The following is a 922746-nucleotide window of genomic DNA, read 5'->3' as shown; positions in this document are numbered from 1 at the left end:
TACATTACCCGCTTCGCGCCGAGCCCCAACGGACCGCTGCATCTGGGTCATGCTTTTTCCGCCATCGTGGCGCATGATCTGGCGCAGGCGAGCGGAGGGACCTTCTTGCTGCGGATCGAGGATATCGACGGTGCACGCAGCCGCGATCGGCATGCCGAAACCGCGCGCGCAGACCTGGCCTGGCTTGGCCTGACGTTCGAAGAAGTGCCCGCCCAGTCGCAGCGCATCGACAGCTATCGCAGCGCGCTCGATCGGCTGGTGGCGATGGACCTTACCTATGCCTGCACCTGCACGCGAACCGAGGTGCGGACGGCGCAAAAGGCGCAGGGTCTTTCGCCCGAAACCTACCCCGGTACCTGCCGCAATGCCCGGCGATCGCTCGACGAACCATACGCGGTGAGGCTGGATATGGCGAAGGCGGCCGCCCTGACGGGACCGCTGGATTGGACCGACCGGCTTTCGGGCAAACATCGTATTGTGACTGAAACGCTCGGCGATCCGGTGATCTGGCGCAAGGAAGAACCTGCCAGCTATCATCTGGCGGTGACGCTGGACGATGCGGCCGACGGGGTGACGTTGGTGACGCGGGGGACCGATCTTGCCGCGTCGACGCCGTATCACCGCATTTTGCAGGAATTGCTCGGCCTGTCGGTACCGATCTGGCACCATCATGCGCTGTTGCGCGATATTGACGGTACCAAGCTTGCCAAGCGCAAAGGCTCTCCTTCGCTGGCGGATCGCAGGTTGGCGGGGGAGGACGGGCGCGCGATTGCAAAACGGTTGCGGGCAGGTGAGCTGCCATCTGGTATTTCACTTCGCTGAGGCCTACATCGCACTCATGCAAACATTCCTCATCGTCGTCATCGTCATCTTGTGCATCCTGGTAGTTGTCTCGCTTGTGCGCGGGATTGTGGCGTTTATGCAATCGACCAAACTCGATCTGAACAGCCCTACGGAAGAGGCGCGGGCAACGGCGATGCAGGTCAAACAGAACAAGATGATGTTCAACCGCATCAAGTTTCAGGCGCTCGCCATTATAGCCGTGGGCATCCTGCTGGTTGTTTCGCGCTAGAGCGCGGGCGCACAGCAGATGGTCAAGCTCAACAAGATCTACACCCGCACCGGCGATGACGGTTCGACCGGCCTGGTTGATGGATCACGCATCGCGAAGGACGCAGCGCGCATCGCTGCGATCGGTGCGGTTGACGAAGCGAACAGCGCCATAGGCTTTGCCGTTGTGGTGCTGGAAGGCGATAACCGAGGCGATGCGACCCGCATTCAGAACGACCTGTTCGATCTTGGAGCCGATCTTGCGACTCCGCTAGGCGACATAGGCGGCGAGGATTTCACGCCCGGCGAAATGGTTCTGCGCATGGTACCGGACCAATCGGACTGGCTGGAACGCCGGATGGACACCCTGAACGAGGCGATGGAACCACTGTCCAGCTTCGTCTTGCCGGGCGGGTCGGAAGCTGCCGCCCGGGTGCATGTTGCCCGCGCCAGCACGCGCCGCGCCGAACGCGCAATGGTCGCGCTGTCTCATGCAGAGCCGGTCAATCCTGCCGCGCTGACTTATATCAACCGCCTGTCCGACTACCTGTTCGTCCTCGCCCGCGCACTTAACGACGATGGCCGCGCCGACGTGACCTGGGTTCCCGGCGCGAGCCGTTAGGCGAGCAACCTAACAAGACAGCGCGAGCCGTTAGGCGAGCAACCCCACGGCGCAACGCGAGCCGTTAGGCGAGCAACCCACGGCAAAGCGCGAGCCGCTAGGCAGGGTGGCATCCTTTCGCTAGTGCGGCCACAATTGCTGCACTTGCGAAGGAAATATTCGATGAAAAAGATCGCCATTATCGGTGCGGGCCAAATGGGCCGCGGCATCGCGCAAACCGTGGCTGCGCGCGGTATGGATGTGCTGCTGGCGGATATCGATCTTCCCACGGCGCAACAGGCACATGGCGACATCGAAAGCGCGCTGGGCAAGCTGGTCGGGCGCGGCAAGATCGAGATTGCGGACGCCGAAACAACCCTATCGCGCATCACGCCCGTGGGCGATTACGAGCAGATGGACAGCGCGGACCTGATTATCGAAGCCGCGACTGAGCGGGAGGAGATAAAACTCGCGATCTTCGAAAAGGCTGGCAAGAAGTTGGCCGACGATGCGATCATGGCGAGCAACACCAGCTCCATCCCGATCACCCGCATGGCCAATGCCGCCCCCGATCCGGCCCGGTTTATCGGACTGCACTTCTTCAACCCGGTGCCCGTTATGGGTCTGATCGAGGTCATTCCCGGCCTCGCGACCTCGCCTGAAACGACCCAGACCACCGTCGAATTTGCCGAAAGTCTGGGCAAGGAAGTGGTGCTGAGCCAAGACGAACCCGGCTTTGTCGTGAACCGTATCCTGCTGCCGATGATCAACGAGGCGGTGTTCGTGCTGGGCCAATCGACCGCTAGTATCGAAGATATCGACAAGGGGTGCCGGCTGGGCCTCAACCATCCGATGGGTCCGCTACAACTAGCGGATTTCGTAGGGCTGGATACGTGTTATGAGATCATCCAGGTGCTTTACAACACTACCGGCGACAGCAAATACCGGCCCGCGCCGCTGCTGGTGAAATATGTCGAAGCAGGCTGGCTGGGCCGCAAGACGGGCCGCGGTTTCTACGATTATACAGGCGAGCTGCCGGTACCGACACGGTAATGCGGGAACGAACGGCTCCAGGGAACAGCCACTTTGGGGAACGGGTGTGACCGCGCGCTCGTTATCTCGGAAAGGAGTATTTCATGACCGACCGTAAAAAAACCGAACCGCTGAGCCAGGAAGAACGCCAGGCGAACCTTGCCCCCGAAACGCATAATGACGAGCAGGACGATCACCGCGAACAGGCGCAGGAGGTGGCGCAGCAAGCGCGGAAGAATGCCGGCAAATCCGCCAGCCCGACCGAAAGCACCAAGCCCAAGGGCGGCATAAATCCAGAGGACGATTCTACGAAGGACGTCATCGATCATATGCGCGACATGGAAAGCTCTGGCCGGATCGACATGGACGCCTATCGCGGCGAACCGAACCACGATGACAATGTCGATAAATTCGGCAAGGCTGCAAAACCCGATGGCTTGCGCGGTGATGGAACCTGACCGCGCTATAACATGAGAAGAGTTAGGCGGTCCCGCTTTGCGTCGGTTCGTGCAACCACCAAAGCGCGACGACCAGAACGACCGCCGCCGCTGTTACACAATAACTGAGAATGCGCATATGGCGTGTTGCAGGGGCCCGAATGGCGTGGGTCGATAAATGCGCCAAGCTCGCACAAGCGCGCTGCTGGGCAGTAAAGGCAACAATGCCGCCCATGACGATAAATCCAGTCGCAATGGCCTGTGCCAACCATGGCGGTTCGAACTCGCCGAATACGGCACGGAAGCCAAGGCCAATCCCGATGGCAGCGAAAGCCGTTCTCAACCATCCGGCAAATGTGCGCTCGGTCGCCTGAATTGTGCGGTCTTCGGCCCAGTCGGTCCGATCTTCCGCCATATCGGTGCGCTTTTCAGCAAGATCGTTGCTGCTGTTTTTGTTATTGGTCACTCGGGCAGGATAACGAGCCCGGCTGGCCCTGCCAATGGTGATCCCTGCACTGTTGGAGCGGGATCATCCATCGGAGTAGGTTCGAAACCCGTTCCAGCGTCCATCGGTAAGCCATCGACAAACGGTTCGCTGAACTCGTCAGGGGAGATTTCGTCGCCGTCCACGGCCCATGGATTGGCGAGCTGTTCGTCGATTGCGCCGTCTTCTTCATATTCGCGCGGTTCGGGCGGCAAAGCCTCGACATCGCCCCAGTCTCCGCCGCTCGCGCGGCTGCGATTTTCCTCGACCTTTTGCGCGGTCTTTACGACCAGGCCCTCATCCTCTTCGGTGCCGACGAGTGTGGCCGCGCCATATGCACCGGTGAGCACGAAGATCAGCGCCATCCAGCGGTTCTTGAACAAATAACTGAACATGATCGCAGATTTACCAGCGCCCGGTTAATTATCGGTAGCCGCTGCTTCCCGCTTGAGTTCATACAGGATTTCCAGCGCATCGCGCGGCGACAGCGCATCGATATCCAGCGTATCGAGCCGCTCGCGCAAGATATCGCATTCTTCCTGTTCTGCTTCTGCCGCGATGGCGAACAATGGCAGATCGCCGAGCCCGGCTGCCAGGCCGCCGGTTTCCGCGCGGCCCTTCTCCAACTTGGCGAGGACCGATTTTGCGCGATTTACCACCGGATCCGGCACGCCTGCCAGCCGCGCCACGGCGAGGCCGTAGCTGCGATCCGCAGGTCCCTTCGCCAGTTCGTGCAGCAGCACGAGGTCGCCCTTCCATTCCCGGGCGCGCACATGGTGCAGCGACAGCGCTGGGCAGGTTTCCGCCAATCGCGCCAATTCATGATAGTGCGTGGCAAACAGGCAGCGGCAGCGATTGGTCTCATGCACCGCCTCGGCCACTGCCCAGGCAAGCGCCAGCCCGTCATAGGTGGATGTACCGCGCCCCACCTCGTCCAGGATGACGAAGCTTTGCTCGGTCGCCTGCGACAGGATCGCGGCGGTTTCCACCATCTCGACCATGAAGGTGGAACGTCCGCGCGCCAGATTGTCCGATGCGCCGACGCGGCTGAACAGGCGGTCGACAATTCCGATCGTGGCGGAAGCGGCTGGCACGAAACCGCCCGCCTGCGCGAGCAACACAATCAGCGCATTCTGCCGCAGAAACGTAGATTTGCCGCCCATATTCGGCCCGCCGACCAACCATAGCCGGTCATCCGGACCAAGCTGGCAGTCATTGACCACGAACCGGTCCCCGCCTTCCGCCAGTGCCGCCTCCACCACCGGATGACGACCGCCGCTAATTTCCAGGCAGGGTGCGTCGTCCAGCAGATCGGGCTTGCACCATTCGCCTTCCGCCGCGCGTTCTGCCTGCCCCGCTGCCACGTCGATGCGCGCCATGGCATCGGCGGTCGCGGCAATGGCGATCCGCGCCTCGCTCACCATGCCGCACAGCTCCTCGAAATGTGCTTCTTCGGCAGCCAGGGCGTGACTGCCCGCTTCGGCTATGCGGGCGGCTTCCTCGTGCAGGGCTACCGAGTTGAAGCGCACTGCGCCTGCCATCGTCTGGCGATGGGTGAAGCCGCTATCGGGCGCCATCAACGCATCACCATGTTTGGCGGGCACTTCGATGAAATATCCGAGCACGCCATTGTGCTTGATCTTCAACCGGTCGACGCCGGTTTCGGTGCGGTAGCGGGCTTCCATGGCGGCGATGGCGCGGCGGGAATTGCCCGACATCTCCCGCAACTCGTCGAGGGCCGCGTCATAGCCTTCCGCGATGAAACCGCCTGTATCGCGCAAGGTTGGCGGCGTAGCGATCAAAGCGCGGGATAAACGGTCAGTCAGCGCGCCATGACCGGTCATTTGCGGCATCAGGGTTTCCAGCAAAGCGGGCCGGTCCGGCTTTGTTGCCAGCACATCGCAAATGCGGCGTGCTTCCGACAGGCCATCGCGGATCTGGCCAAGATCGCGCGGACTGCCACGTGCCGCCACCACCCGGCCCAGCGCGCGCCCGATATCGGGCAGGCTGCGAAGCATGCCGCGCAAGTCGCCGCGCAGCAGCGGATCGCCACGGAGCCATGCCACCAGTGTGAGCCGCGCCTCGATTGCCGGACGGTCGCGCAACGGTGCCGACAGGTCTTCCGCCAATTGCCGGGCACCTGCGCCCGTCACGCAGCGGTCGATCGCATGGACCAGACTGCCGGCCCGCCCGCCCGATTGCGCTTCCAGAACTTCCAGGCTGGCCCGTGTCGCTGCATCCATCGCAAGATGTGCGGCGCTGGAGCGGGAGACGGGTGGCAGTAGCAGTGGCAGCTTCCCGCGCCCGGCATGGTCGAGATAAGCAATCAGTCCGGCTGCCGCGGCCAGCATCGGGCGGGTGAACTGGCCGAACCCGTCCAGCGTGTGCACACCGTGGATCGCCTTCAACCGATCCTCACCTGCATCGCTAGAGAAATCCGATTTCGGGCGAGCGATATGTTCGGGGGACGCGGCACGCATGTCGTCCGGCGCGACAATCTCGCTTGCGCCAAGCCGCGCCAGTGCTGCGTCGACTGCGCTTTCTTCGCATTCTTCCAGCTCCATCCGGCCGGTTGAGATATCGCAGGCCGCGAGGCCGAATGTGCCGCGCACTTCGCACACTGCAGCCAGCACGTTGGCGCGGCGCGATTCCAGCAGCGCGTCTTCCGTCAGCGTGCCTGCCGTCACGAACCGTACGATGTCGCGCGCCACCAATGCCTTGGACACAGGGGTCCCTTCGGCCTTGGCACGCGCTTTTGCCTCGGCAGGCGTTTCGGTCTGTTCGGCAATCGCCACCCGGCAACCGGCGCGGATCAGACGGGCGAGGTAGCCTTCCGCCGAATGCACCGGCACCCCGCACATCGGGATCGGTTCGCCATCCTTCTCCCCCCGGCTGGTAAGCGCGATATCCAGCACCGCCGCGGCCTTGCGCGCATCGTCGAAGAACAGTTCGAAAAAATCGCCCATCCGGTAGAACAGCAGGTGATCGTCGCCGTCCTTCGATGCCTCCGCCTTCAGCGCATGGTATTGCGCCATCATCGGGGTAAGCTTGGTGGGTTCGGGCCGGGCCATTCTGCAAGGCTTGCCCGCCCGTTACCGATTCGGGAAGCGACAGTGCGCGCCCTTTCCCCTATCCCTTGTCCGGCGCAGCGTTTATCGCGCCCGAAACACACCAGATACCACCGCGACGTTACGGCAAGGGGCTATGCATTGAGCGACGAAAACACCGACGGTTCGACCAGCGACTTCACCACGCGTGAGGCGCTGTTCTATCACGAGACGATCCGGCCCGGTAAGCTGGAAATCGTCGCGTCGAAGCCGATGGCGACCCAGCGCGACCTGTCGCTTGCCTATTCCCCCGGTGTCGCCGCCCCGGTCGAGGCAATTGCAGCGGATCCTGCCAATGCCGCGCGATATACCGCGCGTTCCAACCTCGTCGCGGTAATTTCAAACGGTACCGCCATTCTCGGTCTCGGCAATCTGGGCGCGCTGGCGTCCAAGCCGGTGATGGAGGGGAAAGCGGTCCTCTTCAAACGCTTCGCCGATGTCGATTCCATCGATATCGAACTTGATACCGAGGACCCTGAAAAGTTCATCGAAGCAGTCGCCCTGATGGAGCCGACTTTCGGCGGGATCAATCTGGAAGACATTGCCGCTCCCGAATGCTTCGTGATCGAGCAGGCCCTGCGCGAACGGATGAATATTCCGGTCATGCATGACGACCAGCATGGCACCGCCATCATCGCCGCCGCCGGGATCATCAACGCGTGCCATCTGACCGGGCGCGAGTTGAAGGACGTGAAGATGGTGGTGAACGGTGCCGGCGCGTCTGCGCTTGCTTGTACCGCGCTCGTCAAGGCAATGGGCATCCCGGCCGACCAGGTGATCGTATGCGACCGCAGCGGCCCAATCTATCCCGGTCGCGCCGACGTGGACCAATGGAAAAGCGCGCACGCGACCCCCACCGAAGCGCGCGATCTGGAACAGGCGCTGGACGGTGCGGATATCTTCCTCGGCCTATCGGCTGCCGGAGCGTTGAAGCCTGAATGGGTGACCAAGATGGCCGAACATCCCATCATCTTCGCCATGGCCAATCCGGTGCCCGAAATCATGCCGGACGAGGCCAAGGCGGTCCGCCCCGACGCGATTGTCGCTACCGGCCGGTCAGACTATCCCAACCAGGTCAACAATGTGCTGGGTTTCCCGTTCATCTTCCGCGGCGCGCTCGACGTGCGGGCAACTGCCATCAACGAGGAAATGAAGATCGCCGCGGCCCATGCCATCGCTGCGCTGGCGCGGCAGCGCGTACCGGAGGAAGTGGCAGTGGCTTACGGCACCAACCACCAGTTCGGGCGCGACTACATCATTCCTGCCCCCTTCGATCCGCGTCTGATGGAAGTGGTGTCCTCTGCGGTGGCGCAGGCCGCAATGGATTCCGGTGTGGCGCAGACCCGGATCGAGGATATGGAAGCATACCGGCTCGAACTGAAGGGCCGGCTCAACCCGACCACTTCGGTGCTGACGGGCGTGTACGAGCAAGCCAAGAACAATCCCAAGCGCGTGGTGTTTGCCGAGGCGGAGGAAGATGTGGTGCTGCGCGCCGCCATCCAGTTCCGCGATTTCGGTTACGGCACCCCGGTGCTCGTCGGCCGCACCAAGAAGGTGCACGCGAAGCTGGTCGAACTGGCGGTGGATGATCCCTCCAGCTTCGAAATCCAGAATTCGCGCGATAGCAAGCACGTGCCCGCGATGGTCGAATTTCTCTACGAACGGCTGCAGCGGCGCGGTTATACGGAACGCGATGTTCGCCGACTGGTAAATCAGGAACGCAACGTGTTTGCCGCTTTGCTGGTTGCGCTGGGCCATGGCGATGCGATGATTTCGGGCCTTACCCGTACCTTTGCGCAGTCCGCTCGCGAAATTAATCTCGTGCTCGATGCGAAAGAGGACGCGCTGCCGTTTGGCATTCACATGATGCTGGGCAAGAACCACACCACGTTCATGGCCGATACCACGATCAACGAGCGACCCTCCGCCACGCAACTGGCGCATATCGCCAAGGAAACTGCTGCGGTGGCCAGGCGACTGGGGCACACCCCGCGCGTCGCCTTCCTGTCATATTCCACGTTCGGCAATCCGAGCGGGAAATGGCTGGAAGCCATCCGCGAGGCGGTGTCCATCCTCGATGCAGAAGAGGTGAACTTCGAATATGAAGGCGAAATGGCACCGGACGCCGCGCTCAATCCGACCGTGATGGCGCTATACCCGTTCAGCCGCCTGTCCGGCCCGGCCAACGTGCTGGTCATGCCGGGGCTGCAATCCGCCAATTTGTCAGCCAAGATCCTCCGCGAACTGGGCGGTAACGCGACCATTGGCCCGATGCTGGTCGGAATGGAAAAACCGGTACAGATCGCCCCGATGACGGCCATCGCGCCCGATGTGCTGACGTTGGCTGTCTTGGCGAGCGCGGGGGTGGTGGGGTAGGTCCAAGGGGCCTTCCCTGACAGCGCAGCTGTCAATAGCCGAACTTGCGTAAACGGCGTAAATATTGCGCTGGATATCATGCGATTAGCTGCTTAGCGTCTTGGGCATGAGCAAGTCGCTGGTCAGCCGCTACCTCGCCTCCATCGTACAGCGGGGTACGTTGGATGTCAGTTTTGCCGATGGTACGAAGCGCGTATTCGGCAGCCCTGCCGAGGGGTTCCCCGATGTGGCGGTGATCTTCACCGATGCCAAAGTTCCGCGCGATATCATGCTCGATCCGCGGCTCGGCGCGGCGGAAGCCTTTATGGATGGACGTCTTACGCTCAAACGCGGCGGGATCATGGAACTGGTCGAATTGCTGCGTTCCAATGCGCCATGGGACAGGGGCGGTAGCATCGGCAATCCGCGGCTGGTGCGCCGCGTTACCAATCGGCTGGCTTTCGCGCGTGAGGGTATCAACGGCCGCCTCGGTGCACAGCGCAATGTCGCGCATCATTACGATATCGGCAACGATCTCTACCGCCTGATGCTCGACTGCGAGCATATGCAATATAGTTGCGCTTACTGGGCGGACGGCGTCAGCACGCTGGGAGAAGCGCAGGAGGCGAAGCTGGCACATATCGCCGCGAAGCTTGCTTTGAAGGACGGCCAGACGGTGCTGGACATCGGGTGCGGCTGGGGCGGAATGGCAATATACCTGGCCCGCCGGTTCGGCGTCACAGTCACCGGCATTACATTGTCGAAGGAACAACTGGCGCTGGCGATGGAGCGGGCCGAGGAAGCCGGTGTTGCAGAACGGGTCCAGTTCGAACTCGCCGATTACCGCGACCTTCCAGCCAGCGGCAGACGGTTCGACAGGATCGTATCGGTCGGTATGTTCGAACATGTCGGCCGGCCGCAATTCGATACGTTTTTCAAGACCTGCGCGAACTTGCTGGCGGATACCGGTGTGATGCTGCTGCACACGATTGGTCGGATTGGTTCGCCAGGAACCACCGATGCCTTCACGCGAAAATATATCTTTCCCGGCGGTTATATTCCGGCATTGTCCGAAACGGTCGCGGCGAGCGAGAAATACCGCCTGATTGCGACCGATACCGAGATGTTGCGACTGCACTACGCCAAGACGCTACGCGCTTGGTACGCCAACTGCATGGTCCATCGTGAGGCGATCGAGGCGATGTACGACGAGCGGTTTTTCAGGATGTGGACATTCTACCTGGCGGGCGCTGCGGCAAGTTTCGAATATGGCGGAATGTGCAATTGTCAGATCCAGTACACCCGGGATCGCCGCGCCCTGCCATTCACGCGCGACTATATGACGCAAGCGGAAACCGAGTTGGGAACGCCCGCCTGATCTTTGGTGCATATACCGGAGCCGTCAACTCCTACCGCCGCCGGTATCGAAAATACCACACTTCGTGCTCGAACACTTCGCGAGCCTTTTTCTCGTATCGCGTTTCGCTCCATCCGCCGGGGCGGTTCTGGAAAGCTTCGGGGCCGTCGGCCAGCCATTCGAACGGCGCATCCGGCCTGCCGGTGAAGCGTTGCATCACCATCAGCGCGTGCCGGAGATAGACGTCGTGATCGGTGCCGAAGCGGAATTCGCCGCCGGGCTTGAGCTTGTCCGCGATCATCTGGATCGGACCGTCATTGACCATGCGCCGTTTGGCATGGCGTGCCTTGGGCCAGGGGTCGGGGTGGAGCAGATAGACGAAGCTGAGCGTTCCGTCCGGCACGCGGTCCAGCACCTGCAGCGCGTCGCCGTGCTGGATGCGGATATTGGTCAGCCCGCGATCCTTCACGTGGCCGAGCGCGCCCACCACGCCGTTCAGATAGGGCTCGGCCCCGATGAAGCCGTGATCGGGCAACATATCGGCGCGGTCCGCCATGTGTTCGCCCGCGCCGAAGCCAATTTCGAAATGCAGCGGCATATCGCGTCCGAACAATCGCTCCGCCGTGACTGGGCCGTCTTCCGGGACCGCGATGCGCGGCAGCAGTTCCTCGACCATTTGTTGCTGACCCGCGCGCAGGGCTTTGCCAACCGAACGCCCGTACAACCGGTTCAGCGTGGTAGGGTCGCCGGGTTTATGCGCGCTCATTCGACCGGACGACCTTCGTCCAGCAGATCGTTCTCGTCGCTTTGCGCCGACCGTTCCCGATCGACCATGCGGGCGACCTCGTCCTGCGGCGCGACATCCTCGTCCGCTTCGGTAACTGTAACATCGGCGTGTGCGGCTTTTTCCCGAGCGGGTTCCGGATCACCCTTCTTCGGCTTCGCCTTTTCGATGGTTTCAAACGGCAGGGGCATGGTGCGTTCATCGAAACGCAGGCGGTAAATCGGTTCCGGAAGGCCGAACCCGGCGCCTTCCAGCGCGTCCTTTACGGCAGGGATCGCGCGGGTTTTCGCCTTGAAGAAGTCCGCCTGGCTCTGGTCGATCCAGGCCAGGAAGCGGATGACGATATTGGAATCGCCGACCTCGATAATGCGCGCTTCCGATGGCGGGTCGCGGAGGATAAACGGCAATGCGTCGAGCGCGGCCTTGCCGACCTTGCGTGCGGCCCGTGGATCGTCATCGGCATCCACGCCTAAGTCGAATTCGAAACGGCGCTGCGGATTGCGGGTGTAGTTGAGGATCACTGCCTTGAAGACGGTCGAATTCGGGATGCGCAAATGGTTGCCGTCCAGCGTCATCATCACCGTGGCGCGGCTGGTCAGGCGGATGATGCGGCCCTCCATGTCGTCGATCAGGACATGATCGTTTGCGCGAAATGGCTGGCGCAGGCTGAGCATCAGCGAGGCGACGTAATTCTCCACCGTATCGCGCAACGCAAACCCCAGGGCCAACCCGATAACGCCGGCCCCGCCAAGCACCGCGCCGAGCAATGCACTGGCGCCGATCATGTCCAGCGCGATCACGATGCCGCCAACGATGAACACGAACCGGATGGCGCTCGCCAGCAATTCGGCGAGGAAGGAATTGGGTGCGATCCGGCGCCACAGCCCGGTCAGCCCGGCGATAAGGTAGCCAATCAGCCCGATGGCAAACGCTACCCCTGCGGCCAGCGCAATCAGCGGCAGCATTTCGAGGAAGCTTTCCGCCATATCGCGCAGCCCGCCAAGCGAGGCGAGCCCATCATCGACCGAGACATTACGCTCAAGCTGGTTTTCGACAGTAACCACGCCTGCAACACGGCCGGCAATCTCGGCTCCGCGCTCGATATCGGTGTCGTCCGGCACTGTGCCTGCGAGCGTGACGACGCCGCCATCCACAGTGACGGTCGTATCCGCAAAGGCAGGCAGAGCGGCGAAGATATCCTCGATCCGGTTGGCAATCCGCCTGTCGGCACCCGCATCCTGCGTGTCGTCGATTTGCGCAGCAGGCTCGTTTTCGGGGGCAGGCTCCGCCACCTCGGTGTCGAGCGAGGGCAGCATTGCGGCACTCGCGGGTGCAACGAAAAGCAAGGCCGACAGGGCGATGAGCAAAGCTGCAAGCCAAGTGTGGGCAGCTGTTCCGATGTCACGCGTCATGTTATTCCCCCGCCACGGTCATGCCATCGACACGCAGCGTGGGCACATCGATCCCGCCCTTGAATTCCAGATCGTCTGCAGCGCGAAGGGCGGGGAACATGGTCAGCAAATTGCCGGCAATAGTGAACTCCGTCACTGGCCCGGCAATCTCGCCGTTTTCGATGCGAAAGCCGCTCGCGCCACGGCTGTAATCGCCGGTCACCATGTTGATCCCCTGGCCGATCAGTTCGGTCACGAACACGCCGCGTTCGATATCGGCGATCAGATCGCGGACGGATATTGTGCCGGGTTCGAGATAGACATTGCTGGCTGAAATGCCCGGTGCGCCTCCCGAACCGAGCGCCGCGTGACCTGTCAGGCCGATGCCGAGCTGTTTGGCCGCGGCGGCATTGGTAAGCCAACCGGTTACTTTCCCGCCTTCGACCAGCGCGCGCTTGCTGGTAGGCAGCCCTTCGCCATCGAGAGGGCGAGAACGATGGCCGCGCAATCGGTGCGGGTCATCCATGATGCGTATCGCCGGACCAAACAGCGGTTCGTCCATCCGGTCCAGCAGCAGCGAGGTTCCCCGCGCCGCCGCAGCACCCGACATCGCGCCGAGCAGATGCGAGACGAGCGAACTGCCGACGCGGGGATCGAATACCACCGGCATCGGTCCGCTCGGCAAGCGGCCGGGATCGCGCTTGGCGGCGGTGCGCTGCCCTGCCTCTGCGCCGATGTCGGCAGGCGAGGGCAGGTCTTCGAAATGTCGGGTCGCGCGATATTCGTAATCGCGTTGCATATCCGCGCCTTCGCCCGCGATCATGGCCGCACCCTGCGCGTGGCTCGTTGCGGCATAGGCGGCAGCTACCCCGTGGCTGGTGACGAGCGCGGCAACACTGCGGGCGAAGGTTGCGCTCGCCGAAACACTGGTGGTTACTCCATCGACATCGAGCGCGGCGGTTTCGGTGGCGATGGCCCGTTCGCGCAAGGCTTCCGGACCGGGTTCGTCATCGCTGTCTTCAAGGTCCAATTCGGGCAGGTCGCCGGTTGCCAGCAGGTCTTGCGGCGCGAGACCTGCGTAGCGATCCTCCGGCGCAGCGCGGGCCATGGCAACGGCGCGAGCGGCGATTTCTTCCAGCGCATCTCTGGCGAAATCGCTGGTATTGATGCTGGCGGAACGCTGGCCGACAAACACCCGCAGCCCGATCGCCTCGCTCTCGCTGCGCTCCACATCTTCCAGTGCGCCCAGCCGGACCGACACGCTCTCGCTCGACGAAGCGCGCGCGACGGCGTCCGCACCATCGGCGCCCTGACGCATGGCGGACTGTATCAATTGCTGGGAGCGGTCGAGCGCGGTGGCTTTGTTAATCATCGAAGCGACCTAATGCGGGGCAGGGCGCAGCACAACACACCAGTGAGTTCACCGCCCTCTAGCAGTATTGACATCCGGCGAGCGAATTACCCAGTCTGGGCTGCCCGCAAAGCGTGTTAAAGGATGGCGCGGAACAGGGCGGTCAGGATGGCCGGCAGCCCGATGGCCATCAGCCACAGTCCTGCAGCATCGCGCATGAACTCCCCCCGCAATGCCGGGTCGTGCGCCGCTTCGTCAGTCAGAAAGCGCCATCGCCGTTCGAACCAGCGGCAGGCCGGAATGATCGCGGCCACCAGTACCACCAGCACAAGATAGGGAAGAATGCCGGGCGCACCGTCCTTCAGCGCGGCAGTGGTCATGAAAATCTGCAGGCCGGTATAGACCAGCAGCGCATAGGCAACATGATCGCTCATCCGGCGTCGCCAATCGAGGGCGTGCGCATGCGCGCGCTGGCTGTCGCCAACTGCCGTGCGGGCGGTGTGCTGCGATGCAGCCTGCGGTTTGACCCACGCCATAATCGACTCTCCCCAGAGCGTATTGGAATGCCATCCTGTCAAAACATGTGCGGGTTGGCAAGTTGGGGGGATGCGGGGGGTGTTTAGCCTCAAGCGCCGGCGTTTTTTGTTTAGACCCTGCGGGCGGGGACCATCCGGGCGTTTTTGTTTAGCCCCTCAAACGCCGGGCGCTCGCATCCGCTCGCTTGGCTTCCTCGCATAAGCTCGGGCGGCCGTTCGGCCTTGCGGTCCGCTGGTCGCGGACCGAACTTGCGTTACCCTCGCAATCTTGGATCCGGTTCCAGGTTACGGCAGTCATAGGCCCAAAGGGCCGCCCGCAGCGAAGCGAGGATAGCCTAAGGGAGCGAATGCGACCGCCGGCGCTTGAGGCAAAACAAAAAACACCGCTTGAGGCTAAAACAAAACCTCGCGCCCGCAAGGCCAAAACAAAAAACTCCCAGCGGGCTTTCCACCAGCGTTCGTAATGCTAAGTCTCCGGATATGACGAACAGCGCCGATACCCTCGACCATCCCACCGCCGCGGAGCCGGATCAGGCGGTGCAGCCACTTCCGCCGCAGGGCGGGCTGGAAGTGATTTCCATCGCCAAATCTTACGATAAGCGTGCGGTCCTGTCGGATATTTCGCTTACCGTCGGGAAGGGCGAAGTGCTCGGCCTGCTAGGGCCGAACGGTGCGGGCAAGACGACGTGCTTCTATTCCATCATGGGCCTCGTGCGTCCCGATAGCGGCCGTATCCTGATGGACGGGGAGGACGTGACGAAGCTGCCGATGTATCGCCGCGCGATTCTCGGCCTTGGCTATCTGCCGCAGGAAACCAGCATATTTCGCGGCATGACCGTAGAACAGAACATCAATTGCGTGCTCGAAATGGCCGAGCCGGACAAGGGTATGCGCGCTGCTGAACTTGAACGCCTGCTGGAGGAATTCGGGCTGGCACGGCTGCGTTCCAGCCCGGCCATGGCGCTTTCGGGCGGTGAACGACGCCGCTGCGAAATTGCGCGCGCACTTGCGGCAAAACCGTCCATCATGCTGCTCGACGAACCGTTTGCCGGAATCGATCCGCTGTCGATCAGCGATATTCGCGACCTGGTGAAGGATTTGAAGACGCGCGGCATCGGTGTGCTGATAACCGACCACAATGTGCGCGAGACGCTGGAAATCGTCGATCGCGCCTGCATCATCTATGGCGGACAGGTGCTGTTCGCGGGCACGCCCGAAGCGCTGGTGGCGGACGAGAATGTGCGCCGCCTGTATTTGGGCGAAGGGTTTACGTTGTAAGCCATGGCTTTGGGGCCACGCCTCGACCTCAGGCAAAGCCAGTCACTGGTGATGACGCCGCAGCTGCAGCAGGCGATCAAGCTGCTGGCGCTGTCGAATCTGGAAATCGAAACCTTTATCGGCGAGGCGCTGGAAGCCAATCCCTTGCTGGAAGCGGGCGAGGTCCGCCGCGAACAGGGCGATGCGGCGGATACCGTTTCGGGGCCTGCAGAGGCCGAGCGTTCCGCAGATGGCGAACCCAATGCCGGCGGCGAGGCGGCGCTCGATATCGACAGTAGTGCGCTGGACCGGGACCGTGATACGGGCGACGCCGACTGGTCCAGCGCGGCTTCGGGCGGCGGTGCGCCGGGCGAGGCAATGGATTTCGGCAATGTGGGCGAAGCGGCCCCGACGCTGGCCGATCATCTCGAAGCGCAGATCGGTCCAGCCGCCCGCGACGCACGCGAAGCTTTCGTTGCGCGGCACATCATCGGCTTGCTGGACGAGGCCGGATATCTGACCACCGATTTACGATCCGTGGCAGCGGATCTGGACATCGCGCTGGCTGAAACGGAGCGCGCACTTGAGCTTGTGCAATCGCTCGACCCGACCGGCGTGGGTGCGCGCACTTTGTCGGAATGTCTCGCTCTGCAGGCGAAGGAAGCGGACCGCTACGATCCCTGCATGGCCCGGCTGATCGACAATCTGGAACTGGTCGCGAAAGGCGATGTAAACCGGCTGAAACGCCTGTGCGAAGTGGACGAGGAAGATTTCGCCGACATGCTGGGCGAACTGCGCAGCTACGACCCCAAACCGGGCCTCGCTTTCGGCAGTACGGAATCGGGCACGGTGGTGCCGGACATATTGATGAAACCGCTCAGGGCCCGCGCGAATGATGGCAGCGAGGGCGGCACCGGCTGGGACATCAAGCTCAATGAAGCAACGCTGCCCCGGCTGGTGGTCAATCGCAGTTACGAAGTGGAACTGCGCGATGGATGCCGCGACAAATCCAGTCGCGCCTGGCTGAACGAGAAGCTGGCCGACGCGCACTGGCTGCTAAAGGCGCTTGACCAGAGGCAGAAGACAATCCTGAAAACAGCAGCCGAAATCGTGAAGCGGCAAGCAGGATTTTTCCGGGGCGGCGTGTCCGAATTGCGCCCACTGACCCTGCGCGAAGTGGCAGACGCCATCGATATGCATGAAAGCACGGTCAGCCGGGTAACCAGCAACAAATATCTCCACTGCAATCGCGGCACGTTCGAACTGAAATACTTTTTCACCAGCGGTGTTGGCAGCGCAGATGGCGAGGGTGCCTCCAGCGAAGCAGTGAAATCGCGGATCAAGGCGCTGACCGATGCGGAGGAGCCGAAGAAGATATTGTCCGATGACAAGCTGGTAGCGCTGCTGAAATCCGAAGGCTTCGATATCGCCCGCCGCACCGTGGCGAAATATCGCGAGGCCATGGGGATAGGCTCGAGCGTACAGCGCCGAAGGGCCAAGAAGATGGGCATGTGAGGGGGGGTGTTTTAGACCCTGCGGGTGGAGTGTTTTGTTTTGGCCTCAGGCGCCGGCGGTCGCGTTATTTGTTTAGACCCTCAAACGCCGGGCGCTCGCATCCGCTCGCTTGGCTTCCTCGCATAAGCTCGGGCGGCCGTTCGGCCTTGCCGTTTGCTAGTCGCAAACGGAACTTACGCTTTACTATCTATCTCGTCCCCGGTTCCTGGTGACGGCAGTCGTAGGCCCAAAGGGCCGCCCGCAGCGCGAAGCGTGAGGATAGCCTAAGGGAGCGGACGCGACCGCCGGCGCTTGAGGCTAAACAAAAAACACCAAACAAAAAAACCCCCAGCGCTTGTGGCCAACCCCAACAACCAAACCCTTTATTCAAAATTAACCTTTTCTCTTCACAAACGGTGTGGTTAATCCATGGCAACACCTCTTATCGAGTTGTTACCACGCGAGTTCAGGTAAAAGGGGGCTACCCACAATGCGCGTTCTGCTGATCGAAGACGAGCCAACGACTGCAAAGGCCATTGAGCTGATGCTGACCACGGAAGGCTTTAACTGTTATTCCACCGATCTGGGCGAGGAAGGCCTCGATCTGGGCAAGCTGTATGATTACGATATCATCCTGCTCGATCTCAACCTGCCCGACATGCATGGCTACGATGTGTTGAAGAAACTGCGCGTCGCCAAGGTGCAGACGCCGGTCCTGATCCTGTCGGGCATTGCCGAAATGGACAGCAAGATTCGCAGCTTCGGCTTCGGCGCCGACGATTACGTGACCAAGCCGTTCCACCGCGACGAGCTGGTCGCCCGCATCCACGCCGTTGTGCGCCGTTCGAAGGGCCATAGCCAGTCGATCATCCGCACCGGCAAGCTGGCTGTAAACCTCGATGCGAAAACCGTCGAAGTCGACAGCGCGCGGGTACACCTGACCGGTAAGGAATACGCCATGCTGGAACTGCTTTCGCTCCGCAAAGGCACCACGCTGACTAAGGAAATGTTCCTCAACCACCTGTATGGCGGGATGGACGAACCGGAACTGAAGATCATCGACGTCTTCATCTGCAAGCTGCGGAAGAAACTGTCCCACGCATGCGGCGGTGAAAACTACATCGAAACCGTATGGGGCCGCGGATATGTCTTGCGCGATCCGCAGGAAGAAGCCGAAGCGGCGTGATTACGCCCCTTCGGGGGTAATCACTTTTTGTTTGGGGCCCTGCGGGCGGTGGGCGCTCGCATCCGCGTTATTTGTTTGGCCCCTGCGGGCGCAGGCCATCCGGCCTGCTTGCCTCCTCGCATAAGCTCGGGCGGCCGGGCAGTTGTGCTTCGCACGTCTACGCCTTCGGCTTCGACTCCGGCCTTTGGTTTGCTGGTCGCAAACGGAACTTGCGCTAAACTAGTTACGTAGCTTCCGGTTCCTGGTCACGGCAGTCCAGCGTGCGACTGCACGCCGGCCGGTAGGCCGGAAGCCTAAGGGAGCGGACGCGACCGCCGGCGCTTGAGGCCAAACAAAATACAATCACGGCAGTCATAGGCCCAAAGGGCTGCCCGCAGCGCGAAGCGCGAGGATAGCCTAAGGAAGCGAATGCGACCGCCGGCGCTTGAGGCTAAACATAAAACTTTCGCCCCAAGCTAAAACTAAAACACCCTATTCCTTCGCGCGCTCGATCGCCTCGATGATAACCTGGCGCGCTTCAGCGGCGTCGCCCCATTTGCCGATGCGGACCCACTTTTCCTTTTCCAGGTCTTTGTAGTGGGTGAAGAAATGTTCGATTTGCTGGAAGATGATGCTGGGCAGGTCCTTGGTTTCGCCGACATCCGAATAATACGGGAAGGTGGTGTCCACCGGCACGCAGATCAGTTTCTCGTCGCCGCCATGTTCGTCTTCCAGATTTAGCACGCCGATCGGGCGGGCGCGTACGACGCAGCCGGCCATGAAGGGGCTGCGCGCGATGACCAGCGCGTCCAGCGGATCGCCGTCGGGGCTGAGTGTGTGCGGCACGAAGCCGTAGTTCGCCGGATAGCGCATCGGTGTGTGCAGGATACGGTCGACGAACAACGCGCCCGATGCCTTGTCGAATTCGTACTTCACCGGCTCGCCGCCAGTGGGCACCTCGATGATGACATTGAGGTCGTGGGGCGGATTATCGCCCGTGGGGATCATATCTATACGCATGGGTGGTCCGATAGCGGCGCGATGCGGCATCGCCAACCGGCAATATGCTGCGATGCAATATTTATCGCCCTTGCGTCCCGGCTGCGTTGCGGCAAGCGAGCGGCTAGCCTAAGCGCACACACCATGTCCAACACTCCAAAAGCCATTCGCGGCACGCAGGATATCTTCGGCCCTGACGCGGAAGCCTTCGCCTTCGTGGTCGAAACCTTCGAACGCGTGCGCAAGCTATACCGGTTTCGCCGCGCCGAAATGCCGGTTTTCGAAAAAACCGAAGTATTTGCGCGGTCCATCGGCGAAACGACCGATGTGGTGTCGAAGGAAATGTATTCGTTCGAGGATCGCGGCGGGGATTCGCTGACCTTGCGCCCCGAATTTACCGCCGGGATCGCGCGCGCCTATCTGACCAATGGCTGGCAACAGCACGCGCCGCTGAAACTGGCGACGCACGGGCCACTGTTCCGCTACGAGCGCCCGCAAAAGGGCCGCTATCGCCAGTTCCACCAGCTGGACGCGGAAATTATCGGCGCGGGCGAACCGCAGGCGGATGTGGAGCTGCTGGCGATGGCGGACCAGCTGCTGCGCGAGCTGTGCATTGCGGACGGTGTGACGCTGCAGATCAACACGCTGGGCGATGGCGATACGCGCGCAGCGTGGCGCGCGGCGTTGATCGAATATTTCGGCGCGGTGCGCGGCGAATTGTCGGAGGACAGCCAGGACCGGCTCGACAAGAACCCGCTGCGCATCCTCGACAGCAAGGATCCGCGCGACAAGGCATTCGTAGCAGATGCCCCGCAAGTGGATGAGTTCCTGTCCAGCGCCGCGCAGGACTTCTTCGGCGCGGTCACGTCGGGGCTGGATGCGGCAGGCGTGGCCTGGGAGCGCGCGCCGTCGCTGGTACGGGGCCTCGACTACTACCGCCACACCGCGTTCGAATTCGTGACCGACCGGCTCGGCGCGCAAGGTACCGTGCTGGGCGGCGGACGCTATGACGGATTGATGGAAAGCCTCGGCGGCCCGGCAACGCCGGCGGTCGGCTGGGCCGCGGGTATTGAGCGGCTGGCGATGCTGGTGGGGGAGCGGGAAGAAGCGAGCGCTGACGTTTTCATCGTAGTCGAAGACGACACACTCCTCGACGATAGCATCGCTGCGTTGACGCGCTTGCGGCGGCAGGGTGTGTCGGCCGATCTGTTCGCCAGCGGCTCGCCGCGCAAACGCTTCGACAAGGCTGTAAAGGCGGGCGCGGAAACCATCATGGCGCTGGCTATGCGCGATGGGGAGAAGGCAGTGCGGTTCAAAGGTGAAGACGCCGAAGTTTCGCGGATCGAAGGCTTACTCACATGATGCATTCGGCCCTCGTCACCCCGGACGTGATCCGGGGTCCAGGTCTCCACTTGCGCTGTCCGTTCGGGAGGCGGAGTGGATGCTGAAACGAGTTCAGCATGACCACGTCTCCAAAGCTGCGGTGATGCTCCCATGACTATCCCATCCGACCGTCTGCGCCAGCTTACCGGGCGCTTTGCCGAGCTCGAGGCGCGGATGGCGTCGGGTACGCTGGAAGGTGACGCGTTCGTGCAGGCCAGCCGCGATTATGCGGAGCTAGAGCCTGTTGCCGCGACCGCGAATGAAGTGCTCGCTATGCGCGACGAGATGGACAGCCTAGCCGAAATGGCGTCCGATCCTGAAATGAAGGCCATGGCCGAAGAGGAGCTGGCCGCATTGCGCGCAAGCCTGCCCGAAAAAGAGCGTATCCTCGCCATCGCCATGTTGCCGCGCGACAGCGCCGATGCGCGGCCCGCGATGCTGGAAATCCGCGCAGGCACAGGCGGCGACGAGGCGGCGCTGTTCGCGGCCGATCTATACCGCATGTATGAACGCTTCGCCGCCGAACAGGGCTGGAAGGTCGAGCCTGTTTCGATGAGCGCGTCCGATGTGGGCGGGTTCAAGGAAGTGGTTGCCAATGTGCGCGGCAATGGCGTGTTCGGGCGGATGAAATTCGAAAGCGGCGTCCACCGGGTGCAGCGCGTGCCGGTGACTGAAAGCGGCGGGCGCATCCACACCTCCGCCGCCACCGTCGCGGTGCTACCCGAACCCGATGAGGTGGATGTCCGGATCGACGAGCAGGACCTCAAGATCGACACCTACCGTGCGAGCGGAGCGGGCGGCCAACACGTCAACACCACCGACAGCGCGGTTCGCATCACACATGAACCCAGCGGGTTGGTCGTCACCTGCCAGGACGGCCGCAGCCAACACAAGAACAAGGAAAAGGCGCTGCAGGTACTGCGCGCGCGATTGTATGAAAAACAGCGCGATGAAGTTCAAGGCGCGGAGGCCGAGGCGCGCAAGGCCATGGTCGGCAGCGGCGACCGCTCCGAACGCATCCGCACGTACAACTTTCCGCAGGGCCGGGTCACGGATCACCGCATCGGGCTGACTTTGCACAAATTGCCTGAAATCCTTGCCGGAGCCGGCCTGGCGGAATTGGTCGATGCTTTGATAGCGGAGGATGAAGCGAAACGGCTGGCGACGCTGGATGGCTGATAGTGGGCCAAGCCAACCGATTATCAGGGACGCGGTGCGTGACGCAGCCGCGCAATTGGCCGATACCTCCGACACGGCACGTCTCGACGCCGAACTGCTGATGGGTCACGCCCTGGGCATCGATCGTTCGACCCTACTGCTGGACCGAATGGCAGATAATACGCCGCCGATATTCGCAGAGCTGGTCGCCCGCCGCGCCGCGCACGAACCCGTGGCCTACATCATCGGCGAGGCGGAGTTCTATGGTCGGACGTTCGCGGTAAATTCCGATGTCCTCATCCCGCGCAGCGACACCGAAACCTTGATCGATGCCGTGGCCGGGGACGAGCGACTGCGCGAGCTGGCTAGGGCTACCGGAGCGCGAATCCTCGATTGCGGGACAGGATCGGGCGCGCTGTTGTTGACGTTGCTGGCGGAATATCCGCAAGCTACCGGGATGGGCGTGGAGCGCAGCCTTGGGGCAGTGACTCTCGCCGCACTCAACGCGGCACGGCTGGGCGTGGCGGACCGCGCACAGATCGATCATCTCGACTGGCACGATCCCAATTGGTGTGACGGGCTGGGCCGGTTCTCGCTTATCGTGGCCAATCCACCTTACGTGGAAACGGAGGCGTCGCTTGCGCCCGGCGTTGCCCGGTTCGAACCAGTCGGCGCGCTATATGCAGGCGTTGACGGGCTGGACGATTACCGGGTGCTGATACCCCGGTTCCGTGCCCTTTTGCGGGACGACGGCGCGGTGTTGCTGGAAATCGGCCGGGACCAGGCGCAGGCGGTCGCAAAACTGGCAGAGAGCGCCGGATTTCAGACCGAACTGCGCCGAGATCTGGCAGGTCGCCCGCGTGTATTGATATTGCAATCACCGACTTAAATATCGATTTGGCTACTTAGGGGCTTGGCAAAGCCGGAACCAGTGGTTACGCCTTTGATCAGGTCAAGCGGTTTGTGCAACACGGCACACCTGCTCTGGCTGTGCTCCAACATTTGTCGGCCGTCTCGCGCGATTGTTCGCGCTTGCGGTAAAGCAGATGACGGGCCGTGCCTGCCCAGAGCCGAATTTTTGGGCAGTGTTGGCCGGGGGAACACCATAGGGATCATGCGCCGCATAATACCCCGCAAAATACCATGCGTAGCGGCACCGAATGAGGACCATCTCCTTTGAACAACAATCGTAACAACAATCGCCGTCGGGGCCGTAGCAATCGGCAGCAGCCCGGCGGTGGTAACGAACTTAATCGTATCGACAGCCGCGCGCGGGGCAACGCCCCGCAGTTGCTCGATAAATACAAGAAGCTGGCGCAGGATGCGCACCATCATGGTGATCGGGTGCAGCAGGAATATTACTTGCAATTCGCCGATCATTATTTCCGCGTAATCGCCGACAACAAGGCGTTGCAGGACGAGCAGCGCGCACGGAAACAGGACGATCGCGGCGCTCAGCAGGATACAGGCAGTGGCGATAGTGACGATAGTCGCAGCGACAACCGCTCCGATAATCGCTCTGATAATCGCGGGCGTCGTGGTGGAAACACCCCTGGCGGGAATACACGCCAGGGCCGCCCCAACCGGAACGACCGCTCCAATCAAAATGACCAGAGTGAAGGTCAACGCGACGGTCAACGCGAAAGCCAGCGTGAGGGCCAGCGCGGGAACGAAGATGATGCGCCTCGCGCACCGCGTCCCCGCCGCACAAATGCCAATCGCGACGATGCGAATGACGGCAATGGTGCGGCTGATACCCGCGATGCCGGAAGCGATGCAAAGAACGATGATTCAGCGACGGCAGAAGCGCGCCCCCGCGCCCCGCGCAAGCCTTCCGTTCGCAAGGCTCCTGCACGCCGGCCTGGCGCAGAAACAGCCGACGGCGGGGCGGAAATCGATGCGGCGGTTTTGCCTCCCTCGATCAGCGCCGACAGAGGCGGCGCGGCCGACGGCGCGGATGACAAGCCCGCTGCAAAACCGGCCCCGCGCCGCCGTGTGCGCAAGCCCGTAGCTGAGGCCGACGGCCCGCTCGGGGCTTCCTGAAGGATCGCGTCGTGGCAAGGAGCGACAGTGACAATGCGGTCGCTGCACCCCCCATGGCGCGAGCCGACTATCTTCCGGCACCGCTGACCCGCTATCCCCGGCTGACTGCAATCGGTGCGGGGCTGCTGGCGGCGACCGGTTTCCCGCCCTTGGCCTTGTGGCCAATTGCCTTGCTGGCTGTCGGGATTTTCGCGGCGACCATCCACGCGGCGCCGACGGCTCGATCCGCCTTTGTCCGCGGCTGGCTGTTCGGGGTGGCGCATTTTACGCTTGCGAATAACTGGATCGCTACCGCATTCACCTATCAGGCGGAAATGCCCCAGTTCCTGGGCTGGCTCGCCGTGCCTCTGCTATCGCTCTACCTCGCCGTCTATCCCGCGCTGGCAGCGCTGGCCGCATGGTGGATCATACGGCGCGCGGGCCATGCGAACACGTCCTTCCTCCCGTTTGTTGCTGCTCTATCCGGCACCTGGATCGTAACCGAATGGCTGCGTAGCTGGGTGTTTACCGGATATGCCTGGGATCCGCTGGGGCTGATATTGCTGGGCGGATTCGAACGGCCCGGACTGGCGGCAGTGCTGCCGGTTATAGGGACGTATGCGCTTTCCGGCCTCGTGCTTTTGTTGGGCGGCGGACTGTGGGCCTTGGTGGCGGAACGGCGCTGGGTTGCGGGCGTAGTAACCGCGGCGCTGATTGTGGCGGGTATGTTCCTTCCAGCGGGGGCGATGCGCGAAGGTACTTTGCCGTTTACCTTGGTACAGCCCGATTTGCGCCAGCCCGAACTCGACGATCCGACGCGTTTCGAAGATCAGTTCCAGCGGATCACCCGGCTGACCCTGCCCATGATATCCGCCGACGACCGGGCCGGTGCAAGAAGCCGCCGGCTGGTCATGTGGCCCGAATCGGGTGTGCCGGATTATCTCCGGGACGGCTATCCTCAGCGCTATTACGACCGGGCAACGGCCGCCGGCGATCCTGCATTTGCACGCCGCCGTATCGGCCGTGTCATCGGCTCGGAAAGTTTGCTGCTGACCGGATCGGTCGATCTGGAAATCGAGGATGGCCGCGCAGTCGGTGCCCGTAATGTCGTGACCGCGCTTGACGGGGAAGGCGCGATTCGCGCCAGCTATGCCAAGGCGCATTTGGTCCCCTATGGCGAGTATCTGGCGCTTCGCTGGCTGCTCGAACCGCTGGGTGCGTCACGGCTGGTGGCAGGCTCGATCGATTTTTGGCCGGGGCCGGGTCCGCAAACGCTCGACCTCGGGGAATATGGACAGGCGGGCATCCAGATCTGTTACGAGATCGTGTTTTCCGGACAGGTAACCGATCCGGACACGCGGCCCGATTATATCTTCAACCCGTCCAACGATGGCTGGTTCGGAAGTTGGGGGCCGCCGCAACACCTGGCGCAGGCGCGAATGCGCGCCATCGAGGAAGGGTTGCCGGTCCTGCGTTCCACCACCACCGGTATCAGCGCGGTTATCGATGCGCGCGGTGTGGTGCGCGACCATATCGGGATGCACCGCGCCGCGCGGATGGACGGGATCGTGCCACCCGCCCATGCCCCTACGCTGTTCTCGCGGCTTGGTAATGTCCTGCCGCTTGCATGGGCGATCCTGCTGATTGGATTATCCATTCTTGCCAGTCGCCGCTGGCACCGCTAACACGCGCTGCAAGACATAAAGCTTTCTTTATATGATGGCCTTTGGCTGCCATTGGATTGCTATCCCGATCACGTTCAAGCACTGGCAGGCATAATATGCGCGAGCACTATCTCTTCACTTCCGAAAGCGTTTCCGAAGGTCATCCGGACAAGGTTTCCGACCAGATTTCCGACGCAATCGTCGATCTGTTCCTCTCGAAAGACCCGGAAGCGCGCGTCGCCTGCGAAACGCTGACGACGACGCAGCGCGTAGTTCTGGCCGGCGAGATTCGCTGCAAGGGCGTGTTCGAAAATGGCGAATGGGTCGCCGGGGCGCTGGACGAAATCGAACAGGTTGTGCGCCGCACCGTGAAGGAAATCGGGTACGAGCAGGACGGTTTTCATTGGAAAACCCTGACCCTGGAAAACCATCTGCACGCGCAGTCCGCCGAAATCGCACAAGGTGTAGATGCCGGCGTGGAAGGATCGAACAAGGACGAAGGCGCTGGCGATCAGGGCATCATGTTCGGCTTCGCGTGCGACGAAACGCCCGACCTGATGCCGGCCACGCTGGATTACAGCCACAAGATCCTCGAACGGTTGGCTGCCGACCGCAAGAGCGGCCACGCATCGTTCCTGGAACCCGACAGCAAGAGCCAGGTCACCCTGCGCTATCATAACGGCAAGCCGGTCGGCTGCACCGCAGTGGTCGTCAGCACGCAGCACGCCGCTGGCTATGACACCGGCGACAAGGAAGCCGAACTGAAAGCATATGTGAAGGCCGTGGTGGCGGATATCCTGCCCGATGGCTTCGTATCCGGCGGCACCGCGTGGCATATCAATCCCACCGGCGCGTTTGAAATTGGCGGTCCGGACGGCGATGCGGGGCTGACCGGCCGCAAGATCATTGTTGATACATATGGCGGCGCCGCACCCCATGGCGGCGGTGCGTTTTCCGGCAAGGATCCGACCAAGGTGGACCGGTCCGCCGCTTACATCACCCGCTATCTGGCGAAGAACGTGGTGGCTGCCGGCCTTGCCACGCGCTGCACCATCCAGCTCGCCTATGCCATCGGCGTATCGGAGCCGCTGTCGCTGTATGTCGATACGCATGGCACCGGCAACAATGACGATGCGGCGCTTGAAAAGGCGATCCAGTCCATCGGCAAGCTGGGCGGCCTGACGCCGCGCAGCATTCGCACGCATCTCGGGTTGAACAAGCCGATCTACCGCAAAAGCGCCGCCTATGGGCATTTTGGTCGCGCTGCGAACGGCGATCATTTTCCGTGGGAGCGCACCGATCTGGTGGATGATCTGAAAGCCGCACTCGGCTGATCGTTAAACTATTGCCAAACAGAAGGGGCCGCGCAGCAATGCGCGGCCCCTTTCGTTATGGCCGAAGTTGGGCTCGCTTAACTGGCAGCGTAGCCCGGCGTTTCATGCAGCCACTGTCCGACCTTGCGCCCGAATTTGGCGATCGCATTCATATTGAAGAAGTGCATGCCGCCTAGAACGAACACGGCGTCCTTAATCGTTCTCGTCATGCTCGCCTAGTTTGGGGGAGGGCTTCCCGATTGCCAGGCTGGCGTTTGAAAACGCAAACGGGCTGCGCAGCCCCGGTATGCCACCATCCAGCTTGACTTGCATACCGCGCGCGCGAACTTGCGGATCGGCAAAGACTTCGCCCAGGTCATTGATGGGACCCGCCGGGATCCCAGCGTCGGCGCAAGCGGCCAATAATGCATCGCGGCGCATAGTGCGGGTCTCGCCTGCAATGATAGCGTCGAGTTCATCACGGTGGGCGAGACGGCTTTCATTGCTGGCGAAGCGCGTATCGCCTAGCAGGTCGCCGCGTCCCAACACGCTCAGCAACTTACGGAACAGGCCGTCATTAGCAGGCGCGAGCACCACCGGGCCGTCCGCCGTCTCGAACACGCCGTATGCGCTTACTTGCGCGTGCGCGTTGCCCATACGCGGCGGGTTCTCGCCAGTGGTGAAGAATGTCATTGCCTGATTGGCCAGCAATGCGACCGAACAGTCCATCAGCGCCATGTCGATGTGCTGCCCGTTACCCGTCCGCGCCCGCATCAGCAACGCTGACTGGATCGCGATGGTGGAATATAGCCCGCAGGCGAGGTCGGAAATCGATAGCCCATGCTTCATCGGCGCCCCGTCAGGTTCGCCAGTCAGGCTCATCATCCCGCTCATCGCCTGAAGCACGAAATCGTAGCCGGGTTCGTCGCGGCGAGGGCCGGTCTGGCCAAAGCCGGTGATCGAGCAATAAACCACGCCCGGATTGGCGGCACGGATGGTCTGGTGGTCGAGGCCGTATTTCGCCAGCTTGCCCGGCAGGAAATTCTCGACCACCACATCGGCATCGCGGCAAAGCGCCTGCACACGGGCGAGGTCGTCCGCATCGGTAAAGTCCGCCACGATGCCGCGTTTGCCGCGATTGCAGGCGTGGTAATAAGCGGCCTCGCGAAGCTTCTCGCCATCGGTCCCCTCGCGCTCGATCCAGGGCGGACCCCATTGCCGCGTACCGTCGCCATCCGGACTTTCCACTTTAAGGACATCGGCCCCCAGATCGGCCAGTGTCTGTCCGACCCATGGCCCGGCCAGCACGCGCGCCAGTTCCACCACTTTCAGCCCGGCAAGCGGAGTGTCCGGATTGACCATGGCCGCTCGCTCAGTCGGTGATGTAATGGGCAGTGGTCTGCTCAGCGACCTCGTCTGCCGTCACGCCGGGCGCGAGTTCCACCAGCTTGAACGGACTGGAGTGATCGGGCCGGCGAAACACGGCGAGATTGGTGATAATCATGTCGACCACGCCGGTGCCGGTCAGCGGCAGGCTGCATTCGGGCAGGAACTTGGGATCGCCCGTCTTGCTGGTATGGTCCATCACCACAATGATCTTCTTCACACCGGCGACCAGATCCATCGCGCCGCCCATGCCCTTGATCATCTTGCCGGGGATCATCCAGTTGGCGATGTCGCCATTCTCCGCCACTTCCATCGCGCCCAGCACGGTCAGGTCGATATGGCCGCCGCGGATCATGGAAAAACTGGTGGCGCTGTCGAAATAGGCGCTGTGCGGCAATTCGCTGATGGTCTGCTTGCCCGCATTGATAAGGTCCGCATCTTCCTCGCCCGCATAGGGGAAAGGCCCGATGCCGAGCATTCCGTTCTCACTTTGCAGCGTAACCTGCATACCGTCAGGGATATGGTTGGCGACGAGCGTGGGGATGCCGATGCCGAGATTGACGTAATAGCCGTCCTGCAATTCCTGCGCCGCGCGGGCTGCCATATCGTCGCGGGTCCAGCCCGCTATATCCTGGCTCATTATATATCCTTCGGTCGGTCCGGCTGTCGGGTGAAAATGATTATGGTGCGTCGCTTGTAGCAGTATCGCCCGCGAGCGGTGTGGGGGTGAGGAACCAGCCTTGGCCAATTATCCCTTCCAGGGCGGCGGCGTCCTGTGGATTGCGCAAATAGGCATAGAGCTCGTCGAAATCTTCCCGCTCGTCGCCCGCAATGGCAATGAGGCAGCGATCCGCCCCGATCGCGCGGCGACGCGTCTGCTTGCGATCTTCGGCATAGCGCATCAGCAGCAACTGGTCCTGCCCTGCCGCGTCGAGCCCTGTTTCTTTCAGCGCGCGGCGAATGCTGCCGGCTTCTGCCGCCGACGCTCCGGAGATCCAGATGATATCGACGTCGCGCTCACGAAATTGCGCCAGCGCAGCAGCCAGCGACGGGTCTGCGACGGGCGGGGTTGCCGGATCGAAAATGTCGCCTGCCGGATCGAGGTCGAGCAGAACCGCCCGCTGGGCGAGCCCGCAGTCGAGGCGGTCGTCCCGCAGCGAACTGGGCTGGCTGAGAAGCACAGCGCGGCGCTTCGCCCCCAGCCTGCTCGGCTTGGTCCGGTCCAGTACGAAATTGGTAAAGTCCGCGTAGCCACCGGCGCTGCGGGCGGCAGTGGTGCTCGCGTTGCCAAATGTGAGGGGTGGGGGCGGCCCGTCGGTGATCGGCGCGGCGGCAATCCTGACAGGCGTATTACCCGCCACCGGCACTCCGCCGCTCATGCGTGTGGCGGTTGCGGTGTTCGAGGTGGCTATGGTGGGTGTCGCTACAGCCGTTGGCGCGTCGTCGCTGATATCGATCGCACTGCGCTCCGCTCGGGCGGCACTGTCGCTTGCGGCATTTCCGTTCTCGTCCATGATCTGCGTACCGGCTACCGTGCCTCCTGCGAGTACCGGCAGTGCAGCTACCGCTATACAGCCATGCAGCGCGGGCGCGGCGCACACAAGTGCGACGGCGGGCGCGACCTTGCGCGGTATTGCGGACCGCAGGATCATGGAAACACCTGCATATCAGGCGCTTTCCCGCTCCCGCACGGTGCGAAATTCGATTTGCTTGTCGTAGGGCGCGCCGACGATCATCCGTTGCACGAACACGCCCGGCAAGTGAATGCAGTCGGGGTCGAGCGAGCCTGCGGGCACCACCTCTTCCACTTCGACCACGCAATTGCGGCCGCAGGTGGCGGCGGGCTGGTTGAAGTTGCGCGCAGTCTTGCGGAATACCAGATTGCCTGTTTCGTCGGCTTTCCATGCCTTGATGATGGCAAGATCGGCGAACAGGCCGTGTTCCAGAATATAGTCCTCATCGCCGTCCCGGCCGGGGAAGCTCTTCACTTCCTTGCCTTCGGCCACCTGCGTGCCGACGCCGGTTTTGGTGTAGAAGCCGGGGATGCCGGCGCCGCCTGCACGCATCCGCTCCGCCAGCGTGCCTTGCGGGCAGAATTCCACTTCCAGCTCGCCCGCCAGATATTGCCGCTCGAATTCCTTGTTCTCCCCCACATAGGACGAGATCATTTTCTTCACCTGCCGCGTGCGCAGCAGCTTGCCGATGCCCTCATTGTCGATACCGGCATTGTTGCTGGCAAAAGTGAGGTTCTTGACGCCGCTGTCGCGGATTGCGTCGAGCAGGCGTTCGGGAATGCCGCATAGGCCGAAGCCGCCCGCTGCAATCAGCATATCGTCCGTGAGCAACCCATCGAGAGCGGCCGCTGCATCGGGATAGAGTTTGTTCATTCATGGCCTCCAGCTAGAACGCCGCGTTAGCATGGCTTTGCCGACTTTCGCCACCCCGCTGATGCCATCGGAAAATGCATCTGTCGTTACGGCTCGAAACCCACGATTTGCTACGAGGTATGTTGCAACAGATGCAACACCGCGTGTTTTTTTCGCACTTGCACAAAATGCCGCATCGCAACATATAGGACGGGCCTTTCAGGCATCCTCTCCCAAAGACTTTTATGGCTCGGTCAGCAATGACCGGGCCTTTTTTTTGGCTTGCTGACGTTGGGCATCGGCACCGAATGGCTTGCTGCTCATTGGCAAAGCACAGGTGGCTCCCTAGCTTGGGCTGCAACGGATATATGCGCTGACGCAAGCGCGACGACACGCAATGCCCGCGGGAGACGATACGATATGGCCGACGCCGAAGCGCAAACGACGGAACGCACAGTCCGGCTGGAAGTGGCCGCTGCGCGGCAGGAAGAAAGCGGGCAGGGCATTGCCCGGATGCCGCGATCGGCGTTCCAGGCTCTCGGCATTACCGAAGGCGATGTGGTCGAACTCGTGGGCAAGCGCACTACCGTCGCCATCGCAGCGCCCGCTTACGACGAGGACCAGACGCTGGAAGTCGTTCGGCTCGACGGTTTGCAGCGCGGCAATGCCGAAGCTGGCAGCGGCGAGCATGTGAAGATTCGCGTGGCATCGTCCCGTCCCGCCACCCGCGTGGTGTTTGCGCCGGCACAGCGCGAAATGCGGCTGCAGGGCCCGACCCAGGCATTGCAGCGCAATTTCTTCGGCAAGCCTCTGGTTGCGGGCGACCTGGTGGCGACGACCGGGCAACAGCCGGTACAGAACATGCCCGACGAGGTCCGCCGCATGTTCAACGCACCTGCCTATGCATTGACCCAGATCCGCCTGCAGGTCGCTAGCACCAGCCCCAAGGGCATCGTGCATATCGACGAGAACACCGAAGTCGAATTGCGCGCCGAGTTCGAAGAGGCACGTGGCGGGCGCGCCGTTGTAAACTACGACGATGTTGGCGGTATGGCCGACACGATCAAGCAATTGCGCGAAATGGTGGAGTTACCGCTGCGCTATCCCGAACTGTTTACCCGCCTCGGCGTCGACCCCCCCAAGGGCGTGTTGCTGCATGGCTCCCCCGGTACCGGCAAGACCCGCCTGGCGCAGGCTGTCGCCAACGAATCGGATGCCGAGTTCTTCACCATCAATGGCCCGGAAATCATGGGTTCCGGCTATGGCGAAAGCGAGAAGCGGCTGCGCGAGGTGTTCGAAGAAGCGACCAAGGCGGCACCCGCCATTATCTTCATCGACGAGATCGATTCCATCGCACCCAAGCGCAACCAGGTGCCCGGGGAAGCGGAAAAGCGCCTTGTCGCGCAGTTGCTGACGCTGATGGACGGGTTGGAAGCGCGGTCCAATCTGGTGGTAATTGCTGCCACCAATCGCCCTGACGCCATCGACGAGGCGCTCCGGCGTCCCGGCCGTTTCGACCGCGAAATTGTGATCGGTGTACCGGATGAAAGCGGCCGGCGGGAAATCCTCGCGATCCATACGCGCGGCATGCCGCTGGGCGATAAGGTCGATCTGAAGGAACTGGCGCGCACCACTCACGGCTTCGTCGGTGCGGATATTGCCGCACTGGCGCGCGAGGCAGCGATCGACGCGGTCCGCCGGATCATGCCGCGCCTCGATCTGGACGAGCGCACAATTCCGCCCGAAGTGCTGGAGGATCTGTCGGTCACACGTGAGGATTTCCTCGGCGCGCTGAAACGCGTGCAACCATCCGCCATGCGTGAGGTTATGGTGCAGGTGCCCAATGTCGGCTGGAGCGATCTGGGCGGCGTGCAGGATGCCATCGACAAGCTTCAGGAAGGCATAGAATTGCCGCTGAAAAACCCCGAAGCCTTCGGGCGGCTGGGAATTCGTCCGGCCAAGGGTTTCCTCCTCTATGGTCCGCCTGGAACCGGCAAGACGCTGCTGGCCAAGGCCGTGGCCAAGGAAGCAGAAGCGAATTTTATCTCTATGAAATCGAGCGACCTGTTGAGCAAATGGTACGGCGAAAGCGAGCAGCAGATCGCGCGCATGTTTGCCCGGGCCCGCTCGGTTGCGCCATGTGTCGTGTTCATCGACGAGATCGACAGTCTGGTACCGGCACGCGGCAGCGGTCAGGGCGAACCGGCGGTGACTGGCCGTGTGGTCAATACCATTCTGGCCGAAATGGACGGGTTGGAAGAATTGCAGTCGGTCATCGTGGTCGGGGCCACCAACCGGCCCACTCTGGTCGATCCGGCGCTGCTGCGTCCCGGTCGATTCGACGAACTGGTATATGTCGGCACACCCGACCAGCCAGGGCGCGAGCATATCCTGAAGATACACACCGCCAATACGCCGCTGGCGGACGATGTGAAGCTGGCGGATATTGCCGGTAAAACCGACCGGTTTACCGGCGCGGACCTAGAAGACGTGGTACGCCGCGCCGGCCTCAACGCCCTGCGCCGTGCGGGCGGCGAGGTTCAGCAAGTCATCGGGGAGGATTTCACGGAAGCGCTGAAGGATTCGCGCGCAACGGTCACGCCCAAGATGGAAGCGGAATACAAGAAAATGCGCGGCGAACTGAAGAAGCGCGCAGCCGAAGCGATGCCGATCGGGTTCCTGCACGACGGGATGGTGGAAAGCACTCGCGCCAAGAAGCACATGTAGAATGGGTAAACGCGGTCGAAAGAAGGTGCAATATGTCGAACGATCAAAAGAGGAGTTATTGGAATCGCTGGTCCGACAAATAGCTAACATGCGACGATCGGCTCTAGCGTTTGATAATGGTGCGATGGAGGAAGCCGAACGGCTTGCATCATCAGTTTACATTTTATGCGCCGATGGGTCACAGCAAAAGTCGTTGCTTCGAGTTCTAAACATGCGTTCGCGAGAGAGATTTCCTGATACTGGGTATCGAAGCAAAGGAATGAAAATTGCTTTTGGTCCACCATTGCTATGTTTATGGAAAGAAGATGGCAAACTATCCTATAAACCTCCATTGGAGGGCTTTCGAACTTGCGAGTTTCTGAGGTTTGGTAAATGGTGGGAGCAATCAGTTTTTACCAATGAACATGGTCGAGCTATCTCAAGACGCGAATTAACGTTTTATATTCGCTCTACAGATGGTGGGGCTCATGTTGACAAAGCTCACGCTAATACCGAATATCATGACTTTTCAAAAAATGGTGGACATGTGACTTGGAGTGAAGATAAAAAATTTTATAGTCAATTATCCGTGCCTCAGCAGAATACTCATTGGCAGACGATGCGACAAATCACGTGGGAATTAGACTACGTGATCAAAAGGCTTGGTCTTTAAAATTTCGCCCGTTCGTTGGCCGCTTCCACTTCGAGCCGGTGCCGTATCAGCGCCTCGGGCTGGTGTGTCTTGAGCCAGGCCAGCATATGTTCGCGAATGGCGCAGCGCAGCGCGAACAGGTCGCCGATTGTCGCCGCGCTTACCGATAGTCGCAGCTCGATGCTTTCGGGATGCGCTTCGGTCATAAGCAAAGCGGCGCTTCGCTTGTCCCATAGCTCCTGCGTTTCGGTAAAGCGCGTGAACTCCGCCCGGATCGGTTCGATCTCGGCAATCGGATCGAGGTGCAGGAACACCGGCCCGGTCAATTCCTCGCTGCGCCGCGACCAGTTTTCGAAACTTTCGTCCAGGAAGCGTAGCGTCGGCACGACGATCACGCGTTCGTCCCAGGTGCGCACCGTGACGAAGCTCATGCGGATTTCCTCCACCCGGCCTGTATGACCGTCCACCACCACCATATCGCCCAGCCGCAATGGCTCGGTGATGGCCATTTGCAAACCGGCGATGAGCGATTTGAGCGCTGGCTGTGCGGCGGCACCGACAGCTAGGGCAGCCAGACCGGCGGATGCCAGCAAGGTCGTGCCGACATCCCGCACGCCCGGCACGCCCAGCAGCATCAACCCGACCGTGATGATGATAATAATGATGCCGATGGTGCGCGAGAACAGGGAAATGCGCGTTTTTCGGCTGCGCGCGGCAACCGGGTCCATCGATTCGTCGGTGCGCCGGTCCAGCCCGGCGGCAACGGCTCTTACCAGGGATAGCGCCAGCCAGCCCAGAATGGCGGGAATGGCGAACGCATCCACCGCCTCCCACGCATTTGCGATGTGCCGGTCGGTCTGTGCCGCGATGCTGATTGCGATTTCGATGAACACCCACGCGATCGGGGACCGCATATGCACCAAAATCGTATCGTCGACACTGGTCCGGGTAAGCCGCGCGATGCGGGACATGAAACTGAAGACGACGCGGTGAACCAGATACGCCGCCAGCACGGCGATCGACAGGATCGCAAGCGACCGCACGATCTCGTCCCATTGAATGGTGAATTCGGGCAAGGCCAACGATGCGAGCATGGGGCGGGCTGTTAAGGGCACGCGTTACGGCTGACAAGCAGCTTCGCAATACTCAAGGATATCCGCCGCCGCGATTTACCGTGATGGCTGTCTATTCATCTATTCGATGGGGGCGGGGACGTAGTCACCTGCTTCTTCGTCCTTCATGGTAATTACCACGCGCACGCCATCGGGGGTAAACTTGCGGTCGATGGTGCCGCCCAACTGCTGCGCGGATCCTTTCATAAGCAAGCTGCCAAACCCAACCCGCTCTGGCTCGTCGGCGGATCCCGGGAAGTGTTCGTCCCAGCGGATCGTGATCTGACCATCGGCGCGTTGCCAGCGAACTTCCAGTTCACCGCCCTGCGCCCAACAACCATATTTTACCGCGTTGGTTGCAAGTTCGTGCAGTACCAGGCCCAGCGGCGTAACCTGTTTCGCCGGCAGAACGACTTCCGGCCCGTCCGTAATCGCCGCACGCTCTTTCGAAAGGTAGGGTGCGATTGTCGTGTCCACGAGCGACGATAGCAGCGCCACCGGCTTGTCCAGCGACCCCTGCGTCACTTCATGTGCGGTCAGCAATGCGCGGATACGTTCGGAGATGCTGTTGGTGACAGGTTTCGCTTCCGGCGCATCGCGCGCGCTCATCTGCACGATTGCAAGAATCACGGCGAACAGGTTTTTAACGCGGTGGTTGAGTTCCTTCGCCAACAGATCCGCCCTGTCGCGCGCCTCGGCCAGAGCGGACGCCTGCGCTGCGCGGACTTCGGCCTGCGCCGCGCGCGTGATTAAGCGATAACCGAAAGCGATGGCGATCAGTTGCAGCAAGATCAGCCCAATCAGCAGCGGCAGGACACGGCCTTCACTGCGCGCTGTGTCTCCGACCGAATCCACCAGAATGCGCGTCTCGATCGTCTCCATTTCCGAAATGGCAGCGCGCAATTGCTGCATCAGATTTTGCCCTTCGTCGGTCAGTACCTTGCGCCGTGCGTCCAGCAGTCGCCCTTGCGAAAGCAGTTCGACCGACCCATCGAGTTCATCGAGCTTGGCGGTGGCCAATGTGTCGATCCGGTCGAGCAGGATGGTCTGCCGCTCCGTTGCGACCGGTTCCACCAGTTCGCGCAAACGGCGCATACTGGCCGGCACGCGCTCCCGTCCGGCCTGATACGGCTGCAAATAGCTGCGATCCAGCGTGATGAGGTAGCCGCGCTGCCCGGTTTCGGCATTGATAACCGCGCGGCTGACATTGCGCAATTCCAGTAGTATCTCGTTGGTCTGGCTGACCTGCTCACGCTCTGCCCGTTCGGACTGGATGGTCTGGTAGACCAGCAACAGCCCCGCAATCAGCAATCCCGCGACCAGCGCCAGCAACGTAAGGTTGATGGTCCGCCGGCGGGACATTCCCGCGCGCAGCCGCACGCCGATGCCGGGTCGCCTGGGGCTTGCGGTCCCGGTCAATGCGCTGCGCCCCAGCTTTTGCCGGTGCCGATTTCGATCCCCAGCGGGACGCTGAGTTCGACGGATGGTCGCGCAGCGTCTGCCATGATGCGTTCGATGATCGGGCTGGCATCCTCGACATCGCTTTCAGGCAATTCGAAAACCAGCTCGTCATGTACCTGCAATAGCATTCGCACATCAGGCAGGCCGGCTGCGGCCAGCGCCGGGTTCATACGCGCCATCGCGCGCTTGATGATATCGGCGCTGGTACCCTGGATCGGCGCGTTGATAGCGGCGCGTTCGCTGCCCTGCCGCTCGCTCGGGTTCTTGGAATTGATACGAGGGAACCAGGTCTTGCGGCCGAACAGCGTTTCGGAATAGCCGCGCTGCTTCACGCTTTCTGTGGTTTCCAGAATGTAACGCTGGATGCCGGGGAAGCGTTTGAAATAGGTGTCGATCATCTCCTGCGCTTCGTCCGCTTCCACGCCGAGCCGCCCGGCCAGCCCCCAGCGCGAGATACCGTAAAGGATCGCGAAGTTAATGGTCTTGGCCTGCGCGCGCGTATCGCGGGTAACCTCCCCGAACATTTCACGCGCAGTGCGGGCATGGATGTCCTCCCCTTCGGCGAACGCTTCTTTCAAGGGCCCGACATCGGCCATGTGCGCCGCCAGACGCAATTCGATCTGCGAATAGTCGGCGGCGAGCAGGACGTTGCCGTCATCGGCCACGAACGCATCGCGGATCTGACGGCCGATCTCGGTACGGATCGGAATGTTCTGCAGGTTTGGATCGGTCGAGGACAACCGGCCGGTCTGCGCACCCACCAGGCTGTAACTGGTGTGCACACGCCCCGTGCGCGGGTTGATGGCGGCTTGCAAAGCGTCGGTGTAAGTCGATTTCAGCTTCGAAAGCTGGCGCCATTCCAGTACCTGGCGAGCTATCGGGGCGCCTTGCGCTTCCAGTTTTTCAAGGGTGGTCTGGTCGGTCGAATATTGCCCGCTCTTGCCTTTGCGCCCGCCCTTGTAACCCATCGTGTCGAACAGGATTTCACCCAATTGCTTGGGGCTGCCGATGGCGAATTCCTGCCCGGCGGTTTCGTGGATGGCGCTTTCCAGTCGCGCCATTTCCTTGGCGAACTCCTCGGACAGCTTGGCAAGATTGGCCCGGTCCACCTGGATGCCGTGGCGTTCCATCCCAGCGACGACCGGGATCAGCGGGCGGTCGACGCGTTCGTACACCCGAGTGCCGCCTTCGATCGGCAGGCGCGGCTTGAGATGTTTGTACAGCCGCCACGTCACATCGGCATCTTCTGCGGCGTATTTGGTAGCCACATCGAGCGCCACTTCGCCGAAGCCGATCTGCTTCTTGCCGGTCCCGCACACTTCCTTGAAGGTCATGCAGGTATGGCCGAGGTGCCGCTGCGCCAGTTCGTCCATTCCGTGCCCGCCGCCGATCCCATCGAGCGAACGGCCGGCATCCAGTGCAAAGCTGAGGATCATCGTATCTTCGATCGGCGCGACGGCGATGCCATTCCGGGCGAGGATGTTGAGGTCGTATTTGATATTCTGCCCGATTTTGACGACCGCATCCGATTCCAGCAGCGGCTTCAATGCTGCAAGGGCAGCCGCAGGATCGATCTGCTGCGGCTTTTCGGACAGCAGATCCGTGCCGCCATGGGCGAGCGGTATGTAGCAAGCCTCGTTCGGACCGAGCGCGAGACTGACACCGACCAGATCCGCGGAAATGGCGTCGAGCGCGCTGGTTTCGGTATCGACCGCCACTTCGCGCAGCGCAAAAGCACGCTCGATCCAATGGTTGAGCCGCTCCATCGTTTGCACGCATTCATAGGCATTCCGGTCGATGGCGGGCATATCGGGCAGGGGTTGGCGGTCGCCCTCTGACGCCGCGTCGGCACCCTTGCGCTCGGCCTTGGTCGGGTTGAGTTGGTTAGGCCGGTCGGGGCTACCGCGTCCCGCGTCGAGCCGACGGAGCAGGCTGGAAAACCCGTGCTTTTTCAGGAATTCCGCCAGTGGTTCGGGCGGAACGCCGTCCAGCTTCATGTCGGCAATCGGCATGGGAAGATCGGCATCTTCCTTAAGTGTCACCAGAACCCGGCTCATTTCCGCATCTTCGCGCCCTTCCAGCAGGCGCTCCTTCAGCTTGGACTTTTTCATGTCCGGTGCGGAATCCAGCGCAGCGGTCAGATCGCCATGTTCTGCGATCAGCTTGCTCGCCGTCTTCGGACCAACGCCGTAAATGCCGGGTATATTGTCCACGCTATCGCCCATCAACGCCAGCACATCGCCGACCAGGTGCGGGGGTACGCCGAACTTTTCCTCCACTTCTGCTGGCCCGATGCGCGCGTTCTTCATCGTGTCGAGCATATCGATGGTGCCGCCGCTTTTCGTATCCGTCCCGACAACCTGCATCAGATCCTTGTCGGAGGAGACGATGGTGACATTCCAGCCTTCACGCTGTGCGGCGCGGGCATAGCTGGCGATCAGGTCATCCGCTTCCAGCCCGCCTTCCTCGATGCAGGGCAGGCTGAACGCACGCGTGGCGTCGCGGATCAGCGGGAACTGGGGGCGCAAATCCTCCGGCGGTTCGGGCCGGTTGGCCTTGTATTCGGGATAGATGTCGTTGCGGAAACTGGTGGAGTCCTTGTCCAAGATTACCGCCATATGTGTCGGGCCGTCCGCCGCGTCGAGGTCGTCGGCCAGCTTCCATAGCATCGTGGTGTAACCATAGACCGCGCCAACCGGCGTTCCTTCAGGATCGGTAAGCGGTGGAAGGCGGTGATAGGCGCGGAAGATATAGGCGGAGCCATCGACGAGATAGAGGTGCTGGGTTTCGGCCATGGAGCGTTCCGTAGCAGGAGAGAATGCCCCGGTCAGCCTGATTCGACATCAGTTCGCCGCCATAAGAGCACAATGTCGCCATATTTGGCTGGACTAAAAAGACTTTGAAAACAAAGGACTATAAAAATAAAGGCGGAAATATGGCAAATATAGCTTGCTGGAACACATTCCCGCCATTATTTCAGAACCCGAAGCCAACAGGTTTCTACGGCTGCCTCTTCAACGAGGCAACCGGACCAAAGAAGTTGATCAAGGATCAAATACTATGCGTAAGATCATTCTCGCCGCAGCCGCCGCTGGCGCCGCTCTCAGCCTCTCGGCTTGCTCGGAAGCAACCGAAGAGAACGCAGAAGCCACCACCGAAGGCGCGATGGCCGACACCGAAACCAACATGGATGCGGTCGGCAACGAAATGGAAGCTGCCGGTGACGAAGTCGCCATGGAAGCTGACGAAGCCGCTACCGAAGCAGAAGCCGCCATGGAAGGCGAAACGGAAGCTGAAGCAGCTGCCGACTAAGCTTCGCTATGCGAACAAAAAAGGGCGGTACCTTCGGGTGCCGGCCTTTTTTTGTCTGCTATCAAGAAAACTGTCGGTCAGTTCGCGCCGTATGTAGCGTTGGCGTAATTGCGGCCGTTGCCCGATCGCCGTACGGAAAACCCTTCATACAAGGCGCGGCTGATATCGGCGATTCGCCGGTCACGCTTGGACCGTGCCGCGCGCTTGTTGCGGGCCTCGTCAAGCAGCGACCGGCTTTGCCCGGTCACATAAATTGCGACCGCGATAGTACGGCCATCGGTTGTATCGAAATATCCAATATCGCTGGCGGTCCGATTGAGGGTGCCGGTCTTGTGCGCCACATTGGCATAGGCAGGTAAGGCAGCGACCATCCGGTTCTTGCCGGTGGTCGTCTTCTTCATGGCATTGATCAGGACCGAGCGGCTGTTCGCGGATAGCAGGCGACCCTGATATATCCCGGCGAGCAGCTGGCCCATGGCGCGCGGAGTTGCGCTGTCACGGCGATCCACCATGCTGGCGGGATCGAATTCGCCATCGTCGCGCACCAGAGTGGCAATATCTCGTGTCAGTTCGAATTCGCTGATCCCGGCACCGCGCATCCATGCATTCACGGCTTCTGGCCCGCCGACCACGCGCAGCAACGCGTCGGTACAGCTGTTGCAGCTTTTGCTGATCATCAAATCGAGATGCTTGCGGGCGCTGATATAATTGCCGTTACGAACAGGCGCGCGGGCCGAAGAGTATTTCGCCGAACGCACCGGACGCAGCAGCGGATATTCACTCGTCAGGCTCCAGCGCCCGGCATCCACGCCCGCCAGAAATGTAGCTGCAATTGCAACCTTGCTGGTAGAAGCCATCGGGAATCGCTGGTCGCCCATGATCGACACTTCTTCGCCCGAGGCGAGGTCGATCGCATAGACCCCGATGCGGCCCGCACTGCCATCGGCCAGTTGCGCGATGCGCTGTTCGAGCGCTGTATCGTACCGCGCCACGAAGTCTTGCGGTGCGCGAACCTGCGTGCCCAGCGTGCTGTCGAACGCAGCTTCGAAACTGGTGGTGCCAGGGGTCTGCATGGACGATTGCGCCTGCGCAGGCATGGCCAGCAGGCCAAATGCGGCAGTTGCAGCAGCGATTGTGGCTTTGAATGTAAACTTCATTTTCGCAGGTTACCCGTCCCATGGTTTGCATAAGCTTAACGGGCCAAAATGCAGTTTCGGGCAAGCGCTGCTGCGACAAGAGGATTCCTGTAAGCGACCAGCCCCCGAAAGGCACCTGCCCGCTGCTGGAACAAGCCCTTCGAGTGTTGCCCTCAATGAAATCCGGGGCTGCATTGTTTTCAGGTCAGGCGGCGGAGATTGCCTTGCCGATCCTATCCAGCGATTCGCCGGTCAATGTCTTGTCGATTTCACCCACGAGACGCTTTTCCAGTTCGCCGTGATAATGGCGGCGCATTTCGCCCAATGTCTTGGGATCGGCGATAATCACCAGGTCATCGATCTCGCCCGCCACGCATTTCGCGTTTAGCCATTCGGCAACGGCGGCCCCATGCGCAAGTTCGGCAAGGTCTGTCGCGCCGGTTTGCTGGCTGACGTCATCCTGCTTGCGGACACCAGCACTGAAATTTGTGGCTTCGAGATCGGGCTTCGCTTCCTGCTTCAACTGCGGTTCGAACGGCTTGCCGTGATTGCGCAGCAGCACGAATGTTTCGCCATCGACCAGTGCGACATGAGCCTTGTGCGGTGCCTTCATATTCGATCGTCTCCTGTATTTCGGGTCTTGTCTTTATAACGGTCATGCGCGGCGATCGTTGCGTGTGTCGCCGCGAAAGTTCGCAAAGGATTGGGATGGCTGCAAAACCCATGGCGCGGGCGGCTCGCCGGGGCTAGGTAACAGCCATAAGGCCTTAATCGGCACGCCATACCACGGGTAGGGGATAATTATATGAGCGGCACATTCAGGGTATCGACGACGGCAGGCCTGTTGGCATCGGCGGTTTTCACCGCGGCAGGTTTGGGAAGTGTGGCCATACCCGCCACCGCTTATGCGCAGGACGCCAGGATCGTGCAGCCCGGTGCGCCCGGCGCCCAGCCTCGTCTCCTGACGGCGGAACAGGCAACGCAGCTGGCGGATAACCGCTTTTCCCCTGCCGATGTTACTTTCATGCAGATGATGATCGTGCACCACCAGCAGGCTGTCGAGATGGCAAAACTGGTGGAAGGCCGCACCAACAGCGAACAAATTATCGATATAGCTGGCCGTATACGGGCAAGTCAGGATGATGAAATAGCGTTCATGCGCGACTGGCTGGAAGACCGCGGTCAACCTGTCGCCATGATGGCCGGCATGACAGCGGGAGGCGATCATGCCGGGCACGCCGCACATGCCGCGCACGACCACAAGAAGATGGCCGGCATGGCCACCCCTGTCCAGATGGCCGCGCTTGCAGAAGCGCAGGGCATTGCCTTCGACCGGATGTTTCTCACGCTTATGATCGCCCATCACGATGGCGCGCTGGACATGGTGGACGACCTGCTCGATCAGCCGGGTTCCGCCTACGATCCGGTATTGTTCGAATTTGTTGGTGATGTGAAATCGGATCAGCAGGCCGAGATCGACAAGATGGACCGGCTACTCGCCGCCCTGTCCCCCGATCCGCGCGTCGGGCTTGCCGCAGGTTTGACCGATGCGGGCGAGGCGATCATGGGTCTGCGCAAGATCGCCAGCCTGCCGCGTCCTGCCGGGTTCTTCGATCCGGCCAATCCGGCAGGGCTTAAACCGCCCAAGAAAACCGACGACACAAAGCAGCAGAGCGATGCCGAACAGGTCGGCGATCCAGAGCGGGCCGATCCGGAACGCGGCGAGGAAGAGGACAAGACCGAGTTTTCCGAACGGTCCCCGCTGCTGGATTTTGCGAATACCGACATGGCGTTTTCCGGCAACACGCTGGTCACCGGAAGCTATCATGGCTTCAATATCTATGACTTGGGTACGGACGGTGTGCCGACGCTTATCAGTTCCGTCGTATGCCCCGGCGGACAGGGCGACGTATCGATCGCGGGCGATTTGCTGGTCATGTCGGTCGAACAGACTCGCGGCCGTGTCGATTGCGGGCTGCAGGGGATCGACACCGATGTAAGCGCGGAGCGGTTCCGGGGCCTGCGCATCTTCGATATTTCCGATCTTACCCAGCCGCGTCAGGTCGGGCAGGTGCAAACCTGCCGGGGCAGCCATACGCATTCCATTGTGTCGCAGGACGCGGATATGCTGGTGGTGTATAATTCGGGTACGTCCAGCGTGCGCGACGAGAAGGAACTGGCAGGCTGCATCGGCAACGTCGCCGGCGACAGCCGCACCGCCCTTTTCAGCATCGACGTGATCGAGATCCCGGTGGCGAACCCTGCGGCTGCGCAGATCGTGGACAGTCCGCGCATTTTCGCCGACGACAGCGGCAACATCGCAGGGCTGTGGCGCGGCGGCGATCATGGGGACGGCACGCAGGAAACCAACGTCACCAACCAGTGCCATGACATCACGGTCTTCCCGTCGAAGAACATCGCCGCGGGTGCCTGTTCGGGCAACGGTATCGTATTGGACATCAGCAATCCGCGCGCACCAAAGCGCGTCGATGCGGTGACCGACAAGGGATTTGCCTATTGGCATTCGGCCACATTCAACAATGATGGCACCAAGGTGCTGTTCACGGATGAATGGGGCGGTGGCGGACGTGCGCGTTGCCGGGCTTCCGACCCGATGGATTGGGGCGCAGACGCCATTTACGACATTGAGGATGGCAACAAGCTCAGCTTCCGCAGCCTGTACAAGCTGCCTGCGCCGCAGGGCGAGAAGGAAAACTGCGTGGCGCATAACGGCTCCATAGTGCCGGTGCCAGGCCGCGATATCTTCCTGCAGGCGTGGTATCAGGGCGGCATTTCCATAATGGACTTCACCGACAGCAGCACCCCGCGCGAAATCGCCTATTTCGACCGTGGTCCGATCGACGAGGAGCAGCTGGTTGTGGGTGGATACTGGTCCGCCTATTATTATCGCGGGCGTATCTACGCGACGGAGATCGTACGCGGGTTGGACGTGTTCGAACTGATGCCGACCGACAATCTCAACGTGGCGGAAATCGACGCCGCCAAGGCAGCGGACGGGGGCGACACATTCAACCCTCAGACGCAGGTTCCGGTGACGTGGCCCGCCGCAGCACTGGAAGCGGTAGAGGCCAGCCGAAAGGGCGGTTGATCATCGCGGGCGCTTCGGTTCCTTCGGACAGACTGGCGATATGAAAAGCGTCCTGGCGTCGCGTCCGCTGCTATGGCTTGTGCTGGCGCTGCCGGGCGGCTGGATGCTGTATCGCTGGGCCGCATCGCCCGACTTTTATGGCTATGGCCATGTGATCGGGGATAGCGGCCGCTGGGCGGCGTGGCTGCTGATGCTGACGCTCGCCATAACCCCGATCCGGCTGCTGTTCAGGAAGCGCGGCTGGACTGGCTGGCTGATGCGGCGAAGGCGCGATTTCGGGGTCGCCAGCTTCGCCTATGCAGCTGGGCACACGATGATTTACCTCGCCAACAAGAATGACCTTGCGCCCGTCCTGGAGGATGCCGGATTGGCGGAATACTGGACCGGTTGGCTGGCGCTGGCGCTGTTCGTGCCGCTTGCGGCGACGTCCAACGATATGGCCATGCGCGCGCTCAAACGGTCATGGAAGCGGCTGCACCGGCTGGTCTACCCGGCCGCTATCCTGACTTTCGTTCACTGGGCCTTGGCCGCCTTCGATCCGATGACGGCCTATCTCCATATCGGAGCGTTGGCCGCCATCGAATGCATCAGGGTTTGGCTGCAACGACGTTAAAGCGTGACGTATTTGCGGAACCGGGCGACTTCGTCCGCATCGACATATTTGCCGATCTCGCGGTCGAATGCAGCCATGTCGGCATAGGGGCGATATTCCAGGAATTCACCGATCATGCGGTCGGTCATGCCGGGGATAAGTGCAATTTCCTCACGCGTGGCGCTGTTGAGGTTCACCGGTACGAAAACGCGCTCCAGAATATTTCCGGCTGCATCGCCGGAGACGTTTTGGGTCACGGCCGCGTTCAGTTCGGTCACGTTGGCAAATGGCTGCGCGGCCACGATGGCGGCGGCGAGTTCGGGGGACACACCCTCGATCGCAGACAGCTGTTCGGCAGTAGCGGTGCTGGCATCCAGAACGGCATCGTCCGCCACCATAGTTTCGACCGACCCGGAATCGGCCGCGGCTTCCTCGGCGGTGGGCTCGGTTACCGGCTCGGCAGTTTCGGAGCAGGCGGAAAGAGTAAGTGCGGTACCGGCGATGGCGGCAGTCAGGAAGATGTTACGCATAATGTCCCTCTTTTGGTTGCGGCTACCTTTTATAGAGCTCGTGTGAAATTGCGAAGCATTATCGTGTGCCAGTTTTTCTCGACCCTTTCGAGACACAAAAAAGGCCCGGAGGATTGCTCCCCCGGGCCTGTATGTGTTCGGTACTTCGACCGGTAAGCAGCGGGCTTAGAAGCCCATGCCGCCGCCCATGCCGCCCATGCCGCCCATATCGGGCATGCCGCCGCCGCCGCCGGCGCTCTTGTCTTCAGGCTTTTCCGCAATCGCCGCTTCCGTGGTGATCAACAGACCGGCCACCGAGGCTGCATCCTGCAGGGCCGTGCGAACGACCTTGGTCGGATCGATCACGCCCGCATTTACGAGGTTCTCGTAAGTGTCGGTCGCAGCGTTGAAGCCAAGATGCGGATCGTTGCCTTCGATCAGCTTGCCCGAAACCACGGCACCGTCATGGCCCGCATTTTCGGCGATCTGGCGTACCGGCGACCACAATGCACGGCGGACGATGTCCACACCGCGGGTCTGGTCGTCGTTTGCGCCTTCCAGCCCTTCCAGTGCCTTGGTGGCATAGAGAAGCGCGGTACCACCGCCAGGGACGATGCCTTCTTCGACAGCTGCGCGGGTTGCGTGCAGCGCATCGTCGACACGGTCCTTACGTTCCTTCACTTCGACTTCGGTTGCGCCGCCAACCTTGATGACGGCCACGCCGCCAGCAAGCTTAGCAAGACGTTCCTGCAGCTTTTCCTTGTCGTAATCGCTGCTGGTGGTTTCGATCTGCGCGCGGATCTGTTCCACGCGGTTCTTGATCTCGTCACCCGAACCGGCACCGTCGACGATGGTCGTGTTGTCCTTGTCGATGGTGACGCGCTTCGCTTCGCCGAGCATGCCGAGCGTTACGCTTTCCAGCTTGATGCCGAGGTCTTCGGAAATCATCTCACCCTGCGTCAGGATGGAAATATCCTGCAGCATGGCCTTGCGGCGATCGCCGAAGCCCGGTGCCTTGACGGCCGCGACCTTCAGGCCGCCGCGCAGACGGTTGACGACCAGTGTTGCAAGCGCTTCGCCTTCGATGTCTTCCGCGATAATCAGCAGCGGACGGCCCGACTGCACCACGGATTCCAGGATTGGCAGCATGGCCTGCAGGTTGGAAAGCTTCTTCTCGTGGATAAGAATGTAAGGGTTTTCCAGCTCCACCGTCATCTTTTCGGGGTTAGTCACGAAGTAAGGCGACAGGTAGCCGCGATCGAACTGCATGCCTTCCACGACGTCGAGTTCGAATTCGAGGCCCTTGGCTTCCTCGACGGTGATGACGCCTTCCTTGCCGACCTTTTCCATGGCTTCGGCAATTTTCTCGCCGACTTCGGTATCGCCATTGGCGGAAATCACGCCGACCTGGCTGATTTCGCTATTGCCAGCAACATCCTTGGAGCGGCTCTTGAGATCATCGACGACCTTGCCAACGGCGAGGTCAATGCCGCGCTTCAGATCCATCGGGTTCATGCCGGCGGACACGGACTTCATGCCTTCGCGTACGATGGCCTGAGCCAGTACGGTGGCGGTGGTGGTGCCGTCACCGGCGCTGTCATTTGCTTTCGAAGCCACTTCGCGCAGCATCTGTGCGCCCATATTCTCGAACTTGTCGGTAAGCTCGATTTCCTTGGCGACGGTAACGCCGTCCTTGGTGATGCGCGGTGCGCCGAAGCTTTTGTCGATAACGACGTTGCGACCCTTGGGGCCGAGTGTGACTTTTACTGCGTTTGCGAGCGTATCAACGCCGCGAAGAATACCTTCGCGCGCGTCGCGGCCGAACTTTACGTCCTTGGCTGCCATGATGTGTTCCTTTCGAAAATTATAAAAAATCGTCATCCCCGCGGAGGCGGGGACCCAGTTAGGGCTGCCTTCCCGGTGGATTCCCGCGTTCGCGGGAATGACGAGGGAGGTGGCGGGGCGTTAGGCTATGATCAGCCGATAACGCCCATGATGTCGCTTTCCTTCATGATCAGCAGGTCTTCGCCGTCGAGCTTGACCTCGGTACCGGACCATTTGCCAAACAGGATGCGATCGCCTGCTTTCACGTCGAGCGCGGTAACTGTGCCGTCTTCGGCCTTTGAGCCGTTGCCGACGGAGACGATTTCGCCTTCGCTGGGCTTTTCCTTGGCGCTGTCGGGGATGATGATACCGCCGGCCGTTTTCTCTTCGGCTTCGATACGGCGAACCAGCACACGGTCGTGCAGGGGACGAAATGCCATCGTAGTGACCTCTTTCGGTTGAGAGTGAATATGAATTGGCACTCTATAGGACAGAGTGCCAATATAAGGCATATGTGAATGCCAGTATGGGGAGTCAACGGGTGGCGGCGTAATTTTGTTTCGTGCTGGCGCAACCGGTCAGCCGAACCGTGCCTGAGCCTAGGTCGTCTGCGCGAATGGTGCGATTTTCGGCCCCGCGCGCCGGGTCAGCTCCAGTTTCTCGCGCCGGGTCCAACGCCATGTGAGCAATATTGCAGCCGCCAGCAAACCGCTGGCGAGACCGATCCAGACCCCCACGCCACTAAGCGATGTTGCATAGCCCAGCAGGAGAGCGGTGCCGAACCCCGGCACCCAGTAGGCAAAGATCGCGATTATCATCGGCACGCGCGTATCCTGCAATCCGCGCAAGGCCCCTGCCGCTACGGCCTGCAATCCGTCCGCCAGCTGGAACGCGGCGGCGATAGCGAGGTAGGGGAGCGCGAAGGCAACGAGCGCGGCATTCCTCGCCGCGTCCGGATCCACATAGATCGATAGCAGTGCCTTGGGAAACAGGATCATGGCGGATGCGGTGATCACCATGAAGCCGGTTCCTATGCCGATACCCGCCCAGCCGGCGCGTGCCATACCTGCCCTGTCACGAGCGCCGTAGAAATACCCGACCCGGATCGTAGTCGCCTGTCCCACGCCGAAGGGAACCTGAAATGCCAAAGCCGCAATCTGCAGCGCGACCGTATGCGCAGCCAGCTGCACCGCGCCGATACTGCCCATCAGGAACGCTGCGGCGGCGAACAGGCCTGCTTCCGCTGTGATCGTGCCTGCAATCGGCGCACCGATTTTGGCAATGGTGCGCAGCCGTGCCCAGTCCGGCATCCAGAACCGCCCGAACACATGGTATCGGTGCATGCGCGCATCCAGCCTGATGGCTATGATATAGGCCGCAAGAATGAACAGGCTGGTGATTATGGTGGCAATGGCAGCCCCGCGCAGGCCAAGCTCCGGCGCGCCGAAATTCCCGAAGATGAATGCGTAATTGGCCAGCGCATTCACGCCGATACCGGCAGCGGTAATCGTGGTGGCGAAAATCGGTCGGCCGAGCGCGGATACAAAGCTTCGCAGGACATACGCCGCCAGCATCGGGATCATCGACCATATCAGCAGGCCCATATATGTAGATGCCAGCGTGACAATCCCCGGTTCCTGCCCGGTCAGCCGCGCGATCGGTCCGATAGCCAGGCAGAGCGCCATGCCCGCCGCCCCGCTGATCACCGCCAGCCACAGCCCCATGCGGGTGGACCGGCGCACCGCGCGCAAGGCAGGTCCGCGCTCGCCCAGCTCCGCCGCGATGACGGCCGAAACCGCACCGACCAGGCCGGACATCGCCCACAGCACCAACCCGAACACCGAAACTGCCAGCGCGGATGCGGCAAGCGGCATCGTTCCCAGCCGCGCAATGAATATCACATCGATGGCATAGGTGAGCATCTGCAACAGATTGGCGAGCGCCAAGGGCCAGGACAGCCGAAGCGTGGCCCCGAACTCCGACCGCCAGGGGCGCGCTGGAGCGAGCGATGCCGATGAGAAAGCTGGCGTAGGGGGCGTGGTGTTGGTCATGCAGCCGGCCGCGATAGGCGCAGCGCTGCTGTTTGCCTAGCGCGGCGATGGGTATAGGGGGCGGCAAGCCATAAGGAGCATGAAGCGGTGGGACACGAAGCAGGACATTCCTTCCTTGAAACGGGCGTTGTGCTGTTGGCCGCGGCGCTGGTGTTCGTGCTGCTGTTTCGTAGGCTGGGTTTGGGTGCAACGCTTGGCTATCTGGTGGCAGGTGCGGTTGTGGGACCGCAAGTTCTCGGGCTGGCAGGCGATGGCGAAGCGATAATCGGTATCGCAGAACTCGGCATCGTAATGCTGCTGTTCGTGGTCGGGCTGGAACTCGATCCGAAGCGGCTGTGGCGGATGAAAGGCGCAATTTTCGGACTTGGGCTGGCGTAGGTCGCGGCGTGCGGGCTGGCAGTCACCGCGATCATCTGGTTCGCCGCGAGCTATCCGCTGGTGGCAGCGCTCGCACTGGGTTTGCCGCTGGGACTGTCTTCGACCGCGCAGGTCCTGCCAATGCTGCAGAGCAGCGGACGGATGCGGACGCCGTTTGGCGAGCGCGCCTTTGCCATCCTGCTGTTCCAGGATCTGTCGATCATACCGCTCATCACGATAGTCGCCGCGCTGGGCGTGGAACAGGGCGACGGTAACGGAGCATCAGGCTGGATGCTGGCGCTGCAAACCGTGGCGGCCATCGCTGGTCTGATCCTTGCCGGCCGCTTTCTCTTGCGTCCGCTGTTCCGCCTGATCGGCGGCATGGGGGAACGCGAGATGTTTGTCGTGGCCGGTCTGTTCACTGTGCTGGCTTCGGCGGCGGTGATGGAACTACTCGGCCTATCAACTGCCTTGGGCGCATTCATCGCGGGCGTCATGCTGGCTGACACGCCTTACCGGCACGAGTTGGAAGCGGACATAGAACCCTTCCGCTCGATCCTGCTTGGCCTGTTCTTCCTCGCCGTCGGCATGATGCTGGATTTGCGCGCCATTGCGGACAATCCCGGCTTCGTCATTGCGATGGCAGCGGCCTTGGTGGCGGCCAAGACGGCGGTGATTACCGCGCTCGGCATGGTCATGAAGATGGCTTGGCGCAGCGCGCTGGCGCTCGGCCTGCTGCTCAGCCAAGGCGGCGAATTCGCGTTTGTCCTGTTCACCGTGGCGCAGCAGGGGCAGGTCATCGATGCCGAAACCGCCAGCCTGTTCGGCGCGATCGTCACGCTGTCCATGGCCACCACGCCCTTCCTGATGATGCTGACGAAGTTCCTGCGCGATCCGGATAAGGCCGGACCACGCAAAGGCCCCGCGGCCGACGGCGCCAGCGCGCTGGTGATCGGCTATGGCCGCTTCGGCCAGACGGTGGCGCAGATGCTGATCCTGGCCGGCATTCGCGTGTCCATGATCGACACCAAGGTGTCGCAGATCGACATTGCGGAAGAGTTCGGCAGCACGGTGCATTACGGGGATGGCACGCGCATGGACCTGTTGCGGCAGGCAGGCGCGCAGGATGCGGCACTGATCCTGTTCTGCATCGATGGCGACCAGCTTTCGCCGGATTTCCTGGCCATGGTGAAGGAGGCGTTTCCGAAAGCCGACATTCTGGTGCGCGCCTTCGACCGGCGCACCCTGATCAAGCTGGCCGACGCGCCGATTGCCCGGTCGGTGCGGGAGATGATGGAATCGGCCATTGCCATGGGCCGCGGCGCGCTCGATAGCGCAGGCCTTTCGCTGGGCGAGATCGAACGGGTCGAGGAAACCTACCGCGATAATGACGCGATGCGGCTCACCGACCAGATCGCGGCCGGCGATATTTATGGCGGGCGCGAACGGGCGATCGTGCAGGGCTCACAGAGTGGCGGCAAAGCGCGCGGGGAAAACTCCGGCGATCCTGCCGCCACCATCTGACCGTTCGCTTCAGCCCCGCGCAATGCAGCGCGTGCCATGCAAATTTCTCAACATCGGAGACTTGCCAATGCACCGCCTTACTGCTCGCTTCAAATTACCGTTTGCGCTTGCGATTGGCTTGGCCGCAAGTCCTGCAGCCGCGCAGGAGGCGTTCGTCGGTGTGTATGTTCATGAGGTCGGCACGCCGCTGACCTTTGCAGTGGAGGAAGAAGGCGCGGATATCGAGCTGGGGTACCGGTTTGCCAGATCGGAAGCGCTGGGCTTCATCGGCAAGCCGCAGCCTTATGTGCTCGCCTCCCTCAACACGGCCGGCGACACCAGTTTCGTCGGTGGCGGTTTGTCCTGGCGGGTCGATGCAGGCCCGGTCTATCTGCGACCCGGCCTTGGGCTGGTGGTGCATGATGGCCCCGATCGCCGGGTCAGCGCGCGCACCGGCAATCGCACCGATCTGGGCAGCCGCGTGCTGTTCGAACCGGAGATTGCCATTGGCGTCGCAGTGTCGGAACGCTTGTCCGTCGAGGCGAGCTGGGTCCACATCAGCCACGCGCAGCTGTTCAATTCCGAACAAAATCCCGGCATCGACATGATGGGCGTGCGTCTGAACCTGCAAATGTAACACCGGCAGGGCGCTTTCCTAATCCGCCAACCTGCCCTAAGGGGCTGGTCCACATCAGACCAACGGAAGACGCACCATAATGCCGCAGTTCAAACAGCCCAGTTTCGAGGAACGCACCGCAGCAGCGGCCAAAGCCAAGAAGGCGGCGTTGAAGAAGCTGGCGGCGAAACCCAAGCTGTCAGACGAGGAACTGGCTGAGCGCAAGGCTGCACGCCTGAAGCGCGAGGAAGAAGCCGCTGCCAAGCGCGAGGCGAAACGGGCTGAAAAGGCTGCCGCGCTTGAAAAGGAAAAGGCTGAGAAAGAAGCCCAGAGACGCGCCGAAGAAGAAGCCGCCGAAGTCGAACGCCTCGCCAACATGAAGCCGGTCAAGACCGAAGCGGAAAAGAAGGCCGAACGCGACCGCAAATACGCCGCCCGCAAGAAACGCGGCCGGCGGTAACGGGCGGGATTTTTCGAGTAAAGACCGAGACAGGCTCTTCGCCTGTTCCGCGATCGCGAACTATTTCAAACCTTCATCTCGCATAAAAAAACGGGGCCGAAGCCCCGTTTTTATTCGTGTCAGATCCAAAGCCTTAACGGCTTAGTACGTCATCATCATCATCATCATCCACTGTGAAATAAATGAATGCGCCCAAAATTACGGTTGCCAGAACTGCGAAGATGACCCCGTCGCTGCTTTCACCGCCAAGCTCACTGGATCCAGTTACCGGAGCCGAAGCATAATCGGCTTCTGCCGCCGAAACGGCAGGGGCTGCTGCCAAGGAAATCGCCGCTACAGCGGCGAACATGGATGGAATTTTCATATATAATATTCTCCTAAAAGGTGCACAAAAACAATACGTTTGCTACGGGCAATCTGTCAAGCGGCCTTTTTGCCTGAAGTTAACTATTTTAAAATCCTTTTAGACAAATCGTAAATCCCATGTTTTTATTAACATTACCAAGACAAATCTAAACCATGAAAATCGCGCAAGAGCTGATTGCTTCGGCCGTCTGCCGGTCCGGAGTTACGCGCTTAGCTCCTGCCGTACACGGCTTCATCAAATCATTGGCTACGTCCCCCGGTATCAAACATCCAGCGATTACTCCGCTATACCCAGCAAAGGGCGGGAGGAAGGCAGGGCGCTTCGGTGCCAAAGCAACCGCCGAAGCAAGCGCTTCACCAGCCTGAAACCGGACGAAACGAAGCGGAAAAGAAAGCCGAACGCGACCGCAAATACGCCGCCCGCAAGAAACGCGGACGGCGTAAAGATCAACTGCGCTACAGAAGCGTTATCTTACGGCGTCGTCTTCAACCGAACATTCGAAACATGATCAAACGCGCGATCGATCGGCATGACGACTGCCGTATAATTGACCGTCGCGTAGGGTCCGCCGCCACCGGCCAGGATGCCTGCCGCGGTAATTTCGCTGGGCCTGCTGGAATCCAGAGTGACAAACGCCGGGCCACCGCTATCTCCGCCTTCGGCGACCGTCGTGGTGCTGGACAGCCTGAGCCATTCCGACGATCCGGTCCGCTTCCAGTCGTAAGTCGTCGAGATGGATTTGGCACATGTCAGGCCCGTCGTCGTGCCCATCTTGCAGGTGTACATGCCCACCCATTGGTTCGCGTGACGAATGAAGTTTTTGACGGAAAGCCAACCCTGGCTGCTATATCCCGGAGTGGATTTGGTGTTCCTGTAATAGACCCGATAATCGGTCAGCAAGCCATCGGTGCGATAGATCGCGTAATCGTGGTTCTGCGCGGTAGATGACTGGTAATACGTATCGGGAAAAACGTATTTATGTGTGCCCCGGTCAACTTCCTTTGGCTCTGTGCAATGGCTGGCCGTCAGGATGCCTTGCAGGTTCGTCCCGAATGTAATCGTGAAGCCGAGCGTGCACGGAAACCCTGAACCTACGGTCCGGTTACCCCAACCGGCAACAGCCCAGTCACCGGATCGCACACCGGTCGGAACAGCATTCGGATCGCTGGTCTGTTCAGGAAGGGCACCCGTCAGCAAATCCACTTCGCCTGCCAGCGCTGAAGGTATCAATGGTTTGAGCCGACTGGTTGTTGCGGCATCTGCGGTGTCTACGAAATACCGTTCCGCATCGGCGTTGTAACCGACGGCAAAATCAGCGCCGGCAATTTTGAACGCGTTTGTGAGTGTAGCGATGGCATTGCGCCGGCCGCTCTTGTCATGTTTGGCTTTGCGAACCTTGACGAAGCGCCGCAGCTCATTCGGCACACTGGCGATGATTTCGTTGACCCGCACGTCTTTTCCGAATGTCAGGATGATCTGATAAGGCTTTGGCCGCACCACCAGGTCGAGAAAATCAGGGCGCTGCGTTACGCCGCTCGTTTCGAGATAGGATTGGATAGCGCCTTGGCGGTCGAGCAGTGCGGTCGCCTCTTCGGCTGTAAGTCCGTCTTGCGCCATCAGGAGCGGAATTGTGGGGCTGCTGGTCAAGGTCTCCGTTTCGCCGACCGGCGGCGGAGACGGTGGTACATCCTGCGCGGATATCCCAACCGGGATTGATACAAGAACCATGCATGAAGCGAACAAGTTCACTTTGCGCGACATCAGCTTTCTCCTAGGTAGTCCCCCAATATGATCTGCCTGTCCGGGCATTGGTGTGGGCGAAGGGCGCCATAAAACCCTTCGCCGCCGTTGAACTTTACCTGCTTCCCCAGCGGAATAATGACATCGCCTACTGCAACCGTTCGCTGATTGGGTGCGAGCTTCGCGTCCGGTGCCAGAATTGCCAGAAAATGACCTTGCTCCGGGACTGCAAAGAGCAGGCAACCGCCTACAATCTTCAACGTGCCGGATATGTAGGTGGCTGGAATTTCGTAGGTCGCATCATACCGTCCAACGAACACATCGTCCGGATTGGTCGTAGTTCGATCATCGGTCACTGTGGATTCGCCAGCTGGTGGGTTATCTTCGATGGGATCGATGTCGCATGAGACAAGAACCGCAATGGAGAACGCAATCGTAACTGAAGTCTTTTTCATCGAAAAGCTCCTGACGCGATACAATTAATCGATCAGGGCACCAAAAGGTTCCTGTGTCTGCCGCAAATCCTGTTTTGCGTTTATGTAGCTGGGGCAGACATCAAACTGAAAAGGGCGGCACCTTGCGGTACCGCCCTCCCATCTGCAGGCGCTTCAAGACACCTGCAAAACTGTTGGTCAAGATTACTTCAGTTCGACGGTACCGCCGGCTGCTTCGATCTTGCCTTTGATTTCTTCGGCTTCAGCCTTGTTCACGCCTTCCTTGACGGGCTTTGGCGCGCCTTCGACGAGGCCCTTGGCTTCGGTCAGGCCGAGACCCGTAATCGCACGGACTTCCTTGATGACCTGGATCTTCTTGCCGCCGTCACCGGTGAGAATGACGTCGAATTCGTCCTTCTCTTCGGCTGCGGCTTCACCACCGCCAGCGGCGGGTGCTGCGGCGACGGCTGCGGCGGCGCTGACGCCCCACTTGTCTTCAAGTGCGGTTGCAAGCTCGGCGGCTTCCAGGACGGTCAGGGCGGAAAGGTCTTCTACCAGTTTGGCGATGTCTGCCATGATGTATCACTCCAATTATAATGTTGGCGAAACGGCTGCGCCGCTTCGTAAAATCGTTTTGCGAATAACCGCTTACGCCGCATCCTTGGCCGCATAGGCCCCGAATACACGTGCAAGCTTGGCGGCTGGTGCGTTGACGACCTGGGCAATTTTCGTTGCCGGTGCGTTGACGAGACCAACCAGTTTTGCGCGCAGCTCGTCGAGGCTTGGCAAGGACGCGAGCGCCCGGATACCTGCTTCGTCGAGCATCTGCCCGCCCATGGAACCGCCGACGATTTCGAGCTTGTCGTTCGTCTTGGCGAATTCGACCGCAGCTTTCGCCGCCGCTACCGGATCTTCCGAGTAAGCGAGCGCCGTCGGGCCGGTGAGGTGTTCCTCGAGCCCTTCGTAAGCCGTGTCTTTCAGAGCGAGCTTGGCGAGCGAGTTTTTCGCGACCTTGTAGGAAGCCCCTGCTTCACGCATCTGCCCACGCAATGCGGTGGACTGGGCCACCGTAAGGCCGGAGTTGCGGGTCACGACGACCACGCCAACTTCCTTGAGAGCTGCGTTGAGCTGGGCAACCGCGTCGGACTTTTGCGAACGATCCATGCCATACTCCTTCACTATGACCGTGCATTCCCGCCGCGTTTCCACAGCAAGGCCGCACGATCGGCTGCATTGTCACCCACCCGCAAGCGGGCAGATGGACGAATCCGAACAGAAGGGAAGGAGTGCACGCCATCATCTGGAGTGCGATTGAGGGGCGGCACAGCGAACCGGCAAAGCCCATCGGTAAGTCTCGTTTCCCCGCCTAGGCTGGACATTAAGGCCGCGCGTATCGTGGCCACCAACTGTCTCGGACGGATAACCGGCAAACACAAAGAGGCCCGCCGGTTGCAGCGAGCCTCTAAAGAATGTGCGCGCCGAGTCAAGCCCGGCGAGCCGTGTCGGCGAGGCTAGATGCCGTCGGCCGTATCTTCCAGATTTTCTGCCTTCTGATCCATGGCATCGGCGCGCTCGTTCATGCGGGCTTCGCCCACGGCATCGCCCTGCTCTTCGGCAACGTCTGCCCGTTCCTCGGCCAGGTCGGCCCGTGCGGCGGCCACACCGGCCTGCGCATCAATGACTTCACCCTGAGCCTCGCGGACATCATCCATTTCTTCTGCCACTTCTTCCTTCGGTCCGTCGCACGCGGTTAGCGCCAAGGCGGCAGGCAGGGCGGCGGCAAATAGAATTTTCTTCATCATATGGTCCTTCATCCGGCGGCGTTCTGCCTTGGTCGAGGTGTGGCAGTTACAGCGTTTCAGTCGGCGTTGCCAACCCATTCCAGCAAGTCCCCCGGCTGGCAATCGAGTTCGCGGCAGATCGCGTCCATGGTGGAAAACCGCATGGCCTTGGCCTTGCCCGTCTTCAGGATCGACAGATTTGCAAGCGTCAGGCCCACCCGGTCGGCCAGTTCGGTCAGGGTCATGCGGCGTTCGTGCAGCAGATCGTCGAGCTTCACTGTAATGGGCATTATACCGTCCCTTCCAGATCGTCGCGCATACTGGTTCCCTGACGGAACACGCGGGCCAGGATGAACAGGACTACCACGAGCAGGATGCCGCTGACGTCCAGCCCGACGTCAACTGTGAGATCGTCCAGTTCGGCAGCCGCTTCGCCCATCAGTTTGGCAACATAGAGCCCCAGACCGGCCAGGGGAATGGCGAGCAGCTGCACACCCAGCATGATCCACGCCATGACAGTCAGCCGGCTGGCATTGTCCGATACGAACGGATCGCCCTGTTCGACGGTGCCGATGATATGGCGCAGCTTACCGAAGAACACAAACAAGCCCGCGACCGCGACGAACGCCAGCAACAGCGCGCCGACAATGGGGAGTGTGGGGAACACGATGTCGGTATCGGGATGTTCGGCTGCCATTTCCGCTACGATGGTGTCGCGGAAAAAATACAGGGCCGGTATTGCGATGGCTACACCGAATGCGGCGATGGCCATCAGGCCCTGCGCGATCAGAACGGCAATTCGTCCGATCAGCAACAGTGGGTCGGTATGAGTGGGGCGCATGGCGTTGGTCCTTGTTTTTGTATGGGTCGCAGCGGCAGAGGTCAGGCGAGCGTTGTCGTAACGCTTGAATGCACCTGTGTGGTTGTATCCGAAGCCGGAACGGTGAGCAGGGGCATCATGCTGGCGACGCACAGGGCGATGGCGGCGAGAGCGGCGAGCGAATGTTCAGTGAAACGGGTCATTTATCGATCTCCTTGATTGTCGATATCGATAAACAACAACATTTACGCCATATCGTCAATCAATAAATATCGAAAAACGATAAAACCTTGATTGTTTTGCGATATTTTTAAGGTCTTTAGAGTTTTGCCGACCAATCCGGGATGCTGTGTCCACGCTTGCTGCCTGCCTGAGGTCATTATGGAGCGGCATCATCCCGTGGAGCGATTCGCTGCCGGGCTTCGCACCGCAGCCGTTGACGCATGCGGTGCGCATCCCTAAATGACGCGCAACCGCACGCTTCGGGAAAGACGGGTTCTGGCGCGGGAACCTGGCTGAGAATAGAAGCGGCTTTCCATATTCGCGAATGCATGAAGCTGCAGCAGCCACCCGGGCAAGGGTGCGCTTTTCTGCGGCTTTCGTCCGTTCGCATGATGCAAGGCAGCAGGCCGCGCCGTACTTATTTTCCCACGGCCAGCCCACCGGGTGCGGCCGAGATGCAAAGGCGAATCATCTCTCATGGCGACCAAGGCTAAGGCTCCGAACGCTCCCAAAAAGGCAACCGGCACCGCGAAAAAGCGCATCCGGAAGATTTTCGGCGACATTCACGAAGTCGTTCGGATGCCGAACCTGATCGAAGTGCAGCGCGAAAGCTACGAGCAGTTCCTGCGCTCCGACCCGGCGACCGATTACGTGTCCGGCCTCGAAAAGACGCTGCGTAGCGTTTTCCCGATCCGCGACTTTGCCGGCACCGCGGAGCTCGACTTCGTGCATTACGAGCTGGAGCCGCCGAAATACGACACCACCGAATGCCGCCAGCGCGGTATCACTTATGCCGCGCCGATGAAGGTCACTTTGCGTCTGATCGTGTTCGAGGTGGATCAGGAAACCGAAACCCGCAGCGTGCTCGATATCAAGGAGCAGGACGTTTACATGGGCGACATGCCCTTGATGACGGATAACGGCACCTTCATCATCAATGGCACGGAGCGGGTTATCGTTTCGCAGATGCACCGTTCGCCCGGTGTGCTGTTCGACCACGATCGCGGCAAGACGCACAGTTCCGGCAAGCTGTTGTTCGCCGCCCGCGTGATCCCGTATCGCGGTTCGTGGCTCGACTTCGAATTCGATGCCAAGGATATCGTCAACGTCCGCATCGACCGGAAGCGCAAGCTGCCCGTGACCGGCCTGCTCTATGCGCTCGGCCTGGATAGCGAACAGATTCTCGATACCTTCTACGATACGGTCGTGTGGGAACGCTCCGGCGGTAAGAAGAAGGAAGCGGAAGGCTGGAAGATGCCATTCCTTCCCGACGCATGGCGCGGCCAGAAGCCCGCTTTCCCGTTGATCGACGCCAAGACCGGCGAGGAAGTGTTCAAGGCCAACGAAAAGATCAGCCCGCGCGGTGCCAACAAGGCTGCCAAGGATGGGCTCGACACCCTGTTGCTGCCGACCGACGAAATCTTCGGGCGTTATGCCGCGCGCGATCTGATCGACGAGAAAACCGGCCGCATCTATATCGAAGCGGGCGACGAACTCTCGGTCGAGAACCTGGAAATACTGGATGCCGCAGGCGTCGACCGGCTGGAACTGCTGGACATCGACCACATCAACACCGGCCCCTGGATCCGCAATACGCTGAAAGTCGACAAGGCCGAAAACCGCGACGAGGGCCTTGAGGCCATCTACAAGGTGATGCGTCCCGGCGAACCACCGACCAAGGAAACCGCCGAAGCCCTGTTCGAAGGCCTGTTCTTCGACGGCGAACGCTACGACCTGTCCGCCGTGGGTCGCGTGAAGCTGAACATGCGTCTCGAACTCGACGCCGAAGACACCGTGACCACACTGCGCAAGGAAGACATCCTGGCCGTGGTCAAGGAACTGGTCGACCTGAAGGACGGGAAGGGCGAAGTCGACGACATCGATAATCTCGGCAATCGCCGGGTGCGTTCGGTGGGCGAGCTGCTTGAAAACCAGTACCGCGTCGGTCTGCTTCGGATGGAGCGCGCCGTTAAGGAGCGCATGTCCAGCGTGGACGTGTCCACCGTGATGCCGAACGACCTGATCAACGCGAAGCCTGCCGTCGCCGCGGTGCGTGAATTCTTCGGTTCCAGCCAGCTTTCGCAGTTCATGGATCAGACCAACCCGTTGTCCGAAGTGACGCATAAGCGCCGCGTTTCGGCGTTGGGCCCTGGCGGTCTGACACGCGAACGCGCGGGCTTCGAGGTGCGTGACGTTCACCCGACGCATTATGGCCGGATCTGCCCGATCGAAACGCCGGAAGGCCCGAATATCGGCCTGATCAACAGCCTCGCATCGTTCAGCCGGGTCAACAAATACGGCTTCATCGAAACGCCTTATCGCAAGGTGAAGGACGGTGTGGTGTCCGGCGATGTGCAGTATCTTTCCGCGATGGAAGAACAGAAGCACGCCGTGGCGCAGGCCTCGGCCTCGCTCGACGACAAGGGCAAGTTCACCGACGCGCTGGTTTCGGCCCGCGAAAGCGGCGAATTCGTGATGACGAACCCCGAAAATGTCACACTGATGGACGTTTCGCCCAAGCAGCTGGTTTCGGTCGCCGCATCGCTCATCCCGTTCCTGGAAAACGATGACGCCAACCGCGCGCTGATGGGATCGAACATGCAGCGCCAGGCCGTACCCCTGGTCCAGGCCGAGGCGCCGTTCGTCGGCACCGGCATGGAAGAAACCGTGGCGCGCGATTCCGGCGCTGCCATCGCTGCGAAGCGTGGCGGCATCGTCGATCAGGTGGATGCCACCCGCATCGTGATCCGTGCGCAGGGCGATGTCGAAGTCGGCCAGTCGGGCGTGGATATCTATACGCTGCAGAAGTTCCAGCGTTCGAACCAGAACACCTGCATCAACCAGCGTCCGCTGGTGAAAGTGAATGATCTGATCGAGGTTGGCGACGTTATCGCCGACGGCCCTTCGACCGATCTGGGCGAGCTGGCACTGGGGCGCAACAGCCTCGTCGCCTTCATGCCCTGGAACGGCTACAATTACGAAGACAGCATCCTGATCTCCGAACGGATCGTGAAGGATGACGTGTTCACGTCCATCCACATCGACGAATTCGAAGTGATGGCGCGCGACACCAAGCTTGGTCCCGAAGACATTACCCGCGACATTCCTAATGTCGGCGAGGAAGCGCTCCGCAGCCTCGATGAGGCGGGCATTGTCTATATCGGCGCCGAAGTGCATCCGGGCGATATCCTGTGCGGCAAGATCACGCCCAAGGGCGAAAGCCCGATGACGCCGGAAGAAAAACTTCTGCGCGCCATCTTTGGCGAGAAGGCCAGCGACGTGCGCGACACCTCGCTCCGCCTGCCGCCGGGCGTTGCCGGAACGGTGGTGGAAGTTCGCGTGTTCAACCGTCACGGTATCGAGGTCGATGACCGTACCCGTGCGATCCAGCAGGAAGAAATCGAACGCCTAGGCAAGGACAGCGCCGACGAACGCGCCATCCTGAACCGTGCAACGTATAACCGCCTGCGCGATATGCTCACCGGTCAGACTGCTTCTGCGGCACCCAAGGGCACCAAGAAGGGCATCGAGATTACAGACGACGTGCTGGACAATATCGATAAGCACGAATGGTTCAAATTTGCCGTGGCCGACGACAATCGCCAGCAGCAGATCGAAGCGGTCAAGAGCCAGTACGACACCAGCGTGAAAGCGATCGACGACAAGTTCGCCGACCGTAAGGAAAAGCTGGAGCGCGGCGACGAGCTGGCCCCCGGCGTGCTGAAGATGGTCAAGGTCTTCGTCGCGGTGAAGCGCAAGCTGCAGCCAGGCGACAAGATGGCTGGCCGTCACGGTAACAAGGGTGTGATCTCGCGCATCCTGCCGGCCGAAGACATGCCGTTCCTGGAAGACGGTACGCCCGTTGACGTGGTGCTGAACCCGCTCGGCGTGCCTAGCCGTATGAATGTCGGGCAGATCTTCGAAACGCACCTCGGTATGGCGGCTCGCGGGCTGGGCCAGCAGGTCGCGGCCTCGCTGGACGAATGGCACGCTGCCAATCCGAACGCAGCCGACGATTATGCCAAGGCGAAGAAGCCTGCCGCATTGGTCGATACGCTGAAGAGCATCTACGGCGAGCAGTATCACGACGATCTCGACAACCGCTCGACCGAGCAGGTTGTGGAGCTTGCCGGCAATCTGCGCGCCGGTGTTCCGATGGGTACCCCGGTGTTCGATGGTGCACGCGAAGGCGATGTCACCACCATGCTGGAAAAGGCGAACCTGCCGGGCAGCGGGCAGGTCACCCTGTTCGACGGCCGGACAGGCGATGCCTTCGACCGCAAGGTGACGGTGGGCTACATCTACATGCTCAAGCTGCACCACTTGGTGGACGACAAGATCCACGCGCGTTCGATCGGGCCGTATTCGCTCGTCACCCAGCAGCCGCTGGGCGGTAAGGCGCAATTCGGCGGGCAGCGTTTCGGCGAGATGGAGGTCTGGGCGCTCCAGGCCTACGGCGCGGCGTATACGCTGCAGGAAATGCTCACAGTGAAGTCCGACGATGTCGTCGGCCGGACCAAGGTCTACGAGGCGATCGTCAAGGGCGACGACACGTTCGAGGCCGGCATTCCGGAAAGCTTCAACGTGCTGGTCAAGGAAATGCGGTCGCTCGGCCTGAATGTCGAACTGACATCGCTATCCGATGGCGACGAGGATGAGGACGGGATGAAGATCGCGGCGGAGTAACGCTCCGCCGCGACGCAGACCCACCGACCCAGAGATTTGACCCGATAGGGAACACGAAATGAACGAACTTTCCAAATTCACCAACCAGCTCGCAAAGCCGGAAACTTTCGACCAGATCCAGATCGGTCTGGCCTCGCCGGAGCGTATCCGCAGCTGGTCCTTCGGCGAGATCAAGAAGCCGGAAACCATCAACTACCGCACGTTCAAGCCAGAACGTGACGGCTTGTTCTGCGCGCGCATCTTCGGTCCGGTGAAGGATTACGAATGCCTGTGCGGCAAGTACAAGCGGATGAAGTACAAGGGCGTCGTTTGCGAAAAATGCGGCGTCGAAGTGACCGTAACCAAGGTCCGCCGCGAGCGGATGGGCCACATCGAACTGGCCGCGCCGGTCGCGCATATCTGGTTCCTGAAGTCGCTGCCTTCGCGCATCGGCCTGCTGCTCGACATGCAGCTGAAACAGCTCGAACGCGTGCTGTATTTCGAAAGCTATATCGTCACCGAACCCGGTCTGACGCCGATGGAAAAATTCCAGCTGCTCACCGAGGATGAACTTCTCGAAGCGCAGGACGAGTATGGCGAAGACGCCTTCACCGCCGGTATCGGCGCGGAAGCGGTCAAGATCATGCTGATGGACCTCGATCTGGAGCAGGAACGCGACGACCTGATGGAGGAACTCGCCACCACCAAGTCGAAGCTGAAGCCCGCCAAGATCATCAAGCGGCTGAAGGTCGTGGAAAGTTTCATCGGTTCGGGCAACCGCCCCGAATGGATGATCCTGGAAGTCGTGCCGGTCATCCCGCCCGAACTGCGCCCGCTGGTGCCGCTGGATGGCGGCCGTTTCGCGACGTCCGATCTCAACGATCTCTACCGCCGCGTCATCAACCGTAACAACCGCCTGAAGCGCCTGATCGAGCTGCGCGCGCCTGACATCATCGTCCGCAACGAGAAGCGCATGCTGCAGGAAGCCGTCGACGCCTTGTTCGACAATGGCCGTCGTGGCCGCGTAATCACCGGCGCCAATAAGCGTCCGCTGAAATCGCTGTCCGACATGCTCAAGGGCAAGCAGGGCCGGTTCCGCCAGAACCTGCTCGGCAAGCGTGTCGATTATTCCGGTCGTTCGGTCATCGTGACCGGTCCGGAACTGAAGCTGCACCAGTGCGGCCTGCCCAAGAAGATGGCGCTCGAGCTGTTCAAGCCGTTCATCTATGCGCGCCTCGATGCGAAGGGTCTTTCGATGACCCTGAAGCAGGCAAAGAAATGGGTCGAGAAAGAACGCAAGGAAGTCTGGGACATCCTGGATGAGGTGATCCGCGAACATCCGGTGATGCTCAACCGCGCGCCGACCCTGCACCGTCTTGGCATCCAGGCGTTTGAGCCCGTACTGATCGAAGGTAAGGCGATCCAGCTGCACCCGCTCGTCTGCTCGGCCTTCAATGCCGACTTCGATGGTGACCAGATGGCCGTCCACGTGCCGCTTTCTCTGGAAGCCCAGCTGGAAGCACGCGTGCTGATGATGTCGACCAACAACATCCTCAGCCCCGCCAACGGCAAGCCGATCATCGTGCCGTCGCAGGATATGATCCTGGGCCTGTATTACCTCTCGATGGACCGCGAAGGCGAGCCTGGCGAAGGCATGATGCTGGCCGACATGGCCGAGATTCATCAGGCGCTGCATGTCGGCGCGGTGACTTTGCACTCCAAGATCGTCACACGGGTTCCGCAGACGAACGACAAGGGCAAGATCGTGATGGAGCGTGTGGAAACCACGCCGGGCCGGATGCTGATCGGTGAATGTCTGCCGAAGAGCCACAAGGTGCCTTATGCGATCATCAACCACCTTCTGACCAAGAAGGATATCGGCGACGTGATCGACCAGGTTTATCGCCACACCGGCCAGAAGGACACGGTCCTTTTCGCCGATGCCATCATGACGCTGGGCTTCACTCACGCGTTCAAGGCCGGCATTTCGTTCGGCAAGGACGACATGATCATTCCCGACAGCAAGGACGGCATGATCGACGAGGCCAAGAAGCTGGTCGCCGATTACGAGCAGCAGTATCAGGACGGCCTGATCACGCAGCAGGAAAAGTACAACAAGGTGATCGACGCCTGGAGCCGTACCGGCGATCAGGTGGCCGACGCCATGATGGAAGAGATTAAGGCGCGACCCAAGGACAAGGATGGCCGCGAGGCGCAGATCAACTCCATCTATATGATGAGTCATTCGGGCGCGCGTGGTTCGCCCGCCCAGATGAAGCAGCTTGCCGGTATGCGCGGCCTGATGGCCAAGCCTTCGGGCGAGATCATCGAAACGCCGATCATCTCCAACTTCAAGGAAGGCCTGACAGTCCTTGAATACTTCAACTCTACTCACGGTGCGCGCAAGGGTCTGGCGGATACGGCGTTGAAGACGGCGAACTCGGGTTACCTTACGCGCCGCCTCGTCGATGTGTCTCAGGATTGCGTCATCGTGGTGGAGAACTGCAAGACCAACAACAGCCTCGACATGCGCGCTATCGTGCAGGGTGGTCAGGTGATCGCCTCGCTCGGCGAACGTATTCTTGGCCGGACTGTGGCGGAAGACATCGTCAACGCCGCGACGGACGAAGTCATCGTTAAGAAGGGCACGCTGATCGACGAGCCGATGGTTGTGGAAATCGAGGCCGCCGAAGTGCAGGTCGCGAAAATCCGTAGCCCGCTGGTTTGCGAAGCCGATCAGGGCGTTTGCGGCACCTGCTACGGCCGCGATCTCGCTCGCGGTACGCCGGTCAATATCGGTGAGGCCGTTGGCGTGATTGCCGCGCAGTCCATCGGTGAGCCGGGCACGCAGCTGACGATGCGGACGTTTCACATCGGCGGCGCGGCGCAGCTCAATGAAACGAGCCACCTCGAGGCGATTTCGGACGGCAAGGTCGAATATCGCGACATGCCGACCATCAAGGACAAGAAGGGCCGGATCCTGTCGATGGCACGCAACGGCGAGCTCGCCGTGATCGATGCCGAAGGGCGTGAGCGTGAAATCCACAAGGTGCCTTACGGTACTGTCCTGCTCAATGCGGACGGCGCCAAGATCAAGGAAGGTGACCGTTTGGCAGAGTGGGATCCGTTTTCCCTGCCGATCATCACCGAGCAGTCGGGCGTGGTCCGGTTCAAGGATCTGATCGATGGTACCACGATGGAAGAACGCGTCGACGATGCTACCGGCATCGCCCAGCGCGTGGTCACCGAACTGCGCGCTTCGGGGCGCAAGAAAGGCGAGGATCTGCGTCCGCGCATGACCCTGCTTTCCGAAGGCGATACCGACGAAACCGAGGAAACGGCCGCAGCGCGCTACATGCTCGCCCCCGGCACGACGCTTTCGGTGGAAGACGGCCAGCAGGTCGATGCAGGCGACATTCTTGCCCGTGCCAGCCGCGAGGCTGCCAAGACGCGTGACATCACGGGCGGTCTGCCGCGCGTGGCGGAGCTGTTCGAAGCGCGCATTCCGAAAGACAATGCGATCATCGCCAAGATTTCCGGCAAGATCGAATTCGTCCGCGAATACAAGGCCAAGCGCAAGATCGCGATTGTCCCGGAAGAGGGCGAACCGGTCGAGTACCTGATCCCCAAGACCAAGATCATCGACGTGCAGGAAGGCGATTTCGTCAAGAAGGGCGATACGCTCATCTCCGGCTCGCCCAATCCGCATGATATTCTGGACGTGCTCGGGATCGAGGCTTTGGCCGAATATCTCGTCACGGAAATTCAGGAAGTCTACCGTCTGCAGGGCGTGAAGATCAACGACAAGCACATCGAAACGATCGTGCGCCAGATGCTGCAGAAGGTCGAGATCACCAATGGCGGGGATACCGTCTTGCTGCCGGGCGAACAGGTTGACCGGGACGAAATGGACGAGGCGAATGCCAAGCTCACCCGTTCTAAGAAGCCTGCCGAGGGCAAGCCGGTGCTGCTCGGCATCACCAAGGCTTCGCTCCAGACGCGCAGCTTCATCTCTGCCGCCTCGTTCCAGGAAACCACGCGTGTGCTGACGCAGGCCTCGGTCGAAGGAAAGAAGGACACGCTGATCGGTCTGAAAGAAAACGTGATCGTGGGTCGTCTCATTCCCGCCGGTACAGGTGCGGGCATGAACCGGATGCGCGTCACCGCCTCCAGCCGCGATGCAGCCCTGCGGGCACAGTGGAAGAAGAATCAGGACGCGCTGCTGGCCGCTGAAACGGCCGAGGAAGAACGCAAGGCGGAATTGGCCCAGGAAGCGGCCAATGTCGCCACCGGCAACGCCACCATGGGCGATATGGTCGCAAGCGGCGACGGTAGCGACGAAGCTGCCGGCGACTACCTGCGCGAGGACCAGTCCGTGGCACCCGAACCGATCGCCAAGAACGAACAGGCGAAGGAAGAGGCCGCCGCCGACGAGGCCGCTTCAGCAGAAGCACCTCCCGCGGATGCCGCTCCGGAAGAGCCAAAGGCAGACGACGGCGAGTAACACGCGCCGACCGATGCGAACTGGCCCCGCTGGAGAAATCCGGCGGGGCTTTCTTTTACATTCCAGCGCGATAGGATGCATCCGGCTGGGAGGTAATGCCGACAAATGTTCCTAACTGCACGCGAATGGTTTCGAAAGCGATCGGAAGTGCATCCGAGGGGGCGCAAGCGACGCATTGCCAAGCTGTTTGTATTTGAATTCACCATCGTCGTGCTCGGCGTTCTGGCAGCTCAGATGCTTCAGAACCAAGTGGTGCAGAACACCGAAATACGACGCGGAAATACGGTGGCTTCGCAGATGGAGCAGGCTGCCCTTCACTTTGCTGCGATTGCTAATGTCGGCCAGCGTAACGAAAGTTGCTTTCGCGAACGCCTAACTCGCCTCAGTACCGTAAATCGTTTGAACGAGCGCATGTCGGTGAATGCATTAGGGCGACCAAACCTTTCGGGCGTTTACGAATTCGAATGGGGCAGTGCCGCCTTTCGCGAAGCTTCCAAGGCGCGGGGACATGTATTTACCAGCAAGGCACAGCAATTGGTCGGTGTGTTCGAAGACTACGATCGGCTGGCCGCGCAGATCGAAAATAATTGGCGAACGGTAGGATTGCTCGATCCTTCTAACGGACCCCTGAGTGTGCAGGACCGCGCCGAAATTCGTAATGCTTTGCTGGATATACAGGCCGACTGGACCATTGCGCAGCGGATATACCGAACCATCGATGGCATAGTGCAGGATTGGAAATTATCGGGCGAGAATTCTTATTTGGACCATCATCTGCCCGATCTGCAAACCTGCCAATTCACTCAGGTCGAGGCCGCGTCGCCTACCAATCGCTAGTAATCTTCGGGAACCTGAAACCTCGTAATACGGGTTTCCCGCTGTAATTCCTCCGGTGCCTTGTGTAGCGCTTCGCTTCATGACCGAACATGCTGCTGCCAATACCACTCGCTTTGCCCCGTCCCCCACAGGCCGCCTTCACGTCGGCAACATTCGCACCGCGCTGCACAACTGGATGCTGGCGCGCAAGTCAGGTGGACGTTTCCTGCTGCGGATCGACGACACCGATGCTGCGCGGAGCCGGGAGGAATATGTCGATGCGATCCGGGCCGATCTCGACTGGCTGGGCCTCTCGCCAGATGGCGAGGAACGGCAGTCGGAGCGGCTATCGTTATACGATGGCGCTTTCGAGGCGCTGAAGGAAGCGGGGCGTATCTATCCAGCCTATGAGACGGCGCAGGAACTGGAGGTAAAGCGCAAGATCCAGCTCGGCCGGGGCAAGCCACCAATTTACGACCGAGCGGCACTGGCGCTCAGTGATGCAGACCGGGGAGCGATAGAGGTGCCCGGGGTGCAGCCGCACTGGCGCTTCCTGCTCGATCATGACGAACCTATCACGTGGGACGACGGCATCCGCGGCCCGCAGAAGTTCGATGCTGCGCAACTATCCGATCCTGTCATCAGGCGCGCCGATGGGTCGTGGCTGTATATGCTGCCCAGTGCGGTGGACGATCTCGAAATGGGCATTACCGATGTGCTGCGGGGCGAGGACCATGTGTCCAACACTGCTGTGCAAATACAGATGTTTACCGCACTAATTGCTGCGCAGCATCAAGATAGCCAGATGCCGCGTTTTGCCCATGAAGCGTTGCTGGTCGGCAAGGAAGGCAAGCTTTCCAAACGGCTCGGCTCGCTCGGCTGCGATGCGTTTCGTGAGCGCGATATCGAGCCTGCCGCAATTATCGCTCTGCTGGCGCGGCTAGGCACTTCGCAACCGGTCGAACCGATCGCGGATCGTGATGCGTTGCTGGAAAGTTTCGACCTCGGCACGTTCAGCCGCGCACCGGCCAGGTTCGATGACACGGACCTCGCGCGGATCAACACCGCCATCGTCCACCAGTTCGACTACAGCGACGTTGTAGACCGTCTACCCGCCGGGATGGACGAAGCGGGCTGGCATGCGATCCGACCGAACCTGGAAACGGTATCGGACGCTGGTGAACTGTGGCGTGTCGTCACCGGCCCCATCGAACAGCCCAAGTTTTCAGACGAAGATCGCGCATTTCTCGCCCAGGCTACCGAGGCGCTGGAGTGGAGCGAGAACCCGTGGGCCACGCTGACGGCAACGTTGAAGGCCCAGACCGGCCGCAAGGGCAAAGCGCTGTTCCTGCCGCTGCGACAGGCGTTGACTGGGATGAATCACGGCCCGGACATGAGCGAACTGCTGCCGCTGATTGGGAAGCAGGAAGCGCGAGGTCGCTTGCAGCGCGCTGCTTCTTAGATATCTGCTATTGGATGGAGGGCAGACAGACGGCTATCAGCTCGCGCATTACCGAAAATGGATATTGGACTCACCCTTTCGACGGGTGCTCCTCAAACTGCTTTGCGCCATCACAAATTTCGTACCAAGCGGGTTTCTCTGAGACAAACTCATGGAACCGATTGCGTACGACGGGGTCATCGTCGAACGCATTCGCTGCAATGGGAAAGCTGGGCTGATCAGACACAATCTCACCTAAGGCGGTCCCACAAATGCTGCAAAAGCAACGAGTGAAACTATAAGGGGGGTCGGGTTCATAGCGCATAACTAGGTCGCGCCCTTCGACCCATCGTAGGTCTTCGGCCTTTACAAAAACGAAAGTGCTGGCGCCAACCTTGCGGCACCGCGAGCAATGGCATGTCGCCATCATCGAAGGAGGGCTTGCGAGTTCGAACCGAATAGCGCCGCAGCAACAACTTCCCCTCATGTCCTAATCTCCTGTACCTTGCAGAACATTAAAAGAACATTTGGCGGATACGACGTCAAGTATCACGGTGATTTCGCGTCAATGTAGCCGTCAGCACCTAAGTCGGAGGCCGACGTAAGTCCACTATCCCCCATGCTTATCCAGCTCATCACCAGCCACCGTCACCACGTGCAGCAGGTTGGTGCTCCCCGGCGTTCCGAACGGTACGCCTGCCAGCGCGATCAGCTTGGTGCCGCCTTCGGCAAAGCCGTGGCGTAGGGCCATGCGTTTGCCCTTGCCGATCATTTCTTCGAAGCTGCCGATATCCTTGGTCATGACCGGCGCTGCACCCCATAGCAGGGCGACGCGGCGGGCGGTGCGTTCGGACGGGGTCAGAACCAGCATCGGAACGCTCGGGCGTTCGCGGGCGACGCGCCGTGCGGTGCTGCCCGATCCGGTAAACACCGTGATGGCGGCGATCGGCACCGTGTCGGCGATCGTCATGCAGGCATGGCTCAACGCGTCGGCGGTGGTGGGATCAGGCGGCGTATCGAGGAAGCGCACGCGCGGTAGATAGGCGTCGTCGCGCTCCACCTGCCGCGCAATACGGTGCATGATTGTGACGGCTTCCACCGGCCAGTCGCCTGCTGCCGTTTCCGCACTCAACATGACCGCGTCGGCACCGTCATAGACGGCGTTGGCGACATCGCTAACCTCTGCGCGGGTCGGCGTGGGGCTTTCGATCATCGATTCCAGCATCTGCGTGGCGACGATGACCGGCTTGCCCGCCGCGCGGGTGACGTTGACGATATGCTTTTGCAGCGGCGGCACCTCTTCGGGATCGAGCTCCACGCCGAGATCGCCGCGCGCGACCATGATACCGTCCGATGCTTCCAGGATTTCGCCCAGCCGCCGCACTGCCATCGGCTTTTCGATCTTGGCACAAAGCGCGCCGTAATCGCCCATCAGGCGGCGTGCTTCGGCAAGATCTTCGGGCCGCTGCACGAAACTCAATCCGATCCAGTCCGCCTTCTGTTCGACCGCGAAAGCGAGATCCTTGCGGTCCTTCTCTGTAAGGGCGGGTATGGGGATTTCGGCATCTGGCACATTCACGCCCTTGCGGTCCGAGATGACCCCGCCGACTTCCGCCGAACACAGGATTTCATCCTCATCCGCGCGGATCACGCGCAGGCGAATCTTGCCGTCGTTGATCAGCAGGCGTTGCCCCTTTTCGAGCAGGCCGAACAATTCGGGATGCGGCAACTGGACGCGGGTTTCGTCGCCCGGTTCATCCTTCCGGTCGAGCGTAAAATGTCCGCTGTGACGGATGACCGCCTTTCCATCCTTGAACTTGCCGACGCGCAGCTTGGGGCCCTGAAGGTCGCAGAAAATGGCGATGGGCCGCCGAAATTCGCTTTCCAGCGCGCGGATATTGGCGATGGTTTCGGCGTGAATGGTGTGTTCGCCGTGGCTCATATTGACGCGGAACGCATCGACACCCGCCTTGAACAGCTGGCGCAGGACTTCGGGATCGCTGGTCGCCGGGCCGGTGGTGGCCAGGATCTTGGTCTTGCGACCTCTCGGATCGAGATGCTGGCTTCGCTGCGTATCGTTTTTCGTCATGGGTTCAGCTATGCGCGTTTGCGATCACAAAACAAGGATGCCTGCCATGACTACGAATGCGAACACCGAGGACAATACCGGGGCTGCGCAGGCGTTGACCGATCTTCCGGATGATGTGGCGGCGGCTGCCTTTCGCCGGCTGGTCCGGCATTTGCAGCATCGCCACGATGCGCAGAATATCGACCTGATGGGTCTGTCTGGCTTCTGCCGCAACTGCCTGGCCGACTGGATCGTCGAGGCGGGATATGACGGTGACAAGGCCGCTGCGCGCGAATTGATCTACGGCATGCCGCAGGACGAGTGGAAGGCTACCCGCCAAAGCCCTGCAACCGAAGAGCAGCTCGAACGGATGCAGGCGAGCGTGACGAAGAACGCGGGCTAAGCGGCGCGGGTCAAAGCGCGGCGGAATATAGCGCCAGCATCCGGCTCCACGCACGTTCCGCCGCCGGTTTGTCGTAAGCGGGCGAGTCCAGCACGGTCCAGCCATGATCGCCTGCATAGACTTCGACTTCGGCGGTGACGCCGTCCATTGCCGCTACCTGTTTCAGCGTGGCAGTGGATTCCGGGTCTTTCGCATCGTCGTTTTTGGCGATGGCAATAAGGTAGGCCGCATCGCCGCTCTGCATCAGAGTGTGCGGGCTGTCCTCGTCATCTCGCACCATGCCGCCGCCGTGGAAAGATGCGGCGGCCTTGATCCGGCCCGGCACCGCGCTGGCGCTGTAGACGGTGAAGCTGCCGCCCATGCAGTAGCCCTGCGTACCGATCCCGCTGGACGTATCGACCGCGTCCTGCCGGTCCAGCCATCGGACAAGCGATGTTGCGTCGCGCATGATTGCGCTTGATGACAATTTGTCGCGCCACGGACCGACCTTGTCGAACCCGCCACCGGACCGAAAGGCAGCAAAATCGGCGAACTGGTCCTTCGGCACGTCCCGGTAATAGGGGTTGGCGACCAGCACGGCGTAACCTTCTCCCGCCAGCCTGCGCGCCATCATGCGGAACGCGTTCCGCAGGCTGGCGATATCGGGCCAGATGATGATTGCGGGATGGTCGCCCGAAGCGGGGTAAACGAAGAAGGCATCCATCGTGCCATCCTCGGTTGCAATGCTGACCGCGCTTTCGGACAGGCCGGCTGATTTGGTTTTGTTGCTGCCCGCCATGGGGGCGCAGGCAGCCAGTGTACCGGCAGCCGCGGTTGCTCCGGCAAGGCCGAACTGGCGCCGTGACAGGGTTTTGGCCGAAGCCGCCGGGAAGCTATCTTGATCGCACATGAAATTGCTCTCCTCGTTCAATTCGATACGCAGCGCTTTGGCAACAGGTTACCGCCGCGCCAGCGCTGCCTCGCACTCGCCCATCAGGCCGGCCATGATATCGGCTACCGGCTCTTCTGCCTTGACCATCCCGACCGACTGGCCTGCCATCAGGCTGCCATTTTCCACATCGCCATCGATCACGGCTCGGCGCAAGGCGCCTGCCCAATAGTGTTCGACCTGCAATTGCGCTTCCGCCATGGCGACTTCCTCGCGGTCGAGAGAGCCTGCGATTTCGCGCTGCTTGTCGGTGAATTCCTGCGTTCCGTTGTTTTTCAGGGCGCGTACCGGGATAACCGGCAGCCGCGCATCGACCTGCACGCTGGCCACCGCATCGCGGGCATTGGCGCGGAAAAATGCCTTCTTGAAGTTTTCATGCGCGATGCTTTCTGTCGCGCAGGCAAAGCGCGTGCCCAGTTGCACGCCGACCGCACCCATTTCCAGGTAGCCCGCAATCGCCTCGCCCCGGCCGATGCCGCCCGCCACGAAGACGAGATGATCCTCGGCCAGAACGGGCAGAAACTCCTGTGCCAGCACGCTGGTGGAAACTGGGCCGATATGACCGCCCGCCTCCATCCCTTCGATCACCAACGCATCGCCGCCAGACCGCAGCAGCTTCTTGGCCAGCGCCAGCGTAGGCGCGAACACGATGACCTTGGCGCCGAAATCCTTGATGGCTTCCACGCTGCCCTTGGGCGGAATCCCGCCTGCCAGCACGACATGGGTCACCTCATGCTTCGCGCAGATAGCAATCAGGTCGTTGAGGTCGGGGTGCATGGTGATGAGGTTCACGCCGAAGGGTTTGTCCGTGCGCGCCTTCGTCTCGGTAATTTCCGTGTCGAGCAAGTCGGGTGTCATGGCCCCGCAAGCTATCACGCCGAAGCCGCCTGCGTTGCTGATGGCGGACACCAGATTGCGTTCCGACACCCAGCTCATCGCGCCGCATAAAATGGCGTGTTCGGTGCCGAGGAAGTCACGTCCGCGCTGCATCAGCGCATGGGTTTTGTCGTAGCTGTTCATGCCCCCGGCCTTAGGCGGCGGCTCAGCGGTAGGCAATGCGAACCGCGCTGGCGGCGTCGGCAGCCATGCGGCGCGCCTCGCCTGTGGAACCCGCGCTGGCGAGTGCCACGCCCATGCGCCTGTAAGGCCGCGTGGCAGGTTTGCCGAACAGCCTGATATCCGCGCCTTCCGCCATGGCCTGCGCCAACCCATCGAAAGCAAATTCTGTGCTGTCGCGGTCGGCCAGGATAACCGCGCTGGCGCTGGGCCGGGCGCGGATTGCGTCAGGCACCGGCAGGCCGAGGATGGCGCGGGCGTGCAGATCGAATTCGGACAAGTTCTGGCTGACCAGCGTGACCATCCCGGTGTCGTGCGGACGCGGGCTGAGCTCGGAGAAGATGATTTCATCGCCTTTCACGAAGAATTCCACACCGAACAATCCGTGTCCGCCCAGTTCATCCACCACGCGCCGCGCCATGTCCTGCGCGCTTGCCAAGGCAGCATCCGTCATGGCAGCCGGTTGCCAGCTTTCGCGGTAATCACCGCGTTCCTGCCGGTGGCCGATAGGCGGGCAGAAGCTGACGCCGCCCGCGTGGCGCACGGTGAGCAGCGTGATTTCATAGTCGAACTCGATAAATTGTTCGACGATAACGCGCTGCCGGTCGCCGCGCATGTTTTCGGCGGCGTACGTCCAGGCAGCGTCCAGCTCGCCATCGCCCCGCACGGTGGATTGGCCCTTCCCGCTGGAGGACATCACGGGTTTAATAACGCAGGGCAGGCCGATATAGGCCACCGCCTCGCGCACCTCATCCAGGCTTTCGGCATAGCCGTAGCGCGAGGTAACAAGGCCCAGCGTGTCCGACGCGAGATCGCGAATGCCATCGCGGTTCATGGTCAGCTGCGCGGCGCGCGCGGTCGGCACCACGGTAAAGCCTTCCGCTTCCAGTTCGGCTAGCACCTCGGTGCGGATCGCTTCCACTTCGGGCACGATGAGATCCGGCTGGTGTTTCAAAGCGGCAGCGCGCAGGGCATCGGCGTCCAGCATGGAAAACACTTCGCGCGCATCGGCCATCTGCATGGCCGGGGCGTCATCATAGGCATCGCAGGTCACGACCCGGCACCCGAGGCGCTTGGCGGAGATCACGAACTCGCGCCCCAGCTCGCCGGAACCGAGCAGCAGGATGGTGGCGGTATGACTCATTGCCCTACGCTCAGCTTTCCGCATCCAGCCCGTAAGCCGTGTGGAGTATGCGCACGGCAAGCTCCGTCTCGTCCTCGTCAATCAGCACGCTGACCTTGATCTCGCTGGTAGTGATAGCCTGGATATTGATCCCGCGATCGGCAAGTGATTTGAACATGGTGCTGGCGACGCCCGCGTGGCTTTTCATGCCGACACCCACCACGCTGATCTTGGCGATGTTACTGTCCGTAATGACGCGCCCGAAACCGATGGCTTCCCGCCGATCCTCCAGCAGCGCCTGTGCGCGGGCGAGGTCAGCTTGCGGCACTGTGAAAGTGACGTCGGTCTCCCCTTTGTCGCGGCCCACATTCTGGATGATCATGTCCACATTGATGCTGGCGCCTGCCAGCGGTTCGAAAATCTCCGCCACCGAACCTGGCCGGTCGGGCACGCGGGTGAGGATGATCTTCGCTTCGTTCTTGTCGTGCGCGATACCGGTTACAAGCTGGCGCTCCATATCGTGTTCCTTGGCTAAGGCGTCCATTTCGGTGTCCGACACGATCAGCGTGCCTGGTAGGTCGTCAGCGGAAACGGCGCTTTCGTCGGTAAAGCTGGACAACACCTGCACCCGTACGCCGGCCTTCATGGCCAGACTGACGGAGCGGGTTTGCAACACTTTCGCGCCCACGGATGCAAGTTCCAGCATTTCCTCATATGTCACCGCCTTCAGCTTGCGCGCCTTGGCAACGATACGGGGGTCGGTCGTGTAAACGCCGTCCACATCGGTATAGATATCGCACCGGTCCGCGCCGATGGCGGCGGCAACGGCAACGGCGGAAGTGTCCGACCCGCCGCGCCCCATGGTGGTGATGCGGCCATCATCCGAAAGCCCCTGAAATCCGGGAATGACGGCGACTGCACCGCTTTCCATCGAGGCGATCAGTCTATCTGCATCGATCGTGCCGACACGTGCCTTGGCGTGCGCCTCCAGCGTGCGGATCGGCATCTGCCAGCCGAGCCAGCTGCGCGCCGGGGTGCCGAGCGATTGCAGCGTCATTGCCAGAAGGCCGGCCGTAACCTGCTCTCCGCTGGCCACGACCACGTCGTATTCCGCCGGATCGTACAGCGCGTGCGCCTCTCGTGCGAAGTTCACCAGCCGGTCCGTTTCGCCGGCCATGGCGGAAACTACGACCGCCACTTCATTACCGCCTGCCTGCTGCTTGCGCACGATCTGGGCCACGCGCCGGATGCGTTCCGTGCCGGCCATGGACGTGCCGCCGAATTTCATCACGATACGGGCCACGATGCGGCGTTTCCCCCTGCTATCCCCCGCCTGCATCTGCTGGCGCGGTTCGGTGGTCGCTGTTACGGTGCAGGCATGACCGATGCAACCATTCCCGCCGCCCCCGTGCAGCCTTCCGTCCCGCCACCCGGACCCGTGACCATCCGCGCTGGTGAAGCCGCGCATTTCGGCCGGTTGGCGGCAGAATGGTGGGACCCGGAGGGGTCGTCCGCGATGCTGCACCGGCTGAATCCCGTGCGGCTCAAATTTCTTCGCGATGCGATAGATATGCATTGGGCCGGCGATATCGAGACGCGCAGGCCGCTGGCAGGCAGGACGGTACTGGATGTCGGCTGCGGCGCGGGGTTGCTGGCAGAGCCGCTGGCGCGGCTGGGCGGCAAAGTGACTGGTATCGATGCGGCGCCCGAAAACGCGAAAGTCGCGGCGCTCCACGCAGAAGGATCGGGGCTGGATATACGGTACATGGCGGGCGAGCTGGGTGCGCTCGATCTAGGCACATTCGATCTCATCACCTGTATGGAAGTGCTGGAACACGTCGCGGACAAACCCGCTTTCATCTCGCAGCTGGCGTTGCGGCTCAAGCCCGACGGCTTACTCGTCCTGTCGACACCCAACCGCACCACGCGCTCCCGCATCCTGATGGTCGAGGGGGCTGAGGCTATCGGTATGATCCCACGCGGCACACACCACTGGGAGGATTTCGTGACGCCGGACGAACTCGACGATTTGCTTTCTGATGCAGGGCTGGTGCGCGGTCAGCAGCAAGGTGTGGCATTCTCACCCACTAAGGGCCTGCATCTGTCGGACGATCTCTCGCTCGACTATATCGTTACGGCGCGAGTTCCGGCTTAAGGGGCGGCCATAACTGCACATAGCAGGTTTTCCGTGCGCGTTCTCGCCGGATCGTCGGTGAATATGCCGTCTGCTCCAGCCTTGCGCAGAGCGTCAAAAACATACTCCACACAGCCGGCAGTCGCATTCAAATTGCTCAACTTGGCAAAAGGCGGGAGGAAAGCATTCTCTTTCCGCACGGTCCAGACATGAACGAGCAATCCGGCCTCCTGCGCGGCAGCCACCAATCCGGTGGCCGCGCCGCTTTCGTCGAGCACCATCGGGATGGAAACGCCAATCCCATCGGCATATTGCGCGATTTCGGCCAGTCCACTTGGCGTGACCATCTCGGCGTAGCGCATGGCGGGTTCATCCGCAGGACCGCCTTCGGGTTCCAGCAATTGCACCAGTTTTACGTCACTCATCGCATCAAGGCGTTTGAGCGGGGCGACTTCGAAGCTTTGCACGAAGACCGGCGCGTCGGCGCTGTCCAGATCATGCTTGCGAAGCGCTGCGATCAGCAGGTCCACCCCGTCCAACTGTTCGCGCAGCAGGAATGTATAGTGCTTCAATTCCGGATACAGCCCGATGCGGCGACCGGTCTCGGCTTCCTTCGCACGAACGAGCATCACGATCTCGTCGAACGTCGGCACCTGGTACAGGCCATCATATCGCGCATTGGCCGGACGGATGCCGGGAATGCGTTCGCGGGCGCGCAGAGTGCGAATTTCGGCCAGCGTGAAATCTTCCGCAAACCACCCATTCGCCAATTGACCGTCGATCGTCTTCGACCGTCGACGATCGACGAATTCGTCTCGCGCAGCCACGTCGGTGGTGGCGGACAATTCGGTGTCGTGGCGCGCGATCAGATGCAGGTCGCTGGTGATGACCAGGTCGGGCTCGATATAATCTGCGCCCTGATCGATGGCGAGTTCATACGCGGCCAGCGTGTGTTCCGGCCGATCTCCGCTGGCCCCGCGATGCGCGATGACGAGCGGGCCATCCGCGGCGAATGCGGCGGCAGGCGCGGTGCAGATCAGCATGGCCAGCAGCAGGCAGATCCATTTCAGCACAGCCAGTTTTCCCAGTCGCTCTGATCGAAGCCAACCAGAACGCGGTCGCCATCCTCGGTTTCAGCCACCGGGCGTTTGATCATGCTGGGGTGTTCGCGCATCAGCCGCAGCGCCTTGTCGCGGTCCATATCCGCCTTGTCCGCATCGTCCAGCTTGCGATACGTCGTGCCGCGGCGGTTCAGCAGGCATTCCCAGCCCGACCGGTCGGCCCAGCGTTCCAGATTATCGGCATCCACGCCATCCTTCTTGTAATCGTGGAAGGTGTATTGCAGCCCTTCTGCATCCAGCCATTTGCGGGTTTTCTTCACCGTATCGCAATTAGGAATGCCATAGATATGCAGCGTCATCGATTGCGCTCCGACTGTTGAAAGGTTTGACTTGGCATATAGCGCATTAACGGGGGCGTCCTGCCAGATGCGCATCCGCAATCGCGACCGCCAGCGCGTCGGCCGCATCGGCGCCGGCAATCTTCGCGCCCGGCAGCAGCACGGCGAGCATGGCCTGGACCTGGGTCTTGTCGGCGGCCCCGGTGCCGACCACCGCTTTCTTCACCAAGCGCGCGGCATGTTCGTTCACGGTGAGACCGGCTGCACCGCAGGCCGCCAGCACCGCCCCGCGCGCTTGCGCCAGTTTGAGCGTGGATTGCGGGTTCTTGTTGACGAAGATTTCTTCCGCCGCCGCGCGGGCTGGGGCGTGTTCCGCGATCACGGCCGCGAGCCCCGACTGCAGCTTCGCCAACCGCTGCGCCATCGGCATTTTTGGTGGGGTCGGCAGCTGGCCATTGGCGATATGCGTGATCCGGCTCCCCTCGACGCGGATTACGCCCCAGCCGGTACAGCTGAGCGATGGGTCGAGGCCGAGCACGATCACTCCGCGTCGAGCTTTTCCATGACCTCGTCGGAAATTTCGTAATTGCCCCACACGGTCTGCACGTCGTCATCATCGTCGAGCGCGTCGATCAGGCGCAGCAGGACCCCGGCATCCTTCTCGTCCATATCGACGGTCAGGTTCGGCTTCCATGCCAGCTTGACTTCCTTCGCCTCGCCCAGCGATTTTTCCAGGTCGCTCGACACTTGGTGCAGATCTTCGGCAGCGGTCCAGATTTCATGACCGTCTTCGGTGGAGGCGATGTCTTCCGCGCCCGCTTCCATAGCGGCTTCCAGCACCTTGTCTTCGCTACCGGCGTCCGGACCGTATTCGATATAGCCCAGCCGTTCGAACCCGTGTGCCACGCTGCCTTCGGTGCCGAGGTTCCCGCCATGCTTGGAAAAGGCGGTGCGCACGGCAGTGGCAGTGCGGTTGCGGTTGTCGGTCAGCGCCTCGACGATAATCGCGCTGCCGCCTGGGCCATAGCCTTCGTAGCGCAGCTCTTCGTAATTCTCGTCATCGCCGGCGGTCGCCTTGTCGATGGCGCGCTGGATGTTGTCCTTTGGCATGGACTGCCCCTTGGCCGTGTTGACCGCGAGCCGCAGGCGCGGGTTCATGTCCACATCGGGCGTGCCCATCTTCGCCGCCACGGTTATTTCGCGGCTCAGTTTGGAAAACAGGTTTGAACGCTTCTTGTCCTGCGCACCCTTGCGATGCATGATGTTCTTGAACTTGGAATGGCCTGCCATGGGGTCGTTTCGCACCAGCTAGAATGATTGATCGGATAGGGGCGCATAGCCGGATGGACATACAGGCCACAAGCCCGGACGCGGATGCGCTGCGTGACGATACGCCCCAGAACCGGAACGCCATGGCGCAGGCACCGCAATGGCCGGCGTTCAGACGCTTCGTGGCCGAGCCTTTCCTGCCGGAACAAGCGAGCGGCATCACGCGGCCCGCCATAAACGCCACGGTGCGGCTGTTTGGCATCGATATCGCCTTCATGGCGGTGCTGATCGGGATTGCGATGCTGGCGATGGCGGCCGGTTTCGAAGCACCGGTGAACGTGATGGACGACATGAAAATCACCGCCGGCATAGTGTTCGCCATCGTGGTTTTTGCGCCGGTGGTGGAGGAGCTGGTTTTCAGAAGCTGGCTGTCGGGCCGCCGGGCGCATGTGTTCGTGCCGCTGGTGCTAGGGCTGGCCATCGGCGGGGGGGTGGGCGCGAACCTTTTGGGTGCTTCGCTATTGATCGTGATTGCCTCCGCCATCGGCGGGCTGAGCATAGCGGTATGGCTGCTAATCCAGTTTCCCAGTGGTGGACCGATGCCCTGGTTCCGCGCAGGCTTTCGCTGGATCTATTACGCCAGCGCGGCGCTGTTTGCCTGCGTGCACTTGCTAAATTACGAAGGCAGCGATCCGGTGCTGCTGCTGTTCGTGCTGCCGCAATTCGTGGCCGGCCTGATCTTCGGCTTTGCGCGGGTGCAATACGGCCTCTGGTCGAGCATTGCGCTGCACGTGGTGCATAACGCATTGTTTATCACCATCGCGTTGCTGGGCGAGGGTGCAGCATAGCTTGCGGTGGTCTAGATCGACACGGCCGTGCCGCTGACGCTGACCATCAGCATGGAGCCATTCTGGCCCAGCACTTCGTAATCGATATCCACCCCGACAACGGCATTGCCGCCCAGCGCGCGGGCCTGTTCCTCCAGCTCCTCGAACGCTTCGCGGCGCGCACGGCCGAGCACCTTTTCATATTGGCCCGAACGCCCGCCGACGATGTCGGTGATGCTGGCAAACAGATCGCGGAACAGGTTTGCGCCAACGATGACCTCACCCGTCACGATCCCGTGATAGGTCTTGGCCGGGCGGCCTTCGACAGCATTGGTGGTGGTGATGACGAAGCCGGTTTTGGCAGTGTCCCAAGGGCTTGGCATAATAGGGTTCCTCGTTCTTGTCCCGCGTGGTGGAGCTATTCCAGACCGAGCGCCGATTTGTAAGTATCCAGCACCATTTCCATTTCGCTGCGATCGTCAGGCTTCATTTTGCGCAGGCGCACGATCTGGCGCATGATCTTGGGATCGTAACCGACCGCCTTCGCCTCGGCATAGACGTCGCGGATATCGTCGGCGATACCCTTCTTCTCCTCTTCCAGCCGCTCGATACGTTCGATCAGCAGGCGCAGGCGGTCGTCGGTGGCTTCGGCCATGGTTCGGGCTCCGGTTCATTGAGAAGATACAGGTGGCGAGAGAATCGCCTGTCGAGCGCGCTGATAGCGTTTGGCGGGATGCCGGGGAAGGGCGTGCGGCGCCAGCATGGCAGCTTTGCCACAACCGGCTGGCGGCCCCGGCTATGCATCCCGGTTTTGCATCCCGGTTTTGCTTTGCGGCCCGCACCAGCTAGTCTATCCTGCAAAGATTGAATCGTAGGGGAAATAGCGTGGAATTCTTCCTGATCGGACTGCTGGCCTTGCTGGTAATCTTCCTGCTGATGGGCGTGCGGGTGGTGAAGCAGGGTTATGTCTACACTGTCGAACGGCTGGGCAAATACACGCTGGCAGCCGAACCTGGCCTGCATCTCATTATCCCGTTCATCGACCGCGTGGGTCAAAAAGTGAACGTGATGGAGCAGGTGCTCGACATTCCAGGGCAGGAAATTATCACCAAGGACAACGCCATGGTCGGCGTGGATGCGGTAGTGTTCTTCCAAGTGCTCGATGCGGGCAAGGCGGCGTATGAGGTGTCGAACCTCTACAACGCCATCATGGCGATCACGACCACCAATCTGCGCACCGTCATGGGCAGCATGGATCTCGATGAAACCCTGTCCAAGCGTGACGAGATCAACGCGCGGCTACTAGGAGTGGTGGACCATGCCACCTCGCCATGGGGCGTGAAAATCACCCGCGTGGAGATCAAGGATATCCGCCCGCCGGTCGACATTTCAGAAGCCATGGCCCGCCAGATGAAAGCCGAACGTCTGAAGCGAGCCGAAATTCTGGAAGCGGAAGGCGACCGTGCTTCCAACATCCTGCGCGCTGAAGGCGACAAGCAGTCCGCCATCCTGAAAGCGGAAGGCAAGCGCGAGGCCGCCTATCGCGACGCCGAGGCCCGCGAACGGGCGGCAGAGGCCGAGGCCAAGGCCACCCAGATGGTGTCCGATGCCATTGCGTCTTCCGGTAGCCAGGCGATCAACTATTTCATCGCGCAGGAATATACCAAGGCGGTGGGCAAGTTTGCCGACAGCCCCAATGCCAAGACCATCCTGTTCCCGATCGAGGCGACGCAGCTGGTCGGATCGCTGGGTGGCATCGGCGAATTGCTGCGCGGGGTGGTAACGGGCGAGGGCGATGTCTCCGTACCGGGTTCCGGGCCGGCCCGAAGCGGACAATCGCTCCGCACGGATCGTAGCTACACCACCGTGCCGCGGACGGATAACACTTGATGGATGGGCTGGGCGGGTTCGAGGCGCATTGGGTCTGGGCCACGCTTGGCCTGATCCTGGCTGCGCTCGAAATCATGGTGCCGGGCGTGTATCTGATCTGGCTCGCTGTCGCTGCGCTGGCAACCGGCCTGCTGACTTATCTGTTCGACCTGTCGCTCGCCATGCAGGTGATCGATTTCGTATCGCTGGCATTGATCGCGGCGTTTTCCGCCAAGCGGTTCCTGCGCGACAAGCCGATCATCGGCGCCGACCCCAAACTGAACCAGCCCGGCCTGCGGCTGGCCGGCGAGACTGCGATTGTGACACAGCCGTTCGAAAGCGATCATGGCCGGGTGAAGGTGGGTGACAGCGAATGGCTTGCGCGCCTGCCTGCGGGTAGCAAGGATATTGCGCTGGGAGAACGCGTGCGGATTACCGGCAGCGATGGATCTTCGTTGCTGGTCGAACCGATGCCGCTATTGGCAGGCGAGGAAGGCCAGACCATCGAGGGCCGTGTGTCGCCCGCGGGGTCCACATCCAGTCCGGGCGGTAGTTCCGGCGGCTGAGGTCGCACATACGCACCAACGGCTCCCAAAAAGCTCTTACCGAACAGAAGGGCGGCCGGACCTTAGCAATTACCGTCAGACGATCGTCTTTATCAGCTGGACTACACGCACACGCCGATCTTTGGAGTCAGTGACGGCCGAGATAATATCTTTTTCCTTCAGGCGTTCGAACGCCAGATAAAATCCACGGTAGGAGGATTTCGATGCGAGCATCAATTCCTTCACCCGCGTGGGACCATTTTCATGAAGGTAGAGAATAATTTTCCCATCGGTCGTGAGTAGTTCGACACCGAACTGTCCGAAAGATTCAAGAAAATTTCCGACTTCGATCGACGTACTAATCACCTGCTCCCAAGACTGATTATTGAAAATCGAAGCTACTAAACCAACCGCTACCAAGGCGCGTTACATGATGAAGTAGCTTGGCGAAAGCAAATGAAGTGTCACGGATAGCATGTATTTAATACATATATCTAATGTATTTTTCGGATTTAATTTTCAGAAAGCTAAGTTTTAGCAAAAGAAACTAATTGGCGGCATTTGTCAATATTTGTAGCTAGTAAATAGTTCCACAGAGTATATCTCATATGCGTCGATTTCGTACAGCCTCCCTTAATATAGGGGCGCGGCTAGATGCTAATTAAATTGACCGGTTTGGCGTGCATTGATCATCCTGCGAGGCACAGGCTATCCCAGTCCAGGTGGGTTCTCGCCTGATCGACAGCCTCGCCGGAGTTGTGTCGCGGTTCTGCCTGCGCAAACAGTTCTCTTACCCAAAGCTAGACGTGGGAGGTCTGGACCTAGTTCGGCAATTTATCTGCCGCTTTGCGCAAGGGCGCCAAACAACGGCGGTGCACCAGACTGACTGACAGGGCAACACCGCGACCGCGCGGTGTCTCCTGTCCGATCGCTCAGACTGGCTCGTACTGTTTTCCGGTGAACCGTCCGCGCTTCTGATAGCGTGTCATCCAGCGATCGAGGAACAGGCCCAGCGGGCGCGGCGTGATACCCAGCTTTTCGATCCCGGAGAATTCGCCGCTCACCACATTGCCCTGTCTCAACATTGTCCATTGATCGGTATCCATCGGCGTGCCGGGCAGGGCGGCGAACATGCCGCTCACCGTATCTGGCATCTCGATGAAGGCGCGCTTGCGGCCCTGCGCATCGGCGATCCGCCGGTTGATCTCAAGCATGGTCAGCTTTTCGGGGCCGCCCAACTCATAGGTCTTACCGCCGTACTTGCCAGGTGCGCCTAGCGCGTTCGCCACTGCTTCTGCCAGATCATCAACATATAACAGCTGCAACTCGGCATCCGGAGCAAATACCGGCAGCACCGGAAAATTGCGGATCAGCCCGCCGAACATATTGAGGAAATTATCGTCCTCACCAAAAATGATGGAAGGCCGAAGGATAGTGGCCGCAGGAAATTGCTGCCGGACCAGCTTTTCGCCCAGCGCCTTGGCCCGCGAATATTCCGCTTCGCTATCGGCATTGGCGGCAATCGCACTTATTTGCACGAAGGCGCTGGTACCGGTTTCGGTCGCGGCGCGTGCCATGACACCTGCCGCCTCGCCCATCAATTGCATCAGATCGCCGTCGAAGCTCCCGATGAGGTTCACCACCGTGTCGGCCCCGTCGATGGTACGGACGATACTTTGTTCGTTGGTCGCGTCGCAGCGCACGAATTGCAGCTGGCCAAGGTTGGCGAGTGGCTTCAGCTTGAAGGCCTGCTCGGGATGGCGCGCCGCAATCCGCAACCGGGCGCCGCGTTCCAGCAGCGCCTGCGCCACATGGGTTCCGACAAAGCCGCTGCCCCCCATGAGCACGACCAGCTTGCCATCCAGATTCTTGCCGCCTTGCAGCTTGTTGACCGCCATCGTTCCTGTTCCTGCCGTATATCTGCCTGCGCGCCTACCGCGCCATACCGAACGTGCCGCCCAACTGTGGGCCGTAGCGCACGCAGTATGCCATCATGCCCGCGCTATGTCCCCAATCATTACGAGCCCGCAACCGTTCCCGTTCGACAAGCGGCTTGCGTTACTAGCGGCTACCTCTCGCAAACCCGCATCGGCTCCCCAAACATGCACCCTTTTCGCGTTGACAGTCCGGGCCCCCTGCCGCTATCGGCCCGCACCTACCCGCAGCCCGGCCAAAGACGACCGCGCTGCTCCGGTGCCCAGATGGCGGAATTGGTAGACGCGCTAGCTTCAGGTGCTAGTATTCGCAAGGATGTGGAGGTTCGAGTCCTCTTCTGGGCACCATTTGTTCTCAACAGTCTGAAACCCTTAAGAAATCGTCATCTAGACGGTCGCACACCAGCGTTTGCTACGACCAACTGCTACGAGATTCTTCCCAACCATACCCTGAAACGTCGCAGAAACTCTCGGGTTCTGGGAAGCGTGATTGCTACGATCAGTTGCTACGAGATTTGCCGAAAGGTGTATCCGTTCGGGGTCGTCAATATTGCTACCGCCACATGGTTCCGCTCGACGCGCAGCCGCTGATCGGTCGGAAAGAAATCTGGCGATCATTACGAACAGACAGCGTCCAGATCGCGCTTCGACGGTTGCCAATGATCGTCGGGGCGATCGAAGCGGATATTGAGCAGGCGAGAAAAGTGGCGGGGAGGGAGGTGGATCCAAACCTTCTTCCAACCGTCCACACCCCGTCCCAAGACGATTTAATTGAAGGGTCTGCGACTGTCTCCGATGGTCTGAGGCCGATTGACCTGAACGATTGCCGACTGTTGACCCTTGGCGATGCGTATGCCCGCTATATTAATGATCCTACCAAGGCGTGGTCGCCAAGCACCCGCGAAGCATACGAAACATGCCGTCGAACGATTACCAGCATTGTCGGTAACAATGTGTTGATGTCCGACCTTGCGCGCACGCACTGTCGCGATCTTCTCGAAGTTCTGCGGTTCCTGCCAACCAACGCCACGAAACGGTTTCCGAACCTTACACACCGTCAAGCTTCGGATCGAGCGAAGAAGATCGGGGATGACGCTGTCATCAGCGCAGCAAACGCAAACAGCCTTATGTCGAATTTTTCCAGCTTTCTGAATTGGGCGGTGAATGAAGAACTTATGCAGCGTAATCCTCTGCGTGGACTTCGTCTTCCTGATCCTGTCGCAAGGCGAGATAAACGGCGTCCGTTCGATAGGATGCAGCTTCAACAAATTTTCAATGCACCCTTATTTTGCGGCTGTGTGGATGGGGAGAGGGGCTACAACAAAGTGGGCATGGAACGTCCACGGAATGCACGGTTCTGGGTGCCGCTTATCGCACTTCATTCAGGCGCGCGGCTCGGGGAGATTACCCAGCTTGATGTGTCGGACATCCGTTTTGATGATGGCATACATCATATCGCAATTACGGTAGGCTCGATGGTGGGAAGCGGTGATAAAGTATTGAAGACGAGATCGAGCGAACGCCGCATTCCGTTGCATCCAACCTTGATTGCCCTTGGACTTCCGCAGTTCGCGCAAATGAAGAAACGGACAGGGGCTATCAAACTGTTCGACGATATCGAAGCTGGATCGACTGAATCCAGAGCCACGGCATTCAGCAAGTGGTTCACACAGTTTCTTCGCGCGAGCGGAGCAAGACAGCAACGCACAAGCTTCCATAGTTTTCGTCACAACTTCCGCGATGAACTGCGTGCAGCCGACATAAATCACGACATCGCAATGCTGCTGGGAGGTTGGGCAACTGGTGGGACTGGCAGACAAGGAGTATCCGATAACTACGGTAGCGGCTTTAAGCTCGAAGCGCTGCACGAAGCAATTTCGAAGCTTGCTTTTAAAGAGATCAATCTTTCCCATCTGGCGCAGGACGCCAGATAGCAATCACGCTTCCCAGAACCCGAGAGTTTCTGCGACGTTTCAGGGTATGGTTGGGAAGAATCTCGTAGCAGTTGGTCGTAGCAAACGCTGGTTTGCGACCGTCTAGATGACGATTTCTTAAGGGTTTCAGACTGTTGAGAACAAATGGTGCCCAGAAGAGGAGCGATCAGGTGGTCGGTGTTCGAGTCCTCGTTTTTGGTGGTAATTTGTTCGGCGTTTTCAGTGTTGGCGGGTTCGAGTCCCAGAAGAGGACCTGCATCTCTCGCACCGTTCCTCAGAGCCTGCCCCAACGCTTCCTTCACGCCCCGCGAGCGTGTTTCAAGGCTGGTCAGGACGGTATTGATCCACTGCTGGTCATCGCCCGCCAAAACACTCGTTACTGCCTGTGACGGCTCTTCCATGCCTGTTTCAACGATGGGGCCACAGCGGGGCTCCAGCGATCTATCTGACGCTGCTTCCACGATTGGCGGCGATACGGTCTTCTTCATCATCGCTCGATGGTCGGCCAGTTCATCGGCGGAAGGTCAAGAGTTCGGTGGATGGTTGGGCGCTGGTGTTTCGTTGTTGATTGCTGCTCGAAGGATGCGCGCCTCTTTGGCGGGGTGCAACAGATCGAGCCATTGTGGCGATTGCTGGCCGAAGGTCTGAGCATATCGCTTGCGCAGAGCCTGGCGCGCAAGGCCCGTTCCCCATGTCGCTTTATGGGTAATCGTCTGACCATCGTCGGCGCATCGTCGGACGGTAATCGTGCCAGTGCTGTCAGGTTGGGCGAGGATGGCGGCGACTGTTTTGTCCAATGGTCGATCGTTTTTGGTTTCTATTTCAGCCTCCTGTTTGCTGGGATACGGCGACATCACCAACGAAGATTATGCTGATCGCTCGTTACGAGTAGCGGCCAAAGCCAGGTTTGAACGCCTTGGCTATCTTGCCACGCGCAGTTCGTGATTGATGGTTGCGCCGTTTTTTCTTCGTGGGCGTTGTGGGATGGGGCCAGTCGGGCCAGGTTCCGTCCGCAGCAAGTTCTTTGGTCGTGCGGTGTTGTGCCAGCTTGTCGCTGGTGAGGTTTTTGTAAGTCATGCACCAGCATACCGTAGAGGCCGATCGGATTGCATTATTCATCTGCAGGTTCTCGATCGCATGCTGGATGTAGCGGTGATCAGAAGGTTAACCGTCAACCATCAGGGATCATCGGATCGCCATCGTTCCAGACCAGCGGCGGGATGCACGGACTGCGGATCGGCACGTCATCTCGCTTCAGTATTTGGCTGATCCGTGTGGCGCTCAAGCCGAACGCGCGAGCGATGTCAGCTTGGGAATATCCGATCTCGTAAGCACGGCAGATGTTGGCATCACGATCCGTCTTTGTAGGATGGCCGCCAAGCACTTCTACGCTGCCAATGCCCGATAGACGCTCGCACGTCCGATCGATAGTTCACGGGCGATCTGTGAGGCTCCATGACCTTGCTCATGAAGCTTTTTCACCCTTGAAGGATCGATGCTGGGTGGACGGCCTTTATAGACGCCGCGCTCTTTGGCTTTGGCGATCCCTTCCATTTGACGTTCGCGGCGGATGTCGTTTTCGAAGGCGGCTACCGCACCCAGAACAGCGAGCATCAGCCTACCAGTTGACGTGTCGGTATCGACGCTAGATTGGTTGATGCACTTGAACGCAACGCCTTTGCTGTCCAGGTTCTCAATGATTTGATGAAGGTCGCCAACACTTCGCGCCAGACGGTCCAGCCTCGTCACCACCAGCGTGTCGCCATCACGGACGAAATCGATGGCGTTTTGCAGTTGCACCCGATCCTTCGCCGACCGTCCGCTCATCTTCTCTGCGAAGACCTTGTCGCATCCTGCTTCCGCCAAGGCTTCGTTCTGAATGTCGAGCGACTGCCCCGCGCTGCTCACTCGCGCATATCCAACCAGCATTCGCGTCTCCTGTCTCACATGGGTCTAGGGTCACAGTTCTGATTGTCTCAGAAAAGAACCTCCTACCCTATGTAGACGGAATCACCCGCGGTTTGAGACGCCTCGCCAGGGCTTAGCCTAGTCAGACTCACTTACAGCAAAATTCGGGGGACCTTTAGCTATCTCAATCCCGCATTTTACGCTGTCTATGATTGCTTCACACAAATATATGACGGCCTCAGATTCGCAAGTTATGGATTTGATCTGACCATCAAATAGGAGGATGGAGAATTTGAATGGACTGGCTTCGATCTCATATCCTTTATAAAAGTCAGTTGGGTCAGTCCGAATCAGAACTTGCATTAGCTTTATCAGTTCAGCTTCCCTTCTTGCGGCTGAATCATTTTCGTGGATGATATGATCCATCGGCGCGTCGGTTTCACCGGATTGAGATTGGTTTAACATTTCATACTCCATTGTTTTCTTGGTTAATTTTGGGGATTAGGTCAGTTTTTCCTTCGCCGTATCCATCATTCGTTGGACGTAAGCGCCGTCGTAGTCGTCCGCCCGCCCGGCAGCGGCGACTCGCTGAAGAACTTGATCGACAAAGACTGCTTCATCGCGAAGTAGAGTCGGTGTGGTTCGGATATACGCGTAGGCCGCGTTGCGTGCGGCGGCATGAATATGACCGTCCTCACCTATCGCAGCGATCATCGCGCTCAGGTTATTGGGTGAGCAGCCGGTGCCACTGCATGGAGGGCGGACCGGTGGCACCCATGGGTCCAGCTCCACCTCTTCAAACATGCCGATCCGCACACCTGTGCGGTGAATGGTCAGAGGATCGGCTGCGCCTTCCTTGAACACTGGCGCGGCAGTGTAATGCAATTGATTTGGAACGAACGGCGCAGGATCGATTACACCGTCAGACCAGTCGCCTTGCAATGTCCGGCGATGAAGGTCCTCGCAGGTTCTGGGCCGAGCGAGCCAAAAAAAGAGATGCCCCGAGGCGAAATCGAATTTCCCGTCCAGAAATGCCTTGCTAGACCATTGATACACGTAACTTGCATCACGAAACGGCTCAGGCAATTCGTCGGTCAGGATGTCCAAAATTTGGTCAGTATCTTCGAGAAATGGAGGGAGTGGATATTTGTCGATATCGAACATGACCCAGCGCAATCCCTCCGCTACCGGTTCGATGGTTGCGGATTCACCTGCCCGAGCGCGCAAGCGGCGAAACTGGTTGGGTCCTTCGATGATCGCTCGCCCGCGAACCAAAGCCATATCGCGCTGGCTCGATAAAAATTGAATGAGGTCAGACAACTCATCGAAGCTGCCGATATAAATATTGAGCAAATCGTATTTGGCGACATTAGGAAACGGTTTGATTTCGGTAGGCGAAATGATTTTCGTTAGCGCGGGGCGATACGTGCCATAGCGTCCTTTCACCTCGCTCGATCGAACAAGACAGGTCATGCCGCCTTCCTCCAAAGGTCGGATACATTCCATCGGACCCCAACCCCATGTCGGACCTTTTCGATGCCCCATGAGCTCTCGTGCTCGGTAATGCGGCGCAGTTCAGCCGAAAAAGTCGAAGCCGTTCGTGACTGATAATCCAGACCCTGCACCGCGCTCTCACGATAGTCGCGGAATTGCTCGAACAGTCGCTGTGTCGAATACGTCCCGCCGGCGAGCGCATGGCGGCGATTCTGCAGCCAGTCGAGCACCGGCCCTGCCACGGCTGACATAGACTGGTATTCCTGCAGTTCAGGCATCAATTGCGCGATCGGATCTACATCGCCCGGTTGGACAGCAGCCCACATTTTATTGAATTTGAAATGTTTGATAGCTGCGTGCTCGACATCGGGCCGGAAGAGCAATTCCGCAAAGCGACGGTTGCCAGTTTCATCGCGGATAATCTCGTCGAGCCGATGGTTTGACGCACCAATCAGCACGGCGCGATTCTTGATCTGCACCGTATGATTTGACCGCATGGGACGGCGATCAAGAGAGGCAGCCGTGATGACGTGTTTTATCGTTTCGATATCCGCCCGTTTGGATTTTGCCATTTCATCGAGCACGATCACTCGGTGCTTCCATAAATCGAGATTACGTCCATCGCTGATCTGTTCGAAATCTGACCAAGCGGAAAATTCTGCTAATGGCGCGAGCAGCTTCTCTAATAGATAGGTTTTACCGCAGCCCTGTGGTCCATGCAGGACGAGCATCAGATGGTTCGTCACATCTTGCCCCGCCAGCTTCCTCCGGACCTGATGAACAAATTTTTTGAGGATGGCAGCGACCATCTTGTGATCACACTTTGTCGTTTCGCTGAAATACGTCCGGGCGAAGTGATTGAAATCAAATTTCTGTCGAACCGCGAACTGCTCAGCAGCCTCCTTCACTCGTTCTGAACGTGAACTTTCAAACCATTCAGTAGCGCAGTCATCAATTCCTGAACGCTCCGACGGAGAGAACCCTGCCTCGCGCGATGCGATACGAAGCTGCCGCTGAACATTTGGAAGAACGTGCGTGTTTCCGTTGATGACGATCTCGCCCTTGAACGAAACCTGCGCCGCCAATTTGCGCAGGCGGCCATATACGAAACCGTAGGGAGTTGTTGGGTCCTCGCCATCTATGGTCTCGATGATTGACGCGAGTGCTTCTGCCTGTTCCCGATGTTTCGCCGCCGCACGCCGGGCCTTCTCTATTGCGTTGCGTGTAATCACCTTCGATTGGGTCAACCGGCTCAGATAATAGTCGGTCTCAGCAGCAAGTTCTTGGCCCCACTCGATGTCCTTCAACACATCGACGCAGTCGAGGCCTTTTGCAGCCCGGTCCGTGTAGTAATTTAGCTGCGCGCCCAACTTGGCGGCATATTCTTCTCTATTCATCGCAGTGCCTTTCAATTTGCTTCTACCGGACCGGGCAGAGGCAAATTGAAAGGAGGCGAACATGTCAGTCTCATTAAAATCTAACCAAACAGCGCCCGGTCCGGCGACGTTATGATCTGATCGTAAAGAGGCGCGAATCGAAAAGTCTATATTAAAATTCAGGCTTTCTAAATTTTAAAATAAGGTTTTATATTCAGTTATTTAGCGTGACCGGTAGCCCGCGCGAAATAGAGTTCACCGCATATCAAGGAGCGCGACGCTGCGAGCTTCCGCTGGGCAATTTTAAAGGGCGATATCCCGTCGCTGCTCTGGTGAGCGCATCGTTCGCGAAGTGCAGTAGTGTATGGGGAGTTTAGTTATTTCACCCCGAAAGAAACCGGCTGCTAAACGAGACACATCGCGCAAATGTGCCTGTTTGGGGTGCACACATACACCTCTTTGGAAGTTACGATTGCCTGTCGGCGCACATGTCGATTCCGTCTGCGGCGAAAGTTTAATGACACGGCACGGTGGATCGCTGCAGTGACGCGCGTAATCTGGTGGCCCGGGTGCTACCGCATGTTCCGATGTGGTTAGATCAGGCGAGCTATCGGTGTCGTTCGTAAGGTGTCTGGCAAAACCTTCGCACGGCATCCCACTGCGATGGGCGGCAGCGGACTGTTCTACATACGCCGTTGTGTTCAAAATACTCAAATACTCCATCTGCGAGTTTCCGCGTCACGGGCCTGTTCGATATGCCCACGATATCCCCAATGACCCACCTCCCATCTTCGCGCTCCAAATGGACCATCCCGACTGGATCATCAGGGCACATTACATAAAATGCGGAGCGGCCATCGAGAACGTCAAACATGTAGGAGGCGGAACAATTGCGCAACGCACGGGCGGCGGCACAGAGTTCCGCAACGGACGTAACCGCGACAATGGTGGTGTTTCCCGGCAGCGGATGATCTGTAAATTTTAGTCCAGACATCAAAGCCCTGAACGCTACTGAGAGTTTCTTCCTCGAGGTAATGTTCGAAATACGCGACAGAAGCTCCACCTGATCCAGACCTGCCATATTTAAAACTTTCAACGCTGCGAGAAGCTCTTCGATCTCAGCCTTGTCTTTGAACACCGACAGAAAACTGGGTTTCCGCAGTTCTGCCGGAGCAATTTGCCATCGCTCGAGAAAATCGAAATCAAAATTCCTTAGGTGCGAGAGCGCACGCCTTTCACCGGCAGACGCTTTGCGGAGGATCGCCGCCAACAGATGGTAAAATGCTTTCGGATGTGACTGCTTGGCAGACCGACCAAGAATGCCTCGGAGGCCCTTTGGCGCATGCCCAATGGCTTGACGTAGGATCTCGTCGTGAGTTCCGCGCCACAGCGTCTCAGCCGTCGCATCATTGATTACATCGACGCTTGTGTGCGCCAAATATACAGAGATAACTTGCTTTCGCTCGTGCGAGCTACGCAGAAAATGACCCGCAAGTCCCGGATGTCGTTCGTCGATTTCAGCAATCTGCTTGATTGCCCAATTTTTGTCTTCGCGTATTCCTTCCTCCTTTCAGTGATTTGACATCTAGCTATAGCATAGAATTTAATTGGCGAGACGGCGGTGCGCTAGCGATTTCGAGGTTCTCCCATCTCGAATTCCTCATCAGAAATCATTGAAGCACAATGCGGGCTTGACTAGGATCGTATCGGTAACTGGTAATAGAACCATCGCGTATGCGTTCGACAGCTTCGTCTATGGCGTTCAAAGGCACAAGAAACCATTCTCGTGGTTTGATAAGCGTCCCGAACCGATCAGAAATTTCCAGATCGAGCTGAGCCGCGCCAAATACGCGGTGGATCAGCTTCTCGAGCTTGGTCCGATTGATGTTGAATAGCTGATACTGGGCGACGATCTCGACATTCGCCATGAGGAAAGTTGGTTGAAGGTGCGCACCTGCAATCCGCTTCTCAACTTTCATATTGGTGACGCCTATTTTGTGCACCAATTCGCGATGCTCAGCGACAACCGGATGATCCGACTTGCTGCGCAGGACATAGATGATACCACTGGCCTCATCGCCCTCTTCGGCCTGACCAGAGAACAATGGGCCAGCCTCGGATTCAGTAATCCTTCGACCTGCGTCGTCCTTGTTCAACGCCCGCTGCAACGACCGCATGAGCATCGTGCTCTGGGTGGCATTGTCAAAGACTACTCGCAGACGGGCATCTGAGCGCCCCTGATCGTTGGTGAAAATCTCGTCCATTTCGGCGACGAACGCAGTTTGCCCGCCGACGATGAAGAACGCCCCCGGACGAATCTCGGCCTTAAGTTCGAACGGTCTGGTCTCCCGCGCGCCTGTCTCAAGCTCTTGTTGAACCTGCTCAAACAGCGGCTTGAATTTCGCGAAGTCCTCGCATTTCTCGCGGTTCGCGATTTCTTCGGCGGCACGGCGCTCGTCAGCGGTGGGCACATGTCGAAGCACCCGAATATCGTCCCCGCCTGCTGGTTGAATGCCAAGCTCAGCTAGCAAGGAATCATCGTCGATCTCGTCTGCTGCAACCGCGTCGTCACCTTGCGTCCCAGCGAGCAATCCATGCTTGTCCATGCCTGTTAGAAGGTCACGGCAGTCCTCAAGACTGTGCAGGCGATCAAGACGGACCGCATATAGGCGTTCGAAGATGTCGCGATCTTCGCCATGCTGCGGCGCGCGTCCATGCTCCTCATAGAACCGAACAATATCCTCGAACCCGGCAATGATCCTTTCTTCGCGCGGCGTATAGGTGCGCGCCTTCTGCTGCTCGACCTCAACCCCGAGTTCAGCGAGCAGCTCGTCGTCAGAAAGATCAGGCATTGGATGCCTGTGCACGGTAACGAGCAAAGGCTGCAACCCCTTCTGCCATCCGTTTTTCCCAAGCGTCTTGAGAGGTGATTTCGGGAAGGCGACCGCGCTCTTTCTTGAACCGCAATGCTCGCTCCGCGAGATCGCGCGCTTCCTCTGGTGAAATCTTGACCTTCTTGGCTGAAATCACTGACTGCACCTGCTTTAGAACTTTCTCGTCCATCGACTTGGCGAGCACTGAATAGGCAGCCTCGAATGGGTTGATGCTGTCGATGAGGTCGATGTCGAGATCGCGGACATCCATTGCGAACTTGCGCACCCCATCAATCAGAGCCGTGTTGACCTTCTCGTTGTCGCCAATGCCCGTATCGAGTCCGCTGGCGATTTCCTTCGCCTTTTGCGTGAGGTTCAGAGCCGCAATTGCGTGCTGACGCACTGACTCCTGATCCTCTTCATCCAACTCAGGGTATCGGTCGCGGACGATCTTACCCATCTTCAACTGGGTGATTTCTTGTGGGACGGTTTCCTCATTGAACATGCCCTGCTCGAGGTTGTTCTTATCCTGCACGAACTGCGTGATGACCTCATTGAGGTCTTCCTTACAGATGCGCTGGGCCTCGTCGCTCTTGGGCTCAACCAGTCCCTTGATCTCGAAGTGAAGCTGGCCCGTGGCCTCGCGCACACCGACATTCGTCTCGCCTTCCTTGTAGCCACCGGGACCGTAATCGAAATCTTCGATGGGGCCGGTATCCTTCGGAGTGAAAGTGAAGCGAGGCGCGAGAACCTGTTCCATCAGCAGGCTGGCTGCAATGGCTTTCAGCGTGTCGTTTATCGCGCCCACAACCGCTGCTTCTGAGGCATCGGGCTCAGCGATCAGGTTGGTGAAAGTGGCATTTTCCTTGCCGGGCGCGTCGCGGGTCGCGCGCCCGATAATCTGGATGATCTCGGTCAGGCTGGACCGATAGCCAACTGTCAGCGCGTGTTCGCACCAAATCCAGTCAAAGCCCTCCTTCGCCATACCCAGCGCGATGATTATGTCGACATGATCGCGGTCATTCTTGTGAGTAGGGTCTTTCAGGGCATTCAGCACTTTGCTGCGCTGTGATCCATCACTGTCATCAACAAGGTCGGCGATCTTGATCACGTGGCCATCGGGCAGCTTCACACGGTGGAATCCAGTCGTGGGGTCGGCACCCTGCCACTCCCCAAGGTAATCCATGATCTCGTTCACTTCCTTGATCTTGTCCTTCGTGCTTTCGCGCGAATTGACCGAAGGAATGTGGACGATGGTCTTCTTGGCCGGGTCGAGCACGGCCTCGATCGCGGTAAGGTAGCGACCAGTGTAGAAGAAATAGACGATGTTGAGCGCTTTGAGATGCTCGTAGCCGTTCAACTGCTCATAGTAGGTGTAGGTGACCATCTCGAACTTGGCCTCATCCTCAGGGATGAGGACCGGCAACGCATCGCCACGGAAGTAACTCCCCGTCATCGCCACGATATGAGCCTTATCGCGTCGGATGAAATCGGCCAGATGACTTCCGAGCCGGTTGTCCTCGCTCGCCGACACATGATGGAACTCGTCCACGGCGATCAGCCGATTGTCGAATGCCTCAACGCCAAGCTGCTCGACTGCGAAACGGAAAGTCGCGTGGGTGCAAACAAGAACTTTGTCGCCGCTGGCAAGAAACTGGCCGACCGCCTTTATCTTGGAAGGATCAACGCGCTCCTCATCTGGCCCGGGGGCATTGCATAAGTTCCACTGCGGCTTCACTTCCCAGTTCGACCAAAAACCGAACTTCCTGAGGGGCTCGTCCATAAACGAACCGCCGATGGATTTCTCAGGCACTACGATGATCGCCTGCTCAATGCCCTGATTATGCAGCTTGTCTAGCGCGATGAACATCAATGCTCGAGATTTGCCCGAGGCTGGCGGCGACTTGATCAGAAGGTATTGCTCGCCGCGCTTGGCGTATGCGCGCTCCTGCATCGGGCGCATGCCCATCTCGTTCGACTTCGTGGAAGCTCCGGTGCGGGCGGTCTGGAATGAGACGGCGGGGATGGGTTTAGATGTGGTCAATTAAGCGCTCCCCCGAACTTAGTCCCATGCAACATTCTAGTGGCCTCCGATGATCTTATTTTGGCATTTTATAGAATGGATTTTCTGCAGCTTCTTTGATTGCAAAACTCCGCTCTGAATGCCGATTAAACCGAGCCATAATTGGTTGAGTGTCCAAACTCAATTTGATTGGCGAGTATTCTTTCAGCCAAACTTTCAAGCGGTCGCGACGATCAGGCGACAGTTCCACAGCAAGCTTCGCCAATGCCGAGCAATCACCCGTTTTCATTAAGTGCTTGAGTATCCTTAACGCCGTGATTTGAGCTAACTCATCTTTCTTCGAGCCGCCCAATACACCAAGCAATTGGACGAATTCGCCTATACTCCATGAAGCCTGCAACCCCTCTCTCTCGTATCTTATCGCGAGTTTCCCTCTCGCAATTGCGATTCTTTGCGCTTCGGTTTGGACTGCCTTTTTGGCGCGGCGAAAGGATATCAGCTCGAGCATGGGTTCACCCGACGATTTCAATCCAATCGGTATAGTCGCAGCACCAACAATCGAAAGAAATATGCGTTTGTCACCTGCGCTGAATAGTCGCGATTGAGCGCCATCAATCCTGACGAATTTTTCCAGAAAGGAATCTGCTCCACCAGATACCAGAACAACAAGACTCTCTGGCTCGCCCGCTGCAATTGTCAGAAGAGTCCGGCGTCGATCTTCGCTAATTTCGGAGGCTATCACGACGCCAAATATATAGTCTCGATCTTTGCCATTGTCCGGTAAATCGGTCCGAAGGGAATTTGTTAAATTCGCTGCGGCTTTATACCCGATCTTCGCACGATCCATGCACTCATGCCGATCCCATGGTGGACCAAGTGGTGGGTCAATCCACACACTGCCCTTATTACGGCGGATGAAATACACTTCACCCCGACATTCGGGGCAGTTGGTCTTTCGGCATTCCCCCGTATAAGTTCTGCGAAGACTGTTAGTCGCATCGACAGAACCTTTGTCAGAGCAACCGCCTTTGAGGTGCAAGGGCTTCACAGTTCCATCGATGAACCGAAAGTGGATAATGTGTCCGCACTGATCGCAAATGTTCACCCCAATGCTTTTCAGGCAAGCTGCCAAAGGATCGTGATCATGCCACCTTCTTCCCGGTCATTTTGTTGTATAAGTCGATCAGTTTTTCAAGGAATTGGGCACTGACGGAAGCAGCGACCGATATAGACGCGCTCGAGCACTTCGCCCAGTTCACCATGCGCACGGTGGAAATCTCTGGGATGAGTTTGGACGTGATTATGACTTCCAGTTCTCAGCAGCTTTGATCGCTGCTTGCCAAGCACGCTTTATCGACTGTTGGTCAGCGAGAAAAAATTCACCACCGAGTGACTTTCCTTCATGATAGAGCAAGCCCTTCATCGCATTCTCCCCCGCTATGGCGTGGTTTGATGACGGGAATGGAGCACGCTTCTCGGCATAGGTTGAGTTCTCGATTTGCCATGCGAACGCGCAGGCAGGCAGTGTTTTGTTATGTGCGTCGCGTCGGGTCTGAGGGCTGACAGAAAAGCCAACCTTCACGATCGAGCGGCCCTGAGCCCCATAGCCTAGGAAGCTCTCCTCATCGCCATGCAGTCGAAGAATGTAGAGGTGTTTCGGCCCTTCGGCTTCACGGACCATATATCCCGATTGCGAAACCGGTCCCGGCCTGCTCGGCCTGAGCACCGTAGCTGCAGGCCCCGACAGTAGAGCTTCGACAGGTTCTCCGCCGTATATGTCGGTCTCAAATATCGGCAGTTTGAGGAAGCGTTGAGCTTCCTGAAAAGTGATCTGCATGCCGTATGCTCCGATCGCCGTTCCATTCTTCCCGCCGTTATGTGTTTCTGGAAAGGTGTCGCGAACGAACGGCCTTTCCTCCGCAGGAATTTTCCAAGCCCGGATCGCTTTGAGTCCGTGAATCCAACCATTCACACGATCGGGGTCGTTCCGCTCCTCGTCGTGGCGGTGAGGTGCCAGATAGTCCCACTTAGTGCCGTGGATATGAGTTTGCTGCTGCATTCCGAGCACTCGCAATCGTTCGCTTGCATCGGGCGCTTTGGATGTGCCTGCGACAATTAACAAAGCACCCGGCTTGCTTTCGCGAACAAATTTATCGCGCGCAAATGCTTCGGTGAAGCCAAGGAAGCCCCAATTTTCTGGCGTGAACCCGTGGAAACTTTTGAGAAAGATCTGTGGCGGATCGGTTCTGAAAGCTGTTTCAACATTCAGCATGGGGTTGAGCGCTCGGCCATCTGCGTGTGCCTTCACGAATGAATCGACGCTCCCATAGGTCTCCACAACCTTCGTCGGTGCGATCTGGCCGAAAGTGCGTTCTCCCTTTTCCCACCCATGCGCTTCGAACATCGCATCAAGGCCGCCATATTCATCGCGCGCGATTTGATTGATCGCTTGCTTATCCCATCCCGGATGGCGGCTTTCTTGCATCATTTAGTTCAATCTCTCATCACTCTTTGCTGAAAGGCATTCTAGCCCCTTTTTGAAGCCTTCATCCGTTCAATCCATCTTTCCAATCAAAACACGATCAAAACCAAATTTGCGTTCTTTCCCAAGGGAATTCCCTCTTTTTCCTGTTTATTCCCATTTCCAAAGCTGGCTTTCGAAGCCCAAAATCAAAACACGATCAAAACTTTCCACAGGCTAAGCCCAATGCGGAACATAGCCAGCACGCGGGTGCTCTGGGTCAGCTGGACGAATTTGCCCTTCATCTTGAGCCATACGGATAACCCCAGAAGCTTGCGAAGCATTGTGCTCTGCGATCCCAAAGCGTTCACGCAAACTAGAATTCGTCATCCGCTCACCACTAACATATTTCAGCGCCGCATGCTGATAACATGCACGCACACGCTCTTCCTGTGTCATGTCCGCAAAGCGGCGCGGGGCGAACAGTGTCGCGCGCACGGCAGTATCGACATTCTGAAAATCTGGCGGCGGAAGTTGATGCAGCTCTGCCGAAGCCAGAACCTTGTCGATCCCGGTTCCCTGCTCTTCACAAAGCCGCATCCGACGCATCAACGATGCAAGCGCCTCATTCCGCGAGCGTGGCGGTGAATCGAGAAAGCGATCTGGGCTGACCAAAGGCTCGCCCGGATTGGTAATCTCAAGGCGATCTTTGAACAATTCGATCAGCGGCCCTGCGCCCGTGATCGTCATGTCTTGGTGAATGAGCGCGTTGGCAATCAATTCGCGAATGGCGATTGATGGATAGAGAGACTCCTCCTCTCTAAACGCCTTGCCGATATGCTCATTGCTGGGCAGCAGAGCGTCGATGTAATCGGCGAGGCCAGAAAAACCGCAGGCATAGCCCTTCTGCCCGTCACGACGATGCGTCACCTTGGTTGCGCGATTGTTGCCTTCATATGCAACAAACCGAACGGCCTTTCGTGCGATCGAAGGTGAAAACTCCGACAATTGCTTTGCAAACAAGATCGCCCCGAGATTGGTGATGTTCCACTTACCACCAACATCGACCTCAATCAGCCGATCAGCCTGCAAGCGATCAAATATCCCGTCGCGATTATCAGGAAGGGGTTGCTCAGTAAGCTCGAAATAGCTGGTGTGATCCAACTTCGCCAACACCTCATCGCCGCTAAGGAACTGAGCGCCTACGCCAGTTTCCCAAGCATAAGGCTGTAGCTTTGACCACAGGAGCTTCTGCCGCTCAGGGTGATCGGAAAGACGCGGTGTGGCGCTGCCAACACGAATGTAGGCCGTTCGGTCAAACTCGACCGGGCTCGTAGCCGCTGCCGGGATTTCCAGCATAACAAGCTGATTGCCGTGGTAGTCGAGACTTTTGAAGCTGAAGGCGATCGCTGGCTGCAGGTGCTGGCTGAGCCAGAATTCCAGCGGCTGATCCTTATGCTTGGCCGATGACGGCTCGAAGCTTGTGCCGACAGGCGCATGGTCGCCATCCCGAATGCCCCATACGACATAGGCGAAATGCTGGTCGGCGAGCCGTGCGGAATTCGACAATGCCGAGATCAGCTTGCCGATCATCTCGGCACTATCATTGTTCTCCTTGAACTCGACCCATGACGTTTCGGCGGGCAGCGCACGCAGATCGCCGATCAGAGCGAGCTGTCGTGTTTCCTCGGTGGGAGTTGCGGTCGGCGGTGGCGGGGTAGCGTTGCTCATGACACCGCCTTCTTATCGATTATCTTGTATTCGGAAAGAAACTTGAAACCCCAAGCCGGTGGCTGAGGCCAATGGCGCTGCCCGTGATCCCGCCAGCGCTCACTCTCCTCGTTCAGAGCCCCGCTGGCTATGACGGTCGCCAGTAATTCATCGTGCGGGTAGAGGAAGCAATCATCGCCATGAAGGAAGGCGATATGGATGTCCTTGCCGATGTATTTCTTGTCGAGACAAAGCCGCCCCTTCAACTGCACCTTAAGGAAGGTCTGCCCATCGATATGACAAGCGATGAAGTCTGCACCCTGCCAGTCGTCTGTGAGCCGCAGACAGTGAAAGCCGTAATCAGCCAGACGCGCAGCGACCTTGTGGAAGTTGTAGTTCTCTTTCTGTCGCGAGTTGAGCTGAGTGTAGGGGACTGGCTCGAACATCAGAAACGGCTCTTCCAGAAGCAATCTCTAAGCTCGGTCCTTGATACGAGCCAAGTCACGGGCATCGTCCCGCCTGATCGCGACTTACCGAGATACTCCTCACCATGATGTTCGGCATGAGTCGACGCACATTTGCAGGCGAATTGCTCACGCAATTGAAGGGCTCGAAGTCTGGCGGAGACTCATATTCGCTCAACCCCAATTCTCTTCACACTTCCCGCTCCCACAGTTCGATTGCCTCATCAGATTGATCTGCGGATGTCGAATATTGAACGGAAATAAAGCCGGTTGCATGGCTGGCACGGTAGGTCAAACCAACGACTGGATCGGCGGCATTACCACAACTGTATATGCAATCGGCGGTGAACTGGCCCAAATTGTCCCGGTTGAGAATTTTGCCGAATGTGGTGCGGGGGCCGATGCGGGTGCCGCGAATGGTGGGTGAACAAGACGGGCCTACATCAACGGTGAAACCGGTGATGCGGCTTCCCGCAGACCAATAATACACGGTGCAACTGCCGAGTTCGAATGCCAAATGACCAGCGCTTTTTTCCCTCGGCACACCAAGTCGCTCTTCGAGATAGGCGGGTTTGACCCGATCACCTCGTCGGAGGTCGCAAAGCTCAAGCGGTCATGCGCAGAAATCGCTGGGGCTGCCTCGGGACTTGCAGAGGCGATCGGAACAGGCGGTTCTGATTGTGAAATGATCGAAGATTCAACGGGTGGCAGGGCAGAGGCAGATGCATCGACCGGATCGCCATTTGGGTTCAAGAAGAACGCGAGAATGGCTACGCCAATAACGGCTACAATCGCCGCACCGCCCAACAGGGCTTGTCGCGGAACGCGCGACGCTGTTTGCCCTGTAAGGATCGATTGCTTTTGTTGTTCGAACTCACTGTCAGACAAGACACCAGCTTCACGCAGACGGTTGAGGCGCTCCAACTCTGGTCTAGGTTATCGCTGCTCATGCCGCTGCCTTCTTGCCGGTCATCTTGGTGTAGAGTTCGAACAGTTTTTCGAGGCGTTCTGTGTCGTTGCGGAAGCGGCGACCGATGTAGATGCGTTCGAGCACCTCGTCGTTTTCCTCATGCGCGCGGCGGAGGTCTTCGGGCATGGCCTCGGGATCGTAGAGGTCTGCAATGGTCGCCGGGAAATGCGCCTCGCGTGCGAGTAGGATGTTCTCGGCGCAGCGGGTTAGGTCGGTCTTGTTCTGCTCGGTTAGCTTGGGGAGCGGGAAAGTGTTCCAGCCAAGGGTATTTGAATAGCGATAATCCATTCTCATTCGAGAGCAAACCGTCGCCACCCATTGTTGATGCATCCTACTTGCTAAGATCGAAAAAAGAGGCACTTCTGCTTCGTAGATCACCGCCGCACCATCAGAGACTATTGTCGAATCGTCCACAAACCCCACCGGAAGATAGGGTCTTCGTTCCGATGACACTCTCGGAATGATGATTGCAATCCCTGACCTATGAGGAGCAAAAACAAAGCGATGAGGTGTCGATGCATTTGCGTTCGCTTGAGAACCAACGCTGGCAGATCGCAATTTACGGACTGCATTGAAGCGACGATGAAGTTCGGGAATGTGGTCTGCTTCTTCTAGACAGTCGTCCTCCACCCATATGCAATATCGGGCAGTCGATCGGATAAATTCTTGCGATCCCATGTAACCACGGACGAACTTTGCGGCATCTGGGCACTCGGCGATCAACCTATCCTTTTCGTCTTTTCGGAGGATCAGATTTCCGCCGTCTGTTGGCTTGTTACCATAGTCCATCTTCGAAAGTGAATGGATCGCCTGTGACGACTTCCTGACAATCACATTGCTCATGGGGATAAGATATGGGCCGATATTACGGCATTCCAACAAAGCACCTTCGTCATACAGAAGAGCGGTTTCGGGCCCATCATTAGATATTCCGACGATCACGCAAGTAACCCCGGCCTTATTAGATGCCAAATTAGCCCAGTGGAATGGCCGATGAGCAAATTTTATACTGAACCCCATTTTAAATAATGGCCCCCAAAGCATCTCAACCTGCTCGCCCTGACAAATTGACTTCGTTGCAACGAAAGCCGCATCTGCTTTGGTGGCTAGCCCAAACTGAGCGGCCTTGAGAAACCATGCAGCGACATAATCCAAATCTTTGTAATTTTTGGAAATTGATCCGAATACTCGATCCATATCCTCCTGTTGCTCGGTGTTTCTGTTCAGGCTACCGAGATATGGTGGGTTGCCGCAAAGGTAGGTCTCGCCACCGGCATTCTCGAAATCGATCTCAGACTGGTCGAGCGGGGTCTCGAACAGATCATCCCCGCGCACCTTTACACCCGTCCCAGTCGGTGGGCAGATGCTCAACCAGTCGAGCCGAAGAGCATTACCCGAAGTTATCCAGTTTTCTGAATCGAGCGGTAGAAATTCGGCTAATGCTTCCTTCTGCCCACGATAGAGAACATCGCACTGATACTCGGCGATGATGAGCGCGAGCCGAGCGACTTCTGCTGGAAAGCTCCGGTATTCGATGCCGCGAAAATTCGTCAGCGGCATTTCGGTTTTGCGGTCAGGCTCACCGCGCCGTTGATTGATCTCGGCCTCAATCTCCCGCATCTCCTTGTAAGCGATGACGAGGAAGTTGCCGCTGCCGCAGGCCGGATCGAACACCCTGATCTTGGCCATGCGATTGCGCAGGTTGAGCAGCTTGCGCGCATTGTCCCCCGCCTCTTCCAGATGGCTGCGCAGATCATCAAGGAGCAGCGGATTGAGCACTTTCAGGATGTTCGGCACGCTGGTGTAGTGCATGCCGAGCGCGCCGCGCTCCTCATCGTCGGCTACAGCCTGAATCATGCTGCCGAAGATGTCCGGGTTGATCTTCGTCCAGTCGAGATTGCCGATGTGGATGAGATAGGACCGGGCTATTTTGCTGAAACGCGGAACCTCCATTTCTGCGCTACCGCTTCGCTTCTTGAGCGCGTGGTCGCCGCCGAACAGATTGCCGTTTACATAGGGGAAGCCGCCTGCCCAAGTCTTGATGCCCTGTGCCGTCCGATCCGCATGCTTGGTATTCATGGCACGGAAGAGTTCGCCGATCACCTCATGCGTGATCTCATGCGCACCCGAACTCATACGCTCAACAGTTTCGGTGAACTGGTATCCAGCGTGAAAGATGTCCGTATCCTCGGCGAAGAAGCAGAAGATCAGCCGCGCCATAAAGTGGTTCATGTCAGTGCGGCGTTCCGGGCTTGCCCATTCGGGATTGTCTTGCAGCAACGTGACATAGAGCCGGTTGAGCCGACTGGTCGCGCGGATGTCGAACGAGCTTTCGCGGATCTGCTGAACCGTAGTGATGCCCGCCAGCGGCAGGAAGAAGCCAAAGTGGTTCGGGAAATCGGCAAAGTCGCAGGCGACAGTTTCACCGCTGATCAAGTCTTCGGCCTGAAACTCCTCCCCATCGGTGGCGAGGATGAACTTCGCTTTGTTGGTGCCGGTCTTCGGACTGTCGCGTAGAGCGGTGAGCGTCTGGCCGACCGTGCCGGAATCGCAGGTGGCAATGTGGATGTTGCTGCGTTGGAGCACACCGCCCGCAATGTCGGACTGGTTGGTGTTGCCCTTCCGCAGCCTGCTGATTGTCGTCTTCTTGTTCCCGAAAGCGGCGAGGAACTGGAAAGGGAACTCGGCTCGATCAAACGGCTCTTCGGCAAGCCCAGTGACGGCTTCTTCGATCTCAACGGGGTTCATGCTTGACCGATAGGACGCATTGCGTTGTTCCGCCACAGGGTTCTTATTGTAGGGACCAAGGCACATTAAATGCCTATTGTGCGGTAAATTTAGGAGAAAATGATGCCATCGCTATTCGACAACGCGGTCGCGTCTATCCGCATGGGTGTAGAGGACTTTCGCCAGCAAGACCCTGACCGAGATATATCTGCCGTTCGCAATTTTTACGCAGGTGTTCTGCTTCTTGCGAAAGAGGCCCTTATTCGCGCGGCACCAAGGGCTGATCCAGAGCTTGTCATAGGTGCGAGGCTGAAACCTGTCCCGAATGGCTCAGGGGGCATTGAGATGGAGCGAGTCGGGCACACTACCGTAGACTTCCAACAGATTGGTAATCGCGCCAAGGATTTCGGCGTCAACATCGATCACAGAGCGCTCAAGGCCCTCAACAGAATTCGCAACGATATGGAGCACCACTACACAGACGAATCTGCAACTGCGATCAGGGCAGCGATCAGTAAGGGCTTCCCTGTGGCTGCATCCCTCTTCCGGCAGATGGACGAAAACCCAACAGACCTTCTCGGTGACGCATGGACTACCATGCTAGATACCAAGGACCTTTATGATCAGGAATTACGGGAGGCACGGGCTACACTCGAGAATGTGGCGTGGCATTCCCCCAGCCTGGCGGATGCTTCGATTCAATGTGTTGCATGTAAGTCTGAACTGGTCGAGCAAACCGATCCCGATAATGAGGCTCAAGACTGTGTTGAACTGCGATGCCGCATCTGCGGGGATCTTCCCGATTTAGCCGATGTAATTGAGCTGGTAATCGAAGACCTCTACGGAGCCGAAGCCTACATTCGCCACAAAGACGCGGGCGAGGATGGTCCGGTATACGCCTGCCCAGCGTGTGGACGGGACGCCTTAGTCGAAGGTGAAGACGTCTGCGCGAACTGCAATGAACCGTTGGATTACAGTTCCGAATGCAGCCGGTGTGGAAACGAAATAACCGTGCAGGATTTTTTGGACGGGCTAGATGGAGGGCTTTGTTCCTACTGCAATTGGCAAATGGAGAAGGTCATGAATGAGGATTAGGTTTCCATACCTCTCTCTCATTTATTTAAGCCCAGGCGGGACGTTTCAGACCGCGGCTGATTCCGTCTCCATAGGGTAGGGAATGTTTTTCTGAGACAGTTGGATGAGCGTCCTTAGACCCTAATGAGACGGAGATGCGGATGGTGGTGGGATACGGAAGGGTAAGTTCAGCAGGACAATCGCTGGAGATCCAGCATGAGGCACTGGCCCAAATCGGGTGCGAGAAGATCTTCAGCGAGAAAATGAGCGGACGGTCAGCCAGTAATCGGATCGAACTGACGAATGCCATCGACTTCGTCCGTGATGGCGACACGTTGATAGTAACACGGTTAGATCGATTGGCACGCAGTGTCGCCGATCTTCACCAGGTCATCGAGAAGCTATCGGCCAAAGGGGTTGGCTTTCGATGTTTGAACCAATCTGGCGTCGATACCGATACCAGCACGGGCAAGTTGATGTTGGCGGTGCTTGGTGCTGTTGCCCAGTTTGAAAACGACATCCGCCGCGAACGTCAAATGGAAGGGATCGCGAAGGCGAAGGCAGAGGGACGCTACAAAGGTCGGCCAGCCACTATCGATCCCGAAGAGATCAAAGCCATGCGTGAAAGGGGTCTGGGAGCCAGTCAGATTGCCCGTGAGATGAACATTGGTCGTGCCAGCGTGTATCGAGCATTGGCTGCGTAACAAGACTGAGAGAAGATGCCATGAAGACGATAAAACAGAAAGAAGAGAATGACTGCGGAGTAGCGTGTGTAGCTATGCTGGCGAATGCATCTTATGATGAAGCTCGCCATGCAGTCTATAAAATGGGGCGGTCAAAACTGACAAAAACCAAAGACCTTCACGAAGCCTTGATCAAGCTCGGACGCAAACCCTTGAGCGCGCGCCGCAAGCCCTTCGGGAAGAAGGCTTTGAGTGATCTCGATACTGATGCCTTGGTCTTCGCCGAATTAAAGGATGGCGATAACTCAAAACACTGGATGGTATGGGATACGAAGGCGAAGACGTTACGCGATCCCTACCATACGAAATATGAGCATCGCCTGAGAGGCTATGTGTCAGTCGAATAATGGTGGTCGTCGCAATCTACTGACACACGGGCGCACCCCAAAAGTTTGACCGTCAACCTTCCTACCATCGATCGAAACTAGCGCCCGATCGATCATGTGGAATTATCTTGGATGCTAAGTGAGGGTTACCTCAATCGGAATCGTTCTGTCGGCTCCCAACCAACGAACCCAAGGAACGATACAAATGATTACCAAAGCCGATGCCATTTTAAGCGACTGCGAAAACTACCGCTTCTTCCTTGAGCGCTCATGGGACGACGACCTGCCCAAGCTACCCGCCTGCATGCTTAATCCAAGCACTGGCGATGCTGATGAAGATGATCCAACCATCCGCCGCCTGACTCACTTCGCGAAACGATGGGGCTATGGCGGACTTGCTATCGTTAATCTTTATCCTCTTCGTGCGTCGGAGCCGAGTGTGATGTGGGCGAGCGACAAACGGTCGCATGACGACAATGACCAATGGCTTGATGCCATTATCGTCGTTGCCAAGAACAGTGGCAACAAGCTGCTCATCGCTTGGGGCAACGATGGTGCGTGGGAAGGCGAAGCCGACCAGTTCATCCAGAGGGTGAAAAAGTGTTCGAAAACAGTCGAACTGGTGACGCTTGGTAAAACGGGACACAGTAATCCTCGCCATCCGATGGCACGCGGTCGGGGTCGAGTTGCTGACGATCAAAATATGGAAGCGTGGTAAAAAACGCATAATATGCGATTTTTAGAGAGGAACGAGTATGACGACCAAGGCTATCCCTGATGATGCGATCATCGCTGATGTGCTGCCAACGCTGAATGATCGTGAAGAGTATGTGCGAGTTGTTCTGGGCAATCTCCACGAATGCCAAAAAGAACACGATACCTGTTCGGTTCGGATCGGCATTACGGGCGAAGGCAAAGCGCCATATTACCGCATCGATTACACCGACACGGATGGCAGCATGGGACTCTACGACAGCTATGCTGGCAAGATCGCGGGCAAAGGCATGGACACGCATGAAGATACTTGGAGCAGCCGCTCGATGAGCAAAGACGAGGTAGCCGAACTTCTTGGTCAGATCAGAAAGCGGAAGTAGGCAGACCCTCAAGGTTGACGGTCAACCTTCTGATCACCGCTACATCCAGCATGCGATCGAGAACCTGCAGATGAATAATGCAATCCGATCGGCCTCTACGGTATGCTGGTGCATGACTTACAAAAACCTCACCAGCGACAAGCTGGCACAACACCGCACGACCAAAGAACTTGCTGCGGACGGAACCTGGCCCGACTGGCCCCATCCCACAACGCCCACGAAGAAAAAACGGCGCAACCATCAATCACGAACTGCGCGTGGCAAGATAGCCAAGGCGTTCAAACCTGGCTTTGGCCGCTACTCGTAACGAGCGATCAGCATAATCTTCGTTGGTGATGTCGCCGTATCCCAGCAAACAGGAGGCTGAAATAGAAACCAAAAACGATCGACCATTGGACAAAACAGTCGCCGCCATCCTCGCCCAACCTGACAGCACTGGCACGATTACCGTCCGACGATGCGCCGACGATGGTCAGACGATTACCCATAAAGCGACATGGGGAACGGGCCTTGCGCGCCAGGCTCTGCGCAAGCGATATGCTCAGACCTTCGGCCAGCAATCGCCACAATGGCTCGATCTGTTGCACCCCGCCAAAGAGGCGCGCATCCTTCGAGCAGCAATCAACAACGAAACACCAGCGCCCAACCATCCACCGAACTCTTGACCTTCCGCCGATGAACTGGCCGACCATCGAGCGATGATGAAGAAGACCGTATCGCCGCCAATCGTGGAAGCAGCGTCAGATAGATCGCTGGAGCCCCGCTGTGGCCCCATCGTTGAAACAGGCATGGAAGAGCCGTCACAGGCAGTAACGAGTGTTTTGGCGGGCGATGACCAGCAGTGGATCAATACCGTCCTGACCAGCCTTGAAACACGCTCGCGGGGCGTGAAGGAAGCGTTGGGGCAGGCTCTGAGGAACGGTGCGAGAGATGCAGGTCCTCTTCTGGCACTATTTATCTGTTTCTGAACACATGTAAAAATATCGACAAAGCGGCGTAAGTCTGCCATTCAGTGCGCCTTCATGTCGCTCAATGTCGGTTGGCACTCTTGCGAAATCCGCAACTTTGGGGGCATGATTAGGGGCATATCGCGGGATTGTCGGCAAAGTACCGAAAGGCCATGCCCCTAAATGCCGCTCAACGACGCTGAAATTCTTGGATCTAAGCCGAAGGCCAAGCCGTTTAGATGGGCCGATGCCAAAGGACTTTTTGTCGAAATCCTTCCCAGCGGCTCCAAACTATGGCGATTTAAGTATCGCTTCACAGCTAAGGAAAAGACATTGGCGCTGGGGGCGTATCCCGAAAATTGGCAGATGCGCGCAAACGATAGCTTTGTGTGGATTGCAGAAGAATAGATTGCAAAAATGGCCAAAGAGGGTCGGGCGAACAGCACGCTGCGAAAGGCGCAGTGGTTCCTTTCGTTACTCCTTCCAGCGATAGGCAAAATGCCGATTACTGAGGCTGATCCTCAGCTATTGTTAGCGACACTGAAAAATTGGAAGCCCAGGGGAATTACGAAACCGCCAAAAAGACCCGAAGCTTCGCGAGCCGTGTGTTTCGGTTTGCGGTGGCGACGGGCCGCGCCAAGTCTGACCCGGCAACCCTACTCAAAAGGGGCGCTAATTACTCCCAACGCAAAACACTATGCTGCTATCCTGGAGCCTGCGAAACTAGCCGAGCTGCTCCGGGCCATCGATGCTTACACTGGTAGCCCAATTAACAAGCTTGCTTTGCAGATCGCTCCGCACGTTTTTGTTAGGCCAGGAATGCTCCGTCATGCTGATTGGAGCGAGATTGATCTAAGAGAAAAGATATGGCGCATTCCAGCCGGAAAAATGAAAGCACGAAAGCCACATTCGGTTCCGCTTTCTAGCCAAGTAGTGGCGTCGTTTTTGAGTTGCGCAAGCTGACCGGCCCGAAGGGCTTTGCTTTCCCTGCCCTGCATACGTCGCTGCGCCCGATGAGTAAAAACACCTTAAATGCAGCGTTCCGTCGCATGGGTTTTTCAAAAGATGAGATTACCGCTCATGGCTTACGCTTTACCGCGTCGACGTTGTTGAATGAAATTGGCCTTTGGAACCCAGATGCAATCGAAGGGGATATAGCCCAAGAAATCAGCGGCTAATGACAATCGATGTGGTGCGGCTATTATAGGACGGTTCTTCGGAACATTCGAGCAAGCCGATGCTGCTTAAGCGGGGCGGTGCGCGCGGCAGCCGCAATCGTGAGAGTTGGTAGCTTAGCGAGCATGACTGCTACGAACTGATAGGGGCAAGCGACGCTCCTTTTGCGGTTGGACTGCCATTTAATCGGTTTGCGACGATTGCATGGGGCAAAGGCGGTATCGACGCAAAGGGCAGTGTCGTGGCCACAGGTAATTTTGTGAAGCTAGCGCGTGACTTGTCAACGGCGCGCGATCAATTAATGCCTGGGGCTTGGGTGCAGGAATGCGGAAAGCGTTTTGGCCAGTATTGCCACCTGTTGCTGCACGTTCCGCCCGAGCTTGATCAACTGTTCCGGCCAATGCCCCTGCGCTGGGTGAAAGGAATTTTGCCGGGACGCTATTGGGCTGATACGTTGCAAAGCCAGAAGCTGGGAGCGGCACGTTCCGTACAGGACAATCCAGCCGCGTATGAAGTTGAGTTAAAGGGCAAGCTGCACTACATGCTTAAACGCGCCCCGGAGCGGCTAGGAAGTCCGCTAGGCTTAGGCGGATGGTGGGGGGCAGTCATGCCGCGTATGAGGCAAGGGTGCTGGCGTGTGGCAGGGGCGGCGGCGGGTGCCTTGCTGTTTAACATCGCAAAACTGTATGGCGGTCCCAATCCTCTGCGTAACAGTTAACACCGTTTTCTGCCCGCGTGCGAGGGATTACTAAAGTAGCAATAAATAGATTCAGCGATCGGCCCGTCTTGCGCCCCGCCGTTCCACCGCAATAAACTCTGCAAATGATTTTGAGAAAATGTTGGCGTGCGTGCGGCGGGTCGATAAGCCGGTTCAAGTGACCGATACCACTCTCTTCACCGCTGGCGCGCTTTTCAATCTGGATTATCTGGAAGAGGGCATAACCCGCAGCAGTCCGTGGCAGGACACTGATCCCGCCGAACTGCGCGCGGCGCTCGCTGCAATCATGGATGGCTTCCCGCACGGCACCAGCCCCAATGAGGCGACGACGGAATCCGATCTGGTCTGGCCCGTGCTGGAGGCGCTTGGCTGGGCGGATTATCTCACCCAGCAGAACCTTTCCGACAGAGGCCGGGTGGATGTGCCCGATGGCCTGCTGTTCATCGATGCCGATGCGAAGGCAAAGGCCAACACCCATGCCGAAGAATGGAAACGCTACGAATTCGGCGCGGCAGTGGTCGAAAGCAAGCGCTGGGGCCGCGCGCTGGACCGGGCAGAGGGCCGCCGGGGCGCAGACCGCGACACCCCTTCGACGCAGCTGCTGCGCTATCTGAGGCGAATTGATGACCTGACAAGCGGGGCCTTGCGCTGGGGCATTCTGACCAATGGCGCGCGCTGGCGCATTTACTATTCGGGCGCGCGTTCCACCATCGACGAATATCTGGAACTGGACCTGTCCCGCATCATGGGGCTGGACGGGGATTTGCTGGATGCAGGGATTACCGATGAGGACCGCGACCACTGGCTGCGCGTCTTCGCCACTCTATTCAGCCGTTCCGCATTTGAACGCGCGGCACCCGATGCGCCCAATTTCCTGGAACGCGCCCGCAAGGATGCCGCATTTTACGAAGAGCGCGTGGCCAAGAGCCTGTCCGACCTCGTGTTTGATCGGCTTTATCCCGATCTGGGCAAGGCGGTCGCTAGGGCCGCGCCGGATGATGCCTCGCTGGACGACATCAGGCAGGCCACGCTCATCCTGCTCTATCGCCTGCTGTTCATCCTCTATGCCGAGGATCGCGGCCTGTTGCCTGTGCGCGACCCACGCTTCGACGATTACGCCCTGCGCGTGGCGCGGCTGGATGTCGGCAGGCGCAAGGATGACGGCGACACATTTTCCAGCGTGGCGCGGCAGATCTGGGCGCGGTTCTCCAGCCTGTCGGAGATGATCGACAAGGGTGACCCGTCGGTTGGCCTGCCGCCGTATAATGGCGGGCTGTTCAGCGCGTCCCAGCCGCTGCTGAACGATATTCGTTTGGGCGATGACGTGATGGCAGAAGCGCTGGACATCCTGTCCTTCGAACAGCGAGACGGCCGGCGGCGCTATATCAACTACCGCGATCTGACCGTGCAGCAACTGGGTTCGATCTACGAACGGTTGCTGGAATTCGAGCTGGTGCGCGGCGATGACGGCGAACTGGACATCCGCCCGAACATCTTCGCCCGCAAGAACAGCGGCAGCTATTACACGCCCGACGAGCTGGTGCTGCTGATCCTAGATGAAACGCTGGAGCCGCTGGTTACCGACGCGCACCGCGCCTTTGCCGATGCACTGGGCAGGCTGAAGCCCGGCGACAGCGAAGATTACAAGCTGGCGCGCCTGCAACAGGCGGACCCGGCAAAGGCCATCACGCGGCTGCGGGTATGCGATCCGGCAATGGGATCCGGCCATTTCCTGGTCAGCCTGGTCGACAGGCTGACCAATCTGGCGCTGGATGCGGTGGCAGAGGCGGCGGCGCTGGCGATGCAGGAACTGGGGCTGGAATATGAAAGCCCGGTGTCGGAGGAAGTGCGCAGGATACGCGGCACCATCAGCGCCAATGCAGAAAGCGCGGGCTGGGCGGTAAGCGAGGAACAGCTGGACGATCCCCAGCTGGTCAAACGCATGGTGCTGAAACGCTGCGTCTATGGCGCGGACAAGAACCCGATGGCGGTGGAACTGGCCAAGGTTTCGCTATGGCTGCACACCTTCACCGTGGGCGCGCCGCTCAGCTTCATCGATCACCATTTGGCGGCCGGCGACAGCCTGTTCGGCCTGTGGGTGCGCGATGCCATCGACAAGGCCGGTAAAGGCGGCGAACTGTTCCTGCACGAACCGCTGGCCAATGCGCAGCGGCAGGCGGCGGCGATGCAGACCATCGAAGCGCTGACGGATGCGGAAATTGGCGAGGCCCATCGCAGCGCGGAAATGTGGCGCGATGTGGAAGCGCAAACTGGCGCGCTGGACGGCTTTGTCAGCTTCATCCATGCGCTCGACTGGCTGGACCTGAAGGGCGATGACAAGCCGCTGGTGGCACAGTGGCTGGACGGGCAGTTTGGCGACCCCCTGAACATCGCCCGCGGCCGGCTGTCCCCCGAAGAAGGCAAGGCGCGCGCAGAGGATGTGGAACGCTTCGCAGAAATATGGACAGAGGCCCGCGCGCTGATCGAGGAAGAGCGGTTCCTGAACTGGCAGATCACTTTTCCCGGCGTGTGGACCAACTGGGCCAGCGCCGAACTGGAGGGCGGGTTTGACGCCGTGGTGGGCAATCCCCCGTGGGACCGGATCAAGCTGCAACAGGTCGAATGGTTCGCCGCGCGTCGGCCGGAAATCGCCAGAGCGCAACGCGCATCCGACCGTAAGAAAATGATCGGCGCGCTGAAGGTCGCCGAAGACCCGCTGCATGGCGATTACCTGAAGGCTGACAGGCGCGCGGCAGACACGCTGCGGATCGCCCGGCGCAAACCCAAGGATGGCGGGCATTATCCGCTGCTGGGGCGGGGCGACATCAATCTTTACAGCCTGTTCGTGGAACGCGCGCACCGGCTGGTAAAGCCCGGCGGCATGGTGGGCCTGCTAACTCCCAGCGGGATCGCCAGCGACCTGTCCGCCAGCGTGTTCTTCCGGCAGGTGGCGACCGGCGGGCATATCAAAGCGCTGTATGATTTTGAGAACCGGCGCACTCGCCACAAGCTAGAACCGTTCTTCCCAGACGTGGACAGCCGGTTCAAATTCATCGCCATGATCGGCAGTCCCGGACGGACATTCGATGCTACGCAGTGCGGGTTCTTCCTGCAATCGGTGGAGGAGCGCGCAAACCCCGATCAGGCGTTCCCGATTACGGCGGAGGACTTCGCCCGCGTCAATCCCAACACCGGCACCGCGCCGATCTTCCGCACCCGCCGGGATATGGAACTGACGACGGCCATCTACGCCCGCGTGCCGGTATTGGTGGACAAGTCCACTGATGAGCCAGTGGCGGCTTGGCTCGTAAAATATCGTCGTATGTTCGACATGACGAACGACAGTCACCTGTTTCGGACCCGTGCGGAGCTTGAAGGCGCAGAAGGTGCATGGCCCATCGGAGGCAATTGCTGGCAATCTGAGGCTGGCGAATGGGTCCCGTTGTATGAAGGCAAGATGGTGCAGGCCTTCGATCACCGAGCGGCAAGTGTCATTACCAATTCTGAAAATGCCAACCGACCAAATCAGCCCGTCAATACGACGCTCGATGAACACCAAGATCCTGCTTGGCTAGCAACGCCAAACTCATGGGTGCTAGCAGATGAAGTGAAGCCAAGGGCGCTATGGCACATCGGAATGAAGCATGTGACTTCATCTACCAATATGCGCGCCATGATTGCGGCAATCGTGCCAGACTCGGGTGCGGGTAACTCGCTTCCGATCATGAAGATCGAAGGAGCCGCTGAGCAGTCGGCCTTATTCATCGCAAATCTCAATACGGTGTCCTTTGATTTCGTGCTGCGGCAAAAGGTACAAGGCAATAACCTCAACTGGTACATAGTCGAACAACTCCCCGTCATCCCGCCAGCTGCCTACACTCGGACCCAAGACTGCCGCCGAGATCGTGCAGGAGGCGGTGCTGGAGCTGACCTATACCGCGCACGACATGGCCCCCTTCGCCCGCGATATGGGCCATGTGGATGCAGATGGGGAAGTGCTGCCGCCCTTCGCATGGGACGAGGACCGGCGGCTGGCCCTGCGCGCCAAGCTCGATGCGCTGTATTTCATCCTCTACGGCATATTCGATCCCGACCTGCCCGATCATGATGCGGCCCAGGCCCGCGACGACATCCGCTACATCTACTCCACCTTCCCGATTGTGGAGCGCGAAGAGACCAAACGCTGGGGCACCTACCGCAGCCGCGATCTGGCCCTGTCATGGGTCAACGCCCTGCTGGCAGGCCAGCCGGATGCAGAAATCGAGGGATAGAGCTACATGAAGCGCAGCGGCGGAGATGCTGGCAGGCCCATGCGCCATTATTCAATTGGGCAGCTTGAAGAGAACGTAACGCGTTGCACAACCGACAATGATGAGTTGCAACTCGTTTTAGCCGAACTCGGTTACCGGAAAACCAATCGCGCAACGGAACTCAAAGATTTGGTCAAACGCTTAATTGACACAAACCGCCGCGCCAGAATTGCGGCGATTGGCCCCCTATTCAGGAACTTTTGATAATGGCGAACGGCTACACAAAACCCAAGCAGATATCCTTGCGAAACCATCCCCAATTTTCGGAAGAGTGGGTGCAAAACATCATTGCGGATGATCCTTCTGTTTTGGGGCTTGGAACTCTCGTCCTACGTGATCGGGAGCGGATACAGCCGAAAGCAGGGCGTCTGGATTTGCTGCTACAGGATACTGAAACCTATAAGCGTTTCGAGGTTGAGCTGCAGTTGGGTGGTACTGATGAAACGCACATCATACGGACCATCGAATATTGGGATGTCGAGCGCCGCAGGTATCCCCAATATGAACACTGCGCAGTTTTGGTGGCTGAAGACATCACAAGTCGCTTTTTGAATGTTGTATCGCTCTTTAATGGGTCGATCCCGCTCGTTGCTATCCAGATGCAGGCGTTCCAAGTTGGAGAGCATGTCACTCTAGTATTTACAAAGGTGATGGATGAGTTCGAACGAGGTTTGGTCGATGAAGATGAGGATGCTGCCAGCGCACCGACTGACCGCGCTTACTGGGAGAACGACAAGGGTACACCGGCTACAGTAGATCTAGCAGACAAAATGCTTGTCTTAGCAAAGGCGCTCGATCCAGAATTAGAATTGAAATACAACAAATTTTACATCGGCTTGTCTCGCCATGGTCAAGCTTATAACTTCATATCGTTTCGGCCGAAAAAGCAATTTTTGGTTTGGGAAGCCAAGCTTCCAAAGTCAGAAGAAGTCGATGCAATGATTGAAGAGGCCGAACTGGAGACGCTCGAATATAACCAGCGTTGGGGGTTATATCGTATTCGATTGAAAGCGGCGGATATCAAGAAGCATGAAGCAACGCTATGCCAATTGATCAAAATGGCTCACGACTACCGAGTGGGCTAGTGGGCAGTTATGGATCAGGCCGGCAGCCGTACAGCAAACCGCTGACAGACAGTGCTGGAACCGCGCTTCATTGCGTCGACCTGTGAAGCCGCTAAGCGCGATTACGTCCAGCGTGTTTCGCTAAGCTATACCGTTCCGCATTTTGGCGGGCGACGCTGGTGGATGCATTGCCCCTTAGCGGCGAACGGGTCGGCAAGCTTTGTTGTCCAGAGGGGTATGTAACTTTTGCCAGCCGCAATGCGCGCTGGATCGGATATCAGTCACAGCGCAGTGCGCCCTAAGAGAAACCCTTTGAAGCGCTTCTCAGGCGCCAAGAGCGTCTGGGATGGCGTATAGGCTGGGAGCAGCCTATACGCCGCCCTGAAGGTATGTGGTGGAGAACCTATGCGCGGCTGGAGCGGCGCTATGGGGAACTGGACCGGCAATGTGGTGCTGAGATGATAATCAGTCGCGGTGGTCCGCCAACTCCGAACCGTCGATCTCCTTGATTGAAGAGCGTCCGGTCAACGCCAGCACCCGGCGTGTTTCGGTGGTGAGGATTTCTAAGGCCTTGTCCACACCGTGCCCGCCGGCCGCGCCCAGCCCGTAGAGATAGGGCCGCCCAACAAAGCAACCCTTGGCCCCAAGCGCGAATGCTTTCACGATATCGCTACCACGGCGGATGCCGCCATCGAGAAAGACCTCGCCTTGCGAGCCGACGGCATTAGCAATCGCGGGGAGCGCTGCAATCGACGAAATCGCGCCATCCAGCTGCCGCCCGCCGTGATTGCTCACGATGACGGCGCTCGCCCCGCTGTCCAGCGCTGCACGCGCATCGTCGGGATGCAATATCCCCTTTATCGCGAACGGTCCGCCCCATTCGTCGGCTATCGAGCGAGCATCCGCCCATGTCATCGCCGGGCTGAACTGTTTGGTGATGTATCCGCTCAGGGTAGATATATCTGCATTAGCCTCGTCGATACGGTGGGCGACGTTGGCCAGCGTCATGCGCGGCGCACGCGCATAATCGAGTGCCCAGCGCCAGTGTCGCAATACGTCTAAAACGCCCATCAGGCCAAGCGCAGGCGGCAATGTCATTCCATTGCGCAGGTCGCGTTCGCGATTGCCCGCGACGGGTACGTCTACGGTCAGGATGAGCGCATCGTATTTTGCTTTGCGAGCGCGCTCGATAAACTCCGACGTCAGATCGCGGTCGCGAAAGGCATAGATTTGGAACGCCTTCGGCCCGCAGGAGCGGGCGGCAACATCTTCGATACTGGTCGATCCCATCGTGGAAAGCGAATAAAGCGTGCCCGCCTTCGCCGCGGCCGCCGCTACGGCGGATTCGGCATCGGGATGAAACATCGCCGACATGCCGGTAGGTGATATCATGAAAGGTATGGAAAGCTTGGCCCCGAAAGCCTCGGTCGAGAGATCGACCTCGGACACGTCCACGAGTTGGTGCGGCACGAGCGACACTGAAGCGAAGTCCCTGCGGTTCGCGTGCATCGTGGCTTCGTCTTCGGCGCCACCATCGATATAGTCGAACATCGCCCGCGGCAGACGCCGCTTTGCCAGGCGCCGCAGATCGTCGATATTGTACGCTTTGTCGAGCATGGACATCGACTTCAGCACGCACCATCGCAGCGCATGTTCCAGTTGCGCAGGGTGGACACGCGCAATCCTTCGCTCTCGGCTTTTACGGTCGCAAGAAGCGGAACTGGCAGGGTCGGAACTGCAGCGTAGGTGTCTTGGCCCATCGGCCGCAAATCATACCGTACAGAACCGCTACCGCCCTCCACAAGCAGTTGCCTGCCTTCGAATGAAAGTCTGGTGTTGCGGTAACAAAATGGCGAAGCTGGCAACTCCATAGCTGCATCGCCCGCAATCGGATCGAGCCGCCTGGTCTGGCCATGTTCGTGCAGCCAGACCTCCTGGCCATCACATTCGAAGGCGAGACGGCCCATGCCTGCGCTGTCGGCAGCGACTGTGGCATCGCCCTGCTTATATAGCGGCAGGCGCTGTACGTGCAGATCGAGCTCGCCTGGATTGAGCGAGAAACCCCGCCCCATTGCATCATCGTAAAATTGGCCGGTCGGCCCGCTTTCGGCAGGCAACGGCGCAGGCGGGAGAATGCCCAGCTGCTCGGCCAACCGATCGGCCAGGTCCGGAGCGGCGATCGCGCCGTTGTTGCTCGCCACGGCTATGGTGCAATCGGCATCGGGGTAAGACACCAACTGGGCAGAGCCGCCGATCACCCCGCCCGGATGGTGGACCCGCGTAACGCCGCGGAACGAAGCCTTGATCAGTCCAAGGCCGTAGGCACTCGATCCGCCACCTTTTAATGGGGTGGCAGAACTCATACGTGCATATATCTGCCTCTGATCGATATTCTGCAGCCATCGGTTCCAGCGCAGCAGATCGGAGGGCGTCGAGATGAGCCCACCTTCGCCCGTGATTTCTGCTGGAAAACGAGCGAGCGTAAAGCCGGTGGGCGATGGCAGTGCGGTGCGCGCGCAATGCGCTGGAAGGTCATCATCTCGGGCCACCAGGCTTGTAGCTCGCAATCCGGCGGGTCCGAAAAGATACTCACGCAGAATGTCATCGAAGCCCAAACCAGTCGCGCGTTCCATCGCCAGAGAGGCCAGCGCAAACCCGGTATTGTTGTAGCAGAAATGCGAACCCGCTGGGAAATTGAACGTGTCGCGCGCGAATGCCTGCGCGAATCCTTCACGCTGCGGCATGAACGAAAGGCCGTTTGCGAATAGCCACATATCGAGTTCGTCGTGCATTCCGGACGTGCAACTCAGCATATGCCTTAAACGAACTTTCGATAGCAGTTTGGGCAGTTCGGGTATTTGGTCACGGATCGATGCATCGAGGTCTAGAAGTCCATCACGCTCCAGCAGTAGCGCCGCAGCCGCCGTGAATTGCTTGCTTGTCGAGCCGATCCGAAATGGGGTTTGGTCGGTTATGGCACCGCCATGTTCGGGGTGAAGCATGCCGCCGCACGCCTTGGTGATCACCTTTCCGCCCTGTGCCAAGGCCATGGAAACACCTGGCTTTCCAGCAAGGTTAAGGCTGCCGACGAATGAGTCCACGGCACTGCGTACCAGATCTTTGTCCATCAGCTGCCGACCTTCCGCGCAAAACGCGCTTGCATCGGCAGATAGAGAAGAATTGCCACGACAAGGATCGGTAGCGCGGTAGCAGTGACGGAGTAGCTCAAAGCGCGTTCTCCGTCGAAGAACAGATCGGAAAAAAGACCTGTCACGACCGGACTAAATCCTTGAAGGATCGTTGATATCAAGGTTGCAAGGGCCAGGATCTGACCGCGCATTTCGTTCGGTGCAATTTCCTGAATGAGAACAGGGCTTAGGGCGACGATCCAAAACAGTCCGAACAGCTGGGCTGCGCCCGCAATCAACGCGATATTCGCACCGGCAAGCCATGGCAGGGCAAGGACAACGACCAGCGAAAGCGCAGCACCTGCGGGCAGGATTGACGCGACCAGTCCAGCATTGCGGGCGCGCAGCCGCTTTTCGAAAACGATCGCGATTGGCACAGCGATGCCGGCGCAAATCGCTGCGGCAAGGCCATAGCGAATTCCGGCCTGCGATGCTGGCCAGCCGAACTCGCGGATCATGATTGTGGGGTGCCAGCTGTTGATCGCATTGCCGACCGCAAGCGCGGCGGCCGAACCGAATACCAGCGGCCCGAACAGCATCTTGTTCTCGAAAAGGTACGCCACGACTTGCTTGACGCTAAGGCCCGAACCATCCCGTAACACCAGATCGTGCCGTTGGGGCTCGCGCAAAGTCAGGCCGATCAGCAGGGCAGCAACCGGCCCGGGCACGCCGACGATGATGAAGGCTGCGCGCCAATCCTCAAAATCAGCTAGGGGGGGCGGAAAGATGATCGCGCCTGATGCAAGTGCGCCGAGCGCAAGGCCGCCAAGGCTGACCGAGAGGCTCGCACAGACAACCACCGTCAGGTAGAACACCAGCATGGCGGTTGCCCGCTTCTCGCGCGGGAAGAAATCGGCCAGGAGGGAATAGATGAGCGGCATGATCGCCGCCTCTCCAATGCCGACCCCCACCCGAAAAGCGAACAACTGGTTGAAATTCTGCGCGAAGCCGCACAGCACGGTCATCGACGACCAGATGAGCATGCAGACAATCAGCATCCGCACCCGATTGGTCCGATCGACCAGCCTACCGAGCGGCAGGGCTGCCACTGCGGCAAAGAGGGAGAAGGCAAGACCCTGAAGGACGCCTATCTTCGTGTCGGAAATATCGAGAGAAGTTTGCAGCGGTTCGACCAGCAGCGAGATGATCTGCTTGTCGATGAAGGCCAGCAGGATCGTCAGGACGAACAGAGCCAGCGCATACCAAGCGTAAGCGGGCCGGACATAGACATCTTGATCCAGGTCCGACCCGCTTGTTGCCGGAGAGGCGATTGTAACGCCGCTCAGAAGTCGGCCCCGACCAACAGGCCAAAGGAACGTGGCCGCCCGACTGCGACGTCAAGCCGTCCGCCGACATTGGTTGCGCCGAGTTGCGGGATCTCGTTCGTCAGGTTCTTCGCGAACGCAGCCACTCGCAAGGCACCGAAGTTCACGCTCGCGCGCAAATCGACCGTCAGATAATCGTCCAGTGTGAATGACGGGTTCGCCAAACTGGCCGGAAAGCCTGATTCCCTATCGCCCGCGTAGCTGATCGTTGCTCCGACATTGCCGAAAACGTCGCCGGAAAGCGGAAAGGTGTAATCCGCGAAGCTCGTGGCGGTCCATTTCGGGACTAGCGGCAGACGATCGCCATCCTGTCCGCCGACCACCAGACTGGTATCATCCGTAAGCACTGCGTTGGTATATACCACATTGCCGCCAAGCGTCAGCCCATCGAGCGGCTCGAATGCGACCTCCGCCTCGACACCTTCACTGCGCGCGCTTTCACCATTTCCGCGAAACGTCGCGCCGTTGACGATCTGAATGATCTGGATATCGTCCCAGTCGATACGGAAGGCTGCGACACCGAATGTGCCCGAGCGTCCGAAATTGCCCTTAATTCCGGCCTCGTAATTCCACAGTGTGTCCGGGTCGAAGGTCAACGGCACCAGACTTTCGCCTGGATTGGCCGGGTTCGGCAAAATCGCATTTGGGCCGCCCGGACGATAGCCGGACGCTGCGCGCGCATACAGCGTGACATCCTCGGTAATCTGCCAACTAGGAGCGACGACATAGGTCGCGCTGTCGTCGTTCGATTCGTTGGTCACTGTCGACACTACGCCCGGCGGCAGGCCCACGGCGGGGCCGCTGGTGCTCTGGCTAAAGAACTGTTCGTTTTCCGCTATACGTAATCCAAGATTGAGGGACACGCGCTCGCCGAAGAAGAGCGTCGTATTGGCAAAGACGGCAAACTCCTCGTAACTCGTCGGGAGTTCTACCACAGCCGTCGGGTTCAATGGCACGAATGGCCCATCGCGAACTGTCAGGACCTGATCGTTGCGGCTGTCCTCTTCGGTATAGAATAGCCCTACCTGCCATTCCAGCGGCATGCCCTCGTCACGTGAAGCTGACGTGAGCCGAAGCTCTTGCACGAATTTCTCGGTTTCCGCTTCCCGCAGCAGAGCAACAGCGGTCGAGCCAAATGGAGCGCCGAAACTGGCGGTGGCATCGCCGATTGCAGGTGTTTCGAGTTCGGAATAGGCGGAAACCGACGTCAGCGTGGCAAAGCCGAAGTCGAAATCCGCGGTCAGCGAATATTGCTGAAAGTCCTGCGTAAGTTCTGCCGCGACAGTGCGGTCGTTCTCGAGCTCACCATAGACAGGGTTCCCCGTAGCGAAATCATACCGCACAAGCGCGCTATCGTCCTGTTCGGTCCGCTGGTACAGGGCCGCGGCGCGCAAGGAGATATTGGGGCCCGGTTCGATTAGAAGCTGCGCCCGCCCGCCATAGCGTTGGTTGCTGTTGATATTATCCCGGCCTGTAAAAACGTTGTCTACGAAGCCGCCGTCCTCCGCATAGAAGCCGGTGAACCGAAGCCCCGCGACCCCCGCTATCGGCACGTTGACCGCACCCTTCACACCATAGTTGAGATCGCCGCCGTCCACTGCGAAAATGTCGGCTTCGACGCGCCCTTCGAACGCATCAACATCGGGCGCACGGGTCACGTATTTCAGCAAGCCGCCGAGCGTGCTGGCGCCGTAGATCGTCCCTTGCGGGCCCCTCAGCACCTCGATCCTCTCGATATCGAACGGAACCAGCTCAAACCCTAAGCGACCACCTGTAGCAAGCGAGGTCGAAGAACCGACCGGCGCTTCGTCGACATACACACCGACGGTCGACGCCGGGTCGTCTCCCGCATTGACACCACGCAGAATGAGCTGCCGCTGACCGGGTCCGCCCTGGGACGAGGAACCAAGGCCTGGAATGTATTTTGCATAATCTTCGAAATTGACGGCGCCGATATTTTCGAGCGCCTCGCCATCCAGCACGGTGATCGAGCTTGGAACTTCAGTTAAATCCTGCTCCCGTTTTTGCGCCGTGACGACGATTACGCGATCTTCAGGCGCAATCTGCCCGTCCGATGCGCTTTCCCCCGGTGACACACTTTGCGCAACGACTGGCGAAGTTACCGAAAGCGCGATCAGCGACGCCGCCCCATACAGGCAGCTGTTAGCGAAACGAGTCATCATCCTCTCCCATAGCTCACTTGTATGTTTCGCATAATGGACAGTGTTGTCTATAGGAAACTTTCCAATGACCGCTTGGTTGTGGCTTTCGTGCTTGAAATGCGCCAATCACGAGCTGAAACAGGATTATGAGAATGGGGGCCGCTATCGGTACCGAGACAAACCCACTTGCAGTCGCCTTGCGCGCGCTACGCAAAACCAATGGGTGGAGCTTGGCCGATGTTGCCAGGAAAACCGGTATTTCCACATCGGCTCTGTCTAAAGCGGAGAACGGACGCCTGTCGCTTACTTACGACAAGCTTGCAGCTCTTGCTGGCGGTCTCAGCGTCGATATCGCCACGTTTTTTGAGAAAACTCCTGTCGATCGTGCATTTGCCGGCCGGCGCAGTATTGACCTAGGAGATCCGCGATCCGGTGTAATCGATACACCGAACTATACCTATCATTACCTGAATACGGAAATTTTGAACAAGAAGATGGTCCCGCTTATCGTCGAGCACAAAGCTCGCAGCAGGAAAGAGTTTGGAGATTTCGTGTATCACGAGGGTGAGGAGTTTCTTTACGTTCTAAAAGGGCGTCTTGAAGTTCAGACGGAACTGTATGAGTCTTCGGTTTTGGAAGAGGGACAGTCCGTTTATCTCGATAGCGCCATGGGTCACGCTTATATCAACGCTGGCGAAGGTGTTTGCCGCACCCTCGCTGTTGTAAGCGCACCCGCCGAAACGCTGGAGCGAGCCCTTGATCTGCCAAATCGGAAAAACTTGAGCGATTAAGGCGGCTCTGCTGCGTCCCCCCATTTAGATTGCCGCTTGTTTCGTTTAGGAAACATCGTAGGGTATTCGGCGACTGACGGAATGGATGCTGGCGAGTGGCTCTTAATTTTGACATCGTGGTAATTGGTGCTGGCATGGCAGGCGCGTCCATCGCATCTGCGCTCGCACAAACCAAACGGGTCGCCCTGATCGAGATGGAAGCTGCGCCCGGTTATCATACGACCGGACGGTCGGCGGCACTTTATACCGAACTTTATGGTAACAGCACGGTGTGCGAGATCACAAGTAGGGGCCGAGCGTTTTTCGAAAACCCGCCGCGAGGTTTCTTGCGGCCTCTCTTGCATCGCCGCGGATGCCTCTATTCGGTTCGACCGGACCAAATGTCAGCGGCTGACCACCTGGTTGCGAATGCTTGCCAGCGCGAGATAGAATTGCAAACTTTAAGTCCCGATCGCATGGCGGAGTTGATTCCTGCGCTGAGGTCGGATGTCCTGGCGTTCGGTTTGTTCGAGCCGCAATCCATGGATATTGATGTAGACGGTCTGCACCAAGGCTATCTACGCTGCGCCAAGGAACGCGGCGTAGCGTTCTTTGTGGGTAAGAGGCCTGTTATCGAGCAGACTGGTAACAGTTGGCTCGTAACAGTCGGGGATGAAGAAATTTCCTGCGCCGTGGTGGTGAACGCAGGTGGAGCGTGGGCCGACAGTCTGGCTGCTGAATGTGGGGCGGATCCGCGGAGGCTGATACCGCATCGCCGGACGGTGGCGTTGGTCGATCCGCCGGTGGGCAGGAACCCGCAAGACATCTCCGGATGGCCGGCGGTGATCGACATAGACGAGAAGTTCTACTTCAAGCCTGAAAGCGGGAAGTTGCTCTGTTCGCCCGCCGATGAGCATCCGTCCGATCCATGCGACGCCGTACCCGAAGAGATCGATATCGCCATCGCCATCGACCGTATGCAAGGTCTGCTCGACTTCCCTGTACGCCGGATCGAAAGCAGTTGGGCAGGTTTGCGAACCTTCACCGCAGATAAGACGCCGGTGGTCGGTTTCGACCCGCAGGTCGAGGGTTTCTTCTGGTTCGCGGGACAGGGCGGCTATGGAATACAAATGGCGCCAGCTCTTTCGGATTTAGGCGCGCGCATGCTGCTGGGGGACCCGCTCGACGAGGCAGACCGCAGGCTGGCGCGCGCCGTGAAACCATGCCGCCCGGCCCTTCGGGCGGCGGCATGACAAACCGCGCGGTGTTTATCGCTGGTCTGATGACGGAGACCAATACCTTCTCCCCCATCAAGACCGACCTTGGTGCGTTCGAGGAACAGGGCCTGTACTACGGTGACGGGACGCGGCGCGCGCCCGATGCGCTGCACCTGTTGGCGATGTCCCATTGGCGCGCGCTTGCGGACGATAAGGCTTGGACAACGGTAGAAAGCCTTGCCGCGTTCGCGCAGCCTGCCGGACCGACGAACAGGGATTGCTACGAAGCTTTTCGGGCCGCGATCCTCGACGATCTGCAACGGGCTGGAGAGGTCGATCTCGTCCTGCTCAACCTCCATGGCGCAATGGTGGCCGAGGGCCTGGACGATTGCGAAGGCGATTTGCTGCAGGCGATAAGAGAAATTACCGGACCGGATGTCGCCGTTGGCGCTTTGCTCGACCTGCATGCCCATTTGACACCCGCCATGGTGCGATCCGCTGATCTAATAATCTCTTATAAGCATTACCCGCATGACGATATCGTGGAGCGCGCCGCAGAACTGTTTCGCCTCACCTCCGACGTGGCGAGCCACAGGATCAGTCCGGCTGCAGCCGTTGCCGATTGCCGCCTTATCGGGCTCTGGCCCACGACCGGCCCCGCAATGGCCTCGATCGTGAACGAGCTGACCGAGCTGGAGAAGCGACCTGACATCCTAACCGCCTCACTCGTTCATGGGTTTCCATGGGGCGATGTGGAAGACGCCGGCGCGCGCGCACTAGTCTATGCCAATGGTAATCCTGGCAGCGCGAAAGCGGCGGCACTCTACATCGCCAGACGCTTCCATTCCCAGCGCGAGGCTGTGTCGAGCCGTTATCATTCTATTGAACAAGCTTTGGACGAGGCTGCGAAGGTTGCGGAAGGTCCGATCGTCCTTGCCGACATGGCGGATAATGCAGGCGGCGGGGCTCCTTCGGATTCCACCTTCCTGCTCCAAGCCATGCTCGAGCGTGGCATGTCGAATGCGATTATTGGCTGCTATTTTGATCCGCAATCGGTCGAGCGGTGTTTCGCCGCAGGCAACGGCGCCAGCGCGCGGCTGGAACTGGGCGGGAAGCACGGGATCGCGAGCGGACCCAGTCTTCCGGTCAAGGTTCGGGTCATTGCTCTGGAGCAAGACCACTGGCAGACCGGGCTAGGCGGTTCGCGCGTGCATCTGGGACGCACCGCCCTCGTTGACGCAGGCGGGATTTTTATCGCGATCTGTTCGGTTCGCGCGCAGGTTTTTGCGCCCGACGCGTTCGTGGGGCTAGGGGTGGACGTCGAAACGATGCATGTGGTCGCGGTGAAATCCACGCAGCACTTCCATTCCCGCTTCGCCCCAATTGCCCGCCGGGTCATTTACGTTGCTACGCCAGGCGCGATCTCGCCGCAATACGACCGGTTGCCATTCACAAAGCGCGATAGCGATGTCTGGCCGATTAACGCTGATCCGCCGCCCCCGCATCTGCTGGACCTGAAAGCTACCTGATGACCTTAGCCATTCTTCTCCTGGCATTCGCCAGCGCCCTGTCGCTTTTCGGCGCGCGAAGCATGGTCCGCCGCTCTCGCAAGGCTTGGCTTGTCGCTGCCGTAGTCGTCTTGGTCGCCGCCATTATGCTCGTGCTCGCCGTCGAGCCGATGCGCTGGCAGCTCTATGCGCCGCTTGGGCTGGCCGTCCTGGCGTTGCTGACTGCCGTGCTGCGGTTGTCGCGGGGCGCGCCGGATCGGCCGCGGTGGTGCTCTGCCCTGGCCGCCACCGGTGCCGCTTCACTATTTGCGCTCGCTCTCCTGCCGCCGCTCCTGTTTCCGATGTTCACCGTCCCGGAACCGGTAGGTGAAATGCCAGTCGGTACGCGGAGCATCGCACTTGTCGATCCGGACCGTCCGGACCCGGTGGGAGGCGCTCCTTCCGGCCAACGCGAACTGGCGATACGCGCTTGGTACCCGGCATCAAGGGCTGACGCCGACCGCGAAACAGCGCAACTCATGAGCAAGGGTGTCGCCGATGGTATGGTGTCCGGCGCGACGCCAACCTTTATCTTCCAGCACCTGCAATTGATCGGAACGGCGAGCGTCGTCGATGCGCCGATCTGGCAAGACATCGAGCGCGCACCCATTGTAATCTTCGTGCCAGGCTTCCGATCGTTCACCACGCAAAGCAGCGTCTTGGCCCAAGATCTTGCCAGCCAAGGCTTCGTCGTCCTTGCAATCGGCTCGCCCGGCGATGCCAGCGCGCTCGAATATCCAGACAGCCGGATCGCCGCCTTCAACAACGACAGCCTGTTGGCAGATGAGAAGGGTGTCGAGGCGCTTACCCGCGCTACGACTGCCACAAACGTGAAGGCACAGCGCGCCGCGATCGGCGAAGCTTTGGAAGAAATGCGCGGTGCCGATGCGACGCTTCGTCATCAGGTTGCCGATGTCCGGCTGCTTGCCGATGTCATCGCGCGCGAGGAGGTGGACGGCTTCGCAGGCCACCTGGATACATCGCGTGTTTTTATTGTCGGCATGTCGCTCGGCGGAGCGGTCGCCGCACAAGCCTGCGCCGAACTTTCCATATGTGCTGGCGCAGTCAATCTCGACGGGTTCCAATTTGGCGACTTCTTCGAGCGTTCCTATCCCAAGCCGCTTCTGGTGCTCATGTCCGACCGCGGCGAGGTTCCGCCGCTCAACGGATCAATGTACCGGGAACGGGGCAGCTCATTCCCAAACAACGTGCTCTATCGCGAAATCGCAGGCGCCAGTCACCTGGACTTCACCGATTTCACGCTGGCAGCCCCGTGGCTAAAACGATGGGCGCCCAACCCGTTATTGGGCGCGGTCAATGGTGAGGACATGGTGGCAGCCACTTCGTCTACCATAACCGGTTTTTTAAGGTCGGCCATAGCTGGTCGATCAGCCTCTTTCCGGATTCGGTCTACTGACAAAGTGCGCTTTCGGAGCGTTGATTCCGGCTCCAAGGCGCAGCCCTGAAATTCGGAAATTCGGGCGTCATCGCGTTACATCTGAAGGCGGGCGCTCAGCGTAAAGGAACGGTCAACCGTTTCCAAAGCGTTCTTTCGCCATCCATCGGATCGCCAAGAGCAGTCGTGTCGCGCTCGGAGAATGTGCCAAAGATCCGGTCCCACAATGTCATAGCGCAGCTGTAATTGGTCTGGCTTTCGGCGAATACCGAAGAGTGATGCTGCATATGCTGGCTGTTGGTCGTGAGTACGAGCCCGACCAGTCGCTCGTTAAGACGCAAGTTCGCATGGGCGGTCGCAGAGATAATCATCACCAGGCTTGCCGCAGCCACTGCAACGTCGGTCAGGCCAAACACGATGGAAAGAATAATCGCAGGCGCGACCAGCGGGACTGCCTCGAACGGGTGCGTCGTGTTCCAGTTCATAGCGCTCAGTTTCGTATAAGTATGATGGGTGCCATGCCCGAATATTCGCCACAACAAGCCGATTTCATGCTGCAGGCGATGCGACCAATAAGCGATTAGCTGAATGAGCGCGAAACCCAGCGCGACCTGCACGGTCATCGGCCAATCGGATGGCCAGTATATCGCGGCAAACGAACGCGTATGGTCGAACCAGTTTGCCGGGAAAAACAGCGCGCCAAATTCGACCAGTGCCAGCGATGCAGCAACGATGGCAAACATCGCGACGACCTGAAGCCACTCGCGCGCATTTTGTTTCCATTCGAGGCGCGCCGGCCAGGTCCGCTCGCAAAGCGTGAGGGTAGCGAAGCCAATGGCGAGTGACAGATAAGGCCCGATACCTGGGATAGCGCCGACCGACGCATGATAGACAAACGCGATCAAGCCCGGTCCCAAAAGCCAGTAAAGAAGCACAGGAGGTTGTGTATCCGTGCGGATCGGAATGCCATCCGCATTGCGGAATCCACCGCCTGACCGAAGAAGTTTTAATCGCTTATACGTCATACATCCTATAAACATACAATGTGTATGTTTGCAAGTCTCAGTCGACCTCCTATTCTCTCATGATGCCTTCGCAGATACAGAAACAGAAGAGCGCAGCCATGCGCGCGCGCCTCATCAAAGAGGCCCGCCATCTTTTTGGCAGGCAGGGATACAGCGCCACGTCGCAGGCCGAAATATGCGCTGCCGCCGAAGTGTCTCGGGGTGCGCTCAATTATCATTTCGACGGAAAAAAGGATTTGTTCGAGGCGGTCGTGGAAAATGTACTCAGCAGCTTTCGCGATTGGGGAGACGACAGGGATTTACGCGAGGAGCTGGAGCATTATTTTCGGACGGCACTGGATCCCGAAATTTTCAGCATCACGATTAGAGATGCGCCCGCAGTGCTGGGTATCCAAACCTGGCGCGACATCGAACTTGCACATTTTGTCGAGCCGATGGTCGCACGCGGGCTTGAACCGCTGAGTGCACGCATGGTTTATGGAGCATTGCTAGAAGCGACCATAGCGGCGTTCTCGGCCAACGATCGCGAAGACACCATCTCGCGAGCGCTCTTATTGGTGGAGCGGATTATCCACGCTTGGAACGATTAATGTACGAACCTGCCACACTAGTACCGCAACCAGACATTCCTCTTTCCATCCAAGCCCCGACATCTCACCCTCCAAACTAGGAAGATGAAAGCTGTCGACCACAGTTCACTTACCTCGCACCTCAAACAATGCCCAAAGCGGACTTTGGAGTTGAATATCTCCGAACCGGATTAGGGGGCCGCCTTTGCTGGTCGCAGGATACTCTCCGGTCGATTGTTGAATTTACCGGTCCAGAAGGACCAGCTCGCGAAGAGCCCGAGCAGCACCAGAGCCAACCCTGCGAAGGTCATAGAAATCCGCCAGAGGATGCCACCAACCTTGGCGGCGTGTATCGGGTAGAACTTCTCGACAACTGCAGAAGCGGTGTCACCCATCGCCGGATCATCTTTGGCAACGACGATTCCAGTCCTTGGCGCGACCCATGCATAGCTTCGACCGTTGGGCGTCCACTCAAAGTCCTGCCGGAAACGAATGGCAATCGGTTCTTCAGGAGTTGGAGGCAGCATCAATCGACGAGCTGCAGCCGAAGGAAAAGCCGATTGAGCGTTGGCCATCACAGCTGCCCAATCAGTGCTTCTGCCGACGGATGCGAGGTCGGTCGGAAGTTCAGGCTTGGGATCGGCAGTCGTGACCGGTGACAGCAGCGCGGAAGAGATCGCCGGGAACACCATCATCGTGCCAGTGGCAGCCGCGATGAGCAACAAAGGCGATGCGACCACACCCAAATCGCGATGGTGCCTGACGATTGCGCTAGCCGTGTAGCGCGCCGGCCAAAGGCGGAACCGGAAGGTTTGTTTGGTACGCCACCAAAGGATCGCCCCTGTGATGGTGAAGGCCAACAGGATGATACCCAGAACTCCGGTAATGGTTTTTCCAACTTCGCCCATCAGCAGGTAATGATGTAGTTCGAACAACCACAGTTCCGGCCGCTCCCAGATCCCCGACCAGCGATCAACAACGATCCCCTCTTGTGCGATGTACGCACCGCTTCCGTCTGCGTAGATTGCCTGGTGCAACCCTATCTCCTCGCCAGCAAACGTAACGCGGGAGAGTTCGGGTGCGGTCTCAACGGCAACTTCGATCGCTTTGGCCAGTTGGGCAGTGTTGCTGGTTGGTGCGTCGTTGGCACCTTCCAGCAGGATCCAGCTGTCTTCCCAGAGGAGAACGGTGCCGGACAGGCCGATTACAGCCAGCATCATACCGACCAAACCGCCTGTCCAGCGATGTAGAAGCGACAGAAGCTTCATCAGAATTTGCTGCGCAAGCTCAAGGTAAAGGTGCGCCCGCGACCAGAGAAGAAGCGGTTGTTATCGGTTACCCGGACCGTATCGCTGTTGTAGGTGACGTAGAACTCGTCGGTCAGGTTCTGGGCTGCAAAGGAGATATCCCCGAAGTCCGCACGGTATGAAATGAATGCATCGAGCAGCGTGTAGCCTTCAAAGTCCGTAGCCATAGAAACATCGTTGAACTGACGCTCCAGGTACATACGCGCTTGCGCCCGAGCGCTGAAGCGTCCCGTTGTGTAATCGGCTGCTAGGTTGACGCGGTCGGGCGACATGTTTGCGCCATCTAGATCATCGTCGACGAGGCCATCGTCGTCCGCATCCGTCTGCCCTTCAAGCGCCGCGTAGCCCCCGCTCAACAAAAGGCCGGTAATCGGCGTCTCCCATGCGAGACTTGCCTCTAAACCCTCGATCTCGATTGGCTGACGCTCGACTTCGAATACATCATTTCGCAGGACGAGAAGCGAACCGAAGTCGCTCGACGACCAGAAGTAGCTGGCCGAAGCCTTCAGAGCGCCTCGGTCCCATTCGAGGCCCAGCTCGCGATTGTTCGAGACCACCGGCTCAAGGGAAAGGAAATTGTCAACGTCGATTCCCGGCTTTGTAATCCCGCGAAGGATGCGGCCGACATCGGCGATTGTGAAACCTTCGGCATAATTTCCATAGGCCCTAAAGCCATCGATTGGCTCGATGATAATGCCGCCGTTCAAAAGCACGTCGTCGAACGATGGTGAGCCACCCGCGACATCCACGGATCCATAGCTTGCGAGCGTCGTGAAATCATCAACGTTGAGTTCGACATTCTCGTAGCGAAGACCGCCCGCCAGACGCACTACTCCATCGGCCAAGGTCAAATTGCCCTGTAGGAAGGGAGCCAGGCTCCGAAAATCGCTCTCAGGTACCCAAACGCGATCGGTTTGCACGAGAGACTGCGTGGTACGGTCGAACAACGCATCGAAACCGGCGGTCAACACAAGGTCTTCAAAGCCTGGAAGCGCGCGTTCGTAGCTGACCTTTGCACCGAGCTTACGTGACCGGTTGGCCGACTGATCGAAGAGGGTTCCGCTTGGATCGATAGCTGGATCCTGAAAGATTCTAAATGCACCGCCGCCGAAGACGTCGCTGGTGCGGCTATAGAAGCCCTGCAACACGAAGGTGCCGCCAGCGAGGTCGGGGTCGGTCAATGAGGCTGAAAGCAGTTCCGCGGTGTTCGAAGGCGGCGCGCCCGGCGTTTCGCCACGTTCGCTGGTAGATGGAATGCTGGCCGAGCGGTCGCCGGTAACGGAAACATAATTGGCATTGCCTTCGAGTTCGAACCTGTTCGCGACTACTTCAAAACGGGCACCAGTCGCGAGATCGTAGCCGAGGCGACCGAAAACCGACCAACTATCGCTGTCCTGGATTTCACCCTGAGTGCCATCGACCCCGATGCGATTGCCCGCGCCATCGAAGAATGCTCCGCGCTTCTCAAGCGTAACACCAAAGCTCGCATCGAACGATCCGGCACGATAACCAACCAATGCGCCTGTTTTCACACCAATACCCTCGCCATCGAAGCCATTGGGAAGCGTAACCTGCGAGAGGGTACGGAAAGAGACGCCGTCTTCGCGTGGCGCGCCGGCAGTTACCTGGTTCACCACGCCACCTGTGGCTCCGATACCCTGAAGTGCATTCGAGCCGTAAATGACTTCAACGCGATCGATGAAGAACGGGTCGATCGTGTAGCCGTCACGTGAACCATCGCGAACGGGCGTCGACTGGGGAATGCCGTTGATAGCATAAAGCGGAGCACGCCCACGCAAGCTTTCCCCTGCTCCCGACAGTTTCTCCCGGGTGGGAGAAAAGGACGGCAACAGCGCGGAGACTGCGTCGACCGTCGAGCCTGAAACCAGGACCTGCCTTTCGAGCGCTTCGCGATCGATAATGTCGACGGTCAGCGGTAGCGCGCTAGCGGGTAGCTGCGTTCGAGCGGCGGTGACGACAATCGTATCCTCCCCATCCGTGTCGGACGACACCACTCCTGCAGCATCGGTGGTTTGCGCGAAAACGGGCGAAAGCGGTGCCAGCGCAAGCGCGCCAACCAGATAGCGGTACATCGATAGCTCCCTTGATATTCGCCACCACCTAATCTTTCTGCGACTAATTCGCAATAGCAATATAGGGACTTGCTTTCAAGGAGCGTGTTTACCGCAATAGTCGGCTTATGGACCGCTCGTTGACCGGCCTCTCTTGGTGACAATTCGGCAAAAACTGCCGTCGAACAGCTTACTTTTAATCAGCGGATGCTAGCTTCGATCCCTAGTGCGTCCACCACGTACCCCGCAGAATTACCAAGGTTTTTTGCCGGTTTGGCGGCGCGAGCTGCAGGGCTTTCTGCGTTTTAGATGACGCGGGGGAGTAACTGATGCTCTTGCAGCCGCAGGCTTCAAATAGGGGCATATATTAAGCACGGCCCCGCGACGGCTTCCAGATAGGTTTCCGCCATCTTACTGCACCGCTTCACGCGAGCGACCCATTCAGCTGAGGAACGGCGGTAGCCTCTGTCGGCTATATCTCTCCAGCCTGGGGCTACCTTGTCGCTGTAGCCCACCATCAGGGCCTGCGTTAATGGTACCTTCTATAGTCGCATCCACCGCATTGCGGCAGCGCTTGAGGCGCTCTTTGAATTCATAGCAGCGATTGAAATACATCTCACACATGTTGCGGATGTGGTCCTCCTCACTCATTGGCAGAACAGCAAAGGGGTGGCGTCGTAGATAGAATTTGCACGGCTGCAGGGTGTAAAGGGATTGAGCCAGGCTCAGGTAAGCCAATATTGCCTTATGCTGGCGGTCAACTTCAGCTGTGAATTGGTTCGCCATCTGGTGATGCCTCTTCGCATGCTACAAAATCTATCGTTGAGATGACGAAAGTCTGAAAATTTCGGCAGGGTATCGCTTGCACAGACGTAGAGCCAGTGCACTCCGCAACTCATTGTCGATGTTGACGTAAGGTTTCGTCGAGGGAGCCAAAAAAGGCAACGAAGGTTTAAGTTTCGTAACGAGCCTGTCACAACGCTGTCGCATATCATGCTCGAGGAATTTGAGCTGATGCACACGATCAGGATACTTTCGACGCGCGACTTCATGGATGACGCCCCGACGATATTATCGGGCGGTATGGTCTATGAATTCGAACGGCTGGATATTGACGGTCTGGATTCGCTGAAAAGCCAGTCTGTATGGGTCTATATCGATTGGATCATGCCTGAAATTTCCGGCCTTGAACTCTGCCATCGTCTTCGTGCCATTCGCTCGGCGGATCAGACGCGCATTACCCTCATGCTGGAACGTGATCGGCTGGAAGATCGCCGTCGCGCCATCGATGCCGGGGCAGATAACTACCTGATCGAACCGTTGACCCTCGACGTTATCACCGCTCAGATCGCCGCCATCAGCGGGCAGGCCATGACGGATGAAGGCGACCGGTTGGCTATTGGCCACCTGTCGCTCGACGAACAGACTTCGATTGCGTTCTGGAAAGACGAGCCGCTATTTCTCAGCCCGACGCTCCTCAGACTGATGAAATATTTCATCGAGAACGCCAACCGGCTCCTGACCCGGGAGGAAATACTGGCCTCCATCAATGTGGCGGGCCAGGAACTGGATGCGCGCAGTGTCGATGTGGCCATCAGCCGCATTCGCAAGGAATTACGCAAGGTCGGGGCAGGAGCGATTTTACGCACGGTCCGTTCGCGCGGGTATGTGCTCGATCTGCGGATCGGCTGACCTAGTTGGTGTTAAAAGAAAAACGGCCGCGCGAACTGCAGCCGATCCAGCTTCAACAGCGTTCAATTATCAAAATTCGGCAGATACACTTAATGAAAATGCAGTGCCGCGTTCGTAGCTGTTGATCTCGATACGATCGGTACCGTTGGACTGAAATTCCTCAAAATCCCGGCCGAAAATGTTGCGTATTTCCGCCTTCACTTCGAACTCCCGACCGAAGAGCGTGGCCAGTTGGCGGCCGACCAGATCGACCTGCAGGCCGGGCTCCTCGACAATATCCGGCAAGGCGTTCGTCCCGCGGCTCGTCACCCGCTTGCTGCCATAGGATAGCAGCAGGGTCAGCTGCTGCAGCCGGTCCAGATCTTCGAACCCCAGCTGCAGATTGGCGAGATGGTCGGATTGCCCGGTCAATGCAGCGCCGTCGCGGAAGAAGTCTGATGCCGGCCGCGTGCCGCCAGGAAAGACATTGGTCGTGTCTTCGTCCGCAACGGAGATTTCCGACTGAGTATAAGTGTAATTCGCGGACACGACCGCCTGCTTGGTCGCGAACCAGCCGCCCAGGGTGTCCAGGTCGAAACTGGCCTGCACATCCACTTCTGCGCCATACAAATTTGCGCTTGGTGCGTTGGCGAAGCTCGTCACCTGTTCATTGTCGGAAAAGCTGGAGAACGCCTCTATCGGGCTGTCGATTTCCTTGTAAAAACCGGCAATGGACAATTTCTTGTCTCGTTCCAGATAGTATTCCAGTCGCATTTCGGCGTTGAACAATTCACTATCGGTCAGGAATGGGTTGCCGTTGAATTGCCGGTTCGTTTCCGGATCGAAATAGGTCTGGAATACCAGTTCGCGAAATTGCGGGCGGGCGATGGTTTTGGACGCAGCGACGCGCAATTGCAGCCGGTCGCTCGCCTCGAAAGTGACGGTCGCAGCGGGAAGGAAATAATCGTTCGACAGCGCGGTCAACGCGCTTGATCCCAAATCGATGTCGAACACATTGATCGGATTGACGGTTTGATCGGCAGTTTCATATCGCACCCCCAAATCGATGGTCACTGTATCGACCGGGGCGATCTGCAATTTGCCGTAACCTGCGTGAATATCCAGCGCAGCGGCGAAGGCGGGGTCGGACTGGGTTGTTTCGATAAGCCCGATATCAAAGAAATCTATGACGGCATCGCCCAGCAGGAAATCGGGCCGGAACAGCCCCACGCCGTCGGGAAAGCCGGTGTCGGCGTCGAAGAAGAACTCGCGCCGTTCGGACCGCCGGTCGGTATCGGTGTAGGCATAACCGACAGTCGCCGCCAGCCAGTCCGTCACCGGGTAACTGACATCGATCCCGCCATAATAGAGATCTTCGCGCAGCTGCGAAAAGGCAACCGATGCGAAGCCGCGCTGCCGGTCCAGTACGTTGACGAAGACTTCGCCGAAAGGATCGTTGGGCTCGTTGGTGCGGACATACTGGAATGTGTATTCGAAAGGCGCCTCGCGCTGGGTCTGCGCGTAACCGGCCCGTATATCGACGCCGAGCCGCCCGAATTCCAGCTCACCGACGAACTGCGTGTCGAGCAGTTGACGCTCGAACCAGCCGGTATTCTGGATCTGCTGCGAAAACCCTGACTGGAAATCGTCACCGAACGACAGTTGCGCCTGTTTAAGCGTGTCGCGGATGTAGAGATTGGTGAAGCGGAACTGGTGTTCACCGATCTCCAGGCCGAAACCGAGCAGGCCGTTCACCACGACGCGATTGTCGGTAGTGAAATCGCGGAAATCGGTGTCGAGATCGAGGTCCGCATTGACCGCGCTTTGCGAGGTGATGACCCGGTTGCGCCAGCTATTGCTGATCGATGCGGTGGCGATCACGCCGAACCGGCCATCGCCAAATACATCGAATGACGTGCCCCCGGTGATCGAACCGCTGAAGTTGGCGGGAACCCCGTCCAGCCTCTGCGTCAGGACTAGATTCGGATTGCCCAGTTCCCGTGCGATAGCCTGCTGATCGACGCCGATATCCGACAGGCGCGCTCCGCTGTCGAAAAATGTCTGCAGGCTGGGCGGTGTGTCGCGCGTTCCATCGTCGAAACCAAGCCAGTCGAGATCCGATCCAAAAAACGCGAAACCCTGCTGCCCGGTGGTTTGCGTGTCACCGCTGATCCCGCCGCCGATCTTCAGGAAGCCTTCTTCGGGGACGGCACGGGTGGTCAGGTTGATTACGCCACCGCCGAACTCGCCGGGAAAATTCGCGGAGTAGGTTTTTTGCACCAGGCTGGATGCGATGATGCTGGTGGGGAATATGTCGAGCGGAACCACCCGACTTAGCGGTTGGGGGCTGGGCAATGGCAAGCCGTTAAGCAGGGCCAGCGAATACCGATCGCCCAGGCCGCGCACGAAGACGAGCCCGTTGCCGCCGGTCGAAAGGCCGGTGACTCGGCTCAGCGCGCCCGCGATATCGCCTTCGCCGGTGCGCGCGATTTCGGTGGCGGACAGGACGGAAACGACCTGTGTGGAACTGCGCGTCACGTCGCGGTTGCGGCGTGCGGTAACGACGATGGTTCCACCGCCCGGCACGGATATGTCGGGATCGCCCACGTCCTGCTCATCCACGTCCTGCCCCTCCGCGTCTGGCACATTGCCATCCTGCGCATCGGGGGGAGGAATAAGGTCCTGCTGACCGTCCGCTGGTGCGACCTCGCCAAATTCCTCTTCGTCATCGCCGACCGGGACCGCGTTCACATCCTGTGCGAATGACGCTGCCGGAATAGTGAGCGCGGAGGTGAGGAACAGGACGCGTGTCATACGCTTGCCGATTGTCTGTGCCGCGGTGGACATGTCGGGATGACCCCTTCAAAAATTGCTTCAGAAGCAGGACGCAAATGTCCCGAAAATCGGTCCGGGCGCGGTAGGCATCCCCGCCACGCCCGGTCTGCGATCCGATCAATAGATCGGTAGGGAGGCGCAATTGCCGGTATTGTCGTTACCGAACGACACCGCAGAGGAATTGCAGGTCCATTGCGTGAACCAGCCATCGTTCTCGTCACGCACCGCGCCCACATAAGCGAGGTTCTCGAAGAACGAGCCGAGAGAGGTGGCATTGAACGCGCTGGCGCCGCTTTCGTTGCTGCCATTGATGAACAGCATCCCGAGGGTGTTGATGAAGTCGGCAATATTGTTCGATCCGGCATCGAAGCGCGCCTGAACCTGCGCGGCGGTTACGCCGCCGCTTCCATCCCGGAATGCCGATGCGCAGTCGAGCACGGTCGATTCGAAGCGTACGGGGCCTGCCTCATCCGCGCCTGCACCCGCAGCGCGGAGCGTTTCGGGCTGGTCCACCCGGATGCAGGGCACCCCGCTATCGGCAACGACCACGGTATTGGCGATCGTATAGTCGGCCGCCCCGCGAATGCGGATTGCCTGCGACGCGCTGGCATTGCGGTGCTGGAACACGGCATTCGATATAATCGTGTTCTGACGCGGTGTCTGTTCTTCCAGGCCGTTGGTGGAGTCGGCCTCGATAATCGTATCGCCTGCGCCCTGCCGCTGAATAGCGATAACCTGCTGCAGATTGGCTTTCACTCCGGTATCCGTATCGATGGAGTCGTCTTCCGCGCCGACCACGATCAGCCGTTTGACATTCACGCGGCCACCGAAGAATTCAACGCCGTCATCCGAGCTGTTGTAGCTCATGATATTTTCCAGCACGGTCCCGGAACCGGAGCCGCCGGTTGTAAGCGATTGCAGCTCGTTGTCTCCGGACAGGACGAAGCCGGAATATCTGATCTGGACGAACTTCATGGAACCCGAGCTGTCACCCGGTGTGGCGCCGCCGAACAGCGCCGGCTGCGCCGCACCTTCGACCTGGCGTTCACATCCAGTGGTACCAGGCGTTGCGCCCGGCGCGATACAATCGGTGACCGGCGCACGGCCGCCCAACACGACGCCGCCCCATTGGCCGGACGAGCTGTCCGAATTCAGCCCCAGCACGTTGTCACGGCTGGTGAAAATGATCGGTCGCTCGGCGGTTCCTTCTGCATCGATCTGGTTGCCGCGATTGACCATCAAAAAGGCGGCGCCGCTGGCGTAAACCATCGCACCTGGTTCGATGGAAAGAGTAACATTGGTGTCCGCCGCCGATGCGGTCGGACCACCATCGGTACCGACATCGACGCGGCCGGGCATCCGGTACAGCAGGCCTTCGATGTAAGGCAGTGTGGAAGATGTGTTGAACCGCGCCGGCATTGCACAGATGCGGTATTGGCCGGTCGGACCGCTGATCGTGCCTTCGTCGGTCAGGCCCTGCGCATCGCTGATGGTGGGACACCCGCTCGCAGCCGATACCGTCTGAGTCGGTGTAGGCGTTGGGGTTGGTGCAGGTGTTGGTGCAGGATTATTGATTATGACGTCACCGCCTGTCCCAGGTGAGGAGATTTCGTCTGGACCACACCCGGCCAACGCCAGCGCACTACAGCCCATAAACAGTACACGATAGGAAGTTTTCATGGCGAAATGCCCCTCGATTGCGTCGAAACAACGGCGATTCGTCATCGCTCGATCAGTTGACTAGGGCATTGCTGTGACAGTTTTCTTTCAGTCGAAATTATTACTTTTATTGACGCAATATTACAAATAAATCTGTTTTGTTACAGCGTTGGGTTAAAACTGTGGGAAGTATTGGTGTCATTTGATTGTCATAGAGGTTGTTCAACTCTCCGATGGTCGAGAGGGTATCACAACATGCGCTTCAGGCGTCTGGATCGCGGGGAGGGCGGTGCCAATCCGGATAATCAGTTCGTTAATCTAGAAGGCGTTGCCCAGTATCTACCTGAGCAGATCGACCGGTTCGCCGGGGACCTGGAACACGCGCTGGCGAGGTTGGCGGAGAAAGCGGCGAAGCTATAATTTAGGTAGCTGCACCGTCCCTGGTGATCCGATAATCGATCGGGCGGAAGCTGCCGCCGTTGGACGCGTAGGCGGAACAGGCAGTCAGCCCCACCACAAGATCCATCTCCGCCCGCATCGTAATGTAGTCCCCAGGCTTACTACTAGGCGGGAGGACTTCCAGCTGCCCGGTCTTGCCATTAACCGGAACGTTCATGAAAATGTTGAATGCGCACGGGATTGCATCCGCCTCGATGCCGTAAGGCGCCAGTGCTTCTGCCAGATTGCCGAAGCAGCCGCGATGGACAGGCTTGTCGGGATAAAAATGGCGGAACGTGTCTGTGCTGCAGGGGGTAAGCAGAAAATCGTGCCGACCGACGGTATCCTCGATGATGGCCAGCATCTTACGCGAACGGTTGGACCACAGCACATTGCCCTTAGTAAGCGATATCGTTTCCTCGTAATCGAAGGTGCGCCCGTTCGAGATCACCTCGCGCACGTCGTCTTTCCCGTAAGCAAGCATATCGGACACCTGCATGCCTTCCGGATCGATGACAGTCAGCAACTCACCCTTGGCAAGCGTGAAAGCCGCCCCGCTGCGCGGCGGGATGCTCGTTGTGTCGTTCATGTATCGGCGCGCTTATCGGAAAACGGGCATTGCCATTCGCCGCCGACCTTGCGGCCACTATACTGCGCCGCTTCGCTACGTTCACCGTGGCGCGCCAGCATCGGGTTCACATCGCCGGCCAGTGCCACATCGCGGTCGAGAATGGCAGAGCGGAGCCGTTCGTAGCGGCCCATAGTGCGCAGCTGTTCGAACTGGTCGTGCAGGTTGAACACAAGCACCGGACGCTGGAACCGCCGTGCAGGGCGCGAGGCGGCGGCATGCATTCCGACCACGAAATAGGCCTGCCCACCGAAACTCAGGCCGAAGTGCGGATCGTCGGGATCGGGGCTGACGGTATCGTCGTAATCCTGCTCCAGCCAAACATCCTTGTCGGCAAGCGACTGGAGCCGGGTCCACAAATGCTTCTCGAACTCGGCTTCCTGCATTGCGGGTGCATTCCGGAAAATGAAAGCGAGCGAGCGAAATTGCGGCGGGGTCATCGGGCGGCCCGATGTTTCGGCAAATTCTTCCGCATCCTTCAGTTCGTCCGCATAGTCGCTGGACCAGTTCAGCAATTCACGATGAATGCGCAGATCGTCCCACCCGCTGGTCAGATCGTGACAGACGACCGTTTGCAGGGTTCCCCGTGCCAGCGCCGATTTCGCGCCCACGCATGGGAACTCCGCATCGCGCACGTGATCCTCGAAAGCACGCGCCAACACCGCATCATCTGCCTGTTCGGCTACACTTTCGGCATTCGGCAGGCTGGTGATGGTCTGTCCCCTCATGAAGCTGCAACGCCATATTGGATGGAAGGTTGCGAACCGTAAGGGATAGCTATCAAACGTTATGCGCAAGCTACTCCGACCGCTTGGGCACTGTTTCGGTGTTGCTGCCAGAGAATGGATATTGTCAGAAGCGACATTGCTCAGCACGGTCAGCCGGTGAAGCGCGCAATCAGTTCATCGTATGACAGGTCTTCCCGCTTGCCCGTGGCGCGGCATTTCAGTTCGAACGTGCCGCGCTCGACGCCCTTGGGTCCGATGACGACCTGCCAGGGCAGGCCGATCAAATCCATCGCGGCAAATTTCGCTCCGCCGCGATCGTCGCGATCGTCATACAGCACTTCGATGCCGGCGTCGGTCAGCTGGCGGTAGAGCTTGTCCGCAACCGCCGCGCTGGCTTCGTCGTTGGCGCGAATATTGATGATGCCCACTCTGAAAGGAGCCACCGCTTCCGGCCAGACGATCCCGGCATCGTCATGCGAGGCCTCGATGATCGCTCCGACAAGGCGGGAGATGCCCACGCCGTAACTGCCCATTTGCGGCGCAACCAGCCCGCCATCTCTCGCCTGCACCTTGAGGCCCATAGATTCTGAATATTTGGTACCGAAGTTGAAGATATGGCCGACCTCGATCCCGCGCGCTGTCCGTATCTGGTCGGCCAGTTCGGCTTCGCGGCTTTCGTCGCGCATTTCGTCGGTCGCAGCGTAATGGCTGGTACGCTCCGCCACGAAGGCATCGATAGCGCTATCGTCAGTGGCATCGGGCAACTCATATTTAGCGTTCGCATCCCATTCGCGGTGATAGAATACGTCACTTTCGCCATTGCCTGCCAGAACGATGAACTCGTGGCTCATGTCCCCGCCAATCGGACCGGGATCGGCTTTTACGGGAATCGCGTGCAAACCCATCCGCGCATAGGTGCGCAGATAGGCCACATACATCCGGTTGTAGCTCTGGCGGGCCGATGCGTTGTCGAGATCGAAGGAATAGGCATCCTTCATCAGGAACTCGCGCCCGCGCATGACGCCGAACCGGGGGCGGATTTCGTCGCGGAACTTCCACTGGACATTGTACAATGTGCGCGGCAGGTCGCGGTAACTGTTCATCGAACTGCGCATCAAAGAGGTGACGACTTCCTCGGCTGTCGGTCCGAACAGCAGATCGCGGTCGTGCCGATCCTTGATCCGCAGCATTTCCGGACCATAGGCTCCGTAACGCCCGGATTCCCGCCACAATTCGGCGGGCTGGATGGTGGGCATCAGCATCTCGATGGCGCCAGCGCGGTCTTGTTCCTCGCGCACGATTCCGGCAATCTTGTCGAGCACGCGAAGCCCCAGCGGCATCCAGGCATAAATGCCTGCAGCGACCTGTCTGACGAGTCCGGCACGCAGCATCAGCTGGTGGCTGGCAATCTGCGCCTCGCTCGAGTCCTCGCGGAGCAAGGGCAACACGTATTTCGATAGTCGCATAGAAACTTTCTGGTCTTGGCCAAGCGCCGGATGGAGCGGTTCGCTGGCTATTGCAGGGCCGCAGGGTTGGCAAGGTTCGAATGCGGGGTTGGCCGACAGCGACCGCGACCGCGACCGCGCCTTAAAGCCTGAAATTTCCTGTGACAGGCGAGGGCGCGTTTCCTAGGGTCGGCGTCCCTGTTTCGGAGAGACCGCCCATGACCAGATCGATACCCGTCACCGTCGCACTAATCGCCAGCCTGTTGTCGACCACGGCCTTGGCGCAGGAACCGGCACAACAACCGGCCGTGGCTCCCGATCCAGTGGAGGAAACCGAAACGACGGAGGACGAGACCCGGCGCCCGGTCACCGCCCCCGATGCGGACCTCGCGCAGACGGTCGAGACCGATGTCGCCCCAGCGGCCCCTGCGGACGAGGCGGATGCGAAGTGGGACGTGAACGCCCCGCCGGGCTTCACCATCAAACAGGTACCGATCCGCACCGACGAAGGCACCTGGATGGATGTGGACGTTTCACCCGACGGGCGCACTATCGCTTTCACCATGTTGGGCGATATCTACACCATGCCGATCACGGGCGGCACGCCGACGCGTATTGCGGAAGGCCTTGCGTGGGAAGTGCATCCGCGCTTCTCCCCCGATGGCAGCCGCATCGCATTTACCTCCGACCGGGGCGGGGGTGACAATATCTGGATCATGAACGCCAACGGGTCGGACAAGCGGCAGCTGACGAAGGAAGATTTCCGCCTTCTCAATCAGCCCAGCTGGTCACCCGACGGGCAGTTCATCGCCGCCAAGAAGCACTTCACTACGGGCCGTTCGCTCGGCACAGGCGAGGTGTGGCTGTATCACGTGTCCGGCGGCAGCGGCGTGGCGCTGGTCGAACGGCCCAATCCGCAACATCAGAAAGAACTGGGCGAGCCGACTTATGCGCCCGATGGCAGCGCGATCTATTTCACCCGCAACGTGACCGGTGGGCCGATTTTCGAATACGCGCAGGACTCCAATACCGAGCTGTTCAACATCGAACGCTACGACCTTGCCTCCGGGGAGCGGACCACGGCGGTTGGCGGGCTGGGCGGGGCAGTGCGACCGCAGCCTTCGCCAGACGGTAAAAAGATCGCCTTCGTGCGGCGCGAAAACACCCGTTCCAAGCTGTTCGTGAAGGATCTGGCCAGCGGAGCCGAACGCAAGATCTACGACGATCTCGATCAGGATGTGCAGGAAACCTGGGCCGTGACCGGCGTCTATCCCAACATGGCGTGGACGCCCGACAGCCGGGACATCGTGTTCTGGGCGGGCGGCAAGATCAGGCGCGTTGCAGCGGCTGGCGGCGCAGCATCGGTCATACCGTTTGCCATCGACGACATGCACAATCTGGCCGATGCGCCGCATCCTGTCATCCCTGTCCATGTGGACCGGGTGGATGTGTCCATGTCCCGCTTCCCGCGCGTATCGCCGGACGGGCGTAGCGTAGTCTTCGAAAGTTTGGGCAAGCTTTACACCATGCCCGCAGGCGGCGGCACGCCGCGCCGGCTTACCCAGGATGAGAGCGGGGTAGAACTTCACCCCAGCTGGTCACGCGACGGATCGCGGCTGGTCTATGTCCGCTGGACGGATGACGGGCTGGGCGAAATTCGCACCATGGATGCGCGTGGGCGGGGCGGCCGCACAGTCACAACACAGCCGGGGCACTATGCCAACCCGCACTTCTCCCCCGATGGCCGCACCATCGTGTTCGAACAGGGCACCGGCGGATACCTGACGGCACCCGAATATAGCGATAATCCCGGTGCCTATCGCATAGCCACCTCTGGCGGCGCGCCGACCCTGCTGAGCCGCAATGCCGGCCGCCCGCATTTTGGTGCGGCGAATGACCGGGTGTTCATGACCAGCTCTGACGGCGGCGCGCAGCAGCTCATTTCCACCGATCTCAACGGACAGGACGAGCGCGTCCATGCCAAGGGCGAGCTTGTCACGTCTTACTCCGTGTCGCCATCGGGCAATTATTTCGCCTTCACCGAAAATTACGATGCGTTCGCCATGCCGCTGATGCCGGGCGGCCAGGCGGTGTCGATCTCCGCCAATGCCAAGAACGTGCCAGTGGTCGAACTGTCGGATTCCGGCGCGGATTACGTTCACTGGTCGCAAGGGGCGCGCGGCGCGGAAGAACGCGTGCACTGGGCGCTCGGCCCCACTCTCTACAGCGCGCGGCAAAGCGAACTGTTCGCAGCCTCGCCCGCCGCCGAAGGAGAGGAGCGCGCAGGCTACACGCCGCCCACAACCGGCGTTTCCATGCTCCGCACGGTCGACGCAGCGCCTGCACCGTCCGGGACGGTCGCCATCACCGGCGCGAAGATCATAACCATGCGCGGCGATGATGGCGGGGTCATCGAAAACGGAACGGTCATTGTGCAGGGCGGCAAGATTGCAGCCATCGGGGCGGCAGGCTCGGTCGAGATTCCTCGCGGTGCCCGCACCATCGATGCGGCGGGCAAGACCATCGTGCCCGGCTTCGTCGATGCGCACGCCCATGGCGCGGTGGCCGATGGAGAACTGGTGCCGCAACAGAACTGGAGCCTGCTACAAAACCTCGCGCTTGGCACCACCACCATTCACGATCCATCCAGCGGCACGGAGTTTTTCGTGGCGGAGGATATGCAGCGCACCGGCATGATCGTAGCCCCGCGCATGTTCAGCACCGGGCGCATTATCTACGGCGCGAAAAACCCCTACGCCTATGCCCGCATCGACAGTCTGGAGGATGCGCTGGACCATGTGCGCCGGCTCAAGGCCGAAGGCGCGCCGTCTGTTAAAAACTACAACCAGCCGCGCCGCGAACAGCGCCAGATGGTGGTGGAAGCCGCCCGGCGGGAAAACATGCTGGTGGTGGCCGAAGGCGGTTCGCTGTTCGGGATGGACATGAACCTGGTGGCGGACGGCAATTCCACGCTGGAACACAACATTCCGGTCAACGTGATGTATGAAGACGTGCTGCAGTTCTTCGCCCAGTCGGACACCAATTATACTCCCACGCTGGTGGTGGGATATGGCGGTCTTGCCGGTGATCCCTACTGGCGGCAGGCGACAGATGTGTTCGCGCAGCCATTGCTGATGGCGCACACGCCGCCTGCGATCCTGCGCGCTGGGAACGCCCGCCGCACTACCGCGCCCGAAGGCGATTTCATCGATGACGATGTGGCGCGCGAGGCGAAGAAGCTTGCCGATCGCGGGGTGAAGGTTTCCATCGGCGCACACGGCCAGCAGGCCGGGATCGCCACGCATTGGGAAATCTGGTCCTTCGTGCGCGGCGGGATGAGCCCGCTACAAGCGTTGAAGACGGCCACCATCGATTCCGCCCGCTCGCTCGGCATGGATACCGAAATCGGCAGTCTGGAAGTGGGGAAGCTGGCAGATCTGGTCATTCTCGACGGCGATCCGCTCGACAATATCCGCAATACCGAACGGGTGGAAACGGTGATGCTGGGCGGGCGAGCGTACGATGCGGCGACCATGAACGAGATCGTCACGGGCGACGGCAAACGCGCTCCGTATTGGTGGGAATGATGTGAAGCCGGAGAGCGCGACCTGACAGGAGCGCGCTCTTCGGCATCAAGTATAGACCGGTCAGTCTTGCGGTTTGGGCTTGTGCTTTGGCTTGCCAGCGTTCTTGCCGGGCTTCTTGTGCTTCGCCTTCTTGAAGGGCGCTTTTTGAAACTGGCCGGGTTTCTCGCCGCCAGCATCATTGCTGTCGCCGCCGCCTTTACCCTTGAACGGTGCGCCCGGCTTGCCGCCCTTGCCGAACGGTTTGCCGCCTGGCTTGGGCTTGCCGCGAACGAATGGTTTCTTGCCGCCCCCACCGTGACCGCCGCCATGCCCTCCACCGGGACCACCTCTGCGCGGACCGCCGCGATGTTGCTGCGGCGGCGGGCCTTCTGGTGCAGGAGCGATAGGAATGTCGCTACCATCTTCGGCCGCTGAATCAGCGGTGCGTTCCAGCGCGGCAGTGAACTTGTCCGCCACGGCGCGGGGAACCTGGAAATGGGTCTGTTCCTGCCCGATCCGGATCGCGCCGATCTCATTGCGGGTGATGTGACCGCGGCGGCATAGCAGCGGCAGAATCCAGCGCGCTTCCGCGTTCTGTTTACGCCCCACATCCATCTTGAACCAGACGATATCTTCGAACCCGGGGCGCTGACGGTCTTGCTTATCCGCCTGTCGTGCTTCCGGCGTGTTGGGCAACATCTCCTCAGGCTGCGGCATGGCGGCACGGTGCGCCTGTACCAGCGCGGCGGCGATATCGGCCGGTTCGCGTTCCGCCATCAGGCGCTCTGCCAGCGCGCGGTCTTCGTCATCGAACTGGCCCGGTGCCATCAAGGCCGACAGGAGGCGTTCGCGGTCCTGCGCCTTGATCGATTCAGGCGTCGGCGCTTCAATCCAGTCGGCCTCGATCTTCGCGCCGCGCAGCATGGAGGCCACGCGTTTGCGGCGGGTGTAGGGGACCACCAGCACGGCGGTGCCCTTCTTGCCCGCGCGGCCGGTGCGGCCGGATCGGTGCTGCAAGGTCTGTGCGTCGCGCGGTATTTCCACATGGATGACCAGGCTTAATGTAGGCAAATCGATGCCGCGCGATGCGACATCGGTCGCCACGCAAACCCGCGCCCGGCGGTCACGCAAGGCCTGCAGCGCTTGGTTGCGTTCCTGCTGGCTGTGCTCGCCCGACAGCGCCACCACGCCAAATCCGCGTTCCTGCAAGGCGCTGTGCAGCCGCCGCACATTGTCACGCGTGGCGCAGAACAGCATGGCCGTTTCCGCCTCGTGAAAGCGCAGCAAATTGACCACCGCGCGCTCAATTTCGGAGGGCGACACGGTCATCGCCTGATAGCTGATATCGCCATGCCCGCGATCTTCCCCGACGGTCGAAATCCGCAGGGCGTCCTTCTGGTAACGCTTGGCGAGCTTGGCGATCTGCGGCGGAATAGTGGCAGAGAACAGCAAGGTCCTGCGCTGCTCCGGCGTCGCGTCGAGGATCTCTTCCAGATCCTCGCGGAAACCCATGTCGAGCATCTCGTCCGCTTCATCCAGAACGATAGTGGTAAGCGCGGACAGGTCGAGCGCGCCGCGTTCCAGGTGATCGCGCAAGCGGCCCGGCGTGCCGACCACGATATGCGGAATGTTACGCAGGGCGCGCCGTTCCTTCGATGCGTCCATCCCGCCCACGCAAGTTGCGATGCGCGCACCAGCGGCAGCATACAGCCATGTCAGCTCGCGGCTTACTTGCAGGGCCAGTTCGCGCGTCGGGGCAATGATGAGCGCCAGCGGAGCCTGCGCGATAGCCATCTGCGCGGAATTGCCGCTCATATCGCCCAACATATCGGGCGCCATGGCGAGGCCGAACGCGACCGTCTTGCCGGAGCCGGTCTGCGCCGACACGACCAGATCGCGTCCTGCTGCATCGTCTGCCAGAACGGAGGTCTGAACAGGTGTGAGTTCGCTATAACCGCGTTCGGTCAGCGCTTCGCCGAGAACCGGCGGACAGTTTTTAAAAGGCATGGCGGGCCAGATAGGCGCTTTTGCGCGCTAAACATACACCTGCCAGCGGATTTATTTTGCAGGTGCGAACAAATGCGACTGGCTCAGGCGAATTGGGACCTGAATAGCTGCCATAGCAGCCGCAGCGCTACGAACAGGATAAGCAGCGCCGTGCCAACTTCCAGCGCCCGGCGCGGCAGGCGCACCGCCCCCAGCCAGCTGCCGATCTGGCCGCCCAGGACGACTGCCACGAACAAGGGCCAGAATTGCACCACACCCTCGGCGCGGCCATCCTTGGAAAGCTGCCCCGCCAGCCCGGCGAGCGAGTTGAACAGGATGAACGCGCTGGCTGTGCCGGCTATCGCGCGCGCGCTCTGCCAGCGGGTGAGATAGAGGATCGGCGCAAGGAACACCCCGCCGCCGATGCCCACGATGCCGGACAGGAAGCCGAGCGCGCCGCCAGTTGCAGCAGTTGCAGCCATCCCTTTTGCGGTGGGCGGCGGCACGATGGCGACCGGTTCGCCGGCGCCGCGCCGCAACAGCATCAAGGCGCTTGCGACCAGCAACGACAGTCCCAACAGGCCAAGGAAAACTTCGCGCGGAACCTCCAGCGACCCGCCGACCAGCGCCAGCGGAAGCGAGGCGGCGAATAGCGGCCAAATACGGCCCCATTCGATCGCTCCGGCTCGGTGGAAGCGCCAGGTACCACCCGCCACCACCAGCACGTTACAGATCAGCGAAACAGGCGCGATTAGCCGGTAATCGATCTCGGCCAACGCCAGCAGGGAGGTATAGGTCGATCCGCCGCCGAACCCGACCGAGGCATACAGCAACGCCGTTACAGCGAAGGCGATGACGAGGAGCAAGATCTGCATGGCGACATCTCCTTATCGGCTGGCCGCCACGCTGTCCCTACCGGCATTATCGCGGTCATAAGGGAATCCATCGTGCAATCTGCGCTCCGTTCCCTAGATAGGTTGCAACACGCAACACAAGGGAGACGGCATGATGAACAGCTACGAACAGAATTACATCGACGGCAAATGGGTGGATTCAAACGGCGGAACGGCGCATGACGTGATCAGCCCCTCGACCGAAGAACCGGTGACGAAGGTGGTTTTGGGCACCAAGGCTGATGTCGATGCCGCCGTTGACGCCGCGCGCCGCGCCTTCGCCTCGTTCAGCCAGACCAGCCGCGAAGAACGCGCCGAATTGCTCGGCCGCATTGTGGAAGAATACAAGAAACGTATTCCCGACCTTGCAAAATCGATGGCCGCCGAAATGGGCGCGCCTGTCAGTTTCGCTTCTGCCGCGCAGGCGCCTGCCGGTCTCGGCGCGTTCCTGTCCACCATTCCGGCCTTGCAGAACTTCGAATTCGAACAGCAGGAGGGCAAGACAAAAGTGGTGTACGAGCCCATTGGCGTGGTCGGCATGATCACCCCATGGAACTGGCCGCTGAACCAGATCGCGCTGAAAGTCGCGCCCGCGCTGGCCGGCGGCAACACCATCGTGCTGAAACCGTCGGAGGAATGCCCCGGCAACGCGGCCATCTTCGCCGAAATACTGGACGCTGCCGGTGTTCCCCCCGGCGTCTTCAACTTGGTGCAGGGTGACGGGCCGACCGTGGGCGAGGCGATTTCAGCCCATCCGGGCATCGACATGGTCAGCTTCACCGGCTCCACCCGCGCAGGGATCCTGGTGGCGAAGGCGGCAGCAGATACGCTGAAACGCGTGCATCAGGAACTGGGCGGCAAGGCGCCCAACATCGTGCTGCCCGGTGCGAAGCTGGAAGAGGTGCTCCCGCCAACCATCGGCGGCGTGATGGCCAATGCCGGGCAAAGCTGCATCGCCCCCACCAGAGTGCTGGTGCACAAGGATGACGAGGCGGAGGCCATCGCCGTCACCAACCGGATCGTCAATTCGCAGGAAGTGGGCGATCCGATGGTCGAAGGCGGCCATATGGGCCCGGTCGTGAACAAGACCCAGCATGACAAGATCCGCGAACTGATCACTTCGGCCATCGACGAAGGCGCGAAGCTGGAAACCGGCGGGCCGGACCTGCCAGCGGGCGTCAATCGCGGCTATTATATCAAGCCGACCGTCTTCAGCGGCGTGACACCCGACATGCGGATTGCGAAGGAAGAAACCTTTGGTCCCGTCGTCACGATCATGAAGTATGACGATCTCGATCAGGCCGTCGCCATTGCGAACGATACCGATTACGGCCTGTCCGCCGTGATTTCCGGCGATCCGCAGGCTGCGTCCGAAATCGCCCCGAGGCTGCGCGCGGGCATGGTCTCGGTCAACAGCTGGGCCCCTGCTCCGGGCGCTCCGTTTGGCGGGTACAAGCAATCCGGCAATGGCCGCGAGGGCGGCGTGCACGGCATGCGAGATTTCATGGAAGTGAAGGCAATCACCGGCACTGCCTGACGCCAAATGCACCTGATTCTGCGCCCCGGTCGCTGGTTTGTCAGCGATCGGGGCCATTCCGGGTCAGGGAAATAGATTTCAGGACATGGTTGCAGGCGCCGGGCAGTATTTCTGCACATAGTCCCTATGCGATGGCATGGCGCCGACCAGGTGGGTGATGGACCGTTCGACTTCGGACAGCTCCTCGCTCAGCGCTGGTTCCTTTAGCGTGGCGGTCATCGGGTTGTATCCGGTCGGCGCGATGCCTTGGCCCAGCATCACCGCGACCCAGCTGGTGGCGGTGAACAGTTCGTCCTCCTCGCGGAAGATCTGGCCGTTGGCGCGAAACAGGTCGATCTTTTCCTGCAAGGTTTCGGGCACGTCCATCGTGCGGCAGTAATCCCAGAACGCGCTGTCGGTGCGCTGGGTGGCCTTGTAATGCAGGATCAGGAAATCGCGGATGCGGGCATATTCCTTGCCTGTCAGCCGGTTGAACGCATCCTCTTGCGCCTGCGTCACGCCGTCTAGGGAAAACAGCGCCACCAGTTTGGAAATGCCGGTGTTGATAAGATGGATGGACGTGGATTCCAGCGGCTCCATGAAGCCTGCCGACAGCCCCAGCGCCACCACATTGCCGTTCCAGAACTTGTTGCGACGCCCGGTGGTGAAGCGCAGGAAATTAGGCTCGGCCAGCACCTCGCCATCCAGATTGTTGCGCAGGATCGCGTGCGCTTCATCGTCGGACATGTACTCGCTGCAATAGACGTGGCCGTTACCGTTGCGCTCCTGCAAGGGGACGCGCCATTGCCAGCCGGCGCTGTGCGCGGTGGCGCGGGTGTAGGGCAGGGTGCCGCCATCATTGGTGCATGGCAGGGCGACCGCGCGGTTGCAGGGCAACCACTGGCTCCAATCCTCATAGCCTGACGCTAGCGCCTGTTCGATCAGCAGACCGCGAAAGCCGGAGCAATCGATGAAGAAATCGCCTTCGATCACATCGCCGCTGTCCAGCGTCACAGATGCGACATGGCCGGTTTCGCCATACAACGCGACATCCGCCACCTTGCCTTCACGCCGGACAGCGCCGCGCGCTTCGGCATATTTCCGCAGGTATTGGGCGTAGCGGCCCGCATCCAGATGATAGGCGTAATTGATCGGCGGTAGATCGTCGCGCTGGAAGTCTTCCGTGCGGCTGAACTTGCGATGCATTGCGGCGATGGTTTCGGCGCTGAAGGCGTGGATCGGGCGATCGTTGCCTTCCATCCGTTGCTTCAGCCAGATATTGTGAAAATCGACCCCGTCGATCTGATAGCCGTAATTGCCGAACGGGTGGAAATAGCTCTCCCCGATCTGACCCCAGTTGACGAACTGGATACCCAGCTTGAACGTGCCCTGCACCTCGCTCAACATTTCGCGTTCGTCGATATCGAGGAGACGGTTGAAGTCGACGAAGTGCGGAATGGTCGCCTCCCCCACGCCAACCGTGCCGATCTGCTCGCTTTCCACCAGCGTGACGGACACGTCGTTGCCCGAAACCAGCCGCGACATGGCCGCCGCCGCCATCCAACCCGCCGTGCCGCCACCCACGATAACGATTTTTCCGATAGCCATGCGCGTCAGATATCCTGCTGTAAGCCCATTGGCCGGACTATCCTGCCCGGCCTCTTGTGGCCATATTGCAACATCGTGTCAGTGTCGATTGTGAACGTTCATTTGTTTCTTGTGAACGCTAACAATATGCGATAGCCGCAAAATGGAAGCCCGATCTATGCACCGGCAATGTGTGCGGGGCGGGCGGATTCGAAATTTTCGAACCGCGATTTTCGGGAGGATCACATGTCTACTAGCACTCAGCTCACCACCGGCCCTGACGGCCGGCTTCGCAGCCTCATGACGGTATCCAGCCTCGCGCTATGCATCGGACTAGCCAGTCCTGCGTTTGCGCAGGACCAGGATGCGGACGAACAGGAAACGCCCAGCACGATGGAACCGGACGAAGTTGTCGAGACTTCCAACGAAATCGTGGTCAGCGGCTTTCGCGCCAGTCTCGAAAACGCGCAGAATATCAAGCGCGATGCAGACACTTTCGTGGATGCGATTACCGCCGAAGATATTGGCGCTTTGCCCGACCGTTCGGTTGCCGAGGCGCTGCAGCGCGTCCCCGGCGTCAATATCAGCCGCTTCCAACAGCGCGACGATCCCGATCGCTTCTCGGTCGAAGGTTCGGGCGTTGTCATCCGCGGTCTGCCTTATGTCCGGTCCGAACTGAACGGCCGGGACATCTTCTCCGCCAATGGCGGGCGCAATCTCAGCTTCAACGATATATCGCCCGAACTGCTGGGCCGTGTGGAAGTGTTCAAGAACAACACCGCCGACATGATCGAGGGCGGCATTTCCGGCACAGTCAATCTCGTGGTCCGAAAGCCGCTGGATTTCCCCGGGCTAACGATCTCAGGAACGGTAGAGGCCAATTACGGCGATCTGGCAGAAGAGTGGTCCCCGGGTTTTTCTGTGCTGGCCAGCCAGACTTATGAAAATGATGCGGGCCGTATCGGCATCCAGTTGGGCTATGCGCAGTCCGAACTTGTGACCCGTACCGATGCCTCCCAGGTTACCGATCCTTGCTATCGTGCGGCTGATCTGTCCGGCCCATGTTTGCGCACGCAGGATGTCGGTTCGGGTGGCTTTGGCGGCCCCACCGGCTTCGACGAAACTAACTTTCCGCCCGACGGTTCGGTGCTGGTGCCCAAGGGTGCCGGTGCACGCACCACCACCTTGCAGCGTGATCGCAATGCTTTGTCCGCCATCCTCCAGTACGAATCCCCGACCGGCAATCTGTTGCTGACGGCCGAATATCTGCGCGCCAAGACCGAGGGTACGCTGGACGAATTTGCGGTGCTGGCGTTGGTCAATAACGATGCATTGTATCCCGTTCCACTCGGCGGAACCACGTTTCAGTTCGACAATGCCGGGATTTTCCAGTCGGGTACGCTGACCCGCAACGATGGGCAGCCGCTGGAAACGGAATTCCTACGTTTTCAGCGTGAGGACCAGGCCGAAACGGAAGATCTGGCGTTCCAGGCCAGCTGGAGCCCGACGGATCGTTTGCGCTTTAACGGCGAGATCCAGCGGATCACTTCGGACCGGAATGAAGACGGTTTTATCGCCGCGATGCAGAACGGCCTTATCTTCACCGAGTTCAAGGGATCGAACATCGATATCGACCTTACCGGGAATACGCCGTCGGTACAGTTCCTCGCCCCTCAAGGTGCCGGCGCCAACTACTTTCAGGACTTCGACCAGTCCTTTTACTGGTTCGCAATCGATAACCAGGTGCGGAACGAAGGTTCGCTCGACTCCTACCGTGTCGATGCGGAATACGATCTCGACATGGGTCCGCTTGAGCGTATCCGGTTCGGCGCACGCTGGGCTGATCGCAATCGCGTGACGCGCTCCTCCAACTTCTCCAACTGGGGTAATCTATCGATTCCATGGACTGGCAATCCGGCCTTGGCAGGTGAAGTGCCATACAGCCAGGTGCGCACGCCGTTCGACAACTTCCAGCGTGGCAAGGTGCCGTTGCCAATTCCCGGCGGCGCGGGCATCTTCTTCGGCGGCGACGATCTGGTCGGTGACTACCTCAACCGTGAAATCGTGGATCAGGTGGAAGATATTCGCCGGGTTGGCGACTTTGCCGATTTCGCGCCTTACGGCCCGATCTACAATCGCAGCGGGTTGGTACCCGGTACGGTTTTCCTGCCGGGCGAAATTTCCGATGTCGATGAAAGTACCGAGGCGTATTACGCTCGGATCGATTTCAACGGCGATGCGATCTTCGGCGGCGATATTACAGTGAACGGCAATTTCGGCCTGCGCTATGTCGAGACCAGTGTCGAAGCCGGCGGATTGATCGAGTTTCCAAGCCTTACCGGCTTCACTCTCGATAGTGCGGGCAATATTGACTTCGCTGCAACCTGCGCCGGTTTCGATACGAATGGCGGGAACATCAATATCCCCGGATTCTGCGAATTGTCGCCTGCACGGCAGGCCGAATTCGGCTCGATCGTCGGCGATGGTGAATTGAACGACGATGCGGACTTCAAGTTCGATGCCTGGTTGCCCAGTTTTAACATCAAGTTCGATTTCGGAGGCGGCAAAATCATTCGCGGCGCGGTGTCGAAGAACATCACGCGGCCGGACCTGGCGCTGTACCGCGCAGGCGGGACGCTGATTGATAATACCGGCGATCTGCGGCAGGCCAATATCCTGGAAACAGGACCGTTGTTCCGTATTCAAACGGGCAACCGTCAGCTGACGGCAACCGAAAGCTGGAATTACGACCTGTCTTTCGAATGGTACTTTGCCAGGGTCGGCTCGCTTACAGTCAGCGGCTTCCTGAAAGATCTGGAACAGATCGTCTCGGCCGGTTCGGAAATCCGCAGCGTTACCTCGCCGGAAGGCGATGTCACAGACGTTCGGTTCGACGTCCCGACCGGCGACCTGGGCGGTTTGCTGAAGGGAGTGGAGGTAGCCTACCAGCAGACCTATGACTTCCTGCCTGGGGTGTTTTCGGGATTGGGGTCGCAGTTGACATATACTTATGTCGACGCTTCCGACTTTGAGAATCCGGATCTGGCTGGCAACCTCGGGGGTCTTTCGGACGGTCTGCCTTTGGCGGGCGTGTCCAAACATACGGTGAACGCGGTCGTGTTCTACGAAGCTGGCCCCCTGTCGGCCCGTGCCGCCTATAATTGGCGGTCCGAATTCCTGCAGACGCCGCGTGATGTGATCTTCCCGTTCTCGCCCATTTTCGGCGAGGATACGGGCCAGCTGGACGCATCAATTTTCTACGATATTACCGATCAGTTGAAAATTGGCGTACAGGGTGTGAACCTGCTGGATGAAGTGACTGAGACATCGCAGCTGGTCGACTTTGACGGCAACCGAATTACCCGTTCTGCCTTCCGAAACGACCGCCGCTACACTTTCATCGCGCGGTTCACCTACTAAGGTCGGCTTCGCAGTTTGAACAAGCGGGCGGGCCCCTGCATGGTAAGGCCGTGCAGGGGCCTGTTTTCGTTGAACTGACAAGCGCGCCAAGGATGGCCGCACCCGGGAGGTGAACCGATGCGTTTTGCAAAAACGATATTCGCAACAGTAACGCTGGCTGCGATGACCACGGGATGCGGCGTGGGCAGGGGGGGTAACGGTGGTGAGACCGCCATCTCCGCCGCACCGCAACCCGAGTTGCCTGCCGCAATCGCCATGCCGCCGCAGGATGGCTGGACACTGGTTTGGTCGGACGAGTTCGACGGGACCGCGATCAATGCTGCCAAATGGAGTTTCGACGTGGATTGTTGGGGCGGCGGTAATGACGAACGCCAGTGCTATACCGATGATGCGCGCAACGCATTCGTGGCGGATGGTATCCTCAACATCGTGGCTCGTAAGGGCGATACGACAGGCCCGGCCTTCCCGCCATACCTGCAGGACACCGCGGCTAAGAAAATCGCAACTCGGACGCAGCCATACAGTTCTGCCCGGATGGTCACCAAGGGCAAGGCTGCCTGGAAATATGGTCGGATCGACGTGCGCGCCAAGCTGCCGCAGGGGCAGGGCACATGGCCCGCCATCTGGATGCTGCCTGAAGACAATGTCTATGGCAGTTGGGCGATGTCGGGCGAGATCGACATCATGGAAGCGGTCAATTGGGGCGTTCCTTGCGCAAAATGTCCGGGCGGAAAGGAAAATACCGTGCTGGGCACGCTGCATTTCGGCGGCGCATGGCCTGATAATCTGCTCGACAGCACCGAAGCTCCGCTGGCTGGATCCATCGACGAGTTTCACACCTACACGGTAATCTGGCGGGAGGGGCACTTTCTGTGGGCGGTGGACGGCGTATCGTTCGCCAGCAAGACCGCTGCGGATTGGTCAACCACGGCGACCGACGCGCCAAACGCGCCGTTCGACCAGGATTTTCACCTGATCCTCAACCTCGCGATCGGTGGGGGCCTGCCCGAAGAACGCGGGTTGAAAGGTGTTTCGCCAGAAGGCTTTCCCAAACGTTTCGCGATCGACTATGTGCGCGTCTGGCAATGCGCCGCCGATCCCGCAACTGGGGCCGCCTGCGCCCGGGACGAAGGCAACTGAAACCATGGCGCGGCGCAGGCAGGCGGTAACGATCAAGCACGTGGCGGCCGATGCGGGCGTGTCGATGCAGACCGTCAGCCGCGTTATCAACAAGGAACCCAACGTCCGCCCTGAAATGCAGGCGCGCGTGCAGGAATCCATCGACCGGCTGGGCTATCATCCTTCCATTGCAGCGCAGCGGATGAGCGGATCGCGTTCATACCTGATCCTGGCCCTGAACGACCGCGAGCGCACCATTGCCGAATGGCAATCCCGGCAGGGCAGCGACTGGGTCGACCAGATGCTGCTGGGCGGAATGCTAAAGTGTGCCGAACATGGCTACCGCATGATTTTCGAACTGGTCGATACGCATAACGATCATGTCGAGCGCGAACTCAAGGCTGCCATTGCCGCGCTGCAGCCGGATGGCGTGATCCTCACCCCGCCGCATTCCGACAATCCGCTGATCGTCGGCCTGCTGGACGAATACGGCATTCCATTCGCGCAGATCGGATCGTCCGGCGGAGAAGGGGGTTCGGCAGGCGGCATCCCGCTCATCATGGGGGATACGCAGGCGTCCAGTAACGCCACTCAGCATCTGATAGACCTGGGGCACGAGCGCATCGGTTTTATAAAGGGGCCGGACGATTACGTGCTGTCCCGTTGGCGCGAGAATGGCTGGCGGTCCGCAATGGACGAGGCTGAATTATCGGCTGAAGGACTTAGCGCGCAGGGTGATTTCAGCCCCGCTTCGGGCCGGATCGCGGCGTTGCAGCTGCTCGATCTGGCCGACCCGCCGACCGCTATCCTGGCCAGCAACGATCACATGGCAATCTCGGTGCTGGAAGTCGCACAGGAACGCGAGCTGGCCGTGCCAGGCGATCTGTCCGTTATCAGTTTCGATAACACGCCTATTGCAGCACTGGCCAACCCCCCCCTGACAGCGATCGATCAACCTGTGGCGGAAACCACCAGCCGTGCAGTGGAACTGATCATCGCGGCGAAGCGGGGCGCGAAGAGGCCGGACAGCCCAATCGATATTCCTTCGAAATTGGTGCTGCGCGCCTCTACCGCGCCACCGGCCAGTGCCACCACCAGGCGCAAGAGCGGGACGTGATGCAGAACGGGTGCGGTTCGACGGGCCATTATGACCGCTGAGGCTGGTCATAGGGGTCGGCAGCGCACGCGCTTCTTGCTACTTTACGCGCTGGCCGTGGCCGGCGGTTCGATTGCTTACGCGCCGCTCCTCACCCTACTTTTGCCGGGCCGGATAATGGACCTTGCAAGCGATGCGGGAGTCAGCTGGATCGCCTACCTGACCTTTGCCGGTGCGATTTGCGCCAGCATTGCCAATATCGCATTTGGCTGGGCGAGCGATCTTACAGGCGGCCGGCGCGGCTATATCTGGGCCGGGCTGGTCCTTTCTGGCGGGCTTCTGGTCGCGATGCCCTATGCGACCGGATTCATGCAGCTCCTGATATTGATTTGTTGCTGGCAGATCGCCCTTAACATGATGTTGGGGCCCCTGTTTGCATGGGCCGGCGATTGCGTTCCGGACCGGCAGAAGGGGTTGCTGGGGGGATTGCTGTCGGTGGCACCGGCACTGGGCGCGCTGTCGGGTGCCATTGTGACTTTCAGCGGATTTGCAGCAGTGCTGGACGGCTTCGGCGCCCGGCTTATCGCCGTGGCCCTGATGGTGGCGGGCTGCGTAATGCCGGTACTGCTTTTCGGGAGACCGAAACACATAGCCGCTCTCGAACCGCATGCTGTGCGCGGTGCACGGTCTGCGGTTCCTCCGCAGCGCAAGCAGATCGTGGTGCGGATGTGGCTGGCGCGGTTGCTGGTCCAGATTTGCGAAGCGGCCTTGTTTGCATACGCGTTGCTGTGGTTCGCCTCCATCGATCCATCCCTCGACGAGCGGGGCACGGCGCAGGTATTGTCGGCTGTGCTGATCGTAGCGGTACCGTTGGCGCTTTTTACAGGACGCTGGATCGACCGGCGCGATCGGCCGATCCTGCCGCTGGCTGTGTGCGCGCTTGTCGCTGCAGCCGGCCTTGCCTTAATGGCGTTGGCGCAAAGCCCGGCGCAGGCCATCGCAAGCTATGTCCTGTTCGGCGTGCCGGCGGCAGCGTTCCTGTCGCTCCATACCAGCCAGACCCTTCGGGTGTTACCCGATCCGGCCCGCCGAGGGCGCGATATGGGTGTTTTCAATCTCACGAATTCCGGCCCGTCGCTGGTGATGCCGTGGCTGGTGCTAACCCTCGTGCCGCTGTTCGGCTTCAGCGGATTGCTGGCGTTGCTGGCCATGCTGTGTGGTGCTGCGGCGCTGCTATTGGCAACCGCGCCGCGAGTTGCTCCGGCACCCTATGCACCTGTCCAGGTCGCACCAGAACAAGCGTAACCCACACCGTGCGCCAGAAGCGGGTTGCAAAGCTTCGTTGGGTGCGTCACACACGTTTGATAACGTTAACAAGCGATGGGCGGCGGATTATGAAGCGGGTATTCGGCAGAAACGTTCTGGCAGGTATGGGCACCTGCGTTTCGGCGATCGGATTGGCGGGCTGTGCCACGATGTCGAACCCGGCGATGGACGCCGCCGATGCAGCCGCAACGACGGCGCGGGCCGATGCTGTCGTTACGATGGTTACGCCTGAACGAGCCCGGGCCAATCCCGGTAACTGGCCCAATGCGGACAGTCCCGATGCGCTGACCGACACGGCGACCGAAGCGCGCATTACCGGTATCATTGCCGGCCTAACGCTGGAACAGAAGGTCGGCCAGCTGATCCAAGCCGACATCGGCTCGATCTCGCCAGCAGACCTCAAGACCTTTCCGCTCGGCTCGCTACTGGCTGGCGGCAACAGCGGACCTTATGGCGACGAACGCGGGAGCGCAGCTGATTGGGACCGGATGGTGCGCGAATTCCGCGCAGCCGGCCTGTCCTACGATGGCGGCGGAACGCCGGTTCCGCTGATCTTCGGGATCGATGCCGTGCACGGCCACAACAACATTCCGAACGCTACGATCTTCCCGCATAATATCGGCCTTGGCGCCGCGCGCGATACCGACATGATCCGCCGCATCGGCGCCGCAACGGCTGCGGAAGTGGCCGCCAGCGGCATCGAGTGGACCTTCGCGCCGACGCTGGCCGTGCCGCAGGATTTGCGCTGGGGCCGGGCGTATGAGGGGTACAGTTCCGATCCAGCCATAGTCGCGGCCTATTCCGCCGCTATGGTCGAAGGGTTGCAGGGTCAGATCGAAAGCCGCGCCATGTTGCCCGCAAACAAGGTCGCTGCCACCGCGAAGCACTTCCTCGCCGATGGCGGGACCGCTGGCGGGAAGGATCAGGGCGACGCGCAAATGGACGAGGCGGAACTCGTCCGCATCCATAATGCCGGTTATCCGCCTGCGATCGAGGCCGGGGTACTGACAGCGATGGCCAGTTTTTCCAGCTGGAACGGGGTCAAGCATCACGGCAACAAGACCCTGCTGACCGACGTTCTGAAAGATCGCATGGGCTTCGACGGGTTCTTGGTGGGTGACTGGAACGGCCACGGGCAGGTGCGCGGCTGCGAGGCGACGGATTGCGCGCAGGCCATCAATGCCGGGCTCGACATGTTCATGGCGCCCGACAGCTGGAAAGACCTGTATGCCAACACGCTGGAACAGGCGCAAAACGGCACGATCCCGGTGGCGCGGCTGGATGATGCGGTGCGACGGATCCTACGGGTGAAGGCCAAGATTGGCCTGCTCGACAACCCGATGCGCGACACGGCACCCTATGCAACCGTCGGCAAACAGGAACATCTCGACCTTGCACGCGAGGCGGTGGCGAAATCGCTCGTCCTCTTAAAGAACAACGGTTCCGTTTTGCCGATCAAGCCCGGCGCGCGCGTCATGGTGACCGGGCCGGGTGCAAACAGCATGGCCATGCAATCGGGCGGCTGGACGGTAAGCTGGCAGGGCGCGGATGTCACGTCCGAAGACTTCACCAATGGCCAGACCATCTGGCAGGCGCTGGACGCCGCCACCGGTGCCGCAGGCGGTACGGCTGTGCTGAGCGAGGACGGGTCTTTCAAGCAGAAACCCGATGTGGCCATCGTGGTGTATGGCGAAACGCCTTATGCAGAATTTCAGGGCGATGTGGCGACGCTGGATTACCAGCCCGCCAGCGCAACCGATCTTGCATCGCTTGAAGCCATCCGGGCCAAGGGTGTGCCGACCGTATCGGTGTTCCTGTCGGGCCGTCCGATGTTCACCAATCCCGAAATGAACGCATCCGATGCTTTTGTGGCCGCATGGCTGCCGGGCACGCAGGCCAACGGTATTGCCGACGTGCTGATCGCGAGGCGTGATGGGAAAACACCGCGCGGCTTTACCGGCAGGCTATCGTTCCCTTGGCCCAACAGTTGCGGCGGACGCGGTACGCCGCTGTTCCCGCTGGGCACCGGCTACACCTACGCCAATGTACCGCAAGTCGGTACTTTGCCTGATACGTGCAGCGACGCGGTCGCAGGCGCTGCCGGTGAAGTGCGTTTGTTCGACCGCGGCCTCGACCAACTCGCCACCGCGACCGTCATCGACGGCGGAGTGACCAGCGCGCTGGTCAACCTCGTCGGTAGCAGCGGGGGCGGGAATTTCGTTGCGGCAGGTTTCGACCGGACCGCGCAGGAAGATGCGCGGCGTCTTACATGGACGGGCCCTGCAACCCTGCAGCTCGATTTCGCAGGGGTCGAGGACACGGCGGATCAGGCGCTGGAGATGCTGGTCAAGCTGGATGCCCGCCCGGAAGGCGCGGTCATTCTGAAAAGCGGGCGCGAAGGGGCCACCGGGATCGACCTTGCACCGACGTTGGCACTTGCAGCGCAGAAGGGGTTCCGGACCATCTCGGTGCCGCTCCGCTGCTTCGATACAGGTACGCAAAGCGATTCCGGCCTCGACCGGATCATGCTGGAATCGTCCACCCCGTTGGTGCTGGAGCTCGCCAGCGCGCGGATCGTGAGCCAACCACCCGCGGCTGGCTGCAACGGACCGTTCTGACGCGAACTTAAAAATAAAAGAAGTTATTTGGGAGGATAATTCATGGCGCTGGCACCCGAGGTATCGTCGAGCACAGACCCGCTACCCATAGAGCAGGAAGGCAGCGGCATAAACGCGCCGGGGCTGCAGGGGTTCGTCTTCGCGCTGTTCTTCATCTTTGGCGGAATCACCTCGCTCAACGATGTCATCATTCCGAAGCTGAAGGAGCTTTTCACGCTCAACTTCACGCAGGCGATGCTGGTCCAGTTCTGCTTCTTCACCGCCTATCTGGTGATTGGCATTCCGGGCGCGAAGCTGGTGAAGAAAATCGGGTATATGCGCGGCGCGGTGACCGGCCTGCTGGTAATGATGGTCGGCTGCCTGCTGTTCATTCCGGCCAGCCAGACCGCAACCTATGCCTTGTTCCTGTTTGCCCTGTTCGTACTCGCTAGCGGTGTGGTGCTGGTGCAGGTCGTGGCGAACCCGCTAATTTCGCTGCTCGGCCCGGCGCAAACGGCCCATAGCCGGCTCACCTTCGCGCAGGCATTCAACTCGTTTGGCACCACCATTTTCCCGATTGCAGGATCAATTCTGATCCTTGGCAGCATTGCCAGTCTGAAGGCGGAAGATCTGTCTGGTGCCGAGCTGGACGCCTATCGCACGGCTGGCAGCCAGGCGATTGTGACAGGTTACATCGGCATCGCCATCATGCTTGCCATCGTGGCGACAGTGGTATGGATGTTCCGCAACAAGCTGAAGGGGGAGCGGCATGAACCCAGCACGGGACTGGGTGGTGCGGACCTCCTGAAACGTCCCCGCTTCGGCTACGGGGCGTTGTGCATCTTCCTGTATGTTGGCGCGGAAGTGTCGATCGGTTCGATCATTGTGAACTATCTAATGCAGCCCGGTGTGATGGGCCTGACCGAAGCACGTGCAGGCCCGTTGATTGGTCTGTATTGGGGTGGCGCGATGATTGGCCGCTTCATTGGTTCGGGCCTGCTGCGCGTGGTCAGCCCGGGCAAGCTGCTGGCTTTCGTTGCCATCGGGGCGATTACGCTGCTTCTGGTGTCCACCAACACGACAGGTGAGCTTTCGGGTTACAGTCTGCTGGCCATTGGTCTGATGAATTCAATCATGTTCCCGACCATCTTCAGCCTCGCCTGCGAGAAGCTGGGAAGCCGTGCGGCGGATGGATCTGGCATCATCAATGTCGCCATCTTCGGCGGCGCGGTCATCCCGCTGCTGACGGGGATGCTGGCCGATGTTTCGGGCAGCCTCTATCTGGCCATGGCGATACCGGCAATCTGTTACGCCATCATCGCCGGCTTTGGCTGGTATGCGCGGCGGCCTGCGGTCTAGCGGAGTTCCTTTGGCAGACTGCCAAACAGGGCGGCGAGGGGGACACCTTCGCCGCCCTGTCGACGCGCTCTTTCGCATCGGCGCGTTAGCTTGTCATTCAGAGGGGGTATCCTACATTGGCAGGGTGAAAGGTTCCTGCTGACATGAACGACCAGAACGATTCGAACGAACCCGGACAGGGCGGCCCAAACCCCTGGATTAAAAGCATGATGGTATGGGGCGGTATTTTCGTCGCCCTTATGCTGGCGGTTTCGCTGTTCAATGGCGGGCAGCAGCAGGCGGGCAACACCATCCGCTATTCCGATTTCCGCGACAAGGTTGCGGCTGGCCAGGTGGAAGAAGTGCAGATCGCGCCAGACCGCATCACCGGTGTGCTGAAGGACAAGGAACCCTTCGTCACCGTGCCGGTCGCCAGCGATACCGAATTGACCGGGCTGCTTGAGCAGAACAGCGTGACCTATTCCGGCGCTCCGCGAGAGGAAATGAGCCTGTTCGGCGCTATTCTCCTGCAGACCCTGCCATTCCTGCTGATCCTCGGTATTGCGTTTTTCGCATTGCGTCAGGTGCAAAAAGGCGGCGGCGCGGGCGGCGCGATGGGCTTCGGCAAGTCCAAGGCCAAGATGCTCACTGAAAAGCAAGGCAAGGTCACTTTTGCCGATGTCGCTGGCATCGACGAGGCGCGCGAAGAACTTGAGGAAATCGTCGAATTTCTGAAAGACCCGTCGCGGTTTTCCAAGCTCGGCGGACAGATTCCCAAAGGCGCATTGCTGGTCGGTTCTCCCGGTACCGGTAAGACACTGCTGGCCCGCGCAATCGCAGGCGAGGCCGGTGTGCCGTTTTTCACCATTTCCGGTTCGGACTTCGTTGAAATGTTCGTCGGCGTAGGTGCAAGCCGCGTGCGCGACATGTTCGAGCAGGCCAAGAAGAACGCGCCGTGCATCGTCTTCATCGACGAGATCGACGCGGTCGGCCGTTCGCGCGGTGGCGGTCTTGGCAATTCGAACGACGAGCGCGAGCAGACGCTGAACCAGCTGCTGGTCGAGATGGACGGGTTCGAGGCCAATGAAGGCATCATCATCATCGCGGCCACCAACCGTCCCGACGTGTTGGACCCGGCCCTGCTGCGTCCCGGCCGCTTCGACCGTCAGGTCGTTGTGCCGATCCCTGATATCGAGGGGCGCGAGAAGATCCTCGACGTGCACATGAAGAAGGTGCCGCTCGCGCCCGACGTTAACCCGCGCACCATCGCGCGTGGTACGCCCGGCTTCTCCGGCGCCGATCTCGCCAATCTGGTGAACGAGGCGGCGCTGCTTGCCGCCCGTCGTAACAAGCGGTTGGTCGCCATGCGCGAGTTCGAGGACGCCAAGGACAAGGTGATGATGGGCAGCGAACGCCGTTCGATGGTCATGACCGACGACGAGAAGAAGATGACCGCTTATCACGAGGCAGGCCATGCGCTCGTCTCGCTGAACGAAGAGGCGTCGGACCCTATCCATAAGGCTACCATCATCCCGCGCGGACGTGCGCTGGGCATGGTGATGCGCCTGCCGGAACGGGACAATTACTCCTACCACCGCGACAAGATGCACGCGAACCTTGCCGTGGCGATGGGCGGCCGCGTGGCGGAAGAAATCATCTTCGGCCATGACAAGGTGAGTTCGGGCGCATCGTCCGATATTCAGTATGCCACCAATCTGGCGCGCAACATGGTTACCAAATGGGGCATGTCGGACAAGCTTGGCCCGCTGCAATATGAAGAGCAGCAGGAAGGCTATCTCGGCATGGGTCAAACCAGCCGCACGATGGGCTCGGCAGAAACGAACAAGCTGATCGACAGCGAAATTCGCAAGTTGGTCGACGACGCGCACAAGCGGGCAACCGACGTGTTGCAAGGGCAGGAAGACAAGCTCCACGTGCTCGCGCTGGCCATGCTGGAATATGAAACGCTGACCGGCAAGGAAATCGACGAGCTGATGGAAACCGGCAAGCTGGAACGCCCCGATGAACCGAGCGGACCCGTAGCGCGTCCGGTGGGCGGGTCGTCTATTCCAAAGGCGGGCAAACGGTTCGGCGGCTCCGACGAAGGTGCGCCGGCTGGGGCCTGACGGGTTCGCATTAAAAGGTCGCAAGACGATTTTGCGGGGCGCGTTCCAGCTGGAACGCGCCCCGTTCGTTTGTCTGTGATTAGCGTGCGAAGTGTCGTCAGTGTGCGTTCATCGCCGCCGGCTAGGTGACAGGCGGTCATTTAGGGGAGGGCAATTCCGTGCGTAAACGGTTCAATTTTCTGGTTATCGCCGCAGGCACTGCGCTGCTTGCCGCTCCGCTTACCGCTGCGCCAGGCGATGCGAACGCGGACGAATTTTACCGCGACGCCAAGGAATTGAATGCAAAGGGCATGCGCGCCATGTTCGACAAACGGACCAAACCCCGCATGGCGCAGATCAAGGACGCAGCCGAGACTGTGAAGGCTGCCAACGAGGTCGCTACCAAAGCGGGCAAGCCGCTTTACTGCGTCCCGGCTGCCGCCCGGAAAAAGGGTATCGATGTCCCTTTCATCATCAGCCGCCTCGGCGCCATACCCGAAAGCCGACGCAAAACGATGACGCTGAAGAAAGCTTGGAGAGAGGTGCTGGTGACGGAGTACCCTTGCAGCTAATCAGCTGACGACCAGCACCGTCATGATCGTTATGAACAGACTGATGACGATCCAGATAAAGACGGACAGCACCAGCATCCGCCAGGTCGCGCCCCACCGGCTCAAACCGTATGTGCCCTTCAACTGGCGATACAGGTGAAACGGTGCATACAGCATGGGTAGCAGCACCAAAGGTCCCCAACCGGTCGCGCCAAGCGCGGTCATGATAATCGCCAGAAAGGTCATGAAAGCGATCGAGTAGGTCACAAACACCGTGTGATCGTACATCCGGAACTTGCGGCTGAAGGGGAACAGCAACCATATGAACGGCAGGCTGAGCGGTATCAGCAGCCAGCTCAGCTTGTATGAATTGGTCTGCAGTTTGTAGACGAGCAGATCGGGGTTTTCCTTGGCCTTCTTCCAGGCATCGTTGATCGAATCCACGATATTTCCGGGCGTGCTGTCCGCCACCACCAATTCTTCATCCTGCGGTATTTCGCCTGTTTCGTACATGCCTGCGAGCTTGGCGAAAAAGACGCGCTCCTCCTTCAGCGTTGCTATTTCCTCCCGAAGTTCGGCAGCATAGCCTTCGCTGATGTCGGGATCGGTTAAGGTTTCCTGTTTGCTCGCCACCCGTCGATCGATCTCGGCCACCGTTTCGATGACTTCGGGTTCGGTGGCGATATCAGGACCGTTGTCGAAGTTTCCAACGCCACCAAACAGGCTAATCAGCGCGAAGGTGATGAAGATGGTGAACAGGAACAGCGCGATGGGCGAGATGTACCGCGCGCGCTGTCCGTCGATGTAATTGCGCGTCAGCTTCCCCGGTTGCCAGGCCAATACTGGGAGTGTGCGCCACAACTTGCCTTCAAAATGTAGCACGCCATGGACCAGATCATGGAAGAATGCGCCAAGGGTCCGATGCAAATGCGCCTTCTGGCCGCAATGGTGGCAATGCGCGCCAGCTAGCGGTGTGCGGCAATTGAGGCAGGCCGCTTCACCGGTATGACCGACGGTTACCGTGTCACCGTCCGCGCCCTGCGCCGTTCCGCCCGCTGCGGGCTCGACCGCACGTGCGACCAACCCTCCGGTTGCCATGGCCCCGGCTGCTTCCCCAAGATCGCTCATCCGAAGAACCCGTTCATGCAATCCGCCCTTCGCGGAAGATTGTAGCGAAGGCAAAGCCGTCGGTCGAGATGGCTGACGGCAAGATCAAAATTACACATGCAGCTGGAACATTAGAAGAACAAGTGTGTTGATTGGGCAAAGGAGAATTCACATGACTGCCACGACCCCGAACGAACATCCCAAGTCCGAGCCGACCTCTAACGCGGTAAAGGATCCGGACAATTGGACCACAGGCGACGAGAAGATGACCGGCGCACAGGCAAGTTACCTCAAGACGCTGAGCGAAGAAGCGGACGAGCCGGAAGCGTTCGATACCGATCTTACCAAGGCTGAAGCGTCCAAGACTATCGACGCGCTGCAGGAAGAAACCGGCCGCAGCAAATAACGCCGACTTTGCCATAGATACGAAAAGGGCCGCTTCCGGTGAACGGAGCGGCCCTTTTTCATAGCTACCGTGAAGCTGCCTCAGCCGTCGTAATCGGCACCCACGCTGGTGGAGCGGGTCGGGGCCGACGCAGTAATCCGCAAGGCTTCTGCCGACTGGCTCAGCGAACCGATTTCATCGATATCGTCATCATCGTCGGGCAGGATCTTCTGCAGGCCAGTGACCACCGATTCCATCAGTTCCTTGGGCTTCAACGTCTGTTCCGCGATTTCACGCAGCGCCACGACGGGGTTCTTGTCCCGGTCCCGGTCCACGTTGAGTTCGGCACCACCAGAAATCTCGCGTGCCCGTTGGGCCGCAAGCAAAACGAGGTCGAAACGGTTGGGAATCTTGTCGACACAATCTTCGACGGTAACGCGCGCCATAAGGGCACTCCGTAAAATGCAGGTTTGATAAGGAGAACGTGAAGGCGGCCATTACGGCCCGTGCCGCCAAAAGTCAAGATTTTCCGCTATGTTTGCGGGCGTGTCTCCGGCCGCGTTCCCAGCGACTTGCGCAGTTCGGCCACCGCCGCCAAAAGGTCACCCCATGGGGACACTTGAAACGACCGAAGGCGAGGCCGCGGCAACAGCGAACGATTACCGCGATCCAGAACCGTTCGATTTTGAATCTCAAGGACAATCGCTGCGTTTCTATCCGGCAGGCGAGGATCGGCGCAATGCGCTGATTGAGCTGGTCCGCAATGCCCAAACCTCGCTCAAGCTATGTTTCTATATTTTTGCGGAGGATGAAGTCAGCACCGCTTTGCGCGACGAGCTGGTCGCGGCTGCTGCGCGCGGTGTCAATTGTGTGCTGATAACCGACCGGTTCGGATCGCCGGCAACCGACGAATTCTTTGCCCCCTATACCGATGCAGGCGGACGACATTTCAGCTTCAGTTCCAAATGGACCCACCGCTATCTGATCCGCAACCATCAGAAAATGGCGATCGCGGACGACAGTCGCGCCATGTTCGGTGGCTTCAATATCGAGGACGATTACTTCAACCCGCCAAACAAGAATGGCTGGAACGACATCGGCGTGCATCTGGAAGGGACGGCTGTCGAAGGTCTGGTCAAATGGTTCGCCAAATTGCACGACTGGACCGATGACGGTGAAGGTCATTTCAGCGAAATCCGCGATACGGCGGATGACTGGGTGTGGACCGGCGGAACCGATAACAAGGCCAGCTGGCTGGTTGGAGGTCCGACAAGAGGCCTGAGCACATGGGCGCAGCGCGTCCGGGACGATTTCGACCGGGCGAGCAGGCTCGACCTGTTCATGGCCTATTTCAGCCCGCCAAAAAAGTTCATGAAGCGCATCGGCGCGATTGCCCGGCGTGGCGAGGTGCGGCTGCTGATGGCCGGGAAGTCCGACAACAACGCTACGTTGGGTGCGACCCGGTCGCTTTATCACTATCTCCTGAGCGAAGGCGCGAAGATCTGGGAATTCGAACCGTGCAAACTGCATACCAAGCTCGTGGTGGTGGACAATGCGGTGTATCTCGGCAGCGCCAATTTCGACATGCGAAGCCTCTATCTCAATCTGGAAATCATGCTGCGGCTGGACGATCCCGCGCTGGCGAGGCGGATGCGCGAATTCGTTTCGGACCACATTGCCGCGTCACGCGAGATTACACCCGAACGCCACCGCCGCCGCGCCACATTGTGGAACAGGGTGCGCTGGAACCTCGGCTGGCTGCTCGTTTCAGGGTTGGATTACAACATCAGCCGGCGGCTGAACCTGGGTCTGTGATACGTCAGTCGTAAGCCTGTCGTTCGTCGTCTGCCAAGTCGCTGAACTTCGTAATTTTGGGCTCGAACCGCATCCGCACCTTGCCGGTGGAACCATGGCGCTGTTTGGCCACGATCAGTTCGGCGAGGCCATAGACCCGCTCCATTTCCGCCTGCCAGGTCGCGTGCGCCTCGTGCGTGGCCATGTCGTCGTCGCTTTGCGGGACCTTAGGTTCGCGGCTGGCAATGTAGTAATCCTCGCGGAAGACGAACCAGACCATATCCGCGTCCTGTTCGATAGAGCCGGACTCGCGCAAATCCGACAACATCGGGCGCTTGTCTTCGCGCTGCTCTACCGCACGGCTTAGCTGAGAAAGCGCGATGACCGGCAGTTCCAGCTCCTTCGCCAGCGTTTTTAGCCCGCGCGAAATCTCCGAGATTTCGTTTACGCGGTTGTCGTTCGCGCGGCCGGACCCTTGCAACAATTGTAGGTAATCGACCACAATCAGGCCGATATCATGCTTGCGCTTCAGCCGCCGGGCGCGGGTGCGCAACGCACCGATGGTAAGCGCGGGGGTATCGTCGATATATAGCGGCAATTCGGCCAGTTCCTGGCTGGCAAAGCTCAGTTTCTGGAAATCGTCGCGGCTGATCTTGCCCATCCGCAGTGCCTCACCCGAAATGCCGGCCTGTTCAGATAGGATACGCGTGGCAAGCTGGTCGGCGCTCATTTCCAGGCTGAAAAACGCCGTCCCGGCCCCCACCGATTCCGCTTCAGCGATACCGTCTCGCTTGTCGCGCAGCAGGCGGGAGGCGCAGTTATAGGCGATGTTGGTGGCAAGCGAGGTCTTCCCCATGCCCGGGCGCCCCGCCAGGATGATGAGGTCGGAATCGTGCAGGCCGCCGATCTTGTCGTTGATACTGGTGAGCCCGGTGGTTTTGCCGGCGATGTTGCCGCCGGAATTGATCGCCATTTCGATCATGCCCAGCGCCTTGGTTGTCGCCTGGCCGAAGGTTGAGGCCTCGGTGCCGGACGCCGCGCCTTCCGCGACCTGGAACAGGCTGGCTTCGGCCTGTTCGATCTGTTCCATCGGCGCCACGCTTTCGGATGTGTCGAACGCGCCTTCCACAAGGTTGCGGCCCACACTGACCAGTTCGCGCAGCAATGCGAGGTCGTAAATCTGTTCGGCCAGTTCGCGTGGCTGCAACAATCCTTGTCCATCGGCCGTCAAGCGGGCCAAATAGGTAATTCCGCCAAGCGCCTTGAGCGCATCGTCGGCCTCGAAATAGGGCTTGAGCGTAACCGGCGTAACCACCGCATTTCGGTCGAGCAGCACCAGAATGCGTTCATAAACGCGCTGATGGACGGGTTCGAAGAAATGCTCGGGGCGAATCGGGGTCGGCAATTCCTCGATCACGCGGTTGTCGATCAGCACCGCACCCAGAAACGCGGCTTCCGCCTCGATATTGGAGGGCAGGGCGCGGCCCGGTACATCCGTGTTGCCGCCCTTGCCCTGCGCGTCGGGCGTTTCGGCTACGGGCCGTTCGATGACATCGGAATCGCTCATGCCACGCTAAATGCGGGGTCGCGCCGCCCGGGGCAAGGGCCGAAGGCGACGGACGGAGCCAGCATTTATCCACGCCATGTGGAAAGACTTGCCCGCATCCCTTCGCACCTGCACAAGCGGCAGCCCATGTCCGGTTCGGAAATCCCTTTCAAAGATACGTGGCGTATTGCCCACATCGCCCTCGACGAGGAGACGATCCTGTGGCGCAACGCCGATGTCGAACAGGAACGTCGGATCGCAATCTTCGATCTGATCGAGGAGAACACGTTTAAGCCAGTGCGCGCGGCGGCTGCGGGGCATGACGGGCCTTACCGGCTGCAACTGGCAGTGCAGGACGGACGGCTGGCGATGATGATTGCCGATGGCTCTTCCGGCACTGGTGACGGGGCCGGTGAAGGTCATGGCGACATACTGGAAACGCTGATTATCGGGCTGGCCCGCTTCCGCCGTCCGATCCGCGAATATTTTGCCATTTGTGACAGCTATTACCAGGCGATACGCAAGGCAACTGCAGCAGAGATCGAAACCATCGATATGGCGCGGCGCGGCGTACACAACCGCGCGGCGGAGCTGTTGATGGAGCGGCTGGAGGGCAAGGTGGAAACGGATTTTGCCACTGCAAGGCGGCTGTTCACGCTCATCTGCGTGCTGCATATTCGCGGCTGATCGGCAGGACGCGCGCGAACATCATGGCAGCAAGAAAACCTATCCGCCACAAGCGTGTTGGAACCAGCAAAACGGCCTGCTCCGGTTGGGCGATGAAGCTGGGCGCTCTGCTCCTGCTCGCCTTGACTGCTGCGGCAGGCTGGTTCTGGTGGGACACCCAGAACTGGCGGCCCGATGAAGCCTTGTTCGCGGAGCAGGGAATGTTGGTGGGCGATAGCGACGGAGCGGTAAATTTCCGCACCGCACGCGCGCTCGGAGCGCAGTTCGTCTATCTCGAAGCGAGCGATGGTGCTGAGGGACAGAATGCGCGCTTCGCCAACCGGTTCGAAGCGGCCCGCGCTGCCAGGATGCGGGTGGGGGCAGTGCACCGGTTCGACCCGTGCGTGATGGCCGATGGCCAGTCTGCAAACTTCGTGACCATGGTGCCGCGCGATGCGGACTTGCTGCCACCCGTGCTGTCGCTCGATACGACGGGTGCGTCCTGCGAGGAACGGGTTAGTGATGCGGCGATCGAAAGCGAAGTGATGACGCTGGTCAACCAGATTGAGAACCATGCGGGGCAAAGCGTGATTCTGAAAGTGTCCCCCGCCTTCGAGGAGCAATACGGTCTTGCCGCCCGGATGGACCGGAACCTGTGGTTGACGCGTACGCGGTTCGAACCGGAATATGCGGGGCGGCCATGGCTGTTATGGACCGCCAATACCGCGCTGCGCAGCGACGCGGCGGACGAACCGCTGCGTTGGGTCGTGGTGCGGCCATGAGCAGCACGCTTGGTGTCGAACCTGCCAGCCTCCTGTCAGCGGCTCGTGCATCGGCAGCGACAGCCTACGCGCCCTATTCCGGGTTCAGGGTCGGGGCCGCGCTGCTCTTTTCCGATGGCGAGATCGTGACGGCCGCCAATGTCGAGAATGCGAGCTATGGGCTGTCGCTTTGCGCCGAAACGCTTGCGGTGGGCGCTGCGCTTGCCTCAGGAAGGCGTGGTGGGCTGGTCGCAGTCGCGGTTGCGGGCGCGGACGAGTGTCAGACTGTCCAGCCGTGTGGCAGGTGTCGTCAAGTTCTACACGAACTGGCTTCGCTAGATAGCTCCGATCCGGCCGTAATCACGGATTCGCCGGATGGGCCTCAGCGCCTACTGCTCTCGCATTTGCTCCCTCACGCGTTCGGGCCGGACAGCCTCGTCATCCGCGCTGACTGACGGGTCAGGGAGCGGCGTGTTAGCAGGCCTCTCAGCCGGCGAATCATAGCGTTCGGACACGTCCTGCGAAGGGCGGTCGGCAGCAGGTGATGGCGAAGTCGCGTCCGGTTCCGGAGCGTCCTGCTCCGCTGCGTCGGTTACACCGGTGCCCTTGCCGTCCCCTTCATCGGAGGATTTGGAGACATTGCCGCGCTCTGCTTCCGGTGAGCCGAGCGGTTCGGTTGGTGCGGAGGATGGGACGCACGCGGTCACCATAACGGGCAGGTGGTCGGCCCCGACATTGTTGAGAACGGAATAATCGCGGATAGTCACACCGTTCTTCGCGAATGCATGGTCGAGCGGCCAGCCGATGAAGGCGTAGTTCGCAGGAAAGGTCGGGAAGCTCCCCCGACCGGCACGCGGATCGCGATAACCCCCACCTTCGCGAAACTGCGATGTCGTATGGGACCATGGCACGTCGTTGAAGTCGCCCATCACCAGCACGTCCGGCAGGCGCGTGTCCATACCGGCCATCAGGATCGATTTGTCACGCGCGGCGGTATCCTGCCCCGGCAGTGGCGGGCGTGGATGCAGGCCGATAAATTCAAAACGGCCGCCATTGGAATGGGTGAGCAGGGAATAAAGAGTGGGCGTTTCAGCCTCGGTATTATCCACCGTCTGCATCCGGTCGACCGCAATGCGGCTGGCGAAGATCAGGCCGTATGTGTTTTCCAACGGTTCGGACAGCACGTGCGGGTAACCCGCCAGCGCAGGCTGCATGGCGTCCAGCCAACGCTTGTTCGTTTCCATCAGCAACAGGATGTCGGGGTCCTGCGCGGCAATCAGGTCGAGCACCGCCTGGTGATCCTTGTTGTCCTGATAGACGTTCAGCGAAAGCGCGGTGAAGCAATCCGCATCGGCATAGACCTGTTCGGGTTCGTCGGTGCCTGCCAGCCGCGTGTAAGGCCAAATAGACACGAACTGGAACAGCGCCACCGCGACGAAACCTACCGCCAGCCAGATACGTTGACCTGCCGCAGCTGTGAGAGCAACGATCGCCAGAATAAGCGACAACCACATGGTGGGTTCGCGCATCATGTCGAGCTGGCGGACATACCACAGGTCCCCGTCGATCTGTGAGGCGAGTGCCGCCACCGCGAAAAGCAGTAATACGACAACCAGGATACGGCCCCAGATCGTGCGGCCGCCCAAAGACGTTTGTGACATTCGAATTCCCCCCGTCCCGTTGCACCGGGCCTACTTGCCTAGCGCGCTTCGATCCATTCGAGCAACGCGGCAAGGCAATCTCTTGCCAGCGCGCGGCTGCGTTCGGGGCTCCATCCCTGTTCGGGATCGGGCGCGTCGTCATTATCCTTGAAAGGCATTTCCAAGGTCATGGCTACCGCATTGTAGCGTTCGGCCACCTGATTGGTGCTCATCGAAAGATTGGCCGTGCCGGGTTTGGAAACCGGATAGCCTTTCGCGGTCTGGAAGTCTGGCGTGCGCCGTTCCAGGATCGCGCGGTAGCTTGTGAAGCCGTCATATAGTTCGTCGGTCATCGACGGGATGCCTTCGAACCCTGCCAAAAACACCGCAGGAATGGCTTCGTCGCCGTGGACGTCCATCGCGAAATCGACCCCGGCTTCGTCCATCGCGTTACGAATGGCGAGCACTTCCGGGGATGCCTCGGCAGTGGGGTTCTCCCATTCGCGGTTTAGATTGCTGCCCGCCGCGTTGGTGCGAAGATGCCCGCGCTGCGAACCGTCGGGATTGCAATTGGGCACAATATGGAAACGGCATTTCTGTCGCAACACGCGCCCGACCGTATCGGCCGGGTCGGTCAGGCATTCCAGCGCGCCTTCTGCCCACCAGCTGGCCATGCTTTCCCCTGGATGCTGGCGGCAATAGAGCCAGACACAAAGCGGTCCGTCGCCCATGGAAAGACAATCGAGCGGCTGGCCATCCAGCGTGGAACCAAGGCGGCGATAGTCAACGCCTTCGCTTGCAGCAGCTTCCGCCACCAAATCATGATGCCGGTCCATCGAATAGGGTGCGAAGTAGGAGAACCATGCAATGTCGCTGGCCGGGGTGTAGCGAATGGTGAGCGTGCCGTTCTGTTCGCCCTTGTCATAAGTGGATGATGCACGGCCCCAATATTCCCGGTCTTCCGAGACACAGCTGTCGAAACCCGGCCAACCTGCGGGATAGGCGCTGTCTTCCAGTCCGGTGATCTTCAGTTCCAATTCGCGGCCAGCCGCGCCCGAAACGCGGAAGTGGTACCATTGGCGAAATTCCGACGCATGATCCTTCCGCAAGGCCAGCACTGCTGTGGCACCACTGACCGATAGAACTTCGATATTGCCGCTGTCGAAAGCGGCGTCGACGTGGATTGTGTCGCCGGTCTGCGCAGCGTCTGTCGTATTGGTCATTCGGGAAGGTCTACCTCGATCGTTTCGCCGTCGCGGCCGGGAAAGCCTTCGAACAATGCGTCGGCCAGCGCATCGGCGCTTCGCGCGGGCTGCGCAAGGTCGTTGCGCGTATCGGCGAAAAATCCGGCGCGGCCTTCCCATAGCGAGGTCCCGGCAGCCTTGTCACGGATCATCACGCCGAGGCGCGTTGTGACCACATCTTTCGGCCCGCCGCCACCCAGATTGATACCGACACCGACACCGACCCCGGAACCATAGCTGCCGGTGGACCCGCCGACGCCCACGCTGACGGGACCGCGCCTGCCGGTAAGCGGTTCGTTGACGACGCGTTCTAGACTGACCTGGGCCACCTGGTCCGCTTCGGCGCGGCTGGTTTCGCGGTAGCCCTGCGCCGCAAGTTCACGCGCTACGGCGGCCTTGTAGGCAGCCATTTCCATACCCGAATTCCCGAGCCCGGGCGCGGTTTCGATAAAGATCGTTCCCTGACCCAGCTGCGCTGTAGCGGCAGGCGCTACGAAGCGAGTGACTTCCGCTGGCCCTGCGCGCGGCACGGTAGCGCAGGCTGAAAGAGTGGCGAGCGCGGCGGCGCTGGCAAGGATGGCTTTAAGGTGGCGCTTCATCTGCATTGGTAATCTCCTTCGTCCCCTATTCAACGCATGGGCGGGCAAAGGGTGTCCGGTATCGGCTGCCGAACCGGATCGCACTGCTCGAAGCCAGATATAAACAGGCTGTTTACCATTTGGGGTGATAGCGCTTCGCATGGATACAAAATGCCCCGTGCTGGTGACTGGCGGTGCCGGCTATATTGGTAGTCACGCCGTGCTCGCCCTGCTCGATGCAGGCTGGCCGGTTGCGGTGATCGACAATCTGGCAACGGGGTTCCGCTTCGCCGTTCCTGCAGGCGTACCGTTCTACGAAGGCGACATTGCCGATGCGGAACTGGTGGCGCGCATCATCCGCGAGCTTGGCATCGGTGCGATCCTACATTTTGCAGGCAGTGTCGTGGTCCCAGATTCGGTCGCCGATCCGCTGGCCTATTACGACAACAATACAGTACGCAGCCGCCAGCTTATCGCCAGCGCCGTGGCGGGCGGGGTACGGCACATGATCTTCTCCAGCACGGCGGCGACGTATGGCGTGCCGGATGTTGCGCGAGTGACCGAAGATACGCCGACCGTGCCGATCAACCCCTATGGCTGGTCCAAGCTGATGACGGAGCAAATGCTGGCTGATACTGCATCTGTTGCCTCAATGAATTATGCAGCATTGCGCTATTTCAACGTGGCGGGCGCGGACCCCGATGCGCGCAGCGGACAATCGACCGCTGGTGCGACGCATCTCATCAAGGTCGCGGTCGAGGCAGGGCTGGGCAAGCGTTACGGCGTGGCGGTGTTCGGCACCGATTTCGATACACCCGATGGCACCGGCGTGCGCGATTACATCCATGTCAGCGATCTGGCGCAGGCTCATGTGCTGGCGCTGGAGGCACTGATCGCTCAGCCCGAACGATCCATGACTTTGAATTGCGGCTACGGGCGTGGGTTTTCGGTGAACGAGGTGCTGGACGCGGTCGACCGGCAGACCAATACCGTGGTTCAGCGTAAATACGAGGCGCGGCGCGCGGGCGATCCCGATTCGCTGGTGGCCGACAATAGCCGGATTACCCGCGAATTGGGCTGGAAACCTGCCCACGCCGATCTCGACACGATCGTATTTCATGCCCTGCAATGGGAACGGATGCTGGGCGCTTTGCGTGAGGATATGCCGGCCCTGCAGAACCGTGTTAGGCGTAGCGCACGACCGGCCGCCTGACGCGTTTTAAGACGCCCCGAACCGCCATCCGCGCTTGACTCGATGCTTGCTTCACCATAGTGGCGCGCCTTGATTTTCCGGCATCGGGCACCATCTGTCGCTGCCGTAACTATTTTACCGGAACGAGAAATCCCATGAAAGTTCGCAACAGCCTGAAGTCGCTGAAAGCTCGCCATCGCGATTGCCGCGTGATCCGTCGTCGTGGTCGCACCTATGTGATCAACAAGACGAACCGCCGCTTCAAGGCACGCCAGGGTTAAGGTGTAGCCGGGCGGCGATGTCCGGCTCCCCCACATGACGAACGGCTCCGATACTGCAGGAGCCATCGACGCGGTCGTCTTCGATGTCGGCCGCGTTCTGGTGCAATGGGACCTCCGCGTCCTGTTTGCGAAGCTAATCCCCGACACAAGCGAACTCGACTGGTTCCTTGCTAATGTCGTCACAGAGGACTGGCATTTCCAGCATGACGCCGGCCGTCCGCTCGATCCCATGATCGCGGAACGCAAGGCCCAGTTTCCTCGCTATGCCGACCAGATCGACGCCTATCGCGCCCGCTTCCTCGAAACCATTCCCGGGCCGGTGGAGGGCACGCATGAACTTGTGCGCCGCTTGCAACAACGCTGTGTGCCCCTGTTTGCCCTGACCAATTTCGGCGCGGAGTTCTGGGATGTGTTTCGCCCCACCGAACCCACGCTGGACCTTTTTGACGATATCCTTGTGTCCGGCCGGGAGAAACTGGCGAAGCCCGATCCCGCCATCTATCGTGCCGCCGAAAGCCGGTTCGGCCATGCGGGCGAGCGGATGTTCTTCATTGATGACAACGCGGACAACATCACCGCCGCCGCGCTGGCTGGATGGCAGACGCATCTGTTCAAGGATGCGGATGCGCTCGAGGCCGGTCTCGTCGCGCGCGGCCTATTGTAAACGCTTGTGAAATTTTCGTTTCGGCTTTGGATGACGTTACGGTAAGCTCGGCTCAGGAGACAAGGTATGGGTCAAGTACGCGAACCGCTGGCGGAACTGTCCGAATGCGGCCTGCCGCAAGCATTGGAAGTGATGGGGGAGCGGTGGTCCTTCATGATCCTGCGCGCCAGTTTCAACGGGCTCCATCATTTCGAGGAATTCCTGACCGAGTTGGGCATTGCACGCAATATCCTGTCGAACCGGCTGGGGCGGCTGGTTAACAACGGCATTCTCGATCGCCAGCCGTGCGAGGGCGACCGCCGCCGCATCGAATACCGTCTGACGGCGAAGGGGCTCGACCTGTTGCCCACGATGGTAGCGCTGCGGCAGTGGGGCCAGAAATACGGGATGGATTTCATTGCTGAAGATCCGGTGCTGGTTGACCGGCGCGATATGCTGCCCATCGGTCCGGTCGCGATCCTGTCGCATGACGGCCGCATCCTCGCTCCTGAAGACCTCGCCATGACGCCGCGCGCGGAACTGGGCCAGCGCAGCGACGGCACCGTGGCCCAATGCTGCGGCCCTTTCGTGGCGGGCGATTTCGTGGAACTCGACGATATGGACCGCTCGCCTGCCAGCAAGCCCGAACGTATTGCGGCCAACGGATAGCCTCGTAGGCGAGCATTCGTGATGTCCGATGCAGACGGCCCGCCGCGCACGCCTGATGGGCGCTACATCGTGGTGCGAGGCCGGTTGTGGCGCGCCGCGAACCCTAACCTGACCGAAGACGAACGCCAGCAGCACGTCAACGCCCTGATGGATGCGCGCCGCGCCGTACGCGATGCCAAGCGCAGCGGCAATGCCGAAGCCATGCGCGCCGCCCGCGCTGCCGTTCAATTATCAAAAGAGGCGCTGGGTGAGCGCGGCCCCGTCTGGTGGAACGACGGCGCGCCTGATGAAAACCGCCGCATGGCGCGCAACACCCGTTACGCCCGGTGGTATGCGGAGCTGGGCGAACCGGACACGTCGGACACGCAGCGCATGAATTGACGCTTTATTCGCCATCCTGCGAACGGTCGCCCGCGCGCACGCTTTCGCTATGCTGCGCGACGTATTGCCAGATCGCGGAAACCACCACCGACCCTTCGCCGACAGCCGATGCCACTCGCTTGACCGAGCCATGGCGGACGTCGCCCACTGCATAGATACCGGCGGTAGACGTGGCGAAGATCGACTCTGACCCCGCCGCCTCGCCCGTTTTCACAAAGCCGCGTTCGTCGAGCTCGACATGACCCTGCAGCCAGTCGGTATTGGGCGCGGCACCGACCATGATAAACAGCGCCCCGCATTCGAGGGTTTCCTTGCCATCCGGCGTATCGACCTCGATCGCATCCAGCCATTCATCGCCGTCCAGCGCACTGACTTCGCTGTTGTAATGGATCGTTATGCGCTCATCCGCGACCAGCCGTTCTTCCAGATAGGAGGACATCGAATCCGCCAGGCTGTCGCCGCGCACCAGGATATGTACGTGCTTCGCCCCGCGCGACAAGAACATCGCGGCTTGCCCTGCGGAATTGCCGCCGCCGACGATAACTGCCTCGCGATTGGCGCAATACCGGGCCTCCATTTCGGTGGCGGCGTAGAAAATGCCTTTGCCTTCGAATTCCTCAAGCCGGTCGATCGGCAGCTTGCGATATTGCACGCCGGTCGCGACCAGAATGGCGGTGGCACATAGCTGCCCGGAGCTGGAGGATTCGCACTCCGTGCTTTCCAGCCTGTCCTCGGGATCGTCATGATCCAGGGTAATGCAAAACGTGCCATCTTCGCTGCGCGACAGCCCTGTCACTCGGCGCGGCATGGCAAACCGAGTGCCGAATTTTAGCGCCTGTATCTGCCCGCGATAGACGAGGTCTGCCCCCGAAATGCCGGTTGGAAAGCCCATGTAGTTCTCGATCCGGCTGGACGTGCCCGCCTGCCCGCCGATGGCGATATCCTCCACCACCAGCGCGTTCAGCCCTTCGGACCCGGCATAGACCGCCGCCGCCGTGCCGGCGGGGCCGCCGCCGACGATCAGCAGATCGACAGGTTCGTCGTGGCAGATATCGAGGTCCAGCCCCAGCAGCCGGGCCACCTTCACCGGCGTGGGTGCATCGACCACCGTATCCTTGTCGAAGATGACAGAGGGCTCGTGGTCCGCAATCTTGCAGAGCTGGGCGCTTTCCTCATCCTTGCCGTCGAGGTCGAAGGACTGGAACGGGATGCGGTTGCGCGATAGGAAGCTGGCGACTTTGCGTACCGCCGCGTCCTTGTCAGCGCCGATCAGCTTGATGGAGCTGCGATTGGCTTCGTACTGATTGCGGCGACGGGCGGAAAAGACCGTGATGATATGGTCTGAAAGTTCGGGGACTTTGGCCATCAGGTCCAGCATCGCCTCGCGCGGGGCCTCGTATGTCCGGGTCGGTTTGGCTGCGCGCATCGGCAGGGTGAAACTGCCCGCATTGAGAAACGCCAGCTCGCCCATGAATTGCGTCGGACCCAGGCTGGACTCGATCATCCGCTCGCCAGAATAGGGGTCCACCACTTCTATCTCGCCTTCAATGACATAGACGAACCGGTCCATCGGCTGACCCACCTCGGCCACCATTTCGCCCGCGTCATAACTGCGTTCCCTGGCAATAGCGGCAATTGCATCGACATGCGCCGGATCGAGCGCGCGGCGCTGCATCGTTTCGAGGTGTTCGCCGATCTGTTCCATCGTGCGGTCTCCGGGTTCATCTTGTTCTTGAATTTGTCCGGGAAGTAAGCCGCCCGACGAGGTGCCACAAGCCTAGCCGGAATATGGGTCGGGTGAGGCAATTCGGCCGAAAAACAGAATTTCGCCTGTTTGCGTATCGCGAATGGCAAACAGGAACGGCTGGTCCACCCGGAATTCCCTGCCTGTAAAGGGTGGCGGCACGGAAACCGGCACGGCAACGGCAATGGTCGCCGCCGCTGCCTTGGTGCCGGTTTGGAAAACCTGCAATTTCGCGACCTGAAACGCCTTTTCGATGTAAAGCCGGGCCGAAGCAGGGTGAGACATGCCCGTCAGGTCGGCTGCCGCTCTGTCGAACGGCAAAGTCAGGCCCAATCGCCGTAATGGCGCAATCAGGTCTTGCTCCATATCCGCCTCGAAACGTGGCAACCACAACCGTGTGCTTGCCGGCTTCGCTTTCGTAAGCTGGCTGTCGAGTTTGGCAATCCGGGCAACCCCAAGTTCCGGCAGCTTTGCCGTACGCTCTTCCGGCAGCATAATGTCCATCACGAACCGGCGCATGCGGCCATACGGCATCCGGACGGCGCGCCAGCCATTATCGATGACGGTCGCGTAATCGGCCTCCGCCTTCATCAGGTCGAAAGTGGTTTCGCGCCCGTTGCCGAACAGGAAGGGAGCGCGTTCGACCTGCGTGAATGCGCGCGACCAGTCTCCCTCGAAATAGGTGGCATTGGCAAGATAGGCTGCCGCGTCGCGGACAATGGATTGCGGTGTGACGACTTGCGGTATCAGTCCGTTGGTTTCGCGATCCGCCCACGCGTTGATAGTGCGCGCTGCAGCGGCCGGACGTAATTTGAAGTTCACCGTATCGGTAGTGGCACCATATATTGCCTTGGCATCGGCCACGTACCGGTCTCGCAACCTGTAATTATCGGCCAGGAACAGCGCGTTCGCAATGCGCAGCTTCACGCCCACGCCGGGATCCGACAATGCGGTGCGCCGATGCCCCAACTGAGCATCACCTTTCGCGCCCGCAGGCAGCGCGAAAGTCTGCTCGATCTGGGCCGCTGTTTCTCCGCGAGCGCCAAGATGGACAAGGCCGAAGGCCTGCGCCGCGCTTGTTGGAGAATAGACGATGTTTTCATCCGCGGCCGCGGCATCGGCGAGCACCGTATAGACGGCGAGCGGTCCTGTTGGACGTGCCGCTTGAACTTCGTCAGTTTCGGATGGGGCGGGTGTGGGCTGCGCAGGGGCGTTCTGGGTACAGGCGGCAAGCGCCAGAACAGCAACACAACTTGTCAGGATCTTTCTCATCGAACATCCTTTCGGCAAGGCAATCAGGCCCTTGGTGGCTGCCGACGATAACTCAATGCCTCCGCGATGTGAATGCGGCCCACGGTATCCGCCTTGGCAAGGTCGGCTACGGTTCGGGCCACGCGCAGCATTCTGGTATAGCCCCGTGCGGACAAGCGCATGGCTTCGGCAGCCTGCATCAGCAGCTTGCGACCCGCTTCGTCCGGCCCGGCGAATTTCTCCAATGGCTCGCCGTCCAATTCTGCGTTGCTGCGCGCACCGGTTTCCCCGGATCGGGCCGTCTGAAGCGCGCGCGCTGCGGCCACGCGGGCCGCGACTTCGGCGCTACCTTCGGCAGATGGCGGCAGACCGAGATCGGCGGCACTGACCGGGTCGACATCGACATGCAGGTCGATCCGGTCGAGCATCGGCCCGGAAACTTTGCTCTGATAATCGGCGGCACATCGCGGCGCGCGACTGCAAGCCAGCGCAGGATCGCCCAGATGGCCGCAGCGGCACGGGTTCATTGCCGCGATCAACTGCACGCGGGCGGGAAAGCTGACATGGGCGTTGGCGCGCGCCACATCAACCTTGCCGGTTTCCAGTGGCTGACGCAGGGAATCGAGCACAGGCCGCTGGAATTCGGGCAGTTCGTCGAGGAACAATACGCCAAGGTGCGCCAGGCTGACTTCGCCCGGTTTTACCTTCAGCCCGCCACCGGTCAGCGCGGCCATACTGGCGGAATGGTGCGGCGCGCGGAACGGGCGGGCACGGCTGATGCGACCTTCCTGCAGGGTGCCTGCGACCGATTGCACCATTGACACTTCCAGCGCCTCGGCCGGGGAAAGTTCGGGCAAAATGCCGGGAAGGCATGATGCAAGCAGGCTTTTGCCCGCACCGGGCGGGCCGTTCATGAGCAGATTGTGCCCCCCGGCGGCAGCAATTTCCAACGCGCGCTTGGCGGTTTCCTGGCCCTTCACTTGCTTGAGATCGGGGCCGGGCGGGGCGGGCTCTACCTCGCCCGGCTCAGGGTCGGGCAGGCGTGCGGTGCCTTTGAGGTGGTTGAGCAGACTGACCAGGTCGGGCGCGGCGGCAATCGGCACGCCGCTGGCCCAGCGCGCTTCCGCCCCTTGCGCTGCCGGACAGATCAGGCCGGTTTCCGCTTCGTTGGCCTTGATCGCCGCGAGCAGCACGCCGGGCGACGCCACGATGCGCCCGTCCAGCGCCAGTTCGCCTACCACGATCCAGTCGCCAAGCTGCTCCGCATCGGTTACCCCCATCGCCGCCAACAGGGCCAACGCGATGGGCAGATCGTAATGCGAGCCTTCCTTAGGCAGGTCGGCGGGCGACAGGTTGATGGTGATGCGTTTGGGCGGAAGCGACAGGCCCATCGCGCTCAATGCGCTCTGCACGCGTTCGCGGCTTTCGCCCACAGCCTTGTCCGGCAAGCCCACAATAGCGAAGCGCGGCATGCCGGGCGCGACCTGACATTGCACTTCCACGCCGCGCGCTTCCAGCCCGAGATAGGCCACCGTCCGGACCAGAGCGACCACTGCAACACCCCCTGTTTGTTCTGCGCCTGTCTGGCGGGTTTGCCAGGCACTGTCGAGGGGTGTTGCTGCGGCGCGCACGATTATCGCAAAACATCCTTACCGGCGCGGCAACCATTCGTGTTGGCAATACCGCAAGACCCGCCAGCGCAAACGGATGCACATGCGCGGTGTTGTTGCTCTTTTCCTGGCCCTTGCCACTCTGTTCGCAGCGCCACTATCCGCGCAAACCGTACAAAGTCGTATGGTCGTAACCACTACCATCGTCGAAGAATGGGTCGAAGCTTCGCCGTCGCAAACGGCCAGCGCCAACCGCCTGGTCAGCGCGCATTCCATTGATGTGCCGGAAGGTATCGCAAGCTACGGCCCGTTTCGCGTGCTGGACGATAGCCGTGCCGCGCTCGTCGATGCGACCAATACCGGCAGCCCGGCGCATTTCGCCGCCATGCTGGCCGCGCATCCCGGTATCGAGACGCTGCAACTGGTCGAATGCCCCGGTACTGACGACGACCGCGCGAACCTTGCCTTGGGCCGGATGATCCGCTCGGCAGGGCTTGCGACCCACGTGCCGCGCGGTGGCTCGGTCCGCTCCGGTGCGGTGGAATTGTTCTGGGCAGGCGCAACGCGCCGGGTCGATGAGGGCGCCGAGTTCGCAGTACATAGCTGGCTTGACGAAGATGGGTTGCAGGCGGATGATTTCGCCGCGACAGCGCCCGAAAACAGCATGTATCTGAATTACTACATCGAAATGGGCATGGCAGCGCCGGATGCTCGCGCGTTTTACGATCTGACCAATTCCGTGCCGCACGAACAGGCGCTATGGTTGACGGCGCGTGATATTCGCGGCTGGATGAAGGATAGTGCTGGAGACGCGGTTCGCGTTGCGCAGCCATCGGATCAGCCTATGCCGCAGATCGCCTACGCGCTGCTTGACTCAGGGTCGGAGCCGCTCTAACGGATTTCATGCAACACGGTCGCCCTAGCTGGCGGCCCTTTTTTATGGTGCCGTTCCGTATGTTCGGGAGGTGCCGGTGACAGACAGTTCTCAGAGGTCGATATGAAGCGGACATTCCAGCCAAGCAATCTGGTGCGCCAGCGCCGCCACGGTTTCTTTGCCCGCAAGGCAACGGTCGGCGGCCGCAAGGTGCTACGCAACCGTCGCCGCAAGGGCCGCAAGAAACTCTGCGCTTAGTTTGTTTTTCGCACACCCATCCGGGTGTGCGGTAACCTCGCTCATGCGACCTGACGGTCGCGTCGCTGCGGGCGGCCCTTTGGGCCTATGACTGCCGTGACCAGATTCTTGATACCACTTCTATAGCTTAGCGCGATTTCGGTTTGCGACCGGCAAACCGCAAGGCCGAACGGCCGCCCAAGCTGATGCAAGGAAGCCAAGCGAGCGGATGCGAGCGCCCGGCGTTTGAGGGCCAAACAAAATACAATCACGGCAGTCATAGGCCCAAAGGGCCGCCCGCAGCGCGAAGCGCGAGGAAAGCCTAAGGGAGCGAATGCGACCGCCGGCGCCTGAGGCAAAACAAAAAAGACTCTCACCCCCAACCGCACTATCATAGCGATCGATGACTTCTCCGTCCGCCCCCACCACCATCACGAAACGCGCCGACTTCCTCGCCGCGAATCGCGGGCTTCGCAATGCGCGGCCCGGCTTCGTGTTGCTGACACGGCCGAATGACGGCGTGGCCAAGCGGTTCGGGATTACTGTCACCAAGAAGATCGGGAATGCCGTAATCCGCAACCGCATGAAACGGCGGTTCCGCGAATTGCTGCGCGATGCCCTGCCGACCGAGGGTTTGGCGGGGCACGACCATGTGTTGATCGGGCGCGAAGGCGGGCGTGAGCGGGACTTCGCCACCATGCGGGCTGAATTGTCCCGGGCGCTCGAGCGGGCGCGGCGTGGGGAGGGGGATCGCAAGCGCGCCCCTCGCCGGAAATCCGGCAAATCCCGCAATTCGACTGCCGGTTCAGCCACATGAAGACCCTGCTAATCTGGATTGCGCGCGGCTGGCAGCTTGGCCCGTCGCGCATATTGCCGCCGTCCTGCCGCTTCGCCCCGTCCTGTTCCGCCTACGCGATCGAGGCGCTGGAGAAGCATGGCGCAATCAAGGGTGGATGGATGGCGGCGAAACGTATATTGCGCTGCCACCCCTGGGGGGGACACGGTTACGACCCTGTGCCGTAACGCCGTGACATCAGATTTCACCGGGCTCCCATATTGCGGCGCCGTTCCCGCCGGCGCCATGTCGGCGGTGCATTGATCGAGGATCGTCTTCACCTTGGATAACCAGCGCAATCTCCTGCTCGCAGTGGTGCTATGCGGCCTGCTCCTGTTCGGCTGGGAAGCCGGCATGCGGTACGTCTACCCGCAGCCGGACACTCCTGTTACCGCGGCTGGCCGGGTCGACGCACCGACCCAGCGGGCCGAAGGGCGGCTGGCAGACGGCAGCACCCGCGTGAGCGACGATCTGGCCGAAACCATGGTCGATACCGATCTCGATACCGCTCTTGCCAGCTCGGGCCGCATCCGCATCGATGCGGGCGAACTGGCGGGCTCGATCAATCCTGTCGGTGCGCGGATCGACGATATCGTGTTGAAGTCGCACCGCCAGACGGTCGAGAAGGATAGCGGGCCGGTGCGGATGTTCGCCCCGCAAAGCACGCCTGTCCAGCAATTCGCGCAGTTCGGCTGGGTCGGTTCCGGCGCCACACTGCCCGACGCACGCACCGTTTGGGAAACCGATGGCGACGTGCTGACGCCTGCAACGCCGGTCACGCTCAGGTGGGACAATGGTGCGGGCCAACGGTTCCAGATCGAGCTTTCGGTGGACGACCAGTACATGATTTCCGCCCGGCAGACGGTTGTCAACACTGCCGGCGGTCCGGTGGTGGTTACGCCATTTGCATTGGTCAACCGGACCAGCCTGACAGCCAGCGCCAGCACATGGAACGTACATTCCGGCCCCATCGGGATGTTCGGGGACGCCGTCGATTTCGGCTATGATTACGATGATATCGAGGAAATGGGCACGGTCGATGGTGAAGGATCGGCCAAGTGGATCGGCTTTACCGATATTTACTGGATGTCCGCACTTATTCCCGATGCCGGAACGCGCGCGGACGGCACGTTCCGTTCGCTGGGTCAGGATCGCTATCGCGCAGACCTGATCTATGCGCCCGAAACCGTGCAGTCGGGCCGCCAGGTCAGCCGCACGACGCAGCTGTTCGTGGGCGCGAAGGAAAGCGATGTCCTCGATGGGTACGAGGAAGCCGGGGTCGCCAAGTTCGATCTCGCGATCGATTGGGGCTGGTTCCGCTGGTTCGAAAAACCGATCTTCTGGCTCCTGACTTCGCTTGATGAACTGGTTGGCAATTTCGGCCTCGCCATCATCCTGCTGACGGTGCTGATCCGTGCCGCCATGTTCCCCATCGCGCAGAAGGGCTTTGCCAGCATGGCTGCCATGCGCGCGATCCAGCCGAAGATGAAGGCGATCCAGGAACGGCACAAGGAAGACAAGCAGAAACAACAGCAGGAAGTGATGGCGCTGTACAAGAAGGAAGGCGTCAATCCGCTTGCCGGGTGCCTGCCCATGCTGCTGCAGATTCCGGTCTTCTTCGCGCTGTACAAGGTGCTGATCCTGGCGATCGAGATGCGGCACGAACCGTTCATCCTGTGGATCCGCGATCTGTCCGCGCCCGATCCGGCCACCATTCTCAACCTGTTCGGCCTGTTGCCGTTCGATCCGCCCAGCTTCCTGGCCATCGGTGTGTTGGCAGTGCTGCTTGGTGTGACAATGTGGCTCACTTTCCGGCTCAACCCGACTGCGATGGACCCTGTCCAGCAACAGCTGTTCAACATCATGCCATGGGTGCTGATGTTCGTAATGGCACCATTCGCGGCCGGGCTGCTGCTTTACTGGACAACGTCGAACCTCCTGACCTTGGCTCAGCAAAGCTACCTCTACTCGCGTCACCCGCAGCTCAAGCAACAGGCCGCGGAAGATCGCGCGAAGAAGGCAGCGGAAGCCGAAGCGGCGAAAAAGACGTGACGAAGAAAAAGGAAGCGGAGGGATACCGCGAAACCGAGGCGGCCAAACTGTTTTCAGGCCGGGTGGACTTTCTGCTATCCGCACCGCAACTGAAATTCCTGCCCGAACCGACAGTGCCGGAAATCGCGTTTTGCGGGCGCAGCAATGTCGGCAAATCCAGCCTGCTGAACGCACTTACGGGCCGCAAGTCGATCGCGCGCGCTTCGGTAACGCCGGGTCGGACGCAGGAGCTCAATTATTTCGAAGTCGGCGATCCGACCGTGCTGCGGCTGGTCGATATGCCGGGCTACGGTTACGCCAAGGCGCCGCTCGCCGTGGTCGACAAGTGGAAGAAGCTGGTAAAGACCTTCCTGCGTGGGCGGCAGGTGCTGGCCCGCAATCTGGTGCTGGTGGATGCGCGCCACGGTTTCAAGGATGTCGACCGCGACATGATGCAGATGCTCGATGGCGCAGCGGTGGGCTACCGCATCGTGTTGACCAAGGCGGACAAGCTGAAGGCGTCCGAACTCGACAGAGTGATCGCGGCAGTCGAGATTGAAGCCCGCGCGCACCCCGCCGCCTACCCCGCGCTCCATGTCACCAGCGCCGAAACCAAGCATGGCATTCCCGAATTGCGCGCAGCTATTCTGGAAGATGCGAACCTTTAACACCAACAGGCCGTGTTTTCCCGAAATCTACGGCAATAGCCGGGCAATCGCTCGTTCAGTATAGGGCGGTACTCTGATAAGAGAATTCGCGCTGGTCCCTCTTCAGTCGCGGCACGATCGATTTAGCGACGAGGCGGAGAGACAATATGGCCGATGGACCGGAACAGGCGGCCTTGCCCGCACGCAATCGCTTTACGAAGTTTTTGGACGGGGTCGAGTGGCTGGGCAATCTGCTGCCGCATCCGGTCACGCTGTTCGCGGTGTTGGCGCTCAGCATCGTCCTGATTTCGGGTCTGCTGGGCTGGTTGGGTGTGGCCGTGATCGATCCCCGGCCCGCAGGCGCACCTGGCGTGGCTGCGGACGGCATGATCCGCGCGGTAAGTTTGCTCGACGGGGACGGTATTCGCCGGATCTTTACCAATCTGGTCGGCAATTTCACCAGTTTCGCGCCGCTGGGTGTGGTGCTGGTGGCGATGCTGGGTGTTGGCGTGGCGGAAAAATCCGGATTGTTGTCGGCCGCCGTACGCTCGATGGTCCTGTCCGCGCCGCCGCACATGGTAACGGTGGCGATCGTGTTTGCCGGCATCGTTTCGAACACCGCGTCGGAAGTGGGCTATGTCGTCCTGATCCCGCTGGCTGCGGGAATTTTCTACGCGTTGGGGCGGCATCCGTTGGCGGGCATGGCCGCGGCGTTTGCGGGCGTTTCGGGCGGCTATAGCGCAAACCTGCTGATCGGCACGATCGACCCGCTGCTGGCCGGTATCACGCAGGAGGCCGCACGCCTCATCGATCCCGATTATGTCGTGCTGGCAACGGCAAACTGGTATTTCATGGTCGGTTCCACGTTCTTGATTACTGCCATAGGTTCGCTCGTCACCATCTTCATCGTGGAACCGAAGCTGGGAAAATACGACCCTTCCGGGGCAGATCCCACCATTCTCGACGACCGGATGATGGAGGCGATCGCGCCGAAAGAACGCAAGGCGCTGCGCTGGGCGGGCGTGGCGCTGCTGGGCGTGTTGGGGCTGATGGCGCTGACATTGCTTCCCGAATGGGGTGTACTGCGCAATCCCGACACGGGCGACCGGATCGATTCACCCTTCTTCAAGGGATTCGTCGTGTGGATCCTGATTTTCTTCCTCGTAACCGGATATGCATATGGCCGGGTGGCGGGCACGATGAAAACGGACCGCGATGTAATTGACGCGATGGCAGCCGCGCTAGCTTCGCTCGGCCTGTATATCGTGCTAGTGTTTTTCGCCGCGCAATTCGTGGCGTTTTTCGGCTGGACCAATCTCGGCGCGATTACAGCGGTTACCGGGTCGCAGTTCCTGCTGGACACCGGCATGACCGGGCCGCTGGTGTTCTTCTTCTTCATTCTCATCTGCGCGTTGATCAATCTGTCGCTGGGATCCGCATCCGCGCAATGGGCTGTGACTGCGCCGATCTTCGTGCCGATGCTAATGCTGATCGGCTATTCTCCCGAGGTGATCCAGGCGGCTTATCGGATCGGCGATTCCACCACCAATATCATCACCCCCATGATGAGCTATTTCGGGCTGATCCTGGCCTGGGCGACGCGGTATGACAGGAACCTAGGCGTCGGCACGCTGATCGCCATGATGCTGCCCTATACGATATTCTTCCTGCTGTTCTGGTCGCTGTTCTTCATGGGCTGGACGTTCCTGCTGGATATCCCGGTGGGCCCGGGCTCACCGACTTTCTACACGCCGTAAGCGGCTATTCGGCGAAGCCCAGGAACCGGCTGGCTTCGGCAACGTCCTTGCGTTCGGACACCACGGCGTTCGCAGGGAAATTATCGTCCGGCCAGCCAAGGGCGACGGCTTTCATGATGACCTGATCGTCCGGAATGCCGGCGTGTTCGCGCACTACCGGGCTTTGCATAATGCCCTGGCTGTTGATGACGGCACCCAGCCCGCGCGACCATGCGGCGTTTACCAGCATGGTGGTGACCGCGCCGCAATCGAAGATCGGATCGTCCCACCCCTCCAACGTGCGGTCGAAAGTGATGATGATGCATACCGGCGCGTCGAACTGGCGGAAACCGCGCATTACCCAGTCCTGCCGCCGCGCCTTGTCGTCCCGTTCGATACCCATCGCGCCGAACAACTGTTTCGCCACACCGATCTGACGTTCGCGATGTGCGCCTTCGAAACCCGTCCCGCTGCGGAATTCGCGGCTTTCGGGAACGCCGGCCAGCATCTTCTCGGTATTGCCCGCGCGTATCCGGTCCAGCGGTTCGCCGGTCAGCACGGTGAAGTTGTAGGGCTGGGTATTCATGGAGGACGGCGCGCGCATGGCCAGCGCCAGCACTTCCTCGATCAAATCGCGCGGCACCGGGTCCGGCTTGTAACCGCGAATACTGCGGCGGCCCTTGACGACATCATCGAAATGCATGGGGTCGGATTTTGGCAGGTCGGATGGCATGCTGGCTCCCAGGTTTCGTTTTGTGGGTGCGATACAGGAATTACCGTTCGGTGGAAGGCGACAATATGGTGCAATCCGCCTGGATGGCGTTCACACTCGACTTGGCTTTCCTGAACCCCTACGTCCGGTTGGACGCGCGTATGGTGGGCGCGCAATAGTCAGGAAACGCTCAAATGAAGCTGGTTATCGGAAACAAGAACTACTCCAGCTGGTCGCTTCGCGGGTGGCTTGCGGTGAAGCAGTCCGGCCTCGGTTTCGAGGAAATCCTGGTGCCGATGGTGGGCGAGGGCTGGGAACAGCGCAAGCAGGGCGATAACGGTCTGCAGGCTTCCAGTGGACGGGTGCCGATCCTGTGGGATGGCGACGTGATCGTGTGGGACAGCATGGCAATCATGGAGTATCTTTCCGACAAGGTGGGGCGCGATCGGTACTGGCCCAAGGACGACGCGGCGCGAGGCATGGCCCGTTCGATGGTGGCGGAAATGCACAGCGCCTTCGCCGCGCTGCGCCGTGAAATGCCGATGAACATGCGCAAGCGTTTTTCAGGCGTTACCATCACGCCCGATTGCGAGGCGGATATCGTGCGCGTCCTGCAATTATGGGCCGAGGCGCGGGCCCGGCACGGCGCGGGCGGGCCATTCCTGTTCGGCACGTTCGGCGCCGCCGATATCGCCTTCGCCCCGGTGGTCAGCCGCTTCCTGTCTTACGGCGTGGGCGTACCCGGCTTTGCACAAAGCTATATGGAAGCGGTGTGGGAGCATGAATGGATGACCGGCTGGCTGGAAGCTGCCGAGGACGAGCAATGGGTAATCGAACAATATGAAAACGCCGGGACTGCCTGAGGTGACGGACGCCGCTGCCGAACAGGCTGTCGTGGAAAAGGCCGTGCGATTGATGCAGGCGGCCAGTGTGACACCTGCGCGCGGCGAGGTGTTCGATGCTTTCGAAGCCATGCTGACGCCACTGGGCTTCGAATGCCACCGGTTCGTGGCGGGTGCCGAAGATCCTGAAAACGGGCCGGTCGAGAACTGCCTTGCGATCCGGCGCGGACCGGACGGGTCGAAACACTTCGCCTTTGCCGGACATCTCGATGTGGTGCCTCCAGGAGAAGGCTGGTCGAGCAATGCGTTCGAGCCAGAAATCCGCACCGCACCCGGTGGAGACCTGCTGTATGGGCGCGGCGCGGTCGACATGAAGGGTTCGATCGCCTGCATGGTGGAGGCGGTGGCGGACATTCCGCAGGACGCCGGTACCATCAGCTTCATCATTACCGGCGACGAGGAAGGGCCGGCGCTATACGGCACCCGCGCGCTGATCGACCTGATCCGCGAACGCGGCGAAGCGCCGGACCTGTGCCTGGTGGGCGAACCGACCAGTGTGAACCAGCTGGGCGACATGATGAAGATCGGCCGGCGCGGTTCGGTCAATATCTGGCTGGAAGTGGAAGGCGTGCAGGGCCACGTCGCCTACCCGCATCTGGCTGACAACCCACTTCCACGGCTGGTAGCAAAACTGGCCGAGCTGGAAGCGCTGGTGCTGGACGAGGGCACCGACTGGTTCCAGCCATCCAACCTTGAGATTACCGAACTGGAAGTCGGCAATCCGGCACATAATGTCATCCCGGCCAAGGCCACCGCGCGCATTTCGGTGCGCTTCAACGACCTGCATTCCGGGACGAGCATTTCAGAGCGGGTCATTGCCATCGCCGAAAAGCATGGCGGCACCGCGCGGCCGGTAATCTCGGGCGAAAGCTTCCTCACGCCGCCCGGCGAATTTTCGCAGTTGGTGGCGGATGCGGTGGAAGCCGAGACAGGCGTCGTGCCGGAAGCCTCCACCAGCGGCGGCACGTCGGATGCGCGCTTCTTGAAGGATATCTGCCCGGTCATCGAATTCGGGCTGGTCAACGCGACTATGCACAAGCGCGACGAGGCCGTGGCTGTCGCCGACTTGGCCGTGTTGGCGCGCATTTATCGTCGTATCGCAATGGCGGCGCTGAGTTAGCCATCCAGCAGACGCATTCGCTTGCCTCGTAGGATGGCATTGCTAGGCTCGCTCCGAGGATTTGAGGGGACAACACGTGAAAAGCTGGTTCGCCATTCCGCTATGGCAGCGGGTTATTGCCGCGCTGGTGCTGGGCATCGTGGTCGGGCTGGTCTGGGGGCCGGGCGCCGCAAGCATCAAGATCATCGGCGATGTGTTTATCGGCTTCATCAAGATGCTGGTGGTTCCGCTTATCTTCTTCAGCCTGGTGTCGGGCGTCATTGCCATCGGCGACTTGCGAAAGCTCGGCTCCGTCGGTGGGCGGGCGCTGCTGCTGTTCGTAATTACCGGGCAGATCGCGGTGTGGCTGGGGCTGCTGCTGGGTTCGGTGTTCAAGCCTGGCGTGGGCCTCGACCTGTCCGGCATCGAGCGCGGACCGATCCCCGAACCCAAGGACCAAACCTGGCAGGACATGGTGCTCAGCATCATTCCGCAGAACCCGGTCGAAGTCATGGCTGCGGGTAATATCCTACCGCTGATCGTGTTCGCCTTGCTGCTGGGTGTCGGCATCCTGATGGCGGGCAAGGACGGCGATCCTGTTGCGCGTGTGTTCGACAGCGGCAGCATGGTGATGCAGAAAGTCACTGCGGTGGTCATGGAACTGACGCCGTTCGGGGTGTTTGCGCTGATGGCATGGGTGGCCGGAACGCAAGGCGTGGATGCGCTGCTTGCATTGAGCAAGTTGGTTGCGCTGAACTATGTCGGTTGCCTGCTGATGATCGTGCTGATGTATTCCGCCATCGTCAAATTGTTGGCGAAGCTGCCGGTGGTGGATTTTTTCCGCGGGATTACCGACGCGATGGCCGTGGCCTATTCCACCGCATCGTCCAACGCGACACTGCCGGTCACGCTGCGCTGCACCCAGCGCAATCTGGGTGTGGCGCCCGGCACGTCCAGCTTCGTCGTATCATTGGGCGCGACGGTGAATATGGACGGCACCGCCATGTATCTCGGCCTCGCCACCTTGTTCGGCGCGCAGATTTTCGGCGTCGATCTCAGCTGGGCGGATTACGGCATGATCGCACTGCTCGCGACGGCAGGATCGATCGGCGCGGCGGGGATCCCCGGCACGGGCCTCGTCATGATGGCGCTGGTGTTCGGCGCGGTTGGTGTGCCACTGGAAACCATCGCCTTCGTGGCGGGAGTCGACCGGATCATGGACATGATGCGCACCACCACCAATGTCACGAGCGATTCGGCAATTACCGTGGCCGTCGCCAGCATGACCGGCGATATCGACCGCGAGGAAATGATCTCGGCGGATGATGTTTAGGGGGGGTTGTCCGGGCGTTTTTTGTTTAGACCCTCAAGCGCCGGGCGCGGGCCATCCGGCCCGCTTGGCTTTCCTCGCATAAGCTCGGGCGCGCATTCGCGCTTGCCGTTTGCTGGTCGCAAACGGGATCAGCGCCAACCTCGCAATCTTGGACCCGGTGCCAGGTCACGGCAGTCATAGGCCCAAAGGGCCGCCCGCAGCGCGCAGCGCGAGGAAAGCCTAAGGGAGCGGATGCGACCGCCGGCGCTTGAGGCAATACAAACAACCTCGCCGGCGCCTGAAGTTGAAACACCTAACGCCCCTTCGGCACCTCCAGCACTTTCTTCCGAAAACTACACAGATCCACTACCGGGCAGCGCCAGCATTCCGGCGTGCGAGCCTTGCAGACGTAGCGCCCGTGCAGGATCAGCCAATGGTGGGCGTGCAGGCGGAAGGGCTGGGGAACGCGCTTGTCCAGCTTGGCCTCGACCTGTTCGGGCGTCTTGCCCTTGGCAAGGCCAGTGCGGTTGCCAACGCGCAGGATGTGAGTATCGACCGCGAAGGTCTCCTGCCCGAACCAGCAATTGAGCACGACATTAGCCGTCTTGCGCCCTACGCCGGGAAGGCGAACCAGATCCTCGCGCGTGTCAGGTACATCGCCGCCATATTCGTCCACCAACAGCTGGCTTAGCGCGATGACGTTCTTCGCCTTGGAATTGAACAGGCCGATGGTTCGGATATGCGCCTTCAGCCCATCTTCGCCCAGATCGAGCATCTGCTGCGGCGTTTCCACGCGCGCGAACAGCGCCCGTGTGGCCTTGTTCACGCCCACATCGGTCGCCTGCGCCGAAAGCGCTACGGCCACCACCAGCTGGTAGGCATTGCCATATTCCAACTCGGTTTCCGGCGAAGGATTATCCTCCGCCAGGCGGCGGAAGAATTCGAAAATTTGGTCCTTCGTCATCAGTCGCCAGTCACAGCGCAAGCACATCGTTCATGGTGTATCGCCCGGCGTTCTTGCCGATCAGCCATTCGGCCGCGCACACTGCGCCGCGCGCGAAGATGCGCCGGTTTTCGGCCGTATGGGATAGGGTGATGCGTTCTTCCTCGCCCGCCAAAATAACCGAGTGGTCACCAGACACCGTGCCGCCGCGCAGGGCTGCAAAACCGATCGCGCCTTCGGCCCGCGCGCCGGTGTGCCCGTCGCGCCCGCTTTCGGTATGCTCTGCCAGCGACACGCCGCGCGCTTTGGCGGCCGCTTCGCCCAACAGCAACGCAGTACCCGACGGCGCGTCGACTTTCATGCGGTGATGCATTTCTACGATCTCGATATCCCAGTCCGGCCCCAGCGAACTTGCCGCCTGCCGCACCAGATGCGCAAGCAGTGTCACGCCCAGCGACGTGTTGCCGGTTTGCAGGACGGCCACCGCGCGCGTTGCATCGTCGATGGCGGCGTGATGCTTTTCCGTCAGCCCGGTCGTGCCGATGACCAGGGGGATGCCCGCACCAATGGCGGCGTGAAGGTTGGTGGCCAGCGCGCCCGGAGTGCTGAAATCGACCAGTACATCGCTGCGATCGGCGAGCGCTGCCACATCCTCGCCCGCATCCGCGCCGCCCGCCAGCTCATGCTCACCCGTTTCGATGATAGCGGCAATGGCCTGACCCATCCGGCCCTTGCTGCCGATGATGCCGATGCGCGTGGCTGCCATTGATATTCTCTCGCTGTGGTGGTTGATCCGGCATCATGCCAGACATTCGAAAGCTCGTCATCCTAACCGGCGCTGGTATCAGCGCCGAAAGCGGTATCGACACCTTCCGTGCCGAGGGCGGCCTGTGGGAACAGCACCGGGTGGAGGACGTCGCCACGCCTGAAGGCTTCGCGCGCGATCCCGATCTGGTGCTGCGGTTCTACGACATGCGCCGCGCGGCGCTCGCGGGGGTGCAGCCGAATGCGGCGCATCGCGCATTGGCCCAGCTGGAGCGGGAATGGGCCAAACGGGACGGGTGCGATCTGCTGCTCGTCACCCAGAATGTCGACGATCTGCATGAACGCGGCGGCGCAAATGACGTGCTTCATATGCACGGGCAATTGAACAGCGCGCTGTGCAACGCTTGCGAAGCCCGCTCGCCGTGGACGGGCAGCATGGCGGACCGCCCACCCTGTCCGGTCTGCGGGGCCTATGCGCTGCGCCCCGATGTCGTGTGGTTCGGCGAGATGCCCTACGATATGGACACGATCTATGCGTCCATCAGAAGCGCCGACCTGTTCGTATCCATCGGCACGTCGGGCGCGGTCTATCCGGCTGCGGGGTTTGTGCGCGATGCGGCCGAATGCGGCGCAGCGACGCTGGAACTTAATCTCGAACAAAGCGAAGGGTCGGCATGGTTCGATGAAAGCCGGCTCGGCCCGGCAGGCGAGTTGGTACCGGCCTGGGTCGAGGAAGTACTAGCCCTCTAAGCTGCCGCAGGCACGGCAGGCAGGGTCCTTAGGCAAAGTCATGGTCCGCATCGATGGGGCAAGCCCGTCCATCAAATGGAGCTGACCCCAAGGCGCGCCTTTCGCACCGCCATTGGTAGGGCCGCCAAACGCTGCGTGACCCTGCAGGAGGATGCGTATGGCCTGCATGGCGGCAAAGCTTCCCGTCCAGCCGACCATTGCACCAAGTACGCCGTCCTCTGCGCAAGTATCGCAATCCTCGGCATCAAAGGCGTCGCCGACGAAGCAGCGGTAGCAGGGCTGATCTTCGAGATGCCCCGCAAACGCCGCCACCTGTCCCTGAAAGCGTCCGATGGCGGCGGATAACAGAGGGATTCGCTGGGTCACGCAGGCGTCCGACACAGCCAATCGGGTAGCAAAATTATCCGTTCCGTCGATCACCAATTGCGCTGTGCCGATCAGGGCCTCGGCATTGACAGACGTGACACGCTCATCATGCAAGGTGACTTCCAGCGCAGCGTCGAAATTGGCAAGCCAGCGACGAGCGGACACTGCTTTCCCATGGCCAATATCGCGGGCCGCGTAGATAGTCTGGCGCTGGAGGTTGCTGGCTTCCACATCGCCATCGTCAATGAGGGTGAACTGACCTACGCCTGCGCCTGCAAGATATTGCAGCACCGGGCTGCCGATCCCGCCAAGGCCGACGATACAGACATGCGCCTGCGACAAGGCGAACTGCCCCGCACCGCCAATTTCGGGCAGTACGATATGACGCGCATAGCGGTCCAGTCGTTCAGGCGAGGCCGGGCTGTAAGTCACGCCGCGGCCTTAGGGTAAGCCGCAGGCGGGTGGGAAGGTATTGTTTAGCCTCAGGCGGCGGCGTTTTTGTTAGGACCCTTGCGGGTGGGAGTTTTTTTGACCCTGCGGGCGGAACCCATCCGGGTTCCTTGCTTCCTCACATAAGCTCGGGCGGCCGTTCGGCCCCTTCGACAGGCTCAGGACATGCTTGCCGTTTGCTGGTCGCAAACGGAATTAGCGCTATCCTCGCAATCTTGAACCCGGTTCCAGGTCACGGCAGTCATAGGCCCAAAGGGCCGCCCGCAGCGAAGCGAGGATAGCCTAAGGGAGCGAATGCGACCGCCGGCGCTTGAGGCTAAACAAGAAACTCCCACCACCACTTGAGGCAAAACTAAAACACCCCTCAGCTTTCCAGCTGGCGCAGCAGGCTCCGCACATCGCCGTCCATATCGGCATCGCGGGTGCGCAGGTCTTCGATCAGGCGCACGGCATGGATCACGGTGGAATGATCGCGGCCGCCGAACTTGCGGCCGATTTCGGGGTAGCTGCGCGGGGTTAGCTTCTTCGCGAGGTACATCGCCACCTGGCGCGGGCGGACCACAGCGCGGGCGCGGCGCTTGGAACTCATTTCGCTGCGGTCGATGCGATAGAACTGGCAGACGGTGCGCTGGATTTCATCGATCGTGATACGGCGGCGGTTGGCCGACAGAATATCGGTCAACTGGTCTTCCGCCAGCGCCAGAGACACCTCCTGCCCGGTCAGCTGGGCATAGGCGATCAGCTTGTTGAGGCCGCCGATCAGCTCACGGACATTGCGGGTCACAGTGCGGGCGAGGAAATCGATCACGTCGGCAGGCACGGCAAGCGGTGCAAACCGTGTAAGCCGCGCTTCCAGGATCGAACGGCGCAGCTCGATATCGGCTGGCTGGATATCGGCGACAAGACCCATCGAAAGACGGCTGAGCAAGCGCGGCTCCACCCCATCGAGCGCCTGCGGAGCGCGATCGGCAGCAAAGACCAGCCGTTTGCCTTCCGCCAGCAGCGCGTCGATCGTGTAAAGCAGTTCTTCCTGCGCGCTGGCCTTGCCGATGATGAATTGCAGGTCGTCCACCAGCAGCAGGTCGAAACTGCGCAGGCGGGCCTTGAATTCCATTGTCTGGCCGGATTTCAGCGCCTGCACGAATTGCACCATGAACCGTTCGGCGCTGCAGTAGAAGATCCGGGCGCGTGGATGATGCGCCAGATACGCGTGGCCGATGGCGTGCATCAAATGCGTCTTGCCCTGGCCGGTCGCGCCCTTGAGATAGAGCGGAGAGAATTGCGGCGTTTCGTTGGCGGCCATGCGCTGCGCTGCATTGCAGGCAAGTACATTTGCCTCACCCGTGACGAACGCGGCAAAGGTCAACGAAGGATCGAGCCCGACGGGGCCCGACAGTCCATGGGTGTAACCGGTATCGCCGCCCGCAGCCGCGCCGCCAGCCATTCCGCCGCCGCCATCATTGGCAGCCTGCCTGCCGCCAAGTTGCAGTTCGGGCAATTTGCGGCGGCCGGGATGCACAGCGATTCGCACATTGCGCACTTCGCTGCGGGCAATCTTCCAGGCCAGGCTCAGGCGGTCGGCAAAGCGGTCCTGCACCCAGTTGGCGCTGAAATCGGTGGGCAGGAAAAGATCGAGCGTTCCGGTATCCTTGCAAAATCCGCCGACCTGGATCGGTTTGATCCACTGGCTGTGCAACTGGTGGCCGAGATCCTTGCGCAGACCCTGGCTGATATCCGACCAGTCGGCCGCGAGATTAACCGCTTCGATATCTTCCATAGCCCCATCATCCTCAAGTTCGCGCCAGCTTGATCGCCGCGCGGTCCCGCCCTGCCGGGTGTTTGGCAAACGCCTGCCGCGAGTCCCGCATTTCGCGGTTTTAATCACAGCTTCGCCCACGCCGAAAAATGCGGTTTTAACCGCCTCTCAGCTTGCGTTCGAAACACTCGTTTATTCAATTGGAAGGGCGGTAACAGCCCTGTCCGATAAGCAACTTACTGCCTTTAGCGGCGGCCTTGATCAAGGCTCCAATCCGTAAAAAAACTGAAATAAAATTCTTGACCGAAGCAAGCCCGCAGGCTGCCGTTAAACACCCTGTTTACCTTGGGTTTGGACCAATAGCGGCTCCGAGAAACGCGGTCTTACGAGCTGCGAATCGCGGAGCATCCTAGGGTTTGCCCGGATCGCCTGCGCAGCTGCTAAAGTGGAGGCAGGCGATGGGGCATATCGCAGCCCGCCCGCGTTAAGGATGATACAAACGAAAAAGCCGGCGCGTATGCACCGGCTGGATCGATTCGCCAGCATCGCAAAGGATGCCTGGCCTGTTCCGGGGGGATTAAGCGATTCGCGCCTGGACCACCGGAAGGTAGGAAATGAAGCCGGCGCTTACAGCGCAGACACACGCTTCGAAAGGCGCGACATTTTGCGCGAAGCGGTGTTCTTGTGGAACACACCGCGAGCTACGCCCCGAGCCAGTTCTGGCTGCGCAGCGCGCAAGGCGGTCTTGGCATCGTCTGCATTACCGCTTTCGATGGCGGCTTCCACACGCTTCAAAAAGGTGCGGATGCGGCTCATGCGGGCACCGTTCACTTCGGCGCGGCGGTTGTTGCGACGGATGCGCTTCTTGGCTTGCGGCGTATTGGCCATGTATCGTCCTGCTTTGCGGCCCGGATGGTCACGCGTGCGATATTGCAGCGCAGTTCAGACGGGCGAATATGTCATTGGATCGGCGGCAAGCCACCGGAAGGCAGGCCACATAGGCAGTAGGAGCAGCCGCGTCAAGGAATTGCGGGCGGTTTATGGTGCTCTCCCGCCGGTTCAAAACACTAAGGCCTCCTTATCGCTGGCAGCGCGGACAGAACCATGTGCTGCGCCCGCCTTGCACCACGCGCCGGATCACACGGCCATCCGCCGCGCATTCGGCGCGCTGGCAGAGCTCTCCCTCGCGCCCATACACAGCAAACCGTGTAGCGAAATAACCAAGCTGGCCGTCGGGCGCGGCATAGTCTCGCAAGGACGATCCGCCGTCGACGATCGACTGTTCCAGCACTTCGCGAATCGCGGGCACCAACCTTCGCAATGCCGGGCGCGACACCTTGCCGCCTGCCTTGCGGGGATGGATGCCGGCACGGAACAGCGCCTCGCACACATAGATATTGCCAAGACCGGCCACGATCCGCTGATCAAGCAGCAGCAGCTTGATTGCCTGGCTGCGTCCTTCCAGCGCGGCATGAAGGTGCTCCGCCGTCAACGCCTCGCCCAGCGGTTCCGGCCCCATCACGGCAAATGCAGGCCAGTTCATCAGGCGCGGCGTATCGACGAGGTCGACATAACCGAAGCGGCGCGGGTCATTGAGAGCGAAGCGATGGGTGGCCGTCTCGATCACCATATGATCGTGCTTTTCGTCGTCCGCGGGGTCGATCCGCCAGCGCCCGCTCATTCCGAGATGGAAGATGAAAGTCTGGTCGCGGTCGGTGCCGATCAGTCCGTATTTCGCGCGCCGGCCCATGGTCGTTACCCGCGCGCCGGTGAGTGATTGCACCAGACCTTCGGGGAAGGGGAAGCGCAGGTCGGCGCGGTTCAGTTGCACGCGTTCCAGCCGCTCCCCTTCCAGAAAGCGCGCCAGGCCGCGCACGGTGGTCTCGACTTCGGGCAATTCGGGCATGGCGGTGCACCTAACAGCCTTTGCGAGCGGCCGAAATAGCCCTAAGGCCGGGGCCATGCCCGATACCAATTCCACGTCCGGAAGCACTGGCGCTTCACCAGCGGCAAGCATGTCCAGCTCGTTCGGTTATGAAACCGTCGATCCAGCGGACAAAACCCAACGTGTTGGCGACCTGTTTTCCAGCGTCGCTTCCAAATACGACATCATGAACGATGCGATGTCGGGCGGGATGCACCGTTTGTGGAAAGACCGTTTCGTGCGCCGCGTCAAACCGCAACCGGGCGAAGCGACCCTCGACATGGCAGGCGGCACCGGCGACGTGGCGTTCCGCATGGCCGCGCGCGGGGCCGAAGTGACGGTTGCGGATATCAACCAGGATATGCTGGATGTGGGCATCGAACGCGCGATGGCTCGCGGGATTGACGATGCGGAAGGCGGGCTTAGCTGGTCGTGCCAGAACGCGGAAAGCCTCACTTATCCTGCACGCCAATACGATGCCTATACCATCGTTTTCGGCATTCGCAACGTGACCCATATCGACCGCGCGCTGGCAGAGGCGTATCGCGTGCTGAAGCATGGCGGGCGGTTCTTCTGCATGGAGTTTTCCACCACCAGCTGGCCCGGTTTCAAGCAGGCTTACGACGCCTATTCGCACAGGATCATGCCGAAGATCGGCGGGGTTATTGCAGGCGACGAGGATTCCTATCGCTACCTCGCCGAATCGATCCGCCGGTTTCCGAAACCGCCACAGTTCGAGGCGATGATACAAGGCGCGGGCTTCTGCCAGACGAAGGTCGAGCCGATTCTGGGCGGCGCCGTGGCGATCCATTCCGGGTGGAAACTGTAATCCTGTGACGCGGCCTTCCACGCATATTTGGCGGCTTCTGAAATGGGGCCGCACCGCCGCGCGGCATGGCGCGTTGCGCGGGATCGAGCGCGACCCAAACACGCCGCCGCAGGTGAGCCGGATGGTGCGTATCGCGCGCTTCGGCACGTCGCAAAAGGCGCAGCCCGATTACGCCGCCGCATTCCGCGCCATCGGCCCAGCCGCAATCAAGCTGGGGCAATCGCTTGCCACTAGGCCCGATCTGGTCGGGGAGGAGGCGGCCCACAACCTTCTCAGTCTGCAGGACCAGCTACCGCCCGAAGACCCAGGCGCCATTCGCCGCGCCATCGAATCCAGCTTCCAGCGCCCGATCGAGGACCTGTTCAGCGCGTTCGATCCGGAGCCGGTCGGCTCCGCGTCCATCGCGCAGGTTCATCGCGCGACCACCACCGAAGGCCGCGAGGTTGCCGTGAAGGTGCAGCGCCCCGGCATCCGCGAACAGCTCGCCCGCGATATCGCCACCTATGAATGGGCCGCAGCCCATGTCGAGGCGCTGGGCGGGGAGGCATCGCGGCTGCGCCCGGCGCTGACCATTGCCAATTTCAAACGCTGGACCAACCGCGAACTCGATCTGCGGCGCGAGGCGGCATCAGCCAGCGAGCTGGGCGAGGCGATGGCGCATTTTCCCGGCTACGAAGTGCCTGCGATCGACTGGGACCGCACCAATGGCCGGGTGATGACGATCGACTGGGTGGACGGTATCAAGATATCGGACCGTGCCGCCTTGCTGGACGCGGGACACGATCTGCCCGAACTTGCCAACCGGCTGGTGCTGGCCTTCCTTACCCAAGCCATTAGCGCGGGGTTCTTCCACGCTGACATGCATCAAGGGAACCTGTTCGTGAAAGCGGACGGCACGATTGCGGCGATCGATTTCGGCATTATGGGCCGGATCGACCGGCAGGCACGGCAATGGCTGGCGGAAATCCTGTATGGCCTGACTACCGGCAATTACAAACGCGTCGCGGAAATCCATTTCGAAGCGCAATATGTGCCCAGCTATCATTCGGTAGAGGAATTCGCGACTGCCCTGCGCGCTGTCGGCGAACCGATGCGCGGCAAGCCTGTCAGCGAGCTTTCGGTGGGCCAGATGCTGGACGGGTTGTTCGCCATCACCCGCGATTTCGACATGCAGACCCAGCCGCATCTGCTGCTGCTGCAAAAAACGATGGTGATGGTCGAAGGTATCGCGACCCAGCTCGACCCCGATATCAATATGTGGGACGTCAGCGCGCCTTACGTCCGCAGTTGGATCCGGGACGAGCTGGGCCCGGAAGCAATGATTGCGGAACGCCTGCGCGAAGATGGTGAAACGCTGCTGCGCCTGCCGCAGCTGATTCGGCGGATCGAGGAGCGCTTCCCGGCCAAGGGCGGCGCGCCCGAACAGCCGCCCGTACCGGAGATCGAGCTGATTTGGGAACGCCGTACCAGAGAGGCGCGGCGCTGGCCTGCGCTGGTGCTGGCAGCCGTTCTGGGTGGCGGCGCGGTAGCCACTGCCACCGCGCTTGGCTGGCTGTTTTAACCTAGACGCCCAGCGATTGCAGTCCGCTGCGCTTCACCGGCAGCATTTTCGCGCCCAACAGGCTGAGCAGCACGAACAGCGCCTCCAGCAGCATTGGCAACCAGAACCCCTCATACGTCCCGTCGGCAAAGGCGCTGACCATGCGGCCCAGGAAAGCGATGGACAGCAACATCGCGGACACCACCAGCGCTCCGCCACTGCGCTGCCATGCTCCCCAAAGCATCGCACCGCCCGCAACCACGAAGAACGCGGTCATATCGGCACGAAGCACGGCCAGACTGCGCGTATCGCCGACTGCGGCGCCCAGGCTGTCAGCTGCGGTTTCAGGAGTGACGAGGAAGCCGATCCCCTGCATCACCATTATCATTCCGGCCACGAACAGCGCGGCACGCAGAAGCAAAATCATTGAATATTCCCCTGAAGCATGCGCGTCGCATACTATCGTTGCCGCAAGAGTTAAGGCGCATTTACCATGTTTCGCCAGTTTTAAATTTACTATCCTGTGTACCGCCGCCGTCCGGATAGCAGCGATGCATGGGGGCTGGCCTGATGGCCGATGCACGGTTACGCAATGAATGTAATGACAGACGATTTCGAGGGAGCGCATGACGCGCGCATGACGGGGCCTAAGATCCTGCTGGTGATTGGCGGCGGTATCGCCGCTTACAAGTCTTGCGAGCTGGTGCGAATGATCCGCCGCGCCGGGGGTTCGGTAACATGCGTGCTGACCGAGGGCGGGCGCGAGTTCGTCACCCCGATGTCGCTCGCCGCGCTTTCGGGCAAGCCGGTCTATACCACCCTGTGGGACCTCAAGGACGAGGCCGAGATGGGCCATATCGAATTGAGCCGGGAAGCCGACCTGATCGTGGTCTGCCCCGCCACCGCCAACATGATGGCCAAGATGGCGGCCGGCATCGCTGATGATCTCGCTTCGACGCTGGTCCTCGCGACGAACAAGCCGGTTATGGCCGTGCCCGCAATGAACGTGCGGATGTGGGAGCATAAGGCCACGCAGCGCAACGTCGAATGGCTGCGGCAGGCGGGCGTCCACGTGATGCAACCCGATGACGGCGAAATGGCGTGCGGCGAATTCGGCCCCGGCCGGTTGCCCGAACCGGACAATGTCTGGCGCGAAATTGCCGGTCTGCTGGAAATCGATGCGGGTACGGTTGGTACTCCGCAAGGCAATGCAAGCCTGATGCAAGCCATCGAGGCCGAGCCCGAGGCACATGAAGTCGAAACGGGCGAGGGCCAGGCCGAGAACGAAGAAAAGGTCGGCGGGTTCGGCGGAATGCTCTCATCGCTGATCGGACGCACCACGCCGCGCCGCTCTGCCGAAGAGATCGAGGCTGAACTCGAACAGGAAGATTTTGCCGAATCGGGCGAACCTGCCGAATGGGCGGAAGAAGCTGAGACGCTCGATAATGGCGAGACCATTGCCAACGAAGATGTCCCTGCCGAACCGGCCATTGCAAAATCCGCCGATAGTGCCACTGACACTGCCGTCTCGGCAGGACCTCTGCTGGCACAGAAGGGCGCAGGGCGTGCCGCTCCCCCTACCGATGCCGAGGCAATCAACCATACGGTGCATACAGGCGCAGGCGATGCGGCGCCCGAACCGTTTGCCGAAGAAGCGGTAGATGAAAGTCCCGAGAGCGACCCGCTATGGGGCCAGCCCGATTTCGATACCGATCCGGAGCACCGCCTGCTCTATGGCCGCCACGTGCTGGTCACGGCCGGGCCCACGCACGAGCCAATCGATCCGGTGCGCTATATCGCCAACCGCTCCAGCGGGAAGCAGGGCTTTTCCATTGCCGCCGCCGCCGCCCATGCCGGCGCGCGAGTGACGCTGGTGGCCGGGCCTGTTAATCTGACCACGCCGCGCGGAGTTGACCGGGTCGACGTGGAATCGGCGCGCGAAATGGCCGATGCCGTGCGCGGCGCGCTTCCTGCCGATATCGCGGTGATGGTGGCTGCCGTGGCGGACTGGCGCACGCGCGACTATGCGGACCAGAAGATGAAGAAACGCGGCAGCGCACCTCCTGCGCTGATGCTGGAAGAAAACCCTGATATCCTCGCTAATGTCGCATCCGGCGGCCAGCGCCCCAAGCTGCTGGTAGGCTTCGCCGCCGAAACGCAGAATGTGGTCGACAACGCCCGTACCAAGCGCAAGCGCAAGGGTGCCGACTGGATCGTGGCGAACGATGTTTCGGATGGCGTGATGGGCGGCGATGAGAACCGCGTCCATATCGTGACGGAAGCGGGCACGGATGCATTCGACACCATGCCCAAGCTGGAAGTGGCGCGCGCGCTGGTCGACAAGATGGCGCGCAAACTGGATGAGATCGATCCGCGCGGCGATGCCGATGCCTGACAAGTTTGCCGCTGCGGTTTCGGTGCAGATCAGACGCCTGCCGCATGGCGAGGGCTTGGATTTGCCGCATTACGCCAGCCATGGCGCGGCGGGTATGGATGTGGTGTCGGCAGAGGACGTCACGATTGCGCCCGGCGCGCGCCATGCGGTGGCAACAGGACTGGCCGTGGCCATTCCGCACGGTTTCGAAATTCAAGTCCGCCCGCGCAGCGGCCTTGCGCTGAAGCACGGCATCAGCGTGCCCAATGCCCCCGGTACCGTGGATTCCGATTATCGCGGCGAATTGAAGGCGATCCTGATTAATCACGGCGACACACCGTTCCCGATCAAGCGCGGCGACCGCGTGGCGCAGATCGTGCTGGCACCGGTAGTGCAGGCTTTGTGGGACGAAGTGGATACGCTGGGCGAGACTGAGCGCGGCAGCGGCGGCTTCGGTTCGACCGGCGGTCACGGCAAGCTTTAAACTGGACACTTCAAGTCGGCTAATGATCAGACTTTCATGCATTGATGCATGTTGTGGGGTTTTGGCAACATTCTACGACCGCAAATCGATAGGCATCGCGATATTTTTGTAGTCGATGCAGATGGCCGCCTTTATATTACGTATCGGGATATCCCCGCCTGCAAAAAGGTCATGCCATGCGATCAATACTGACCGTAGCTTTACTTTCCCTCGCCACGATCGCCAGCGCGCAGACACCTGAGTTGGGCTTCTGCGAACGTCTGGCGCCGCAATTGGACATGAAGCAAAAGGGTGACCGCGACAAAAGCGGCATTGCCACGTATGAAGTGAACACGCTGGGCGGGGTAAAGACGTTCTTTCTCGGCGGTTCAACTACCGTATCGTTCACAACCGAACCGGTGACGGATGACGATACCGATGTTACGCTGGACGATTATCTCCGCGTTCGCAAAACCTGTGAACAGACGGAGCGGGGCGTAGTCTGCAACGTTGCCGAACCGCTGCTGCTAACCATCCAGGTCAAGGATCAGAAGGCCGAGGTCGAAGCGAAACCTGGCGAGCGAGCCACAGTCGCCATGCACAAAATGCGGATTAGTTGCCGCAACGTTTAGGGGGACTTGACAGCAACCTGACAGCAAAAAGGCGGACCATGCGGCCCGCCTTTCGCGATTTTTCGTAGTGTTACAGCAGTCTAGCGACGGCGGCGCTGGACGACCTGTTCCTCGGGCTTGATCGATATTCGCACCGTTTCACCGGAATTGCCGGGGAAGTCAGTGAACATCGCGTCCACCAGATTGGGCACCAGATATTGCAGCCGGTTGGACGTCGATACCGCTTCCGCCTTGCCTTCGAACAGACGTTCGCCGGTAGCCTTGTCGTCGATCTTCATGTCCACGCCGCTGGTATATACGGTGTAGCTGCGAATATCGGGGCCACCGAACCATGGATCGTAGAAGCCATAGCCCCAGTTCGCGCCGTAGCCCAGCCGGCTGCGATAGCCGAACGGGCGGTGATAGCGCAGGCGGCTGCGATAGCCGAACGAACGGTAGCCGTAACCATGCCACGGATCGAAGAACGGATCGCGCAGGCCGGTTGAACGGATCCGTTCGCGCCCTGAGCTGATCCCGTAATCGAAGCGCACCAGCAATGTCGCATCATCGGGCGAAGCGGCCTGACTATAGCCGAGGCGCGCCATTTCGGCTTCCACGACGTCGGCATAGCGGGAGAATTCCAGCCCGCCAGCCAGTGCTGGATCGTCAGCCACCACAGCGAAAGTCTGACCCTGCGGCGCGGGCAACATGCTCGGGCTCTGGAAGCGCGAGACATCCGCCTTGAATGGCGTGGCGCAAGCAGCCAGTCCAGCCAGCATCAGCGGTGCCGCTGCGAGTTTGAAACCGCGCGAAAGGGCGGCTTTCCTGATTATAACTTTCGTCATGTGCGTACCCCTGGTTAGCTATCGATGCCACAGCGGCCCATCGATCGAGGAGGGCGCAAGCTGTCATCCATATCCTTTTCCTACAAGGGGAGATGTGAACTCGGTTTGAATAATCGACTAAATAAATATCAGCATTGCCGACAAATCAGTCGGTTACCACACGCACCAGACCGAGTGCTTCATAGGCCGAGGACAAAGTTGGCCGCGCCAGTTCGCGCGCATGGGCTGCACCGCGTGCCAGAATCGCGTCCAGTTCTTCGCGATCTTTCAGCAATGCAGCGAACCGTCCGGTAATCGGTGCCAGGGTTTCTACCAGCACTTCGCCCAATGCAGGCTTGAACTGGCCGAAGCCCCGTCCGGCAAATTCAGCCAGCACGTCGGCAGGCATCGTGTTCGTCATGGCCGCATAGATCGTCACCAGATTAAGCGCTTCAGCCCGACCGTCGAGCCCATCGAGTTCGGACGGAAGCGGCTCCGCATCGGTCTTTGCCTTCTTCACCTTTTTCATGATCATATCGGCATCATCATTGAGGTTGATGCGGCTCATTTCGGACGGGTCGGACTTGCTCATCTTGGCTGTTCCGTCGCGCAGCGACATGATGCGCGCAGCCTGCGGCGGGATGATCGGTTCGGGAAACGTGAAAATGGTGCCGCCTTTGCCGTCGTCGTCGCTTGCGCCCCCGAAGTCGTTGTTGAACTTCTGCGCGATGTCGCGGGCCAGTTCCAGATGCTGCTTCTGGTCTTCGCCAACCGGCACATGGGTTGCCTGGTACAGCAGTACGTCGGCCGCCTGCAGCACGGGATAGGTGAACAGCGCGATGGAGGCCCCCTCGCGGTGCTTGCCGGCCTTGTCCTTGAACTGCGTCATACGGTTGAGCCAGCCCATCCGCGCGGTGCCCGACAGCAGCCATTGCAGCTCGGCATGGGCCGGAACCTGTGCCTGGTTGAACAGGATGGAACGCGCCGGGTCGATCCCGCACGCGACCAGCGCGGCAGCCATTTCCAGCGTGCCACGCCGCAGCTCCGCAGGATCGTGCGGCAGCGACAATGCGTGAAGGTCGGCAAGGAAGAACAGACACTGATTCTGCGCTGCGCTACCGCCCTCGACTGCTTCAATGCGGTTCGCCTCAGCCATCTCGTCCTGCATTCGCACCCAGTTGCGGATCGCCCCAAGATAATTGCCAAGGTGGAGATTGCCGGTCGGCTGGATACCCGAAACGATGCGCCGTGAAGTTTGGGGCGCCGTCTTGAGTGGGGTTTCGGTTTGCGTGTCTGCGCGCATCGGGAATATGTCCTGCTGGTGGAGGGCCGGAGGGGGTGCGTTGGGTGGCGGGGTCTGTCAGCTGGAGCGGTGGGCGCCGGTCAACCCTGCCTTCGCATCAGCCGCTGGATGGTCGATTTGTCGACCACACGCAAGGCCAACGCGCAAATCGCGAACACCGCGAGACCAGCCGACACGATGGCGGCGATACCGCCCGCTTTCTGCGCCACGTTACCCGTAAACCAGGGATCGACCAGCGGCATCAGCAGCCAGAGTGCAACCCCCATGACCAGCGCGGCGATCGTTATGCGCGCCAACCGTCCAGCAATACGCGGCGGCAGGCGGAACAGGTCGCGCCGGGCGAGCAGGAAATACAGCAGCGCCACATTGCACCATGCGCCCACTGAGCCTGCGACGGCCAATCCCAGCACGCCGATCTGCGGCACCAGCACGACATTGAGCGCGATCGTCACCGCCAGCGAAGCCGCGGCGGTGTAAACCGGCGTGCGCGTATCTTTCCGCGCGAAGAAATTGGGGGTCAGCACCTTCACGAGCACATAGGCGGGCAAGCCGATAACCAGTCCGGACACCACTGTGCCGGTAATCATCGCATCCTCCACCGTGAACTCGCCCGCAGCGAAGAACACGCGGGTGAATGCGCTGCCGGTTACGAACAGGGCGACGGCAGCCGGCACCGTCAGCAACATGGCAAGCTCCACCGCGTTGGATTGCAGGCGCTGCGCCTCCTCCCCTTCGCCGCGCCCGATATAGCGGCTGAGAGCGGGCAGGATCGCGGTGCCGAGCGCTATGCCGATTATGCCGAGCGGCAACTGGTTCCAGCGGTCCGCCATGGCGAGGTAGGTGTAGCTGCCGACCGGCAGCGTAGACAGGAAGAACATGTCGATGAAGCGGCTGATCTGATAGACCCCGGCGCCGAATATGGCCGGGACGACCAATATGCCCAGCTCCTTTACTCCGCCGGTGATTCGGGGCGCGATAAGGCCGATACGGAAACCCGCTCGCCGCATCCAGATCATCAACCAGACAAGCTGCAACAGCCCCGACAGCGACAGCGCAATTGCCATCCAGAACGCGGCTTCGCGGCGGGCGTCCACTCCGCCATCGAGGGTTACGCCGTAAACCAGCGCCATAATCAGGCAGATGTTGAGAAGGATGGGTGCCGCAGCGGCGGCGGCGAAGCGCGAGAGCGAATTGAGCACCGCAGCGAACAGCGTGGCGAGGCTCATGAACAAAAGGTAGGGGAAAGTGATGCGCGCCATCATGGTCGCGATAGCCAGGCTGTCGCCGTCTTCCGCCAATCCTTCAGGCGCGAAATAGGCCACCACCCACGGCATCACGATCAACGCGATGCCGCCAAATACGATCAGGATCGGCAGCAATACCGCCAGCACGTTTTCCGCGAATTCACGCGCTTCACTGGTGTCGCCATCCTCCTTCATGCGCCGGTTGAACAGCGGCACGAAGGCGGATGCGAAGGCCCCTTCGGCAAACAGGCGGCGGAAGATATTGGGCAGCATGAAAGCCAGCTGCCAGGCATCCCCCATCGCCGTCGCGCCCAGCACGCGCGCCACCAGCATATCGCGCACGAAGCCGAACAGCCGGCTGACCATCGTCAGCCCGCCGATCGTACCGACATTTTTCAGCAGGCTCATACCATCATGCGCCCGGCGCTTTCAGGGGGTTCGGGAGTATCGGGGGTCAGGCGTTGCCGACCGGCGATCCGCCAGCTGCTTCCGCTGCGGCTTCCTGCTGCGCCTTCTGCTCCAGCTGCTGCATATACAGGCCGTTGAAGTCAATCGGGTCGAGCATCAGCGGCTGGAAGCCGGTGTCGCGCGTGGCGTCTGCCACGATGCGGCGCACGAACGGAAACAGGATGCGCGGTGCCTCGGCGAACAGGAAAGCGTGCTCGTGCTCCGGAGGCAGGTTGCGCACGCCGACCAGGCCGCAATAGGACAGTTCGACGATATAAACCTTGCCCTGTTCGGTGCTGGCAGTGACTTGCAGCTTTAATTCCACTTCCTGCAATTCTTCGTTTACCTTGCGCGCGCCGATGTTGAACTGCAGGTCGATGGCGGGCTGTTCCTGCCACTGGAAGCAATCGGGTGCGTTCGGGTTTTCGACCGACAGGTCTTTCACATACTGGTTGATGATGCCTGCGACGGGCTGGGTATCCTCGCCATTAAGGGCCGCGGCGTCGGGGCCATTATCGACCGGGTCCATGTCGAGATCGGTGAGGATGTCGGGCCCATTTTCGTTTTCATCAGCCATAGTGCAAGCGATTCCTCTGCTAATTCGGTTCTGGATCGGCCGCGCCGGTATCCCGGGCGGCATTTGGCTGCGCGCCTAGCAGTAGGGGCGCAGCGGCACAATTGGTTATGGCGGGACCTGTTATAAGCCGGCTCGTATACATCAACTGTCGTCGGTCCGCCCGATATGCCGCGCGGATCGCATCCAATTCGCACTGAAATGGCCGCTCACGACGCTTGCCGATTTGATATCCCGACCTAGATAGGTAACATACAGATTGTTAGGCAAAGCTGCAGGTTTGCGCTGCTATGCCTGGCTCCGGCGGATTTAGCAGCCGGTCATTCAAGCAGGTAGTGTTATGCCGATATTCGAAATTGTGGTTCTCGCGGTCATTGCAGCCTTTCTAGGCCTCCGGCTGTATTCGGTGCTGGGACGCCGTGCCGAGCATGAAGAGGAATCCGTGCCGCACCGGCTGGACCGCCAGAACTCCCCCCCGCCTGCCACAATGCCGCAATTGCGCCTGCGCGAAAATCGCGATCACGCGCCGGAAATGGAAGGTGCCATTCCCGCGGTCGAACGCGGTGTGCGCGATATCACTGCGGTCGACCGTAGCTTCGATCTGACGTCCTTCCTAGAAGGCGCGCAGGGCGCATACGCCATGGTGCTCGAGGCGTTCTGGAAGGGTGACCGCGAAACCTTGCGCGAATTGTGCGACGATGATGTGTATGAAAGTTTCGCCGCCGCCATCGACGCGCGTGATGCTGCCGGCGAGACGCTGGAAAATGCGCTGATCCGGATCGAGGATACCAAGATCCATAGCGCGTCGCTCGACGGGCGAATTGCGCGCGTCGCGGTTCTGTTCGTGGCCGATATTGCTGCGGTAACGCGCGACAAGAATGGTTCGGTTATCGCCGGTTCACTCGACGATGCGATCGAGAGCCGGGATGTGTGGACCTTCATGCGCAATGTCGATTCCGGCGGGCCGAACTGGCTGGTCGATGAAACAGACGAAGGCTGATTACCGGCATGACCGCTTACGGCAAGGCGGTGCGCCGCCGCTTCCGGTCGCATTTGTCCGCCATGTGCGTTGCTGCCGCAATGCTTGCCGGATGCGCCACCGTGCCGCCAGCAAATATACCGGTATCAGTGCCGGTTCCCGAGGCAGTGCCGTTTATCGACAATGCGCGACTGGCTGGAATAGCATCCGGTCCGGCCTTCAGCAGCCTCGGTGTGACGCCGGATGACGCCGCCAGCGCGCTGGTTGCATTCCGGCGAAGTTGCCCCAAACTGATAGTCCGCAATGATGCCACCGGTCTGCTAGCCGCCAGCGATTGGGAGCCTGCCTGCGCCGCGGCGACAAGCTGGCCCGACAGTAACGCACAAAACTTCTTCGAAACCTATCTGGAACCGGTACGCATCGGTGACGGCACGGCGTTCGCCACCGGCTATTTCGAACCGGAGATTGCAGGAAGCCGGGTGCGCCTGCCGGGCTACGACACGCCGGTCTACGCCATGCCCGACGATCTGGTGCGCGCCTGGCCCAACGATATTCCCGAAGCCGAGCGTGAGGGCCGCCCACCGCTGGGCCGGTACGGTGCAGATGGCACTTTCACGCGATATTATACGCGCGCCGAGATCGAACAGGGCGCGCTGGCCGGGCGCGGGCTCGAATTGGGCTGGGCGAAAGACCCGGTGGAGCTGTTTTTCCTCCAAATACAAGGCTCCGGCCGGCTGATTTCACCCGACGGTGAAGTGATGCGAATCGGATATGCGGGGCAGAACGGCCGCGCCTATACCGGCATCGGCAGTGTCATGCGTGAGCGCGGTCTGCTGGGTGACGGACCCGGACAATATGCGGGATCGATGCAGGGTATCATGGCCTATATCCGCGAAAATCCGGAAGCGGGCGCGGATCTGATGCGCCTCAACGAAAGCTGGATTTTCTTTCGCGAACTGACCGGAGAGGGCCCGATCGGCGCGATGGGCGTGGCCGTGTCTGCCGAGGATAGCGTGGCTGTCGATCCCAAATTCGTACCGCTTGGTGCGCCGGTCTGGCTCGACCTCGACCGGGCTGAGGCCGACGGTATGTGGGTCGCGCAGGACACCGGTGGCGCGATCAAAGGCGCGAACCGTTTCGACACCTTCTGGGGCGCGGGCGAGCGGGCCCGCGACGTTGCAGGCGGAATGAGCGGGCGCGGCAATGCGCTGGTGTTTATGCCCAAGGGTACGGTTGCGCGCATCCAAGCGGAAAAATGATCCAGCAGCGCCGCACGCCTCGCGGCCTGACCGACGATGAAGCGCGCGCATGGGAAGCGCTTGCCGATACGGTGGCACCTTTAGACCCGACGGATTTCACACAGATAACCCGAGCGAAACGGGGCGCCGACCCGAAAGCCAACATTGTCAAACCTGCCCCCGCTCCCACGCCTGCGCCGGCAAAACCCACAGCGTCGCAACCGCCACGCCTCGATCGGCAGGCCTTCAATGCGGCGATGGAAGCGCATCGCAGTGCTCCTGCGCCTGCACGCGAGGCTCCGGTTCGTGTTACTCGCCCGCGAGCGCCCAGCGGTGGTTCGCTGGACGGCCATTGGGACCGCCGCTTGAAAGCCGGCGATGTCGCGCCGGATTTCTCGCTCGACCTGCATGGGCACGGCCTCGACGCAGCTTACCACAGATTGATGGACGGCATGGCGCAGGCGCAAGCAATGGGGGCGCGGGTGGTGTTGGTGGTGACCGGCAAGGAGCGCCCGGTTGATGCCGCCGACAGGGGGACAAAACGCGGGGCCATTCGTGCCAAGATTTTCGACTGGCTTGCGGCGAGCGAACATGGCGGGTCGATCGCTGCCATCCGCAAGGCGCATCGCCGCCATGGCGGGGACGGCGCGCTATACCTCGTCCTGCGCCGTTGAACACATTACAATGAAAAGGGCGGCGCTTCTTGGTGGAAGCGCCGCCCTTTCGTATCTCGCTAAAGCCAGGCTCAGGCGAAGTTGGCGTTCATCACCTTGGTCCACGCCTTGACGAAGTCGGCAGCGAATTTCTGTTCGTTGCCGTTTTCGGCATAGACTTCGGCAACCGAGCGCAATTGCGAATTGGAGCCGAAGACAAGGTCCGTACGCGTCGCGTTCCATTTCGTCTCGCCAGTCGAGCGATCCTTGCCGACGAATTCCTCGTCGCCGCTCTCATCGACCACTTCCCACATCACACCCATTTCCAGCAGGTTGACGAAGAAGTCGTTGCTGAGCACACCCGGGCGATCTGTCAGCACGCCGATATCGTAACCGTGTTTGGCATGTTTGCTGACCGCACCCAACGCGCGCAGCCCGCCAACCAGCACGGTCATTTCCGGGATCGACAGGCCTAGCAGGCTTGCCCGGTCGATCAGGATATCCTCGGTCTTGATGCTGGCCTTGGTTTGCAGATAGTTGCGGAAGCCGTCGGCGAACGGTTCCAGCGGTTCGAAGCTTTCGGCATCGGTCTGCGCTTCGCTCGCATCACCGCGGCCAAGCTTGAGATCGGCTTTCACGTCGAACCCACCATCCTTCGCCGCTTTTTCGACCGCTGCGGTCCCGGCAAGCACGATAGCATCCGCCATCGAGATATCGCCGCGCAGCTCATCGATCTTACTCAGAACTTTCGACAGCTCTTCGGGATCGTTGACCTTCCAGTCCTTCTGCGGGGCAAGCCGAATACGCGCACCGTTGGACCCACCGCGGCGGTCCGACTGGCGGTACGTACTGGCGGATGCCCACGCGGCCTTCACCAGTTCGCGCACCGACAGCCCGCTATCGAGGATTTTCGAGGTGAACTCCGATACCACACTGTCCGACGGCACCGAGCCTTCGGGTACCGGATCCTGCCAGATCAGATCTTCGGCCGGCACTTCCGGGCCGAGATAGCGGGACTTGGGACCCATATCGCGGTGGCACAGCTTGAACCATGCGCGGGCGAAAGCATCGTCGAGCGCAGCCTGATCGTCGCGGAAGCGTTCGGAAATTTTCCGGTACGCCGGGTCCATCTTCAGCGCCATGTCGGCGGTGGTCATCATGGTCGGCACCTTCTTGGAAGGGTCGCGAGCGTCGGGCGCCATGTCGGCTTCCTCCGCATTTACCGGCTGCCATTGCTGCGCACCGGCGGGCGACCTGACCAGTTCGTAGTCATATTTGAACAACAGCCGGAAATAATCGCCGCCCCATTGCGTTGGGTTGGGTGTCCAGGCGCCTTCAATGCCCGAAGTGGTGATGTGACCCTTGCCGATTTCCTCAGGGTCGGACGTCCAGCCGAAGCCCATCATGTGCATGTTGCCGGCTTCGGATTCCGGGCTGCCGCTCATATTGTCGACCGGCACCGCGCCATGCGCCTTGCCGAAGGCGTGGCCACCGGCGGTCAGCGCCACGGTTTCTTCGTCGTTCATCGCCATGCGCCCGAATGTCTCGCGCATGTCGCGTGCCGATTGCAGCGGGTCGGGATTGCCGCCCGGACCTTCCGGATTGACGTAGATCAGGCCCATCTGAATTGCGGCAAGCGGGTTTTCCAGAGCGCGCCCTTCTTCCTCGACGATGCGCGTTTCGGCGCCTTCATCGATCCACTTCTCTTCCGTACCCCAATACACGTCCGTTTCGGGCGCGTAGACGTCCTTGCGCCCGCCGCCGAAGCCGAACACCGGGCCGCCCATCGATTCGATGGCGACATTGCCGGTCAGGATGAACAGGTCGGCCCAGCTGATATGCTTGCCGTATTTCTGCTTGATCGGCCAGAGCAGGCGGCGCGCCTTGTCCAGATTGCCGTTGTCGGGCCAGCTGTTGAGCGGGGCGAAACGCTGCTGCCCGCTACTGGACCCGCCGCGCCCGTCGCCGGTGCGGTATGTGCCGGCCGCGTGCCATGCCATGCGGATGAAGAAGGGGCCGTAGTGACCGTAATCTGCCGGCCACCAAGGCTGACTGTCGGTCATCAGCGCCTTCAAATCTTCCTTCAACGCGGTATAATCGAGCGCATTGAACGCCTCGGCGTAATCGAAATCTTCTCCCATCGGATCGGGCGAGGCACCGTTCTGCGTCAGGATTTCGAGCTGCAGCGCATCGGGCCACCAGTCGCGGTTGGTCCGGCCCAGCAGCGCGCGCACGCCGCCATCATTGCCGGAGAAAGGGCAGCCGCCGCCAGAAATTGAACCAGTTTCAGCATCCATGATCGAGTCTCCAAAGTTAGCGTTTATGCTCGGCCTTATGGAGTACGATCGACTGATTAGTCCAATCGATTAATCCGGTGTTCTTAATCGTTTCCGTAATTATCCAGCGGCGGCATTGCGCCGCGTCAGGCAGCCTGCGCGATTTCATCCGCCGGTTCGGTACGGATGAGGTAATCGAAGGCGGACAAGGCAGCCTTCGATCCTTCACCCATGGCCACCACGATCTGCTTGTACGGCGTAGTGGTGCAGTCGCCCGATGCAAATACGCCGGGCAAGTTGGTCGCTCCGTTGCCGTCGATCTCGATCTCGCCGAATTGCGAAAGCGCAAGCGGGCTGTTCTTGAGCCAATCGGTGTTGGGGACCAGGCCGATCTGAATGAACGCCCCGGCCACGTCCAGCCTATGCGTGTCACCGGTCTCGCGGTCTTCGTAAGCTAGCCCTGACATGCGGTTACCGTCGCCTTCGATCGCAGTGGTCTTGGCAGATGTCAGCACGGTAACGTTGGCGAAGCTGCGCAGTTTGCGCTGGAGGACCTCGTCCGCGCGAAGCTGGTCGTCATATTCGATCAGTGTCACATGGCGCACGATATTGGCAAGGTCGATGGCCGCCTCGACGCCGGAATTGCCGCCCCCGACGACCGCGATATCCTTGCCCTTGAACAGCGGCCCGTCGCAGTGCGGGCAATAGGCGACGCCTTTGTTGCGGTACTCTTCCTCGCCCGGAACGCCGAGGGAGCGCCAGCGGGCACCGGTTGCCAGAACCAGGGCGCGGGATTCCAGCGTGGCACCGTTCGTCATCTCGACACGGTGCATCCCGCCCGCTCCGGTAGCTGGAAGGAGTCGGCGTGCATCGGTCATGTCCAGCAGTTCGATCGTGTTGTCGCTGACCTGCCGGCGCAATTCGTCCGCCAGTTTCGGGCCTTCGGTATAAAGCGTACCCGGCAGGTTCTCGATCCCCAGCGTATCGTTCAACTGCCCGCCGAAACGCTGCGCCGCGATGCCGGTACGAAAGCCCTTGCGTGCAGTGTATACCGACGCCGCAACGCCCGATGGCCCGCCGCCGATAACCAGCACTTCGAACGGATCGAGCGCATCGAGCTTCGCCGCGGCCTTCTCGTCCGCACCGCTGTCCAGCTTGGCCAGAACCTCGGCAAGTGTCAGCTTGCCATTATAGAACGGCGCATCGTTGAGGAACGTGGCTGGCACCGCCATCACATCGCGGCTGTCGACTTCTTCCTGAAACGTGCCACCTTCGATCAGCGTCGCGCTGAAATCGGGGTTTTCCATCGCCAGCAGGGTCAGCGCTTGCACGACGTCGGGGCAATTGTGACAACTCAGCGAGAAATACATTTCGAACGTGTGGTCGCCCGTCAGCTCACGCGCCTGTTCGATCAATTCCACATCGACCTTCGGCGGATGGCCGCCGGCCCACAGCAGCGCCAGCACCAGCGAAGTGAATTCATGCCCCATCGGCAAACCGGCAAAGCGGACCGACCGGGTGTGGTCGGATGCCCGCGTGATGGAAAAGCTGGGCTTGCGCGCATCCTCTCCGTCGAACCGGGCCGAGACCATCTCGTGCAGTTCGGCGATTTCGGCCAGCAACTCGCGCGTCTGATCGGATTTCGGTCCGTCGCCCAGCGACGCGACCAGTTCCACAGGCTCCCGCAAATTTGCAAGATAGGTCTTGAGTTGCTGCTGCGTGGCGGAATCGAGCATGGGAAAACCTTCGAATAATTCGCTATTCTGGATGGAGTCGGGGCGGCTAAATGCAGCCGCCCCGATGTTCAGTTCAGTGACTTGCGCTTAGATCTTGCCGACGAGGTCGAGCGAAGGTGACAGGGTGTCGCTGCCTTCTTCCCAAGCCGCCGGGCACACTTCACCAGGGTTGGCGCGGACATATTGCGCGGCGCGGATCTTGCGGACCAGCTCGTTGGCATTGCGGCCAACACCTTCGCAGGTCTGTTCCATCAGCTGGATCACGCCGTCGGGATCAATTACGAAGGTGGCGCGATCGGCCAGGCCGGAATCTTCGCGTAGCACGTTGAAGTTGCGCGCCAATGTGTGAAGCTGGTCACCCAGGAACGCGAATTTCAGCTTGCCGATCCGCTCCGACGTGTCGTGCCAAGCCTTGTGGCTGAAATGCGTGTCGGTGCTGACGCCGTAAACATCCACATCCAGCTTCTGCAGCTGCTCGTAATGTTCGCCCAGATCTTCCAGTTCGGTGGGGCAGACGAAGGTGAAATCAGCGGGATAGAAGAAGAACACCGCCCATTTGCCCTTCACATCCTCGTCGGTGACCTGGAAAAAATCCTTGTCGGCTTGGAATGCGGTGGCTTCGAATGGCTTCAATGTGCTGCCGATAATACCCATGACGGTGTCGTGTCCTTGTTATGATAGGGTGAGTGTTCCAGCTCCACATAAGCAATGCTGCGCTGCAACAAAGGGCTTTGTTGCGATTGTAACCATCGGAAAACTCAATCACGAAAATTGGGAACTTTATGCACCGATCGATGGGAGTTTATCAGCCGCCGCACTGGGCCCTGTGAAGCATCTTGTGGTCCGCCAGCACCAGAGCCATCATCGCTTCCACCACCGGCGTTCCGCGAATACCGACGCATGGGTCGTGGCGGCCCTTTGTGCGTATTTCTGCCGCTGCACCGTCGCGCGTGATCGTCTCCACCGGAGTCAGGATGGAACTGGTCGGCTTGAACGCCACGCGCAAAACCACCGGCTGGCCGGTGCTGATGCCGCCCGCAATGCCGCCCGCATGGTTGGCCGCGAACTCCGGCGCATCGCTGTTATCGCCGGGGCGCATCGGATCGGCATTCTGTTCGCCAGAAAGGCGTGACGCGGCAAACCCGTCACCGATTTCCACGCCTTTTACTGCGTTGATCGACATCATGGCGGCGGCAAGATCTGCGTCGAGTTTCGCATAGATCGGCGCGCCCCATCCCGCCGGCACACCGGTCGCCCGGCATTCGACCACCGCGCCAAGCGATGATCCGGCCTTTCGTGCCTCATCCACCAGCACCTCCCACCGTTTCGCGGCGTCGGCGTCGGGGCTCCAGAACGGATTGTTGGCGATCTCACTGGCGTCGAAATTAGCCGGATCGATCCGGTCGCCGCCCAACTCGCAGACATAGGCAATTAGCGTGACCTCGGGGATAACCAGCCGCGCAATCGCGCCAGCTGCCACTCGTGCGGCCGTTTCCCGCGCGCTCGACCGGCCACCGCCGCGATAATCGCGAAAGCCGTATTTCGCGTCATAGGCATAATCGGCATGACCGGGGCGATAGGACTTGGCGACTTCAGAATAATCCTTCGATCGCTGGTCCATGTTTTCGATCATCAGGGAGATGGGTGTGCCGGTAGTGCGCGGTGTCTCACCGTCCTGTTCGGCGAAGGTGCCGGACAGGATGCGGACCTGGTCGGGTTCCTTGCGCTGGGTGGTGAACTTGTTCTGGCCGGGCTTGCGCGCATCGAGAAACGGCTGGATCGCGGCCTCGTCCAACAGCAGTCCCGGCGGGCACCCGTCCAGCACTGCGCCCAGCGCCGGCCCGTGGCTTTCGCCCCATGTCGTAAAGCGCAGCACGCGCCCGAAAGTGTTGTGGCTCATGAGCTGTGTCTTAATGGCTGAACCGTTCGTGTCGAGGCTCTGGCCATCCGCATCTGTTTGCCGCATGGAACAAACCATGATTGCAAAGCTATCGGGCAGGCTGGACGAAACTGGCGCGGACTGGGCGGTGATCGACGTCGCGGGCGTCGGCTATCTGGTGCATTGTTCCACAAAGACGCTGACCGCATTGGGCGAGGTGGGGGAGGCGTGCCAGCTCTACACCGACCTGCAAGTGAGCGAGAACGACATGCGCCTGCTCGGGTTTGCCGACGGCGCAGAGCGCGACTGGTTCCGCGTGCTCACAGGCGTGCAGGGCGTGGGCAGCAAGGTCGCGCTGGCGATCCTGTCGACCCTGTCCGCGGCCGAATTGCAGGCGGCCTGCGCGGGCGGCGACGCGGCGACCGTAGCGCGCGCAAACGGGGTCGGACCGAAACTGGCCGGGCGCATCGTCAACGAATTGAAGGACAAGGCTGGCGGGATGGCGGGCGGCACCGGCGGGCCGGGTTCGGCCGTCGCGGCACCTGCTGGCGGGGTGGGGGCGGACGCGGTGTCGGCGTTGGAGAACCTCGGCTTCAAGCCGGCGGTTGCCGCGCGCGCCGTGGCTCTGGCGCAGGAGGAACTTGGCGAAGGCGCAAGCGAAAGCGCGCTGATCGGACTGGCGTTGAAGAGGGCGGCGGGATGACGGCAGCGCCAGAATTTTGCGCTCAAGTAACAACGGATGAGTGGATGCTGAAACAAATTCGGCATGACGAATTGCGGGTAGGTTCATGACCGACGCCCCGATCCATACCCCCGACCGTCAGCCGGAAGACCCGGACGCGGCGCTGCGTCCCAAATCCCTGCGCGAATTCGTGGGTCAGGAGGCGGCGCGGGAAAATTTGCGGGTGTTTGTGGAAGCTGCCAGCAAGCGCGGCGAGGCCATGGACCATGTGCTGTTCTTCGGGCCGCCAGGGCTGGGCAAGACCACTTTGGCGCAGATCGTGGCGAAGGAACTGGGCGTCGGGTTTCGTGCCACGTCCGGGCCGGTGATCGCCAAGGCGGGTGATCTCGCCGCGCTGCTGACCAATCTTGAACCCAATGACGTGTTGTTTATCGACGAGATCCACCGGCTCAATCCGGTGGTGGAGGAAATCCTCTATCCGGCGATGGAGGACCGTGCGCTCGACATTATTATTGGGGAGGGGCCGTCGGCGCGCAGCGTGCGGATCGACCTGCCGCCGTTCACGCTGGTCGGTGCCACGACCCGGCAGGGATTGCTGACAACGCCATTGCGCGACCGGTTCGGCATTCCGGTGCGCCTTAATTTCTACACGGTCGAGGAACTGGAAAGCGTCGTTACACGCGGCGCCAATCTGCTGGGTATGGCTATCGAGCCCGGCGGTGCGCGCGAAATTGCCCGCCGGTCACGGGGCACGCCGCGCGTTGCCGGGCGCCTGATGCGCCGCGTGCGGGATTTTGCGCAGGTCGCGGGCGACGGCACGGTAACCGCCGCCATTGCGGACGAGGCGCTGACCCGGCTGGAAGTGGACCGGCTGGGCCTCGACGCGATGGATCGCCGTTATCTCACCATGATCGCGGCCATATATAAGGGCGGGCCGGTGGGCGTGGAAACACTGGCTGCTGGATTGTCGGAACCGCGCGATACGGTTGAGGAAGTGATCGAACCGTACCTGATCCAGCTTGGTCTGGTTGCCCGCACTGCGCGGGGTCGCTGTCTCAACGATGCGGCATGGAATCACCTGGAAATGACCCCGCCTCCCGCCGGAAGCGGTGTCGGCCAGACCGGCCTGTTCGACGCGAAACCTTAATTTCGCGGCAAGGTCTGCGCCGGTTTCGGTTCCATAACGGGACAACTGACCCGTGCGGTACCGGCACGCGCCCAAAAAATTGCTCCCGGCAGCCATTATGATGGTTAATCGCATTGCCGCCTTAACCGTCAATGCGCTTCAAGACATGTGAGGGAAGTGCCCGAGACCGGACCCGCCGGCCTCCAGCACCCCGAGATGGTAACGAGAGAGCATTCTCATGTCGGTAAAACTGGTCCTGGCGAAATTGTCCGCAACAGCCGCAGGCACCGCCCTGCTTGCAGGCGGCGCGGTGCATGTCGCAGAAACTCCGGTAACGGACAGCCCGTCCTACAAGACGTCCGTCAAATCGGTGAAGGCGCAGCCGGTCAAATACATCAAGGCCCAGCCCAAGCAGGCGGTCCGGCGCATCCCGAAAACCGTGAAGCGCAAGCGGCGCATCGTACGCCGCGTGGAAGAATGCGTGCCTGACTTCGGTGCAGATTACGCAAATAGCGGAGCGGCTTATGCTGGCGGCGGGTACCGTCAGGGCGCGACGAACACCACGATGACGAACGAAATCTGCGATTACGGCGCCCGCGGAGCGACCACGGTTACCGTGGCGGCCGCGCCTGCCTATCTGCCTTCTGGTGGACCCGTATTCAACGGCGGCGGTGGTGGCGGCGGTGCAACCGTAATCGGCGGCAGCGGCGGCGTGGGTGGCGGCTTTGGCGGCGGGTTCTTCGGTGGCTTCTTCGGCGGCGGTGGATCGAGCGGCGGCAGCGTGGTTGTCAGCAGCACCACCACGACTTCAGGTGGCGGCACCAGTTCGAATGGATCGACTTCCAGCTCGGGCGGATCGACCTCTACTGGCGGTTCGAGCACATCCACCAGTACCAGCAGCGGCGGTTCCAACGGCGGCAGCAATGGCGGCATCGTGATTGATATAGATATCGATGGTGGCTCGACTTCCAGTTCTACCGGCGGATTTACGTCTACCGGCGGTTCCACTTCCAGTTCCACGGGCGGCTTCACATCCACTGGAGGTTCGACTTCAACCGGTGGTTTCACATCGACATCTACCGGCGGATCAACTTCCACCGGCGGACTCACCTCGACCAGTACAAGTTCGACGGGCGGCAGTTCAACGGGCGGCAGTTCAACAGGTGGAAGCTCCTCTTCCACCGGCGGCGTTACATCGACCAGCTCAACTGGTGGCAGCTCGTCCTCGACCGGCGGTGTGTCCAGCACCACGGGCGGCCTGACTTCGACCAGCTCCAGCAGCACCGGCGGCGTCACCAGCACAACCGGCGGCGTGACCAGCACCAGCTCGACCGGTGGATCGTCGTCTTCGGGCAACGTGTCCAGCTCGTCGGGAGGTTCGTCGTCCTCGGGTAATGTGTCCAGTTCGACCGGCGGATCCTCCTCCTCTGGTAACGTGTCGTCGAGCAGCAGCGGTAATGTGTCCAGCTCCAGTTCGGGGAATGTGTCGAGTTCCACTTCGAGTTCGACTTCGGGCAATGTATCCAGCTCGTCCTCGACCTCCGGGAACGTGTCGACCAGCACCAGCACGTCGGGTAATTTGACGAGCAGCACGAGCAGTTCGACATCCAGCTCTACCTCGTCGAGCACGAGTTCCAGTTCCAGCAGCTCGACATCCAGCTCCAGCTCGAATGGCGGAACGCCGGTTCCGGCACCGCCGATGATGCTGCTGTTCGGCGCCGCTGCTGTTGCGGTCCTTGGACGGCGGAAGTGGAAAGTGAAGCACGCCGCCTGATCGGCTGATCACATATCACGCAATTAAGAGCGGCCCCGGCAACGGGGCCGCCCTTTGTTTTACGCGCGTCGGAAATCGCGGGGATGGCGCTCTTACAGAAGAAGGGCCGGAACCACATTTGCAGTCCCGGCCCCTTTCAAACCATTTCGATAGTGGCCGGTGTTACGCCGCCAGATTGCGGATCACGTATTGGAGGATGCCGCCATGGCGGTAGTAATCCAGCTCGTTCTCGGTATCGATCCGGCATTTTGCGGTGAAGCTGCTGGTCGATCCGTCGGCCTTCGTCACATCGACCTGGACGTCCTGCCCCGGTGTCAGGTCGGTCAGACCATTGATGCTGAACGTATCGTCACCCGACAGGCCCAGGGTTTCGCGCGTATCGCCGCCTGTAAACTGCAAGGGCAGCACGCCCATGCCAACCAGGTTGGACCGGTGAATGCGTTCGAAGCTTTCCACGACTACTGCGCGCACGCCGAGCAGGATAGTACCCTTCGCCGCCCAGTCGCGGCTCGATCCGGTGCCGTATTCCTTTCCGCCGATCACCACGAGCGGTGTGCCGTCGTCCTTATGGCGCATCGCGGCGTCGTAGATCGGCATTTGCTGGCCATTATACGTCGTCTCGCCGCCTTCGACACCGGGGACCATTTCGTTCTTGATGCGGATATTGGCGAAGGTGCCGCGCATCATAACGTCGTGATTGCCGCGGCGCGAGCCGTAAGAGTTGAAGTCCGCACGCGCGATCTGGTGGCTCTTCAGATACTCCCCGGCCGGGCTGTCTTCCTTGATGGAACCGGCAGGCGAAATATGGTCGGTCGTGACCGAGTCGCCCAGAATTGCTAATGGTTTCGCGTCCGTGATGTCGGTCAATGGCGGCGGGGTCATGGTCATGCCGTCGAAGAAAGGCGGGCTGGCGATATATGTGCTGCCCGGACGCCAGTTATAGGTGTCCGACGCCTCGACTTTCACGGCTTTCCAGTGCTCGTCACCTTCGTAGACATTGGCATAGCGGTCCACGAACATCGAACGATCGATATTGGCCGCGCGCAATTCGTGCACTTCCGCATTGGTCGGCCACACGTCAGCCAGCATCACATCATTGCCCTGCTGGTCGATGCCAAGCGGCGTGGTGGTGATGTCTTCCGTCACCGTGCCTTTCAGCGCGTAAGCCACCACGAGCGGCGGGCTGGCGAGGAAGTTGGCGCGCACATCGGGCGATACGCGGCCTTCGAAGTTGCGGTTGCCCGAAAGGACGCTGGCCGCAACGATATCGTTGTTGTTGATTGCGGCGCTGATCGGCGGGGCGAGCGGCCCGGAATTGCCGATGCAGGTAGTGCAACCATAGCCGACCAGATCGAAGCCCATCGCATTGAGATCGTCCTGCAGGCCGGATTTTATGAGGTAGTCGGTGACTACCTGCGATCCGGGCGCAAGCGAGGTCTTTACCCACGGCTTGGGTTTCAAACCCTTCTCACGCGCTTTTTTCGCAACCAGACCGGCGGCGATCAGCACGTCTGGGTTGGACGTATTGGTGCAGCTTGTGATGGCCGCGATGACCACGTCGCCATCACCAATATCGTGGTGGGTGTCCTCCACGTCCACACGCACGGCGGCATCCTTGCCGTAAGTGGTCTTGAGATCGCTGTTGAACAGCTCGTCCACCATCGGCAGCGCAACCTTGTCCTGCGGGCGTTTCGGCCCGGCGAGGCTGGGGACAACGCTGCTCATGTCGAGGCCGAGTGTGCTCGAGAATACCGGTTCGTGATCGGGTTCGAACCAAAGACCCTGTTCGCGGGCATAGGCTTCGACCAGTTCGATCTGGTGATCCTCGCGCCCGGTCAGGCGCAAATATTCCAGTGTCTTGTCGTCGATCCCGAAGAAGCCGCAGGTTGCGCCATATTCGGGTGCCATGTTTGCGATGGTCGCGCGGTCGGCCAGCGATAGTGTCGATACGCCGGGTCCGTAGAATTCGACGAAGCTACCCACGACGCCATGTTCGCGCAGCATTTGCACGCAGGTCAGCACGAGATCGGTGGCAGTAACGCCCTCGGTGAGCTTTCCGTCCAGCTTGAAGCCGACCACTTGCGGGATCAGCATCGAAATCGGCTGGCCGAGCATGGCGGCTTCGGCTTCGATCCCGCCGACGCCCCAACCCAATACGCCAAGCCCATTGATCATGGTGGTGTGGCTGTCAGTCCCCACGCAAGTGTCGGGATAAGCAACCAGTTCACCATCGGGACCTTCGGAAGACCAGACGCAGCGGCCGATATGTTCCAGGTTCACCTGATGGCAAATGCCGACGCCCGGGGGCACGGCGGAGAAGTTCTTGAAGCTTTTAGAACCCCATTTCAGGAAGTCATACCGTTCCGCATTACGGGCATATTCCAGCTCCATATTCGCTTCCATGGCCTTGGGATGGCCAAATTCGTCCACCATGACAGAGTGGTCGATAACAAGATTGACGGGGACCTGCGGGTTGATCTTCGCAGTATCACCGCCAAGCGCGGAGATTGCATCGCGCATCGCGGCCAGATCGACCACGCAGGGAACGCCGGTGAAATCCTGCAGGAGAACGCGGGCCGGACGGTACTGGATTTCGCTGCCCGTGACCGGATTGTTCTGCCAGGCGGCAATCGCCTTCACATCGTCTACAGATACGGTGTGGCCGCCGTCTTCGAACCGCAGCATGTTTTCCAAAAGCGATTTCATGGAGAACGGCAGCCGCGAGATATCACCGATGGTCTCGGCAGCCTTGGCGAAGGAGTAATAGGCGTATTCCTTGCCTCCCACGCTGAGAGTGGAACGGGTGCCTAACGTGTCCTTGCCGACTTGCGTCATAGGGGGCTGCATCCTTGCTGTTTGCTGGTGTGTCTGAGGGGCTGTTCCAGATTAACGGTCATCGGCCCGATATGTGCCGCGCATCTGCGCTTTTGCGCCGGTTGGGTCAAGTGCGGGGAAGATCGTTACGGCAAAGTGCCGTGGACTAACGCTACGGTATTGGCGGGCTGCTGCCGGGTCCTGCCGCGCTGTCTGCCACGGGCCGTGTGGCAAGCCAGCAGCCGATCACGATCAGCACGGTTCCCGCGCTGGTGGCGGGTGTCACTCGTTCGGCAAAAAACAGCCAGCCGAACAGGGCCGCCCACAGAAAGCCGGTATATTCGAGCGGTACCAGCGTTTGGGCCTCGGCCCGGGCAAAGGTCCATGCGAGCAGGATTGCGCCTGCAACCGTCAGCGCACCTGCACAGGCAATGTCGACCAGCACATCAGGTGCAGGCAGGACAAGAAACCAGGGGGCCGCCAGCAACAGCACTGCCCCACCGACGCCCGAATGAAACGTCGCGACTTCCAGCGGCAGGGCCACTTGCGATTGCTTGCGCATGATAACGAAATTCGCCGCGTAGAGCATGGTGGAGAAGGAAATGGCGGCTAGGCCCAGCAACAGGTCGCGGTCCACTTGCTGGCTGCCGATCTTGCCGCCTACGATGACGATGGTGCCGATCAGGCCCAGCACCGATCCCGCAATGGCGGCGCGGCGGATCACCTCGCCCAGGAACAGATGCGCCAGATACAGGGCCAGCAACGGTGCCATGAAGGAAATCGCGATGGCTTCCGCAATCGGCAACTTGGTAAGCGAATAGAAGAAACTGAGCGCCATGATGGCGGACACTCCGCCGCGCAGCAGGTGCAGCCGCAGCACGTCCGGACCGGGCCAGGTCGCCCCGCGTGCCAGCCAGATCGGCAGCGCTATGGAAGCGCCCACGAGGGACCGGAATACCGCGGCGCTATAAGCCCCGGTGGCCAGTGCCGCACCTTTCATGAACGCATCCATCAGTGCCAGCACAGCCACGCCCGCGATTGCGGCGAGCATCGGAGCGGCAGCGGCGGAAAGCGAGAGGCGGCGGCGCGTCATCATCCATGCCCTAGGCCGCGTGCGGCGCGGCGTCATCATCGCTATGCGAATTCAGCCCAGCTTCAGCCGCCAAGCTTGAAGATTGCCGTTAAGTTGGGCATTTCGCCCTAAAGCCGTAACATTTCCAGACGCGGCGGAAAAGATGAGGACATGATGGTTAAACGGTGGGGCAAGGATACGATTGCGGTTCTGATGACGGGAACGGCCATACTGGCAATTCCGTCGGCTGCCTTCTCGCAGGCTGGAACGCAAAGCGCGGGCCAGCCGCAAAACCTGCTTCCGGCGGAACGTCCTGCTGCCCAGCCGCGACCGGCCCGGCCACAGCCTGCCCCGATATCTTCTGAACCGGTACAAACAGATACGGCGCAGCCCGCCGCCGACCAGTCCGAGCCTATGACAGTGGACACCCGCATCGAAACCGATGCTCAGCGCCTGCTCACCGAACAGGACGATGCCACGACCCAATTCGCATGGACCCTGGCGCAGGCGGGCGAGCTTGTGGACGTGATCCGCAATATTGGTGCTGAAGGCCTCGATCCGGGTGATTATCGCCTGCCCGATCTCAACGCCGCGATCGATGCGGGTGAGGGCGCGCAGCTCAACCGTACTGCCAGCGAGATATTCGCGTGGCTGGTTGAGGACGTGCGCGACGGGCGCACACCGATGGATGGGCGCAAGCAGTGGTTCGTCGTCGATCCCGATGCGGACCGCTATCCTACGCAGGAAGTGATGCGCGCCGCGCTGACTTCCGGCGATATTAGTGGCACATTGATGAAACTGGCGCCGGTCCACCCCGACTATGCGCGGTTGCGCGATGAGCTGGCGGCGACCCCACTGGCGAAGGACAAAAGGCGCAAGTTAATTGTCGCTAACATGGATCGCTGGCGCTGGCTGGCGCGCGATCTGGGCTCGCAATATCTGATGACCAATGTGCCGGAATACCAGTTGCGGCTGACGGTAAACGACCAGATCATCTCCACCTACCGCACGATCGTTGGCAAACCGGGCCGCACGGCCACGCCGCAAATCGCGGAGCTGGTGGAAGGCGTGGTGTTCAACCCGACTTGGACTGTGCCGCAGTCCATCGTGAAGGGCGAAGGGCTGGGCAACAAGGTGCTCAACAACCCCTCATGGGCGCGGACCAAGGGCTATAAGGCCACACGCGGCGCAAACGGCTGGACGTCGGTGGTGCAGCAGCCGGGACCGGGCAATGCGTTGGGCCTGATGAAGCTGCACATGCCGAACAAACACGCGATCTTCCTGCATGACACGCCCAGCCGCGGTCTGTTTAAGCAGGCGGAACGCGCCTTGTCCCATGGCTGCATCCGGACCGAACGTGCGCAGGAACTGGCAATTACGCTGGCGATCCTCGGCAATGCTTCGAACACCGAAGAAGGCCGTCAGGAAGCCGCCGCTCAAGCTGTCGAAATATCCGCCGCCGGCAAATACAAGATCGTCCCGATCGAAAAGGAGATGCCGGTCTACATCACCTATTTCACCATGGCGCAGGATATCGACGGCAAGCTGCGCAGCTTCCCTGACATTTATGGCCGGGACAAAGCAGTGCTCGACAGTTTCGAAGCCCCGCGCAAGGCCAACCGCAGTCGCGTTACGGGCGAACAGGTCATCCCCATCGTTTTCGACGGGGCGTAACGCACAGGGATTGGGGTAACGGCAAACAAAGAGGGCGCGGCAAGAAGCTGCGCCCTTTTTTGTTCAATCGCGCGAATGTGAAACCGGCCTCAGAACGACCCGGGGTTCAAGCGCTGCGCTGCGGTCGGCGTTTCCGGCTGGAGCAATTCCAGTTCCGGCTGCGCAGGAAGGATCGGTGCGGGCTTCGTCACGGTGGTGCCATCTGCGGCCAGCCCCAAAGAGTCCGCGTAAAGCAGCCGTCCGCCCGACAAATTGGTTAGCGCCATGCGGAACTGTTCCTCACCCATGGCGAAGCATCCGTTGGACCGACCCAATCGGCCCCATTTCGCCAGGTGCTCGTTCTCGGCATATTTCGCGCGGTGCATGACGATGTAGCGTTTCAGTGCGTTGGAATTGCTGTCGTCCAGCCCGCCAAGCCGCACCGACGTGCCATAGCGGCCAGTATACCACTCCCACGTCACATAAGCCCCGCGACTGGTTGCGTTGGAGCCGTGGACGTTAGAAAAATCGTTCAGCCAGCCATCATGTTCCGGATCGGAGCCGGTACCATGGCTGACGCGGAAGGATTGCACCTCGCTGCGGTCGAGATTGACGAAGTGGAAGCGCGGCTCGCTCGACCGGAGGCCGAAATCGGCGATCCCCACGATGTCGCTACGCCAGATGGCTTTGCCCGCCTTGGCGAGTTCGCGCTGGGCGATGGCAAAAAGCTGCCGATCGCGCGGTGTGCCCGCAGCGGGCGTGGCAAAAACGGTCGCAGGCAATGCAGCGCTCGTAGCTAGAATTGCCCCCGCCTTCACCCCTGTTCCAAGAAAATCGCGTCTGTTCATGCCGTGTGCTACCATAATGACGATAACTGAACCGTGAATAGGCAATCGCGGCCAGAGAAGGGCGTTCCCGATGAGAAGTGCACAGCGAACGGCAGCCGGACGTGGCGGATACATTGGGCCAACCGCCTTGCGTTGCATTTTGCCCGGAATCTCCGCTTTTCTGCTATCGGTCCTGTTAGCGGGATGCGCGGCGCAGGGGCTGGAGGATTACGAACCTTCGGTAAACCCGCCGGGTTCGGCGGTGCCGCAAACGCCCTTGCCTCAGCCGTTACCTACGGCTTCGCCTTCCACAACATCCGGCGCGCAGGATCCGGCGATCGCTCCCACGACTATCCGCGACCGCACCGCCGCGCGCCGGCTTCGCGAAAATAGCGGAGTGACCTTGCAATGGATCGGCTGGGATCAGCGCGGCTTTGCGCGGGTGACGGTGGGCGATGACGGAGTGTACCGGTTGAACGCGGCGCAACCCAGCTTCGACGGGGTGGGCGGCATGTCGCTGTCCGGCGTGGTGACAGAGATCGGCAGCGACTATTTCCTGTTCGACGGGCGGATCGTGATCGTCGGCACACCCGATGCGGAACGCTATTGCGCCGATAATCGGCTGTGGCGTTTCGGCGTGACGCAGAACCGGAAATACTGGCGGCTGCGTGAATTCGAATGGTGTGACGAACTGACGGATTACATCGACATATACTTCTAGGCGCGCGCGTCAGGCCTCGTTCCGGGCGCGCTGTTCCAGGCTGAGCTTCTGCAGGTTCGGCACCGCCGCCATGGTCGCCTCACGGATTTGCATGGCCGCGGCCTTGGTCGCGTCGTCCGCGCCCGCCATCGCCGCCATAATCCGCGTGCCGGGATCGAGCCGTGCCTTGGCGAGGAAATCCTGGATCGGCTTCTGCTGCGACCACAACATCCGGTTCATCGCGTTGCCCATCATCGCGGCGGGATAATCGCCCGGCGTCGCCGTTATGGTGCAAGGCACCGCGACCGCGTTTTTCTCTGCATCGGTGCCATACTGCGCCTCGATAAAGCCGATGATCGTGGCGCTCAGGGAGACGAGCGGTACTTGCAGCAATTGCGGCACGATGCGGCCTTCCTGCCAGATCGGTTCGGGCGGGCGCGGACTGGCGGCAGAAGCGGTGCAATCGACGAACAGCGTGTCCTGCGGGCATTCTGCCTCGCCATCCTGGCCGATCATCTTACCCGGCTCGATGCGGGACAGGCGGCCGATACGGATCACATCCTCGATCCGGCGCAGCTGTTCGACCTCGCCTTCCGAAATGGTCGGGAACACGAACTTGGTCGGCAATATGTCCCTGTCGAAGCGCAGCATATGGCCGCGTTCTTCCAGCGCCAGAAAGATTTCATCGGCAGAGGTTGCATCCTTCGCGGCGCGCATCTGGGCCAGCTGCCAATCGACCGTATGCGCCACGTGTTTGGTGCCGGGCTGGGTGGACAGGCGGTTGATCATCCACGTCTCGCGCGGGCGGACCCAGCCGATCTTGTCCGGCGAAACGCCCATCTGCATCAGCCAGACGCCGACATCCATGGCAGTCTTGCCTGCGCCCAATATGACATAGCGTGAGGGGGGCGCGTAATCCTCGCCCTCTTGCCCGACCCAGACCTGCGGTAGCTTACCTGGCGTGGTGATGCGGACACCGTCCGCCACTTCGAACTTGCGCGTGTGAGTGGCCGGAACGCTTGCGGTAAAAGCGCGCCCGTCGACCACTTTGCGGCGCACCGTCACCGTCGTTTCGGTGCCGTCGAGGATGGAGGCGAAGCCGTGGGCCTCGCCATCCTTTGCAGCGCCATTGCCGCAATAATCCGACATCGGGTGATAGGACACACGCCCGGTCGGCAGAAACTTCTCACGCATGGCCCGATCGAAATAATCGCGCACCTGCGTGCCTGTGGCGAGTTCGTACATGCCCGCATTCGGGCCGCTCGCATCGATCCGGTCATCGCCGAGATCCACCGAATTAAGACCGTAAGTCGCGCTTGGCTGATGCAGAGTGACGAAGGGATAGCTGACATTCCAGTGCCCGCCGGGCTTTGCATGCCGGTCGATGATGGTGACATGTGCGTCGCTGTGTTCGAGGATGCTTTCGACGAAACCCATGGCCAATGCGCCAGCACCAATGACGAGGTAGTCGGTTTCAAGTCTGGTCATGGGCGCATCCTGATAACGGTATGATCTGCTCGCTAGCATTGATATTGGCGCGCTGGAAAGGTGCAGGTTTAGCTGCCGGGTCGCGGGTGCCGGACGTTCTCTTCGGCCATGGCCAGCATCGATGCGGCGTGGCGGGTGGCGACTTCGCGCTGATCGGTCCCGTAACCGCCGCCCAATGCGCTTGCGACCGGCACGCCGCGCCGCCGGGCTTCCCGAACCACGAACCGGTCACGCGCGGCGAGGCCGTCATCGGTCAGCGACAACCGTCCCAAGCGGTCGTCATGATGCGGATCGACGCCTGCCTGGTAAAGCACGATATCTGGCGAGAACCGGTCGAACAGAGGCGGCAGGTGTTCTGCAAGTTTCGCCAGGTAGGCGGCGTCGCTCAGCCCATCCGCCAACGGCACGTCCAGCGTCGAGCGGGCCTTGCGCACCGGGAAGTTCTTTTCCGCGTGCATGGAGAAGGTAAAGACATCGTCGCGCCCTGCCATGAGGCTGGCGGTCCCGTCTCCCTGATGTACGTCGAGATCGACGATTAGTACGCGCCTTATGTCCCGGGCCGCATCGCTATCGGCACCCTCGGCAATCAGGCGGTTGGCGGTCACGGCGAGATCGTTGAAGACGCAATAACCTGCACCGGTATCGTGCAGCGCATGATGGCTGCCTGCCGCGCTGTTGGCGGCATAGCCGTGGTGCAGGGCAAGCTGCGCGGCGAGCCAGGTTCCGCCATTGGTGTGGCGCACGCGGCTGGCGATGTGGGGCGTGACCGGGAAGCCGATGCGGCGCTCCTTCTCGCGCGGGACCTGCGCCGCGAAAACCTGCGCCACGTATTCGGGATCGTGTACCGCTTCCAGCCATTCGCGCGGCATGGGTTCGGGCGCATGCTCGGTCAGCGGCCCACCGCTGTCCCGCAAAACCTGCATGACCAGCTGGTACTTGTCGAATTTGAACGTGCCACGTTCCGGCGGCGGGGCCATGTAATCAACGTGATGGACGACGTGGAGCAGGGACTAACTTTCCGCGTTCGTATCTACAGCAGGCTCGATGTCGGCGAGCGCCAACAACTCGCGCAGTATGGCGTCCTCGCTGCGGCTGGCGGAGTTGCGCCAGCTGGTTGCAGTGTTGGGATTGACCGGCACACCATCGGGCGTGACCACGATGACGGTGGGCGTACCTGCCAGCTTTGCGATCCCGTAACGTTGCGCGATGGCAAGATTGTGCGTGTCGCCCGTTTGCGGCATTCCGATATTCACGAACACCACGTGGTATTTATCCGCCAGCGCATCGCGGAAACGGTCGGTCATGAGCCAGCCGGCAAAGGCCCGGCTGTCATGACACCAGTTCGCGCCCATCACTAGCATCACCCGCTTGCCACTTTCCTGCGCTCGTTCGAAAGCTGCCTCGACCTTGGCTTCCGCGCTGGTATCCACCGTAGTCCCGAAGACGCGTGCTTCCGGATGATTCGGTTTCGCCAGAACGACACCGGTGCGGGCATCGGCCTCTGGATCGGTCGCAGAGCAGCCCGCCAGAGCAAGGGCGGCCATGATTGCGAATGGATAGCGAATGGTCATGCGGTCTGCTCCCTCGATAAGGGCAAGGTAGGGAGCACTTTGCTGTAGCCATGATATGCAGCCGAACCGACCATCGTGGCCATCAACCCGACCACCGCCGCATCGAACACCATGAGCGCCCATACCAGCCACGAGGCCGCACCCAACGCCCAATCATGCAACGCCATGTGCAAAAGCTGGAGCGGCGCGAATACCACAGCCATAAAAACCGCGATCCGCAATGCCGGCAACCAGCCGGCAGTCCAGATCCGCGCGAAAGTCATCTCCCGGTCGCCGATGATGGCCGACACCAACCATGTCAGCAAGGGCAGGGTAGCGATCGTAAGTACGATGTCGACGAGTTGACGCGGCAGGGTGCCGAAGCTTTCGCCCATTACCATGCCCGGAACGCCCGCAAGACCCAACAAGACGAGCGAAACCAGCAAGCGACCCCACAGCACTCCGTGCAGGTTCCACCATGGCAGCCCCTGTTCGCGTGCGCCGAAAAACCGCAGCGCGGCAAGGATGGCGAGCAGCAGCCCGATCAGCTTCAGCGACCCGAACATCAACCGCGTCGGGTCCTGTGCGAGTTCGGAAAAAGCCGCAGCGCTGGCGAACATGCCCAGCTCGATCTCGGCAATATGCTGCACGAACTCCGGTATCACGACGATCAGGGGAACCAGCGGAGCCAGCCACCACAGCGCGAAACCGTCACGCAGGGCGGCGAGGAAGCGTATGATCACGAATTTCATCGGCCAACCCTAATCATCCAGCGTCTCTCACTCGGCAGCTTCCAGCGTATCGGCACTGTCCGCCTCGGCTTCCAGCGCCGCTGCCTTCGCCTCGACCAACTCCACGATATGGTCGAGCATGTCGGCGCTTTCCACCGTGTGGTCAGTCACGCCGCTGAGATAGACCATATGCTTGCCTGCACCGCCGCCGGTCAGGCCGATATCGGTTTCGCGCGCTTCGCCCGGACCATTCACCACGCAGCCGAGAACGGACAGCGACAGCGGGGTCTTGATGTGTTGCAACCGGTCTTCCAGCGCCTCGACCGTGCGGATCACGTCGAAGCCCTGCCGTGCGCAGGACGGGCAGGACACGACACGGACGCCGCGAGTGCGCAGGCCGAGCGCTTTGAGCATTTCAAAGCCCACGCGCACTTCTTCTTCCGGTTCGGCGGAAAGCGAGACGCGGATCGTGTCGCCGATGCCCGCCCACAGCAGATTGCCCATCCCGATGGAGGATTTCACCGTGCCGCCGATCAGCCCGCCGGCTTCCGTAATGCCCAGATGCAGCGGACAGTCCACCGCGTCTGCCAGTTGCTGGTAAGCAGCCACGGCGAGGAACACGTCCGATGCCTTTACCGCCACCTTGAATTCGTGGAAATCATGGTCCTGCAGCAGTTTGATGTGATCAAGCGCGCTTTCCACCAGCGCTTCGGGGCAGGGCTCGCCGTATTTTTCCAGCAAGTCTTTTTCCAGGCTACCGGCATTTACGCCGATGCGGATGGCACAACCATTCGCCTTGGCTGCACGGACTACTTCCGCGACGCGTTCGCTCGATCCGATATTGCCGGGATTGATCCGTAGGCAGGCGGCACCGGCATCGGCAGCCTCAAGCGCGCGCTTGTAATGAAAATGAATATCCGCGACGAGCGGCACGCGTGCGGCCTTCGCGATCTTGTGGAAGGCCGCGGTGCTGGCCTTGTCCGGGCAGGATACGCGGATGATGTCCGCGCCCGCATCTTCGCACCGACGGATCTGGTCGAGCGTGGCGACCGCATCTTCCGTCGGCGTATTGGTCATGGTCTGCACGGTAATTGGCGCATCGCCGCCAACCGGCGTATCGCCCAGCATGATCTGCCGGGATGGGCGGCGCTCGATAGTGCGCCAGGGGCGAATTGAAGACATGCTGGATGTTATAGGCGCTTGTTCGTCCGAGCGGAAGCGGGGTGTTGCTTGGGTCTTTTACGAGCGTGGCTCAAGGCTCTCAGGCGGTGCGCGCCATGGGCATCTGGTTGGCAGAAACCTGGACGGGACTATCGGCTTCCTCCTCCTGTGGCAGGCCCAGCATGTGCCGCTGCGCCCGGACAACCGGCATCGGGCGGGCATAATAATAACCCTGTCCGTAATCGATACCCATCGCGGCAAGCGCGGCGGCTTCTTCGGCGCACTCGATACCCTCTGCAACCAGATTGGCACCGATTTCGGCGGCGAACCGCACCATTGCGGACGACAGCGCATGGCGCGCCTTGTCGAGATGCACATCGCGCGTCAAACTCATGTCGAGCTTCAATATGTCGGGCGACAAATCGACGATATGCCGCAATCCGGCATAGCCAGCGCCAACATCGTCGATAGCCACGCGGGCGTTTTTCGACAGGCCGCGCAATGCCTCTGCCAGTCCGTCATAGTCGGTCACATGCGCGTGTTCCGTGACTTCCACCACCAGCTTTCCGGAAGGAACCTTGTGCAACAAATTGTGCAATTCGCCTGACAGGATGGTATCAGGCGAAGCATTGATGGAGGCGTATCGGCCTTCCGGCAATGCGCCCAATGTTTCCAATGCGGCGCGGATGGCGAACATTTCCAGTTCCAGACCAAGCCCGACTTGCGCCGCCTCGTCGAACCATAGGTCAGGCCCGCGGGTGCCGGCATCGGGGAACCGCGCGAGGCATTCCACACCCACCGGCAGACCCGTTACCAGGGAATGGATTGGCTGGTGAACGATAGTAAGCTGTCTTTTTTCCATTACCGCTGCGATGCTGTCGGCCAGGTGTTGCTGGACAACCCCCTCGCTTAGCTCGCTTTCGATGGACTCTACCGCCAGTTCGGCAAAGGCGTTCAGCACGCCCATGTCACGTTCGGTAATCTCGTGATTGGCGACGCGGCTCAGCGCGCAGAAACTACCATATACGGAACCGTCCGCCAGCCGCAGCGGCACATTCAAATGGCAGCCGACCGGCAATATGTCGGTGATGGGCAAACTGCGCGCAAAGGGTATGGCCTGTGCATCGGGGATCAGCTGCGGCAGGCGACCTTCCAGGATGTGGAAACAGAAACTGTCTTCCTTGGGCTCGCGGTGCCCGGCACCGTGTGGTAGCGGCAGGTCGCTGGACATATGGGTGAATTCACGTTCATCCCCTTCGACGTAGCGTGAGACGAAGGCGATCTCCATGCCCAGATGACTGCGTACCGTATCGAGAATACGGTCGATCCGGTCTCCGCGCAATTCGCCCGGTATCGGCCCTGTCGCAGCCATGAAGGCGGCGAGGTCGCTGGCGTTTTCCTGTTCCATTCCGCAATGTTATGCGCGAAATCAATAAGTTCGGATTAATGAAAACATAGGGTAGTAATGGTCGCTGCCAGGTCTTCTTAAAACACCAAGGAAAGCGAACGTTGAACCAGAGCCCGATCTTGACCGAAAGCGATGCGCAGTCCGGAAAAAGTCCATTGCTGTTCGGCCGTGTGCTGGATGGAAAGGGCAGCGGCAGAGCCATCGATTGGACCGAAGCGATGGCCTGGCGTCCGCAGGCGGCGGGCGAGGTGTTGTGGGTGCATTTGTGCCGCAACGAACCCGGTGTGCAGCAGTGGCTGGAAGAGGATTTGAACGTTCCCGAACCCACTGCGGAACTGCTGGTGAGCGACGCCACTCGCCCGCGCGCCTTTCGCGAAAACCGCACATTGGTGGCCACGCTGCGCGGTATCAATTTCAATCCCGGGGCCGAGCCCGAGGACATGGTGTCCATGCAATTATGGGCGGATGGGGAGCGGCTGGTCACGCTGCGCCGCGACCCGTTGCAGACCCCGCGCGATGTATTGGCGGAAATTGACCGCGGGCACGGGCCGGGCGATGTCGGTGCGCTGATTACGAACCTGACCGAACGAATGGTGGCGCGGATGAACCAGTCGATCGTCGACATGAACGACCATATCGACCGGGTTGAGGATGGGGCGATGGCCGACCAGCCCGAAGCCATGCTGGAAACCATCGCCACCATCCGCCGCAATTGCCTCGCCCTGCAGCGCCATATGGGACCGCAGCATGTCGCCTTCGAAGCGATCTCCCGCGACGCGCCGTCATGGTTCGAGGATCACGATCGCCGTGAGATCGCCGAGGTAATCGATCGTCTGCGTCGCTATCTGGAAGATATCGACATCAGCAAGGAAAGCGCGGTGGTGTTGCAGGACGAATTGCGCGCCCGTGCCTTGTCCCGTTCGGAACGCACGAATTACATCCTCACGATCGTGGCGGCGGTATTCCTGCCGCTGGGTTTCCTGACGGGTTTGCTCGGCATCAATGTGGGCGGAATGCCCGGTATGGAGGATCCCGATGCGTTCTGGATCGTGGTCGGCCTGTGCTGCGCGGTGTTTGCCATGCAACTGGCGTTGTTCTGGCGGTGGCGCTGGCTCTGACGGTTTGCGCCCGGGCGCCTACCAGCGCAGCAGCCGGGGCACCGCCAATCGACCGAGCAGTCCGGTGACCATCACCGGGGCGACATGATAGATGGCCAGGTGACCGAACCCATCCAACGGGCAGGACAGGCCATAAGCGACCGAACCCAGCGCGCCCGCGGCGACTCCCAGATGCAGGCCAGCTGCAGGCAAGGACACCGGCGCGCCGCGCTTCAGGAACGCGAACAATGCGGCCGCGCTGATGGTGGACGCGGCTATGGCCGCTGCAGCGCAGCCCAAACCATAAGGGAACTGCACGACCACACTGATGCCGCCATCGCCTACTGCCAGCGTCAGGATCGCGACCAATGGCAGGATCGCCACCATTGCCATTGCCCATAGCGGCCCGTCATGACGGTTGCCGACACGCGGGAATGCAAGCCGCAGGGCGGTGCTAGCGCTGGCCAGACCGAGCACCAACAGCAATCCGTTGACGATGTAGAAGAAGGGGGAGGCGGCACCGGTCAAGCCGCCGTTCCACAGACCGGAAATCAGCGACACGCCCAGTACCGTGGCGACAGCGGCCAGCACAAGCATGGCAGCGCCTTCCACCATACGCATGGGACGCACAGGTGTGAGAGATTCCGCCAAACTGTCGATCAGCACGCCGGATGTTCCGGATTCTTCGGTCCGGGGAGTGCCGCGGCGGGGAGTAGTGTCGTTCATCGTCAGTCTGCCTTTTCGACGATTTTGGCCAGTTTCTTGAGGCCGCGATGGATGTTTACCTTGATCAGGCTTTCGCCTTGTCCGCTGCGCTGTGAGGCCTCGCGGATGGACAGTCCCTCCACCTTGACCATTTCGATTGCTTCGGCCTGGGCGATGGGAAGGTTTTCGAACAATCGGTCGAGGCTGAGGCGGGCGATTACGCTGTCCTCGTCACTTTCCGTTTCCGGTTCGTTGCCGTCCAGACTGCGCGTTTCGACGCGGTAAACCTTGCGTAGATGATCGATCCAGCGATAGCGCGCGATGGCCGCCAGCCACGGCAGGAAGGCGCGGCTGCTATCCCAAGTGGCGCGTTTCTGATGCACTGCGATCAGAACGTCCTGCACCAGATCGTCGACCTGCTGCGGCGGCAGTTTGCGTCGGAAATAGCGGGTGAGCCAGCGCTGCGCCTCTTCCAGCAGGACAGTATACGCATTGCGATCGCCCTGTTGCGAAGCGGCCATGAGGCGGGCCAGCGTGGCTTCGTCTGCAATCACGGCCTGGTCCTCCAACTGTTCGCTGCACACATGCAGGCGGCGTTATGCGCGGTCTTGCTTTGGCTTTCGCCGTTGCTGGACGATTGGTTACACCGCGCTTTGCGGTTTCTCCTTACAAGCGCAATTCGTACAGGAATTCCGCGTCGCAAGTATTACCGACCCAGAACTCGATGTCCTTGATCTTGGCGAAACCATAACGCTGGTAGAACTTCTGGGCGCGCGTGTTCTCGCTCCAGACTGATAGCTGGATGGCATCGTGGCCGCGACTGCGGGCGAGATCGAGCGCCCAGTCCATCAGCCCGGCCCCGATGCCCTGTCCGGTGGCAGCGGGATCGGTGTAAAGCTGGCCTAGCGCGATGGGGTTGGCGGCGTTGCTGTCATCGGCATACCAGCTGGGATCGCGCATCTTGCAGAAACCAAGCAGCTTTGCGTCGGGTTTGTCGGATACGGCAGCGAGCTGGTGGATGCAAAAATCGTCGGCGATCTCTTTTGCCACCACCTCCGGCGCGTAAACCTGTTTCAGAAATGTATCGAGATCGGCAGGATCGTACAGATGCGCGAAGGCGGCGCAAAAACTGTCGCGGCCAAGCGTGGCCAACGGCTGGGCGTCGGACAAAAAAGCGGGGCGCAGGATGGTCATCCCGCGCCCCTAACTTTTTGTGCGCCATCAGGGAAGATGGCGGCGGCTTAGCGCCCTGATCGGGCGGCTGGCCTATGCGCCCGGCGGCAGCGGCTTGTCGCTCTTGGGAGCGACAGGCTTCGCAGCAGGCTTGGCAGTCGTGCTGCCCAGGTTGCCGGAACCGGACGACGAAACCTTTTCCTTGGCCTTATCGTCGATCTGTTCCAGCTTGCGACCAGCCCATTCGCGGCCACCGAGGCCGAAGGCGAGCGCGGCTGCAACCGCCCCGCCGATAACCAGCGCGGCAAAGGCCATCTGCACGATTTCATCGCCGACACCCATGAAGCTAAGGCCCATGAACGTGAACAGCACGATGGTGGCATATTTGACGATGATCCCGCCAAGGCCGGGTTCGCCGGTGTCGCTAATCATCCGTGCGAGCAGATTTGCCAGCATGAAACCAACGCCAATCACGACGGCACCGAAGATGACCTGACCGCCCAGTTCGAGAATTTCCCCGAGCAGCAGCGTCAGTTCCGGAAAGCCCAAAGCCCGCGTGGCCGCGATCGCCGCGACCAGCATGATGGCAATCTGCGCGATGCGCGCCAGGACGTTCGAAGCCGATGTGGTTTCCGGAACGAACCCGGCCGAAGCCATAGCGCGGTCGACGCCGAGGCCCGGCAGCACTTCCTTCAGGATCTGCACCACGAAACGGCTGATCACATAACCGATACCAAGCAGGACTGCCGCAGCGATGATGTTCGGAATGGCCGACAGGATCATGTTGAGCATATTGCTCGCCGGGCCGGAAATGCTGGCGATATCCAATGCTTCCAGCGCCGCGATGGCGACCGGGATCACGATCAGGACATAGACGATCGTGCCGATGGTCTTGGAAATCGTGGTGTTGCCGGTGGCTTCATCCACACCGCCGCGATTGGCCCAGCGATCGACGTCGAGCGTCTGCATCGTGGTGACCACCAGGTCACGCGCAATACGCGCCACCATCAAACCGATGAAGAAGATCAGGCCCGCACCGATAAGGTTGGGAATGAAATCGACAATGTTCTCAAGCAGGCTGTTGATTGGTCCGCCCACGACGCCGAGTCCGAGAACGTTCAGGATCGCGATTAGGCCGAACAGCCAGATCAGGAGCGAAACGATCTTGCCGAGCGAGGTGCCGATGCTGGCCCCGCTGGCCGTACCGCGCTGGAAAAAGGCAACATTATCGACCAGTTTGGCAAAAGCCCATTTGGCGATTTTCGCCAGAACCCATGTAACAATGAGTATGCCGATGGCGTAAAGCGCCTTCTCGGCGATATTCATCGCGACATCTTGATCGAAACGATATCTGTCGAGCATAGTGACTCCCCTATTCAAGTGTCTGGCCTATTCAAGTATCTGACCTGTTTATGTGCTAAGGCCTGTGCACGCGTTCGGCGGCAAGTTAACACAACCCCACACAATTCATAGGGGATTAAGCGCATTTCGCCGCATAATGCGCAAGGGAGAGTTCCATGATACGCTCGATTTTTGCAAGCGCCGCCGTTTTGGCAGTTTTCTGCGCGCCCGCCGCTTACGCCGCCACTCATGAAGTCGCGGCCGGCGAAGGCGCGGCTGAGCGGTTGCAGGAGGCGCTGATCCTGGCCGAGCCGGGCGACGAGGTGGTGCTGGGTGCGGGGCGCTTCGTGCTGATGGACGGCCTCAGTCTGGATGTCGACAACGTCACCGTGCGCGGCGCGGGAATGGATGAAACCGTGCTCGATTTCACTTCCCAGGCAGGCGCGGGGGAGGGAATGCTGGTCACGTCCGACAACGTGACCCTGCGCGACTTCGGTATGGAAAACCCCAAGGGTGACGGTATCAAGTCCAAGGGGGCCGACAATATCATTTACCACCGCGTCCGGGTCGAATGGACGAACGGCCCGGATAGCGGCAACGGCGCCTATGCGATCTATCCCGTTGAAAGCACCGGAGTATTGATCGACGGCGTAAAGGTATCGGGCGCGTCTGATGCCGGCATCTATGTGGGCCAGTCCACCCGCATCACTGTGCGCAACTCCATTGCCGAAGCTAATGTGGCCGGGATCGAGATTGAGAACAGCCGCGATGCCATTGTGGAAAACAACCTCGCCACCCGCAACACGGGCGGTATCCTGGTGTTCGACCTGCCTAACCTGCCCGTTATGGGCGGCGGCAATGTGATCGTGCGGCGCAATCTGGTGGTGGCGAACGACGAACCGAACTTTGCGCCGCCGGGCAATATCGTGGGCAGCGTGCGGCGCGGCACGGGTATCCTGATCATGGCGAACGACGATGTGTTCGTCGAAGGCAATATCGTTACCGACAACCCGACCAGCGCGGTGATGGTAATCGCCTATCCGCTTACTTATGACGATGACAGCTACAATCCGTATCCCCGCAATGTCGTGGTCGGCACCAATGTGTTTGCCCGCAATGGCACCGATCCGCAGATCGATGGCAAGGAACAGCTGCTGGCAGCATTCGGCGGCGCGTTGCCCCCGGTGATGTGGGACGGAAACAGCAGCGATGTGGACGCGCTGCGTGTGGCGCCGCGAACGCAGGGCTGGACGATGGGACTGACGAAGCCGGGGCAGGACCTGGCGACGGCTCAGCCCGCACCGCTAAAAGTAAGCGCACCCGATGGCGCGGCGCGTGACGACAGCATTGGCGCGCCATCCGAACTGGAAGCGCGGTTGGCGCTCTGATGCGTTGGGGCGGGCCTTTATTGCTGGCAGCCGGGCTCGCGCTTGGCGGTAGTATCGCGGCCGGCACTATGGCGCGCGGGGCGGAACCTGCCGCAGTTTCCGACGCGGCCGTAATGGACGGCATACCGCGCACCCTTTCCGAATACGGGTTCTTCGCGGACCTGACGGCGCACATCCCGAAAGCGGGTGTTACACCCTACCGCCTCAACACCCCGCTCTATTCCGATGGCGCGGCCAAGCTGCGCTTTGCCTACATCCCCGATGGCAAGCAGGCGGTCGCAGATGGCGAGGGGCTGCTGAAGCTACCGGTCGGCACCGCGCTCATCAAGACATTCGCGTTCGGCGAAGGGGCGGATCGCCGCCTGATCGAGACCCGCGTGTTGCTGCACCGTGAGGATGGCTGGCTGGCGCTGCCCTACAAATGGAACGACGCGCAGACCGAGGCGCGTCTCGCGCTGGCGGGCGGGCGCGTGCCTGTCACCACGCCGGAAGGCCGCCAGATTAGTTACCGCATTCCCAACAAGAACCAGTGCAAGGAATGCCACGGACTGGCGGGCGAAGTCGTGCCGATCGGCCCCAAGGCGCGCAATTTGTCCGCCGTATGGCTTGAGGACTTCGTCGCTGCGGGACGGTTGAATGAAATACCGGAGGGGCATGATCAATTGCCCTTGTGGGAAAACTGGGCCGCCGCCGATGCCGGCAAGGCGGCGCGCGCCTATCTCGACGTGAACTGCGCACATTGCCACCGCCCGAAGGCTACCGCTTCCAATAGCGGGCTGGACCTGCGCTGGGAGCAATCGGCGGAGGAGCTGTTCGGCGTGAACAAGCGCCCCGTCGCCGCCGGACGCGGATCGGGCGGGCTGGAATTCGATATCGTGCCGGGTTCGCCCGACCAGTCGATCTTGGTTCACCGAATGCGTAGCGAGGAGGCGGGTGTTGCCATGCCGGAACTGGGCAAGGCAACGATTGACAATGACGGTGTGCTGGCCGTGGAACGGTGGATCGCGGAAATGACTGCCGGGAGTTAGGTCGGCCCGCGCGGTTCTCTGTAAGTTTTCGCGCGTTTGAAGGGGTAGCGAACCGATGATGAAATGGGCTCTTCGCATCACGGTCTTGCTGGCGATATTGCTGGTTTCGGCTTTCCTGTTTTTCCGGACGCCGGATACCGATCCTGCTGAAATGCGCGCCAAATATGGGCGTGCGCCATCGCAATTCATCCCGATTGGCGATGGCCTGACAGTGCATCTGCGCGATGAAGCGACACCGGATGCCAAGCGAGTGGTTGGAACGATCGTCCTGCTTCATGGATCGAATTCCGACCTGCACACGTGGCAAGCATGGGTCGCCCGGCTGAAGGACGATTATCGTGTCATCCGCTTCGACCAGATCGGCCACGGCCTGACCGGTCCAGCGCCCGATGGCGATTATTCCAACGACGCGTTTGTGGCGCAGTTGGACCGGGTGGTCGGCCATTTAGGTTTGGACCGTTTCGTGCTGGCAGGCAATTCAATGGGCGGCTCGATTGCAATGGGCTATGCGATGAAGCACCCTGAAAAACTTGCCGGCCTAGTGCTGGTCGATGCAGGCGGTGCGCCTATAAGGCGCGAGGAAGACGAGGGCGGGAACATTGGCTTTACCGTTGCGGCCACGCCGGTCATTCGCAACCTCATTACCCAGATTACCCCGCGGTCGATGATTGCGGCAAGCCTGTCCCAATCTGTGTCCAACCAGGACATCGTCACGCCGGAAGCGGTGGACCGGTACTGGGAACTGCTCCGTTATCCTGGCAATCGTCAGGCCACGTTGGAAAGGTTCTCGAACGGTTGGCACGTTTTCAAGCCGCGCGATGTGGCGATGACCAGTGTTCCCACCTTGGTTATGTGGGGCGAGGAGGACGCTTTGATCCCTTTCGCTGCCGGGCAGTGGTACGCCCGGACACTGCCGAATGCGACGCTGGTATCCTATCCGGGCATTGGTCATCTGCCAATGGAGGAGGCGCCGAAGCGCAGCGTGCGGGATTTGCGCGCGTGGCTGGAAAGCACAGTCTATCGGCCGCGTTCCGCCGCGCCTGAACCCCGGCCGGAAAACGAAATCGGAACCGGCTGACGCGCGCGTCGTTCACCTTTCGTGAAGTTGTTGGGATCAATGTCCCGAATAGGCGACGTAACCTGATATTTACCGAATTTGGGGGCTTATCTTGCGCAAGCTTGGAATGATTGGCGGGATGAGCTGGATTGCCACCCGCACCTATTACGAAAACATCAACCGGCTGGTGCAGCAACGCGGTCCGCAGACGGCCAGCGCGCCGCTGCTGATCGAAAGCCTGTCGTTCGAAGACCTCTACAATCTCAGCGATGCGGACGATTGGGACCGCGCCGCGTCGACCATCTCCGCCTCGGCCAAACGTCTGGAACAGGCGGGTGCCGGCGCAATCATTATCTGCGCCAACTCCATGCACCGCGTCTATGACGCAGTGCAGGAACAGGTTTCCGTGCCCGTCATCAACATTGCCGATTGCGTGGGCGAGGCAATGGAAGAGAAGGGTGTGAAGAGCGCCGCATTAATTGGCACGCGCACTGTGATGACCGAAAGCTTCTACCGCCGCCGACTGGTGGCGCATGGTGTGGACCTGCTGCCGCCCGACATGGATGTGGTCGAGATGGTGGATTCCATCATCTACAAAGAACTGGTGCTGGGCCGGGTCACGCGCGATGCGGAACGCGCCTTGCGCACCATCATCACGCGCAAGGAACAGGACGGGGCCGATGCGATTGTGCTGGCCTGTACGGAACTGGAAATGGTGGTCGATGTGAAAGCCAACGTGCTGCCGATCTTCGATTCCACGCGCATCCATTGCGAAAAGGCGACTGACTGGCTGCTCGGCAGCGACTGAAGCCTCCGGCCGAAACTTGCTTTCGCCGCGACCGGACCGTTTTTCGTGACCGGCGGCCCATGTTGCCAACCTGTTCCTGTTGCCCGCATTCCATGCCCAGCCTAATCGTGTGGGCACATGGAAAGAGCACCCTTCGCCGCCGATCCCGCCGCCAGCAAAGGGCGTGAATTCTCTACGAGTACGAGTGTTTCGGGCGGGTTGGAAACGCGCGGGCCGCGCAGCGAATTCCAGCGCGATCGCGATCGCATCATCCATTCGATCGCCTTCCGCCGGCTGCGATCCAAAACGCAGGTATTCGTCAGCCCCGATGGCGATCATTACCGCACTCGCCTGACGCACAGTCTGGAAGTCGCGCAGATCGGCCGCGTCATCGCCCGCGCGCTGAAGCTGGACGAGGATCTGACCGAGGCGCTATGTTTGGCCCACGATATCGGCCATCCCCCCTTCGGCCATGCCGGGGAGGAAGCACTGGGAGCCGCCATGCAAAGCGCAGGAGGCTTCGATCACAACGCGCAGACCCTGCGCACCTTGATGCGGCTGGAAAGCCCCTATCCCGGCCACGACGGGCTGAACCTGACATGGGAGTTGTTGGAAGGGCTGGCAAAACATAACGGCCCGGTCCTTCAGCCGGGCTGGGCGCTGGCGGAACTGGACGCTGCTTACCCGATGGAATTGGCGCAGCATCCTTCGCTCGAAGCGCAAGTCGCTTCGCTGGCCGACGACATCGCGTATGACAATCACGACATCGATGACGGGCTGCGCGCTGGTTTTCTGCAACTGAACGATTTGCTCGGTCTTGATTTCGTGGCCGAGCAATGGCGGACCGTCGAACGGCGGTTCCCCGACGCACCGCATGACCGCAAACTGCGCGAACTGGTGCGCGGCCAGATCGGGCTGATGGTGAACGATCTGCTTGCCCACACGGGACAGGCGGTGAAGGGCGCCGGTTCGATTGGCGATATCCGCGGTGCAGGCACGATGCTGGCGGGATTTTCGCCTGCCATGGCTGCGAACGAACGGGCGTTGAAGGCGTTCTTGTACGACAAGCTTTATTACCATCCCGAACAGACCGGCACGGCAGCACGCGCCACACAGATTATTGCGCGGTTGTTCGATGCCTACGCTGCCGATCCGGCCCTGATGGGTGATGAATGGACTGCCCACTTGCCGCAGGACGAGCCGCAGCGAAGCCGCCATATTGCGGACTTCATCGCCGGCATGACCGACCGGTTCGCCATCGATCGCTACGAGGTGCTGTTCGGCGCGGCTCCCGAAGGATTGCGAAATGTCTAAACCTTCTTCCGCAGGCGGCCCTGCTGCTGAAAAGATCCTGCTGGTCGGCGCGACGGGCCTGGTCGGCTCGCGGATCATGGAAGCCTGCACCGGCCGAGCCGATTTCCAGCTGGTAGCGCTGGCTCGGCGGGAGGCGGAATTGCCAGCCGGTGCACGAATGGAAATGGTGGTGGCCGATCCTGCGAACTGGAGCGAAGTGTTGGAATCGGTCCGCCCGGACGTGGTGGTCAACGCGCTGGGCACCACCTGGAACAAGGCGGGCAAGGATGAAGCGGCATTTCGCGCTGTGGATCACGATCTCGTGCTGGCAGTGGCCGCAGCCGCGCATCAGTTCGGCGTCGAACGGTTCATTTCAATCAGCTCGACCATGGCCAACGCGGCATCGAACAATTTCTATCTAAAAGTGAAGGGTGAGGCCGAACAAGCTTTGATGAAGACCGGCTTCAAGCGGCTCGACATCGTGCGCCCGGGCTTGTTGAAAGGGCCGCGTTCGGATGACCGGCGTCCGGCGGAACGGCTGGGCATGATGCTTGCCCCCATTACCGACCTGTTCCTGCACGGCAAATATCGCGCAGTGCGGTCAATTGATGCGCGGATGGTGGCGGATGCGGTTCTGGCACTGGCCAAACGTCATGCAGCAGGCCGGTTCAAGCATGACAATGACGCGATCCGCCGGGCGGCAAACAGCCTTCCCGCAATCGCCGCCGACATTGCGGACACAGGAGGCTGACGCGATGTGGGACGCTCTGTTCGGATTTGCCAACATGCTGGCGCTGGCCTGCTGGATCATCCTGATCCTGTTGCCGCGAAAGCCATTTCCGCTCGCCTTCGTCCTTTATGCAGGCGTCGGGCTTTTGTGCCTGGCATACACTTTGGGACTGGCGGGAATCGTTAGCGGCGCGTTAGACCCTGGAGCCGCTGGCCAAGGCGGCAACTTCTCCAGCATCGAAGGCGTGCGCGCAATTTTCGCCAGCGATGGCGGTGTCGTTGTCGGCTGGATGCACTACCTCGCCTTTGACCTCTTTGTCGGCTTGTGGATTGCGCGGGACGCCGATGCGAAGGGGTTTTCGCGTTGGCTGCAGGCCCCGGTGCTTGCGGCCACCCTGCTGGCAGGCCCGCTGGGGCTGTTTGTCTGGCTGCTGCTGCGAGAACGGCGCGCGCGTGCGCTCCATCCGCGCAAGCAATCGAAACCGCGACTTTAGGATGAAACGCCATGCGCCCGCCGCAGCCCGTAACGGGGCAGCCATTACAGCGGTGCTCGCCGAAGAACTGCCGCAAACCGGCACGGTGCTGGAAGTCGCGAGCGGCACGGGCGAACACGCGGTCCGGTTTGCGCGCGCCTTCCCCCACCTTACCTGGCAGCCCAGCGATATGGACCAGTCCGCCATGGCGGGAATTGCGGAATGGGCCGAGGAGAGCGGGCTGGCCAATCTGCGAGAACCGATCACGCTCGATACTGCTGGCGCCATGACTGACTGGCCTGGCGGTCCGTTTGCCGCTGTGCTGTGCATCAACATGGTGCATATCAGCCCATGGGCCGCGACGGAGGGATTGTTCGGCGGCGCGGCACGGCTACTGGCAGGCGACGGCCCGCTGGTCCTGTATGGTCCGTATATCGAAGCGGACCTGGACACAGTCGCATCGAATCTTGCGTTCGACGCCAGCCTGCGTGCGCGCGATCCCCGCTGGGGTTTGCGTGATACGGCAACGGTGGATGCTTTGGCATTAGACCAGCGGATGCTGCGGACGGCGCGTCATACGATGCCCGCGAACAACATTATGCTCACATATCGCAAGGCAGCAAGGTGATCCGAACGCAAAACGCCCGCCGTTTGACGGGCGGGCGTTTCGTTGCGGCTCTGTCAAGAACCGAAAATTAGCTGAAATCAGATTGCTTCATCGACTTCGTCAGCAACGGAATCGACGTCGGCAGCGGCACCGCGGACAGTGTTGCAGGCGGTTGCGGTCAGGGCCATCGCGCCAATGCTCGCGGCGAGGAGGAATTTCTTGATCATATTAGTACTCCTTGAGGGTAAACCACCGATTGGAAGCGAAAACGTATCACACACCATTCCGTTCCCGACTTTTGCCGGATCGCTCGCTTTACACTGAAAGTGCTGTCGCAGCTCTTCCGGCACGCTCCCTCGCCAGCCGGTGTTCGCGCCATGCAATTATAAGCCCTGCGCTAATGATAAGCGGCGCGCCGGCCCATATCGCGGCCACCGGCAGTCGGTCGAACACGGCCCAGCCGAACAAGGTCGCCCATAACAGCGCGGAATAATCCATCACGATCACACTCGACACCGCGCCGAACCGTAATGCAGCTGTCAGCAGCAATTGCCCGGCAAGTCCGCTTGCCGCCAATCCGCCCAGCAGTGCCCACTGGTAGGCGGTTGCGGCCTGCGCCGTGAGCATCATCGGGACCAGCAGGATCGGCAGCGAGAACGCGCTGAACCAGAACACGATGGAAACTGGATGCTCGGTCGCGGCGAGATCGCGGATCAGGATGGAAATCAGTGCAATCATGAATGCCGCCCCCAGCGAAACCAGCGCACCGAACAGGGGTATCGCATCTGCCCCTCCAAGTCCTGGCTGGGCGATGACGATCACGCCGGTAAAGCCCAGAGCGACCGCGCTCCACCGCCAACGCCCTACCGCCTCATGCAGGATGAGTGCGGACAGAACCACCGCCCAGATGGCGCTCGTGAACCCGAAGGTAGTGGCCTCTGCAAGCGGAAGCAGCGTAACCGCACCGAAATTCAATCCCATGCCGATCAGCCCGATCACCGCGCGCAGGGCGTGCTTGCCCATTCGCCGGCTGCGCAGCAGGCCAAGCGACCGGCGCGCGCCGAGCCAGAGCAGCAGCATCGGTATGGTAGGCAATTGCCGCCAGAACAATATCTCCGCCAAGTGCAGGCCCGCCTCGCTCGCCAGCTTGACCAGCACCAGCATGACCGACAGCACGAAGATCGCCGCCAGCCTGATGCCAAGCGCCAGCATCGGCCGCTGCACCGGAGGGTGCGCGCTAGTTTGCGTTGGTGGCAGGATGTCCATCCGGCCCGCATAGCCGCGCGTTGCATCCGCGCAACCCGCGCCCCATATCGCGGCCCGTCATGGGTTTCGGAAATTATCTCATCTTCACCAGCGAAGCAGAGCGCGTCGGCCTTGTCGGGCTGGTGTGCATAGGTCTGGCCATTCTCGCCATGCTGGCCGAGCGCCGGCGCATGAAAGTCGCCCGCCTGGACCGCATCGGCTGGATGCCGTGGACCGGCCTGTTCCTGGTACTGGTCGTGATCGGCGCGACCATGGTGATCTTCGGGGTGCAGGGATTGCTGACGCCGGAGTGAGGTGTTTTGTTTGTTTAGGTGTTTTTATTAGCCTTAAGCGCCGCAGTTTTTGTTTTGACCCTGCGGGCGGTGGTATCCGGGCGTTATTTGTTTGGACTCTACGGGCGCAGGCCATCCGGGTGTTTTTTGTTTGGGTCCCTCAAACGCCGGGCGTTCGCGTCCGCTCGCTTGGCTTCCTCTCATAAGCTCGGGCGGCCGTTCGGCCCCTTCGACAGGCTCAGGACAGGCTTGCCGTTTGCTGATCGCAAACGGGATTTGCGCCACACTATCTATCTCGGACCTGATCCCTGGTCACGGCAGTCATAGGCCCAAAGGGCCGCCCGCAGCGCGAAGCGCGAGGATAGCCTAAGGGAGCGGACGCGACCGCCGGCGCTTGAGGCTACTACAAACAAGCCTCGAGAAACGCCTGGTCGAACCCGAACTGGCGGGCTTTTTCCAGGGTGTAGGGACGCAGGCCGCTGCTGCGGAATTCGCCGATGATCTTGCCGTCATCGTCCTCGTCCAGATATTCGAACTTGAACAGGTTCTGCGTTACGATCACGTCGCCTTCCATCCCGATCACCTCGGTAATATCGGTGGTGCGGCGCGAACCGTCGCGCAGGCGCTTTACCTGTACAATCAGGTCGACGGACTCCGCGATCTGACGGCTGATGGCTTCCTTGGGGATCTTGATATCGCCCATCAGGATCATGTTCTCCATACGCCCGAGGCATTCGCGCGGGCTGTTGGCGTGAAGCGTACACATCGAACCATCGTGGCCCGTGTTCATCGCGGCAAGCAGGTCGAAACATTCTGCGCCGCGAATTTCGCCCAGGATGATGCGGTCAGGGCGCATACGCAGGGCGTTCTTGACCAGATCGCCAATAGTGATGGCACCTTGCCCTTCGAGGTTGGGCGGGCGAGTTTCCAGCGGCAGCCAGTGCGGCTGCTGCAGACGAAGCTCGGCCGCATCCTCGATCGTCAGCACGCGCTCGCCCGGGTCGATCATCTTCGACAGGGCGTTGAGCATCGTCGTCTTACCGGAACCCGTACCGCCTGAAATCACCACGTTCATGCGGCAGGCCCCGGCGATTTTGAGGCAGGTCGCCATCTTGTCGCTCATGGAACCGAATTCCTTGAGCATATCGATGGTGATCGGCTTTTCGGAAAACTTACGAATGGAAAGCGCGGTGCCCTTCAGCGAGAGCGGCGGCACGATGACGTTCACACGGCTGCCGTCCTTCAGACGGGCATCGGCCAGCGGCGTGGTCTGGTCAACACGGCGGCCGACCTGGTTCACGATGCGCTGAGCGATCTGGAATAGATGCTGCTCGTCACGGAAGCGGATGCCCGCCATCTGCAGCTTGCCGTTCTTCTCGATATAAGTCTGGTCGGGACCATTGACCATAATGTCCGACACGTCGGGATCGTTGAGTAGTTCTTCCAGCGGACCGAAACCCAGCAGTTCGTCGATCAGCACCTTTTCCAGCGCAAACTGCTCGCGGCGGTTCAGGGTGACCTTCAGTTCCGCCAGCACTTCCATGATGATCGGACGGAATTCTTCCGACAGTTCATCCTTGGTCAGCGTAGCTGCGGCTTCCGGATCGACACGTTCCAGCAGGCGGGGAAGCACCTGTTCCTTGATCTTGTGAACGCTCTGCTCAAAACCGCCCTGTTCGTTGGTCTCGTGCACATGATTGGCGCGGTCGGCCAGCCGCGACATTGCGTCGCCTTTTTCTTGTCCTCCACCACTTTCGGGCGCCGCGCCGGGAACGTCCGCATCGCCGGGAAGCGGGGGAAATTGCTCGCCGCCTGAAGGAGGGGGCGTAGCGTTGCCGCCACCCATTCCGCCGCCAGCATTTCCGCCGCCGCCGCTCATGGGTTTGGCAACACCGAAGGATGGGCGTCCACCGGATTTCATTCCGCCGGCTCCGTTCTTACGGCCAAAAGCACTCATCTGTGTGTATCCCCAAAACGAAGCGTCTCGTCGTCATCCGCGCTGTTTGGCGAAGATGGCGTTTGCGGGAATGGTGAATAAGTTGGAAACCTTATTTATTTCTAAACACGCGGCGCTGCCGGGTAATAGCCTTGAGAACCCACATTCAGGATGCATCCGCGGTACTTGGGGAAGTTATGTCCCGCCCGAACCTTACCGGGGATAGCGAAATCCAACCTTGGCGAAGCGGGCAATCCTAGGGTTTGATTAACTATCCTCTGCCACAAGCGGCGACAAGTTAACGCGCATCTACCACGTCGGTGCGCTGGGGGTCTCGAACCGGTTGTGCGAGCCGGAGTTCTAGGGGAGGGGAGCAGGACGTGCTGAAAATCGGTGCTCCCGAACGCACAATGCCGAAATTCGAATTGCTGCGCGCGTTGCCGCTGCGCTGGACGCTGATCTGGCTGATCCTGCCCAACCTCGTCATCATCGCCATGTGGCCGATCGGCGGGCCGTCGATGGCAGCACCGCTGTTCCTTGGCGGGTTGTATGCCATAGCCGTGTCGCAGCTGCCCTCCGCCCGGTTGCGGCGGCTTGGCATCGCGGTGTTGTTCGCATTGGTGCTTGGCAAATATGTGACGAAATCGTTCAATGTGGACGATCTCAACATCCTCCACATGACCGCCTATTTCGGCCAGCTGCAGGTGTTCAAGGCACCGGAATACCTGTTGGCAGCGGCGGTGCTGGGCGTAGCGTTGCTGGTGGCGCTTAAATACGAGGCGCGCGCGGAGCGGTTCACCTCCATGCAGCAATTGCTGATGGCAGGAGCAACCGTGGCGTTGCTGGTCATGGCCGACACTTACGCGACGGCAGGCGTGCGCGGTACTTACAAGGCCAGCGCACCGGAAGGGTTTCCGGTCGATTCCGCCATGCTGCAGAACACGATTGCGCCGGATACCGTTGCAGCAAAGAACCTTGTCGTCATAATCGTTGAAAGCTGGGGCGTACCGAACAATCCGGTCGACAAGACGATCGACGATGCCATCTGGAACCCGGCGCAATGGTCCGCGAAATACGAGGTCGACAGCGGCATCTCCACCTATTTCGGATCGACCACCAATGCCGAATTGCGCGAGCTTTGCGGCGTTTGGGCGGATCATCTGTCATTCGATTTCGGGAGCGCCAATTGCCTGCCCGGCCAGTTCCGTGAGGCCGGTTTCCAGACCACCGCGATGCACAGTTTCAATCCCGATTTCTTCGGCCGCGACGAATGGTACCCGCAGCTTGGTTTCGACACGATTCGCTTCGACCAAGCCTTGCAGGATCGCGGCGCACGTTTCTGCGACGGCGTTTTTGCTGGTGCCTGCGACCATGACGTACCACGCCAGATCGGCGACACGTTGCGGGAACGGAGCGGAAGCCGCAACTTCATCTACTGGCTAACGCTGAACGCGCATCTGCCGATTAGCGCCAACCGCGAAATGGGCACCGACACTTGCGACCTCGGTCTGCCTGCGTGGCGCAAAGATTACCCGATCCTGTGCCGCAGCTATACTGCGCAACGAACGCTGGCGAACTCGATAACTGCTGAAATCATGCGGGACGATTTTCCGCAAAGCGACATCCTGATCGTTGGCGATCATATGCCGCCATTCTTCCCGCGGGCCCTTCGCACCCGGTTCGACACCACTTCGGTTCCCTGGATCCATCTGACTGCGCGCAGGGATGGAAAAGGTAGCGCACCGGCATCATTGGCATCCGCTCGCTGAACATCGGATCGCGGGACTGGCGCGGGGGCTGCGGTGGCCGTAAGGGCGCTCACATGTCCGCCGCCTCTATCCACCAGAACGACCGCCTCGGCCTGCTTTACGCCGCCGCCGGTTTCGCCTTGCTGTCGTTCGGGGATGCAGTGGTCAAAACTATGGTCGACGAATGGCCGCCCACGGCCATCGCCGCCTTGCGCTACAGCCTTGGCGCGGCGGGGCTTTCCGCATTGTTGTTGGCGAGCGAAGGACGCGGGGCTTTTGCCGGGTTCCTGCAACCGATCCAGTGGCTGCGCGGTGCCAGCGTGGCGATCGCCACCATCTGTTTCTTCGGTTCGCTGCTGGTCATGCCGCTGGACGAGGCGACCACCATCGTGTTCGTCGCACCGATGCTGGTGGCTTTGTTCGCGCCTGTGTTCCTGGGCGAGAAATCCCGGCGGGAAAGCTGGATCGCGTCGGGCGCGGCGTTTGTCGGCGTGTTGATCGTGCTGCGGCCCAATCTGGCGGAGATCGGCTGGGCGGCCTTCCTGCCGCTTGTCGCTGCCACCGGCATGTCGATCCTGATGATTGCCAATCGCGCGGTGGCGGGGCGTAGCAGCGCGCTTTCCATGCAGGCCTTTGTCGCGCTGGCCGCCGCCCCGGTCATTGTGACGGTCGCCATTGTCGCGCATTTCACGGTCGATGTGTTGCGGGTGGGCACGCCGGACTGGACGGTGATCGCTCGCTGTGCATTTGTGGCAGTCAGCGCCAGTAGCGCGCACTGGCTGGTCTATCTTGGTACCACGCGGGCAGGCGCGGCCACGATTGCGCCGATGACCTACATCCAGCTGGTCGTTGCAGTACTGCTGGGCTGGTGGTGGTTCGGCGATGTGCCGGACCTTGCCACGCTGGCAGGCGCCACAATCATCATCGGCGCGGGCCTCTACCTCTGGCATCGTGGGCGCGCTGCGCCTATTCCCGCCGGAAGGCAGGCGGTGGTGGAACGCACGCAGGACTGAACCCTTTTGCAAGGGACCGATGCTAGCAAGACTTGGCTGGCAGCAAGAACGAAATGGGGACCTGACCAATATGTGCGGCATTATCGGCATTGTGAGCGAAACAGGCGTAGCCGACCGGCTGGTCGACGGACTGAAACGCATGGAATATCGCGGCTATGATAGCGCCGGGGTCTGCACGCTCGACACGGACAATAATGGCGGCCACGAACTCGTCCGACGCCGGGCGAAGGGCAAGCTGGAAAACCTCGTCGCGGAACTGGCCGGCAATCCTGCGCCGGGCACCATCGGTATCGCGCATACGCGCTGGGCAACCCACGGCGCACCGACTGCCGCCAACGCGCATCCCCACGCAACGGACCGCGTGGCTCTGGTCCACAACGGCATCATCGAGAACTACAAGCCCTTGCGCGACGAGCTGGTAGCTGCAGGGCGCACATTGGAAAGCGAAACCGACAGCGAAGTGGTGGCCCATCTCGTAAGCCAGCAGATCGAAGTTGGCGCGAGCCCGGAAGACGCTGTGCAGACGGTACTGCCGCGCCTTCGCGGTGCGTTCGCGCTGGCGATCCTGTTCCGCGACCATCCGGGCATGATGATCGGCGCGCGGCGCGGTTCGCCGCTGGTAGTCGGGTATGCGGAAGGCGAGATGTTCCTAGGGTCGGACGCGCTGGCGCTGGCCACCCTGACCCAGCGCATCGCTTATCTGGAGGAGGGCGACTGGGTTGTCCTAACCAGAGACGGCGCGGAAATCCGCGATACCGACAACGCGCCGGTGCAGCGCGAGATCACGACTTCGGGTGCATCTGCGGCCGCAGTGGAGAAGGGCAATTACCGCCACTTCATGCAGAAGGAGATATTCGAACAGCCTACAGTCGTCGGCCAGACATTGGGATCCTATCTGCGCCAGTCGGATGGCACCGTGGCCCTACCGCAATTCGATTTCGACCTGTCGAGCGTGAAGCGCATCACCATCGTGGCGTGCGGCACCAGCTTCTATGCCGGAATGGTAGCCAAGTACTGGTTCGAACAGTTTGCCCGCGTGCCGGTCGATATCGATGTAGCAAGCGAGTTCCGCTATCGCGACCCGGTGCTGGAGGATGGCGGCCTGGCGCTGTTTATTTCGCAAAGCGGCGAAACGGCGGATACGCTGGCGGCGCTGCGCCATTGCAAAGAAGCCGGGCAGACCATCGCAGTGGTGGTGAATGTCCCGACCAGTTCGATGGCGCGCGAGGCCGACCTGCTGCTGCCCACCCATGCCGGCCCGGAAATCGGGGTGGCAAGCACCAAGGCATTTACCTGCCAACTTGCCGTACTCGCCGCGCTCGCTGCCAACATGGCGGTGAAGAAAGGGCACATGGACCGGGCGGAGGAACAGGAGGTGGTGCGTCACCTGTTCGAAGCGCCCGCCTGCCTCAATGCGGCGCTGGGTCATGACGAGGATATCGAGGCTATGGCTCCGCTGATCGCCCCGGCACGGGACGTGCTGTATCTGGGGCGCGGCCCGGATTATCCGCTGGCGTTGGAAGGGGCGCTGAAATTGAAGGAGATCAGCTACATCCATGCCGAAGGCTATGCCAGCGGCGAGATGAAGCATGGGCCCATCGCACTGATCGACGAAGATGTGCCGGTCATCGTGCTCGCGCCGTCGGGCCCGTTATTTGAAAAAACGGTCTCCAACATGGAGGAAGTGCGTGCACGTGGCGGGCAAATCGTCCTGATCTCCGATGCAGAAGGGCTGGCGGCCGCTGGCGAAGGGTGCCTGGCCACCATCGAAATGCCGAGTGTCCATCCGCTGATTGCACCGCTCGTCTATGCGGTACCGGTGCAATTGCTGGCTTACCACGTGGCTTGCGTGAAGGGTACAGACGTGGATCAGCCGCGCAATCTGGCCAAATCGGTGACTGTGGAATAGCTTGATATTTGCGAAGGAATAGAAAGCCGAAGCGGCTTATTTCCTGCAATTCAGAAGTGGTTTACTGGAAGCTAACACTTCTACCGTAGCGCTCCGGGGGTGAAACATACGCCCCCTCCTATTCCGGGTAAATCCGGTCCGCTTACGCTTCGCGTCCTGCTTGGCTTGTCGGATAGCGACGAAGATAATTGGGGGCGGCTGCGCGGGATCCAGTTCAAGCGCATTGCCGAGCTGACGACCAGCCGCATCATCGTCACATTGATTGCCGCCGCACATATTGTGGCGCTGTTTTTCGGGAAAGCTCCGTCCGCTATATTGGGGATCTGGGCCATCGCGGTGTGCGGGTTGCTCTATTACAACATCAAATTCGAGCACAGCCTGTGCAATCTGGGCAAATGCGTGCTGAGTCGGGCGCAGTATCGCAAACATGGCATCAACGCTGTAATCACGGGGCTAGTCTGGAGCGCGCCGCTCGCCATTTTCGCTCCCTACGCCGGAGCGCCGGAATTAGGGATGTTGGTCGCAATTTTGGGACTGCTGGCAGTGGGTACCGCCCTCGGGCGGAACGCCGCGCCGGTAGGAGCGCTCATTTTCATCGGGATCGTGAGCATATCGGCCTTGATTGCGTTGGTGTTGATGCAGCAATGGATGTTTGCGCTGGTCGTTGCGTTATATGCGATCCAGTGCATCGGAGGCACGCTGACCGGTGCGCGTACGTTCCTGACGGGGCGTCTTGCGGAAGCGGGCCTTTCCGAAAAGTCCGAAGTCGTGTCGCTGCTGCTGCGCGAGTTCGAGGAAAACCAGGCGGACTGGTTATGGCAGATCGACACGGCGCGCCGGGTTCGTTCGGTATCCCCGCGGTTTGCGTTCGCCACAAAAAGCCCACCCGAAGAGATCGAAGGAATGCCGTTCCTCGAACTGATTTCGGGCGATGCATGGCGCACCGGACAGTTTCCGCCCAGCCTGCATGAACTGGCCGACAAACTGAAACGGCGCGAAAGTTTCTCGGCATTGCTGGTCAAGGTGACGATCGGCCGTGAAACCCGCTGGTGGGAGCTTTCCGGCACGCCGATGCTGAACCATGATGGCAAGCATATCGGTTTCCGCGGTGTCGGTTCGGACGTGACCGAGCAGCGCGAATCGTCGGAAAAAATTGCCTATCTTGCCCGTTACGACACGCTCACCAGCTTGCCGAACAGGTTGATGCTGACAGAATCGCTCAACGATGCGCTGCGTTATGCCGAACAATGGCGCACGCGCTGCGCGTTCCTGATGATCGACCTTGATCGGTTCAAGGCCGTGAACGATTCGCTGGGGCACCATGTCGGCGACCAGCTGCTCGCACAGGTTGCCGAGCGGCTGCGTGGTGTGATGGGCAAGAACGAACTTGTCGGGCGGCTTGGCGGTGACGAATTTGGTATCGTGATCCGCGACGCTAGCGAACAAGGCACTATTACAGGGGTTGCCGGGCGCGTAATTGAACAATTGTCGCAGCCTTACACTCTCGACCATCAAACGTTGTATGTGGGTGCCAGTGTCGGTTCGGCTATCGGGCCGCGCGACGGTATCAATGTCGAAGACCTGATGCGCAACGCCGACCTTGCGTTGTACCGCGCCAAGGACGAAGGCGGCGGCGAGCACTGGGCTTACGAACCCGGCCTGCACGCCACGGCTGAAGAGCGTCGGAAACTGGAATTCGCGCTTCGCAACGCACTGGAACGCGGCGAGCTGTCACTCAACTTCCAGCCGGTGGTGGATGCGAATTCGGAACAGGTTCTCAGTTTCGAGGCGCTGGTACGCTGGAACAATTCCGAACAGGGCTTCGTCAGCCCCGGCAAGTTCATTCCACTGGCGGAAGACACCCGCCTGATCGTACCGATCGGCGCATGGGTGCTGGAACAGTCATGCAAGGCGGCGATGTCCTGGCCGTCGAATATTCGCGTTGCCGTAAACGTTTCGCCCGAGCAGCTGGCAGAACCCGACTTTGCCGACACGGTGGTGCGCGCGCTGGCAAATAGCGGTTTGGATGCGCATCGTCTTGAAATCGAAGTGACCGAAAGCATTTTCCTGCGCGATGCGAACCTGGCCAGCAAGTCGCTGGAACAGGTCATGGCGCTGGGATGCACCGTGGCGCTCGACGATTTCGGTACCGGCTATTCCTCGCTCGGCTATTTGCGCAAATTACGCTTCACCACGATCAAGGTGGACCGCAGTTTCGTGCAGGGCGCAGCGACGGACAACCCTGAAAGCCTGGCGATCATCCGGGCAGTGGTGGCCATGGCGGACAGTCTGGGCATGAAGACCACCGCAGAGGGCGTCGAAACTGCTGAAGAAGCCAAGATGATCCGCGAGATGGGCTGTACCAAGATCCAGGGATATTATTACGGTCGGCCCATGCAGTTGTCCGATACCGCGAAAATCTTTCAGCGCAGGGCGGCGCAGCCGCGGCTGTCGGCTTAAACCTCCTCAGGCGTCCGCCAGGCTTTTCACCGCGCTTTCGAACAGGATCGCGCCGTCCGTACCGCCCGTGGCCGTATCCACGGCACGTTCGGGATGGGGCATCATGCCGAGCACATTGCCCGCCGCGTTAAGTACCCCGGCAATATCGCGCTGCGATCCGTTGGTGGCATCGAGATAGCGGAACGCCACACGTCCATCACCCTCGATCCGGTCGAGCGTTTCTTCGTTGGCAAAATAGTTACCGTCGTGATGCGCCACGGGAATCGTAATCGCGGCATCTTTGTCATAGCCGGCGGTGAACAGGGACTGCGTGTTTTCAACCTTCAACTGGACATCGCGGCACACGAAATTCTGCTTCGCATTGCGCAACAAGGCGCCGGGCAGCAGGCCGGCTTCGGTCAACACTTGGAATCCGTTGCATACGCCCAGCACCGGCACACCGCGCTCGGCCTGTTTGGCGACTGCGCGCATGACCGGACTGTTCGCTGCCATCGCGCCCGAACGAAGGTAATCGCCATAGGAAAACCCGCCCGGCAGTGCGATGAAGTCCAGCCGGTCGGGCAGGGCGGCATCGGCGTGCCATACGCGCAAGGGCGGCGTTCCCGCCGCCCGTTCCAGCGCGACCGCCATGTCGCGGTCGCAATTGGAGCCGGGAAAGGTGATGACGGCAGCGCGGAAGGACATCAGGCGGCCTCCGCCTTCCGGTCCAGCTTCTCGATGCGGTAATTTTCGATCACCATATTGGCGAGCAGCTTGCGGCACATCTGGTCGATTGTTTCGTCGCTGGTACCGTCAGCCAGGTCCAGTTCGATCAGGCGGCCCACGCGAACGTCTTCCACGCCATCGAAGCCCAGCCCCTCCAGCGAATGGTGGACGGCGCGTCCCTGCGGATCGAGCACGCCGGGCTTCAGGGTGACATGGATGCGCACTAGCATGAGGCGGGTCCCTTTCACAGGATGCAGTCTGGGTTGCGGGTTGCGGCCCCGTATAGAATGCCCGGCGCATCATGCAATTGTGGCGGGACGCTTTTCGACAAGCATCCCGCCACGATAGGCCGCCGGAAACGGCGCGGTTCGCCTGTGCCTATTCCGGTTTCAGGCTTTCATGCACCACGGTCACTTTCTTGGCGCCGCCCGGGGTCAAGTACTTCAGCGCTGCAGCCTGGAGGTCGGCCGTTGTGACGGAAGCATACCGTTCCTTGCGATTGCGCACGCGGTCCAGCCTGTCGGCTTCGGATTGTGCGGTGGACGCCACTGCGGTCCAGTAGCTGTTTTCACGCTGGTCCTTTTCGAACCGTTCCATCAGCGGCTTGCGCGCCCGTTCGAGCAGATCGTCGGACACTGTTTCGTCGCGCAATTTCCGTGCGATTTCAGCCACTGCGTCGTAAACGACATCGGCTTGGTCGGGCGCGATGATGACGCTGGTGGTGAGCACGCCGTAATCGTCATAGATGCTCGACATACTGGAACTGGCCGATGGCGAGTAGCTCGCCCCCAGTTTCTCACGCACGACTTCCAGCAACTCCAGCCGCATGACGCTGCCCAGCATGGACATCACCGCCTCTTCGCGCGCATCGTCGTCATCTGTTGTCGGCCAGGTCGCCGTGGCGAGGGCCTGATCGGGTGTACCCGAATGATAGAGCGTAACCGGCGAACGGTCCGCCGGGAACGATGTGGTCCGCGCTTCGGTAAATTCAGGATCGGTCAACCGACGTTCGGGCAGCGCGCCAAACGTCTTGGCTACTGCTGCGATCACCTCATCGGCGTCGAATTCGCCCACCACGGCGATCTCGATCGGCGCGTTGGCGAACTGTTCCGTAAGCGCAGCCTTCAGCTTGGTAGCATCGAGGCCGAGCAGGACGTCCTGCGATGGAATACCGAACCGCATATCCCCGTTGTTGAGAATGCGATTGAGGTCGCGCCCGGCTACCTGTTGCGGCGAACTGTCGAGCTGCGCCACGAGCAATGGCACGATCGCTTCCCAACGTTGCTGCATTGCAGGGCGATAGCCTGGATCGGTCAGGAATGCGGCGCTGACTTGCATCTGGCGTTCCAGATCGGCCATTTTGGTGCTACCCGAAGTACCGAAGTAATCGGTGCTGACGCTCAGCCCCGGTGCAACATCGCGGCCAGCCAGAATGGCCGACAATTCGTCGCTCGAATGCTTGCCCAGGCCGCCATTTGCAAACGCCACGCTCATATAGATGGGTAGGCCGTACTGATCCTGCGGCAGCGCCAGCGCGCCGGAGCCGACCTCGATCGAATAGCGCAGCTTGCCCTGTTCGAAGTCGGTCGGTTTCAGGTTGAGCATTACATTGTTGGCAAAGCGGATCGTGCGAATGCCCAGATCTTCGATCATGGTGTCGCTGACGACCGTGCCTGGCGTGCCGAAATCGTCATAGGCAAACTCTGCCGCAGCTTCGTTTGCGGGGGCCATGACCGCCACTTTCGACGATGCGTCGTAAGCAGCCAGAACCGCATCCGTGCCGCCGGGAATGTCTTCCTTCACGCTGACATGGATCAGCGGTTCGGAACCCTGGATTCGGTTGGCGAAGACGGTGTTTATGTTTTCGACGGTCATGACCGGCTTAAGACGCTGGAACAGTTCCAGCTGTGTTTGCGGCTTCAGGAAGATATCCTCTTCCGCCAACGTGCCGATAATTTGCGCCGCCAGTTGCGCATTGCGGCGTGTCCCGGCTTGTTCCGCCTGGCTGGTCACCGCCTGTTCGTAATTGGCCAGCTGTTCGGTCAGTTCGGCCTGTGTGAACCCGTATTGCTGCGCCCGGCGGGTTTCCTGTTCCGCGATCTGCAGGGCTGCCTGCCATTCGCCATCCTTGCCAACTGCAGTGACCGACGCCTGATCGGCAGCCATCAGGAAACTGCTGAAATCGACCACCCCCTGGATCAGTGGCGAACCATCCTGGTTCGAGATTTTCTCGAACCGGCGGTTCATCATCCGCGATGCCAGGTTCAGCATCAATCCTTCGGTATAATTGCGCAGCGTGGTGGGCCGCTTGGTATATTCGGCAAACCTGTCGATCGTGACGATGTTGGGCACTGCCGGGTCGACGAAAATTCCCGCTTCCGGCTCACGCAGGGTGTCGATCCGGCCGCGCTCCATCGGTGCGCCCGCCTCGCCAACGCCCCGCCAATCGGCAAACCGGCTTTTGATCTGCGCTTCGATCATCGCAGGATCGAAATCGCCGACCATTACCAGCGTGGCGTTTTCCGGACGGTAGTACCGGTTGTAAAGGCTGCGGATGGTGTCGGCAGAGGCGTTGTTAAGCACCTCCGCCGTACCGATGGGCAGACGCTGGTAGAAAGGTGTTTCCGGCCCGGCGAACTGGAAATAGTCCTTGATCCGGCGCAGGTTGAAATTGTCGCGCGTGCGCATTTCAGACAACAATACGCCGCGTTCCCGGTCCACTGCATCGGGGTCGATCGTCAGGTTGGACGCGGTTTCCCGCATGATCATCAGCGCCGTTCCGACCAACTCCGGGCTCGTATTGGGCAGGTCGAGCTTGTATTCGGTCTTGTCGAACCCAGTCGAGGCGTTTGTGTCCGCACCGAAGGCCAGGCCTTCGCGCTCCAGGATTTTGATCATTTCGCCTTCGGGAATGTTCGCCGAACCGTTGAAGGCCATATGTTCGAGGAAATGGGCCAGGCCAAGCTCATCCTCGCCCTCGCCGATGGAACCGAAATCGAATGCCAACCGCACGGACGCTGCGTTTTGCGGCGTCTCGTTGCGCAGGACGGCGTATTTCATACCGTTGTCGAGCATTCCGTAAATAACGCTTTCATCGGGCTCGATATCGTAGATCGGGAAGTTCCATCCCGTGCGCCCTGTCGGCTGCTGAGCGGTTTGCTGCGCTGCGACGGCGTCTTGGGCCGGAGCGGCTTGTTGTGCGTGCGCGATACCCGTCATGCCGGCGGTACCAAGCGCGAGCGAAGCGGCAATCAATGGCAAAGTGCGGATGTGGCGGGCGAAGCGCCGTGCTGAATTGGATGCGGTCATGTGATCAAGTCCCCCTCGATTGTGCAAATGTTTCGGCGCCAACAGGGAAAGCATACGATATGGCGCGCGACGAAAGCGGTTTGCGATTGGGCATCATATCCCTAATTCAGCAAATATGTGCCAGCTTTTCCGACATTCTGTTCTGCTAACGACATTCCGCAATCGACGAAGCGCAGGCGCAATTTGAAGCTGGAGCTCGTCTACAACCGTCATGCGGGCAGTTTTCGCGAGGATCGGCTGGCGGCCTTGCAGGCGGCGCTGACCGAACGCGGCTTTGCCGTACGCACGCATCGTACGCGGCTGGAGGGTATGGAGCTTCCGGCGGACAGCGAACTGGTCTGCGTCCATGGCGGGGATGGGACGCTGCGTGATACGGTGGCCGCCATGGGCCCGCTGGTGGAACGCGCCGCGCTGGCCATCGCGCCGTCCGGAACGATCAATCTGGTTGCGCGCGAGCTTGGCTATCACCGCAAACCCCAACTTCTGGCGGCGCAATTGGCGCAAGGTTGGGAGCGTGGGCGCAGTAGCTGGCTCGCCTCGCCACTGTTCCATTGGGGTAAGGTGCCAATGGTGTCCTGCCTCAGCATGGGGCCCGATAGCCATGCGGTGGCGGGCGTGTCCGCCAAATTGAAAGGCAGCATCGGCCGCTACGCCTATCTGGTCGCGCTGGCGCGGCAAATGGCGAGATGGCCGCGCCATGCCACGCGCGTTTCCGGGGAGCTGGCCGATGGCACTCCGTTCGAGACCGAGGCCGAGGCAGTGATCGTATCGCGCGGAAGTCTTTACGCAGGCTCGTTCCGGCTCAGCGCGAAAGCGCATCTGGCGACCGAGACGTTCGAGCTGATTACGCTGGCCCGTTCCACCCGGCGCAGCACCGCCGCGCTGATCGGTGCGACCGTCGCCCGCCTGCCGATCGAGAAGCTGGGCCTTGCCGAAATCCGCACGGTGCACAGCGCGCGCATCGGCGAATGCGAAGCGCCGGTGCAAGTCGACGGCGACACGGTATTTACACCCGGCGGTGATGCCTGCGACACCACGATCGCCGCCAGCGGCCTGACGCTACGCTACTGCATCTAGGCGGCATCACTGCAGCGAAACCACGCTATTACATTATAGGCCTTACTTTTTGGGCTTGGGCGCGGCCCCCTTGGTTCCCCCGCGCAGGCGCCCGCGGTGCGCGCTCATGTCGAGCACTTCGCCCGGTCCGCCATCGTCGTTCTGCAAGATGCCGAGCCGCCGCGCGACTTCCTGGTAGGCTTCTTCCTCGCCGCCCAGATCCTGCCGGAAGCGATCCTTGTCCATCTTGTCGTTCGTTTTCATGTCCCAGAGGCGGCAACCGTCGGGGCTGATTTCGTCGGCCAGGATTACGCGGCTGAAATCGCCTTCGTAAATGCGCCCGAATTCGAGCTTGAAATCGACCAGCCGGATATCGACGGCGGCAAACATGCCGCACAAAAAATCGTTGATGCGGATCGCCATGCTGGCGATGTCCTGCATTTCTTCCTGGCTGGCCCAGTTGAAGCAGGCAATGTGCTCTTCGCTGATCAGCGGATCGCCCAGCGCATCGTCCTTGTAATAATATTCGATCAGCGTGTGCGGCAGCGGATCGCCTTCGGTAAGGCCCAGCCGTTTGCAGATGGAGCCTGCGGCCACATTCCGCAGCACCACTTCGATCGGCACAATCTCAACCTGGCGCACCAGTTGTTCGCGCATGTTCAGCCGCCGCACGAAATGCGTCGGGATGCCGATATGCGCGAGGCGGGTGAACACATATTCGCTGATGCGGTTGTTGATCACGCCCTTGCCGTTGATCGTTCCCTTCTTGTCCGCATTGAACGCGGTGGCGTCGTCCTTGAAATACTGGATCAGGGTGCCGGGTTCGGGGCCTTCATACAGGATCTTGGCCTTGCCTTCGTAGATCTGGCGGCGACGGGACATGGGCAGGGTTCCTGTGTGGAATGGATTTGGTCGTCTGGCCTGCGCCATAGTGGGCGGGGCGGCCATACGCAATCGGGGGCGGTTAAGGCTTCACGGTCAGCTTCATGGCTCGGGGCAGCATTTCGAACATACCCAGTACCGGATGGGGCACATAGGGTTCTTCCAACGCGGCGCATTCGTCTGTGGTCAGCGTCAGGTCCAGCGAACCGATCGCGTCGGACAGATGTTGCGCCTTGGTCGCGCCGACGATGGGGCTGGTGATGCCCGGCTGCTGGCGCAGCCATGCCAGCGCGATTTGCGCCATCGGCACCCCGCGCGCTTTTGCGACCTGTTCCACCGCGTCGATCACCTTGCGGTCGGCTTCCTCGGTCCGGTCATATAGGAGGCCTTGCAACCGATCGGTTTCGGCGCGGTTGGTGCCGCCCGTTCCGGCGGGACGCGCAAGCCGTCCGCGAGCGAGCGGGCTCCACGGCATGACCGCGATGCCCCGGTCGCGGCACAGCGGCAGCATCTCGCGCTCTTCTTCGCGGTAGAGAAGGTTCACGTAGTTCTGCATCGACACGAAGGCGTGCAGCCCGGCGCTGTCCGCAAGATGGAGGAGCTTGGCAAATTGCCAGGCATACATCGACGATGCGCCGAGATAGCGGACCTTGCCCGCCCGCACGACACTATCCAGCGCCTCGACGATTTCCTCCATCGGAGTGAGCGGGTCGAGCCGGTGGATCTGATACAGGTCGATGTAATCCGTGCCGAGCCGCCGCAGACTGTCGTCGACTGCCTGGATGATCGCCTTGCGTGACGAACCGCCGGTATTAGGTGCGTTGCGCCATCGGAAATACCCCTTCGTCGCGATGACGATCTCGTCCCGGGTGGCCATTTCCTTCAGCAACTTGCCGGTAATTTCCTCGCTGGTGCCGCCGGAATAGTTGTTCGCGGTGTCGAAGAAATTGATGCCCGCTTCCAGCGCCTGCCGGATCATCGGCCGCGCTTCGGGTTCCAGCATCGCCCAATCGTGGCCGTCGGCTTGCGGATCGCCGAAGCTCATGCAGCCAAGGCAGAGCGGGCTTACATCGAGGCCCGTCCTGGCGAATTTCACATAGTCCATTCGCAGGTTTTCCTTACGCTGGCGGGGGGACGGGCGGATTGTCGGCCAGTGGTCCATCGCTTTCGACAGCGGGCACATGCTTGCGCTTGAGGCTATCGATGAGCGTACCCAGGGTGGCGCGCTGCACCAGCACGCTGAACAGGACGGCGGCAAATGTCGCGGCGAGCAGCAGGTTGCGCGTTTCGCCCGGCGGTAGCGACAGCGCCAGCGCGATGGATATACCGCCGCGCAAGCCCCCCCACCACAGCACACGGCCCGCGCCCTTGGTATCAAGCCGGGCGGCGGGCACGATCTTGGTCATCGCACCAACCGCCACACCGCGCCCGACCAGCGTAATGACGATGGCCGCGACCCCCAGCACGATGTGCGGAATACCCGGCACCAACGCGATCAATTCCAGTCCGATCAACAGGAACAGAACGGAGTTCAGAAGCTCGTCCACAAGCTCCCAGAACTTGACCACGTAATCGCGCGTCACGTCGCTCATGGCATAGGTGACGCCATGATTGCCGATCAGCAATCCCGCCACCGCCATCGCCAGCGGGCCGGAAATATGCAGCTGCGTGCAGAGCGCATAACCGCCCATTACGATGGCCAGCGTAATCAGCACTTCCAGCGTATATTCGTCCATGCTGGCAAGCGCGCGGTAGCCGACATAGCCGAATACGAGACCCACCAAAACACCGCCGCCGGCCTCTATCGCGAACAGCCGCACGCCTTCCGACAGGCTGAAATCCGCGCCCGTTACCGCTGCGCCGAGCAGGATGGTGAAGATCACGATGCCGACGCCGTCATTGAACAGGCTCTCGCCCGCCACTGCGCTTTGCAGCGATGCGGGGACGTTTTCCTCCTTAAGCACACCCAGCACTGAAACCGGGTCGGTTGGAGAAATCAGCGCGCCGAAAACGAAGTACCAGATCGGCGCGAAGGTCAGGCCGAGCAGGATGCCCACACCCCATGTCAGCGCGCCTACGATCAGCGTGGAAATCACCACGCCCACGGTGCTGAGCAGCAACACCGGCAACCAATCCGCCCGTAATCGCTCCAGATCGACATGCAGCGCGCCTGCAAACAGCAGGAAGCTGAGCATTCCCTGCAGCAGCGTGTCGGTGAAGTTCATCTGTTCCAGCAGCCGCGCGACCGTATCGTCCAGCGTGATTCCCGGAATGAACGCGTCGGCCACCATCAGCGCGATGGAAGCAAGCGCCCCCATCACGGTCAGGCCGATGACATGCGGCAGCTTGATAAAATGGTGATTGGCCCAGCCGAGGATGGCGGCCATAACCACTAGCAGCGCCGCGATGTCGAATGCGCCCAAAGCGCCGCCTGTTTCATGCATCGCACCGGCCTAGCGCCCTTAGCCGATTGCCGCCAACCGGAAATAGCGCGTGGAAACCGCCTTGCACATATAACGATATCTTTATATGACTACCTGAATGCGGATCGAACCCACCATGCGCGCTCTGGCGGACCCGACGCGGCTGCGTGTGATGCGGCTGCTTTCGGCCATGGAGCTGGCTGTGGGCGAACTGGCGCATGTGCTGGGGCAGAGCCAGCCGCGCGTGTCGCGCCATGTGGCGATCCTGTGCGATGCGGGCCTTGCCGAACGGCACAAGGAGGGAAGCTGGGTGTTCTTGCGCTCCGCCCTGGCGGCGCCCGATGATGGCAAGCTGGCGCGCGCTGTATCCTCGTTGCTCGCCGCAGCTGAGGCCGAGGATAGCGAATTTGCCGACCAATGCGCGGCCGACCGCCGGTTGCTTGCCCAGATCCGCGACACACGCGAACGCCATGCCGCGGATTACTTCGCGCGCCACGCGGCAGAATGGGACAAGCTGCGCGATTTGCTGACACCGGCGGACCAGGTGGAAGATGCGCTGGTCGAGGTATTGTCCAGCGAACCGCTCGGTCAGGTGCTCGATATCGGGACCGGAACGGGCCGGATCGCCGAATTGCTTGCCGACAACAAGGGTCTCGGTGCGGATCACATCGTCGCGCTCGACAAGAGCCCGGAAATGCTACGCCTCGCCCGCGCCAAGCTGCAATCGCTGCCAACTGGCGAAGTCGAGCTGGTGCAGGGCGATTTCGGGGCGCTTCCGTTCGCCGATGCTGTGTTCGATACCGTCGTGTTTCACCAGGTGCTGCATTATGCATCCGAGCCTGCCTACGCTCTCGCCGAGGCCAGCCGCGTTACTCGCCCGGGCGGCCGCATCGCGATCGTCGATCTTGCGGCGCACACGCAGGAGGATTTGCGGCGTACGCATGCGCATGCCCGTCTTGGTTTCGAGGATGCGCAGATGGTGCGGATGCTGGAAAGCCATGGCTTCGACCCCGCGCCCGTTCAGCGGTTGGATGGCGGCGAGCTCGCCGTATCCATCTGGACCGGACGGCGGATGGGCAGCTCCGTAACCCGGATCGATAGCGGCGTTGCCTCGGCCGTGCCTTCCATATCACGGCAGAATACCAGAAAGACACAGCGCCGATGACCCAAGCTACTCCATCCGCAGGACGCACCGTCGCGCCGCGCTTTTCCGAAGAGCAGCCACTGTTCGCCGGTCTTCCGGGCGATATCGCGATGTCGTTCGAATTCTTCCCGCCAAAGAGCGAGAAAATGGCGGAAAAACTGTGGGACGCGGTGCAGGAACTGCGCCCGCTCGCGCCCGAGTTTGTCTCGGTAACCTATGGCGCGGGCGGCTCGACCCGCGAACGCACGCACAACACCGTGGCGCGGATCATCGCAGAAGCCGGCATTCCTGCCGCCGCGCATCTGACCTGCGTCGATGCCAGCAAAGCGGAAACGCAAGCCGTGGCAGAGCAATATTGGGAAGCGGGCGTGCGCCACATCGTTGCCCTGCGCGGCGATGCGGGCGAACCCGGCGCACCCTTCAAGCCGCATCCCGAAGGCTATGATAGCGCTGCCGATCTGGTGCGCGGGCTGAAAGAAGTGGCGGATTTCGAGATTTCCGTTGCCGCCTATCCCGAAACGCATCCCGACGCCGATTGCCCGCAATCCGATCTCGACAATCTGAAGCGCAAGATCGACGCTGGTGCGACGCGCGGCATCACGCAGTTCTTCTTCTCCGCCGACACGTTCTTCGATTTCCAGAACCGGGTGAAGGATGCCGGGATCGAGGCGCCCATGGTGCCGGGCATCCTTCCGGTCACAAACGTGGCGCAGGCGCGCAAGTTTGCCGGGCAATGCGGCGCGGTGATCCCGGAATGGATGGACGGATTGTTCGAAGGGCTGGACGAACGCCCCGCCGCGCGCCAGCTGGTCGCCGCCACGCTGGCGGCGGAATTATGCCGCAGGCTGTATGCAGGCGGCGTGCGCGACTTCCACTTCTACACCCTTAACCGCGCCGATCTGGCTTATGCGATTTGCCACATGCTCGGCCGCCGACCTGTTGGAGAATTGTCGTGACTCCGCGCAAGAAACTGAACGCCGAAGCCGCAAAGCGCGTGCTCATTTTCGACGGCGCGTTCGGCACGCAGATCCAGAATCGCAAGCTGGGCGAAAGCGATTATGCGGGCGATCTGGGGCTGAAGGCCGATCAGAAGGGCAATAACGACATTCTGGCGCTGACGCGGCCTGATGTGATCCGCGACATTACCCGCGCCTATCTCGATGCGGGATCGGATATTATCAGCACCAACACGTTCTCAGCCAACACCATCAGCCAGGCCGATTACGCCGCCGAGGCCATCGTGGACGATATCAACATCGCGTCTGCCAGGATCGCGCGCGAACTGGCGGATGAATACGAGGCCAGGGACGCTAAAAACGGAATAGGCCGCCCCCGGTTTGTTGCTGGCGCGATCGGTCCGACCAACAAGACGCTGTCGCTCAGTCCCGATGTGGAAGATCCCGGCTTCCGTGAGATCACCTTCGATCACTTGGTGGATGTCTACCACCAACAGGCGGCGGGCCTCGTGAAGGGCGGGGCGGACTTCATCCTGATCGAGACGATTTTCGACACACTTAACGCCAAAGCCGGCATTTTTGCGGTAAAGAAGCTGGCGCGCGAACTGGATCGCGATGTGCCGGTCATGTTGTCGATGACGCTGACCGATCTGTCGGGCCGCAACCTGTCGGGCCACACCGTGGAAGCGTTCTGGTACGCCGTGCGCCATGCCAACCCGATCACCATCGGACTCAATTGCAGCTTTGGTGCAGAGCAGCTCCGCCCGCATGTCCAGCTCCTTTCCCAAATCGCGCCGACATTGGTGATGGCCTATCCCAATGCGGGCCTGCCCAACGAGCTTGGCGAATATGACGAAGCGCCGGAAACCACGGCGGAATTGGTCCAGCAATGGGCGCAAAATGGGCGCGTCAACATACTTGGCGGCTGCTGTGGATCGACACCAGAACACATCGCGGCGATGGCGCAGGCAGTCCAAGGTCTACCTCCACGTATTGTGCCTGCGGAAGACGCGAAAATGCGCCTTGCCGGGCTGGAGCCGTTCGAGATCGCTGCATAAATTAAAGCAAATATCGTCATCCCCGCGAAGGCGGGGACCCAGTGCCACTGGCACCACAGCCAAGACTGGATCCCCGCCTTCGCGGGGATGACGAAATAGAAAGTATTTAAAGTGTCCAACCCCGCCCCCCAGAACAGCACCGCCCGGTTCGTCAATATCGGCGAACGCACCAATGTCACCGGCTCCGCCCGCTTCAAGAAGCTGGTGATGGCGGACGATTATGCCGCGGCGGTCGAAGTCGCGCGCAGTCAGGTGGAAAACGGCGCGCAGGTTATCGACGTCAACATGGACGAAGGGCTGCTCGACGCGCACCACGCCATGACGACGTTCCTCAAACTAATCGCTGCCGAACCCGATATCGCCCGCGTGCCGGTGATGGTCGACAGCTCAAAATGGAGCGTTATCGAAGCCGGGCTGAAATGCGTATCCGGCAAGCCGATCGTCAATTCCATCTCCATGAAGGAAGGCGAGGCGCAGTTCCTCGAACAAGCGCGGCTCTGCATGGATTACGGCGCTGCCGTGGTGGTGATGGCGTTCGACGAAACGGGTCAGGCCGACACCAAGGCGCGCAAGATCGAAATCTGCAAGCGCGCCTATGATCTGCTGGTGAACGAAGGCTTTCCGCCCGAGGATATCATCTTCGATCCCAACATCTTCGCCGTAGCGACAGGGATCGAGGAGCATGACCGCTACGGGCTCGATTTCCTGGAAGCCGTTGCCGAAATCAAGAAACAGTGCCCGCACGCCAAGACGAGCGGCGGCCTGTCCAATTTGAGCTTCAGTTTCCGCGGCAACGAAACCGTACGCCGCGCGATGCACTCGATCTTTCTCTATCACGCCATCCCCGCCGGGCTGGACATGGCGATCGTCAACGCGGGCCAGCTCGATGTGTATGACCAGATCGACCCGGTTCTGCGCGAGGCGTGCGAGGATGTGATCCTGATGCGGACTCCCGCGGCAGGCGGCTGGGTGTCCGCAACCGAGCGGCTGATCGACCTTGCCGAAAGCTACAAGGGTGTGTCGGTCGAGGACGAGAAAAAGGCCGCAGAATGGCGCGGCTGGCAGGTCGAGAAACGTCTGGAACATGCGCTGGTGAAGGGCATCGACGCTGATATCGTCTCCGACACAGAGGAAATGCGCACCCGCATCGAAGCCGAGGGCGGCAGGCCGATCCAGGTGATCGAAGGCCCACTGATGGACGGTATGAATGTGGTCGGCGACCTGTTCGGCAGCGGTAAGATGTTCCTGCCGCAGGTGGTAAAATCCGCGCGCGTTATGAAGAAGGCGGTCGCCCATCTCATCCCCTATATCGAGGCGGAGAAGGAGGAAGGCGCCAAGGCCAAGGGCCGTATCATCATGGCTACTGTAAAAGGCGACGTGCACGATATCGGCAAGAATATCGTCGGCGTCGTGCTGCAATGCAACGGCTACGAAGTGCTCGACCTGGGCGTCATGGTCCCATGGTCCACCATTCTCGACACGGCGAAGAAGGAACAGGTCGATATCATCGGACTGTCCGGCCTTATCACGCCTTCGCTCGATGAGATGGTGACGGTTGCGGAAGAAATGCAACGGCTGGACTTCGATATCCCGCTGCTGATCGGCGGGGCGACTACCAGCAAGGTCCACACTGCGCTGAGGATCGACGGAGCCTATGACGGCCCGGTCATCCATGTACTCGATGCGAGCCGCGCGGTCGGGGTCGCAAGCAAGCTGTTGTCAGACACGCAGAAAGATGAATTCGTCGGCTCCACTGCGGCCGATTACGAAGATGTGCGGGTGAAACGCGCCAATAAAGGCCAATCGAAGCTGCTTTCCCTGCAAGAGGCACGCGCCAACCGGTACGAAGCGGATATCTCTGGCAAACCTCCCGCGCCTGCGAAGCCCGGCCTGCATGTGTTCGACGACTGGTCGCTGGCCGATCTGCGCGAAGTGATAGACTGGACGCCGTTTTTCCGTGCCTGGGAACTGCACGGCAACTATCCCGCGATTCTGCAAGACGCGGTCGTTGGGGAGGCAGCCCGCAACCTGCACGAAGATGCGCTCGCCATGCTTGATCGCATCGTCGAGGAAAAATGGCTTACCGCGCGTGGTGTGGCAGGCTTGTGGCCTTCCCGGCGCGAGGGTGACGATGTGGTGCTGACCGACAGCGATACGCGCCTGCCCTTCCTACGCCAGCAGGTTTCCAAGACGCGGGACCGCGCGAATTACTGCCTGGCCGACTTTGTGGCCGAGCAAGACGACTGGCTGGGCGGGTTCGCGGTCGGCATCCATGGGATCGACGAACATTCCGCGCGCTTCCAGGCGGACAAGGACGACTATTCCGACATCTTGCTGAAAGCTTTGGCAGATAGGTTTGCGGAAGCCTTTGCCGAACGCCTGCACCAGCATGTCCGTAGCGATCTGTGGGGTTATGCACCCGGCGAACAGCTGACCAATGCGGCATTGATTAAGGAAGAATATCGCGGCATTCGTCCTGCACCCGGCTATCCCGCTTGCCCGGATCACAGTTTGAAACCGATATTGTTCGACCTGCTGAATGCGCCGGCAAACACCGGACTGGAACTGACCGAAAGCTTCGCCATGTTCCCCACCGCCGCTGTCAGTGGGTTCTATTTCGGCCATGCCGATGCGTCCTATTTCGGTGTCGCGCGTGTCGGACGGGACCAGTTGGAGGAATATTCGGACCGGCGCGGGGTGGACCTTTCCACGGCAGAACGCTGGCTGCGTCCTAATCTCGATTGACCGAAGGACTGGATTGCAGCACTGATTATCCGTCGTCCGGGCAAGTGATTCCCGGACCCGTACGTGGGAGAGATCGCGCGGTTCCGTGACAGGAAACGCGCGGCGCCGAAGGAGCAACCGCCCCGGAAACTCTCAGGCAGCAGGACCGCGCACGGGCAGACACTCTGGAAAGCGTATCGGATGAAACCGGTACCACCGAAGGGGGAAGCGCGGCGATGTATCCGTTCGCGTCAAGCTCTCAGGTTTCCCGACAGAGGGGGCGTGCGACGCGGCAATCCTGCTGCCTCGCGCCGCCTTGCCTTACGGGATTTGACCATGACCGATACAGCCCCTGATCAGACCGATATCGACCCGGGTGATATTACCGGCGACGAACCGGAGGTCGAGACATTGCCGCTGGATGCCTGGCACCGCCGCATGGGCGGGCGCATGGTGTCGTTTGCAGGCTATGACATGCCGATCCAGTATTCCGGCGAAGCGGTCGGCCATGGCGGCGGGATCGTGGCCGAGCATGAATGGACGCGCAATTCCGCCAGCCTGTTCGATGTCAGCCATATGGGCCAGCTCGGTCTGGTGGGTCCAGACGGCGATGTGGCCGCTGCTGCCGTGGCGCTGGAAGCGCTTGTCCCGGGCAATGTGACCGCATTGAAGCCGGGCCGGATGCGCTATTCGCTGCTGCTGAACGAGGACGGCGGAATCCTCGACGATCTGATCATCACCAACACCGGCAAGAGCATCGGCATCGTCGTCAACGGCGCGGTGAAATGGGATGACATCGCGCATTTACGCGAACATCTGCCCGATGAAATCACGCTGACGCATTATGCCGAAAACGCGCTGATCGCACTTCAAGGCCCGAAGGCTGGCGAGGCTCTGGCCACGCTGGTGCCGGATGCTGCCGAGCTGACCTTCATGACTGCCGGGCAGTTCGAGTGGGCCGGCATTCCGTTATGGATCAGCCGCGCGGGCTATACCGGCGAAGACGGTTTCGAGATCGCCATTCCTGGCGAGCACACCGAAAAGCTGGCCGACGCGCTGGTGGCCGATGAACGCGTGGAACCTGCCGGGCTGGGCGCACGCGACAGCCTGCGGCTGGAAGCCGGCCTTCCGCTTTACGGCCATGACCTTACCACCGAAATCGACCCCGTTTCCGCCGATCTGACCTTCGCGTTGACCAAATCGCGGCGCGAAAGCGGTGGCTGGATGGGCCATGCCCCAAACGCCTCGCGGCTGGCAGACGGCACGCCGACGCGCCGTGTCGGGCTGGTACTGGAAGGCCGGATGTCCGCGCGCGAGGGCGCCGAAGTATTTGCCGATATAAACGGCACGGACACCCAGGTCGGTGAAGTGACCAGCGGCGGGTTTTCCCCCACGCTCGGCCATCCGATCGCGATGGCCTATGTCGCGGCGGACCACGCCGAACTCGGCACAGAATTGCAGATCGCGGTGCGAAACAAACGCCTGCCCGCCCGGATTGCCCCCATGCCCTTCGTTGCACATCGCTATTATCGCGGAAAGGATGCCAAATGAGCCGTTATTTTACCGAAGAACACGAATGGATCGACGTGGAAGGCGACAGCGCCACTGTCGGTATTACCGATTATGCGCAGGAACAGCTGGGCGATATCGTGTTCGTCGAAGTGCCCGATAGCGGCACCATGCTGGACAAGGGCGGCGATGCTGCTGTGGTGGAATCGGTGAAAGCCGCCAGCGACGTGTATTCTCCCGTCTCCGGCGAAGTGACCGAGGGTAATGACGCTCTGGAAGAAGACCCCGCGCTCGTAAACACCTCGCCCGAAGAAGAAGGTTGGTTCTTCAAGCTGACGCTGTCCGACAAGGATGAGCTGCAAGGCCTGATGAACGGCAAGGCATACGCCGCCTATGTTGACGGGCTGGACTAACCTTCCGGGTGCGATCCTCCCCTGCAAAGGCCGGGGTTTTCACTTGATATGCGACCCGACTGAACAAGGCTCCTGCTTATGCGCAGGTGCATAGAAAGCCAATACAATGCGCTACCTACCGCTGACCGATACCGATCGCGCCGCCATGCTGGAAACCATCGGCGCACCCGATATAAACGCGCTGTTTTCCGATGTTCCGCAAGAGGCGCGGCTGGATGGTCCGATCCACGACTTGCCGATGCATGCGAGCGAAATGGCGGTCGAACGCCATATGCGCACGCTGTCGAAGAAGAACCTGGCTGCTGCCGACGCGCCGTTCTTTCTGGGCGCGGGCGCCTATCGCCATCACGTCCCGGCGTCGGTCGATCACATCATCCAGCGCGGCGAGTTCCTGACGGCCTATACGCCCTACCAGCCCGAAATCGCTCAGGGCACGTTGCAAATGCTGTTCGAATTCCAGAGCCAGGTCGCCCGGCTGTATGGCTGCGCGGTGGCGAATGCATCGATGTATGATGGCTCCACCGCCTGCTGGGAAGCGATCACGATGGCGGGGCGCGTCACGAAGAAAGCGCGCGCGGTGCTGAGCTGCGGGCTGCACCCGCATTACGTCGAGGTGGCGCGGACCATGGCCAAATTCACCGGGGACGCAATCGTGTCCGCCGCACCAGACCTCGATGCAGGCTGCGCCGAAGATGCACTGATTGCGGAGATCGACGACGAGACCAGCTGCGTCGTGGTGCAATATCCCGACATTCTTGGCCGCATTCCCGACATTCGGAAAATCGCCGCCGCGCTGGAGGGTTCGAAGGCGTTGCTGATCGTGGTCAACACCGAACCTGTCGCGCTTGGCGCGCTGGAGGCTCCGGGCAATCTCGGCGCGGATATCGTCGTCGGCGAGGGACAGGCGATCGGCGTCGGCCTGCAATTCGGCGGGCCGTATCTCGGCCTGTTTGCCGTGACCAACCAGAAACTGGTCCGCCAGATGCCGGGCCGGCTATGCGGGGAAACCGTGGATGCGGACGGCAAACGCGGCTTCGTATTGACGCTGTCCACCCGCGAACAGCATATCCGGCGCGAGAAGGCGACCAGCAACATCTGCACCAATTCCGGCCTCTGTGCGCTGGCGTTCTCGGTTCACATGACCCTGCTCGGCGGGGAAGGGCTGGAACGCCTTGCGATGGAAAACCACCGCCTCGCTTGCATCGCAGCCGACCGGCTGGTTGAAATTTCTGGCGTGAGCGTGCTGAACGATGTGTTCTTCAACGAATTCACCGTGGTGCTGGACCGAGACGCGCGCGAAGTGGTCCGCGTTCTGGCTGAGAAGGGCGTGCTGGCGGGCGTGTCGCTTGGCCGGCTGTTCCCGGCGGAGGATGCGCTGGCAAACGGCCTGCTCGTGGCCGTCACCGAAACCACCAGCGAGGAGGACATCGAAACGATGGCGACCGCGCTTGAGGAGATACTGGCATGAACGCCCCCAACACATCCGGCTGGAAGCCCGAAGCGCCGGTGGACCACGCCAAGCTGGCCGATGGTCCCGCAACCGTGACCGGCAACCGCGCGCTGATGCTGGAAGAAGCGCTGATCTTCGAAATCGGCAGCAACGATACGACCGGCGTCGATCTTCCGCCAGTGGACCGTAAACGCAGCACGCGTCTGGGTGCGTTTGCCCGCGCTGAAAAGCCGGAGCTGCCCGGCCTGTCCGAGCCGCAGACGGTGCGCCATTACACCCGATTGAGCCGCCAGAATTACGCCATCGATCTTGGCCTGTTCCCGCTCGGCAGCTGCACCATGAAGCACAATCCGCGACTCAACGAGAAAGTCGCGCGGATGCCCGGCTTTGCCGATGTGCATCCCTTGCAGCCGGTTTCCACCGTGCCCGGCGCGCTCGAAGTCATCAACGAATTGTCCATGTGGCTGATCAAGCTGACCGGCATGCACGCCGTCGCCATGAGCCCGAAGGCAGGCGCGCATGGCGAACTGTGCGGCATGCTGTGCATTCGCGCCGCCCTGGAAGCGCGCGGCGATGCGCGCGAAGTGGTGCTGGTGCCCGAAAGCGCACACGGCACCAATCCCGCCACCGCTGCCTTTGCCGGGTATCGCGTGGAAAATATTCCTGCCACCGAAGATGGGCGCGTGGATCTGGAAGCGATGAAAGCACGCCTCGGCCCGGATGTGGCCGCGGTGATGATTACCAACCCTAACACCTGCGGCCTGTTCGAACGCGATATGAAGGCGATTTCCGATGCGGTCCACGCGGCGGGCGGGTTCGTCTATTGCGATGGCGCGAATTTTAACGCCATCGTTGGCCGCGTACGTCCCGGCGACCTTGGCGTAGATGCGATGCACATCAATCTGCACAAGACCTTCTCCACCCCGCATGGCGGCGGCGGACCGGGTAGCGGACCGGTTGTTCTGTCGGAGGCACTCGGCCCGTTCATGCCGCTACCCTACGCTTCGCGCACGAAGGATGGCGTGGTGCATCTGGTGGAGGAAGAAAGCGCCGACGCGTTTTCGCAGGAGCATTTCGGCGGCATCATGCAGAGCTTCGGCCGGATGACCGCATTTCACGGTCAGATGGGCATGTTCACCCGCGCGCTCACCTACATGCTCAGCCACGGTGCGGATGGCCTGCGGCAGGTGGCAGAAGATGCGGTACTGAATGCGAACTATGTGCTGCGTTCGATGGAAGACCTGCTTCACGCGCCCTATGCGGCGAGTGGGCCCTGCATGCACGAGGCGCTGTTCGGAGATCGCGATTTCGCCAAGGGCTTCTCTACGCTGGACCTCGCCAAGGCGCTGATCGACGAGGGGTATCACCCGATGACGGTGTATTTCCCGCTCGTGGTACACGGTGCGATGCTGGTCGAACCGACCGAGACGGAAAGCAAGGCGGCGCTCGACCAGTTCATCGCCGCCTTCCGCAATGTGGCCAGCCGCGCCAATGCGGGCGAGGAAGCGATGAAATCCGCGCCCTATTACGCTCCGCGCCGCAGGCTCGACGAGACGCAGGCTGCGCGCAATCCTGTGCTGGCTTATACCGGTGAGGTGGCTCCGGCAGGCAAGCCGACGATGAGCGAGCGGGGCGGACGATAATCGCAAACGGCACCCTTCGGCGGTGAAGATCGTCTTCAGCCGCAAGGGTTTCGACAGCGCATCGGGCGGCGGACCATCGCCAATCGTGGATGGCGCGCCGGTTTCGCTGCCAATCCCGGCGATGCTGCGCGATGGCGCGCCGGTTTCGCGCACGACCTATGGCGACCTTGGTTTGGGCGAAGCCGTCACAAAGGCAAGCCGGGGTAAGCTGGGTGCGAGCGACTTCGCGCATCACGATCCGATGTTTACAGGCGGCGAGTGTCTGTTCGGTCAGGTCGGCACGGCGCAGTCGCATCTTGCTAATCGCGGTGTCGGGGTGGGAGATGTGTTCCTCTTCTTCGGCTTGTTTCAGAAGGCAGGCTGCACCCCGCATCACCGGATATTCGGCTTTCTCAAGGTAGAGCAGAAAATTAGCCTGGCCGACTGCCCACCTGAAATCCTGGCCGAATTGAAGGCGCATCGCCATCCTCATGCTCTGGCGATGCACGGGACGAATGACTGCATCTATCGTGGGCCGGGCCGAATCGCGGTGAATGCCTGCGACGTGTTGCGGTTGAGCGTGCCGGACGGGCAAGGTTCACCCAGCCTCTGGAACCGCCCGGAATGGCTTAAACCGGACGGGTTAAGCTATCACGACCGCGCCGATCGCTGGTTGCATGGCAGACGCCTGCAAAGCGTGGCGCGCGGGCAGGAATTCGTGGCGGATGTCGGCCAGCGCGAAGCTCCACGCCGCTGGCTGGACGACGTGATCGCAGCGATCAACAATCCCTAAATCCAGCGCGACCTAGAACGTTTTCAGGATCGCGCTGAAATCCAGCTGCCCGTTACCTGCTCCGGCAAAATCCTCGTAGAGCGAAGCCGCCCGTGCGCCCATCGGCACCGGAGCATTCGCCGTCTCCGCTGCCTCCATCGCCAGTCGCAAATCCTTCAGCATCAGCGCGGTGGCGAAACCGCCCTTGTAGTCATTGTCCGCCGGGGATTGCGGGCCGACACCGGGCACCGGGCAATAGCTGGTCATGGACCAGTTCTGTCCGGAACTGACTGACGCGATATTGTAGAAGGTCTGCGGGTCCAGCCCGAGCTTTTCCGCCATGGCAAAGGTTTCGCACGTTCCGGTCATATGAATGGCGAGCAGCATGTTGTTGCAGATCTTCGCCGCCTGTCCATTGCCCGCGTCGCCTGCATGAATGACCGCCTTGCCCATGGCGTTCAGTACCGTTTCGGCGCGCCCGAACGCGTCGTCCGTGCCGCCCACCATAAAGGTGAGCGTTCCGCCAGCCGCGGCTGCGATGCCGCCCGAAACAGGCGCATCGACCATGGCGTATCCGGCCTTGGCTGCCTGGCTTGAAACCTCGCGCGCGGTCGCAACATCGATGGTGGAGCAATCGATCAGGATCGCGTCCTTGGGCGCATTTCCGATCACGTCCGCAGTATATGCCGACAGCACGATCTGGCCATTGGGCAACATCGATACGACAGCCTCTACCCCATCAACCGCTTCGGCAACTGAGGTGCAGGGGGTGCAACCATTTTCACGCGCCGTATCGAGTGCGTCTGCGCTGAGGTCGAAGGCGCGCACTTCGTGCCCTGCCTTCACCAGATTGGCAGCCATCCCGCCGCCCATATTGCCGAGGCCGATGAATGCAATTTTCATGGATTGGGATCTCCGGGATATTCAGGGCCGAGCAGGACGATAGCCATATCGCCGTTGTTCTTGTAAATTAGATACGGAAGATAGACGAGCAGAAAGCCGGCTCCACCAAACATGGCGAAAAAGGTAAGCACCCAGCGCGCCGTGCCCCCATTTCGATTGCGCCACGCGGTCCAGCCGGCCGACAGAATCAACATTAAGAAGAAATCGAAATTGAATTGGCCGGGCCAACCCATTTCCGCGATATCGCCAAAGAATATAGGGAGCAGGCCCAACCCGTGATTAGCGATTGTAATAGAGGTGTAGGCGGCGAGCATCGCCCATAAAACAAGGCAGAAAAATGCGAAACCGCGCATAATTACCGCCCCTTCCATACCCCGTCGCGCTTTTCGATAAACGCGGCCATGCCCTCGGCCTTGTCTTCGGTCGCGGTCAATATCTGGAACAGGCGGCGTTCGTGCAGGACGCCTTGGCTGAGTGTAGTCTCATACGCCGCATCAACCATTTCCTTGTTCACCATCGCGGCAAGCGGCGGCATTCCGGCAACGGTCTTCGCGGTCTTCAGTGCGGAGTTCATCAGCTCGTCATGCGGCACCACGCGCGCGACGAGGCCGCTGCGCTCGGCTTCGCCCGCATCCATCATGCGGCCTGTCAGGCACATTTCCATCGCTTTCGCCTTGCCGATGGCGCGGGTCAGCCGCTGGCTGCCGCCCATTCCCGGTGCCACGCCGAGCTTGATTTCCGGCTGGCCGAATCTGGCGTTTTCCGATGCCACGATAAAGTCCGCCATCATCGCTAGTTCGCATCCACCCCCAAGCGCGAAGCCGTTCACGGCCGCGATCCAGGGTTTGCGGGTCGCTTCGACAAGATGGCTCGTCCATTTGGAGAAGAAGTCCGCAGCGTAGAACTCAGCCGCCGATTTCTCGGCCATTTCCTTGATATCCGCGCCCGCTGCGAAGGCCTTGTCGCCGGAGCCGGTGAGAACCGCGCATCGCTGGCTGTCGTCAGCCTGATAGGCGGCAAACGCCTCGATCAGTTCGTCGAGGACTGCGCTGGAAAGCGCGTTCAAGGCCTTGGGCCGGTTCAGCGTGATGATGGTCACGGCGCCATCGGTCGCAGTCTGGATGGTTTCGTATGTCATAGCGGCTTCCATTCCTCATCGGCTGGCAAGGGGGCAAAAATGCTGTCGATCAGCGCATCGTCCACTTCCTGCGGCACGGGCGGGTTCCATTTGGGATCGTTCGATTTGTCCACGATCACCGCGCGCACCCCTTCGGCAAAATCGGGTCGGTTGATAACGCGGCTGGCGATGCGGTATTCCATCCGCATATTGTCGGCAAAGTCGGTCATTTTCGCGCCTTCGGCCAGCTGGCGAAGCGCGACCTTGCAGGTTTGCGGGCTTTTGGTGCCAAGTGTGTCGCGTTCCTTGTGCGACCAGTCGCTGTCCTCGGCCTCAAGGCTGGCGAGGATGGTTTCGAAGTCGTCCGAGGCGAAGTGCTTGGCGATCTTGTCCGCGTTTTCCTCGATCCGGGCCTTGGGCGGGCTGCCGACCATTTCCGACAATACGCCCGCAATCCGATCCGGCTTTTCAATGATGCGCGCCTTGGCATCGGCTGCCATTTGCGATGGCAGATAATGCGTGGCGAGTCCGGCCCAGAGGCATTCCGCACCATCCAGCCGCGCTCCGGTCAGTGCAAGGAATTGTCCGAGCCGGCCGCCGAGCCGCGACAAATGCCATCCGCCGCCAACATCGGGAAACAGGCCGATCCCGGTTTCGGGCATGGCAAGCCGGGTGTTCTCGGTCGCCACGCGGAATTTTGCTGGCAGCGCAATGCCCACTCCGCCGCCCATCGTGATGCCATCCATGAAGCAAACCACCGGTTTTTTATAAGTGAAAAGCTGGTGGTTGAGCTGGTATTCATCATGGAAGAACTTGCGGCCCGACACACCATTGTCGTTCAGCGCGGAATTGCGAAGAAAGGCGATATCGCCGCCCGCGCAAAACCCGCGCCCTTCGGCATGGTCGATAATGACAGCCTCGACGCTGTCGTCATCCGCCCAGTCAGCCAGCGCCGCGCTCATCGCGTGGCACATGTCGAGCGTGAGCGCATGGAGCGCCTTGGGCCGGTTCAGCGAGATATGTCCCACGCGGCCGTGGGTGTGAATTTTTACGTCTTGGGTCATGGGGTAGCCTTTACTGCCGCAACAAATCGCGGCCGACGATCATGCGCATCACCTGGTTGGTGCCTTCTAGGATCGAGTGCACCCGCAAGTCGCGCCAGAAGCGTTCGATGGGATAGTCCTTCAGATAGCCATAGCCGCCGAACAACTGCAGTGCGTCATTCACCACCTTCGATCCGTTGTCGGTCGCCAGCCGCTTGGCCATGGCGGAAAAGCGGGATTTGTCGGGCGCGTTGTCGGTGACTTTCGCGGCGGCGAGGTACAGCAGCGCGCGAGCGCTTTCCAGATCGGTGGCCATGTCGGCGAGCATGAACTGGGTGTTCTGGAAATCCGCCACGGGCTGGCCGAATTGCTGGCGTTCCTTGGTGTAGGAAACCGCCTCATCCAGACAGCGTTGCGCGCCGCCCAGCGAACAGGCGCCAATATTCAGCCGCCCGCCATCCAGCCCCATCATGGCGAAGCGGAACCCTTCGCCCTCGGCCCCGACGCGGTTGGCCACCGGCACGCGTGCATCTTCGAAAATGACCTGCGCGGTGGGGCTGGCGTTCCAGCCCAATTTCTTCTCCGGCGCGCCGAAGCTGACGCCGGGTGTGTCCTTGTCGATGACGAGGCAGGTGATGCCTTTCGTCTTATGATCCCCGGTGCGGACCATCGTGACATAAACATCGTTCACGCCGCCGCCCGAGATGAACTGCTTGGTGCCGTTGAGGACGTAATGGTCACCATCGAGCACCGCACTGGTGGCAAGGCCCGACGCGTCCGACCCGCTGCCCGGTTCGGTCAGGCAATAGGAGGCGATCTTGTCCATAGAAACGAGGTCAGGGAGGTAGCGGTCCTTTACGTTCTGCCCACCGAAACTGTCGATCATCCAGGCGGCCATGTTGTGGATCGAGATGAACGCGCTGGTGGTGGGGCAACCATAGGACATCGCCTCCATTATCAGCGCCGCTTCCAGCCGGCCAAGCCCGATGCCGCCCGATTCCTCCGACACATAGATTGCGCCGAAGCCCAGCTCTGCGGTGGATTTGATCACGTCGCGCGGGAAGTGCTTCTGTTCGTCCCAATCGCCCGCGAACGGGGTGATGTTGTCGGCCGTGAATTTCGCGGCCATCTCCTGAATGGCGAGCTGTTCTTCGGTAAGCTGGAATTGTCCGGTCATTGCGGGCTTTCTATGGGCGCTTGGGCCTTGATCACTTGGCGTTCAAAAATACGGCTCGCCATATCAGTGCTCATCCAGATTGGCGAGAAGGGCGGCTGGATGTCCTGTTCCCATGCCATCGACCCGATTAGCGTCCCGTAACTGTAGGGAACGTCGGGCATGGCAGTGTTGATCGGATCGGCAAAGGCCTCGTCCGCAGTAATGATTGTCCAGCCTTCGCGGCGTAGTTCCGTCACCAGATCGCCAATGAACATGGCGGCCAGATCGGTTTCATGGAGCAGCATAACATGGGCCGGCGAACGGCCCAGTGTGCGCTTTGCCAGCACGTCGTGGTAATCAATTCCGCTTAGCTGGGTTTGCAGATACAGCTTCCGCAGCGCCTTCATGTCCATGGGCTTGCCAGCTTCCGCAGCCTTGATCGTCAAAGCCTCCAGGTGCCAATCAGAGCCGTCAGCCGTGACGTAGCCATTACGCAGACCGCGCTCTGCAAGACCGGCCCGTATCGCATCGCGCTTCGCCTTGTCCCGTCCGCCTTCGTCGAGATAGGGGTGGCGAAACCAGGGTCGGTATCCGGGGCGACCTTTCAGCCATGCCTCCGCCGTGTCGATATCGGCGAGGTAAGCGGCCGCCGGGGTCTGGCGGAGATGCGAATGGCTGGCGCTGTGATTAGCGATAACGTGTCCGGCGGCAACATAAGCGGCAATCCGCTCTTCGCCGCGCAGCCCGTCGGGCTCGCTTAAATTGCCGGTCGTCACGAAGAATGCTGCCTGTTCGACGCCCGCCTGTTCCAGTGCCGAAATCAGTTTCGCCGTGCGCTCTTCAGGAGTGAAGAACGCGCCCGCCATGCGCGGCACGTCATCGAAAGTAAGCGCAATGCGCTTGGTTTCGATGATTTTGTCTGAGGCGGTGGTTATGGTGTTTGCTGACGGCGATGCGCATGCGGCCAGCGCAAACACCACAAACGCGGTGAAGATCTGCTGGGGGCGGCTCAAATTCATTACCCCATCGTTGGAATGACAAATGCGTTTTCGCCGGTGCCGTCTGCGGTGCCGTCGGGCCAGCGTTGGGTCACGGTCTTGGTCTTGGTCCAGAACCGCAAACCCTCCATGCCGTACTGGTTGTGATCGCCGAAGCCCGACCGTTTCCACCCGCCGAAGCTGTGATAGCTGACCGGCACGGGGATCGGCACGTTGATGCCGACCATGCCAACTTGCACCCGCGCGGCGAATTCGCGTGCGGCGTGGCCGTTGCGGGTGAAGATGGCGACGCCGTTGCCGTATTGGTGCTCGCTCGGCAGGCGCAGCGCGTCCTCAAATGTGTCTGCACGCACGATCTGGAGGACGGGTCCGAAGATTTCTTCCTTGTAGCTTTCCATATCGGTGGTGACGTGATCGAACAGGCTGGGGCCGATGAAGAAGCCCTTTTCATGGCCCTGCAATTCGAAGCCGCGCCCGTCCACCACCAGTTCGGCGCCTTCGTCCACGCCCTTCTGGATCCAGCCTTCCACGCGCTCTTTATGGGCGGCGTTGATCACCGGGCCGTATTGCGCGTCGGGATCGGAAGAAACGCCCAGCCGCAGCTTGTCTATCGCCGGCAGCAGCTTCTCGCGCAGCTTGTCTGCCGTGTCCTGCCCAACGGGCACCACTACCGGCAGCGCCATGCAGCGTTCGCCTGCCGAGCCATATGCCGCGCCGATAAGGTCGTTCACCGCCTGGTCCATATCGGCGTCGGGCATGATGATCCCGTGGTTCTTCGCGCCGCCCATGGCCTGCACGCGCTTGCCCGCATCGACACCGCGTTTGTAGACGTAATGCGCGATATCGGACGATCCGACGAAGCTGATGGCGGAAATGGCCGGATGGTCGAGGATGGCGTCCACCATCTCCTTGTCGCCATGCACCACCTGCAGCAGCCCCTCAGGCGCGCCTGCTTCGAGAAACAGTTCCGCCAGCCGCACCGGCACGGACGGATCGCGTTCGGATGGCTTGAGGATAAAGGCATTGCCGCACGCTGTCGCCATGGCGAACATCCACATCGGGATCATGGCAGGGAAGTTGAACGGGGTGATGCCGGCACCGATGCCAAGTGGCTGGCGCATCGAATAGACATCGATCCCCGGACCCGCGCCGTGGGTGTATTCACCTTTCAGCGCCTGCGGAATACCGGCGGCGAATTCGACCACTTCCAGCCCGCGCTGCACGTCACCACGCGCATCGTCGATCACCTTGCCATGCTCGCTCGACAGCAGCCGCGCCAGCTCGTCCATATTCTGTTCGAGCAGGTCCTTGAACTTGAACATCACGCGCGCCCTGCGCTGCGGATTGGTGGCGGCCCATTCGGGTTGTACGGCCTGCGCATTGGCAACCGCCTGATCGAGCAAAGCCTTGCCCGCCAGCTTGACCGTCGCCTGCACGTCGCCGGTGTTCGGATCGAAGATATCGCCGGTGCGCGAGCCTGCATTGCCGCCGGCACCGCCCTTGATGAAATGATCGACCGTTCGCATCGTTTTCTCTCCTGTTGCCGGGTCAATGGATGGCGGCCTGCGCGCGTTCCATGATGCCGGATCTGCTCTTTGACAGCGGTTTCGTTTGCAACCTGTATTGGAAAAGGCCCTTGCGCGGAACAGAGCGGATTGCAACCGGCGGCATGTTCGGTCACCACCGGGCGACTTACCCGGGGGAGGGCAGGCGGTGCTGGACAGAACAGGCGAAACCGGGCCACCGGACAACATTCCATCGAGCGGGACGCCGCGTCAGAGCCACGTAAAAGTCATCGCCGCCAGTTCGCTCGGCACGGTGTTCGAATGGTACGATTTCTATCTCTACGGCTTGCTGGCGGGCGTGATCTCGGTGCAATTCTTTGCCGGGGTGGACGAGACCACGGGGTTCATCTTCGCGCTGGCCGCCTTTGCGGCCGGGTTCGCCGTGCGGCCGTTCGGTGCGCTGGTGTTCGGGCGGCTGGGCGATCTGGTGGGGCGCAAATACACCTTCCTCGTTACGATGGCGATTATGGGTCTGAGCACTTTTGCCGTTGGCCTGCTGCCGTCCTACGCCAGTATCGGAGTGGCCGCGCCCGTCATTCTTGTGACGCTGCGACTATTGCAAGGGCTGGCGCTGGGCGGCGAATATGGCGGCGCGGCGACCTATGTAGCGGAACATGCGCCGCCGGGTAAGCGCGGGTTCTACACCAGCTTTATCCAGACAACAGCGACCTTCGGCCTGTTTGCAGCGCTGCTGGTGGTGATCGGTCTGAGGACTTGGTTGGGCGAGGAAGCGTTTGCGGAATGGGGCTGGCGGCTGCCGTTCCTAGGTTCGATCCTGCTGCTGGGTATATCGCTGTGGATCCGGATGCAGCTGGAGGAGAGCCCCGTCTTCGCCGAGATGAAGGCGCAAGGGACCACTTCCAAAACACCCTTGCGCGAGGCATTCGGCAAGCGCGCCAATCTAAAGATCGTGATGGTGGCGCTGCTGGGCGCGGTCGCGGGGCAGGCTGTGGTCTGGTATACGGGGCAGTTCTACGCGCTGTTTTTCCTCGAACGGGTGCTGAAGGTGGACGGGGCGACGGCAAATATCCTGATCGCCATCGCGCTGGTGATCGGGACGCCGTTTTTCGTGTTTTTCGGCTGGCTTTCCGACAGGATCGGACGCAAGAAGATCATTCTCACTGGCTGCGCGCTGGCGGCGGTGCTGTATTTCCCGCTGTTTGCCGCGCTGACACAGGCTGCCAATCCTGCGCTGGCAGAGGCGCAGGCGCGCGCGCCGGTCACGCTGGTGGCGGACCCTGCGGAATGTTCGGTGCAGTTCGATCCGATCGGCCGCAACAGCTTCGATACGACGAGCTGCGATATTGCCGGCGCGTTCATGGCGCGCACCGGCCTCGGTTACAATCGGGTGGACGGCGAAGCGGGACTGCTCGCCGCCATCCGCGTGGGTGCGGGCGAGGACGCGCGCGAGATCGTTGCGCCCGATCCGGCAGATGCACGCGATGCCGATAGCCGCGCCGTCGCCATCAACGCCTTCCGCAGCAATGCGGCGGAGGCTCTGGCGCAGGCAGGCTATCCCGAACGCGCCGATCCTGCCCGCATCGACCGGGTGGCGGTGGTGGCAATTCTGACCGTCCTCGTGCTGCTGGTGACCATGGCCTACGGACCGATCGCGGCGCTGCTGGTGGAGTTGTTCCCGGCCCGCATCCGCTATTCCGCGATGAGCCTGCCTTATCATATCGGTAATGGCTGGTTCGGCGGGTTCCTCCCCACCGTCAGCTTCGCCATCGTCGCATGGACCGGGAACATTTACTACGGATTGTGGTATCCCATCGCTATCGCCGCGCTGACGGTGGTGGTGGGCGGGTTGTTCCTGCCCGAAACGCTCGGCAGGGACGTGGATGTCAAACGCGGGGATGCCGGTTGAGGTTGTCGATTGACCGCCAACAGGCCTTCCGGCAAAGGCGCGGACCTGCCGGTTCGCGGGTGTAGCTCAATGGTAGAGCAGCAGCTTCCCAAGCTGACGACGAGGGTTCGATTCCCTTCACCCGCTCCAGCGCCGCCTTCCGCTAGCCAGGCTTCCTCGCTCTTATCAGCGATGCCGGTTCGCTGAGGGAGGGTATTTCAGTGGCCAAGGTCATTCGGAGCATTATCGACCGGGCGTCGTCAAATTTCTATGCCAGCCCCTGCAGATATGTGGTCCGTAACCGGCCCAGCCGGTACCGCTTCACTGCGCGCAGTTCCATGTTGCGATAGGGCACCCGGTAGCTGACGTGGATCCATCCGCTCTCGCCGAATTCATATATTAGCTGGTCGTAATTAAGGTTCGCCTCCATCCATTGGCAAACTTCCAGATTGCCGACGCCCGGGACGGTGAAATCGGCCGCCTCGCCTCTGGCGTGCTGGCTGGTCGGGCTACCGCCGATCGCGGTGTTTAGGCGCGGGGAGCGATAGCCGCTGGTGATCACCACCGGCCGGTCATAATGCCGCCGCACCGGTTCCAGGACCCTGCGGCACAATCTGCGAAGTGCGGCGATCTCGGCCATGCCGGGCGTGTTGTCGATACCGCGCCGCGCGGCGGCAGGGGATGCGGTCATCTCGCGCAGTGTGAAGTGCGGGGACAGGCGCATGTTTGCATGGGTCATCGGCGTACTTCCCTCGATCCGCATTTTTCGTACAGGCCAACCGGCAGGTCTCGTCAGATCGCCACCCGTCTTTAACCTGTCATGCAAATCGTCTAGCCTGCGGGGAAGCCTGTAGGACATGCCGAAATGCTTTATCAGAACCGCCGCAACTTTCTCGCCGCCACGGGCAGCGCCTTTGCCGCACTCGCCACATCGAGCTGTATCCGACCCGGCGCGGTGGCGAAATCGGGGGCCGCAGCGGGAACTGTCCGCGGGCAGCTTACCGAAGGATACGGGCCGCTGGTGAAAGACCCGGCGGGCTTGCTCGATCTGCCGGAGGGGTTTTCCTATCGCCTTTTGTCGAAGCTCGGCCAGCCCATGTCCGATGGCGGCACCGTGCCCGACCGGGCCGACGGCATGGGCTGCCTCGACCTTGGGAAAGGACGGATCGCGCTGGTTCGCAATCACGAACTGATGCCCGATCATGATGGCGGCGGACCGATTGCGTCAGGCTACGGCTCGCTGGGCGGGCAGGTAATGCCCGGCGGAACCACGACGATGGTGCTGGATGCCCGAACACTGGCGCTGGAAAGTGAATTTCGCAGTCTTGCCGGCACGATCCGCAACTGTTCCGGCGGCGTTACGCCCTGGGGTAGCTGGCTCAGCTGCGAGGAAGCGGTCATAAAACCCGGCGATGCTCGCGACCCCGGCGACCTTGCCACGACCCACGGTTGGGTGTTCGAAGTGCCCGGCGCAGCCACCGGACTGGTCGACGCGAAACCTTTGAAACATCTCGGCCGATTCAATCACGAGGCCGCCAGCGTCGATCCGGCGACCGGTATCGTGTACCTATCCGAAGATCGCGAAGACAGCCTGTTCTACCGCTTCGTACCAAGCGTTCCCGGCGACTTGACGGCACCCGGCAAACTGCAGGCGATGGCGGTCGAAGGCGTCGCAGACAGCCGCAACTGGACCGAACTTACCATGCGCGCGGGCGAACCGCGACCCGTTCGCTGGATCGATATGGACGAGGTGCACGCGCCCGACGATGATCTGCGCACGCGCGGCGCCGCGCAGGGCGCAACATTGATCGCGCGCGGCGAGGGGCTGCATATGGGCGTGGCCCGGGATCGCGGCGAAGTGTATCTATGTTCGACCAGCGGCGGTGCGAAACGGTTGGGACAAATATTCCGCCTCGCCATCGGTGGCGGACGCGGCAAGCCAGATACGTTCGAACTCTTTTTCGAATCTTCATCCCCCGATCAAATGAACTACGGCGACAATCTGACGGTTGCACCCAACGGCCATGTGATCGTGTGCGAGGATCAGTATACCGATACCGTCACCAACCATCTGATCGGCGTTACCCCTGACGGCGCGCCCTACCGCTTCGGCCTGCTTACGCAGCAAACCGAACTGGCGGGCGGATGTTTCTCGCCCGATGGCAAATGGTTCTTCGTCAACGCCTATAGCCCGACGGCAACGGTGGCGATCACCGGGCCCTGGATGGCATGACCGGCACGCAGCCCGGCCGAATTTAGTCATGGCCTCGCTGCTGTTCGCTTTCGTCGCCGTGTTGCTGTTCAGCACCGGCGCGCGCGATCAGATCATCGTTGCGCGTTTGAGCGAGACCCTGGGCAGCAAGGCGCGCCCCGCCGTTCCGCTATTGCTGATCGCCTGCATCGTATCGGCCGGGACCGCCGCGATCATGACCGCAGCCGGAGCAAGCATCGCAGCCATACTGCCATCCGCTGCCAAGACCATGCTGGTAGCGCTGGCGCTGCTGTTGGCGGCAGGTGAGCTGCTATGGCCGAACCGTATGGCAACGCCAGAAGAGCCCACGCGCTCCGTCGCCGCAATCGGCGCAGTGCTGTTTCTGCGGCAGCTGACCGATGCTGCGCGGTTCGCCATATTCGCGTTGGCAGCCGCGACTGGTGTACCATGGCTTGCCGGGTTCGGCGGTGCATTGGGAGCGATGTTGGCGCTTACTGCGGCATGGTGGATGGCGGGCGAGTGGGAAGCACTGTTACCGCTGCGCCTGATCCGCGTGGCGCTCGGCGTCGTTACGGGAGTGTTGGCTATTGTCATCGGCTTGTCCGCGCGCGGGTTGATCGGCGCGTAATTGCCTTCGATCGTGCGCGGCGATCACACAATTCGCGCAAAACTGCGAAACCCAGGGCGTTGCGGCACGTTTCCTTGTCGACACTTCCGAATTTTAAACGAGAGAGACATCATGGCCGAACGCGACACCAAAAGCGGCGACAATTCCAAAAGCGCACTGGTAGCCGAACTGAACGGGCTGCTCGCCGATCATTTCGCGCTTTATATCAAAACCAAGAACTTCCACTGGCACGTCACCGGGCCGCGCTTCCGCGACCTGCATTTGCTGTTCGACGAACAGGCGATCGAAGTCCGCGATCAGATCGACGACATCGGTGAACGCGTGCGCAAGAACGGCCGCATGACGCTGACTTCGGTCGCGTCGGTCGCACAGCACACGCAGATTGCGGACCAGGACGACACGTCCCTGAAACCCGATGCGATGGTCAAGGAATTGCGCGACGACAATGCCGCGCTGGTAAAACGTCTGAAGGGTCTGAAAGACCTGGCTGAGAAAGCCGGCGACAACGCCACCGACGGCATGCTCGACGAATGGACGGACATGGCGGAACAACGCGTGTGGTTCCTCGATTCCACGCTGAAATAGCGCAGACGAATGCACGGCGAAGGGCCGCCGCCGGGACTATCCGGCGGCGGCCCTTATGCGTTAGGGTGATGTATGACCAACATCGAAATCATCGACCACGCCGAACCCGCTGCCATTGCCGGCTGGATGGCGCAGAGCATCGGAACGGCGTTGGTTCAGGGTGGACCGGTGGCGATTACCGTGCCCGGCGGCTCCACCCCGTTCCCGATCTTCGAAGAATTGGTAATACGCGATCTGGACTTTGCCCGGCTGACCGTATGGCCGGGGGATGACCGCGTCGTGCCCGAAACTCACGCTGCGTCTAATACCGGCAAGCTGCGCGCATTGTTCGAACCGGCGGGCGCGGATGTGGCCACGTTGACCATTATGGAACAGGTGCCGCCCTTCGCCCTGACCTGGCTCGGCATGGGCACGGATGGCCATATCGCCTCGCTGTTCCCCAACACCGATCCGCGCGCCGACGACCCTGCACAAATCAAGCGCCTGACGCCCGACCCGTTGCCGCCCGAGGCACCGTTCGACCGTGTCACGTTGACCATCCCAAGCTTGCTGGCGACCGATGCACTGGTGTTCACGCTCGGTGGCTCGGCAAAGAAGCGCGCGGTGTTCGATGCTGCTGCAAAAGGCGACAACGACCTGCCCGTGGCGCGCGTGCTGGGCGCAGCGCGCAAGGCCGGATTGCCGGTCACATGCTTCGCCTGATCGAGCAGCTGGCGGAGCGGATCCTGCCCGCGCCGCTCCACCGATTCGCGCTGAATTTCGCTCACCGCACTCGCCATACCTACCGGCGCATCGCCAAACCGCAGCTGGAAGGGGTTTCGGTAATCCTGCGCGATGCGGCGGGCCACGTGCTACTGGTGCGGCACAGTTACGGCCCGCCGACATGGGCGCTGCCAGGTGGGGGGATCGAAAGCGGAGAGGCGCCCGCACATGCTGCGCGGCGGGAGCTGCGCGAGGAGCTGGGCGTGGATGTGCCGAACCTCGCAAAACTGGCCGAGCTTGCCGAAACACTGTCCGGCACGTCCCACACCGCGCACGTGTTCACCGGGCTGGCCGAGGGTGGCGTGACGCCGGATGGGCGCGAGATCGTGGAGGCGCGCTGGTTCGCGCGCGATGCGCTGCCGGATGCTCTCAGCCAGGTCGCGGCAACTCGGCTGAGACTGCTGGATTAGAGCGGCACTGTAGCGCTGCGCCGGGTCCAGATTGCAAACTAAAGCAGATCCAGCTGCGCCGCCCGTGCTGCTTTCTCCTTGCGCGTTGCCTTGACCACCCCTTCCAGCGAACTGAGCGTCAGACCCATCAAGCGGATCGGGCGGGCGAGCGGCATTTCCTCTTCCAAAAGGTCCCGCGCGATGGCTGCAAACTGGTCCTTGTCAGCCACGAGATAAGGCACCGATTTGGACCGGGTATGCAGCGTGAAGTCATTATATTTCAGCTTTAACACGACTGTGCGCCCCTTTGCGCCGTTGCGCTCGATCCGTTCCCACACGATGTCGATGATGCGCTCGCATGTTTCGCGCAATTCGTCAGGCGCGTGCTGGTCCTCATGGAAAGTCCGCTCGCCGCCGACCGATTTGCGCTGCCGCGTGGAGCGAACGGGGCGCAGGTCGATGCCGCGAGCAGCGCGGAACAGATATTCCCCGAAACTGCCGAAATTCGCGGTTAGCCAGGTGATTTCCTTGGCCGCGATATCGGCGCCTGTTGCCAGCCCCAGCCGCTTGCATTTCTCCTCCGCCTTTGGACCGATGCCGTGAAACCGCCGGACCGGTAGCGATTGCACAAAGGCCGCGCCCTGGCCGGGGCGGATCACGCATATTCCGTTGGGCTTGTTCTGGTCGCTGGCCAGCTTGGCGAGGAACTTGTTGTAGCTGACGCCGGCGCTGGAAGTGAGCTGCGTCTGTTCGAATATCTGCTTGCGGACGGCTTGCGCAATGCGCGTCGCGCTCCCGAGGGCATGAATATCATCGGTCACATCCAGGAACGCTTCGTCGAGGCTGAGCGGTTCTACCAGCGGCGTGAAATGGTTGAAAATTTCGCGGATGATACCGCTTGCCTCGCGGTAGGCTTCGAAGCGCGATTTGCAGAAGATCAGGTCCGGACACAGGCGTTTGGCCGTGACCGACGGCATCGCCGATCGCACGCCGAACTTGCGCGCCTCGTAACTGGCGGCTGCCACCACGCCGCGCCCGCTCGACCCGCCTACCGCCACCGGCTTTCCGCGCAATTCCGGATTGTCGCGCTGTTCGACGCTGGCGAAGAAGGCATCCATATCGACATGGATGATCTTGCGCAGGGCGTCTGTTTCGGGGGCAGCATCGGGGTCGGGGGATTCGCTCACGGTGGGGATATAGGGCGAAACTACGCGCGATTCGACTGCGCCGCTTTTCTTTGCTGCACAACAGGCGCAAAGGCGGCGCATGGCCACCACCGCAACCCTCGAACGCGCTCCGCTTGGCGAGCGCGAACTGATCGTATTGATGGCCATGCTGATGAGCCTGCAAGCGTTCGGGATCGACTCCATGCTGCCGGCATTGGGCGCGATTGCAGACGATCTGGGGGCGGGCGGCAACAATCGGCAGCTGGTGATCGGGGCCTATTTTCTGGGTGCTGGATTGGGCGCGGTGTTCCCTGGCGCTTTTGCCGACCGGTTCGGCCGTCGCCCGGTGCTAGCCTTCGCGCTGGTCTGCTACATCGTGCTGTCCGCGGCCTGCGCGATGGCGACGAATTTCACCATGCTCGTGGCGTTCCGGCTATTGCAGGGCTTGTGTTGTGCCAGCCTGGCAGTGGTGCCGGCGGCGATCGTGCGCGATTATGTGGGCGGGGACCGGATGGCGCGCATGATGAGCCTCATCATGATGGTGTTCCTCGTGGTGCCGATCCTGGCCCCGTTTGTGGGGCAGGTGATCCTCAATCTGGCGGGCTGGCGCGCGATATTCTGGGTGATGGCGCTGGTCGGCGGCGGTGTGGCGTTCTGGGTCTGGCTGCGTTTGCCGGAAAGTCTGACGCCGGAAAACCGGCAGGAAATCCGCGCCGCCACGATTTTGAAAAACATGGGCGCTGCCCTGAGCGTGCGCGGCGCAATCGGCTATGTCATCGGCAGCGCGCTGGTGTTCGGCAGCCTGTTCGGCTTTCTCAATTCCGCGCAGCAGCTGATCGGCGAGAGCTTCGGCGCGGGCGACAATTTTGCCTTCATCTTCGGCGGCGCGGTGCTGGGCATGGTGCTGGCGAATTTCACCAATTCGCGGATCGTCGAACGGTTCGGTGCGCGGCGGGTGAGCCATGCGGCGCTGTTCGTGTTCATCGTCGTCGCTATCGTGCAGCTGATTTCCGCCAGCCAGCCAGACCAGAGCCTGTGGCAATTCGTGCCGTTGTTAAGTGCATCAATGGCCTGTCTTGGCTTCATCGGCGCCAATTTCAGCTCCATCGCGATGCAACCGTTCCAGCATATCGCAGGCGCGGCATCTTCGGCGCAGACCAGCCTGCGGATGATAACGGGCGCGGTTCTGGGCAGCGCGATCGGCTACGCCTATGACGGCACCGCCCGTCCGCTCGCCATCGCGATGCTGAGCTGCGCGCTGCTGGCGCTGGCCGTGGTGCTGTTCAGCGAGCGGGGCAAGCTGTTCGGGCGGCGGCAGGCTGGGTGAGCGTCACAAATCCTCCTCGGCACGGGGAGGGGACCGCCGAAGGTGGTGAAGGGGCACCATCAGTGTTTAAAGTCTATTTGGTGGCAACTTGCCCCTCCACCATGCTTCGCTTGGTCCCCCTCCCCATTCTGAGGAGGATCAGTCGGCTTCCGCAGCCTCCACCACCGCCAACACCGCCTCGACCTGCACCTGCCCGCCTTCGCTGGCATTGAATTCGGTTACGACCCCTTCGAACGGAGCGGTCAGCGCATGTTCCATCTTCATCGCCTCGAGTACCATCAGCCGCTGGCCCGCCGTGACCGCATCACCCTCGGCCACATCGACCGCAATGACCTTGCCGGGCATCGGCGCAAGGATCGCGCCGTCGGCGGCGGAGGCTTGACCGGTGCCGCGTTCGTCGATCGAAACCAATTCAAACCGATGGGCTGCGCCGCCGACTAATCGACTCCAACTCGCGCCGTATCGACTGTAGTCAATTTCGTCAGCGCCAAGCAACGGTTCCGACAAAGTGACTTCGGCGGGGCCTCCATCGGCTCGGAGCCTGATGTGCCTGTTTGGATTGCTGTTGAGGCGGAACCCGAAAAGGGGACTCAGCTTGGCGCTGTCGCTAATGCGATGGTCGCGCACACCATTCGCATCAAGCAAGGGAAAACCCATTTGATCTCGAGTTTGCACCATCAGCAGATTGAGCGCGCCAACGACCAGCTCGCTCTCGGTTGGCTTAATTGGAACGGTCAGATCGTCGGATTTCCGGCCAATGAGGCCTGTATCGAGGTCGGCGTCGCGGAACTCTTCGTCGTTGATACAACGCAGCAAAAAATGAACGTTCGTCTTTACCGGCCAGATTTCGGCTCGACTTAGCATTGCGCTCAGTTGTGAAATCGCGTGATCGCGATCTCGGCCCTTAGCAACGAGTTTGGCTATCATAGGATCGTAGTGCAGTGTGATTTCGTCGCCAAGATCGACGCCGCTTTCGATCCTACCTCGGAACCCTAAATCGAATTCTGAAAGTCGACCTATACTCGGCAAAAACCCCTTCGCCGGGTCCTCCGCGTAGAGCCGCGCTTCGATGGCCCAACCGTTGATGCTCAGCTCGTCCTGCTTAAGCGGGATTGGCTCCCCGCTCGCCACGCGCAGCTGCCATTCCACCAGATCGACCCCGGTGATTTCCTCGGTTACCGGGTGTTCGACCTGCAAACGCGTGTTCATTTCCATAAAGAAGATACGGTCGGCGCATAGGCCTTCGCTGGCATCGGCGATAAATTCGATGGTGCCCGCGCCTTCGTAATCGACCGCCTTGGCGGCGCGCACGGCGGCGGCGCAGATGTCCTCGCGCGTGGCCTCGTCCATGCCGGGGGCGGGGGCTTCCTCGATCACTTTCTGGTGGCGTCGCTGGAGCGAGCAGTCGCGTTCGAACAGGTGGACGACATTGCCGTGGCTGTCGCCGAACACCTGCACCTCGATATGGCGGGGGGAGGTGATCCACTTTTCCAGCAGCACTTCGTCATTGCCGAAACTGGCCTTGGCCTCGCGTTTGCAGCTTTCCAGATCGGCTTCGAAGTCGGCGGCCTGTTCGACCTTGCGCATCCCCTTGCCGCCGCCGCCTGCGACTGCCTTGATCAGCACGGGGTAGCCGATGGCGTCCGCTTCGGCCTTAAGGCGCGCGACCGACTGGTCCTTCCCCAGATAGCCGGGAGTGACGGGCACGCCTGCTTCCATCATCAGCGTCTTGGCGGCGTCCTTCAGGCCCATGGCGCGGATGCTGGCAGGCTTGGGGCCAACCCAGATCTGCCCGGCATCGATGACGGCTTGCGCGAAGTCTGCGTTTTCGGACAGGAAACCATATCCGGGGTGGATCGCCTCCGCCCCGGTTTCCTTGGCCGCAGCGATAATCTTCGCGCCTACGAGGTAGCTTTCGTTCGCGGGCGAGGGGCCGATATGCACGGCCTCGTCCGCTTGCCGGACGTGCAGCGCCTTGGCATCGGCATCGGAATAGACCGCCACGGTGGCGATGCCCATTTCGCGGGCGGTGCGGATAATACGGCAGGCGATTTCGCCGCGATTGGCGATCAGGAGTTTGGCAATCATGCGGGCGGTTTAGCCGGGGGCGCAATGAAATGCGAGCGCCGAACCGACCCCCTCACCACCCCTTGGGCGGTTGCAGCTCGGTCCGGGTCCAGCGGGGCGGGTTTTCGGGTATCGCGGGATTGTTGGCCAGCGCCTCGCCAAATGCCGCAGTGACGTGCGCCGCCTTTTCCAGCGGGCCGATGACGGTGCGGCTGTTCCAAGCCAATTGTCCGCGATCCAGCACCCTACGCCCGATCGCGCCGTAGATGCGCGCGGCGGACAGCACCGCCCAGCGTTGCCGGAAACCCAGCTGTTTGATTCCAACGCGCGCCCAGGCCTCGTGATGTTCCATCAGCGCGATCATGCGTGGCATCAGGCTTGCGAGCACGAAGCGATTGGCGGGGATGGCGTGCTGACCGGGTTCGAAATCCTTTTCCACCAGCCAGTTCGCCGGCAGGTAACAGCGCCCCACCGCGTCATCCTCCACCACGTCGCGGCTGATATTGGCAAGCTGGAAGGCCAGGCCGAGATCGCATGCCCGGTCGAGCGTTTCAGAATCGCCTGCTGAAACACCCATCACGCGTGCCATCATTACGCCAACCGCGCCCGCGACGTGATAGCAATAGCGCATCATGTCGCCTTCGGTCTTGGGTCGCCAGTCGCCCGCGTCCAGTCGGAAGCCGGCGATCACGTCATTGGCCATTTCCATCGTGATACCGCATTCGCGCGCCACCACACCGAAGCCATCGAAGGCCGGGTCTGCGGTGGGCAGGCCGTCCATCGCCCGCTGGGTCAGCACGCGGATGGCCTGCACCTTGTCCTGCTTGTTGGCCTGTTCCCCAAGCTTGTGCCCGTGATCCTGCTCGTCCGCGATATCGTCGCATTTACGCGCCCATGCATAAAGCAGCCAGGCCCGTTCGCGCGTGTCCTTGTCGAACAGGCGCGATGCGACGTCGAAACTGACGGAGCCCTTCGCAATGCTTTCACGCGCCTTTTGCACCAGCACGGCACGGTGCCGGCCACCGCCGGACAGTTGGGGGGTTTCGCGCATCATGCGTGATGGGGAAAGCGGGCGCTGCGTACTCAAACCTCGTCCCCCGTTTCTGGCCATACCCGCTTAAAGATCGCTCGCCTCCATCGCCAGGATCGGCGTGTGCGGAACATAGGCTTCCATACGCGTAAGCAGCGCGGCAATGTCCGCATCGGCCAGCAGGATAGCCCGATGTTGCTCCCGAACGAAACCCGCTTGTGTCATTTGTTCCACGAATGCGAGCAGGTAATCGTAAAAGCCGAAAGCATTGAGCAATCCGACAGGGCTCGAATGATAGCCGAGTTGTGCCCAGCTCATCGCTTCCCATAATTCGTCCATCGTGCCCACACCGCCGGGCAGGGTGATGAAGCCGTCGGACATGTCGGTGAAGGCGCGCTTGCGTTCGTGCATACCGGCCACCACGCGTAATTCGCTGCAATCGCCATTGGCCACTTCCGCTGTCGCGAGTGCTTCGGGAATGATGCCAATCACTTCCCCTCCCGCATCCAGCGCGCCGCCTGCGACCGCACCCATCAATCCGAGTCTGCCGCCGCCGTACACTACGCCGATACCGCGCTCCGCCAGCGTGCGGCCGATATTACGCGCAAGCTGCATGTAGCGGATGTCCGCCGGCGTGGCCGAACCGCAATAGATGGCGATGCGTTTCATGAGTGTCGCGTCACCCGGCGAGATCGTCCAGCATCAGTCCAGCGGTCGCTTTCGCGCTGCCAACCACGCCCGGAATACCAGCGCCAGGATGCGTGCCCGCGCCGACAAGGTAGAAATTCCCGATCACATCGTCGCGATTGTGGCCGCGGAACCACGCGCTCTGCGTTAGCACCGGTTCCAGGCTGAAGGCGCTGCCGAGGTGGGCGTTGAGGTCCGAAGCGAAGTCCTTGGGCGCATAGCTGAACTTGGTCACAATGCGGTCGTGGATGTCGGGGATCAGGCGGCGGCCGATCTCGTCCAGAATGCGCTTTTCCAGGATCGGGCCGATTTCGTCCCAGTCCACTGCCAGCTTGCCCATGTGAGCGACTGGCACGAGGGCGTAGAACGTGCTCTTGCCCGGCGGTGCCATGCTGGGATCGGTTACTGTCGGATGGTGAAGATAGATGCTGAAATCTTCCGGCAACACGCCGTGATCGTAGATGTCTTCCAGCAGCCCCTTATAGCGCGGGCCGAACAGGATCATGTGATGCGCGATGCCTGGCCAGGTTCCTTCCAGCCCGAAATGCACCACGAACAAGCCAGGCGAAAAGGTCTTTTTCGCCAGTGTCTTGGTATAACTTTTTCCGCGCTTGGAGTTTTTCAAAAGGTCGCGGTAGGAATGCATGATATCGGCATTGGTCGCCACGGCGTCGAAGTCCTGCTTCCAGCCGCTGGCGCATTCCACGCCGGTTGCCCGTTCCTGACCTTTGGCACCCGTGGTGTGCACCTCGACCGCCGCATCGCCGACGCGCATCGTACCGCCGAGCCGTTCGAAATGCCGGATCATGCCTGCAATCAGCCGGTTGGTGCCGCCGCGCGTCCACCAGACGCCGCCATCCTTTTCTAGCTTGTGGATGAGCGTATAGATCGCGCTGGTCTTGAACGGGTTGCCGCCCACCAGCAACGTGTGAAAACTCAGCGCCTCACGCAGTTTCTCGCTTTTGACGAAGCTCGAAACCATCGAATAGACGCTGCGATAGGCTTGCTTCTTGGCGAGCGCCGGTGCGGCTTTCAACATGGATTTGAAGTCAAGGAAAGGCACGGTGCCCAGCTTCACATAGCCTTCTTCGTATACGCCAGCGCTGTATTCCAAAAAGCGTTCGTATCCTGCAACATCTTCAGGATCGAGTTTGCTGATCTCCTCGTCGAGAACCGCTTTCACATTGGTGTAATCGAAATTCGTGCCGTCGGGCCAGTTGAGGCGGTAGAATGGCTGGACTTCGACCAGTTCCACGTCCTCTGCCATATCGTGACCGGAAATCTCCCACAATTCCTGTAAGCAGGGCGGGTCGGTGACGACTGTTGGCCCGCCATCGAAAGTGAACCCGTCCTTCTCCCAGAAATAGGCGCGGCCACCGGGCTTGTCGCGGCCCTCGATCACGGTCGTCTGAACACCTGCGGATTGCAGCCGGATGGCGAGTGCCATCCCGCCGAAGCCCGATCCGATGATGGCGGCTGTCTTGCCTTCTACGCTCACGATGTAATCTTTCTAATCAGATTGGGGCGGGCGCCCACAAGCGCGCCGATGGCCCGCGAAACCGGAACGGGCGGGCGGCCCGAAAGTATCCGGGCCTTATCGGCAAAAGTGGAATTCGCGGCATAGAACCGCTCGATCAGCGGCTGTCGCAGGCGGTAGAACCGTTCGAACACGCGGTAGCGTTCGTCAGGCTCGGCCGCGCCGAACAGCATATTGCCGAGTAGACGGTAGAAACCGGTGCGCTGCCAGTGCCGCTTCGCCTCGACCGCCAGCAGCGCGGCAAGCTGGTCGCCGGGAAGTAACGCGTTATTCGCCACCAGCAACGCGATGCGGGTCGCCATCGCCAGGGTGTAGCTGGTGAGCGGGTGGACAAATCCGCCGCGCGCGCCGGCCAATGCCACGCCGGGGGTCGCGCGCGCCTGCTGGAACGCGCCGAAATCGCCGCCGGTAATCACCGGAAGTACGCCGGTTTCGTTGCCGATGATCTCTCCGTCCCAGCCATTGGCCTTGGCATAGGCTTCGATCCGGGCACCCAGCGCACGGCGGTCGAGCGCCGGCTCATCGGCATAGTAGGTGTCTTCGATAAAAACCTCGTTCGCACCCAGGGGCAGTACGTAGACGAACCGGTAGGCACCGTGCTGCGCAACCGTTGCATCCATAATTATGGGGCGATCGAGTCCATGCGGCGCGGCAGTACGCATATGGCGGCCCATGAACACTTGCCACCCGCCGGTGAGTTCGGGTGCATCGCTGATGCCGCGGCAGTCAATGACGGTTCGTGCATCTATAGTGCTGCCATCGGCCAGTGTCAGGCCGCTTGCATCGAAGCGCGTGACAGCCTGCCCGGTGACGATGCTACCCTGGTTGAGTTCGCGCTGCAGCGCCGCATCGAAATCCTCGCTGGCAAGACTGCGATAACGCGCATCCAGCGTGCGGGCGTAAGCCGGGAACCGCACATCGTAGCCCGTATCCCACTCGGTCTTGCGAAACGGCGCTAGCAGGGCGGTGGCAGCAGGATCGAGATCGCTTTCGAACCAGCTCCAGCGGTGGTTGCCGCCCAGCGTTTCGCCAGCCTCGATAAGTGCGATGTCGAGCTTCGGGTGCGCCCGTATTGCGGCCAGTGCAATCAGCCCCCCCGAAAGCCCTCCGCCGATGATGGCCATATCGCATTTGCGGAATTTCTTCACGCCGCGTTCCTAGCTCGCGCGGGCGAAGGGCGCCAGACAAGAACACACCTTCGACAAGGCCCGTGCGAACGGCTAAGGGGCAGGGGAAACTCGCAGGACAGCATTCTTATGACCAAAACCTTCATCGCCGCGCGGCTCACCGGAACTGCCATCGCCACATCTTTCGCCATCGCCGCTCCGCTGGCGGCGCAAACCCAGGGCGAACCGGGGCTGGACGGCGCGGCCATCGATAACGAAGCGATCGAGGAAGAAGGCGTACCCGGCGATCCGTTTGCCGACAGCGTGTTTGCCGGCGACTTCCTAACTATTGGTGCCGGCGCGGCATTCGGGCCGAGCTATTCCGGGTCGGACGATTACGTCGTTTTCCCGCTGCCGCTGGTGCAAGGTTCCTACAAGGGCGTTGATTTCAATCCGCGCCCCGGCGGTCTGGCATTCGACTTCATGCCAGACTTCGAGAATGGTCCCAACATCTCGCTGGGCGTAGCGGGCCGTATCAACGGCGATCGAGCCAACAATATCGAAGACCCCGTGGTCGAAGCGCTGGGCGAACTAGACACGGCTATCGAAGTCGGCCCGACGGCGGGCATCGGATTTTCCGGCGTGCTCAACCCGTTCGACAGCATGACGTTTACCGTTGATGCACTGTTCGACGTGGCGGGCGCGCATAATGGCGCCCGGATCAGCCCTTCGCTCACCTACTTCACGCCGCTGAGCCGGGGGATCGCAACCTCGCTGTCGCTCAGCACCAGCTATGTCAGTGACGATTTTGCGGATTATTACTACACAGTCACGCCGCGCCAGACGTTGCTGCCGGAAGTTGGGCTGCCCGCATACCAGGCCGATGGCGGCTTCAACAGCGCCGGGGTGAATGCGCTGGTGGTGTTCGACCTGGGCGGCGATCTGACCGACGGCGGCCTGTCCATTGCCACCATCGCCGGGTATTCGCGGCTGTTGGGCGATGCCAAGCGCACGCCGCTGACCAGCATTCGCGGCAGTGCGGACCAGTTCCTGTTGGGCGCAGGGCTGGGTTATACGTTCTGAGGGACAGCATCCTGCGCCGCTTCGACCAGCGCGTGTAGCGCGGTCATGTGGCTGGCAAATGCCTTCCTGCCTGCGCGGGTGATGAGGGCCCAGGTTCGCTGGCGGCCGTCGACGGCCGCCTTTCGTGTTTCGGCGTAACCTGCCTCCACCAATGCGGACAAATGCTTGGACAGCACGGAATCGCTGACATCCACAATGTCGCGCAGGACCGCGAATTCCACCTCGTCCACTTTCGCCAGCACGGCTGCAATCTGCAATCTTGCGGGGGGATGCAGCACGGTATCAATATCCGCCACGCTCATGCCGAACGCGCCTCCAGTTCGTCATTATAAACGCCCTGCCATGCGTAACTTCCCAGCGTGCAACCCAGGAAGCAGATCGCTGTCGCGAGCACGGGAATTAGAGCGGGGAAGGGGTCTCCGCGGGACATCCACGACAGGATTGCACAGCAGACGACGAGCGCGGTCGTGCCAAGCAATACAATCGTGGTGCGCCCGCCTTTGAAGCCAGATACGAACATGCCATGCGTTCGCTTGTCGCTGCGGATCACCAGCAGAACCGTGATCATCGCCAGAACGGCAAACAGCGCCAGATATGACGTGGGCAAAGACAGCCCGAAAACAAGCAGGCTTTCGGCCAAGCCGAATGCTGCATGGCGACCCAATGGCCAGCGGGTTCTCTCTGCGAGCCGATGGTTAGCCTGCCTTACTCCGGCCAGAGCGGCACTCGCTTGATCATGGTTCATCTTCGTGCTCCTTCATTTTCCAATACGGAAAGTGATAGGCGGCACTTTCCATATTGGCAAGCGATAAGTTTCCAATGTGGAAAGTTGGGTGGTGATGGTTGCGTTAAGTTTTTTGTTTAGCCTCAAGCGCCGGCGGGGGTTTTTGTTTGGACCCTGCGGGCAGGGACCATCCGGTCCCCTTGCTTCCTCGCATAAGCTCGGGCGGCCGTTCGGCCTTGCGGTCCGCTGGTCGCGGACCGAACTTGCGCTACGCTATCGAAATAGCATCCGGAACCTGGCCACGGTAGTCATAGGCCCAGCGGGCCGCCCGCAGCGCGAAGCGCGAGGATAGCCTTAGGGAGCGCATGCGACCGCCGGCGCTTGAGGCCAAACAAAAAAGACGGACACTTCGCAGCGCCCGCCTTTCTTTACTATTTACGTTTGCCCGTCAGCTCTCGTCGTCGTCCTTGGACTTCGCGCCGGTGACCCCTTCGGCTAGCATGGGTCGGGCGTCGGGCAGCTCTGCATCGCGGTTGCCCGGTTTGAGATAGGTGTCGAACCAGCGCATCATCCGTAGATTGTAATCGTAACGCGATGCGGCGCGGGCGTTGCCGTGGCCTTCACCCGGATATAGCACCAGCCTGACCGGCGTTTCGGGCTTGCGCACCTTGATGTTGCGATACAGCTCGTAGGACTGGCTGGGCGCAACGCGCGTGTCTTCCGCGCCGTGCATGATCAGCAGCGGCGTTTCGGCCTTCTCGACGTGATAGATCGGGCTGACTTCCAGCATTCCCTGCCAGTCTTCCCATGGCCATTTGCGGCTGTGGACGTTGAACATTTCCTTCGGGATATCGGTCGTGCCGAACTTGCTGATCTGGTTGGAAATACCAACGAACATAACGCCGGCGGCAAATTCCTCGCTCAGCGCGGTAGACGCCCATGCGGTAGCATAGCCGCCATAGGAACCGCCGGTGATACCGGTACGGTCGGCATCGGCGATCCCGGCGGACACCAGTGCGCGCTTGCCGTCGACGAGGTCGTTGAACTCCTTGCCGGCATAGTCGTTCTGGTGCTGCTTGGAAAACGGCGTGCCGTAAGCGGTCGAGCCGCGATAGTTGGGCTGGAACACAGCATAGCCTTGCCCTGCCGCCACCTGTCCGGGACCGGAATAGTTGGTCGTCCAGCCGTTGGAGTCATGCGCTTCCGGGCCGCCATGCACGTCCAGGATCAGCGGCGCGCCGCCTGCCGGGATGCCCCCGACGGGTTCCACCAGCACGCCTTCGACCTGCTGCCCGTCGCGCGCGGTGTAGGTGAAGGTGCGCTGCTTGCCCATGTCGATATCGGCCAGCCATGAATTATGCTGCGTCCAGCGGACGAAACGATTGCCGTCCAGCGCGTAGAGTTCGCGCGGATGGGTCGGGCTGTCCGCCGTCACCAGCACTTTGTCACCGCCCACGGTGACACTTCGCAGGATCAATGCGCCGGGATCGACCTCGCGCACCAGCGAACCGTCGGGATTGTGGATCCGTAGCACGCTTTGCGCGCCGATATGGACGACCGCCAAGATGCGCCCGTCGGCCATGTATTCGGTGTCGATGACCGCTTCGGGCGCGTTGGCGTTGTGGACCGTGAACTTCCCGGTCGACGTATCGACGAAGTGCAGCGTGGTTGCCGCCGGATCGTTGACGTCGATCCCTGCAATCATCGCGAGCTGGCGGCCGTCGGGCGAAATTTCGACATCGCCCAGCTTGCCCGGCGTAGCGACCACTGCGCGAACATCTCCGCTGGTGAGATCGACGATGTTGACCCGCTTGGCGGTGTAGCTGTCGTCGACGTTGGGCGTCGGCGCGGTCTGAATGATCGCGGTGCGCGCGTCGGGCGCGATCTCGAATGCGCTGACGTAGCCGGGAAGGGTCAGCGCCTGCGGCTCCGCATCCACTTCCATGCCGATATTTGCGCGGAACAGGCGGTTCAGCCGCGCCTCTTCCTCATACACGATCGCATTGAAGCCCGCATCGCTCTCATCCTCGCGCGCAGTGTCCTTCTCCGCCCCGACCAGCAGGTGCATATGCGATCCGTCAGGCGCCCAGACGTAGGAACGAACGCCCGCATCCTTGACCGCGGCCAGCTTGCGCTGCGCCCCGCCATCGACCGGAATGCCCCAGACCGCGCGGTCTTCGTCATCCTTCGCCCACAAGAAACTGACCATGCGGCCGTCGGGGGAAAATTCGATGCCAGACACGTTCATATCGTCAGGCAGGAAGTCGCGCAGGTTTTGCGGACCGTAAGCCATCTTCAACTGCTGCGTGGTGAAGCCGTTGTCTTCGCCGTCGGTGATGTCGGGCAGGCTGGCAGTGGTAAGTGCAACACCGCTGCCATCGGGCGATACGGCGACCTGACCCACGCTTTCCAGCTTGGCGACATCTTCCGGTGTCATCGGACGGGCCAGCGCGCTGGCGGGCACCAGCACGGTGGCTGCAATCAGGGCGCCCTTCAGGGCAGAAGCGTGACGAAGCATATTATTCCTCTCGACTGAAATATTGTGAGCGCACCTTAACCATAAAGCTGCGCGCGGGGCAAACCCGTGCCGTATCCGGCAAATGGACCGGCAAGAGGTGGTGATTTGAGCGCCCGTGCGCGCGTCAGTTCGGGTTAGTCTCTGCAGCGAACTCGCGCCATCCTGCCGGGATATCGCGGCCATCCGCTTCCAGTTTTGCAATGGCAGCACGCATGGTTTCAGCGGTATCGGGCAGACCCTGTTCGCGCCCTAGGATCGCCAGATTGGCCAGGTTTTGGGCATCGGCCATGCCGGCTTGGCGTAAACTTACAAGCCGTTCCAGCGCCAGGCCCTTGTCTCCCGAACGAAGCGCGGAAGCCACCAGACTGCGGCGGGCCGATACCTCGTCCGCCCAATCCATTGATCCGCTGTCTATCAACCCTTCAAGCACAGCCTCGGCGGTTTCCTTGGCACCCGATTGACGGGCGAGCCGGTAACGCCATTCCATCGCGGCACGCCGTTCATCGATCCCGAGTTCGGGCATATCGGCTATTGCCGCATAGAGGTGGTCCGCCTCGGCCATGTCACCAGCTGCATAAGCCGCCTGCGCCTCGCCCATCAGGCATGCGGCACGCTTGCTCATGGCCGGATCGCTGCTAATGCATGTTTTGGTCCGTCGGGTGCGGGTGTAGCCTCCCGCCGGGTCCATTCCGCTGCCCGGAGTAAGCCCGCCAAGGCTGGTATTGGTCGCGATCGGTGTGTCGACGATTAGGGGCTGACGCGCAATTCTGGAACCCGCAAACACGGTTTTCGCCGCTTCGCGCTCGTTCTGTCGATCATCAGCATCACCGGGCCCGGCAACGACGATCTCCTCACTTGGATCGGACGGTTCGTTCGACGGAGGCGTATCGCCCTTCTGCGCCAATACAGGGACCGCAACCAATGATGTTGCCAAAACTATCGCCAATGTAATTCGCATTATCGCGTGCCTCCTCTTGCTGGTACGAGCCTCGCATTGCATGAACTGGGCTCAAGGGAGATAGCATGATGACCTTCATTGGTAAAATGGCAGTACTAGGTGCTTTTACAATAACCACCACGCTGGCCTGTCCTGCAACTGCGCAAGATGCGGCTGCTTCCCCGGAACTGCTGTTCATACATGCGGGCAGCGTGCTGGCCGATGCCGATACCCGGCCGACCGGACCCGCTACCATCGTGGTGCAGGATGGCAGGATCCTGCGGATCGACAACGGACATACCGCGCCAACCGGCGGCGCGCGCGTCGTTGATCTTGCGACCAAGACCGTTTTGCCCGGCCTGATCGACCTGCATGTCCACCTGACCGGCGATCCCGGCGGGGACTTCTGGCGCGAGGCGGTGGAGCCGGATGAATGGGGCGTGGTTGTCGGCGTGAAGAACGCGGCGAAGACCTTACGCGCAGGCTTCACCACCGTGCGCGAAGCGGGCGCGGCGCAGCACAGTGCCTTTGCCCTGCGGCGTGGTGTGGCAGAAGGCCTGATCGAAGGGCCGCGCATTATTGCTGCCGGACCGGCGCTTGCCATTGTCGGCGGGCATGGCGACGTGTCGGGCTTCCGCCCCGAAATTAACGAGATCCTATCGTCCGGCTATAGCTGCACCGGCCCTGTCGAATGCGCAGGGAAAGTCCGCCGCGCCGCGCAGAACGGGGCCGACACGATCAAGATCACCGCAACCGGCGGCGTGCTCAGCCAGCAGGGCCGCGGGCTGGAAGCGCATTTCACCGATGCGGAAATGACCAGCATCGCGGACACAGCCCATTCGCTCGGCCTGAAAGTGATGGCCCATGCCCATGGCGCGCGCGGGATCGAGGCTGCCAGCCGCGCCGGTATCGACAGCATCGAACACGGCACGTATCTGGACGAGGCCGCCGCCAAGGTGATGCGCGAAAACGGCACCTATCTGGTGCCCACGCTGATGGCGTTTCAGGGCGTGACCGAGCGGCTGGGCAAGGGCATCTACACGCCGGTTGTGGAGGACAAGATCCGCGCCGTATCCGAAACCGCCAAAGTGTTCATGGGCAAGGCGTATCGCTGGAACGTGCCGATCGCGTTCGGCACCGATGCCGGCGTGTTCGAGCATGGCCGCAATGCCGAGGAATTCGCGCTGATGGTGCGGCAGGGCATGAGCAATCGCGACGCGCTGGCGAGCGCCACTACCGTGGCGGCAAAAGTGCTGGCAATGGAAAACGAAATCGGACGCCTCGCGCCCGGCTATTCAGCCGACATGATCGCAGTCGAAGGCAATCCGCTCGACGATGTGACCGTGCTGGAAGATGTCGACTGGGTCATGCTGCGCGGGCGCGTGGCTGAGTGAATAGACGCCCCCGGCCCAGTTAGTCCCTGATGCCCGGCGCGTCAGGTAGAGGCTCGGCGGTTACGCCGACCTGATAGCCGGGCCGCGCGCGCCTTCGGTGTCGTCAGCGGTATCGGGTTTGGTACTGGCAAGCTTCAGGATCGCAAGGTTTGCCGGTTCGCCATCCGATGCAGCGTCCAGCCCGGTGCCGCGCAAGTCGGTGAACTGGTCGGGCCGTTCGGGACGGGAGAACAGGAAGCCTTGCGCTTCGGTGCAGCCTTGCACTTTCAACTCTTCCAGCTGGCTTTCCAGTTCGACCCCTTCGGCAGTGGTGGTCATTCCAAGGCTGCCCGCCAGTTCGGTGACGGCACGCACGATGGCCTTGCAGTCTTCGCTGTCGGCCAGATCGGTTACGAAACAGCGATCGATCTTGATCTTGTCGAACGGAAAACTGCGCAGGTAGTTCAGCGAGCTGTAGCCGGTACCGAAATCATCGAGAGCGATGCGAACACCGAATTCATGCAACTGGTGCAGGATGGCGATATTGGCCTCACTGTCGTGCAGCAGGACGTTTTCAGTAATCTCCAGTTCCAGACGGGATGGATCGAGCCCCGCATTCGCGATCGCGCTGAAGATTGTGGCCACAAGCCCCGTGCTTCGCATTTGTACAGGCGACAAATTGACCGACACCCGCATATGCGATGGCCAGTTGGACGCCAAGTGGCAGGCGTGGCGGATGATCCACTCGCCCAGTTCGGTGATTAAACCTGTATCTTCGGCGATACCGATAAAATCGTCTGGCATCACGATGCCGCGTTCGGGGTGGTTCCAGCGGACCAGTGCCTCGAACGAGGTCGTCTGCCCTGTTTCGATATTGATCAGCGGCTGGAAATGCAGCTCGAATTCGCCATTTTGCAAGGCGTTCCGTAAATCCATTTCGAGGTCGCGACGCTCGCGGGCCGCGATGTCCATTTGGCGTTCGAACCGGGCAAAACGGTTTCGGCCGCCTTCCTTCGCTGCATAAAGAGCCAGGTCGGCCTGCTTCATCATGGTGGCCGCATTGACAGGGCCGTGGAGCTTTTCGGCGCCATGCGCCGGATTCCACGATGCAATGCCGATACTGACCGAGGTGGCAACCTGTGCCCCGTCCAAATCGAACGGTTGGCTTACCGTTTCGAGGATGCGGCCTGCGATGTATTCGGCCCGTTCTGCAGCCTTGTTACCAAGAATTAATACGGCAAATTCATCACCGCCGAGGCGCGCGACCATATCCTGGTTTCGGACAGAACCCAGGATACGCTGGGCCACTACGGCCAGCAACCGGTCGCCTGTCGGGTGGCCGAGCGTGTCGTTGACAGACTTGAATCCATCGAGATCAAGGCACAGCACAGCCAACTGGTTGTCGGGCGCATGGTTTGCTGCCTCGCCAGCCGGGTATTCCGCCATCTTGCTGAGATGTCGCTGCAGTGTTTCGTTAAACAGGAACCTGTTGGCCAATTCAGTCAGCTCGTCATAATGGGCCATATAGCGCACCCGTTCTTCGGCCCGCTTCTGTGCCGTGACATCCGCCGCAACGCCGCGCATCCCGCCCTGGTCATCGCGCTGCGCACTGAGAGTCCACCAGTGCGGCTCGTCCCTGATCGTCAGGCGCAGGGTCAGGTCGCGGAACGGATGCTGCCCGTGAATGTGATCCTTCAAAATATCGCGTCCGCGGCTCTCATCGAAAAGATCGAGAAAGCTCATATGGCCGGGCATGTCCTCGTCGATGCCTGACACCTCCCGAAATCGTTCCGACGGGTTGAGGATGATGCCGGCAGAATCGACCTGCCACAGCCAGTCCGAAGATTGCGATTCGTAATCGTTAAGCAGCAGTTTTACCGTCGCGCTGCTGCGCGCCAGATGGTCCCGCGCCCAGATCCGTTCGAGGAAGCGCGATTGCCTGCGTTTCGCGCCGCTGGCGAGCAGGATCATGTAACACCCAAGAAGTGCGATGCCCGGAACAGTCGGCGCGATGGGATGGATCATCAGCGCCATCAATCCGCCGATACCGACGGGGATCACGAACAGCATCGCCGCCCGCGCCATCGATGTGTAAGTCGTGACCGACGCACCCATCATGCCGCTGCACAGGATGACGACGACGACATATTGCGCCGGGCTTGCCAATGCGGCGCCTGCCGCCACGCCAGCTCCCCAGACGATCCCGTTGTAAAGCGCGATTCCTTCGATCCAGCGCTTCTTTTCCCGGGTCTTGTCGTCACCAAGCCGGATTACCAGCAGGCGTATACCCGAACCGATCAGGACCAGAACGCCCCATAGTACAAGCGGCAATGCGAGCGCCGCAGACCAGAATACCACGAGCGCAATTAGGGCGTTGAATACGCCTGCAAACGATGCGGCTGCGGCATAGCGCAGGTTCTCGTCGACCTGTTCCTGCAATTGTATGGCAGAAAGTCCACCTGCCTCACTGCAGGTGGCCGCCCCATTATCCATGGCCATGAAAGTCTCGCCCCTTCAACCCGATTGCCGGTTTGGTAGAAAACGAGAGTTAACAGTCATTTGACGATAAAACATATTTTGCGGGCGCTTTGTATATGGACCAATCAGGCCTGCGAAAATGCCGGGTCAGTGGCATCGTCATCCATATCGACAGGACGGGCCCGACCCTGTAAGGACAAGACATCCCCGGGGAGCCTGCTGATACAAGGCTGAGAGGGATGGGTAGCGCCATCCGACCCGTCGAACCTGAACCGATTAACATCGGCGGAGGGAGTGGGCGGGCTTCGCGCGTTGCAGCGTACCGGCGGCCACAGCTCCCCTCCCGCCAACGGAGAGCGAAACCATGGCCGACATCAACTCGAAATTCGACATAGGCGTCACCACCGGGCCCATCCGCGGTTCGTCGAAAGTGCATGTGGGCCGCCTTAACGTGGCAATGCGCGAAATCTCGCTGGAGGGCGGCGAGACCCCTGTGCGGGTGTACGATACGTCCGGCCCCTATACCGACGAGACTGCCACCATCGACATTCGCGCAGGCCTGCCGCAGCTGCGCCGTCCATGGCAGCTGGAACGCGGCGACGTGGAAGAATACTCAGCACGCGAGGTAAAGCCGGAAGACAACGGCCAGCTCGGGCCGGACCGTTCAGGCGGCGTGCCCGCGTTTCCCAATGTGGCGAAGACCGTGCTGCGCGCGAAGTCGGGCAAGAACCTCAGCCAGATGCACTATGCCCGCCAAGGCGTCATTACGCCTGAAATGGAATATGTGGCGGAGCGCGAAAACCTTGGCCGCGAACAGGTGCGCAAGGAACTGGACGGTAATTCGTGGGGTGCGGAAATCCCCGAATACGTCACGCCGGAATTCGTCCGCGACGAAGTGGCGCGGGGCCGTGCCATCATCCCCAGCAACGTCAACCACCCCGAGGCCGAACCGATGGCCATCGGGCGCAACTTCCTAGTCAAGATCAACGCCAATATCGGCAACAGCGCGGTTGCGTCAGACGTTGCGGCGGAAGTCGACAAGATGGTCTGGTCAACCCGCTGGGGCGCGGATACTGTCATGGATCTGAGCACAGGCCGCAACATCCACGACACGCGCGAATGGATCATCCGCAACAGCCCCGTGCCCATCGGCACCGTGCCGATCTATCAGGCGCTGGAAAAGGTCGGCGGCGTGGCCGAAGACCTGACATGGGAGGTGTTCCGCGACACTCTGATCGAGCAGGCGGAGCAGGGCGTGGATTACTTCACCATCCATGCCGGCGTGCGCCTGCCCTACGTGCCGATGGCGGCGAAACGAGTGACCGGCATCGTCAGCCGCGGCGGCAGCATCATGGCGAAATGGTGCCTGGCGCATCACAAGGAGAGCTTCCTCTACGAACATTTCGACGACATCACGGAAATCATGCAGGCTTACGACGTGGCTTACAGTTTGGGTGACGGCCTGCGCCCCGGCAGCATCGCGGATGCGAATGACGAGGCGCAGTTTGCCGAACTCTACACGCTGGGCGAGCTGACCCACCGCGCTTGGAAATCCGATGTGCAGGTGATGATCGAGGGGCCGGGCCACGTGCCGATGCACAAGATCAAGGAGAACATGACCAAGCAGCTGGAAGTGTGCGGCGAAGCGCCCTTCTACACGCTCGGCCCGCTCGTCACCGACATCGCGCCGGGATACGACCATATCACCAGCGGCATCGGCGCGGCGCAGATCGGCTGGTATGGTTGCGCGATGCTCTGCTACGTCACGCCGAAAGAACACCTCGGCCTGCCCGACCGCGACGACGTAAAAGTGGGCGTGGTAACCTACAAGCTCGCCGCCCACGCCGCCGATCTGGCCAAAGGCCATCCAGCCGCACAAGTCCGCGACGATGCGTTGAGCAAGGCCCGCTTCGAATTCCGCTGGCGCGACCAGTTCAACCTGTCGCTCGACCCCGAAACCGCCGAGGACTTCCACGACCAGACCCTGCCGGCAGAAGGCGCCAAAACCGCGCACTTCTGCTCCATGTGCGGCCCAAAATTCTGCAGCATGAAGATCAGCCAGGAAGTCCGCGACTTCGCCAGCAAACAGAACCAAAGCGCCGAGGGGTTTTTGGAGAGCGAGAAGTGGGGCGCGGAAACCGCGGCAGCGAGCAAGGCTGCTGCGGAGGAGGGAATGCGCGAGATGAGTGAGAAGTACGCCGAGAAGGGCAGCGAGCTGTATTTGCCGGAGGATGAGCTTGCGGACGAGTGATGACACGCGGACGCTCGTTCGCGGCGCTTAACGTTGAATTCACCGTTTTATAAAGCGTCGCGCTTCACCACATCAGTGGGGAGCTTATCTCTAGGCGTCACGGTGTATGAAAAGCTGCATTCCGATTGTCATTCAGGTTCTCTATTCTAATTGCCATGGCCGATTGACTAACTTTAAATTCTTTGGCGAGCCTAGCTATCGCTAGATCGTCTAAGACATCAATGTTTCCGAATACTTTTAAGGCACTTCTTGGCATCAACAATTCAGCTGCAAATGCGTTGGCTTCGACCTCTTTCTCGTCTTCACCGGTCCGCGAACGCGCATTTCTGTGAAATACAGCAGTATCCACATGCACGTCGTCGGAAATGTGGTTGAGGACATGATGTCCCAATTCGTGAGCTGCGGTAAATCGCCGTCGATGTATATGGTGCGTCGAATTGACAATAATCACGCGCTTTTCGCCTTCACGAAAAGCCATTCCTGACAGTTCGTCGTCAAGGGGAAGCGCATGAAGCTCTACGCCAAGTCGTTTGGCGATCTCGGTGGTGTCGACTGGGATCACCGGTGGTCCGAGCCTTTTCAGGATTAGGCGCGCTTTTTCTTCGGCGGCCATTCGGAGGCGTAAATAGCTCACTCTTCGTCAGTACCCTTAATCGTCGTCCCAACGGCAGTTCTGACCTGATCTCTTAAGTCCCGACTCAGACGGCCGTCAGCGCTGATTCTAAATTTCAGATGAGTCGATGGCGCGTCAAGAACGCGTTGCGTTGCCAACAACTCATGCACCGAACTCAGTTCTAAAGCCTCCGTTATCCCATAAACGTGATGTAGGAAAACCTTTTGTGTGCCTTTTTCAATATGGGCGATCGAGCCTCGCGAGAGCCCTACTCGCTTCGCCAAATCAAGCTGAGTTAATTGAAGTTGCTTGCGACGGTTCGCCACGGCGCGGCCAAAGGCACGATAGATCGATTCTAGGTTATCCATCGCGTTCTGCTTGGGCTGCCATATCCAAACTTTGGCGGAATCTAGCCTCTTCGTCAAATTTGTCGAATTGCAAATTATTCTCGTGCGTCTGACAGGCGCACTAAAAGCGTCCAATGGACGCACGTACTTGACCGGGTCTACGAAACGGGTTAAGCCCACTTTGATGGACAAGAAACTGCCCCCGCATGTTCGACAGAATCTAATCTACGTGGGTGAAGAGCTGGACATCGACAAGCAACTCGCGGTCGGTTTCGGCGGCGTGGTTTCAATCAACGACGAAGATGAAAGGTCTGAAGATGCCGAACGAGAATGCGAAAGGTCCACCGAAGGGCAAAGGTCACAACGATGGGCCGGGCAAAGCGAAGGGACACGACAAGCCCGATCCCTTGCCGAAGCACGGCTCCGGAGCGAAAGCCTTACGGATCATTATCTAAGCGGTGAGCGTGAAGTTCTTGATCGTTATGACGCGAATTTCACGGTTACCAATTTCGGGCTGTGGGTCGTCGCACCTAGCTATCCGCTAGGAGTGGATGGCCCACAGTTTCATCTCGTAATATTTCTACCGCAAAATCCGTCAGCAAGGCCCGCAAGCTGGGGTTGGGGTGTCCGCAAGCTCGGCAAGTTTCCGAAATTTGTGGGTCCGCGTCACACCAATTTTCCATATCACGATATTTGCGCGCAAGGTCCGCTCGGAGAGGCATGGCAACCACAGGATGGTGTCAGGCAACTTTTAAATCTATATTCGAGTTGGCTCTTTCGACACTGCTATCTTGAAGAGATTGGGAAATGGCCAGGCCGACAGTGGGGCGCAACTGCGCTATACCGGCGCACAGAATTTCACGCTGACGAATGGTGCGGCTGTGGCAAATTCGCACGATATCGCGATTGTCATATGGATGCGGACTTAGCTCTTTCCCAAAGGGACGCGGAGGCTGAGCATATCGCCAATTTCAACACTCTGCACTTTAAGCGTAATCCACCGAAAGCCCTGAAATCGTTTATTCGAAGCGAATGGAGCAAGGTTCCTGCCCATCCATTAATCTAAGTGCAGAGTAACGCCTCGCGCTCAAGTACGGACTAAGCTCATATTTCATCTTGCGTCATTCCCACTCCAAAAACTTTCCTACACCGCCAAAATCTGCCTTATCCTGCCGGATGAGCAAGCATGACACATCCCTCTGGCCCGCCGCGCCCTCAAAGCCCGCAAAACGCCACGACGGCTGGACTCTCGCCAAGCAGGCGGCGTTTCTTCGCCAGCTATCCGCCACGCACTCCGTTACCGAGGCGGCGAAGTCGGTCTCTATGTCGCGGCAATCGGCTTATCGGCTGCGCTCGCGGCTGAAGGGGCAGGCGTTCGATCTTGCTTGGGAGGTGGCGTTTCATCATTCCTATGATGTGCTGGCCCATGCCGCGCTGGACCGCGCGCTGAATGGGGTGGAGGTGCCGGTGTATTTTCAGGGCGAGCAGGTCGGTAGCTATCGCAAGTATGACGAGCGGTTGACGGTGGCTCTGCTGGGCAAGACCACGCTGGGCGGGAACCCTGCGATGGGGCGACTTGGCCCCACGGCGGAGCGCCATGCTCGCGATTTCGAAGGGCTGCTCGGCCAGCTGGAAAGCGGCGAGGCGGTGGAAACGGGCGCGCCCGGCCTGGATGATCCCGGCGAGTTGGAAGCCCTGCGCGCGGCGACAACCGCGCGGACGACCAATCTGGGCGCAGAAAAGGGTGCGTTCCCCTGTCCGTCCGCCCTCTCCGACGAGGAACTTATGGCCGCTTTACAGGAGGTTGAGGCGCAGAACGAAAAGTGACACGGTGTCACTTTCGTCACCTATTACACGCGCACCTCCGCTCTATGCCGGACGGCCACGCGCTTTTACCGGGCAGCCATCGGCCTAGATTGGGATGGTAAGGGGGTCCGTCGCTTGGCCAGTCGAAGGCGCGGGTGTGGGGGAGGGAGCGCTCAGGGGGTGAACTCGCCCTGCTCGCGGCCGTCCCAAAAGGCGATGCGTTTGGGGCTGACTTCGATCAGGATCAGACCGTCGGTGTCGAGGCCGTTCTCGAACCATTTTTCGAGGTCTTTCACCCAGTGCTTTTCTTGCACGGTGCGGTTGCGGTGGATTTTGCCGGTGCCTTGGACCGCGCAGTAGAATTCGCCGTCGGAATAGGTCGCGCCGCATTGATCGGAGCGTTTCAGGTCGTCATCGATCCGGCCATCATCGGTCGTGAAGTGATAGCTTGTGCCGTCCTGCTCGCTGACATCTTTGTTGTTCGACATCGGGCGAGCCGCGATCGCGCCTTCCTCGCCCGTCTTCGTCACCAGCATGGCGATGTCGATGGATTTGAGCTTGGATACGATGTCGGAAAGCGAACGGTCTGCCATGGGGGGAGTCTCCTGGAAAAGGCGAGTGTGGCGCATCAACGAACAAGCGGCCGATTGGTTCGCGGCCTCGCTACGGTACCGGCCGGGATCTTTCAAAAGGCTCGACCGCCCATTCACGCCGCCGAATTTACTGGCAATCTCGTGCGCAATTGCGGGGCGGGCGACAAGCGCGGTCCTACGCGCGCTTCCCTGCCACAGGAAGGTTCGTATTTTGGCGGCCTTCCACCAGGCAGCAAGTCCTGCCGCCAACGCAATGCCGCGATTGAGGTCCACGAGGCTGCAAAAGGCTCAGGGAACTCCCGCCCATGACCACAAGCGCGGCAATCGCAAAAAAGCATCGCCAAGCCTCCCTTTCGGTCGCGCAATCGAGTCGACACATCAGGCTTTTCCGTTGCATGACAGGCCGTTAACGGTGCCGCGTATTAGAAGGCCAGAGCGAAAGAACAATAAGTGGCTGTCTTGCATAGCGTTATCGAACCAGCAGGATGTATATTTTCCAATGACCTCTTTCATCCACCCGGTCATCCTATGTGGCGGAAATGGTAAGCGCCTTTGGCCGCGCTCGCTGGCGGCAAGGCCAAAGCCGTTCCTGCCCTTGGTCGGGGATTGCACGTTGTTTGAACAGGCTCTGGACCGCTGCGACAACCGCGATATCTACGGTGCGCCGGTTATAGTGACCGGTGCCGACCATCGACCGCATGTCGAGGACCAGGCGGGGCATGTCGCGGATCTCCGTATCATTGTCGAGCCGGACGGGCGCAACACGGCACGCGCAATCGCTCTGGCAGCGGCAATGCTGCCAGACGATGCGATCATGCTCTTCTGTCCAAGCGATCATCATGTCGCAGATGCCGCGGCATTCACCAAGGCGGCGCAAACCGCCGCCGCACTGGCGGCGCGGGGTCACATGGTCGCTTTCGGCATCAACGCCGAAACGCCCAATACCGGTTTCGGTTATATCCGACGGGGCGATCCCATCGAGAATGTCGGTCCAGGCGGGGCTACAGGATATCGGGTGACTCAGTTTGTCGAAAAACCCGATCTGGCGACGGCCCAGCAGTTTCTGGAAGATGGCAGTTATAGCTGGAATTGGGGAATTTTCGCCTTTCAGGCAGGCGCGCTCCTACACGAGTTGGAAACGCATCTCCCCGAAATGGCCCGTTTAGTAAAGGAAGCCGTTGCACAAGGTGAACAGGACCGGTCATGCTTTTACCCCGCTGCCGAGCATTTCAGGCAAATCGAAGGGGAATCACTAGATTACGCCGTTATGGAAAATGCGAAGACCGCAGCGATGGTGCCGGTCGATATGGGTTGGTCGGACATTGGCAATTGGTCCGCTTTGCACAATGCACGCGGCAAGGATGAGTCGAGCAACAGTACGCTTGGAAAAGTCGAACTAGTGGAATGCCAAAACGTCGCGGTGGAAACCGATGGCCCGCGTGTGTCGGTGGTCGGTTTGCAGAATGTTGTGATCGTCGTAGATGGTGACGAAGTGCTCGTCACAAGCGCCGCTGGCGCGCAATTTGTCGGCAGGCTGGAGGGGGCAATCAATCAATGACGGCGCCGTATCTTTTGCAGACCCGCATGGTGGAAAAAGTATGGGGCGTCGCCGCTCTTCCCCCGCCATTTGCGGATAAAAGTACGAGCAAGTCCGACTCGAAAATCGGTGAGATTTGGTTCGAACCGACCGCTGATAATTCCGATCTGCTGGTCAAATACCTGTTCACGAGCGACAAATTGTCGGTGCAGGTGCACCCTTCGGACGCGCATGCCGGCGAAGGGGAAAGCGGGAAGGAGGAATGCTGGTATGTGCTGACCGCCGAACCAGATGCGGCGCTCGGCATAGGCTTAACCAGCGAATGCAGCAAGGAAGAACTGCGTGCCGCCGCGCTCGACGGGTCGATCGAGAACCTGCTCGACTGGCGTCCGGTATGCGCCGGCGATTTCTTCTACCTGCCCGCTGGCACCATCCATGCCATCGGTCCGGGTTTGACCCTTCTGGAAGTGCAACAGAACAGCGAAACTACATACCGCCTTTACGATTATGGTCGGCCGCGCGAACTGCATCTGGCCGATGGCATTTCCGTTGCCAATAGGGGTCCATACGATGCGGCGAACACACGCAAGGTCCCCGCAACCGGCGACGTAACTTTAGTGGACGGGCCGCATTTCCGCATGACCCGCAGTGTAGAACAGGCGCCGGATGATTACCGCAATGGCGCATTGGTCGTGCCCTTGGACGGGCTGGCGCAAATCGGCCATCTGAGGGTCGAGGCGGGGCAGTGTGGGTGGGCGCCCGATGTGACTGCTATCGATCTTTCGAGCTGTCCATCAGCGATGATTGTGGCGCGCTGATACGCTGTCGGTCGCCAGGGCGCTTTTGGCCGGCGTCGGCCCATAGTCGTCCCACCCATCGTACGACAAGATCGCGCGTCCGCCATAGTCCGGCAATGCGCTTGCCGGCCAGCGAACCAATGCTCGACATAACGCCGCCTTTACAGCTTCACAACGCTTGGTGCGTCGGGACGGAACGAAGAAGAAATCAACTTCGAAGGCACAGGGATAACCCTAGCGCAGGCGATGGGTCGTGTTGGCGGTTTGCAGGATGGGCGGGCGGATCCGAAGGGAGTATTTATCTTCCGGTGGGAACAGACAACACCTGCTATTATGGATGTGTCCACTACCAACATGCAAACCCTACCTAGCACGCCTTACCCCCAGGGTTTGCCGGTAATCTATCAAGTTAATTTGCGGGACCCGTCCGTTTTTTTCGCCATGCAGAATTTCCAGATGGAAGATGGCGACGTGATGTTCGTCGCCAATTCGTCTCTTTCTGAAATCCAACGGTTTGCTGGGATTATTTCTTCGACCCTGCTGCCAGCGGTCGCGATCGAAAACTCGGTCAGCAACTGAGCCGTTTTTGGATTAAATAAAACTGAACGTTCTGCCCGACAGATATGCCGGGCAGAACGTTCAGCATCTATTTTTGCGGGATGTCGAAATCCGCTTCCTCGTCATCGTCCCAATAGGCCGCGCGGGTGGCGTGGACGTGCAGCATGACCATACCATCGGTATCGATCCCGTCCTCGAACCAGCGGTCGAGTTCGTCCACCCAATGCTTTTTAAATTCGGCCTTGTCGCGAACAATTTCTGCCTTTCCCTCGACCGAAATGAAAGTGCCCGGCGCTCCTTTGGGGGACGGCGCGCCCTGGAATGACAGGCCAATCTTGGGATCGCGTTTGATGTCGTCCACCATTAGGCAGTCTTCCCAAGTGAAGTAATAGCTGTCCCCATCGTAATCGACCTGGCGATTGTTGCTCATGGGGCGGGCGCCGATCTGCCCGTCCTTGGTGAGGGTGTTGAGCATCACGAAGTCGATGTCCTTCATCGCCTGCGCGATGTGTTCAAGGTGCTGCTGAGGAGTTTTGTCGCTGGCCATGAGTGGGTCCTTCGTATCAAGCTTCTGAGGAAACAGCGCACCATGGATGGAGTGGTTCCTGCGGTGGAGCCGGACATAATGGCCAAGCGAGCTGGTGCCGAATGCACGGCCCGACCGTTGGGAAAGGGAAGGCGGCGCAATTCGCGCTGCCGACCCATCAGGAGATTGCACATATGTCCGTTGCAAAAGTCACAGAAATTATCTCTTCCAGCCCCAAGAGCGTGGAAGACGCCGTTCGTGAAGGCGTGGCGCGCGCGTCGAAAACCATCAACGGAATCACCGGCGTATGGGTGAAGGACACTAAGGCCACGGTCGACAATGGTAACATTACCGAATGGCGCTGCACGCTGAAAATCACCTTTGTGCTGAACGACTAACGCTTATCGGATGCCGCGCGCTGGTGCAGCCGGGATTACCGCCCGAGCCGCACCAGCGCCGCATCCAGTGCTTGCAGAAACGCGGAACGGTCACGCTTAGAAAAGGGTGGCGGCCCCCCGGTCAAACCGTCGACTCCGGCGCGTAGGTCGGCCATCAGCGCCCGTGTAGCCACCGCCCCGCCAATACTGGCCGCAGTAAATGGTTTGCCGGTTGGGGCGAGCACGGTGGCACCCACTTTCACACAACGTTCGGCGAGCAGAATATCAGCGGTCACGACCACACTTCGGTTAGTCGTTTGCTCGGCAATCCAGTCATCCGCTGCGTCGAAACCATCATCAACCACGACGCGCCGAATGAGAGCGTCACGCGGAATACCGAACGGCGCATTGCTGACGACCACAACCTCCACACGGTGGCGGAGGGCAACGCGGTAAATCTCATCCTTCACCGGACAGGCATCGGCATCCACAAGAACACGGAGGGCAGTTGGTTCAATGGTACTGTCTGACATGGTGTCTCATCTGAATCGGCCCTGGGTGCAATCTCAATACCAACATTTTCCAGCAAGGCACTGAAACTGGCGGAATGCCGCAGGATTAGGCGAATCCGTGCGCATGTGCTAGATAGACCCCACTAACGTCGAAATTTGCGACGGACTTCGACGATTGACTACCGCCAACGGCCCTCGGGCCTGCGCGCGATACTGACGACGACTTCCCTTCGATTGACGACCTTGGTCCCTCGGCCTGCAATCCTGCCGGCCGGGACAACGATACCCGTGGCACCATTTTGCTGCGGTAATACAGGTTTCTCGAAAGGAAACGCATATGCCTACTGGCACAGTAAAATTCTTCAATGCAGACAAGGGCTATGGTTTTATCCAGCCCGACGACGGCAGCGCCGACAGCTTCGTGCACATCACGGCCGTTCAGGCCGCTGGCATGCAGTCGCTGGATAAGGAACAGCGCCTCAACTACGAAGTCGAAACCGGCCGCAATGGCAAGGCTTCGGCTGTCAATCTGAGCAACGCCGACTAACGGCAGCGAAGATTTGGAGTACCGGCAACCGGGCATCGCTTTTTGCGGTGTCCGGTTGTCACTTGATTACCGGAACGCTGGTCGTTCCGCCCATTTGACCCGATCGAGGAGTATTGCGTGAGCCAGACATTCGAATTCTATGACGCCCGGGCCAAAGAAGCACAAAAAGAGGCTGAGGGCGCACAGCTTGTCATGGTCAAGGAACGCGCATTGCGCGCGGAAGCCGTCTGGCGCGGTCTGGCCGAACAGGCCCGCAACGTCAGCCGTGAACGGGAAAAGGCAGAAGCCGTACGCGCCGCCCGCCGTGAGGCGGAACAGGCGCTGCAAGCCGAAAAGGCCTGAGGCGTATCATGTTGCCGAGGCGCTCTCCTGCTTCCGGCGGGTTGGCGCAATCATATTTTCCGCGTCGGATAATTACCTGCTTATCCATTGGCCTGTGCGCAGCCTTGTCTGCCTGCCAGATGTCGTCCGAGAATGGCGAAAGCGAGGTTACTACCGATCGCACGCCATACGCGGATGTCGGTGAGCAGGATGTCATCCAGTTTACCGGAACGGAGCCGTTCTGGGGCGGATCAGCACAGGGCGCCAGTCTTACGTATGCTACGCCGGAGCGACCAGATGGCGAGACAATCGCGGTCCGACGCTTTGCCGGGAATAACGGGCTGGGACTGAGTGGAACCCTGTCCGGGCAAGCGTTCGACCTGGTTATCACCCCGGCCGAATGCAGCGACGGTATGAGCGACCGGACGTATCCCTTTGTCGTCACACTGAAAATTGGCGACCAGATACGCAATGGTTGCGCCTGGACAGACGCCAAACCTTTCGAGGGTTCGCAATCGCCATGACGCCGAACCAAGGCGGGACCCGCGCGGTGGGTATTGCCGACATTCCGATGGTCCCGCGTATGCTTGGCTTTGCAGGACTGCTGCCTCAGCTCGCATGCGTCGTTGCGGTATGGCTGGGGCCGGAGGAGTGGTTATGGACCGCCAAGGCCATCGGCTTCGGTTACGCGGCAATCATCTTTAGCTTTTTAGGCGGAATGTGGTGGGGTCTGGCTGCAGCTACGTCGCTTCATACTCCAGGGTCGCAGTCGAAATTTGAAAGAGGGCAAACGCGGACCTTGTCCGTGCCAAGCTGGATATGGTTCGCGGCTATAGCACCGAGCCTGATCGCGTTGGCCGCATATTTGCCATGGATCTTCGGTGGACCGTGGCCTGGACCGTCTATGATCGTTCTGGGCGGCGCGATAGCAGGGTCGCTGTGGGTCGACAGAGCACTCGGTAAATATACGCCGGACTGGTGGATGGCCTTACGCATTCCGTTATCTCTTACGCTTGGCGCAGCGACGGTGTTGCTGGCCTGAAATAGCGCAATGATCGTAGATGATTGAGGCTTATTTCTGCCATATTTCGGAACCAATTGCGGCCGCAATCCATTGAGTTGGGTAAGAGCGCGGCCCGAACGGCGCTCGCAAAACATACCGACCGAACAGGAATTATCATGAAACGTTTTACACTCCCGCTCCTCGCAGCATCCGCCCTCGCAATTTCGGCATGCGCTGAAACGAATGACGAAGTCGTGGTGGATGACACCGCAGATACCATGGCCAATGAGACAGTCACGGATGCTGGTACGCTGGTGGAAGTCGCCCAGGGCGATGAGAACTTCAGCACGCTAGTCTCTGCTGTTACGGCAGCAGGTCTTGGCGAAACGTTGAGCGGCGAAGGTCCGTATACGATCTTCGCGCCAACCAACGCAGCGTTCGACAAGCTGCCTGCAGGCACGCTGGACACGCTGACAATGGATGAAAACAAGGAGCAGCTTTCGGGCATCCTTACCTACCACGTAGTCAGCGGTGAAACGATGGCCGAAGCACTCACCACCGCGATCACCGACGCCGGTGATGCAGGGTACGACATCACCACGGTGAACGGTGGTACGCTGAATGCGAAGCTGGTCGACGGCAATGTAGTTCTGACTGACGCGATGGGCGGAACAGCCACGGTAACCGCTACCGATGTTGATGCATCCAATGGCGTAATTCACGTGATCGACACCGTGTTGATGCCGAGCTAACACGAGCAACAGCATTTACGACGCAAGGGCGCGCTCTCCGTAAAGGATGGCGCGCCTTTTGCTATTTTGGGACAAGGATTTCGATCGCCATGCCAGACCTCCTCGACAAGTTCGCTCTTCTAAAGCAAGTCCGGTCGCATCGTAGTAGCTGGGATGCATCGTTTCGCCCGGCTAACGTAGAACCGGCCGGGCCAGGGGAGGAATCCGTGTGGAACTATCCTCGCCCGCCAATAGTCACCCTGGCAGATGACGAATTGCGCGTCCTGGCAGGGGATGTAGCGGTCGCGCAAAGTACCGGCGTATTGTGGCTTAAAGAAACCGCCAGCGCGCCAACGGCGTATTTCCCGCCCTCGGATGTCAAAACCGAATTGCTGCGCGCAAATGGGGGCGTGTCGGTTTGCGAATGGAAGGGGGCAGCAACTGCATTCGACGCGATCCTACCCGACGGGCATACAATTCAGGACGCTGCATGGTGTTATCCCGACCCATTCGACGATTTGCCGGAAGGCTACGCACAGATTGCAGGCTGGTATGCGTTTTATCCGGCCAAGCTCGATTGCTTCGTAGGCAAAGAGCGCGTTCGTCCCCAAGGCGGCGGATTTTATGGTGGCTGGGTTACAGACCGTATCAAGGGGCCCATCAAGGGCGAAGCAGGCAGCTCCGGCTGGTGATGATTATGCCGGCGTGTTGCGGTCGGCGGTATCTACGCCTGCCATGTCCAGTTCGCGGTCGATCCGCCCCGTGAGCCAGCACCACCACATCTTGAAGTCGGCAGCCAGGCTCCATAGTGGATAGGTAAAGGTAGCGGGACGGTTCATCTCGACCCGGAAATGCGCGATCCATGCAAAGAAATATCCGGCAACCGGCATCGCGGCAAGCCACCAGAACCGGCCGGTTACAATCGCAAAGACAGCAATGGCTACCACCAGTGTGGTGCCGATATAATGCAGCGTGCGGGTGCGCGGTTTGGAATGTTCGCGCAGGTAGAACGGCCAGAATTCAGCGAAGGTGGTGTATGTCTTTGCCATCTGTTCAGAGTGCGCTCACGCGCAAAATCCGTCAACCGTGCGCTGCGCCCCGGCTTCAGCCATGTGTACCGGAACCACCTGCATCGGATGGGCGGGTATAGCCGGTATCGTCTTCGCCGCCGCTGGCATCCTTGTTCCACGCGACACGGTAAAGGTCGAAGCGCCGGTCCTTCAGGTTCTGCACCGCCCCATGCTGACGCGCGGTCAAAAGGTTCGACATCGACAGATCGGCAATCGCGATGGTTTCCGTATTGGGAGCGGTATCAGCCGCCACGCCATCACGCGCAAAAGGAAAATCGGACGGGGTCAGGATCGCGCTTTCGGCATAGTGCACGTCCATATTCTCGACATTGGGAATGTTGCCGACCACGCCGGAAGTTACAACATAGCACTGATTCTCGACCGCGCGGGCCTGGCTGCAATAGCGCACCCGCAGATACCCGCGGCGTTCATCGGTGCAGAACGGCACGAACAACAATAGCGCGCCCTGGTTCACCAGGTGGCGGGCAAGTTCGGGAAACTCGCTGTCGTAGCAGATCATCACCCCGATCGGGCCGCAATCGGTGGGTATGGCGTCCGCGCCATAGCCACCCTTAATATTCCACCAGCGCCGTTCGGACGGGGTGGGATGCAGTTTTTCCTGCGCATAGACTGCGCCCGAGCGAAGGAAAACGTAGGCGATGTTGCGAATTTCGCCGTTGGCCATTCGCGTGGGATGGGATCCGCCGATGATGTTGATGTTGTAGCTGACCGCCAGCTTTTCCATGAACGCCTTGAAGCGCTCTGTATAATTGGCGACTTCCTCGATCGCTTCGGCTGGCGGTATCGGCGTGTCGGGGATGCTCAGCAGTTCCAGGGTGAACAATTCGGGGAAGACTACGAAATCCGCTTCGTAATCCGATGCCACGTCGGTCCAGTATTCCACCTGCTGTTCGAATTCGTCGATCGCACCGATACGCCGCATCATGAATTGCACGGTAGCGACGCGCACGCTTTCCGGCAGGTTCTTGCCGATGCCGCTGGGGCCTTCCGTGCGAGTTTCCGGCGCAAGCGGGTTGGGCCAATACATCAGCACCGCGTTGCCCCCACTTTCCTTGTCCTCAGCCAGGTACTGGCGAAGCACGCGTTGGGGCTGGAACCCCAGATTTATCTGGAAATTGATGACCTGGTCCGGGATCTTCTTTTCCAGCACCGCAGCCAGATAATTCTGCGGGTCGGGAAACTTGCGGCGCCGGCGCTGATATCCCGGCATCCGGCCGCCGAAAACTATGCCGTCAAGTTCCAGATACTGGCACAATTCCTGCCGCTTGCGATAAAAGCGCTGGCCGATGCGGAGCCGCCGGAAATCGGGGTTCACGCATACTTCGATACCGTACAACACGTCGCCGGCGCTATCGTGGCGGGTGGCAAAGCCCTGTCCGGTAATCTCGTCCCATCCGTGATCGGCGAATGCGATGTCGCGTGGCACAATCTGCGTGGCGCAATAGCCTGCCAGCTTGCCTTCGAATTCGGCGACGAACTGGCCTTCGGGGAAGTTGTTGATCTGGCCGCGAATTTGCGCGGCGGAATATCCTTCGCCCTTGCCGTAGACGCGCCCGGTCAGGCGCGCGATGCGCAGGGCATCGGCAGGTTCGGCGGGGCGGATGACGAGTTTTGCTTTGGTGGCGTCCATGGCCGAGGCGCTTACTGTGCGAGCAGTCCCGCGTCTATCGCTGGTCTAACGCAAATCGCCCCACCCGCCAGTCGGCGAGCGGGGCGATTTCATTTTCGGTGGTCAGGTTCGCGTCTGCCTAGAACAGACCAGGCACTTCCCGCTGGGCGGCAGTCGGCTGTCTGGGCTGCAACAACTCGCGCCTGTCCTGCACGGTACGCGCTGTAGTCGTGCCGCCGCGTGTAGAGGCGATGGGGGTGCAGGCGCGGCCAGCCAGGAAATCGAGCGAGCGGGCAATCGATGCCTCACCCGGCTCACCCAGCTGAGTGAAGATATCATCATCGGCCTGGCAGGTGCGCGGAACGACCGAAGCCAGTCCGGTGAAATATTCGCCCTGGTTGTTCGCGTTGGTGGTCTTCAATGCCACGATCCGCAACCGGTCGTCACAGCTTTCCTTGTCGCGCGCGATCTGCCCGACCGGTTTGCCGAAGGTGTTGGTACCCACCAGCGCCATGTTGTTGCCCAGATACGGGATGAAGGAATTGGTCACCAGTTCAGAAGCCGAAGCCGTGCCGCCGCGCCCGATGAAGGCAATCTTGGTGGCGGCAATCGCCTGCGGCAGGCTTTCGAACCGTTCGGTCGAATTGTTGCTGGCGAGGCTGGGGCGGAACACCGTGTTGCTGAACACCTGCCCCACCTTGTCCCGGCCCATGAGGTCGCCCATCAGATCGGCAATGAAGATGAAGCCGCCGCCATTATAGCGAAAATCCACGATCATTTCGGTCACGCCCTGCGCCCGGAAATCGTTGAATGCCGCCAGCAGATCATCCTCTGCCGGACCGATGAAGGTCCGCAGGTTGAGATAACCCACCTTCTTGCCGCCATCATTGATGATCTTTGCGCCATAGCGGTTGGAAACGGGATCCAGCTCGAATTCCGTCTTGGTCACGTTCATGGTAGTGACCGTGCCGGCCGCATTGCGATATTGCAGAGTGCGGGTGACGCCTGCATCCGATGCGCCGAGCGCGTTGACAACAGCCTGCGGGCCACCCGAAGCCATCAGGTCCGCAACTGATTGGCCGTTGATTGCCAGCAGCTCGGTACCGCGATCGATCCCTGCAGCCAACGCAGGCGCGCCCTCGTAGGCTTCCAGCACGAAAACACGATTGGCCGCTGTGTCATAACCCAGGCGGACGCCGAAACCGGCGCTCGACCCGCTGTTGAAGAACGCTTCTTCTTCCTCGATCGAAGTGATGTAGGTGAAGAACCGATCTTTCGATTGCGCGCGCGCCGGGGCCACCAGCGCGTCGATATAGCCTTGCACGGTGCCAAAGGCAGCCGGGTTGGCATTAGTGTCCAGCAAATCCGGGAAGAGGTAGAACTGATTGATTTCCTGGAATGCAAAATCCTGGCGTTCGGACAGCGAACAGCCCGCCGTGGGTGTCGGCGCCGGAGCGGGCGCCGGGGTGGGCGTGCCGGATGTAGGCGGCGCATCGCTACCCCCTCCGCCATCGGAAATACTGCCATTTCCACCGCAGGCGACAAGCGCCGTTGCCAGAGTAAGACTTATTGCTGTGCGAACGATTTTCATGTGCGACCCTTCCCATCGGGTACGGATGCACCCAACCCCTTGACGTAGAATGCGAATTATCAAGCGCAAACTCATGTCGAACATCAGTCTATGTCAGCGCGCGGCGGATGTGAAGGGGGCAGGGTGCGTCGGCGCTATCGCTGGGCCGAGAACGCCGGTTCTTCTCGGACCAATATCAGGATTTCCGCGCATGAAAAACGCTGCGCTATGCGTAAAACCGGGCAAAATGATGTGTCGGCTCTGTTCTGCGGCGTCGCACGCGGCTAAGTCCATGGCCGTATCCACCTGCGGAGATTAGACGACAATGCCCGAAACCGTGCCTGACTGGTTGCAGTCTGCCTTGCATTCCCCCCATTCGGGCCATGCTTCGCTGACCATTGCAAAGCTGGCGGACCAGAAGAGTTTCGGGCGCGGCAATCTAGCGCTGAGCAGTCCTGCCTTTCGCGATGGGGAGGAACTGGACCCGTGCTTCACCGCGCAGGAGGAGGACGCGGTCGCTCCGCCGCTGGAATGGACTGCGCCACCACCCGGCACGCAGGAACTGGTTATCGTGGTGGAGGATGCGGGATCTGCTGCCGTTCCCACCGCATCCTCCGATCTGCCGTGCCATTGGCTCGTCTGGGGACTAGCCCCCAATTCGCGTAAGTTGCTGGAAGGCGAAACGCCGCCGCGCGTGGGTAAGAATTCGCAGAAGAATTCCGAATGGCTGTTGCCCGATCCGGCGGCAGGCGACGGTGCGCATCACTATGTGTTCCAGCTGTTCGCGCTCGACCTGCCACTGGTGCTGATGCCGGGCGCAAGCCGCGCGCAATTGCACAAGGCGATCGAAGGGCACGTGATCTCCGCGACTGTGCTGACAGGCACATACGAACATCAACCCGATCTGCTGGATGATTGGGACGGCGACGCCGACGGTGCTTGAAGGCGCCTGATCGGGCCGACCCCGGCCGCACGAATTTACACGACCGCGGGCATTTTGCCCGCAACCTGAAAGGAAGTCATAATGGCTGGTAAGAACAACGCATTGCAGAAACCCGTCACCCTGTCCCCGGAACTGGAAAACGTGATCGGCAAGGGTCCGATGACCCGCGCGCAGGTCACATCCAAGGTTTGGGAGTACATCAAGAAGCACGATCTGCAGGATTCCAAGGATCGCCGGCAGATCAATGCGGATGACGATCTGGGTGCCGTAATCGGCAAGGAACAGATCTCGATGTTCAAAATGACGGCGGCGGTGTCCAAGCACCTGAGCTAAAGGCGATTATACGCTGCCGCCCATGCCGGCGGCAGCGCGGGTTTTGCGGCGAAGCGGCCAGTCGGTCGCTTCGCCCACCCATAACGCGAGCCAGATAATCAGCGGCTGAGCCACCATACGCGGGCCGTGATAGGCCATGGACGGGCCATCGATGGTGCCATCAAGATACATCATCATATGGTTCACATTGGCCGGCCATACGCATAGCGCATAGAGCGCCAGCCCTATGCCGGCCGCCCGCCGCAATCGCTTCGACCAAGGCTGCAACAGTCCTGCCGCGCCCGCAAGTTCCGCCCAACCAGTGAACGCGACCACGAAGGCTTTTGCTGGCACCCAGTCGGGCGTGATCGACAGAAACGGCGCTGGGTCCACCAGGTGCCTGTAACCGGCGAACCCGTAAAATAGCGCCAGCAGGACGCGGAAGATATTGCGGGTCAATGAAATGTCCTTCGCACAGGCGGCTGTTTGATACCTATGTTACCCGTCAGCCGCGGACGCAATACGATAGGGTCCTTTAGGCGCGGATTTGGGACTGCCTTTCCAACTGAGCCGGATTGCCCCGCGCTTCAACATATGTGCGACCGCCCGATGGACGGACGCCATTTGCGCGCGCCAGTCCCCGCCCGGGCCTGCAACCACGCGAGCGGCCTCGCTGGGACAGATCGTCTTGCCGGCGCGTCGTTCCAGCAGGACGGTAATGGCATGTTCGGGCGTTACTGAATCAAAGCCATGGTCGGACGGCATTGATGTAGCTCCTGTGTTTACGGTAGGACCGTGACGCACCCCAAGGGGAGGAAAAGAGATGCTTAGGATACCCGCGATCGTCGCTTCGGCAACCGCCATCGCATTAGCATTGGTGACCGCCACGGCTCCTGCCAAAGCTCAGACAGCGGAAGAAACCGCGGCTGCCGCCCTGGAAGCCGCGCCGGTGTGGGACGGGCACAACGACGTGCCGATCCAGCTTCGCGCGCGCTTCGATAACGAGATTGGCGATTTTGACTTTGCCGATACGACCGGGACCGGCGCGGACCATGCCGAAGGGCGCGTGATGCACACCGATCTCGCCCGGCTGGGCGAGGGGCAGGTGGGCGCGCAGTTCTGGTCGGTCTATGTCAGCGCCGCGCTGACCGAACCGCAGGCGGTTCTTGCCACGCTGGAACAGATCGACGTCACTCGGCGCCTGATTGATCGTAATTCGGGCAGGCTTGCTCTGGCATTGACTGCAAATGATGTGGAAACCGCGTTGGCGGAAGGAAAAATCGCCTCGCTGCTGGGCATGGAAGGGGGCCATTCCATCGGCAGTAGCCTCGCGGTGCTGCGCCAGATGTACGACCTTGGCGCGCGGTACATGACGTTAACGCATTCGAAAAACACACCGTGGGCCGACAGCGCCACCGATACGCCGGAGCATGGCGGCCTGACCGATCTGGGCCGCGACATGGTGCGCGAAATGAACCGCATCGGGATGCTGGTGGATTTGAGCCATGTCAGCGAAAAGACGATGCTGGACGTGTTCGATGTGGTACAGGCTCCGGTCATTTACAGCCATTCCGGCGCAAGGGCGATCAACGGCCACGCGCGCAACGTGCCCGACAACGCGCTTCGCCGCCTGAAGGACAATGGCGGCATCGTGATGGTGGTCGCGCTGCCAGGCTTCCTGAGCGAGGACGCGCGCCAGTGGTATGCCAATCGCACGGCGGAAAAGGCACGGCTCGATGCGTTGTTCCAGGGGCAGCCGCGCGAGGTTGAGAAACGCATTGCGGTGTGGGAGCAGGACAATCCCGAACCGCAAGCGACCATCGCCGACATGGCCAACCATATCGATCACATCCGCACCGTGTCCGGTATCGATCATATCGGCATCGGCGGTGATTACGACGGGATGCGGACAGGGCCGGTCGGGATGGAGGATGTAACCGGCTATCCGGCCCTGTTCACGGAACTGGCCCGGCGAGGTTATTCGCAAGCCGACCTTGAGAAGATATCGATGCGCAACATGATGCGAGTGATGCGGAAGGCAGAAGCGGTGGCGGCCGCGCAATCCGCTCTGCCTCCATACGAAAATCCCGCTGCCGAATTCTGATCCGGCAGCGGGATTGTCCGCTTTTCATATCTAAATGCCTGCCTAGTCGTCCCTGACCGGATCGTGGCCCCAATTCTTCAGACTGTAACGCCAGTCGCTGTTCTCGATGTTGCCGTCCGGCAGCTGGGAGAGGTGGCGCGCAATATAGCCGTTGACCTTGTTCATGTGATCATACTGGTCATCGGTCAGATCATCTTTTGCGGTGCGCTTGATCTCGACAATACGCCGACCGGATTTGTGGCCCGTGCTTTCACCGCTGTCGCTGTCCCCAACCGACTTGGAGTCATCGGTTTCGAGCCACTCCTCCAGTTCTTTGGGCTGCATGTTCACGCGGTCGTAGAACGTGTCGTAAATATCGTCTCGATCCTTGTCGGACATCAGTCCTTGTCCCACGCGCTCAGTTCACTGCCGCGCTTCAGCACCTTGTCGCCATCTTCTTGCTTGATCAGATAAGCAGGGTTGTCGTCATCGCCATCCTTGGTGACTTCGGTGCCCTGCAACGTGCGGGTTACCTCTTTCTCGAAACGGTCTTCGATCTGGCCTTTGCCTTCGCCATTACCCCAGTTCCATTTTACGTACTGGTTGGTCTGAAAGCTGTTGGAATTGCTCATCGGGTATTCTTTCGTTGCTGTCCCCGTCCGATAAATTCAAAACGCGCAGCGCGCCGATCAGTTCTCGATAACTTCCACGCCATCGTCCATCACCGTGTCATCATCGGACATCTCGTCTTCCATGATTATGCCGTCGGTGTTGCTGGATCCGGTTTCCATTTCTTCCACGGCATCGATCTTGCCGGTCATGTCGGCCTGTCCACCGATCGTGTCGGAAGTTGCTGCCCCGAAGATCCATATTGCCGAGAGCCCGAGAATGGCGAGCAGCGTGCCGATACCCAGCACCCAGCGCATCACGCCGGTCTTTTCGCCGCCGCTGGCTTCTTCCGCATCGACGTGAACTTCGTTGCCTTCAGTATGCATGGTGGTTCGCTTTCCGTCCTGTGATCCAAAATTCGAGTAATAGCGCAATGTCCGCTCAATAGCGAGGTTCCGCGCCGTTGCCGATTCAATCGCGCAGCAATTCGTTGATGGCGGTCTTGGCCCGCGTTTGCGCGTCCACCGTCTTCACGATGACTGCGCATGCCAGCGATGGTCCGCCGGCAGGGTCGGGCAGGGTGCCTGGAACCACGACCGAGTAAGGCGGGATCTGCCCGCGCATGATCTCTCCGCTGGCCCGGTCGACGATCTTGGTCGACTGGGTGATGAAGACCCCCATGGCCACCACGCTGCCCTCGCCGACGATTACGCCTTCCACGATTTCGGAACGCGCGCCGATGAAGCAGTTGTCGCCAATGATGGTGGGATTCGCCTGTAACGGCTCCAATACGCCGCCGATCCCCGTTCCGGCGGAGATATGGCAGTTTTCACCCACTTGCGCGCAGCTACCGACAGAGGCCCACGTGTCGATCATCGTGCCATCGCCGACATAGGCACCGATATTGACGAAGCTGGGCATCAGAACCACGCCCTTGCCGATATACGATCCACGCCGGGCGACCGCACCCGGCACCACCCGAAAGCCTGCATCGGCGAAGCGAGCCGCATCCCACCCTTCGAACTTGGACGGCACCTTGTCGTAAGCAGGGACACTGTTCGCGCCGTCCACCACCATGTTGTCGCGCAAACGAAAGGACAACAACACAGCCTTCTTGAGCCATTGGTTGACCTTCCACCCGCCATTCCCGTTGGGCTGAGCGACGCGCGCCTCGCCGCTATCGATCATGGCGATCGCGCGTTCGACCTGCTTCGTGATTTCGGTGTCGCCCTGGCCGATATTGGCCCGGTCGTCCCAGGCAGCTTCGATCGCAGTGGCAAGTGTGTCGGTCATAAAGGGTATCCCGGGAGTAAATAGTGACGCGGGAGTGCTGCTAACGAGGCCGCGAAGCGCGCACAAGGCGGGAGAGGCACTGGCGTTCGGCAAAAGCGTCACGCCGTGATATGAGAGCGTAACTAGCGAAGGGGCGAGTTACAGCCATACCTGTTCATAATTGCTTTAAACTCAAACTGCTAGGCACTCTACAAATTGGATCGAAGGAACGGACGGGCATGGCTGCGACGCGGATCAAATCGACACGTCACCGGATTGGCTGCGCGCTGGGTGCGCTGGTGCTGGTGTCTGCCTGCGGCGGCGGCAAGAGTTCCGGTGGTGGCGGGCCGATCAGTACGCCGCCAGCCCAACCGGCACCTACTCCGGCACCGGTTCCAACACCAACACCAACACCAACACCGGCCCCGGCTCCCACGCCGACACCGACACCTAGTCCGACACCGACACCCACACCCACACCCACACCTACTCCGACACCGACCCCCACACCTACTCCGACCCCGACTCCCACACCAACCCCCATTCCGGTGACCAGCTTCGACACGGCCGAATTCCGCCGCTCCGACGGGCCGCAATTTCACGGTGCCGTTTCCGCATGGTCACGCGGTATTGCCGGTGCGGGTGAGATCGTGGCGGTGATCGACACGGGCATCGATCCGGACAGTCCGGAATTTATCGGCCGGGTGCATCCTGATTCCACCGACCTATTCGGCAGTCGCGGGCTGGAAGGGGTGGATGATCACGGCAGCAATGTGTCCATCGTTGCAGTTGGCGCGCGCGATAACGCAGGGGTGCTGGGCATCGCTTACGAGGCGCAGGTCCTCGCACTGAGGGGCGATACGCCCGGAAGCTGCGATGTGGCCGACCCTGACGACGATGCGGCTGGCTGTTCGTTTTCCGACAGCACAATCACGCGCGGTATCGACATCGCGGTTGCGGCCGGAGCGACTGTTATCAATCTCAGCCTCGGCGGCGGCGGAGTGAACAGCACGTTGCGCGCCGCAATTGCCAGGGCCGCCGCAGCAGGCGTTGTTATCGTGGTTTCAGCCGGTAATGATGGCGACAGCACCGATGCAGGTATCGACCCGACCCAACCGGACCCGTTCGGTACCGCTATCCGTGAAGCTGGAGGCGACAATGTCATCATCGTCGGCTCGGTCGACCAGAACGGTATGATTTCCGACTTCAGCAACAAGGCGGGCACACAAGGCGCGTTTTATCTTACTGCGCGCGGCGAGCGCATCTGCTGCATCTACAAGGATGGCGAACTGGAGATTACCGAGGAGAATGGCAGTCGTTTCGTGACGCTGTTCTCCGGTACAAGCTTCTCCGCACCGCAAGTGTCTGGTGCGGTCGCGCTGCTGGCGCAGGCTTTTCCGAATTTGACCGGCAAGGAGATCGTCGAAATCCTGCTGGTTAGTGCACGGGATGCCGGCGCGGCCGGGATCGACGAGATTTACGGGCGCGGCATTCTGGATATTGCGCGCGCGTTCGAACCTGTCGGAACCACGTCAATTGCGGGAACCGGATCGGTACTCGCGGCGAGCGATACGACTGCGACCGCCTCGACCGCCATGGGTGACGCGTTTGTAGATGTCGCGCTTGAAACTATCGTGACCGACCGGTTCGACCGCGCCTTCGGCTATCAGCTTGGTCAGAACCTGCGCGGGGCTCTGCCGCAGCAACGGCTGCGCGGCGCGGTCGAGAATAATGGCCGCCATGTGGCAATCGGCGGGGGCGGGGTGGCGATGGCGTTCTCGATTGATGAATCGGGTTCGCAGGATGAGCTGACGGTAGCCAATGCGCTGCGTCTTTCGACTGAAGATGCACAGCAGGCGCGCGTTCTGGCAGCGCGTGTCGCCATGCAGATTGCGCCAAAAACGCAGCTTGGCGTTGCCTATCGCGAAACCGAGAGCGGCATCGTGGCGCAACTGCAGGGGCAGGACCGCCCCGCCTTCATGATCGCGACCGGTGCGGCGGGTGATACCGGCTTTTCCCGGTCGGGCGATGCGTCGCTGGCGGTGCGGCAGACTGTAGGGCCGTGGGGTCTGACCGCCAGTATGCAGAGCGGCAGCGCGGTACTCGGCAATTTTCGAGGGCCGGGCCTGTCGCTATCGAGGGAGCGAGAACGGTTTGCCACGCGCAGTTTCGCTTTGGCCGCGGACCGGCGCTTCGGCAATCTCGCGGCTACGCTTGGGATGAACTGGCTGGACGAAGACGACACGGTACTGGGCGCCTATTTCCACGAAGCTTTGGGCGGCAACGGTGCCAGCACCATGTTCGTGGATGCCGGTGCGGCATGGCATTTTGCGCCCGGCTGGCGATTGGGCGGCGATGTTCGTCAAGGGTTCAGCCGCGCGCGGTCTGGCGGACTGGTGGCTGCCGGTTCGGACTTCACAAGCCGCGCGTGGTCGTTCGATCTGTCGCGCAGCGGCGCGCTGAAGCTGGGGGACAGTCTGGGCTTTCGCGTCTCGCAGCCGCTTCGGGTGTCGCATGGCGGACTGCAACTGTCTCTGCCAGTTGACTACGATTACACCACCGAAAGCGCAATCTATGGCAACCGGGCGCTATCCCTCAGCCCCGATGGCCGCGAAATGATGGGCGAGATTGCCTGGCGCGGTCCGCTATGGAACGGAAATGGGGCGCTAAGCGTGTTCTATCGCAGCCAGCCGGGCCATTTTGCGGGCGCGCAGGATGATACCGGCATGGCGCTGCGATGGAACAAGAGTTTCTAACCGGGCGCTTACGAAAGCGTTAACCGCTACGCCCCGGCCTTTTTGGCGAAACCCCATGCAGCCTCGGCCAAAGGGGCAACCCGTTCGCTCATCGCCTTGGCATGGGCGGAGGATGCGGTGCCGTCGATCACGCGTTTCTTGATGCCCTGCATGATGCCTGCCAGCCGGAAGAAATTATAGGCGAAGTACCAGTTCATATCCGGCACGCTGTCGCGTCCCGTCGCGGCGGAATACCGTTCGACGACTTCCTCCAGCTCCGGAATGCCCAGCGCCTTGCGGTCGACATCTTCGACGCCTGAACGGCCACCGTTTTCCGTTACATAAGCCATGCAGAAATAGGTGAAATCCGCCAGCGGATCGCCCAGTGTGGATAGCTCCCAGTCGAGCACTGCCAGCACCTTGATGGCATCAGGCGTGCCTTCCGCGCCGAAGATCATATTGTCGATGCGGTAGTCGCCGTGGACGATGCTGGTGCGCGTCTGTTCGGGCAGGGTGGCGGCAAGATATTCGATCAGCCGTTCCATCGGCTCCAGCCGCTCGGTTTCTGCCAGCTTGTATTGCTTGGTCCAGCGTCCGACCTGGCGGCCGAAATAATTGCCTGGCTTTCCATATTCGGTCAGGCCTGCGCGTTCCAGGTCGACGGAATGCAGCTGCGCCAGAACGTCGGTCATCTCGAAATAGACTGCGCGGCGCTCGGCCGGGTCCGCGCCGGGCATAGCGCCGTTCCAGATCGTGCGCCCGTCGACCATGCCCATCACGTAAAACATCGAACCCGCGACATCGTCATCCTCGCACAACCCGTATTGCGGGGCGACCGGGAAGCCGACAGATTCCAGGCCCGACTGCACGCGAAACTCGCGGTCGACGGCGTGGGCGGACGGCAGCAATTTGCCATAAGGCTTGCGCCGCAACACATAGTTCCCGGATGGGGAAGACAGCTTGTAAGTCGGATTCGACTGGCCGCCCTTGAATTTTGCCTGCTCCAGCGGGCCGGTGAAGCCCGGCACATTGGCCTCCATCCAAGGGGTCAGCTTCACAAGATCGAGCCGGTCGTCGCCTTCCGGCGCCACGGTGCCGACGAATGCCTTTTCGGCATCGATCGCGGGAAGGATGCTGGTCATCGGTCGAACACGATCACGCTGCGCGCGCTGCTGCCGCTGCGCATGGTGTCGAAGCCATCGTTAATCTGGTCCAATGAAATGGTCTCGCTGATAATGGTGTCGAGATCGAGCAGGCCGCGCATGTAAAAATCGACGAGGCGCGGCAGGTCCACAGGAAAATGGTTCATACCCATGATCGCGCCTTGCAGCTTCTTGCCGCCGAGCAGGTCCAGCGCGCCCAGACCGACCTTGCAGTCCAACGGCATCATGCCGAGAATGGTCGCGGTGCCGCCGCGTTTGAGCACCTTCACAGCCAAATCCGCGCTGGCCTGACGGCCGACCGCCTCGATCGCGTGATCCACGCCGCCATTCGTCAGCGCGACGATCTGCGCCGCGGCATCGTCCGCCATCGCGTCCACCGTGTCGGTCGCGCCGAGCGTTTCGGCCATTGCGCGTTTTTCGGGCAAGGGATCGGCGGCGATGATCCGTCCGGCACCTGCAATCTTCGCAGCATTTATGGCGGCAAGGCCCACTCCGCCGCAGCCGATCACGGCAACTGTTTCGCCGGGCACCAGCTTGGCCGCATTGAAGATCGCGCCTGCGCCAGTGGTCACCGCGCAGCCGATCACGGCGGCCCGGTCCAAGGGCATGTCCTTGTCGATGGCGACGCAGGCGTGTTCGTGAATCAGCATCTGTTCGGCAAAGGCGGACAGGTTGAGCAACTGGTTCACTGGCTCGCCGTCTCCGCGCGTCAGCCGCGAAGGCGCGTCCTTGCCGCGTCGTGTTCCGGCGCCCAAGCACAGCGCCATGCGCCCCGTCACGCAGAATTCGCATTGGCCGCAAAAGGCGCTGAGGCAGGTGACGACATGATCGCCCGGCTTCACCGTCGTCACTTCGCTGCCGACCGCCTCGACCACGCCGGCAGCCTCGTGGCCCGGCACCAGCGGCAGCGCGTGGGGGTACGCGCCATCGATGAAATGCAGGTCCGAATGGCACAACCCGCAAGCCTTGGTGTTAATCAAGACCTCATGCGCCATGGGTTTGGCAGTCTGCACATCGGCAATGACAAGCGGCTGGCCGGGTTGTTCGAGTAAGGCGGCTTTCATGGCAGTGATCCCAAATCTTCAAGAAGCGCGCCCCGGCGTTGGCCGGGGCGCGCGAACAGTAAGCTCTATGCGCTGGCAGCAGCGCCGCCAGCACCGGAGCCTGCAGCCATGCCGCTACCCATACCCTTATGGGCAGGCTCGTTCGGATCGGGCGCGTGGCGGGCGAATTCCATCCGGGCGATGGAGCGTTCGTGCACCTCGTCCGGACCATCCGCTAGCCGCAGCGTGCGCTGATGCGCCCATGCCTGCGCCAGGCCGTAATCCTCCGACACGCCGCCGCCGCCATGCGCCTGGATGGCATCGTCGATGATGCTCAGTGCCATGTTGGGCGCCTGCACCTTGATCATGGCGATTTCCTGCTTGGCGTTCTTGTTGCCGGCCTTGTCCATCATATCGGCGGCCTTGAGGCAGAGCAGCCGCGTCATTTCGATATCGATGCGGGCCTTGGAAACCCGGTGTTCCCAGATCGAATGCTTATAGATCGGCTTGCCGAATGCCTCGCGCTGCTGCAGCCGCCGCGCCATTTTCGCCAGCGCTTCTTCCGCCACGCCAATGGTCCGCATGCAGTGGTGGATGCGACCCGGCCCTAGGCGGCCCTGCGCGATTTCGAAGCCGCGTCCTTCGCCCAGCAGCATGGCTGATTTCGGGATGCGGACATCCTTCAGTTCGATTTCCATATGGCCGTGCGGCGCGTCGTCATAGCCGAACACGGGCAGGTGCCGCAGGATGGTCACGCCGTCTGCATCCAACGGCATCAGCACCATGCTCTGCTGCGAATGACGGTCGGCGCTCTTGTCGGTCTTACCCATGACGATGGCGACCTTGCAGCGCGGATCGCCTGCGCCCGAGCTCCACCATTTACGGCCGTTGAGCACGTAACCGTCGCCATCGGGCGCGATGGTGCATTCGATGTTGGTCGCGTCGGACGATGCGACGTCCGGTTCCGTCATCAGGAATGCGCTGCGGATTTCACCATTCATCAGGGGTGCAAGATACTGGTCCTTCTGTCCGCGCGTACCGTAGCGCAGCAGCACTTCCATATTGCCGGTATCGGGCGCGGAGCAGTTGAACACCTCGCTTGCCCAGCCGATGCGGCCCATCTCTTCGGCACAGAGCGCATATTCCAGATTGGTCAGGCCCGGACCTTCAAATTCGAAGCTATCGTCCACATGGGCGCGGCCCGAACGTGGCGGCATGAACAGGTTCCAGATACCCTGCGCCTTGGCGCGCTCCTTCTCCTCCTCGACCACGGGCAGCACCTTCCAGCGTTCGCCCTCGGCAGCTTGCTGGACATATTCATGGTGGCGCGGGCGCACGTTCTTTTCGATGAAATCGCGCACGCGGTCGCGCCAGTGTTGCTGCCGGTCGGTCAGGTCGAATTCCATGGTGGAGGTCCTCTCTCGAATATAATTCGCGCTATCGTTGCTGTGTAAGTGGCAGAGCGCAACTGGTCCGCCAAGCCTATTATATCACGTGGTGTTCAGCCCATCGGGCGTCTCGGCACTGCCGGATCATCGGCATGCGCCACTACTGGCGGCGCTGCCGCCATCTTGGCCACGCGCGCTTCATGCTGTTCGCGGCTGATCGGGAACCGGCCAAGCCAATAGGCCGCCAGTAATGCCAGCACGAAGGAAGCGGCGGCGTATAACACGATCATGCTGTCGAGCACCGGTTGCGCCACCGTGCCGGGGCGGGCGTCGGTCATGAGTTGCGATATCGCCACGATCTGACCGGTCAGGAATATGCCGATGCCGGTGGCGCATTTCTGGACCAGCCAGTTGCCCGAATAGAACGCGCCTTCCGCCCGCAGGCCGGTGCGTTCCTGATAGGACTCCACGATTTCCGCCACCATCGATGTGGCGGAAATCATCACCACGATCCCCAGCGTATTGGCGATGCCCAGGAAGAGGAAATAGAGTGCGGTCGACAATCCACTGCCGGGGTCCGGCCATACTCCTGCGAGCAGTAGCCCATAGGGCGTGAAGCCCACAAAGAACGCGCCGATCGCGCAGAATGTCGCGCTGGCCGGTTTACCGAACCGGCGGTGCAGCGGTCCGACGATGAAGAACATTACGATTACGCTAGCCGCCAGTACCAGCGGGTAAAGCTTGAAGGCATCTTCCGACAATTGCCAGATGAACAGGTTCACATACTGGCTGATCGAGAACGTCATGCCCTGGCTGATGTAGGCCGCCAGTCCGCCAGCAGCGAAAATGAGAAACGCCTTCTCGCTGAATGCCTCGACGATTTCGGAAAAAGCGCCTTTCAGGCTGAACGGTGGAGGTTTGACGGCAGGCAATTTGGCAACGAGGCTGTGCTGCCCCCATGCCGACCCCATCACCGCGACTGCCATCAGCACTGCGCCGAATATGCCATATTGCCGATAGCCTTCTTGCCGCAGCAGGCCGTCCGCACCCGGCATGAAAACCGTGTAAGCGAGGATCATCATCAGCAGGCCGCCAATCCAGCCGAACAGGAAGCGGAACCGGAACAGCGTGGTGCGCTCGTCGTAATCCGATGTCAGCTCCGGCACCAGGCTGATGGAGGGAACCTCGCAGGCAGACAGCAGGATGCGCACCGTCGCGGCAATTCCGAGCAGGCCAAGCGCGGTCGGCGCTTCTCCGCCCGGCGGCGACCACAGCAGCACCCACACAAACGCCAACGGAATCGGCGCGGCATACAGCCACGGCAGGCGGCGGCCCCATTTTGTGTATGTGCGGTCGGAAAGATTGCCGAGAATGGGGTCGATAACTGCGTCGATCAGCAGCGCCGCCAGCAATACATAGCCGACAGTGCCCGCATTCATGCCGAGGACCTGATTGTAATAAATCAGCAGAAAAAACGAAAAGCCGCTATCCTTCACCCCGAACGCAACCGCACCGAAGCCGTGGATCAGCTTCAGCTTCAGCGGCAACGCGGCGGACGGCGGAACGGCAGGTGCAACGGCACCGGACGCGGACGCCGAGGCAATTGGTTTCGAATCAGAACTGGACGCCAAGCTGCTCTCCCAAGCTATGGCCTAGCGTAGGGCGTCGGCGTGCTGCGTCAACGCGCGTCATGCTGACGTTACGGCAAGGGGAGGGGCGCGTTCACGGCTTGCCGGATGCCATTGTTCTGGCCTAGCCTGCTTTGGTATCACCTACCCGAGAGGACGCAGCACATGGCCGATCTGGAAACCTTCCGCAGCGAAACGCGCGACTGGCTGGAGGCGAATTGCCCGCCTGAGATGCGCGCCCCCGTGCGCGACGAACGCGATGTCTATTGGGGCGGTCGCAACGCCAGTTTCAAGAACGATGCGCAAAAGGCGTGGTTCGAGGCGTGCCGGGACAAAGGCTACACTGTGCCCGCTTGGCCGAAGGAATACGGCGGTGCCGGCCTGTCGCCCGCAGAAGCCAAGGTGCTGCGCGAGGAAATGGGCGCAATCGGTGCGCGCCCGCCGCTTTCCAGCTTCGGCATCTGGATGCTCGGCCCGGCGCTGTTGAAATTCGGGACCGAGGAACAGAAGGTCCATTACCTTGGCCAGATCGCGCGCGGCGAAATCCGCTGGTGCCAGGGATATAGCGAGCCGGGCAGCGGCAGCGACCTCGTCTCCTTGCAGACATTCGGCGAAGATGCGGGCGATCACTGGGTGGTCAATGGCCAGAAGGTCTGGACCAGTTACGCCGATCAGGCGGACTGGATTTTCTGCCTGGTGCGGACCGACAAGTCGGACAAGTATCAGGGCATTACGTTCATGCTATTCGACATGGAATCGGACGGCATCTCGACCAAGCCGATCCTGCTGATCAGCGGCAACAGTCCGTTCTGCGAGACGTTTTTCGACGATGTCAAAGTGCCCAAGGGCCAGTTTGTCGGCGAAGTGAACCGCGGTTGGGACGTGGCGAAATATTTGCTCGGCCACGAACGCGAGATGATCTCAGGCGCCGATGGCGGCGACCGGACCAGCGCAATCGGTGCGGCGATGGCACGGCATTCGAACGAACATGCAGGCGAACTCGATCCGCTGCTGCGCGCCGAGCTGGCGATGTTCGATGTGGATGCGCTTGCTTATGCTTGCATGGGCGAGAAATTCCTCGACGAGATCAAGGTCGGTAAGGCGCATCCAGCGCAACCCAACACCATGAAATACGCGGGCACCGAACTGAACAAGCGCCGTCACGAACTGATGATGGCGACCGGCGGATCGCGCAGCCTGGAATGGGACAGCAAGGATACCGACGGCGGCACACCCGCGCGCAGCTGGCTGCGGACCAAGGCCAACTCCATTGAAGGCGGCACCAGCGAAATCATGCTCAACGTGATTTCGAAGCGTATTCTGGAATTGCCGGGGGCGTAAAACAGGGGCGCGAAAAGCCACAACCGTCATTCCCGCGAAGGCGGGAACCCAGTGTACCGGTTTCGACATTCCGCCCTGGGTCCCCGCCTTCGCGGGGACGACGAAGTTAAACAGATTTGGGGGAGTAACCCGAAAATGCCACTCTATCACGATGATGACCAAGCCATGCTGGCCGATACCGCGCGGCAGTTCATGGCCGAGGAAGGCAGCATCGCCAAACAGCTGCGCCATTGGCGCGACCGCGATTGCAAGGACGGTTTCGGCCATGGTCTTTGGGAACAGTTTGCCGAAATGGGCTTCACTGGAATGCTGGTTGGCGAGGATGATGGCGGGCTGGGCATGGGCCATGTCGAAGCCGGCATCGTGCTGGAGGAAATCGGACGAAACCTGACGCCGTCGCCGTTTCTCTCTTCTTCCGTGCTGGCCGCCACTGCTCTGGCGGGCGGCGACAAGGCGGCGCGTGAGAAGTGGCTTCCGGGGCTGATCTCTGGCGAGCATGTCTACACCGTCGCGATTGACGAAGGCGCCAAGCACCGCCCCCAGCGTATCGCCGCCCGCGCGGAGAAATCCGGCAATGGTTTTAAGCTTTCTGGGAAGAAGGATTTCGTCATCCATGGCGCCAGCGCCGACATGATGATCGTCGCCGCGCGCACTTCCGGCGACGACGATGATGAAGACGGCATCACGCTGTTTGCCGTACCGAAAGACGCTGCGAATATGAGCCATGACAGCGTCCGGCTGGTGGATAGCTCCATGGCGACGCACACCATTTTTGATGGGGTGGAGCTCGATGGCGACGCCGTAATCGGCGACGTCGATGGCGGGCGTGCATTGCTTGACCGGATGCTGGATGCAGGGCGGCTCGGCGCTGCAGCCGAAGGCGTCGGCGTGGCTGGCGGCGCGATGGATATGACCGTGGACTATCTCAAGCAGCGCAAGCAGTTCGGCAAGGTCATCGGCGAGTTCCAGGCGTTGCAGCACCGCGCCGCGCATCTCTATTCCGAAGTCGAAATTGCTCGCGCCGCCGTCATCAAGGCGCAGCAATTGATGGATGCCGGCAGCGAAAAGGCCAGCCTGATGGCATCCGTCGCCAAGGCCAAAGTATCGAAAACCGCAGGTCTCGCTGTGCGCGAAGGCGTGCAGATGCATGGCGGTATCGGCATGACCGACGAATACGATATCGGGCTGTACATGAAGCGCGACCGGGCGCTTGCCGAATTTCTGGGCGATGCGAACTATCACGCCGACCGCGTGGCCAGCCTGAGCGGATATTGATTGCTGCATAACCACACCTCGTCGTTCCCGCGAAAGCGGGAATCCATCTGGCCGGGTTTGCCCGATAGCCCTGGGTCCCCGCTTTCGCGGGGATGACGGATCAGGAGAAACAACATGATGACGCTGAACGAACTTTTCGGCCTCGAAGGCCGCATCGCACTTGTCACCGGCGGCAGCCGCGGGATCGGCAAGATGATCGTGGAAGGTCTGCTGGAAGCAGGCTGCGCGCGGGTTTACATCGTTGCCCGCAAGAAGGAGCAGGTCGACGAAACCAGCGCCGAACTGGGCGACAAGGTTGTTGGGCTGGTCGGCGATCTCAGCCAGATGGACGGCATCCAGACGCTGGCCGACGAGCTGGCCTCCCGCGAGGACAAGCTCGACCTGCTGGTCAACAACGCTGGCGCTGCCTGGGGCGAACCGTTCGAGAAGTTCACCGAGGCGGGTTGGGATCGCACGATGGACCTCAATGTGAAGACGCCTTTCTTCCTGACGCAGAAACTGCTGCCGCTGCTAAAAGCCGCCGGCACGCAGGAGCGCCCGGCCAAGGTGCTGATGATCGCCAGCATTGACGGCATGAAATCAAACCCCTGGCCGACCTATCCCTATCAGGCATCGAAGGCCGGTCTGATCCACCTGACCCGGCGCATGGCGGCCGAGCTGGTTGGGCACAATATCATCGTCAACGGCATTGGCCCCGGCGCCTTCCCCAGCGCCATGAACCGCGCCGCGCGCGATAATGAGGACATGGTCAAGAAAGGCATTCCCAGCCGCCGTGTCGGCGTAACCGAGGACATGGCAGCAGGTGCGATCTATCTACTAAGTCGGGCCGGCGATTATGTGGTCGGTACGACAATTCCAATCGATGGCGGCGTGGTGAACGCCAATATCGGTGCGGGTAATTTCGTCGATCCTGCGGGGGACTGATCCGACCGCCATTGCCGGAGACCTAACGCATCAGATCGCGCACGAAATCCACCAGCCCGGTCTGCCGGGCGCGGCGTTTGCGTTCCGATTTCAGGATCCCGTGGACCCGTTCGAAACAGCTTTCCACATCGTCGTTGACGGTCACGTAGTCATATCCGTCCCAGTGGCTGATTTCGCTGCGGGCGCGGTTCATACGGTCGGCCACCACCTCGGGCGTGTCCGTGCCGCGCCCTGCAAGTCGTCGCTCCAATTCTTCGATGCTGGGAGGTAGCAGGAAGACTCGTACCACGTCGGTTTCCATGCGCTGGTGCAGCTGTTGCGTGCCCTGCCAGTCGATATCGAACAGAAAGTCCTGCCCGTCTTTCAACCCGGCCTTTATCTGGGCACGCGGCGTACCGTAGAAATGATCGAACACGATCGCCCATTCCAGGAACTCGTCATTGTCCACCATGCGCTGGAAGGTTTCACGGTCGGTGAAGTGATAATCCTTCCCGTCTACCTCGCCTGGCCGCATCGGCCGGGTGGTGACGGACACCGACATCGCGATCTGGTTATCCGCGCCCAGTAGCTTACGCGCTATGGTAGTCTTGCCCGCGCCCGAAGGGGAGGACAGGACGAACATCAGTCCGCGGCGATGCAATGTATCGAAACCGGCCATGCGCGCTGTTGCCGCAGGCCGGGTTAAGAAATCAACCCTCTACCTGGTTCGGCGAGCCGCGACTGACAACAGGGTTATTCTTCGGCCTGCTTATCCAACTGCTTCAGTCCCGCACGTTTTGCAGAGCGCCGCGATTGGCTGCGGTCGAACAGGGTTTTGGCAACCATTCCTGTGCTGACAAGAACTGCGCCGGGTATCGAGCGAGTGGCGATCTTTGTGACCCCATAGGATGCAAGCGTGCTCAGCATGGAACGGTTTTCCACGATATCTTTCGCTAGTTTCGCGTCGAAACTGCGGCGAAGCAAGCCCTTCTGCAGGGTATGACGTGTCAGGCGGCCGATCCCACGCAGCGCAATATCGTACAAAATGAGATTGGTGGCAGGGTTCGGACTGGGGCCCGCAATCTCACGAGTTTCCGAACTTGGCGCACGGCTGGAATTGCCATCGATCGCGGCGGCCATCTTGTCGGTAATATGTTCTTTTTCCGGCTTGGACTTCTTTGCCATATCCGCTTCCCCAATCTATACCGCGCGCCCGGTATCGAGGGCGAGCCAACCTATTTCTTGCGGCCGAAATCGACCGTGACGACATTGCTGCCATCTTCGCTTTTACCAACGGGCTGCGAGCCGCCCTGTTCCGTTTGCGCGTCGTCCGCGCCGGGTTCGTCGTTCTGGGGGTCGTCATGCAACTCCGGCGCCATGTCGGCCACGGTTGCCTGAAATTGCAGACCGAAATCCACCGCCGGATCGACGAATGCAGTGATTGCGGCGAAAGGAATGTCGAGTTTGGCCGGCATCTGGTTGAAACTGAGGCCGACCGTGAAGCCTTGTTCATCCACACCCAGATCCCAGAACTTGTTCTGCAACACGATGGTCATTTCGTCGGGGAAACGCTCCATCAGATGCTGCGGAATCGATACGCCTTCGGCATGGGTTTTAAACGTGATGTAGAAATGATGGTCGCCCGGTAGTTCGCTGCCGCCGTCGATGATCTGGTTCAGCACACGGCCGACCACGGCGCGCAGCGCCTCCTGAACGATCTCGTCATAGGGGATCAGGCTATCGGGCATGTTTTCGTCCATATCGGGCGACAGGTGGCGGTGGGGACGGTCGCGGTCAACCCTGAAATGCGCGTATCGGTGCCCGCCACGGTGCTTGCGAATCCGGCTGTATGGCCCTAGCGCGCTACCCATGCGCACAGGCCGGATAGAGCGAAACACCACCGAAACGAAGATCGCCGTCGAGGTGAATCTCGACGGGACAGGCAGCTATGACGTATCGACCGGGATAGGTTTCCTCGATCATATGGTCGAACAGTTTAGCCGCCATTCGCTGATCGACGTCACTATGAACGTGGATGGCGATTTGCATATCGACCAGCACCACACCACCGAAGACAGCGCAATTGCGCTTGGTCAGGCCCTGTCGGATGCCTTGGGCGACAAGGCCGGGATCGGTCGGTACGGGCTTGCCTATTCGCCGATGGACGAGACACTGGCACGGGTTTCGCTCGATATTTCGGGCCGGCCCTATCTCGTCTGGCGGGCTGGCTTCAGCCAGGAAAAGCTGGGTGAGTGGGACACCGAACTGATCGAACACTGGTTCCACTCGGTGGGTCAGGCAGCAGGCATCACGCTGCATATGGAACTGCTTTACGGCAGCAACAACCACCATATTTGCGAGGCACTGTACAAAGGCTTCGCCCGGGCCATGCGGCAGGCGGTGGAGATCGACGCGCGCAAGGACGGTGCCGTACCCAGCACGAAGGGCCAACTTGGTGGCTGACACGGGCATGACCGCGCTTGTCGATTACGGCGCGGGCAATCTGCATTCGGTGCACAACGCCTTGCGGGTCGCAGGGCGCGAAGCAGGGGCCGAAAATGTTGTCGTGACCGACGATCCGGATACTGTGCGCCGCGCGGACCGCATCGTGTTGCCGGGTGTCGGCAGTTTCGGCGCGTGTATCGGCGGCTTGCGAGCGCTAGACGGCATGGTGGAAGCGCTGGACGAGCGGGTCCGACGCGACGGCGTGCCCTTCCTGGGCATATGCGTCGGAATGCAATTGCTCGCCACAAGGGGGCTGGAGCATGGCGGAACGCCCGGCCTCGGCTGGATCGCGGGCGAAGTGCGGCTGATCGAACCGACCGACCGGGGCGTAAAGGTGCCGCATATGGGCTGGAACGATGTTGCGGTAACCGGGCACCCCTGCATTGCGGGTCTGGTCGAGGATGGGGAGGCGTATTACCTCCATTCTTACGCTTTCCATCCGGCTCATGGCCATGACGTCGCGGCAATGACCGATCATGGCGGCGGCATCTGTGCGGCGGTGGCGCATGAGAACATTCTGGGTGTGCAATTTCACCCGGAGAAGAGCCAGGCCTACGGGTTGGCGCTGTTGCAACGCTTTCTGGAGTGGCGAACATGAAGGATTTGGCATGATCGTCTTCCCCGCCATCGATTTGAAGGACGGCCAGGTCGTCCGCCTTGCGGAAGGCGATATGGACCGCGCCACCGTTTACGGCGACGACCCCGCTGCACAGGCGATACTGTTCGCAGAAGCCGGCGCAGAACATCTGCATGTCGTCGACCTCGACGGGGCCTTTGCGGGCGAAAGCCGCAACCGCGAGGCTGCGGAGCGCATCGTCGAGGCGTTTCCCGGCCATGTGCAACTGGGCGGCGGCATTCGCACGCCGGAAGCGGTGGCAGGCTGGTTCGACCTTGGCGTCAGCCGCATCGTCATCGGAACCGCAGCGCTGACCGATCCGGCCTTCGTGCGAGCGATGGCCCATAATTACGAAAACGGCGTCGTAGTTGCGGTCGACGCAAAGGATGGAATGGTTGCGACGCAGGGTTGGGCAGAGGTGTCCGACGTGCCGGTTGCCGACATGGCCCGCCGGTTCGAGGATGCGGGTGTGGCGTCCGTGCTATTCACCGATGTCGGCCGCGACGGCTTGCTGAAGGGCTGCAACATCGACGCCACGCTGGAACTGGCGCGCAGCACCGATCTGCCGGTCATCGCCAGCGGCGGGGTGAAGGGGCTGGACGATATTCATCTGCTTTCGATCCACGCGCATGAGGGGATCGAAGGCGTTATCACTGGCCGCGCTTTGTATGACGGGCGGCTGGATCTGGGTGCGGCGCTAGCGATGGCGCAAAAGGCGGACGAGCGCGAATGACCGTCCGCATCCGCGTGATCCCTTGCCTCGATGTCGCCGATGGGCGCGTGGTGAAAGGGGTGAACTTCGTCGATCTGAAGGATGCCGGCGATCCGGTTGAACAGGCGCAGGCCTATGACGCTGCCGGCGCGGACGAACTGTGCTTCCTGGATATTTCCGCAACGCATGAAGGGCGTGGAACGCTGCTCGACATCGTCCGGCGCACGGCGGAAGTGTGCTTCATGCCGCTGACTGTAGGGGGCGGAGTGCGCGAAGTTGCGGATGCGCGGGCACTACTGCTGGCAGGAGCTGACAAGGTTGCGGTCAACAGCGCCGCGGTCGCGCGGCCCGAACTGGTAGGCGATATCGCGCAGAAGATGGGCACGCAATGCGTCGTCGCTTCGGTCGATGCGCGGCGGCGGCCGGATGGTGACGGTTGGGAGATTTTCACCCATGGCGGGCGCAAGCCGACCGGTATCGATGCAGTCAGCCATGCTATAAAGCTTGCCGAACTGGGCGCAGGGGAATTGTTGGTCACGTCCATGGATGGCGACGGAACGCAGGCTGGCTATGATCTGGAACTGACCCGCACCATCGCCGACGCAGTATCGGTGCCGGTGGTGGCGAGCGGGGGTGTCGGTACGCTCGATCATCTGGTCGAGGGGGTGACGAAGGGTCACGCCAGCGCCGTTCTGGCAGCATCGATCTTCCACTTCGGAAAACACACGGTCGGTGATGCGCATGCCGCGTTGCGCGCTGCCGGATTGCCAGCGCGGGCCGCTTAACTTTTGCAGGCGTCGCATCCCGAAACGGGACGGTTGTACCTGCGCGCTTGTTGCGGCGCACAATTCTGCGATGAAACCGTCATGCGCTACCTTGCCCTCATTGCCCTGTTCCCCGCCGCACCTGCCGCGGCGCAGGTTGCCACGGTGCCGGAGCCATCGAATTTGGCGCTGTTCGGACTTGGCGTCGCGGGCCTGATCATCGGGCGGTATGCAGCAAAACGATCAGGCGACTGAAAAGCGCGGCGTGAGTGGCCTGGAAGCTCCTTGACTACCCTTGACCCTGCAGCAGGCCTTTCGCATGGCGACGTGATGGACATTCTCTCCCGCCTCGAAACCACGCTGGCGTCCCGCAAGACAGCCGATCCAGAAACCAGTTACGTGGCGCAGCTGCATGCACGCGGCCTGCCCGTGATCGCACGTAAGTTGGGCGAAGAGTCGATCGAGGCGGTGGTGGCTGCATTATCGGGCGATCGCAATGAGTTGGTTGGCGAGGCGGCAGACGTAATTTTTCACCTGCTCGTCCTGCTTGCCGCCAGGGACATCACGTTGGACGAGGTGCTTGCGGAACTTGCGCGCCGCGAGGGACTTTCTGGTCTTGACGAAAAAGCCAGCCGAACTGCCAAGGATACCTGACCCGATGCCCATCAATCCCGCCGCCCCGTATGACGACCAGAACGTATTCGCCAAAATCCTGCGCGGCGAAATCCCCTCGCAGGAAGTGTATCAGGACGAATTCGCCTACGCCTTCCACGATGTGAACCCTCAGGCACCGGTGCATATATTGGTGATTCCGCGCGGATCGTATGTGAGCTGGGACGATTTCAGCGCGCAAGCCTCAGCCGAGGAAATTGCGGGCTTTGTCCGCGCGGTAGGCCATGTTGCCCGGGAACAGGGACTGGTGGTGCGTGGCTATCGGATGATGGCCAATATCGGCCGCAATGGCGGGCAGGAGGTCGCGCATCTGCATGTGCACTTGTTCGGCGGTCGGCCGCTGGGTCCGATGATCGGGGAATAACACCTCGCCGCCCCCTGCCATCGTTCCGCCGCGCGGTTGCACAATGCGCTTGCCGCCGGACTCGGGCCTTCGCTATTGCACGTCACGCACCATGGATAATCCCCTCCAGCCCCATACAGGCCGTTTCGACGGATCGCTGCACCAGTTCGCAGTGCGGGTCTATTACGAGGATACGGACCTGTCGGGCATCGTCTATCACGCCAATTACCTGCGTTTTTTCGAACGCGCACGGTCGGATATGCTCCGCCTGCTGAAGATCGACCAACGCGCGGCGATCGAAGCGGGGGAAGGCGCCTATGCCTTGGCCGACCTTAATATCCGCTATGTCCGCCCGGCAAAGCTGGACGATGCCATCCGGATCGATACGCGATGCGAGGATATGCGCGCCGCCAGTGTCCGGATGCATCAGTGCGCGTTTCGGGCCACAGATAATGAGCTGCTGGCAGAAGCGCGAATGCGTGTCGGCTTCGTCGCGCCCGATGGCCGCCCCCGCCGCCAGCCGCAGGATTGGCGCGATGCCTTTCAACCTGTTGTAACACCGGAAAAGTCATAAATGACCGTGATGAACCTCCTCGCCGTGGGCGCCAATGGGGCACCGACCCGGCTCGATCCTGTACAGCTGTTTCTCGAGGCCGACATCGTGGTGCAGGCAGTCATGGTCGGGTTGCTGCTGGCCAGCATCTGGACCTGGATGATCATCCTGTCGTTTTCGCTGCGGATGAACCGGCTGAATGCAAAGGGCCGCCATTACGAAACCGATTTCTGGGGCGCGAGCGATGTCGAGAAACACTTGCGAAGCGAGGACCGCAAGGCAGTGCCCGCCGCGCGGGTTGCGGCATCTGGCTATGGCGAATGGCGGCGCTCCACGGCAAAGGGCGTCAGCGACAAGGACGGCGCGCGCCAGCGGATCGCCGGCGCAATGGACGGGCAAGTCGCAGTCGAGGCGGACGAGCTGGCGGACCGGCTGAATTTTCTTGCTACCACCGGCTCGGTCGCCCCGTTCGTTGGCCTGTTCGGCACCGTTTGGGGCATCATGAACAGCTTCTTCCAGATCGGGCAGCAGAACAGTTCTTCGCTCGCAGTGGTAGCGCCCGGCATCTCGGAAGCGCTGTTTGCCACGGCTATCGGCCTGTTTGCGGCGATTCCGGCAGTGATCGCTTACAACCGGTTCAGCCATGCGGTGAATTCACATGAGGCGCGGTTGCAACGCTTTGCCGACCGCTTCCACGCCAGCCTCAGCCGCGAGCTGGATACGCTGTAATGGCGATGGGCGTCGCAAAAGTTGGAGGCAGGGCGCGCAAATCCCGCCGCACGCCGATGGCGGAAATCAACGTCACTCCGCTGGTCGACGTGATGCTGGTGCTGCTTATTATCTTCATGGTCACCGCGCCGTTATTGACGGCGGGCGTGCCGGTTGATTTGCCGGACAGCCGGGCCAACCCGTTGGACCAAACACCCGATCAGGTTACGATTTCGATCGACGATGGGGGGTTCATCTTTCTGGATGACGATGCGGTGCCGGTCGGCGGGCTGCCTGCCGCGCTGGACTCAGTGCGCGCGGCCAATAGTGGCGGGGAACTACCGATGGTGACGCTGCGCGCCGATCGCGGGCTCGATTACGGGCGGGTGATGGCAGTGATGGGCGAACTCAACCGGTCGGGCTTCACCGCCATATCGCTGGTCACAAACGGTTCAGGAGACGCGCCATAGCGCTGTGATCCTTATGGCAGCACGCACTCTTCGCAGCGAGGAAGCCATCGCACTCGGCATCGCTTTCGCGTTGCATCTGGGGCTGGCTGCCGTGCTGCTGACGCGGCCCGAAGCATTGCCGAAACAGCCAGAGCCGGAACGCATCGTGGTATCGCTGGCGACCGAAGTGGGGCTGGCAAGCACCGCGCCCGAACCAGTGCCCGAAAGCCGCGCGCCAGCAGCCCCCGACATGTCGCCGCAGCCCATCCCTGCACCGGTGACCCAATCCATGGAAGCACCTCCACAGCCAGTCATCGAACGCCCGGTACCGCAGCCGAAACCACGTACCCGGAATGCGCCGACGAAACGGGCCGAACCGCCCAAACCGAAACCGGCGGCAAAACCGAAACCGCAGCGGCGTGCGGCAGCCAAGCCTGCCGCGAAACCCCCGACTGCGTCACGCAAGTTCGACGATGCTTTTGCGGGCGCGGGCCAAAGCGCAACCAGTACGGAAACACGCGCGCCCGCCGCGACTTTCGGTGCGGCAGAACAAGCCCAGCTTTCCAGTGCCATCAACCGGGCGTTGAAACCGCACTGGCGCGCGCCGCAGGGGGTCGATGCCGACCGGCTCGTAACGGTCCTTTCGTGGCGCATGAACCCGGACGGATCGCTCGCGGGCACGCCGCGCGTCGTCAGCCAGTCCGGCATCAACGATTCCAACCGCCCGCAGGCGGCGCTCCATGCGGAACAGGCGATCCGCGCCGTGCAGCTGGCCGCGCCGTTCAATCTGCCGGACGAATTCTACGATAAATGGAAACGCATAAACGACTGGCGTTTCGACAGGAGACTTTGATTTCATGACCCTGCGCCACCTTATTATCGCCCTGTTTGCCGCACCGCTGATGTTCGCGGGCACTGTCCATGCGCAAGATCTCGGCCAGCCCGCGCCCGAAGGCGGCGAAGTGGAAACGGTCGAGGAGGAGCAGGGCGGACTGTCGGGTTCGGTCACCGATGAAAGCGAATGGCAGGACCTTGGTATTGCTATCCCTGGTTTCGCAACCGACCGCGACGTCTCCACGACCGCGCGCGGGCAAAGCACTGCGGCGCTGGGGATCGAGCTGGCGCGGGTGATTACCGCCGACCTCAAGAATAACGGGCTGTTCAAACCTACCGGCCCCGACGCATTACCGCGGCCGGATTACCCGCAGATCACCGATCCCGTCTGGACCACCTGGTCCAATCGCGGTGCGGAAATGTTGGTACAGGGGTATGTCCGCGGCCGCAGCGACGGCAAGCTGATCGTGGGCTGCTATCTCTATGATATGGCGCTTCGCGGCGAACTGGCGCGAGGCGGCTGGATCGTCCAGCCGGCCGACTGGCGGCGCGCCGCCCACAAATGCGCCGATCTTGTTTACTCACGTCTGTCCGGCGAAGATCCTTTCTTGGACAGCCGGATCGCCTACATCGCCGAAACCGGGTCAAAGGATAACCGTACCAAGCGCCTCGCTATCATGGACAGCGATGGGGCCAACCACCGCTTCATCACGCTGGGCGGTTCGACCGCGCTGACGCCGCGATACTCGCCCGATTACAAGCGGCTGATGTATTTGAGTTATGTCGATGGCAACCCGCGCATCTATATCTACGATATCGGCAGCGGGCGGCAGACGCTGGTGACGGAGAATACCAATCCAACTTTCGCCCCGCGCTGGAGCCCGGACGGCCAGTGGATCCTGTATTCGATGGCCGTGAACGGCAACACCGACATCTACCGCATTTCGGCAGCAGGCGGACCAAGCGTGCGGCTCACCGATACGCCGGGCATCGATATCGGCGGGTCCTACTCTCCCGATGGCAGTAAGATCGTGTTCGAAAGCGACCGGTCCGGCAGTCAGCAGATTTACGTCATGAACGCCGACGGGTCCGGTCAACGCCGCTTGTCCTTCTTCGGCGGACGCAGCGCGACCCCTGAATGGAGCCCGCGCGGCGATGCCATCGCCTTCACCCACATGGGCGGCAATTTCCGCATCGCGGTGATGAATACCAGCGGCAAGAACATGCGCTTCCTGACCGATAGCTGGCAGGACGAGGCCCCTACATGGGCCCCCAATGGCCGCATCGTGCAGTTCTTCCGTACGATACGAAACACGGGCGACACCGCGCTTTACCAGGTCGACCTGACAGGCGATAACGAACGCCGACTGCCAACGCCGGTAAATGCATCCGATCCGGCATGGGGGCCGATCCTTCCATGATCCGGAACGGAATACTTTAAGATTTCCAAGAACGTGCGAGGAGACTGCACATGAATAGCCGCACCCTGATTTTGACCGCAGCCATCGGCAGCCTTGCGCTGGCCGGTTGCAAATCCAGCGCACCGGACGATCTGCCCCCCGTGGGCGGTGATACGCCGGTGATGGATGCAGGTCCGGCAACGACGAACACCGGCGCTGGCCCTCAAGTGGGAACGCAGGATCACTTCGTGGCGGCCGTAAACGGTCAGAACGTGATCTATTTCGACACGGATCGCTACAACATCGACAGTCAGGACGCTGCTGCATTGCAGACGCAGGCGCAGTACATGATGCAGTACACCAACCTGAATGCCACGATTGAAGGTCATACCGACGAGCGCGGGACCCGCGAATACAATCTGGCTTTGGGGGAGCGGCGCGCGAATTCCGCGAAGAACTACCTGGTAAGCCTTGGCGTGCCGGCCGGACGCCTGCGGACCGTCAGCTATGGCAAGGAAGCGCCTGTCGCGCTCGGGTCCAACGCTCAGGCATGGGCGCAGAACCGCCGCGCCGTTACCGTCATACTGAACTGACCTAGACAATCGCTCGCATGGTCTATCGTGCGAGCCAAACATAAGGCGCCGGTACTTTCACAATCGTGAGGTGACCGGCGCCATTTTCGTATGCGCTTGCCGGCGTTGGCAACGCCTGCGGCGCAGGCAACTTCGCCGTCAGTGCGCACACCGTCATCAGCGATGCCGACAGAGCGGCGCAGAGGCGAAGCTGTTTGCTCATGGTGAAGGGAACGCGCTCGATCTGATGGCATGAAGAAATCTGACGCGCGTGTTGCGCCAGAGGTGTTAACATGCGCTCAATCCCGTGACTGAAACTGGGGGCCGGACCGGGCCGAGCAGCTCGCGAAAGACTGGCCACCACCGTCATGCTGGCCTATGGCGCACCACCTATGCTTGAACTGATTTCCTGATGGTGGGCGCACGCCGTTCCAACGACTGGGGCTTCCCCCGCTGGCGCAGCTACGACGCGACCGAGCGCGAGGCGGTGAAGGTGCGCTTGTGCGACCGGCACAATTGCAGCGAGCCGGGCGATTGCCCCGCACCCAAATCCCCCAACAATCCGGATCGCTGGTATTTTTGCCAGAAGCACGCAGCGGAATACAACAAGGGATGGGATTACTTCGAAGGTCTGGACAAGGAAGAAAAGGCCGCGCGCACGGCGTCCGAACAATCCGAAAATGCAGGCTACCAGGAATCGCAACATTACGGCTGGGCCACCAGTGGCGACGGCACCCGCAGCGCGGATGAAATGCGCGCGCTGGACATTCTGGAACTGGAAGCGGACGCGGAATTTGCTGCCGTGAAGAAAGCCTTCCGCGCCCGCGCCAAGGAAGTGCACCCCGACGTAAAACCGGATGACGCGGAAGCGGCGCTGGAATTCCAGAAGGTCAGCCTGGCCTACGACATTCTGAAGTCCGCAGAAGAACGGCGGGAGTGGAAGGGGTAGGGCTTACAGTTTGACTGTCAGCCCCGGAAAACAGCAGGCGGGCACGTTGGCCCGCCCCCGTTGCTTACACGCCATCCACGCTTTTGCTCACCAGCACATTTACCGAAACGCGGCGGTTCTGCGCCTTGCCTTCCGGCGTATCGTTGCTCGCCGCGGGATCGGCTTCGGCCATGCCCGTGGGAGTCAGCATTCGCCACGGCTCCCATTTGCAGGCCTGCTGGAGGTAATTGACCACTCTTCCGGCACGCTTCTCGCTCAGCACCTGATTGTAATCCTGACTACCCACGGAATCGGTATAGCCCACCACCAGCAATAGCGCGTTTTCCGTGGCATTGGCTTCGCGCGCAGCGTTGCACAGCGCAGCTTCGTCGGCGGGGCCCAGGTTCCACTTCCCCGTGTCGAAATAGACGTTGGTCACGCCCTTGATGTTGTATTTGTCGATGTCCGCCATGCGTCCGCGAAGCGCCTCGGCAAGGGCGGTGTTCTCATCGATAGCGGCACCTTGTTCGGCAAACTGCTGGGAAGTGCCGTTGCGGATCATGGAGGCGGTTTCGTAATCGCCGTTGTTGAAGCGGACATTGCTTGCCACCAATCCGCCATCCCATTGCACGGTTTCGACAGTCACGGGCAAGCCGTTGAGCAAGGCGCCCGAATCTAATGTCGTGCGCTCCAGACCCAGGAAGCCGCCCTTGCGCCTGACTTTGGTGGCATTGCTGAGATAGACTGTGACAACTGCTCCGTCTTCACCCGCGACCCGCATCGTATTGGCTCCGCGCGCGGCGATGATGCCTTCGATCTTTGGTCCGTCTTCATATCCCGACAGGTCTGCCGGCACCGCGCTGGTGACGGTGGTCACCATGTTGCGATCTTCGGGCATGGCCTGCTGCGCCGATACGGTGCCCGATATCGGCAACACCAGAATGGCAAGGGTGAGAAACGGTGCTGTCTTCCGGGAAATGGCACGCATGGCTGAATTCCTTCGATTGTCATCGGATTTGCTTGGGGGAAGCCCTCGGATGTTCCGGGCGACCTTTCATGCCGATGAACGTTTCCCGCGACTATGGGGCCGATATGGTTAACCGGAGCGCACGATGCGGCGAAGCGTTCGCGGGATCGCAAGCCGTTGGAGCTTTTTCGATGGCGACCGGCAGCCCCCTCGCCGCATCGGTTTGATGCGGCGGTTTGACGCGGCGAGGGGGGTATCGGTCAGACCTTGGCGAGCGCCTGATCGAAATCGGCAATCAGGTCATCCGCATCTTCGATGCCAATGGAAATGCGTACCAGGTTGTCGCCGATGCCAAGCTCCTGGCGGCGGCCATGGGCGACCGACAGGTGCGTCATGCTGGCAGGGTGGCTGGCAAGCGTTTCCGTGCCGCCCAGGCTGACAGCCAGTTTGGCGATGGTGAGGTTGTCGAGGAAGCGGAAGCATTCTTCCTCACCGCCCTTGATGAAGACGGAGAAAGTGCTCCCTGCGCCCAGGCAATGCCGGTCGTAGATGTCCTGCTGGCGCTCGTCGGAAATCATCCCGAGATAGCCGAGCCGCTCGACCTTTTCGTGACCGGCCAGAAACGCGCAGACCTTCTCTGCATTTTCACCGGCGCGCTGCATCCGCAGTTCGACCGTTTCGAGCGACCGGAGCAGCATCCACGCGGTGTTGGGATCGCAGATACCGCCCATGGTATTTCTGAGTGCGCGCACCGGGTCCATCCATTTCTTGTCGCCGGCGATACTGCCCGCCACGAGATCGGAATGACCCCCAACATATTTGGTAAGGCTGTAGGCAACGATGTCCGCCCCGTGATCGAGCGGGCGCTGCCACAGGGGTCCCAAGAACGTGTTGTCGATCGCGATCGGGCAGGATGTTCTTTCCGTGCTACCGCCTTCGGCTGCTTGAGCACCGCCAAGCGCCGCGTCGCGTGCCGCCTTCACGGCTTCCACATCGACCAGCGCGTTTGTCGGGTTGCCGGGGCTTTCGAGGTAGATCATCGCGACCTTGCCGCCATTTTCAGCAGCCATGGTTTTGGCCTTGTTCAGTACTGCATCCAGTTCCTCGCGCGTCGCGCCGGCTGGGAAGTCGACGTATTTCACGCCGAATTTGGACATTACCTTGGCGACGAAACCTTCGGATGCAGCGTAAAGCGGGCCAGAGTGGACGATGACATCGCCGGCGCTGCAATAGGCCAGCAGCATCACACAAATCGCGGTCATGCCGCTGGAGAAACTTAGCGCATCTTCCGCGCCGTCCCAGATGGCGAGCCGGTCTTCCAGGATTTCCTGGTTGGGGCCGTTGAACCGTGAATAGACCAACCCGTCCGCGCCGCCGGGCCGCTGGCCGGTGATGCCTTCGAAATGGCGTTTGCCCGCCGCCGCATTTTCGAATGCGAAGGTGCTGGTGAGGAAGATCGGCGCTTTCAGCGACCCTTCCGACAGGGCCGGATCGTATCCGTGGCCCATCATCAGCGTGCTGGGCTTCAGCGGGCGACCGGCGATTTCGGTAATTTCCTGCTTCGGTTTGCGGCGAGGCGTGGGGGTGTCGATCGGATCTGGAGCGTCGGTCATGGCGTTGGTGCTTTCCTGGGTTCACGAATGCTCCCAGGAAGGCAGGAGCCATTTTGTATGCGCGTGCCGCCCGCTCCTAACCTCCGCAGGAACGCATCTGCCCGGCATACCGGTTGCAATGGAAACCGAATTATCGCGGCTAATGGCGCAAGGCAAGGGGGGCGAAGGCGGGCCGCGCTAACTTATCCCGTGTCGGGCCCGTCCTCAGCTCGCGATAAAGGCAATGCCCCAAACGACGCCTACGATCAGCCCCACTCCGATGAGGTCGAGTACGAAACCAGCGCCGACCATCCGCTCGATCCGAATACGGCCGGTTGCCCATGCAATTGCGTTCGGGCCGGTTCCCGCAGGCAGCATGAAACCCCAGCTGGCGGCCAGCGCCGCTGGCATGGCGAGCAGCACGGGGTCTGCGCCCAGCACCGCCACAAGGCTGGCGACGACCGGAATGATGGCGCTGGCGGTGGCGACGTTGCTGGCAAATTCGGTAATCAGGATGACCATCGCGACCAGTGCCAGCGCCACCACCCACAGCGGCACGGCGGCAAGCGGCAATAGCGCGTTGCCGAGCCATGCGGCCAGCCCGCTTGCGCCCATACCCGCGGCCAGCGCCAGACCGCCGCCAAACATCATGATAACGCCCCATGGTGCGCGGTCCGCCTCCGCCCAATTGAGCAGCGGACGCGATTTGCCGCCGGGCCGGGTTCCATCAGGCAGGATGAACAACGCAAGGCTGGCGGCAATGGCAATAGTGCCATCGGTTAGCGATCCTGCGGGAAGGTGCGGTGCCAGTACGGGCTTTGCCATCCATAGCGCGAAGGTCAGGAAGACAATCGGCACCAGCCGCCGCTCCGCCGAACTCCATCGGTCCGGCACCTCAATTGCATGGCGGGCGCGGCCGAGGTCGAACGGGTGATCCGCCACCTTCTGCACTTTCGCTACAATCACCGCGGCGACCGGAACGCCAAGCACCACGATAGGCAGGCCGTACAGCGCCCACTGGGCAAAGCTTATCTCCATCCCGATGGTTTCGGCCAGTAGGCCCACGGCGATGGCGTTGGTCGGTGATCCGACCAGCGTGCCGAGCCCGCCGATACTTGCCGCGAAGGCAATGCCCATCGGCAGCGCGCCTGAAAGCCCATTCTTCACTGGCGTTTTACCTGGCATGGCAGCTGAACCGGTAGTTTCGCCGCCTGCCAGCACGGCGAGTGCCATCGGCATCATGATGAGTGTGGTGGAGGTGTTGGAAATCAGCATCGAGAGCACCGCGGCGCTCACCATGAAGGCCAGCAGAATGCGCGTTGCCCCAGTGCCGGTACCCGAACCGCCAGCCGTATCGCCCCCAACCGCGCGCAGGATTGCAAGGCTCAACCGTCGATGGAGGCCGGTTCGCTCGATCGCCAGCGCGATGAAGGCGCCGCCAAGGATCAGAAACAGGATGGGCGAATAGTATGCGCTCGCGGTTTCCCGGGCGTCCATCACCCCGGCAAAGGGCAGGACGAGGAACGGCATCAGCGCGGTAACGGTCAGCGGCAGCGCCTCGGTCATCCACCACGCCGCCATCAGCGCAACGAGACCGGCCACGATGAAGGCCTGCTTCGGCATGCCGGCAGGGGCGGGCAACACGACGGTGAGCAAAAACAATGCCAGGCCCACAATAAAGCCGATGCGGCAAGCCGATATCAAGATGCATCCCCAACTGCGCCGCCGTCGGCGGAGATGGGCGCTAGCATCAGGCTATTGCGCGAACAAGCTGGCGAACACGGCTTACGATGTCGTCGATGCAGAAATAGCATTTACCAAGTGGAATTTGGCTGCCATACTTCGTTTGTTTTCAACGACAAGGGCGCTTGGCAGGTAGTTTTATCGTTTTTTCAAAAGCCTCTTTCACTAGCAATCCTCAGGCCAACAAAAATGCGCAGTTTCCCGACCGACATCAGTGCTGACAAAGGGGGCAAGAACGGCGGACGACGAAAGCATGCCGGCGCATTGAAGCAGGCTTTCGAAACCTTGGGCACTGTGCGCAAGGTGGCTAAGGGCGAATATTTGCATCGCGCGGGTGACCCGCCACAATCAGTGTTCCTGATGCGTAACGGCTGGGTTTGCCGCGAACGGCTCGCCAACCAGCATACATACGCGATCACAGCGGTGTTATTGCGTGGCGATTTCGTGGGGCTGGACGGGATTTATGGCCAGCAAGTTACAGACGATATCCGGGCGTTGACGTCCTGTGTGGTTCAGGAGCTTCCACTGAGCGTTCTGGAAGCAGAAAGCCGCGCTGATCCGGCTGTGGCGCAGAGCATCATTTGCCATCTTACGCTCGACGGCGTGTTTCTGCGCGAAGCGCTGGTCGCGATCGGCAGGCAACTGGCCCCGGCGCGCATTTGCACTTTTATCGCCCAGACTTACGACCGATTGGTCGATGCCAGCCTGATCACGTCCGACGCCGCACGGTTCGACCTTCCACTCAAACAGACGGACATGGCTGCGGTGTTGGGGCTTACGCCTATCCATGCGCATCGTATCATCAAGGAACACAGGGAGCGCGGATCGTTCGATTTTCGCGCAGAGCGGGTCACGATCGGCGATATGCCGTTGGTTCGGAAACTGGCCCAATCGTGAAACGCCTGCTCCACCGGCACCCGATCGGTGTCGGGTCCGGGACGGAAGCAGGTGCTTGTTACGAGACGGGAATATTCGCTGGACCGGCCCCGCGGTTCCAAAATTCTATTTGGGCGAGATCACCATCAGCATCTGACGGCCTTCAAGCCGTGGAAACGCCTCGACCTTAGCCACTTCGCCAGTATCGTCCTGGACCCGCTTCAGCAGGTCCATACCCAGATGCTGGTGCGCCATTTCACGGCCACGGAACCGCAGCGTCACCTTCACCTTGTCACCCTGGTCGATGAACTTGAACACATTGCGCATCTTCACGTCATAATCATGCGTGTCGATATTGGGGCGCATCTTGACCTCTTTAATGTCCTGGGTCTTTTGCGTCTTGCGTGCGGCGCTTGCCTTTTTCTGAGCTTCGTACCGGAATTTGCCCACATCGAGGAACTTGCAAACCGGCGGTTTCGCCGATGGCGATACCTCTACCAGATTGAGTCCGACGGCAGCTGCCTGTTCGATGGCGTCGGCCGTGCCGAGCACGCCAAGGTTCTCACCATTTTCGTCGATCACGCGGACGGTGTCCGTGGAAATCATGTTATCGTAGCGCGGGCCGCTTTTCACAGGCGGTGATAATGAGCGCCGAGGGGGACGAGCTATGGGGCATTCTCCTGATAATTGCCGTTAGTCTGCCCGCCCATGTAGGGTTTTCGTGCGGGATTCGGAAGTGGGTAAGTTGGCGCGGCGTGTTTTTTGTTTTGAAGTGTTTTTTTGGTGTTTTTGTTTTTGGCCCTGCGGGCGGGAGTTTTTTGTTTGGACCCTGCGGGCGGAACCCATCCGGGTTCCTTGCCTCCTCGCATAAGCTCGGGCGGCCGTTCGGCCTTGCGGTCCGCTGGTCGCGGACCGGACTTGCGCTACGCTACCGATATAGCACCCGGTTCCTGGTCACGGCAGTCAAAGGCCCAAAGGGCCGCCCGCAGCGAAGCGAGGAAAGCCTAAGGGAGCGGACGCGACCGCCGGCGCTTGAGGCTAGACCAAAAACAAAAACCTCCCGCCGGCGCTTGAGGCAAAACAAACTAAGCCGCCTTCGCCCACAGCCGGAATTCCGCCAGTTTCTCGCCTGCGTGCAGTACGGCGCTAATCTCGTCGGCAGGCTGGAGGGCTTTCAGGATCGCAGGGTCGCCCGCATCCATTCCGCCGGTGAGCGAACCGAAGGCAGGCAGGATCAGCCGGTCGGCACCCGCTGTGTCGCGGCTGCGTACGGCACATGGTCGGGCGATGCGGCGGCCACGCAGTCTGAGGCGCAGTTTGGGGTGGAAATGGCCGGAGAGTTCAGGGCGCAGCTCGCCGCGCTTGGCAATATGGCGCAGGATCATGCCGCCGATTTCCAGCTCGTCCGCCAGCGTACCGCCCGCCGCTGCTTCCATCGCGCTATCGTGATTGCCGGTGATCCACACCCAGTCCACCGCGCGGGTGAGGGCAGCCAGCATCCCGGTGGCGTGCGGCTCCATCCGTTCCGCTGCGTGACTGTCATGAAAATTGTCGCCCAGCGTGAACACCCGCCGCGCGCCGGTTTCCCGAATGGCGTGTGCCAGCCGCTCCAAAGTCTCGCGGCTGTCATAGGGTGGCAGGAACTGACCATGTTTGGCGTACCAGCTGGCCTTTTCCAGATGCAGGTCCGCCACCAGCAGCGCGCGTTCCGCCGGCCAGTACAGCGCATGGTTGCGCGTGAGGATCAATTCCTCGCCAGCGAACGAAAGGGGAACCATAGTCCAGCTATTGCCCGGACTCTCGCGCTTTGGCAAGGTATCCGTGATGACCGATTGGGCCCCCTATACCATCCGCGCCAAGGATTGGTTCGAAGCTTTGCGTGACAGAATCTGCGATGCCTTCGTCCAGATCGAGCGCGAGGCAGGTAGCAATGCCGCGTTCGAATTTATCGAATGGGACCGGGAGGAAGAGGGCAACCCCGATCCTGGCGGCGGCGTGCGCGGCGTGATGAAGGGCAAGGTGTTCGAAAAGGTCGGCGTCAATGTCAGCACGGTGCGCGGCGCCTTCGCACCTGAATTCGCGCGCACCATGCATGGCGCGGCGGACAGTCCCGAATTCAACGCGACCGGTATCTCGTTGGTGGCGCATATGGCCAATCCTCACGTGCCCGCCGTCCATATGAACACCCGTTTCCTGGTGACCGGGAAGGCGTGGTTCGGGGGCGGGGCGGACCTCAATCCGCCGATCCCCTATGAAGAAGATACGGCCGAATTTCACGCAGCCCTGCGCGCCGCCTGTATGGCGCACAACCCCACCTATTACGATCGGTTTTCGAAATGGGCGGATGAGTATTTCTACATCCCGCATCGCGGCGTTCATCGCGGAGTTGGAGGTATCTTTTACGATCACCTGGAATGCAGCGCGCCGGATGACGATGCTGCCGAACAGGAGAGTTTCGATGAGAACGCTGCGTTCGAGCGCAATTTCGCTTTCACCCGCGATGTAGGAGAAGCATTCCTCAGCGTGTATCCACGCATCGTGCGGCGTCATGTGGCCGATGAATACACCGCCGCCGACAAGGCAACCCAGCTGGAATGGCGCGGACGCTATGCCGAATTCAACCTGGTGCATGATCGCGGCACCCTGTTCGGCCTGAAGACCGGCGGCAATATCGACGCCATCCTGATGAGCCTGCCGCCTGAAGCGACGTGGAGCTGACGACCCGCAAAAACCCCTAATCGCATTTGCACAACGCTTTTACTGTGCTTGCCTAGGCATAGTCCCTCCTGTGATGCATCGCGCAGCACCTTATCGAGCGGATTATCATGCGTGTATTTGCCTGCCTTGCTCACGATCACAATCTGATGCTCGTCCTGCTGGCAGCGGTAATGTGCGTGTTCGGGGCGTTCGTATCGGTCAAGCTGTTCGCGCGGATGCTGTCGGAACGCGGGTTGCCGCGGTTCTACTGGCTGTTCCTTTCGGCGGTCACGTCGGGTTCTGCGATCTGGACGACCCATTTCATCGCCATGCTTGGATATAATCCCGGCGTCCCGATCACATTCGACGCGACGCTGACGATCGTATCCGCGCTCATCGCAGTGATTGGCAGTGGTATCGGCCTCTCGCTGGCCAACTTGCGCAGCAATACCCTGGCAGCAATCTGCGGCGGCGGTACGATCGGTCTGGCAATCGCGGCGATGCATTATGTCGGAATGTTTGCCTACCGGGTCGATGGCGTGGTGCGCTGGCTGCCGGAATATGTGGTGCCGTCGATCATCGGATCGGTCGTGCTGTCAGTGGCAGCAATAGACCAGTTGCGGCGGCGACCGTCGGACAGACATCAGTGGAAGGCGACGGCGCTGTTCGTGGCGGCCATCGTCACCCTTCATTTTGTCGGCATGGCAGCATTCGTTGTCACGCCGATCGCCGGCTTTTCCAGCGGAGCGGACAGCGAAGCCTTTACCGCCATGGCGGCAGCGGTGGCGATGGTGGCACTGCTGATCGTGGGTACCGGCATCACTACCAATCTGGTGGAAACGCGCACCCGTACGGATTCGCGTGACAAACTGCGACATCAGGCGCTGCACGACGCGCTGACCCAGCTTGCGAACCGCCGGTCGTTTACGGAGCAGTTGACCAGGGAATGCGCCGCCTTGCGAACCGGCCATGCCAAACCGTTTGTGCTACTCATGATCGACCTCGACCGGTTCAAGCACGTTAACGATACGCTTGGTCATCCCGTCGGCGATGAGGTGCTGCGGCGGGTAGCGGTACGGCTCGGCCGCGCAGTGCGAAGCGGCGATTTGGTGGCCCGTCTGGGCGGGGATGAATTCGCCGTGATCGCGCGCGATATAACCAGTCCAGGAACCGCAGAATCGCTTGCACAGCGCATAGTCGAAGTGCTTTCCAGACCCTTTGTGATCAATTCCAGCATCGCCGAGATCGGCGGTAGCGTCGGACTGGCGCTTGCGCCGGAACACGCCGGCGACACTGACACGCTGATCCAGCACGCAGATGTCGCTTTGTACACAGCGAAGCGTGGCGGCCGGAACCGCCACTTTACCTTCGACCCTGCTCTGATCGAGCAATTGGAGGACCGGCGGGCGATGGAATCCGATCTGCGGCGCGCCGTTATGCGCGAGGATTTCGCAGTGGTTTATCAACCAGTCATGGACACCGCATCCGGCGAATGCACAGGGGCTGAGGCGCTGGTACGCTGGAACTGTTCGGATCGCGGCGATGTCCCGCCATCGAAATTCATTCCCATGGCGGAAGAACTGGGCCTGATAACCCGCATCGGTTCGCAAGTGCTGCGCCGCGCCTGCATTGATGCGGCTTCATGGCCTGACAAGGTTGCGGTTTCCGTCAATGTCTCACCAGTACAGCTGATGGACCCCCGTCTTCCGCAGACGGTCACCCAGGCGCTTGAGGAATCCGGCATTACGCCAGCGCGCCTTGAGCTGGAAATCACTGAAACCGCGTTGTTGGGCAATGACGAAGAGGCGCTGCAGATGCTCAAGCAGATCAGCGGCATGGGTGTGAGGATTTCGCTGGACGATTTCGGGACCGGCTATTCCTCGCTCAGCTATTTGCATCGGTTTCCCATCGACCGGATCAAGATCGATCGTAGTTTCGTGGCGCAACTGCCGGACGATCCCGGCAGCGCGTCGATTGTGCGGGCCATCGCGCAGCTTGGCGTGAGCTTGGACATGCGGATTACTGCAGAGGGCATTGAGACGGCGGCGCAGCACGACTTCATCACCAAACACGGATGCAGCAACATGCAGGGTTACCTGTTCAGCCATCCGGTACCGCACACACAGATCTGCGCCCTGTTCGACAGCAAGGCGCCGCGCAATGCGGCAGCCTGAGCCGAGGAAAATGTCCATGCTCCAACGTTTGTTATACACCAGCCACGCCGCGCTGGGGGTACCCGAATACGAGCAGGAGAGTTCGGTTCGAAGGCTTGCCCAGGCGTCAGCCGCACGTAATTCGGCCAAGGGCCTGACAGGGGTAATGTTGTTCGTCCAAGGGCAGTTCATTCAGGTGCTGGAGGGTCCCGGAGAAGCGCTGGAAGAGATATTCGAGCGTATCTGCGGCGATTTCCGGCATCGGCAGGTAAACCTGATCGATCTGGGAGCCGTACCTACCCGCATCTTTTCCGAATGGGGCATGGTTTCGATGACCGATGGATCGGAAACCCCGGAAGCGATCAGAGCGTCGCTTAGCGAAATTCCGTATCTGGCAGAGCTTAATGCGCGAGAAGCGATCCTGCAGATACGCGGTGCACTCGATAAATATCAGGAGACGCAGCAAGCCGGGAGCAAGGCTGCTTAGTTAGGGGCCAGGCGCGCCCTGCCAATCGAACCCGCGCGCTTTTCCCTTGCCGTCTCCCGATCCCTGCGCACATGATGCGCGGCGATGCTGAGGCAATATGAACTGGTGGAGCGGGTCAAGGCGTACGACCCGGACGCGGATGAGGCGATGCTCAACCGGGCGTATGTCTATACCGTGCAGAAACACGGTAGTCAGAAACGTGCCAGCGGCGATCCCTATTTCAGCCATCCGGTCGAAGTCGCAGGGCTGATGACCGACCTGAAGCTGGATCAGGAAACCATCGCTACCGCGCTGTTGCACGATACGGTGGAAGATACGCTCGCCACGATCGACGATATCGAGGAGAATTTCGGCCCCGAGGTGGCCCGGCTGGTCGATGGCGTTACCAAGCTCAGTAAGATCGACGCCATGCCCGAGGATGACCGGGCAGCTGAAAACCTACGCAAGTTCCTGCTCGCGATGAGCGAGGACATTCGTGTCCTGCTGGTGAAGCTGGCCGACCGGCTGCACAATATGCGCACGCTTCACTTCATCAAATCGCCGGAAAAACGCCAGCGCATCGCGCGCGAGACGATGGATATTTACGCCCCGCTGGCAGAGCGCGTGGGGATGTACGAATATATGCGCGAGATGCAGATGCTCGCCTTCGAACAGCTGGAGCCCGAAGCGTTCAATCTCATTACCGACCGCCTGGCCGATATCCGCAAACAGGATGGCGGGCAGGTGGATGCCATTGCATTTGCCATGAAGCAGGCGCTGGCAGGCGCCGGACTGGCCGTGGAAGTGTCGGGGCGCGAGAAACACCCGTTTTCCATCTGGCGAAAGATGGCCGAACGCCACGTCAGCTTCGAACAGATCACCGACATCATGGCGTTTCGCGTAATCTGCGAAGACGAGGCCGATTGCTATCGCGCGATGGGTATCCTGCATACCACATGGCAATTCATTCCCGGCAAGTTCAAGGACTACCTCTCCACGCCCAAGAACAATGGCTACAAGTCGCTCCACACCTCATTGATCTACGAAAACTCCATGCGGGTCGAAGTGCAGATCCGCACCCGGGACATGCACCGCACCAACGAATTCGGGCTGGCGGCGCACTGGGCTTACAAGCAGGGCGACAGGCCCGATGGGCAGGTGGGCTGGCTGCGCGATCTCATCGAAATCGTGGATGCCAGCCACGATTCCGAAGAACTGCTCGAACATACGCGTATGGCGATTTACCAGGACCGGATATTCGCGTTCACGCCCAAAGGTGCGCTGTTCCAGTTGCCCAAGGGGTCCAGCCCGGTCGACTTCGCCTTCGCCGTGCATACCGATCTGGGTGCGCAGACGGTGGGCGCGAAGATCAACGGCCGGCACATGCCGCTGCGCACGCCGCTCAGCAATGGCGACGTGGTGGAGATCATCAAGGCGAAGAAAGCGGAACCGCAGCTCGCCTGGCTGGGCTTCGTGGTAACAGGCAAGGCGCGGGCGGCTATCCGGCGCAGTGTGCGGCTGAAGGAACGCGCCGAAGTGGCCGAACTGGGGCGCAAGCTGTTCGATGATATCGCAGTCCGCTTGCCAGCGCGCATCGGCAAGAAAGCCACGAAGGACGCCGTGAAGCGGCTGGAAATGGCCGATGAAGAGGCGCTCATGTATGCCATTGGTGCGGCCAAGATAGACGACCGCGAGGTGATGGAAGCGCTGGTCCCCGGGTGCACGGCGGCTTTCGATACTCAGGAAGACTGGCCTACGCAGGAGAAGACGATCTCAATTCGCGGGCTGACGGCGGGTGTGGGGTTCGCGCTGGCCAAATGCTGCCATCCGGTACCGGGGGATCGAATCGTGGGTCTCAGGAAATCGGGCGAGGGGGTGGAAGTCCACACTATCGACTGCATCGAACTGGCCACCGGCATCGATACCGACTGGCTGGACCTGTCATGGGGCAAACGATCCCATGGCGCGACCGGGCGGATGCGCGTGACCTTGTACGACCGCCCCGGCACGCTGGCCGAGATGGCGGTGCTGTTTGCGCAGAACCACGCCAATGTGATGACATTGGAACAGGTGCAGCACGACAAGCCGTTCCAGATGTACGAAGTGGGGCTGGACGTGAAAGACCTCGCCCACCTCACCCGCATCCTCAGCGCATTGCGGGCGAGCGATGCGGTGGCGCAGGCGGAGCGAATTTAGTTCCGTTATTGCGTCGCGGTTCGCCGCACCGGCACCGGGATATTGCAGATATCCGCGCCGCCTGCGGGCACGATGAAGAAAGGATCGCGCCGGTTCGCGCGTGCCTCGGCATATTGTGCGAAGGTCTCGCTTTCAGTTGAGAGGAACTCGAATTGCGGCTGTTCGGCCTGAGGCAGGTCGCTGGCCACGCGCACGGTCTGGATGGCGGTTCGTCTGGATGGGTCGGTATAGAACCCGAGATCGCCCTTGCCGCGCGGCAGGCTGGAAAGATGCTCCATCCCCTCGATCACCCGGCCCACCAGCGCAATGTTGCGATCGAGATGGCGCGGCGCATGGCCGATGACGGTGTAAAGCTCCGCACCGGAGCCAGTATCAGGGGAGTAGCCGCGGCCTACGCCGACCATGCCGTAGCAGTGGATGGGCCACCACGGAGCGTCTCCGGTCTCTCCTTCTGAACTGACCGGCCAGCTTTGAAAGAATTCAACCCACTGGGAGTAGCTGTCACGTTGATGCCATCCAGCGAATGTGTGGGTGGTTTGCGTTGTTCGTACATCAGGGCTCACGTTATGAAAGTCTGGATCCTCTGTTTGGGACCAATCCATTGCCGCAAACTGGACCCGATTGTCCTCGGTAAGCTCCATTCCATTATGAATGAGCGTCACATCGACAGTCGTCGTCGTATAGTCCGCTTCCTCCATCACCCGCAGCCCCTCGGGCAGCGGCTTCGCCTTACCCTCCGTCTCGGGGTTGTCGTAATTCGGATCGCCCCACTGGACGACGTAATTGTCCTGCACCCTGTTGACGCTGATATTGTCGTACCACCCGCTCCGGGCGAACAGGCGGATGTTTTCCACCCAGCCTTGCGAAAATGGCGCAGGCATCAGCTGCAGCACCACCTCGCGCGGGTTGCCATCCCGATCCGGCGCTAGCATCATCACCAGCAGGTCTTCCGCCGAAATGGTGATCCATTCATCGGCAGACGCGCTGGCGACGATCTGGTTGGGGGAGGGAGCGGCACCCGGTTCCTGCGCTTGTGCTGATGCGGTAAGAGTGAGGGCGGCGGCGACCATTGGGATAAATTTCATCATGGCCGCGGGTTTGGCACGGGATTGCACCTTGCGAAAGCCCCCCGCCGCCGCTAGACGCGCGGCTTCGCTCGAAGACTTCGGTTTTAAGGCGATGCGGAGACGTGGCAGAGTGGTCGATCGCGCTCGCTTGGAAAGCGTGTATAGGGCAACCTATCGAGGGTTCGAATCCCTCCGTCTCCGCCATTATTGCCACTAAGTGCACCACGCGCGTGGATTTGCTCCCGAAGTTGAGACAACACGCGCCCGGCCCACCTTCCGCCTGGGTTACCGTCATCACTTCGCCAAAGCGCGCTCGTCCGCCCCTAAGTCGAGCGCATGGCCAACTTCCAGACCGCCTTCACCGTACAAATAGGCGGGATCGAAACTGGCGATTTTTTTCAGCTTTTCACCATCGTGTATGATTACCCGACCGCGGCGAAACTCCATCATACCAGCTTCGCGCAGATCCTTCATCGTGCGGCTGACATGGATGGTCGACATACCGCACATATTGGCCAGATGGATTTGGGAAAACGGCGTCTGAAACCCTGCTTCCTTGCCCAGCTCGACCATCCGCAGGCGGTACCAGATTTCACAGATAAAATGCGCGACTTTCCCCATCGCCCGCAGCTGCCCGACCTTGCGAATCCATTCGCGATGAATGGAAGCGTCCAGCAAGGTCGAGAACCAGAACAAACGCGCCAGATGCGGCTCCTCCAGCATGACCTGTTGCAGGCGCTCGTGCGGAACATAACCTACCGTCACGCGCCCAACAGCTTTTAAATCATGGTCCAGCCGCTTCAGAGCGAAGGCGTGTAAATCGACAAAATCGCCCGGCACCTGCAGCCCTACGATCGCTTCTTTCCCGTCGGCCTCGATCGTGCGGAGCATGAACCCTTCGATCAGCAACATCGAATGGTTCATGTATTCGCCGCGTTTTACGACAACCGTTTCGCCGGCAAAAGTAACCGTCCGGTCTATAAGACCTTCCAGAACACTCTTTTCATGGTCGGTCATTGCATGTCGCAGACGGCTTTGTAGAAAACGGCCTGTCAGTGGATAGTCAGCGTCGGGCATGAGAAACATTCACTCCTACCGAGAGGTACGTTCCGCACGCTCCCGTATTGCGAACAGCTTCACCACAAACCGGTTCCACGTCAAGCGGTTAACATTCGTTACAATAGGAACGTGCAACATTGTCTTCCGTTGATTTACGGTTGGTTCGACCGACGCAAAGCGGATCGAGGTCGGTTCGCCTGATCGCTGCCAATTCCCAGCATCTTTCTTCGGAAGTTTTGTTACATGAAAATTGCCGTTCTGGCGCATATTCGCCACGCGATCGCGGAACCGTTCATGGGCGGGATGGAGGCTCATTGTCATCAACTGGTTACCGCGCTGCGTCGCAGGGGTCACGCCGTGACACTGTTTGCTGCGGGTGGTTCCGACCTTCCAGATACGGTTCACACCTGCCCGCACCCCTGTGAGAACGTGCTTCCCTACGATACATGGCAAGGTAGCGATGAACTGCGTGCCTACCAGCAGCAAGCTTTTGCTAAAGCTTGGCGGGCTATCGATGGGGGTCGATATGATGTCGTGCACAACAACTCGCTGTTTACGCCAGTGTTGGACTGGGCGCGCAAGTCGGGGCGGGCGATGGTTACGTCCCAGCATGTGCCGCCGTTCAGCATGATGCGCGACGCGGTTGGCCGCAGTCATGGCGACCTGTCACAGCAATTCACAGTCACCTCCCGGCAGCAGCTCGCGATGTGGGATGCAGTTCGCGGATCGAATATGAAAGTGGTGCATAACGGGATCGATCTGAACGACTGGCCGGTGGCCGATCAACGCGGCGAGCGACTGGTCTGGTTTGGCCGGATCACCCCTACCAAGGGCTTACGCGAAACCGTGGCGGCCGCCCGGATCGCGCAAGCCTCGCTAGACATTGTCGGCACCGTCGAAGACGAGCTATATTTCAACGAATTCGTTACGCCATATCTGAACGACCGGATCCGCTATTGTGGCCACATGTCGGGAACCGCTTTACGACACAAGGTCGCCCACGCGCTGGCAGCTGTGGTTACACCCATGTGGGACGAGCCTTTCGGGCTCGTAGCCGCCGAAGCGATGGTGGCAGGTGTGCCGGTTATCGCATTCGACCGGGGCGCGATGCGCGAAGTGCTTGGCTCATGCGGCCAGCTGGTGCCTGCTGGCGACGTTTCAGCACTGGCGCGAGCCATGTCGAAAGCCCAGTTTCTGGATGGCGCATCGTGCCGCGACCGGATCGCGAAACACTTTTCGGTCGATCAGATGCTTGACGGGTATGAAGCTCGCTACGAGGCAGCGATCTCCGGTGCAGCGCGCATCGCCCGGCCTGCAGCTGTTGTCCCTGTCGCTCCAACAGCTTCGGCTTCCAGCACTTCTAGCACCGTCGCACTGCTCGCATAGGGCTGGTGCGACTGCTGCCTGGTCAAAGCGAGGTCCGCCTCATTGGGGTCGCGCAGTTTTCGCCAGCCCGCTTCGCTTCGTTCGGCCAGTCCCATCAGTGAGAACGCCTTCAGCCAGTGATCCATCGTTTCCTCGCCCCACTTCTCGACGAAGCGATGAACATTGGCGAGAACGCTATCGATGTGGTGCACCGGCGGCATGTGATGCGGATGGTATTGGTGATAGGCCTTTGCCCCGCGGACCCACCAGATCGGCAATCCTGATGTAGCCACCACCCGGCCGAAATCGGTGTCTTCGCCGCCATAGCCGACATAGTTCTCATCGAACCCGCCAGTAGCTGCGAAATCCTCGGCGCTGATCGCGAAGTTCAACGACCAGAAACAGCGGTAGTCGGAACAGCGATCGATCTGTCCCTCGGGTGGTCCGCGCCGTTCGGAATGGCGCACTCCTACCCGGTCGAAGGCGGCGTAGTCGAACCCATTATCTGCAGCGCTGACACTTGCGGTCGCGCCGGATGGCAAGTAGGCTACCTCGCCCATAAACACACCGTCGCCGGTCTTGGCTGCGTCGATGTAATCACCGACCAAATCGGGGTTGGGAATGCAGTCTACATCCAGATATATCAGCAAGTCGCCGATGGCTTCAGCAGCGGCAACATTGCGTGCTTCAGCCAATGGTATGCCCGACGAGCCCATCATGATCTGTCGTACGGGAAAATCGCAATCGGGCAGATCGTACCGGTTCTCCTGCATTACGGCGATTACCAACTCGTCCGGATGCACTGTAGACTGGGCAAGCCCACGCACGAGATTGGTCAAATGTTCATCGCGCCCGAAAGCGAGTGTGCAAACCGATGTCGTCATGCTGAAACTCCTGATGTCAGTACGCTGTCGTTGGCCGTTGGCGACCACAGGCGATTGACAAGCGTATCAACGGCCTTGGCCGCGCGCGGTGCAGCGTTCGGATCGACCAACACCTTCTGCTCGGCCGGATCGAGCGCTGCGGCGGCGTGCCAGAGCTTGCGCCACGCCGCTGCGCTGCCCGGCCATTGCCGAGCCATCGCAGCGACGCCGGCAGTATCCAGCGCTTCGGCTTTTGCTGATTGTTCTGCAAAATAACGCCATTCCGGTACCACCACCCACGGCTTCCCGGCAGCAGCCGCCATATGAACCGTCGTGTTGCCGCAACTCGATACCAACCTGTCAGCCGCAGCAATCCAGTCCTGCGGGTTGTCGACCCAGCCGAGATGACGCAGATTACCTGGCGGCGTTTCGTGCCATTCGGTTTGCATCTTGCCCAATGTGACCCATTGGCTGTCGGGCTCGTCCCGTGCGCCAAGCGTTAATGGAGCAGATGGCAAACCCGTACCGCCACCACCGCCGATAACGATGACAAGGTCGATGTCCGCGGGAATGCCGAGCTTCGCACGGGCAACGTCGCGCTCGGGAAGCGACGCGCAATCCACCCCGATGCCGGGCGCATAAATGGTCTTGCGCGTCATCCAGCCCGGCCGATCCGCTTGCTCCAGCGAACGGGCATAAGGTGCAAACAACGCCATCGCACCGCGATAGGCTGCGATATGTCCGGGATCGTCACGCTCGCCATGTTGCAGCACCGCCATGTGCGGGACCGATGCGATTCGGGCGAGTTGAGCCAGTTCGGCGGACACATCTGTAATGAACAGTGCCGGAGACGCTTCGACAAACCATTGCATGATCGCACCGGTGGCATGAGTGATGCTGAGCCAACCTACTGGCGCACAGTGCAGGGTATCGGGCGTCTCGGCATTTGCGAGAGCGGGGGGAACGGGCGACGCATTATCGTCCGCTTCGAACAAGGACGGGATGACAGACAACCCGATGCGATCGTCCAGGTCCGGAAAAATGTCATCGCGCGCGCAGAACAGCTGCACTTTGCGTGTATCCGCCAGCGCGTTCGCGATAGCTGCTGCGCGTTCGGCATGGCCGCGGCCCTGATGATGGACGAAATAGCCGATCGGTCCATTCGCGCGCGCGTTACCGGTATCGTTCATGCTGCTTCTGCCATGGTTTTCTGGATCTTTCGGCGATAAGCGATGAGGCCTTCCAGGACCCCTGCGGCATAGCTTCGACGGGCCATGTAAGGACCGTCTTGCCCAGCGAGTTCGCGCAGCTCGGCTTCGCAATTTGCGACCACGATCGCATTGGGACAAGCGGTCAGCATATCGGTGTCGTTCCCGCTATCACCTGCGACGATAACCCGGTCGAGCGGTATGGAAAGCCGCCGTGCGACGTGCCGCATCGCAGCGCCCTTACCGGCTTTGGCAGGTAGTATGTCGAGCAGCCGATCATGGCTGAACACAACGCGGGCCGCTACGCCGCCATCCCGCAAGGCTTCCCGAATGCGGCCGACAAGAGCGGCTTCATGAAGAAAGTAACTGCGCTTGAACTGTCGCTGTTCGACACCTGCCTGCGGTATGGCCTGCGGGAACGCTTCCATGACCTGCTCTACTCCCGCTACATCCCAGCCGGACGCAATGGACTGGCTAAAGCTGTCGTCACGCTTCAGCCCCGCAGTTCCGGCGTGACGAATTTCAGTTCCGACAGAGGTGACCAGCACCTGCGGTTCGGGCAGGTTCCAATCGGCCAAAATGCGCCGCGCCTCGATCAGGGACCGGCCGGTAGCAATTCCAAACACCATATCGCGCTGGACATTCAGGAAGCGCGTCAGGCGATCAGCCGAAGGCCGACACCCGGTCAGCGTGTTGTCGATATCGCATAGCACCAAGGTGCGCGGAGCAGTTGCCGCAGGCACTTTGCGGATCGGCGATACCGATGCGGTCTTGCGCGAAACTAGCGAGGCGGCAATGCGCCTGAATTGTGCGGCATAACTGTCCCAGCGGATATTCTTAATATTCCTGCGGCCGTTTTGCGACGCTAATGTCCATTTCGCCCGGTCATCCAGCAAGTTGACGATGGCAGCGGCAATAGAGGACGGGTCCGTAGGTTCGACCAGCACCCCGTGCTGCAGTTCATCCACGATATCGACTGGGCCGCCATGACAGGTCGCCACGACCGGAACCCCGTGCACGGCGGCTTCCAGGATCGTCAGGCCGAACGGTTCGGTCAGCGCGGGATTGACGAACACTCCCCCGCTTTCCTGCGCCAGCCCATACAACCCACGGACGGACGACTGGTCGTGGCTGCGTGGGTACGCGACGTGTCCGTGCAGATCGTATTTATCGATAGCGTCCGTCAGTTGGCGGATGACACGAACCTGTTCGTCCTCGCCGGTATCGATCGAGCTTCGCTTCCCCGCTAGCAGGACGAGGTTTGCCCGGTCGCGCAACGTTGGGTGCTTGCCGAATGCATCGACCAGGGAAATGAGGTTCTTCTTCGCCACCGGCCGCGCGATAGCGAGAATTGTCGGCCGCTCCGGATGGCGCAGGAAAGGGGCCACCAATGCCCGCGCCGCAGCAATATCGCTTTCGCTAGCGGCTGTCTGGTCGATCCCGGGACATACGCGCCTGATCGTTTCTTCGCGCGCCGATGGATAGGCGGCAAGCTGTCGTTCGCATTCGTCGCGCGATGATCCAATGACCGCGTCAGCGCGCCCAATGGCATTGTCCTCTTCGGTGATCCGCGCTGCAAGCTCTTGGCTATCTCCGCCGATGGCGCTCAACTTGTCCCGGCCGAGCGAATGCGGTGTGTAAATAAACGGTATCCCCAATGCATCGCGAACCGCGAGAGCCACATCGGCAGCGTCGGCAAAGTGCGCGTGAATAACATCCGGCAGTTTCTCGCGGGACCGAAGTTCCGCCAGCAAGGCCGAGATGAAGGCGGGGCGATCGGCAGACAGCGCTTCTTTCCCGAGATACTGGCGATTGCCGCTATCGATCCGGGTTATCCGCAGTTTGTCGGTAACAATTTCGATTGGCATCGCATGTGCTGCGCCCAAATCCGGTGCATCGAAGAGCCGGGTAACAATTTCAGCTGACTGAATATCCGCACGGGACGCCAGCGCTTGCATCACGCCCAGCAAGTAGGTGATGTGACCCCCCGTATCTTCGGTAATTCCATATCGCGGACAGCTTGCTACACACCCACCAAGGGCGATACCCATAACTTGCATCGATTAACGCCTACAGCCGCGAGCTGGATCGCCCGCGTCACAATATCTACGCAACTGTGATGTTTGCCGTTCCTGTTTTAGCTTTTGTTTAAGCGGTGTAGCCAAACCAGCAACAAAGACATTGGCGCTGGCGTCGCGGCGGGGTATCGGGAGGCAATGCTGCTTTGCCACCACGATCGAGCCTGTCATGGCTGAAGGCGGGCCTACGCTGTCCTCCCCGCTGCAGACGGGGTTCCGTTCGGCCATGCGGCGGTTATCTTCCGCTGTCGGAGTGGTGACCGCGCATTCGCCGCAGGGGGCAGTCGGAATGGCGGCCACATCGATCACCTCGCTGACGATGGATCCGCCCACGCTGCTATTGTGCGTGAACCGGTCCAACTCGTTCCACGCAAGGATGGCACAGGACGAGCTGTTTGCAGTGAACCTTCTGTCCGACCACCAGCGGGACATCTCGATCGCGTTCGGCGGCGCGATGCGGCATGAGGACCGCTTTACTGTCGGCAGGTGGGGTGAAGACGATCATGGCCTGCCATGGTTGGAAGAAGCGCAGGCGAACCTTACCTGCCGGGTGGCAAAGCTGGTGCCATATGGCACGCACACGGTCGTGATTGCAGGGATAGAAGCGGTGCGGGTGGCGGAAACCATAAGTCCGCTGATCTATCAGGATGGCAGCTACCTCTGATCATTTGTTACGGACACAAATGCAGGGTGTGTGCCGCGCATCTGGCATGATACGTTTGAACGATAGCCCTGAAAGCGGGCCAGGAAAGGGCGACAGCCATCTTCTATCCCGACAATACGATAATCGACGCCATCTTGCGCGGACTGATCCTGGGAAGCATCGCCATGCTTTGGGTGGTGGGTTTGGTGCGCATAAACGGCCTTCGCTCGCTGTCGAAAATGACCAATTTCGATTTCATCATGACGGTGGCGATGGGTTCGCTCGTCGCGGGTGCGGCGCAGGCCACGAAATGGTCCACGGTGGCGCAGGTTGCCGCTGCTATGGCGGGCCTATTTCTGTTTCAGCATGTCGTCGCCCGGCTCCGCAAGAATTCGGACGCATTCGAGACCGCAATTCAGAACGAGCCAATCCTGCTGATGAAAAACGGAGAAATTTGCGAAAAGGCGCTGGAAATTACGCGGGTTGCACGGTCCGACCTGATTGCAAAACTGCGCGAGGCAAATGTGCTCGATTTCGCGAAGGTACAGGCGGTTGTATTGGAAACGACCGGCGACGTCAGTGTGCTGCATGGCGACGATCTCGACCCGGTTCTGATTCAGAACATTCGCGACAAGACTGGTGACTAATGCTGCTGCTGACAAGGCGATGACTGGCGCCGACATCCGGATCGCTACGGTTTCGCTGGAGCGGCCACTTGCGGAACTGGCGGCCACGCTGGGGCAGGGTTTCGCCGAAACCGGTTTCGCAGTGGTCGAGGATCACGCCATAGATGCAGGCCTGATCGCACGGGCGGAACAGCTGGCTCAAGATTTGTTCGCCTTGTCCGAAAGCGAAAAGATGTCCGGCCATCGCCCCGGAACGGGCGGGGCCCGGGGCTATACCCCGTTCGGTACCGAAAAGGCGAAGGACGCGCGGGTCCATGACTTGAAAGAATTCTGGCATATCGGACGAGAGTTGGGCGCAAACCATCCGCTCGCGTGGGGAATGCCGGAAAACGTCTGGCCTGAACAACTGCCCGAATTCGCCGCAACATTCCGCGCCCTTTACACCGCATTCGAGGCGGCAGGGGCGCGCATACTGGCTGCCATCGCGATCCATCTGGGTTTGCCGCAAAGCTGGTTCGAAGATCCGGTACGCGATGGCAATTCCGTGCTACGCGTGTTGCATTATCCTCCTTTGCCCGATGACCTGCCTGCCGGTGCTGTGCGCGCGGCGGCGCATGGGGATATCAACACCATCACTTTGCTGCTGGGGGCGCAGGAGGCCGGGTTGGAACTTCAGACAAAGGACGGCGAATGGCTCGCTGTGAACCCGCCAGCCGGGGCGCTGGTTGTGAATATCGGTGATATGCTGGAACGGCTCACCAATGGTCGCCTGCGCTCGACCCGGCACCGCGTAGTCAATCCCGGAGGAGCAGCGGCGCGGCGGTCACGCTATTCCATGCCGTTTTTCTTGCATTTCCGCCCCGACTTTCTGATCGAAGCCCTGCCGCAATGCGTTGCGCCGGGGGACCGGCTCGCCAAGCCGATCACCGCGCATGACTTTCTGGCCAAGCGCCTGCGCGAAATTGGGCTAGTCTGACTGATGGGGCTTGACTGACGGGGCTTGGCTGACAGGGGCAGACATACTGGCCGTAGATGGTGTCAGGCGGCTTGCAGCAGTTCTTCGGCCAATTGCCGGCGAACCTGCCCCGATACCTGCGCGCGCAGGGCACGCTCCAGCGCAGCCGCTTTCTCTCCCAGCTCGGTTTCGCCGAACATTCCTGCGGTCCCTGCCAACTTGTGAATGGTCGATGCGAGCGCATCGAGATCGACGCCTTCCAATGTTCCTGTGCGGATGGCGTCGGCCACCGCGTCCAGGGCTTCGGCGCGCCGCTGGTGCCACTTTTCCTGCAAAGCATCATGCGCAGCCGGTCCAGCTGGCGAGTGCCCGCCAGATTTTGGCTTGGTGGAGAGCGGCGGGTTACCGCTGTTCGGCTGCGACAGGTTGCCTGGCCCGTGCTTTACGGCAGGGATCGGTAAGTCGTCGTAGCGCCTTCGCGGCAACTCGGCCTCTTCGATGATGCGGGTCGGCAACCAGCGCTGGAGGGTGGTGACAAGATCTTGAAAGACCAGCGGCTTTGCCAGATGAGCCTGCATTCCGACAGCCTTGGTCGCAGCCACATCTTCCGGAAAGGCGTTGGCGGTGAGGGCGATGATCGGCAATTCCTGCGGTGAGATGCCAGCCGCGCGAATGGCGCGTGTGGCATCGTAACCATCGCATTCGGGCATCTGGATATCCATCAGCACCAGATCGAATGGCTCGCCTGCGCCGCGCGCATCGGCAATCGCGGCAATGGCCTGATTGCCGTTCTCCGCGATGGTCACATACTGCCCGCACCGTTCCAGCATGGCGCAGACCAGCATCCGGTTGATGTCATGATCTTCGGCCAGCAGAATGTTGGCACGCGGCATGGTATTCTCGTCCATATACGGCTCGTCTCCGGGGGTCGGGATCACGTCGCCACGCACGGTGTCGGCCTGATGCGTTGGTGCGTCGGCCCCGAGCATTGCAGCGCCTGTATCGGCCTCGACCAAGGGCAGGGTGAGGGCGAAAACCGAACCCCTGCCATTGCGGCTTTCAGCATCCAGCGTTCCGCCGAGCAGACCGGCCAGCTGACGGCTGATGGTGAGGCCAAGACCGGTCCCGCCATACCGGCGCGAGGTGGCCCCGTCGGCCTGTTCGAACGGGCGGAAGATATCGTCCAGCCTGTCTTCGGGAATTCCGATACCGCTATCGGTCACTTTGATCGTCAGCAGCTGATCCTGCGGTCGCGCAGACAGCACGACCCGGCCCTTCTCCGTAAACTTGATCGCGTTGCCAAGCAGGTTGAGGACGATCTGGCGCAGGCGCAGCGGATCGGTTGTGATGCGAGGGGGCAGCGAACTGTCCCAATCCAGTATCAGCTCCAGCCCCTTGCTGCGCGCATTTGCCGTATGAAGCTTGAGACAGCCGTCGAGCAGATGTTCCAGATCGACAGCCGCATCGGTAATCACGATCTGACCGGCTTCGATTTTCGATACATCGAGGATATCGTTGAGCAGCGCCATCATGGTGTTACCGCTTTCAAAGATCAGGTCCGCATATTCCTGTTCCTTGGTGCCGAGATCGCTTTTCAGCAACAGATCGGCAAACCCTAGTACGCCGTTCATAGGCGTGCGGATTTCGTGGCTCATATTGGCCAGGAACTGTGATTTGGATTGCGCTGCGTTTTCGGCATGGCGGCGTGCGCGGATCAATTGCGCTTCCAGTTCCACGCGGTGCGTCACGTTGCGGGCTGATACGACCAGACCGGAAACCTTGCCCGTGTCGGCATCGAGTGTGGTGGCGCAGTCGGCCTCCAGCCATTGCGGCTTTCCATCCGCACCATCCATGAGCCGGCGAAAGGTAAAGCGTTCTGTTTCTACTTCACCCGAGTACAGCCGTTCCAGCACATCCGAGATCGCCCCGTGGGAATCCTCGTGCACATCGCCATTGGCGGTCTTGTCGAGAAGGTCTTCGGGATCGCGCCCGAGAACGTCGCGGGCAGACGGGGAAGCATAGGTGGCGATGCGATTGCTATCGTACCTGATTACGGCATCGGTGATATTGTCGGTCAGCATGGACAGCAATGCTTCGCGGTCGCGCAAATCCTTCAAAATCGCGCGGCGGCGATGCAGGACCGCGGCAACCGGCAGGCCGACAAGGAAGCTCGACGCAACAAACCCCTGCAAGGTCAGCAATTGCGATCCAAGGGAGTCCTCGACCAGAGTAATCGGCCCATAGCCGTACACTGTCGCCAGACTGGCGATGACGGCCACGTTGATAATCGCGAACGCCGTACCCAGAACTCCGAGCCGGAAAGCATGGGCCAGCATGACCGGACCGATCAGGAACAACAATGGATAGGTAGATTGGAAGAAAACCGCGCAGGTAACCAAAATTCCAGCCAGCGTTATGACGGCCCATTCGATCATCCGTCCCGGCGAAGGTATTCGAGGATGGCGGAGCGCGTCACCTATTACGAGAATTGTGGGGGCGATGACGATCATCCCTAACCCGTCAGCCAGCGCCCATCGTGCCCAATTGCCAAGATTCACGCCCGCACCGGAGGCGAGCACCATCGTCGCCAGGGTTGCCGAAATCATCGGTGCCACGATACCGGCTGCCAAGGAGAACCAGGCCAGGTCGCCAATCTGCCGCATATCCGGTCGTGCAGAAATAACGCGCCGGGTCAGGGCCAGGGCGACGATAATTTCCACCGAATTGCAACTGGCCAGTCCGGCCGCCCGGTATATACTGTCGCCCACAACAAGGTTTGCCGAGACATTACCCAGCCATAGCGCGGCCAGAAATATGTTCTCTCCCTTCAGGCGCACACGCAACAGGAACGCCACGGCAATCGCATTGGGTAGCCATACGGCTGCGAACCGGCCCTCGCCGCGAGTGAGATCGATCCCAAGATAGGCCAGCAGACCGAACACGGCACCGCCCGCCAGCGCCGCCGCTGCCAGCTTAGGGGCAGACAGCGCGATCGGCGCGGATATCCCGCGTCCAGCCTTGCTGCCCATTTCCTTGCCCGCCTGCATCGCATATCCCTTCTGTGAAGGTTATAGAGAGCCGGCGCGCGATCCGGGCGCAGGTAGTATCAGGACCTATGGTCCGGTTAAGGGTTTGTTACAGCCATGGCGCGTGAAGGCAGTTATTCCACCATCCGGCAAAAGCCGCGCCCGCTCACCATAACGGCGATCATATTGCTGCATATTCTGGCGATGTACGGACTGGCGAAAGCCTTTGCGCCGGAAATGACTGGCTCCGTCGAGCGCTCCGTGGTCTCCGCCTTCACAGTCAATATCACTGCCCCCGAGGAAGAAGTGCCACCACCACCCGAAGTGGAGCCGGAACCGGACGAGGGTGCGCAAGGTGATCCCGGCCGCGAGGCTGTGGCCAAGCCCGTCGCCGCTCCCGAACCAAAGGTAGTGATCAAGCCGTCCAAGCCCATGCCCAAGGCGACTTCCACCGGCACCGCAGATACGTCGGGTGCGGCCGATCAGGGTAGCGGAACCGGCGCGGCTGGGACGGGCCTTGGTACCGGCGGCGGGCAGGGCGGTGACGGGGCCGGCAATGCCCGCCCGCCGGTTGCAGTCACCAAGCCCCAACATATCTCGGGCGGGATCGACAACGTGCGCGATTATCCCATTCCGGAAGGCGGAAGGCAGGCCCGGCGCGGCAACAAGGTTACCGTGAAAGTGACGGTGGGCGTGGATGGGCGAGCGTCCAATTGCAGCATCTTTCGCGCAAGTCCCGATCCCGAGGCAGATCGGCTAACCTGCCAGCTGGTGGTGGATCGCCTGCGCTTCAAACCGGCAAGCGACAGCAATGGCAATCCGATCGCCGCGCCGTTTTATTGGCAACAGCGCTGGTTCTGATCGTGCTGCCGGTTATGGCGTCCATGTGGTCGCCGGTGGAAATTGCATTGGCCCGGTAACTTGTCGGCAACAGCCGCGTGGTATTTACTGCGCACAATGACCTCTATTCATCCCGTCATCCTGTGCGGCGGCCATGGTACGCGCTTGTGGCCGCGGAGCCGCAAGAACCGGCCCAAGCCCTTCCTGCCGTTGCTTGGAAGCCGTAGCCTCTTCCAGCGCACGCTTGACCGCTGTACCGCGCCTGGACCGTTTGCGCCGCCGATAATTGTGGCGGGTGCCGACCATGTCGCGCTGATCGAGGGGCAATGGGGTGACCATGGCGAAGAAGCGCGGATCGTGGTGGAGCCCGAAGGGCGCAACACCGCGCCCGCTATCGCTTTGGCCGCCGCATTGTTGCCGCCCGAAGCCATCATGCTGGTCTGTCCCAGCGACCATCACATCGCCGATGCAAACGCCTTTCGCGATGCCGCCGCCACCGCTGCCCAGTTGGCGGGTGAGGACTATCTGGTTGCGTTCGGGATCGAACCGACCGCGCCCGAAACAGGTTATGGCTATATCCAACAGGGCGAAGCGGTGCCGGGCGGCTATACCGTGAAGCGGTTCGTGGAGAAACCAGACGCTGCATTGGCCGAGGCGTTCATTGTGGATGGCGGGTTCAGCTGGAACGGCGGTATTTTCGCTTTCCGCGCAGGACATCTGCTCGACGAATTGCGCGATTTGCGCCCCGGCATGGCATCACTCGCCCAGCAGGCTGCCGCTGGTGCGCGCCGCGAAGATCATCTAATATTACCGGATGCCGATGCCTTCAAGGCCATCACCGGCGAGAGTATCGATTACGCAGTGATGGAAAATACTCAGCGCGCCGCAATGGTGCCCGTTTCCATGGGATGGTCGGATATTGGAAACTGGCGAGCGCTTCACGAGGCGCGCCCTCACGACGATGCGGGCAATTCCGTTTCGGGTCCGGCGAAGCTGGTGGATTGTCATAATGTAGCCATCGACAGCGACGGGACGGATGTAACGGTGCAGGGCTGCGAAAATATCGTGGTCGTGGTCGATAATGGCCGTGTCCTGATCACTGCGATGGATCGCGCGCAGGATGTCGGCAAGTTGGCTGGTAGCGATACGGACTTGCCCAGCCGTTGAACGATACCAAGTTTGTTTCCGGAAAAACTACTGTGCGGGCCTGTCCCACACGAGACACTGCGTAAATCGGCCAGACTCAGCCTGCGCCGTAAATTTCCAGAACGCGCGCAAGATCGTCCTTGCCGTAAGGTTTGGTCAGCACACCCAGCGCGCCCTTTTCGCCCAGAATGCCTTCGCCATCACCATAGCCTGTGGCGAAGTAGAACGGGATCGAACGTTCGCGCAGTTCATCCGCGATGGCTTCGCTTGTTTCGCTGCCAAGGTTGAAGTCCAGCAACGCGAAATCCGGAGCAGACTCCTCGATCACAGCCATGGCGGACTGAACACTGGCGGCGGTGGATACTTGTTTCACGCCTAGCGACCCGAACATATCTTCCGCATCCATGGCGATAATCATACTGTCTTCGACCAGCAGCACATGGTTTGGCAAGGAGGGCGCGGCAATTTCGGAAGGCATTGCAATTTCCTTCTCGTCGGCAGCATCGCGCTCTTCATCGGTCATGTCGGTAAGGAACCGGGCTGGGATTACGAATGTCGCTTCCACACCGGTTTCAGGGTAGCTGATTTCAGCCTCACCCTTTAGCTCAAACGGTATGGACCGTTCGATAATGGTGCTGCCAAAGCCGCGCCGGGTCGGTGCCCTGACCGATGGCCCGCCGATTTCCTGCCAGCCGATCGACAAATCGCTGTCCGCTGTACGAGATAGTGCAATCTGCAGTTTGCCGCTGGAATCACACAACGAGCCATATTTGGCCGAATTGGTCATCATTTCATGCACGACCAGCGCCAGCACAGTGTAGGCTTCCGGCGCGATCAGCATGTCTTCGCCGGTAACGCGGACGCGGTCGTCCTCAACCTTCAGATAGGCATCGGCTTCGTTATCGATCAATTCCTTGATGGAAGCCGGTGACCAATTCTTGCGGGTGATGTTGTCATGCGCAGATGCCAGCGCGCCGATCCTGCCGCCGACGATATCGATGAAACTGCCGATATCTGTCGCTTCGTCGCGGGATTGCCCCAGCAGGCTACGGATCAGGTTCAGGATGTTTCGCACGCGGTGGTTGAGTTCCGCGATCAGGAGATCCTGCTGCTGTTGCGCGCGATCCTTGAACTGCGATGCCTCGTCCTGCAGGCGCAGCACCACCTCGACCAGCGTCTGGCGCAGGCTTTCGGCGATCTGCAAGTCGGCTTCGCTCCAGCTTTCACTATGCCCTTCGCGCGACTGTTTCCATTCTGCGAAGCTCGACCGCGGCGTCAGCTGTCCGCCATCAGCGGCTGCAGTTACGGCCTTGTCGGGATTGCCCGCCCAGGTAACCGTCTGCACCAGCTCGCGGCGCCACAGAATAAGGTAGTCCCGTGAGGCGCGGGACGTGGGAATGATCAACGCGCCTGCCGCGACCTGAGCAATCGGAGCGGCTTCGGGGAATTCGTTTGCGATATGATCTGTAGCAACAACCTGGGAGGATGTCAGCTTCTCGAGCGCTGGAAGCAGGGCCGCAAATTGCTGTTCGTCAGGTGCATGACCCCGGGCGGTATATCTGCCGTCCAGATAGATGCTGGAGCCATCATGCGGGATGACTTCGCTAATCAGCGCGTCGATCCGCGGAAGCTCCTCCGTCAGCGGTTTGCCTTCTGCAAGTTCCCCCATCAGGTCGTTGTGCAGCACGCGACCGCGTTCGGTTGTCCGGGCCTTTTCATCTGTGATGGTACGATCCAGGAACATCGAAAATAGCTGCGAAAAAAGTTCGGCAGCTGACCGGCTGGCATAAGGCAGTACGCGGCGTTCGTAGTGGTGGCAGGCGAACAGACCCCACAATTCGCCCCGCACGACGATCGATATCGAAAGCGAGGCCTGCACGCCCATATTACGCAGATACAGAAGGTGCACTGGCGAAACTGCGCGCAGCGTGCTCATCGAAAGATCCAGCGGCGTGCCGGACGGTGTCAGCGGTGGCACGATGGGAATGCGTTGCCCGTCGATATCGGAAATGATGCGGAACAGGTTGCGCAGATACAGCGCGCGGGCCTGCACCGGAATATCGCTTTTCGGGTAGCGCAGCCCGGTATAGGTTTCCAACCCGGGCTCAAGTGCCTCGGCGATGACCTCGCCGCTATGGTCGTCACGGAACTGATACACCATTACCCGGTCGAAACCGAGCAAATCCTTCAATTGCTCGGCCGCAGCCTGGCAGATTTTCTCGACCGTGCTTTCTTCCTCGACCACCAGCATCATGCGCCGCAAACCGCCCATGTCGGAGGCGTAGGATTGCGCTTCGTGAGCTTCGTATTCGATCAGGACGAGATCGCCGCTGGCATGGATCGCGCAATCGAACAACTTGCCCGAACCGACCAGATCGATCCCGAACACGCGCTGCACCTCATCCGCCTTGCCGAGCGCTGCCACAGCTTTCCGGATCGCCGTTGCAGCGTCCGGCGAGAGAACTTCTGTCAACGACGTGCCAGCGCCAAGATCCGCATCCGTCCCTGCAATCGCGGACGCGTTCTGCGAATGCTGAACGATTTCCCAATCGCTGTTGATGGCAAGCAAGGCGCCGAAATCCTGCACGTAACCCAGTTCGTGGATGGGTTCCCGGTCGCAATCGGTAAGGTCGAGCTGGTCGAGCGGATCGGTCATGCCGCCAGCCTTTCATCCGCTAGTGCAACTTGCACGAAATGTTCGAACATCGCCGTGGCCGACCTGATGGCGGGGGCAGGATCGCGCACATCCTCCTCCAGCAACGGCCGCAACCGGGCGAAGAATTGCGGCATTGCAGGATCGGACAGGAACGCGACAGGCATTTGCGGCGCGGCATCGCACACTTGGCGCAGCATCATCCGGTTACCCAGAGATGATCCCGCGAGCACCCAGGCCGCACCCAATGCCGCCGATTGTGACGAGGTATCAATGCCAGCCAGTATCGCGGTATGTTCCGCCTCCGGCATTGAACGGCCAAGCTGGGTAAGATCGGCGCTGATAAGACTGGCCAAGGGCGGCGGGCACAGCGCGTGCGGTAGCATCTGTCCGGCCCAGTCTTCGGCCCCCTTGCGGGCGGCATACTGAATTTTCAGGAAGCGCGCATATCCTGCCACCGTGGTTCGATCGAACCGCGATATTGCCCGGTCCAGCCGGTCATGTAACGCGATCGTTTCGCGCCTAAGTATGGTACGCAATTGCTTGCGGCCCGTATCACGGCTCAATTGGAATTTCCTTCTCGCACCCGTCCAACAGAATGCCCACCAGGATCGTGGTCTAGCAGCTTGCCTGCGAAGAGCAAAGGCCGTTCGAGGGCAGCGCCTAGTATTCGCTGGCAAGTTAAACTAAATTAATTCGCGCCAATAGTCGTGGTTAAGGGAACTTCACCTATGTGGGGCCGAGCAGTTTCTGACCACGATCGCGTATTCCGCGTTCGATCAATGGTTTGAAGAAACTGAGCGCGGGCGGCACGTCCATGTCGACGATCAACTGGCCTTCCGCCACCTCGATGGTACCGCCCACCTGCTGGCCCATGGCCTGCACCGACAGGTTCATCGTGTCTTCGTCCTTCCAGCTATGGTGAACGTTCGCCACTCCGCCGGGAAGGTGGTTCTGAAGTTCCGGAATTCGTTCCGACATGCGCCGGCGCACTTCCTCTTTCGGCAAATTATGCGGGACTGCTACGCGCATCAGCTGGTACCTTTTGCAGGGGACGAAAGCGACGTCGTATCCCCGTTGCTGTGGCCGCCGACATGATCGTCCACCGGCGTCGCGCCATATTTGTAATCGAGATAGCGGGTGCGGATCGACAGATCGTCGATCGAGCCTTGCGCCAGTTGGCGGTTTACGCTGTTGATTTCGTCCCGGATCAACTCCATTCCCTTTACCAGCTTGTGCGTCGGGCTTAGCGTATCGCTGCTGCCGCCCTGTTGTTCATATCGCATGGTTTCAGGGATGCTGCGGTAGCCGTCAATCATTTCCGGCAGATCCTCGCCCACCAGCTTGCGGACTTTGTGCGCGGCAGGGTGGTTTTGATCGACCTTTTCCAGCTGCAGGCCCAGCGTGTCGAGCTGCACGCCCATGTCGGTCACCAGATCGGCGGCCGGTGCCGGGAGGGCGGGGCGCTGCGCTTCCAGCCATAATTCCGTGCGGCCGACCATTTGCTGCACATTGCCCTTGTTGAGTTCTGCGCGCTTGGGGATCTTAACCTTGCCCAGCATTCCGACGGCAAGCCAGGCTGCCAGTAGCACCAGAGCGGTCGTCACGATGCCGCCGAAACCCAAGCCGTTGATGACCATGCCGACAACTATCGCGCCAACCAGGACCATCAGGGTCACGATGGACAGGTTGCGGATCGTTTTCAGGAATGCCTTGCGTTTGAGGGCTGCCGATCCCGCGCCGATGCTGGCGCCTATATTCCGCCGGTGACGTCCGCCTGCACGATTGTCGTCGCGGACGATGCGCGCTTCCTGAATCAACCGATCGGAATTGCTGGTGAGGTCGCCCATCAGTCCGCGTTCCTCAATTCTCGATGCTCAACAGGTCGCTTTCGGGTGCGGCCAGCTTGGCCGCCTGCGCCTGCCCCTCGGCCCGCGCGATGTAGCCCTTGGACTTCTCCACCTCGCTGGAAAGCGTGGTGACCGTCTGCTTCATGCTGTCGAGCGCCTTCAGCTTGAACTGGTCCACCTCGTCCATCGTGTCATAGACGTTCTGGAACGCCTTTTGCAGCGTTTCCAGCGGGATCGTGCTGCTGGCGGCCTGTTCGTGGATCTTGCCAGTCTGTTCGCGCAGCAGGGTGCCGGTGGAATCGATGATACCGGCCGTCGTCTCGTTCAGCGACGTGATCTGTTGCAGCACCAGCCGCTGATTCGTCATTGCCTGCGCCACGGTGACTGCGGTGCGGAGTGCTCCCACGGTGGTGGTGCTGGCACGATCCACGCCCTTCACCAGTTCGACGTTGTTCTTCTTGACCATGTCGAGCGCGAGGTAGCCCTGCACGCTCACTGCCATCTGGGTAAGCAGGTCCTGGGTGCGTTGCCGCACGTAGAACAGCGCGCTTTCCCGCAGGGCCTTGGCCTTGGCGGGGTCTGTTGCGTCGAGTTCGACCGCTTTTTCCTCCAGCCGCTCGTCCAGCGTCTTGGAGATGTAGATCATCTGTTCCAGCTCGCCCATCGCGTCCCACAGCTTGCGCCGTTCTTCATCAATGGTGGCGTTGTCGAAAACCAGTTCGTCCTTGCCGCCTTCCAACCGTTGGAGGATGGCTTGGATGTGGCCCTGCGCACTGGTGTAGCCGTCGAAATACTTCTTCACCCGGTTGCCGAACGGAATGATTCCGAACAGCTTGCGCGGCGTTAGCTTGCCCTTCCGACCGGGATCGAGATCCTCCACCGTGCGCCGCAATTCCGCCAGATCGGCACCCACACCGCTGTCCTGGTCCATCGCCCGGATCGGCCGGTCGAGGAAGCGGTTGGACATCTGTGCCGCGGCCGCCAGCTGCTTGCGGCCCATATTCGTCAGCTGATCGACCTTCTTGCCAAACTCGGGTGAATTGGCATCCTGCGCCACCAGATCATCGATGAAGCCGTCGACCTTCGTGTCGAGCTTGGACTTCACCTCCTCGCCCACCGGCACCAGGCCGGCGGCCTTTTCGGGTGCCACTACCGGCACCGGATCGGGCGGCGTCAGGTCGAAATCGCTGACGGGCGCGGTGGTCGCTACGGGTTTGGCAGCGGCCCCTGTTGGGCTGGCGGCTTGGGGTTCGGGATCCATGGCGCGTCGATACTCCGTAAAAGCAGTTCCAACTGTATTAGGATGCTAAGACACGGTCTGCAAGAGACGCGCGCGACGTAAAGTCAGGCGGCCAGATCGAGCGGTTGTATCTCGCCGGAAAGATAGAGGCGTTTGGCCTTGGCACGGCTCAGCTTGCCCGAACTGGTACGGGGCAGGCTGCGCGGGGGGACCAGTTCCACCACGCAATTCATGCCGGTGATGGAGCGTACCTTGTCGCGGATCTGATCGCGCAATTCGCGCCGTTCGCTGTCGCCGCTGACCCGGCAGTGGACCAGCACAGCCGGCGCTTCCTCGCCTTCGGTTTCGACCGAGAAGGCAGCGATGTCGCCGTGGTTGAAGCCGGGAAGCTGCTCCACCGCCCATTCGATATCCTGCGGCCAGTGGTTCTTGCCGTTGATGATGATCATGTCCTTGGCACGGCCGACGATGAACAGATATCCGTCCACCATGTAACCCATGTCGCCAGTGTCCAGCCAGCCGCCTACCAGGCATTCGGCAGTCGCGTCGGGATCGCGGAAATAGGAGTGCATCACGCTTTTTCCGCGGCACCAGACCTTGCCGATTTGATGGTCGGCCCGGATGGTATCGCCTTCGCCGCGGATCTGCACTTCCATGCCTTCCACCGCCTTCCCGCAATTCACGATCGCGCGGTAGCGGGCAGGCCGGCTGAGGTCGCGTTCGGCCCCTGACAGGCGTTCTTCCTCGACCAGCTCGACCCGGATACCTTCGCGCGGAGGCATCACGGTGACGGCCAGCGTCGCTTCTGCCAGACCATAGCTGGGAGTGAAGGCATTCGCCTGGAAGCCTGCCTCGGCAAAGGCATTGACGAAATTCTGCATCACGTCGGGGCGGATCATGTCCGCACCGTTGCCTGCCGTGCGCCAGCGGGAAAGGTCGAACTTGTCCGCTACATGCGTCTGGCTGGATACGCGCCGCGCGCAGATATCGTAACCGAATGTGGGCGAATAACTGAGCGTGGTGCCTTCGTTGCGGCTGATTAGGCTGAGCCACGCCAGTGGGCGGCGGGCGAAGTGTTCGGTCTTGAGATAGTCGCCCGAAACCTGGTTGGAAATGAGCGACAGGAAACAGCCGACCAGCCCCATATCGTGATACCAGGGCAGCCAGCTCACGACGCGGTCGTTCATCCCGACATCCATCGCCACGGCATGCCCGCGCAGATTGTCGAGGAGCGCCTCGTGCGTAACCGCGACGCCCGTGGGAAACCGGGTCGAGCCGCTGGAATATTGGAGGTAGCAGATATCCTCCGGCAGCGCTTCGGGCAAGTCGGCTTCCGGAGCGTCGGTCGCGGAAAAACTGTCCCAATCGGCCCCGTCGCAGCCCTGACGATCGGCGGCGGTCTTCGCCATGTCGGCGATGTCGGGCGGATAGATCAGCATCTGCGGGTCGGAACTCGCCAGCTGCACGGCAATCTGGTCGACATAGCTGTCCTTGCCGCCGAAGGTCGTGGGCAAAGGGAGGGGCACCGGCCAGATACCGGCATAGACCGCGCCGCAGAACAGGGCCGCGAATTCCGGGCTGGTTTCTGCCACCAGCGCCAGCCGGTCACCCTTATTCAGGCCCGCCGCCAGCAATCTGTGTGCCTGCGCCAACGCATCGCTGCGCAGTTCGGCGTAAGGATAGGCCCGCTCCAGCTTGCCGCGCATATCGTGGAAATTGAGGCCCTTCTGACTGGTCGCGGCGTAATTCATCGCATCTGTAAAAGTCGCGAAATCGCTGCGACGCCGGGGCAGGGGGCAATTGTTTGGGGTGGGCTGGAAAGCCGCTGCATCTTTGGTTTTTAGGGAAATATCGTTCATGTCGTCATTGCAGACCTGTAGCGGTGAACGGCGCGTTTACCGCATGTCAGTCGGTCTGCATCTGGCTCCCTGTACTATTGGAGAATAGCTTGAGATACTGCACAGGCTGTCCAATCGGGTGAGTTTGTGGCACGAATAAGGCCAATGACCTTTGGAAAGCCATCCGGCAAGCCTTCGAAGAAATATGGCGAGCGGCGCGAAAAACGCCCGCCCAAGCCACTCGACCCCACATCCCTGCGCGATCTGGCCTTGTCCTACGTCGCCCGGTTTTCCACCAGTTCGCACAAGCTCGAGCAGTATTTGCAGCGCAAGTTGCGCGAGCGCGGGTGGAGCGAGGATGCCGAGGAGCAGCCCGATACTGCCGCGCTCGCGCAGAAATACGTCGAGCTGGGCTATATCGACGACGAGGCTTATGCACGCGCCAAGTCCGGCGGGCTGCTGCGGCGCGGGTATGGCGCACGGCGGGTATCACAGGCTCTCCATCAAGCAGGCATCGACGAGGCTATCCGCGAAGAAGTCAGCCCGGGTGAAGCGGCCAGGCGCGAGGCGGCGTTGGTTCTGGCACGCAAACGCCGCTTCGGACCGTTCGGCCCAACTGTCGACCGTCCGATGCGGGAAAAGCACCTCGCCCGCATGATCCGGGCCGGACACGGCTTCGACACCGCGCGCGCTGTGCTCGATGCGCCTACCGAAGCTGCTGCGGAAGAATGGGCGGCGCAGGCCTATCTGGACGAATGACCCTCATAGCGCGATAATGGTGTTATGATCAAAGCTGTATCCATCCCCGGCAAGACCCTGGCAGCTATCGCAGCCTGCCTGGCGCTTGCGGCGTGTTCCACCCAACCTTCGCCTGCTGCCACTCCGGTAGAGGATGTTGCGGTTTCCGATACCGCCCATCCGGTTTCCGGCCTGAAAGTCATTCCGCTCACCGTGACGAACCGGAACACGGTCCATCAATTCAGGGTGGAGTTGGCAGATACTGCGGAAGAACAGGCAAAGGGCCTGATGTTCCGCACCGAACTTGGCCCGAACGAAGGAATGCTGTTCCCATCCGAAACGCCGACTGTGCGCAGTTTTTGGATGAAGAACACACCTCTGCCGCTGGATATCATTTTCGTAGGGACCGATGGGCGGATCAACAACATCGCGGCCAACACCGTGCCCTATTCCACCGAGTCGGTTACATCTGTCGGTTTGGCCAGCGCCGTTCTGGAACTTGCCGGCGGCCGCGCCGCCGAACTGGGCATAGAACCCGGCGACAAGGTGGAATGGTAGGTACGCAGCAGTGCGGCGGGTCGCGTGACCAACCAAACTCTTGGCGCACCGGGTGCAATCCGCTAACCGCGCAGCCATGAGCTTTCTCGGCAAGATATTCACCTGGTGGGATGGTGCCACTTTCGGCACCATGCTCGACACATCACGCAATGGCGAGAAGGTCGGTACGGACGCGCAGGGCAACGCCTATTTCCGCGCAAGCAAGCGGCACGGGGACGGCCGCGAACGGCGCTGGGTCATCTATGAAGGCGCCAACGATTCCAGCCGCGTGCCGCCCGAATGGCATGGCTGGCTGCACGGCAGTTTCGACGATGTGCCCGAAAGCCATCTTCCGCCAGCCAGGATCTGGGAAACCGAACACACGCCGAACGCCACTGGCACGGATGCCGCCTATCGCCCGCAAGGTGCGCTGGAGCGGGGCGGGAAACGCGCCCGCGCGGTCGGTGATTACGAAGCGTGGACCCCGGACAGCTGACGATGCGTACCGGTGGCTTTTCAATTCTGGCGTTGGTTTGCGGTCTGGCTTTGGCCGGGTGCAACAGCGACGCGCCCGACCCGCAGCCCCGCGCGACCGAAGTGCCAGAGGATATCGCCCGTCAGAACGGCGCGCCCGCCACTGCGGTGGAACAGGTGGAAGGCGCCACCCCGATGGCGGAGCGCGTTGCCACCATCGGGCTGATCAACAAGCGCAACAACATTACCCAGGACTTCGAAATGTCGCCGGGCGATTCGGTCCGGTCGGGCGATGTCATCATTCGCCTCTCCGCCTGCGAACGCCACGCGCCGTGGGAACGTCCGCAGCAAACAGGCGCATTCGTACAGGTGCTTGTCAACCGCTCGGCCGATTCCGACGACGAATGGCAGCGCGTCTTTTCCGGCTGGCTGTTCAAGGAAAGCCCCAGCGTCAACGTGGTGGAGCACCCGATTTACGACGTGTGGGTCAAGGACTGCGCGATGAGCTTCCCTGGCGAAGCGAGGCCTGCATCGCCTTCGGACGAGGCTGACGACGATGAGGACGCTTCTGCCAATAGCGAGGCGTAAGCTTCGGGTAGGCTGGCCGAGGGCGGTCCGCCCGCCTGCCGCACTTGGTTCACGTAATGCGCCTGAGGCATTTCCGCCGCGCCCAACGACGCCAGATGATCGGTCATGAACTGGCAGTCCAGCAGCCCGAAACCTGCCCGGCGCATCAGGGCGACAAGCCATGCCAGCGCAACCTTGCTGGCATTGTCGGCGCGGGTGAACATGCTTTCGCCGCAGAACACCCGGTCGAACGACACGCCATACAGCCCGCCCACCAGCTCGCCATCCTGCCAGCATTCCAGCGAATGGGCGTGTCCCGCGCGATGGAGGTCCTGATAGCTGTCCATGATCCGCTGACTGATCCAGCTTTCGGAATGGTCGGGGCGGGGGGCTGCGCAATGCGCCATGACCTGCGCAAATGCGGTATCGATCCTGACGTCGAACCGGTCCTGCCGTAATGCCTTGCGAAGGCTGGATGACAGGCGGAACCCGCCAAGCGGCAAAACCGCCCGCTCGCGCGGCTCCACCCAGAACACCTCAGGATCGTCGCGTCCGTCGGACATCGGAAATACCCCGCTGCGATAGGCGAGCAGCAGCGTTTCGACGGGAATCGGCGGCGGCGTTACGACCGCGTGCATACAGGGCCAATCCCGCGCGCCAGCGATGTTGCAAAAGTGAAAGTCATGTCGTCGAAGGTCATGCCGGTTTTGTGGCGTGTGACAAGACCGGCCGCAACGTTCTTGCCAAGCTTTCAGCCTGCCTGTAGATGCCGCGTCCATAGCGGGATGCCGCTGCAGGAGTGTAGCTCAGTTGGTAGAGCATCGGTCTCCAAAACCGAGGGCCCACGGTTCGAGTCCGTGCACTCCTGCCATCTTTCCCGACCGCCCCCGCCGCTATCGTTCCCCCGGTCTTCCCGAAAGCCAAGGCTTCTGACCGAACGGATTTTTCGGAAGCCTGCGTCTTGTCTTAACCAATTGACGCAGTGCAGGTTCGAGTATCACCTGCCCCCCGATTAACCATTTGCAAACATTTTGTCGGGAACCGGTTCGGTGAAGCGTGCGTTTATGTCGTTCAACCGTGGCCAGATAATGGGAGTTTGTATATGTCGTCCGTATCCTTCCGTAGCAGCCGGCCCGATGGATGGGTCCAGCCGCGCCCGTATAGCGATGCGTCCTATCGCATGATGAAATACGGCAAGATCCAGCCGATGGAAAAGCCGGGCCTTATGGCGCGCTTCTTCGGCCGGAGATCGGCGTAAATAGAGCAGGCGTTGCTGGTTGGCGCAACGTGGCCAACTAACCGACCTGATTGCTAAAGTTACAGAACCACCCGGTCGCCGAGATGGCGACCGGGTGTTTTTCGTTGCAGCGCCTTAATATTCTTCGGGCTCTTCCGGCGTATCGGCATGGTGATCGGCGCCTGCGGTACGGTCCCCGCGAGACAGGGCGAACACCACTCCCGACAGCAATGCGAGCGCGAGGAGGTTCGGCAATGCCATTGCAGCATTGGCGATGTCTCCCAGCCGCCAGACCAGCGTCAGGTCGAGTGTGGAACCCAGATAGATCACCACGCACCACAGCACGCGCCAGATCATGTGCAGCACCTTCTCGCCGCCGCGGGTGGAGCCCGGCACGCGGTCGTAGATGAAGGTAATCGCCCGCTCCCCATAATAGCTCCAGGTGAGCAGGGTGGTGAAGACGAACAGGATCAGCGCGATCGACGCGATCAATGTGCCGATGGGCACACCGATGACCTCGAATGGAAACGCTGCGGCAAACGCGCCGCTGGTCATGGCGAAGCCTTCCAGATCGGAATTCCACGCATGAGCCACAGCCTCGCCGCCGGCGGTGAAGTCGCCTTGCACGGTCAGCATCACCAGCGCGGTCATGGTGCAGATCACGATGGTATCGATGAACGTTCCCAGCATGGCCATGCGGCCCTGCGATTCCGGATCGTTCGTCTGCGCCACGGCGTGGGCGATCGGGGTCGAACCCTGGCCCGCCTCGTTCGAGAACAGCCCGCGCGCAACGCCGGCACGGATCGCCAGCATGATGGCCGCCCCGGCAAAGCCGCCGGTCGCCGCCTGCGGATTGAACGCGCCGTCGAAAATCAGGCCGAAAGTGGCGGGCAGATCGCTAAAGTTCAGGATCAGCGCCAGCACCGCCATCACGATATAGGCAGCGGCCATGAACGGGATGATCTTTTCCGCCACGCTACCGATGGACTTGATCCCGCCGATGATGACGATGAAGACGAGGATCGCGGTGACCAGCCCGCCGATCCATTCCTCGATCCCGAACAGTTCGTTCATGCCGTCCGCAATCGCGTTGGCCTGGATCGAATTGCCGGTAACTAGTGCGGAGAACAGCGTGCCGAGGCAGAACAGGATGGCGAGCCAGGTCCATTTCTTGCCAAGGCCCATCATGATGTAGGTCATCGGGCCGCCGCGATAGACGCCGTCGGACGTTTTCTCGCGGTAGCGGATGGCCAGCGACCCTTCGGCAAAAGCAAGCGCCATGCCCACCAGAGCGGTGATCCACATCCAGAAGATCGCACCCGGCCCGCCCAGCGCGATAGCCGTAGCCACACCTGCCAGATTACCGGTGCCTACTTGACCCGACAACGCGGTGGACAGTGCTGCGAATGGAGAAATTTCGCCTTGCCCCGCGCTCTTGCGGCCGGCGAACAAGCCTTTGAAAGCACTGAACAGGTTGCGGATGGGGTAGAACCGCAGCCCGATCATGATCCACATGCCGATCCCTAACAGGATAAGGGTCATGGGCGGGATCGGTTGCCCGCCGATGGAGAGCCAGCCCAGTGCCTCGCCATTCCAGGTTCCGCCCCAGATGAAGTCGGAAACGTTGGTGACGCGGTCGATCAGACTGACCTGTGCAGCGGTATCGGTGGCCATGATGTGTCGGTTCCCCCTCAGGAATGCGCGTTTGCCGCGCCCGTTATGCTATTGTGTGGTCGTTGGCGCGCGACGCTAGGCAATCATTGCACGAAGCGCCAGCGCGAATTGCAGGCTCGCAGCATAGCGCGCATCGCAGCCAGCGAAGGGGCTGCGCCGCCTCTGCACGCCTTCCGTTCCGCCAAGCGCATACTTGCTTTTGCCGCACCGCGCGCCTAGATGCATCGCCGTCTTTCCGACATATGGAAAATCTCCCAGCCCCTCCCGGACTTGCACCGGGGCGGCGATGGGCCCATCCTGGAAGGCACGCGAAATTGTAAGTTTAAGGATACGGCACATGGCCGACGACAGAAACGCAGCCAAACCGCCTGCTTCCGCAGCGCCTGCAAAGACGCGCACCTCGCCCGGCGAATTTATCCGGCAGGTTCGGACAGAAGCATCCAAGGTGGTCTGGCCCACGCGGCAGGAAACCATCACGACCGCGATTTTCGTCGGCATTCTGACCGTTATCCTGTCACTGTTCTTCCTCGGCATCGATTCGGTCTTCGGCAATGTGGTCGAATGGCTGCTGACGCTCGCGTAACGAAACCCGCCCGACTTCCCGATTATTTCAAGGACTGACGCACACCCCATGGCACGCTGGTACATCATCCACGCCTATTCCGGTTTCGAGAACAAGGTGCGCGACACGATCATATCCGAGGCGGAACGCCTGGGCCTGTCCGACGGTGTGGAAGAGGTCGAAGTGCCGACCGAAACTATCACCGAAGTGAAGCGCGGCAAGAAGGTGCAGGTCGAACGCAAGTTCATGCCCGGCTACGTGCTGGCCAAGCTGCGACTGACCGACGACGTCTATCACCTCGTCAAGAACACCCCGAAGGTCAGCGGTTTTCTCGGCTCCGGCAACAAGCCACAGGCCATTTCCGACGCGGAGGCTGCGCGTTACTTCGGCGGCGTCGAAGAAGCCAAATCCGCGCCCAAGAAACAGATCAGCGTCGACTATGAAATTGGCGATCAGGTCAAGGTACTGGACGGTCCGTTCGCCAGCTTCAACGGCCTCGTCGAGGAACTCGATTTCGACAAGCAGAAGGTCAAGGTTTCAGTCAGCATCTTCGGCCGCGCCACCCCGGTGGAACTGGACTTCGAACAGGTCGAATTGATGAAGTGACGGGGCGGGGCAGTGCGGCAATCAGCCGTGTGCCCTATTCCTTCTCAGCAGAGTCGCGGCGTTCTTTTTGCAAACGTTGCACCCGGGCGGCTAGTCCAGCATCGATAGCGGCACGGTCATGCCAGTTTCCCGCTACCATCGCGCCAAGCGGCTCGCGCAGGACCGCAAGATCGACATGAGGATCAGCCCGAAGCAGAACGAGGTCCGCCTGCGCGTTCTCGCTTATCACACCCATACGGCCTTCTTGTCCCATGAAGCGCGCTGCATCGACCGTTGCGATCCGCAAGATCTCTGTGTTGGTAAACCCGGCTTTGGCAAAACCTTCCAGTTCATCATGAATGGCGAAGCCGGGTGTGACGAAGGGGTTGGGGCCATCCGTACCGATTAGCACGCCTGCGCCCGCCTCATAGAGCGCTCGCACGAATGCGCCTTTTTTGCGTAGCTGCGCCTCGTAATATGGCTGATTTCCGGCAAAGCTGGCTGCCATATTCGCCCAATAATCCGCCCACATCGGCAGATAGACGGCTTCGGCCCGCGCAAAATACGCGTCCGGATCGGCCGAATTGATCCGCCCGTAAGTGATGGCGAAAGTCGGCACATTCCAAGTCCCCGCGTTTACGGTTTCCGCGATAAGCGCGGCAAACTTTTCCCGGTCCGAATTGGCCCACATGATCGGCGCCGGTCGTTCAGCATCGGTAGTAAAACCGTCTTGCAGCAGGGCGCGGGCATAACCATCGAGATGTTCTATTGAGTCGACTTTCAGCGCGAGCACATCTTGCACGGTCATGGCACGGGGTACGTGGGAGAATACACGCATGCCCTGCGTTCTGGCCTCCGCCACGGCAGCTCGAAAGGTTTCGGATGGCAGTCCTTCATATAGTTTCACGGCATCGAAACCGGCGCGACCCTGCGCCCGCACCGCTCCGACTGCCTGATCGGTACTTTCGACGCGAATGAAAAAGTCCCGTAGACTTGGCTTTCCCCAATCGATTATCGGCGCGCTGGTGAATACCCGTGGAGCTAGCAGCGCTCCGTTTCGCGCCGCCTCGTCGCGGCGGATCGTGGCAACGCTGCCAGTCAGATTACGTACGAAGGTTGTGCTGTTGGCTAGGTAGAGGGGCCCCATATCATCGGCGTAATAATGGACATGCATATCAGCGAGACCAGGCATCAGGAACGCGCCGGCACCATCGATCCGTCGGCCTGCAAAATCGTCCGGCAGCTGACCTTCTGCGACCGCCGTAATTCTGCCGCCGGATGTGATGACATGACCGCTGTCGATAATGTCGCGATCATTCATTGTAATGATGGAGACATTGTCGAATGCGATGGGTTCGGCTTTCAGGGACGACGCGAAAGCCAACATTAGGAAAAATACGATAATTTGAATGAGGCGCATGATTGTCTCCAGCAGGAATCGTGGCGGCAGTCTGCTGCAAGCGAAACCGGAGCCGTTCAATTTTCCGCGAACGAACATTCAGCGGCGCTCAACGTACATTATGGCATGGGTCAGATCGCGCTTTCCCGCAGCAGGCGCGTGCCGGATCGCGATGTGATGACCGCGTTGCCATTCATCAGATGGAGCGTGGTGCGGCCGTTCCCTGCCGGTTCGCTGCGGACGATCGCACCGAACCGCACGATGTGTGACCGGTGCGCGCGGAAGAACAAGTTTTCGGGCAGACGCGCTTCGATCTGCGCAAGCGACGAAGTGGTGAGGATGGACCGCTCGGCTAGAACGACTTCGATGTACTCGTCAGCGCCAGAAACTCTTATAATTTCATCGAAGCCGACGGAACTGTGTTCGCTGCCCTCCTTCACAATCAGGTTGGTGGCCGTGACTCGTTCGCTTTTGCCAAACAACGCTTCCTGCACACGCACTCGCGTAGCCAGTTCCGCTGCCAGACTGGCCATGGCAACCACGGTGTATAGGAGCAATCCCTGAAAAAGCTGCCAGATCAATGCGATCGGTACAAATGGACGAACTATGAAACCGTTCTGGACCCATCCGCTGGGTAGATCGCGCATGACAATGATTCCCAGATACCACCCGAACGAAAAGGCGAGCGCGAGCGGGACTTGCACTGCACTCACAACAACGAGCGAACGGTGCCAAACCTGCGTACGCAACAAAGCATGTGCGCCAAAGATAAGCGGTATTGCCGGAAAGACGTTGTACGCCGCCCGCCACAAGGTAGTGTGAAACGGTTCACCGCGAGTGAGCGCGAAAACCAGGAGGTAGCTTGAAAACAGGGCCCCGAGACCAAGAAGGGTGAGCAACCGCGCAGCCGGTAGCGGCGCTGGCGAAGCGCTAGTTTGCACAACCTTGTCCTGCCTCATCGCCCTCTCCGCTTTGGGTGTGTGTCCGCGTCGTTTGGCAGAATGGTTCGGCGGCGGCATCGTGGCAAGGATTGCGTTACCGTTTTTCCGAACGAGCAGATAAGTGCGGCAGCGAACCTCCTATTTCCGCGAACAGCCGTACGTACGGGCAGCGCGCGTTGCGCCGGCTATTGCTTGCCTTTTCCGGAAAGACGGGTATGTGCCCGCTTCCCCGAGCCTTGGTTCGGATAACCTGCGCGGGAGGCTGGCTTCGGCTCGCTGCTTGACCGCTTAACATGAGGTGCGCCCGTTGCGGCGTGCCGACAGTGAGAAAAGGAGGCCTTTCATGGCCAAGAAGATTGACGGCTATATCAAGCTGCAGGTGCCTGCGGGCACTGCCAACCCGTCCCCGCCCATTGGTCCTGCATTGGGCCAGCGCGGCGTAAATATCATGGAATTCTGCAAGGCCTTCAACGCCGCCACGCAGGACCTGGAAAAGAACGCGCCGATCCCCACCGTCATCACGGTGTTCGCCGACCGGTCCTTCACCTTCGTAACCAAGACGCCGCCGGCATCCTATTACATCAAGAAAGCCGCGAAGCTGAAGTCGGGTTCGAAAGAGCCGGGCAAGGTTGTCGCAGGCTCCATTACGCAGGCACAGGTGAAGGAAATCGCCGAAGCCAAGATGGTGGACTTGAACGCAAACGATATCGACCAGGCCATGAAGATCATCGAAGGCTCCGTGCGTTCGATGGGCCTCGAAGTGGTGGGGGGCTGAACCGATGGCTAACGTAACGAAAAAGCGCAAGGCGATCACCGAGAAGGTCGACGCCGACAAGCTGTACTCCTTCGACGAGGCGCTGGCCCTGCTGCGGGAATTCAAGGCTGCGAAGATGGATGAAACCCTCGAAGTCGCCATGAACCTCGGCATCGATCCGCGTCACGCCGATCAGCAGGTGCGCGGCATGCTGTCGCTGCCCTCCGGTTCGGGCAAGGATGTGAAGGTTGCGGTCTTCGCTCGCGGCGACAATGCCGACAAGGCGACTGCTGCGGGTGCCGACAAGGTTGGCGCTGAAGACCTGATGGAAGACATGCAGGCCGGTAATCTCGATTACGACCGCGTGATCGCCACGCCCGACATGATGGGCGTCGTCGGACGTTTGGGCAAGGTGCTCGGTCCCAAGGGCCTGATGCCGAACCCCAAGCTGGGTACGGTCACGCCGAATGTGGAGCAGGCCGTCAAGGACGCCAAGGGCGGCCAGATCGAATACCGCGCCGAGAAAATGGGCATTATCCATAGCGGTATCGGCAAGATGAGCTTTACTGACCAGGCGCTGAAGGACAATTTCGAAGCGCTGACCGGCGCGGTCATCAAGGCCAAGCCAAGCGGTTCCAAAGGTAAGTACGTCAAGAAGGTCTCCCTCACCTCGACTATGGGTCCGGGCCTGAAGATCGACATGTCGGAAGCCGAAGGGGCGTAATTAGTTTGGACCCTCAAACGCCGGGCGCTCGCATCCGCTCGCTTGGCTTCCTCGCATAAGCTCGGGCGGCCGTTCGGCCTTTGGTTTGCTGGTCGCAAACGGGACTAGTGAAGCGCTAGACGTGGAGCACACGGTTCCTGGTGACGGCAGTCCAGCGTGCGACTGCACGCCGGCCGGCAGGCCGGAAGCCTAAAGGAGCGAATGCGAGCGCCGGCGTTTGAGGCCAAAAAAACAAGGGCCGGGGGAAACCTCGGCCCTTCTTGCGTCAACCGCGGCCGTAGAGAATATTGCCTGCCAGCTGCTCTGCCACCCGCAAGCCGGTGCGAACCTCGCTATGGGGAAGGACCGGCCGGGGACCGCCTGCGCGGGCAACTTGCGGCGGATCATCGGCATAGGTGCCGGTGGTGACCCCCTGCATCCGGGCGATGCCTGCACAGAATCGTTCGAAGCGGCGCTTCACGATGCGGTTGATGGTGCTGCGATCGCGGCTCAGCAGTTCGAAACTGTGTGATACCACGGTGAAGCTTGCCGCCCCTCCATCGCGTGCCGTCCGGATGGCAGCAAGCAGCTCCCACGCCGAGAGAGCGGTGACCTGCGCATGGCGGAGTGACCTACCGAAGCTCCTGATGCAGCCGACCGGAACTTCGATCGCACCGGCATGATTGACCGTGCGTTGGTCGTCCGCGCCCAGTGAGATTGAGCAATCGCCATCCGGAATGGCGGGGCTATGGCTGGTGTCGTATCGAAGGCCGGCCCAGCGCAACGCCCGCAAGGTATCGTCATTTGCGCCGTAATTCCCAGCCCGGAACGCAACCGGGGTAGGCGCGCCAGCCTCAAGCAGAATGCGCCGTCCATAGCGCAGGATTTCCAGCTGATCGTCATAGCTGAAATCGGCCATATTGCGGCCCGTCCGATCGTCGAGAAACGACAGATTACCGGCAATTTCCAACCATTCGGTGTGGATGTGAAGCTGCACGTCATGGCCGCGGCCGACGATCGGTTGCACGATGTCGGCAATCGCCTTTGTGCCCCACAGCAGAGCGGGCAGAGGATCGACGAAGAACACGCCTTTCAACCCATGCGCGTCCATCACATCCATCTGGTATTCGATACCGACCGCCCCGCCGGGCGTTTCACAGGCGATGGAACGCGCGTAATTGTCCGCCTGTCCGCCGCCTGCCGCAGCAATAGCCAAAGCGGCTGAGTATTCGGTGTCGATGGTGATGTAGACTTTGGTCATGGCGCAAACGCCGTGCGGCTCCGTTGACGGGAACCTGCGATATAGGCCGTGCGGGTTAAAGGACCGTCAAATACCGCCCGGCGTGAAGTCGTACCCGGCCGCGCTCAGCCCGTCGCACAGCGTATGCATGCAGCTGTCCAAATCCCCCGCATCGGTTGATCGGATTACGAAATTCGCGCCGACCCGGCCTTCGCGAAAGAATGGGTAGCTGCCGATCTGGCAAGCCTCGTGCGCCCGCTCCACCGTACGCAGCAGGTCGGCAACTTCGCTTTCGGCGACCCAGCAACCGACCGTTTCGGCCAGCAAGGGCGCACCGCCTTCCAGCTCGCCAGTCAGCGCGTCGAGCATTCCTGCGGTGATATGCGGGACGCCTGCCATCAAGAAGATATTACCAAGCCGGATGCCGGGCGCGCCGGACATGCGATTGGGGATCAACTCTGCCCCGGCAGGCACACGCGCCATGCGCAGACGCCCTTCGTTCAGCCCGCCCTTGTCGGCATAATACCGTTCGAGGATGGTGCGCGCCTCCGGGTGAATCACTACGTCCACGCCCAGCGCTGTCGCCACCGCATCCACAGTAATATCGTCATGGGTAGGCCCGATGCCGCCGGTCGTGAACAGGTAGTCGTTTGCGGGCCTAAGGGCGTTTACCGCGCCAACGATCTGCTCCTCAATATCGGCAACCACGCGCACTTCGACGAGGCGGATACCCTGCACCTGCAGCCAACTGGCAATCTGTGCGATGTTCTTGTCGTGGGTGCGGCCGGATAGGATCTCGTCCCCGATCACGATTAAGGCGGCGGTGTAGATACGGGCGGGGTCGGTCATCGGTCGATGGGTAGGCGAAGCGGACCCGATAGGAAAGCGGGAACGCAGCGCGCGGGCCTACTCTGCAGGCTCCAGCGTTTCGTCCGCGCTCACACGCCTGAATTCGAGCAAACCATCGTCGATGGGGCTTTCCTTCATCTGGCGCTTGTCCTTGCGATATTCCTGATTGAGCCGCCACGGGAAGCCAACTGCGTTCTTAGGCATGATGTGCTTGGATCGCTGGATATATCCTGATGAGAAGTCGAAGATATCGTCCTCTTCCAGCGCTGCCTCGTTCTGCGGAGTGAGCACCGGCACGGCAATCTGGCTGCCGGTTTCTTCCATCCGGTTGAGCACGCGGCACACGTAATCGGAATTGATGTCCGCCCGCAACGTCCAGCTGGCGTTCAAATATCCGAACACCACTGCCAGATTAGGAAGGTTGGAGAACATGCAGCCCTTGTAATAGAACCGGTCTTCGAATTTTACGGGTTCCCCGTCCTGCCGTACGTCGATCTTGCCCGCCATGGCCAGCGTCAGCCCGGTGGCGGTAACGACAATATCGGCCTTCAGCTCCTTGCCGGAACGCAGTTGTACGCCAGTGGGTGTGAAGCGATCGATCTGGTCGGTCACGATGCTGGCCTTGCCCGCGTTCATCGCCTCGAAAAGATCGTCGTCCGGCACCAAGCAAAGCCGCTGGTCCCACGGATCGTAAGGCGGCGTGAAGGCCTTTTCGTCGTAATTCTTGCCGAGTGACTTAGTGATCCGCTTGGTCAGCGCGTCCTTCACCTTTTGCGGCTTGTTGCGCGCCATCTTGAAGCTGAAATCCTGCATCGCCACGTTTTTCCAACGCGTGATGCGGTAGGCCAGTTCTTCAGGCAGCACCTTGCGCAGAAAATTGGCCACGCCATCTTTCGCCGGGCGGCTGAACATCCAAGTCGGGGTGCGTTGCAGCATGGTCACGTGAGCGGCGGATTTGTCGCCCAGTGCCATGGACGGCACGATGGTGACGGCGGTCGCGCCCGAACCCACAACGACGATCCGCTTGCCCGAATAATCGAGATGTTCCGGCCAGAATTGCGGGTGCAAGACCTCGCCCTCGAAGCTTTCGATACCGGGCAGCTGCGCGTCATAGGGTTCGTCGTAATCATAATAGCCGCTGGCGAGGTAGAACCAACGTGCGGTCAGCGTGCTGCGTTCGCCATCGTCGGTTTGGGTGGTGACGGTCCATAGCGCGGTATCGCTGTCGAAGTCGGCGGTCAGGACTTTCTGGCCGAACCGGATGTGCCGGCGGATGTCGCGTTCGTCTACGATGCGGTCGAGATATTCCAGGATGGCGGGACCATCCGCGATGGTCTTTTCATGTTTCCAGGGTTCGAACTCGAAGCCGAGCGTGTGCATGTCGCTATCCGAACGCACGCCGGGATAGCGGAACAGATCCCATGTCCCGCCAATGCTTTCGCGCCGTTCGAGCAGGGCGAAGCTGCGGCCCGGGCACTTCATCCGCATATGCGCCGCCATGCCGATGCCGGACAGGCCCGCGCCCACGATCGCGACATCTATGTCCGGCCGCGGGGTGTCTGCTGATGCTGTTGCGGTGGCCATAATGCTATCCCTTGCTGACACCAATGTAAGTAATTGGCGCTTGAATTTCCACCCGTCAGATTGCGCGGCTGATGACTTCCTTCATGATCTCGCTGGTGCCGCCGTAGATCCGGCTGACCCGCGCATCGCGCCATAGCCGGGCAATGGCATATTCGTTCATGTACCCCGCGCCGCCATGCAGCTGGAGCGAGGTGTCCATGGCATCCCAGCCCTTCTCGGTGTGCCACAGCTTCGATACGCTGGCTTCCGCCGTGGTCAGCTCGCCCTTCAAATGGCGCAGGATGCACCAGTCGAGATGCGCCCAGCCAACCTGCAATTCCGCCGCCATATCCGCCAGCGTGAATTTGGTGTTCTGAAATTCGAACACGGTCTTCCCAAACGCCTTGCGGTCCTTGGTAAACGTCACCGCTTCATCGAAAGCACGCTGCATGCCGGCCTGGCAGCCGATGGCGATCGAGAGGCGTTCCTGCGGCAATTCCTCCATCAGATGCACGAACCCGCGCCCTTCGCCGCCGAGCAGGTTTTCCGCCGGCACGCGCACGTCGTCGAAGAACAGCTCACTGGTATCGGCGGCGTGCTGGCCGATCTTGTCGAGATTGCGGCCTTTCTGGAAACCCGGCGTGTCGGCATCCACCAGCAGCAGGCTGGTGCCTTTCGCGCCCGCTTCGGGATCGGTCTTCGCCACCACGATCACGCAATCGGCGTTCTGGCCGTTGGTGATGTAGGTCTTGGACCCGTTGATGATAAAATCGCTGCCATCGCGCTTCGCCGTGGTGCGGATGCCTTGCAGGTCGCTGCCTGCCCCCGGTTCGGTCATGGCGATGGCGGTAATCACGTCGCCGGTGATCATGCCGGGCAGATATTTCGCGCGCTGATCCTCGGTGCCGAGCCGTTCGAAGTAATTACAAGTGATGTCGTTCTGGAGTGTGAAGCCCGCGCTCGATCCGAGATAAGCGAGTTCTTCATTGATAACGGCGTTGAACCCGAAATCGAGGCCGAGGCCACCATTTTCTTCGCTGATCGTGGGGCATAACATGCCTGCCTCGCCCAATGCGTGCCATGCCTCGCGCCCGACAATGCCTTCCGCTTCATGCTTGTCGAGATGCGGAGCCATGTGTTCATCGAACACTTTGCGCACGGTATCGCGGAAAGCCTCGTGGTCGTCGGTGTAACAGATGCGTTTGCTGGTATCGAGCATGGTGCGTCCTTCAGGAAATGGTGCCAGCGTCTCTGAGCGCGGCGATGTCGGCATCGCCCATGTCGAGCGAGGCCAGAATTTCATCCGTATCGTCGCCCGGCAGTGGGGCGGGGCGCGGAGTGGCGGTGGGCGTAACGGAGAAGCGCGGGGCAGGTGCGGGCTGCGGATCGCCTGCCACTTGGACAAAGCTTTCGCGCGCCACATTATGCGGATGCGCCGCTGCCTCGGTCATGGTCAGGACCGGTGCGAAGCAGACATCGGTATGCTCCATGATGCTGCACCATTCATCGCGGGTCTTGCGTTTGAAAACCTCGGTCAGTCGGTCCTTCAGTTCGGGCCATTTCGCGCGGTCGTGCTGTGCCTTGAAGTCGGGATCGTCCGACAGTCCCGTCAGTTCCAGCAGTTGCGCATAGAATTGCGGTTCGATGCTGCCGATGGAGACGAATTTGCCATCGGCAGTTTCATAAGTGTCGTAGAAATGCGCGCCGGTATCGAGCATGTTGGTACCCACATCCTCGCTCCACACGCCCATGTTCTTCATGCCGTGGATCATGCCCATCAGGAGGCCGGTGCCTTCCGTCATGGCGGCGTCGATCACCTGGCCCTTCGCACCGTTTTTCACGGCCAGCAGCGCCGCGACCATCCCGAAAGCGAGCATCATCCCGCCCCCGCCGAAATCGCCGACCATGTTGATCGGCGGCGTGGGTTTCTCACCAGCGCGACCGAAATGCGCCAGTGCACCGCCCAGCGCGATATAGTTGATGTCGTGCCCGGCGGCCTGGGCATATGGGCCGGTCTGCCCCCAGCCGGTCATCCGGCCGTAGACGAGATCGGGATTGTCGCCGAGCAGCTCATCGGGGCCAAGGCCGAGCCGCTCCATGACGCCGGGGCGGAAGCCTTCGATAATCCCGTCCGAGCTGGCGCAGATTTTGCGCGCGAGTGCCACGCCTTCAGCCGACTTCAGGTTCAGCGCGATGGATTTGCGGCCCCGCGCCAGAACGTCTTTGGTCGAAAGCGGGGTCGATCCGCCGCGCCCGCCGCTCGCGCGATCGATGCGGATGACTTCGGCGCCGTGATCGGCCAACATCATGCCGCAGAACGGCCCCGGCCCGATGCCGGCGAATTCCACGATGCGAATGCCGTCGAGCGCGCCGTTCATCTGCGTTACTTCCCGGTCCAGTTCGGCTTCCGCTTCTCGGCGAAGGCCTTGCTGCCTTCCTGCGCGTCGGGCGACATGAACACTTCCGGCAGCAGCTTGGCCTGGCGCGTGTAACGCTCGTCGCGCGGCCAGGACCGCGATTCGTCCATGATCTGTTTCGACACGCGCACCGCGATTGGGCCATTCGCCGTGATCGAGCGGGCGAGTTCCATGGCTGCATCCATCACCGAACCATCGGTAACGCGGTTGACCAGTCCCAGATCATAGGCGCGCTGGGCGTCAATGAAATCGCCGGTCAGCGCCAGCTCCATCGCCACCTTGTGCGGGATGAGGTCGGGCAACACCATCAGACCGCCCGCTGCCGCCGCGAGCCCGCGCTTCGCTTCCGGAATACCGAATTTCGCGCCCGAATGCGCCACCACCAGATCGCAGGCGATCATCAGTTCCAGACCGCCTGCCAGCGCATATCCTTCGACGGCAGCGATCAGCGGCTTGACCGGCTTCTTCTCGGTCAGACCGCCAAAACCGCGCCCTTCGACGCTGGGGCTTTCGCCGCGCAGGAAGCCTTTCAGATCCATGCCGGAACAGAAGGTGCCGCCGGCGCCGGTTAAGATGGCGACGCGCAGATCGTCTTCGCTGTCGAGCCGGTCGAGCGCCGCCGCGATGCCCTCTGCCGCCGCCTTGTTCATCGCGTTTCTGGCGTCGGGTCGGTTGATGGTGATGATCAGAACGCCGTCATCCACACGGGTGGTCAGTTCTTCGGTGGTGCTGTTTTCAGCCATACGGGCAACTCCCATTGCGATTCGAAACCTGTTTTCTGCAATCAGTGCTGGCGACTGCCGATGAACGGGTCAAGGGCGGGCGGGTTTGCGCGATGGTCAAACGGTCTCCAGCTTCTCGCTCAGCGTCATCCATTCCGCCTCCGCCTCTTCCAGTTTCGCGGCGTGTTTGGCTCGTTCAGCGAGCAAGTCGCTCATCGAGAATTTGGTGAGAGCGGGTGGAGCCTTGTCGGGTTCATACATAGCCGTGTCGATCAGGGTGCAATGCGCCTGCGCGTCCGCCATCGATTTTTCCACGCGGGTGAGATCGGCCTTGATCTGCCGCGCCGCGGCGCGCGCCTTGCCTGACTTCTTGCCGCCGGTCTTGCCTTTGCCTTTGCCCGCCTTGCCCTTCGCCCCGTCGGCAGTGCCGCCCTGGTTCCGGCCCAGCACGAAGTCGATATAGTCTTCCATGCTGCCTTGATAGGGCTGCGCCAGTCCATCATCGACCAGCACCAGCCGATCCGCCGTCAGCTCAACCATATGCCGGTCATGGCTGATGAGGATAACCGCGCCGGTATAATCGTTGAGTGCCTGCACCAGCGCCTCGCGCGCATCCACGTCGAGGTGGTTGGTCGGCTCGTCCAGAATCAGCAGATGCGGCGCATCGCGCGTTACCAGCGCCAGCGCCAACCGTGCACGTTCCCCGCCGGACAATTTGCCGACCGGTTGCAATGCACGATCGCCGGAAAAGCCGAAGCGGCCGAGCTGCGCGCGTACCGCGCCGGGCTTGGTGCCTTCCATCGCGCGGGTCATGTGTTCCAGCGGAGTGGCGTCGCCTTCCAGCTCCTCCACCTGATACTGCGTGAAATACCCGACCTTCATTTTCGGCGAGGCGTTCATTGCACCGTCCATAGTGGGAAGCTGGGCCGCCAGCAGCCGCGCCAGCGTCGTCTTGCCGTTCCCGTTGCGCCCGAGCAGCGCGATACGGTCATCCGGGTCGATCCTCAGGTTGAGCCGTTTCAGCACCGGCGTATCTTCCAGATAGCCGACCGCCGCCATGTCGAGTGTAATCATCGGCGGCTTGAGTTCCGCCGGATCGGGAAAGTTGAAGCTTAGCGTCGGGTCGTCGATCAGAGCCGCGATCGGCTGCATCTTGGCCAGCATTTTGGCGCGCGACTGTGCTTGCTTGGCAGTGGAGGCGCGGGCGCTGTTCTTCGCCACATAATCCTGCAATCGCTTTCGCTGCGCATCCTGCGATGCCTGAGCCGATGCGATCTGCGCGGCTCGCTCGGCGCGTTGCCGTTCAAAACTGTCGTAGCCGCCGGGATACAGCGTCATCTTGCCGCCCTGCAGATGCAGGATGTGGTCCACCACCTTGTTCAGCAGATCGCGCTCGTGGCTGATAACCACCAGCGTGGCGGGGTAGGATTTGAGGAAATTTTCCAGCCAAAGCGTGGCTTCCAGATCGAGGTGGTTCGACGGTTCATCCAGCAACAGGATGTCCGGCTGCGAAAACAGCACCGCCGCCAGCGCCACGCGCATCCGCCAGCCACCAGAAAAGCTTTCGATGGACTGCGCCTGCATCGCCTCGTCAAAGCCGAGCCCATCGAGGATGATCGCCGCGCGGGCAGGCGCGCTGTAGGCGTCAATGGCGAGCAGGCGTTCGTGTACATCGCCCAGCCTCTGCGGTTCGGTGCAGGTTTCGGATTCCTCCATCAGTGCGGCGCGTTCGGTGTCGGCGGCCAGCACAAGTTCGGCAGGCGTTGCATTGCCCGCCGGTGCCTCCTGCGCGATGTAGCCAATGCGCGCACGCTTTGGTTTACTGACGCTGCCTTCGTCGGGCTCGATCTCGCCGATCATGGCCTTCATCAGCGTAGATTTGCCCGCACCATTGCGCCCAATCAGCCCCACGCGCCCGCCCTGCGGGATGGAGGCCTGCGCACGGTCAAGAATAACGCGGCCGCCAAGCCGCACGGTAACACCATCGATTGTAAGCATGGATGGGTGCTTAGCATTGCGCTTGTGGTGCGGGTAGGGGGTGATTGGTGGGTGGTGCGGATTTGGGGAGGTGGCGCGTTTCAGTCGCTTTTTTGTTTGGGGCCCTGTGGGCGGAAACCATCCGGGCGTTTTTGTTTAGACCCTCAAACGCCGGGCGCTCGCATTCGCTCGCTTGGCTTCCTCGCATAAGCTCGGGCGCGCGTTCGCGCTTGCGGTCCGCTGGTCGCGGACCGAACTTGCGCTACGCTATTGAAGTAGCACCCGGTTCCAGGTCACGGCAGTCATAGGCCCAAAGGGCCGCCCGCAGCGCGAAGCGCGAGGATAGCCTAAGGGAGCGCATGCGACCGCCGGCGCTTGAGGCTGAACAAATGAACCATTTTGCGAGAGCAAAATGGTGCCGGCTAGAGGATTCGAACCCCTGGCCCCCTGATTACAAATCAGGTGCTCTACCAACTGAGCTAAGCCGGCACGTTGTGTCCGCCGCGCCCTTTGCGTCAAACTACGCCGAAGGTCCAGCCCTCGGTTCGGGCAATTTGCGGAGTAAGGCCTTCTGGTTGCCATCTTGTCGGATCCTGCGCGACGTGGCGCAGCCATGCGGCGGTGAGAAGAGCATCGGAACTGTGATCGTCCACCGCGCCATGTCCCGCGGCGGGCGGCGAGCCGAATGCAGCCAGCGCATGTGCCAGCGCTGCGTGGTCGCGCATCTTGCTGCGGCCGACCGAACGCCCAGCTTCTCTCGCCGCAAGCGCAGTGTAAATCTCGACGATGACGGAGCCGGTCGCAGGCAGCGGATCGATTGGCCAGACCGGCACCGCGCCGCTCAATGCGTGCAACACCCGCATGCCAGTCAGGCTGGATTTGCCCACCTGCGCCGCGCCCACGAGATTGAAATTGCTGTAGGGTTTGCACCCCTGCGCTGCTTGCGCGTGTTCGGTGACGCGGAAGCGTCCTTTGCCATGTTCGGCCCCGTCACAGCGGAATTTCGCGCCTTCGCGCCCGCCATGACGGCGGAAGAATGGACTCAGATCGGGGTGATCGACCAGGCTGGCGGCGCCGTGATGGGGATCGCCGGCGCAGATTTGATCGATTATCGCCCACAATGCTTTGGCGTCAGCGGGACCGTCCGCCCAGCCGGGAAAATACGCGCCGCAATCGGCGAAGGGCAGGGCGATGCCGAGGTCCATGCCTACCAGAGTATCCGCCGGCAAATCGCGCAGGATTGCCAGCACTTCGGCGCGCGACCACTTGCGCCCGCGCTCCACCAGCACGGGCGGTCCGCCCCTTTCATCGCAGACCGCAAGCGCAATCCCCGCATGGCGTTCCCCGGCCGCGCCCGACCAGTCGATGGCCAGGAATTGCCGAAAGCGCCGCGTTCTCATCACAGGCGTCACTCGCGCGTTCCGCGCAGCTTGTTCCAATAGGCAATCCGTTCGGCGATCTTGCGTTCGAAGCCGCGTTCCACGGGCGTGTAATAGGTCTGCGGCGTCATTTCTTCCGGCCAGTAATCGTCGCCCGAAAACCCGCCTTCCGCATCGTGATCGTAAGTGTATCCCTTGCCGTATCCGACATCCTTCATCAGCTTGGTCGGCGCGTTGACGATGTTCATAGGCGGCATCAGGCTGCCGGTGTCCTTGGCGCTGCGAAAGGCGGCCTTTTGCGCCTTATAGACCGCGTTCGATTTCGGCGCGGTGGCAAGATAGAGGCAGGCCTGCACTAGTGCCAACTCGCCTTCGGGACTGCCGAGAAATTCATAGGCATCCTTCGCCGCCATGCACTGCGTCAAGGCAGCCGGATCGGCCAGCCCGATATCCTCCACCGCCATCCGCACCAGCCGCCGGGCGAGGAACAATGGCTCTTCACCCGCCACCAGCATCCGCGCCATGTAATACAGCGCCGCCTGCGGATCGGACCCGCGCACCGCCTTGTGCAGCGCGGAAATCAGATTGTAATGCCCCTCGCGGTCCTTGTCGTACACCGCCACGCGGCGCTGTAGAAACGCGCCGAGCGCTGCCGGGTCGAGCGTGTCCGTCAGCTTCGCATTATAGAGCGTTTCCGCCTGGTTGAGCAGGAAGCGGCCATCGCCATCGGCACTGGCGACCAGCGCGTCGCGTGCCTCGTCCGTTAGGGGCAAGGGACCTTGCAACGCTTCCGCCCGCGCCAGCAATTTCTCCAGCGCAGCGGCATCCAGCCGGTGCAGGATCAGCACTTGCGCGCGGCTGAGAAGCGCGGCGTTCAGTTCGAAGCTGGGATTCTCGGTCGTCGCGCCCACCAGCGTGACTGTGCCGCGTTCGACGAACGGCAGGAAACCGTCCTGCTGGGCGCGGTTGAAGCGGTGGATCTCATCCACGAACAACAATGTACGCCCGCCGTTCCCAGAAACAGCCTGGGCAGCGCGGTCAGCCTCTGCAAAGGCTTTCTTCAAATCCGCCACGCCCGAAAATACCGCGCTGACTGCATGGTACCGCATCCCCACTTCGGCGGCGAGCAGGCGGGCGATGCTGGTCTTGCCGGTGCCCGGCGGCCCCCACAGGACCATGGAGGACAACCGGCCTGCCGCCACCATGCGTCCGATTGCGCCCTCCGGCCCGGTCAGGTGCTCTTGGCCGATAATCTCGGCAAGATTTTCCGGTCGCAGCCGGTCGGCCAGCGGTGCATCCGGACCAGCGGACCGGGGCATGATATTGTCGGGAACGTCGTCGGCAAACAGATCGACCATGTGCGCCAGATAGGGGCGCTGGACAGTTTTTTCCATGCACGCCGTCTGCAAAAATGATAGATCTTGTCTGCGTTCGAAACTTTGGGAGAGGTAGCGAAATGAAACATAGCGAACAAAGGCGGCTTGGTACGAAAAGGACGCCGTGGCACCTGTGGGTAATCGGTCTGGTTTCCCTGCTGTTCAACGCCTTCGGTGCGAACGATTATCTCCAGTCTCAATTGCGCAACCGCGACTACATCGCATCGATGACTGGCAATTACGACATTTCGGTCGACCAGATGCTGGCCTATCTTGGTGGCTTCCCGGTATGGGCGGAAGCCGGCTGGGCGTTTGGCGTGTGGGGCGCGGTGCTGGGATCCTTGCTGTTGCTGTTGCGCAGCCGGTTCGCGTTTTATGCGTTCATCGTCGCTCTGGCCGGTCTGCTGGTGACGACCATTTACCAGTTTTCGGGGGCAATGCCCGATGCGCTTGGCGGGCCGGGACAAATGATCTTTGCAGCGATTATCTGGGCAGTGACGCTGGGCCTAGCCTGGTATGCGCGCCGAATGACGACAGCGGGCGTACTACGATAGGATAAGCCGATCCGGATACGACTATTTTATCATCGGCTGGGCTAAGCGTTTGCTGCCAATCGTAGATAGCTATCCGCCACAGTCTGGTTGATCGCGTCCCAATCATAGTCTTGCGCGCGCTTTTCTCCGGCCCGACCATGCGACCGGCGTAGCTGCGGATCGGTGCAATAGGGGGCTAGCGCATCGGCAAAGGCGGCGGTGTCGCCCGGCTGCACCAGTCGGCCCGAAACGCCGTCGTCGACCAGACTGGCGCTACCCGTGGCGGCTGCAGCGACGCAGGGCAGTTCGCATGCCATCGCCTCCAGCGTAACGTTGCCAAAGGTTTCGGTAATCGACGGATTGAAGAACACATCGCCGCTGGCCAGCGCGCGCCCCAAATAGCCGCCTGTCTGAAACCCAGCGAAGACTGCACCCGGCAGCGCCTTGGCGAAGCTGGCGCGTTCCGGACCATCGCCGATCACCAGAACCTTGTGCGGTACGCCTGCGCTGCGCAGTCTGTCGATCGAACCGGCGAACACGTCCAGCGCCTTTTCCGCCACCAGCCGGCCGAGAAACACGATGGCGACATCCTCATCAGACAGCCCCAGTTCGCGCCGCCAGGTCATGTCGCGTTTGTCCGGATGGAAAACCGCGCGATCCACCCCGCGTGTCCATAGGCTGATATCGTCGTTCATGCCCTGCTGCCGCAAGGTATCGATCATGCTGGGGGAAGGTGCGACCAGCGCGTCGCAGCGGCTGTAGAACCGGCGCAGCATGGCCACGATAGCAGGTTCGATAAAGCCCAGCCGGTAATAGCGGGGATAGGTTTCGAAGCGCGTGTGCACCGATGCCAGTACTGGAATATTGCGAGCCTGTGCATAGCGCAGCGCTGCATGGCCGCTCATATCGGGCGAGGCGATATGCACCACATTGGGTGCAAAAATATCGATATCGGTCTTGTTTTCCGCCGATAGCGGCAATGGAAAGCGATATTCGCCGCGGCCCTTCATGGGAAAGCGTACGGATGGTACCGATACTAGATCGCCCGTCGGTTCGAAGTCCGGTTCCGCCACGGTGGGGGCATAAACGCGGACCTGCGCGCCGGACCGCAGCAGGTAGCCGACCAGCCGGTTCAGCGCCTGATTCGCCCCGTCGCGGGTATAGTTGTAATTGCCGCTGAACAGGGCGATGCGCAGGTCGGTGATGTCCATCCGGCCCAGCCATAGTGCCTGCGCACGACATTGGCGAGAGGGAGGCGCGCGAACACTTATAATGCATTTTCTACCGCAGGTGCGAAGGGAATGATTGACTCGGTCCGGCATAAGTCTAGTGGCGGCGACGGGCCACGCGGTCCCAACGCCGCGCGAGCTCTCTGTGAGGAGAGAATACATGACCGATATGCCGACGCTCAAACCCGAGCGCCCTTTCTTTTCGTCCGGACCCACTGCCAAATTTCCCGGCTGGTCCGCATCCAATCTCAAAACCGAAGCTCTGGGCCGGTCGCACCGTTCCGCCGTCGGCAAGGCGCGGCTGAAATACGCCATCGACCTGTCGCGCGAATTGCTGGGCGTGCCCGACGATTATCTTGTCGGCATTATGCCGGGTTCGGATACTGGCGCGCTGGAATGCGCGATGTGGACAATGCTGGGTGCGCGTCCGGCCACAGTCGCCGCATGGGAAAGCTTCGGCAATGTCTGGATCCAGGACGCGGTCAAGCAGCTGAAACTGCCCGATCTGCAAGTGCTCGACGCCGATTACGGGGAAATTCCCGATCTTACGCAGATCCCGCAGGGCAACGATGTTGTCTTTACCTGGAACGGCACGACTTCGGGTGCGAAAATCGCCAATACCGATTGGCTGGAACAGGGCCGCGAGGGCCTTGCCGTCAACGATGCGACCAGCGCTGTCTTCGCGCAGGAAATGGACTGGGCGAAGCTCGATGCCACAACCTATAGCTGGCAGAAGGTCATGGGCTCCGAAGCGCAGCATGGGATGCTTGTGCTCAGCCCCAAGGCGGTGAAGCGGATCGAGAGCTACGATCCTGCATGGCCGCTCCCTAAGCTGTTCCGCCTGAAAAAGGGCGACAAGCTGAACCGCGCGATCTTCGAAGGTGCGACCATCAACACGCCCAGCCTGCTGGCGACGGAGGATTACATCCTCGCGCTGGAATGGGCGAAGTCGATCGGTGGGCGCAAGGCGATGTTTGAACGCGCCGATGCCAATGCGAAGATCGTGACGGACTGGATCGAAGCCACGCCCTGGATGCGCAATATGGTCGCCGATCCGGCGCAGCGCACCAATACCGGCGTTTGCATGGTGTTCCAGGGCGACTGGTACGAAAGCCTGTCCGCTGAAGACCAGGTCGGTGTGCCCAAGAAGATCGCGGCGATGCTGGACGAACACGACGTCGGCTACGATTTCAATGGCTACCGCGATGCGCCGCCCTCCTTGCGCATCTGGTGCGGCGGAACCGTGGAGCAGGAGGATCTGAAACGCCTGCTGCCGTGGATCGAATGGGCTTACGAAAGCCTTCGCAACCAGTAATATTTTGCGTCTTCCCCGCGAAAGCGGGGACCCAGAACCAAACGCGGTACTTTCGCCGCACTGGGTTCTCGCCTTCGCGGGAACGACGATATCCGGAGCAATCTCATGACCGATATCCAAAAAACCACGCAGAAACCCCGCGTCCTAATTTCCGACAAGATGGACCCCAACGCCGCTCGCATTTTCGAAGAACGCGGTTGCGACGTCGATGTGATTACCGGCGAAAGTCCCGAGGAACTGGTTGCCCGCATCGGCGACTATCACGGCCTCGCAATCCGTTCCTCGACCACCGTAACGCCTGAAATACTGGATGCCGCCACTAATCTGAAGGTTATCGGGCGCGCCGGCATCGGGGTGGATAATGTCGATATCCCCTATGCCAGCGGCAAGGGCGTGGTGGTGATGAACACCCCGTTCGGCAACTCCATCACCACTGCGGAACATGCTATCGCGTTAATTATGGCGCTGGCCCGGCAAATTCCGCAGGCGAACACCCGTACGCAGGCTGGCGAATGGCCGAAATCCGCCTTCATGGGAGTGGAAGTAACCGGCAAGACACTGGGCCTGATCGGCGCAGGCAATATCGGCTCGATCGTCGCCAGCCGTGCGCTCGGCCTAAAGATGAAGGTGATCGCCTTCGATCCCTTCCTGACCAAGGACCGCGCCGTGGAAGTCGGCATCGAGAAAGTCACACTGGACGATCTGCTCGCGCGTGCCGACTTCATCACACTTCACACTCCACTGACCGACGAAACGCGCAATATTCTCAGCCGGGAAGCGCTCGCCAAGACAAAACCCGGCGTCCGCATCGTGAACTGCGCGCGCGGCGGACTGATTGACGAAGCTGCACTTAAGGACGCGCTGGAAAGCGGCCATGTGGCGGGCGCGGCGCTGGACGTGTTCGCGCAGGAACCGGCCAAGGACAATCCGCTGTTCGGCGCGCCGAACTTTATCTGCACACCGCATCTTGGCGCTTCCACCAACGAGGCGCAGGTGAATGTGGCGCTGCAGGTGGCCGAACAGATGGCGGACTATCTCGTCAATGGCGGTGTGACCAACGCGCTCAATATGCCAAGCCTGTCGGCGGAAGAGGCGCCGAAGCTAAAGCCGTATATGGCGCTTGCGGAAAGCCTGGGTTCGCTCGTCGGCCAGTTGGCGCATGGAAACCTGCCCAAGATCAGCATCGAGATGGAAGGCGGCGCTGCAGAGCTGAACGCCAAGCCAATTACCGCCGCCGTGCTGGCTGGCGTGATGCGGCGCTATTCAGAAACCGTGAACATGGTCAACGCGCCCTATCTCGCCAAGGAACGCGGCATCGAAGTGCGCGAAATCCGTAACAGCCGCGAGGGTACCTATCATACGCTGCTGCGTGTCACCGTGGAAACCGAACAGGGCAATCGCAGCGTGGCAGGCACATTGTTCGGATCGGGCGCACCCCGGCTGGTCGAAATCTTCGGCGTCGGGATCGAGGCTGAATTGGACGGTCACATGCTGTATATCGTCAATGACGATGCGCCGGGCTTCATCGGCCGGATCGGTACGCTGATGGGTGAAAACGGCATCAATATCGGCACGTTCAATCTGGGCCGGCGCGAGGCTGGCGGCGAGGCTGTGCTGTTGCTCAGCGTGGACGATGCGATCACACCCGAAGTAGTGGACAAGGCCTGCGGCCTGGAAGGCGTGCGGATGGTAAAGGCGTTGTCGTTTTAGCCTCAAGCGCCGGCCGGAGTTTTTGTTTGGCCTCAGGCGTCGGCGGGAGTTTTTTTGTTTGGCCTCAAGCGCCGGCGGGGCCATCCGGCCCCTTAGGCTTTCCTCGCTTCGCTGCGGGCGGCCCTTTGGGCCTATGACTGCCGTGACCAAGAACCGGCTTCAAAGTTACGAGGGAAGCGCAAGTTCGGTCCGCGACCAGCGGACCGCAAGGCCGAACGGCCGCCCGAGCTTATGCGAGGAAGCAAGCAGGCCGGATGGCCTGCGCCCGCAGGGTCCAAACAAAAAAAGCGCGAATGCGACCGCCGGCGCTTGAGGCTAGACAAATAAAACCCGGTCCTTCTTTAGGGAACCAAGCTAGAAGAAATAAACAACCCTCAGGCAGCGCAGGGTGAGCGGAGTAAGTTTACGAACATGAAAACCCAACCCGACGATCTTCTGCCCATCGGCCTGCGTGACCGGTTGCCCGCCGCCGCCGCCAATGCCAGCGCGGTGGAACAGGCGGCGCTCGGCGTGATGCATTCGCATGGGTATGACCGTGTGCGTCCGCCACTGATGGAGTTCGAAACTTCGCTTGCCGGGCGGATGGACGGGGTCAGCACGCGCCGGATGGTGCGGTTCACCGATCCGGCGTCTCTGCGCACGATCGCCTTGAGGTCCGACATGACGCCGCAAGTAGGGCGCATTGCCGCTACCGCCATGGCCGAAGCGCCGCGACCGTTGCGGGTTTGTTATGCCGGGGATGTGGCGCGGCTTGCGGCGGATCAGTTGAGTCCGGAACGTCAGAGCCTGCAGATCGGCGCGGAACTGGTCGGTAGCGACGGCGCGGCTGCGGCCGGCGAGATCGTCGCTGTGGCCATAGCTGCGCTGGAAGCAGGTGGAGCGCAGGGCATTTCGGTCGATTTCACCCTGCCGGATCTGGTCGATATTCTGTCTGCGAAGGCGCTGCCGCTGGAAGCAGGCCAAGTAGACGCCGTTCGCCGCGAGCTCGACACCAAGGATGCAGGCGGCCTGCGCGATGCGGGCGGGGCAGATTACCTGCCGCTGCTTTATTCGTCCGGTCCGTTCGAGGAAGCCATCGACAAACTGGCAGCAATCGACGCGGGCGGGGCGCTCGCCAGCCGGATCGAGGGTTTGCGCCAGATCGCAGCGCGGGTAGAGGGCCATGCCCGCGTCACGCTCGACCCGACCGAGCGGCATGGCTTCGAATATCAAACCTGGTTCGGATTTACGCTCTATGCAGAGGGTGTTCGCGGAGCGCTGGGGCGGGGCGGAACTTACCGGATCGGCGGCACGGACGAGGCCGCCAGCGGCGTATCGCTCTATGTCGACGGGCTGATCGACAGCCTGCCTGAAGCTGTGAACGGCAAAGTGCTGTTCCTCCCCTTAAGCCACGACGCTATGCGCGCCGAAGCACTGCGCGGCGAAGGCTGGCGCACGGTTGCGGCCGTTTCGGACCAGGACGATGCCACATCCCTTGGCGCAAGCCACGTGTTGCAAGGTGGAGCGCCAGTCGCGCTGTAATAAGGCCTATTCGGGTTTCGCCATGATACGCGCGAAAAGGCCGGAATCCAGCCAGTCCGTAAGCCATCCCTGCAAGGCGCGCAGGGGTTGGTCGAAAAACCAGTCCCGGTCCGCATGGGCGAACTGGCGCACGAACGGAAAGATTGCCGGATCGCATAGTCCCGGCTGCTTCCCCCCAGAAAGGGGTGCGCGGCCAACCGTTCGTCCAGCCCGCGCAGGATCGCCATACCTTCGCTGCGGTGCTCCATCGGGTCCGCATCGTAACGGGTGGCATATTTGTACCGGTCGAGGTGATGTTTGAACGTGCCGTCATTGGTGGCGATCAAATCCGCTCCCTCGCGTTGCAGCCAGCCTTGCGGATCGTTCTGACCCAGCGCCCAGCGCATAATGTCGAGGCTCTCCTCCAGCACCGTTCCGTCCACCAGCACCAGCACCGGAACGGTCCCTTTGGGCGAAGCTTCCAGCAATTCGGGCGGTTTGTCACGCAAGGCGACTTCGCGCCGCTCATGTGCCACGCCGCTCACGGCCAGCGCCATGCGCGCACGCATCGCATAGGGACAACGGCGAAAGCTGTAGAGCACCGGTTCAGTCATTGCGTTTTTCCTTGGCCGCCAGTTTCGCGCCGACATGTTCCGCTCCGCGCGCCTCGGCCAAAGCGACCTGCCGGTGCCGTTCGGCATAGCGGGCACGCTGTTCGTCGGTGCGCTCGCCGATACACGAAGGGCAGGCTTCGCCCTCGGCATATGCGGGCGAGGTCTTGTCCGCATCATTTACCGGACGACGGCAGGCGCGGCACAAATCGTAGCTGCCTGTCTCGAGCCCGTGCACAACCGAAACCCGCTCGTCGAAGACAAAGCATTCGCCTTCCCAGCGGCTTTTTTCGGCAGGCACGGTTTCGAGATATTTCAGAATGCCGCCTTCCAAGTGAAAGACATCTTCTACCCCTTCGTTTTTCAGGAATGCGGTGGATTTTTCGCAGCGAATGCCGCCTGTACAGAACATCGCCACGCGCGGCATCCGACCGTCCTGTTCCAGCTCCTGCCGCCGTTCGCGGAACCAGGCGGGGAAGTCTCGGAAGCTGGGTGTTTCGGGATCGATCGCGCCTGCGAAACTGCCGATGGCGACCTCGTAATCGTTGCGCGTATCGATGATGATGGTGTCCGGGTCCGCGATCAGGGCGTTCCAGTCCTCCGGCGCGACGTATGTACCTGTGCCGCCCATGGGGTCTAGGTCGGGCTGGCCCATCGTCACGATCTCGCGCTTCAGCCGGACTTTCATGCGGTGAAACGGCATGGTGTCCGCGCGCGAATCCTTTGCCTCAATATCTCCGCAGCCCGGCAAGGTGCGGACATGGGCAAGCGCGGCCTCGATGCCGCCATCCGTGCCAGCGATCGTCCCGTTGATCCCTTCGCCTGCCAACAGCAAAGTGCCACGCACGGCATTATCGTCGCAAACGCTCTGCAACGGCATGCGCAAGGCTTCTGGGTCGGGAAACCGCGTAAACCGATAAAGCGCTGCAACGCGGAAAGGCGGAACGGTGTGAGGCATCAGGCGGGCGCGGATAGCACGGTAGCGCGCCATCCGCATCCCTTCCGGCAATCAGTTGAATTCGGCGGGGTCCGGTCCGATCCGGCCGTCCTTCTGGTCGAGGTCGTCGATCGCGTTCATCTGTTCGTCCGACAGCTCGAAGTCGAGCGCGCGGAAGTTGGCCTCGATATGCTCCTGGCTGCTAGCCTTGGGAATGGGGGCGAGGCCGCACTGCATATGCCAGCGCAGCACCACGGCGGATGCGGGCTGGCCCAGCTCTTCGGCAATCCGTTTAATGGCATCATGTTTCAGTCCGGCACCCTGGCCGAGCGGGGACCAGCTTTGCGTGATGATGCCCATATCGTCATGCACCTTGCGCATATCGCGCTGCTGGAAAGACGGGTGAATTTCGATCTGGTTGACCGCCGGAACGATGCCCGTTTCGCTCGCCAGCATCTGCAAGTCTTCTTCGCGAAAATTCGATACGCCGATGGATTTGGCCAACCCTTCCTCGCGCAATTCGATGAATGCTTTCCATGTTTCCACGGCCAGACCCTGCTCGGGGCAGGGCCAGTGGATCAGCAACAGATCGACATAGTCGCGGCCCAGCCGTTCCAGGCATTTGGCAAACGCCTTTTTCGTACGATCGTAACCCTGGCTTTCATTCCAGATCTTGGTGGTGAGAAAGATGTCGGCCCAATCGCCGATGCCTTCCCCCACACCGCGTTCGTTCTTGTAAATGGCCGCAGTGTCGATCAGCCAGTATCCGGTGTCGAGCGCGGTTTGGACGGTTTCGGCGGCGTCGCTATCGTCGATCTGGTAAGTGCCGAAGCCCAGCTGCGGGATCTGGCGGTCGTCGTTCATCATCAATGTGGGGTAGTCGGTCATGAATGCTCCTTGGTTCGCCTTACCAACGCATCGCACTACGCTTCCGGTTCCCGCGCGGTTATTCAGGTCATGATCCGCCTCTCACCATTGCCCCTGAGGCGTCCGTCCACTACGGCGCGGCGGGTTTTCTTTTCTTACCAGCAGCAGGAATTATCGCTTTGGCCAATGTGACCGTGATCGGTGCCCAGTGGGGCGATGAGGGCAAGGGCAAGATCGTAGACTGGCTCGCCAGCCGCGCAGATGCCGTCGTGCGCTTTCAGGGTGGGCACAATGCGGGGCACACGCTGGTAGTCGACGGCAATGTCTACAAACTGTCGCTGCTGCCATCGGGTATCGTATCGGGCACACTGTCGATCATCGGCAATGGCGTGGTGCTGGATCCATGGGCACTGAAAGCCGAAATCGAGAAGCTGGAAGGGCAGGGCGTGTCCATCACGGCGGATAATTTCGCGATTGCCGACAACTGCCCGCTGATCCTGCCGATCCATGGCGAGCTTGATAATCTGCGTGAGGCGGCAGCCGGCAAGGGCAAGATCGGCACCACCGGGCGGGGCATCGGCCCGGCTTATGAAGACAAGGTGGGCAGACGCGCGATACGCGTGTGCGACCTCGCTCATCTGGACGATCTCAATCCGATCCTCGACCGGCTGTGCGCGCATCACAATGCCCTGCGCGCAGGGTTCGACCAGCCGCCGGTGAACCGCGCGGAACTGCTGAACCGGCTTGCGGAAGTGGCTCCGTTCGTTCTGAAATTTGCGGAGCCTGTGTGGAAACGCCTGCAGGGCGTGCGCAAGCGCGGCGAGCGTATCCTGTTCGAAGGCGCGCAGGGCGTGTTGCTCGACGTCGATCACGGTACCTATCCGTTCGTCACCAGTTCCAACACGGTCAGCGGTACCGCGGCCAGCGGTTCGGGCCTCGGCCCGTCCAGCACCGGCTTCGTGCTCGGCATCGTGAAAGCCTACACAACCCGCGTCGGCAGCGGTCCGTTTCCAACCGAGCTTGGCCCGAATTCCGGAGAGGAGCATGTCGGCCAGCGCTTGGGCGAACGCGGCCATGAATTCGGCACCGTAACCGGCCGTCAGCGGCGTTGCGGCTGGTTCGATGCGGTGCTGGTGCGGCAAAGCTGCGCCATCAGCGGCGTTACCGGTATCGCACTGACCAAGCTGGATGTGCTGGACGGGTTCGATACGGTGAAGATCTGCACCGGCTACCGGCTGAACGGCGAGGAACTGGACTACTTCCCCGCCCACGCCGCCGACCAGGACCAAGTGGAGCCGATCTACGAGGAACTGGAAGGCTGGCAGACAAGCACCGAAGGCGCGCGCCGCTGGGCCGATTTGCCCGCGAATGCGATCAAATACGTGACGCGCGTGCAGGAATTGATCGAAACGCCGGTATCGCTGGTATCCACCAGTCCGGAGCGCGACGACACCATCCTGGTGCGCGATCCGTTCGTGGATTGAAGGGGTGTAAACGCTGAAAAACCCACCCAGCTTCGCTAAACTCGCTACGCTCGCCAAGCTGCGCTCCCCTCCCGCAAGCGGGAGGGGTCGGCGAGACTTTGTAAGCAAAGCGAACCTAGTCGCAGCGGGGTGGGCTGCGGCCTTCGCTGCATTCCTCGCTGCATGTCAGTCCGCACCCGATGTGCGTGCCCCACTTCCGCAGGAAGTCCATGCGACCTACCTGCTGGTAGACAAGTCCGACCGGACATTGACCGCATTTTCGGGCGACACCCCGATCCGCACTTATACCGGCATCGCATTCGGCGACGCGCCGCAGGGGCACAAGCAGTTCGAAGGCGACGAACGCACGCCGGAAGGCCGCTACACGATCGACACGCGCAATCCTGAAAGCGCATTCCACCTCAGCCTGCGCATATCCTATCCCAACTCCGCCGACATAGCTTTTGCGCAAGGTCTGGGCCGCGATCCGGGAGGTGATATCTTCATCCATGGGCAGCCCAATGGCTCGAGCATGGCGCGCATTCCCGGTGACTGGACCGATGGCTGCATCGCGCTGAGCAATGCCGAGATCGAAGAATTATGGCGGCTGGTTCCTGACGGAACAATCATCGATATCCAGCCGTAACACGCAGTTCTGCTTGACTAGCCAGTGCCTCGTTCGCAATCTGTTCCGGCGACTGGCCACGCGGCGAATCGCGCTTGGGGGTAAGCAATGCAAGCCGATTTTACCTATGGGAGCGCGCCTGAACGGGAGGGTGGCCTGCTATCGCTGACCGTTTTCGCTGACGATGCCGCCAGCCGGTCCGCCATCGTTTCCGACCTTGCAAATAGCGGATTGCGGGTCGAGCACGAAGCCGCTTTGGAACCGCTGGCTGGGGACGGTGCGCCGGTCACGCCGTGCGGCGATGTCGTGGTGGCGGAATGCCTCACAACGAGCGCGGTAGCGATGGCGGCGCTTGCCGTGCTGGATGATTCGGCGGCCAAGGCGCGAACACCCGTAGTCATGCTCACCACGCTGGACGCGCTGGATGATGTGTTCGCTTGTATGGACAGCTCGGACCCGCAGATACTGGTCGATCCGGGGCAGGCGGAAAAATCCGTGGCGATGGGGCGCGCCTTGGCAAACCTTTCGGGTGTGCGCGTGCGCGAATTGTCGCAGGAAGACCGCGTCGCGATGCTTCGCCTGACCGAAGAAGTCGGCAATATTGCGCGCCGACTGGATGATCTCACGGCCGGCTCCGGGCAGAGCGCGGTCGGCGGGGCATTCCGGTTTCACTCGCCTGCCGACCGGTTTCGCGGCGAAGGCGGGGATGCTACCGATGGAACAAGGACCGATGACACTGCGGACGGAAACGAACGCTCGCTGTTGCGCAAACCCCGCCCGCCGCTGCCCGATCCGCGACTGGTGCGGGAAATCATCCGCCAGCGCGAGGCGCGCGGCAAGTTCTTCGACGCGGCGCTGTTTGCCGATCCTGCATGGGACATGATGCTGGACCTGACTGCCGCCCGCGCCGAACACGCCCGCGTATCGATTACGTCGCTGTGCATCGCCAGCGGCGTCCCGCCGACCACCGCATTGCGTTGGATTGCGACCCTCACCGAAGCCGGGCTGCTGGAGCGGGTGGAGGATCCCGGCGACAAGCGCCGTGCCTTCATGCAGTTGAGCGACAAGGCGGTGGACGCGATGGCGCGCTATTTTGTCGAAACCGGCGTTACCGCCGACCGCTAAGAGCAGGCAGGCTGCCGGGCGGCTTACTCCACCAGCCTGATTATCAGCGTCAGCCCATCGGGCAGCGGTCCGTCATGCGGCAGGGGACGGCGCAGCGCATCGGCGCGGGCCCGGTCCAGGATTGCAGGCGGAACCAGCGGTTCGAACAGGATCGTATCCGCTGTGCCCAGCAGCCGCGCCTGGCGCAGGGTCAAATCTTCGGGATCGTCGCTGGCAAGAGTGAGCACGACCTGCCCCGCTTCCATGATCGGCGCGGTTCCGGCCAGCCAGCCTTCGAACGCATTTGCTGCGCCATCGTCCAGCGGATCGAGCACTCCGCCTTCGCCCAGCGCATCGTCCAGCGCGCGGCGGCGGCCATCGGCAGGGGGGAAACGCGCGCGTATGTCGTCCCGCCGGTCGGAAAGCATCTGGGCCAGCCGGCCGAGCGAGGCTGGCAACAGCTTCTCCAGCCTCAGCCGCAATTGCTTGGCAAGGCCCGCCGATGCGCCCGACGTACCGATGGCAATCAGCACCGGGTCACGGTCGAGCAGGCTGGGCGTTGTGAAATCGCAAAGGTCCGGCCGGTCGGCGACGTTCACCAGCAGCCCCTTGGCGCGCAGGCGGATGGCGGCGCTTTCCGCGCTGCGTTCATCCTCCAGCGCGATAAAGGCGAGCGCGGCATGATGCGCCTCGGGTTCGCCGCAGGGGATGCCGCCTGCGCGTTCGACAAGCCGGGTCTTCGCCTCGCCCATGATCCCGTCGCCGATTACGACCACGCGTTTGCCGGCAATCCTGTGAAACAGCGGCAGCGACCGCAAGGGGGCAGGCTTCGGATCCATCAGGCGAGCCAGTCCGGCACGCGTTCGGCATCCATGATCGCAGCCGCCGCGATACGGTCCGCGACGATGGCAAAATCATCCTCGCTGACCAGCACCTCGGCCACGAAGCCGCGCGAATTGTAAGACGACGCCATGGTCGCGCCATAGGCACCGGCAGTACGGAACACGCCGAGATCGCCCGCCACGAAAGCGTCGGTATCGCGGCCCATCGCAAACGTATCGCCGGTTTCACAAATCGGCCCGACGATATTGGCCGTCATGGTTCGGCCATCGGGTGCGACCGCATCGAAATCGTGCCACGCACCGTACAGCGCCGGTCGTGCGAGATCATTCATGGCAGCATCCACGATCAGGAACGGGTCGTTCACGCCTTCCTTCACACGCACCACCCGCGTCAGCAGCACGCCCGCATTGCCCGCGATCACGCGGCCTGGCTCGAACGTCAGCGCCACGTCCAAATCAGCAGTCATGCGTTTTACCATCGCGCCATATTCCGCTGGCGAGGGGAGCACTTCGCCCTTGCGATACGGCACGCCCAGTCCGCCGCCCAGATCGACATGGGTGATCCGGTGGCCGTTTGCGCGCAAGGTTTCCACCAGCCCGCCGATCTTGGCGAAGGCGGTTTCCAGCGGGGCGAGGTCGGCCAGCTGGCTGCCGATATGGATCGCAACACCGCGCAGGCTCAGCCCGTCGAGAGCGGCCAGCTCGGTAAATACGTCTGCTGCGCGCGACAGGGGCACACCGAACTTGTTGTCTGCCTTGCCGGTGGAAATCTTGTCATGCGTCCCGGCATCGACATCGGGATTGATGCGCAGGGCGGCTTGCGCGACCAATCCGCGGTCTGCGGCGAGCTGCGCCAGCTCGCGGCCTTCTTCGCGCGATTCGATGTTGAATTGCCCGATGTCCTGTTCGAGCGCGTATTCGATTTCGGCGCGGGTCTTGCCCACGCCTGAAAACACTATTTTGTCGGGCGAAATATCGGCGGCAAGCGCGCGTGCCAGCTCGCCGCCGGAAACGACGTCGGCGCCGAAGCCCTGTCGCTGCAGAACCTTCAGCACGGCGAGATTGGGGTTCGACTTCACGGCAAAGGCGATGAGCGGCGGCGCGTTCCCCGCGCCTTCCAGTGCGGCAGCGAATACCTGCGCGTGGCGTTCCAGCGTGGCACGGGAATAGACGTAAACCGGGGTTCCAACCTTGTCCGCGATGCGCGGCAGGGGAACGTCTTCGGCGTGAAGGATGCCGCCGCGATACTGGAAATGGTCCATGGAAAGCTTACTCTGGCGGCAGGTCGAAAGGATCGTCTTCGCGTTCTTCGGACCGTTTTCGCAATTCCACGCTGCGATCAGGCGCGGCGAGCGGATCGAGCTCCAACAGCTTCTCCGCTTCCGGTTTAACCACCTTGCCATGCGGAGCAGGGGGCAAGGCTTCGCCCGGCTCCGGCGTAAGTTCGCCAGTCTGCGCGCACGCCGCTAGCGACAGCGCGATAATAACCGTGGTAGTATTTCGGAAAAGGCGCATGGCTGGATCCGTCATAGAGTAATACCCAGCCGGTCGGCGGCGTGGGCGGTTTGCAGCCTTACCTGCTGCGGCGCGGTCCCGCCATAGGAACTGCGCGCCGCGACCGAGGCATCGACCGACAGCGAATCGAATACACGGTCGTCGATGCGCTTGTCGATGGCCTGCAGATCCGCCAGCGGCAGCGCGTCCAATGCAACGCCGCGCTCCTCCGCCAGCCTGACCGCTGCGCCGGTGATGTGGTGCGCCTCGCGGAAGGGGATATCCGCCTGGGTCACCAGCCAGTCCGCCAGATCGGTTGCGGTGGCATAGCCCAGTTCCGCCGCCTGCCGCATCCGATCCGTTCGGAACGTGCTGTCCGCCACCATGCCGGTCATCGCGGCGATGGACAGTTCCAGCAGGCCATGCGCCTCGAACACCGGCGGCTTGTCGTCCTGCATGTCCTTGGAATAGGCGAGCGGGAGGCCCTTCATGGTCACCATCAGCGCGGTGGCGCAGCCGACGATCCGCCCGGCATGGCCGCGCACCAGTTCGGCCGCGTCGGGGTTCTTCTTCTGCGGCATGATCGAACTGCCGGTGGACAGCGTGTCGGGCATGCGGACAAAACCGAAGGGCTGGCTGGCCCAGATCACGAATTCCTCCGCCAGCCGCGACAAATGCAGCGAACACTGCGCTGCCGCCATTAGGTAATCCAGTGCGAAATCGCGGTCCGATACCGCATCCAGGCTGTTATGTGTCGGCCCGTCGAAACCCAGCGCCTGCGCTGTCGCATTGCGGTCTATGGGGAAGCCGGTGCCCGCCAGTGCCGCGCTGCCCAATGGCGAGCGGTTGAGCCGCACGCGCGCATCGGCGAAGCGGCTGCGGTCGCGCTCCAGCATTTCGTAATAGGCCAGCAAATGATGCCCCAGCGTGACCGGCTGGGCGGTTTGCAGATGGGTGAAACCAGGCATGATGCTGGCGGCGTGTTCATGCGCGCGCTGCACCAGCGCAGACTGCAGTGCGGCCAGCGCGCCATCCATCTGCTCGATCGCTTCGCGCACCCACAGCTTGAAATCCGTTGCCACCTGATCGTTGCGGCTGCGCCCTGTATGCAGGCGGCCCGCGACCGGCCCGATCAATTCGGCCAGCCGGCTTTCGGTAGTCATGTGGATGTCTTCCAGCGCCCAGTCTTCGGGCACGCCGTCCGCCTCGTATTCCGCCGCGACCTTGTCGAGCCCGTCTGCGATTGTCGCCGCATCCCCGGAAGATACGATGCCTTGCGCGCCCAGCATCGCCATATGCGCCTTGCTCGCCGCGATATCCTGCCGCCACAGTGCCTTGTCGAAGCCGATGGACGCGTTTATTTCGGCCATGACCGCGCTCGGCCCTTCGGCAAAGCGCCCGCCCCACATCGCATTGGAACCGCCCTTGCCCACCGTCCTGTCGCCGCTTGCATCTCTATCGCGTTCGTCATTCACGGCGGTGCTGTTCCTCTTGGCTCTATCCGGCTGCGATAGGGATGCAGGGGAGGCTGGGCAAGAACAGGCCGGATTGGACGGGGCCAAGGGGGACTTGTCAGGCGAGATCGCGACCGGAACCATCGACCGCGCGCAGGCAGGTGACCTGATGCCGGCGGTGGAAGTGACCGATCCCGATGGCGCGACGTTGAACACCGGCGCGTTGCAAGGCGGTCCGGTGCTTCTCAACCTGTGGGCGACATGGTGTGCGCCGTGCATCAAGGAACTGCCGCTGCTGGACGAACTGGCGAGCGATTACGAAGGGGGATTGCGTGTGCTGACGGTCAGCCAGGACTTGCAGGCGGAGCGTGTTGCGCCATTTTTGGCGGAGCGGCAGCTGGCGAACCTGCCGGCGTGGATCGATTCGAAAAACGCGCTGATGGACGCGATCCCGGCCAATACACTGCCGGTAACGATCCTGTACGATGCTTCCGGGCAGGAGGTTTGGCGTGTGGTCGGCGATTACGACTGGTCGAGTGCCGCCGCGCGTGGGGCGTTGGACGAAGCGCTTGGCGGGGCGTCTGGCGATTGAAACATTTACGACAGACTTAATCCGCCGTTATCCAATGCCGCATATTACGGCCGGATGAGCTTCCAATATGCAAAGGCCATCTCGGGTGGCACTCCGATTGACGATGACGAGATGGAACGTCTCGCCCAAACCCATTTGCAGGCATTGCGGGAAAGTTTCCGGCCGCAAATCGTGGTCGAGAAATCGCAGGACGTCATGGAACACCGCCTTGCGGAGGAATTGCGGCTGGTGGCCCGTATGCTCGATCTGGTGGAGCAGGAACTGCGCGACAAGGGCAATACGCGCGGTGCGGATGAAATCCAGCGGTCGGAAGACGCAATCGAGGATCTGGCCGAGATGGTGGAAGCGGACGACCGGTGCGATGCGCTGGAAAATATCGATTCGGATCGTGCCCGGCGCCTGACGCGGCGGTCCTTCGACGGGACCGGCGGCCCATGCGACAACCGGCGGCCATCGATTCTGAAAGCTAATAGCGGCCAGGCCTGAACGGCAGGATTTCGAGGGAAAATGGTGGGCGGTGACGGGTTCGAACCGCCGACCCTCTCGGTGTAAACGAGATGCTCTACCAGCTGAGCTAACCGCCCTGGTCTGCGCACCAAATTGGCCGCGCCGCATTCCTTTAGCGGTCACCAGGTTAAAATCAATTGCGATTACCGATTGGCTGCAAATCGGTCTATGCCCGGCCGCATGATCAGTCCCTATATCCATGTTTGCGCCACCGGCGGCACCATTGCCGGCCGGGCCGGTTCGCCAACCCGCCGCGATTATCGACCCGGACAGATCGGGATCGAACATTTTTTGACACGAATTTCCGCGCTCGGCATCGATACGGTTCTTACCGGCGAACAAATCGCCAATGTCGGGTCGGAGGATATCGGACTGCCGGTTTGGGCGGCCCTGCATTCCGCAGTTCAATCCGCGCTGGCAGACGATGATTGCGCTGGCGTAATCGTGACCCACGGCACCGACACGGCGGAGGAAACCGCGTTCCTGCTCGACCAGACCCTGCCGACTGACAAGCCGGTGGTGCTGGTCGGCGCGATGCGGCCGGACGATGCGGTGGGTAGCGACGGACTGCGCAATTTCGCCAACGCCGTGCGCGTGGCGAGCAATCCTGATGCTTCCGGACGCGGGGTGCTGGTGGTGATGGGCGATCTGGTTCATTCCGCGCGCGACGTGCGCAAGGCCGTAACCACCGGAACCTCCGCCTTCCGCAGCTTCCCGCGAAGCCCGATCGCAGCCGCGACACCCGGCAGTCTGGAATGGTTCACCGATCCATGGCGAACGGGGGAGGGTGCGCGCCACCCGTTACCCAAAACGATGCCCGACGTGGCGGTGCTGTATGCTGTGGCCGGGATGTCTGCCAGCGCGGTAACCTCTGCGATTGCAGGCGGGGCACAGGGGGTGGTGCTGGCCGGGTTTGGCGAGGGCAACGCGCCTGCCGCAGTGCGCGAAGCGCTGGGCGATGCGGCCAAGGCGGGCGTGCCGGTGGTGCGCAGTTCGCGCGTGGATGAAGCGCTGGTGGACAGAGAGCCCGATGACGACCGACTGGGTCTTGTAGCTGCGCGCGCGCTCGGTCCGGCGAAATCGCGCATTTTGCTGCAATTGCTGCTGGCGCAGGGAATTACGAATTTTGACGCGATACAGGCGGAATTCGGGCGGCGTTGATAGCGGCGTATGAGCCCCCGCACTGGCAGGGACTCACATCCATCCAATCATCCGTGCGGTGATACCAGATATTTTTCACCCGTTTTCATGGCGCGGTAATCCAGCGCAGCATCCTTGGTCAGCATTTCCTTCAGCCCGACCTTCTGCTTGTAATTGCTGGCGAATGTCGTCGTCAGGCCATCGAGGACGCGCTGACGCATCCGGCCAACCACTTCCATTCCGGCATTGGCGAGGAACGGGGTGAGCAACCAGCCGGTCAGCGTCCAGCCAAAGCCGTAAGCGGGCGTCAAGATCGTCGGGCCGAGATCCAGCCGGCCATAAATGTGCATCTTCTTTGGCTGGTTCGAACCATAGCGGCTGAATTCGGTCATCTTGGCGCTGGCGACCTGCTCCATCGCCTTGAAACATGCATCCACCGTGGTCCCGCCGCCGATCGGATCGAAGCCATAATAGGCATCCGTCGCGTCGATCGCACTGCGCAGCTGCTTCATGAAATCGTCGTCCGATGAATTGACAACGTGCTTAGCGCCAAGATCTTTCAGCAGTTCCACCTGCGATTGTTTACGCACGATATTTACCAGCGCGATATCGTCTTCCTGGCAGATACGGTTCAGCATCTGACCCAGATTGGATGCGGCAGCGCAATGGATGATTGCCTTTTGCCCGTCCATCTTGGCATTCTCGACGAAGCCCAACGCGGTCATCGGATTGACGAAAGCGGACGCGCCTTGCTCAGCCGAAATATCGCCCAGCGGCAGACACATGGCGGCTTCGGCAATGGCATATTCGCTGAAGGCGTTGCCCGGAACGCAGGCGACCCGCTGACCCATCAAGGACTGCGCAGCGTCGCTGTCACCGGCGGCGATCACGGTACCTGCGCCTTCATTGCCGACCGGCAGACGCTGGCCGTGACGGCCCTTGGCCGCACTGGCGAAAGGTTCCGGCATCTTGGCAACCACCTTGCCGTCCGAATATTCCGCGTTTTCAAGATCGGCGGGGCCGAACAATAGCGCGAGGTCGGACGGGTTGATCGGGGCGGCTTCCATCCGGACGAGTACTTGCGACGGTTTGGGATCGGGAAAGGTCTGCTCGCCCACTTCCACGGTCAAGGTGCCGTCGGCGGCAAGGGTGGTGAAAATCTGCTGTCCGGTGGTGGTCATGTCGTACTCCCAATCAGTATGCGTTTTAAAACTCGTATCAGCTTTCGGGATAGATGGCTTCCACGAAATACAGACCTTGTGGCGGGGCATTCAGGCCCAACTCGTTGCGGTCTGCCGCGGCCAGCGCGTCGCCGATGCGCCGTTCCCGCCACCGCCCCATCCCGACCAGTGCAAGGCACCCGACTATCGAGCGGACTTGATGATGCAGGAAACTGCGGGCGGCGGTGCGGATGACGACGGACTGCCCCTCGCGGCTTACGTCCAGACTATCCAGCGTCTTTAGCGGACTTGCTGCTTGGCAATGGGCGGATCGGAAGGTCGTAAAATCATGCTGGCCTACGAGCGCCTGCGCTGCGCGGTGCATCGCTTCCGCGTCCAGCTCCTGCGGCACCAGCCACGCCCGGTCCGCTTCCAGCGTCAACGGAGCGCGTCGGTTGCATATGCGGTATTCATAGGCGCGCCCGGTGCAGGAAAACCGCGCATGCCAATCGTCCGGCACGGTTTCGCAATGCGTGACCGCCACCGGCGCGGTTCGCATGTGGTAATTGAGCGCCTCCATCAGCCGGAACGGCGTGAGGTCTTTTTGCAGATCGATATGCGCCCGCATCGCCAGCGCATGGACGCCCGAATCGGTGCGACCTGCGGCAAACATCACGGCGTCCTCGGCTGTTACGGCCCGCGCCGCATCCTCCACCGTTTGCTGCACGCTAGGGCCATGCGGCTGGCGTTGCAGGCCCATGAAGGGCGTGCCGTCATATTCCAGCGTGAGGGCGAAGCGTCGCGTCATAATTGCGTGCCGGACGCCACTGGCTTGCCGCGAAGGAAGTCTTCCGCGTTCATCGTCGGCTTGCCCGCACGTTGCAGCCGCGTTGGGCGCAGCGCCGCGTAGCCGCAGGCGATCGTAAACGCGTCGTCGAGCACGGTGCCGGGCTTGCCCTCGCGCGCGACCACTTGCGCGGCAAGCACCTTCACCCGGTCCCCATCGAGCGCGAACCATGCGCCGGGGAACGGTGCGAATGCGCGAACCTGCCGCTCGATCTGCCCGGCGGGCTTGGCCCAGTCGATTGCCGCTTCGGCCTTGTCGATCTTGGGCGCATGGGTGGCGGCGGCATCGTTTTGCGGCCGCGCGTCGTGGGAGGGCAGGTCGGCAAGCGTTTCGACCATGGCTGCCGCGCCTAGTTCCGCCAGTTCTGCGGTCAGCTCGCCCGCTGTCTTGCCATCGACATCGGTGCGCACCACGCGCAGCATGGGTCCTGTGTCCAGGCCCGCCTCCATCTGCATGATCGTCACACCCGTGGCGCTATCGCCTGCCAATATCGACCGCTGGATCGGCGCAGCGCCGCGCCATTTCGGCAGCAGCGACGCATGCACGTTGAGGCAGCCGTGCTTTGGCGCATCCAGCACCGCGCGCGGCAATATAAGACCATACGCCGCGACGACCGCCACATCCGCATCCAGCGCCGCAAAATCGGCCTGCGCGCCCACATCCTTCAGCGATGCGGGCGAGCGAACCTCGATCCCCTGCTCCTCCGCAGCGATCTGCACGGCCGAAGGTTGCAACTTCTTACCCCGGCCTGCGCGGCGTGGCGGCTGGGTATAAGCGGCCACCAAATCGTGCCCCGCTTCGACCAGCGCACCAAGTGTCGGCACCGCGAAATCCGGTGTTCCCATGAAGACGATGCGCATTATATCATGTTCTCACTTACAAATTCTCGCTCGTTCTGAGCCTGTCGAAGGGATGCTGTTGTCCTTCGTAGCCCGCGCTAGAAGAAAGAGCGGTCATTCGACAAGCTTGGGGCGAGCAGGGTAGGGTATACCAGGGGCGGATCACATGGCATCGCAGGAAATCGAAACACTCGCCGCCGCCCTTTCGCGGCTTCCCGGGCTCGGCCCCCGATCCGCCCGGCGCGCGGTGCTGTGGCTGGTGAAGCGACGGGAAAACGCACTGGGGCAAATTATCGAAGCCTTGCAGGCGGTGCAGGACCGGCTGGTCGAATGCGACGTTTGCGGCAATGTCGACACGCAAAACCCTTGCGGCATCTGCGCTGACCCGCGCCGCGATGTGAAGTCCCTTTGCGTGGTGGAGGATGTGTCGGATCTGTGGGCGCTCGACCGGGCGAAGCTGTTTACCGGTCGCTATCACGTGCTCGGCGGAAGGCTGTCGGCATTGGATGGGGTGCGGCCCGACGACCTGTCGATCGGCGCTCTGCTCGACCGTGTGGCGGACCGTTCGCCTGCCGAAGGCGCGGGCGCGGTGGAGGAGGTGGTGCTCGCCATGAACGCCACGCTGGAGGGTCAGACGACGGCGCATTATCTGGCCGAACGGCTGGAGGAGTTTCCGGTACGTATAACACAGCTGGCTCACGGGTTGCCGGTCGGCGGCGAACTCGATTACCTCGACGAAGGCACACTGGCGCAGGCGCTGCGGGCAAGGCGGCCGGTAGGATGATCCTCCCCTTTGGGGGAGGGGGACCACGAAGTGGTGGAGGGGCACCCTCAACGTAGCACGACACCGGACGTGCCCCTCCACCATGCTGCGGATGGTCCCCCTCCCCAGTGCGGGGAGGATTGCATAGCGCTTCGGGCGGCACTAAATAGCGCCCATGGCCATACGCGAAATTCTGGAAGTGCCGGACCCCCGGTTGAAAACGATCTCGACCCCTGTCGAAATTTTCGACGAGGAGCTGAAAACGCTTGTCGCCGATATGCTCGAAACGATGTACGACGCCCCCGGCATCGGCCTCGCCGCAATCCAGGTGGGCGTGCCCAAGCGGGTGCTGGTCATCGACTTGCAGCCCGAGGATCCGGATGCAGAGCCGGAAGCCTGCGACCATGATGGTCACGAACACACCCACCAGCCTTTGAAGAAAGAGCCGCGCGTGTTCGTGAACCCTGAAATTCTCGATCCGTCCGAGGATATCGGAACGTATCAGGAAGGCTGCCTGTCGGTCCCGGAAATTTATGCCGATGTGGACCGTCCGGCGACCTGCCGCGTGCGGTATCAGGATGTCGAGGGCAAAACCCACGAGGAAGATCTGGACGGGCTGATGGCGACTTGCCTGCAGCACGAGATGGACCATCTCGAGGGCATTCTGTTCATTGACCATTTGAGCCGGTTGAAACGGCAAATGGCGCTGAAGAAACTGAACAAGCTACGCAAGGCGGCCTGACGTCCTTCTCGCTCAACCCACGAGCCACGACCATCCAAGCATTGCGATGGCGAGCCAGGTACTGACAACGAACACCGCTCCGATTGCGGATCGCGAAGGCTTCGCCTGATCCGCTTTTAAGCGCAGGTCTGTCATCAAATTATGCGGAACTAGACGTCTTGCCAGCCAGATACCCGCCGGTATCAATAGCGCGTCATCCAGCAAGCCGATAATCGGGATGAAATCCGGTATCAGGTCGATCGGTGACAGGGCGTAAGCTGCTACAAAGCCGGCGATAATCTTTGCCAGCAAGGGCGTGCGAGGGTCACGGGCGGCCAGCCAAAGCACCGCCACTTCACATAGCAACGCCCGGGCCCAGTCGCGCAACCGGACCCGTTCGCACCATCCGTTTCGTGCGATCAGTCGTGCTTGCCAAGCCCGTGAATCGCCTTGGTCACATCTTCGATTACTTCGCGGCACATCGTGGCGCAGCGCGTGCAATGCGGATCGTCGTGCTTGCTGCAATGTTCGAGGCACTGTTCGCACGCGATTATCGTGGCCGCGCCGATCGCTTTGATCGCGGCGACATTGCCGCCCGTCCGGCGGCTGCCCATGCGGTAGAATGCGGTGCAGGCATCGGAGGCGTCGAGGCAGCGGCGGATACATTCGGCGCGCTCCTTGGCGTTGTCTTCTGCCAGACACGCATCTGCGCAGCTATTCATAATCGCTGCGCCATACATCGCGTGCTTCACGGCCTCGCCCAGCTGTTCGTTGTAACCGTCACCCACGGCGGGGTGATCCTGGATCATTTCCTTGATCGACATCGAATTCTCCTTCGGTCAGGCAGCGAACGGGGCGGGGGATTGGTTCCGCTTTCGGGTTGGCGCACACCTGCGTTCCAGCTATGTTCCGTTGATGGATACACTCGTAATCGTCTTCGTTTTCGCCGCATTGTTGCTCGGCGGGCTGATTGGCTGGTTTTTCGGCGGCAGGCCCGTAAAGGACTTACAGGCGCGCTATCAGGAACGCGATACGGAGGCTAAGGAGCTGGCGGACAGGCTGTCGCGCATGGCGCCGGAGCTTGCCACCATGAGCGACCGCGCCGCGCGCGCCGACGCATTGGCGGAGAAGCTTGACCGGGCGAACGAGGACCTGACCGGGCTGAAAGCGCAGGCCGCTGGTTTTGCGGAACAGAAGCGGCTGCTTGAGGAAAGCCGGGAAAAGCTGCTTAAGGAATTCGAAAACACCGGTGCGGCGGTGCTAGGCAAGGCGCAGGAGGCGTTTCTGGCGCGCGCCAATGAACGCTTCGGGCAGTCGGAAGAAAAGTCCGAAGCGCGGTTGAAATCGCTGCTCGAACCGGTCGGTAAACGATTGAAGGATTATGAGGATCAGGTGTCCGCGCTGGAAGCGAAACGCGTGGACAGTTTCGGCCAGCTTACGGGCCTGATCGAGACCATGCGGCGCGGGCAGGAGGAAGTCCGGCGCGAGGCGCAGAGGCTCGGCAATTCGCTCACGAACGCGCCCAAGGCGCGCGGGCGGTGGGGCGAGCGGGCTTTGCAGAACGTGCTCGAACAATGTGGTCTTTCGCAGCATACGGACTTCATTCTGGAACATTCGGTCGACACCGCCGACGGCCGCCTGCGGCCCGACGCAATCGTCAATGTGCCGGGTCAGAAGAAGTTGGTGATCGACGCTAAGGTATCCCTGAACGCCTATCAGGAAGCGTTCGAGGCGGATGACGACGATGTCCGCAAGACCGCGTTGGCCGCGCACGCGAAATCCATGCGCAACCATGTTCAGACACTGGGCGCGAAATCCTATCAAAGCCAGTTCGACGATGCGCCGGACTATGTCGTGATGTTCGTGCCGGGCGAACATTTCGTCGCCGCCGCGCTGGAAGCCGACCCGGAACTGTGGGACTTCGCATTCCAGAACGGTGTGCTGCTGGCCAGCCCGACCAACCTCGTCGCCATTGCGCGCACGGTGGCGCAGGTCTGGCGGCAGGACACCATCGCACAGGAAGCAGTGGAGATCGGCAAGGCGGGCGCGGAACTGTACGAACGCCTCGCCGTCGCCGCAGGTCATCTAAAACGCATGGGTTCGGGGCTGGAAACAGCGGTCGGAAACTACAACAAATTCGTCGGCAGCTTTGAACGTAACGTGTTGTCATCCGGCAAGCGTCTGGCTGAAAAAGGCATCGAGATCGGTAAGCGCGAGATCGAGGAAGTGCCGCTCGTCGAAGGCGCGCCGCGCTATACGGCGAGCGACGTCAAAGCGCTTGAAGATGGTGGCGAGAAAAGCGACGGCGATAACGAGACCAAGCTTGCTAGCTAATCTTTGCCTGACCTTTTGACACGTGTTGCGGACCTGCAGGGATAGACCAACTTAAGGCTACAGAGCGCCGAAGAATCAGTATTTACCCTACGGTTACTGAACCGGAGAGAACCTGAAAGACCCGGACAGCCAGAACACCTCCGTCTCGCCTTCATAGTTCGAATCGGTGCCCATAAATACCCAAAGTCGCCCTTGCGCATCCGAAGTGACGACCGGAGCGTTATCGCTGGCAATCGAAAGTTCCTTGGAGACGAACGGTCCATCTAACGCGCATGTGCCGGTCACCCGATCCGAAGAAATAATTCCGATATTGAATGGGCTACCACTGTCGGCGTTCTGGTCACCGTGTTCGAAATTCGGTCGTAGGCTATTCTCGGACCCCGGCTCTTCGCTCAGCAAAAGTTCGGGTTCGACTGGCGATGCGCCAGCCTGGATGACAACTCCGCTAGGCGAGCCGCCTACACCGACACAGTTGGGTGGCACATTGGTGGCGAAGCGAACAGTTGCGTCGATGCGATATTGTTGGTTGGGGGTCAGGCCGGAAATCGGTTTCCACAGGAACATGAAAACATCGTCGGAACGGTTGATCGAAAACATCCGGTAACCAGGCCTGCCTAAACCGGGCACCATTTCGACCGACGCTTCGAAGCCGAAGATCGTTAAATCCTGATCGCGACCATATTCCGAAAATTCTGGCGTAAACCCGTCATCGCCTTGGACAAAATCGAAATCCAGCGATCCAGTGACAGGCGCCGGCGTGGGCGTAGGAGCTGGCGTAGGTGTCGGAGTTGGCTGATTGATCGGCGGGGGCGGCGCACTGTCATCGCCGCCGCAGCTTGCAAGTGTGAAACCAATTGCGATTACCGAAACGACATAGCGGTTCATCGAAATCTCCAACCGAAGCTGACAGGAAATTTGCTTTGGTAAACATTGCTGTACGATGAATTGGGGCGGTCGACCCCACGTTGCTTGAACAGCCTTTCCTGTACGCGCAATCTGTGCCCTGTGTTTACGGATGTCGAAGTAGCCCGCGTACTGCATTCGCTCAGCTGCCTCGGTGAAGGGCCCCCGTTCTTCCATTCTGTGCAGGTGCGCGCATCAGGTACGGCGCCGGAAAGGACCGCCGCGCATGATTTGCGTAATTTAGCAAAATCCCCCGATCGACCTCACTTGCGCGAGTCGAATGTGGCCAGCACCTCATACCCCAGAACCGCTGCCGCCACCGCCGCATTTAGGCTGTCGGCGCGCCCGCGCATTGGCATCGTCACACGCAGGTCGCACGCCGCTTCGTACGCTTCCGGCAGACCTTGAGATTCGTTGCCGACCATCACGAAGCAGGGCGCGGTGTAAGGGGCTCCGCGATAAGGAACGGCATCGCGCAGGCTGGCCGCGACCAATTGCCCTCTTTCGCCGCGTAGCCATGGCTGGAATTCGTCCCATTGTGCTTGCACCAGCCTCTGAGTGAATACCGCGCCCATGCTGGCGCGTACGGCCTCGACCGAAAACGGGTCGGCGCAATCGTCCAGCAGGATCAGCCCCCCAGCGCCGAGCGCATCGCCGGTGCGAAGCATCGTTCCCAGATTGCCGGGATCGCGCAGAGCCTGCGCTACCAGCCAGATCGGCGCGGCTTCGCGGTCGAACGCCGCGAGCGAAGTATCGAACTGGTCGAACACCCCGGCTACCGCTTGCGGATTGGATTTTCCGATGATCTTGGCGAGAATGTCCGCGCTGGTTTCGATCACTTCGCCGCCTGCTGCCGCAACCGCGCTTTCCAGCGCAGCCAGCAGCGGATGCGCCTCGCGCCGTTCCGCCATAATCAGCGTTTCGGGGACGCGGCCGCTTTCCAGCGCATCGGTCAACAGCCGCAACCCTTCGGCCAGGAATTTGCCCTCGCGCTTACGGTGTTTCTTGTCCCGCAGGCTGCGGATGAACTTTACTGTAGGGTTGGAAAAGCCGGTGATCTGTCGACGCTTGATACTGTGCGGCGCAGTTGCACCGGGAGCGGCAGGCGTGATCACTCCTCGCCGAACCCGGTTTCCACCAGAGCGGCAAGGTCGGCCAACACCGTGTCCCGATCAGCGCCCGCGACCCGCAAGGTCACCGTGTCACCCTTGGCCGCACCCAGCATCATGAGGCCGAGGATCGAACCGCCTGCCGCCTCGGTCCCGTCCTTGACAACCGATACGCTGTGGCCATCCGGCAGTTCGGCAACGGCGTTCACGAATTTTGCACTGGCGCGCGCGTGCAGGCCGCGCGTGTTCACGATCGTGAGGCTGCGTTCGACCTGCGGCCCGCTCATGTTGCAGGCTCTTTCTTTGCGCCTGTTCCTGACTTGCCTACATCCTTGCCGAGAAATTCGCTGGCAACCGTTATGTAATTACGACCAGCATCGCGCGCAGCGGCCACCGCGTCGGTTACCGTCATGGATGTGCGCGCACCCGCCAACCGGATCAGCATTGGCAGGTTTATGCCCGCAATCACCTCGATCGTACCCGGCCGCATCAGTGAAATGGCAAGATTGGAAGGCGTCCCGCCAAACAGGTCGGTCAGCAGGATTGCGCCTTCCCCCGCATCCACTTCGGCGATGGCGTCGGCAATCTCCTGCCGTTTCTGTTCCATATCGTCCGCCGGACCGATGCAGACGGTTTCCAGCGCGTCCTGCGCACCGACGACGTGTTCCATCGCATGGACGAATTCGGCGGCCAACCGGCCATGGGTCACAAGCACGATGCCGATCACATTTGCGGCCCTTCTATCTCGTCAGCAGCGCGCGAAGCCAGGTTGCGGTGCACGAGTGTGGGCGAAAAGCCCGCATCTCGCAAGACCTCGGCCATGGTCTCTGCCGTGTAAACCGAACGGTGCCGCCCGCCGGTGCATCCAAAGGCGATATTGACGTAGCTTTTGCCCTGCGCGCGGTGTGCGGGCAGCACGGTCAGCAGCAAATCGCGTATGATGGTGAAGGCGTTGTCGAACGTCGGATCGCGCCGGATATGTTCACCTACCGGCGCGTCGATCCCGGTCAGCTCACGCAAATCTTCCACCCAATGCGGATTATCGAGAAAGCGCATATCGAACACGTAATCGGCCAGCGGCGGCATTCCGCGCGCGAAGCCGAAGCTGCTGACAATGACTGCCATTTCATCGGGCGCGCCGGTGGCAAAACGTTCGCGGATGTCCTGTTTCAGCTGGTTACTGGAAAAGTCCGATGTATCGACCACCGCGTCGGCCCAGCGGCGCAGCGGTGCAACCAGTTCGCGCTCGGCCCTGATGCCTTCGCGCACTGGCCGTCCGTCGGCCATTGGATGCCGCCTGCGCGTTTCGTTGTACCGCCGCTCCAGTTCGTCGCCCGCGCAATCGATAAACAGTGTGGCGACGGTAATATCGCCGCGCTGCGACAGGTCCTTCACCAGCGCGATAGTGTCAGGCGGGCTGAAGCCCCGCGTGCGCGAATCGAACCCGATGGCGAGCGGCGGGCGATCTTCGCCAGCGGCAGTGTGCGATGCCGTACGCTCGATCAGACCGTCGAGCAGGCGGATGGGGAAGTTATCGACTGCTTCCCAGCCTAAATCTTCGAGCACTCGCAGCGCAGTAGTCTTGCCCGCGCCGGACAGGCCGGTCACGAGCAGGATGCGCTGCGGTGCATTCTGGGAGGGCGAGTCGCTCATTGCGCCCGGGGAATGGCCCGCTTCCGCACTCAAGGGAAGGGCTGGCGTACGGGATACGGCAATCCGTGCATCGCCAGCGCGTGTTCTGCACGAATGGCGATGGCGGGTCCGCGGGGGTCGAAATCGAGCGCCGGGATCGCACAGTCATGGCGCAGGACCGTGCCAGCATGTTCGATGAAGCGAGGTGCATCGGCGCTAAGCGTGAGACACAAGGCAACCGGTGCGCTGGCAGTTTCGAATGTTGCGATGCCGACATTGCGGATCTCGACCAGTCCCCTGGTGGTTTCGGCAGGCGCTGCCCACAGAACGTCATCTTGCCGGAGCAGGCGCACACCGTCATCGCCGATCAATGTGGCGCCGCGGTCCAGCAGCATGAGGAGGAGGGTAGTTTTGCCTACCCCGGGCGGACCTTCGATCAGGATCGCCCGGCCCGCCACACTGACGCAGCTGGCCTGATGGAGGACGCCGGTATCGGCAATATTGTCGAACCCACTGCTGCCGGTCATACGGGTAAGATGTTCATCAGGCTGCAGTGCTCATGGCGTCAGGCAGATGCAGCTCGAAACAGGCTCCGCTGCGCTGGTCGGCACGCGAATGCACGGTGAGCGAGCCATCATGCGCTTCTGCAATGGTGCGCGCGATTGCCAGGCCGAGGCCGGAATGATTGCCGAAATCCTCGCTTTCCGGGCGGTCGGAATGGAACCGCTGGAAGACTTTTTCCCGTGCATCCTGCGCGACGCCCGGTCCCTCGTCACAAACTGTCAGCCTTACGCATTCGTCCGGATGGTCGATCGTGACCGTCACCACTCCATCGGGGGGCGAGAAGGAGACGGCATTGTCGAGCAGATTTTCGATCACCCGCTCCAGCCGTACCGGCACTCCAGCGACCACGGCGCGCAGCATCGGCCGTTCGAAGGCTATCGTGCGCCCTTCGTTTTCGGCGCGGCTTTCACGCGTTCCGATAATGTTGATGAGGAGGTCGGCCAGATCGACTTCCTCGAAAGCGGTACGGGTCATTTCCGCGTCGATCCGGCTGGCGTCGGAAATCTCGGTTACCAGCCGGTCGATCCGGCGCACGTCGTGCGCGGCGATATCGGTCAGCTTCCCGCGTAGTTCGGGGTCTTCGACGCGCACCAGCGATTCGATCGCGCTGCGCAGGCTGGCAAGCGGATTCTTGATTTCATGCGCCACATCGGCAGCGAAATGTTCGGTGGAATCGATCCGCTGTCGTAGCGTATGCGTCATGTCGGAGATGGCGCGGGCAAGCAGGCCGATCTCATCGTTTCGGTCCGGCAAACGGGGCACCTCCACCTCGCGCTCGCGGCCCGCCCTGACGCGGAACGCCGCGCGCGCAAGCAATTGCAGCGGCGTCACGATGGTGCGGGCAAGATAGAGCGAAAGAAAGATCGAGATCATCAGCGCCAGCACCACGCCGATCAGCAGCGTTTGCCGGGCGCTTCGCACCGATTCCGTAATATCGATGGCGTTGCGTGTCGTCAGCAGCGTCGAACCCTGCAAGCCGACCGGGGCCGCCGCTGTGATGACCGGCGTCCTATCCGGCGCCTGCGCCAGTTCGATCTGCGTCACGCCTTCCTCGCGCGCACGAGCAAGCACGGGAAAGGCGTCGGCACGCTCCGATTCCGGTTCGAGATAGGGCGGGATGGGCTCCGCGTTGACTACCGCATCGACAATGCTGTCGAGCAGCCGGGCGAAATTGTCGCCCCAACCGTCCGCATCAGGATCGCCGAACACGAAAGCCGGTCCGTCCAGTTCGAAACTGTCCGCCCATTCGTTGCCTTCTGCATCATACATTCTGAGGCGCATCTTCTGCTCCTTGCCGATCTGGATCAGCAAGGCTTCCTGCCGTTCACGGCTGGCACCGGCCAGCGCCTCCGCCGTGATCTGCGCCTCGATACGGGCCAGCTTGTATCGTTCCGACAGAAGCTGTTTTCGGTAATTGTCGATGTAGAAAATGCCGCCGCCCAGCAGCAGCAGCGGCAGAATGTTTACCGCCAGGATACGGCTGGTAAGCGCGAAGCGGCGGGTAAGGCCGAATTCAGACAACCGATCGCGCAGTATTCCGCCGCGGTAATCAGCCATCGGTGAAGCTGTAGCCTGCACCGTAAAGCGTTTCGATAGAGCTGAACTGGTTGTCGACCATGCGGAACTTGCGGCGCAACCGTTTGATGTGGCTGTCCACGGTACGGTCATCCACGAACACGTCGTCGGGATAAGCTGCATCCATCAACTGGTTGCGGCTTTTGATGACGCCGGGACGCACGGCAAGCGCTTCCAGTATCAGGAATTCGGTCACGGTGAGCGAGACGTTCTTGCCATCCCAGCTTACCATATGGCGGGTCGGGTCCATCACCAGCCTTCCACGCTGGATGGACGCACCGGTTTCAATCGCCGCCGCCGGATCGCCATTGGCACCGCTATCGCCATTGCGGCGCAGGATCGCGCGTATGCGCGCCACCAGCAGTCGCAGGCTGAACGGTTTGGCGATGTAATCGTCCGCCCCCATTTCCAGGCCGGCTTCCTCGTCCTGCTCGTCATCCTTGCTGGTAAGGAAAATCACCGGCAGATCGATGTGCTGGCGCACGCGGCGCAGCAATTCGGTGCCATCCATGCGCGGCATCTTGATGTCGAACACGGCGAGGTCGGGCGGATTGTCGAGCAATGCGCCCAGCGCCGCCTCGCCATCGGAATAAAGCCGCGTGACAAAACCCTCTGCCTGCAAGGCGATGCTGACCGAGGTCAGGATGTTCTTGTCGTCATCGACCAGCGCGATGGTACGGCCGACACCGTCGCGCGGCTCGCCGCTAGTGGCGGGGGTCTGAACATCGGTGTGGGTAGGTGCGCTATCCATGGCCCGCAGCTTAGCGAAGCGCAGGTTGGCCTGCAATCGCGATACCTATACAGGTGCGCTTCTGGCGAAAACGTCGTCCGCGCCATTTGACTGGCATCGGCGGCATCTTTATTGGCAGCGGCAACCGCGCGTGCATTCGTATGCACCCAATATGCACCGGACTGCGGCAACCGCCACAGTCGGGCCAACCGAATCGCCGCGCCGCACCAGGAGAATACCGTGATCGCGCTATCCACCCCCCTGACTGCCCAGGGCATTTCCACCAACGCCAAAATCCACCCGAATCTCGGTACCCATGAATTGGTCGAGCATGCGGTCGCCAACAGCGAAGGACGGCTGAGCAAGCACGGTGCGCTGGTAGTGGAAACCGGACAACACACCGGCCGCAGCGCGAAGGACAAGTTCATCGTGCGTGATGGCGAGACGGAGGAAAGCGTATGGTGGGGCCGCGTCAACGCCGCCATGACGCCGGAACATTTCGCCAATCTGAAAGAAGACTTCATGGCTGCCGTGGCTGCGAAGGACACGCTTTACGTGGCCGACCTGTTCGGCGGTTCGCAGCCCGAACACCGTGTGAATGTGCGCGTCATCAACGAACTGGCGTGGCATAATTTGTTCATCCGCACGTTGCTGGTTAGGCCCACGGCGGACGAGCTTGATGGTTTCACGCCGGAATACACGATCATCGATCTGCCCAGCTTCCGCGCCGACCGGGAACGGCATGGTACGCGCAGCGAGACCGTGGTGGCGGTGAACTTTGCCGAAAAGCTGATCCTAATCGGCGGCACCAAATATGCCGGCGAAATGAAGAAAAGCGTGTTCGGCGTGCTTAATTACCTGCTGCCGGAACAGGGCGTCATGCCGATGCACTGTAGTTCCAACATTGGACCCGATGGCAAGACGGCAGTGTTCTTCGGCCTTTCCGGCACCGGCAAGACTACGCTTTCCGCCGATGCCAGCCGTACGCTGATTGGCGATGATGAACATGGCTGGTCGGACACGGCGGTCTTCAATTTCGAAGGTGGATGTTACGCCAAGATGATCCGCCTCGATCCCGAAGCGGAGCCGGAAATCTACGCCACCACCAAGATGCATGGCACCGTGCTCGAAAACGTGGTGATGGACGAAGACGGCAACATCGACCTCGACGATAACGCGCTGGCTGAAAACACGCGCGGTGCCTATCCGCTGGAATCGATCCCCAACACATCCGAAAAAAACATGGGACCGGTTCCCAGCAACGTCATCATGCTGACCGCAGACGCATTCGGTGTTCTGCCCCCGATTGCGCGGCTTACGCCGGATCAGGCGATGTACCACTTCCTGTCGGGCTATACCGCCAAGGTCGCCGGAACCGAGATCGGCGTGACCGAACCCGAAGCCACCTTCTCCACCTGCTTCGGCGCGCCTTTCATGCCCCGCCATCCCAGCGTCTATGGCAATCTTTTGAAGAAGCGCATTGCCGAAGGCGACGTGCAATGCTGGCTGCTCAACACCGGCTGGACCGGCGGCAAATATGGCGACGGCGAACGGATGCCGATCAAGGCCACCCGCGCGCTGCTGAATGCCGCGCTCGACGGCGATCTCGACGATGTGGAGTTCCGCAAGGACCCCAATTTCGGGTTCGATGTACCAGTATCGGTGCCGGTACTGGAAACAAAGGGTGTCGACCAGACCATCCTCGACCCGCGTTCGACCTGGAGCGATGCGGAAGAATATGATCGCACGGCACAGAAGCTGGTAAAGCTCTTCGTGGACAATTTCTCCGAATTCGAAAGCCATGTCGATGAAGGCGTGCGGCAAGCTGCGCCGGTAAAAGTGGCCTGACCAAACGGTTCTGTCAGTGCCGCCCTAAAACGGCGCATTGGCACCGCCATGGACCGAAGAGCCCCCGTACGGAACGCCGTGCGGGGGCTTTTTCGTCTGCTCATGCGTTGAACCGGTGATGCCGGAGTATATTGCCCTGCGCAGCATTTAAAAGGAGAGCTGATTTGAGCCTGTTCGACAGTATTCTGGGCCAGGTGTCCGACAACCCGACCATCAAGAACATGGCCGCGAAATTCGGCCTCGATCCTGCCGATGCCGCGAAGGCGGTGGCGGCCCTTGGTGAGGCTCATCAGGACCCAGGCGATACGATCGAAATTGCCGCGCAGAAAACCGGAATGGACGCCGATACCCTGAGCAAAATCCGCGAATCCATCGGCGGCGAAGGATCGCTTGGTTCATTTGCGAGCATGATCGACAAGGATGGGGACGGCAATCCGCTGAACGATATCGCGAACATGGCCAAGGGCCTGTTCGGCGAAAAATAATCAAAGCGAATTAGAAGGAAATACAAATATGAGCTTAGCCCAAATGCTGCAGCAAAGCGGCGCAATCAACTCGATGGCCGGCGAACTCGGCATTGACGAACGAACGGCGCAGACTGCGGCCGGCGCGCTGTTGCCCGCGATCGTTGCCGGGATGGGGCGTAGCTCCGCTGGCTCGACCGGCATTGGCGGCCTCGGCAGCCTGATCGGCGGCATGGGTGGCGGCGGCCTGCTGGAATCGGTCCTCGGCGGCGGAGCGACGCCGGCCGACAAGGGCAACGATATTCTCGGCACGATCTTCGGCAACAAGGATGTTAGCCGCAGTGTGGCCGGCGAAGTGTCCTCGATGACCGGGATCGACGAGGGTATCCTGAAGAAAATGCTGCCGATCCTGGCGATGGCGGTGGCCGGTTACATGGCCAAGCAGGCTGGCGGCGGTGCAGGTGGCACAGCGGCAGGCGGCGGTTTGGGCGGTATCCTCGGCTCGATCGTGGGCGGTCTGGCGCGCCGATAAGCACCGTTATTTGCATAAATCGGATCGGGGCGCGAAGCTTGCACGGCTTCGCGCCCCGTCTTGCGTGCGTTACCCGCGCACTTCGGCGATGTACCGCCCCACATTCTGCGTCATGACATCCATCGGGGCGTTGCCTCCCAGGACCACCGCATCGTTGAACGCCTTGAAGTCATAGGCACTACCCAGCTCGCTTTGTGCACGGGCGCGCTGGCGAACGATCTCGCTATGCCCAAGCTTGTAACCGCAGGCCTGCCCCGGCCAACTGCAATAACGGTCGACTTCGCTTTCCACCTCGGCCCGTTTCGACCCGTTGCGTTCGACGAAGAAATTGACGGCGCGCTCGCGGCTCCAGCCCTTGGCGTGCAGGCCGGTATCGACCACCATCCGGCATGCACGGAAGGCGAGGCTTTGCAGATAGCCCAGCCGTCCGACCTTGAATTCGTCATACGCGCCCAGTTCGTCGGCCAGCTGTTCACCATATAGGGCCCAGCCTTCGCTGAAAGCGTTGAACGCCAGGATCGAGCGGATCAGCGGCAGGCGGTTGGAATATTCGCCTTCCCAGACATGGCCGGGAATGGTTTCGTGAAAGGTGAGGTCGGCAAGGTCGTATTTGCGGTGAAGGTCGGTTGTGCCAAGATTGATCCACATCCGGCCTGGGATAGTTCCGTCCTTGCTGCCGGCACCGCCATAAGCACCCGGTGCGCCCGGTTCTTCCGCCAGCGGCAATCGGCGCACTTCGAGGTTGGGATCGACCAGCGTGTTGAAAGCGCGCGGCATTTCCCCGCGGATCCACGCGATGCGATCATTGATGAACGCCATGATCTCCGCTCGGCCCGGATCGCCTTCCGCAAATTTGTAACGCGGGTCGGCCGAAAGGCCCTGCATCCGCTGCCCGACGGAACCCTTGGTGTAGCCGATCTCCCGCAGGATCGGGTCCATCCGCGCATGCAGCGATTCCAGTTCCCTCAGCCCTTGGTTGTGAACTTCGTCGGGAGTCAGGCGAGTGGTGGTGCTGGCGCGCAGGCCCCAATCGTACCACTCGTCCCCCTTGGGGCGCGCGGACATGCCCGGCGCGGGAGTGGCGACTGCGCGCTGGGCCTGCAGTTCCGCAAGCTGCCGTTGCAGCGCGGGAAGCACACCGGTCTTGGTTGCATCCTCCACTCTTCCGGCCCAGCCGCCAGGCAAACCAGCTTCGGTAAGGCTGGATGTCAGCGAGGATGTATATGGTTCCCCCTTGGCGGCGTCGGTGATGGTCCGCTCCATCTGGGCGATGGCCTTGTCGAGCAGGAAGTCAGGCGGGACCACGCCCATGGCGCGCGCCTGGCCGATCCGTTCAAGCTCCCCATCGATCGCGGCGGGCATAGCCTCAATCCGGTTGACGAAAGCCTCGGCATCGGCCTCGTCCGCGATCGGATGGGAGGAATCCATGAAGCGCGGCATATCCAGATAGGTGCCGACATTCTGGATCACGACATAAGGCGCGTTGCGCCAGCTGCCGACGGCGACATCGCCATAGGGCAGAGCAAACCCGTCCAGCGCAGTACTATACGCGCTTTTGACCACTTCGACGCTGGTGCGCGTGGCGTCGTCCGCGCCTGATACATCGATCGCGCTGACTACCGCGAGATCCTTCGCCAGCGTTGCGGCATAGGCGCGCTGCCCGCCGATGCTCTGATCCTCAAGTTTCGATCGAAGCCCGGCATAAGCGCCGGTATCGACGCCCAGACTGGTGGCGCGTTCGGGCTCGTGGGTGAGGAGATTGTAAGCCACCTTCTCCAGTACCGCATCCAGGCTCATCGCGCCGCCGGGCAGGCTAGCGGCGGGTGCCATGGTCCGGCACCCCGCCGTGGCAAGTGCGGTCGTAGCGCCGAGGCCGATCAAAGCCTGGCGGCGGGTGAATGCGAAGTGTGTAGATGTCATGCCCGCACGATGGCGCGGTGCATGGCGCGTGTCAAAAGGGGCTGCACACAAAACGGGCGGACCCGAAGGCCCGCCCGCTGTTTTTTCGTGGTTTCGGGTGCTACCTCAATCGAGGAATTCGGCCGGAACCTGGCCGCCATTGCGCGACAGTTCCTGCATCGTCTTGCGGTGCAGCCAGACATTGTCTTCTGCGCTGCCTGAATAATCGGTACGCCCAAGTTCGCCGGCCAGCGCCTTGCGGTTTTCGTAACTGGGATCGACCCCGATCAGCTTGAGCAGGTCGACAATGGATGTGCGCCAGTTCAACCGGTCCGCACCAGGCATGGAATCCAGCTGGTTTTCGACATTGATGACTGACCTCTGATTTGTTGTCGCTGCCGTGCCGCCGACACCTGCACCGCCGATTGTGGTGCCTGTTTTCGTTTTGGTTTCGGCCTGATCGTCATCTTTGCCGAAGATGGCAGTCTTGATTGCGCTGAAAATTCCCATGGAGCTTATTCCCTTATAGTGTCTGTGTCGCGTGGCGATTTCCGCCTCGAGGATATAGCGGCTAGCGGGGCGTGAAGTTCCGAAGTATCGCCGCGAGGCACTACCCTTTGGAGAGATCGCCGCCATGAATATCATCCTTTCGGTCGTGATTCTGGCGGTCCTGGTTCTGCTTTACGGCGCATGGCGGCTGTGGGCACGCGGTGTGCGTAAACAGGCGGTGCTGATGGTGATCCTGGCGCTGGTGGGCCTTGCCAATGTGGCAATCTGGACGTTGCCCGACGATACCGGCAACGCCCCGATTTCTAAACTACCCGATTGAGGCTGCCTATTCCGGCAGTACCCAGCGGATCGAGCCGCTATAACTGCCTGTCGTCACCTTCCCGTCGGTCCCACGTGCCGCGGTGAAGCGCGCGCGCTTGGTTATCAACTGGCAGGTGCTGTCATCCATGGAACTGTGGCCGGTACCGCTGGTGATGGTGCAGCTTTCGACGCGTCCTTTCGCCGAAACCGCCAGGCGGAACGAAGCGGAGCCGACCATTTCGCGCCGTATCCAGCTGGACCGATAATCGTTTGTAGTAATCCACGTGCCGGGATCGTTGGCAGGCTTCGCCGCTACCGGATCGAAAGTGGGGGCTAGCGGCGTGGGAGTTGGTTTTGGAATTACTCTGGGTGTCGTGCCGGTGCCGGATGTCGCGGGCCCGGAGTTTATGATCGGGTCGCTGGCCGGCGGGAAGAAGTCGTTCGTGCTGTCGATCGGCGGGGTGGGAGCTGGCAGATCGATCGGTGGAACAGGCGTGAAGATGGGCGGTAAGGTGGTCTCATCGCGCTGCGCTTCGGGCGGAGTTTCGGGCGGGGGTGGCGGCTTGGGCGTCTCTTCGGGCACCGGTATGAAAGTGCCTTCGAGCGTGTCGTCGATGAACGGCTGAATGCTTTCGGCCAATCCGAAAACCAGCAAAGCGCCGATCCCGGCATGGACGGCTATCACCCCGCCGATGGCAGTCTTACGGTTCTCGAGTGTCGGTGCGTCTGTAAATGCCATGACGGCCTCTCCTAAAAGAGCGCGGCCTGTCGTAGATGCAAGCCTGTCGCTTACATACTGTGTGATATAGTATCATATCATAAGCAAGTTAATTCGCGTAGCAGTTTGCTACCTAGTCGTTTGAAAAGCTCGCTGAAGCGCCCGTCAGACGCGGCAAATCACCGGATCGGGCACGCCGGATCGAGCCGGAAATCGAGGTAATTATCGACCGAACCCATCAGTTCCTCGATTTCGTTTTCGAAGAAGTGGTTGGCACGGGGAATTTCCTCGTGATGGATGGTGATGTGCTTTTGCGTACGAAGCTTTTCCACCAGCTTGGTCACGGCGGGCGGCTGCACCACCGTATCGGCGCTGCCCTGGATGAAAATACCGCTGGCCGGGCAGGGCGCGAGGAAGCTGAAATCGTACATGTTGGCAGGCGGCGCGACCGAGATGAAGCCACGGATTTCGGGCCGCCGCATCAGCAATTGCATACCAATCAGCGCGCCGAAGCTGACGCCCGCGACCCAGGTTACCTGCGCCTCCTGATGCATGGACTGGACCCAGTCGAGCGCAGCTGCCGCATCGCTCAATTCGCCCACGCCATTGTCAAAGCTGCCTTGGCTGCGGCCGACGCCCCGGAAGTTGAAGCGCAAGGTGGCAAAGCCGCGATCCACGAAGGTCTTGTACAATTGCTGCGTAATTCGTTCGTTCATGGTGCCGCCACCCTGCGGATGCGGGTGCAGGATCATGGCGACCGGCGCGCGCGGACGCGGGGGAGGGCTGAAACGACCTTCGAGGCGGCCTTCGGGACCGGGGAAAATAACGGATGGCATGGATACGGGTCCTGTCGGATTAAGAGCCGGTCGCTGTGGCCTTGACGGGCGGCGCGGCGGCGTGAAAGCTTGCGCGCGCTATATAGGCATCCGGGCAAAAATCGCAATCACGTATCCCGCCCGCGATCCTGCCATCTCGCTTGCAATCAAGGACAAACGGTATCGACCGCATCTATCTCGACCATGCCGCCACTACCCCGCTGCGACCCGAAGCGCGTGCAGCGATGCTGGCGGGCGGCGAGCTGTGGGCCAATCCGTCCAGCCCCCATGGCGAAGGCCGTGCTGCGCGGGCGGCGTTGGAGGACGCGCGTGCGCGGCTGAAACAGGCGCTGGACTGGGATGGCGAGGTTATTTTCGTATCCGGTGCGAGCGAAGCGGCGACTCTGGCGCTTGGCCGGGCAAAAGGCGGTGCGCGGCTGGTGAGCGCTGCCGAGCACGACGCCATCCTGAAAGCCGCGCCGCAAGCCGAGCGCTTGCCGGTGCTGCCCGACGGTTCGCTCGATCTCGACATATTGTCGGAAGCGGTCACCGGGCGCGAGCAGCCGGTGGTCGCAGTGCAGCAGATCAATTCGGAAACGGGCAACCGGATGGACCTTCCGGGTATCGGCCGAATGGTGCGCGAGGCTGGGGGACTGTTGCTGGCAGATTGCGCGCAAGGGGCGGGCAAGTTCGCTCTACCGGACGCCGATATGTGTATACTATCCGCACATAAGTTCGGTGGCCCCGTGGGAATCGGCGCGTTGCTCGTGCGCAATTTTGCCCTGCTGGAGCCTGGTGGAGGGCAGGAGCGCGGCTATCGCCGGGGCACCGAGAACTTTCCCGGCGTGCTAGCCATGGTGGCCGCGCTGGAAGCTTGCAGCGATCCCTATGTGGACGCCGCCGTGCTCGAACCGATGCAGCGCGTCGCCGAACGATGCCGGGCTGGCGTTGGTGAGGGCGAGAGCGGCGGCGTGTGGCTTGCGGACCGATTGGCCGATCCGACCCCTTACATCGCCGCAATTGCAATGCCGAAAATGTCCGGCAGTGCGCAATTGATGCGGCTGGACATGTCGGGCATTGCCGTCAGCCAAGGCTCTGCCTGCTCCTCCGGCAGCCTGAAGCAAAGCCATGTGATGACCGCGATGGGCATGGACGAAGATGTGGCCGCCCGGATGATCCGCGTCAGTTTCGGATGGTCGACAACGCGCAGCGAAGTGGAACGCTTTGCCGACGCGTGGCTGCAGCTTGCCACCGGATGACGGGCCATCATCGCGCCTTTCCTACAACACCGGGAACGCGCTATCCCGGCAATCGCTATGCTGATGGACGCTCGGATGAAAACGAGGCCTCTAAACCCTGTCCGTCCGCTCCGTGGAAAAACTGTTTTGGAACGCGATATCAAGATCTTGGATGCCAATATGAATAGTGACGCGGTGTCACCTTCGTCACTTTCGGTAGCGCCGAACCGAACGGGTTGGTGCGCATGATCTATCTCGATTACCAGGCGACCACGCCGCTCGCACCCGAGGCGCGCGATGCCATGCTGCGATGGCTCGACGGGCCGGGCGGCACCGGCTTTGGCAATCCGCATAGCCCGCATCGTATGGGCAGGCAGGCCGATGCGGCGGTGGAACTGGCGCGGGACCGGGTGGCGGCACTGTTTCCGCCAGGCGGGCGCGTGATCTTCACCAGCGGCGCGACCGAAGCGATCAATCTGGCCATGCGCGGGACCGGCGAAAGCGGGCCTGTAGCGATCTCGGCCATCGAACATTCCGCTGTGCGCGATACCGCTGCCGCATTGGGCGATCCGCATATCCTGCCGGTGGCAGAGGATGGTGTGGTCGATCCCAAGGCCGACATTCCGCGCGGTACCCGGTTGGTCGCCTGCATGCAGGTCAATAACGAGATCGGGACGATCCAGCCTACACTGGAATTGCACCGGAAAGCGAAGGGTATGGGCGCGCTGTTTCTGTGCGATGCGGTCCAGGCATTCGGAAAGATGGAGTTGACGTTGGCCGACATGATCGCCGTCAGCGCGCACAAGTTGCATGGCCCCAAGGGTATCGGAGCGTTGTGGGTGCGCGACGGGGTGGAATTGAGCGCGCTAACAACCGGCGGCGGGCAGGAGGACGGGCTCCGCGCCGGCACGCTCAGTCCCGCATTATGCGCTGGCTTTGGCGCGGCGGCCAAGCTGGCGAAAGAGCGTATGGGGGCTGATGCGGACCACGTCGAAACGCTATGGAACGCCTTGCGTAACCGGTTTTCGGACTGGACATTGAATGGCAGCGACAAGGCGCGCTACAAAGGCAATCTGAACCTGCGGCGGGGCGGACTTGATGTGGCCCGCCTGATGAACGACGCGCGCGATGTGATGTTCTCTGCCGGGTCCGCTTGTGCCAGCCAGACGGGCAAGCCCAGCCATGTGCTGCAGGCCATCGGGCTTGACGCGAAACAGGCGAAGAACTCAATACGTCTGGGCTTCGGACGGTACACGACGATGGATGAGATCGAGGAAGGGGTCGACGCCATCCTCAAAGCCGCGAAGATGCAGGATTGATAGGGCGAAACTGATGGTCGATGTCGTGTTCACGAACAAGGACGGCAGTGCCATCGCCGCCAGCGGCGATGAGGGCGACAGCCTGTTGCGTGTAGCGCAGGCGGCCGGACTGCCATTGGAAGGAACGTGCGAGGGGCAGATGGCCTGCTCCACCTGTCATGTGGTGGTCGCCGCCGAATGGTTCGAACGACTGCCCCCCGCCTGCGAAGAGGAAGAGGATATGCTCGACTTCGCAGCCGGCGTGCAGCCCACCAGCCGCCTCGCCTGCCAGATTGTGTTGGACGCGAAGCTGGCCGGGCTGGCTGTGGCTGTTCCCGATGACAGCCACGACATGCGCCGGATTTAGTGGTTATTTTCAGTCTCGAGTTCACGAATACGCGTTAGAATTTGATCCGCATGCGAATAAATGTCGGTAGGATTTTCTACGGATAACCGCGTCTCCTGCTTTCCTTCAAACACGCCGAGATGACGCGCTGTAGGGCTGTTAAAATGGAGTCGTGCAATTGTCCGACGATTATTGTCATCCAGAAGGATCGCGCAATATGATTTCGCATCACGCAATATGACACGGTCGACAGCTACAGCTTGCGAAGCAATTGCGCGAACGATGTTGAACCCGTCCAGTTCAGACTGCGTGGTTTCGATATCAGAAAAATCGACGGGTTCATCGGTATCGCTCGGTGACCCGTTGGATTGTGAGATGGCGCTCTCGAGCCGTTCATTTACTCCATCCCGTATCAAACCGACTATCGACTGGGTTATTACCTGCTTGAAGCGAGACCGTATGGTTTGAGTCAGCCGACCTTCATGGAGACGGTTTGCGATCATTCTCACAAATTCATCTGACGGCTCATCGAATTCTTTGCGGAGCTCAGCACTTACCTCGCTCTGCAGTTTCAATGTTCCTGCTTGAGCCGATATTTGTTCAAGATTAAAATCAGCTTTCCGGAAAGCTCTAAGAGTCTTGAGATCACTCTTCCGGTGATCTTCAAGATTAAAGGTGAAAAATGGCTTGTCATCCATCCGATTCGTTCGGTCGCCATCGGTATAAAAATTGTAGAGCAAGCCATTTGTCAGCAGTGCTACTTTTGCGTCAGTTGTCGCAAAGTATCGAAACAGCTGACTGGCATGCTTACTGGAAAGTACGCTATTAGCGGGCTTGCACTCTACCAAGATAGACAACTCGCCATTCACATGGATTGCGTAGTCTACTTTCTCCCCCTTTTTGGTTCCGACGTCGCATGTAAATTCAGGTTCGACCTCTGATGGATCGAAAATATCATATCCAAGCGCCCGAAGAAAAGGAAGGACCAAGGTCGTTTTTGCGGCCTCTTCACTTTTCAATATGTCGCGATGTTCCCGCAACTTGCTTTGCAGATCGCCAATCTCGCTCTCGAATTCCATATAACCCCCCTAAAGAAGAAAAGCGCTACTTTCGCGAGAACATAGAAGAGATCAATAAAAAAGGTCCGCCGAATGGAAGCGGCGGACCTTTTAAGAGTTTGGTCGAAAGGGCGTTAGGCAGCCTTGGCGGCGCTCCCTTCGACCATATCAATCAATGCCTGCGAAAAGGCGGGAATGTCGTCCGGGTTGCGGCTGGTGATAAGATTGCCATCCCGCGCCACTTCTTGGTCGACGAAGTTTGCCCCGGCATTCTTCATGTCGGTGCTTATCGAATGATAGCTGGTCAGTGTCTTGCCTTCGACCAGCCCGGCTTCGATCAAAAGCCATGGGGCATGGCAGATCGCGGCGATCGGCTTGTCCGCTTTTGCGAAATCGCGCACGATCTGGACCGCATCGTCATTCACGCGCAGGAGGTCAGGATTGATCTGGCCACCGGGTAGAAGCAAGGCGTCATAATCGTCTACTTTCACATCGCCGACCGTGATATCGACTGCGACGCTCTTGCCCCAATCGCCGCCATCCCAACCCTTGATCTCGCCATCTTCCAGGCTTGCTACGGTCGTCTTGATACCCGCATTTTCCAGATTGGCTTTCGGGTCCATCAGTTCGGACTGTTCGAAGCCATTGGTGGAGAGAATGAGTACATGTTTCATCGGTTTATTTCCTTCATTTGCTGTTGTCCGTTCAATGCGTGGGGAAAGGCCATGGTTCCCTTCTGTTAGGCAGCGCGTCCCGGTGATAGAGCGGGCGGTATGGCCAAAGATACTATCGACCTGGAACAGCCCGACGATTTCGATGCGATCGTCGATGCACCCTTCGATTCCGCGCTTTCGGAGCGCTATCTGGTCTATGCGCTGTCCACGATCACAGCCCGTTCGCTGCCCGATCTGCGCGACGGCCTGAAGCCCGTCCATCGCCGTCTTCTGTGGACCATGCGGCAATTGAAGCTGGACCCCGGCAACACGTTCAAAAAATCCGCCCGCGTGGTGGGCGAGGTGATCGGCAAGTATCACCCGCATGGCGACACCGCCGCTTATGACGCGATGGTTCGGCTCGCACAGAATTTCTCCCTTCGCTATCCTCTGGTGGAAGGGCAGGGCAACTTCGGTAATATCGACGGCGATAACGCCGCCGCCTACCGCTATACCGAAGCCCGCCTGACCAAGACCGCTATGCAGCTGATGGAAGGGCTGGATGCGGGCACGGTCGATTTCATCCCGACCTATAATGGCGAGGAAGAAGAGCCGGAGCTGATGCCCGGCCTGTTCCCCAATCTGCTGGCCAACGGTACCAGCGGCATCGCGGTTGGCATGGCGACCAACGTGCCGAGCCACAATGTCGCGGAAATCATCGATGCGACGCTGGAGCTGATCGACAATCCTTCAGTCGAACATGACCGTTTGATGGAGCTGTTCCACGGGCCCGACCTGCCGACCGGTGGGCTAATCGTCGACAGTGCCGACAGCATATCCAAGGCCTATGAAACCGGGCGCGGCAGCTTTCGCGTGCGCGGGCGGTTTCATGCGTCCGAAGCGGAGAAGGCTGACGATCGCGACGCCGGGATCGAACGGCTGGGCGGCGGGCAGTACCAGCTCGTAATCAGCGAAATTCCGTATCAGGTGCAGAAGGGCAAACTGATCGAACAGATCGCCCAGCTGATCGCCGACAGGAAACTGCCGATCCTGGAAGACGTGCGCGATGAGAGCGACGAGGATATCCGGCTGGTGCTGGTGCCGCGCAACCGCAATGTCGATCCCGAATTGCTGAAGGAATCGCTCTACAAGCTGACCGATCTGGAAATGCGGTTCGGCCTTAACCTCAACGTGCTGGACGCCACCCGTACGCCGATGGTCATGGGGCTGAAGGAGCTGCTGACGAACTGGACGGCATCTCAGATCGACATCCTGCAGCGCCGTACGCGGCACCGGTTGGAGCAGATCGCGCGGCGGCTGGAACTGGTCGACGGCTACATCGCCGCCTTCCTCAATCTCGACCGGGTGATCGAGATCATCCGCACCGAGGACGAGCCGAAACAGATAATGATGGCCGAGTTCGAGCTGACCGACCGGCAAGCCGAAGCCATCCTGAACATGCGTCTGCGATCCTTGCGCAAGCTGGAGGAAATGCAGCTGCGCGGCGAGAAGGATGCTTTGTTGAAGGAGCAGGACGGGCTGGACAAATTGCTCGCCTCGCCTGCCCGGCAGCGTACGCGGTTGAAGCGCGACCTGACCGAACTGCGCAAGGACTATGCCGAAGACACTACCCTTGGCCGCCGCCGCACCACCATTGCCGAAGCCGCACCGGCCGTGGAATTCAGTATGGATGCCATGATCGAGAAGGAGCCGGTGACCGTCATCCTTTCCGAGCGTGGCTGGATCCGCGCCGCGAAGGGGCACGTCGATCTGGGTGCCGACGGCAATGGTGCGGAGTTCAAGTACAAGGATGGCGACGGCCCGGCTTTTGCGCTCCACGCCCAGACCACTGACAAGCTGCTGCTGGCAGCCGGTAATGGCCGGTTTTACACCCTCGGCGCCGACAAGCTGCCGGGCGCACGCGGCTTTGGTGAGCCGGTACGCGGAATGGTCGATATCGACGCGGATGCCCCAATCGTCGCGTTACGGCTGCACCGGAAGGGTGGCCAGCTATTGATTGCGGCGAGCAATGGGAAGGGGTTTGCAGCGCAGACCGACGAATTGCTGGCTGAGACGCGCAAGGGGCGGCAGGTCGTCAATGTGAAGGCTGGCACCGATCTGACCGTAGTGAAGGAAATAAATCCCAGCCACGATCATGTCGCGGTAGTGGGCGAAAACCGTAAGCTAGTGGTATTTAACCTTGAAGAACTGCCGGTTCTGGCGCGCGGGCAGGGCGTCATGCTGCAACGCTACCGAGATGGCGGCTTGGCGGACGCGACCACTTTTACGCTGGAAGAAGGGCTGAGCTGGCAAATGGGCGGCAAGGGCGATCGTACTCGCACCGAAAACGAAATCTGGCAGTGGAAGGTAGCACGCGGAGCTGCGGGCCGGATGCCGCCACAGGGTTTCCCGAAGGACAATTTGTTCTGAAAAACGGGCGTTTATAAGGAATAGGGCGGCGAATATTATTGCCTCACCGCCCTACATTTCCAACCCCGATCAGCTGCGCTCGGCCTTGCAGACTTTCAGCGGCGACTGTTCGCTTCCATCGATCCCGGCCTGCAAGAACAAGGCGAAGACGTTCACGAAATTTTCCGGCGGCAACGGAGCCAGTTCGCGGGTTAGGCGGTCGACCACATCGCATGTTTCGGTACTGAATTCCTTGGTAATGCCGTCCGCAATCGCGGCGCGGCCAAATTCGATCAGTGCAGGATTATTTGGAAGCGGATTCCCCCCGATCCGCTCTATCGCGCTCACGGTTGCGGGCAGGTTGCGGTCCGCAATCGGTGTCAGGCGGTCCGCCAGCCGGTCGGCATTGGTCGCCAGATAGCTGCCATTACCCAGCTTCGGCGTGCAACGCTTGGCTGTGCTTTTCAAAAGCGGCGGCAGCAGATTGGCGGTAACCGCGCGGCTTTCGGCGCGGCTGACACAATCGGCCTGCTGCGCGATTGCGGATGCGGGCATGGCAAACGTCGCCAAGGCGGCGGCTGATAGGGCGAAATAGTTCTTCATCTGGCTATGATCCCTTGTCCGGTAACAATAAAAATAAATTCAGAACAGCGCGGTGAAGCGTGCCGGGAAGTTTCCGTAAACGACGGATATTTGCTTTTCGTTCATACAGAGTGACTATTTTATGAACGACACAAGCTCGGCCAATTTGTTTTCACTTAATCGGATTTGTTTATTTCACGTTCCAACAGCGTTAATACCCGCGTGCGGGGTGGGAAATCTTCCTCGATCCAACGGTCCTGCACGGTCCGCATGACCCGTCCTACCTCCGGCCCGGGCCTTACGCCACGTGCGAGTACATCGCTGCCGGATAGCGGAAACGCTGGCGGTGCCCAGCCGAGAAGATCAGCCAGATCGCTGCCAGCCAGCAGCAAGCGACCGATTGCACATTCGAGTCCATGTTCGAACGCCAGACGGCGCGGTTGCGCGGTGTCATCGACATCGCGCCCGGCAAGGCAGCGCAGCGCCTGCGATTGCGCACTGGAGAGCCGCAGCGCCTTCGCAAGTTTCGCAGCAGCTGTGGATGTGGCCGGTATCAAGGCGGCAAGGCGCCGGACGGGATCGGGATGCACGTCGTTCGCCTGTTCGGCGTCGACCAGCGCCGCCAAGTGTTTCGTTGCCTCATTCGCCAGCCCCGGAACAACGCGGTGTAGCACGTCCAATCGCATCAACATATCCGTTGCTCCGGTCGGGTCGGGCAAAGCCATAATACGCGTCAATTCCCAGCCGATCCGTTCACGCGACAGGTCCTCGACCGTGTGCGCCAGCGCATGACAGGCATTCTCAGCTTCACCGTCCGTCCGCTTCATATCGCCGAAGCGCGCGCGGAAGCGGACATAGCGCAGGATGCGCAAGTGGTCTTCTCGAATGCGAGTTGCGGCGTCGCCGATGAAGCGTACGTGCCGGGCCGCCAGATCGCTCAGGCCGCCGAAATAGTCGTCGATCGTCAGTGTTTCGGGATGGGCGTAGAGCGCGTTGATTGTAAAATCGCGCCGCGCTGCATCGTCGCGCCAATCGGTGGCGAAGGCGATTGTCGCGCGCCGTCCATCGGTCGCCACGTCGCGCCTCAAGGTGGTTACTTCGACCGGTCCGCCGGGCAGTATCGCGGTTACGGTGCCGTGCTCGATACCCGTGGGTATGGTGCGAATGCCGGCTGCCGTGCACAAATTGATTACCGTTTGCGGATGGTGCAGAGTGGCCACGTCCACATCGCTGACCGGCAGGTCCAATAGCGTGTCGCGCACGGCCCCGCCGACCCACCGCATCTGGTCCGCCCCGAGCGCGGCGACCAGAGCGTCCATGCCCTCGCGCTGCATCCAGCTGGCGGCAGGTAGCCTGTCGGGAAATGCCTTACCCATCGATGAGCTCCGTCAGCCGCATTCGCCGGGTGAGGTTGATGATGATCGCTGCCGTCACCCCCCAAATGCGGTAACTGTCGTAGTGCAGTTCGAAATACTGCCGGTTGGCACCGCGCCAAAATGTCTCGCGGCGTTCGTAGTTTTGCTCGTCGAGGAGCAGGGCAAGCGGCACCTCGAACCAGCTTTCCACCTCGCCCGGATTGGGCACCAGCGGCAGGTCCGGCGGGACAACGCCTAATACCGGCGTAATCTCGAAGCCGGTGCCGGTCACATATCTGTCGGTCGCGCCGATTATGTCCACGTGATGGGTTTCCATGGCGAGTTCTTCGCGAGCTTCGCGCAGGGCGGCGGTCACGGCATCCTCGCCGGTGTCGATCTTGCCTCCGGGGAAAGCGACCTGTCCCGGATGATCGCGCATGTCTTTGGGTCGCCGGGTCAGGATTACGCCGGGCTGCGGGCGGTTCGTCACGGCAATCAGGACGGCGGCAGGCTGCGGCGTACCGCTGGCAAATCGCGCATCTGTCAGCAGGTCGGGAGACGCCACCCGGGGTTGCCCGATATCGCCATGCCCATCGTCGAAGATGCGCTGCAACCGGCTGAACAGGTCGGTCATTCGGGAATAAGCGAGAAGGATGCACCCTGGCTGGTTATGCGCCAGTCCTCGCTTCCGTCAGTTGCGGCGTCCAGCGCAATTTGCGCCACCTGCTGGTAGGTGGAACGATTGAGCCGCGCCTCGCACCCGCGCCGGACTGCCAGATACAGGGCAGGCGTCTCGCTATTCCCGCGCGCCGTTAACGGATTATCGGGTCCGGCGAGTACAAGATCGTCAGTATTCAGCCGAAACGCGAGAGCCCCGTCGTTCTGTGCGGCGTCGGTGGCAATAAAGGCGGCATCCTCCACTGCGATCGTCAGCTTCTGTACCGGGGTCACAAGATAATGCTGTCCGTCATCCTCGCGCAGCAGGAGCGAGGCAAAGGCGCGTACCATTGCTGGCCGGGATATGTGGGAACCGTCATGCGACCAGCTGCCATCCGCCGCGATCCGCATTCCGCTATCGCCGTGATGCTGAGGCGACCATTGTTCAACGGGCGGCAGGCGCCGATCAGCGACCGCTTGCGCGAGCTGTGTCAGTGACATTCCAGCGATTTCTGGGGGTGGTTCGTATGGCATCGCAGCAGGGAATGCCAGAATGGTGGGCCAGCGCCAAGGGCCGTGATGCGTAGCGCGAAGCAGGTGCTCAGTTCTATCGGCTCGTTTGCTTCGCTCGCGCTGTTTCGGCAGTCCAGGGGCCGAGCATCCCGTGGTTTGGCAGAACTGCCGGGTTGTCGGTGCGCAGCAGCAGGCGCTCATGCTCAAACGGCCCGGGGCAATGCCAGTCGCCGGTATAGTCGGCGGTAAAGCCAAAAAACCGTCCGTAATAGTCGGGATCGCCGATCATGATTTGCGGCAGTGCGGCCGGCTCGCCCAGAGCTTCCAGCGCCGCCAGCATCAACGCCTTGCCAATGCCTTCACCTTGCAAGGCCGGAAGGACCGCAACCGGTCCCACCATGACCAAGGGGTGCGGCCGGCCCTTCTTGTCTGTCAGCGCAACCGGCCAAAGCTGGATGGTACCGGCAAGATAGTCATCATCATCCAGAGCGGCAAAGCTAAGTCCTGGGAGCCAATCGGTTTGCTCGCGGATGCGGTAGGCGGTTTTCGCGTGGCGCTCCTGTCCAAAAGCGGCATCCAGCAGCTTTTCGATCAGGGCGGGTTCGACCGCGTCCAGTGGCACCAATGTCGGCATGGCAGCGCCGTTGGCGCAAAGCCCTGCTGCTGTCGAGCCTGTTATGCGGCGGGCATCAGCTTAAGGAGTTTGGCGTTATCGCCATCCTCCAGTACCCACAAAGCACCGTCGGGTCCCTCCAGCACATCGCGTAGCCGCTCACCCATTGGATATCGGGCGACTTCGCGCGCCGAGGTTCCGTCCATTTCGACCCGGATCAGGGCGTTGGTCTTCAAACCAGCGATAATCGCGTCGCCGCGCCATGCTGGAAACGCGTTGCCGGAATAGAACGTAAAATCACCTGGTGCGATGACTGGCGTCCAGTTTATTACGTAACTTTCGAACTCCGGGCGGGTCGAATGATCGGGAATGTTGCCCCCGTCATATTCGTCCCCGTCGGAGACTACCGGCCAACCATAATTCTTACCGCGCTCGATGAAATTCAGTTCATCGCCGCCGGCAGGACCGTGCTCCAGTCCCCATAGTCGTCCACTGGCATCGAATTGCATGCCGAGGATGTTGCGATGGCCGTAGGACCAGATCTGGTTGGTCGGTCCGTTCCGATCGGCGAAGGGATTGCCCGCGGCGGGTGTGCCGTCCAACGTCAGGCGGACAATGCTTCCAAGCGTGTTGCCGGTATCTTGCGCGGGGGTTTTCTTCTGCCGGTCGCCGCTAGCAATATACAGGTGTGCCTCGTCCGGGGAAAACGCGATCCGGTGTGAATAGTGTCCGCGCCCTGTCACTTTGGGCGCCTGACGCCAGATAATATCAAGGCTATCGACGCGGCACTCGTCCGCCTGGTCGCAGATCAGCATACCCTTGCCGACGACTGCACCGCGCGTATCCCCACTACCGGCTTCAGCCCAGCTCAGGAAGATCGTACGCCGATTCAGCGTGGCGGCGCTTTCGGATGGCAGGAACGCGATGTCGCCCAGACCGCCCTGGCCGCCATAATCGACCTCGGGCAAGCCGCTCACAGTGCCCATCTTGCCGGTGACGGTATCGACGAACTTCATGCTCCCCGGCTTTTCGGTAACGAACAGGACCGGGGTGCCGGGCGCAAAGGCCGCTGCCCATGGTTCGTTGAAACTGCCATATTCGGTTTGCATGAACTGACCATCTGCGGACATGGTCGGCGCAGGCGTACTCACCGCTTCGGCTGAACTATCCCCGGTCGTCGCTCCGCCGCAGCTTGCGATGGCCATCAAGGCGGGTGACAGGGTAAGGAGCGAGAGGGCGCGCTTGGCCGGGAGAGAGTTCTGCATGTTGTCTGGAACGCCGCAAACGCCGTTCGGGTCCGGTAAAATCGTGATCGGTGTGGACGAGGCAGGGCGAGGGCCGCTAGCTGGGCCGGTCGTGGCCGGCGCGGTGGTTCTGGGAGAGCAATATCCCGCCGGACTGGACGATTCCAAGAAATTGACCGCCAAGCGCCGTGCGCTGCTGGATAAGGAGATCCGCTTCCGGTGCACGTGGGGCGTCGGTATTGGCGATGTGGACGATATCGACCGGCTCAACATTCTGGGCGCCACGATGCTCGCCATGACCCGTGCGGTGGGTGCTTTGTGCGACGCAATGGGCAGGCAGCCCGACCAGGTGCTGGTTGATGGCAACATGACACCTTCCGGCCGCTCGGATGGCTGGCGCTGGGACGCCCGCGCGATTGTGGGTGGGGACGGGATCGAACCATGTATTTCGGCAGCCAGCATCGTGGCGAAGGAATGGCGCGACCGGCTGATGATTGCGGCTGCGCTCGACCATCCGCAGTATGGCTGGGACCGGAACAAGGGCTATGGCACGCGCGAACACACGGAAGCCTTGCGTTTACACGGACCGACACCGCTCCACCGCCGAAGTTTCGCACCCGTGGCTCAGGCGGCATTGCTGTAAGGGCGTCAGTTTATAGAAATGGAGGGGCATTTGTGTTGCTGGCAAACCGATTGTAAGGGGTTTGCAGCGCAGATCGCGCAACTAGTATTCTGTCCAACAGTCCTGATGAGCATAGCGAGATATCGATGCCCCGTCCGCTGACATCAACCGCTCGCGCCTTGCAGGATTTTCTGCGTCACGAAAGCGCTGGCGGCGTGGTTTTGATGGTAACTGCCGTACTGGCGCTCGTCATCGCGAACTCGCCATTTTCGGCGTTGTATTTTGGAATGCTCGATACGCAAATCACGCTGATGGTCGGCGGTAGCGGGATCGACAAGCCAGCCTTGCTGTGGATCAATGACGGCCTGATGGCGTTGTTTTTCTTTCTGGTCGGGCTGGAAGTCAAACGCGAGATATTGACCGGACAATTATCCAGTTGGAAGCAGGCTGCGTTACCCCTCGCGGCCGCTGTCGGCGGGATGGTGATGCCAGCCTTGGTATTTGTCGCAATCAACTGGAATACGCCCGCGAACCTTGCCGGCTGGGCTATCCCGGCGGCCACTGATATCGCGTTCGCGCTGGGCATTCTGGCCCTACTGGGCAGCCGGGTACCCGCCGCGCTGAAGGCCTTGCTGCTGGCGATCGCGGTTATCGACGATATCGGTGCCATCCTTGTCATTGCGCTGTTCTACACGCCCGGGGTGGAGATCACGATGCTGGTGGGTGCTGCGTTCGTATTCGCAATCTTGATGTTGGTCGGGAAGGCGCGGGTGGGATCATCGTTACCGTATGTCATCCTCGGCATAGTTCTATGGGTGTTCGTGCTGAAATCAGGTGTTCATGCAACACTCGCCGGTGTCGCTCTGGCGATTACCATTCCGGTGACCAGTCGCGGCGGTGACAAAGTGTTGGAGCGCATGGAGCACGCGCTGCATCCGTGGGTGGCGTTCCTGGTGGTGCCGATCTTCGCCTTTGCCAATGCGGGTGTGACCCTGGCTGGGCTGGATCTGTCTATCTTGCTGGCACCGCTGCCGCTGGGCATCGCACTCGGATTGATAATCGGCAAGCAGCTGGGCGTGTTCGGCTTCGCATGGCTGGCAGCAAAAAGCGGGCTGGCAAGCCTGCCTCCCGGAATTGGCTGGCGGCAGGTCTACGGCCTGTCCCTCATCGCGGGTATCGGTTTCACGATGAGCCTGTTCATCGGCAATCTCGCTTTTGATTCGCCCGAACAGATCGATGCGGTCAAGATCGGCGTGCTGGGCGGATCCCTGATCGCAGCGCTTGCCGGAATACTTATATTGCGCGCATCGCCTGTCGGCGAAATATCACCCTCGCGACCTCTTGCGGAAGATAGCCAGATATCATGATAACAGCCGTCCTGTTGGCGCTGGCGGGGCTGGTTGGCCTTGCACTGGGCGGTGAGTTGCTGGTTCGCGGTGCCGTTGGAATTGCGCGGCTGGCCGGTATGTCGCCGCTGCTGACAGGCCTCGTGGTAGTCGGCTCCGCCACCTCCATGCCGGAAATGGTTACCAGTGTGGAAGCGGCGCTGGCCGGGTCGCCGGGTATTGCGTGGGGCAACATTGTTGGATCGAACATCGCCAACTCACTCCTCATCCTTGGGATCGCGGCCATCGTCGCGCCCATCGCCCTGACCGGAGCGGGCAGGCGCGATGCTGTGTCTGGCCTGCTGGCCGCCGTGCTAATCTTCGGCATCGCGCTTTCCGGCATCGGTTCGGTATGGATCGGGATCGCCCTGCTGGTGGCGATCTGCGGCTATGTGTACTGGCGCTACAACCATCCGCGCCCGGCGATCGACGAGGTCGAGCAATCCGGACCGGAGCCGACCTGGGCGAAGAGCGGCATATTGTTCCTGCTCGGTCTGGCGGCGTTGGTGGCGGGTGGTCAGGCCTTGGTCACAGGCGCAATCGAGCTTGCGACAATCGCCGGTATCAGCGAAACTGCGATCGGACTTACTGTGGTGGCAATCGGGACTTCGCTGCCGGAACTCGCCGCGACGCTTGCTGCTGCATGGCGCGGGCAAAGCGGGCTGGCGCTGGGCAATGTGCTGGGGTCGAACATCTACAATTTGCTGCTGATCGGCGGGGTGACAATGACCATTGCCCCGATTTCCATTCCATTCGAGCTGGTCGATCTGGAAATGCCGGTGATGGTGGCCGCTTCGGCCCTGCTGGTATTGCTGTGTATGTTCGCAAGCCGCATCGGGCGCTGGCTGGGTGTGTTGATGGTGGCCGCAGCCATCGCAAATTCGGTTGTCGTGCTTAGCTGAGCGGACATGCGCGCACCGCTTCGCCGCAAAATTACCGGCGCGCCAAGCTTTGAGTCTTTCCCGTCACACCACTGGATTTCGAGTCTGGGGTTGCCTTGGAATCCCTATATCTTGTGCCGGTCACCCTTCGTTCTGCGGCTGACCATCTGTGGCGGTCGCAGCGATTTCCCGAACACGGGTTGACGCGGAGTCCCGATGGACTCACCCTGTGGATAAGTTGACGGGGGAAGTACTGTGGGTGTGATCGAAACAACGCGGATGCGCGCGCGCGAAAGCCGTGTTACCGCTACGCGGAAGCAGACCGATCTGCCGCTTGGTCAAATCCTGCCGGGTGACTGCATCGCCGCCATGCGCGGTCTGCCCGATGCCAGCATCGACCTGGTGTTCGCCGATCCGCCTTATAATTTGCAACTGGGCGGCGATCTCAACCGGCCCGATGGCAGCCAGGTCGATGCGGTGGACGATCACTGGGACCAGTTCGACAGCTTCGCCGCCTATGACGAATTCACCCGCGCATGGCTGGCAGAAGCGCGCCGGGTGCTGAAGCCGGATGGTGCGCTGTGGGTGATCGGCAGCTACCACAACATCTACCGCGTCGGCGCAATTCTGCAGGATCTGGGGTTCTGGATCCTCAACGATATCGTGTGGCGCAAGACCAATCCGATGCCCAATTTTCGCGGTACCCGTTTCACCAACGCGCATGAAACCTTGTTGTGGGCGAGCCAGGGCGAGAAGGCGAAATACCACTTCAACTACCGCGCGATGAAGACTTTGAATGACGAACTGCAGATGCGGTCCGACTGGACCTTTCCCGTTTGCGGTGGGCAGGAACGGCTGAAGGGAGATGACGGACACAAGGCGCATCCCACGCAGAAGCCGGAAGCGTTGCTCTACCGCCTGATCCTCGCTGCGACAGAGAAGGGCGACATCGTGCTGGACCCGTTCTTCGGCACCGGCACCACCGGCGCGGTTGCGACACGGCTGGGCCGCCAATGGATCGGCTGCGAGCAGGAAGAACAATATCGCAAGGTGGCACAGGCGCGGATCGCGAAAGAACTTCCGCTGGATGAAAGCGCGCTGACCACGATGCAATCCAGGCGCAGTGCGCCCAAGGTCGCCTTCGGAACACTGGTGGAAAATGGCTATATCGCGCCGGGTACGCAGGTGTTCGATACAAAGCGCCGCTGGACTGCCACGGTGCGCGCCGACGGGTCCCTCGCACATGGCAAGCAAACCGGTTCGATCCACGGGCTCGGCAAGGAATTGCAAGGCGCGCCCAGCTGCAATGGCTGGACATTCTGGTACCGGGAGAAAGACGGCAAGGCACAGCAGATCGACGCCGCGCGGCAGATGTATCTGCTGGCGACCGAGGATTGACCGGGCAGATATGACCGACAGCATTTATGTCCAGCCTATCGGCCTGACCGGGGGGCCGCAATCGGAAGAAGGCGATGCGATCCGGCTTGGCGGCACGATGGTTCATGCCCACCGCTTTGCCGTGATTCTGCGGCAGGATGGACGGGTAACCCGGCGCTGGCGGTGTACGCCTGCCGGTATCGGCGCAGTCCTGGGCGAATTGCCGGACAGCGTTGCGGTGGAAGCGGAAGCGCAATGGTCGAACCTGACGCTGGCGCACCCACCGCTTAGTTTGGGCGAACGGACCATTCGCCTCGACCAGCCACAGATCATGGGCATCCTGAACGTCACGCCGGACAGTTTCTCCGACGGCGGCAAGTTCATGGACGATCCGGAAGTTGCCCGCGCGCAAGCCGCCACCATGCTGGAAGGCGGCGCGGCGCTGATCGACATTGGCGGCGAAAGCACGCGGCCGGGCGCACAAACGGTGTGGGAAGGGGACGAAATCGAACGCATCGCCCCCGCCGTGCAGCGCTGTGCCGCAATGGGTGCGGCCGTCAGTGTGGACACACGCAAGGCTGCGGTGATGGAGGCTGCGCTGGATGCGGGTGCGCATCTGGTGAACGACGTTTCCGCCCTGCGCCACGACCCGCGCAGCACCGAGATTATCGCCGCGCACGGTGTGGCCGTCATACTCATGCACGCACCGGGGTCCGGTGATGATCTGCATGGCGATGCCGATTATACCAATGTGGTGCTCGACGTGTTCGACTGGCTGAAGGAACGCCGCGACGCCGCCATTGCTGCGGGCATCGCGCGTGACCGGATCATTCTCGATCCAGGCATCGGGTTCGGCAAGGCCTTGAGTGAAAACCTCGCGCTGCTGAACGCATTGCCGCTGTTCCATGCGCTCGGCCAGCCCCTGATGCTGGGGGCCAGCCGCAAGCGCATGATCGGCGCGCTATCGAACGAAGAATCCGCACAGGACCGGCTAGGCGGCAGTCTCGCGCTGGCGCAGGTCGGCATGGACGCAGGTATACACATGCTCCGCGTGCATGACGTCGCAGCCACGGTGCAGGCGAGGAATGTGTGGCGCGGCCTGCGCGATGCAGCGTTAACGGATTTCGCGATGCTTCCGGGCTAGCGGAGCGGTATTGGTTGGGGTGGGTGTTTTTTGTTTAGCCTCAAGCGCCGGCGGTCGCATTCGCTTCCTTAAGGCTATCCTCGCGCTTCGCGCTGCGGGCGGCCCTTTGGGCCTATGACTACCGTGACCAAGGACCGCGTTCAAGATAGCAAGCGAAGTGTAAGTTCGGTCCGCGACCAGCGGATCGCAAGGCCGAACGGCCGCCCGAGCTTATGCGAGGAAGCCAAGCGCGCGGATGCGAGCGCCCGGCGTTTGAGGGCCCCAAACAAAAACACCCGGATGGTCCGCGCCCGCAGGGTCCAAACAAATCAAGCAGCGTCGCCGATGCCCAGGTCACCCAACTTGCGGTAAAGCGTGGAACGTCCGATCCCGAGGCGCCGTGCGACCTCGGTCATGCGTCCGCGATAATGGCCGATGGCGAGGCGAATCACATCGGCTTCGATTTCGTCCAGCGCGCGAAGGTTTCCGTCTTCTGTATAAAGCATCACACCCACGCCTTCCTGCTGCGGGTTGAGCGCATCGTCCTGTTCGCCCAGCATTTCCGACAATTGTGGAAAGGCCTCGGCGCTTAACGACTGCCCTTCGCAAAACACGGCGGCGCGGAACAGCACGGCCTGCAACTGGCGGACATTGCCAGGCCAGTCATACGCGCCAAGCAATGCCAACGCGCTATCGGCGATGGACAGATGCGTCAGCCCGGGCTGGTCGCCGATCCGGCTGAGGAAATGGCGAGTTAGAGCTGATATATCTCCGGGTCGTTCGCGCAGGGGAGGCAGTTCGACCTTGCTCGCGGAAATAGCCTTGAGAAGCCGCTCCTCGAACGCGCCAGTCGCCACCGCATCGGCAAGGGGGATATTGCTGGCCGTCAGCAGGCGGATGTCCACCCGGAAGCCATGGGTCGCGCCCACCGGCCGCACGATGTTGGTTTCCAGCATCTCTGCCAACCGTTCGCGTAGTTCAGGAGAAAGCCGGTCGATCTCGTCCAGCACCAGCGTGCCGCCATCGCAATGTTGCAACGCACCGATCTGGCGGTCGAAAGCGCCGGGGAATGCGCCCGGTTCGTGCCCGAACAAAACCGATTCGATGGAATTGGCAGGCACGCTGCCGATATTGATAAGCCGCAGCGCGCTTTTGGAGCGGGGACTGGCGGCGTGCATGGCGCGCAGCAGCATTTCCTTGCCTGTACCGCTTTCGCCTTCGATCAGGACATGGCCGTGGCCGCGCGCAGTTTTTGCCGCTTTGGCCAGCGCCGCACGGAAGGCGGGTGCGGTGCCGATCATGGCATCAAAGTCCAGCTTGGCCGGCATTTTCTCCGTCAGCGGCTGCAATTCGTCTTTGGGCGCTTCCAGCTTGGTCGCGCTGGAGAGAGCCTGCATGAGGCGATCGGGCGCGACGGGTTTGATCAGATAATCGGTCGCTCCGGCGCGCATGGCCTCTACCGCCAGCAGCGGGCTGGCGCTGGTCGTCAACATCAGGATCGGCAGCGCAGGCCGGCGCTCCTTCAGTTCCGCGATCAGCGTGCTGGCTTCATCGCCGGGCACCCACTGGTCGAGAATGATGGCCGACAATTGCATACCTTCGCGCGTGCCGAGCGTGGCGATGGCGGTTTCCGCATCGCTGACAACCATCGTGCGCCACCCCTCACGCGCGGCGAGCGCCGTGATAAGCCTGCTTTGCGCCGGCTCGTCATCGATCAACATCAAAAGGCGTGTAACGTCTTCGCTCATTGGTTTCGAACTGTTCCCAAACCGTCCCATTCCGGTGCAGGGGCAGGCTTTAAGTTGCAGGAGTAAAGTTCGGATTAAGGGTATCTGCCAGCACACAAACCGTCCCGGACTTGAGGCTTTGCATCAGGCGCGATAAAGCTTGCGTCATGATCGGTTAACAAGGGAACTTTGGATATGAGCGCTAACGACATGAAAGCCGCTGGCAAAACTTACGAAGGCTTTATCGGAATGCTGAAATGGTCGGTTCCGCTGATCGCGGTAATCACGGCTGTCGTCGTCATTCTGATTGCCAGCTGAGCACGGTATGGGCGACCAGGACCGTTCCGCAACCCGCATAGCGGTCCTGAAGGAAAGCGCGCCGGGGGAAACCCGCGTCGCGCTGACCCCGGAAACTGCGAAGAAGTTTTTCGCGCTTGGCGCGGTCGTCGCAATCGAGGAAGGCGCCGGTGACAGCGCCTCTATCCCGGATGCCGCCTACGCCGATGCCGGTGCGCACGTCGTGAGCGGCGCACAGGCGGTGAATGGCGCGGATATCGTGCTCGGCGTACAGGCACCCGACCCGGCGGCGCTGGCAGGTGCGAACCCAGGCGCGAAGGTTGCCGCGACATTCGATCCCTTCGGGACGCGGGACAGCGTGAATGCCTACGCAAAGGCCGGGCTGGAGGCGCTGGCGATGGAATTCATGCCGCGCATTACCCGCGCGCAGAGCATGGACGTGCTGTCCAGCCAGTCCAACCTGTCGGGCTATAAAGCGGTGATTGCTGCCGCCAACCAATACGGCCGGGCGTTCCCGATGATGATGACTGCAGCCGGCACCATCCAGGCAGCGCGGGTATTCGTCATGGGTGTGGGCGTGGCCGGTTTGCAGGCCATCGCCACAGCCAAAAGGCTTGGTGCGCAGGTATCGGCAACGGATGTTCGTTCGGCCACGCGCGAACAGATCGAAAGCCTTGGGGCCAAGCCCGTATTCGTCGAAGCGGTCGAGGGCATCGAGGGAGAAGGCTCTGGCGGATACGCCACCGAAATGAGCGAGGAGTATCAGGCGGCGCAAGCGGAACTCGTATCCAGCCACATCGCCAAACAGGACATCGTCATTACCACCGCGCTAATCCCCGGACGTGCCGCGCCTCGTCTAGTATCGGACGCGCAAATCGCAACCATGCGGCCGGGCAGCGTGCTGTTCGACCTCGCAGTTTCGCAGGGCGATGCAACGGGCGGCAATGTCGAAGGATCGAAGGCCGACGAACTGGTGGAGAAGCACGGCATAACCATCATGGGTTTTTCGAACACACCCGCCGCACTTGCCCCCGATGCCAGCGCGTTGTTCGCCCGCAACCTTTATAATTTCCTCAGCGCATTTTGGGACGAGGGGACCGGGGCACCCGTGCTCGATGGAGAAATCGGGGACGCGGTGCGTCTGACCAGGGGCGGAGCGGTCGTAAACGACAGGTTGATCAAATCCTGATCGGTTGCAATTCGGAACGATTCACCCGGCGGCCCCGTTGGTGGTTCATAAGAACATAAACCCAAGGGACTTAATATCTATGCGCCGTACACTCACACTTGCACTTTCCGCCGCCACACTTTCGCTTACCGGCGCCTGCACCACGATGAACGGCGATATGGACGACGGCATGACTGTGTCCTCGAATGATATCGCCTATGTCGAAGGCGCGGCGATGTATGCCAACAAGAACATTATCGAAAATGCTATCGCGTCACCTGTGCACAAGACTTTGGTCGCTGCAGTTAAACAGGCCGATCTGATTGATACGTTGAGCGGGCCGGGACCATTCACGGTATTCGCGCCGACCGACGATGCGTTTTCGCGTGTAGCACCCGCTACTGTGCAGATGCTGATGCAGCCCGCAAACAAGGCGGCGTTGCAGAAGGTATTGACCTATCACGTGGTGCCCGGCCGGGTGACTGCGGCCGATCTCGCGACGAAGATCAGGGCCGGTAATGGCACAGCGATGGTCCGGACTGTCGCCGGTGAAGACCTGACTTTCATGATGAAGGATGGTTACGTCATGATTATGGGTAAGGGCGGAAGCTCCGCATATGTCGGTCAGGCCGACGTGATGCAGTCGAACGGCGTCATCCACGTCGTGAACGGGGTGCTTACTCCATCGATGTAAAGGTTCCGGTTCGACCCGGTTGAATACAAAAGATTAAACGCCCGCCTACCGATCTCCGGTTGGCGGGCGTTTCGTGTTCGATGTGATGCGGTGGTTATACATGCGCGCCTCGACAAGACAGTGATCCGTTGCGATACTGGCGGACGCCGGCATGAAACTGCATCCGTGGGGGATAGTCTTGGACTTCATCAGCATTCTTTCGATTTTCGTAATGGCCTGTTTCGTTGGCTATTACGTGGTCTGGTCGGTCACACCTGCGCTCCACACGCCGCTGATGGCGGTTACCAACGCGATCTCTTCCGTCATCATCGTCGGCGCGCTGGTCGCGGCGGCGGAGGCGGGTAGTCCCGCGGCGAAGTGGTTGGGCCTGGCCGGCGTGGTGCTGGCCAGCATCAACATCTTCGGCGGCTTCGCGGTGACCGAGCGAATGCTGGCGATGTACAAGAAGAAGGAGAAGTAGCAGATGTGTGAACCTTCTTTCGAGAATCCCGATGCCTGCGCCGGTTATGATGCGTTAGTTTTGGCCAACAATACGGCAGCTCATTCCTCTGGAACCCCTGCTTGGTCGATGTTGGCCTACCTTGTAGCGGGCGTGTTCTTCATCCTTGCCTTGCGCGGGCTTTCCAGCCCAGCCACCAGCCGCCGGGGCAACCGGTTCGGTATGGCGGGCATGCTGATCGCAGTGGTGACGACGCTGGTTACGCACGCAGGCAGCGCTTACGAATCCGCTTACGTAGCTGCCTGTGGGCCACGAACGCCCGGGAAAATCGTGTTTTGCGAGCCAGAATTTAATTCTTGGATATCTCTTGGGGAAATCGCGATTGCCATTGCAATCGGCGCTATCATCGGCCTGACCCTTGCGCGGCGTATTGCCATGACCGCTATGCCTGAATTGGTCGCGGGTTTTCACTCGCTCGTTGGCCTAGCCGCCGTGCTTGTGGGCTGGGCGGCGTATCTCAATCCGGGTGCGTTCGGACTGCTGGTAGGGGATAGCATTGGCGCGGTCAGCAAGATCGAAATGGGCCTTGGCATCGCCATCGGGGCGATTACGTTTTCGGGCTCCGTCATTGCTTTCCTGAAACTGTCCGGGCGGATGAGCGGTTCGCCGATCCTGCTGCCTGCGCGCCATGTCATCAATCTCGGCACGTTGGCGGCGATCATCGTGCTGACAGGGTTGTTCGCCTTGGCAAGCGGCCCGGCGGCGACCCTGCCCTTTGTCGTCGGTTTGACCGTGCTGGCGTTTGTCATTGGCTTTCTGCTGATCATCCCAATCGGCGGGGCGGACATGCCGGTGGTCGTGTCCATGCTGAACAGCTATTCCGGCTGGGCGGCGGCGGCGCTGGGCTTCACGCTCGGCAATACGGCACTCATCATCACCGGCGCGCTGGTCGGATCTTCCGGCGCGATCCTCAGCTACATCATGTGCCGCGCGATGAATCGTAGTTTCATAAGCGTGATTGCCGGCGGGTTCGGTACCGACAGCTCGGCTGGCGGAACCGGCAGTGAACCGCGCGAGCAGCGGCCTTACAAACAAGGCAGCGCGGAAGATGCCGCCTTCATGCTTAAGCAGGCGGAAAAGGTCATCATCATCCCCGGCTACGGCATGGCGGTGGCGCAGGCCCAGCACGCGCTGCGCGAAATGGGCGACATGTTGAAGGAAGAAGGCGTGGACGTAAAATACGCCATCCATCCCGTGGCGGGCCGGATGCCGGGGCACATGAACGTACTGCTGGCCGAAGCGAACGTACCTTATGACGAGGTGTTCGAGCTGGAGGATATTAACAGCGAGTTTGCACAGGCGGACGTCGCCTTCATCATCGGCGCGAACGATGTCGTGAATCCGGCGGCCAAGACCGACAAGACCAGCCCTATCTACGGAATGCCGGTGTTCGATGTGGACAAGGCCAAGCAAGTGTTCTTCATTAAGCGCAGCATGGGCGGCGTTGGCTATTCCGGCGTCGATAACGATGTGTTTTACATGGACCAGACCATGATGCTGCTGTCGGATGCCAAGAAGATGGTCGAAAGCATTGTAAAGGCGATGGACTGATGAAACGCGTGAAAACCCTGACCATGTTGCTGGCCGTACCGCTGATGCTGGTCGGCTGCGTCGATGCTATCGCCGAAAGCCGGGTGAAGTCTGCCCTGGTGGATGCCGGGCTGGACGATGCGAATGCGGATTGCATGGCCGAACGGATGGTCGATCGCCTGACCATCGACCAGCTGAAGAAGCTAGAGCGGGTAAAGGCCGAAGCCGGCGAACGGGAAACCGGATTGTCGCTATCCGATTATGTAAAGCGTGTGCGCCGCGTGGGCGATGGCGAGGTCGTTGCCGTCACCGCAAGCTCGGCGGCGTTGTGCGCAACAGGTTTTGCGCCGCAGAAGCGATAATCTGTCGGCCCGCATTGTAGCGGCATTTCAGCAGCCGAGCATTTCTTGGGAGGAACTATCATGTCCATCAATCCACTCCGTACGCTGGTTTGGGGCCTGGCTCTCCCGATCGCAGGAATCGGCGCCGCGTCAGCTATAGCGCATCCTCACGGATCGCAGGCGAGCAGGGCGGAAGCGGAAAGCCCCGATTGGGCGCTCGCGATCCATGGCGGGGCGGGCACGATCGAGCGCGCCAACATGACTGCGGAGCAGGACGCCGCCTATCGTGCCGCCCTGCAGGCTGCGCTGGACGCCGGTGTGGCCGTGTTGGCATCGGGCGGCAGCGCTATGGACGCTATCGAGGCCGTAATCGTGCCGATGGAGGATGATCCCAAATTCAATGCCGGGCGCGGCGCGGTTTTCACTTGGGACGGAACGAACGAGCTGGACGCGGCAGTGATGGATGGAAAAACCCGCGCGGCCGGTGCGGTCACAGGGGTCAAACGCATCCGTAATCCGATCCAGCTGGCGCGCGCCGTCATGGCCGATGGACGGCATGTGTTTTTGTCGGGCCAGGGCGCGGAAACCTTTGCCCTCGAAGCAGGCTTCGCGCCAACGGATGCGTCGTGGTTCGCCACAAAGCGCCGCCGCGAGGCACTGGAGCGGATGAAGGCCGACAGGCTGAGCGCATTAGACGTCGATCACAAATTCGGAACGGTCGGCGCGGTGGCGCGCGATGTCGCCGGCAATCTTGCCGCAGGAACATCGACTGGAGGGCTGACCGGCAAACGCTGGGGCCGCATCGGCGACGCGCCGATTATCGGAGCGGGCACCTACGCCGACAACCGCTCCTGCGCTGTTTCCGCTACCGGAGCGGGCGAATATTTCATTCGTATCGGTGTAGCGCGCGAAATATGCAGCAGGATGCGGCTGGCTGGCGAAGATGCGCAGACGGCGGCCGATACGGTCATCACCGAAGTGGGCGAATTGGGCGGCGATGGCGGCGTGATTGTGCTGGCGCCCGAAGGCAAAGGCGTATTCTCGATCAACACTGCAGGGATGTATCGCGGACGCGCCGCATCGGACGGCACTAGCGACGTGGCTATCTACGGCGACGAATAGCGTTCGCTAGCCTCGCTTGCGGCCCTGTGCGTACGTCCCAAGGATCCGCAATTCCTTGCAGTGGAACGCCAGCTCCTCCAGCGCCCGGTCTACTGCCGGGTCGCCCGGCGCTCCGATGATGTCGGCATAGAACATGGATGCGGAGAAGCTGGCCCCCTTCTGGTAGGATTCCAGCTTGGTCATGTTGACGCCGTTGGTGGCAAACCCGCCCAATGCCTTGTACAGGGCTGCCGGTATATTCTTCACTTCGAAAATGAAGGTGGTCATCGCCGCTTCGCCAGATGAAAGCGTTGCGCTGCCCCGCGGCTCGCGCGCCAACAGCACAAATCGGGTCATGTTGTCGGCCGCATCCTGCACATTGTCTTCGATAATTTTCAGATCGTACAGATCGGCTGCCATTGGCGGGGCGATCGCGCACAGGCTGTCGTCCCCGCGCTCCTTGACGAAAGCAGCCGCTCCGGCAGTGTCTGCATGGCTGAGCGGAACGATCCCGCGCTCGCGCAGGAAATGGCGGCTCTGGCCGAGCGCTTGCGGATGGCTGTACGCGGCGGTGAACGGCCCGTTGCCGGTCGCCATCAGCGCGTGTCTGATCGGCATGAAATACTCGCCGACGATGAACAGCCCGCTTTCCGGCAGCAGAAAGTGGATGTCGGCCACCCGCCCATGCTGCGAATTCTCGATCGGAATGATGCAGCTGGCAGCGTCGCCGCGCTTCACAGCATCGATGGCATCTTCAAAGCTGAAGCACGGTAGCGGGAGATTCTCAGGCGCGGCCGCCATTGCGGCGCTGTGCGAATTGGCACCGGGCGAACCTTGAAATGAAATGGCGCGCGCCGGGTCTGCGGCGGCGGCGACTTGCATGGTTTCCACCATGGCAAGAGCGGGTGCGGGGAAGCTCATCATGTCGGTTTCGGGCGCTACCCACCACTTTGATACACCGCAAGCGCCGCGCGCAAACTTGTCCGGCGACAACCCTTGCGCAAGGTCCCGCCGCTGCTTAAAGCGGGCGCATCTAGACGGGTGCCTGTTCGCGCCCGGAAACAGCAGGTCAGACAGGGTTTCCATGGGCGATCGCACTAACACCATTTTCGGCTGGGTTCTTTTTGCCGGGATCATCATGCTGGGCCTTTCCGCCATCAGCAGCCGGTGGTTTCACGGCGGCAGCCCGGAACGGCCCGAACAGATGGGTTACGCCATCGAAGGCGTTGCGGAAGAGGGCGGCGATAGCGGCCCCGATATCGGCACCTTGCTGGCTGCTGCGACCCCGGAAGCCGGCGAAAAGATCTTCGCCAAATGCATCGCCTGCCATTCGATAGAATCTGGCGGCCCGACGGGTATCGGTCCCAATCTTTATGGTGTACTGGGCACACCTATCGGCAAGCATGCCGCCGGTTTCGCCTACAGCTCGGCGCTGGTCGACGTCGGCGGCAGCTGGGATTATGAAGCGATGGACGCATGGCTGAAAAGCCCGCGCGGCTTCGCCAATGGTACCAAGATGAGCTTCGCTGGCTTGGGCAGCGCAGAGGACCGCGCAAACGTCATCGCGTATTTGCATGCCAATGGCGGCGGACCGGCCTTTCCCGAACCCGCTGCTCCCGAAGTAACCGAAGAAGGCGACACTGCGGCCGACGCGCCCGGTGCAGGCCCCGGTCCGGTCGAAGGCGCAGAAGCCGGTGCAGCCGAATCCGCAGGCGGAGCCTCGATGGACCAGCCAGTTGCCGGTGGCGGTGCTACCGCTAATAGCGGCGGCGCAAAAATCGGCGGTCGTTAAGGTTTAGCGAGTTGGTGCCTGAAGGTACCGACCGACTTTCGCCTGTCAGGACTGCTCTGCATCTTCGCCGGTTTCTCGGCGACCTTTAAAGCCCTGCGCCACCACATACCATTCCGACGAACCCTTGCGGCTGGCCGGCGGCTTGGCGTGCTTCACAGTTCGGAAATGCTGCTTCAACAAAGTGAGCAATTCCTTGTCGGTCCCGCCTGCCAAGACCTTGGCGACAAACGTGCCGCCTTGTTCCAATGTTTCGACCGCAAACCAGGCGGCAGCCTCCACGAGCGCCATGGTCCTGAGATGATCGGTCTGCTTATGGCCGACGGTGTTGGCCGCCATATCCGACAGCACCAGATCGGGTGAGCCGTCCAGCGTATCGGTCAGCGCGGCTGGTGCCTTGTCGTCCATGAAATCCATCTCGAAGATGGTCACGCCCTCGATTGCATCGGTAGGCAGGATATCGATCCCGACCACTGCTGCACGCGGATTGGCGCGCCGCACGACCTGGCTCCAACCGCCGGGCGTGATACCCAGATCAACCACGCGCTTCGTCCCGCGCAGAAACGTGAACCGTTCGTCCAATCCCAACAGTTTGTAAGCGGCGCGGCTGCGATAGCCGTCCTGCTTAGCGCGTTTGACGTAAGGATCGTTCAATTGCCGCTGTAGCCACGCGGCGGACGATGCGGTCCGCTTTTTGGCTGTCTTAACACGGCGGTCTGGGTTGCTGCCGGAACGGGCCATCAGATACGCGCTGCCTGAATAGCGCGGCGGCTTGCTTCACCAGCCACGTCGGCCGCCATCAGGCTGCGCAGGATGCCTTCGCGAATGCCGCGGTCGGCAACTCCCAGCCGGGGTGCGGGCCAGATGTCCAAAATGGATTCGAGGATGGCACACCCGGCCACCACCAGATCCGCGCGGTCGGGGCCGATGCATGGTAATTCGCCGCGCTCTGCCGGTGACAGGCCTGACAGGCGGTCGCTGATATCGCGCATGGATTGCGACGGAACAATCAAGCCATCGACCGCACGCCGATCATATTGCGGCAATTCGAGATGCAGGCTGGCGAGGGTTGTCACGGTGCCGCTGGTACCAAGCAGCCTGATATGCTCGGCTGTTCTACCGGTCGGCGCAATGCGCTTCGCGAAATCCGTAAAGCTGTCATCAACCAATTGTCGCATGTCGCGATATCTGGAAAGGCGTGCGTCGCGGCTGTCCTGTTCCTGGCCCACCGTATCGCTCAACGACACGACGCCCCAAGGTACGCTTAGCCAATCGAGAATGCGGGGTACCGGGCCGCCCGGTTCGATCAGAACCAGTTCGGTAGAGCCGCCGCCAATGTCGAAGATGATGGCAGGACCAGGCCCTTCTTCCAGCAGGATATGGCAGCCGAGAACGGCCAGGCGCGCTTCTTCCTGGGCAGAAATGATATCCAGTTTGATGCCGGTTTCCTGTTCCACGCGCTCGATAAATGCTTCGCCGTTGCTTGCGCGGCGGCAGGCCTCTGTCGCGACGGACCGGGCGAGGTGAACATTTCGTTTGCGTAGTTTGTCCGCGCAGACATTGAGCGCACCCAAAGTGCGCTCCATCGCCTCGTCGCTTAACTGGCCGCTATGCGCGAGCCCCTCGCCAAGCCGCACCACCCGGCTGAAAGCGTCGATCACCGTGAAGTTTTCACCCGAGGGTCGCGCGATCAGCAGACGGCAGTTATTCGTACCCAGGTCGAGCGCGGCATAAGCCTGCCGGCGGCGCGGTTGGGCCTGCGGAAAGGCTTGCTGCGAGTGCGCGGCGGGCGGAATGTCGCTGGCATCGATCGTATCGCCGCCGACCGTTTGTACCGCATCGAAACCATTCGGTTGCGTGCCTTCGACGGACACGGTTTCGCTAAGCTGCTGGCCGGGATTTTCGGCGGATTCGGGCTCGGCGGGGCTCTTGTAGCGAAAGTCGGCTACGCTGCCGGACGGTTCGCCCCTTTGTTTGCCAGCCCTGTTGGTGGCGTCCGGCGGAGTGAAATCCGCCATGTAAGTGTCTTTCCATGTTCCTCCCGTCACGGTTGCCGCGCGGGGACCTGACAGCAACGCTAGCGTGGCGGTGCATTTTTCGCAAGAGTTGCAGGCAGGCGCAGGCATTGCGGCTCTTGACCTCGCCCGCGCACAAACCTAGATGCGCCACCTTGCCCGGCCCGCGATGCGCGCATGTTTGCGTCCACGCGATCCGCGCCGATGCCCCGTCCTCTAACGGTAAGAGAGCGGACTCTGACTCCGTCAATCAAGGTTCGAATCCTTGCGGGGCATCCAGCTTTTCAACAGCTTGGCCGGCAGGCTTGCCGCGCATCGTGCAGCCGGATAGGGCCGCCGGCATGAGCGATAAAAGATCAACGCCCGACCTGTCTGACCGGAAATTCTATCCAGCGGAGGAAGAGGCGGCATTCTCCAAGTCCGCTCCGCCGGTCACCCCCCAAACGCAGCATCCAGCTTACAAGCTGGCATTTCAGGACCGCGACTTTCTATTGCGCGATGAATTGCGCCCCGTCCGGTTCCAGCTGGAATTGCTCAAGCCGGAAATGCTGCTGGACGAAGCGGGTGTGGGATCGACGCTGGTGATGTACGGATCGGCCCGCATTCCCTCACCCGAGGCGGCGAAGGTTGCGCTTTCCACGCTCGACAAGCTGGAGGGACGGGACCGGGTGATTGCGGAGAACCTGGCCAAGAAAGCAAAATATTATCACGAGGCGTACCGGCTGGCCAAGCTGGTTAGCGAAAAGTCCATTATCGAGGATGGCAAACGGCAATTCGTAGTAACGTCTGGTGGTGGTCCATCGATTATGGAAGCTGCCAATAAGGGCGCTAGCGAGGCTGGGGCGGAGAGTATTGGGCTGAACATCGTCCTGCCGCACGAACAGGCACCCAATCCTTATGTGACGCCCTATCTCAGCTTCCAGTTCCATTATTTCGCGTTGCGCAAGATGCATTTCCTGCTGCGCGCGCGGGCCGTGGCGGTGTTCCCGGGAGGGTTCGGCACGTTCGACGAGTTTTTCGAATTGCTTACGCTGATCCAGACCGGAAAGATGAAGCCAATCCCGATTTTGTTATTCGGTAAGGAGTTCTGGAACCGGGTAGTGGATTTCGAAGCGATCGCGGACGAAGGCACGATAAGCCATGATGATCTCGATCTGATCGAATGGTGCGAGACCGCCGAAGAGGGGTGGGACGCGATCGAAAGGTTTTACGGTCTGGACAAGAGCCGGGACTAACCGCCGCCGTTCCGTACGGCCTGGTGCCCCATCGGGCCGCTGCCAGCGCCAAAACCCGGCGCATTCTGGATTGCCGCAAACACGAATTGCCGGGCCAGCCTGACGGCGTGCTCCATCGGCATCGTATAGCCGAGGAACGTCGCGATCGCGGATGATAGCGTGCAGCCGCTGCCATGGGTGTGGCGGGTTTCGAGCCGGGCGTGGTTGTAGCTGTTCCAGCGCCCCTCCGGATCGATCAACAGATCGAACACCCGGTCCCCGTCAGCTTCGCTACCCTCCGCGTGACCGCCTTTGGCAAGCACATGGGCGCCGTGCTTGCGAGCGATCGCTCCCGCCGTTTTGGCGATGGTATCGAGCGCAAGCGGCCCATGGGCATCATCCGGCGCCGTATCGTCGGACAAGGCGCGTAATTCGGGAAGGTTGGGCGTAATGATCGTTGCGAGCGGAAACAGGCGTTGAACCATGGCCGCTACCGCGTCGTCTTCGATCAATCGAGCGCCTGAGGTTGCGACCATGACCGGATCGAGCACGATCGGCAGGACCGCATTATCGGCGCGCAGCGCGGCCAGCGCGTCAGCTACCGCATGAATGACATCCGGAGTGGCAAGCATCCCGATCTTGACCGCATCGATCCCGATGTCGCCTGCGCATGAAGTTATCTGCTGCGACACGAAATCGGGCGACACCGGCTCGATTGCTTGCACACCGACCGAATTCTGCGCGGTCAGCGCGGTGATAGCCGTCATGGCATAGCCGCCCAGCATTGTGACGGTCTTGATATCCGCCTGAATACCCGCGCCGCCCGAACTATCGGATCCCGCGATCGAGAGGATGCGTGGCGGCGTACGTGGTTGCCCGGCGTCGGTCACCTGGTGAACTTCCGGGTGGTGGATGCGGGATAATTCTCCAGCGCGTCGCCGGTTCTCGTGGGCCGGTCCATCAGCTCACCGCCACAATTCGGGCATCTGTCGTCGAGCTTTTCCGCGCAGGACGCGCAGAATGTACATTCGAAGCTGCATATGAAGGCGCCGGATACCGCGGCGGACAAGTCCGCGCCGCAGCGTTCGCAATCGGGATGCATCGCCAGCATCAAGCGGCGGCTGCTTTCACGGCGTCGCAAATGCGGTCCACCACGGTTTCGACCTGGGCGCTATCATCGCCTTCCGCCATTACCCGGATCAGCGGTTCGGTGCCTGATTTGCGGATGACGAGACGCCCCTTGCCCGCAAGTTCCGCTTCGGCATCCGCAATGACTGCCTTCACCTTGGCATCGCCAAGCGGATCGCCGCCATCATAGCGCACATTCTTAAGCAATTGCGGCACCGGTTCGAACATATGCAGCATTTCGCTGGCACGCTTGCCGCTGCGCACGAGGCTGGCGAGCACTCGCAAAGCTGCCACGGTGCCATCCCCCGTGGTGCCATGATCTAGCATGATCATATGCCCCGATTGCTCCCCACCGATGTTGAAGCCGCCTGCCTTCATCTTTTCCAGCACATAGCGGTCGCCCACCTTGGCGCGTTCCAGCGTCAGGTTCTGTGTTTCCAGGTATCGTTCAAGGCCCAGATTGCTCATCACTGTGGCCACGACGCCGCCACCGCGCAGTTCACCCTTCTCGGCAGCCCGCGTGGCGATGAGCGCCATGATCTGGTCGCCGTCGACCGTCTGACCTTTCTCGTCGATGACAATCAGCCGGTCGGCATCGCCATCCAGGGCGATCCCGATATCCGCCCCTTCCGCGATCACGCGCGCCTTGACAGCATCCAGCGAAGTCGAGCCGACGCCGTCATTGATGTTGGTGCCATTGGGTTCCACGCCAAGTGCGATCACTTCCGCGCCCAGTTCCCAGATTGCGCTGGGGGCCACCTGGTAGGCCGCGCCATTGGCACAATCGACTACCACTTTCAGGTCATCGAAGCGGATGTCATCGCTGACCGACTGTTTTACCCCGTGGATATAGCGTCCCGGCGCGTCATCCACCCGGCGGGCGCGGCCGATGTCCTGCGCGGCCACGAGTTCCGGCTGCAGTTCGACCAGCGCCTCGATTTCGGCTTCGGTTTCGTCCGACAATTTGAACCCGTCGGGCCCGAACAGCTTCAAGCCGTTGTCGCGATAGGGGTTGTGGCTGGCGGAGATCATCACGCCGAGATCGGCGCGCATTTCGCGGGTTAGCAATGCGACCGCAGGGGTGGGGAGGGGGCCGGTCATGATTACGTCCACGCCCACGCTGGTGAAGCCTGCTACCAGCGCGCTTTCCATCATGTAGCCCGACAACCGCGTATCCTTGCCGATCACCACACGGTGGCGGTGGTGCCCGCGGCGGAAATGATTGCCTGCGGCCTGCGCCACCCGCATCGCCATGGTGGCGGTCATCACGCCTTCGTTCGTGGTACCGCGGATACCGTCCGTACCGAAAAGCTTGCGTGTCATGGAATGCCCTGTCTTACATGAATAAATACGGCGCCCAGGCACCGCCGGTGTGCGCGCCGGGAGTTGCCTCGCGCTTCTGACGGGTTAAGGCACGCTTGAAAAGGGGACAGGGCGTTGACCGAGATTGAGCGAGACGGGAAAGCAACCGAAACTGGCGGTGGTCTGAATGACAATGCCGGTAAATTGGTGCAGATCCGGCTGCCGCTCTGGTGGACATTCGGCGGGCTGGTAGCAGGATTACTGGCAGGGTGGCTGCTCGTCGGGATGGCTGAGGAAAGCCCGCTCCTGATGGGGGCGAAGCTGATTGGCGAGTTGTGGCTACGCGCGCTTCAGATGACGATCATACCGTTGGTGGCTGCATTGCTGATCGTCGGCATAGCGAAATTGATCGAGGCAGCGCGCGCAGGTGCGATAGCCCGAAGGATGCTTGCGCTGGTGTTCGGCATGCTCCTGTTCAGCGGTATCGCAAGTGCGATATTGATGCCGTTGCTGCTGGATATGTTTCCGCCGCCAGATGCCGCGTCCGCCATTCTCGATACAGATGCTGTAGAGCCGCAGGCCGTACCCGGTCTGGTCGAGTTTTTGCGGTCCTTGATCGCGCCGAACATTATCGGCGCCGCGGCGGACACCGCCATGCTTCCGCTGACAATCTTCTTCGCCATCTTCGCGGTGGCGCTGACCCGACTTCCCGGTTCGCAGAAGACGGTGCTGCTGCGGTTCTTCCACGCGCTCGCCAACACCATGCTGATCATCATCGGCTGGGTGCTGTGGCTGGCCCCGCTTGGTGTGTTTGCACTCGCCATCGGCGTATCCGTCAAGGCGGGCGGGGGCGCGTTCGTGGCGTTGGCGCATTATATCCTGACCGTGTCGGCTATGGGGCTGGTGGTGCTGGTCGCAGCCTATCTCCTCGGTATTTTGGGCGGACGAACCAGCCCGGTCCGTTTTGTTCGCGCCATGTTACCAGCGCAGGCGGTGGCTATTTCTACGCAAAGCTCGCTCGCAAGTCTGCCCGCAATGCTATCGAGTGCACGAACGTTGAAACTGCACGAGGAGACGGCGGATTTCGTGCTGCCGCTATCGGTCGCGATTTTCCGAGCGACCAGTCCTGCAATGAACCTGGCTGTCGCGATCTACATCGCGACTTTGGCCGGGATCGAACTAGGTCCGGTAGTCCTGATGGCCGGCGTTGCAGTTGCTTTCATCATCTCCATCGGATCGGTCAGCCTGCCGGGCTCCATCAGCTTCGTCATTTCGATCGGCCCGATTGCGATCGCCATGGGTATTCCAGTGGAGCCGCTTGCTTTATTGGTCGCGGTCGAGATGATCCCTGACATCATGCGGACTTTCGCCAATGTAACCGCCGATGTTGCGGTAACGGCGTCGTCGGACCGGAAACGCTCCGCCACAGTGCATCCCGCCCCACAACTAAACTAGCGCCGGTTATGCAACAATCCTGCGCGCCATGCGTTGCAAAACCAGAACCCTAAATATTCAATGCAATCTGACCAAGGACGTCCCATGGCTTTCAACGTAACCCCGCTGCCCTATTCCGACGACGCGCTTTCGCCCGCCGTTTCTGCCGAGACGCTGTCGTACCACCACGGCAAGCATCACCAGGCCTATATCGACAAGACCAACAAGGCGATCGAAGGAACCGACCATTCCGACAAGTCGTTGGAAGACATCATCGGGGCCGCACGTGGCAGCGACCAAGGTCTGTTCAACAACGCGGCGCAAAGCTGGAACCATGGTTTCTACTGGCACTCCATGACCGGCGACAGCAAAAGCCCGTCGGACGAGCTGAAGAGCATGATCGATGACAGCTTCGGTTCGGTCGATGATCTTACTTCCAAACTGCAGGACCGCGGTGCCGGCCATTTCGCCAGCGGTTGGGTTTGGTTGGTGGAAAAGGGCGGCAAGCTCTCGATCGAGGAAACCCATGATGGTGATACCCTCGCTGATAAGAACGGCATAAACCCGCTTCTCGTAATCGATCTATGGGAACATGCGTATTACCTTGATCACCAGAACAAACGCCCCGCCTATCTGAAGGCGGTCACCGAGAATAAGCTGAACTGGGGCTTCGCCAGCGACAATCTGGCGCGCGGCACCACGTGGAGCTACGCTTCGTAAGCTTCGCAGAGCATTAAATTAGAAAGGCCCGTTCCGGATTGTCCGGTGCGGGCCTTTTTATGTCCGGATTTGCGAAAGTTGATGTGCGGTTAAGTGCTCGCAGGTTCCTCCGGCGTCCCACCGACTGCGAGGATGTTGTTGGCGAATAACGGCTCGCCGAAGATGAAACCTACAAGGTTCGGGCGTCCGACATGATCGAAAAAAGCCGTCAGCATCAGCAAGATCGGGACCGATAGAAGCGCGCCGAAAACTCCCCATATCCATGAAAAATAGGAAAAGGCGATAAGGATCATAACCGGATTCATGGTAAATCGCGCGCCCAGGATCGACGGTGTGATGACGTTGGCTTCTACCGTATGCAGGCCTAGATACAGTGCAGCCGGAACGAAGCCCCAGATTAGTGTCTCACTGGTACCGATCCCGAACAGCCCGAGCAGGGCGACCATCGCGAGCGGTCCGATATAGGGCACGAAGTTCAGCATCATGGCCAGGCCGCCCCACATGACCGGCGCCTCCAGCCCGATGGCCCACGCTCCCAGACCTGTCACAACTCCCACCCCTGCATTGATGAACGCCACTGTGAGAATATACGCTGCGACCCGATCTTGTACTTCGCGCAGCACACGTGCCGCCTTGATCGAACTACCGAAACTGGCGCGGTCGAACAACAGATGCCGGCGCATCCGTACACGCGCTTCGATCATGAAAAACGCCATCAGGAACGTGATCAGGACGCCCAAAATCACACTGGGCGTTTCAAGGGCGAGCGTCTGGAGGACGGATGGTCCCGCCAGCACCACCTTGGTACCGGATCCGCCCATTACCTCTGCCAGTTCCTCATTCATCTTGGCAAGCCAGCCAAATTGATCGCGCAGTTCGGCAAAGCGTGATCCCACGAGCTTGACCATATCCGGCAGTCTGTCGAACAACGCCGCAGCCGGTTGCAGGATAAGCGTTAGCGACAGCATCAAGAGCGCAAAGAACAGCAAGATAGCCGACAGCGACGAAAGCACGTTGGGCAGGCCAAGTCCCGCTAGCCTGTCAGCCAACGGGGACAAAACAATGGTGAGAATAACCGCGACCGTGACCGGCAGGAACACGACCGACCCGATCGACAGCACGAAGGGCAGGGCGAGGAACAGTCCCAATCCCAGCAGAAGCACCAGCGCTGAAATAAGGCGCAGTTCCTGTTGGGCGAAGGCCAGCCGGCGGCTGGCACGTGGTGACGGACCCTCAAAGCCTGCGAGGCTGGCTTCGTCCGCGCCGATACCGCCGCCAGTGGCAGATGGATCGGTTTGCGTTGGAGTTGCAGGCGCATCGGTCATAGTCGCCGCGATAGCTGCCAGAAAGCCGTTCGCGCCGCAATGATGCAGCAACGGGCGTTACTATCAAACCAGACGTCACGCTCGCCATACAATAGCGGGCGAGGCAATAACACGCTCAGCGGGTAGGTTCGCTTTCACCATTGCCGGCCGCAACCTCGTCCAGCTCTTCCAGGATCGCACGATGGGCAGCGTCGTCACCGATCGCGCGCCTTGGGATATCACCATCGCTCAACATGGAACTGATCGCGGCACGCGCCCGGCCAACACGGCTCTTGATCGTGCCGACGGCGCAACCGCAAATATTTGCCGCCTCTTCATAGGAGAACCCGCCAGCGCCAACCAGCAGGAGGGCCTCGCGCCGCTCAGGCGGCAAGGTGAGCAGGGCGCGATGCATGTCGGACAGGTGGATTGGTTCTTCCTGCCCGGCAGGCGCAGTCAGAATGCGTTCCGCAACATTCTCGTCATATTCGCCGCGAAAGCGGTTCCGGCGCATATCGGTGAGATAGGCATTGCGGAGGATGACAAAGGTCCACGCGCGCATGGATGTGCCCGGTTCGAACCGTTCCTGCGCCGCCCACGCTTTCAGCATGGTTTCCTGAACAAGATCGTCGGCCATATCCGGCCGACCGCAAAGGCCGCGCGCAAACGCACGGAGGTGCGGCGCCACTTCGGTAAGCTCGCGCTTGAAATCGACCTTCTGCGCAGCCGTTCGCTTAGATTCAGCCATATCTACTTCTGGTCCAGCTTCGCCAACAAGTCCTTGAAGCTGTCCGGAAGCGGTTCGTCGACCACGGAATCGTACAGCTGCCGCAGTCCGGATGCCCAGTTCGGATTTTCGGCCTTCACATCCCTATCAGCATCATTCGGCGAACATCCAGATCCGCGATTTTCCGAGTGAGCAGTCATAAAGTGCAGGTACCATCCGTGTTGAAAGGCGTCATGTGCGCAGCGCTGTACTAGCGTAGTGTCTGCGCAATGGGAACGATGCCTCGGTATTTTTGTTCCGGCCAAGGAAGCTTATTGAATTTACCTGCAAAGGCGCAGGACAATACCTTGAGGTGAACCGTTGAATTCCGCAGCCGATGACATCAGACAGTCGCGTCGTTGGCTGGTGCTGTATCCGCGTTTCGTCCCATTGGCTATTTTTCTGGCGATAGCTGCAATTACGGCGGTTAGTATTTTCGCAATTGAGCGCGGTGAGCGGGAGCGCGAGCAAGCTGAATTGCGGGAACTTGCCCGTGGTGTGGTTGGCGCGCTGGAACGGCGCGGCAACGCCAGTTCCGCCTATCTTCGCGCGGGTGCAGCACTGTTCGGTACCGCCGGAGAAGTGAATGCCACGGTGTTCCGCCGCTTTATCAGCGAATTGCGGTTCGATAGCGACTATCGCAGTGCCGAAGGTTTCGGCTGGGCTGTTGCGATAAGGCCCGAGGAAGTGGCCGAATTCGAAGCATCTGTACAAGAGGAGACGCCCGGTCGAATGCGAGTGGAGCCGGTCCCCTCGTCATCCGCAGAACTCGTGGTGCCAGTTACCTTCTTGCAGCCTGATACGGAAAGGAACAGGCGGGCGCTGGGGTTCGACATGTATTCCGAACCCATCCGGCGGGCCGCTATGGACGAGGCTGTCAAAAACGCCCGGCCCACTGCCAGCGGCAGGATTATCCTGGTGCAGGAAGGAACCGGCACAGACGCCGGTTTTCTAATTTATATGCCGGTGTTCGATTCCCTCAGCGCGGAACGGCGGCTGAAAGGTTTTATCTACAGTCCGTTCAACACCCAGGACTTTCTCGAATCTGCATTGGAAATGCAGTCGCTGACCAGCCGGGTGGTGCGATTGTACAATGGTCCGGTAGCTGAATCCAATTTGGTCGCGCAGACCATCCCGGAGACTAGGGTTGATGCGAATACGGCCGGTAATAATAACGACGTATCCTCGGTGACGGAGGATGTGCTGATTGCCAATCATGCGATGACCTTGAAAGTGACGTCATCGCGAAACTCTTTCCTTTCTAACTTGTCGATGCTGACCCTGTTGTTCGGCCTGTTGATCGCCAGCCTGTTGATGGTAGTGGCCCGCTTGCTGACCCAGCAGGCACTCGAAGATCGGGCTTCGCTCGACTGGCTCGAAGAACAGAATTCCATTCGCAATTCGCTGACCCGTGAACTCAATCATCGTGTGAAGAACACCTTGGCGAACGTGTTGTCGATCGTCTCGCTGACCCGCCGCAGGGCTACCAATCTGGATGATTTTGCGACTGGTATCGATGGCCGCATCCGGGCGCTGTCAGCCACCCATGACCTGTTGACCCAGTCCGAATGGGGCACGACCCCCATCCGTAGCGTGGTCGAAGCAGAAATCGCGCCTTATGCGAGGAGCGCGGATAACGAGGTCGTGCTCGACGGACCAGCTGTGGAACTGGCGCCGAACGATGCGCTGTCCCTTGGCCTGGCATTACACGAACTGGCAACGAACGCGGCGAAGTTCGGCGCGCTCAGTCAGCCTGGCGCGAAAGTGTCTGTCAAATGGTCGCTCGAACATGACCGGCTGGCCCGTGTAGAATGGATCGAGGAGGGCGGCCCGGCGGTACCGCAGGATCGCAAGCGAGGTTTCGGAACCGATCTGATCGAGAAAATCGTGGCCCACGAATTGAAGCACCCCGTCACGCTCGATTTCGATGCCAGCGGTGTACGGTGTGTGCTGCTCGTACCCGTCCGCAAGCCAAGCGATTTCGCCATGCGAGCAGTCAAGTAAGAGTGGCACAAGCTTAAGCCTGCTACGGCCTGACGCCGGTGGGGTAGAAGATTCTTGACCGAGAACGAAAAAGGGCGGCCGTCGCAGGCCGCCCTTTAGTTTTCTATCGCATGATATTTTTACCCGAGCGGACGGCTCGATCCAAAGAACAGCGCTTGACTGATGGCAGTGCGAACGGTCGATTCCTGGAACGGCTTGGTGACCAGATAGGTCGGTTCGGGACGATCGCCTGTCAGCAGCCGTTCGGGATAAGCGGTAATGAAGATTACCGGAACACTGTCGATGGCCAGGATGTCATCGACCGCATCAAGTCCGGACGAGCCGTCAGCAAGCTGGATGTCGGCAAGCACCAGACCCGGCGTGTTTTCGGCCACAACCTCCTGAGCTTGTGTTCGCGTTGCCGCGGTGCCGCAAATTTCGTGACCAAGCGAACGTACGAGGTCTTCCAGCTGCATCGAGATCAGCGGCTCATCCTCGATAATGAGAACGCTGGTGGAGGATTCCCGATCGATATCGGCAACCGCTTCCTGCACCATTTGCTCTATCGAACCCTCATCCAGATCCATGATCTGCGCGGTCTCGGCAATCGAGAAGTCTTCCAGCGTAGTGAGCAACAAGGCCTGCCGGTTCAGCGGAGTTATCGATTTCAGCCGGTCGTTGGCCGCACCTTCGTGGACGCCGGTAACGGTATCTTCCGGCTCCGAAACTTCCAGATAGGCGCTCGACCAGACCTTGTTGAATGCCCGGTATAACGGCACGCGGCCTTCGCCCAGTTCCGATTTAAGGTCTTCATCGGCCAATGCCGCTTCCAAAGTCGTGCGGACAAACGCATCGCCGGTCGCCTGCGAGCCGGTCAAAGCGCGGGCATAGCGGCGCAGATAGGGCAAATTGGTGGCAACCTGATCACTTAAAGACATATATTCCCTTCCCTGAGGTGCGCGCAAAAAACGTCCGCCGAACAGGTTTGTTCCTATGATATGGCCTAGTTTGCTTGCGACGGAAACCAGCAAGTTCGAAGCAACCTTTTCCAAGGTCCGAATTGGCGGATTGCAGCGGTCCACCGGTGTGGCAATCGTTCGATCGGATGACGCCTTAAACTTTTTTCGTGTCGAACCGGAACCGCTTTTTCAGCCGTGCATTATCCTATTGTCACCGCCGAGACCCCCCCTCCCGTCCAAGCGGCAGTGACACGATCCCGAAGGGCCTTCGCACACAGCTAGTGCGGAGGCCCTTCTTCGTTGGTGGTTTTGTCAACTGTGCAACGTTTTACCAAAATGCATAACTGGTTTGGCATGAGATGAGCCGCTGGCTGAGGTGTTAACGCAGGCGTCCCTTGAGCCGCGCAAGCAGGCCCTTCTTTGCAGGCTGCGAGAGCGCTTCGATCAGATCCGCCGAATCGTAGGGTTTGGTCAGCACTGGTCCCAGTTCGGCGATGTCGGGCGGTATATCATCGGGTGCGCCGGTAGAGAATACCACACGAGGACGACGCGGTCCCAGGTTCTGCACCAGCTCGGCAATGGCCCAGCCATCATCGCGGTCCGCAAGATGGACATCCAGTACTAAGGCTTCGGGTCTATGGGAGCGCAGTACCTTGATCGCATCGTCGGTCGTGCTGCTGACGATCACTTGCTCGACTCCGGCATCTGTCAGTGCCTGTTCCAGCGACATTGCCAGAATGGCGTCATCCTCAACCACAACGACACATTTCATCGATAGGGCACTGGTTTGCGTTTCGGCAGATCGGCTCGACATCGATGAACATCCGTGAGGCGCCAACCAGGAAGGTTGCGCTGTAGCGATTACGTGGCAGCGCTTCATATTGTTCCCGCGCCAGCCTCACGTAAAACGGAATTTGCGCAGCCGTTGCACCAGCGCAACAATGTTGCGGCGCTGGTGCTAAAGGGCTTTTTCGAAAATCCAATAATCGCGATTGAGCTTGGTTTCCAACATATCGGCGATCGCAATCATCCCCTTGTTATCATCGAGAATCCAACCGATTTCCCCGCGGGTCGAGCCGAACTCCTCCACGGCGCTGGTGCGAATATCGTCGATCATCATGAAAGCAACCTGGCTGGCGAGACGCGAGGCATGATGTTCGCGCAGCACGCCCATGAGGGGCACGCGAACGCCGCAATCGCGCGGTTTTCGTAACCAGCGCAGCAGCCGTATCCAACCGAACGGAAACAACCGCCCGCCGATCTTGGCCAGCATGTCGTTGATATCTGGCAGCACCATCATGAAGGCGATGGGCTCCCCATCCAGTTCGACGATGCGGTTGAGCTCGGAAAAGATGATCGGTTTCATCTTCTTGGCCGCATAATCGATTTCGGCATCGGTAAACGGAACGAAGCCCCAATTTCCCGACCATGCATCGTTGAGGATATTAAGCACGATCCGTACTTCGTTGGGCCAGTCGGATTTCGATACGCGCCGCATCACGATGCGGTCGTTGCGATGGCCGGACTTCACGATCCGCTGCACGACCGGTGCCCAAGGTTTGGTGATATTAAGATTATACGTGCGCAGGCTTTTGATTTTGACGAGCCCGGCTTTCTCCACCCAGTCGCGATAATGGGCAGGATGGTGACCCATCATTAGCATTGGCGCATGTTCCTGTCCCTGGACCAGCAACCCCGGTTCCTCCCAAATGGAAAGCGAGATCGGACCGAGCATCCGTTCCATCTCTTGCGCACGCAGCCAGTCGGCTGCAGTTTCCAGCAGTAAGTCTGCAACATCCTGCGTTTCAGCATCGAAATAGCCGAACATGCCGGTGCCCGGTCCGAAGCCCTGTTCGCGCGGCACCTGTAAGGCCAGCTCGTCGATATGCGCAGTAATGCGGCCCACATCGCGTCCTTCGCAAACAGCAACAAACAACTGGACGCGGGCATGTGCGAAGAACGGATTGCGCGACGGGTCCAGCAGTTCCAGCTGCTCGCCGCGCAACTGGGGTACATAGTTCGGTATCGTGGCGGCGAACCGGCGGCCCAGATCGACGAAGCGCGCACGGTCTTTCCTGTCGGCTGCATCCAGTGCGGCGATGGTTATGGATTCGCTGGACGGGGAGGTGGGGCCAACCATTAAAGTTCTCCGGGACGGTCGGGCGCAAAATTGCTTGCTGGGGACGGGGAGCGCTCTGTGTCTTTCATGACACGCATGTCAAGCAGCGCGCCGGGCTGGCGCTTGTTCACGCTCTTTTGCAGCCCATGTTAATGCGCTATGCCGCAATGCACAGTGAAGCCGAGAATGACCTATCAAGACGCCTTTGTGCCCCCTTACAGTGACGGGCCCGACCTCGGTCATACAGAACCACAAGACACCGGTCCCAGTGCTTTTTCGCCCGCGCTAGATAGCAAGGGCCGTATCGCAGACGACAAGGCGATGTTGCGCGCCGCTCGCGACCTTACCAAAGATCTGGGGACAGCCCGCCCGGCAGTGTTCTGGGGTGATATGCTGATATCGGCGCTATTGGGCTATGCCGCTCTTGCCGGCGCGATCCTCTCGTCCAATATCTGGGCAGCGTTGGGCTTTGGTGTCGTGGCGAGCCTGTCGCTCTATCGTGCGCTGCTGTTCATTCACGAATTGTCGCATATCCACCGCGATGCGCTGCCTGGCTTCCGGTTTGGCTGGAACCTGCTGGTCGGCATACCGATGCTGACGCCGTCCTTCATGTACGAAGGCGTGCACACGTTGCACCATCAGCGCACGCGCTATGGAACTCCGGAAGATCCCGAATATCTGCCGTTAGCCTTGATGAAGTGGTGGAGCCTGCCGCTGTTTGTTGGCATCGCGTTGCTTGCCCCGGTCGCTTTGATAATCCGGTTTGCAGTGCTGGTACCGCTCGGCGCACTGATCCCTGCCGTCCGCAATCTGGTCTGGACCCGGTTTTCGGCGCTGTCGATCAACCCGGATTTCCGGCGCCGTCCGGCAGACACCGATCTCAAGACGCGCGTGATCTGGCAGGAAGCGTTTGGTTCGCTCTGGGCAATTGCGCTGGCTCTCAGTCCGCTGGCAATCGGCTGGCGACCGCTGCTGGTGGCGTTGGCGGTGTTCTCCGTCACGGCAGTGCTTAATCAGTTGCGCACGCTGGTGGCGCATCTTTGGGAGAATGAGGGCGAGGCGATGACTGTGACTGCGCAGTTCCTAGATTCCGTAAACGTACCGCCGCCGGGCCCGATTGCCGAGATCTGGGCGCCTGTGGGGCTGCGCTATCATGCGCTGCATCATCTGATGCCTTCCATGCCATATCACGCGCTGCCCGAAGCGCATCGGCGACTTGCGGCGGAATTCGGTGACATGTCGACCTATGCCGGTTCGAACCACCCCGGCATGGTGACGTTATTGCGGCGTATTGCTGCCAGCACAATGCGGGCGCGCTAAGCCTCCTTCTATCCCAGGAAACGGATCATCGCGCAGCGATTTTCGCGTGGTAATCTCGCGGCAACTGCCTTTTCCAGCGCGTGTGCAAGTCGGGGGTGTGCCTCGATGTCACCGATAATCTCGAAGCCTTGTCGTGCATAGAACGGCGCGTTCCATGGAATATCGCGGAACGTATTCAGGGTGAGCGCAGCGAAGCCTGCATTATGGGCATCGATAGCAAGCGCGCCAAGCAGCGTCGCGCCTATGCCGCGCCGCTGGAAGCTGCGCCTCACGCTCAGTTCGTGAATGTGCAGTTCGCGGCCAAACGGCCGGGTCGCTACAAAGCCGATAACGGCATCTTCCGATACGGCAGCCAGCGAGTGCCCCTTGTCGATCATGGCCGCGTATTCCTGGCTGGAACGCGGGGAGGGGAGAGTAATCTGCGCCAATGACGGGTGTTGTTCCAGCAATCCGCCCGCATCCGCCTCTACGTCATGAAACGCCTGCGCATCGTCAGGCCGGGCGAGCCGGATACGCCAGTCCGCGCTCATTCTTCGGTGCGGATCAACACCGTCTCACCGATCAATGCGAACAGGAAGAAGGGTGCCCATGCGGCCAGAAAAGGCGGATAGCCGCCAAAACTTCCCATAGCGAGAGCCGCGTTGTCGACTACGAAATAGGCAAATCCAAGCGCCATGCCGATGACCGCTCGCACGAACAACTGACCCGATCTGGCAAGTCCGAAAGCGGCAATCGCACCCAATAACGGCATAAGGAAAGCGGCGAGGGGACCGGACAGCTTGTGCCACCACTTGGCCTCCAGTTCCGCAGTGCGCCGCCCGACGCGGTCATACCGGTCGATATCGTCGCGCAACTGCCAGAAGGATTGGGTGTCAGGATCGATCCGGCCGAGCTCTACCTGCTCCAGCGTCAGCGCATCGCCAACCACGATCTCGTCCATCCGGTCGGCCTTTGTCGTTTCCACATTGAACCGCACCGGGTCGAGCAGCCGCCAACCGGGTCCCGCGTAAGTGGCGCTCGGCGCGCGCAGCTGGTCCACGATCCGGCCTGCACTGTCCCGGGCGTACCAGGTGACTCCGGTCATCGAGATAGCTTCACCCCGACCGCTGACGGTCGCGGCCGACAGAATATTTGTACCATCGGTGAAGTAGGCATTCGCTCGCACGCCGGAATCGGTAGGGATGGCGCCGTATTCGTTCGCCTCCCAAGCTTTCAGCGTTGCGGTAGAGCGTGTCACTACGACCTCGTTGAATGCAAAGCTCAATCCGCTAGTTACGAGCGCGGTCAGCAATAGCGGCGCGAGGACCTGGTGCGCCGAAAGCCCAGCGGCCTTCATCGCGATAACCTCGCTGTTCTGGTTAAGCGTCACTAGCGTAATCAGTGTCGCGAGCAGCACTGAATAGGGCAGAAACCGGGCGACAAGCTGCGGCACACGCAGGCCGGCATAGGTCAGCAATTCGCCCTGACCGTTGCCCGGCGTGGCGAGGATGGTGCCGCTGGTGCTGAGCAGATCGAGCGCCATCAGCACCAGCACCAGCATGACCAGCACGGCGAAGATGCGCACAACGAACAGCTTGGCCAGATAGATGGTCAGCCTGCGCGAAGGAAAGAAGTCGAGCTGCATGGCTGGCTAGTCTTTCCCGTCCGGATGCAATGGTGGTGGCTCGTGTGGGTCGACGGCCAATGGATTGCCGTCCACATCGGTCGCGACAGCATCGATGCTGTCGTCGTGCAGCGGTGCAATATCGCGGCTGCGCCATTTGAACAGTTTGCGTATCCCGCGCATGATCTTGGCAAAGGCGGATTCGAGGCCCCCGATAGCCTGGCCGCCGGGGACATGGGCGACCTGCCAGTACATCCACCCGATGATGGCAGCGAAGACCACGAACGGCCCCCATAGCGCCAGGATCGGGTCCACCCGGCCAAGCGAGGCGACATCCTCACCGTACTGGTTCACCTTGTGGTAGGCGACCACCATCACGATGGACACGAACACGCCCAGCGCGCTGCTCGATCGTTTGGGCGGGATCGCCAGTGCCAGCGCCAGCAGCGGCATCAGCAGCATCATGACCACTTCCACCATGCGGAAGTTGAAACTGGCCTGGCTGGCATCGCGCTCCAGCCCGGTGGCATCCTCGCTCCACCCGATGCGCAGCAATTCGGGCAGGATATACTCCCGCTCCGCATCGCCGCGTGCGCGGAACTGTTCGATCCGTGGCAGGTCGATCGGCAAATCGTGGCGGGAAAAACTCAGTACCCGCGGGGTCTTGTTCGTATCGGGATCGCCGCCGCCCATGTCCTGCACGATCGCACCGTCCGTCAGGCGCAGGATGATGGTATCGGGGCTGTCGGTCGTGGCAAGGAAAGACCCCTCGCGTGCGGAAATGCTAAGTACGTCGCCCTTGGTGTTGGAAACGCGCGCGAAGATACCCTTTAACGTGCGCCCGTCATTTTCGCTTTCTTCGATGCGGAGAGCCATGCGGTCGGCCAGCGTGGTAAACTCGCCTACCTTGATGCTTGCGCCCAGAGCGCCCGACCGTAATTCATACTGCAATTGTTCGTAATAATAACGGCTTACGGGCTGGACATAGAACACCAGAGCGACGTTTACCGCCAGCAATACGGCCGTGAGCATGTACGGTACGCGCAACAGGCGGCCGTAACTCAGACCGACGCCGCGCATCACGTCCAGCTCGCTGGATGTCGCCAGCTTGCGGAAGGCCAGCAGGATGCCGAGCAACAGGCCGAGCGGGATTGCGAGGCTGGTATATTCGGGGATCAGCGCCGCGAGCATCTTGAACACGACACCCACAGGTCCGCCTTCGGTGGAAACGAATTCGAATAGGCGCAGCATCTTGTCGAGCAGCAGCAGCGATGCCGCAATCGCGAACACGCTTACCATCGGCACGATGACGAGCCGGAGGATATAACGGTCGAGGGCGGGGAACAGTTTGGCCAAGGAAGGGTGCTGCGCTTTGTCCGGACGGGCGATTGCTGCAGCCCTAGCGGCTTATTGCCGTGCGGTCATGCCCCATGATGCATTGCGGCAGACGCAGACCAGCCAGCGGCAGAGTGTGACAGGGCGTCAGGCCTTTTCAAGCGTGCATTGCAGCGGATGCTCGTTCTCGCGTGCGAAGTTTACCACTTCGGAAACCTTGGTCTCAGCCACTTCATAGGGAAATACGCCGCACACCCCGACGCCGCGTTGATGGACATGCAACATGACGCGGGTGGCCTGTTCCAGATCCATTTTGAAATAGCGTTTCAGCACCATCACGACGAATTCCATCGGCGTGTAATCGTCGTTCAGCAGCAGCACCTTGTACATGCTCGGTTTTTTTGGCCGCGCTTTGGTTTTGGTGGCAACACCTATCTCGCTATCGCCATCGGCATCATCCACATCGTCCTTCCCCGCAGCGCGAGCGGGGGGCGTTGCGGGTGGGCGGCTCTGATCGTGGTTGGGCCGTCGAGGTGTTGTTGGAATCATGCTCATTACCGTGGCAATATCGTGACGCGGTGGCGAAGCGCAAGGTCGCAGCGAGCGTGTGCGACAATGCGAGCTTTGCGGAGCGGCAGATCGCCGCCAGGCGCTGGTGTTTCCGATGTTGCCATATCCCGAATCAGAGGTCGTGAAAGCTGGGCCCCAAAACACAAACGGCCCGGATGGCTCAATACCATCCGGCCCGCTGTGTTTCCTGGCCGCCATCCTTCTGCGATGGAAGGGCAACCGGACAATCGTTTTCCAATAAAGATTAGGCAGCCTTCGAGAAACGCTCGCTCAGTTCGCTGTAGCGGCTGCTGATCGGTGCGAAGGCTTCGTTGGTAACCTTGGTAACGGTTTCGGTGTTCTTCGAACCGAAGGCGACCATCGCGTCGAAGTTACGGCGCAGGATTTCGCTCTGCAGCTGCATCAGTTCGGTTGGCGATTTAACGGCGGCGACCTTCTTCATGTCTTCGACCACGACCTTGGAGGCATCCTTGGCGGCAGCGAAGTTGGTGCGGGTCATGTCCTGCACGCCGGAAGCGAGGATCTTGCCTGCTTCGACGACGGCTTCGACATTACCCTTGGTGATAGTGCCCATTTCGGAAGCGACTTCGGTACCCTTGTCATAGGCAGCGCGAGCGCGGCCCTGCAGGTCGGCGGTCATTTCGTTGGTCTTGTTAGCGGTCTTGGTAGCCATTTTCTTGTCCTTGATCTTAATCTTGAGGGGTTTGTTCAGCTGCTCGCCCAATTTCTTGGTCACGGGCTTGCGCTTGGCAGTCTTGGAGGTGGATGCCTTCCGCGCAGCTTTCTTAGCGGCAGTCTTTTTAACAGGCTTCTTCGCCGCTGCCTTCTCAGGCGCGGCTTTCGCTTCAACCTTTGCTGCCGGGGCAACCGTACCGGACGCCTTGCTAGGCACGTCCGCAACAGGTGCTGCGGTTTTCGTAGTGTCGCTGTTCATTGCGGCGGTATCAGCCATTGTCATTTCCTTGCGGTCTTTGCTGCACTGCACAATAAGCATTGCAAGTGCGAACACAAGGAGATTTTTGTGCACTGCACAATAAACGCGATGAACTGAGTGTCACCGCGGGCAGAGCGCGTCGGTCCCTACCGGCTTTTGACGTATCGTCCCGGCGCATCCTCGATACATTGGTCTGACTTCAACATCCCGGGCGCGCGCTTGCCCTTCGCCGGCACCGTCTGGGTACCGTGGCTATGCAACCATTCGATCCAGTCCGGCCACCAGCTACCGGGATGTTCCACCGCGCCTTCCCGGAATTGGTCGAGCGATGTGACCTCGGGTTCTTCGTTGATCCAGTACTGGTACTTTCCGGCAGCGGGTGGATTAACCACGCCGGCAATATGTCCTGAACCGGCAAGCACGAAGCGCATCGGCCCTTGGAAATGGTCCATGATCCGCCAAACGCTGGTGGCTGGCGCAATGTGATCTTCCTTGCCCGCCTGGATGTACGACGGCGTTTCTACCTGCGTAAGATCGATCGGCGTACCGTCGGCCTGTAGCGCGTCTGGCGTGACGAGCTTGTTGTCCTTGTATAGGTCGCGCAGATATTGGCTGTGCCATTTTGCCGGCAGGTTGGTGACATCGCCATTCCAGTGCAGCAGGTCGAAAGCCGGATAGTCCTCGCCCAACAGGTAATTGTTGACGACATAGTTCCAGATAAGGTCCGTACCGCGCAGCATGTTGAACGTGGCCGCCATCACCCGCCCGTCGATATAGCCATCCTTGGCCATCCCCTCGATCAGCTGGATCTGGTTGTCGTCGACGAAGTGCAACAATTCGCCTGCATCCTCGAAGTCCACCTGGGCGGTAAAGAAGGTGGCGCTGGCGACTTTTTCAGCCTCGCCGCGCCGTGCCAGGATCGCAAGCGCGGCGGCCAGCGTGGTACCTGCAACGCAATAGCCGATGGTATGCACGCTGGGCACTTTAAGCCGTGAGCGAATATGGTCGATGGCCCCTATTTCGGCGCGGATATAGTCATCCCACACCACATCCTTCATCGATGTATCGGCTGATTTCCAGCTGACGACGAACACGGTCAGTCCTTGCTCCACAGCCCAGCGGATGAAGCTCTTTTGGGGATTGAGATCGAGGATGTAGAAACGGTTGATCCATGGCGGGAAGATTACCAGCGGCGTTGCCAGCACGTCGGGCGTGACGGGGCTATACTGGATGAGCTGGTATAGCGGCGTTTCATGCACCACCTTGCCCGGCGTCACGGCAATGTTTTCGCCTACGGTGAAAGCGTCGCGGTCGACATGGGTCAGCTTGCCTTCCTTTAGGTCGGCCATCATGTGCTCCATGCCCTTGACCAAATTGGCACCCCGGGTTTCAACCGTGCGTTCAAGCACGACGGGATTGGTCGCGGCGAAGTTCGCGGGGCTCAGCGCTTCCAGCATGGTATTGGTGGCAAAGCGGACCTGTTCGCGTTTTTCCGGCGGCAAATGGTCGAGGTCGCCTGCCATCTGTGTCAGACGTTCGTTCATCAGCAAATAGGTCTGGTGGATCAGGGCGAATATCGGGTTGCTGCTCCAGCGCGGGTCGGCAAACCGCCGGTCTTTGCGCGGGAGCTTGCTCGACGCGCCTTGCTCGTTGCCGCCGAGGACCGACTGCCATAGCTGCGCTGCATCGCTCCAAATGGATTGCTGCACCGCAGGGTCGGCGAAGGGTACGGATTTCGTCCAGCCTTCCATCATGGCAAGCCATTTGGATGGATCGGCCAACGCGGCTGCGGCTGCTGCCGAATGCGCAGGATCGGCAGCAGCCGCGTCGCTTAGGTCTTCGCCCGAACTGTCGCTCGCCCCGGTACCACCGGGCGTCCACATGGCTTGCAGCCTGGCTGCGTTCGCGGCAAATTCCTGCATCGCGTCCACGCCGGGGAGGGTGCCGGCAGCGCCCGGCATCATGGCACCGAACATTCCGCCGTTCATCAACTGCCTCATCCATTGCGCCTGCGTTTCCATCATGGCGGCAATCTGCGCGCTCTGATCGAACTGATTTTCCTGCTGCCCGTCCTGGTCGCGGCTGTCGGTCATGGATGCTCCGGATAAAAGGTTCGCAATACTTCGCAACGGTATCGCGTATGCACCGCGCAATATAGCATTCATTTTGCCGTCGATGCATCCGCCATGATTGCGCGGCGGGACAGTTTGCGTCAAACCGGCACTAACACGGCCCGAACCTGACGCAGCGGATGATACCATGGACACAGAATTCTACCGCATGAAGCGCCTGCCACCTTACGTGATTGCGGAGGTTAACGGAATGCGGCAGGCGGCGCGCGCTGCAGGTGAGGACATCATCGATCTCGGCATGGGCAATCCCGATCAGCCGCCGCCGCAACATGTGATCGACAAGCTGGTTGAAGTGGCATTGAAACCATCGGCGCACGGTTATTCGCAATCCAAGGGCATACCCGGCTTACGCAAGGCCCAGGCGGATTATTACGGTCGCCGGTTCGGTGTCGAACTCGATCCCGAAACCGAGGTGGTGGTGACGATGGGGTCCAAGGAAGGGCTCGCCAGCCTCGCCAACGCGATCACAGCGCCGGGCGATGTGGTGCTGGCGCCCAACCCGTCCTACCCGATCCACACTTTCGGTTTTATCATTGCCGGCGCCACCATCCGCGCCGTACCCACCACGCCGGATGAGGATTATTGGCGGGCGCTCGACAATGCGATGGCCTTCACCGTGCCGCGACCCAGCGTGTTGGTGGTGAACTATCCCGGAAATCCGACCGCCGAAGTGGTCGATCTGGCCTTTTACGAACGGTTGGTGGTGTGGGCCAAGGAGAACAAGGTTATGATCCTGTCCGACCTTGCGTATTCCGAACTTTATTTCGACGGCAATCCGACCCCCTCGATCATGCAGGTGCTGGGCGCAAAGGATGTGGCGGTGGAGTTTACCTCCATGTCCAAAACCTATTCCATGGCCGGATGGCGGATGGGCTTCGCCGTAGGCAACAAGCGCATGATCGCAGCCATGACACGGGTGAAATCCTACCTCGATTACGGGGCGTTCACTCCCATCCAGGCCGCCGCTTGCGCCGCGCTGAATGGTCCGCAGGATATCGTCGAGAGCAACCGCGCGCTTTATCAGAAACGCCGTGACGTGATGGTAGAGGCATTCGGCCGTGCGGGCTGGCGCATCCCTTCGCCCAAGGCCTCCATGTTCGCCTGGGCACCTCTGCCGCCGGCCTTGGCCGATATGGGAAGCCTGGAATTCTCCAAACGCCTGCTGACGGAAGCCAAGGTCGCCGTCGCGCCGGGCGTTGGTTACGGGGAAGAAGGGGAAGGTTTCGTCCGCATCGCCATGGTGGAAAACGAACAACGCCTGCGGCAGGCTGCCCGCAATGTGAAGCGCTGGTTCGCTACGCTGGGCATCGACACGAAAGCAGCCTGACCCGCGTCACCCGGCGCGGCGTATCCGAAGGGGCTATCAAGCGCCCCGGTAATTCGAGACCGCCGTCACCGGACCGAATATGGCATCAACACGTATGGACCTTGCTGATGCGCGCAATAAAGACGCTATGGCTTGGGCAATGCGAATCAACCCTTGGGACTGCTTTGACGATAATGCAGAAGAAGGGTGATGGGCATCCGGCGGCGCTTGGTCGTGCGGAAGACGAAAGCGAGCGGGCGCGCTTACCCGCGATGCTGCCGCGGCGTTACCTCGCCGGGCCGCTGCTACTGGACCTGTTCCACCGCGACGCGCGTTCTGCCGAACGATGGTTGGGACTGCATCCCCGTGAATTTGCAGTGCTGTGGCGGCTGGCGGAGACGCCGTTCTGCTTCGTAACGCGGGGTAATTTGTTGCGCGACGTATGGCGTTTACGCCACGATCCCGAAACAAACCGGGTGGCGGTGCACATCGCCAGATTGCGGAGAAAACTGAACGTCTCCGGCCTCGACTGGCTTATCGAAACGGGGCGCGAAGGTGGTTACCGGCTGGCGGCGCAAAGCGCACCCTGGTTCGGCGGTTACAGCGGATGGCTGGACAGCGAAGGTCGCGCAGGTCAGGACGGGCACCATAGCAAATCCGGCAGCACCGGTCCCGGGCAGGGTGTTGCCCAGCACAACGAAAGAGTTTGCGAATGACCTTCCCTCAGAATGACCGTGTATCAATTATCTTGTCTGATGAAGGCGTGGCCGATGTGCGGCTTACGCGGCCCGACAAGATGAATGCACTGGATCCGGCCATGTTCGACGCGATAATCGGCGCTGCGGCAGCATTGCATCAGGCGAAGAATGTCCGCGCGGTGGTGCTGTCGGGAGAAGGGCGGTCCTTTTGCGCCGGGCTCGATACCTCGAACTTCGGCGCACCTGCCGATCCGGATCGCGCGCCGCTGACGGAACGGACTTATGGCGATTCCAACCTGTTCCAGCAGGTCGCTACTGCGTGGCGCAAGCTGCCGGCGCCGGTGATCGCCGTGCTTCACGGCGTATGTTTTGGAGGCGGCATGCAAATCGCGAGTGGGGCCGACATCCGCATCGCCGCGCCGGATGCCCGGATGGCAATCATGGAAATGAAATGGGGATTGGTGCCCGATATGGGCGGCTATCAGTTATGGCGCGGAATGGTGCGCGACGATGTCTTGCGCGAACTGGTCTATACCAACCGCGAATTTTCCGGGGAGGAGGCACAAACGCTCGGCCTCGCGACCTACGTCGATCCCGATCCCCTTGAACGTGCCCGTGCCATTGCCGCCACCATCGCGCAGCGGAACCCGAACGCAATTCAGGCCGCCAAGCGCCTTTCCAACGCTATGTATGACAAGACCGGCACCGAGATGCTGATGGCTGAAAGCGTGGAACAACAGGCGATCATGCGCACACCCAACCAGATGGAAGCAGTGATGAGCCAGATGCAGAAACGGCCTGCGAATTTCGTCGATCCGGAATAAGCTGCCGAGTGGTTCGCGCCGGACCGACCGTACCTACCCGAATACGGCCACGCTCTGCAGTCCAGCCAGCACTTGCGTGCCTTTTGCATCGAACAACCTTTGCCGCTCGCTGGAATACCCCTTGTCTGCATGGTCGGTCGCGTTCTCCGCCAGCCACCAGCCGCCTGGGTCGCGCGGCCCGTTATTCAGCACGTTCAGCGCCCAGTTGATCGAACTGACCGGCCCCATGCGTTGCATCACGCGAAAGGCTGCCGGCGGCAGGACATCCCCCATCAGCAGCAGTTCGGACATCGCATCCAGACCTTCTGTATCTTTTAGGCGGCACCAGCGGCGGACCGTCGGCGTGCCGCTCCCGTTCATGGGGCCACGTTCTTCCTGCGCGCGGCGGACTTCGAAATTATGCTGGATGAAGGCCGGCGCCTTGTCGTGCTGCAAGGGTTTGAACTTGTCCGGCCCGTCGGGCCACCATTCCGGCCGGGGCGGTGTATGCAAGGCGTTGGCCTCCCGCTCTCCGCCAAAAAGGAAAGTGGCAATCAGTGCAGGACCCTTCTCGCCGATGATTTGCGTCTGGAGTTGGGTGACGTTGCGCCCTTCGCGCAGCATTTCTGTATGCACTTCCACCGTATCGCCAACCGGCGCCACGAACCCGATTTGTGCCGCCTGCATCGGTGGCAAGTCCGGGAAAGCGCGCATGGTCGCGGTGTAAGCAATCAGCGCCGATGCGCCGCCATACATGGTGCGCCCCTGCATCCATTCCGCCGCTTTGGGGAGAGTGAAGGACCCGGCCGTGCGGCCGACAGGTTCGAGTAATTCTGCAATAGCCATGGCTCCGCTCCTTACCCGCGAAGCTGCAGCTTGCCAGCCCGATTTCCAGCTCGGGCAAAATATCGCTCCTCGCCGATAGCCGATTGCATGCCGGGACAGGAGCCGCTAGAGGGCCGCTTCGCGCCGATTGCCGCCATGCGGTTACAGGTGCGAGTGGCCCGATGGCGGAGTGGTTACGCAGAGGACTGCAAATCCTTGCACGCCGGTTCGATTCCGGCTCGGGCCTCCATTTTCCGCGGTCGCGCAACCATACGCGATCGCCGCATCTGCCGCCGGCCGGAGAGGTGCCTGTGCCGCTTTAGCTCAGTTGGTAGAGCACATCATTCGTAATGATGGGGTCAGAGGTTCGAATCCTCTAAGCGGCACCATTGCCTTGTCAGCGCGGTCGTATGGGAGCCAAGTTCCGTCCAGCGACGGGGTATAGCTGGAATGCCCAGCCTTAGGCATGCCCGACTGCGAATCATCTGTAAGTTTTGCGCACGTCAAACCTTGCCGAGATCATTGGATTACGGATCGCTTCAGTAACTATTGCCGGAAAATAAATTCAGGGTGCAGGATTTCGTCGATCTTGGTCTTTACTGATAATTAATGACCTGGAAAACGCTATCGACCCATTGTCGGCAGAGCGGGGCGTTTCGGAACCGCTCCGTAACGATTCACAATTTGTTTAAAAATTAACTAGGCTCCTGAACCGAACTTACGTGCCGCTTCGAGTAGCAGGGCTGGCGATCGGTGTTCCCGATACGCAAGCCCTTTGGACCCGAGCCATGAAGTCACTCCTGATCAATGCAGCCACGGCCGCAATCGCCCTCTCGCTCGCGAGCATCGCGCAGGCGAGTGAAGTGGACGGGTCCCTCATAGTGGACTCTGACAACAGCGAGAAACCGGCAATAGGGCAATTGCTGCCGCTCCCGCTGGCGCCCAAAGCTATCTCGGCTTTGCCCATGCCGGTTATCTTGCCTGCTGTTACTGCTGCCCGCGCGCAGGTTTCTGATGTAAACGCACATGATGCGGTTCCGACCTTCTATCTCGACACGCAGGCGCTGGACGCGGCCGTCATTCAGAGCCCCCGTGTTGAACAGACCGAAATCGGCGGTGTAGTAGAAGCGCGAAGCCTGGTTCCATATTACGGCGACATCAATCCGTTCTACGGAGACATCGGCGCGTTCTGGGGCGACATCAATCCATTCTGGGGTGATATCAGTCCGTTCTACGGCGATATCGGAGCATTCTGGGGCGACATCGATGCGTTCTGGGGAGATATCATCGCCTTCGATACTGCCGATCTCAGTGCGCTCGGCGATTTCTGGAAGAATACCAGTGCTGTCATCGAAACCACCGACACGCTTTGGGGCGGCCTGCAATATACAACGATAGCGGGCAATTATGTCTTCGCTCCAACCGGCACATCCCCCGATGCTGTGAAAGACAGCCTGCTTCGGTTGGTAGCCGATTCCGAAGCGAAATTTGGCACAGCCTATACGGCAGAAGCCGGGCTGTCCTTCAGCGATGGCTTTGCAGCTGAGCTGTTTGCGCGCCACGGCATAGATCTGGATAACCTTCAGACACTCGCCAATAAATCGAAGGGGGACCGCGCTGCGTTCTTCCTCGATTGGCACGACAGCCTGATGCAGTATTCCGGTATCGACCAGGTCGATCACTGGATGGCGGCGACCAATTGGACACCATCCGTTACGCATATCCAGGGATCCGGCGCGGATTCCGTTATCGGCATTATCGACGGCAGTTTCGGCCGCGACGTTGGCGACGTCACATGGCTCGGCGGGTCCACAAATACGCTCGGCGGCCACGGCGCGGGCGTGGCAAGCCTGATCGTCGGCAAGCACGACGGGAAGGGCGTGATGGGCATCGCGCCCAACGCATCTATCACCGCCTATAATCCATTCAGCCTGGACGGAACCGCATCGTGGGACACCGTTGCAACTGGTATCGCGACCTTGAAATCGGCCTCTTTCACCGATGCAGCGTCGGCCAGTGTCATCAACATGTCACTCGGGGAAGCCGGATGGGTTGCTTCGCAGGGGTTGGCGGATGTGCTCGCACGGCCCGACATTACCGTGCATAACGGGTCGACCGTCTATGTCATCGCGGCGGGTAATGACGGGGTGACACAAAGCACCGATATCGAATGGAATTTCGCACAGGATACCGCTGCGATTTTCGTCGGCTCGGTGTCACCGAACCTTTCGATATCCGGTTTTTCGAACCAGGCCGGCACCACGTGCTTGCTCGATAATGGCGTTTGCCACGCGGGCAACGAACTCTACAACCGTTTCATCGTCGCGCCGGGCGAGATGCTGCTGATGTCCGATGGGCAGGGCGGCGTAGTGCGCCGCTCGGGCACGTCTTTCGCAGCGCCTCTGGTATCGGGGGCCATCACATTGCTTCATGATCGCTGGCAGTGGCTGGCCGGGCATTCGGACGAGACTGCGGAGATCATCTTCAGGTCGGCGCGCGATCTGGGCGCTCCTGGTGTCGATCCGATATATGGCTGGGGCATGCTGGACGTCACGGCGTCGCAATCGCCGCTGGATTTCTCCAGTATGAGCTTCGTCCTCTATGAAAAACGAGGCGACAGTTATCAGTCCAATTCTGTTCCCGTGTCCGACCTCGTAAATGCGGGCATCCCAGGCCAATGGGAAACAGACGATGTGTTCTTCACCATGTTCGAAGACATCGGCGACACGTATCGTGATTTCGTCGTCCCTATGTCTTCGTTTACCCAAGGTAAGCGAACCAACGTCCTGGGCGGCGGTTACGAGCGGATGCAGGACTTCATCAGCGACCGTTTTGCACGCTGGATCGTGAGCGACGGCACCGACAGCAACGGTGACGGTGTTGCCGGGATTACACAAGTCAGGTCGAACGATACGCTGGCTTCGGGTGACTGGACGCTGCGCTTCGACGCGATGGTTCCGCGCATGTCGGATCAGGGTTCGGCAATTTCCACGCACAGCGCCGCCACGTTGACCGGGCCGGATGGGAAGCTGTCCTTTACATTGGGCCATGGTCAGGGTTCGATGGCGTTGGCGGGTGACCGTTTCGGCATTCTGAGCGACCACAACATCGTATCAGGTGGGGTCAACCCGGTGCTCGGCATGGCGTCCGGGGAAATGTTCGCGTCGGCCAGCTACGCTATCGCGCCGACTACAGTGATGCGGGTGGGCTATAGCGACAACCGCGAAGAATGGCATGAATTGCGCGGACTGAACCCGCTCGACGCGATGGTCCGCCGCTCGTTGGGGGCGCGTGACGCCAATGCAATGACTGTCGATCTGGAACAGCGTGTTGCCCAAGGTGTGTCGTTCAACGCGCAATGGACCCGCTTGCGTGAAGACAACGCCTTGCTGGGCGAACAAACTGCGGTTGATGCGTTTCTCGGGAATGGGTCCGCGACTGACGCGGTGACTTTGTCGGCAACAATTGACATCGGCTCCGGTCTTTCATTCGATATGTCGGCGACCGGCGGTTCTACCAAGCTGGCAGGCGGGCAGGCGTTCCGCAATGGTGCCGATGTGTGGAGCACGGCCGGACAAATCACCGCAACCAAGCGCGGTGTTACCGGAGCCTCCGATACCCTGCGCCTGTCGGTCGCCCAACCGCTCAACATCGAAGCCGGTGAAATCGAATTCACGAGCCGCCAGATTACCGATCGTTCGACCGGAGAATTCGGTGTCGTGACGCAAACGATTGGCATCGAGGGCAAGCGCCGCTTGGTAGGCGAAGCTGTCTATGCGGCGCCACTGGGTTCCAATGGCGAGTTCGGCTTTTTCGGACGTTTTGAAACAGCAACCACCGATGACGAAACGAAAAATTATATCTTCGGGGGCAATGTTCGCCTGAAATTCTAGAAAAATCGGCCAACGGTTGCCGCAATCTTATCAGGCGAATGAAAGATAGGGCGGCGCTTTACCTAGCGGCATTGCGCGAGAACGGGAGGGGGGAGACATGACGAAGACAACAGTGTTTCGCCGGGCCATTGGCGCTGCTGCGGGGATTGTTCTGACGCTGTGCGCTGTTCCCGCGCTTGCCGATAATAGGCAGGGCGACCGATCTTCTTCTTCCGCCCAAGCGAATTCGGCTTTCGATGCAAAGATTGGCGAAGCGCAAGCCAGCATGATGGCCGATCCTTCCGCCGCCCTCAAGCTCGCCCGGGATGCGGCGAAGGCCGCGCAGGGCAGCAAACGCGACATGGCCGAGCAAATCCTGACTTCGCAATGGCTCGAAGGCGAGGCCCTGATGCGGCTCAACCGTGCAGACGAAGCGCAGGAGATTATTGCCAAGGCTTTGGCGAAGATCGAGCATCTCGCACCCAGCTCCAAGCTGCATGCCGATCTGCTGCGCTCTCAAGCCTCGCTCAAGGCTGGCAAAGGCGAATATGGCGAGGCGCTGGCCTTCTTTCAGGATGCGCATGACAGCTACAAGGCTTTAGGAGAGGCCAGAAGTCAGGCCATCGTCCTCCAGAATATCGGTTCGCTCTATTCCGATGCCCGCGATTACGAAAGAGTGCTGGATTATTACCGGCAAGCAAACGTTACATATAAGGAAGACAATGCCCTATCTGTTTCCGCGCATAACAATCGTGGCAACGCGCTCAAAGCATTAGACCGCTTTGGCAAGGCGGAGCAGGAATTCCGCCTGGCGCTCGCATCGGCCAGGAAAATGTCCAGTCCGATGCTGGAAGCACGGATTTTCACCAACATCGCGTCCGCCCAATTGAAGAACGGGCAAGTAGGGGCTGCCGAACAAAGCCTTGCGCAGGGTATTCGCCTTGCTTCGCGCGGGGCAGCGGACTGGCTACCGTTTTTATACGGGGTAAAAGCGCAGATCGCTTTTGGTCGCGGGAATACCGAGGAAGCCTGGCGCTTTATCTCGCGAACTTTCGCATCGCAGGATGTGAAAACGACCGCGCCGCTATTCCGCGATTTTCATGAAACAGCCTACCAGATCAGTTTGAAGCGAGAGGATTACCAGTCTGCGGTCGAACATCTCGCCGCATTCAACCGCTTGGACAGCCAGGCCAGCAGCCTGTCGGCCCAGGCCAACAACGCGCTGCTCGGCGCACGCTTCGACGCCACCAATCGCGAATTGCGTATTTCTAGATTATCGGCCGCAAAAGTTGCCAACGAGGTGCGGCTGACAAAGGCCGAGCAGCAGGTATGGCGCCTGACCGGCGGAATTACGCTGGCATTGATCGCTATTCTCACAGCTTTATTCACCCTGCGCGCGCTGTCCAGAAGTCGGGCCACAATCAAGAACAACAATGACAAACTTACCTACCTTACCCAGCATGACGGACTGACGGGTCTGCTGTCGCGCGGGTACTTCCGCAATTTGTTCGACGCGGAATTCGATGCCTGTATGGATGCCAACGATCAGGGTGTGTTGATGCTGATCGATCTCGACCGCTTCAAGCAGATCAACGACGTGCATGGCCACGCGGCAGGGGACTATGTGCTCGTCGAAGTGGCCACGCGGTTCCGCGAGGTAGCGGGCGACAATGCGGTCATCGGTCGGCTCGGGGGGGACGAGTTCGGCCTGTTCCTGCCCCATTCCACTTCGATCGAAGACGCGCGGAATATTGCGGCGAACCTGACCAGGCGGCTGGGCGAGGTTTATTATATGTCGGGAACCGAAATGACCATCGGCGCATCGATCGGGCTAACGGTATTCGGCGATCAGAACAGCTCCACCAGCGTTTTGATGACAAACGCCGATCTCGCATTGTACGAGGCCAAGGATCGAGGCCGCGGTATCTACGTCGAGTATTCACCCAAAATGCGTATCGAGCTGGAGGAGCGTGTCAGCCTCGAGCGCGATCTGGAAGCCGCCCTTGCGAATGATGAGATTTCGATCTCCTATCAGCCGATCGTCGGTGGCGGCGACCGCAAGATCAAGAGCTATGAAGCGCTCATGCGGTGGAATCATCCAACCCGTGGCAACGTACCGCCAAGCGTATTCATTCCGGTGGCCGAAGACGCGCTGCTGATCGAAAGGCTGGGTGCATGGATGCTACGCAAGGCCTGCGCAGAAGCGAAAACGTGGGACGATGCCATCAAGCTGTCGGTCAATATTTCCGCCCTGCAATTGTCGACCGGCGAATTTCTTACGACAGTGATAGAGGCGCTGGCATCGAGCGGGCTTGCGCCGAACAGGTTGCTTCTCGAACTAACCGAATCCATCGTCCTGGAAATGGACGACGAAACCGAAAGGCTGGTCAACAATCTGGCCGATATCGGCGTATCGTTCGTGTTGGATGATTTCGGGCATGGCTACTCGTCGCTGAACTATATCGAGAAAATGAACTTCTCGATGATCAAGATCGACCGGGATTCCGTGCAAACCGCGACGGCCGGTTCGTCCAAGAGCCAGGCTATCGTTACGGCGATCGTTTCGCTGGCACGTTCCCTGGATATCGACGTAACTGCCGAAGGTATTGAGGCCGACGACCAGCTCGAGACGATGACGCGGCTGGGCTGTTCCAGCTTCCAGGGCTATCTGTTCGGCGCGCCGAAGCAATCGGAAGCGCAGTCCGCGACCTCATCTGACTCGCAAGAAGCAGCCTAATACAAACACCTGTGCCGCCAAACGCTGAAGGACTATCGGTATTCCGCGCGCGGTCCCCCTTATCGTGAGAAGCAACGGACTAGCTAACTGGTGCATTACCGGTCGGCAGCACGGTAAGAACGGGTTGCCGAGCCATACCTTCCCTGCCAGTTTCGCGCGATGACACAGCGGGTTGTCCTGTGGGGCACATATGATCTCGGCAAACCGCGGACGCGTATCCTGCGCGACTCGTTGCGAGCGTCCGGTTTCGATGTTGTGGAAATCCATACGCCTGTCTGGGAAGGGGTGGCGGACAAGAGCCAGCTTTCGCGGGTTGGCTGGTTGGCGCATGGGCTGCGTTGGTTGCTGGCGTATCCCGGCTTGATGTGGCGCTATCTGCGGGCACCACGGCATGATGTGGTGGTCGTGCCTTATATGGGCCATCTCGATGTGCTGATCTTGTGGCCACTGGCACGGATGCGCGGCGTGCCGATCGTATGGGATGTCTTTCTCTCGCTTTACGATACCGTAGTGCGCGACCGGCGTATGGTCGGCCCCCGCAACCCGCTGGCTTGGGTTTTGCGCGGCTGGGAAAAGCTGGCCTGTCGTGCAGCCGACAAGGTGGTGCTCGACACAAGGGCGCACGCTGCCATGCTCGCAGAACTGTATAATTTAAACGAGCGAAAGACCGTCGCCGTATTTGTCGGGGCGGAGACTGCGAATTTCCAGCTGGAGCCGACTGGCGAGTCAATTGGCGGTGAAGAGTTACAAATCCTGTTCTACGGACAATTCATTCCGCTGCATGGCATCGAAACCATCATTGAGGCTGCGCGTCTGGCCCGTGACGCGCCTATCGCATGGCATATTATCGGCGACGGTCAGGAAGCACCGCGTATCCGCCAAATGCTCGTTACCGATCCCTTGCCGCAAGTTCGATGGACGAACTGGATGGCGTATGACGAGCTAAAGGCGGAAATCGGGCAGGCTGACATATGCCTCGGCATATTCGGAACCAGCGAAAAGTCGGCCCGCGTCATTCCCAACAAGGTGTTCCAGGTCATCTCGGCAGGAAAGCCGCTCGTCACGCGCGACAGCCCGGCGATGCGGGAACTGGTGGGCGATGACGAACCGGGTGTGGAACTCATCCCCGCGGGCGATCCACAGGCTTTGCTGGACGCAGTCAAGCGCGCAGCCGACGGTCCGGATCGGTTGGATCCAGCCATCGCCGAACGGTTCGCTCCGGATGCGCTGGCACGGCAATGGGGCGCTATCGTCGGTTCGGTCCTCGCTACGAAAGGCTAGATAACCAGCCAGTAAAACGCTGTGCGCATGATGTAGGACGGCACGAACCGTTCCTTCAACATGAATGCCTTGCGCGCGAGGAACGGCTGTATGCCGAGCGCCCCGTATCGGGCCGTGAAGCTGGCGATATCAGGGTCCAGGCTGCGGCCATATCGTTTGGCAAATGCCCCAGCCTGGGTTTGCGTCCGCTGCACGATCCGGCTTGTCCTGCGGATGGAATCGGTCGGTTTTGCTGCAAAGCGTCTGGCCATGGCGGGCACGCTCCAATCACTTGCACCGATGACATTCGCGCCGTGCTGCCGGTAAAGGATGGTCTTTTCCGGACATGCGACCAAGCTGCCAAACCATGTCGCGACCAGCGCCACCCACCAATCGTGCATGATCGCCCCGTCCGGGATCGGTGTCGCCCGCTCACGCAGAGCTGCGTTGCCCATCGTGGCACAGCCGGTCACGAAGTTTTCGAGGAAGGCCGATCGGCGGTCGGACTGGTGCGCTGGATCGTAACGCAGCAGCTGCCAGTAGGACGGTGAAACGGGTTGCAGCGACGCATCCACGACCGCCAGATCGCTATGTACCAGAACCGGGTGATCAATGCCGTGGCGTGCCTCGCAGGTTCGCACCGCTGATAACATCGTGGCGAGCTTTTCCGGAAGCCACACATCGTCTTGATCGCAAAACGCGAAATAGGGCGCATCGGATGATTCGAGCAGGACATTGAAATTGGCGCATGCGCCGCCAGCTGTGGGCCGGTTTTCGATCAGCATCACGTCGCGCGCGGTCCGAGATGCCCATTGGCCCAGCACTTCGAGAGTGTTGTCGCTCGAACCGTCGTCGCGAACGATCAATCGCCAGTCGGAAAAGCTCTGCGCCTCCAGCGATCGCAGCAATTCGTCGAGATGCGCGCCGCCATTATATGTGCCGAGAAGAATGTCGATCATGCCTGCACCCCGCTTGTTTCGTGGGAATAGACATCCAGCCGCGCGCGGGCGGCCCAGAATGTGATGGAAGTCAGCACGACCAAGCTGGCAGCCATGGCGATGGCAGCGCCCGTCGCGCCTACGCGCGGCACCAGCCACAGCGCCAGTATCAAATTGGCAAACACACCGCAGAGCTGGCTGAGAAACGCTTCGCGCCCCTTGCCGCACATCGTCAGAAGATGCCCCATCGGGCCGAAGAACGTGCTTACCACCACGCCGCCGGCGACGATCCACAGCAACGGAGCGCTGGCTACGAAATCGCGGCCGAAAGCCAACATCAACCAGGGTCCGGCAATGCAAATGACGAGCGCCAGCGCCAAAGTCAGGAAGCCGGTGGTCAGCGTAAAAATCCGTGTGATCGAGCGGATGCGCTCGAACTCGCCCTGTTCGCGCAATTCCGCCATGCGCGGTGCGTAGGCAAACGTCGCAGCCTGTACAGGCAATGTCAGGATCGGCAACAGTCGCGCGACTGGCTGGAACAGGCCGGTTTCCTCCGGTCCGGCGAGCGCTGCCAGCAGCAGCGTGTTGATCTCGCCCTGCAGGATGGCCGCCAGTCCGATGCCCAGGAATGGCATGGCGTTTGCGAGGGAGCGCCGCGCGTGCGGCGTGCCTGCCGGTTTCGGCAACTCACGCAACTTGTCCCGCCACAGGGCGATGGCAGCAATAAACAAGGCCACCAATGCCGATGCGAGCGCCCAGATAAAATAGTCTTCCGGCGCGAAGCGCACCCCGGTAAATGCCGCGAAACCCAGCACTATGACCAGCAGGGCGGGGCGGACGACGTCTGCCGGCAACAGTGATAGCGCGATCCTTCCAAAACCCTGCGCCCAGCCCTTCAGCAAGGCGAGCATCGCAAGCGGCACGATGAGCAGCCCGCCGAGTATGGCTGCAAAGCCGGTCAGCATGTTTCCGCCAAGCACCGGGATGGCCAGCGTTGCGGCAACAAGCGCAATCAGTACAGAGCAACCCAGCACCAGCAGGAACGAGAACCGCACAAAAGCTGCCAGTTCCTTCGGCTGGCGCGCTGTCAGGCGTACCGGGATTTCGCGCACAGCCAGCGAACCCATGCCGAGGATCGCGAACATCACAAGAATGTGGACCACCGCCAGGACGCTCGCGACCGTTCCGTAGCCCGCCGGACCCAGCAGTCGGGCAGTCAGGACGGCTTGCGCGAATAGCAGCGCCAAACTGGCGAGCCGGATTGCAAGGCTCGTCCCGCTCGCTCGGGCGATGGGGCCGGATGCCAGACTACGTCCGCTTGCAAGCCAGCGGTCGAAGCGGGCGCGCCGTTTCGTCGGCATGTCGCTCGTGCTGCGTCCCGGCGATCCAGGTGCGGTCTTGCCGGGCGAGGTCGGGGGCACAGCCATTACAGATCGTAATAGATTGGACCGGACGGCGCGGGCCGGTCTGGTCTGTACAAATGATCGCCCCAGCGAAGCGTCGCCTCTCCACCGGTCCATTCATGGTTTCCGCGACCCAACCGGAAGGTTGCGCCGCAGTTTCGATTGCGTCCGTCGATCATGCGCATCCCGTTGCATTCCAGAGTGTATATGCCGGGGATAACGACGTCGAATTGACCGGAGGCGGCCTGAAGGGTCTTCCCCGCAACCCACAGATCGCCCCAATGCTGAATGTAATTGTCCCGCAAAATCGCTGCGTCTTGCGGCAGGAGCTGGGGCATATCGGTGGTCAGGGACGGGTCCAGCGCCATGGCCAGCGCCGGGGCACTTGCCAATAACAAGGGCGGGCCATCCTTTGCGACCGAAGCCGCAAGGGAATCGACACCTTGGCGATGCCGTTGCATGCCAAGCGTGCTCATGAAGAACCCACTTTTCTGAAACGACGGCAGCATCGTGCTGCGTTCGATATAGGGAGCGGGTTCGGGGAATATCCGGTGCGCCAGCGCGGTGTACTGACGCTGCGTAGCCTGGTCTCGCGGCCAATAAGTCGCGAACTGGACTGCCAGACTTACCGCTAGAATAAGTACCACCAAGCCAAACCGGGTCTGCCAGTCTGTGAGAAGGCGCTGGGCTGCGGGCAGGGCAGCTATCATCGTGGGCAGCATGATGAAGGGGAAGAAATAGGGAAAAGCATTGCGGTAGAAAACCAGCGAGAAGAGCGGCAGGGCGCATAGCAGGACCGTCATGCCCAGAACAGGCGCTCGTCTGGCGATCACGTTTCGTGCAGCAAGGATCGAACCGGTAGCCAGCGCAAGGGCCGTCGCGATGCCTCCTGCGAACCAGGCAAGGATATAGGACCCTCGTGCGAACCATTCCTGCTGGTTCATAACAGTGCTCGCGGCATTGCCACCCACGTTTGCCGCCTGACCGAGCGACGGGTCCGCTACGCTGGCTTCGCTCCCTGCCAGCAAGGCACCGTGCCACAACCACAGGACCGCACCCAGGGCCGCGGTAACGATGCCTGCGATTGCAAAGCGGCGAAGCGTATCGGCGCGCCCGTCCCTCCGCCAGACATAGACCAGGATCCCGACAAATACCGGCAGGTAAAACGCACCTTTGACGGTGATGAGCAGCGATACAGCAGCAAGGCAGCCAGCCAGCAAACTCCGCCACCAAGCCCCGCCAGCCACCAGCAACGCCAGCGCGCCCATCAGCAGCGTGGCTGCGACCGGATCGGTCCGGAAACTAGCGCCGTGCGCAATCGTGTAAGTGCTGCAGAGCCACAACGCTACCACAAGCAGCGCGCTCGCTTTATCGGCCAGCGTGCGGCAGATAAAATAGAGGCACCACAGCGCGGCCAGCTCGCATCCGAACATAACCAGCCGCCCAGCCACGATTTGATCGATCTCATTAAGGGGAACGCCCGGTAGCCAGCTGAACAGATGGACGTGGAAGTTCTGAAAAGGATCTGCCAGTTCGCCTGCGTGTGCAAGATAGATGCGGCCTAGAAACCAGTACTCGTCCCAGTTCACGTTCATGCGGAACACCAGCACTGCCTGCATCAGTAGCGCGGCTGCGATAACGACCAGGACGAGCCGCGCGTGCAGTGGTGATAGCGCAGCCTGCACAGCTTCAGCCGAATTTCGAGCGGCGAAGGCGTTCAACGGGATGTTCGGGCGGCAGTTTCAGCCGCTCGTCATCGGATTGCGGGTCCGGGGGTGTCTGCCGGCCAATCCGGTCGATGCGTTCTTCCAATTGCCGTACGTGGCGCAGGTTCGCTTCCAGCAATTTGCGGTTGGCGGCCATTAGATCGCCGAGAATACCGAAAATGGCCACCATCGCGCCCATCACCATCAGCGAACCGCCAATCACCAGCGACTGGACATGACCATCACCATTGCCTGCAAGATAGAACGCCAGAAAGCGCAGAATCGGCAAAATTCCGATCAGCGATAATACCAACCCGATGCCGACGAACACGCGGAGCGGGTTGTAGGTAATGTAAGCGCGGGCAATCGTGACACCGGTCTGCATGATGAAGCTGGGGATCGACCGAAACAGGCGCGAGGGACGGATTGCCGCATTGGTGCGAATGGGTACGCTGACGATCCGCATCCGTTTGCGTCCTGCCTGGATCAGCATATCGGTGGTGTAGGAAAAGTCGGTAGTGATAAATATCTGCTGCGCTGCTTCCCGGCTGATAGCACGAAAGCCGCTTACGGCATCGGTAATATCGGTGCGCGACAGACGTCTCACCAGCGCGCTGCCAAGACCTTGCAGCCGCCGTTTGACCGGTCCGAAATACTCGTTATCCAGCACACCCCGGTCGCCCACCACGATGTCGGCCTCGCTGCGGACCACAGGCCCCACCAGTTTCGCAACGTCCTCGCCGACATACTGCCCGTCGGCATCGGTATTGACGATGATGTCCGCCCCTTCGCGCAATGCACAGTCAACTCCGCTCTGGAAAGCTGCAGCCAACCCGCGATTGCGCCGGTGGCGGACGATGTGATGCACGCAAGCATTACGCGCGGCTTCTTCCGTGCCGTCGCTGGAACCGTCGTCGATCACCAGTATCTCGATGCAATCCACGCCATCGATCCGCTCCGGCAATGCCCGCACGGTATCGGCGATATGGTCTGCTTCATTATAGCATGGTATCTGGATAATCAGCTTGGTCACGTACCGCCTCCCACGGGCCGCTCCAAGCTATGGAACAGCCACACCCTGCCGGTACTGATGGAAATTGGTTACCGAAGCGTTTACCATAGGGCGCAGTCGGGCAGCCGGGCGATGGACGCAGGAACAATCAACCCTGTCACGGCGGCGCAACAATCGCGCTGTAACAAACCGCTTTTGGAGTAGTCCTGCACGCCATGCCCGCTGCCGATAACGAGTCACCTGTCACCGGGCGCACCTCAGCTGATCCCGAACCACGCATCGCATCCGCCTCGGCGGCGGATCGGTACCACAACCGCGAATTAAGCTGGCTGGCATTTAACACGAGAGTTCTGGAAGAGGCGGCCAATCGCGAACACCCTTTGCTCGAGCGGTTGCGGTTCCTGTCGATCTCCGGAAGCAATCTCGATGAATTCGTCATGGTGCGGGTGGCAGGCCTTGTCGGGCAGGAGCGGCGCGGGATCGAGGAATTGTCCATCGACGGCCGTACGCCCACCCAACAGTTGTCGGCAATCCATGCCGAGTTATCCGTCCTGCTCGAACGGCAATCGCATGAATGGTCGAGGCTTCACGGCGAGCTGACTGAGGCGGGAGTGGAAGTCCTGGGCGACGAACGGCAGGATCCCGAAACCGCGCGCTGGCTGAAACGCTATTTCAGGGAAACCCTGCAGCCCGTCATCACACCGCAGGCAATCGACCCGGCGCATCCGTTTCCCTTTGTCCATAATCGCGGGATGGGTATTCTATTCGCGCTGCAGCGGGATGACGACAGCGAACAAGTGCTGCAGATGGTGCTGGTCCCGCAATCGCTGCCGCGCTTCATCCGGCTGCCGGACATACCAGGAAGTGGTACTGAGGGCACCGACGGGGCACCGGATGCCCAGCCCGTCACCGCACGCTATATCAGCATCGAACGCCTGCTTCGCCGCCATGGGGATGTCCTGTTTGCCGGCTTCTCCGTCCAGTCGAGCTGCGTGTTCCGCGTGCTTCGGGACAGCGATATCGAAATCGAGGAGGAGGCGGAGGACTTAGTCCGTTTTTATCGCACGGCGATCCAGCGCAGGCGGCGCGGGACCATAATCCTGCTGGAAGTGTCGGGCGATTTGAGTCCGTCGGCCGAGAGTGTCCTGCGCGAGCATTTGGGGCTGGACGATATGCGGGTCCATGCGGCGGACGGTCTGATCGGGTTCGAGGCGTTGGCGGAGCTGGTCGAAACCGACCGTCCGGACCTTAAATTCGAACCCTACACGCCGCGTTATCCCGAACGCATCGCGCAGCACGACGGCGATTGCTTCGCCGCGATCCGCGAAAAGGAGTTCATCGTCCACCACCCTTATGAAAGCTTCGAAGTGGTGGTCGATTTCCTCAAGCAAGCGGCACGCGATCCCGATGTGGTGGCGATCAAGCAGACGCTGTACCGTGCCGGCACGCAGTCCAGCGTTGTGTCAGCCCTCATCGCGGCAGCCGAAGCCGGCAAGGCTGTGACCGCTGTGGTGGAACTGAAGGCACGCTTCGACGAGGAGCAGAACCTGCTCTGGGCAAGCCAGCTGGAAAGCGCAGGCGTGCAGGTCATCTACGGTTTCGTGGATTGGAAGACCCATGCCAAGGTTTCGATGGTGGTGCGGCGCGAACGCAGCGGCGATGGCGATGGCGATGGGGATGCGGGCGCCTCTGGCTACCGCACATACTGCCATTTCGGCACTGGAAATTATCACCCCGTAAACGCCCGCATCTATACCGATCTCAGCTTCTTCACAGACGATCCGAAAGCGGCGCGCGATGCTGGCAAGCTGTTCAACTTCATTACCGGCTACGTGAAGCCCGAACGCACCGAGCTTTTAAGTATATCGCCAGCCAATCTTCGCGAGCAACTGACCGCCTGTATCGACCGCGAAATAGAGAACGCCAAAGGCGGGCGGCCAAGCGGAATCTGGGCGAAAATGAATTCGCTCACCGATCAGGCAATAATCGACAAACTTTACGAAGCGAGTGCGGCAGGCGTGCGGGCCGAACTGGTGATACGCGGGATATGTTGCCTGCGCGCAGGGGTGGAAGGACTGTCGGAAAACATCGAGGTCCGCTCCATTATCGGACGCTTTCTCGAACACAGCCGCATCTATGTCTTTGCCAACGGGGCCACGTTGCCCAGTGCGAAAGCGCGGGTGTACATCTCGTCCGCCGATCTGATGGGCCGCAATCTCGACCGCCGGGTGGAGGTACTGGTGCCCTTGCGTAATCGCACCATCCACGATCAGGTGCTGGAACAGGTCATGCAGGCGAACCTGCTGGATACCGCCCGCAGCTGGCGGGCGCAGCCCGATGGTAGTTACGGGCGGGTGGAAAGCGGCGAAAAACTTTTCGACGTGCATCGCTATTTCATGACCAATCCGTCACTGTCCGGCCGGGGCAGCGCGCTGGTAAGCGGCGAAGATGTCCCGCGACTATCGCTAAGCCAGGGATCATGAACGCCGATGAGCCAAACCTCCGGACTACGCCCCGCCATGCAAAGGTCCGGCAGAAAGACCAACGGCCATAACCGCGGGGATCGGCGCGCCATTATCGATATCGGTTCGAACACAGTGCGGCTGGTGGTGTTCGGTGGCGCGTTGCGGGCTCCGCGTGTGATCCATAACGAGAAAGTGACGGCAAGGCTGGGAAGCGAGCTGGAAGAAACCGGGCGCATCGGCGCGGAATCGTGGGACATGGCGCTGGCGGGCCTGCGTCGGTTCGTGATGCTGCTGGAAGAACTTGAAACGAGCGACGTGGAAACCGTTGCCACCGCCGCCGTGCGCGACGCGGCGAATGGTCCCGAGTTTGCTGCTGCCGTCCGTGAGCTTGGGCTGGATTTGCGTGTTCTGACGGGAGAGCAGGAGGCGCAGGCCAGTGCCGTCGGCGTCTCAGGCGCATTTCCGGGTGCCGAAGGCGTAGCTCTCGACCTTGGCGGGGGCAGCCTGGAAATCGTCGAGATCAATGCGGATGGCATTAAACATGGTGTCAGCCTGCCGCTCGGTACCCTGCGCCTGCCGGCCATCCGGGCATCCGGGGAAAAGGCGCTGGCTAAGCGGCTGCGTCAACTGCTCGCGGCTTCGGGATACAAACTGCCCGAAGGCCGCCCGCTCTACCTTGTAGGCGGGGCTTTGCGGGCGTTCGGGCGCTATGTGATGCTGCAAACCGATACCCCGCTGGACGATGCGCACGGGTTCGAATTCTCTGCCAAAGCCGGGTTGAAACATGCGCGCACTCTGTCGGGCACAAGTGTGTCCGATCTGTCGGAGATATCCGCCATCACCTCCTCCCGCCTTGCGATGCTGCCCGATGCAGCCGCGCTACTCGAGGTGTTGTTCAAGGATCTGGACCCCGCCCGGATTGTCATTTCGGCCTGGGGACTGCGCGAAGGGCTTTTGTTCGGCCGGTTGGAAGACACGCGCCAGGCGCAGGATCCGCTGATCGCGGGCGTGAGCGATTTTACCCAGGACCTGGCCGGATCGTTGCGCATGGCTACGATGGTGGCAGGCTGGTCCTCGCAACTGCGTGGGCGGTTCCATCCGGGCGACGAGCGAGTGCGGGTGTCGGCAATCCTGCTCAGCTTCGCCAGCCAGACGCTGGAACCGAACCTGCGCCGCAAACAGGTGCTCGACTGGGCTTTGCACAAACGCTGGATTGCTCTCTCGGCGGAGCAGCGAGGGATGCTGGGCGCCGCATTGCTGGCGCAGACGGGCAAGCTGTCGCTGCCGTCGGCATTGACCCTGATCGCGAGCGATGAAGCTCTGAAGGAGGCGCAGGTCTGGGGTCTTGCCACCAGGCTATGCCGCCGGTTCGCAGGTTGCTCGATTGGATCGATCGTGCATTCCAAACTGCTGATCGAGGATGATATGTTGACCCTGCGGATCGATGAAGAACTGTCGCCGCTCCGCAACGCCGGGACCGATAAGGATCTGGCCAATCTCGCTGCCGCGCTGGGCGTCAACAGCCGTATAGAGATGGTAGAAGACAACGAAGCCTGACGACCTAAGACAGTTGCAATATGCAATCGGTCGGGCGATACCGTTGCCAAGCTTACACTTTGCGAAAGGTCGCCCGATGTCCGCACTCAACATTCCCGAACCCGCATTCATGGCCGACGAAGAGATTTCGGTGTTCGACGATGCGGTGGACAAATTCTTCCAGCGCAACCTTTCGGACAAACGCAAGAAAAGCTGGGAAGAGGCGGGCCAGTGCGAGCGTGAATTCTGGCATGAGGCTGGCGAGGCGGGCTTGCTTGGCGTGTCAGTGCCCGAGGAATATGGCGGCCATGGCGGCGATTTCCGGCACGATATGGTGGTGGTGAACCAGACGGCCAAGCACGGTGCGGGCGGCTTTAACGCGTCGCTCCATAACGTCATCTGCGTACCCTACATCGTGCGGCACGGGACGGAGGAACAGAAGAAACGCTGGCTGCCCAAGATGGTATCGGGCGAGCTGGTGACGGCCATCGCGATGAGCGAACCGGGCGTCGGGTCGGACCTGCAATCGATTAGTACTACCGCTCTAAAGGACGGCAATGGCTACCGATTGAACGGGTCCAAGACCTTCATCTCCAACGGCCAGGTCGCAGATTTCATCATTGTGGTGGCGAAGACCGATCCGGATGCACGCGGCAAGGGCATTTCGCTAATGTGCCTCGAAACAGAAGGCGCGGACGGCTTCGCACGCGGCAAGAAGCTGGACAAGATCGGAATGGACGCGTCCGACACGTCGGAACTGTTCTTCGATGATGTGTTCGTACCAGCGGAAAATGTGCTGGGCGGTGAGGAAGGGCGCGGCTTTGCGCAGCTGATGGGCGAACTGGGGCAGGAACGGCTGCTCATCGCTCAGGGCGCGGTGCTCACAATCGAAAAGGCTCTGGAAACCACGCTGGATTACGTCAAGAACCGCAAGGCGTTCGGCCAGACCATCTGGGATTTCCAGAACACGCAATTCGTGCTCGCCGAACTGAAGGCGAAGGGGATGGCAGCCAAAGTGTTCGTCAATGACTGCATCGCACGCCATCTGGAAGGCGAGCTATCGCCCGACGCGGCAGCAGCGGCGAAATACTGGTGCACCGAATTGCAGGGCGAAGTAGTGGACAAATGCCTGCAACTGCATGGCGGCTGGGGCTACATCAACGATTACCCCATCGCCAGAATGTACCGCGACAGCCGCATCAGCCGCATCTTCGGCGGCAGCAACGAAATCATGAAAATGCTGATTGCGCGCAGTATGTGATTGTAAATATGATGCGTTTATGGGCTGTCGGATGGAACGCCGATCTATCTTGAAGGCCGTATTGGCCACTGCCCTGCTGCCCGCGACAATCGCGTGCGCTGACAACACCGCGCCGGATTATCGGTACCGTCTGACGGTGGAAGTGGACACGCCTGACGGCCTGCGTACCGGCTCGAGTGTGATCGAAGTGCGGCAGAAGTTGGTGCGATCCGGCGCTAACCCAAGCAGCGTCATAGTCAGTCGTAGGGCGTATGGCGAAGCTGTGACGGTTGATCTGCCAAACGGCGGCACTCTGTTTGCGCTGTTAAGCTCAGAAGATCAGATCGATTGGGCGGCCAGCGTGATGCAGCAGGCAGCCCCTAAAGTGTCGGGCGAAATTCATCAGGAGACGTTCGACAATATGCTATTGATCGATGGTGAAGTAAAATTGCCACGCTACTGGTCAATTAACGATTTCGATCTAAAGCTATCCGGCTATCCATTTTTGGTAACCTTCACCGACCCCAACGATCCCTCCAGCGTACAGATCGTAGATCCCGATAATTTAGATGAAAAATTCGGTCATAGGGTGAACCTTCAGCGCATCACAGTCCAGATCACTGACGATCCGGTGACCAATAGCATTAGCAAAAAGTTAAGGTGGCTTTACAAACCCTTCGATCGTCAATTGACGAAGGATGACTTCCCAAGTGGATTGCCAGTTGGTGATTTAGACGGAATGTTTTTGAAGGAATAAGCCTGTGCAATGGAAAAATCTTATTTATAAAAGAATTATGCTGAAATTTTAATCACTACTCGCGGTCAAAGCATCTTTTCCAAAGTCCGCCGCCTGTCGCGCCCCATCTCCCGCAACGCTGGCAGCATCGCGGCGAAGCCCTTCGCCGTGTCAGCCATCGCGTCCATCGCGCGCGGCAGTTCCTCCGCCAGTTCACCAGGCATATTGTCGGCATCGGGTCCGGCGAGACCCCGCAGGGTCGTGTCACGATCGAGCCCCTTGACCGGCTCGTCGCCGAACTCCTCCAATGCTTCTCCCAAACGAAATCATGAAAATGCTGATTGCGCGCAGTATGTAATTGTAAATACGATGCGTTTATGGGCTGTCGGATGGAACGCCGATCTATCTTGAAGGCCGTATTGGCCGCCGCCCTGCTGCCCGCGACGATTGCATGTGCTGACAACACCGCGCTCGATTATAGATATCGCCTCACGGTTGAAGTCGATACGCCTGAAGGTTTGCGTACCGGATCAAGTGTGATCGAAGTGCAGCAAAAACTGGTGCGACCGGGCTCAAGTCCTGGCAGCCAAGCTATCAATCGCAGTATTTACGGTGAAGCAGTAACAGTCGATCTGCCAAATGGCGGCACGCTGTTCGCGCTGTTGCGTTCGGAAGATCAGATTGGTTGGGCTGGGATCGTAATGCAGGATGCGGCACCTAAGGTGGCTGGCGAAAGCTACACCGACAGGTTTGATAATATGCTGCTGATTGACGGTGAGGTGACCCTGCCGCGTCGGTGGCCTCTTATCGAACCGGACATACGGCTGTCCGGCTATCCAATGATGGTGACTTTCGCCAACTCGTCCATTCCAACTACCGTAAAACTTGTCGATCCTGACGACCTGGCGGGTACATTTGGTAATGGCGTGCACTTACGGCGTGTCACTGTGCAGATTACTGAAGATCCGGTTACTCACAACATTGTTGAAAATTACCTACCATGGCTTCCAGATTACTATTCCACCATGCTTGATGGAAATAGAATAAATACGATAAGCGCAGATAATAGACTCGCGAACGATTTATCACAGGGTGATTTTATAATGGGCAATTCAAGATAAATAAAACATTGTCTGAAAATCATATTAACCATTTTGCTGATTTCCGGAAAGTAATTCTTTAAAAAGTATCGATCGCCTGCAGAATGCTAAACCGCGCCAGACATTAAAAGCGGCTATCGTTCAGAAGACTTTCTTTCGTGGTTTTCGCCATCTCCCGCAACGCAGGCAGCATTGCGGCCAAACCTTTGGTCATGCCTGCCATCGCGTCCATCGCGCGCGGCAGTTCCTCTGCCACATCGGCAGGAATATCTTCCGCATCGGGTCCGGCGAGATCCCGCAGGGTCGCATCGCGGTCAATCCCTTCAACCGGCTCGTCGCCGAACTCCTCCAGCGTTTCTGCCAGCGGTCCGACTTTTACATCGAGCATCGCGTCCATCAGGTCCGCTAGCACGCCGACCATGCGGTCCTGTACTGCGGGATCGCGCATTCTTTCAGCCATCACCACGGCGGCGGCTTCTGCCGTGTCCGTATCTTCGATGCCCTGCGCGGCTGCCGGGCTGGCAAGGGCTATTCCCGCGAGTGCCGCAACCGATGTAACAATGCGTTTCGTCATGTTTTCCTCGAACCGTTGATATCGCTCGAAATTAGTGGAGGATCCCGTCTGAGCCTGCGCTGAATATCACCGCTGCGGGTTGGCGGCACGAATGCGGAGCAGTATGGCCTGCTCCATGAAAACCAGAGCAGCCGTAGCCTTCGCCCCCAACCAGCCCCTCGAGATCGTGGACGTCGATCTGGAAGGTCCGAAAGACGGCGAGGTGCTGGTCGAACTGATGGCCACCGGCATCTGCCACACCGACAGTTACACGCTGGACGGCAAGGATTCCGAAGGCATCTTCCCGTCGATCCTGGGGCATGAGGGCGCGGGGATCGTGCGCGAGATCGGTGCGGGCGTGACCAGCGTGGCCGTGGGCGATCACGTCATACCGCTGTACACGCCTGAATGCCGCGAATGTAAGATGTGCCTGTCGGGCAAGACCAATCTGTGCAGCGCCATTCGCGAAACGCAGGGGCGCGGTGTGATGCCGGATGGCACCAGCCGGTTCAGCTACAAGGGGGAGACGATCTTCCACTATATGGGCTGCTCCACCTTTTCGAACTTCACCGTGCTCCCTGAAATCGCAGTAGCCAAGATTCGCACCGACGCGCCATTCGACACGACTTGCTATATCGGTTGCGGCGTGACGACGGGCGTCGGCGCGGTTACCAAGACGGCGAAGGTCCAGCCGGGCGACAATGTGGTGGTGTTTGGCCTTGGCGGGATCGGCCTGAACGTGCTTCAGGGCGCGAAGCTGGCGGGCGCGGCGCGCATCGTGGGCGTCGACATCAACCCCGACCGGGAAGACTGGGGCCGTAAGTTCGGGATGACCGATTTCGTCAATCCAAACGATGTCGGGAACACGGTCGAACATCTGGTCAACATGCTCGATGGCGGTGCAGATTACAGCTTCGATTGCACCGGCAACACCGCCGTGATGCGCGATGCGCTGGAATGCTGTCACAAGGGTTGGGGCACCAGCATCATCATCGGCGTGGCAGAGGCGGGCGCGGAAATCTCGACCCGGCCGTTCCAGCTTGTCACGGGCCGCAACTGGCGCGGCACGGCGTTTGGCGGGGCCAAAGGACGGACGGATGTGCCGGATATTGTCGACATGTATATGGACGGCAAGATCGCCATCGATCCCATGATCACTCACCGCCTGACGTTGGACGAGATTAACAAGGGTTTCGACCTGATGCATGCAGGCGAATCCATTCGCGCAGTGGTGGTCTATTGATGGAAACTGTAAGCGAAGCCCGCAGCCATGGCGGCGTTCAAGGCGTCTATCGTCACGCATCCGAAGCGACGGGCACTGAAATGCGCTTTTCGGTGTTCGTCCCGCCGCACGAGGACGGTGCGAAGCTGCCGGTGCTCTGGTATCTCTCCGGCCTGACCTGCACGCATGAGAACGTGACCGACAAGGGCGAGTATCGCGCTGCCTGCGCGAAACATGGCATCATCTTTGTCGCGCCAGATACCTCTCCGCGCGGCGACGATGTGCCAGACGCGGAAGATGAATACGATTTCGGTACCGGCGCGGGTTTCTATCTCGATGCGACCGAGGAACCCTGGGCCGAACATTACAATATGCGCGATTATGTGACGTCCGAATTGTGCGAGCTGGTGGGGGAGGAGTTCCCGGTGGACCTGGACCGGCAGGGTATCACCGGGCATTCGATGGGCGGTCATGGCGCGTTGACTATCGGGTTACGCAATCCGGGTCGCTACCGGTCAATCAGCGCCTTCGCTCCGATCTGCGCCCCGTCCCGCGTGCCGTGGGGCCAGAAAGCGTTCTCCCGTTATTTGGGGGAAGACCGCGCCGCCTGGGAAGAATACGATGCCGTGGCTCTGATAGAAAGCGGTGCACGTCCGGCGCAATTGCTGATCGATCAGGGGACGGCCGACCAGTTCCTTGAAGAACAGCTTTCAACCGCTCTGCTGCGCGACGTGTGCGAGGATGCAGGTATCAACGCTGCGATCAGAATGCAGGAGGGGTACGACCATTCCTATCATTTCATTTCCACCTTCATGGCGGACCATATCGGCTGGCACGCCAAGCGGCTGAAGGGCTGACTGCTCGACATGGTCTGCATTTAGGCCCACAGCGGCCCGTATGCAGGAACACCCGGAAAAACCGATCTTTGGCCCCGAAACGGCCGCGCTGGATGCGCCCCATCCCCCACGCATACAGACCCGGCGCTCGGTAGCGAAGGCGGTGTCCTGGCGTATCGTCGGTACGCTCGATACGCTGCTGCTATCCTACCTGCTGATTACCTATCTCGGCCCGTATTTCGGGCTTGAGCAAAGCGGCGGGGAAGCTCTGGAGACGGCCAGCTACATCGCTATTACGGAAGTGGTCACCAAGATGGTGTTCTATTTCCTGCACGAGAGGTTCTGGGTCTGGCTCCGCTGGGGGACATCGGTGGTGAACGGCAAGCGCCGCGAAACGCTGGCGCGTTCCTCAACCAAGACGGCGACATGGCGCACGATCGCCTCGCTCGATACGATGGTGCTGGCGTGGTTCTTTACCGGCAGCATCGCCACCGCGGTGTCCATCGGCGGGCTGGAAGTCTTTACAAAGCTTATCCTGTATTTTTTCCACGAACGCATCTGGTCGAAGATCGGGTTTGGTATCGTCCACGGTGCGCCGGTAGCCAGCGCTGCAGTAAGTCCAACCTGACCTTCAGGCGGAGCAGCTTGCCCCGCCAAGCACACAGAACCGCGCGCAATGCGGGTGGTTGAGCGCCACGGGTTGGCTTGCCTCGTCCAAGGTTGCGCCTAAGTCGAACCCGGGATCGTAGGGGATCAGCGTGCAGGCTGCGACGCGCGGCGCGGCTTCTCCCTTGCGGTGGACGACCATGCGGCTGGTGGCGCACATGATATCGGCCGGGTGCTTGTCCAGAATGCTCCAGCAGGCGGTGGTGATCTCGGCAATATCAGCAGTTTCGTCCATTTCGGGAAACAGTGTGAGCGCGGTCGGGTCTTGCGCGTCGATTGCAATGCCTTCCCCCTCGAACAGCAATGCGTAGCCGGCGCGGGCGAGCGCGTCGGTTTCTCCCGGCGGCAGGCGCCCCGCCACTGCAATTTGAAAACCATTATCGGACAGCCAGCGGAGCCCGCTCATGGCCGGTTCCCAGCTGCGCGGCCCGCGCTCGCCCTCGTGGATTGTCTGTGTGTAATGGTCGAGGCTGATCCGCATGGTCAACCTGTCGCCGTGCTTCTCGCGCATTGTCAGAAGCGCTGCCTCGTGCCGCCGCAACGGCTTCATCGCGTTGGACAGCACAAGCGCCTCGTATCCACGATCAAGCACATCGCTTAGCATCGCAGGAAAGTCCGGGTTCATGAACGGTTCGCCGCCGGTGAAGCCGATTTCGCGCGTTGCCAATCCGCCGCTCTCGATTTCGTCCAGATATTGCGCCACATGGGCTGCCGAAATGTAGACAAGTGCGTCGTTGGTCGGGCTGCTCTCGATATAGCAGGTGGCGCAGGCAAGGTTGCACAGTGTGCCGGTGTTGAACCACAGCGTCTCGAGCTCCACGAGCGGCACCGACGCGCGCGCTTCGCCTTTCGCAGTGACTTCAGGATCGCTGAACTTGGCAGCCGGCAGCGGGGCCGCTTCCACTGCGAAGGGGGAGGGTCCGACAGGGGTGTTGCGGCTCTTACGAACGCGTTCGCTTGTGCGTGCCAAAGCCATCAGAAACGCCTCCGCATACCGGCGAGCAGGCCTGCCCATGCCTTGGGAATTTTGCCGAATACGGTTGGCTCCCACGCGGCGAAGGCTGCAGCCTTGGTAATTTCGCTGCGGGTTGGATAGGCGATGACCGCGCTGCCAAGGGCAAAGGTGGAGCTCTTGCCGGTAATGGTCTGCGAAAGCGGTAACAGCAGATCGCCGGCATTCTTGCCCACGATGCTGGCGCCGATCACTTTTTTGCCTTTGAAAATTACCTTCATGCGGCCCTTCGTTTGCCCTTCTGCAATCGCACGCTCATTATGGTCGAATCCTTCGGTGATGATTTTGATCGCATCGCCATGTGTCTTGCGCGCATCTGCTTCCGTCAGGCCGATCTGCGCGACTTCGGGGGAGGTGTATGTGCACCAGGGTAGCGCCGACCAGTCCACTTTCGTGGGCACGCCCAGCGTAATTTCGAGCGCGACGTTGCTGCCTTCATAGCCAGACACATGAGTCAGGCGCGGTCCGTCGCGGCAATCGCCGATAGCATAGATGTGCTTGATCGAAGTACGGCGGCGGTCGTCGACCACGATGCCGTTCTTGCCGGTCTCGACGCCGACTGCATCCAGCCCCAAGCCATCGATGTTGGCCTTGCGGCCGACGGCAACCAGTAGGTGCGACCCTTCGACACTCTGCGCGCCGTCGATCTCGACAAGGATGGCCCCGGCAGTGCCCGACACGGCCTTCGCCTTGCCCTGAACGAAGCGGACGCCTTCCGCCTTCATCGTATCAACGACCACGGCGACATTACCTTCGTCATCGCGGCCCATCGGGCGGTCCGGTTCGATTATGGTCACCCGGCTACCCAACCTGCGGAAGCTTTGCGCCATTTCCATACCGATTACCCCGCCGCCGATGACAACAAGGTGGTCCGGCAGGATATCAAGATCGAACAGGTTCTCGTTAGTCAGATAGGGTACGGTTTCGATACCGTCGATCGGCGGCACGAACGGCCGGGAGCCTGTCGCCAGCACGATGCGCGGTGCGGTCAGCGTGCGGCCTCCCACTTGGGCCGAGTTCGGCCCTGTCAGCACCGCGCGTTCGCGCAGTACCTCGCAGCCCATTTCCTCGAACCGTTCCTGCGAATCGTGCGGCGCGATTTCGGCGATGGCGTCATGGATATGCCGGTGCACACCAGCCCATTCCACCTGCGGAGCCGCCAGTGTCACACCGAACCGGCGTTCCTCGCGCGCTTCCCCGGCTCGCTTGGCTGCGGTTATCAGCGCCTTGGACGGCACGCAGCCATTGTTGAGGCACTCGCCGCCCATTTCGTGCGCTTCGATCAAGGCAACTTTCAGGCCGAACAATGCACAGCCACCGGCTGCGGTCAGGCCGGCAGCACCGCCGCCGATAACGATAACGTCGTGAGAATATTCCATGGCCGCCCGTAACCTATTTGACTGGATAAGCGAATGCGTGTTGCAGGACATAAAGCTGCCCGATTGCTTGTCGGGTTCGCAGCCAAGGATGGACGGGTTACATGAATCTCGAAAACAGCCAGAACTATTACGGCAAGGTGCTGGCAAACAGTTCCGATCTCAAAACCGACGCCTGCTGCACTACCGAGCCCCCGCCGCCAGCGGTGCTGGGCGCGCTTGCCAATGTCCATCCGGACGTAAAGGCGCGGTATTACGGCTGCGGCCTGGTCGCGCCTGCCGCCATCGAAGGCGCACATATCCTCGATCTGGGGTCCGGCAGCGGTCAGGATGCCTACCTGCTGGCACAGATGGTGGGCGAGCACGGCAGCGTGACAGGTGTGGACGCGACGGCAGAGCAGCTGGCCGTGGCGAACGAGCATCTGGAATGGCACCGCGACCGCTTTGGCTATGCCAAATCGAACGTGCGTTTCGTGGAAGGCGACATCGAGAAGCTGGATGTGCTGGAATTACCCGCCGCCTCCTTCGATGTGATCGTGTCCAACTGCGTCATCAATCTGGTGGCGGACAAGCAGGCCGTGTTTGCCGCTGCACTCAAGCTGCTGAAACCGGGCGGAGAGCTGTATTTCTCCGACGTTTATTCCGACCGCCGCGTGCCGGAAGCGTTGCAATCCGATCCGGTACTGCATGGCGAGTGCCTTGGCGGGGCGCTGTATTGGGGTGACTTCCTCGATCAGGCGAAACAGGCAGGCTTTTCCGACCCGCGGCTCGTTACCAGTCGCCCGCTGGCCATTGGCGACAAGGCGGTAGGAGCAAAGCTGGATGGGATCGGCTTCCACTCGGCAACATGGCGGCTGTTCCGCATCGACGGGCTGGAACCACAATGCGAAGATTACGGTCAGGCGGTGGTCTACAAGGGTGGTGTCGCCGGACAGGAACGCATCTTCGAACTCGACAGCCATCACCAGATCGAACGCGGGCGCGTGTTTTCCGTCTGCGGCAATAGCTGGAAAATGCTGGCGGACAGTCGTTTCACACAGCATTTCGACTTCATCGGGGACTTCTCCAACCATTACGGCGTGTTCGCCGGCTGCGGGACCGAAATGCCCTTTGCCGGTCCCGCATCGCCCGCCGATGAAGGCGCGGCGTGTTGCTGAATATCCTGCTCACCGGCGCGGCCGGGCTGATCGGCGGGGAACTCGCTGAGCGACTGACGCAAGCCGGCCACCGCGTAACGGCGCTGGTGCGCAACAATCGCGACATCCTCGCCAACGATGGAACGCCGGTCGAAGTGGCGGAAATCGTCACGGCGGATCTTACGCAGGACCGGCTGGCGCTTGATGCCGCCACATACGAACGGTTAGCGAATACGCACGACCTGCTAATGCATTGTGCGGCGCTTACCCGGTTCGATGCGAGCGAGGAGGAATACCGCGCGACCAACATCGAAGGAACCGCGCGCGCGATTGCGCTTGCACAGGCTGGCGATATGGACCTGTTGCAGGTCAGCACAGCTTACGTGTGTGGTGCGCGGTCCGGTGAAATCCTCGAAACCGATGCTTTGCCCACCAACAGTTTCACCAATGGTTACGAGGCCAGCAAGGCGCAGGCGGAAGCGCTCGTCAGAGCCAGCGGCCTGCGCTACGCAATTGCTCGCCCCAGCATCGTGGTGGGTGACAGCAGAACCGGCGCAATCCGCCAGTTCGATACGATCTACGCTGCGTTCAAGCTGATTGCGGAAGGCCGGGTGCGGCACATGCCTGTAGCACGCGGGGCCACACTGGACTTCGTGACTATCGACCATGTCGCCGCCGGTATTACGATGCTGGCGCAGCGTATGGGGGAGGCCAATGGCGGCGCATACCATCTGGTATCAGGCGGCGCAGTGCCGGTTGAAACCTTTGCCGCAGCCATCGGCAGCTTCCCCGCGTTCGATGCACCGATGCTGGTCGAGGCGGACGGGTTTGATCCCGATAGCCTGCCGCCGCTGGAGCGCCGCCTGTTCAAGCGTGTGGCGGGTTTGTACGCGGCCTATTTTCAACGCGACCCGCGTTTCGATGACAGCCGCTTCAGCGCCGTGACCGGCATGGCGGGTCCGCCGGTGGACCCTGCGCTGCTGCAAAGGCTGATACTGTACTGCATCGATATCGGTTTTTTGAAGGATAGCCGCGCTGCATGAGGAATATCAGGCTTGCCGAGTATCGGGATTAACGAATATCCGGATAGTCCCGCGCCAGCCTTTTGCGCGCACCGAAGGCCCACATGATGCCGATCTTGAAGTAGATCCAGTTCGCCTTCAGCGCCCCCCATTCGGCGATCCGCCGGTCGCTGGTGCGTACGATCCGCGGGACCAGCTTGATCCGCCCAAGCCGCGCGAACTTGATGCACAGATCCGCTTCTTCCATCACCGGCGTGCCCGGATCGCAGCCGCCGATGGCAAGGTACTGGTTGCGGCGAAAGAACATGGCATGATCGCCGAACAACAGCCGCACGCCTCGGAAAAACAGATGCGGCCGGGTGATGAGCGGCGCGTACCAGGTCTTCAGCCAGTTATGCAGGGATGTGCCCCACCGCGTTTTCGCGCCCGTAATCAGTGGGGTAAAAGCAGCCAGCGCGATGCTTTCGTCGCGCAGGGTGTCCTCGATCACCTGCACCATATCGGCAGGTGGGATGGTATCGGCATGAAGGACGCAGACATACACGGTCCGCGCCGCTGCAACTCCGGCATTGATCTGCACCGCGCGGCCCCTGGCCGATGGCAGCAATGTCCAGCCAGCACCGCGCACCATGGCGCAAGTATCATCCGTGCTGCCACCATCCACCGCGACGATGGCAGCAGGTTTCGGTTCCAAACGGTCCAGCGCTTCGATCAGGGTGGGAAGGGTAGCAGCCTCGTCCAGCACGGGGACCACCAGCGTCACACGGCTCACGGGAGGAATTCCGGCCAGGCTGCGAGGTCCTCGGCCAGATCGACATCGGAAAGCTCGGGTAATATGGCCACTGAAGCACGTGCCGTGCGCAGCCGCTGTATTGTCTGGTCAAACACCGTGTCGGTGCTCCATTCCATTCCTGTAAAAACCCACGGCATCGGGCGCATCAGTCCAAGCGCCCAATAGCCGCCATCACTGGCCGGGCCGACACATGCATTGTGGTCTGCCAGTGCCCCTGCCGCTTCGCCGAGGTGATCCACAGTCAGGCCGGGGCAATCGCTGCCCAACGCGATGCCAGGCGCGGGCATTCGTGCAAGTTTGTCCGAAAGGTTGCCGTCGCCCTGATCGACTACTTCCGCATCATGACCCAGCCACTCGCGGAACCGTGCAGGCTCCGCGCCGGTCACACGAACCACGAACGGCAGTCCGCTGGCACGAGCGGTTTCCACGGTATGCGCCAATAGCTTGCGGTAAATTGCTGCTGCACCATCTTTACCGAAGTGCGGGATCAGCCGAGTCTTCGCCTGTCCGGGTTCCGGCCAACGCGCGAATATATGCAGGGTGGGGCGCGCGTCATCAGACATGGAACGCGCGATAGCGCCTTGGAGCGCCGCGGGCCATGGGGCATTACGATTGGCATGAACCGGAACTCGATGATCTTTGCCGTCTGTGCCGCCGCGTTCGTAGGGGCAATCGCGGTGCTCGAACGTCGCAGACCACTGCGTGAACAGGAACATGACGAGAAACGGCGCACCGTACGCAATCTCGCCTTGGGGGCGGGGTGCGCGGCTGTGGTCGCGATGGCGGAGGTTCCGCTGGCGAACCGGGTGGCGGCCGGAAATCTTGTGAACCGGCGCGGGTTTGCACAATGGTTTCCGCGTTCGCTGCGTCTGTTGGCCGGGGCAGCGGCGATGGATTATGGATTCTACCTCTGGCACGTGGCCACGCACCGGGTGCCGTTCCTGTACCGTTTTCACCGCGTCCACCACATCGATCCCGACATGGACGCGAGCACTGCTGTCCGCTTTCATCCCGCCGATATGTTGGTGTCGCTCCCATGGCGGCTGGTGCAGGTGCGGCTTAGTGGGGCAAGCCCGAAGACGCTGCGTTACTGGCGTAATTTTTTCAACGCATCGATCCTGTTCCACCATAGCAATCTGCGGCTTCCCCAGGAATGGGACCGCCGCCTGTCGCTCGTCCTGACCACACCCCGGATGCACGGCATACACCATTCCAAAGTAGCGGAGGAGCAGAACGCGAATTTCACCAGCGGGCTGAGCTTCTGGGACCGTTTACACGGCACATTCCGTACTAAATCCGACCCGCGCGTCATCGACATTGGGGTGGAGGATGAGGATGCGCTGGAAGATCTCGCGCTAGCGACGAGCCTTACGGCACCGTTCCTGCCGCAACCTGAAGGCGTGAAGCCTTATTCGAGCTAATGCGATTGTTTGAGAATGGGTGGGAAAGTGGTGCCCGAGGGCGGATTTGAACCACCGACACGACGATTTTCAGTCGTCTGCTCTACCCCTGAGCTACTCAGGCATCACTTTTCACCAAACCGCCCGGGCCGCGATGCAGCCAGCGGGTGGGAAGCGCGCCTATGGCTGGCGGGCGCGGCTTTGGCAAGGGGAAATCAGGGGGTGTCGTCATCCGGCGAGGGCGTTATTTCCGCGGCGATTTCATCGGGCAGCGCAGGGCGGCCAGGGACCGCGTAACCATCGCCGAACCACCGCGCCAAATCACGGTCACGGCAGCGCTGGGAACAGAAGGGATGGAACTCAGCCGCGCGCGGTTTCTTGCAGATAGGGCAGGGTTTGGACCGGGCGGTTGAAGTTGTCATCGCGTCACAATCTGGGCGTGCCCCGCCTCCAGCGCAAGGGTTGGTTCGAAGACCAACTCGACCGCGTCCGCCGAACGGCCGGTGCGCCGCGCCAGTTCCGCCAGCCATTCGGGACGCAGCTTCGCCTTCAGCGCCGGGTGGCAGGTCAGCAGCAAAGTGCCCGGCCCCTCCGTCCGTTCCGCCCGGCGCAACAGGATACGGGCCGCCGCGCCGGTGCGGGAGCGAGTGACACGCTGGAAAATGGACGGACCTTCCAGCCGCGCGACCAACTGCACGAAACCGAACCCGTTCATGGCGGTTCGTTCGTGCGACCATCCGGCCAGCGCGCTTTCCAACGATGCGTCGAGCGCCTTGCGGACAGCTTTCTCGGTCATGGTGGGGAAGTCGATCCCGATGGAACCGCCAATATCCAGCAGGCGCAACGCTTTCGCCACTTCCACCACCGCGGCCCGTGCGGTGCCATCGACATCGATCAATGTCATGGCCGGGGTGTCCGCCAATAGCAGCGCACCGCCGGCGTAATCGATCTGACCCGACCAGGCGGCCGCAAACACGTCCTCCCAATCCACTACGTCAGGGAAGCGCCGCACGATACGGGCGTCATTACCCAACCGTTCGGTAAGCGTAGGGGCGGGGCGGATAGCGGCTTCGCTGGGCCGTGCCTGCGCGCGTTTCAGTCGCCCGCGTTCGCCCAAAGCCGCGCGGGTGACTTCCAGCCTGAGCGCCGCACCTTCGCTTATCGAGGAAGGCAGCCGATCGACCAAAGCCTCTTCGCCGCTGGCAAAGCGTGCTGTGCCGCGCGCGCTGCTCGAGGTCCGACTGAGAAGAATGGCATCTGCGATCTCGCCCGCCACCAGCCTGCCGGGCCATTCCAGCCTCGCTGCGACCATGTGTCCGTTCTCGAGCCGGACGGCGCGATGTTCGGCAATGCCTTCTTCGACCAGCCAGCCATCGGACATTTCGTCAGCCAAGCTTGAAACCCGCCGCCTTAAGCAGCAGCCTTGTTTCGTAAAGCGGCATTCCCACTACACCGGAATGGCTACCCTGGATCCAACCGATCAGCCCCTCGGCTGCACCTTGGATAGCGTAGCCACCCGCCTTGCCGTGCCATTCGCCGGATGCGAGATAATCGCGCATTTCCTGGTCCGAAAGGCGCTTGAACTTGACCGCAGTCTCGCTCATCTTTTCGCGCAAGCTTCCATCAGGCGCGCGCAATGCGATGGCGCTGAATACGGTATGCCGCCGGCCCGAAAGCAGGTCCAGGCAGCGGCGCGCAGTAGCCTCATCTTCTGCCTTGGGTAGAATGCGGCGACCGACGGCCACCACGGTATCACCCGCAAGGATGTGCGCGCTGGCCGCGTCGTTACTTGCCGCAGCGGCCACAGCCTTCTCCGCCGCCATACGCCGCGCATAGTCGCGTGGCAGCTCGCTTGGCTTGGGGGTCTCGTCGATATCGGCTGGGGCAATGCTGCCAGGTTCGATTCCCAACCGGCCAAGCAGATCACGGCGGCGCGGACTGGCCGAAGCCAGCACCAGTTCGGGAATTACCGCAGGCGCAGTCACGCCCTTTTATGCAGGGCCCGGACCCTGTCCCGGCCCACCGCGACCCGGCATGAAGCGGTAGGTAATGCGCGCCTTGGTCAGGTCATAAGGTGTCAGTTCGCACAGCACCTCGTCACCCACCAGCACGCGGATACGGTTTTTGCGCATCTTGCCAGCGGTATGGCCGAGCACTTCATGGCCATTTTCAAGCTCTACCCGGAACATCGCATTGGGCAGCAATTCCACCACCTTGCCGCGCATTTCGAGGAGTTCTTCTTTTGCCATAAGCTCTTGTCTATTCCATATTCTACTGGGACCCGGATACGGGGCCGTGGCGCGCCGCATACCCCCGCATCGTGCAAAAGGGAAGGAAATAGCCGCTGGTCGATCAATTTGCTGCAATCATCGGCCATTCATCGCCCCAAGTGCTTATTTCTGCGACCGAACGTTACCAATGCATTGTTGTCCACCGTCCAGCCATGCGGCAGGAGGGTTTCGGGGCGGTTGAAGCAAGGATAAGCTAACTGTGCGCCTCGAATATCGGCCGACCGTCTTCACATCAGCTTTCGGAATAGTTTCCAGCTTTGCGCTCTGCGCGGCTTCGGTCGTTGCGGCTGCTCCTGCTCATGCGCAGACCGATGGCGCACCCGATGTGCCCGCAGAAGCGCCTGCCGATCCCGGCCCTCCGGCAGACGATAACGAGATTGTCGTCACGGCAGAGCGTTTCTTCGGCTCGGTCGAGACAGAACAGGCCCCCATCATCGAGCTGGATGAGGCGGAAATCGCTTCCTACGGGGCGAATTCCATTGCCGATCTGGTGGGTCAGCTTTCTGCGCAAACAGGCTCGGGGCGCGGGCGCGGGGGCGGCAGGCCGATCTTCCTGATCAACGGCCAACGCATATCCAGTTTTCGCGAATTCCGCCGCTATCCGCCTGAAGCCATCAAGACGGTACAGGTCCTGCCCGAGGAAGTGGCGCTGGAATACGGTTTTTCGCCCGACCAACGCGTATTGAATTTCATCCTGAAGGATAATTTCGCCAGTCGTGAACTGGAACTCGGCCTGTCCACCCCCACCGCCGGGGGGCGGCTGTCTTCCGAAGTAGAAGCGTCGCTGCTGACGATCGACGGACCGCGCCGCATGAATATTGCCGCAGAATATAATGGCAGCAGCCTGCTGACCGAAAACGAGCGCGACATTATCCAGACCGCAGGCAGCGTGTCCGACGTCGCCACCGATCCCGATCCCGCCCCGTTTCGCAGCCTTGCCTCCCGCAGCGACAATGGCGAACTCGACGCGACCTATTCGATCGGTCTGGGCGGCGGTGCAGGTGGACAGCTGACACTGTCTGCCGGGCTCGACCGGACGGAAACGACCAGCCTTTCGGGCCTCGATACAGTGATCCTGCGGGATGCAGCGGGAAATGGGACTATCCGCGTGCTGGACGACAACCCGCTGGAGCGGCGCAGCGAAAGTACGACCTATACGCTGGGCAGCGCGCTGAACAAACGGCTGGGTTTCTGGGATATGGCCGCCACCTTCAATGCCAGCCGCACCGATGGGCAGACCGAGATCGACCGCAGGCGGCCGGGCAACACGCTGCAGGACGCAGTCGACGCAGGAGCACTCGCGCCAGACGGCGTCCTGCCAACCGTACCGGATGCAGGGTTCGACACGGCGCGTAGTCAGGCCGACGCAATTTCCACCAAGCTGACCGCGCGCGGCCGTCCGTTGTTCCTGCCCGCAGGAGAGCTCCGTACGAATTTCGATGCGGGATATTCCTATACCAGCATCGAAAGCGTGGATACGCGCTTTGGCGGTCCGCCAACGGACCTTTCACGTGGCGATCTGTCGGGCGGTGTCTCGCTCGTCGCTCCTCTCACCAGCCGGCGCGAGGACGTACTGGCGGGGTTGGGTGACCTGACCCTTTCATTGGGTGCCGGGATCAACGAGCTCAGTGATTTCGGCACGCTGACGGACTACAATATCGGCCTGACTTGGCAGCCGGTCGACAAGTTGACGTTGAGCGCGACGCGCATTGTGGCCGAAGCAGCGCCGGGGCTTTCCGTACTGGGCAGTCCGGTCGTCGAAACGTTCAATGTCCCGGTTTTCGATTTCGCCACCGGAGCGAACACTCTCGCTACCATAATCACCGGCGGCAACCCCGATCTTCGCGCGGAAACACAGAAAGACTGGAAGCTGGGCGCGACGTTGCAACTGGACTGGTTCGACCGGACATCGCTGAGCGTGGAATATTTTGCCAACAGTTCGCGTGACACGGTGGAAGGGTTCCCGCTGCTGACGCCGACTATCGAGGCGGCCTTTCCCGACCGGGTAACGCGCGACGACCTGACCGGCCGCCTGCTGGCCGTGGATCGCCGCTCGGTCACTTTCGCCCGCCGGGATAGCGAGCGGCTGCGTTTCGGGGTGAACCTGTTCGGCCGGATAGACGACAGCGGTAGCGGAGGGGGCCGACCGCCCGGTGGAGGGCGACCAGGTGGTGCACGAGGTGGGCAAGCCGATACGGATGGCCAGACTACCGGCAGCGAAAGCAATTCATCGCAAAGCGCACCGACGACCGCCCGTCCGACAGCTTCCCCCCGCGATGATGGGGCCGATGGCGCGCGCGCCGGCAATCGTAGGGGGGGTATGCCTTTCGATCCGGATCGTTTTGCCGCCTTACGCCAGCAGGTTTGCGCGATGGAGCCAGCCGCTCTCGCTGCGAAATTAAACCGGGACAATACCGAAGCGGGTTCGGGCGGGAATGGCGCAAGTGATGGCGAGGCCGTGTTGCGGCTGCCTCCGCAAATGCTCGAGCGCCTGCGCGGCGATAACGGGCAGGTCGATCCGGAACGGGTCGGACGGCTGCAGGCGAGGCTATGCAGCGACGAAGCCAGCGCGCGTATGGCGAGACGGATGGAAGGCCGTTCGCCACAGCCTCCTGCGACAGGCAGCGACGCGGCAAAACCGGCCGATGGTCACGCGAAAACCGAACAGCAGAGCAGCGAACAAAAAGGCCAGCAAGTCGGTCAATCACGCAGCCAACGTCGCGGCGGTGGGGGCGGCATGCGGCGCGGTGGGCCGGGGCGCTGGAATGCCTCCGTCTATTACTCGCTCGAATTGCGAAACGATGCGCTTGTCGCGGATGCCGGGCCCAGGCTCGATCTGTTGGACGGGGACGCTCTGGGTGGTGGCGGAGTGGCGAAGCACACGGTGCAGTTCAATGGTGGGTTTTTTACCGACGGCATCGGCGTGAGATTGAACGCAAATTACGACAGCGGGTACGAGGTTGACGAGCTTACCTTCGACGGATTGGCAAGTGTATCTGCCCGTGCATTTATCGACCTGTCCCAGCAGACTTGGTTGACCGGCCCGGAGCCGGGTATCTTCAAGGGGACGCGTGTTTCGTTCAGTGTTTCCAATATCTTCGACAGTCGCCGCAAGGTTACCGATGGTGACGGCCTTGTGCCGCTAGCCTACCAGCCCGACCTGATCGATCCGGTCGGCCGCGTAGTATCGTTCGATCTGCGCAAGATGTTCTAAAAACCGCGCAAATCACCGAGCCGTTAGTCGATATTTTAATGCAAGCGAGAGCGCGGATAAAACATCCGTGCCAACCCGGAAGGCCTGAATTCGCTCCATTCGCCTTCCACCTGCGAGAGGCGATCTGCGATTGCGTACATCACCGACGGGTTCACGCCCAGGCCGATATGGCTGGCGATTACCTCGATATTTTCGGTGTTATCGGTCGGTTTCTGCACCGATCCGCGCCAGTGGACCACGCCGTCACCCTTGGTCAGGATCGAGGTGGTGGGAACCGGCGGGGCCTCAGCCAATTGCTGGAAGTTTCCCTGCTGCATCGGTTCGGGCTTTTCGCCATTCAACCATTCGAACAGCCGCGCGGCGTTGGTGTGACCGCGATCGTCGCTGATCGGGCTGCCGAGCGAAATGACCTGACGCACCTTTTCGGGCATGATTTTGGCCAGTTCGCGGGCAAAGACACCGCCCAGGCTCCAACCGACAATCGATACTTTCTGTCCGGTGCGCTTGTGCAGCTCGGTCACGCATTTGCCCATCGCCTCCACTCGCGCGTTGTCCACACGGACATTGCGGCCAAGTTTCCAGCCTTCCACATCGTAGCCGAGCCGTGTGAGTAATCTGCGCATGGGACGGGTCGAACCGTCACCCGCCATGAACCCGGGAAGGACCAGCACGCCGTGCCCGTCACCCCGGGGCAAAAGGTTCAGCGCAGGGCGCAGCGCCAGAAACGATGCATATTCCGCCATCGCCCGGTGCGGTTCGGTCAGCGCCAGCAAGCGGCTGGGTGGACGCGCCCCGACATTCGGCGGATATTTGGCCGTAGTTTGCGTGGACGGCTGCCCGGTCCCAGGCGCGGTAGTCGCATTGGTCATGTCGTGGCTTTCTTTGCTGCTGCGCCGGATTTCCTGGCAGCTTTCGGCTTTGCAGTCTTCGGCTTGGCAATTTTCAGGGCGGACTTGCCGGCTGCAGCCTTCGTTGCCGTCTTTACCGGGTTTGTCTTGCGTGGTGATTTCTTCGCAGGAGCCGTACGCACCGCAGCCTTCTTCGCTGTTTTCGATGCCGGTTTCTTTGGTTTAACCGCGCTTGGTTTATTTGTTTTAGCGGACGAGGTCTTTGCCGAACCTGAACGGGGTTGGGCGGTCTTGCCGTTTGCCTGACGAGACGCGTCACGCAGTTCTTCGAAACTGTCTTGAATGCACTGCGAATAGAATTCCGGATCAGGCATCAAATCGCGGCACGCGGTGAAGCTGATGGTGGCTTCGTCGCAATAGCTTTGCACGACATGACCCAGGCCCATGCCGTCGGTAAGGCAGACCAGCCCGAAATGGCTCTCCAGCTTCGCCCCGGTGGAATAGACCGGCACGGGCGGGCCGGGCACGTTTGTAACGATGGTGGAAAATGGCGGATTGACGCGATTTGCGAGCCCAAGGCGGGTATATAGCTGCGCCCCCAGCGCCATGTAGAGCGCGGGGCTGACCTTGCTGATCTCGGTCATGTTCCGCGCGCCGATCGCGTTTGTCATCGCCTTGGAATTCGTGGTTTTCGATGTAACATAGGCCAGCCGTTCTGCCGGATCATCGATATGCGTACCTAGCTGCGCGACCATGGCGGCGACCTGATTGCCCATATCGCCTTTCTCGTTCTTCTCGCGCACTGAAATAGGCGCCATCGCGGTCAGGGATCTATCGGGCAGATCGTCCTTCGCCAGCAGGTATTTGCGTAACGCCCCACCGACGATGGCGAGAAACACGTCATTGACCTTGCTGTCTTGCGCCAGAATACGGATCGCCTTGATATCGGCCAGCGGCACGCTGCGGCCCTCGACCACGCGGGCGCTCGATAGCGTCTTGTTGAAGCGTGTGCGCGGCGCGATCATGTCGCGGCTGACCTTGAAGTCCTTGGTCGCCAGCCCCTTGATCGCTTTGGCCAGTCCCGGCGCTGCTTTGGCAGCTACTTCCAACTGTTTGAAAGGGTTTGTAAGCGCGCTCATATAGGATTTTCCGAGCAATTCGGGCGCGCCGGGAATGCGTTCCGGCTGCCACGTATCCGGCGTATCTGGTGGCGGCGCGTCGGGTTCCAGCGTATTCAACGCTTCTAGCAGATCGACCCCGCTCATCCCGTCGATCGCAGCATGGTGGACCTTGGTCACCATGGCGAAACTGCCTTCGGGAACGCCTTCGATATTCTCCAGCCCCTCGACAATGGTGAATTCCCACGGTGGGCGCGTCAGGTCGAGCGGGCGAGCGAAGATGCGGGCGGCCTGAATACACAGTTGCCGCCAGTCGCCGGGTTTGGGCAGGGCGATATGGCGAACGTGGTATTCCAGGTCGAAATCCGGATCCTCCACCCAATACGGATAATCGAGGTCGAACGGCACCTTTACGAGCCGCTGGCGCATGGTGCGCGACAGCTGCATCCGGCTCTCGAAAAAGGCGAGAATGTCCTTGAAGCGCACGAACCCACCCGGTGCGGTGGCTGGGTTGTAGATCAGCAACGACCCGATATGCATCGGCGAATTGCGCGTTTCCAGCGCAACGAAAGATGCATCCATGCCTTGTAGCTGCCGCAAGTCCGCTGCTCCCCGGAAATTCGATCCCCAAAACCGATTGGTGCGGCCTTTTGACCTGCCTGCCGGACCTAACACAGAGATAGCGTTGCGCAAAATTCGCTCCCTGCGATTGAGATAGGCGACCGCACGGCCTATCTTGCCGATCATGGATCGCACACCCGCCGGAACACCGCATAACCCGCGTGGCAGCGAACGCTTTCTGGAAGAGCGCGCGACTTACACAGTGTCCAGCGCCACGCCGGACTTGGATGCGGGCGTGGCGGCCATCCGCGAAGTCGCTGCTACGCTTAAGCACAAGCCGGGCGTGTACCGGATGCTCGATACGCGCGGTGACGTGCTGTATGTGGGCAAGGCGCGGGCGTTGAAGGCGCGGGTCGCGAATTATACGCAGGTCAAAAACCTGACCACGCGGTTAAAACGCATGGTCAGCCAGTGCCGTGCGATGGAGATCGTCACCACCAATTCGGAAGCCGAGGCGCTGCTGCTGGAGGCGCAGCTGATCAAGCGGTTCCGTCCGCCGTTCAACGTGCTGTTACGGGACGACAAGAGCTTCCCCTTCATCCTGCTGCGCGCCGACCATGCGTTTCCGCGTATTTCCAAACATCGCGGCGCACGGCGGGCGAAGGGTGATTATTACGGGCCGTTTGCCGGGGCGGGCAAAGTCACCGCCACTATCAATGCACTTCAAAAACTGTTCCTGCTCAGATCCTGCACCGACAGTTTCTTCCGCAACCGCGACCGCCCGTGTCTGTTGTATCAAATCAAGCGATGCAGTGCGCCTTGTGTGGGCCGCATCGACGAAGACGGTTACGACGCGCTGGTCAAACAGGCGAAGGACTTCCTTGGCGGAAAGTCCGGTGCGGTGCAGGCCGATCTGGAAAAGCAGATGGCCAAGGCGGCGCAGGACATGGAGTTCGAAACGGCTGCTATCCTGCGCGACCGGCTGCGCGCGGCGACCTTCATCCAGGGTTCGCAGGCGATCAACGCCAGCGGCGTGGGCGATGCCGATGTGTTCGCGCTTGCCGCCAAGGGCGGCCAGATGGTGGTGCAGGCTTTTTTCATTCGCAGCGGGCAGAACTGGGGCCACCGCGCATTTTTCCCGCGCAACACCGGCGAGGTGGACGAAGCCCAGGTGCTCGCCGATGTGCTGACCCAGTTCTATGAGGAAGTGCCGCCGCCGCGCACAATTCTGGTGGACCGTAAACTGCCCGATCAGGACGTCATCGAGGATGCGTTTGCGGCGCTGGCCGAAGTGAAAGTCGATATCTCCATTCCGCAGCGCGGCGACCGTCGCAACCTGATGAAACAGGCGCAGCGCAATGCGACGGAAGCGCTCGACCGGCGGCTGGCGGAAAGCGGAACCAAGGCCCGCACCATGCGCGAGCTGGCGGAGTTTCTCGAGCTGCCCGAAATTCCGCAACGTGTGGAAGTGTATGACAACAGCCATATTCAGGGGGCGAAAGCGGTCGGCGGCATGATCGTTGCCGGGCCAGAAGGTTTCATCAAAAACCAGTATCGCAAGTTCAACATCAAGACCGCGCAGACGAATGACGATTTCGGCATGATGCGCGAAGTCATGGAGCGCAGGTTCGCCCGCGCCATCAAGGATGACCCAGATCGCGAGACTACCGGCGAACATGCAGTATGGCCGGATCTCGTACTGATCGACGGCGGCAAGGGGCAGATGTCCAGCGTGCGCGATACTCTGGAAGAGCTGGGGATCGAGGACGTTCCGCTAATCGCGATTGCGAAAGGGCCAGGCCACGGGCGCGAGGGCAAAGAGGTGTTCCACTTCCCCGACGGCCGCGAAAAAACGCTACCGACGAATTCGCCTGTACTGTTCCAATTGCAGGTCTGGCGTGACGAAGTTCACCGTTTCGCGATCGGCGCCCACCGGGCGAAACGAAGCCGGGCTATCACAGCCAGTCCGCTCGATGAAATACCGGGAGTAGGTCCCGCCCGCAAACGCGCGTTGCTGTTGCATTTCGGAACTGCCGGGAAGGTTCGCGCTGCCAGTCTGGAGGACCTCCAGCGCGCGCCCGGCGTAAGCGAGGCGGTCGCACAAACGATCTACGATTATTACCACACCAGCGGATAACCGCAGGCCAGGTTCGCATTACGACAAACCGGAGTGGTACCTACTTCTTTTCCAGATCCGGAAACGCCTTGCGCAAGGTCGACAACAGGCGTTCGCTCGTGATGGGTTTCTTCAACACCTGATCATCCGACATCAGAAAACTGATTTCGTTGCGATCATAAGCAGTTACAAAGACAAACGGTATCTTTCGCTCACGCAATATGTCGGCCACCGGCTTGGAGGTTTTATCTTCGCCAAGGTTCACATCGAGGAAAGCCGCATCAATTTTCGCAGTTCTCGCCTTCTCCATTGCATCTGCAAGATGAACTGAAGGACCAACGACGTTGAAGCCGAGATCTTCCAGCAGGTCGGCCATTTCAAATGCGACCAAAAACTCGTCTTCGACAATAAAGATACATTGCGGTCCTACGGTTTCGTCGCCGCGTAACATTTTTTCGGTATCGCTGGTCACGTTAGGTGTCGCTCTCCTGTGGTTTGGGCATCGAAAGACGCCATTCCAGGCCTTCAGGATAAAAGAACGTTTCGGCTGTCCCTTTGGTTTCGGCCATAATTGCGCGTTCGGTAACAAACGTGCCAAAGCCCTTCGCATCTGGTTTGGAAACTGGCGGGCCGCCCCGTTCCGTCCACAGTATGGTTACTGTCGGTTGATCCGTATCGCCGTCATCGATTGTCCACGTGAACGATACGCTGCCGTCTTCGTCGGAAAGAGCCCCATATTTTACCGCATTGGTAGCAAGTTCGTACAATGCCATTGAAAACGCGATGGCGGTGCGCGACGGCATCTCCAAGTCAGGCCCCTCGATCGACACCCGCTGATCGGCGATCGGTTCGAGGATTTCACGCGCAACTTCATCCAGCTTGGCGAAGCCCCAGGTGTTTCCGATCAGGCTGGCATGCGCTTTCGCATAGGCATTGAGCCGCCGGTCGATGCGCTGGTCGAGATCGGGTGCGACGTTTTCATTTCGAAGTGAGCGAGACACGATCGACTGGGTAACGCTGAAGGCATTTTTAACGCGATGGTTCAGTTCGGCAATCAGCACTTCCTGGGCGTGCTGCAAATTTCGTTCGCGATCGATATCAAGAAGTACGACTGTTGCGCCATTCAGTTCGCCATTCGAGCCCCGCACCGGTTCGCCGATTATCCGCATCCAGAATTTGGTTCCGTCGGGGCGCTGGTAATGCACATCCAGTTCTGCATGATCGGCCTTTTCGACGATTACCTTGGCCAATGGATATTCGTGAGATTCCACCCGGCGGCCATCGGCGTGGAAGGAAACCCATTCCCCGTATGAATCGGTATCGGCCGAATGCAGCACCGCATGTCCCACCATGCGTTCCGTTGCACTGTTGCCGTGAATGATACGGCCCTGCGCATCGGCGAAGACAACGCCGATCGGTACAACCTCGATCATCGCCTCCAGCAGGCTTTCGCGCTCTTCGGCAGCAAGGCGATCAGCCTCGCGGTCGCTGCGCACCTGATCCAGCAACGTCGTGAGCCGGGCGATTTCCGACTTGGCATCGGACGCACCAATGGTGGGTTTGGAGTTCTGGCTGTCCGGATCTTGCATGGCAGGTCGCTTCAGGGGTTGCTTGTCGACATCGGCGTTAGGAGAACATGTGACACTTGCATAGGTTCGCGCGGCTATCCTCCCCGGAGTACGGGATATACGTCTAAGGATTTGCGCCTTCCGGAACCTGTTTCAGTCCGTTTTCGCCTTGCGTTTACGCATCATGCCTTCCTGCGCAACGCTTGCCACCAGATGACCCTCGCGGTCGAAGATGCTGCCTCGGTTGAAGCCGCGCCCACTGCCGCTCCAAGGGCTTTCTGTGACGTAGAGCAACCATTCGTCCGCGCGTGCGGGACGGTGGAACCAGATTGCGTGGTCGAGGCTGGCCCCGACCAGCTCGCCGCGCATCCAGCTGAGGCCGTGGGGCAGGGCAGCGGTACCAAGTAGCGTGTAATCGCTGGCATAGGCGATGACGGCACGGTGCAGCGCGGCGTTGGCAGGATTGGCGCTGATATCGGGGAGCGGGGCTACTGTGCGGAACCAGCTATGGGCGACGGGTGCCTTGGGTTCGCTGTTCATCCAGTGCAGCTTGTCCATCGTGCGCATTTCGATGGGGCGAGGGCGCAGGACGAGCCGCCGTTGCGCCTCGGACATCTTGCCGCCGAACTGATCGACCAGCTTCGCGCGTTGCTCCATGTCAGGCTGCAGGTCTTCGGGCGGGACCGCATCGGACATGGCGGCCGCCTGATGCGTCATGCCGTCTTCCGGACGCTGGAAACTGGCGGTCAGGTTGAGGATCGGCGCGTCGCCCTGGGTAGCGACCACGCGGCGGTTGGCGAAGCTGCGTCCGTCGAGATCGCGAGCGGTCTGGTAGTGTATGGCTGGACCCTCTTCCCCGCCGCGCAGGAAATATGCGTGAAGCGAATGGGCCGCGCGGTCCTCGCCAACAGTGGCCTGCGCCGCCTGCAATGCCTGCGCTATTACTTGCCCGCCGAACACGCGCCCCATGCCGCCGGGCTGCGGCTTACCGGTAAAACTGTTCTCGGCGTCGCGCGTTACGGTAAGTAAAGCGGTCAAACCCGCGACAAGCTGTTCGTTTGAAGGGTTTTCGTCTGTTGGAACCGTGTTCATCGCGCCGCCATGCTGCGCGCAGATCGCCTCGTCAATCGGTGAGGCCAAGCTTTCGCAACGCCCGATATGCAAGCGCCTTGGGGCGATTGCTCTGTGGGAACCGGCCTGGCGCGGCGGGGGCAAAGCCAAGGCGGCGCAGTATCCGGTTCATTCCGCGCGAGTCTGCCTCGTTAAAGCTCCAGTCGCTGCGCCAGGTGATCGACAGCGAAACCGAGCTGTCTGCCCCGTTACGCACAAAGTGGGGCGCCATGACTGGCACATACAGAGCTTCGCCCGGGCGAAGCGCGAAAGGCCGACCATGTTCGGCAAAGCTGTCGTTCCAGGTCAGCTCCCGCGGACCGCCCGAATGATATTGCTCATGAAATTCATCCGCGACGAACCGGGTGTCGCCGGCCGGAAACTGGGTCATCACCTTGCTGCCGCGCAATTGCAGCAGGATGTTGTGTTCCGGATCGAAATGGAACGGGGTGACCGCATCCGGGCTGGAGATGAACACGAAACCCTGCGGACGTAACATGGCCCCGGTGGCCCGCTCGATCTCGGTCTGCAATTCGGTCAACAGACCATGCAGCAACCCGCCATATTGCGGCACCTGTTCGATATTCTTAAGCACCGCCCAGCTATTGCTGGCCGCGATGTGCCGAATGGTATCCTCGATCGAAAGCCCGGTCGCTTCCGGCTTGTCATCGACACCGATCGGCAGGTCTCCACGGTTATACTCGATCGACATCGGGGGAAGCTGCCCGGCAAGTTCGGCCAGCGCGTCCAGCGTCAGCAGATCGTGCCTCGCCAGCGCGTGCGGCAGGATATGTGGCTGTTCAGGATAATTTTCGGCGAAAGTGGCGCGTGCTGCGGGGCTGAAAACCGGGCGGCCGGTTCGGGCTTCGGCGATAATGGGCGAAACGGCGTTCATCGGGCACGCTCCACAGTCAGCGTCTGGGGCTTTTCCAGCAACACATCCAGCGCCCCAACCACCGGCCGACCGGTTTCCTGCCTAATGATACCGCGCGCGATAGCCTGCCGCATGGAACCGCCAACAGGAATGCTGACCCGCACCATGGGCCGCCTTTCGCGCCAGAAGTGATCGATCATCGGATGGTCCGGCGCCGCGCAGCTATCGGTCCAGTCGAGCACCGGATCGGCCAGCGTTTCCAGATAGTGCCGCTGCAACATGACACCGGGCGAAGCCTTGGCATGAGCCTCGTCGTAAGCGGTCTTGTAGGAAAACGCGCCCGATCCTGCCGTAACGGTCAGCAAGCCGGCCACCATTTTACCGTCGAGCCGCAAGGTTACGCGGTCCAATCGGCCAAGGTTTGCCGCTGCCATCATGGTCTGACGAAATAGCGCGGTAGTCTTGTCGCAGCAGGCGAGAGCGGACGCTTCGTCGCCCTTCCAGCCCGCTTGCTCCAAGGCGAGGAACTCCTTGAGCCAATCGCTGATACCCTCGTCGCCACGCGTTTGCTCCAGCGAAACTTCGCCACCTTCGGCAAAGCGCTTGGCCCGTCGGCGGAATTCCTTACGCCGCTTGCCGTTGACGCTGGCTGCGAAGTAGCTTTCCGCGTCATCGTCCGATTTCAGCAATGCACGCTCATAGCTTTGGACGATGGCGGCGGGGCGGGAATGGCGGATGGCGACATCGCGCAAGGCGGCGAAGATAGGACCGTCGGCAGGTATATCCGGGCAGTGCAGGAACAGTGCCAACGCCGCGTTCCGGTCTGCCCAATCCAGTAGCGCGCCCCAGAAAGCATGTTCGAAACCGGCGGCGACCAACGGCGTGCCGAGGAAGATATTGGCGTGCGACCAGGTGAAGAGGTGCGGCAGACGGTAACCGTAATAGTCGAAATTGCTTCCGACAGGGAACAGGCCGACCAGCCGTTCGCTTCCGCCGTCATTATTGTACAGGGCCAGGATGCGGGTTTTGCGGAGTACGTCGAACAAATCGAGCGATGGCAGCAAATACCAACTTTCGAAAAATGGGTTCGGTTCGCTGGCATTGGCGGCGAGCGCGTCCCACTCCGCGCGGAACGCATTGCTCCGCAATAGGTCCGGATCGACCACCCGCATGACACCGCCATCGCCTGTAGCGGCGATCCAGTCTGCGGTCTGTTCCATGCGCGGAAGTTCCTTTGTCATGCCCGAAAGCCGTGAGGCAGGGACTGTGACGCAGGAGGGTTGCAATGCCGTTAACCAGCGTTCTGCTGGCAGTTGCGGCGCGAAAAGGGGCGCTGCCATTTCCGGCAGCGCCCCCACATCTTGTCGTCTTATCAGGCCTGACGGGTCAGGCCCGCAGCACCGTGCAGTGTATCCAGTTCAGTCGAACTTGATAAGCGCAGGCGCTTGGTCGCCATCGGAAGGAATGTAGGCCGGGTTGTATTTCTCCAGCCAGGCCAGCGATTCCTCGATCCACTGAATGTGCACATCATCATAGGGCAGGTTATGCGTGCCCTGTTCCTGCACGATGTAGCGGAAGTCCTTACCTTCCACCTTGCCCGATTTCTTCAGGTTGGAAACGAGCACTTCTGCCTGTTCCATGGGAATACGCGCATCACGCTTTGCCGCGACAATCAGGATTGGAGCCCAGGGGCCATCGGTATTCTTGGCGGCAGAAATGCCGTCCGGATCATCCGATGTTGCCTGGAAACCGCTGCTGAAACGGCCAAGGTTTTCCGCATCCCATTTGTTCATCAGCGCCATGTCGTGCACGCCGGCGCCGGCAATGGCGCAGTCCCATACTTCCGGATCGCGCTGGGCGCCGCGCGATGCGGCATAGCCGCCATAGGACCAACCCATGATGCAGGCGCGGTCAGGGTCGATGACGCCCTTCTCACCGAAATAGGTAAGAACGTCGTTCAGATCGTCCTGCATCCGCTTGCCGTAACCGCCGGGTTGGCGGCCCAATTCCTCGAACTCGCGCCCGTAACCGCCCGAACCCCGGTAGTTCGGCTGGATCACGACGTAACCCTGCTCAGCCAGCGGCTGACCCCATGGCTCGGCGGCATTGGTGGCGCTCAGCACCCCGAACGGACCGCCATGCGGCATGACCACCACCGGCAGGTTCTTTTGACCCATGCGGTGGCGCGGATAAGTCACGATTGCCTGTATCTTCACGCCGTCGCTGGCAGTGTACCATTCAGCCTTTACAGGGTTCTTCGGTGCATCCTTCAGCGCCGTACGGGCCCAGTTCAGGAGCTGCATCTTGCCTGATGGCGCGTCGAACAAATAATATCCGCCATTGCGCTTGTTGACGCCGGCATAAACCAGAAACCTGGTTTTATCCTCGTTCCAGTCGATGACAGATGCCTCGCCCTTGCCGAAGAAGTCTTCCATGAAGCCATCCACAGTCTTCAGCGTTTCATCCAGCAACACGGTATCGCGCGTACCGTCGAAGGTGCGATAGCCGAGCAATTTGCCTTCATTGCCATCCACGGCCAGCCCGCCAACATCGAACCCTTCCGTCTCGAACACGGGTTCGGACAGTTTCATCGTCTTCATGTCCACCTTGTAGACCTTTTCGTACCCTTCATGGCGCGAGGTGGTGTAGGCGGTATCGGTTCCTGGAATGAACAGGTCCGGCGTTGGCAGCGAGCCAGTAAAGGTGTCGTCAGCTTCGTTGTAGACGGTCTTGAAGTTGCGCTCGTTCTCACCGCGATACAGCATACGGAACTTCCCGTTATCGCGATCGCTGCTGTAACCGGCGCGAATGTTGCCGTTGGAATCGGCAGACCAGCCGCGCACGACCGGATTGGTCCGCTGGACCATCTTGAACTTGCCGGTATCGACATCGACTTCGACGACTTCCGGGAACCCCCAGCGTTCGGTGCTGTTGGCTACGGAATCGCGTTGCAACAGATATTTACCGGTATCGTGATCGGCATAGAGAATAACGCCCGCATCGCCGCCGGCATCGCGCCAGGCCTGCTGTACCGATTTGCCCGATTTCGTATCGAAGGCCACCAGCCGCCGGAAGTCGGACAGACCGCCACCCAGATTTTCGCGGCTGATAATGGTCATGACGACATGATCGTTCCCGATCCAGCGAAACCCGGTCATGGTACGGTCACCGGCCTCGCGGGCTTCTTCAGCGGCGAGAATCGGCGTTTCCTTCATCGTTGTCAGGTCGAGTACGACGAGTACATCGCGCCCGTCCTTACCGGTCAGGTACGCGATCTTGTCACCCTTGGGCGACATGGACACGTTCTTCATGTTTGGTGCCTTGACGAATTCGGCAACCGGAATACGGCCATCGATCGTGGCAGCTACCTGCGGCGGCGCGTCCTGCGCGATGGCGGACGTCGCGGCGACGCCGGGTAGCATGCCGACAGCCGCCAGTGAGAGCGCGGCTGTACTGACGCCGCGAAGTGCGAATTTCTTGATAGACATATGGACCCCTATTCCATCCTGTTGGATGCCCCGCAAACCCCGGCGCTGCGGCCAAGCTGTTCAGAAGAACGCGGCACGCATGACGGGAGCTAATCGTCTGCAAAGCTCGATAAGCTCATGAATATTGGATTTTTCCTGAACTGCAACTGAAAACCCCGCTCGAATGGTTTCGGGCGGGGTTTTCCGATCAAGAGCGAGCCGTCATTGACGGACCGCACGCGGCTTGTGCGTCTGCCGTCAGGCCCCTCCGCCTGCCAGCGCGGCGAGCAACAGCAGCGCCACGATATTGGTAATCTTGATCATCGGGTTCACGGCCGGACCCGCGGTGTCCTTGTAAGGATCGCCCACGGTATCGCCAGTGACGGCTGCGTGATGGGCTTCTGAACCCTTGCCGCCGTGATTGCCGTCTTCGATGTACTTCTTGGCATTGTCCCAAGCGCCGCCACCTGCGGTCATGGACAGTGCCACGAATAGGCCGCCGACAATCACGCCCAGCAGCAAAGCACCCAGCGCAGCGAAAGCGTTTGCTTGGCCTGCAACGAGGTTGATCGCGAAATAGACCACGATCGGTGCAAGCACTGGAAGCAGCGATGGAACGATCATCTCCTTGATCGCCGCCTTGGTGACGAGGTCAACCGTGCGAGCGTAATCGGGACGACTGGTGCCTTCCATGATGCCCTTGTCGTTAGCGAACTGGTTACGCACGTCCTTCACTACATCGCCCGCCGCGCGGCCCACGGCCGTCATGCCCATGGCCGCGAACAGGTAGGGCAAGAGCCCGCCCAGCAGCAGCCCGACGATGACGTACGGGTTTTCAAGGCTGAAATCGACATCGAGCAAGGGGAAGAACTCCGCCAGATCGGCCGTGTAGGCGGCAAACAGCACCAGCGCGGCAAGGCCGGCGGAACCGATCGCGTAACCCTTGGTCACGGCCTTAGTGGTGTTGCCCACTGCATCCAGCGCGTCGGTCTTTTCCCGCACGCTTTCATCAAGGCCCGCCATTTCGGCAATGCCCCCGGCATTGTCGGTCACGGGACCGTAAGCATCCAGCGCCACGACCATGCCGGCCAGCGCCAGCATCGAAGTCGCGGCATAGGCAATGCCCATGAGGCCGGCGAACTGGTAGCTCACGATGATGCCGATCACGATCATCAGCGTTGGCAATGCTGTCGACTCCAGACTGATAGCCAGACCCTGGATCACATTGGTGCCGTGGCCCGTTTCCGAAGCCTTGGCGATGGAGCGGACCGGGCGGTAATTGGTGCCCGTGTAATATTCGGTAATCCAGATGATCAGACCCGTCAGCGCAAGGCCGACCATGGAGCTGGCGAACAGCGACCAGCCGGTGAACCCGGCGATGGACGAGGTGCCTTCTTCAGCCAGCGGAGCGCCCGGATCAACATTGGCGAGGTTCTCGCCGCCGATGACCATGTTCATGTCGCCAAGGGCCAGCCACATGGCGAAGAAGATGGCCGGGATGGACAGGACTGCGGTCAGCAGGAAGCCCTTGTACATGGCCCCCATAATGTTGGTCGCCCCTTTGCCACTCTTGCCCAGCTTTACGGCGTAAGTGCCGATGATGCTGGTAACGATGCAAACGCCGCCGATCAGCAGCGGCAACGCCATCATCGGGATGAGCAGATCGCCAAGGCCCGTCAGCAACAGCGCCGTCAGCACCATCGTTGCGCCAACCGTGACCACGTAGGTTTCGAAAAGATCGGCGGCCATACCGGCGCAGTCGCCGACATTGTCGCCAACGTTGTCGGCGATCACGGCGGGGTTGCGGGGATCATCCTCGGGAATGCCCGCCTCGACCTTGCCCACCAGATCGGCGCCAACATCGGCCGCTTTGGTAAAGATACCGCCGCCTAGCCGCGCGAAAATGGAAATGAGCGAAGCACCGAAGGCAAGCGCCACCAATGCGTCAATTACTTCGCGGTCGTTTGCGGGAAGACCCATGACCGCCGTCAGCACATAGAAAAACCCGGCAATCGACAGCAGCGCGAGGCCAGCCACCAGCATACCGGTGATCGCACCGGCGCGGAACGCCAGCGTGAGGCCTTGCTGCAGCCCGCTTTGCGCGGCCGCAGCCGTACGGACGTTGGACTGAACCGAAATGTTCATTCCGATAAAGCCTGCCACGCCAGACAGGATCGAGCCGATCAGAAAACCGATTGCAGAAATAGGCGCGCCGCCGCGCGGCATATCGAGGAAGAGGTAGACGAGGATAGCAACCACCACGCCGACGATGGCGATGGTGGTGTATTGGCGTTTGAGATAGGCCTGCGCACCTTCGCGGATCGCGCCCGCAATTTCCTGCATACGTTCATTGCCGGCACCCGAATTGAGCACTTGGCGGCTGGTTACGAAGCCATACACGATGGCGAGTAAACCGAGCCCGATTGAGATAAGTACGAGATTCACAGATCCCCCCTCCCTTTGATAGATTATCCTCGATGCCCGCTATTGCAGGTCATGCAAGTGCCGGTGGCTATGGCAGGCAGGCTTGCGATGCAAGCGCTTTGCTGATGGTGAGCAATGTCGGCGCGCTATGTCCCATGCTCGTAGCCGAGCGACGTTCCAAGGGCAGGGGGCTGGCCATCAAGCAAGAGCGGCACATCGGATGCGGCGACGACCGTGCCGATGGCGTGCATCGGTATGGGAGGCTCGACGCCTCGGGGAATTGTCACAAGCAGTTGGTAATCATCGCCCCAGCGCAAGGCATCGTCCCGCCGAGCCTCGGGCGCGCTTAGGGGCACCGCCATCCGGTCGAGCGAGAGGGTTACGCCGCTCGCTTCCGCCAGCCGTGTGGCGTCCAGCAGCAGCCCGTCAGAAACGTCCATCATGGCGGTGACATGGGGGGCAAGCGCACGGCCTTCGTCAAGCAGCGGAACGGGCCGGCGGAAAGCGCCGCTCGGTTCGCCCGTCGCGTCACGGACTGCTTCGAAACCCATCATCGCCGCACCCACCGGGCCGGACAGCCAGATGATGTCGCCTATCTGCGCGCCGCTGCGCGAGGGGGCAGGTGTATGGGTTGCGCGTCCGATAGCGGTCAGCCCGTGCGCGCGCGGGGTGTTTTCGTTTCCGGACCCGACCGTATCGCCGCCAAGGAGTGCAACACCGAACACCGTGAGCGCTTGCCGCAATCCCTCGATGAACGCCGCATCGTCCCGCCCCAGCATATGGCCGAGCAACACGCCCATGGGTTGCGCGCCCATCGCAGCGAGATCGGACAGGTTGGTCGCCACCAGCTTCCACGCGACATCGGCCATGTCCTGCGAAGCGAGATAGTGCACCCCTTCCACCATCACGTCATGCGTCAGGATCAGCGTCTCGCCGCCAAACTCCAGCGCAGCGGCATCATCACCCAGCCCGCGCGCGGCCGGATGGTTCGCAATGCCGCGCAGCGCAGCGATAAATGTACGTTCGTCGAAGGACGGCATGCGCCGCCATCTACCCGACGCGGCAAGGGCCGCCAATACTGTTCACGCGGGTTTGACCGTTTAGAGCGAAGCCAGCACTTTCGCGGCATCAAGGCGGGTCTTGCGGTCATCGCCGTCGATAGCGCGTTGCAACCAGAACCGCGCGAGCTGCTCATCCTGTTCGACCACAATACCGCGGGCGAATGCGGTGCCGACAACTGCAGCAGCCTGTTCGTCACCGTTGATAGCGGCCTGATGGAACCAGTACAGCGCCTTGTCCGGATGGTTGGCCAAGCCAAAGCGTCCGGCATAAAACGCGCCAGCCTCGCGCATGGCCCAGACGCGGCCATCCTTCGCCTTTTCCACCAGGAACTGCGCGATGGCTGTAGCGTCGCGGCTTCGCTGCAGGGCTTTGTAGTTTGTCCACTCGCGATCAAATTCGGCGCCTGCCTTGCTGCCCCATGTCCCGCCATAAGCAAGTGCGTCCGCCGGACGGCTGGCAAACGCACTGGCCGGGCCGGAGCGGAAGGCATCACCGGGGGTATCGACACCCTGCGCGGAAACCGTTGCGGCAGGAACAATCATTATTCCAACTGTTGCAAAAGCGATCAAAGAAGTCCGGCGCATGTCAATTCTCCCATGTTTTCAAGATTAAGACATGTCGGTAGATGAACCGCGCATTAATCTGGTTTGCGTGCTTCCTTTGCTACCGCATCGAGGATGCCGTTGACAAACTTCGCTTCGCGGTCGTCGAAAAAGGCTTTGGCGACATCCACGTACTCGCTGATGGCGGTGCCCAAAGGTACGTCTGCGCGGGCCATCAGTTCGTAGGCTCCGGCGCGCAGGACCTGCAGCATGGTCTTGTCCATCCGGGCGAGGGTCCAGCCGCCCGCCAGCTTCGCGGTCAGGGCAGCGTCGATTTCTTCGCGCCGCGCTGCAACGCCCGTCACCAGATCGTCGAAAAACTCCACTTCGGCATCGGCGTAATGTTCGCCATCCTCGATCTCGCGGCCCAGGCGGTGCTGATGAAATTCATCGAGCAACCGCGTCATGGCGGTGCCTTCCATATGTAATTGGTACAGCGCCTGTACGGCAGCAAGGCGCGCGGCAGAGCGGGCCTGGGAACGTTTTGGGGAATTCATTTCAGCCGCAACTCCACGGATTTGGCATGGGCAGGAAGCCCTTCGGCGCGAGCGAGGGTGACGGCGGCGGGTCCGATGGCGGCAAGCCCTTCGTCGCTCACCGAGATGAAGCTGGTGCGTTTCATGAAGTCCAGTACCGACAGTCCGCTGGCGAAACGGGCGCGCCGTCCGGTTGGTAATACATGGTTCGGTCCGGCAACGTAATCGCCGATAGCTTCGGGCGTGTTCCGGCCCAGAAAGACGCTGCCCGCATGACGGATATGCGCGAACATCGCTTCCGGTCCATCGATTGCCAGTTCCACGTGTTCCGCCGCCAGCCGGTTGGCGAGCGCAGGCGCCTCGGCCATATCGCGCACCACGATGATGACGCCGTTCGCGTTCCAGCTTTCGCGCGCAATTTTTGCGGTCGACAGCGTGCTGGTCTGCAAGTCCACGCAATCTTCCACCTGGTCGGCGAATTTCGCATCGTCGGTAATCAGAATGGACTGGCTGGTGGGATCGTGTTCGGCCTGGCTCAGCAGGTCGGCAGCGATCCAGTCCGGATCGTTCGCACCGTCGGCGACCACAAGGATTTCGCTTGGACCGGCAACCATGTCGATGCCGACCACGCCGTAAAGCTGGCGCTTGGCCTCTGCGACCCATGCATTGCCGGGGCCGGTTACCACATCGACACGGGCAATCCGGTCCGTTCCATAGGCAACCGCGCCCACCGCTTGCGCCCCGCCGATGCGCCACAATTCGTCCACACCCGCAATATGCGCGGCGGCCAGTACCAATGGATTGATCTTGCCATGGGGCGTCGGCGTCACGACCACCAACCGCTCTACCCCGGCGACGCGCGCGGGGATTGCGTTCATCAGCAGGGATGACGGGTACGCCGCCCGGCCGCCCGGCACATACAGACCGGCCGCATCGACAGCGGTCCATTTCGCGCCCAGCCTGACACCGGCATCGTCTGTATAGTCGCGGTCTTCGGGAAGCTGCGCCGTGTGATAGTCGCGGATGCGGGCAGCGGCCAAGTCCAGGGCGTCGCGCAATTCCGCATCGAGTTCGGCATAGGCCTGTTCGCAGGCCCCGGCCTCAATTCGCCAATCGTCCGGCGTCGCCAAATCGTGATGATCGAAACGGGCGGTATATTCGGCCAGCGCCGCATCACCGCGCATCCGCACCGTGCCGAGTATGCCGCGCACATCCTGTGCTACATCGTCGGCGGTTTCCCGCCGCTGGTCGACGACGCGGGCGAACGCCTTTTCGAAGCCGTCATCGGCGGTATTGAGACGGCGCATCAGGCGGCACCTTCCGCGATGGCACCGCGAAATGCCTCCACCAGCTCAGCCACACGCCGATCGGTTTTGAGGGCGGCACGGTTGACGATCAACCGGGCTGATATGTCGATGATGCGATCGGTTTCCACCAACCCGTTATCCTTCAGCGTCTGCCCGCTCGATACGAGATCGACGATCTGGCCTGCCAGCCCGAGGCTGGGGGCGATCTCCATCGCTCCGTTCAGCTTGACGCATTCGGCCTGCACGCCGAGCTTCTCGAAATGGCGACGCGTGAGATTGGGGTATTTGGTTGCAACCCTTGCATGGGTGTTGCCCACCACGGGCACAGAGCCGCCGGCAGGGCTGGCGAGGGACAAGCGGCAATGCCCGATATCGAGATCGACGGGGGCATAAAGGTCCGAATAATCGAACTCCTCGATCACGTCCGATCCCACAATGCCAGCCTGCGCTGCGCCATGCGCCACAAATGTCGCCACGTCGAAGGCGCGCACCCGGATCAGATTCATGTCCGGCCGCGTGGTGCCGAAGGTCAGGCTGCGGTTGGCCTTGTCGTGGAAGGCATCTTCCGGCACGATTCCGGCACGCGCCATAACAGGCAACGCCTCGTCCAGAATGCGGCCCTTGGGTATGGCGAAAGTCAGCGCGGTATCCATGTCCGGCGCGACTTAGGGACTGGCCAGCAAAAGGGCAACGCGAGATGGCAGCACGCAGCGACACAAACGACGCACCGGTGATGCATATGGCGAGCGTTCCCGAGGCTATCGAGTGGCAGGCGCGACATGCCGAGAACGGCGGCGCGCCCGGCACCGCCCGTGTGATCCGCGCCTTGCTACCGGTGCTGGACAGCGAAACCGCGGTCGGCCGCAGAATGACGAACTGGCAGGGGCTGACCCTGGAAGACGCGATGCCGCTGCGTATCCACGGCGGCCTGCACAATTTGCTGGTAACGGGAGAGGACCGGCGGTTGGAGGAAGTCTATGCCGGGCGGCTGACACGGCAGGCTGCGGTGGACGAGCTGGTCTGCGAACTGGTCCAGACTTACGACACGCGCCTTCTGCCGTGGCTCGACGGACCTCCGCAGACGAACGAGGCCGGGCGATCCGCCAGTATAATGGCGGGCCTGTTATGGCTGGCCGAGAGGGTGCCGGCACGTTTCGAAATGCTGGAACTGGGTGCCAGCGCGGGCGTGAATACGATGATGGACCGCTACCGCTACGATCTTGGCGGCGTGACCGTGGGGCCGGCAAAATCGCCCGTGCTGATTGCGCCGGAATGGCGCGGTAACCCGCCGCCCGCCGTCGATGTAGAGATCGCCTCGATCAGGGGGTGCGATGTTGCGCCCGTAGACTTGACGGATCCGGAAGCGGCCATGCGGTTGAAGAGTTACGTCTGGCCCGAAATGACCGCGCGAATGGGCCGGATCGACGCGGCGATCGCGATGGCTACCGAACGCGCGCCGAATGTGGAGCGGATGTCGGGCGAGGATTGGGTCGAGCGCGAACTCGCGCGGCCGTCCCAAACGGGCGTCACCCGGGTGCTGTTCCATTCCATCGTTTGGCAATACCTTCCGCCAGAGGGCCGCGAACGGATCACCCGTGCCGTCGCCCAGGCAGCCACCCGCGCAACCGCCGGTGGCCCGCTCGCCTGGCTGACGCTGGAAACCAACCGCCGGACCTTCGCCCATGAACTGCGCGTTCGCTACTGGCCGGGCGGGGCGGAAGATGTGCTGCTGGCCCAATCCAACCCGCATGGGGTATGGGTGGACTGGTTCGGCGAGTAGGGAACGTCTGGATAGGTCAGATCGACAGTGTCTGACAAACGACACCAGTGCACCAGACCCGCTCATCCTGAACTTGTCGAAGGATCGTATTTCTCTTTTGCTGACGCAAGTGCCGAAAGCTAAGGACAATCCTTCGACAATCTCAGGATGAGCGGAAAAAGGGGGGGAGAGCCGAATCCAGCTTGCAAAGCCGAATTTAGATCCCTGCCAGAAATGTATCCATCGCTGCATTGACTGCATCGGGCGCCTCCCACGGGACGAAATGCCCGCAATCGGGTACTTTCACGATAGTCAGGTCGTCGATTATGTCTTCCATACCGTCCAGATTTTCCGGCGGTAGAGCCAGGTCGTCCAGTGCCCAGATGACCAATGTGGGAATGGATAGCTTGGGCAAAACAGGTGCGGCATAGGTTGCGGGCAGTTCGAACGGTTCGTCCATCGCCGGTACTTCGATAGGGCTTGCCCTGTACCAGTTCAGCATCGCAATGGCGGTATCCGGATTGCGCCATTCTTCTAGCAGAGTATCGCGTTCCTCTGGCTCCATCTCGCCGGGGCGATCCCACTTCACCACTTTTTGCAGTATCCACTTCAGACCGTGCTCACGCGTTTGGGGGTCATTCGCTGGATCGCGGAAGGCGCGAATATACTGGCTCGCTTCGCGCTGGCCAGGATGGGTGTGGAGCAGCTTGCCGAAAATGGCCGGATGGGGGGCATTGGCGATGATCGCGCGTTCGACCCGGATGCCTTGCCCGAGCAACGCCACACCCCACGCAATCGCGCCGCCCCAGTCGTGCCCGACAATGGTGAACTTCCCCACACCCAGCGCGTCCGCGAGCAGAAAGACATCGCCGATCAGCTTGTCCGGCGTGTAAGCGTCCGGTTCCTGCGGGTTGGACGATCCGCGATAGCCGCGCTGATCGGGCGCGATGCAGCGGTAGCGATCCCGAAAATGGGCGATCTGGTGCCGCCATGTCCGATGGCTTTCGGGAAAGCCGTGGAGGAAGATCAGCGTTTCGCCCGCGCCGTCCATACCAGTCGGCGTGCCGGTATCCAGCACATCGAGCTCGATGCCGTTGGACAGTTTGACGCGGGTCTGCTGGCCAAGGTCGAGCGCGCTCACGAGCCGGCCTCCATCTTGTCCATGTAACCTTCGGCCACCATCCCGGCCATCTGGTCGAACAGTGCATCGGGTGTCCGGCGCATTTCACCCAGCTTTGCTTCTGCGCCCTGCGCGACGATAATCTCGCGCGTACCGGCAGCGATACCGTCAACGATGGTACGTGCCGCGTCGGCCGGTGGAATGCCGTTATCGATCACATGATCGCTGACGCCGCGCCGCGATCCGTCTGCGGCAAGGGCATTGCGCGCCACGTCGGTGGCGACCGATCCCGGGGCGACGACATGCACGCCGATATGGCTTTGCGAAAGTTCTGCACGCAACGCATCGGCATATCCGATTAGCCCGAACTTCGCGGCTGAATACGCTGTACGCAGCGGCACGCCGACCTTGCCGGCGATGGAGGATATGAACACCAGTGCGGCAGGTGTGATGGCGGAAGCGCTGCTGGTCATATGCGGCAGCAGTGCCTGCACATTGGCAATCTGCGCCAACAGATCGATCTCTATAATTTCGCGATAGACCTTCATTGCAGTGTCCTGCGCCCGGCTGCGTTGGGAAATCCCGGCATTGGCTACGAAGACATCCACCCGGCCATGCCAACCGACCGCATGGGCGACCGCCTGCTGCATCGCAGCATCGTCCCGCACGTCGAACGGGACCACCAGCGTTTCGGTGTCGAGCGAGGCGGCAACCTCCGCCAACCGGTCCTCGTTCCGTCCGGAAAGCACCAGCCGTGCGCCCCTGTCCGCCCATTCGGTAGCCAGTGCCTTGCCAATCCCGCTCGATGCGCCGGTGATCCAGATCGTTTTATCGGTGAAGTTCATGCGGGTTTTCCTCGATGCCTCAGGGATAGCTGACGGTTTTGGGCGTGCCGGGTATCGGAATATGCTCTTCGCTATCGCCGGGCACTTGCGGGAAACGACCCGCTTTCCAGTCGTCTTTCGCCTGCTCGATCCGATCCCGGTCGCTGCTGACGAAATTCCACCAGACGTGGCGCTTGGTGGCAAAGGCTTCCCCGCCCAACAACATGACTCGCGCACCTTTGGCCGAGCGCAAAGTCATTTCCGCGCCGGGCTTCAACACGGTCAGTTCGAATTCGGTCAGCGGTTGCCCGTCGATGGCAGCTTGTCCGCCAACCAGCATGAGCGCACGTTCGTCCGCACCGGCATCGATTGGTATGGCTCCATCGGGGCCGAGCACGATTTCGGCGTAGATCGTTTCGGCATGGCAGGTGGTGTCCGCGCGGCGGCCCCACAGATCGCCCATGATAACAGTGGCCTTCGCGCCATTGTCCTCAATCACCGGCAGCTTAGCCACGGCCTCGAACGCAGGATCTATCTCCTCTTGCCCATCGGGCAGTGCGAGCCACGTCTGCATCCCGTAGAGCTGCGGCCCTTCGGTGCGCAGGTTCTGCGGGCTGCGTTCGGAATGCACGATGCCCCGGCCAGCCGTCATCAAATTCACAGTACCGGGACGGATAGTGGAGAAGGTGCCCAAGCTGTCGCGATGCTCGATCGCGCCCTGAAACAGCCAAGTCACCGTAGCGAGGTTGATATGCGGATGCGGGCGCACGTCCATTCCTTCGCCGGGGTCCATCTTGGCCGGCCCGAACTCGTCCACGAAGACGAACGGGCCCACCATGGTGCGTGTTTTTGCAGGGAGGGCGCGGCGTACGGTGAAGGCGCCGAGATGGTGGGTGACCGGCGTAATTGTGGCTTCGACCAAGCCGGTCATGTAGCGTCCGCTCCGGGCGCGCTGGCCTTGATCGCGAGGGCATGTACCCGGTCACCCGGAATGTCACCCAGCGCGGCGATCACAGCGCGCTGCCGGGCGAGCCGGTTCATGGCTGCGAACCGGGCAGCTTCGATGATGACTGTAAAATGCGACTCGCCCGAACCATCGTCGCCTGAGTGACCGGAGTGCTGGGCGCTGTCATTCACCACTTCCAGATGCGAAGGGGCGAAGGCGGCGGTCAGCAGCGCCTCCATTTCCTCCTGCACCGAACTATACCGGGGCTGATCGACCATCTTCGGAATTCCTCTTTGCAAATTGGGCGTGTGCACCCCATCCTAATGGCCATGCGCACGAGCCGGTTCCATGGTCGCCACGAAAGCGAAGGGCGTCAATGCGAACATCCCCGATGTGCCGATGAAGGTGAATTCCGCGCACCGGGCAACCGCGTTGCAGGATTTGACGGACCGGGCGACTGGCGCTGGTTCTGCCTCGATCACGTGCGCGAATTCAATGCAGGGTACGACTGGTTCGAGGGAATGAACGCGGACGAAATTTACGCCGCGCAGGCCCCTGGTGCGGGTTGGGCAACCGAAACGCGGGCGTTCAATAAGACCGCCGGCGTCGATGGAATGCCGCGCTGGTCGGACTTCGACGATCCGCTGGACGCTATCGGGGCACGTATGCGCAGCATCAAGACCCGTGCCGCGCGTGAAGTGGATATGGGCGCGGATCCAACCGGCCGCCCGCGCTTCTCCCGCGCGGAGATGGCTGCGCTGGAAACCATGAACTTGGGTTCCGACACCGATCGCCGCAAACTGCGCCGCCGCTATTCCGAACTCGTTCGCCGGTTCCATCCGGACCGCAATGGCGGCGATCGGGCGCATGAGGACCGATTGGGTGAAGTGGTCGCCGCGTACCAGATGCTCAAGGCAAGTGGCGCGCTGAGGTGAGGGGGCATGGTCCGTCGGAGTGGTGTGCTGATGGGAAAGGTCAGGACGACGATGAGAAAGGAAGGCGAGGGCATGAAGAAGGAGCGTCGGACGCCGATCAACCTTTATTTCCCCGCCGCGCAGCTTCGATAGCGGCCACGTCGATCTTCACCATTTCCGCCATGGCGAGGAATACGCGTTCGCGTTCCCGCGCATCGTTCGACCGCAGCCCTTCCATCAGGGTGCGCGGAACGACCTGCCAGCGCACTCCGAACCGGTCTTTGCACCAGCTACAGGCCATCTCCTCGCCGCCATCCGCAATCAGCGCGTTCCAGTAGCGATCCGTTTCCGCCTGGTCGCCCGTATGCACCTGAAGCGAGATCGCATCGTTGAATTCGGTGCCGCTGCCGCCATTGAGCGCGAGGTAGGGCGCACCCTTGAGTGTTGCCTCCACAGTCAGCACGTCACCCGCCTTTCCTCCGGGCCAGTCCGCGGGCGAAGTGTTGATGTGATCGATGGAGGAATCGGGCAATATGCCGACATAGAACCGCATCGCCTCCTCGGCGTTGCCGTCGAACCAGAGGCATGGGACGATGGGATTGGTCATGATGATTGTCCTTCGCGCCTAAACCAGCGTTTCGGCGCTGTCGAAAATTGGTTGGAAACCGGAAAAAATCATGCGCTTGCCGTCCATCGGCATTTCGCCCAGCGATTCGAAGCGGGGATCGTTCTGCATCTTTTCATACGCAGCGTCGCGGGTCTTCTTGTCGGGATACTCCATCCAAGAAAACACCACTGTTTCGCCTTCTTTGGCATCTACGGCGCGGTAGAAGTCGGTGTGCTCGCCCTTCATCAGGTCGTCGCCCCAGCATTCGACCATGCGCGCCACTCCGATATCCTTGAACAAAGGCGCAGCCCGGCGGGTAAAGTCGAGGTACCGGTCCTTGTTATCGGTAGGAACGGGAGCGAGAAATCCTTCGATATAGGGCATGGTAATCATTCCTTTCATTGTTTCGGTGCGGCATCTGCCGGACCTTTCGACAGGACGGCGAATCTGTTTGGTTGGACATGTTTGAACGCACGGGTTACTAAAAGCAACTATGAAGTTACTAAAAGAAACCAAAGCCGACGGTTCGCCTGCGGAACCCAGAGCGCACGGCCGCTGGTACGACGATGCCTGCGGCACCGCTTTCGGATTGGAAGTGATTGGTGAACGATGGTCTCTGCTCGTCGTCAGGGAACTGATGTTCGGCGGCAGGCGGTTTTCCGATCTTCGCGCCAGCCTGCCGCGCATCAGTGCCAAGGTTCTGACCGAGCGGTTGGAAAGGCTAACGCAAATGGGCGTCGTTCGGCGCACGGCGCAAGCGGTGCCGATACCCACATTGTATGAATTGACCCAGTGGGGCCGCCGCGCGGAGCCGCTACTGCAGGAAATCGGGCGTTGGGCCGCCATGTCGCCTGCGCACGATCCGACGCTGCCCTTGTCGCCGGTGTCGCTGATGCTGTCGCTCCGCACGATGTTGGACCGTACGGAGCTGGCGCGAATATCTGCTGCGCCCGGTGGCAGGATCGGCTTCGCGATTGGCGGGGCGGAATTCGTGGCGGTTCTGCATGGGGATCTGCCTATCGCGCGTGAACTGGTCGCCGGGTGCGACGCGGTAATCCGGGCGCCGGATGCGCCAGTGCTGGCAGGGTTCTTCTATGGCGGCACGTCGCTTGCCGATCTCGAGCGCGGTGAAGGGGTGGTGGTGGAAGGATCGCGGCCCCTGGTCGAAGAATTCGCCCGGTGCTTCTCCTTGCCCGAACCGGTCACGGCCTAATCCGGTTTCCAACGTCGGCTGGACCGGACAAACGTGTGCAATGTCTTTTTCTGCTTGGCTCTTTTGCGCAAGCCATCGCCGGTGCCCTCTTGTCGAGTGGACAAACCCTGTATTTTGGACGCGAAAGGTCATACCGATCGGTCGGATACGCGCAAAAGGGGCAGCTTACGAAAAAGCCGATGCTCCAAAGGCGTAACTTTCCAACACGGCTCAACCCTGTTTGAAAGCCCAGCGCAATGTCCGCCCGATACCGCGCACGGCCAGCTTGGCGGGGATCGCGCCCAATGTGCTGCCGTTCAGGCGCAGCATCTGGGTGGCGAACGGCGGCAGCATATCGACAGCAGCGGTACCCAGCATCTTTTGCACTGCGACCGGCGCGCCTTCGGGCCGCTGGTTCAGGACCAGATCGGCGATCTGGCGCGCTTCCCGCGTGGCGCGAAGTTCGCTACGCATCTCGCGAAACAGCGCATCAGCCTCGCTGACTGTTTTGGGCACGGGATCCGCGCCGAGCGCGCGGGCGATAATAGCAAACTGGTGGTAATATTCGTCCTGCTCGACACGCGGCATCGCAGGGCGGACATAGTATTTCCAGGCTGCGAGGAAACTCGTCGCTTCGGCCACATGCACCCAGGCCAGTGTGCGCGGGTTGGTGGCACTATAAGGCGTTCCGTCGGGCAGAATGCCATGCACGTGGGTGTGGATACGGTTCACCCGCTCGATTGCCGCCATCGCCGCGTCGCGGTCTCCGAACGTCGTTACCGCGATGAAGCGCGCTGTGTTGCGCAGCCGCCCATGCATGTCTTCGCGAAAATTGGAATGATCGAGCACCCCCTGCAGCGCATGGGGATGAAGCATCTGCAACAGCAGCGAACGGATGCCCCCCACCATCATGGAAGTCGCATCGGCGTGAACCATGCGGATCGGGCTGTCCTTTGGGAACAGCGCGTTTTCCGACGGCGGCACTGGCTGTTGCCCGTCCGCTTCGTCGTTGAATACCGCGCGGACCCGTTTGACGAGCTGTTGGCGCAGGATTTCGGACGGGTCGGGTCGGGCCATGAAGAGATGATATAGGGTTGGCGCTGGCGGGTAAAAACCCTACGCCGCATACGCAATGAACGATACGACCGAAAAAAGCTTCGATTCCCACTCCTCAACTATCAAGGCCGCGCCCGACATCACCGTCGACGTCCGCGAAGTGTTCGGTATCGATACCGACTGGAAGGTGCCTGCCTTTAGCGAGGCGGACGAACGGGTGCCCGATCTGGACGAAAGCTACGTCTTTGATCCGGACACGACATTGGCGATCCTGGCAGGGTTTGCGCATGACCGCCGGGTGATGGTGCAGGGCTATCACGGAACGGGCAAATCGACCCATATCGAACAGGTCGCCGCACGCCTCAACTGGCCTTGCATCCGCATCAATCTGGACGCGCATATCAGCCGGATCGATCTGATCGGGCGCGATGCCATCGTGCTGCGCGACGGGTTGCAGGTCACGGAGTTCCGCGAAGGGCTGCTACCCTGGGCGCTGCAGCACCCGGTTGCATTGGTGTTCGACGAATATGACGCCGGCCGGCCCGATGTGATGTTCGTAATCCAGCGCGTACTGGAACAGCAGGGCAAGTTGACGTTGCTTGACCAGAACCGCGTGATTCGTCCCGATCCGCATTTTCGGATGTTCGCAACGTCGAACACCGTGGGGCTGGGCGATACCAGCGGGCTTTATCATGGTACGCAGGCGATCAACCAGGGGCAGATGGACCGCTGGAACATCGTGGTCGGCCTGAATTACCTGCCTGCCGATGTGGAGCAGGAGATTATCCTGTCGAAGAACCCGAAGGCCGATACCAAACAGGTTGCCGACATGATCAAGGTCGCCGACATGACTCGGCAGGGCTTCATCAATGGCGACATTTCCACGGTGATGAGCCCGCGCACGGTCATCACCTGGGCGCAGAATACCGATATCTTCGGTGACGTGGGCTTCGCGTTCCGGCTCAGTTTCCTGAACAAATGCGACGAGGCGGAGCGGATGCTGGTAGCGGAATACTATCAGCGCGTGTTTGGAACGGAGCTGCCTGAAAGCGTGGTTTCCCAAGCTTAGACGCTAACGGTCAGCCGGACTTGCGTTTTGGCGGCGTGCGTTTCGCGGGCGCGTTTGTCGCGGCTTTCCGGGCGCGTTTCTTTGATGCGATTTGCGTCACGGGTTTTGCCTCCACGGCGAGCTCAGCTTCTTTGGCAGGTGCGCCCGGCACAGCTAGCTTATGCGCCAATTCGCTTGCGGGACGGGCCTTGCTGAACAGGAACCCCTGCAAATGGGTGCATCCGTTCTGGCGCAATTGCGCGAGCTGATGCGCTGTCTCCACGCCTTCCGCCGTGGTTCGCATGTCCAGCTCTTCGGCAAGTCCGATCACCGCCCGAACAATCGCGTCGCTATCCTTCTTTTCGGCGATGTCTTCCACGAAACAGCGGTCGATCTTGATCTTGTCGAAAGGAAAACTGCGAAGGTAGTTGAGCGAGGAATAGCCGGTGCCGAAATCGTCGAGCGCGATCTTCACGCCCATGTCGCGTAGTTTGTGCAGAACGGCGATGGTTTCGGGATTGTCCTGCATCAGCAGCGTCTCGGTAATCTCCAACTCCAGTCGGCTTGCCGGCACACCGGTCTGTGCCAACGCACCGACGACGGTAGTCAGAATGCTGTCATCCGCCATTTGCGCGGGCGAAAGATTGACGGAGACCGACAGTTCCTCCGGCCATGTGGCTGCTTCGCGCAGCGCCTCGCGCAGGACCCAGGTACCGATCTGGACGATTTGGCCGGTTTCCTCGGCAATCGGGATGAATACCGCCGGGCTGACCTGGCCCCTTGTCGGATGGTTCCAGCGAAGCAGGGCTTCGTAACCTACGGTCACGCTGTCGATAGCACTCACCAACGGCTGGTAGAACAGCTCCAGTTCGCCGCGGCCAAGCGCTGCGCGCAGGTCCAGTTCGAGCGTGCGGCGGTCCTGCATTTCTTCCTGCATATCCGGATCGAACAGGCTTACTCCGCGCCGACCCTTGGCCTTGGCGTCGTATAATGCAAGGTCGGCGGCGCGCAGTACGGTATCGCCGTCGAGCCCGTTTTCAGGCGCAAAAGCCACGCCGATGCTGGCCCCGATAGGCAGGCTCTGGCCTTCGGCCTCGACCGGGTCGTCCATGGCCGAAACGATGTTGTGGGCAATGCGGACGATCGCAGAGCGGTCGGTCTGGCTAGCCAGGACAACCGCGAATTCGTCACCGCCAAGCCGTGCGACCATCGCTGTATCGGGCACCGCGTTTTCGATGCGCCGGGCAGCCTCGGCAAGCACCATGTCGCCCAGCGCATGACCATGCGTGTCGTTGACGGCCTTGAAATGGTCGAGGTCGACATAGAGCACGCCGATAACGTCGTCAGGATCCCGCCGCACGAATGCACGTTGCAGCGTAATGTTGAACAGGCTGCGATTGGCGAGGTTCGTCAGCACATCGTAATGCGCCATGTACGTGACTTTCGCTTCCGCCTGCCGGGTGCGTGTTACATCGGAGATAAATCCGCGCCAGCTGCGCAAAATGCCTTCATCGTCGTAGATCGGCCGCGCACTGATCGACCACCAGCGCTTCTCGCCATCCAGCGTCAGCGGAATTACGTGATTACGAAAATTGTCTTCCCGTTTGCCGATGGCGCGCAATTCTTCGCGTTCCGGGCAATCGTCGAAAATCAGCGACAACAGCATACCGTTCATTTCGTGCGCGGGAAGCTGCGCTGCCTGGCAAAAACGGTCGTTGGGACGCAGGATAGCCCCCTTCTCGTCGCATTCGAACAGCCAGTCGCTACCATCTTCATCGTACTGGTTCATCAGCAGCTGGATGGTTTCGTTGGCGTGCGTAAGTTCGCGGGTCCGCAGGCGGCGCGTTGCGAAAAGGTAATTGAGGTTGAACAACGCCCAATGCAGGAACAGGAAACTGAAACCGGCAACAACCGCACTGATCAGCGTAATTGCAGTGGGGTTCAGAACGGCCGGCGTAGCGATGCCGATGGCTTGCAGGCCGACAGCCACCAAAGCGCGCCGGGGCATGGCGATCATGCACAGTCCGTCGACGAACATGATCATCACCGCAGCAGGCAGCAACACGGAAAGTATCGCAGGCGGAGCCATCGCCAGCGCGATCATGTAAATTCCGGCCCACATTACACCGCGCACCAGCATCAGGTCCCGCAAACGGCGATAGCTCTGGCGATAGGTTTGCCGGCCACTTCTGGCGCATCGTTCGATATGGGCGTGATAGGCGATAGCCGCGATCCCGACACCGGCAATCAGCGCGAGCAGCAATGCTGGCATGAAGAACGAATAAATTGCCACAGCAGAAAAAACGCGCACGGTGTCGTACGTCTTATAGGGGAAGGCACCGGTGTGTTGCAGTTTGCAGCGGGCAAACCATTCCCGATCCCGCGCGGGAACCCGGTGGTCTACCAAATCCAACAGCGCAAGTTTGCGCCAAAAGTCACTAGCTTTTTTAACCCGCATCCCAACGACCCCGATGGTAATCCTTTGTCTACCTGGGCAGCTATAGAATCATCAGGTTAAAGTCTGGTTGAGGATATAAGGGGACTGTGATGGTGGCGGTCTTACCAAGACTACCTTTTTTTTCTCGCCATCGGTGTATGGCTTGGATAATACAGCAGGCCGATGAAGGGCAATTCTCCGATAACGCGCTGGTGGCGCTCCCGGTTGCGAGACAGCGATACCGGGCCATCCGCCTGGGACAGTAGCGGCTACTTCGGGGATACCGCAGACGGAATGGCGGACCGTGCCGCTGCTGGTTACGACCGGCCGGCCCAGCCGGATGAAGCATGGCGTTCTGACTATTCCTACGATCCCGCGTACGAATATCAACAGGATCCATACGCGCCCGCCTCGTACCGCACGGGCTGGCGGCGGTTCGTGCCTGTTCTCGGCAAGCGCAGCCGGTGGTGGTGGCTGCGCAAGGGACTGGTGGCAGGGTTCGTACTGTTTCTCGCGTTGGTAGCATGGCTGGCCTTTACGGCACCGCTGTCGAAATCGCTGGAGCCACTGGTTCCGCCGCAGATCACCCTTCTGGCAGCCGATGGCACGCCGATTGCGCGTAAGGGATCGGTAGTGGACCAGCCGGTGCAGGCAGCCGCTCTGCCCGACCACGTGATCGAGCCATTCCTTGCGATTGAGGACAGGCGGTTCTATTCGCATTGGGGTATCGATCCGCGCGGGCTGGGCCGGGCGGTCTGGGCGAATGTCAGCGGCGGGCGGGTGGAAGGCGGCAGCACGATTACCCAGCAGCTGGCGAAATTCACGTTCCTGACTCCGGAGCGCAGCATGACCCGCAAGGCACGCGAAATGCTGATCGCATTCTGGCTGGAAACATGGCTGACCAAGGACGAGATTCTCGAACGCTATCTCTCCAACGCCTATTTCGGAGATAATGTGTACGGCCTTCGCGCGGCGAGCCTGCATTACTTCTACCGCCAGCCGGAAAAGCTGAAGCCGGCGCAAGCTGCCATGCTGGCCGGATTGGTTCAGGCCCCTTCGCGGCTGAACCCCGTCAAACATTATGCACGTGCGGAAAAGCGGATGCGGCTCGTCATCGGGTCGATGGTGGCGGCGGGGTATATCACGCAGGGCGAGGCGGATGCGATGGCAGCCCCCAGGCTCGACGTCCGTACCGAAAGCAATTTGCCGACCGGGACATATTTCGCAGACTGGGCGTTGCCGCAGGCGCGCAAGCTGGCGGGCGGCGGCTACGCGCGCCAGACCATGTCCACCACTCTGGACGCCCGGCTGCAGTCCTTCGCCCGCAAGGCGGTCGGACGGGCAAAGCTGGGTGAGGCACAGGTAGCGCTGGTGGCTATGCGGACCAATGGCGAAATCGTCGCCATGGTCGGCGGTAAGGATTACAAGGCTTCCGCCTTCAACCGCGTGACCCAGGCCAAGCGACAGCCGGGTAGCACGTTCAAGCTGTTCGTCTATCTCGCGGCGCTGCGCGAAGGGTGGGAACCCGAAGATACGATCGACAATAGTGAAATCGTCAAAGGTAGCTACCGACCGAAAAATGCGCGCGGACGCTATTCCCCTACGATCACTCTGGAGGACGGGCTCGCGCAATCGAGCAATGTTGCAGCCGTGCGCCTGCTTCGCGAAGTTGGCGACGAGGCTGTGATCGAAACCGCCCGCGATCTGGGAGTAACCGCCCCCCTGGCGAAAGGTGATCCCAGCTTGGCGCTCGGCACCAGCAATATGACCCTGCTGGAACTGACGGCCGCTTATGCCGGGGTGGCCGCCAACCGCTTCCCGGTAGAACCGACCGCCTTCCCGGCCGAAGAACCGGGCTGGCTCGACTGGTTGACCGATGGGAAGGACAGCATATCGGGCAGCGATCAAGCCAGCATGGAGCGGATGCTGCGCAGCGCGATCAATCGCGGCACTGGAAGGGCAGCGATGCTGCCGGGGCCGAACTACGGCAAGACCGGTACGACGCAGGATAATCGCGACGCGCTGTTCGTCGGTTACGCGGGCGAGCTGGTGGTGGGGGTTTGGATCGGCAATGATGATAACAGTTCGCTCGGCGCGATCAGCGGGGGTACGACGCCGGCACGGATATGGCGCGATTTCATGCGGCAGGCGCAGGGACTGGGCGCACCCAAGGCGCCGGCGCCTGCACCTCGGCCAAGCGATCCGGGCGGTCCGGTAGAGCCGATGGACGTACCCGACCTCGATGATATTCCGGACGGCGACATCCCGCTCGGCAATGGTGATGCGCGCATGCGGGTGGAGGATGACGCGGTCACAGTCTCGACCGAAATTGACGGTCTGCCGATTGAATTGCGCGTGGATCAGGACGGCTTCCGTGTATCGCCAGCCCCCGGCCAGCCGCCAACACCGCGACCGCCGCCCGATCGAAGGGAACCCGCCGACCCACGTGACCGTCGGTAGCGTTTAACGCCGTGTGTAACGGCGGCTGGAATGTTTAGTCCTGCGGCACCATTAGCACATTCATCAGCGCGGTCGCTCTGGGCTTATCCCGGTCGTCCTGCCAGCACGCAATTTCGACATGGGCGCTGCGCCGGCCAAGCTTGCTGATACGGGCCTGCGCCAGTAATAATCCGGCTTTGGCAGGCGCGAGGAACTGCACGGTGATGTTGATCGGTTTTAGCGCCGGAAGCTCGTCCCCACGCTGGATTAAGGCATGGCGAAGTCCCGCATAGCCGGTCGTTTCCAGCAGGCCGCTGATTGCGCCGCCGTGATAAAACCCGGGCCGCCCACTGATCGGGTCGCCCCCATCCAATCGCATGATAGGCTGACCTTCCTCGCTTCCACCCGGCCCTTGCAGGTCACGCGCATGTTCGATGCCAAGCGCGGTTGCGTAGGCGGAGCGGGCGAGGAACTGCGCGGTATCGCTCATAGCTTGCCCTTTCGGTCGTCCGCGCCCTGCAGCGCCATGAAGACGCCGGCCACATGGGCAACCGGGTCCGCCGGATCGCCATCATGCGCGATGCCACGGACGAAAGCAGCAGACCGCGTGTTGCGATAGCATTCGACGCGGCCCGTTACTGCAGCACCGTCCCGCGCTGGACGCTGGTAATCGACGCGCAGATCGAGCGTGGCAATCGCCTCGAACCGGCCGAGTTTCGTCCAGATGGCGAGCCCTGATGCCATATCCATCAGACTGATGATCGGGCCGGATGCAAGCACTTCGCCGCCAGTTTCAGCCAGCAAATCCTTCCGCCAAGGCAGCTCCAGTTCCACCCAATCTGCGCCATGGTCACGAAATTCCAAACCGAGCCAGCCGCAATGGCCGCTGCCCAGCAGGAATGGTGCGGCCTGTACCGGGTCGAAAGCGGTTTGCGGTTTACTCATCTTACGCAGCCCTGCTTGGGGCGCCGGGCAATTTCAATCTTTTAATGGCGGCTCGTGGCCATCGGCAAGGCAGTTCGGGTCCGGCCCGTGGCAATTGCGCCCGGGTTCAATCCATAAAGGGATCGTAATCCATGGACCTACCAAAGCTCGACCTGCCCGATCTGCCCGACCTGGACACAGCCACCGGGCTGTTCGGAAGCGTGTCCGATCTGACCTTCGCATACTCCGATGACCGGGTTATCTATCTCATGGTCTATCTTTACGAAATGTTTCCGCCCGAAGCGTTGCTATAGGCTGAGGCGGACAAGCGATGCGTATCGACGCTGAGCTGGCTGCGCTGCGGGGTGACGACGCCTCGCAGCGCAATGCCGAACGGGCGATGGCAAACGCCAAACGGCGCTGGTTGTCCACACCTGCGGTTGCGCGCCTGCGGCAGGAGTTCGCAGTTTTCGATGGGGGAAGCGATCTCGCCGAGTGCGAAGAACTGGCTGCGACGATGGGTCAGCTGGCGAGGGCATGCGCGTTATATTCGGGTTTGCTCGACGAAACATTGCCTGCGTTGCGCCGATACCCCTGGGCGCATCTGCCATTTCGTCACCAGCGATCCGGTCCGGTATCGGTAATCCAGTTGCTGGCTGGCGAGCGGGCGGAACTGTCCGTGGTGTTGCGCGACGCCGCAGCGAAGGGCGGAAGTAAACAGGCAGCCTGCACCACTGCCGGTTTTATTGACGTGATGCGGCACGAGATCGTGCTTCGCGGGCAAGCGAGCGGCCGTATGGTGGAGCGCGGGACGGTTGGAGGCGCGATGCGCGAAAGCCCATGCGAACTGGCACCCGGTGCCATTCTGGCAATCGAGGGGCGGGACCACAGCCGTATCATCGACCAGATTTCGCAACCGCTCGTTTCGCTGCGGCTGGTACGAAAATATGCGAACCCGCTCCCCACGTGCGAATACCGGTTGGCAGACGGGGCGAAGGTCCATCAGGCCAGCGGCGATGCAAGCGAAAGCGGGCGCGAGATGGCCATGGCTGTGCTGCGCGCGATGGGCCGCAGCGACGCCGCCCCGTATTTCGTGCAGCACATTCGAAGCGGACATGACCATGCGCGGTGGCAGGCGCTACGCGAATGCCTCGCGCTCGACACGGCGACCGGGTTTGCCGAATTGCAGCGCCTCGTCGCCGATCCGTCGGACACGCTCACCGCTCATGCCGGTGCCATGCGTGCCCAGTTGCTCGAAGTGCATCCGCAATTGGCGGAACTTCCCAGCCGGGCCGAAGTGAGAGAACCCGAACCATGCCCCGCCTGATCAAAGACCACTCCACCGATGTTTGCAGCCTTGCCGAGTGCAGCAATGCGATCGCAAGCGCGGGTTTCCACCCGGCAGACGAAGATAGCTTGCTCGGCGCGGCATCATGGTTGCGGCGACTGGGCAACAACCGCGATTTCTTGGGTGACATGTTGGTCGAAGAGCTATCCGGCCGCCACCGAGATGGGGGCGATCGAAGTGCCTATGGCGCACAGGCGATCATCCTCGCTGTGCCGGGCGACGGTCTGTTCCTGCGCGCCAACATCTGGCCCGCCGTTACAGACCGTGCCTTTAAGGCCAGCAGCGCATCGAGCTTTGTCTACGGAATGCCGCACGATCACAATTTCGATTTTCTGACTGTGGGCTATTTCGGGCCCGGCTATGGCAGCGACTATTACGAATATGATTATGAGAGCGTGGCAGGCGTTGTGGGGGAGGATGCGGGCTTGCGTTTTATCGAGCGAAGCAACCTGACCCCGGGTAAACTGATGCATTACCGCGCGCATCTGGACGTCCACAGTCAGTTGCCGCCCGAGAGCCTGTCCATCTCGCTGAATGTGATGACGTCGCGCAGAGACCAGCGATGGTTCGACCAATATGGTTTCGACCTCGATACCGGCCATATCAGCGCGGTGCTCAGCAATGGATCGACCGAGACGTTCCTGCGCTGCGCCGTGGGAATGGGCCACGACGGCGCGCGCGATCTGGCCGAACATTTCGGCAAATGCCATCCCAGCGACCGGTTGAGGCTGGCGGCTGTCGAGGCGCAGGCGATGGTAACGCAAGATCGCACAAGCGAAGACACGATCTGGCGGCGGGCCGAGCGTTCGGGGAACCGTTTGCTGGCAGCAGAAGCGAGTCGGCGAAGACAGGTATTGGCGGCTTAAAAGACGCTTCCCGAGAGCCTGTCCATTGCCGCCTGCAGGATAATCGCGGCGGCGTGGCTGTCGATCTTCTCGGCCCGTTTGCGGCGGCTGAAATCCTGTCCGATCAGATCGCGTTCGGCACTTTGGGTGGACCAGCGTTCATCCCAGAGCAGCACCGGCAGGCCCAATGCGGAGGCAAGGTTCCTGGCATAGGCGCGGCTCGACTGCGCACGCGGGCCTTCGCTACCGTCCATGTTTCTTGGCAGGCCGATCACGATGCCGGCTACCCCTCGCGCTGTGGTGAGAGTAGCCAGCGCCTCTCGGTCGCGCCCGAACTTGCCGCGTGGCAGCGTTTTGCCTGCGGTCGCGAATTGCCAGCCGGCGTCGCACAGGGCGGTGCCGATGGTCTTGGTGCCAAGATCAAGCCCGAGCAATACCCCGCCATCGGGCAACGCGGCGGCGAAGGCAGGGGCCTCGTCGGTCACCAACGCCGTTGGCGAGTCGCTCATCGGGGTGCCGCGCCCCAGCTTTCGACCCTGCGGACCACATCTGCCTGCAAATTCGCCCAGAATAGCGGGATGTCATAAACGTGGTAATTATTGCCGGGCAGCACGGCCGGGCCCAGTTCCGGTGGATCGCCGATCAGCAGGACGCCGCGCTCGTCGCAGCGGGCAGGAACGGCGCCGCGCACCAGTTCACCGGTGGAGAAATCCGCTTCCGGTACCAGCGTGCCCTTGTTTTCCGAAGCCGGAGCTGCGGCGTTGATCGTGCCAGTCAGCGGGTTGGTACACAGGATCGGGCCATTGCCGCGCGGCTGTCCGTCCAGTCCCGCCGACACTGCGTATTTGTCCAGCATGTATTGCGGGTCCGCCGGTTCGGCATAGCTCGACCAGCTGAGCAGGCAGCCGCTTTGTGCAGGTGTGGCACAGGCGGGAAGGCCGAGCGCTGGCAGGTCGCCGCTCACGGAAATCGGCCAGCCGACCGCATAGACCGCCGCGATCCGATCCATCACCGGCGTATCAGCAAGGTCTTGCGCCAACAGCCGAACCAGATGCGCGCTTCCCTGGCTGTGACCGACCAGCACGATCGGCGTATCTTCATCCACGGCGGCAAGAAAAGTCTCGAAGGCGGCCTGCACATCCTGAAACGCAGCGTCGAGCGCCGCCGTTGCTTCCGGCGATTCGGCGAGGAATGCGCCCACCGTGGCCTGCCTGTATTTGGGTGCCCAGATTTCGCTTGCCGGGTTGAAGGCGCTGGCCAGTCCGCGGATCTGGATTTTAGCAATCCGCTCCGCCTCGGCATCGCCCTCTGGCGCGTTCCAGGCGGCGCGGTTCACGTAGCTTGTGGGATGGACGAAGAAAACCGCGAATGGCGGCGCATCTTCGCGGACGGAGCGTTCGGCCGGTTCGCCGCCGGCATAGGCCGGCTGCCAGCGCGCCGCGCTTTTCGCGCCCATGCCCGGACGCGCATACCACATGGCCGGATCGCGATAGGCGTCGTTGGCGAGCGCATCCTGCGGCGTGAACTCGACCGTCGGGGTTAGGGCAATCTCCGTCAGCTCCGACGACCATGTGCGCAGCACGAACAGTCCCGCGATGACGAGCACGATCAGGAAGGCGACGACATACAGGAACTTACGGGCCATGGGGTGTTCCTGCCAACTGCGCCGGACCAGGTGCAGCACCGGGCGCTGCATCGCTCAATTCGGACCGGCGTTCCAGAAATACCTTGATCATGGCGAGCAGCGGATCGGCGAGAAACAGGCCGAGTATTCCGAACAGGATGCCCATGATTAGCTGCGCCCCCAGCACCATTGCCGGTGCCAAATCGACCGTCTTCTTGGCGATCAATGGTATCAGCACATAACCATCAAACGTCTGGACGAAGAAATACACGCCGAACGCGTACAACGCCTCCTCCGGTCCTTCGGAAAATCCGACCAGAACCATCAGCACGCCGGATATGAACGCACCCACATTGGGAATAAATGCGAGCAGACCTGTCAGGATACCGAGCAATACGGGCAGCGGCACACCCAGCATGGACAGCAGCGCCCAGGTCAATACGCCCTCAACCACCATGCCGAGCAATCGCCCGGCCATCAGGCGGCGCATGGTGTAAGCCATCTTGTCCAGCGTAACGATCAGATCGGGACGACTTGCGCGCGGCGTCAGCCATTCCACGCCGCGTTCGTACAGGCGCGGTTCCAGCGCGATGTACATTCCGATCACGACGACAAGGAAGAGCGTTACCAAACCACCCGCGAGACCGGTCAGGGCGCGCGTGACCGAACCCACCCCGCTCATCAGCTGGCTGCCATAGGATCGAAGATCAGCCTGCTCGACATTCAGGCCGTTGGCACGGGCCAGTTCGATCAGCTGGATCGCCTGGCGTTCGATGACATCGGGCAGTTCGGCCGCTTGCGCGAGAATTTGCGTACCGGCAAAAAGGGCCAGCCACACCGTAAAGGCCGCTGCCGCCAGCAGGACCAGCACCACGCGAAATGTGCGGCCGATCGGTAAAACGCGGCCAAGCAATCGGGCACCGCCGTCGATAATCGCGGCCAGCACCATGGCTCCGAAAATAACCAGTAGCGATTGCGAGATATAGACCGCGAGCGCCACCAACCCGATCACCGTGACCCAAACCAGCGCGGTGCGGGCTTCGCGCCGGAGACGAGGATCCACAATAGCGGTCGGGCTGGCCGTCGTTACAGGGCCGTCGTCCGCGCTGCCGGGCACGGGATCGCTATCTGCATCGAGCGACATGTCGGCGCCGCTCCGCCCACTCTGCTGCCCGCCTGTTGTCATTCGGTTGCCCCCTGCTCCTCCGCCGCGCGCTTGTCGGCAATTGCGGGACGCAAGGTGCTCCATGCGCGCCCACCGCGCAAGGAAGTGAACCAGGTAACCGGGTTGAGGCTAGTCGTCCCGTCGAGCGAGAAGGTAATGAACTCGGCGCGGCCACCGACATTCTTCAAGGGGATCGGTCCACCAAGACCGCCGCCTTGGGGCGTTGCCGAGGCCCGGCTGTCTGCGCTGTTGTCGCGATTATCGCCCATGGCGAACACATGACCCTCCGGCACCGACACCTCGTCCATATTGTCGAGCGGCGCATCGCGCTGGGTATCGAGTACCAGATAGGTCGCGCCGTTGGGCAACGTTTCGCGCAATGTCGGGATTGCGCATACCAGCGCGCCCGATGGCTTGCGCATGCGCATCTGTGGATAGTCGAAACTGTTACAGGGCGCATTCGCATCGACCGGAATCTCGACCGGCGGCTCCACAGTTTGCGGAACGGGCACGCCGTTCAGCACGATCTGGCCATTGCGGACAGCGATGCGGTCACCGGGCAAGGCCACCACGCGCTTGATATAATCTTCGTCACGCACCGGATGCACGGGGATGATGATATCGCCATATTCGGGCGTATCGGCCCAGACACGCCAGTCACCGCGTGGCAGCACATGGAAGGAGGCCGACGACCAGCTCCAGCCATAGGGGTATTTGCTCACCACCAGCCGGTCGCCAACCAAAAGGTTGGGCATCATGCTTTCGCTGGGGATGTAGAACGGCTTGGCCACCAGGCTGTGGAAGGCCAGCACGGCAAGCAGCATCAGCGCCAGCCCACGCAGTTCGCCCAGCCAGTCGACCCTGTCATCGGTATCGTTGTCGGCAGCGGATTTGGGGGACTTGTCCGTCATGGTGTCGGTAAGAATGCTCATGGGTCGGGGCGACTCGGAATGATGGCGCTCGAAGTTACGCCTGCGTTGGGATGCCTTCGATGATAACAAAGGCCTGTGCCCATGGGTGATCGTCGGTGAGGGTAAGGTGAATGACCGCCTCATGGCCGGACGGGACCATTTCGGCAAGTCGTGCCGCAGCCCCGCCCGCAAGCGCCAGCGTGGGCTTGCCCGAGGGGGCGTTGACCACGCCGATATCCTTCATGAACACGCCGCGTTTGAACCCTGTGCCGACGGCCTTGGAAAACGCTTCCTTAGCGGCAAAGCGTTTGGCGTAAGTTCCCGCGATCGTGAACGGTCGCCGCCGGGCCTTGGCCCGCTCCACATCGGTGAACACGCGGTTTTCGAATCGTTCGCCGAACCGGTCGAGCGAATTCTCGATACGCTCGATATTACAAAGGTCGGAGCCGAGACCGATGATCATGTCAGCGGTCCCGTCAACGGGCCTCGTCCATCAATTCGCGCATGGTGCGCACCGCGGTTTCCAGGCCGACGAACACCGCCTCGCCGACGAGGTAGTGGCCGATATTGAGCTCGGCCAATTGCGGAATTGCTGCCACCGGCTGGACATTTTCATAGGTAAGCCCGTGTCCAGCGTGCGGTTCGATCCCGTTCTTGGCGGCCAGGGCGGACATATCGGCTATCTGCTTCAGCGCGGTGGCGCACGCCTCGGTATCGCCGTCCGCATGGGCGTGAGCATATTCGCCAGTGTGAAACTCGACCACCGGCACGCGCAGGCGCAGCGCCGCATCGAGCTGGCGTTCTTCGGGCGCGATGAACAGGCTGACGCGGATCCCGGCGTCGGCCAGCTTCCAAACGATCGGGGCCAGGCGGTTGTGCTGGCCGGCGGCATCCAGTCCGCCTTCGGTGGTGCGCTCCTCGCGTCGTTCCGGTACGATACAGGCGGCGTGCGGATTATGCCGCAGCGCAATTGCCACCATCTCATCGGTCGCGGCCATTTCCAGGTTGAGCGGCAGGTCCGTCGCGTCCTGGATGCGCTTCAGATCGTCGTCCCGGATATGTCGGCGATCTTCGCGCAAATGCGCGGTGATGCCATCTCCGCCCACGTCCGCCACGATCTGCGCGGCGCGGACCGGATCGGGATGATCGCCGCCGCGCGCATTGCGGATGGTGGCGACATGATCGATGTTTACACCGAGGCGCAGGGCAGGCAGTCGCAGGGCGGGGCGGGCGCGCTGCGTGTCGCCAATTGCAGGACCGGCCATCGCGATCAGGCCGCCCTACTTCCAGGTTTGGTTACCGGTTTGGCTGCGAGTTCCTTTGGCAGCTCGCCTTCCTCGTAAGACGGAAAGTTGAGCTCGATGAGCGGGTAGAACGGCACGCCCAGATCAGCCTGGCCGCCGGAGCGATCGACCAGCGAAACTTCCGCCACGATGTTGCCTCCCTCGCGCCTTACGGCAGCGATGGCTTCGCGGCTGGACAGACCGGTGGTCACCACATCTTCCACCATCAGCACTTTCGCGCCCGGTTCGAGGCGGAAGCCGCGTCGCAGCTGGAATTCGCCATCCGGGCGTTCAAGGAACAACGCGTCCAGTTCCAGCGCGCGGCCCATTTCGTGGCCGATGATCAGTCCGCCCATGGCCGGTGATACCACCACATCGATCTCCTGCCGCACTTCGCGCGGAATTTTCTGAACCAGCGCGCGCGCCAGCCTTCCGGCACGTTCCGCGTTCATGAGTACCCGCGCGCATTGCAGATAGTGCCCGCTATGCAGGCCGGAAGAAAGCTTAAAATGTCCCTCGAGCAGCGCCTCGCTACCGCGGAATTCGGCCAAGATGTCGTCGTCGGTCATGTAATTCCTGCAATCGAAAGGGCCGCATCGATGCGCGGTTTGCAACAGGGCCCACTGAATGGCCCCGAAAGGGCTGTTGGGCTTGCAAAATGTCCCTAGATGCGCTTGAGGCATCGGGCAAGCGGGCCTATAGGGTCGCGTGCCGTTCCGGGTGCAGGGACAACGATTGCAGCTTTGCAATCATGGCCGCACCTGAATGGAAAGTCGCCAGAATAGAAAGATGTGCGCTGATGATGTCGGAACGGGCCAATAGCCGGATAGCTGACCGGATGACCAGGTTTCTCGCCCTGATCTGGGTTGCCGCAATGCTCGCATTCGCGCCGCAATCCGCGCTGGCGCAGGAAGGTCTGACGCAGTCGGATCTCGTCGCGCCGCCGCCCGCGATCGTCCCGCCCGCCGCGATGGAGCAGGTGCCAGACGACGCCGCTGCCGACGCCACGAGCGGCGATCCCGTGATCGAGGATGCTGGCGGTTATGTCCCGATGGGCCCTGAAATGATCAAGGGTCAGCCTACCAACGGCTCGATTACCTTCCAGGACCAGTACTCGCCCAATGGAGATTACGCGCTGTGGATGCATGACGCGATCCTGCTGCCGATGGTGTTCGGCATCAGCCTGCTGGTCCTCGGCCTGCTATTGTTCGTAATTGCGAAATTCAATCGCCGTGCCAACAAGGTGCCGTCTCGCACCACGCACAACACTCTGGTCGAGGTTCTGTGGACGATCATTCCGGTAATCATCCTGCTGGCTATCGCGGTCCCGTCGATCACGCTGCTGGCGAAACAGTTCAAGACCCCGCCAGCCGATGCGCTGACGATCAAGGCGACCGGTTACCAGTGGTATTGGGGCTACACCTATCCCGACAATGGCGGGTTCGAAATCATCTCCAACATGATGCCTGAAGAAGAGGCGCGTGCGAAGGGTTTTCCCGGCCAGCTGGAAGTGGACAACCGTCTGGTTTTGCCGGTGGGTGAGCCTATCCGGATACAGACAACCGCCGCGGACGTAATTCACAGCTTCGCCGTTCCGTCGCTCTGGTTCAAGCATGATGCGGTTCCGGGCCGGATCAACGAAAAGACGATGATCATCAAGGAGCCGGGCATCTATTACGGCCAGTGCAGCGAGCTTTGCGGCGCGCGGCACGGTTATATGCCGATCGCGATCGAGGCGCTGCCCCGTCCGCAATTCGAAGCCTGGGTCCGTGCGCAAGGTGGCACTGTGGGCAATGAAGCGGCGGATACCGACGGAGTGCTTGGCGCGGAACTGCCGGGCCTTCAGCAGCCCGAGAGTGCGGTTCCGGACGCAGCCGGTGCGGGGGCTCCGCCCACGCGCACGACCGCTCCCGGAACGCCGGTAACCGAATAAAGATCTGGCGTCCTGCGCCCGAACATGACGACCTGACACGACGATAGAGCAGAAAGTTCGATACGATGGCCACCACAGCCGATACCTTCCAGGGTCATACCGAAAGTCACGGCGGATCGCACGGGGCGGAGCATCATGATGCCGACCACAAGCCCGGCTTTTTCGCGCGCTGGTTCATGTCCACCAATCATAAGGACATCGGCACGCTCTATCTGATCTTCGCGATCTGCGCGGGCATCATCGGTGGTGCGATCTCTGGTATCATGCGCGCCGAACTGCATGAGCCAGGCATTCAGGTACTTGGTTACTGGGTCAACTTCATGGGCGGCGAGGCCAGCTTCGACGCCAATCTGCATATGTGGAACGTGCTCATTACGGCGCACGGTCTTATCATGGTATTCTTCATGGTCATGCCGGCCATGATCGGCGGCTTCGGCAACTGGTTCGTGCCGCTGATGATCGGTGCGCCGGATATGGCGTTCCCGCGCATGAACAATATTTCGTTCTGGCTGACGGTTGCCGGCTTCGCTTCGCTGATGTTCTCCATGTTCGTACCGGGCGGTATCGGTAACGGGGCGGGGACCGGGTGGACGGTCTATGCGCCGCTATCGACCAGCGGTTCCACGGGGCCGGCGGTCGATTTCGCGATCTTCTCGCTCCACCTTGCGGGCGCTGGTTCGATCCTGGGTGCGACCAACTTCATCACCACCATCTTCAACATGCGCGCGCCGGGGATGACCTTGCACAAGATGCCGCTATTCGTGTGGTCGGTGCTGGTTACCGCATTCCTGTTGCTGCTGGCGCTGCCGGTGCTGGCTGCAGCCATTACCATGCTGCTGACGGATCGGAACTTCCAGACGACATTCTTCGATCCTGCCGGTGGCGGCGATCCGGTGCTTTACCAGCATCTGTTCTGGTTCTTCGGTCACCCTGAAGTCTACATCATGATCCTGCCGGGCTTCGGCATGATCAGCCAGATTGTAGCGACGTTCTCCAGGAAGCCGGTCTTTGGCTATCTCGGCATGGCCTATGCGATGGTCGCGATCGGCGTGGTAGGCTTCGTCGTGTGGGCGCACCATATGTATACGGTCGGCCTCGACGTAAATACGAAGATGTATTTCACCGCCGCGACGATGGTTATCGCCGTGCCGACGGGCGTGAAGATCTTCAGTTGGATCGCCACGATGTGGGGCGGCAGCATGGAGTTCAAATCGCCGATGGTCTGGGCAATGGGCTTCATCTTCCTGTTCACTGTGGGCGGCGTGACCGGCGTGGTGCTGGCCAATGGCGGCATCGACGACAATCTGCACGACACCTATTACGTAGTGGCGCATTTCCACTACGTGCTGTCGATGGGCGCCGTGTTCAGCCTGTTCGCAGCGTTCTACTACTGGTTCCCTAAGATGAGCGGGCGCTGGCATAGCGAACTGCTCGCCCATATCCACTTCTGGGGTTTCTTCATCGGTGTGAACGTGATCTTCTTCCCGCAGCACTTCCTGGGAATGAACGGGATGCCGCGCCGAATTCCGGATTATGCAGAAGCCTACAGCTACTGGAACGAGGTTTCGTCCTTCGGCTATTATATCATGTTCGCATCGATGGGCGTGTTCTTCGTGAACCTCATCTACGCTTTCACGATGGGCAAGAAAGCCAGCGCGAATTACTGGGGCGAAGGCGCAACAACGCTGGAATGGACGCTGTCCAGCCCGCCGCCATACCACCAGTTCGAAACGCTGCCGGTGATCGAAGAGCATCATGATTACCACAACCACCTGCCAGCCGAAGAAAAGGCTTGAGGCGAATACGCCAGCCCGCCTGTAGGCACAGGACATACTGAAGGGGGGCGCATCGGTAACGGTGTGCCCCCTTTTGCAAACACCAGACAGGATCGTATCCGCCCACACATGACCGCCACTGCCGCCACGAATGCCCCGACGCTACCAGCTGATTGGCGCGATTTCTTCGCGCTGACCAAGCCGCGCGTGATGAGCCTGGTGATCTTCACCGGCCTGTGCGGGCTGCTGGCCGCGCCCGGCAGTATCAACCCGGTGATCGGTTTCACTGCCATCCTCTGTATCGCGCTGGGCGCGGGCGGTGCGGCGGCGCTGAACCAATGGTGGGAAAGCGACATAGATGCCGGGATGAAACGAACCGCTGCGCGTCCGATACCCGGCGGCCGAATGGTGCGCGGGGATGCGCGCGATTTCGGATTGCTGCTGTCGGGCATGTCGGTCGGAACGATGGGTCTGGCCGTGGGCTGGCTGGCGGCGGCGATCCTTGCCTTCTCGATCGTCTATTACGCCGTCATCTATACTATGTGGCTGAAGCCGCGCACGCCGCAGAACATCGTGATCGGCGGCGGGGCGGGGGCGTTCCCTCCGCTGATCGGTTGGGTTGCGGTCACGGGCGAGATCACTGCCATGCCGGTGCTGCTGTTTGCCATCATCTTCATGTGGACCCCGCCGCATTTCTGGGCGCTCGCGCTGTTCGTGCAGTCCGATTACGCCAAGGTCGGCATACCAATGATGCCCGTTGCCAAGGGGGAGCGTTCGACCCGCCGCCAGATCTTCATCTACGCCGCCCTGCTGGTACCGGTCGCTGCTGCGCCCTGGTTCATTGGCGGTACCGGCGCGATCTACGGAATTTCCGCGATTGTGCTATCGACCGCTTTTCTAGCCTTATCGGTCCCGGTCGCGCTTCGCACCTCGACCGAGCAGGACACGATGAAGCCGGAGAAACGCCTGTTCGCCTTCAGCATAATCTATCTGTTTGCGCTGTTCGCGGTGCTGGTTGCCGATCGCCTGATCCTCGCCGTTCCATCCGCCGGAGCCTGACCATGACCAATGTGCCGAACCTGCCCGACGATACCGGCCGCGAAGCGCTGGACAAGCGCCGCCGCCAGCGCAATCTGGTCGTGGGGGGCGTGCTGCTGTTTTTCGTCGTCCTGTTTTACGCCATCACCATCGTGCGGATGGGGGACTGACGCGTGGCAAGCGCACCGACTAACACAGCCCGTAATACTGGCGCGCCGCTCGACCGGCGTAACCTGCGCACCGGCGCTCTCGCGCTGTTGGGTGCGCTGACGATGCTCGGTCTGGGCTATGCCGCCGTGCCACTTTACGACCTGTTCTGCCGTGTCACTGGCTTCGGCGGCACTACCCAGCGGGCGAGCGAAACCGAAGCCAGTGCGGCGGAACGCATTGCGCAAAGCGCGGGCGGTAAGACGATGTCGATCCGGTTCGATGCGAGTACGGCGCGCGACGTGCCGTGGCGCTTCACGGCGGATCAGCCGACCGACACCGTCCAGATCGGCGTGCGCGACATGGCATTCTACACCGCCCGCAACAATAGCAGCATTCCCATCACCGGCACCGCGACCTTCAATGTCGAGCCGGAGCGGGCGGGCAAGTATTTCAACAAGATCCAGTGTTTCTGCTTTACGGAACAGACGCTCCAGCCGGGTCAGGAAATGCGGATGCCGGTCTTGTACTACGTCGATCCCGCCGCACTCGATGACGAGGCCATGGCGGATGTCGAACAGATTACACTCAGCTATACCTTCCACCGAGCCAAATCAGACGGCGCGCAGGTGAAAGAGGACAGCTGACCCCTAGACCCTGGCAGGCCGTCGCAGTAAGGCCTGTTCAAACTTCGAAGCAGGACGATCACATGGCCGGTGCCGTAAATCACGAATATCACATTCTTCCGCCTGATATCTGGCCGTTGCTCGGCTCGATTTCGGCGCTGACTTTTACCACCGGCATGGTGATGTTCATGCATTCCGATTTCTTCGGCGGTGCATGGTATGCCGTGCTCGGCCTCGGTATCGCGGGACTTATCGCCACCTTCTACAGTTGGTTTGCCAACATCGTGAACGAAGCGGAAAGCGGCTATCACACTCCCGTGGTGCAGCTACACATGCGCTATGGCATGATCCTGTTTATCGCTTCCGAAGTGATGTTCTTCGTCGGCTGGTTCTGGAGCTGGTTCGATTTCTCGCTGTTCCCGTCCGAACTGACCGAGGTCATCGGTGGTCAGTGGCCGCCCAAGGCGATCGAAGCCGTGATGGATCCATTCGACCTGCCACTGCTGAATACGCTGATCCTGCTGTGTTCGGGTACCACCGTAACATGGGCGCATCACAGCCTAATCCATGGCGACCGGGAAGGCCTGAAGAAGGGCCTGTGGCTGACGGTCATCCTGGGCGCGGTTTTCACGGCAGTGCAGATTTACGAGTATGGTCATGCGCCGTTCGACTTCGGCGGTAACACCTATTCCAGCGCATTCTACATGGCGACCGGATTTCATGGGTTCCACGTGCTGGTTGGCACGATCTTCCTGATCGTCTGCCTCGCGCGCACCTACAAGGGGCACTTTACCCCGCGCCAGCATTTCGGTTTCGAGGCGGCTGCCTGGTATTGGCATTTCGTCGATGTAGTATGGCTGTTCCTCTTTATCGTCGTCTATGTCTGGGGCGGATGGGGTGCTGAAATCCACTGATGAATCCTGACACGACTGAGCTTTCAGAAGGGCAGCCGGGCACGACAGTTTCGTTGGGCCGGGCTGCCCTTTCCGGTTCGTGCCCTCGATGCGGCGCGCGAACGATGTTCGATGGCATCGTGCAATTCGCGGATAAGTGCCGTGCCTGCGGGTTGGACTACACCCGCTTCAACGTAGGCGACGGACCGGCGGCGTTCCTCACGCTGATCATCGGGGCGGTTCTGGTTGGCCTGGCGTTGTGGCTGGAAGTTGCCATGGCCCCGCCGTTCTGGGTGCACATGTTGCTTTGGATTCCGCTCACTGTGCTCGCGGTGCTGGCCGGATTGCGGATTGCGAAAGCCGCGCTGCTGATCGCGGAATATCGCAACAAGGCGGGCGAGGCTGGGACTGTGCCGGCCGCGCCGGACGAAGCACCATGAACCGGCTTCCGATAATACCCACCATCGTAGTTGCAGCGGCAGTCGCGACGATGATTGCGCTCGGTTTCTGGCAGCTTGGCCGCGCGGATGAGAAAGAAGCGATGATTGCCCGGTACGAAGCGGCACTGGTCAGTGGCGCGCAGGTGCCGTTTCCTGCCGCTGGCGGCGGCGTAGCCCGGGAAGAAGACCTGTTCCACCCGACCACCTTCGACTGCATGCGAGTAATGGGCCGCGAAGCAATCGCCGGGCGCAGTGCTCGTGGACAATCTGGCTTGGCGCATATCGCTCGGTGCGAAACCGGCCGCGGCGCGGCGGATGTGAAACTGGGATGGTCGCGCAATCCAGTGTTCGAGGGATGGGACGGCGGTACCGTGACCGGACTTGTAACGGCGGGTGGCCGCGATGGCGCGCGTGTGCAATTGGCAGAGCCTGCGCCCGGGCTCGAACCGCTTGCCGTGCCCGACCCCGCTGACGTTCCGAACAACCATCTTGCCTACGCCGTCCAGTGGTTCCTGTTCGCCCTGACCGCGCTGGTCATCTACTGGCTGGCGATCCGGCGGCGACACAGGGCTTCACGAGAGCAGCAATAGAGCGCGGCACAGGCTGCTTGCGAGCGCGCCCTGCCACGGCTACGCCGCAGCATAATATGCAATACGTATCGACCCGCGGCACCGCGCCAGTTCTCGACTTCGAAGGTGTCACTCTAGCCGGCCTTGCCAGCGATGGCGGACTGTATCTGCCGCAGGAATGGCCGCGCTTTTCCGAAAGCGAAATCGCCGCGATGGCAGGGCTGCCTTATGCGGAGCTTGCCGCGCGGATCATGACACCATTCGTGGCGGGCAGTTTGTCACCAGACGAGCTGCAGGATCTGTGCGACCGCGCTTACGGACGCTTCAGCCATGATGCGGTGACGCCGCTGGTTCAGCTCGACCAGCAGCACTGGTTGCTCGAACTGTTTCATGGGCCGACGCTGGCGTTCAAGGATGTGGCACTGCAGCTGCTTGGTCGGCTGTTTGAAACCTTCCTCAAACGCTCGGACGATCATCTCACCATCGTCGGCGCGACCAGCGGCGATACCGGGAGCGCGGCGATCGATGCGGTGGCCGGGCGGGAGCGGATCGATATCTTCATGCTCCACCCGAAGGGCCGGGTGAGCGACGTTCAGCGCCGCCAGATGACCACCATGCGCGCGCCAAACGTGCACAACATCGCGGTCGAAGATGCCAGTTTCGACGATGCCCAGGCCATGGTGAAGCGAATGTTCCGCGATCCAGCGATGAATACACGCTTCCATATCGGGGCGGTCAATTCGATCAACTGGGCGCGGTTGATGGCGCAGGTGGTGTATTACTTCGCCGCCGCCATGCAATTGGGTGCGCCGCAGCGAAAGGTGGCGTTTTCCGTACCGACCGGTAATTTCGGTGACGTGTTTGCAGGCTATGTCGCGGCGAAGATGGGCCTGCCGGTGGAGCGGCTGATCGTGGCCACCAACGTCAACGATATCCTCCACCGCGCGCTGGCGAATGGTGATTACAGCGCGGGCGATGTTACGCCCACCGCCTCGCCCAGCATGGATATCCAGGTGAGTTCCAATTTCGAACGGCTGCTGTTCGATTGCGGCGGGCGCGATGGGACAGCGCTGGCCCGGCAGATGGACGGGTTCGAACTGGAGCGCGCCATGCGACTTACGGACGCGCAGCGTACCGGCGCGTCGGGCCTGCTGACCAGCGCACGCGCAGATGCGGATGCCATGTCCGGGGCCATGCGCTGGGCGCACGACCGCGCTGGACAGGTGATCGACCCGCATACTGCTATCGGCCTCCATGCCGCCCGCGCGGCAGAGGGAATCGCGCCCGACATACCGGTAGTCACGCTGGCGACCGCGCATCCAGCCAAGTTCCGCGATGCGGTGGAGCGCGCCCTTGGCACCAGACCAAGCCTGCCCGCGCGCATGGGCGATCTGTTCGGGCGCGAGGAGTTTTGCACCGACCTTCCCGGCGAATATGATGCGGTGGCGGCATTCGTGGCGGACCGCGCCACTGCCGCCTCGCCTGCGACCTGATGGTCCGCCTTGCCAGCCAGCCATTGCTGATGACCGGCACCGGGTGGGCGGATTATGGCCTTGTCGATAGCGGGCATGGGCGAAAACTTGAACGCTACGGCCGATACCGCTTCATCCGACCCGAACCCCAGGCGATGTGGGCCCCGCGCCTGCCAGCCGAGGCGTGGGAGGCGCATGGGGAGTTCGTGCCCGGTTCGGACGAGGATGGCGGCGGGCGCTGGCAACATGCGCAAGGCGTGCCGGACGATGGCTGGTCGCTGCACTGGAAGGACGGTGTGCGCTTCACCGCGCAATGCACGCCCTTCCGCCACCTCGACTTCTTCCCCGATATGGCGCCTGTGTGGGACTGGATGGGCGAACAGCTCGAAGGTCGTGACGATGCATCGACACTCAATCTGTTCGGTTACACCGGCGTGGGATCGCTTGCTCTGTCGCGTTATGGCCCGGTCACGCATGTCGATGCGTCGAAGAAATCCGTGGCGCAGGCCCGCGAAAATGCAGCGATGTCGGATTTGGAAGACAAGCCAATCCGCTGGCTCGTCGATGATGCGACGAAATTTGCAGCGCGCGAAGTGCGGCGCGAAAAACGCTATGATGGGATCATTCTAGACCCGCCGAAATTCGGACGCGGCCCCAATGGCGAAATCTGGCGGCTGGAAGAAGGGCTGCCCGGCCTGATTGCCGATTGCCGCGCGCTGCTGGACGAAGATAGCCGGTTTCTGTTCCTTACGGTGTATGCCGTGCGAATATCCAGCCTGGCGCTGGCGGGATTGCTGGCGGAACATTTTGCCGACCTTCCCGGTACCATCGAACATGGCGATCTGGCGGTGGCGGAGGATGCGGACGGCGCGGACGCTGCTTCGCGTCTGCTTCCCACAGCAATCTTCGCACGGTGGCGGGCGCGCTAGATCCGGACGCGCGGCTAGACCTTGTATATCGCACTGCACGCTGCCATTTCCCTGGCTCTATGGCCGATACCCTAATCCTCGAAGTCGCCGACCTGGAAACCGATATCCTGACGGGTATCTATTCGGAGGAGACCGGCAAGGCGCAGCCTCTGCGTATTTCGATTGTTGCCGAACTGAAGCCCGACGCACAATACACACCCGATACGCCGCTCGATCGCAGCAAGAATTACATGGACCTGAAATTCGCCGCGACCGAAGCCTTGCCGGAAGGCGTGCATTTCAAGCTGATCGAGGCGGTGGCCGACCATATCTGCGACACGCTGTTTGCGCAGGACGTGCGCGTGCTCGCTGTCACAGTGCGGATCGTGAAGCTGGCTATTGCTGAAGCGAATGAAAAAATCGGCATCACCCTACGGCGCGAGCGGCGCTGATATGGCATCCGCCGGGATCCAGCGGATAGATGTGGGCGCGCTGCCCGCCGCCCCGCTGGACGCGGCAGCGATGTTCCAGAACGATTGGCTGGCCGCAATCCGGCAGGCAACGGAAAGAGCCGACTGCATCATCGTGCTAGGCGTGGCGGATCATACGCACCGCAATTGGCGGGTCGCAATGGTACGCGGCCTGGCCCGCGAGGCAGCACCCCGGCGGGTCAATATTGTCGCCGGTAACGAACAGGATGCGGTGGACGCCGCGCTTGCATATCTTGCCTCCGCGCCGGGGATCACTGGACAGCTGCTGGACGTGGATGGCGACGGCAAGACGGCTGCGGGAATACAGGCAGCATGACCGCGCTCGCTTCCTCCCTTGCCCCCCTGGTTGATGGCTTCGCGCGCGAAATCACCTATCTCAGGATGTCGGTGACGGATCGCTGCGACCTTCGCTGCACCTATTGCATGCCCGAACGAATGCAGTTCCTGCCGCGTGCCGAAGTGCTGACGCTGGAAGAGCTGTACCAACTGGCGCTGGGCTTCATGGCGCGCGGCGTCCGTACCATCCGATTGACCGGTGGCGAGCCCCTCGTGCGGCGCGATGTGATGGATATGGTTCGCGCGCTGGGCCGCCGACTTGGTAACGGCCTCGACGAGTTGACGCTGACTACCAACGGCACGCAATTGGGAACCCACGCAGAGGCTCTGGCGGCGGCCGGTGTGCGGCGCGTGAACGTCTCGCTCGATACCCGCGATCCGGCGCTGTTCCGGAAGCTTACGCGGCGAGACGCTTTGTCCCAGGTGCTGAACGGTATCGCCGCGGCAAAGGCTGCAGGGTTGCGGGTCAAACTGAACACGGTCGCGCTGAAAGGTCTGAACGAGGTGGAGTTGCCCGACCTTATCGCCTGGGCGCATGGCGAAGGGCACGATTGCACCCTGATCGAGGTCATGCCGCTGGGCGAAGTCGATGGCGACCGGATTGATCATTATCTGCCGCTCGATGCGGTCAAGGAAAGGCTGGACCAGCGCTGGACCCTGACCCCGTCGGGCCATCGCAGCGCCGGGCCGGCGCGTTACTGGAATGTGGCGGAAACGGGCGGCAGGCTGGGGCTAATTACACCGCTGACCGACAATTTCTGCGCCGGTTGCAACCGCATTCGCGTGACTGCGACTGGCCAGCTTTACCCCTGTCTCGGCGGGGGGGAGCGAGTCGATCTGCGCGCCGCAATGCGCTCTGCCGACCCCGAAACCGAACTGGCAGACGGACTGGAAACGGCCATGCGGATCAAACCCGCGCGGCACAATTTTGCCATTCGCGCGCCTGGCGAAGCGCCGGCGCAGCCGCGCCACATGTCGGTCACCGGCGGTTAGTAATGGCGATAACGATCCTGTTCCTGGGCCCCTTGCGCGATCTGGCAACGTCTGATTCTATTGCCGTAGATGCGCCGCTGGACTGGGCAGGGCTGATCGCCGCTGTCCCCGATGCAGTTGCAAGCGAATTGCGTGGCGAGCGTGTGAACATTGCCTGCGCCGGGCGGGTGCTGGCCGACAAAACCACTCTGGCAGCCGTGGACGGTGATGAAATTGCGCTGCTCCCCCCCGTAAGCGGTGGCTGACAGGGTGAAAATTGCCCGTCCGGCCGATGTCCGTTTGCTCGGCTCCGGCTTTTCCGTGGGCGAGGCGCTGGCCGCCTTCAACGCGGCACATCCCGGCGCGGGCGGTATCGCCAGTTTTTGCGGTAAGGTGCGATCCGATGCGGGCACGAAAGCGCTTGAGCTCACGCATTATGACCCCCTGACATTGCCTGTCATGCAAGAGCTGGCGCATGCGGCGCTGTCCCGCTGGACGTTGGCTGGACTGTTGTGCTGGCACCGGGTCGGCGTGATGCAGCCGGGCGCGCCGATCGTGCTGGTAGCTGCCGCTGCCGCGCATCGCCGGGCCGCATTCGAAGCGACCGATTACCTGATGGACCATTTGAAAAGCGCCGCCTGGTTCTGGAAGCGCGAACGCCGCAGCGATGGCTGGCACTGGATCCAACCGCGCGATCAAGACCACTCCGATCTCGCGCGGTGGGCGGCGGACCCTACCTGATACGGGCGGCCAATCTGGCAATCGTACGATCCTGCGCGGACACCAGTGCAATCGCTTCTGCGCGTACTTCGCTGATGGCGGCCAGTTCGCGCGAGGCGGAATAGCCTTCCACTTCGGCATCTACGAACAGCGCATCGAGCGTGCCGAGCGGAACCGCGGTGCGGCTGCGAATCGCAATCAGATCGGCTAGCGCAACCTGTGCTTCGGCCCATGCATCGCTACCGGTGGACGCACGCCCCCCGGCAGCCACGCTACGTTCGGCGCGGGGGCGGGCAGCAGCAAAGGTGCGCTGGGCCGACGCCGCTTCCGCCCGCAGGCTTGCAAGCTGGTCCAGCAAGGAAGCTGCAGGAGCGGTTGGCGCAGGAAGCGGTTCGGGATCGGCCGGGGCTGGCATTTCGCCGCTCACCCGCTCGACATCGCGGATTGCTAGCGAGGGATAGTCGCCGGCGGTAGACGCACAGCCTGCCAGCGTGATTGCGCCGGCGAAAAGAATGGCGGCAGACCGCAGGCTTGTGATACTTGTCATACCGGCATCTTTAGCATGACAATCGGGCGGCGCTATACCGGATGGCAAGCCGAGTTTGCACCGGTAATTGCCGCATTCTAAGTTGACTTGGCCGGCACCGGTGGGTAACGGGACCCTTCTTTCGGCCGCCATGCAATTGGCGGGTGGCTGCTGCGTCGCCAACAAGGGCGACCATACAATATAATGGAAGTGATACGACCATGTTCGCAATCGTGCGTACGGGCGGCAAACAATATCGGGTTGCTGCCGGAGACAAATTGGCTGTCGAGAAGATGGCTGGCGAAGCCGGTGACACCGTGACGCTGGGCGATGTCCTGCTGGCCGGTGAAGGCGATACGATGGAGGACGCGGCCAAGGTCAGCGTTTCCGCCGAGATCATCGCTCAGGCGAAAAGCGAAAAGGTGATCGTCTTCAAGAAGAAGCGTCGTCACAACTATCGCCGGAAGCAGGGCCATCGCCAGCAGCTGACGTTGTTGCGGATACTTTCGGTCGGTGACGACAAGAAGGCTGCACCGAAAAAGGCCGCGACCAAGACGGCGGATGATACCAAGGCCGATGCGCCCAAGAAGGATGTTGGCACGAAGGCCCCGGCCAAGAGTGCTGCGACCGACGCTGCGACCAAGAAGGCTGACAAGCCGGTCGCGAAGCAAGCTGCGCCGAAAAAGACTGCTGGCGAAAACGCTTCGGGTACCAGCGATTCGGCGCCTAAGAAAAAGGCTCCTGCCAAGAAGGCAGAGCCCAAGAAGACCGACAAGAAGTAAGGACCAAGCGCAATGGCACATAAAAAAGCAGGCGGTTCATCGCGTAACGGTCGCGATTCGGCAGGCCGGCGCCTTGGCGTCAAAAAATTCGGCAGCGAGAACGTGATCGCGGGCAACATTATCGTGCGCCAGCGCGGTACCAAGTTCTATCCGGGCAGCAATGTCGGGATGGGCAAGGACCACACGCTGTTCGCCCTGAATGACGGCGTGGTACGATTCCACAAGGGCCGCCAGGACCGCAAATACGTCTCGGTCGACATGCTGGCGGAAGCCGCAGAATAATCGGATGATCCAACACCGGGATTATCCAGCAGGATAGTCCCCGGCCGGGCATGAACCGGCCGATTTTCCAAAAGAGGGAGATAGGGCTTTCCTGGTTCAGGGAGCCCGTCTCTCTCTTTTCGTATCTCCCTCGCAAATCGCACGGTCTGTCCCGAACGGGTCGCCGTGAAACCTCGCTGTCATCATACGTTGGTAAGTGACGATGACGCAGCGGGGCGATGGAGAAGGACGATGTTTCACCGTACCCGGCGCATGTTGATGCGCCCGCCCTGGCCCGAAGACTCGCGCGCGCTCCATGCCGGCATTGCCGACGAAGCAATCGTGCGCAATCTGGCGACCGCGCCGTGGCCCTATCTTCACGAGCACGCGCGGGAATTTCTGCAATTGCCGGTCGAGCCAGGTCTTCCACGCTTTTTGCTGTTCGAACCGAACGCGTCCGGCACACGGCTGGTAGGTAGCGTCGGGTTGGGCGAACATGAAGGCGATGTGGAGCTGGGCTACTGGATTGCCCGCGCGCATTGGGGGCACGGGTTTGCCACCGAAGCGGTGCTGGCATTGTTGCAAATCGCCCGGACGCTCGGTCACACGCGCCTGATCGCGAGCCATTTCGGGGACAATCCGGCATCGGGCGCGGTTTTGCGCAAGGCCGGGTTCAAACCGACCGGCACATCTTCGATGCGTTATAGCAAGGCACGTGGAGCGGAGGCGGACGGCCGCGACTTCACCATCGACCTGACCCGCACCGACATCTTTTGCTGCGAATCGGAGCGCCGGGCGGCTTAAAAACTGTTCGGCGCTTTTGGTTCGGTCGGATCAGTCAGCCAGGACTGCGCCGGAAAACTCGCTTTCGTAAAGGCCAATGAGTTCGCGGTCATCCTCGTTCCAAGGGTGGAAGCCGGGAAGGAAATACGCTGCCCATCCGCCCGCGATCTTGCGGAAAAAGCCGGGATTTCCGAACAAATATTTCAATGCGCGCCATTTCCATTTCGCACTGGTCAGGCCGTCCTGCGCAAGCAGGTCGAGCATGTCCTGATAACGATGCTTCACGAAGCGCGTGGTGACGATCAGCATCATGAGCGATTTGACCTTCCAGCGGCGAAAGCGGCTCCAGTTGCGAGTATGGTGCAGCCAAGTATCGTAGGCGACGCCCTTGTGCTCGATCTCTTCTGCAGCATGCCAGCGCCACAGATCACCGAACTCCGGCTCCGCGCCATGAAGATGTACCGGATCGGCCAGCAGTTGATGGCCCAGCATTGCGGTGAAGTGTTCCAGAGCCATGGTGGCCGCCAGGTTGATGGCGGCGGGGCGTTCCTTGATCTGCGCGAGAAGATCTTCGACGCGCCTGTCGATGGCTGCAATGTCGTATCCACTATCGCTGGCCATGCGGTTCATGGCGACGTGTTCGCGGGTATGGTTGATTTCCTGCCGCACGAAAGCACGAATTTCGTCGCGCAACTGCGGTGCAGCGCCATTCCGGCAAGCCTTTACCGATTCGATGAAGAACGCTTCGCCACGGGGGAAGGTGGCGGACAGGGCGTTGAACCACGCGGTCGCAACCGGATCGTCATTCACCCACCAGCGGCGTGGGGCGGTATCGCGCCCGAACCGGCGGTCGCGCACAGTGATCGTCAGGTCTGAAGGGGCCGGGCTGACAAAGGCAGGATCTCGGACGGTTTCGGTTTCGAACTTGGCAGGGGCGTTCATGGCGGCTCCAACTGTAACTTACACCAATGTCAGTAAGCCCTACTGACATTGGTGTCAATAAGGCATCGCTTGCCGATCCGCTCCACCCGGCCTAATCCTGCGCCATGGCCACTATCCGCAGACGTCTGACCCCGGAGGCATCACGCCTTGCCGCGCTGGAAGCGGCGCGTGCGCTATTGATCGAGGCGGGTCCACAAGCAGTAACTCTCAAGGCTGTGTCGGCGCGTATCGGGCGCACCCACGCCAATTTGCTGCACCATTTCGGGTCTGCCGCCGGTCTGCAAAAGGCGCTGGCCGAACATCTCGCCGCAACCGTGTGCGAATCGATTGCCGAAACCGTGCGTGGTGCGCAGGCTGGCATTGCCCAGCCGCGCGAGATCGTGGATCTGGCGTTCGACGCGCTGGACAAGGAAGGCGGCGGCGCGCTGGTCGCATGGATGCTGGCCACCGGGCATGAGGACGCCATCGAGCCTTTTGTGGAAACCATTCACCAGATGGTGGATGAATTGCATCCCGAGGAGGGTGATCATGGTGTCGACGTGGAAGCGCACCGTGCCACGCTGGCGGTCGTACTAATGTCGCTCGGAAATTCGTTGATCGGGGATGCGCTGACGAAATCGCTCCGCCTGCCAGATTCGACCGCGCGCGACATGGCCGAACGGTTTGTGTCGGATTCCATCGTGCAGGATGTCGCCCAGGCCGTTCCGACAGCCTGACAATCAGTCCTGCGGAATCTCCGGCTGGCCCATCCAGCCCGGTTGCAGGTCGGCGGGAATATCTGTCACCCGCAAATGATCGACTGCCAGACCGAGCTGCGGATATTGCGCCCGCTGTCGTTTTGGCTCCGACCGGTCGAGCGGGACCACCACCAGCCGCCGGTTGACCTTTTGCCGCCAGTTCATGCGCGCGGTGTTCTCCTGGCCGATGTAGCAGCCCTTTGTAAAACTGACGCCGTTCAATTCTGCGGCGTTTGTTTCCAGCCACAGGATATCACCCAGCTCGCCGCGCCCTTCCGGAACACCTGTTGCTAGGCGGTGCGCGCGCCATTCGGCATCGGCGGAAACGGTGTTGTCCTGCGCTGGTGCGAGCCAGCGATAGCCAAGTTCGGAGAGCCGCGGGTCGGGCGCGGCACCTTCCCGGCGCTCGATCGACCAGTGAACTGCCAAGGTGGGATCGCGGGCGATCGTAATCGGACGGCGCAACCGATATAGCGACAGGCGCTTGACCAGCTCGTCCGCCAGCTCTGCCTCGCAATCGATCAGCAAATTCTTGCCATCCGGCCAGACGATAAAATCGAACATCGCCTTGCCCTGCGCGCTCAGCAACGCGGCGTAGACAGGACCGCCAGCTGAATCCGCGGTCCCGACATCGTTCGTCACCAAACCCTGCAAAAACGTCGCCACGTCCTCCTCAGCATCTTGTGGGGATAGCCGGATAACGGCGCGGTCGGACAGAAGGGATGCTTGCATGGTTAAGGAGATGGGGCAGGGGACAGGTGCTATCAAGCAATTGCTCCGAAGTGGGCGGGCGCAAGCGGCGAAAATACCTCGCAATGGGAAGTGCATCCCGTGTAACCCGCAAAGTGCTGCCCACCATCATCCATGAAATTACCACCGGAACCCCGTAATGACCGCCCTCACGATCCGCCGCCCCGACGACTGGCACTTGCACCTGCGCGATGGCGAGATGCTGCGCGGCGTGCTTCCGTATACCGCACGCCAATTTGCCCGCGCAATCGTAATGCCCAACCTCTCGCCGCCGGTGACAACCGCGAATGCGGCGCTGGAGTATCGGACGCGAATTATGGACGCCTTGCCAGAGAGTGCGGACTTCACGCCGCTGATGACGTGCTACCTTACAGACCAGACCGATGCGGACGATCTTGCGGCCGGTTTCGCGGACGGCGTATTCACTGCGGCAAAGCTGTACCCGGCCGGTGCGACGACAAATTCGGCGCATGGCGTAACCGACATTGCCAATATTCGCGGCGTGCTGGAGCGGATGGCGCAGATCGGCATGGTTTTGTGCGTGCATGGCGAAGTGACCGACGCGGATGTGGATGTGTTCGACCGCGAGGCGGAATTTATAGACCGCATTCTGGCGCCCCTGGTGCGCGACCTGCCCGACCTGAAAGTGGTGTTCGAACATATCACCACCAGCCAGGCGGTCGAATTCGTGAAAGGCACGAGTGCCAATGTCGCAGCCACGATTACGCCGCACCATTTGCATATCAATCGTAACGCGATGCTGGTGGGCGGTATCCAACCGCACGCGTACTGCCTGCCGGTGGCGAAGCGTGAGTTGCATCGCCTCGCTCTGCGCGCTGCTGCGGTGTCGGGCTCACCCAAATTCTTCCTCGGCACCGACAGCGCGCCGCATGAGCGTGCAGCCAAGGAAAGCGCCTGCGGCTGCGCCGGCATATTCAACGCGCCCTATGCGCTGGAATCCTATGCCGAAGTATTTGCGCAGGAAAACGCGCTGGATCGGCTGGAAGGCTTTGCCTCGCTCCACGGCCCCGCATTTTACGGCCTGCCTGTGAACGAAGCGCGCATCACATTGCGGCAGGTGGATTGCGCGGTACCCGATATGGTGCGGGCTGGCGATGCGGAACTGGTGCCGTTCCATGCCGGGAAAACACTGGGCTGGACGCTGGACGCGGCGGCAGATTAGCCTTTGGCAGGTTCGCTTGGCACCAGCGGAGGACGCTGTTGCCGGGCCCAGATATCCCACACGAAGATCGCCGCTGCGCTCCAGATCAAAATGAAACAGGCGAGCTGCACTGTTTTCAGCTCCTGACCGAATACCGTCAGGCCGAGGATGAAGACGATGGTTGGGGCAAGGAACTGGATGAAGCCCAGAGTGGAATAGGCCATTCGACGCGCCGCAATCGCGAACAATAGCAGCGGGACGGCAGTCAACACGCCGCCGAGCATGATAAGCAGCGACAAGGACAAATCATTGCCGAATGACGATCCTGCAGGAAGGCCAGCGAAATACACTACCGCGGCCATGGCAGGGAGGATCAGGATTGCCGATTCGATGGTCAGGCCGGGCACCGCGCCGACGTCGACCCGCTTGCGCAACAGGCCATAAGTTCCGAAGCTGGCTGCCAATGTCAGGCTGATCCACAGTGTGGTGAGCGCGCCGCCCAACAACAACGCCACGCCGCACGCGGCCAAGGCAACCGCCGCCCACTGCCGCCGGGTCAGTTTTTCGCCGAGGAACACGGTGCCAAGCACCACATTGAGCAGTGGGTTTATATAATAGCCCAGACTGGCGGCGTAGACCTCTCCATTCTGGATCGCCCAGATATAGACGAGCCAGTTGATCGCGATCAGCACAGCGGTCAGGAGCAGGGTAAGCATCACCGCCCCGCTTCGCACAGCAGTCATCAGGGCGTGCCGCTGGCCGCGTAGCATTACGATCAGCAAGCAGAGCGGTAGCGTCCAGATAATACGCCATGCCACGAACTCGGTCGGCGGCACGATCTTCACGAGAATCAGATAGAGCGGCAGGAAACCCCAAATAACATAAGCCCCAAGCGCCGCGAACAATCCGCTCTTCGTGGCTGATGGATCGCTGGCATCGCTGGTAGCGCTGCGAGAGGTTGTGGAGACAGAAGTTTGAGGGCCGGACATCGCATCCGCGCCTAGGCTTAACCACGCAAGGCGGCAAGCGAAGCGTTTCGTCGATAAAAAACCACTACTGGACTACAAAATTCAGAAAAGTCCCATTCTGTATGAACCGTTTTAGTGGCGTTCATAAAAACGGGCCTATCCATGAACACGTCGAAGGGGCGACACGCCGGGCCACCGGGTTTCCGGGTCGGTCACAACCGTTGAGGAAGGATTTGTCATGCAGAAGAACACATTGAAATTCGCCGCCATCGCTATCGCAGCGCCGGGTCTTGCATTTGCAATGCCAGCTGTTGCTGCAGTCGCTCCGGCATCTGCGCCGGCGGTTACCGCGCCGATGACGCAGACCGCGCCAGCTTATCAGAGCGCCGTGTTCATGGACGTGACGAATGACCATCACCGCCGCTGGCACAAGAAGGGGCGCGGTCACAAAGATCGGTATTACGACGACCGCCGGAGCTATCGCGGCGACCGCTATCAGGACAACCGTTATTATGGCGATCCTATCCGCAACAATACCCGCATCTGGCAGGGCCGCGACGGACGGTATTACTGCAAGAAGGATAACGGCACGACCGGCCTTCTGATCGGCGGCGCTGTTGGCGCACTGGCCGGCCGGGAACTGGCAGGTCGTGGAGACCGGACGCTGGGCACCATTCTGGGCGCAGCAGGCGGAGCCATCCTTGGCCGTGCCATCGACAAGAGCAATTCGCGCTGCCGCTAAGCGGGCAACGCTGACAAACTTTTCGGTTCGCCCACCCGGACCGGAAGCGCGGCACACCACCGAGCCGTGAGAGGCATCTCGTCATCCTTTGCGAAAAAGGGTGGCGGGGTGTCTCTACTTTTTTGCCGGCGCGGCGTATGGTCGCACGGATGCAAGTACGGATTTTCATTTTGCCAGCCGCTGCAGCCCTGATGATGGCGGCCTGTAATGCTGAGCCTGAAACCGCCTCGCCGCCTCCTGACCCCGATCCGGCAACGCAGGCGGCACTGAACGACCAGCTGATGGTCGACCCCGACCTTGTGAACCAGAACGAGGGTAATGCCGCGCTGACCGGCGGCGCGAGTCAGGCGCTGCCCGCCATAACCTTCGCCGCCGATGCGCAAGCCCGCGCGCGGCGCAAGGCGAGCGAGCTTGCCAAGTCGTCTGCCACGCTGGAGCTTCCTGACGATCGTTTCGTAAAAATCAACATGCGGCCGCTGGGTGCGATGCCGGTCGCCGGACAGAGGCTGGCTTCGGTAATGGGGGACGGAAGTTGCGATGCGCCGCTATCCTATGCGCATCAATGGAGCGTGGAATTGCCGGATACCCTGCCGATTTATCCGATGGCGGCGGTGATAGAAGCGGCTGGCGGGAACGGAGAACGCTGCAAGGCACGCATCGTACGGGCGGTCGCACCGGTTCCTCGCGAGGATGTGTTGGCTTTCTATTCGATGCTGCTGGGGAATGCAGGATATGCGCGGAAGTTCGGCAATACGGACGGAGAGTATCGCATCGTTGCGACCAAAGAGGGCCGAACGTTAATCGTCGCCGCTACGGACGCGAGCGATGGAACCAGTCAATTGGATTACCTTGTCATCGACAGGTGATGCGCGGTCGATGATTGCGACAAAAAGCTACTGACAGCTGGCGAGATTATCCGTCGGAGAAGCCTACCCCGACACTGGCGCGCGGCTGCTCCACCTCTGTGCTGGCAACGGGATAGGCGCAATAATCGGCGGCGTAGTAGGCGGCTGCGCGGTGGTTGCCCGACAGGCCAAGCCCGCCAAATGGTGCCTTGGACGATGCGCCGTTGGTGGGTCGGTTCCAGTTGACGATGCCCGCCCGGATGTTGGCCCAGAACCGATTGTAATCCTGCGGCGACCCTCCGATCAGGGAAGCGGCGAGGCCGAAGCGGGTGTTGTTCGCCTCGGCAATAGCGGCGTCGAGGTCGGCCACGCGGATGACTTGCAGTAACGGCCCGAACAGTTCGACATCGGGCCGGTCGGTCATATCTGTGGTGTCGATAATCGCAGGGCTGAGGAATGGCAGCGAATCCTGCGGCCGCGTCATGTGCTTGATCGCGCGTCCACCGTTGGAAAGCAGATAGAGGAAGCTTTCGGTCAGCTGGTCGGCGGCGGCGTTGTCGATCACCGGCCCCATGAACGGGGCAGGATCGGAAAACGGCTCGCCGAAGATAATGCGCCCGGCCAGCTTTTTTACTTCCGCAATCAGCGCATCATACATGGAATCGACCACGATCAGGCGCCGCCCGGCAGTGCAGCGTTGGCCCGCAGTGGTAAAGGCGCTTTGCACGATCAACACGGCGGCATCCTCGATCTTGGGTGTGTCGGTCACCACGATCGGATTGTTACCGCCCATCTCCAGCGCGACGATCTTGCCCGGGTTGGTCGCCAGCCTCTTATTGATAGCAATGCCAGCCTGTGCGCTGCCGGTGAACAGCACACCATCGATACCCGGATGTGCGACCAGATCCTTGCCCTCTTGCGGACCGCCGATCAGGCATTGCACGATGGCCGCTGGCACGCCTGCCCGTTTGAAACAACCCATCAGGAACTCGCCCACCGCCGGGGTCTTTTCCGAAGGCTTGAGGATTACCGCATTGCCAGCAATCAGGGCGGGGACGATGTGGCCGTTGGGCAGGTGCGCGGGAAAGTTGTACGGGCCGAGCACGGCCATCACACCATGCGGTTTGTGGCGCAGTGCCGCAGTACCGGCAAGCGCGCTGTCCAGCTTCTTCTGGCCGGTACGTTCGGCATAGGCGGTGACCGAGATATCCACCTTGTTGATGACCGCCTCGACTTCGGTCCGTGCTTCCCACAAGGGCTTGCCGGTTTCACGCGCGATCAGTTCGGCAAACACGTCGTTCTGCTTGCGTACCTCGTTGGCGAAGCGGCGGCACAGTTCGATGCGCTTTGCCAGCGGCTGCGCTGCCCATTCGGGCCAGGCACGCCGCGCGGCCTCTACCGCGGCATCGACATCGCCCGGCATACCACGCCATAATTCCGCGCCGGTTGCAGGCTCGAAGGATACCAGTTCGGTGTCGGTCAATCCTAAGCCTTTCAGGTTCTTATCTAGCGAATAATCTTGCGCTGCCAGCCGCATTAAGCTTAACAAATTATTACCAAAGCACTCTGAGGGAGTGCCGATGCGAACGCAACGCTTTGTTCGGCCCCTCACATACGCATTGGACACCGGTAACGGAAGCAATTCGTGTTCCAATCCGGTGTTGGGAAAACAGGGGTTTTTCCAAATCAGACTGGCGCGGCGGGATTTGCCCGTTTCGCCGTAACAATGGGCGGCATCACTCGTGAAACAGCAGCTCGCCAATGGCACCTTCCCAAACCTCGTTTTTGGGCAATGTCGTTGGAAAAACCGGATGTCGGCGTCTTCTGATATCCAAACAATAAGGTATATATATTTATGAGTAAACTGTCCTCCAATATTGCTGCAGGATTGACGCTTGCAGCGTCAGTATCCGCCATCGCGCTTGTTATTGCCACGCCAACGACCGTGGCTGCCGAAGAATGCCTACTCGATACCAATGACGACGGAACGGCAACCGACGGCGTCGATACCGATGGCGGCGCAGATGCCACCGGCGATAATGCTCTGGCTTGCGGTGAAAACGCGACGGCTACTGGCGCGAACACGACGGCTACGGGCGAGGACAGCAACGCGGCGGGCTTCAACGCTACGGCCAATGGTGCAAACTCCAATGCCAGCAACTCGAATGCTACGGCCGTTGGTGCGTCGTCCACTGCATCCAACCAGAACTCGACCGCAGTCGGTGCCGCAGCGCGTGCGCAGGGCGTAAATAGTTCTGCGTTCGGGCAAGATGCCGTGGCAACCGGCTTCGGCGCCACCGGCATCGGTTCGCAAACCGATGCAACCGGCCTAACAGCAACAGCGGTCGGGTTTCAGGCGCAGGCCACCAACACGGACGCGGTTGCGGTCGGTCAGGCAGCAAATGCGTCGGGCGTGAACAGCACGGCCGTAGGTTCGGAAAGCTCGGCGACGGGTCTGGCCGGTCAGGCATTCGGCTGGCGCGCAAGCGCATCGGGCGAACGTTCGACCGCATTGGGCCATCTCGCGACGGCACAGGGCACGCGCTCTGTCGCCATCGGGGAAAATGCCGACGCACAGTCGGACAACGCTACCGCGATCGGCAATGAAGCGATTGCCAACGGTATCGATGCACTCGCTCTGGGCGACACGTCGCGCGCTACCGGCAATTCGACCACCGCTCTGGGCGGCGAGTCGGTTGCTCAAGGCGCTGGGACGACGGCTGTCGGCTGGCGCGCCAACGCGACCGGCACACGGGCACAGGCATTCGGCCACCTTGCAGATGCAACCGGCGAGTTCTCGCTGGCTGTCGGTGAAGACGCAGACGCCACGTCTGACAATGCCATTGCAGTCGGTAACGGCGCACGTGCCACCGGCCTCGATGCAGTGGCGATCGGCGGCAACCGCGATGCGGCGACCGGCGGCCTTGCGACCACCGCCAGCGGCACGTCCTCGACTGCGGTCGGCGGTCAGGCGCAAGCCACCAACACGGCCGCAACTGCATTCGGCTGGCGGGCAACGGCAACCGGTGTGCGGGCAACTGCATTGGGCCACATCGCGCAAGCCACGGGTGAGCGTTCGACCGCAGTCGGTGAAGGCGCGGTCGCATCCGCACTGACCTCGACCGCAGTCGGCAACCTCGCAGTAGCCAGCGACGAAGACGCGGTTGCAGTCGGCGATGCCGCGCAGGCAACCGGCTTCCACTCCACTGCCATTGGCGGCGAAGCGGTTTCCAGCGGCCGGGGTGCACAGGCATTCGGTTGGCAGGCTTCTGCTACTGGCGGCCAGTCCACGGCCTTGGGTCGTCAGGCAAACGCGGCGGGCTTCCAGTCCACCGCGCTCGGCCAGTCCGCAAATGCAGGCTTCGACGGATCGACGGCTGTTGGTTACCAGGCAACAGCAACCCGTGACGGGCAGGTTGTACTCGGCGGGGCGGGAAGCTCCGTCACGATCGGTAATCTGGCAGCCAGCACGGCAGCGCAGAACGGCAATCTGTTCTTCGCGACAGTCGACAGTACCGGTACGCTTGGCCAGGGTGTAAACCTGACCTCCATGGCGACCAATGCGCAGCTGGCGACGACGAATGCAAACGTTGCGACAAACACCGGCAACATCGCATCGCTGCAGGCGTTGACCAGCCAGCAGACTGCCAACATCAATACGCTGTTCGGCGAAACCTCGGCCAACCGCCGCGGGATCGACAAGGCAAACGAAGGTGTTGCGATGGCACTCGCGATGGAAAGCCCGATGCTTCCCGCAGGCACGACTTTCGGCCTGTCCGGCGGTGTCGGCTACTTTGAAGACCAGGGTGCGGGTACTGTGGCCGTTTCGGCGCGAGTAAGCGAGAACGCTTCGGTTTCTGCCGGTGTCGGTGTCGGGTTCGACAGCGGTGAAGTGGGTGCACGCGGCGGGTTCCAGGTTGCCTGGTAAGCCGCTAAGACCGGGGTCATGAACTTGACCTCACACGAAAAAGAAATGCCGGGGCCATGCGCCCCGGCATTTTTCGTTTCCGGCGCACGGCGTATCAGCATCGGCCTTTCACTCGCAATGGTTGCTGCAATGCTGCCGGTTTCGGGCCATGCGCAACAGACCGCGCCGCAAATTCAGGCTCAGCCTGTTCCCGTGCCGAGCGTGCAGCCGCCGCCCTCGATCCGCCCGGTGCCGGGCGCGCTGGAGCTTTCCAAGCTTGTCTGGTCGACCATGGCCGCAGTTGACCATGCCAATATCTCAGGCAATTACTCGGTCTTGCGCGATATGTCGGCGCAGGGGTTCCAGATCAACAACAACGCCGCGCGTCTGGGGGAGGTGTTTGCCTCCATCCGCCAATCGCGCATCGACTTGTCGAACACGCTGCTGGTACCGCCAACCTACATCGAGGCACCGCGGTTGGTGCAGGCCGATGTGTTCGAAGTGAAGGGCCTGTTCCAGATCCGGCCGACCTCGATCCAGTTCCAGATATTCTACCAGTGGGAACAGGGCCGCTGGAAACTGTACGGCATCGACGTGCAGCCGCTGACCATGGTGGAAGCGATGCCGGCGGGCGTACCGACCAACCGTTAATCGGTTACGCTATGCCCTGCAGCGACGGGTGCTTCACCGTGGGCGGCGCCCATGCGCCGGATTGTGGCGATGGCGGTCTCCAACACCTGCCAGTTGTCCTGTTCCGCGATAGGAGCCCATAACGCCTCCATCTCGTCGATCGTCATGGTAACGGGCGCCGGATCGCTCCAATATTCGTGCGACGCGTCGGTGGCAGTGTATCCTTCCAATGCCTCGGCCAGCGCGCTGTCCGCATCACGGCCCCCACGGTGGCGGTGGAACAGCGTGTCGGGTGTGCAGCCTTCTTCTATCATCAGGCGTTCCATCACACCGATGACAGTGCGATCCTTCTCCCGGCCCTTGGGTTCCACACCCAGCCGCCATAGCCACCGACGCTCCATTGCTGCCTCGTATAGCGGCCCGAACCGCTCCATTGCGGCAATCAGCGGTGGCGCATCGGCCAGCGTGCGCAAGGCGATGGCCATCTGCCCGCAATTCCAGTGCATCGTTTCCGGCTGGCGGCCAAACGCGTAAAGACCCTGATGGTCGAAATAGGCGGCCGTGTGCGCCGTGTCCCAGCGTGGCAGGAAGCGCCACGGGCCGTAGTCGAAACTCTCCCCCGTAACGTTCATATTGTCGGTATTCAGCACACCATGGACGAAGCCTGCGACCATGTAACTGGCTGCCATGTCGGCCATCCGCTCCACCACGTGATGCATCAGCTGTACTGCCGGTTCAGTCCGTCCTGGCGCGTCTTCAGGAGGCATCGGGCCGGGGAAGTTTGCCAGACAATAGTCGACCAGCTGCGTCATATGATCACGCTCTTCCAGCGCGGCGAGGCGCTGGAACGTACCGATGCGGATATGACCATGGTTGAGGCGGACCATCACGGCGGAACGGGTGGGCGAAGGTTCGTCGCCTCGCTGCAACTGCTCGCCGGTCTCGATAACGGAAAAGGTCTTGGACGTGTTTGCGCCCAGCGCTTCCAGCATTTCGGTGGCGAGGATTTCGCGCACCGCACCTTTCAGCGTCAGCCGTCCGTCGCCGGCACGGCTCCACGGGGTCTGCCCGCTACCCTTCGTCCCAAGATCGAGAAGGCGGCCCGCACCATCGCGCAATTGTGCGAACAGAAATCCGCGCCCGTCGCCGATCTCCGGATTGTACACGCGGAACTGGTGGCCATGATAGCGTAGCGCCAGCGGCTGCGAGAGGTTATCCGGCAGTGGTACGAACCGCCCGAAGTGCTGCGTCCATCGCGTATCGTCCAGGTCATTCAGGCCTACAGCCGCCGCCCAGCGGTCGTTGCGGAAGCGTAGCGTGGTTTTTGGGAAATCGGCCGCCGCCACCTCGTCGCCAAGCCATAGGGCCAGCGAGCGGATAACGGGATCGGGACGATAGGGTGACGCTTGCGGTTCGCGTGGCATCGGGCGATAGTGGGGCGGGCGCGGCTTGCAGGCAAGCCCGATACTGCCGAAGAATGCTGCCGTCCGACTTTGCATGAGGAATAACCCACCATCCCTACCGCCAGAACCGACCCTGCCAAGCGTGGCTGGACAGATAGCAGCTGGACCTCTCCCGATGGTCTCGCTTTGCATTACCGCGACTATCCCGCGGGCGAGGTCGCAGACAGCGATGCCGCAGCCCCCCCGATCCTGTGCCTGCACGGGCTGACGCGCAATGGGCGGGATTTTGCCGCTCTGGCGCAAGCGCTGCCGCATAGCCACCGCGTGTTGATACCCGATATGCGCGGGCGCGGGCGCAGCGATCATTCCAAGGATACGGCTGATTACACCCTGCCGACCTATGTGCGTGATGTGGAAGCTCTGTTGCAGCAGCTGGGCATCGATCGCTTCATTGCAATCGGCACGTCGATGGGCGGGTTGATGACAATGGTACTGGCCCTGAAGGGGGCGAAGCTGGCGGGCGCGGTGCTGAACGATATTGGACCGGACATCGACCCTGCGGGCATCGACCATATCCGCACTTATGTCGGCCAGAACCGTAGCTTCCCCACCTGGATGCACGCTGCGCGAGCCTTGAAGGAAAGCGGCAAGGACGCTTTTCCTGATTTCACCATCGAAGATTGGCTGGCGATGGCGAAGCGCGGCCTGGCCATGGGTCAGAACGGCCGCATCGCGTTCGATTACGACATGGGCATCGCCGAACCGTTCAACCAGCCCGATGCAGGCGGCGCGCAGGATCTGTGGCCAGCGTTCAAGGCACTGTCCGGCGTACCTACCCTGCTGCTGCGCGGGGCGCTGTCGAACCTGCTGACCGCCGAGACCGCAGCCCGGATGCAGTCCGCACATGATGATCTGGAGATCGTAACGGTTCCACGCGTGGGCCATGCGCCAACGTTGGACGAGCCTGCCGCTCGTCAGGCCATCGCAAAGTTTCTGGAGCGTCTGGTGTGACCGACACAAAATCCGGGCGTTCCAACAGCTTGCCGCGCATTCTGCATTGCCACTCGACCTTCGCGGCGGGCGGCAAGGAATTGCGCAGCGTGGATCTTATCAACGCGATGGGACCCAAGTTGCAGCATGTCATCGTGGCGGAGGATGGCGACTTTGCCGCAGGGCACCGCGTCGCGCCGGGCATGAAAGTGTCCTATCTCAAGCAATTCCCGTCGTTGAAGGGGACGCCGACGCCGGGAAGACTGCTCAAACTGGCGAAGGCTGCCGCTGGTTACGACCTTGTGCTGACCTACAATTGGGGGGCCGTGGACATGGTAATGGCGCACACGCTATACCGCGATGCCGTATCTTTACCGCCACTCATTCACCATGAAGACGGTTTCAACGAAGACGAGCGCAACCGACTGAAAACCCGCCGGAACTGGTACCGGCGCATCGCGCTCGGGCGCAGCAACGGGCTGGTGGTGCCATCCGAAACGCTGGAACAGATCTCATTGGAAACTTGGCAGCAGCCGATGGGCCGGGTGAAGCTGATCCCGAATGGTATCGACACCGGCGCTTTCACCAAAAAGCCGAAGAAGGATGCCCTGCGCGGCACCGTCAAACGTCCGGGCGAAAAATGGGTCGGCACGCTGGCCGGATTGCGCCCGATCAAGAACCTGCCCCGGCTGGTTCGCGCCTTTGCAGGCCTGCCCGAAGAATGGCAGCTGGTAATCGTAGGCGAAGGTCCTGAGATGGAAGCAATCCGCGAAGAGGCGGACCGGCTGGATATCGGCCACCGCCTGCTGATGCCGGGCTTCGTGCCCGATCCGGCGCGCTATATCGGGTTGTTCGATATCTTCGCGCTATCATCCGACAGCGAACAGTTTCCAATTTCCGTGGTGGAGGCGATGGCAACCGGATTGCCGGTTGCCGCGCCTGCCATGGGCGATATCCCGCATATGGTCGCGCCCGAAAACGCCTCTGCTATAGTACAGCCCGGTAGTGATGCGGAACTGTCCCGCGCGCTTCGGATGCTGGCTGACGATGAGGCGTTGCGAAATAGTATCGGCGTGGCTAATCGCAACAAGGCGCAAGCAAAATACACGCGCAAACAGATGGTCGACACCTATCGCCGGCTGTATTCCAGCGCGATGGGGCTGGGGCCAATTGCCTGAGCTGGACCACGCGCCCAGTGTCTCAGGCCCGACCAGTCACGTGCTTAAGCAGACATTCACCGCGCAGACCACACCTGCTGCGGCCGATGTATTACGGTAATTCACAGGCCCGAGGCGCCGTCACGATTGAATTGGCCACCCTATCGGCTAAAGACCGCCATTGCCTGTTACCCATAACGAAAAAGAGGCCCTAGTGGCGCTGACACCGACCAACATTCCCGATCAACGCAAGACCGCTGGGCCGAAGGAAGACTTCAAAGCCAAACAGGCCAAGGCGCAGGACGAGGCACTTCTGCGCGAGGTCGACGATGCCTATCGCAAGGATCGCTATGGCGATTTCGCTAAGAATTACGGCAAGATCGTTATCGCGGTCCTCGTGCTCGGACTGGCAGCGTTTGCTGGATATATCTGGTGGAGCGGACAACAGGAAGCCGCCAGGGAAGCGGAGTCCGAACAGATTGTCGCCGCGCTCGACCAGGTCGAAGCTGGCAATCTCGATACCGCTGAACAATCGCTTGCCAAATTGGGCGAAGAGGGCGGCGAAGGATCGCGCACCGTGGCCCGCATGATCCAGGCCGGTATCGCGCTGGAAAATGGCAAATCGGCGGAAGCCGCGCAGATCTTTCAGGCAGTTGCAACCGATGCCAACGCCCCGCAGGCTTATCGCGATCTCGCCTTGCTGCGCGATGTGGCCGCCCGGTTCGAGAATATGAAACCGGCCGATGTGGTTGCGCAGCTTGCCCCGATCACGAAACCTGGAAACGCATATTTCGGCAGCGCAGGCGAGCTCACCGCGACGGCCTATCTGGAAATGGGCAAGCCGGATGAGGCGGGCGCTTTGTTGGCAACTATCGCCAAGGACCAAACCGTGCCCGATACGCTCCGCAGCCGTGCTCGCCAATTGGCAGGCGTTTTGGGTGTGGACGCAATCGAGGATGTGGACGCGCTGCTGGAAGAACAGGGCGTGTCGGCCGACGGGCCTTCAGCACCGGCACCGGCATCGGCATCGGCACCTGCAGGGCAGGCTAATTAGGATATGACCAACATGACCGCAGGCAAATTTATCACCGGCCTTAAGGGCGGTGCCAAGGCAGGATTAGGCGCCGCGCTGGTTTTCGGATTGGCCGCTTGTAACGGCGGCATTTTCGGCGGGAGTGCCGATAAGAACAAGACGCCGACAGTCGGCAACCGGGTTCCGATCCTGTCGCGTGTTTCGACCGATGCTGCAGTCGATCCCTCGCTGGCCGGTGTGGCCGTGGTGCTGCCCCCGGCGCGCCTCAACGCCGAATGGGCGCAATCCGGGGGGACGGCAGGTAAGGCGCCTGGCCATGTCGCTCTGGCCGCCCAGCCGGTAAAGGCCTGGTCCAATTCCATCGCCGGATCGACCAACCGTCGCCGTCTGGGCGCATCGCCGGTTATTGGCGGTGGCAAGCTGTTCGCGGTCGATACCGATGGCATGCTGCACGCATTCGATGCGGCGACCGGTGCGAAAAGCTGGACCCGCGCCGTTCGCACGACGGACGATCTGCGCCCGTCCGCTTTCGGCGGCGGCGCAAGCTACGACAATGGCCGGGTCTTCGTGACCAGCGGTACGGGCGAAGTGGTTGCTTTGAACGCCGATACAGGCGCGGAGGTCTGGACCAGCAAGCCCGCAGGCCCGCTGCGCGGCTCGCCCACAGTCGCTTTCAACAGCGTGTATGTGATGACGCAGGACAACCAGATTTACGCGCTGGATGCCGCAACCGGGACGCCGCAATGGAGCGAAAACGGCTCGCCTTCGCAAGCCGGCGTGTTCGGTGTCGCTGCGCCTGCCGCTGGGCAGGGTACGGTAATTGCCGGGTATAGCTCGGGTGAACTGTCTGCCTATCGCTACGAGAACGGCCGTTCGCTATGGACCGATGCGCTGGCGCGGACATCCATGGCAACATCCGTGGGCTCGCTGACCGATATCGACGCCGATCCCATCATCGATCAGGGTCGCGTTTACGCGCTGGGTCAGGGTGGCCGAATGGCAGCCTACGAGCTGGTTACCGGGCAGCGTATCTGGGAACTGAACCTTGCGGGTATTTCGACGCCTGCCATCGCCGGCGAATGGATTTTCACGCTTACCGACGATGCGCGGATGCTGGCGATTGCGCGCTCCACGGGAAAGGTGCGCTGGATTACCCAGCTTCCCCGCTGGCGCGACGAGAAGGACAAGAAAGGTCCGATTTTCTGGACGGGACCGGTTCTCGCCGGTGGGCAATTGTGGGTAGCAAGCAGCGAAGGCGCGATCTACCGCGTCAGCGTGGCGGAAGGTTCGGCCTCGCTTTATTCCGATATCAAGAGCGCGGTGACGCTGGCACCGGTTGCGGCAAACAATACGCTGTACGTGCTCGACGATGACGGGGTAATCCACGCGTTTCGTTGAGGTTGGAGAGGGCGAGCTTGTGAACCGGAGCGTTTTTGCGGGCCATTAACCCTTTGTCCCTAAGGCATGCGCCGTATGACCGCGCCTGCACCACACGATCAATTTACCCCCCGGGGCGGCCGCGCGCGGGTCGATAAGACTAATGGCGCTGTCCTTCCCAAAAGCGATGTGTCGGCAGCTGTCGGTTTTGCCGGGCTGCTCGGACTGTTCGCGTGGATCATGGTGTGCCGTAACTGGCCAGAGATTACCGCGACCCTTGGCCTCGGCGGCCCGCAGCAACGGCTCGACGGACCCTATGCCGCCTTGCTCGGCATCATCGCCAGCGCATTGCCGATGGTGCTATGGTCTGTGCTTGTCGACAAGGTGCACCGTAATCCCAGCACCGGCATAGACTGGGCCCACCCCAAACCGCTGAGCGCTGTCATCGATGTTTCGGTGGTCAAGATTGCCGGTCTATGGGCCACATTTGCTATCCTTGCCGGCATGTTCATGCTGGCCCGCTGGTACTGGCAGGGCCAATATCTTTTCGCGATGGAAGTGTTCGGCGCGCTGGCGATACCGCTGGTGCTGCTGTCTGTGCCCTACATTCTTTGGCTGGACCGGGTGATGGTGCAGCCGAAGGACGCGTCATGGCATTTTGGTGCCATGCTGCTGCGGCGCGACGCGTTTGCGCCGGACATGGTGACAAAACATTGGCGCGCCTGGATCATCAAGGCGTTCTTCGGCGCGTTCATGGTGTCCATCCTGCCAGGCGGTTTCCAGGCGGTGATAAACGCCGATCCGATGCAGGTTCTGGGTGAGCCGGTGGTGTTTGCCGCCATGCTGCTGGGCCTGATGTTCGTCATCGATGTGCAGATCGGCACGGTCGGATATCTGCTGACGCTGCGCCCGCTCGACGCACATATTCGTAGCGGCAATCCCCTGCTGGCAGGCTGGGTCGCGGCACTGATGTGCTATCCCCCTTTCGTGTTTGCTTTCATGGGCGGCGAGGGATCGCTGGCCGGCGGGCTGGGCGTCATTGCCTATGAAGTGAACACGCCGGGCTGGGGATACTGGCTTGGCGGGAGCGCCACGCTGCTGTGGATATGGTGCGCCTGGCTGGCGATCCTCACCGCGATTTACGCCTGGGCGACGCTGGCGTTCGGCATCCGCTTTTCCAATCTGACCTATCGCGGCGTGCTGACCAATGGGCCCTACCGCTTCACCCGACACCCGGCCTATCTGTCGAAGAACGCCTTCTGGTGGTTCGGCACCATGCCATTCCTCGTTTCTTCTGGCAGCATGACCGACATGGTGCGCAACACCGTGTTTCTGGGGCTGGTCAGCGGCATCTATTACTGGCGCGCCCGCACAGAAGAAGCGCATCTGCTCGCCGAAGATACGAAATACGCAGACTATCACGCATGGATGGAGGAGCACGGCATCATCACAGGCCGGTTGAGAAAGCTGACGCGATTGATCTCCGCGCGCCTCGGCTCGGCCAACGGAGCTCCGGCTGGATAAGCAGCGCGGCGGGGCGCTGTTCAATCAGCTTGCCTGTTCAGCTGCTTCGTTCAGCAGTGCAAGCGTCGAAATTGGTCATCTGGTAGGACAGCGCGATATAGGCGCGTTTCTGAGTGACCGCATTCAGGGTCAGCTGAATGGCATCCACGCCATCCGGCAGATTGTTTTGCGGACCGGCCAACCAGATCGTCTCCAGCTTGCCGTCATCATTCAACAGCGCCCGGACCCATTTTTCAGGCCGACTGCCATCGGCATCGAGCAAATCGGGTTCATCGAGCCGTGCCGCTCCATAAAGCGCGGTGAGTTCGGCTTGAATGTCTGCATAATTCTGCCGGACGACCTGCCCTGCCATATCCTTCATTGGCGTTCCCACCGCTGTGAATTTGCACAGACCTGCCTGCGGCGTGGCGAGTGCGACATAGGTGCCGAAGCGCGTATCGGGCGTTGGCGGAGCAATTTCCAGCAACTGCCCATCGCCTGCTTCGACGATATCCATGGCTTGCGCTGGCATGCCGCTGGCAACGCCGAACATACCTGCGATGGGATCGTCGCTGGCTGGCCCGTGCGCCATCAGCAACATGGCAAAGAACGGGGCAGCGAGGGCGCGCTGCGATTGGTTCATGAACTTTCCCATCGGGTCACTGGCGTTCAAAACGCATATTTGTAAACGCGGGTGACATCGCCATCCCATTCACCGTGATATTTGTCGAGCAGACGTTGGGCCGGAACCTTGCCGCTGGCAACGATTTCATCCAGTGTTTCGAGGAAGCCGGTTTCATTGTCGCCACTGGTGTTGAGCCGCGCCCGTTTGGTCAAGCCATCACGCGCAATCGCCAGCACTTCACGAGCCAGATCGTGCAGCTTTCGCTCGCCCGGGATCGGCGCGTCCAGCCCCAGTTTCGGCACTGCATTGCGGAGCGCCTCGCGTTCCTCCACGCTCCAGTGCTTGACCAGATCCCACGCCGCATCCAGCGCGCTGTCTTCGTATAGAATGCCAACCCAGAATGCGGGCAAAGCGCAAATTCGGCTCCATGGCCCGCCGTCGGCCCCGCGCATTTCGAGGAAGCTTTTCAATCGCACTTCGGGGAAGGCGGTGGACAGATGGTCCCACCAGTCGCCCTGCCGCGGCTTTTCGCCCGGTAGTACGGCCAGTTCGCCCTTCAGAAAGTCGCGGAAACTGTGGCCCGCCGCGTCTATGTATTTCCCGTCGCGGAAGACGAAATACATCGGCACGTCGAGCATGTAATCGGTCCAGCGTTCATATCCGAAATCCTCGTCGAACACGAAGGGCAGCATTCCGGTGCGCTGGGGATCGGTATCGCTCCAGATGTGACTGCGATAGGACAGGTAGCCATTGGGCTTGCCTTCGGTGAATGGCGAATTGGCGAACAATGCAGTGGCGAGCGGTTGCAAGGCAAGCCCGGTGCGGAATTTCTTCGCCATGTCCGCCTCGCTTGAATAGTCGAGATTTACCTGGATCGTGCAGGTCCGCAGCATCATGTCGAGGCCGAGCGAACCGACGCGCGGCATATGCCGCATCATGATCTCGTAGCGGCCCTTGGGCATGATCGGCAGCTCTTCGCGTGTCTTGTCGGGCCACATGCCGAGCCCGAGGAAACCAACGCCCAATTCAGCACCGATTTCCTTGACCTGGGTCAGATGTCGCCCGGTTTCGGCGCAAGTATCGTGCAAATTTTCCAGCGGCGCGCCCGACAGTTCGAGCTGTCCGGCCGGTTCCAGGCTGACCGCACCATCTTGGCCCTTCAGCGCTATGACCTTGCTGGTTCCGTCAGGGCCGTTTTCCTCCACCGGCTCCCACCCGAAACGCCGCATCGCCATCAGTATATCGCGGATACCGCCGGGCTGATCGTAAGCGGGCGCGGTGAAGTCCTTCACGTCGAACACCAGCTTCTCGTGTTCGGTGCCGATCCGCCAATCCGATTTGGGCTTTTCGCCCTGTTGCATCGGGGCGACCAGCTGGTCGCGGCTTTCGATAACGGGATCGTCGTTCCCTGATGCCTCGCGCGTGCTCATGCCAGCGCGTTAGGCAAGGGGGCGCGGCGTGGGAAGGCCAATCTTGCTATCTAATGGGCAAGCACCAATCGCCGACCGTACCCATCCACAGCGATATGGCCGCGATGGCAGCTGTTTCGCCGCGCAGGATACGGGGACCGAGCGAGATTGCGCACGCTTGTGGATGAGCGCGAATGGCAGTCCGTTCCGCATCGTCGAAGCCGCCTTCAGGTCCGATCAGGATGGCGGCGGGGCCGGAATATGCAGCGTAGGCTTCGGCAGCGGTAGACCCACCGGTTTCGTCGGCGAAGAACAACGCGCGGTTCGCCGGCCATTCGCGCAGCATCGCGTCCAGCTTTACCGGCGTAGTAACTTCGGGAAGCGCGGTGCGGGCGCATTGCTCCGCCGCTTCGGTCACCTGCGTTCTTGCACGGTCCAAGTTGAGCTTGTCCGCCACACAGCGGCGGGTCAGCACCGGCTTGATTGCCCTGACGCCCAGTTCGGTGGCCTTTTCCAGCACCATGTCGAAGCGGTCTTTCTTGAGGAGGGCAGGGCATAGCCATAGATCGGGCACGGGCTCGCGCGGTCGCAAGCGCTCTACCGGCTCGACAATCACGCTCCGCCGCTCTGCGCCCAACACGCGGCAGGCCCATTCTCCGGTGATGTTGTCGCACATGATTACGGCGTCACCCGCGGTCACTCGCATTACGCGGGCGAGGTAATTCGCGGCATTGCCGTCCAGCATCACCGGTTCGCCCAGATGTATTTCGCCGGAAACGAACAGGCGGGGAGCGCTTCGGGGCGGCCAGGCGGGGGTTGCGGGCATGCCTTGCGCGTTAGACGAGGCTCATCGATGCCGCTAGGCTGGCGTCGATGAGCACCCCCCCGACGAGCACCCCCGACGCATCAACCGGCGAGCCGGATATCGTCCCCGACAGCGAGCATCGCGGGCTGGTCGCACGTCTACCACAGGGACCACGCGATCTGGCCATGCTGACACGCTTCGACCGGCCGATCGGCTGGTGGCTGCTGTTATGGCCCTGCCTGTGGGGATTGTGGCTTGCCGGAGGCGGCGCGCAATGGGGTCTGGCCCTGTGGTTTCTGCTGGGTGCAATCGCCATGCGCGGGGCGGGCTGCGTTTATAATGACATCATGGATGCGGGGCTGGACCGCAAGGTGGCGCGTACGGCCAACCGCCCCGTTGCGAGTGGACGCGTATCGCGCAAGGCGGCTTGGATATGGCTGTTCGTCCTGTGCGGCGTCGGCCTGATTGTATTGCTGCAACTGCCGCGTCCGGCGCAGTTTGCAGCGCTTGGCAGCCTAGCGCTGGTTGCGGCCTATCCCTTCATGAAGCGCATTACCTGGTGGCCGCAGGCATGGCTCGGCATGGTGTTTTCGTTCGGTGCGCTGGTCGGCTGGCTGACCGTGCGAACGGACCAACTGGAAGTTGTGGCGCTGCTTTATGCCGGCACAATATTCTGGGTGATCGGCTACGACACGATCTACGCCCTCCAAGACCGCGAAGATGACGCGCTGGTAGGTATTAAGTCCAGCGCGCTGCGACTGGGCGGCCATGTGACGGGCGGCGTGGCGCTGTTCTATGCGCTGGCGCTGGCGCTGTGGGGCGCGGCGTTCTGGACGTATCGGGAAGACTGGGTGGCGCTGGTCGCTTTGGTGCCCGCCGCGCTGCATCTGGCCGGGCAAGTGATGACGCTGGATGCGGACGATCCTGACAATCCGCTCGCCCGGTTTCGCTCGAACCGTTGGACTGGCGCTCTGGTCGCGGCGGCCTGCTTCGTAGTGGGCAACGCCTGAACGGTTGCGCGGATAATGGTAATAAGACGCGGAGCGCCGGGCTAAATCAGCCCTCCGGACCCAGCGAGGGATCGAGATCGCGCGGGCGGGCAAAATGGACGAGTTCGGCCGTCTCGTTTTCCAGCTGTGTCCAATCGTCGATCGGCAATTCCAGCACGGCGAAGGTTGCGGTGGGGTATTTGCGGGCCGCCTCGTCGAACAGTGCGTTTTCCTTTGCCGGGGCGACCAGCTTCAAAAGGATGTCCTGCAAGCCGGGGTTGTGCGCGGCCACCAGCACGGCTGCCGCCTCGCCTGCCTGTTCGCGCAGCAGGTCAAGAATGGTCTCCGCGCTGGCGAGGTACAGCGCACGGTCGAATGCCGGATCGAGGTCCAGTCCGGAAGCTTCCAACGTCTGCAACACGCGCGCGGCGGGGCTGGCGAACAATTTGTCCCAGTGCAGATCGTGTTCCGCAATATGCCGCCCCATCAACGCCGCGCCGCGCCGCCCGCGATCGTTCAGGCCGCGGTCGAAATCGCGCACACCCAGATCATCATGATCGCTTTTCGCATGCCGGATAAGACCAAGATATTTCACGGATTGTCCTCTGCGGCAGGTTGGGCGCCGTTGCTTATGTCCGCCCCTATATCTGCCATAGCGTCACCACCGGACTTTCCCATCCCCAAAGCAATGCGGGTGAGGGCTTCGTCCAGCGAAAGGCGCAAAACGGGCGTGCCTTCGGGAAAGGCGCTGAGGAAGCGGCTGGGGAAAGCGGAGGACAGCACCACGAAATGTCCGGCGTCGTCGCGGCTGCGAATCAGCCGCCCGAATGCCTGCGCCAGCCGCGCGCGGATGATACGGTCGTCATGCGCCTTTCCGCCGCCGGGCCGGCCCGTAGCGTCCGCATCGACAGCCAGGCGTCGGGCGCGGTGGAGGATCGTGGGGCGGGGCCACGGCACCTGTTCCATCACCACGCAGCGCAGCGATTCGCCCGGCACGTCCACCCCGTCCCGCAGCGCATCGGTGCCGAGCAGGCTGGCCTTGGGATCGTCGCGGAAAATATCTACCAACGTGCCGGTGTCGATCGGATCGACGTGCTGCGCGTAAAGCGGCAGGCCGGATCGTGCGAGCCGGTCCGCGATGCGGCCATGCACCACGCGCAACCGGCGGATGGCGGTAAACAGGCCCAGCACGCCGCCTTCTGCCGCTTCAATAATACGCGCATAGGCACCGGCAAGCGCGGGCAGGTCGCCGCGCTTGATGTCGGTCACGATCAGCACTTCGGCACGGGCGGCATAATCGAACGGGCTTTGCGCCGACATGATGAGCGGCGGTGTAGGCAAATGCGCCGCTCCGCTGCGAGAAATGGCGCTTGTCCAGTCCTGCGCGTTGCCGTGGTCGTCGGCCGTTTCGGCGCGCTCGGCCAGGGTGGCGCTGGTGAGCATTACGCCATGCGCAGGTTCCAGCACCGTGCGGGCGAACGGCTTCATCGGATCGAGCCAACGGCGGTGTAACCCGATGTCGTATTCGCGCGCGTCTGATCGGTCGACTGCCAGCCAGTCCACGAATTCGGGGTCTGCCGGTCCGCTCAGCCGTGACAGCAACGCTTCCCATGCGGCGAGCAGATCCACCCGCCAGGCAAGCGATTGGCGCGCGCCCTCGATCCGTGCGCGGCCCTGCGCATCCAGCCAGTCGGGCGCATCTTCCATGATCGCCTCCAGCCTGCCGCCCAGTTTGACGAGCGGCGTGCGCAGCGCTGCCAGCGCGATTTCCGCCTGCTGGGCGACTTCCACGAAATCGCCGGGTAGCTGCGCAATTTCGGTCTCGATCCCGTATCCCGCATCAGTGCCGCTTTCATCGCGCGCATAGGTCAGCGCGCGCACGGCAGCGAACAGCGACTCGATCGGTCCGTATGGTTCGCCGTCATTGATCCGGCCAAGCCAACCCTCGCTGGGCAAAAGTTCGGCAGCGGTCACGGCGTCCTCGACCGCTTGCCCGCCCGCATCATCGTAGGAGGCGACATCCGCCAGGCGCGCTGCCAAACCGCGGCGGCGATTTCCTTTTTTGCGTTCCGGCCCGGTCACCCATCGCTTCAACTCGATCGCCTCACGTCCGGTCAGTTCGGCGGCGAAGGTGCTGTCGGCCGCCTCGAACACATGGTGTCCCTCGTCGAAAATGATGCGGGTCGGGCGTTGCGCATGGTCACGGCCCGCCGCGCCCCCTCTCGCCGCGTTGACCATGACGAGCGCATGGTTGGCGATGACGAGATCGGCCTGTGCGCTCGCCCGCGCGGCGCGTTCGATGAAACACTTCTTGTAATGCGGACAGCCGGCGTAAACGCATTCGCCGCGCTGGTCGGTCAGCGATTTGATCGCGCGGTGGCGGAACAATGTACCGAGCCAGCCGGGCATGTCTCCGCCGATCATGTCCCCGTCGCGGGTGAAGGCGGCCCACCGGGCCACCAGAACCGCCAGAATTGCCGCCCGTCCGCCGAAACCGCCCTGCAACGCGTCTTCCAGGTTGAGCAGGCAAAGATAGTTTTCGCGGCCCTTGCGAACCACCACCGGGCGGCTGCCATCGGGCCGGGTGTCGGGCCATGCGCGCGCGCTTTCGCTGCGAAGCTGGCGTTGCAGGTTCTTGGTAAAAGTGCTGACCCAGACTGTGCCTTGTGCAGCTTTCGACCATAGCGAAGCAGGCGCGAGATAGCCCAGCGTCTTGCCGATACCGGTGCCTGCCTGCGCCAGCATCATGTGCGGTTCGCCGCGTTTGGCCCGGGGCGCGAATATCCGGCTTGTCTCGCGCGCATAATGCCGCTGGCCCTCACGCTTTTCAGCGCCTGAACCGGTCAACCGTGCCAGTTCCGCCTCGGTCTCCGCCTGTCCTATGGCAACCTGCGCAGGTTGCGGGCGTTCGGGCGCCTCTTCCCATTCCGGCAATGTAGCGAACAGCCAGCGTTCCGCCTTGTCCGGTCGGCGAATATGCGGGGCGAGCACCTGCCCCCAGGGCCAGCGCATCCGGATAAGCGACTGGAGCGCGGACCAGCCGCCTTCGCGCTCCGCCCAGTCATCGCGCTGGCACCGCGCCAGCAACACACCTGCAGCCTGTTGCAGCAATAGCGGCACCGCATCGTCGCCCACCGGTTCGGCCAGGTCCAGCGCCGATGCCAGCCCTTTGGGCGTAGGCACGCAGAATTGCGCCGGATGCACGAACGCGAACAGTTCCAGCAGATCGAGGCCCGACAAGTCGGGATAGCCCAGCCGTGTTGCCACAAGCGGCGCGTTCAGCATCAGCATCGGAGTATCCGCCGCTGCCGTCACCGCGTCGCCCTTCGAAACGCCGCGTGTCGTGGACCCTTCGCCACCTGTTCGCATCCACGTTCCGGCATGGCTGGCGTGAATTGCGGGCAGCGCCAGCGGGAATGCATTGTTGTCGGGAAGGTGCGCGGTGCTCACGCGCGGAGCGATGCGGCAGGAGGAACGAAAAGTAAACACACAGCTCCTCGCTCAAGGCGGCATGCTGCACGTTCGATGGGTTCGGAGGGGCTGGCGGTAGAGCGCGAATTAGGGGGTTATGCGGAGACTCATGATTGCCGCCTATTGAGGCCCGCAGCCCTATTGTTGCCCGATGCGCGATCCTCACCCGTCCCGGCAAGCAGCCCCCACCACCGCAAGCCATATTGCCGGCCGCGCTGCTGTGCAGGCGCCGGGAGCGATCGACCGCCTGATCGGAATGTTCTCCAGCCCCGCCGTCGTGGAGGAACCGCCGCAAGGGCATGACGAACAACTGCTCGCAGATATCGGCCAGTTTCTTTCGAGCCACCGTCTCGGCGTAACACCTGCAACCCTGCGCGCCGCACATGATTTCGTGGTCGGCAGCGATTTAACGCTGGTCCGCAAGGTGCGCGAACGCGAAGATGCGGGGCAGCGTATCACGCAGCCTTGGATCGAGGGACTGACCGCACAGGGCCGGCGCACGAACGAGCGCCAGCAGAACGAAGAACTGCTGCACGATCTCGAACAGCAGGCCGTCGCCCTGGAACACGCCGCGAAAAGCGCCAGCACTGCCACCTCGGATTACGGCGATACGCTGGAGCAGGGCGGTAACAGGATCGGCGAAGGCAAGGGGAGCGACCTGGATAGCCTGGTCGATCTGGTGCAGGGCATGGTTCGCCACACGCGCACGTTGCACGGCAAACTGATCGAAACCGAAGAACGCGCCGGCACCATGCGCCGCGATCTCGACAAGGCCCGCAGGCAGGCGGCGCAGGATCACTTGACGGGCCTGCCCAACCGCCGGGCCTTCGCCACGCGGCTGGAACTGGCGATCCGCGAGAATGACGGACCGGCAGATGATGGCGATACGGCGCATGCGAAACACAACGCACCGCCCATCTGCGTAGGGTTCTGCGACATCGATCACTTCAAGCAGTTCAACGATACTTATGGTCACGATACGGGCGACCGCGTGCTGCGCGAGGTGGCCCAGCATCTTTCCCGCACAACCGGCGCCGATTGTTATGTCGCGCGGCACGGCGGGGAGGAGTTCGCCTTGCTGTTCGAAGGTTTGGCGCTGGATGATGCGCACAGGCACCTCGATCAATCCCGCGCATCCATGGGCGAGCGCCGGTTAAAAGATCGCCGCACCGGCAAGGAACTCGGGATGATTACCTTTTCGGCCGGACTGACGCAGCGGGAACCCGGCGTTCCGGCAAGCGACGTCCTGAGGCTGGCGGACGAGGCTCTGTATGCAGCCAAGCAACAGGGCCGCAATCGCATCGTTGCACGGCAGCCATAAGCCCGTTCGCAAAACACGCCGCCTGCCTTCGCGCTTGCAACATAATCCCGCCTCGGCGAAAGCGCTTGGCATGACCGATCTCATGCAAGCAGCGCGCAGTTCCAAGGCCTGGCCGTTCATCGAGGCGCAGCGCATTGCTAAGCGCTACCCCGATGGCAAGAAGGGCGCGGACGGTAATCTTGAGCCCGTGCTGTTTGAAACGGGGTACGGGCCGTCGGGCCTGCCGCATATCGGTACATTTCAGGAAGTCCTGCGCACCACTTTCGTACGCCGCGCATACGAGGCTATCATCGGCGCGAAGCCTGAAGACGGCAGGACTCGGCTGGTTGCCTTCAGCGACGATATGGACGGCCTGCGCAAGGTACCGGACAATTTGCCGAACCAGCAGATGCTTCACGCGCATCTGGGCCAGCCGCTGTGCCGGATTCCCAATCCGTTCGACACCGATCACGAAAGTTTCGCCGCGCATAACAACGCCCAACTGCGCGCATTCCTCGACCAGTTCGGCTTCGACTATGAATTTGTGTCAGGCGCGCAGCGTTACACTTCGGGCGGGTTCGACGATGCGCTGCGGGGCGTGCTTCGCCGCAACGACGCCATCCTCGATATTATGCTTCCGACACTGCGGGAGGAACGCCGCAAGACCTATTCCCCGATCCTGCCGGTCAGCCCTGAAACGGGCGTGGTGTTGCAGGTGCCGGTGGAAGTGGTCGATGCGGAAGCCGGAACTATCCGCTTTCAGGACGAGAACGACAACACGGTGGAGCAGTCCGCGCTGGGCGGTCAGGCGAAGCTGCAATGGAAAGTCGACTGGGCGATGCGCTGGGTGGCGCTGGGCGTCGATTATGAAATGTATGGCAAGGACCTGACCGACAGCGGCGTCCAGTCCGGGCGGATCGCGAAAGTGCTGGGCGGCCGCAAGCCGGAAGGCCTGATCTACGAATTGTTCTTGGACGAGAAGGGCGAAAAAATCTCCAAGTCAAAGGGCAACGGGCTGACCATCGAACAATGGCTAACTTATGGCAGCGACGAATCGCTGGGCTTCTACATCTTTCCCAATCCCAAGAGCGCCAAGCAGCTTCACGGCGGCGTGATACCGCGTGCGGTCGACGATTACTGGCAGTTTCGTGAACGGCTGGATGAACAATCGCTCGACAAGCAGCTCGGCAATCCGGTCTGGCATCTGGACCGCGTAACGTCGGAAGGGTCGCTGGTGGTCACGGCGGACAGTCTGGCGGTCACCTACAGCCTGTTGCTCAATCTGGTGGGTGTGCTTGGGGCGGAAGCCACGCGCGAGCAGGTATGGTCCTATCTGGCGAATTACGTGCCGGATGCCAATCCTGCGAAGCACCCCCAGCTCGATGAGCTGGTCGGAAACGCTCTCGCATATAATCGCGACTTCGTGGCCCCGACGCTGCAGCGACGCGCACCGGTCGGTGCCGAGGCCGACGCATTGCGCGCGCTCGATGCACGGCTGGCGGAAATGCCTGCGGACACGCCTGCGGAAGACTTGCAGACCATCGTCTACGAGATCGGCAAGGACGAGGCCTATGGCTTCGAAACGCTGCGCGACTGGTTCCGTGCGCTGTACGAAATCCTGCTCGGATCGCAGCAGGGTCCGCGCATGGGCAGCTTCATCGCGCTGTACGGGATCGACAATGCGCGCAGACTGATCGGGGACGCGCTTACGTCGGCGGACTGACCACCCTCAATTCCATTTGCGCGTGCGATACCATTTGGTGATGACGTATTTGACGCCTGCTTCCACCGGGGTGCCGGCGTGCATCGTATCTTCGTTGGGCATCCCGTCGGGCAGGGCGTTGTTCCAGACCAGCAGCACGCCGGGCTTGGGTTCGATGGAGATACCGACTTCGGTGAAATCGGTGGTGCCGCCGGCTTCCACTTCGTTGAGGAAAGCCATCGCCGTCCAGCTGCGCTGCCCGCCGCGCTTGCGTTCGATCTCCCAATAATCCTGGTCGGTATAGAACCAGTCATTGTGCGGTTTGAACTGCTGGCCCGGCAGATAACGCTGCCCCTGAATCGCCTCGCCCATATTGTCGTCCACGCCCAGCAGATCGTCGATCCGGCGGGAGATGCCGCGAATGAACGGCGCATGGGGGTCGAAATTGCCCGAGTATGACGTCCGAAACCCCTCCACATAAGCCTGCTCATGCAGCTGGCTGGGAGTGGCGATATCGTCGATCAGGCCGGTCAGTCGGCGGCATTCCGACGCGGTAAGAAAGTCCCCGAAGGCAAAGATTTCCGCCTTGTCCGTCGGTACCTGGTAGGCGCGTGGATCGGCCTGCAACCGTTTGCGCACGGCGCGACCCTGGCGGGCGAGGGCAGCCTTGTCCGGCGCGGGTAATGTGGTGTGCGTGATCGTCATCGTGCCAGTGTAACAAGCTCGCGCTTATCTACAATCGAAGCTTATGCAGATACGCGTAGTTTTGCCATACTCGTACCAGCGTATTATTCTGCCGGTCATCAACCATAGGAGCGCGCGATGACTGAGACTGCCAAACACCGTTATTCGCTGGCCGCGATGCTGTTTCACTGGGTAATTGCCGTGGCGGTCATCTGGAACTGGCGGCTGGCCGAAAATGCCGAACATGCCGCCACTCGCAGCGAAGCGATCGCCATCTTCGCAGATCACAAGGCGCTGGGCATTACCATCCTGGTGCTGACGCTGGGCCGCATCGCATGGCGCCTCACGCACAAAATTCCGCCATTGCCCGCCAACTACAAAACGTGGGAGCGGGTGCTTGCCCGGACCACGCATCTCGTTTTCTACATTCTTTTGATCGGGCTGCCGATCGGCGGCTGGCTGGCAAACTCGCTGGCCGGGCGGAGCATAGACATGTTCGGCCTGTTTACGATGCCGCCGCTCCCGGTGGGCGAGAACAGCGCATTGGCGGAGACGATTTTCGGCATTCATGGGACCGGTGGCGAGATCATGGTGTATCTCGTCGCGCTGCATATTCTGGGTGCGCTGAAACATACGTTCTTCGACAGAGACGGCGGTATCTTCCGAATGTTGCCTTTCGGCAAGGTCGGCGGTGCGCCCGCCAGGACGATAGAGCCGTAAACGTGACGAAGCCCCCGCAGCGATCCAGCTGCGAGGGCTTCGTCTGTCACCTCTATCCTACACTGATGTCTTACCAGAAGAAGTCGTAGATCACGTCCACCACTTCGCCGGTGTAGGTATCGACCAGCAGCACATCGTCGTAATACCGGACCCAGCGATAACCTTCATAGGCGGCCGGAAGGCGATAATTCCATGGATCGTTGATCCAGTAACGGCTGCTGTAGAACCCACTCCCCAGGAAGAACCCGACGTTCAGGCGGCTATAGCGGTAATTCCGATACGGCGAATAGTACCGGCCCAGACGGAAGACGTTACGGTGATTGTTCCGGTAATTGTACCAGTTGTACCGGTTGTTGTTGCGCCAGGCTTGGCGGTTCCAACGGCGCGCATCGCGGCGTGCCTCGCGGCGCTGGTCACGACGCCAGTCCTGGCGCGCATCCTGACGCTGGTCGCGGCGCCAGTCGCGGCGGGCGTCCTGCCTGCGATCACGGCGAGCGTCCCGACGCGCGTCCTGACGGCGATCGCGCCGTGCGTCGCGCCTTGCATCCTGCCGCGCATCACGGCGGGCATCGCGCCTGGCGTCCTGGCGAGCATCGCGCCTAGCATCCCGTCGTGCATCACGCCTAGCATCCCTGCGGTAGTCACCGCGATTGTTGCGAATTGCATCGCGGCGCGCCTGCTCGATCCGGCGGGTCTGGTCCGTCACACCGCCGCGGCGATCACCCCGGCGGAACCGGTCGGCGCGATCACTACGCTGTGATCTGTCGCGGCGAGCGTTATCGCGGCGCTGCGCGGCCTGTTGGCGTACTGCCGCCTGACGGCGCGCATCGACACGATCGACATTGCGGGCGCGATTAGGCGCAACTGCTGCACGGCGAGCCTGACGTTGCTGCTGTGTAGCTCTCGCTGGGGCACGGCGGGGTGCGGCCTGTTGTTTGCGAGCGCGTGGACGCTCACTGCGGGCTTCCTTCCGCTGCTGTCGCGCAGCCCGACGCTCACCGCGCGTCTGCTTGTCGCGAGTATAACCACGCTCCCGGTCCGGCCGTTCGGCAGCCGCTTCGGTCGCGGCAACCGCGGCCATCGCCGCCGGTGTTGCCCCAAAGGCCAACACGGCAGCAATTGCTGCCATGCCGGAACCTTTCAAAAGTGTATCGATAGTCATTGCCGCCCTCCGTTAGCGTGCCGCCCCCACCTTGCGCGGCGATTTGATAAGCTGTTGTAGGCAATGCACACTGACCCATATCTGAACAAAGTGTTACGGTTGTTGTTCATATTGGGGGCGTTTATCCTGAACAGCATGCTGTGGTGCGCAACGCTAGTCGGTGGCCACCGCTTGACAAAGGCGCACCTCATGCGCGTGTGCCAGCCATGATTGAAACTCTGGATGATATTCGCGCCGACATTGCCAGCCGCCTTGCGGATGCTGCTGCCAACCGGCGTAATCCGCTGCATACGCCGATTGTGGCCACGAGCGATACCGATGCGCGGGTGATGGTGGTGCGCGCGTTCGACGCGGGGAGCTGGACGCTGCGTTTCCACACGGATGTCCGCTCACCAAAAGTTGTGGTGATAGAAAGCAACCCGGCAGTCGGCATAGTAGGCTACGACCGGGGCGAGAAACTGCAGCTGCGCCTGCGCGGCACGGCCAGCATCGAACGCAGCACGCCACTTGTCGATTCGGCCTGGGCGAACAGCGACAATTTTGCGCGCCGCTGCTATCTTGGCGAAGGGCCCGGCGCGGTGTCCGATGTGCCGACAAGTGGCCTGCCGAAACGCTTCGAGGGTGTCGAACCAACCGATGAGGAGCTGCTACCGGCGCGCACGAATTTCGCCATCCTGCTCGTTCGGATCGAACGGGCGGACTGGTTCAGCCTCGCGCATACCGGTCACCGGCGCGCTGTTTTCGATCTGGCCGATGGTGGGGGTGGGCGCTGGGTTTCACCCTAAAGTACACTTGCACGTCAACGGGGCGGACCATCGCCGCCCCGCGCCGAAAATTACCGTGTCAGCTTCTTATAAGCCAACCGCGTCGGCCGATCCGCTGCATCGCCTAGGCGGCGGCGTTTGTCTTCTTCGTAAGCTTCGAAGTTGCCTTCGAACCATTCGACATGGCTGTCGCCTTCGAAGGCGAGGATGTGCGTCGCCAGCCGATCCAGGAAGAAGCGGTCGTGCGAAATCACCACTGCGCAGCCGGCGAAGTTTTCGATAGCGTCTTCCAGCGCGCGCAGGGTTTCCACGTCGAGGTCGTTGGTGGGCTCGTCGAGCAGCAGGACGTTGCCGCCCTCTTTCAGCATCTTGGCCATGTGCACGCGGTTGCGCTCACCGCCTGACAGCTTGCCGACGATCTTCTGCTGATCCGCGCCCTTGAAGTTGAACGCGCCCACATAAGCACGCGTGCTCATGTCGTGGCCGTTGACCTTCATGTAATCGAGCTCGTCCGAAACTTCCTGCCAGACGTTGTTCTTGGGATCCAGATCGTCGCGGCTTTGGTCAACATAGCCGAGATGCACGGTTTCCCCGATGCTGATGGAGCCGCTGTCGGGTTCTTCCTGCCCGGTGATGATGCGGAACAGGGTGGATTTGCCTGCGCCGTTCGGGCCGATGATCCCGACGATGCCGCCCGGTGGCAGCATGAAGTCGAGATTTTCAAACAACAGCTTGTCGCCATAGGCCTTGGTCAGGCCCTTCGCCTCGATCACTTTGGAACCAAGCCGTTCGGGCACCTGGATCACGATCTGCGCCTTGCCCGGTTTGCGGCTGTCCTGCGCGTCCTGCAACTGTTCGAATTTCTTGAGGCGCGCCTTGGACTTGGTCTGCCGGCCCTTGGGCGTCTGCCGGATCCATTCCAACTCTTCCGACAAGGCTTTCTGGCGGCCGGAATCTTCGCGGTCTTCCTGCGCCAGCCGCTTGGCTTTCTTGTCGAGATAGGTCGAATAATTACCCTCGTACGGATAATAGGTGCCGCGATCGAGCTCCAGGATCCAGCCGACGACATTGTCGAGGAAGTAGCGGTCATGGGTGATCATCAGCACCGCGCCGGCATATTCCTTCAGATGGTTTTCCAGCCAGGTCACGCTTTCGGCGTCGAGGTGGTTGGTCGGTTCGTCGAGCAGCAGGATGCCGGGTTTCTGGATCAGCAACCGGGTAAGCGCAACGCGGCGTTTTTCGCCGCCTGACAGGTTTGCAACGCTGGCGTCCGATGGCGGGCAGCGCAGCGCCTCCATCGCGATCTCGAGCTGGTTGTCGAGCGTCCAGCCGTCCACCGCGTCGATCTTTTCCTGCAACACGCCCATTTCTTCCATCAGGGTGTCGAAATCGGTGTCGTCTTTGGGGTCGCCCATTTCGGCGGAGATCGCGTTGAAACGGTCCACCATGTCGGCCGCCTCGCGTGCGCCATCCTTGACGTTTTCTAGCACGGTCTTGCTTTCGTCCAGCTCCGGCTCCTGCGCCAGATAGCCGACGGTGATGTTCTCGCCTGCCCATGCCTCGCCCTGATAATCGGTGTCGATGCCGGCCATGATCTTGATCAGCGTGGACTTGCCCGCGCCATTGGGGCCGACAATACCGATTTTCGCGCCTTGGTAGAATTGCAGATTGATGTCGGACAGCACCGGCTTCTTCGCACCGGGGAAAGTCTTGGTCATGTTCTTCATGACGTATGCGTATTGGGCGGCCATCGGGCGTCCTCTTCAATTCGATCTGGCAAAAATGGGATTGCCGCGGAGATAGAGGTTCGCGTGCGTGCGGGCAAGCTGGACTTGGGGCGCGGGCGTCGATAGCAACGCGGCCATGAAAACCAGCCTTTACGCGCTTGCCGCTCTCACCGCCATATCCATCCCGCACATCGCCCTTGCAGACGATCACCTGGACGCCGCCGCTACGGCTCTGACATCGGACACGATCGCATATGATTTCGTGGAAGGTATTACGACCGAAGTAGGCCCGCGGCAGGCCGGGACCGAGGCGGAAAAACGCGGGCGTGACTGGGCGGTGGCGTGGCTGAAAGCGAACGGCTTTGCCAATGTGGCGGACGAGCCTTTCGAAATGCCGACCTGGGTGCCGGGCAAGAACCCCAGCGCCGAAATCGTCAGCCCGTTTCCGCAGCCCTTCGTGATCGCTCCGCTCGGCAACAGCGTGTCGACCGAGCCGGAAGGGATTACTGCGGAAGTAGTGGAATTCGGAAACGTGGCAGAACTGCGCGCCGCGCCCGATGGCAGCCTTGCCGGCAAGATCGCCTATATCTCGCACAGCATGACGCCCACGCAGGACGGTTCGCAATATGGCTTTGCCGGGCCGGCGCGCTGGGTCGGGGCGGGTATCGCCGCCGGAAAGGGCGCTGTCGCCACGGTCATCAAGTCGGTGGGCACGGATTACCACCGCAACCCGCATACAGGCGGCACCAGCTTTCGCGGTGTCGAGGCGACCCCGGCCGGCGCGCTGAGCCTACCGGATGCAGCCAATCTGGAACGCATGTTCGATCGGGCGAATGGCCAGCCCATAACCATGAAGCTGGTGCTGACACCGCGCGATCTGGGCGTGACGACCAGCGGCAATGTGGTGGGCGAAATCGTTGGCCGGGATCCAGCGCTGCCGCCGGTACTGCTTGCGTGTCATCTGGATAGCTGGTGGAACGGCACCGGCGCGTTCGACGATGGGGCCGGTTGCGGCATCGTAGCGGCAGCAGCCAAACACGCCAGCCGTGACGGCCAGCCATTGCGTACTATCCGGGTGTTGTTTGCGGGCGCTGAGGAAGTCGGCCTGTTCGGCTCCATCGAATATTCAAAGGCGCATCTCGATGAACCCATCGCGGTGGCGCTGGAGAGCGATTTTGGCGCAGACCGCATCTGGCGCTTCGAAAGCAATTTCCGCGATACGAACCCCGATCTCCACGCGAAGATCGCCGCCTCCATCGCGCGCTTCGGCGTGGCGGACAGTAGCATCGTGGCGACCGGCGGCGCAGACATCAACATCGCCCGCGACCAGAAAACCGCGATTATCGATTTGCAGCAGGACGGCACCCGTTATTTCGACCTGCACCACACGCCAGACGATACGCTAGATAAGATCGATCCCGTGCAATTGCGGCAGAATGTGGCCGTCTGGACCGAAGTCGCGCGCATTCTCGCCAACGAGCCGGGAGCGATAAAGCCCTGATATTTCCTGGGTGCGGGATACAATCAGGGGGCGGTAAGTTACCTGATCATGCGTATCATTACAGCCAGCCTCGCCGCCGTTTCGCTCACCGCCATCGCTCTGACCGCATCGCCGGCCGTGCAGGCGCAGTCCTCATCGTCGTCCAGCGCAAGCCGGGTCACCGACAATTATGGACCGCTGACGGTGAAACTGCCGAAGGGGTTGAAGAAATCCGACCTTGGCAAGCGTGATGTCCGCAATATCGCCATCCAGGTGATGCTGGATCGCAGCCGCCATTCGCCCGGTGTCATCGATGGCCGGGGCGGTGGCAACACCGAACGTGCCATTGCAGCCTACCGCAAGGCAAACGGGCTGAAGGACGGCACACACATCGATACTAAGCTGATCCGCAGCCTGCTCGACAGCCAGACCGGCGATATCTTCCGCACTTACACGGTGACGGACAAAGATATGAATTATGAATTCGTCGAGATTCCCAACGATTTCGAAGCGAAGTCGAAGTTGAAGCGTTTGAGCTACACCACCGCGCTCGAACGGTTTGCGGAAAACTTCCATATGGATCAGGATTTCCTGAAGGCCATGAACCCGAAAGTCGATTTTGGGAAATTAAAGGCTGGCGACAAGCTGAACGTGGTCAGCCGCCGCACCGCACCCCTCGATATCGACATCGCCGTGATTGAAATTCGTAAGGGTGATGGCGAGCTGGTCGCGCTCGACAAGGATGGCAAGCTGCTGGCTAGTTTTCCCGCCACTATCGGCAGCAGCGACTTTCCGAGCCCTAGCGGTGACATGGAAGTCAACGCGATTGCGCCTGCCGCAAGTTATACATTCGATCCCGACGATCAGAAATGGGGTCCGGACAAGAAGTTCATGATTGCTGCTGGCCCGAACAATCCCGTGGGCGGTGTGTGGATCGATTTGAGCAAGGATGGTTATGGCATTCACGGCTCGCCCGACCCTCAGCTGATCGGCAAGACCAACAGCCATGGCTGCGTCCGCCTGACCAACTGGGATGCGCGGGAACTGATGAAAGCCGTAAAGCGCGGCACGCCCGTAAAATTCGTCTAGGCGCCGAAACTTTGCCGAAGCAGGCGCGGCATGATCGTCGCCTGGAGAATGGCGCGCAGGCCAAGGAACAGCGTGAAGCTGAACCAGAGCCCGTCATTTCCCCAGTTCCATGTCAGCCATAGCGACAGCGCGTAAACCGCCGCCGCACCGGCCATTGTACCGAACAACGCGCGGGTCCAGCTGGCCCCGACAAAAACCCCGTCGAATACGAAGCTGGCTACGCCTGCGAAGGGTATGACGACTAGCCATATCGCATGGTTGCGCGCGGTCGCCTCAACCGCATCCGTTGCCGCGAAACTTGCAAGGATTGGCCCACCGAACAGCGCGAACACACCCGCGACGATCACCGCTGCGCTTAGTCCCCGCAACAAGATGGCCCGCGTGTAAGCGCTGAAGCCCTTGCGGTCTTTCGCTCCCAGTCTTTCGCCGTTCAACACCTGTGCGGCATTTTCGAACCCGTCGAGCAGCAGCGCGCTGAACACGAACAATTGGTAGATGATACCGTTGGCGGCCAGGGTTACCGCCCCGCGATCCGCCGAAATCCGCGTCAGCGCCGCGAGCGATACAGCCAGTACGAGAGTACGGAAGAACAGGTCGCGATTGACCGACAGGAAAGGGGCAAGCTTCTCCCACCGCAGCACCGACCGGCGACGCAGCGCAGCCAGCACCGGCGCACCGCGCGTTCCGCCAACAACAAACAGCAGCACGGCGAAAAGCTTGGCATATTCGGCAATGAAGCTGGACCAGCCGATCCCTGCAATGCCGAAGTCGAGCGCCAGCACGAACCACAGCCCCAACACTACGTTGACGAAGTTGTAGGCAACTTCGAACAGCAGCACCGCTTTCATCTGGCGCCGTCCCACCAAAAAGCCGATCAGCGCCAGGTTGAGCATGACACCCGGCGCGCTCCAGTACCGGATATCGGCATAGGCGCGCGCCGCGCCCAGCACCGCGCCGTCCGCGCCCAACACGTCCAGCATGGCTGGCAGCAACACCGGTTTCAGGAGGAGCAACGCTGTCGCTATCGCAGCGCCGATAGCCAGCCCGCGCACCAGCGTGGCCGCCTGCGCCTCGGCACTGGACATACACGCGCCATTGGTGGCGGCCCGGGTGCCGTCCTGCGCCACCAGTCCCGTCGTTCCGGTTTTCAAGAAGTTCATCACAGTGAACAGCACTGCAAACAATCGCGCGCCCACATCGACCGCGCCTTGTGCGGCGGCATCTTCCAGACGTCCGACGATCCAGATGTCCCCGATCCCTATCAGTGCGGTCGCCACGTTTGTGACCATGGCAGGCAGTGCGATCGCCCAGATTGCGCGCGTATCGATCGCTCCGGCCTGGGGCCGGCTGAACTTTCGGGGGGTGGGAGTGGCCATTGCCGGAACCGCTTCGCCGTCCCGCAGCTTGATTGCAAGAATGCGCCGACAATTGCGCGCTGTAAAAACGAAGGACCCGCACCATGCCCACACTTTATACGATGCCCGGAACCTGCGCTCTTGCGCCCAATATTGCGATTGCGTGGCTCGACGCGCCGGTCGATGTGAAAGTGATGGAGCACGGCGAGCAGAAAAAGGACGAGTATCTGGCGATCAATCCCAAGGGGAAGGTGCCAGCCGTCACGTTCGAGGATGGCGACGTCCTGACCGAAGCGTCCGCCATTCTGTCCTGGCTGGGTGCCGAGTACGGAAAGGAAAGCTATGCCCGCGACACCAAACTGGGTCGCCGCGAAGCGGAGGCTTTGTCCTACATGACGTCGGAAGTGCACGCCGATTACGGCCCGCATTTCGCGGCACAGTCCTTCGCCGATGATAAAGCGGCGCAGGAAGCGGTGAAGCAGAAGACCTACGGAAAGCTGGCCAAGCATTACGAGCGGCTGGAAGGCAATCTGGAGGAAAATGGCGGCGACCATTATCTCGGCAAACGCAGCTTCGCAGACGCCTATCTTTACGTGCTCACCCGATGGATCGAACTGACCCCGCTAAAGATCGACGACTATCCGGCACTCGCGAAGTTTCGCGAACGGATGCAGGCCGATGATGGTGTGAAGAAGGCGCTCGCCCGTCAGAACATGGAAGCTGTCTGACGAGGGATGTAAGAAAAATGGTCGGGGAGACAGGATTCGAACCTGCGACCCTCTGTTCCCAAAACAGATGCGCTACCAGGCTGCGCCACTCCCCGACTATTTTTCGCCCTTTACGGCCCGTAACGCCCTTGCAAGCGTGGTGGGCCCGGCAGGACTCGAACCCGCGACCTAGCCGTTATGAGCGGCCAGCTCTAACCAACTGAGCTACGGGCCCCCGCAGCCGCCGATCTGGTCCGCCGACTGCGAAGTTGGCGCGTTACAACCGGCGGCGAGCCTGCGCAAGCGTTGTCGTCAAATGCTTGCGCATTTCGTTTATTGTTGTTCGACCGTTCGCATCAGTTCCGCAATCGAAACGGGGCGAACTCCGCGTGCGTCCATCTGGTCGTAGATGCTGCGAAACCAGTCATACAGCCGGTCGAGATCGGCCTCGGTTCGAACATAGGGGGTGAAGCCCGGTGCCAGGGATGGGCTGTGGAAACTGAACACGAGCAGCGGCAATCCGTCGTCGATCGCAATATCAACGCCCTGCGCCGCTTCCTGTGTGGTCACTCCTTCCGGCGTCAAAGCAATACGCTCCAGCATCCCCAGCCGCGAGGCAATCGCGAGTCCCTTAGGCAGCCGCGCTAGTAGCGGAAACAGGTGGCGGCCCTGCTTGCGCAACATTCCACCGAAGACAGTGGTCACCGGCAATTCGAGCAGGCTGCCGGGTCCGTCCACCCAATAGGGATCGAGCGGGTGCCGGGAATAATCCGGCCCATCGCCAGTGCGATAATCGAAATTGGCACGGACAGAGGTATCGATCGCAATCCCGGTGTCGCGCAGCAACGCCGCCGTTTTTGGACCCAATCCGTAGCGACCGGCACGGTAGATCATCGGCGGCTGCCCGAACCGTTGTTCGATACTATCGCGCAAGGCGCAGAACTTCGCCTTTTCCAGCGCTGGGGGAAGATTACCAGCAAAGCTGTTGGCGACCGACATATCCTCGTCAAAAGGCGGGCTTACCCAGGGGTGCAACTGGATGCCGATCTCCGCCTTGCCTGCCTTTACCGCTGTGCCGATAATATCCACGGCCAGATCTGATTGAACGATTGGCCATGTGACAAGGTAGACAGGCGATACCCCGATCCCTTCGCAAAATTGCTGGAAGCGTGCGATGCGAGGTACATGATCGAGGCTGTGAGCGGTTCGGGAGAAGGGCGCGTTCCAGTCGAACTCCTCCTCCGTATCGACCGTCAACAGCGAGCGTGTGCCGAAGTTGGCGGGAAAGCGCGCCGCACTGCCGGCGGCGGGTGGGTCGATGATGCTGCGGTCCATACGTCCCCCTTGCTTCGCAAAACAGGCAGGCTCCAAGGCCCGGATATGAGCCGGAGACTACCCCGCCTGTTCGCCTGCTTCATCCTGCTTGCTGACCGAATCGCCATTTGCCATACCGGTGTAAGCGGGCAGCGTTAACTCAAGCCGGTTACCATCGCGTTGCAAGGTTCCGCCAGCTGCCTTTGCTTCGGCTCGGGCCAACCGCAGGGCGAAGCCCGAACCGAACATTCCGGCACTCAGCGCAGGCTTGGCGGCAGGCGCAGTGCTGGCAAAAATATCGTCCTGCTTCGCCAGAGAGGCAGGCAGGTTGAAGACGAGGGTAACATTGCGGTCACCATCCGATGTGAACTGCAGAGCGAGCGTTTCGCGCGCCGCCAGCTTCCCCGCCACGGTCGCCAGCAGCCGCCATGCCAATCGCTCGGTTTCTGCAGGTGCAATTCCCACGACGGTAGAGCTGATACCACCGGACTGGACTGCAATTCCGGCGTCGCGCTGTGCCAGCACTGGTCGAAGCTGCGCGGCGATAGCAGTGATGCTGTTGCCGAGGTCGCTCTGCCCTTGCTCGATATCCAGCGCGCTGGTTTCCAGCCGGGCGAGCCGGTCCATTTCCTCGAAGCCTGACAGGATGCGCGCCGCGTCGCCGGCAATCGCGGCAGCATGGGCGCGGTATTCATGCGGAGTAGGGCCGAACAATTGCTGCTGGATGACTTCGGCAAAGCCCTGGATGGCGTTGACCGGCGTACGCAGTTCATGGAGCAGTTGCCGCACGCGGTCCGCTTCGGCACGAGCCTCACCTGCCTCGTCAGGCGCGGACGGACGGCGGAACATCCCCGCATGACCGAGGAATGCACCGCGATCAGAGAAGCGCGGGGCTGCATCGACCACCCAGGCCCCGTGCACCGCATCTGCTCCGCTGATATGCGTGGTCGCAGCTTGTACGGGCCTGCCGCGCAGGACGTTGGGCGCAAGTTCTGGCGGGCGCGTGCCCACCACCATCGGCGCGACATCATCATCAGCCCAGTCGATGCGCCCGTTCGGATCGGCGGTAAATGCAAAGCGCTGCACCTGTTCGGCCGCGTTGCTCGCCAAGGTGTCCGGATCGCCCAACGGCAGGCGGGGGTGGTCGTTCGCGGGGGCCTCGCGTTGTTGGCGAAAGGCCTCGATCCGCTGCACGATCGCACCGATCTCGCTGATTTCGCGTGGCGGCGGTGGGATAGAGACTGTCTGTTTCGTTGGCTGCGGGGTAAGTTTGGGGGAGTGTTGGGGGCGGGACTTCGATGGCGGACGAACCTGGTCGGCAGCGGCGGCGCGGGACGCAGCTTCGGCTACGGGTTCCGGAAGGCCGCGATCCTGTACTCCCAGTCGCTCCAGCAGATCGTTGGTTGCCGGATGCAGATCGCGGCGCAGGCGCAAGAAACCGCGTGCGCGGATGGGCAAGCGTGGCACCAGCGGTTCCCACTCATCCTCCGCCAGCCGGGCCGCCTCGATTACGGCTGCGGCCAGCTCCGGCTCCCCATCGGCAAGATGCAGCACCAGTTCGGGGCGGCGGATACGAAGGCCCGGTTCGCGCAGGATTGCTGCCCGTTCCTTTACCGGAATGATCTCGCCAAGCGCTGAAAGCCGCAGCCACGCCGCTTCCAGCAGGCTATCGTCCCGGATGGCACTGCGACTGCCGAGTAGATCCAGCAACTGCCGGTACTGCGTTCGAGCCGCACGATCACCCGAGGCGCGCTGGCGCAATACGGTGGTAAGGCGGTCGTCGAACAGCATGAACGGGGTATCGGGCTCCGTAGATAGAGGTCACAGGGCAAAGTGGACGTCGTGTCGCCCGGGCAAACTGATGGGGCAACATGACTGGGAAAGGCCATTGGGCAAGCACCTGCTTAGGGGTTTTAGACAGCCATGGGACGGGCCGTTGCTGACGCGTTGCAAAGCGGGACAATTGCTGGCAGGAATAATAATATTAGCCGTAGGAGCCGTCGTAGGACGCTTTCATTGCCGTCCCGCGTTTATCCATAACGACAATGCGCAAGAAGCAGGTGTGTCATGGCCAATCTGGACGATATAGATCGAAATTTGCTGGCAGAATTACAGGCCGAGGGGCGGGTAACCAATGTCGAACTGGCGCGCCGCGTCGATCTGACCGCGCCGCCTTGCTTGCGCCGCGTTCGCACGCTGGAGGAAGACGGCGTCATTCGCGGCTATCACGCCGATCTGGACCCATCAAAGCTTGGCTTTGCGATAACGGTGTTCGCCATGGTCAGTCTTAAAAGCCAGGCGGAAGACGCCCTGCGCGAATTTGAAGATCACATGCACGCCTTGCCGGAAGTGCGCGAAGTTCACATGCTGAACGGCGAGATCGATTTTATCATCAAAATCGTCAGCCGCGACTTGCAAAGCTTCCAGGAATTCCTGACCAGCAAACTGACGCCCGCGCCCAATGTCGCAAGCGTGAAAACCTCGCTGACCATCCGCACATCGAAGCATGAACCCGGCGTTCCGCTGGGCTAGTTTCGCTGGCTGCTACTTAAGCGGCTTTGTCCCTGTCGCCATACAGCCGGTATCCCAGCACTGCGATCGCTGTCAGCGCGACGCAAGATGCGAGAACTGTCGAAGCTACGCCGGTCCAGCCAAACACGTCGTAGATGGCGGTACCGGCGATGCTGCCGATAGCGCCGCCGATGAACATCAATACGATATAGATTGTTGTCAGGCGGGTGCGCAGTTCCGGCTCCAGCGAAAGGAACGTCATACGGCTGGTAACGTCGATGGCCGGGCCGACGATGTTGCCAATCAGGATCGGGATCATCAATAGCCACAGATTGTAACCGAACGGCAGGAGCAGCGCGATCCCTGCAGTCTGCACGACGCAAAAACCGACGCGCGCTTTGCGCGGTCCGATACGGTCCGCCAGCCTGCCCCAATAGGGCGTCGTCGCGACGCTGACTGCGGCAAATCCAGCAAGATAGCCGACGACGTCGGTGCCGTAACCCATATCCGGTCCGGTCAAATGCAACGCCAACCCTAGCCACAGCGCAATGAATTGACCGAAACCGATCCCCTGGATTGCGCCCGACAACAGGATCTCCCGGTGCGAACGGACAAGCGACAATAGCGAAGCCAGCAATGCACCGTAAGCGAGTTTGCTGACGCTCTTGTCCCGTGAACCCTTCTCCATGATACGCGGAAGGGTGAGTGTAATCGCGATCATCGCTGCGCTCGCCGCCCAGTACACCGACCGCCAGCCGAAATATTCCGCCATCACGCCTGCCCCGACCCGCGCGACCAAGATGCCGAAGATTACACCGGCCGTCAGGATCGCGGTAACGTGCCCCAGCCGTTCCGGCGCGACCCGCTTCGATGCATACGCGGGCAAGAGGTAGGGCGCGATGGTGAAGAACCCCAGCAATGTGGATCCGGCGGCAAATACCGTGAAGCTCTGCGCCAGCGTCATGGCAAGCAGACCTGCGCACTGGCCGATGGTAAAGACAATCGTCAGCGAACGGTTGGAATAGCGATCCCCCAATGGAAGCAGCAGCAGGATCCCGACCGCCAGAGCGAGCTGGTTCAGCGCGGGGACCAGTCCGATGCCGGCGGTACTTACGCCGAAATGGTCGGCCACATCGCCAATGATAGGGTGGATATAATACGCATTGGCCGTCACCACGGCAGCGGCCACGGCAAGCGAGTATTCCTGCGCTTTGGAAAGGCGGGCGGGGCTCGTCAAGCTGGCCGGTTCACTGTCCGCCAACAACACCGCACCGTGTGATGAACGCCATTATGCGTCGCGCGTTTCAAGCCAGTCTTCGAGCCATTTGATGGTGTAGTTCCCACTCAACACATCATCTTGCTGGAGCAGGGCCTGATGCAGCGGGATCGAGGATTTCACACCGCCAACCACCATCTCGTCCAACGCACGGCGCAGGCGCATGATGCACCGTTCACGCGTCTTGCCGTAAACTATCAGCTTGGCGATCATGGAATCGTAATATGGGGGTATGCGATACCCCGCATAAAGGCCGCTATCGACGCGGACATGCATGCCGCCGGCCGGATGATAGGCGGTGACTTCACCGGGGCTTGGGGCGAAGGTGAAGGGGTCTTCTGCGTTGATCCGGCATTCGATGGCGTGGCCTTCGAAGCGGACTTCCTCCTGCGTCACCGACAAGTCCTTGCCATCGGCGATCCGGATTTGTTCGCGCACCAGATCCATCCCGGTGATCATTTCGGTGACCGGATGTTCGACCTGCAGGCGAGTGTTCATTTCGATGAAGTAGAATTCACCGTCTTCCCACAGGAATTCGATCGTACCCGCGCCGCGATAGCCCATATCGGCCATTGCGCTAGCCACGATGCCGCCCATGCGGTCGCGTTCCTCGGGGGTGATGACGGGGGAGGGGGCCTCTTCCAGAACCTTCTGGTGGCGGCGCTGCAACGAACAATCGCGCTCGCCCAGATGGATCGCCTTGCCGCGTCCATCGCCGAACACCTGGAATTCGATATGGCGCGGGTTGCCGAGATATTTTTCGATATAGACGGTATCGTCGCCAAACGCAGACTTCGCCTCGTTCTTGCATTGGCTCAGCGCGCTTTCGAGATCGTTTTCGGTCGGCACCACTTTCATGCCGCGCCCGCCGCCGCCGCTCGCCGCTTTGACCAGGACTGGGTAGCCGATTTGGTTGGACAGCTCCCGCGCTTCGTTCAGATTGGTTATCGCCCCGTCGGAGCCCGGGACCAGCGGCAGGCCTAGCTTGCCCGCCGTGCGCTTGGCTTCCACTTTGTCGCCCATGGTGCGGATATGTTCGGGCTTTGGCCCGATCCACTTGATATCGTGCGCTTCGACGATGTCGGCAAACGCCGCATTTTCGGACAGGAAGCCATAGCCCGGATGGATTGCGTCGCAGCCAGCAACTTCGGCAGCGGAAATGATGTTGGCAACGTTGAGGTAGCTGTCGGTCGCCGGCGGCGGACCGATGCAGACGGCATGATCCGCCAGCCGCACATGCATCGCCTCGGCGTCGGCGGTGGAATGCACCGCCACCGTCTCGATACCCATTTCATGCGCCGCGCGGTGGATGCGAAGCGCGATTTCGCCGCGATTGGCGATCAGGATGCGTTTAATGCCCATGTGTTTGGTATCCGGCGGTAGCGGTTCAGGCGATCACGACGAGCGGCTGGTCGAATTCGACCGGCTGTGCGTTTTCGACCAGCACGGCCTTGACCGTACCGGCCTTGTCCGCCGCAATCGGGTTCATCACCTTCATCGCCTCGATAATGACCAGCGTGTCGCCTTCGGCCACGGTGTCGCCAATATTGACGTAGTTCTTCGCGCCGGGTTCCGGGGCGAGATAGACCGTTCCGACCATCGGGCTTGGGATTGCACCGGCGGTATCTTGTGCCGCATCGCCTGCATCCTGCGCCGCGTCGGACCGATCGGATGCAGCGGGAGCGGGCGGCGCGGCGGACGCCATCGCTGGCGCGGCCATCATTTGTTGCGGTGCGGCCATGGTCATGCCCCCGCGCGAGACGCGAACCTTACGGTCGCCATCCTCCACTTCGATTTCGGTAAGACCGGTCTCGCCAAGCATCTCGGCCAGCTCGCGAACGAGTTTCGTATCGACATTCATGCCTGACTTACGCCCGGCGGCACGCTTTGTTTCGGCCATGGAAGCCCCTGCGGTTGCTTTGACCCCGGCCTATGCGCGGCCAGCGCCCGCCTTGCAAGGGTCTGCGGACCTGACGGAAGCGATCGGCGGTTCCGACCCGTCGCGCCCACGCGGCGCGCAAATATTACAGCGAGAGGGACAGTTCCAGAGCCTCGACATAGCCCGCTGCCCCCTTGCCTTGAACGGTTCCCGCCGCGGCCATGCCGACATAGGACAAATGGCGAAACTCTTCGCGCGTCGTGGGATCGGACAGGTGCACTTCCACAACCGGCGTCCTGATAGCCCGGATAGCGTCGAGCAAAGCGATTGAAGTGTGGGTGTAGGCCCCTGCATTGAGCAACACGGCGGCGGCATTTTCGGCCTGCGCCTCGTGCAACCAGTCGACCAGCATTCCTTCATGATTGGTCTGCCGCATCTCGATTTCCGCGCCCAGTTCGCGGGCTCGATCCTCCAGCATTCCGGCAATGTCATCTAGCGTTTCGGAGCCGTATATGTCCGGCTCGCGCAGCCCCAGCAGATTGAGATTGGGACCATTGAGGACGTAGATGACGGGTTTGCACATCGGCCCGGTGTAGCGGCGGGCGGCCTATCGCTCCACCCCCTTGACCTTGCCCCACTGGCGCGCGGCCGTGTAACCGAGATACCCGGTGCCGAACAATGCATAGAGTGGTTCGGGCAATCCGTTCAGATAAGCGTTCATGCCGATCGCGATATCCTTCGCCGTGGCGGGATTGAAAGCGGCAAGCACACCCATCGGTAGCGACCAGAGCAACATGATATAGATAACGTAGAGGAAGCTGGGACGCGCCCGGCTGGTCCAGGGGTCGCGTGAATTTGCTTCCGCCACGATCGCTGCCAGCCTGGCCTCGATATGGCGAAGTTCCTGCGTCCCTTCCAGCTTCAGTAGTTCCAGCTTTGCCTTGGCCCGCGCGTCCTTGTCGGGGATGATCTTGTCGATGAGGGAGGCGACGGGTCCGATAAGCGATTCTAGAAATGGCATGGCTTTGCTCCGCTGGCGATTCGCCGGCAGTGCTAACCAAAACGGTTCGTGTAGGAAAATGTTTTACACCAAACAGGTGCTCTGCCAGCGCGTTGATCGCGCTCATTTCTGCAAAATCACGGTAAGTTCCACTGGTCGGGAAGACAGGATTCGAACCTGCGACCCCCACACCCCCAGTGTGATGCGCTACCAGGCTGCGCTACTTCCCGACACCAGTGGAACGGCGCCCTATACGGTCGGTATCAGGGCGTGGCAACTATAGTGTTGGGACGTGACAGGGGTGCGTTGCCCTGCCGCGCGCATACTGCTAGGCGCGCACGGTTTCGTGAAGGCGGCAGTCCCGCCTCCGATCTGCACATACCGGTTTAATGACGTAAGGTATCCATCAAAATGTTCGCTTTAATCGCTGCCGCGGCGCCTGCAGCCGCTCCTCCGGGCTGGGTTCAGTGGCTTCCCATCGTCGGCATGATCGCCATTTTCTGGTTCCTTATCATCCGCCCACAGATGAAGCGGGCGAAGGAACACGCCGCCAAGATTGAAGGCCTGAAGAAGGGCGATCAGGTGGTTACCGCAGGCGGGCTGGTCGGCAAGGTCGTGAAGATCGACGAACATTATGCCGAACTGGAACTGGCCAAGGGTATGCGGGTGAAGGCTGTCAAAAGCACAATCGGCGATATCGTGCCACCGACATCCGCCACACCGGCGAACGATTGAGCGCGCGCCTGATACGGTCCGGGGAACGACACCGAAATGCTTGAATTTCCGACCTGGAAGAAGATCTGGCTGTGGGGCCTGACCTTGCTGCTGGCGGCGTGCGCGCTGCCTTCGCTGATGTCGATGACCAGTGCGAACTGGCCTTCGGCGCTGCCCGAACCGACAGTCAATCTCGGGCTCGACCTTGCCGGCGGCAGCCACATCCTGCTCGAGGCAGAACGCAGCGAAGTCGCGGCGCAGCGGCTCGAGAATATCGAGGATTCGGTCCGTACCATCATGCGCAGCGCGGAACCGCGCATCCGCATCGGCGATATTTCGACGCAGGGTGGCAATCTCAGCTTCATGGTGGAGCGCGCCGCCGACGTGGACCGCGCCCGCGAATTGCTGCTTCCGATCATCAACGGGCAGGGGTTGACCCGCGAATGGAACCTGACGGTCCGAGACGAAACCCGTTTCGTGCTGACGCCCACGCCTGAGGGTACCGACAACGCGGTTACGCAGGCGATGGACAGCGCCACCGAAGTCGTTCGCAAGCGGATCGACGAGTTAGGTACGCGCGAGCCGACGATCATCCGTCAGGGCGACACCCGTATCGTGGTGCAGGTCCCCGGCCTGCAGGACCCCGAACAGCTGAAGGAATTGCTCGGTCAGACTGCGAAACTGGAATTTAAGCTGGTCGACCAGACCGCTTTGCCGAGCGATGTGCAGCAGGGCATCGCACCCCCCGGAAGTCAGATCTTCCCCTATTCCGACGATTCCGATTTTGCCGGGAGTTCGATCGCCGTGCGGCGGCTTGGCGGCATTCAGGGCGATAGTCTGGTGAACGCCACGCAGGGCTTCGATCCCGATACCAACGAAGCGGTCGTGAATATCCAGTTCGACCAGCAGGGTGCGACCAAGTTCAGCCGCCTGACCACACAGAATGTCGGTAAACCGTTTGCCATCATCCTCGACGGCGCGGTGTTGTCCGCACCCAATATCAACGAACCGATCCGTGGCGGCGGCGCGCAGATTTCCGGCAGTTTCAGTGTTGAAAGTGCCGCCGCGCTGGCGATCTCGCTGCGTTCGGGCGCGCTGCCTGTCGACCTCGCCATCATCGAGGAGCGCACGGTCGGGCCGGATCTTGGCGAACGGTCGATCCGCCAGGGCCTGCTCGCCATGATGATCGGTTCGGTCGCGGTGGTGGTGCTGATGATCGCCACCTACGGCAGATTCGGCGTCTATGCCACCGCAGCTTTGGTACTCAACGTGTTGATGCTGCTGGGAATTATGGCGGTGCTCAATACCACTCTGACGCTCCCAGGTATCGCCGGGTTCGTGCTGACCATCGGCGCGGCCGTCGATGCGAATGTGCTGATCAACGAACGCATACGGGAAGAACGCAAGCGCGGACGACGCGTGATTGCGGCGGTCGAAAACGGCTACAAGGAGGCGACCCGCGCAATTTATGACGCAAATATTACGAACTTCATCGCCGGTGTCCTGTTGTTCCTGTTCGGCTCTGGCCCGATCCGCGGATTTGCCGTGGTGCTGGTTATCGGACTTTTCACCAGCGTCTTTACCGCCGTTGTCCTGACCCGGCTGTGGGTTTCGGGCTGGCTGCGCAAAACGCGCCCTGCCGACATCGCGATTTGAGGGAGACGGAACCATGAAACTTCTCAAGCTCGTCCCCGACGACACCAACATCAAGTTCCTCAAATTACGGGTGCCGTTCTACATCGTCAGCGTGTTGCTGATTATTGCGAGTTGGGCGCTCGTCTTTACCCAGGGGCTTAATTACGGCGTCGATTTTGCCGGCGGACTGGAAGTGCGCGCGACTTTCGAACAGACGCAAGAGGCTCCCATACCCGACGTCCGCAACAAGGTCGGCGCGCTGGGTTACGGCGATGCGACCGTGCAGCGTTTCGGTGAGGACAACCAGGTTTCGATCCGCGTGCGCCTTCCCGAAGAAGCTGCTGATAACAAAGAAACCGCGCAGGCGATCGCGAATGAAATCGTCGGCACGCTGAAGGCGGATTATCCCGACTTCCGACTGGACGGAAACGACAACGTATCGGGTAAGGTTTCGGGCGAATTCCGCGAGGATGCGGTGCTTGCGCTGGTCGCCGCGATGCTGGCCGTGGCGCTGTATATCTGGATCCGGTTCGAATGGCAGTTCGGTGTAGGTGCGCTGTTCGCGCTGTTTCACGATGTCTCGCTGACGTTGGGAATGTTTGCGCTGTTCCAGCTGGAATTCAGCCTGCAGATCATCGCCGCGATCCTGGCCATCATCGGGTATTCGTTGAATGATACGATCGTGGTCTATGACCGCATCCGCGAAAACCTTAAGAAATTCCGCAAGATGCCATTGCCTGAATTGCTCGACCTGTCGGTGAACGAAACGTTGGCGCGGACCGTGATGACCTCGTTGACGCTGCTGGTCGCGCTTGTCCCACTGCTCGCATTCGGTCCGGAAAGCCTGTTCGGATTGGTGGCGGCGATCACGCTGGGTATCTTCGTCGGTACGTACAGTTCGGTCTATATGGCGGCGCCGCTGCTGATCTGGCTGGGCGTGGATTCCAACAGCTTCGTGCCGAAGGAAACCGAGGCGGACAAACAGGAAGCGGCGGCGCGCAAACTGACCGAGGGGTAAGACGCGTGAGCTGGCCTGCGGGACGAATTCCCTAACCCGCGTGCCGGTCGATCAGCCGTTCGTAATATTGCGCCAGTGCTCCGGCATTTGCCTCCCAGCTGAACCGCTTCGCCATCGCTGCGACGATGCGAGGCGAGGGAAGATTGGCAAGCATATGGCGAATGCCCTGCGTGACGGAGGACAGGTCGCGCTCCACGATAGTCCCCGCCTCCGGACCCATGACGAGTTCGCGCGCGCCGCCAGCATCTGTAATGACCAGCGGCGTGCCGCAGGCCAGCGACTCTACCCACGCATTGGCGAGCCCTTCGCTGGCAGATGGTAACACCATCAGGTCGGCGGCCGAAAGTATCACCGGCAGTAGATTGTGGTCTACCGAGCCCAGAAAATGCACCCGCCCTGCTGCGCCCATATCGGCAGCCAGCCGGCGCAGATGATGCTCGTCCTCCCCCTTGCCGACCAGCAGCAAATGCGCATCCGTCAGATCGGCCAGTGCACCGATGACCAGCTCCTGACCCTTGCGCGGTATCAGCGCGCCGACGGTAGCAAGCAGTGGCGCGGTGGAGGGTAACGACAGCCCGAGTTCCTGTCCCAGTTTGCGGCGTAGGCCAACATGGTCCAGCGGCCGGAACCGGTCCCGATCAAGACCGGTGTAATGCACCGTAATCGCCTCACGCCGCATCCCCATACCAGCCATGTCATCCGCCAGAGCCTGCGACACGGCGAGTAGCCCTGCGGCGCCGCTTGCTGCATCGAGCATTTGCTCAGCGCCGTAATCCTGTTTGCCCCAATAGGAGATATCCGCCCCGCGCGCCTTGATGGAGTAGGGCAGGCCCAGTTCCTTCGCGATTGAAGCAATGGCGGGTCCATCGGGATAGAAGAATTGCGCATCGAGTATGTCGAACGGAGTTTGCGCGTGCAGTTCCTGAGCAAGAGGTAGCACTTTGCGGGCGATGATTGCCGGATTGATGCGTCCGCCGAAGCGGGGGATAAGCGGGAAGGTCGGTCGACGCACATCGACACCGTTTTCGACACCATCGACCGCTGCGTCCTTCAGTGCCCGATATTTGCCGAACGCGATGGGCGGGATACCGAGCGGGTTGATGCAGGTTACTTCCCAGCCGTTACGTGCCGCCAATGCCTCCAGCGAACGCGCGACGAAAGTGCCGAAGCGCGGATTTGTGCTGTTCGGATAGAGCGTGGACAGTGACAGCACGCGCCGCGCCGGTCTGCCATTTCGGTTCGCAGGGTTTGGCATATCAGAGTTTGCGAACCAGCATTTCGGCCACCGCGATCCAGGCCGGATCCTCTACCACCTGCTGTTTTTGGCCGGTGCCGCTGGGCAGGATGGCGAGGCGGTTGCCCTGCCGGTCGATCAGCCGTCCGAAAGCGAAGCGGCCACCCTTGCGCGGCACCAGCACATCGCGGTTGATGGCGCGCGCGGCGTCTTCGAGGGTGATTTGACGCAACCATAGCTGATCGCCGGGAAGGTAAGGGCCGTTCGCCTCTTCTACTGCGAGCACAGTCAGCGAACCTGCGCCGCCGAGTTCCGTCGCGAGGATGGCGTCGCGCGCTTCGTCCAGCCCGTCCGCTCCGTCTGCCAGCAGCCGCGCCACGACCTGTGCCGGGGGCGACTTTTCCGACCGGACCAGCATTTCGGGTTCGACATCGAGCGCGGCGGAAATCCGCTCCATCCATTTCAGCGACAGGTTGCGCATACCGGTTTCAAGCCGGCCGATAGTCTGCGCGGTGGTCGGAGGATCGCAGGCCAAAGCAAGGTCAGCGAGCGTCATGTTCTTGCCTTTGCGGATATCGCGGATGCGGTTGATCATCGGAAGGCTCCATCACCAATCGGGTGAAAGTTCTTTCCTACAGATAACCACAGAAGGCAAGCGGGCTTGACCAAATGGGTTATTCAAAGGGAAATCGCATGGACAGGCATCTGGTAGAGCGTGAACTTACCCCGGAAGGACCGCGTAAAAGCGGAACTGCAACGCGCAGACGCCGCACGGTGACAGTCAACACTGCCGAGTCGCCGCTAAGCTGGCTGCATTCGCGCGGAATGATCGACGATCGGTTATTCGATGCGGGCGAGCGTCTGCGCGCCGACTACGAACGCGCGCAGATGAGCCCCAGCGTGACCATGCGGTGGGACCCGGTGCGCATCGCAGGGACCGGCGATCGCGGGCTGTCACCGACCGAGCGGCAGATCGCTGCGAAGGACCGTTTCGACGGCGCGCTGGCTGCGGCCGGTTCGGGCTTGTCCGACGTGCTATGGCGCGTCGTCTGCGCAGGCGAAGGGTTGCCCACGGCCGAAAAGGCGCTCGCCTGGCCGGCGCGCAGCGGCAAGCTGGTGCTGAAGCTGGCCCTCGACCGGGTGGCGAATTTTTACCGGATCAACTAACGCCGTCTTCGCTGCCATACATGAAGCGTTCTTCGGCGATTTTCCCGTCCTTCACAGTGTACAGGCCGACTTCGCTCATCTGGTTGCGCTCGCCGTCGATGGTGACGTCCATGTCGTATTGCACAGCGAATTGGTCACCATAGACGAACGGGCCCTTGGTGTTCACCGAATGCACTTCGGCATTCTGGTTCCACCAGGCGTGCTTCTGTTCGAGCGCTTCGCGACCTTCGCAGCGGGACATTTCGCCCTCCTGCGGTTCCAGGCTGACGATGTCGTCGGCCCAATAGGCCTTGTAATCAGCCTCCCGGTCCTCCGCGACGGCTTTCGTGAAATTCTGCGCCAATGTCTGAATGTCCATTATGTGCTCCTTACGCTTGGTCCCGTCCGGCCAGAAGATTGTCTCACATTATTATGACAGAAACGCGTCGGCGCAGCTCCGGTAGGATGTCTTCGGCAAACCACGGATTTTGCTTCATCCAGATGGCGCTGCGCCAGGCGGGGTGGGGCAGGGGGATTGCGCCAGGCAGGCATTCGCGCCAGAGCCTTACCCGCTCGGTCATGGGCAGTTTGCGCATCGCGGGAAGATAATGGGCCTGCGCGTAAGTCCCGACCAGCAATGTGAGGCGTTCGCGCGGAAGCGTGGCGAGGACGCGGTCATGCCAGTGCGGCGCACATTCGCGGCGTGGCGGACGATCCCCGCCGCTCGCCTTGCCGGGATAGCAGAACCCCATGGGTACCAGTGCGACGCGGTTTTCGTCATACATCGCGGCCTTGTCGAGCCCGGTCCATTCGCGCAGGCGATCGCCGCTGGCGTCGTCCCACGGAATGCCGCTTTCATGGACTTTCGCGCCGGGAGCCTGCCCGATAATAAGAAGGCGTGCGGTGTCGCTGAACTGGACGATGGGGCGGGTACCGGCAGGCAGATGCTCCGCGCACAGACGGCAACTGGCAATTTCCCGGCGCAGCGGCGTCACGCCAGCCTCACCGCGCCGCTTCCTCGGCCCGTTCGGCCAGTTCCAGCCAGCGTTCTTCCGCCGCGTCCTTCTCGGTCCGGGCGTTCTCGATACCTTTCGAGATATTGGCGAATTTCTGCGGATCGGCGGTGTATAGCTGCGGATCGGAAAGGATTTGCTCGCCGCGCGCGATGGCGGTTTCCAGCTCCTCAATTCGGGCCGGAAGCAGGTCGAAATCGCGCTGCTCCCCGAAGCTGAACTTGGTGGGTGCTTTTTCCGTATCACGGCTGCGTTCCACCCGAAGGGCTGCCGGTGCTTTCGATTTGCCGACTTCGCGACGATCACGCTTCGCTTCCCAATCGGCGTAGCCACCGGCGACGATGTCCACCGTCCCGCTGCCGTCCAGCCCCAGCGTGAGCGTGACGGTGCGGTCGAGGAAATCGCGATCATGGCTGACGATCAGCACCGTGCCTTCGTAATCGGCGATCACTTCCTGCAACAGATCGAGCGTTTCCAGATCGAGGTCGTTGGTCGGTTCATCCAGCACCAGCAGGTTGGATTTCCGCGCAAATTCGCGGGCGAGTAGCAGGCGGGATCGTTCGCCGCCCGAGAGGATCCCGACTTTCGTTTCGACGATCTCCGGCTCGAACAGGAATTCCTTCAAATACCCCTGAACGTGCTTGCGCACCCCGCGCACGTCGATCCAGTCGCCGCCCTCGGCGAGCACTTCGCGAACGGTCTTGTCCGGCTGCATCAGGCTGCGCTGCTGGTCGATCATCACCCCGGTAAGCGTCCTGGCGATTGTGATCGTACCCTCATCCGGCTCGATCTCACCCGTCAACAGCTTGAGCAGCGTGGTCTTGCCAGCGCCGTTCGAACCGACCACGCCGATGCGGTCGCCGCGCTGGATGCGCAGGGAAAAGTCGCGAATGATCGGGCGGCCGTCGTAGGATTTCCCGACCTTGTCCGCCACGATAACGGATTTGGATTTGTTGTCTTCGTCCACCGCTAGCCCCAGCTTGGCCGCACCCTGCGGGCCGATCATGGCGGCGCGGGCGGCGCGCATCTGGTAAAGCTTTTCCAGCCGGCCCTGGTTGCGCTTGCGCCGCGCGGTGACGCCGCGTTCCAGCCAGTGCGCTTCGAGCTTCAGCTTGGCATCGAGCTTATGGGCGGCTCGCTCTTCCTCTGCCATGACCTGTGCTTCCCAGGCCTCGTACCCGCCGAAGCCGACATCCTTGCGCCGGATCACGCCGCGGTCCAGCCACAGCGTAGTATTCGTAAGACGTTTCAGGAACGTACGGTCGTGGCTGATCACCATGAACGCGCCTTTGTACCGGTCGAGCCAGCTTTCCAGCCATTCGATCGCGGCCAGGTCGAGGTGGTTGGTCGGCTCGTCCATCAGCAACAGGTCGGGATCCTGCGCCAGCGCCCGGGCAATCGCCGCGCGGCGTTTTTCTCCGCCGCTGGCACCGTCAACCGAAGTGGCCATATCGATGCCGAGCTGGCCTGCGATCGCGTCCACTTCGTGTTCTGGGGGCGCATCGTTGCCATGCAAGGCAAAGTCCATCAACGTGGTGTAAGCGGAGAAATCGGGCTCCTGCTCCAGCACCACGATGCGCGTGCCTTTCTGCACAGTCCGCTGGCCGCGATCGGCCTCCAGCTGATCGTCGATCAGGCGAAATAGGGTGGTCTTGCCCGCCCCGTTGCGCCCGATCAGAGCCATGTGGTCGCGCGGTCCGATATGCAGATCCAGCCCGTCCGTACCCGGCCCGCCGAACAGCCACCGACCGCCCTGTTGCAGGCCGAGGGATTCCCAGGAAAGGACAGGTGGTTGCGCCATGGGGCGTTCAGCTAGGCGCTCATACGCATTCTCACAAGGATAGTCGGGATTGCGGGGTTGATCCGGGTAATGAAGGAGACCGGATTGTCTCTTCCGGAACCTGCCTCGAGTATAAGCCGTTCTTCTGCCAACCATCATGTATTGCGAGGATTTGCCATGACCCGTCTTCTGTCACTCACCGCCGCATTGCCGCTTACGTTACTGGCAGCACCGCTTTCTGCGGCGGAAGTCACGCTGGAATCGAATGGTCCCGTCGTTGAACTGACAGTGATGGAAGAGGTGAAGGCGCGGCCCGATATCGTGGAAATCGGTGCGGGCGTATCGACCGAAGCGCGCACGGCGGTGGCCGCGATGCAGTCCAACGCCCAGCAGATGTCCGCAGTTATCGCGCGGATCAAGGCGCTCGGCATTGACGAAGATGATATCCAGACCAGCGGCATTCGCCTCAATCCGCAATATGATTACAACCAGAACACGCGCAAACAGGTCTTTCGCGGCTACGAGGTTGTGAACCAGGTCAGCGTAACCTTGCGCGAAGTGGACCGGACCGGCCCGGTACTGGATGCGCTGGTAGCTTCCGGTGCCACCAATCTGTCAGGTCCAGGTTTTCGAATCGAGGATGAAACCGCAGCAAAGGACGCGGCACGGCGCGCGGCGATGGAAACTGCGCTGCAACGCGCGCGCGATTATGCCGGAATGGCCGGCTATTCGAATGTGCGACTGCTGTCTGTGAACGAAACTGTGCGGAATGAAATGCGACCGATGGGCCGGGTAACGATGGACGCCATGACCGAGGAAGCGGCATCTACGCCTGTTCAACCCGGTATGGTCAGCACCGGCGTTTCGGTCACGATTACTTATGAGATGACCCGTTAAGCAAATTGAGCTGGTTCCTGAATGTGTGCCATTTGGCATATTCACAACCGGTTCAATGCAGCGCAGGTAATCCTTTGGCCGATATGAAAAAGCTGTTCACCCGAAGTCTCGCTGCGACGATGGCCGCTACATTGGCCTTTGGCGGCATTGTTGCGCCCGCGTCGGCCCAGCCTCGCACCGATCAGGGCGAGGCGCGCAAGCAGATGCGCGCAGGTAAGCTTATTTCCTTGCGGACGATCGAAAACCGGGTGCGCCCGATGTATCCCGATCACAAATATCTCGGCCCGTCCTATGACAGCACGGCTATGGCTTACCGCCTGAAATTCATGAAGGATGGCAAGGTTACCTATGTCGATGTCGATGCGCGGACCGGACGTATCTTGCGCCGCTGGAGCTGATGGCAGGTTTTCGTTTGGCGGCTTACGTAGCCGCCGCTCCGGAAATCGTCAGCTTCTCGTATTGAAACCTCCCAGCCCATTGACGCGTTGATGCGCATGGCGCACCAGTTCGCGCCAGTAATTGGCGCATAGGCGCCGCATTTTCGGGGGACCGACCAGACCATGCGCATTCTCATCGTCGAAGATGAACCGACACTCGGCCAGCAGCTGAAATCGACGCTCGAACAGACAGGCTATGCGGTGGACCTTTCCACCGACGGCGAAGACGGGCACTTCATGGGCTCGACCGAGGAATATGACGCCGTGATCCTCGATCTCGGCCTGCCAGAAATCGACGGGCTGACGGTGCTCGGCATGTGGCGTAAGGAGGGCCGCACCTTCCCGGTGCTGGTGCTGACCGCGCGTGACAGCTGGAGCGACAAGGTTGCCGGGCTGGATGCGGGCGCCGACGACTATCTTGCCAAACCGTTCCAGACCGAAGAACTGATCGCCCGCCTGCGCGCGTTGATCCGCCGCGCGTCGGGTAACACCAGCAGCGAATTGATGGCCGGCGACGTGCGGCTGGATACGCGCAGCGGCCGGGTCACGCTGAAAGGCGAACCGGTCAAGTTGACCGCGCAGGAATACAAGCTGCTGAGCTATCTGATGCACCACAAGGGCAAAGTGGTAAGCCGGACGGAATTGATCGAACATATCTACGATCAGGATTTCGACCGCGATTCAAACACGATCGAGGTGTTCGTGACCCGCATTCGCAAGAAACTGGGTGCGGAAGTCATCACCACCATTCGCGGGCTTGGCTACAGTCTGGATGATCCAGACGACCAGCCGCGCGCGGTCTGACGGCAAAATCTTACGGCAGATACGGCACCTCACAGCACAGGATACAGGACATGGATATGGTAGCGGGGGAGAAGAACGGGGCCGGCCGTACCGCCGATCCCTCGCCCGATCACCCGCTGGCCGCCGGGGTCGATCATGTGCCGGTGCCCCGCGCTATCGAGGCGGGCAAGGCGCCGCCCCATACCGGCAGTCTCGCTCGGCGAATGATGGTTATCGCAGCTGGCTGGATCACCATCCTGCTGCTGGCGGGCGGGTTCGCGCTGGAGCGCACGCTGACCGATCTGGTCGAGGATAATTTCGACGATCAACTCGAATACAACATGACCGGCATGATTACCTCGGCCGAGATCATCGACGGGGAAGTCTGGTTCAGCCGCAGCCTCGGCAGTCAGAAATTCATGGAGGTCGATAGCGGCCTGTATTACCAGATCAGCGCCGACGGTTACGACCCCTATCCCAGCCGCTCCCTGTGGGATCGCACGCTGGACCTGCGCGCCGACCATTCGGTCACCACTTCGCAGTTTTACGACAGCAACCAATTTGCCAATGAGCCGCTGCGCGTTCTGGAGCGATCTGTGCAATTGCCCGGCAGCGACACCCGCTGGACCTTTGCGGTGGCCGCCAGCCGGGACGAACTGGTCGAACAGATCGGCCGTGTCCGGTCCATTCTGGTCTGGAGTTTCGCGGTGCTCGGCCTTGGGCTGTTCATCATGGCGGCGCTGCAATCCATCTACGGTCTGCGCCCGTTGCGACGGGTGCGCGCGGCGATCCAGCGCATCCGCACCACCGGCACCAATCGCGTAACCGATCCGCTGCCGCTGGAAGTGCAGCCGCTGGTGGAAGAACTGAATGCGTTGCTCGCGCATTCGGAAAAACAGGCGGAGGAGGCGCGCACCCACGCCGGCAATCTTGCCCATGCGCTGAAGACCCCGCTCACGGTGGTGAACAACGCCGCCACCGCGAAGGCGCCGGACCTGCCCGACACAGTGATCCGCGAAGCGACCACCATGCGCCGCCATGTCGACCACCATCTTGCGCGCGCTCGCGCTGTTGGCAGGCGAGCGGTTGGCCTTGCCTCGACGCCGGTTTGCGAAAGCGCAGAAGCGGTGCGCCGCGCAGTCGAACGGCTTTACCCGAACGTGCGCTTCGATCTTGATGGGAAGCGCGATGCGCGAGTCGCAATCGAACGGCAGGACCTGGACGAAATTCTCGGCAATCTGATCGAGAACGCCGCGAAATATGGTGGCGGAAGCGTGTTCGTAACCGTGGACGCCGAAAGCATCGGCAATGAACGGACCGGGCAATGCGTCATCTGGGTGGAAGATGACGGAATCGGCATTCCCGAAGAGGAGCGTATTCGCATCTTCGACCGCGGCGCGCGGCTGGATACCGGCAAGCCTGGAACAGGCCTGGGCCTGGCTATCGTGCGCGACGTGGCGGAAATCTACGGCGGCGGGGTGGAGCTTGGCGAAAGCGAGGATCTGGGCGGTCTGCTGGTCAAGCTCAGCCTGCCGCGCGGTCCGGCACAGACGGACGTACCGGCGTAAGCCAGCAGTCGTTCGTTTGGTCAATTACGTCAGCGCGCCGCCTTGATAGCCGCCAGTTTTGCCGCATCGCGTTTCTTGAACGCCATCGCGGCTGTCAGAATCCGGCCCTTCGGGTCCACTTCCTCACCCGCGCCAAGCCGCTCCAGCTGTTCGTAATACCAGGCCTGCGTCGCCGAGGCGTTCAGCGCCTTGATCGCGGCGAACCGGCTTTGCGGGGATAGCGGGCCGGGACCGACGCGCAGCTCGTTCTCTATGCGCTGCGTTTCTTCATATCCGCCAAGCAGATGTTTCGAGATATCGGGATCCACGATCAGGGGGCGGGCGATCCCGATGAGATCGATGCCGTCTTCCGCTAGCGCGTGCTCCATCCCGTCTCGCGACCGGAATCCGCCCGTCACCATAAGCTTCGCCCGGTCGAGTGCAGCCCGGATACGCGGCGCAAACTCTTGGAAATAGGCTTCCCGCGCGGCTGTGCGCGCCTGCGCCCCGGCACGCGAACCATCATCATCGTCGCCCTTATTACCCATCATCGCGGTCTGCTCGTAAGTACCGCCGCTGATCTCCAGCAGATCCATACCGGCCTCGTCGAGCCAGCCGGCAACTCGCTCGCTATCTTCGATGGCAAAGCCGCCGCGCTGGAAGTCGGCGGAATTTAGCTTCACGGATATGGCGAACGGGGCCGGACATTCGGCGCGAACCTTGCGCACGATGTCGAGCAGCAGCTTCGCCCGGTTTTCCAGGCTGCCACCCCATTCGTCGTCACGCCGGTTGAGAAGCGGAGACAGAAAACTGGATAGCAGATAGCCATGCGCCGCGTGGACCTGCACCCCGTCGAACCCGGCGGCATGGCAAACCTTCGCCGCGTCCACGAACTTACGCTCGATAATTGCGATATCGTCTGCGGTCATCGCCTGCGGTTGTCCGAACGCGATGAATGGCATCGCACCGAGCGGTACCGCGCTGGGCGCTTTGGGTGCGGGATTGATCGGAGCGGGTGTTTGCCGCCCGCCATGGCTGAGCTGGGCGATGACTGCGCTGCCGCCGGACTTGGCCGCCTTGGCAAAACTTGCCAGCGCAGCCGCGCGCGAAGCATCGGGCACCCCGTCGATCACAACGTTGCCCGCACGTTCCAGATGATCGGCATCGATCTGAATATTGCCGGTAATCAGCAGCCCCGTCCCGCCATCCGACCATCTGCGGTAAAGCGTTTCAAGCTTTGTCGTGGGCAATCCTGCGGCATCGGCCAGCCCTTCCGTCATGGCCGCTTTTGCCAACCGGTTGGGTAGCACCAGGCCGCAGGGCAGGGGGAGTGGCCGGGCGAGACTTGGGTTGTCGTCCATGGTTCAGCCTTCCTGCGCGCGTTCGTGGTGGCGGATCACCTCGTCGATGATGAAGCGCAGGAATTTCTCGCTGAATTCCGGGTCCAGTTCCGCCTCGCTCGCTAGCTGTCGCAGCCGTGCGACCTGTTCCTGTTCGCGGTTCGGATCGGCCGGGGGGAGGGAGGATTTCGCTTTGTAGGCCCCCACCGCCTGCGTGATGCGGAACCGTTCGGCCAGCATATGCACCAGAGCGGCATCGATATTGTCGATGCTCTTTCGGTAACCGGCCAGCACCTGGTCGGGCGTGGAGGCATCGGGGCGCTGATCGTCGCTTCGTGTCTGCATAACCTGCCGCCTAGCACGCACGGACCGGCGGTTCCACGCCATACAATGCTTGCCAAGCTGCGCCGCAACGCACACAAGCACGCCCGCGATGAGTGCAGAGATTATCCCCCTGAAAACGCGGGCCCGCTCCGCCGCTCCCACGCTCGATCCTATGCTGACGCTGACGGCGCAGGGCATGAACAGCGTGAACACCGTAATTCTCGACCGGATGCAGAGCGAGATACCGCTGATCCCGGCGCTGGCAGGGCATTTGATCTCGGGCGGCGGCAAGCGGTTGCGGCCCATGCTGACGCTGGCAGGCGCGGAACTGGTTGGGTACACCGGCACGCGCCACCACCGGCTGGCCGCCGCGGTGGAGTTCATTCACACCGCTACATTGCTGCATGACGATGTGGTGGATGGGAGCGATCTGCGCCGGGGCAAGGCGGCGGCCAACATTATCTTCGGTAATCCCGCCACCGTGCTGGTTGGCGATTTCCTGTTCAGCCGCGCGTTCGAGCTGATGACCGAGGACGGCAGTCTGAAAGTCCTGAAAATCCTTTCCGGCGCCAGCGCCATCATTGCGGAAGGCGAGGTCGATCAGCTGACGGCCCAGCGACAGATCGAAACCAGCGAGGAACGCTATCTCAACATCATCGGCGCAAAGACCGCCGCCCTGTTTGCCGCTGCCAGCCGCATCTCCGCCGTGGTGGCCGAATGCGATGAGCGGCAGGAACATGCGCTGGATGATTACGGCCGCAATCTGGGCATCGCATTCCAGCTGGTGGACGATGCGATCGATTACGATTCCGATGCGGCCGAAATGGGCAAGGACCGGGGCGACGATTTCCGTGAGGGCAAGATGACACTGCCGGTCATCCTTGCATATGCTCGCGGTGACGAGGGCGAGCGCAAATTCTGGCGCGAGGCGATCTCCGGCCACCGTACCTCCGATGCCGACTTGGGCGAAGCCATTGCCCTGATTGGCCGTCACGACGCGGTGGAGGCAACCCGCGAACGCGCGCGCCACTTTGCCCAGCGTGCGGTGGACGCAATTTCGATCTTTCCCGACGGCAAGGCCCGCGCCGCCATGGCCGAAGCCGCCATGTTCGCGGTGGCGAGAGGTTACTAAGCGCCTTCCGCGCCGCGGCCGCCATTGCTAGGCAACACCGTGGCTTCGAACCTTCCCATTCACGCCGTTTTGCCGGATTTGCTGCGCGCCTTGGACAACCACGGTGCGGCCGTACTCGTGGCACCGCCTGGCGCGGGCAAGACCACCGCCGTCGCGCCCGCATTGCTGGACCAGCCGTGGTGCGACGGCGAGATCATCCTCCTCAGTCCGCGCCGGGTCGCGGCGCGCGCGGCGGCGGAGCGGATGGCGCAGATGTTGGGCGAAAAGCCGGGCGAAACGGTGGGTTACCTCACGCGGATGGACACAAGGCGCGGGCCGACCACGCGCATTCTGGTTATGACCGAAGCCATTTTCGTGAACCGCATCGTGGCCGATCCCGAACTACCCGGCGTCAGCGCCGTGTTGTTCGACGAAGCGCATGAGCGGCATCTGGACAGCGACCTTGGCCTTGCTCTGGCGCTGGAAAGCCGGTCCGTGCTGCGCGAGGATCTGCGTATCTGCGTCATGTCCGCCACGATCGATGGGGCGCGTTTTGCCGATTTGCTGGGTCCGGATGCGGTCACGATCGAAAGCGAGGGCAAGGCATGGCCGCTCAGGATCGAATGGCTTGGGTCGTCCCCGCAGGCGCGCACGGAAGATGCAATGACAGATGCGATCCTGACCGCATGGCGGGGCGAAGAGGGCGATATTCTCGCTTTCCTTCCCGGCGTGCGCGAGATTGACCGAACGGCCGAACGGCTGGAGGTGCGGTTGCCGAACGTGCCGGTCCTGCCGCTGCATGGACAGGTCGATCCCGCCAGCCAGCGCGCCGCAATCGCGCGCGATCGCCAGGGCCGCCGCCGGATCGTACTGGCGACCGCGATTGCGGAAACCTCCCTGACGCTGGATGGCGTTTCGGTGGTGGTCGATAGCGGGCTGTCGCGCCGTGCAGAGCATGACGTCGCGGCCGGCACCACGCATCTCGTCACAACCCGTTCCAGCCAGGCTGCGGCAGGCCAGCGAGCAGGGCGCGCCGCGCGGCTCGGGCCGGGTGTCGCCTATCGTCTTTGGGAGAAAGCCGCGCATCCCGGCAGGCCGCCATATGATCCGCCCGAGATGCTGACCGCCGATCTCGCTCCGCTGGCGCTGACGCTGGCGCAGTGGGGTGCGCGCGATATAGATGGTTTGCCATGGCTGGATACGCCGCCGGCAGCCGCAATGGCTGCGGCGAACCGGCGGCTGGTTGGATTGGGGGCGGTGGACGAAACCGGCCGGATTACGGACACAGGGCGCAAACTTGCTAAACTGCCAATGGACCCGGCCTCCGCCGCAATGCTGCTGTTCGGAGCGGAGAATGGTGCCGCGTGGGAGGCGGCGAAGCTGGCGCTCCTGTTACAGGAACGCGGGCTAGGCGGCCGGGGAGAAGACCTTGCCGCGCGGATGCAACGCTGGGACGGCGAGCGTGGGAAGCGGGCAGACGCTTCGCGCAGACTGGCGGCGCGGTGGGCAACATCGGCAGAAACGTTGTCAGCGCCTGTTACGGAAAAGCAGAAGCCGCCCCTCGCTATTCTGCTTGCTACTGGCCGGCCTGACATGGTGGCCCGCCGCCGCGATGCGTCCGGCGAGCAATGGCTGACAGCGGGAGGACGCGGCTTCGTTCTCGACCCGGCATCGCCGCTCGCGACAGCGGAATGGCTGGTTATCGGCGACGCGCAAGGCAAGGCCAAGGCTGCACGCATTACCGCTGCAATCCGGCTGGAGCCTGAAGACGTCATTACTCACCTCGCAGCGCGGATCGAATCGCGGCAGGTGTTGAACTGGAACAATGACGTCGCTCGTGTGGAGGCGCGGCTGGAACGGCGGCTGGGTGCGATCACGCTCGCCAGCGGGCCGGACCCCGATCCCGATTCGACAGTCCTTGTGGATATGCTTGTGGAAAAGGCTGTTGAGCGGTTGGGGACATTGCTTCCGCCGACGCTTCTGGCCCGCGCTCGCCATGCCGGAATTGCGGAACTGTCGGTCGAGGTGTTGGCGGCGAGAACCGACCAATGGCTCGCACCCTTGCTGGAGGGCCGCCGCGATCTTGGCATTGGTCCTGCGAAATTGGCAGATGCTGCGTTGGCGACGCTCGATTGGGATAGCCGCCAACGGCTCGACCGGCTGGCTCCGATGCGCTTCACCTCGCCCGATGGGAGCACGCTGAAGATCGATTACGCGGCCGAAGCGGGACCGACGGTTTCGGTGCGTCCGCAGGCGCTGTTCGGGCTGGATACGCATCCTGCCATCGGACAGCCGCCTATACCTCTCATGCTGGAACTGCTTTCGCCCGGTGGCAAGCCGATCCAGCTTACCGCCGACCTGCCCGCTTTCTGGCGCGGAAGCTGGCGTGATGTGTGCCGCGATATGAAAGGCCGCTATCCCAAACACCGCTGGCCTGAAGAACCGTGGAACGAGCGCCCCAGCTTGAAAACCAAGAACGCCTTTGCACGAAGCGCGCGCGTCAATTAAAGGACCCGGCATGACAGCCCGCATCTATCAACGTCCCAAGAGCGCCATGCAGTCCGGCAAAGCGAAAACCGCGCAATGGGTACTGGAATTCGAACCCTCCGAAGCCCGCCGCGCCGATCCGCTGATGGGCTGGACCGGCAGCGGCGACACGCAAAGCCAGGTCATCCTGACTTTCCCCGGCAAGGAGGAGGCGAAAGCCTACGCCGAACGCTACGGCATTATCGCACGCGTGCATCAGACCCCGCCGAAGACGCTGAAATTGCAGGCCTATTCGGATAATTTTCGTTAGGGGGAGTTTCTGTTCAGCCTCAGGCGCCGGTGTTTTTTGTTTGCCTCAAGCGCCGGCGGTCGCATTCGCTCCCTTAGGCTATCCTCGCGCTGCGCGCTGCGGGCGGCCCTTTGGACCTATGACTGCCGTGACCAGGGACCGGGTGCTACCTCACCAGCTTGGCGCAAGTTCGGTCCGCGACCAGCGGACCGCAAGGCCGAACGGCCGCCCGAGCTTATGCGAGGAAGCAAGCAGGCCGGATGGCCTGCGCCCGCAGGGCCACAAACAAAAAACTCCCGCGCCTGTAATTCCGCGCTCCAGCCGCATCAAATACCAACCTTGCGATTCGCCCAGAGCAACGCCATATGCACGGCGGGAGTCGGGTGGACGTTTGCGTTCGCTAACCTGGTCAGGTCCGGAAGGAAGCAGCCATCCCGATTTGCGGCGGGTCGCTCGGCTCCTAGATACCCCGGTTCGTCACACCATGATCTCGGATACCGGCCTCCTTTTCCACCTCTCAATCATCGCCCGCGCCATCCGCCGATGACAAGCGCGGGGCCATTGCCTAACTAGGTGGCATGGGCGAATCCGAAACACCGGAACTGGACGAGAACACACCGAGCGCGGCGGAGCTGGAGGCAGCAGGCCAGGCGGCGATGTTCGGCGCGCCGCCGAAAGAAAGCTCCGAGCCAGGAAAACCCGCTGCTGATGCTCCCGTGCCGGAGCCCGCCTCCGCCGCGAAGGCCGAACCGCCAGTGAAGAGCGCAACCGCGCCTGCCACCGATCCATCGCAGCCATACCGCGTTCTTGCTCGCAAATACCGGCCGCAGACGTTCAGCGAACTGATCGGGCAGGAACCGATGGTCCGCACGCTGGGGAACGCGATTGCGCGCGACCGGCTGGCCCACGCCTTCCTGATGACCGGCGTGCGCGGGGTTGGGAAGACATCCACCGCGCGGCTGATTGCCAAGGCGCTGAACTGCATCGGACCTGACGGACAGGGCGGTCCGACGATTCAGTCCTGCGGGGTGTGCGAACCGTGCGTGGCGATTGCGGAAGGCCGCCATATCGATGTGATCGAGATGGACGCTGCCAGCCATACCGGCGTCGACGATGTGCGCGAGATTATCGAGGCGGTGCGCTATGCCGCCGTATCGGCGCGCTACAAGATCTACATCATCGATGAAGTCCACATGCTCAGCCGCAACGCCTTCAACGCGTTGCTTAAAACGCTCGAGGAACCGCCGGCTCACGTCAAATTCCTGTTCGCCACGACCGAGGTGGAGAAGCTGCCGGTCACCGTGCTCAGCCGGACGCAGCGGTTCGACCTGCGGCGCATTCCGGCCGATATGCTGGCCGATCATTTCGGCAGCATCTGCCGCCAGGAAGGCGTCGAGGCTGGCGACGAGGCGCTGCGCATGATCGCGGCCGCCGCCGAAGGGTCGGTGCGCGACGGGCTGTCGATTCTCGACCAGGCCATCGCGCATGCCGATCTTGAAAACGAGGCGAAGGTTACGGCCGACCGGGTGCGCGATATGCTGGGTCTGGCCGACAAGGGGGCACAGCGCCGGTTGCTCGCCGCCTTGCTGGAAGGCGATGCCACCGCGCTGCTGGATGCGATTGCCGATCAGTATGCGCTGGGGGTCGAGCCGCTGGCACTGATGCGCGGGTTGATGGATCTGTGCCACCGAATCACCGTGACCAAGCTGGGCGGCGAGGGCGCTGCGGCAGCGCTGGGCGCAGCGAGCGAGGACGAACGGCAGGCACTGGAAAGCTGGGCGAACGCGCTACTTCCGGGGCAGTTGCACCGGCTGTGGCAATTGCTGCTGAAGGGGCATGGCGAGGTGCGTCAGGCGCCCGACCCGCTGGTCGCCGCGCAGATGGCGCTGCTCCGCGCGCTTCACGCGGCCGATATGCCAGACCCCGGCTCGCTGGTGAAAACGCTGGAGGAAATGGCGGCGAGCGCAGCGGCCAATCCCGCTGCGGGGGCCTCGTCTACTGACGCCGGGACCTCGGCCGCTCAATCAGCTGCCGCCGGACCTGATTTCCCCGAACTCGTGTCGCGTATCGAACGCTCCGGCAAAACCGGCGCATTGCTGCTGGCAACCAAGATGAAGATGCAGGTCGAGGTAATCTCGCTTGAACCGGGCCATCTGGTCTACCGGCTGGCGGATGGCTTTACGGACGATCTCGGTCCCGATCTGCGGCAAGCGCTGCTCGATGTAACCGGGACCCGCTGGCAGGTGGAACTGGGCTCGGGCGACGCCGAAGCCGCCCCGACGATGGTTGCCGCCGACCGCGCTGCTCACGACGCCCGGCGCGCGGAAACGCGCCGCCATCCGCTGGTCGAGGCCACATTCGCAGCGTTTCCGGATGCGGAAATCGTTGAAACGGACGAGAACGCGCCCACATCCTATACAAGATCAGCCTGAGGAACCCGACCGATGAAATCGATGGAAGAAATGCTGCAGGCGGCCCAGAAGGCTGCCGAAACGATCCAGACCCAGATGAACGACGTGCAGGTCAAGCTTGACGCGATTGAGGTCGAGGGCCTGGCTGGCGGCGGCTTGGTGAAGGTCCGCTGCACCGCCAAGGGCCGCGTACTCGGCGTCGATATCGACGAGAGCCTGATGAAACCGGATGAAAAGGCGATGGTCGAAGACCTCGTCACTGCGGCATTCAACGATGCGCGCGGCAAGGCGGATCAGGTTTCCAACGCCGAAATGCAAAAGGTGCAGGGAGGCATGGGCCTGCCGCCCGGCCTCGACATACCCGGTTTCAGCTGACGCGGATCAGGCGGCCCGCGTCGTCGCCCGCGTGGTTGCCCGCGGGTGTTCGCAGCGGGCTTCGTTGCCATCGGAGCCAGGGTCGAACGCGCGCCACCCTTCGCTCGACCGCAATAGTTCGGTATGGCAACGGCGGCAGGTCGTGCGGAAGTCCAGCCGGTCATGCCATACGCGCCCGCGGTCGATCCGATGTCCTGCGATCCTGCAAATTGCCTGCATCATGGTCTGCGCTCCTGATGGGATGGACCGGATTGTTCCGGCCCGTTGTTACCGGGTTGCACATGGCCGCAGATCGTTACCGCATGATGACAGGCCGATGCGCATTCGCCCGCAACCTCGTCCACAACGATGCCGGTTCCGCCTGTTGATAGGCAGGCCGGCGCCCCCCATATCGTGAACTATAGCAGCGGCACCCACGCCGCATGAACCGGACCATATTTATGACGACGCTCCCCCTTCTTCCCCTGCGCGATATCGTGGTGTTCCCCGGCATGGTGGTACCGCTGTTCGTGGGCCGCCCGCATTCCGTGGCGGCGCTGGAACAGGCGATGGCCAACAAGTCGGACGATGGCGGCAAGGAAATTTTCCTGCTCGCCCAGCTCGATCCCACTTGCGACGCGCCGGAGCGCGACGATCTGTACGACATCGGCGTCACCGCGCATGTGCTGCAGATGCTGAAGCTCCCCGACGGTACCGTCCGCGTTATGGTCGAAGGCAAGGCAAGGGCCAGCCTAAAGGACCTGCGCGCCGATGGCGATGTCGTGCTCGCCGACATTGCCGTGCAGGACGAGGTGACCGCGTCCGGCACGGAAGTCACGGCCACGATGCGGCAGGTAGTCGAGGAATTTGCCGAATACGCCAAGCTGCAGAAGAAGCTGGGCGATGATGCGGGGCCCGACCTGTCGGACATCGACGATGCGAGTCAGCTGGCGGACGCGGTGGCCTCGGCCATTTCCGCGAAGGTCTCCGACAAGCAGGCCTTGTTGACCGAGGCCCATCCGTTGAAGCGGCTGGAAATGGTCATGTCTTTCATGGAAGGCGAATTGTCCGTCCTGCAGGTGGAGCGCAAGATCCGCGGCCGCGTGAAGCGGCAGATGGAAAAAACGCAGCGCGAATATTATCTCAACGAACAGATGAAGGCGATCCAGAACGAGCTTGGCGGCGAGGGCGAGGATGGCGACGAACTGGGCGAACTGCAGAAGAAGATAGAAGCGACCAAGCTATCGAAAGAGGCGCGGGAAAAGGCCAATTCGGAACTGAAAAAGCTGCGCGCGATGCAGCCGATGAGCGCCGAAGCTACCGTCATTCGGAACTACCTCGACGTGTTGCTGGGCTTGCCATGGGGCAAGAAGAGCCGCGTGAAGAAAGACATCGCAAAAGCGCAGGAAGTGCTGGATGCAGATCATTACGCGCTGGAGAAGGTCAAGGATCGGATCATCGAATATCTTGCCGTGCAGGCGCGTACCAACAAGTTGAAGGGGCCGATCCTGTGCCTCGTTGGCCCTCCGGGTGTCGGCAAGACCTCGCTCGGCAAGAGCATTGCCCGCGCTACGGGCCGCGAATTCGTTCGGCAGTCGCTTGGCGGTGTGCGCGACGAGGCCGAGATACGCGGCCACCGTCGTACTTATATAGGGTCGCTGCCAGGCAAGATCGTCACCAATCTGAAAAAGGCCGGGACCAGCAACCCGCTGTTCTTACTCGACGAGATCGACAAGCTGGGCCAGGATTTCCGCGGCGATCCGGCATCGGCACTGTTGGAAGTGTTGGATCCTGAACAGAACAGCCATTTCCAGGACCATTACCTCGAGCTCGATCTCGACCTAAGCGACATCATGTTCGTGACCACGGCCAACAGTCTCGATTTGCCGCAGCCGCTGCTGGACCGGATGGAAATCATCCGGCTGGAAGGCTATACCGAGGACGAGAAGGTTGAAATCGCCAAACGGCATTTGCTTGAGAAAACGATCAGCGATCACGGTTTGAAGGCGGAGGAATTCGAACTGACCGAGCTGGCTCTGCGCGACCTTATCCGGTATTACACGCGCGAGGCGGGGGTGCGGACGCTGGAACGCGAAATTGCCCGGCTTGCTCGCAAATCCTTGCGCAAAATCCTCGAAGGGGAAGCGACCAGCATCACCATCACGCCCGATAATCTGGGCGACTTTGCCGGAGTGCGTAAGTTCAAGCATGGCATGGGCGAGGAAGACGCGCAGGTCGGCGCGGTCACCGGCCTTGCCTGGACCGAGGTCGGCGGCGAGTTGTTGACCATCGAAAGTGTCACCACTCCCGGCGGTCCCGGCGGGAAGGGCGAGGTGAAGACGACCGGCAAGCTGGGTGACGTTATGAACGAGTCCATCGCCGCCGCCTTCAGCTTCGTGAAAGCTCGTGCGCCGGCCTATGGCATTAAGCCGAGCATCTTTCAGCGCAAGAACATCCATATCCACTTGCCCGAAGGCGCGGTGCCGAAAGACGGACCAAGCGCGGGTATCGGCATGGTCACTTCGATCGTGTCGACCCTGACAGGTATTCCAGTTCGGCCCGACGTGGCCATGACCGGCGAAGTTACGCTGCGCGGCCGCGTCCTGCCGATTGGCGGACTGAAGGAAAAGCTGCTGGCAGCATTGCGCGGCGGGATCGGCACGGTCCTTATCCCGGAAGACAATGTGAAGGATTTGGCCGAGATCCCGGTCAACATCAAAGACGCGCTGGACATCGTGCCGGTCGCTCATGTTGACGAAGTGCTGGCTCGCGCCTTGTGCGAACAGCCTGAGGCGATTGAGTGGAGCGAGGCGGACGATCTGGCCAGCCAGCCGGGATCGGCGGGGGTCAGCCCGGCAGCGGTGCATACCGCTCACTGATTCGGCCTACCACGCGCTTTACCGTTACGGCGGGCTCGAATGGAGCATTGTGCGGTGCAGCAATAGTCCGTCTGGATGTCTGGATAGCGACCAATTGATGGTTAATTGCCATCAGATGGCGCAATCCAGCCGTTTTTGCGACGAAATGCCTTTGACATTGTTGTAGAAACTTGTTCAACATTGCCTCCGCCGGACCTCTTCTTGTCCGAACCTGTAAAATATCTATTCCAATTGGGGGAATCCTGAATGAACAAGAATGAACTGATTAGCGCCGTCGCCGATTCCAGCGGCCTTTCCAAAAGCGATTCCGCCAGCGCGGTCGAAGGCGTATTCGATTCCATCCAGAAGTCGCTGTCGAAGGGTGAAGAAGTTCGCCTCGTCGGCTTCGGCACTTTCTCCGTGGCCAAACGCAAGGCCAGCACCGGCCGCAACCCACGTACGGGTGAGCCGATGACGATCAAGGCATCCAACCAGCCCAAGTTCAAGGCCGGCAAGGGTCTGAAAGACGCCGTCAACTAAGACGCCGTTTTTGGCAGCCCGGGTTTCCGGGTCGCCGATATGACATAAAAAGCCGCGCTACCCTTCGGGGTGGCGCGGCTTTTTTATGTTGGGCAATCAAACGGACGGCTGTGCCTGAGTTAGGTGCAATATGCGCACAATTGCCCCGGACCCGGTTGGGCGCACCCGCCTTACCGTGTGGCTACCGCATACAGCGTCACCGCGGCAGCGTTGCTGACATTCAGGCTTTCCATCGCTTCGCCGATCGGGAGCCGGGCAAGTGCGTCGCAGTGGTTGGCGATGTTTTGCCGCATACCCGGCCCCTCGGCGCCGAATACCAGCGCCACCTTGCCAGTGGGCAATGCCTCGGCCAGCGTGGTTTCCGCATCACCGGCGAGCCCGATCCGCCAATATCCGTGTTCCGCGATCTGCTCCATCGCGCGCGCCAGATTGACTACCCGCACCCATGGAACCGATTCCAGCGCACCCGAAGCCGATTTGCCGACCACTCCGCTTTCGGGCGGGGCGTGCCGATCCTGTGTGACGATGGCGGCCACATCGAATGCGGCGGCAGAGCGCAGAATCGCGCCGACATTGTGCGGATCGGTGACCTGGTCGAGAATGACCAGCGGGCGGTCGTCTGCCTGTGCCAGTACGTCATCGAGGAAGACATCCTCCAGTGCTGCGCATTCCAGCACCAGCCCCTGATGCGGCGCGCCCTGCGCCACCAGGCGGGCAAGATCGTGCGGATCGGCGTATTCCACAGCAAAGTCCTGCGGTAAATCGCCGTCGAGCGATGCAACCCCTTCGCGTGTTGCCCATAATTTTCGATGCTGACGCTCGGGATTTTTCAGCGCCGCTTCCACCGCGTGATGACCCCACAGGCGCACCTGCCCCGCGCCGGCCTTGCCGCTGCCGCGCCCGCCCTGCATACGTCCGGCCCGCCCGCGCAGCACCCGTTTGTTATCCCGCTTGGCCATCGCCGAATTCCCGTTCGTGTATAACTGCGGACCCCGTGATCCGCATTGTGCCCGAAGCCCTGCCAGCCGCCCCATTGACAGGCAAGCGCGCCTTCGCCAAAGCGGCGCCTCTCGGCCGATGGCCCCGCTTGCCTGCGGGGTCGATTGCACGCTCAAGACAGCAGCGCAACGGGACTGTGGACAGGTGGCCGAGTGGTTAAAGGCAGCAGACTGTAAATCTGCCCGCGCAAGCGTACATAGGTTCGAATCCTATCCTGTCCACCACCCCCGCCTCGCTGAAACAAGCGGAAAGCGGGACCCTGATCTAACGATATAATGATGCAAACGCGTCACAGTGTGCGCAAAACTGGGTGCGTTACGCACCTTACGCACTTGTCGTCGCGCATTCGTATGCGCAAAGACCTTCGACGAGAGCCCGCAAAGGGCCCGATAATGCGTATCGTGCGATACGTTTGATGGAGAGGATGCCATGAAATTTTCACTCTACGCTACCACTGCGCTCACCGCGGGAATGCTGGCGCTGCCTTCGGCAGTCTATGCACAGACCACGCAGGAAGAGGCTCAGGAAGTAGAGCAGGAACGTGATGCTGGTGTCATAATCGTAACCGCGAACCGCCGCGCGCAGGATGTGCAGGACGTTCAGATCGCGGTGACGGCGGTGGACGCGGTTACACTGGAACGACAGGGCGTAGATAATATCCAGGACGTTACCCAGGTCGCAACCAGCTTTTCCAGCAGTCAGGCGCAGACATCGTCGGGTTCGGTCGTGCTGCGTATTCGCGGAATCGGCACCACGTCGAACAATATCGGGTTCGAAAGCGCAGTCGGCATCTTCGTGGACGGCGCCTATCAGTCCCGCCCCGGTGTCGCCTTAACCGAGTTCGTGGATATCGAACGGGTAGAGGTGTTGCGTGGTCCGCAGGGAACCCTGTTCGGACGCAACACGTCGGCCGGTGCGCTTAACATCGTGACCAATCGCCCGGATCTCGACACGTTCGGCGGTTTCGCCAACGCCACATACGGCAATTTCGATGAGATCGGCGTGCAGGGCGCGGTGAACGTACCGCTGGTGGAGGACAAGCTGGCGCTGCGAGTTACCGGCGCCTACCGTCAGAGGGACGGGTATGTCACACTTGTAGACGGGAATGGCACTCCGTTCGCCGAATCCAACACCGCCGACCAGTATCTCGTTCGCGCCCAACTGGGGTTCGAGGCCGATAACGGACTGCGGGGCCGGTTGATCGGGGACTTCTCCAACAGCCAGGCCAGTTGCTGCAGCCCTGTCGAAATCTATGCAACCCCGCTCGAAACGGCGGGAGTGTATCAGGCGCTCGGCCTTGGCGCGCGCGGCGGGCAGGGGGCACCGGTTCGTGCCACCAATCCATTCGACCAGACAGCCATTGAACAGGCCACTGACAACCGCATTGCTACCGCCAATTTCGCACCGGAATCGGATGTCGACAATTACGGCGTGACGGGCGAGATTGAATTTCCGGTCAGCGACAACGCCGATCTGATCTTCATCGGATCATGGCGGAAGTTCGATTCCTTCGAATCTTACGATTCCGATTTCTCCGCGCTCGACATTTTCAATGTTGGCCCGGCTCTGACCGATATCGAAACCTTTACTGCGGAACTGCGGCTGCAGGGCGATGCGATGGACGGGCGTTTGAACTATCTCATTGGCGGATATTTCTCAGATGAGCAGATCGAACAGGACATCACTTTCGAACTGGGCGAGGATTATGGCGAGAATGTCGGAGTGCTGTTGTTCCCGGCCACAGGCGGGGCGTTGGGCGCGAATCCGCTGACCGTATTCACCGGACTGGATCCGGCCAGCACGAGCAGCCGCAACCGGTTCCAGCAGGACGCCAAGAGCTATTCGATCTTCACGCATAACAGCTACGAGGTGTTCGACGGGCTGGAGGCGACGCTGGGTCTGCGCTATTCCTGGGAAGACAAGAGCGGCAGTTTCGAACAGCTTGAGAATAACAACGCTGTATGTCCGGCGGTTCTGAATGCGCTACCCGCGATTGGCGGGGTCAGTCCGGCTCTGGTCGGTCCTTTCATCGGACTGGGTTGTTTCGGCTTCACCGCGCCGGCCGATTTGCCGCAGGCCGCTGTATTGCCACTCGTGCGAACATTCGATACCGATTTTAACGACGAGGAACTGATCTATACGGCCAAGCTCGGGTATGAATTCGCCGCTCCTGTGAATGTCTATGCCAGCTTCACCCACGGCTACAAATCGGGCGGCATTAATCTCGACACCACGGCCGCCGTTGCGGGCGCCGATCCGACCTTCCGTTCGGAAGAAGTGGACGCCTATGAGATCGGCCTCAAATCGCGCTTGCTCGATAACCGGGTAACCTTGAACATTGCGGCTTTCCGAGAAGAGTTCAGCGATTTCCAGGTTCTGGAATTTACCGGCACGGCGTTCCAGACGTTCAACGTACCCAAGGCAATTACTGAAGGGGTGGAGATCGAAACGCTCATCCGCCCAAGCGACAATCTGACGGTGAATGGTGGTTTGACGCTGATCGATGCGCGCTATCCCGACGATTGCAATGGCGATCAGACGAACGTGAACGTCGTGTCGCTATGCGGCAACGATCTGACCAACGCACCGAATATCGTCGGTGTGCTGGGTGCGCAGTACGAAGCTGATCTGACGAACAATTTCGATTACTTCCTGGCCGGACAGGTCCGGATGGAATCGGATAGCCGGACGTCCACCCAGGCGATCGTTCCACCATCGGTGCCGCCGGGTTCGACCCTCGCGCAGGTGCAGGCCGCAGTGGCCGGGGCGCCGTTAATTGTCGGAGACCAGCAGGACGGGTATTTCCAGATCAACCTGCGCGCCGGTGTCGGTACCATCGACGACCGGTTCGGGATCGAATTCTACGTCAACAATCTCACCGACGAAGTGGTTCGCGGGGTAACGTTCAACACCACACTGCGCGGCAGCGGTGCGGCGAACAGCCGGTCGGCCTTTGTACTGGCACCGCGGACTTACGGCGTAACCGTTCGCACGAAGTTCTGAACTAGACCGCCATATGTGACACAAAAGGGGGCCGTCCGCGCGCAGCAGGCGGCCCCCTTTTCGGTTCTTCGCGGGGGCGTGCATAATCCGGCGGGCGTGATGCGGCTCCGCCCAACGGCGCGCCCGCACCGCATTATCCTCCCTTGTCGGCCATGACGCGCGCCATTATTGCCGCCCTTATGGAACCCACACGCAACCCCGTCATCTCCGCCACCGGACTGTTCACGCCGGAACACAGCATTTCCAACGAGGAGCTGGTCGAAAGTTTCAATCGTTTCGTGGATCGGCACAATTCCGCCCATGCCGCCGCCATCGCGGCTGGCGAAACGGAGGCGCTGACACATAGTTCGGTCGAGTTCATCGAGAAGGCGAGCGGAATCAAGGCACGGCATGTGCTGGCCAAAGAGCCGGTGCTAGATCCCGATATCATGGCCCCGCGCTGGGACGCGCGCGGGAATGACGAGCTGTCGATGATGGCGGAGATCGGCGTGGCCGCCTGTCGCCAGGCGCTGGAGCGGGCGGGGCGCGATGTGGCCGACGTGGATGCGGTGCTGTGCGCGGCTTCCAATATGGAGCGCGGCTATCCCGCGATGGCAATCGAGATCCAGCAGGAACTGGGCATCGACGGCTTCGGTTTCGACATGAATGTGGCGTGCAGCAGCGCGACTTTCGGTATTCAGACAGCGGCGGATTACATTCGCGCCGGCAACGCGCGTAGCGTGCTGGTGGTCAGCCCCGAAATTACCTCCGGCCACCTCAACTGGCGCGATCGGGACAGCCATTTTATTTTCGGCGATGTGGCAACGGCGGTGCTGGTGGAGGACGCCGCGCTCGCCCCGGCCGATCATTGGGACATCCTCGGCACCAGGCTGAAGACGGTATTCTCCAACAACATCCGCAACAATTTCGGCTTCCTCAACCGCGCGGTGCCGGAGACCGAAGGCGATCCGGACAAGCTATTCGTTCAGGAGGGGCGCAAGGTCTTCAAGGAAGTGGTGCCGATGGTGGCGGACATGATCCTGACCGAAGCCGAGCGGCTGGGCCTCGATCCTGAAAACCTGCGCCGGCTCTGGCTGCATCAGGCCAACGCCGGGATGAACCGCCTTATTGCCCAGCGGGTGCTGGGACACGAGGCCAATGATGACGAGAGCCCGACGGTGCTGGATACTTACGGCAACACATCCAGCGCGGGTTCGATCATCGCCTTCCATCTCCATTCGGACGATCTGGAACCGGGCGACCGCGGCCTGATATGCAGCTTCGGCGCGGGTTATTCCGCCGGCACGGTATTCGTGCAGCGCGTGGGCTGACGCCGCTATTGCGCGCTTTGTTTCCGGCGAAATCGTCCGGCCGGACCTCTTGTGACATGGTCCGTCGCGGCGTAGGGGCGGCTGATGGCAGGAAACATGCTCGATAACAGGGGCGGCGGCGATGGCGGATGGTCATTTCCCGCAATTCACCCCGAGGGCCGCAGGTTCGGCCTGATCGCCATCGCCATCTCGCTGGCGGTGTTGCTGGTGCTGGACTGGGAGCTACTCGGCTGGCCGATGCTGGCGTTGTCGGCGGGTGTGTTCGCCTTTTTCCGCGATCCCGAACGCGCGGTGCCGCAAGGCAGCGACCTCTTGCTATCCCCTGCCGACGGCCGGATCACGCAGATTGCCGAAGTGGAATGGCCCCGGGAATTGGCCGCTGTGCCCGGCCTTGCAACGGGGCCGGTGTGGCGCGTGTCGATTTTCATGAGCGTGTTCGACGTCCACATCAATCGCGCGCCAATCGCCGGTTCGCTACGTGACATGATCTACATGCCGGGTGAGTTTGCCAATGCCGATCTCGACAAGGCGAGCGAGCGGAACGAGCGCCAGCACATGATTATCGAGCGGGGCGACGGCACAGTCGTGGCGCTCACCCAGATTGCCGGCCTGATAGCGCGCCGGATTGTGCCGTTCGTGAAAAATGGCGATATTCTCGCCGCGGGACAGCGCATCGGTCTGATCCGGTTCGGCAGCAGGGTGGATGTATATCTGCCTGCAGGTACACAACCCGCAGTGCTGATGGGGCAGAAAACCGTGGCCGGGGAAACGGTTCTTGCGCATATCGGGCAAAGCCGTTTGATCGAAGGTATTGCGCTGTGAGTATCGAAATCGTTCTGAGGAATTGCGCATGACTGTGGACCGACCCCGGGTAGGACCCAAAGCCGCCGAGGACGAAGTTGCCGTATTGCAGGATGGCGCGCAATCCTCGCGCGGACTATCCCTGCGGGCGGTGCTGCCGAACGCTATCACCGCCGCTGCATTGTGCTCCGGTCTGACGGGCATCCGATTTGCCATTACGGAGGATTGGGGCCCGGCCATCATCGCCGTGATCCTGGCCGGGTTGCTGGACGGTATCGATGGGCGGGTGGCCCGGCTTCTGAAAGCGCAGTCGCGCTTCGGGGCGGAAATGGACAGTCTGGCGGATTCGCTGTCTTTCGGAATGGCGCCGGCGCTTATCCTGTACCTCTGGTCGCTGCAGGAATTGCCGCGCATCGGCTGGTTTGCCAGCCTTGCTTTCGCCATTTGTTGCGCTTTGCGGCTCGCCCGTTTCAACGCCCAGATCGATGCCGATGAACAGCCGCACAAATCGGCAGGCTTCCTGACCGGAGTGCCCGCTCCAGTTGCGGCGGGCCTCGCTTTTCTGCCGTTCTACATCTGGATGGAGACAGGGCAGGAATGGCTGCGCAATCCGATTGCCGTCGGAATCTGGCTGGCGGTCATCGCGGTGCTGATGGTGTCGAATGTCGCCACCTTGACTTGGGCTTCGTTAAGGCCGCGGCGCAACGTCCGGCTGGGCGTAATTGGCGCGGTCGGCGTTCTGTTTGCCGGCCTGTTGCTGGAACCGTGGTGGGCGCTGACGGCAATCTGCCTGGTCTATCTTGCGCTGATGCCGCTGGGTATCATCCGGTATGGCCGGGTCAGGCAGCGACGACGTCAACAGGCTGACGCGGCGCATGACCCGGACGATAGCAGGCGCGCTGCGACTTTGCCGTAACCTGACGAAGAACCGGCATCGGTTCGTCTGCGACACATTCGAAAATATCGAGCCTGATTGCCGGATGTGACGGCGCCAGTGCCAGCTTGCGTGCAAGGGAACCATGCAGCGCACGCGCCTTGATCGTGGCGTCGGCAATAATGGCGACGCTGACAAGTGCGACCAGCGACACTGCAAAAAAGGTGAATACGACCATCGGTAAAATCCTTGTTGGCCATCCACCACTGTTGACAGGGTGTGGATAACAGGTGGATAACTGGCATTCGAAACACTGGTTCCGTCTGAAACTTGCTGTTCCCTATTTGTTCTCACCGGTCAAGCCCCGTTTGCCACGAGCTGCGCTTTTTTGGCGACCAGTTGAGGGTGGATTATAGGTAGAACTCCCGCTAAGGACCGCGCTTCGCCGTCGAATCAGGCCCATCCGGGCTTGGCAAGGTAGCGAAAATTCACATGGACGGCATACATACCGGTGCCCGGCGGGATCTCCGCCACAAGGGTCACTCGCCGTCCAGAGGAACAACCGGAAAGGAAATATCTATGGCGGCACCTACCGTCTCGATGCAGCAGCTTATCGAAGCCGGAGTACACTTCGGCCACCAGACCCACCGCTGGAACCCGCGCATGAAGCCGTACATTTTCGGCGCGCGTAACGGTGTCCACATTCTCGACCTCTCGCAGACCGTGCCGATGTTCGCCAGCGCGCTGGACTTCATCGCCAGCACTGTGCGTTCAGGTGGCAAAGTCCTGTTCGTCGGCACGAAGCGCCAGGCGCAGGAACCGATTGCCGAAGCCGCGCGCGCCAGTGGGCAGCACTTCGTCAACCATCGTTGGCTGGGCGGAATGCTCACCAACTGGAAGACGATCAGTGGTTCGATCAAGCGTCTCAAAACGCTGGACGAGCAGCTGTCGGGCGACATGATGGGCCTCACTAAGAAAGAAACGCTGCAGCTGACGCGCGAGCGTGACAAGCTGGAACTGTCGCTTGGCGGTATCCGCGATATGGGCGGCATTCCCGAAGTCATGTTCGTGATTGACGCGAACAAGGAAGACCTCGCCATCAAGGAAGCCAACGTCCTCGGCATTCCCGTGGTCGCCGTGCTCGACACCAATGTCGATCCCAGCGGCATCGCCTTCCCGATCCCCGGCAATGACGACGCTGCACGCGCCGTGCGCCTGTATTGCGATGCGGTGGCCCAGGCCGCCCGCAGCGGCAAGGGCGAGGGCGCCGGCGATGGCGGCCAGGATGTCGGCGCGATGGAACAGCCACCGCAGGAAGCGGCCGCCACCGCGTAAGCCGGCGGCGCCGGTTCCCGGCACCTCTTAAATTCGGTGCGCGCCGGGCCCATATGCGGCCCGGCGCCGCATTTCGTTATAATCAAAAGGAAATTCAAAGATGGCCAATTACACCATCGCCGACGTGAAAACCCTGCGCGAGAAAACCGGCGCGGGCATGATGGACGCCAAGAAGGCATTGGAAAGCGCCGATGGCGATATCGAAGCCGCAGTCGACGCATTGCGCGCCAAGGGCCTTGCCACTGCACAGAAGAAATCCAGCCGCACCGCTGCCGAAGGGCTTGTGGGCGTCGCTGTCGAGGGCAATCGCGGCACGGCTCTGGAAGTGAATTCCGAAACCGACTTCGTGGCCAAGAACGATCAGTTCCAGGATTTCGTACGCCACGCGACCGCCGTTGCGGCCAAGCTGGACGCGGACGATGTCGAAGCGCTGAAAGCCGCCAACTACCCCGCTGGCGGCACTGTGGGCGACAAGCTGACCGATAACATCGCCACCATCGGCGAGAACCAGCAGCTGCGCCGCATGAAGACCGTCTCCGTCACCAACGGTGTGGTCGTACCTTATATGCACAACGCCGTCGCACCGGATCTCGGCAAGATCGGTGTGCTGGTCGCACTGGAAAGCGAAGCCGACAAAGCCACGCTGGAAACGCTGGGCAAGCAGCTTGCCATGCACATTGCCGCCGCTTTCCCACAGGCGCTGGATGCCGACGGTCTGGACTCCGAAGTGATCGAACGCGAACGCGCTATCGCCCGCGAAAAGGCTGCCGAAAGCGGCAAGCCCGAAGCGGTGCAGGAAAAGATGGTCGACGGCGCGGTGGCGAAATTCGCCAAGGAAAACGCGCTTTTGAGCCAGGTGTTCGTGATGGACAACAAGACGCCGATTGCTCAGGTCGTCGCCAATGCCGGCAAGGAAGCCGGTAAGGACATCGTCCTGAAGGACTACGTCCGCTTCCAATTGGGCGAAGGCATCGAGAAGGAAGAAAGCGACTTCGCAGCGGAAGTTGCGGCCGCCGTTCAGGGTTGAAGCAAGTCAGCGTTACAACTCTATCGTCATTCCCGCGAAAGCGGGAACCCGGAGCGGCTAATCCGAACCGCCAACCTGGGTCCCCGCCTCCGCGGGGATGACCAGGGGTCAGAACATAAGGCCGCCGCAGCATAACCGCTGCGGCGGCTTTGTTCGTCGTTTAGCCCGAAGCGGACTTTCCGCTAACGACCCCATTGCGGACCTTCAGCTTGGCGCTAAGATGCAGGGATGATTGACGTTCCTCCCGAACCTTTACCGACGCAAGAACAAGTCATCGAGCAGCGATTGCTCGACTGTGGCCTTAATCCTGGCGGGTTCACCGTCAAATACGAAGACTACCTCCAGAGCATCGAGATATCCATCGAGCCAAGTGCTGGAGCGACCTCAGATAATTTCGATTGCATCAGAGGGGCCGCTGGCAACGAGATTGTCACGTTTGAAGACGGTGAGATGTTTGCTGCCTACATGGACTTCGCTGCGGAGCTGGCCCGACCTGACATGATGGTGATGTATGAGGGTAGATTGAAGGAGGCTGGATTGTGGGAAGGCTTTCCAGTCCGCGAGGACTATGGTTCCCTAGAAGAATATGCGGAGGCGCTAGAGGTGCATGCTGGCATGAAGCCGGGATCGGCGCTCCGTGTTTCGGGCGATGGTATCCTTCTCGACCCGCCTAGCGCTTCACACAATTATCCGGACTTTGCCGAGCGATATGCGAACCTCCTCTCGGTGGTAGCCTATGCGGCCACAAAAGATCGAGTGAACTTCGGCTTCATCGGAAACGAGAGGGTCGCAGAATAGCGCAATACGGCGATGGCCGAACGTCCGCTCCCCACTGCAAACCTCACCGTTCACGTTGATGTGAGGTCTGCCCATAAACAGCCACCATCCCGGAAACCCATCAACACAGGCTTTCCCTTTGCGCCGCGGGGGTAGGGTGGCTAAGGCTTGGCGCAACCTGCACATTATCCGGACCGAACATCTCCATGCCAGCCCCCCAGTATAAACGCATCCTGCTGAAACTGTCGGGCGAGGTGCTGATGGGGGGGCAGGATTATGGCATCGATCCCGGCTTCGTGGCGGAAATGGCGAAGGAAGTGAAGGCGGCCAAGGAAACGGGGCTGGAAATCTGCCTCGTCATCGGCGGTGGCAATATTTTTCGCGGGATGGCCGGCGCGGCGCAGGGGATGGACCGGGCGCAGGCGGATTACATGGGCATGCTCGCCACGGTGATGAACGCGCTCGCCATGCAAAGCGCGCTGGAACAGATCGGCGTACCCACCCGCGTGCAATCCGCGATCGAGATGGACAAGGTGTGCGAACCCGTCATCCGCCGGCGCGCCGAACGGCATCTGGAGAAGGGCCGCGTGGTGATCTTCGCCGCCGGTGTCGGTGCGCCCTATTTCACCACCGATAGCGGGGCGGCCCTGCGCGCGGCGGAGATGAAATGCGATGCGCTGCTGAAAGGCACCAGCGTTGATGGCGTGTATGACAGCGACCCCAAGACGAACGCGGATGCAAAGCGTTTCGATACGGTGACTTACGACCGCGTGCTGGCGGATAATCTTAAAGTGATGGATGCCTCCGCCGTTGCGCTGTGCCGCGATAACGATATCCCCATCGTGGTCTTCTCCATCCGGGACGAGGGCAATCTGGCCCGCGTGCTGGGCGGAGCGGGCGTGCAAACCATAGTGAAACAATAGTCTAACCAAAAATACGGGAAGGAGCCTCACCATGGCAAAATTCGACAAGAGCGATATCGAGCGCCGGATGCAGGGCGCAGTGGAAAGCCTGAAAGGCGATCTGTCGGGCTTGCGGACGGGACGCGCCAACACCTCGCTGCTCGATCCGGTAATGGTCGATGTATATGGCTCGATGATGCCGCTCAACCAGGTGGCCACCGTCTCCGCGCCGGAGCCGCGCATGTTAAGCGTGCAGGTCTGGGATAAGGCCAACGTAACCGCTGTGGAGAAGGGTATTTCCAAGGCTAATCTGGGCCTTAACCCGATGCAGGACGGTCAGACGCTGCGCTTGCCGATGCCCGATCTCAACGAGGAACGGCGCAAGGAGCTAGCCAAACTGGCGGGCAAATATGGCGAGAACGCCAAGATCGCGATTCGCAATGTCCGGCGTGACGGGATGGAAAATCTGAAGGAAGACGAGAAGAAGAAGGATATCTCGGAAGACGAGCGCAAGCGGTTCGAGGACGATGTGCAGACGCTGACCGACAAATACGCAGCCGAAACCGACGCTGCGGTCGAGGTAAAGGTCAAGGAAATCATGACGCAGTGAGGGGGCAGGGGGGCCTTTTCGTTCTGTTAGCCAGACCAAGCCCGTTCGTGTCGAGCGCACCCGGCATCTCGGCCGCGCTCGACGCGAACGGATTGCAGGGTCCGGGGCGGATATGAATGACGCCCGCGCCAAACATGTCGCCATAATCATGGATGGCAATGGCCGCTGGGCGAAGCGCCGCGCGTTGCCGCGCGCAATGGGCCACCGCAAGGGCGTGGAAGCGGTGCGCGAACTGGTCCGCAATGTCGAGCCGCTGGGGCTGGAATGCCTGACACTGTATGCCTTCAGTTCGGAAAACTGGAAACGGCCGGACGAGGAAGTCGACGATCTGATGGCGCTGATGCGGCGCTTCATCAAATCGGACCTGCCGGAATTTGTGTCCAACGATGTGCGCCTCATAATTATCGGCGATTGGCAAGGGCTTGCGCCCGATATCGTGGAAATGCTCGAAGATGCGCTCGAACGGACCGCTGAGGGATCGCGCACTCTGGCAGTCGCGCTCAATTACGGGTCGCAAGACGAGATCGCGCGCGCTGCAGCGCAGGCCGCAGCCCAAAGCAACGGTGCGGGCAAGGTGACTGCAGATAGCATCGCCGCACATTTGGACACCGCTGACCTTCCGCCGCTCGACCTGCTGATCCGCACCAGCGGCGAAGTGCGACTGTCCAACTTCCTGCTGTGGCAGGCGGCCTATGCCGAAATGCTGTTTGTCGATACGCTGTGGCCGGACTTTACGCCGGACCATTTGCGCGCGGCGCTCGAGGATTTTGCCAATCGGGAGCGGCGCTATGGTGGACGCTGACGGGCCGGAAGCCCCCGAACCGCAAAGCTCTGTGCCGGACGCTCCCGCGACCCATGGCGAGCCCGCAATGGCGCTGCGTCGGCGTGACCGCTTCAGGAACCGCGCCCGCAAATACGTCCACCTGCCGCTATGGATGAAAACGTCGGACCTGCCGGTGCGTACGGCCTCTGCCGTGGTCATGGTGGCGGTGGCGACGTTGCAGCTGTATCTGGGTGGTCCGGCGCTGAAGGCGTTCCTGTGGCTGGTAGCCGCGATCTGCTTTTTCGAATTGCTGCGGCTGGTCGGCCGGGCTGCGGAGACGCTGCCTACGAAAGTCGCGGGCATGGCGGCGGGCGCGGCCTATATCGCACTGGCCGGACTGATGCTGACCGGAATGAACGCCCGCCTGCTGATTGCGGTTATCGTGGCCGTCGCGTTCGTCGATATCTTTGCCTATTTCTTCGGGCGGACCATTGGGGGGCCGAAAATCGCGCCGCGTATCAGCCCATCCAAGACATGGGCGGGATTGCTGGGCGGGGTCGTCGGGGCGACGCTCTGGCTATATATCGCCTCCACCCTGTTCACCGGGCGGCACGCCAATCCGGGCAAGATCGATCTGTCGGTCTTCTTCGGCGACACGCCGGCGGTGGTCCTTCCGATCGTCGGTGCCGCAATCGCGGTGCTGGCGCAGGCGGGTGACTTTTTCGAAAGCTGGCTGAAACGGCGCGCCAACATGAAAGACAGCTCCACTTTGATCCCCGGCCATGGCGGCGTGTTCGACCGGGTGGACGGGCTGCTTCCGGTCAGCATCGTGGCGGGGCTGCTGTTCGGCTCCTCCCCGTGGTAAGACACTGCGCATGACACCTCGTTCGATTACGATCCTCGGCGCAACCGGATCGGTTGGCGCGTCCACGCTGGACCTCGTGCGCCGCTCGCCCAAGAGCTGGCGGGTGGTCGCGTTGACCGCAAATTGCAGCGCAGCGGAACTGGCGAAGCTGGCGCGCGAATTTAATGCTGAATGCGCGGTAGTGGCCGAGGAAAGCTGCCTGCCCGGACTGCGCGACGCGCTGGCGGACAGCGGGATCGAGGCGGCTGGCGGCAACCAAGCGCTGTGCGAGGCGGCCACCCGTCCTGCCGATATCGTTGTGGCCGCCATCGTCGGCTGCGCGGGCCTTGCCCCGACCATGGCCGCCATCGAACAGGGCCGCACGATCGCGCTCGCCAACAAGGAAGCGCTGGTTTCTGCAGGCGAGGTGATGACCGCTGCCGTGGCGAGGAACGGCGCAACCCTGCTGCCGGTCGATAGCGAACACAACGCCATCTTCCAGTGCCTGGCCGGGAACGACATTGCCGACGTGGCCCGCATCACGCTGACTGCCAGCGGCGGCCCGCTGCGTACGAAAACGCTGGCCGAGCTTGCCGCGACCACTCCGGCAGAAGCGGTGGCGCATCCCAATTGGGATATGGGCGCCAAGATCAGCGTCGATTCCGCCACCATGATGAACAAGGGGCTGGAGTTTATCGAGGCGCACCACCTGTTCCCGGTAGGGCTCGACCGGCTAGCCATCGTGGTCCACCCGCAAAGCGTGATTCATTCCATGGTGGAATATCGCGACGGGTCCACGCTGGCCCAGCTCGGGCCGTCCGACATGCGCGTGCCGATCGCATCCTGCCTTGCGCATCCTGCCCGGATGGATACGCCGATGGCTCCGCTGGATCTGGCAACCATCGGGGAACTAAGCTTTTTTGCGCCAGATGAAGAGCGGTTCCCGGCCACAAAACTGGCGCGCAATGCCGCCAATGCGGGCGGGGCGACTCCGGCGATCCTCAATGCGGCAAACGAGGTAGCGGTGGCGGCGTTTCTCGCCGGTAAGATCGGGTTCACAGATATTACCGTAACAGTGGCGGAGACCCTGGAACGCCTGTCGCTGACCCCGCCGACGACGCTGGACGCAGTCCTCGCCGTCGATGCCGAGGCTCGTGCCTGCGCCGAAACCGCCTTGGAGACTTACGCTTGATCGAATCGCCGCCCTTCTGGTTCTACATCGCCGGCTTCCTGTTGATTCTCGGCCCGCTCGTGACGTTGCACGAATTCGGGCATTACCTGGTCGGCAGGATGTTCGGTGTTGGCGCGGATGCGTTTTCGGTGGGCTTCGGTAAGGAACTGGCGGGCTTTACCGACAAACGCGGCACCCGGTGGAAGCTTTCCGCGCTGCCGCTGGGCGGTTATGTCCAGTTTCGCGGCGACATGAATCCCGCCAGCATTCCCGATGCGCAAGCGGCTGCCGCGATGACGGAGGAGGACCGTCAGGGCGCTTTTCAATACGCGGCCTTGTGGAAGCGCGCGCTCATCGTGTTCGCGGGACCGGCCACGAACCTGATCATTACGCTGGCGATCTTCGCCGGGTTCGCGCTGATCTACGGTAAGGCGGTGCCGACCAATCTCGATGAACAGACCAGCGTCGCCGCGTTTGCCGAAACCAGCCCGGCACGCGAAGCCGGGATGCAGATCGGCGACCGCATCGTCGCCATCGATGGCGAGGAAGTGGCGGATTTCCGCGATGTGGTGAAGCGCATCGTGTTCTACCCGAACGAAACGATCGACATTACGCTCGACCGCGATGGCCGCACATTCGACCTGCCGGTTACCATCGGCGCGACGATGGAGAAGGACGAGTTCGGCAACGAAAGTAAGATTGGCCGGATCGGTGTGGAATCCGCTCCGATCGAGGCTGAAATGGTGCCCGTGGGGGTGGGCGAGGCCGCATCGATCGCATATAGCCAAACGGTTGATATGACGGTCATGATGGTCACCGGGATCAAGCAGATCGTCACCGGCGATCGCTCGGTCCGCGAATTGGGCGGGCCGCTCAAAATCGCGAAATTTTCCGGCGAGCAGCTCAGCCGGGGCACACAGGCGTTTGTCTGGTTCGCGGCGCTCATCTCGCTTAACTTGGCATTCATTAACCTGCTGCCAATCCCCGCGCTCGACGGTGGGCATCTGGCATTTTACGCGGCCGAAGCAATCCGCAGGAAGCCCGTCGGCGAAAAAGGTATGGAGCTGGCCTATCGCGGGGGGGTGGTAGTGGTTTTGACTCTGATGATCTTCGTGACGGTGAACGACATCATCACGATCCCCTGGTTCGGCGCCTGACGGGCCGGGAGGCGGGGATAAATCGCTTCCCTTGACGGGGCGCACCGCTTGATAGTGGCGGGCGCATCGGGCAAGGGGCGCACCTCTCCCCGGCGCGGCGGGCGGGACCGGGGCAGGACACATCCGCGCGAATGAATTTCACGGAGAGCCACGCTTTATGAGTGGACGGAATTTAGAAGCCATGCCGCCTGAAACCACTTCGGTCGATTCCGGTGCGCATCGCATCTCGCGCAACTCGCGTTTGTTCGGCGTTCTGCTCGGCGGTACGGCGCTTGCCTGCATGCCGGTTATGGCTCTGGCGCAGGATACAGGCGATGCCGATGCGGCGACGCAAACTGCGCAGCCTTCCGGTCGGACGGCGGTCCAGCAGACACCGGCGACGGCGCAGCAATCCGATGTGATCCGTACGATCTCGGTATCCGGTGCGCAGCGGTTGGAGCCGCAGACAATCCTGTCCTACATCACCCTGCGCCCCGGCCAGGTATGGTCGCAGGAACGCGGCGACCAGACATTGAAGGAACTGGCGGCGACCGAATTGTTCGCCACCTACGATGTCCGCAATGACAACGGCGCGGTGCTAATCACGCTGACCGAGAACCCGGTCGTCAACCGCATAGTGCTGGAAGGCAACAAGCGGATCAAGGACGACAAGATCCTGCCCGAGATCAAGCTGACCGCGCGGCAGATCTTCACCCGGTCGAAAGTGCGCGCCGACGTCGCCCGCATTATCGAACTGTACAAACGCCAGGGCCGGTTCGCTGCCACTGTCGAACCCAAGATGGTGCAGCTTGGCCAGAACCGCGTCGATATCGTGTTCGAAATCGAGGAGGGGCCCAAGTCCAAGGTCCGCCAGATCAACATTATCGGCAACGAGAAGTTTTCCGACGGCGAGCTGCGCGGCGAAATGCTGACCAAGCAGGCCCGGCTGACCAGCTTCCTGTCCAGCAACACGAGCTACGATCCCGACCGTCTTGCCTTCGACCAGCAGCGGCTGCGCCAGTTCTATCTCACCGAAGGCTATACCGACTTCCGCGTCGTATCAGCCGTGGCAGAGCTGACGCAGGACAAGAAGGACTTCATCATCACCTATGTGGTGGAGGAAGGCGAACGCTACAAATTCGGCGACGTGAACGTCGAAAGCCAGCTGCGCGATTTCGACAGCGACCGGATGAGCAGCGGCCTGGCGATCAAGCAGGGCGACTGGTACAACGCCAAGACCGTCGAAGACACGGTAGAGAATTTCAGCGAGCTGGCCGGAACGTTCGGCTATGCCTTTGCCGACGTATCGCCGCGTATCGAGCGGGACCGCGAAAACCGCGAAATGGACGTGACGTTCGTGCTGCGCGAGGCGCCGCGCGTTTATGTCGAGCGCATTGACGTCAACGGCAACACGCTGACGCAGGACAAGGTCATCCGCCGCGAATTCCGCGTGGCGGAAGGCGATGCGTTCAACTCGCTGCAGGTCAAACGCTCCAGCAACCGCATCAAGTCGCTGGGTTACTTCCAGGAAAATTTCGAGATCACGCAGGTCGAAGGCAGCGCGCCCGACCGCATTATCCTGGAAGCCAACGTGGAAGAGAAGCCGACCGGCGAATTGCAGCTGTCGGCCGGGTTCTCCTCCATCGAAAGCTTCCTGCTGTCCGCCTCGATCCGCCAGCGTAACTTCCGCGGGCGGGGCCAGACACTGGGTGCCAGCGTCAATTATTCGCGCTTCTCGCGTGCGGCGCAGTTGAGCTTCACCGACCCCTATCTGTTCGACCGGAACATCTCGGCCGGCGTGGATGTGTACCGGCGCGATCTCAGCAGCTTCAATTTCCGGAACGACAATTCCACGACATTCTCGCAGGCGACGACCGGCTTTCAGGCGCGGGTCGGCGTGCCTTTGAGCGAGTATATGTCTCTGGTCGGCAGCTACACGCTGAACTACGACCAGATCAGCCTCGACGAGAGCCAGTTCTTCAGCGACCTCGACGGGGATGGCATCGCAACCTGCGATCCCATTCGCGCAGGCCGTTATCTGTGCGACACGCTCGGCAACCGCCTGTCATCCATTCTCGGCGCGACGGTGGTGCATGAAACGCTGAACAACCGTTTCCGGCCGAGTTCCGGACGCAGCGTATCGTTGACGGCGGAATATGCGGGTCTCGGCGGGGATACCAATTACGCCCGGATCAAGGGCAAGATTGCGCAATACTTCAACGTCGGCGGCGGCTTTATTTTCTCGCTTCAGGCGGAAGGGGGCGCGATCAAGGGCTTCGAGGACCGCGAGGGAGCTGGCGTCGATGATGTTCGCCTGACCGACCGGTTCTTCCTTGGCGAACCGCAGTTCCGCGGGTTCGACATTCGCGGCGTGGGACCGCGTGTCATCCGCCAGCCATTGCGCGATACCGATGGCGACGGCATTCCCGAAGTCATTACCGACGAAGATCTCGTTTCCGACGATGCGATTGGCGGCAACGCCTATTATCTCGGCCGCGCGGAGCTGGAAATCCCGCTCGGCAGCGGGGCGAGCGAGCTGGGGCTGCGGCCTTCGATCTTCGTCGATGTCGGTGCCTTGTTCAGTGTGACCGACCCGGTGCTGAACGTCAGTCCGTTCCCGGAAGGGATCCTCGCCAACCAGTTCGATGCCGATGGCAATCAGCTGTTCATCCTGCCTGGCGTAGGGGACCAGCCTCCGACCTTCACGACCGATCCGACGGATGCCATGGGCAATCCGCTCGACCCAGCGCAGCGCCAAATCGCGCTGCCATTCCAGGAAGTGTTCCTGGGCGACAGCGCCAGCCCGCGCGTTTCGGTGGGGATCGGCGTCAACTGGAATTCGCCTTTCGGGCCATTCCGGATCGACGTAGCCAAGGTGCTGAAAAGCCAGCCGGGTGACGACACCAAACTGTTTACATTCAACGTAGGAACGCAATTCTGATGATGAAATTTCTGAAGCCGGCGCTGGCCGCCGGTCTGGCAGCCGCAGCACTGACCGCCCCGATGGCTATGGCTCCTGCCGCCGCGCAGGCCGTAACGCCCGGTATCGCCGTGGTGAACCTGCCCGCAGTCGTTCAGCAAAGCGCCGCCATCCGCGTCGCTGCCGAACAGCGCCAGACGACTTACAAGCCGCAGATCGACCAGGCGAACGCCCGCCAGTCGGCAATCTCGGCTCAGTTGCAGCCGCTTTACGCAAAGCTGCAGGCCGACCAGCAGGCCGGTGTCGCCAACGCCCAGTTGCAGCAGCAGGCCGCCCAGATCCAGCAGATCGAGCAGGCCGGACAGCGCGAATTGCAGACCATCCTTCAGCCCGTGCAGCTGAGCCAAGCCTATGTTGGCGAACAGATCCGCGAGCAGCTGGACACCGCGATGAAGGCGGCCATGGCGAAGAAGAACATCACGCTGCTGCTCGATGCCAGCAACGGCGCGGTGATTTATGCCGAGAGCCCCTACAATATCACGCAGGACATTATCAACGAGCTGAACACGCTGCTCCCTACAGCGCAGCTGGTTCCGCCCGCTGGCTGGCTGCCGCGCGAAATTCGCGAACAGCAGGCCGCCGCTGCCGCCGCGCAGGCCCAGCAGCCTACACCCGCGCCAGCTCCCACCGGCCGCTAAAACGTCGGTCCTGGGGGAAGTATGAGCGATACCGTTTACGACACGGCGAAGGTGCTGGAAGCATTGCCGCATCGCTATCCGATGCTGCTGGTCGATCGGGTAGAGAACCTGATCGTCGATGAGAGCATCCACGCGGTCAAGGCGGTGTCGTTCAACGAAGGGTTCTTCCAGGGCCACTTCCCCGGCCGCCCGATCATGCCCGGCGTCCTCCAGATTGAGGCGCTGGCCCAGGCGGCGGGTATTCTCGCGGTAGAAACCCTCGGCCTCGCCGGAACAGGCAAGCTAGTCTATTTCATGGCTATCGAAAACGCCAAGTTCCGCGCCCCGGTGGAACCCGGCTGTCTGCTCGATCTCAAGGCCAGCTTCATTCAGAAACGAGCTAAGGTCTGCAAGTTCAACGGCGAGGCAAGCGTGAACGGGAAGACGACATGCGAGGTGAACTTCACCGCGATGATCGCGTGAGGGTTGGTGGTGGTGTTTTTTGATTAGCCTCAAGCGCCGGCGGTCGCGTCCGCTCCCTTAGACTATCCTCGCGCTTCGCGCTGCGGGCGGCCCTTTGGGCCTATGACTGCCGTGACCTGGAACCGGGCCCAAGATTGCGAGGGTAACGCTTATCCCGTTTGCGACCAGCAAACGGCAAGCATGTCCTGAGCCTGTCGAAGGGGCCGAACGGCCGTCCGAGCTTATGCGAGGAAGCAAGGAACCCGGATGGGTTCCGCCCGCAGGGTCTAAACAAAAACACCCGCCGCCGCTTGAGGCTCAACAAACTATTGCCAAAACCGCCGCGTCCGCCTAGACGCGCGCCTTTCCCAATACACAGCGAGCCCGGTCGGTACCGGGCGAATGCTATGAAGGACCAAAGCCATGAAGGCCGATACGCATCCCGAATACCACGTCATAAACGTCAAGATGACCGACGGCACCGAATTCCAGACCCGCTCGACCTGGGGCAAGGAGGGCGACACCATGACGCTCGACATCGACCCCACCAGCCACCCGGCATGGACTGGCGGCAAGCAGCAGATTCAGGAAGGCGGCCGTGTTGCGCAGTTCAACAAGCGTTTCGGCGGGCTTTCGCTCAAGAAATAATCAGTTTCACCAGTTTCCAGATTTCTGGGCTGACCGGTCTTCGGACCGGAAAGGGAAAGGCGGTCCGACGGGGCCGCCTTTTTTCGTTTGCGAATACGCCTGTCTTTTCGCAATATCTATGCCGCCAAATAGCAGTCTGTAATGCGCTTTCTAGACCAGTCGCCGGGTGCTACCCCCACGGCAGTTCCCGGTACCACTTGGTAATCACGTATTTCGTGCCCTTGCGTACCTTCATCCCGTGATGGAGGGTATTGGGGTTGACTCGGCCATCGACGCGGCGATTGTTCCAGCATAGCAGCTTGCCGGCTTCGGGATGGATGGTTTTCCGGATCGTCTTGAAGCGCGTGCCGCCGCCGGCTTCCACGTCGTTGAGATAGATCATGAATGTCCAGCTGCGTTGTCCGGCGACGGAACAGAAGCGGGCATAGTCCTGCCCGTCGGGCGCGAAATAGTCCGTGTGCGGTTTGAATTCCTGTCCCACTGCATAGCGCTGGCCCTGTACGGGTTCGCCATGTGCGGGGTCGATCCCGTTCAGCGCCAGCAACAGCGCCTCAAGCCGCTCGACCGCCGGATCGCCCGCATCCAGATCGCAGGTTTCGCTGGTCCGGAAATAGGCGTCGCCATTATCATCCGCGATGGTGGAGGGGCGGCGGCCCGTATCGATCAACGCAATCAGGTCGGCACAGTGTTCGGGTGAAAGGAAGTCGCGCTGCTGCAACAGGTCCAGCCGGTCTGTCGGTACGCGCTGCATACCAGACCCGGCGAGCCGTTCGACGGAGGATTCGCCAGCTGCGTTCATGTGGCCACGTTACCGTCGGACTCGCCCCCTGCAAAGGTGAAGCATTTGTGGGGCCACGAAATTTTCTTGCGCAAGAACAGCACCTGCGCAGTTTTCCCTTCCCATTTGGGGGCGTGTGTGCAATTGGCGCGTCCGCTCGGGATTGGCTGCTTGACCGCACCATCCTGACGTATATCAGCCCACGGCAATACGCCTGCCGGGGCGTGTGGCGATCGTAGCTCAGTTGGTTAGAGCGCCGGTTTGTGGTACCGGAGGTCGGGGGTTCAAGACCCCTCGATCGCCCCATTTTTCTCCTCGCCCCTGGCTTCGACGCGCATTTGCGCGCGTATGGTTTTTCCCACGCAATCCTGCGTGCAGGGATGAAGGATCCGGTCGCATGACAGCCTTTTGGGCGCAGCCCGATTACGACGATCACGAGCTTGTGCAGCTCGTCCGCGATCCGGCGAGTGGGCTGACCGCGATCATCGCCCTGCATTCCACACATCTCGGCCCCGGCGCAGGCGGCACGCGCTTCTGGCATTACGCCCAGCCCGAAGCCGCAATGCGCGATGCGCTGCGCCTCAGCCGCGGGATGAGTTACAAGAACGCCATGGCCGGCCTGCCGATGGGTGGCGGCAAGGCTGTGATCCTCGCCGATGAAGGCAGCGCCAAATCGCCCGAGCTGCTTGCGGCATTCGGGGATGCTGTGAATGCCTTGGGCGGACGGTATGTGACCGCCGAGGATGTCGGCATCAGCGAGGCGGACATGGTCGCCGTGTCGCAGCGGACGAAATACGTGTCCGGCCTGCCGGTGGAAGAGGCTGGCGATGCGGGCGGCGATCCCGGCCCGTTCACCGCGATGGGCATTTATCATGGCATCAAGGCGGCGGTGCAGCACAAGTTGGGCAAGGATAGCGTAGAGGGTGTGCACATTGCCATCCAGGGCACCGGAAGCGTCGGCGGCGGCGTCGCGAAACTGCTCGCGAAAGACGGTGCGAAGCTGACATTGTCCGATATCGACATGGACCGGGCGCGGACGCTGGCTACCGAACTGGACGCGCAGACTGTGGAAGCGGACGCGATCCTCGGCGTCTCGTGCGATGTATTCAGCCCCAATGCACTCGGCGCGATCCTCGATGAGGACGGCATAGCGCGGCTGGATTGCGCGATCGTCGCGGGCGGGGCGAACAACCAGCTTGCCCGCGCGGCGGACGGCAAACGGCTCCACGATCGCGGTATTTTATATGCGCCTGATTACGTCATCAATGCAGGCGGGATCATTTCCGTCACGCTGGAATATCTGTGTGCCCAGCACGGGCAACCTTGCGACATCAACGAAGTTCGCAAGCGCCTGGCACAGATTCCCGGTCGCCTGACCGATATCTGGCGCAAGAGCGAAGCGAGTGGGGAGCCTGCCGACATGGTTTCGGACCGCATGGCACAGGAGCTGATCGGTCGGGGGTGAACTGCCGGCGATTCGCCATCGCTCTGCGATTTGCGGTCTGGGCAGACAGGCACGCTCCGTTAACCGCATCGGCAATTGCACCAATTGCAACCGCGCTCAGCTTGCGGTTCGGGGCGGCTGATGGCAAGGCAGAACGCGTTAGACACATGCATGGTTTCGCCAATCCCACACGGTTCCTGAGCCTCGCCAGCTGGCTTACGCCGCTGCTGCTCGCGCTCGGCCTGATACTGACCGCAGGCGCGCTGGCGTGGGGGTATTTCGTGGTTCCGCCCGACCGGCTGATGGGCGAAACGGTGCGGATATTGTTTGTCCATGTGCCCGCGGCCTGGCTGGGCATGGGCGGCTGGGCGGCGATTGCGGTATCGAGTCTAGCATTCCTCGTCTGGCGCCATCCACTCGCCAATCTGGCCGCGCGAGCTGCCGCGGTGCCTGGGCTGGTGTTTACCGCGATCTGCCTTGTCACCGGGTCCATCTGGGGCCGCCCGACATGGGGGACATGGTGGGTCTGGGACGGCCGCCTTACGTCGATGCTGGTGCTATTGTTCCTCTATTTCGGTTATATTGCCTTGTCCGGTGCGGTAGCCCGCGAGGGCGCAAGCGCGCGCATCCCGGCCATTTTTGGACTGGTCGGGGCAGTCAATATACCGATCATCAACCGCAGCGTGGTGTGGTGGAATTCGCTTCACCAGCCGCCCAGCATCACCATGGGCAAAAGCGCGATCGACGCTGAATTTCTGGTGCCGTTGCTGGTGGCGACGGTCGGTTTTTCGCTGTTGTTCGCAGGCGTAGTGCTCGTGCGGATGCGGACGATGCTCGCCCAAGTGCAGGTGGAAGCGCGTTTGCGGCGTAGAGCGCAGCGCGCGCCATCCGACCTCGAAGCAGGAGCGACTTGATGCGGGAGGGGCTGGACCCGTCGGTCTTCGTGCTGGCGAGCTATCTCATCGGCATCGGTGGGACGCTGGCGCTGGTCGTATGGAGCTGGCTGGCGATGCGTCGGGCCGAGGCAAGGCGCGCGGAAAGCCGCCGCGGATGAGCACGCTCCAACCCAAACACCAGCGCCTCGTGCTGGGCGGGCTCGCGGCTGTTTTGCTGATCGTGGCGGCGCTGGTCGCGGCATGGGCCTTGCGCAGCGAGGCGAGCTATTTCTACCTGCCGGGCCAGATGCTGTCCGATCCGCCGGAGCCGGGGCGCAATGTCCGGCTCGGCGGCATGGTCCGCGAAGGGTCGCTGGATACGGAAGCAGACGGCGTGACGGTGACGTTCCTGGTGGATGACGGGGCCGATGCCACCGGGCAGGCCGTGCCGGTTCGCTACGCCGGGATCCTGCCCGACTTGTTCGTGGAGGGATCCGGCGTGGTTGCCGACGGGCGGTTGGCGGCGGACGGCACATTCGTCGCCGAAACGCTGCTCGCCAAACATGACGAGAATTATGTGCCGCGCGAGCTGGAGGAGATGACCGCCGCGCAGGCCCGCGCCGTGGTTGCGGATACGGAAACGGCCCCCGCGCAGTCAGCGAACGTCCCGTGATTGCCGAACTCGGTCTTGCGGCGCTGTGGCTGGCGGCCGCGCTGTCTCTTCTCCAACTGGTCAGCGGTGCGCTGTCGGTTCGGACTTCGGGCGAAGCGGCGGATGAAATAACGGGCGGGGCGCTGGCGCTTATAGCCCGGCCCGCCGCCATCATGCAGGGCGCGCTGGCGGCGTTCAGCTTCGCCATGCTGCTGTGGCTGTTCGTGCGCACGGATTTGTCCGTGGCGCTGGTTGCAGCCAATTCGCATTCCGCCAAACCGTTCATCTTCAAGCTGGCCGGCACGTGGGGCAATCACGAAGGCAGCATGCTGTTGTGGGTGACGGTGATGGCCCTGTCCGGCGCGCTGATCGCCGGGCTGGAGCGGCGCCTCCCCGAACGCACGATGCAGGCGGTGCTGGCGGCGCAAGGGTTCGTGGCGCTGGGGTTTTACGCGTTCCTGCTCTTCAGCAGCAATCCGTTTGCACGGCTGGCGGTGGCCGTGCCGGAGGGGCTGGGACTCAATCCGCTGCTGCAGGACATCGGCCTCGCCTTCCATCCGCCCACTTTGTACATCGGTTATGTTGGCCTATCGGTGGCGTTCAGCTTTGCCGTGGGCGCGTTGCTGACACGGCAGGTCACGCCTGATTTCGCCCGCGCGATGCGGCCATGGGTGCTGGGCGCGTGGATCTTCCTGACGGCGGGTATCGTGGCGGGAAGTTACTGGGCCTATTACGAGCTTGGCTGGGGCGGCTGGTGGTTCTGGGACCCGGTAGAGAACGCCTCGCTGATGCCATGGCTGGCGGCGACTGCGCTGCTGCACTCGGTAAGCGTATTGGCCCAGCGGGACGCCCTGCGCGCCTGGACAATGATGCTGGCAGTCATCGCCTTTTCGATGAGCATGGTCGGCACCTTCCTCGTCCGCTCCGGCGTGCTGACCAGTGTCCATGCCTTTGCCGTCGATCCCGAACGCGGCAGTTTCATCCTCGCGCTGCTGGCTATCTATATCGGCGGTGCACTGGCGGTGTTCGCGGTGCGGGCGGGCGCAATCAACGAAGGGCAGCGGTTCAATGCCGTCAGCCGCGAAGGCGCGCTGGTGTTCAACAATCTGATGCTGACCGCGCTGCTCGGCATCGTGCTGTTCGGCACGCTCTATCCGTTATTGACCGAGGCGTTCGGCGTGCGGGTCAGCGTGGGTCCGCCATATTTCAACCCCGTGAGCGCGATTTTCGCACTGCCCATGGTGGCAATCATGGCGGTGGGCCCGCTGCTGCGCTGGCGGCGAGACCGGCTGGAACGGTCGAGCAAACCGCTGGTGCTCGTCGGCGTCATCGCGATAGCCGCTCTGGTGACAGCGCTGGCGTTGGGCGCGGGCATGCTTTCGGCGCTGGGGATCGGTCTTGCCGCAGGGCTCGCCATCGGCAGTTTCGCGCCGCTTGCCGGGCGCAACATCCTGCGCGTCAAGCTGGCGACATGGGGCATGATGGTCGCTCATTTCGGCATCGCCGTGGCGCTGTTCGGCATGGCAAGCGACAGCGCGTTTGCGCTGGAAAGGCTTGCGTCGCTTCGCAATGGCGAAACCACCACTGTCGGCCCGTGGTCCGTGAGGCTCGACGGGGTGGAGCCGGTTGCGGGGCCGAACTGGACTGCCATGGAAGGGCGGATGGCGGCCCGGTACAAGGCCGGCGAGCCGGTCATCGCGGCACCGCAGGCCCGCACGTTTTTTGCGCCGGTTCAGGAAACCACCGAAAGCGCGCTGATCACACGCTGGAACGGGCAGCTTTACGCGGTGCTGGGCCGCCAGACGGAACCGGGCGTGTGGCAGGTGCGCGTGTGGTGGAAGCCATTTGTCACCATGATCTTCCTCGGTGGGATTCTGGTCGCGCTGGGTGGATTGCTGGCGCTGATCGGCAGGCTCGGCGTCGAAGCGCGGCAACGATACATCCGGCGCAGAATAGCCGACCGGCGCGCAGATGAGGAGGCATTGGCATGAGCGGGGGCGGGCGTGGGCGCATGAGCAGCATCATGCTGACGCGCTGGTATGTCTGGCTACCGTTGGCGGTATTCGTCGGCTTTCTGGTGCTGGCGACGTGGCGGCTCGCTGAACCGCGCAATCCCTTTGTGGAAAGCGCGATGGTCGGAAAGGCTGTGCCTGCGCTGGATTTGCCGCCGGTGCTGGAAGGCAGCATGGGTTTCAATAGCGCGATGCTGTCCGACGGCACCCCGCGGCTCGTCAATATCTGGGCCAGCTGGTGCGCGCCCTGTATTGCCGAAGCGCCCCGGCTGGAGGAATTGCAGGCCGCCGGTGCTAAAATCGTCGGCGTGGCCATCCGCGACAAGCGTGAGGACGCGGCCCGATTTCTTGAACGCCATGGCAATCCGTTCGAAGCGGTCGCTCTCGACGAACGGTCGCAAGTCCAGCTTGCCCTCGGCGCGAGCGGCGTACCGGAGACGTTCGTGGTCGATGGTAAGGGAGTGATTACCCATCAGCATATCGGTGAAATCCGCGAGGGTGATGTGGCCGTGCTGCTCGCCAAATTGCGCGAGGCTGGGCGATGATCATTGCGCAATCTCCGACCGTTCGAATGGCGGGTTTGTTAATGTCGCTGCTTTTGGTGACTTCCGTGCCCCTCGGCGCTCAATCCGCGCCGTCCACTGCGCCGTACGCCGACACGCAACTGGCCGATCCCGCGCAGGAGGCCGAGGCTCGCGATTTGATGGAAACGCTTCGGTGCGTCGAATGCCAGAGCCAGTCGATCGCGGATAGCGACGCGCCGCTCGCCGGCGATATGCGCAGTATCGTGCGCGAACGGATCGAGAGCGGGGACAGCCCGGAACAGGTGCGCGAGTGGTTGGTCGATCGTTATGGCGACTACATCAGCTATGCCCCGGTCGTGCGCGCGAGCACCTGGCCGCTATTTGCCATCCCGCTGATCCTGATCCTGCTGGCGGGGATGCTCTTGCGCCGCCGATTGAGCGTTCGACGCGCGCGCAGGGACGAGCGAACGTGATCTGGCTGCCTCTCATCCTCCTGCTGGTCGTCACCATGGCCGGCGCGATCCTGCTGCTGCGGCTGCCCAAGGCGGTATGGACGATTTTTGCCGCTGCGCTGGTATTCGGACTTGCCGGATATGCCTGGCAGGGGCAGCCCGGCCGCGCCGGTGCGCCTGCACAGCAAGACCTGGCCGCTCCGGTCGATGGTGAAGGCATGGTGGCTGCCCGGCGGGCCATGTTCAGCCGCGGGGCCACTCCTTCGCGCAACATCATTCTGTCGGATGGTTTTGCCCGGCGCGGCCAGTATGAAACCGCCGCCGGACTGCTGCGCCGCGAAGTGCGCGAACGGCCCGGCAACACGGAGGCATGGCTGGCGCTCGCAAACGCGCTGGTGGGCCATGCGGATGGTCAGATCACACCCGCCGCACGCCATGCTTTCGCCCGCGCCGAAGCAAGCGATCCCGCCCATCCCGGGGCCGCTTATTTCGCGGGCGTAGCCTTGATCCGTAAAGGCGACCCCGCCGCCGCCCGGCAGTTATGGGCGGATCTGCTGGAAACCGCGCCAGCCGATGCGGAGTGGCGCGGTGAGCTGCTCCAGCGCCTCGCCCGGCTCGATGCGCTGATCGCGTTCACGCAAGCACCAACCCAAGGTGATAGCCCCGCGACGCGGCCATGATCTGCGCGCGTGTTGCCGCTGGTGCGGCTTGCTGCTAAGCGCCGCCGCCACCGCGCAATCCCTCCCAGCAGGGGTGCGCCCGGACGGGAAAGCCACAACGCCGATGACCGCCAATCGCCCTTATTGCCATGACTGACACGGCTGCGACTCCAGAGATGGAAACGCCGCCGGCGGGCGGTCATGGCGCGCCTGACAAGCAGAAGGCCGGCAAGACCGCGCTGGCAGTCGGCGCAATCGGCGTGGTGTTCGGCGATATCGGGACTAGCCCGCTCTACGCCTTCCGCGAGACCTTCCGCGGGGCGCATAGTCTGGCCATCGACGAGGCCCATGTGCTGGGCGTGGTCAGCCTGATCTTCTGGTCGATGACGCTGGTGGTTTCCATCCAGTATGTCAGCATCCTGATGCGCGCGGATAATAAGGGGCAGGGCGGCAGCCTGGCGCTGGTGGCGCTGCTCAGCCGGCATATGGGCAAATCGAAATATGGCTGGCTGACGGTGCTGCTGGGCGTATTCGCCACCTCGCTGTTCTATGGCGACAGTATGATCACGCCTGCCATTTCCGTGTTGTCGGCGGTGGAGGGGCTGACAGTGGTGCGGCCGGACCTCGAACGCTTCGTCATACCGATCGCATTGGTCCTGTTGGTGTGCCTGTTCGTGCTGCAGAAACGCGGCACGGCCAAGGTCGGGGCGCTGTTTGCGCCGGTCATGATCGTCTATTTCTGCGTCATCGCGACGCTTGGTACGATCCAAATCGTGCAGCATCCCGAGATATTGTGGGCATTGAACCCGTGGTATGCGCTCAATTTCTTCCTGATCGACGGCTGGCTGGCCTTCCTCGCGCTGGGCAGCGTGGTGCTGGCGGTGACCGGGTCGGAAGCGCTGTACTCCGATATGGGGCATTTCGGACGCGGGCCGATGAAACTAAGCTGGTTCGGGTTCGTCATGCCGTGCTTGCTCCTGAATTATTTTGGGCAGGGCGCAATGATCGTGGGGCTGGATGCGGCGGCGGCCAATGTGGCGATCCAGAACCCGTTCTTCATTCTGGCGCCTGAGAGCCTGCGTCTGCCGCTGGTCATCCTCGCCACGCTGGCGACCTTTATTGCCAGCCAGGCAGTCATTTCCGGCGCGTTTTCGATTACCCACCAGGCGATCCAGCTGGGTTTTATCCCGCGCCTGTCGACCCGCCACACCAGCGAAACGGAAGCGGGCCAGATCTACATTCCGTCGATCAACTGGGCGCTGATGATCGCGGTCATCATTCTGGTGCTGACGTTCCAGAACTCCTCCAACCTCGCCAGCGCCTACGGGATCGCGGTGACCGGCGCGGTCACTATAGACACGCTGCTGATGGCGGTGTTGCTGATGGGCGTGTGGAAGTGGAAGAAATGGATCGCCATTCCCGTGGTGTTGCTGTTCCTGATCGTGGACGGCGCATACTTCCTCGCCAATCTGACCAAGGTGCCCGATGGCGGCTGGTTCCCGCTGCTGGTCGGCGCAATTGTCTTCACTCTGCTGACCACCTGGGCGCGCGGGCGTAAGTTGATGCGTGAGCGCATGAGCGAGGTTGCGCTGCCGATGGAAATCTTCGCCAAATCGGCCAAGAACAGCGCCACCCGCGTGCCCGGCACGGCCATCTTCATGTCCAGCGCAACCGGCGGCGTACCCTCGGCGCTGCTGCACAATATCAAGCACAACAAGGTGCTGCATGAACGCGTAGTCATCCTGACCGTGCTGATTGCGGAGGAGCCGTATGTGGACCCCGACGCGCGGTGCGAGATGCATGATTTGGGGGACGGGTTCTACCGCGCGGTGCTGCATTACGGCTTCATGGAGGAAACCGACGTGCCGCTCGGTTTGAAGAGCATGGAGCGTTGCGGCGGTCAGTTCGACATGATGCAGACCAGTTTCTTCCTCAGCCGTCAGACCCTGCTCCCTAGCGACAAGCCGGGTATGCCGATCTGGCGCGAACAGATATTCAGCTGGATGCTGCGAAATGCGGCCACCGCGATGGAGTTCTTCCGCCTGCCAACGAACCGCGTGGTCGAACTTGGATCTCAGGTCCGGATTTGATAGGATATACGCATCTGAAGACGTGAAGGAGCGTGGCAATGACCCTGAATTATGCGGAACCTGCGCGGAACTTTTCCTGGCGGGTATGGCTTTGGATCGGTGCGGCGACCCTGCTGCTGCTACCCGCAATCGCGATGCAATTTACTGCCGAAGTCGCCTGGGGCTCCGAGGATTTCCTCGTCATGGGCGCAATGCTGATGGGTCTGTGCGCGGCTCTAGATCTGGCATCGCGCCTTGATTCCGGGCGCTTGTTCAAGGTCGGCATTGGGGTGTTGGCGCTAGCGGTTTTCCTGCTCGTATGGGCGCAGTTGGCAGTCGGATTGGTCTGACTTCAGTTCAGTCTTATATAGCTGCCGTCACTCCCCGGTAGGGGGGTGTTCGATTACTGCATCGTCCTTGGCTTCGGGGTCCAGCCCATGCTTCAACAGCATTGGGATCTGGGTGAAGGTAAACAGGAAGGTCAGCGGCAGGAACACCCACAGCTTGGCCGCCAGCCAGCCACCGAAATCCAGCTGCCACACCAGCGTCTGGTTCAGCACGGCCAAGATCAGGAAGAACAGCCCCCAGTTGCGGCTCAGCTTCAGCCAGCCTTCGTCGCTCAGCCCTTCGAACGCGGCTTCCAGCAGGATCTTCAGCAATGGCCGACCAAGTTTCCACCCGACCAGCAGGGCTATGCCGAAGATGGAGTAGATGATCGTCGGCTTCATCTGGACGAAGGCCGGATCACCAAAAAACACCGTCAGCGCGCCGAACCCCATGATCAGCACGGTGGAGAACCACAGCATCGGGGAAACCTTGCCGTTGCGCCACTTCGACACGGCCAGCGCCACGACGGACGCCGCCATAAATGCCAGCGTGCCCTTGATCACCGCGGCCACTTCCAGGATCGCATCGGGTTCCGGCGGGGCGAACGAGCGATAGGTCAGGAAGAACACCAGTAGCGGGCCGTAATCGACGAGGATGTTGACCCAGCCGGACGCCGGTTTGGTCTGGTTTTCAGTGTCACGCATCAAGCAACTCCTGCAATAACGCGCGCGACCAGATCGGGATCGAAAGGTCGCAGATCGTCGATGGTTTCGCCCACGCCGATAGCGTGAATCGGCAGGCCGTATTGCTCGGCAGCGGCCACCAGCACGCCGCCGCGCGCGGTTCCGTCGAGCTTGGTCATGATAAGGCCGGTCACGCCCGCCACTTCCTTGAAGGTTTCGATTTGCGACAGCGCATTCTGGCCATTGGTCGCGTCCAGCACCAGCAACACGTCATGCGGGGCTTCGGGATTGAGCTTGCCCAACACGCGGCGGATTTTCGACAATTCCTCCATCAGCTCGCGCTTGTTCTGGAGGCGTCCGGCGGTGTCCACCACCAGCGCGTCGATCCCGGTGTCGGTCGCCTGCTTCACCGCGTCGAACACGATGCTGGCCGGATCGCCGCCTTCGGGTCCGCGCACCAGCGGTACGCCGATACGGTCCGCCCATGTGGCAAGCTGGCCGATGGCGGCGGCGCGGAAGGTATCGCCCGCGGCCAGCAGCACGCCGTAATCATCCTCCACCAGCCAATGCGCCAACTTGGCGATGGTGGTCGTCTTGCCGCTGCCATTCACGCCGATGACGAGGATGACCTGCGGGCGCGGGAAGGCGGTGATTTCCAGCGGTATGGCAACGGGGCGCAGGATCGCGGCGATTTCCTCGGCCACCGCTTCCTTCAATTCGGTTTCGCTGATTTCCAGCCCGAAACGCTTTGCTCGCAAGCGTTCCCGGATGCGCGCGGCGGCCGACGGACCGAGGTCGGAGGAGATTAGCGCGTCCTCGACATCGTCCAGCGTGGCATCGTCCAGCCTGGCCTTGGTCGCGACTTCGGTCAGGTTCGCGCTCAGCCGCTCGCTGGTCTTGCGGAAGCCGCCCAGGAGCCGGTCGGCCCAGCTTTTCTCGCTCATCGTAACAGGCCCTTGTCAACTATGCGCGGCGTGATGGAAACGACGCTGCCCCGCGCCGTATTGTCCGGCAGGGCGACGCGCGCGAAGTTGGGCGCATGGCCGGTTCCGTCCGCCTCCGCAAGCACGGCAAGCGGCTGGCCCAGCTGGGTTTCAAGCCATGCACCGCGCACGCGTGCCGCCTCTGCGCGCAGCTGGGCAGCGCGTTCCTTTACCAGCGCGCGGTCCAGCTGCGGCATGCGCGCGGCGGTAGTCCCTTCGCGCGGGGAGTATGGGAAGATGTGCGCATGTACGATTTCGAGTTCGCCTATGATCGCGCAATTGGCGGCGTGGTGCTCGGCGGTTTCGGTCGGGAAGCCTGCGATAAGGTCTGCACCGACAGCGAGGTCGGGCCGCCGTGCTTTCAGGCTGGAGACCAGCTTGATGGCATCGGCGCGGCTGTGGCGGCGTTTCATGCGCTTGAGGATCAGATCGTGTCCATGTTGCAGCGACAGATGAAGGTGCGGCATCAGGCGCGCTTCGCCCGCAAACAGGTCGAACAGCAGCGGATCGATCTCGATCCCGTCGAGGCTCGACATACGCAGGCGCCAGAGGGTCGGGAAGCGGTCCAACACGGCCTGCACCAGCGCACCCAGCGGCGGGGCGCCGGGCAAATCATACCCCCAGCTGGTCACATCGACACCGGTCAGCACGATCTCCGCCGCGCCGCGCGCCAGATGGGTTTCGACTTCGCTCAGCACCTGCGCGATGGTGAGCGAGCGACTAGGCCCGCGACCTTGCGGGATGATGCAGAAGGTGCAGGCATGGTCGCATCCGTTCTGCACCGCGATAAAGGCGCGGGTGTGCAGCGATGCCGCAGGTTTGGCCGTTGGCGCGACATTCCAGCTACGTGGATCGAGCTTGGTCACGTTGGCGACCAGGCCGTCCACTTCCGGCATGGCGGCAATTTGTTCACGCTCCACTTCGGCAGCGCAGCCGGTCACCAGCAGGCGGGCATCAGGCCGCGCGCGGCGGGCCTTGCGAATGGCCTGACGGGTCTGGCGCACAGCCTCCACCGTAACGGCACAGCTGTTGACGATCACTACGTCCTCATCCGGCGCGAGCATGGCGCGAATGCTTTCGCTTTCGGACAGGTTCAGGCGGCAGCCAAGCGTGATGATTTCGGGTGCGCTCACGCAAAGTCTTCCCACTCGAACGAGCCAGTAAAGGCAGTCTGCGCGGGGCCGGTCATCATGATTGTGCCGCCTTGCTGCCACGCAATCGTCAGTGCGCCGCCGGGCAGATGCACGGTGACCGGGGACTGGACCAGGCCGCGCCGGATGGCCGCAACCGCCGTGGCGCAGGCCCCGGTACCGCAGGCGCGTGTCAGCCCGGTGCCGCGTTCCCAGACGCGCAGGGTAAGTTCGCCACTTGAAACGCTGGCGACGTTCACGTTGATGCGTTCGGGAAACAGCGCGTCGGTCTCTATGTCCGGGCCCACCTCCGCCAATGGCACAGCGTATGCATCCTCGACGAAGAACACCACATGCGGGTTGCCGACATTCACGGCTGCAGGATTGTGCATCGTGCCACCGGCGTAAGGCCAGCCGACCGGCATGGCGGCCGTATCCATCGCATAGGCCAGCGGAATGTCGTCCCAGTCGAAGCGCGGCGCGCCCATGTCGACTTCGGCACCGGCGTCGCGGGGCGAAACGCGGATCGTTCCGCCGGCCGTTTCGACTGCGGCATCGCTGCCATGCAGCAGCGCCACCGCACGTGCCGCGTTTCCGCAAGACTGCACTTCGCTGCCATCGGAATTGAAAATCCGCATTCGGAAATCCGCGCCTGGCGCATCGGCGGAGGCCGGTTGGAGCAGGATCAACTGGTCGCAACCGATCCCGGTGCGGCGATCGGCCAGCGCTGCGGCGACAGGCCCGGTAACGGGCGGCAAGGTGCGTTCGCGCGCGTCGAGCATCACGAAATCATTGCCGAGGCCGTGCATCTTGGTGAAGGGGACGCGCATTGCGCCTCGCGCTTTATGCGTCCCTACGCTGGTCGTCCAGTGAAGTGGGTGGGAGTTGCCGTCCGGAAGTGATCGCCGGACCGGCGCCTCGGGATTAGCCGGCGAGGCTTTGCTTGGCGGTGTCGGGTTTGGCGGCTTCGGGCAGGGAGTGCGCCTGGTCGGTGCGATTATTCGAAGAACCGTCGCTCAGTAGGCTCTTGGCGGCCAGCCGCCTGCGTACGGCGGCAGCATCTTCCGGCTCGCCATACAGATAGCCCTGACCCTTGAGCGGACCCATCGCCTGCAACTGCGACAGCACGTCTTCGCTTTCGATACCCTCCGCCGTGATCGGCAGATCGAGCCCTGCCGCAAGTGAAACGATAGCGTTCATGATTTGACCGTTGCCGCCTTCCTCCTGCAATTCCGACACGAAGCTGCGGTCTACTTTCAGCCGGTCGAACGGCAGGTTGCGCAGCTGGGCGAGGCTGGAATAGCCGGTACCGAAATCGTCCAGGCTGATGCTAACGCCCTGGTTTTTCAGGCTGGTGACCATCGAATGCACCATGCCGATATTCTCGTGCAGGCAGCTTTCGGTAATTTCGACATCCAGCCGCCGGGCCGGAAATTTATGATTGAGGAGCAGCTTGATCAATTTCTGCGAAAACCAGGGATCGCGCATCTGTACTGGCGAGATATTGACGGACAGCGTCAGGTTCGGGTCCCAAGTGTTCGCCTCGTCGAGCGCGCGGCCGATCAGCTGTTCCGACAATTCACCGATCACGCCGATTTCCTCGGCGATAGGGATGAACAGATCGGGGCCCAGCACCCCGTGTTCGGGAGAAATCCATCTGGCCAGCATTTCGAAACCGACCAGCTCGCCCGACACCAGATCGATCTGCTGTTCGAAATAGGGAACGAAGTGCCCCTCGCGCAGGCCGGTGCGGATACCGCTCTCCAGCTCGTTGCGGAAATGCAGGTCGTTTTCCATGCTGCGTTCGAACCAGTAATAGCGGTTCTTGCCGTTCTTCTTGGCACGGTACATCGCGATATCCGCGCGGTGCATCAGCGTTTCCGCTTCGATCAGATCTTTGCCATCGGTGGGCGCCGGGTCGGACCATGCGATGCCAACCGAAATCGTCGTCTCCACGACAATTTCGTCAACCTCTATCGGCAGGCAGACCGAGGTGATGACCCGTCCGACCAGCGCATCGACCCGCGTGCGCTGTGCCGGATCGAAGCCAATCACGAACGCGAACTCATCTCCGCCCAGACGAGCCAGCAAGCTTTCCTCAGGCAGACGGTTGGAAATCCGCTCGGCGATTGCCTTGAGGACGCCGTCACCAACCTTGTGGCCGTTGAAATCGTTGATGCGTTTGAAATCGTCGAGGTCGATCATGACGAACGCGGTGGCGCGCCCGGCCTTGGCATTCATCGCCACGAAATCGTTGGTCGTCGTCGTCAGGCTTCGGCGGTTGAGGCATTGGGTCAGCGGATCGGTTTCGGCCATCAGCCGGGCCTTTTCTTCCGCCTGCCGGGTCCGTGCCATCTCCTCCTCCAGCTCGCGATATCGCCGCCAGCCGAAGATCACGAGCGCGATATTGAGCAGCAGCGCATTCACCAGCAGGGTATCGGGACCGCTTCCGGCATACAGCCAGCTGCGGATAACCTGCGGCAGAACGTTGCTGCCATTGCCAACGAACATCATGATCGCGCAGAACACGATCGCCATGGTCAGCAGGTCGCGCCGGGACCGTCCGGCATAGAGCCATGACAGGTTTACAGCGCGCTTCGGTTTGTCCGCCCCTGAAATGATTGTCGCCCCTGTCCCGATCGAGAAATATTCATGATCCTAATGGCGCACGAACTTGAAAAAGTGGTTAAGGGCAGATGACACCTCGCCAGAGGCAATATGCCTCAACCTCGACACCGTGATCAGGAGCAGATTTGCAATGAAGTATTGGCTGATGAAGTCCGAACCGTTCAAATATAGTTGGGACGATTTGGTCGCGGAGAAGGAGGGAACCTGGGATGGCGTTCGCAACCACCGTGCCAAAAACAACCTCGCCGCCATGGAAGTTGGGGACCAGGTCCTGTTCTACCATTCGCGCAAAGGGCTGGAAATTGTCGGCATCGCGGAAGTAAGCGTGGCTGGCATAACCGATCCCACGGACGAAACCGGTAAATGGGCCGCGGTCAAGATCGTCCCCAAGACGAAGCTGCCCAAACCGGTCACGCTGAAGGATGTGAAGACCGTGGAGCAGCTGGAGGACATGGAACTGGTCCGCCTGTCGCGCCTATCCGTCAGCGAAGTAAAGCCGGAGGAATGGTCGATCGTGATGTCGATGGCGGGCATTTAGACCGAACGCTCCGTCGCATCCCGCTGCCATTCGTCGCAAACCCCGGAACTGCGACGCGTGGTGTCGGGTTGATGAGGTTGGAACAGACAGCAATCCAGCTGCCATCTTCCCGCAAAGGAGCGCAGATCATGGGTGAAATGAAGGACAAGGCCAAGGGCCTCGGAAACGAAATCGCCGGCAATGCGAAACAGATGTCGGACGATCCGAAAACTCGCGCCGAAGGCAAGGCTCAGGAAACAAAGGGCGAAGCCCAGAACCTGAAGGGCGAAGCCAAGGGCGCGATGGGTAACAAAGTCTGATCATCAGCGTCTGACCGATCAGTCGGACATCAACAGACAGATGAAGGGGCCGCGAATTCAGCGGCCCCTTTTTTGTTGGTGCCGTGTTTTTCGACGCTCCCCTAGTATCCCCTGACGGAGCTGATGGTTGCGCCGCTTGCCGCCAGTTGTTCCACGTCGATAACACAATGCAGCAGGCGCAGGCCTGTGCGGCCCTTCGCTTCCACTAACGCATCGCGGAACTCGTCGGTCGTTTCCACGCGCCGTGACCAGCCGCCGAAGCTTGCGCCCAGCATCGCGAAGTCCGGATTGGCGAGGTTCGTCGCGCTGACCCGGCCGGGAAATTCGCGTTCCTGATGCATCCGGATCGTGCCGTAGGCGCCGTTGTCCACCACGATGACGATCAGGTCGAGATCGTATTGGACGGCGGTCGCCAGTTCCTGCCCGTTCATCAGGAAATCGCCATCGCCCGCCACAGCCACCACCGTCCGGTCGGGGAAGCGCCGTGCGGCGGCGACGGCAGCGGGCACGCCATATCCCATCGCACCCGCCGTCGGGGCAAGCTGGGTGGGGAAGCCGGCATAGCGCCAGTACCGATGCCACCAGCCGGAGAAGTTTCCGGCCCCGTTGCAGACGATGCTGTCGGCAGGCAGCGTATCACGCATGAAAGTGACAGCGGTCGCCATATCGAGTTGCCAATTGCGGCCAGCTGAGGCGGCGGGTCTTGCGGTTGCCCATTCTTCCCATTCGGCATGGGCCTCGGCCCCTGCATCGAAGGCAATCAGATCGTCATCGGTCCACAGCGCGGCGCATTCGGCGAATTCGGCCATGTCGGCACACATCGCCAATTGGGCGGGGTAGACGCGGTTCAGCTCCTCAGGATCGGGATGGATGTGGATGATGGTCTGCTCGGAGTTATCCAGCGTGGGTACGGTGTAGCCATCCGTAGTGGCCTCCCCCAACCGCGCGCCGACAGCGATGACGAGGTCCGCCTGCTTCACCCGCTCCACCAGTTTCGGATTGGGGCCGTACCCCAGATTGCCGGCATATACCGGCGAGGTGGGCGCGATTGCATCCTGCCGCCGGAACGCAGTGGCTACGGGCAGGCCGAGCCGTTCGGCGAAGAGCTGGAAATAATCGCGCGCCTTCATGTTCCAGCCCGCGCCGCCGATGATCGCGATCGGGCTGGCGGCATCGCCGATCATCGCCATCATGGCCTGCATCGCGTCGGGGCAGGGCGGCTGGGCCGGGCGCGCGACGAAGGGGCGCGGGGCTGCGTCGGTATCGTCCGACAGCATATCTTCGGGCAGAGCAAGCACCACCGGACCGGGCCGTCCGGAAATTGCCGTGGCATAAGCGCGGGCGATATATTCGGGGATACGGTCGGCGTTCTCGATCCGCGCCGCCCATTTGCAGATGGGTGCGAAAAAGGCGGGGAAGTCGATTTCCTGAAATCCCTCCCGGTCCCGCATATCGCGCGCCACGTCGCCCACAAACAGGATCATGGGTTGGGAATCCTGATGCGCCACGTGCACGCCGATGCTGGCATTGGTCGCGCCGGGACCGCGGGTGACGAAGGCGACGCCGGGACGGCCCATACTCTGCGCGGAGCCGGTTGCACCCGCTGCACCCATCGCGCCGTCGGCACACGCCATGAACGCCGCGCCGCCTTCCTGCCGGCAGGTGATGACATCGATGGCGTTCTCGTGGTCCTGCTGCTGCTCCAGCGCGTCGAGCACTTGCAGGAAGCTTTCGCCCGGCACTGTGAAAACGCGCTCGCAGCCCTGTTCGCGCAGACAGTCCACCAGCAACTGCGCGGCTGCGGGCGTGGGCGTGGGCGGGGGCGGGGGTGAGGGGCGGCTGGATAGGGAGTTGTCGCTCATGACAAACCCCTAGCGATGCGTGGGGGACCGGACAACGCCCCACCCCGAACCGGCAATCTTGTGGGGGATATTAACGAAGCGCTATCCTTAATGTCCCGCTGTGCGACGCTACGCAGGAGGCGGATGCAAAAGCTTACCAAGATGTTAATTCCGACAAATGCGTAGATCACTTGTCCTTACCGATGAAGCTGCCGGGAACCTGTTTCTTGCCTCGCTTCCCCCGCACGTCCGCTCCGGCGCGGAGCCAAAACGTTTTCGCCCACAATGGGGCATCACGCGTAATGATGTGAAAAGCTTCGCCGCGGCCTATTTCGCTTGTCTGGCAGGCGCCGCGATCTTCCTCGCCTGAAGGATCAGTCGGCGTTCGCGCCGACTGGCTGTTCCGCCTGCCGTTCCGCTTCGAGCAGGAGCTTGCCGAGGTAACTCGATACCAGGCACATCGCAGCACTGATGAGTAATTGCTGGGTGATCGGAACGCCCAGCCCGGTCATCAGGCTGACGAGTAGCGACCCACCAACCATCGCACCTGAATTCACAATATTGTTGGCCGCGATCGTGCGCGCGGTTTGCGTCTGCGGCACGAAGGTGGTGAGAAACGCATATAGCGGCACCACGAACATTCCGCCCGCCACCGCAATGCCCAGCAGGCTCAGCATCATCGGTATGGCCAGCGGCCGGCTGAAAAATTGCGGGATCGACAGCAAACGGTCATCCGGCAGCGGCGTCCAGTTCATCGCGAGCAAATAGAACAGCACCACAAACAGCCCCATGGCGATAACGGATACCGGTGAATAGCGGGCCGATACGGTGCCCTTCAGCAGCGCGTTGACGCTGACCGAACCGATCGCCACCCCGACCGAGAAGATTACCAGAAACAGGCTGGCCACTTCCTTCGTGCCGGTGATAACGTTCTTCACCAGTGGCGGAAAATGAATGAACAGCACTGCGCCGATGGTCCAGAAGAAGCTGATCGCGATAATGGCGAGGAACACCCGCCGGTCGTGCATGGTCTTGCGCACCAGATCGATTGAGGCGCGGATGAAATGCAGGTCGATGGGTTCGGGCGTTTGCTGCGCCGGGGCGGGCGGTACCTGCCGTCCGGTGAAATATCCTGCGACGGCGACCACGATGATCGCGCCTGCCGCCCATTCCACCGGAATGAAGCCGGCAATGATCGTGCCGGCCAAAATGGCGATATAAGTGCCGGCCTCCACCCAGCCGGTGCCGGCCAGCACCTCGTCCTTGCGCAGATGCTGCGGCAGGATGGCGTATTTGATCGGTCCGAAAAAGGCGGATTGCACGCCGGTCAGGAACAGCGCCAGCAGCATCAGCGGGATGGCAATCGTGTTTACCGCAATCCCGCGCCAGGCCAGATACAGTCCGGCTGCACCGATAATCATCAGCACGATTTCCAGCAGCTTCACCCGGCGGATGATCCTGGCCTTGTCGCCATTATCCGCCAGCTGCCCGGCAATTGCGGACAGCAGGAAAAACGGCAGGATGAATAGGCCCGACGCCAGCGCGCTGAACGTGCCTTCCGCGCTTTCCGAATTGTAGATGGCGTAGACCACGAACAAGACCATCGCGGTCTTGTAGAGATTGTCGTTGAAGGCGCCGAGGAACTGAGTGAAGAACAACGGCAGGAACCGGCGGCTGCGCAGTAGCGGGCCGGTTTGGTCCGGGGAGGCCGGATGCAGGCCGGCACCGCCGACACCGCCTACAGGGGCGGAAGGTTGGTCCATCGGTTTCAACTTCCATCCCCCAATGGGCGGCGACGTTACGGCATTCCGCCCCTCGACACGCTCTCCGCCCCGTATGACAAGGTTTCTCCAGCGCCGTTTAGCGGATAGCCGGTTTTGAACAAGGGTTTGCGCGGGTATCACCGCTATCCATGACCGGTCGGCCCGTGATTGGCGCGTGATTGGCGGGGGTAAACAACGCTTTCGCACTAGCCGAGCGCCCGCCACGGTGGCATTCGCTCTGGCAAGATCATGCTGACCCTGCCGAACATCCTCACGCTGTCGCGTATCGTGACGATTCCCCTGCTGGCCTTCCTGTTGTGGTGGCCCGACTGGGAAGTGGGATACGCGTTGGCTTTCGTATTGTACTGCATGATGGGGATTACGGACTATTTCGATGGCCTGCTCGCCCGGTCGAGCGGGGCTGTGTCGAAGCTGGGCATCTTCCTCGATCCGATTGCGGACAAGATCATGGTGGCGGCTGTCATCCTGGTGCTGACGGCGCAGGGCCTGCTGCGCGGGCCGTATGTCGGCGATCTCCATGTGATTGCCGGGCTGATAATCCTGATGCGTGAAATCGCGGTATCGGGGCTGCGCGAATTTTTGGCCGGATTGCAGGTGTCGGTACCGGTGACGAAGCTGGCCAAGTGGAAAACCACGTTTCAGATGGTGGCGTTGGGTGCGCTGATCTTTTCGGGTGCGGCCCCCGGGTGGAACATCACATTTGCCGATCTGACGTTCAATTTCCCGCATCTGGTCGGGATCGCGACGTTATGGACTGCCGCCGTGCTCACGCTTATAACCGGCTGGGATTATCTGCGGGTTGGCCTCAAGCACATGGATTGAAACGGGCCGCGCGTCTGCCGGTCCTACTCGATGAAACCGCTACCCATATGAAGCGGGGCGATCAACGGAATGCCGAAGCGGTCGCGCGGATCGTAGCTGTCGAATTCCTCGTTCGTGCCATCATAGCCGAGTGCGCTCACCACGGCCGGGTGCAGGGGAACGGAGAACTTGATCCCCACGTTCTTGCCCATCCGCCATACAACGCGGGCGTCCATTTGCGTCTGACTGTTCAGGCGTACCGTAATCAGCGCGCCTTCGGTAACGTCGGCATTGTCCGTTTCAAGCATGCATCCGCCGCTCGACAGATTGTACAGCGTTGCGGTGTCCCGCACGCCGTGGATGGTGATATCGATTTCCTCATCCAGCTGGAACCGGTTGAAAATACGCATGAGCCGCGCCCTTTTTGGTTGCGGGGACGCCCTAGCGCGGCTTCTTTCAATAAATCATGAACGCAGGCTTAGTCATCATGTTGGCCATCATCCCGCGCGCAATTCCCCGGCCAGCAATTCGAAGTCGGAAGCGCGCGGAGAATTCTTGCGCCAGACTAGCGCAATTTCACGCGTAGCAGCCGGCGACTTCAGCGGCCTTGCAACCACTTCGGTCCCGGCTAGAATATTCGCATCGAGCGCCATTTGCGGCAGGATCGTCAGCCCCAGACCGTTATCGACCATCTGCACCAGCGTATGCAGGCTGGTCCCGATCATGGTGGACGATCCGCCCAGTTCCGGACGTTGGCACACGGCCAGCGCATGGTCCTTCAGGCAATGCCCGTCTTCCAGGAGCAGCAGGCGCCCTTCATCGATCGAGGCCGGCGAGATCATGGCAGGCGGGTCGCGCGGATCGTCCTTCGGGAAGGCAACCAGCAGCGCGTCGTCCGCGATATGCGCGTGCCCGACTTCGCCGGTGTCGAAGGGCAAGGCCAGCAGTACACAATCCGCGCGCCCCTGATGCAGCGAATCGAGGGCATCCTGGCTCGGCTCCTCACGCAGGAACAGCTTGAGGCCGGGGCGTTCGCGGCGCAGGCGCGGCAGTATGCGCGGCAACAGGAACGGCGCGATGGTGGGGATGACCGACAGGCGCAGCTCGCCCGACAACGGTTTTCCGCTGGCGGCGGCAAGGTCGGTCAGATCCTCCGCCTCGCGCAGGAGCCGGTGCGCCTTTTCCACCACCTGTTCGCCAAGCTGGGTAAAGCGCACCACGCGGCGGCTGCGCTCCACCAGAGTCACTCCCAGCAAGGTTTCCAGCTCGCGGATACCGGCGCTCAGCGTCGACTGAGATACAAAGCTCGCCGTCGCCGCCCGGCCGAAATGGCCGTGTTCGTGCAGCGCAACGAGATATTGCAGCTGCTTGATGGTGGGAAGGTACGTGCTCATAGGACCGCGCTGTTAGCGCCCGTCTCCAGCAGCATCTTCCGGAGCGTCCCCGATGCTGGTCATGGCTAGCCGCCCGTCCTTGACTGCAAAGCCGGTGCGCCCTTCGACCAGTTCCAGCGCATCCTTGCCAAAGGCATCGTAGCGCCAGCCCTGCAGGATCGGCAGCTCGCGTACACCTGCGGCGAGCGCTTCCAGCTCGTCCGATCGTGTTAGCAAGCGGCTGGCCACGTCGATTTCGCGGCTGCGAATCTTGAGCAACAGCTTGAGCAAGTCCGCCACCAGGGCGCCTTCCTTGCCCAGCGGCGCGCCGCGCTTGGGGCGGTCGGGCAGTTCGTCTTTCGGCAGCGGTTCGGCTTCCTCAAGCACTTTCATCATGCGCTTGCCAATGTCGTTCTCGCGCCATGCGTTGCTCAGCCCGCGCACCTTGGCGAGATCGGCCTGTTTCTTCGGCGGATGGCTAGCGATATCGGCCAAAGTTTCATCGCGCACGATGCGGCCTCGCGGAATGTCCTTGTGCTGCGCCTCTCCCTCGCGCCACGCGGCCAGCGCTTTCAACCGGCCGAGCACGTCGGGCTTGCGGCCCTGCGCGCGGATGCGCCTCCAGGCGAGGGTGGGATCGTTGCGGTAATTATCCGGATCGGCCAATTTTTCCATCTCGGCATTCAGCCAGGCGCCGCGGCCTGTCTTGACCAGCTTTTTCAGCATCTTGGGAAAGATCGTGGCCAGATGCGTCACATCGCCGATGGCGTATTCGATCTGCCTGTCGGTCAGCGGGCGGCGGCTCCAATCCGTGAAGCGCGCGCCCTTGTCGACGGTAATGCCCAGCCAGCTTTCGACCAGATTGGCATAGCCGATCTGTTCCGACTGGCTGATTGCCATCATCGCGATTTGCGTATCGAAAATCGGGAAGGGCGTCTTGCCGGTCAGGTTGAACACGATTTCCACATCCTGTCCGCCGGCGTGGAAGATCTTCAGCACGTCCTCATTGTCGCACATCAGGTCCAGCAGCGGCTGAAGGTCGATGCCTTTCGCGAGCGGGTCTACGGCAGCAGCCTCTTCCTCGTTTCCGATCTGCACCAGGCAGAGTTCGGGGTAGTAGGTGTTCTCGCGCATGAATTCGGTATCGACGGCGACAAACTCGCCTTCTGCCAGACGCTTGCACATCGCAGCCAGCGTTTCGGTGTCCGTAATCAGGTCATGGATTTTCATAAGGTCTTTTCTTGTGTTGGGGCGGAATGCCGCCCGTCGGGGCGTTGCGGCCCCATTTCCTTGTTGCGTATTGCGGCGTTGCATTGCGGTGGGCAACTTGACAAAGCGCTGCGCATTCCCTGTTAGCGCGCGCATAAACGTGTAAGGCCTGTGCCGAGCCGCCCGCCCGCTGTCAGCCCGATCATGCAGCCTCATAACAAACGGGGGCGCCTGTAGCGCCAAAACCTGAAAATTGGAAAGTCTTTCGATGCACGCCTATCGCTCCCACACCTGCGCCGCCCTGACCGCAGACAATGTTGGCGATACCGTTCGCCTGTCCGGCTGGATCCACCGCAAGCGCGACCATGGCGGCGTGTTGTTCGTCGATCTGCGCGACCATTACGGCATGACGCAGATCGTGGCGGACGAAGATTCGCCCGCGCTGCCCATTTTCGAAGGGCTGCGGGTCGAAAGCGTCGTGACCATCGATGGCGAGGTAAAGGCGCGCGCCGAAGGGACCACGAACGACAATCTGTCCACCGGGGCGATCGAGGTTTTTGCGCGGCAGGTCACCGTGCAGAGCAAGGCCGATGAGCTGCCGCTGCCCGTAGCGGGCGAGCAGGATTACCCAGAGGACATTCGCCTGAAATACCGGTTCGTGGACCTGCGCCGCGAGACCATGCACGCCAACATCATGCTGCGGGCCAAGGTGATCTCGTCACTGCGCCACCGGATGGAAGCGCAAGGCTTCACCGAATTCAACACACCGATCCTGGCCGCGTCCAGTCCCGAAGGCGCACGCGATTATATCGTGCCCAGCCGCCTGCATCCCGGCACGTTCTACGCGCTCCCGCAGGCGCCGCAGATGTTCAAGCAGCTGCTGATGGTGGCGGGCTTCGACCGTTACTTCCAGATCGCGCCCTGTTTCCGTGACGAGGATTTGCGCGCCGACCGCAGCCCCGAATTCTACCAGCTCGATTTCGAAATGAGCTTCGTCACTCAGGAAGATGTGTTCCAGACCATCGAACCGGTGCTTGCAGGCGTGTTCGAGGAGTTTGCGAACGGCAAGAGCGTGACGCCAGCGGGCGAGTTCCCGCGGATCCCTTACCGCGAGTCCATGCTGAAATACGGCACCGACAAACCCGATCTTCGCAATCCGATCGAGATTGCGGATGTGGGCGCGCATTTTGAAAGTTCGGGCTTCGGCCTGTTCGAAAAGATCGTCGGCGGGGGCGGGGTGGTCCGCGCGATCCCAGCGCCCGGTACGAACGAGAAAAGCCGCAAGTTCTTCGACGAGATGAACGACTGGGCGCGCAAGGAAGGGTTTGCCGGCCTCGGCTATGTCACCCGCAAACAGGGCACCTTTGGCGGCCCTATCGCCAAGAACCACGGCGAAGATGGCATGGCGAAACTGTATGATGAGCTGGGGCTGGGCGATAATGACGGGCTGTTCTTCGCCGCCGGCAAGGAAAAGGACGCGGTCAAGCTGGCAGGCACGGCGCGCACACGCGTCGGCGAATTGCTCGGCCTGATCGATGCGAACACATTCAAGTTCTGCTGGATCGTCGATTTTCCGATGTTCGAATTCGACGAGGCTCTGCAGCGCGTCGACTTCAGCCACAATCCGTTCTCCATGCCGCAGGGCGACATGGAAGCGCTGGAAACCAAGGACCCGCTGGACGTATTGGCGTGGCAATACGACATCGTCTGCAACGGCTATGAACTGTCGAGCGGAGCAATCCGGAACCACCGCCCGGACATCATGTACAAGGCGTTCGAGATCGCCGGCTATTCCGCCGCGGAAGTGGACGAGAACTTCTCGGGCATGATCGAGGCATTCAAGCTGGGCGCACCACCGCACGGCGGCAGCGCGCCGGGGATCGACCGGATCGTGATGCTGCTGGCGGACGAGCCCAACATCCGTGAAGTCATCGCTTTCCCCTTGAACCAGAAGGCGCAGGATCTGATGATGGGCGCGCCGTCGGCCGTGACGAAAGATCAGCTACGCGATGTGCACATCCGCGTGATCCAGGACGCGGTGAAAACAGAGGACGTGAACAAGGAAGAGTTCGCACCCGGCGCAGGCGGTAGTCACTAGGGGACGCGCAAGCGGGCGGAGTTGGGCGAGCTACCGGCTCATCATCCTCTTGCCACCGTGCGCGCCCTTCAGTAGGGCCAAGCCGAATTGAATTTCCGAACGAATGAGGGCTATGAAATGAGCGATATTGCTGAACGCGTACAGAAAATTGTTGTCGAGCATCTTGGTGTCGAGGCCGACAAGGTCACCCAGGAAGCCAGCTTCATCGACGATCTGGGCGCGGACAGCCTCGACATCGTGGAACTGGTGATGGCGTTCGAAGAAGAATTCGGTGTGGAAATCCCCGACGATGCGGCGGAAAAGATCACCACCGTGGGCGACGCCACCAAGTATATCGAAGAGCACAAGGGCTGATCGCCTGACAGCTTTTTCCCGCCCTTTGTAAAGGGCGGGACCTGACAGGCCCGACCCCGACGCGGGTTGGGCCTGTGATGTTTTAGGAGAAGTTTGATGCGCCGTGTGGTTGTAACCGGACTGGGTCTCGTCACTCCGCTGGGAGGCGATGTCGACACGACCTGGGCGAATATTCTCGCCGGCAAAAGCGGCGCCGGGCCGATTACCCGCTTCGATGCTTCGGACCAGAAATGCACCATTGCCTGCGAAGTGAAACCGGCGGACCACGAATATGGGTTCGACGCGAACAGGCGCGTCGATCACAAGGTTCAGCGCCAGGTCGATCCGTTCATCGTCTATGGCATCGACGCCGCCGGGCAGGCGCTGGAAGATGCCGGGCTCACCGAAATGTCGGACGAATTGAAGGAGCGCACCGGCTGCTCTATCGGTTCGGGCATCGGCGGGCTGCCGGGCATCGAAAGCGAGTCGCTGGTACTGGCGGAGCGTGGCCCCGGCCGGGTCAGCCCGCATTTCGTGCATGGCCGTCTGATCAACCTCATCAGCGGGCAGGTCTCCATTAAATACGGACTGATGGGGCCTAATCACGCGGTCGTCACCGCCTGTTCGACAGGCGCGCATTCGATCGGCGATGCTGCGCGCATGATCAAGGATGACGATGCGGACATCATGCTGGCGGGCGGGGCGGAAGGCACCATCAACCCGCTCGGCGTGGCTGGTTTCGCGCAGGCCCGCGCGCTCAACATGTCCATGAACGACCGCCCGACCGAGGCCAGCCGGCCTTACGACAAGAACCGCGACGGCTTCGTCATGGGCGAAGGCGCAGGCGTGGTCGTGCTGGAGGAATACGAACACGCCAAGGCGCGCGGCGCGACTATCTATGCCGAAGTCGTGGGCTACGGCCTGTCGGGCGACGCCTATCACGTCACCGCCCCGCATCCCGAAGGCAGGGGCGCAGAACTGGCCATGCGGATGGCCTTGAAGAAGGCGGGCATGGGGCCGGGCGATATCGATTACGTGAACGCCCACGGAACCTCCACCATGGCCGACACGATCGAACTGGCGGCGGTGAAGCGCGTGCTGGGCGACGATCTGACCGGCGCCAGCATGAGCAGCACCAAGTCCGCCATCGGGCACCTGCTCGGCGGCGCGGGCGCTGTGGAAAGCATTTTCTGTATCCTCGCCATGCGCGACCAGATCGTGCCGCCCACACTCAATCTTGATGATCCGGACGACGGTACCGAGGGCGTGGACCTGGTGCCGCACACCGCGAAGAAGCGGCAGGTGAAGGCTGTGCTCAACAACAGCTTCGGTTTCGGCGGAACCAATGCCAGCCTCATTATGAAGCAGGCCGACTGAGCCATGTTCAAACGCGGTTGCCTGTTCCTTATCGCACTGGCGATCGCCGGGCTGATCGCCATCGGCATCTTCGCCTATGGCTGGTGGGGTTCCGCCCAGGTGGAGGAGGACACCGCCTTCATCGTGCCGTCCGGGTCCTCGCTGACATCGGTTGCGAACAGTCTTGAGGAACAGGGCCTGATCGAGAACGCCGACGGCTTCCTGCTGCGCGCCAAACTGTTCGGCGGTGGGGATCCGATACAAGCGGGCGAATTTATGATCGCGGCCGGTGCCAGCCCCTCGACCATTCTCAATACCTTCCAGTCGGGCGATGTCATCCGGCGGTTCGTGACCATTCCGGAAGGCACGCCGTCCATCATCGTGATGGAAAAGCTTATGGCGGAGCCGCTGCTGACCGGCGAGATCGCGGCCCCGGCAGAAGGCTCCGTCCTGCCCGACACCTACGCCTTCGAACGCGGCGAACCGCGCGGCGCGGTGCTCGCCCGGATGCAGCAGGCGATGGACGAAACGCTGGCCGAACTATGGGCGCAGCGCAAACCCGGTATCGCGGTGTCAACACCGGAAGAGGCGGTGATCCTTGCCAGTATCGTGGAGAAGGAAACCGGCGTAGCGCGGGAACGGCGCATGGTGGCCGGGCTGTATTCCAACCGGGTGAAAGATGGCATGCTGCTGCAGGCCGACCCGACGATTATCTACCCGATCACCAAGGGCAAGCCGCTCGGCCGCCGTATCCGCCAGTCGGAAATCGCTGCGATCAACGACTACAACACCTATTCGATGGCGGGTCTGCCCAAGGGTCCGATCACCAATCCGGGCCGCGAGAGTATCGCCGCGGTCCTGAACCCGGCCGAGACCAGCGCGCGCTACATGGTGGCGGACGGGACGGGCGGCCACGCCTTCGCCGATACGCTGGAAGAGCATAACGCCAATGTGGACAAGTGGTTCGCCCTGCGCCGCAAACGGGGCGAGATGTGACACGAGGCGACCGTTTGCCCCTGTGCTGGGATGACGGATCGCGTGAGGCCAAGGATGACCGATAACGCGCCCCTGATCCTCACCGCCCAGCTGCCAAAGGACATGCACCGCTGGGCGACGTCGCTGCGAACCGAGCACTTCCCGCCCGAACGCAATCACCTGGAAGCGCATGTCACGCTGTTCCATGCCATCCCGCATTTTGCGGAAGAGGAAGTTCGGGCCGAATGCGCTCGTATCGCAGCCGAGATGTCGCCTGTCCCGGCCGAGCTGGAGGGTCTGCTGAACCTCGGCCGCGGCACGGCCCTCAAACTGACCAGCCCCGCCATGCTGTCGGTCCGCGATCGCATTGCAGAGCGTTTGCACGGCCTGCTCACAGCGCAGGACCAACACACGCCGCGCCTGCATGTCACGATCCAGAACAAGGTGACGCTGGACGCTGTTAAGGCATTGCAGGCACAGCTGGCGGACCAGATCGAACCGCGCAGCTTCGCCTTTCGCGGGCTGGCGTTGCACCGTTATCTGGGCGGACCGTGGGACGCGGTGAAAGACTGGCCGTTTCGCGGTTGACCACCTGCACCGCGCAGCCTAAACGCGCGCCTTCGCAAACAGCGCCACGCGCGCTCAAGCGAGCCCCATGGGGCGGAGTAGCTCAGCTGGTTAGAGCAGCGGAATCATAATCCGCGTGTCGGGGGTTCAAGTCCCTCCTCCGCTACCATTCGCATCAGTTGCAATAGTTCTCTATCGGCCACAAAAATTAACGTAGTCGATAAAGTTTGGACAGAATTGAAGACGATGTGTTTCGGAGAATATCAGATATCGTGGTGTCTTTCCTTCGCATAGGTATTGATTGACTCGCTGATACCGCCCCCTTAATTCTCCCGCGATATCTGGGGAGTCAAATGCCTAAGTCAGTTGTATCGTTGGATGCCTATGTCCTGCCGGATGACCATCGCATTTTTAAGGTGTCCCCGGGAAAAACCTATCGTTTCTATAAAGAGGTAAAGCGCTCGAACGCGATTTTTTTGGATGTGCGCGGGCTGGATGATTTAGACGGGCACCCTGTTACATGGTCCGATCAAGAAATTGTGAAAGTGATCGCCGCTGACCGGTGGGATCGAGAATTAAAAAGCCGTGATCGCGGTAATGAGCCAAAGGGTTCCAAAGCTGTCAATCGGACGGATCGGACCCGGCTAGGTTTTTTAAAAGCTTTGCTGGGAGATGCACAGAAGGGCGATTTGGTTATTGTCCCAGTTGAGGGTTACATTAACGATGTTCTGATTGGTGAATTGCTTGATGAACCTTGGGATACGAAAAGTATCGTCGCTCAAGATGGTGACGATGGAGAATTCACCTACATCGGCCGACGCGTGGAATGGAAGGCAGCGCAACCTAAACGCTTTTTCAGCGGCGGAATGATCAAGGCGCTCCACACGCAAACGGCGGTATTCCAGATTGGACGAAGCTTACACGAAGAGGTCTATCGTCTCGCATATCGAAATTTCGTTTACCGAGGTCATTTTGTCGCCGAGTTTCACACTGGCAAAGCTCGTTTCACATCTGAAGATAGCGCGGTACTTTCGGCATGGTTGAACGGATTTGATTACCTTCGGTCTCGCTTGGGTAAGGGCGGAGCGCTGCCCAACTCCTTCTATGAGATGGGTCTATCTAAGGTTCCCGACAGTGCAGCCGCCGATCTAACGATCAATGTTAATTCACCCGGAGTATACGTCCTTAAATCCTCTGGTGGTTTTGCCTTGGCGTTGATGGGCATGTTCGCCCTTACAGGCTGTGATAGTAAAACCGTTGTGGACAACGGCGTTACCGTTGAACTCAAAACCGTAGGTGTCGGAGCGAATGATGCGGGAACGGCTATTGAGGAGTGCATTAATGATATGGCTGTAGCTTTGGGTGAAGCAAGGCTCGACCAAGCGAGTGATTTGTGCGGCCGAGCAGAGAGGGATGCCAAGGTGACGACCGCAGCAAGCTTGAAAACAGGGCTGAAAGCGAGCAAATAGCTATCATGGCCACCGTTTCGCAGCCCATCCCGCAATTTACGCGAGCACAGCTATCACGCTGGATAAAGCTCGCTCTAGGTGGCCTTGCAACCGCACTGGTCGGCGGGTTTTTTGCTGCGGTATTCACATATTATGCTACCGCGAGACTTAATAATGAAGCAGCGCTGCAACAGCAATATCTGGTAGCGGTGCAAGATTTTAATGCGACAGGTGCAAACGTAGATGCTGCGATTACCGAACTCGCGGATAATGTGTTAGATGGTCAAGAGGTCGCACAGGCGCGGCGAGAAGCAAGACAAGCTATCGCAGCACATGTAGCAGCAACACAAGCCCTTGCTCCTTTGATGGGTAAAGGCAATGTTGCCGAGTACATGAAGGGTTTGGCAACTCTTCGACTTATGGTTGACGACACCGACGGTAGAAGTGCCGCGCTCAAAACTTCCAAGGCTCGCTTCACATTAATGGAAAATCGTACGACGATGATCGCGGAAGCGCGGCGGCGAGTTTACGGCAACTTTTAACGAAGCCTTGGAAAGCAGCAAACTCGAGCAGTTCATCGCTGAACTTAAATCCGATACCGGCCATGCCAACGCTTTCGAAGCTACTCTAGGGTCAATGGCAGGAAAGTCGAAAGAAGCTTCACAAGCATCGCCTCAAAACGATTGCAACAATTGAAGCAGAACTAGGATCCTTCGATATAGTTAGTCTGGTGTTGAGGTCCGACGATAGTGTGGAAGCGTAACCTTAAGAGCTTCGTTAACTGCTTTGGTTCACACTCTTAGTACCCTCTTCAACTACTAGCCAATCGCCCGCTCGCCCACGATAGACAGGCCGTAGCCTTCCAGCGCGACCATCGAGTGCTTCGTATTGCTCAGCAGCACCATGTCGCGCACGCCCAGCTCCGCCAGCACTTGTGCGCCGCCGCCGTAATCGCGTTGTTCGGGCGGTTCGCTGGCGTTTGCGGGCAGGGAATCGAGTTCCTTGCCGCTGTCGCTCAATTTCATCGCCCGGCTGACATAGTTGGGGCTGGGCCGGTTGATCAGCACGACCACGCCCGCGCCTTCCTCGTCGATCTGGCGCATGGAATTTTCCAGCAGGCCGGAGCGCTTGGAATCTTCGGCGAACACGTCGGGGAAGATGGACAGCATGTGCATCCGCACCAGCGTAGGCGCGTCCGGTTCGATCTGGCCCTTCTGCAGCGCCAGCGTCTCTTCGCCGGTGGCTTTGTTGTAGAAGGCGATCGCGCGCCAGGTTCCGCCCCAGCGGCTGTCGAACTGCTTTTCCCCGCGCCGTTCGATCAAATGATCGTGTTCGCGGCGATAGGCGATCAGGTCGCGGATGGTGCCGATCTTGAGGTCGTGGCGGCGGGCGAACTTCACGAGGTCTTCCATCCGGCTCATCGTGCCGTCGTCGTTCATGATCTCGCAGATGACGCCGCTTGCGTTGAGGCCGGCGAGGCGGGAGATATCCACCGACGCCTCGGTATGGCCGGCGCGCACCAGCACGCCGCCCTCGCGCGCGACCAGCGGGAAGACATGGCCGGGCGTGGCGATGTCGTCCGGGCCTTTCGTGCCGTCGATGGCCACCGACACGGTGCGTGCCCGGTCGCCCGCGCTGATACCGGTGGTCACGCCCTCGCGCGCCTCGATCGAAGTGGTGAAGGCGGTTTCGTGGCGCGACAGGTTGTTGCTGCTCATCAAATCGATGCCGAGCTGCTTTACGCGTTGCTTGGTCAGCGCGAGGCAGATCAGGCCGCGCCCATGGGTAGCCATGAAGTTGATCGCGGCGGGCGTTGCCATCTGCGCCGGGATCACCAGATCGCCCTCGTTTTCGCGGTCCTCGTCATCGACGAGCACGAACATGCGGCCGTTGCGGGCCTCTTCGATAATCTCCTCTGCCGAGACGACCACCGGGGTTTCGTCATTGTCGGACAGGAACGCGTCGAGCTTGCCCAGCGTGTCGCTGGTGGGGTTCCATTTCTCGTCCATGCAATCGCGCAGCGAGTTGGCGTGGAGGCCTGCCGCGCGGGCAATGGCAGCACGGGACATCAGCCCGTCATCGACGATGGCGCGGACGCGCTCGATAGTGGTTTTGCTCATGATTCGCACGTGTAATCACATTGAAATGTGATCGCAACAACGCAATGTGATTTGCGCATACGTCTTGCGCCGGGAGGGGTTCATAGTCAGGTGTGAGCGTAATGTCGCATTCTCTTCCGCTCCATCTTCAAGCCCTGGCGCAAATCGTACGGGATGGCGGCGCGCTGTGCACGCTCGCGGCGATCGAGGGAAGTTACTCACGCCGGGTCGGAGCGCAGCTGGCGATAGCGCCGGACGGATCGGTGGCGGGCGATCTGGCGGATCACTGCCTCGAACGCGAGCTGGTTTCGCAAGTCCGACGAGCGGCGGAGGCAGGCGCGGCGCATGTGCTGCGGATTGGCGAGGGGTCTCCACTGATCGACTTTAGGCTGCCGTGCGGGTCTTCGCTCGACATACTGATCGATCCTGCGCCCGATACGACTGCGCTTGCCGAATGCTATGACCGCATGAAAGAGCGGGAAGCGGCGCGATGTGAGCTGCCGGCGGGGCCGCTGAATGCGGTAGTCTATACACCGCAGCTGCGCATCCATGCGTTTGGCGGGGAGGGGGAGTGCGCGGCCCTGCAGGCGCTCGCCGCGCCCTGCGGGGTGGAAGTGCTGTGCCATCATGACGGCCTGTCGCTCGGCCAGCCGCCCGATCATATCCATCCCGATCCGTACAGCGCTGTGGTCTGCCTGTTCCATGACCATGAGTGGGAGCGCGCCATTCTGCCGTGGGCGCTAAGAAGCGAAGCGTTCTTTACGGGAGCTATCGGCGGAGCGCGGGCGCGAGCAGAGCGGGCGGAAATGCTGCGCGAGGCGGGCTTCGTACAAAGTCAGATTGCGCCTCTTGCAAGGCCCATCGGTTTGATCCCGCAGGCCCGTGATCCGGCCACGCTGGCGCTTTCCATCCTGGCCGAAACAGTTCAGCGATACGAGGCACTGCGTTCTGCATGAGTGGCGCGGCAATCATGGTGGCAGTGCTGGCCGCCGGGTCCTCGCAGCGGTTTGGGAGCGACAAGCGGCAGGCGTTGCTGGGTGGAAGGCCGCTTGCCCACCATGCGCTGGAGACGGCGCGGCGGGCGGCGGATGCGCTGCAGGCGGAGTGCATTGCGATTGTCCCGGCGGATGGCGGGCTTGCGATGCCGCCCCGCATCACCGCGCGCGCCAATTCGGACAGCGCGCGCGGTATGGGGACGTCCGTGGCGATGGCGGCGCGGCTGGCACAGGAGGCGGGGTGCGATACGCTGGTGGTGACGCTGGCGGATATGCCGTTCGTTCGCGCGCAGACGCTCGTCCGGTTGATGAAGGGGCGCATGGAAAAGCAGGCCGCCGCATGTCTCCATCCCGGCTCGCCGCGCCACTCCGGTCCTCGGCCCGGTCTGCGCCCCGGCCCGCCGGCGGTGTTCGATGCGCGGCATTTTGCGGCCTTGCAGCAGCTTGAGGGAGAGCGCGGGGCGGGGGCGTTGCTGGCCCGGCTGGCGGGGGAGGGCGCCGTCCACTGCCTCGCCGCCGATACGCTGGCCCCGCATGAGCTGACCGATATCGACACCCCCCAGGCGCTCGCGAGGGCAGAGGCCTTGCTGGCGGACGGTTAGGCGGCGCCCTCATCATCATCCACGCCGTCATCCCCGTCCAGCAACCGCTTCGCCGCCATGTCGCGGCGGCGCATGGCTTCCAGCTTGGCATCGATGGAGGCGAGGATGGCGTCCTCGTCCCGGTCCTCCTGCGCGGCGCGCTCGGCCAGCACTTCTTCGCGGATGCTTTCATAGATCGGATGGCCGGGCTTCAACGCCTGCACCCCGTATTTCTGCGGTAGACGGTGCTGGAGGAGGAAGCGCAGCAGCGCATTGTCCGGCTTGTCCCACCAGCCCAGGATTTCCCCGCCCGACACGATGGGGGTGGACGTACCCTGCAGCGCGCGTTCGAGCGCGCAATCCTCCAGCCGCTGCATCCCGCGATCGAGCGCCGCGTCCCACGCCTCGCGAAACCCCTCCGCCCCCGGCCGCGCGCGCAGCTTGTACAGCGCCTCCATGGACTTCCCGATGGAGCGCGCCGCCTGCGTCACGATCCCGGTCGCCGCCAGCGTAGCGACAAAGCGCCGCTGGCGTTCGGGCGTAATAGAATTGGAACGCGGCCGCGCATGGAGATAGGGCGCAAAGTCCAGCAAAGGATCATCCGCCCCCGGCTCCTCCCCCGGAAAGGCGACGGCGGACGTCCCGTGCCGCGGAATAGCGCGAGTGGAGCGGGCGGGCGGTATGGATGGCTGATCGGTCATCCGCGAGCAGATTGCAGAAAATGGGGGTGTAGGAAAATGGTTTGTTTTGGAAAGGTCGATGTCAGCGGACACCGTTATCGAAACAAGTCAACTACGTAACAGTGGCCGTACGCATCCTACTATGTGATTAGCCTTACCGGGGGGTCGGTTGGGACGCCATACATGCTATTCGAATGGGGCAATATGATCGAGGATAAGACCGAATTTTCGTCAATTACTGAAAAGCAACGGGAGGTGATGAGCCTCCTTGTGGAATTCAAGACATCGAAGGAGATCGCTCGATTGCTGAGCATTTCTCCGCACACCGTTGACCAGCGCATTAATTTCGTTCGAAAAAAACTAAACGTATCATCAAGGTCGGAAGCCGCTTCAAAGTATCGTCGATTATCAGAGGTATACGATAAACCGATATATGAAGATTCCGATGTTCCCAAACCAGACATTTTGGCGAAAGTTAATGTCCAGGACGAAGCGGAGAAGCTTCTGATCGTTAAACATCCAGAACCGAGTGGTCTGGATGGGGTGGCTGATCAGAAGCAGTTTAACCGCATTGGACCTAGGGTGTTCGTAGGCAAGTTTGGAACCTTAGCTCGGATCGTGGCAATTCTGCTTATTGGTCTGACCTTGATGGTTATCGGCGTTTTGGGATTGGCTGTTTTCCAGCAACTATCTCAAATTTTCGCTACCTGACTGCGCAGCGTTCGAGAGGTGAGGCATAGTCCGATGGGGCAACGACAGGGGAATTTTCTCGATGATTTCAGCTACAATAGCGCAGATGCGTATCCAACGTGATCTTACAGACGCGGAAGCGGCGTTGGCCGAGGCCCTTGTCAAGCAAACCTCACTGTTAGCGACGCTGCTTACCGCAAGGCGGGACGTGTCGACAAAACCATTCCAAGGACATTTGGAGATCGTTCGTTTATTGAAATCGCAGCAGGCGCTTCTCGATGCCGAAGGTAATCTCTTACGTGTGCATGGCGGGCTAAAGAAAATTCAAGGTGATGTTCTGGGCTATGTCGAATGCCCAGAAAACGAGCCAATGAAGGAAATAAAGACCGGGTAGACCGTATTGGCAGGATTTTGCTGCTATACCATAATTTGTTATGTCTATTGAGATCACTCTTGTTGTCGGAATGCTAATTCTTCTGGCTGGGTTAAGCTACCGTTTTGGGGAAGCACCCGAGCGTTTGATAATTGGTATCATCCTTGGTAAATTCATAATGGTAAGAGTTATATCAGGATTGGCGAGCGAACCGCTGTTAAGTACGGTCCGTAGCGATCTGATCGTGCTTGATTTGCTGGGCTTGGCCGCAATGGTCCTCATTGCTGTGAAGGCGAACCGGGTTTGGACAATGGTGGCCGCCGGCGCTCAAGTACTAATTGTATATGGTCATGCCTCTGCGTACCTATCCGATTCCGGAATGCAGCGTGCTTATTGGGCTCTGACGCAGCCGCCGGTAGGCCTTCAATTGCTCGCTTTGATCTCAGGGTTAATTGGGTGCAAGAAACGCCGCCAACGGGCTGTGTATTATTGCGCGTGGTTGCCTCGCAGTAGTCGCGGCTAATCGGCTTTAATTCATGGATCAGGCATCCAAGCTGGCTCGCGGGCTGTTATTGATTGGAAATCAGTTGTTAGCCCTCGCGGGCGATGCCGCGGACCTTAAGGAGAGCGTTCCCAATACGCCATCGTCGGCGTTTGACTTTCAAAACGACAGCCACCTCTGGCTCGCCCTTGCCAAACATGATCTGGAGGAACGCCGACGGAGGAGGGGTTTCATCGACCCAAGTATGTTGGGAGACGCTGGCTGGGAAATCCTGCTCGATCTATACATTGCGGCAAAAGAGCGCACAAAAGTGGCAACGATGGACGTCCTTGTTGACGGGACAATGTCGCACACAACAGGGCTACGGTGGATCGAGAAGCTGGAATCAGCAAAATTGGTGGAGCGTGAGCAGGACGCTTCGGATAGTCGTCGCAAGTTCTTGCGGTTGTCGCTGCTAGGCTATCAGAAGATGACTGCATATTTTAGCGACGGTCGGAAAGCTCTGCTCGAAGAAGACCTGATGCGAACTCGAACGCGAACGAAATCGAAGGCGTCGGAAGCGGAGAAAGCATTGATACAGGTTGACGACGCGACTTGACCAAAACTTAAATCCAACATAGACGCCCTCCCATCCAAGGCAGGCTTCCTCCTCTTGAGGCGCTCGCTGCGGACAGATAGAGCTGAACATTGCCGGTTATGTCCCGGGGGCCTGGTGCGCCGAAGCGATTCGGAGCAGCGAGGCTCTTTTCTATTGGGTTCTGCTTTCCGACTGGGTTCCCGCTTTCGCGGGAATGACGATGGGAAGATGGAACGCGGGGCAGCCGTCAAAGTAACCCGGTGCGGTTTGCGCCTGGTGGAGTGTTTCAGGCTCGCGCAAGGGAAGGTTGCCAGTGGCGGCTTTTCTTATCTCGCTGGGTTCCCGCGTTCGCGGGGATGACGATGCGGGGTGGTTTGCGCGGCCCGCGACTTTCTCCACCTGTCGTATCTCGCGCCACCATACAGGTGAAGAGTACTTCATGCCGACAATCAACCAGCTGGTCCGCAAGGGCCGCGTTCCGCAGAAGGCCAAGTCCAAGGTCCCTGCGATGGAAGCCAACCCGCAGAAGCGCGGCGTTTGCACACGCGTTTACACCACGACTCCGAAGAAGCCGAACTCGGCGTTGCGCAAGGTGGCCAAGGTTCGCCTGACCAACCAGCGCGAAGTCATCAGCTACATCCCGGGCGAGGGCCACAACCTCCAGGAGCACAGCGTCGTGCTGATCCGCGGCGGCCGTGTGCGCGACCTTCCAGGGGTCCGCTACCACGTGCTTCGCGGCGTTCTCGACACGCAGGGCGTGAAGGATCGCAAGCAGAGCCGTTCCAAATATGGGGCCAAGCGGCCCAAATAAATTTGGGCTAGTTTTTTGTTGGGTGCGAAAAGCGCATCCGCGCTTTCCTCGGTGCCAGCCCGTCTCCCCCTCCCAACCACCCGATCATGTTCCGATACGGTATCGGGTGGTTGGGAGGGGGAGACGGGCCGGCACCGCAAGGCGGACCCGGATGGGTCTGCCGCACTCCGAAGGAGTTAACAGATATGTCACGTCGTCGTCGTCCCGAAAAACGGGAAATCCTGCCCGATCCTAAATTCAAGGATCTGATCCTGTCGAAGTTCATGAACAACCTCATGCTCGACGGTAAGAAGTCCACTGCCGAACGCATCGTCTATGGCGCGCTCGACACGGTGGAGGAAAAGGCCAAGACCAATCCGGTCGAGGTGTTCCACGCCGCGCTCGACAACATCAAGCCGCAGGTCGAGGTGCGTTCGCGCCGCGTCGGTGGTGCCACGTACCAGGTGCCGGTCGAGGTTCGCCCCGAACGTGCCCAGGCTCTCGCCATTCGCTGGATGATTACCGCTGCGCGCGGTCGTCCGGAAACCACCATGTCGGCGCGTCTCTCGGGCGAGCTGATGGATGCGGCCAACAATCGCGGCAACGCGGTGAAGAAGCGTGAAGACGCGCACCGCATGGCCGATGCCAACCGGGCGTTCAGCCACTACCGCTGGTAGTGTGCGTAAAGGGCGGGGCGCTTTGACTGCGGCCCGCCTTTAACGCCCGATCTCAATCCCCATATGGGTGCCTATCGAGGCCCCTCGACAACCCAAGGAACTATCATGGCTCGCGAATATCCGCTGGAGCGTTACCGCAATATCGGGATCATGGCGCATATCGACGCCGGGAAAACGACGACGACGGAGCGTATCCTCTATTACACCGGCAAGTCCTACAAGATCGGCGAAGTCCATGACGGCGCCGCCACGATGGACTGGATGGAGCAGGAGCAGGAGCGCGGGATCACGATCACGTCGGCTGCCACCACCACCTTCTGGGCCGCCGAAGACGGCAAGGGCCCGAAGCACCGGATCAACATCATCGATACGCCGGGCCACGTCGACTTCACGATTGAAGTTGAAAGAAGCCTGCGAGTATTGGATGGCGCGGTCGCAGTATTCGACGGCGTTGCCGGAGTGGAACCGCAGTCCGAAACAGTATGGCGCCAGGCCGATAAATACGGCGTGCCGCGGATGTGCTTCATCAACAAGTTGGACCGCACCGGCGCCGACTTTTATTACTGTGTGCAGTCGATCATCGACCGTCTGGGCGCAGTGCCGCTTGTTCTGTATCTTCCGATTGGCGCCGAAGGCGGCCTGCGCGGCGTGGTCGACCTCGTGAACAACCGCGGGATCGTCTGGGAAAATGACGGTCTGGGCGCAGAGTTCAACTACATCGACATTCCCGATGACATGGCCGACAAGGCTGCGGAATATCGCGAAAAGATGATCGAGCTCGTCGTCGAACAAGACGACGAAATCATGGAATCCTATCTCGAGGGCAACATCCCCGAAGCGGACCAGCTGAAGAAGCTGATCCGCAAGGGCACGATGGACCGCGCTTTCGTGCCGGTCATTTGTGGCTCAGCGTTTAAGAACAAGGGCGTGCAGCCTCTGCTCGATGCAGTTGTGGATTACATGCCAAGCCCGCTCGACGTGCCAGCGATCAAGGGCGTGCTGCCGGATAGCGACAAGGAAGAGACGCGCGAGTCTAGCGACGAAGCGCCCTTCAGCGCTCTGGCGTTCAAGATCATGAACGATCCGTTCGTGGGCTCGCTGACTTTCACGCGCATCTATTCCGGCATGCTCGCCAAGGGTCAGGTCCTGAACTCCGTCAAGGAGAAGAAGGAAAAGATCGGCCGTATGCTGCTGATGCATTCCAACAACCGCGAGGATATCGAGGAAGCCTTTGCCGGCGACATCGTTGCCATCGCGGGGATGAAGGACACCACGACGGGCGATACCCTGTGCGACATGGCGCATCCGATCATTCTGGAACGCATGGAATTCCCCGATCCCGTGATCGAACTCTCCGTGGAGCCGAAGACCAAGGCCGACCAGGAAAAGATGGGCGTTGCGCTCAATCGTCTGGCTGCCGAAGACCCAAGCTTCCGCGTCACGACCGATCACGAATCCGGCCAGACCATCATCAAGGGAATGGGCGAGCTTCACCTCGACATTCTGGTCGACCGGATGAAGCGCGAATTCAAGGTCGAGGCCAATGTGGGTGCACCCCAGGTGGCCTATCGCGAATCGCTCGGTCGCCAGATCGATGTCGATTACACCCACAAGAAGCAGTCGGGTGGTTCCGGGCAGTTTGCCCGTGCCAAGGCGACCTTCATTCCGGGTGAACGCGGCCAGGGCATCGTGTTCGAGGATAGCATCAAGGGCGGTAATATTCCTCGCGAATATATTCCAAGCCTCGAGAAGGGCATGCGCGAACAGGCCGACAGCGGTTACCTGATCGGCTTCCCGATCATCGATTTCACCATCCAGCTGACGGACGGCGCCTACCATGACGTCGACTCCAGTACGGTGGCTTTCGAAATTTGCGGTCGCGGTGCGATGCGTGAAGCGGCGGAGCGCGGCGGCATCAAACTGCTCGAGCCGGTGATGAAAGTGGAAGTCATCACGCCCGAGGATTACCTCGGCGATGTGATCGGCGATCTCAACTCGCGTCGCGGGCAGATCCAGGGCACCGACACCCGCGGCAATGCGCAGGCCGTCGAAGCTATGGTCCCGCTGGCCAACATGTTTGGTTACGTGAACGAGCTGCGTTCATTCAGCCAGGGCCGCGCAAACTACTCCATGCAGTTCTCGCACTATGAAGAAGTGCCGGCGAGCGTGGCGCAGGAGGTCAAGGAGAAGCTTGCTTAAGGCAGGCTTACCGTTTAGGGGCGGCGCCTGTTTCGCGGGCGCCGTCCAAAACCCGCAAAAAGACATAATTTCAGACAAAGGTTATTGAGACATGGCGAAGGAAAAATTCGAGCGGAACAAGCCGCACTGCAACATCGGCACCATTGGTCACGTCGACCATGGCAAGACCACACTGACGGCAGCAATCACCAAGGTGATGGCTGAAGTCAACGGCGGCGCTGCTGTCGATTTCGCAAACATCGACAAGGCTCCTGAAGAGCGCGAGCGCGGCATCACGATCTCGACCGCCCACGTGGAATACGAAACCGAAGCGCGCCACTATGCGCACGTCGATTGCCCGGGCCACGCCGATTACGTGAAGAACATGATCACCGGTGCCGCCCAGATGGATGGCGCAATCTTGGTTGTGAACGCTGCTGACGGCCCGATGCCGCAGACACGTGAGCACATCCTGCTTGCTCGCCAGGTCGGCGTGCCTGCGCTGGTCGTGTACATGAACAAGGTCGACCAGGTCGATGATGAGGAAATCCTCGAGCTCGTCGAACTGGAAGTCCGTGAGCTTCTGTCCGCCTATGATTTCGATGGTGACAACATCGCTATCGTCAAGGGTTCGGCTCTGGCTGCTCTCGAGGGTCGTGACGACGAAATCGGCAAGAACTCCATCATCGAACTGATGAAGGCTGTCGACGAGCACATTCCGCAGCCCGACCGTCCGGTCGACAAGCCGTTCCTGATGCCGATCGAGGACGTGTTCTCGATCTCCGGTCGCGGTACGGTTGTCACCGGCCGTGTCGAAACCGGCATCGTGAATGTTGGTGACGAAGTTGAAATCGTCGGCATCAAGGACACGGGCAAGACGACCGTGACCGGCGTCGAGATGTTTCGCAAGTTGCTTGATCGCGGTGAAGCTGGTGACAACATCGGTGCACTGGTTCGCGGCGTCGGCCGTGAAGACGTCGAGCGTGGTCAGGTTCTGGCCAAGCCCGGTTCGGTCAACCCGCACACCGAATTCAGCGCCGAAGTGTATGTGCTTTCGAAGGACGAAGGCGGCCGTCACACGCCGTTCTTCGCCAACTATCGCCCGCAGTTCTACTTCCGCACGACGGACGTCACCGGTGAAGTAATCCTTCCCGAAGGCACCGAAATGGTGATGCCTGGCGACAACGTGACGATCAACGTCAAGCTAATCGCACCGATCGCCATGGACCCAGGTCTCCGCTTCGCTATCCGCGAAGGTGGCCGGACTGTTGGTTCCGGGGTTGTCAGCGAGATCACTAAGTAATATAGGCTTGGCTCACCGGCGGGGGATTCGTCTCCCGCCGGTCAGGTTTTGGTTTGGGGTCGCCCCTATCCGGTTCGCCGGAAGGCGGGCGGCTCTTTATTTTTGGGAGTGTGTCGGCCTCGCCGGAATGCTCCTCGGCTCTTTCGCATCGGTATAGGTTATGGAAGCTCAGAATATTCGCATTCGCCTGAAGGCGTTTGACCACCGCGTACTCGATCAGGCAACTGGCGAGATTGCGGAAACGGCCCGCCGCACCGGCGCGCTTATTCGTGGCCCCATTCCCATGCCGACGCGCATTGAGAAATTCACCGTGAACCGCGGCCCGCACATCGACAAGAAGTCGCGCGAGCAGTTCGAGGTGCGTACCTACAAGCGGCTGCTTGATATCGTTCAGCCAAACGCCCAGACGGTGGATGCGCTGATGAAGCTCGACCTCGCAGCTGGTGTAAACGTCGAAATCAAGCTGGCCTAACGGCAAGTTCAGACTACCTCCGGACTTGGTCCGGAGTGGGGCGAAGGCCCCGCAAGACACTGGGATACCTCCGGAAACTCCGGGCAAGCGTCCCCCGTCTCGTTGCCGTGCAAGCGGTGACAGTTAGCCCGGACGGGGCGACGTATCGAACAATTGGGCTGACAAGCACCTCGGATGAGCCGGGGTGCCTCTGTTGAGGAGTTCGTACGATGCGCACAGGCGTTATCGCAAAGAAGATCGGGATGACCCGCCTCTTCCAGGAGGATGGCCGGCACGTGCCCGTTACCGTCCTTGCTCTGGAAGATTGCCAGGTCGTGTCGCACCGCACCATGGACCGTGACGGCTACGTCGCGCTGCAGGTCGGTTCGGGCACGGCGAAGCAGAAAAACGTCAACAAACCGCAGCGTGAAGCCTTTGCGAAGGCAGAAGTCGGTTTGAAGATGAAGGTCGCGGAATTCCGCTTGAACGACGAAGAGGCCTTGCTTCCCGTCGGCGCTACTATCACTGCAGATCACTTTATCGCTGGTCAGAAGATCGACGTGACGGGTTATACGCAGGGTAAAGGCTTTGCCGGTGCCATGAAGCGTTGGAACTTCGGCGGTCTGCGCGCCACTCACGGTGTTTCCGTTTCTCACCGCTCGCACGGTTCGACCGGTCAGCGGCAGGATCCCGGCAAGGTTTTCAAGAACAAGAAAATGGCCGGCCACATGGGTGACCGTCAGCGTACCCAGCAGAACCTTGAAGTGGTTCGCACCGATGCTGAGCGTGGCCTGATTTTCGTTAAGGGTTCCGTACCCGGCACCAAGAATGGTTGGATGATGGTTCGGGATGCTGTGAAGCTACCGATGCCTTCGGAGGCGCCGTTCCCCGGTGCCATGCGACGTAACGCCGCTGAAACTGCTTCTGATGATGCGAAGCCCGGTCTTGTGGAAGGCGCGGCAGAGCATGAAGTAACGCCGGAAGTTTCGCCGGAACTGCAGGCCAAGCTGCTTGAAGAGCAAGAAGCCGGTGCGGCATCGGAAATCGCTCCCGCGGGCGAGCCTGGTGCGACGATCGACCCGGTCAACAATCCGTCGGAGGCCAAAACGGCTTCGGATGATGATGGTAAGGAGGGCTGAACCGATGAAGGTGAAGGTCCAAAAAATCGACGGCAGCAAGGCATCTGGTGATGTCGAGCTTAACGACGCCGTGTTCGGTGTCGAGCCGCGTGCCGATATCCTGCACCGCGTTGTGACGTGGCAGCTGGAAAAGCGGCGCGCGACTGCACGGCCTGCCCGGGAGCGTGCCGATGTTGCCCGTACCGGCGCCAAGCACGGCCCACAGAAGGGTTCGGGCGGCGCTCGTCACGGTGATCGCGGCGCTCCAATCTTCATCGGCGGCGGTAAGGCCCACGGCCCACGCAAGCGGGATTTCAATCCCTCGCTGAACAAGAAAATCCGCGCGCTCGGCCTGAAAATGGCCTTGTCGAGCAAGGCGAAAGACGCGCTGGTCGTTGTCGATACGCTGGAACTGAAAGATGCCAAGACCAAGGCTTTGAAGGGACACTTCGAAAAGCAGGGTTGGGGCGGCAAGGTTCTGGTGATCGACGGGGAAGCTGTGAATGACAGCTTTACCAAGGCTGCCGGCAACCTCCCGGGCGTCAATGTGATGCCGGCGATGGGCGCCAACGTCTATGACATCCTGAAGCACGATACGCTGGTCCTCACCAAGGATGCGGTCGAAAAGCTGGAGGCCCGTTTCGATGGCTAAGGACACGAAAAACGGTGTGGACGCGCGTCATTACGACGTCGTCCTCGCCCCCCACATCACCGAGAAGTCGACGCTGCTGTCCGAGTATAACGGCGTCGTTTTCAAGGTCGCGAACGACAGCACGAAGCCGCAGATCAAGGAAGCGATCGAGGCTCTGTTCGACGTGAAGGTCACGAACGTGAACACGATCGTGACCAAGGGCAAGAGTAAGCGCTGGAAGGGCAAACCTTACAAGCGTTCCGATTTCAAGAAGGCCATTATCACACTGGCCGAAGGTGACTCCATCGACGTCACCAGCGGGATCTGAGGCGAACCATGGCACTCAAGAATTATAAACCGACCACTCCCGCCCGTCGCGGCCTGATCCTCGTCGACAAGTCCGGCCTGTTCAAGGGCAAGCCGGTCAAGTCGCTGACCGAGGGCAAGCGCAAGACTGGTGGCCGCAACAATAAGGGGCACATCACCTCGCGCGGCATCGGCGGCGGTCACAAGCAGAAGTATCGCTTCATCGATTTCAAGCGTCGGAAGTGGGACGTGGAAGGCACCGTGGAACGGATTGAATACGATCCAAACCGCACTGCTTTCATCGCACTCATCAAGTACACCGATGACGAGATGGCTTATATTCTCGCCCCGCAACGCCTCGCGGTTGGTGATAAGGTCATCGCTGGTGAGAAAGTCGATACGAAGCCCGGCAACGCCATGCTTCTGGGTCAGATGCCTGTTGGCACCATTATCCACAATGTGGAGATGAAGCCGGGCAAGGGTGGGCAGATTGCCCGTTCCGCCGGGGCTTACGTCCAGCTCGTCGGCCGCGACCGTGGCATGGTCATGGTCCGTCTCAACTCTGGCGAGCAGCGTTATCTGCGCGCCGATTGCATGGGTACGGTTGGCGCGGTGTCGAACCCCGACAACCAGAACCAGAACCTGGGCAAGGCCGGCCGCAAGCGCTGGATGGGCGTTAAGCCACTTACCCGCGGTGTCGCCAAGAACCCTGTCGATCACCCGCATGGTGGTGGTGAAGGCAAGACCAGCGGTGGTCGCCATCCGGTTACGCCTTGGGGCAAGCCGACCAAGGGCGCCCGCACTCGCAAGAACAAGCAGACGGACAAGATGATTATCCGTTCGCGTCACGCCAAGAAGAAGAGGTAACGGACATGGCACGTTCCGTATGGAAGGGTCCGTTCGTGGAGCTGTCCCTGCTTAAGAAGGCAGAAGACGCACAGGAAGCGAGCAGCAACAAGCCGATCAAGACCTGGTCGCGCCGCAGCACGGTCCTGCCGCAATTCGTTGGGCTGACGTTCAATGTCTATAACGGTCACAAGTTTATCCCGGTATCCGTGTCGGAAGACATGGTCGGTCACAAGCTCGGTGAATTTGCGCCAACGCGTACGTTCCCTGGTCATGCGTCCGATAAGAAGGGCAAGCGATAATGGGCAAGGCAAAAACTCCGCGCCGCGTGGCCGAGAACGAGGCTCTTGCTGTGGGTACCACAATTCGTGGTTCCGCGCAGAAGCTCAATCTCGTCGCTGAACTGATCCGTGGCAAGAAGGCCGAAGAGGCGCTCAACATCCTGACCTTCTCCAAGAAGGGCATGGCTCGCGACGCGTTCAAGGTGCTGTCGTCCGCAATCGCCAACGCCGAGAACAACCATAACCTGGATGTCGACGCGCTGATCGTTGCCGAGGCGAGCGTCGGCAAGGCGATCACAATGAAGCGGTTCCACACACGCGGTCGCGGTAAGTCGACACGTATCCTGAAGCCGTTTAGCCGGCTGCGGATTGTTGTGCGCGAACACGAAGAAGAGGAGGCGTAAGATGGGTCAGAAGAGTAATCCGATCGGTCTACGGCTCCAGATCAACCGCACTTGGGACAGCCGCTGGTACGCCGAAGGGCGTGATTATGCGCAGCTGCTCAAGGAAGACATCGAGATCCGCAAGCACATCATGGGTTCGCTGCCACAGGCTGCGATTTCCAAGGTTGTGATCGAGCGTCCGGCGAAGCTTTGCCGCGTATCGATCTATGCAGCGCGTCCCGGCGTCATTATCGGCAAAAAGGGCGCGGATATCGAGAAGCTGCGTGGCGCTCTGGCGAAAATGACGTTGAGCGAAGTGAAGCTGAATATCGTCGAAATTCGCAAGCCGGAAATCGATGCCAAGCTCGTTGCTACCGGTATCGCTGACCAGCTGATCCGCCGGATTGCGTTCCGCCGTGCAATGAAGCGCGCGATGCAGTCCGCCATGCGTTTGGGCGCTGAGGGCATCAAGATCGTTTGTGGCGGTCGTCTCGGCGGCGCGGAAATCGCCCGTGTCGAACAGTACCGTGAAGGCCGCGTGCCTTTGCATACGCTCCGCGCCAATGTCGATTATGCCGAAGCCGAAGCGCTGACGGCATATGGGATCATCGGTATCAAGGTCTGGATCTTCAAGGGCGAGATCCTTGGCCACGATCCGACCGCGCAAGATCGCCTCATGATGGAAGCACAGACATCCGGCGTAAGGCCTGCCCGCTAGGGCGGACTGCCAGGGATAGAGAAAAGCAATGCTGCAACCAAAAAAACACAAGTATCGCAAGGCCTTCAAAGGCCGGATCAAGGGCTCTGCCAAAGGCGGAACGACCCTGAACTTCGGATCTTATGGTCTTAAGGCCCTAGAGCCTGAGCGTATTACCGCGCGCCAGATCGAAGCCGCTCGCCGTGCAATTACGCGTCATATGAAGCGTCAGGGCCGTTTGTGGATCCGCGTCTTCCCCGACGTGCCAGTGTCCAAGAAGCCTGCCGAAGTCCGTCAGGGTAAGGGTAAGGGTTCCGTGGAATACTGGGCCGCTCGTGTGAAGCCAGGTCGCATTCTGTTCGAGCTGGACGGCGTTGCCGGTCCGCTTGCGGCAGAAGCGTTCAGCCGCGCCGCGATGAAGCTTCCCATCAAGACGAAGGTTGTCGCCCGCCTCGGCGACACCTCGCACCTGGAGGGTTGAGCATGGCAGATACCAAATCCACCGTGGAAGATATGCGCACCAAGTCTGACGACCAGCTTACCGAAAGCCTCGTCGAATTGAAGCGCGAGCAGTTCAACCTGCGCTTTCAGGCAGCTACCAACCAGTTGGAACGGCCTGCCCGGATCAAGGAAGTTCGCCGCGCGATTGCGCTGATCAAGACGTTGCAGAACGAACGTTCCGCAGCATCGGCCAAATCCAGCGCGGCCTGAGGAGTTTAACGATGCCCAAACGTATCATGACCGGGACCGTAACCTCGGACAAGACGAACAAGACCGTGACTGTGAAGGTCGAGCGCAAGGTGAAGCACCCGCTTTACGGGAAGATCATCCGCCGTTCGAAAAAGTATCACGCGCATGACGAGACGAACGAGTACGTGATCGGCGACACAGTCCGCATCGAGGAGACGAAGCCGATCTCCAAGACGAAGACATGGACGGTGATCGACCGCGTACAGGCATCGAAGGGTGTGGCCGTGGCCGCTGATCTCGATGTCGCTGAAGCTACGCCGACGGGCGCTCCCGCTGAAGCCCAGGCAGCTGCAAAGGCCAAGGCCGAAGCAGGGGCCAAGGCCAAGGCAGAAAAAGAAGCCGAGGCGGCTGACGCCGAATAAGCAATCGCTCTGTCGCATCTGCGGCAGGACTGACGAAGGAACTGCCGGACTTGTTCCGGCAAGCCAAATGAGAAGGAACCGGATCGATGATCCAGATGCAATCCAATCTCGACGTCGCGGACAATAGCGGCGCCAAGCGCGTCCAGTGCATCAAGGTACTGGGCGGCTCAAAGCGCCGTTTCGCATCCGTAGGCGACGTGATCGTGGTTTCCGTAAAGGAAGCCCAGCCCCGCGCGAAGGTCAAGAAGGGCGACGTACACCGTGCCGTCATCGTTCGGACCCGCAAGGATGTACGCCGCCCCGATGGCAGCGTTATCCGCTTCGACAGCAACGCTGCCGTGCTCGTCAACAAGACGGAAGAGCCCATCGGTACGCGTATCTTTGGCCCTGTGGTTCGCGAATTGCGCGGCCGCGGGTTCATGAAGATCATTTCGCTCGCGCCGGAGGTGCTGTGATGGGTTCTGCCAAGATTAAGAAAGGCGACAACGTCGTTGTGCTTTCGGGCCGTGACCGGGGCCGCACCGGTACCGTCACACAAGTCATGCCCAAGGATGGCAAGGTTCTGGTGGAAGGCATCAATGTGATGACCCGTCATCGTAAGCCCAGCCAAGCCAATCCGCAGGGCGGGATCGACCGTATTCCGGCTCCGATGCACATGGCCAAGGTTGCTGTTGCGGATCCGAAGGACGGCAAGCCCACTCGCGTCCGTTTCGAGGAAAAGGACGGCAAGAAGGTCCGCGTGGCCGTGAAGTCCGGAGAGACGATCGATGGCTGATCAAAAGAACACCGCGCCACGTATGCGCCAGCGCTATGACGACGAGATCGTCAAGGCGATGACTGAAAAGTTCGGTTACAAGAACCGTCTCGAAGTGCCCAAGATCGAAAAGATCACGCTTAACATGGGTGTGGGTGAGGCGAGCCAGGACAAGAAGAAGGTCCAGACCGCTGCCGAGGAACTCGCATTGATCGCGGGCCAGAAGCCGGTCATCACCAAGGCGAAGAAGTCGATCGCTCAGTTCAAGCTTCGCGAAGGCATGCCGATCGGTACGAAGGTAACCCTTCGCCGTGAACGGATGTACGAATTCGTTGACCGTCTGGTGACTATCGCAATGCCCCGCATTCGGGATTTCCGTGGGCTCAACCCGAAAAGCTTTGATGGTAATGGCAATTACGCCATGGGCCTGAAGGAGCAGATCGTGTTTCCTGAAATTAGCTATGATCGTATCGACGTCGTCCGCGGCCTCGACGTGATCGTCACCACCTCCGCAAAGACCGACGATGAAGCGCGCGAATTGCTGCGCCTGTTCGGTTTCCCGTTCCCCGCCCCCGAGGCCGCCGAAGCATCGGCTGAAGACGAAAAGGCCGCCGCGTAAGCGGTGCGGCTATTGTCCGAGACAAGGAAGAGAGCTTAAGTCCAATGGCGAAACTGAGTTCCATTAACAAGAATGAGCGGCGCAAGAAGCTGGTCAAGCAGTATGCAGCGAAATACGAAAAGCTGAAAGCTGTGGCCGACGACAAGTCGCTCGACGAGAGCGAGCGTTTGATTGCACGTCTCAAACTGGCGGAATTGCCGCGCAACGCGAACCCCACGCGTGTGCGCAACCGCTGCACCACCACCGGCCGCCCGCGCGGCTATTACCGCAAGTTCGGCCTTAATCGCATCGAGCTCCGGAATCTGGCCAACAAGGGCCTGATCCCCGGTGTCACGAAGTCGAGCTGGTGAGGATCTGACAGATGGCTATGACCGATCCCCTGGGTGATATGCTCACCCGCATCCGCAACGGGCAACAGGCAAAGAAGGACTCTGTTCTCTCGCCTGCGTCCAAACTGCGTGCGAACGTTCTCGAAGTGCTTCAGCGCGAAGGCTACATCCGTGGCTATGCCGAAGATGAGACCGGCGCGCACAAGGCGTTGCGTATCGAACTGAAATATTTCGAAGGCGAGCCTGCTATCAAGCATGTGGCCCGCGTGTCGAAGCCTGGCCGCCGCGTATATTCGGGTTCGAAAGAACTTCCGACCGTGCGCAACGGCCTTGGCATTACTATCGTCTCGACCCCTCGCGGTGTGCTTTCGGATAACGAAGCGCGCACCGAGAACGTCGGCGGCGAAGTGCTCGCGGAGGTGTTCTGATGAGCCGTATCGGAAAGAAGGCAGTCGCCATTCCGAATGGTGTGACCGCAAATATCGATGGCAATGTGCTGAGCGTGAAGGGCCCCAAGGGCACTTTGACACTCGGCCTGTCGGAACTGATCGACTACAAGGTCGAGGGTGACGAAATCCAGGTGAAGCCCGCTAACGACACCAAGCAGGCGCAAGCCTTCTGGGGCATGCAGCGCACACTTGTGTCCAATTTGGTCGAAGGCGTTACCGAAGGTTTCTCCAAGGTTCTCGAGATCAATGGCGTCGGTTATCGCGCAGCAGTCAAGGGCAAAATCCTGAACCTGCAGCTCGGCTACAGCCACGATGTCGATATTGACATCCCCGAAGGCCTTACTGTCAAAACGCCTGACCAGACCACCATTGAAGTGAATGGGATGGACAAGCAGGAAGTCGGCCAGTTCGCCGCCGAAGTCCGCCGCTGGCGCAAGCCTGAGCCGTATAAGGGCAAGGGCATCAAGTATCGCGGCGAGTACATCTTCCGCAAGGAAGGGAAGAAGAAGTAAGATGGCCAAACTTTCCCTTTTCGAACGCCGCCGCCGTCGTGTGCGGACTGCGCTTAAATCCCGCGCCGGTGGTAAGCCGCGTTTGTCGGTGCACCGCACCGGCGCGCACATCTACGCTCAGATCATCGACGATGCCGCCGGTAAGACGGTTGCCGCTGCAAGCACACTTGGCGCGAAGAGCTCTGGTGCGAATGTAGATGCTGCTTCGAAAGTCGGTACCGATATCGCAGCTGCAGCCAAGAAGGCCGGTGTGACGACTGTCGTGTTCGATCGCGGCGGTTTCCTTTTTCACGGCCGCGTGAAAGCGCTTGCCGACGCCGCCCGCGAAGGCGGGCTGGAGTTTTAAATTATGGCTGATGACAAGAAAACCGAAGATACCGCGCCCAAGGCCGATGTGCCGAAGGTAGAAGAAGTGACCAAGGTCGAAACCGAGCACGCTGTGCCGGAACAGCCCAAGGTCGACAACGCCGGCTCTACGCCGACTCCGACTGTGGCTTCGACCGAAGCGGCAGACAACCAGTCAGCTGCGGGTGCTTCCACGCCTCCTGCGCGCACCCAGGCAGATGCCAACGCTTCTGCGCCTGCTGCAAATGCTGGACGCGGTGGCAATCGGGGCGGTGGCTCTGGTGGCAATCGGGGCGGTGGCCCGGGCGGTAATCGTGGTCGTGGTGGACGTGACAATCGCCGTGGCGGCCGCGATGAGCCAGATGATGGCATCATCGAGAAGCTGGTCCATATCAACCGCGTCTCCAAGACGGTTAAGGGTGGTAAGCGCTTCGGTTTTGCAGCATTGGTTGTTGTTGGCGATGGCTCCGGCCGGGTTGGCTTCGGCAAGGGCAAGGCACGCGAAGTACCCGAAGCCATTACCAAGGCGACTGCGGCTGCGCGCAAGCACATGATCCGCGTTTCGCTGAAGGAAGGCCGCACGCTGCATCACGACAACAAGGGCCGTTTCGGTGCCGGCAAGGTCGAGATCCGCACGGCTCCTCCAGGTACGGGCATCATTGCCGGTGGTCCGATGCGCGCTGTGTTCGAAAGCCTTGGCGTTGCCGATGTGGTGACCAAGTCGGTCGGCACGTCCAACCCATACAACATGATCCGCGCCACGTTCGACGCGCTGACCAACCAGACTTCGCCGAAGTCGGTTGCCCAGCGTCGCGGCAAGAAAGTCGCCGACCTTCTGGGTCGCGGCGGCGCATCCGAAGCCGAGGCCAAGGCCGACGCTGCAGCGGTTACGGAGTAATTCGCATGGCTAAAATCAAGGTGAAGCAGATCGGTAGCCCGATCCGCCGTCCGAAAGACCAACGCGCCACTCTCGTGGGGCTGGGGCTCAACAAGATGCACAAGGTCGTCGAACTGGAAGACACCGCAGAAGTTCGTGGTGCCATCGCCAAGCTGCCCCATCTCGTGGCAGTCGTCGATTAATTAGATACGGCCCCGGTGGAAGCCGAGGCGGGTCTGTTTCCCAGAAGCGCAAGCTTCACAGCGCGAAAAAAGCGAAAGCGAGTGCAGTATGTCTATCAAACTTAATGAAATTCGCGACAATCCCGGCGCCCGCAACAAGCGTATGCGCGTCGGTCGCGGTATCGGGTCCGGCAAGGGCGTTACCGCAGGGCGCGGCCAGAAGGGCCAGAAGAGCCGTGAAGGCGTGTCCATCAACGGTTTCGAAGGCGGCCAGATGCCGCTCCACATGCGTTTGCCAAAGCGCGGCTTCAACAACCCGTTCGGCAAGGATTACGCCGAAGTGAACCTGGGCATGGTCCAGAAGTTCATCGATGCGGGTAAGCTCGACGCCAAGAAGGATATCGATCACGCGGCATTGCAGGCGGCCGGTATCGGGCGTGGCGGTAAGGACGGTGTCCGGCTGCTAGGCAAGGGCGAATTGAAGACCAAGGCCAAATTCATTGTTGCCGGCGCCAGTAAGGGCGCAGTTGGAGCGGTCGAAAAGGCCGGTGGCAGTGTAACCGTACAAGCTATCGTCGCACCCAGCGCCAAGCCGAGCAAACCTCGTGCCGAAGGTGCGAAGGCCGATCCGCGAGCCAATAAGAAGGCTAGCGGGAAAGCTAAAGCGGCGAAAAAGGCCGACAAGTAACGGACAACTTCGAACGGGGGGCTGGGCAACCGGCCCCCCGCTTCCTATGTGTTCCCGTCAAGGCCGGGCCCCGCATCTGCGGACACTCCCGGCGTCACGCTAGGATTGACCCAGACCGATGGCATCGAACGCCGACAATCTCGCCAGCAATCTGAGCCTCGCCAATTTTTCCAAGGCGACGGAACTCAAGAAGCGTATCTGGTTCACCGTCGGTGTACTGATTGCGTTTCGCTTCCTCAGCTTTGTACCGCTTCCCGGAATCGACCCGGTTGCGCTCGCATCCTTCGTGGAGCGGACCCAAGGCGGCATCCTTGGCATGTTCAACATGTTCTCGGGCGGCGCGCTGGAGAATTACTCGCTGATTTCGCTGGGCCTGATGCCGTATATCACGGCATCGATCGTGATCCAGCTGGCGGCAGCGCTTCACCCTTCGCTTGCGGCCCTGAAAAAGGAAGGTGCCAGCGGTCGGCAGAAGCTGAACCAGTATACTCGGTACGGCACTGTGTTCCTTACCGTGGTGCAGGGCTTTTTCATTGCGCGAAATGCGGAAGTGCAGGGCTTCGCCGTGGACCCGAGCACCATGTTCTATGTTGGCTGCATCATTAGCCTGGTCGGTGGTACCATGTTCCTGCTCTGGATGGGTGAGCAGATCACCAGTCGCGGTATTGGTAATGGTGTATCGCTGATCATTATGGCCGGGATTGTCGCTCAGTTCCCGGGCTTCACCGCCAATATGTTTACCGGGTATTCCGAGGGTACGATCGGTACCGCGGTTGTCATCGGATTTATCGTGATGGTGATCGCTTTAATCCTCATCATCTGTTTTTTCGAGCGTGCCCAGCGGCGACTGCTGATCCAGTATCCCAAGCGTGCGACGCAGCGCGGCATGATGCAGGCCGACCGCAGCCATTTGCCGCTCAAGCTGAACACGGCGGGCGTTATCCCGCCGATCTTCGCCAGTTCGCTGCTGCTGCTGCCGCTGACAATTAGCCAGTTTGCAGGCGAAAGCGTTGATAGCGATTCCACCACAGGCGGCGTGATCGATTTCCTGAACTTCTACCTGCAGCACGGGCAGCCGATTTACATGTTGCTTTATGCGGCGGGCATCATCTTCTTCTGTTTCTTCTATACGGCGGTGGTCTTCAACCCCGAGGAAACATCGGAGAACCTGAAGAAGAATGGCGGATTCATTCCCGGTATCCGCCCGGGAAAACGCACGGCAGACTATCTTGATTACGTCTTGACCCGTGTCACCGTGGTCGGCGCGATTTATCTGACGCTGGTGTGTGTGATTCCGGAATATATGATCGCACAGACGGGCATTCCGTTGTTCCTTGGCGGTACCAGCCTGCTCATTGTAGTGAACGTCACGGTCGATACCATCAGCCAGGTCCAGTCGCACTTGTTGGCGCACCAATATGGCGACCTGATCAAAAAGGCCAAGTTGAAGGGCCGGAACCGCTAACTCGCGGAAATTGCGCGCAGGGCAGGGGCTTAAGCATGAACATCATTCTCCTTGGGCCGCCCGGCGCGGGTAAGGGCACACAGGCCCACCGGCTCGTCGAGCAGCATGGGATGAAACAGCTATCGACCGGCGATATGCTGCGCGCTGCCGTCAATGCCGGTACGCCGGTCGGATTGCAGGCGAAGGCCGTCATGGACGCTGGCGGGCTCGTTTCCGATAATATAGTAAGCGCGCTCATCGATGCTGAGTTGCATGCGCTGGATGCCGGAAGCGGGGCAATCTTCGATGGCTATCCTCGTACCGCCGCACAGGCTGAGGCGCTCGACGTTTTACTCGAAAGCCACGACCGCAAGCTAAATCACGTCATCGAACTTGGTGTGGACGAAGACGCCTTGGTCGAGCGTATCACCGGGCGCTTTACCTGCGCCAATTGCGGCGCGGGCTATCACGACGTTTTCAAACAACCCAAGGTCGAGGGCATCTGTGACGAATGCGGCTCCACCGATTTCAAGCGGCGGCCGGACGACAACGCTGAAACCGTGCGAAACCGTATGGCCGAGTATCGCGCCAAAACTGCGCCGATCCTGCCAATTTACGACGCACGCGGGATCGTAAGCAGGATCGACGGCATGGCAGACATCGATACTGTTGCTGCCAAGATCGATGATATTCTCGGCTAGGCCGGCTTAATTACGATTTCCGCATGAAACATAGCCGTCATGAAACTCGTCTCTGGTTTTGGCCGGACGCTTCGCTATGCTTGCCGTTGAAAAAGCTCTTGGCGGCTGTGTGCTACCTATGGGCACCGCACTATGCCGGAGTAGTTCTGTGACACGTATATTTGCTGCGGCTCTGATCGCAATGTCTTTGCTAGCTGCGACTGCCGAACCCGCACAAGCCAAGGTGATGATTCAGGACGAGCGCGGTTTCGTTACGCGGGCTGGACTTGTTGTCGATGCGACGCCGTATGAGGCCTGGCAGATGCTGGTACAGCCGGAGGACTGGTGGAGCGATACGCATACCTGGTCGGGCAAGGCTGCAAACCTGTATCTCAGCGCGCAGGCAGGCGGCTGCTTTTGCGAATTGCTCGACGAGCAGGCCGGAGTGCCCGAAGGCATCCAGCGCGGCAGTTCGCGTCATATGACTGTGGTGCAGGCCGATCCACCACGCGTACTGCGAATGCGAGGCGGCCTTGGCCCACTGCAAAGCGAACCGGTGGATGGGGTGCTTACAATCACCTTGAAAGAAGTGCCGGGCGGCACCCGTATTCTGTTCGAATATGTGGTGGGCGGATACTTCAGGTTCGATGTCGCGACGATCTCGAAAGCCGTGGACATGGTCATGAACGAGCAACTCGCGCGCCTGGGCATGAAGCTTGGCGTCGTTACACCGGAACCAAGTGGTGCCGGGGAAGGCTCTGCCGCGAACGATGATTCAGACGAAAAATCAAAGGCAAGGAGTGCTGGAGAAAACGGCGCTGCAACAAATGGCAAGCCCGGACCCGCTATTGATACGACTAGCCCCAACGATGTAGGTTCGTTGATAGACGCCATGGCAGACGATTGATTTGGCTCTAGGCCCCTTTTGACGAATTTGTAGATCGGGTGTAGATGGTAGCTCAGCGATCCGGGGTGCATCCGGTTTCGTTGGACATTGCGCACTCGCTGTTGACGCGGGCTGCGAATCTCCCTATTCGCGCAACATATTCGGTAACGTTGATCGAGTCCGGCAGGTGCCCCTTACTTAATGGCGCGCTATCCGGGCTTTTTGCTTTTTTGCGAAAACACCCAGTTTTTGGGGATTTTGCGATGGCAGCGATGTTGCGGAATATTTGAACGCTATGAGATAGGCGGCAGGTCGTATCCGATTCCGGAACAACGGCACCCCTGTGGAGCATGGAGAAATAAGTGGCTCGTATTGCCGGAATTAATATTCCAACAAACAAGCGCGTGATTATCGCGCTCACCTATCTGCACGGTATCGGTCGCACGACCGCTGTGCAGATCGCCGACAAACTTGGTATCGATCACGCCACGCGCGTGCAGGATCTGACCGATGCGGAAATCCTGCAAATCCGGGAAACGATCGACGCCGACCATCAGGTGGAAGGTGATCTGCGCCGCGAAACCGCGATGAACATCAAGCGTCTGATGGATCTGCGGTCCTATCGCGGCTTGCGTCACCGGAACGGTCTGCCCGTTCGTGGACAGCGCACGCACACCAACGCCCGTACCCGCAAGGGTAAGGCCAAGCCGATCGCCGGCAAGAAGAAGTAAGCGGAATGGGCGGCATGTTCGCCCTCACGCTTTTCCCTTCTCTCGATACGAGGAATACGAATAATGGCTCGCGAACCAGGCCGCGTCAGAAAACGCGACAAGAAGAACATTTCCAGCGGTGTTGCGCACATCAACGCCAGCTTCAACAACACGATGATCACCATCACCGACGCACAGGGCAATGCCATCAGCTGGTCGAGCGCCGGCGCCATGGGCTTCAAGGGCAGTCGCAAATCGACTCCCTATGCGGCGCAGGTCGCAGCCGACGATGCTGGCAAGAAGGCTGCCGAACACGGCGTCCGTACGCTGGAAGTCGAAGTCAAAGGCCCCGGTTCGGGCCGCGAAAGCGCGCTTCGGGGTCTGGCTGCCGTCGGGTTCACCATCACGTCGATCCGCGACGTGACGCCAATCCCGCATAATGGCGTCCGGCCTTCCAAGCGCCGCCGCGTCTGATCCGCTTTTGCCGGCGAGGGAGTGTCCTTCGCCGGCGGTTTCACGGACCGGACGCGCTACCACGGCGCAACCGGTCCCGTCTGTTTTCATACCCCAGGGGAAATCCATGTCCGTCAACACCAAGAACTGGCAGGAACTGAAGAAACCCACGCAGCTCGACGTCAAGGATGGCGGCGACAAGAAGCGCAAGTCCACTTTCGTGGCTGAACCGCTGGAGCGTGGCTTTGGCCTGACGCTCGGCAACGCGCTGCGCCGCGTGCTGCTGTCCAGCCTGCAGGGCGCTGCCGTTACCTCGATCAAGATCGAAAACGTGCTGCACGAATTCTCCTCGCTCGCCGGTGTGCGCGAGGATGTGACTGATATCGTGCTCAACGTGAAGCAGATCGCATTGAAGATGGAAGGTGAAGGGCCCAAGCGGCTGCAGCTTTCCGCGACCGGCCCAGGCCCTGTAAAGGTCGGCGATATTGCGATGACCGGCGATATCGACGTTCTCAACAAGGATCTCGTCCTGTGTCATCTGGACGAAGGCGCGAACCTGAACATGGAACTGACGGTCGACGTCGGCAAGGGATACGTTCCTGCCGTGCAGAACCGTCCGGTCGACGCGCCGATCGGCCTGATCCCGGTCGACAGTCTGTACTCGCCGATCCGACAGGTCAGCTACAAGGTTGAAAACGCCCGTGTCGGTCAGGAGCTCGATTACGACAAGCTCAGCCTGACGGTGGAAACCGACGGTACCGTGACGCCGGACGATGCGGTCGCTTACGCCGCTCGGATCCTGCAGGACCAGTTGACGCTGTTCGTGCATTTCGAAGAAGGCATTCCGCAGCCGTCCAGTGCCATGATCGGCGTTGCCGCGCAGCCGGAAGAAAGCGACGCGAACCAGCTCAACCGTTACCTGCTCAAGAAGGTGGACGAGCTGGAATTGAGCGTACGTTCGGCCAATTGCCTCAAGAACGACAACATCATCTATATCGGCGATCTGGTCCAGAAGACTGAAGCCGAGATGTTGCGGACGCCGAACTTTGGCCGCAAGTCGCTTAATGAGATCAAGGAAGTGCTGTCCAGCATGGGCCTGCGTCTCGGCATGGATATTCCGGGCTGGCCGCCTGAGAATATCGAGGAAATGGCCAAGAAGCTGGAGCAGGAACTGCTCGGCTGAACGGGTTCCGGCGGCGCACCCTGCGTCAGCGTCAAGCGCCGCCAGCTACGGGCTACCTGATACGGGCCCATAACGAACGAAGGATTACACTATGCGTCATGGTATTCGCCAGCGGAAACTTTCCCGCAAATCCGGCCACCGCAAAGCCCTGTTCCGCAACATGGCAGCTGCGCTGATCAAGCACGAACAGATCAGCACGACCCTGCCAAAAGCCAAGGAACTGCGCCCTTATATCGAAAAGCTGATAACGCTAGGCAAGCGTGGCGGCCTTTCCAACCGTCGCCTGGCGCAGAGCCGCCTGCTCGACGAAACACAGCTTAAGAAGTTGTTCGACACGCTGGCCGACCGGTATTCCGATCGTGAGGGTGGTTACACCCGGATCATCAAAGCTGGGTATCGCGGCAGCGATTCCGCACAAATGGCTATCATCGAACTGGTCGACCGCGATCCCGAAGCCAAGGGCCTCGACAGCGGGCCAGTGATGAACGCGGATGAAGAAGAATACGAAGAGGCGTGATCGCCACCTCGAACCAAGTAATACAAGGGGCCGGGCGGAAACGTCCGGCCCTTTTTGCTGGGCTGTGTAAACGCTCTCCGGATATGAAACGCGCAGCGCTTGGCATCGCTCGCGCATATGCTTACATCTGAAATGCATTCTTTCTCAGACCGGAGTTAGCTCACCATGATCCGCCATGCCCTTCTCGCAGGAGCCGCCGCGCTCGCGATTGCAGCAATGCCCAGCACCAGCATCCACGCGCACGAGGTATCCGCCGAGACCATGACAGCCCCCGAATATCCAGCAACACGTGCAGGCGATGTCATTGATACGCTGTTCGGACAACAGGTTGCGGATCCCTATCGTTGGCTCGAAAACGATGTGCGCGTAGATAGCGAAGTGGCCGAATGGGTCGAGGCTCAGAACGCTGTCACGGATGCATTTCTGGCCAATCTTCCGGGCCGCGAACAGTTGAAGGCACGCATCACGGAACTGACCGATTACGAACGGTTCGGACTGCCGTACGAGAAAGGCGGACGCTATTTCTACAGCCGCAATGATGGGCTGCAGAACCAGTCCGTTCTGTATGTCCGTGACGGGCTCGATGGTGAAGCGCGGGTCCTGATCGATCCGAACGACTGGTCGGATGACGACGCGACCGCGCTGGCAGGATGGTCGCCAACCGAAGACGGCAGCAAGTTGCTATACGCGATCCAGGATGGCGGCAGCGACTGGCGCACGGTGAAAGTGCTGGACGTGATGACCGGTGAGGTCATGGACGATACCGTTGAATGGGTAAAGTTCTCCGGCCTCGATTGGGCAAAGGACGGTAGCGGGTTCTATTACAGCCGCTTTCCCGCCACTGGCGAAGGCGAGACCTTTCAGGCTCTCAACAAGAACCACACGGTATATTTTCACCGCCTCGGCACTCCGCAGAGCGCCGATGTGAAGGTTTATGAAACGCCGGATAACCCCGATCTCAACCATTTCGCCGGCGTAAGCGATGACGGGAAATACGTCATCGTTACCAGCTCGAGCGGAACCGACGACCGCTACGAGGTCAGCCTGATCGACCGCGAGAGCGGCGAAACACGTGTGATTGTCCCCGGTTTCGAACACGCCTATTCCTATGTCGGCAATCGCGGCGACCGCTTCTTCTTCACCACCAATGATGGCGCGCCGCTGAAGAAGGTTGTGGCGACCGATATCTCTGCCGATGAACTGGAATGGACCACGATCATTCCCGAAGCCGAAGAAACGCTCGGCGGCGTATCGCTCGCAGGCGGCCATTTGATCGCCAGCTATTTGCGCGACGCCAAAAGCATGATCCAGGTGTTCGACACCGATGGCGCGAAAGTTCGCGAAGTGGCACTTCCGGGCATCGGCAGCGCCGGCGGCTTTGGCGGCGAGTTCGACAAGAGCGAGACCTTTTACAGCTTCAGCAGCTACAACCGTCCCGGCACGGTCTATCGCTACGACATCGCAACTGGTGAAAGCAGTGTGTGGGCTCAGCCCGAGGTGGATTTCGATCCCGAAGACTTTGTGGTCGAGCAACGTTTCTATCAATCCAAGGACGGCACGCGCGTGCCGCTCTTTCTGGTGCGCAGCAAGGCTGTTGCCGATAGCGGCAAGGCGGCACCTACCCTCTTGTACGGTTATGGCGGGTTCAATATCTCGCTCACTCCGGGTTTTTCCGCATCGCGTCTTGCCTGGTTGGAAGCTGGCGGGGCCTACGCCGTCGCCAACCTTCGCGGCGGCGGTGAATACGGCAAGGCTTGGCATGATGGCGGACGTCTCAATAACAAGCAGAACGTGTTCGACGACTTTATCGGTGCGGGCGAGTACCTGATCGCGGAAGGTGTCACACCTGCCGGCGGACTGGCCATTCAGGGCGGGTCGAATGGCGGTTTGCTGGTCGGCGCGGTGGTCAACCAGCGGCCGGATCTGTTTGCCGCCGGCAATGCGGCGGTCGGCGTGATGGATATGCTGCGTTTCGACCGGTTTACGGCAGGTCGATACTGGGTGGACGATTACGGCTACCCATCGAAGGAAGCCGACTTCAACGTGCTGCGGGCTTATTCACCATACCACAACATCAAATCCGGTACGGCTTATCCCGCCTTGTTGGTGACTACGGCCGATACGGACGATCGTGTGGTTCCAGGGCACAGCTTTAAGTATATCGCCGCGTTGCAGGCCGCCGATCTGGGCGACCACCCACAACTGATCCGGATCGAAACGCGCGCGGGCCATGGATCGGGCAAGCCGACCGATAAGGCGATCGAGGAAGCGGCGGATATACTGGCGTTTCTCGGATCGTTCACCGGTCTGGACATGACGTCACTGGACGACTGAACAAAGCAACTCGACTGCCTCACAGCCGCCATTCAGAAAACACGGTAGTTTCCTGAATGGCGGCTGTCGTTGCAATTCAGGCTCATCTAACTGCCCATGACCTAGAACCGTTCTTGTAACCGGAGCGCACCGCCTCGGTCAGTTGCAAGGAAGGTCCTTAGACATGAAAATCCTCTCCAAAGCCCTGGTCGGAACCGCCGTCGCTGGTGCGATGACTGTTGCTGCCGCTTCGCCAGCCGCCGCCCGCGATCGGTATGAACGCGACGATGGCATCAGTGCAGGCGAAGTCATTGCCGGCGCAGTGATCCTTGGCGGAATTGCCGCAGTGTTATCGTCCGGCAGGGATCGCGATCGCGGCTATTACGACGATCGCAATCGCTATCGTGATCGTTACAACCGCGGATATTCGCGCCAGAGCTATGGCCGCCGTGCGGTTGAAAAGTGCATACGAGCTGCCGAGGGCGATGCGCGCCGCTACGGCTATCGCTACGCCGATGTGACGCAGATCCGCGATGTCGATCGCAAACGCAATGGCTTCCGCGTTCGCGGCACCATCAGGGTCGATGGTAATCGCGGTGGCTACCGCAACGACCGGTATGGTCGTTATGATCGGTATGACCGTCGCAATCGGTACAACCGCCGCAGCGATACCGGCCGGTTTACCTGTGATATTCGCCGCGGTCGGGTAGTCGATCTTGATTTCAAGGGCGTTCGCGGGCTCCGCTGAGAGCGTACGAGGCGACCCATAACCACTTCATTGGGCGGTTCAGGCTGATTTAAGCCTGGGCCGCCCAAAGTATGAATGACGCCGGGCCGGATGTTGCGCCCGCATGACAGGGAAAAGACTATGGTCCATCTCCGCAGGTTCGTATGCTCGGCCGCTCTGGCCACCGCCATGTGCGTGTCGGCGCCTTCCGTAGCAGCCGCCGAGCTTGGCCAGCCAACTATCGCACCTGCTATTCCGGTCGCTGCAGCGCCGGTCCTTGCCAACGCCGATGTGACGGCGGACAACCATCGTTACCGCCGCTATCACCGGCGCGGCTACCGCCATCACCGCCGTAGCGGCGTCGGCGATGTCATTGCCGGGGTGGCGATAATCGGCGCAGTCGCGGCAATTGCAAATGCCGCATCGAGGAACAATCGGGATCGTGATTACCGCTATCGCGACTACCGATATCGCGATGTGCGCGGCGATACGCGGTACCAACGTGGTGAGGGCCTCGACCGCGCTGCAAACATCTGCCGCCGCGAAATCGAACGTGATGTGCGCGTGGAGCGGGTGGACAGCGTCGACCGCAATGCGAATGGTTGGCGCGTGACCGGATCGCTATACAATGGTGAGGGGTTCACCTGCCGTATCGGGGCCGATGGCCGGATCGATGCGGTAGACTACTCCGGTCGCTATCGGGGTGCATCGGTTGGCGGACAGGACGCGTACCGCCAAATCGAAGACCGTCAGTGGAGCGCAGATCGCTACGCCGCAGCGCGGGCGAGGTTGGGCAACGATATTCCGGCGGCGACAGACTATCGCGGCCAGGCAACGCAGCGCGATGTGCAGCCGGCCTATCCCGGCGGACCTATTCCCGGTGAACAACCATATGAATACGATGACGAGCCTGCCAATGGCGGCTGATCACTCCGGCCCGTCAGACGGCTGCGCGTCCTTTCGATAGGCTGGCAGGGCAAGGGAGAACCGGATCGCGGCGGCTCGCAGAATGAAGCCGGCCGTCGCCGCACCGATCCAGACCGGCACGCGGGGTAGTGCCAGAGCGTCGCCCGCCACAGTCAGCGTGGCTGAAAAGGCGGCTGCCGTTACGTAAAGCTCTGGCCGTACGATGATGGAAGGGCGACCCGCCACGACATCGCGAATGATGCCGCCCGCACAACCGGTTGCGACGCCCATCAGCACAGCAGGGATCGGCGAAAGGTCATAGCTGAGGGCCTTGGCGGTGCCGAGCACAGCGTAGGCGGCGAGCCCAGCACCGTCCGAGTAGTCGAGCAGTTTTCCGTCCCACCACCGCGATGGGGTGAACCACGCCAGCACTGCCACGGCAAGACAGATCGTGGCTACCCAAGGGTCCACGATCCAGAACACCGGCGCGCCGATCAACACGTCGCGGATCGTGCCACCGCCGGTGCCAGTCACCATCGCGAAGAATGCCATCGTGACAAAGGTCTGGCGCATCTTCGCCGCCAGCAGCGCGCCTGACAGAGCAAACACCGCCACGCCAATCAGGTCCAGCGCGTCCAGCAGCGGGGTCAGGACTATCGGATTCATGAACGAGGATTCGCCGTTCTGCCGAGCGGCCCGGCCTTCCGCCGCCGGAACATCAGAATGCACCCCAAAAGCGCGCCAATAACAGCGAGTAGGGCAGAAATGATGAGAATGGGATGCGAAGTATTCTCGCGCTCGTTCAAATCCATAATGTGAAGCCCCCACATGGTGTCGAAAATACGCCACCAGCGCGTGCGTACCGCTTCTACCTGGGCGGTATCCCGCCCGATATACACATGGGTGCCATCGGCCAGTTTCGCCTGCCACACAGGAACCGGTCGGCGAAAATCGAAGGGTACTTCGTCCGCCTCGTAGAGTTTCATCGATTGGATGGCGGTGCCGCCTTTGATCGTCTGCGCCACGATCTTGCGGGCCTGCACTTCGTTCAGCGGGTCGAGCAACGCGCCGGTCGCGGCTTCATGGCGCGTTACACGGCTATCGTCCCGTGTAACAAAGGTCACAGGCTCGCCGCGTTGCATGACCGTACGGATTTCCGTCACGCTGCGGGGTACGTCGATCTCGTTCAATACAGGTGCGGGATTACCAGGCGGAAGGAGTTGTTCGCCGGTATCAGCGATACGCAGATGGTTGCCGCGTACCTCTTCGATGGGCTTGGCCACCATTACCAGTCCGGTAATAGTCCACATCAGGATCGGCAGCCCGACAAGCCAGCCCAGCCAAATATGCCATTTGGCGAAGCGGAGCATTATGGGTTTTCCAGCCATCCTACTGCCTTCTTACCGGGGTAATGCGCGCTGGCCTCAGCGAGTCGCTACCCTATATACGGGTCCCGTCAGATATGGATCGGTTTGCCTTGCACTGCCATCGCTGCCTCTTTCAAGGCTTCAGAATGCGTGGGGTGCGCGTGGCAGGTATAGGCGATGTCTTCGCTCGTGGCGCCGAATTCCATGGCCTGCGCAGCCTGGGCAATCATCGTACCGGCGAGCGAAGCGACGATATGGACGCCCAGGACGCGGTCCGTTTCGGCATCCGCGATGACTTTAACGAAGCCGTCGGTGTCGCGATTGGTCTTGGCACGGCTGTTGGCCATCATCGGGAACTTGCCGCTCTTGATAGTATGTCCGGCATCCTTGGCCTCCGCTTCGGTCAGGCCGACACCTGCAAATTCGGGCATCGTGTAAACGACGCCGGGGATGATCGCATGGTTCACGATACCGGTCTGGCCGGCGATGTTCTCTGCTACCGCAATGCCTTCATCTTCGGCTTTGTGCGCCAGCATCGGGCCGGGCGCGACGTCGCCAATGGCCCACACGCCGTCCACCTTGGTACGGAAATCGTGATCGACTTCCACTTGCCCGCGATCGTTGGTTTCCAGCGCGATTGATTCCAAACCGAGCTTAGCCGTGTTCGGACGCCGGCCGATCGCGACCAGCACATGGCTCGCCTCGATCGTTTCGGTATCGCCGCCAGCTGCTGGTTCGACGGTCAGAGTAACCTTCTTGCCCTTGACCGTAGCGCCGGTGACCTTGGTCTTCATGCGCAGGACCATGCCCTGCTTCTTGAAGATCTTGCCCGCTTCCTTGCGCACATCTGCATCCATGCCCGGCAGCAGCTGGTCGAGATATTCGACTACGGTCACCTTGGCGCCAAGTCTGCGCCACACGCTGCCCAGTTCCAGCCCGATCACGCCGCCGCCGATCACCACCAGATGCTCCGGCACTTCCGACAAGTTCAACGCGCCCGTGCTATCGACGATGCGCAGTTTTTCGTTATCGACTTCTACGCCGGGGAGGGGAGTGACGCTCGACCCGGTGGCAATCACGATGTCCTTCGCCGTAACCGTTTCGCCTGCAATTTCGACCGTGTTCGGGCCGGTGAAGGTGGCGTGGCCTTTTTTCCAGTCGACCTTGTTTTTCTTGAACAGGAATTCGATACCACCCGTCAGGTCGCCGACAGCCTTGGTTTTCTCGGCCATCATAACGCCCAGATCGAGTTCGACCTTGGGCGTTTTCACACCCCACAAAGCCATATGACCATGCGCCTCTTCGAAAAGCTCCGATCCATGGAGTAGTGCCTTTGACGGAATGCAACCGACATTGAGACAGGTGCCGCCCAGCGTCTCGCGGCTTTCCGCGCACGCCGTTTTCAGCCCGAGCTGCGCCGCACGGATGGCCGCGACATAACCGCCGGGTCCGGAGCCGATAAATAAAACGTCGTAATCGTAAGATGTATCAGGCACCGGTTGTCTCCGTCGTATCGGCGACCGCATCCGAGCCGGCTTCAGCGGCGCAGGTGCGGACGATTTCCTCCACTCGCGCGGTATCGACCTGCGCAAGTTCGGAAGAGTTCTTTTCCATGAAGGTGTCGGCGGTGCATTCGCACACAGGCGCAACAAGCTCGCTGCCTATACCAATACCTTCGGTAACCTGCAGACATTGCTCGACCACAGCAGTGCGAACCTGTCCGCCAACTTGTTCTGCCACGAGATCGCATCCCGATAGCGCGAGAGAGGCAACGATAAGTGTCAGCATTGTGCGTTTCATCGGTAAATCCTCCGTCACATTAAAGATCGATCAGCATCCGCATCGGATCCTCGATCGCTTCTTTCATAATTTTTAGCGCCGTAACCGCCTCGCGTCCGTCGATCAGGCGGTGGTCGTAACTCAGCGCCAGATACATCATCGGGCGCACCACGATCTCGCCGTCGATCACCACGGCGCGATCCTCAATCCGGTGCAGGCCGAGCACGGCGCTTTGCGGCGGATTGATGATCGGGGTGGACATCAGGCTGCCGAATACGCCGCCGTTGGAGATGGTGAAGGTGCCGCCCTTCATATCGTCCATCGTCAGCGTGCCGTCCTTCGCCCGCGCACCGAAATTAGCGATGTCCTTCTCGATCTGTGCGAAGCCTTTCTGGTCGGCATTGCGGATCACCGGAACGACGAGGCCGTTGGGCGCGCTGACCGCTACCGAAATATCGACGTAGTCGTGATAGACGATTTCCTCGCCTTCGATATACGCATTGGCGGCGGGAACGTCCTTCAGCGCGAGGCAGGCCGCCTTGGCGAAGAAACCCATGAAGCCGAGCTTGATATCGTGCTTCTTGGCGAACAGTTCCTTGTACTTGCCGCGCGCCTCGATCACGGCGCTCATGTCCACATCGTTGAAAGTGGTCAGCAGAGCGGCGTTGTCCTGCGCGCCTTTCAGACGTTTCGCGATGGTCTGCCGCATCCGGGTCATCTTGACCCGTTCCTCGCGGCGCTCACCGGTCGAGGAAGGCTGGGCGGTGGATGGGGAAGGGGCAGGGGCCGAGGTCGATGCGCCCTGGCCGGACTGCTTCGCCTTGGCAGCAGCCAGCACGTCTTCCTTGGTCAGGCGGCCGTCCTTGCCAGACCCTTTGATGGTGGAGGGATCGAGCCCGTGTTCCAGCACCGCACGCCGGACAGATGGGCTGAGCGCCTGCGCTTCGCTTGACGCGCCGTCGCTGCTTTTTTCTGCGTCGTCCTGCTTTTCAGAGCGTTCTTCGCGCCCTTCCTCGCGTTGTTGCTGGGCGCGGGCCGGTTCCTCGCCGTCGCCTGCCGGGGTACCTCCGGGCATAACGGTGGCGATCACCGCGCCGACTTCCACCGTATCGCCGACTTCGGCCATCAGCTCGCCGATGACCCCCGCCACTGGGGATGGCACCTCGACTGCGACCTTATCGGTTTCCAGACTGACGATAGGTTCATCCACCGCAACCCCGTCGCCCGGCTGCTTGAGCCATTCGGCGATAGTGCCCTCGGTGACGGATTCGCCCAGCTGCGGGACGGTGATTTCCTGTGCCATGATGCCTTAAACCTTCTTTTCGGCCTTGACCGTTTTCTTGAGCGCGCGTTTTGCCTGCCCGCCATCTGCGAGGCCCAGTGCAATCGTGACTAGCGCGTCCTGCTGGACTTTGTGGCGGGTGGCATAACCGGTTGCCGGGGATGCCGCTTCCTCGCGCCCAGCGTAAATCGGGCGCATGCCGTCTTTCCCTGCCTGGGTCAGGGCGTTTTCGATCCGTTCATTGACGAAGAACCAGGCGCCATTATTACGCGGCTCTTCCTGACACCAGACCACCTCTTCCAGGTTGGTCATGCGTTCGAGACGCACGGCCAATGGGTTGCCGGGGAAGGGATAAAGCTGCTCGATCCGCACGATCGACACATCATCGCAGCCGCCATCTTCCTTTGCCTTGTCGCGTGCTTCGAACAAATCATAGGCAACCTTGCCGGAGCATAATACGAGCCGCCGGACTTTCTCGTCCGGTACCTCGACCCTGTCCGACAGTATCCGGTAGAAATGGCTATCACCCAGAAACTGCTCGCGCGGACTTTTCGCTTCGGCATGACGCAGCAGGCTCTTGGGCGACATGATCACCAGCGGTTTACGGAATGGGCGCAGCATCTGGCGCCGCAGCACGTGGAAATAATTCGCCGGTTCGGTGATATTGCACACTTGGATATTATCGTTCGCGCACATTTGCAGAAACCGTTCGAGGCGGGCGCTGGAATGTTCCGGTCCCTGACCTTCATATCCATGCGGCAGCAGCAGTACGAGACCGTTGGCACGCAGCCACTTCACTTCGCCGCTGACGATGAACTGGTCGATCATGATCTGCGCGCCATTGGCGAAATCGCCAAACTGCGCTTCCCACATGACCAGCGTCTTGGGGTCCGCCAACGCGAAGCCGTATTCAAAGCCCAGCACGCCATATTCGGACAGGATGCTGTCATACACCTCGAATTTGCCATGGGGCAGGGTGGCAAGCGGAATGTATTTATCCTCGCTCTTCTGGTCGACCCAGATCGCGTGGCGATGGCTGAACGTGCCGCGCCCGCTATCCTGCCCGGAAAGGCGCACGCCGAAACCTTCGGTAACAAGGCTGCCGAAGGCGAGCGCCTCCGCCGTGGCCCAGTCGAAGCCTTCGCCGGCGTCGAACATATCCGTCTTCGCCTTGAGAATGCGGCCCAGGGTCTTGTGGATCGTGACGTTCCCGGGAACTTCGGTCAGCGTGCGGCCCAGGCTGTCGAACAACTTGCGCGTGATCGCCGTGTCCGCATTGCGCCGCGCGGTTTCCGGGTCGGCGGGCTTGTGCAACCCGCTCCACCGGCCGGAAAACCAGTCGGCATCGGTTGCCTTGTACGTTTTGCCCGCTTCGAATTCGCCCGAAAGATATTCGGTGAATTCGTCCACCGTGCGGCCTTTGAATGCCTCGTCGATATCACCCTGTTCGACCAGCCGGTCGGCGTAGATTTCGCTGACCTTGGGATGCGCGCGAATTTCCTTGTACATCAGCGGCTGGGTGAAGCTGGGCTCGTCGCCCTCGTTATGGCCGAACCGTCGGTAGCACCACATGTCGATCACGATATCGCGCTTGAAGGTCTGGCGGTATTCCATTGCCAGCTTGCAGGCAAAAGTCACCGCTTCGGGATCGTCGCCGTTCACGTGCAGGATCGGCGCCTGCACGCCCTTCGCCACATCTGACGGATAGGGGCTGGAGCGCGCGAATTGCGGGCTGGTGGTGAAGCCGATCTGGTTGTTGATGATGAAGTGGATGCAGCCGCCGGTGCTGTAGCCGCGCACTCCCGACAGGCCGAAACATTCCCAGACCACGCCTTGCCCGGCGAAGGCCGCATCGCCGTGAATAAGCACGGGCAACACCTGTTCGTGATCGTCCAGATCGTCGCGCACAGCCTGCTGCGCGCGGGTCTTGCCGAGCACGACCGGGTCCACCGCTTCCAGATGCGAGGGATTGGGAACCAGGCTCATATGCACTTTAACGCCGTCGAATTCGCGGTCCGTGCTGGTGCCAAGGTGGTATTTCACATCGCCCGAACCGCCCACGTCGTCGGGATTGGAACTGCCGCCCTGGAATTCGTGAAAGATCACCTTGTACGGCTTACCCATGACGTTCGCGAGCACGTTCAAACGGCCACGATGCGCCATGCCGACGATGATTTCGCGTACGCCGGAGCTGCCGCCATATTTGATGACCGCTTCCAGCGCCGGGATCATGCTTTCCCCGCCATCCAGGCCGAAGCGCTTGGTGCCGACATATTTCTTGCCGAGAAACGCCTCGAACTGTTCGCCGCGGATTACGGCGGACAGGATGGCTTGTTTGCCTTCCTGCGTAAACTGAATGACGTCTTCCGGGCCTTCGAACTTTTCCTGCAGGAACCGGCGTTCCTCGGTATCTGAAATATGCATGTATTCGAGGCCGACCTTGCCGCAATAGTCGGCCTGCAGCTTGGCGTAGAGGTCACGGACAGTCACCCATTCGAAGCCCATATTGCCGCCGACGAAGACTTCCAGGTCTTCCTGTCCCTCGAAACCGTGCCAGGCCAGCGTCAGATCGGCGGGCATATCGCGGTGCGACAGGCCCAGCGGATCGAGGTCTGCAGCCAGATGACCGCGCACGCGGTACAGCCGGATGAGCAACATGGCGCGGATGCTGTCCCCCGCCGCCTGTTCGATGGCGGACTGGTCCATGACCTTGCCAGCCTTCGCCGCCGCCTTTTCGACTGCCAGCTTCATCGCCGTTGGATCGAGCGCTTCGGTCAGATCATCGTCGAACCCCGGCGCGCGGGGTGGCCAATTCGGATTGGCCCACGAAGGACCTTCCTGCGGTCCATCCTGATCGGGCATTTCGGGCATGAAGTCGTGGTTTTCGTTACCCATTGTCGGGTTACCTTTCGCGCCGCCGGGGGACTGCGGCTATGATGATACGGCATTGCGGACCGCCGCCATGAACTGACAATGCCCCGACGTTACGGAAAGCTCCCGCAGATTTGCGAAAGCCTTCCGTCCGTAACAACCCTCAGGCGTGTTCTTTCAGCATTGCATCCAGCGTGGTGCCCAATTCGCTGGGTGATGGCGAAACGCGGATGCCCGCATCCTCCATCGCCGCGATCTTGTCGTCCGCGCCGCCCTTGCTGCCCGATACGATGGCACCGGCATGGCCCATGCGGCGGCCCGGAGGCGCGGTCTTGCCTGCGATGAAGCCGACGGTCGGCTTGCTGCGACCCTTGGCGGCCTGCTCTTTCAGAAATTCTGCGGCTTCTTCTTCGGCGCTGCCACCGATTTCGCCGATCATTATCATGGATTTGGTTTCATTATCGTCGAGGAACAGGTCCAGCACGTCGATGAAGTTGGTCCCGTTTACCGGATCGCCGCCGATGCCGACAGCGGTGGTCTGGCCAAGGCCAACCATCGTCGTCTGGTGCACGGCCTCGTATGTGAGAGTACCGGAGCGCGAAACGACCCCGACCGAGCCCTTCTTGAAGATCGAGCCGGGCATGATGCCGATCTTGCATTCGCCGGGTGTCAGCACGCCGGGGCAGTTCGGACCGATCAGGCGCGACTTGGAGCCTTCAAGCGCCGCCTTCACCTTGACCATGTCGAGCACCGGAATGCCTTCAGTAATCGCGATGATAAGTTCGACTTCGGCATCGATCGCCTCGCAAATCGCGTCGGCAGCAAATGGCGGCGGCACATAGATGCAGCTTGCCGTCGCACCGGTTTCAGACTTAGCCTCACGCACGGTGTTGAAGTTCGGCAGGCCGATATGCGTCGTGCCGCCTTTACCGGGCGTGACACCCGCAACCATTTGCGTCCCGTAATCGAGCGCCTGCTGCGTGTGGAAGGTGCCGGTGTCGCCGGTCATCCCTTGAGTGATGACCTTGGTGTTCTTGTCTACGAGGATGGACATTTCGACTCCTAAAACGCTGTGGCGATTAGCCGAACTTTCGGCTTTTCAGATTTTTCATCGGTGAAGAACTGCAAACCACGCACGCCATTGTCTATCTGAACCATCCAGATCATCGAGGTCTGCTGTTTCAACGGTTTGCCTAGGGATTTTTTGAGTGAGTTTTTCAAAGCGGATTGCGTGCCTCTGCTTTCGAGAACCGCTTCCACAACACAGGTGCGCGATACGCCGTCATCGTCTTTCGGAAACGCAACCGTGATCGGTAAGTCGCGATGGATGAACGTGCCATTCCCGTCAGAAGTCCACGCCCCGGTATTATGGAAAGCCTCTCTTGACGCTCCTGTTTTTACGACGGCTCGCATACAATCTATCGCTGCCGATTGCGTGTAAGCAAGCGACGGAAGCGGTGTTTCTGATGCAGCCGATGCGCTCCAGCACAGCGTACAAACTGCTAATAAATGTGGAAACCTAAGCAAGGTCGCTATCCAGCCCCTTACACGCCTCCAGCAGTTCCTCGACCGCGTCAGTGCTGACCTTAAGGTTGCCCTTTTCCTCGTCTGACAGTTCGATCTCGATCACTTCCTCAGTGCCGCCTGCGCCGATCACGGTGGGGACGCCGACATACAGTCCGTCAAGGCCGTACTTGCCTTCGACATAACTGGCGCAGGGCAGGATGCGTTTCTGGTCGCCGAGATAGGCTTCGGCCATGCTGATCGCACTGGTGGCGGGGGCGTAATAGGCCGAACCGTTGCCGAGCAGGCCGACGATCTCTCCGCCGCCTTTGCGGGTGCGGTCGACGATTTCATCGATGCGACTGGCCGAAACGCCCTTGATCTTGGCGTAGTCATCGACCGGGATGCCGTTAATCGTGGTATAGCTTTTCACAGGAACCATCGTATCGCCGTGGCCGCCCAGCACGAACGCGTTCACATCCTTAACCGAACATTCGAATTCCCATGCGAGGAAGGTGGCGAAGCGCGCGCTGTCGAGCACACCGGCCATGCCGACCACCTTGTTATGTGGCAGGCCGGAAAATTCGCGCAATGCCCAGACCATCGCGTCCAGCGGGTTTGTGATGCAGATGACGAACGCGTCGGGCGCGTTGTTCTTGATGCCTTCGCCAACGGCCTTCATCACCTTCAGGTTGATGCCCAGCAAATCGTCGCGGCTCATGCCAGGTTTGCGCGGCACACCTGCGGTGACGATCACGACATCGGCGCCGGCGATATCGGCGTAATCGTTGGAGCCTGTGATTTTAGCATCAAAACCCTCGACCGGGCCGCACTGCGAAAGATCGAGCGCCTTGCCCTGCGGCATACCTTCGGCAATGTCGAACAGGACGATGTCGCCCATTTCCTTCTTCGCGGCGAGGTGGGCGAGCGTACCGCCAATCATGCCGGAGCCGATAAGCGCGATCTTTTTGCGTGCCATGGAGAGGGGAATGTCCTTACCTTGCGCGGAACCCCCGAAACTGCATCCTGCGCAGGGCCGGGCCTTTAGAAAAATTGTGCAGCAAACCCCGTCCGGTTCCGCGAAAGGCCATCACGAAGGGGTCTGCCGGCTGTTGCGCTTGGACTAAGCTTGCGCCCACGCGAATGCAACCGGCAATGCCTGTTGCAAAACAACTATCTTTGCAATTGGTTCGCAGTTTCAATAACGCGCTTGGCAGAGGTATCGCGAGTGGTCTGCGCGCTCCGCCAATGCGTCAGCTCGCTGCTTTGGGAGCGCTCGTTTCCTGCACCAGTTCGGCGGCGCAGCGCCGGTCGAGCGTCTGGCAGATCGAGGCCCACCAACGATATGCACCCGCATCACCTGCCAGCCGCGCGCGCCGTGCCTGTGCCGCCGCTTCACGCGCAGCCGCCTCGCCATGTCGCACATAGTGCCGTAGAGCGGCGCTCAGCACGTTGCGTCCGCCGGCGTTCCGCAGATCGCCCGGGCCATTATCGTTTGCTGGCTTCCCAATGGCGCGCCGCGAAAGGGCCCGCGCTACGGGCGAACCTTCGGGTGTACGGGCAGCAGCGAAGTGAACCGTCATACGTAAGACCCTATAATTCGGTTTGTGCGATTATGGCGGGATACTCGTTCCGCCGGTAGCCACCCTTTAGGCGCGAACCCGCTAAGCCTTCGTTCCGTCACACGGTTTCGCAGGCGTTAATCACACCGTTTCGGCCGGCTTATTGGGTCGGGCGAGCGATCCAGCGGCCGCTATCAGCATATTCGGGGCGAACGGCGCCGGATTGCGGCTGGATTGCGTCGGCGCGTGATGGGGTGGCAACGGGCAATGTGTTGCGATCGGGTGCGATGTCCTTCACTGCCGCTGCCGCTTGCTTGCGGGCCGCCTCGTAAGCTTGCGCCAACACCACCGGATCGGTCAGCGCCGAGGGGACGACTGTGTGGGATGGTTGATCGGCCGACGCCCATGCGCGGTTATGGGCGGGGCGAGGCGCGGGGGCGGCCAGCGGTTCGCCGCCGCGATAGGAACCGGTAAAGGCGGCGAGGCGACCTGCCGCGCCTTTCCATCTGTAGAACCGGTGCGCGCCGATCGTGCGAATGAAGTCCAGGCTTGGGGCCCAGTACGGATTTACCCAAGTGGTGTGGTAATGCGTGGCCGTACCGACGGGCTTGAACACCTCGCCGCCCAGCATTTGTACCGCAACGCCGCGCGCGCGGTTCCAGCTTGCGCGGCCGGCCTTGCGCGCCATCGAACCATCGCAGGTGAAGCTGAACTGGCACCCGGTGCGCCGTTCGCTGCCCTGAAACACCACGCCGCACACAGTGCCGGGATAGGTCGGATGGGACACGCGGTTGAGGACGACTTGCGCGACGGCCTTCTGTCCATCGATGCTTTCGCTGGCGGCCTCGTAATAGATGGCGAGCGACAGACATTGCAGCGCGCGCGCCTTGTCGGTCCCGCTTCCGAGCTGCCGGAAGGAACGAGCCGCAGCGGTTACCAGACCGGCGCTTGTTGCATTTTCGGAAAGGAGCGGCGGTATGCTGGCTGCGTTATAGTCGTTGGACAGCCTCGCACCATCCAGGGTGCCCAAATCGGCCCTTGCGGCGGAAAGGTCGATGCGAGGCGGGTCTGCGAGATAGAAGAAGGCGGAACCTGGAAAGCTCGATCCGGCGGTTTCGAAGGGCATCGGCGTGACCGGAGCGGCTTTGGCGCTCAGGTTCGCACCGATCATCGGAGCGCGCCAGTCCGCTGGGGAGGCCATGGCCGGTACCGCGATTGCTACAGCCAGCGCGGTCAACCGCCGCCCGCGATGCCGGATACGCTGCTTGCCCGCGATCCCACGCTCGCCCCGCGCAAGACGCTGCGCAAAATCGCGCGGGCGTTCCTCGGCATAGAGCATCGGCTGTGGGACGGTAGGTTGCGGCAAGAACGGCTCCGGTGAGGGGGAGGCAAAGGTGGGGGTTAGCAAGCGTGCCGGAGATGTAGCCGGTTTGCGCGCGTATGTGCTGTACCGCGTCGCCAGCGTCCGATAGCGGGACAGCTTGCAAGGGGGACTTAAATGTCGCGGTAAAAAAGCGATGAACCTGCCTGCAGGACTTGTCCGCGCGCAGCCTCGCGACTAATACCCGCTGCGTGTCATGGGTTGCCGATGGCGGGCGGGAACGCTTGCCGGAAGCCTAAGAGGGAAGTGAGGTCGATGCCTCCGCTGCCCCCGCAACTGTGACCGGGGAGCGCGCACTCCATCAGCCACTGGCTCATCCATCAGGGTGGGCCGGGAAGGCGGGGCGCGATGCAACGATCCGGGAGCCAGGAGACCTGCCGATGACGCGCTGTTCAGCCGGCGGGCGGGGTGTATCGCGGGCAATGGGTGCGTTGTGCATGCGGGGATAGTCCTCGTGCGCAGCCTCTCCATCATGAGCGGCATCAATGTCGTTCCTGATTGGAGATATCATGCGTAAATATCTGTTTTTACTTACATCGTCATTGGCCCTTGGAGTTCCTGCGGCAGCGCAGGATGGGGTCTATGACCCTGTCGAAGGTCCCAGGTGCGTCGATGATATATGTCGCACTGTCGGTTACCGCGCGAAGCTGCCCGATCGTGAAATTACGGTGACGGCCACCGGTGAACCGTCTCCGATCACCTCGACCGGACAGGCCGTGACGGTCATCGATCTTGAAGAGATCGAAAGCGTGCAGGGCGAGGACATCACCCGTGTGCTCGAACGCGCGCCTGGCGTCACCATCACGCGCAATGGCGGCGTAGGTGCCACCACCAGCGTACGCGTACGCGGGAGCCAGGCGGAACAGGTTCTGGTGCTGATCGACGGTGTGCGCGTAGCCGATCCTGCGGCGCCCGGCGGCGGCTATGATTTCGGCAATCTGTTGCCCGGCAATCTGGAAAAGATCGAAATCCTGCGCGGATCGAACAGCGTGATCTGGGGTAGCCAGGCGATCGGCGGTGTCATTCTGGCCGAAACCGCGCGTGCGCAAAGTGGTTTGGGCGGCAGCCTCTCGGCCGAGTATGGAGCCCGCGACACCACCTATATTTCCGGCGATATCGGCTTCGGCACGCGCGATTATGGCATGACGGCCTATGGCGGATATTATGACACGGACGGCTTTAGCGCCGCTGCTGCCGGGACCGAAGACGATGCGTTTCGCCAGTACAGCGCCGGGGTCAACGCCTATGCCGCCATCACCGATTTTGCCACGTTGCGGCTGGCCGGGCGCTATTCCGACGGCGCACTCGAATTCGATTTTCCGCCCTTCGATACGGCCGATACGCAAGACACGATCCAGTATTCCGGCAGCGCCGCGCTGGACCTGACGTTCGAGGCGCTGGACGTCAGCGCCTCCTACTCGCTTGCCGATACGGAACGTGAGAATGACGGCGCATTCGGGCCATTCGGTTTCGACGGTTACAACGAACGTATCGATCTGCGTGCAGCGGGCAGACTGACCGACGCGCTCACCTTGCGCGCGGGCGGTAATGTCGAATGGTCGAACTTCGCCAGCACCTTCGACACACCTGCGGACGAGCAATCGCGCGCCGCATACACCCAGCTCGATTACACCGCCGGCGGCGTGCATCTGGCGGCGGGCGTGCGCATCGACGATTACGACAGCTTCGGCAGCGAGGTCAGCTTTGGCGCGGACGCCAGTTGGCAGTTCGCGCCAGATGTGCGCGCCCGCGCCAGCTTCGGGGAAGGCTACAAGGCCCCGACCCTGTACCAGCTGTTCGGTGGGTTTGTCGGTAATCCGGCGCTGGAAGCGGAACGCAGCAGCAGCTTCGATATCGGCCTCGATTACGGCAGCGGGAGCGATCCGGTATTCGCCAGCGTAACAGCCTTTCGCCGGGATATCGAGAACCAGATCGAATTCGACGGAAGCTTCGTATATTTCAACATCGCCGAAGTGCGCGCGCAGGGTGTGGAGCTGGAGCTGGGTGTCCGGCCCGGCGAGCGTTTTGAAGTGCTCGCCGCTTATACCTATCTCGATACCAAAAACCGCACGGCCGGTTCGGCTTTCGAGGGCAATGTACTGGCCCGCCGACCCGATCACGCGCTGACGTTCTCAGCCGATTGGGAGGTACCGCTCGGCAGATTGAAGCTGGGCGGCGATATTCGCCTGGTCGGTGACAGTTTCGATCGCGCCGACAATATCCTGCGGCTGGACGGGTATGAGATGGTGACGCTGCGCGCCGCGCTGCCGGTAGGCGAGAAGCTGGAGCTGTTTGGCCGCATCGAGAACCTGTTCGACGAACAATACCAGACGGCGGCGGGCTATGGCACGGCGGGTCGCGGCGGGTTTGCCGGGGTGAGGGCGCGGTTCTGAGGATCGGCCCCCCTCTCATTGCGTCATCCTCGCGAATGCGGGGATCCAGTGCGGCGCGCATCCCGCGTTGGCTCTGGATTCCTGTTTTTGCGGGCATGACGATGGTGCTGGGGGCATGCGGGAAAACCGGACCGGGCATGGAAGCGCCGCCGGAAGCGCGCCCCACCATTGTCAGCCTGAACCCGTGCGCCGATGCCATTCTGGCCGAGGTCAGCGAGCCGGGACAATTGCTGGCGATTTCGCATTACAGCCACGATCCGCGCTCTACCTCGATGGACCTGAAAGCGGCGCGCGCCATTCCGGCGACCGGAGGGACGGTGGAGGAGGTGTTGGCGCTTGATCCCGACTTGGTGGTGGCTAGCACGTTCCTGCCGCCCGCCACTCGCGCAAGCTTCGCCGAACTGGGTATCGAGGTAGAATTGCTGGGGATCGCATCGAGCGTGGAAACCAGCATAGCGCAGATCCGCCAGCTCGCACGCATTGCGGGGCAACCGGCGCGCGGCGAGCGGCTTGTCGCGCGTATCGACCGAGCATTGGCGCGAGCGCAGCCCAGTGCAAAGGCCAAGCCGGTCTCTGCCGTATTGTGGCAGCCGGGCGGAATCGTGCCGGGCGAAAGCGCGCTCGTGACGCAAATCATGCAGCGGACCGGTTTCCTCAGCCATAGCGCGCAGCGCGGAATGGAGCAGGCGGAGTTCCTGGCGCTCGAAAACCTGCTGGCCGATCCGCCGGATCTGCTCCTGACCGCAGGGGCGGAACGTGCTCAGCAGCACGAGGCCTTGGCCGCTGTTCCCGGTATGCGAACAGCAGAATTTGCGCCGTCGCTGCTGTATTGTGGCGGCCCGACGATCATTCGGGCGGCGCAGCGGTTGGCGATCATCCGCGAGCAAGGCGCATGAGCCGCGCTGCCGTAATTTTTGGCGTCCTCCTGATTGTCGTGTTTCCGTTATCGCTGCTGGCTGGGCGTGTCTGGATCGATCCGGCAAGCACACCTAACGCCGCAGTTATTCTTGCCGAACTGCGTTTGCCGCGCTCCATCCTTGCCATAGTCATCGGAGCGGGAATGGGCGCGGCGGGTGCGGCCATGCAGGGGTTTCTGCGCAATCCGCTGGCCGATCCGGGACTGTTCGGGATCGCGCCCAGCGCGGCATTGGGCGCGGTTGCCAGCATTTATTTCGGCTTGCAGGGCATCTGGTGGGCGCTTCCGTTGTTCGCGCTGGTTGGGGCGGCCACCGGCATGGCACTGCTCGCGCTGATCGCCGGGCGCACCGGCGGGATCGCACTGTTTACGCTGGCAGGGCTGATGATAGCCAGCCTTACCGGAACGCTCACCAGCTTCGCTATCAGTCTTGCCCCCAACGCCTTCGCCATGAGCGAAATAGTGAGCTGGCTGCTAGGCGCGCTGACCGATCGGGGATGGCGGGACGTCTGGCTGGCTACGCCGCTGACGCTGGCTGGCATTGTGTGTCTTCTGCTTACTGCGCGCGGGTTGGATGCCTTGACACTGGGCGACGCGGCGGCGCGGTCGATGGGAACGAACCCGGCAGCCGTGCAGGCGTGGCTGATCGCCGGCATCGGACTGACGGTGGGAAGCGGGGTTGCGGTGGCGGGGATCGTTGGCTTCGTCGGCCTGATCGTGCCGCATCTGGTGCGCCCGCTGACGGACCGCCGCCCGGGCTCGCTCATCACACCCAGTGCGCTGGCAGGCGGGCTGTTAGTGCTGGTGGCGGACGTCGCCTGCCGCGCCTTGCCGCTGGTTACGGAATTGCGGCTGGGCATCGCGTTGAGCCTGATCGGCGCGCCGTTCTTCCTCTGGCTGCTGCTGCGGATGCGGCGCAGCGAAGCTGGATGGTTGGCATGACATTATCTGGCCAAAATCTGATTCTGGCAAAGCGGCTGACGGACGTCTCGGTCGCTTTTGAACAGGGCGAGATTACCGCCATTTGCGGGCCGAACGGCGCAGGCAAGTCGACGCTGCTTCAGGGCATGGCGGGATTGCTGTCATTCGATAGCGGACAGGCGATGCTGGACGATACGCCGCTCGCCTTACTCGCGCCTCGCGACCGTGCGAAGCGGATAGGGTACCTGCCGCAGGACGGCCAGATCGCGTGGGATGTGTCGGTGCGCAATCTCGTCCAGCTTGGCCGGTTGCCCCATGGCGACATTGGCGAGAAAGCGGTGGACCGCGCTATTGAAGCGCTGGACCTGCATGGCTTGCAATCGCGCCCGATCTCGCAAGTCTCAGGCGGGGAACGGGCGCGAGTGCTGCTAGCGCGGGTACTCGCCGGAGAGCCGGACTGGATCCTTGCGGACGAGCCATTGGCCGCCCTCGACCTCGCGCACCAGCTGGCGTTGCTGCGGCATTTGCGGTTGCAGGCGGATGCAGGGCGCGGGGTGGTGATCGTGCTGCACGACCTCGCCTTGGCGCGAAACCATGCGGACCGCGTGATCGTGCTTTCGAACGGAGCACTGGCGGCGGACGGACCGCCGGACATCGCGTTATCGCCTGAGGTTCTGCGCGCAGTCTGGGGTGTCGAAGCGACCTGGCTGTCCGACGGCGGCCAGCAGGCACTGGTTGCGCGTCCGGGGGTTTAGTCAAAATGGCAGACGATAAACTGGTCGAAAGCTGGTTCGTGCTTACCCGCGAAACCATGCCCGCTCTCGCACGGGAGCGCGAATGGCCGGTGCGGTTCGACCATTGTTTCCAGCGCATCCTGCTCGACAACGCAGTCGGCGCGAAGTGGCGCGACCAGATAGCATCGCCGGCCTACCGAAACGCCAGCGACGCTCAGCTTAAACGGGCCATCGCGCTTGGCGAGGCGGCGGTTGCGGATGAAGAAGACCTCGCCGAACTCAACCGCCGCAGTCTCGCCTGGCGCGGCAAGCTCTAATTGGTGCCAACCGTTTGTGGCGGCAAAGCGCCATCCGCGGCCGCGTTTGCATCCGAGCCGCCATCATCGGCAATCAGCCCGCGTGCTTTTAACATCGGCGTCACGTCGGGCTCGCGGCCCGCGAACGTGCGATACATGTCGAAATAGTCCTGCGTGCCGCCGCGGCTCAACACCGTGGCGCGATAATGGTCGCCGTTTTCGCGTGTAAGCCCGCCGTTCTCGGCAAACCATTCACGACTGTCTCGGTCCAGCATCTCGGTCCAGAGATAGGAATAATAGCCGCTGCTATAGCCCGCCGGGTTGGAGAAGATGTGGTTGAAATACGGGCTACGATAGCGTGGCGGCACCAATGCGACTTCCAGTCCCAACTCGCTCAGGGCCTTTGCCTCGAAAGCCGATACCTTTTCAGGCGTGTCGATCGCGCGGGCCTGTGCCGGAGTAAGCGCATGCCATTTCATGTCGAGCAGGGCGGCTTCGACCACTTCCCCCAAGGCGTAGCCCTGGTTGAAGGTCGCAGCTTCCTCGATCTTGGCGATGAGTTCCGCCGGGATAGTCTCGCCAGTTTCGTGATGCTTGGCGTAGTTCGCGAGGATCGCAGGATCAGTCGCCCACATCTCGTTCACCTGGCTGGGATATTCCACGAAATCGCGCGCCGTCGCGGTGCCTGACAGGCTGGCATATCGCTGGTCTGCGAAGAACCCGTGCAGCGCGTGGCCGAATTCGTGAAACAACGTGCCGACATTGTCGAAGCTGACCAGCTGCGGTTCGCCATCGGCTGCCTTCGGAATGTTCAGTACATTGTAGATTACGGGTTTCGTACCTAGCAGTTTGGACTGATCCACGAAATTGCTCATCCAGGCTCCGCCGCGCTTGTTGTCACGCTGGAACGGATCGAAATAGAACAGGCCGAGCTCGCTGCCGTCGCGGTCGAACACTGTGTAAGTGGTCACTGTCGGGTGGTAGACCGGAAGATCGGTGCGCTTTTCGAAATTCAGGCCGTACAGTTTGTTAGCGGCATAAAATACGCCGTCTTCCAGCACGTTGGTCAATTCGAAATAGGGTTTTACCGCGTTTTCATCGAGATCGTAACGGGCCTTCCGAACCTATTCGGCATAGCGCGACCAATCCCAAGGCTTCACCTCGTAATCGCCGCCATCGGCCTTGATCTGCTCGTTCAGAAGCGCGGCCTCGCGCCGCTGCGTCGCGGCGAGTGCGGGGACCATCTGCGTCATGAAGTCGAGCGCAGTTTTCGGCGTTTTCGCCATGCGGTCATACATGACGTAGCTGGCCCAGTCCGGTTTGCCGAACAATGCCGCCTTTTCTGCACGAAGCGCGGCAATTTCGGCGATAGCGGAACGGGTATCGCCCGGGCCCCCACGATCCGCGCGGTTGTAGCTGGCACGGAACAATTTTTCCCGCGTAGCGCGGTTTTCCAGTTCTGCGAGCAGCGGCTGCTGCGTCGTATTTTGCAGCGCAATCAGATATTTACCGTCCATCCCACGTTCTGCAGCGGCTTTGGCCGCCTTGTCGATTTGCGCATCGCTCAACCCTGCAAGTTCGGCGCGGGTATCGACGACGAGCGCGCTATCCTTGGTAGCCTCAGCAAGCTTTTGCGAAAATTCGGTCGTCATCACGGACAGGCGCGTGTTGATCGCCTTGACCTTTTCCTTCGCGGGCCCATCCAGCTGCGCGCCGGCCTGAACCATGTCCTTGTAGGTTTCTTCCAGCAGCACCGCGTCTTCCGGGGTCATCGCCATCGCGGCGCGATTGTCGTACACCGCCTTCACCCGGGCAAACAGGACCGGATCAAGGATAATGCCGTCGTAATGCGCGGACAGTTTGGGGCTGATATCCGCATCGATCGCGTCAAGCGTATCGTTGGTGTTTGCGCCAGTCAGCGCGAAGAACACGGTACCGACCCGGCCGAGCATGGCGCCGGACTGTTCAAGCGCAACGATGGTGTTGGCGAATGTCGGTGCAGCCTTGTTATTCTTGATCAGGGCGATTTCCTGAGCGTGAATGTCCATCGCCTGTGCAAAGGCAGGGGCAAAATCATCATCGGAAAGCTGCGTGAAATCAGGAGCGTGGAAGGGAAGCTGCGAACGGTCGGCAAAATAGCCGGTGCCACTGCTTACCTGCGACAGGTCGAGCACCGGGGCCATGTCCATGGTGCCGTCGGCAGGCATATTGACCGGGTCGGTCCCTACGGTGGCGCAACCGGTCAATAGCGAACCGGCGGCCGTGGCCATCATCAGACGTGTCTTCAACAAATTCTCTCTCCTGCAAAACATTGCCGCTACGCTGTGCGTAGCCGGTGTAGTATCGTTTTAAACCATTTTCTTGAACGCAGCATGGCCCGGTGCGATATGACGCTGCGCAGTCGGCCCACCCGAAGATGGAGCCGATTAGCTGTCCGGACGTATCGGAACGCTCTGTCCGGCATTGTCATCGACCTTGCGTTTCGCGGCCTGCGCTGCCTCCCCCAAGGCCTGACGATTGACGGTTACCAGCTTCGGCCGCGCGCCCGGTTCCGGGACACTCAACCAGATCGAACCGAGTTCGAAAAAGGCGCCTTGCTCCTTCGCGACTGCCATATCGGATAATTCCAAACGCCGCAGAACACCTAACGTTTCCTCATCGAAAACCTCGTCGAAAGCTTCTTCGATCCGCTGCGGATCGGTCAGCTCGCGCCGGTTGCCCTCTGCGTCGATGAACAACAGGGGGATCCCAATCTCACGCAGGATACGGGCTTTGTCACCCGATTGTGCGGCTGCACGGATCGCTGCCAGTGCCGCTTCGAACTGGCTCGGGCTGGTGCCGGTGGCGCATGAGATCGCCCCCCCATTGGCGGTGTCGTTGCTACGGTCGAAGTCCTCGTCACGGTCGGCCTGGGCATCCCAAACGACGACCAGACAATCCTCGACCTCGCGCGCCTGTTCGAGATTGGTAGCTAAGCTTTCGCGCGCCGATCCGGGTTTTGTTGCTTCTGACTGGTGGTCGTCACGTTCTGCAAAGATGCCGCAGCCGGCCAGAAGAAGCGCCGGAATTAGGACACCGAATTCACGCCACTTCGCGCGGGTTCTCATAATTTGCGTCCATAAAAATAGCGGTGCGACGCTCACTGCGATTGACCAGTCCGTTTGCCTTCGACCCGCCGGCGTGGTGATAGTCGAGTTCAGCGGCAATACCGGCATAATCGCCCGATGCGATAGCAGTATTCAGCTTGGGGCTTTTTCGCTCCGACACGTTGCCTTCACCGACATTATATACAAGGTCGAGCAGCGCGTCGAATTCATGCTGGAAGAGTGGCAGATCGCCAGCGAGACGCTGGGTGGCAGCCTCCGCCGCCTTTAGGTCCTGTTCTAGGAAATCCAGGATTTGGTCGTAGCTGACACGGTCACCGACGCGTAAATTATCGGCCTTCGTAACCAGGTGACCTACTCCGACAGTGGGGTAGCCAGCGACATCGCGGTAAACCGTTTCCCGAACGCCTTCTTCTTCGATCAGCGCTTCCTTAAAGGCTTCGCTGGCTCGTAATTCACTTGCATCTACACGCGTTTCTTCCAGCTGATCATAATACGCTACCTGGCGTTCGATCGTGGTAACCTGCATCGGCTGAACATATTGCGCAGCGGTCGACATGCCCATCGCGCCGGCCGACACCAGCAGGGTGGCCTTGCGTCGTTTCGACATGCGTCGCGGCATCGATGCTTTGGGTGCCAGACGCCGCTGCATCCGGTTCTGGCGACGGCGTTCACGCATTGTCTTGATGAGCGCCCTGGCACGGTCCCGGCGGCGGGAAAAAGCCTGCCTCGTGCTGAACCGTTTCGGTTTTACGGTCTTGTTGACCATGTGCTATTGCCCCAAATCATTGTTTCTCGAATAACCGCTATAAAAAGCATGGTTTTCCTGTTTCTTACCTACCCAACGGTCGCCAGCCCAATTCGGTCCACGCTTCACCGGCTCGCGTTAACGGTTGGTAGTAAAACTCGTCTTCAATCGCCGCTTGCCTTGGGTTCGGTCGAGTTTCCAGGTCGCACGAGGCCGGGTCAGCCTCGCCCAGCTTTCATTGCAGGGTTGGCTTATGGGGTCCACGATACAAGTTACGGTTGGCAATCGAATATGCGCACACCACATGCAGCTTTCGGCATTATTCGATGGTTCAGGAACCGGCATGGGCGTCATCCGTCGCGTGTGCACGAAGGCATATCAGGATCAGCCCCGACCCTTCGACAACAGAACTTGATCCCCAAACCTTGACCTCAGCGAACACATCAGGAACACGCGCGACCTATGGCTTTGACAAAAATCTCCGTACGCGGTGCGCGCGAGCATAACCTCAAGGGTATCAACATCGATCTGCCGCGCGATGCGCTGATCGTGATTACCGGCCTGTCAGGCAGCGGAAAGAGTTCGCTCGCTTTCGACACCATCTATGCCGAAGGGCAGCGGCGTTACGTCGAAAGCCTGTCCGCCTACGCGCGCCAGTTCCTCGAAATGATGCAGAAGCCCGATGTGGAGCATATCGACGGGCTGTCGCCTGCGATTTCCATCGAGCAGAAAACCACGAGCCGCAACCCGCGATCCACTGTGGCAACTGTGACCGAAATTTACGACTACATGCGGCTGTTATGGGCGCGCGTCGGGGTGCCGTATTCACCCGCGACCGGCCTGCCGATCGAAGCACAAACGGTCAGCAACATGGTCGACCGTGTGATGGAACTGCCTGAAGGCACGCGGCTGTATCTGCTTGCTCCGGTGATCCGCGGGCGTAAGGGCGAATATCGCCGCGAATTGGCCGAATGGCAGAAGGCCGGCTTTACCCGCGTACGCATCGACGGCGAGATTTACCCGATTGAGGAAAGCCCCAAGCTCGACAAGAAGCTGAAGCACGATGTGGAAGTCGTGGTCGACCGGCTGGCAGTGAAGGAAGGGCTGGAAACACGCCTCGCCGACAGTTTCGAACAGGCTTTGCGGCTGGCAGACGGGCTGGCCTATGTCGATCTGGCCGACGGCGTGGTGCCGGGACGCGAGGGCGAGGAGGATACCGGCGACAAGATGAAAGGCACCGGCGTGCCGGCCAACCGCATCGTCTTTTCCGAACGCTTCTCCTGCCCGGTATCCGGCTTCACCATCGAGGAGATCGAGCCGCGCCTGTTCTCCTTCAACGCCCCGCAAGGCGCCTGCCCCACATGCGACGGGCTGGGCGAGAAACAGCTGTTCGATCCGCAGCTGATCGTCCCCAACGAAATGCTCAGCCTGAAGAAGGGCGCGGTGGTGCCGTGGGCCAAGTCCAACCCGCCCAGCCCCTATTACATGCAGGTGCTCGGCAGTCTGGCGAAGGAATACGGCTTCGACCTCACGACGCCGTGGCAGGACCTGGCCGAGGAAAGCCGCACGGTTATCCTCCACGGCACGAAGGGCAAGCGCGTCCCGCTCACCTTCAAGGACGGGCGAAAACAATACACTGTGAACAAGGCGTTCGAGGGTGTGGTCGGCAATTTGAACCGCCGCCTGCTGCAAACCGAAAGCGCCTGGATGCGCGAGGAGCTGGCCAAGTTCCAGACCGCGCAGCCTTGCGAAACCTGCGGCGGTGCACGGCTGAACGAGAAGGCGCGCGCGGTGAAGGTCGCGCACACCGACATCAGCGAACCCACCCGCATGTCCGTGTCCGACGCGAAGGAGTTCTTCCTCACCCTCGACGCGCAGCTCGGCCCGCAGCAGCAGCAGATCGCCAAGGCCATCCTGAAGGAAATCAACGAACGGCTGGGCTTCCTCGACAATGTCGGACTCGACTACCTCAATCTCGACCGGACCAGCGGCACGCTGAGCGGCGGGGAAAGCCAGCGCATTCGCCTCGCCAGCCAGATCGGCAGCGGGCTTTCGGGCGTCTTGTATGTGCTCGACGAACCCAGCATCGGCCTGCACCAGCGCGACAACGACCGCCTCCTTGAAACGCTGAAACGCCTGCGCGACCTCGGCAACACGGTGATCGTGGTCGAGCATGACGAGGATGCCATCCGCCAGGCCGACCACGTGGTCGATATCGGGCCGGGCGCGGGCGTGCGCGGGGGCGAGATCGTGGCGCAAGGCACGCTGAAGCAAGTGCTAAAATCGAAAAAATCGCTCACCGCCGATTACCTCACCGGGCGGCGCAGGATCGAGATCCCGGCCAAGCGTCGCAAGGGCAATGGTAAGAAACTGACGGTGCACGGCGCGCGCGCCAACAATCTGCAGAACGTGACCGCCTCCATCCCGCTCGGCACCTTTACCTGCGTTACGGGGGTCTCGGGCAGCGGCAAGTCCAGCTTCACCATCGACACACTGTATGCCAGCGCGGCCCGCACGCTGAACGGCGCGCGGGTGATCGCCGGCGCGCATGACAAGGTCACGGGGCTGGAACATTGCGACAAGGTGATCGAGATCGACCAGTCGCCCATCGGCCGCACGCCGCGTTCGAACCCCGCGACATATACCGGCGCCTTCACCCAGATCCGCGACTGGTTCGCCGGCCTGCCGGAATCCAAGGCGCGCGGGTACAAGCCCGGCCGGTTCAGCTTCAACGTGAAGGGCGGCCGGTGCGAGGCGTGCCAAGGCGACGGCCTGATCAAGATCGAGATGCACTTCCTGCCCGACGTCTATGTGACGTGCGAGGAATGCGGCGGCAAACGCTACAACCGCGAGACGCTGGAAGTGAAGTTCAAGGGCCTCTCCATCGCCGACGTGCTGGACATGACGGTCGAGGATGCGGAAGGCTTCTTCAAGGCCGTCCCCCCCATCCGCGACAAGATGGCAATGCTGAACGAGGTGGGGCTGGGCTACGTCAAGGTGGGCCAGCAGGCGACCACGCTGTCAGGCGGGGAGGCGCAGCGAGTGAAGCTCGCAAAGGAACTGTCCAAACGCAGCACCGGCCAGACCCTCTACATCCTCGACGAGCCGACCACCGGCCTGCATTTCGAGGACGTCCGCAAACTGCTCGAAGTGCTGCACCGGCTGGTGGAGCAGGGCAATTCGGTCATTGTCATTGAGCACAACCTCGATGTGATAAAAACGGCAGATCATATTCTCGACCTCGGCCCCGGAGGCGGGGTCAGGGGCGGGGAGATCGTCGCCGAGGGCACGCCTGAGAAAATCGTCAAGGAGAAGCGCAGCTACACCGGCCAGTATCTCGGCCCGCTACTGACCCGCCAGGCGGAAACGGCTGCATGACGATGGCCCCTGTCCTGACCTTGTCGGAAGCGCAGCTGACCGAAGGTCAACGATGGTGATCGAGCATAATCTCGATGTGATCAAGACTGCCGACCACGTGCTGGACCTCGGCCCCGGCGGCGGCGTGCGCGGGGGTGAGGTAGTGGCGCAGGGGACGCCGGAAAAAGTATCGAAGGTGGAAGGGAGCTATACCGGGGGGTATCTGATCCCGATGCTGGAGCGGGCGAAGGCGACGGCGTATTAAGGACCGGGTTTTCTTTGCTTTTAGATAAATTATAAAACGAAAGATTTTTAGTAAAATCGTTTTGATGAAGCACAGGTGATTTTCGTTTATGACTAACACTTACAGCTTGTATAAGCCGCTTCGAAACCACCTTCGCCAATTTAATATGTATAGTGGTCTGGAGGCGGCTTACAGCTTTATGCAGTTCTTGGACTATAACAGGCCACTTCCAGATAAATTGCGTATCAATCGCCTTTTTACCAAGTCACACGCCATGAAATATGGAATTGTTCAGTGGGAGTTTGAGACGCTTATCCGTGAGATAATCTTAAATAGTCCAGAGCAAGGAGGCAAAGAGTTCAAAAATTGGAGTGACGTAGCAAAAGCAATAAATTTGATAAAGCGGACAGAGAACGATATTTACGGTGCTCATGACGGCCCAGATGACGATGTTCTTTTTGAGCTTATCAGAATAGCGCACCGACAATTTCCTTGGCAAACAGGTATAAATCAAGAGCATGTCGCACGTTACCACTGGCTTTATCGTCAGGTGGGCTTGATTACGGCAGTCCGCGATACATTTGGAATGTCGGTAACTGAACTATTTCAGATATCTGTAGCGCTGTCGGGCCATTTCACCAATAGCCCAGTCATGAACGTTCCAGTGTCAAATAGTTTGAATTCCGTGTCGAACTTACAAATGAACAATTACATTAATGAGCTTAGCTATACTATAGCTACGCTTCGAGAAAAGTATAAAGAGCTTGAATCGCACAATGTAAATTGGGCTTACACGTTCAATCCTCTTAGAGGTCATCCACTTATAAGGCTATCAGATAGCAAAATCTTCTGCCCCATTACAAATTTTCTTTTACGTAGAATTACCAGCGGGCTCTATTTCGACATTATAAAATTAGGAGATACTGGTTCAAAATTTCTTGGTCCAGCAGTTCAGGGCCTAATCGGAAAGGTTGCGCATACCGCTGGTCGCGAGAATTTACGAGTACTTCCTGAGCAAAAGTATGGCGCTAAAAAAAGTCGAAAGGACTCTATAGATTGGATTGTATCAGACGAAACAGGCCACCTTTTTGTAGAAGCTAAAGCGGCACAGATAAGGTTTCGAGGCATAAGTGATCTGATGGATCGCGAGCAAATTCGTAAAGAGTTTGATCGAATTAGAGGTTTCGCGCTGCAAGCTTATCAAACTTTGTCCGATGCGTTATGCGGTCGATATTCTCATTGGCAACCGGATGGTAAAGATGTATTTCTGACCGTCGTTACATTGGAAGACTGGCAATCTTTCGGTGTACATGTTGAGCGAGAGGTTTTGGAGCCTTTAGCGCGTGACCTGCAACGAGTTGGCGTTGATCCAAAACTTCCTAATAAAATACCTATGACATTCTGTCCCGTGGCAGATTTTGAAGCCGCATTGTATGTTGCTAACAAAAAGACGATAGCAGAAATCTTTCAACGAAAGTCTGAAGGAGAATACCCGCAATGGTCCCTAGCTAATTTCATATACAGTGAGTTCGGCAGTGAACTTCAAGAATTTACTCCTGTAACATTTTCCGCGGAATGGGATCGATTAACAAATCAATCGACCTAGTCGGAAAAGAATGTTTCTCTTATCAACTACCACTTCTGGCTACAGGCACATTTCATTAATATGTCCGATGCTCGACCGCAGAAGCACAAGTGAGTCTAGCTACTGTCCAACCTTTGAACACGCGTCAACTCCTCCGCTAATTCGTGCGCGAAATCTTCCGAGCACCAGCCCGAACAGGGCAAGCCCGCCCGTTTGTTGTGCTACAATAGGCGACTGGGAGCAGTATAGTTCAGGCTCTGCCCGAATCGAAAACCCGTCGGCCGGTGACAGATGTGGCCCGCTCGGCAGGGAAATAACTGTACCCAGGCATAATCCTCCCCAACAGGCTCGGCTAACCCGCGCGACCGGCTTGGTTCTCGGGTGGCCGCAGATGTTCGATTAAGTATTCTTCCAGCGATGGGGCTTGGTGAGCCTGCTCGACGGGTATGGTATGAAGGGTTCTTGGCTCTCCCGCCCAAGATGCAGAGCCGGTACGACCAAGTTTTGCCGGTTTATTGATGCCCCACCTGAAATAAGTGTCGACCCGCCTTCCAATAGTGCTTCCGCACGATGCCTTGCCAATATAGAGCAATATCCCGTCCTGGTCGAAAAATGCGTAGCACCCTGGTTTCGCGGCGTAGGGAAATGACATAGTTTGCCAATGCTCATACAGGAGATACGGCTCGCTGATTGGGCATCCGTCCATGTTATACCGTGCGCAGTATTCGGTTACTGTGTCCGTCAATCGGCCCAAAGTCGCCATCGAATCACCCCTGTCCTACACGCCCCGCACACATTACCGCACCCGGTTCCCCTCCGCACACGCACAGGTGAACCGCGATGCCGTCCAGCGACTCCTCTTCCGCCCGATCCTCCGACAACGCTTCTGCCGACCCGTCCGCTCGGGGTGGGCGGGGGTCGCCCAAGCATCCCGGCTCCGCGCGCAAGGCGCGCCATAATGAGTGGACGCGAGCGAAGATGGTGGCGTTTTTGCGGGAGCTGGCGGCGTGTCAGTCGGTGAAGGAGGCGGCGCGTAGCGTGGGCATGTCCCGGCAGTCCGCTTACAAGCTTCGCAACCGGCTGGAGGGCACGCCCTTTGCCCTTGGGTGGGAGGTCGCGCTGGAGGCGGGGTTGCAGCAGCTGGCCCATGCGGTGCTGGACCGCGCGGTGAACGGGGTGGAAGTGCCGGATTACTATCACGGCGAGCAGGTCGGGTCGCACCGCCATTACGACGAGCGACTGGCCACCTGGATCCTCGACAACCCGGCGCGCATCGGCCGCCACCCCATCGCGCGCGAATATTCGGGCGAGGCGCTGGACCGGCTGCTCGAACGGATCGAATTCGCCTCGCTCGACTGGGAAGACGGCGAGCCCTTGCCCGGACGCGTGGTCGATCTGGGTGCGGATGGCAGCGAGGCCGAACGCGGCGAGCGGCGCTTCCTCACCGAAACGAGCTGGTACGCTGCCGCCATGCGCGAACAGGCTGCCGGCGGATCGCGCTCGGGCAGGCGTTAAGTGTCGCGGCGGCGCAACAATATTTTATTTGTGGGTCTGGCTGGACGAGGGGCTGGGGGAGCGGTCGGGGGTACCGCTAACGCGCCTGGACTGCGGATTTGGCTGAACCATCGGCGGGGTGACACGGCATGAGCCGCGTGTCGCTTGTGTCACCCTCGGCTTTGAAAACGCCCGGAGCGTAAACCGATTGGCAGAGGGCCGGTATCAGTCGAGGATATCCATTTCCACGCTGCCATGGCCCCGGCTGATAATGCCGATCTTCTTCGCCGCGGCCTTGCTCAGGTCGATGGTGCGGCCCCGGATGAACGGCCCGCGATCGTTGATGCGGACGGTCACTTCCTTGCCATTGGCCGGGTTGATCACCCGCACCTTGGTACCGAAGGGCAGGGTTTTGTGGGCCGCGGTCATGGCGTTCATGTCGAACCGCTCGCCATTGGCGGTGCGGCGGCCATGGAACTTGCGGCCGTAATAGGATGCATGGCCGCTCATCGTGGCGCTGGGAGAGGGGGTGGGGGCCTCGACCTCGATAGGCGGCTCGATCGCGGTGATATCGACCGCGCCCGGCGGCGTTTTGAAATTGCGTGTCGGGTTCGGGATGGCGCGGAATTCGGCCGTGAAGTCCGACTGTTCGGGAAGGGGCTGGACCACCGGCACCGACGTTCCCGTCTCGGCCAGCGCAGGGGCGTTGGCGATGGCAGGCAGAGCGATCGCAGCGGCCAGGAAGGCGAAGCTGTGACGCTTGCGAGGGCGTGCTGCAGCGATGGCTGCGACGAACGGAGTGCGGATGTTTTCCATGGCCCGCTTGTACAGGACCAAGATTGCCGGAGGGAGTGGACGACAGTCGGGCTGCCTTGTTCCAGTCACAATCCGTCGCGGGCAATATGCTTAACGGAGGAAAAGGTTCCGATTTTTGTCACTCGGTTCGTCGCAAACTGGCGGCAAAGGAATCGGGGGCGGGTGTTCCGTTAGGTTTCAGGTCCCCCGGCGCTTCGCCAATAGCCGCAGCCGCAGGGCGTTGAGTTTGATGAAGCCCTCGGCGTCCTTCTGGTCGTAAGCCCCGGCATCGTCCTCGAACGTGACGTGCGCCTCGGAATACAGGGATTTGGGAGACTTGCGCCCGACCACATCCGCGCGGCCCTTGTACAGTTTGAGGCGGACCGTGCCGGTGACATCCTGCTGGCTATGGTCGATCGCCGCCTGCAGCATCTCGCGTTCCGGGCTGAACCACAGGCCGTTATAGACCAGCTCGGCATAGCGCGGCATCAGCTCGTCTTTCAGATGCGCGGCGCCGCGATCCAGCGTGAGCTGTTCGATACCGCGATGCGCCTGGGCGTAGATTTCACCGCCAGGCGTCTCGTACATGCCGCGGCTCTTCATGCCGACGAAGCGGTTTTCTACGAGGTCGAGCCGGCCGATCCCGTGCTTGCGGCCAAGGTCGTTCAACGCGGCGAGCAATGTGGCAGGGCTCATCGCCTCGCCATTCAGCGCGGTACCGTCGCCGGTTTCGAAATCGATGGTGATGTATTCGGGCGTATCCGGCGCGTCTTCGGGATTGGCGGTGCGGGAGTAGACGTAGTCCGGCGTTTCCTCCCACGGATCCTCCAGCACCTTGCCTTCGGAGGAGGTGTGCAGGAGGTTGGCATCGGTGGAGAAAGGGCTTTCGCCGCGCTTGTCCTTCGGCACGGCGATCTGGTGCTCTTCCGCCCAGGCAATGAGCGCGGTGCGGCTGGTAAGGTCCCATTCGCGCCACGGTGCAATTACCGCAATGTCGGGGGCAAGGGCGTAGGCGCTAAGTTCGAAGCGAACCTGGTCGTTGCCCTTGCCCGTGGCACCGTGCGCAATGGCATCTGCATTTGTCTTGCGGGCAATATCGACCAACCGCTTGGAAATAAGGGGGCGGGCGATGGACGTTCCGAGCAGATAGTCCCCTTCGTACCGGGCGTTGGCGCGCATCATCGGGAAAACGAAATCGCGCACGAATTCCTCGCGCAGGTCCTCGATAAAGATATGCTTGTCGGGAATGCCCATGGCGCGGGCTTTCTCGCGCGCAGGTTCGATTTCGTCGCCCTGACCGAGATCGGCGGTGAACGTGACTACTTCCAGCCCGCGTTCCACTTCCAGCCACTTGGCGATGACACTGGTATCAAGGCCGCCAGAATAGGCGAGAACGACGCGTTTGATATCGGACATGCGGGCAAAGCTCCGGAAGAGGTGGCAGACAAGAAGGCTTGGCCGGTATCAAAGGCTGCTGAAGTAGGCAAACAGGCTTGGCTATGGCGGGGCAAAGCTATCCGGCGCCGCACTTCATTCCCGGGTGGCCGGTCAGATACCTGCGTACCATTGATAACCAGCGCGATCTTCCCAATAGCCACCTTTGCCGCCAGCGATATCGTCCAGGCTGGCGACGGCATCTATAGCGGTAAGGTATTTAGCGTGTTTGTAGCCAAGTTGCCGCTCAATCCGCATCCGCAGCGGCGCGCCATTGCGGATGGGGAGGGGGTCGCCATTGAGGGCGTGGGCAACGATGGTTTGCGGGTGGAAGGCATCCATCATGTCGACGCTTTCGTAATAGTCCTGCCCGTTGAGGTTATCGGCGCAGCGGAACACGATGTACTTTGCTTCCTCGCGCAAGCCAGCGGCATCCAGCAGGACAGAGAGCTGGGGGCCGGTCCATTCACCGATTGCGCTCCAGCCTTCGACGCAATCGTGGCGAGTGATCTGGGTGCGCTGTGGCAGGCGCCGTATGTTGTCGAGCGAGAGCGACAGCGGTTTGTCGACCAGCCCGCGTACTTCCAGCCGCCAGTCGGCGAAATTCGCTGCCGCTTGAGCGGGATAGTTGCCGTTTTGCGGGTCGGTCGAGCCATTGCCGCGAAAGAAGGGCGAGACGTCCGCCCGGTTATATTCTTTTGCCAGGGCATGTCTGCCCGTCAGCGTGCGGTGGGCCGCCTGGTGCCATTTCTGCGCGGCTGTCAGTACGGATGAACCGGCATTACTATCTGCAATTTTGGAACATGCCCCGAGGAACAGCGCCGACATGCCGGCCAGTACGGATCTGCGGTGCATATGTTGCGGGGTGGATGGTGGCGAGTGATCGGGCCGATCTTGATGGGAAGCGCGCGTCATCTGAGAACTCCCGTAATCATCGAACGGATTTGCCGGATCGGTCCGGACAGGAGGACGAGCGCGACGTGCAACACGAAGAACGCGAACAATGCCCAGCTGGTTATGAAATGGATCGATCGCACGCTCTGGCGTCCGCCCATCGCATCGATCATCCAGCTGAACGAAGGTTCAAGGCCCGGGCTGATACCCATACCTGTAAACACCAGCAGGGGCAGAATAACACCGAGGACCAGCCCGTAAGTTACTTTCTGCAGAAAATTGTATTTGCCGACGCCGGAATCGAAATTGAGCCGCAGATGCTGCACGATGTCGTTCCGGACGTTCGGCCAGCGCCATTCCTTGCGCGATGTGGCAATATCGCGGGAGAAATGACGGTTCACCAGCATGGCAAGCCACATGAATAAGAGGGCGACCCCAAAAATCCACGCGCCCAACAGATGCCAGTCGCGTGCCTCTGCCAGACTGTAGTGGCCAGGTATCGTCGCCCAGCCGGGAAAGCGCGGTACGGCAAGCCAAGCCTGCTCCGGCGAGAAGCCCCAGTCACCCCAATAGAGATAACGATGCGCGTTGGAGATGTTGAGGCCGGACATGAACAACATGACCACAGCAAACAGGTTTACCCAATGCCAGATGCGGGTGGAGACCCGATGACGTTTCGCAGGCGTAACCGCGACTGAGGGTTCCGCCGTGATTGTGGGTTCTTCGTCTCGCAAAGGCGTGTCGATCGTCGTTCCCGTCATGTCGAAGTTCCATCCTGCCGGGCAAGATAGATAACGTCGCGATCCTGTTGCAGCAAATGTTGCCCGCTATCGACAAACAGCGTTTCACCATTGGCAAGCCAACCATCGGCAAGGAACACCGCTGCTGCTGCGACCTCGCTTGGACCGGTTTTACGCTGAAGCAGGTTCATACGATGGGATTTTTCGGTTTCGGCAGGAGTTTGATCGTGGCTTGGCAGGATGGCGCCGGGGGCCAAGCCGTAGACTCGGTCGTGCGGACCGCATGCGCCTTTCGCCAGCATCGCAATAGTCGCTGATAAAGCGTGTTTCGACATAGTGTAGCTGAAAAAATCGGGGTTTGAATTCGCCAGCTTCTGGTCAGTCAAGTGTATAACGCGCCGCCCCGCAGCCGACTTCGCTGCCGTAAGGAACGTCTGCGCCATCAGGGCCGGAGTGGCAGCGTTGATCTGCATGGCTTCCTGGTTCGTTTCCGGATCGAGCGCGGTTACAGCGTCGGCAGCAAAGATACCTGCATTGTTTACCAGCACCCGCCAATCTGGAAGTGTATCGGCCAATTGCCGAACCATAGCCGCTGCTGCCTCGGCATCGAGCAGATCGCAGCCGATGGTCTGCGCACTGGGAAGGGTGGCAGCCAGCGCGTCAGCTTCCGTGTGGCTGCGATTATAATGGATGACGACATGATAACCGGCATCGGCGAAAGCACGCGATATTGCGGCTCCAATCCGCTTGGCACCGCCGGTGACGAGGGCCGTTGGTAAGGTCACCAGAGTGCGATATCGGAATTGTCGGCGATCATGATCCGTTCAAAGCAGAAAGGGTGCCTCAGGGAAAGAAAGATACGCCGCGTTACAGTTCTTAGGCTTCTGCCTCCAGGGCAGCTTCGCGGTCCCGCTCGGCCCGCGTTTTCTTTGCCGCTGAAGTCTTCAGTTGTCCGCAAGCCGCATCGATATCCCGTCCGCGAGGGGTCCGTATCGGGGCGCTGATCCCGGCATCGAACACTATGGCCGAGAACTTGCGAATGCGGTCCGGGTCGGAACATTCGTAATTCGCGCCCGGCCACGGGTTGAAGGGGATCAGGTTCACCTTGGCCGGCAGTTCGTATTTGTGAATCAGCCGCACGAGCTCGCGCGCATCCTCGTCGCTGTCGTTCTTGCCTTTCAGCATGACGTATTCGAACGTTATCCGCCGGGCGTTGGAGCTGGCGGGGTAGTCTTTGCAAGCTGCCAACAGCTCGTCGATGCCATATTTACGGTTGAGCGGGACGATTTCGTCACGAACTTCCTTGGTTACAGCGTGCAGACTGACAGCCAGATTTACGCCGATTTCTTCGCCGCACCGTTCCATCATCGGCACTACGCCACTGGTAGAAAGGGTGATCCGGCGTTTCGACAGCGCCAAACCTTCGCCATCCATCACCATGTGCAACGCATCGCGCACATGATCGAAATTATACAGCGGCTCGCCCATGCCCATCATTACGATATTCGTAAGGAGACGCCCGTCTGCGGAATAGCCCGTGTTTTCGTCCTCATCGTCGTCGATCGCAGGCGCGGCAACCGGCGCTTTGGGTGCGCCACCCTGCGGCCACTCTCCCAGCGCGTCGCGTGCCAGCATGACCTGACCGAGGATTTCACCCGGCGTCAGGTTGCGGACCAGTCTCATGGTGCCAGTATGGCAGAATGTGCAGTTCAGCGTGCAGCCGACCTGGCTCGATACGCACAAGGTTCCGCGTACGTCGTCCGGAATGAAGACCATTTCGAAATCATGGCCATCTTCGGTTTGCAGCAGCCATTTGCGCGTGCCATCCGTGCTGTGCTGAGCCTCCACAACTTTAGGGCGCCCGATAACGAAGCGCTCCGCCAGCCATGGGCGCATCGTTTTGGCGATGTCGGTCATATCGGCGAAATCGGTCACGCCGCGGTGGTATAGCCAGTGGTAAACCTGCTTGGCCCGCAGCTTGGCCTGCTTCGCTTCAAGCCCGGCTTCGGCCAGCAACTCGCGAATACGCGCTTTGGGAAGGCCAATCAGGTCAAGCCGCCCATCATCGCGCGGCGTTATGCCGCGCGGAACCGCAACCGGATCAACCTGCCCGGGGATCGTCATCAATGCTGTGTCAGCCATACCGGTTGTATAAGAGGTTAGAGAGGTTTGGGAAAGCGTTCCCTATGATCGCAAGGCCGGGGAAATCCGTTATTTGTCGTTCATAGATTGGAAAGCTTTAGCAACTTGTCGATTGGAGAGTGCAGTTCGTCCTTAATTCTGTCACTAAAATACAACAGATATTTTGTTGTTTTAGGTTCATGAAACCGAGCAGTAAAAGCATGGTTATGAATGTCGACGCGGCCAATTTCGGTGCGCGACGAATACAGGATACAGATAATGAAAAAGAGTCTCGCACTCATCATCTCGGCGTCCACACTCGGCCTGGCAGTCCCTGCCGCAGCGCAGGATACCGACTCCACTTTCACCGGGCCACGCGTTGAGGGGATCGTGGGTTACGACGTCTCGCGTGCAGGCAGTTCCATCGACGACGAGTTCAACGAAGATAACGATCAGTCCATCGAAGGTCTGCTCTATGGTGTTGCTGTTGGTTACGACTTTGCTGCCGGCGGCGCTCTGATCGGTGTTGAAGGTGAATATTCGCGTTCTACCGCTGATGTCGACGTTGAAGACGGCGACGTCGAAAACTTCGGTCTGGGCAACGTAGACACGGGCCGTGACCTTTATGTCGGCCTGCGTGCTGGCGTGCTGGCGGGCGAGAGCGCGCTTGTGTACGTGAAGGGTGGTTATACCAACACCAAGTACAATCTGCGTTCAGCGACCGGCACGACCGAGTTCGTTACCGATCTCGATGCCGATGGTTACCGTCTTGGTGCCGGCGCGGAATATGCGATGTCGGAAAACAGCTTCATCAAGCTGGAGTACCGCTATTCGAACTACAGCGAAGGTGAAATCGACTTCCCGGATGATTTCCCCGATAGCGACCGGATCGACCTTGACACCGACCGTCATCAGGTCGTCGTGGGTTACGGCTTCCGGTTTTAATTCGGAACTGAAACAACGAGGCGGGCTGGAGCATTGCTCCGGCCCGTTTTGTATCTAGCGCCGGGCGCAGGCGACAGTTGCTGCGTCCATCGCGGTCGCCGCGCCGGACAGATCGTAAATATCGCTGAAGCGCCGCCCATTAGCGCGTGTGCCCCGCACCGTCATGCGACTTGCGGATCGCATCGCCGCCACGATGGCAGCGTCGCCGGACCGGTTCTGCGCCCAGGCATTCGCACCGTTGGCGCTGAGCGCGATAGTCTTATCGCTAACAGACAAAGTAACTTTGCCATTCGCGGCTACATCGTGTGACAGCCTGAAATACACCTGCCCACGAATTTTACGCGTGGGCCAGTTTCCAACAGAAGCATAGGGCTCATTCGCACGGCTCACGCCACTTGGACGGGCGCGCGCAATAGCATAGCATCGCGGCGTATCCGCATCACGGAATGCAGCCCATTTCCCGAATATGCCCAGACTATCCTTCGCGAACGCCGGTACGGACAGGGCTGAACTCAAAGCAAGCGCGGCTGCGGCGCCGACGACTACCCACCTATCGAAACGTGCCCCCGCAGCTCGCATGTTCAGCGCAGGAAGTCCCCAGCGACGCGGCCACGCCCACCGGGGGCGCGATCGGGATTGAGCTGCTCGTAAACCGCCGCATTCTCGATCACGCGTTGGACATAGTTCTTGGTTTCGAAAATCGGGATCCGCTCGATCCAGGTGACCCAATCTATGCTGCCTTTGCGGGGATCGCCATTGCGGCGCAGCCATTTGTTAACATTGCCCGGCCCGGCATTATAAGCGGCGATAGCAAGCGGATATGCGCCGCCGTAATAGTCCATCATACGCGCGAAATAGCCATTGCCGAGCTGCACGTTGTAAACCGGATCGTCGATCAACCGTGACTGCATGTAATTCATGCCGAGCTTGCCCGCCTGTTCGCGCGCAGTCCCCGGCATAAGTTGCATCAGACCGCGTGCACCGGCGTGGCTGATCGCATTTTCGGCAAACTGGCTTTCCTGGCGGGAGATGGCGTGGATCATGGTCCAGTTGCTACCCGGCGGGGTATCCATCGTCGGAAATCCCTGCGCGACGAACTGGTTGAAGCCGTCCGCTCCTGCCGCTTCTGCGACATTTACGGACAAGTCGCGCCGTCCGGTCTGGCGGGCCAGCTCGGTTGTCAGCATGTGTTCCGCTTGCGTATCGGCGTTCTGCGCGATAGTGCGGTAGAACTGGATACCTGTGCGCCACGGAGCGCCTCTGGCCACATGGCGTACTGCTTCCGTGAGGGGAGCGGCATTGAATGCGGTGACTTGTTCGGGCGAGGGTTGCTGGGCGTTGCGTGCGCCCGGGAAGGGCACTTCGCTACCAAGTTTCTCCAAGGCCAGCATACCATAGAAGCGATCGGAATATTCGCCCGCCATGCGGTAATAGCGATCCGCCTCGGCACGGTTGCCTGCGCGTTCGGAGGCAAGTCCGGCCCAATAGAAACCCTTAGAACGTGTCTGCGGCGTTTGCGCGGCAGCACCATAACGGTAGAACAGAGGGGCGGCAGTCGCGTGGTCGCCAAGCTCCCAAGATGCCTTCGTACCGCCAAGCCACATCAGCGACGTATAGTCGTCGCGCAGCTTGTACGCCTCGCGGCTAATATCGGTATTGGGTGCAAACAGATCGTCGACCTTGGCCGCAATACGCTGCGCCGACCGCGCGTCCGCGCCGCGTGCTACGCGTAGCATTTCTGTGACGAATGCTTCCGGATCGAGCGGTAAGCCAGTGAATGCCGGGCGCGACGAAAGCAGGTTGATAGCCTGGGGAAGCTGCCGCTGCATCCGGTAATAGCGCGCGGTGTTGTAGACATAACCGGGATCGCTGCGTGCCGATGCAGGTAGTGTCATGGACGGGGCATTACCCTGCAGCATAGCGAGACGCGCCATCGCGACATCGCGATATGCGGGGCTGACATTCGCAATTTGGCGCGCTGCCGCCTCGACCTCACCCTGCCATAGCAGCGCATCGATCCGGGCGTCGTGATCTTCCGGACCGAACCGGCTGCCGAACTGGCTGACCAGATACGCCTCCGACGGGCTGCTCATTTCGCCGCCGCGCCATGCCTCCAGCGCCACCTTGGCGGCTTCCGCCCGGCCCATCGCAGCCAGCGCCAGCGCATAGCGTGCGCGGCCGGAATTGGTCAGTGGCGGGTGCGTATCGAAATAGGCCACAACACGCTCGGGTGAAACAGGTTCGCTATCCAGCGCGCCTTCCGCTCTCGTACGCAGACGGTCTTCCTGCGGGAAACCGGGATAAGCCACGAGGAACCCGGCATAGCGGTCGAAACCGAGGTTCTGGTTGTCGACCAGCAACTGCCATGTATCGACCACCTGAGCGGTACGGTTGGGTTGGCTGGCCACCAGATCCGCGCGCGCCTGGTTCCAGGCTGGTTGCGCCTGCGCCGAGGCGGTCATGATCGGGGTGGTCAGTAGTGCGATGAATGTCAGATGTTTGCGAGCCATGCTGGACATAATGGGCGCGGCGTCCTTATTGCGCGATGAACGAAACACCCGCCATGCGCTTTATTTGACGCATTGCGAATGATTGTGTCGCAGTGACGATCCAGTGATGTCGCAAACGCAAACAGCTACCGAGGATTTCAAGCAAATGCCCGCTCCCATCTTCCAGGGTTCCATTCCCGCGCTTGCCACGCCGTTCAAGGATGGCGGGATCGATGAAAACGCCTTTCGCAAGCTGATCGATTGGCAGATCGAAAGCGGTTCACAGGCGCTGGTTCCCTGCGGAACCACGGGCGAGGCATCGACCATCTCCAACGCCGAACATCACCGGGTGGTGGAGCTGTGCGTGGAACAGGCCGCCGGGCGCGTCCCGGTTATTGCAGGCTGCGGCAGTAACGATACCCGCAATGCCCTGCTGCACATGAAGTTCGCGCAAAAGGCTGGCGCGGCCGCCGGGCTTTGCGTTGCCCCTTATTACAACCGCCCGAGCCAGGCTGGCCTGATTGCGCATTTTAGCCATTTGGCGGAGCATGGCGACTTGCCCATGGTGCTGTATAACGTCCCGGGCCGCACGGTGACCGATATCGAGCCCGAGACGACAATCGAGCTGGCGAACCGTTTCCCTGACCGGATCATCGCCATCAAGGATGCGAGCGAGGACCTGTCGCGGGTGGCCGATCACCGGATGGGGATTGGGCGCGATTTCTGCCAGCTGTCCGGCAATGACGAGTTGGCGTTGCCGTTCAACGCGGCTGGCGGGAAGGGCTGCATTTCGGTCACGGCCAATGTCGCGCCGGCCATGTGTGCGGAGTTCCAGCAAGCTTGCGCGGATAATGATCTGGTGCTGGCCCGGAAGCTTAACGACCGGCTTTACCCGTTACATTACGCGATGTTCGAAGATGCCAGCCCCGCTCCTGTGAAATACGCGCTGAGCCGGGTCCATGACTGGTTTCCCGAAGACGTACGTTTGCCACTGGTCAATTGCAGCGAGGCAGCCCGCGCCAAAGTGGACGCCGCGCTGGAACATGCCGGGCTTCTGTAATGGCACGCCCCAAACCTGTAGAATTCGACAAACAAAAAACCGTCGCGGAAAATCGCCGTGCGCGGTTCGATTATGCGGTCGAGGATAAATACGAGTGCGGCCTGATGCTGCAAGGCACCGAGGTGAAGGCCCTGCGTGCTGGCGAGGCTTCCATCGCGGAAGCCTATGCCGAGGTGCGTGGCGGGGAGGTCTGGTTGGTGAATGCAAACATCCCGGAATACAGCCACGGCAACCGCCTGAACCACGAACCCAAACGGCCCCGCAAGTTGCTGCTGAAGGAGCGCGAGATCGCCCGTATGACCGGCGCGGTAGAGCGGAAAGGCATGACGTTGGTGCCGCTCTCTGTCTATTTTAACGGGAAAGGCCGGGCGAAGGTCGAGCTGGGTTTGGCCAAGGGGCGTAAGGCGCAGGACAAACGCGAATACCAGAAGGACCGCGATTGGCAGCGGGACAAGGCGCGGATCATGCGCGATAAGGGTTAGAGCCTGATGTCGGGCTCGGTCGGTTTGGCCGGCGCTTCGGTCAATCGTTGGCAGCGATCCTTCTGCCCCTTAAATATTAACCATGGTCTACCCACTTTGTCTGACGCGGGCCTTTCGATTGCAGGCCACTGACTGTAAGGCTTGGGCAGATGGGACAGCGCTTCACAAACTGGGCGGGCAACAAGATGCCTACGCGCGACGAGATGGCGAAAAACCGCTTTCTCGCGCCGATTGCCCACCGGTTCCTTAGCCCGGAATTGTGGCGCTTTACCCGCCGCTCCGTACCGCGCGGTGTGGCGCTGGGGCTTTTCGCCGCTTTCATCGTTCCGCTGGGCCAGATCTTCCTGGCGGCATTCCTTGCCTTGCCAGCGCGCGCGAACGTGCCGCTGGCGGCGCTCGTCACCTTCGTCACCAACCCGTTCACCGTGCCGTTCTGGCTGTGGGCCGCGAACCGCACGGGTGCGTTCGTGCTGAAGTTCGATGCCGCAACAGGTGGTAACGCGCAGGCGCAAATGTCCGGCGCTTCGTGGGAGGCCCTGGTCGGCTGGTTCGAAGTGGCCGGGGTTACCGTGTTCGGTTTCATCGTCATGGCCGTGGTCTCGTCGGCGGTGGGGTACCTTGGATCAAGTGTCGTGTGGCGGTTTCTCGTATCGCGGCGGCGTGCGCGCAGATTACGGCGATTACAACGGCGGCTGGATGAGCGGCTGGCGGCGCAATCGGCAGCCTCTGCGTCGCAGGCAGGGGTCGAGGGTAACGGCGCATGATCCACCCGGACGAGCGGGATATTCGCCCCGTTTCGCTTTACGCTGGTCTCGCGGTCGCCGTTCTGGTCAGCGCCGCTTTATTATGGCTCGTATCTGATAGCGTCCTGCTTGCCGCAGGATTTGGTACGGCGCTTGGCGTACTGCTCGGCGCACTGATTGTGTTGGTCAAACCTCGCAGTGATGTAGCACTGCGGGGCGAGCTCATGCCGGACTGGTCGGTTACAGTGGCTGCCATCGAACATGCGCAGGAAGCCATCGCTATCACGGACCGCGCCAACCGGCTGGTCTGTGCAAACCGCGCCTATCGCGATGCGTTCGGGATCGATGCCGCACCACCCAATCTCGATTTGCAGCGTCCCGCCGTCGAACGGCTGGTCAGCCTCGCCCGGGCGGCATGGCGCGATGGCTCGGCTGAAGTCGAGAAGCTGTCAAACATCAGTGGCACACCGGATGTCTGGCGGGTCGAGGCTAAACGGGCAGGTCGGGGCGAAGACTATCTCCTGTGGCGCTTCTGCGAGTTGGCGGAGGAAGATGTAGCGCAAACGATGGGTGCGCGCATAACCGGCACGTTCGGACGCCTCCTCACAGCATCGGGAATAGAAGCGGCAGTGGTCGGCGTGGATGGTATAGTACGCGCCGTTTCCCCCGGTTTTGCCGAGCGCGCTTCCGGCGATGCGAACGCAACGCTTGCTGGTCAGGACTTCGTTGGTTTCCTGCGCTCGGACGAACGTGACCGCATTTATTTCGCGCGAGAGGGACGCCGGGGCAGTCCGCAGACCCTGATCGAGGTGGCGCTGGACGAGTCCACTGCCACGGTCGCCGGTCCGCAAGGACGTAGCGGGCCGGCGTTGATGTTGATGATCGATAGCGGCGTTGGCATCGGTGGCGGCTGGGAAGGTGCGGCTGCCGGTAACATGCCGCAGCTGGAATCGCTGCTGGGTGCGCTGCCGCTGGGCCTCGCCATGACGGATCGCGATGGGCGCTTCCTGTTTGCAAATCCGTCATTCCTCCGGGCAGTCGGGCGGTATGATCGCGGGCTGCCGCAATATCCGTCGGATTTGACCGTGCGCGAAGATAAGGGCGCCCTGGCCGATGCCGTCCGCCGGTTCGGCAAGGGTCCGGCCTCGACCGGCGATATGGCGGTGCGGCTGCGCGATACTCCGGACGAACCGGTTTCACTGGGTCTTGCTGGCGTGCGCGGTCTGGGCGATGCGGCAGTGCTGTTATCAATCGCGGACTCTACTGAGGAAACGCGGCTGAAGCGGCAGGTGGCGCAGGCCACGAAAATGCAGGCGGTTGGCCAACTGGCCGGCGGTGTGGCGCATGATTTCAACAATGTGCTGACGGCAATTATCGGCACGTGCGACCTCATGCTGCTCCGCCACACGCCGGGCGACAGCGATTATGACGATATCCAGCAAATCCGCGCCAATTCCAATCGCGCGGCCAGTTTGACGCGCCAATTGCTCGCCTTCTCCCGCCAGCAGACGCTTCGTCCGGAAGTCCTGCAATTGCCCGACGTCATGAGCGAAGTCAGCCAGCTGTTGAAACGGTTGATGGGTGAGAAAGTGCAGTTCTCCGTCCGACACGATCGCGATCTGGGCCCGGTGCGCGCCGACCCGCAGCAGCTGGAACAGGTCATCGTCAATCTCGCCGTCAATGCCCGCGATGCCATGCTGGAAAGCGGTGATGGCCCCCGCCGGCTGGAGATGCTGACGCGGCGGGTTGATGCGAAGGATGTCCGCCAGATGGGCTCCGAAATCATTCCCGTCGGGGATTACACCGTGCTGGTGGTGCAGGACACCGGACGCGGTATTCCGCAGGAAAACCTCGGCAAGATTTTCGAGCCGTTCTTCACGACCAAGGATCTGGGTAAGGGCACCGGGCTGGGGCTGTCCACAGTCTACGGTATCGTCAAGCAATCCGGTGGGTTTATCTTTGCCGAAAACGTCGAAGGCGGCGATGCTTCGCGGCCGACAGTCAAGGGCGCACGGTTCACTGTCTATCTGCCGGTTCATCTTGGCGAAGCGCCTGAGGCGGCGCCCGAAACAAGCGCGTCACCCGCCAGTGAGTGGTCAGGCGGCGGGCGGCTGTTGCTGGTCGAGGATGAGGATATGGTCCGCGCCGTTGCCGAGCGGGCGCTGGTCCGGGCGGGCTATGAAGTAACAAGCTGCGCCGATGGTGAGGAAGGGCTGGCTACTTTCCGGAATGATCGCAAATTCGACATGGTCGTTTCGGACGTGGTCATGCCGGGCATGGATGGACCGGCCATGGCGCGCGGTATTCGTACTCTCGCCCCGAAGATGCCGTTCCTCTTCATGTCGGGCTATGCCGAGGAGCAGCTGCGCCGCGATATTGACATCGACAATATGCACTTCATGCCAAAACCTTTCAGCGTGCAGCAAATCAGCGACAAGGTCGGCGATATAATGAGCCGGACGCGCACCTCCAACGAGGCGTTGCAAAATCCATGATGCTTTGTATCACTGAAGTGTCTTGCAGGGGCGTTTGCTAGTAAGCTTTGTGTTGGACAGGAAGGCACAGGCCGGAGGGAAGAAACAGTATGAAGCGCAACTTCACGACGCTGGCCCGCGACATCATCGTCTGCTCTGCAGCCTCCGCGACCATGCTTCTTGCAGGGACCGCCAACGCGCAGCCAGCTCCGAGTGCGGAAATATTAGCCGATCCGGACGCCACCGCCCAAGGTGACGTGAGCGTCACGATCTACAACAACAATCTGGCACTGGTGCAGGACATCCGGCAATTGCCGATCCGGCGCGGCACCCATTCCGTGGCGTTCCCCGATGTCTCGGCCCAGATCCGGCCCGAAACGCTCAGCTTCAATGCCGACGGCACGACCATCATCGAACAGAATTTCGATTTCGACCTGCTGACCCCGGCCAAGCTGATCGAAAAGGCTATCGGCCAAACCGTGACGCTGGTCCGCACCAATGTGGCCACTGGCGAGGAACGGCGCGAGCGAGCCACCGTACTTTCCACCGCGGGCGGGACGATTGTGAAAATCGGCGACCGTATCGAGGTGTTGCGCGATGACGGCCTGCCGACGCGCGTTATATTCGATCAGGTGCCACGCAATCTGCGCGCGCGGCCAACGCTGTCGGTCACCTTGCAGAGCGACGCCGCCGGCACCCGCCCGGCATCCATCCGCTATCTCACCCCAGGTCTGGGCTGGGGCGCCGATTACGTCGCGCTATATGACGAGGTTCGCGGTGTGGTCGATATGCAGGGCTGGGTTACGCTGACCAACAACACCGGAACCACTTTCCACCGCGCCGACACGTTGCTGGTCGCAGGCAGCGTCGGGAACAACACACGCCGCGATAACAACCGCAATATGCGGCGTGCTGGCACCGAGACAGCCGATCGGGAACGGCTGGGCGAGTTCTACCTCTATCCGATCGCCGGACGCACGACGATTGCCAACGCGCAGACGAAGCAAGTCAGCTTCCTCGACATGCAGGCGGTCCCTGCTGCAAAAGTCTACGCGCGCTCAGTCGGTTGGCTAACCAGCGATCCGCGCCCGGTGAATGTGGCGAGCGAGATCGCTTTCAGCTCATCGGCGCAAGGCGGATTGGGCGATGCGCTTCCTGCCGGAGCGGTGCGCTTCTACCAGCGGGACGTGCAGGGCAATCCGCAATTCATCGGCGAGAATACAATCGGTCACACCCCGATGGGCAGTACGCTTTCCCTGAAAACGGGCGATGCATTCGATGTGCTGGTGCAGGCCGAAGTGGAAAAGCGCGAAGAGATCAGCGCGGCCGAGTGGCGCAAAAGCGCGCGATACCGGGTGGTGAAGGACGGTGAGATCGTCGAGGAAGGCATGGTCGAGCGTCCGGTCGATTACTACCGTACCACGATGCGCTACACCTTCACCAATGCCAAGCCGCAGCCGGTCGATGTCGAACTGACCCAGGCCGGGCTCGACCGCGGCTGGTGGTCGCGCGACTACCGTATCGTAAGCGAGGACGTGGAAGGCGAACAGATCAATAGCGGTAGCCGCAAATATGTCGTGCGGGTCCCCGCCAATGGTCGCCGCGAAGTCCGGGTTACCTACGAAACCCGGTATTAAGGCGCGCCATGCGTACCGTGGCATCCTTGCTTGCGGCTACCTTGCTTTGGGCCATCGCTGTCGTCTCGGCAGCCATGGCGCAGGAACCCGCGCGCTCTATAGTCGATGCAAGCGAGCCCGACGGGCTGTCGGTCACCGTCTATCGCGATCCGGCGCGCGGTCCGCAGGAAGAGATGGATCTTCGCTGGCCTGAGGGGTTCGCCATGATCAGCGAGACGCGCACCGTCACGCTGCCGCCAGGCCAGTCCCGCATCCGGTTCGAAGGCGTATCCGAAGGCATGGTTGCCGTGAGCGCCATCGTCACAGGCCTTCCGGGTGGCACGATCGAGAAAAACCGTAATGCCGATCTGCTCAGCCCGGGTGCTTTGGTCGACGGCACGCTTGGTAATCGGGTGAGGATAACAAGGACCGATCCCGCAACCGGCATCGAACAAAGCCAGCGGGCCATCATCCGCACACGCGCCGATGGCGGGTTGGTCGTGGAAACGGATGAAGGGTTCGAGGCGGTGCGCTGCTCCGGTCTTCCGGAGCGATTGTCTTTCGACCGCGTGCCGGAGGGGCTTTCGGCAAAGCCGGTGTTCTCGATCGATACGCAGGACCCGGCGGGCGGCACTTACACGGTGACTCTGACTTACCTGTCATGGGGTTTCGATTGGCAAGCGCATTATGTGGGTACGATCCTGGAAACGCGGCCCGCACCGAAAGGTGGCTCGCCCGAAATGGTGCTCGACTTGCTGAGCTGGCTGACGATCCTGAATGATAATGGCCAGAGCTTTGCCAATGCAGACTTGCTGGCGGTGGCCGGCACGTTGAATGTGGAAAGCGATTTCGAGGAACTGGCCGACGCACCCGAGGCAACGCCGTTGCGTCTGCTTTGCTACCCCATTGGCAGCACGGCCCGAGGATCTCCCATGCCGCGTATGGAGCGGTCAGGGCGCACCTTCAACTCCCCGGCCCCTATGATGGCGCCGCCTCCCCCTCCGCCGCCAGCGCCTGTTTCGGCAACTTCGGATCAGAAAATAGTCGTTACCGGCTCACGCATATCGCAGGCCACGCAAGAGGATTTGGGGGATCTCAAGCTCTACCGCGTGCCACAACCCGTTACCGTTTCATCGAAGGGTTTGAAACAGGTCGCCTTCCTCGACAAGGAAGCGGTTATCGCACGTCAAATCTACCGGACGATCTGCGAGCCATGGAATGAAAAGTCGGGCCTGGTGGGCGCGGGCCGGTTGCTGGTAACAAAGAACGAGGAAGCTATGGGACTCGGCGTAGCGATGCCCAGCGGCGGCTTCACCCTTTTCGAGCCAGGCCCCTACGGCGATCAGCTCGTCGCAGAACAGGGTTTGCGTGATTTCGCCGTGGGGCAAGATATCGAACTACCGGTAGGGGATAGCTCAGCGGTGTTTGCCTCATGCAGCAATGCAGGACGCGGCACTCCAGACGATAACGGTCGGAAATGGACCCGGATGGAAGCAAAGGTTTCCAACGCCAATCCTCATCCTGTTACCATGCGGTTCGTCCTGGGGGCATCCTCGCAATGGTCTGTTCGAGGATTGCGCAAGGTGGAGATCAATGACGGAATGCGCATTTACGAAACCGCTGTCCCGGCGAAGACGTCCCGAACATTCAAATGGAAAATTCGCCGCACTGATTTCGACTAAAGCGAACTTTCGGCCTAAAATCCCGGATTAGCCCGGTTTTTAGCCGATGCAATAATTTTGCGTTCCCCTCTTGTTCCTGCGGAACAAAGCCGATACATACTGCAACAGTTGAAGAGCGGGGCATCTGCCCTAGGCAACTGATGGAGGCAATGTCATGGCTGCTAATCTCAAGCTGGTTGAAGGTAAGGAAAGCAACGTGGACCGTCAGAAAGCACTGGACGCCGCACTCGCGCAAATTGATCGCGCATTCGGAAAAGGCTCGGCGATGAAGCTGGGCAGCCGGGAGACGATGAATGTGGAATCCATTTCCACAGGATCGCTCGGGTTGGATATCGCGCTCGGCATCGGCGGCCTGCCCAAGGGGCGCGTTATCGAAGTCTACGGACCGGAAAGCTCCGGCAAGACAACACTGGCGCTGCACGTGTTGGCGGAAGCGCAGAAAAACGGCGGTACGGTTGCCTTCGTTGACGCGGAACACGCGCTCGATCCGGTCTATGCGCGCAAGCTGGGCGTGGATATCGACGAGCTGATTATCTCGCAGCCCGATACTGGTGAACAAGCGCTGGAAATTGTCGACACCCTGGTGCGCTCGAATGCGGTCGACGTACTGGTTGTGGACTCGGTTGCAGCACTCGTGCCCCGCGCCGAGATCGAGGGCGAGATGGGCGATAGCCACGTCGGCCTTCAGGCACGTTTGATGAGCCAGAGCCTGCGCAAGCTGACCGGCTCGATTAACCGGTCCAAGTGCATGGTGATTTTCATCAACCAGCTGCGCATGAAAATCGGCGTGATGTACGGCAATCCCGAAACCACGACAGGCGGCAACGCGCTGAAGTTCTACGCGTCCGTTCGCCTCGACATTCGCCGCACCGGCCAGATCAAGGATCGGGACGAGATTATCGGCAATTCGACCCGTGTAAAAGTGGTGAAGAACAAGGTGGCGCCGCCATTCAAGCAAGTCGAATTCGACATCATGTATGGCAAGGGTATTTCCAAGACCGGTGAAATTCTCGACCTTGGCGTGAAAGCCGGCATCGTTGAGAAGTCCGGTTCCTGGTTCAGCTACGACAGTATTCGCATCGGTCAGGGCCGGGAAAATTCCAAGACCTATCTCGATGAAAACCCCGAAATTCGCGACCAGTTGGAAGCCGCTATTCGCGGTAAGACCGACGAGGTTGCCGAGGATATGATGACAGGTCCCGACGGGGACGACTGACACTGCTCCTCACGCGGAAGGTGGCATCCCTAACCGATGCTCTCGGGTTCTTTTTAAGGATCGGCCTTTCGGAAACACGGATAACCGGCGCTCCTCCTGACGGATTGGCGCCGGTTTTTCGTGTGTTTATTATACACAAATGTTAAATAATTTCTTGTATCGCGAGGCGGCTTGTCAATACGACGAGTGAGAAGAACACGCGATTCGGCTTCTCTGAATACGGTTACCCGGCAGTTTTGGATCAGCTAACTGACTATTCACAGGTTTTCCGACAACCTCAGCTGGTCGGGCGCAAGGTGGGAACGATGACGGATCAGGTATTGTGGGAAGGGCGTGTTGGCGCCAGCTGGGCCCAGGAATGGCGCCGCACCGATCGCAGCTTCAACGGACTGACGGACACGATCCTCGGGGCGGCCAGAGCGGCTTCGTTTACCCGTGCGCTCGACATCGGCTGTGGTGCTGGCGAGATCTCTTTGGCGTTGGCACGCGAACATACACGGGCCGAAATCACAGGTATCGATGTTAGCAAGCGATTGATCGACGTCGCACGAAATCGCGGCGTCCGACTTCCCAATTTGCAATTCGCAACGGACGACGCGGCAGGCTGGTCTCCCGACGCATGGCAACCCGACCTTCTTATTTCACGCCACGGTGTCATGTTCTTCGCGAACCCTGTGGACGCATTTGCAAATCTCGCAGCTCAAGCAGCGGAAGATGCGAGGCTGATCTTCTCTTGCTTCCGTAGCCCGTCTGAGAATCCTTGGGCGCAAAGGGTGAGAGAACTGCTTCCGGCCGATCCCTCGCCTGTCGGCGATCCATACGCGGCAGGTCCGTTCGCATTTGCCGATCCAGCATATGTCGAATCGACACTGGCCCGGTCCGGTTGGACCGACGTCGTCATCGAACCGGCGGATTTTGCATACATTGCCGGAGCAGGCGAGAATGCCCTGGATGACGCCGTATCGTACTTCCAGCGTATCGGACCCGCTGCCGCGGCCGCAGCCGAATTACCTGACACGGATCGCGAAGCTTTTGCAGGGCGGCTCCGGGCTTTCCTGCGCAACTATCAGGACGGAGAATTGGTGGCCATGAAAGGCGCGGCCTGGTTGGTGCGCGCGCGCAAGGGTTAGTGTCGGCAATCCTCAGACCGTCCAAACCACCGTTCCCGAATTTACCAAGGTCCGACTAACGCGCAGCCAAGCGGCAGTTTCCGGATCGCCCCTCTTACGGCAAGCCTGCGCGCAATCGCGACTTGTCGCTAGCTGGTGGTTTCCCTAATTGAACGCCATGCAATCGACCAACGACATTCGCCGGTCCTTCCTCGACTTCTTTCGCGGGGCCGATCACGCCGAGGTGCCCAGCGCGCCGTTGGTGCCTTACAACGATCCCACGCTGATGTTCGTGAACGCCGGGATGGTACCGTTCAAAAACGCGTTCACCGGTCTTGAGGCGCCGCCAGCCCCGCGCGTCACCAGCAGCCAGAAATGCGTGCGCGCCGGCGGCAAGCACAATGATCTGGACAATGTCGGCTATACCGCGCGACACCACACGTTCTTCGAAATGCTCGGCAATTTCAGTTTCGGCGACTATTTCAAGGAACAGGCGATTTCCAACGCCTGGACGCTGCTTACGAAAGAATGGGCACTCCCGGCAGAAAAGTTACTCGTCACAGTCTATCACGATGACGACGATGCGGCTGATCTTTGGCGCAAAATCGCCGGCCTGCCCGACGACCGCATCATCCGGATCGCGACGGACGATAATTTTTGGTCGATGGGGGACACCGGCCCTTGCGGCCCGTCTTCCGAAATCTTCTTCGATCACGGTGAAGACATTGCTGGCGGACCACCGGGATCGCCCGATGAGGATGGCGACCGCTTCATCGAGATATGGAACCTGGTCTTCATGCAATATGACCAGCGCGAAGGTGGTGAACGCACCGCGCTGCCGAAACCCTCTATCGACACCGGAATGGGGTTGGAGCGGGTCGCGGCGGTCATGCAAGGAGTACATGACAATTACGATATCGACACGTTCAAGGCGCTGATTGCGGCATCCGAGATGCTGACCGATGTGCCTGCACAGGGTGAGCAACAGGCAAGCCATCGGATCATTGCCGATCACTTGCGCTCCACCAGTTTCCTGATGGCGGACGGTGTCCTGCCATCGAACGAGGGGCGCGGATATGTGCTGCGGCGGATTATGCGACGCGCCATGCGGCACGCGCATCTGTTAGGCGCTAAAGAACCGCTGATGCACCGGCTCGTCCCGGCGTTGGTTACGGAAATGGGTCAGGCTTACCCCGAATTGCAGCGTGGACAGGCGCTGATCGAGGAAGTGCTGGAACGGGAGGAATCGCGCTTTCGCCAGACGCTGGAAAAAGGCCTGAGTTTGCTCGACGATGCAACTGGGGATCTGGGCAAAGGCGACCGGCTCGACGGTGAAACTGCATTCAAACTCTACGACACCTATGGCTTCCCCTATGATCTGACCGAGGATGCCCTGCGCGAACGCGGTGTTGCAGTGGACCGTGCAGGCTTCGACGCCGCGATGGAGCTGCAAAAGGCGGCAGCTCGCGCCGCTTGGAAGGGGTCGGGCGAGGCCGGGTCAGACGAATTGTGGTTCGACATTGCCGAGCGCGAAGGAGCCAGTGAATTCACCGGCTACACCGCCACTAGTGGGGAAGGTGCCGTCGTTGCGCTGGTGCAGGACGGTAAGGAAGTAGGCTCGGCCAAGGCTGGCGACGAAATTACCGTCTTGACCAACCAGACCCCGTTTTATGGCGAAAGCGGCGGGCAAACGGGCGATGTCGGTTCCATCACCAGTCCGGACGGATTGTCGATCGAAGTTACGGATACCGGAAAGCCGCTGGGCCGCCTCCATGCGCATAACGGCAAGGTTTCGAGCGGCAAGATCACGAAGGGCGACACCGTCCATCTCGATGTGGATGTCGCCAGGCGCGATAGAATCCGCGCCAATCATTCGGCGACACACCTGCTACACGCGGCGCTGCGCAACAGGCTGGGCGGTCACGTGACGCAAAAGGGTTCGCTTGTTGCAGAGGACCGGCTGCGGTTCGATTTCAGTCATCCCAAGCCACTCAACGACGCGGATATCACCGCGATCGAAGCTGAAGTAAATCAGGAAATTCAGTCTAACGAAACGGTTGCCACCCGCCTCATGAGCCCGGACGACGCGGTCGAAGCCGGAGCGCTGGCGCTATTCGGCGAAAAATACGGCGACGAGGTGCGCGTCCTTTCGATGGGGCGCGCCGGGCAGGATGGCCGAAATTACTCGGTCGAACTGTGCGGCGGTACTCACGTAAAGGCGACTGGTGACATCGGTCTGCTGCGGATCGTTTCCGAAAGTGCGGTATCATCCGGCGTACGGCGTATCGAGGCATTGACCGGGGAACCTGCGCGCGAATGGCTCGTCCAGAGGGACGAGGCCTTGCGTACGGTTGCGGCGACCATGAAAACGTCGCCTGACGAAGCACCCGCACGTGTAGCTGCGCTGATGGAAGAACGCAGGCAACTGGAACGTGAACTGGCGCAGGCCCGGAAGCAGTTGGCGCTCGGCGGCGCCTTGAGCGGGACCGAAGCTGTGAAGGACGAGGAAGTTGGAGGGGTGTTGTTCGCAGGACAAGTGCTGGAAGGCTTGAACCCAAAGGATCTGCGCGGACTTCTGGATGAGGCGAAAGAGCGGATGGGCTCAGGTGTCGCTGCAATATGTGCGGTCAATGATGGCAAGGCGGCTTTCGCAGCAGCAGTCACCGATGACCTGACTGACCGTTTCAGCGCAGTCGAGCTGGTCCGTGCCGGTGTCGAGGCGTTGGGCGGAAAGGGCGGCGGCGGCAGGCCTGACATGGCGCAAGGTGGCGGCCCGGATGGCGGGAAAGCTGATGATGCAATCGCTGCGGTGCGCGCTATTCTAGCTGGATAATAATAGGGGAACGACTGCGATGCGGCCGTTCCCCTGATTCAATGTGAACGTAGTTCAGTTGCCGTGCCGAGTGGCCCCTGGCTGGCTGCCCATCGGGATGTTTTTCCCGTCGGTATCTGCGGGGTGGCCCTGCGCGCCGTTCTTCGCGCTGCCGCTTTGTACGTCGGCAACATTCTGCGGGGCGAATTTTTCCTTGTTCGGCGTCGGTTTGGTCGGATCGGTTTTCTTGGACATGAAGTGTCTCCTCGATCCTACAAGTTGTGGGGGACCGGACTCGTTCCGCGCCAGCATTCAGCTTTTTACGGTGCGGGTCCGCAGTTGCGGGGTATGATCGAGTGCTGCATCGTCTTTGATACGATGACGAAACTCGTCGCGCTTTTCATGGATGGACGCGATGACCGGCCCCACAGCGACCCCCAGATCGACAAGTACCGCTTCCGATAATTGCAGCGAGCTTTCCAGCGTTTCGGGGACGGCGTGGCTTGCCCCGCTGCGATAGAGTTCCGCCGCGTGCGTCGTATCGCGCGCGCGAGCGATAATCGGCAGGTCCGGGTGGGCCTTGCGCAACTTCGTCACAAGTCGCTGGGCCAGCACCGGCTCGTCCATAGTCAGGATGACCGCAGGGGCAATATCGATACCCAGCTTGGTCATTGAATCCGTACGTGCCGCATCACCGAAAGTCGCCTTGTACCCCTTGCGACGCGCGCTCTCGATAAGGTCGGCGTCGCTGTCGATGGCAACGTAGGGCTTGTCATGAATGTCGAGCATTTGCGCGACCAAACGACCCACACGGCCGGCCCCAATAATGATAACGCGCGGTTTGCCGCGGTCTTCTTCGTCGAGTTGAGGGGCGGGCTCGATGCGCCGCGCGATAACGCGCCCAACACGCGCGAGAACCGGCGTGATGGTAAGGCCGATGGCGGTTACGATCTGCCAGAACTGGGCGGTTCCAGGCTGGATAAGCAACGCAGAGCCTGCCGCAGCCAGCACGATCAACGTTGTCTCGGACGGGCTAGCCATCAGGATACCGGTCTCGGCAGCCGTGCTGCGCCGCGCCCCCATCATGCGCAGGAGCAGCCCGGTCACCAGTGCCTTGAACACCAGTACCAGCGCCACGGCCAGCATGATCGAGCCGAAATTATCCCAGATCGTAGCAAGATCGATGCTCATGCCGACCGTGATCAGGAACACCCCGAGAGCGAGGCCTTTAAATGGCTCCATGATCGCCTCGACCTCCCCGTGATATTCGGTTTCGGCGATTAGCAGTCCAGCGATCAAAGCACCGACGATGGGCGATAAGCCGACGGCAGCGGTGGCCAGGCTCGCCCCGATCACGACCAGCAGACTGGCAGCGAGAAACAGCTCTGGCGACTTAGTGCGCGCAGCTTGCGCGAACAGGCGGGGTAGGGCGACACGGCCGAGCACCAGCAACCCGGCGACCACCACCCCCCCCAGCCACAGCGTATCGACCAGATTGCCCCAGCCATCGCCCTGTGCGGACGGCGCCATGGCCCCCAGCATGAAGATGATCGGCACGATCGCGATATCCTCGAACAGCAGCATGGACAAAGCAGCGCGGCCGACCGGCGACTGTGTGCCCGAAATCGGAAGCACAATTGCAGTAGAGGACAGGGCCAGCGCCAGGCCGAGGCCGATTGCGCCGGTCCAGTATTGGCCCATCATCGACAGGACGACCGCCAGCGATGTGCCGATGATCAGCAGTTCCATCGCGCCCAGTCCGAACACCAGTTTGCGCATTTGCCATAGCCGCTTGAAGCTTAATTCCAGGCCGATGGTGAACAGCAAAAGGATGATGCCGAATTCGGCAAACGGCTCCAGCGCTTCGGGGTCACTGATGGTTATGTGGGTCAGCCATGGGTATCGAAAGACCCAATCGCCAAGGCCGAACGGGCCGACTGCAATACCGATCAGGATGAACCCGATCACCGGAGTGATGCGGAACCGCGTAAAAACCGGGATCACCAGACCCGCCGCGCCAAGGATAACCAGCGCGTCGGACAGCATTTCGGATTCGAATTCGACGGCCATGCCGCCCGGTTATCGGGATGAGCCGAGCTTGTCACGAAGGGTTTGCCAGTACCCCCTTGTTCCGGCTGTGACATTTTCGTGGCAGAAATGAAAAAGGGGGAGCTGAACTCCCCCTTCTCCCAATTATATCTCGTTCAGAACCGGCTTCAGGCGGTCATGGCCTTTTCCAAGTTCTGCACGATGGCTTCGAAGAACTGCTCGGTCGTGAGCCAATTTTGTTGCGGACCGATCAACAGCGCCAGATCCTTGGTCATCTGGCCATTTTCCACGGTTTCGATGCAGACGCGTTCCAGTGTCTGCGCAAACTCCACGACTTCGGGAGTTTCGTCGAACTTGCCGCGATAAATCAGACCGCGGGTCCATGCGAAGATGGAAGCGATCGGGTTGGTGCTGGTGGCCTTGCCTTCCTGATGCTGACGGTAATGGCGAGTGACGGTGCCGTGCGCCGCTTCTGCTTCCACACAGTCGCCCTCTGGCGTCATCAGGACCGACGTCATCAGTCCAAGCGAGCCGAAGCCCTGCGCAACGGTATCGGACTGCACATCGCCGTCATAATTCTTGCAGGCCCAGACAAACTTGCCGTTCCATTTAAGAGCGGAGGCGACCATGTCGTCGATCAGGCGGTGTTCGTAGGTAATGTTAGCCTTGGCAAACTTATCCTTGAATTCGCTTTCGAAGATTTCTTCGAACAGATCCTTGAACCGGCCGTCATATTTCTTGAGAATGGTGTTCTTGGTGGAGAGATACACCGGCCACCCACGATCGAGACCGTAATTCATGCTGGCCCGGGCAAAGTCGCGGATGCTGTCATCCAGATTGTACATCGCCATCGCGACGCCGCTGGACTGAAATTCGAACACGTCGAGATCGATGTTCTCGCCATCGGCGCCTTCGAATACAAGGCGCAGCTTGCCCGCGCCGGGGATGAGCGTGTCCTTCGCGCGGTATTGGTCACCGAATGCATGGCGGCCCACAACGATCGGATGCGTCCAGCCCGGCACCAGACGCGGGACGTTATCGATTACGATAGGCTCGCGGAAGACCACGCCGCCCAAGATGTTGCGGATGGTGCCATTGGGGCTGACCCACATCTTCTTGAGGCCAAATTCTTCCACCCGCGCTTCGTCCGGAGTGATGGTTGCGCATTTTACGCCGACACCGTGCTGCTTGATAGCGTTGGCCGCATCGATAGTGATCTGGTCTTCAGTCTCGTCACGCTTTTCGATCGACAGATCGTAATAGTGCAGATCGACATCGAGATAAGGCAGGATCAACCGTTCGCGAATCCATTGCCAGATGATCCTCGTCATCTCGTCGCCGTCGATTTCGACAATCGGATTCTTGACCTGAATTTTCGCCATTATGCCTGCCTGTTGCTGAAGTTTGAAACGGTTGCGCGGGCTTTAGCAGAGGCGTGCGTACGTGCAAGACAGGCCGGACAGGCAGTGTGCGTCCGACCCAGCAACATACAGGTCCAACGTATCGCAGTTCTGGATGTCGGATGCGAATGGTGGGCGTAGAGAGAGTTGAACTCCCGGCCCCTGCGATGTCAACACAGTGCTCTACCACTGAGCTATACGCCCACGCTTTCGCTTGTACCCTTACCGGTCCGGTTGATGCCGGCGGTTCGGTTCTGCCTGCGGTGTAAACGCGGCAGGCGCGCCACCTAGCGGGATGCTCTAACCTGCGCAAGCCCTGCCGTCAGAGGCCGGGCAGGCACGTAAGGAAAGTCAGCAATAATGTGATACCGGATCAGAGGGTGGCCTGCCGCTGTTCGGAAAACAACTGGTCGACCTCTGCCACCAGATCGCGCAGGTGAAACGGCTTCGACAGCACCTTGGCGTTGGGCTGTTCCTGCCCCGCTTTCAGACTGACGGCGGCGAAACCCGTAATGAACATGACTTTGGTGCGCGGGCTCAGCTCGTTACATTTCTGCGCCAGTTCGATGCCATCCATTTCCGGCATGACGATGTCCGACAATAGCAGGTCGAAACTTTCGCTTTCCAGCAACGGTATCGCCGCTGTCCCGCGATCGACCGATTGCACGGCATAGCCCGCCTGTTCCAAGGCACGCGCAAGATAGATGCGCATGGATTCATCGTCTTCGGCAAGGAGTATGCGTAAGGGGGCAGGTTCGGTCATGTCCGCGCCTATACCCCCAACCATTTAACAAGTCGCTGACAATGAACCCGTCGCTACGCTTTGACATCACATGCCGGTATGGGCAGCACCGGAGGGTGTTGAATGATGATGGCAAATTGGACGACGAGTCGCAGTCTCCTGCGCATTCTGTGCGAACCGGACTGGCAGCCGAGCCATTCATGCTTGAAATGGCTGCAATTCCCGCTGTACCGGTGTTGCTGGCGGTACCCCATGCCGGCCGCACTTATCCGGACCAGATTACCGCAAATATGCGCCGGCCTGACGATGCGAAGCTAAGGCTGGAAGATAGGTACATGGACCTGGTTGCACACGAGGTCGCCAAAGCTACCGGGGCGCCGTTGCTGATCGCGCATACACCCAGAGCAATCATCGATCTGAACCGTGCGGTCGAGGATATGGATTGGGGCATGGTAAGCGGTGGCAGGCCGGAGAAGAGCGACAACGCAAGCCGGTTGGAAGGCCTGAACCGTCGCGCGCGCAGCGGGTTGGGGTTGATCCCACGCCGTATGGCCGGGCACGGTGAAATATGGCGCAAACCGCTGAGCGCTTCAGAAGTCGAGGCACGCGTTTCGGAAACGCACCGCCCGTATCACCGGGCCTTGTCCGGCGCGCTCGAACGTATCCGCGATCATTGGGGAGGGGCGCTGCTCATCGATTGTCATTCCATGCCGCCGCTGAAATCAGCGCATATTGGGCAAAGCGCTGCGGAATGGGTGGTTGGCGACCGGTTCGGAGCATCGGCTGACGGGGCACTGGTCGCCAAGGCGATGCAATATCTGGCGCGGCAGGAGCGTCTGGCAGCACACAACAGACCCTATGCTGGCGGATATGTACTGGATCGCCATGCCGCACCGCGCCGGAATATCCACGCGATCCAGCTGGAAGTCTGCAGGAGCGCTTACCTGGACAGTCGTTTGAGCGAACCCGGACCACGCCTGTCTTCTGTCGCCAGGATCATAGCGGGGCTGGTGCGGGAATTGGCCAGCGAGATGGCTGCTATGTCTGGTCGCCCCTATCCGCTTGCCGCCGAATAATTGTTCGAGAGTTGCATCATAAAATGCGGAACTATAAAGAAAAAACCGCCCTACGCGAATGCGCAGGGCGGCCAAGGTTCAGGGAGGTGGTGCGCCTAAAGGGGGGAAGGGCGCACCATGCCGGATGGACCATGAGGGCGGTACCACCCGGACACCATGAATATAAGTATCGGCCCGGCGCGGTTCAAGTCCGCGGCCGGGCCGACATTTCCAATTTTATGTGACTGGTATCCCAGTACAATCAGGTCTTGGCGTCAGCTTTTGGGCCTTTGCCCTGATCGAGCTGCCGCTGGAAAATGCTCCGCATCACGTCGAGCGACATGAGGTGCGCTTGGCAAAGCGCCAGAATGCCGTTCTTGTGGAAGGTAAGGATGGTCTCGTCATCCAGTTCGTTCAGTTTTTCCTGATTGACCATCTGGAAACCGCGATAGAGGAACGGCTTGGCGTCATCGCCGCCCGCCTGGATTGAAACTTCGCCTTCCATCAGCAATTCGCGCGATGTCAGTTCTTCCATGAATTGCTTGGTTCGCGCGCCGGACTGTTCGAACTTCTCGCAGAAGTCGAGCACGCCCTTGGTCGCCTCGGACGCTTCGCCCTTGTCATCGAAAAGCGGCTCGCCTTCCTTGAAGTCACCGATCGCTTCGCAGGTCGGATCATAGCAAAGCGAAAGTTCATCGGTGTCGTTCGTAAGCTTCGCCAGCAGCCACGGGTAGCGGCGAATGTAAGCGGGCATATAGACGGGTTCGGTAATCTTCCCGTTATCGTCGAGGAAGGTGTTCACGCCTTCGTTCAGACCCATCAGAGCCAATGGCAGGGGATTGTCGCCCGAAGAAAATACGATTGGGAAATGACGCTGCGCCTGAATGAATTCATCGGCCGTCAATGGGATGGCGTGCTGTTTTGCCAGCCACGGGGCGGAATCGACCGTTCGGCTATGGAAGCCGCGATGTTCCTTGCTGTTGAGCGGAACGAGATCGTTGTAGAACAAAGGAAGTTGCGGTTGCGTTTGCGGCGCGCTGGCCATGGTCGTCTCCGTCATACAGGAGGTGAATGGGTGGCAGTGAAGCAGATGCGGGATGCCGGGGAAGGGCGCGCTTTAGTCGCTGCCTGCGCCCGGTGCAACCGGCACGAGCTTGCCGGGATTGAACAACCCTTGCGGATCGAGCGCGTTCTTCACGCGCCGCATCAGGGCAAGCGCCACCGGATCGCCCAGACGCGCCAATTCATCACGCTTCATCTGGCCGATGCCATGTTCGGCGCTGATCGAACCATGCCATCTGGTAACAAGGTCGTGGACGAACATGCTGATTGTCTTGCCTTCCGTCCGTTCCCACAACCCTGCCGCCGCGCCTTTCGGGGCCAGTACGTGGAAGTGGACATTGCCATCACCCAGATGACCGAATGCCACTGCCGTCGTACCGGGGAAACGCGCTTCCACCTGGGGGACCGCATCCTCGATGAACCGTGCCATCTGTGCTGGGGGGACGGAAATATCGTGCTGCATCGCCGGGCCGATCGCTCGCTCCGCAGGGGCGATCGTATCGCGCAGCAGCCAGAAGCTGTCGGCCTGCGTCTCATTTGCGGCGATCGCCGCGTCGGTCAGCAGCCCTGCGTCTAAGGCGCTTTCCAGCACAGCCTCCACCTTCGCGGCAAGGCCGGTTTCTGCGGACCGGGGCACTACCCATTCGATGAGCGCGTTCCACGGATGCTTGGTGCCAAGCGGGTTGCGCGCGTCCGGCAAATGATCGAGCACCGCGGCGAGGCTGTGAGCTGGCATGACTTCGAAGCCTTCCATCAGATCGCCCAGTTCCCGCTCGCAATGAACGAGCAAATCGCGAGCCTGCGCAATGGTTTCGCATCCCGCCCAGCATACGGTGCGCTCACCAATTTCCGGTAGCAGACGCAAGGTTGCGGCGGTCACGATGCCAAGCGTGCCTTCCGATCCGATCAACAGCTGTTTCAGATCGAAGCCGCGATTGTCTTTTTTCAGCGGCGTCAAAGCGTCGAACACGGCGCCGTCGGGCATTACCGCTTCCAGCCCAAGCACCTGCGCGCGCATCGATCCGTGGCGCAGCACCTGCGTACCCCCGGCATTGGTCGATATCAGTCCGCCGATCGTGGCCGATCCCTTGCCGCCCAGTGTCAGGGGAAAGCGCAACCGCTCGTCTGCCGCTGCCTCCTGCAAGGTTTGCAGGATCACACCAGCCTCGCAGGTCGCGGTCATGTCGCCCGTATCCAATTCGCGAATGGCGTTCATTCGGCGAAGGGACAGCAACACCGCATTGCCATTCTCATCGGGAGTGGCACCGCCTGACATCCCGCTATTGCCGCCCTGTGGGACGATCGGGACACAATGCTGCGCGCAAAGCTGCACCAGTTGCGACACTTCCCCGGTATCCGCTGGTGAGGCCAGAGCCAGCGCGCGTCCGGTGAAACGCCCGCGCCAATCCGTCAGCCATGGAGCCATCGCCGCCGTGTCGCGTGTCAGACCCTTTGGTCCCAGTATTTCGCTGGCCGCGAGCAGGAATTCGTCGGAGTTCGTCATGCAGCTACCTTTGCCATGATGTGCAGTCTTCACGCCAGCCTTGCAATGGCCCGACTGTCAGTTAAGCCCGCATTCAATGCCCGGGCCTATAGCGGCGGGACACGGCAATGGCGCCCACGCGAGGCAAAGGCTTTCAGACCCTTTCATGATAGCATTCTCATCCCTTTTGCTGGCACCGCTGGTGGCCCTGATGGCGCCGGTTGGCGTTTCGGCCCCCGATGGCGGGCGGGAGCGACAGTTTGCCCCGAAGGAAGAAGCGATCCGCGCGCAGGGCAAACCCAAGGGCATGATGTCGCTCGTGCCGTTGGAGCAAGAGCCGAAGACGTACCAGATACGTATCCAGCGCCGTGTGATCGTGCGCATCTCGCCACGCCGTTCAACCGGTCGACGCGATTTGGATGCGCAATCGGCCCAACCCGTCAATCAAACGCGCTTACGGCAACAGAAGATGGGCAAATGCTTGCCGGTAACCTCGATTGCCGGTGTCCAACCCGGGAATGACAACAAGCTGGTGCTGTTCCTGCGCAATAGGGGGCTGGTCGGGGTGCATCTGGACAAAGCTTGCCGGGCCAGGGATTTCTATTCCGGCTTTTATGTCGAGCGCAATTCCGATGGGCTGGTTTGCGCCGGTCGTGACATGTTGCAATCGCGTTCCGGGGCCAAATGCGATGTGGCGGAAATGGTCCGGCTGGTGGCTGTCCGTCAGTGATTCCTTGACTTCGCGTACGTTTGCGCGCAGGCGCGCCGGGCTGATAGGGCGCGGCGAATCCGTGTCCTGAATCCGGGCGGACGGCAGATGGTTCCATACCGTCATGCTCCGCCCCCCAATCCGGACACTACCGACATATGAACTTTGCCGACCTCGGCCTATCCGACAAATTGCTGCAAGCGGTTGAAACCGCTGGCTATACCGAGCCTACGCCGATCCAGGCCGAAGCCATTCCCGCCGTGCTGATGATGAAGGATCTCATCGGGATTGCACAGACGGGCACCGGCAAGACTGCCAGCTTCGTACTTCCCATGATCGACGTGCTGGCCAGCGGCCGCCGCCGGGCACGGATGCCGCGTTCGCTGATCCTGGAACCGACCCGCGAACTGGCTGCTCAGGTGGCCGAGAATTTCGAAAAGTACGGCAGCAACCACGATCTGAAGATGGCGCTGCTGATCGGCGGCGTGCAGATGGGCGACCAGGTGAAGGCGCTGGACGAAGGTGTCGATGTGCTAATTGCCACGCCGGGCCGCCTGATGGACTTGTTCGAACGCGGCAAGATCATGCTCAATGGGTGCGAATTGCTGGTCATCGATGAAGCCGACCGGATGCTCGACATGGGCTTCATCCCGGACATCGAATTTATCTGTGACAAGCTGCCCGAAGCGCGGCAGACAATGCTGTTTTCCGCCACCATGCCGCCACCGATCAAGAAGCTGGCTGACAAGTTTCTGACCAACCCGAAACAGATCGAAGTCAGCCGCGCGGCCAGCACGAACAAGAACATTACCGCGTTCAAGGTACTTACGAAGCCGCGGCAGAAGGCGGACACTCTGCGCTGGCTGCTGCGCAACGACCATGTCGAAACCGCGATTGTGTTTTCCAACCGCAAGACAACCGTGCGCGACCTCAACAAAAGCTTGCAGCGCGACGGTTTCAAGAGCGGCGAAATCCATGGCGACATCGATCAGGCGACCCGGCAGCAGGAGCTTGCCCGGTTCAAGTCCGGCGAGATCAACATTCTTGTCGCGAGCGACGTGGCCGCGCGCGGGCTGGACATCAAGGGTGTGAGCCACGTGTTCAATTATGACGCGCCCTGGCATCCGGACGACTATGTTCACCGGGTCGGCCGTACTGGCCGGGCAGGGGCCACGGGCCGCGCGTTCACACTAGTTACCGACGCCGACGCTGAAGCCATCGAGAACATCGAAAAGCTGACCGAGGGCGCAATTCCCACGTTTGGCAAAGACGATATCCGTGTTGAACTGGCCGACGGTCCAAAGGGCTCCGGCAAGGGTGAGAAGCCCAAGGCCGATCGCAAGCCACACGACAGCAAAGCTGGCGATGACACTGACAGGGCTGAGAAACCTCGCCGTGCTCGCCGAAACAACGCCCGCTCAGCGGATCGCCCTGCAGAAGACAGCTCTACGCAGCAGCCGGCGCGTGACGACCAGCCTAAGCGCGACGATCAGCCCAAGCGGAAACCTCGGACAGAGCGGAATGAAACGCCAAAGCCGCGCAAGGGTGGTGGTACAGTGCCTCCCGCCGACAAAGGCGAAGCTGGCGACTGGAACGGCCCGGTACCGGACTTCCTCGGCTTCAAGGCAACCTGACACCATACGGTTCGGCGGTCCTGAAGCGCCGACCGGGGGCCCTAAAACGCTTTAATCTTCAGCCAGTGTTACGAAGCTGTCCACGACGCGCTTCAAACCGCTGTTCTCGAATTCGATTTCCAGCTTGTTGCCGTCCTGATCCATTACAAACCCGTAGCCGAACTTGTCGTGAAACACCTTTGCGCCGACGGCGACATCGCTGCGCGGTTTGGCTGCGAAGCTGGCGGCGCTGCGGCGGCTTTCTGCGATGCGCGGTTGCTTTGTTTCATAGCCAGTAGCAAGGGCGCGCTGCCACCCCGGACCGCGTGCGCTTGATTTGTCAGGGCGGGCGGCGCTGACATGGGCGAACGGATCGTCGCTTTCCGACCAGTTGGCACGCCATAGGGATGCACCGCCGCTCATGGTCGTTTCGGCATCGTAATGCTCATCCGGCAGGTCGTCGACGAAGCGGCTGGGAATGGAGCTGGTCCACTGCCCGTAAATCCGCCGGTTTGCCGCATGCAGGATCGTGCATTTGCGCTTGGCCCGGGTGATCGCGACGTAGGCCAGCCTGCGTTCTTCTTCCAGACTGGCGAGCCCGCCTTCGTCGATTGCGCGCTGGCTGGGAAAGACGCCTTCCTCCCATCCGGGCAGGAATACGTTGTCAAACTCTAGCCCCTTGGCCGCGTGCATGGTCATGATGGTGACCTTTTCACCTTCATTGGCGCGGTCGTTTTCCATCACCAGCGAAACATGTTCGAGGAAATCGCCCAGCGTGGGATATTCCTCCATCGCGCGGGCCAGTTCGGAAATGTTCTCCTGCCGTCCGGCGCTGTCGGCGGATTTCTCCTTCTCCAGCATCTCGTTATAGCCGTTCTCGTCCATCACGGTCCGGAGGAGTTCGGCAGGCGACATCTGCTCGGACAATTCGCGCCAGTGCAGGAATTGCCGCATCAGCCCGCCGATGGTGTTGGCCGCACGTTTGGGCAGTTCGTCGCTGTCAGCCAGTTGCAACGAAGCCGCCGCGAGCGGCAACCCGGTGGCGCGGGCGTGCTGGTGCATCTTCTCCAATGTCTTTGCACCCAGACCGCGCTTGGGCTGATTGTAAATCCGTTCGAACGCAAGATCGTCCTGCGGCTGGGCGATGACCCGCAGATAGGCCAGCGCATCGCGGATCTCGGCACGTTCGTAAAAGCGGAAGCCACCGATGATCCGGTAGTTCAGACCGATCTGGATGAAGCGGTCCTCAAACTCCCGCGTTTGGTACTGCGCGCGTACGAGAATTGCGATTTCGTCCAACGAAGCGCCTTCGCGTTCCAGACGCTCGATTTCCTCGCCAACCCTGCGGGCTTCTTCAGGCGCGTCCCAAACGCCGATCACACGTAGCTTGTCGCCGCCCTCCTGTTCGGTCCACAGTTCCTTGCCTAGTCGCTGGCTGTTGGCATCGATCAGGCCGGATGCGGCGGCCAGGATTGGTTTGGTAGAACGGTAATTCTGTTCCAGCTTGACCACCTTGGCGCCGGGGAAATCCTTCTCGAACTTAAGGATATTAGCCACTTCAGCGCCGCGCCAGCTGTAGATGGACTGGTCGTCATCACCCACCACGCAGATATTCTTGCGCTCCTGCGCCAGCAGCCTCAGCCACAAATACTGCACCTGGTTGGTATCTTGATACTCGTCCACCAGGATATATTTGAAGCGTTTCTGATATTGCTTCAGCACCTCGGGTTCGCGGCGCAGAATGTTCAGCATGTGCAGCAGTAAGTCGCCAAAATCGCAGGCGTTCAAGGCCTTCAGCCGGTCCTGATAGGCAGTGTACATCTCCTGCCCCAGACCGTTGGCGTAACTTTCGTTTTCCACCTCACCCAGATCGGGCGGATTTAGGCCGCGGTTCTTCCAGCGGTCGATCAAGCCAGCCAGCTGGCGCGGTGGCCAGCGCTTTTCGTCGATGTCCTTGTCGCGGATCATCTGTTTGAGCAGACGCAACTGATCGTCCGTGTCGATGATGGTATAATTCGACTGCAGACCCACCAGCTCTGCATGGCGGCGCAACATCTTGGCGCCGATCGAATGGAACGTACCAAGCCACGGCATACCTTCCACCGCATCGCCGATATGCCGCCCGACCCGCTCGCGCATTTCACGGGCGGCCTTGTTGGTAAATGTGACACACAGGATTTCGCTTGGCCAAGCGAGGCGCATGGCGACCAGATGCGCAAGCCGTGCTGTCAACGCCGCAGTCTTGCCGGTACCCGCTCCCGCCAGCATCAGCACCGGGCCATCCGTGGTCAGCACCGCCTCCCGCTGCGGCGCGTTCAGCATCGCCGCATAAGGCGGCACATCCTGCTGGGCAGGAGCGTTCGGCGGCATGGATAGGTTTTCAGGCATCCGTGAACAGGTAGGGAACGGCGCGGATGCGGGCAAGGGCGCAACGGACCTTTCGCTCCGATGCTACGCGGCGTAGGGCAGCGCTTACGCCGCACTATGCGCGGTAAAAGGAGATATGCCGATGTTGGAAGGTAGCTGCCATTGCGGCGCGATCCGTTACGAAATCGCGGGCGACCCGATCAACCACATGCTGTGTCATTGCAGCGACTGCAGGCGGGCATCAGGCGCGCCGGTGGTCGGCTGGTTGATGGTGGACGACAAGGCGCTGACGATCGAGGGCGAACCTTCGATCTATGCGTCGTCCGAAAGCGGCAGGCGCCATTTCTGCGTGCAGTGCGGAACGGGGCTATTCTATTCCAATGCCGAAATGTTGCTGGGACTGGTGGACGTACAAAGCGCCACTCTGGACGAGCCAGAGAACATTCTGCCCGAGGCGCATATCCAGGTCGCTGACCGGATTGCATGGATGAACGATGTGCAAAAACTGCCGGAGCACCAACGATACCCGGAGCCCGAGTGATTTCAGTCGGCGTCAGTCAGCCGCATCAAGGTAAGCCGCGCCTTACCAACCTTGCGTTCCGCTTGCGCCGATAGTCCTTTCACATCGATGGTATCGCCGGGTCCGGTTTCGCAGGCGACCCACGTGGCCTCGCCAATCCACCCCAGCCGCAGCAGCCGTTGAAGCGCCACGGTGGTTGCCGTGGTGCCGTAAGGCGCATCCAGCAAAATCAGGTCATGCGGGGTTTTGGCCGGTCCGAGATCAAGCACCGAGCCGCCCCGAACAATTGCTCGCGTGCGGGCATCCAACGTACCCACATTTTTGCGGATAGCATCGAGCGCATCCCGGTCCTGCTCGACGAACAGGCAAGATGCGGCTCCTCGCGACAAAGCTTCCAGCCCCAGCGCGCCCGATCCCGAAAACAGGTCGGCAACCGACAAATCTTCAAAACTGCCAAGACGGCTGGCGAGCATATTGAATAGCGTCTCGCGCGTGCGATCCGCTGTGGGCCGCGTCGTCTCGCCCTTCGGCGCTGCCAGTTTGCGGCCGCGCCATTCGCCCGAAATTATTCGCATCAGCCCACCCGCATCAATTGTTTGCGAAAATACTCGACTTCTTTCTGCTTCACTTCAGCCGCCTGACCGCGCGCGAGATCTGTGAGTTCGAAAGGTCCATAGGCGGTCCGCATCAGGCGTGACACTTCAAGCCCAAGATGTTCCAGTACGCGGCGCACTTCGCGGTTCTTGCCTTCCGTCAGCGACAGTTCGATCCACTGGTTGCGTCCGGTCTTACGTTCCAGATTGGCGTCGATCCGGCCATATTGCACGCCATCAATCGTGATACCTTCGATCAGATCCTCCAACCGCGACTGCGAGATATCGCCATAGGCGCGGGCGCGATAGGTGCGCGGAATGCCGGTGCTGGGCAATTCCATCGCGCGTTTTAAAGCGCCGTCATTGGTCATCAGCAACAGACCCTCGGTAGCAAGATCGAGCCTGCCGATGGGCATCAGGCGCGGCGTCCCCTGCGGCAGCGCATTACGCAGGGCCGAATAAATGGTGGGGCGGCCAGAGAAGTCCCGTTCCGCCGTCAACAGGCCTGGCGGTTTATGAAAGCGGAACAGGCGCGGCGGTTCGGGTTTGCCGACAGGTTTCCCGTCGACCGTGACACCTTTCAAATCCGCGATGATGGTAGCGGGCGTTTCCAGCACCTTCCCGTCGATCGCCACGCGCCCGTCGCCAATCATTCGTTCGACCTCGCGGCGGCTGGCAATGCCGGCGCGGGCCAGTAGTTTGGCAATACGGTGGGTTTCTTCGGTCATGGTCGGCATTGTCCTTTGCGCGCCGATAGCCGCCTTTTCGTAACGCGCCAATCGCTTCGGCGCTTTCAGGCTGCTGGCTGCCGCACTATCGGAACAAAAGCGGGCCGTAGGTCATTGATCTTCCATACGCTCCATGGCGGGCGCACAATAATGGGGAATTGATATGACTAACGGACTTTCGACACTCGAAACGCTTACTGACACAACCATCGACAGCTGCATCGGTTATGAAAAGGCGTCTCAGAACGCAACTCATGCAGGGCTCAAGCAGACACTGCAGCAGCAGGGTCAAGAACGGCGTAAGCTGGTCGGTCAGATGAACCAGGAAATCAGCCGGTTGGGCGGTACGCCGCGTGACGATGGGACTTTTTCCGGTGGAGCGCACCGCGTTTGGACCGATATCACGACTGCATTCGGTGACAAGAACGAGAGCGCAGTCGAGCGCGTACAGGAAGGCGAAAGCTATCTCGAAGAAAAGTTCGAGGCCGCATTGAAGGATGACGATTTGCAACCTGAAACGCGTCAGCTCGTACAGCAGGCTCATCAGCAGGTATGCCAGGGCGAACGCCTTGCGGATCAGTTGGAACGCCAGTTCGACTAAATCTGCTTACGAATAAGCAACTCGGCCCGTCGATCCGCTTGGATTGGCGGGCCGAATTGCGTTTGAAGCCCCATTCATGGTGATTTTAGTAACCGATGTGTGAGGTTCACCTGATCCGGCATACATTCGCCTTTTCTTAATCGAGCGCTCCGCTAGGGTCGCGCGCAACGATTTTTCCGACAAAGGATGCCGAACTTATGGCCGCAGCCGATACCGCGAATACGAAACCGGGCTGGCGCAAGGTGCTTACTGCTTTGGGGCAAGCGAAGACTGCGTACATGCTGTTGTTCGGATTTGCGGCCGGGCTTCCCTACGCATTGTTGCTGGGCACGTTGTATGCGTGGCTGTCGGATGCGGAAGTCGATCTGGAGACCATGGGCGTGTTCTCGCTCATCGGGCTGGCATATGCATTCAAGTTCCTGTGGTCGCCCGCACTCGATCGCTTAAATATTCCCGTCCTGCGCAAGCTGGGCAAACGCAAGCAGTGGATCGTAACAGCGCAAGTCTTGCTGGGTGCCATTCTGGTCATTCTGTCCATGCTCGATCCGGTCGGCCAACTCGGCTGGTTCAGCCTGCTGGCAGGTATCGGCGCGTTCGCCAGTGCAACTCAGGACGTGGTGATCGATGCCTGGCGCGTGGATGTGGCGGATGAAGTCGCCACGATCGACATCCTGTCTACGGTCTATCAGATGGGTTACCGGATCGCGGCGCTGGTTGGCGGCGCGCTGGCTTTGTTCCTGGCAGAACGGACCGATTGGCCTACCGTGTACCTGACGATGGGTGCGATCATGCTGCTGGTCGGTCTGTCCGGCCTGTGGGCACCAGACGCGAACGCTCGCAAAGGTGCAGTCGATACGTCGGACGAGCTTGGTTTCCTGCGTCAGCCGGGCCAGATCGCGCCGCGCATCCGCATGTGGGCGCTCATCGTGGTGGGCGCGTTATGGGCGTGGGCGCTGGCTACGGTCGGCGTATTTATGGTGCAATCGCTCGCCAGCACACCCGAGGCGCGGCCCGATTCCGTCGCATTCATTTCGACCATGGGGCCGCTTATCGTAGTGGCGACAGTTGTCATCCCTGCACTGGTTGCGGCCTGGCTGGTACGCACCGAACGTCGCGGAGAGTATCTTCTGGCGGAGGAGGCTCCGGCGCAATCGGGGGCCGACCGGCTGGTCGATCATCTCTATCGGGCTCTGGTCCTGCCGCTGACGGACTTTGTCGGCCGCATGGGCTGGGCATTGATTATCGTTCTGGCGCTGGTGCTGACCTACCGCATCACGGATGCGATTTGGGGCAGCTTTGCCTATCCGTTCTACCTGGGCGAGCTGCAATATACAAAGGACGAGGTCGCAGTGGCGTCGAAATTCTTCGGTGTCGGGGCGCTGCTGATCGGGCTGGCACTGGGCGGCTATCTTCTCACCTCCATCGGCCGGATGCTGACACTGACGCTGGGCGCATTTCTAGCGGCCATCACCAACCTCCTTTACGCCGATCTGGCGCGGGGCGGGGCGGTCGTGCAGACTGTCAGTGATGTGAGTGGTTTCTCTTGGCTGGTCGCACAGATGGGTGGCGACGGCAGGCTGGCGAAGCTGATGATGGCGATTGCTGGCGAAAACATCGCCGTCGGTATCGCCGGGGCCGCGTTCGTGGCGTATCTCTCCAGCATCGTCTCGCGCGGGTATAGCGCTGTGCAATATGCGCTGTTGTCCTCGCTGACGTTGCTGGTGGGTACACTGGGCCGCGGTGCGCTGGGCCAGATGATCGAGGAGCGCGGCTATTTCGATGTGTTCCTGCTGACCACGGCCATCGGAATGTTCGCCGTGGTGCTGTGCATCATCGAATGGATCAGGATTGCGCGTAACGGACGAAGCCAGAACGCGCCGCCGCCGGAGCCTGCGCTCGCGTAAGTCGCGCAGTTCAGTTCGGCAACTCGCCGGTCAACCGCAGAACCTCTCCCGCGAGGTAAAGCGATCCTGCGACTAGCACCGGCACACCATCGGCGGGTAACTTCGCGATGGCGTCCGCAACGTCATTCGCGCTGGCCGCGGTTCGACCGAACGCCGCGTGGGCATGGTAGTCATGATGCGGCACCGGCACGGCAGTAATGCTGAGCAAGCTATTTTGCATGGGTTCGATCAATGCCGCTGGGTCCTTGCTGGACAACATTCCGATAACAAGATGCACACGGCGACCTGCAAAGTGCTGAGCAAGCGCAATACCAGCGGATCGATTGTGCCCGCCATCCAGCCATACTTCCCGGTCGCCTGTCAGCGAAGATCGAGAGAGGCGCTGCAACCGCGCGGGCCAGTTTGCTGAACGGATCCCTGCGGCAAGCGCAGCCGCCGATACGCTCACGAAATCCTGATGCCGTAACATGGCGACTGCCAGCGCTGCGTTCTCCGCCTGATGCGCGCCGGGCATGGCTGGCCGGGGCAGCACAAGCTCGCCATGCCTGTCCGCATAATACAACAGCGTATCGGCACTGGTATGCCATTCTCGCCCGCGCATCGCGAGCGGCGCTCCGGCCGCCATCGCAGCGCGCTCGATCTCCAATGTAGGACCTTCAGGGTACGACAGCGTGACCAGCGGACAGCCGCGTTTCGTTATCCCCGCCTTCTCGAACGCTATTCGAGACAGCGCATCGGTCGGCGCGCCATCCTCCGGTGCCAGCAGGAACTGTTCGTGATCAATACCCAGCGCTGCTACGCCGCAGGCCGCGGGATGAGGCAGGACATTGGTGGCATCGAACCGTCCGCCAAGGCCCACTTCGACCACACAGACATCCGCCGGTTCGCGTGCAAACGCGGTAAAGGCAGCAGCAATAGTGACTTCGAAAAAACTTGGCGCAAGGTCTTCGCCCACATCCAGGACCTCGGCCAAAAGCGCGGCGAGCGTGCCGTCGGCAATCAACTCGCCGCTCAACCGAATACGCTCGTTGTAGCGAACAAGGTGCGGGCTGGTCGTGACGTGCACACGTTTGCCATCGGCTTCCAGCATTGCGCGCAGAAAGGCGCAAACGGAGCCCTTGCCGTTGGTACCGGCGACATGGAACACAGGCGGCAGCCGCAGATGCGGATCGTCCAGACGTTCCAGCAGAGCGCGAATCGTATCGAGGCTAAGGCGGCCTTGCGGCAGCGAGAGGTTTGCCAGCCGGTCGAGCTGGCGCTGCACTCGTGGGTCTGCATGAACGGCGAAATCCATCGATCCGGTCCTGCTTAATCCGTCGCGGTCAAGCAGCCGCCTTCGGCGTCAGATAATCAAGCACGAGCGCCAGCCGTTCGCGCAGATCGGTGCGGTGAACGACCATATCGACCATGCCGTGCTTGTACAGATATTCGGCGCGCTGAAACCCGTCGGGCAATTGTTCGCGGATGGTATCCTGAATCACCCGCTGTCCGGCAAAACCGATCAGCGCTCCGGGTTCGGCAATTTGAATATCGCCAAGCATGGCGTAGCTGGCGGTGACGCCGCCGGTCGTCGGGTCGGTCAGCACTACGATGTAGGGCAGGCCCGCCTGTTTCAGGCGCCGGGTCATCACGGTCGCCTTGGGCATTTGCATCAGGCTGAGTATACCTTCCTGCATCCGGGCGCCGCCCGCCGCCGTCACCACGATATAGGCGCATCCCCGGTCTAGAGCTCGCTGGGCGCCTGCGCAGAACGCGTTGCCGACAGCCATCCCCATGGACCCGCCCATGAAGCCAAAGTCCTGCACCCCGACGACTGCCCGACGCCCCTCAATCGCGCCGCTGCCCACACTGAAAGCGTCGCGGTGTGGGTTCTTGGCGCGGGCCTGTTTCAGGCGTTCGGTGTATTTCTTGGTATCCTTGAACTTGAGCGGGTCTTCCTTGACCTCGGGCTGTTCAAGCATTTCGTACCCGGTGTCGAGAAGTTGCGACAGGCGCAAATCCGCGCCGATGCGGCCATGGTGATCGCAGCGCGGGCAGACGCGCAGGTTCGCGTCATACTCCTTGGCGAACAGCATTTCGCTGCAACCGGGGCATTTGACCCATAGGTTGTCAGGCGTCTCCCGCTTGGCGACGAAGGGGAGGGAATTGCGAACGCGATCGAGCCAGCTCATGTGGTGTCCTTTCGCGCAGAATGCACCGCTTCGGCAAGAGCCGCAGTCAATTTGCGTAAGTGTTCAGGTGCGCTATCGCCATGCTCGCCCACCAGTTCGACGAGAGCGGACCCGACGACAACACCATCGGCAACTTCCGCGATCGCAGCAGCCTGTTCCGGTGTGCGCACGCCGAAACCGACCGCGACCGGCAGGTCGGTGGAGGCCTTGAGACGCGCCACGGCGTCAGCAATGCTGGCGGTGCCCGCCTGCTGCTTACCCGTGATGCCCGCAACGGAAACGTAATAGACGAAGCCATCGGACCCCTCCAACACCTGCGGCAGACGCTTTGCATCGGTTGTCGGTGTGGCGAGGCGAATGGGCGCGATACCCTTCGCGCGGAGGGCAGGGCCGAGGGCATCGTCCTCCTCAGGCGGAATATCCACGCAGATTACGCCGTCCACGCCCGCTTTGGCGCATTCCTCCGCAAACCATTCCGGTCCGCGTCGCACCATCGGATTGGCGTAGCCCATCAGCACTAGCGGGATGTCCGAGTGACGTTGGCGGAAAGCAGCTGCCGTAGCGAAAATGTCGGCCGTGGTCGTGCCCTTGCCGAGCGAGCGGATGTTGGCCTGCTGGATAGCGGGGCCGTCCGCCATCGGATCGGTGAACGGCATTCCGAGTTCGATTACGTCCGCACCGCCTGTAACCAGAGCATCGAGATTGGCGGCTGTGTCTCCGTCACCAGCGGTGACAAAAGTGACAAGAGCGGGGGTGGCGAATGACGAGGAGAGGCGGTTACTCATTCGATGAGACTTTACTGTTTCTCATATTGTGCAAGAGGACAGCCATCAAGCTGCCCAAACCTGCACCCAATATCGGGTAGAACGACCGGTCAGTTCGCTCGTCAAGGACAAGTAATAAAAAGTGCATCACCCCTAAGATGATGAAAACGCCTTTTATCCAGAGCCAGCCAGACTTTTTCATATCTCCACCCCTAGCGCCTCGGCCACGGTAAAGATGTCCTTGTCGCCGCGTCCGCACAGGTTCGCCAGGATGATGGCATCATCCGGCATATCGCCCGCGATCTTCGAGACGGCCGCGATTGCGTGAGCCGGCTCAAGCGCGGGGATAATGCCCTCGGTTCGGCATAGCAGTTTAAAACCGTCCAGCGCTTCGTCGTCGGTGACGCTGGTGTAGTCCACGCGGCCGGAATCTTTCAGCCAAGCGTGTTCGGGACCGATGCCAGGGTAGTCGAGACCTGCGCTGATCGAGTGGCCATCGGTGATCTGGCCGTCCTCGTCCTGCAGCAGATAGGTGCGGTTGCCGTGCAGTACGCCGGGTGCTCCGCCGGTCAGGCTGGCGGCATGTTCGTCGCCGTTGAGGCCATGTCCGGCCGCTTCCACGCCGAGCATTTTTACGTCCGCATCGTCGAGGAAGGGGTGGAACAGCCCCAGCGCGTTCGACCCGCCGCCGATGCAGGCGACCAGCAGATCGGGCAGGCGGCCTGTCCGGTCGAGCATCTGCGCGCGTGCTTCAGTGCCGATTACGCTTTGGAAATCGCGTACCATTTCAGGGTAGGGATGCGGGCCGGCAGCCGTGCCGATAATGTAGAACGTGTCGTGCACATTGGCGACCCAGTCGCGCAGCCCCTCGTTCATCGCGTCCTTCAGCGTGGCACCGCCGCTGGTCACTGGGATGACCTCGGCACCCAATAGCTTCATGCGGAACACATTGGGTTGCTGCCGGGCCACGTCGGTCGCACCCATGTAGATCACGCATGGCAGGCCGAAGCGTGCGCAGACGGTCGCAGTGGCGACCCCATGCTGCCCCGCACCGGTTTCCGCGATGATGCGCGTCTTGCCCATCCGGATCGCGAGCAGGATTTGCCCGATGCAATTGTTGATCTTGTGCGCGCCGGTGTGATTGAGCTCGTCTCGCTTGAACCAGATTTGCGCTCCACCGACAGCTTCCGTCAACCGCTCCGCATGATAGAGCGGGGAAGGGCGGCCGACATAGTGTTCGAGTAGATCGTCGAACTCGGCCTTGAACGCCGGATCGGCCTGCGCGGCGCGATATTCGCGTTCCAGATCAAGCACCAGCGGCATCAGCGTTTCGGCGACATAACGCCCGCCGAACTGGCCGAAATGGCCTCGCTCATCTGGTTGGTTACGGAAGGAATTTGGGGCGTTCATAGTGTCATCCTGCTGTGCGAGCCGCCTCGCAGAAGGCGCGTATCAAGTCCACATCCTTCACGCCCGGCGCGCTTTCAACGCCGCTCGACGTGTCGAGCAGTGACGTCCGCGTTTCGCGCACCGCGTCATGCACCGTGGCTGGCGTCAATCCGCCGGCCAACCCCCATGGCAAACTGCCGCGATAGTTCTGGAGCAGGGACCAGTCGAAGGTCAGTCCCATGCCGCCCGGAAGCGCAGAACCTTTGGGCGTCTTGGCATCGAACAGCAGGAAATCCGCAACTTGGTCGTAGCGCAAGGCTGATGCGACGTCATCCGCATTGGAGACGGGCAACGCCTTCCACACCGGAAGCCCGAAGCCGCGGCGAATCTCTGCCACTCGGCCCGGACTTTCCTCACCATGCAACTGGATCGCATCGAGCTTTTTCGACTCTATAGCCACTGCAAGCTCTTGATCGGTTGGTTCCACGAAAACACCGACTAAAGTAATACGGCCCGCCGCGCGACCGGCTAAAGCGGTAGCAGTGCCGATATCGACGAAGCGCGGCGAGGGCGGATAGAAATTAAGCCCGACATGGGTCGCCTGCGCCGCGATCGCCGCGTCCAGCGCAGCAGCGGTGGTAATCCCACAAATTTTGACGTCCGGTATCATGTCAGCAGGATCGAAGATGAAGTGGCGAAATTGGCCGCGTCAAAGCGTCGCTTCGATGGCGCGGGCGGCTTCGGCAGGGTCGTCGGCCTTGCTGATGGGGCGCCCGATCACCAGCACGCCCGCACCATCGTCGCGCGCTTCGCGCGGGGTGACGACGCGCTTCTGATCGCCCGAATTCCCGCCTTTGGGGCGTAATCCGGGGACCACGAAAAAGCCGTGCTTCCACTGCTTGTGAACGGCGCCCACTTCCTTGCCCGAACATACGATCCCGTCGAGGCCGGACTTTTCGGCCAGTTCCGCCAGTCGCATGACCTGATCATGGGCCCCGCCGGTGATCCCGGTACGCTCCATGTCACGTTGGTCCAGGCTTGTGAGCATGGTGACCGCCACGACGCGCGTGTTTTCTCCGGCGGCTGCCTTGGCGTCTTCCATCATGGCGCGCCCGCCGCTCGCATGGACGGTTACGATGGCCGGTTCCAACACATGGATCGCCTGCATCGCGCCCGCGACAGTGTTGGGAATGTCGTGAAATTTCAGGTCTAAAAAGATCGGCAGACCAAGATGCGCGATTTCGTGCACGCCATGCATTCCATGTGCGCAGAAAAATTCCAGCCCCAGTTTCACACCGCCTATATGCGGGGCGACCTTGCGAACCAAAGCCTTCGCAGCATCGAGCTGCGGAACATCCAGCGCCAGATAAACCGGATTAGACATTACGGTCGTCATCCAGCGTGGTTTCGGGGCGGATGGTTTCCGAGCGCGGCGGCAGGTCTTGCGAAGTCAGCGGATTTCGTGCGGCGTTGCCATCCGGCCCGGCAGCTTCCTGTTTGCCCAAAGCATCCTGCACGTTCTGCTGATCGTAGCGCGCCTGCGTCCGCTGGGCTTCCTCCAGCGCGGCGATGCGCCGCGTGAGCCGCCACTTGGCACCGCGATGCAGCAGCCACATCGGAACGAGGCCAAGCAGGAACGCGACAATGACAAGCGCCGGAACCTTGGTTTCCAGTACCAGATTGTCCCAGATGGTGACTTCGACCGGCTTCCAGTTGAAGAACGAAAACAGCAGCAGCCCAACCAGCAAAATGACCCAGACAACCGTGCGCATGACCTGCATTTGTCGTTTCCTCTTTCCAGTGCTGTGCCAACGCTAGAGGGGGTGGGGGATACAGTCCAGTATCCACCAGTCAGCGCCGTTATGCAGCGCGCTTTTATCCGAACACACGATCGAAGATATGGTCGATCTGTTTGAAGTGGTAATCGAGGTCGAACCGTTCTTCTAACTGTTCGTCGGTCAGCGCAGCGGTGACCTCGTCATCCTGCTTCAGCAGTTCGAGCAGCGATGTGCGCCCGTCCGATTCCCAGACCTTCATCGCATTGCGCTGCACCAACCGGTATGCATCTTCGCGGCTGACACCGTTCTGGGTAAGCGCCAGCAGGACGCGCTGCGAATGGATCAAGCCGCCCATGCGGTCCATGTTCGCCTGCATTCGTTCGGGATAGACCAGCAGCTTGTCGATCACGCCGGTCAGCCGCTTAAGCGCGAAATCCAGCGTGATTGTGGCGTCAGGACCGATGAAACGTTCGACGGAAGAATGCGAGATATCCCGCTCGTGCCACAGCGCCACGTTTTCCAGCGCGGGGAGGGCATAGGCGCGGATCATGCGGGCCTGCCCGGTCAGGTTCTCGGTCAGGATCGGGTTGCGTTTGTGCGGCATTGCGCTGGAACCCTTCTGCCCGGGTGCGAAGTATTCCTCCGCTTCCAGCACTTCCGTCCGTTGCAAATGGCGCACTTCCACGGCCAACCGCTCGATACTGCCCGCGATAACCGCCAGCACGCTGAAGAACATGGCGTGCCGGTCACGCGGGATTACCTGTGTGCTGACGGGCTCGGGCGTCAGGCCAAGCTTGTCGGCGACATATTCCTCCACCGAGGGATCGATATTAGCGAAAGTGCCGACCGCGCCGGAAATGGCGCAGGTCGCGATTTCCGCGCGCGCTGCTACCAGCCGGGTACGGCAGCGGTCGAATTCGGCGTAAGCCTGCGCCAGTTTCAATCCGAAAGTGACGGGTTCGGCATGAATGCCGTGGCTGCGCCCGATCGTGGGCGTGAATTTGTGCTCAATCGCCCGGCGCTTGATCGCGGCCAGCAGCTCATCGAGATCGGCCAGAAGCAGGTCCGATGCGCGGGCTAGTTGTACCGCAAGGGTGGTATCCAGCACATCGGAGCTGGTCATACCCTGATGCATGAAGCGAGCCTCATCGCCCACATTGTCCGCCACCCAAGTAAGAAACGCGATGACATCGTGCTTGGTCACCGCCTCGATCGCGTCGATAGCCTCGACATCCACCTTCGGGTTTGTCGCCCACCAGTCCCACAACGCTTTGCCCGCGCTTTCCGGAACCACGCCCAGCCTGCCCAGCTTCTCGGTGGCATGGGCCTCGATCTCGAACCAGATGCGGTATTTCGCTTCCGGCTCCCAAATGGCGGTCATTTCGGGGCGGGCGTAACGGGGGACCATGATTTACTCCGGATCGGATCGTTTTGCGGTGTAGTCTTTCAGGGAAGGGCCGCTAGGCTGCATCCGGCAGGTGTTCAAGTCGTGTGCGCCGGCGGCGGCATTGAGTTGTATATAAACTGCTGTTAATTCAGGCAGTGGACAAGAATGGGGCGGCGTTTTTCGTACACGAGCCCCTTGGGGAATTACTATGATGCGTCACACATTTGCCGCCAGCATTGCGGCAGTCACCCTTATTGTCGCTCAGCCGGCCATGGCGGGTGAGGAAGTGCTGTATGGCGATGTACCGGCCTGGGTCACGCCGATGGAACTGGCCGTCGATCCCGATGAACGGCAGATGTTCGCGCTCGCCAACCAGCAGATCCGCATGGAAGACGGAGTTGTTACGCAGTATCAGGACGTCGCGATACGGCTGGATACACCGCAATCGCTGACCCAGATGGGCACGATTACGGCTGGCTGGATGCCGGACAAGGGCGATTTGACGATCCACCGCGTGGAACTGATCCGGGACGGGCGGGTCGTGGACGTGTTGGCCGATGGGCAGACCTTCGAAGTGCTTCGGCGCGAGGCCGGGCTGGAGCGCCGCCTGCTGAACGGGCAGCTTACCGCGACGATTGCGATCAAGGGCGTAGAAGTAGGCGATACGCTTCGCTTTGCGTATAGCACCACGTTGAGCGATCAGGCGCTGGGCGAGGATATGCAGGTCCTCACCGGGCTTATGACCGATCCCGTTCCGCTGGAGCGTGGGCGGGTCACGTTGTCCTGGCCGGAAGGCGAAACCGTCCATTACCAGGCAATGCGCGGGGTGGACCTTGGCAAGCCGGAAACGCGGGATGGGTACAACTGGCTTAGCGTGGACATGCCGCTCGAAGAGCTGGAGGACATGCCATATGACGCACCGCAGCGGTTCCGCGCACCGCTGATCCTGCAGGCGACCACGCTGGCGAACTGGAGCGAATTGTCGCAATTGATGGCGCCGGTGTTCAGCAGCGAGGGCGCCATTGCGGATGGCAGCCCGCTTGCAGCAGAAGTGGCGAAGATCGCCGCGCTGCCGGGCGACGACCTTACCCGTACAGCCGCCGCGTTGCAGCTGGTGCAGGAAGAAGTGAGCTATCTCCTTAACGGTCTGAACGGCGGCAATTACATCCCGCAGCAGCCTGCCGAAACCTGGGAACTGCGCTACGGCGACTGCAAGGCGAAGTCGCTGCTGTTGCTGTCGATCCTGCAGGAACTGGGCATCGACAGCGAAGTCGTGCTAGTGCACAGCTCCCGCGGGGATGTCGTGCCGCATATGGCGCCGCTCGCGGGCGCATTCGACCATATGATCGTGCGCGCCGAGATCGGCGGCAAGGAATATTGGCTGGATGGCACAGGCGGCAATGCGCGCGTGCAAACGCTGGACCGCGCGCCAGATTTCGTCTGGGCGTTGCCAATCCGCGCAGAGGGCAGCGATCTTGTGCCGATCAATCGCGACACATGGTCGGTTCCGGGCGAAAAGGTAACAGTGGCTATCGACCAGACGGCTGGGGTTATGGTGCCTGCGCTGGTCAATATTCGGATCGAACTTGACGGGGATAGGGCAGCCCGGTGGCGAAGTGCCGATACACAGCTCACGCCCGACAAGTTGGAAGACGCCATCGATGGCGCGCTATCGAGTGCGGTTGGCACCGCGCAGATTTACGAAAGCGACATGGAATTCGACGAGGTCACCGGTCGGGCGGTCCTGACGGGTAGGGGCTTAATGACCACGCTGTTCCGCGAAAGCGACGGAAAGCAGGAATACAAGGCTTCGATCCAGCCGGCGAACAGTATCAGTTTTTCGCCCGACCGTGCTAAACAGGAATGGCGTGAGATACCTGTCAGGGTGCGCGGTTCCGGTTCCGAAAGACTGGCACTGTCCGTGCTGTTGCCGCAGGATCGCGGGAGTTTCACCTTCCGCGGGAAAGAGGCGATCGATCGGCTGGTGGCAGGCTACAAGATCGTTTCGCAGGCTGAGCTTTCGGGTGGCCGATTGGAGCTCGATCAGACGGTGTCCGTCGTGGCCGACGAAATCGCTCCCGACCGGATCGGTGCAGAGCGCCGCGCAGCAAGATTGCTCGATCGCGATTTGCCCGCTGTCGAGGCGTCGCGCGATGTCCGGCAGGTTTGGGAATACACTGGCAAGGATCGCAGCCGGCTGGCGAAGATCGAGGCGGCTTATGCAAGGCTGCTTGAACGCGATGACGAAGATGAAACCATCAACATCATCAACCGTGCAAACTTCCGCCGCGGGGTTTCGGACCACAGGGGTGCGGTAGAGGATTTCACCCGCGCGCTGGCCATCGAAGAAGACACTGAGGTATTGCTGATGCGCGCCTGGCACCGGATGCAGCTTGGCGAGTACGAATTGGCACTGGCGGACTACCGCAAGGTGGAACAGCTTGCGCCGACAGGCGGAACTTACTCCGCGCAGGCTCAGGCGCTTCGTTATCTTGGGCGTAATGACGAGATTGGCGCACTGGTTACCGAGGCGAGCCTGATCGCTACAACGGACCTTGCCGGCTCCCTTGGCGAAGCGCAGCTCCTCGGTTGGCAGGGCAAAGGCAGCGAAGGTCTCGCCATCTTGATGGACGAGCATTCGCTCAATCCCGACAACGATATGCTGGATAACGAAGTCTGCTGGAACGCGGCGATGTGGGACCTCGTTACCCGCGAAAATTTCGCTTATTGCACGGACGCGGTCGAGAAAGGCGCGGAATCCCTGGCCGCACTGGATAGCCGAGCGCTGGCCTATTATCGTCTGGGCGAATTCGACCGCGCTCTGGCCGATCTCGACAAGGTGCTGGATCGCAAGCCCGACCAGATGGCGTCGCGCTATTTACGCGGAGTGATCCGGAAGGAGGCTGGTCTAGATGGCGGCGGTGAAGACATCGCATTGGCGCTGTCCGTCCGCCCTGCCTTGCGTGACGAGTATGCGGTGTACGGTGTCGGTGCGGACTAATGTTCCGATGACGAGGCGGCCTCGACTTCGCCGCGTCAAATAACGCCTTTTGCCTTCAACGAAACGTGGCCTTGTTTACCGATAATGACGTGATCGTGCACCACGATCCCCAGATGTTTGCCGGCTTCCATAATACGATGCGTGATCGCGATATCCGCGCGGCTGGGTTCGGGATTGCCGCTGGGGTGATTATGGACGAGGATCATCGCCGAGGCCCCCACGTCGAGCGCGCGTTTCATCACTTCGCGCGGGTGAATAGCCGCCTCGTCGATAGTACCCTCTTGCGCCAGATGGTCTGAAATCAGCCGGTTGCGTGTATCGAGATACAGGACCCTGACGCGTTCCGCAGTCAGGTGCGCCATATCCACGGACAGATAATCGAGCAGGGCTTGCCAACTGCCCAGCACGGGCTTGTCCATGACGTCGCTTCGCATCATGCGCCGCGCCGCCAGTGCAACGGATTTCAGCGCTGCCGCGCTCGTCTCCCCAACCCCGGTCACCTGTTGCAACGCGCCTGGTTCCGCATTCAGCACGCCCGGCAGCGATCCGAAATGCGCGAGCAAAGCCTTGGCCACGCCTTTGGTGTCTCCTTGCCGCATGGCGGCAAACAGCAGATATTCCAACACTTCGTAATCAGCCAGCGCCTCGGCCCCGCCATCCAGCAACCGCCGGCGCAGGCGGGCGCGATGCCCGTCGCCGTCATGACGCTGCTTACTGCGCGACTTCTCGCTGGCACCCGGCGTGGCACTATCCTCCGTCGGTTTTCCCAACGCTTCAGTATCAGGCAATCTGTTATCCGCCATGCATACCCCTTGCTTGCCGCGTGCATTGCCTTTGACCGGCGTTGCGCGCAAGTGGGGGACCCATGGCCGCCAGCGCGAACGACACCGAAATGCCCAGCGAGGAGCCGCGCCGGACCGGTCGCAAACGCCGGTTGGTGAAGCGCACGCTATTGGCGGTGGTGATCGCACTGGCTGCCGCGATCGCGATAGGCTGGTCCAGCCGTGACAGCATTGCGGACAGGCTGATCGAAGACCAGCTTGCCGAGCTCGGCCTACCGGCGACCTACCAGATCGAACGCACCGGGGTGGACCGGCAAGTGCTGACCAACGTGGTGATCGGCGATCCGGCACGCCCCGACCTTACTATCAGGCGCATCGTAGTGATGTTGGAGCACCGCTTCGGCTATCCTGAAATCGGCCGCATCACGCTTGTCGAACCCCGTCTTTATGGCAGCTATCGCGGCGGCAAGCTTAGCTTCGGTACGCTCGACAAGGTTCTGTTTGCCGAGGATGGAGAGGGCGGTCTTCCCGATGTCGATATTGCTCTGCGCGACGGACGGGCTTTGCTGCAGACCGATTACGGCCCGGTTGGCATCAAGGCAGAAGGCGAGGGCGTGCTGGCAGACGGGTTCGCGGGGATCGTCGCAATTGCAGCGCCGGACCTTGCGTTTGCACAGTGTTCGGCCACGGGTTCGTCCGTTTATGGAAAGTTGCGGATCGATGACGGGAAGCCGTTGTTCGAGGGTCCGATCCGGGTAGCCAAGCTAAAATGTCCGGACGCTGGAGCGCAGGTTGCAGGGCTCGCGTTGAACGCGGAACTGGCAGGCGGCGCTGACTTTGCCAGCATCGATGGTACCGCCGCGCTCGAAGCGCGCGCTCTTTCGATCCAAGATGCATCGGTTGGGCAGGCGTTAGGCGACCTCAAGCTCGCATGGCGCGATGGCGGTCTTGATCTCGATTACGATATATCGGGTCGCCGCGGCAGGTTCGGCGCAATCGCGGCCGGAAGGATCAACCTTGAAGGAGCACTGCGCGCCCGGGAAACGTTTGGGCGCATCGAGGCGACCGCACGTGTTGAAGGCAGCGGTCTCGACACCGGCAATCTTACCGGCAGCGCGCTTGATCAGCTGGCCACAGCGGCGGAGGGAACGCTGCTTCGGCCGCTGCTCGGTAAGTTCCGGTCGGCACTGGCGAGTAACCTACCCGGCGGCACGTTTGGTGCCGATTTAACGGTTCGCAAAACAGGTTCGGCGCTGACGGTGCTGGTACCCGAGGGGCGCGTTCGCAACCGTAGTGGTCCGACCCTGCTGTCCGTATCACAAGTTCGCTTGAGCGAGCTGGGACCCGGCGTTCCGCGCTTCAGCGGCAATTTCGCGATTGCTGGTCCAGATATGCCGCAGATTAGCGGCCGTATGGAGCAGCGTGCGGCCGGTACACCGGTACTGGCCGTTAGGATGGCCGAGTATCGCGCGGCCAACTCGTCTCTGGCAGTCCCCGAACTGGTCGTGTCGCGTCGCGGGGACGGGTCGCTGAGCTTCAACGGCGCAATCGAAGCGAGCGGCGCGCTGCCGGGCGGATACGCTCGCGGGATGCGGCTGCCGGTCGTCGGCACCTATGACCGAAATGGTACACTCGCGTTGTGGCGCAGCTGCACGCGCATCGCTTTCCGGCGGCTTGAGTTTGCTGATGGGGCACTCGACGGCCAGTCGCTCACCCTGTGTCCTGCGCGAGGGCGCCCGATCCTACGCGCCGGTGCAGATGGGTTTTCCTTCGCTGCGGGCGCGTCCTCGCTCAACCTGTCAGGCACATTGGCAGGAACGCCGATCCGAGTGGCCAGCGGCCCGATGGGCGTGGCCTATCCCGGTAAGCTGAGTGCGCGCAGCCTCGATGTAACGCTTGGCAAGGCAGGGTCCGCCAGCCGTTTTACTATCGACAACCTCTCTGCCAATCTTTCCGGCGACGCCTTTGCGGGACAGTTTGCCGATGCCGTTATTACGCTCGACGCAGTACCGCTGGATATCGAGCAAGCCAGCGGCCGGTGGGCCTATCGCGGCGGACGGCTGGACATCGCGGACGCCACTTTCAGTCTATTGGACCGCAAGGTCGAAGATCGGTTCGAGCCCTTGCTGGCATCGGGTGCCAAGCTCACATTGGCCGACAGCGTCATCACCGCGTCCGCTCCGCTGCGCGAACCGGACAGCGGACGACTGGTGCTGGTGGCCGACCTTATCCACGATCTGCGCAACAGTACGGGTAGTGCAGACCTGAACGTCCCTGAATTACTGTTCGACGATGCCATGCAACCGATCGATCTGACGCGCCTCGCACTGGGCGTCGTGGCCGATGTGAAGGGTTCCGTCGTCGGGCAGGGGCGGATCGACTGGTCGCCGCAAGCCGTGACGAGTTCGGGGCGTTTTACGACCGCTGGCCTGGATCTTGCCGCTGCATTCGGGCCGGTCACTGGTGCGTCAGGTACGATTGTGTTCGACGACCTTCTGGGCATGACAACCGCGCCGGACCAGCGGTTGGCGGTCAAGGTCGTCAATCCCGGTATCGAGGTGTTCGACGGCGCGCTCTTGTACGAATTACGAGATGGACAGTTCCTTGCGGTGAAGGGCGGACAATGGCCATTTCTCGGCGGCGAGCTGGTACTGCGGCCGGTCACGCTGGATTTGCTGACGGAGGAAACGCGGCGCTACGTGCTCGACATAACCGGCCTGGATGCAGCGGAGTTCATCGGCCGTATGGAGCTTTCCAATCTCGATGCGAGCGGGCGGTTCGATGGGCAAATTCCGCTGGTGTTCAATCCTGAAGGCAATGGCGCGGTCGTCGGCGGCAGGCTGGATGCACGGCCGCCGGGCGGCAACCTGTCTTACGTCGGCGCGCTGACCTACGAGGATATGACCCCTTACGCCAACTTCGCTTTCGATGCGCTCAAATCGCTGGATTTCAAGGCTATGTCGATCGGAATGGACGGGCCGCTGACGGGTGAGATCGTCACCAAAGTGCGGTTCGACGGCGTTTCGCAAGGGGCCGGTACTCGCAGCAATATCATCACCAGGCGCATCGGCGCACTGCCGATCCGCATGAACGTGAATATCCGCGCGCCGTTCTACCAGCTGATCGCATCGTTCAAGTCGCTTTACGATCCGGCTTCGGTTCGCGATCCGCGTTCGCTGGGGCTGATCGATGCCGACGGCAATCGCCTGCAAACGCGCATTCTCGAGAGTGAATTGCCGATAGATGAGCCGGGGGCGGTACCGACGTCGCCGCGCGCAGTACTACCACAACCTGCCAAGCCCGTTCAGGACGAAGAAAGCGAGATATTGCCATGATAGCCACCAACTTGACCCGGTTTGGGCGGAATGCGACTGGTATGGCCATGATCGAGCAAGGCTCCACCAGTCCAATCGCTGCGCGGAAATGGCTGACCAGCGCGCTTGTCGCGGCGGGATGTCTGGCAATAAGCGGCTGCGTTACGGTGAACGCGCCGGAGGATGCGATCGTGATCGAACTTAATATCAATATCCAGCAAGAGGTCATTTATCGGCTGGCTGCGGATGCGGGACGCACGATCGAAGACAACGCCGATATTTTCTGATGGAGACCAACATGTTCGACCAAATCTTGCGCTCGACAAAATCTCAGGCAGGCTCGGCACGAGGGTTTGGCCGCGCTGGCGCGGGCATGATCGCTGGCGCGCTACTCGTGGCCAGTCTTTCCGTGCCTGCCAGCGCCCAGCGTGATCCGGCCTACGCACAAGCCCGCGCCGCCGGCCTCGTCGGCGAAAAGATGGATGGCTATCTCGGAATTGTGGGCGCCGAAACTGAAGAGCTCCGCCGCATCGTCAAGCATATCAATGCGCAGCGTCGTTCTGTATATTTCGAACGCGCCAAAGCCACCGGCTCCACACCGGAAGCATACGCACTCACCTCCGGCTGTCAGGCGATTGCGCGTACCGTACCGGGGGAAAAGTATCAGGCGCCAGATGGAACCTGGCAGGATCGCACTTCTGCCCCGCCGATGCGGGATAGTCGTTGCCCGTAACGCAATCGCGCCATGCCGTAAGGTAAGCTGCTTGGACCGGGCGGGGTAGCCAACCTATAGCAATAAAACGAAAGGGTGTTTGCGTATGTCGCAGACACCCTTTTTCATAGCTTCGGTGCTTGAACCCGAGGTGCAAAACCTGTGCCGACACCGCCACATGTGTTGACTCGATTCGGCCCCCCGCCTAAGGGGTGCGCGCCCTTGGCGGGCCCTTTTCGCGCGTGCTGCGCAGACCTTTTTACGAGGAGCTTGGCATGAACGACGAGAAGCCTGCACGGGAACCCATTGCCGAGGATGCGCGGATCGATGCGCTCGAAGAACGGTTGAAGGCCGTCCACGAGCGTGAAGAGCAGCGCAACCGGCCGCGGGGCCACGGAACGGATGCGAATTATCGCGCCGCGAACCGTGTCCTTGCGGACTTGCTTGGCGGGATTCTCGGCGGTGCGGTGATTGGCTGGGTCATAGACTACTTTGCCGGGACATCGCCCTGGGGCCTGTTGGTGATGTTGTTCCTTGGAATCATCGTCGCTTTCAGAAACGTATTTCGGTCGGCCAGAACGACATCCGGTAATCCATCGGACCAGTCGTGAGAGGCCGGAGCAGGCGCCTTTCGGGCGCGCAACGGGTTTAGGGATTTCGCAGACGTGGCAGCTGAAGAAGCCAAGGTCGATCCGATGTACCAATTTACGATCAAGCCCCTGGGCGGATCGGAAAGCTGGGAACTTGCGGGTTTCAACATCGCCTTTACTAACAGTGCCTTGTGGATGTTGATCACCACGGTCGTGCTGGTGGCATTCGTGTGGGGCGGTATGCGACGCGAACTGGTGCCGGGCCGCTGGCAGATGGCGGTCGAAAGCTTCACCGGTTTCATCGACGATATGCTGGAAGCCAATATTGGCAAGGCGGGGCGCAAATATGTGCCCTACGTATTCAGCCTGTTCATGTTCATCCTGTTCGCCAACCTGCTTGGCCTGATGCCATTGGGCATTGTTGGCGTGCATCCTTTCACCTTTACCAGCCACTTTACCGTCACCGGCGTGCTGGCGATTATCAGCTTCGCCATCGTGTTGATCGTCGGTTTCTGGAAGCATGGGCTGAAATTCTTCAGCCTGTTCGTGCCGCACGGTACGCCGCTGGTGATGATCCCGATTATCTTCCCTATCGAACTGGTGTCCTTCCTCGTACGGCCCTTCAGTCTTGCACTGCGGCTGTTCGTTGCGATGATGGCCGGGCACGTCCTGCTGGAAGTGCTTTCCAGCTTCGTCATCGACGGAACCAATGCCGGGGCGTTGTGGGGCGGGGTGGTCGGCCTTCCCAGCTTCCTGTTGATGATCGGGATCTGCGCGCTGGAAATTCTCGTCGCCGGTATCCAGGCCTATGTTTTTGCGCTGTTGACCTCGCTTTACATCAACGACGCCGAAAACCTTCACTAAGACAGTTTCATTTTCACCAAACCAAGTTTTCCAAACTGATTTTCAAGGAGTACTACAATGGACGCAGAAGCAGCCAAGCTCATCGGCGCAGGCCTCGCAGCAATCGGTGCCGGCATGGCCGCCATCGGCGTGGGTAACGTGTTCGGTTCCTTCCTGGAAAGCGCGCTGCGCAATCCAGGTGCCGCAGACGGCCAGCAGGGACGTTTGTTCATCGGCTTTGCCGCTGCCGAGCTTCTTGGCCTGCTGGCATTCGTCGTCGCGATGATCCTGATCTTCGTGGCATAAGACCGCTTTTGGCGGCGGTGCGGGGACTATCCCTGCGCCGCCGCCCATGAATTTTTGCCCAGAGAACGGGACGCGCATCGATGCCACAGATTGCCCAGATCGCCGAAACCTACTCCAGCCAGATATTTTATCTGCTGGTCTTTTTCGGCATTGTCTTTTTTGTCGTCGGACGCGGGATGGTGCCCAAGGTGATGGACACGGTGGCGCAGCGCGACACCACGATCGAAGGCGACCTTGCCGCAGCGCGTGCCGCCCGCGATCAGGCCGATGCCGAGGAAGATGCCTGGCGGGTGCGGGAAAATGAAAACCGTGCTGGCGCCCAAGCGCTCGTTGCCGAGGCGAAAGCCGAAGCCGCGGCAAAAAACGAAAAGAAAATCGCTGCAGCGCAAAAGCGGCTCGATACGAAACTGGCCGATGCTGAACAGCGTATCGAGAAATCGCGCGCTGAAGCTCTGACTGAAGTGGAAAGCGTCGCCGCAGAAGCCGCGCAGGAAATCGTGGCGAAGCTGGCAGGTGCGAAAGTGACTGCGGCCAAGGCACAGGCCGCCGTGAAGGAGGCAATGGCTCATGCTTGATTTTCTCCTCATGACAGCAAGCAACGCGCCTGAGGTCCTCGCCACGACCGCTGCCGATATTCATGGCGAGATCGACATTGGCGCGGGCAAGCATATCGAACCCGAACTGTTCGGCCTGGCCCCGTACCAGGTGGTGTCGATCGCGATGCTGTTTCTCATTGCAATTATGATCTGGAAGAAGGTGCCCGGCATGATTGCCGGCGGGCTCGACAACCGGATTGCAGGTATCCGCCAGCAGCTCGACGAGGCAAAACAGCTTCGGGCCGAAGCGGAAACCTTGCGGGACGAATACTCCGCCAAGATCGCCGGTGCTGAGAAAGATGCCGAGGCGATGAAGGAAAACGCCCGTCACGAGGCGGACGCGATTCTTGCCAAGGCAGAAGCCGATGGCGCGGCCATGGTCGCTCGCCGCAAGCAGATGGCCGAAGACAAGATCGCCGCTGCCGAACGTGACGCCATCGACGACGTCCGCAACCGCGCTGCCTCCGCAGCCGCCATGGCCAGCCGTAAGTTGATCGCGGAGAAGCATGATGCAGAGGCGGACCGGAAGCTGGCTGACACGCTGATCGCCGGTATCTGAGACTGCGCAACTCCGGGCCAACACTTCGCCTGGAATTCGCCAGATACGTTTGGTCGGCGGAGGTCACGGCGTTTATCGGAGGCTACAGCCGACAGTCTCGCGCCGCCTTCACGGCACTAGAATCCGTCTTTACCGGCCCTTAGTGCAGCGAATGTCTCATGCGGAGTGTTGCCACCCCAGATTTCCATCAAAACCGGATCGTCGGCGCGTAAAAACGGGTTCGTCGCCAGTTCGCGTGATAAGACGGTCGGCACCGTCGGTTCATCCCGATCCCGCTTGGCGGTAATCTCGGCGGCATAGCGTTTCAGGGCGTCATTGGCCGGATCGGCATGCAGGGCGAACTTCGCATTCGCAGCAGTGTATTCGTGCGCGCAGTATAACCGCGTCTCTTCAGGTAGCGCCTTGATACGCTGCAGGCTGGTCCAGAACTGCTTCGGATCCCCCTCGAACATACGCCCGCAGCCGAGCGCGAAGACGCTGTCACCAACGAACGCCACACCTGCTCGCGGCATATGATAGGCGATGTGCCCCATCGTATGACCGCCCACATCGATGACCTCCGCTTCGTAGTTACCCAGAGTGACCGTGTCGCCCGCACCCACGCTACGGTCGATGGCAGGAATGCGAGACGCTTCGGCGGCCGGAGCGGTAACCCTACACCCTGTCGCTGCCTTGATCGCCTCGTTGCCGCCGGCATGATCGGGGTGCCAATGCGTGTTCCAGATCTGTGTAATGGTCCAACCCTTCGCCGCAGCCTCCCGCAGGATCACCAGCGCTTCGGGCGTATCGATGCACGCCGTCTCACCGCTCTCCGGGTCATGGACGAGAAAGCCGTAATTGTCGGACAGGCAGGGGAATTGGTGAATTTGTAGCATGGCCGGAATGTAGGGCCGGGGGCTACAATAAGAAAGGCCCGCCTTCCCGTAATGGGTAGGCGGGCCTTTGTGTGTCTTATCGGTGGAATTTCCGACCTGGCGGAAGTTCCGGTTCGATCAATCGTCGGACTTCTTGAGCGCAGCGCCCAGAATGTCGCCGAGCGATGCGCCCGAGTCGCTGGAGCCGTACTGCTGTACCGCTTCCTTCTCTTCGGAAATCTGACGCGCCTTAATCGAGAAGTTGGGCTTCTTCGAACGGTCGAAGCCGATGACCGAGGCATCGACCTTCTGGCCGGCCTGGAATCGATCGGGACGCTGTTCGTCGCGGTCGCGGCCGAGGTCCGAACGTTTGATGAAGCCAGTTGCGCCGTCGTCGCCGACCTGCACTTCCAGTCCGCCATCGCGCACTTCCAGCACCGTAACGGTGACTGTTTCGCCGCGACGCAGCGAGCCACCTTCTGCGGCACCTTCGGCTGTCGGCGCACCCTTTTCGAGCTGCTTCATGCCGAGGCTGATACGCTCCTTGTCGGTGTCGACGTCCAGCACGATGGCTTCGACTTCTTCGCCCTTGCGGTGCAGAGCCAGCGCGTCTTCACCCGAAATGCCCCATGCGATGTCTGACATGTGGACCATGCCGTCGACGTCGCCCGGCAGTCCGATGAACAGGCCGAACTCGGTGGCGTTCTTGACTTCGCCTGTGACCTTCGCGCCCACGGGATGCGCATCTGCGAACTCTTCCCAGGGGTTGCGCTGCGCCTGCTTGAGACCGAGCGAGATGCGTCGCTTCTCGCTGTCCACTTCCAGCACCATGACTTCGACTTCCTGGCTCGTCGAAACGATCTTGCCGGGATGTACGTTCTTCTTGGTCCAGCTCATTTCGGAAACATGGACCAGGCCTTCGATGCCGGCTTCCAGTTCCACGAACGCGCCGTATTCGGTAATGTTCGTAACAGTGCCCGAAAGCTTCGCGCCAACTGGATACTTCGCGCCAACGCCATCCCACGGATCGCTTTCCAGCTGCTTCATACCGAGCGAAATACGCTGTGTTTCAGCATTGATGCGAATAATCTGCACAGTGACGGTCTGGCCGATCTCGATCACTTCGCTGGGGTGGTTGACCCGCTTGTAGCTCATGTCGGTCACGTGCAGCAGGCCGTCGATCCCGCCCAGATCGACGAACGCACCGTAATCGGTGATGTTCTTGACCACGCCTTCGGTAACCTGACCTTCGGCCAGACCTTCGATCAGTTCGCTACGCTGTTCGGCGCGCGTTTCTTCCAGCACGGCACGGCGCGAGACCACGATATTTCCGCGCTTGCGATCCATTTTCAAAATCTGGAACGGCTGCGGCATGTCCATCAGCGGCGTGACGTCGCGCACGGGGCGGATATCGACCTGCGAGCCGGGCAGGAAGGCCACGGCACCGTCCAGATCGACCGTGAAGCCACCCTTGACGCGGCCGAAGATGCGGCCTTCGACGCGCTTTTCTTCGCCGAATTCGTTTTCCAGCTTGTCCCAAGCGGCTTCACGGCGGGCGCGGTCGCGGCTGAGCATTGCTTCGCCGTCAGCGTTCTCGACGCGGTCGACATAAACTTCGACTTCATCGCCAACCACGGGGGCGGTGTCGCCCTCGCCGCGGGTAAATTCATGAATGTCGACGCGGCCTTCGGATTTGAGGCCGACATCAATTACGGCCTTGCCGTTTTCGACAGCGGTGACAGTGCCCTTGACGACACGGCCTTCGAAGCCGCCATCGCCGGCGCCGCCGAGCTGTTCATTGAGAAGCGCTTCAAAGTCGTCGCGCGTCGGATTGGCTGAAGTTGCCATAAGTGGTTGGTATCCTAGGTCGATATTACCGGCCGCCGGTTATGCCCGGGGTCTTTTCTCCGACGACAGCGGAATTGCCATTGTCGGGCCAAGAGGCCGCGATCCGCAAGCGGGCCGAATGCCATGCTGCGGGTTCTTGCAAGTATTAAGCCTGTTCGAACGGCCGCGCGCTTATGCGATTGCGGCCGGTTTGGCAAGGATTATGGCGCGAAATTGGCAAATGTAAGGTGCCTGTGTCCCGATTTTCCGTGTGTCACTTGCAAGCCGCTTCAACGACTTCGATAGCCGCTGCAATGGCTGCATCACGGTCCAATCCACTGGTGTCGAGGACATAGGCGTCCGGCGCTACTGCCAATGGAGCGTCACCACGGCCCTTATCGCGTTCATCGCGGCGTTCGATCTGGGCGAGGATGTCGGCCAGGTCTACCTCGAGCCCGCGGCCACACATCTCGGCCCAGCGACGCTTTGCACGCACATTGCTCGTCGCGGTCACGAACAGTTTCACATTCGCGTCAGGCGCGATAATTGTGCCGATATCGCGCCCGTCCAGTACCGCGCCCCCAGCCTGCGTGGCGAAGGCGCGCTGCCGATCGAACAGCGCCTTGCGGACTGCCGGATGGACCGACACCCGGCTCGCAAGCCCGCCGGTTTCTTCGCTTCGCAAGGCGGGATCGCCCAGCAGACTGTCCGGGAAAGTCACCGCAGCCAGCGCATCGCCCGCATTCTCCGGATCGCCGCCATCGAGGAACACTTGGCGCCCGACAGCGCGGTAAAGCAAACCCGTATCGAGATGCGGCAGGCCGAAACGGTGCGCAAGTTCCTTGGAAATTGTCCCCTTGCCCGACGCCGTGGGGCCATCGACCGCAATAATCATGAGATGTCCTTTGCATCGGACCTGTCGTGTGCCGCGCGCCCGCGAAACGCCTTGGCCAGGCCGTAGATCGCGATGGCGGCCCAGAACCCCTCCAGCACCAACGAGGGCAGGTTGGTATGCACCACCAAAGATACGGTGAGGAGAACCGCTCCAGCCAGGTTGGTGCCGTGCAAGATGAAGGGATCGGGTTTGTTCTTCACCGTAACATACGCGTAGGCGGCGATGATGCACGCCATGCCGACGAACCCGACCAGCGTATAAATGTCGAGTGGAGGCATCATGCAGCCGCGCTGGCCATCAGAGTGGCGAAATTCGGAAAGCTGGTGGCGATAGGCCGGGCATCGTCCACTTCGACGCCGCGCTGGCTGACCAGACCGGCCACGGCCATGCTCATGGCAATACGGTGGTCGAGGTGCGTGGCGACAGGTCCCCCGCCGGTCAGCGGTTCGCCGCCGATGCCGTCGATAACCAAACCGTCTGGTGTTTCTTCGACCTGCGCGCCAATAGCGTTGAGCGCGGTGGCCATTGCGGCAAGGCGGTCGCTCTCCTTGACACGCAATTCCTCCAGGCCGGCAGTGATAGTACGCCCCGTCGCAAGCGCGGCTGCCACGAACAGCACGGGAAATTCGTCGATCATGGAAGCCGCGATGGCTGGATCGATTTCGATGCCGGTCAGGGCCGAATGGCGCACGCGCAGATCGGCTACCGGTTCGCCGCCAACCTCGCGCCGGTTCAGCTTCTCGATCGATCCGCCCATCTGCCGGAGCACTTCGAACAGACCCGCGCGGGTAGGGTTGAGCCCGACATTCTCGATTACGAGATCGCTGCCTTCCACCAGCAGTGCCGCGACAGCGAAGAATGCAGCGGAGGATGGATCACCCGGTACCGTGATGGTCTGGAGTTTTAATTCCGCCTCGCCTCGCACCGATATGATGCGTTCGCCGCCGGTTTCCTCGACCGACAGTTCCGCGCCAAAACCGCGTAGCATCCGCTCCGAGTGGTCACGGGTGGGAACCGGTTCGATCACGCGGGTGATGCCGGGCGTGTTCAGGCCCGCAAGCAGCACGGCGCTTTTCACTTGCGCGCTTGCCACCGGCAGACGGTATTCGATCGGCACGGCGGGCAGCGCGCCTTCCATCATCAGCGGCAGCGTACCCTTCGGGCTGGCGTGGAAGCATGCACCCATCAGCGACAATGGCTCGATCACGCGGCCCATTGGGCGGCCGGACAGGCTCGCATCGCCGGTGAACGTTGCGCTGATGCCATGGCTCGCGATCATGCCCATCAGCAGCCGCGTCGAGGTGCCGCTGTTGCCCATATCCAGCGCAGCGCTTGGTTGCAGCAATCCGCCAACGCCCATGCCATGGATCGACCACGTGCCATCATCTTCGCGCGTGATCCGGGAACCCATGGCCCGCATGGCGCCTGCGGTGGCGAGCACGTCCTCACCCTCCAGAAGGCCTGTCACCCGCGTTTCCCCGACAGCCAGCGCGCCCAGCATCAGCGATCGATGGCTGATGGATTTGTCGCCCGGCACGCGAATATGTCCGGTCAGCGGACCTTTGGCGGTGAACGTCCGGGGGGTAGGCAGGTCGGGCAGGGTGCGCTCTTTCGGGTAAAGGGCAGGGTGTAATCGTGCGCCCGCGCTTTGACAGCGGCGGGGGGTTCTGGCAAGGCGCGCCCCGCTCTTGATTCAGGCGCCCGCGAGTAACATTTCGGGTGTGATCAAGCCTCCGGCAATCTATTCAACCGCGCGTGCGCCTGTCGGCCGCGCCGCGAACACCCAGGGATTATACAACATGGTCAAGGCAGAATGGGGCACCAAGCGCAGCTGCCCGAAATGCGGCACTCGTTTCTACGATCTGGGCAAGGAAGATCCCGTCTCCTGCATCGAATGCGGTGAAGAGTGGACACCGGAACCCGTGCTGAAATCGAAACAGCCGATTCCCTTCGAGGAAACCAAGAAGAAGGAAAAGGAAAGCGATAGCGATCTGGCCGATGACGAGTTGGACGATATCGAGGAAGAGGAACCTTCCGCCGACCAGGATGTGGATCTTGGCGGAGACGACGACCTCGGCGTGGACACGGCGGATGACAAGGAAGCCGACGAAACGTGAGTTTTTGCCTTGCCAAGCGCGGGGTGCACCCATAAAGGGCTGCACTTCCGCGCTACGGCGTGGTAAAAGATGTTTACGGTTTAAAGTTTGGGGCCTTAGCTCAGCTGGGAGAGCGCAACACTGGCAGTGTTGAGGTCAGCGGTTCGATCCCGCTAGGCTCCACCATTTACCTGTCTTTCGGCCCTGACCGGGCTGCAAATGGCGGGGTCCTGCGCTTCCGGTGCTCACGGGCTTGATGCCCGCCGCACGCCGGTTCTCGGTCCCCACCATTTTCGCATCCGGTCAGAACCGAAATCCAGGCAAATGGATACGAATTAAAACGGCGGTTCGTTCTTGAACTGCGCGCTGGCTGACGAGGTTTCGTCCGCCGGCGTTTTTCGCGTTCAGGCCCCTACACGGGCGAAAGGAGTGCAGATGTTCGATTCTCTGTCCGATCGCCTTGGCGGGGTGTTCGATAGGCTAAAGGGTCGCGGCGCGCTGTCCGAAAGCGATGTGCGCGAGGCCATGCGCGAAGTGCGTATTGCCCTGCTGGAGGCCGATGTCGCGCTGCCGGTGGTGCGCCGGTTCATAGACTCTGTTACCGAGAAGGCGATCGGCGCGGACGTCCTGCGGTCGGTCACGCCGGGGCAGCAGGTCGTCAAGATCGTCAATGACGAACTAGTTGCCATGCTGGGCGGGGCGCTGGCTGAAGATGGCGGCGACGACCACGGGAAGGGCGTCGAGGGCCTGAACCTCGATGCGAAACCGCCGGTTGTCATCATGATGGTCGGCCTGCAAGGGTCCGGTAAGACGACGACCACTGCCAAGTTGGCGAAGTTTATCCGCGAGAAGCACGGCAAGAAGGCCATGATGGCTTCGCTCGATGTCAATCGTCCCGCGGCGCAGGAACAGCTTGCCGTGTTGGGCGAGCAGGTGGATACCGCGACCCTGCCAATCGTTGCGGGCCAGCAGCCGGTGGACATCGCGCGCCGCGCCATGGAATCGGCGCGGTTGCAGAACCACGACGTGTTGCTGCTCGATACGGCTGGCCGCCTGCATGTCGACGAAGCGTTGATGGCCGAAATGAAGGCCGTCGCCGGCGTTTCCGCACCGACCGAGGTGTTGCTCGTCGTCGACAGCCTGACCGGTCAGGACGCGGTCAACGTCGCCAAGAACTTTACCGAAGAAGTGCCGCTCACGGGCGTCATTCTCACCCGGATGGACGGGGACGCGCGCGGCGGTGCCGCGCTGTCCATGCGCCATGTTACCGGCAAGCCGATCAAGTTTGCCGGCACTGGCGAGAAACTGGACGCGCTCGAAGCCTTCGATCCGGTGCGCGTCGCAGGCCGTATTCTGGGCATGGGCGATGTTGTCAGCCTGGTGGAAAAGGCCGCGGCGACGATCAAGGAAGAAGACGCCGAGGCCATGGCGAAGCGCATGGCCAAGGGTCAGTTCGACCTCAACGACCTGCGCACGCAATTGCAGCAAATGCAAAACATGGGCGGGCTGGGGATGCTGGCAGGCATGATGCCCGGCATGAAGAAGGCCAAGGCCGCGCTCGCCGCCAGCGACACGGATGACAAGATGCTGGTGCATATGGACGCAATCATCGGTTCGATGACGCCGAAGGAGCGCGCCAACCCCGCGCTGCTGAATGCAAAACGCAAGCGGCGGGTCGCGGCAGGGTCCGGCACCCATGTCAGCCAGATCAACAAGGTGCTGAAAATGCATCAGGAGATGGGCCGTGCCATGAAGCAGATCAAGAAAATGGGCGGGCTGAAGGGCCTCGGCGCGTTATTCGGCGGCGGGAAAGGCATGGGCGGAATGCCCGGAATGGGCGGACCCGGCGCTGGCTTGGGCGGAATGGGCCCGGGGCCGAGCGGCGACTTGCCGCCGGAACTGGCCGGGCTGCTCGGCAAAAAGAAATAACAAGCTTTACGTTTTTCTAAATTCAACGAATTCAATAGATTACATCAGGAAGGTATTACTCAATGGCAATTGCACTTCGTCTCTCCCGCGGCGGCGCGAAAAAGCGCCCCTATTATCGTATCGTGGCTGCCGACAGCCGCCGTGCTCGTGACGGCAAATATCTGGAGCAGATCGGCACCTACAACCCGCTGCTGGCCAAGGACGATGAGAAGCGCGTCCAGCTGAACGAAGACCGCGCGAAGTACTGGCTGGGCGTGGGCGCACAGCCGTCCGACCGCGTAGCCCGCTTCCTCGACGCTGCTGGCATCCGTGAACGTGAAGCTCGTAACAACCCGAACAAAGCGAAGCCGGGCGAAAAGGCCAATGAACGCGCCGAAGAAAAGGCCGAGAAGGCAACGGCTGCTGAAGAAGCCAAGAAGGCCGCGGAGGAAGAAGCCAAGGCCAAACCTGCCGAGGAAGAAGCCAAGGCAGAAGAGCCCGCTACCGACGAAGCCAAGACCGACGACGCTCCTGCGGAAGACGCGAAGGCAGAAGACGCCAAGGCAGAAGACGCCAAGGCAGAAGATAGTGCAGCTGAGGAAACCAAGGCTGACGAAAAGGCTGAAGGCTGATGACGTCGCCCCCCTCTTCTGGCGAGGAGGGGGGCATCACCCTGGCCGCTGTAAAAGGTGCGCACGGAATTACGGGTGAAGTACGCCTTAAGTTGTTTGGCGAAGGGCTGGACGAGCTTCGTTCGCACAAGGTCCTTACCGCCCACACCGATGGCAGCACCTTGACAGTCAAGAAGCTGCGCGATGACGGGAAGGGCGGGGCGATTGCCCGGTTCGATGAGATTGGCGACCGCACGGCAGCTGAAAGGCTTCGCGGAAACCGTCTGTCCGTTCCCCGCGAAACCCTGCCACCACTTGCCGAGGGCGAATTCTACCACCGCGATCTGATCGGTCTTGCCGTGGTAAGCGATGCTGGCGATCCGGTCGGCACGGTATGCGCGCTCGACAATTTCGGCGCGACCGATATTGTCGAGATCGAGAAACCCGACGGTAAGAAATTCATGGTCCCACTGACCAATACAGCCGTTCCCGAATGGAATGATAAGCGACTGATAGTCAGCGCGGACTTTATCGAGGGCTGAATGACCTTCGCCGCCACCATTCTCACCCTCTATCCCGAGATGTTTCCCGGACCGCTTGGCGTTTCGCTGGCGGGGCGTGCGTTGGGGGAGGGTACCTGGTCGCTCGACACGGTGCAGCTGCGCGATTTCGGTATCGGCAAACACGCCAATGTCGATGATACGCCGGCTGGCGGCGGCGCGGGGATGGTGCTGCGCGCGGACGTGCTTGGCGCGGCGGTGGACAGCGTTGCGGACGAGCGCCCTATCTTGGCCATGACGCCGCGCGGTACGCCGATAACGCAGGCCCGTATTCGCGAGCTTGCAATGGGGCCGGGCGTATCGCTTATCTGCGGCCGGTTCGAAGGGTTCGACGAACGTATCTTCGAAGCGCGCCAGATCGAAGAAGTCTCCCTGGGCGATATTGTTTTGTCGGGCGGCGAAACGGCGGCGTTGGCCATACTCGACGCTTGCATTCGGCTGCTTCCCGGCGTAATGGGCGCGGCCAATAGCGGTGTTGAGGAATCCTTCGAAGACGGGCTTCTCGAACATCCGCAATTCACCCGACCTCAGGAATGGGAAGGGCGCACGATCCCGCAAGTGTTGCGATCGGGGGATCATGCGAAGATAGCCGCGTGGCGGAAACACCGCGCGGAGGAAGATACACGGTTACGCAGGCCGGACCTTTGGGAACGTCACAAGGGCGTTCGGGACCAGTCTGCCTCTGGCGCGCGACACGAAAACAAGGACGACAGGCAATGAACCTGATCCAGCAGCTCGAAGCCGAAGCGATTGAAAATCTCGGCAAGGATATTCCGGAATTCCAGGCCGGCGACACGCTGCGCGTAGGTGTGCGCGTTGTCGAAGGTGCGCGCGAGCGTGTCCAGAACTTCGAAGGCGTATGCATCGCACGTTCGAACCGCGCCATGGGTTCCAACTTCACCGTACGCAAGATGAGCTTCGGCGAAGGCGTGGAGCGTGTTTTCCCGCTCTATTCGCCAGTGGTTGACAGCATCACCGTGGTCCGCCGCGGGATCGTTCGCCGTGCGAAGCTGTATTACCTGCGCGGCCGCACCGGCAAGCGCGCGCGCATCGCGGAACGCCGCGAAAACGCGCCGAAGAAGTAAACGGCAGAAACTATACGCAAAGGGGCGTCGCAGCGAAAGTTGCGGCGCCCTTTTTGCATTTTCGGCCGCACTTTACGCACCACCTTTTGCATTCGGCCGGAAGTTTCGTCATGACTTCGGGCAACCAATCCGAGGGGTCCGATTTGACATGCGTTTGTTTGCTGTTGCCGCCGCCACCACCGCCGCCATTGCTATCCTGTCCACGCCTGCCACGGCGCAGGACACAGCCATGACGGGCGCGCCCGACCTGACCTTCGAGAGGGTCTTCGCCAGTCCCGGCCTCGACGGCGCCAGTCCGCGCCAGGCGAAGCTTTCGCCAGATGGGCGATACCTGACGCTGCTGCGCAACCGCGAGGACGACAAGGAGCGTTACGACCTGTGGGCGTATGATCGGGAAAGCGGTGACTGGTCCATGCTTATCGACAGCGAGGCACTGGGAACGGGACGCGAATTGTCTGAAGACGAAAAGATGCAGCGCGAGCGGGCGCGGGTCGGCAACCTCAAGGGCATCATTTCCTATCAGTGGGCAAGCGATGGCAAGGGTGTGCTGGTGCCGCTCGATGGCGATCTTTATCTGGCGCGGCTCGACGGGTCGGTCACCCGGCTGACCGATACCGAAGAAAGCGAGCTGAACCCGAAACTGTCGCAGACCGGCAAGTTTGTTTCCTTCGTCCGCGACCGGCAGTTGTGGGTCGGGCCGGTTGGCGGCGACGCGGGGCCGGTTACACCGAAGGAAGCAGACACCATTCGCTGGGGCGAGGCGGAATTCGTTGCGCAGGAAGAAATGGCACGGACCGACGGCTATTGGTGGAGCCAGGACGACAGCCGCATCGCCGTTCAGCGGACGGATGAGGCGCGCGTCGGTATCGTCACCCGCGCCGCCATCGGCGCGACCGGCACCAAGGTATTCGATCAGCGCTATCCGGTGGCCGGCAGCGACAATGCGGTGGTGCAGCTGTTCGTGATGGACCCGGAAGGCCAGAACCGCGTGGAAGTGGATTTGACCAGCAATCAGGACCCGGCCAGTTACGACGCCGAGGACCCAACCGACATCTACCTCGCCCGCGTCGATTGGGCACCCGATAACAGCGCGCTTTATATTCAGCGACAGAACCGCGCGCAATCCGTGCTCGATATGCTGAAGGTCGATCCCGCTACGGGTGCGAGCGAGGTGCTGTTTACCGAACGTGCTGCGGCCGATGATTACTGGATTAACCTCAGCGACGATTACAAATGGCTCGACGATGGTTCGCTGATCTGGTGGTCCGAACGCAGCGGTTTCGGACATTTGTACCACTACAAGAATGGCGATTTCCGACAGCTGACCAGCGGTGACTGGGCCGTGACACGACTGAACGGCGTGGATCAGGATACCGGGCGAGTGACGTTTACCGCTACCAGGGACGATGTTCTGGCGCAGCAGGTTTACGCGCTCGATCTGGCGCAGCCGGAGAACGTCGAACGGTTGACCGACCCGGCCTTTGCGAACGGGGCCACGATGGACGGGAAGGGCAAGACGTTGCTCGTGAGCCGCTCCAGCCACAATCAGCCGCCGCAGACCTATCTTGCCAGCCAACAGGGCGATCGCCTCGCTTGGGTGGAGGAAAATGCGCTCGATGCCGGGCATCCTTACGCTCCTCATCTTGCCAGTCACCGGCCCGCGCGCTTCGGCACGATCAAGGCGGCCGATGGCGAAACCGACTTGTATTGGAAGATGGTCACGCCCGAGATGGACCCGGGCAAGCGCTACCCCGTATTCTATTACCACTATGCCGGTCCCGGCCCCCAAATCGTCACGCGCGGATGGGATGGGGCCTTGCAACAGGCAGTAGTCGATGCCGGGTATATCTGGTTCGAACTGGACAACCGCGGAAGCGCCAATCGCGGCGTGGCTTTCGAACAGCCGCTCTATCGCGCGATGGGCGGTGTTGAAGTGGACGACCAGCGTGAGGGCGCCAAGTATCTCAAAACGCTGGACTTCGTCGATTCGTCCAAGATCGCGCTCTATGGCTGGTCCTATGGCGGCTATATGACGCTCAAGCGGATGCAGGCCGATCCCGGTTTGTACGCGGCTGGTATTTCGGGGGCGCCGGTAACGCGGTGGGAATTGTACGACACCCACTATACGGAACGGTTCATGGGCGACCCGCGCGAAGTGCCGCAGGCCTACGAAGCTGCCAGCGCCATTCCCGACGCCACAAAAATCGCCGATCCTTTGTTGCTGATTCACGGTATGGCGGACGACAATGTGGTGTTCGAAAACTCCAGCGAGCTGATTTCAGTGCTGCAGGAGGCTAATGTACCTTTCGAAATGATGCTCTACCCTGGTTACACTCACCGGGTATCGGGCGAAAAGATCAGCCCGCATTTATGGAACACGGTCTTCCATTTCCTCGAAAAGCATGGCGTGATCCCGCCCGAGTAACGACCGGGCAGGCCGCGCCCCACCCTGCCGGACTGCTTCCGGACTGCTTCGTTGTACGAGTAATTGGCGAACCGTGATCCAAGTCACGCGCAGGGCCGCCATCAAGACTCTATACATTTCGCGACCGGCCACCGGGCCAGCTAATGATGGAGGTTACGATGGGGACAAGCAGTGTGAAATTCGGCGCGGTACTGCTTGCTACGGCAACCGTTTTGGGCGGGTGTACTTCGACGTATAATTACCCACCGCTATATCCATCGCGAACCCTGCGTCCAATGCCCGTGGAGGTAGTGACGGCACCGCCCCAAACCCTGGCCCCAACTACGGCAGATATCGGAAGCACGGGAGCGAAGCCGCAGCAGCAACAACAACAACACCAGCAGCAGCAGCAGCAACAGCGACAGCAGCAAAATTCGGGACTGGCGGACCGGACTACTGCCACCATCCCCGCAAAACCCTGCACTTATTTCACAGCGCGCAGTGCAACCGAACCGGGCAGCACCCATGCCATTCTCGACGCAGCGGCCGAATTGCAGTGTCTCTATGCCGACTACTACGTCGCTTCGGCGAGGCAGGAGGACTTGTCTCAGTTGCCGTTGCTTGCGCTGGGCCTGCTGAGCGGTTTTACCTTACTTAACGACAAGAAGGATGCGGCGACGGACGTGGCCAAACTTGGTGTTCTGGGTCTGACCTACTCGGGTACTCGCGGCGCACTGGTTGCGAAGGATTTGCCGCAGGCCTATCTCGCCGGGCATCTGGGCATTGGCTGCATGATTGGGGAAGGGCACCAGTTTGCGGGATCGAACGCGATGGAAATTGCCAAGAAGCTTGATAGCACGATAGGCAATTTGCAGAAGGCAATTACCGATCTCGAGCAATCGTTCGGGCAGGTCCCCAATTCCTCCGCCACTCCGGCAGATTTGGCGCTGTTGACCACGACACGGCAATTGGCCTTGGGGGCGCTGGTAGATGCGCGCACGGTCTTGCAGACGGGGTTGCGCCAGGCCCGTGCATACAGGACTGCGCCGCGCACGTTCCATTACGCGCTGACGAACATCTCAACCAGGGTGGCCACGCTTGGCCGTTCTCGCGAGGATGTGGATTACGAGGAGCTGGTGGGCAGTTTCCCGAAATCGTCCACCGCGTCTGTCGCCGTGGGATCGGCCGGAATTGCCAAGGCGGCGTTCGATGACCAGCGACCTGCCGCAGCAGATTTGATCGGTCAGATAAACGAGAAAGTCCAATTGCTGTTAACCGCCACCAGCGAGGCGGAAGCCGCTACGCCGGACTATATCAAGGCGCTGGAGCGTACTGCGGAATGCGCCAACAAGGTCGAGATAAAGGCAAGCTGACGCGTGCGTTCAGCGGAACCAGTCCCGCAGCACCTTGATAACTTCCATGGGTGCTTCGACCTGGGGGTAATGTCCCACGGTGCCGATGAGGTGGTGCTTTGCCTGCGGGACGGTGGCGCGCCATTTATCATAAGCGTGGCGCCCCGATACTGGGTCCAGCGCACCGTTGATGAAACCGACCCGGCCCGCAGCGGCACGTAGCGCCCCGACCCATCGTTCCTCGTGTTCGCGCCGGTCGGCGATGTAGTGCAGCAGCTTGTGGGTCAGCCGGTGCCCACCCTTGCGAGCGATCAGCGTCCAGTAATCGTCCAACTCTTCTTCGCTCGGTTGGGTATTGGGTCCGAACACTTCGGAGAAACTCTTGCCGAAGCTGGCTCGGGTCATCAGCTTGCCGACGAGCGGGCCCAGGCGGGACGTCCCCAGTTTCTGGATCGGGCGGGGGCGATGCTGATCGGGAAAGATGCCGCCATTCAAGAACCACACATGGCCGAGCCCGTGGGCACCGCTGCCGTCCTGCTGCCTGGCGAGCAGCTCCTGTCCGACCGATACGCCGTAATCGTGAACCAGAAGATCGAACTCGTCGATCCCCAGCTGCTCGATCAATGCCTCGTGCAGGTCGGCCTGGCGGTGGATCGAATAGCCATGGCCGTCGAAGCCGTCCCTCGGTTTGTCCGACAGGCCAAAACCCAGCATGTCGGCAGCTACCAGCCCGCGATCTTGCCCAAGTTGTTGCCACACTTGCGCCCAGTCGAACGACGACGTGGGGAAACCGTGCACCAGCACCAGCGGACGCGCCTTCGCGTCGCCCCCCAGCCAGCAGGCAATGGTATGGCCGTCATAATCGAACTTTCGCGCCCGGCTGCGCCATTCTTCCAAAGTCATAGCCCTGCACTCATAGCCTCGCCCTGGGCCTCCAAAGCCAAAATATCTACCGCCACGCCGAAAGGATGCTAGGGGAACTTTGTTAATGCAAGCCGCATGGTTGGCCGGTTTTCGGAGAATGATTTTGGGTTACAAAGTGGTTGTGGTCGGCGCGACGGGAAGTGTCGGGCGCGAAATGATGCAGATTCTGGCGGAGCGCGAGTTTCCGCTGGACGAAATTGCAGCGGTAGCCAGCAGCCGCAGCCACGGTAGCGAAGTGGAGTATGGCGATACCGGCAAGATGCTGAAATGCCGCAATATCGAACATTTCGACTTTGCTGGTTGGGATATCGCCTTGTTCGCGGCCGGAAGTGGTCCGGCGAAGGAATACGCGCCCAAGGCGGCCGCGGCTGGCTGCGTCGTAATCGACAACAGTTCGCTTTACCGGATGGACCCGGACGTCCCGCTGATCGTACCGGAAGTGAACCCGGACGCCATTGCCGGGTATAAAAAGCGCAATATCATCGCCAATCCCAACTGTTCGACCGCGCAACTGGTGGTGGCGCTCAAGCCGTTGCACGATGCCGCGATTATCAAACGCGTGATCGTATCGACCTACCAATCCGTATCCGGCGCTGGAAAGGCGGGCATGGACGAACTGTTCCAGCAGAGCCGTGCCATTTTCGTAGGCGATCCGGTGCTGCCCGAAACGTTTACCAAGCAGATCGCCTTCAACGTCATCCCGCATATCGATGTTTTCATGGATGACGGTTCCACCAAGGAAGAGTGGAAGATGGTGGTCGAAACCAAGAAAATCCTCGATCCCAAGATCAAGCTCAATGCAACCTGCGTACGCGTGCCGGTTTTCGTCGGCCATGCCGAAGCGATCAACATCGAATTTGAAAACGAACTGTCGGCAAAGGATGCTCAGGAAATCTTGCGGGAAGCACCGGGCATCATGCTGATCGATAAGCGCGAGGACGAGGGCTACGTCACCCCAGTCGAATGTGCGGGCGACAGCGCCACCTATATCAGCCGCGTACGCGATGACCCCACGGTTGAAAACGGCATTACGCTATGGTGCGTCAGCGACAATTTGCGCAAAGGCGCAGCATTGAACGCAGTGCAGATTGCGGAGTTGCTTGGCCGTAAACATTTGCAGAAGGGGTAAAGGTGAGCTTGTGCCGTATCGCTCTGGCTGCTTCAGCGCTGGCGCTGGCGAGCGCCTGCGGCAGCGATGCCCCATCGCCGCTTGAACGCCAGCAGCGAGCGGCCCAGCCAGCGCCGGTCGCGCAGAACGAGGTCCGCCTTTCCGGCACGGGGATCACAGCTGGCCGCATCGGCATTTCGTTTTCGAGCGAGAGAGAGCCGGCGCAGCGCGCGTTGACGGCGGCTCTGGGCGAAGCGCAGGATTACGACGAGATGCCTGAATGTGGGTCAGGCCCGATGGAGAGCGCCCGCTACGGTAGCGGCCTGACAGTGAACTATCAGGATGGCAAACTGGTCGGATGGTATCTGCGCGGCCCAGCGACCGGAATTACGCTGGAAGGCGGAGTGGCGCTCGGCATGACCCGGACCTCGCTGGAACAGCAGGCCGGATACTTCCCGATAGAGGGCAGCTCGCTGGGCGAAGAATTCACGGTGGGGGATGCCTATGGTGGATTTACCGACGGCGGAGCGGTCACGGCCTTGTATGCCGGGCAGCAGTGCTTCTTTCGATAATAAGGACTGCGCGCGAATGACCTTACACGCCGAACTCTATTTCAGCTTTCGTTCGCCCTACAGCTACCTCGCGATCGGGCGCTATCGCGCGCTTGCTGACATGTTCGACGTCGAGATCGCTTTGCGCCCGGTCTATCCATTGGCCATCCGCCAGCCCGATTTCTTCGAACGCAACCACCCGAACTGGCTCGGCTACACGATGCGCGACATGGTCCGGGTGGCCGCCTTTCACGACATACCATTTGCCGCTCCGAACCCTGATCCCGTGAAACAGGACATGGCAACGCGGAAGATCGCCGAGGACCAACCGCACATCCACTGGCTGACAAGGCTGGGTCAGGTGGCCGCGCGGCATGGCAAAGGCCTCGCCTTCGCCGACGAAGCGGCACGTCAGATCTGGGGCGGGACCGCCGGGTGGCACGAAGGCGATCACTTACAACGCGCCGCCGAAAGCGCGGGATTGAGCTGGACGAGCATGGAGCAGGCGGCCGAAACCGATGCCGCAACGCTCGACGCGGAAATAACGGCTAACCAGCAGGCTTTGGAAGAGGCCGGCCATTGGGGCGTGCCAACCCTGGTATTCGACGGCGAACCGTTCTTTGGGCAAGATCGCATCGAAATGGTACTGTGGCGCATGAACGAAAAGGGGCTGGCCGAACGATGAACGATACCGCGCGGCACGAGACCATCCGATCCTTCGACGGTGTCGAACTGACCATTCACAGACTGGGTGCAGGCAGGCCGGTGCTGCTCCTTCATGGCTTGTTTTCCGATGCCACCATGAACTGGATGAAGTTCGGCCACGCGCAGGCGTTAGCCGATGCCGGGTTCGAGGCGATTATGCCTGATCTGCGCGCTCATGGGCAAAGCGGAGCGCCGCATGATCCTGCGCATTATCCGCCCGATGTGCTGATGCTGGACGCGCTTGCCGTGGTCGAGGCGCTGGGGCTCGACCAGTACGATCTGGTCGGCTTCTCGCTCGGCGCGCGGACGGCGGTGCGGGCCGTTATCGGCGGCCTGAGACCGCGCCGGCTGGTGCTTGCTGGCATGGGGCTGGAGGGGTTGGCCGGCTGGAACGACCGCGCGGCGTTTTTCATCGATGCGATCGACCGGTTCGATAGCGTGAAGCACGGCGATCCGGCGTTCTATTCCGTTGCGTTTATGAAGTCGCAGAAGATTGATCGGAAGGCCGCGCGCTTGCTGTTGCAATCGGTGGGCGATACCGCGCCTAAAGACCTGGCCGCGCTGACCATGCCGACCCTGGTCCTGTGCGGGGATGAGGACCGGGACAATGGCTCGCCCGATGCGTTGGCCGAAGCCTTGCCGAATGCGAGTCATGCTACCGTGCCCGGCACCCATATGGGCTCCGTCACCAAGCCGCATCTGGGCCGCGCGCTGGTGGACTACCTGAAGGGGTAGCCACTGGCGCCCTGCCAAGCGTAACTACCCTGTCGATTGTCCGTACCCACACGCCCGCGATGCTTGATTAAGGCGCGGTTGAGGTCCAGACCGATAGGCACGAAGGCTGACACTATCGGCCCGCAGTTTCAGAGGATGCATTCATGAACCTTGCCGCTTTCAAACGGTCCGCCCTGATCCCTACATCCGCGCTTGCCGCCTTGGCCGTCGGCATCGCCGCGCCCGCATCTGCCGGGGAAGTCGTGCAGCCGTTGGCGCACTCTATATCGGCCGCCATGGCGCAGGACACTGCCAGCGCTACCTACCCAATGACACCTGCGGGCGCAGCCGCATGGGTGGACATGGTTGAAAAGGACATGCTGGGTTACTCGATCCGCGCCAGCCGCATCTATTGGGTCAACGCGACCTACATTACGCCCGACACCGACGCGATGGCGGCGGAAATCGGCGCCGAGGGTACGACCAAAAGCGTCGATTACGCTTTGGAAGCAGCCAAATACGCGCAGGTTCCCGGGCTCGATGCCGAAGTCGCGCGTAAGCTCGATATGTTGCGCAATATGATCGTTCTGCCGGCCCCGACCACGGACGGGGCGGCAGTCGAGTTGAACGAAATCGCGACCAAGCTGAATTCGCAATATGGCAAGGGCAAGGGCGTGTTGAACGGCGAGCCGATCAACGGCTCGGACATCGAGGCAGAGATGGGCAATCTCGACCGGACGCCTGCCGAACTGGCGGAAATGTGGGCCAGTTGGCACACAAATGTCGGTGCACCGATGAAGGATGACTATGCGCGCATGGTCGCCATCGCGAATGACGGGGCAAAAGAACTTGGCTTCACCGATGTCGGCGCGATGTGGCGCAGCGGTTATGACATGCCGGCCGACGATTTCGCCGCCGAAACGGAGCGGCTTTGGCAGGAAGTAAAGCCGCTGTACGACAGTTTGCACACCTATGTCCGCACGAAGCTGAATGAAAAGCACGGCGATGCAGTGCAGCCTGCGACCGGTGCCATTCGTGCCGATCTGCTCGGTAACATGTGGGCGCAAAGCTGGGGCAGCATCTACCCTCTGGTCGCCCCGGCCGGCGCAGGCGATATCGGTTATGACGTGACCGACCTCATCGCCGCAAAAGGCATCGACGAGGTGGAAATGGTTCGCGTGGGTGAGAAATTCTTCTCCTCGCTCGGCTTCGATCCCCTGCCTGAAACCTTTTACGACCGCAGCCAGTTCACCAAACCTGCCGACCGCGAAGTGGTCTGCCATGCCAGCGCGTGGAACATCGACCAGGTGGACGATATCCGCATCAAGATGTGCATCAAGAAAAACGCCGAAGACTTCACGGTGATCCACCACGAGCTTGGCCACAATTACTACCAGCGCGCTTATAACAAGCAGGACTACCTGCACCTCAATGGCGCGAACGACGGCTTCCACGAAGCCATCGGTGACATGATTGCCTTGAGCATTACCCCCGAATATCTCGTGCAGATCGACATGCTGGACAGGGAGCGTGTACCGAGCGCAGACAAGGATATCGGCCTGTTGCTGCGGCAGGCAATGGATAAGGTGGCATTTCTGCCATTTGGCCTGCTGGTCGATAAATGGCGCTGGGGCGTGTTCGATGGCTCCATCGCGCCAGCCACCTACAACGACGCCTGGCACGATCTGAAGCGCGAATATCAGGGAGTGACCCCACCGGTGGCGCGTCCAGCTGACGCTTTCGATCCGGGCGCGAAGTATCACATTCCCGGCAACACCCCTTACACACGCTACTTCCTTGCACACATTCTGCAGTTCCAGTTTTACAAGGCTGCGTGTGATCAGGCTGGCTGGGAAGGTCCGCTGCATCGCTGTTCGTTTTACGGCAACGAGGATGTTGGCAAGAACCTCAATGCCATGCTCGAAATGGGCGCGTCCAAGCCCTGGCCCGATGCGCTGGAAGCCTTTACCGGCACGCGCGAAATGACCGGCACGGCACTGCTGGAATATTTCGCGCCGCTGCAGGCATGGTTGGACGAGCAGAACAAGGGCAAGCAGACCGGGTGGTAAGCACTGGCAGCCCTGCGCCAGGCGATGTCGCCGGGGCCAGTATTGGCAAGACTACACAGCGGGTCGGGTGGCGGGAATTGGTCACTCTTCCCGATCTGTGTGGTCGCCGCATTCCGGCCAAGATCGATACAGGCGCGCGCACGTCATCGCTCCACGCGACGGAAATCGAGAGCTTCGACAAGGACGGCCATCACTGGCTGCGCTTTCTGCTCGATATCGGCGACGGGCAAAGCGAACCCGTTACGCTCGAAGTAAAGCGCGCCGACCGCCGCACCGTGACGAGTTCGAACGGGGAGGGGCAGGAACGGCACATCATCAAGACCATGATGCAGCTGGGTGCCAGCAGTTTCCCGGTCGAGTTCAGTCTGGCCGACCGCAGCGAAATGCAATTCCCCATACTGGTCGGCCGTACCGCATTACGGCGCAGGTTCCTGGTGGATTCCGGGCGCTCTTACCTGCAAAGCGCACCGGACGAACGCGCTGCAATTCTGAATTTACGCTCCACTTGAGGAAACTGCCATGAAGATCGCCATGCTCGCCCGCAATCCGAACCTCTATTCGCACAAGCGGCTGGTGGAGGCGGCGGAGGCGCGGGGCCATACGCTCGACATACTCAACACCACGCGCTGCACGGTGAACATCGCAAGTCACCGCCCGACGGTCATGTACCGCGGGGAAACGCTCGGTGGATACGAGGCGGTCATTCCGCGCATTGGTGCGTCGATCACCGCATACGGCCTTGCCGTGCTGCGCCAGTTCGAAATGGGCGGCGTATGGTCTCTGAATGAAAGCGTGGCCATTGGCCGCAGCCGCGACAAGCTGCGCTCAACCCAGATCATGGCCAAATACGGCCTCGGCCTGCCGCTGACGGCTTATGCCAACGATCCCAAGCAGGCGGAGCAAATCATCAAGGCGGTGAATGGTCCACCGGTGGTGATCAAGCTGTTGGAAGGCACGCAGGGCATCGGCGTGGTACTGGCCGAAACCTTGAAGGGCGGTGCATCTATTATTGAAGCGTTTCGCGGCGCGAACATCGCCATCATGGTGCAGGAATTCATCAAGGAAGCGGGCGGGTCCGACATCCGCTGCCTGGTGGTCGGCGGCAAGGTGGTTGCGGCGATGAAGCGTCAGGGCGCGGAAGGCGAATTCCGCTCCAACCTCCACCGCGGCGGCAGCGCGCAGCTGATCAAGATTACGCCGGAAGAACGCTCTACCGCCGTCCGCGCTGCAAAGGCAATGGGGCTGAACGTGTGCGGCGTGGACCTGCTGCGGTCGAACCACGGTCCGGTCATCATGGAGGTGAACAGCTCGCCTGGCCTTGAAGGCATCGAAAACGCCACTGGCAAGGACATAGCCGGGCAGATTATCGAGTTCATCGAAGCCAATGCAAAGACCGGCAAAACGAAAACAAAAGGGAAGGGCTGACTTTCCCGTGACAACTGCATCGCGCTCGCGGGTATACCCATAGAAAAAGGGGGCGCGAACCACTCAGGTTCGCGCCCCTTTTTTGTCGGCAAAGCTAATCGCCTCAGGCGTTGTCGGGGTCGGTTGCCTCGATCAGCGCTTCGGTGGTGGTTTCGCCATCTTCGTTGCTCACGCCGTCTTCCAGCATATCGGCGGGGATTTCGCCCGGCTCCAGCGTGGGATCGACCGTTTCGGTAAAGCCTTCGCCGCCTTCGGCTGCCTGTTCGTCCTGGAACATGGCGGCCATCACGTCGACGCCCTGGCTCTGCAATTCGGCCTCGTCGTCGGAGCGGGCCACATTGGCCTTCACGATAATGCGAACTTCAGGGTGTAGCACCACGTTCACGTCGAACATGCCGATGGTCTTGATGGGGCTGCCCATCACGACCTGCTTTTTGTCGACCGAATGACCTTTGTCTTCCAGACCGGCCACGATGTCGCGCACATTGACGGAACCGTAAAGCTGGCCGGAGTTGGAGGACTGGCGGATCAGCACGATTTCCGTGCCGTCGATCTTTTCGCCAGCCTTTTCGGCTTCGCTGCGGCGTTCCGCGTTTTCCTGTTCCAGACGGTCCTTGTTCGCTTCGAACACCTGCTTGTTGGCGGCGTTAGCGCGAAGGGCCTTCTTCTGTGGAAGCAGGAAATTGCGGGCGTAGCCATCTTTCACTGTGACGACGTCACCGATGGTGCCCAGCTTCTCGATCCGTTCGAGGAGAATGATATCCATATTCTGTCTCCTACTTCACGATGAAGGGCAGAAGGCCGATCTGGCGCGAACGCTTGATAGCCTTGGCGAGTTCACGCTGCTTCTTTGCAGAAACGGCGGTGATGCGGGACGGCACGATCTTGCCGCGTTCAGACATGAAGCCCTGAAGCAGGCGTACGTCTTTGTAATCGATCGTCGGTGCGCCTTCGCCCGAAAACGGGCAAGTCTTGCGGCGGCGGAAAAATGGACGGGCCATCAGTCGCGGTCCTCTCGGTCGGAGCGACGCTTGCGGTCGCGGTCGTTCTTGCGCATCATCACGGACGGACCTTCCTCGTGCTCTTCCACGCGGACGGTCATGTAACGAATGACATCTTCGTTGATGCGGGTCTGCCGCTCCAGCTCTTCCACGACGACACCGGGGCCATCGATGTTAAGCAGGACGAAGTGCGCTTTGCGGTTACGGTCGATCTTATAGGCGAGGTTCTTGAGACCCCAGGTCTCCGTCTTGGTGACCTTGCCCTTGTTCGCTTCCACAATTTCGGTGGCGGTTGCGGCCAGCTGGTCGACCTGAGACTGGCTCAGATCCTGACGCGCGAGAAAGACATGCTCATATAGAGCCATCTCGCTTCCTTTCACATTTCAATGCCGATCGCTGGCTGATCCGCGGGATTGCGGGGCCCCTCCGGCTTTCTTGAGTGTCCCTGTGTTCAGGGAAGAGGGGCGCATAGCGGAATATGCCGGGAAAGCAAGCAGCAAGGCCCGTGAGAAGCACTGTTGCATGGCAGCGAAGCGGCGGGCATCAGGCGCGCACAAACTTAAAAGGAATTGGAATGCCCGGGGGATTGGTTGCGCTGCTCGATGATGTGGCGGTTATTGCAAGAGTAGCAGCGGCGAGTGTCGACGATATCGGCGTGGCCGCCAGCCGCGCCGGTATGAAGACGGCGGGTGTGGTGATCGACGATGCGGCAGTAACGCCAAGCTACGTTACGGGGCTGTCGCCTGCGCGCGAACTGCCGATCATTTGGGACATTACGAAGGGCAGTTTCAAAAACAAACTACTGATCCTGCTGCCCGGCGCGATCTTGCTGAGCGAATTTCTGCCCGGTGCGATCATATTCTTCCTCATGATGGGCGGGTTGTACCTGGCTTATGAAGGGGCGGAAAAGGTTCTGGAGAAGCTCGGCGGGGCGAAGCACGGCAAGACGCTGGACGATCCAATCGAGGATCTTGCAGCATTCGAAGAACAGCGCATATCGGGCGCAATCCGCACCGATCTGATACTTTCGGCCGAAATCATGGCCATTACTCTGAACGAAATCGATCTGGATGTGTGGTGGCAGCGCGGTCTCGCACTGGCTCTTGTCGCGATCGTGGTGACCGTGGTGGTGTATGGCGCAGTGGCGATCATTGTGAAGATGGATGATGTCGGTCTGCACCTGGCGCAGAAGCGGTCTGAGCTGGCGCAGCGTTTCGGGCGCGGATTGGTGGCTTTCGTACCCTATCTGCTGAAGGCGCTTAGTTTTATCGGCACCATTGCGATGTTGTGGGTCGGCGGCGGCATTCTGCTGCATGGCACGCACGAGCTGGGCTTCCACACATTATACGATGCGACGCACGGGATCGAGGAAGCGCTAAAAGCCACGACCGGATCGCTCGGCGGGTTTCTGGGCTGGATGACTTACGCCGCCCTATCGGCGGTGCTGGCATTGGTGGTGGGCGCGATCATAGCGGTGGTTCTGCACAAGGTGTTCAAGGTCGGCGCGAGCGAAGCGCATTGAGCAGAACGTCGATCGAGAACGTGGCCGGCGTTACAACCGTTCAAGCACGCCCTTTGCAAATGCGCTGAGGGTATCGTCCCGCGCGCCCATGATGACAATGCGATCGTCCGGCTGGGCCAGCTCGACCATCCGATCGCCGCTTGCCGCACGGCTCGGGATGTATTCCGTTGTGCCGCCAGCCTCGCGGATCAGCGTTACGATGCGCTCACTGCCTTCGCTGCGGTCAACCGTGCCGCCGAAGTAAACCGGATCGCACAGGATCGTCACGTCATCGGTACCCAGTTCGGCCGCAAAAGTTTCTGCCAGTTCACGCCCCATCTGGCGAAGCGGGCCGTAACCATGCGGCTGGAAAAACGCGATGACCCGGCCGGGCTGAGCTTTCAGCGTGCGTAAAGTGGCCGCGCATTTTTCCGGATTGTGCCCGAAATCGTCGATGACCGTAATGTCGTTCGCCCTGCCGACGATCTCGAACCGGCGCGCCAGCCCCTTGAACTGCGCCAACGCAGCCACGCCGTCCGCCAGCGACACTCCGGCAGCCTGAGCACCAGCCAGCGCAGCCAACGCGTTCGACAAGTTGTGGCGTCCGGGCACGGGCAGATCGAGCCGGTGTTCCTTATCGCTGCGCCGATCAATCACGATGGTTGATTGTTCCATCCCGCGATCCACAATGCTGCCGTCCTTCACCACTAATGTGGCGCAGCCATTATCAATTCCGAACGTGGTCACTTCGCCGCCAGCCTTGGCGACCAGCGCGAACGCTTCTTTATCGTCGGCATTGACGACCGCATGGCCGGAGCGGGCGAGAAACGCGCCGAACAAGTCGCGCAATTCATCCATACTCTTATGGTCCAGGCTGACATTCAACAGCACTGCGACCGCCGGTTCGTACAGGGCAATGGACCCGTCGCTTTCGTCCACCTCGGATACGAACGCATCTCCCTTGCCCACCTGCGCGCTGGCGAAAGGGCGGTTCTCCGTCACGAAGTTCTTCATCACCGCGCCATTCATTATCGTGGGATCGCGATCCGCATCCGCCAGTATCCAGCCGAGCATTCCGGTCACTGTCGACTTGCCGCTGGTGCCGGCAATGCCGACGCTGGTTTGGGCATCGTTGAACAGCGCCGCCAGCAACTCCGCGCGGGTCATCCGCCGGCATCCCAGTTCCTTCGCACGTACGACTTCGGGGACGCTGTCTTCGACCGCGGCGCTAGCGACCAGAATCTGATTTGCCGACACTAGACCGCTGCCATCCTGCGGGTGCAGCTGGAAGCCTTGCCGTTCCAGCGCCGCGAACTTGGCCGGTGTGCGGCCTTGGTCGAAACTACGGTCGGACCCTGCCACCTCCGCCCCACGACCTTTCAGGATTTGCGCCAGCGGCAGCATTCCCGACCCGCCGATGCCGCAGAAAAAGAAAGGTTGGTCGGTGAGGTTGGTCATCTGATTTTCCGTTGAAGTTCGCATGTCTCCGCCCGTGCACGGTGGAGTGGAACGATGGCGTGCTGGAGAACGCGCCTACGCAAACGCTCGCATCTTGTGAAGGTGGTGCTAGGGTATGCAAATGTCACGCATCGCCATCTGCGCCCCCGCAACGCCTATCACCAGATCCCATGCCGAAGCGCTGCAGAACCTGGTGGCCGAGGAGTTTCCCGAACATTCTGTAGAATTCCACCCGCAATGTTTCGCGGTGGACGGTCATTTTGCCGGCCCCGACGCGCTGCGGGCCGAAGCGTTGGTGGATTGCGCCAACGATCCCAATTTTGACACCGTCTGGTTTGCCAAGGGCGGGTACGGCTCAAACCGCATCGCGCAGGCAGCGATCAGTTTCATGAACGAACATGCGCGGCAGAAAACCTATGCCGGCTTTTCGGATTGCGGATACCTGCTCGCCGCGCTGTATCGCCATGATATCGGGCAGAGCGTCCACGCCCCGATGCCGGTCAGCGCACGCAGCGAACGCGGGCGGGAGGGCGTGAGACGCTCGCTGCGCTGGTTCGCTGGCGATACCAGTGGGCTAGAACCGTCGTTGGATGGAAAGACGCCCGCAGTCGCATTCAATCTCATCACTCTATGCATGGTCGCCGGATCGCCGCTGATGCCGGACGTGACAGACCATGTGGTGATGGTGGAGGAAGTGAGCGAGCACCTTTACGCGGTTGACCGCCTGTTTTTCCAGCTAACCAATCTGCTCGAACCCGGGATTGCGGGCATTCGGCTGGGCGCGATCACTGCTGTTCCGGAAAACGACCGCGAGTTTGGGCAGTCGGCGGAAGAAATCGCGCAATACTGGTGTGCGCGGATGGGCATTCCCTATCTTGGCCGGGCGCAAATCGGGCATACTGTCGATAACCGCGTGGTGCCATTCGGGCTTGCCAGCCCCGCCGCCGCGACCTAGCCACGCCGGCATACAGCCATGGTGGGACAGTTCAGATGATCGCATTCGTATTTCCGGGGCAGGGCAGCCAGAAAGTCGGCATGGGCAGCGAACTTGCCGCCGCCAGCAGCACCGCCCGCGAAACCTTTCAAGAAGTCGATGACGCTTTAGAGCAGAAGCTTTTTGCGATCATGCGTGACGGGCCGGAAGACCAGCTGACCCTTACCGAAAACGCTCAGCCCGCGATCATGGCTCATTCGCTTGCAATCGTGCGCGTGCTGGAGCGCGAAGGATCGATCCATCTGTCTGACCGCGGGGAAGCGGTAGCGGGGCATTCCTTGGGAGAATACAGCGCGCTGGCCAGCGTGGGCGGCTTCAATCTTTCAGACACCGCAAGGCTGCTGAAAATCCGCGGGCAGGCAATGCAGGCTGCCGTTCCTGTGGGCGAGGGCACGATGGCGGCGCTGCTGGGTGCGGATATCGAGAAGGCGCAGGCTTTGGCCGATGCGGCGGCAGATGGTGAAGTCTGCGCTGTCGCCAATGATAACGATCCGACGCAGGTCGTCATTTCCGGCCACACCGGAGCCATCGAGCGCGCCATCTCCATGGTTCGTGATTTTGATATCAAGCGCGGTATCAAATTGCCTGTTTCGGCTCCTTTCCACTGTTCGCTGATGCAGCCTGCGGCTGACCGGATGCAGCAAGCCCTGGATGAAACCTGTCCGCGTCCTTTGCGGTTGCAAGTTTACGCGAACGTGACCGCGGCCCGCGCTTCCGAACCCGCGGAAGTGCAGAGGTTACTGGTCGATCAGGTTACGGGCCGTGTCAGGTGGCGGGAAAGCGTCCTGGCAATGCAGGCGGCTGGTATCGAACACTTCGTCGAACTGGGCGGCAAAGTGCTTGGTCCGATGATTGGGCGTATTGCTCCCGAAGCCAAGGTAACGAGCGTCGTTTCCATGGACGACATCGAGGCTTTGGCTAAATCTATGTAATATTGTATCATCGAGCATGGGGAGAGTGCTCATGCGTCCAATGATTCGTTCTACCGTACTTATATCTGCCGCCATCGGCGGGCTGATGATTGTTGGGTCCTGCTCCAAAGTCGACTTGCCGCCGCCGGGATCGGCCGACAAGGCCATGGCCGCGTTCGAGAGCGAGGAAGCCCTTGTCGCGTTCCTTGATCGACATAAGAACGGGTCGGGGTGGGTCGCTTCAGTAGATGTCGAGGAGTCCGCGTCGGCACCTATGGCTTTGCCGCCACCACCTCCGGTCTCTCAACAGGTTACGCCGCGGCAGGCGGGTGCTGAACAAATCACCAATGTGCAAGAGGCAGGTGTCGACGAAGGTGGCATCGTCAAAACGCATGGCGATCATCTGGTCGTGTTGCGGCGCGGACGGTTGTTTACCGTAAAAGTCGGCGGGAATGCCCTGACCCCGGTTGATTATATCGACGCCTTCCCACCCGGTGACCCGCGTCCCGGTGACACTTGGTATGACGAAATGCTAATTGCGGGCGATATGGTCGTGGTAATCGGTTATTCCTACGGCAATTCAGGCACGGAAATCAGCCGTTTCGACATTGCCTCGAATGGCGGGCTTTCCTATCGCGATACGCACTATTTGCGCTCTGCCGATTATTATTCGTCGCGGAATTACGCCTCTCGACTGATCGGTGATCGGCTGGTTTTGTATGCGCCACTGCCGATCTGGTGGGGGCGGGATTGGCGCGACGCCGTGCCAGGGCTTGCGGTACTGGAGGACGTTGACAGCGGCGCAGAGCCGGACTTCGCGCCTATTGCCGGGCCAAGCGATCTTTATGTCCCGGCGCCTATCCGTACGGACAGGCGTTCCTCCGTCAGTACGCTACACACGGTCACCGAATGCGATCCTGGTGCGCGGGAGTTCGATTGCAGCACCAACGGTGTGTACGGTGGATGGGGGCGCAGCTTCTACGTTTCGCAGGACGCAGTCTATGTCTGGACCGGAACGGACGATCATTACCGGTCGGGAGAGGATGCGCAGCCAGCTTGGCTCTACCGGATGCCGCTCGATGGTTCGGCGCCTCAAGCGCTGCAGGTACGTGGCGCGCCGGTAGACCAGTTCTCGTTCCGCGAAGATGGCTCCGATCGCGTGTTGAACGTGGTCGTGCGGGGGAATTCACGAGGCGATGCAATGTGGGGCCCGGAAGTGAGTGGCGGCGATGTGGCGCTGTTGCGATTGCCCTTGGAGAGCTTCGGCGACGGTAGCGAAAGCGCGGCTGATAGCCTGTATCGCAGCCTGCCCCGGCCTGCTGACTCTTCGTTCCAGAACCGCTTCGTAGGGCGGCACCTTCTGTACAGCGGCGAGAACCCGCGTGACCCCGGCGTAGAGCAGACGCTCTTTGCGGTTCCACTAGGTGGACAGGATGTGCAGCGGATCGCAATGCCGCATGGTGTTAGCCGCCTGAACCTGATGGGCCGTGACGGCGTGGCGATCGGGATGGACACTGCAGGTGCGCTCGGCTTCTCCGCAATCGCCCTCGACGCCGCGACCGGCAAGGCGCGGCTCGAAGATACATTCATGTTGCCCGGCGCAGCGGAAGGCGAGAACCGCAGTCAGGCGTTTTTCTACCGCCCGAATACCAATGATAGAACCGGCGACAGCGGACTGTTGGGTCTGCCGGTAATGTTGCAGCGCCGTGTTCCCCGCCCATCGGATACTACGCCTCCGCCGCCGGTTTCGATGCCCGGGCCAAACAGCAGTATGCCAATAGCACCCGCGCCTCCGCCCCCACCGGCAGGTTACGGCCCGACGCCATTCCTTGGCTCCGGTTCGGCCATCATGTTCCTGTCACGCGACAAGCGCAAATTGTCACCGGTTGGTCAATTGGAAGCTTACCGTCGCCGCGCACAGGACGACGGCTGCAAGGCTTCGTGCGTGGATTGGTATGGCAATGCCCGTCCGATATTCCTTGGCAATCGCATTTTTGCTTTGCTCGGATACGAGCTTGTAGAGGGTCGTCTGACCAATGGTCAGATTACCGAGCGCCGCCGGGTGGACTTTGCACCGGAACATGCACGTGGTCGGGGTGCGAATCTTTCGGACAATTGACCCGGCCCAGCGCCAGGGCCTAGGCGGTGGATAGTTTCTTGCTCCACCAGAAGGATGCGCTGCCGATGTTTTCGCTCAAAGGAATGACCGCACTTGTTACAGGCGCCAGCGGGGGCATCGGGTCCTCCATCGCCTACGCCCTTGCACGGCAAGGCGCGCGATTGGCGCTGTCGGGATCCAATGGCGAGAAGCTGCGCATATTCCGCGAACAATTGCAGGCGGAAGTTGGCGGCGATCATGTCGAGATTACCTGTAACCTGTCGGATTCGCATCAGGTGGACGAGCTTGTACCAGCTACGGTCGACACGCTGGGAAGTATCGACATTCTGGTGAACAATGCCGGTATCACGCGTGACAATCTGGCCATGCGCATGAAGGATGAAGAGTGGGAGCAGGTGCTGCAGGTAAACCTTACCGCCGCGTTCCGGCTAATGCGTTCCGCCGCGCGCCCGATGATGAAGGCCAGATTTGGCCGAATCGTCTCCATTACTAGCGTGGTGGGTACGACCGGCAATCCCGGGCAGATGAATTACGTCGCGGCAAAGGCAGGACTTACCGGTATGTCCAAATCGCTGGCGCAGGAACTGGCGACGCGCGGAATTACCGTCAATTGCGTCGCGCCAGGTTTTATCCGGACCGCCATGACCGAAGAACTGACCGAAGATCAGAAAAGCTCGATCAATACCCGCATCCCGATGGGCCGTATGGGCGAAGGCGACGATATCGGTGCAGCAGTGGCTTATCTTGCGAGCAAGGAAGTAGGTTACGTCACCGGTCAGACGCTGCATGTGAATGGCGGGATGGCGATGCTCGGGTGAGGACTTTCGATTGTGCGCGGAACAGCACGTGAACATCGGAAATTATCCCCAACTTACCCGCAAATCTCGCGGGCGCAGTGCAGCATCCGCTTGCCGCATAGGCGCACCCCGCTAAGGATGAGCCAACCGTTTTTCGCAGCGTCACCGGGCGCGCGCGGCGATTTTGCGCCGTCCCCGGTCATGCCAAGGGGGATCTGATGAAGGCTACCATCGAACGCGCCACATTGCTGCGGTGCTTGTCCCACGTGCAATCCGTGGTTGAACGTCGCAACACCATTCCCATCCTGTCGAATGTTCTGATCGATGCGGACGCGGCCGGTTCGCTGAAGGTGATGGCGACCGACCTGGACTTGCAGGTGGTCGAGAACATGGCGGCAGCATCGGTCGACACGCCTGGCGCGATTACGGTGTCGGCACATCTGTTATTCGATATCGCCCGCAAGCTCCCGGACGGCAGCCAGGTCAGCCTGGAAACCGCCGACAACCGTATGACGGTCAAGGCGGGACGCAGCCGGTTCCAGCTACCGACCCTGCCGCGTGACGATTTTCCGATGATCGCGGAAGGCGATCTGCCGACCAGTTTCGAACTACCGGCCAAGCTGCTGGCGGAGATGATCGACCGCACCCGGTTCGCCATTTCAACAGAAGAAACGCGGTACTACCTGAACGGCATTTTCCTGCACGTGTCGGAGGAAGACAAGCCCGTCCTGAAGGCGGCTGCGACCGATGGCCACCGTCTTGCCCGCTTCACGCTCGACCGGCCCGACGGCGCGGAGGGAATGCCCGATGTAATCGTCCCGCGCAAAGCGGTGGCGGAACTGCGGAAGCTGCTGGACGAATCAATGGAAGGCAATGTGCAGATCGATCTCAGCGCCAGCAAAATACGTTTCACTTTGGGCGGGGAGGGCGGGGTTATCCTCACTTCCAAACTGATCGACGGCACCTTCCCGGATTACAGCCGCGTGATCCCGACCGGAAACGACAAGCTATTGAAGCTCGATCCGCGCAGCTTTTTCGAAGGCGTCGATCGTGTCGCCACAATCGCGACCGAGAAAACGCGAGCGGTCAAGATGGGCGTGGACAAGGACAAGGTCACTCTGTCCGTCACCAGCCCGGATAATGGCACCGCTGCCGAGGAAATCGCTGCCGATTACGGGGCCGAGGCTTTGGAAATTGGCTTCAACGCCAATTACCTGAAGGACATTCTCGCCCAGATCGACAGCGATACGGTGGAACTGCATCTGGCCGATGCAGGCGCCCCGACACTGATTCGTAAGGATGACAACAGCCCGGCGCTCTACGTCCTAATGCCGATGCGGGTCTGACGATTTTTCGCCGATAGTGCCGCCGTCATGCGGGTCGGCGCTCGCCAACGCAGGTGACGTGGGCTAGCTTGCTGGATCACCACAGGAGCCTTCCATGCCGCAAACCGCATCAGAAGCCGTTTATGTCGATAAAGCTGATTTGACACAGGCCGAAACCGACGAAGTTTCGCAGAACGCGTTGGCGGCGGATGCGATACGGCTGGCGATCGAAAGCTTCTCCATCACCGCGAACAATATCACTTATGCGGTCGTGGGTGATGGGTTCGGGTACTGGAATTTCTTTCCGGCATCTGCAGACAAAGGCATTGTACCAGTTTGGGGCCATGCCCAGGTTATCGAAACCAATCACCCGCAATTCGCGACCGGTGAGCGCGTTTACGGTTACCTGCCGATGGGTACGCATCTGGATGTCCTGCCCGGCAAGGTGAGCGAAAGTGGCTTCGTCGACATAGCCGAACATCGTCAACCAATGAGCCCGATCTACAATCAGTATTCGCGTCTCGCGGCCGATCCGGAACATGATCCTTCGCGTGAAGCGGAGCGGATGCTATTCGGTCCGTTGTTCAAGACCGGCTTCCTCATCGAAAGCTTCATGCGGCGCGAAGGCTGGTTTGGGGCAGACGCGGTATTGATGACCAGCGCTTCGTCAAAAACGGCATTGGGCTGTGCCAGTGTGGCGAAACATCGCTCGCCTGAAACAAAGCGCATTGGCCTGACTTCGACTGGGAATGTGGATTTTGTGCGTGGTACTGGCCTTTACGACGAGGTGCTGCCCTACGAGGCAATAGCGGAACTGCAGCAGCGGCCCAGCGTGGTCGTGGATTTTGCAGGTAACGCGAAATTGTTGGCCGATATTCATACAACTTTGGGCGATGCGCTGAAATATTCCTGCCTGGTGGGCGCGACCCATATCGACGAGCGCGGTAGCGGGCTGGGCGGAGCGACTGATCTGCCGGGTCCGAAACCCGTCTTGTTCTTCGCGCCGGACCATGCGGTCGCAGCCATCAAGCAATCAGGGTCAGCCGCGTTCGGGCAGGACATCGCGCAGAGCTGGCATGCGTTCCTGCAAGACGCAGCTGGCACGGTCGAAATAGAACGGCATCGCGGTATTGCCGAGGCTCGCGAGGCGTATCAAGCGATGGTGGCAGGGACCGTAGACCCGGCCAAGGGTATCATCATCGAGCTATAGTGTTCTCGCACAACTGCCGAATTCTTAAGCTGCCGCCGGCTCTTCATTAACGAGGGGCACCAAAAATTCCCTCAGCATGGCGATGCTTTCCTCCGCATGCGTGAGCAGGAACAGATGGCCGCCGCCCTCGAAGACTTCCAGCACCGAGTTTGGGATCATACGGTTCAGGATCTTGCCGTTGATCAGCGGCACGATCTGGTCGTCCGCGCCCATCATGATAAGCGTGTCTTTCGACATAAAAGGAAGCGCGGGTAGGCTGGTCCAGCCGATCATCGCCAGAAGCTGGTAGATGTAACCGCGCGGTGAGGGAGGCTTCAACCGGCCGATATGGCTCTTCTTGTCGGCCACATCTTTGGTCATCCCGCCATATAGTGTGGCGAAATGTTCGTTCATGTAATTGGCGTCGATATAGCGGCGCGGATTGGCCATTTTAGTAAAAGCTGCCGGATTGCCGGGCACCATGAGCATGCCCGCCGTGGTGGCGCACAAAACCAGTTTACGGGTTTTCTTCGGATGCTGCAGCGCGAAATGCTGCGCCATCGCTCCGCCCCAGCTCACGCCCATAACATCGACCTCGTCCAGCCCGAACCGGTCCAGCAGCTTGGCCGCGGTCCAACTCATCGTGAAAGGGTTGTAGGGGATCGTCGGATCAGGGCTTTCGCCCGTGCCCGGCATGTCGAACATGATGAAGGCGCGATCGGTCATCGCTTCGGCCAGCGGAGCCACCGCTTCGATATTCGCGCCGATCCCGTTGAAGAACAACACCGGCGGATGGTCGGATGGTTCATCCATACGCCAGCGAGCGACCCGTAATGTCCGGCCGGAAACCTCTTCTAACGAAACGACGGCAGTCATTTCCTCACCTTTGGGCAAGGGGCGGGACTTTTTAGCGGCTAGCATATCGATCCTTAGAAGCGGTCTGCGCAAAAGACCCGTTTATGGCGAAAGATCGGCGTGGGCGAATGCCGCGTACCTATCGTCAGCACTGTTCCAGTACATACAGACCGGGGGCGGGGTCCAGCGGCTTGTGTTTTGCATTCCCCAGCTTGGCCGGTGCTTTCGTCTTTTTGCCGGCACGTTCTTGCAGCCATTCCATCCAGAACGGCCACCAGCTACCAGCAACTTCCGTTGCTCCCTCGAGCCATTTATCCGCTGTCGTAGGTAGTCTGCCCTTCTTTTCCTGTACGAAATATTTCGCCTTCGGATTGCCGGGAGGGTTCAGGATCGCTTGCATGTGACCGGACTGGCTTAGCACGTAGGTCACGTCCTTGCTGCCGAACAGCTGGGTAGAACGGTAGGTTGCCTTCCACGGAGTGATGTGATCTGTCACGCCGCCCAGAATGAAAAGGTCGGCAGTAATCTTGCTGAGGTCGATCTTGTGATCCGCCATTTCGACCTCGCCCTTTTTGGTAAAGGCGAGCGTTTCGAAAACGGTCAGGAAATCACCCATCAGGCTGGCGGACAGGTTGGTTGCGTCTGCGTTCCAAAACAACACGTCGAAAGCGGGCGGATCGTCGCCCATCAGGTAATTGTTGATGACGTAGTTCCAGATGAGGTCGTTCGGCCGCATCCAGGCAAAGCTGCGGGACAGGCTATCCCCGCTGATGATCCCCTGCTTCGCAGCCCGTTGTCGAGCCAGTTGCAAGCCATTTTCGCTGATCAGCGAGCCGGCTTCTATATCGTCTTGTTTCGGGTGCAGAACGCACACCATCAGCGTCAGCGTTCCGAGCAGATCGTCCTTGTCGGCCGCCATCTTGCTGGCCAGCATGGTTGCCGTTTGCCCACCCGAGCACCCGGCCGAGACATTCACTTTCTTCGCACCCGTGATATCGGCAACCGCTTCCATCGCCTCGCGGCAGGACCGGACGTAATCGGCCATGTCCCAATGGCCCTGTTCCTTGGTTGGATTGCGCCACGAGATAACGAACGTCTGGATGCCATTATCGACTTGCCATTTCACCACCGACTTATCGGGGCTCAAGTCGTTGATATACATCTTATTGATCTGCGGTGGGATGGTGAGCTGAGGGATTTCGTACACTTCGTCCGTGGTCGGCGCATATTGCACCAGCTCCATCATCTCGGTCCGCAGCACTACCGAACCTTTCGAGATTGCGATATTCTTCCCAAGTTCGAACGGAGTCTTGTCGACCTGGCTGACCATGCCCTTGTTCTTGGTGAGGTCGGTATAGGCGTTTTTCAGTCCCTTGATGATCGACATGCCGCCGCTGTCGATCACGCGTTTCTGGGCTGCGGGATTGCCCGCCAGCGTATTGGTGGGTGCGAGCGCATCAATAATGATGGTCGATATGAACCGCGCGCGGTCCTTCTCCAGCGCGTCCAGCTCCAGTTCGTCGATCCAGTTCGCCATACCTTTCTGCACAGCGAGGTAATATTGGGCGCCAGCCCGCATGAACGGATTGTACTGCCAAGCGGGATCGCGAAAACGTTTGTCCTTGGCATCGGGGGCAAGATCGCTTTGGCCGGTCATGATTTTCAGCATATCGCTGCCCATCGCCTGGCTATGACGCATCAACCGGGCTGGGTTAGAAGCTGTTTCACGCAGCAGTACCGCTACCGCGCCAAAAATATCCTCGCGCGTCAGGCCAACCAGCGGCCCCAGCGCGCTGGTAGATTGTGCAGCTTCGTTTTCCAATTCGATGGCCATCGATATACTCTCCCGTGGCAAGGTCGCGCGATCGTTTCGCCGCGTCGGCCCTTAACATATTATATATTAGCCGACGTTTCGGAAGAACCATGGTTCCGCCCTTGGCTTGGTGAATTCTCGGCGCAGCCTCAATCTCCGCGCGCTGCAATCATGCTTTCGATATCGACGAACTTCTCACGCGGCGCCCCGTCGCGTGCTGCCGCGGCCTCGGCTTCTTCGATCTTCTTCCAATCCTGGAACGTGACGAGCTCCAACTCGCGGTCCTTGGCTAACGCGTCGAGCCCATCGCGTCCGGAGCGTTTGCTGCGGCCAACCAGCCCGGAGGCGATATCCTCAACGATAAGGTCAACCAGCGCATACCCATCGGGGCGGTTTGTGCCGATGGTTCCCGTAGGCCCACGGCGTGCCCAGCCTACGCAGTACAGGCCGGGCAGGATGCGGCCCGTATCGTTTGCAAACCGTCCCATGCGTTCGTCGAACGGGACCCCGGGGATCGGAGAAGTACGGTATCCAATGCAGGTGACAACAAGATCGGCCGGGACGACATAGGTTTCGCCCGTCCCGACTGCGCGCCCTTCTATGACCTGTGTTCGTTCGACTTCGACGCCGGACACGACCTTACGACCATGGTCTCCGCGAAAGGCGACCGGGCTGGCGAACATATCGAATTCGATGGCAATGGGCTTTTCTGCACGGATATGATGCGGGGCAGCAGCGTAATCGCGCAGAAGGGTTACCGATTTACGCAGTCCCGGCTCCAGCATGGCATCGTCGCCTTCGTCCGGGAAGTCGTCCGGGTCCACATACGGCACCGCTCGTTCCAGCTGGCCTAGTTCGGCCAATTCCTTTGGCGTCATCGATATCTGATGCGGTCCGCGCCGGCCAATTATGGTGATCGTTTCAACCTTGCTCGCAATCAGGGCACGCAATGCGTGATCGACAATATCCGCGCCATCGAACTCGGCTTGAGTCTTGGCCAGAATACGCGCCACATCCAGTGCGACATTGCCCATTCCGATTACGGCGGCATGCCGTCCCGAAAGGTCAGGGTCGAGATCAGCAAATTGTGGGTGCCCGTTATACCATCCGACAAACGCCGCACTGCCAAAAACGTTACCGAGATCTTCCCCGGCCAGGCCGAGCATCCGGTCGTTCGGCGCGCCGGTAGCCAGCACCACGACATCGTACAGATCGCGCAATTCGTCGATCTGCAAATCACGGCCCAGTGTCAGATTGCCGACAAAGCGCACATTCGGCGTCAGCGCGGTCTTTTCATACCTTCGCGCTACGCCCTTGATAGACTGGTGATCGGGAGCCACCCCGGTTCGTATCAATCCATATGGTACGGGAAGGCTGTCGATAACGTCGATGCGGACGTCATCGCCCCAAGCCTTCTGCGCTGCCTCCGCCGTGTAATATCCTGCCGGACCCGATCCGACGATGGCGATATGACGCATGGAAATCTCTCCGAACGAACGCTCCGGCATTAACCAGCATGGCCCTGCCAGTGCCGCGAGGCAAGCCTGCGAGAAAATTGATTGGCCCATAAGGCAAAACCAGCGGTTTTCTTAACCTTTCCAAAAGGGGCATTCCGCCATAGAGCCGTGATGCGAACGGCGATCAATCGGGCAGACGGAGAAAATCCGTCTGCGGCTAATGGAATAGCCAAGCCGGATAGCGGTGCTTACGGATCAGACGCGCTTGGGCAGCCGGATCAAGAGGCGGCGCCACCGGCTACATCGACGTCGGGTTTCACCAACATCACGTCCGATAATCTGGCGGATGACCATTCCGGTCCGCCATTGGAAACAGACGAACGTCGGGGAGCGGCACCGGATCACGAAAAACGCAATCTGGTGAAGCGTGTTCACGCGACCGCTGGCGGCAATGCGGCCAGAACCGACGCCGCGTCCGACGAAAAACAGTATTTCATGCCGCAGGGCTGGGGCTTGATGGGCTTGTTCATGCTCGTAGCCGTAGTCCTTGCTGGGCTTGTGGCCTTGACGATGCCGTCATCGACAGTCTTGATATCTGGTGCTGGTGCGGTCGCACTGGCGGGACTGGGTCGGTATTCCCAGAAATTGGAGCGGCGCGAAGGTGCGCCTTTTCTGCTGCGCATATTCCTAATGGTCCTTTCCGTACCGATGCCGATGTTCCTGTTCGGGCTGACGATGGCGCTCTGGGCACTTGCTGGCAACGTAAACTGGTATTGGGCGGTCGGGTCGATCGTTGCGTTGAACATTGCCGGTACTACGCTGCTGAAAGACCGTCTCGTATCGTCATTTTGTCTTTCCGTTGCCGCTTGGAGCGGCTTGGTTGTGGTGGACGGCACGGGCGAGGCCTTTACTGCACTGGCGGCAGGCTCGCTCGTCCTGCTAGTCATTACGCGATACCAGCGCCGCAAGGGCATAGTTATCCTTAAAGAGGAGGAGGCGCGGGAACGCATTCGTAATCGCGCCGAGGATATTCTCAGGGATTACGAGGAAACCGGGCAGGGCTGGTTCTGGGAGTCTGACCGTCGTGGTCGAATTACGTATCTTACGACCGGCGTTGCGCAGACAATTGGGCAAGAGAAAAGCGCGCTGATCGGCCGCCCTTTCGGCGAGCTATTTGATCTGGGTGACATCAACCGTGAGAGTGAGCGTACGCTGACATTCCAGCTTTCCGCCCGCAGCGCATTCAAGGAGCTGGCCGTACGCGCAGCCTCCAGCGCGGAAGAGCGCTGGTGGTCGGTGAGTGGACGGCCGATTTATGACAATTTCGGCAATTTCGTTGGTTTCCGCGGCTCGGGTACGGACCTGACCGAAAAACGACGCAGCCAGCAGAATGAAAGCCGGTTGGCCCATTTCGACTCCCTGACGGGTCTCGCTAACCGCTTCCAGATGTCGCAGACGATGGAGAAGATCCTGTCGGCACCGCAGGAAATGCACCGCGAATGTAGCGTGATGCTGCTCGATCTGGACCGGTTCAAACACGTCAATGATACGCTTGGCCATCCCGCAGGCGACGCGCTGCTCAAGCAGGTGGCGCAGCGATTGAACCGCACGGTCGGAAAGGCCGGACGCGTCGGCCGCATCGGCGGTGACGAATTCCAGGTCATTCTTGCTGGCCGCGCCGACCGAACCCAATTGGCCCAGTTGAGCAAGGACGTTATCCATTCCCTGTCGCAACCTTATTCCATCGATGGTCAGCGGGTAGTCATTGGCGCTTCTGTCGGCATTGCGGTATCGCCTGATAACGGCGTCTCCGATGAAGCATTGATCCGCAATGCCGACCTTGCGCTTTATGCCGCAAAGGATGGTGGGCGTGGTAGACATCACTTTTACGCCGACGATCTGCATTCAGCTGCGGAAGAGCGTACCAAGCTGGAAAACGACCTGCGCGATGCCATCGCGGCGGGCGATCTAGAGCTGTATTATCAGCCTCAGGTGAATACGAAGACCGAACAGATATCTGGTTTCGAAGCTTTGGTTCGCTGGAAGCACGCGACACAAGGCTGGTTGTCACCCGAAAAATTCATACCGGTTGCCGAAGATACCGGGCTTATCACGGCCTTGGGGGAATGGGCCATCCGCACGGCCTGTCACGATCTTGCAAGATGGCCTGACAACTTGCGCTGCGCAGTCAATGTTTCGCCGCTGCAATTTGCAAATCCCAACCTGCCGACAGTGGTGACCAACGCCATCGCGCAAGCCGGTATCGCACCCGGCAGGCTTGAGCTGGAAATTACCGAAAGCGTGTTCCTGAACGATAGCGACAATACCGACGCGATGTTCGCCTCGCTTAAGCGGATCGGGGTGCGACTCGCCCTGGATGATTTCGGTACCGGCTATTCTTCACTCGGATATTTGAAGACCGCCCCCTTCGACAAGATCAAGATCGACAAGAGTTTCATCAGCGGTGCGACCGAACCTGGCAATCGCAATGGCGCGATTATAGCGGCGATTACAAGTCTGGCCGAAGCGCTGGATATGGATACGACTGCCGAAGGCGTGGAAACACTGGATGAGTTGGAACTCGTCAACTCTTTGGGTTGCAGCCATGTGCAGGGCTACATCTATGCAAGGCCGCTTTCTGCGCAGGCAACCCTCACCCGCATAGGTGAAGGGCTGGATGCGCACGCGGTGGGTCCCAAATCGCACCGCGCCCCGCGATACACTACTCTCCGAAAGGTATCGGTGGAGCACGAAGGTACGTCTTACCAAGGCACCATTCGTAACATCTCGGTGACCGGTGCAAGGATCGAAGGTTTGTGGAACGTACCGGAAGGTACTCGCTTCACGATAGCACTGTCGAGCGCGGACGTTATTACTTGCATAGCCCGGTGGAGCAAGAACGAAAAGATGGGGGTGGAGTTCGATCATCCGCTGGAACTGGCGAACAACGGAACCATCGTCGCGCTCGATATCGGGGAGACCAATGCGAAACCGGTAATGCGCCGATCGGCATGATCGGAAGGCCTTTTGTCGCCCCGTATGACGATACCCATGCAAAGTGGCTGACAGTCCGGGAAGGCCGCGCTATCTGCGGGGGTGATGACTGAACTTTCCCATATTCGCAATTTTTCGATTATCGCCCACATCGATCACGGCAAAAGCACCCTGGCCGACCGGCTGATCCAGTTCACCGGCGGTCTGACCGCGCGCGAGATGTCCGAGCAAGTGCTTGATAACATGGACATCGAGAAGGAGCGCGGCATCACCATCAAGGCCCAGACCGTGCGCCTTTCCTACACCGCCAAGGATGGCGAGACCTACCAGCTCAACCTGATGGACACGCCCGGCCATGTCGACTTCGCCTACGAGGTCAGCCGCTCCCTCGCCGCGTGCGAGGGCGCGCTGCTGGTGGTCGACGCGGCGCAGGGGGTGGAGGCGCAGACGCTCGCCAATGTCTACCAGTCCATCGAACACGACCACGAGATCGTGCCGGTCATCAACAAGATCGACCTGCCCGCCGCCGAACCCGAAATGGTCCGCACCGAAATCGAGGACATCATCGGGATCGACGCGTCGGAAGCCGTGCTCGCATCCGCCAAATCCGGCATCGGGATCGAGGATATCCTGGAAGCCGTCGTCGCCAAGATCCCCCCGCCCAAGGGCGACCGCGACGCCCCGCTCAAGGCCATGCTCGTCGACAGCTGGTACGATCCCTATCTGGGCGTGGTCATCCTCGTCCGGGTGATTGCCGGCACGCTGAAGAAAGGCCTCAACGTCAAGTTCATGGCCGGCGGCACCGAACATCTGGTGGACCGCGTCGGCTATATGAGCCCCAAGATCACCCAGGTGGCCGAGCTGGCCGCGGGCGAAATCGGCTTCATCACCGCGCAGATCAAGGAAGTGGCCCAGGCCAAGGTCGGCGACACCATCACCACGGTGAAAAACGGCGCGGCAGAGGCGCTGCCCGGTTTCAAGGAAGTGCAGCCGGTGGTGTTCTGCGGCATGTTCCCGGTGGACGCGGCGGATTTCGACAAGCTGCGCGACAGCATCGGGAAACTGCGCCTCAACGACGCCAGCTTCAGCTTCGAAACCGAAAGCAGCGCGGCGCTGGGCTTCGGCTTCCGCTGCGGGTTCCTCGGCCTCCTCCATCTGGAGATCATCCAGGAACGGCTGACCCGCGAATACGACATGGACCTCATCACCACCGCGCCATCGGTGGTCTACCGGATCCAGCTCAACAAATCGCGGACCGACCCGGCGGAGGAGATCATGCTCCACAACCCCGCCGATTACCCCGATCCCAGCCGCATCGAACAGATCGACGAACCGTGGATCAAGGCGACCATCTACACGCCCGACGAATATCTCGGCTCCATCCTGAAACTATGCCAGGACCGGCGCGGCGTCCAGCTCGACCTGACTTACGTGGGCGGCCGCGCGCAGGTGACTTACGAGCTACCCCTTAACGAGGTGGTGTTCGACTTTTACGACCGGCTGAAATCCATCAGCCGCGGCTATGCCAGCTTCGATTACGAACAGATCGGCCTGCGCCCCGGCGACCTCGTCAAGATGAGCATCCTTGTGAACGGCGACCCGGTGGACGCGCTCAGCATGATCGTCCACCGCGAAGTGGCCGAGGCCCGCGGCCGCGGCATGTGCGAACGCCTGAAAGACCTCATCCCGCGCCATCTGTTCAAGATCCCGGTACAGGCCGCAATCGGAGGCAAGGTCATCGCCCGCGAAACCATCGCCGCCATGCGCAAGGACGTGACCGCCAAATGCTACGGCGGAGACATCAGCCGCAAGAAAAAGCTGCTGGAAAAGCAGAAAAAGGGCAAGGCCAAGATGCGCGAGTATGGGAATGTGAGCATCCCGCAGGAGGCGTTCATCGCGGCGCTGCGGATGGGGGAGGAGTAGCGGATAAACTGTGGAGAGATACATCCATTTTGGAACATAAAACGAACAAAATGCTTTCATCGGCCGTTTTTTGAGGCTATCTGGGTAGATCAGTGACGCCCTGTCATAATTCGTCCCAGAGGTGATATGCTCAACGAACTAGCTACTCTCCGAGTACGTGCTCAGCTTTCTATAGAGGACTTGGCTCTTCTGACTGGATATAGTGTCAGGCAAGTGCAGCGTTGGGAGGCTGGTGACACCAAGCCAAGAGACGCGGCAATCGCACTGCTGCATTCGATGGCTGGTTTTGCGCCAGAGTCCAAAAAGACGCGATTTAATTTCATTGATTTGTTCGCAGGTATTGGCGGCATCCGGAAAGGATTCGACGCCATCGGCGGTCACTGTGTCTTCACGTCTGAGTGGAATAAATTTGCGCAGCAAACTTATGCGGCGAATTTCCCAGACAATCATCTTCCCTACGGTGATATCACGACAATCAACGCTGAGGACGTGCCAGACCACGATGTTCTCCTAGCGGGGTTTCCCTGTCAGCCATTCTCGATTGCCGGTGTTTCGAAGAAAAAATCTTTAGGCCGTAAGCATGGTTTTTTAGACGAAACACAGGGAACGCTATTTTTCGATGTAGCTCGCATTATCAAGGCTAAACAACCTGCAGCATTTTTACTGGAAAATGTCAAAAATCTTGTGGGGCATGATAAGGGTCGTACTTTCGAGATTATTTTGAAGGTTTTACGAGAAGAGCTCAAATACAAAGTTTGGCACAAAGTTATCGATGCGCAACATTTCGTACCTCAGCATCGGCAAAGGATCGTGATTATAGGGTTCAAAGAAGATGTGCCTTTTAGCTGGGAGAAGTTAGATCTTCCAGAAAAGGGTAGACTGCGATTGAACAGTATACTTCATCCAGAGGATTGTTCTGAGAAGCCAGAGAGTCATTACACGATTGGACCGGAAGCGAATGTCAATACGAAATATACCTTAACCGATAGGCTATGGCAGTACTTGCAAGATTACGCAGCAAAACACAAAGCTGCGGGAAATGGATTTGGATTTGGATTAGTCACTCCAAGCGACGTTGCAAGAACGCTGTCCGCTCGTTACTATAAGGATGGTTCTGAAATTCTTGTTGAACAGGGAGGTGGCAGAAATCCCCGTCGTTTGACGCCTCGCGAGTGCGCACGATTGATGGGATATGGCGATGAATTCCGGATTCCCGTGTCAGATACTCAAGCCTACAAACAATTCGGCAATTCGGTGGCGGTCCCGGTGTTTGAAGCCGTTGCACGAGTGATGCAGCCGCATATTGAATCGCTGACAACTGCCAAGGGGGATCTAGAGCGAGAAGCGGCATAGAAATTGACTGACGTACATAACTCAGCAACTCGAAGCCGCAACATGGCTGCGATCAGAGGCGCGGATACCAAGCCAGAGATTCTTGTTCGTAAAGCATTGCACTCACTCGGATTTCGCTATCGTATTCACGTGAGGGAGTTGCCGGGTAAACCGGATTTGGTCTTGCCTCGGTATCGGGCAGTCATCTTCGTACATGGTTGCTTTTGGCACCGACACGACTGCCATTTGTTCAAATGGCCTGCGACAAGGCCGGAGTTTTGGCAGCAGAAGCTGGATCGGAACGTGGCAAATGACGATCGAGCGCAATTGGTGCTCCGAGGAATTGATTGGCGTGTTGCAACAGTGTGGGAATGCGCACTCAGGGGTCGTACGAAAAGGAATTTTGATCAGGCTATACAGGAGCTTGCCCACTGGATAAGATCAGAAGAGAAGGTGCTTGAGATCAAGGGGCTATAGTTGTTTGCTTCACTCGAAGATGTGCTCGCGAAAATGCGCGAGAATGGTGCGGCTCGCATCTATGCCAAAGAGCTTGCTCCGAATGACAATTCCAAGAATCAAGTTTACCTAGGTGGCGACTTTTCGGCGCTGAATGTCTTACCTCACGGCGACATTTACACCGATGAAACCGACCTAGCCGGTTCAGTCCGCGATAGAGCGAAGGCAGAAATTGAATTTTATTGGATTGACCATGACGGGAAGCATCTCGCACCAAATGCCGGATTGATTCTCTACCCGAAGTATCCCGAAGTGCGAATGTCCGGTTTTTTACTAGGCTGCAACGCAGCCCCTTCGCCAATCATGCGGGTCCGTGAAACCGGGCGCGTTCTGATCTTGGGCGTAACTCCAAGCGGAAAGATTTTAGGCTACGCCGCTGGAAAAGGCGACGTTGTTGCTGAACAAGTGCTTAGTGGCGATTGGCCAACGATCGGAATATTTCTCGAACTGCCCCTTTGGTTGGATAGCACTCAAAGTTCTCGTGCAATCTTATTGAGTGAACTGCGGCGAATATGGGAAATGCACTGGATTGCATCTCAAAAGCTCGGGGGAGATGGTTTTAAGAAGCCTTATTCTGCCCGGAACGGCGGTGGCTACACGCTCGAGGCGGAACTCGGTGTAGCCCCTAATAGTTACGCGGAGCCAGACTTCAGGGGGTGGGAGATTAAGCAGTATAGCGTGCGCGATTTCGAGAAATTTGCGCCTAAATCGCCAGTCACACTTATGACTCCTGAGCCCAATGGCGGGATCTATCGAACAGAAGGCGTGCAGGAATTTATTAGACGCTTTGGCTATCCAGATCGATCGGGAAAGCCGGATCGGATGAATTTCGGCGGACGATATGATTGTCGACGGGGCGCTCATCCCCTCACAGGTCTAAGGATGTCGCTAAATGGCTACGACCAAAGTTCAGGGACGATCTCGGATTTGGATGGTGGATTGGAGCTGGTTGATGCGCAGGAGCAGGTTGCAGCGTCGTGGACGTTCAAAGGCCTGATGAAGCACTGGAACCGCAAGCACGCGCAGGCTGCCTATGTACCTTCCCTATTTCAAACCCCGCCGCCCCAATATCGCTATGGTCCGCTGATCTCACTGTGTGAGCAAACGGACTTTCTCTTATTCCTGAAAGCGTTTGCTTCTGGTCGCGTCTACTACGATCCAGCTGTAAAAATTGAGGCGGCTTCAACAGCATCTCCGAAAATTAAGCGGCGCAGTCAGTTTCGTGTGGCACATATGGAGTTGCCGGCGCTCTATAAATTATACGAGCGCATCCAGTTCTAAGGCTACCACCGATCATCCTTCAACCGCCTGACGCTGTCGTGCTCCTCCGGTTCGGGGGGTTGCCACTTGCTCCAGCCGGGTGGGGGTAGGCTCAGCGTTTCGTCGTCCTCCTCGCTGTTGGCGTCGCCAGCATTCTCCCCGGCGTTGCCTTCGATGTTAAATGGGTGTTCGGGGTCGTGTTGCCATTGGTAGCCGGCGGCCTCGTCCTCGGCCTCGCACGCCTTGAACGCGTCCCAGGCGGCGCGGGTGCGGGGGCTCATGGCGGCGAGCCAGTGGGTGTGTTGGGCTTTCAACTTCGCGGCAATGTCCTCCAGGATGGCGTCGTCGTCCTTGCTGTCCAGCTTTTCCTGCGCGGCGCGTTGCTGTGCCTCCCATTCGGCGCGCCACTTCTTCTTCAGGCGCTTCTGGTCCATCTTGCCGATGGCGTTGAGAGCTTTGGGCTTGCCTTCCGCGAACCGCTCCGGCGCGCGGTTCCTCAGCATGAACATCAGCAATCGGTCGTTCACCACGGTGCGTTTGCCGACCAGCTGGCCGTAGGAGTACACCGGCACCTCCACCCCGTTGAGGGCGCGGTCCATGGCGACGTCCTCGATTTTTTGCACGCCGAGGTCGATGGCGGTCTGCCACGCCTTGCGGAAGCTTTCCGCGCCGGGCTGGCGGCGCAGATAATACGCGCCGACGGTGGTCATATCCACGGCCTTGCACGCGGCGTTGACGCTGCCGGTGTCGGCCAGCGCCTCGATGAATGCGTGCTGGCGCTCGACCGTCCAGCCATCGTGGCGGTGGCACTTGCGCGGGACGGGGGTGAAATCGGGCAGCTCCCCGCGCGGGACGATGCTGCGGGTGGTGCGGGGATCGGTGCGGCGGGTCATCAGCGGGCGCTCGGCTTTGGGAAGGGGGTGCGCGGTGTGGCAGGCCGGGGCGGAGTAGGAAAACGGTTTCGCTGGTGGTGTGGGCAGTGGGGGGAGGGTGGCCAAAAGCCGCCGCCTGCTGTATCGGCTAGGTTCGAGGACCTTCCTGCCCAAAGGCCGGGTCGAGCGTCCTCCCCCTTGGTCGCACCAGTCACGAAACGAGAATCTGCATGTCCAATCTGCGCCTACGCTCAGGCAGAGCGTCCGTCTTGCTGGCGGCCATGCTGGTGGGCGCGCCGCTGTTTGCGCAGGACGACGGCTGGACGCTCGACGCCGAACTCGACGCGGGCGTGCGGGTGACGGCGGCGGAAAACGCGGTGCGCGACGATGACGATACGGTGGATGACGACGCGATCTCGTTCAGCCTTTCGCCGCAGGTAACCGCCACCAACGGCCCCGTCGAAGTGGCGCTGCGCCACCGGGTGCGGCGGATCGAATATTTCGATGACGACCGCGAGGATCTGTGGCGCAACCTGCTGGGTGCCGAAGTGACGTACACGACCGATCCGATGGGCGCGGTGAGCGTCTTTGCGGAGCGCGGCTGGAACGTCTCCACCGCCGAATTCCCTCGCGCCGACCAATGGGAAGCCGGAGCCGAGATCGAGCGCAGATTTGGCGCAGCGCACCGCGTGCGGGTAGGCGGCAGCTGGCGCGAACGCAGCTATGACGATCTGGCCGGCTCCGAAGGCAGTGGTCCACGGTTGGACGCACAGTACCGCTACCGCTTCGCCGCAAACCATTATCTGTATGTCGCGGGCCGCGTGGAGGAGATCGATTCCGACGCCGAGCGCCGCGAAATGAACCGCTGGCTGCTGTCGGCCAGCTATCAGCGACCGTTGGCGAGGGATCTGCGCATCCGCCCGCAGCTCACCTACCGCGAGCTCGACTTTCCCGGCCGCATCGTGCCGGACGGCGCATCGCGCGAAGACACCATCCTGATACCCGAAGTGACCCTGTTATACAGTCCGGGCGACTGGCTGTTCTCCGGCGAGCTGAGGTACAACATTCGCAGTTCCAACGATCCTGAACGCGGCGAAGACGGCTTCCGCATATCGGTCAACGCATCCCATGAGTTCTGATACCGACCTCCGCCGGGCGCGGGTGCGCCGCCGGTTGCCCTACATCGCGGCCACCGTGCTGCTGTTCGTTTTCCTGCTGCTTGCGTATTTCGTGATCGATGACGGACAATCGACCAGCCTCACCCGAAGCCTGCGCGAAGGGATGGGCGATCCGCGCAAGCAATGGGGGTTCGAACCGTTCTACCTGCTGATGGCGCTGCCACTGGGCGCCACGATCGTGGTGTCCTTCCGCATGGCGCTGGGCGTGCAGACATTCGGCCTGTTCACTCCGATGCTGCTGTCGCTGTCCTATCTGCAAACAGGGCCGATCCTCGGGCCGGTCATCTCGACGGGTGCGATCCTGATCGGGATGATGATCGCGCCCGTCCTGCGCAAGCTGGACGTATCGCGAGTGGCCTTCCTAGGCGTGCTTATCGCAATCGTCGTCACCGTGTTGGGCAGCATATCGGGCTGGCTGGGCGATCGGCTGTTCGTAACCGCCTTCCCGGTGGTCGTCACCGCGCTGGTGGTGGAGCGCTGGTGGGTCACCTGGGAGGCCGAGGGGCTGCGCAAGGCGTTGAAGGCAACTTATGCGACGCTGGGCGTGGCGCTGCTGATCGCCTGGGTCATCGCGACGGACTGGCTCGGTGTGGTGGTGGAGGCTGCGCCGCCGCTGGTGCCTGCCCTGTCCGGCGTGGCGATGCTGCTGCTGGGAAAATACAAGGGGCTGCGCCTGCTGGAAGCGGTGCGTTTCGCACCGGTGCGGGAGGCCCGCGATTAGTATCCTCGGCCTGAACAGCGTGCTGGGAATGAACCGGCGCAACTGGCTGATCGCACAGAATAATCCGCGCGATTCTATCCATGGCGTGAACGACAAATTCGCAACCAAGCGCCGCTTGGCCGCGCATGGCGTGCCGGTTCCCGATACGCTCGCGTTGCTGGACGACCGTGAAGCCTTGGGCCGGCTTGCCTGGGACGAACTGCCGGATGCCTGGGCCGTTAAGCCCAATCACGGGCGCCGCGGCGAAGGCATCGTGCTCGCGGTCGAACGCCGCGACGATGGCTGGCTGCGCGCGAGCGGATGCGCGATTACCATCGCCGGATTACGGGCGCACGCATCCCACATACTCGACGGCGAGTTCTCGCTCGACGGGGCGCATTCGGACGCAGTCATCATCGAACCGCTGATCCGTGCGCATAGTGCGGTTGCGCGGCTCGTCCCCTATGGCCTGCCGGATATCCGTGTCATCTGTTTCGGACCGGTCCCGCTGATGGCGATGGTGAGGTTGCCGACCTTGCGTTCGGACGGGAAAGCAAATTTGCACCAGGGCGCGATCGGCGCGGCGGTGGATTTCGGGACCGGACGCATTTTCCGGGCAGTGCTGGACGGGCTGGCTATCGAAACCCACCCCGACACCGGGGCGCAGCTGCTCGGCTTCGGATTGCCGCACTGGCGCGAAACGGTAGTTGCCGCGTCGCGCTGCGGCGCGGCGCTGGGGCTTGGCTATGTCGGGGTGGACCTGGTGCTGGACGATACCGATGGGGTGATGGTGCTGGAATGCAACGCGCACCCGGGATTGGAGATACAGAATATCAACGCACGCGGACTGCGTACGCGCGTGGAACATGCGCAGCGTTTTCTCCGGTCACCGGACCGCAAGGCGCCAAGGGTAGGCCTGTTGAGCGCCAATCCGACCCGTCCGGGAGCCGCTGAAGCCATTCGCCAGATTGGCGAGCCGTCGGCGCCTTTCCAGCTCAAGCGCGCGTGAAACCCAGGCGTCTATAGCCACGATTGCTGCCCCACCCGTGCGAACAGCCCGCACGCGTTGGCAGTTTGCGTATTCTGGACCGGTAACAGTTCCACCAACTTCTCGAACTTCGGTACTCCGCCGATCGATTATGCCAAGCCCGGCGTTTCGATCCGCTCCACCTCAACCGGGAGGCACTTGGGATACGATCAACGAACAGGGCCATTTCCGTTGTACCGTATCGCGATCACGTCGTCTGCATACGTTACCTTTGGCTGCCCCTTACTTTCCCACCCTTTCACTTGGCGTTCAGCAGCGGCGGGGTTATAGCGCATGTCATGCAGACAAAACGCCTCAAGCCGGCTCTGGCCGCGACTGCCGCACTTGCCACTCTCGTCACCGGGGGCTGCGCCTCCGGCGCGGGCGGGCAGAAAGAACTGGCCTATGTCGCGCGCGACGTGGAATCGCTTTACGCCGAGGCGAAGCGCAGGCTGGATGCTGGCAACGCGCCAGTGGCCGCCGCCCTGTTCGACGAGGTGGAGCGTCAGCATCCTTACTCCCCATGGGCCCGCCGCGCACAGCTGATGAGCGCGTTCAGCTATTACGTGGCTGCGGATTACAACAAATCGGTGCAGAGCAGCCGCCGATTCCTGTCGATCCACCCCGGCAACAAGGACGCGCCTTACGCCTATTACCTGATCGCATTGTCCTATTACGAACAGATCAGCGACATCCATCGCGACCAGAAAATCACCGAACAGGCGCAGACGGCCTTGCGCGAAGTGGTCCGCCGCTATCCGCAGACGCAATATGCGAGCGATGCCAGCCTCAAGCTAGACCTGGTGCAGGACCATCTGGCGGGCAAGGAGATGGAAATCGGCCGGTTCTACGGTCGCAGCGGCAAATGGCTCGCCGCGCAGCTTCGTTTCCAAAACGTGGTCGAGAAATACCAGACCACCAGCCATGCGCCCGAAGCTCTATATCGCCTTACGGAAAGCAGCCTGGCGCTGGGCATCCCGGAAGAAGCGGTGAAATATTCCGCTGTGCTGGGCGCGAACTATCCCGGTAGCGAGTGGTACGAAAAGGCTTACGAGCTGATCGAAGACCACGCAGCCGGCGTGCAGGCAACCTGATCCGCCTTATGTCCCGGGTGCCTCTCGGCCACCGGCTTAACAAACTCCTTGTAGATAGCGCGCCGCTTGGGCGGTGACGCCGCGCATTGGCTGGTATAGGGTGGGTCGCAGACCATGCTGACCCGCCTTTCCATCCGTAATATCGTGCTTATCGAGGCGCTCGATCTGGATTTCGGGCGCGGGCTCGGTGTGCTGACGGGCGAGACCGGGGCGGGCAAGTCAATCCTGCTGGATGCGCTGGGCCTCGTGATGGGCAACCGCGCCGATAGCGGGCTGGTGCGTGCGGGCGCCGACAAGGCGAGCGCGACAGCCAGCTTCGAATTCGCCGCCATGCCGCCTGCCTTGGCCGAGGCGCTGGACGATGCCGAAATCGAGCTGGAGCCGGGCGAACCGCTGATCGTGCGCCGCCAGCTGAAGGCGGATGGCGGCAGCAAGGCGTTCGTCAACGATCAGCCCGTTGGTGCGGCCTTGCTGCGCGTGCTGGCGGCGTCGCTGGTCGAACTGCATGGACAGCATGATGATCGCGGCCTTGTGAACCCGCGTGGCCATCGCGCTCTGCTCGACCGGTATGCCGGGGCCGACGTGGCGAAAGTTGGCGCTGCGTGGCGAGCGTGGCGGGAGGCCGAAGATCGGCTCGCTGCTGTCCGGGGCGAAGTGGAACAGGCCGCGCTCGATCAGGATTTGCTGCTCGCGCACCTTGCCGAACTGACGACGCTGGAACCGCAGGCGGGCGAGGAAGCACGCCTCGCCGAAACGCGCGCCGCGATGCAGAAGGGCGAGCGGTTATCCGGCGATCTGGAGGAACTGCGCCACATCTGGGAAGGCTCCGACAGTCCGCTCGCCGCCCTGCGCGTGGCCGCGCGAAGGCTCGACCGAATTGCAGGCGAGCACACTACGCTGATGGAAGCACTGGCCGCGCTCGACCGGGCGGTGATCGAGGCGGGCGAGGCGGAGGATAAATTGCAGGCCGCAGCCGAAGCGCTGCAACACGACCCGCAAGCTCTGGATGCCGCCGAAACCCGGTTGTTCGAGCTTCGCGCGCTCGCCCGCAAACACCGGGTGGAAGTGGACGAGCTGCCCGCCACCATGCGCCAAATGCGCGAACAGCTGGACGCGATCGAGGGCGGCGAAGCGCAGCTCGACGCGCTGGAACTTGCCGCGAAGGAGGCCGGTGAAACCTACCGCAAACACGCCGCCGCCTTGCACGATGCGCGGGTCAAAGCTGCGGCAAAGCTGGACAGGGCGGTCGCGCAGGAACTCGCGCCGCTGAAACTGGATGCTGCGCGGTTCCAGACTGCCGTCACCGAATTACCGGAAGAAAAATGGGCTGCATCGGGCATGGACGGGGTGGAATTCCTGATTTCGACCAACCCCGGTGCGCCGTTCGCACCGCTCGGCAAGATTGCCAGCGGCGGCGAGCTGTCGCGCTTCATCCTGGCGCTGAAAGTCGCGCTGGCGGAACAGGGCGGGGCGGCCACGGTGATCTTCGACGAGATCGACCGCGGGGTCGGCGGCGCGGTGGCGAGCGCCATCGGGGACCGCTTGGCGCGGCTGGCCGATGGCGGCCAATTGCTCGCCGTAACCCACAGCCCGCAAGTCGCCGCGCGTGGCGGCACGCATTACATGATCGCCAAATCGAGCAAGGGCACGGTGACAAAAACCTCCGTCGCGTTGTTGAATGCCGGCGGAAGGCAGGAAGAAATCGCACGAATGCTGTCAGGCGCAGAAGTTACGCCCGAGGCAAGGGCGCAGGCGGACAGGTTGCTGGAGGGGGTGTGATGGTTGTCTCAAGCCAGAGCATCGCCCCGTTCCCTTCCTCTGGAAGGAAGCACGGGCGGGAAGATGCCCCTTTCTTTTCAGGGGAAGGGGTTAAGAACGGTGGAAGCCTTTGACCGATCTCTCCGAAGCCGATGCGGCGAACGAACTGATGCGGCTCGCGAAGCAGATTGCGCGGCACGACCGGCTCTATCACGCCGAGGATTCGCCCGAGATTACCGATCAGGAATACGACGCGCTGGTGCGGCGCAATGCGGAGCTGGAGGCGGCGTTTCCGCAGCTGGTCCGGCCTGACAGTCCGAATGCCAAGGTCGGCCACGAAATTGCTGCTTCGCCATTGTCCAAGGTGCCGCACGCACAGCGCATGATGAGCCTCGACAATGCGTTCGCCGATGAGGAAGTGGCGGAATTCGTGGCGCGGGTGCGGCGGTTCCTGGCGCTGGGCGAGGATGCTCCGCTGGCGTTCACTGCAGAGGACAAGATCGACGGGCTATCGCTTTCGCTACGCTATGAGGGCGGTGCGCTGGTCATGGCGGCGACACGCGGGGATGGGCGGGTTGGCGAAAACGTCACCGCGAATGTGGCGCATATTGCCGATATTCCACAAGCTATCGAAGGCGCGCCGGATGTCTTCGAAGTGCGCGGCGAGGTGTATATGGAGCGCGCCGCGTTTGCCGAACTGAATGCGGCGCAGGAGGCGGCGGGCGACAAGCTGTTCGCCAATCCGCGCAATGCGGCGGCCGGGTCGTTGCGGCAGAAGGATGCCCGCATTACTGCCAAACGCCCGCTGAGGTTCTGGGCACATGGCTGGGGCGAAGTAAGCGATTTGCCGGGTAACACGCAGGAAGCGGTCGTGCGGCAATTGGCGGATTGGGGCTTCCCGGTTTCGCCACAGTTCAAACGCGCCGAAACGCTCGACCAGATGCTGGCAGCGTATGAGGCGATCAACGCTGCGCGGCCTGACCTACCTTATGAAATCGACGGGGTGGTCTACAAGGTTGACCGGCTGGATTACCAGCAGCGGCTGGGCTTTGTGGCCAAGGCACCGCGCTGGGCCATCGCGCGCAAGTTCCCCGCCGAACAGGCGCAGACGACGCTGGAAAGCATCGATATCCAGGTCGGGCGGACGGGCAAGCTGACACCGGTCGGGCGGCTCGCCCCGGTGCTGGTCGGCGGAGTGACGGTGACCAATGTCACGCTGCATAATCGGGACGAAATCGAGCGGCTCGGCGTGCGGCCCGGCGACCGCATTCTGGTGCAGCGTGCGGGAGATGTCATTCCGCAGGTGGTTGAAAATCTGACCCGCGACGAGAAGCGCAAACCCTATGCATTCCCGGATCATTGCCCCGAATGCGGCAGCGAGGCGGTGGCGGAGGAAGGCGAGGTCGATGTGCGCTGCACCGGCGGGCTGATCTGCCCGGCGCAACGGACCGAGCGGCTGAAGCACTTCGTCAGCCGCGGCGCGCTCGATATCGATGGGTTGGGCGAGAAAACCATTGACCAGTTCTTTGCGCTTGGATGGTTGGAAAGCCCGGCGGATATCTTCCGTTTGCGGAAGAAACGGGAGGATATTCTTGCGCTCGACGGATGGAAGGAAAAGTCTGTCGATAACCTGTTGGCTTCTGTGGAAAACCGCCGTCAGCCCGATGCGGCACGGCTGCTGTTCGGCTTGGGCATTAGGCACATCGGCGCGGTGACGGCGCGCGATTTGCTGAAACACTTCCACACGCTTCCGAACTTGCGCAAGACTGCAGAAGCCGCCCGTGCCGGGGACGACAATGCGGCGACCGAGCTGACCGATATCGATGGCATCGGTCCCAGCGTGGTCGAGGCGCTGGGCGATTTTTTCCACGAACCGCACAATGTCGAAGTCTGGGAGGACCTGCTGCGCGAAGTCGACCCGCCGCGCTTCGAAGTTGAAACGCTGGACAGTCCCGTTGCGGGCAAGACCGTGGTATTTACCGGCAAGCTGGAAACCATGAGCCGCGACGAAGCCAAGGCGCAGGCAGAGCGGTTGGGGGCCAAGGCTTCCGGCAGCGTCAGCGCCAAAACCGATTTGCTGGTAGCGGGACCGGGAGCGGGGTCGAAGCTGAAAAAGGCTCAGGACCTCGGCATCGAAACGATGGACGAGGCGGGCTGGGCGGCGCTGGTCGCGGCGGCGAACGGCTGACGATCAGGCGGCAACGGCGTCGGGTGCGGCCTGTTTCGCCCGCGTGACACGGCGGAATTCTTCGTGGTAGCGTGGGTGTTCGGTCCCCATCCAGCGATCCCACCATGTGAAATACAGCCCGAAATTGTGGTTGCCGCTGCTGTGATGCAGATCGTGATGCGTGGTCGTGTTCCACCACTGCGTGAAGCGGTTCTCGGTCCAGCCGGCGGGATACAGTTCCACGCCGAGATGCCCGATCACGTTGCGGAAGATCATGTGCCAAAGGAACAGGAAAATCGCGAGGCCGGCATAGGCGATGCCGAGCTGGCTGGTCACGAGCAGGAACAGCGGCACGAACGCGGCCTCTGTCACGGCTTCCCAGCTGGAGAAGCTGTAGGCGGCCCATGGCGTAGGGGTGCGCGATTTGTGGTGGTGCAAATGCGTCGGCTTGAACAGGCGGCGATGGTGCAGCGCACGGTGCATCCAGTAGAAATACGCGTCATGCGCGATCACGATGACAACCGTTTGCCAGATGATTGTGAGAGCGGTGAAAGTCTCCAGCTTCAACGCGATCAGACCCGTCTCCCGCAGGCCCAGCACGGCCAGCGACATCAGTGCGAACACGAACACAGTCCGCAGCGAGGAAGCGATTTCGCGGGTGTAATCCTTGCGGACCGCGCGCCGTTTCTGGATCCGTTTGCGCGTGGCCCAGCCGCGAAACAGCAGCAGCGCGCCGGTCATCAGCCCGGCCGCAATCACATACCGGCTGAGGTCGAAATACATCACCGTCAGCATCCGGTCGCCGATAAAACTGAGGAATTCTTCGGACATCACAGCAGGCTAGCAGGCGTCGATGAACAAAATCAATCCGCACGGCTCGGTTAAGGTCAAAACCCGCGCCGTTTGCGTAGCCACAGGATCGACCAGTCGCCATTGACGATCCGCCCGGCCAACCGGAAACCGGCACGGCGATAGGACCGGCGCACTGCGGCTTCCTGCGTTTCGAGCAGGCCCGCTAGCAACAGGTTCCCGCCCGTTGTCACATTTTCGGCAAAATCCGGCGCCAGTTCGACCAGCGGCCCGGCCAGGATGTTGGCGATCAGCAGATCGTATGGCGCGCGCGCTTCGATCAGCGGGTGGTCCATCCCGGCCGCCACCACCATCATCGCCGCACCGCGCCCGTGACCGTTGGGCACACCGTTCTCCATTGCGTTGTAAGCCACCACCGGCCCGCAAACCTCGTCGATATCGCTGAGTGTCAATCGCGTCGCAGGCCACAAAGCGAGGGCTGCAAAACCGAGCAGGCCGGTGCCGGTGCCGATATCCGCAACATCGCGTGCCATCACTCCAGACCCGCGCATCGCCGCCAGCATTTCGAGGCAACCGGCAGTGGTTTCGTGCTGCCCGGTGCCGAACGCCTGGCTGGCGGGAATGGCAAAATTGACCACGCCCGGCTCGTCCAGAGGCCGATGCTCCGGCGTGTGGACGTGGAACGGGCCGGCGCGGATCGGTTCGACCCCTTGCTGGCTGGTGGTCACCCAGTCCTCATCCGGCAGCTTTTCGATCGTGAAGTCCGGAACTTCTACCCCGAACAGGCCCGCTACTACCTTGCGATCCATGGCATTCGGCTTGCGTGGTAGCCAGGCTTCCAGCTGCCAGTCGTCGGGCCGGTCCTTCGCCACCTCGCTGCCGGAAACCACGATGTCGGCGTCCCAGTCATCGATCGTATCATGCGCCAGCAGAGCCGTCTCGACCGCCGCCTTGGACGCGAACGCGGTCATTTTCCATGCGTTGTCAGCGGACATAGCTGGCTCCGTTCGCGTCGAGTGTCGCGCCGGTCATGCTGGGCGGGGCGTCCAGCGCGCACCATGCGATCATGGTGGCAATTTCTTCGGGTTGCGCCACGCGGCCCAGCGGTATGTCGGCCAGCAGCCCGTCTCCGCCGCGGCTTTCCAGATAATCCCCCGCCATCGCCGTGTCGGTGAAGCCGGGGCAGATCGCGTAGCTAAGGATATCCTCGGCAGCATAGGCACGCGCGATGGTCTTGTGCAGCGCCAGCATCCCGCCTTTTGCCGCTGCGTAATGCCAGTGTGCGGGCGAATCGCCGCGGTGGCCGGCGCGGCTGGCGACATGGACGATCCGGCCGGAAGCGCCGGTCTTTTGCCAGTACCGCACTGCATAGCGCGCCAGTTGCGCCGCAGCGGTCAGGTTGATGCGCAGCGTATCCTCCCACCCGTCGAGCCACGCGATGTCGCTCCCATCCAGCGGGTTGGCCGCGAACAGCCCGGCATTGTTGACCAGTACGTCGATCCGTCCATCGGCGCGGTCCAGCGCTTCTTCCCACAGCATTTGCGGGGCGGTCGGTTCGGTGAAGTCGGCGGGAATCGTGGCCGTGTCGGTGGCAGTGGTGGCCTGCCCGATCACCGTGGCCCCGCGCGTTTCCAGCGATGCGCGCGCCGCCGCGCCGATGCCGCGCGAACTGCCGGTCAGGAGTATATTGGTCATGCCGGTATTCTACGCTACCGCATCACGCGCGTCATCCGATTACGTCATCGATTGCATTGCCCATCGCGATGCACTGTTCCTGCGTAGTGTTGCCTCGCGCGCACCACTCCGCTTGCCTCTGCCCGGCGTTTCGCTAAGGAACGGGCTCCCGACATTTATCCTACCCGTTCGTTCAGAAAGCATTCCATGGCCGGTCGTCCGCTATCGCCGCATCTTTCGATATGGAAATGGGGGCCGCACATGCTGGTCTCCATTCTGCACCGCGTGACGGGCGACGGGCTGGCGCTTGTCGGGCTGGCGATGCTGGTCTGGTGGCTGGGCGCGCTGGCAGGCGGGCCGGATGCCTATGCCGACTTCATCGCGGTGGCGACGTCTCCGATCGGTTATATCGTGCTGGTCGGTTTAAGCTGGGCGTTCTTCACCCATATGATGAGCGGGCTGCGGCATTTCGTGCTGGATATCGGTGCGGGTTACGAATTGCGCACGAACAAGATGTGGTCGATTGCATCGCCCATTCTTGCCATTCTCCTTACTGCGGCCTTCTGGGCCGTAATCCTGCTGCGCTGAAAGGTCTGACGCATGGGTGACGGTACTTCAATCGGCCGCGTTCGCGGTCTGGGTTCGAGCCATGACGGCGCGCATCACTGGCTGCTGCAACGCTTCACCGCGATCGGTAATCTGCTGCTGGTGCTGTGGTTCGTGGTGTCCATCGTGCTGCTGCCCGACATGGGCTACGAAACGGTCACGAAATGGCTGGGCGCGCCGCTGCCCGCCGTTGCGATGGCGCTGCTGATTGTGAGCACGTTCTGGCACGCCAAGCTGGGCCTGACGGTGCTGACCGAAGATTACGTGCATACGCCCGGCAACAAGTTCTCCGTGCTCGTCCTTCTGAACCTTGCCACTATCGGCGGGGCGGCATTCTCGGTGTTCTGCATCGCCCGTCTCGCTCTTGTAGGAAATTAATTCGATGGCCAATCCTGCGCCACAGACTGCCTCTGCCAACGCCGAAGCAAACCAGAAGGCTGGCAAGAAAACCGCCGCCTATGACATCATCGACCATACCTATGACGTGCTGGTTGTAGGCGCTGGCGGATCGGGCCTGCGCGCCACGATGGGCGCTGCGGAAGCGGGCTTCAAGACGGCCAACATCTCCAAGGTTTTCCCGACGCGCAGTCACACCGTTGCTGCACAGGGGGGCATTGCCGCCAGCCTCGGCAACAACACGCCCGATCACTGGTCCTGGCATATGTACGACACCGTCAAGGGTGCCGATTGGCTGGGTGATCAGGATGCGATCGAATATCTTGCACGTGAAGCACCCGCTGCCGTGTACGAGCTGGAGCATGCCGGGGTCCCATTCAGCCGCAACGATGACGGCACGATCTACCAGCGGCCGTTCGGCGGGCACATGCAGAACATGGGCGAGGGACCCGAAGTACAGCGCACCTGCGCCGCCGCCGACCGTACCGGCCACGCGATGCTCCACGCGCTGTATCAGCAGAGCCTGAAATACGACGCGGATTTCTTCATCGAATATTTCGCACTCGATTTGATCATGGAAGACGGTCCGGACGGCAAGGTCTGCCGGGGCGTGATCGCAAAATGCCTCGACGATGGCACCATCCACCGCTTCCGCGCGCAGGCCGTGGTGCTGGCAACCGGCGGATATGGCCGCTGCTATTACACCGCGACCAGCGCGCATACCTGCACTGGTGATGGCGGCGGCATGGTGCTGCGCGCAGGCCTGCCGCTGCAGGACATGGAGTTCGTGCAGTTCCACCCGACCGGCATTTACGGCGCGGGCGTGCTGATTACCGAAGGCGCGCGGGGGGAAGGGGGCTACCTCACCAATTCCGAGGGCGAACGGTTCATGGAACGCTACGCCCCGTCGGCCAAGGATCTCGCATCGCGCGATGTCGTCAGCCGCTCGATGGCGCTGGAAATGCGCGAAGGGCGCGGCGTGGGGCCGGAAGGCGACCATATCTACCTGCACCTCGATCATATCGACGCAAAAGTTCTGGGCCAGCGTCTGCCGGGTATTACCGAAAGCGGAAAGATTTTCGCAGGTGTCGACCTGACCCGCCAGCCGCTGCCGGTCACCCCGACGGTGCATTACAATATGGGCGGTATCCCGTGTAACTATCACGGCGAAGTCGTCACGCTGGGCAAGGACGGACCGGATACGGTCGTTCCAGGCCTGTTTGCCGTGGGCGAAGCGGCATGCGTTTCGGTGCATGGCGCCAACCGTCTGGGGTCGAATTCGCTGATCGATCTGGTGGTGTTCGGCCGCGCGACCGGGCACCGGCTGAAGGAAATCCTGAAGCCTCACGTCAGCCAGGACGAACTGAAATCCGACAGCGCCGATCTGGCCCTGTCGCGGCTCGACCACTTCCGTCATGCCGATGGTGGTACGCCAACCGCCGCAATTCGTGCCGATATGCAGAAGACGATGCAGCGCCATGCCGCCGTGTTCCGCGATGGCAAGCTGATGAGCGAAGGCGTGGAACTGTTGAAGGGTGTCAACGCGCAGATGGCGGACATCAAGGTGCATGACCGCTCGATGATCTGGAACAGCGATCTCATTGAAACGCTGGAGCTCGACAATCTCATCGCGCAGGCAAATGTCACGATGCAAAGCGCGGAAAACCGTAAGGAAAGCCGCGGCGCGCACGCGCATGAGGACTTCCCGGAACGCAATGACAGCGAATGGATGAAGCACACCGTCGCCTGGTTCGATGGCTGGGGCGGCAATGCGATGGGCAGCGGCAAGGGCGAAGTGAAAATCGACTACCGCCCGGTCCACGAATACACGCTGACCGACGATATCGCATATATCGAGCCGAAGAAGCGGGTGTACTGACCGGCTAGGTCCCATACCGAACACCTAAAGGGGCGTGCGAGAGCGCGCCCCTTTTTGGTTGGTTCATCAATTAACACAACATTCAGTTCGTCGCTCACAGGAAACGGCTTGTCGTTGAAGAGGAGAGACAGATGACTGACCGATCGCCCGGAATGAAGCTGTTGTTCGCGGGGTTGGTCGGGCTTGCGCTGATCGTTCCGTTGTTCATGGTGTATGCGCTGGTGTCCGACCGCCAACATCAGGCGCGCATCGCGCAAGACAGCATCACTGCCGGATGGGGCGGGCCGCAAACGCTGGCAGGTCCGCTGCTGGTTATTCCATATCGCGATGTTCAGGTAACCTCGGAAACGCAGAACGGGCAAGTGGTCACCAGCGAAAGGACGGTGCGGCGCGAACTGTATCTTAGCCCGCAGCAACACAGGATCAGCACCGACCTTTCGCCGGAAAAGCGCAGTCTTTCGATCTACGAGACCGTGACATTCACGGCCGTGCAGGAAGGGTCGGCCAGCTTTGTCTTACCGGACGAGTTCGAACGTCTGGGGATCGATCGCAGCGACTTGTTGCTCGACGAGACCGAAATCCGCTTCGGCGTGTCGGACCCGCGCGGATTACAGGGCGATGCGCGGCTCGCGGTCAATGGAACGCCCGTCACTTTGATACCGGGTAAGGGACTGAACGCGACCGGCGGCACCGGTTTCCACGGCTACCGCGAATGGGACGGAGCCACTCCGCTGAAACTTGAATACAGCTACGGCGTGCGCGGCAGCCGCGCGCTGGCCATCGTACCGCGCGGGGGAACCACCGACTGGACCGTAACCTCGCCATGGCCGCATCCCGGTTTCGGCGGCAATTTCCTGCCTGACGAAAAAGAGATAGGCGATACCGGCTTCAGTGCACGCTGGTCGGTCGGCAATCTGGCCTTGGGTGAGGCGATGGTAAGCACCGCGCAGCCTGGACCGCCGCGGCCTTCGGGCGGCATGGATATGGGCGTACCGCCGGTGGAAGCCGCGATGGAAGTCGGTGCAGCGCGCAGCGGCTCAAGCATGAGCGCTTCGATCCGACTCGTCGAACCAGTCGATCTCTACAGCCAGGTCGATCGGTCCGTAAAATACGGTTTTCTGGTGATCGGCTTCACCTTCCTCGCTTTCCTGATGTTCGACATTGTGGGCGGGGCGCGGGTCGCGGCGGCGGAGTATCTGCTGACCGGTGCGGCGCTGGTCTTGTTCTTCGTGCTGTTGTTGGCCTTTGCGGAAGTCATCGGCTTCGCGCTCGCCTACATGCTGGCGGCTGCGGCCATCATCGGGCTGCTTACCGCATATAGCGCGGCGGTATTGGGAAGCTGGGTGCGGGCGCGGATGATCGGCGGCCTGCTGGTTGGCCTTTATGCCGCGCTATACGTCCTGCTGAGCCTGGAAGCGTTGTCGTTGATCGTAGGGTCGCTGCTGCTGTTCGCGGCGCTTGCAGGGGTGATGTACGCCACTCGCCAGATCGAATGGTCGCGTTCCAGGACCGACTATGATGCGGGAACTGTGGTGGCCTGACAAAAAAAGGGGCGGGCGGATCGCCGCTCGCCCCCGTTCCGATTTCAGCAACGGGTTGTGCAGGGTACGCCCGGATCAGCTGCGATATTGTGCGAACGTATCGCATGCCTCGTCGTCGCCTGTTTCCAACCCACGTTTCAGCCACTGCATACGTTGAGCGCTGGAGCCGTGAGTGAAGCTTTCGGGATTGACGCGCTGCCCGGCATTGCGCTGCAAGGTGTCGTCACCGATCGCGCTGGCTGCGCGCATGCCTTCCTGCAAATCGCCCGGTTCGATCAGATTGCGGTTCTTGGCGGCCCACACTCCGGCATAGCAATCCGCCTGCAATTCCATCGCCACCTGCAGCTGGTTCGCGGCGCGGGGGTTTTGTTGCTGCGCGCTGCGGATCTGTCCGGCCAGACCGGTCATGTGCTGCACGTGGTGGCCATATTCATGCGCCATCACATAATAGCGCGCGAAATCTCCCGCAGCACCCATGCGCCGCGCCATGGTTTCGTAGAATGTGGTATCGATATAAATAGTCTGATTGGCCGGGCAGTAGAACGGGCCCATCCCCGTATTGGCCGAACCGCAGGCTGTATTGAATTGCTGTGTCGCCGGAAACCGTAAGGCAGGCGTTTCAAACGCGATCCCAGCTTGCTGGAACAGCGGTTCCCACGCCTGGTTCAACGATGCGAGCGCATTGCAGCTTTCGGTAGCGTATTCATTTTCATAGCAATATTTCTCGTCGAGTTCGCCGCTCGTAACTTGCCCTGAGGGGGAGCTTTGCTGCACGCCCTCGACCATGCCAATGGTCTGCATCGGGTCGATCCCGAATACCAGCGCGCCGATCGCGGCCAGCACCAGCGTGCCGCAGCCCAGCTTGCCCCCACCGCCGCCGGGAAAGCCGCCACGGCCGCCGCCAGCCCGGCCAACCTTGATGCTGCCGGGTGTAAATGGATTGAGCTTCATGGCAGGTTCCCCCGTATTGCCGTATAATCGCGCTAGACTTTATGACCATGCGCCAGCATTCGCAAATGCCCGTTCACAGCCATCAACCAAAGGTTCCTCCGATATGTTCCTATCCGGCAAACGCGCTCTAGTTACAGGCTCCACGTCCGGCATCGGATTGGCGATGGCGCGGGGCTTGCGGGCGGAAGGTGCGCAGATCGTGCTGACCGGCTTTGGCGATCAGGCGGAAATTGCCGCTTTGCAGGATGAGCTGGGGTCGGATTACGTCGGCGCGGACCTGACGACAGCAGCGGGATGCGAAGCGTTGATGGATGGCGCGATGGAGAATGGGGGCACACTCGATATTCTCGTGAACAACGCGGGGATGCAGCATGTATCGCCGGTGGAGGATTTCCCGCCCGAAAAATGGGACTTGATCATTGCATTGAACCTAACCGCGGCGTTCCACACCACCCGCCGCGCAGTGCCGGGCATGAAGGAGGCGGGCTGGGGCCGCATCATTAACACCGCCAGCGCGCATTCGCTCACCGCATCTCCCTTCAAAAGCGCTTACAACGCCAGCAAGCACGGCATCGCCGGCTTTACCAAGACCATTGCGCTGGAACTGGCGCAAACCGGCGTGACGGCGAACTGCATCAGCCCCGGCTACGTCTGGACGACGCTGATCGAAAACCAGATCCCCGACACGATGGCCGCGCGCGGGCTTTCGCGCGACGAGGTGGTGAACGACGTGCTGCTCGCCAAACAGCCGACCAAGAAATTCGTGCAACCCGAAGAAGTGGCCGCGCTGGCCGTATTCCTGTGCCGGCCGGAAGCGGGCAATATTACCGGCGCGAACTATTCCATCGATGGCGGCTGGACTGCGGGGTAAATTGATTTCGCTAGCCTGATGACAACGTGAAAATTCGCACTTGTTGCGTCAAACGCTTTAATGACTAGCGCGAAGCGTACCCACGCAATTGGTTGGATGGTAACCTTACGTTGATACGACTTCGCCAGGATTTATTACCGCACCAATAAGTTTATCATGCAGATTTTACAGAACTACGAGAAGCAACCCTCGGTAGCTCCGAACTCGGTGGTCATGGTATGCCGATACTTTGCGTATTCATATCGAAACGCTGCGTCGCCGCCTCTTCCAGCCGGATAGTCGCCTCGTTGTGGTTCGGATGGCGGTGGATTGTCCAAGCTGCCAGAACCATGTGCGCAAATTTTCGTCGAATCGTAAGGTGGTAAACGCATACCGCCAGATACCAAGGCAAGCTCTTCTTCAGCCAACACAATCATAGCATCCTCCTTTGTTTACAGACAATATAATACGTAAATGCTTCAAAGAAAAATTCAATAATTATTAGATTGCGAATTTTTATTAGAAATTTTCGCAGAGATTTATAAAATTACTCGATTCGATGATAAAATTATCTTTTGCGTCATTGAGATTTTCGAAGATAACTATGGGGCGCGCCAACGTTCGCCGGTGCGAACCAGTGTAGCGATGGCGGTTAGACCGCGGGGTAGCGCCTGCACCCTGCGCAGGCGCATCATTTCCGGTACAGGGCGGCGAATGTCGTGATGCTGCACTAGCGAAAAGGTGCAAGTGCGGTTACATGGGCCGCCACCCGCATTCCCGCACCCGCCCTCCCACACGCAAGCGAGCTTATCCCGTGGCAAATCTCGACATTCCTCTCGGCCTCACTTTCGATGATGTGCTTCTGCGCCCGGGTGAAAGCGATATCATGCCCAGCACGGCGGACACCCGAACGAAGCTGACGCGCGAAATCGGGTTGAATATCCCGGTCATTTCCGCGGCGATGGACACCGTGACAGAGGCTGATATGGCCATCGTCATGGCGCAGCTCGGTGGGATCGGCGTACTGCACCGCAATCTGGAAGTGGACGAGCAAGCCGCCGCCGTACGCGCCGTCAAACGGTTCGAAAGCGGCATGGTGGTGAACCCCATCACCATCTCGCCCGACGCCACGCTGGGTGAGGCGCAAGAGATCATGACCGCCAACCGCATCAGCGGTATTCCAGTAGTAGATAAGGGCGGCAAGCTGGTCGGCATCCTGACCAATCGCGATGTGCGCTTCGCTGCCAACCCCAAACAACCGATCCGCGAACTGATGACCAGCGAGAATCTTGCCACGGTGCCGCTTGGCACCGGGCAGGAGGAAGCGCGCACCTTGCTGCACCAGCGCCGCATTGAAAAACTGATCGTGGTGGATGACGATTACCGCTGCATCGGCCTGATCACGGTCAAGGATATCGAAAAGGCGGTGAATTACCCGCATGCGACCAAGGATGCGGGCGGACGCCTGCTGGTCGCCGCTGCCACCACCGTGGGCGACAAGGGGTTCGAACGGACCGAGGCGCTGATCGATGCCGAAGTGGACGTCATCATCATCGACACCGCGCATGGCCATAACAAGGATGTGGCGCGCGCGGTCGAACGGACCAAGAAGCTTTCCAATTCGGTGCAGGTGATCGCTGGCAACGTCGCCACCGCCGCTGCCACGCGGTCGCTGATCGACGCCGGGGCCGACGGGGTGAAGGTCGGGATCGGACCCGGCTCCATCTGCACCACTCGCGTGGTTGCAGGCGTCGGCGTGCCGCAACTGACCGCAGTCATGGAAAGCGCCGAGGAAGCCGCGAAGGACGGTGTGCCGGTGATCGCCGATGGCGGTCTGCGGACGAGCGGCGATGCGGCCAAGGCACTGGCCGCAGGAGCCTCTGCCGTGATGATCGGATCAATGCTGGCTGGGACGGAGGAAGCACCGGGCGATACGTTCCTGTATCAGGGCCGCAGCTACAAGAGTTATCGCGGCATGGGCAGCGTCGGCGCGATGGCCCGCGGCAGTGCCGATCGTTATTTCCAGCAGGATGTCAGCGCGCAGAAGCTGGTACCCGAAGGGATCGAGGGGCAGGTGCCTTACAAGGGTCCGGCCGCCAATGTGGTGCACCAGCTGGTCGGCGGGGTGCGCGCGGCGATGGGCTATACCGGCTCCGCCACGATTTCCGATTTGCAGACCCGCGCCGAATTTGTGCGGATCACCAATGCAGGTCTTGCGGAAAGCCATGTCCACGACGTGTCGATTACCCGCGAAGCCCCGAATTACCCCACGCGGTGACACCTTCCGCCCGCATCCAGGCCGCCATCGATATTCTCGATAAGGTAATCATCGCCGCGCAGAGCAAGACCGCGCCAGCCGATCGCATTATGTCCGAATGGGCGCGCGCCAACCGCTACGCCGGATCGAAGGACCGCCGCGCGGTACGCGAATTGGTGTTCGGGGCCATTCGCGCCTGCGGGCCGGTACCGGCAAACGGGCGTGCCGCGATGCTGCGGCTGGCCCAGACCGATCCGCAAATCCTGCCCCTGTTCGACGGGTCGCAATACGGCCCTGCAGCTATAGGAGAAGGCGAGGAGCCGACACCGGGCGGCGTGGCGCCGGACTGGCTGGTGCGCAAGCTGTTCCAATCGGACATAACCGGCGACGAAGCGACCGCTCTGCTGAGCCGCGCGCCGCTGGATGTGCGGGTCAACTCGCTGAAAACCGATCGCGGCGCGGTTATGGCAGCGCATGAAGGCGAGGCGCTGGTTGCGCCGCACGCCATCCGATACCCCACCGGAACGCGGGTGGACGACTGGGCCGAGGCGAAAGACGGAAAGCTGGAAGTGCAAGATCTGGGCAGTCAGATCGCCTGCCTCGCCGTGGAAGCCAAGGCCGGCGAGACGGTGATCGATCTATGTGCCGGTGCGGGCGGCAAGGCGCTTGCGCTGGCCGCGGCAATGGACAATCTCGGCACGCTGATCGCGTCCGACACAGATCGGCGGCGGCTGGGCGAATGCAATCACCGGATGGTGCGCGCAGGGGCGACCAATATCGAGACCGTGCTGCTCAATCCGAACAAGGAAGCGGAGCGGCTGGAGCCGTGGAACGCATCCGCCGATGCCGTGCTGGTCGACGCGCCATGTTCGGGCAGCGGCACCTGGCGGCGCAAGCCGGAAACACGCTGGCGGCTGTCGCCTGACGTACTGGACGAATTCGCCGCCGTGCAGGATCGTTTGCTGGCCATCGGCGCAAGTCTCGTGAAACCCGGCGGACGGCTGGTGTTCGTCACCTGCTCGCTACTGGATCAGGAGGGGCCGGACCGGATTGCGGCTTTTCTGGAAGCCAATCCAGACTGGAAGGCGCAGCGACCGGCGCTTCCAGCGGGCCGGGGGCACGGTGACGGCACAAGGCTCACTCCGTATCATGACGGTACGGACGGTTTTTTCATCGCGAGTCTAGTTTTGGCGTGTTAACCCCTGTGGCTATGGAGCAGACTGCGCCCCCGACTGTGTCCCGCCTCAAGGAGTTAATCATGCGTTTCGCCCCAGCCGCCGCCGCCCTTTCGCTGCTAGCCGCTGTCACCGCGAGCGTCGGATACGCCGAGGGGTACGAACCCGATTCGCGCGCAGTGGTCTTGGCGACCGAGGGCCGGGCAGCGCTTGCTGCCGGACAGCCGCAAAAGGCGGTCGATGCTTTCGAAGCGGCCCTAGCGGTCGATCCCGGCTACACGGAACTGTTCATCGATCTGGCCGAAGCCGCCCGCCGCGACGGATTGCAGGGCAAGGCGATCGCCTATTACCGCGTGGCACTTGCCCGCGAACCGAAGAACTTCGCCGCGATGTCCGGCGAAGGCGCGGCGTTGCTCGAAAAGGGTGCCGTTACACAGGCGCGCGCAAACCTTGCCAGGCTGGAATCCATGTGCGGAAGCGGCTGTACAGAAACGCGGACCCTGGCTGCTGTCATCGCGCAGGGCCCCCAGCCGCGCGTGCTCACAGCAGAGGCCGTCATGCCAGACGCGCAGGTTACGCAAAACAACTAAATCAGCGCAAGGGCAGCAATATGACGATATTGGTGGCAACAGATTTCAGCGGCAGGTCCGATCGGGCGGTCGACCGGGCTCTGCAACTTTGCGAGGAGCGCGGTAGCGGCGTGCGGGTTATTCACGCACTCAACCATACGGAAGCCGAAGAGGCGGATTGGGGCCGGCTGAACCGCAAGATGCGCGATTCGGTCGGCGAAACATCGTGCGAGACACAGTTTGCCTTCCCCGAAGGATCGCCGACCAAGGCTATCGCGCGCGATTGTGAAGAAACAAGGCCGGACATGCTTTTGCTAGGCCCGGCGCGCTATAATTCGCTTGGCGATTATTTTCTAGGAACGGCGGTCGATTACGTTCTGCGTAACACCGCGTGTCCCGTGCTGGTCGTCAAGCTCCGCGCACGGTCACCTTACAAGCATCTGTTTGCCGGAACCGATTTTTCAGCCGGTTCCGCATTCGCGATAAAGGAAGCGGCGCGCCTGTTCCCGGATGCGACGATGCATATCGTACATGGCTGGCACGTGCCCTATAGCGGTTTCCAGCGCGACGCTCACGTGCGTGACGAGTGGGAACAGAATGCACTCCAGCAGATGGCATCGTTCAAAGAAGACCTGATCGGCGATGCCCCGGACCTGGCAAGCGCAACCACTCTGGTCGCGCAGGGAAACGCGTTGGACGCGATCGCCGAATCCATCGAAAAGCAATGCGGGGACGGAAGCGAGAGCGAGGCTCTTGTAGTGCTCGGCAGCCATGGCAGTGGCGGGTTCCGGCAGGCCACGCTGGGCAGTCAGACGAGCGATATGCTGAGGTATCTCGGCAATGACGTTCTGGTCGTGAACACCAGCTCTGCCTGATTGTTACCAACTCACAGCAAGGACTGGAATTCGGCGACCACACGGCGATAGATGTGCTGTTTGAACGGCACGATCATACCCGCCAGATCGGCCGCATCGACCCATTTCCATTCGCAAAACTCAGCCTGCTCATGAGCATCCAGATCGATGTCGGTTTCCTCACCGGAAAACCGCGCCAGGAACCAGATCTGTTCCTGCCCGCGATATTTGCCGCCCCATAGCTTCCCCATAAGCTCGTCCGGCAGATCGTACCGGAGCGGTTCGGGTGTCTGCGCCAGCAGGGTCACGTGCTGGCCGGTAACGCCGGTTTCTTCCGCCAGTTCGCGCAGGGCCGCCGCGGCCAGATCTTCGCCTTCGTCGACGCCGCCCTGCGGCATTTGCCAGAAGCCGCTATCCTTGTTGTCGATGCGCCGCCCGACGAAAACCTTGCCCGCCCTGTTGACCAGCATCACCCCGACGCATGGGCGGTAGCCAGCGTCTTTCTTCAACTCCATCGCAGCTCCCTCGCGTGCCATCTCAGTTCGCTCCGCCCTGCTGGAACGCGTCCAGCTTCACCTTGATGGCGGCGAGGAATGTATCAAGATCGGCTTGACCGCTGGGGATCGCCTTTCGCAAAGTGGTAAAGCCGTGAATGATGCCGGGAAATTCGAAGTAGCTGACTTCTGTCCCCTGCTGGATCAAATGCGCGGCGTAGTTCCGCCCCGAATCGCGCAGCGGGTCGAGGCCGGCGGTGCAGATCACCGTGGGCGGCGTGTTGGAACAGTCGCCCACCATCGGCGTGTGACGCGGATCGTCCGCATCGCCGGCATAGCTGCGCGTGAACCAGCCCATCGTCTTGCTGTCGAGGAGGAACCCCTCGGCGAAATCCTTCAGGCTCTGGTGCTGCGAAATGTCATCCGCAATCGGATAGATCGGTGCCTGCACAATGACCGGTACGTCCGCCGGTTCGTTCGCCAGCTGGTTGGTGGTCACGATGGTCAGATTGCCGCCTGCGCTGTCGCCCGTGATGACCAACCCCGTGACTTCGCGGTCCAGCGCTTTGGGAGAGGACGCGACCCAGCGCGCCGCCGCCTCGCAATCGTCGGGAGCGGCGGGGAAGGGTGCTTCGGGGGCGAGCCGGTAATCGACCGACACAACCGGCAGATCGAGCTGGTGCGCGATCTCGCGGCATAGGCTGTCATAAACTTCCAGATCGCCGATCACGAACCCGCCGCCATGGAAGAACATCACGACCGGCGTCGGCCCGCGCGTGTCTTTCGTATCGTAAAACCGCAACGGTATCTCGCCTGCCGGACCAGGGCAGGTAAGGTCGCGGACCACGGCCACATCCTGCGCATCGGCTTCTGCGATCGAACCCATCGCACGCATCGACATGCGCGCCTCGCCCAGCTCCATATCCTCCATGTTCGGGCCATTCATGGCTTCCAGCATGGCGAGGAAAGCGCGCGTATCGTCGCGCACGAAATGGTCGGTATCGGCTTCGGTATCGGGCATGGCGTGATCCTGTTCAGGTCCTGAATTGCCACCCATCCTAGCCAAGCTTGCCTCCTTTGCCATGGGCGAATTATCTTGCGGGGATAAAAAACTTCATTGTCCGGGGCGGACATGGGGCATAGGTGCGGGGTAACGATGGCGCCGCGTGGCGCGCGACAGGACAGATTGCATGGCGACTACCGCCGAAACAAACAGCGCCGAAAAGAAATATGACGCACTTCCGGGCGAGGGCCCGCAGGCAGCGCCCGATGCGGTAACCGTGCGTTTTGCCGGCGATAGCGGTGACGGGATGCAGCTGACCGGCGGGCAGTTCACCCTGTCCACCGCGCTGGCGGGCAACGATCTTGCCACTTTCCCCGATTTTCCGGCCGAAATTCGCGCGCCGCAGGGCACGTTGTTCGGGGTGTCCGCCTTCCAGATCAACTTCGGCAGCCGCGAGATCAACACCGCTGGCGACGCGCCCGATGTGCTGGTCGCGATGAACCCTGCCGCTTTGAAGGTGAATCTGGCTGCGCTGAAACCGGGCGGACTGGTGATTGCCGATACTGGCGAGTTTACGAAGCGTAACCTCGACAAGGCGAAATACGATGTGTCGCCGCTGGAAGACGATACGCTGGCGAAGTTCGACACGCTGCTGTTCGATATTTCCGCGCTGACGATCCAGGCGGTCGAGCCATTCGGGCTGGGTAAGAAAGACGCGCTGCGCTGTAAGAATATGTGGACGCTCGGGCTGGCGCTGTGGATGTTCGACCGTCCGCGCGATCCGATCCATGATTGGCTGAATGCCAAGTTCAAATCCAAGCCCGACATCGCAAACGCCAATATCGCCGCGCTGGATGCGGGGCATGCCTATGGCGAAACGGCCGAGCTGGCTGGGCCGCTCAAGCAGGTGGACCTGCCCCCCGCACCGTCCGAGCCTGGTTTGTACCGTACCGTTACCGGCGCGGAGAGTATCTCCTTGGGGTTGGTTGCTGGCGCGCAGCTGGCTGATTTGCCGATGTTCTTCGGCGGCTATCCGATTACGCCAGCGTCTGCGATCCTGCATCATCTGGCACGGCTGAAGGAATATGGCGTCACCACGTTCCAGGCAGAGGACGAGATTGCGGCGATCTGCGCCGCCATCGGTGCCAGCTATGCCGGGCAGCTAGGCGTCACCTCGTCGTCAGGTCCGGGCATTGCCTTGAAGACGGAGGCAATGGGCCTCGCCATCATGACCGAATTGCCGCTCGTCATCGTTAACAGCCAGCGCGGCGGGCCGTCGACCGGCCTTCCGACCAAGACCGAGCAGAGCGATCTTTACCAGGCCGTCTATGGCCGCAATGGCGACGCGCCGCTGCCGGTAATCGCCGCGCGCAGCCCATCGGACGCGTTCGATTGCGCGATCGAGGCATGCCGGATCGCGGTTGAATACATGACCCCGGTGATGCTGCTGACCGATGGCTACATCGCCAATGCGGCAGAGCCGTGGAAGGTGCCGGACCCTGAAAGCTACACCCCGTTTCCCGCCAAATTCATGGCGGAAACCAACGCAGGTCCCGACGGCGAGCTGCTTCCCTATGCCCGCGATGAGAAAGGCGCGCGCCCGTGGATCAAGCCCGGCACACCCGGCCTGATGCACCGCATCGGCGGCATCGAGAAAGCGGAAGGAACCGGCCATATCGACTACGCGCCCGACAACCATCAGACAATGACCGACGCGCGCAAGAACAAGGTGCTGGGCGTAGCGGTGCCGGATCAGGAAATCGCCCGCGGTGAAGCTGGCGGGATACTGGCCGTGGTCGGTTGGGGCAGCACCTACGGTCCAATCCATCAAGCGGTGGGCCGCGCGCGCGCCAAGGGTAACAGCGTGGCACACATCCACATCCGCCACATCTGGCCGATGCCCGCCAATCTGGGCGATCTTCTGCACGGCTTCGACCACGTGCTGGTGCCGGAAATGAACACCGGGCAGCTGAAAACGGTGCTGCGGGATCAATATCTGGTCGACGCGACTCCGCTGACCAAAACCAGCGGTCAGCCGTTCCAGATCGCCGAAATGGAAGAAGCGATTGCAAAATATTTCGATGGTATTCCCGATAACGAAGGCGGCGAGGTGGCGGTGAACGACGCACAATTGCCGAGTCCGGTGACGAATGATTGAGCTTTACATAAGTCCCGCTCATCCTGAGCTTGTCGAAGGATTGTCCTTCACTTCGACGCCGCGCCAAAAATTAAGGACAGCCCTTCGACAAGCTCAGGGCGAGCGGGTCTGGGGTTTTGTTAGGTTGATGCCATGAACGCACCTGTGAAAATCGAAACCACGCTGAAGGACTGGGAAACCGACCAGGAAGTACGCTGGTGTCCTGGTTGCGGGGATTACGCGATCCTGAAAGCCGTGCAGCGCACGTTGCCTGAGCTGGGTGCGGACCCCGCGAATACGGTGTTCATTTCCGGCATCGGCTGTTCCAGCCGCTTCCCGTATTACATGGAGAGCTACGGCTTCCACACGATCCACGGCCGTGCCCCGGCGCTGGCGACGGGTACGAAGCTGGCCAATCCCGATCTCGACGTGTGGCTGGTCACGGGCGATGGTGACGGGCTGAGCATTGGCGGCAATCACATGATGCACGTGCTGCGTCGCAACGTGAATATGCAGATCATGCTGTTCAACAACGAGATTTACGGCCTGACCAAGGGACAAGCCAGCCCGACCAGCCGGGAGGGCACGAAAAGCCCGTCGAGCCCGCTCGGCAGCGTCGATCACCCGGCCAACCCGTGCGCTTTCGCACTGGGGGCGGGCGCACGGTTCGTATCGCGCGGGTTCGATGTGTCGAAGAAACTGCCCGAAGTGCTGAAAGCGGCGCATGCACATCAGGGCGCGGCGTTCATCGAGATTTTCCAGAACTGCATCGTCTACAACAAGGACGTGTTCGAAGCCTTCGCCGCGCCCAAAGGTGCCGAGGAACATCAACTCTGGCTGGAAGATGGCGAACCGATGCTGTTCGGGAGCGAGAAAACCGGCGGGGTGAAAGGCCTGTCCTTCGATGCGGAGCGCATGGCATTCGACGTGGTCGATGTGAACGGCGACGACTGGCAGGTGGCCGGCGTGACGCGGCACGACGCGAAAAACCGCATGATGGCGCATTTGCTGGCGGAAATGCCGTTTGGTCCGTACCCGATGGCGTTGGGCGTGTTGTACGACGATCCGCGCCCGACCTTCGAAAGCGCCGTCATCGCGGAACGCGAACAGGCATCCAGCGGCAAGGTTGCAAATCTGGCGAAGCTGCTGGCCAGCGGGCAGACATGGACGGTGGACGGCACCGCGCAGGACCCGCAATAGGCCAATCAATAGGTCGCGTCGCCGGCCCGGATAATCGCACCGCGTTTTCTTTTATGGACCGAAATCCGCGTTCACTCATTGGTGGCGCGAAGCTCGCTTTCGCGGGCGTAATCACATGGAGATACAATTGAAGCTTACCAGAACCAGCCTGCTTGCCGCATCGACACTGACGCTCGCCTTGGCGGCGTGCGGGGAACCGGAAGTTGCGGAAAATAACGACGTGGTCGTGGCCGAACCGAAGGCGGAATACGACCCGATGGCGCAGGATTATACTCTGAGCGAAGCGGCAGCCGAACGGCGCGCCGAATTCGATGCGGACGCGTTCAACAGTGAATATGACGGTTATCGCACGGATATTCTCGAAGAGAAGGACGATGTGAAGGCAGTCCCCGAACCTGCGGGTCAGGACATGGAGAACGCCTCCCAGGCGCAGTCCGATACTCCCAAGCGCGATGCCAACAGCAACATGAAGGCGCGCGAGGACATGACTTGGTCCTATCTCGACCGGAATGGCGACGGAAAACTGTCGGTGGCGGAATATGCGATCTGGGCCGTGCCGCTCGATCCGAATGCGCCCAAGGCGAATGACGAAACGAAGCCCTATGTCAGCGCCGAACAAGCCAACAAGGCGGCGGATTCGTTCTTCTATTACGACGTCAATGGCGACACATACCTGTCGCAGCGCGAGTTCACATCCGCACGTCGCGGGGAAACGATCGGCTGATTTGCGCGTCTACGCAAACCGGAAACGGGCGGCGGGGTAACCTGCCGCCCTTTTTCTTTGGGGGCTGCCGATGTAGCGGGGCGGCATGGACAATCTGACTCACAGCCTCGTCGGGGCATTGCTCGGCCAGACGGGACTGAAGCGCAAGACCGGCCTTGCCATGCCTGCGCTGATTATCGGCGCGAACCTGCCAGATGTGGACGCGGCATGTTTCTTCTGGCTGGACGGGCTGGAACATCTCGGCTTCCGGCGCGGCATCACCCATGGCCCACCTGCGCTGGTACTGCTGCCGTTGGTGCTGGCGGGGCTTTTGTATGTTTTCGACCGCTGGCAAACGAAGCGGGGAAAAAGGCCCGGGGGTCGTCCACCTGTACGCTTCGGCTGGCTCTATGCGCTCGCGTTCATCGGTTGCCTGACCCACCCGGCGCTCGACTGGCTGAACGTGTACGGCATCCGTTTGCTGGAGCCGTTTTCGAGCCGGTGGTTCTACGGCGACACGCTGTTCATCATCGATGTGTGGCTGTGGGGCCTGATGGGCTTCGCGACTTGGTGGTCGCTGCGGCAGGAAAAGCGCGGAGGCACCTGGCGGAAGACTGCGCGGCAGGCGCTGGCTATCGGGCTGGTCTACATCGGCGTGAACGGCTGGTATACCTCAGTTAAAGCAAACATGTTGCAAGATGCGTTCGGGGGCGGGGCGACGGTTATCGCATCGCCGGTGCCGGGTGCCTTTTGGGACCGCGAAGGGCTGATCGGTCATGCGCCCAATCGCTGGTCGACAGCCCCGACAGACCGCGGGACGCTACATCTGGAAGGCGACCCGATCACTTCCCAACCGTGCCGTTGGCCAGGCGAAGTCGCCGACAGTACCGATGCGGAAGTACGAGCCTTCCTCTTCTGGTCCCGCGCACCCTTTGCCGAACGTGCACCTGATGGTTCCGTCCTGCTCCGCGATGCACGCTTCTACGATCCAAGGGCGCGCGATCGGTTTACGGTTGAGCTACCGGATATCCGCTGCGAGGAACTTCCCGCAAACTAAATCCGTTCGTAAGAAACCGCTCGTCCTGAGCCTGTCGAAGGACTGCACTTCTGTTATGTGTCGCGCGGTAGTGAAGGACAATCCTTCGACAAGCTCAGGATGAGCGGGAGTGTAAACTTGGCGAAGAACCAAATCGTCTGGCTGCGGCGCGATCTGCGCATGGCGGACCAGCCTGCGCTCCATGCTGCTGCCAAGGCTGGGCCGGTTGTACCTGTGTTCGTGCTGGATGAGGACCGTCCGGGCGATCGTGCCTATGGCGGCGCGCATCGCTGGTGGCTGCATCATTCGCTGGAAAGCCTCGGCTACAGCTTCGGCAAACACAACGCCCATATCGTCATGCGGCGCGGTGACAGCGTGTCCGTCCTTGCAGGGATTGCCGATGAGATCGGCGCCGGAGCGGTTCATGCCAACCGGCATTACGAACCATGGTTTCGCGAGGCTGAGGAAGACCTGCGCGATGCGCTTCCCGATGGTTGCGAACTGGTCCTCCACGACGGCAATTACCTGTTGCCCCCCGGCACTGCCAAAACTGGCTCCGGCGATCCGTACAAGATTTTTACGCCGTTCTCCCGGACGGTGCTGGAGCATTTCCCGCCGCGTGACGCGCTTGCACCGCCAGAAAACATCGCGCAGCCATCCGCCATGCCGGAAAGCGACGAGTTAGCGGACTGGGACCTGCTTCCGACCAGGCCGGACTGGGCGGGCGGTTTCCGCGACTTCTGGAAAGTCGGTGAGGATGCCGCGCACGAACGGCTGGAATGGTGGGCGGACGAGGTTGGCGACTATGACGAAGGCCGGAACCTCCCGTCGCAGAACACCACCAGCCAAATGTCTCCGCATCTGCATTGGGGCGAAATATCACCCGTCACCATCTGGCACCGGCTGAAAGACAAGCGCAGCGAGGGCTGGAAAACATACGAAAAGGAACTGATCTGGCGCGATTACGCTCAGAACGTAATCATGCAGTTCCCGAAATATGGCGAGGAACCTTATCGCGATTACGACAACAGCCTGTGGCGCAACCCGAATGCCGGACACCTGATCGCAGACGACCTCGAGGCGTGGCAGCGGGGCCGCACCGGTTATCCCATCGTCGATGCCGGGATGCGGCAGCTTTGGCAGGTCGGGTGGATGCACAACCGCGTGCGGATGATTACTGCCAGCTTCCTCGTGAAGCACCTGCTGATCGACTGGCGACACGGCGAAAAATGGTTCTGGGACACGCTGGTCGATGGCGATTACGCCAGCAATTCTACCAACTGGCAGTGGGTGTCGGGCACCGGGGTGGACAGCAACATGTTCGTGCGGATCATGGCCCCGCTCAGCCAGTCGGACAAGTTCGACGCGGCGGGATATATCCGCGAATATGTGCCCGAACTGGCGGACCTGCCGGACGACCAGATCCATGATCCCGATCCTGAACACCGGCCCGGCACGTATCCCGATAAATTGATCGGCCACAAGGAAGCGCGGGAGCGCGCACTATCCGCCTATCGCGAGATGAAGGCAGGGCAGGACTAGCGCGCCATGCCGCCCTTGCGGCCTGCAGGCACCCGCGCCATAGCGGGCGCCATGACGACGCAGGATATACAGCGCGGAGATGTTTTGCTTCGGGGCGCAGGTCGTTTCGAACGGAAAGTCGGTATCTTCAGCCGTCTGGTCGCCCCCGGCTTTGCCAAAGTGCTCGACCATATCGATCGCGGCCTTGCGACAGGGTCGTTGCGCGCGACGTTGCCCGATGGGTCGGAGCGAATGCTGGGTGGGCGTGCGGAGGGCTTCGATTGTGAGGTAACACTACACGATTGGCGCGCCTTGCTGCGGCTGGCCACGAACGGTTCCATCGGCTGGTATCAGGCGTGGGAAGCAGGCGAGTGGAGCAGCCCCGACCCGGTGCCGCTGTTTGCGCTGTTCATGGCGAATGCCGCCACACTTGGCGGGACGGCGCGGGCGAAGGGTCCGATGCGGCTCGCCGCGCGGGTAGCGCACTGGTTCAATCGCAACACGAAAGACGGCGCGGCGCGCAACATTCGTGCGCATTACGATCTGGGCAATGATTTCTACGCCGCGTGGCTCGACGAAACGATGACCTATTCCAGCGCGCTGTGGGGCGTGATGGGGGAGCCGAACGAATACCAGCAAATGACGAGCGAGCTTTCCTACGGCCAGCTCGGCAAGATTGCGGCGATTCAGCAGCGGTTGCAGCCGCGCGATGGCCAGAAATTACTGGAAATCGGGTGCGGCTGGGGCGGCGCGTCGGCGATTATCGCTGGGCAGGGGGTGGACATCGACGCCATCAGCTTGTCGCCCGAACAGCTGGCATGGGCCAAAGAAGCACTGCCCGAAGACCTTGCCGGCGCAGTCCGGTTCCTCGAGCGCGATTACCGCGATGTGGACGGCCAGTATGACGGCATCTTCAGCGTGGAAATGGTCGAGGCGCTGGGGCGGGAATACTGGCCGAGCTACATGGATTGCATCGCGCGCAATCTGAAACCGGGCGGCCGCGCGGCGATCCAGTATATCTCCATTCGCGACGATCTGTTCGACGCTTATGCCGCCAGCGCCGACTTCATCCAGGCCTATATTTTCCCCGGCGGGCTGCTGATCCGCACCAGCGAGTTTCGCGCTTTGGCGCAGGAACGCGGGCTGGAATGGCGCGACCGAACCGACTTTGGTCAGCATTACGCCGAAACGCTATGCATTTGGCGCGAGGCATTCGATGCCGCCGCCGCGGAAGGCGCATTGCCGGACGGTTTCGACGATCAGTTCGTGCGGCTTTGGCGCTATTATCTGATGTATTGCGAAGGCGGGTTCCGCGGTGGGGGCATCGACGTCCACCAGGTCACGCTCGTAAAGCCGGAAAGCTACAAGGGAGAATGAGGATGCGCAGGACTTTGGGGCACTGGCCCGCTTTCGGCTTCACCATGGGCGCGGCGCTGGCGCTGTCCGCTTGCTCAACTGCGGTCGCGGACCGGCCTGTTGCTCCTGTAACTTCGGCGGCCGTCACAGCCAGCGTGCCTGCCGAACCGCTCGAAATTCAGGGGGCCGAAGTGCTCTTCTGGGACGATGCGACGCGGTCCGCCCGTTTCCGCATGATGGAGCGTTACTATCCCGGCCACGAGGTTGCGCCGCCGGCAAAAGCCCGTGCGCTGTCAGCCGGCGAGGCGCTTCCAGCGGCAACGCGCGCCGCCATCGACGCCTACATGGCCAAGGGAACGGTCGCCGGAATGATGGTGGTACAGGATGGCAAGGTGCGGCACGAAGCATACGGTCTAGACTTCGCGCCCGACCAGCGTTGGACTAGCTTTTCGGTCGCCAAGAGCTTTACCTCGACCCTTCTGGGCGCGGCGGTGAAGGATGGTTTCATCACATCGCTGGACGATCCGGTTTCGCAATATGTGCCCGGCCTGCGCGGTAGCGCGTATGACGATGTGACGGTGGAACAGCTGGCCACGATGACGTCCGGCGTTCGCTGGAACGAGGATTATACCGATCCCAAAAGCGACGTTGCGATGATGTTCTCCGTCACGCCGGTCCCGGGTGAAGACCAAGTGGTGACGTATATGAAAACGCTCCCGCGGGAAGTGCCGGCGGGGGAGAAGTTCGTTTACAAGACCGGCGAAACCAATCTGATCGGCGTGCTGGTGGAAAAGGCGGTTGGCACATCGCTCGCCGTTTATGCGAAGGACAAGATCGCCGATCCTGCTGGCTTCGACGATAGCCTGTTCTGGATGTCGGACCTGACGGGCCGCAATATCGGCGGCTGCTGTCTGTCATTGACGCTGGCAGATTACACGCGCTTCGGCCTGCTGGCTCTGGAAGGCGGGGCCGGCGTGGTGCCGGATGGATGGTTTGCCGAAGCAGGCAAGCCGCAGGTGCAGTTTGGCGGCGGGTTCGGGTATGGCTATCAGTGGTGGACCTATCCCGGCGAGAACTACGGCGCGCAGGGCATTTTTGGGCAGTCGGTTACGCTCTCACCGAAGCGCGATGCGGTAATTACGATCCTGTCAAACTGGCCGACGGCCACCGGTCAGGCGCTCAGCACGGACCGGCTGATGTTGATGGCGGCGATTGAGGCTGGGCTGGCGCAGTAGCATATCCCGACCAGTGAGCGGGCTGATCAGGGACGCACGACTTCGCGTATGCCATAACGGGCAAGGATGTTGTCGTGCACGATCGGGCTAAGCAAGCTGCCCAGCGCGCAGCCGACCATGCGTTCTTCCCACCACACGACCTGTGCATCCAGAGATTCCAGCCCCGGCAGTGTCAGCCAACACATCTGCCCCGCCTTCAAGCGGGTCACACAACTGGCGGAAAAGCCGGAAATCGAAAGGTCATGAACTTCCGTCTGGAATGCGCGGCCGCCGCTGACCCGAAGCCTGGAAGGGATTACAAGCTTCGTGCGCGGCGCGCACCGGTCTTCCTGGCTGGCGATCTGGTAGTCGGTTTTGCTGTCGAACATCATTCTCTGCATCCCACAGTCGCTTAAGCTCTACCCCCAAGGGATACGGCCGTGCGACATCACCACAAGCGCGCCAGTTGCGACGGCCTTTCGAGTTCCGGTGTGCACGGCATGAAGCATTGGGGTTGCAGCAAATTTGACAGGCGCGCTTAAGCGATATTAACCATCCGGCTGCGCGGAGGGCGATAATAGAAGGCGCTAATGGTTGAGACGTCGGCTTGCGCGCGGTTTCTCGGACTGGCCTTCTCAGGCTAGCCCTCACGCTTCGTCGATACGCTCACGGTGGCGGGTTTCGAAATCGCCATCGGCAAGTTCCACGATCCGCGCTGCCACGATGTCGGGTGACTTGACCGTCGCCGGATCTTCGCCCGGATAGGCCTTGGCCCGCATGGCGGTCCGGGTGGAGCCGGGATCGACGATGGCGACGCGCAGATCGCCCATTTTGGCAACCTCCATTGCATAGCTGTCGAGCAGGCTTTCAAACGCGGCCTTGGTCGTTCCGTAAGCGGACCAGAAGGCGCGCGGATTGTGACCTACACTGCTGGTTAGGCCGATGATGCGGCCTTTCTTCGAACGCTTCAACAGGGGATCGAACGCTGCCAACAGGGCCTGCGTTGCGAGTAAATTGGTCGTGATAGCGGTCGCGAACTGCTTCGGATCGATCTGGGTTACCGGGGTGAGAGTAGGCAGGTATGCCGCCGACAGCACCATGATATCCAGCGTATCCCAGCGCCCGCCGATTGCCGCCGCAAGACGCGCGACGGAATCGGGTTCGGTCAGGTCCATCGGCGCAATGGTGGATGCGCCCCCGGCGTCATGAATTTCGTCCTCCACCGCTTCCAGTTTGCGCACATCGCGCGCAGTCAGGATGACATGCGCGCCAGCCGCCGCCAGCGCTTTAGCCGTAGCCGCGCCGATACCCTGGCTCGCGCCGGTGACCAGCGCAGTGCGCCCTTCGAGTTGGCCGTCTTGTTGCATGGGTGGCGTGCCCTAACTTACCGTGCTGGCGACGGTGTTCTTGCGGGCCGTCCCGTTACCGAAGCTGAGTTGGGCATCATCTGCCTGCGCGCCTTGCAGATCGGTCAGGCGCGTGGGGTAATCGCCGGTGAAGCAGGCGTCGCAGAACTGCGGAGCGTCGTCATTGCGCGGGATCCCGCCGACCGCACGATATAGCCCGGCGATGGAGACGAAAGCAAGGCTGTCCGCCTGGATGAATTCGCGCATCGGTTCCACATCCATCCGCGCGGCGAGCAGCTTGGATCGTTCGGGCGTATCGACACCGTAATAGCAGCTATGTGCCGTGGGCGGGCTGGCCACGCGGAAATGCACTTCGGAAGCGCCTGCCTCGCGCATCATTTCCACGATTTTCAGGCTGGTGGTGCCGCGCACGATACTGTCGTCGATCAGCACGATCCGCTTGCCTTCCACAAGGCCGCGATTGGCGTTGTGCTTGCGCTTCACCCCCGAATTTCGCGCGCCATCGGATGGCTGGATGAATGTGCGCCCGACATAATGGCTGCGAATAATGCCGAGTTCGAAGGGCAGTCCGGATTGCTGGGCGTAACCAATGGCGGCCGGAACGCCGCTATCGGGCACCGGCACCACCAGATCGGCGTCGCACGGATTTTCGATTGCGAGCTGGGCGCCGATCGCCTTACGGGCTGCGTAAACACTGCGTCCGTCAAAAATCGAATCGGGGCGGCTGAAATAGACGTGCTCGAAGATGCAGGGGCGCGCGCGGTGGGTGCCGAACGGGCGCAGCGATTCCACATTGCCGTCATGATCCACGCGAACGATTTCCCCCGGCTCGACCTGGCGCAGGAACTCCGCACCGGAAATGTCGAAGGCGACGCTTTCACTGGCAAACAAGGTCGCATCGCCCAGCCTACCCATTACCAGCGGACGAATGCCCAGCGGATCGCGGCAGGCGATCATGCCTTCGGGCGTCATCACTACCAGGGAATAGGCACCCTCGATCATCCGCAGCGCGTCGATCAACCGGTCGATCATGGTCGGGTAACGGCTGGTTGCGACCAGATGGATGATGACTTCGGTATCGGACGTGGACTGGAAAATCGCGCCCTTTTCCACCAGCGCCTGGCGCAGGGTGGCAGCGTTCGAGATGTTGCCGTTGTGGGCAACCGAGAACCCGCCGCTGGCAAGGTCGGCATAAAGCGGCTGGACATTGCGCAAACCGGCGCCGCCGGTGGTGGAATAGCGGACATGGCCCGCGGCCATCGTTCCGGGCAGTTCGGCGATGGCATCCTGGCTGGAGAAGTTTTCCGCCACATGGCCATTGCCGCGCCGCTGGAAGAATTCGGTCCCGTCGAAGCTGCAGATACCGGCCGCTTCCTGCCCGCGATGTTGCAGGGCGTGGAGGCCCAGCGCGGTCACTGCCGAAGCATCGGCCGCACCGATCGCGCCGAACACGCCGCACTCCTCGCGCAGCTTGTCGCCGTCGGCATCGCAAAACGGGTTCGTAAAGTTCATGGATATGGGCCGCCGCTGCTGTGTCCCTCGGGGCGTTCAATGGCGATGTTGCAGTTCGATTACAAGCCTAGTGAACCCTTCGCGGTGCCCCTGATTGCAAGGCTCCTGTAAACCTTTCAGGATTTCATTGCACAGACAGGTTCGGGTGCCTAAGCATTCGCGCAGATTGCAGTGGGGCTGCCGGGTGACCGGGCACTCGCCCGCATGCTGCCGAAACTGACGGGCAACGATTTGATCCTATCCCCTTTCGAATGGACCATTGCCAAGCGGTACATGCTGCCTGGCCGGGGCGAAGCGTTCATCGCGCTCGTGGCGAGCATCGGCGTCGGCGTCGTGATGTTGTCGGTCGCCTTGCTGATCGTCGTGATGAGCGTGATGAACGGTTTTCGCGGAGAGCTGCTGGACAAGATCGTGGGGCTGAACGGCCACGCCATCGTGCAAGCCTATGGCGGACGGCTGGACGATTGGGAAAACGTGCTGGACGAGGTGCGCAAGACGCCCGGCGTGACAGATGCCTCGCCGCTGATCGAACAACCTTTGCTGGTAACGTTCAACGGACGCGCGGAAGCCGTGCTGGTGCGCGGCAACACGCAGAAGGATATCGACGCGCTGGAGGAGAACATCACCGCCGGCACGCTTGCCGGACTGGGTGAGGAAGGCCGCAGCGGCAGCACCCGGGTCGCCATCGGGTCACGTCTCGCGCAGAACATCGGTGCGCGCGTCGGGGACGTTATCACCATCATCAACCCGCAGGGCCGCACCACACCGTTCGGCACCGTGCCGCGCCAGGTCGGCTACGAGATCGGCGCGTTGTTCGAAGTCGGCATCTACGATTACGACGGCGCGTTCATCGTCATGCCGATCCCGGCCGCGCAAACCCTGCTGCTGACCGGCGAAACCATCGGAATGATCGAGGTTACGACCGAGGATGCGGACCGGGTGGAGGAAATCCTCGCGCCCGTTGCGCAGTCGCTGCAGGGCCGCGCGATCGTGTCCGACTGGAAACAGAACAATGCCAGCATTTTCGAAGCGCTCGAGGTGGAACGCGTGGCCATGTTCTTCGCACTGTCGATGATCGTGCTGGTGGCGGCGTTCAACATCCTTTCCAGCCTCGCCATGCTGGTCCGATCAAAGCGGCGCGACATTGCGATCATGCGCACGATGGGTGCAACGCGGCGATCCTTGCTGAAGATTTTCGTGACCGCCGGGTTCGTGATCGGCGCGATCGGCACGCTTTCGGGGATTGTGCTGGGCTTCATCATCCTGTTCTTCCGCGGGCCGATCGTCACCTTCATCAGCCTGGTGACGGGGCAGGACATATGGGATCCCGAAGTTCGTTTCCTGAGCGACCTTCCCGCGCGCACGGACCCTGTCGAAGTGCTGTTCATCTGCGCGCTGGCGCTGGTACTCAGCTTCCTTGCCACGCTGTATCCGGCGCTGAAGGCGGCCAGCACCGATCCGGTCGAGGTATTGCGTTATGAATAGCTCGATTCCCTCATCTTCACCTGGCTCGCCAACCGCCGCCGCGCCAGTGGTAAAGCTGGAAAAGCTGACCCGTTCCTTCGAACAGGGCGGGGTGCGGATCGACGTGTTGCGCGGAGTCGATCTCGATATCGCGCCCGGAGAGATCGTCGCGCTGCTCGGGCCGTCGGGCTCGGGCAAGTCCACCATGCTGCAGGCGGTCGGCCTGCTGGAAGGCGGCTTCGGCGGGCGTATCAGCATTGCCGGAACCGACGCGACCGATCTATCGTCCGACGCGCGCACCGAATTGCGGCGCGATGCGCTGGGTTTCGTCTATCAGTTCCACCATTTGCTTCCCGATTTCAACGCGGAGGAAAACGTGGTGATCGCGCAGATGGTGGCCGGCAAATCCCGCGCCGACGCCGAACCGCGGGCCGAGGAACTGTTGACTGCGCTGGGCCTAGGCCACCGGCTGGAGCATCGGCCGAGCCAGCTTTCCGGCGGTGAGCAGCAGCGCGTGGCCGTGGCCCGCGCGCTCGCCAACCGGCCGATGCTGGTGCTGGCCGACGAACCCACCGGCAATCTGGACGAGGCTACGGCGGACAAGGTGTTCGACGAATTCGTGGGCCTGGTTCGGGGCGAAGGCAGCGCCGCACTGGTCGCCACCCATAATGAGAGACTGGCCGCACGCATGGACCGCGTGGTAAGGCTGCATGACGGCGTGCTCGGTTGACGCGCCGCGGATTTAGGAGATTATGCGTTGAGCGACCATCCCAGCACCTTTGGCGGCGGAACGACCGGGAAAACCGGTGATAATATCGCCTGGAACGACCGGGCCGCATTGCACCGGGCGGACGATGGTGACGGCATTTTTGACGGCGCCAAAGCGCTTAGCCGGGGCACGTTTGCCGATATGATCCGCCACGTCATGACCCTGCCGGAAGCGGACCGCGACACGTATGTCATCGAAAAGGCTGGCGACCGGGAATACCGGGCTGCGGAAATCGCAGCGCTCGCCGCGCGCCCGGACTTCCCGGCGGAAGATACGCAGTGAGCACGCGCCGATGACCAGTGTCGCCGACTTCACAGTGGAGCTACCGGGCGGCGATCCGCTCGACCTGTCCACCCGGAAGGGCAAGGTGCTGCTGATCGTGAACACCGCCAGCAAATGCGGCTTCACCCCGCAATATGAAGGGCTGGAGGAGCTGTATAAGCAATACGGCCCTGACGAATTCGAGGTGCTGGCCTTCCCGTCCAACCAGTTCGGCGCGCAGGAACCGGGCGACGCCGAAGAGATCGCCAATTTCTGTTCGCTGACCTATGATGTGACGTTCCCGCTGATGAAGAAGGTGGACGTGAACGGTCCCGGCGCAATCCCGCTCTATCAATGGCTCAAGGGGGAAGCGCCCGGCCTGATGGGATCGAAACGGATCAAGTGGAACTTCACCAAGTTTCTTGTCGACCGCGAGGGTAACGTTGTGCGCCGCTATGGCCCAACGGACACGCCCAAAAGCATCGCGCGCGATATCGAGGCGCTGATTTAAAGCGCGCCCGTCGCCGGCTGTAACCGGCACGGGTCCGGTCGCGAACTGGAGAGCATCATGCTGCAATCGATCAACACCTGGCTGCTGTCGCTCGGCGCGGAATATGGCGTGAACCCCTATATCTTCGGGGCGATCTATATCGGCGCGGTGCCATTTTTCCTGGCATCGATAGCCTGGCTGGTCCGCAACGCACGGTCGGGCCGTCCGACATTGCTGCCCACCATGCTGGCCGGGTTCTTCTTCGTTTCGGCGTATCTTTACCTCGCCGTGGTGGGACAGAACATCCCCGTGTGGGTGTGGATTTTCCTGGCCGTGCTGGTGATCTACGGTGCGTGGTCGACTGTACGCGACACGCGCAAGAAGATCGCGGCGGAAGAATAAGGAGCGCGTAAGCGCGTTGTAGCAAGCTACCTATATTCGTCATTCCCGCGAACGCGAGAACCCAGAGTGTGTATGTCATCGGTTCGACCCTAGGTTTCCGCTTTCGCGGGAATGACGAGGGTAGAAGAATAGGGGGACAGCAACGTCACCCCCTTGGCGAATCCCGGCGCAGGGCGCATATTCCTACCCATGGCATTTGCTCCTTTCGTCCCGCTCCGCATCTTGTCCAGCTACTCTATGCTGGAGGGCGCGATCGACCCAAAGGCTATCGCGAAACTGGCGAAGGAACGGGGCTTCCCCGCAATCGCTATTTGCGACCGCAACGGGCTGTATGGCGCGGTCATGTTTGCCAAGGCATGTTTTGCCGAGGGGGTGCAGCCGATCATCGGCACCTTGCTCGGCATTGCGCGGGACGATGCCGGCAAGCAAGTCGATTATCTGCCGATATATGCGCGGGATAATGACGGGTACAACAACCTCTGCCACCTCGTCAGCGCGGCGCATCTGGAACGTCCGCTGGAGTTCGAGCCGCATGTCCAGCTATCCGCGCTGGAAGGCCATACCAATGGTTTGATTGCCCTGACCGGGGCGAACGAAGGTTGCCTCACGCGGCTGCTGGCGGACGGTCAGATGGACCATGCGGCCACTCATGCGGACCGGCTGCAGACGCTGTTCCCCGACCGGCTGTATGTCGAGCTGTCGCGACGCGGAAACGCCACCGAGGAGGCGGCCGAGGCGGCACTGATCGAGCTGGCCTATGCGCGCGACCTGCCGCTGGTGGCGACTAATCCCGCCAATTTCGCCGACCCGCATTTTCATGAGGCACATGACGCGATGTTGTGCATCGCATCGGGCCGCAAGGTGTTCGAGGAGGAGCGCCCGCGCAGCACGCGGCAGGCCTTCGTCAAATCTGCGCCGATGATGCGCGAAAGCTTCGCCGATCTGCCGGAAGCGACGGCCAACACCATGGTCGTGGCGCAGCGCTGCGCCTTTGCGCCGCCGCTGCGTGATCCGATCCTGCCGAGCCTTGCGGGCGATCTGGAAGGCGAAGTGAAGGCGCTGGCGAACGACGCGCGGGACGGTCTGGTGGACCGGTTGAAGCCCTATTACGACGAATCCGTGCACACCGAACTGGCGGACGCCCTGGCCTTGCCTGCGGGTGAGACGCCGGGTGGCGAGGGGCCGTCTTTCGACAAGCTGAAAGCCAGCGGGATCCTGGAGGAGGTTGCCGAATACAAGGCTCGTCTCGATTTCGAAGTCGACGTCATCGTGTCGATGGGGTTCCCCGGTTACTTCCTGATCGTTGCCGACTTTATCAAATGGGCCAAGGAGCAGGACATTCCGGTGGGGCCAGGGCGCGGCTCCGGGGCCGGGTCCGTGGTGGCATGGGCGCTGACCATCACCGATCTCGACCCACTCCGGCTTGGGCTGTTGTTCGAACGGTTCCTTAATCCGGAGCGCGTGTCGATGCCGGATTTCGATATCGATTTCTGCGAAACCCGGCGGGGCGAAGTCATCCGCTACGTGCAGGCGAAATACGGCCACGATCACGTTGCCCAGATCATCACCTTCGGCAAGCTGAAGGCGCGCGCCGTGCTGCGCGATACCGGGCGCATTCTTGACTTGAGCTACGGCCGAGTGGACAGGCTGTGCAAGATGGTGCCGAACCATCCGACCGACCCGTGGACGCTGCCGCGCGCGCTGAACGGCGCACGCGAATTCCGCGACGAATACGAAAACGACAACGATACGAAAAAGTTGGTCGATCTCGCGCTCCAGATCGAGGGGATGCCGCGCAATTCTTCCACCCACGCCGCCGGCGTAGTCATCGGCGACCGGCCACTGGCGCAGCTGGTGCCGCTCTACCGCGATCCCCGGTCGGACATGCCGGTCACGCAATATGACATGAAGCATGTGGAATCGAGCGGACTGGTCAAATTCGATTTCCTGGGTCTGAAAACGCTATCGGTTCTGAAGAAAGCGACCGATCTACTTGAGAACAGGGGCTTTTCGGTCGATCTTTCGAAGCTGGCATGGGATGATCCGAAAGTCTACGAACTGCTGCAATCGGGCAATACGGTTGGCGTGTTCCAGCTGGAATCCGAAGGGATGCGTCGCACGTTGTCGATGGTGAAACCGACCGCTTTCGGGGATATCATCGCGCTCGTTTCGCTGTACCGGCCAGGTCCGATGGACAACATCCCGCTATTCGGCAAACGCAAGAATGGCGAAGTCGAGATTGCCTATCCGCATGAGAAGCTGTCGGGCATTCTGGAAGAAACCTACGGTATTTTCGTTTATCAGGAACAGGTCATGCAGGCGGCGCAGATCCTGGCGGGATATTCGCTGGGTGACGCCGATCTGCTGCGCCGCGCGATGGGCAAGAAAGTGCAGGCCGAGATGGATGCGCAGCGCCAACGGTTCGTGGATGGCTGCCTGACCGAATCCGGTATCGCGGCTAAACCGGCCAACGAATTGTTCGATTTGATCGACAAGTTCGCAGGCTACGGGTTCAACAAATCGCACGCCGCCGCCTACGCGCTGCTCGCCTACCAGACCGCTTGGCTGAAGGCGCATTATCCGGAGGAATTCTACGCCGCTTCCATGTGTTTCGACATGCACCAGTCGGAAAAGCTGGCGGTGTTCGTCGACGATGCGCGGCGCAATGAAATCGCGGTCGAACCACCCGACATCAACCGTTCCGAAGCGGAATTTTCCGTGGAGCAGACCGACGAGGGGTTCGCGGTCCGGTATGCCTTGGCCGGCATCCGCAATGTCGGCGAGAAGGCGATGGACAATATCGTGGCCGAACGCGAGGCATCGGGCTGGTTCGAGAATATCCAGCAATTTTGCGAGCGGCTGCCGCAGGGATCGATGAACTCGCGCCAGTTGCAGGGCCTGATCTGCGCGGGCACGTTCGACCGGCTGGAGCCGGACCGCGCACTGCTTCATGCCAACACCGATACCCTTCTGGCAGTGGCCGACGCCGCAATCCGCGAGCGTGAGAGCGGGCAGGGCGGGTTGTTCGGCGGTGGGCCGGATGACGAGGAAAAGCACGATACGCTGCGCCTGAAACCGGCCACGCCGTGGTCCCGCGCCGAACGTATGGCCAATGAGAAGGAGTATTTCGGCTTCTATTTCTCGGCCCATCCGGTGGCGCAATACCGCGCGGTTGCCAGCGCCAACGGGGCGCGCAGCCATGCCAGCCTGATGGAATCGTGCGCTGGTGCCGGGCGCATTCCCGCCGTTCTGGCAGCCATGGTGGAAGGCGCCCACCGCAACAAGACCAAGCGCGGCAAGGACTATGTGCGCGTCGACCTGTCCGACACCAGCGGCCAGTTCAGCGCCGCCTGTTTCGAAGAAGCGCTGGTCGAACCGTTCCTACAATGGGCGAAGGACGGAGCGTGTCTCTTGATCAACGTGGAACTCGACAGCCCCAGCCCCGACGAACCGCCGCGCGCCACGATCCGCGGCGCACGCAAGCTGGACGATGTGAAGGGCGGCACGCGTATGACCCTGTCGCTCGATGTGCTGAACGAGGCGGCGCTGGCGGATTTGAAACAAGATCTGCAACCCGGCACGGCCGGTCATGGCGAGGTGCTGGCGCGCATTCGCACCAGTGCGGACGAGGCGGAGTGGCCCACCGTCAGGCTTGGTCGCGGCTTTGAATTGGACGGCGAATTGGCCGAGCGGCTGACCGAACACGCGGACCTCGCCAATGTGCAACTCAAGCCTCAGCGAGGCTCTGCCAATTTGCGCCTTGTAGCCTGACCGGCAGGCTAATCGGGGCCCAAAACGCACACTCCCGCTTGCCGCGCGGCCCTGCACAAGGCACATATCCGGCAAAAGAAAACGGAGAGAGCGATGATGGGCGATATGGGCGGAATGCAGGATTACGATCTGGTGGTGACGGCGGTGGTCGATCACTCCGCCCGCGAACATGGCGGCCGCGAAGTCGTGACGCACTGGGCCGACGGCAGCGAGACCCGCACCAACTATGCCGAAATCCGCCGCGACGCGCTGAAAATGGTACAGGCGCTTAAAGCACTGGGCATCGGCAAGGGCGATCGTACCGCCACGCTTGCCATGAACCATTCGCGGCATCTGGTCAGCTGGTACGGCGCCACCGGAGCGGGCGGGGTGCTCCACACCATCAACCCGCGCCTGTTCGAGGACCAGTTGGAATATATCGCGAACCACGCCGAAGACCGCGTGATGCTGTACGATGCGGCGTTCCAGCCGATCATCGACAAGATGCGCGATAAATGGACCAGTATCGAACATTACATCTGCTACGATCCGCCCTCCGGCTTCGACGGGGTCGGCTTCGAAGACTGGATCGGCGAACACGACGGCGACACCGAATGGGCCGCGATGGACGAGCGCGACCCCTGCATGCTGTGTTACACCAGTGGCACGACCGGCAATCCCAAGGGCGTGTTGTACGAGCATCGTTCGACCGTGCTGCATGCGCTTTCCGGCCTGCAACCGGCTGCTTTCGACTTCAACGCGCAGTCCGTCATGCTGCCGGTGGTGCCGATGTTCCATGCGGCAAGCTGGGGACTGCCATGGTCGGGCGCGATGGCCGGGGTGAAGTTCGTCTTTTCCGCCGTGAACGATCCTGCCGTGCTGTATGACCTCATGGAGCGTGAGGGCGTAACGGACAGCGCCGGCGTACCGACCGTCTGGCTCGCCACGTTCCAGTATTGCGATGCGCAGGACAAGCCGCTGCCAAAACTGAAATCGGCCACCATCGGCGGCAGCGCCGCGCCGCGCTTCATGATCGAGCGGCTGATGAAGAACGGCACCCGCGTTGCGCACGCTTGGGGCATGACGGAGACCAGTCCCATCGGAACGGTCGGCGCGCCGACGCATGACTGGGACCAGCTGTCGTTCGAACAGAAGGTCGATATGGTGGCGAAGCAGGGCCGCCCGATCTTCGGCGTGGAACTGCGCACGGTCGACTTGGACGACATGAGCACCGAACTGCCGCGCGACGGAAAAACCTCGGGCGCGCTACAGATTCGCGGACCGTGGGTCATCAGGCGGTACTTCAAGGCGGAGGAAGACTGCGTGGATGCCGATGGCTGGTTCGACACCGGAGATGTCGGCGTGATCCATCCGGACGGCACGCTGCAACTGACCGACCGGACGAAGGATGTCATCAAGTCGGGCGGGGAATGGATCAGCTCTGTCGAGCTGGAAAACGCGGCCGTAGGACATCCAGACGTTGACGAGGCCGCCGCGATCGGCATGGCACATCCTAAATGGGACGAGCGGCCGGTATTGTTCGTGGTCCGCCGCGATGGCAGTGATATTTCCGCATCCGACGTTACCGCCTATCTCGATGGGAAGGTGGCCAAGTGGTGGATGCCCGACGCGGTCGAATTCGTGGACGACATTCCGCACACGGCAACGGGCAAGATCTCCAAGAAGGACTTGCGCGCGCGTTTCAGCGATTACGTGCTGGAGGCGTAGGGTGAACCGCTACATCGATCCCAGCCCGGCGAACTTCCAGGCGTTCAAGGACCTGCCACGCGACCGACCGATCGCGATGCTGAACCTGCTGCTGTTCCGCGAGCAGGCGGACTATCCCGCCGGGCACGAACATGCCGGGAAGGGATGGTCCGGACGGCGCGCCTACGAGGAGTACGGCAAGACCAGCGGCCCGATCTTCCAGCGCATGGGCGGCACGATCATGTGGCGCGGTACCTATGAAACAGTGGTGACCGGGCCGGACGCGATGGAATGGCATGACGGCTTCATCGCGCAATACCCGGCGGCAGGCGCCTTCTTCGAAATGATTACCGATCCGGAATACAAGCTGGCTGTGGTGAACCGCACGGCTGCGTTGCTGGATAGCCGGCTGGTGCGTTTTGCGCCGGGTGAGGGAGGCGACGCGTTCGGGTAATGGTGCCTTCGGCGTCGTTGGGGCCAGTTTGATCAGACTATGGCATCATGGTGGGACCGATTGAACTTGGCAGATACAAACAACGATCCGGCGCACCGATCATTTAATGGGTTTGAGAAGTTTCGGTCTGCCGCCATGCAGGCCGGATGAAACAATGGATTTGGCCTGGTATTGCTTTCGCCGCTTTTGCGCTGCTGGGATATGGCGCGCGTTTGGCGATCGGCTCGGTGTACGGGTCGGGTGAAGCACGTGTCCTGCTGGAAACGCTGTCGCGTTCCGGACTGTATCTCGGCTCTGCCAGCGCGACGGCTTCCGCGACTACGCTCGCGCTCATGCTGACCCTAATTGGAATGGTGCGCCGTGCCGACCATGATTTCGATAGCCACATATATGCGAATATCGAACGGATTGCCCGGCTTGCGGTATGGTCGTTACTTGCCAGCCTACTCCTGCTGCTGACCTTCGTATTCCCTACCGGCGAGTTCGATCAATTGCCTGAACGTTGGTATCCAATTTTGTATGAAGCGATATATGCCGGAACGGTCGTCGTAGTCGGTCTTCTGGCTGCAACGGTGGTGATGCTGTATCGCACTGTGCGCCATGTGATCGCGCAAATCACACCGGGGGACGAGGTTTGACGGATTCATAACAACCGCATCTGGCCATCCTGTGCTGGTTTACGAAATGCGGTACAGTCCAGTTCGAACCGGTTGCGGCCGATACCGCCGCCGATCCCTGCGCGTTTGCAGGCAAGGTTGAAGCGCGCGCGGAAGAGGTCGGCCCAAACCCCTTTGGGTCGGAAGCGAGTGAAGAAGTCGGGATCGTTGTCTCGCCCGCCACGAATACTGCGCACGATGCTCATCACCTTGCCCGCCCGGTCGGGGAAATGGACGCCGAGCCATTCGCGAAACAGGGGCGCGACCTCATGCGGCAGCCGCAACGGGATCCAGCCGATGGCGTCTACCTTCAGTGCAGCTGCCTCGGTGACTATCGACTCCATGAACTCGTCGGTTATCGCAGGGATCACCGGCGATACGAAACAGTGCGCAGGCACTCCAGCTTCCACGAGTTTTCGCAATGCCGCCAGGCGCTTGGCGGGCGCGGCGGCCCTCGGTTCGAGGATGCCGGACAGCGCCGGATCGAGGGTGGTGACGGAAATCGAGACCGCGACCAGCCGACGCCCGGCCAGCTCGACCAGCAAGTCGAGATCCTCCAGCACACGGTCGGACTTGGTCGTGATGGTGACCGGATGGCGCGTGTCGAGGCACACTTCCAGCACTTCGCGTGTAATCCGGTAGCGGTCCTCGATCGGCTGATACGGATCGGTATTGGTCCCCATCGCGATCGGCTTGGGCACGTATTTCCGGCGCGATAACGTCTCGCGCAGCATCGCAGCAGCACCTGGCTTGGCGAACAGCTTCGTTTCAAAATCCAGGCCGGGTGACAGATCGTGATAGGCGTGGGTAGGGCGCGCGAAGCAATAGACGCAGCCATGTTCGCACCCGCGATAGGCATTGATCGACCGGTCGAACGGAACGTCGGGCGACTGGTTGAAGGTCAGAATGCTCTTCGGATGTTCCTCGGTCACAGTGGTGCGCAGTTTGACCGGTGGCCCGCCCTCGGCATTGGCGAGCAATTCCATGTGATCGCGCCAGTCGCCATCTTCCGACCGTTCGGCGAGGCCGAAGCGTTGCGGTACCCCGGCGCTTTGCGCGCCGCGACCGCGAATCGGGGACTGATACACAGGTTCCATGTTTGGAACATAGTGGGAACATTGGCCAGAAGCCAAGGCTAAACTGGGTTATATTTCGCGCAGCCTGGGCATTAGATCGACGAAGTTGCAGGGGCGGTTCCTGCTATCCAGCTGCTCTGCCAGAATGCCGTCCCAACCATCTTTCACCGCGCCGTTGCTGCCGGGAAGCGCGAAGATATACGTTCCGCGCGCTACCACCGCACAGGCGCGAGACTGAATGGTGCTGGTGCCGATGGTCTTGAAGCTGAGCCAGCGGAACAGCTCCCCGAAGCCGGGTATATCGCGCGCATCGCGGCTGTGTTTGAGCCGCTCCACGGCTTCGGGCGTCACATCGCGGCCGGTCAGACCGGTCCCGCCGGTTGAAACAATCGCGTCGATACCCGCATCGTCGATCCAGTCGGTCAGCAGCGGTTCGAGGATGTGCAGATCGTCCTTCGCAATGTCCCGCCTCGCCACCACATGCCCAGCATTCTCGATCCGTTTTGCAAGAATGTCGCCGCTGGTATCGTTTGCCGGAGTGCGCGTATCGCTGATGGTGAGCAATGCGATGCGGACCGGGCGAAACGGCAGGCTTTCATCGATTGCCATCAGCTATGGACCATCAATTCGCGCTCATCATGCGGCGGGCCTGCGTACCGGGGAAGCCCGGCCAGCGACCTTGCGCCAAAGCTTCGCGTGTTTCGGAACTGGCACCCGCCTGGCGTTCGTACATCCAGTAATTGCGCATCACGATCGCGACGTAGCCGCGCGTTTCCCAATAGGGGATCGATTCCATGTAAAGCAGCGGATCGTCCTGATCGCGCACCTCTCCGTTCCACCGCGTGATAGGCGTGAGCCCGGCATTATAGGCCGCCATGATCTTGGGCAGCTTGCCCTGCGTGGAGGAATGATCGCGCAGCATCTCCAGATGCCGCTGCCCGAAGGCGAGATTGACTTCGGGGCGGGACAGGCTGCTGGCGGAGCCGGACACGCCCAACCGCCCGGCATGGTCCTGCGCGGCGGCCGGCATGATCTGCATCAGTCCGCGCGCGCCCGCCGGGCTGACAACAGCGGGGCGGAAATTCGATTCCTGCAGCGTGTGTGCATAGGCGAGTGCGGGATCGACTTTCCACCCGTTGACTGGCTCCCACCGGGCCACGGGGAAGCGCAACGCCGGTTCCGTCTGAGCGCCATAGGGTGCGTTATGCGCCATCCATAGCTGTGTCGCAGGCATTCCCAGTTCGCGCGCCAACCGCCCCAGCGCATCGTAATTCTGCGCCGGCCCGATGCGCGCCTCGTGCCGCAACACTTGGTCGGCCACCGCTTCCTGCCCGACCTGTGACAATGCGACAGCCGTGCGGACATTGGCGCTGCCCTGCAGGCGTTGCCAGTCTGCAGTGGTGAAGTCGGGCGTGCTTGCCTCGTCCGGCAGTTCCTGCCCCAGCTGTTCGCGCGCCAGCATTCCGTAAAGCGTTTCGTGCATGGCAGCCGCGCCGCGCAGTTCCTCGGCGGCGTTTTCTGGGTAACGGCACCGGACATAGGCGCGCGCGGCCCAATAATGCGCCGCCGCCGCGAGTTCGGGATTGACCGCTCCGCGTGCCGCACGCTGGAAGCCGGACGCCGCCTGCTCGCAATCGTTCAGCCGCCACGCAGCCAGGCCCATGACCCAGTCGCCTTCCGCGACCCAGGCACCGGTGCCCTCGCGCACCGTGGACGCCATGGCCAATGCGGCAGGATCGTCGTTCTCGATATAATAGGACCACGCGATCCGCTGCCGCCATTCGGCGCGCGCATCGGAGCTCAGCAGGCTGTCGATACCATCCAGCAGCAGCCGCGCGCCGTCGGGATCGTCATTCTTGATCCGGTCCAGAATGGCGCTGCGCGTACCGTCGGGCATCGTGCCGTCACGGATCGTGCGGGGCCGGATCCGCTTCGTGGCGGATGGTTGCCGGGCAAACCCCTGCTGCGGCGGCAGCGACGGGGCGTAAGCCAGCCCGCGCTTCTCGCCCAGTCCGATGATCTGCTGCGTCTGTGGAAGGTGCGTGCCGCTCGCCAGCCAAGCCTCGATCTGTGGCAGTTCGACGCGCGGACTGTCGGCGTGAAGAAAATACTCGGCGCGCGCGACCTGATGCAGCGGACCATCGGCGCGCTGCGCCAGCAGACTGTCCACCCGCGACCAGTTGCGATCGTCG

874 protein-coding genes, 18 tRNA genes, 1 other RNA gene, 5 pseudogenes and 3 riboswitches (2 of these 901 cut by a window edge) are annotated in these 922746 nt (G+C 60.9%); of the genes and pseudogenes, 487 read left to right on the top strand and 411 right to left on the bottom strand.

The window, feature by feature from the left end:
• The 5 genes from gluQRS to HME9302_RS10810 all read left to right on the top strand — a co-directional run.
• Positions 1-822, top strand: the 3' portion of a protein-coding gene (gene gluQRS, locus HME9302_RS10830; RefSeq protein ID WP_230079973.1) for a tRNA glutamyl-Q(34) synthetase GluQRS. Its footprint begins 51 nt before the window's first position; the window shows 822 of its 873 coding nt (coding positions 52-873); the start codon falls outside the window, past its left edge; it ends in the stop codon at positions 820-822.
• 16 nt (positions 823-838) lie between these two features.
• Positions 839-1072, top strand: coding sequence for an HIG1 domain-containing protein (locus HME9302_RS10825; RefSeq protein ID WP_115367024.1), 234 nt, complete (start codon positions 839-841; stop codon positions 1070-1072).
• A gap of 18 nt (positions 1073-1090) precedes the next feature.
• Complete coding sequence (locus HME9302_RS10820) at positions 1091-1672, top strand: cob(I)yrinic acid a,c-diamide adenosyltransferase (RefSeq protein WP_115367023.1); 582 nt, start codon at positions 1091-1093, stop codon at positions 1670-1672.
• 162 nt (positions 1673-1834) lie between these two features.
• The gene (locus HME9302_RS10815; RefSeq protein ID WP_115367022.1) at positions 1835-2704 is read left to right on the top strand and encodes a 3-hydroxyacyl-CoA dehydrogenase family protein; all 870 of its coding nucleotides are present in this window, start codon (positions 1835-1837) and stop codon (positions 2702-2704) included.
• Positions 2705-2787: 83 nt separating this feature from the next.
• Positions 2788-3141, top strand: a complete 354-nt coding sequence (locus HME9302_RS10810) for a hypothetical protein (RefSeq protein ID WP_115367021.1) — start codon at positions 2788-2790, stop codon at positions 3139-3141.
• A gap of 22 nt (positions 3142-3163) precedes the next feature.
• On the opposite strand, the gene HME9302_RS10805 is transcribed toward HME9302_RS10810, so the two are convergent.
• The 3 genes from HME9302_RS10805 to mutS are packed head-to-tail and all read right to left on the bottom strand — an operon-like array spanning position 3164 to position 6675.
• Positions 3164-3586: a YidH family protein gene (locus tag HME9302_RS10805; RefSeq protein WP_230079972.1), complete on the bottom strand. Its 423-nt coding sequence runs from the start codon at positions 3584-3586 to the stop codon at positions 3164-3166.
• The gene (locus HME9302_RS10800) at positions 3583-3999 is read right to left on the bottom strand and encodes a hypothetical protein (RefSeq protein WP_115367020.1); all 417 of its coding nucleotides are present in this window, start codon (positions 3997-3999) and stop codon (positions 3583-3585) included. Before HME9302_RS10800 ends, HME9302_RS10805 begins: the two co-directional genes overlap by 4 nt.
• 24 nt (positions 4000-4023) lie before the next feature.
• Entirely contained in the window at positions 4024-6675 is a 2652-nt protein-coding gene (gene mutS, locus HME9302_RS10795; RefSeq protein WP_456061807.1) for a DNA mismatch repair protein MutS, read from the bottom strand.
• Positions 6676-6813: 138 nt separating this feature from the next.
• Here mutS and HME9302_RS10790 point away from each other — a divergent pair, with 138 nt between their 5' ends.
• Together HME9302_RS10790 and HME9302_RS10785 are read left to right on the top strand one after the other, a co-directional pair.
• Complete coding sequence (locus HME9302_RS10790) at positions 6814-9087, top strand: NADP-dependent malic enzyme (RefSeq protein WP_115367019.1); 2274 nt, start codon at positions 6814-6816, stop codon at positions 9085-9087.
• 106 nt (positions 9088-9193) lie between these two features.
• Positions 9194-10444, top strand: a complete 1251-nt coding sequence (locus HME9302_RS10785) for an SAM-dependent methyltransferase (protein WP_115367018.1) — start codon at positions 9194-9196, stop codon at positions 10442-10444.
• A gap of 31 nt (positions 10445-10475) precedes the next feature.
• Here HME9302_RS10785 and trmB read toward each other — a convergent pair whose 3' ends face one another.
• The 4 genes from trmB to HME9302_RS10765 all read right to left on the bottom strand — a co-directional run bounded on the left by trmB (position 10476) and on the right by HME9302_RS10765 (position 14485).
• The gene (gene trmB / locus HME9302_RS10780; protein WP_115367017.1) at positions 10476-11189 is read right to left on the bottom strand and encodes a tRNA (guanine(46)-N(7))-methyltransferase TrmB; all 714 of its coding nucleotides are present in this window, start codon (positions 11187-11189) and stop codon (positions 10476-10478) included.
• Positions 11186-12619 carry a mechanosensitive ion channel family protein gene (locus HME9302_RS10775; RefSeq protein ID WP_115367016.1) on the bottom strand — a complete coding sequence of 478 codons (1434 nt, stop codon included), beginning with the start codon at positions 12617-12619 and terminating at the stop codon, positions 11186-11188. Before HME9302_RS10775 ends, trmB begins: the two co-directional genes overlap by 4 nt.
• A 1-nt stretch (position 12620) precedes the next feature.
• Entirely contained in the window at positions 12621-13970 is a 1350-nt protein-coding gene (locus tag HME9302_RS10770) for a TldD/PmbA family protein (protein WP_115367015.1), read from the bottom strand.
• 116 nt (positions 13971-14086) lie between these two features.
• On the bottom strand, positions 14087-14485 hold the full coding sequence (locus HME9302_RS10765) for a hypothetical protein (RefSeq protein ID WP_230079971.1): 399 nt from the start codon (positions 14483-14485) through the stop codon (positions 14087-14089).
• A gap of 480 nt (positions 14486-14965) precedes the next feature.
• Between HME9302_RS10765 and lptB the strand changes: the two genes are divergently transcribed.
• From lptB to ctrA, 3 genes are all read left to right on the top strand, one after another.
• Positions 14966-15763 carry an LPS export ABC transporter ATP-binding protein gene (gene lptB / locus HME9302_RS10760; RefSeq protein ID WP_230079970.1) on the top strand — a complete coding sequence of 266 codons (798 nt, stop codon included), beginning with the start codon at positions 14966-14968 and terminating at the stop codon, positions 15761-15763.
• A gap of 3 nt (positions 15764-15766) precedes the next feature.
• Positions 15767-17257, top strand: coding sequence for an RNA polymerase factor sigma-54 (rpoN, locus tag HME9302_RS10755; protein WP_115367014.1), 1491 nt, complete (start codon positions 15767-15769; stop codon positions 17255-17257).
• Between the two features lie 469 nt (positions 17258-17726).
• Positions 17727-18422, top strand: a complete 696-nt coding sequence (gene ctrA, locus HME9302_RS10750; RefSeq protein ID WP_115367013.1) for a response regulator transcription factor CtrA — start codon at positions 17727-17729, stop codon at positions 18420-18422.
• Positions 18423-18893: 471 nt separating this feature from the next.
• Here the strand turns inward: ctrA and ppa are convergent, their stop codons facing one another.
• Complete coding sequence (ppa, locus tag HME9302_RS10745; RefSeq protein WP_115367012.1) at positions 18894-19421, bottom strand: inorganic diphosphatase; 528 nt, start codon at positions 19419-19421, stop codon at positions 18894-18896.
• 123 nt (positions 19422-19544) lie between these two features.
• Between ppa and hisS the strand changes: the two genes are divergently transcribed.
• The 6 genes from hisS (at position 19545) to metK (ending at position 26961) form a co-directional block, all read left to right on the top strand.
• Complete coding sequence (hisS, locus tag HME9302_RS10740; protein ID WP_115367011.1) at positions 19545-20762, top strand: histidine--tRNA ligase; 1218 nt, start codon at positions 19545-19547, stop codon at positions 20760-20762.
• A 132-nt stretch (positions 20763-20894) separates the two neighbouring features.
• Entirely contained in the window at positions 20895-21962 is a 1068-nt protein-coding gene (gene prfA / locus HME9302_RS10735) for a peptide chain release factor 1 (RefSeq protein ID WP_115367010.1), read from the top strand.
• 34 nt (positions 21963-21996) lie between these two features.
• Complete coding sequence (prmC, locus tag HME9302_RS10730; RefSeq protein ID WP_326833167.1) at positions 21997-22830, top strand: peptide chain release factor N(5)-glutamine methyltransferase; 834 nt, start codon at positions 21997-21999, stop codon at positions 22828-22830.
• A 287-nt stretch (positions 22831-23117) separates the two neighbouring features.
• Positions 23118-23984 carry a DUF4167 domain-containing protein gene (locus HME9302_RS10725; protein WP_115367008.1) on the top strand — a complete coding sequence of 289 codons (867 nt, stop codon included), beginning with the start codon at positions 23118-23120 and terminating at the stop codon, positions 23982-23984.
• Between the two features lie 53 nt (positions 23985-24037).
• Entirely contained in the window at positions 24038-25648 is a 1611-nt protein-coding gene (gene lnt, locus HME9302_RS10720) for an apolipoprotein N-acyltransferase (protein WP_115367007.1), read from the top strand.
• A gap of 95 nt (positions 25649-25743) precedes the next feature.
• On the top strand, positions 25744-26961 hold the full coding sequence (gene metK / locus HME9302_RS10715; protein ID WP_115367006.1) for a methionine adenosyltransferase: 1218 nt from the start codon (positions 25744-25746) through the stop codon (positions 26959-26961).
• 77 nt (positions 26962-27038) lie between these two features.
• Here metK and HME9302_RS13495 read toward each other — a convergent pair whose 3' ends face one another.
• Genes HME9302_RS13495 through HME9302_RS10695 form a run of 5 tightly spaced genes read right to left on the bottom strand, consistent with a single transcriptional unit; the run spans position 27039 to position 30713 of the window.
• On the bottom strand, positions 27039-27170 hold the full coding sequence (locus HME9302_RS13495; protein WP_268243479.1) for a hypothetical protein: 132 nt from the start codon (positions 27168-27170) through the stop codon (positions 27039-27041).
• Complete coding sequence (locus HME9302_RS10710; RefSeq protein ID WP_115367005.1) at positions 27154-28302, bottom strand: CaiB/BaiF CoA transferase family protein; 1149 nt, start codon at positions 28300-28302, stop codon at positions 27154-27156. The genes HME9302_RS13495 and HME9302_RS10710 overlap by 17 nt, the downstream gene beginning before the upstream one ends.
• A 10-nt stretch (positions 28303-28312) precedes the next feature.
• On the bottom strand, positions 28313-28966 hold the full coding sequence (locus HME9302_RS10705; protein ID WP_115367004.1) for a CoA transferase subunit B: 654 nt from the start codon (positions 28964-28966) through the stop codon (positions 28313-28315).
• A gap of 40 nt (positions 28967-29006) precedes the next feature.
• Positions 29007-29978: an HAD family hydrolase gene (locus tag HME9302_RS10700; protein ID WP_115367003.1), complete on the bottom strand. Its 972-nt coding sequence runs from the start codon at positions 29976-29978 to the stop codon at positions 29007-29009.
• Positions 29979-29993: 15 nt separating this feature from the next.
• Complete coding sequence (locus HME9302_RS10695; RefSeq protein WP_115367002.1) at positions 29994-30713, bottom strand: CoA transferase subunit A; 720 nt, start codon at positions 30711-30713, stop codon at positions 29994-29996.
• Positions 30714-31112: 399 nt separating this feature from the next.
• Between HME9302_RS10695 and HME9302_RS10690 the strand changes: the two genes are divergently transcribed.
• Both HME9302_RS10690 and HME9302_RS13160 read left to right on the top strand, forming a co-directional pair.
• Complete coding sequence (locus HME9302_RS10690) at positions 31113-33419, top strand: CDC48 family AAA ATPase (protein WP_115367001.1); 2307 nt, start codon at positions 31113-31115, stop codon at positions 33417-33419.
• Position 33420: 1 nt separating this feature from the next.
• Positions 33421-34071: a hypothetical protein gene (locus HME9302_RS13160; RefSeq protein WP_147270812.1), complete on the top strand. Its 651-nt coding sequence runs from the start codon at positions 33421-33423 to the stop codon at positions 34069-34071.
• On the opposite strand, the gene HME9302_RS10685 is transcribed toward HME9302_RS13160, so the two are convergent.
• From HME9302_RS10685 to polA, 3 genes are all read right to left on the bottom strand, one after another.
• Positions 34068-35144: a mechanosensitive ion channel family protein gene (locus tag HME9302_RS10685; RefSeq protein ID WP_115367000.1), complete on the bottom strand. Its 1077-nt coding sequence runs from the start codon at positions 35142-35144 to the stop codon at positions 34068-34070. The genes HME9302_RS13160 and HME9302_RS10685 overlap by 4 nt on opposite strands.
• 99 nt (positions 35145-35243) lie before the next feature.
• On the bottom strand, positions 35244-36524 hold the full coding sequence (locus tag HME9302_RS10680; protein WP_181815753.1) for a sensor histidine kinase: 1281 nt from the start codon (positions 36522-36524) through the stop codon (positions 35244-35246).
• A 53-nt stretch (positions 36525-36577) separates the two neighbouring features.
• Positions 36578-39418, bottom strand: coding sequence for a DNA polymerase I (polA, locus tag HME9302_RS10675; RefSeq protein WP_115366998.1), 2841 nt, complete (start codon positions 39416-39418; stop codon positions 36578-36580).
• A gap of 265 nt (positions 39419-39683) precedes the next feature.
• Between polA and HME9302_RS10670 the strand changes: the two genes are divergently transcribed.
• Positions 39684-39935 carry a hypothetical protein gene (locus HME9302_RS10670; RefSeq protein WP_115366997.1) on the top strand — a complete coding sequence of 84 codons (252 nt, stop codon included), beginning with the start codon at positions 39684-39686 and terminating at the stop codon, positions 39933-39935.
• Between the two features lie 77 nt (positions 39936-40012).
• Here HME9302_RS10670 and HME9302_RS10665 read toward each other — a convergent pair whose 3' ends face one another.
• Both HME9302_RS10665 and HME9302_RS10660 read right to left on the bottom strand, forming a co-directional pair.
• Positions 40013-41092 carry a serine hydrolase gene (locus tag HME9302_RS10665; RefSeq protein WP_115366996.1) on the bottom strand — a complete coding sequence of 360 codons (1080 nt, stop codon included), beginning with the start codon at positions 41090-41092 and terminating at the stop codon, positions 40013-40015.
• A 184-nt stretch (positions 41093-41276) separates the two neighbouring features.
• Positions 41277-41684, bottom strand: a complete 408-nt coding sequence (locus tag HME9302_RS10660) for a baeRF12 domain-containing protein (protein ID WP_115366995.1) — start codon at positions 41682-41684, stop codon at positions 41277-41279.
• Positions 41685-41876: 192 nt separating this feature from the next.
• On the opposite strand from HME9302_RS10660, the gene HME9302_RS10655 reads away from it, so the two are divergent.
• Both HME9302_RS10655 and HME9302_RS10650 read left to right on the top strand, forming a co-directional pair.
• A complete protein-coding gene (locus HME9302_RS10655; protein WP_115366994.1) occupies positions 41877-44180 on the top strand; it encodes a DUF305 domain-containing protein in 2304 nt (767 codons plus the stop codon).
• A gap of 40 nt (positions 44181-44220) precedes the next feature.
• The gene (locus HME9302_RS10650) at positions 44221-44793 is read left to right on the top strand and encodes a protein-methionine-sulfoxide reductase heme-binding subunit MsrQ (RefSeq protein WP_230079969.1); all 573 of its coding nucleotides are present in this window, start codon (positions 44221-44223) and stop codon (positions 44791-44793) included.
• Here the strand turns inward: HME9302_RS10650 and HME9302_RS10645 are convergent.
• The 4 genes from HME9302_RS10645 to HME9302_RS10630 all read right to left on the bottom strand — a co-directional run bounded on the left by HME9302_RS10645 (position 44790) and on the right by HME9302_RS10630 (position 49156).
• Positions 44790-45302, bottom strand: coding sequence for a ComEA family DNA-binding protein (locus tag HME9302_RS10645; protein WP_115366993.1), 513 nt, complete (start codon positions 45300-45302; stop codon positions 44790-44792). The two genes, HME9302_RS10650 and HME9302_RS10645, sit on opposite strands and share 4 nt — an antisense overlap.
• A gap of 165 nt (positions 45303-45467) precedes the next feature.
• Positions 45468-47126: a chaperonin GroEL gene (groL, locus tag HME9302_RS10640; protein ID WP_115367684.1), complete on the bottom strand. Its 1659-nt coding sequence runs from the start codon at positions 47124-47126 to the stop codon at positions 45468-45470.
• Positions 47127-47257: 131 nt separating this feature from the next.
• Positions 47258-47545, bottom strand: coding sequence for a co-chaperone GroES (gene groES, locus HME9302_RS10635; protein ID WP_115366992.1), 288 nt, complete (start codon positions 47543-47545; stop codon positions 47258-47260).
• A 159-nt stretch (positions 47546-47704) separates the two neighbouring features.
• Positions 47705-49156, bottom strand: a complete 1452-nt coding sequence (locus tag HME9302_RS10630) for an MATE family efflux transporter (protein WP_115366991.1) — start codon at positions 49154-49156, stop codon at positions 47705-47707.
• A gap of 87 nt (positions 49157-49243) precedes the next feature.
• Between HME9302_RS10630 and HME9302_RS10625 the strand changes: the two are divergent.
• From HME9302_RS10625 to HME9302_RS10615, 3 genes and pseudogenes are all read left to right on the top strand, one after another.
• Positions 49244-51037: pseudogene (locus HME9302_RS10625) on the top strand (cation:proton antiporter domain-containing protein).
• Between the two features lie 67 nt (positions 51038-51104).
• The gene (locus HME9302_RS10620) at positions 51105-51653 is read left to right on the top strand and encodes an acyloxyacyl hydrolase (RefSeq protein WP_181815752.1); all 549 of its coding nucleotides are present in this window, start codon (positions 51105-51107) and stop codon (positions 51651-51653) included.
• Between the two features lie 79 nt (positions 51654-51732).
• Entirely contained in the window at positions 51733-52092 is a 360-nt protein-coding gene (locus HME9302_RS10615; RefSeq protein ID WP_115366989.1) for a DUF6481 family protein, read from the top strand.
• A gap of 133 nt (positions 52093-52225) precedes the next feature.
• Here the strand turns inward: HME9302_RS10615 and HME9302_RS10610 are convergent, their stop codons facing one another.
• The 9 genes from HME9302_RS10610 to HME9302_RS13325 all read right to left on the bottom strand — a co-directional run bounded on the left by HME9302_RS10610 (position 52226) and on the right by HME9302_RS13325 (position 57437).
• The gene (locus tag HME9302_RS10610; protein WP_115366988.1) at positions 52226-52456 is read right to left on the bottom strand and encodes a hypothetical protein; all 231 of its coding nucleotides are present in this window, start codon (positions 52454-52456) and stop codon (positions 52226-52228) included.
• Positions 52457-52930: 474 nt separating this feature from the next.
• The gene (locus tag HME9302_RS10605; RefSeq protein ID WP_147270811.1) at positions 52931-54106 is read right to left on the bottom strand and encodes a chymotrypsin family serine protease; all 1176 of its coding nucleotides are present in this window, start codon (positions 54104-54106) and stop codon (positions 52931-52933) included.
• Positions 54107-54219: 113 nt separating this feature from the next.
• On the bottom strand, positions 54220-54654 hold the full coding sequence (locus tag HME9302_RS10600; protein WP_115366986.1) for a hypothetical protein: 435 nt from the start codon (positions 54652-54654) through the stop codon (positions 54220-54222).
• Between the two features lie 183 nt (positions 54655-54837).
• Positions 54838-55209: a 50S ribosomal protein L7/L12 gene (rplL, locus tag HME9302_RS10595; protein ID WP_115366985.1), complete on the bottom strand. Its 372-nt coding sequence runs from the start codon at positions 55207-55209 to the stop codon at positions 54838-54840.
• Positions 55210-55281: 72 nt separating this feature from the next.
• Complete coding sequence (rplJ, locus tag HME9302_RS10590; RefSeq protein ID WP_115366984.1) at positions 55282-55797, bottom strand: 50S ribosomal protein L10; 516 nt, start codon at positions 55795-55797, stop codon at positions 55282-55284.
• A 347-nt stretch (positions 55798-56144) separates the two neighbouring features.
• The gene (locus HME9302_RS10585) at positions 56145-56432 is read right to left on the bottom strand and encodes a hypothetical protein (protein WP_147270810.1); all 288 of its coding nucleotides are present in this window, start codon (positions 56430-56432) and stop codon (positions 56145-56147) included.
• Between the two features lie 59 nt (positions 56433-56491).
• Positions 56492-56704, bottom strand: a complete 213-nt coding sequence (locus HME9302_RS10580) for a helix-turn-helix domain-containing protein (RefSeq protein ID WP_115366982.1) — start codon at positions 56702-56704, stop codon at positions 56492-56494.
• Positions 56704-57255, bottom strand: coding sequence for a DUF2975 domain-containing protein (locus tag HME9302_RS10575; RefSeq protein WP_115366981.1), 552 nt, complete (start codon positions 57253-57255; stop codon positions 56704-56706). Before HME9302_RS10575 ends, HME9302_RS10580 begins: the two co-directional genes overlap by 1 nt.
• Before the next feature lie 41 nt (positions 57256-57296).
• Positions 57297-57437: a hypothetical protein gene (locus tag HME9302_RS13325; RefSeq protein ID WP_181815751.1), complete on the bottom strand. Its 141-nt coding sequence runs from the start codon at positions 57435-57437 to the stop codon at positions 57297-57299.
• Positions 57438-57933: 496 nt separating this feature from the next.
• Between HME9302_RS13325 and rpoB the strand changes: the two genes are divergently transcribed.
• The 4 genes from rpoB (at position 57934) to HME9302_RS10555 (ending at position 68903) form a co-directional block, all read left to right on the top strand.
• Positions 57934-62142, top strand: coding sequence for a DNA-directed RNA polymerase subunit beta (gene rpoB / locus HME9302_RS10570; protein WP_115366980.1), 4209 nt, complete (start codon positions 57934-57936; stop codon positions 62140-62142).
• A gap of 58 nt (positions 62143-62200) precedes the next feature.
• Positions 62201-66625, top strand: coding sequence for a DNA-directed RNA polymerase subunit beta' (rpoC, locus tag HME9302_RS10565; RefSeq protein ID WP_230079968.1), 4425 nt, complete (start codon positions 62201-62203; stop codon positions 66623-66625).
• A 105-nt stretch (positions 66626-66730) separates the two neighbouring features.
• Entirely contained in the window at positions 66731-67462 is a 732-nt protein-coding gene (locus HME9302_RS10560; RefSeq protein WP_115366979.1) for a hypothetical protein, read from the top strand.
• Positions 67463-67541: 79 nt separating this feature from the next.
• Entirely contained in the window at positions 67542-68903 is a 1362-nt protein-coding gene (locus HME9302_RS10555; protein WP_115366978.1) for a glutamate--tRNA ligase, read from the top strand.
• 70 nt (positions 68904-68973) lie between these two features.
• Here the strand turns inward: HME9302_RS10555 and HME9302_RS13690 are convergent, their stop codons facing one another.
• Entirely contained in the window at positions 68974-69369 is a 396-nt protein-coding gene (locus HME9302_RS13690; protein ID WP_456061806.1) for a GFA family protein, read from the bottom strand.
• 123 nt (positions 69370-69492) lie between these two features.
• Positions 69493-70971 carry a pyruvate kinase gene (gene pyk, locus HME9302_RS10545; RefSeq protein ID WP_115366977.1) on the bottom strand — a complete coding sequence of 493 codons (1479 nt, stop codon included), beginning with the start codon at positions 70969-70971 and terminating at the stop codon, positions 69493-69495.
• A 46-nt stretch (positions 70972-71017) separates the two neighbouring features.
• On the opposite strand from pyk, the gene HME9302_RS10540 reads away from it, so the two are divergent.
• A complete protein-coding gene (locus HME9302_RS10540; protein WP_115367682.1) occupies positions 71018-71353 on the top strand; it encodes a DUF1244 domain-containing protein in 336 nt (111 codons plus the stop codon).
• A 10-nt stretch (positions 71354-71363) separates the two neighbouring features.
• On the opposite strand, the gene HME9302_RS10535 is transcribed toward HME9302_RS10540, so the two are convergent.
• Genes HME9302_RS10535 through HME9302_RS10520 form a run of 4 tightly spaced genes read right to left on the bottom strand, consistent with a single transcriptional unit; the run spans position 71364 to position 75763 of the window.
• Positions 71364-72242, bottom strand: a complete 879-nt coding sequence (locus tag HME9302_RS10535) for a dienelactone hydrolase family protein (RefSeq protein ID WP_115366976.1) — start codon at positions 72240-72242, stop codon at positions 71364-71366.
• Between the two features lie 48 nt (positions 72243-72290).
• Positions 72291-73301, bottom strand: a complete 1011-nt coding sequence (locus HME9302_RS10530; protein ID WP_115366975.1) for an NAD(P)H-dependent flavin oxidoreductase — start codon at positions 73299-73301, stop codon at positions 72291-72293.
• Between the two features lie 22 nt (positions 73302-73323).
• Entirely contained in the window at positions 73324-74481 is a 1158-nt protein-coding gene (gene purT, locus HME9302_RS10525) for a formate-dependent phosphoribosylglycinamide formyltransferase (protein WP_115366974.1), read from the bottom strand.
• Between the two features lie 10 nt (positions 74482-74491).
• The gene (locus HME9302_RS10520; RefSeq protein WP_115367681.1) at positions 74492-75763 is read right to left on the bottom strand and encodes an aspartate kinase; all 1272 of its coding nucleotides are present in this window, start codon (positions 75761-75763) and stop codon (positions 74492-74494) included.
• Between the two features lie 75 nt (positions 75764-75838).
• On the opposite strand from HME9302_RS10520, the gene ubiG reads away from it, so the two are divergent.
• Positions 75839-76615, top strand: a complete 777-nt coding sequence (ubiG, locus tag HME9302_RS10515; protein ID WP_115366973.1) for a bifunctional 2-polyprenyl-6-hydroxyphenol methylase/3-demethylubiquinol 3-O-methyltransferase UbiG — start codon at positions 75839-75841, stop codon at positions 76613-76615.
• Here the strand turns inward: ubiG and HME9302_RS10510 are convergent.
• From HME9302_RS10510 to HME9302_RS10495, 4 genes are read right to left on the bottom strand one after another with little or no spacing between them, the layout of a single operon-like run.
• Positions 76612-77667, bottom strand: coding sequence for a glycerophosphodiester phosphodiesterase family protein (locus tag HME9302_RS10510; RefSeq protein WP_230079967.1), 1056 nt, complete (start codon positions 77665-77667; stop codon positions 76612-76614). The two genes, ubiG and HME9302_RS10510, sit on opposite strands and share 4 nt — an antisense overlap.
• A complete protein-coding gene (locus HME9302_RS10505) occupies positions 77661-78014 on the bottom strand; it encodes an ArsC family reductase (RefSeq protein ID WP_115366972.1) in 354 nt (117 codons plus the stop codon). The genes HME9302_RS10510 and HME9302_RS10505 overlap by 7 nt, the downstream gene beginning before the upstream one ends.
• A 46-nt stretch (positions 78015-78060) precedes the next feature.
• Positions 78061-78537: a crossover junction endodeoxyribonuclease RuvC gene (gene ruvC / locus HME9302_RS10500; protein WP_115366971.1), complete on the bottom strand. Its 477-nt coding sequence runs from the start codon at positions 78535-78537 to the stop codon at positions 78061-78063.
• Positions 78534-79283, bottom strand: a complete 750-nt coding sequence (locus tag HME9302_RS10495) for a YebC/PmpR family DNA-binding transcriptional regulator (RefSeq protein ID WP_115366970.1) — start codon at positions 79281-79283, stop codon at positions 78534-78536. Before HME9302_RS10495 ends, ruvC begins: the two co-directional genes overlap by 4 nt.
• A gap of 23 nt (positions 79284-79306) precedes the next feature.
• On the opposite strand from HME9302_RS10495, the gene HME9302_RS10490 reads away from it, so the two are divergent.
• Positions 79307-80110: a CPBP family intramembrane glutamic endopeptidase gene (locus HME9302_RS10490; protein WP_115366969.1), complete on the top strand. Its 804-nt coding sequence runs from the start codon at positions 79307-79309 to the stop codon at positions 80108-80110.
• 11 nt (positions 80111-80121) lie between these two features.
• Here HME9302_RS10490 and HME9302_RS10485 read toward each other — a convergent pair whose 3' ends face one another.
• Together HME9302_RS10485 and HME9302_RS10480 are read right to left on the bottom strand one after the other, a co-directional pair.
• Complete coding sequence (locus HME9302_RS10485) at positions 80122-80472, bottom strand: heavy metal-binding domain-containing protein (RefSeq protein WP_115366968.1); 351 nt, start codon at positions 80470-80472, stop codon at positions 80122-80124.
• A 35-nt stretch (positions 80473-80507) separates the two neighbouring features.
• A complete protein-coding gene (locus HME9302_RS10480) occupies positions 80508-80744 on the bottom strand; it encodes a DUF2312 domain-containing protein (RefSeq protein ID WP_115366967.1) in 237 nt (78 codons plus the stop codon).
• Positions 80745-81025: 281 nt separating this feature from the next.
• Between HME9302_RS10480 and HME9302_RS10475 the strand changes: the two genes are divergently transcribed.
• Positions 81026-81979 (top strand): SPFH domain-containing protein, encoded by a 954-nt coding sequence (locus HME9302_RS10475; RefSeq protein WP_115367679.1) that lies wholly within the window; start codon positions 81026-81028, stop codon positions 81977-81979.
• Entirely contained in the window at positions 81979-82524 is a 546-nt protein-coding gene (locus HME9302_RS10470; protein ID WP_115366966.1) for an NfeD family protein, read from the top strand. The genes HME9302_RS10475 and HME9302_RS10470 overlap by 1 nt, the downstream gene beginning before the upstream one ends.
• Before the next feature lie 75 nt (positions 82525-82599).
• On the opposite strand, the gene HME9302_RS10465 is transcribed toward HME9302_RS10470, so the two are convergent.
• Both HME9302_RS10465 and HME9302_RS10460 read right to left on the bottom strand, forming a co-directional pair.
• A complete protein-coding gene (locus tag HME9302_RS10465; RefSeq protein ID WP_115366965.1) occupies positions 82600-82869 on the bottom strand; it encodes a hypothetical protein in 270 nt (89 codons plus the stop codon).
• Between the two features lie 566 nt (positions 82870-83435).
• Complete coding sequence (locus tag HME9302_RS10460) at positions 83436-84401, bottom strand: complex I NDUFA9 subunit family protein (protein ID WP_115366964.1); 966 nt, start codon at positions 84399-84401, stop codon at positions 83436-83438.
• 297 nt (positions 84402-84698) lie between these two features.
• Between HME9302_RS10460 and HME9302_RS10455 the strand changes: the two genes are divergently transcribed.
• Positions 84699-84785, top strand: a tRNA-Leu gene (locus HME9302_RS10455).
• A gap of 155 nt (positions 84786-84940) precedes the next feature.
• Positions 84941-86371, top strand: a complete 1431-nt coding sequence (locus HME9302_RS10450) for a site-specific integrase (RefSeq protein WP_326833166.1) — start codon at positions 84941-84943, stop codon at positions 86369-86371.
• A gap of 524 nt (positions 86372-86895) precedes the next feature.
• Here HME9302_RS10450 and HME9302_RS10445 read toward each other — a convergent pair.
• The 17 genes and pseudogenes from HME9302_RS10445 to HME9302_RS10370 form a co-directional block, all read right to left on the bottom strand.
• Positions 86896-87168 carry a hypothetical protein gene (locus HME9302_RS10445; protein ID WP_147270806.1) on the bottom strand — a complete coding sequence of 91 codons (273 nt, stop codon included), beginning with the start codon at positions 87166-87168 and terminating at the stop codon, positions 86896-86898.
• Positions 87169-87253: 85 nt separating this feature from the next.
• The gene (locus HME9302_RS10440) at positions 87254-87448 is read right to left on the bottom strand and encodes a hypothetical protein (RefSeq protein WP_115366946.1); all 195 of its coding nucleotides are present in this window, start codon (positions 87446-87448) and stop codon (positions 87254-87256) included.
• Positions 87449-87542: 94 nt separating this feature from the next.
• Positions 87543-87755, bottom strand: coding sequence for an RNA polymerase sigma factor sigma-70 region 4 domain-containing protein (locus HME9302_RS10435; protein ID WP_181815749.1), 213 nt, complete (start codon positions 87753-87755; stop codon positions 87543-87545).
• Positions 87756-87757: 2 nt separating this feature from the next.
• A complete protein-coding gene (locus HME9302_RS10430) occupies positions 87758-88300 on the bottom strand; it encodes a recombinase family protein (protein WP_115366961.1) in 543 nt (180 codons plus the stop codon).
• 480 nt (positions 88301-88780) lie between these two features.
• The gene (locus HME9302_RS10420) at positions 88781-89752 is read right to left on the bottom strand and encodes a hypothetical protein (protein ID WP_115366959.1); all 972 of its coding nucleotides are present in this window, start codon (positions 89750-89752) and stop codon (positions 88781-88783) included.
• Complete coding sequence (locus HME9302_RS10415; protein WP_181815748.1) at positions 89749-91170, bottom strand: VapE domain-containing protein; 1422 nt, start codon at positions 91168-91170, stop codon at positions 89749-89751. The genes HME9302_RS10420 and HME9302_RS10415 overlap by 4 nt, the downstream gene beginning before the upstream one ends.
• A gap of 586 nt (positions 91171-91756) precedes the next feature.
• Complete coding sequence (locus tag HME9302_RS10410) at positions 91757-92419, bottom strand: hypothetical protein (protein WP_147270808.1); 663 nt, start codon at positions 92417-92419, stop codon at positions 91757-91759.
• Between the two features lie 400 nt (positions 92420-92819).
• Entirely contained in the window at positions 92820-94001 is a 1182-nt protein-coding gene (locus HME9302_RS10405; RefSeq protein WP_115366956.1) for a GIY-YIG nuclease family protein, read from the bottom strand.
• Complete coding sequence (locus HME9302_RS13685) at positions 93994-94212, bottom strand: pseudomurein-binding repeat-containing protein (protein WP_407641337.1); 219 nt, start codon at positions 94210-94212, stop codon at positions 93994-93996. The genes HME9302_RS10405 and HME9302_RS13685 overlap by 8 nt, the downstream gene beginning before the upstream one ends.
• 1269 nt (positions 94213-95481) lie before the next feature.
• A pseudogene (locus HME9302_RS13680) lies at positions 95482-95985 on the bottom strand (DEAD/DEAH box helicase); the annotation flags it as partial.
• Positions 95986-96121: 136 nt separating this feature from the next.
• On the bottom strand, positions 96122-96892 hold the full coding sequence (locus HME9302_RS13155; protein WP_147270807.1) for a hypothetical protein: 771 nt from the start codon (positions 96890-96892) through the stop codon (positions 96122-96124).
• 453 nt (positions 96893-97345) lie between these two features.
• Positions 97346-98533 (bottom strand): hypothetical protein, encoded by a 1188-nt coding sequence (locus tag HME9302_RS10390; protein WP_115366953.1) that lies wholly within the window; start codon positions 98531-98533, stop codon positions 97346-97348.
• A gap of 210 nt (positions 98534-98743) precedes the next feature.
• Positions 98744-100237, bottom strand: a complete 1494-nt coding sequence (locus tag HME9302_RS10385; protein ID WP_115366952.1) for an ATP-binding protein — start codon at positions 100235-100237, stop codon at positions 98744-98746.
• Entirely contained in the window at positions 100234-100662 is a 429-nt protein-coding gene (locus tag HME9302_RS10380; RefSeq protein WP_115366951.1) for a hypothetical protein, read from the bottom strand. The genes HME9302_RS10385 and HME9302_RS10380 overlap by 4 nt, the downstream gene beginning before the upstream one ends.
• Positions 100663-100870: 208 nt before the next feature.
• On the bottom strand, positions 100871-101197 hold the full coding sequence (locus HME9302_RS13320) for a hypothetical protein (protein ID WP_181815811.1): 327 nt from the start codon (positions 101195-101197) through the stop codon (positions 100871-100873).
• On the bottom strand, positions 101119-101604 hold the full coding sequence (locus HME9302_RS13675; RefSeq protein ID WP_115366950.1) for an SHOCT domain-containing protein: 486 nt from the start codon (positions 101602-101604) through the stop codon (positions 101119-101121). The genes HME9302_RS13320 and HME9302_RS13675 overlap by 79 nt, the downstream gene beginning before the upstream one ends.
• 22 nt (positions 101605-101626) lie before the next feature.
• Positions 101627-104398, bottom strand: coding sequence for a class I SAM-dependent DNA methyltransferase (locus HME9302_RS10370; protein ID WP_115367678.1), 2772 nt, complete (start codon positions 104396-104398; stop codon positions 101627-101629).
• 102 nt (positions 104399-104500) lie between these two features.
• On the opposite strand from HME9302_RS10370, the gene HME9302_RS10365 reads away from it, so the two are divergent.
• The 15 genes from HME9302_RS10365 to HME9302_RS10310 all read left to right on the top strand — a co-directional run bounded on the left by HME9302_RS10365 (position 104501) and on the right by HME9302_RS10310 (position 115850).
• Complete coding sequence (locus HME9302_RS10365) at positions 104501-105472, top strand: hypothetical protein (RefSeq protein WP_115367677.1); 972 nt, start codon at positions 104501-104503, stop codon at positions 105470-105472.
• Positions 105473-105612: 140 nt separating this feature from the next.
• Complete coding sequence (locus HME9302_RS10360) at positions 105613-106155, top strand: recombinase family protein (protein ID WP_115367676.1); 543 nt, start codon at positions 105613-105615, stop codon at positions 106153-106155.
• Between the two features lie 20 nt (positions 106156-106175).
• Positions 106176-106541: a cysteine peptidase family C39 domain-containing protein gene (locus tag HME9302_RS10355; protein WP_115366949.1), complete on the top strand. Its 366-nt coding sequence runs from the start codon at positions 106176-106178 to the stop codon at positions 106539-106541.
• Positions 106542-106725: 184 nt separating this feature from the next.
• Entirely contained in the window at positions 106726-107238 is a 513-nt protein-coding gene (locus HME9302_RS10350) for a DUF1643 domain-containing protein (protein WP_115366948.1), read from the top strand.
• A 37-nt stretch (positions 107239-107275) separates the two neighbouring features.
• Positions 107276-107614 carry a hypothetical protein gene (locus HME9302_RS10345; RefSeq protein ID WP_115366947.1) on the top strand — a complete coding sequence of 113 codons (339 nt, stop codon included), beginning with the start codon at positions 107276-107278 and terminating at the stop codon, positions 107612-107614.
• A gap of 112 nt (positions 107615-107726) precedes the next feature.
• Entirely contained in the window at positions 107727-107921 is a 195-nt protein-coding gene (locus HME9302_RS10340; protein WP_115366946.1) for a hypothetical protein, read from the top strand.
• Positions 107922-108006: 85 nt separating this feature from the next.
• Positions 108007-108279, top strand: a complete 273-nt coding sequence (locus tag HME9302_RS10335) for a hypothetical protein (protein ID WP_147270806.1) — start codon at positions 108007-108009, stop codon at positions 108277-108279.
• Between the two features lie 465 nt (positions 108280-108744).
• Positions 108745-108969 carry an Arm DNA-binding domain-containing protein gene (locus HME9302_RS13315; protein WP_181815747.1) on the top strand — a complete coding sequence of 75 codons (225 nt, stop codon included), beginning with the start codon at positions 108745-108747 and terminating at the stop codon, positions 108967-108969.
• A gap of 140 nt (positions 108970-109109) precedes the next feature.
• Entirely contained in the window at positions 109110-109325 is a 216-nt protein-coding gene (locus HME9302_RS13670; RefSeq protein WP_407641324.1) for a phage integrase central domain-containing protein, read from the top strand.
• A gap of 186 nt (positions 109326-109511) precedes the next feature.
• On the top strand, positions 109512-109739 hold the full coding sequence (locus HME9302_RS13310; RefSeq protein WP_181815746.1) for a hypothetical protein: 228 nt from the start codon (positions 109512-109514) through the stop codon (positions 109737-109739).
• Positions 109740-109978: 239 nt separating this feature from the next.
• A complete protein-coding gene (locus HME9302_RS10325; RefSeq protein ID WP_147270804.1) occupies positions 109979-110455 on the top strand; it encodes a hypothetical protein in 477 nt (158 codons plus the stop codon).
• Positions 110456-110612: 157 nt separating this feature from the next.
• Positions 110613-114563, top strand: coding sequence for a BREX-1 system adenine-specific DNA-methyltransferase PglX (locus HME9302_RS10320; RefSeq protein ID WP_230079965.1), 3951 nt, complete (start codon positions 110613-110615; stop codon positions 114561-114563).
• Complete coding sequence (locus tag HME9302_RS13440) at positions 114451-114726, top strand: hypothetical protein (RefSeq protein ID WP_230079964.1); 276 nt, start codon at positions 114451-114453, stop codon at positions 114724-114726. The genes HME9302_RS10320 and HME9302_RS13440 overlap by 113 nt, the downstream gene beginning before the upstream one ends.
• Before the next feature lie 6 nt (positions 114727-114732).
• The gene (locus tag HME9302_RS10315) at positions 114733-114969 is read left to right on the top strand and encodes a hypothetical protein (RefSeq protein ID WP_115366943.1); all 237 of its coding nucleotides are present in this window, start codon (positions 114733-114735) and stop codon (positions 114967-114969) included.
• A 2-nt stretch (positions 114970-114971) separates the two neighbouring features.
• Complete coding sequence (locus HME9302_RS10310; RefSeq protein WP_115366942.1) at positions 114972-115850, top strand: hypothetical protein; 879 nt, start codon at positions 114972-114974, stop codon at positions 115848-115850.
• A 444-nt stretch (positions 115851-116294) separates the two neighbouring features.
• Here the strand turns inward: HME9302_RS10310 and HME9302_RS10305 are convergent, their stop codons facing one another.
• The 4 genes from HME9302_RS10305 to HME9302_RS10290 all read right to left on the bottom strand — a co-directional run bounded on the left by HME9302_RS10305 (position 116295) and on the right by HME9302_RS10290 (position 122522).
• Positions 116295-117446, bottom strand: coding sequence for an alpha-hydroxy acid oxidase (locus tag HME9302_RS10305; protein WP_230079963.1), 1152 nt, complete (start codon positions 117444-117446; stop codon positions 116295-116297).
• An 11-nt stretch (positions 117447-117457) separates the two neighbouring features.
• Entirely contained in the window at positions 117458-118957 is a 1500-nt protein-coding gene (locus HME9302_RS10300; RefSeq protein ID WP_115366941.1) for a serine hydrolase domain-containing protein, read from the bottom strand.
• Positions 118957-120189: an MFS transporter gene (locus tag HME9302_RS10295; protein ID WP_268243493.1), complete on the bottom strand. Its 1233-nt coding sequence runs from the start codon at positions 120187-120189 to the stop codon at positions 118957-118959. The genes HME9302_RS10300 and HME9302_RS10295 overlap by 1 nt, the downstream gene beginning before the upstream one ends.
• A 110-nt stretch (positions 120190-120299) precedes the next feature.
• On the bottom strand, positions 120300-122522 hold the full coding sequence (locus HME9302_RS10290) for a TonB-dependent receptor (RefSeq protein ID WP_181815745.1): 2223 nt from the start codon (positions 122520-122522) through the stop codon (positions 120300-120302).
• Positions 122523-122656: 134 nt separating this feature from the next.
• On the opposite strand from HME9302_RS10290, the gene HME9302_RS10285 reads away from it, so the two are divergent.
• From HME9302_RS10285 to HME9302_RS10270, 4 genes are all read left to right on the top strand, one after another.
• Entirely contained in the window at positions 122657-123295 is a 639-nt protein-coding gene (locus HME9302_RS10285; RefSeq protein ID WP_181815744.1) for a helix-turn-helix domain-containing protein, read from the top strand.
• A 95-nt stretch (positions 123296-123390) separates the two neighbouring features.
• Positions 123391-124527, top strand: coding sequence for an NAD(P)/FAD-dependent oxidoreductase (locus HME9302_RS10280; protein ID WP_147270803.1), 1137 nt, complete (start codon positions 123391-123393; stop codon positions 124525-124527).
• Positions 124524-126020: a M81 family metallopeptidase gene (locus HME9302_RS10275; RefSeq protein ID WP_181815743.1), complete on the top strand. Its 1497-nt coding sequence runs from the start codon at positions 124524-124526 to the stop codon at positions 126018-126020. The genes HME9302_RS10280 and HME9302_RS10275 overlap by 4 nt, the downstream gene beginning before the upstream one ends.
• Positions 126020-127504 (top strand): alpha/beta fold hydrolase, encoded by a 1485-nt coding sequence (locus HME9302_RS10270; protein WP_115366935.1) that lies wholly within the window; start codon positions 126020-126022, stop codon positions 127502-127504. The genes HME9302_RS10275 and HME9302_RS10270 overlap by 1 nt, the downstream gene beginning before the upstream one ends.
• A 46-nt stretch (positions 127505-127550) precedes the next feature.
• Here HME9302_RS10270 and HME9302_RS10265 read toward each other — a convergent pair whose 3' ends face one another.
• Complete coding sequence (locus HME9302_RS10265; RefSeq protein WP_181815742.1) at positions 127551-128339, bottom strand: sterol desaturase family protein; 789 nt, start codon at positions 128337-128339, stop codon at positions 127551-127553.
• A gap of 218 nt (positions 128340-128557) precedes the next feature.
• On the opposite strand from HME9302_RS10265, the gene HME9302_RS10260 reads away from it, so the two are divergent.
• Entirely contained in the window at positions 128558-129049 is a 492-nt protein-coding gene (locus HME9302_RS10260) for a TetR/AcrR family transcriptional regulator (protein WP_181815741.1), read from the top strand.
• 170 nt (positions 129050-129219) lie between these two features.
• On the opposite strand, the gene HME9302_RS10255 is transcribed toward HME9302_RS10260, so the two are convergent.
• Together HME9302_RS10255 and HME9302_RS10250 are read right to left on the bottom strand one after the other, a co-directional pair.
• The gene (locus tag HME9302_RS10255; RefSeq protein ID WP_115366932.1) at positions 129220-130296 is read right to left on the bottom strand and encodes a PepSY-associated TM helix domain-containing protein; all 1077 of its coding nucleotides are present in this window, start codon (positions 130294-130296) and stop codon (positions 129220-129222) included.
• Positions 130296-132428: a TonB-dependent receptor gene (locus HME9302_RS10250; protein ID WP_115366931.1), complete on the bottom strand. Its 2133-nt coding sequence runs from the start codon at positions 132426-132428 to the stop codon at positions 130296-130298. The genes HME9302_RS10255 and HME9302_RS10250 overlap by 1 nt, the downstream gene beginning before the upstream one ends.
• Before the next feature lie 972 nt (positions 132429-133400).
• Between HME9302_RS10250 and HME9302_RS10240 the strand changes: the two genes are divergently transcribed.
• A complete protein-coding gene (locus HME9302_RS10240; RefSeq protein ID WP_115366929.1) occupies positions 133401-134099 on the top strand; it encodes a response regulator transcription factor in 699 nt (232 codons plus the stop codon).
• A 69-nt stretch (positions 134100-134168) separates the two neighbouring features.
• Here the strand turns inward: HME9302_RS10240 and HME9302_RS10235 are convergent, their stop codons facing one another.
• Positions 134169-136925 (bottom strand): TonB-dependent receptor domain-containing protein, encoded by a 2757-nt coding sequence (locus HME9302_RS10235; protein WP_230079962.1) that lies wholly within the window; start codon positions 136923-136925, stop codon positions 134169-134171.
• A 105-nt stretch (positions 136926-137030) separates the two neighbouring features.
• Positions 137031-138638: a hypothetical protein gene (locus HME9302_RS10230; RefSeq protein ID WP_326833165.1), complete on the bottom strand. Its 1608-nt coding sequence runs from the start codon at positions 138636-138638 to the stop codon at positions 137031-137033.
• 189 nt (positions 138639-138827) lie between these two features.
• On the opposite strand from HME9302_RS10230, the gene HME9302_RS13305 reads away from it, so the two are divergent.
• Positions 138828-138992 carry a hypothetical protein gene (locus HME9302_RS13305; protein WP_181815740.1) on the top strand — a complete coding sequence of 55 codons (165 nt, stop codon included), beginning with the start codon at positions 138828-138830 and terminating at the stop codon, positions 138990-138992.
• 1 nt (position 138993) lies between these two features.
• Here HME9302_RS13305 and HME9302_RS10225 read toward each other — a convergent pair whose 3' ends face one another.
• The 3 genes from HME9302_RS10225 to proS form a co-directional block, all read right to left on the bottom strand.
• A complete protein-coding gene (locus HME9302_RS10225; RefSeq protein ID WP_115366928.1) occupies positions 138994-139599 on the bottom strand; it encodes a DUF1989 domain-containing protein in 606 nt (201 codons plus the stop codon).
• Positions 139596-140366 (bottom strand): guanitoxin biosynthesis heme-dependent pre-guanitoxin N-hydroxylase GntA, encoded by a 771-nt coding sequence (gntA, locus tag HME9302_RS10220; RefSeq protein ID WP_115366927.1) that lies wholly within the window; start codon positions 140364-140366, stop codon positions 139596-139598. The genes HME9302_RS10225 and gntA overlap by 4 nt, the downstream gene beginning before the upstream one ends.
• 149 nt (positions 140367-140515) lie before the next feature.
• Complete coding sequence (proS, locus tag HME9302_RS10215) at positions 140516-141832, bottom strand: proline--tRNA ligase (protein ID WP_115366926.1); 1317 nt, start codon at positions 141830-141832, stop codon at positions 140516-140518.
• Positions 141833-142029: 197 nt separating this feature from the next.
• On the opposite strand from proS, the gene HME9302_RS10210 reads away from it, so the two are divergent.
• Positions 142030-145398: an amidohydrolase family protein gene (locus tag HME9302_RS10210; RefSeq protein ID WP_115366925.1), complete on the top strand. Its 3369-nt coding sequence runs from the start codon at positions 142030-142032 to the stop codon at positions 145396-145398.
• A 60-nt stretch (positions 145399-145458) separates the two neighbouring features.
• Here the strand turns inward: HME9302_RS10210 and HME9302_RS10205 are convergent, their stop codons facing one another.
• Both HME9302_RS10205 and HME9302_RS10200 read right to left on the bottom strand, forming a co-directional pair.
• Positions 145459-147384 (bottom strand): DEAD/DEAH box helicase, encoded by a 1926-nt coding sequence (locus tag HME9302_RS10205; RefSeq protein WP_115366924.1) that lies wholly within the window; start codon positions 147382-147384, stop codon positions 145459-145461.
• Between the two features lie 83 nt (positions 147385-147467).
• Positions 147468-148238, bottom strand: a complete 771-nt coding sequence (locus HME9302_RS10200) for a sulfite exporter TauE/SafE family protein (protein WP_115366923.1) — start codon at positions 148236-148238, stop codon at positions 147468-147470.
• 133 nt (positions 148239-148371) lie between these two features.
• On the opposite strand from HME9302_RS10200, the gene HME9302_RS10195 reads away from it, so the two are divergent.
• The gene (locus HME9302_RS10195) at positions 148372-149793 is read left to right on the top strand and encodes an aldehyde dehydrogenase family protein (RefSeq protein ID WP_115367672.1); all 1422 of its coding nucleotides are present in this window, start codon (positions 148372-148374) and stop codon (positions 149791-149793) included.
• Between the two features lie 78 nt (positions 149794-149871).
• On the opposite strand, the gene HME9302_RS10190 is transcribed toward HME9302_RS10195, so the two are convergent.
• Positions 149872-151380: a tryptophan halogenase family protein gene (locus HME9302_RS10190; protein WP_115366922.1), complete on the bottom strand. Its 1509-nt coding sequence runs from the start codon at positions 151378-151380 to the stop codon at positions 149872-149874.
• A 225-nt stretch (positions 151381-151605) separates the two neighbouring features.
• On the opposite strand from HME9302_RS10190, the gene HME9302_RS10185 reads away from it, so the two are divergent.
• From HME9302_RS10185 to HME9302_RS10150, 8 genes are all read left to right on the top strand, one after another.
• Positions 151606-154779: a TonB-dependent receptor gene (locus HME9302_RS10185; RefSeq protein WP_115367671.1), complete on the top strand. Its 3174-nt coding sequence runs from the start codon at positions 151606-151608 to the stop codon at positions 154777-154779.
• A 117-nt stretch (positions 154780-154896) separates the two neighbouring features.
• Entirely contained in the window at positions 154897-155919 is a 1023-nt protein-coding gene (locus HME9302_RS10180) for a glycoside hydrolase family 16 protein (protein ID WP_230079961.1), read from the top strand.
• A 4-nt stretch (positions 155920-155923) separates the two neighbouring features.
• A complete protein-coding gene (locus HME9302_RS10175) occupies positions 155924-157015 on the top strand; it encodes a LacI family DNA-binding transcriptional regulator (RefSeq protein WP_115367669.1) in 1092 nt (363 codons plus the stop codon).
• A gap of 30 nt (positions 157016-157045) precedes the next feature.
• Positions 157046-158299, top strand: a complete 1254-nt coding sequence (locus HME9302_RS10170; RefSeq protein WP_115366921.1) for an MFS transporter — start codon at positions 157046-157048, stop codon at positions 158297-158299.
• Positions 158300-158388: 89 nt separating this feature from the next.
• Positions 158389-160938, top strand: coding sequence for a glycoside hydrolase family 3 protein (locus HME9302_RS10165; RefSeq protein WP_230079960.1), 2550 nt, complete (start codon positions 158389-158391; stop codon positions 160936-160938).
• 42 nt (positions 160939-160980) lie between these two features.
• Entirely contained in the window at positions 160981-162276 is a 1296-nt protein-coding gene (locus tag HME9302_RS10160) for a sugar MFS transporter (RefSeq protein WP_115366920.1), read from the top strand.
• Between the two features lie 143 nt (positions 162277-162419).
• Positions 162420-164381: an ATP-dependent zinc metalloprotease FtsH gene (ftsH, locus tag HME9302_RS10155; protein ID WP_115366919.1), complete on the top strand. Its 1962-nt coding sequence runs from the start codon at positions 162420-162422 to the stop codon at positions 164379-164381.
• A gap of 158 nt (positions 164382-164539) precedes the next feature.
• On the top strand, positions 164540-164932 hold the full coding sequence (locus HME9302_RS10150) for a hypothetical protein (protein ID WP_115366918.1): 393 nt from the start codon (positions 164540-164542) through the stop codon (positions 164930-164932).
• On the opposite strand, the gene HME9302_RS10145 is transcribed toward HME9302_RS10150, so the two are convergent.
• Positions 164933-166039, bottom strand: coding sequence for a DUF3667 domain-containing protein (locus tag HME9302_RS10145; RefSeq protein WP_115366917.1), 1107 nt, complete (start codon positions 166037-166039; stop codon positions 164933-164935).
• 151 nt (positions 166040-166190) lie between these two features.
• Here HME9302_RS10145 and HME9302_RS10140 point away from each other — a divergent pair, with 151 nt between their 5' ends.
• Positions 166191-166424, top strand: a complete 234-nt coding sequence (locus HME9302_RS10140; RefSeq protein WP_115366916.1) for a DUF3072 domain-containing protein — start codon at positions 166191-166193, stop codon at positions 166422-166424.
• 80 nt (positions 166425-166504) lie between these two features.
• On the opposite strand, the gene rpoZ is transcribed toward HME9302_RS10140, so the two are convergent.
• A complete protein-coding gene (gene rpoZ / locus HME9302_RS10135; protein WP_115366915.1) occupies positions 166505-166849 on the bottom strand; it encodes a DNA-directed RNA polymerase subunit omega in 345 nt (114 codons plus the stop codon).
• 163 nt (positions 166850-167012) lie between these two features.
• On the opposite strand from rpoZ, the gene HME9302_RS10130 reads away from it, so the two are divergent.
• A complete protein-coding gene (locus HME9302_RS10130; protein ID WP_181815739.1) occupies positions 167013-168218 on the top strand; it encodes a phospholipase D-like domain-containing protein in 1206 nt (401 codons plus the stop codon).
• A gap of 4 nt (positions 168219-168222) precedes the next feature.
• On the opposite strand, the gene HME9302_RS10125 is transcribed toward HME9302_RS10130, so the two are convergent.
• Complete coding sequence (locus HME9302_RS10125) at positions 168223-169764, bottom strand: replicative DNA helicase (protein WP_115366913.1); 1542 nt, start codon at positions 169762-169764, stop codon at positions 168223-168225.
• A gap of 126 nt (positions 169765-169890) precedes the next feature.
• Between HME9302_RS10125 and HME9302_RS10120 the strand changes: the two genes are divergently transcribed.
• The 3 genes from HME9302_RS10120 to HME9302_RS10110 are packed head-to-tail and all read left to right on the top strand — an operon-like array spanning position 169891 to position 171625.
• Positions 169891-170430, top strand: a complete 540-nt coding sequence (locus tag HME9302_RS10120; RefSeq protein ID WP_115366912.1) for a UPF0262 family protein — start codon at positions 169891-169893, stop codon at positions 170428-170430.
• Positions 170431-170453: 23 nt separating this feature from the next.
• A complete protein-coding gene (locus HME9302_RS10115; RefSeq protein WP_115366911.1) occupies positions 170454-171191 on the top strand; it encodes a glycoside hydrolase family 25 protein in 738 nt (245 codons plus the stop codon).
• On the top strand, positions 171110-171625 hold the full coding sequence (locus tag HME9302_RS10110; RefSeq protein ID WP_326833164.1) for a cytidine deaminase: 516 nt from the start codon (positions 171110-171112) through the stop codon (positions 171623-171625). The genes HME9302_RS10115 and HME9302_RS10110 overlap by 82 nt, the downstream gene beginning before the upstream one ends.
• Here the strand turns inward: HME9302_RS10110 and HME9302_RS10105 are convergent.
• From HME9302_RS10105 to HME9302_RS10095, 3 genes are read right to left on the bottom strand one after another with little or no spacing between them, the layout of a single operon-like run.
• Complete coding sequence (locus HME9302_RS10105) at positions 171560-172831, bottom strand: endonuclease/exonuclease/phosphatase family protein (protein WP_115366909.1); 1272 nt, start codon at positions 172829-172831, stop codon at positions 171560-171562. The genes HME9302_RS10110 and HME9302_RS10105 overlap by 66 nt on opposite strands.
• A 38-nt stretch (positions 172832-172869) precedes the next feature.
• Positions 172870-174033, bottom strand: coding sequence for a M14 family metallopeptidase (locus HME9302_RS10100; RefSeq protein WP_115366908.1), 1164 nt, complete (start codon positions 174031-174033; stop codon positions 172870-172872).
• Positions 174030-174653, bottom strand: a complete 624-nt coding sequence (locus HME9302_RS10095) for a DUF4136 domain-containing protein (protein WP_115367667.1) — start codon at positions 174651-174653, stop codon at positions 174030-174032. The genes HME9302_RS10100 and HME9302_RS10095 overlap by 4 nt, the downstream gene beginning before the upstream one ends.
• 139 nt (positions 174654-174792) lie before the next feature.
• Here HME9302_RS10095 and galE point away from each other — a divergent pair, with 139 nt between their 5' ends.
• The 5 genes from galE to HME9302_RS10070 all read left to right on the top strand — a co-directional run bounded on the left by galE (position 174793) and on the right by HME9302_RS10070 (position 177798).
• The gene (galE, locus tag HME9302_RS10090) at positions 174793-175845 is read left to right on the top strand and encodes a UDP-glucose 4-epimerase GalE (protein WP_115366907.1); all 1053 of its coding nucleotides are present in this window, start codon (positions 174793-174795) and stop codon (positions 175843-175845) included.
• Between the two features lie 134 nt (positions 175846-175979).
• A complete protein-coding gene (gene ykgO, locus HME9302_RS10085; protein ID WP_115366906.1) occupies positions 175980-176105 on the top strand; it encodes a type B 50S ribosomal protein L36 in 126 nt (41 codons plus the stop codon).
• Between the two features lie 34 nt (positions 176106-176139).
• On the top strand, positions 176140-176769 hold the full coding sequence (locus HME9302_RS10080) for an HAD family hydrolase (RefSeq protein WP_115366905.1): 630 nt from the start codon (positions 176140-176142) through the stop codon (positions 176767-176769).
• 66 nt (positions 176770-176835) lie between these two features.
• Entirely contained in the window at positions 176836-177417 is a 582-nt protein-coding gene (locus HME9302_RS10075) for a winged helix-turn-helix transcriptional regulator (protein WP_115366904.1), read from the top strand.
• A gap of 21 nt (positions 177418-177438) precedes the next feature.
• Positions 177439-177798: a hypothetical protein gene (locus tag HME9302_RS10070; RefSeq protein WP_115366903.1), complete on the top strand. Its 360-nt coding sequence runs from the start codon at positions 177439-177441 to the stop codon at positions 177796-177798.
• A 4-nt stretch (positions 177799-177802) separates the two neighbouring features.
• Here the strand turns inward: HME9302_RS10070 and HME9302_RS10065 are convergent, their stop codons facing one another.
• The 3 genes from HME9302_RS10065 to HME9302_RS10055 form a co-directional block, all read right to left on the bottom strand.
• The gene (locus tag HME9302_RS10065; RefSeq protein ID WP_115366902.1) at positions 177803-179503 is read right to left on the bottom strand and encodes an FAD-dependent oxidoreductase; all 1701 of its coding nucleotides are present in this window, start codon (positions 179501-179503) and stop codon (positions 177803-177805) included.
• Between the two features lie 72 nt (positions 179504-179575).
• Positions 179576-180814: a serpin family protein gene (locus HME9302_RS10060; protein ID WP_115366901.1), complete on the bottom strand. Its 1239-nt coding sequence runs from the start codon at positions 180812-180814 to the stop codon at positions 179576-179578.
• A 23-nt stretch (positions 180815-180837) separates the two neighbouring features.
• A complete protein-coding gene (locus HME9302_RS10055; RefSeq protein WP_115367666.1) occupies positions 180838-182346 on the bottom strand; it encodes a YifB family Mg chelatase-like AAA ATPase in 1509 nt (502 codons plus the stop codon).
• 160 nt (positions 182347-182506) lie between these two features.
• Between HME9302_RS10055 and HME9302_RS10050 the strand changes: the two genes are divergently transcribed.
• From HME9302_RS10050 to HME9302_RS10020, 7 genes are all read left to right on the top strand, one after another.
• Complete coding sequence (locus HME9302_RS10050) at positions 182507-183298, top strand: alpha/beta hydrolase (protein ID WP_115366900.1); 792 nt, start codon at positions 182507-182509, stop codon at positions 183296-183298.
• A 102-nt stretch (positions 183299-183400) separates the two neighbouring features.
• The gene (rpmH, locus tag HME9302_RS10045) at positions 183401-183535 is read left to right on the top strand and encodes a 50S ribosomal protein L34 (protein WP_115366899.1); all 135 of its coding nucleotides are present in this window, start codon (positions 183401-183403) and stop codon (positions 183533-183535) included.
• 382 nt (positions 183536-183917) lie between these two features.
• Positions 183918-184331, top strand: coding sequence for a ribonuclease P protein component (gene rnpA, locus HME9302_RS10040; RefSeq protein WP_115366898.1), 414 nt, complete (start codon positions 183918-183920; stop codon positions 184329-184331).
• Positions 184328-184537 (top strand): membrane protein insertion efficiency factor YidD, encoded by a 210-nt coding sequence (gene yidD / locus HME9302_RS10035; protein WP_115366897.1) that lies wholly within the window; start codon positions 184328-184330, stop codon positions 184535-184537. Before rnpA ends, yidD begins: the two co-directional genes overlap by 4 nt.
• Positions 184538-184631: 94 nt before the next feature.
• Positions 184632-186401, top strand: coding sequence for a membrane protein insertase YidC (gene yidC / locus HME9302_RS10030; protein WP_115366896.1), 1770 nt, complete (start codon positions 184632-184634; stop codon positions 186399-186401).
• A complete protein-coding gene (yihA, locus tag HME9302_RS10025) occupies positions 186398-187048 on the top strand; it encodes a ribosome biogenesis GTP-binding protein YihA/YsxC (RefSeq protein WP_115366895.1) in 651 nt (216 codons plus the stop codon). The genes yidC and yihA overlap by 4 nt, the downstream gene beginning before the upstream one ends.
• 146 nt (positions 187049-187194) lie before the next feature.
• Complete coding sequence (locus HME9302_RS10020) at positions 187195-188784, top strand: AbgT family transporter (RefSeq protein ID WP_115366894.1); 1590 nt, start codon at positions 187195-187197, stop codon at positions 188782-188784.
• Positions 188785-188788: 4 nt separating this feature from the next.
• Here HME9302_RS10020 and HME9302_RS10015 read toward each other — a convergent pair whose 3' ends face one another.
• Positions 188789-189466: a nitroreductase gene (locus HME9302_RS10015; RefSeq protein WP_115366893.1), complete on the bottom strand. Its 678-nt coding sequence runs from the start codon at positions 189464-189466 to the stop codon at positions 188789-188791.
• A 203-nt stretch (positions 189467-189669) separates the two neighbouring features.
• Between HME9302_RS10015 and HME9302_RS10010 the strand changes: the two genes are divergently transcribed.
• From HME9302_RS10010 to HME9302_RS10000, 3 genes are all read left to right on the top strand, one after another.
• Entirely contained in the window at positions 189670-190338 is a 669-nt protein-coding gene (locus tag HME9302_RS10010) for a glutathione S-transferase family protein (protein WP_115366892.1), read from the top strand.
• Entirely contained in the window at positions 190316-191497 is a 1182-nt protein-coding gene (gene dapE, locus HME9302_RS10005) for a succinyl-diaminopimelate desuccinylase (protein ID WP_115366891.1), read from the top strand. Before HME9302_RS10010 ends, dapE begins: the two co-directional genes overlap by 23 nt.
• Before the next feature lie 76 nt (positions 191498-191573).
• Positions 191574-192809, top strand: coding sequence for a dicarboxylate/amino acid:cation symporter (locus HME9302_RS10000; protein ID WP_115366890.1), 1236 nt, complete (start codon positions 191574-191576; stop codon positions 192807-192809).
• 292 nt (positions 192810-193101) lie between these two features.
• Here the strand turns inward: HME9302_RS10000 and nth are convergent, their stop codons facing one another.
• On the bottom strand, positions 193102-193752 hold the full coding sequence (gene nth / locus HME9302_RS09995) for an endonuclease III (RefSeq protein WP_115366889.1): 651 nt from the start codon (positions 193750-193752) through the stop codon (positions 193102-193104).
• A gap of 10 nt (positions 193753-193762) precedes the next feature.
• Entirely contained in the window at positions 193763-194497 is a 735-nt protein-coding gene (gene dapB / locus HME9302_RS09990) for a 4-hydroxy-tetrahydrodipicolinate reductase (protein ID WP_115366888.1), read from the bottom strand.
• Between the two features lie 35 nt (positions 194498-194532).
• Here dapB and HME9302_RS09985 point away from each other — a divergent pair, with 35 nt between their 5' ends.
• The gene (locus HME9302_RS09985) at positions 194533-195246 is read left to right on the top strand and encodes an NAD-dependent deacylase (RefSeq protein WP_115366887.1); all 714 of its coding nucleotides are present in this window, start codon (positions 194533-194535) and stop codon (positions 195244-195246) included.
• On the opposite strand, the gene HME9302_RS09980 is transcribed toward HME9302_RS09985, so the two are convergent.
• The 4 genes from HME9302_RS09980 to mutM form a co-directional block, all read right to left on the bottom strand.
• A complete protein-coding gene (locus HME9302_RS09980) occupies positions 195235-196044 on the bottom strand; it encodes a HesA/MoeB/ThiF family protein (protein ID WP_115366886.1) in 810 nt (269 codons plus the stop codon). The genes HME9302_RS09985 and HME9302_RS09980 overlap by 12 nt on opposite strands.
• 382 nt (positions 196045-196426) lie before the next feature.
• A complete protein-coding gene (gene dnaA, locus HME9302_RS09975; RefSeq protein ID WP_115367665.1) occupies positions 196427-197839 on the bottom strand; it encodes a chromosomal replication initiator protein DnaA in 1413 nt (470 codons plus the stop codon).
• A gap of 606 nt (positions 197840-198445) precedes the next feature.
• Positions 198446-198706 carry a 30S ribosomal protein S20 gene (gene rpsT / locus HME9302_RS09970; RefSeq protein WP_115366885.1) on the bottom strand — a complete coding sequence of 87 codons (261 nt, stop codon included), beginning with the start codon at positions 198704-198706 and terminating at the stop codon, positions 198446-198448.
• A 190-nt stretch (positions 198707-198896) separates the two neighbouring features.
• Positions 198897-199724, bottom strand: a complete 828-nt coding sequence (gene mutM, locus HME9302_RS09965; RefSeq protein WP_115366884.1) for a bifunctional DNA-formamidopyrimidine glycosylase/DNA-(apurinic or apyrimidinic site) lyase — start codon at positions 199722-199724, stop codon at positions 198897-198899.
• Positions 199725-199833: 109 nt separating this feature from the next.
• Here mutM and HME9302_RS09960 point away from each other — a divergent pair, with 109 nt between their 5' ends.
• On the top strand, positions 199834-200571 hold the full coding sequence (locus HME9302_RS09960) for a class I SAM-dependent methyltransferase (RefSeq protein ID WP_115367664.1): 738 nt from the start codon (positions 199834-199836) through the stop codon (positions 200569-200571).
• A 4-nt stretch (positions 200572-200575) separates the two neighbouring features.
• Positions 200576-202132 carry a 2-polyprenylphenol 6-hydroxylase gene (gene ubiB, locus HME9302_RS09955; protein ID WP_115366883.1) on the top strand — a complete coding sequence of 519 codons (1557 nt, stop codon included), beginning with the start codon at positions 200576-200578 and terminating at the stop codon, positions 202130-202132.
• 1 nt (position 202133) lies between these two features.
• Here ubiB and HME9302_RS09950 read toward each other — a convergent pair whose 3' ends face one another.
• The gene (locus HME9302_RS09950) at positions 202134-202538 is read right to left on the bottom strand and encodes a DUF4345 family protein (RefSeq protein ID WP_115366882.1); all 405 of its coding nucleotides are present in this window, start codon (positions 202536-202538) and stop codon (positions 202134-202136) included.
• Positions 202539-202712: 174 nt separating this feature from the next.
• On the opposite strand from HME9302_RS09950, the gene HME9302_RS09945 reads away from it, so the two are divergent.
• From HME9302_RS09945 to HME9302_RS09935, 3 genes are all read left to right on the top strand, one after another.
• Positions 202713-204506, top strand: coding sequence for a bifunctional phosphopantothenoylcysteine decarboxylase/phosphopantothenate synthase (locus tag HME9302_RS09945; RefSeq protein ID WP_230079959.1), 1794 nt, complete (start codon positions 202713-202715; stop codon positions 204504-204506).
• A complete protein-coding gene (dut, locus tag HME9302_RS09940; protein ID WP_181815738.1) occupies positions 204499-204969 on the top strand; it encodes a dUTP diphosphatase in 471 nt (156 codons plus the stop codon). Before HME9302_RS09945 ends, dut begins: the two co-directional genes overlap by 8 nt.
• A gap of 176 nt (positions 204970-205145) precedes the next feature.
• A complete protein-coding gene (locus HME9302_RS09935; RefSeq protein ID WP_147270802.1) occupies positions 205146-205580 on the top strand; it encodes a hypothetical protein in 435 nt (144 codons plus the stop codon).
• 80 nt (positions 205581-205660) lie between these two features.
• On the opposite strand, the gene HME9302_RS09930 is transcribed toward HME9302_RS09935, so the two are convergent.
• The 4 genes from HME9302_RS09930 to secB all read right to left on the bottom strand — a co-directional run bounded on the left by HME9302_RS09930 (position 205661) and on the right by secB (position 209954).
• Complete coding sequence (locus tag HME9302_RS09930) at positions 205661-206404, bottom strand: DUF4136 domain-containing protein (RefSeq protein WP_230079958.1); 744 nt, start codon at positions 206402-206404, stop codon at positions 205661-205663.
• Positions 206405-206549: 145 nt separating this feature from the next.
• On the bottom strand, positions 206550-207686 hold the full coding sequence (gene trpS, locus HME9302_RS09925; RefSeq protein WP_115366879.1) for a tryptophan--tRNA ligase: 1137 nt from the start codon (positions 207684-207686) through the stop codon (positions 206550-206552).
• 80 nt (positions 207687-207766) lie between these two features.
• Positions 207767-209338, bottom strand: a complete 1572-nt coding sequence (murJ, locus tag HME9302_RS09920; RefSeq protein WP_115366878.1) for a murein biosynthesis integral membrane protein MurJ — start codon at positions 209336-209338, stop codon at positions 207767-207769.
• 46 nt (positions 209339-209384) lie between these two features.
• Positions 209385-209954 (bottom strand): protein-export chaperone SecB, encoded by a 570-nt coding sequence (secB, locus tag HME9302_RS09915; protein ID WP_115366877.1) that lies wholly within the window; start codon positions 209952-209954, stop codon positions 209385-209387.
• Positions 209955-210291: 337 nt separating this feature from the next.
• Between secB and HME9302_RS09910 the strand changes: the two genes are divergently transcribed.
• Genes HME9302_RS09910 through HME9302_RS09900 form a run of 3 tightly spaced genes read left to right on the top strand, consistent with a single transcriptional unit; the run spans position 210292 to position 212842 of the window.
• Positions 210292-210951, top strand: a complete 660-nt coding sequence (locus HME9302_RS09910) for a Tim44/TimA family putative adaptor protein (RefSeq protein WP_115366876.1) — start codon at positions 210292-210294, stop codon at positions 210949-210951.
• 8 nt (positions 210952-210959) lie between these two features.
• Positions 210960-212189: a murein transglycosylase A gene (gene mltA / locus HME9302_RS09905; RefSeq protein WP_181815737.1), complete on the top strand. Its 1230-nt coding sequence runs from the start codon at positions 210960-210962 to the stop codon at positions 212187-212189.
• On the top strand, positions 212186-212842 hold the full coding sequence (locus HME9302_RS09900) for a Smr/MutS family protein (RefSeq protein WP_115366875.1): 657 nt from the start codon (positions 212186-212188) through the stop codon (positions 212840-212842). The genes mltA and HME9302_RS09900 overlap by 4 nt, the downstream gene beginning before the upstream one ends.
• A 71-nt stretch (positions 212843-212913) precedes the next feature.
• Here HME9302_RS09900 and katG read toward each other — a convergent pair whose 3' ends face one another.
• The 4 genes from katG to aroC form a co-directional block, all read right to left on the bottom strand.
• A complete protein-coding gene (gene katG / locus HME9302_RS09895; RefSeq protein ID WP_115366874.1) occupies positions 212914-215118 on the bottom strand; it encodes a catalase/peroxidase HPI in 2205 nt (734 codons plus the stop codon).
• Positions 215119-215243: 125 nt separating this feature from the next.
• Positions 215244-216833 carry an alkyl hydroperoxide reductase subunit F gene (gene ahpF, locus HME9302_RS09890; protein WP_115366873.1) on the bottom strand — a complete coding sequence of 530 codons (1590 nt, stop codon included), beginning with the start codon at positions 216831-216833 and terminating at the stop codon, positions 215244-215246.
• An 87-nt stretch (positions 216834-216920) separates the two neighbouring features.
• Positions 216921-217487 carry an alkyl hydroperoxide reductase subunit C gene (gene ahpC / locus HME9302_RS09885; protein ID WP_115366872.1) on the bottom strand — a complete coding sequence of 189 codons (567 nt, stop codon included), beginning with the start codon at positions 217485-217487 and terminating at the stop codon, positions 216921-216923.
• Positions 217488-217638: 151 nt separating this feature from the next.
• Positions 217639-218733 (bottom strand): chorismate synthase, encoded by a 1095-nt coding sequence (gene aroC / locus HME9302_RS09880; protein ID WP_115367660.1) that lies wholly within the window; start codon positions 218731-218733, stop codon positions 217639-217641.
• A gap of 76 nt (positions 218734-218809) precedes the next feature.
• Between aroC and ruvA the strand changes: the two genes are divergently transcribed.
• Together ruvA and ruvB are read left to right on the top strand one after the other, a co-directional pair.
• Complete coding sequence (gene ruvA, locus HME9302_RS09875) at positions 218810-219415, top strand: Holliday junction branch migration protein RuvA (protein ID WP_115367659.1); 606 nt, start codon at positions 218810-218812, stop codon at positions 219413-219415.
• An 85-nt stretch (positions 219416-219500) separates the two neighbouring features.
• The gene (ruvB, locus tag HME9302_RS09870) at positions 219501-220541 is read left to right on the top strand and encodes a Holliday junction branch migration DNA helicase RuvB (protein WP_115366871.1); all 1041 of its coding nucleotides are present in this window, start codon (positions 219501-219503) and stop codon (positions 220539-220541) included.
• A 612-nt stretch (positions 220542-221153) separates the two neighbouring features.
• On the opposite strand, the gene HME9302_RS09865 is transcribed toward ruvB, so the two are convergent.
• The 3 genes from HME9302_RS09865 to HME9302_RS09855 all read right to left on the bottom strand — a co-directional run bounded on the left by HME9302_RS09865 (position 221154) and on the right by HME9302_RS09855 (position 226201).
• A complete protein-coding gene (locus HME9302_RS09865) occupies positions 221154-222149 on the bottom strand; it encodes a hypothetical protein (RefSeq protein WP_181815736.1) in 996 nt (331 codons plus the stop codon).
• Positions 222150-222456: 307 nt separating this feature from the next.
• Entirely contained in the window at positions 222457-225129 is a 2673-nt protein-coding gene (acnA, locus tag HME9302_RS09860) for an aconitate hydratase AcnA (RefSeq protein WP_115366870.1), read from the bottom strand.
• A gap of 151 nt (positions 225130-225280) precedes the next feature.
• The gene (locus HME9302_RS09855; protein ID WP_181815735.1) at positions 225281-226201 is read right to left on the bottom strand and encodes a DMT family transporter; all 921 of its coding nucleotides are present in this window, start codon (positions 226199-226201) and stop codon (positions 225281-225283) included.
• 150 nt (positions 226202-226351) lie between these two features.
• On the opposite strand from HME9302_RS09855, the gene HME9302_RS09850 reads away from it, so the two are divergent.
• Positions 226352-227854 (top strand): L,D-transpeptidase family protein, encoded by a 1503-nt coding sequence (locus HME9302_RS09850; RefSeq protein ID WP_407641323.1) that lies wholly within the window; start codon positions 226352-226354, stop codon positions 227852-227854.
• Positions 227855-227943: 89 nt separating this feature from the next.
• Here HME9302_RS09850 and HME9302_RS09845 read toward each other — a convergent pair whose 3' ends face one another.
• Entirely contained in the window at positions 227944-228681 is a 738-nt protein-coding gene (locus HME9302_RS09845) for a murein L,D-transpeptidase catalytic domain-containing protein (protein ID WP_115367655.1), read from the bottom strand.
• A gap of 139 nt (positions 228682-228820) precedes the next feature.
• On the opposite strand from HME9302_RS09845, the gene HME9302_RS09840 reads away from it, so the two are divergent.
• Positions 228821-229381 carry a hypothetical protein gene (locus tag HME9302_RS09840; RefSeq protein ID WP_115366869.1) on the top strand — a complete coding sequence of 187 codons (561 nt, stop codon included), beginning with the start codon at positions 228821-228823 and terminating at the stop codon, positions 229379-229381.
• A 9-nt stretch (positions 229382-229390) separates the two neighbouring features.
• Here the strand turns inward: HME9302_RS09840 and HME9302_RS09835 are convergent, their stop codons facing one another.
• From HME9302_RS09835 to HME9302_RS09810, 6 genes are all read right to left on the bottom strand, one after another.
• Positions 229391-230848, bottom strand: coding sequence for a hypothetical protein (locus HME9302_RS09835; protein WP_115366868.1), 1458 nt, complete (start codon positions 230846-230848; stop codon positions 229391-229393).
• 68 nt (positions 230849-230916) lie between these two features.
• Positions 230917-231825 carry a histone deacetylase family protein gene (locus HME9302_RS09830; RefSeq protein WP_181815734.1) on the bottom strand — a complete coding sequence of 303 codons (909 nt, stop codon included), beginning with the start codon at positions 231823-231825 and terminating at the stop codon, positions 230917-230919.
• A 33-nt stretch (positions 231826-231858) separates the two neighbouring features.
• Entirely contained in the window at positions 231859-232419 is a 561-nt protein-coding gene (locus HME9302_RS09825) for a thioredoxin family protein (protein WP_115366866.1), read from the bottom strand.
• Entirely contained in the window at positions 232416-233150 is a 735-nt protein-coding gene (locus HME9302_RS09820) for a hypothetical protein (RefSeq protein WP_115366865.1), read from the bottom strand. Before HME9302_RS09820 ends, HME9302_RS09825 begins: the two co-directional genes overlap by 4 nt.
• 27 nt (positions 233151-233177) lie before the next feature.
• A complete protein-coding gene (gene ispG / locus HME9302_RS09815) occupies positions 233178-234311 on the bottom strand; it encodes a flavodoxin-dependent (E)-4-hydroxy-3-methylbut-2-enyl-diphosphate synthase (protein ID WP_115366864.1) in 1134 nt (377 codons plus the stop codon).
• A 79-nt stretch (positions 234312-234390) separates the two neighbouring features.
• Positions 234391-235698 (bottom strand): sensor domain-containing phosphodiesterase, encoded by a 1308-nt coding sequence (locus HME9302_RS09810; RefSeq protein ID WP_115366863.1) that lies wholly within the window; start codon positions 235696-235698, stop codon positions 234391-234393.
• Positions 235699-235799: 101 nt separating this feature from the next.
• Here HME9302_RS09810 and HME9302_RS09805 point away from each other — a divergent pair, with 101 nt between their 5' ends.
• Complete coding sequence (locus HME9302_RS09805) at positions 235800-236816, top strand: zinc transporter ZntB (protein WP_230079957.1); 1017 nt, start codon at positions 235800-235802, stop codon at positions 236814-236816.
• A gap of 18 nt (positions 236817-236834) precedes the next feature.
• Here the strand turns inward: HME9302_RS09805 and HME9302_RS09800 are convergent, their stop codons facing one another.
• The 4 genes from HME9302_RS09800 to HME9302_RS09785 all read right to left on the bottom strand — a co-directional run bounded on the left by HME9302_RS09800 (position 236835) and on the right by HME9302_RS09785 (position 240035).
• Complete coding sequence (locus tag HME9302_RS09800; protein ID WP_115366862.1) at positions 236835-237521, bottom strand: NrsF family protein; 687 nt, start codon at positions 237519-237521, stop codon at positions 236835-236837.
• 2 nt (positions 237522-237523) lie between these two features.
• Positions 237524-238054 carry a sigma-70 family RNA polymerase sigma factor gene (locus tag HME9302_RS09795; RefSeq protein ID WP_115367653.1) on the bottom strand — a complete coding sequence of 177 codons (531 nt, stop codon included), beginning with the start codon at positions 238052-238054 and terminating at the stop codon, positions 237524-237526.
• Between the two features lie 112 nt (positions 238055-238166).
• A complete protein-coding gene (locus tag HME9302_RS09790) occupies positions 238167-238694 on the bottom strand; it encodes a GNAT family N-acetyltransferase (protein ID WP_115366861.1) in 528 nt (175 codons plus the stop codon).
• A gap of 72 nt (positions 238695-238766) precedes the next feature.
• A complete protein-coding gene (locus tag HME9302_RS09785) occupies positions 238767-240035 on the bottom strand; it encodes a mechanosensitive ion channel (RefSeq protein ID WP_115366860.1) in 1269 nt (422 codons plus the stop codon).
• Between the two features lie 155 nt (positions 240036-240190).
• Here HME9302_RS09785 and HME9302_RS09780 point away from each other — a divergent pair, with 155 nt between their 5' ends.
• From HME9302_RS09780 to HME9302_RS09745, 8 genes are all read left to right on the top strand, one after another.
• Positions 240191-241402 carry a parallel beta-helix domain-containing protein gene (locus HME9302_RS09780; protein WP_115366859.1) on the top strand — a complete coding sequence of 404 codons (1212 nt, stop codon included), beginning with the start codon at positions 240191-240193 and terminating at the stop codon, positions 241400-241402.
• On the top strand, positions 241402-242430 hold the full coding sequence (locus HME9302_RS09775) for an SO2930 family diheme c-type cytochrome (protein WP_115366858.1): 1029 nt from the start codon (positions 241402-241404) through the stop codon (positions 242428-242430). The genes HME9302_RS09780 and HME9302_RS09775 overlap by 1 nt, the downstream gene beginning before the upstream one ends.
• Before the next feature lie 55 nt (positions 242431-242485).
• Positions 242486-243508 (top strand): alpha/beta fold hydrolase, encoded by a 1023-nt coding sequence (locus HME9302_RS09770; protein WP_326833163.1) that lies wholly within the window; start codon positions 242486-242488, stop codon positions 243506-243508.
• A gap of 106 nt (positions 243509-243614) precedes the next feature.
• Complete coding sequence (locus HME9302_RS09765; protein WP_115366857.1) at positions 243615-244295, top strand: aspartate/glutamate racemase family protein; 681 nt, start codon at positions 243615-243617, stop codon at positions 244293-244295.
• Positions 244296-244412: 117 nt separating this feature from the next.
• Positions 244413-245588, top strand: coding sequence for a deoxyguanosinetriphosphate triphosphohydrolase (locus HME9302_RS09760; protein ID WP_115366856.1), 1176 nt, complete (start codon positions 244413-244415; stop codon positions 245586-245588).
• The gene (locus tag HME9302_RS09755) at positions 245581-246318 is read left to right on the top strand and encodes an NAD(P)H-binding protein (protein ID WP_115366855.1); all 738 of its coding nucleotides are present in this window, start codon (positions 245581-245583) and stop codon (positions 246316-246318) included. Before HME9302_RS09760 ends, HME9302_RS09755 begins: the two co-directional genes overlap by 8 nt.
• A 4-nt stretch (positions 246319-246322) precedes the next feature.
• Positions 246323-246790 (top strand): ABA4-like family protein, encoded by a 468-nt coding sequence (locus HME9302_RS09750; RefSeq protein WP_115366854.1) that lies wholly within the window; start codon positions 246323-246325, stop codon positions 246788-246790.
• A 1-nt stretch (position 246791) separates the two neighbouring features.
• A complete protein-coding gene (locus HME9302_RS09745) occupies positions 246792-247397 on the top strand; it encodes a DUF938 domain-containing protein (RefSeq protein ID WP_115366853.1) in 606 nt (201 codons plus the stop codon).
• A 77-nt stretch (positions 247398-247474) separates the two neighbouring features.
• On the opposite strand, the gene HME9302_RS13490 is transcribed toward HME9302_RS09745, so the two are convergent.
• Together HME9302_RS13490 and HME9302_RS09740 are read right to left on the bottom strand one after the other, a co-directional pair.
• Complete coding sequence (locus HME9302_RS13490) at positions 247475-247603, bottom strand: hypothetical protein (RefSeq protein ID WP_268243478.1); 129 nt, start codon at positions 247601-247603, stop codon at positions 247475-247477.
• Between the two features lie 88 nt (positions 247604-247691).
• Complete coding sequence (locus HME9302_RS09740; protein ID WP_115367651.1) at positions 247692-248588, bottom strand: DMT family transporter; 897 nt, start codon at positions 248586-248588, stop codon at positions 247692-247694.
• Positions 248589-248701: 113 nt separating this feature from the next.
• On the opposite strand from HME9302_RS09740, the gene HME9302_RS09735 reads away from it, so the two are divergent.
• A complete protein-coding gene (locus HME9302_RS09735) occupies positions 248702-248935 on the top strand; it encodes a hypothetical protein (protein ID WP_115366852.1) in 234 nt (77 codons plus the stop codon).
• Positions 248936-249317: 382 nt separating this feature from the next.
• Here the strand turns inward: HME9302_RS09735 and HME9302_RS09730 are convergent, their stop codons facing one another.
• Positions 249318-250835 (bottom strand): TadA family conjugal transfer-associated ATPase, encoded by a 1518-nt coding sequence (locus HME9302_RS09730; RefSeq protein ID WP_407641322.1) that lies wholly within the window; start codon positions 250833-250835, stop codon positions 249318-249320.
• 395 nt (positions 250836-251230) lie between these two features.
• Here HME9302_RS09730 and HME9302_RS09725 point away from each other — a divergent pair, with 395 nt between their 5' ends.
• From HME9302_RS09725 to HME9302_RS09710, 4 genes are all read left to right on the top strand, one after another.
• The gene (locus HME9302_RS09725; RefSeq protein ID WP_115366850.1) at positions 251231-252619 is read left to right on the top strand and encodes a sulfatase-like hydrolase/transferase; all 1389 of its coding nucleotides are present in this window, start codon (positions 251231-251233) and stop codon (positions 252617-252619) included.
• A gap of 53 nt (positions 252620-252672) precedes the next feature.
• Positions 252673-253611: a DMT family transporter gene (locus HME9302_RS09720; RefSeq protein ID WP_115366849.1), complete on the top strand. Its 939-nt coding sequence runs from the start codon at positions 252673-252675 to the stop codon at positions 253609-253611.
• A 70-nt stretch (positions 253612-253681) separates the two neighbouring features.
• Positions 253682-255520, top strand: a complete 1839-nt coding sequence (gene glmS, locus HME9302_RS09715) for a glutamine--fructose-6-phosphate transaminase (isomerizing) (RefSeq protein ID WP_115366848.1) — start codon at positions 253682-253684, stop codon at positions 255518-255520.
• Between the two features lie 99 nt (positions 255521-255619).
• Positions 255620-257980 (top strand): putative bifunctional diguanylate cyclase/phosphodiesterase, encoded by a 2361-nt coding sequence (locus HME9302_RS09710; protein ID WP_230079955.1) that lies wholly within the window; start codon positions 255620-255622, stop codon positions 257978-257980.
• A 6-nt stretch (positions 257981-257986) separates the two neighbouring features.
• Here the strand turns inward: HME9302_RS09710 and purQ are convergent, their stop codons facing one another.
• The 3 genes from purQ to HME9302_RS09695 form a co-directional block, all read right to left on the bottom strand.
• On the bottom strand, positions 257987-258664 hold the full coding sequence (gene purQ / locus HME9302_RS09705) for a phosphoribosylformylglycinamidine synthase subunit PurQ (protein WP_115366847.1): 678 nt from the start codon (positions 258662-258664) through the stop codon (positions 257987-257989).
• Positions 258664-258915, bottom strand: a complete 252-nt coding sequence (purS, locus tag HME9302_RS09700) for a phosphoribosylformylglycinamidine synthase subunit PurS (RefSeq protein WP_115366846.1) — start codon at positions 258913-258915, stop codon at positions 258664-258666. Before purS ends, purQ begins: the two co-directional genes overlap by 1 nt.
• Positions 258916-259063: 148 nt before the next feature.
• Positions 259064-261994 (bottom strand): M16 family metallopeptidase, encoded by a 2931-nt coding sequence (locus tag HME9302_RS09695; protein WP_181815733.1) that lies wholly within the window; start codon positions 261992-261994, stop codon positions 259064-259066.
• A 183-nt stretch (positions 261995-262177) separates the two neighbouring features.
• Between HME9302_RS09695 and HME9302_RS09690 the strand changes: the two genes are divergently transcribed.
• Positions 262178-263071, top strand: a complete 894-nt coding sequence (locus HME9302_RS09690; protein WP_181815732.1) for a diacylglycerol/lipid kinase family protein — start codon at positions 262178-262180, stop codon at positions 263069-263071.
• Between the two features lie 42 nt (positions 263072-263113).
• Here HME9302_RS09690 and purC read toward each other — a convergent pair whose 3' ends face one another.
• The 3 genes from purC to HME9302_RS09675 form a co-directional block, all read right to left on the bottom strand.
• Positions 263114-263932 carry a phosphoribosylaminoimidazolesuccinocarboxamide synthase gene (gene purC / locus HME9302_RS09685; protein ID WP_115366843.1) on the bottom strand — a complete coding sequence of 273 codons (819 nt, stop codon included), beginning with the start codon at positions 263930-263932 and terminating at the stop codon, positions 263114-263116.
• An 82-nt stretch (positions 263933-264014) separates the two neighbouring features.
• Complete coding sequence (locus tag HME9302_RS09680) at positions 264015-265037, bottom strand: aldo/keto reductase (RefSeq protein WP_115366842.1); 1023 nt, start codon at positions 265035-265037, stop codon at positions 264015-264017.
• Positions 265038-265050: 13 nt separating this feature from the next.
• A complete protein-coding gene (locus HME9302_RS09675) occupies positions 265051-266376 on the bottom strand; it encodes a cation:proton antiporter (RefSeq protein WP_115366841.1) in 1326 nt (441 codons plus the stop codon).
• A 97-nt stretch (positions 266377-266473) separates the two neighbouring features.
• Between HME9302_RS09675 and HME9302_RS09670 the strand changes: the two genes are divergently transcribed.
• The 9 genes from HME9302_RS09670 to HME9302_RS09630 all read left to right on the top strand — a co-directional run bounded on the left by HME9302_RS09670 (position 266474) and on the right by HME9302_RS09630 (position 278024).
• Positions 266474-267520, top strand: a complete 1047-nt coding sequence (locus HME9302_RS09670; RefSeq protein ID WP_115366840.1) for an ArsR/SmtB family transcription factor — start codon at positions 266474-266476, stop codon at positions 267518-267520.
• Positions 267517-268455 (top strand): methylenetetrahydrofolate reductase [NAD(P)H], encoded by a 939-nt coding sequence (metF, locus tag HME9302_RS09665; protein WP_115366839.1) that lies wholly within the window; start codon positions 267517-267519, stop codon positions 268453-268455. The genes HME9302_RS09670 and metF overlap by 4 nt, the downstream gene beginning before the upstream one ends.
• Positions 268452-269513 (top strand): homocysteine S-methyltransferase family protein, encoded by a 1062-nt coding sequence (locus HME9302_RS09660; protein ID WP_115366838.1) that lies wholly within the window; start codon positions 268452-268454, stop codon positions 269511-269513. Before metF ends, HME9302_RS09660 begins: the two co-directional genes overlap by 4 nt.
• A 111-nt stretch (positions 269514-269624) precedes the next feature.
• Positions 269625-272258 carry a methionine synthase gene (metH, locus tag HME9302_RS09655; protein WP_115366837.1) on the top strand — a complete coding sequence of 878 codons (2634 nt, stop codon included), beginning with the start codon at positions 269625-269627 and terminating at the stop codon, positions 272256-272258.
• A 54-nt stretch (positions 272259-272312) separates the two neighbouring features.
• A riboswitch (glycine riboswitch) is annotated at positions 272313-272416 on the top strand.
• 157 nt (positions 272417-272573) lie between these two features.
• A complete protein-coding gene (gcvT, locus tag HME9302_RS09650; protein ID WP_115366836.1) occupies positions 272574-273788 on the top strand; it encodes a glycine cleavage system aminomethyltransferase GcvT in 1215 nt (404 codons plus the stop codon).
• Positions 273785-274159 (top strand): glycine cleavage system protein GcvH, encoded by a 375-nt coding sequence (gene gcvH, locus HME9302_RS09645; protein WP_115366835.1) that lies wholly within the window; start codon positions 273785-273787, stop codon positions 274157-274159. The genes gcvT and gcvH overlap by 4 nt, the downstream gene beginning before the upstream one ends.
• 106 nt (positions 274160-274265) lie before the next feature.
• A complete protein-coding gene (gene gcvPA, locus HME9302_RS09640; RefSeq protein WP_115366834.1) occupies positions 274266-275627 on the top strand; it encodes an aminomethyl-transferring glycine dehydrogenase subunit GcvPA in 1362 nt (453 codons plus the stop codon).
• On the top strand, positions 275624-277252 hold the full coding sequence (gene gcvPB / locus HME9302_RS09635) for an aminomethyl-transferring glycine dehydrogenase subunit GcvPB (RefSeq protein WP_115366833.1): 1629 nt from the start codon (positions 275624-275626) through the stop codon (positions 277250-277252). The genes gcvPA and gcvPB overlap by 4 nt, the downstream gene beginning before the upstream one ends.
• Before the next feature lie 22 nt (positions 277253-277274).
• Complete coding sequence (locus tag HME9302_RS09630) at positions 277275-278024, top strand: Nmad3 family putative nucleotide modification protein (protein ID WP_115366832.1); 750 nt, start codon at positions 277275-277277, stop codon at positions 278022-278024.
• A 12-nt stretch (positions 278025-278036) separates the two neighbouring features.
• On the opposite strand, the gene mmsB is transcribed toward HME9302_RS09630, so the two are convergent.
• The 7 genes from mmsB to HME9302_RS09595 are packed head-to-tail and all read right to left on the bottom strand — an operon-like array spanning position 278037 to position 284746.
• Positions 278037-278906 carry a 3-hydroxyisobutyrate dehydrogenase gene (mmsB, locus tag HME9302_RS09625; protein WP_115366831.1) on the bottom strand — a complete coding sequence of 290 codons (870 nt, stop codon included), beginning with the start codon at positions 278904-278906 and terminating at the stop codon, positions 278037-278039.
• Positions 278903-279259, bottom strand: a complete 357-nt coding sequence (locus tag HME9302_RS09620) for a hypothetical protein (protein ID WP_115367649.1) — start codon at positions 279257-279259, stop codon at positions 278903-278905. The genes mmsB and HME9302_RS09620 overlap by 4 nt, the downstream gene beginning before the upstream one ends.
• A gap of 2 nt (positions 279260-279261) precedes the next feature.
• On the bottom strand, positions 279262-280044 hold the full coding sequence (locus HME9302_RS09615; RefSeq protein ID WP_115367648.1) for an enoyl-CoA hydratase-related protein: 783 nt from the start codon (positions 280042-280044) through the stop codon (positions 279262-279264).
• On the bottom strand, positions 280041-281087 hold the full coding sequence (locus HME9302_RS09610) for an enoyl-CoA hydratase/isomerase family protein (RefSeq protein WP_115366830.1): 1047 nt from the start codon (positions 281085-281087) through the stop codon (positions 280041-280043). The genes HME9302_RS09615 and HME9302_RS09610 overlap by 4 nt, the downstream gene beginning before the upstream one ends.
• A gap of 10 nt (positions 281088-281097) precedes the next feature.
• Positions 281098-282243 (bottom strand): acyl-CoA dehydrogenase family protein, encoded by a 1146-nt coding sequence (locus HME9302_RS09605; protein WP_115366829.1) that lies wholly within the window; start codon positions 282241-282243, stop codon positions 281098-281100.
• Positions 282240-283235: a polysaccharide deacetylase family protein gene (locus HME9302_RS09600; RefSeq protein WP_230079954.1), complete on the bottom strand. Its 996-nt coding sequence runs from the start codon at positions 283233-283235 to the stop codon at positions 282240-282242. The genes HME9302_RS09605 and HME9302_RS09600 overlap by 4 nt, the downstream gene beginning before the upstream one ends.
• Positions 283236-283240: 5 nt before the next feature.
• Positions 283241-284746, bottom strand: a complete 1506-nt coding sequence (locus HME9302_RS09595) for a CoA-acylating methylmalonate-semialdehyde dehydrogenase (protein ID WP_115366827.1) — start codon at positions 284744-284746, stop codon at positions 283241-283243.
• Positions 284747-284972: 226 nt separating this feature from the next.
• On the opposite strand from HME9302_RS09595, the gene HME9302_RS09590 reads away from it, so the two are divergent.
• Both HME9302_RS09590 and HME9302_RS09585 read left to right on the top strand, forming a co-directional pair.
• Positions 284973-286652: an MFS transporter gene (locus HME9302_RS09590; RefSeq protein ID WP_115367647.1), complete on the top strand. Its 1680-nt coding sequence runs from the start codon at positions 284973-284975 to the stop codon at positions 286650-286652.
• Positions 286653-286707: 55 nt separating this feature from the next.
• Positions 286708-286781, top strand: a tRNA-Gly gene (locus HME9302_RS09585).
• A 118-nt stretch (positions 286782-286899) separates the two neighbouring features.
• On the opposite strand, the gene HME9302_RS09580 is transcribed toward HME9302_RS09585, so the two are convergent.
• Positions 286900-287370 carry a D-Ala-D-Ala carboxypeptidase family metallohydrolase gene (locus tag HME9302_RS09580; RefSeq protein WP_230079953.1) on the bottom strand — a complete coding sequence of 157 codons (471 nt, stop codon included), beginning with the start codon at positions 287368-287370 and terminating at the stop codon, positions 286900-286902.
• A 126-nt stretch (positions 287371-287496) separates the two neighbouring features.
• Between HME9302_RS09580 and HME9302_RS09575 the strand changes: the two genes are divergently transcribed.
• From HME9302_RS09575 to HME9302_RS09555, 5 genes are all read left to right on the top strand, one after another.
• Positions 287497-288864: an alkaline phosphatase PhoX gene (locus HME9302_RS09575; RefSeq protein ID WP_115366826.1), complete on the top strand. Its 1368-nt coding sequence runs from the start codon at positions 287497-287499 to the stop codon at positions 288862-288864.
• Positions 288865-288892: 28 nt separating this feature from the next.
• The gene (locus HME9302_RS09570) at positions 288893-289471 is read left to right on the top strand and encodes a hypothetical protein (RefSeq protein ID WP_115366825.1); all 579 of its coding nucleotides are present in this window, start codon (positions 288893-288895) and stop codon (positions 289469-289471) included.
• A gap of 111 nt (positions 289472-289582) precedes the next feature.
• A complete protein-coding gene (locus tag HME9302_RS09565) occupies positions 289583-290056 on the top strand; it encodes a Dps family protein (protein ID WP_115366824.1) in 474 nt (157 codons plus the stop codon).
• A gap of 72 nt (positions 290057-290128) precedes the next feature.
• The gene (locus HME9302_RS09560; protein ID WP_115366823.1) at positions 290129-290758 is read left to right on the top strand and encodes a 6-phosphogluconolactonase; all 630 of its coding nucleotides are present in this window, start codon (positions 290129-290131) and stop codon (positions 290756-290758) included.
• Entirely contained in the window at positions 290746-291228 is a 483-nt protein-coding gene (locus HME9302_RS09555; protein ID WP_115366822.1) for an NUDIX hydrolase, read from the top strand. The genes HME9302_RS09560 and HME9302_RS09555 overlap by 13 nt, the downstream gene beginning before the upstream one ends.
• Before the next feature lie 38 nt (positions 291229-291266).
• Here the strand turns inward: HME9302_RS09555 and dinB are convergent, their stop codons facing one another.
• Complete coding sequence (dinB, locus tag HME9302_RS09550) at positions 291267-292394, bottom strand: DNA polymerase IV (protein ID WP_230079952.1); 1128 nt, start codon at positions 292392-292394, stop codon at positions 291267-291269.
• A gap of 79 nt (positions 292395-292473) precedes the next feature.
• Between dinB and HME9302_RS09545 the strand changes: the two genes are divergently transcribed.
• Positions 292474-293700 (top strand): multidrug effflux MFS transporter, encoded by a 1227-nt coding sequence (locus HME9302_RS09545; RefSeq protein ID WP_115366820.1) that lies wholly within the window; start codon positions 292474-292476, stop codon positions 293698-293700.
• A 138-nt stretch (positions 293701-293838) separates the two neighbouring features.
• Here HME9302_RS09545 and HME9302_RS09540 read toward each other — a convergent pair whose 3' ends face one another.
• The 5 genes from HME9302_RS09540 to crtY all read right to left on the bottom strand — a co-directional run bounded on the left by HME9302_RS09540 (position 293839) and on the right by crtY (position 300169).
• Positions 293839-295788 carry an acetyl/propionyl/methylcrotonyl-CoA carboxylase subunit alpha gene (locus HME9302_RS09540; RefSeq protein ID WP_115366819.1) on the bottom strand — a complete coding sequence of 650 codons (1950 nt, stop codon included), beginning with the start codon at positions 295786-295788 and terminating at the stop codon, positions 293839-293841.
• A 52-nt stretch (positions 295789-295840) separates the two neighbouring features.
• Positions 295841-296818, bottom strand: a complete 978-nt coding sequence (locus tag HME9302_RS09535) for a phytoene/squalene synthase family protein (RefSeq protein WP_181815731.1) — start codon at positions 296816-296818, stop codon at positions 295841-295843.
• Between the two features lie 66 nt (positions 296819-296884).
• Positions 296885-297466 carry an LOG family protein gene (locus HME9302_RS09530; protein ID WP_115366817.1) on the bottom strand — a complete coding sequence of 194 codons (582 nt, stop codon included), beginning with the start codon at positions 297464-297466 and terminating at the stop codon, positions 296885-296887.
• Between the two features lie 10 nt (positions 297467-297476).
• Positions 297477-298931, bottom strand: coding sequence for a phytoene desaturase (locus HME9302_RS09525; protein ID WP_115367645.1), 1455 nt, complete (start codon positions 298929-298931; stop codon positions 297477-297479).
• A 47-nt stretch (positions 298932-298978) separates the two neighbouring features.
• Positions 298979-300169 (bottom strand): lycopene beta-cyclase CrtY, encoded by a 1191-nt coding sequence (gene crtY, locus HME9302_RS09520; protein WP_326833162.1) that lies wholly within the window; start codon positions 300167-300169, stop codon positions 298979-298981.
• Between the two features lie 108 nt (positions 300170-300277).
• On the opposite strand from crtY, the gene HME9302_RS09515 reads away from it, so the two are divergent.
• Positions 300278-301210 carry a MipA/OmpV family protein gene (locus HME9302_RS09515; RefSeq protein ID WP_115366816.1) on the top strand — a complete coding sequence of 311 codons (933 nt, stop codon included), beginning with the start codon at positions 300278-300280 and terminating at the stop codon, positions 301208-301210.
• Here HME9302_RS09515 and HME9302_RS09510 read toward each other — a convergent pair.
• From HME9302_RS09510 to HME9302_RS09495, 4 genes are all read right to left on the bottom strand, one after another.
• Entirely contained in the window at positions 301198-301512 is a 315-nt protein-coding gene (locus HME9302_RS09510; RefSeq protein ID WP_115366815.1) for a transcriptional regulator, read from the bottom strand. The two genes, HME9302_RS09515 and HME9302_RS09510, sit on opposite strands and share 13 nt — an antisense overlap.
• Entirely contained in the window at positions 301509-301955 is a 447-nt protein-coding gene (locus HME9302_RS09505; RefSeq protein WP_147270801.1) for a hypothetical protein, read from the bottom strand. The genes HME9302_RS09510 and HME9302_RS09505 overlap by 4 nt, the downstream gene beginning before the upstream one ends.
• 427 nt (positions 301956-302382) lie before the next feature.
• On the bottom strand, positions 302383-304452 hold the full coding sequence (locus HME9302_RS09500; RefSeq protein ID WP_115366813.1) for a S9 family peptidase: 2070 nt from the start codon (positions 304450-304452) through the stop codon (positions 302383-302385).
• 124 nt (positions 304453-304576) lie between these two features.
• Positions 304577-305410 carry a hypothetical protein gene (locus HME9302_RS09495; protein ID WP_147270800.1) on the bottom strand — a complete coding sequence of 278 codons (834 nt, stop codon included), beginning with the start codon at positions 305408-305410 and terminating at the stop codon, positions 304577-304579.
• Positions 305411-305475: 65 nt separating this feature from the next.
• Between HME9302_RS09495 and HME9302_RS09490 the strand changes: the two genes are divergently transcribed.
• Positions 305476-306783: a metal-dependent hydrolase family protein gene (locus HME9302_RS09490; protein WP_230079951.1), complete on the top strand. Its 1308-nt coding sequence runs from the start codon at positions 305476-305478 to the stop codon at positions 306781-306783.
• A 60-nt stretch (positions 306784-306843) separates the two neighbouring features.
• Here HME9302_RS09490 and HME9302_RS09485 read toward each other — a convergent pair whose 3' ends face one another.
• Positions 306844-309261 (bottom strand): putative bifunctional diguanylate cyclase/phosphodiesterase, encoded by a 2418-nt coding sequence (locus tag HME9302_RS09485; RefSeq protein WP_115366811.1) that lies wholly within the window; start codon positions 309259-309261, stop codon positions 306844-306846.
• Positions 309262-309438: 177 nt separating this feature from the next.
• Positions 309439-309551: riboswitch (TPP riboswitch) on the top strand.
• A 53-nt stretch (positions 309552-309604) separates the two neighbouring features.
• Between HME9302_RS09485 and thiC the strand changes: the two genes are divergently transcribed.
• Positions 309605-311491 carry a phosphomethylpyrimidine synthase ThiC gene (gene thiC / locus HME9302_RS09480; protein ID WP_115367642.1) on the top strand — a complete coding sequence of 629 codons (1887 nt, stop codon included), beginning with the start codon at positions 309605-309607 and terminating at the stop codon, positions 311489-311491.
• 97 nt (positions 311492-311588) lie between these two features.
• Here the strand turns inward: thiC and HME9302_RS09475 are convergent, their stop codons facing one another.
• Together HME9302_RS09475 and HME9302_RS09470 are read right to left on the bottom strand one after the other, a co-directional pair.
• A complete protein-coding gene (locus HME9302_RS09475) occupies positions 311589-312104 on the bottom strand; it encodes an ImmA/IrrE family metallo-endopeptidase (protein ID WP_115366810.1) in 516 nt (171 codons plus the stop codon).
• A gap of 17 nt (positions 312105-312121) precedes the next feature.
• On the bottom strand, positions 312122-312472 hold the full coding sequence (locus HME9302_RS09470; protein ID WP_115367641.1) for a helix-turn-helix domain-containing protein: 351 nt from the start codon (positions 312470-312472) through the stop codon (positions 312122-312124).
• A gap of 163 nt (positions 312473-312635) precedes the next feature.
• Here HME9302_RS09470 and HME9302_RS13145 point away from each other — a divergent pair, with 163 nt between their 5' ends.
• Both HME9302_RS13145 and HME9302_RS09465 read left to right on the top strand, forming a co-directional pair.
• Positions 312636-313517 carry a hypothetical protein gene (locus tag HME9302_RS13145; RefSeq protein WP_147270799.1) on the top strand — a complete coding sequence of 294 codons (882 nt, stop codon included), beginning with the start codon at positions 312636-312638 and terminating at the stop codon, positions 313515-313517.
• A gap of 110 nt (positions 313518-313627) precedes the next feature.
• The gene (locus HME9302_RS09465) at positions 313628-314278 is read left to right on the top strand and encodes a hypothetical protein (RefSeq protein ID WP_115366809.1); all 651 of its coding nucleotides are present in this window, start codon (positions 313628-313630) and stop codon (positions 314276-314278) included.
• A gap of 152 nt (positions 314279-314430) precedes the next feature.
• Here the strand turns inward: HME9302_RS09465 and HME9302_RS09460 are convergent, their stop codons facing one another.
• Positions 314431-314850, bottom strand: a complete 420-nt coding sequence (locus tag HME9302_RS09460; protein ID WP_115367640.1) for a pyridoxamine 5'-phosphate oxidase family protein — start codon at positions 314848-314850, stop codon at positions 314431-314433.
• A 499-nt stretch (positions 314851-315349) separates the two neighbouring features.
• Between HME9302_RS09460 and HME9302_RS09455 the strand changes: the two genes are divergently transcribed.
• From HME9302_RS09455 to HME9302_RS09445, 3 genes are all read left to right on the top strand, one after another.
• Positions 315350-316408 carry a mannose-1-phosphate guanylyltransferase gene (locus tag HME9302_RS09455; protein ID WP_115366808.1) on the top strand — a complete coding sequence of 353 codons (1059 nt, stop codon included), beginning with the start codon at positions 315350-315352 and terminating at the stop codon, positions 316406-316408.
• Positions 316405-317205, top strand: coding sequence for a class I mannose-6-phosphate isomerase (locus HME9302_RS09450; protein WP_230079950.1), 801 nt, complete (start codon positions 316405-316407; stop codon positions 317203-317205). The genes HME9302_RS09455 and HME9302_RS09450 overlap by 4 nt, the downstream gene beginning before the upstream one ends.
• A 225-nt stretch (positions 317206-317430) precedes the next feature.
• Positions 317431-317763 carry a hypothetical protein gene (locus tag HME9302_RS09445; protein ID WP_115366807.1) on the top strand — a complete coding sequence of 111 codons (333 nt, stop codon included), beginning with the start codon at positions 317431-317433 and terminating at the stop codon, positions 317761-317763.
• Positions 317764-317830: 67 nt separating this feature from the next.
• On the opposite strand, the gene HME9302_RS09440 is transcribed toward HME9302_RS09445, so the two are convergent.
• On the bottom strand, positions 317831-318289 hold the full coding sequence (locus HME9302_RS09440) for a pyridoxamine 5'-phosphate oxidase family protein (protein WP_115366806.1): 459 nt from the start codon (positions 318287-318289) through the stop codon (positions 317831-317833).
• A 173-nt stretch (positions 318290-318462) separates the two neighbouring features.
• Between HME9302_RS09440 and HME9302_RS09435 the strand changes: the two genes are divergently transcribed.
• A complete protein-coding gene (locus HME9302_RS09435; protein ID WP_115367638.1) occupies positions 318463-318666 on the top strand; it encodes a dodecin family protein in 204 nt (67 codons plus the stop codon).
• 35 nt (positions 318667-318701) lie between these two features.
• Here HME9302_RS09435 and HME9302_RS09430 read toward each other — a convergent pair whose 3' ends face one another.
• Positions 318702-319178: a YaiI/YqxD family protein gene (locus HME9302_RS09430; protein ID WP_115366805.1), complete on the bottom strand. Its 477-nt coding sequence runs from the start codon at positions 319176-319178 to the stop codon at positions 318702-318704.
• A 316-nt stretch (positions 319179-319494) separates the two neighbouring features.
• Between HME9302_RS09430 and HME9302_RS09425 the strand changes: the two genes are divergently transcribed.
• The 6 genes from HME9302_RS09425 (at position 319495) to HME9302_RS09400 (ending at position 322451) form a co-directional block, all read left to right on the top strand.
• Positions 319495-319704, top strand: a complete 210-nt coding sequence (locus tag HME9302_RS09425) for a cold-shock protein (protein WP_115366804.1) — start codon at positions 319495-319497, stop codon at positions 319702-319704.
• A gap of 117 nt (positions 319705-319821) precedes the next feature.
• A complete protein-coding gene (locus tag HME9302_RS09420) occupies positions 319822-320046 on the top strand; it encodes a hypothetical protein (protein WP_115366803.1) in 225 nt (74 codons plus the stop codon).
• 119 nt (positions 320047-320165) lie between these two features.
• Positions 320166-320549 carry a COG3650 family protein gene (locus HME9302_RS09415; RefSeq protein ID WP_230079949.1) on the top strand — a complete coding sequence of 128 codons (384 nt, stop codon included), beginning with the start codon at positions 320166-320168 and terminating at the stop codon, positions 320547-320549.
• On the top strand, positions 320546-321067 hold the full coding sequence (locus tag HME9302_RS09410; protein ID WP_115366802.1) for a DUF3429 domain-containing protein: 522 nt from the start codon (positions 320546-320548) through the stop codon (positions 321065-321067). Before HME9302_RS09415 ends, HME9302_RS09410 begins: the two co-directional genes overlap by 4 nt.
• Positions 321068-321204: 137 nt before the next feature.
• On the top strand, positions 321205-321780 hold the full coding sequence (locus HME9302_RS09405; RefSeq protein ID WP_115366801.1) for a fasciclin domain-containing protein: 576 nt from the start codon (positions 321205-321207) through the stop codon (positions 321778-321780).
• A gap of 206 nt (positions 321781-321986) precedes the next feature.
• Entirely contained in the window at positions 321987-322451 is a 465-nt protein-coding gene (locus HME9302_RS09400; RefSeq protein ID WP_230079948.1) for a DUF427 domain-containing protein, read from the top strand.
• Positions 322452-322454: 3 nt separating this feature from the next.
• On the opposite strand, the gene HME9302_RS09395 is transcribed toward HME9302_RS09400, so the two are convergent.
• From HME9302_RS09395 to HME9302_RS09385, 3 genes are all read right to left on the bottom strand, one after another.
• A complete protein-coding gene (locus HME9302_RS09395; protein WP_115366799.1) occupies positions 322455-322808 on the bottom strand; it encodes an Mpo1-like protein in 354 nt (117 codons plus the stop codon).
• A gap of 55 nt (positions 322809-322863) precedes the next feature.
• On the bottom strand, positions 322864-324480 hold the full coding sequence (locus HME9302_RS09390; protein ID WP_115366798.1) for a bifunctional GNAT family N-acetyltransferase/carbon-nitrogen hydrolase family protein: 1617 nt from the start codon (positions 324478-324480) through the stop codon (positions 322864-322866).
• Positions 324481-324598: 118 nt separating this feature from the next.
• Positions 324599-326050 (bottom strand): S41 family peptidase, encoded by a 1452-nt coding sequence (locus HME9302_RS09385; RefSeq protein WP_115366797.1) that lies wholly within the window; start codon positions 326048-326050, stop codon positions 324599-324601.
• Positions 326051-326354: 304 nt separating this feature from the next.
• On the opposite strand from HME9302_RS09385, the gene HME9302_RS09380 reads away from it, so the two are divergent.
• Both HME9302_RS09380 and HME9302_RS09375 read left to right on the top strand, forming a co-directional pair.
• The gene (locus HME9302_RS09380) at positions 326355-326972 is read left to right on the top strand and encodes a YbhB/YbcL family Raf kinase inhibitor-like protein (protein ID WP_115366796.1); all 618 of its coding nucleotides are present in this window, start codon (positions 326355-326357) and stop codon (positions 326970-326972) included.
• A gap of 81 nt (positions 326973-327053) precedes the next feature.
• Positions 327054-327305, top strand: a complete 252-nt coding sequence (locus HME9302_RS09375; RefSeq protein WP_115366795.1) for an SWIB/MDM2 domain-containing protein — start codon at positions 327054-327056, stop codon at positions 327303-327305.
• 6 nt (positions 327306-327311) lie between these two features.
• On the opposite strand, the gene HME9302_RS09370 is transcribed toward HME9302_RS09375, so the two are convergent.
• Entirely contained in the window at positions 327312-327743 is a 432-nt protein-coding gene (locus HME9302_RS09370; RefSeq protein WP_115366794.1) for a DoxX family protein, read from the bottom strand.
• A gap of 39 nt (positions 327744-327782) precedes the next feature.
• Positions 327783-328049 carry a DUF3253 domain-containing protein gene (locus HME9302_RS09365; RefSeq protein WP_115366793.1) on the bottom strand — a complete coding sequence of 89 codons (267 nt, stop codon included), beginning with the start codon at positions 328047-328049 and terminating at the stop codon, positions 327783-327785.
• A 58-nt stretch (positions 328050-328107) separates the two neighbouring features.
• On the opposite strand from HME9302_RS09365, the gene HME9302_RS09360 reads away from it, so the two are divergent.
• Positions 328108-329388 carry a dipeptidase gene (locus tag HME9302_RS09360; RefSeq protein WP_115366792.1) on the top strand — a complete coding sequence of 427 codons (1281 nt, stop codon included), beginning with the start codon at positions 328108-328110 and terminating at the stop codon, positions 329386-329388.
• A 42-nt stretch (positions 329389-329430) separates the two neighbouring features.
• Here the strand turns inward: HME9302_RS09360 and HME9302_RS09355 are convergent, their stop codons facing one another.
• The 5 genes from HME9302_RS09355 to HME9302_RS09335 all read right to left on the bottom strand — a co-directional run bounded on the left by HME9302_RS09355 (position 329431) and on the right by HME9302_RS09335 (position 331813).
• Complete coding sequence (locus tag HME9302_RS09355) at positions 329431-329766, bottom strand: DUF3140 domain-containing protein (RefSeq protein ID WP_115366791.1); 336 nt, start codon at positions 329764-329766, stop codon at positions 329431-329433.
• On the bottom strand, positions 329766-329999 hold the full coding sequence (locus HME9302_RS09350) for a hypervirulence associated TUDOR domain-containing protein (protein ID WP_115366790.1): 234 nt from the start codon (positions 329997-329999) through the stop codon (positions 329766-329768). Before HME9302_RS09350 ends, HME9302_RS09355 begins: the two co-directional genes overlap by 1 nt.
• A gap of 57 nt (positions 330000-330056) precedes the next feature.
• Complete coding sequence (locus tag HME9302_RS09345; protein WP_181815730.1) at positions 330057-330362, bottom strand: hypothetical protein; 306 nt, start codon at positions 330360-330362, stop codon at positions 330057-330059.
• Between the two features lie 85 nt (positions 330363-330447).
• Positions 330448-331269, bottom strand: coding sequence for a 2,3,4,5-tetrahydropyridine-2,6-dicarboxylate N-succinyltransferase (gene dapD, locus HME9302_RS09340; RefSeq protein WP_115366789.1), 822 nt, complete (start codon positions 331267-331269; stop codon positions 330448-330450).
• Positions 331270-331516: 247 nt separating this feature from the next.
• Entirely contained in the window at positions 331517-331813 is a 297-nt protein-coding gene (locus HME9302_RS09335; RefSeq protein WP_147270798.1) for a hypothetical protein, read from the bottom strand.
• Between HME9302_RS09335 and HME9302_RS09330 the strand changes: the two genes are divergently transcribed.
• The gene (locus HME9302_RS09330; RefSeq protein WP_115366787.1) at positions 331797-334004 is read left to right on the top strand and encodes a S8 family peptidase; all 2208 of its coding nucleotides are present in this window, start codon (positions 331797-331799) and stop codon (positions 334002-334004) included. The genes HME9302_RS09335 and HME9302_RS09330 overlap by 17 nt on opposite strands.
• 26 nt (positions 334005-334030) lie before the next feature.
• Here HME9302_RS09330 and HME9302_RS09325 read toward each other — a convergent pair whose 3' ends face one another.
• From HME9302_RS09325 to HME9302_RS09310, 4 genes are all read right to left on the bottom strand, one after another.
• Entirely contained in the window at positions 334031-335125 is a 1095-nt protein-coding gene (locus HME9302_RS09325; RefSeq protein WP_181815729.1) for a phosphotransferase family protein, read from the bottom strand.
• Complete coding sequence (locus HME9302_RS09320) at positions 335122-336210, bottom strand: Zn-dependent alcohol dehydrogenase (protein WP_115366786.1); 1089 nt, start codon at positions 336208-336210, stop codon at positions 335122-335124. Before HME9302_RS09320 ends, HME9302_RS09325 begins: the two co-directional genes overlap by 4 nt.
• Before the next feature lie 65 nt (positions 336211-336275).
• Positions 336276-337595: an acyl-CoA dehydrogenase family protein gene (locus HME9302_RS09315; RefSeq protein ID WP_115366785.1), complete on the bottom strand. Its 1320-nt coding sequence runs from the start codon at positions 337593-337595 to the stop codon at positions 336276-336278.
• Between the two features lie 95 nt (positions 337596-337690).
• The gene (locus tag HME9302_RS09310) at positions 337691-339208 is read right to left on the bottom strand and encodes an MFS transporter (protein WP_326833161.1); all 1518 of its coding nucleotides are present in this window, start codon (positions 339206-339208) and stop codon (positions 337691-337693) included.
• 162 nt (positions 339209-339370) lie between these two features.
• On the opposite strand from HME9302_RS09310, the gene HME9302_RS09305 reads away from it, so the two are divergent.
• The 3 genes from HME9302_RS09305 (at position 339371) to HME9302_RS09295 (ending at position 342745) form a co-directional block, all read left to right on the top strand.
• On the top strand, positions 339371-340546 hold the full coding sequence (locus HME9302_RS09305) for an acyl-CoA dehydrogenase family protein (RefSeq protein WP_115366784.1): 1176 nt from the start codon (positions 339371-339373) through the stop codon (positions 340544-340546).
• 135 nt (positions 340547-340681) lie between these two features.
• Entirely contained in the window at positions 340682-341821 is a 1140-nt protein-coding gene (locus HME9302_RS09300) for an acyl-CoA dehydrogenase family protein (protein ID WP_115366783.1), read from the top strand.
• A gap of 117 nt (positions 341822-341938) precedes the next feature.
• Complete coding sequence (locus HME9302_RS09295; protein WP_115367634.1) at positions 341939-342745, top strand: SDR family NAD(P)-dependent oxidoreductase; 807 nt, start codon at positions 341939-341941, stop codon at positions 342743-342745.
• A gap of 22 nt (positions 342746-342767) precedes the next feature.
• Here the strand turns inward: HME9302_RS09295 and gmk are convergent, their stop codons facing one another.
• The 3 genes from gmk to HME9302_RS09280 form a co-directional block, all read right to left on the bottom strand.
• On the bottom strand, positions 342768-343403 hold the full coding sequence (gene gmk, locus HME9302_RS09290; protein ID WP_230079947.1) for a guanylate kinase: 636 nt from the start codon (positions 343401-343403) through the stop codon (positions 342768-342770).
• A gap of 74 nt (positions 343404-343477) precedes the next feature.
• Positions 343478-343909 (bottom strand): hypothetical protein, encoded by a 432-nt coding sequence (locus HME9302_RS09285; RefSeq protein ID WP_115366782.1) that lies wholly within the window; start codon positions 343907-343909, stop codon positions 343478-343480.
• A 50-nt stretch (positions 343910-343959) separates the two neighbouring features.
• A complete protein-coding gene (locus tag HME9302_RS09280) occupies positions 343960-344484 on the bottom strand; it encodes an SspB family protein (protein WP_115367632.1) in 525 nt (174 codons plus the stop codon).
• Positions 344485-344593: 109 nt separating this feature from the next.
• On the opposite strand from HME9302_RS09280, the gene hisB reads away from it, so the two are divergent.
• From hisB to pal, 13 genes are all read left to right on the top strand, one after another.
• Positions 344594-345187 (top strand): imidazoleglycerol-phosphate dehydratase HisB, encoded by a 594-nt coding sequence (gene hisB / locus HME9302_RS09275; RefSeq protein WP_115366781.1) that lies wholly within the window; start codon positions 344594-344596, stop codon positions 345185-345187.
• 7 nt (positions 345188-345194) lie between these two features.
• Positions 345195-345827: an imidazole glycerol phosphate synthase subunit HisH gene (hisH, locus tag HME9302_RS09270; RefSeq protein ID WP_115367631.1), complete on the top strand. Its 633-nt coding sequence runs from the start codon at positions 345195-345197 to the stop codon at positions 345825-345827.
• Positions 345828-345837: 10 nt separating this feature from the next.
• Positions 345838-346578: a 1-(5-phosphoribosyl)-5-[(5-phosphoribosylamino)methylideneamino]imidazole-4-carboxamide isomerase gene (gene hisA / locus HME9302_RS09265; protein ID WP_115366780.1), complete on the top strand. Its 741-nt coding sequence runs from the start codon at positions 345838-345840 to the stop codon at positions 346576-346578.
• Positions 346575-347342 carry an imidazole glycerol phosphate synthase subunit HisF gene (gene hisF / locus HME9302_RS09260; protein WP_115366779.1) on the top strand — a complete coding sequence of 256 codons (768 nt, stop codon included), beginning with the start codon at positions 346575-346577 and terminating at the stop codon, positions 347340-347342. The genes hisA and hisF overlap by 4 nt, the downstream gene beginning before the upstream one ends.
• Before the next feature lie 81 nt (positions 347343-347423).
• A complete protein-coding gene (locus HME9302_RS09255) occupies positions 347424-347576 on the top strand; it encodes a PEP-CTERM sorting domain-containing protein (RefSeq protein WP_115367630.1) in 153 nt (50 codons plus the stop codon).
• A 75-nt stretch (positions 347577-347651) separates the two neighbouring features.
• On the top strand, positions 347652-347975 hold the full coding sequence (locus HME9302_RS09250) for a phosphoribosyl-ATP diphosphatase (protein ID WP_115366778.1): 324 nt from the start codon (positions 347652-347654) through the stop codon (positions 347973-347975).
• 4 nt (positions 347976-347979) lie between these two features.
• Positions 347980-348357, top strand: coding sequence for a histidine triad nucleotide-binding protein (locus HME9302_RS09245; protein ID WP_115366777.1), 378 nt, complete (start codon positions 347980-347982; stop codon positions 348355-348357).
• A 91-nt stretch (positions 348358-348448) separates the two neighbouring features.
• A complete protein-coding gene (locus HME9302_RS09240) occupies positions 348449-348910 on the top strand; it encodes a YbgC/FadM family acyl-CoA thioesterase (protein WP_115366776.1) in 462 nt (153 codons plus the stop codon).
• Complete coding sequence (tolQ, locus tag HME9302_RS09235; RefSeq protein WP_181815728.1) at positions 348911-349618, top strand: protein TolQ; 708 nt, start codon at positions 348911-348913, stop codon at positions 349616-349618.
• The gene (locus HME9302_RS09230) at positions 349618-350067 is read left to right on the top strand and encodes an ExbD/TolR family protein (RefSeq protein WP_115366775.1); all 450 of its coding nucleotides are present in this window, start codon (positions 349618-349620) and stop codon (positions 350065-350067) included. The genes tolQ and HME9302_RS09230 overlap by 1 nt, the downstream gene beginning before the upstream one ends.
• A gap of 13 nt (positions 350068-350080) precedes the next feature.
• Positions 350081-350899 carry an energy transducer TonB gene (locus HME9302_RS09225; protein WP_115366774.1) on the top strand — a complete coding sequence of 273 codons (819 nt, stop codon included), beginning with the start codon at positions 350081-350083 and terminating at the stop codon, positions 350897-350899.
• A gap of 4 nt (positions 350900-350903) precedes the next feature.
• Positions 350904-352301, top strand: a complete 1398-nt coding sequence (tolB, locus tag HME9302_RS09220) for a Tol-Pal system beta propeller repeat protein TolB (RefSeq protein WP_115366773.1) — start codon at positions 350904-350906, stop codon at positions 352299-352301.
• A 50-nt stretch (positions 352302-352351) separates the two neighbouring features.
• Positions 352352-352873, top strand: coding sequence for a peptidoglycan-associated lipoprotein Pal (pal, locus tag HME9302_RS09215; RefSeq protein WP_181815727.1), 522 nt, complete (start codon positions 352352-352354; stop codon positions 352871-352873).
• A gap of 22 nt (positions 352874-352895) precedes the next feature.
• Here pal and HME9302_RS09210 read toward each other — a convergent pair whose 3' ends face one another.
• Positions 352896-353147, bottom strand: a complete 252-nt coding sequence (locus HME9302_RS09210) for a hypothetical protein (RefSeq protein ID WP_147270797.1) — start codon at positions 353145-353147, stop codon at positions 352896-352898.
• A 117-nt stretch (positions 353148-353264) separates the two neighbouring features.
• Here HME9302_RS09210 and HME9302_RS09205 point away from each other — a divergent pair, with 117 nt between their 5' ends.
• Entirely contained in the window at positions 353265-353801 is a 537-nt protein-coding gene (locus HME9302_RS09205; protein WP_115366771.1) for a J domain-containing protein, read from the top strand.
• 64 nt (positions 353802-353865) lie between these two features.
• Here the strand turns inward: HME9302_RS09205 and HME9302_RS09200 are convergent, their stop codons facing one another.
• The 3 genes from HME9302_RS09200 to HME9302_RS09190 all read right to left on the bottom strand — a co-directional run bounded on the left by HME9302_RS09200 (position 353866) and on the right by HME9302_RS09190 (position 358040).
• Positions 353866-354768, bottom strand: coding sequence for an OmpA family protein (locus tag HME9302_RS09200; RefSeq protein ID WP_115366770.1), 903 nt, complete (start codon positions 354766-354768; stop codon positions 353866-353868).
• Between the two features lie 239 nt (positions 354769-355007).
• Entirely contained in the window at positions 355008-356360 is a 1353-nt protein-coding gene (locus HME9302_RS09195) for a cystathionine gamma-synthase family protein (protein ID WP_115366769.1), read from the bottom strand.
• Positions 356361-356564: 204 nt separating this feature from the next.
• On the bottom strand, positions 356565-358040 hold the full coding sequence (locus tag HME9302_RS09190) for an SLC13 family permease (protein WP_115367627.1): 1476 nt from the start codon (positions 358038-358040) through the stop codon (positions 356565-356567).
• 57 nt (positions 358041-358097) lie between these two features.
• Here HME9302_RS09190 and HME9302_RS09185 point away from each other — a divergent pair, with 57 nt between their 5' ends.
• Positions 358098-358979 carry a Crp/Fnr family transcriptional regulator gene (locus HME9302_RS09185; protein WP_181815726.1) on the top strand — a complete coding sequence of 294 codons (882 nt, stop codon included), beginning with the start codon at positions 358098-358100 and terminating at the stop codon, positions 358977-358979.
• A 105-nt stretch (positions 358980-359084) separates the two neighbouring features.
• Here the strand turns inward: HME9302_RS09185 and infC are convergent, their stop codons facing one another.
• Together infC and pdeM are read right to left on the bottom strand one after the other, a co-directional pair.
• Complete coding sequence (infC, locus tag HME9302_RS09180) at positions 359085-359564, bottom strand: translation initiation factor IF-3 (RefSeq protein WP_230079946.1); 480 nt, start codon at positions 359562-359564, stop codon at positions 359085-359087.
• Positions 359565-360043: 479 nt separating this feature from the next.
• Positions 360044-360736 (bottom strand): ligase-associated DNA damage response endonuclease PdeM, encoded by a 693-nt coding sequence (gene pdeM / locus HME9302_RS09175; RefSeq protein WP_115366766.1) that lies wholly within the window; start codon positions 360734-360736, stop codon positions 360044-360046.
• 46 nt (positions 360737-360782) lie between these two features.
• Between pdeM and hemF the strand changes: the two genes are divergently transcribed.
• From hemF to HME9302_RS09155, 4 genes are all read left to right on the top strand, one after another.
• Entirely contained in the window at positions 360783-361676 is an 894-nt protein-coding gene (hemF, locus tag HME9302_RS09170; RefSeq protein ID WP_115366765.1) for an oxygen-dependent coproporphyrinogen oxidase, read from the top strand.
• 107 nt (positions 361677-361783) lie between these two features.
• Positions 361784-363829 carry a putative bifunctional diguanylate cyclase/phosphodiesterase gene (locus tag HME9302_RS09165; protein WP_115366764.1) on the top strand — a complete coding sequence of 682 codons (2046 nt, stop codon included), beginning with the start codon at positions 361784-361786 and terminating at the stop codon, positions 363827-363829.
• A 16-nt stretch (positions 363830-363845) separates the two neighbouring features.
• Positions 363846-364295 (top strand): BLUF domain-containing protein, encoded by a 450-nt coding sequence (locus HME9302_RS09160; protein ID WP_115367626.1) that lies wholly within the window; start codon positions 363846-363848, stop codon positions 364293-364295.
• 84 nt (positions 364296-364379) lie between these two features.
• Positions 364380-366470, top strand: a complete 2091-nt coding sequence (locus HME9302_RS09155) for a RelA/SpoT family protein (RefSeq protein ID WP_115366763.1) — start codon at positions 364380-364382, stop codon at positions 366468-366470.
• A gap of 5 nt (positions 366471-366475) precedes the next feature.
• Here the strand turns inward: HME9302_RS09155 and HME9302_RS09150 are convergent, their stop codons facing one another.
• Positions 366476-367558, bottom strand: a complete 1083-nt coding sequence (locus tag HME9302_RS09150) for a peptidylprolyl isomerase (protein ID WP_407641321.1) — start codon at positions 367556-367558, stop codon at positions 366476-366478.
• A 95-nt stretch (positions 367559-367653) separates the two neighbouring features.
• Between HME9302_RS09150 and HME9302_RS09145 the strand changes: the two genes are divergently transcribed.
• Positions 367654-367741: transfer RNA gene (locus tag HME9302_RS09145), tRNA-Ser, on the top strand.
• Positions 367742-367831: 90 nt separating this feature from the next.
• Here the strand turns inward: HME9302_RS09145 and HME9302_RS09140 are convergent.
• Positions 367832-368554, bottom strand: coding sequence for a Crp/Fnr family transcriptional regulator (locus HME9302_RS09140; protein WP_230079945.1), 723 nt, complete (start codon positions 368552-368554; stop codon positions 367832-367834).
• A gap of 285 nt (positions 368555-368839) precedes the next feature.
• On the opposite strand from HME9302_RS09140, the gene HME9302_RS09135 reads away from it, so the two are divergent.
• The gene (locus tag HME9302_RS09135) at positions 368840-369982 is read left to right on the top strand and encodes a glycosyltransferase (protein ID WP_115366761.1); all 1143 of its coding nucleotides are present in this window, start codon (positions 368840-368842) and stop codon (positions 369980-369982) included.
• Here HME9302_RS09135 and HME9302_RS09130 read toward each other — a convergent pair.
• Genes HME9302_RS09130 through HME9302_RS09120 form a run of 3 tightly spaced genes read right to left on the bottom strand, consistent with a single transcriptional unit; the run spans position 369868 to position 374083 of the window.
• Complete coding sequence (locus tag HME9302_RS09130; RefSeq protein WP_115366760.1) at positions 369868-370845, bottom strand: glycosyltransferase family 2 protein; 978 nt, start codon at positions 370843-370845, stop codon at positions 369868-369870. The two genes, HME9302_RS09135 and HME9302_RS09130, sit on opposite strands and share 115 nt — an antisense overlap.
• Entirely contained in the window at positions 370842-372014 is a 1173-nt protein-coding gene (locus HME9302_RS09125) for a glycosyltransferase family protein (RefSeq protein WP_115366759.1), read from the bottom strand. Before HME9302_RS09125 ends, HME9302_RS09130 begins: the two co-directional genes overlap by 4 nt.
• Entirely contained in the window at positions 372011-374083 is a 2073-nt protein-coding gene (locus HME9302_RS09120; RefSeq protein ID WP_181815725.1) for an HAD-IIB family hydrolase, read from the bottom strand. Before HME9302_RS09120 ends, HME9302_RS09125 begins: the two co-directional genes overlap by 4 nt.
• Before the next feature lie 196 nt (positions 374084-374279).
• Here HME9302_RS09120 and HME9302_RS09115 point away from each other — a divergent pair, with 196 nt between their 5' ends.
• The 3 genes from HME9302_RS09115 (at position 374280) to HME9302_RS09105 (ending at position 376355) form a co-directional block, all read left to right on the top strand.
• The gene (locus HME9302_RS09115; protein WP_115366757.1) at positions 374280-374774 is read left to right on the top strand and encodes a flavin reductase family protein; all 495 of its coding nucleotides are present in this window, start codon (positions 374280-374282) and stop codon (positions 374772-374774) included.
• A gap of 134 nt (positions 374775-374908) precedes the next feature.
• Positions 374909-375400, top strand: coding sequence for a DUF421 domain-containing protein (locus tag HME9302_RS09110; RefSeq protein ID WP_230079944.1), 492 nt, complete (start codon positions 374909-374911; stop codon positions 375398-375400).
• Positions 375401-375419: 19 nt separating this feature from the next.
• The gene (locus HME9302_RS09105; protein ID WP_115367623.1) at positions 375420-376355 is read left to right on the top strand and encodes an isopenicillin N synthase family dioxygenase; all 936 of its coding nucleotides are present in this window, start codon (positions 375420-375422) and stop codon (positions 376353-376355) included.
• A gap of 62 nt (positions 376356-376417) precedes the next feature.
• Here HME9302_RS09105 and HME9302_RS09100 read toward each other — a convergent pair whose 3' ends face one another.
• On the bottom strand, positions 376418-379381 hold the full coding sequence (locus HME9302_RS09100; protein ID WP_115366756.1) for an MASE1 domain-containing protein: 2964 nt from the start codon (positions 379379-379381) through the stop codon (positions 376418-376420).
• A 96-nt stretch (positions 379382-379477) separates the two neighbouring features.
• Between HME9302_RS09100 and HME9302_RS09095 the strand changes: the two genes are divergently transcribed.
• Together HME9302_RS09095 and HME9302_RS09090 are read left to right on the top strand one after the other, a co-directional pair.
• Positions 379478-380221 carry a TonB family protein gene (locus HME9302_RS09095; RefSeq protein WP_115366755.1) on the top strand — a complete coding sequence of 248 codons (744 nt, stop codon included), beginning with the start codon at positions 379478-379480 and terminating at the stop codon, positions 380219-380221.
• A gap of 96 nt (positions 380222-380317) precedes the next feature.
• Positions 380318-381367, top strand: a complete 1050-nt coding sequence (locus HME9302_RS09090; RefSeq protein WP_115366754.1) for a mannose-1-phosphate guanylyltransferase — start codon at positions 380318-380320, stop codon at positions 381365-381367.
• 76 nt (positions 381368-381443) lie between these two features.
• Here the strand turns inward: HME9302_RS09090 and HME9302_RS09085 are convergent, their stop codons facing one another.
• From HME9302_RS09085 to HME9302_RS09060, 6 genes are all read right to left on the bottom strand, one after another.
• Positions 381444-384002 carry an HWE histidine kinase domain-containing protein gene (locus tag HME9302_RS09085; RefSeq protein WP_115366753.1) on the bottom strand — a complete coding sequence of 853 codons (2559 nt, stop codon included), beginning with the start codon at positions 384000-384002 and terminating at the stop codon, positions 381444-381446.
• Positions 383999-384565, bottom strand: coding sequence for a biliverdin-producing heme oxygenase (locus HME9302_RS09080; protein ID WP_115366752.1), 567 nt, complete (start codon positions 384563-384565; stop codon positions 383999-384001). Before HME9302_RS09080 ends, HME9302_RS09085 begins: the two co-directional genes overlap by 4 nt.
• Before the next feature lie 163 nt (positions 384566-384728).
• Entirely contained in the window at positions 384729-385031 is a 303-nt protein-coding gene (locus HME9302_RS09075) for a polyhydroxyalkanoic acid system family protein (RefSeq protein ID WP_115366751.1), read from the bottom strand.
• A complete protein-coding gene (locus HME9302_RS09070) occupies positions 385031-385849 on the bottom strand; it encodes a hypothetical protein (RefSeq protein ID WP_181815724.1) in 819 nt (272 codons plus the stop codon). Before HME9302_RS09070 ends, HME9302_RS09075 begins: the two co-directional genes overlap by 1 nt.
• Before the next feature lie 13 nt (positions 385850-385862).
• Positions 385863-387110 carry a toxic anion resistance protein gene (locus HME9302_RS09065; RefSeq protein WP_115366750.1) on the bottom strand — a complete coding sequence of 416 codons (1248 nt, stop codon included), beginning with the start codon at positions 387108-387110 and terminating at the stop codon, positions 385863-385865.
• 83 nt (positions 387111-387193) lie between these two features.
• Positions 387194-388948 (bottom strand): fatty acyl-AMP ligase, encoded by a 1755-nt coding sequence (locus HME9302_RS09060; protein WP_115366749.1) that lies wholly within the window; start codon positions 388946-388948, stop codon positions 387194-387196.
• 144 nt (positions 388949-389092) lie between these two features.
• On the opposite strand from HME9302_RS09060, the gene HME9302_RS09055 reads away from it, so the two are divergent.
• The 4 genes from HME9302_RS09055 (at position 389093) to HME9302_RS09040 (ending at position 391264) form a co-directional block, all read left to right on the top strand.
• Positions 389093-389686: a regulatory protein RecX gene (locus tag HME9302_RS09055; RefSeq protein ID WP_115366748.1), complete on the top strand. Its 594-nt coding sequence runs from the start codon at positions 389093-389095 to the stop codon at positions 389684-389686.
• A 24-nt stretch (positions 389687-389710) separates the two neighbouring features.
• Complete coding sequence (locus HME9302_RS09050) at positions 389711-390223, top strand: DUF192 domain-containing protein (protein WP_115366747.1); 513 nt, start codon at positions 389711-389713, stop codon at positions 390221-390223.
• 76 nt (positions 390224-390299) lie between these two features.
• Positions 390300-390698 carry an NADH:ubiquinone oxidoreductase subunit NDUFA12 gene (locus tag HME9302_RS09045; protein ID WP_115366746.1) on the top strand — a complete coding sequence of 133 codons (399 nt, stop codon included), beginning with the start codon at positions 390300-390302 and terminating at the stop codon, positions 390696-390698.
• A gap of 2 nt (positions 390699-390700) precedes the next feature.
• Positions 390701-391264 (top strand): DUF2155 domain-containing protein, encoded by a 564-nt coding sequence (locus HME9302_RS09040; RefSeq protein ID WP_147270796.1) that lies wholly within the window; start codon positions 390701-390703, stop codon positions 391262-391264.
• Here HME9302_RS09040 and aat read toward each other — a convergent pair.
• Entirely contained in the window at positions 391150-391881 is a 732-nt protein-coding gene (gene aat / locus HME9302_RS09035; RefSeq protein ID WP_115366745.1) for a leucyl/phenylalanyl-tRNA--protein transferase, read from the bottom strand. The genes HME9302_RS09040 and aat overlap by 115 nt on opposite strands.
• Positions 391882-392038: 157 nt before the next feature.
• Between aat and HME9302_RS09030 the strand changes: the two genes are divergently transcribed.
• Positions 392039-392114: transfer RNA gene (locus tag HME9302_RS09030), tRNA-Trp, on the top strand.
• 501 nt (positions 392115-392615) lie between these two features.
• Here the strand turns inward: HME9302_RS09030 and HME9302_RS09025 are convergent.
• Positions 392616-394154 (bottom strand): alanine/glycine:cation symporter family protein, encoded by a 1539-nt coding sequence (locus tag HME9302_RS09025; protein WP_115366744.1) that lies wholly within the window; start codon positions 394152-394154, stop codon positions 392616-392618.
• Between the two features lie 337 nt (positions 394155-394491).
• Here HME9302_RS09025 and secE point away from each other — a divergent pair, with 337 nt between their 5' ends.
• Together secE and nusG are read left to right on the top strand one after the other, a co-directional pair.
• Complete coding sequence (gene secE / locus HME9302_RS09015; RefSeq protein WP_115366742.1) at positions 394492-394737, top strand: preprotein translocase subunit SecE; 246 nt, start codon at positions 394492-394494, stop codon at positions 394735-394737.
• A gap of 48 nt (positions 394738-394785) precedes the next feature.
• Complete coding sequence (gene nusG / locus HME9302_RS09010) at positions 394786-395322, top strand: transcription termination/antitermination protein NusG (protein ID WP_115366741.1); 537 nt, start codon at positions 394786-394788, stop codon at positions 395320-395322.
• Between the two features lie 34 nt (positions 395323-395356).
• On the opposite strand, the gene HME9302_RS09005 is transcribed toward nusG, so the two are convergent.
• Entirely contained in the window at positions 395357-396721 is a 1365-nt protein-coding gene (locus HME9302_RS09005; RefSeq protein WP_181815723.1) for an amidohydrolase family protein, read from the bottom strand.
• A gap of 110 nt (positions 396722-396831) precedes the next feature.
• Positions 396832-397347, bottom strand: coding sequence for a LytTR family DNA-binding domain-containing protein (locus HME9302_RS13300; RefSeq protein ID WP_181815722.1), 516 nt, complete (start codon positions 397345-397347; stop codon positions 396832-396834).
• A 637-nt stretch (positions 397348-397984) separates the two neighbouring features.
• On the opposite strand from HME9302_RS13300, the gene rplK reads away from it, so the two are divergent.
• Both rplK and rplA read left to right on the top strand, forming a co-directional pair.
• On the top strand, positions 397985-398416 hold the full coding sequence (rplK, locus tag HME9302_RS08995; protein WP_115366738.1) for a 50S ribosomal protein L11: 432 nt from the start codon (positions 397985-397987) through the stop codon (positions 398414-398416).
• Between the two features lie 4 nt (positions 398417-398420).
• Positions 398421-399119, top strand: a complete 699-nt coding sequence (gene rplA, locus HME9302_RS08990) for a 50S ribosomal protein L1 (RefSeq protein ID WP_115366737.1) — start codon at positions 398421-398423, stop codon at positions 399117-399119.
• A 265-nt stretch (positions 399120-399384) separates the two neighbouring features.
• On the opposite strand, the gene HME9302_RS08985 is transcribed toward rplA, so the two are convergent.
• The 10 genes from HME9302_RS08985 to HME9302_RS08940 all read right to left on the bottom strand — a co-directional run bounded on the left by HME9302_RS08985 (position 399385) and on the right by HME9302_RS08940 (position 410603).
• Positions 399385-400359, bottom strand: coding sequence for a polysaccharide deacetylase family protein (locus HME9302_RS08985; protein WP_115366736.1), 975 nt, complete (start codon positions 400357-400359; stop codon positions 399385-399387).
• Between the two features lie 66 nt (positions 400360-400425).
• A complete protein-coding gene (locus HME9302_RS08980) occupies positions 400426-401187 on the bottom strand; it encodes a competence/damage-inducible protein A (protein WP_115366735.1) in 762 nt (253 codons plus the stop codon).
• Positions 401188-401244: 57 nt separating this feature from the next.
• On the bottom strand, positions 401245-402771 hold the full coding sequence (locus tag HME9302_RS08975) for a flavin-containing monooxygenase (RefSeq protein WP_115366734.1): 1527 nt from the start codon (positions 402769-402771) through the stop codon (positions 401245-401247).
• Between the two features lie 55 nt (positions 402772-402826).
• Positions 402827-403969 (bottom strand): acyl-CoA dehydrogenase family protein, encoded by a 1143-nt coding sequence (locus HME9302_RS08970; RefSeq protein WP_115366733.1) that lies wholly within the window; start codon positions 403967-403969, stop codon positions 402827-402829.
• Positions 403970-403979: 10 nt separating this feature from the next.
• Positions 403980-405128 (bottom strand): CaiB/BaiF CoA transferase family protein, encoded by a 1149-nt coding sequence (locus tag HME9302_RS08965; protein WP_115366732.1) that lies wholly within the window; start codon positions 405126-405128, stop codon positions 403980-403982.
• 5 nt (positions 405129-405133) lie between these two features.
• Entirely contained in the window at positions 405134-405910 is a 777-nt protein-coding gene (locus HME9302_RS08960) for a crotonase/enoyl-CoA hydratase family protein (RefSeq protein WP_115366731.1), read from the bottom strand.
• Between the two features lie 96 nt (positions 405911-406006).
• Positions 406007-407887 (bottom strand): ABC-F family ATP-binding cassette domain-containing protein, encoded by a 1881-nt coding sequence (locus HME9302_RS08955; protein ID WP_115366730.1) that lies wholly within the window; start codon positions 407885-407887, stop codon positions 406007-406009.
• A gap of 392 nt (positions 407888-408279) precedes the next feature.
• A tRNA-Thr gene (locus HME9302_RS08950) sits at positions 408280-408355 on the bottom strand.
• Positions 408356-408381: 26 nt separating this feature from the next.
• Positions 408382-409266, bottom strand: a complete 885-nt coding sequence (locus HME9302_RS08945; RefSeq protein ID WP_115367622.1) for a hypothetical protein — start codon at positions 409264-409266, stop codon at positions 408382-408384.
• 8 nt (positions 409267-409274) lie between these two features.
• Positions 409275-410603: a replication-associated recombination protein A gene (locus tag HME9302_RS08940; protein WP_115367621.1), complete on the bottom strand. Its 1329-nt coding sequence runs from the start codon at positions 410601-410603 to the stop codon at positions 409275-409277.
• A 98-nt stretch (positions 410604-410701) separates the two neighbouring features.
• Here HME9302_RS08940 and HME9302_RS08935 point away from each other — a divergent pair, with 98 nt between their 5' ends.
• Positions 410702-411175, top strand: a complete 474-nt coding sequence (locus tag HME9302_RS08935; protein ID WP_115366729.1) for a hypothetical protein — start codon at positions 410702-410704, stop codon at positions 411173-411175.
• A gap of 41 nt (positions 411176-411216) precedes the next feature.
• Here HME9302_RS08935 and HME9302_RS08930 read toward each other — a convergent pair whose 3' ends face one another.
• On the bottom strand, positions 411217-412365 hold the full coding sequence (locus tag HME9302_RS08930; protein WP_115366728.1) for a glycosyltransferase family 4 protein: 1149 nt from the start codon (positions 412363-412365) through the stop codon (positions 411217-411219).
• A 178-nt stretch (positions 412366-412543) separates the two neighbouring features.
• Between HME9302_RS08930 and HME9302_RS08925 the strand changes: the two genes are divergently transcribed.
• The 3 genes from HME9302_RS08925 to HME9302_RS08910 all read left to right on the top strand — a co-directional run bounded on the left by HME9302_RS08925 (position 412544) and on the right by HME9302_RS08910 (position 416929).
• Positions 412544-413698 carry a phosphoserine transaminase gene (locus HME9302_RS08925; protein WP_115366727.1) on the top strand — a complete coding sequence of 385 codons (1155 nt, stop codon included), beginning with the start codon at positions 412544-412546 and terminating at the stop codon, positions 413696-413698.
• A 105-nt stretch (positions 413699-413803) separates the two neighbouring features.
• The gene (gene serA / locus HME9302_RS08920) at positions 413804-415408 is read left to right on the top strand and encodes a phosphoglycerate dehydrogenase (RefSeq protein WP_115366726.1); all 1605 of its coding nucleotides are present in this window, start codon (positions 413804-413806) and stop codon (positions 415406-415408) included.
• A gap of 411 nt (positions 415409-415819) precedes the next feature.
• A complete protein-coding gene (locus HME9302_RS08910; protein ID WP_115366724.1) occupies positions 415820-416929 on the top strand; it encodes an ATP phosphoribosyltransferase regulatory subunit in 1110 nt (369 codons plus the stop codon).
• A 6-nt stretch (positions 416930-416935) separates the two neighbouring features.
• Here the strand turns inward: HME9302_RS08910 and HME9302_RS13665 are convergent.
• The 3 genes and pseudogenes from HME9302_RS13665 to HME9302_RS08895 form a co-directional block, all read right to left on the bottom strand.
• Positions 416936-417522, bottom strand: a pseudogene (locus HME9302_RS13665) (glutathione S-transferase).
• Positions 417515-418510: an oxygen-dependent tRNA uridine(34) hydroxylase TrhO gene (gene trhO / locus HME9302_RS08900; protein ID WP_230079943.1), complete on the bottom strand. Its 996-nt coding sequence runs from the start codon at positions 418508-418510 to the stop codon at positions 417515-417517. The pseudogene HME9302_RS13665 and the gene trhO overlap by 8 nt, the downstream one beginning before the upstream one ends.
• Positions 418511-418528: 18 nt before the next feature.
• Positions 418529-419344, bottom strand: coding sequence for an aldo/keto reductase (locus HME9302_RS08895; RefSeq protein WP_115366723.1), 816 nt, complete (start codon positions 419342-419344; stop codon positions 418529-418531).
• Between the two features lie 158 nt (positions 419345-419502).
• On the opposite strand from HME9302_RS08895, the gene HME9302_RS08890 reads away from it, so the two are divergent.
• From HME9302_RS08890 to HME9302_RS08880, 3 genes are all read left to right on the top strand, one after another.
• Positions 419503-420807, top strand: coding sequence for an adenylosuccinate synthase (locus HME9302_RS08890; RefSeq protein ID WP_115367619.1), 1305 nt, complete (start codon positions 419503-419505; stop codon positions 420805-420807).
• A gap of 181 nt (positions 420808-420988) precedes the next feature.
• Positions 420989-421432 carry a L,D-transpeptidase family protein gene (locus HME9302_RS08885; RefSeq protein WP_115366722.1) on the top strand — a complete coding sequence of 148 codons (444 nt, stop codon included), beginning with the start codon at positions 420989-420991 and terminating at the stop codon, positions 421430-421432.
• A gap of 87 nt (positions 421433-421519) precedes the next feature.
• A complete protein-coding gene (locus tag HME9302_RS08880) occupies positions 421520-422536 on the top strand; it encodes a winged helix DNA-binding protein (protein WP_115366721.1) in 1017 nt (338 codons plus the stop codon).
• Positions 422537-422559: 23 nt separating this feature from the next.
• Here the strand turns inward: HME9302_RS08880 and HME9302_RS08875 are convergent, their stop codons facing one another.
• The 4 genes from HME9302_RS08875 to argH are packed head-to-tail and all read right to left on the bottom strand — an operon-like array spanning position 422560 to position 426260.
• Positions 422560-423354 carry a precorrin-2 dehydrogenase/sirohydrochlorin ferrochelatase family protein gene (locus HME9302_RS08875; protein WP_115366720.1) on the bottom strand — a complete coding sequence of 265 codons (795 nt, stop codon included), beginning with the start codon at positions 423352-423354 and terminating at the stop codon, positions 422560-422562.
• A complete protein-coding gene (lysA, locus tag HME9302_RS08870) occupies positions 423354-424619 on the bottom strand; it encodes a diaminopimelate decarboxylase (RefSeq protein ID WP_115366719.1) in 1266 nt (421 codons plus the stop codon). Before lysA ends, HME9302_RS08875 begins: the two co-directional genes overlap by 1 nt.
• A 7-nt stretch (positions 424620-424626) precedes the next feature.
• Entirely contained in the window at positions 424627-424872 is a 246-nt protein-coding gene (locus HME9302_RS08865) for a hypothetical protein (protein ID WP_115367618.1), read from the bottom strand.
• A gap of 11 nt (positions 424873-424883) precedes the next feature.
• Positions 424884-426260: an argininosuccinate lyase gene (gene argH / locus HME9302_RS08860; RefSeq protein WP_115366718.1), complete on the bottom strand. Its 1377-nt coding sequence runs from the start codon at positions 426258-426260 to the stop codon at positions 424884-424886.
• 70 nt (positions 426261-426330) lie between these two features.
• Here argH and HME9302_RS08855 point away from each other — a divergent pair, with 70 nt between their 5' ends.
• Positions 426331-426897 (top strand): TlpA family protein disulfide reductase, encoded by a 567-nt coding sequence (locus HME9302_RS08855; RefSeq protein ID WP_230079942.1) that lies wholly within the window; start codon positions 426331-426333, stop codon positions 426895-426897.
• A 54-nt stretch (positions 426898-426951) separates the two neighbouring features.
• A complete protein-coding gene (locus tag HME9302_RS08850; RefSeq protein ID WP_115366716.1) occupies positions 426952-427383 on the top strand; it encodes a hypothetical protein in 432 nt (143 codons plus the stop codon).
• A 22-nt stretch (positions 427384-427405) separates the two neighbouring features.
• Here HME9302_RS08850 and HME9302_RS08845 read toward each other — a convergent pair.
• Positions 427406-427481, bottom strand: a tRNA-Val gene (locus HME9302_RS08845).
• Positions 427482-427584: 103 nt separating this feature from the next.
• Between HME9302_RS08845 and HME9302_RS08840 the strand changes: the two genes are divergently transcribed.
• Positions 427585-428565: an asparaginase gene (locus HME9302_RS08840; RefSeq protein ID WP_115367617.1), complete on the top strand. Its 981-nt coding sequence runs from the start codon at positions 427585-427587 to the stop codon at positions 428563-428565.
• Positions 428566-428612: 47 nt separating this feature from the next.
• Here the strand turns inward: HME9302_RS08840 and HME9302_RS08835 are convergent, their stop codons facing one another.
• From HME9302_RS08835 to fmt, 3 genes are read right to left on the bottom strand one after another with little or no spacing between them, the layout of a single operon-like run.
• Positions 428613-429725, bottom strand: coding sequence for a zinc-binding dehydrogenase (locus HME9302_RS08835; protein ID WP_115366715.1), 1113 nt, complete (start codon positions 429723-429725; stop codon positions 428613-428615).
• A 37-nt stretch (positions 429726-429762) separates the two neighbouring features.
• Positions 429763-430512: a tRNA pseudouridine(38-40) synthase TruA gene (truA, locus tag HME9302_RS08830; RefSeq protein ID WP_115366714.1), complete on the bottom strand. Its 750-nt coding sequence runs from the start codon at positions 430510-430512 to the stop codon at positions 429763-429765.
• Entirely contained in the window at positions 430509-431411 is a 903-nt protein-coding gene (gene fmt, locus HME9302_RS08825; protein WP_115366713.1) for a methionyl-tRNA formyltransferase, read from the bottom strand. The genes truA and fmt overlap by 4 nt, the downstream gene beginning before the upstream one ends.
• Before the next feature lie 145 nt (positions 431412-431556).
• Between fmt and recR the strand changes: the two genes are divergently transcribed.
• Both recR and def read left to right on the top strand, forming a co-directional pair.
• Complete coding sequence (gene recR, locus HME9302_RS08820; RefSeq protein ID WP_115366712.1) at positions 431557-432174, top strand: recombination mediator RecR; 618 nt, start codon at positions 431557-431559, stop codon at positions 432172-432174.
• 154 nt (positions 432175-432328) lie between these two features.
• Positions 432329-432895 carry a peptide deformylase gene (gene def / locus HME9302_RS08815; protein WP_115366711.1) on the top strand — a complete coding sequence of 189 codons (567 nt, stop codon included), beginning with the start codon at positions 432329-432331 and terminating at the stop codon, positions 432893-432895.
• A gap of 12 nt (positions 432896-432907) precedes the next feature.
• Here the strand turns inward: def and HME9302_RS08810 are convergent, their stop codons facing one another.
• Both HME9302_RS08810 and HME9302_RS08805 read right to left on the bottom strand, forming a co-directional pair.
• Positions 432908-433261: a YkvA family protein gene (locus tag HME9302_RS08810; RefSeq protein WP_230079941.1), complete on the bottom strand. Its 354-nt coding sequence runs from the start codon at positions 433259-433261 to the stop codon at positions 432908-432910.
• 32 nt (positions 433262-433293) lie between these two features.
• Positions 433294-433698, bottom strand: coding sequence for a four-helix bundle copper-binding protein (locus HME9302_RS08805; RefSeq protein ID WP_115366710.1), 405 nt, complete (start codon positions 433696-433698; stop codon positions 433294-433296).
• Between the two features lie 91 nt (positions 433699-433789).
• On the opposite strand from HME9302_RS08805, the gene HME9302_RS08800 reads away from it, so the two are divergent.
• On the top strand, positions 433790-435208 hold the full coding sequence (locus HME9302_RS08800; protein WP_115366709.1) for a DNA recombination protein RmuC: 1419 nt from the start codon (positions 433790-433792) through the stop codon (positions 435206-435208).
• 93 nt (positions 435209-435301) lie between these two features.
• On the opposite strand, the gene HME9302_RS08795 is transcribed toward HME9302_RS08800, so the two are convergent.
• The 8 genes from HME9302_RS08795 to HME9302_RS08760 form a co-directional block, all read right to left on the bottom strand.
• Positions 435302-436249, bottom strand: coding sequence for a hypothetical protein (locus tag HME9302_RS08795; RefSeq protein ID WP_181815721.1), 948 nt, complete (start codon positions 436247-436249; stop codon positions 435302-435304).
• 125 nt (positions 436250-436374) lie between these two features.
• Entirely contained in the window at positions 436375-437184 is an 810-nt protein-coding gene (locus HME9302_RS08790; protein ID WP_115367615.1) for a TrmH family RNA methyltransferase, read from the bottom strand.
• A gap of 38 nt (positions 437185-437222) precedes the next feature.
• Entirely contained in the window at positions 437223-437507 is a 285-nt protein-coding gene (locus HME9302_RS08785) for an HPr family phosphocarrier protein (protein WP_115366707.1), read from the bottom strand.
• A complete protein-coding gene (locus HME9302_RS08780) occupies positions 437504-437947 on the bottom strand; it encodes a PTS sugar transporter subunit IIA (protein WP_115366706.1) in 444 nt (147 codons plus the stop codon). Before HME9302_RS08780 ends, HME9302_RS08785 begins: the two co-directional genes overlap by 4 nt.
• On the bottom strand, positions 437944-438873 hold the full coding sequence (rapZ, locus tag HME9302_RS08775) for an RNase adapter RapZ (RefSeq protein ID WP_115366705.1): 930 nt from the start codon (positions 438871-438873) through the stop codon (positions 437944-437946). The genes HME9302_RS08780 and rapZ overlap by 4 nt, the downstream gene beginning before the upstream one ends.
• 29 nt (positions 438874-438902) lie before the next feature.
• A complete protein-coding gene (locus HME9302_RS08770; RefSeq protein WP_115366704.1) occupies positions 438903-439379 on the bottom strand; it encodes an HPr kinase/phosphorylase in 477 nt (158 codons plus the stop codon).
• A gap of 16 nt (positions 439380-439395) precedes the next feature.
• Complete coding sequence (locus HME9302_RS08765; RefSeq protein ID WP_115366703.1) at positions 439396-440973, bottom strand: sensor histidine kinase; 1578 nt, start codon at positions 440971-440973, stop codon at positions 439396-439398.
• Positions 440966-441742 (bottom strand): response regulator transcription factor, encoded by a 777-nt coding sequence (locus tag HME9302_RS08760; RefSeq protein ID WP_115367614.1) that lies wholly within the window; start codon positions 441740-441742, stop codon positions 440966-440968. Before HME9302_RS08760 ends, HME9302_RS08765 begins: the two co-directional genes overlap by 8 nt.
• A 219-nt stretch (positions 441743-441961) precedes the next feature.
• Here HME9302_RS08760 and HME9302_RS08755 point away from each other — a divergent pair, with 219 nt between their 5' ends.
• From HME9302_RS08755 to HME9302_RS08745, 3 genes are all read left to right on the top strand, one after another.
• Entirely contained in the window at positions 441962-443569 is a 1608-nt protein-coding gene (locus HME9302_RS08755) for a phosphoenolpyruvate carboxykinase (RefSeq protein WP_115367613.1), read from the top strand.
• A 164-nt stretch (positions 443570-443733) separates the two neighbouring features.
• On the top strand, positions 443734-444054 hold the full coding sequence (locus tag HME9302_RS08750; protein WP_115366702.1) for a hypothetical protein: 321 nt from the start codon (positions 443734-443736) through the stop codon (positions 444052-444054).
• Positions 444055-444082: 28 nt separating this feature from the next.
• Positions 444083-444565 (top strand): DUF937 domain-containing protein, encoded by a 483-nt coding sequence (locus tag HME9302_RS08745; RefSeq protein WP_115366701.1) that lies wholly within the window; start codon positions 444083-444085, stop codon positions 444563-444565.
• 69 nt (positions 444566-444634) lie between these two features.
• Here HME9302_RS08745 and HME9302_RS08740 read toward each other — a convergent pair whose 3' ends face one another.
• Entirely contained in the window at positions 444635-446485 is a 1851-nt protein-coding gene (locus tag HME9302_RS08740) for a DUF885 domain-containing protein (RefSeq protein WP_115366700.1), read from the bottom strand.
• A 105-nt stretch (positions 446486-446590) separates the two neighbouring features.
• Positions 446591-446974, bottom strand: coding sequence for a DUF3597 domain-containing protein (locus tag HME9302_RS08735; protein WP_115366699.1), 384 nt, complete (start codon positions 446972-446974; stop codon positions 446591-446593).
• A 124-nt stretch (positions 446975-447098) separates the two neighbouring features.
• On the opposite strand from HME9302_RS08735, the gene HME9302_RS08730 reads away from it, so the two are divergent.
• Positions 447099-447293 (top strand): hypothetical protein, encoded by a 195-nt coding sequence (locus tag HME9302_RS08730; RefSeq protein ID WP_115366698.1) that lies wholly within the window; start codon positions 447099-447101, stop codon positions 447291-447293.
• A 6-nt stretch (positions 447294-447299) separates the two neighbouring features.
• On the opposite strand, the gene HME9302_RS08725 is transcribed toward HME9302_RS08730, so the two are convergent.
• Positions 447300-448013, bottom strand: coding sequence for an energy transducer TonB (locus HME9302_RS08725; protein ID WP_115366697.1), 714 nt, complete (start codon positions 448011-448013; stop codon positions 447300-447302).
• Between the two features lie 158 nt (positions 448014-448171).
• Complete coding sequence (locus HME9302_RS08720) at positions 448172-448828, bottom strand: alpha/beta hydrolase (RefSeq protein WP_115366696.1); 657 nt, start codon at positions 448826-448828, stop codon at positions 448172-448174.
• A gap of 140 nt (positions 448829-448968) precedes the next feature.
• On the opposite strand from HME9302_RS08720, the gene HME9302_RS08715 reads away from it, so the two are divergent.
• The 3 genes from HME9302_RS08715 to HME9302_RS08705 all read left to right on the top strand — a co-directional run bounded on the left by HME9302_RS08715 (position 448969) and on the right by HME9302_RS08705 (position 451710).
• On the top strand, positions 448969-450066 hold the full coding sequence (locus tag HME9302_RS08715) for a cysteine desulfurase family protein (RefSeq protein WP_230079940.1): 1098 nt from the start codon (positions 448969-448971) through the stop codon (positions 450064-450066).
• A gap of 224 nt (positions 450067-450290) precedes the next feature.
• A complete protein-coding gene (locus HME9302_RS08710) occupies positions 450291-451364 on the top strand; it encodes a cysteine desulfurase family protein (RefSeq protein ID WP_115366695.1) in 1074 nt (357 codons plus the stop codon).
• A gap of 13 nt (positions 451365-451377) precedes the next feature.
• A complete protein-coding gene (locus tag HME9302_RS08705; protein ID WP_115366694.1) occupies positions 451378-451710 on the top strand; it encodes a 2Fe-2S iron-sulfur cluster-binding protein in 333 nt (110 codons plus the stop codon).
• Here HME9302_RS08705 and HME9302_RS08700 read toward each other — a convergent pair.
• Both HME9302_RS08700 and HME9302_RS08695 read right to left on the bottom strand, forming a co-directional pair.
• Positions 451707-452768 (bottom strand): type I restriction endonuclease, encoded by a 1062-nt coding sequence (locus HME9302_RS08700; protein ID WP_115366693.1) that lies wholly within the window; start codon positions 452766-452768, stop codon positions 451707-451709. The two genes, HME9302_RS08705 and HME9302_RS08700, sit on opposite strands and share 4 nt — an antisense overlap.
• Before the next feature lie 113 nt (positions 452769-452881).
• On the bottom strand, positions 452882-453421 hold the full coding sequence (locus tag HME9302_RS08695) for a type 1 glutamine amidotransferase domain-containing protein (RefSeq protein WP_115366692.1): 540 nt from the start codon (positions 453419-453421) through the stop codon (positions 452882-452884).
• 99 nt (positions 453422-453520) lie between these two features.
• Between HME9302_RS08695 and parC the strand changes: the two genes are divergently transcribed.
• Positions 453521-455830 (top strand): DNA topoisomerase IV subunit A, encoded by a 2310-nt coding sequence (gene parC, locus HME9302_RS08690; RefSeq protein ID WP_115366691.1) that lies wholly within the window; start codon positions 453521-453523, stop codon positions 455828-455830.
• 69 nt (positions 455831-455899) lie between these two features.
• Here the strand turns inward: parC and HME9302_RS08685 are convergent, their stop codons facing one another.
• From HME9302_RS08685 to HME9302_RS08660, 6 genes are all read right to left on the bottom strand, one after another.
• Complete coding sequence (locus HME9302_RS08685) at positions 455900-456412, bottom strand: hypothetical protein (RefSeq protein ID WP_115366690.1); 513 nt, start codon at positions 456410-456412, stop codon at positions 455900-455902.
• Between the two features lie 155 nt (positions 456413-456567).
• Positions 456568-457767: a CCA tRNA nucleotidyltransferase gene (locus tag HME9302_RS08680; RefSeq protein WP_115366689.1), complete on the bottom strand. Its 1200-nt coding sequence runs from the start codon at positions 457765-457767 to the stop codon at positions 456568-456570.
• A complete protein-coding gene (locus tag HME9302_RS08675) occupies positions 457760-458380 on the bottom strand; it encodes a CoA pyrophosphatase (protein WP_115366688.1) in 621 nt (206 codons plus the stop codon). The genes HME9302_RS08680 and HME9302_RS08675 overlap by 8 nt, the downstream gene beginning before the upstream one ends.
• Positions 458377-458937, bottom strand: a complete 561-nt coding sequence (locus HME9302_RS08670) for a DUF1285 domain-containing protein (protein ID WP_115366687.1) — start codon at positions 458935-458937, stop codon at positions 458377-458379. Before HME9302_RS08670 ends, HME9302_RS08675 begins: the two co-directional genes overlap by 4 nt.
• Before the next feature lie 73 nt (positions 458938-459010).
• Positions 459011-459550, bottom strand: coding sequence for a GNAT family N-acetyltransferase (locus tag HME9302_RS08665; RefSeq protein ID WP_115366686.1), 540 nt, complete (start codon positions 459548-459550; stop codon positions 459011-459013).
• A 41-nt stretch (positions 459551-459591) separates the two neighbouring features.
• On the bottom strand, positions 459592-460794 hold the full coding sequence (locus HME9302_RS08660; RefSeq protein WP_115366685.1) for a PQQ-dependent sugar dehydrogenase: 1203 nt from the start codon (positions 460792-460794) through the stop codon (positions 459592-459594).
• Here HME9302_RS08660 and HME9302_RS08655 point away from each other — a divergent pair.
• From HME9302_RS08655 to folP, 5 genes are all read left to right on the top strand, one after another.
• Positions 460793-461416 carry a ribonuclease HII gene (locus HME9302_RS08655; protein WP_115366684.1) on the top strand — a complete coding sequence of 208 codons (624 nt, stop codon included), beginning with the start codon at positions 460793-460795 and terminating at the stop codon, positions 461414-461416. The genes HME9302_RS08660 and HME9302_RS08655 overlap by 2 nt on opposite strands.
• Before the next feature lie 125 nt (positions 461417-461541).
• Positions 461542-462762 (top strand): Na+/H+ antiporter NhaA, encoded by a 1221-nt coding sequence (gene nhaA / locus HME9302_RS08650; protein ID WP_115366683.1) that lies wholly within the window; start codon positions 461542-461544, stop codon positions 462760-462762.
• Entirely contained in the window at positions 462759-463682 is a 924-nt protein-coding gene (locus HME9302_RS08645) for a calcium/sodium antiporter (RefSeq protein WP_115366682.1), read from the top strand. The genes nhaA and HME9302_RS08645 overlap by 4 nt, the downstream gene beginning before the upstream one ends.
• A 258-nt stretch (positions 463683-463940) precedes the next feature.
• The gene (locus HME9302_RS08640) at positions 463941-465059 is read left to right on the top strand and encodes a site-specific DNA-methyltransferase (protein WP_115367611.1); all 1119 of its coding nucleotides are present in this window, start codon (positions 463941-463943) and stop codon (positions 465057-465059) included.
• Positions 465060-465069: 10 nt separating this feature from the next.
• The gene (folP, locus tag HME9302_RS08635) at positions 465070-466182 is read left to right on the top strand and encodes a dihydropteroate synthase (protein ID WP_115366681.1); all 1113 of its coding nucleotides are present in this window, start codon (positions 465070-465072) and stop codon (positions 466180-466182) included.
• A 308-nt stretch (positions 466183-466490) separates the two neighbouring features.
• Here folP and HME9302_RS08630 read toward each other — a convergent pair whose 3' ends face one another.
• Entirely contained in the window at positions 466491-467909 is a 1419-nt protein-coding gene (locus HME9302_RS08630; protein ID WP_115366680.1) for a sigma-54-dependent transcriptional regulator, read from the bottom strand.
• 174 nt (positions 467910-468083) lie between these two features.
• On the opposite strand from HME9302_RS08630, the gene HME9302_RS08625 reads away from it, so the two are divergent.
• The 7 genes from HME9302_RS08625 to HME9302_RS08595 all read left to right on the top strand — a co-directional run bounded on the left by HME9302_RS08625 (position 468084) and on the right by HME9302_RS08595 (position 473539).
• The gene (locus HME9302_RS08625) at positions 468084-468206 is read left to right on the top strand and encodes an aa3-type cytochrome c oxidase subunit IV (RefSeq protein ID WP_181815720.1); all 123 of its coding nucleotides are present in this window, start codon (positions 468084-468086) and stop codon (positions 468204-468206) included.
• A 7-nt stretch (positions 468207-468213) separates the two neighbouring features.
• Complete coding sequence (locus HME9302_RS08620; RefSeq protein WP_115366678.1) at positions 468214-469374, top strand: NAD(P) transhydrogenase subunit alpha; 1161 nt, start codon at positions 468214-468216, stop codon at positions 469372-469374.
• Between the two features lie 79 nt (positions 469375-469453).
• Entirely contained in the window at positions 469454-470047 is a 594-nt protein-coding gene (locus tag HME9302_RS08615; RefSeq protein WP_115366677.1) for a fasciclin domain-containing protein, read from the top strand.
• Positions 470048-470225: 178 nt separating this feature from the next.
• Positions 470226-470507, top strand: coding sequence for a proton-translocating transhydrogenase family protein (locus HME9302_RS08610; RefSeq protein ID WP_115367610.1), 282 nt, complete (start codon positions 470226-470228; stop codon positions 470505-470507).
• Positions 470508-470615: 108 nt separating this feature from the next.
• Positions 470616-472097 carry an NAD(P)(+) transhydrogenase (Re/Si-specific) subunit beta gene (locus HME9302_RS08605; protein WP_115366676.1) on the top strand — a complete coding sequence of 494 codons (1482 nt, stop codon included), beginning with the start codon at positions 470616-470618 and terminating at the stop codon, positions 472095-472097.
• Positions 472097-472438: a hypothetical protein gene (locus HME9302_RS08600; RefSeq protein ID WP_115366675.1), complete on the top strand. Its 342-nt coding sequence runs from the start codon at positions 472097-472099 to the stop codon at positions 472436-472438. The genes HME9302_RS08605 and HME9302_RS08600 overlap by 1 nt, the downstream gene beginning before the upstream one ends.
• 60 nt (positions 472439-472498) lie before the next feature.
• A complete protein-coding gene (locus HME9302_RS08595) occupies positions 472499-473539 on the top strand; it encodes an isoaspartyl peptidase/L-asparaginase family protein (RefSeq protein ID WP_115366674.1) in 1041 nt (346 codons plus the stop codon).
• Between the two features lie 6 nt (positions 473540-473545).
• Here the strand turns inward: HME9302_RS08595 and HME9302_RS08590 are convergent, their stop codons facing one another.
• Complete coding sequence (locus HME9302_RS08590) at positions 473546-474442, bottom strand: prephenate dehydratase (protein WP_115367609.1); 897 nt, start codon at positions 474440-474442, stop codon at positions 473546-473548.
• Between the two features lie 160 nt (positions 474443-474602).
• Between HME9302_RS08590 and HME9302_RS08585 the strand changes: the two genes are divergently transcribed.
• Positions 474603-475310 carry a c-type cytochrome gene (locus tag HME9302_RS08585; RefSeq protein WP_115366673.1) on the top strand — a complete coding sequence of 236 codons (708 nt, stop codon included), beginning with the start codon at positions 474603-474605 and terminating at the stop codon, positions 475308-475310.
• A gap of 45 nt (positions 475311-475355) precedes the next feature.
• Here HME9302_RS08585 and HME9302_RS08580 read toward each other — a convergent pair whose 3' ends face one another.
• Positions 475356-476048 carry an RlmE family RNA methyltransferase gene (locus HME9302_RS08580; RefSeq protein WP_115366672.1) on the bottom strand — a complete coding sequence of 231 codons (693 nt, stop codon included), beginning with the start codon at positions 476046-476048 and terminating at the stop codon, positions 475356-475358.
• A complete protein-coding gene (locus HME9302_RS08575; RefSeq protein ID WP_115366671.1) occupies positions 476048-477325 on the bottom strand; it encodes a Ppx/GppA phosphatase family protein in 1278 nt (425 codons plus the stop codon). The genes HME9302_RS08580 and HME9302_RS08575 overlap by 1 nt, the downstream gene beginning before the upstream one ends.
• Positions 477326-477527: 202 nt before the next feature.
• On the opposite strand from HME9302_RS08575, the gene HME9302_RS08570 reads away from it, so the two are divergent.
• Positions 477528-477601, top strand: a tRNA-Gln gene (locus tag HME9302_RS08570).
• 62 nt (positions 477602-477663) lie between these two features.
• Positions 477664-478557, top strand: coding sequence for an LOG family protein (locus tag HME9302_RS08565; protein WP_115366670.1), 894 nt, complete (start codon positions 477664-477666; stop codon positions 478555-478557).
• Here HME9302_RS08565 and thiD read toward each other — a convergent pair.
• The 3 genes from thiD to glmM are packed head-to-tail and all read right to left on the bottom strand — an operon-like array spanning position 478554 to position 480987.
• Positions 478554-479426 (bottom strand): bifunctional hydroxymethylpyrimidine kinase/phosphomethylpyrimidine kinase, encoded by an 873-nt coding sequence (thiD, locus tag HME9302_RS08560; RefSeq protein ID WP_115366669.1) that lies wholly within the window; start codon positions 479424-479426, stop codon positions 478554-478556. The two genes, HME9302_RS08565 and thiD, sit on opposite strands and share 4 nt — an antisense overlap.
• Complete coding sequence (locus tag HME9302_RS08555) at positions 479423-479647, bottom strand: DUF1272 domain-containing protein (RefSeq protein WP_115366668.1); 225 nt, start codon at positions 479645-479647, stop codon at positions 479423-479425. The genes thiD and HME9302_RS08555 overlap by 4 nt, the downstream gene beginning before the upstream one ends.
• Positions 479647-480987, bottom strand: a complete 1341-nt coding sequence (gene glmM / locus HME9302_RS08550; RefSeq protein WP_115366667.1) for a phosphoglucosamine mutase — start codon at positions 480985-480987, stop codon at positions 479647-479649. Before glmM ends, HME9302_RS08555 begins: the two co-directional genes overlap by 1 nt.
• 114 nt (positions 480988-481101) lie before the next feature.
• Between glmM and HME9302_RS08545 the strand changes: the two genes are divergently transcribed.
• Together HME9302_RS08545 and HME9302_RS08540 are read left to right on the top strand one after the other, a co-directional pair.
• A complete protein-coding gene (locus HME9302_RS08545; protein ID WP_326833160.1) occupies positions 481102-482421 on the top strand; it encodes a dicarboxylate/amino acid:cation symporter in 1320 nt (439 codons plus the stop codon).
• 84 nt (positions 482422-482505) lie between these two features.
• Positions 482506-483120: a superoxide dismutase gene (locus HME9302_RS08540; RefSeq protein WP_115366666.1), complete on the top strand. Its 615-nt coding sequence runs from the start codon at positions 482506-482508 to the stop codon at positions 483118-483120.
• Positions 483121-483209: 89 nt separating this feature from the next.
• On the opposite strand, the gene HME9302_RS08535 is transcribed toward HME9302_RS08540, so the two are convergent.
• The 3 genes from HME9302_RS08535 to HME9302_RS13295 all read right to left on the bottom strand — a co-directional run bounded on the left by HME9302_RS08535 (position 483210) and on the right by HME9302_RS13295 (position 485291).
• Complete coding sequence (locus tag HME9302_RS08535) at positions 483210-484445, bottom strand: AI-2E family transporter (protein ID WP_115366665.1); 1236 nt, start codon at positions 484443-484445, stop codon at positions 483210-483212.
• Positions 484446-484560: 115 nt separating this feature from the next.
• Complete coding sequence (locus tag HME9302_RS08530; protein ID WP_115366664.1) at positions 484561-485172, bottom strand: sigma-70 family RNA polymerase sigma factor; 612 nt, start codon at positions 485170-485172, stop codon at positions 484561-484563.
• Positions 485173-485174: 2 nt separating this feature from the next.
• Positions 485175-485291 carry a NepR family anti-sigma factor gene (locus tag HME9302_RS13295; protein ID WP_230079939.1) on the bottom strand — a complete coding sequence of 39 codons (117 nt, stop codon included), beginning with the start codon at positions 485289-485291 and terminating at the stop codon, positions 485175-485177.
• Between the two features lie 220 nt (positions 485292-485511).
• Between HME9302_RS13295 and HME9302_RS08525 the strand changes: the two genes are divergently transcribed.
• A complete protein-coding gene (locus HME9302_RS08525; RefSeq protein WP_230079938.1) occupies positions 485512-487194 on the top strand; it encodes a CHASE domain-containing protein in 1683 nt (560 codons plus the stop codon).
• Positions 487195-487313: 119 nt separating this feature from the next.
• Here the strand turns inward: HME9302_RS08525 and HME9302_RS08520 are convergent, their stop codons facing one another.
• The 3 genes from HME9302_RS08520 to HME9302_RS08510 all read right to left on the bottom strand — a co-directional run bounded on the left by HME9302_RS08520 (position 487314) and on the right by HME9302_RS08510 (position 490272).
• Positions 487314-488111: a response regulator gene (locus HME9302_RS08520; protein ID WP_115367606.1), complete on the bottom strand. Its 798-nt coding sequence runs from the start codon at positions 488109-488111 to the stop codon at positions 487314-487316.
• 400 nt (positions 488112-488511) lie between these two features.
• Entirely contained in the window at positions 488512-488946 is a 435-nt protein-coding gene (locus HME9302_RS08515) for a response regulator (RefSeq protein WP_230079937.1), read from the bottom strand.
• 144 nt (positions 488947-489090) lie between these two features.
• Positions 489091-490272 carry an N-acetyltransferase gene (locus tag HME9302_RS08510; protein ID WP_115366662.1) on the bottom strand — a complete coding sequence of 394 codons (1182 nt, stop codon included), beginning with the start codon at positions 490270-490272 and terminating at the stop codon, positions 489091-489093.
• A 165-nt stretch (positions 490273-490437) separates the two neighbouring features.
• On the opposite strand from HME9302_RS08510, the gene HME9302_RS08505 reads away from it, so the two are divergent.
• The gene (locus HME9302_RS08505) at positions 490438-491571 is read left to right on the top strand and encodes a fatty acid desaturase family protein (protein WP_115366661.1); all 1134 of its coding nucleotides are present in this window, start codon (positions 490438-490440) and stop codon (positions 491569-491571) included.
• Positions 491572-491579: 8 nt separating this feature from the next.
• Here the strand turns inward: HME9302_RS08505 and HME9302_RS08500 are convergent, their stop codons facing one another.
• The 6 genes from HME9302_RS08500 to HME9302_RS08475 all read right to left on the bottom strand — a co-directional run bounded on the left by HME9302_RS08500 (position 491580) and on the right by HME9302_RS08475 (position 498034).
• Positions 491580-492101, bottom strand: coding sequence for a GNAT family N-acetyltransferase (locus tag HME9302_RS08500; RefSeq protein WP_115366660.1), 522 nt, complete (start codon positions 492099-492101; stop codon positions 491580-491582).
• Positions 492098-493195: an LPS export ABC transporter permease LptG gene (lptG, locus tag HME9302_RS08495; RefSeq protein ID WP_115366659.1), complete on the bottom strand. Its 1098-nt coding sequence runs from the start codon at positions 493193-493195 to the stop codon at positions 492098-492100. Before lptG ends, HME9302_RS08500 begins: the two co-directional genes overlap by 4 nt.
• 6 nt (positions 493196-493201) lie before the next feature.
• Positions 493202-494530: an LptF/LptG family permease gene (locus HME9302_RS08490; protein WP_115366658.1), complete on the bottom strand. Its 1329-nt coding sequence runs from the start codon at positions 494528-494530 to the stop codon at positions 493202-493204.
• Between the two features lie 126 nt (positions 494531-494656).
• A complete protein-coding gene (gene clpS / locus HME9302_RS08485) occupies positions 494657-495064 on the bottom strand; it encodes an ATP-dependent Clp protease adapter ClpS (protein WP_230079936.1) in 408 nt (135 codons plus the stop codon).
• 259 nt (positions 495065-495323) lie between these two features.
• Positions 495324-496031: a phasin family protein gene (locus HME9302_RS08480; protein ID WP_181815718.1), complete on the bottom strand. Its 708-nt coding sequence runs from the start codon at positions 496029-496031 to the stop codon at positions 495324-495326.
• A 128-nt stretch (positions 496032-496159) separates the two neighbouring features.
• Positions 496160-498034, bottom strand: coding sequence for a PHA/PHB synthase family protein (locus HME9302_RS08475; protein ID WP_407641336.1), 1875 nt, complete (start codon positions 498032-498034; stop codon positions 496160-496162).
• 238 nt (positions 498035-498272) lie between these two features.
• Here HME9302_RS08475 and HME9302_RS08470 point away from each other — a divergent pair, with 238 nt between their 5' ends.
• The 3 genes from HME9302_RS08470 to HME9302_RS08460 all read left to right on the top strand — a co-directional run bounded on the left by HME9302_RS08470 (position 498273) and on the right by HME9302_RS08460 (position 500973).
• Entirely contained in the window at positions 498273-499472 is a 1200-nt protein-coding gene (locus HME9302_RS08470; RefSeq protein ID WP_115366656.1) for an LL-diaminopimelate aminotransferase, read from the top strand.
• Positions 499473-499645: 173 nt separating this feature from the next.
• Positions 499646-500167 carry a winged helix-turn-helix domain-containing protein gene (locus HME9302_RS08465; protein ID WP_230079935.1) on the top strand — a complete coding sequence of 174 codons (522 nt, stop codon included), beginning with the start codon at positions 499646-499648 and terminating at the stop codon, positions 500165-500167.
• Entirely contained in the window at positions 500164-500973 is an 810-nt protein-coding gene (locus HME9302_RS08460; protein ID WP_115366655.1) for a crotonase/enoyl-CoA hydratase family protein, read from the top strand. The genes HME9302_RS08465 and HME9302_RS08460 overlap by 4 nt, the downstream gene beginning before the upstream one ends.
• A 33-nt stretch (positions 500974-501006) precedes the next feature.
• Here HME9302_RS08460 and HME9302_RS08455 read toward each other — a convergent pair whose 3' ends face one another.
• Positions 501007-501798: a thioesterase family protein gene (locus HME9302_RS08455; protein WP_115366654.1), complete on the bottom strand. Its 792-nt coding sequence runs from the start codon at positions 501796-501798 to the stop codon at positions 501007-501009.
• A 155-nt stretch (positions 501799-501953) separates the two neighbouring features.
• On the opposite strand from HME9302_RS08455, the gene HME9302_RS08450 reads away from it, so the two are divergent.
• The 5 genes from HME9302_RS08450 to HME9302_RS08430 all read left to right on the top strand — a co-directional run bounded on the left by HME9302_RS08450 (position 501954) and on the right by HME9302_RS08430 (position 509667).
• Positions 501954-502027: transfer RNA gene (locus HME9302_RS08450), tRNA-Cys, on the top strand.
• A 63-nt stretch (positions 502028-502090) separates the two neighbouring features.
• Positions 502091-502166 (top strand) — tRNA-Thr (locus HME9302_RS08445).
• Positions 502167-502565: 399 nt separating this feature from the next.
• Complete coding sequence (locus HME9302_RS08440) at positions 502566-505670, top strand: S8 family serine peptidase (RefSeq protein ID WP_115366653.1); 3105 nt, start codon at positions 502566-502568, stop codon at positions 505668-505670.
• Between the two features lie 97 nt (positions 505671-505767).
• A complete protein-coding gene (locus HME9302_RS08435) occupies positions 505768-508386 on the top strand; it encodes an EAL domain-containing protein (RefSeq protein ID WP_115366652.1) in 2619 nt (872 codons plus the stop codon).
• Positions 508387-508545: 159 nt separating this feature from the next.
• Complete coding sequence (locus tag HME9302_RS08430; protein WP_115366651.1) at positions 508546-509667, top strand: glycosyltransferase; 1122 nt, start codon at positions 508546-508548, stop codon at positions 509665-509667.
• On the opposite strand, the gene HME9302_RS08425 is transcribed toward HME9302_RS08430, so the two are convergent.
• Genes HME9302_RS08425 through HME9302_RS08410 form a run of 4 tightly spaced genes read right to left on the bottom strand, consistent with a single transcriptional unit; the run spans position 509664 to position 514726 of the window.
• A complete protein-coding gene (locus HME9302_RS08425; protein WP_115366650.1) occupies positions 509664-510605 on the bottom strand; it encodes a glycosyltransferase family 2 protein in 942 nt (313 codons plus the stop codon). The genes HME9302_RS08430 and HME9302_RS08425 overlap by 4 nt on opposite strands.
• Positions 510602-512011 (bottom strand): oligosaccharide flippase family protein, encoded by a 1410-nt coding sequence (locus HME9302_RS08420; RefSeq protein WP_181815717.1) that lies wholly within the window; start codon positions 512009-512011, stop codon positions 510602-510604. The genes HME9302_RS08425 and HME9302_RS08420 overlap by 4 nt, the downstream gene beginning before the upstream one ends.
• Positions 512011-513708 (bottom strand): ArnT family glycosyltransferase, encoded by a 1698-nt coding sequence (locus tag HME9302_RS08415; RefSeq protein WP_147270793.1) that lies wholly within the window; start codon positions 513706-513708, stop codon positions 512011-512013. The genes HME9302_RS08420 and HME9302_RS08415 overlap by 1 nt, the downstream gene beginning before the upstream one ends.
• Entirely contained in the window at positions 513677-514726 is a 1050-nt protein-coding gene (locus tag HME9302_RS08410) for a glycosyltransferase family 2 protein (RefSeq protein ID WP_115366647.1), read from the bottom strand. The genes HME9302_RS08415 and HME9302_RS08410 overlap by 32 nt, the downstream gene beginning before the upstream one ends.
• Before the next feature lie 194 nt (positions 514727-514920).
• On the opposite strand from HME9302_RS08410, the gene HME9302_RS08405 reads away from it, so the two are divergent.
• From HME9302_RS08405 to HME9302_RS08390, 4 genes are all read left to right on the top strand, one after another.
• Positions 514921-517188 (top strand): RNA degradosome polyphosphate kinase, encoded by a 2268-nt coding sequence (locus tag HME9302_RS08405; protein WP_115366646.1) that lies wholly within the window; start codon positions 514921-514923, stop codon positions 517186-517188.
• A 6-nt stretch (positions 517189-517194) separates the two neighbouring features.
• On the top strand, positions 517195-518727 hold the full coding sequence (locus tag HME9302_RS08400; protein WP_115366645.1) for a Ppx/GppA phosphatase family protein: 1533 nt from the start codon (positions 517195-517197) through the stop codon (positions 518725-518727).
• Positions 518728-518803: 76 nt separating this feature from the next.
• A complete protein-coding gene (locus HME9302_RS08395) occupies positions 518804-519967 on the top strand; it encodes an acyl-CoA dehydrogenase family protein (protein ID WP_115366644.1) in 1164 nt (387 codons plus the stop codon).
• 31 nt (positions 519968-519998) lie between these two features.
• Complete coding sequence (locus HME9302_RS08390; protein WP_115366643.1) at positions 519999-520703, top strand: cupin domain-containing protein; 705 nt, start codon at positions 519999-520001, stop codon at positions 520701-520703.
• Between the two features lie 65 nt (positions 520704-520768).
• Here the strand turns inward: HME9302_RS08390 and HME9302_RS08385 are convergent, their stop codons facing one another.
• On the bottom strand, positions 520769-521002 hold the full coding sequence (locus tag HME9302_RS08385) for a hypothetical protein (RefSeq protein ID WP_115366642.1): 234 nt from the start codon (positions 521000-521002) through the stop codon (positions 520769-520771).
• Positions 521003-521071: 69 nt separating this feature from the next.
• Between HME9302_RS08385 and HME9302_RS08380 the strand changes: the two genes are divergently transcribed.
• On the top strand, positions 521072-521803 hold the full coding sequence (locus HME9302_RS08380; RefSeq protein WP_147270792.1) for a hypothetical protein: 732 nt from the start codon (positions 521072-521074) through the stop codon (positions 521801-521803).
• A gap of 103 nt (positions 521804-521906) precedes the next feature.
• Here HME9302_RS08380 and HME9302_RS08375 read toward each other — a convergent pair whose 3' ends face one another.
• On the bottom strand, positions 521907-522356 hold the full coding sequence (locus tag HME9302_RS08375) for a hypothetical protein (RefSeq protein ID WP_115366640.1): 450 nt from the start codon (positions 522354-522356) through the stop codon (positions 521907-521909).
• Positions 522357-522471: 115 nt separating this feature from the next.
• Between HME9302_RS08375 and HME9302_RS08370 the strand changes: the two genes are divergently transcribed.
• From HME9302_RS08370 to HME9302_RS08360, 3 genes are read left to right on the top strand one after another with little or no spacing between them, the layout of a single operon-like run.
• Complete coding sequence (locus HME9302_RS08370) at positions 522472-523578, top strand: S-(hydroxymethyl)glutathione dehydrogenase/class III alcohol dehydrogenase (RefSeq protein WP_115366639.1); 1107 nt, start codon at positions 522472-522474, stop codon at positions 523576-523578.
• Entirely contained in the window at positions 523578-524414 is an 837-nt protein-coding gene (fghA, locus tag HME9302_RS08365; protein ID WP_115366638.1) for an S-formylglutathione hydrolase, read from the top strand. The genes HME9302_RS08370 and fghA overlap by 1 nt, the downstream gene beginning before the upstream one ends.
• 40 nt (positions 524415-524454) lie before the next feature.
• A complete protein-coding gene (locus tag HME9302_RS08360) occupies positions 524455-525021 on the top strand; it encodes a DUF2061 domain-containing protein (RefSeq protein WP_115366637.1) in 567 nt (188 codons plus the stop codon).
• Between the two features lie 3 nt (positions 525022-525024).
• Here the strand turns inward: HME9302_RS08360 and HME9302_RS08355 are convergent, their stop codons facing one another.
• Together HME9302_RS08355 and HME9302_RS08350 are read right to left on the bottom strand one after the other, a co-directional pair.
• The gene (locus tag HME9302_RS08355) at positions 525025-526035 is read right to left on the bottom strand and encodes a radical SAM protein (protein ID WP_115366636.1); all 1011 of its coding nucleotides are present in this window, start codon (positions 526033-526035) and stop codon (positions 525025-525027) included.
• Positions 526035-527450 (bottom strand): dihydrolipoyl dehydrogenase family protein, encoded by a 1416-nt coding sequence (locus HME9302_RS08350; RefSeq protein ID WP_115366635.1) that lies wholly within the window; start codon positions 527448-527450, stop codon positions 526035-526037. Before HME9302_RS08350 ends, HME9302_RS08355 begins: the two co-directional genes overlap by 1 nt.
• Before the next feature lie 101 nt (positions 527451-527551).
• Here HME9302_RS08350 and HME9302_RS08345 point away from each other — a divergent pair, with 101 nt between their 5' ends.
• Both HME9302_RS08345 and HME9302_RS08340 read left to right on the top strand, forming a co-directional pair.
• Complete coding sequence (locus HME9302_RS08345) at positions 527552-528604, top strand: methyltransferase domain-containing protein (RefSeq protein ID WP_115366634.1); 1053 nt, start codon at positions 527552-527554, stop codon at positions 528602-528604.
• Positions 528595-529626, top strand: coding sequence for an SDR family oxidoreductase (locus HME9302_RS08340; RefSeq protein ID WP_230079934.1), 1032 nt, complete (start codon positions 528595-528597; stop codon positions 529624-529626). The genes HME9302_RS08345 and HME9302_RS08340 overlap by 10 nt, the downstream gene beginning before the upstream one ends.
• A gap of 28 nt (positions 529627-529654) precedes the next feature.
• Here the strand turns inward: HME9302_RS08340 and HME9302_RS08335 are convergent, their stop codons facing one another.
• Entirely contained in the window at positions 529655-530377 is a 723-nt protein-coding gene (locus tag HME9302_RS08335) for a glycosyltransferase (protein ID WP_115366633.1), read from the bottom strand.
• Positions 530374-530961, bottom strand: a complete 588-nt coding sequence (locus HME9302_RS08330; RefSeq protein WP_115366632.1) for a TIGR04282 family arsenosugar biosynthesis glycosyltransferase — start codon at positions 530959-530961, stop codon at positions 530374-530376. Before HME9302_RS08330 ends, HME9302_RS08335 begins: the two co-directional genes overlap by 4 nt.
• Positions 530962-531015: 54 nt before the next feature.
• On the opposite strand from HME9302_RS08330, the gene HME9302_RS08325 reads away from it, so the two are divergent.
• Positions 531016-531819 (top strand): sterol desaturase family protein, encoded by an 804-nt coding sequence (locus HME9302_RS08325; protein ID WP_115366631.1) that lies wholly within the window; start codon positions 531016-531018, stop codon positions 531817-531819.
• A gap of 28 nt (positions 531820-531847) precedes the next feature.
• Here the strand turns inward: HME9302_RS08325 and HME9302_RS08320 are convergent.
• The 5 genes from HME9302_RS08320 to infA all read right to left on the bottom strand — a co-directional run bounded on the left by HME9302_RS08320 (position 531848) and on the right by infA (position 534047).
• Positions 531848-531922, bottom strand: a tRNA-Phe gene (locus HME9302_RS08320).
• A 91-nt stretch (positions 531923-532013) separates the two neighbouring features.
• Entirely contained in the window at positions 532014-532220 is a 207-nt protein-coding gene (locus tag HME9302_RS08315) for a DNA gyrase inhibitor YacG (protein WP_115366630.1), read from the bottom strand.
• On the bottom strand, positions 532217-533191 hold the full coding sequence (locus HME9302_RS08310; RefSeq protein WP_326833159.1) for a ribonuclease E/G: 975 nt from the start codon (positions 533189-533191) through the stop codon (positions 532217-532219). The genes HME9302_RS08315 and HME9302_RS08310 overlap by 4 nt, the downstream gene beginning before the upstream one ends.
• On the bottom strand, positions 533184-533783 hold the full coding sequence (locus HME9302_RS08305) for a Maf family protein (RefSeq protein WP_230079933.1): 600 nt from the start codon (positions 533781-533783) through the stop codon (positions 533184-533186). Before HME9302_RS08305 ends, HME9302_RS08310 begins: the two co-directional genes overlap by 8 nt.
• 6 nt (positions 533784-533789) lie before the next feature.
• Positions 533790-534047, bottom strand: coding sequence for a translation initiation factor IF-1 (gene infA / locus HME9302_RS08300; RefSeq protein ID WP_067600927.1), 258 nt, complete (start codon positions 534045-534047; stop codon positions 533790-533792).
• A gap of 241 nt (positions 534048-534288) precedes the next feature.
• Here infA and HME9302_RS08295 point away from each other — a divergent pair, with 241 nt between their 5' ends.
• Positions 534289-537303 carry a TonB-dependent receptor gene (locus tag HME9302_RS08295; RefSeq protein WP_115366628.1) on the top strand — a complete coding sequence of 1005 codons (3015 nt, stop codon included), beginning with the start codon at positions 534289-534291 and terminating at the stop codon, positions 537301-537303.
• A gap of 35 nt (positions 537304-537338) precedes the next feature.
• On the opposite strand, the gene HME9302_RS08290 is transcribed toward HME9302_RS08295, so the two are convergent.
• Entirely contained in the window at positions 537339-538172 is an 834-nt protein-coding gene (locus tag HME9302_RS08290; protein WP_230079932.1) for an esterase/lipase family protein, read from the bottom strand.
• Positions 538169-539851 (bottom strand): WS/DGAT/MGAT family O-acyltransferase, encoded by a 1683-nt coding sequence (locus HME9302_RS08285; protein WP_115366627.1) that lies wholly within the window; start codon positions 539849-539851, stop codon positions 538169-538171. Before HME9302_RS08285 ends, HME9302_RS08290 begins: the two co-directional genes overlap by 4 nt.
• A 163-nt stretch (positions 539852-540014) precedes the next feature.
• Here HME9302_RS08285 and uvrC point away from each other — a divergent pair, with 163 nt between their 5' ends.
• Positions 540015-541967 carry an excinuclease ABC subunit UvrC gene (gene uvrC / locus HME9302_RS08280; protein WP_115366626.1) on the top strand — a complete coding sequence of 651 codons (1953 nt, stop codon included), beginning with the start codon at positions 540015-540017 and terminating at the stop codon, positions 541965-541967.
• 40 nt (positions 541968-542007) lie between these two features.
• On the opposite strand, the gene HME9302_RS08275 is transcribed toward uvrC, so the two are convergent.
• The 12 genes from HME9302_RS08275 to hisG all read right to left on the bottom strand — a co-directional run bounded on the left by HME9302_RS08275 (position 542008) and on the right by hisG (position 555489).
• Positions 542008-542418: a response regulator gene (locus HME9302_RS08275; RefSeq protein WP_230079931.1), complete on the bottom strand. Its 411-nt coding sequence runs from the start codon at positions 542416-542418 to the stop codon at positions 542008-542010.
• Position 542419: 1 nt separating this feature from the next.
• The gene (locus HME9302_RS08270; protein ID WP_115366625.1) at positions 542420-543535 is read right to left on the bottom strand and encodes an HWE histidine kinase domain-containing protein; all 1116 of its coding nucleotides are present in this window, start codon (positions 543533-543535) and stop codon (positions 542420-542422) included.
• 132 nt (positions 543536-543667) lie between these two features.
• Positions 543668-544606, bottom strand: a complete 939-nt coding sequence (locus HME9302_RS08265; RefSeq protein ID WP_115367598.1) for an acyl-CoA thioesterase — start codon at positions 544604-544606, stop codon at positions 543668-543670.
• 31 nt (positions 544607-544637) lie between these two features.
• Positions 544638-545519, bottom strand: coding sequence for a lysine-specific demethylase (locus HME9302_RS08260; protein WP_115366624.1), 882 nt, complete (start codon positions 545517-545519; stop codon positions 544638-544640).
• Complete coding sequence (locus HME9302_RS08255) at positions 545516-546718, bottom strand: GNAT family N-acetyltransferase (protein WP_181815715.1); 1203 nt, start codon at positions 546716-546718, stop codon at positions 545516-545518. The genes HME9302_RS08260 and HME9302_RS08255 overlap by 4 nt, the downstream gene beginning before the upstream one ends.
• 198 nt (positions 546719-546916) lie before the next feature.
• On the bottom strand, positions 546917-548986 hold the full coding sequence (locus HME9302_RS08250; protein WP_115366622.1) for an alpha/beta hydrolase family protein: 2070 nt from the start codon (positions 548984-548986) through the stop codon (positions 546917-546919).
• 237 nt (positions 548987-549223) lie between these two features.
• Entirely contained in the window at positions 549224-551410 is a 2187-nt protein-coding gene (locus HME9302_RS08245) for a sodium-translocating pyrophosphatase (RefSeq protein WP_115366621.1), read from the bottom strand.
• Positions 551411-551535: 125 nt separating this feature from the next.
• Positions 551536-552429, bottom strand: coding sequence for a thiamine-phosphate kinase (thiL, locus tag HME9302_RS08240; RefSeq protein ID WP_115366620.1), 894 nt, complete (start codon positions 552427-552429; stop codon positions 551536-551538).
• Positions 552430-552489: 60 nt separating this feature from the next.
• Entirely contained in the window at positions 552490-552993 is a 504-nt protein-coding gene (locus HME9302_RS08235; RefSeq protein WP_181815714.1) for an SEL1-like repeat protein, read from the bottom strand.
• Positions 552994-553088: 95 nt separating this feature from the next.
• Complete coding sequence (gene nusB / locus HME9302_RS08230; RefSeq protein ID WP_115366618.1) at positions 553089-553550, bottom strand: transcription antitermination factor NusB; 462 nt, start codon at positions 553548-553550, stop codon at positions 553089-553091.
• Entirely contained in the window at positions 553547-554836 is a 1290-nt protein-coding gene (gene hisD, locus HME9302_RS08225; protein ID WP_115366617.1) for a histidinol dehydrogenase, read from the bottom strand. Before hisD ends, nusB begins: the two co-directional genes overlap by 4 nt.
• Positions 554836-555489 carry an ATP phosphoribosyltransferase gene (gene hisG, locus HME9302_RS08220; RefSeq protein WP_115366616.1) on the bottom strand — a complete coding sequence of 218 codons (654 nt, stop codon included), beginning with the start codon at positions 555487-555489 and terminating at the stop codon, positions 554836-554838. The genes hisD and hisG overlap by 1 nt, the downstream gene beginning before the upstream one ends.
• A 44-nt stretch (positions 555490-555533) precedes the next feature.
• Here hisG and HME9302_RS08215 point away from each other — a divergent pair, with 44 nt between their 5' ends.
• The gene (locus HME9302_RS08215; RefSeq protein ID WP_230079930.1) at positions 555534-556616 is read left to right on the top strand and encodes a DUF2332 domain-containing protein; all 1083 of its coding nucleotides are present in this window, start codon (positions 555534-555536) and stop codon (positions 556614-556616) included.
• 196 nt (positions 556617-556812) lie between these two features.
• Here the strand turns inward: HME9302_RS08215 and HME9302_RS08210 are convergent, their stop codons facing one another.
• Genes HME9302_RS08210 through HME9302_RS08195 form a run of 4 tightly spaced genes read right to left on the bottom strand, consistent with a single transcriptional unit; the run spans position 556813 to position 559763 of the window.
• Entirely contained in the window at positions 556813-557736 is a 924-nt protein-coding gene (locus HME9302_RS08210; protein ID WP_230079929.1) for an alpha/beta fold hydrolase, read from the bottom strand.
• Complete coding sequence (locus HME9302_RS08205; protein ID WP_115366615.1) at positions 557733-558560, bottom strand: SDR family NAD(P)-dependent oxidoreductase; 828 nt, start codon at positions 558558-558560, stop codon at positions 557733-557735. Before HME9302_RS08205 ends, HME9302_RS08210 begins: the two co-directional genes overlap by 4 nt.
• A gap of 19 nt (positions 558561-558579) precedes the next feature.
• On the bottom strand, positions 558580-559470 hold the full coding sequence (locus HME9302_RS08200) for a pirin family protein (protein WP_115366614.1): 891 nt from the start codon (positions 559468-559470) through the stop codon (positions 558580-558582).
• The gene (locus HME9302_RS08195; RefSeq protein ID WP_230079928.1) at positions 559467-559763 is read right to left on the bottom strand and encodes a BolA family protein; all 297 of its coding nucleotides are present in this window, start codon (positions 559761-559763) and stop codon (positions 559467-559469) included. Before HME9302_RS08195 ends, HME9302_RS08200 begins: the two co-directional genes overlap by 4 nt.
• A 51-nt stretch (positions 559764-559814) precedes the next feature.
• On the opposite strand from HME9302_RS08195, the gene HME9302_RS08190 reads away from it, so the two are divergent.
• Positions 559815-560420, top strand: a complete 606-nt coding sequence (locus HME9302_RS08190; protein WP_115367595.1) for a DnaJ domain-containing protein — start codon at positions 559815-559817, stop codon at positions 560418-560420.
• A 97-nt stretch (positions 560421-560517) separates the two neighbouring features.
• On the opposite strand, the gene HME9302_RS08185 is transcribed toward HME9302_RS08190, so the two are convergent.
• Together HME9302_RS08185 and HME9302_RS08180 are read right to left on the bottom strand one after the other, a co-directional pair.
• The gene (locus tag HME9302_RS08185; RefSeq protein ID WP_115366613.1) at positions 560518-561006 is read right to left on the bottom strand and encodes a VOC family protein; all 489 of its coding nucleotides are present in this window, start codon (positions 561004-561006) and stop codon (positions 560518-560520) included.
• A gap of 18 nt (positions 561007-561024) precedes the next feature.
• Complete coding sequence (locus HME9302_RS08180) at positions 561025-561390, bottom strand: DUF1428 domain-containing protein (protein WP_115367593.1); 366 nt, start codon at positions 561388-561390, stop codon at positions 561025-561027.
• A 109-nt stretch (positions 561391-561499) separates the two neighbouring features.
• Here HME9302_RS08180 and HME9302_RS08175 point away from each other — a divergent pair, with 109 nt between their 5' ends.
• Complete coding sequence (locus HME9302_RS08175; RefSeq protein WP_115366612.1) at positions 561500-562219, top strand: winged helix-turn-helix transcriptional regulator; 720 nt, start codon at positions 561500-561502, stop codon at positions 562217-562219.
• A 210-nt stretch (positions 562220-562429) separates the two neighbouring features.
• Here the strand turns inward: HME9302_RS08175 and HME9302_RS08170 are convergent, their stop codons facing one another.
• A complete protein-coding gene (locus HME9302_RS08170) occupies positions 562430-563275 on the bottom strand; it encodes an oxygenase MpaB family protein (protein ID WP_115366611.1) in 846 nt (281 codons plus the stop codon).
• 55 nt (positions 563276-563330) lie between these two features.
• Here HME9302_RS08170 and cobS point away from each other — a divergent pair, with 55 nt between their 5' ends.
• Positions 563331-564323, top strand: a complete 993-nt coding sequence (cobS, locus tag HME9302_RS08165) for a cobaltochelatase subunit CobS (RefSeq protein ID WP_115366610.1) — start codon at positions 563331-563333, stop codon at positions 564321-564323.
• A 10-nt stretch (positions 564324-564333) separates the two neighbouring features.
• Here cobS and HME9302_RS08160 read toward each other — a convergent pair whose 3' ends face one another.
• Entirely contained in the window at positions 564334-566613 is a 2280-nt protein-coding gene (locus tag HME9302_RS08160; RefSeq protein WP_181815713.1) for a putative bifunctional diguanylate cyclase/phosphodiesterase, read from the bottom strand.
• A gap of 420 nt (positions 566614-567033) precedes the next feature.
• Between HME9302_RS08160 and HME9302_RS08155 the strand changes: the two genes are divergently transcribed.
• Entirely contained in the window at positions 567034-569199 is a 2166-nt protein-coding gene (locus HME9302_RS08155; protein ID WP_115367592.1) for a transglycosylase domain-containing protein, read from the top strand.
• Positions 569200-569233: 34 nt separating this feature from the next.
• Here HME9302_RS08155 and HME9302_RS08150 read toward each other — a convergent pair whose 3' ends face one another.
• Together HME9302_RS08150 and HME9302_RS08145 are read right to left on the bottom strand one after the other, a co-directional pair.
• Positions 569234-569668 (bottom strand): PaaI family thioesterase, encoded by a 435-nt coding sequence (locus tag HME9302_RS08150; protein ID WP_115366608.1) that lies wholly within the window; start codon positions 569666-569668, stop codon positions 569234-569236.
• Positions 569665-570123, bottom strand: a complete 459-nt coding sequence (locus HME9302_RS08145; protein ID WP_115366607.1) for a PaaI family thioesterase — start codon at positions 570121-570123, stop codon at positions 569665-569667. The genes HME9302_RS08150 and HME9302_RS08145 overlap by 4 nt, the downstream gene beginning before the upstream one ends.
• A 131-nt stretch (positions 570124-570254) precedes the next feature.
• On the opposite strand from HME9302_RS08145, the gene HME9302_RS13290 reads away from it, so the two are divergent.
• From HME9302_RS13290 to HME9302_RS08135, 3 genes are read left to right on the top strand one after another with little or no spacing between them, the layout of a single operon-like run.
• Positions 570255-570416 carry a hypothetical protein gene (locus tag HME9302_RS13290; RefSeq protein ID WP_181815712.1) on the top strand — a complete coding sequence of 54 codons (162 nt, stop codon included), beginning with the start codon at positions 570255-570257 and terminating at the stop codon, positions 570414-570416.
• Between the two features lie 17 nt (positions 570417-570433).
• Complete coding sequence (locus HME9302_RS08140) at positions 570434-571429, top strand: hypothetical protein (protein ID WP_115366606.1); 996 nt, start codon at positions 570434-570436, stop codon at positions 571427-571429.
• Positions 571417-572316 carry a transposase gene (locus HME9302_RS08135; RefSeq protein ID WP_115366605.1) on the top strand — a complete coding sequence of 300 codons (900 nt, stop codon included), beginning with the start codon at positions 571417-571419 and terminating at the stop codon, positions 572314-572316. The genes HME9302_RS08140 and HME9302_RS08135 overlap by 13 nt, the downstream gene beginning before the upstream one ends.
• Here HME9302_RS08135 and ruvX read toward each other — a convergent pair.
• The 7 genes from ruvX to pyrE are packed head-to-tail and all read right to left on the bottom strand — an operon-like array spanning position 572313 to position 577847.
• Positions 572313-572804 carry a Holliday junction resolvase RuvX gene (gene ruvX / locus HME9302_RS08130; protein WP_115366604.1) on the bottom strand — a complete coding sequence of 164 codons (492 nt, stop codon included), beginning with the start codon at positions 572802-572804 and terminating at the stop codon, positions 572313-572315. The two genes, HME9302_RS08135 and ruvX, sit on opposite strands and share 4 nt — an antisense overlap.
• Entirely contained in the window at positions 572801-573940 is a 1140-nt protein-coding gene (locus tag HME9302_RS08125; protein ID WP_115367591.1) for a DUF3089 domain-containing protein, read from the bottom strand. The genes ruvX and HME9302_RS08125 overlap by 4 nt, the downstream gene beginning before the upstream one ends.
• On the bottom strand, positions 573930-575105 hold the full coding sequence (locus HME9302_RS08120; RefSeq protein ID WP_230079926.1) for an AI-2E family transporter: 1176 nt from the start codon (positions 575103-575105) through the stop codon (positions 573930-573932). Before HME9302_RS08120 ends, HME9302_RS08125 begins: the two co-directional genes overlap by 11 nt.
• On the bottom strand, positions 575102-576016 hold the full coding sequence (gene lepB / locus HME9302_RS08115; protein WP_115366603.1) for a signal peptidase I: 915 nt from the start codon (positions 576014-576016) through the stop codon (positions 575102-575104). The genes HME9302_RS08120 and lepB overlap by 4 nt, the downstream gene beginning before the upstream one ends.
• A gap of 34 nt (positions 576017-576050) precedes the next feature.
• Positions 576051-576458, bottom strand: a complete 408-nt coding sequence (gene acpS / locus HME9302_RS08110) for a holo-ACP synthase (RefSeq protein WP_115366602.1) — start codon at positions 576456-576458, stop codon at positions 576051-576053.
• A 13-nt stretch (positions 576459-576471) separates the two neighbouring features.
• Positions 576472-577260 carry a pyridoxine 5'-phosphate synthase gene (locus tag HME9302_RS08105; protein WP_115366601.1) on the bottom strand — a complete coding sequence of 263 codons (789 nt, stop codon included), beginning with the start codon at positions 577258-577260 and terminating at the stop codon, positions 576472-576474.
• Between the two features lie 5 nt (positions 577261-577265).
• Positions 577266-577847: an orotate phosphoribosyltransferase gene (gene pyrE / locus HME9302_RS08100; protein ID WP_115366600.1), complete on the bottom strand. Its 582-nt coding sequence runs from the start codon at positions 577845-577847 to the stop codon at positions 577266-577268.
• Between the two features lie 269 nt (positions 577848-578116).
• Here pyrE and coxB point away from each other — a divergent pair, with 269 nt between their 5' ends.
• The 15 genes from coxB to HME9302_RS08030 all read left to right on the top strand — a co-directional run bounded on the left by coxB (position 578117) and on the right by HME9302_RS08030 (position 589619).
• Complete coding sequence (gene coxB, locus HME9302_RS08095; RefSeq protein ID WP_115367589.1) at positions 578117-579211, top strand: cytochrome c oxidase subunit II; 1095 nt, start codon at positions 578117-578119, stop codon at positions 579209-579211.
• Positions 579212-579276: 65 nt separating this feature from the next.
• On the top strand, positions 579277-581007 hold the full coding sequence (gene ctaD / locus HME9302_RS08090; RefSeq protein WP_115366599.1) for a cytochrome c oxidase subunit I: 1731 nt from the start codon (positions 579277-579279) through the stop codon (positions 581005-581007).
• A gap of 108 nt (positions 581008-581115) precedes the next feature.
• On the top strand, positions 581116-582045 hold the full coding sequence (locus tag HME9302_RS08085; RefSeq protein ID WP_115366598.1) for a heme o synthase: 930 nt from the start codon (positions 581116-581118) through the stop codon (positions 582043-582045).
• 2 nt (positions 582046-582047) lie between these two features.
• The gene (locus HME9302_RS13285) at positions 582048-582194 is read left to right on the top strand and encodes a hypothetical protein (protein ID WP_181815711.1); all 147 of its coding nucleotides are present in this window, start codon (positions 582048-582050) and stop codon (positions 582192-582194) included.
• A gap of 3 nt (positions 582195-582197) precedes the next feature.
• On the top strand, positions 582198-582818 hold the full coding sequence (locus HME9302_RS08080) for a cytochrome c oxidase assembly protein (RefSeq protein WP_115366597.1): 621 nt from the start codon (positions 582198-582200) through the stop codon (positions 582816-582818).
• A gap of 62 nt (positions 582819-582880) precedes the next feature.
• Positions 582881-583711: a cytochrome c oxidase subunit 3 gene (locus HME9302_RS08075; protein WP_115366596.1), complete on the top strand. Its 831-nt coding sequence runs from the start codon at positions 582881-582883 to the stop codon at positions 583709-583711.
• On the top strand, positions 583711-584130 hold the full coding sequence (locus tag HME9302_RS08070; protein ID WP_115366595.1) for a DUF983 domain-containing protein: 420 nt from the start codon (positions 583711-583713) through the stop codon (positions 584128-584130). Before HME9302_RS08075 ends, HME9302_RS08070 begins: the two co-directional genes overlap by 1 nt.
• Positions 584127-584720 (top strand): SURF1 family protein, encoded by a 594-nt coding sequence (locus HME9302_RS08065; protein ID WP_115366594.1) that lies wholly within the window; start codon positions 584127-584129, stop codon positions 584718-584720. The genes HME9302_RS08070 and HME9302_RS08065 overlap by 4 nt, the downstream gene beginning before the upstream one ends.
• Before the next feature lie 56 nt (positions 584721-584776).
• Positions 584777-586192, top strand: coding sequence for a threonine synthase (gene thrC, locus HME9302_RS08060; RefSeq protein ID WP_115366593.1), 1416 nt, complete (start codon positions 584777-584779; stop codon positions 586190-586192).
• Positions 586192-587100 carry an RsmD family RNA methyltransferase gene (locus HME9302_RS08055; protein ID WP_115366592.1) on the top strand — a complete coding sequence of 303 codons (909 nt, stop codon included), beginning with the start codon at positions 586192-586194 and terminating at the stop codon, positions 587098-587100. Before thrC ends, HME9302_RS08055 begins: the two co-directional genes overlap by 1 nt.
• Before the next feature lie 59 nt (positions 587101-587159).
• Positions 587160-587531, top strand: a complete 372-nt coding sequence (locus tag HME9302_RS08050; protein ID WP_115366591.1) for a dihydroneopterin aldolase — start codon at positions 587160-587162, stop codon at positions 587529-587531.
• 1 nt (position 587532) lies between these two features.
• Positions 587533-587886, top strand: a complete 354-nt coding sequence (locus HME9302_RS08045) for a Rossmann fold domain-containing protein (protein WP_115366590.1) — start codon at positions 587533-587535, stop codon at positions 587884-587886.
• Positions 587883-588899, top strand: a complete 1017-nt coding sequence (gene moaA / locus HME9302_RS08040; protein WP_115366589.1) for a GTP 3',8-cyclase MoaA — start codon at positions 587883-587885, stop codon at positions 588897-588899. The genes HME9302_RS08045 and moaA overlap by 4 nt, the downstream gene beginning before the upstream one ends.
• A 2-nt stretch (positions 588900-588901) precedes the next feature.
• Complete coding sequence (locus HME9302_RS08035) at positions 588902-589144, top strand: MoaD/ThiS family protein (RefSeq protein ID WP_115366588.1); 243 nt, start codon at positions 588902-588904, stop codon at positions 589142-589144.
• Positions 589145-589148: 4 nt separating this feature from the next.
• On the top strand, positions 589149-589619 hold the full coding sequence (locus tag HME9302_RS08030) for a molybdenum cofactor biosynthesis protein MoaE (RefSeq protein ID WP_230079924.1): 471 nt from the start codon (positions 589149-589151) through the stop codon (positions 589617-589619).
• Here the strand turns inward: HME9302_RS08030 and HME9302_RS08025 are convergent.
• Positions 589612-590145: a hypothetical protein gene (locus tag HME9302_RS08025; protein WP_115366586.1), complete on the bottom strand. Its 534-nt coding sequence runs from the start codon at positions 590143-590145 to the stop codon at positions 589612-589614. The two genes, HME9302_RS08030 and HME9302_RS08025, sit on opposite strands and share 8 nt — an antisense overlap.
• Before the next feature lie 200 nt (positions 590146-590345).
• Here HME9302_RS08025 and rplU point away from each other — a divergent pair, with 200 nt between their 5' ends.
• The 3 genes from rplU to HME9302_RS08010 all read left to right on the top strand — a co-directional run bounded on the left by rplU (position 590346) and on the right by HME9302_RS08010 (position 591971).
• Positions 590346-590906, top strand: a complete 561-nt coding sequence (rplU, locus tag HME9302_RS08020) for a 50S ribosomal protein L21 (protein ID WP_115366585.1) — start codon at positions 590346-590348, stop codon at positions 590904-590906.
• A gap of 12 nt (positions 590907-590918) precedes the next feature.
• On the top strand, positions 590919-591188 hold the full coding sequence (gene rpmA / locus HME9302_RS08015) for a 50S ribosomal protein L27 (protein WP_115366584.1): 270 nt from the start codon (positions 590919-590921) through the stop codon (positions 591186-591188).
• Between the two features lie 231 nt (positions 591189-591419).
• Entirely contained in the window at positions 591420-591971 is a 552-nt protein-coding gene (locus tag HME9302_RS08010) for a GNAT family N-acetyltransferase (protein WP_115366583.1), read from the top strand.
• Between the two features lie 30 nt (positions 591972-592001).
• On the opposite strand, the gene HME9302_RS08005 is transcribed toward HME9302_RS08010, so the two are convergent.
• A complete protein-coding gene (locus HME9302_RS08005; protein WP_115366582.1) occupies positions 592002-592892 on the bottom strand; it encodes a metal-dependent hydrolase in 891 nt (296 codons plus the stop codon).
• Between the two features lie 104 nt (positions 592893-592996).
• Between HME9302_RS08005 and HME9302_RS08000 the strand changes: the two genes are divergently transcribed.
• Positions 592997-593608, top strand: coding sequence for a TetR/AcrR family transcriptional regulator (locus tag HME9302_RS08000; RefSeq protein WP_115366581.1), 612 nt, complete (start codon positions 592997-592999; stop codon positions 593606-593608).
• Between the two features lie 3 nt (positions 593609-593611).
• Here the strand turns inward: HME9302_RS08000 and ygfZ are convergent, their stop codons facing one another.
• Positions 593612-594361: a CAF17-like 4Fe-4S cluster assembly/insertion protein YgfZ gene (gene ygfZ / locus HME9302_RS07995; protein WP_115366580.1), complete on the bottom strand. Its 750-nt coding sequence runs from the start codon at positions 594359-594361 to the stop codon at positions 593612-593614.
• 157 nt (positions 594362-594518) lie between these two features.
• On the opposite strand from ygfZ, the gene pyrC reads away from it, so the two are divergent.
• Positions 594519-595562 (top strand): dihydroorotase, encoded by a 1044-nt coding sequence (gene pyrC / locus HME9302_RS07990; protein WP_115366579.1) that lies wholly within the window; start codon positions 594519-594521, stop codon positions 595560-595562.
• Here the strand turns inward: pyrC and rarD are convergent.
• On the bottom strand, positions 595559-596530 hold the full coding sequence (gene rarD / locus HME9302_RS07985) for an EamA family transporter RarD (RefSeq protein ID WP_115366578.1): 972 nt from the start codon (positions 596528-596530) through the stop codon (positions 595559-595561). The genes pyrC and rarD overlap by 4 nt on opposite strands.
• A gap of 217 nt (positions 596531-596747) precedes the next feature.
• Between rarD and HME9302_RS07980 the strand changes: the two genes are divergently transcribed.
• Both HME9302_RS07980 and HME9302_RS07975 read left to right on the top strand, forming a co-directional pair.
• A complete protein-coding gene (locus HME9302_RS07980; RefSeq protein ID WP_115366577.1) occupies positions 596748-597251 on the top strand; it encodes a glycine zipper 2TM domain-containing protein in 504 nt (167 codons plus the stop codon).
• A gap of 170 nt (positions 597252-597421) precedes the next feature.
• Positions 597422-598117, top strand: a complete 696-nt coding sequence (locus tag HME9302_RS07975; RefSeq protein ID WP_147270790.1) for a hypothetical protein — start codon at positions 597422-597424, stop codon at positions 598115-598117.
• 46 nt (positions 598118-598163) lie between these two features.
• Here the strand turns inward: HME9302_RS07975 and astD are convergent, their stop codons facing one another.
• Entirely contained in the window at positions 598164-599579 is a 1416-nt protein-coding gene (astD, locus tag HME9302_RS07970) for a succinylglutamate-semialdehyde dehydrogenase (RefSeq protein ID WP_268243476.1), read from the bottom strand.
• Between the two features lie 162 nt (positions 599580-599741).
• On the opposite strand from astD, the gene HME9302_RS13140 reads away from it, so the two are divergent.
• The 3 genes from HME9302_RS13140 to HME9302_RS07960 are packed head-to-tail and all read left to right on the top strand — an operon-like array spanning position 599742 to position 602654.
• Positions 599742-599924: a hypothetical protein gene (locus tag HME9302_RS13140; RefSeq protein ID WP_147270789.1), complete on the top strand. Its 183-nt coding sequence runs from the start codon at positions 599742-599744 to the stop codon at positions 599922-599924.
• A gap of 27 nt (positions 599925-599951) precedes the next feature.
• The gene (locus HME9302_RS07965) at positions 599952-602024 is read left to right on the top strand and encodes a YadA-like family protein (protein ID WP_115366574.1); all 2073 of its coding nucleotides are present in this window, start codon (positions 599952-599954) and stop codon (positions 602022-602024) included.
• 18 nt (positions 602025-602042) lie between these two features.
• Positions 602043-602654 (top strand): hypothetical protein, encoded by a 612-nt coding sequence (locus HME9302_RS07960; protein WP_230079923.1) that lies wholly within the window; start codon positions 602043-602045, stop codon positions 602652-602654.
• Here HME9302_RS07960 and HME9302_RS07955 read toward each other — a convergent pair.
• Complete coding sequence (locus tag HME9302_RS07955) at positions 602651-604057, bottom strand: protein adenylyltransferase SelO family protein (protein WP_115366573.1); 1407 nt, start codon at positions 604055-604057, stop codon at positions 602651-602653. The two genes, HME9302_RS07960 and HME9302_RS07955, sit on opposite strands and share 4 nt — an antisense overlap.
• A 165-nt stretch (positions 604058-604222) precedes the next feature.
• On the opposite strand from HME9302_RS07955, the gene HME9302_RS07950 reads away from it, so the two are divergent.
• The 5 genes from HME9302_RS07950 to HME9302_RS07930 all read left to right on the top strand — a co-directional run bounded on the left by HME9302_RS07950 (position 604223) and on the right by HME9302_RS07930 (position 610117).
• Complete coding sequence (locus HME9302_RS07950) at positions 604223-605047, top strand: alpha/beta fold hydrolase (protein WP_230079922.1); 825 nt, start codon at positions 604223-604225, stop codon at positions 605045-605047.
• Positions 605044-606204, top strand: a complete 1161-nt coding sequence (locus HME9302_RS07945) for a glycosyltransferase family 4 protein (protein ID WP_230079921.1) — start codon at positions 605044-605046, stop codon at positions 606202-606204. The genes HME9302_RS07950 and HME9302_RS07945 overlap by 4 nt, the downstream gene beginning before the upstream one ends.
• A gap of 193 nt (positions 606205-606397) precedes the next feature.
• Complete coding sequence (locus tag HME9302_RS07940) at positions 606398-607237, top strand: tetratricopeptide repeat protein (protein ID WP_230079920.1); 840 nt, start codon at positions 606398-606400, stop codon at positions 607235-607237.
• A gap of 3 nt (positions 607238-607240) precedes the next feature.
• The gene (locus HME9302_RS07935; RefSeq protein ID WP_407641320.1) at positions 607241-608614 is read left to right on the top strand and encodes an outer membrane protein assembly factor BamB family protein; all 1374 of its coding nucleotides are present in this window, start codon (positions 607241-607243) and stop codon (positions 608612-608614) included.
• 75 nt (positions 608615-608689) lie between these two features.
• Positions 608690-610117, top strand: coding sequence for a methyltransferase family protein (locus HME9302_RS07930; RefSeq protein ID WP_230079919.1), 1428 nt, complete (start codon positions 608690-608692; stop codon positions 610115-610117).
• Positions 610118-610154: 37 nt separating this feature from the next.
• Here HME9302_RS07930 and HME9302_RS07925 read toward each other — a convergent pair whose 3' ends face one another.
• From HME9302_RS07925 to HME9302_RS07915, 3 genes are read right to left on the bottom strand one after another with little or no spacing between them, the layout of a single operon-like run.
• Entirely contained in the window at positions 610155-610739 is a 585-nt protein-coding gene (locus HME9302_RS07925) for a hypothetical protein (RefSeq protein ID WP_147270788.1), read from the bottom strand.
• Between the two features lie 26 nt (positions 610740-610765).
• Positions 610766-612151 (bottom strand): glutamate--cysteine ligase, encoded by a 1386-nt coding sequence (locus HME9302_RS07920; protein ID WP_115366570.1) that lies wholly within the window; start codon positions 612149-612151, stop codon positions 610766-610768.
• A gap of 46 nt (positions 612152-612197) precedes the next feature.
• Positions 612198-612956: a 16S rRNA (uracil(1498)-N(3))-methyltransferase gene (locus HME9302_RS07915; RefSeq protein WP_115366569.1), complete on the bottom strand. Its 759-nt coding sequence runs from the start codon at positions 612954-612956 to the stop codon at positions 612198-612200.
• A gap of 47 nt (positions 612957-613003) precedes the next feature.
• Here HME9302_RS07915 and ubiA point away from each other — a divergent pair, with 47 nt between their 5' ends.
• Positions 613004-613945 carry a 4-hydroxybenzoate octaprenyltransferase gene (gene ubiA / locus HME9302_RS07910; RefSeq protein WP_115366568.1) on the top strand — a complete coding sequence of 314 codons (942 nt, stop codon included), beginning with the start codon at positions 613004-613006 and terminating at the stop codon, positions 613943-613945.
• Between the two features lie 46 nt (positions 613946-613991).
• On the opposite strand, the gene HME9302_RS07905 is transcribed toward ubiA, so the two are convergent.
• Entirely contained in the window at positions 613992-614519 is a 528-nt protein-coding gene (locus tag HME9302_RS07905; RefSeq protein WP_115366567.1) for a SixA phosphatase family protein, read from the bottom strand.
• Complete coding sequence (locus HME9302_RS07900; RefSeq protein ID WP_115367583.1) at positions 614516-617293, bottom strand: ATP-dependent DNA helicase; 2778 nt, start codon at positions 617291-617293, stop codon at positions 614516-614518. The genes HME9302_RS07905 and HME9302_RS07900 overlap by 4 nt, the downstream gene beginning before the upstream one ends.
• A 253-nt stretch (positions 617294-617546) precedes the next feature.
• Here HME9302_RS07900 and HME9302_RS07895 point away from each other — a divergent pair, with 253 nt between their 5' ends.
• Together HME9302_RS07895 and HME9302_RS07890 are read left to right on the top strand one after the other, a co-directional pair.
• Positions 617547-618716: a GGDEF domain-containing protein gene (locus HME9302_RS07895; RefSeq protein WP_115366566.1), complete on the top strand. Its 1170-nt coding sequence runs from the start codon at positions 617547-617549 to the stop codon at positions 618714-618716.
• 70 nt (positions 618717-618786) lie between these two features.
• A complete protein-coding gene (locus tag HME9302_RS07890) occupies positions 618787-620418 on the top strand; it encodes a lysine--tRNA ligase (protein ID WP_115366565.1) in 1632 nt (543 codons plus the stop codon).
• A 6-nt stretch (positions 620419-620424) separates the two neighbouring features.
• Here the strand turns inward: HME9302_RS07890 and HME9302_RS07885 are convergent, their stop codons facing one another.
• Positions 620425-621102 carry a prolyl hydroxylase family protein gene (locus HME9302_RS07885; protein ID WP_115366564.1) on the bottom strand — a complete coding sequence of 226 codons (678 nt, stop codon included), beginning with the start codon at positions 621100-621102 and terminating at the stop codon, positions 620425-620427.
• A gap of 117 nt (positions 621103-621219) precedes the next feature.
• Between HME9302_RS07885 and HME9302_RS07880 the strand changes: the two genes are divergently transcribed.
• Positions 621220-621801: a cytochrome b gene (locus HME9302_RS07880; protein ID WP_115366563.1), complete on the top strand. Its 582-nt coding sequence runs from the start codon at positions 621220-621222 to the stop codon at positions 621799-621801.
• Between the two features lie 70 nt (positions 621802-621871).
• Here HME9302_RS07880 and HME9302_RS07875 read toward each other — a convergent pair whose 3' ends face one another.
• Positions 621872-622963, bottom strand: coding sequence for an RcnB family protein (locus tag HME9302_RS07875; RefSeq protein ID WP_230079918.1), 1092 nt, complete (start codon positions 622961-622963; stop codon positions 621872-621874).
• Between the two features lie 206 nt (positions 622964-623169).
• Here HME9302_RS07875 and HME9302_RS07870 point away from each other — a divergent pair, with 206 nt between their 5' ends.
• The gene (locus tag HME9302_RS07870) at positions 623170-623748 is read left to right on the top strand and encodes a PNPOx family protein (RefSeq protein ID WP_115366562.1); all 579 of its coding nucleotides are present in this window, start codon (positions 623170-623172) and stop codon (positions 623746-623748) included.
• A gap of 50 nt (positions 623749-623798) precedes the next feature.
• Here HME9302_RS07870 and ettA read toward each other — a convergent pair whose 3' ends face one another.
• Positions 623799-625478, bottom strand: coding sequence for an energy-dependent translational throttle protein EttA (gene ettA / locus HME9302_RS07865; RefSeq protein ID WP_115366561.1), 1680 nt, complete (start codon positions 625476-625478; stop codon positions 623799-623801).
• Positions 625479-625590: 112 nt separating this feature from the next.
• Here ettA and HME9302_RS07860 point away from each other — a divergent pair, with 112 nt between their 5' ends.
• Entirely contained in the window at positions 625591-626955 is a 1365-nt protein-coding gene (locus HME9302_RS07860) for a M28 family peptidase (protein ID WP_115367581.1), read from the top strand.
• Between the two features lie 48 nt (positions 626956-627003).
• Complete coding sequence (locus HME9302_RS07855; RefSeq protein ID WP_115366560.1) at positions 627004-628023, top strand: L,D-transpeptidase family protein; 1020 nt, start codon at positions 627004-627006, stop codon at positions 628021-628023.
• On the opposite strand, the gene HME9302_RS07850 is transcribed toward HME9302_RS07855, so the two are convergent.
• Positions 628020-629399: an MATE family efflux transporter gene (locus HME9302_RS07850; protein ID WP_115366559.1), complete on the bottom strand. Its 1380-nt coding sequence runs from the start codon at positions 629397-629399 to the stop codon at positions 628020-628022. The genes HME9302_RS07855 and HME9302_RS07850 overlap by 4 nt on opposite strands.
• Positions 629400-629482: 83 nt before the next feature.
• Here HME9302_RS07850 and HME9302_RS07845 point away from each other — a divergent pair, with 83 nt between their 5' ends.
• The gene (locus HME9302_RS07845; protein WP_115366558.1) at positions 629483-630106 is read left to right on the top strand and encodes a glutathione S-transferase family protein; all 624 of its coding nucleotides are present in this window, start codon (positions 629483-629485) and stop codon (positions 630104-630106) included.
• An 18-nt stretch (positions 630107-630124) separates the two neighbouring features.
• On the opposite strand, the gene HME9302_RS07840 is transcribed toward HME9302_RS07845, so the two are convergent.
• The 4 genes from HME9302_RS07840 to HME9302_RS07825 form a co-directional block, all read right to left on the bottom strand.
• Positions 630125-630201: transfer RNA gene (locus tag HME9302_RS07840), tRNA-Pro, on the bottom strand.
• 42 nt (positions 630202-630243) lie between these two features.
• Positions 630244-630320 (bottom strand) — tRNA-Ile (locus tag HME9302_RS07835).
• Positions 630321-630418: 98 nt separating this feature from the next.
• Positions 630419-631420 (bottom strand): polysaccharide deacetylase family protein, encoded by a 1002-nt coding sequence (locus HME9302_RS07830; RefSeq protein ID WP_115366557.1) that lies wholly within the window; start codon positions 631418-631420, stop codon positions 630419-630421.
• Between the two features lie 57 nt (positions 631421-631477).
• The gene (locus tag HME9302_RS07825; RefSeq protein ID WP_115366556.1) at positions 631478-633190 is read right to left on the bottom strand and encodes a histidine kinase dimerization/phospho-acceptor domain-containing protein; all 1713 of its coding nucleotides are present in this window, start codon (positions 633188-633190) and stop codon (positions 631478-631480) included.
• A 276-nt stretch (positions 633191-633466) separates the two neighbouring features.
• Between HME9302_RS07825 and HME9302_RS07820 the strand changes: the two genes are divergently transcribed.
• On the top strand, positions 633467-633931 hold the full coding sequence (locus HME9302_RS07820; protein WP_115366555.1) for an Lrp/AsnC family transcriptional regulator: 465 nt from the start codon (positions 633467-633469) through the stop codon (positions 633929-633931).
• Positions 633932-633947: 16 nt separating this feature from the next.
• Here the strand turns inward: HME9302_RS07820 and HME9302_RS07815 are convergent, their stop codons facing one another.
• The 6 genes from HME9302_RS07815 to HME9302_RS07790 all read right to left on the bottom strand — a co-directional run bounded on the left by HME9302_RS07815 (position 633948) and on the right by HME9302_RS07790 (position 638295).
• A complete protein-coding gene (locus tag HME9302_RS07815) occupies positions 633948-635147 on the bottom strand; it encodes an MFS transporter (protein WP_115367580.1) in 1200 nt (399 codons plus the stop codon).
• Positions 635148-635198: 51 nt separating this feature from the next.
• Positions 635199-636548, bottom strand: a complete 1350-nt coding sequence (accC, locus tag HME9302_RS07810) for an acetyl-CoA carboxylase biotin carboxylase subunit (RefSeq protein ID WP_115366554.1) — start codon at positions 636546-636548, stop codon at positions 635199-635201.
• 25 nt (positions 636549-636573) lie between these two features.
• Complete coding sequence (gene accB / locus HME9302_RS07805) at positions 636574-637086, bottom strand: acetyl-CoA carboxylase biotin carboxyl carrier protein (protein WP_230079917.1); 513 nt, start codon at positions 637084-637086, stop codon at positions 636574-636576.
• Positions 637087-637210: 124 nt separating this feature from the next.
• The gene (locus HME9302_RS07800; RefSeq protein WP_115366553.1) at positions 637211-637648 is read right to left on the bottom strand and encodes a type II 3-dehydroquinate dehydratase; all 438 of its coding nucleotides are present in this window, start codon (positions 637646-637648) and stop codon (positions 637211-637213) included.
• A 24-nt stretch (positions 637649-637672) separates the two neighbouring features.
• A complete protein-coding gene (locus HME9302_RS07795; RefSeq protein WP_115366552.1) occupies positions 637673-638086 on the bottom strand; it encodes a holin family protein in 414 nt (137 codons plus the stop codon).
• Positions 638087-638218: 132 nt separating this feature from the next.
• Positions 638219-638295: transfer RNA gene (locus HME9302_RS07790), tRNA-Pro, on the bottom strand.
• 181 nt (positions 638296-638476) lie between these two features.
• On the opposite strand from HME9302_RS07790, the gene yajC reads away from it, so the two are divergent.
• The 3 genes from yajC to secF are packed head-to-tail and all read left to right on the top strand — an operon-like array spanning position 638477 to position 641432.
• Positions 638477-638800, top strand: coding sequence for a preprotein translocase subunit YajC (gene yajC, locus HME9302_RS07785; RefSeq protein WP_115366551.1), 324 nt, complete (start codon positions 638477-638479; stop codon positions 638798-638800).
• A 36-nt stretch (positions 638801-638836) separates the two neighbouring features.
• A complete protein-coding gene (secD, locus tag HME9302_RS07780; RefSeq protein WP_115366550.1) occupies positions 638837-640435 on the top strand; it encodes a protein translocase subunit SecD in 1599 nt (532 codons plus the stop codon).
• 13 nt (positions 640436-640448) lie between these two features.
• Positions 640449-641432 (top strand): protein translocase subunit SecF, encoded by a 984-nt coding sequence (gene secF / locus HME9302_RS07775; protein ID WP_115366549.1) that lies wholly within the window; start codon positions 640449-640451, stop codon positions 641430-641432.
• Positions 641433-641463: 31 nt separating this feature from the next.
• Here the strand turns inward: secF and HME9302_RS07770 are convergent, their stop codons facing one another.
• Together HME9302_RS07770 and HME9302_RS07765 are read right to left on the bottom strand one after the other, a co-directional pair.
• Positions 641464-642645 (bottom strand): glycosyltransferase, encoded by a 1182-nt coding sequence (locus HME9302_RS07770; RefSeq protein ID WP_326833158.1) that lies wholly within the window; start codon positions 642643-642645, stop codon positions 641464-641466.
• A 43-nt stretch (positions 642646-642688) separates the two neighbouring features.
• Positions 642689-643261 (bottom strand): helix-turn-helix transcriptional regulator, encoded by a 573-nt coding sequence (locus HME9302_RS07765; RefSeq protein ID WP_115366547.1) that lies wholly within the window; start codon positions 643259-643261, stop codon positions 642689-642691.
• A gap of 98 nt (positions 643262-643359) precedes the next feature.
• Between HME9302_RS07765 and HME9302_RS07760 the strand changes: the two genes are divergently transcribed.
• Positions 643360-643833, top strand: a complete 474-nt coding sequence (locus HME9302_RS07760; RefSeq protein WP_115367578.1) for a DUF6456 domain-containing protein — start codon at positions 643360-643362, stop codon at positions 643831-643833.
• Here HME9302_RS07760 and HME9302_RS07755 read toward each other — a convergent pair.
• Genes HME9302_RS07755 through HME9302_RS07745 form a run of 3 tightly spaced genes read right to left on the bottom strand, consistent with a single transcriptional unit; the run spans position 643826 to position 646626 of the window.
• Positions 643826-644191, bottom strand: a complete 366-nt coding sequence (locus HME9302_RS07755) for a nuclear transport factor 2 family protein (protein WP_115366546.1) — start codon at positions 644189-644191, stop codon at positions 643826-643828. The genes HME9302_RS07760 and HME9302_RS07755 overlap by 8 nt on opposite strands.
• 43 nt (positions 644192-644234) lie before the next feature.
• On the bottom strand, positions 644235-644807 hold the full coding sequence (locus tag HME9302_RS07750; protein ID WP_407641319.1) for a uracil-DNA glycosylase family protein: 573 nt from the start codon (positions 644805-644807) through the stop codon (positions 644235-644237).
• Between the two features lie 7 nt (positions 644808-644814).
• Complete coding sequence (locus HME9302_RS07745; protein WP_115366545.1) at positions 644815-646626, bottom strand: ABC-F family ATP-binding cassette domain-containing protein; 1812 nt, start codon at positions 646624-646626, stop codon at positions 644815-644817.
• A gap of 156 nt (positions 646627-646782) precedes the next feature.
• Here HME9302_RS07745 and HME9302_RS07740 point away from each other — a divergent pair, with 156 nt between their 5' ends.
• The 4 genes from HME9302_RS07740 to HME9302_RS07725 all read left to right on the top strand — a co-directional run bounded on the left by HME9302_RS07740 (position 646783) and on the right by HME9302_RS07725 (position 650290).
• Positions 646783-647502, top strand: a complete 720-nt coding sequence (locus HME9302_RS07740) for an SIMPL domain-containing protein (RefSeq protein WP_115366544.1) — start codon at positions 646783-646785, stop codon at positions 647500-647502.
• Between the two features lie 83 nt (positions 647503-647585).
• Positions 647586-647900 (top strand): PepSY domain-containing protein, encoded by a 315-nt coding sequence (locus HME9302_RS07735; protein WP_115367576.1) that lies wholly within the window; start codon positions 647586-647588, stop codon positions 647898-647900.
• A gap of 162 nt (positions 647901-648062) precedes the next feature.
• Complete coding sequence (locus tag HME9302_RS07730) at positions 648063-648743, top strand: response regulator transcription factor (protein WP_115366543.1); 681 nt, start codon at positions 648063-648065, stop codon at positions 648741-648743.
• 56 nt (positions 648744-648799) lie between these two features.
• Positions 648800-650290 (top strand): sensor histidine kinase, encoded by a 1491-nt coding sequence (locus HME9302_RS07725; protein WP_115367575.1) that lies wholly within the window; start codon positions 648800-648802, stop codon positions 650288-650290.
• A 29-nt stretch (positions 650291-650319) separates the two neighbouring features.
• On the opposite strand, the gene HME9302_RS07720 is transcribed toward HME9302_RS07725, so the two are convergent.
• Together HME9302_RS07720 and HME9302_RS07715 are read right to left on the bottom strand one after the other, a co-directional pair.
• A complete protein-coding gene (locus HME9302_RS07720; RefSeq protein WP_115366542.1) occupies positions 650320-651630 on the bottom strand; it encodes an NADH:flavin oxidoreductase/NADH oxidase family protein in 1311 nt (436 codons plus the stop codon).
• 3 nt (positions 651631-651633) lie between these two features.
• Complete coding sequence (locus HME9302_RS07715) at positions 651634-651954, bottom strand: chorismate mutase (RefSeq protein WP_115366541.1); 321 nt, start codon at positions 651952-651954, stop codon at positions 651634-651636.
• Between the two features lie 88 nt (positions 651955-652042).
• Here HME9302_RS07715 and HME9302_RS07710 point away from each other — a divergent pair, with 88 nt between their 5' ends.
• The 8 genes from HME9302_RS07710 to HME9302_RS07670 all read left to right on the top strand — a co-directional run bounded on the left by HME9302_RS07710 (position 652043) and on the right by HME9302_RS07670 (position 661983).
• Positions 652043-653065 (top strand): polyprenyl synthetase family protein, encoded by a 1023-nt coding sequence (locus HME9302_RS07710; RefSeq protein WP_115366540.1) that lies wholly within the window; start codon positions 652043-652045, stop codon positions 653063-653065.
• Between the two features lie 39 nt (positions 653066-653104).
• On the top strand, positions 653105-655552 hold the full coding sequence (gene hrpB, locus HME9302_RS07705) for an ATP-dependent helicase HrpB (protein WP_115367574.1): 2448 nt from the start codon (positions 653105-653107) through the stop codon (positions 655550-655552).
• Positions 655553-655562: 10 nt separating this feature from the next.
• Entirely contained in the window at positions 655563-655841 is a 279-nt protein-coding gene (locus tag HME9302_RS07700; protein ID WP_115366539.1) for an ETC complex I subunit, read from the top strand.
• A gap of 351 nt (positions 655842-656192) precedes the next feature.
• An RNA gene (gene ffs / locus HME9302_RS07695) (signal recognition particle sRNA small type) lies at positions 656193-656287 on the top strand.
• A 111-nt stretch (positions 656288-656398) separates the two neighbouring features.
• Positions 656399-658252, top strand: a complete 1854-nt coding sequence (locus HME9302_RS07690; RefSeq protein ID WP_115366538.1) for a DNA polymerase III subunit gamma/tau — start codon at positions 656399-656401, stop codon at positions 658250-658252.
• A gap of 12 nt (positions 658253-658264) precedes the next feature.
• A complete protein-coding gene (locus HME9302_RS07685) occupies positions 658265-658606 on the top strand; it encodes a YbaB/EbfC family nucleoid-associated protein (RefSeq protein WP_115366537.1) in 342 nt (113 codons plus the stop codon).
• A 440-nt stretch (positions 658607-659046) separates the two neighbouring features.
• On the top strand, positions 659047-661464 hold the full coding sequence (lon, locus tag HME9302_RS07675) for an endopeptidase La (protein WP_115367573.1): 2418 nt from the start codon (positions 659047-659049) through the stop codon (positions 661462-661464).
• A 246-nt stretch (positions 661465-661710) separates the two neighbouring features.
• Complete coding sequence (locus tag HME9302_RS07670; RefSeq protein ID WP_115366535.1) at positions 661711-661983, top strand: HU family DNA-binding protein; 273 nt, start codon at positions 661711-661713, stop codon at positions 661981-661983.
• 170 nt (positions 661984-662153) lie between these two features.
• Here the strand turns inward: HME9302_RS07670 and rlmB are convergent, their stop codons facing one another.
• Positions 662154-662942, bottom strand: a complete 789-nt coding sequence (gene rlmB, locus HME9302_RS07665; RefSeq protein ID WP_115366534.1) for a 23S rRNA (guanosine(2251)-2'-O)-methyltransferase RlmB — start codon at positions 662940-662942, stop codon at positions 662154-662156.
• Between the two features lie 178 nt (positions 662943-663120).
• Between rlmB and HME9302_RS07660 the strand changes: the two genes are divergently transcribed.
• The 18 genes from HME9302_RS07660 to rpmE all read left to right on the top strand — a co-directional run bounded on the left by HME9302_RS07660 (position 663121) and on the right by rpmE (position 682242).
• Positions 663121-663206: transfer RNA gene (locus HME9302_RS07660), tRNA-Tyr, on the top strand.
• Positions 663207-663411: 205 nt separating this feature from the next.
• Positions 663412-665985, top strand: coding sequence for a TonB-dependent receptor (locus HME9302_RS07655; RefSeq protein WP_230079916.1), 2574 nt, complete (start codon positions 663412-663414; stop codon positions 665983-665985).
• Positions 665986-666164: 179 nt separating this feature from the next.
• Complete coding sequence (locus tag HME9302_RS07650) at positions 666165-667295, top strand: beta-ketoacyl-ACP synthase III (protein ID WP_115367572.1); 1131 nt, start codon at positions 666165-666167, stop codon at positions 667293-667295.
• Between the two features lie 84 nt (positions 667296-667379).
• A complete protein-coding gene (locus HME9302_RS07645) occupies positions 667380-668117 on the top strand; it encodes a phosphatidylserine decarboxylase (protein WP_115366532.1) in 738 nt (245 codons plus the stop codon).
• Between the two features lie 28 nt (positions 668118-668145).
• A complete protein-coding gene (locus HME9302_RS07640) occupies positions 668146-669012 on the top strand; it encodes a CDP-alcohol phosphatidyltransferase family protein (protein ID WP_115366531.1) in 867 nt (288 codons plus the stop codon).
• A gap of 537 nt (positions 669013-669549) precedes the next feature.
• Positions 669550-670305, top strand: a complete 756-nt coding sequence (rpsB, locus tag HME9302_RS07630; RefSeq protein ID WP_115366529.1) for a 30S ribosomal protein S2 — start codon at positions 669550-669552, stop codon at positions 670303-670305.
• Positions 670306-670405: 100 nt separating this feature from the next.
• Positions 670406-671332, top strand: a complete 927-nt coding sequence (tsf, locus tag HME9302_RS07625; RefSeq protein ID WP_115366528.1) for a translation elongation factor Ts — start codon at positions 670406-670408, stop codon at positions 671330-671332.
• Positions 671333-671560: 228 nt separating this feature from the next.
• On the top strand, positions 671561-672130 hold the full coding sequence (locus HME9302_RS07620; protein WP_115366527.1) for a hypothetical protein: 570 nt from the start codon (positions 671561-671563) through the stop codon (positions 672128-672130).
• A 185-nt stretch (positions 672131-672315) separates the two neighbouring features.
• Complete coding sequence (pyrH, locus tag HME9302_RS07615) at positions 672316-673032, top strand: UMP kinase (RefSeq protein WP_115366526.1); 717 nt, start codon at positions 672316-672318, stop codon at positions 673030-673032.
• A gap of 31 nt (positions 673033-673063) precedes the next feature.
• Positions 673064-673621: a ribosome recycling factor gene (frr, locus tag HME9302_RS07610; RefSeq protein WP_115366525.1), complete on the top strand. Its 558-nt coding sequence runs from the start codon at positions 673064-673066 to the stop codon at positions 673619-673621.
• Between the two features lie 112 nt (positions 673622-673733).
• Positions 673734-674423, top strand: coding sequence for a polyprenyl diphosphate synthase (gene uppS / locus HME9302_RS07605; protein WP_115366524.1), 690 nt, complete (start codon positions 673734-673736; stop codon positions 674421-674423).
• Complete coding sequence (locus HME9302_RS07600) at positions 674410-675249, top strand: phosphatidate cytidylyltransferase (protein WP_230079915.1); 840 nt, start codon at positions 674410-674412, stop codon at positions 675247-675249. The genes uppS and HME9302_RS07600 overlap by 14 nt, the downstream gene beginning before the upstream one ends.
• Before the next feature lie 10 nt (positions 675250-675259).
• The gene (locus HME9302_RS07595; protein ID WP_115366523.1) at positions 675260-676420 is read left to right on the top strand and encodes a 1-deoxy-D-xylulose-5-phosphate reductoisomerase; all 1161 of its coding nucleotides are present in this window, start codon (positions 675260-675262) and stop codon (positions 676418-676420) included.
• Complete coding sequence (rseP, locus tag HME9302_RS07590; RefSeq protein ID WP_115366522.1) at positions 676417-677556, top strand: RIP metalloprotease RseP; 1140 nt, start codon at positions 676417-676419, stop codon at positions 677554-677556. Before HME9302_RS07595 ends, rseP begins: the two co-directional genes overlap by 4 nt.
• A gap of 157 nt (positions 677557-677713) precedes the next feature.
• Positions 677714-680476, top strand: a complete 2763-nt coding sequence (gene bamA / locus HME9302_RS07585) for an outer membrane protein assembly factor BamA (protein WP_407641318.1) — start codon at positions 677714-677716, stop codon at positions 680474-680476.
• The gene (locus HME9302_RS07580) at positions 680476-681153 is read left to right on the top strand and encodes an OmpH family outer membrane protein (RefSeq protein WP_115366520.1); all 678 of its coding nucleotides are present in this window, start codon (positions 680476-680478) and stop codon (positions 681151-681153) included. The genes bamA and HME9302_RS07580 overlap by 1 nt, the downstream gene beginning before the upstream one ends.
• A 21-nt stretch (positions 681154-681174) precedes the next feature.
• Positions 681175-681615 carry a 3-hydroxyacyl-ACP dehydratase FabZ gene (fabZ, locus tag HME9302_RS07575; protein WP_115366519.1) on the top strand — a complete coding sequence of 147 codons (441 nt, stop codon included), beginning with the start codon at positions 681175-681177 and terminating at the stop codon, positions 681613-681615.
• Positions 681616-682017: 402 nt separating this feature from the next.
• Entirely contained in the window at positions 682018-682242 is a 225-nt protein-coding gene (rpmE, locus tag HME9302_RS07570; protein ID WP_115366518.1) for a 50S ribosomal protein L31, read from the top strand.
• 169 nt (positions 682243-682411) lie between these two features.
• Here the strand turns inward: rpmE and HME9302_RS07565 are convergent, their stop codons facing one another.
• The gene (locus HME9302_RS07565) at positions 682412-683041 is read right to left on the bottom strand and encodes a prolyl hydroxylase family protein (protein ID WP_115366517.1); all 630 of its coding nucleotides are present in this window, start codon (positions 683039-683041) and stop codon (positions 682412-682414) included.
• A gap of 208 nt (positions 683042-683249) precedes the next feature.
• Here HME9302_RS07565 and HME9302_RS07560 point away from each other — a divergent pair.
• The 11 genes from HME9302_RS07560 to HME9302_RS07515 all read left to right on the top strand — a co-directional run bounded on the left by HME9302_RS07560 (position 683250) and on the right by HME9302_RS07515 (position 692057).
• Positions 683250-683326: transfer RNA gene (locus tag HME9302_RS07560), tRNA-His, on the top strand.
• A 91-nt stretch (positions 683327-683417) separates the two neighbouring features.
• The gene (locus HME9302_RS07555) at positions 683418-684485 is read left to right on the top strand and encodes a Glu/Leu/Phe/Val family dehydrogenase (RefSeq protein WP_115366516.1); all 1068 of its coding nucleotides are present in this window, start codon (positions 683418-683420) and stop codon (positions 684483-684485) included.
• 146 nt (positions 684486-684631) lie between these two features.
• On the top strand, positions 684632-685378 hold the full coding sequence (gene ccmC / locus HME9302_RS07550; protein WP_115367570.1) for a heme ABC transporter permease CcmC: 747 nt from the start codon (positions 684632-684634) through the stop codon (positions 685376-685378).
• Complete coding sequence (locus HME9302_RS13280; protein ID WP_181815710.1) at positions 685378-685518, top strand: hypothetical protein; 141 nt, start codon at positions 685378-685380, stop codon at positions 685516-685518. Before ccmC ends, HME9302_RS13280 begins: the two co-directional genes overlap by 1 nt.
• Positions 685515-686012, top strand: coding sequence for a cytochrome c maturation protein CcmE (gene ccmE / locus HME9302_RS07545; protein WP_115366515.1), 498 nt, complete (start codon positions 685515-685517; stop codon positions 686010-686012). The genes HME9302_RS13280 and ccmE overlap by 4 nt, the downstream gene beginning before the upstream one ends.
• Positions 686009-687982 carry a heme lyase CcmF/NrfE family subunit gene (locus tag HME9302_RS07540; RefSeq protein ID WP_115366514.1) on the top strand — a complete coding sequence of 658 codons (1974 nt, stop codon included), beginning with the start codon at positions 686009-686011 and terminating at the stop codon, positions 687980-687982. Before ccmE ends, HME9302_RS07540 begins: the two co-directional genes overlap by 4 nt.
• Positions 687979-688548, top strand: coding sequence for a DsbE family thiol:disulfide interchange protein (locus tag HME9302_RS07535; protein ID WP_230079914.1), 570 nt, complete (start codon positions 687979-687981; stop codon positions 688546-688548). Before HME9302_RS07540 ends, HME9302_RS07535 begins: the two co-directional genes overlap by 4 nt.
• A gap of 26 nt (positions 688549-688574) precedes the next feature.
• On the top strand, positions 688575-689000 hold the full coding sequence (locus HME9302_RS07530) for a cytochrome c-type biogenesis protein (protein WP_115367568.1): 426 nt from the start codon (positions 688575-688577) through the stop codon (positions 688998-689000).
• Positions 688997-689659 carry a tetratricopeptide repeat protein gene (locus tag HME9302_RS07525; protein ID WP_115366513.1) on the top strand — a complete coding sequence of 221 codons (663 nt, stop codon included), beginning with the start codon at positions 688997-688999 and terminating at the stop codon, positions 689657-689659. Before HME9302_RS07530 ends, HME9302_RS07525 begins: the two co-directional genes overlap by 4 nt.
• A gap of 128 nt (positions 689660-689787) precedes the next feature.
• Positions 689788-691728, top strand: a complete 1941-nt coding sequence (locus tag HME9302_RS07520; protein ID WP_115366512.1) for a potassium transporter Kup — start codon at positions 689788-689790, stop codon at positions 691726-691728.
• A 38-nt stretch (positions 691729-691766) separates the two neighbouring features.
• On the top strand, positions 691767-692057 hold the full coding sequence (locus HME9302_RS07515) for a hypothetical protein (protein ID WP_115366511.1): 291 nt from the start codon (positions 691767-691769) through the stop codon (positions 692055-692057).
• A gap of 27 nt (positions 692058-692084) precedes the next feature.
• Here HME9302_RS07515 and HME9302_RS07510 read toward each other — a convergent pair whose 3' ends face one another.
• The 5 genes from HME9302_RS07510 to HME9302_RS07490 form a co-directional block, all read right to left on the bottom strand.
• Entirely contained in the window at positions 692085-692738 is a 654-nt protein-coding gene (locus HME9302_RS07510) for an inner membrane-spanning protein YciB (RefSeq protein ID WP_115366510.1), read from the bottom strand.
• Positions 692738-693661, bottom strand: a complete 924-nt coding sequence (ftsY, locus tag HME9302_RS07505; protein ID WP_115366509.1) for a signal recognition particle-docking protein FtsY — start codon at positions 693659-693661, stop codon at positions 692738-692740. The genes HME9302_RS07510 and ftsY overlap by 1 nt, the downstream gene beginning before the upstream one ends.
• Positions 693658-694833 (bottom strand): MiaB/RimO family radical SAM methylthiotransferase, encoded by a 1176-nt coding sequence (locus HME9302_RS07500; RefSeq protein WP_115366508.1) that lies wholly within the window; start codon positions 694831-694833, stop codon positions 693658-693660. Before HME9302_RS07500 ends, ftsY begins: the two co-directional genes overlap by 4 nt.
• Positions 694830-695660: a diaminopimelate epimerase gene (gene dapF / locus HME9302_RS07495; protein WP_115366507.1), complete on the bottom strand. Its 831-nt coding sequence runs from the start codon at positions 695658-695660 to the stop codon at positions 694830-694832. Before dapF ends, HME9302_RS07500 begins: the two co-directional genes overlap by 4 nt.
• 94 nt (positions 695661-695754) lie before the next feature.
• Positions 695755-697368: a putative bifunctional diguanylate cyclase/phosphodiesterase gene (locus HME9302_RS07490; RefSeq protein WP_115366506.1), complete on the bottom strand. Its 1614-nt coding sequence runs from the start codon at positions 697366-697368 to the stop codon at positions 695755-695757.
• A 220-nt stretch (positions 697369-697588) separates the two neighbouring features.
• Between HME9302_RS07490 and HME9302_RS07485 the strand changes: the two genes are divergently transcribed.
• Entirely contained in the window at positions 697589-697996 is a 408-nt protein-coding gene (locus HME9302_RS07485; RefSeq protein WP_115366505.1) for an EVE domain-containing protein, read from the top strand.
• 128 nt (positions 697997-698124) lie between these two features.
• Positions 698125-698295 (top strand): CsbD family protein, encoded by a 171-nt coding sequence (locus HME9302_RS07480; RefSeq protein ID WP_115367567.1) that lies wholly within the window; start codon positions 698125-698127, stop codon positions 698293-698295.
• A 101-nt stretch (positions 698296-698396) separates the two neighbouring features.
• Here the strand turns inward: HME9302_RS07480 and HME9302_RS07475 are convergent, their stop codons facing one another.
• The gene (locus tag HME9302_RS07475) at positions 698397-700157 is read right to left on the bottom strand and encodes a thiamine pyrophosphate-dependent enzyme (RefSeq protein ID WP_115366504.1); all 1761 of its coding nucleotides are present in this window, start codon (positions 700155-700157) and stop codon (positions 698397-698399) included.
• Between the two features lie 157 nt (positions 700158-700314).
• Here HME9302_RS07475 and HME9302_RS13135 point away from each other — a divergent pair, with 157 nt between their 5' ends.
• Complete coding sequence (locus HME9302_RS13135; RefSeq protein WP_147270787.1) at positions 700315-700506, top strand: hypothetical protein; 192 nt, start codon at positions 700315-700317, stop codon at positions 700504-700506.
• Between the two features lie 4 nt (positions 700507-700510).
• Here the strand turns inward: HME9302_RS13135 and HME9302_RS07470 are convergent, their stop codons facing one another.
• Complete coding sequence (locus tag HME9302_RS07470) at positions 700511-701899, bottom strand: MFS transporter (protein WP_115366503.1); 1389 nt, start codon at positions 701897-701899, stop codon at positions 700511-700513.
• A 249-nt stretch (positions 701900-702148) separates the two neighbouring features.
• On the opposite strand from HME9302_RS07470, the gene pgsA reads away from it, so the two are divergent.
• Positions 702149-702742 (top strand): CDP-diacylglycerol--glycerol-3-phosphate 3-phosphatidyltransferase, encoded by a 594-nt coding sequence (pgsA, locus tag HME9302_RS07465; RefSeq protein WP_115366502.1) that lies wholly within the window; start codon positions 702149-702151, stop codon positions 702740-702742.
• A gap of 23 nt (positions 702743-702765) precedes the next feature.
• On the opposite strand, the gene HME9302_RS07460 is transcribed toward pgsA, so the two are convergent.
• The 3 genes from HME9302_RS07460 to rnd form a co-directional block, all read right to left on the bottom strand.
• Positions 702766-703131 carry a PilZ domain-containing protein gene (locus tag HME9302_RS07460; RefSeq protein WP_115366501.1) on the bottom strand — a complete coding sequence of 122 codons (366 nt, stop codon included), beginning with the start codon at positions 703129-703131 and terminating at the stop codon, positions 702766-702768.
• A gap of 87 nt (positions 703132-703218) precedes the next feature.
• Positions 703219-704115: a hydrogen peroxide-inducible genes activator gene (locus tag HME9302_RS07455; protein ID WP_115366500.1), complete on the bottom strand. Its 897-nt coding sequence runs from the start codon at positions 704113-704115 to the stop codon at positions 703219-703221.
• 12 nt (positions 704116-704127) lie between these two features.
• Positions 704128-705324, bottom strand: coding sequence for a ribonuclease D (rnd, locus tag HME9302_RS07450; protein ID WP_115366499.1), 1197 nt, complete (start codon positions 705322-705324; stop codon positions 704128-704130).
• A gap of 247 nt (positions 705325-705571) precedes the next feature.
• Here rnd and aspS point away from each other — a divergent pair, with 247 nt between their 5' ends.
• The 8 genes from aspS to HME9302_RS07410 all read left to right on the top strand — a co-directional run bounded on the left by aspS (position 705572) and on the right by HME9302_RS07410 (position 712622).
• On the top strand, positions 705572-707401 hold the full coding sequence (gene aspS / locus HME9302_RS07445) for an aspartate--tRNA ligase (protein WP_115366498.1): 1830 nt from the start codon (positions 705572-705574) through the stop codon (positions 707399-707401).
• A 117-nt stretch (positions 707402-707518) separates the two neighbouring features.
• Positions 707519-707755, top strand: coding sequence for an acyl carrier protein (locus HME9302_RS07440; protein WP_115366497.1), 237 nt, complete (start codon positions 707519-707521; stop codon positions 707753-707755).
• 96 nt (positions 707756-707851) lie between these two features.
• Entirely contained in the window at positions 707852-709111 is a 1260-nt protein-coding gene (fabF, locus tag HME9302_RS07435; RefSeq protein ID WP_115366496.1) for a beta-ketoacyl-ACP synthase II, read from the top strand.
• A gap of 3 nt (positions 709112-709114) precedes the next feature.
• The gene (gene mltG / locus HME9302_RS07430) at positions 709115-710086 is read left to right on the top strand and encodes an endolytic transglycosylase MltG (RefSeq protein WP_115366495.1); all 972 of its coding nucleotides are present in this window, start codon (positions 709115-709117) and stop codon (positions 710084-710086) included.
• 54 nt (positions 710087-710140) lie between these two features.
• Complete coding sequence (locus HME9302_RS07425) at positions 710141-710653, top strand: 2'-5' RNA ligase family protein (RefSeq protein WP_115366494.1); 513 nt, start codon at positions 710141-710143, stop codon at positions 710651-710653.
• Positions 710654-710724: 71 nt separating this feature from the next.
• Positions 710725-710801: transfer RNA gene (locus HME9302_RS07420), tRNA-Met, on the top strand.
• A gap of 184 nt (positions 710802-710985) precedes the next feature.
• The gene (locus HME9302_RS07415; protein WP_115366493.1) at positions 710986-712101 is read left to right on the top strand and encodes a hypothetical protein; all 1116 of its coding nucleotides are present in this window, start codon (positions 710986-710988) and stop codon (positions 712099-712101) included.
• A 5-nt stretch (positions 712102-712106) separates the two neighbouring features.
• The gene (locus HME9302_RS07410) at positions 712107-712622 is read left to right on the top strand and encodes a hypothetical protein (protein ID WP_115366492.1); all 516 of its coding nucleotides are present in this window, start codon (positions 712107-712109) and stop codon (positions 712620-712622) included.
• Between the two features lie 276 nt (positions 712623-712898).
• On the opposite strand, the gene ribB is transcribed toward HME9302_RS07410, so the two are convergent.
• Positions 712899-714200 carry a 3,4-dihydroxy-2-butanone-4-phosphate synthase gene (gene ribB / locus HME9302_RS07405; protein WP_115366491.1) on the bottom strand — a complete coding sequence of 434 codons (1302 nt, stop codon included), beginning with the start codon at positions 714198-714200 and terminating at the stop codon, positions 712899-712901.
• A 101-nt stretch (positions 714201-714301) separates the two neighbouring features.
• Here ribB and HME9302_RS07400 point away from each other — a divergent pair, with 101 nt between their 5' ends.
• Together HME9302_RS07400 and HME9302_RS07395 are read left to right on the top strand one after the other, a co-directional pair.
• Positions 714302-715135, top strand: coding sequence for an XdhC family protein (locus HME9302_RS07400; protein ID WP_115366490.1), 834 nt, complete (start codon positions 714302-714304; stop codon positions 715133-715135).
• Complete coding sequence (locus tag HME9302_RS07395) at positions 715132-715776, top strand: nucleotidyltransferase family protein (RefSeq protein WP_115366489.1); 645 nt, start codon at positions 715132-715134, stop codon at positions 715774-715776. Before HME9302_RS07400 ends, HME9302_RS07395 begins: the two co-directional genes overlap by 4 nt.
• On the opposite strand, the gene HME9302_RS07390 is transcribed toward HME9302_RS07395, so the two are convergent.
• Positions 715773-716456 (bottom strand): hypothetical protein, encoded by a 684-nt coding sequence (locus tag HME9302_RS07390; protein ID WP_115366488.1) that lies wholly within the window; start codon positions 716454-716456, stop codon positions 715773-715775. The genes HME9302_RS07395 and HME9302_RS07390 overlap by 4 nt on opposite strands.
• Positions 716457-716639: 183 nt before the next feature.
• Here HME9302_RS07390 and HME9302_RS07385 point away from each other — a divergent pair, with 183 nt between their 5' ends.
• The 38 genes and pseudogenes from HME9302_RS07385 to HME9302_RS07195 all read left to right on the top strand — a co-directional run bounded on the left by HME9302_RS07385 (position 716640) and on the right by HME9302_RS07195 (position 743945).
• Entirely contained in the window at positions 716640-717146 is a 507-nt protein-coding gene (locus HME9302_RS07385) for a helix-turn-helix domain-containing protein (RefSeq protein WP_115367566.1), read from the top strand.
• A gap of 61 nt (positions 717147-717207) precedes the next feature.
• Positions 717208-717519 carry a hypothetical protein gene (locus HME9302_RS07380; protein ID WP_115366487.1) on the top strand — a complete coding sequence of 104 codons (312 nt, stop codon included), beginning with the start codon at positions 717208-717210 and terminating at the stop codon, positions 717517-717519.
• 515 nt (positions 717520-718034) lie between these two features.
• Complete coding sequence (locus HME9302_RS07370; protein WP_115366485.1) at positions 718035-718598, top strand: MarR family transcriptional regulator; 564 nt, start codon at positions 718035-718037, stop codon at positions 718596-718598.
• Positions 718599-719016: 418 nt separating this feature from the next.
• The gene (rpsL, locus tag HME9302_RS07365; RefSeq protein ID WP_115366484.1) at positions 719017-719388 is read left to right on the top strand and encodes a 30S ribosomal protein S12; all 372 of its coding nucleotides are present in this window, start codon (positions 719017-719019) and stop codon (positions 719386-719388) included.
• Between the two features lie 185 nt (positions 719389-719573).
• On the top strand, positions 719574-720044 hold the full coding sequence (gene rpsG / locus HME9302_RS07360; protein WP_115366483.1) for a 30S ribosomal protein S7: 471 nt from the start codon (positions 719574-719576) through the stop codon (positions 720042-720044).
• A 105-nt stretch (positions 720045-720149) separates the two neighbouring features.
• Complete coding sequence (gene fusA, locus HME9302_RS07355) at positions 720150-722243, top strand: elongation factor G (RefSeq protein WP_115366482.1); 2094 nt, start codon at positions 720150-720152, stop codon at positions 722241-722243.
• A 91-nt stretch (positions 722244-722334) separates the two neighbouring features.
• Entirely contained in the window at positions 722335-723525 is a 1191-nt protein-coding gene (gene tuf, locus HME9302_RS07350; protein WP_115366481.1) for an elongation factor Tu, read from the top strand.
• Between the two features lie 160 nt (positions 723526-723685).
• Positions 723686-723997, top strand: a complete 312-nt coding sequence (gene rpsJ / locus HME9302_RS07345) for a 30S ribosomal protein S10 (RefSeq protein ID WP_061924928.1) — start codon at positions 723686-723688, stop codon at positions 723995-723997.
• Between the two features lie 209 nt (positions 723998-724206).
• Complete coding sequence (gene rplC, locus HME9302_RS07340) at positions 724207-725115, top strand: 50S ribosomal protein L3 (RefSeq protein ID WP_115366480.1); 909 nt, start codon at positions 724207-724209, stop codon at positions 725113-725115.
• Positions 725116-725119: 4 nt separating this feature from the next.
• Positions 725120-725746, top strand: a complete 627-nt coding sequence (gene rplD / locus HME9302_RS07335) for a 50S ribosomal protein L4 (protein ID WP_115366479.1) — start codon at positions 725120-725122, stop codon at positions 725744-725746.
• A complete protein-coding gene (locus tag HME9302_RS07330) occupies positions 725739-726053 on the top strand; it encodes a 50S ribosomal protein L23 (RefSeq protein WP_115366478.1) in 315 nt (104 codons plus the stop codon). The genes rplD and HME9302_RS07330 overlap by 8 nt, the downstream gene beginning before the upstream one ends.
• Before the next feature lie 8 nt (positions 726054-726061).
• The gene (gene rplB, locus HME9302_RS07325) at positions 726062-726898 is read left to right on the top strand and encodes a 50S ribosomal protein L2 (protein ID WP_115366477.1); all 837 of its coding nucleotides are present in this window, start codon (positions 726062-726064) and stop codon (positions 726896-726898) included.
• 5 nt (positions 726899-726903) lie between these two features.
• Positions 726904-727179, top strand: coding sequence for a 30S ribosomal protein S19 (gene rpsS / locus HME9302_RS07320; protein WP_115366476.1), 276 nt, complete (start codon positions 726904-726906; stop codon positions 727177-727179).
• Positions 727179-727562 (top strand): 50S ribosomal protein L22, encoded by a 384-nt coding sequence (gene rplV / locus HME9302_RS07315; protein ID WP_115366475.1) that lies wholly within the window; start codon positions 727179-727181, stop codon positions 727560-727562. Before rpsS ends, rplV begins: the two co-directional genes overlap by 1 nt.
• A gap of 1 nt (position 727563) precedes the next feature.
• Positions 727564-728259, top strand: coding sequence for a 30S ribosomal protein S3 (gene rpsC, locus HME9302_RS07310; protein WP_115366474.1), 696 nt, complete (start codon positions 727564-727566; stop codon positions 728257-728259).
• 28 nt (positions 728260-728287) lie between these two features.
• Positions 728288-728719 (top strand): 50S ribosomal protein L16, encoded by a 432-nt coding sequence (gene rplP, locus HME9302_RS07305; protein WP_115366473.1) that lies wholly within the window; start codon positions 728288-728290, stop codon positions 728717-728719.
• 2 nt (positions 728720-728721) lie between these two features.
• The gene (rpmC, locus tag HME9302_RS07300; RefSeq protein ID WP_115366472.1) at positions 728722-728949 is read left to right on the top strand and encodes a 50S ribosomal protein L29; all 228 of its coding nucleotides are present in this window, start codon (positions 728722-728724) and stop codon (positions 728947-728949) included.
• Positions 728950-728960: 11 nt separating this feature from the next.
• Positions 728961-729242: pseudogene (rpsQ, locus tag HME9302_RS07295) on the top strand (30S ribosomal protein S17); the annotation flags it as partial.
• A gap of 194 nt (positions 729243-729436) precedes the next feature.
• Positions 729437-729805 carry a 50S ribosomal protein L14 gene (gene rplN, locus HME9302_RS07290; protein WP_115366470.1) on the top strand — a complete coding sequence of 123 codons (369 nt, stop codon included), beginning with the start codon at positions 729437-729439 and terminating at the stop codon, positions 729803-729805.
• On the top strand, positions 729805-730125 hold the full coding sequence (gene rplX, locus HME9302_RS07285; RefSeq protein ID WP_115366469.1) for a 50S ribosomal protein L24: 321 nt from the start codon (positions 729805-729807) through the stop codon (positions 730123-730125). Before rplN ends, rplX begins: the two co-directional genes overlap by 1 nt.
• Positions 730118-730723: a 50S ribosomal protein L5 gene (gene rplE / locus HME9302_RS07280; protein WP_115366468.1), complete on the top strand. Its 606-nt coding sequence runs from the start codon at positions 730118-730120 to the stop codon at positions 730721-730723. The genes rplX and rplE overlap by 8 nt, the downstream gene beginning before the upstream one ends.
• Positions 730724-730767: 44 nt before the next feature.
• On the top strand, positions 730768-731073 hold the full coding sequence (gene rpsN, locus HME9302_RS07275) for a 30S ribosomal protein S14 (protein ID WP_115366467.1): 306 nt from the start codon (positions 730768-730770) through the stop codon (positions 731071-731073).
• 11 nt (positions 731074-731084) lie between these two features.
• Positions 731085-731480 carry a 30S ribosomal protein S8 gene (gene rpsH, locus HME9302_RS07270; protein ID WP_115366466.1) on the top strand — a complete coding sequence of 132 codons (396 nt, stop codon included), beginning with the start codon at positions 731085-731087 and terminating at the stop codon, positions 731478-731480.
• Positions 731480-732013, top strand: a complete 534-nt coding sequence (gene rplF / locus HME9302_RS07265; RefSeq protein WP_115366465.1) for a 50S ribosomal protein L6 — start codon at positions 731480-731482, stop codon at positions 732011-732013. The genes rpsH and rplF overlap by 1 nt, the downstream gene beginning before the upstream one ends.
• Before the next feature lies 1 nt (position 732014).
• Positions 732015-732359, top strand: coding sequence for a 50S ribosomal protein L18 (gene rplR, locus HME9302_RS07260; protein ID WP_115366464.1), 345 nt, complete (start codon positions 732015-732017; stop codon positions 732357-732359).
• On the top strand, positions 732360-733256 hold the full coding sequence (rpsE, locus tag HME9302_RS13435) for a 30S ribosomal protein S5 (RefSeq protein ID WP_115366463.1): 897 nt from the start codon (positions 732360-732362) through the stop codon (positions 733254-733256).
• Between the two features lie 5 nt (positions 733257-733261).
• A complete protein-coding gene (gene rpmD, locus HME9302_RS07250) occupies positions 733262-733438 on the top strand; it encodes a 50S ribosomal protein L30 (protein ID WP_115366462.1) in 177 nt (58 codons plus the stop codon).
• A gap of 94 nt (positions 733439-733532) precedes the next feature.
• On the top strand, positions 733533-734105 hold the full coding sequence (gene rplO / locus HME9302_RS07245; RefSeq protein WP_115367565.1) for a 50S ribosomal protein L15: 573 nt from the start codon (positions 733533-733535) through the stop codon (positions 734103-734105).
• A gap of 118 nt (positions 734106-734223) precedes the next feature.
• Positions 734224-735570, top strand: a complete 1347-nt coding sequence (gene secY / locus HME9302_RS07240; protein ID WP_115366461.1) for a preprotein translocase subunit SecY — start codon at positions 734224-734226, stop codon at positions 735568-735570.
• 35 nt (positions 735571-735605) lie between these two features.
• Positions 735606-736250 (top strand): adenylate kinase, encoded by a 645-nt coding sequence (locus tag HME9302_RS07235; RefSeq protein ID WP_115366460.1) that lies wholly within the window; start codon positions 735606-735608, stop codon positions 736248-736250.
• A 148-nt stretch (positions 736251-736398) separates the two neighbouring features.
• Entirely contained in the window at positions 736399-737136 is a 738-nt protein-coding gene (locus tag HME9302_RS07230) for an SRPBCC family protein (protein WP_181815709.1), read from the top strand.
• Positions 737137-737477: 341 nt separating this feature from the next.
• The gene (gene rpsM, locus HME9302_RS07225; protein WP_115366458.1) at positions 737478-737846 is read left to right on the top strand and encodes a 30S ribosomal protein S13; all 369 of its coding nucleotides are present in this window, start codon (positions 737478-737480) and stop codon (positions 737844-737846) included.
• Between the two features lie 63 nt (positions 737847-737909).
• The gene (gene rpsK, locus HME9302_RS07220; protein ID WP_115366457.1) at positions 737910-738299 is read left to right on the top strand and encodes a 30S ribosomal protein S11; all 390 of its coding nucleotides are present in this window, start codon (positions 737910-737912) and stop codon (positions 738297-738299) included.
• A gap of 106 nt (positions 738300-738405) precedes the next feature.
• On the top strand, positions 738406-739461 hold the full coding sequence (locus HME9302_RS07215) for a DNA-directed RNA polymerase subunit alpha (protein ID WP_115366456.1): 1056 nt from the start codon (positions 738406-738408) through the stop codon (positions 739459-739461).
• A 91-nt stretch (positions 739462-739552) separates the two neighbouring features.
• Positions 739553-739978 carry a 50S ribosomal protein L17 gene (rplQ, locus tag HME9302_RS07210; RefSeq protein WP_115366455.1) on the top strand — a complete coding sequence of 142 codons (426 nt, stop codon included), beginning with the start codon at positions 739553-739555 and terminating at the stop codon, positions 739976-739978.
• Between the two features lie 165 nt (positions 739979-740143).
• Positions 740144-742312 (top strand): prolyl oligopeptidase family serine peptidase, encoded by a 2169-nt coding sequence (locus tag HME9302_RS07205; protein WP_115366454.1) that lies wholly within the window; start codon positions 740144-740146, stop codon positions 742310-742312.
• Between the two features lie 163 nt (positions 742313-742475).
• On the top strand, positions 742476-743039 hold the full coding sequence (locus tag HME9302_RS07200) for a hypothetical protein (protein ID WP_115366453.1): 564 nt from the start codon (positions 742476-742478) through the stop codon (positions 743037-743039).
• A gap of 120 nt (positions 743040-743159) precedes the next feature.
• Complete coding sequence (locus HME9302_RS07195; protein WP_147270786.1) at positions 743160-743945, top strand: hypothetical protein; 786 nt, start codon at positions 743160-743162, stop codon at positions 743943-743945.
• Here the strand turns inward: HME9302_RS07195 and HME9302_RS07190 are convergent, their stop codons facing one another.
• The 11 genes from HME9302_RS07190 to HME9302_RS07140 all read right to left on the bottom strand — a co-directional run bounded on the left by HME9302_RS07190 (position 743946) and on the right by HME9302_RS07140 (position 755654).
• Positions 743946-744590, bottom strand: coding sequence for a trimeric intracellular cation channel family protein (locus tag HME9302_RS07190; protein WP_115366451.1), 645 nt, complete (start codon positions 744588-744590; stop codon positions 743946-743948).
• Positions 744587-745312, bottom strand: a complete 726-nt coding sequence (locus HME9302_RS07185; RefSeq protein ID WP_115366450.1) for a PepSY domain-containing protein — start codon at positions 745310-745312, stop codon at positions 744587-744589. The genes HME9302_RS07190 and HME9302_RS07185 overlap by 4 nt, the downstream gene beginning before the upstream one ends.
• A 68-nt stretch (positions 745313-745380) precedes the next feature.
• Positions 745381-746817: a dihydrolipoyl dehydrogenase gene (gene lpdA, locus HME9302_RS07180; protein ID WP_115366449.1), complete on the bottom strand. Its 1437-nt coding sequence runs from the start codon at positions 746815-746817 to the stop codon at positions 745381-745383.
• Complete coding sequence (locus tag HME9302_RS07175) at positions 746780-747091, bottom strand: hypothetical protein (RefSeq protein ID WP_115366448.1); 312 nt, start codon at positions 747089-747091, stop codon at positions 746780-746782. The genes lpdA and HME9302_RS07175 overlap by 38 nt, the downstream gene beginning before the upstream one ends.
• 19 nt (positions 747092-747110) lie before the next feature.
• On the bottom strand, positions 747111-748373 hold the full coding sequence (gene odhB / locus HME9302_RS07170) for a 2-oxoglutarate dehydrogenase complex dihydrolipoyllysine-residue succinyltransferase (RefSeq protein ID WP_115366447.1): 1263 nt from the start codon (positions 748371-748373) through the stop codon (positions 747111-747113).
• A 6-nt stretch (positions 748374-748379) separates the two neighbouring features.
• Positions 748380-751247: a 2-oxoglutarate dehydrogenase E1 component gene (locus tag HME9302_RS07165; protein WP_115366446.1), complete on the bottom strand. Its 2868-nt coding sequence runs from the start codon at positions 751245-751247 to the stop codon at positions 748380-748382.
• Positions 751248-751386: 139 nt separating this feature from the next.
• A complete protein-coding gene (sucD, locus tag HME9302_RS07160) occupies positions 751387-752277 on the bottom strand; it encodes a succinate--CoA ligase subunit alpha (protein WP_115366445.1) in 891 nt (296 codons plus the stop codon).
• An 8-nt stretch (positions 752278-752285) separates the two neighbouring features.
• Complete coding sequence (locus HME9302_RS07155; RefSeq protein WP_115366444.1) at positions 752286-752636, bottom strand: hypothetical protein; 351 nt, start codon at positions 752634-752636, stop codon at positions 752286-752288.
• Positions 752637-752742: 106 nt separating this feature from the next.
• Positions 752743-753705 (bottom strand): malate dehydrogenase, encoded by a 963-nt coding sequence (mdh, locus tag HME9302_RS07150; RefSeq protein ID WP_115366443.1) that lies wholly within the window; start codon positions 753703-753705, stop codon positions 752743-752745.
• 274 nt (positions 753706-753979) lie between these two features.
• Positions 753980-754309: a hypothetical protein gene (locus HME9302_RS07145; RefSeq protein ID WP_115366442.1), complete on the bottom strand. Its 330-nt coding sequence runs from the start codon at positions 754307-754309 to the stop codon at positions 753980-753982.
• A 139-nt stretch (positions 754310-754448) separates the two neighbouring features.
• The gene (locus HME9302_RS07140; protein WP_230079912.1) at positions 754449-755654 is read right to left on the bottom strand and encodes a cell wall hydrolase; all 1206 of its coding nucleotides are present in this window, start codon (positions 755652-755654) and stop codon (positions 754449-754451) included.
• Positions 755655-755850: 196 nt separating this feature from the next.
• A riboswitch (cobalamin riboswitch) is annotated at positions 755851-756065 on the top strand.
• Between the two features lie 113 nt (positions 756066-756178).
• On the opposite strand from HME9302_RS07140, the gene HME9302_RS07135 reads away from it, so the two are divergent.
• From HME9302_RS07135 to HME9302_RS07115, 5 genes are all read left to right on the top strand, one after another.
• Positions 756179-758062, top strand: coding sequence for a TonB-dependent receptor plug domain-containing protein (locus tag HME9302_RS07135; protein ID WP_115366440.1), 1884 nt, complete (start codon positions 756179-756181; stop codon positions 758060-758062).
• A 137-nt stretch (positions 758063-758199) separates the two neighbouring features.
• Positions 758200-758958, top strand: coding sequence for an ABC transporter substrate-binding protein (locus tag HME9302_RS07130; RefSeq protein ID WP_115367564.1), 759 nt, complete (start codon positions 758200-758202; stop codon positions 758956-758958).
• Positions 758955-759920 (top strand): FecCD family ABC transporter permease, encoded by a 966-nt coding sequence (locus tag HME9302_RS07125; protein ID WP_115366439.1) that lies wholly within the window; start codon positions 758955-758957, stop codon positions 759918-759920. Before HME9302_RS07130 ends, HME9302_RS07125 begins: the two co-directional genes overlap by 4 nt.
• Positions 759917-760654: an ABC transporter ATP-binding protein gene (locus HME9302_RS07120; RefSeq protein ID WP_115367563.1), complete on the top strand. Its 738-nt coding sequence runs from the start codon at positions 759917-759919 to the stop codon at positions 760652-760654. Before HME9302_RS07125 ends, HME9302_RS07120 begins: the two co-directional genes overlap by 4 nt.
• A 5-nt stretch (positions 760655-760659) precedes the next feature.
• Entirely contained in the window at positions 760660-760950 is a 291-nt protein-coding gene (locus HME9302_RS07115) for a GCN5-related N-acetyltransferase (RefSeq protein ID WP_115366438.1), read from the top strand.
• On the opposite strand, the pseudogene HME9302_RS07110 reads toward HME9302_RS07115, so the two are convergent.
• The 3 genes and pseudogenes from HME9302_RS07110 to HME9302_RS07100 all read right to left on the bottom strand — a co-directional run bounded on the left by HME9302_RS07110 (position 760947) and on the right by HME9302_RS07100 (position 764802).
• A pseudogene (locus HME9302_RS07110) lies at positions 760947-762581 on the bottom strand (M3 family metallopeptidase). The gene HME9302_RS07115 and the pseudogene HME9302_RS07110 overlap by 4 nt on opposite strands.
• 774 nt (positions 762582-763355) lie before the next feature.
• The gene (locus HME9302_RS13270; protein ID WP_181815708.1) at positions 763356-764036 is read right to left on the bottom strand and encodes a hypothetical protein; all 681 of its coding nucleotides are present in this window, start codon (positions 764034-764036) and stop codon (positions 763356-763358) included.
• Entirely contained in the window at positions 764011-764802 is a 792-nt protein-coding gene (locus HME9302_RS07100) for a lysozyme (RefSeq protein WP_230079911.1), read from the bottom strand. Before HME9302_RS07100 ends, HME9302_RS13270 begins: the two co-directional genes overlap by 26 nt.
• Before the next feature lie 441 nt (positions 764803-765243).
• Here HME9302_RS07100 and uvrA point away from each other — a divergent pair, with 441 nt between their 5' ends.
• The 4 genes from uvrA (at position 765244) to HME9302_RS07080 (ending at position 771482) form a co-directional block, all read left to right on the top strand.
• Positions 765244-768159, top strand: coding sequence for an excinuclease ABC subunit UvrA (gene uvrA / locus HME9302_RS07095; RefSeq protein ID WP_115366437.1), 2916 nt, complete (start codon positions 765244-765246; stop codon positions 768157-768159).
• Positions 768160-768211: 52 nt separating this feature from the next.
• Positions 768212-768403, top strand: coding sequence for an excinuclease ABC subunit A (locus HME9302_RS07090; RefSeq protein ID WP_115366436.1), 192 nt, complete (start codon positions 768212-768214; stop codon positions 768401-768403).
• 88 nt (positions 768404-768491) lie between these two features.
• On the top strand, positions 768492-769988 hold the full coding sequence (locus HME9302_RS13130; protein ID WP_147270785.1) for a hypothetical protein: 1497 nt from the start codon (positions 768492-768494) through the stop codon (positions 769986-769988).
• An 819-nt stretch (positions 769989-770807) separates the two neighbouring features.
• Positions 770808-771482, top strand: coding sequence for a hypothetical protein (locus HME9302_RS07080; RefSeq protein WP_147270784.1), 675 nt, complete (start codon positions 770808-770810; stop codon positions 771480-771482).
• 204 nt (positions 771483-771686) lie between these two features.
• On the opposite strand, the gene HME9302_RS13430 is transcribed toward HME9302_RS07080, so the two are convergent.
• The 6 genes from HME9302_RS13430 to rlmN form a co-directional block, all read right to left on the bottom strand.
• Entirely contained in the window at positions 771687-772277 is a 591-nt protein-coding gene (locus tag HME9302_RS13430) for a septal ring lytic transglycosylase RlpA family protein (protein WP_230079910.1), read from the bottom strand.
• Positions 772278-772454: 177 nt separating this feature from the next.
• Complete coding sequence (locus HME9302_RS07070; protein WP_115366433.1) at positions 772455-773672, bottom strand: argininosuccinate synthase; 1218 nt, start codon at positions 773670-773672, stop codon at positions 772455-772457.
• Positions 773673-773804: 132 nt separating this feature from the next.
• On the bottom strand, positions 773805-774545 hold the full coding sequence (locus tag HME9302_RS07065; protein WP_115367560.1) for a molybdopterin-dependent oxidoreductase: 741 nt from the start codon (positions 774543-774545) through the stop codon (positions 773805-773807).
• Positions 774546-774601: 56 nt separating this feature from the next.
• The gene (locus HME9302_RS07060; RefSeq protein WP_115366432.1) at positions 774602-775345 is read right to left on the bottom strand and encodes a cytochrome b/b6 domain-containing protein; all 744 of its coding nucleotides are present in this window, start codon (positions 775343-775345) and stop codon (positions 774602-774604) included.
• Complete coding sequence (locus tag HME9302_RS07055) at positions 775342-776112, bottom strand: SDR family oxidoreductase (RefSeq protein WP_115366431.1); 771 nt, start codon at positions 776110-776112, stop codon at positions 775342-775344. Before HME9302_RS07055 ends, HME9302_RS07060 begins: the two co-directional genes overlap by 4 nt.
• 88 nt (positions 776113-776200) lie before the next feature.
• Positions 776201-777466 (bottom strand): 23S rRNA (adenine(2503)-C(2))-methyltransferase RlmN, encoded by a 1266-nt coding sequence (gene rlmN, locus HME9302_RS07050; protein WP_115366430.1) that lies wholly within the window; start codon positions 777464-777466, stop codon positions 776201-776203.
• 258 nt (positions 777467-777724) lie between these two features.
• Between rlmN and HME9302_RS07045 the strand changes: the two genes are divergently transcribed.
• A complete protein-coding gene (locus HME9302_RS07045) occupies positions 777725-778390 on the top strand; it encodes an outer membrane protein (RefSeq protein WP_115366429.1) in 666 nt (221 codons plus the stop codon).
• Positions 778391-778444: 54 nt separating this feature from the next.
• Here HME9302_RS07045 and HME9302_RS13560 read toward each other — a convergent pair whose 3' ends face one another.
• Together HME9302_RS13560 and HME9302_RS07035 are read right to left on the bottom strand one after the other, a co-directional pair.
• Complete coding sequence (locus tag HME9302_RS13560; protein WP_326833157.1) at positions 778445-778666, bottom strand: invasion associated locus B family protein; 222 nt, start codon at positions 778664-778666, stop codon at positions 778445-778447.
• 305 nt (positions 778667-778971) lie between these two features.
• On the bottom strand, positions 778972-780909 hold the full coding sequence (locus HME9302_RS07035; protein ID WP_115367559.1) for a lytic transglycosylase domain-containing protein: 1938 nt from the start codon (positions 780907-780909) through the stop codon (positions 778972-778974).
• A gap of 148 nt (positions 780910-781057) precedes the next feature.
• Here HME9302_RS07035 and dapA point away from each other — a divergent pair, with 148 nt between their 5' ends.
• From dapA to alaS, 9 genes are all read left to right on the top strand, one after another.
• A complete protein-coding gene (dapA, locus tag HME9302_RS07030; protein ID WP_115367558.1) occupies positions 781058-781939 on the top strand; it encodes a 4-hydroxy-tetrahydrodipicolinate synthase in 882 nt (293 codons plus the stop codon).
• Positions 781939-782421 (top strand): SsrA-binding protein SmpB, encoded by a 483-nt coding sequence (gene smpB, locus HME9302_RS07025; RefSeq protein WP_115366427.1) that lies wholly within the window; start codon positions 781939-781941, stop codon positions 782419-782421. Before dapA ends, smpB begins: the two co-directional genes overlap by 1 nt.
• A gap of 149 nt (positions 782422-782570) precedes the next feature.
• The gene (locus tag HME9302_RS07020) at positions 782571-783185 is read left to right on the top strand and encodes a DUF2062 domain-containing protein (RefSeq protein WP_230079908.1); all 615 of its coding nucleotides are present in this window, start codon (positions 782571-782573) and stop codon (positions 783183-783185) included.
• The gene (locus HME9302_RS07015) at positions 783182-785659 is read left to right on the top strand and encodes a hybrid sensor histidine kinase/response regulator (protein ID WP_115366426.1); all 2478 of its coding nucleotides are present in this window, start codon (positions 783182-783184) and stop codon (positions 785657-785659) included. The genes HME9302_RS07020 and HME9302_RS07015 overlap by 4 nt, the downstream gene beginning before the upstream one ends.
• Positions 785660-785748: 89 nt before the next feature.
• The gene (locus tag HME9302_RS07010; protein WP_230079907.1) at positions 785749-787275 is read left to right on the top strand and encodes a DUF4139 domain-containing protein; all 1527 of its coding nucleotides are present in this window, start codon (positions 785749-785751) and stop codon (positions 787273-787275) included.
• Between the two features lie 8 nt (positions 787276-787283).
• Positions 787284-788936, top strand: coding sequence for a DUF4139 domain-containing protein (locus HME9302_RS07005; RefSeq protein WP_115366425.1), 1653 nt, complete (start codon positions 787284-787286; stop codon positions 788934-788936).
• 154 nt (positions 788937-789090) lie between these two features.
• Positions 789091-790152, top strand: coding sequence for a recombinase RecA (recA, locus tag HME9302_RS07000; protein ID WP_115366424.1), 1062 nt, complete (start codon positions 789091-789093; stop codon positions 790150-790152).
• A 305-nt stretch (positions 790153-790457) separates the two neighbouring features.
• Entirely contained in the window at positions 790458-791282 is an 825-nt protein-coding gene (locus HME9302_RS06995) for a class I SAM-dependent methyltransferase (protein ID WP_147270783.1), read from the top strand.
• A 157-nt stretch (positions 791283-791439) separates the two neighbouring features.
• Positions 791440-794094 carry an alanine--tRNA ligase gene (alaS, locus tag HME9302_RS06990; RefSeq protein ID WP_115366422.1) on the top strand — a complete coding sequence of 885 codons (2655 nt, stop codon included), beginning with the start codon at positions 791440-791442 and terminating at the stop codon, positions 794092-794094.
• 54 nt (positions 794095-794148) lie between these two features.
• Here the strand turns inward: alaS and HME9302_RS06985 are convergent, their stop codons facing one another.
• From HME9302_RS06985 to cpdR, 5 genes are all read right to left on the bottom strand, one after another.
• The gene (locus HME9302_RS06985) at positions 794149-794328 is read right to left on the bottom strand and encodes a hypothetical protein (protein ID WP_115366421.1); all 180 of its coding nucleotides are present in this window, start codon (positions 794326-794328) and stop codon (positions 794149-794151) included.
• Positions 794329-794385: 57 nt separating this feature from the next.
• Positions 794386-796143 (bottom strand): cation:proton antiporter domain-containing protein, encoded by a 1758-nt coding sequence (locus HME9302_RS06980; RefSeq protein ID WP_115366420.1) that lies wholly within the window; start codon positions 796141-796143, stop codon positions 794386-794388.
• Positions 796144-796289: 146 nt separating this feature from the next.
• On the bottom strand, positions 796290-797504 hold the full coding sequence (locus HME9302_RS06975; RefSeq protein WP_115366419.1) for an NADP-dependent isocitrate dehydrogenase: 1215 nt from the start codon (positions 797502-797504) through the stop codon (positions 796290-796292).
• Between the two features lie 147 nt (positions 797505-797651).
• Positions 797652-797726, bottom strand: a tRNA-Val gene (locus HME9302_RS06970).
• Positions 797727-797895: 169 nt separating this feature from the next.
• Complete coding sequence (gene cpdR, locus HME9302_RS06965; RefSeq protein ID WP_115366418.1) at positions 797896-798285, bottom strand: cell cycle two-component system response regulator CpdR; 390 nt, start codon at positions 798283-798285, stop codon at positions 797896-797898.
• Between the two features lie 116 nt (positions 798286-798401).
• On the opposite strand from cpdR, the gene HME9302_RS06960 reads away from it, so the two are divergent.
• Positions 798402-799340 carry an N-formylglutamate amidohydrolase gene (locus HME9302_RS06960; protein ID WP_230079906.1) on the top strand — a complete coding sequence of 313 codons (939 nt, stop codon included), beginning with the start codon at positions 798402-798404 and terminating at the stop codon, positions 799338-799340.
• Positions 799341-799581: 241 nt separating this feature from the next.
• On the opposite strand, the gene HME9302_RS06955 is transcribed toward HME9302_RS06960, so the two are convergent.
• Positions 799582-800364, bottom strand: coding sequence for a SapC family protein (locus tag HME9302_RS06955; RefSeq protein ID WP_115367554.1), 783 nt, complete (start codon positions 800362-800364; stop codon positions 799582-799584).
• Positions 800365-800436: 72 nt separating this feature from the next.
• Complete coding sequence (locus HME9302_RS06950) at positions 800437-801885, bottom strand: FAD-binding oxidoreductase (protein WP_115366417.1); 1449 nt, start codon at positions 801883-801885, stop codon at positions 800437-800439.
• A 145-nt stretch (positions 801886-802030) separates the two neighbouring features.
• Here HME9302_RS06950 and HME9302_RS06945 point away from each other — a divergent pair, with 145 nt between their 5' ends.
• Together HME9302_RS06945 and HME9302_RS06940 are read left to right on the top strand one after the other, a co-directional pair.
• Positions 802031-802594: a hypothetical protein gene (locus tag HME9302_RS06945; RefSeq protein WP_147270782.1), complete on the top strand. Its 564-nt coding sequence runs from the start codon at positions 802031-802033 to the stop codon at positions 802592-802594.
• Positions 802595-802731: 137 nt separating this feature from the next.
• Positions 802732-804207: a DEAD/DEAH box helicase gene (locus HME9302_RS06940; RefSeq protein ID WP_115366415.1), complete on the top strand. Its 1476-nt coding sequence runs from the start codon at positions 802732-802734 to the stop codon at positions 804205-804207.
• A 51-nt stretch (positions 804208-804258) separates the two neighbouring features.
• Here HME9302_RS06940 and HME9302_RS06935 read toward each other — a convergent pair whose 3' ends face one another.
• Entirely contained in the window at positions 804259-806556 is a 2298-nt protein-coding gene (locus HME9302_RS06935; protein ID WP_115367553.1) for an ATP-dependent helicase, read from the bottom strand.
• A gap of 133 nt (positions 806557-806689) precedes the next feature.
• Between HME9302_RS06935 and HME9302_RS06930 the strand changes: the two genes are divergently transcribed.
• Positions 806690-807094: a GFA family protein gene (locus tag HME9302_RS06930; protein ID WP_326833156.1), complete on the top strand. Its 405-nt coding sequence runs from the start codon at positions 806690-806692 to the stop codon at positions 807092-807094.
• Between the two features lie 2 nt (positions 807095-807096).
• Here the strand turns inward: HME9302_RS06930 and rsmD are convergent, their stop codons facing one another.
• Entirely contained in the window at positions 807097-807648 is a 552-nt protein-coding gene (rsmD, locus tag HME9302_RS06925) for a 16S rRNA (guanine(966)-N(2))-methyltransferase RsmD (RefSeq protein WP_115366414.1), read from the bottom strand.
• The gene (locus HME9302_RS06920; protein WP_115367551.1) at positions 807648-808394 is read right to left on the bottom strand and encodes a pseudouridine synthase; all 747 of its coding nucleotides are present in this window, start codon (positions 808392-808394) and stop codon (positions 807648-807650) included. The genes rsmD and HME9302_RS06920 overlap by 1 nt, the downstream gene beginning before the upstream one ends.
• Before the next feature lie 163 nt (positions 808395-808557).
• Here HME9302_RS06920 and HME9302_RS06915 point away from each other — a divergent pair, with 163 nt between their 5' ends.
• Both HME9302_RS06915 and HME9302_RS06910 read left to right on the top strand, forming a co-directional pair.
• The gene (locus tag HME9302_RS06915) at positions 808558-808995 is read left to right on the top strand and encodes a ferritin-like domain-containing protein (protein ID WP_115366413.1); all 438 of its coding nucleotides are present in this window, start codon (positions 808558-808560) and stop codon (positions 808993-808995) included.
• A 197-nt stretch (positions 808996-809192) separates the two neighbouring features.
• Complete coding sequence (locus HME9302_RS06910; RefSeq protein WP_115366412.1) at positions 809193-810899, top strand: AmpG family muropeptide MFS transporter; 1707 nt, start codon at positions 809193-809195, stop codon at positions 810897-810899.
• Between the two features lie 10 nt (positions 810900-810909).
• On the opposite strand, the gene HME9302_RS06905 is transcribed toward HME9302_RS06910, so the two are convergent.
• From HME9302_RS06905 to purB, 8 genes are all read right to left on the bottom strand, one after another.
• A complete protein-coding gene (locus tag HME9302_RS06905; protein WP_115366411.1) occupies positions 810910-812193 on the bottom strand; it encodes a bifunctional folylpolyglutamate synthase/dihydrofolate synthase in 1284 nt (427 codons plus the stop codon).
• A 28-nt stretch (positions 812194-812221) separates the two neighbouring features.
• Positions 812222-813070 carry an acetyl-CoA carboxylase, carboxyltransferase subunit beta gene (gene accD / locus HME9302_RS06900; protein WP_115366410.1) on the bottom strand — a complete coding sequence of 283 codons (849 nt, stop codon included), beginning with the start codon at positions 813068-813070 and terminating at the stop codon, positions 812222-812224.
• Positions 813067-813855 (bottom strand): tryptophan synthase subunit alpha, encoded by a 789-nt coding sequence (gene trpA / locus HME9302_RS06895; protein WP_115366409.1) that lies wholly within the window; start codon positions 813853-813855, stop codon positions 813067-813069. Before trpA ends, accD begins: the two co-directional genes overlap by 4 nt.
• A 177-nt stretch (positions 813856-814032) precedes the next feature.
• Positions 814033-815244 carry a tryptophan synthase subunit beta gene (gene trpB / locus HME9302_RS06885; RefSeq protein WP_115366407.1) on the bottom strand — a complete coding sequence of 404 codons (1212 nt, stop codon included), beginning with the start codon at positions 815242-815244 and terminating at the stop codon, positions 814033-814035.
• A gap of 4 nt (positions 815245-815248) precedes the next feature.
• Complete coding sequence (locus HME9302_RS06880) at positions 815249-815893, bottom strand: phosphoribosylanthranilate isomerase (protein WP_115366406.1); 645 nt, start codon at positions 815891-815893, stop codon at positions 815249-815251.
• Positions 815894-815932: 39 nt separating this feature from the next.
• Positions 815933-816607: an orotidine-5'-phosphate decarboxylase gene (gene pyrF / locus HME9302_RS06875; protein WP_115366405.1), complete on the bottom strand. Its 675-nt coding sequence runs from the start codon at positions 816605-816607 to the stop codon at positions 815933-815935.
• Positions 816600-817004 carry a DUF1049 domain-containing protein gene (locus tag HME9302_RS06870; protein ID WP_115366404.1) on the bottom strand — a complete coding sequence of 135 codons (405 nt, stop codon included), beginning with the start codon at positions 817002-817004 and terminating at the stop codon, positions 816600-816602. Before HME9302_RS06870 ends, pyrF begins: the two co-directional genes overlap by 8 nt.
• Before the next feature lie 94 nt (positions 817005-817098).
• Positions 817099-818409, bottom strand: coding sequence for an adenylosuccinate lyase (purB, locus tag HME9302_RS06865; protein WP_115366403.1), 1311 nt, complete (start codon positions 818407-818409; stop codon positions 817099-817101).
• A gap of 187 nt (positions 818410-818596) precedes the next feature.
• Between purB and HME9302_RS06860 the strand changes: the two genes are divergently transcribed.
• On the top strand, positions 818597-821389 hold the full coding sequence (locus tag HME9302_RS06860; RefSeq protein WP_115366402.1) for a DUF3857 domain-containing protein: 2793 nt from the start codon (positions 818597-818599) through the stop codon (positions 821387-821389).
• A 35-nt stretch (positions 821390-821424) separates the two neighbouring features.
• Here the strand turns inward: HME9302_RS06860 and radC are convergent, their stop codons facing one another.
• Complete coding sequence (gene radC, locus HME9302_RS06855; protein WP_115367550.1) at positions 821425-822192, bottom strand: RadC family protein; 768 nt, start codon at positions 822190-822192, stop codon at positions 821425-821427.
• A 62-nt stretch (positions 822193-822254) separates the two neighbouring features.
• On the opposite strand from radC, the gene HME9302_RS06850 reads away from it, so the two are divergent.
• The 8 genes from HME9302_RS06850 to HME9302_RS06815 all read left to right on the top strand — a co-directional run bounded on the left by HME9302_RS06850 (position 822255) and on the right by HME9302_RS06815 (position 829091).
• The gene (locus HME9302_RS06850; protein WP_115366401.1) at positions 822255-825506 is read left to right on the top strand and encodes an intermembrane phospholipid transport protein YdbH family protein; all 3252 of its coding nucleotides are present in this window, start codon (positions 822255-822257) and stop codon (positions 825504-825506) included.
• Entirely contained in the window at positions 825503-825772 is a 270-nt protein-coding gene (locus tag HME9302_RS06845; protein ID WP_326833155.1) for a YnbE family lipoprotein, read from the top strand. Before HME9302_RS06850 ends, HME9302_RS06845 begins: the two co-directional genes overlap by 4 nt.
• 86 nt (positions 825773-825858) lie before the next feature.
• On the top strand, positions 825859-826218 hold the full coding sequence (locus HME9302_RS06840) for a YdbL family probable chaperone protein (protein ID WP_115367548.1): 360 nt from the start codon (positions 825859-825861) through the stop codon (positions 826216-826218).
• Between the two features lie 254 nt (positions 826219-826472).
• Entirely contained in the window at positions 826473-826808 is a 336-nt protein-coding gene (locus tag HME9302_RS06835; protein WP_115366400.1) for an AtpZ/AtpI family protein, read from the top strand.
• Positions 826809-826862: 54 nt separating this feature from the next.
• Complete coding sequence (locus HME9302_RS06830; RefSeq protein WP_230079905.1) at positions 826863-827651, top strand: F0F1 ATP synthase subunit A; 789 nt, start codon at positions 826863-826865, stop codon at positions 827649-827651.
• Between the two features lie 57 nt (positions 827652-827708).
• Positions 827709-827936, top strand: a complete 228-nt coding sequence (locus HME9302_RS06825) for a F0F1 ATP synthase subunit C (protein WP_114520182.1) — start codon at positions 827709-827711, stop codon at positions 827934-827936.
• Positions 827937-828016: 80 nt separating this feature from the next.
• Positions 828017-828511 (top strand): F0F1 ATP synthase subunit B family protein, encoded by a 495-nt coding sequence (locus tag HME9302_RS06820; RefSeq protein ID WP_115366399.1) that lies wholly within the window; start codon positions 828017-828019, stop codon positions 828509-828511.
• Entirely contained in the window at positions 828504-829091 is a 588-nt protein-coding gene (locus tag HME9302_RS06815) for a F0F1 ATP synthase subunit B family protein (protein ID WP_230079904.1), read from the top strand. Before HME9302_RS06820 ends, HME9302_RS06815 begins: the two co-directional genes overlap by 8 nt.
• Before the next feature lie 116 nt (positions 829092-829207).
• On the opposite strand, the gene gloB is transcribed toward HME9302_RS06815, so the two are convergent.
• The 5 genes from gloB to aroA all read right to left on the bottom strand — a co-directional run bounded on the left by gloB (position 829208) and on the right by aroA (position 834258).
• Entirely contained in the window at positions 829208-829966 is a 759-nt protein-coding gene (gloB, locus tag HME9302_RS06810; RefSeq protein WP_115366397.1) for a hydroxyacylglutathione hydrolase, read from the bottom strand.
• 117 nt (positions 829967-830083) lie between these two features.
• Positions 830084-831793, bottom strand: a complete 1710-nt coding sequence (gene rpsA / locus HME9302_RS06805) for a 30S ribosomal protein S1 (RefSeq protein ID WP_115366396.1) — start codon at positions 831791-831793, stop codon at positions 830084-830086.
• Between the two features lie 253 nt (positions 831794-832046).
• Entirely contained in the window at positions 832047-832667 is a 621-nt protein-coding gene (locus HME9302_RS06800; RefSeq protein WP_115366395.1) for a (d)CMP kinase, read from the bottom strand.
• Entirely contained in the window at positions 832664-832948 is a 285-nt protein-coding gene (locus tag HME9302_RS06795; RefSeq protein ID WP_115366394.1) for a CBU_0592 family membrane protein, read from the bottom strand. Before HME9302_RS06795 ends, HME9302_RS06800 begins: the two co-directional genes overlap by 4 nt.
• Positions 832945-834258 (bottom strand): 3-phosphoshikimate 1-carboxyvinyltransferase, encoded by a 1314-nt coding sequence (aroA, locus tag HME9302_RS06790; protein WP_115366393.1) that lies wholly within the window; start codon positions 834256-834258, stop codon positions 832945-832947. Before aroA ends, HME9302_RS06795 begins: the two co-directional genes overlap by 4 nt.
• Before the next feature lie 208 nt (positions 834259-834466).
• On the opposite strand from aroA, the gene HME9302_RS06785 reads away from it, so the two are divergent.
• The 9 genes from HME9302_RS06785 (at position 834467) to HME9302_RS06745 (ending at position 842704) form a co-directional block, all read left to right on the top strand.
• Positions 834467-834784 (top strand): TIGR02300 family protein, encoded by a 318-nt coding sequence (locus HME9302_RS06785; protein WP_115367546.1) that lies wholly within the window; start codon positions 834467-834469, stop codon positions 834782-834784.
• Positions 834785-834873: 89 nt separating this feature from the next.
• A tRNA-Ala gene (locus tag HME9302_RS06780) sits at positions 834874-834949 on the top strand.
• Positions 834950-835198: 249 nt separating this feature from the next.
• Positions 835199-836692: a signal recognition particle protein gene (gene ffh / locus HME9302_RS06775; RefSeq protein WP_115367545.1), complete on the top strand. Its 1494-nt coding sequence runs from the start codon at positions 835199-835201 to the stop codon at positions 836690-836692.
• A 62-nt stretch (positions 836693-836754) separates the two neighbouring features.
• Complete coding sequence (gene rpsP / locus HME9302_RS06770) at positions 836755-837303, top strand: 30S ribosomal protein S16 (protein ID WP_115366392.1); 549 nt, start codon at positions 836755-836757, stop codon at positions 837301-837303.
• The gene (rimM, locus tag HME9302_RS06765; RefSeq protein ID WP_115366391.1) at positions 837303-837824 is read left to right on the top strand and encodes a ribosome maturation factor RimM; all 522 of its coding nucleotides are present in this window, start codon (positions 837303-837305) and stop codon (positions 837822-837824) included. The genes rpsP and rimM overlap by 1 nt, the downstream gene beginning before the upstream one ends.
• A complete protein-coding gene (gene trmD, locus HME9302_RS06760) occupies positions 837825-838562 on the top strand; it encodes a tRNA (guanosine(37)-N1)-methyltransferase TrmD (RefSeq protein ID WP_115366390.1) in 738 nt (245 codons plus the stop codon).
• The gene (rplS, locus tag HME9302_RS06755; protein ID WP_115366389.1) at positions 838559-838927 is read left to right on the top strand and encodes a 50S ribosomal protein L19; all 369 of its coding nucleotides are present in this window, start codon (positions 838559-838561) and stop codon (positions 838925-838927) included. Before trmD ends, rplS begins: the two co-directional genes overlap by 4 nt.
• A gap of 148 nt (positions 838928-839075) precedes the next feature.
• Positions 839076-841352, top strand: a complete 2277-nt coding sequence (locus tag HME9302_RS06750) for a S9 family peptidase (protein ID WP_115366388.1) — start codon at positions 839076-839078, stop codon at positions 841350-841352.
• Positions 841353-841510: 158 nt separating this feature from the next.
• Positions 841511-842704, top strand: coding sequence for a hypothetical protein (locus HME9302_RS06745; RefSeq protein ID WP_181815707.1), 1194 nt, complete (start codon positions 841511-841513; stop codon positions 842702-842704).
• 9 nt (positions 842705-842713) lie between these two features.
• Here HME9302_RS06745 and HME9302_RS06740 read toward each other — a convergent pair whose 3' ends face one another.
• Positions 842714-843586, bottom strand: coding sequence for an alpha/beta fold hydrolase (locus HME9302_RS06740; RefSeq protein WP_115366386.1), 873 nt, complete (start codon positions 843584-843586; stop codon positions 842714-842716).
• 124 nt (positions 843587-843710) lie between these two features.
• Between HME9302_RS06740 and HME9302_RS06735 the strand changes: the two genes are divergently transcribed.
• The 7 genes from HME9302_RS06735 to rimK all read left to right on the top strand — a co-directional run bounded on the left by HME9302_RS06735 (position 843711) and on the right by rimK (position 850179).
• Entirely contained in the window at positions 843711-844736 is a 1026-nt protein-coding gene (locus HME9302_RS06735; RefSeq protein ID WP_115367544.1) for an aspartate-semialdehyde dehydrogenase, read from the top strand.
• Between the two features lie 8 nt (positions 844737-844744).
• Positions 844745-845287 carry an aspartate-semialdehyde dehydrogenase gene (locus tag HME9302_RS06730; RefSeq protein WP_147270781.1) on the top strand — a complete coding sequence of 181 codons (543 nt, stop codon included), beginning with the start codon at positions 844745-844747 and terminating at the stop codon, positions 845285-845287.
• Between the two features lie 16 nt (positions 845288-845303).
• Complete coding sequence (locus HME9302_RS06725; RefSeq protein ID WP_115366384.1) at positions 845304-845951, top strand: 2-hydroxychromene-2-carboxylate isomerase; 648 nt, start codon at positions 845304-845306, stop codon at positions 845949-845951.
• A complete protein-coding gene (locus tag HME9302_RS06720) occupies positions 845948-846706 on the top strand; it encodes an alpha/beta fold hydrolase (protein ID WP_115366383.1) in 759 nt (252 codons plus the stop codon). Before HME9302_RS06725 ends, HME9302_RS06720 begins: the two co-directional genes overlap by 4 nt.
• A 143-nt stretch (positions 846707-846849) precedes the next feature.
• On the top strand, positions 846850-848754 hold the full coding sequence (locus HME9302_RS06715; RefSeq protein WP_115366382.1) for a M2 family metallopeptidase: 1905 nt from the start codon (positions 846850-846852) through the stop codon (positions 848752-848754).
• The gene (locus tag HME9302_RS06710; protein WP_230079903.1) at positions 848748-849263 is read left to right on the top strand and encodes an ATP-dependent zinc protease family protein; all 516 of its coding nucleotides are present in this window, start codon (positions 848748-848750) and stop codon (positions 849261-849263) included. The genes HME9302_RS06715 and HME9302_RS06710 overlap by 7 nt, the downstream gene beginning before the upstream one ends.
• Positions 849264-849273: 10 nt before the next feature.
• Entirely contained in the window at positions 849274-850179 is a 906-nt protein-coding gene (gene rimK / locus HME9302_RS06705) for a 30S ribosomal protein S6--L-glutamate ligase (protein ID WP_115366380.1), read from the top strand.
• 103 nt (positions 850180-850282) lie between these two features.
• Here rimK and rplI read toward each other — a convergent pair whose 3' ends face one another.
• The 3 genes from rplI to rpsF are packed head-to-tail and all read right to left on the bottom strand — an operon-like array spanning position 850283 to position 851545.
• On the bottom strand, positions 850283-850945 hold the full coding sequence (gene rplI, locus HME9302_RS06700) for a 50S ribosomal protein L9 (RefSeq protein ID WP_115366379.1): 663 nt from the start codon (positions 850943-850945) through the stop codon (positions 850283-850285).
• Between the two features lie 10 nt (positions 850946-850955).
• Positions 850956-851180 carry a 30S ribosomal protein S18 gene (gene rpsR, locus HME9302_RS06695; protein ID WP_115366378.1) on the bottom strand — a complete coding sequence of 75 codons (225 nt, stop codon included), beginning with the start codon at positions 851178-851180 and terminating at the stop codon, positions 850956-850958.
• The gene (gene rpsF, locus HME9302_RS06690) at positions 851180-851545 is read right to left on the bottom strand and encodes a 30S ribosomal protein S6 (RefSeq protein WP_115366377.1); all 366 of its coding nucleotides are present in this window, start codon (positions 851543-851545) and stop codon (positions 851180-851182) included. Before rpsF ends, rpsR begins: the two co-directional genes overlap by 1 nt.
• A 209-nt stretch (positions 851546-851754) precedes the next feature.
• Here rpsF and HME9302_RS06685 point away from each other — a divergent pair, with 209 nt between their 5' ends.
• Positions 851755-852702, top strand: coding sequence for a DUF808 domain-containing protein (locus tag HME9302_RS06685; protein WP_115366376.1), 948 nt, complete (start codon positions 851755-851757; stop codon positions 852700-852702).
• Between the two features lie 30 nt (positions 852703-852732).
• On the opposite strand, the gene HME9302_RS06680 is transcribed toward HME9302_RS06685, so the two are convergent.
• Complete coding sequence (locus HME9302_RS06680) at positions 852733-854139, bottom strand: UDP-N-acetylmuramate--L-alanine ligase (protein WP_115366375.1); 1407 nt, start codon at positions 854137-854139, stop codon at positions 852733-852735.
• Positions 854140-854260: 121 nt separating this feature from the next.
• On the opposite strand from HME9302_RS06680, the gene HME9302_RS06675 reads away from it, so the two are divergent.
• The 6 genes from HME9302_RS06675 (at position 854261) to HME9302_RS06650 (ending at position 861495) form a co-directional block, all read left to right on the top strand.
• Entirely contained in the window at positions 854261-855094 is an 834-nt protein-coding gene (locus tag HME9302_RS06675) for an LD-carboxypeptidase (RefSeq protein WP_115367543.1), read from the top strand.
• Between the two features lie 35 nt (positions 855095-855129).
• The gene (gene fabD, locus HME9302_RS06670) at positions 855130-856065 is read left to right on the top strand and encodes an ACP S-malonyltransferase (protein ID WP_115366374.1); all 936 of its coding nucleotides are present in this window, start codon (positions 855130-855132) and stop codon (positions 856063-856065) included.
• Positions 856066-856096: 31 nt separating this feature from the next.
• Entirely contained in the window at positions 856097-858163 is a 2067-nt protein-coding gene (locus tag HME9302_RS06665) for a beta-propeller domain-containing protein (protein ID WP_181815706.1), read from the top strand.
• Positions 858164-858228: 65 nt separating this feature from the next.
• Complete coding sequence (gene fabG / locus HME9302_RS06660) at positions 858229-858981, top strand: 3-oxoacyl-[acyl-carrier-protein] reductase (protein ID WP_115367542.1); 753 nt, start codon at positions 858229-858231, stop codon at positions 858979-858981.
• Between the two features lie 197 nt (positions 858982-859178).
• Positions 859179-860306: a DNA polymerase III subunit beta gene (gene dnaN, locus HME9302_RS06655; RefSeq protein WP_115366372.1), complete on the top strand. Its 1128-nt coding sequence runs from the start codon at positions 859179-859181 to the stop codon at positions 860304-860306.
• Positions 860307-860400: 94 nt separating this feature from the next.
• On the top strand, positions 860401-861495 hold the full coding sequence (locus HME9302_RS06650) for a DUF2855 family protein (RefSeq protein ID WP_115366371.1): 1095 nt from the start codon (positions 860401-860403) through the stop codon (positions 861493-861495).
• 24 nt (positions 861496-861519) lie between these two features.
• Here the strand turns inward: HME9302_RS06650 and HME9302_RS06645 are convergent, their stop codons facing one another.
• The 3 genes from HME9302_RS06645 to HME9302_RS06635 all read right to left on the bottom strand — a co-directional run bounded on the left by HME9302_RS06645 (position 861520) and on the right by HME9302_RS06635 (position 865620).
• Positions 861520-862350, bottom strand: coding sequence for an alpha/beta fold hydrolase (locus HME9302_RS06645; RefSeq protein WP_230079902.1), 831 nt, complete (start codon positions 862348-862350; stop codon positions 861520-861522).
• A gap of 124 nt (positions 862351-862474) precedes the next feature.
• Positions 862475-864163, bottom strand: a complete 1689-nt coding sequence (locus tag HME9302_RS06640; RefSeq protein WP_115366369.1) for a PHA/PHB synthase family protein — start codon at positions 864161-864163, stop codon at positions 862475-862477.
• A 128-nt stretch (positions 864164-864291) separates the two neighbouring features.
• Positions 864292-865620, bottom strand: a complete 1329-nt coding sequence (locus HME9302_RS06635; protein WP_115367541.1) for an FAD-dependent oxidoreductase — start codon at positions 865618-865620, stop codon at positions 864292-864294.
• 150 nt (positions 865621-865770) lie between these two features.
• Here HME9302_RS06635 and HME9302_RS06630 point away from each other — a divergent pair, with 150 nt between their 5' ends.
• From HME9302_RS06630 to HME9302_RS06610, 5 genes are all read left to right on the top strand, one after another.
• Positions 865771-868614 carry an EAL domain-containing protein gene (locus HME9302_RS06630; RefSeq protein WP_230079901.1) on the top strand — a complete coding sequence of 948 codons (2844 nt, stop codon included), beginning with the start codon at positions 865771-865773 and terminating at the stop codon, positions 868612-868614.
• Positions 868615-868698: 84 nt separating this feature from the next.
• Positions 868699-870516 (top strand): translation elongation factor 4, encoded by a 1818-nt coding sequence (gene lepA, locus HME9302_RS06625; protein WP_115366368.1) that lies wholly within the window; start codon positions 868699-868701, stop codon positions 870514-870516.
• Between the two features lie 126 nt (positions 870517-870642).
• Positions 870643-871869, top strand: a complete 1227-nt coding sequence (dcm, locus tag HME9302_RS06620) for a DNA (cytosine-5-)-methyltransferase (protein ID WP_115366367.1) — start codon at positions 870643-870645, stop codon at positions 871867-871869.
• A 3-nt stretch (positions 871870-871872) separates the two neighbouring features.
• The gene (locus HME9302_RS06615) at positions 871873-872325 is read left to right on the top strand and encodes a very short patch repair endonuclease (protein WP_115366366.1); all 453 of its coding nucleotides are present in this window, start codon (positions 871873-871875) and stop codon (positions 872323-872325) included.
• A complete protein-coding gene (locus tag HME9302_RS06610; protein WP_115366365.1) occupies positions 872326-873645 on the top strand; it encodes an MvaI/BcnI family restriction endonuclease in 1320 nt (439 codons plus the stop codon).
• Positions 873646-873647: 2 nt separating this feature from the next.
• On the opposite strand, the gene HME9302_RS06605 is transcribed toward HME9302_RS06610, so the two are convergent.
• Positions 873648-874517: a hypothetical protein gene (locus HME9302_RS06605; RefSeq protein WP_115366364.1), complete on the bottom strand. Its 870-nt coding sequence runs from the start codon at positions 874515-874517 to the stop codon at positions 873648-873650.
• Between the two features lie 209 nt (positions 874518-874726).
• Here HME9302_RS06605 and HME9302_RS06600 point away from each other — a divergent pair, with 209 nt between their 5' ends.
• The 6 genes from HME9302_RS06600 to ligA all read left to right on the top strand — a co-directional run bounded on the left by HME9302_RS06600 (position 874727) and on the right by ligA (position 882441).
• A complete protein-coding gene (locus HME9302_RS06600) occupies positions 874727-875635 on the top strand; it encodes a hypothetical protein (protein ID WP_147270780.1) in 909 nt (302 codons plus the stop codon).
• Complete coding sequence (locus HME9302_RS06595) at positions 875625-876395, top strand: 7TM domain-containing protein (protein WP_115366362.1); 771 nt, start codon at positions 875625-875627, stop codon at positions 876393-876395. The genes HME9302_RS06600 and HME9302_RS06595 overlap by 11 nt, the downstream gene beginning before the upstream one ends.
• A 28-nt stretch (positions 876396-876423) precedes the next feature.
• Positions 876424-877383 carry a sugar-transfer associated ATP-grasp domain-containing protein gene (locus HME9302_RS06590; RefSeq protein WP_115366361.1) on the top strand — a complete coding sequence of 320 codons (960 nt, stop codon included), beginning with the start codon at positions 876424-876426 and terminating at the stop codon, positions 877381-877383.
• A 317-nt stretch (positions 877384-877700) separates the two neighbouring features.
• On the top strand, positions 877701-878495 hold the full coding sequence (locus tag HME9302_RS06585) for an outer membrane protein assembly factor BamD (protein WP_115367539.1): 795 nt from the start codon (positions 877701-877703) through the stop codon (positions 878493-878495).
• Between the two features lie 114 nt (positions 878496-878609).
• Positions 878610-880274, top strand: coding sequence for a DNA repair protein RecN (gene recN, locus HME9302_RS06580; protein WP_115366360.1), 1665 nt, complete (start codon positions 878610-878612; stop codon positions 880272-880274).
• A gap of 148 nt (positions 880275-880422) precedes the next feature.
• Entirely contained in the window at positions 880423-882441 is a 2019-nt protein-coding gene (gene ligA / locus HME9302_RS06575; protein ID WP_115367538.1) for an NAD-dependent DNA ligase LigA, read from the top strand.
• Between the two features lie 3 nt (positions 882442-882444).
• Here ligA and HME9302_RS06570 read toward each other — a convergent pair whose 3' ends face one another.
• The 3 genes from HME9302_RS06570 to HME9302_RS06560 are packed head-to-tail and all read right to left on the bottom strand — an operon-like array spanning position 882445 to position 884925.
• Positions 882445-883251, bottom strand: a complete 807-nt coding sequence (locus HME9302_RS06570; RefSeq protein ID WP_115366359.1) for a sterol desaturase family protein — start codon at positions 883249-883251, stop codon at positions 882445-882447.
• A 56-nt stretch (positions 883252-883307) separates the two neighbouring features.
• Positions 883308-884225, bottom strand: a complete 918-nt coding sequence (locus HME9302_RS06565) for a 50S ribosomal protein L11 methyltransferase (RefSeq protein WP_115366358.1) — start codon at positions 884223-884225, stop codon at positions 883308-883310.
• On the bottom strand, positions 884215-884925 hold the full coding sequence (locus HME9302_RS06560; protein WP_115366357.1) for an SDR family NAD(P)-dependent oxidoreductase: 711 nt from the start codon (positions 884923-884925) through the stop codon (positions 884215-884217). Before HME9302_RS06560 ends, HME9302_RS06565 begins: the two co-directional genes overlap by 11 nt.
• A 186-nt stretch (positions 884926-885111) precedes the next feature.
• Here HME9302_RS06560 and sdhC point away from each other — a divergent pair, with 186 nt between their 5' ends.
• The 4 genes from sdhC (at position 885112) to creD (ending at position 889326) form a co-directional block, all read left to right on the top strand.
• Positions 885112-885492: a succinate dehydrogenase, cytochrome b556 subunit gene (gene sdhC, locus HME9302_RS06555; RefSeq protein ID WP_115366356.1), complete on the top strand. Its 381-nt coding sequence runs from the start codon at positions 885112-885114 to the stop codon at positions 885490-885492.
• Positions 885493-885504: 12 nt separating this feature from the next.
• On the top strand, positions 885505-885888 hold the full coding sequence (gene sdhD / locus HME9302_RS06550; RefSeq protein ID WP_115366355.1) for a succinate dehydrogenase, hydrophobic membrane anchor protein: 384 nt from the start codon (positions 885505-885507) through the stop codon (positions 885886-885888).
• A 4-nt stretch (positions 885889-885892) separates the two neighbouring features.
• On the top strand, positions 885893-887785 hold the full coding sequence (gene sdhA / locus HME9302_RS06545; protein WP_115366354.1) for a succinate dehydrogenase flavoprotein subunit: 1893 nt from the start codon (positions 885893-885895) through the stop codon (positions 887783-887785).
• A 131-nt stretch (positions 887786-887916) separates the two neighbouring features.
• Entirely contained in the window at positions 887917-889326 is a 1410-nt protein-coding gene (gene creD, locus HME9302_RS06540; RefSeq protein WP_115366353.1) for a cell envelope integrity protein CreD, read from the top strand.
• A gap of 75 nt (positions 889327-889401) precedes the next feature.
• Here the strand turns inward: creD and ypfJ are convergent, their stop codons facing one another.
• Positions 889402-890277 carry a KPN_02809 family neutral zinc metallopeptidase gene (gene ypfJ, locus HME9302_RS06535; RefSeq protein WP_115366352.1) on the bottom strand — a complete coding sequence of 292 codons (876 nt, stop codon included), beginning with the start codon at positions 890275-890277 and terminating at the stop codon, positions 889402-889404.
• A 103-nt stretch (positions 890278-890380) separates the two neighbouring features.
• Here ypfJ and HME9302_RS06530 point away from each other — a divergent pair, with 103 nt between their 5' ends.
• The 5 genes from HME9302_RS06530 (at position 890381) to HME9302_RS06510 (ending at position 896003) form a co-directional block, all read left to right on the top strand.
• On the top strand, positions 890381-891148 hold the full coding sequence (locus HME9302_RS06530) for a 3-hydroxybutyrate dehydrogenase (RefSeq protein ID WP_115366351.1): 768 nt from the start codon (positions 890381-890383) through the stop codon (positions 891146-891148).
• A gap of 793 nt (positions 891149-891941) precedes the next feature.
• The gene (gene guaB / locus HME9302_RS06525) at positions 891942-893405 is read left to right on the top strand and encodes an IMP dehydrogenase (RefSeq protein ID WP_230079899.1); all 1464 of its coding nucleotides are present in this window, start codon (positions 891942-891944) and stop codon (positions 893403-893405) included.
• On the top strand, positions 893402-894583 hold the full coding sequence (locus HME9302_RS06520) for an RsmB/NOP family class I SAM-dependent RNA methyltransferase (protein WP_115366349.1): 1182 nt from the start codon (positions 893402-893404) through the stop codon (positions 894581-894583). The genes guaB and HME9302_RS06520 overlap by 4 nt, the downstream gene beginning before the upstream one ends.
• A 59-nt stretch (positions 894584-894642) precedes the next feature.
• Entirely contained in the window at positions 894643-895149 is a 507-nt protein-coding gene (locus HME9302_RS06515) for a tetratricopeptide repeat protein (RefSeq protein WP_181815705.1), read from the top strand.
• Positions 895150-895169: 20 nt separating this feature from the next.
• Positions 895170-896003, top strand: coding sequence for a universal stress protein (locus HME9302_RS06510; protein ID WP_115366347.1), 834 nt, complete (start codon positions 895170-895172; stop codon positions 896001-896003).
• 11 nt (positions 896004-896014) lie between these two features.
• Here the strand turns inward: HME9302_RS06510 and HME9302_RS06505 are convergent, their stop codons facing one another.
• Positions 896015-896518, bottom strand: coding sequence for an RNA pyrophosphohydrolase (locus HME9302_RS06505; protein ID WP_230079898.1), 504 nt, complete (start codon positions 896516-896518; stop codon positions 896015-896017).
• 1 nt (position 896519) lies between these two features.
• Positions 896520-897497, bottom strand: a complete 978-nt coding sequence (locus HME9302_RS06500; protein ID WP_115366346.1) for an alpha/beta hydrolase — start codon at positions 897495-897497, stop codon at positions 896520-896522.
• A gap of 169 nt (positions 897498-897666) precedes the next feature.
• Here HME9302_RS06500 and HME9302_RS06495 point away from each other — a divergent pair, with 169 nt between their 5' ends.
• From HME9302_RS06495 to HME9302_RS06465, 7 genes are all read left to right on the top strand, one after another.
• Positions 897667-899637, top strand: a complete 1971-nt coding sequence (locus HME9302_RS06495) for a 2-oxoacid:acceptor oxidoreductase subunit alpha (protein ID WP_115366345.1) — start codon at positions 897667-897669, stop codon at positions 899635-899637.
• Between the two features lie 132 nt (positions 899638-899769).
• On the top strand, positions 899770-900816 hold the full coding sequence (locus HME9302_RS06490) for a 2-oxoacid:ferredoxin oxidoreductase subunit beta (protein WP_115366344.1): 1047 nt from the start codon (positions 899770-899772) through the stop codon (positions 900814-900816).
• Between the two features lie 127 nt (positions 900817-900943).
• Positions 900944-901540: a hypothetical protein gene (locus HME9302_RS06485; RefSeq protein ID WP_147270779.1), complete on the top strand. Its 597-nt coding sequence runs from the start codon at positions 900944-900946 to the stop codon at positions 901538-901540.
• A gap of 85 nt (positions 901541-901625) precedes the next feature.
• On the top strand, positions 901626-902576 hold the full coding sequence (locus tag HME9302_RS06480; protein WP_115366342.1) for a metal-dependent hydrolase: 951 nt from the start codon (positions 901626-901628) through the stop codon (positions 902574-902576).
• A gap of 117 nt (positions 902577-902693) precedes the next feature.
• Positions 902694-904097 (top strand): cryptochrome/photolyase family protein, encoded by a 1404-nt coding sequence (locus HME9302_RS06475; protein WP_115367536.1) that lies wholly within the window; start codon positions 902694-902696, stop codon positions 904095-904097.
• A 51-nt stretch (positions 904098-904148) separates the two neighbouring features.
• Complete coding sequence (locus HME9302_RS06470; RefSeq protein ID WP_115367535.1) at positions 904149-905453, top strand: SAM-dependent methyltransferase; 1305 nt, start codon at positions 904149-904151, stop codon at positions 905451-905453.
• Between the two features lie 2 nt (positions 905454-905455).
• Complete coding sequence (locus tag HME9302_RS06465; RefSeq protein WP_230079897.1) at positions 905456-906667, top strand: serine hydrolase domain-containing protein; 1212 nt, start codon at positions 905456-905458, stop codon at positions 906665-906667.
• Positions 906668-906693: 26 nt separating this feature from the next.
• Here HME9302_RS06465 and HME9302_RS06460 read toward each other — a convergent pair whose 3' ends face one another.
• From HME9302_RS06460 to purF, 3 genes are all read right to left on the bottom strand, one after another.
• Positions 906694-907038: a PilZ domain-containing protein gene (locus HME9302_RS06460; RefSeq protein ID WP_115366340.1), complete on the bottom strand. Its 345-nt coding sequence runs from the start codon at positions 907036-907038 to the stop codon at positions 906694-906696.
• Positions 907039-907293: 255 nt separating this feature from the next.
• Positions 907294-908013: an SDR family NAD(P)-dependent oxidoreductase gene (locus HME9302_RS06455; RefSeq protein WP_115366339.1), complete on the bottom strand. Its 720-nt coding sequence runs from the start codon at positions 908011-908013 to the stop codon at positions 907294-907296.
• 12 nt (positions 908014-908025) lie between these two features.
• A complete protein-coding gene (gene purF, locus HME9302_RS06450) occupies positions 908026-909525 on the bottom strand; it encodes an amidophosphoribosyltransferase (protein ID WP_115366338.1) in 1500 nt (499 codons plus the stop codon).
• 231 nt (positions 909526-909756) lie between these two features.
• On the opposite strand from purF, the gene HME9302_RS06445 reads away from it, so the two are divergent.
• The 9 genes from HME9302_RS06445 (at position 909757) to HME9302_RS06405 (ending at position 919460) form a co-directional block, all read left to right on the top strand.
• On the top strand, positions 909757-911010 hold the full coding sequence (locus HME9302_RS06445; RefSeq protein ID WP_115367534.1) for a lipoprotein-releasing ABC transporter permease subunit: 1254 nt from the start codon (positions 909757-909759) through the stop codon (positions 911008-911010).
• Positions 911003-911719, top strand: a complete 717-nt coding sequence (locus HME9302_RS06440) for an ABC transporter ATP-binding protein (RefSeq protein ID WP_115366337.1) — start codon at positions 911003-911005, stop codon at positions 911717-911719. The genes HME9302_RS06445 and HME9302_RS06440 overlap by 8 nt, the downstream gene beginning before the upstream one ends.
• A gap of 27 nt (positions 911720-911746) precedes the next feature.
• Entirely contained in the window at positions 911747-912040 is a 294-nt protein-coding gene (locus HME9302_RS06435; RefSeq protein ID WP_115366336.1) for a hypothetical protein, read from the top strand.
• Between the two features lie 10 nt (positions 912041-912050).
• The gene (locus HME9302_RS06430; protein WP_115366335.1) at positions 912051-912530 is read left to right on the top strand and encodes a glutathione peroxidase; all 480 of its coding nucleotides are present in this window, start codon (positions 912051-912053) and stop codon (positions 912528-912530) included.
• A gap of 57 nt (positions 912531-912587) precedes the next feature.
• Positions 912588-912911, top strand: a complete 324-nt coding sequence (locus tag HME9302_RS06425; RefSeq protein ID WP_115366334.1) for a hypothetical protein — start codon at positions 912588-912590, stop codon at positions 912909-912911.
• A 189-nt stretch (positions 912912-913100) separates the two neighbouring features.
• Positions 913101-916682, top strand: a complete 3582-nt coding sequence (dnaE, locus tag HME9302_RS06420) for a DNA polymerase III subunit alpha (RefSeq protein ID WP_115366333.1) — start codon at positions 913101-913103, stop codon at positions 916680-916682.
• A gap of 96 nt (positions 916683-916778) precedes the next feature.
• Positions 916779-918389: a long-chain fatty acid--CoA ligase gene (locus tag HME9302_RS06415; protein ID WP_115367533.1), complete on the top strand. Its 1611-nt coding sequence runs from the start codon at positions 916779-916781 to the stop codon at positions 918387-918389.
• A gap of 1 nt (position 918390) precedes the next feature.
• On the top strand, positions 918391-918822 hold the full coding sequence (locus tag HME9302_RS06410; protein WP_230079896.1) for a DUF1330 domain-containing protein: 432 nt from the start codon (positions 918391-918393) through the stop codon (positions 918820-918822).
• Positions 918823-918968: 146 nt separating this feature from the next.
• Positions 918969-919460, top strand: a complete 492-nt coding sequence (locus tag HME9302_RS06405) for a hypothetical protein (RefSeq protein ID WP_115366332.1) — start codon at positions 918969-918971, stop codon at positions 919458-919460.
• A 5-nt stretch (positions 919461-919465) separates the two neighbouring features.
• On the opposite strand, the gene HME9302_RS06400 is transcribed toward HME9302_RS06405, so the two are convergent.
• The 3 genes in view from HME9302_RS06400 to HME9302_RS06390 are tightly spaced (at most 48 nt apart) and all read right to left on the bottom strand, a layout consistent with a single transcriptional unit that may run on beyond the window.
• Positions 919466-920575 carry a PA0069 family radical SAM protein gene (locus HME9302_RS06400; protein ID WP_115366331.1) on the bottom strand — a complete coding sequence of 370 codons (1110 nt, stop codon included), beginning with the start codon at positions 920573-920575 and terminating at the stop codon, positions 919466-919468.
• Positions 920576-920623: 48 nt separating this feature from the next.
• Complete coding sequence (gene moaB / locus HME9302_RS06395) at positions 920624-921163, bottom strand: molybdenum cofactor biosynthesis protein B (RefSeq protein WP_115366330.1); 540 nt, start codon at positions 921161-921163, stop codon at positions 920624-920626.
• 13 nt (positions 921164-921176) lie between these two features.
• Positions 921177-922746, bottom strand: the 3' portion of a protein-coding gene (locus HME9302_RS06390; RefSeq protein WP_407641317.1) for a lytic transglycosylase domain-containing protein. It continues 206 nt past the right edge of the window; the window shows 1570 of its 1776 coding nt (coding positions 207-1776); its start codon lies off the right edge, out of view; its stop codon occupies positions 921177-921179.

The sequence above is a fragment of the Alteripontixanthobacter maritimus genome, from assembly GCF_003340475.1.
GTDB lineage: Bacteria > Pseudomonadota > Alphaproteobacteria > Sphingomonadales > Sphingomonadaceae > Alteripontixanthobacter > Alteripontixanthobacter maritimus.
The sequence above is the reverse complement of the archived record's forward strand: the minus strand, read 5'-3'. Positions and strand labels throughout refer to the sequence as shown.

Coding starts and splice junctions, on each gene's coding strand:
- mltG (WP_115366495.1), top strand. CDS start 709,115: ATGTTCAAACGCGGTTGCCTGTTCCTTATCGCACTGGCGATCGCCGGG.
- HME9302_RS13685 (WP_407641337.1), bottom strand. CDS start 94,212: ATGGACGAGAAAGTTCTAAAGCAGGTGCAGTCAGTGATTTCAGCCAAG.
- HME9302_RS06800 (WP_115366395.1), bottom strand. CDS start 832,667: ATGATTATTGCGGTCGATGGCCCCACGGCGTCGGGCAAGGGGACAATT.
- lptB (WP_230079970.1), top strand. CDS start 14,966: ATGACGAACAGCGCCGATACCCTCGACCATCCCACCGCCGCGGAGCCG.
- HME9302_RS07215 (WP_115366456.1), top strand. CDS start 738,406: ATGTCCGTCAACACCAAGAACTGGCAGGAACTGAAGAAACCCACGCAG.
- HME9302_RS10820 (WP_115367023.1), top strand. CDS start 1,091: ATGGTCAAGCTCAACAAGATCTACACCCGCACCGGCGATGACGGTTCG.
- folP (WP_115366681.1), top strand. CDS start 465,070: ATGACCGACAGCATTTATGTCCAGCCTATCGGCCTGACCGGGGGGCCG.
- HME9302_RS09945 (WP_230079959.1), top strand. CDS start 202,713: ATGACAGACGATTTCGAGGGAGCGCATGACGCGCGCATGACGGGGCCT.
- rpmA (WP_115366584.1), top strand. CDS start 590,919: ATGGCACATAAAAAAGCAGGCGGTTCATCGCGTAACGGTCGCGATTCG.
- HME9302_RS07125 (WP_115366439.1), top strand. CDS start 758,955: ATGAGCCGCGCTGCCGTAATTTTTGGCGTCCTCCTGATTGTCGTGTTT.
- HME9302_RS08785 (WP_115366707.1), bottom strand. CDS start 437,507: ATGAGCGGGCCGCAGGTCGAACGCAGCCTCACGATCGTGAACACGCGC.
- HME9302_RS09595 (WP_115366827.1), bottom strand. CDS start 284,746: ATGCGAACGGTCGATCATTTCATCAAGGGCGGTGCCGGCGGCAATGCA.
- HME9302_RS08325 (WP_115366631.1), top strand. CDS start 531,016: ATGAACCGGAACTCGATGATCTTTGCCGTCTGTGCCGCCGCGTTCGTA.
- HME9302_RS10190 (WP_115366922.1), bottom strand. CDS start 151,380: ATGGCTATCGGAAAAATCGTTATCGTGGGTGGCGGCACGGCGGGTTGG.
- HME9302_RS08970 (WP_115366733.1), bottom strand. CDS start 403,969: ATGCTCGATACCAGCAAACGCATCTGTTACACCGACGACCACGAGGCT.
- HME9302_RS09075 (WP_115366751.1), bottom strand. CDS start 385,031: ATGCGCGTAGCAGTCCCGCATAATTTGCCGAAAGAGGAAGTGCGCCGG.
- HME9302_RS09045 (WP_115366746.1), top strand. CDS start 390,300: ATGAGCTTTCTCGGCAAGATATTCACCTGGTGGGATGGTGCCACTTTC.
- HME9302_RS06565 (WP_115366358.1), bottom strand. CDS start 884,225: ATGTCCGCTGACAACGCATGGAAAATGACCGCGTTCGCGTCCAAGGCG.
- HME9302_RS09455 (WP_115366808.1), top strand. CDS start 315,350: ATGACCTCTTTCATCCACCCGGTCATCCTATGTGGCGGAAATGGTAAG.
- tolB (WP_115366773.1), top strand. CDS start 350,904: ATGACCCTGCGCCACCTTATTATCGCCCTGTTTGCCGCACCGCTGATG.
- ypfJ (WP_115366352.1), bottom strand. CDS start 890,277: ATGAAGCTCAATCCATTTACACCCGGCAGCATCAAGGTTGGCCGGGCT.
- HME9302_RS06820 (WP_115366399.1), top strand. CDS start 828,017: ATGCCACAGATTGCCCAGATCGCCGAAACCTACTCCAGCCAGATATTT.
- HME9302_RS10305 (WP_230079963.1), bottom strand. CDS start 117,446: ATGCTCGACAAAGCGTACAATATCGACGATCTGCGGCGCCTGGCAAAG.
- HME9302_RS10235 (WP_230079962.1), bottom strand. CDS start 136,925: ATGTCCACCGCGGCACAGACAATCGGCAAGCGTATGACACGCGTCCTG.
- HME9302_RS06415 (WP_115367533.1), top strand. CDS start 916,779: ATGGGCGATATGGGCGGAATGCAGGATTACGATCTGGTGGTGACGGCG.
- HME9302_RS07645 (WP_115366532.1), top strand. CDS start 667,380: ATGGCAGGAAACATGCTCGATAACAGGGGCGGCGGCGATGGCGGATGG.
- secB (WP_115366877.1), bottom strand. CDS start 209,954: ATGGCTGATGAAAACGAAAATGGGCCCGACATCCTCACCGATCTCGAC.
- HME9302_RS13430 (WP_230079910.1), bottom strand. CDS start 772,277: ATGGAAAACATCCGCACTCCGTTCGTCGCAGCCATCGCTGCAGCACGC.
- ribB (WP_115366491.1), bottom strand. CDS start 714,200: ATGAGCAAAACCACTATCGAGCGCGTCCGCGCCATCGTCGATGACGGG.
- HME9302_RS08590 (WP_115367609.1), bottom strand. CDS start 474,442: ATGATGAGCTTCCCCGCACCCGCTCTTGCCATGGTGGAAACCATGCAA.
- rnpA (WP_115366898.1), top strand. CDS start 183,918: ATGACTTCTCCGTCCGCCCCCACCACCATCACGAAACGCGCCGACTTC.
- HME9302_RS09315 (WP_115366785.1), bottom strand. CDS start 337,595: ATGGAATTCGACCTGACCGACCGGCAGCAACACTGGCGCGACCGCGTG.
- sucD (WP_115366445.1), bottom strand. CDS start 752,277: ATGTCCATCCTCGTAGACAAGAACACCAAGGTCATCACTCAAGGGATG.
- HME9302_RS06470 (WP_115367535.1), top strand. CDS start 904,149: ATGACGACGCAGGATATACAGCGCGGAGATGTTTTGCTTCGGGGCGCA.
- HME9302_RS06815 (WP_230079904.1), top strand. CDS start 828,504: ATGCTTGATTTTCTCCTCATGACAGCAAGCAACGCGCCTGAGGTCCTC.
- HME9302_RS07060 (WP_115366432.1), bottom strand. CDS start 775,345: ATGACGGGAACGACGATCGACACGCCTTTGCGAGACGAAGAACCCACA.
- HME9302_RS13135 (WP_147270787.1), top strand. CDS start 700,315: ATGCGTAGATCACTTGTCCTTACCGATGAAGCTGCCGGGAACCTGTTT.
- HME9302_RS08530 (WP_115366664.1), bottom strand. CDS start 485,172: ATGGCTGAATCTAAGCGAACGGCTGCGCAGAAGGTCGATTTCAAGCGC.
- HME9302_RS08380 (WP_147270792.1), top strand. CDS start 521,072: ATGGAACGCCGATCTATCTTGAAGGCCGTATTGGCCGCCGCCCTGCTG.
- HME9302_RS06505 (WP_230079898.1), bottom strand. CDS start 896,518: ATGGCACGCGAGGGAGCTGCGATGGAGTTGAAGAAAGACGCTGGCTAC.
- HME9302_RS07720 (WP_115366542.1), bottom strand. CDS start 651,630: ATGGACGACAACCCAAGTCTCGCCCGGCCACTCCCCCTGCCCTGCGGC.
- HME9302_RS07195 (WP_147270786.1), top strand. CDS start 743,160: ATGGTCCATCTCCGCAGGTTCGTATGCTCGGCCGCTCTGGCCACCGCC.
- HME9302_RS10615 (WP_115366989.1), top strand. CDS start 51,733: ATGCCGCAGTTCAAACAGCCCAGTTTCGAGGAACGCACCGCAGCAGCG.
- HME9302_RS08070 (WP_115366595.1), top strand. CDS start 583,711: ATGAATCCTGACACGACTGAGCTTTCAGAAGGGCAGCCGGGCACGACA.
- thiL (WP_115366620.1), bottom strand. CDS start 552,429: ATGCCGTCCTTCGACGAACGTACATTTATCGCTGCGCTGCGCGGCATT.
- HME9302_RS06440 (WP_115366337.1), top strand. CDS start 911,003: ATGAATAGCTCGATTCCCTCATCTTCACCTGGCTCGCCAACCGCCGCC.
- HME9302_RS13495 (WP_268243479.1), bottom strand. CDS start 27,170: ATGACGAGAACGATTAAGGACGCCGTGTTCGTTCTAGGCGGCATGCAC.
- HME9302_RS09105 (WP_115367623.1), top strand. CDS start 375,420: ATGACTGGCGCCGACATCCGGATCGCTACGGTTTCGCTGGAGCGGCCA.
- HME9302_RS09095 (WP_115366755.1), top strand. CDS start 379,478: ATGGCGCGTGAAGGCAGTTATTCCACCATCCGGCAAAAGCCGCGCCCG.
- HME9302_RS08440 (WP_115366653.1), top strand. CDS start 502,566: ATGAAGTCACTCCTGATCAATGCAGCCACGGCCGCAATCGCCCTCTCG.
- rplJ (WP_115366984.1), bottom strand. CDS start 55,797: ATGGATCGTTCGCAAAAGTCCGACGCGGTTGCCCAGCTCAACGCAGCT.
- HME9302_RS06405 (WP_115366332.1), top strand. CDS start 918,969: ATGAAACAATGGATTTGGCCTGGTATTGCTTTCGCCGCTTTTGCGCTG.
- HME9302_RS08840 (WP_115367617.1), top strand. CDS start 427,585: ATGATCAGTCCCTATATCCATGTTTGCGCCACCGGCGGCACCATTGCC.
- HME9302_RS10825 (WP_115367024.1), top strand. CDS start 839: ATGCAAACATTCCTCATCGTCGTCATCGTCATCTTGTGCATCCTGGTA.
- HME9302_RS09305 (WP_115366784.1), top strand. CDS start 339,371: ATGGCCGATCTGGAAACCTTCCGCAGCGAAACGCGCGACTGGCTGGAG.
- tolQ (WP_181815728.1), top strand. CDS start 348,911: ATGACCGTGATGAACCTCCTCGCCGTGGGCGCCAATGGGGCACCGACC.
- HME9302_RS08435 (WP_115366652.1), top strand. CDS start 505,768: ATGACGAAGACAACAGTGTTTCGCCGGGCCATTGGCGCTGCTGCGGGG.
- HME9302_RS09380 (WP_115366796.1), top strand. CDS start 326,355: ATGCCCGAAACCGTGCCTGACTGGTTGCAGTCTGCCTTGCATTCCCCC.
- HME9302_RS07690 (WP_115366538.1), top strand. CDS start 656,399: ATGGGCGAATCCGAAACACCGGAACTGGACGAGAACACACCGAGCGCG.
- prfA (WP_115367010.1), top strand. CDS start 20,895: ATGACTATCCCATCCGACCGTCTGCGCCAGCTTACCGGGCGCTTTGCC.
- cobS (WP_115366610.1), top strand. CDS start 563,331: ATGAACGATACGACCGAAAAAAGCTTCGATTCCCACTCCTCAACTATC.
- HME9302_RS10485 (WP_115366968.1), bottom strand. CDS start 80,472: ATGCCAAGCCCTTGGGACACTGCCAAAACCGGCTTCGTCATCACCACC.
- HME9302_RS08510 (WP_115366662.1), bottom strand. CDS start 490,272: ATGGTTGGCCCCACCTCCCCGTCCAGCGAATCCATAACCATCGCCGCA.
- gmk (WP_230079947.1), bottom strand. CDS start 343,403: ATGGCCGGTTTCGATACATTGCATCGCCGCGGACTGATGTTCGTCCTG.
- HME9302_RS08405 (WP_115366646.1), top strand. CDS start 514,921: ATGCCCGCTGCCGATAACGAGTCACCTGTCACCGGGCGCACCTCAGCT.
- HME9302_RS06930 (WP_326833156.1), top strand. CDS start 806,690: ATGCCGATGTTGGAAGGTAGCTGCCATTGCGGCGCGATCCGTTACGAA.
- HME9302_RS10195 (WP_115367672.1), top strand. CDS start 148,372: ATGAACAGCTACGAACAGAATTACATCGACGGCAAATGGGTGGATTCA.
- radC (WP_115367550.1), bottom strand. CDS start 822,192: ATGGCGGATAACAGATTGCCTGATACTGAAGCGTTGGGAAAACCGACG.
- HME9302_RS08065 (WP_115366594.1), top strand. CDS start 584,127: ATGAACCGGCTTCCGATAATACCCACCATCGTAGTTGCAGCGGCAGTC.
- serA (WP_115366726.1), top strand. CDS start 413,804: ATGACCGATATCCAAAAAACCACGCAGAAACCCCGCGTCCTAATTTCC.
- HME9302_RS08140 (WP_115366606.1), top strand. CDS start 570,434: ATGCGTATCGACGCTGAGCTGGCTGCGCTGCGGGGTGACGACGCCTCG.
- HME9302_RS09675 (WP_115366841.1), bottom strand. CDS start 266,376: ATGCATGAAACAGGCGGCGCTTTGGGCGCATTCGACATCGCGGCGCTG.
- HME9302_RS07745 (WP_115366545.1), bottom strand. CDS start 646,626: ATGGCGCAACCACCTGTCCTTTCCTGGGAATCCCTCGGCCTGCAACAG.
- HME9302_RS10575 (WP_115366981.1), bottom strand. CDS start 57,255: ATGCGCCCCACTCATACCGACCCACTGTTGCTGATCGGACGAATTGCC.
- ruvB (WP_115366871.1), top strand. CDS start 219,501: ATGACCGACGCCCCGATCCATACCCCCGACCGTCAGCCGGAAGACCCG.
- HME9302_RS09050 (WP_115366747.1), top strand. CDS start 389,711: ATGATCAAAGCTGTATCCATCCCCGGCAAGACCCTGGCAGCTATCGCA.
- HME9302_RS09555 (WP_115366822.1), top strand. CDS start 290,746: ATGCTTCGCCTGATCGAGCAGCTGGCGGAGCGGATCCTGCCCGCGCCG.
- HME9302_RS08075 (WP_115366596.1), top strand. CDS start 582,881: ATGGCCGGTGCCGTAAATCACGAATATCACATTCTTCCGCCTGATATC.
- rpmD (WP_115366462.1), top strand. CDS start 733,262: ATGGCTAAAATCAAGGTGAAGCAGATCGGTAGCCCGATCCGCCGTCCG.
- HME9302_RS09425 (WP_115366804.1), top strand. CDS start 319,495: ATGCCTACTGGCACAGTAAAATTCTTCAATGCAGACAAGGGCTATGGT.
- HME9302_RS10165 (WP_230079960.1), top strand. CDS start 158,389: ATGAAGCGGGTATTCGGCAGAAACGTTCTGGCAGGTATGGGCACCTGC.
- HME9302_RS08345 (WP_115366634.1), top strand. CDS start 527,552: ATGAATCTCGAAAACAGCCAGAACTATTACGGCAAGGTGCTGGCAAAC.
- HME9302_RS08125 (WP_115367591.1), bottom strand. CDS start 573,940: ATGGCCCGTAAGTTCCTGTATGTCGTCGCCTTCCTGATCGTGCTCGTC.
- HME9302_RS07700 (WP_115366539.1), top strand. CDS start 655,563: ATGACAGCCCGCATCTATCAACGTCCCAAGAGCGCCATGCAGTCCGGC.
- HME9302_RS06560 (WP_115366357.1), bottom strand. CDS start 884,925: ATGACCAATATACTCCTGACCGGCAGTTCGCGCGGCATCGGCGCGGCG.
- HME9302_RS07685 (WP_115366537.1), top strand. CDS start 658,265: ATGAAATCGATGGAAGAAATGCTGCAGGCGGCCCAGAAGGCTGCCGAA.
- HME9302_RS10205 (WP_115366924.1), bottom strand. CDS start 147,384: ATGCCTTTTAAAAACTGTCCGCCGGTTCTCGGCGAAGCGCTGACCGAA.
- HME9302_RS07090 (WP_115366436.1), top strand. CDS start 768,212: ATGGTGATCGAGCATAATCTCGATGTGATCAAGACTGCCGACCACGTG.
- HME9302_RS06585 (WP_115367539.1), top strand. CDS start 877,701: ATGCAGACAAAACGCCTCAAGCCGGCTCTGGCCGCGACTGCCGCACTT.
- recR (WP_115366712.1), top strand. CDS start 431,557: ATGGCATCGCAGGAAATCGAAACACTCGCCGCCGCCCTTTCGCGGCTT.
- HME9302_RS08085 (WP_115366598.1), top strand. CDS start 581,116: ATGACCGCCACTGCCGCCACGAATGCCCCGACGCTACCAGCTGATTGG.
- HME9302_RS13285 (WP_181815711.1), top strand. CDS start 582,048: ATGACCAATGTGCCGAACCTGCCCGACGATACCGGCCGCGAAGCGCTG.
- HME9302_RS09985 (WP_115366887.1), top strand. CDS start 194,533: ATGCCAGACATTCGAAAGCTCGTCATCCTAACCGGCGCTGGTATCAGC.
- yajC (WP_115366551.1), top strand. CDS start 638,477: ATGTTCGCTTTAATCGCTGCCGCGGCGCCTGCAGCCGCTCCTCCGGGC.
- rsmD (WP_115366414.1), bottom strand. CDS start 807,648: ATGCGAATAATTTCGGGCGAATGGCGCGGCCGCAAACTGGCAGCGCCG.
- accC (WP_115366554.1), bottom strand. CDS start 636,548: ATGGGCATTAAACGCATCCTGATCGCCAATCGCGGCGAAATCGCGCTT.
- pyrF (WP_115366405.1), bottom strand. CDS start 816,607: ATGTCTAATCCGGTTTATCTGGCGCTGGATGTTCCGCAGCTCGATGCT.
- HME9302_RS10355 (WP_115366949.1), top strand. CDS start 106,176: ATGAAGACGATAAAACAGAAAGAAGAGAATGACTGCGGAGTAGCGTGT.
- HME9302_RS09365 (WP_115366793.1), bottom strand. CDS start 328,049: ATGCCGTCCGACCATGGCTTTGATTCAGTAACGCCCGAACATGCCATT.
- trpB (WP_115366407.1), bottom strand. CDS start 815,244: ATGAACGCCCCAAATTCCTTCCGTAACCAACCAGATGAGCGAGGCCAT.
- HME9302_RS06950 (WP_115366417.1), bottom strand. CDS start 801,885: ATGACGAACTCCGACGAATTCCTGCTCGCGGCCAGCGAAATACTGGGA.
- HME9302_RS09935 (WP_147270802.1), top strand. CDS start 205,146: ATGCGATCAATACTGACCGTAGCTTTACTTTCCCTCGCCACGATCGCC.
- rpsB (WP_115366529.1), top strand. CDS start 669,550: ATGGCGGCACCTACCGTCTCGATGCAGCAGCTTATCGAAGCCGGAGTA.
- HME9302_RS10660 (WP_115366995.1), bottom strand. CDS start 41,684: ATGAAGGCACCGCACAAGGCTCATGTCGCACTGGTCGATGGCGAAACA.
- HME9302_RS08965 (WP_115366732.1), bottom strand. CDS start 405,128: ATGAACGGCGCGCTCGACGGCATTCGCATCGTGGAATTCGCCGGCATC.
- ccmE (WP_115366515.1), top strand. CDS start 685,515: ATGAGCACGCTCCAACCCAAACACCAGCGCCTCGTGCTGGGCGGGCTC.
- HME9302_RS07955 (WP_115366573.1), bottom strand. CDS start 604,057: ATGCCACGCGAACCGCAAGCGTCACCCTATCGTCCCGATCCCGTTATC.
- HME9302_RS09460 (WP_115367640.1), bottom strand. CDS start 314,850: ATGGCAGACCGTTCGCTTTCCGACATCGTATCCAAGCTCAAATCCATC.
- HME9302_RS10580 (WP_115366982.1), bottom strand. CDS start 56,704: ATGCCCATTACAGTGAAGCTCGACGATCTGCTGCACGAACGCCGCATG.
- purC (WP_115366843.1), bottom strand. CDS start 263,932: ATGTCCCGTCGCCGCCAGATCTACGAAGGCAAGGCCAAGATCCTGTAT.
- trpA (WP_115366409.1), bottom strand. CDS start 813,855: ATGAGTAACCGCCTCTCCTCGTCATTCGCCACCCCCGCTCTTGTCACT.
- HME9302_RS08940 (WP_115367621.1), bottom strand. CDS start 410,603: ATGGTCGATCTGTTTGCCGACGACGTTCCCGACAATATCATGCCCCGG.
- HME9302_RS06845 (WP_326833155.1), top strand. CDS start 825,503: ATGATAGCCACCAACTTGACCCGGTTTGGGCGGAATGCGACTGGTATG.
- HME9302_RS07765 (WP_115366547.1), bottom strand. CDS start 643,261: ATGATCAACCGCATCCGCGATATCCGCAAAGGCAAGAACATGACGCTC.
- rpsT (WP_115366885.1), bottom strand. CDS start 198,706: ATGGCCAATACGCCGCAAGCCAAGAAGCGCATCCGTCGCAACAACCGC.
- rpmE (WP_115366518.1), top strand. CDS start 682,018: ATGAAGGCCGATACGCATCCCGAATACCACGTCATAAACGTCAAGATG.
- HME9302_RS08745 (WP_115366701.1), top strand. CDS start 444,083: ATGAGCTTAGCCCAAATGCTGCAGCAAAGCGGCGCAATCAACTCGATG.
- HME9302_RS09160 (WP_115367626.1), top strand. CDS start 363,846: ATGCTCCAACGTTTGTTATACACCAGCCACGCCGCGCTGGGGGTACCC.
- HME9302_RS08770 (WP_115366704.1), bottom strand. CDS start 439,379: ATGACCGGCAGCAGTGGGTTCGACAATATTGCCGATACCGGCGTCCTC.
- HME9302_RS07020 (WP_230079908.1), top strand. CDS start 782,571: ATGGGACAGCGCTTCACAAACTGGGCGGGCAACAAGATGCCTACGCGC.
- HME9302_RS08625 (WP_181815720.1), top strand. CDS start 468,084: ATGAGCGCTAACGACATGAAAGCCGCTGGCAAAACTTACGAAGGCTTT.
- rarD (WP_115366578.1), bottom strand. CDS start 596,530: ATGTCCGGCCCTCAAACTTCTGTCTCCACAACCTCTCGCAGCGCTACC.
- HME9302_RS09565 (WP_115366824.1), top strand. CDS start 289,583: ATGGCCGAACGCGACACCAAAAGCGGCGACAATTCCAAAAGCGCACTG.
- uvrC (WP_115366626.1), top strand. CDS start 540,015: ATGGATCGCACACCCGCCGGAACACCGCATAACCCGCGTGGCAGCGAA.
- HME9302_RS08930 (WP_115366728.1), bottom strand. CDS start 412,365: ATGGACATCACCGACCTGCGCATCGCCCTGTTCAGCGGCAATTACAAC.
- HME9302_RS07480 (WP_115367567.1), top strand. CDS start 698,125: ATGGGTGAAATGAAGGACAAGGCCAAGGGCCTCGGAAACGAAATCGCC.
- HME9302_RS06465 (WP_230079897.1), top strand. CDS start 905,456: ATGCGCAGGACTTTGGGGCACTGGCCCGCTTTCGGCTTCACCATGGGC.
- HME9302_RS10555 (WP_115366978.1), top strand. CDS start 67,542: ATGACCGAACATGCTGCTGCCAATACCACTCGCTTTGCCCCGTCCCCC.
- HME9302_RS08895 (WP_115366723.1), bottom strand. CDS start 419,344: ATGACCGACTACCCCACATTGATGATGAACGACGACCGCCAGATCCCG.
- glmM (WP_115366667.1), bottom strand. CDS start 480,987: ATGACACGCAAGCTTTTCGGTACGGACGGTATCCGCGGTACCACGAAC.
- nusG (WP_115366741.1), top strand. CDS start 394,786: ATGGCACGCTGGTACATCATCCACGCCTATTCCGGTTTCGAGAACAAG.
- HME9302_RS09830 (WP_181815734.1), bottom strand. CDS start 231,825: ATGGCCCCGCCGCCGGAACGTGGCACGTTCAAATTCGACAAGTACCAG.
- HME9302_RS09055 (WP_115366748.1), top strand. CDS start 389,093: ATGACCTTTGGAAAGCCATCCGGCAAGCCTTCGAAGAAATATGGCGAG.
- HME9302_RS10765 (WP_230079971.1), bottom strand. CDS start 14,485: ATGGCGTGGGTCAAACCGCAGGCTGCATCGCAGCACACCGCCCGCACG.
- HME9302_RS08835 (WP_115366715.1), bottom strand. CDS start 429,725: ATGACCACCACCGGACAGCAGATTTTCACCACCCTTGCCGCCGACGGC.
- HME9302_RS09545 (WP_115366820.1), top strand. CDS start 292,474: ATGGCCACCACCGCAACCCTCGAACGCGCTCCGCTTGGCGAGCGCGAA.
- HME9302_RS10175 (WP_115367669.1), top strand. CDS start 155,924: ATGGCGCGGCGCAGGCAGGCGGTAACGATCAAGCACGTGGCGGCCGAT.
- ubiG (WP_115366973.1), top strand. CDS start 75,839: ATGACCGATGCAACCATTCCCGCCGCCCCCGTGCAGCCTTCCGTCCCG.
- HME9302_RS06905 (WP_115366411.1), bottom strand. CDS start 812,193: ATGGATTTCGCCGTTCATGCAGACCCACGAGTGCAGCGCCAGCTCGAC.
- HME9302_RS07900 (WP_115367583.1), bottom strand. CDS start 617,293: ATGCGAACAGGTGGCGAAGGGTCCACGACACGCGGCGTTTCGAAGGGC.
- HME9302_RS09575 (WP_115366826.1), top strand. CDS start 287,497: ATGCTTTATCAGAACCGCCGCAACTTTCTCGCCGCCACGGGCAGCGCC.
- HME9302_RS08315 (WP_115366630.1), bottom strand. CDS start 532,220: ATGACAACTTCAACCGCCCGGTCCAAACCCTGCCCTATCTGCAAGAAA.
- secE (WP_115366742.1), top strand. CDS start 394,492: ATGGCCGACGACAGAAACGCAGCCAAACCGCCTGCTTCCGCAGCGCCT.
- HME9302_RS06915 (WP_115366413.1), top strand. CDS start 808,558: ATGACTAACGGACTTTCGACACTCGAAACGCTTACTGACACAACCATC.
- HME9302_RS07640 (WP_115366531.1), top strand. CDS start 668,146: ATGACTGTGGACCGACCCCGGGTAGGACCCAAAGCCGCCGAGGACGAA.
- HME9302_RS08330 (WP_115366632.1), bottom strand. CDS start 530,961: ATGTCTGATGACGCGCGCCCCACCCTGCATATATTCGCGCGTTGGCCG.
- HME9302_RS13155 (WP_147270807.1), bottom strand. CDS start 96,892: ATGGATCGTGCGAAGATCGGGTATAAAGCCGCAGCGAATTTAACAAAT.
- HME9302_RS08805 (WP_115366710.1), bottom strand. CDS start 433,698: ATGTCGATCAAGGAAATGATCCAGGATCACCCCGCCGTGGGTGACGGT.
- HME9302_RS07880 (WP_115366563.1), top strand. CDS start 621,220: ATGACTGAGACTGCCAAACACCGTTATTCGCTGGCCGCGATGCTGTTT.
- HME9302_RS09745 (WP_115366853.1), top strand. CDS start 246,792: ATGAAACGCCATGCGCCCGCCGCAGCCCGTAACGGGGCAGCCATTACA.
- HME9302_RS08630 (WP_115366680.1), bottom strand. CDS start 467,909: ATGAGCGAAGACGTTACACGCCTTTTGATGTTGATCGATGACGAGCCG.
- purQ (WP_115366847.1), bottom strand. CDS start 258,664: ATGTCCTTCCGCGCTGCCGTCATCACCTTTCCCGGCTCCAATTGCGAC.
- HME9302_RS06510 (WP_115366347.1), top strand. CDS start 895,170: ATGACGATATTGGTGGCAACAGATTTCAGCGGCAGGTCCGATCGGGCG.
- dnaE (WP_115366333.1), top strand. CDS start 913,101: ATGGCATTTGCTCCTTTCGTCCCGCTCCGCATCTTGTCCAGCTACTCT.
- HME9302_RS10495 (WP_115366970.1), bottom strand. CDS start 79,283: ATGGCAGGCCATTCCAAGTTCAAGAACATCATGCATCGCAAGGGTGCG.
- HME9302_RS09960 (WP_115367664.1), top strand. CDS start 199,834: ATGTCCAGCTCGTTCGGTTATGAAACCGTCGATCCAGCGGACAAAACC.
- gloB (WP_115366397.1), bottom strand. CDS start 829,966: ATGCTACAAATTCACCAATTCCCCTGCCTGTCCGACAATTACGGCTTT.
- HME9302_RS09845 (WP_115367655.1), bottom strand. CDS start 228,681: ATGAACAGACGCGATTTTCTTGGAACAGGGGTGAAGGCGGGGGCAATT.
- pal (WP_181815727.1), top strand. CDS start 352,352: ATGAATAGCCGCACCCTGATTTTGACCGCAGCCATCGGCAGCCTTGCG.
- dnaN (WP_115366372.1), top strand. CDS start 859,179: ATGAAGGCTACCATCGAACGCGCCACATTGCTGCGGTGCTTGTCCCAC.
- HME9302_RS10645 (WP_115366993.1), bottom strand. CDS start 45,302: ATGCGTAACATCTTCCTGACTGCCGCCATCGCCGGTACCGCACTTACT.
- HME9302_RS07120 (WP_115367563.1), top strand. CDS start 759,917: ATGACATTATCTGGCCAAAATCTGATTCTGGCAAAGCGGCTGACGGAC.
- HME9302_RS07190 (WP_115366451.1), bottom strand. CDS start 744,590: ATGAATCCGATAGTCCTGACCCCGCTGCTGGACGCGCTGGACCTGATT.
- rplP (WP_115366473.1), top strand. CDS start 728,288: ATGCTGCAACCAAAAAAACACAAGTATCGCAAGGCCTTCAAAGGCCGG.
- ftsH (WP_115366919.1), top strand. CDS start 162,420: ATGAACGACCAGAACGATTCGAACGAACCCGGACAGGGCGGCCCAAAC.
- HME9302_RS08035 (WP_115366588.1), top strand. CDS start 588,902: ATGGCGATAACGATCCTGTTCCTGGGCCCCTTGCGCGATCTGGCAACG.
- HME9302_RS08730 (WP_115366698.1), top strand. CDS start 447,099: ATGAATATCATCCTTTCGGTCGTGATTCTGGCGGTCCTGGTTCTGCTT.
- HME9302_RS10585 (WP_147270810.1), bottom strand. CDS start 56,432: ATGAAGAAAATTCTATTTGCCGCCGCCCTGCCTGCCGCCTTGGCGCTA.
- lepA (WP_115366368.1), top strand. CDS start 868,699: ATGACTGAACTTTCCCATATTCGCAATTTTTCGATTATCGCCCACATC.
- HME9302_RS08670 (WP_115366687.1), bottom strand. CDS start 458,937: ATGCCATACGAACCACCCCCAGAAATCGCTGGAATGTCACTGACACAG.
- HME9302_RS06955 (WP_115367554.1), bottom strand. CDS start 800,364: ATGGCCAGCGCGCCGCAAACGCAACCGCAACTTCCTTTGTTCTACAAC.
- HME9302_RS08150 (WP_115366608.1), bottom strand. CDS start 569,668: ATGAGCGATACCGCGCAGTTCCTCGCCCGCTCCGCCTACGCAACCGCG.
- HME9302_RS10275 (WP_181815743.1), top strand. CDS start 124,524: ATGACAAACCGCGCGGTGTTTATCGCTGGTCTGATGACGGAGACCAAT.
- HME9302_RS08265 (WP_115367598.1), bottom strand. CDS start 544,606: ATGAACACGGTTCCAACAGACGAAAACCCTTCAAACGAACAGCTTGTC.
- HME9302_RS08505 (WP_115366661.1), top strand. CDS start 490,438: ATGACCTATCAAGACGCCTTTGTGCCCCCTTACAGTGACGGGCCCGAC.
- rpsS (WP_115366476.1), top strand. CDS start 726,904: ATGGCACGTTCCGTATGGAAGGGTCCGTTCGTGGAGCTGTCCCTGCTT.
- HME9302_RS09730 (WP_407641322.1), bottom strand. CDS start 250,835: ATGAAATCCGGTGGACGCCCATCCTTCGGTGTTGCCAAACCCATGAGC.
- HME9302_RS10670 (WP_115366997.1), top strand. CDS start 39,684: ATGCGTAAGATCATTCTCGCCGCAGCCGCCGCTGGCGCCGCTCTCAGC.
- HME9302_RS07600 (WP_230079915.1), top strand. CDS start 674,410: ATGGTGGACGCTGACGGGCCGGAAGCCCCCGAACCGCAAAGCTCTGTG.
- lpdA (WP_115366449.1), bottom strand. CDS start 746,817: ATGCGGTCGCCGATACGACGGAGACAACCGGTGCCTGATACATCTTAC.
- HME9302_RS08190 (WP_115367595.1), top strand. CDS start 559,815: ATGCGCACGAGCCGGTTCCATGGTCGCCACGAAAGCGAAGGGCGTCAA.
- HME9302_RS09515 (WP_115366816.1), top strand. CDS start 300,278: ATGACCAAAACCTTCATCGCCGCGCGGCTCACCGGAACTGCCATCGCC.
- HME9302_RS08285 (WP_115366627.1), bottom strand. CDS start 539,851: ATGGATGCATCTTTCGTTGCGCTGGAAACGCGCAATTCGCCGATGCAT.
- gcvPB (WP_115366833.1), top strand. CDS start 275,624: ATGAACGCCCCCAACACATCCGGCTGGAAGCCCGAAGCGCCGGTGGAC.
- HME9302_RS06880 (WP_115366406.1), bottom strand. CDS start 815,893: ATGATACCGGACGTCAAAATTTGTGGGATTACCACCGCTGCTGCGCTG.
- HME9302_RS09230 (WP_115366775.1), top strand. CDS start 349,618: ATGGCGATGGGCGTCGCAAAAGTTGGAGGCAGGGCGCGCAAATCCCGC.
- HME9302_RS10360 (WP_115367676.1), top strand. CDS start 105,613: ATGGTGGTGGGATACGGAAGGGTAAGTTCAGCAGGACAATCGCTGGAG.
- HME9302_RS06675 (WP_115367543.1), top strand. CDS start 854,261: ATGTCACGCATCGCCATCTGCGCCCCCGCAACGCCTATCACCAGATCC.
- HME9302_RS08865 (WP_115367618.1), bottom strand. CDS start 424,872: ATGCGCCTTTTCCGAAATACTACCACGGTTATTATCGCGCTGTCGCTA.
- HME9302_RS07035 (WP_115367559.1), bottom strand. CDS start 780,909: ATGTCCAGCATGGCTCGCAAACATCTGACATTCATCGCACTACTGACC.
- HME9302_RS10690 (WP_115367001.1), top strand. CDS start 31,113: ATGGCCGACGCCGAAGCGCAAACGACGGAACGCACAGTCCGGCTGGAA.
- HME9302_RS08580 (WP_115366672.1), bottom strand. CDS start 476,048: ATGGCCCGTTCCGGCAGCAACCCAGACCGCCGTGTTAAGACAGCCAAA.
- lptG (WP_115366659.1), bottom strand. CDS start 493,195: ATGCAGCTCGACTTCTTTCCTTCGCGCAGGCTGACCATCTATCTGGCC.
- HME9302_RS09140 (WP_230079945.1), bottom strand. CDS start 368,554: ATGACCGACCATGAAAAGAGTGTTCTGGAAGGTCTTATAGACCGGACG.
- HME9302_RS09735 (WP_115366852.1), top strand. CDS start 248,702: ATGGGTTTCGGAAATTATCTCATCTTCACCAGCGAAGCAGAGCGCGTC.
- HME9302_RS10695 (WP_115367002.1), bottom strand. CDS start 30,713: ATGAACAAACTCTATCCCGATGCAGCGGCCGCTCTCGATGGGTTGCTC.
- HME9302_RS09475 (WP_115366810.1), bottom strand. CDS start 312,104: ATGGCCGCCGAAGAAAAAGCGCGCCTAATCCTGAAAAGGCTCGGACCA.
- tuf (WP_115366481.1), top strand. CDS start 722,335: ATGGCGAAGGAAAAATTCGAGCGGAACAAGCCGCACTGCAACATCGGC.
- HME9302_RS10120 (WP_115366912.1), top strand. CDS start 169,891: ATGTCCGGTTCGGAAATCCCTTTCAAAGATACGTGGCGTATTGCCCAC.
- HME9302_RS08985 (WP_115366736.1), bottom strand. CDS start 400,359: ATGACCAAAGTCTACATCACCATCGACACCGAATACTCAGCCGCTTTG.
- recA (WP_115366424.1), top strand. CDS start 789,091: ATGGCTGCTAATCTCAAGCTGGTTGAAGGTAAGGAAAGCAACGTGGAC.
- HME9302_RS08400 (WP_115366645.1), top strand. CDS start 517,195: ATGAGCCAAACCTCCGGACTACGCCCCGCCATGCAAAGGTCCGGCAGA.
- HME9302_RS08575 (WP_115366671.1), bottom strand. CDS start 477,325: ATGGCGGATTTCACTCCGCCGGACGCCACCAACAGGGCTGGCAAACAA.
- HME9302_RS10130 (WP_181815739.1), top strand. CDS start 167,013: ATGGGGACACTTGAAACGACCGAAGGCGAGGCCGCGGCAACAGCGAAC.
- dut (WP_181815738.1), top strand. CDS start 204,499: ATGCCTGACAAGTTTGCCGCTGCGGTTTCGGTGCAGATCAGACGCCTG.
- HME9302_RS06980 (WP_115366420.1), bottom strand. CDS start 796,143: ATGGCCGTCGAATTCGAATCCGAAATGCTGTCCGACGCGCTGGTTATC.
- galE (WP_115366907.1), top strand. CDS start 174,793: ATGGATACAAAATGCCCCGTGCTGGTGACTGGCGGTGCCGGCTATATT.
- ahpC (WP_115366872.1), bottom strand. CDS start 217,487: ATGGGTATTATCGGCAGCACATTGAAGCCATTCGAAGCCACCGCATTC.
- HME9302_RS07205 (WP_115366454.1), top strand. CDS start 740,144: ATGATCCGCCATGCCCTTCTCGCAGGAGCCGCCGCGCTCGCGATTGCA.
- hisA (WP_115366780.1), top strand. CDS start 345,838: ATGATCGTCTTCCCCGCCATCGATTTGAAGGACGGCCAGGTCGTCCGC.
- HME9302_RS08665 (WP_115366686.1), bottom strand. CDS start 459,550: ATGCCGACATTGGTGCCACTGGACGCGGTCGAACCCGCCCTGATCGAA.
- HME9302_RS10060 (WP_115366901.1), bottom strand. CDS start 180,814: ATGAGAAAGATCCTGACAAGTTGTGTTGCTGTTCTGGCGCTTGCCGCC.
- HME9302_RS09720 (WP_115366849.1), top strand. CDS start 252,673: ATGTCCGCCGCCTCTATCCACCAGAACGACCGCCTCGGCCTGCTTTAC.
- ligA (WP_115367538.1), top strand. CDS start 880,423: ATGCGGCTCGCGAAGCAGATTGCGCGGCACGACCGGCTCTATCACGCC.
- HME9302_RS10420 (WP_115366959.1), bottom strand. CDS start 89,752: ATGACCTGTCTTGTTCGATCGAGCGAGGTGAAAGGACGCTATGGCACG.
- HME9302_RS09910 (WP_115366876.1), top strand. CDS start 210,292: ATGCCGATATTCGAAATTGTGGTTCTCGCGGTCATTGCAGCCTTTCTA.
- HME9302_RS10050 (WP_115366900.1), top strand. CDS start 182,507: ATGCGCGGTGTTGTTGCTCTTTTCCTGGCCCTTGCCACTCTGTTCGCA.
- HME9302_RS06995 (WP_147270783.1), top strand. CDS start 790,458: ATGACGGATCAGGTATTGTGGGAAGGGCGTGTTGGCGCCAGCTGGGCC.
- creD (WP_115366353.1), top strand. CDS start 887,917: ATGACTGACCGATCGCCCGGAATGAAGCTGTTGTTCGCGGGGTTGGTC.
- HME9302_RS09195 (WP_115366769.1), bottom strand. CDS start 356,360: ATGACCGACGCTCCAGATCCGATCGACACCCCCACGCCTCGCCGCAAA.
- HME9302_RS08025 (WP_115366586.1), bottom strand. CDS start 590,145: ATGACAAGTATCACAAGCCTGCGGTCTGCCGCCATTCTTTTCGCCGGC.
- HME9302_RS06640 (WP_115366369.1), bottom strand. CDS start 864,163: ATGGCCATCGAATTGGAAAACGAAGCTGCACAATCTACCAGCGCGCTG.
- purS (WP_115366846.1), bottom strand. CDS start 258,915: ATGCTAGTGCGCATCCATGTCACCCTGAAGCCCGGCGTGCTCGATCCG.
- HME9302_RS08725 (WP_115366697.1), bottom strand. CDS start 448,013: ATGGCATTTACAGACGCACCGACACTCGAGAACCGTAAGACTGCCATC.
- HME9302_RS09470 (WP_115367641.1), bottom strand. CDS start 312,472: ATGGATAACCTAGAATCGATCTATCGTGCCTTTGGCCGCGCCGTGGCG.
- HME9302_RS06605 (WP_115366364.1), bottom strand. CDS start 874,517: ATGACCCGCCGCACCGATCCCCGCACCACCCGCAGCATCGTCCCGCGC.
- fabD (WP_115366374.1), top strand. CDS start 855,130: ATGATCGCATTCGTATTTCCGGGGCAGGGCAGCCAGAAAGTCGGCATG.
- rpsG (WP_115366483.1), top strand. CDS start 719,574: ATGTCACGTCGTCGTCGTCCCGAAAAACGGGAAATCCTGCCCGATCCT.
- fabG (WP_115367542.1), top strand. CDS start 858,229: ATGTTTTCGCTCAAAGGAATGACCGCACTTGTTACAGGCGCCAGCGGG.
- HME9302_RS08170 (WP_115366611.1), bottom strand. CDS start 563,275: ATGGCCCGACCCGACCCGTCCGAAATCCTGCGCCAACAGCTCGTCAAA.
- HME9302_RS07045 (WP_115366429.1), top strand. CDS start 777,725: ATGAAAAAGAGTCTCGCACTCATCATCTCGGCGTCCACACTCGGCCTG.
- HME9302_RS08975 (WP_115366734.1), bottom strand. CDS start 402,771: ATGGCCACCGCAACAGCATCAGCAGACACCCCGCGGCCGGACATAGAT.
- rpsK (WP_115366457.1), top strand. CDS start 737,910: ATGGCTCGCGAACCAGGCCGCGTCAGAAAACGCGACAAGAAGAACATT.
- HME9302_RS08600 (WP_115366675.1), top strand. CDS start 472,097: ATGAAACGCGTGAAAACCCTGACCATGTTGCTGGCCGTACCGCTGATG.
- HME9302_RS06785 (WP_115367546.1), top strand. CDS start 834,467: ATGGTCAAGGCAGAATGGGGCACCAAGCGCAGCTGCCCGAAATGCGGC.
- HME9302_RS10285 (WP_181815744.1), top strand. CDS start 122,657: ATGGGGGCCGCTATCGGTACCGAGACAAACCCACTTGCAGTCGCCTTG.
- HME9302_RS10710 (WP_115367005.1), bottom strand. CDS start 28,302: ATGGTCAATCCGGACACTCCGCTTGCCGGGCTGAAAGTGGTGGAACTG.
- gntA (WP_115366927.1), bottom strand. CDS start 140,366: ATGAGGGGACAGACCATCACCAGCCTGCCGAATGCCGAAAGTGTAGCC.
- HME9302_RS09375 (WP_115366795.1), top strand. CDS start 327,054: ATGGCTGGTAAGAACAACGCATTGCAGAAACCCGTCACCCTGTCCCCG.
- rpsL (WP_115366484.1), top strand. CDS start 719,017: ATGCCGACAATCAACCAGCTGGTCCGCAAGGGCCGCGTTCCGCAGAAG.
- HME9302_RS09295 (WP_115367634.1), top strand. CDS start 341,939: ATGACGCTGAACGAACTTTTCGGCCTCGAAGGCCGCATCGCACTTGTC.
- HME9302_RS09205 (WP_115366771.1), top strand. CDS start 353,265: ATGGTGGGCGCACGCCGTTCCAACGACTGGGGCTTCCCCCGCTGGCGC.
- HME9302_RS08960 (WP_115366731.1), bottom strand. CDS start 405,910: ATGGCTGAAAACAGCACCACCGAAGAACTGACCACCCGTGTGGATGAC.
- def (WP_115366711.1), top strand. CDS start 432,329: ATGGCCATACGCGAAATTCTGGAAGTGCCGGACCCCCGGTTGAAAACG.
- hisD (WP_115366617.1), bottom strand. CDS start 554,836: ATGCGCCGTCTCAATACCGCCGATGACGGCTTCGAAAAGGCGTTCGCC.
- ctrA (WP_115367013.1), top strand. CDS start 17,727: ATGCGCGTTCTGCTGATCGAAGACGAGCCAACGACTGCAAAGGCCATT.
- HME9302_RS09360 (WP_115366792.1), top strand. CDS start 328,108: ATGCTTAGGATACCCGCGATCGTCGCTTCGGCAACCGCCATCGCATTA.
- secY (WP_115366461.1), top strand. CDS start 734,224: ATGGCATCGAACGCCGACAATCTCGCCAGCAATCTGAGCCTCGCCAAT.
- HME9302_RS10370 (WP_115367678.1), bottom strand. CDS start 104,398: ATGAACCCCGTTGAGATCGAAGAAGCCGTCACTGGGCTTGCCGAAGAG.
- rpsC (WP_115366474.1), top strand. CDS start 727,564: ATGGGTCAGAAGAGTAATCCGATCGGTCTACGGCTCCAGATCAACCGC.
- hisB (WP_115366781.1), top strand. CDS start 344,594: ATGCGCACAGGCCGGATAGAGCGAAACACCACCGAAACGAAGATCGCC.
- HME9302_RS10540 (WP_115367682.1), top strand. CDS start 71,018: ATGACTACGAATGCGAACACCGAGGACAATACCGGGGCTGCGCAGGCG.
- HME9302_RS10020 (WP_115366894.1), top strand. CDS start 187,195: ATGGCCGATGGACCGGAACAGGCGGCCTTGCCCGCACGCAATCGCTTT.
- HME9302_RS09430 (WP_115366805.1), bottom strand. CDS start 319,178: ATGTCAGACAGTACCATTGAACCAACTGCCCTCCGTGTTCTTGTGGAT.
- HME9302_RS09505 (WP_147270801.1), bottom strand. CDS start 301,955: ATGAACCATGATCAAGCGAGTGCCGCTCTGGCCGGAGTAAGGCAGGCT.
- coxB (WP_115367589.1), top strand. CDS start 578,117: ATGACCAGGTTTCTCGCCCTGATCTGGGTTGCCGCAATGCTCGCATTC.
- HME9302_RS06635 (WP_115367541.1), bottom strand. CDS start 865,620: ATGCGTCATATCGCCATCGTCGGATCGGGTCCGGCAGGATATTACACG.
- HME9302_RS08370 (WP_115366639.1), top strand. CDS start 522,472: ATGAAAACCAGAGCAGCCGTAGCCTTCGCCCCCAACCAGCCCCTCGAG.
- HME9302_RS13315 (WP_181815747.1), top strand. CDS start 108,745: ATGCCGCTCAACGACGCTGAAATTCTTGGATCTAAGCCGAAGGCCAAG.
- HME9302_RS09490 (WP_230079951.1), top strand. CDS start 305,476: ATGATGACCTTCATTGGTAAAATGGCAGTACTAGGTGCTTTTACAATA.
- HME9302_RS09620 (WP_115367649.1), bottom strand. CDS start 279,259: ATGCGCGGTTTCGCATTTTTCTGCCTTGTTTTATGGGCGATGCTCGCC.
- HME9302_RS08640 (WP_115367611.1), top strand. CDS start 463,941: ATGCGCGCGCGCGAAAGCCGTGTTACCGCTACGCGGAAGCAGACCGAT.
- HME9302_RS07855 (WP_115366560.1), top strand. CDS start 627,004: ATGCGTATCATTACAGCCAGCCTCGCCGCCGTTTCGCTCACCGCCATC.
- HME9302_RS09930 (WP_230079958.1), bottom strand. CDS start 206,404: ATGACGAAAGTTATAATCAGGAAAGCCGCCCTTTCGCGCGGTTTCAAA.
- HME9302_RS10345 (WP_115366947.1), top strand. CDS start 107,276: ATGACGACCAAGGCTATCCCTGATGATGCGATCATCGCTGATGTGCTG.
- metF (WP_115366839.1), top strand. CDS start 267,517: ATGACCCAAGCTACTCCATCCGCAGGACGCACCGTCGCGCCGCGCTTT.
- HME9302_RS10655 (WP_115366994.1), top strand. CDS start 41,877: ATGAGCGGCACATTCAGGGTATCGACGACGGCAGGCCTGTTGGCATCG.
- HME9302_RS09570 (WP_115366825.1), top strand. CDS start 288,893: ATGGCCTCGCTGCTGTTCGCTTTCGTCGCCGTGTTGCTGTTCAGCACC.
- HME9302_RS09560 (WP_115366823.1), top strand. CDS start 290,129: ATGACCAACATCGAAATCATCGACCACGCCGAACCCGCTGCCATTGCC.
- HME9302_RS08695 (WP_115366692.1), bottom strand. CDS start 453,421: ATGAAACATGTACTCATTCTCTCCACCAATGGCTTCGAACAGTCCGAA.
- HME9302_RS10665 (WP_115366996.1), bottom strand. CDS start 41,092: ATGAAGTTTACATTCAAAGCCACAATCGCTGCTGCAACTGCCGCATTT.
- HME9302_RS09135 (WP_115366761.1), top strand. CDS start 368,840: ATGAAAATTGCCGTTCTGGCGCATATTCGCCACGCGATCGCGGAACCG.
- HME9302_RS10815 (WP_115367022.1), top strand. CDS start 1,835: ATGAAAAAGATCGCCATTATCGGTGCGGGCCAAATGGGCCGCGGCATC.
- mutM (WP_115366884.1), bottom strand. CDS start 199,724: ATGCCCGAATTGCCCGAAGTCGAGACCACCGTGCGCGGCCTGGCGCGC.
- HME9302_RS09090 (WP_115366754.1), top strand. CDS start 380,318: ATGACCTCTATTCATCCCGTCATCCTGTGCGGCGGCCATGGTACGCGC.
- HME9302_RS10385 (WP_115366952.1), bottom strand. CDS start 100,237: ATGAGCAACGCTACCCCGCCACCGCCGACCGCAACTCCCACCGAGGAA.
- HME9302_RS09535 (WP_181815731.1), bottom strand. CDS start 296,818: ATGCGCGAAACCCCCCAACTGTCCGGCGGTGGCCGGCACCGTGCCGTG.
- HME9302_RS09350 (WP_115366790.1), bottom strand. CDS start 329,999: ATGAGCAATTCCAACAGCTTTCAGACCAACCAGTACGTAAAATGGAAC.
- HME9302_RS06595 (WP_115366362.1), top strand. CDS start 875,625: ATGAGTTCTGATACCGACCTCCGCCGGGCGCGGGTGCGCCGCCGGTTG.
- HME9302_RS09605 (WP_115366829.1), bottom strand. CDS start 282,243: ATGACCGGACAATTCCAGCTTACCGAAGAACAGCTCGCCATTCAGGAG.
- HME9302_RS09780 (WP_115366859.1), top strand. CDS start 240,191: ATGATACGCTCGATTTTTGCAAGCGCCGCCGTTTTGGCAGTTTTCTGC.
- rplF (WP_115366465.1), top strand. CDS start 731,480: ATGAGCCGTATCGGAAAGAAGGCAGTCGCCATTCCGAATGGTGTGACC.
- HME9302_RS10390 (WP_115366953.1), bottom strand. CDS start 98,533: ATGATGCAAGAAAGCCGCCATCCGGGATGGGATAAGCAAGCGATCAAT.
- HME9302_RS09800 (WP_115366862.1), bottom strand. CDS start 237,521: ATGAACGACACTACTCCCCGCCGCGGCACTCCCCGGACCGAAGAATCC.
- HME9302_RS10800 (WP_115367020.1), bottom strand. CDS start 3,999: ATGTTCAGTTATTTGTTCAAGAACCGCTGGATGGCGCTGATCTTCGTG.
- HME9302_RS07850 (WP_115366559.1), bottom strand. CDS start 629,399: ATGGCCACTCCCACCCCCCGAAAGTTCAGCCGGCCCCAGGCCGGAGCG.
- pyk (WP_115366977.1), bottom strand. CDS start 70,971: ATGACGAAAAACGATACGCAGCGAAGCCAGCATCTCGATCCGAGAGGT.
- HME9302_RS06860 (WP_115366402.1), top strand. CDS start 818,597: ATGATGCGTCACACATTTGCCGCCAGCATTGCGGCAGTCACCCTTATT.
- HME9302_RS07580 (WP_115366520.1), top strand. CDS start 680,476: ATGATGAAATTTCTGAAGCCGGCGCTGGCCGCCGGTCTGGCAGCCGCA.
- HME9302_RS09950 (WP_115366882.1), bottom strand. CDS start 202,538: ATGATTTTGCTTCTGCGTGCCGCGCTGTTCGTGGCCGGAATGATAATG.
- accB (WP_230079917.1), bottom strand. CDS start 637,086: ATGGCCGAAACAAAGCGTGCCGCCGGGCGTAAGTCAGGCATGAATGTC.
- HME9302_RS07925 (WP_147270788.1), bottom strand. CDS start 610,739: ATGAACCAATCGCAGCGCGCCCTCGCTGCCCCGTTCTTTGCCATGTTG.
- HME9302_RS10705 (WP_115367004.1), bottom strand. CDS start 28,966: ATGAGCCAGGATATAGCGGGCTGGACCCGCGACGATATGGCAGCCCGC.
- ctaD (WP_115366599.1), top strand. CDS start 579,277: ATGGCCACCACAGCCGATACCTTCCAGGGTCATACCGAAAGTCACGGC.
- HME9302_RS07460 (WP_115366501.1), bottom strand. CDS start 703,131: ATGCGTATTTTCAACCGGTTCCAGCTGGATGAGGAAATCGATATCACC.
- rplV (WP_115366475.1), top strand. CDS start 727,179: ATGGGCAAGGCAAAAACTCCGCGCCGCGTGGCCGAGAACGAGGCTCTT.
- HME9302_RS10250 (WP_115366931.1), bottom strand. CDS start 132,428: ATGTACCGCTATCTGGTTGGCGCGCTTGCGCTGGCACCGCTTTCGCCC.
- purB (WP_115366403.1), bottom strand. CDS start 818,409: ATGGTCCCCCGTTACGCCCGCCCCGAAATGACCGCCATTTGGGAGCCG.
- HME9302_RS09750 (WP_115366854.1), top strand. CDS start 246,323: ATGTGGGACGCTCTGTTCGGATTTGCCAACATGCTGGCGCTGGCCTGC.
- rpsA (WP_115366396.1), bottom strand. CDS start 831,793: ATGGCAACTTCAGCCAATCCGACGCGCGACGACTTTGAAGCGCTTCTC.
- HME9302_RS08615 (WP_115366677.1), top strand. CDS start 469,454: ATGCGCCGTACACTCACACTTGCACTTTCCGCCGCCACACTTTCGCTT.
- HME9302_RS06720 (WP_115366383.1), top strand. CDS start 845,948: ATGAACGATACCGCGCGGCACGAGACCATCCGATCCTTCGACGGTGTC.
- HME9302_RS07650 (WP_115367572.1), top strand. CDS start 666,165: ATGGAACCCACACGCAACCCCGTCATCTCCGCCACCGGACTGTTCACG.
- HME9302_RS07830 (WP_115366557.1), bottom strand. CDS start 631,420: ATGGACCGCAGCATCATCGACCCACCCGCCGCCGGCAGTGCGGCGCGC.
- HME9302_RS07115 (WP_115366438.1), top strand. CDS start 760,660: ATGGCAGACGATAAACTGGTCGAAAGCTGGTTCGTGCTTACCCGCGAA.
- HME9302_RS08215 (WP_230079930.1), top strand. CDS start 555,534: ATGGCAGCACGCAGCGACACAAACGACGCACCGGTGATGCATATGGCG.
- HME9302_RS06795 (WP_115366394.1), bottom strand. CDS start 832,948: ATGATGCCTCCACTCGACATTTATACGCTGGTCGGGTTCGTCGGCATG.
- HME9302_RS09070 (WP_181815724.1), bottom strand. CDS start 385,849: ATGGGCGACCTCACCAGCAATTCCGATCGGTTGATTCAGGAAGCGCGC.
- trmB (WP_115367017.1), bottom strand. CDS start 11,189: ATGAGCGCGCATAAACCCGGCGACCCTACCACGCTGAACCGGTTGTAC.
- accD (WP_115366410.1), bottom strand. CDS start 813,070: ATGAGCTGGCTCGATCGCGTTCGCAATTCCCTCCCCTTCGTCGCCAAG.
- sdhC (WP_115366356.1), top strand. CDS start 885,112: ATGGCCGGTCGTCCGCTATCGCCGCATCTTTCGATATGGAAATGGGGG.
- HME9302_RS08475 (WP_407641336.1), bottom strand. CDS start 498,034: ATGGAAACGCAGGCGCAATGGATGAGGCAGTTGATGAACGGCGGAATG.
- HME9302_RS07935 (WP_407641320.1), top strand. CDS start 607,241: ATGACCAACATGACCGCAGGCAAATTTATCACCGGCCTTAAGGGCGGT.
- lepB (WP_115366603.1), bottom strand. CDS start 576,016: ATGAGCATTCTTACCGACACCATGACGGACAAGTCCCCCAAATCCGCT.
- HME9302_RS10100 (WP_115366908.1), bottom strand. CDS start 174,033: ATGACCAATACGACAGACGCTGCGCAGACCGGCGACACAATCCACGTC.
- thrC (WP_115366593.1), top strand. CDS start 584,777: ATGCAATACGTATCGACCCGCGGCACCGCGCCAGTTCTCGACTTCGAA.
- HME9302_RS10065 (WP_115366902.1), bottom strand. CDS start 179,503: ATGGAACAGATCGGCGAACACCTCGAAACGATGCAGCGCCGCGCGCTC.
- groES (WP_115366992.1), bottom strand. CDS start 47,545: ATGGCATTTCGTCCCCTGCACGACCGTGTGCTGGTTCGCCGTATCGAA.
- HME9302_RS10630 (WP_115366991.1), bottom strand. CDS start 49,156: ATGACCAACACCACGCCCCCTACGCCAGCTTTCTCATCGGCATCGCTC.
- HME9302_RS09390 (WP_115366798.1), bottom strand. CDS start 324,480: ATGGACGCCACCAAAGCAAAACTCGTCATCCGCCCCGCCGAACCTGCC.
- HME9302_RS08935 (WP_115366729.1), top strand. CDS start 410,702: ATGAAACATAGCGAACAAAGGCGGCTTGGTACGAAAAGGACGCCGTGG.
- HME9302_RS08420 (WP_181815717.1), bottom strand. CDS start 512,011: ATGGCTGTGCCCCCGACCTCGCCCGGCAAGACCGCACCTGGATCGCCG.
- HME9302_RS08360 (WP_115366637.1), top strand. CDS start 524,455: ATGCAGGAACACCCGGAAAAACCGATCTTTGGCCCCGAAACGGCCGCG.
- lnt (WP_115367007.1), top strand. CDS start 24,038: ATGGCGCGAGCCGACTATCTTCCGGCACCGCTGACCCGCTATCCCCGG.
- rimM (WP_115366391.1), top strand. CDS start 837,303: ATGACGTCGCCCCCCTCTTCTGGCGAGGAGGGGGGCATCACCCTGGCC.
- HME9302_RS09465 (WP_115366809.1), top strand. CDS start 313,628: ATGAGCAAGCATGACACATCCCTCTGGCCCGCCGCGCCCTCAAAGCCC.
- HME9302_RS08480 (WP_181815718.1), bottom strand. CDS start 496,031: ATGGCTGATACCGCCGCAATGAACAGCGACACTACGAAAACCGCAGCA.
- HME9302_RS08685 (WP_115366690.1), bottom strand. CDS start 456,412: ATGAAGAACTATTTCGCCCTATCAGCCGCCGCCTTGGCGACGTTTGCC.
- HME9302_RS09530 (WP_115366817.1), bottom strand. CDS start 297,466: ATGAAACGCATCGCCATCTATTGCGGTTCGGCCACGCCGGCGGACATC.
- HME9302_RS08155 (WP_115367592.1), top strand. CDS start 567,034: ATGGCGGACCGTGCCGCTGCTGGTTACGACCGGCCGGCCCAGCCGGAT.
- HME9302_RS09760 (WP_115366856.1), top strand. CDS start 244,413: ATGGAAAGAGCACCCTTCGCCGCCGATCCCGCCGCCAGCAAAGGGCGT.
- HME9302_RS07440 (WP_115366497.1), top strand. CDS start 707,519: ATGAGCGATATTGCTGAACGCGTACAGAAAATTGTTGTCGAGCATCTT.
- ftsY (WP_115366509.1), bottom strand. CDS start 693,661: ATGAGCGAGAAAAGCTGGGCCGACCGGCTCCTGGGCGGCTTCCGCAAG.
- HME9302_RS10105 (WP_115366909.1), bottom strand. CDS start 172,831: ATGTCACAAACGTCTTTGGGCGGCCGCACGATCTGGGGCCGTATCCTG.
- rimK (WP_115366380.1), top strand. CDS start 849,274: ATGAAGATCGCCATGCTCGCCCGCAATCCGAACCTCTATTCGCACAAG.
- HME9302_RS07200 (WP_115366453.1), top strand. CDS start 742,476: ATGAAAATCCTCTCCAAAGCCCTGGTCGGAACCGCCGTCGCTGGTGCG.
- HME9302_RS06835 (WP_115366400.1), top strand. CDS start 826,473: ATGAACGACGAGAAGCCTGCACGGGAACCCATTGCCGAGGATGCGCGG.
- HME9302_RS09415 (WP_230079949.1), top strand. CDS start 320,166: ATGTCGTCCGAGAATGGCGAAAGCGAGGTTACTACCGATCGCACGCCA.
- acpS (WP_115366602.1), bottom strand. CDS start 576,458: ATGATCATCGGTCTCGGCTCCGACCTTTGTAATATCGAGCGTATCGAG.
- HME9302_RS07330 (WP_115366478.1), top strand. CDS start 725,739: ATGGCTAAGGACACGAAAAACGGTGTGGACGCGCGTCATTACGACGTC.
- HME9302_RS09680 (WP_115366842.1), bottom strand. CDS start 265,037: ATGGACTATGTGAAATTCGCCAGGACGGGCCTCGATGTAAGCCCGCTC.
- secF (WP_115366549.1), top strand. CDS start 640,449: ATGAAACTTCTCAAGCTCGTCCCCGACGACACCAACATCAAGTTCCTC.
- HME9302_RS09740 (WP_115367651.1), bottom strand. CDS start 248,588: ATGCTGGCGCTTGGCATCAGGCTGGCGGCGATCTTCGTGCTGTCGGTC.
- HME9302_RS09065 (WP_115366750.1), bottom strand. CDS start 387,110: ATGGATCCCGAACCCCAAGCCGCCAGCCCAACAGGGGCCGCTGCCAAA.
- HME9302_RS08255 (WP_181815715.1), bottom strand. CDS start 546,718: ATGGAACAGACCGCAGACTGGATCGCCGCTACAGGCGATGGCGGTGTC.
- HME9302_RS06570 (WP_115366359.1), bottom strand. CDS start 883,251: ATGTCCGAAGAATTCCTCAGTTTTATCGGCGACCGGATGCTGACGGTG.
- HME9302_RS06725 (WP_115366384.1), top strand. CDS start 845,304: ATGACCTTACACGCCGAACTCTATTTCAGCTTTCGTTCGCCCTACAGC.
- HME9302_RS07740 (WP_115366544.1), top strand. CDS start 646,783: ATGACCCGTCTTCTGTCACTCACCGCCGCATTGCCGCTTACGTTACTG.
- HME9302_RS07795 (WP_115366552.1), bottom strand. CDS start 638,086: ATGCCATTTCTAGAATCGCTTATCGGACCCGTCGCCTCCCTCATCGAC.
- HME9302_RS10140 (WP_115366916.1), top strand. CDS start 166,191: ATGACTGCCACGACCCCGAACGAACATCCCAAGTCCGAGCCGACCTCT.
- HME9302_RS10530 (WP_115366975.1), bottom strand. CDS start 73,301: ATGAACAGCTACGACAAAACCCATGCGCTGATGCAGCGCGGACGTGAC.
- rpsN (WP_115366467.1), top strand. CDS start 730,768: ATGGCGAAACTGAGTTCCATTAACAAGAATGAGCGGCGCAAGAAGCTG.
- HME9302_RS08105 (WP_115366601.1), bottom strand. CDS start 577,260: ATGGCCGGTCCTGCAATTGGCGACACGCAGCGCGCCCGCCCCGCCCTG.
- HME9302_RS09320 (WP_115366786.1), bottom strand. CDS start 336,210: ATGAAAGCCGCCTTACTCGAACAACCCGGCCAGCCGCTTGTCATTGCC.
- HME9302_RS08175 (WP_115366612.1), top strand. CDS start 561,500: ATGAAGTTACTAAAAGAAACCAAAGCCGACGGTTCGCCTGCGGAACCC.
- HME9302_RS06430 (WP_115366335.1), top strand. CDS start 912,051: ATGACCAGTGTCGCCGACTTCACAGTGGAGCTACCGGGCGGCGATCCG.
- HME9302_RS06645 (WP_230079902.1), bottom strand. CDS start 862,350: ATGACTGCCGTCGTTTCGTTAGAAGAGGTTTCCGGCCGGACATTACGG.
- rpoB (WP_115366980.1), top strand. CDS start 57,934: ATGGCGACCAAGGCTAAGGCTCCGAACGCTCCCAAAAAGGCAACCGGC.
- thiC (WP_115367642.1), top strand. CDS start 309,605: ATGGCCGACATCAACTCGAAATTCGACATAGGCGTCACCACCGGGCCC.
- HME9302_RS08955 (WP_115366730.1), bottom strand. CDS start 407,887: ATGCTTACAATCGATGGTGTTACCGTGCGGCTTGGCGGCCGCGTTATT.
- HME9302_RS08945 (WP_115367622.1), bottom strand. CDS start 409,266: ATGAGAACGCGGCGCTTTCGGCAATTCCTGGCCATCGACTGGTCGGGC.
- HME9302_RS07185 (WP_115366450.1), bottom strand. CDS start 745,312: ATGGCTGGAAAACCCATAATGCTCCGCTTCGCCAAATGGCATATTTGG.
- HME9302_RS09770 (WP_326833163.1), top strand. CDS start 242,486: ATGATGAAATGGGCTCTTCGCATCACGGTCTTGCTGGCGATATTGCTG.
- HME9302_RS08250 (WP_115366622.1), bottom strand. CDS start 548,986: ATGTCTATCAAGAAATTCGCACTTCGCGGCGTCAGTACAGCCGCGCTC.
- rpsR (WP_115366378.1), bottom strand. CDS start 851,180: ATGGCCCGTCCATTTTTCCGCCGCCGCAAGACTTGCCCGTTTTCGGGC.
- glmS (WP_115366848.1), top strand. CDS start 253,682: ATGTGCGGCATTATCGGCATTGTGAGCGAAACAGGCGTAGCCGACCGG.
- tsf (WP_115366528.1), top strand. CDS start 670,406: ATGGCCAATTACACCATCGCCGACGTGAAAACCCTGCGCGAGAAAACC.
- HME9302_RS10080 (WP_115366905.1), top strand. CDS start 176,140: ATGACGAACGGCTCCGATACTGCAGGAGCCATCGACGCGGTCGTCTTC.
- HME9302_RS06650 (WP_115366371.1), top strand. CDS start 860,401: ATGCCGCAAACCGCATCAGAAGCCGTTTATGTCGATAAAGCTGATTTG.
- HME9302_RS09670 (WP_115366840.1), top strand. CDS start 266,474: ATGCGGATCGAACCCACCATGCGCGCTCTGGCGGACCCGACGCGGCTG.
- hemF (WP_115366765.1), top strand. CDS start 360,783: ATGACCGATTGGGCCCCCTATACCATCCGCGCCAAGGATTGGTTCGAA.
- HME9302_RS08465 (WP_230079935.1), top strand. CDS start 499,646: ATGCAGAAGAAGGGTGATGGGCATCCGGCGGCGCTTGGTCGTGCGGAA.
- HME9302_RS08460 (WP_115366655.1), top strand. CDS start 500,164: ATGACCTTCCCTCAGAATGACCGTGTATCAATTATCTTGTCTGATGAA.
- HME9302_RS07825 (WP_115366556.1), bottom strand. CDS start 633,190: ATGCTGTTCGACGACCGCCTTACCACCGTATTGCGCCAGCGCGCCTCG.
- trhO (WP_230079943.1), bottom strand. CDS start 418,510: ATGGCGCGCTACCGTGCTATCCGCGCCCGCCTGATGCCTCACACCGTT.
- HME9302_RS10255 (WP_115366932.1), bottom strand. CDS start 130,296: ATGAAGCTTCTGTCGCTTCTACATCGCTGGACAGGCGGTTTGGTCGGT.
- HME9302_RS09165 (WP_115366764.1), top strand. CDS start 361,784: ATGCGTGTATTTGCCTGCCTTGCTCACGATCACAATCTGATGCTCGTC.
- HME9302_RS08660 (WP_115366685.1), bottom strand. CDS start 460,794: ATGCAGAACTCTCTCCCGGCCAAGCGCGCCCTCTCGCTCCTTACCCTG.
- HME9302_RS09100 (WP_115366756.1), bottom strand. CDS start 379,381: ATGCAGGCGGGCAAGGAAATGGGCAGCAAGGCTGGACGCGGGATATCC.
- HME9302_RS07620 (WP_115366527.1), top strand. CDS start 671,561: ATGATTGACGTTCCTCCCGAACCTTTACCGACGCAAGAACAAGTCATC.
- HME9302_RS09115 (WP_115366757.1), top strand. CDS start 374,280: ATGGCTGAAGGCGGGCCTACGCTGTCCTCCCCGCTGCAGACGGGGTTC.
- HME9302_RS06920 (WP_115367551.1), bottom strand. CDS start 808,394: ATGACCGAAGAAACCCACCGTATTGCCAAACTACTGGCCCGCGCCGGC.
- HME9302_RS10185 (WP_115367671.1), top strand. CDS start 151,606: ATGTCTACTAGCACTCAGCTCACCACCGGCCCTGACGGCCGGCTTCGC.
- rpmC (WP_115366472.1), top strand. CDS start 728,722: ATGGCAGATACCAAATCCACCGTGGAAGATATGCGCACCAAGTCTGAC.
- HME9302_RS06985 (WP_115366421.1), bottom strand. CDS start 794,328: ATGTCCAAGAAAACCGATCCGACCAAACCGACGCCGAACAAGGAAAAA.
- metK (WP_115367006.1), top strand. CDS start 25,744: ATGCGCGAGCACTATCTCTTCACTTCCGAAAGCGTTTCCGAAGGTCAT.
- HME9302_RS07490 (WP_115366506.1), bottom strand. CDS start 697,368: ATGGCGATCGTGTTCTGCGCGATCATGATGTTCGTTGGCAATGGCAGC.
- sdhA (WP_115366354.1), top strand. CDS start 885,893: ATGGCCAATCCTGCGCCACAGACTGCCTCTGCCAACGCCGAAGCAAAC.
- HME9302_RS09435 (WP_115367638.1), top strand. CDS start 318,463: ATGTCCGTTGCAAAAGTCACAGAAATTATCTCTTCCAGCCCCAAGAGC.
- HME9302_RS10475 (WP_115367679.1), top strand. CDS start 81,026: ATGGGCGTGCGGGTGGTGAAGCAGGGTTATGTCTACACTGTCGAACGG.
- HME9302_RS13145 (WP_147270799.1), top strand. CDS start 312,636: ATGGACAAGAAACTGCCCCCGCATGTTCGACAGAATCTAATCTACGTG.
- HME9302_RS07400 (WP_115366490.1), top strand. CDS start 714,302: ATGTCGCATTCTCTTCCGCTCCATCTTCAAGCCCTGGCGCAAATCGTA.
- HME9302_RS07725 (WP_115367575.1), top strand. CDS start 648,800: ATGGTAGCGGGGGAGAAGAACGGGGCCGGCCGTACCGCCGATCCCTCG.
- HME9302_RS08425 (WP_115366650.1), bottom strand. CDS start 510,605: ATGATCGACATTCTTCTCGGCACATATAATGGCGGCGCGCATCTCGAC.
- HME9302_RS08735 (WP_115366699.1), bottom strand. CDS start 446,974: ATGGGAATTTTCAGCGCAATCAAGACTGCCATCTTCGGCAAAGATGAC.
- acnA (WP_115366870.1), bottom strand. CDS start 225,129: ATGACGCAAGTCGGCAAGGACACGTTAGGCACCCGTTCCACTCTCAGC.
- HME9302_RS09525 (WP_115367645.1), bottom strand. CDS start 298,931: ATGGCACTCGCCATCCGGCTGCAATCCGCAGGTGTTCAGACGACCGTG.
- HME9302_RS07385 (WP_115367566.1), top strand. CDS start 716,640: ATGATCGAGGATAAGACCGAATTTTCGTCAATTACTGAAAAGCAACGG.
- HME9302_RS13325 (WP_181815751.1), bottom strand. CDS start 57,437: ATGACCCGTTTCACTGAACATTCGCTCGCCGCTCTCGCCGCCATCGCC.
- HME9302_RS07555 (WP_115366516.1), top strand. CDS start 683,418: ATGACAGCCTTTTGGGCGCAGCCCGATTACGACGATCACGAGCTTGTG.
- HME9302_RS07530 (WP_115367568.1), top strand. CDS start 688,575: ATGGCGGGTTTGTTAATGTCGCTGCTTTTGGTGACTTCCGTGCCCCTC.
- hisG (WP_115366616.1), bottom strand. CDS start 555,489: ATGGATACCGCGCTGACTTTCGCCATACCCAAGGGCCGCATTCTGGAC.
- HME9302_RS09610 (WP_115366830.1), bottom strand. CDS start 281,087: ATGACCCAAGACGTAAAAATTCACACCCACGGCCGCGTGGGACATATC.
- HME9302_RS08850 (WP_115366716.1), top strand. CDS start 426,952: ATGAGCTTCCAATATGCAAAGGCCATCTCGGGTGGCACTCCGATTGAC.
- HME9302_RS06455 (WP_115366339.1), bottom strand. CDS start 908,013: ATGCAACAAGACGGCCAACTCGAAGGGCGCACTGCGCTGGTCACCGGC.
- HME9302_RS10240 (WP_115366929.1), top strand. CDS start 133,401: ATGCTCGAGGAATTTGAGCTGATGCACACGATCAGGATACTTTCGACG.
- recN (WP_115366360.1), top strand. CDS start 878,610: ATGCTGACCCGCCTTTCCATCCGTAATATCGTGCTTATCGAGGCGCTC.
- proS (WP_115366926.1), bottom strand. CDS start 141,832: ATGCGACTATCGAAATACGTGTTGCCCTTGCTCCGCGAGGACTCGAGC.
- dapF (WP_115366507.1), bottom strand. CDS start 695,660: ATGCGCGTCCCCTTCACCAAGATGCACGGCCTCGGCAATGATTTCGTG.
- HME9302_RS06460 (WP_115366340.1), bottom strand. CDS start 907,038: ATGATGTTCGACAGCAAAACCGACTACCAGATCGCCAGCCAGGAAGAC.
- trpS (WP_115366879.1), bottom strand. CDS start 207,686: ATGCGCGCAGACACGCAAACCGAAACCCCACTCAAGACGGCGCCCCAA.
- HME9302_RS08980 (WP_115366735.1), bottom strand. CDS start 401,187: ATGACCGACCCCGCCCGTATCTACACCGCCGCCTTAATCGTGATCGGG.
- HME9302_RS09825 (WP_115366866.1), bottom strand. CDS start 232,419: ATGACCATTCGCTATCCATTCGCAATCATGGCCGCCCTTGCTCTGGCG.
- HME9302_RS07010 (WP_230079907.1), top strand. CDS start 785,749: ATGAAGCGCAACTTCACGACGCTGGCCCGCGACATCATCGTCTGCTCT.
- HME9302_RS10505 (WP_115366972.1), bottom strand. CDS start 78,014: ATGACGCTGCATATCTATGGCATTCCTAATTGCGATACGGTGAAGAAA.
- HME9302_RS07515 (WP_115366511.1), top strand. CDS start 691,767: ATGACCCTGAATTATGCGGAACCTGCGCGGAACTTTTCCTGGCGGGTA.
- HME9302_RS07410 (WP_115366492.1), top strand. CDS start 712,107: ATGGCCACCGTTTCGCAGCCCATCCCGCAATTTACGCGAGCACAGCTA.
- dapB (WP_115366888.1), bottom strand. CDS start 194,497: ATGGCAGCCACGCGCATCGGCATCATCGGCAGCAAGGGCCGGATGGGT.
- hisF (WP_115366779.1), top strand. CDS start 346,575: ATGACCGTCCGCATCCGCGTGATCCCTTGCCTCGATGTCGCCGATGGG.
- gcvPA (WP_115366834.1), top strand. CDS start 274,266: ATGCGCTACCTACCGCTGACCGATACCGATCGCGCCGCCATGCTGGAA.
- HME9302_RS08595 (WP_115366674.1), top strand. CDS start 472,499: ATGTCCATCAATCCACTCCGTACGCTGGTTTGGGGCCTGGCTCTCCCG.
- moaA (WP_115366589.1), top strand. CDS start 587,883: ATGACCGCGCTCGCTTCCTCCCTTGCCCCCCTGGTTGATGGCTTCGCG.
- HME9302_RS07535 (WP_230079914.1), top strand. CDS start 687,979: ATGAGCGGGGGCGGGCGTGGGCGCATGAGCAGCATCATGCTGACGCGC.
- HME9302_RS09820 (WP_115366865.1), bottom strand. CDS start 233,150: ATGAAATTCGTGATCATACGCTTCCTCGCCGCCCTGCGTGACGGTTTC.
- hisH (WP_115367631.1), top strand. CDS start 345,195: ATGACCGCGCTTGTCGATTACGGCGCGGGCAATCTGCATTCGGTGCAC.
- HME9302_RS07595 (WP_115366523.1), top strand. CDS start 675,260: ATGACACCTCGTTCGATTACGATCCTCGGCGCAACCGGATCGGTTGGC.
- HME9302_RS07845 (WP_115366558.1), top strand. CDS start 629,483: ATGCCCACACTTTATACGATGCCCGGAACCTGCGCTCTTGCGCCCAAT.
- HME9302_RS06490 (WP_115366344.1), top strand. CDS start 899,770: ATGAACGCACCTGTGAAAATCGAAACCACGCTGAAGGACTGGGAAACC.
- rlmN (WP_115366430.1), bottom strand. CDS start 777,466: ATGGCTGACACAGCATTGATGACGATCCCCGGGCAGGTTGATCCGGTT.
- HME9302_RS09695 (WP_181815733.1), bottom strand. CDS start 261,994: ATGACCGCATCCAATTCAGCACGGCGCTTCGCCCGCCACATCCGCACT.
- polA (WP_115366998.1), bottom strand. CDS start 39,418: ATGGCCGAAACCCAGCACCTCTATCTCGTCGATGGCTCCGCCTATATC.
- HME9302_RS09325 (WP_181815729.1), bottom strand. CDS start 335,125: ATGACCAGCATCCTTCCCGCGATCGATGCCGAAAAGGCATTCGTCGGC.
- ettA (WP_115366561.1), bottom strand. CDS start 625,478: ATGGCCGCCCAATACGCATACGTCATGAAGAACATGACCAAGACTTTC.
- HME9302_RS13690 (WP_456061806.1), bottom strand. CDS start 69,369: ATGAGGGGAAGTTGTTGCTGCGGCGCTATTCGGTTCGAACTCGCAAGC.
- HME9302_RS08145 (WP_115366607.1), bottom strand. CDS start 570,123: ATGAGTAAACCGCAAACCGCTTTCGACCCGGTACAGGCCGCACCATTC.
- HME9302_RS10200 (WP_115366923.1), bottom strand. CDS start 148,238: ATGCAGATCTTGCTCCTCGTCATCGCCTTCGCTGTAACGGCGTTGCTG.
- ubiA (WP_115366568.1), top strand. CDS start 613,004: ATGAGCACCCCCCCGACGAGCACCCCCGACGCATCAACCGGCGAGCCG.
- HME9302_RS07145 (WP_115366442.1), bottom strand. CDS start 754,309: ATGACGGTTCACTTCGCTGCTGCCCGTACACCCGAAGGTTCGCCCGTA.
- parC (WP_115366691.1), top strand. CDS start 453,521: ATGGCCAAAGATACTATCGACCTGGAACAGCCCGACGATTTCGATGCG.
- HME9302_RS10430 (WP_115366961.1), bottom strand. CDS start 88,300: ATGCTGGTTGGATATGCGCGAGTGAGCAGCGCGGGGCAGTCGCTCGAC.
- HME9302_RS07070 (WP_115366433.1), bottom strand. CDS start 773,672: ATGTCCGATATCAAACGCGTCGTTCTCGCCTATTCTGGCGGCCTTGAT.
- HME9302_RS09580 (WP_230079953.1), bottom strand. CDS start 287,370: ATGACCCATGCAAACATGCGCCTGTCCCCGCACTTCACACTGCGCGAG.
- rplL (WP_115366985.1), bottom strand. CDS start 55,209: ATGGCAGACATCGCCAAACTGGTAGAAGACCTTTCCGCCCTGACCGTC.
- ruvA (WP_115367659.1), top strand. CDS start 218,810: ATGATTGCAAAGCTATCGGGCAGGCTGGACGAAACTGGCGCGGACTGG.
- HME9302_RS08375 (WP_115366640.1), bottom strand. CDS start 522,356: ATGACGAAACGCATTGTTACATCGGTTGCGGCACTCGCGGGAATAGCC.
- HME9302_RS07235 (WP_115366460.1), top strand. CDS start 735,606: ATGAACATCATTCTCCTTGGGCCGCCCGGCGCGGGTAAGGGCACACAG.
- rplR (WP_115366464.1), top strand. CDS start 732,015: ATGGCCAAACTTTCCCTTTTCGAACGCCGCCGCCGTCGTGTGCGGACT.
- HME9302_RS07005 (WP_115366425.1), top strand. CDS start 787,284: ATGCGTACCGTGGCATCCTTGCTTGCGGCTACCTTGCTTTGGGCCATC.
- HME9302_RS08760 (WP_115367614.1), bottom strand. CDS start 441,742: ATGGATAGCGCACCTACCCACACCGATGTTCAGACCCCCGCCACTAGC.
- HME9302_RS08875 (WP_115366720.1), bottom strand. CDS start 423,354: ATGGATCCGAAGCCTGCCCCCTTGCGGTCGCTGCCGCTGTTTCACAGG.
- rplC (WP_115366480.1), top strand. CDS start 724,207: ATGCGCACAGGCGTTATCGCAAAGAAGATCGGGATGACCCGCCTCTTC.
- infC (WP_230079946.1), bottom strand. CDS start 359,564: ATGATTTCCACGGACACCGTCCGCGTGATCGACGAAAATGGTGAGAAC.
- HME9302_RS08710 (WP_115366695.1), top strand. CDS start 450,291: ATGATCTATCTCGATTACCAGGCGACCACGCCGCTCGCACCCGAGGCG.
- uvrA (WP_115366437.1), top strand. CDS start 765,244: ATGGCTTTGACAAAAATCTCCGTACGCGGTGCGCGCGAGCATAACCTC.
- ccmC (WP_115367570.1), top strand. CDS start 684,632: ATGCATGGTTTCGCCAATCCCACACGGTTCCTGAGCCTCGCCAGCTGG.
- HME9302_RS09855 (WP_181815735.1), bottom strand. CDS start 226,201: ATGACGCGCCGCCGCCTCTCGCTTTCCGCCGCTGCCGCTCCGATGCTC.
- HME9302_RS08200 (WP_115366614.1), bottom strand. CDS start 559,470: ATGACCGGCTTGGTCGAAGCCACAATTACGCCGGTCACCCACCATCTC.
- HME9302_RS08700 (WP_115366693.1), bottom strand. CDS start 452,768: ATGGAATTCGAGAGCGAGATTGGCGATCTGCAAAGCAAGTTGCGGGAA.
- HME9302_RS08565 (WP_115366670.1), top strand. CDS start 477,664: ATGAGCGATAAAAGATCAACGCCCGACCTGTCTGACCGGAAATTCTAT.
- HME9302_RS08260 (WP_115366624.1), bottom strand. CDS start 545,519: ATGAACGCCGTTTCGCCCATTATCGCCGAAGCCCGAACCGGCCGCCCG.
- HME9302_RS08205 (WP_115366615.1), bottom strand. CDS start 558,560: ATGAACTTCACCGATAAAACGATCTGGATCACCGGCGCATCGAGCGGG.
- rlmB (WP_115366534.1), bottom strand. CDS start 662,942: ATGGCCAAGCGGGATAACAAACGGGTGCTGCGCGGGCGGGCCGGACGT.
- HME9302_RS07715 (WP_115366541.1), bottom strand. CDS start 651,954: ATGCAGACACGAAGCGACGATCAGCGCCCCGATGCCTCCACGCCCGAC.
- HME9302_RS07735 (WP_115367576.1), top strand. CDS start 647,586: ATGAAAAAGCTGTTCACCCGAAGTCTCGCTGCGACGATGGCCGCTACA.
- dcm (WP_115366367.1), top strand. CDS start 870,643: ATGCTCAACGAACTAGCTACTCTCCGAGTACGTGCTCAGCTTTCTATA.
- HME9302_RS08390 (WP_115366643.1), top strand. CDS start 519,999: ATGGAACGCCGATCTATCTTGAAGGCCGTATTGGCCACTGCCCTGCTG.
- HME9302_RS09615 (WP_115367648.1), bottom strand. CDS start 280,044: ATGACATACGAAACCATCCAGACTGCGACCGATGGCGCCGTGACCATC.
- HME9302_RS09285 (WP_115366782.1), bottom strand. CDS start 343,909: ATGGCAAAGAAGTCCAAGCCGGAAAAAGAACATATTACCGACAAGATG.
- HME9302_RS09410 (WP_115366802.1), top strand. CDS start 320,546: ATGACGCCGAACCAAGGCGGGACCCGCGCGGTGGGTATTGCCGACATT.
- HME9302_RS07980 (WP_115366577.1), top strand. CDS start 596,748: ATGCAGAAGAACACATTGAAATTCGCCGCCATCGCTATCGCAGCGCCG.
- HME9302_RS10810 (WP_115367021.1), top strand. CDS start 2,788: ATGACCGACCGTAAAAAAACCGAACCGCTGAGCCAGGAAGAACGCCAG.
- HME9302_RS08740 (WP_115366700.1), bottom strand. CDS start 446,485: ATGACATCTACACACTTCGCATTCACCCGCCGCCAGGCTTTGATCGGC.
- HME9302_RS10210 (WP_115366925.1), top strand. CDS start 142,030: ATGACCAGATCGATACCCGTCACCGTCGCACTAATCGCCAGCCTGTTG.
- HME9302_RS08000 (WP_115366581.1), top strand. CDS start 592,997: ATGGCCACTATCCGCAGACGTCTGACCCCGGAGGCATCACGCCTTGCC.
- groL (WP_115367684.1), bottom strand. CDS start 47,126: ATGGCAGCCAAGGACGTAAAGTTCGGCCGCGACGCGCGCGAAGGTATT.
- HME9302_RS08910 (WP_115366724.1), top strand. CDS start 415,820: ATGAAAACCCAACCCGACGATCTTCTGCCCATCGGCCTGCGTGACCGG.
- HME9302_RS10440 (WP_115366946.1), bottom strand. CDS start 87,448: ATGACTTACAAAAACCTCACCAGCGACAAGCTGGCACAACACCGCACG.
- nusB (WP_115366618.1), bottom strand. CDS start 553,550: ATGAATTCCCCAAAACGTTCCCAGGCCCGCTCTGCCGCGCGCCTTGCT.
- HME9302_RS07370 (WP_115366485.1), top strand. CDS start 718,035: ATGGATCAGGCATCCAAGCTGGCTCGCGGGCTGTTATTGATTGGAAAT.
- pyrH (WP_115366526.1), top strand. CDS start 672,316: ATGCCAGCCCCCCAGTATAAACGCATCCTGCTGAAACTGTCGGGCGAG.
- HME9302_RS07730 (WP_115366543.1), top strand. CDS start 648,063: ATGCGCATTCTCATCGTCGAAGATGAACCGACACTCGGCCAGCAGCTG.
- HME9302_RS08350 (WP_115366635.1), bottom strand. CDS start 527,450: ATGGAATATTCTCACGACGTTATCGTTATCGGCGGCGGTGCTGCCGGC.
- odhB (WP_115366447.1), bottom strand. CDS start 748,373: ATGGCACAGGAAATCACCGTCCCGCAGCTGGGCGAATCCGTCACCGAG.
- HME9302_RS09790 (WP_115366861.1), bottom strand. CDS start 238,694: ATGACCATCCTGCGCCCCGCTTTTTTGTCCGACGCCCAGCCGTTGGCC.
- moaB (WP_115366330.1), bottom strand. CDS start 921,163: ATGGCAATCGATGAAAGCCTGCCGTTTCGCCCGGTCCGCATCGCATTG.
- truA (WP_115366714.1), bottom strand. CDS start 430,512: ATGACGCGACGCTTCGCCCTCACGCTGGAATATGACGGCACGCCCTTC.
- HME9302_RS06750 (WP_115366388.1), top strand. CDS start 839,076: ATGCGTTTGTTTGCTGTTGCCGCCGCCACCACCGCCGCCATTGCTATC.
- HME9302_RS07475 (WP_115366504.1), bottom strand. CDS start 700,157: ATGAGCGACAACTCCCTATCCAGCCGCCCCTCACCCCCGCCCCCGCCC.
- HME9302_RS07135 (WP_115366440.1), top strand. CDS start 756,179: ATGCGTAAATATCTGTTTTTACTTACATCGTCATTGGCCCTTGGAGTT.
- mutS (WP_456061807.1), bottom strand. CDS start 6,675: ATGGCCCGGCCCGAACCCACCAAGCTTACCCCGATGATGGCGCAATAC.
- HME9302_RS06825 (WP_114520182.1), top strand. CDS start 827,709: ATGGACGCAGAAGCAGCCAAGCTCATCGGCGCAGGCCTCGCAGCAATC.
- HME9302_RS09450 (WP_230079950.1), top strand. CDS start 316,405: ATGACGGCGCCGTATCTTTTGCAGACCCGCATGGTGGAAAAAGTATGG.
- HME9302_RS09005 (WP_181815723.1), bottom strand. CDS start 396,721: ATGCGCCTCATTCAAATTATCGTATTTTTCCTAATGTTGGCTTTCGCG.
- HME9302_RS07885 (WP_115366564.1), bottom strand. CDS start 621,102: ATGACGATCACGCACACCACATTACCCGCGCCGGACAAGGCTGCCCTC.
- HME9302_RS07470 (WP_115366503.1), bottom strand. CDS start 701,899: ATGGACCAACCTTCCGCCCCTGTAGGCGGTGTCGGCGGTGCCGGCCTG.
- HME9302_RS06910 (WP_115366412.1), top strand. CDS start 809,193: ATGGCCGCAGCCGATACCGCGAATACGAAACCGGGCTGGCGCAAGGTG.
- HME9302_RS08010 (WP_115366583.1), top strand. CDS start 591,420: ATGTTTCACCGTACCCGGCGCATGTTGATGCGCCCGCCCTGGCCCGAA.
- HME9302_RS08185 (WP_115366613.1), bottom strand. CDS start 561,006: ATGACCAATCCCATCGTCCCATGCCTCTGGTTCGACGGCAACGCCGAG.
- HME9302_RS10070 (WP_115366903.1), top strand. CDS start 177,439: ATGTCCGATGCAGACGGCCCGCCGCGCACGCCTGATGGGCGCTACATC.
- fmt (WP_115366713.1), bottom strand. CDS start 431,411: ATGCGCATCGTCTTCATGGGAACACCGGATTTCGCGGTGCCGACACTT.
- gcvT (WP_115366836.1), top strand. CDS start 272,574: ATGACCGATACAGCCCCTGATCAGACCGATATCGACCCGGGTGATATT.
- HME9302_RS07155 (WP_115366444.1), bottom strand. CDS start 752,636: ATGCGAGCCGTCGTAAAAACAGGAGCGTCAAGAGAGGCTTTCCATAAT.
- ruvX (WP_115366604.1), bottom strand. CDS start 572,804: ATGAGCGACTCGCCAACGGCGTTGGTGACCGACGAGGCCCCTGCCTTC.
- rpsF (WP_115366377.1), bottom strand. CDS start 851,545: ATGGCTCTATATGAGCATGTCTTTCTCGCGCGTCAGGATCTGAGCCAG.
- HME9302_RS10300 (WP_115366941.1), bottom strand. CDS start 118,957: ATGGACAAAGATCTGGTACGCAGTGCCGTGGACTCATTCGTCGGCAGC.
- HME9302_RS07395 (WP_115366489.1), top strand. CDS start 715,132: ATGAGTGGCGCGGCAATCATGGTGGCAGTGCTGGCCGCCGGGTCCTCG.
- HME9302_RS07565 (WP_115366517.1), bottom strand. CDS start 683,041: ATGAACGCAGCTGGCGAATCCTCCGTCGAACGGCTCGCCGGGTCTGGT.
- HME9302_RS08355 (WP_115366636.1), bottom strand. CDS start 526,035: ATGGCTTTGGCACGCACAAGCGAACGCGTTCGTAAGAGCCGCAACACC.
- HME9302_RS06630 (WP_230079901.1), top strand. CDS start 865,771: ATGCGAACGGCGATCAATCGGGCAGACGGAGAAAATCCGTCTGCGGCT.
- HME9302_RS08680 (WP_115366689.1), bottom strand. CDS start 457,767: ATGGGTAAGGCATTTCCCGACAGGCTACCTGCCGCCAGCTGGATGCAG.
- HME9302_RS09510 (WP_115366815.1), bottom strand. CDS start 301,512: ATGAGCGTGGCGGATATTGATACCGTGCTGCATCCCCCCGCAAGATTG.
- HME9302_RS10480 (WP_115366967.1), bottom strand. CDS start 80,744: ATGGCCGAAGCCACCGACGACCGCCTGCGCCTGCTGATCGAACGTATC.
- dnaA (WP_115367665.1), bottom strand. CDS start 197,839: ATGGAAGATATCGAAGCGGTTAATCTCGCGGCCGACTGGTCGGATATC.
- rplS (WP_115366389.1), top strand. CDS start 838,559: ATGAACCTGATCCAGCAGCTCGAAGCCGAAGCGATTGAAAATCTCGGC.
- HME9302_RS08045 (WP_115366590.1), top strand. CDS start 587,533: ATGGCATCCGCCGGGATCCAGCGGATAGATGTGGGCGCGCTGCCCGCC.
- HME9302_RS13300 (WP_181815722.1), bottom strand. CDS start 397,347: ATGCGCGATCTACCCAGCGGATGGGTCCAGAACGGTTTCATAGTTCGT.
- HME9302_RS13130 (WP_147270785.1), top strand. CDS start 768,492: ATGACTAACACTTACAGCTTGTATAAGCCGCTTCGAAACCACCTTCGC.
- HME9302_RS07100 (WP_230079911.1), bottom strand. CDS start 764,802: ATGGTCAACAAGACCGTAAAACCGAAACGGTTCAGCACGAGGCAGGCT.
- HME9302_RS06940 (WP_115366415.1), top strand. CDS start 802,732: ATGAACTTTGCCGACCTCGGCCTATCCGACAAATTGCTGCAAGCGGTT.
- HME9302_RS08515 (WP_230079937.1), bottom strand. CDS start 488,946: ATGTCGAGCCGATCTGCCGAAACGCAAACCAGTGCCCTATCGATGAAA.
- HME9302_RS09250 (WP_115366778.1), top strand. CDS start 347,652: ATGGACATTCTCTCCCGCCTCGAAACCACGCTGGCGTCCCGCAAGACA.
- HME9302_RS09200 (WP_115366770.1), bottom strand. CDS start 354,768: ATGCGTGCCATTTCCCGGAAGACAGCACCGTTTCTCACCCTTGCCATT.
- HME9302_RS06515 (WP_181815705.1), top strand. CDS start 894,643: ATGCGTTTCGCCCCAGCCGCCGCCGCCCTTTCGCTGCTAGCCGCTGTC.
- frr (WP_115366525.1), top strand. CDS start 673,064: ATGGCAAAATTCGACAAGAGCGATATCGAGCGCCGGATGCAGGGCGCA.
- HME9302_RS06850 (WP_115366401.1), top strand. CDS start 822,255: ATGGCCGCCAGCGCGAACGACACCGAAATGCCCAGCGAGGAGCCGCGC.
- HME9302_RS10685 (WP_115367000.1), bottom strand. CDS start 35,144: ATGCTCGCATCGTTGGCCTTGCCCGAATTCACCATTCAATGGGACGAG.
- HME9302_RS07755 (WP_115366546.1), bottom strand. CDS start 644,191: ATGGACATTCAGACATTGGCGCAGAATTTCACGAAAGCCGTCGCGGAG.
- fabZ (WP_115366519.1), top strand. CDS start 681,175: ATGAGCGATACCGTTTACGACACGGCGAAGGTGCTGGAAGCATTGCCG.
- HME9302_RS06425 (WP_115366334.1), top strand. CDS start 912,588: ATGCTGCAATCGATCAACACCTGGCTGCTGTCGCTCGGCGCGGAATAT.
- clpS (WP_230079936.1), bottom strand. CDS start 495,064: ATGAGCATGATTCCAACAACACCTCGACGGCCCAACCACGATCAGAGC.
- HME9302_RS10110 (WP_326833164.1), top strand. CDS start 171,110: ATGGCTGTTATGGACCGCCAATACCGCGCTGCGCAGCGACGCGGCGGA.
- rpoC (WP_230079968.1), top strand. CDS start 62,201: ATGAACGAACTTTCCAAATTCACCAACCAGCTCGCAAAGCCGGAAACT.
- HME9302_RS06715 (WP_115366382.1), top strand. CDS start 846,850: ATGAACCTTGCCGCTTTCAAACGGTCCGCCCTGATCCCTACATCCGCG.
- HME9302_RS10490 (WP_115366969.1), top strand. CDS start 79,307: ATGATTGATCGGATAGGGGCGCATAGCCGGATGGACATACAGGCCACA.
- HME9302_RS10610 (WP_115366988.1), bottom strand. CDS start 52,456: ATGAAAATTCCATCCATGTTCGCCGCTGTAGCGGCGATTTCCTTGGCA.
- gcvH (WP_115366835.1), top strand. CDS start 273,785: ATGAGCCGTTATTTTACCGAAGAACACGAATGGATCGACGTGGAAGGC.
- HME9302_RS10075 (WP_115366904.1), top strand. CDS start 176,836: ATGGGTCAAGTACGCGAACCGCTGGCGGAACTGTCCGAATGCGGCCTG.
- HME9302_RS07175 (WP_115366448.1), bottom strand. CDS start 747,091: ATGAAACGCACAATGCTGACACTTATCGTTGCCTCTCTCGCGCTATCG.
- HME9302_RS09765 (WP_115366857.1), top strand. CDS start 243,615: ATGATTGGCGGGATGAGCTGGATTGCCACCCGCACCTATTACGAAAAC.
- ykgO (WP_115366906.1), top strand. CDS start 175,980: ATGAAAGTTCGCAACAGCCTGAAGTCGCTGAAAGCTCGCCATCGCGAT.
- HME9302_RS08180 (WP_115367593.1), bottom strand. CDS start 561,390: ATGCCCTATATCGAAGGATTTCTCGCTCCCGTTCCTACCGATAACAAG.
- HME9302_RS10010 (WP_115366892.1), top strand. CDS start 189,670: ATGAAGCTGGTTATCGGAAACAAGAACTACTCCAGCTGGTCGCTTCGC.
- HME9302_RS06685 (WP_115366376.1), top strand. CDS start 851,755: ATGCCCGGGGGATTGGTTGCGCTGCTCGATGATGTGGCGGTTATTGCA.
- HME9302_RS10170 (WP_115366921.1), top strand. CDS start 157,046: ATGACCGCTGAGGCTGGTCATAGGGGTCGGCAGCGCACGCGCTTCTTG.
- HME9302_RS10315 (WP_115366943.1), top strand. CDS start 114,733: ATGAAGCGCAGCGGCGGAGATGCTGGCAGGCCCATGCGCCATTATTCA.
- HME9302_RS09485 (WP_115366811.1), bottom strand. CDS start 309,261: ATGGCCATGGATAATGGGGCGGCCACCTGCAGTGAGGCAGGTGGACTT.
- HME9302_RS09495 (WP_147270800.1), bottom strand. CDS start 305,410: ATGCGAATTACATTGGCGATAGTTTTGGCAACATCATTGGTTGCGGTC.
- HME9302_RS06590 (WP_115366361.1), top strand. CDS start 876,424: ATGAACCGGCGCAACTGGCTGATCGCACAGAATAATCCGCGCGATTCT.
- HME9302_RS09255 (WP_115367630.1), top strand. CDS start 347,424: ATGCGCTACCTTGCCCTCATTGCCCTGTTCCCCGCCGCACCTGCCGCG.
- HME9302_RS10460 (WP_115366964.1), bottom strand. CDS start 84,401: ATGGCGGTCAACAAGCTGCAAGGCGGCAAGAATCTGGATGGCAAGCTG.
- HME9302_RS13305 (WP_181815740.1), top strand. CDS start 138,828: ATGCGCTTCAGGCGTCTGGATCGCGGGGAGGGCGGTGCCAATCCGGAT.
- HME9302_RS09405 (WP_115366801.1), top strand. CDS start 321,205: ATGAAACGTTTTACACTCCCGCTCCTCGCAGCATCCGCCCTCGCAATT.
- HME9302_RS08535 (WP_115366665.1), bottom strand. CDS start 484,445: ATGACCGATGCGCCTGCAACTCCAACGCAAACCGATCCATCTGCCACT.
- ispG (WP_115366864.1), bottom strand. CDS start 234,311: ATGTCTTCAATTCGCCCCTGGCGCACTATCGAGCGCCGCCCATCCCGG.
- HME9302_RS07080 (WP_147270784.1), top strand. CDS start 770,808: ATGCCGTCCAGCGACTCCTCTTCCGCCCGATCCTCCGACAACGCTTCT.
- HME9302_RS09085 (WP_115366753.1), bottom strand. CDS start 384,002: ATGACCGATCCGCTCGACCAGCTCGACCTTACCGATTGCGACCGGGAA.
- HME9302_RS13270 (WP_181815708.1), bottom strand. CDS start 764,036: ATGAGAACCCGCGCGAAGTGGCGTGAATTCGGTGTCCTAATTCCGGCG.
- HME9302_RS09210 (WP_147270797.1), bottom strand. CDS start 353,147: ATGTTAACACCTCTGGCGCAACACGCGCGTCAGATTTCTTCATGCCAT.
- mdh (WP_115366443.1), bottom strand. CDS start 753,705: ATGGCACGCAAAAAGATCGCGCTTATCGGCTCCGGCATGATTGGCGGT.
- HME9302_RS10380 (WP_115366951.1), bottom strand. CDS start 100,662: ATGTTCGAGCCAGTCCCCTACACTCAGCTCAACTCGCGACAGAAAGAG.
- HME9302_RS08195 (WP_230079928.1), bottom strand. CDS start 559,763: ATGGTCGATCAGCCCCGGTATAGTTCGGTGCAGGAGGAAATGGAGGCG.
- HME9302_RS06665 (WP_181815706.1), top strand. CDS start 856,097: ATGCGTCCAATGATTCGTTCTACCGTACTTATATCTGCCGCCATCGGC.
- HME9302_RS06500 (WP_115366346.1), bottom strand. CDS start 897,497: ATGCCCGATACCGAAGCCGATACCGACCATTTCGTGCGCGACGATACG.
- HME9302_RS10290 (WP_181815745.1), bottom strand. CDS start 122,522: ATGACTCGTTTCGCTAACAGCTGCCTGTATGGGGCGGCGTCGCTGATC.
- HME9302_RS07930 (WP_230079919.1), top strand. CDS start 608,690: ATGACCGCGCCTGCACCACACGATCAATTTACCCCCCGGGGCGGCCGC.
- HME9302_RS08555 (WP_115366668.1), bottom strand. CDS start 479,647: ATGCTGGCGATGCATCCCGATTGCGAACGCTGCGGCGCGGACTTGTCC.
- HME9302_RS08395 (WP_115366644.1), top strand. CDS start 518,804: ATGTCCGCACTCAACATTCCCGAACCCGCATTCATGGCCGACGAAGAG.
- HME9302_RS06975 (WP_115366419.1), bottom strand. CDS start 797,504: ATGGCGAAAATTCAGGTCAAGAATCCGATTGTCGAAATCGACGGCGAC.
- hisS (WP_115367011.1), top strand. CDS start 19,545: ATGTCCAACACTCCAAAAGCCATTCGCGGCACGCAGGATATCTTCGGC.
- mltA (WP_181815737.1), top strand. CDS start 210,960: ATGACCGCTTACGGCAAGGCGGTGCGCCGCCGCTTCCGGTCGCATTTG.
- rpoN (WP_115367014.1), top strand. CDS start 15,767: ATGGCTTTGGGGCCACGCCTCGACCTCAGGCAAAGCCAGTCACTGGTG.
- HME9302_RS10680 (WP_181815753.1), bottom strand. CDS start 36,524: ATGTCCCGCCGGCGGACCATCAACCTTACGTTGCTGGCGCTGGTCGCG.
- HME9302_RS06600 (WP_147270780.1), top strand. CDS start 874,727: ATGTCCAATCTGCGCCTACGCTCAGGCAGAGCGTCCGTCTTGCTGGCG.
- HME9302_RS10350 (WP_115366948.1), top strand. CDS start 106,726: ATGATTACCAAAGCCGATGCCATTTTAAGCGACTGCGAAAACTACCGC.
- infA (WP_067600927.1), bottom strand. CDS start 534,047: ATGGCAAAAGAAGAACTCCTCGAAATGCGCGGCAAGGTGGTGGAATTG.
- fusA (WP_115366482.1), top strand. CDS start 720,150: ATGGCTCGCGAATATCCGCTGGAGCGTTACCGCAATATCGGGATCATG.
- HME9302_RS10775 (WP_115367016.1), bottom strand. CDS start 12,619: ATGACGCGTGACATCGGAACAGCTGCCCACACTTGGCTTGCAGCTTTG.
- HME9302_RS07485 (WP_115366505.1), top strand. CDS start 697,589: ATGAAGTATTGGCTGATGAAGTCCGAACCGTTCAAATATAGTTGGGAC.
- pyrC (WP_115366579.1), top strand. CDS start 594,519: ATGACCGCCCTCACGATCCGCCGCCCCGACGACTGGCACTTGCACCTG.
- HME9302_RS08430 (WP_115366651.1), top strand. CDS start 508,546: ATGACACAGCGGGTTGTCCTGTGGGGCACATATGATCTCGGCAAACCG.
- HME9302_RS07655 (WP_230079916.1), top strand. CDS start 663,412: ATGAAATTTTCACTCTACGCTACCACTGCGCTCACCGCGGGAATGCTG.
- HME9302_RS10340 (WP_115366946.1), top strand. CDS start 107,727: ATGACTTACAAAAACCTCACCAGCGACAAGCTGGCACAACACCGCACG.
- HME9302_RS10115 (WP_115366911.1), top strand. CDS start 170,454: ATGGCAGCAAGAAAACCTATCCGCCACAAGCGTGTTGGAACCAGCAAA.
- HME9302_RS10770 (WP_115367015.1), bottom strand. CDS start 13,970: ATGATTAACAAAGCCACCGCGCTCGACCGCTCCCAGCAATTGATACAG.
- HME9302_RS08925 (WP_115366727.1), top strand. CDS start 412,544: ATGACCGATATGCCGACGCTCAAACCCGAGCGCCCTTTCTTTTCGTCC.
- HME9302_RS07800 (WP_115366553.1), bottom strand. CDS start 637,648: ATGTGCAAACCCGTCATCTACGTCCTCAATGGTCCCAATCTCAATCTG.
- HME9302_RS07510 (WP_115366510.1), bottom strand. CDS start 692,738: ATGCGTGACACTGAAAACCAGACCAAACCGGCGTCCGGCTGGGTCAAC.
- HME9302_RS09130 (WP_115366760.1), bottom strand. CDS start 370,845: ATGACGACATCGGTTTGCACACTCGCTTTCGGGCGCGATGAACATTTG.
- HME9302_RS06745 (WP_181815707.1), top strand. CDS start 841,511: ATGGGGACAAGCAGTGTGAAATTCGGCGCGGTACTGCTTGCTACGGCA.
- HME9302_RS07130 (WP_115367564.1), top strand. CDS start 758,200: ATGGAAGCGCCGCCGGAAGCGCGCCCCACCATTGTCAGCCTGAACCCG.
- HME9302_RS07520 (WP_115366512.1), top strand. CDS start 689,788: ATGACTGACACGGCTGCGACTCCAGAGATGGAAACGCCGCCGGCGGGC.
- HME9302_RS13280 (WP_181815710.1), top strand. CDS start 685,378: ATGCGGGAGGGGCTGGACCCGTCGGTCTTCGTGCTGGCGAGCTATCTC.
- HME9302_RS10405 (WP_115366956.1), bottom strand. CDS start 94,001: ATGCCTGATCTTTCTGACGACGAGCTGCTCGCTGAACTCGGGGTTGAG.
- murJ (WP_115366878.1), bottom strand. CDS start 209,338: ATGAGCCTGCTGAAAAATGTCGGTACGATCGGCGGGCTGACGATGGTC.
- cpdR (WP_115366418.1), bottom strand. CDS start 798,285: ATGACCGAACCTGCCCCCTTACGCATACTCCTTGCCGAAGACGATGAA.
- HME9302_RS07870 (WP_115366562.1), top strand. CDS start 623,170: ATGATTGAAACTCTGGATGATATTCGCGCCGACATTGCCAGCCGCCTT.
- HME9302_RS08500 (WP_115366660.1), bottom strand. CDS start 492,101: ATGAGCGCGGACTGGCGTATCCGGCTCGCCCGGCCTGACGATGCGCAG.
- HME9302_RS09500 (WP_115366813.1), bottom strand. CDS start 304,452: ATGCTTCGTCACGCTTCTGCCCTGAAGGGCGCCCTGATTGCAGCCACC.
- HME9302_RS07165 (WP_115366446.1), bottom strand. CDS start 751,247: ATGGGTAACGAAAACCACGACTTCATGCCCGAAATGCCCGATCAGGAT.
- HME9302_RS09540 (WP_115366819.1), bottom strand. CDS start 295,788: ATGATTGCCAAACTCCTGATCGCCAATCGCGGCGAAATCGCCTGCCGT.
- rplK (WP_115366738.1), top strand. CDS start 397,985: ATGGCCAAGAAGATTGACGGCTATATCAAGCTGCAGGTGCCTGCGGGC.
- HME9302_RS09120 (WP_181815725.1), bottom strand. CDS start 374,083: ATGGGTATCGCCCTTGGTGGGTGTGTAGCAAGCTGTCCGCGATATGGA.
- HME9302_RS08605 (WP_115366676.1), top strand. CDS start 470,616: ATGTTGGCCTACCTTGTAGCGGGCGTGTTCTTCATCCTTGCCTTGCGC.
- ahpF (WP_115366873.1), bottom strand. CDS start 216,833: ATGCTCGATTCCGCCACGCAGCAGCAACTCAAGACCTATCTTGCAAAT.
- HME9302_RS06840 (WP_115367548.1), top strand. CDS start 825,859: ATGATCGCTGGCGCGCTACTCGTGGCCAGTCTTTCCGTGCCTGCCAGC.
- HME9302_RS08655 (WP_115366684.1), top strand. CDS start 460,793: ATGTTGTCTGGAACGCCGCAAACGCCGTTCGGGTCCGGTAAAATCGTG.
- HME9302_RS09245 (WP_115366777.1), top strand. CDS start 347,980: ATGCCCATCAATCCCGCCGCCCCGTATGACGACCAGAACGTATTCGCC.
- purT (WP_115366974.1), bottom strand. CDS start 74,481: ATGAGTCATACCGCCACCATCCTGCTGCTCGGTTCCGGCGAGCTGGGG.
- HME9302_RS07065 (WP_115367560.1), bottom strand. CDS start 774,545: ATGCACCGCAGATCCGTACTGGCCGGCATGTCGGCGCTGTTCCTCGGG.
- HME9302_RS08620 (WP_115366678.1), top strand. CDS start 468,214: ATGGGCGACCAGGACCGTTCCGCAACCCGCATAGCGGTCCTGAAGGAA.
- HME9302_RS07415 (WP_115366493.1), top strand. CDS start 710,986: ATGCCTAAGTCAGTTGTATCGTTGGATGCCTATGTCCTGCCGGATGAC.
- HME9302_RS08645 (WP_115366682.1), top strand. CDS start 462,759: ATGATAACAGCCGTCCTGTTGGCGCTGGCGGGGCTGGTTGGCCTTGCA.
- rnd (WP_115366499.1), bottom strand. CDS start 705,324: ATGAAAATCCATGACCTGATTACGGACACCGAAACGCTGGCTGCGATG.
- HME9302_RS08005 (WP_115366582.1), bottom strand. CDS start 592,892: ATGAACGCCCCTGCCAAGTTCGAAACCGAAACCGTCCGAGATCCTGCC.
- HME9302_RS10620 (WP_181815752.1), top strand. CDS start 51,105: ATGCACCGCCTTACTGCTCGCTTCAAATTACCGTTTGCGCTTGCGATT.
- rpoZ (WP_115366915.1), bottom strand. CDS start 166,849: ATGGCGCGCGTTACCGTCGAAGATTGTGTCGACAAGATTCCCAACCGT.
- rplU (WP_115366585.1), top strand. CDS start 590,346: ATGTTCGCAATCGTGCGTACGGGCGGCAAACAATATCGGGTTGCTGCC.
- HME9302_RS13290 (WP_181815712.1), top strand. CDS start 570,255: ATGGACCTACCAAAGCTCGACCTGCCCGATCTGCCCGACCTGGACACA.
- HME9302_RS06495 (WP_115366345.1), top strand. CDS start 897,667: ATGGCGACTACCGCCGAAACAAACAGCGCCGAAAAGAAATATGACGCA.
- rplD (WP_115366479.1), top strand. CDS start 725,120: ATGAAGGTGAAGGTCCAAAAAATCGACGGCAGCAAGGCATCTGGTGAT.
- HME9302_RS08470 (WP_115366656.1), top strand. CDS start 498,273: ATGGACACAGAATTCTACCGCATGAAGCGCCTGCCACCTTACGTGATT.
- HME9302_RS09300 (WP_115366783.1), top strand. CDS start 340,682: ATGCCACTCTATCACGATGATGACCAAGCCATGCTGGCCGATACCGCG.
- HME9302_RS09395 (WP_115366799.1), bottom strand. CDS start 322,808: ATGGCAAAGACATACACCACCTTCGCTGAATTCTGGCCGTTCTACCTG.
- HME9302_RS08765 (WP_115366703.1), bottom strand. CDS start 440,973: ATGGCTGATTACCGCGGCGGAATACTGCGCGATCGGTTGTCTGAATTC.
- HME9302_RS09355 (WP_115366791.1), bottom strand. CDS start 329,766: ATGTCCGACAAGGATCGAGACGATATTTACGACACGTTCTACGACCGC.
- HME9302_RS07965 (WP_115366574.1), top strand. CDS start 599,952: ATGAGTAAACTGTCCTCCAATATTGCTGCAGGATTGACGCTTGCAGCG.
- HME9302_RS09755 (WP_115366855.1), top strand. CDS start 245,581: ATGTCTAAACCTTCTTCCGCAGGCGGCCCTGCTGCTGAAAAGATCCTG.
- HME9302_RS08675 (WP_115366688.1), bottom strand. CDS start 458,380: ATGACCGACCTGTTCAGCCGGTTGCAGCGCATCTTCGACGATGGGCAT.
- trmD (WP_115366390.1), top strand. CDS start 837,825: ATGACCTTCGCCGCCACCATTCTCACCCTCTATCCCGAGATGTTTCCC.
- HME9302_RS13490 (WP_268243478.1), bottom strand. CDS start 247,603: ATGATCAAGAAATTCCTCCTCGCCGCGAGCATTGGCGCGATGGCCCTG.
- bamA (WP_407641318.1), top strand. CDS start 677,714: ATGAGTGGACGGAATTTAGAAGCCATGCCGCCTGAAACCACTTCGGTC.
- HME9302_RS10415 (WP_181815748.1), bottom strand. CDS start 91,170: ATGAATAGAGAAGAATATGCCGCCAAGTTGGGCGCGCAGCTAAATTAC.
- HME9302_RS06740 (WP_115366386.1), bottom strand. CDS start 843,586: ATGACTTTGGAAGAATGGCGCAGCCGGGCGCGAAAGTTCGATTATGAC.
- HME9302_RS10785 (WP_115367018.1), top strand. CDS start 9,194: ATGAGCAAGTCGCTGGTCAGCCGCTACCTCGCCTCCATCGTACAGCGG.
- HME9302_RS10145 (WP_115366917.1), bottom strand. CDS start 166,039: ATGAGCGATCTTGGGGAAGCAGCCGGGGCCATGGCAACCGGAGGGTTG.
- HME9302_RS08290 (WP_230079932.1), bottom strand. CDS start 538,172: ATGACCAATGCGACTACCGCGCCTGGGACCGGGCAGCCGTCCACGCAA.
- HME9302_RS10125 (WP_115366913.1), bottom strand. CDS start 169,764: ATGAGCGATTCCGATGTCATCGAACGGCCCGTAGCCGAAACGCCCGAC.
- HME9302_RS07380 (WP_115366487.1), top strand. CDS start 717,208: ATGATTTCAGCTACAATAGCGCAGATGCGTATCCAACGTGATCTTACA.
- HME9302_RS07670 (WP_115366535.1), top strand. CDS start 661,711: ATGAACAAGAATGAACTGATTAGCGCCGTCGCCGATTCCAGCGGCCTT.
- HME9302_RS07425 (WP_115366494.1), top strand. CDS start 710,141: ATGACCGATAACGCGCCCCTGATCCTCACCGCCCAGCTGCCAAAGGAC.
- rpsH (WP_115366466.1), top strand. CDS start 731,085: ATGGCTATGACCGATCCCCTGGGTGATATGCTCACCCGCATCCGCAAC.
- smpB (WP_115366427.1), top strand. CDS start 781,939: ATGGCACGCCCCAAACCTGTAGAATTCGACAAACAAAAAACCGTCGCG.
- katG (WP_115366874.1), bottom strand. CDS start 215,118: ATGGATGCTGAAACTGGTTCAATTTCTGGCGGCGGCTGCCCTTTCTCC.
- rapZ (WP_115366705.1), bottom strand. CDS start 438,873: ATGAGCGACTCGCCCTCCCAGAATGCACCGCAGCGCATCCTGCTCGTG.
- HME9302_RS09125 (WP_115366759.1), bottom strand. CDS start 372,014: ATGAACGATACCGGTAACGCGCGCGCGAATGGACCGATCGGCTATTTC.
- HME9302_RS10470 (WP_115366966.1), top strand. CDS start 81,979: ATGGATGGGCTGGGCGGGTTCGAGGCGCATTGGGTCTGGGCCACGCTT.
- uppS (WP_115366524.1), top strand. CDS start 673,734: ATGAATGACGCCCGCGCCAAACATGTCGCCATAATCATGGATGGCAAT.
- HME9302_RS09025 (WP_115366744.1), bottom strand. CDS start 394,154: ATGGCCACCGATACCGCTGCACAGGTCAGTCTGATCGACCGCGTCACC.
- HME9302_RS06530 (WP_115366351.1), top strand. CDS start 890,381: ATGTTCCTATCCGGCAAACGCGCTCTAGTTACAGGCTCCACGTCCGGC.
- HME9302_RS09385 (WP_115366797.1), bottom strand. CDS start 326,050: ATGAAAATCGTTCGCACAGCAATAAGTCTTACTCTGGCAACGGCGCTT.
- HME9302_RS13160 (WP_147270812.1), top strand. CDS start 33,421: ATGGGTAAACGCGGTCGAAAGAAGGTGCAATATGTCGAACGATCAAAA.
- HME9302_RS08720 (WP_115366696.1), bottom strand. CDS start 448,828: ATGCCATCCGTTATTTTCCCCGGTCCCGAAGGCCGCCTCGAAGGTCGT.
- lon (WP_115367573.1), top strand. CDS start 659,047: ATGACGACGCTCCCCCTTCTTCCCCTGCGCGATATCGTGGTGTTCCCC.
- rplB (WP_115366477.1), top strand. CDS start 726,062: ATGGCACTCAAGAATTATAAACCGACCACTCCCGCCCGTCGCGGCCTG.
- HME9302_RS07860 (WP_115367581.1), top strand. CDS start 625,591: ATGAAAACCAGCCTTTACGCGCTTGCCGCTCTCACCGCCATATCCATC.
- HME9302_RS08120 (WP_230079926.1), bottom strand. CDS start 575,105: ATGACAACAGGCGGGCAGCAGAGTGGGCGGAGCGGCGCCGACATGTCG.
- HME9302_RS08795 (WP_181815721.1), bottom strand. CDS start 436,249: ATGCAGTACGCGGGCTACTTCGACATCCGTAAACACAGGGCACAGATT.
- HME9302_RS07915 (WP_115366569.1), bottom strand. CDS start 612,956: ATGCCCGCAACCCCCGCCTGGCCGCCCCGAAGCGCTCCCCGCCTGTTC.
- HME9302_RS07920 (WP_115366570.1), bottom strand. CDS start 612,151: ATGAGCACGCGCGAGGCATCAGGGAACGACGATCCCGTTATCGAAAGC.
- alaS (WP_115366422.1), top strand. CDS start 791,440: ATGCAATCGACCAACGACATTCGCCGGTCCTTCCTCGACTTCTTTCGC.
- pdeM (WP_115366766.1), bottom strand. CDS start 360,736: ATGGTTCCCCTTTCGTTCGCTGGCGAGGAATTGATCCTCACGCGCAAC.
- HME9302_RS10700 (WP_115367003.1), bottom strand. CDS start 29,978: ATGATCCTGCGGTCCGCAATACCGCGCAAGGTCGCGCCCGCCGTCGCA.
- HME9302_RS07390 (WP_115366488.1), bottom strand. CDS start 716,456: ATGACCGATCAGCCATCCATACCGCCCGCCCGCTCCACTCGCGCTATT.
- nth (WP_115366889.1), bottom strand. CDS start 193,752: ATGACGAAGGACCAAATTTTCGAATTCTTCCGCCGCCTGGCGGAGGAT.
- aroC (WP_115367660.1), bottom strand. CDS start 218,733: ATGAGCCACAACACTTTCGGGCGCGTGCTGCGCTTTACGACATGGGGC.
- HME9302_RS09440 (WP_115366806.1), bottom strand. CDS start 318,289: ATGGCCAGCGACAAAACTCCTCAGCAGCACCTTGAACACATCGCGCAG.
- HME9302_RS10600 (WP_115366986.1), bottom strand. CDS start 54,654: ATGAAAAAGACTTCAGTTACGATTGCGTTCTCCATTGCGGTTCTTGTC.
- HME9302_RS06480 (WP_115366342.1), top strand. CDS start 901,626: ATGGACAATCTGACTCACAGCCTCGTCGGGGCATTGCTCGGCCAGACG.
- rplX (WP_115366469.1), top strand. CDS start 729,805: ATGGGTTCTGCCAAGATTAAGAAAGGCGACAACGTCGTTGTGCTTTCG.
- HME9302_RS09785 (WP_115366860.1), bottom strand. CDS start 240,035: ATGCTCGACAGATATCGTTTCGATCAAGATGTCGCGATGAATATCGCC.
- HME9302_RS10225 (WP_115366928.1), bottom strand. CDS start 139,599: ATGAACGACACAACGAGCATCCCGCCGCGCAGCGGGGCGGCTTTCACG.
- HME9302_RS10365 (WP_115367677.1), top strand. CDS start 104,501: ATGCCATCGCTATTCGACAACGCGGTCGCGTCTATCCGCATGGGTGTA.
- fghA (WP_115366638.1), top strand. CDS start 523,578: ATGGAAACTGTAAGCGAAGCCCGCAGCCATGGCGGCGTTCAAGGCGTC.
- HME9302_RS09345 (WP_181815730.1), bottom strand. CDS start 330,362: ATGCATACTGAAGGCAACGAAGTTCACGTCGATGCGGAAGAAGCCAGC.
- HME9302_RS09150 (WP_407641321.1), bottom strand. CDS start 367,558: ATGATGAAATTTATCCCAATGGTCGCCGCCGCCCTCACTCTTACCGCA.
- HME9302_RS10650 (WP_230079969.1), top strand. CDS start 44,221: ATGAAAAGCGTCCTGGCGTCGCGTCCGCTGCTATGGCTTGTGCTGGCG.
- HME9302_RS06870 (WP_115366404.1), bottom strand. CDS start 817,004: ATGCAGGTCATGCGCACGGTTGTCTGGGTCATTTTGCTGGTTGGGCTG.
- rplQ (WP_115366455.1), top strand. CDS start 739,553: ATGCGTCATGGTATTCGCCAGCGGAAACTTTCCCGCAAATCCGGCCAC.
- HME9302_RS08050 (WP_115366591.1), top strand. CDS start 587,160: ATGGCCGATACCCTAATCCTCGAAGTCGCCGACCTGGAAACCGATATC.
- aat (WP_115366745.1), bottom strand. CDS start 391,881: ATGCACGCGGTCGTAACGCCGCCGCCGATTCCCGTCGAAACGCTGCTG.
- rpsP (WP_115366392.1), top strand. CDS start 836,755: ATGGCAATTGCACTTCGTCTCTCCCGCGGCGGCGCGAAAAAGCGCCCC.
- rplI (WP_115366379.1), bottom strand. CDS start 850,945: ATGGATATCATTCTCCTCGAACGGATCGAGAAGCTGGGCACCATCGGT.
- HME9302_RS10560 (WP_115366979.1), top strand. CDS start 66,731: ATGTTCCTAACTGCACGCGAATGGTTTCGAAAGCGATCGGAAGTGCAT.
- nhaA (WP_115366683.1), top strand. CDS start 461,542: ATGCCCCGTCCGCTGACATCAACCGCTCGCGCCTTGCAGGATTTTCTG.
- HME9302_RS08135 (WP_115366605.1), top strand. CDS start 571,417: ATGCCCCGCCTGATCAAAGACCACTCCACCGATGTTTGCAGCCTTGCC.
- rpmH (WP_115366899.1), top strand. CDS start 183,401: ATGAAGCGGACATTCCAGCCAAGCAATCTGGTGCGCCAGCGCCGCCAC.
- HME9302_RS07455 (WP_115366500.1), bottom strand. CDS start 704,115: ATGAGCACGTACCTTCCCACCATCAAGCAGCTGCAATATCTCGTTGCG.
- dapE (WP_115366891.1), top strand. CDS start 190,316: ATGAAAACGCCGGGACTGCCTGAGGTGACGGACGCCGCTGCCGAACAG.
- HME9302_RS10180 (WP_230079961.1), top strand. CDS start 154,897: ATGCGTTTTGCAAAAACGATATTCGCAACAGTAACGCTGGCTGCGATG.
- rplE (WP_115366468.1), top strand. CDS start 730,118: ATGGCTGATCAAAAGAACACCGCGCCACGTATGCGCCAGCGCTATGAC.
- HME9302_RS09225 (WP_115366774.1), top strand. CDS start 350,081: ATGGCAGCACGCACTCTTCGCAGCGAGGAAGCCATCGCACTCGGCATC.
- HME9302_RS07710 (WP_115366540.1), top strand. CDS start 652,043: ATGAGTGCAGAGATTATCCCCCTGAAAACGCGGGCCCGCTCCGCCGCT.
- rplN (WP_115366470.1), top strand. CDS start 729,437: ATGATCCAGATGCAATCCAATCTCGACGTCGCGGACAATAGCGGCGCC.
- HME9302_RS08540 (WP_115366666.1), top strand. CDS start 482,506: ATGGCTTTCAACGTAACCCCGCTGCCCTATTCCGACGACGCGCTTTCG.
- HME9302_RS07875 (WP_230079918.1), bottom strand. CDS start 622,963: ATGACTATCGATACACTTTTGAAAGGTTCCGGCATGGCAGCAATTGCT.
- HME9302_RS09240 (WP_115366776.1), top strand. CDS start 348,449: ATGGATAATCCCCTCCAGCCCCATACAGGCCGTTTCGACGGATCGCTG.
- HME9302_RS08800 (WP_115366709.1), top strand. CDS start 433,790: ATGGATACACTCGTAATCGTCTTCGTTTTCGCCGCATTGTTGCTCGGC.
- yidD (WP_115366897.1), top strand. CDS start 184,328: ATGAAGACCCTGCTAATCTGGATTGCGCGCGGCTGGCAGCTTGGCCCG.
- ffh (WP_115367545.1), top strand. CDS start 835,199: ATGTTCGATTCTCTGTCCGATCGCCTTGGCGGGGTGTTCGATAGGCTA.
- HME9302_RS10310 (WP_115366942.1), top strand. CDS start 114,972: ATGGCGAACGGCTACACAAAACCCAAGCAGATATCCTTGCGAAACCAT.
- HME9302_RS07760 (WP_115367578.1), top strand. CDS start 643,360: ATGGACAGGCATCTGGTAGAGCGTGAACTTACCCCGGAAGGACCGCGT.
- aspS (WP_115366498.1), top strand. CDS start 705,572: ATGCACGCCTATCGCTCCCACACCTGCGCCGCCCTGACCGCAGACAAT.
- HME9302_RS09810 (WP_115366863.1), bottom strand. CDS start 235,698: ATGGAACAGGAAAACGCCAGCGACCTCGCCGCCTTCATGGCTGCGACA.
- secD (WP_115366550.1), top strand. CDS start 638,837: ATGCTTGAATTTCCGACCTGGAAGAAGATCTGGCTGTGGGGCCTGACC.
- HME9302_RS08055 (WP_115366592.1), top strand. CDS start 586,192: ATGGTCCGCCTTGCCAGCCAGCCATTGCTGATGACCGGCACCGGGTGG.
- rpsJ (WP_061924928.1), top strand. CDS start 723,686: ATGGAAGCTCAGAATATTCGCATTCGCCTGAAGGCGTTTGACCACCGC.
- ppa (WP_115367012.1), bottom strand. CDS start 19,421: ATGCGTATAGATATGATCCCCACGGGCGATAATCCGCCCCACGACCTC.
- HME9302_RS09040 (WP_147270796.1), top strand. CDS start 390,701: ATGCGTACCGGTGGCTTTTCAATTCTGGCGTTGGTTTGCGGTCTGGCT.
- HME9302_RS10160 (WP_115366920.1), top strand. CDS start 160,981: ATGGCGCTGGCACCCGAGGTATCGTCGAGCACAGACCCGCTACCCATA.
- HME9302_RS10015 (WP_115366893.1), bottom strand. CDS start 189,466: ATGCATTTCGATGATGTCGTCAAGGGCCGCCGCAGTATTCGCGGTTAC.
- HME9302_RS07960 (WP_230079923.1), top strand. CDS start 602,043: ATGAACTTGACCTCACACGAAAAAGAAATGCCGGGGCCATGCGCCCCG.
- HME9302_RS08705 (WP_115366694.1), top strand. CDS start 451,378: ATGGTCGATGTCGTGTTCACGAACAAGGACGGCAGTGCCATCGCCGCC.
- HME9302_RS06945 (WP_147270782.1), top strand. CDS start 802,031: ATGATAGCATTCTCATCCCTTTTGCTGGCACCGCTGGTGGCCCTGATG.
- HME9302_RS08455 (WP_115366654.1), bottom strand. CDS start 501,798: ATGGCTATTGCAGAATTACTCGAACCTGTCGGCCGCACGGCCGGGTCC.
- HME9302_RS06400 (WP_115366331.1), bottom strand. CDS start 920,575: ATGGAACCTGTGTATCAGTCCCCGATTCGCGGTCGCGGCGCGCAAAGC.
- HME9302_RS06680 (WP_115366375.1), bottom strand. CDS start 854,139: ATGACCAACCTCACCGACCAACCTTTCTTTTTCTGCGGCATCGGCGGG.
- HME9302_RS09850 (WP_407641323.1), top strand. CDS start 226,352: ATGATGGTTAAACGGTGGGGCAAGGATACGATTGCGGTTCTGATGACG.
- HME9302_RS08880 (WP_115366721.1), top strand. CDS start 421,520: ATGCAAGCCGATTTTACCTATGGGAGCGCGCCTGAACGGGAGGGTGGC.
- HME9302_RS07015 (WP_115366426.1), top strand. CDS start 783,182: ATGATCCACCCGGACGAGCGGGATATTCGCCCCGTTTCGCTTTACGCT.
- HME9302_RS07820 (WP_115366555.1), top strand. CDS start 633,467: ATGGCCAATCTGGACGATATAGATCGAAATTTGCTGGCAGAATTACAG.
- HME9302_RS08520 (WP_115367606.1), bottom strand. CDS start 488,111: ATGTCTTTAAGTGATCAGGTTGCCACCAATTTGCCCTATCTGCGCCGC.
- HME9302_RS09060 (WP_115366749.1), bottom strand. CDS start 388,948: ATGAACGATATTTCCCTAAAAACCAAAGATGCAGCGGCTTTCCAGCCC.
- HME9302_RS08270 (WP_115366625.1), bottom strand. CDS start 543,535: ATGCAAGATCCGGACAGCCAGAACTCCAAACCCACCATTGGTGCGTCC.
- HME9302_RS08235 (WP_181815714.1), bottom strand. CDS start 552,993: ATGATTGTTCCTGCCGCAACGGTTTCCGCGCAGGGTGTCGATACCCCC.
- HME9302_RS10260 (WP_181815741.1), top strand. CDS start 128,558: ATGCGCGCGCGCCTCATCAAAGAGGCCCGCCATCTTTTTGGCAGGCAG.
- HME9302_RS10230 (WP_326833165.1), bottom strand. CDS start 138,638: ATGACGAATCGCCGTTGTTTCGACGCAATCGAGGGGCATTTCGCCATG.
- HME9302_RS10095 (WP_115367667.1), bottom strand. CDS start 174,653: ATGAAGCGCCACCTTAAAGCCATCCTTGCCAGCGCCGCCGCGCTCGCC.
- rplA (WP_115366737.1), top strand. CDS start 398,421: ATGGCTAACGTAACGAAAAAGCGCAAGGCGATCACCGAGAAGGTCGAC.
- HME9302_RS09775 (WP_115366858.1), top strand. CDS start 241,402: ATGCGTTGGGGCGGGCCTTTATTGCTGGCAGCCGGGCTCGCGCTTGGC.
- HME9302_RS09445 (WP_115366807.1), top strand. CDS start 317,431: ATGGGTCGTGTTGGCGGTTTGCAGGATGGGCGGGCGGATCCGAAGGGA.
- HME9302_RS06935 (WP_115367553.1), bottom strand. CDS start 806,556: ATGCCGCCGAACGCTCCTGCCCAGCAGGATGTGCCGCCTTATGCGGCG.
- purF (WP_115366338.1), bottom strand. CDS start 909,525: ATGAACTTTACGAACCCGTTTTGCGATGCCGACGGCGACAAGCTGCGC.
- HME9302_RS09155 (WP_115366763.1), top strand. CDS start 364,380: ATGCTGAGGCAATATGAACTGGTGGAGCGGGTCAAGGCGTACGACCCG.
- sdhD (WP_115366355.1), top strand. CDS start 885,505: ATGGGTGACGGTACTTCAATCGGCCGCGTTCGCGGTCTGGGTTCGAGC.
- HME9302_RS09900 (WP_115366875.1), top strand. CDS start 212,186: ATGATCCAGCAGCGCCGCACGCCTCGCGGCCTGACCGACGATGAAGCG.
- pyrE (WP_115366600.1), bottom strand. CDS start 577,847: ATGACCGACGACGACATCTTGGCCGAATTCCGCGGTAGCGAGGCGCTG.
- fabF (WP_115366496.1), top strand. CDS start 707,852: ATGCGCCGTGTGGTTGTAACCGGACTGGGTCTCGTCACTCCGCTGGGA.
- HME9302_RS09280 (WP_115367632.1), bottom strand. CDS start 344,484: ATGGACGAAAACATGCCCGATAGCCTGATCCCCTATGACGAGATCGTT.
- pgsA (WP_115366502.1), top strand. CDS start 702,149: ATGCTGACCCTGCCGAACATCCTCACGCTGTCGCGTATCGTGACGATT.
- HME9302_RS09835 (WP_115366868.1), bottom strand. CDS start 230,848: ATGACCAGACTTGAAACCGACTACCTCGTCATTGGTGCTGGCGCATTG.
- HME9302_RS10270 (WP_115366935.1), top strand. CDS start 126,020: ATGACCTTAGCCATTCTTCTCCTGGCATTCGCCAGCGCCCTGTCGCTT.
- HME9302_RS08585 (WP_115366673.1), top strand. CDS start 474,603: ATGGGCGATCGCACTAACACCATTTTCGGCTGGGTTCTTTTTGCCGGG.
- HME9302_RS07890 (WP_115366565.1), top strand. CDS start 618,787: ATGACCGATCTCATGCAAGCAGCGCGCAGTTCCAAGGCCTGGCCGTTC.
- mmsB (WP_115366831.1), bottom strand. CDS start 278,906: ATGAAAATTGCATTCATCGGCCTCGGCAATATGGGCGGCGGGATGGCT.
- dapD (WP_115366789.1), bottom strand. CDS start 331,269: ATGACCGACACACTTGCCACTGCGATCGAAGCTGCCTGGGACGACCGG.
- argH (WP_115366718.1), bottom strand. CDS start 426,260: ATGTGGGGCGGGCGCTTTGCCGAAGGGCCGAGCGCGGTCATGGCCGAA.
- ygfZ (WP_115366580.1), bottom strand. CDS start 594,361: ATGCAAGCATCCCTTCTGTCCGACCGCGCCGTTATCCGGCTATCCCCA.
- HME9302_RS07895 (WP_115366566.1), top strand. CDS start 617,547: ATGCGCGATCCTCACCCGTCCCGGCAAGCAGCCCCCACCACCGCAAGC.
- lysA (WP_115366719.1), bottom strand. CDS start 424,619: ATGGACCATTTCCAGTATCGCGGCGGCATCCTTCACGCCGAAGACGTT.
- HME9302_RS10535 (WP_115366976.1), bottom strand. CDS start 72,242: ATGTGCGATCAAGATAGCTTCCCGGCGGCTTCGGCCAAAACCCTGTCA.